We start from the raw sequence: 922,746 nt of genomic DNA on the forward strand, positions 1-922,746 counted from the left end.
AAGGCTCGCAAGACCACGCCTGAAAAAATCGACGAAGTCGCACAGGGCCGCGTCTGGACAGGTCTGCAAGCCAAGGAGAGAGGTCTGGTTGATACCGTAGGCAGCTACGGTGATGCATTGAAATCTGCCGCTGCGCGCGCCAAGCTGGGTACTGACTACCGCGTCAGCTATATAGAACGCGAGCCGGGCAAACTGGATAAAGTGTTCAACCTGTTCGGCGGCACGGTAGCCAAGGTGCTGGACGACCAGTTCAAGCTGGCCCTGGTACCTACCGGTATTCCGCCGTCGGCAGCACGCGAAATGGCGCACGATCTTTTCTGGCTGAGCGATCTCACCGACGGCCGCAAGTCCTATCTGGCACTCACGCACTGCCTGTGCAAGGAGCCCTAAACAGGGTCTGATCCCAGGCTTGGATTAACCCAATAAAAAGCCCCGGCAACATGGATGTGCTCCATATTGCAGGGGCTTTTTTGATATTGCAGATGCAGTAAGCGGGGTAAGGCTAAGCTGCGTTTAGTAATGACAAGGCATCCAGCAATTGCTTTTGCAGGTCGGCATTGCGCAGCGCACCGGCCTCTGCATCAAAGTTTTCATTGAAGCGAGGCACGGACAAACTGGCTTTCAGGTTCGCCGTAAAATAAGGGGCGGAAGTCTTCGCCGACGCAAGCACATTGGCCGCGCCACCCGGGCCCGGCGATGTGGACAAAAATACCGCAGGCTTGTTTTGATAAACCTTGGGATTGATCCTGGAACACCAGTCAAACAGGTTTTTATACGCAGCAGAATAAGAACCGTTGTGCTCGGCAAAAGAAATCAGGATTGCGTCGCTATCGGCAATTTTTTGCAGGAAGGCCTTGGCCAGCGCCGGCTGCCCCAATTGCGCCTCCCTGTCCGAGCTATACAAGGGCAGCTCAAAATCATTCAGGTCCAGCACCTCTACCTGCGCGCCTTCGACCAGACCGGCAGCATAGCTGACCAGCTTTTTGTTGATTGATTTTGAGCTATTGCTCGCTGCGAATGCCAATAATTTCATCCTGACCTCATGCTGATTGTGAATTAACGGAAAAATACCTGACAAAAATACTTGGTTATTTTTGCTGGAATTTTACCCGATTCAAGTTAATTTGGCGCAGCAGATGCAAGGAAACCGGACAAACGCGAATTTGCCCGGCTTCCTTGATCAATCAGTCTATGAGATTCAAGCTGCGGCAGCGCGTTTGCGCGCCTCTTCCTCGTACAACTCCTTCTTCGACAATTTACCGACCGGCGTCTTCGGCAATTCAGCACGGACTTCCATTTCCTGCAGCATTTCATGCTTGCCTAAACGGCTCTTCAGGAAATCCTTCATTTCTTCCAGAGAAATATCAGCTGCTCCAGCCTTGAGCTTGATAAATGCCTTCGGCGACTGGCCGCGGTAAGCATCCGGCACACCAATCACGCTGACCTCGGCGACACCAGGGTGCTCATAGATAGCCTCTTCTATATTGCGCGGATAGACGTTATAGCCGCCGCACAGGATCATGTCCTTGGTGCGGTCCACGATATAAACGAAACCGTCTTCGTCCATATAGCCGACGTCGCCGGTACGCAGGAAACCGTCGGCCGTCATCACATCTGCAGTGGCTTCCGGTTTCTTCCAATAGCCCTTCATGATATTGCCGCCTGCCACGCAAATCTCACCGCGCTCGCCTATACCCACATAGCTGTTTGCATCATCAACGCTGGCAAATTTGAAGGTGATGCCTGGAGTAGGCAAACCGCAGGAACCGGACTTGCGTATTCCACCCAGAGGCGTAAAGGTACCGGTAGGCGAGGTCTCCGTCATGCCCCAGCCTTCCAGCAAAGTGCAGCCGGTCAGCGTCTGGAACTGCTGCAATACTTCACCCGGCAAGGGCGCGCCGCCCGAGTTGCAAAACTTCAGCGAACTCAGGTCTAAGTTGCGTATCTCCGGATGATTGATGATCGCCGTGTACATAGTCGGCACACCTGGGAATACGGTGATCTTCTTGCCCGCCAGATCCTTGACCACGGCATCCACATCAAAGCGGGTATGCAGATAAATCTCTGCGCCCATGCGCAGGCCGAACAGCATATCCACCGTCAGCGCATAGATATGGAACAGCGGCAGCACCGCCAGCAAGCGCTCCTCGCCTTCGGTCAGCACGCGTGGCTGTACATTCAGGGTTTCCATTATCTGGCTGCAGGCAGTAGTCAGGTTGCCGTGCGTAAGCATCGCGCCCTTGGGCAAACCAGTAGTGCCGCCGGTATATTGCAGCACAGCGATAGTCTCTTTCGGATCGCCAGCCGGTACCGGCGCATAAGCGCCATCGTTATCCAGCAGTTGCTGGAAGCTCAGATGTGCATCGTCAGCAGGGATTTCAGAAAGCTGGTTCGCCTTTTGCAGGTTGGCACGTACCGCATCCGGGTATGGCGACATCTCGGCAATACTGCCTATGATCAGTTTTTTCAGCCGAGTGCGCCCGAGGAACTTGGCCATTTGCGGATACAGCATCACCATATCCAGCGTCACCAGCATGTCGGTCTCGCTGTCTTCTATCTTGTGCTCCAGCACCTTCTCCGCATCCAGCGGCGAATAATTGACCACCGTGCCGCCTGCCTTCAATATGCCGAAAAAGCTGATGATGTAATGCGGCGTATTCGGCAAGAACAGGCCCACATGCACGCCGGGCTTCACGCCCAGTTGCTGAAAACCTTTGGCGGCGCGGTCCACCAGCTTCTGCAGTTCGCTATAGCTGGTTTTCTTGCCCATGAAGTCCAGCGCCGGTTTTTCGGGCCATTTGGCAACAGCATTGTCTAGCAGGGCCGGCACCGGCATGGTCGGCAATTCGGCATCCCAGCGCACGCCGGCGGGATAGGATTTAATCCAGGGAAATTCTTTCATTGTCTCTCTCGCTAGGGTGGATAATCATTCTTCCCGAAGGGGAATTTGCTTCCCTCTTGTTGTTAACTAAATCTAGACTAAATCGCGGTGAGTCCCCCGTCAACCGCCAATTGATGTCCTGTTACAAACGAAGACAAATCCGAGCAAAGCCATAGCGCGGCGTTGGCGATTTCTTCTGCCTCGCCGATACGGCCTATAGGATGCAGTTTCTGTATCATCTTCTCACGCCTGGGTTCCCGCTCTATAGCATGGTCCATCATGGGAGTGCGAATCACGCCCGGGCAGACCGCATTGACGCGTATGCCGGCACGCCCATACTCAGCCGCAGCCGTCTTGGTCAGCCCTACCACCGCGTGCTTGCTGGCCGCATAGATAGGCTGCATGGGGGCTCCCACCAGGCCCGCTACGGAAGCGGTGTTGACGATGGTGCCGCCGCCCTGCTTCAGCATCTGGCGTATCTCATACTTCATGCACAGCCAAACGCCCTTGACGTTGACGTTCATGATTTTGTCGAAACTGTCTTCATCGGAATCCGCCAGCGGCAAATGCTCTATCTCTATGCCTGCATTATTAAAGGCACAGTCCAGTCTTCCATATTGCGCGACCACAGCCGCAACCAGCGCCTCTACATCAGCCGCCCTGGAGATGTCCGCCCTGATGAAATGGGCAGTGCCTCCCGCTGCACGTATCATCGCCACCGTTTCTTCGCCGCCGCTGACGGCAACATCGGATGCTGTTACCTTCGCGCCGCTCCTTGCAAAAGCGAGTGCGGCAGCACGGCCTATCCCACTGGCAGCGCCGGTGACCAGTACGGACTTATCCTTGAAGTTAATCTCTGTCATATTGCATCCTCATCACAATTAAAGGCTGGGGACGGAAAACCTGCAAACCCATATACCCACATACCGGAAACGCCAATACGCCAAACCGGCCGAAGCCGGAATGACGTTGTTTTTTATTGCTGCAACTACAGCACTGCGCAGCACAGCAAGATGAATTAACGGTATTTTTTCAATTCCATCTTGCCGATCTGGTTACGGTGCACTTCATCCGGGCCATCGGCGATACGCAAGGTGCGCGCTTGCGCATACGCATACGCCACACCGAAATCATTTGAAACGCCGCCGCCGCCGTGCGCCTGGATCGCCCAGTCAATCACGGTGCAAGCCATATTCGGCGCAGCAACCTTGATCATCGCGATTTCTTTTGCTGCCGCCTTGTTGCCTACGGTGTCCATCATCTGCGCGGCATTCAAGACCAGGAAGCGGGCCTGGTCGATCAGGATGCGGCTGTTCGCAATGCGTTCCAGCGTGACACCCTGTTCCGCCACCGGCTTGCCGAAGGCAACCCTGCTCAGCGAGCGTTTGCACATGTCTTCCAGCGCACGTTCTGCCAATCCGATCAGGCGCATGCAGTGATGGATACGGCCAGGTCCAAGGCGGCCCTGCGCAATTTCAAAACCGCGGCCTTCACCCAACAGCATATTGGAAGCAGGCACCCTGACGTTTTCAAACAGTACTTCGCCGTGGCCGTGCGGCGCATCGTCATAGCCGAATACCGGCAGGTTGCGCTTAATCGTCACACCCGGTGTATCGCGCGGCACAATGATCATCGACTGCTGCTTATGGCGATCCGCATTGTCCGGATCGCTCTTGCCCATGAAAATGAAGACCTTGCAGCGCGGGTCGTTGGCACCGGATGACCACCATTTGCGGCCATTGATCACATATTCATCGCCGTCGCGCACTATCGAAGATTCGATATTAGTCGCATCCGACGAGGCAACCGCAGGCTCAGTCATCGCGAAGCAGGAACGGATCTCGCCGTTCAGCAGTGGTTCCAGCCATTGCTTCTGGTGTTCCTTGGTGCCATAACGGGCGAACACTTCCATGTTGCCGGTGTCGGGCGCGCCGCAATTGAATACTTCCGGTGCCCAGATGACACGGCCCATGATTTCGCACAGGGGCGCGTACTCCAGGTTGGTCAGTCCGGCACCATGGCTGGACTCAGGCAAAAACAAATTCCACAGTTCGGCGGAGCGTGCTTTTTCTTTCAGTTCTTCGACAATTTTAGTCGGCACCCAGGCGTTGCCTGCCTTGCGGTTGGCTTCCACTTCGGCGTAGAACTTTGCTTCATTCGGATAAATATGCGCATCCATGAAAGCGATCAGGCGCGCCTGCAGGTCTTTCACTTTAGAGCTGTACTGAAAATCCATCTGTTTCTCCTTAATCAGGCGCAAAGGCCATCGTGTTGGTTATGTAGAAGACGGCAAAACTAATGCCGTCCGGTGTCAATATTTCGCGCTGTGGCAAGTGCCGTAGCACACAAAGTTTCCTTGCCGTCCCGAACCGAAAAAACGTCGGCTGCGCAGACCGTAATCATTTTCCCCGGAGTGATTACGCGCCCACGCGCCAGCAATTTTTCACCATCGCCGGGAGCGACTATTTTTAAATTGCAATCGATGCTGGCATTCACCCATCCCACCGGCAGCAGGGTTCCGGCGGCGGCAACCGCAGCAAAATCGGCAGCGGCAAAAATCGCGGTTGCCTGCATTTTTCCAGGTGTAAAGCTCAGCTCTTCGCGGTAGCCTATTTCCAACTTCACTTCACCCAGGCGCACATCGCAAAAGCGCAAACCCAGCCACTTGGCCATGGGCATTGCAGTAACCGCACTGACCAGTTGCTGCGCAAAGTCGGGGTTGCTGGCGGTGAAATGACTCATTTTCTTGATTGCTTTAGCTGGCCAGGTAGCCGCCGTCTACATTGATGCAGGCACCGGTGGTGTAGCTGGAAGCATTCGATGCCAGATACAGTACTGTGCCGGCCATTTCATCCGGTTCGGCAATGCGTTTCATCGGGATACGGGTCAGCGCCTTTTCCATGATCACAGGATTGTGGAACAGCGCCGACGCGAACTTGGTATCCGTGGCGCCGGGCAGCAGCGCATTGACGCGTACGCCTTCTGCTGCGCATTGCTGCGCAAACGCCTTGGTCATCGAAATCACCGCTGCCTTGGTGATGGAATAAATACCCTGGTTGGCACCCGGCGTCACGCCATTGACGGACGCAACGTTGATGATGCTGCCGCCACCGTTCTTGATCATCAGTTTGGCGCCTGCAGCAGACATGAAGAAATAACCGCGTATGTTCACATCGACGGTTTTCTGGAAAGCGCTAACATCGGTCTCCAGGATGGAGCCGAAGTGGGGATTGGTCGCAGCATTGTTGACCAGGATATCCAGGCGGCCATGCACTTCGGTGATATCGGCGAACAGCGCGTCGATCTGCGCCATCTCGCCGATATGGCAGGCACGCGCCTCGGCCTTGCCGCCGGCAGCGGTGATCGCGGCGACCACCGCTTCGCAGGCTTCGGCTTTGCGGCTGGAAACAATCACATGCGCGCCGTGCGCTGCCAGCAACTTGGCGACAGCTTCGCCTATGCCGCGGCTGGCACCGGTGACCAGCGCCACTTTGCCGCTTAAATCAAATAAATCATCCATATTGTCTCCTAGCGGTATGTAATAGTATTTGGAGTGTTCAAAGCTTCCAGATGCGAGAAATTATTCAGGTAGCTCAGGCTGAGACGGCCCGGTTTTTCCACAGGTTGGCCGGTCTGGAACATCAGCTTGGTGACTGCACTGTTGACCAGCGACCAGTTCAGTTCGGCGACATTGCGATCCGGGATGCCAAGCACGTACTGGCACAACGTGGAAATGGTGCCGCCCGAAGTAAATACGACGATGCTTTTGGCAGGCTGCGCGTGATTGATCTGGCGCTCCAGCGCATCGATGCAGCGCTGCCTGAATACAGGCCAGGATTCGACATATTCGGCGTCATGCTTGCCATCCATCCAGCGCGCCATCGCGGCCTGGAACATCGATTGAAATTCGTTTTTTGCGTTCGGTGAGGATGCAAGGAAACGTTTCACTTCTGTCGGGTCTTCAAAGGCAGGTACATGCCTGACCATCACTTCATGGTGATCGTACTCGTTGAAGCCGGCGTCAATTTCCCACTCGCTCGCCGGTTGCCTTGCGGCCGGCAACTCGGCCATGCAAGCCTGTGCGGTCTGCTGGTGGCGCTTCATGGTGCCTGCGACTACACGCGAAGCCGAGAAACCTGACCGGTCCAACCACTGCCCCAGATGCTGCGCCTGCTGCTGCCCCAGTTCTGATAACTGGTCGTAGTTCTGACTGCCGAAAGATGCCTGGCCGTGCCTTACAAGATAAATCTGTGCCATTGTTTTTCCAACTCCGTAGCTTGCTAGACCGCGCTGCGCATGACGCTTAAAGGCGGGTGATGGGCTTATCTTAAGGCTTCGACTATAATTTATCAAATGAATAGTTATTATTGATCTCAATAAATTTTATGCATATATCAAAAATAGACCTGAACCTGTTTACGGTCTTTGAGGCGATCTATACCGAAGGTAGCGTCACACGTGCCAGCCAGCAACTACACTTGACGCAACCGGCGATCAGCCACTCGCTGAACCGGCTGCGGCAACTGTTCGACGACCCGCTGTTCGTGCGCCAGGGACATGCAATGGTATCCACCCCGCTGGCGCGCAGCATCATAGAACCCGTCAGATCCGCTTTGCGCGGGCTGGAAGTGACGCTGGCGGACACCGGCAAGTTTGACCCTGCGCTGGCCGGCAAGCAGTTCACGCTGGCCCTGCGCGATGTGCTGGAATCCACCGTGCTGCCACCCCTGCTGGAAAGCGTGACCAGGCAGGCACCCATGATTGATCTGGCAGCCATACAGGTGGACAGGCGGGAACTGGTCAGCGAGCTGGCGGCCGGCAGCCTGGACGTGGCGATCGATATGCTGCTGCCTTTACCCAATGAAATACGCCGGGAGAAAATCAGCCAGGATACGACCGTCGTCATGGCGCGGCAGGGGCATCCTATCGTAAAGGGGGCGCTGGATCTGGACACTTACCTGAAGGCGGAACATATCCTGGCCAGCTCACGCCGCAAAGGGCCGGGGCTGGAAGATTTCGAGTTGAGCCGGCTGGGACTGCAGCGGCGGATACGCCTGCGCTGCCAGCATTATTTTGCCGCTTGCCGGGTGGTCAGCCAGACGGATCTGCTGCTGACAATGCCGGAAGGTTATGCGCGTATCGCCAATCAGCAATTCGGCAATCAGATCATGCCTTTGCCGATTACCATGCCTTCATGGGATGTGTACCTGTACTGGCACCAGAATGTGGAAAATGATCCTGCCAACCGCTGGCTGCGTCAACAAGTCACGCAGGCATTTCGCGCATCGGAGCAGGAAGAAACGGCGTAAAAGCTGTTCTTGATTATTTGGCAGCGGCAGTGCCGTCCGGCAGCAGGCAGGCATCGATAATTTGCAGGTCGTTATCCTTGGCAAAATCGACAACAAAGTGGTAAGCCAGCGGTTCGATTTCGCGCAATGCCTCGTTGACAACAACAGAGCGCACGCCGTTCAGCAGGATAGGACGCACATAAGGGGAATACTGCAGATGGGCATTCCTGCCCGCATCCGGCTTGAAGCAGGACATCGCACCGCATAAACGCTCGGCCCAGTCACTGGGACGAAACTGTTTTCCATCACTGGTGAGACCCTGGATGAAAAACTCGCGTATCGGTGTTTGATCTTTAGTGGGATCGGCCATGTGGTCGGCTCGCGGTTACGGATGAATGGAGGTGAGTAACCTCCTCCACCAACATTAAAAGATATCAGATTCGGACATCAAATTCAGACATCAGTATTATATCTTATAGAAGACTTGATTCCCAGCGCATCGCGGTCAAAATTGATGTGTCAGACGCCGATTGCATGGCCTCACACCAATATAGTGCATTTAAGAATAGTTGAAAGATTAAGGCCTGCTGTCTTACCGTTTTCGGATAGACAACAGGCCTTCAGCATAAGCTATTTTTTGATTCCCCGTGTTATAGCCAGACAGCAATGGAGAGTAATAACAACAGCAACATCCACAGCAATAATGCACGCCACACAAGACCTACCGCGCTCTGCAGCGCCCTGGGCGTGGCTTCGGTGCCAGGCTGGCTTTCCATTTCCAGATTATCCACGTCAACCGCTGTCGCATCGGCCTGCAATATCATCGCCTTCTCTTCCGGCTCACCCAGGCGGACGCCCAGCGCGCCGCCACCGGCAGACAGGATAATGCCGACCACTTCATCCGACCAGCGGTCGGCATAGTTGCGCCAGGAATAGACTGCATCTTCAAAGTTGCCGACTACGGCAAAAGCAACCGCTGTCAGGCGGGCCGGCACCCAGTCTATCCAGTAAAAAACCTTGGTCGCATACAGGCCGAATTCTTCATTTTTCATGTGCTCAGGCTCGGTCCAGGCCTTGGACAGATATTCAGCGACACGGTACATGACTGCGCAAGCTGGACCCACCGGCATCAGGAACCAGAAGAATACGCCGAACACATTGCGGTGCGTCGCAATCAGGCCGCGCTCAACCGCAATCCGGGAGATTTCAGAGACATCCATGCCTGTCGTATCCAGCTTGGTCCATTCCGCCAGATAAGTCCTGGCAGCATCTTCATCGCCGGAACTGAGGGCCAGTTGTATCGATGTGAAGTAATGGCTGTAGCGGCGAAAGCCCAGGGTCAGATAAACAATCAGGATATTCCAGGCAAAGGCCGCAAACGGGCTCACGTACAGGCATATGCCATAGATGATGGCGGTCGGTATCGTCAGCCCTGCCACGATGACCCACCAGCCCAGGCGCCCGTGGTTGGCCTTGCCCGCGTTAAACCATGCTTCTACCTTGATCGCCAGATTCTGTATCTGCAGATAAATCGGATTATCTGCCCGCAAGGGTTTCAGCTGTTCGATCAATAATGCAAAAAGTATGGAGAGAAATGTCATGGGTTTTTATATCTGGCAATCGCAGTAAATCACAAGCGGGTCGCAACTAGAACAGGACTCAGCGCGATACGGACAGAATCAATTTGCAAATGCGGCAAGTGTAAACTGATTCTGCAGGATTATGAAGCCTGATCGTTGCCTTGCCGCTATTGATCCATCACCAATGAGTTTCACGCACGTAACAAATGAAACAGATTGCGCAACATGCCCGCCGTTGCGCCCCAGATAAAGTGATGCTGATAGGGCATTGCGTAAAACACCCTCTTGCCGGCGCCGTTTGGCAAATGGAAGGCGCGGCGCTGGTGATTGGCGGCGTCCATCAGGAAAGCCAGCGGTACCTCAAATATCTCCGCGACTTCAAACGGATCCGCCTTCAGTTCAAACGGCGGGTGCAATAAAGCGACAATCGGTGTTACCTGATAGCCGGTGCCAGTTTTATATTCCGGCAGGCGCCCTATCACTTCCACATGCTGGCGATCCAGGCCTATTTCCTCTTCCGCTTCGCGCAGCGCGGTTTCTATCGGCGATGCATCCGTCTCTTCAAAACGTCCACCGGGAAAACTGATCTGTCCGGCATGATCATTCAGGTGCGCAGCCCGGTGCGTCAGCAACAGGCTCAGGCCCTCTTCCCGCATCACAATAGGAATCAGCACAGACGCAGGGCGGAAAGTCTCAATGGCGGCCAGCAGTTGCTCATCACCTGTCTCTTCAGCCCAGGCGGGCAAGTCGAGGAAATGCTGCCGCAGCCAGTCGGCAGTCAAACGGTATTCGGGTATTCCGCCTTCATCGGCAACCGATAGTATCGGTAACTGCTCAGGGTTAAAAAGAAGCTTGGCCAACCATGTCTCCTGCAAAACAAAAAAGGGATACCGGCTGGCATCCCTTTTTTCAACACACCATCAAAGCAAATATTACTCTGCTTTTGGAGCTGCTGTCTTACGGCTTGGCAATTTCTCTTTGATACGAGCAGATTTGCCGGAACGTTCACGCAGGTAGTACAACTTGGCGCGACGTACATCACCGCGACGTTTAACTTCGATCGAAGCGATCAGCGGAGAATACAATTGGAATGTACGCTCAACGCCTTCACCAGATGAAATCTTGCGAACGATGAAGTTGGAATTCAAACCACGGTTACGACGGGAGATAACAACGCCTTCGTAAGCCTGAGCACGCTTACGCGTACCTTCAACTACGTTAACGCTGACAATGACCGTATCGCCAGGTGCGAAATCAGGGATGTTCTTGCCGAGACGAGCAATTTCTTCTTGCTCTAATTTTTGGATCAGATCCATTTTTTTACTCCGAATACCATCTTGCTGACGCTACAGAGTCATCTTGCGATGCCCAGGCTCAGTAGAGGATGGGGTTTAACATGCAGGCCGAAACCCACGCTTGATATCGGGCCTTGCAGCCCTTTTTTACTACCTACTACAAACTGCTCAAAAACTTTTCGTCGCTGCGCGTCAGCAAACCTGCTTCTCGCGCTTGCTGTATCAGATCAGGCCGCTTGCGCACACTGGCTTCCAGAGAACGCTCACGCCGCCATTTTTCAATTTCAGCATGATTCCCACCCAGCAAGACGGGAGGTACAGCAACATCTTCAAATACTTCGGGCCTGGTGTAGTGCGGGCAATCCAGCAAGCCGTTGACAAAACTATCCTGCACGGCGGATGTGTCATCATGCAAGACGCCGGGCAATTGCCGTATTACGGCATCCATCAGCGCCATTGCAGGTAACTCGCCACCGGACAATACGAAATCTCCGAGGCTGATCTCTTCATCCACATAGCGGTCCAGCAGACGCTGGTCCACCGCTTCGTAGCGGCCGCACAGCAACACCACACCCGACAAGGATGTCATGTCCATCACCCGGCTGTGCGTCAACTGCTTGCCTTGCGGCGACAGGTAAATCACTTTCGGTGCGACGACCGGCTGATTGCCAGCCTCTTGCAACTGCAACTGGCGCGCCTTGGCTGCCTCAATTGCTGCCTGCAAAGGCTTACCCAGCATCACCATGCCGGGACCGCCACCGTAGGGGCGATCATCGACAGTACGATGCCTGTCCGTCGTGAAATCGCGTGGATTCCACAGGGCAAGCTCACATTTTTTTTGCTCGAACGCACGGCGGGTCACCCCGGATTGCGTCAGCGCAGCAAACATCTCAGGAAACAATGTTATGACATCAAACTGCATTGCTCATGCTTTCTGACCTCATCACACTACCACCCCTCTGACATTTACTAAAAATCGAGACCCCAGTCGACAAGGACTTTTTTACCCTTTTGATCCACTTCCTTAACGAAGCTGTCAACAAACGGGATAAGGCGCTCATGCTTGGCAAGCTCGGTATCGGGAATATCGGCGGCGGCCACACGAAGTATCGGGTGAGCACCGTTATCCATCAAATCCCTGACCACGCCCAGGCTTTCGCCCTGAAGATTTTCAACGGACAAACCTATCAGATCCAGCCAATAGAATTCGCCGTCAGGCAAAGGAGGGAAATGGCTGCGGGAAATTTTGACAGTTGCGCCTTTCAGCGCTTCTGCGGCATCCCTGCCAACAACACCTACCAACCGGGCAACCACGTCTTCACCATGGATTTTGACTTCCATGCGGTAGACATCGTGCATATCCGGCTTGTCCAGCCACCAGGTCTTAGCCGACATCAAGGCATCGGCTTCTGATGAATAAGGACGTATTCTTACCCAACCATGAATGCCATATGCTCCCGAGACATAACCCACGAGGATTAAATCTTCAGGAACACGCACTCCACCAACAGACATATCAGCCAAAAATTAAGCTGCAGCCTTAGTGTTGACCAGACGAGCAACTGCTGGCGACAATTGTGCGCCAACGCCTTGCCAGTAAGCCAGACGATCCTGAGCAACGCGAACGGACTCAGCACCACCTTGTGCTACCGGGTTGTAAAAACCGATACGCTCGATGAAACGGCCATCACGACGATTGCGTGAATCAGTTGCAACGATATTGTAGAAAGGGCGCTTTTTTGCACCACCACGAGCTAAACGAATAACGACCATAATATTTCCAAAAAAGTTCTAAACGCGGAAAAAGCCGCAAATTATAGCCCGTTTATGGACCACCCCGCAAGTGCAATCCCGGTTTGGCAGATAAACAGTGGCTATTCCCCTACAAATTTAATACATAAAGCACAACAGGCAAGCGTTTTTTCACTCTCACTTGCGCAATTTATAACAGCGCGCTGCATGCCCTTGCTCTAGAATCATGCTTTTCGCCAGCCTCACATCCACGGATCATGAACAATACCCATAAAAATAAAACCAAAGCGACCTTCCTGGCCGCCGTGCTTGGCAGCATAGGCGCACACCGCTTCTACCTGCATGGCTGGAAAGACAAGGCAGGCTGGCTGCATTTCATTACGCTGCCCATTTCGCTGATTCTGGGCAACCTGTATTTCGGCCAGCCGATGCTGCTGACTTACAGCCTGCTGGTACTGTCCCAACTCGTCAGCGTGGTGGAAGCCCTGGTGCTGGGCCTCAGCTCCGACGAAAAATGGGATGCCAAATACAATCCCGCGTCCGGCCAGACCAGTGATTCCTCATGGCTGCTGGCACTGATACTGGTGCTGACCGTAGGCATAGGAGCAGGTTTCATGATCGCCGTGCTGGCCCGCACATTTGACTTGCTATATACCGGCGGCGCCTACGGCTAAAAACAAAGCCTGGCATTCAATACAAAAGCGGCCCTGGCAACAGGGCCGCTTTTTTTGCGGCGAACAGCCCAGCAATAATTCAGCAGTAACTCAAGAATTAAAACTGATCTTCCGGTATCGCCATCACGCCCGCACTGCCCTCAACGATGGAAGTACGGATACCGCTGGCAGCGGACAAAATATGATCGGCAAAGAAACGTGCCGTTGCAATTTTTGCCTGGTAAAACTTGGCATCACCGTCGCCTGCCTGCAATTTCTGCTGCGCGATCAATGCTGCGCGCGCCATTTGCCAGCCACCCAGCACTATGCCCGCCAGCTTCAGGTAAGGAACGCTGCCTGAGAACACACCCTTGATATCGGCCTTGAAATTGGCGGCAACATAAGTCACCACATCTTCCAGCGCTTGCGAGCCGGCTGCCAACTGGCGCTGGATTGCCGCCAGATCAGCAGACTGCACTGCCGCCAGTTCTGCTTCGGTCTTGCGTACCTGCGCAATCAGGGCCTTGGCCGTAGCGCCACCATCGCGCGCTGTCTTGCGCCCTACCAGATCGTTGGCCTGGATCGCGGTAGTGCCTTCGTAGATGGTCAGGATCTTGGCATCGCGATAGTGTTGCGCCGCACCGGTTTCTTCAATGAAACCCATGCCGCCATGCACTTGTACGCCGGTAGAAGTCACATCCAGAGACATCTCGGTAGACCAGCCCTTGACGATAGGCACCAGGTATTCGTAGCAAGCCTGATTGGCCTTGCGGGTCGCTTCGTCGGCATGGTGATGCGCTGCATCACTGGCCGCCGCGGCCACATAGGCCAGCGCGCGTGCGCCTTCGGTCTGCGCACGCATGGACATCAGCATGCGACGCACATCAGGATGGTGAATGATGGTCACAGGACCGGCAGAGCCTGCCAGATCGCGCGATTGCACGCGGTCCTTCGCATAACTGACTGCCTTCTGGTAAGCACGTTCCGCAACAGCCACACCCTGCATGCCGACCGCAAAGCGTGCCGCATTCATCATGATGAACATGTATTCCAGCCCGCGATTCTCTTCGCCAACCAGGGTACCGATCGCACCGCCGTTGTCGCCGAACTGCAATACCGCTGTCGGGCTGGCCTTGATGCCCAGCTTATGCTCTATCGACACGCAATGCGCATCATTGCGAGCACCCAGCGTGCCATCGGCATTCACCATGAATTTGGGAACGATGAACAAGGAAATGCCCTTCACACCCTCAGGTGCATCCGGCGTACGCGCCAGCACCAGATGGACGATATTCTCGGCCATGTCGTGCTCACCATAGGTGATGAAGATCTTGGTGCCGAAAACCTTGTAGGTGCCGTCGCCCTGCGGCACGGCACGGGTGCGCACCATCGCCAGATCGGAACCGGCCTGCGGCTCGGTCAGGTTCATCGTACCTGTCCATTTGCCTGTGATCAGGTTTTCCAGGTAGATGGCTTTCTGCGCATCGCTGCCGGCTGTCAGCAAGGCCTCAATCGCGCCATCGGTCAGCAAAGGACACAAGGCAAAGGACAGGTTGGCCGAGTTCAGCATTTCTATGCAAGGGGTCGCCACCAGCTTGGGCAAGCCCTGGCCGCCGAAATCCGTAGGATGCTGCACACCCTGCCAGCCGGCTTCGCCGTACATCTTGAAGGCTTCTTTAAAGCCCTTGGTGGTGAAGACGCTGCCTTCTTTCCAATAGCTGGGAGCCTGGTCGCCGGCCCAGTTCAGCGGAGCGATGACTTCGCTGGTAAATTTCGCGTTTTCTTCCAGCACCGCTTCCACGGTTTCCGGGGTCGCATCTTCACAGCCGGGCAAGGCATTCACGGCGGACAAGCCGGCCAGTTCGTTCATCACGAACAACATGTCTTTCAACGGGGCGACGTAGCTCATATTTTTACTCCATGTCTCCAAAAGAAAAAGACAGGCTGAGGCTCGATCATTTCAAACCTGTTACCTGTCCCTGTAGCTGCAGCGGGCGCATACGCATGCACCCGCCAATTTTTATTAACCCAGTTCAGCAACCAGTTGCGGAACGATTTCAAACAGGTCGCCGACAATGCCGTAATCCGCCACCGAGAAAATCGGTGCTTCCGGATCTTTATTGATGGCGACGATAGTCTTGGAGTCTTTCATACCGGCCAGATGCTGGATCGCGCCGGAGATACCGACAGCGATGTACAACTGAGGAGCAACGATCTTGCCGGTCTGACCCACCTGCCAGTCGTTAGGCACGAAGCCCGCATCGACTGCTGCGCGGGATGCGCCCATTGCTGCACCCAGCTTGTCCGCCAGCGGTTCCAGCAATTTGAAGTTGTCGCCCGAACCCATGCCGCGGCCACCGGAAACGATGATCTTGGCGGCCGTCAGTTCCGGACGATCGGACTTGGCGACTTCACGGGATACGAATGCAGACTTGCCGGAATCAGCAACCGCAGCGATGTTTTCCACTGCAGCGGAACCACCTGTTGCAGCAGCATCAAAACCGGTAGTACGAACGGTGATGACCTTGATTGCATCGGAAGATTGCACGGTGGCGATGGCATTACCGGCGTAGATAGGACGCTCAAAGGTGTCAGGAGAATCGACCTTGGTGATTTCCGAAATCTGCGATACGTCCAGCTTGGCGGCAACGCGTGGCAGAATGTTTTTGCCATAGGCAGTTGCCGGCGCCAGGATGTGGCTGTAGGCAGAGGCAATCGCCAAAGCCTGTTCAGCGATGTTTTCAGCCAGGCCGTCGGCAAAATGTGCCGCGTCGGCCAGCAATACTTTGGTCACGCCAGCAACCTGGGATGCAGCCTGCGCTGCCGCAGCAGCGTTATGGCCGGCAACCAGAACGTGGACATCGCCGCCGCATTGGCTTGCAGCAGTGATGGTATTGAGGGTGCTTCCCTTCAGGGATGCGTTGTCGTGTTCAGCGATGACGAGTGTAGTCATGATGTCTTCCACATTAACATTGAAGTCAGGGCAAGGCGTTTTGCATTGCCCCGAAAATTATTCTTGAAATCCGGCCAGGCAATGCTTAGCCGATGACCTTGGCTTCGTTCTTCAGCTTGGATACCAGCGTTGCAACGTCAGGCACCTTGATGCCGGCGGAGCGTTTTGGCGGCTCTACCACTTTCAGCGTCTTGACGCGGGAAGCAACGTCTACACCCAGATCGGCAGGCTTCACATTGTCCAATTGTTTTTTCTTGGCCTTCATGATGTTAGGCAGAGTCACATAGCGTGGCTCATTCAAACGCAAGTCCGTGGTGACGATGGCCGGCAAAGTCAGGGAAACAGTTTCCAGGCCGCCATCCACTTCACGGGTCACGGTTGCCTTGCCATCTGCCACGGTCACTTTGGAAGCGAAAGTCGCTTGCGGCCAGCCCAGCAGCGCAGCCAGCATCTGGCCGGTCTGGTTGCAATCGTCGTCGATCGCCTGCTTGCCCAGGATGATCAATTGCGGTTGTTCTTTATCAGCCAATGCTTTCAGCAATTTGGCTACGGCCAGAGGCTGCAACTCTGCATCGCTTTCGACCAGAATGCCGCGGTCAGCGCCGATAGCCATGGCGGTACGCAGGGTTTCCTGGCATTGGGCCACGCCGCAGGAAACAGCAACCACTTCAGTCACCACGCCGGCCTCTTTCAGGCGCATGGCTTCTTCTACGGCGATTTCATCGAAGGGATTCATCGACATTTTGACGTTGGCGATATCAACGCCGCTGCCATCGGATTTGACGCGCACTTTGACGTTGTAGTCGACGACACGTTTGACTGGTACCAGGACTTTCATGGGTCTGCCTTTATTTATAAGCTGATATTTGAACAGAGATGGTGATACGGATTACGAATAGTTTACGGCTACTTTAGCTCGCGATAAATCTCAAAGGATGTTGCGGAATAAGCCTGCCTGCACAACGACAGCTCAGCCCATTTCGCAACAGCCTGCACAACAGGTGGAGACAAACACGTGGCTGCAAATTACGGAATTGGCGAATTGACGTAAACGTAAACTCCGCCGATTATAAATCGAATTTGACAACACGTCGCACAATTTAGCACGATCGTTCGCTTCAGGCCACATTGAAGCTAGAGCCCTACACCTAAAGCCGGAAATTTCAGTTTGTGAAATGCAAATTATGCAACAAAAAAGCCCACAAAGCAGGCTTTGCGGGCTTTAAAGCATGTTACACAATATTCAACGCGGCTGCCGGAACCGGTAGCCGGCAACTGCTTATTTGCGTTTGATGAAGTATTCGTATTCCTGGCTATTTTCCATGTGAGACAGCAATTCATTGCCGGTCTGTTTGGAGAAGGCCTTGAAGTCACGGACAGAACCTGGATCAGTTGCGATCACACGCAACACTTCGCCGGTAATCATATCGGCCAGGGCTTTTTTGGTTTTCAAAATTGGAAGCGGACAATTCAGTCCACGCGCGTCCAGTTCTTTATTGAATTGCATGATGTTTCCAGTGGCAGGAATAAACTAATTGAAAACTAATTGCGTAAGCAAATTCGCTCAATAATTAATGCACCAATTCTACCGGAAAATTTACTTAGATGGTGCAACGCAACACACTAATACAGGCTCAGTAATTTATTCACAACAAATTTGCACAATATTGGTGAAAATGAAAAGACTGAGTTGATAATTCGTTTTTACTGCTGTACTACCGCGAGCAGCCAGAGCCCTGCGCGTATTCTGCCGGGCGCCCTGCCAGCCTTTGCCGGAGAAGGTCTTTACGTCGGCCATTCCATGAACTCCGGCTCCAGGCCTTGGGCCCGCATCCAGTCCGCCATCGCATAGCCGGTGCCGGCACGCCATGGACGCAATTTTTCAGGCGCCACCAGGCGAAACTCAAGCAATTCTTCCGACAGGCGGATATCGCCGCTTGCCTTGACGTGATACGCAAGAATAACTTCATTTTTACGGATGAACTCGTACACCCCTATCAGCGAAATCTGCTCTGCATCCAGATTGGTTTCTTCCTTCAGTTCGCGCGCCACGCCCTGTTCCGGCGTTTCCCCGCGCTCCATGAAGCCGGTGATCAGCGCAAACATCTTTTCCGGCCATGCTGCGTTGCGTGCCAGCAGGATGCGTCCCTCCACTTCCACCAGCGCAGCCAATACCGGCAAGGGATTATCCCAATGCGTCCAATGGCCTTCCGGGCAAGCGAGGCGCTGTTTGCCAGCCTCGTGCTGATCCGCACGCAGTATCAGCGATGCCGCGCAAACAGGGCAAAATTTGAGTTCCGTCATGAGTGCGTGCTAGCGACCAGTCACAGGGATGCGCGGCTGCTTGGGATGCAGGCGCGCCATTGAATGCGCATCGACATAGACGCCGTTGCGCAAGGCATAGGAACGGAAGGTTCCCTCGATTTCAAAACCGAATTTGTTATACAGGTGTATCGCATGCGCATTATCGGTAAATACCGTCAATTCCGTACGCAGCAGATTCAGCCAGTTATCCGCCAGGTTCAGCAACTCCGCCAGCAGCGCAGTGCCTATGCCGCGCCCGGTGAAGGAATCTGCGATACCCAGGCCGAGCGAGGCCGCATGGCGGCGCCGCGCCTTGGATTCGATATGCAGGCCGGCAGTGCCGACCAGCACACCGTCATACACCGCGACCAGCAAGGTGTCGTCAGGATTGACTTGCTTCAGTCTTTCCTGCCACATCTCCACTGAAGGATGCGGCAATTGCAGGGTTCCAGCATAAGTGTTGGTACTTGCATACACCCGTTGAATCTGGGCGGCATCATTCAGTTCGGCGCGGCGGATAAAGATCATAAGCGTCCACTAATCCAGGTTGCGACTTCAGACAGCGCCTTAGGTAAACCGGAGGGATCGGTACCACCCGCCTGAGCCATGTCAGGACGGCCACCACCCTTGCCGCCTACCTGTTGCGCCACGAAATTAACCAGCTCGCCAGCCTTGACTTTGGACGTAGCATCCGCAGTCACGCCCGCGATCAGGCTGACCTTGCCGTCGTTCACAGCCGCCAGAACGATCGCCGCAGTCTTCAGTTTATCTTTCAGCTTATCCATGGTTTCACGCAGGGCTGTGACGTCGGCGCCTTCCAGCGTTGCCGCCAGAACTTTGATGCCTTTAATGTCCACTGCCTGGGCAACCAGCTCATCCCCCTGGTTTGCGGCCAGTTTTGATTTTAATGCAGCCAGTTCTTTTTCCAGGGATTTAACATGATCCTGAACCTGTACTATGCGTTGTGTCAACTCTTCCGGCTGAGATTTCAATGCTGCTGCGGCTTCATTGACACGGTTGCTCAGGTTTTGCACCAGCGCCAGCGCAACCTGGCCGGTTACCGCCTCCACCCTGCGAATTCCTGCAGCTACGCCGCCTTCGGCAACAATCTTGAACAGGCCGATGTCGCCGGTACGCGATACGTGGGTACCGCCGCACAGTTCGCGCGAGAAGCCGATATCCAGCACGCGCACTTCATCGCCGTATTTTTCGCCGAACAGCGCCATTGCCCCGCCCTTGACCGCGTCGTCAAACGACATGACCTGTGCCTGCGCTGCGTTATTTGCGAGGATTTCACGGTTGACGATCGCCTCTACCTGGCGGATTTCGTCGGCAGTCATCGGTGCATTGTGGCTGAAGTCGAAACGGGTTTTTTCCGGATCAACCAGCGAACCTTTTTGCGCCACGTGTGAACCCAGCACTTCGCGCAAGGCCTTGTGCATCAAATGCGTGGCCGAGTGATTGCGCACGGTTTGCGCGCGCACTTCCGTTGCCACCTGCGCCTTGACGCTCTGGCCTACGCTCAGCGAGCCGGTTTGCAGCACGCCGTGATGGCCAAATACATCCGCCTGGATTTTTTGCGTGTCGGTCACTTCAAATACTGCGCCGGACTCTACTGCCAGCACGCCGGAATCGCCGCACTGGCCGCCGGACTCTGCGTAGAAAGGCGTCGTATCCAGCACCACGATAGCTTGCTGGCCGGCCTTGACTTCGTTAACCGCAACGCCATCCACATACAGCGCCGTTACCTTGCTCTGATGGCTCAGGCTATCGTAGCCGACAAACTTGGTCTTGTCGCCGCTGTACTCGACACCGGCAGCCATCTTGAACTTGCCTGCAGCACGGGCGGTCTGCTTCTGGCGCGTCATTGCCGCGTCAAAACCAGCCTCGTCCAGCACGATATTGCGTTCGCGGCAGATGTCGGCAGTCAGATCCAGCGGGAAGCCATAGGTGTCGTACAGCGTGAAAGCCGTATCGCCATCCAGTTGCTTGCTGTCCTTGGCCAAGGCTGCTTCCAGGATTTTCATGCCGTGTTCCAGCGTCTCGCCGAAACGTTCTTCTTCCTGCTTCAGCACCTGCGCCACACGTTCACCGGCCTCTGCCAGTTCAGGATAGGCAACGCCCATTTCCTTGACCAGGTCAGCCACCAGCTTGTAGAAGAAAGGCTGGGTCTGGCCCAGCTTGTGGCCGTGGCGCAGAGCGCGGCGGGTAATACGGCGCAGCACATAGCCGCGGCCTTCATTACCCGGAATGATGCCGTCAACGATGAGGAAGCCCGCGCAACGGATGTGGTCGGCGATCACTTTCAGAGAATTGTTTTCCAGATCGGTGCAGCCGGTTTCGCGTGCCGCAGCCTTGATCAGGTTTTGGAAGGTATCGATTTCATAGTTGGAATGCACATGCTGCAAGACTGCGGCAATACGTTCCAGGCCCATGCCGGTATCCACGCATGGCTTGGGCAAAGGATGCAGTACGCCTTGCTCATCCTTGTTGAACTGCATGAACACCAGGTTCCAGATTTCGATGAAACGGTCGCCGTTTTCATCCGGCGATCCTGGAGGGCCGCCCCAGATTTCCGGGCCGTGGTCATAAAAAATTTCGCTGCAAGGGCCGCAAGGACCGGTATCGGCCATTTGCCAGAAGTTATCTGAAGCATAACGCGCGCCCTTGTTGTCGCCGATGCGGATGATGCGCTCGGCAGGAACGCCGATCTCATTGAGCCAGATGCCGTAAGCCTCGTCGTCTTCCTGGTAAACGGTGACAGTCAGTTTATCTTTTGGCAAGCCATAGACTACGGTCAGCAGTTCCCAGGCGTAATTGATCGCATCGCGCTTGAAATAGTCGCCAAACGAGAAATTGCCCAGCATTTCGAAGAAAGTATGATGACGCGCCGTGTAGCCGACGTTTTCCAGGTCATTGTGCTTGCCGCCGGCGCGCACGCTGCGCTGCGCAGTGGTCGCGCGCGTATAGCTGCGCTTGTCCTGGCCCAGGAATACGTCCTTGAACTGCACCATGCCGGAGTTGGTGAACAACAGCGTCGGATCATTGCCCGGTATCAGGCTGGAAGAGCGCACCCTGGTATGGCCTTTGGATTCGAAAAAGCTAAGGAATTTATCGCGAATTTCTGACGAGTTCATATGGTTTGTTAGGGTGATGTCTAATTGGAAATAAGAAGTTAGCCTTTGATTATACGTGATAACTTCCTGTAATTTACCCCATAAAGCACAAAACCCGCCCTGTCAGCGCGACAGGGCGGGTTTCCGAAGTTAAGTCCGAAGTGCTCTGGGGTCTTAGCTGGCGGCTGGCGCCACCTTTGCATTATGCTTCTTGGCAAATATCTTGCGGCTGGTCTTGTTTTCTTCGTGTTGCAGCTTGGCGCGCTCTGCCTTGGTCACGGTACCGTCCGCCTTGGCTGCCTGCTTGTCGTTTTCTATCTTGGTTTCGCGTTTTTCCAGATTAGTCGCTTCCTTGGAAGTCAATGCACCGGAATTAATGCCCTGGGCGATACGGCCTTGCTGTGCCTCCTGGCGCTTGTCGACGTTTGGCGTATTGGTGTTTTGAGCAAACACTGGAGCAGCGAACAGAGTGGCAACAAGGATGGAAACTAAGTGAGCGGATTTCATATTGGCTGACCTTTCAAAGGGAGATTATTCTTCGTTTTCGAATGAGCTGCGTGCCCATGAGCCAATAACGGGGAATACCCGCAACCGGATTACCTGCAAACTGTAAGCCGTGTAAGCATTCGTAACCCTACTGCTATAGCCCCTAAATGAAGTTTGCGCCGATCAAATCTATCCTGTCAGTGCAAAACGCATCCACGCCCCAACCCAGGATCTCAGTTGCCCTTTCCGGCAGGTTGACGGTATAGCAGAACAAACCGTAGCCAGCCTGCTTTACGGCAGCAGCCAGTTCCGGCGTCAGGTTTTTATGGCTGGTATGCAGCGCGACAGCTTCCAGCTCTTGCAGTTGCTGCAGCCAATCCGGAGTAATCTTATCCATCAGAAAGCCGCGCGGGATATCCGGCGCCGCCAGCTTCGCACTCATCAACGCGTCAAACGAAAAGGATGAAAACAGCGGCAGGGCCTGCATCAGCATGGGATTGGGCGGCAATGCAGCGCTAAAGAGTTGCCGCGTCAGCTTGGCCACTACGTTGCCGGTTTCCTTTTCATAGCCGGGAGCCGGCTTGATCTCTACATTCATCCATATGCCGTGCTGCTGGCAAAACAGCGCCACCATTTCATAGGTGGGCACGGACTCTCCGGCAAAGGCTTCACCGAACCATTTTCCCGCGTCCATCTTCAGCAAATCGGCGGCCAGTGTCTGCGGCACGCTGCCCTGTCCCGCCACTGTGCGACCGAATTCCGGATCGTGCATCAGCACAGGTATGCCATCCTTTGATAACATGACATCAAATTCCACCGCGTGAAAACCGCGGTCCAGGCCGCATTGCATCGCTGCCAGCGTGTTTTCAGGAGCAAGAGTGCCGCCGCCTCTGTGGGCGATCACTTTTGGGTAAGGCCACATATTCCACCTTCTTGTCGGTATTGTTGGTATTTGCCAGTACTGAATGATACTCAGAAAAGATTCACAGATAGGATAATCCAAGATGCAAAACAAAACAGCATTGGGCCACATCCGGGTCCTTGATTTAACGCGGGTCCTGGCCGGGCCATGGTGTGCGCAAAACCTGGCTGATCTGGGTGCAGAAGTCATCAAGGTCGAGCGCCCGCTGGTCGGCGACGATACCCGTAGCTGGGGGCCGCCTTACCTGCGCGACGAGACGGGAGAAAATACCAGCGAAGCGGCCTACTACCTGGCCGCCAACCGCGGCAAGCAGGCAATTACCGTCGACATCTCCAGCGACGAAGGCCAGCAAATCATCCGCGAACTGGCGCTGCAATCGGACATCGTGCTGGAAAATTACAAGGTAGGCCAGTTGAAAAAATACGGGCTGGACTACGACACACTGAAGGAATTGAAGCCTGACCTGATCTATTGCTCCATCACCGGTTTTGGCCAGACCGGCCCTTATGCGCACCGCGCGGGCTACGATTTCATCGTACAGGGCATGGGCGGCTTCATGTCGCTGACCGGGGAGCGCGACGACCTGCCCGGTGGCGGCCCGCAAAAAGCAGGGGTGGCGATCGCCGACCTGATGACCGGCATGTACGCCACAATCGCGGTGATGGCGGCCCTGAGCCACAGGGATAGGACAGGCGAAGGCCAGTACATCGACATGGCGTTGCTGGATGTGCAGGTGGCGATGCTGGCCAATATGAACACCAATTACCTGGCCAGCGGAGTCGCGCCCAAGCGCTGGGGCAATGCGCACCCGAATATCGTGCCTTACCAGACCTTCGCCACCTCGGATGGGCACATCATCGTCGCCGCAGGCAACGATAGCCAATACACCAAATTTGTGCAGGCTGGCGGCAGGCCGGAACTGGCGGACGATCCCTTGTATCTGACCAATCCGCGCAGGGTGGCGCATCGTGATCAGCTGGTGCCCTTACTGATGGAAATGGTCGCGCAAAAAACCAAGCAGGAATGGATAGATTTGCTGGAAGCGGCCGGTGTGCCTTGCGGCCCTATCAATAACCTGGATGAAGTGTTCGACAATCCGCAAGTCGTCGCGCGCGACATGCTGATGGAATTGCCGCACCCCAGTGCAGGTAAAGTCAGGCTGGTCGGCAGCCCGATGAAAATGTCGGTGACGCCGGCGCAGGCCTTGAGCGCGCCGCCCTTACTGGGCCAGCATACAAGCGAGGTATTGGGAAACTTGCTCGGCTACGATGAAGAAAAACTGGCCAACCTGAGGACCCGGAAGATCATCTAGGCAGCCTCTTCTCCCCCTATCACAGATCGACAAACAGGCGCTCCTGCAGGAAGGCGACAAAGGTCGCCGTCTTCAGCGCCAGCCAGTCGCGTGCAGGATAGACAGCATAGATAGGCGAGCCGTGCATCAACTGGTATTGCGGCAATATGATTTGCAATTCGCCGCTGGCAAAATGCGCCGCCACCAGTACACGGTCTATCAACAGCACGCCCGCACCTGAGCAGGCCGCGGCAATCAATGCCATGCCATTGTTCGCCTGCAGGCAACCTGCTACCTTGACTCTGTTGCTGATGCCGTCCTGCATGAAAGTCCACTCGTCAAATACCTTGCCGCCGGCAGCGTACACCAGGCAGGAATGCTGGCGCAGGTCGTCCGGCACTTGCGGCATGCCTGCCTTGGCCAGATACGAAGGAGCTGCGACCAGCACCCGCTGGCTGTCCGCCAGCTTGCGCGCAATCAGATTGGAATCTTCCAGATGCGCGACACGCACCGCAACATCGATCTGCTCTGCAATCAGGTCCACCAGCCTGTCCTCCACCAGCAAGGTAAATTCTATCTGCGGATGACGCTGGCAAAATTCGGTCAGCAACGGTACCAGATGCCCTATCGCCGGCATAGGGCAAGTCACGCGCAGGCGACCCTTGACCTCTTGCTGATGCTGCCCTGCCATTTGCTCGATATTGCTCAAGGCCTTGTCTATCTGCAAGGCCTCCTGCAAGACTTGCTCGCCTATCTGAGTCAGCGTCAATCTGCGCGTCGAACGCTGTATCAGCCGCGCTCCCAGGTCTTGCTCCAGTCTTGCCAACTGGCGCGACAGCACCGATTTACCGCAGCCCATCTGGATTGCGGCCTTGCTGATGCTGCCGGCCCGTACGATGCTGGCAAAAGCCGCCAAATGTTGTGGATTGAGCATGATATTTATTATTGTCCTGATTTAGTCAACAATATTATGCTTTATTGCCGACTAATCAAGCAACAATCTTGCGACTATACTGAATTCATCAGCAGGCTATTCAGGCTAAGCCGCGATATCTGATCAACGACAATTTCACACATGGAGAATTTTATGAGCACAGTCAATCACCAGTTCCGTCTCGCAGCCCGCCCAGTAGGCACCGTCAAAGCCAGTGACTGGAATTTCACGGAAGAAACACTACGTGACCCGGCCGAGGGTGAGGTGCTGATCAAGATATTGCAAATCTCGCTGGATCCCGCAATGCGCGGCTGGATGAATGAGAGCAAGGCTTCGTATATTCCACCGGTAGGCCTCGGTGACGTGATGCGCGCGCTGGCGGTAGGACGGGTGATCGCGTCCAACAACCCCAAGTTCGCGGTCGGTGACCATGTGAACGGCCTGCTGGGCGTGCAGGAGTATGCTTATTCCAACGGCCAGAGCCTGACCAAGATAGACCCTAAGCTGGCGCCGCTGTCGGTTTACCTGAGCAGCCTAGGCATGCCTGGCCTGACGGGCTATTTCGGCCTGCTGGAAGTCGGCCAGCCGCAAGCGGGCGATACGGTGGTGGTGTCCGGCGCAGCGGGCGCCGTCGGCACCGTCGTCGGGCAAATTGCAAAAATCAAGGGTGCACGCGTAGTCGGCATTGCCGGCGGCGCCGATAAATGCCGCTATCTGACGGAAGAGCTGGGATTTGACGCAGCGATCGACTACAAGAGCGATAACGTCAAGGCAGCATTGCTGCAGCACTGCCCTGACGGTATCAATGTGTATTTCGATAACGTAGGCGGCGACATCCTGGACGCAGCGCTGGCACAATTGGCGCATGGCGCACGCGTGGTGATTTGCGGTGCGATCTCGCAATACAATAATACGACGCCGATCAAGGGTCCAGCCAACTACCTGAACCTGATGGTCAAGCGGGCGACGATGAAGGGTGTGATGGTTTCTGACTTTTATCCACGCGCCGCCGAGGCTGGCATGGTGATGGCAGGCTGGATCGCATCCGGCAAGCTGAAAACACGGGAAGACATTGTTGAAGGCTTCAATAAATTTCCAGAGACTTTCCAGATGCTGTTTACAGGCGAAAACAACGGCAAGCTGATACTGAAAATCGCTGAAGCGTAAAACGACATCATTGAATAAAAAACGGCGGACCAAGGTCCGCCGTTTTTTTTGAGTGCAGTATTTACTGCCTGGACAATTCCTTGTTCTGCGCGTCCAGCCATACCTTCAGCGGTGCGAAATAATCCAGGATCGCGGAAGCATCCATCTTTTCTTCGCCGGCCACTTTTTTCAGCGCCTCAGGCCATGGACGGCTTTGGCCCATGGACAACATGGCCTGGTACTTGGCGCCGGCCTGTTTGTTTTCAAAGATGGAACAGCGATTCAACGGCCCTGTATAACCGGCTTCTCTACACAGCGCGCGATGGAACTGGAACTGCAGGATGTCTGCCACAAAGTAGCGGGCATAGGGCGTATCTGCAGGAACATGGTATTTGGCACCGGCATCGAAACCGCCCTCTTCCATAGGCGCCGGACGCTTGATGCCCTGGTATTTCTCGCGCAGTTCCCACCATACTTTATCGTAGTCCTTAGGTGCGACCTTGCCGGAATATACCTGCCAGCGCCATTGGTCCACCAGATAACCGAAAGGCAGGAAGGCTACCTTTTCCAGCGCCTTGTGCAGCAGGACGCCGATGTCCTGAGAAGCATCAGGCACTTCATTGAGCAGTCCTATCTTCTTCAGGTATTCCGGCGTCATCGACAAGGCTATCGTATCGCCTATCGCTTCATGGAAACCGTCATTGGCACCGTTTCTGAACAGGCTGGGCTGCTTGCGGTAGGCCAATCCATAGTAGATATGGCCCAGTTCATGGTGAATCGTCGTGAAATCTTCGGTGGTTTGGTTGATGCACATCTTGATGCGCACATCGGTCAGGCTATCGATATCCCAGGCAGAAGCGTGGCATACCACTTCCCGGTCGCGAGGCTTCACCAGCATGGAATTGGCATAAAAAGATTCCGGCAATTTCTCCATGCCCAATGACGTATAGAAACCCTCGGCAAAGCGTGTCATCTGCACTGCATCTATCTTGCGTTCTTTCAATACCTCGCCCACATCCAGCGAGGTATTCTGGCCTTGCGGCTTCAGGATAGGGTACAGGTTGTCCCAGGTCTGGCTCCACATATTGCCGAACAGGTGGGCTGGAATCGGCCCGTCCTTAGGTACCACATCCGGACCATACGTCTGGCGCAGCTTCAGGCGCACATACAGGTGCAGGGAGTCGTACAAGGGTTTGACCTGCTGCCACAGGCGTTCCGTCTCTGCGGCAAATTCTTCAGACGGCATATCGTACTGGGAGCGCCACAAGGCGCCGGTATCCGCATAGCCCATCTCGCGCGCGCCCTTGTTGGACAAGGCCACATATTGCGCATAGCTATCCTTATAACTGATCGCCTGCTTGTGCCAGCCTATCCACGCATCTTTCAACTGTGCAGGATCGCGGCTGTTTGCCATCAGGTCCTCCAGTTGCCCAAGATCGCGGCAGGAAGACGCATCGCCAGGCTTGCTGCAATACTTGGCCTTGCCGTATTCGCCAGCCAGCTTGGTGGACAGGCGGGTATACGCCTCGCGGTCGGCAGGCTGCGACAAGACCAGGTTCAGTTGCAGCAGCTTGAGCTTGCGCGCACTGTCAGCCGGCAGCTTGAGCTTGTTATAGCGGCGCGCCTGCACGGCGATTTCACTGGCCGCTGTCAAGGTCTGCTCGGCAGCCTGGGCAGACATGGCCTCGGTATCGCCGGTGATATGGGTCTCATACACCCAGGCTGCGCGATTGGAATTGACGCCCAGCTTGTCCAGGCGCTGCTCTGCCTCATTGATGAATTTTTCCGCTTCAGCGACCGTGGGTGCGCTTTGCTTGTTTGTCGCCATCGCCGGGACAGCAAATAAGGGTAGTGCGGCGGCGATAGCGGCGGCCAGAGGCAAAGCAAAGCGGCGGCTGGTGAACTGGTCGGGCATTCTTATCTTCTCCAAGATTTTGTCGGGCTTCAGGTAGCTGCGATGTACGCATTGACGCCGGGCTCATGCCCCGGCATCGTCAACCCTGTTGTAAAGCTGCCAAATATATCAGCAAACATTCTACGTCTGCGACCTCTTCGTGCAGCTAACTCCAAATTCCGTCGATTTCACGCCATAAATCCTCCGGCTCGTCGCTTTTCACTGTCGCCTGCCCTTAGCGGCATAGATAATTCAGTCATCAAACAACACATTCCCAAAGGAGAACACCATGCAAACCACCATCACTTATGACCAGGCTAAACGCCACGTGGAACGTAAAATCGGCTTTATGATCCATCTGACTGTTTTCCTGGCCGTCAATACCGGACTGATACTGCTGAACTTGCAACTGGGCCATGACAACTGGTCCGTCTGGCCGCTCTTCGGCTGGGGCATAGGCGTGTTTTTCCACGGACTGTCCGTGGTAACGCATGCTCCCGGAAATAGCTGGAAACAACGTATGATCCAGAATGAATTGAATAAATTTCAATAAGTCGCCAGAATCACCAAAACTCATTTCATAGCGAGACAAAACCCAAGCATGAACCCGGCAACAGAATCCAATTTATGGCGCTACATCCGCAGCAATGTATTCCTCAGCAGGCTGCGCGATGATTTCCTGACCGTAACCGCCATCAATATATTGTGCGGCACTGTACTCACCTATCTATTGCACAACGGCGGTGGTTTTGTTGAAAACATTGTCTTCTCCATGTGCATAGGCTATAGCGCTTTTTTGCTGATCGACTCGGCGGTTTACCTGATCTGGGGCACGCGCAAACCTTACCGGCCGATGTATTACCTGGTTTGCCTGCTCGCAGCACCGGTCGCCTATTTCGTAGGCTCTAACATGGGCTTGATGATTTACGGCTATCCGCTGAAGAGTTTCGCAAGCGCTCAAAGCCAGTTCGGCCTGGGCACGCTGATCTTTACCGTCGTGGTCTGCCTGGTGACAACCTGGTTCTTTTGGAACAAGGGAAGAATGGCAGAACTGACAGCCGCCGCAGAGACAGAAAAGGCCCGTACGGCTGCGATAGAGAAACAGGCGATGCAAGCGCAATTGCAACTGCTGCAGGCACAAATAGAGCCGCATATGCTGTTCAATACATTGGCCAACCTGCAAACCCTGATCAGCATGGATGCGGACAAGGCGCAGCATATGCTGGACCAGCTGATTCAATACCTGCGGGCAACGCTGAGCTCATCCCGCGCCGACCAGACCAGCCTGCAGCAAGAGTTCACGCTGATCAAGGCTTATCTGGAGCTGATGTCGATACGCATGGGAAAGCGGCTCAGCTATAGCCTTGATCTGCCTGCCGATTTACAGGCAAAAAAAATCCCTCCCATGCTGTTGCAACCCCTGGTGGAAAATGCAATCAAGCATGGTGTAGAGCCCAAGATGGAGGGAGGCAACATCCATGTGACGGCACGCGAAGAGAACGCAGTGCTGTATCTGGAAGTCAGCGACACCGGCCTTGGCCTGCCTTTCGATTATTCAGAGTCCGTCAAGGCAGAACCGTCACCGGATGGCAACCACATAGGCAATGCCAATGTCAGGGACAGGATCCTGGCAATATATGGGCCGAGCGCCTCCTTTACACTAAAAGCAAACCAGCCGGCCGGTGTTATCGCCTGTCTGCGCCTGCCCTCTATCATTTAAAATTTTTGGACAACCATGACCCTATTACGCGCCCTGGTGGCAGAAGACGAATCAATACTTTCCTACGCACTGCTGCAGGCACTTGGGCGTCTTTGGCCCGAACTGCAAATTTGCGCCGTGGTAGAAAATGGCGTTGCCGCGGTACAGGAAGCGCTGGCGCAATTGCCGGACGTACTGTTCCTGGATATCAAGATGCCGGGCAAGACCGGCTTGGAAGTCGCGCAGGAACTGGCTGAAGAATGGCCGGAGTCCTCCCCCTTCCCGCAGATTGTCTTTGTTACCGCCTATGATGAATACGCGATCCAGGCGTTTGAGCAATCTGCCGCAGACTATGTATTAAAACCCATCAGCGACGAGCGCCTCGGCAAAACCGTTGCCCGCCTGAAGGCGAAGCTGAATAATAACCAAGAGCGCTCCAGTGAGCTGGAGCGGGTGGTAGGCCAGCTGCGCCAGTTAATGCCGGGCATGGCAGCCGATGCGGAGCGCCTGGAAGTGATCCGCGCGGCAGTCGGCAACCAGATACGCATGATACCGGTCGCCGATGTACTGTATTTTGAAGCCACCGACAAATACATCAATGTGGTGACCGCGGAACACTCGTCGCTGATACGCACCAGCCTGAGAGACTTGCTACCGCAACTGGACAGCAAACTGTTCTGGCAAGTCCATCGCAGTACTGTCGTCAACACACGCCATGTACAGGTTGCCATCCGCGATGAAACCGGCAAGCTCACATTGAAGCTACGCGGCTCAAACGACGTTCTGCAAGTCAGCCGCATCTACTCGCATCTGTTCAAGCAGATGTAGAAGGACGGAAGCATACTGCCAGGTACTGTACCTCGATGGCCAAAGCCTTTATCATGGCTGATTAGCCGAGGAATTTGAATTCATGCAAAATAATCAAGCCGACATCAACTGGCAGTGCGCGCGACTGGATGAACTGTCTACCGCACAGCAATACGCAATATTTTCAACCCGCTCAGAAGTGTTTGTCGTGGAGCAGAATTGCGTCTTCCAGGAGATGGATGGCCTGGATCTCGATGCTGTTCACGTTATCGGCTGGGCCGGCGACAATGTCGTGGCAGCCTACCTGCGCATTGTTGCTCCGGGCATCAAGTTTGACGAGCCCTCACTGGGCCGCGTGATCACAAGCAAGAATTTTCGTGGCGGCGGCGCCGGAAAAACCCTGATCGCTGAAGGCATACGCCAACTGGAACGTATCTATCCAGGCCAGGCCATACGCATCGGTGCGCAAGCCTACCTGGAAAAATTCTATGGTTCATTTGGGTTCAAGACGGTGACCGACATCTATCTGGAAGATGACATTCCGCACATAGACATGGTGAGGCCGGCTGGAGGCGTTTAAGCCTCGGCGGCCTGGAAAACGCTACGAAAACTTGAGCCTTTAAGCGCCGAAATAGCCTATGCCCTTGGCCATCAGCGCGGCACTCAGTATCACCAGTACCAACAGCGTCAGTTCCAGGTGGATGATGCCTCGCAGTTTACGTTTTTGCGACAGGCTGAGTTCCGGCACGATGCCCTGCTTCAGCGACTTTCCCCATTTCAAAAACACCATCGTCGGATAGATGGAAATGAGTCCGATCAGAACAAACAAACCCATCTTCGCCATGAAAGGGCCACTGTGCGAATAGTAGGCCGGGCCTTTTTCAAAGTACATCACGCGTAAAAAACCGAGTACCAGAATAAGCCCGGCCGACATGCCGTACAAGGCATCAAAACGCTGTATCTTGCGGGCAGAAGCCAAGGTCAGCGGTTCCGCCAGCAATAGCATCTCTGCAAACAATGTCAGGGCAATAGTAAAGGCTGCCAGGTGGTGAAAGAAAGCCATCCATGCATTCATCGTAAAGTCTCCCTTGCTTGATGTTGTAGAGATTAATATTTCCGGGTTTAAGTGCCTAGCAACTTTATGCGGCCATTCTCACCGGGTTTGCTAGCGCATCAAAGACGGATGCGACGAGATGCACTCAACGGGCGGCGAGCATGACTCAAAGTGGCGCGAACTGCCCTTTCAATCCGCGCCAGCTCATCTTATTTTGCATAGACCTGTTTTCCGGCAACCCAGGTTTGCAGCACTTCCATCTTGTAGATATCCCTGGCGGGCATCTCAAACAGATCCTGGTCGGTAATGATGAAATCTGCCCATTTCCCCGGTTCCAGCGAACCCAATACGGTTTCCTGGTGAGCCGCATACGCGGCATCAATGGTGAAGCAGCGGAAAGCCTCCTTGACCGTCATCGCCTGATCCGCATACCAGCCCTCCACCGGCATATTATTCATATCTTGCCGGGTGACCGCCGCATGGATACCCCAGAACGGGTTTGGCGACTCTACCGGGAAATCCGAGCCGCAAGGAATGATGGAGCCCTGGTTTAAAAAGCTGCGCCACGCATACGCGCCCTTGATGCGCTCCCTGCCTACCCTGGCCTCAGCCATGTTCATATCCGAAGTGGCATGCGTAGGCTGCATGGACGGCAGTATGCCCAATTGCTTGAAGCGCGGGATGTCGCTGAGCGCGACGACCTGGGCATGCTCTATCCTGTGCCGCAAGTCGCCTGCCCCATAGAGCTGGTTCATTTTTTCATAGGCATTCAGTATCTGGCGATTACCTGCATCGCCTATCGCATGCACGTTGACCTGATAGCCTTTCTTGATGGCCTTTTCCATCATCGCGGCGATTTCAGCATCGGTCTTGAATAGCAAGCCATGAGAATCCGGCGCATCCTGGTACGGTTCTATCAGCGCTGCACCACGGCTTCCCAATGCGCCATCGGCAAATAGTTTGACGGCCCGCAAGGCATATTTGTCCTGCGCATACGAAGCCAACGGGCCATTAATTGAAACGCGGTCGAAGAATTGATCAACGCCGCTGATCATGCCGTATACGCGAGTGGTCAATTTGCCGTTGTCCGCATATTCCCGGAACAAGCTGTCGGCCTGCGCAGAAACGCCTGCATCGTGTACGCTGGTCAAGCCGACCTGGCGCAGATTGGCCAGTGCGGCATCCAGTGCTGCGCGATTCTCGGCATCGCTATACGCTGGCACTATCTTGTCGACCAATGCCATCGCCTTGTCCACCAGAACACCGCTGGGGTTGCCTTGCCCATCGCGCTCTATCTTGCCGCCAACCGGGTCCGGTGTGGCTTTGCTGATGCCGGCCAATTGCAATGCCCGGCGATTCGCCCAGCCTGCATGCCCATCCACGCGGCTGAGCCAGACCGGCCTGTCGGCGGCGACAGCATCAATTTCCTGCGCTGTGGGAAAGCGTCCCAGTTTCCATACCGCCTGGTTCCAGCCGCCTCCGCGTATCCACGGAAAATCGGTATGCGCCTTGGCATAGGCAGCCAGCAATTTCTGAGCTTCCGCCAGGCTCTGGCTGGGCCGCAGATCCAGCTCTATGGAACTGGTGCCTAAAGCGAAAATATGCCCGTGAGCGTCGGTCATGCCTGGCAATAAAGTCTTGCCTCCTGCATCCATATGCCGCGCACCCGGCACACGGGCGGCAAGCTCAGCAGAAGATCCGGTAGCAATGATCTTGCCGTCATCAGCGAAAGCAATAGCCTGAAACTGGAACAACTGCCGCTCACTGTTGAAACTGTAGCCGCGAACATTGTCCACTACCGTATCTGCATGGGAAAAACCTCCCAACGTGCAAAGAATCAAACCGGCACAAACTTGAGCGACTGGAGCAAAGCGCATAAGAACCTCAGGCGTTGAATAAGAAATAAGCGAAAAATAAGCAGAATTGTATTTCAAGCAAGGGAGCAGCGGAATAAAACATCGGCGCCGCAAATTGCGGTGGCACGCATTTCTCTATTATTCTATAATTTCAGTAATTACTGAAAATTCAATAGACAAGAGAAATGACTAATCCTCCACTTGTACCCCTAAGCCCGCTCAGCCAGCGTTTTATCCTGCATTTTGGGGAAATGGGTAGCCGCTGGGGTATCAACCGTACGGTAGGGCAAATCTATGCGCTGCTATATGTGCAAGCCAAGCCGCTGAATGCCGACGAGATTGCCGACTACTTGTCTTTTTCCCGCTCCAATGTCAGTATGGGATTAAAGGAATTGCAATCCTGGCGCCTGGTAAAACTGCTACACCAGCCCGGCGACCGGCGTGAATACTTTGAGCCGCCAAAGGATATCTGGGATATTTTCAAGGCCTTGCTGGAAGAGCGCCGGCGGCGGGAAGTGGAGCCTACCCTGTCCATGCTGCGTGATGCCTTGCTGGAAAATCCGGCTAGCGAAGCGGACCGCATCGCCCAGCAGCGCATGCGCGAGATGTATGATTTGATAGAGCTGTCCAGCTCATGGTTCGACGATGTGCAGCGCCTGTCGCCGGAGACCCTGAGCTCGCTGATGAAGATGGGCTCCAAGGTCAAAAAGCTGCTGGATGTACGCGACAAATTCCGCTTCTCCGGCAAGCAGGATGGCGATGAGCACGCCGATCATGATGGTGAAGAGTTCAAGTAAGGGAGCCAGCAGATGCCCGCGCCACCGAACAGACTATCCTCGCTCAACAGCAAGTGGCCGCTGCCCCGCCTCACCCGGCTGCCGCTGGCAGTTGAAATCACGCTGGCCCTGCTGATCAAAATCCTTATCCTGACACTGCTGTGGAAGTTTTTCTTTTCCCATCCGCAGGTAAAGAAAATGCGCATGCCGCTGCCACAGGTTGAACAGCACCTGCTGGCCGAAACCCCGGCAACAAAGCTTGCAACCGCTGCGCCTGCCGTGCCTGCAGCCCCTCCAATTTCAAATACAACCGACAAAGGCTCTCCATGACCTCGATAGATGAAGTCGTCGCGCTGTCGCGGCTGCAGTTTGCAGCCACTGCGATGTATCACTTTCTGTTTGTTCCATTAACGCTCGGCCTGTCCTGGGTCCTGGTCATCATGGAATCCGTGTATGTGATGACCGGCAAGGAAATCTATCGCGACATGACCAAGTTCTGGGGCAAGCTGTTCGGCATCAATTTTGCGATGGGCGTCACCACCGGCCTGACGCTGGAATTTCAGTTCGGCACTAACTGGGCCTACTACTCGCACTACGTCGGCGACATCTTCGGCGTGCCGCTGGCCATTGAGGGCATGATGGCCTTTTTTCTTGAATCAACCTTCGTCGGCCTGTTCTTCTTCGGCTGGGCCCGCCTGTCCAAGGTGCAGCATCTGGGCGTGACCTTTCTTGTCGCGCTGGGCTCCAACCTGTCGGCGCTATGGATATTGATCGCCAACGGCTGGATGAATAATCCTGTCGGCGCCGAGTTCAATTTTGAAACGATGCGCATGGAACTGGTGAACATGCAGGACGTGATTTTCAATCCGGTGGCGCAGGTCAAGTTTGTGCATACGGTGGCGGCCGGTTATGTGACCGCGTCCATGTTTGTGCTGGGTATTTCTGCCTTCTATCTGCTGAGGGCGCGCGACACCGCGTTTGCCTTGCGTTCGTTTGCAGTGGCCGCGGGCTTCGGCCTCGCCGCCACGCTGTCAGTGATCGTGCTCGGTGACGAATCGGGCTACACGGCGGGCGAAGTCAACAAGGTCAAGCTGGCCGCGATTGAAGCGGAATGGAATACCGAGCCGGCGCCGGCCGGCATCACGCTGTTCGGGCTGCCCAACGACAAGGAAGAGCGCACCGACTATGCGGTCAAAATACCGTATGTACTGGGCCTGATTGCAACCCGCTCCGTCGATACCGAGGTCAAAGGCATCAAGGATTTGAAGAAGGAGCACGAGCTCCGCATCCGTAACGGCATGCTGGCCTATGCGGCCCTGCTGAAGTTGAAAGCCGGCGATAAATCACCGGAAGCGCGCGCCGCATTTGACAAGCTGAAAGCCGACCTGGGCTTTGGCCTGCTGCTGAAAAAATATACGGACAAAGTAGTGGACGCAACGCCGGAGCAGATACGCCTGGCTGTGAATGACACGATTCCCAAGGTATGGCCGGTGTTCTGGTCGTTCCGCCTGATGGTGGGACTTGGAATACTATTCCTGGGTATCTTCTCAGCCTCCTTCTATTTCCTGATCCGCAAGCAACTGGCGCCGCAACGCTGGCTGCTGAAGCTGGCAATGTACAGCATTCCATTGCCGTGGATTGCCGCCGAGCTGGGCTGGTTCACTGCCGAATATGGACGCCAGCCGTGGACCATCTCCGGCATCTTACCGACCCATTTGTCGGCATCCAGCCTGCAGCCATCAAGCCTGTATTTCAGCCTGGCCGGTTTCATCGGTTTTTATACAGTACTGCTGGTGATAGAGATGATGCTGATGGTGAAGTATGTGAAACAAGGGCCTAGCAGCCTGCACACCGGCAAGTACCATTTTGAAAATGAAGCACATTCTTCTGCTGGCGCCACTGTAGGAGCGACATCATGATTTTCGACTATGAAACCCTGAAAATTATATGGTGGGGCTTCGTCGGCGTACTCATCATAGGATTTGCCGTCACGGATGGTTTTGACATGGGAGTGGGCATGCTGCTGCCCTTTGTCGGCAAGACCGATGCCGAGCGCCGCGTGCTGCTCAACTCTGTCGGCCCGACCTGGGAAGGTAACCAGACCTGGCTGGTCACTGCTGGAGCCGGCACCTTTGCCGCGTGGCCGCTGGTCTATGGCGCGGCATTCTCGGGCTTCTATGTCGCCATCCTGTTGCTGCTGTTTGCACTGTTCTTCCGGCCGGTGGGCTTTGACTACCGTAGCAAACTGCAGAATCCCACCTGGCGTAATGCCTGGGACTGGGGACTGTTCATCGGCGGTTTCGTGCCGCCACTGATCTTCGGCGTCGCTTTCGGCAATCTGCTGCTGGGAACGCCTTTCAACTATGACGATACGATGCGGGTTACCTATGCAGGCAACTTTTTCGGCTTGCTGAGCCCCTTTGGCCTGCTGTCCGGAATATTGAGCGTAGCCATGCTTGCGATGCACGGCGCCAGCTTCCTGCAGGTGAAAACCGAAGGCGACATTGCGGTACGCGCCCGCAAGGCTTCCGCTATTGCCGCTGCGCTGACCATCGTATGTTTTGTCGGCGCCGGCATATGGATTGCAACCGGAATACAGGGCTACCACATCACCAGCATGCCGCCTGCCGGTTCAGCCTTCATGCCTCTGGCAAAGACAGTGGAAAGGACGCTGGGCGGCTGGATGGGGAATTACACGCTGCAGCCGATGTTATGGCTAGTACCGGCATGCACGATACTCGCGGCACTGCTGTGCCTGCTGTTCAGCCGTGCACAAAAATCCATGGCTGCCTTCATTTCCAGCGGCATTGCGGTAGCGGGGATTATCCTGACCGCAGCCAGCGCGATGTTCCCCTTCATCATGCCCTCCTCACTGGCCCCGAACAGCAGCCTGACCGCGTGGGATGCCGTCTCCAGCCACCGCACTCTGGGCATCATGTTCTGGGTTGTAGTGATCATGATGCCTATTGTCGTGTTGTATACAAGCTGGGTATATCGCGTCATGCGCGGCAAGGTCACGCTGCAGCACATCAAGGAAAATGAGCATTCTGCTTACTAAGTAGCCTACTGATAACGGAAAGAGCGGAGGACAATATGTGGTATTTCACCTGGATACTGGGAGTGGGGCTGGCGCTGGCATTCGGCATCATCAATGTGATGTGGCTGGAGGCTAACTATGCATTTGGCCTGCGCGATGAAGATACAACCAAGGAGCGCTTTGAAGAGGCGATGCGCAAGAATATCAAGATATCGTCATAAATTGCCTTGAATCAGGAATGCGGCACACAGGCAAATGGCAGAAATACTTTTTTTGCTATTTGCCGTTTTTACATGGCCAGACAAAATTAACAGCAAGTTCACACCTATTCCGCGATTTCCCCGCGAATAAAGGCGCCCTGCTCCCGCAGCCTGCTATCCGCGCCAGATCCATCATCCGCAAGCCTGTAAAAACACGTAAGCCCTTATTTTAAAACACAATTTTCTTGTAACATAGCCGACATTTTCCTTGACGCGGCAATCCGCCCTTGCGTACACTCACACGATCCTATTAATCCATCGTCGACTTTGATCGATTAGACAAATTATCGCCTATGAAACAATTCCGACATCGACTATCCCTGGCATTGACATCTGCACTACTGGCATGGGCCGGCCCGCAGATCAGCTATGCAGGAGAAAACGACCTATACGCGCTGGAAACCCAAAATTCCACCAGCACTACCCCTCTCAAGACACCCCTGATTCCGATAGAAGCTTCACCGGAAAATCCCCCCCAAGAAGAAGTAGCGGCGCTGAACGCGATTGCGCCCGAAGTAGATCTGTGGGGCAGGATACGCAAGGGCTATGCAATCCCCGACATCGATAACCAGCTCGTCGCCAACCAGGTGAACTGGTATAGCTCGCGCGCCGACTACATACAGCGCACAGTGGAGCGCGGTTCGCGCTATCTGTTCCATGTGGTCGAGGAATTGGAAAAGCGCGGCATGCCGACTGAGCTCGCCTTGCTGCCCTTCATCGAGTCCGCATTCAATCCCCAGGCCTTGTCTACAGCCAAAGCCTCCGGCATGTGGCAGTTCATGGCGGCAACCGGGCGCGACTTCAACCTGAAACAGAATATGTTCAAGGACGACAGGCGCGGCGTCATCGATTCTACCGATGCGGCACTGACTTACCTGGAACGCCTGCATGGCATGTTCGGCGACTGGCAATTGGCGCTGGCCGCTTACAACTGGGGCGAAGGCTCGGTGCAACGTGCGATCAAGAAACAGCAGGCGCTTGGCCTGCCGACGGATTTTGAAAGCATGTCCTCGCTGATGCCGCTGGAGACCAGGAACTACCTGCCGAAGCTGCAGGCAGTCAAGAATATTATCGGCCACCCTGAGCAATACAGCATCAGCCTGCCCAAACTGGATAACCAGCCCTACTTCGTCACGATAGAAAAGACCCGCGACATCGATGTGCGCGTGGCTGCCAAGCTGGCGGAATTATCGGTGAGCGAATTCAATGCGCTGAATCCGCAGTTCAACCGCCCGGTGATTACCGGCGACAGCAACACCAAGATCCTGCTGCCGATGGAAAATGCCGCATTGTTCAAGGAAAACCTGAGCAAATGGCAAGGGCCTTTGTCCACCTGGTCCACGCATACGGTAGGAAAAACCGAGCGAGTGGAATCGCTGGCCACCAGGCTGGGACTGAAACCGGAAGTCCTGCGTGAAGTGAACCTGATCCCGGCAAAGATGCTGGTCAAGGCCGGTTCTACGCTGCTGATACCTAAATCGTCCAAGACGCCGGATCAGGATATTTCGATGGAAATTGCAGAGAAAGCGCAATTGATCATAGAAAAGAATCCACCTCCCGGCCGCCAGGTCAGTTTCAAGGTCGGCAAGCATGACAGCCTGAATTCAGTCGCCAAGCGCTACAAGGTGAGCGTTGCGCAATTGAAGGACTGGAATAATCTGAAGCGTGACAATATAGCCGCCGGCCAGACCCTGCAAATCCACCTGCCCTATGTTGCCGCCGCACGGGGCAAAGCACCAGTACGCTTAGCTGCCCACGGTTCAGCAGCAAAGCCGGCGCACGGTAATGCGGCACACAAGGCTGCACCGGCGAAGATCATGGTGGCTAGCGCCAAGCCTGTGAAGAGGCGGCACGGTTAATCATCTGCTGCCAGGCAAAAGCAGGCAGCAAGCAGGCATAAAAAAATGGCGCAGAATATTCTGCGCCATTTTTATTTTTGCTACCGTCAGCCCCTAGTGCAAGGAGCTAACGGCTGTTCTTGCTTCAGCCACTGCCTGAATTACTTGGCCTGATTGGCGTAGATGATCCAGTAACGGGCCAGATCAGCAGTACCGTCTTTGCCTTGCACGGTTTTCAGGACTTTGATCGCATTGGATTTCTTACCAGCTTGCAAATAGGCAATACCCAAATGCAGCTTGGCGTCGTCAGGATGTTTCAGGTTATCTTTAGCGATGCCTTTTTCCATCATGGCCAGACCTTTGTCAGCCTGTCCGTTGGTCACATACAGGTAACCCAGATTCACCAGACCGGTGCCGTCTTTGTTTTGCTCTGCTTCAGTTTCTGCAGCAGCCAGGCCTTTATTGCTTTCAGCCAGGTTCTTGTTGGCCAAGTCACGCAGGCGCTTGTGACGCTCTGCTTCTGCACCCGCACCCAGCGCGCCGGATTTATAGCCCTGGTCGATCAATTTGATTGCTTCAGCCGGATAACCCGCTTGCAAGGACAACTGCGACATTTCCATGAAATCGTTGGTCTTCGTCAGTTGGCCTACTGCCAGCTTCAGGCGATACAGATCCAGCGACATACGCTCGGAGAAGCCAGGCTTGCCGGGCAAACGGTTCAACATATCTGCCCACAGTTCTTTTTTCGGATAGTAGGTCAGCAACTTCTCCAGTGCACTGACATAACCAGCCTTGTCATTTTGCTTCAACGCTGCATTTGCATACAACTGCAGGCTGGTTTCGCTAGGCGTACGGCCTGCTTTTTCATCTGAAGCCAGGTCAGCCTGTACTTCTTTCAAAGTACGGCCATAGTCACCGCTCATATACAGGGACTGGATCAGGAAAGGACGCATTGCAGGATCGCTACCGCCATCGGCATTGAATTTACCGATGGTCTGGACTGTCTTCGCGTAGTTACCGGCCTTATAGTAGGCGCCAGCCAAAGCTTTCAGATAAGTCAGGTGGTCAGGCCCAGTCAGCTTGTTGGTAGCCAGCACAGCTTCATACGCGCGGATTGCGGTGTCGTTATCGCCTGCTGCATTTGCAACAGCAGCACGCATACGCTCAATCGTGAAGTTTTCGTTGGCATTCTTGCCGCTGATACTATCGGTCTCGCGCAGCTTGGCCAGCGCTTCCTTGTATTTTTTTGCCTTGAACATCTCGCCGGCAGCTTGTACGTGCTTGCCGATTTCAGGGCGCAGGGCTTCTTGTGCGTAGGCAGTATTGCCGACAAAGCCGGTCAATTCAGGGACGGAACTCAGGCCAATAACAGCGAGCAGCACAGCCAGACGTGACAGACGAAATTGCTTCATATTTTGATCTCTCAATCAACAAATTTAATGAATTGTGGATTCAGCACAGGTGATGCGGAGTGTATACCATGTTACGTACGGAGTTGATAAAAACTAGACGATAACATATTGCTCAAGCCATGCATCTGAACTGCGAATCCCGTGAATATGAAAAATGGCAGGGATAACCCTGCCATTCTTTTATCTTAAGCTAGATTTTAGCACTGACCAATCCAGGAGCAACGTGCAAAATTAACGAATTAATCGTTAATGAACTGCTCGTTACCGATCATGCCTATCTTGGTCACGCCCAGACGCTGTGCCGAGGCCATCACTGCTGCCACCGACTTGTATGCCACCAGCTTGTTGGGCTTCAAATGCACTTCCGGCTGATCCGGTTGCGCCGCTACTTCACGCAGCTTGGCTTCCAGTTCGCCGCGGCCGCCGCTCAGGGCAACGCCGTTCCACAGTACTGTTCCGTCAAAGTCCACGTCGATCGTGATCACCGTTGGCTCTGTCAGCGGTTTGGCTGGCGAGCTGGTCGGCATGTTCAGATTGACTGCGTGATTTTGAATCGGGATGGTAATGATCAGCATGATGATCAACACCAGCATAACGTCGATCAACGGCGTCATGTTCATCTCGATCATCGGTTCCGGGTCGGCGGAGCTGCCTCCGCCTGAGCCTATATTCATCCCCATGTGGGTTCCTTTCTTCCGTTAGTTGTAGCCATTTGCTAATCTGCCTGCGTCCTCTCCCCTTGCAGGGAGAGGTGCCTGGCTGATTAGCCTCCGCGTGGTGGCGGTTCGGTCACAAATCCGACCTTGGCTATTCCTGCGCGCTGTGCTGTCAGGATCACCTTGCCGACATACTTATACTGGGCGTTTTGGTCGCCGCGGATATGCAGTTCAGGCTGAGGTACCATCACAGCGACTTTCTTCAGCTTTTCAAACAACGCTGCCGTATCGGCTACTGGTGCTTCATTCCAGAACATCTGGCCTTCTTTATCGATGGCCAGATTGATGTTTTCTGGTTTGGTCTTGTACGGCTGATTTGTCTCAGACGGCAGTTTGACCGGTACGGTGTGCGTGACGACGGGAATGGTGATCAGGAAGATGATCAGCAGTACCAACATAACGTCGACTAGCGGCGTGGTGTTGATGGTACTGTTGACTTCGTCTTCGCCGTCTCCATCATTGCCTATTGCCATTGCCATGATTTAGCCTACTTTTTTGATGCTGGCTGCGCCAGAAGCTTTGGACATGGCACCGGACAATACGACGGAGTGCAGGTCGGCGCTGAACGCACGAACGTCTTCCATTGCTGTCTTGTTACGGCGTACCAGGAAGTTGTAACCCAATACCGCAGGAACCGCTACACCCAGACCGATCGCGGTCATGATCAGCGCTTCACCCACTGGACCTGCTACCTTGTCGATCGATGCCTGGCCTGCTACACCAATCGCTGTCAGCGCATTGTAAATACCCCAAACGGTACCGAACAGACCGACGAACGGTGCTGTGGAACCAACTGTTGCCAGGAAAGCCAGGCCATCTTGCAGACGGCTTTGTACTTTGTCTACTGCGCGCTGGATGGACATCGTTACCCAGGAGTTCAGGTCGATTTGTTCCAGCAGGGCGCCTTCGTGGTGGTCGGTCGCTTTGGTCGCTGTTTCGGCGATGAAGCGGAATGGGCTGCCTTCTTTCAGGCTGGTTACGCCAGCTTGTACGGAAGCGGCTTTCCAGAACTTGGTTTTAGCGTCTTTTGCCTGGCCGCTCATTTTGAGCTGGTCAACAAATTTGGTGATCAGGATGTACCAGCTGCCCATGGACATGATGGCCATGATGATCAGTGTGGAGCGTGCTACGAAGTCGCCGCCTTTCCACAGGGCGTCCAGGCCGTATGGATTGTCGACTGTTTCTTTCGCTACTGCTGGTGCTGCTACGTCAGTTGGCGCTGCTGCTGGAGCAGCTGCTTCTGCTGCTGGAGCAGCTGCTGGTGCGGATGCGGTGGCAGAGGCAGCGTCGGCAGCGGTCGCTTGTGGCGCAGCTACGAAGGCTGTTGCAGTTGTCAGGGAGAACAAGACTGCCGCAAATAATGAAGATAAACGGGTTTTCATGAACATACTTCCTTAAAATTTAAATTAATGCTTACGTTTGGTTTGTATAACTTGAGTAGCTTTTGGCTCCAGTCCTAGGTCAGGTCTTCAGCCGCTTGTCTTACTCAAGCTTCCATACGTAGTTCACCTTGGTCCAGAGCTGTTGCGGTTTGCCATCGACTGTGCCTGGTTTGTTTTTGCAGCTGCCCGACATCAGTTGGGATTTCACTGCATTGTCCAGATTTCTAAATCCACTGGATTTTTCAATCTTGACGTCTGATACGCTGCCGTCTGCTCCGATCAACACGGCCAGTCCTACTGTCCCTGTCTCTTCGTTACGCAATGACGCTCTTGGCCATTCCGGTTTGCAGCCTGCTGCGTTGAAATCGATCACGGCTGCTACCGATACCGGACCTGTCGTTGCTTTGACCGGCGCATCTACCGGCGCTGTAACAGTCTTAGGCAACTGGTCCGTCGTCGGCTTGACTTGTGTCGAGACGATCGTCGGTTGCTGTACCTGCGGCTGTACCTGCACTTCCGGCGGCGGAATGAACGGCGGCGGCGGTGCGGCCAGTTTTGGCGGCGGTGGCGGTGGCGTTTCTGGAGGTGGTGGCGGTGGCTTGACCTCCTCTACGATCTTGGTTTCCAACGGCTTTTGCACTACTTCTAATATCTTGTGCCCCAAACCATTGAGCAGCGCATACACCAGCGCCAAGTGAAATACGACTACCAGCGCCAAGCCCGTAAACTTCTTACCGGGCTCCTGCTGTCGTTCCGAAAAATCCATACCTACTTCCTCCAATACCACTGCATTTTACTACCGGGCTTAAACAAGACACGCATTATAAATGCATTTAGCCAATAAAAAGGTATATGAAATTAAATCCGCCCGCAAAAAAAACAGGCGAAAGATCAACATTCAGGCACCAACAATTCAATCAATGCAATATAACATGCTTGAATTGCCATACCCTCCCAAAACGCACTTCAAAAAAGCAAAAAATCACCTCATTTGTCTCTCGCCATTTTTTTGTAAATTAATTGCCACTGAACAAGAAATTACGTCTGTTTATGAAAATTAAAATAGCAAAAAAATTTTGGATTGCGCATGGAACCACTAGTAGGCCATGCCTGTCAATACCGTAACTTAGAGGTCCAAGCCAAAAAACAACAAGGAATTTTCCCTAGGAGAATCCCAATTTTGAGGCATTCTTTTTTTGTGCTCTGCAATATAAAATTGCCTGCTTCTCGCTTTTCTCGTCTTCAAATTCTTAAAATTTGTCGCTTGGCTATCGGGTCAGAATAAAATTTCCTCCCACTGCCAATATCCGAAGAAAAAAACTGCATCAGTTTGGTGCAAAGCAATATGTTTTATCAAAAAAAATGGCACCAAAGAATATTAAAAAGACCATTTTTCACAACCAAACCATGCGTAATTTGCATGCAATAAAAAGATTTATTTTTTAGATTTTTTCAACATAAGCTAACTTTTAGCAAAGTAAAAGCTAATGCAAAAATCGAGCAAGCCTATCCCAATCGCGGTGCACTACAAAAGCACAATTCAGTAAATTAGCAAATTCCATGCCGGATACTAAGGTATGGCTTGCCATCTGCGCTCGCACCCTCTTTCAATCTGCCGAAAACCGGGCTAATGCGCCGCTATCCGCTGTCTGACGCAGCAACGAACCAACGCCCCGTATAAAGCGGGCGGTGAGCGAGCAAGCTCTCCCCGCAGACGCATCATGCCGACAGAGGCTCTTCAGGACAGGCACAAGGTCCGTCCAGTGCTTTGCGCGCAAGAAACGGCAAAGAGAGGCATTAACGCGTCGGGGACGCCCTATCCTAGCATTGCAAGCCCCGGCAAGACTTGAATAAGGCATCTAATTAATAGTGTAGTCCAAATAAAAAAACGCCTGGAATCGCTTCCAGGCGTTTTATATTCAAGACGGATGATTTAAACCAGGTTTAAATCATTTACGTACTTAGAATGTGTAACGAGCACCCACTGTGAAGTAACGGCCAACCGCGCCCGATTGATGCAGGGATGGGTTGTAGTTGATTTGGCCGTATGTTTGTACGTCCAAAGGAGCCATTCTGTCGAACAAGTTGTTGATCGAACCAGTAACTTCCCAGTTTTTGGATACTTTCCACTTGCCGTACAGATCCAGCGTAGTGAAGGAAGCGATACGGCAACCGAGGTAGCCATTACCGTTTTCATCTGTATCCAGGCAATCACCGCCCAGTTGGTTGGTGTCGCTAATGCTGCTGACATAGTTCACTGTACCTGTCAGAGAGTAAGCACCACGTTCCCAGCCCAGTGTGAACGAAGCACGGGTACGTGGAGTACCGCCGTCACCGGACAAGTTTGTATCACCGTGAGTACCGGCGAATTCTTGTACGGAGCCGTCTGCGTTAGTACGCTGGAACTTGGACATGTAGCTGACAGTCAGACCTGCATTCAACTTGCCATATGCTTCCAGGTCATACTTTGCGCGCAGATCAACGTCGATACCGCGAACTTCTGTTTGGCTGGCATTAACATACGGTGCCTTAACCAACAGGATAGGACCAACCAGGCCTGGGAAGTCAGATGTTGGCTCGCCGCGTACGATCACAGCGTTAGGATTGCCGGCTGGGTTAGCGATTGCGCTAGCTGGGTCGGAACCTGTGATTTCGTTCTTGCGAACGATACGCCATGCGTCCACTGCAACGCTGAAGTTCTTGATAGGCTCAACCACGAAACCGAGGCTGTAGCTCTTAGATTCTTCAGGCTTCACAGAAGAGTTACCTACTGTAATCGCACCGATGGATTTGGTTGTGGAGCAATCCAATGCCAGGTGAGTCACAGGGCAGCGTACTGGATCGACGTTATATTGTGTAAACGCGGAAACTGCACTATTGCCGTTTTCAGATGCGCTAGGAGCACGGAAGCCTTCAGCATAAGTACCGCGGAAAGCGATAGCCGATGTTGGAGTGAACTTGAAGCCAATCTTCGGTGTTGTGGAATTGCCGTAGTCGGAATAATGATCCGTACGAGCCGCCAATTGGAATTCCAGGGATTTGATCACTGGCAGAGCCAACTCAGCGTACAGAGCGGATACATTACGTGTACCTTGAGCAGCAGCATAACCCAGGCCGGTGATATCGTTGATATCAGTGTATGGCGTGGCTTGGCTATCTACTTTTTCACGACGGTACTCAGCACCCACCGCGATACCGGCAGCGCCACCCGGCAAGTTGAACAATTCACGAGTCGCTTTGAAATCGATAGAGTTCAATTCGGTTGTCGCAGTATTGTTCAAAGTCGGGAATACGGCAGCCAGAACTGCTGGTGTATTCAGGTTGAAGTTTTGACCGATACGGTAAGTTCCGTTTGCCAGAGCAGCTTTCAGGGCGCTAGTACGGTAGTAACCGTTCTGTGTCCTGTCTGTTTTGCTCTTTGCGTACATCACGCCAGTATCGTAATCCCAGTCAGCGAATGTACCTTTGATACCGGCAACAACGCGAGTAACGGTTGTTTCCAGATCAGAAGTACGTGGCTCAGACGCAGCGACGAAACGTGGGCGTGCTGCATTGTTCGGGAATGGATTGTCTGGGTGGCCGATAGGCAACAATACTTGATCCGGACCGGATGCAGTATTGTTAACGCGTTGGTGCACCAAGTCAAAACCTGTGCCGCTCATGCCGGAAGGTGTTGTGGATGTCCATGCCTTGTTGTTGAATACGCCAACCTCAGCATACGCCTGAGTATCAGCATTCAGCTGGAATACGCCACGTGTAAACAGGTTGATGGATTGTGTTTCAGGCTGGATCTGCGCGAATTTCACTGGATCCCACAAGCAACCGCCGCCGGCGTTGTCGCCAGCTACGCCTGCGCCCGGATCAACTGGCTGGCCGTTACAGCCTGGAGCCAAGTTCTGGATATTGCCGGCTGGAGCACCGCTTGCATCCACTGGACGCACTGTACCAACCTGGCTGCTGCCGCCTGCATTACCTGCAGTGGTGTAGCCGCCGCGCTGGTCACGACCGCCCCAAGGACGCGCATCCGCTGTACCCAGGTAGTCGCTACGATTACGCTGCCAGATGACTTCCTGCTTCTTCGCATCGATGTTCACGAAGAAGTTGTATTTGTCGGATTGCAGGTTACCGAAACCGAAAGTGCCGGATGCGCTGGAAGTTGTACCGTCACCGTGGCCGGATGTACCAACCGAAGCGGAGATCGTTTTGCCTTCATAGCTTTGACGCAAGATGATGTTGATAACACCGGCAATCGCGTCGGAACCGTAAATCGCTGATGCGCCGTCTTTCAGCACTTCAATACGATCTACTGCTTCGAAAGGAATGGAGTTCAAGTCAACGAAGCTACGTTGGCCGTCATCACCGAAACCGTAGGACGCTGTACGGCGACCGTTGATCAGCACCAGAGTGGAATTAACTGTCAGGCCGCGCAGGGAAACACCGGAGGCGCTACCTGCAAAACCAGCGGAAAACGAGCTGCTGATACTACCGTTATTATCGGCGGACAGGCTACGAACCACGTCGGCGATAGAAGTCTTGCCAGATTGCTCAATATCCTTGCGAGTCAGGACTTGAGTATTTGCAATGCCTTCAGACTCGGTTCTCTTGATGTTGGAACCAGTAATCTCAACCCTTTGCACAGTTTCCTGCGCCAGCACAGGCTGCGCCAGGAAACCGATACTTACAGCGATACTGCCAGAAAATATGGCTCTCACTGATCGGGACAATATTCTTTCTTTTAACATTTTTTTTAAACTCCTAAGGAAAAGTTTAGAGAAGCTTCTCTAGACACTGAATATTTCTAGTGCACCCCGGTGTAAAAAAACCGGCGTTTTTTCCGCTTACACTTGTAAATGAACGTATCAAAAAATAATCTTGATGGCGCATGGAACCACTTCCGGCGTACCCCTGTCAACACTGGTAAATTGCAGTTTCCCCAAAAAACAACAGCCCATTTTTCATAGCTAAATCACGGTTTTTTCGCTGCATCATTTTTGTGCTGCGCAATACAAAAACCGCATGTGTTTATGTTCGTTACATTGGGTCCGACTTTTAGTTTGCATCATTCCGCCAATACCAAAATAAAGTGCCCGCCAAAAGCCGATATATCTACTGAATATCTGAATTTTGTGTCCTTTTGTTTCAGTCATGTATCGCTAGATTACAATTACCAAAAGACAATTTTTTGTAAAACCCCATTAATTTCTCCTATGGGAAGTCAAAAAACGCACAATTTCGGTGCAATATTTGACGGAAATTTTTTCTTAAAATATTCCGTCTTGCATTGACTTGCGTTATGGTTACGGCTTTTTTGGGTTCTTCGGCGTCCCAGAAAATGCTCATTTAAAAAAGTGTGAGGTGACGCAAGATGTTGGAACGACAATTACAACAATTCAAAACGCGGCTGGGCACGTATGCGCTGCTGTTGCTTGCCTGCACGAGCGCTCCCCACCTTGCCCAGGCGGCCAATCCAGCCGATCCCAATAAAGTCATCAGGCAAGCTTTTGAGGCAGCGGATGATGGTTTTGACATGGTAAAAACGCAAAACCATTACTCAGGCTGGGTCAGCGAGGCAATCTTTGAACCCTTGTTGTCGTATGACTATCTGGCCAGCCCGGCAAAACTGATTCCCAAAACCGCAGAAGCCATGCCCGAGGTCACTGAAAACGGCAGGGTATTCACCTTCAAGATCAAACCAGGCATCTACTTTGCCGCGGACGAGGCGTTCAAGGGCAAGAAACACGAGCTGACTGCGGAGGATTACATCTATACCTTCAAGCGGGTGATGGATCCTGTCAATCGCTCTCCGCATACCAGTTTCATTGACGGCAAGATACTCGGCATGGCCGATGCAATTGCAAAGGCAAAGAAAACCGGCAAGTTCGACTATGACGCCCCTATCCCTGGCCTGAGGGCTGTGGACCGCTACACGCTGCGCATAGAACTGAACGCAACTGACTACAACTTCCTTTATATCGTGGCCTATGGCGCATTCGGCGCCGTGTCGCGCGAGGTCATTGATGCGTACGGCCAGCAAACCGGCCTGCACCCGGTAGGCACCGGGCCTTACATGATAGAAAAGTACGTACCGCGCAGCAAAATCATCCTGGTGGCAAATCCGGAATACCGCGGCACCACCTGGGATTTCCAATCAACCGGCAGCGCCTGGGATGAGCAAATCGTCAAGGATATGAAGGGCAAGAAACTGCCACAGGTCGGCCGTGTAGAAATCAGCATCATAGAAGAAGAGCAATCCCGCTGGCTGGCCTTCCAGGATGGGCAGATCGACGTCGACAAGATGCCGCAAATCGCCGCTCCCACCGTGCTGGACGGCGACAAGCTGAAGCCGAGCTTTGTCAGCCAGAATATCCGCATGAACCGCGTGCCCGATGCTGGAACGACATTCACGGTTTTCAATATGCGCGACCCTGTAGTCGGCGGATATACGAACGACAAAATAGCCCTGCGCAGGGCGATTGCCATGTCTTACAGCCATGCTGATGAAATCACTCAGATGCGGCTGGGACAGGCCATCAAGGATGAAATGATGATTCCTGTCGGCGTGGTCGGCTATGACCCCAAATACCGTAGCAGCATTCCACACGATATCAATCTTGCCAATAAACTGCTGGACCACTTCGGCTACAAGCGTGGCGCCGATGGATATCGGACCATGCCGGACGGCAGTCCGCTCGTCATCAAGAAAACCACCGAGGCAAAAGCGGAATTCAAGGTGCAGTCGGAGATATGGAAAAAAGGGCTGGACCAACTGGGGATAAGAGTAGAGTTCGTCGTCGGCAATTTTGCCGACAACATGAAGGCGGCAACCCTGTGCAAGATAGGAATGTGGAACACAGCCTGGAACGCCGATTTTCCTGACGGCGAAAATTTCATGCAACTGCTGTATGGCCCCAAGGCAGAACAGGGCAATCTGGCCTGCTACCAGTCTGCCGCCTACGATGCATTGTACAAAAAAGCCGTTTCGCTGCCACTAGGCGAGGAACGCAATAAGCTCTATGCGCAAATGAACCGCCAGATGGAAGCCGACACGCCGTGGCTGATGAACTCTACCCGCATCCGCAGCTGGCTGGTGCGTCCTTGGGTGAAAGGCTTCAAAAAACACCCTATCCTGCATGCCGACTGGGAATACATAGACGTCGACAAGCATTAAATTGTCTTGCACCGGGAACTCGCCGCATCAAAACAATCAAATAGGGGCGCGTTCTTGGTGTAAATTTGCACACACGCAGCCAGCACCCACACCATCCTGCACAGAGGATCATTAATAATGAAGTCACGTCTTTTATCCATGCATTTTCCCCGCGCTACACGCTTTACGTGCCTTAAGCGCCTTGCCCGCTCGGCTTTTATCAGCGGCATGCTGGGCCTCGCTGCTTGCTCCGTCGCTGGAGCGACCTATGCCGCCCCAGCGGCGAATGGCGCCGATCCGGACAAAGTGCTGAAATGGGTATTCAATGTGGCAGAAACCGGCTTCGATCCCGCCGTCACACGCGACTTATATACAAACGGCATCAATTACAATGTCTTTGAAACCCTGTATTCCTACGATTACCTGGCTTCGCCGGTGAAACTGATACCGAGGACAGCAGATGCACTGCCTGAAATCTCCGCCGATGCGAAGACCTATACGATCAGGCTGAAAAAGGGTATCTACTTTACCGACGACCCTGTGTTTGGCGGTAAAAAGCGCGAGCTGACGATGGCAGACTATATGTACACCATCAAGCGCCTGTTCGATCCCAAGCTGGCCTCGCCGCACGCATGGCTGTTTGAGGGAAAGATCGTCGGCCTTGATGACCTGGCAAAAGAAGCCAAGAAAACAGGCAAGTTCGATTATGACGCCAAGGTCGCCGGCCTGGAGCTGGTGGACAAGTACACGCTGCGCCTGCATCTGACCCGGCCCGACTTCAACATGGGGCTGATCCTGGCACACAACCCGACCGGTGCGGTGGCACGGGAAGTCATAGAAAAATACAGGAACGTGCAAGGTGCTGTACTGGACCGCCCGGTAGGTACCGGCCCTTACATCGTCGCTCTGGACGAGTGGGTGCGTGGTGCAAAAATCGTCCTGCTCGCCAACCCGGGCTTCCGCGGCTATATATGGGATTTCCAGGGCGGATCCAACCCTGAGGACCAGAAGATCATGGCAGCGATGAAAGGCAAGCGCATGCCGCAGATCGGCCGTATTGAAATCAGCGTCATGCTGGAAGACCAGTCGCGCTGGCTGGCATTCCAGAATGACGAAGTAGACCTGTTTGAACTGGAAGGCCCTCTGGCACCGCAGGCGCTGGACGATGGCAAGCTCAAACCGGCGCTGGCAAAAAAAGGCATACAGTTGTCTCGCATCCCGGATCCGGAACTGACCTACTACTACTGGAATATGCAGGACCCCGTGCTCGGTGGTTTCAGCAAGGAAAAAATTGCGCTACGCCGTGCCTTTGCAATGTCGCACAACGTCGACGAAGAGATTCGGATCGTCTATAACGGCAATGCGGTGGCACTGAACTTCCCGGTTCCACCCGGCGTCATCGGCCATGACCCTAACTACAAGAGCAGCGTGCAATACAACCCGGCAGCAGCCAATGCGCTGCTGGACAAATTCGGCTACAAAAAAGGCCCGGACGGTTATCGCACCCTGCCAGACGGCAAGCCGCTGGAAATACGCTACAGCGCCCGTTCCGGCCCAGTAGGCAAGCTACAAACTGAAGTCTGGAAAAAATCCTACGACTCTATCGGCGTGCGAATGAAGGAAGACTTGCTGCAGTTCAGCGAATTGCTGAAGGCAGAGCAGAATTGCAAGCTGCAGACGCGCAATGCGCCATGGCTGGCAGACTATCCAGACGGCGACAACTTCATGCAATTGTTCTATGGTCCAAATACCGGCCAGAACAACAACGGCTGCGTGAAGATACCCGAATACGACAAGCTGTACGTGGAATCGCAAAAATTGCCGCCAGGCCCTGAGCGTGATCTGCTGTACCACAAGATGGCACGCGTCATGGAAGTCAACGCTGCGCAATTGATGGGCTTTGCCCGCTACCGCAGCATGCTGGCGCAACCCAGAGTCATAGGCTACAAAAAACACCCCATCATCTACGGTGAATGGATGTTCTTCGATATTGAAAAACATCAATGATACCGGCGCAAACAGAATTCCAGGCATCCGCAGAGATGCCCCTATCAAGTAACTATATAAGTATCTATAAAAACCACGAGAGTATCCAATGACAGCCTATATACTGCGCCGCATCTGGCAAATGGCTCCCACCATGCTCGGCGTCATCCTGCTGGTGTTTGTCCTGTTCAACTGGGTAGGTGGAGACCCCGCCTATATCCTGGCCGGCAAGATGTCGAATCCCGAAATGATTGCGAACATCCGCAAACAATTGGGCATAGACCAGCCCTACTACGTGCAGTTATGGATCTTTATCAAGCAGATCGTCACATTTGACTTTGGCGCGAGCTGGAGTACAGGCGAATCCGTATCGTCCATCCTTGCTACCCGCCTCGGACCATCGATGACGGTGCTGGTGCCGCTGACAATCATTGAGACCCTGGTAGCGATCCGCTTGGCGCTGGGTATCGCATTCAAGCGCGGCACCGTGACGGACCGTTCCGTCATGATTGCCTGCACCATCGGCATGTCGGTCAGTATCCTGGTGTACATCATTGTCGGCCAGTACGTATTCGCCTATAAATTCGGCTGGTTCCCGGTGCAAGGCTGGGGCGACAGCTTCTTTGAAAACCTGTTCAAGTACTCTGCCCTCCCCATCCTGATTGCACTGGCTGTCGGTGTCGCTCCCAGTCTGCGCCTGTTCCGCACCTTTGCGCTGGATGAGGTGAACCAGGACTATGTCAGGACCGCCCGCGCCAAAGGCGTGTCCGAGAGAAGGATCAAATGGGTACACGTACTGCGCAATGCATCCATCCCCATCATCACGCATGTGATGTCCAATTTGCCGGCACTGCTGATCGGTGCATTCCTGATTGAGCGCTTTTTCTCGATACCAGGCATAGGCCGTGAGGTGATACTCGCTGTGGAACGTAGTGACTTCCCTGTGATCAAGGCGATTACCGTCTATGTCGCGGCAGCCACCATGTTGTTTAATCTGTTGACCGATCTGTTGTACCAGGCGGTTGATCCACGCGTACAGTTGAAATAATAGGGATCACGCATGTCCACAACAATACAAACTCAAGTTTCCCCAGGACTCTGGGCATTGGCATGGCGCCGCCTGCGCGCCGACAAAGTAGCGATGACAGCGATGGGCATCGTTATCGCCTTCCTCATCATCTTGCTGCTGTCAGCCACCGGCGTCATCGCCAGCGACTGGGAACAGGAAGTCGCCGTCAGCTATGCGCCGCCGGGCTTCATCGGTGCAGATGCCGCTGCAACGGGCAAGGTGGCAGCGGAGGCGCCGCCGCCGGAAAATCCACTGGATCCGTTGAAAGACATTATCCGTGAGCTGCGCAAGGAGCCGAATCGCGTGCCTGACGTCATCGTCAACGATTACGGCATTCCAGACCCATTGGCAAAGGAGATGGCCGAGATTCGCCAGGAACTGGCCAAGGTCGGTAAAGCCACTGTGCTGGAAAAGCAGACTACCCTGACCTTCGGCGCAGACAAATGGGGCCATGACATCATCAAGAAAACCATCAAGGGTGCTGAAACTTCGATCGTGGTTGGCCTGGTCGCTGCTTTCCTGGCGACCCTGCTGGGCACCGTATTTGGCGCATCCGCCGGCTACTTCGGCGGCAAGGTCGATGATTTCTTCAACTGGTTCTATAGCATCTTCACATCCATTCCCTACCTGCTGCTGATCCTGGCAGTGGCGGCAGTCTTGCAGCAAAAAGGCATCACGACGATCATCCTGATCCTGGCCTTCACCGGCTGGACCGGCCCTTTCCGCCTGATACGCGCTGAATACATGAAACACAAGGCGCGCGAATACGTGTGGGCGGCAGATGCGATAGGCGCGTCCAACTGGCGCAAGATGTTTGTACATATTTTCCCGAATGTCAGCCACGTGGCGCTGGTGCAGGTATCGATACTGGTGGTCGGATTCATCAAGTCCGAGGTGATCCTGAGTTTCCTCGGCTTTGGCGTGCCGGTCGGTGTGGTGTCCTGGGGCAGTATGCTGAATGAGGCACAGAACGAATTGATATTGGGCAAATGGTGGCAATTGACTGCAGCGACGGCAGGCATGGCGGTGCTGGTAACGGCATTTTCCTTGTTCACGGATGCATTGCGTGACGCTCTCGACCCCAAGCTGAAATAAGGACCTGCCATGAGCCAAGATACATTATTAAAAGTAGAAAACCTGCGCGTCAGCTTCCGTGTCAACAAAAAAGAAAGCGTAGAGACCGTCAAGGGCATTTCCTTTGATATCCCGCGCGACTCCACGGTAGCGCTGGTCGGAGAATCCGGTAGCGGCAAGTCGGTCAGCTCGCTCGCCATCATGGGTTTGCTGCCGCCTGATACGTCCAGCATAGACCCGGCCAGCAAGATACTGTTTGAGGGCCGCAGCCTGCTGGAGCTGAGCATCGAGCAAAGGCGCGACCTGTGCGGCAAGGAAATCTCAATGATTTTCCAGGAACCGATGACCTCGCTGAATCCGGTATTTACCGTAGGCTTCCAGATCGGTGAAGTATTGCGCCTGCATATGGGCATGGACGCCAAACAGGCGCGCAAGCGTTCGATTGAGCTGCTGGGAGAAGTGGGCATCCCCGATCCGTCTACCAAGATCGATGCCTTCCCGAGCCAGATGTCAGGCGGCCAGCAGCAGCGTGTGATGATTGCAATGGCGATTGCCTGCGAACCCAAGCTGCTGATTGCCGATGAGCCGACTACCGCGCTAGACGTCACGATACAGAAACAGATCATCGACCTGATCGAAGCACTACGCAAGCGCCACAAGATGTCAGTGCTGTTCATCACGCATGACCTGGCACTGGTCGGTGAAATTGCCGACCACGTCATCGTGATGCGCAATGGCGAAGTGCGGGAAGCCGGCGACGTCAGGCAAATATTTGAGCAGCCGAAAGACACATATACCCAGGCCCTGCTGCATTGCCGCCCTTCGCTGGACTCCCGCCCATGGCGGCTGCCGGTGATCAGCGACTTCATGAATAACAACGGCGCGCTGCTTGAGCAAAAAGAAAGGCCGCGCGGCCTGACAGGCTCGGAAGACATCGTGCTGGAAGTACGCAATCTCGGCAAGAGCTTCTATAGCCGCGAAGGCTTCTTCGGCAAGAAGGAATTTCGCGCAGTGGAAGATGTGTCGTTCAAGCTGGCCCGCGGCAAGACGCTGGGTGTTGTAGGAGAATCCGGCTCGGGCAAGACCACCGTCGGCCTGACCTTGATGCGTCTGCATCAGGCGACGTCCGGCCAGGCTATCTTTGAAGGCAAGGACATCCTGTCCATGTCCAACAAGGAATTCCTGCAATACAAGCGCCGTATCCAGATCATTTTCCAGAATCCCTATGCATCGCTGAACCCGCGCTTTACCGTCGGCCAGATCCTGATGGAACCGATGCTGATACATGGCATAGGCGCCAATGACGGCGAGCGCTCGAAGATGGCCTATCAGCTATTGGAAAAAGTCGGCTTGCCCACCGCTGCCTTCCATCGCTATCCGCATGAATTTTCCGGCGGCCAGCGCCAGCGTATCGCCATTGCGCGCTGTCTGACGATGAAGCCGGAAGTGCTGGTTTGCGATGAATCGGTGTCGGCTCTGGATGTATCGGTGCAGGCGCAGGTGCTGAACCTGCTGCAGGATCTGCAGGAAGAATTTGGCTTGTCCTATATCTTCATCTCGCATGACCTGGCAGTCGTCAAATACATTGCCGACCAGGTGATGGTGATGAACAAAGGCAAGGTGGTGGAATTGGCCAATTCGGATGATCTGTATCACAATCCGACGCAGCCCTATACCAAAACCCTGCTGAATGCGATCCCCCGCGGTTTGCACAGCCACTAAAGAAAATAGCCGCAGCAAGGAAATCCTTCTGCGGTTTTTTTGTTTTCCGTATCTAGTTTCACATGCGCTGTGCCGGTTAGGCGCCAGAGAAACTGTTAAGCAACGCATAGAAACAGGCAGCCATGCCGCTACTTCAGAAAAGGTGCAGACCTTGGACAAAATAAGAGCTCTATTCAAACAACTGGCGCCAGCAGTGGATTTTTGTTCGCTGCGGGTAGTCGATGAAACCAGCGAACAACTGCGCGTGCGCCAGGACGTATTGCAACCGCTGTCCACCTCACGCAATCGCGGCGCAATGGTGACTGTGATCGACAACGGAGGATACGGCTATGCAGCAACCAGCGATCTCACGCTGGGCGGCTTGCAGGAAGCCATACGCCGCGCGCAGCATTGGGCACAGACAAGTGCGGGACGCTCCATAATCGACTACAGCAGCGTTCCACAAACAGATGCTAAAGGCAGCTACTCCGGCCCCGGCTTTGACGACTGGTCGCGCAAGGACCTGATTGCCCTGCTGATGCAGGAATCGCGCGACTGCAAGCTCGACGGGCGCATCGTGGACTGGTATGCGTCGATAGGCAAGACACACTCCGAACAACTCTACCTGAGCACCGCCGGTGCAGACATCCAGCAGGAGTTTCATTACATCATTCCCAATATGGCTGCAACAGCCAATCAGGGAGTTGATACGCAAACCCGCAGCCTGGGCGGCCAGTACAACGGTTTTTGCCGTCAGGGCGGCATGGAAGTGCTGCAACAAGCCGGCTTCCATGGCGCGGGGAAACGTATCGCGCACGAGGCGCTGGCACTGCTGGCGGCGCCGGATTGTCCTAACGGAAAAATGGATTTATTGCTGATGCCGGAACAGATGATGCTGCAGATCCACGAATCGATAGGACATCCTATCGAACTGGATCGCATACTCGGCGACGAGCGCAACTTTGCAGGCACCAGCTTTGTCACGCTGGATATGTTCGGCCATTTCAAATATGGCTCAGACTTGCTGAACGTCAGCTACGACCCCAGCCGCGCGGAACAATTTGCCAGCTACCAATGGGACGATGAAGGGCAAGCGGCAGCCAAGACCTATGTCATCCGTCATGGCGTGCTGGAGCGCCCTCTGGGCGGCCATGTTTCCCAGGCGCGGGCCGGGGTGGCAGGTGTTGCCAATTCCCGCGCCTGCGACTGGAATCGCCCTCCTATAGACCGCATGGCCAACCTGAACATAGAGCCGGGAGCGACATCGCTGGCAGACATGATAGCCTCGGTCGAATACGGAGTCTTGATGGACACCAATCTATCCTGGTCCATTGATGACTCGCGCAATAAATTCCAGTTCGGCTGTGAGTTCGGTCAACTGATCAAGGATGGCGAATTGCAAGGGCTGGTCAAAAACCCCAATTATCGCGGCATCTCGGAAAGTTTCTGGCGTTCATTGAAAGCGGTAGGCGACGAGGCCAGCTTTGCCGTAATGGGAACACCGTTTTGCGGCAAGGGCGAGCCGTCGCAAGTGATACGCGTGGGCCACGCGTCGCCTCCCTGCCTGTTCAATCAAGTTGAAGTATTCGGAGGCCAAGCCTAATGCAAGATTTTTTCCACAAGATTGCCGCCACCGTCGAATCACTGCTGCAGGCTGGCGAACAAAGCACTTGCTGGTTTTCTGCAGAGTCCACCGACTTTGTCAGATTTAACCGCAGCGCCATACGGCAGCCCGGCCACGTCATACAAAGGCTGCTGACTATCACGCTGATCCAGGGCGCCCGCCACGCAAATACCAGTCTTACCCTGTCCGGCCAATTGGACGAAGACCAGGCTATGCTGGCCGATGCAATTGCGCAATTGCGGCTGCAATTGCCGGATCTCCCGGAAGATCCGTATCTGCTGATTGCGACGGACGTACAAGACACGACGCAACTGCTGCCTTCGAATACGGTTTCAACCGACAGCATTGTGGACCAGATACTCGCCGCAGCACAGGGCTACGATATGGTCGGCATCCTGATATCGGGCTCGCTGTATCGCGGCTTTGCCAATTCCTTGGGGCAGCGCAACTGGTATGAAGTCGCCAATTTCAATTTTGACTGGAGCCTGTTCCATGCAGCAGACAAGGCGGTCAAATCCGGCTATGCGGGCTTTGAATGGGATGGCCGGGCTTTTTCAGGCAAGTTTGCCGACGCTGTTCAAAGATTGAGCTTGCTGGCGATCCCGCCTGTGACCATACCACCGGGAAATTACCGTGCCTACCTGGCACCGGCCGCGCTGAACGAATTGATAGGCATGCTGAACTGGGGCGGCGTAGCCGAGAAATCCTTGCGTACCCATCAAAGCCCTTTGCGGCGCATGCGTACTGGCGATGCGGTGCTGCATCCATCGATCAAACTGAGCGAGGACAGCCGTACGGGACTGGCGCCGGGTTTCCAGGCCAAAGGTTTTATCAAGCCCCCGATTGAGCCGCTGATACAGGATGGCAAGCTGGTCGGCAGCATGATCTCTCCGCGCACGGCGAAAGAATATGGACTCGTGAGCAACGGTGCCGACGACGATGAAACCGCCAACGCCATGGTAATGCAGCCTGGTTCGCTGTCCATGGACCAGGTGCTGGCTGAACTGGGTACCGGCATCTTCATCAGCAACCTGTGGTACCTGAATTTTTCTGACCGCGCCAATTGCCGCATCACCGGCATGACCCGCTTTGCGACGTTCTGGGTTGAGGATGGAAAAATCAAGGCACCGCTGAATGTGATGCGTTTTGACGATTCCTTGTTCCGCATACTCGGTGACAAGCTGCTGGCATTGACGCAAGAGACTGAAGTCATCATGGATGACCGCTCCTACGGAGAGCGGCATACCGGTGGCACCATCGTACCGGGAGCCTTGCTCGGCGAAATGAGTTTCGTGTTGTGAGAAAGGCTACAATATTGAAGCTTGTCGCAAGCACGCTTAGCAACTACAATTCCGACCTGTCGATTAGTCGAATAAAAGCTCTAGATATCTATCTACGGTTCGGCAACAACATATAAAAACCTTACCGCAGCCTGCTCCCGGGACTGCGGTAATACCAGGAGTTAACATGGCATTTCTGCAAGGCAAAAAAATTCTGATTACCGGTCTGCTGTCCAACCGCTCCATCGCTTATGGCATTGCCAAAGCCTGCCACCGTGAAGGTGCAGAGCTGGCCTTTACTTATCAGGGCGAACGCTTCAAGGACAGGATCACCGAATTTGCCAAGGAATTCGGCAGCGAGCTGGTATTTGATTGCGACGTCAGCAGCGACGAACAGATCAATGCCGTGTTCTCCGATCTGGCCAAATCCTGGGATGGACTGGATGGCCTGGTACATGCAATCGGTTTTGCACCGCGCGAAGCCATTGCAGGCGATTTCCTGGATGGTTTGTCACGCGAGTCCTTCCGCATTGCGCATGATATTTCTTCATACAGTTTCCCGGCTTTGGCCAAGGCAGCCTTGCCTATGCTGCGCCAGGATGCTGCCCTGCTGACCCTGAGCTACCTGGGTGCGCTGCGCGCCACGCCTAACTACAATACGATGGGCCTTGCCAAGGCTTCGCTGGAAGCCAGCGTGCGTTATCTGGCGGAATCGCTGGGCAAGCGCGGCATACGCGTCAATGGCATTTCTGCCGGCCCTATCAAGACTCTGGCAGCCAGCGGCATCAAGGACTTTGGCAAGATTCTGAGTGTGGTTGCAGCGACCGCGCCTCTGCGCCGCAATGTAACGATCGATGATGTAGGCAATGCGTCGGCGTTCCTGTTGTCGCCACTAGCTGGCGGCATCACCGGCGAAATCACTTACGTAGATGGCGGCTACTCGCACGCCATGGGCCTGACCGACGAATAAGCACGGCCAAGGCAAACTCCCCTCGCCCGTTCGCGGCGAGGGAACTCTTCCCCGCTCTTCCGATTTTTCTTGCTTGCGCGGCCAAAGCCGCTATCGCAAAGTCTTCTACAGCAATTATTTGGCAATCATGTTGAGCAGCGCATCCAGATCGCCCTGAGCAGTCTCCAGCGCTACTTTTTCTATTGCGCGGTAGCGGGTAATAATTTCCTGTGCCGTTGGCGTCAATGCTGCGCCGCCTCCCTTGCTGCCCCCGCTCTTGGCCTCGATTACCGGCAGTTTTAAACCGCGATTCATTTCATCGGTAAGCAGCCACGCGCGCCGGTAAGACATCTCCAGCGCGCGGGCAGCCGCAGAAATGGAACCGGTTGCGGCAATTGCTTCCAGCAAGGCAATTTTTCCTGGCCCTATGATAATCTCGTCGCCGCGGCGTATGCGTAAACGGAATTGGATTTCAGTTTTCAAATGAAGGATCGATCAGCTTGGTTTATTTTAAAGATGTCGGCACAGCATCATTGTATGCCAGCAGCAGGCAATTGCGCATGCGATGAAACTGCTCTACAAGAAAGAACCATTTAAAGCGTTCACCCCGACATTCGCCGCGCGAAGGATATGCGAAGCTTGATATATTGTAAGAGGCGTGCTTTTTCCCCAGAAATACTGTATCATTCTGTTTGTGCACTGCAATATTACTTATACAACATTGTATAAAGTACTATTTCTGGTGTTTTTGTAGCACCGCAAGCCTTATGCGCATCCAGTGAGTAGTATAGATGCAGCAATGTAAAAGCCCTCCCGCCTTGTATGTCTTGTTTCAATTCTAGACATCGTCCCGGCGCAAAGCTTTTGTGCCGAAATTTCATCGTATTCCGTTTGGTATTCTTTGAGTCATTTCGTTTGGTTGGCGTTGCTTTTTTGCGCGCTCATGCAATTGCATGACGTAATTTTAACGATAAAGTGATTCAGAATACCGGTTCAGCCATAGGCTGAGCCTGGATTTTTGCAGCCACTCAAGAAAGAAATAAATGACTTTTGAAGCATTAGGCCTACACACGTCCATCATCCGCGCATTGTCCGACGCAGGTTATACAAAACCTACCGGCGTGCAAGAGCAGGCTGTTCCAGCCGCTATCGGTGGTCGCGACCTATTGGTATCTTCGCAAACAGGCTCCGGCAAGACAGCCGCTTTCATGCTGCCTGCATTGCATAAATTTGCTACTGCTGCAGACGTGATGGATACATCCGCTGCCGGCAAAACACCTAATCAGGAACGCCAGGCTGCTCGTGCTCGCGGCGACCGTCCACGTTTCCAAGCTGCAAAACCAAAAATGCTGGTGTTGACCCCAACCCGCGAACTGGCCCTGCAGGTAACAACGGCTACTGACAAATACAGCGCTTACACTCGCCGTATCAAGGCTGTGTCCATCCTGGGTGGCATGCCTTATCCAAAACAGATGCAATTGCTGTCCCGCAATCCGGAAATCCTGGTAGCGACTCCAGGCCGTCTGATCGACCATATGGAATCCGGCAAGATCGATTTCTCCGAACTGGAAATCCTGGTACTGGACGAAGCCGACCGCATGCTGGACATGGGCTTTATCGACGACATCGAAAAGATTGTCGATGCAACCCCATCCACACGCCAGACCATGCTGTTCTCCGCAACACTGGACGGCGTAGTTGGCAACATGGCTCGCCGCATCACCAAAGATCCGATGATCATCCAGATCGCCGGTTCCGCCAGCAAGCACGAAAACATTACGCAAAAAGTCCACTTCGTGGATGACCTGTCCCACAAAAACCGTATGCTGGATCACCTGCTGCGCGACGTTTCTGTTGACCAGGCTGTAGTGTTCACTGCAACCAAACGTGATGCAGACACCATTGCAGACCGCCTGAACATCGCCGGCTTTGCTGCCGCCGCTCTGCATGGCGACATGCACCAGGGCGCGCGTAACCGTACTCTCGACGCACTGCGCCGCGGCCAGGTTCGCGTACTGGTAGCAACCGACGTTGCTGCCCGCGGTATCGACGTACCGGCGATCACGCACGTGTTCAACTACGATCTGCCTAAGTTCCCTGAAGATTACGTTCACCGTATCGGCCGTACCGGTCGTGCAGGCCGTAACGGCGTTGCGATCTCCCTGGTGAACCACGCTGAAGGCATCAACGTCAAACGTATCGAACGCTTCACCAAGCAATTGATCCCTGTCGATGTCATCGAAGGTTTTGAACCTAAGAAAAGCGCAGCAGCACCACGCAGCGCAGCACGCAAACCAGGCGGCTGGAAACCGGGTGACAAGCGCACCGGCCCATCCGGCGGCAACCGTGACCATAAACCAGGCCAGCGTACTTTCAGCAAGCCGGGTTCAGGCACTACAGGTACCAGCTCCGGTCCTCGTAAAGAAGGCAGCGGCGGCTACAAAGGCACACGCTCCGGCGAAACAGGCAGCGCACGCCGTTCTTTCGGCGATCGGTAATCTGCGATCCCGGGTTGATGCCGCTCTATGGCCGGCATTAAATCAATAGCAGATAGTAAAAAGCGGCCGTGAAAACGGCCGCTTTTTTTATTGGTCTGTGAATATGCCTGTCAAAGACGGCAGGTGCGAAAGCCCACAAAAATATCGAAAGCCTCAGGCAGCGCAAACTTTCTGTGCTTCAGCGAGCGCATGCGGGCCGGGGTGACGAACGATGCGCCACGTATGCTCTGATGCGTAGAAAAAGCAGGTTCGGAGTATTCGGTATACGCGTCGGCAGAAAAGCCCGGATAGGGTTCAAACGGCGTGCAAGTCCACTCCCACAGATCTCCCCAGCGAAATGCCGCATGCCCGGAGTTGGCGGCAAACTCCCATTCCGACTCGGTAGGCAGGCGACGGTCGGCCCATACGCAATAAGCCTGTGCCTCGTACAGGCTGACGTGCCTGACCGGTTCATTCGCGATCAGCGACAAATGGCGGCCGAAGCGCTCGCAGCGCCACCAATGACCATCGCGCGACCAGCCTTGCGGCGCGGAGCGCTCCTGCGCCATAAGCCACTGCCGGCCGGCATTGCTCCAGTATTGGGGCCGCTGATAACCGTTGTCGCTGATAAATTCCGCAAACAGCGCATTGCTGATCAAATTGGAATCCATCACAAAAGCGGGCACATATAAATCATGCTGCCATTTTTCATTATCAAAAACGAAGCCTTCATCCCTGGGACTGCCCATCTGCAGGGTACCGCCGGGGAAGCGTATCTCCCCTTGCGCCCAGGATGGGGTTGCATGGCGCTCCAGAGCAACCGGTGCGTGCAAACCCAGCGTCTGCAACATGCCTACCCAGGACTCGCCCTGCATATCCAGGCAGGCGAGCACCAGGCGATAAGGATACAGGTCAGCGTCCTCATTGGAGGCGCGGCCCAGCCTGTCCTGAACGCGGTCCATTACTTCATTAAAATAGGTTTTCAGTTGCCCCGGCTTGGGCAGACCCAGCGACCAGCGCGACAATTGCGGCACCGTCATGGGATCGAACCAGTCGTCGCCCTTGGTCAGGATGGAAGTACGCATCGCAGAGCCTGGATGGCTGCTCTGGGCTTCGCGCAGGATATACCATTCTGCAAACCAGGCGAGGTGCCCCAAAGTCCATAATGGGGGACTAAACAGCTCATTCTTTTCCAAATTGGCAACATCGTCCATTCCCGCGGCTGCAAAGCAGTCAAACAAGGTCAGCGTATAATCATGGGCATTGCGCAAGGTCAGTCCCAGCTCACGGGCGGGGGCATTTCTGAATGAAGGCTTGGTCAGTATCATTGAATGAATCAGGCTGAAAAAGGCTGGGCTGCAAAATCGCACAATAGCATGAAATCGCCGGCGTTTTAAGCGAAAGAAAACCCATCATTTTTGCTCCGGGCAGAACACAACAAATTATGAACACAAACAGTAATCCACCGATACGCCTCACCTCTTTCTCGCATGGAGGCGGCTGCGGCTGCAAGATCGCCCCCGGCGTGTTGTCGGAAATCCTGAAGAACTCGTCCGGCTTTCCGGTGCCCCCCGCATTGATGGTAGGTATAGAGACCGCCGACGATGCCGCGGTCTACAAATTGAACGATGAGCAGGCGCTGATCGCGACCACCGACTTCTTCATGCCCATCGTCGATGACCCTTACGACTTTGGCCGCATCGCAGCGACCAATGCGATCTCCGACGTATATGCGATGGGCGGCACGCCCATCATGGCGCTGGCCCTGGTCGGCATGCCGATCAACCAGCTGCCGGTGGAAGTGATCGGCAAGATCATTCAGGGCGGCGAATCCATCTGCGCCGAAGCCGGCATACCTATCGCCGGCGGCCACACGATAGATTCCGTGGAACCTATCTATGGCCTGGTAGTGCTGGGCCTGATCCACCCTTCCAAGGTAAAACGCAATGCGGATGCCAAGGCCGGCGACAAGCTGATCCTCGGCAAACCGCTAGGTGTGGGCGTACTGTCGGCAGCACTGAAAAAAGAAGCACTGGATGCAGCCGGCTACGCAACGATGATCGCCAACACCACCAAGCTGAACAAGCCGGGGCAAGCCTTGTCGGCAATGAGCGGCGTGCATGCATTAACCGACGTCACCGGTTTTGGCCTGCTGGGCCACTTGCTGGAGATCTGCCGTGGCGCCGGTGTAAAAGCACAATTGAAGATGTCAGACATCCCGCTGCTGCCCAACGTACTGCAACTGGTGGAAGACGGTTTTGTCACCGGCGCCTCCGCGCGCAACTGGGCAGCCTACGGCGACGAAGTCAGACTGGATGCTGCCATCAGCCCTGCCCAGCACAAGCTGCTGACTGACCCGCAAACCTCCGGCGGCCTGCTGGTATCCTGCGCTCCAGAAGACGTGCCCGCGGTGCTGGCGCTATTCAAGGAAGGGAAATTTTTTGATGCTGCGGTAATCGGTGATATTGTTGCGGGTGAGCCGATAGTTGAAGTAAAACCTTAAAGAGCTTAAAGCAAGAACTTCATTTTAGAAAACAGTGATCATGAACCAGCTTGAACAACTCAAAAAATATACTACCGTTGTTGCAGACACCGGCGATTTCCAGTCCATCAAGGCCTATGCGCCGCAAGACGCAACCACGAATCCTTCGCTGATACTCAAGGCTGTACAAAAGGCCGAGTATCGCCCGCTGCTGGAACAGGCCGTCAAGGAGCATGCCGGCAAGTCCATCGCCGAAATCATCGACCACCTGCTGATCGCCTTTGGCTTGCAGATCCTGAAAGAAATTCCCGGCCGCGTATCCACTGAAACCGATGCCCGCCTGTCTTTCGACACTGATGCCACTGTCGCCAAGGGCCGCCACCTGATCGCTCTGTACGAAGCCGCCGGCATTTCCCGCGAACGCGTACTGATCAAGATCGCCTCCACCTGGGAAGGCATACGCGCCGCAGAAATCCTGGAAAAAGAAGGCATACGCTGCAACATGACGCTGCTGTTCTGCCTGCCGCAAGCGGTAGCCTGTGCAGAAGCCGGCGCCCAGTTGATCTCGCCTTTCGTAGGCCGCATCTACGACTGGTTCAAGAAACAGACCGGCCAGGAAATCTACGGTGCAGACGACCCAGGCGTGCTGTCGGTCAAGCGCATCTATAACTACTACCGCAAGTTTGGCTATGACACAGAAATCATGGGCGCCAGCTTCCGCAATACTTCACAGATCCTGGAACTGGCAGGCTGCGACCTGCTGACCATCAGCCCCGACCTGCTGCAAAAACTGGCCGACACCACCAGCCCGATCACGCCAAAACTGAGCAAGGAAGCCGCACAGGCTTCCGATGTGCAAAAAATCTCGGTGGATGAGAAATCCTTCCGCTTCCAATTGAACGAAGATGCGATGGCAACGGAAAAACTGTCGGAAGGCATACGCGCCTTCTGCGCGGACACCGTGAAGCTGGAGCAGATGATTGCGGGTTTGAGATAAGTTTAGCTAAGCTTGAGCTAAGTTTGAAATAAGCGAGAGCAGCTAGTAAGGCCCGGACTTTCTTCAGTCCGGGCTTTTTTCATTGAATCCGAGAATGTTCCGGCCTGACTCAGGCTGCCAGCAGATATACGCCCACCGCTGCGATCCCGGCTCCGCCCAGCCGCACCAAAGACAAGGCTCGCGGATGCGTGGCCAGCAAACCAATCGCTACACCGGCAAGGTGCAAGGCCAGCGTAGCCAGTACAAAGCCCACACCGAACATCGTTGCTGAAGCCCCCTTGGGCATTTCCACGCCGTGAGAATAGCCATGGAACATGCCAAACAGCGACACTAGCATTGCCGCTCCCCAGACCGGCATGCGCACAGCAAAGGCAATCAGCAAACCCAGCACTGCGACCGAACTGGCAATACCGAGTTCGGCGATAGACATGCTCATACCCAGCGTCGCCAGTACCGCACCCAGCACCATCATCAGCGGGAAAGCCAGCGGCAATACCCAAACGGCCGAGCGCTGGTTCTGCGCTGCCCACAAACCTATGCCCAGCATGGCCAGCATATGGTCCAGTCCGGAAAACGGATGGGCAAAGCCTTCAGCAAAACCCATCACGCCGGTATGCACGCCATCATGCGCGAATACCGATGCGGCATACAGCAACAGCACGGCAACGATGGCGGAACGGGAATACAGATGTCGGGGATTACGCACGGTTCACTCCTCAAATAATGTCGCGCACCAAATCGGCGCATCGATATTTCTCTAGCAATAAATATGCCTTAAGAGGCTCTTTACCCGGATTTACCCTCAGATTTTTTCCGTCGTGCCCGAGCGTGGCTGCCATTTCATCAGCCGCTTTTCAATCAGGCCAACCGCAGCATCCAGTATCAACGCAAACGCCGTCAGCACGATGATGCCGGCAAAGACGGTATTCACGTCGAAGGCACCTTCGGCCTGCAGGATCAGGTAGCCGACACCGCGTGCAGAACCCAGGTATTCACCGACGATGGCGCCAACAAAGGCCAGACCCACCGAAGTGTGCAGGCTGGAAAATACCCAGGAAGTCGCTGAAGGCAGGTAGACGTCGCGCAGCAATTGCCGCGCATTCGCGCCCAGCATGCGTGCATTGGCCAGTACGACGGGGCTGACCTCTTTCACGCCCTGATACACATTGAAGAAGACGATGAAGAACACCAGCGTCACCGCCAGCGCAACCTTGGACCAGATGCCCAGCCCGAACCACATCGCAAAAATAGGTGCCAGGATCACGCGCGGCATGGAATTGGCTGCCTTGATATACGGATCAAGTATTGCCGACGTCACAGGCGACAAGGCCAGCCACAAACCCATGCCCAGTCCCAGCAAGGTGCCGATGGCAAATGCCAGCAAGGTCTCGGTCAGCGTGACCAACAGGTGCGAATAGATTTCGGCCGGAAACGACAAGGTGAACCAGGTGCTGTCGCCCAGGCCAATTTCCAGCGAGCCGCTGCCGACGGTAAACCACTGCCAGACACGCAGCAATACCTTGGCTGGCTCGCCGAAGAAGAATGCTAACTGAGGATCGCGGCTGGCAAGCTGCCATAGCGCAAAGAAAACCAGGAGTACCGCCAATTGCCACAGGCGCAAATTATGATGTCCCGGTTTGATCCATTTCAGCATTCAGGTGTCCTGTTATCTTGTCTGATTATCTTTGTACGGATTCCACGCCGCGATTCGCCAACTGGTCCGCCCTTTCATTACCCGGGTGGCCAGAGTGGCCGCGCACCCATATCCACTCGATCGTGTGCTTGGCCTGCGCCTCATCCAATGCCTGCCATAGGTCTACGTTCTTAACCGGCGCCTTGGAGGCGGTTTTCCAGCCCTTGGCTTTCCAGCCCTTTATCCATTCCGTGATGCCTTTCAGCACATACTGGCTATCGGTATGCAGCATGATCTTGCAAGGCCGCTTCAACAATTCCAGCGCCTTGATCACCGCCATCAGCTCCATGCGATTATTGGTCGTGTCCGGCTCGCCGCCAAACAGTTCTTTTTCGTGCTCGCCGGCGACCAGCAATGCGCCCCAACCACCCACTCCGGGATTGCCCTTGCAAGCGCCATCCGTGTAAATTTCTATTTTATCCATTCTTCTTTGTCTTGTTTGCTACCGGAACCGCATGCCCCTGCTTTACAGGGCTTTTTTTCCATGCGGGACCGATCAGGTGCATCCCTTTTACCCGTTTAATGCCTTGCAGCATATACACCGCGCCCAGATAGGGCCACCAGCGCTCACCCGCTTTTTCCATAAAACCGAAACGATGCAGCCATTTATCGGTGGAAAACGGCGGCGCATAGCAGCCAAAATGGCCGCGATTGACTTCCATATTCAATAATTTCAACCAGTCTTTCATCCTCGGCGGGCTGATGAATTCACCCTCCTTGGGCAGAAAGTACGAGCCGGTAGCACGACCGGCCGCCTGCCTCGCGCCCCACAAGCTGGCGCGATTAAAGCCGCAGATGATAACCCGTCCTTCCGGTATCAGCACCCTGTCCACCTCACGCAAGATCTGGTGCGGCTCGGCGGCAAATTCCAAGACATGCGGCAGCACTACCAGGTCCAGACTCTGCGAATGAAAAGGCAGTTCGGTAAAATCATGCACCACGACGATGGGCATGGCTTTGCAGGCCTGCGATTCAGGGGGAAATCCGCTGGTCGTCAGCCACTTGTTCGGCATGCGGTTAGCCGCCAGCGCATCGATCTGCGGCATGCCTATCTGCACTGCATTAAAACCGAAGATGTCTGCCGTCAGGCGATCCAGGCAGGCTTGCTCCCATTCGCGGATATAAGATCCCGCCGGGCTCTCCAACCATGCGCCCAGGTCTATAATGGGATTTTGCTTTGTATCCATGCCATCCTATGAAGAATACCCTGAGTATATTGACTGTCCCTGCATTTGACGACAACTATCTGTGGATCATTCATGACGGTATCCATGCTGCCGTCGTCGATCCCGGCGATGCAAACCCTATCCTGGCGGCATTGCAAGCCCATCAACTTAAATTATCCGCTATTTTACTGACACATCATCACGCCGACCACATAGGCGGCGTACCTGCACTCCTAGCCCACAGGCAAGTTCCGGTTTTTGGCCCCAGCAATGACAATATTGCCGCCGTCACCCAAAAATTGCAGCAGGACCAGCAGATCACCGTGCCCGACCTGGGGCTGGAGCTGCAAGTCATAGAAGTCCCTGGCCACACCCGCGGGCATATCGCCTACTATGCGGCAGAGCAACACTGGCTGTTTTGCGGTGACACGCTGTTTGCCGGCGGTTGCGGCAGATTGTTTGAAGGGACGCCGTCACAGATGCTGGCCTCGCTGGACAAATTGGCGGCACTTCCCGGCGACACCGCCGTGTACTGCGCGCACGAGTACACCATGTCCAACCTGCGCTTTGCCCGCGAAGTGGAACCAGACAACCAGCTACTGCTGGAGCGCATCCGTGTTGAGCAGGATAAACGCGATCACGGCATCCCGACAGTGCCGACCCGGATCATGCTGGAAAGGCAAACCAATCCCTTCCTGCGGGTAAGGGAATCATCCGTCCAGACAAGCCTGGTAGCAGCAGGAAAAATTTCCGCCGACAAGGACGACGCCAGTAATTTCGGCGCCTTGCGCGAGTGGAAAAACAATTTCCGCTAAACTCACGCCCATTCCCTGTAACAATATGGCTTGTAATGCGGCAGCAATGCGGCCGCCCCTCTCAAGCCTGCGGCTGCCCTTGAGCCGCCACTGTATTTTGAATTAATTCCATGCATTCAAAGACCAAGCCAACTATCTCGCTCGCACTATTCTGCAAAGTCGTGGATAACTATGGAGACATAGGAATCTGCTGGCGGCTGGCCAGACAACTGGAGCAGGAACACGGGGTCGCCGTGACGCTGTGGGTAGATGATTTGCGCAGCTTCCAGCGCATCTGCCCGCAAGTGGATACCGAGCGCGACGTGCAGCATATTGAACATATCCGGATACAGCACTGGCAAAACCAGGACGGCGTTTTCACTGCCGACGATATCGCCGATATCGTCATTGAATTTTTCGCCTGCGATATTCCACCCGGCTATATTGCTGCGATGGCGGCATGCAAACCGCAGCCCGTATGGCTGAACCTGGAAGGCCTCACCGCCGAAACCTGGGTAGAAGGCTGCCACACGCTGCCGTCCCCGCACCCATCCCTATCCTTGACCAAGTATTTTTTCTTTCCCGGCTTTACCAGCCGCACCGGCGGCTTGCTGGTCGAATCCGGCCTGGAGCAACAGCGGCAGGAATTTACATCTGACCGGCAAGCGGCATTTCTTTCCAGCCTGGGATGCGCACCCGCCGAGCTAAACTCGCTGAAAGTATCGCTGTTCTGCTATCCGCAGGCGCCGGTGCCTGCATTGCTGCAAGCATGGCAGTCCGGTGAAAAACCGGTCACCTGCCTCGTACCGGAAGGGGTTGCCAGCGAGGCGGTTGCCGCATTTCTAGGGACTGAGGCAAAGGCCGGAGCCACGGCGAGCCGCGGCGCATTGACTTTGCGCGTACTGCCGTTTGTCCCCCAGCCGGACTATGACAAACTCTTGTGGTCCTGCGACCTGAACTTTGTCAGGGGAGAAGACTCCTTCGTCCGCGCGCAATGGGCCGGCAAGCCTTTCATCTGGCACATCTATCCGCAGGACGAGAATCTGCATCATGTAAAATTGAAGGCATTCCTGCAAGCCTATACGCCCGCGACACCAGCGCTAGTTGCCTTGTCACACGCCTGGAACGGGGTGACGACAACAGGCATCAATGGGACAGAAATCTGGCCGGAGTTTCTTGCCGATATACCGCAAATTGCCGCAGCGTCTACAAATTGGCAGCATCAGCTATTAACAAATGGTGATTTAACATCGAATTTGCTGAAATTTGCTCATACAAAGCGCTAGAAATGGTCAAGCGCGGGGCAAATGCGGTACAATTTACGGTTAATTTTTAACGTATTTAAAAATTTAATCAGCCGTGGGCTTGCGGGGCTTTATGCCAGTGGGCGACAGATGATTTTTATGCAACCTACTTTTTACGTATATTCGCTATGAAACCTGCAAAAGAAATTCGCGTTGGCAACATTATCATGGTAGACAGCAAGCCTATGATCGTCTTGCGTTCTGATGTCAACGGCTCCAGCCGCACGGGCTTTACCTACAAATGGAAGATGAAAAATCTTCTGACAAACAGCCCACAGGAAAACGTTTTCCGCGGCGACGACAAATTTGACGTTGTCGTACTGGACAAAAAAGAAGTGACCTACTCCTACTTCGCAGATCCATTGTTCGTATTCATGGACAAAGAATATGAACAGTATGAAATCGAAGAAGAAAACCTGGGCGATGCATTGCATTACCTGAAAGACGGCATGGAATGCGAAGCAGTTTTCTACGACGGCAAAGCCATCTCTGTAGAACTGCCAACGACCATCGTTCGTAAAGTTGTGTACTCCGAGCCTGCAGTCAAAGGCAACACTTCGGGCAACGTCCTGAAAGAAGCCAAGATTGAAAATGCGATCGAAGCCAACATGCACGTCGTTCAAGTACCATTGTTCGTAAGCCAGGACGACTCTATCGAGATCGACACTCGCACTAACGAATACAAGCGCGTAATCCGTAACTAATCGCCGTAACTAATCTCGGATTCAGCTTATAAAAAAACGCTGCCGGCATTGCCGGGCAGCGTTTTTTTTCGCCTTTTCATCAGACTACCGGGTCTTCCTTCAGGCAATACAGCATCTGAAGACGGCCTCTGAAGAAAACTACCATGCTTAGAAAGCTGGAACTACCGCGCCTTTGTATTTGTCTTCAATGAATTTCTTCACTTCCGGCGAATTCAGTGCAACAGCCAATTTCTTGAAGGCATCGCTGTTTTTATTGTCGTCGCGGGCCACCAGCAGATTCGCATACGGCGAATTCGCGTCTTCAATGAACAGCGAATCTTTGACGGGGTTCAGCTTGGCTTCAATCGCATAATTAGTATTGATCAACGCCAGATCCACCTGATCCAATACACGCGGCAAAGTCGCTGCTTCCAGTTCGCGGAACTTCAGGTTCTTCGGATTTTCAATAATGTCTTTCTTGGTGGCCGAAATATTGGTCGGATCTTTCAGCTTCAGCAGGCCCTGCCTGGACAACAACAGCAAGGCACGGCCGGAGTTGGATGGATCGTTAGGAATCGCAACAGTAGCGCCATCCGGCAGGTCAGCTACTTTCTTGTATTTCCTGGAATAGGCGGCAAACGGCTCTACGTGCACCTTGGCGATAGGCACTTCCAAGTCGTTCTTGTGGCTCTTCTTGAACTCATTCAGGTAAGGCTGGTGCAGGAAGAAATTGCCATCCAGATGTTTTTCGTTGACCTGTACAGCAGGCTGAATGTAATCGGTAAATACCTTGATCTTCAAGTCCACGCCTTGCTTGGCCAATTGCGGCTTGATGAATTCCAGGATTTCAGCATGAGGCACAGGGCTGGCAGCGATGGTCAGCGTTTCCACGGCTTGCGCAGCCGTCGTGCCGAACAGTGCGATAGAAGCCAGTGAAGTTGCCAGCAGCAGGCTGAATTTACGTTTGAATGAGAGCGACATGAAAACTCCTTTTATTGTTAGTAATGCTAAAAATTGATGCTAAAAATTGAAGCCGATGGAACAGAAACTACTTGCGGGTAAAGCGTAATACCAGCCTGTCGCCGAAGAACTGCAGCAACTGCACCAGCAGCACCAGGATGACGACTGTGACTATCATTACGTCAGTCTGAAAACGTTGATAACCGTAACGCAGAGCGAGATCACCCAAGCCGCCGCCGCCGATCACGCCGGACATCGCCGCATAGGAAACCAGTGCGATTGTCGTCACCGTGCCGGCAGCCAGCAGGCCGGGCAGCGCCTCCGGCAGCAGCGCATGGAGGATGATCTGGTGAGTCTTCGCGCCCATGGCCTGGCAGGCTTCGATAATCCCGCGGTCCACTTCACGCAGCACGTTTTCCACCAGCCGCGCAAAGAACGGCGTCGTTCCTATCACCAGCGGCGGGATTGTGCCCGGCACGCCCAGCGAAGTTCCTACCAGCAGCAAGGTCAGCGGGATCAATACGATCAGCAGAATGATGAAGGGCACGGAACGCAGGATGTTCACCACGAAGGACAGCAGCGCATAGATGCCACGCTGCTCCAGCAATTGCTTTTTCCCGGTCAGGAATAGCAGCACACCCAGCGGCAAACCCAGTATCACCGTGAACAACAGCGAAAAACCCGTCATCGTCAACGTGTCCAGCGTCGCCTGCGCGATGTCGCTCCAGTCAATATTAGAGAAGTCCATCAGTTCGCTCCCTTGCCGATGATTTCATGCCGCACCTGCATCTGCTGAAACAGGGAAAATACTTGCTCAGTCTCCTGTGCCGAGGCGGTCAGTTCAACCAGTAACTGCCCGTAGGGCGTATTTTTGATGCGCGCTATCGTCCCCTGCAGGATCGCCAACTGTGCCTTGGTCTGGCTCGCAATCTGGCTCAATATAGGCTGATACGTGGCGGCGCCGACATAGGTCAAGCGCAGCAACAGGCTACCCGGCGCCCGCCCGGCCTGGCTGAGTATGTCCAGATCCAGTGGATGATTTTCCGCAACCAGGCTCTTGGTCACGGCATGCTGCGGATGCAGGAATACATCTGCAACATCGCCGCTCTCCACGATCTGTCCGGCGTCAATGACGGCAACGCGGTCGCACAGGGTGCGTATCACCTGCATCTCGTGCGTGATCAGCACGATGGTCAGGCCGAGCTTTTGATTAATATCCAGCAGCAGGCGCAAGATAGCCTGCGTGGTTTCCGGGTCCAATGCCGAAGTCGCTTCGTCACACAGCAATAGCTGCGGCGAATTGGCGATGGCCCTGGCGATGCCTACCCTCTGTTTTTGCCCCCCGGACAACTGGGATGGATACTTATCGCGCTGATCGCTGAGACCCACCAGCTCCAGCAATTCGCTGACACGTTCGCTGCGCTGATGCTGCGTATATTGCCCCGCCAGCTTCAAAGGGAAATCGATGTTTTGTGCGACTGTTTTTGCGTTCAGCAAATTGAAGTGCTGGAATACCATGCCCACGCGCTGCCGCAAGCGGTGCAAGTCTGCGTCGTCAAATTTTGTGATGTCCTGGCCATCTACCAGTATGCTGCCTTGCGTAGGCCGTTCCAGCAAATTCAGCGTACGTAGCAAAGTGCTTTTTCCTGCGCCCGAGCGGCCTATGATGCCAAATATTTCACCCTTGCTGACTTGCAGGTTGATGTCGTTCAATGCCGTGATGGAACGTCCGTCGACAGTATAATTTTTATGAAGTTTTGCTATGCGAATCACTGAATGCCAAATCAAATAATGCCAAAGGCGCCCACTGTAACGAAAAGGATTTGATTTTTCCAATCATAAAAACTTATTTGCATATGCCATTCCAGCGCATTAACAAAAACGAAATTTCAAAGCGCTCCCGCCACCAACGGCAACAAAGGCATAGATGCATTGGATATATCCAAAGTCGGAATAGATCTTTTACTTTTTATCCAGAAACCCCTAACATGCGACGCTAGTATCCGAATCTGCCTGCGAGCGCGCCTGATGTTAAGCTAGAAGATTAAGCTGGAAGGCCAATGCAGCCCGTCCCGGATCGATGTTAAGGAAAACAATGCTTTATTTTGCAAGAAAAAATTTGATCGCCTCCGCCGCCATGGCGCTGGCTATGTGCCTTGGTAGTGCCGTTGCGCCGCTTGCGCAAGCCGCCGACCTGAAAATAGGTCTCGCCGCGGATGTCTCTTCGCTGGACCCGCATTACCTGAACATTGCGCCGAATATTTCCTTTGCATCGCACCTGTTTGATGCTCTCGTCCACGTGGATGCGAATGGCCGCCTGATACCTGGCCTGGCGACGTCCTGGAAGGCGATTGATGCGACGACCTGGGAATTCAAATTGCGCCGCGGCGTCAAGTTCCACGATGGTTCAGAACTCACTGCTGACGATGTCATTTTTTCGCTGGACCGGCCTGCCACCTTGACGAACAGCCCCGGCCCTTTCACCAGCTATACCAAGCAGATCGTCGCCAAGCAGGCGGTCGATGCGTATACGGTGCGCCTGAAAACAAGCAAGCCGTATGGGCCTTTGCCGCTGGATGTCAGCTCCATCTTTATCATCTCGAAAAAAGCGGCACAGCATGCCAGCACCGACGACTTCAATAGCGGCAAGGCACTGATAGGCACGGGACCTTTCAAATTTTTGAGCTTCAAGCGCGGCGACAATATCGTCGTCACGCGCAATGATAATTACTGGGGCGAGAAGGCTGCATGGGACAAAGTCACGTTCCGCATCATCACCAGCGGCGCACCGCGCGTAGCGGCCTTGTTGGCGGGTGATGTCGACGCGATAGACAGTGTGCCGCCCGCCGACATCCCGCGCCTGAAAACCAATGCAAAGTTCAAGCTGGAACAAAAGATATCCTGGCGCACGCTGTTCTGGGAACTGGATCAGCAAAACCGTCCTTCACCGTATATCACCGATAAGGCAGGCAAGCCGCTGGCCAGCAACCCGCTGAAGGATGTACGCGTGCGGCAGGCGATCTCCAAGGCCATCAACCGCAAGGCACTGACAGAGCGTACGCTGGAAGGCCTGGCTGTACCGGCTTCCAATATCGTGGCGCCGGGCATCCTCGGCTACAACGACAGCCTGGCCGTAGAGGCTTACGACCCGGAAGGCGCGAAGAAGCTATTGAACGAAGCCGGCTATCCAAACGGCTTCGCGCTGACCTTGCATGGCCCGAACAACCGCTATATCAATGATGAGCAGGTCGTGCAGACCATCGCGCAATTCCTGAGCAAGGTAGGCATACAGGCCAAGGTAGAGACGCTGCCGCTGGCCGCCTATTTCCCCAAAGCGGGCAAGAGTGAATTTAGCGTCGCATTGCTGGGCTGGGGCACGCTGGCAACCGATTTTGGCTTGCGTACACTGACCGGGACACCGAATGCGGCGACCGGCTGGGGAAGCTGGAACTGGGGCAAATATAGCAACCCTGCGCTGGATGAGCTGGTGCAATCTTCGCTGTCTTCGGTAGATGACGCCAAGCGCGAAGAGCTTGCAAAAAAGGCAGCGGCGCTGGCACTGAAGGACTACGCGTTAATTCCTTTATATCACCAGTATGCAAGCTGGGCGTTGCGTAAAGGCCTCAAATATTCGGCCAGGACCGATGAATTTACGTTTGCGCACCAATTTAAGCCCGAATAATTGTAAATCTCCGCAAATAATTTACATGATTTACGGCAATAGATGTATGTTAAAACTTATTTGCTGCAATACGGAAAACAGGGTAGCTGGCTATGTGCCAATTATTGGGAATGAACTGCAACAATCCGGCTGAGATCACCTTCTCGTTTGAAGGCTTCTCGGAGCGCGGTGGCCGCACTGACGAGCATAAGGATGGCTGGGGTATCGCTTTCTATCACGGCTCCGGCTGCCGCCTGTTCACCGATTACCTGTCTTCGATCACCTCGCCACTGGCGGAAATGATCAAGCGCAATCCCATCAAATCCCGCAACGTCATCGCCCATATCCGCAAGGCCACTCAGGGCACCATCATCCTGGAAAACAGTCATCCCTTCATGCGCGAGCTATGGGGTAAATACTGGACCTTTGCCCACAATGGCGACCTGAAGGGCTTTCAGCCGGAACTGAACGGCATTTTCCATCCGGTTGGAGAGACTGACAGCGAACATGCATTCTGTTACCTGATGGAGGGCCTGCGCAAGCGCTTCCCGCAATGCAGCGCGGGCAAGTTGCCTCCCCGCTCCGATTTGTTTGATGCGATCGCAGCATTGACGCAGGAAATCGCGGCGCATGGCATCTTCAACTTCATGCTGTCCAACGGCGAAGTGCTGTTTGCGCACTGCTCAACCAATCTGCACTACGTGGTGCGTGAATATCCATTCTCCACTGCCGCACTGGTTGATTGCGACCGCAGCATAGACTTCAGCCAACACAACAAGCCGGATGACAAGATCGCCGTCATCGCGACCAAACCGCTAACATCGAATGAAACCTGGTCTGCCTTCCAGCCTGGCGAATTGAAAATGTTCCTGGAGGGCGGGCTTGCCCGGGAAGTCGCAATTCCCGCGGCTGCGCTGCCGATACCGCAGGCAATAACAAGCGCACCGGCTCCGGCACTCTCGCCTGGCACTCCCAGCAAGCGCAGCAAACCGTCACTCGCCCTGCACTTTGCTGTAGCGGTTTGAGCGCGCCTACGTAACCCAAGCCTGCCTGGCAAGCAACTGGCCTGCTCACAAACATCAGACATAAAAAAAGAATTACCTGTGCGGTAATCCTTGTTGTAATGCTTTTTGTCGGAGCGGGAAACGAATCCGCTTAACTAAGCCACCTGGCTAATCCGCTTATAAGCGTTACGAAACCTCAGGATTTGGCCTCGGTCAACACACCCTGGCAGGCAGCTTTCTGCGGGTCATTGGCGGGCAACTTATTGCAGATGCCATCCAGTTGCGTGCGCACTTTCTGCAAGGCGACTTTATGCTTGCCATCCTTGTTCCACTCATTGAGTTTCTTGCCCATGCGTTCCAGCGACGCCCGATTACGCTCGTAGAATGCGTTTTCAGTCCCGCCGATTTCAGCCAGTACGCTCTGCGTAGCTTTTTCTATGCGGCCTTCTTCCTGCGGCGCCAGTTCGATCAGGCCGCTGACATAGGTTGAACCCCATTGCAGGCGCGTTGCAGGCCCTTTGGCCGCCTTATAGGCCTGCTCATACCAGTTGACCGCCGCTGTCTTGTCGCCGCGCTTCTTTGCATTGGAGGCCAGGCTCAACATGAAATAGTAAGGCGAGTGCGAACGCTTCAGCTCAGCCTTCAGCAAGGCATCGGAATCATCCAGCAAACCGGCATTGCTCAGCGCGTGGGCGGCAGTGCTGATGACGGACTGACGCTCATACGCATCGGTCGTGGCCTGGTCTATCTGCGCCACGCGTGTCTTCACATCTTTCAGCAAATTGGCATCCAGCGTGCCTTTGGGATTTTCCTGGCGGGCCAGTGCAACCAGGCCGTCTACGGCAGTCAGCCTGTCGGTTTTCGACAAGCTACTGTCGTCAGCCAGTTTCAGCAAGGCGCTGTTAAAGGCAGCCATCAGCTTGGCGCGGGCATCGGATTTCGCAGTGGTCGTCAGCTCGGTCAGGTCTGCCGGATAATTGGTGAACAAGTCCATATTGTCGCGGGCGACAGCCTGGTCGGCCAGGGCTTTTTGCAGCTTGTCCGCAGCGACTGCCTTGTCAAATGCAGGCGCTGTCTGGCCGGGCTTGACGTTGGCGATGGCGACCAGCGCTTTCAGGTAGATCCTGGTCGCATCATGGCCTGTAGGAGCGAGGTCCGACAGACGCAGCAAGGTGGCAGCGACATCTTTGACGTCCACCAGTTTCTGTTCAGGATCATCCCAGGAATAGTCGGCCAACAGGCTCCACTCTTCCGCCTTCAGGTTTTTGCCGCCGGCCAGCGCCGATTTCAGGATGTCCTGCACCGAATTGGTCGTATTCATTGCCAGCGTCAATACCTGCAGATAGCGTTCGGAATCCACTTCGCCGGGCAGGCGGGTAATCTCGGTACCGTCCGGTTTGAACAATATCATGGTCGGATAGCCACGCACCTTGAAGCGCGCTCCCAGCTTTTGCGCGCTTGGGCTGTCGCCGTCCAGGTAGACCGGCACGAAATGGCGTGAACGCTCGATAAAGTCCTGGCGGTTGAAGATCGTCGCTTTCACCTGATTGCAAGGCGGGCACCACGCTGCGCCCCAGTACAGGAACAGCGGTTTGTTGCCGGCCTTGGCGCGGGCAAAGGCCGCATCCACATTATTGTCTTTTTGCCAGTCTATGCCTGCTTTGGCAGAGCTGCTGGCAGGAGAGGCCACAGCAGAAAACACGGGAACGGCGGCGAACAGAATACTGGCGATGACGGCAGATTGAAGTTTCATAAGGTTCAATAAATTGATAGGGAGCCTCGCAGCGAGGCAATGCGGTAAGTGTAACAAATATCCGTAGTTAGAACTCATTTCATAAATAGGAGTGAGATGCGTTTGTCTTAAAAGCGGCGCTGGCAAGGCGTGCGAGGCGTCAATAGCGGGGCTATTGACGGGGCCGCCGAGGTAACGAGCACAACGCAGCCAGCGCCACTTTTAAGACAAACCCTCCGGGAACGGCCCATTTGGGTGCATTGCAGCGTTGTGCCGCTAGCAAAGACGGCCAGTCTTTGCGTCGCGACGTGCCTTGCACTGCACCCAAATGGACTCGTTCGCACTCGCTCCTATTTATGAAATGAGTTCTAATATATCAAATCTTGTATTGCAAATTTCTTTCGCCGTCGCGGCCGGCAAGAGCGCACAGGCAGGGCCGCCCTTCTGCCCGCGGCTCTGAAGCCGGGCCTGACAGGCTGTCGTCCAGATACTTCCATAGCGAGATAGCCCGTATGCCGGATTTGGCGGGCCGCATCTCGCCTGCCAGATACCCCTGCCGCAGATAAAAATCCTTTGCGGTGACCGTACTGTCCAGGCTGACAAAGGGCAAGCCCCACTCCCTGGCCTTGGCCTCCATGGTCCCCAGCAAGGCTTTGCCGGTTCCTGCGAAACGCAACTCCGGCGTCACGTAGCACAAGCCTATGCGTCCTGCCTGCGTCAGCAAACCGACACCCAGGATGTCAGCTTCGACATCTGCCACCAGCGCATAGTTCCCCGCAGAAGCAAACCAGCCGGCAAGGATTTCCGGCGTTTTATTACCCAGCCACTTCGACAAGATACGATCATCATTATGATGATCCTGATGGCAGCACTCCACGATAGACCGTCTTACAACTTCGCAAGCAGGCCCCGCATCAGACAGGCGGGCAATACGGATCTGTGCTGCCATATCAATTCCGTGCAACCCGGCGGGGCGCAACATGGGATTGCACATATAAACAAAAAAGAAGTGCGTCAGGATGAGTACTGCACCGAACCTGAATCGCCTCTGTCATCATCCAGTTCATGGTGATTTTTCGGTATAAATAATTCCATGACCTTAGCCCAGGCCCAGCTTATTTCCAAAGAATTTATTCCGACAAGCATATGTACGCGATGCATAAGCAGGCAAGGTCTGCCCTTGCTGGCTCCATGAAGGTGCCATAAGGATATAAGAAATAATTCGTTTACTGCCGCGCCCATTTTGGCCACGATACTTGATTCTTGACCTTATTTGGAGCACTCATGTCTCACATCCTGGCGCTGGTAGAAAACAAACAAAGAGGCAGGCGCCGCCTGGCGAGGCTACTCGTAGCCGGCATTGCGCTCGGCACTGCCCTGTTGACGCTGCTGCCTGCCGCGCACGCCGATACGGCAATATTGAACGCTTCCTATGATGTGACGCGTGAATTGTTCAAGGACGTCAATCCGGCGTTTGCAGCGGAGTGGAAAAAGACGACCGGTGAAACCGTGATCCTGAACCAGTCGCACGGGGGCTCCAGCAAACAGGCGCGCTCGGTAATCGACGGCCTGGAGGCATCCGTGGTGACCATGAACCAGGCGAACGATATTGATATCCTCGCAGACAAAGGCCTGGTCGCAACTGACTGGCCAACGCGTTTCCCCAACAGGGCAGCGCCTTTTTATTCCACCATGGTTTATCTGGTACGCAAGGGCAATCCCAAACAGATACGCGGCTGGGAAGACCTTGCCAAGCCAGGCATCAAAGTAATCGTGCCTAACCCCAAGACATCCGGCAATGGGCGTTATACCTATCTGGCCGCATGGGGATCGGTCATCAAGAGCGGAGGCAACGATGCGCAGGCACGCAGCCTGGTGGAAAAATTATTTCAAAATGTGCCCGTGCTGGATGGCGGAGGACGCGGCGCCACCACCACCTTCACCCAGCGCGAAATCGGCGATGTATTAGTCACGTTTGAAAACGAGGTACAGTTGGTGCGGCAGGAATTTGGCGACAACTTTGAAGTCGTCTATCCGCCATTCTCGATTCTTGCAGAATCACCTGTCGCCGTAGTCGACAAGGTTGTCAATAAATTGGGTAACCGCAAGCAGGCTACTGCGTATTTGCAATTCCTGTATTCGGAAGCAGGACAGGAAATCATTGCCAGGCACTATCTGCGCCCACGCTCGGAAACAGTTGCAAAAAAATATGCAGCTTCATTCAAGCCCGTTAAGCTGTTTTCCGTCGATGAGGTATTTGGCGGCTGGAAGCTGGCGCAAAAAATACACTTCGATGATGGCGGCGAATTTGACAAGATATTCCAGGCGAAGAAGTAATTACGCCCACCCTTCCATCATCTATTACAGATGCCGGAAAGGCGGGCGCATCAAGTAGATCAGACGTAAATTTGCCCCAGTTCCAAATAGCTTCAATTGTGATGCGGCTGCTGCAGTTTCTTTTCCATCCGCATCTGCACCGCTTCAAAGCACAGGCTCAGGCCCCAATAAACCAGGGCGGCGGCAATATACAAGGGCAGCGGACGGAAGGTCGTCGCTATCACTTCCTTGGTAGCCAGCATCAGTTCCGTCACCGTGATCACGGATACCAGCGAGGTATCCTTGATCAGGCTAATCAGCGTATTGCTCATGGACGGCACGGCAACCCGCAAAGCCTGGGGAACGATCACATATCTCAAGGTCTGCGCATAGGTCAATCCCAGGCTGAAGCTGGCGGCCCACTGTCCGCGGCTGACGCCCTGTATTGCACCACGTATGCTTTCAGACAGGTAGGCGCCGGCATTCAGGCTCAGCGCAAGAATACCGGCCGAGGTGGCAGAAAATTCCAGCCCTATACTGGGTAGGCCGTAATAGATCACGAAAATCTGCACCAGCAGCGGCGTGCCGCGCATCAGGCTGACATAGGTAATGGCGGGGCGGTTCAGCCAGGGCCACGGAACAACGCGCGCAACCGCGATTAAAAACCCCAGTGCAAGGCCGCCTATCATCGAAGCAAGCGCAAACCACAGCGTATATGCCACACCTTTCAGCATCACCGGCGCCGCCAGTGTCAACAAGTCCAGGAGTTCCATCGCATTCCTATAAAAAAACATCCCCGCACTGCGGGGATGAGAAGTCTGATGCAATAGCATACATCATCTGGGTAGCATGGAGCTACTAGGCGCTAAAAGCAGAAAGTAAGCTCCAAAAACAAGACTTACCGCTTACTGCGCGACCGGCGGTTTGCTGACATCGCGGCCGAACCATTTCACCGACACCTTGGCGAAGCTGCCGTCCTTGATGATGGCTGCCAGTGCGTCATTCAGCGCAGCCTGGAATTTAGGATTCCCTTTCTGGAAAGGGATACCGTTTTTTGCCAGCTCGCCTATGGGAGCGCCAGCCTTGATCGGCAAGGCTGAATTCTTGAGCAGGTAAGCAACCATCAGGCTATCGTTCAGCGCCGCATCAACGCGGCCGGAAGCCAGATCCTGCAGGTATTCAGGCGCGCCTGGATAACTCTTCACGTCGACTCCGGCAACGCTCTTGGCTTTTTCTTCGTAATTGCTACCCTGGCCCACGCCCAGTTTTTTGCCTTTCAGGTCTTCCAGGCTGTTGAAGGTGCGGCTTTCATTTTTTCTGACGATTAATTGCGCTGCGGAAATGGTATACGGGTCAGAAAAATCAAAGGTTTCCTGGCGCTTGGCAGTGACACCAACCTGATTCACGATCACATCATACTTACCGGCAGACAAGCCTGCCAGAATGCCGCTCCATTCGGAAGTAACAAACTCAGGCTTTACGCCCAGCTTGGCGGCCAGCAGTTTGGCGACATCCACGTCAAAGCCTTCCAGCTGATTGGTTTTCTGGTCTTTGAAGTTGAATGGAGGATAGGTGCCTTCCAGCGCAATCTTCAGCGTACCGCGCGCTTTTACCGTATCCAGCAGATCGGCAGCGACAGCGCCGAGAGACAAACTAGCGAGCAGCAGGCTGACAAACAATTTCGAAGTAATGGAATTCCGTGTATTACGCATATGACCCCTTCAGGTGATTAATTTCTTGTAGACCAATGATATATAGCCTAGAGCTATAGTCACAACGAAGTTATTGGCATTTGTATATACGATTAAGAATATGTAGCTTGAAATTGCAATGCAAAAAAAGGGCGGGCAGCCTTGTCCGCGCGCACAGACAAGACTGGAAAATTAAAACGTCGGCAAGTTATTCAGTTCAAAACCCGGCTGCTCGTAGGCTGCCGTGGTGATGCCCGGCGTGCCGTCATCATTGGTGACCACCTTGATCAGCGGGCCCATCACGATGGAGTCTTTGACATGGAATTTGGTGATGACTTCATCGCCGTTCTCTATGGCCTCAACCACTTTTGACACGTCGGCATCTTCCGGATCAGCGACGAAGGCCGGAGGCGTGATTTCGCCACCTTTGCTTTTGCCCCAGCGAACCTTTTCTACACGCTCACCGCTACCATCAAATTTCACTGCTTCAACAAAGAAAAGTGCCATGGTCATATCTCCTAATCAAATGACTGCATGTTTTGAAAGAAATCTGGCTAAACTGGCTATGGCGCTACTGCTTGGATACGATATCGGGTCTGAAACCCGAGAGCTGCAACCACAAAATGCTATTAACGAGGACTGCAACTCGGCCTGGGATCTGGCACCGGCCTTTTGACCGGGGTAGGATCGAGGGGCGGCGTATCTGCCGGAGGAATAGGGTCAGGGCGGTGCATGCTAATTCCTTAAAAATGGGGAATTCAGGCGCATCCTAACATGAAAGACGCTTCAGGCTTGCAGGTCCGTCCCTACAGTTTAACCGAAAATTTTAGTTCCTACCGGCCAGGCGCATTCCAGCGCAGTAAAGCGCTGGAACCCGCATGGACAGGAGGTTTTGAGGCTGTTTGCCTGGACCGGCAGGGCCCGCAGGAACTAATAAAATTCCCGTTTTCCACTTTTCAGACGGCTCACCGTCGTCACCAGTGCATCGACATCGGCGCAATTATTGTAAAAGGCCAGCGAAGGACGTACTGTACTTTCCTGGCCGAAACGCCGCAGGATGGGTTGCGCACAATGATGCCCGGAACGCACCGCAATACCGGCACGGCTCAGCGCTGCGCCCACCTGTTCCGTCTTGAAGCCATCCAGCACAAAAGACAGTACGCTGGCCTTGTCCGCAGCAGTACCTATCAGGTGCAGGCCCGGTATCTGCTTCAGCAAATTGGTCGCATAACCCAGCAACTGATGCTCGTACCAATTGATATTATCGATACCTATCTTGTTGACATAGTCTATCGCTGCGCCCAGCCCTACTGCATCGGCGATATTGCCGGTGCCGGCTTCAAAACGCCCCGGCGCGGCATGGTACTCGGTATGCTCAAACGTCACATCCTTGATCATATTGCCGCCACCCTGCCAGGGCTGGGTTTCATTCAACAAAGCCTCTTTACCGTACAAAACCCCAATGCCGGTGGGTCCAAACACCTTGTGCCCGGAGAAAACAAACCAGTCTGCATCCAGGTCCTGCACGTCGGCTCGCAGGTGCGATACCGACTGTGCTCCGTCTATCAGCACTTTGGCCCCCACGCTGTGCGCCATCTCGGCGATTTTCTTCGCGGGTGTGATGGTGCCAAGCGCATTCGATACCTGGGTGACCGACACCAGCCTGGTCCTGGGGGTCAGCAGCTTCGCATATTCTTCCAGGATGATCTGGCCGTCATCGTCAACCGGAATGAGTTTCAGTTTTGCGCCTTTTTCAGCGCAGAGCTGCTGCCAGGGAACGATATTCGCATGGTGTTCCAGCCAGCTGATGATGATCTCATCATCCTTGCGGATATGCTGCCGTCCCCAGCTTTGCGCCACCAGGTTGATCGCCTCCGTCGTGCCGCGCACAAAGACGATTTCATTGACGGACGCGGCATTCAGGAAGGCTCGCACCTTCTCCCGCGCACCTTCATAGGCATCCGTCGCGCGGGCCGCCAGCGTATGCGCGGCCCGGTGAATATTAGAGTTTTCGTGGGCGTAGAAATAGCTGACGCGGTCGATCACAGATTGCGGCTTTTGCGTGGTTGCCGCATTGTCCAGCCAGACCAGCTGCCGCCCTTCTACTTTCTCTTGCAGGATAGGAAAATCACGACGCACCAGATTGATATCAAACGGTGCGCGGGTAATGCCCTGCTGCTGCAATGCATCCGTATGCAAACCCGGCTGCCTCAGGCCAGGTTCATACAGGCGCGTAGCCTGCAGAAAATAAAAATCCGGTGCAGCGCCATGTGCCGTATTGGTCTGGCTGGCTTGCACCGGCAAAGCCGCGCGGCCCGCACTGGGCGAGCGAGGAACAAGTAATTGCCGCAAATCCGCATCGGTGGGTAAACCGTAGCCCTGCGGCACTATGCCGGCCAGATAGCCGTGCTGCGATGCCGGCTTGCTGAGCACCGAGGTATTGGCCGTAAGATTATTTGCGGCCAAAGGGAACAACGGTGGAACAGCGCCTCCCTGCGCGGAAAAGCTGCCGGGTGACGCACCGAGATGTGGCTGCTGCTTGGCCGACCCCGCATCGGCGATGGCAGGCGCACTTGCCGGCAAGCCCCCTAACGAAGAAGCCGGCGGAACAGCGCGTGAAGCCGGGGAAGCCAGCGATGCTGCAGCCCCGCTTCCACCGCCAGGCAACTCGGAGAAATACTGATTGGCCAGCCGCGCCAGTTGCTCGATATCCGGCAAAGCCGCACCCAGATCACTTGTACTCATGATATTTGCCTACTTCCACCTCTTCCAGCACGGCAATCGCATCTTCCGTCAATACCGCCAGCGAGCAATACAAGGAAACCAGATACGAGGCAATCGCCTTGTGATTGATGCCCATGAAGCGTACCGACAGGCCGGGGCTGTTTTGTTCACCCTGCAAATTCGGCTGAAACAGGCCCACCACGCCCTGGCGGCTTTCTCCGGTGCGCAGCAGCAGGATATTGGACTTGCCGTTTTCTATCGTCAGCTTGTCCGATGGGAACAGCGGGATGCCGCGCCAGGTCAGGAACTGTGATCCAAACAGGGATACCGTAGGCGGCGGCACGCCGCGGCGTGTGCATTCGCGGCCGAAAGCGGCAATCGCCAAAGGATGCGCGAGGAAAAAACCCGGCTCTTTCCATACCTTGGAAATCAGTTCATCCAGGTCGTCCGGCGTAGGCGCGCCGGTGCGCGTCTTGATGCGTTGCGAAGCGGCGATGCTATGCAGCAGTCCGTATTCACGGTTATTGATCAGCTCGCTTTCCTGGCGTTCCTTGATGGTTTCTATCGTCAGCCGCAATTGCTCGCCAACCTGGTTGTACGGACTACTGTACAAGTCGGAAACACGGGTATGCACGTCCAGCACGGTATTCACGGCACTCAGCATGTATTCGCGCGGACTTTCTTCATAGTCGACAAAAGTCTGCGGCAATTCGCGTTCGTCGCGATTGGAGCAATCCACGGTAACGCTGGAACCTTCCTTCACCCTGTTCAAGCGGTAGATACCTGCCTCCACCGGCACCCATTGCAGCAGGTGGGTCAGCCAGCGCGGCGTGATGCTGCCCATTTGCGGAACGGTACGCGTGGCAATCGCCAGTTGGCGGGCGGCGACATCGCCAAGTGCGGTTTGTTGTTCTATCCTGTCTGTCACATTATTCTCCGGTTAAAAGTCTTAAAGGATGTTGCGGTTCTGTGTTTGTGCCTGGCTGATGTTGCTCTCGGGCGGCACGCTCTGGGTCAGCCAGACATTGCCGCCTATCGTCGATCCGCGGCCTATCGTGATGCGGCCGAGTATCGTTGCACCGGCATAGATGACGACATCGTCTTCCAGGATGGGGTGGCGAGGATTGCCTTTGATCAGGCTGCCGTTTTCATCTGCGGGAAAGCGCTTCGCCCCCAATGTGACCGCCTGGTACAGCCGCACACGCTGGCCGATGATTGCGGTCTCGCCGATGACGACTCCAGTCCCGTGGTCAATAAAAAAGCTCGGGCCTATCTGCGCTCCTGGATGGATGTCTATGCCGGTAGAAGAATGGGCAATCTCGGAAATGACACGCGCCAGCAAAGGCGCACCGAGCTGGTACAGCGCATGCGCCAGCCGATAATAAATAATGGCAATCGTACCCGGATAGCACAGCAAGACTTCCGCGATGCTGGAGGCTGCCGGGTCCCCCTGGAAGGCTGCCTGCAAATCGCTGACCAGCACACCACGCACCGAAGGCAATTGCGCGGCGAAATCACGTGTGATCTGCGTGGCACGTTCAGACAGGCCTGCCTCGCTGGAATCGCCCTGCTCGCCGACGAACAGCAAAGCCCGGCGCACTTGTTCTGCCAGTAAATTAAGGCTGGTATTGAGCGTATTGCCGACAAAATAATCGATACTCTCGTCGGTCAGGCTGGGGCGCCCGTAGTGGGTAGGGAACAGCACAGAGCGCAGGCCGTCCAATATCTGCTCCAGCGCGGCGCGTGACGGCAATTCGCGGATATGGCCCTGATGCCGGATCTTGTGCGTGACTTCCCTGGAGATGCGCAACTGATCGGTAACAGTTCCCAGATTCCAGTCTTGTTGATTCTTTTCCTGCTGCCTGAATGCGATGTCCATGATGCCAATGAAATAGGGGTAAGAATATTGATGAGATAGAAGCAGGGTAGCCCCGGCCCCGGAGGGAAAATCCGGGAACCCGCAACTCGATTTAAGCGGCAGAGATAGCCTGCTCCAGATCGGCCAGCAGATCGTCTATATGTTCTATCCCTACAGACAGGCGCACCGTATCTTCCATAACGCCGGCCTTGGCCAGTTCATCTGGATTCAGCTGACGGTGAGTGGTGGAGGCCGGATGGCAAGCTAGTGATTTGGCGTCACCGATATTGACCAGGCGGGTAAATAATTTCAGCGCATCCTGAAAGCGTCCGCCCGCTGCGCGACCGCCGCCCAGGCCGAAAGTCAGGATGCCGGACGGCCGTCCACCCAGATATTTTTGTGCAAGAGCATGGTCGGCATGCGTGGGCAAACCGGCGTAATTGACCCATTCAACTTTAGGATGCTTATCCAGATATTCCGCTATCTTTTGCGTGTTCTCTGTAATACGGTCCAGCCTGAGTGCCAATGTCTCTATGCCCTGCAATATCAGGAAAGCATTGAATGGTGACAAGGCAGCGCCGGTATTGCGTAGCGGGACTACGCGCGCGCGGCCGATATATGCGGCGGCGCCGAGTGCCTCGGTGTACACCACGCCGTGGTAGGAAACATCGGGCTCGTTCAGGCGCTTAAATTTTTGCTTGTATTCTGCCCAGGGGAACTTCCCGGAATCAACAATTACGCCGCCAATGGAGTTGCCGTGCCCGCCCAGATATTTGGTCAATGAGTGCACCACAATATCGGCGCCGAATTCTATCGGGCGCAACAGGTACGGAGACGGCACCGTATTGTCCACAATCAGCGGCACGCCGTGACGGTGAGCTACTGCCGCAATCTTTTCTATATCGGTGATATTCCCCAGCGGATTGCCGATAGACTCGACAAAGACCGCTTTGGTTTTTTCATCGATCAGTTTTCCAAACGATTCCGGATCGCGATAGTCGGCAAAGCGGGTTTCTATGCCGAACTGCGGCAAGGTATGCGCAAACAGGTTATAGGTGCCGCCGTATAGCGTGGAGGCCGACACAATATTGTCGCCCGCCTCGGCAATGGTCTGGATCGCGTAAGTGATCGCTGCCTGGCCGGACGCCAGCGCCAGCGCACCTATGCCGCCTTCCAGTTCCGCCACGCGCTTCTCCAGCACGTCGTTGGTCGGATTCATGATCCTGCTATAAATATTGCCAGCTACCTTGAGATCGAACAGATCCGCACCATGCTGGGTGTCATCGAAAGCATAGGCAACGGTCTGGTAGATAGGAACGGCGACCGCTCTGGTCGTTGGATCGGGCGTGTAACCGCCATGCACTGCAATAGTTTCTAGCTTCATCAGGCGTCCTTGGAGTGAAGATGCTAAACATTTTTTTGCATGTTCTGCATCGGATAAAGTAAGCCTGATAGTAAAAAGAGCGCACTGAAGCCACAAGGAATTAAATCGTGTTTCCTTATGCGTTTTTCGCTTGTCATGGATTTGACAGCAATCAACGCCACCGAAGAAGCAAAGGATGCACTGACAAAAAAACGGGGGAGAAAATAAAAAACCCCAGCGTTAAGTGGCTGGGGTAAATGTAACGCCTCGTGTAGCCGGTACCTGGCGTTACGGGGAGAGGTGGTAAAAAAGAAAAAGATCCCGTACTGCTCAAGCACGGGATAAAGCTCAGGAGCCGTTACGAACCTATACCGGGCAAGTGCCAGGTAAACACAGCTCTCGCCCAATGAGCGTCAACGGTATAAGTTTTTCGCGGCAGTTTCATCATAGAAAATTACGCGCTTTATTTCTGTACGTTAGTTCACATTGCGTTGGTGCATGTCGATATCTATGGGTGCATTGATCGCATTGGTTCATCACATCGCAAATTTTTTGTTCGACATACTCACCCTTGCCGCATCCATCAAGTTAATACCCAGTGCACGCCGAATTTCGTCGGGGCTGGGTGGCGGGCGGTGGGCTGCAACTTCACGTTTCAACCACTCTCTGACTTCTTCCTTGCCTGGTTTATTGTCGTTCATGATTTTTCTCCAGCTCTATTTAGGGTTATCCAGTCTCATGCCTATGCTGCAATCGCTGTTTCAATGATCTCTCGGTGATTTCACTGTAGCAGAGGACTTGTGTGCTGCCATCGGACAAAGTCCCGGCAAATGAATAGGCGCAAAGGTAGGCGATTTGTAAGAATAGGCTGAGGGAATGCTCGGCCGAGGAACAAGCGCCGCCACTCTGTTCGCTGTCTCACAGACCACGGTGGCCTGACGATGCATCATAGGTCATCCACCTACATGAATGAGGCGCCGCAAATGAGTAAAACAGACAAAGGCCTTGCTGATCAGGCCGTAAAGAGTTCTACCCCTCCCTTACATATTGGCACTGGCGACGATACATTGAACGGCACGAGGGCAGAGTCGGAATTTCTGAAAGGAAAGCCCCGCGAGAACGATCTGCTGCATAGCCAGGAGGAACAACAGGTGTTTGAAGGCATTCCCGACACGCCCAATGGCCGCAAAGATCAAAACAATGTACACGGCAACCCCATTGCCAAGGACAGGCATACGATCGCGGATACGCTGCCTGCGGCAGATTTTGAATATACCGACAACGCGGTCAAACCGGATTAAAACCCGGCATATTTTCCTGACAGTAAAAGTGAGCTAATCCCACGCTACACTATTTCCCAGGGATCTATCTCAGGATGCGGATAGTGCTCCGTCATGAAATCCACGAAGCTACGTGCGGTTGCCGGCATCAGGTGGCGGTTGGGATAGACCATGGCAACCGCCAGCTGGTTGAACTGGGTCTTGGGCAACAAGCGCACCAGTTTGCCACTCTTGAGCGCATCAGCCAGTGCAAACGATGCACGCAGCACCAGCCCCATGCCTGCAATGGCGCAGTTACTCAGCAAATCGCCATTATTGGAGGTAATCTTGTTATTGACCGGGATGTCGATCTCTCCATCGGGGCCTTGTATAGACCAGGCATTGCGTAGTTGCTTGTAATCAAAGTTCAGGCAGGCATGCTTGCCCAAGTCCTTCGGTGACTTTGGTTCGCCATGCCGGCGCAGATAATCCGGCGATGCGCACAGGAAAACTTCCGCCTTGCCCAATTGGCGAGCAACCATATTGGCTTCTATTTTCTGCAGGCCTATCAATATACCAACGTCAAATCTATCCTGCACCAGATCCACATTGCGGCCGGATATCGTCACATCCAGCGTCACCTCCGGGTAACGCTCGGAATACTCGGACAAAAGGTTGGCCAACTGGAACTGCGCAAAGCTCTGGTGCGCGTACAACCTGAGCATGCCGCTGGGCTCCTTGGACTGGGACTTGGCGATCGCATCAGCATCGTCAATCTCGGGTAATATCCTCTGTACACGTTCCAGGTAGGCTTGGCCTATCTCGGTAAGGGACAGCTTACGGGTGCTACGATTCAGCAAACGGGTACCGAGGTGATTTTCAAGTTCGGCCAGATAACGAGTGACTGCTGCATTGGATAAATCCAGTGCCTGGGCCGCGCGCGCAAAGCTGCCCTGCTCCACGACCTTCAGGAATACCCGCATCGATTGCAATCTGTCCATACGCTCACCCCTTCGTTTCAATTACTGAAATAGTGCATTGCACAATAGCCTGTTTTTTTCAGATGATACAACAGATAGACTGTGCGGCAATGACGGGCAGTCCCTCTTGGCAGTAAAGATTTAGTGGTTTAAGCTTTTAAAGCACCATCTTTCAGCATTTCTGGACAAATTAAGCTCGCCCACCCTCGCCCGTTGCTTACCGACAGAAAGCTCATGAAAACTTTTGCCAGCCCTTTCACGCTGCATTTGCCAGAATTCCTATGGCCCTTGGCAGCACGTCGCCAAACCGGCTTTGGACCTGGCCTGGCCACTCCCCTGTTTGCCACCCTTGCACTTCTTGCCCTCCTTGCGCTCAGCGGTTGCGCAGACATGAAAGGTATTTCCCCACAGTCCAAAATGACAGACGGCAATACGCTGTCCGCCGGCTCGGCAATCCAAGGTGCCAGCCTTGACGCCCACTGGCCGAAGGCAGCCTGGTGGCAGGCCTATGGCGATACGCAACTGGATGGACTCGTACAACAAGCAATCAGCGGTAGCCCTACGCTAAAGATTGCACGCGCACGGGTAGAACTGGCCCGCTCGCTGGCAGGTGTTGCGCGCGCAAAGACCTTGCCGTCTGTGGGCGCCAAGGCAGAGTCCACCCGCGAACTGTTTACCGGCCAGGGCCTGGTGCCGCCGCCGCTGGCAGGCAACTGGGAGTGGTATAACGAAATTGCCGTCAAAGCAGAATACGACCTGGATTTGTGGGAAAAAGACCGCAGTGCACTGGAAGCCGCGCTGGATACCATCCATGCCAGCGCCGCCGAAGCACGCAGCGCACAACTGCAACTGGAAACCTCAGTCGTGCGCAGCTATCTGCAACTGGCCTTGCAATATCAGTTACGGGATGTCGCCAACGCCAGCCTGCAACAGCAGGAAGCCATCGCCAATATCGCCCGCCGCCGCTTGCGCGCGGGACTCGGCACCCAACTGGAAGTCAGCCAGGCCGAGACTTCGCTGCCGGTTGCCCGTTCGAATATAGAACAACTGGATGAGGCAATCAGCCTGGCGCGCAACCAGATTGCCGCCCTCAGCGGCCAGGGCCCAGGTGCGGGCGATGCTATCCAGCGACCGAATCTGTTGCCGGGCTCCAGGAATAATGCGTCGGCGCAGTTGCCGATCAGCCTGCCGGATTACGTACCCGCCAATCTGATAGGCCGCCGCCCCGATGTGGTTGCCCAACGCTGGCGCGTCGAGGCCGCAGGAAAGAATATCGAAGTGGCAAAGGCCGGTTTTTATCCAGATATTAATATCAGCGCCTTCCTCGGCTTCCAGTCGCTTGGTTTTGCCGGCTTCCTGAGTTCCAATGCAGCGGCGCGGGGTATCGCTCCGGCCATATCGCTGCCGATTTTTGAAGGCGGCAGGCTGCGCAGCCAGTTGGGTGCACAAACCGCCAATTACGATGCTGCAGTGGAAAGCTACAACAATACGCTGGTGCTGGCACTGCAAGCGGTCGCCGACCAGATCGTCAAGCTGAAATCCAGCGAAAAGCAGAAGGCAGAGATTGAGAAAGCGCTGGCGCTGGCGCAAAGAACCTATGACCTTGCACAGCGCAGCTATCATTCCGGCATCAGCGAATATTTGACTGTGCTCAATACACAAACCGTGCTGCTGCAACAGCAGCAAAGGATGGAGCAGATCAATACCGCTTACCTGGACGCCTGGGCACAACTGATGCAGGCGCTGGGCGGCGGCCTGGAAGAAAAGCCGGCACCGGCTATTGCGGATAACAAGCAATGAGCGCTGCCTCAGCCCCCGTGATCGCCGGCAGCCCTTTGCGCAGGGTGCTGGCGGAAATCAGTACCTGGGTAGTGACTCAGACCCCGGTCATCATCCACATTTTGAAACTGACAGTCGCCGTCCTGCTGGCGATGGGAGTTACACTGCGGCTGGATTTTGCCAAACCTACCACGGCGATGCTGACCGTGGTCATCGTGATGCACCAGCGCAGCGGCCTGGTGCTGGCCAAGAGCTTTTACCGCTTCCTGGGAACAATTGCAGGAGTCATCACCTCCATCATCCTGGCGGCATTGTTTACGCAGGAACCGGTACTGTTTATTATCGCCGGCGCATGCTGGCTGGCACTCTGTACCGCCGGTTCCGCCGTGTTCAGAAATTTCCAGTCCTATGCCTTTGTGCTGGCGGGCTACACGCTGGTGATTGTCGGCCTGCCCGCAGCATTGCAGCCCGACCAGGCTTTTGATATCGCCGTCATACGGTTGACGGAAGTGATGATAGGCATCCTGTCCGCCGGTGTCGTCAGCGACCTGATTTTCCCACTGCGCGTGACAGAAACCCTGATGGCGATGGTACGCCAGCGCTTCGGCACATTTGCCCAGCATATCAGCAAGGCCAGCACCGATCCTGTCGCCGCAGAGCGTACCATGCTGCGTTTTATCGGCGAGGTAATTTCCTTTGAATCGCTGCGCTCCGCATCCATCTTTGAGAATACCTCGCACCCGTCGCACAGTACACAGCTAAGCCTGCTGAACACTGCCTTCATGACAGCCTCAACCACCTTCCATACCCTGGATCTGCTGTATGGGCGCCTGCAAAAAGCCGGCAGACTGCCGGCCCTGAATGCCCAACTGGAAAAATACAGGGCAATCACCAGCCTGCTGAATGCAGAACCTGCGGAGGCGGCAGAAAAATTATGCGATCTGCGCAAGCTGCTGCCGGCTCAATTGGCAGAATCGCGCAAACGCGTGCTGGCCGAGGTGGGTGACGACGTCAATCCGGCCGCCCTGCTGGATTTCGATTCCGCCACCGAATTGCTGCTGCGCTTTACCGATGAGCTGCAAGACTATGCGCGCATCCAGGCTTCGGTGCTCAGCGGTACTTATCTGCCAGAGAAAGAAATTCTTGCGGCTTTTGATTATGTCGCGGCAACCGATCCCTTGGTCGTGTTTTTTTCCGGCCTGCGCAGTGCGGCAGTGTTTGGCCTGACCTGTACCTTTTGGATCATTTCCGGCTGGCCTTCGGGCGTGGACGCTGTAGTACTGGGCACCGTGTTTGGCGGGCTTTTTTCTGCTGCGCCATCGCCTTCCAGGGCCGTCAAGCAGTTCGTTGTCGGCGCACTCAGCGGGGCACTGGCGGCCTTTGTCTGTGCCTATTATCTGCAGCCCTTTGCAGAAAATTTTTCCATGCTGTGCCTGTCCATCGCTCCCTTCCTGATGATAGGCGCCTGGCTGTCCAATCATCCGAAGTATGCCGGTGTTGGTGCCGGCATGCTGATCTTCTTTATCTCGTACGCGGCGATAGACAGCATGTACGTGTTTGATTTTCTCGATATGGTCAACGGCATCATAGGCGGCTTGCTGGGTGTGGGAGTCGCCAGCGTGATGTACATGATCATTGATCCGGTCGATAGCCGCTGGGTCAAGCAAAGGCTGGCCCGCGCACTGCGCCAGAAAGTGGTGCGCGCCTGCAGCAGGCCACTACCGGGGCTGCTGCCGCTGTTTGAAAGCGCCACGCGCGACCAGTTGCAACGTTTCATCGCCATCCATGCGATGGACAATGAGGACGACCGCGAGGTGCTGGCCTGGCTGCTGTCGGTGCTGGAAATCGGCCGCGCGGTGATTCATCTGCGGCAAGATGTGGAGGCGACGCCGTCGCTGTCCACAGAACAATTGGGGGCAGTGCAAAACTGCGTCACTCATATATCCGCGTTGTTCAACCGGCCGGACCAGGAGAAAAGACAGGCTGCCATTGACGCCGTTCTGCATGCGATATCCCTGTGCAAATGGAGCGTGGCCTTGCAGGCGCATCTGCATCTGATACGCGCTTCGCTACTCGATGAAAAATCCGTACTGGCCAACTACGCAGCGCCTGCAGTTGCGCTAACACCCCAGAAAGTCTGATGCCATGCCAAGAGAAATTGCCCTGTTTGATGCACTCGTTCCCACATTGCTGCTGGTATTTGTCGCCGCCATGCTGCTGCAAGTCATGCTGGACCGCCTGTGCGCATATCTTGGCGTGTACCGCTTCGTCTGGCACCCCGGCCTGTTCCGCGTCGCCATGTTTGTCTGCGTGTTCGGCGGCCTTGCACTATTCCTGAAAGTAACTTGAGATAAAAATGAAAATCACGATCTCGCTCAAAGCCCTGCTGAGCATACTACTTACCCTGGCCATGGTTACCGCAGCCTATTTCATTGGCGACGCGCTATGGGACCACTATATGAACTCGCCGTGGACCCGCGATGGCCGCGTGCGCGCAGACGTGATCAACGTTGCCGCAGATGTATCCGGCCAGGTGGTGGAAGTGCCTGTGCATGATAATAGCTATGTGCACAAGGGCGACCTGCTGATGAAGATAGACCCGGCTCGCTACCAGTTGGCGCTGGCACAGGCGGAGAGCCTGATTTCGCAACGCAAGATTGCCTATGATATCCGCCAGCGCGATGCGGAGCGCCGGGCCAAGCTGGACAATGAAGTCATCTCGGCGGAAAACCGCGACAACTTCAGCTCCACTGCCAGCGGCGCAAAAGCTGCCTACCAGGAAGCACTGGTGATGCGCGATTCGGCCAAGCTGAATCTGGAACGGACGGAAGTGCGCGCCCATGTCGATGGCTGGGTATCCAACCTGAACGTGCATGCCGGCGATTATGCACAGGCGGGCACGCCCAAGATGGCGATCATCGATGCGCAATCATTCTGGGTCTACGGCTATTTTGAAGAGACCAAATTGCCGTTGCTGAAAGAAGGCGATACGGTCGATATCAGGCTGCTGGGCAGCACACAACTGCTGCAGGGGCATATAGACAGCATCTCGCGCGGCATTACCGACCGCGACAATCCTACCGGCAGCGGCCTGCTAGCCAACGTGAACCCCAGCTTTAACTGGGTACGTCTGGCACAGCGCGTACCGGTGCGCATCAATATCGACCATATCCCGGACGGCATTACGCTGGCCGCCGGCATGACTTGCACCATCATTGCCAAGCCGGGCCAGACTGCTGCAAAAGAAAAGGCCAAGACCTGAACGGCCCCGGCCTTGCGCATGGCGGCAAGTTGATTTTCAGTCCGGCGGAAAGCTCGTGCTCAGCGTTACAGATTCCCAGACGCTGATTTCCGCGTCCAGCGATTTCAGCTTGGCGCGCACCACAGATAAGGCATCCGGCCCCAGCAGCAGGTGCACAGGCGGATCCTCGGCAGCGGCAGCCTGCATGATGGCCTGCGCTGCTTTGGCAGGGTCGCCGATCTGCTTGCCGCTGCGCTCCTGCCTGGCCTGGCGCAAGGGAGCAAACACGGTGTCGTAATCGCGGATGGTCCTGTCGCCACGGGTCATTGATCCTGCCGCCCACTCGGTGCGAAATGCTCCCGGCGCCACCGCAGTTACATGTATCCCCAGCGCCTTCACCTCTTTCGCCAGGGTCTCGGAAATCGCTTCCAGCGCGAACTTGCTGCCGTGATAGATGCCAAGACCCGGGAAGGTAACATGGCCGCCCATCGACGTCACATTGAAGATATGCCCACGGCGACGCGCCCGCATGAATGGCAAGACCGCCTGCAATACCGCGATGGGGCCGAATACATTGACTTCAAACTGGCGCCGTATCTCGTCGCTTGAGGCTTCTTCTACCAGGGCTTCGTAGCCATAGCCGGCATTATTGACCAGCACATCAATGCCGCCGGTGGCTTGCTCCGCCGCGGCCACCGCTTTTTGCACTGCTGCATGATCGGTTACATCGGCAATGAAGGCCAGGGCCTTGCCTGGCGCCAGTTGCTCGAAATCCGCCTTTGCCTGCTCACTCCTGACGGTACCTGCGACCTGGCTACCCTGTGCTAACAGGGCGGCTGCCAACGCGCGTCCGAAACCGCTGCTGACGCCGGTGATAAACCATGTTTTCATTTTGTTCTTCCTCGAAATAAATCATTGTTTGCTGCGAATTTGTACTGACTGTTGCTGTTTGCTGCTATCCGACATCGGTGTCCACTAGCTCCAGCCGCGAACACCGATATCGGACCATGCACCAGATCACGCAGATGGGAAATCGGTAGAAGCAGCAACCTCTCTCCATTCCTTCAGCTCTGCCTCGACAAATGCGTTTTTTTCAGCGATGCGGGCTATCGTATCGGTGCCCAAAGGCAGGCGTACCGGCGGCTTCGCGTGATGACCGAGCTTGATGAAGGCTGCTGCCAGCTTGTCCGGATCACCAGGCTGCTGGCCGCTGACATCGGCGGCAAACGAGCGCATCTCACCCACGGTGGAAGCATAGTCGTCGATACGCGTCCTGGTTTCGACCAGGGAACTGCCTTCCAGGAAATCGGTGCGGAAGAAGCCAGGTTCGACAACCGTGGCATGGATGCCCAGTGGAGCCAGTTCCTGCGCCAGGCCTTCGGTCAAGCCTTCGACTGCAAACTTGGTCGCGCCATACACGCCCCATCCTGCATAGGCGTAGTAGCCGCCCACAGAAGAAATATTGATGATATGGCCGGAGCGGCGCGCCCTCATATGCGGCAGCACGGCGCGGGTCACATTCAGCAGGCCGAACACATTGGTGTCGAACTGGTGCTTGACCTCGGCATTGCTAGCCTCCTCTACCGCACCCAGCAAGCCATAGCCGGCATTGTTGACCAGTATGTCGATGCGGCCGAAGCGTTCTACTGCGGCCTGAGTCGCCGCTATCGCCTGCTCTTCATTGGTCACATCCAGCGCCACCGTCAGCAGATTGGCATGCTGGCCGAATTGTTCTTGCAGCGAAGCAGGATTGCGTGCCGTCACCACGACGGCATCGCCGGCTTCCAGTGCAGCGGCAACGATTTTTGCGCCAAAGCCGCGAGATGCGCCAGTGATCATCCATACGCGTTGGCTAGTGATATTCATTTCCATGATTGACTCCATCAGTAAAAAATCAGATTTGATCCGGTTGGACCTCAGGCGCTTGCAAGCATGGACTGAACTATAGGTGGGCAGGATGATGCAAACTAGCCCATAATTGGATGGTTGATAAGCAAATGAAAGTTGCTAATAGCCGAAATTGGCTAGATGGCAGATAGGAGGGAGACTCATGGACGAAATGCGGGCAATATCCACATTTATCAAAACGGCAAGTCTGGGTAGTTTTCGCAAGGCGGCCATAGACCAGGGGATTACCCCTCAAGCCGCCAGCAAGGCCGTCATGCAATTGGAAAAAGAGCTGGGCGTACGCCTGTTCCATCGCACCACGCGCAAGCTCAGCCTGACAGAGGAAGGCATACAGTTTTTGGAAAATGCCAGGCCCGGCCTGGAAACGCTGCACGACGCGGTCAGGCAGGCCCGCCAGGCAACCGAGGGCATGGAAGGCAGCTTGAGGGTCAGCGGCCCCCGCTCGCTGGGCCTGCAAGTGCTGATGCCGCTATTTCTGCGCTTTGCCGAAAAATATCCGCAGGTGCAGTTGGACGTGCAGCTGGATGACCGCTTCTCCGACCTGGTGCCGGATCGCATCGATGTCGGCTTTCGCGCCGGCACAGTGCCTGACGGGCGCATGATCGCGCGGCGGCTGATGCCTATCCAGCACATCATCTGCGCATCGCCGTCCTACCTGGAAAAGCACGGCAAGCCGGCCAGCATCGCCGAGTTGATGCAGCACCAGTGCACAGGCTACAGATTACCGAACACCGGCAAGCAAATGCCGTGGGAATTCCAGATAGGCGGAGAAATCCATTACCGCGACATCCCCGCCACCATCTGCACCAATGACACGCAGGCCGAGACCGAAGCGGTGCTGGCCGGCCTGGGCATAGGCCAATTGGGCAGTTTTACCGCGGTGCCCTTGATACGCGAAGGCCGCCTGATCCCGCTGCTGACCGAGCACATCACGGAGAGAATGGCACTGCATGTGTATTACAGTACGCGTGCCAATATGACATTACAGCTCATCGGCAGCAAAGAATTTTACTTTGAGCCAGAGGAAACCTCCCCCGTCTGACCATGCAAGAACAACTCAAGCCCTTGATTTTATTAATTTTTTTCTTAGACGAAGAAAGGAAGGCGGAAAAATCGCAGTATTTTTCAAATTATTTCCACTCGGTATTTAATGCACTTGCGGGGCTGGTCGTCTTGTACTGGTAAGAGCAGCAATTCTGCCGCTTAACCAGCAAAACACCAGAGGAGTTAATCATGCTTAGTTTACATACCAACGCGGCGGCATTGTCAGCACAGAACTCTATCGGTTCTACACAATCCAAGCTGTCCACTTCCATGACACGTCTGAGCACCGGCTATCGCATCAATTCCGCGATGGACGACGCTGCCGGCCTGCAGATCGCAACCCGTCTGCAAGCACAGACCAGCGGTATGGCCATGGCCATGCGCAACACACAAAACAGTATCTCCATGATGCAAACAGCCGAAGGCTCGTTTGATGAAGTCACCAACATGCTGGTACGTATGAAGGATCTGGCGACTCAGGCTGCCGATGCTTCTTCTACTGCTGCCGATAAAACAGCGATGCAATCCGAATTCGACGCGCTCACCAACGAACTGAGCAACGTCATGGGCAACACTACTTTCGGCGGTACTGCCCTGCTGAAAGATACAACCGGCACTTTGTCCACAGGCGTTGTGAACTTCCAGATCGGTGCCAGCACATCCGAAACCATGGCTATCGACGTCAGCGGCTCCATCGCGACATTGCACGCCAGCCTGCTGACTGCCAGCGCGGAATACTCTTCTTCCGGTACAGCATCGACAGCAACCGGCGCTGAATTGACAGGCGCAGCATCCGCTACCATCGATCTGCTGTCAAAAGCGATTGACGACGTCGGCACAGTGCGTTCCGCCCTGGGTGCTGCTTCCAACCGCCTGGACCATGTATACAACAACTTGTCCAACATCAGCACCAACACCAAAGCCGCTAGCGGCCGTATCATGGACGTGGACTACGCTTCCGAAACATCCAACATGACTTCGCAGCAGATGTTGATGCAAGCCGGTACTGCAATGCTCAAGCAAAGCAACAGCATGTCTTCCCTGGTCATGTCCCTGCTGCAGTAATCTTCCTGGCGCAGCTACGGAGCGCAATAGCAAGGCACAAGAAAAACCAGCCCTTAGAACGGCTGGTTTTTTTACATTCAGCACCTGAATCCGTACAGCATCTCAATCGCAGTAACGCAGCTTACCGCTAGTTTTCCTCTATTTTCAGCCCCGCCTTCCTCCGTTATCCGGCTATTTACCAGTCGCATTTAATCTTACATTCGCTGTGGTCGTCTTGTGATAATGAGGACAGCTACTTTGCTGGCCCGTATTGAACACAACCCACTAGGAGTTATCCATGCTTAGTTTACATACCAACGCGGCGGCATTGTCAGCACAGAACTCTATCGGTTCTACACAATCCAAGCTGTCCACTTCCATGACACGCCTGAGCACCGGCTATCGCATCAATTCCGCGATGGACGACGCTGCCGGCCTGCAGATCGCAACCCGTCTGCAAGCACAGACCAGCGGTATGGCCATGGCCATGCGCAATACACAAAACAGTATCTCCATGATGCAAACAGCCGAAGGCTCGTTTGATGAAGTCACCAACATGCTGGTACGTATGAAGGATCTGGCGACTCAAGCTGCCGATGCTTCTTCTACTGCTGCCGATAAAACAGCGATGCAATCCGAATTCGACGCGCTCACCAACGAACTGAGCAACGTCATGGGCAACACTACTTTCGGCGGTACTGCCCTGCTGAAAGATACATCCGGTACTTTGTCTACTGCCGGTGGCGTCAACTTCCAGATCGGTGCCAGCACCTCTGAAAAAATGACTATCGACGTCAGCGGCTCCATCGCGACATTGCACGCCAGCCTGCTGGCCGCCAGCGCTGAATACTCTTCTTCCGGTACAGCATCGACAGCAACCGGCGCTGAATTGACAGGTGCTGCATCCGCCACCATCGATCTGTTGTCCACAGCAATCGACGACGTCGGCACAGTACGTTCCGCCCTGGGTGCTGCTTCCAACCGCCTGGACCACGTGTACAACAACTTGTCCAACATCAGCACCAACACCAAAGCCGCTAGCGGTCGTATCATGGACGTGGACTACGCTTCCGAAACATCCAACATGACTTCGCAACAGATGCTGATGCAAGCCGGTACTGCAATGCTCAAGCAAAGCAACAGCATGTCTTCCCTGGTCATGTCCCTGCTGCAGTAATCTTCCTCGATTACTGATACCGGATAGCAGCTTCGCCCTAGCGCGAAGCCTGCCGGCTGGACAGCTGGAGCCAACCGTGAAGACGGTTGGCTTTTTTTTAAAGGAAATGAGAAATGGCGGTAGAAAGGGTAACGGCCACCGTATTGCCGCTGGTCTTCAGAGACCAGCCGGGAGCCAACGGACAGGCCGCCCAATTCAAGATAGGAGAAACCGTACAGCTCACCTTAGGCGATGCGGCCGCCGACGAACTGCTTGCCAGCACACAGGATGGCACGGCGCTAAAGCTGGCCGGGCTGGGCAGCCTGGTCAGCATGCTGTCCCCAGGAGATGTACTGCAGCTAAGGGTGCTGGCAACCAGCCCTCAACTGGAGCTCGCTGTCGTCCCACCGTCCGGATATGCATCCTCCACCAATGCCGCCAATGCTGCCAATACCTCGAAATCCGCCGGTGATGCCGGTCCAGAACAGGCGGCAATGCGGCTGGATCAGGCGGGGCTATCGCGCCAGATCACCTGGCGTGCACCGGATGCCGCAGCGCTGGCCGTCTCGTGGCGGGTAATGGTACTGTCTTTTTTTCAGCAACAGAACGCCTTGCGCGAACAGGCACGCGGCCAGCATGTTCCCGGCAGCCTGCTAATGGCGGATATGGCAACCAGCACCTTGCGCGACACCCCAAAAGTGCCTTTGAACCTGGATGCGGAATCCTGGTTGTTTGCCGCCTATACCTGGAATGGCCAAAAACTGATGCTGCGTGTGCTGGGTACCGATGAAGAAGATCCTGCACGCAAAAAAGCCTACCGCAGCAAGATCGCATTGAGAGTGGAGTTATTGCTGCCCAACGCAGGCCCTGTCAGCGTGCAAATGGAATTGACCAACGGTGGCGTCTTGCTGGACCTGGCGTCCGAGCATGCCGAGGCCATGCAGTATCTGCGGGATGCCCTGCGCGGCCTGGCCAGCGCCATTGCCCGCGCAGGACTGAGCATCATGCGTTGCAGGCTGTCCAGGCATTTGCCGCCTATCAGCGCGCTCAATAGCGTGCGGGCGGAAGCAGGTATCTCGGGCATGCGCCCGGAATTGTTCCGGGCAATGGCAGAAGTCATCGTATTTTTGGTGCAGCCTGCAGGCTGATGATGGCTAGCCCACTGTGCCAATAATGCTGACTTCCCGATTTTCCGGAATTTCGTTATAAGACAGCACATTCAGTCCTGGCGAAAAAAGCCGCGCATATCTGGCCAGCAAAGGCCGTATCTGCGGCATCACCAGCAACAGCGGCGGCGTGGCTTGCTGCTTCATCTGCTCGCGGGCGACCGGCATGTTCACTTGCAATTGCGACAGCAGATGCGGATCGATAGGATAGTTATCCAGCGGCACCTTGCCATTTTGCCTTGCCTGGTTCAAGGAACCCAGCAGCATGTTTTCCAGCTCGCCGCCAAGATTGAAGGCCTTCATCTCCGTCCTCTGGCCGAAAATACCGGAAACGATCTGGCGCCGCAGCGTGCAACGCACTTCGGCTGCCAGCAGGATCGGATCCTTGGTGGTTTCCGAGCTGTCCAGTAGCGTAGTTGCGATGGGAACGATATCTTTCAGTGATACATTCTCAGCCAGCAATACCCGAAAAACTCTGAGCAACTGCGTATGCGTCAGCGCCTTTTCCAGCGCGGCAGATAACTTGGGTGCGAGCGCCGCCAGCCTTTCCAGCAAGGCGGGTACATCTTCATGCCGCAACAGTTCCGACAGGTTTTCACGTATCAGCTTGGCCACGTGGGTAGTAATCACACTCGGCGCTTCCACTACCTGATAACCCATGCCCAGCGCGTGCGCCTTGTCTTCCTGCGTGATCCAGGTGATGGGCATGCCGTATGCAGGCTCGACGCCGGGAATACCGTCAATCTGTCCATACACATTAGGAGACGGAATCGCCATCAGGCGGTCGGCAAAGACCTCTGCCTGCGCAATCACGCTGCCGCTCAGGATCACCGAATATTGCGAAGGCTTCAGGCCCAGATCATCCCGCACGCCGATAGGCGGCAGCAGCAATCCCAGGTTTTCACTCAGGCTTTGCCTTACCCCCTTGATGCGTTTGACCAAGGGCGCACCCTGCGCCTTGTCAACCAGGCCGATTAACTTATACCCCACTGCAATCGACAATTGCTCGACAACTGGCAGGCTTTGCCAATCCAGCTCGGCAACCCGCTCTTCCAGCAAGGCCGCTTCTATCGCCGCCATGCTGGAGGCATCCGGCTTGGCTACTCGCTTGCTCAGGCGCCATGCAACATAGCCCAGCACCACCGCAAACGTGAGAAACATCATCCACGGCATGCCCGGCGTCACCGCCAATGCCACCATGATCCCTGCCGCGCTGTACAGTACCGCCGGCGAGGTCAGCACCTGGTCGCTGACCTGCTGTTCAAAGTCACCGGAATCGCTGATGCGGGTAACCAGGATAGCCGCCGCCGCGGAGAGCAGCAGTGCAGGAATCTGCGCAACCAGGCCATCGCCGATGGTCAGCAGCGCATATTGGCGGAAAGCGTCGCCAAAGGACAGGTCATGCATCAGCGAGCCAATCGCGACACCGCCTACCATGTTGATGATCAGGATCAGAATACTGGCGACCGCATCCCCACGGACAAATTTGGATGCACCGTCCATCGCGCCGTAGAAGTCCGCCTCGGCGGCGACGTCACGCCGCCTTGCCTGCGCTTTTTCCTGGTTGATCAGGCCTGCATTCAGGTCTGCATCAATTGCCATCTGCTTGCCCGGCAAGGCATCCAGTGTAAAGCGGGCGGACACCTCGGAGATACGCTCGGCACCCTTGGTCACCACGGCAAAATTGATGATCATCAAGATCACGAATACCACCAGGCCGACGACAAAATTACCGCCTATGACGACATTGCCGAAAGCCTCGATCACCTGCCCTGCGGCGTGCGTGCCCTGATGCCCGTGCAGCAGGACGACGCGGGTAGAAGCGACATTCAGCGTCAGCCTCAGCATCGTGGTGGCCAGGATCACCGTCGGGAATACGGAGAAATCCAGCGGCCGCTTGGCCGACACGCTGACCAGGATCACGATCAGCGCCAGCACGATATTGAAAGTAAACAGCACGTCCAGCAATACCGGCGGCAGCGGCAGGATGATCATTGCCAGTATAACCAGCAGGAACATCGGCGTGACAAACTTGTGGCGCCTCATTTCAGCAACAATACGGTTCAGGAAGTTCATGAAGGTGTTACCTCGCTCAAATGGGGCGGTACATACATATCGTTAGGGATCAGCGGCTGGGCCGTGCGGCGGCCATGGCGAAATGCCTGCAACTGCAAAACATAGTTCAATACTTGCGACACCGCTTTATACAGTGGCACGGGAATCTGCTGGTTGACCTGGCTGGTGTTGTAGATGGCGCGCGCCAGCGGCGGTAGCGAGACGGTCTCGATGCCGCTTTCAGCAGCGACCTGGCGGATGTACAAGGCCATTTCATCAACGCCCTTGGCAACCACGAACGGCGCCTCGGCGCGGTCTTCGTCATATTTGAGCGCCACCGCATAATGCTCGGGATTGATAATCACGACATCGGCCGTCGGTACGGTCTTGCGCACGCTGCGCCTGGCGATCTGATGCTGCAACTGGCGTATGCGTTGCTTCAGCTCGGGCCTGCCCTCGTTGGTCTTATGCTCTTCCTTGACTTCCTGCTTGCTCATGCGCTGGCCCTGCGCAAAAAAGAAAGCTTGGGCCGGTACGTCGATCACCGCAAACAGGACGAAAATGGAGCACAAGGACATCAAGCCATCCAGCATCAGGCCGGCGCCGTCCATTAAAGCCTGGTCCAGCGGCTGGTTTTGCAATTGCACATAATCATTGACGCCGGCGCGGCTCATATGAAACAACACTGCACCCAGCGTGCCCGCTTTCAAAATGGAGACCAGCAGCTCGAATCCGTGCTTGGGGCTGACCAGCCGGCCCAGATTCTTGGCGGGGCTCAGCCTTTCCAGCTTCGGCATCCAGTGGCTGGTGCTGATGACCCAGCCACCGGGAACCAGCGAGCCCAGCACCACGCACAACGGCACGATGAACAGCGGCACCACCATCTTGATCAGCAGCCCCATTGCCGTCGTGAAAACGATAGACATCGCATTATCCAGCGCACCCTCACTACCCAGCGGCAAAAAGGTCTGGCTGAAGAGCAGGCGAAAATCCTGCAGATAGGACGGCAGCATCCAGACAAACAGTTTCAGGCTGACCAGGATGCCTATCGCCGTGGACAAATCCCGTGAGCGGACAACCTGCCCTTCCTGCCGGGATTTTTTCAGCTTCTGCTGCGAGGCCTTTTCGCTTTTGTCGCCCTGGCCAGTCTCAGCCATGTGCGCCTCCCTGCATTTGCTGCTGCAGCATGTCCAGCACCCTGCCGGTCATCCTGACGTAGTGCTCGGGTACAAAGCGCACGATCTGCGCCAGCATGAACAGGCCGAACATCGTGATGACGGAAAATCCCAGCGAAAAAAGGTTCAGCGACGGTGCCACCCGGTTCAGGAAACCAAAGCCCACCTGCACCACGATGGAGGAAAATGCAATCGGCAGCGCCAGCAGCAGGGCCGCAGCAAATATCCAGGAGACGTTATACGCAATCGCCTGCAGGCTCATCAGGCTGTATCCGCCGCCTATAGGCCAGGCTTTCAGGCTGGAACCTATCACGCCGGTCAGCACCAGATGCCCGTCTATGGAAAAGAAAACGATGATGCACAGGATGGACAGCATGCTGGATACCACATCGGAAGAAGTGCCATTCATCGGATCGTTCATGACTGCCATCGACAAGCCCATCTGGCTGGAAACCAGAAAGCCCAGCATCATGATGACCGACATGCTCAGATGAAAGGCCAGGCCCAGTACGCCGCCTATCACCGCCTGCTCTATCGTCGCCAGGATGCCATGCATGGAAAGCGGATCAATCGCGACCACGCTATGCGAAATAGGCAGCATGACCACGGCCAGCACCAGCGACAGCAGAATGCGCACCGGTACCGGCACCATGCCGTCGCCGATTATCGGCGCAGCACTCAGCATTGCCATGATCCGGCAAAACGGCCACCACAAGGCACTCAGTAGCGGTACGAGCTGGCTGAAGACGAGTTCCATGGGCTTGTTTCCGGCCGGCCTGCTATCCGACTAGCGTGGCTGCACGCTGGAAAATGGAAACGCAAAAATCCATCAGGTAGCCGACCATCCAGCGCCCCATCAATGTGACGGCGAACAAGGTGACCAGCAGCCTGGGCAGAAAGCTGAGCGTCTGCTCATTGATCTGCGTTGCGGCCTGCACCAGCGCAACCAGCAAGCCCATGACGAGGCCGGGTACCACCAGCAGCACAACCAGCAGCATCACGATATGCAGGCTCTCATTGACCAGATCGACGGCGATTTCGGGAGTAAACATCAGTAGGCCTGCACACTGGTGACAAGGGTATTGACCGTCAGCGTCCAGCCGTCCACCAGCACGAACAGCAGCAGCTTTAACGGCAGCGAGATAACCAGCGGCGACAGCATCATCATCCCCATTGCCATCAGCACCGAAGAGACGACCAGGTCGATGATCAGGAAGGGAATGAAAAGCATGCAGCCTATCTGGAATGCGGTTTTAAGCTCGCTAAGGACAAAGGCCGCCAGCTTGACGGTAAATGCGTGATCCTGCGGCTTGGTGATTTTAGTCTCGCCGGCCAGCGAAGAAATCTGGGTCAGCGCGGCCTTGCTGGTCTGCGCCAGCATGAAACGCGACAAAGGCACCTCGGCAATTTTCAGCGCTTGCTCCAGGCCTATCTTGTCCTGGTCGTAAGGAAGGAAAGCCTCGGTCCAGATCTGGTCGCCTATGGGGCGCATCACCAGCAGGGTCAATATCAACGCAATGCCGGTAACGATACGATTGGGCAAGCCCTGCTGCAAACCCAGTGCCTGGCGCAGCAGCGACAGCACGATGACGAAACGGGTGAAGCTGGTCATCATCATCATCATCACGGGCAGCAGCCCGAGCAAGGACATGATGATCAGGATCTGGGTCTTGACCGTGTATTCGGACTTCGCGCCATTCACGGAAGATCCCAGCAACTCCACGGTGCCGGCCCAGGATGGCCGGCAGAGCAACAGGAACAAGACTGCGGTCAGCACCAGCAAAGCAAGCTGGCGGAACTGACGACCGCTGGTACGGCGCAATATCATGGCGTCATCAGATCGAGATTGAGCCCATCGAGATCAATCACTTTCAGTCCATAATTTTCGCCGGCGACAACGACCTCGGCGCGCCCTATGGGCGTGCCGTTTACCTTGATGACCAGAGGCTCGCCGGCCAGCCGGTCCAGCTCCAGCACGCTGTCGGGTGCAATGGACATCAGCTCCTGCAAGGAAACGCGGGTAGATCCCACTTCCAGCGTCAGGGTTACCGGGATCTTGCGCATCATCTCCGGCAGATTACGACGCAGCGCAGGTGCGCCGCCAGACGCATCGCCGGAGAATTGATTCACGACCACGTCTTCAGCCATGTCGTCCAGCAAGGTTTCAACTGAGGGCTCAGCGGAGTTTTTCTCGGTCAGGTTCATATTATTCAGCATCTTCAAATGAGGTTAAGCACAGCTTCCCTTTGTGTTCGGTAATCGCTGCAGTAAACAGGCAAGACTCTTCCAGCAACACATCCGCTCTGCCCATATTGACGGGAATCACATCACCAACACGAATATCCAGCAGTTCGCCAAGAAAAACCTGCTGGTTGACCAGCCGACCCGTCAGCTTTACCTGCAGGCGCGAAGCCAGCGCAGCAGTATTCTGGAAAGATGTTTTTGATTTGTCGCGCGTATTGGCAAGGCCCCTCAGAACGCTGGCCATCAGTGCATGGTCCAGGCCAAACCAGAGCTGCCCCTGTTCACCGGTGGACAGATTGCGCACCGCAATTCCCACTACCCAGCTCCCTTTTGCAGGAGCCAGGCCGGCGGCGGCCTTCATCGGGGCAGCTTGCGGTTTGCTGCCACCTGGCGTCTCGGCGCTTTCTGCAAGATTGGTCTCTATCCTTGCTGCCAGCATGCCGGCGAGTTGCTGGCCCAACGTGACTGCAAGGCGCTCCTCCGTTGCGGTGATTCTCACCGGCAGATTCGCAGCGTCCGGCGCTTCGGCAACAAGGGATGGGGTTTCGCCACGGCGGCCATAGCGATAGTTCAGCACACTCAGCAGGACGCCACGCTCGATGGAAAACGATATCGTGCCTGTGCTTGAGGCAAAGGAAATCCAGCGCTCGGCTCCTTTTATACCCTCGGTACGGGCAACCGTCACCTCATCCACCTGGAACGATGCCCAGTAGCGGCGATTTGCTCCAGTCCTGAATGCCTGCGCGAAATCTTCCCGCAACTGTGCAGTAAAACCAGGCAGCAAATGTACGGGCCGGCCAAGAAGGCATGGGTCCAGCACTTCATGCTGCAGCGATTGATCTATCTGTTTCATCTTGCTCATGTCAGCGGACTTGGTGCTTATAAGAAACCTGAGTAGCGTTCGGCGTCAGTAATGCAATTTCTCTGCAGCACATTTCACTGCGCTCCTAATAAATAGAGAAATCAGACACCGTACAGGCTTCGCCAGAAAAGAATACGCCTGTCAGTCGAAAACAAAGTAAGTCAGACTGCCTCTGTGTCAGATAATACCCGATTTGCTTAAATATTGCCACACGTAAAGATTAAATTCAGAAACAATTCTTTACATCTATATTGCCGTACGGTAATATAACAATATAGCGCCAATATATTTGTCGCTTTGCAACATACTTATTAATGAGTTTATAAAGTTTTTTATTCATTAAAATCAACACACTAAGTAGTAATACCGAAATTCTTGTGTGCGACGCAGTAGTAAATTCGAGTTAGGACTCTAAGCTTATTTTAAATATTAATTGCCTTAAAGTAATAATTATTATGTAAGGTTTAATCCTACATTTTAATGAAATATTTCTGACACAATTAATGGTTAAAATTTCTGGATACGGATGCGGCTCCCGAGTAATTCGACTGTGACGGGTAGACGCAGAGTTGTAGTCAATTTGAGACCCGGTCTCAAGAAAAGCAAAGGCAGGCAAATGGGATACGAATTAGCAAGCTTGATACATGCCGACCTGGCATCGCTGAAAAATGCAGCCTCGGATTTAAAGGGCAACGATGTCATGGCTGCCATGCAAATCGGCGATGCAAATATGGCATCGGCGCAATCGGGAATGTCATTTGCGCAAAGCATGAAAGATGCCGTCAACAAGGTCGATGACAAGGAACAGCTCGCCATCGACAAAATGTCCGAGGTAGATAGCGGACGCAGCGATGACCTGGTGGGGGCGATGCTGTCCAGCCAGGAAGCCAGCCTGTCCTTTTCCATGCTGATGCAGGTCAGGAACAAAGTGATGGGCGCTGTCGACGACCTGATCAAGCTTCCGCTTTAATTCCAACCGGGATATCTTCACGTGATTACCACACTCAAGTCCGGGCTGGCCCGCTTTCGCTCCAATACCGCTGCACTGCCTGCGGCGTCTTCTGCCGTACTGAAAAACCTCATTCCTATTGTCGTACTTGCCATCGGTCTCACCGCTTTGGTAATGATGTATTTCTGGCGGGATCAATCCGGATACAAACCGGTTTTTGGCGTACGGGAAAAAATCGCGGTCGCAGACATGATGTCGGCACTGGACGCCGAACATATACCTTACCGCCTGCATCCCGATAGCGGCCAGGTACTCGTGCCGGAAGCCATGCTGGGCAAGGTCCGCATGCTGCTCGCATCCAAAGGCGTCACTGCCCAGTTGCCGGCAGGCCTGGAATTGATGGATAAAAACGATCCGCTAGGCGTCAGCCAGTTTGTGCAGGACGTACGCTTCCGCCGCGGCCTGGAAGGTGAGCTGGCACAGAGCATCATGACGCTGGATGCGATTTCTTCCGCCCGCGTACATTTGTCCATCGCCAAATCCAGCTCCTTTGTCGCCAGCGACGGCGAAAAATCCTCTGCATCCATCGTGCTGGCCATGAAACCCGGCCGCACCATGGCGCCTGAGCAAATCGCCGCCATCATCAATCTGGTCGCCGGCAGTGTTGCCTCCCTGAGCCCGCAGCGCGTCAGCCTGATCGACCAGGCAGGCAACCTGCTGTCCGCCCACGTGGATCTGGCTGAAGGTTTTGACAGCAGCAATAACGGCGACGAAACAAGCAAGCGTTTCCAGGAAGAGGCGCGCCGCAATATACGCGAGCTTCTGGGGCCGGTGCTGGGCGAAGACAATTTCAAGGTCAGCGTGACTGCTGCCGTCAACAACGACAGAGTGGAAGAGACGCAGGAAAAGTACGGTGACAATCCCAAGGTCACCAGCGAAGCAATGCGCGACGAACAAGACCGTAACCGCATGGCCATGGGTATCCCCGGTTCCCTCAGTAATCGCCCACCCTCTTCCGTATCGGACACCGATAAAAATCCGGATGCAGAAAAACCGGCGGACCAGGGCAGCGCGCGCAAAAATGCGACGACACGCCAATATGCATACGACCGCAGCATCACCCAGATCAAACATAGCCGCGGACGCCTGGACAAGCTCAGCGTTGCGGTGGTGCTGAACAATAATGCAGCGCCAACACCCAAGACAGGCTGGACCCAGAACGAACTGGCAGGCATAGACCGCATCTTGCGCAATGGCCTGGGCATCAATGCGCAGCGCGGCGACAACCTGGTGGTATCTACACTGAACTTCCCGCCGAAACAGGCCCCCGCCGCATGGTGGCAAGAGCGTGACAACGTGATCGACATGGGCTCCTGGGCTAGCTATGCACTGGCAGCGGTGCTCGGTTTCTTCCTGATTGTGCGTCCAATGATGCGGCTGGCAACCCAAAGATTGGCGCCACCCATACTTCGATCCGCCGATGTGCATCTGACCGGCAACACTACAACGGCAGCAGCGCTGCCGGCAGGCACCGAGGCCAAGCCCGCCCAGGGCGGCGAAGCGAGGATAGCAGGCGCGATGCCGGTAGTCCCGTTGCTGGAAAATTATGATTTGCCGCCCGCAGGCTCTGCGGTGGACGTAATGGTGGACCACCTGAAAGTATTGGCAGGCAAGGAACCCGAACGCGTCGCAGAAGTCGTTAAACAATGGATGCAGAAAAATGGCTGAGATCAATAACTCCCCAGAGCCAACGGCTCCCGCCGCTGCCGAGCTGAGCCCGGTCGAGCAGGCTGCGATCGTGCTGCTCAGCATAGGTGAAGAACCTGCGGCCGCCGTGCTGCGCTGCCTGTCGCGCGAGGAATTGCTGGAAGTTACGCAGGTCATGTCGCGCATGAGCGGCCTGAAAGTAGAGACCGTGAAAACGGCCATGCAAAATTTCTTTGACGACTATCGCCAGCAAAGCGGCGTGCACGGCGCTTCGCGTTCCTACCTGAAGCGCTCGCTGGACCTGGCGCTCGGAGGCGACATCGCCAACAGTGTATTGAACAGCATCTATGGCGACGCCATCCGTCCGAAGATGGCCAGGCTGCAATGGGCTTCGCCAAAGTGGCTGGCCGACTACATCGCTAATGAGCATGTGCGGATGCAGGCGGTATTCCTGGCCTTTCTCCCACCTACACTGGCCGGCAGCATCATCGATGCTTTACCTGTCGAGGGCCGCGATCTGGTATTGCTGAACGTCGCCCGCCTGGACGAAATCGACCGCGACCTGCTGCTGGAGCTGGATGAACTGGTCGGCCGCTGCCTGGCCAGCCTGGATATGCAGAGCACCAGCATAGAAGGTGTGCGCCAGGTCGCAGAAATCCTGAACCGGGTTTCCGGCGACCGCCAGCAACTGGTGGAATTGCTGCGCGCGCATGATCCTGAAGTGGTCTCCGAGATCGAATTCAGCATGTACGACTTCTTCATCCTGTCGCGCCAGCCGGAAGTGGCAATCATGCGCATCATCGAGGAAGTGCCGCTGGAGCAATGGGCAATTGCACTCAAGGGCGCCGAGCCTGCGGTACGCGATGCCATACTGAAAACCATGCCGCGCCGCCAGGCGCAGAGCTTTGAAGACATGATGCGCCGTGCCGGCCCTATCCCGCTGAGCCGCATAGAACAGACCCGGCAGGAAATCATGGCCCAGGTGAAAGCGCTGGCCGATGCCGGCGAGATCGAAATCCAGTTGTTTGCTGAAGCGGTGGTTGAATGAAGCAATTCCGTCCCTATCGCTTTCCGCCGCTAGCCCAGTTCAAGGCGGCCAGCGAGCGCTCTGCAGGCTCCGAAGACCAATGGCAGCTCGCCGTGTCCGAGGGCTTTGCGCAGGGCCAGGAAGACGGTTACGAGCTCGGACTGGAACGCGGCAGGCAGGATGGCCTGGCCGCCGGGCGCGCCGACGGCTTGCAGCAGGGACGCGAGGAAGGCCGGCGGGAAACCCTGGTTTCTTTCGACAGCCTGGCCCAGCCGGTAGATGCGATACTGGCCGGCCTGAAAAAAATCAAGAGCGACTATCGGGATGCCCAGCGCAAGGAAGTCGTGGATCTGGTTGCCAAGGTCGCGCGCCAGGTGATACGCGCCGAGCTGGCACTGCAGCCGGTGCAGTTGCTGGCGCTGGTTGACGAAACGCTGGCAGCCATGCCGCCGACACGCGACGAGATTGAAGTATTCCTGAATCCGGAAGAACTGCAGCGCATCAAGGAGCTGGATCCAAAACGCGCCAGCCGCTGGACGCTGATTCCCGATTCCCGGCTGGACATGGGTGAGTGCCGCGTCAAGGCGGGAGACCATGAAGCCGATGCGGGTTGCCAGCAGCGCCTGACTGCCTGCATGGAACAAGTCAGCGAACAATTGCAGAACGCTGCGGAGTTGCAGGACGAGGAGCCGACGTCATGATAGCCGCCGCACTGCGCAAGCTTGAGCTGGATGCCATACCGGTAGCTACGCCTACCGGCCGGCTGGTGGGTGCATCGGGCCTGTTGCTGGAAAGCGCCGGCTGCCCGCTGTATACCGGCCAGCGCTGCCAGATCGAGACCGTGTCCGGCGAATGGCTGGATGCGCAGGTAGTCGGCTTCCGCGAAAAATTATCCTACCTGATGCCTTTCAAGAAGGCCACGGGCCTGACAACCGGCGCCCGCGTGCTGCCCTGCGCAGAAAAAGCCAGCCTGCAGATCGGCCCGTCTTGGCTGGGCAGGATGGTTAACGGGCTGGGCGAGCCTATCGACGATCTGGGCAGATTGGGCGGCGAACATATACTGGAAACGCATCCGCCCAAGGTCCATCCATTGCGAAAAAAACCGGTCTCGGAGCCCTTGGATGTCGGCGTGCGCGCCATCAACGGCATGCTAACCCTGGGCAAGGGCCAGCGCGTGGGATTGATGGCAGGTAGCGGCGTAGGCAAGAGCGTGCTGCTGGGCCTGATCACCCGGCAGACTGTGGCAGATGTTGTCGTGGTAGGCCTGATCGGCGAACGCGGCCGCGAAGTACGCGAGTTTGTCGAACTGTCGCTGGGCAAGGACGGCCTGAGCAAGGCAGTGCTGGTAATCGCCCCGGCCGATGAATCGCCGCTGATGCGGATAATGGCAACCGAGCTTTGCCACTCCATTGCCGCACATTTCCGCGACCAGGGTAAAAATGTATTGCTGCTGGTGGATTCGCTGACGCGCTATGCGATGGCACGCCGCGAAATGGCGCTGGCGCTGGGTGAGCCGCCTGCCACCAAAGGCTATCCGCCTTCTGTCTTCTCAGCCTTGCCGCAATTGGTAGAAAGTGCCGGCAACGGTGAAAACGAACAAGGCAGCATGAGTGCCATCTACACCGTGCTGGCGGAGGGCGACGATCAGCAAGATCCCGTGGTGGACACGGCGCGCGCCATCCTGGACGGACACATCGTGCTCACCAGGGAGCTGGCAGAGCGTGGCCACTATCCGGCGATCGATATTGCCGCATCCATCAGCCGCTGCATGGCACAGGTCGTCGGCAAACCGCATCTGCATGCGGCGCGCGCGCTGAAAAGCATGCTGGCACGCCACGAGCGGGTGCGCGATCTGATCCCTCTGGGCGCCTATGTGCCGGGAGCCGATCCGGTGACCGACAAGGCGGTCAGCCTGAATCCGCGTATAGAAGATTTTCTGTGCCAGGGTACCCATGAGGCTGCGCCTCTGGGGCCTTGCATAGCCCAACTTGAGGAGTTAATGGCGTGAGCAAGCGATCCACCATCGATAGCCTTAGAACACTGGTCAACCTGCGCAGCAAGGATGTAGACCGGCTGCAGGCGGATTTGTCTGGAAAAACCAGCGTCCGGGACCGCTACCGCGCCAATCTGGAGCGGCTGGCAGGGCTTTGCGCCGATAGCGGTGCCAGTGGAGCATTGCCGCTGGCGCTATCGATCAATTGCGCAAATTACAAGCAAGTTGTATTGCAGATGGCAGACAGCCACAAAAACGATCTGAGCCTGCATGAGGCCGACATGGCTGTCACCCAGCAGGCACTGAATCAGGCCTGGCGCAAACGCGAGGTACTGGGCCAGGTACTGGAACAAAAACAAAACAGCGTGGCTGTTGAAAAGCAGAGGCAGGAACGCAAGCAGCAGGACGAATTGGGAGTGCAAGCATGGTACCGGGGGAAGCAGGCATGAACTCCTTTTACCCATCATTTCAGTCTGCAATGAATATGGTCGCCTTATACCTTGGTAGCAGTATCAAGGATGCAAAAGGCAAGACACTTATCCAATTTACAAGGAGTCTGACATGACCACTACTTCCAGCAGCACAACCAAATACGATCCGGCCACCACCGCAACCCAGCTGGCCACCGCCTATACCGCGGACCGGCAAACCATGCTGACGCAGCAGACTACCAATGCAAAAAATACGGCATCGGGCTTAACAAAACTGCAATCCGCACTGTCCGCTTTTGAGTCGGCTCTCAATACCTTGTCCGCTAAAAAAGGCGTGCTGGCCAATTCTGCAACTTTCAGCAATACCGGCGTAGGTACCGCCACGGCGACAGCCGCAGCCACCGCCGGCAGCTATTCGTTCTTTGTAGAAAAGCTGGCGAGCGCCAACCAGGTCACCTATAGCGGCCTGAGCAATGCCAGCGTCGCCGGCGGCGATACGCTGAAGGTAGCCCTGGCCGGCGGCGCCAGTTTCAATGTCAACCTGGCGGCAGCCGACACCAACGGCGACGGCCTGACGGCCAAGGAAATCGCTGCGGCCATCAATGCGGCAAGCGGTAACAACTCTACAGTCACCGCATCGACCGTCACTGTCGGCGGCCAGTCGCAACTGGTGCTGCAATCCACAGCGACGGGCGCGAACGGCAAGATCACGCTGGACACCAGCCAGATTGCAGCCGGTTCATTGAAAACCGCGCTGGATAGCGGCAATCAACTGGTTCCCGCACAGGATGCAGTGATCTGGCTGGGCGACCAGGGTACGGGCATCAAGCTGCAGCAGAGCTCCAATACCTACAGCGCGATCGACGGCGTCAGCATGACTTTTACCAAGGCGATGGCAAGCGGCGACCAGCCAGTGACGCTGACGGTGGCATCCGACACCAGCGGCACTGCGGCCAACGTACAGGCTTTCGTGGATGCGTACAACACCTTGCAGGGTGTGATGGGCGACCTGACTTCGGTCGGCGATCCAACCAAAAAAATCGCGGCTGGAATTTTCGCCAACGATACTGGGCTGAGCGTATTGAACAGCCGCCTGGGCAGCGCGATGCGCCAAAGCGTGGGGGGACTGACGCTGGCCAACTACGGCATCATCGCCAACCGCGACGGCACGCTGACGCTGGACCAGGGCAAGCTGACCAAGAAAATGGCCAGTGACCCTGACGGCCTGGACAAACTATTCGGCCAGACCACGCTGGGTGCACAGAGCGGCATCTTCGGGGACATGGATAAATACCTGGAGCTGTGGACCAATAGCGCAACAGGCCAGATCACCCAAAGGCAAAACTCGGTCACCAAGCTGCAGACTTCGTTGACCGACCGCCAGGCAACGCTCGATACGCAATACAACAGTGCCTATAAACGCTACCTGGACCAGTTTACCCAGTTGCAGACATTGCAGGCGCAAATGAGCCAGACCACCAGTATTTTTGACGCCTTGTTCAGCAATAGCAGCAGCTAAGGCCGGAAGAACGAAGACCAGCTATTCAACCATAGCATTGACCAGTGAGAAAAAGATGTTGAACTACGAAGCCTATAGCAGTTACCACGCCGTCAACCTTGATGCGCAGACCGCACGCGCGACCCCTGTGCAACTGGTGCTGGTGCTGATGGATGGCTTGCTGGAAGAACTGGCGCGGGCACGGGGCCATATTGCCGGCAAGCGTTTTGAACTGAAGGCCAACAGCCTGGACAAGTGCATAGAAATATTGAACGGCTTGTCCAGCTCACTGGATTTCGAGAGCGGCGGCGAAGTCGTCGCCAATCTCGGCAAGCTGTACGACTATTGCGCATGGCGCCTGTACAAGGCTGGCGTGGCACTGGATCCGGCGATGGTGGATGAGGTCAGCACCTTGCTGAGCACAATTAAACAAGGTTGGCTAGGCGTGCAGGCACGAAATGAATAGGCAACAGCAATTGCTTGGTCTTGCGGCGCGCCTGAAGACCGCTGCCGAGGCAAAGGACTGGCAGGCGCTGCATCTGGCAGACAGGGAGCTGGCAAGCACCCTGCCGCGCCTGGCGGCTGCAGCGGCATGGACTGCTGCTGAGCGCAGCGGCCTGCTCGCCTTGCGCGCAGCACACAGCGAAGCATATCAGCACTGCGCGCTGGAATCCCTGCGGCTGCACAAGCACTTGAATGACATGCAGGCAAACATGGAAGGCTGGATTGCCTACGCCCTGAACGGCGAAAACGACTTAAATGGAAGCAAACAATGACAATCACACTATCAAGCGCTGCGGCACAGGCTGCCCCGCAAGAGCAGGAAAATACGCCTGCGCCAGCCTCAACGATTGATGCTTCCGCTTCGTCCGCAGTTGCATCTGCGGCCACAAATGCCACAACGGCCACTAACGATAGCGCGCCGAAGAATGGCTTGCTGGACGATGTCTGGACCCGTTTCTCGCAAATATTTGCCAGCGCAGGTGCTGCAGCGGACACAGGCGCAACGGATACAACTGCTGGCGCCGACACTGCCTTACGCGCGGATGCCCCCGCAGCTGATGAAAAATCCGCCGATGAGCTTAAAAAGGACACCGACCTGCCCGCGATGGCCTTGTCGCTGATGCCTGCCCTGCTGAATTTCCCTGCAAACGCCGGCATGCCAGCGATGGCCCCGACTCTACCGGGCATGGCAAAGGCAAGCGCCAAGGATACAACAATAGCGGGACTGGATTCCACGACATCATCCGCCACATCGGCCACATCCGCGGCAGGCGCCGCACAGGATTCCGATGCAGGCTTGCTGAATATGCCCTTTCCTGCTGCTGCAGATGCAGGAAGCGGAAGTAACGACAGCAATGCCGCCAGCCTGACCAGCCGCGGCAACATCCGGGCGATGGCCGAAGCATCGCTCGCCGCCAGCGGATCCAGGCAGGCCGATGCTGGCAACAGCGCAGCGTTACCTGCTGCGAATGGCAGCGAACGCAGCAACGGTACAGGCCTGGCCACGGTAGGAAACAACGCCAACGCCAATCTGTGGTCCTCCTCCGCGATCGGCTTTAACAATGCAAACGCGGCAGCAGCCGACACCGTCAAATTGAGCGGCAGCCCTGCGCAGTGGCAGCAACCGCTGAGGGAAGCGCTGGGCGACCGCCTGCAGATGCAACTGGCGCGCAATAGCGAGCAGGCAGTGATACGCCTGGATCCCCCCATGCTGGGCCGGATAGAAATATCCATTCGGCACGAAGCAGGTGCTTTGCAGGTCAATATGAGCGCCTCCAACAATGAAGTGCTGCGACAGTTGCACGGCATAGGTGACAGCCTGCGCCAGGACTTGAGTCACCGCCAGTACACCGACGTCGCGGTCACCGTTACCGCCGCTCCACGCAGCAATAGCGCCGGCACGGATGCAGACGGCCGCCAGCGGCAAGCCGCAAATGGCCGCGACCAGGAGGAAAACATCCCTGGCCGCGCCCTGTCCGATATAGAACAAGCAGCCTCCGGCTTTGCCATGCTGACCGACAAAGAGTGATAGAACATGAAGAACAACGTCAAACTCATCCTCGCTTTCGTTGCCGTCGGCCTGCTGGCAGGCGTGGGAGCAGGCGCAGCCGTCTGGTGGAATATGCCGTCCAAGTCCGCCAGCCCTGCCGCTGGTGCTGCAGCGGCCAAGCCGCCTGCCGACACCAAAATCTACAAATACCTGAACCTGGAAAAAGTGGTCGTGATGCTACGCCGCAACCAGGGAGATTCGGTAACGCACTACATGTCCACGGACCTGGTCATCAAGGTCGCCGAGGACAAGGAAAAGACCGTCAAGGAACACATGCCGCTGTTGCGCAGCATCGCCGTGAAATCGCTGTCCTCCTTCCCTATGGATAAAGCGGAATACATGACGATCGATCAGTTCGCGGCGGAGATCAATCGCGCGTTTGCAGAAAACTATGCGAAAGAGCATAGGGAAAAACCATTTGCAGAAGTGATGATAGGCAAGCTCATCATTGAATGATGACGGCCCAGAAATGAAACAGGCGTGAAACAGTCGTGGAACAAGCGTGGAATAGGCAGACCCTTGGATGAATATCGGGGAAATTGATGGATATGGTGGCAGGAGCTTACGTGGAGTGTGATGTGGCTTATGTAGAGCAATACGCTGAAGTTGCGGCGGTTCCGCTGCTGCACAGCGCGGCGGATGAACAAAAGCATCTGCTGGCTTATGCGCCCCTGGTCAAACGTATCGTTCGCCAGTTGAACTCGCAGATCGCCGGCGCCATAGACCGCGACGATATGGAGCAGATAGGCTTGATGGGCTTGCTGGAAGCTTTGCGCCGGTATGGCGAGCCGGACGGCAATTTCGGCGGCTATGCCAGCCTGCGCATACGCGGCGCTATCCTGGATGAGCTGCGTCGCCAGGACTGGCGTCCGCGTGCGGTGCGCCAGCAAAGCCACAAGCTGCGCGACAGCATACGCGAGTTGACCAGGCAAGTCGGACACGAGCCTAGCGAAAACGAGATCGTCAAGGCATTGGGCATCACCAGCGAAGCCTACCGCGAACATCAGATGGATGAGAACGCGGAGTCGATCGCCAGTTTTGACGAACTATTGCTGGAAATGGGCGGCATCCACGCCGATGCTCCCAGCCCGGAAGAAAAGCTGATCAACAAGCGCAGTCTGGAGCAGGCTTTGCTGAAGCTAGACGAGCGCGAGCAGCGGGTGATACAGATGTATTACGAGTACGAACTGAGCTACAAGGAAATCGCTGCGGTACTGGACCTGACCGACGCCCGCGTCTGCCAGTTGAATAAAGGAGCACTCAGGAAAATGCAGGATTTCCTGAGAAGCGCCTGAACGGACACGGAAGAAAAATGATGAAGAACAGGAAAACAGCATGCAACAACTAGTCGGTATCCTTATTGTCGTGGCTTGCGTCTTCGGCGGCTTTGGCTTCATGGGCGGCACGGCCGGCGCCATCTGGCAACCCATCGAGCTGATCATCATCGCCGGCGCAGCGCTGGGTGCGCTGGTGCTGGGTAATCCGCGCTATGTATTGTCTGAAATGATGGGCCAGTTGCGCAAGATCGTGATGAAGCGCAAGCCAAGCTCCGAATTCCAGCGCCAGTTGCTGCTGCTGATGTACGAACTGCTGCAAACCGCCGCCGGCGGTCTGAAGGCGCTGGACGCGCACGTGGAAGCGCCGCGCGACAGCGAGTTGTTCAAGCGCTATCCGCTGGTGCTGGAAGAGCCCAAGTTGCTGGCTTTCATTGTCGACAATTTCCGCCTAATGGCGATGGGCAAGATCAGTTCGCACGAGCTGGAAGGCGTACTGGAGCAAGAGCTGGAAGCCATACACGACGAATTGTCGCAACCTGCGAAGTCCCTGCACAAGATTGCCGAAGCGATGCCGGGTTTTGGCATTCTGGCAGCGGTGCTGGGGATTGTGATGGCGATGAACACGGTTGGCGAAGGCGCCAATGCAGCCGAGATCTCAGAGCGGGTAGCCGCTGCGATGGTCGGTACTTTCATCGGCATTTTCCTCTGTTATGGCGTGCTGGACCCGCTCAGCAATATGATGAAACAACTGGTCAACCAGGAAGCCTCCACCATGGAATGCGTGAAGGTCGTGCTGGTGACGCACGTCGCGGGTAAGCCCGCACTGCTGGCGATTGATGCGGGACGGCGCCTGGTGCAACTGAATATCAAGCCTAGCTTTGCACAACTGGAGAGCTGGATCAACGCGCTGGAAGGCAACGCCGAAGAAGAGCAGGACAACCAGCAACGCCGCACCGGAGATAGAAAACGTGCAGCCTAACAGCAAACATGACAAACACGGCGAAGCCGTCATCAAGCGTGCAGCACGCAAGCACGATGATGACGGTCATGGCGGCGCCTGGAAAGTCGCCTTCGCCGATTTTTGTCTGGCGCTGATGTGCCTGTTCCTCGTGCTGTGGGTAATGGCTGCGCGCCAGCAGGAAAGCATACAGGAAGTGATGACGCAGTCGCACGGAGGCCAGCTGGACGAAGGCCAGGGTGTCATGGCTGAATCGATGGGCGGCCCACGCGGCAGCATGATAGAACGCAACCCGCTGTCGCGCACCGGCGACTCCGATGCCCCGGGCAAGCAACTCAGCAGCGAAGGCGATGCTACAGACAAGACACGCAACACCAAGGTCCATTACGAATCCGCCAGCGACCTGGAAGCCTTGTCCAGGGCATTGGCCAGCATGAGTGCAGACGCCGGTCTCAGCAGCAATCTGCAATCGGTGATCACTCCTTATGGTCTGCGCGTAATGCTGCATGACACGGACAGGCAAGGCATGTTCGTACGCGGTAGCGCAATACCGACAGACCGCTTCAAGGCCTTGCTGCGCAAAATGGGGCCGCTGTTTGCGCAAATGGATAATCAGATGCTGATCGTCGGCCATACCGATTCGCTGCAGTACGCCGACACCAGCTATGCGGCCTACTCCAACTGGACGCTGTCCAGCAATCGCGCGATGTCGGCACGTTCGCAATTGCTGGCGGGAGGCATGCCTACCCGCAGCGTGCTGCAGGTGGTAGGGATGGCGGACCGCGCACCGCTGGACACCCAGAACGCTGCGGCCGGGCTCAATCGCCGCATAGAAATCCTGGTGCTGACCAGCGGCCAGGCAAAAAATATCGCCGCCATGTTCGGCATGCCGGGTGACACCCAGCCTATCGATAAAGATGTAGATACAGTAATTCCGGACCGCGATCTGCTGAATAAGCTGCGCAACAAACTTCTTCCCGTGAAAGGACGCACTACGAATGGAAACTAGTGCCAGCGACGGCCTCATCACAGATGAGGCCATCCGGCCGGTGAACCAGGTGCAGCCATGACATGCAAACCAGACCAAGAGGCAATCGTATGAGAATTTCAGCAGGTACAGGCTCCATCGGAGCTACAGCGGTAAACCGCCCTGAGGAAACTGCAGCCAGCGAGGCCGTTTCAGGCAATAGCGCCGCTACCGTATCGGCGACTCCCGCAGCAGCAGCCGACGCTCCGCTGCAATCCGCTGTGTTGCAGCCGGCACTGGCAGCAATGCGCGATATGCCGGACATTGATCACGCCAAGGTTGCCGCATTGCGCGATGCGCTGGCCAAAGGCGAAATGCCGTTCAATGCGTCCAAACTGGCGGGCTTGATACAACGTTTCCACGGAACTGAAAAATGAACAAGCCGCTACACAAAGCCAGCGGGGGCAATCCTACCCATCCGCAACTGCTGGGCTTGCTGATGAAAGGCGTCGCAGAAGACGTCAAGACCTACCGCAGTCTGCAGATCTTGCTGGAAGACCAGTTCAACGCCGCGCTGCGCTACCAGGCTACTCAGTTAAATGAGATTGCGGAGCAGATTACCGCTACCGTGGATACGCTGGAACAAAGGCGCCAGCAACGCGTATTCCTGGTTGAAAACCTGCTGGGACCAAACGGCACCGTTGCCGGCGCATTTCCCATACTAACCGGCAATGCGCGCGAAGCCATGGAATCCGGCTGGCAATTGCTGGAAGAACTGGTCATCGACTGCAAGCAACGCAATGTGCGCAATAGCAAGCTGATGATGGACCAGCAAAACATCATGCAAAAAGTATTGCATGGCGATGAAGAGCAAATCTATGCGCCAGGCTGACCTTTACTCTGCCACGATGCGCAGTGCGTCCTCCAACCTGCAGGCAACGGCATCCACGCCGCCAGCCAGGGCGATTGCATCTACTGCGCCTGCGGCTCCCTCAGCTCCTGCAGCCGGTAACAACAGCTTCGCATCTCTGTTCGGCGAAGTGCGTACCGACGTGAATGATTTCATCCAGCACGGTTCTTCTGAAACCGGCTCCGCCGCCTTGTCGACGCTGAGCGCGGAAGGACAGGTATACCGCGAACGTCTGCAAACCACCTTATCGGCGGACAATACTGCAGGCGACGAATCGCAGCAACAATTCCTGGCATCCATTGCCCCATGGGCACAGCAAGCCGGCGAACGCCTCGGCGTTTCCGCCGACCTGGTTGCCGCGCACGCGGCGCTGGAATCCGGCTGGGGCCGCCATCCATTGCGCCAGGCCGACGGCGGTGACACCAATAACCTGTTCGCATTGAAGGCGGCCGGCAACTGGCGCGGCGGCATAGCGCAATCGCTGACCACCGAATATGAAGGCGGCAACGCGCTCAAGAAGACGGAAGCCTTCCGCAGCTATCCGGACCAGGCCAGTGCCTTCAAGGATTATGCGCAACTGCTGTTGAATAATCCTCGCTATCGCTCAGCCCTGAATACCGGCAGCGATGCCCACGCTTTCGCCCAGGGCCTGGCGCGTGGCGGCTATGCGACCGACCCGGCCTATGCAGGAAAACTGGCGCGCATCGCAGACCAGATACAGGCCGGCAGGGTGGCCACCCAACACGATGCAACCGTGGCAAAAACTAATCAGTCGGGGGATTGAGTGGACATCGTCAAGTCGACAGGTTCTACCATTCCAGGCCCTATCACCTTGGCCCGGATGACATTGCCGGTGGAGACATTGCGTACGCGTATGGCTGCGTCGCGCGTGCCCGCCTCCATCGCCTCGCCTGCGACACTGATTTCTATCTGCTCCTTGCGCACCACGATACTGACAGCATCGCCACGCCGCACCAGCACCGGCGCCGCCAGAAAGCTTTGGCGCAGTACATCGCCTGCACGCAGTGCACGCCGGCTGGCCATTCCCGCTGCTGCATCCAGGTCGGAAACCGTATCCGGCGTGGCCGTGACATCATGCCGCTCCAGCACCAGATCAGCCGCAGCCAGAGGCTTGCCCGCCGCAACGGCTGCCACTGCGACCACCACTTTTGCCGACACGTGCGCCCTTACCACATATTCAATCCGCCAGGATTCGGCGGCCCGGCACACTGCCGCGAAACGCATGCGGCTGGGTGTACGGGTATCGACACTCTCGATCAGCACCGCCTGGCCGCAGGCCGTTACCGGCTTCGCATTTTTGACCACGCTGACATCAAACAGCGGCTCGCGCAGGCCGGCGCTGTCCGCCTGGCGCTGCAATTGCTGCGTAGCAGCCGCCTGCACCTGCAAAACCAGCTTGTCAGCCGGGCTATCGCCGGCAGCGAGCGCACTGCCGGTATCGGCGAACACAGCCAATAACAAGCCGGCAAACCGGATGGCCGGGAAGAAAACACTGGAGCTGGATGGCATGGGCCCTACCTTCATTCAATATCCTGCAGCGGCGACGGGAAAGCGCTGCTACGCAAATGATAGACATTTTACATCGGCAGTTCAAACACGGAAGGTGAAGCATGAGTATTAATTTCAAGGATGCGCTAGGAGTACACCCGGACGCTCTCAAACTGCGTGCGGAACGAACCAAGATACTGGCATCGAACATCGCCAACGAAAACACGCCTGGCTATGAAGCGCAGGACATGGATTTCGGCGCGACGCTGCAACAGATCAGGGATAGCGGGGGCACCGGCTTTAGCAGCCCAGGCGCCCTGAGCCTGGATACCGATGCTCCGGACAACCTGTACCGCGTGCCCTACCACCCTACCCGTGACGGCAACACCGTGGAGATCGGTGTTGAGCAAGCTGCCTTTTCTCAAAATGCGTCGGACTTTCAAACCAGCCTGACTTTTATCAACATGCAACTGAAGGGTCTGGCAAAAGCAATTGCCGGACAATAATCATGACATTCAGAAATATCGCTGATATCGCCGGTTCGGCCATGGCGGCGCAGACTGTGCGGCTTAATACCATAGCCAGCAATCTCGCCAATGCCGATTCCGTTGCCGGCAACGAGTCCGATGCCTACCACGCCCGCAAGCCGGTATTCGCCGCCATCATGAGCCAGGGCTCCGGCGACCATGCGGTGGCTGGCGCACGTGTCCAGGTCATGGACGTAGTCCAGAGCAGCGAACCGCTGCGCAAGGCCTATGAACCGGGAAATCCCATGGCCAACGAAGACGGCATGGTGTTCTATCCCAATGTTAACCAGGTGGCCGAGATGACCGACATGATGTCGGCATCGCGTGCTTTTGAAACCAATGTCGAGGTACTCGGCCGCGTAAAGACGATGCAGCAGTCCCTCCTCAAATTAGGAGAGGCTTGATGCAAACCAGTCTTTTGAACAATAACAGCGCGGCCAGCAGCGGCAGCACTTCCAATGCACCTATAGGCAACGGCAGCGACACGTCAGATATGTTCACCAAATTGCTGGTGGCACAGATCAAGAACCAGGATCCGCTGTCGCCGACGGACCCCAGCCAGTTCGTGAATCAATTGGCGCAGTTGAGCCAGACCGAATCGCTGCAAAACCTGGCCAGCCTGACCAGTGCCAATGCCAGCGTGCTGCAAAGCATGCAAGTGCTGGCATTGGGAGCGCAAGTAGGTTCCAACGTCACGGTCAGCACCAATAGCGTCAACCTGGGCACGCAAGCGGTCAGCGGAGCGATTACGTTGGCCAGCGCCTCATCCAAGACCACGCTGGTCCTGACTGATTCTGCAGGTGTAAAGCACAATATGGAGCTCGGCACCCAAGCGCCCGGCACTGTGCCTTTCACCATCGATCCGAAAGCATTGGGCCTGCCGGCGGGCAATTACACGATGGCGGTACAGACTGAAAGCGGCGAGACACCGGCCATCGACGTCGCGGGCCAGCTCAATAGCGTCAGGCTGTCCAGCAGCGGCAGCGTGGTACTGAGCGTATCCAACGTCGGAGAAGTTGCTCCGGCTGCCGTCACAGGATTTAACGGCCATGCAAATGCATCCGGCCAGGCATCTAATTAAACCATTACTCCACTGAAAGGAATTCACCATGAGTTTCGATATCGCATTGTCAGGCATCCAAGCTATCAATAATCAGCTGGACACGATCAGTAACAACATCGCCAACTCCAGCACTTACGGCTTCAAATCCGGCCGCGCCAATTTCTCGTCTATGTATGCAGGCACACAGCCTACCGGCACAGAAATCGGTTCGCTGACGCAAAGCATAGGCCTGAATGGCGGCGTATTGAATACCGGCCGCTCGCTGGACGCGGCAATCAACGGGCGAGGCTTCTTTGTCAGCCGGGATTCCACCGGCGCCATGCTGTACAGCCGTGTCGGCATCTTCTCCAAGGACCAGAACGGCTACCTGGTGGATAGCGCCGGCCGCAATGTACAAGGCTACGCAGTCGTTCCCGGTTCGACAGTGCCTGGCCCCATGGGCGACATACAGATCCCTACCGGGCAGATCCCGGCCAAAGCCAGCACCAAGATGAACTATGTAGGCAACATGTCTGCCGACTGGACGCCGCCGGCCAATCCAACCTTCAATCCTGCGGACAACCAGTCCTTTAACAAATCGGTGCTGTCGGAAGCTTTCGATTCACTGGGAACGCGGCATACAGTCACTCAATATTTTGTCAGGAACGCCACCAATGGCGTGGACACGTATTACTCCGTAGATGGCGCTGCGCCTGCAGCAACGCCAACCACGCTGACATTCAATACCAGCGGCCAGCTGACAGCCCCGACCACACCGGTCACACTGAACCTGACTACCGCCGGCGCCGCTGCTGCGCTGACCGTAACGCTGGATTACACCGGCACGACCCAGTTTGCAGGCGCTGCCACCACCACGACCAACAAAGCAGATGGCTACGCATCGGGCACCTATGTTGACGTCACGCTGGCAAAAGACGGTTCCGTCGTAGCGCAATACAGCAATGGAGAAAAACAGACCGTTGCCACCGTGGCCTTGGCAAATTTTCCGGACGAGGGTTCGCTGACCGCCGTCAATGACACTAGCTGGACCACTTCCAGCGGTTCGGGCGCGCCCCTGTATTCTGCTCCCGGCACCGGCATGGCCGGCGACCTGACGACCAGCGCTCTGGAACAGTCGAATGTGGACATCACTTCCGAACTGGTGGGACTGATGACGTCGCAGCGCAATTACCAAGCGAACTCCAAGGTCATCTCGACCGAGAGCGCGATGATGCAATCGCTGATGCAAGCACTGTAAGCAGAATAGGCCAAGACCATGGATGCACTGATCTATACCGCAATGAGCGGGGCTGAAAGAGCCCTGAATGCCCAGCAGGTTCATGCCAATAACCTGGCCAACATGGAAACCAACGGTTTCCGTGCCAACCTGGAGCTGGCCACCAGCCAGGCAGTACCCGGCTATGGCTACGACGACAGGCATATGGGTCAGCTGCAATCCAGCACCGTGGTCACCCGCCAGGGCACGATCAAGGAAACCGGCCGTGAACTGGATGTCGCCATCACCGGCGACGGCTATCTTGCAGTGCAAGGTCCGGACGGCGAAGCCTACACCCGGGCAGGAGCAATGACCGTGGATGCCAGCGGCGCGCTGACAGTCAACGGCTATCCGGTGCTGGGCGATGGCGGCCCTATCGTCTTGCCGGAATTTACCAGCATCAGTATAGGCAAGGACGGCACGATTTCGCTGCAAAACCCTGGCCAGCAACAAATGCAGCCGGTGGACAAGCTGAAGCTGGTCAAGGCCGATGCTACCGACATTGCCAAAAACGAGGCTGGCCTGATCGTCAGCCGCAACGGCGATACATTGCCGGCAGATCCAACGGTAGTGGTACAGGGCGGCCATCTGGAAGGCAGCAATGTGTCTGCAGTAGAAGAAATGATAGCAACGATGAATTTGAATCGCAGCTTTGAAGTGCAGATGAAACTGTACAAGGCAGCCGATTCGATGACGGATACGGGCAATCGCCTGGTCGGCGCGTAAGCACCGGCCAGTTTGAAATAATTCGTCCGTCATGCACTGCAGGCGGTCTTGAAAGAAATTGAGGAGAAGATCATGAATCCAGCAATGTGGATCAGCAAAACCGGCGTACAGGCACAGGATGCCAAGCTGCAAGCTATCGCCAATAACCTGGCCAACGTCAATACGGTCGGCTTCAAGCGCGACCGCGTCGTGTTCGAGGATTTGTTTTACCAGGTGGACCAGCAACCGGGCGCGCAGCGCGCGGACAATACGCTGGCGCCATCCGGCGTGCAACTGGGTAACGGCACGCACATGGTGGGCACGCAAAAGGTATTTACTACCGGCAGCCTGCAAACCACCAGCCAGCCGCTGGACGTGGCCATTACCGGCAATGGTTTCCTGCAGGTACGCCGCCCCAACGGCGATCCTGCCTACACGCGTGCGGGCCAGTTGCAGCCCGACCAGAACGGCCGCCTGACCAATGCGCAAGGCTTGCCGGTCGTGCCGGAAATCACGCTGCCGCCCAACACCACAGGTATCACCATAGGCGAAAACGGCGTGGTATCGGTTACCACGGGTAGCAGCGCCGTACCTACCGAGGTAGGACAACTGACGCTGACCAGCTTCGTCAATCCGGCCGGGCTGCTGGCGCTGGGTGAAAACCTGTTCCAGGAAACTGCTGCCAGCGGCACGCCGACCGACGGCAAACCCGGCGAAGGCTCGCTGGGCAAACTGAAGCAAGGCGCGCTGGAAGGCTCGAACGTGCAGGTTGTCGAGGAAATGGTCGATATGATTGCCGCTCAGCGCACCTACGAAATGAACACCAAGGTATTGAGCGCAGCCGACAATATGCTGCAGTACCTGTCGCAGGCGGCACGATAATGAAAACCGCCATCCTCAGCCTGACGGCCGTGCTGCTGTGCGGCTGCGCCGCGCCATCGCAGCCGCCCGTGCATCCCGGCCCCAGCGACGAGCCGCCGCCGTCGGTGCAGACCGCGCAGCGTAAAGGCCAGTCCGGCGGCGTCTTCGTGCAGGACACTTCCTGGTCGCTGACCTCGGACAGTCGCGCCTTCCGCACCGGCGACGTGGTCACCGTGATGCTGGAAGAAACTACCCAGGCCAGCAAGAAAGCCGACACCAGTTTCGACAAGTCCGGCAATGTGGCAATCAAGCCGGTGGTCGGCCTGGGCGGCAAGACATTCAAGACGGACCTGGGAGCGGGAGCACAGCGCGACTTCGCGGGCACCTCGTCCAGCACGCAGCAAAATACCTTGCAAGGCGCCATTACCGTCATCGTGCAAGAGGTGCTGCCGAACGGCCTGCTGCGCGTGACCGGCGAGAAGAGCCTGTACCTGAACCAGGGTGAAGAATTCCTGCGTTTGCGCGGCTATGTGCGTTCGTCCGATATCGACGCCGACAACCGGGTCTCCTCGCAGCGCATTGCCAATGCACGCATTGCCTATTCCGGCACCGGCGCACTGGCAGACGCCAACTCTCCCGGCTGGCTGACACGGTTCTTTGTCGGCCCCTGGATGCCATTCTGAGATCAACACCATGAAGCTACAACGGACTGCCTTATTTTTATTCAGCCTAGCCCTGATGCCTGCATTAGGCCTGGGCCAACAGGCGTTTGCCGCGCAAACACTGCGCAACCTGATCAGCGTGGAAGGCGTGCGCGAAAATCCGCTGATCGGCTACGGCATCGTGGTCGGCCTGAACGGCAGCGGCGACAGCACGCAGGTCAAATTTTCCAGCCAGTCCGTTTCCAATATGCTGAAGCAGTTCGGCGTCAAGCTGCCGGACGGTGTAGACACCAAGAGCAAAAACGTCGCTACCGTCATGGTCAGCGCCGTATTCCCGCCCGGCTACCGCAAAGGGCAGAATATCGACATCACCGTCTCTTCGCTGGGCGATGCCAAGAGCCTGCGTGGCGGCACCCTGCTGCTGACGCAATTGCGCGCGGCCGACAATGAAGTCTATGCGCTGGCCCAGGGCAATGTCGTGGTCGGCGGTTTGAGTGCGCAGGGCAAGAGCGGCTCCAGCGTCACCGTCAATACGCCGACTTCCGGCAGGATACCGAATGGCGCCAGCATAGAACGCGAGATCGAGACCGATTTCGATACCCGCCCCACAGTCAGGCTCAGCCTGCGCCACCCGCACTTCCAGACCGCGACCAATATTGTCGACACCATCAACCGGCGCTTCGGTGACATCGCCAGCACCCGCGACGCCACCAGCATCGATGTGATCGCGCCCGGCAATCCGACCCAGCGTGTGGCCTTTGTCGCCAAACTGGAAGGGCTCGCAATAGACGTAGGCACCGACGTGCCCAAAGTGATATTCAACTCCCGCACCGGCACTGTCGTGATCGCAGAGGGCGTCACGGTCAAGCCGGCAGCGGTATCTCACGGCTCGCTGAAAGTAGTCATTTCCGAAAACTCTTCCGTCAGCCAGCCGGCACCTTTCGGCAAGGGCCAGACTACGGTAACACCGCAGTCGCGGGTTGCAGTAGACCAGGGCAACGGCCACATGTTCAAGTGGCCGGCCGGCGCCAAGCTGCAGGTGATCATAGACGTGATCAATAGCATAGGCGCCAGCCCGGATGACATCATGGCCATCCTGCAGGCACTGGACCAGGCAGGCGCCATCGAAGGCGAACTGGTCGTTATATAAAGGTCCCAGGAGCGCACATGAATAATTTATCCAATATCGCTACCGCCGGCACCGGCATGATCGCTGGCGATACGGAAGAAAAAGCATCCGTTGTATCGCCGGCAGCCAATCCCGGCGCTGATGCCAATTACAAGGCCAAGGCGACAGAAGCTGCGGTCAAGTTTGAAGGCTTCTTCATTGCCCATATGCTGCACCAGATGCGCTCCAGCACCCGAGAATTGTCTTCCGAAGATAGCGTGTTCAAGGATCAGGTCAATAGCGACATGCTGGATATGGCCGACACCCTGGTGGCGGACAAGATGGCAAGCCAGCGTGCCTTCGGCGTTGCCGATGCCATTCTGCGTCAGTTGCTGCCGCCGGCAGCAGGAAACAATACAAATCCGGCAACATCGCCGCCCGGTTCGGCAGGGATGGCGATGGCTACGGCAAGCGCCGTGCAATTGCCAAATAAAAAATGAATATGGCATTTAATTCTGCTTAAAAATTGGTCGCCCTTCCCCAATAAGGCTATTACGGTCACCTTTACCCTCTGCCGGACATGAACGGGGGCTGTCGCCATCCACAGAAAGACCATTGCACAATGAGTATTATCAATAATGCACTGACTGGTGCTCTCGCTGCCCAGGTGGCACTCAATACCACCAGCCAGAACGTTGCCAACGTCAAGACACCCGGCTATACCCGTCAGGGCGTGCTGCTGTCCGCGCTGCCGCCGGGTGCAGGTCCGCGCTCGGCCGGCACCGGCGTGGAAGTCTCTTCTTTATTGCGTTTCAGCGACGGCTACAAGAGCCAGCAGATGTGGCGCGCCGCATCCGACCTCGGCCAGCGCTCCCTGCCCCAGCCCTACCTGACCCAACTGGAGCAAGTAATGGGCAATGATGCGTCCAGCATCAGCAGCGGCATGGATGATTTTTTCAAGGCGCTCAATGCTGTCAGCGTTGATCCCACGTCCACACCGTTGAGGCAGCAGGTGCTGACGACCGCCAATTCCATGGCCCAGCGCATCAACAGCATCAACAACGTGATGAGCAACCAGCGCCTGTCGATACAGCAGCAGCGCACAGCGACCATCCCGCAAATTAATGTCCTGACACAGAATATCGCTACGCTGAACCAGAAAATCGCGTCGGCGCAATCCAATGGTACTAATACCTCGGCGCTCATGGATACGCGCGACCAGGCGATAGACAGCCTGGCCAGCCTGGTCGGCCTGGAAGTTATCGACCAGCCGAATGGAACGCGCAATGTATCGCTGAGCAGCGGCCAGCCGCTGGTGGTTGGCGGCACGGCCTCTACCATGTCGGTTACAGGCCTGGCCAGCGGCGCCCAAAGCCTGCAATTGAGTTTTGCCAACCAGACCTTCAGCCTGGATGGCATGAACCTGGGCGGGCAGCTCGGTGGCCTGAGTGATTTTGAGAACAATGTGCTGCTGCCTTTGCAGCAATCGGTATCCGATATCGCATCCCAGCTCGCCACCAATGTGAATGCGCAGTTGGCGCTGGGTTACGGCATGGGCGGCGCAGCAGGCGGAGCGCTGTTCGTCTATGACCCGACCAGCAGCAGCGGCATGCTGAAACTGGACAGCACGGCAACGGCTGCCAACCTGGGATTTTCTGCCGATGGCACGCCCGGCAATAGCGGCAATCTGCAAAAGATCATTGATCTGAAAAACCAGCCGATTACTGTGACATCGATAGGCAGCGTCATCCTGGGTGATGCCGATACGCAGATCGTCGGCAAACTGGGTGTGGACAGCCAGCAGAATCAGTCTCTGCTGGCAACAGCAACGACGGTACGCAACCAGTCGGTGGATGACTGGAGCTCTACCAGCGGTGTTAACTCGGATGAAGAAGCAATCAATCTGGTGGAATACCAGAAGATGTACCAGGCGAACATGAAAGTCATTTCTGTCGCCAACTCCCTGTTCGACGCCACTCTGGCGATGATGGGCTGAGTTTAAGGAAAGTACAAGGAAGAAGCCATGCGCATAGCCAGCACCCAATACGAATCAACGATGTTACGTTCCCTGCAGTTAAATCAGGGAAAAACGGCATCGCTGACAGCACAGATGGCATCGGGACAGAAAATACAGTTGCCATCGGACGATCCGATTACCAGCGTGCAGCTATCGCGCCTGACTCGCGAGGAAGCCACCATTTCCCAGTACCGGGATAACATAGGCTCGTTAAAGATACGCTTGCAAAAAGGCGAGGCTTACCTGACCGGAATGAACAACGATATGCAAGAAGCACGCGACCTGCTGGTATGGGCATCGGACGGCGGCAATGCATCGGCCGACCTGAACTCCATGGTAAATTCCATGCAATCCTTGAAGGATAGCCTGTTCTACTCTTCCAACAGCAAGGATACCGAAGGCAATTATGTGTTTTCCGGCACAGCGACAAACCAGCCGACGATCACTTATGATCCTGCGGCCCCGCTAGGCTCACGCTATACGTTCACCGGCAATACCGCGCAACAAAACGTGGTGGTAGGTAACGGCATCACGCAGGCTGCTAATACCGATCTGCAAGGTATGGAAACCCTGCTGAACCAGATGGACAACACGATCGCTGCATTGCAGGTACCGGGTGTCAGCGCCAATAACCCGGCTGTGCGCGCGACGCTGAACGCCAATCTGGACGGCATCGATACAGCAATGGGCCTCGTCAGTGTGAAGATCGCCACTTTCGGAGGCACGCAGAATATCCTGTCGACCCTGGATAGCAACCACAGCAACGTCAGCCTGTCCAACAAGACTGCCGAACTGGACCTGGGTGAACTTGACTACAGCGCCGCAGCGATCGACTTGAACGGATACACCTTGGCCTTGCAGGCTACGCAGAAAGCCTATGCCAAGGTCAGTGGCCTGTCCCTGTTTAACGCGCTTTAAACCTATGCACTTTAAACCTATGTACTTTAGACCTTATGCACTTTGAACCGGCCTGAACGAAATGCAAATCGCCCCTCTCAATTCATCCTCAAGTATGGCTACCGGCAAATCCCGTAGTGTGAGTCTTGCCGATGATCTTGGCGTCGCTGCTGCCAGCGAAGTCGCCGAGGGGCAGCCTGCAAGCGTAAGCGGCACAGCAGTATCAGCCACTGCTACCCCTGTATTACGCAGCGGACTCAGCCATTGGGACCAGGGCCTGAACGGTGAGTTGGCCAGCGCGCAACAGACGCTGGACTTCCTGGACCAGAGCGCCAGCCAGTTGCAAAGCCTGAAATCCGAACTCAGCGCCAAACTGGCCGGGCAGCAAACCCGCGATAATCAACTGGACGCCAAGCTGCGCCAGTTCAGTACGACCTGGGATCAGCGCCAGACCCGATCCGGCGGCAGCCTGAGTTCGCAGCTTGCCTACAGCAGCCCGGCTCCTGCCGTGCAGCGCTTCAACATACGCGGCCTGAATATAAAGAACCTGCAAAGCGGGGGCAAGGAAACCCTGTCTTTTTCTGTGGGCGGAGCAGGACAATCCCTGCGCTCGGTGAATATCGACCCCGGCCTGTCCGCCGACGAAATAGTCCAGCGATTTGACCAGGCACTAGCGCCGGCAAATATCCGCGTCAGCGCAGATGACTCCGGCGCATTGGTGTTCAGTACCGGCGAAGCGGACTGGGCTTCGTTGCGGGACACGCTTTCCATCAAAGGCGACGGCATACGCTTCCCTGCCGGCCAGTTGAATCGCGTCAGGCCGGATGCCGAGCCGGCTGCCATCCAGCCCGCGGGCTGGCAGATTTCCGATGTAGAAAGCATGCGCCAGACTTTGTCCCAGGTGGTACAAGCGCTGAACCGCCTGATGCATGCGCGCGAAGCAGTCAGCCGCGCTCTGGCCCAGGCAAACAGCCGGGTTGACCGTGCAGCACCGTCGGATGATGCGGCAACGCTGAGCAACCTGGCAAACAGTTTTGCAGCAAGCACCAGCCAGCCGGACTATACGTCCTTCTCTTCCATTACCGCAGCCCTGCTAGGCATCAGCCGCGACCGGGTATTGTCGCTGCTTAGCCTGCGCTAAGCTGGCGCACAGGTCCGATCTACCATCGAATCCACTGCCGGCAACACCTGAAGCCTATTCAGTATTACACTCTGAAAAAGGCTTGACCTTCCCACAATAGCAAGGTCTATGCTGATGTTTCACAAACCAGCAACGGGAGTTTTCAAATGGTCGTACTACAAGTTGAAGAAATGAGCTGCGCGCATTGCGTCAGCATGGTTACCAAGGCAGTACAGAGCGTAGATAGTGCTGCCAGGGTGGATATAGACTTGGCAAGCAAGAAAGTACAGGTTGATTCGCAAGCAGACGTGACGGCAATCGCAGACGCAATCAACGACGCAGGCTATCCTGTGACTAGCAGCACGACAATGTAATGCCGCCGTTAGGCATCATTCAGAAGCGGGGCAGGATATCTCCCAGACCCCGTTCTTATCCCTTCGGCGCCCCTTCCTGCTCTTCGGCTGTTCTCCTGCCGCCCTCCGGCTTCTCGCCCTCTTTTACACCCTCGTATCACATCGCTGAAGCATGCAATTCAGTGCCCGCCATGCGGATGACAGGCAGCGCCGTCCTTGCGACCCAGATCTTGCAGGATGGGACAATCCGGCCGCTGGTCGCCGGCGCATTCTGCGGCAAGATGATGCAGGGTATCGCGCATCTCGGTGAGTTCACGGATGCGGCGTTCAAGATCCTGCACATGCGCCTGCGCGATCGTCTTGACGTCGGCACTGGCACGCCCGGCATCCTGCCATAGCGATAGCAGGTCCCGTATCTGGTCCAACGAAAACCCCATGCTGCGGCTGCGTTTTACAAAACGCAGCGTGTGCAGGTCTTTGTCACTGTAGGTACGGTATCCGGCGTCGCTGCGCTGGCTTTGCTTGATCAGTCCTATGCTTTCGTAGTGCCGTATCATCTTGGCTGTCACGCCACTGGCGCTTGCTGCCTCTCCAATATTCATGCCTGACTCCTTCGTTTCTGGTTACACGTCCTGTTGCCTATGCCTTGGGCTTCCAGCGGCGCAGCAGCAAGGCATTGCTGATCACGCTGACAGAGCTAAACGCCATTGCAGCGCCTGCTATCATAGGATTGAGCAGGCCAAACGCCGCCAGTGGAATGCCAACCAGGTTATAGATAAATGCCCAGAACAGGTTCTGGCGTATCTTGTTGTACGTGCGGCGCGAAATATCGATGGCATCGGCTACCAGTGTGGGATCGCCGCGCATCAGCGTGATTCCGGCGGCCTGCATTGCCACATCAGTACCGGTTGCCATGGCGATTCCCACATGGGCGGCGGCCAATGCCGGTGCATCGTTGATACCGTCGCCGACCATCGCCACTTTCCTGCCCTCGGCTTTCAGCTCCACGATTTTAGCTGTCTTGTCAGCCGGCAGCATGCCTGCAAAAACCTGGCCTATGCCCAGCGCATCGCCGACCAGCGTGGCGCTGCCTTGGTTGTCGCCGGTCAGCATGACAGTGCGGATATGTAATGCGTGCAGACGGTCGATAGCTACGTGCGCAGCAGGTTTTATCTCATCGCCGAAGGCAACCACCGCCAGTACTTGCCTGATCGGAGCGACCGATGCCAGCCAGGATACGGTATTGCCCTGGGCTTCCATGCGCGCCGCTTGCTGCAACAAAGCAGCCTGATCCATGTCCAGTTCCTGCATCAAGCGCGCGCTCCCCAGCCGCAGGTCCAGGCCGTCCACGACGGCAGACAGCCCCCTGCCCGGCAAGGCCGTTACCTGGCTGGCCGGCATGGCTTGCACGCCCTGGAGCTGCGCCGCCTCCACTATCGCGCGGGCCAGCGGATGTTCGCTGCCAAGCTGGATAGACAGCATCAGTTGCAAGGCGCGCTGCCGGTCCAGCGTTACCGACTCCATCCCCTGCAGCACCGGCCTGCCTTGAGTCAGCGTGCCGGTTTTATCAAAGACGACCGTATCTAGCGAATGGGCAAGCTCCAGCGCCTCTGCATCCTTGATCAGGATGCCGTATCTGGCGGCAACGCCCGTACCCGCCATGATCGTTGCAGGCGTCGCAAGGCCCAGCGCACAAGGACAGGCAATGACCAGCACTGCCACGGCATTGATGATGCCCTGCTGCGCATCTCCGCTGACCAGCCACCAGCCCAGGAAAGTGATCAGCGCCAGGACCAGTACGACAGGCACAAATACCGCGCTGACGCGGTCGACCAGTCTTTGTATGGGCGCCTTGGCCGATTGCGCATCTTCCACCATGCGTATGATGCGCGACAGGGTCGTTTCTGCGCCGGTCGCCGTGGTACGCACCAGCAGCAAACCCTCTGCGTTGATGGCGCCACCGGTGAGCTTGTCGCCCGGCTGTTTCGCAACGGCCAGGCTTTCACCGGTGATCAGGGACTCATCGACGTGGCTGCTGCCCTCGGTAATGACACCGTCTACCGCAATGCGTTCACCCGGGCGTACCAGCACGATATCGCCGGTCTTCACCAGGGATAGCGGCACGTCCGTGTCCTGCCCATCACGCCGCACTCTCGCAGTATCGGGGCGCAATGCCTGCAAAGCGTGGATGGCAGACGTGGTCTGCCGCTTGGCGCGCGCTTCCAGCCATTTCCCCAGCAAGACCAGGCTGATGACGACAGCGGAAGCTTCAAAATACAGATGCGGCATGGCACTGGCGCCATTTCCCTGCATGCTGCCGATCAGTTGGAATACGCTGAGGCCGTAAGCGGCGCTGGTACCCAGCGCCACCAGCAAATCCATATTGCCGCTACGCGCCAGCAGTGCCTTCCAGCCTGCACGGTAAAAGCGGGCGCCGAACCAGAACTGCACCGGCGTCGCCAAGGCGAGTTGCAGCAAGCCATTCAGCATCATGTGCCTGCCGCCGATTTCGGCCAGCATGGGCAGTACCAGCGGCAAGGACAGCAAGGCGGACAAGATGACCGCCCAGCCTTCGTGCTGGCCCTTGCGGCCGACTGGGACAGTGCCGGCATCCGCGGCTTTTTCACGCGCGTGGTAGCCGGCCTTGTCGATTGCGGCAATCAGGCTGCCTACGTCCACATTGTCCAGTGTTTTCACGCGCGCGGCTTCGGTAGCCAAATTGACACTGACATCAAGTACGCCCGGAATCTTGCGCAAGACCCGCTCCACCCTGCCCACGCAAGAGGCACAGGTCATGCCTTCGACATCCAGGTCAAGCTCATGCTGCACCAGGCTGTAGCCTGCTTTTTCTATCGCTTTCTGCAAAACCGGCATATCGAGCTGAGAATGGGCCAGTACGCGCACCGATTCGGTTGCCAGGTTGACATTCGCCTGCGTGATGCCGGGCACCGCCGCCAGTGCCTTTTCCACGCGTGTCACGCAGGAGGCGCAACTCATCCCGCCTATGCCAAGCGTGAATTGCTGGTCTTCCGCGACCATCGTGCCGGGAGTTAAAGTATTCGCCATGATCGATATTCCCTGTGTTTCTCTGTATATAAGATGACATATACAGTATTGACCCTCCCATGATGGGAAGGTCAAGAACTATCGACATTATACTTTTTTGAAGGATCCGGGCCGGACGGCCCGGAGAGGCTTAGTGCTGTGACTTAGTGCTGTGCTGCCTGTACCCTGGTATCCGGCAGGAAGGCGGCAATAATGCCCAGCAGCGGCAGGAAAGAACAGATCTGATATACAAAGGCGATTGTTGTCTTGTCAGCAAGTACGCCCAGTACCGCAGCACCTATACCGCCCATGCCAAACGCAAAGCCGAAGAACAAGCCGGCTACCATGCCGACTTTACCGGGTATCAATTCCTGTGCGTACACCAGGATCGCGGAGAAGGCCGAGGCAATGATGACGCCGATAATCACCAGCAGCACGCTGCTCCAGAACAGGTTGGCATAAGGTAAGGCCAGCGTGAACGGTGCGGCGCCGAGGATGGATACCCAGATGACTGCGCGGCGGCCTATCTTGTCACCGACCGGTCCACCGATGACGGTACCGGCGGCCACTGCTGCCAGGAAGATGAACAAATGGACCTGCGCATCCTGTACCGACAACTGGAATTTGCTAATCAGGTAAAAAGTCAGGTAGCTGTTGATACTGGTCAGGTAGAAATATTTGGAAAACACCAGCAGCATCAGGATACTGACTGCAGTGATGACTTTTTTGCGCGGCAATCTCGCCTGTACGCTTGCAGTATGTGATTTTCTGGTTGCCGGATGGTCGCGATACCAGCGGCCGATCTGGAACAGGATGAACATCGCAACCAGCGCAGCGATCGATACCCAGGACAGGCTATGCTGGCCGTGGGGAATGATCAGCCATGCGGCCAGCAAGGGTCCGAGCGAGGAACCGAAGTTGCCGCCTACCTGGAACAAGGATTGTGCCAATCCATGGCGCCCGCCGGAAGCCATGCGTGCTACACGGGAGGCTTCCGGATGGAAGATGGAGGAACCGCAACCTACCAGCGAAGCTGCAATCAGCAGCACAGGGAAACTGGTGGCCATCGACATCAGCAGCAGGCCGGACAAGGTAAAGCCCATGCCGATAGGCAGCGAGAAAGGCTTGGGATATTTGTCCGTGTAGTTGCCGATAATGGGCTGCAGCAGCGAAGCGGTAATCTGGTAAGTCAGCGTGATCAGGCCGATCTGTGAAAAGCTGAGATTGAAATCCGCTTTCAGCATCGGGTAGATCGCCAGGATCAGCGACTGGATCATGTCATTCAACAAGTGCGATACGCTGATCGCGCCCAGCACCGGGAATACTGTCGCAGCCACTTTAGCGGGTACCGCGGATTTATTGGCTGCCGACGACATGTCGGCGGCTGGCATGGGAATGGAAGTCTGGTCTGCGGCTTGCATGGATTGCCTTTCAAACGAAGCAAATGGTAAGTATTTAACACTGATGCCGTATTATTTCCTATTGATCAGAAACAATCAGGACATATTTTGTCTTCAGACTGACATTTTCCTCCAGATTCCACATAAAGTTACATTTACAACATCACACTATTGAACTAAAACCGTGCAAAAATACTGCCTGGAGAATGGCCTTGGCACGAACTTGCAGAGGCCAAAAAGCAGGAACCGCACTTGGGGTCGGCAGCATCCCTCGGATAAAACGGTCTGAAAATAAAGCAGTTATAGAAATCAGGGTCTGGATGAACACTATGCGGCATAGCAATACCGAAGATGCAATAAGAGATGCAGTCCTGCAGTTTGAAAACGCCTTTAGCCCTCTGATGAAAAGGGCACTATGGACACTATGAGCACCTTGTCCAAACCCGATACCGGTACATGGCTGGTCGCAGATATCGGCGGCAGCAATGCCCGCTTCGGCATGCTGGACGGCAAAGGCGCTGAAATCCGCCACGTAAAAAAACTCGCCGTTGCCGACTATGCCAACCCGTCGCAGGCAGCCCAGGCCTACCTGGACGAACTTGCCGCTTCAATGGGCACTGCCTACCGGCCACCGAGCAAGGCAGCATTTGCGATAGCAACCGCCGTCACCGGCGACCGTGCCGAACTGACCAACAGCCCCTGGATTCTTTCCCGTACAGAAGTTGAGGCTAAACTCAAGCTTGATTCACTGCTGGTGCTCAATGATTTCGAGGCCCTGGCCCTCTCCTTGCCCCGCCTGCAAGCATCACAGCTAAAGGTTTCCGCTCCGCTGCCGGCGCCCCATGGCAAGCTGGCCGTGATCGGCCCAGGCACTGGCCTGGGAGTGGCCAGCGTAGTCCAGACCCGCCATGGCTGGATTGCGCTAGCCGGCGAAGGCGGCCACGTCACGCTGGCGGCTGCAGATGACTTTGAGAGTGCGCTGCTGGCACATGTGCGTAAGCAGTTTTCGCATGTGTCGGGAGAGAGACTGCTGTCCGGCATAGGTTTGCCGCTATTGCACCAGGCAATTGCCGCAATGTCCGGCAGCCCTGCTGCAGTGCTGAGTACCGAGCGCATCGTCGAGTACGGCCTTGATGGCAGCGATGCTGTATGCCGGCAGACACTGGACGTGTTTTGTGCGCTGCTGGGCAGCGTGGCCGGCAACCTGGCATTGGTGCTGGGCGCCAGCGCAGTGTATATAGGCGGCGGCATTGTGCCCCGCTTTGGCGATTATTTCTTTCAGTCGCGCTTCCGCGAACGCTTTGAATCCAAGGGCCGTCTGCGCAGCTATATGGAAAACATCCCTAGCGCCGTCATCACCGATACGCTGGCTGCGCTGACAGGTGCGGCTGTGGCTCTGGAGCAGCATGATATGTAGTACGGCATCCCGATAGCGCCATCACAAGTATTAAGCGGATGGCGCGAGCCCCCTCAGCGCAAGATCTATCCTCTGGTTCACTGCTTCTTCAGACAAAACACCGGCTTCCAGCGGCCCTGCGATATGTTCGGCTACCGCGCCGTTCTCCAGCACGGCAACGCCCAGCAATACCGGTGACATGACGGCGCCGAGCAGGAATGCGATGGCCTGTGGCAAGGGCACTATGGCCATCTCCCCGCTTTGCTGGGCTTCGCTGATCAGCGAGGAAATCACTTTGAGATGGCGCGGGGCATTCGCTGAAAAAAACTCAGTAACGACCACCTCGCCCGCCATCGCGTCATTAAACAAACGAAACAGCAGGTAGCGATTGCTACTGCCGAACCGGCCCAGAAGCTGCAGTGCTGCGCGCAAATTTTCCAGCGGCGAATGTGTCTCGTTTGCAGTGATTTCCAGTTGTGCAAACATGTCTTCATAGACTTTTAGCAGCAAAGCGCGAATAAAATTATCCTTGCTCTTGAAATGATAGTGGAACATGCCGAGATTGACGTCCGCGTGTTCCGCCAGGCGCCGCACAGACAAATTCCTGCATCCTGTTTTCGGCAACAGCTGAAGTCCGGCATCCAGCAAGCGCTGGTCGATATTCTGTGAAGGTCTGGTCATAGATTAGTACGTAATTGCTGTGCTGCTTCACTGCCTTGGTTCAGCGGCGCTGGCATCAGCCCTCGCCCACTTAGACTGCAGCATGAACTGGACCATCCCGGTTGAGGCAAGGCAGGCAGAATCGCACTTCCATGCGAAAATAGGCGAACACTCCCGCAAAACCGCCGTAGAGCCAATACTGCTGTTTTCAGTATCAACTGATTCACCTGATCATTCGAATACATTGGAACACCCCATGCTGAACTTACACTCACTTTCAGAACAAACCCTGCTGCCGGGCACCAAGGGCCTGGCCTTGCACGCCCCGCTCAAACAAAGCGACATCGGTGCGCAACACTGGAACCTGCTGCGCGGCGACACCAGCTTCCCGGTGGCGGTATTGAAGAGCAGCGCACTGCAGCACAATCTCGCCTGGATGAAAAAATTTTGCGAACAATCAGGCATCGTGCTGGCGCCACACGGCAAGACCACCATGAGTCCGCAGCTATTCGATATGCAACTACGTAATGGCGCCTGGGGCATGACCTTGGCCAATGTCAACCAGATGTCGATCGCACACCGCTATGGCGTGAAAAAAATACTGCTTGCCAACCAGTTGGTCAGCCCTGCCGACATCCGCGTCGCCTTGCACCTGATGCTGTCCGATCCCGCATTCACTTTCTTCGCACTCGTCGACTCTGTCGCTGGCGCGCAGCGTTTATCGCAAGCGGTGCGCGACTCCGGCTTGCAACGCCCGCTGCCACTGCTGATAGAACTGGGACTGCCGGGAGGACGCACCGGCTGCCGCTCCATTGCAGATGCGCTTGCCCTCGCGCGTGCGGTTAGCGGTGATCCTTACCTGCAACTGGCCGGCATAGAAGGCTATGAGGGCCTGCTGCCAGGTAAAGATATTCCCATCGTCCGGCAGTTCATCTCCGAGCTGATAGAGTTGACCCGGCAGGCTGATGCAGAACATCTGTTCGGCACGGAAGAGATCATCCTGTCTGCCGGCGGCAGCGCCTATTTCGACCTGGTCGGACGCCAGTTCAGCAAGAATGCCGGCCTGTCGCGCCCCATATTGCCCATCCTGCGTAGCGGCTGCTATGTCACGCATGATCATGCCCACTATCAAAAGGCCATCCAGGATATGCAGCTACGCGAGCCCGGCATGAAAGACGGCCTGCACCCGGCACTGGAAGTCTGGAGCATGGTGCAATCCCTGCCCGAACCCGGCCTGGCGATACTGACCATGGGCAAGCGGGATGCCTCCTATGACATGGACCTGCCTGTCCCTCTGAGCAGCCATCGTCCCGGCGATACAACATCCCCAAGGGCTCTACCGCCAGGCTGCAAGATCGAAAAGATGAACGACCAGCACGCCTATCTGCGTCTGCCGCCTGACAGCGAAACCAGTCTCAAACTTGCAGTGGGTGATTTGATCAGCTGCGGCATTTCTCACCCCTGCACCACCTTTGACAAATGGCCGCTACTGCTGATAGTCAACGATGCCTACGACATAGAATCGGCAGTCAATACCCTGTTTTAACGCCGGCACCAGTAATGAACACGCATCTTTGCCGAACCAAAACAATGTTTCGGTGTCTGATTGCAGGCTGAGTGCATGGCTATCATACAAGGCGATGCTGTCAGAAACTTGACGGGAAGCTGACAAAAAACTGACAGCAGCACGAGGAGAGGCGCCGCCGGGGGTGTGGCCGTAATCGGAACGGTGCTCAGCCTGGGCGAGTGGTCAAAAAAATATGTATCAAGCGTGGAGGCTGCTCGCCGCACCGCCCTCGTAGTAAAAAGATAAGCAGGCCTATTCCTACCATCGCGTAGCGAAGCATTTCAGACGAACGGTTGCATATAGCGGTTGATTGGCAGACGTCGCAGGCGCGTTCTTTGTTACCCTACGTCAATAGATTTTTAGTTGGTCAAACTCTGAAGAAAATGATGAAAAGAATTGCACTCACGTTCGCGGCACTTGCGGCAAGCTTTATGGCACAAGCAAGCTGGTCCGTAACCCCGCAGGAAACCGCGAGAATTGCTTCGCAGTTGAATCAGGTTTCTCCCGGCCTCAAGATAGACAAGATTACCAAGCTGGAAAAATCCGATTTTTATGAAGTGATCGCCGGCCGCACGATCTTGTATGTCGATTCATCCATGCACTATGTCTTTCAGGGCAACCTGATCGATATCGACAATAAAATCAATCTGACAGAAAAACGCAGCGAGGAATTGAACAAAATCGAATTCTCGTCTTTGCCGGTGGCAGATGCCATCGTCACCGTCAAGGGAAACGGCAAACGCAAGCTGGCCATTTTTTCAGACCCGGACTGTCCTTACTGCAAGAAGCTGGAAACTGAACTGGCTAGCCTGACAGACGTAACGATCTATACCTATTTGTTTCCCATCATATCGCTGCATCCAAACTCCGTCGATCGTGCCACCAGCGTCTGGTGCGCACCTGACCGCGCAAAGGCATGGTCAATAGCGATGAAGAGCGGGGATTTGGCAAAGGCCCAGTGCAATACGCCGATCGCGCGAACCATCGACTTCGGTAAAAAGGTGGGCATCAATGCCACGCCGACCATGATTTTCTCAAACGGGAAAAGAGTGCCCGGCATGATACCTGCCGAGCAAATCGACAAACTGCTGGGTTCATAGGGCAAGCCGAGGCATATTTCCTACGATGCGTATCTTGCCTATGCTAATTTGAGGACCATAAAGGCTCTTATTTCAGCGTCGCCAGATACGCGGATACAGCCCGCATCTCTCCTTCGCTTACCTTAACGGCGACCGCTTTCATCTGCATCGCCAGCGGATTCTTGAATGCCGGCGCATCCCTGTACACATGCAGTTGTTCCAGCAGATAGCTGGCCGGCTGCGATGAAATGCGCGGAAACGGCGCTTGCCCCTGGCCGCGTGTTCCGTGGCAGGCTGTGCAGGCAGGCGCGCCCGCTACACTACCGGAAGTGAATATTTTCTTCCCGGCGGCCTCAAGCTCGGCGTCGGTTGACGGCTGTGCTTTGGGCCTCAATGCCCCGTAGTAGCTGCCCAGGTCCTGCATCTGTTCACTGGATAAGGGCGAGGCAAATGCCTGCATGACGGGATTGGGCCGTTCGCCGCTTTTAAAATTTTCCAGTTGCAAGGCAATATACGCTGGCAGTTGGCCCGCAATATTCGGATATAGCGTAGCGTTTTTCGTATTGCCGTCCAGGCCATGGCATGCAATGCATGCTTGCGCCAGTTTCTTGCCCCGGCTTGCCGTATCTGCAGCAAATGCAGGACCGCAGGCCACGTAGCTGCAAAGCAGAGAAAATACTGCCAGGATCACGTGCGGCCATCTTTCGCTATATATTCTTTTCATTGCTTCTTCCATTGAAGTAGAGGTGAGGCTTCCACGGCGAGCCATAATAGTATGAAGCAAGGCAGCAGCAGGCCTATAAAACCTATCATCTTGTAGACGAAAGCCGCCGCAATCGCTCCCAACCCGAAGGCTACGATGGGCCAGAAAAATTTACTGCACCTCGCCTTCAGCGCATCATCCCCGTCGCCCCGGGCTATATCCACCAGGTCGATGACCAACTGCGTCACATTACCCGTCATCACTGTGCTTGGAGCCATCGTTGAAAGCAACAGCTTTACATAGGCATTCTGCACTCCCATCGCTGCCGCACCCAATATGCCTGCGACCAGAACCAAGGGCGCATCCGCATCGTCCGTCGGCATACCCAGGCAACCAAAAACCATGAAGCCTATCAGCAGTAGCAACTGTAAAAGCAAGGCATAGAACAAGGCGCCCTGCTTGATGCGCTCCAGCCACACGATGAGAAGCCTGGTAGCTGCCACCGCCGCAATGAAGGCAGGAAAGGCCAGGAATTTGAGTAAGACACTATGCGATGGATTGGCAAGCTCACGTCCGATCAAGACAAAGTTGCCGGTCACATGCGCAGTAAATAGCCCAAACAAAGCGACGAAGCCCAAGGTGTCGACGTATCCCGCCAGGAAGCTCAATCCGGCTCCCTGGACGGTGGGGTTGGCACTATTCATGGTTCATACACTCTTTTGTTTTTGATTTAAAAATGAGCCGCATAGGCGGGGTCTGCAACCCGGTACAGGCCCGCATTACACTGCCCAGCAGGCACAGCCCAGCGCGCCCCAGAATCCCTTCAGGTCCGCAATAGGCAGCTTGCTGCTCCAGGCCGTCGCATGCTGATGGCCGTGCACGCCACATTTGTTGGAACAGGCACAGGCCTGGTGAGCTTGCTGCCGTGGAGCGGCAACTTTGCTCGCATTCCCGGATTTCGCCCAGGCGGCATAGCCGCCAAAGTTTCGCACTGGCGACCAGTCCGGCATCGCAGGAGGTGGCGCACTGTCATCCAGATCGGCAAACTCCGCTGCGGCGTAGACTACTTTCCCGCCTACGATAGTCAGGTGCGAACTGGTATCGGAAATTTCATCCTCGGCGCAGGCAAAGAAGTCGCGGTCGGGAACGATCAGGTCTGCCAGTTGCCCTTCCTGTATCCGGCCTTTCTTGCCTTCCTCGTTAGAGAACCAGGTGACGTTCTCGGTCCACATGCGCAATGCAGTTTCTCTGTCCAGGCAATTGTGCTGCGGATAAAGGCGCAATCCGCCCACGGTCTTGCCGGTGATCAGCCATGCCAGCGATACCCAGGGATTATACGAGGCGACCCTGGTCGCATCGGTACCGGCAGAGACCTTGACGCCGGCTTGCAGTATCTTGGAAACCGGCGGCGTCGCTTCGGCTGCGCCATAGCCATAACGCTCGACAAAATACTCGCCCTGGTAGGCCATACGGTGTTGCACCGCGATACCGCCACCCAGCGCAGCTATCCGGTCTATCGATTGGTCGGAGATCGTTTCAGCGTGGTCGAAGAACCAGTTCAGCCCAGCCAGCGGAATATCCTGGTTGACGCGTTCGAACACGTCCAGTGCCCGGCTGATGGTCTCATCATAGGTTGCATGCATGCGCCAAGGCCAGCGGTTCTGGGCCAGTACGCGCACGACGCCATCCAGGTCATCTTCCATTTCCGGCGGCATATCCGGACGCGGCTGCCGGAAATCTTCAAAATCGGCAGCAGAGAAGGTCAGCATTTCTCCGGCACCGTTGTGACGGAAATAATCATCACCCTGCTTGTACTGCGAAGTCGCGGTCCAGTTCAGGAAATCCTGCTTTTCTTCTTTCGGTTTCTGGGTGAACAGGTTATAGGCCAGGCGTATCGTCATCTGCTTGTCGTCTGCCAGCTTCTGTATGACCTGGTAATCTTCCGGGTAATTCTGAAAGCCGCCGCCGGCATCAATCGCTCCGGTCACACCCAGGCGGTTGAGTTCGCGCATGAAGTGCCGGGTGGAATTGAGCTGGTACTCAAACGGTAATTTTGGCCCCTTGGCCAAGGTTGAATACAGGATGGACGCATTGGGTTTCGCCAGCAGCAAACCGGTTGGATTGCCGGAAGAATCGCGCAAAAGTTGTCCGCCGTGCGGTTCTGGCGTTTCTTTGGTGTAGCCTACCACCCGCAGAGCAGCGGCGTTCAGCAGCGCCCTGTCGTACAAATGTAAGATAAATACAGGCGTATCCGGCGCCGCCGCATTCAGCTCTTCTATCGTCGGAAGACGCTTTTCCACGAATTGATGCTCGGTAAAACCGCCTACCACCCTCACCCATTGCGGTGCCGGCGTAATGGAGACTTGATGCCTCAGCATGGCCATCGCGTCTGCCAGGCTCTTGACCCCATCCCAGCGCAGCTCCATATTGAAATTCAAGCCGCCGCGTATGATGTGCAGGTGATTGTCGATCAAGCCGGGCAGCACACGTTTTCCCTTGAGATCAATCACTTTCGTCGCAGAACCGGCCAAAGACATGATCTCCTGACTATTGCCTACGCGGATAAATTTTCCATCCTTGATCGCAACGGCCGTTGCAGTCGGGTTGGTACGATCAAGCGTCGTGAACAAGCCACGATGCAGGATAAGATCTGGAATGAGGTAAGTGCTGCTCAAGATGAACTCCGTCTGAAAATTGGGACACCAAAGCTACATGAGCAAATTGGCAGTCATGTGCTTGGTGTCATGCTGTGTCAAGCGATATCAAACTATATCAAGCCGTATCAGGAAAGCTTGCCTGGCTTCTCAGGCTTTGCTGCGATGGCATCCGCTTTACGCTGGCCTTGCGGCAAATGCCCAAACAAATGGGGCTTGACCTGGCCGCCAAACCAGGAAACCTGCGCTGCATCCTTCGCCATGATCTGCCTTACCAGCGGTGGAATCTGCTCTCCCAGCAAAATTCCCAGCAGGCCTACCAGCGCGATGACAGGAGGAGCAGGAGAGCGTACATTCAACACGCCATAGATAATGCCGACCAGCAAGCCGGCGGCAAGGGAAACGATATAAATCTTCATTATCTGACTCCAGTGTACTTTCAGGCCGCGCCCGTCAAGCGGGTGCGGCCACGTGAAGAATCAGCCTTCGTGGGCGTTGAACATGCTTTGTGCATAGATGATGCCCAGGCCGTATGAACCGCCATACACTTTGGCGATGCCCGTTGTCATCGCATAAGTTTCTGTACGTGCCCAGTCGCGTTGCAGCTCAAGCATATACTGCAGTGATGTCATAGGCTGCACGCCCGCCTGTATCATGCGCTCCATGGCACGCTCATGCGCCTCTGTCGAGACGTCGCCGCAGGCATCGCTGATGACGTAGACTTCATAGCCCTGATCCAGCGCGGACAAGGTAGGACCTACTATGCAGACCGATGTCCACAGACCAGCAAAGACCAGCCTGTCTTTGCCTATTGCATTCACACGCTTGATGACATTGGCGTCTTCCCAGGTATTCATGGAAGTACGGTCGGTAATTTCTGCACCAGGGAAGGCAGCCTTGATTTCATCGAATACCGGGCCAGAGAAACTTTTTTCCGCTACCGACGTGATGATCGTGGATACGCCAAAACCTGCCGCTGCATGGGCTACCAGCGCAGCATTATTGCGCAGGGTAATTGCATCGATGGAATGCGTAGCGAACGACATCTGCGACTGATGATCAATCATGATCAGCGTGTGGTCTTTTGGCGTAACGAGTTTTTTGCCAGGGGTAGGGGTTGCGGTGATAGCCATGATAGAGATCCTCTTTTGACAGGTAGCAATCAAAGCCAGGCAAGCTGCTTGGCCAGCCTTGACAGCCAGGTTAAAAATTCCAGTAACTGGAGATTGTGCAAACAGTTTTTACACTCGGCATCAGCAATACCGCGCATTTCCGCGGAACAAACATTCCATGATTCCATGCAAACCATGCCTGCAGACATTGTTCAGGCAATCGGCTAGGCTCACCAGGATTCACACATTCGCATCACTACGTGGCTCTAAGGCGCTTGCATGAGTTTGCCGGCGGCTTCTGATATGGACCCATTTTATGGGACGTATTCGTACTTGAAATCTGGTAAGTGGACCAGCGGCCACTGCCTCTTTAGGGGTAGGTGTATTCTTGTTTTTTCAGGTCAAATAGCAGGACGAATGAATTCCGCAGGCTTACTGCTGGACAATTGGCGGCTTGGCCCTGTCGGCACGCCAAAACAGAATAAGGACTGCATGTGAAAATTGGATTTTCTGCCACAGGAACGCCGGCATCTGCTCACCGGCTTGGCGGCCTGCTGGCTTGCCTGGCAAGCTTTTTTCTGCCCTGCTCAAGCAGCGCGCAAATTAGCTCGGTCCAGATATACGGCCGCCTGAATATGTCACTGGAGGCGCTAAGTGACAGCCGTAACCTGCAAGGGCGCGATGCCGACGTAACAAGGCTGTCGAATAATCGTTCGGTAATCGGTTTTCGCGGCGCGGAAGATCTGGGCGACGAACTGCACGCAATCTTTCAAATCGAGGGCACCATCTCTCCGGATACAGGCGCCGGCAGTATCGCGGCGCGCGACACTCGCCTGGGATTGGAAGGCAAACTCGGCACCTTGTTTGGAGGCAACTGGGTCACGCCGTACAACGGCGCAACCTCCAGCCTGGACCCTTTTTACCCGACTACGGCCGGCTATATGAGCATCATGGGCAACGGCTCTGCATCGACAACGGACAACGTAATCGATACATCATCGTTTGACCGGCGCCAGCAAAATAGCCTGCATTACTGGACTCCAGGCTGGAACGGATGGTCGGCCCGCCTAGCCCTGGGATTGAACGAGGAGAGGCCAGCGAACGGCGCCAAACCTTCCTTGTCCTCCGCAGCGCTTATCTATGACAGGGGGCCGTATTATTTCACTGTTGCCCATGAACGCCACCATGAATACCAGGGGCCGGGAACCCACGATGACGGCACTAAGATAGCCCTCGCCTATAGATTCGGCCAGACCAAACTGGCAGCCATCGCAGAATGGCTAAGTTATGAAACCATGCCGGGCAGGCTGGAAAGAAAGTCTTATTATCTTTCCGCTTCGCGTCAGGAGGGGCCGCATGGCTTGCATCTCGGCATTGCAAAAGCCGCCGACACAACGGGCAGTTCAAGCAAGAAAGTGGGCTTTATGCAAAGTGGACCCGACAGCGGTGCAGTTCATTACACCGTGGGATATGACTATGGTTTTTCCAAGCGCACCACACTGTTCAGCTATTTCACGCATTTGCGCAACGACAAAAACGGCAACTATGATCTGGCCATCAATAGCGTTGGCGCCGGGCAAGGTGCGACAGTCAAAGGCCTGGCACTGGGAATGCGCCACTCGTTTTAGATCCAGAAAAACCTGCTGCTTGCAGCGAGCGCAACCTGCCCCGGCGGGTGCAAAAAATTTACTTTAAGGAAAGGCCGGATTAAAGAATGATGATGCCGCGCTGCAAGGCAATCGTCACCGCGTGCGTGCGGTCATTCGCTTCCAGCTTGGCCATGATGCTCTTCATGTGGGCCTTGACCGTGTCTTCGGATATTTCCAGCAGCGCACATATCCTTTTGTTAGATTGCCCCACTGCAGCAAGTTTCAGCACTTCTATCTCGCGCGGAGACAAGGTATTTTCAACAGGAAACTGTGCCAGTTCCATCGCTACGTCCATGGGGATGCGACGCTGCCCGCCATGCACCATGCGTATGGAATCGAATAAATCCCTACGCAGTGTGCTCTTGAGCAAGAAACCTGCGGCACCGGCACGTATCGCGCTACGTATGCGCACATCGCCGCTATAGGTTGTCAGCATCATGATGCGGGCCGACGGAAAATTATTGCGAATGGCAATCAGCGCATCGACTCCACCCATTTCCGGCATCGCGATATCCATCAGCGTCACATCTGGGCGGGTGGCATGGAATTTTTCAATCGCCTCCAGACCATTCACCGCTTCAGCGACCAGGCGCATATCAGGCTGGCTGCCGATGGCTTCGCTGAGACCCGCGCGCAATAGCTGATGATCATCCACCGTCATGATGGTGATGGGCGTAGCAGAAGTCGGTACCGACATGGATTGATTCATCTTGTAACTCTGGCCCGCAGGCATTTAAACGTGAGGTGTAGAAAACAGTTATTCAGCGAATGGCCGCAGCGAGCTGCACGAAACCATCAATGCAGCCAATGCAAAAAGAGAGGCATTCCCAAGCCTGAATATACCAGTCCAGACGATATGTTAAAGGATATTTCTGTTCCCTTGTCCAGGCCCGAACAAATGGTCAGGTGACCGCCCAGTTTTTGTGCACGCTCTTCCATGGCTTCCAGCCCCCATGGCCTGTGCTCCTCGGCCTCCTCTTGCTGGAAACCAATACCGTCATCCTGTATCGAGATTTCAAAATTCGCATGCCCAAAAACAATGGTCACGCTGATTCGCCTGGCCTTGCTATGTCTGAATGCATTTGACATGGCTGCAATGGCAATGCTGTAGATTTCATCTCCAGCCAATGTGAGCAAGCTTCGTACCCGCCCCTCCACAATCAGTTCAAATGCAATCCCGTAGTCCGCACTGAACTGGCTTCCACGCGCATCCAGGACGGCAATCAGGTTGTCTCCAATACCCATGGGGCTACGCGTGTCCACTACCGTTTCACGGGATACCACCACAAGCTGCTCTGCATCATCCAGCACTTTTTCTATCGCCACTCGCGTGGGAACACCGGCGGGAAGAGTATTGACTGCAAGCTGGCAGCGCAAGGTAATGCCTTGCAAGCCCTGCAGCAGGACATCATAGGAATTCCTGGCGACACGCTCATGGTCCCTGTGCAGTACAGTGAGCCTCTCCCGCTCTTTCAGGATCAGCCTGTTGTATCTCCGGCGGTAGCTTATGCAAACGCATACGCACACAAATATCGACAAGCAGCAGATCAACCATACAGAGCCGAGCGTCATAGGGTCGTGCTTCCCTTGTGGTTTCCGATTTCCATCTGGTTTGCAGCAATGCAAGCAAAAGCCAATGGCTTGAATCTATATCAGATTCTTCCAGGATGCCATGGATGAAAGCCCCATCACCACGAATAGACTAGCTCGCCATTACCCTAAAGAGGTAGAAGGCATTACCCCTCCCCGGCGGGTTGCAATCCGGTGAGCCGGCGCAAGCAAAACTGAGAAAATACACTGCAGACATAAAACCAGTGCAGAAACTGCATCAGCATCTGTTATCTATATCGCAGATCCGGCTGCTGCCGGCTATGCACCAGGGATAAGGATAGTACGGGTGTCGAAGCGGCCACCCCACGCGCCGCTGCATGGGCAGTCTTGCAGTTACCAGTCAACAGGCCGCGCTGTTGGGCAATCAGCGCTGCATGCGTCCTGCTCGTCGAATGCAATTTTCCAAGTATGGACTTGGTATGTGTTTTGACCGTGCCAAGTGCAATATTCAGTCTGGCCGCGATGGTCTTGTTTGGACAGCCCGATGCCATCAGTTGCAATACCTGTATTTCGCGGCTGGTGAGCGGAGTGTGGGTGAGGCTGTCGGCAATGCGCTCGGCCACGTCCCGCCCCAGATAACGGCTGCCACGGCTGATGCTTTGCACCGCATTGACGATCTCGCACAGCGCGCAGTTGCCTATCACGTATCCGCGCGCACCGGCATCCAGGGCTGCCCTGATTTCCGCTTCCGTGTTGCGCCAGGTGACAATCAGAACGTTTAAAGGCACAGGCTTTCGTGTGGATAAAGAATCAGGATTCGCCATCAGCAACTCCATCGCGGAGTCATAGTCTGCAACGATGACTGCAGCGTCACAACCAGGCGTCCTGCTTAAATTGACGCTCAGACATGCATCGCTATCATCCATCAGGCTGACCAGAAACTCCGGCCTCTGGCTCAGCGTTGAAAGCAGCCCCACCGCGACCAAGGGATCCTGGTATTGAATAATCACATTGGTTTTATCAATAATATGCATGATGGTTTCCTTAGACATGAGATGCAATATGGCGAATTTCCCCGACATGAGCGACGACATATTTTGTTCTGAAATCGCGATGCCGAGCTTCTTTATCCCCAGTTCACAAATGCTCTTTGGAAATACATTTTGGATTCGTTTTACCCTGGCGAGTAAGCAAAGGATAAGAACAATGGCCACCGATGGCAATTGCGACATGGTGTTCCTTAGCGCTACCTCTTTAGAGGTAATCGCATCTTATCTATGGAATTACGGGTAACTTGCCCGTCATAATTGCGCAAAAGCAGGAAGCTGACCGAGAAGTCTAGCGTCTAAGGGCATGTTCAGCGGCCCTCATCTCCATGATGGGAAAGTACCACGAGCCGCCGCCCGAATATTCTCGCATCCAGCGAGTAGGCGCCCGGACCGATCAGCGCGAGGGAAATCGCATTTGCCAGGCACAAGGCGGCAACAAGGAAATTGCCTCCGTCAGCCATGAAGGCAATTTCTCCTATTCCATACAAACCAGAAGCAAGCGGCGTCAACAGCCCCAGGCAAAGAAGAAGCACTGCAACTGCAACCAGCAACAATAGCCAGACGGGATTTTCCATGCATCCGTCGCTACACATCCCTGACGCCAGCACAGCTGCCGCCGAAATGCGCAGGATGAGCAAGCCGAGGCCTGGGCCGCCCAGCGGAAACATGGTGAAGAGCCTTTGCATGTCAGCCTTGTCCAAAATGCAGAAAAGCGGGCTTCCGGCCATAAAGAGTTCAAGTCTGACTCGCCGGAATACCCGCTTAAAAAAGGAAACATACCTGCCTGCTGGTTGCGCGGGTTTGTATTCGCAATGCACACCACCTGCGGCTACACAAACCCGGTATCAGACACCAGTAAATTTCTTCGCTAGCCCTTGATAAAGGCCAGCAGATCGGCATTCACCTGATCCTTATGGGTATCGGTCAGGCCGTGCGGCGCGCCCTTGTAGACCAGGAACTTGGCGTTCTTGACCAGCTTGGCTGAGGCATTGCCGCCCACGTCGAAAGGCACGACCTGGTCGTCATCACCGTGGATGATCAGCGTCGGGATATCGAATTTCTTCAGGTCTGGGCGGAAATCGGTTTCGGAGAAGGCCTTGATGGAGTCATAGGTATTCTTGTGGCCGCCCATCATGCCCTGCATCCACCAGGAGTTGATCAGCCCTTGCGAAACCTTGGCGCCGGGGCGGTTGAAGCCGTAGAAGGGGCCGGAAGGAAGATCGAGGTAGAACTGCGAGCGGTTGGCGAGTTGCGCAGCACGAATGTCGTCAAATACTTTCATCGGCACACCACCGGGATTATCAGCGGTCTTCACCATCATCGGTGGTACGGCCGAGATCAGACCAGCCTTGGCCACCCGCTTGGTGCCGTGGCGGCCGATGTAGCGCGCCACTTCGCCGCCGCCGGTAGAAAAACCGAACAACACGGCATTTTTCAGATCCAGCAGATCCATCAATTGCGCCAGATCGTCGGCATAGTGATCCATGTCGTTGCCGCTCCATGGCTGGCTGGAACGGCCATGGCCGCGCCTGTCATGGGCGATGCAGCGATAGCCCTTGTCGGCCAGGAAAAGCATTTGCGATTCCCAGCTATCGGAGTTCAGCGGCCAGCCGTGGCAAAAGACGATAGGCTGCCCTGCACCCCAGTCTTTATAATAAATTTCTACGCCATCGCGGGTTTTGAACGTGCTCATATGATTAGCTCCTTTTGGATGAGGGTGTGATGGTGTTGCGTCTGCTTTTTTCTCTTCTGCAGCCAGAACCGCCAGAGGCATGCTCGCTGCTACCGCAGCGGCGGCGCTGCCGATCAGGACCTTGCGCCTTTGCTGATCGACTTCGGTATCCTGGAATTTATCTTCCATGGTGTTTCTCCAACTGTTGAGGGTAGATGAAAGCTGTACTGGTGGCGCCGTTGTCGACGGCGTCCAAACGCGGATAGGAATATCGGTACATAACGAAACAATAACTGTGCATCCCAATATCTAAATCACCACATGCGATTAGCACTTTCTCCCCCCTTTGGGAGATTGCGGAACTGAAGTTCGTGTCAGCAAGGTGAGCAGGTACGGTACAAAGGGTATCACCAAGCAAGAGTTATAACAAAATCCAAACCGGCCGACGCACAGAACAATGCAAAGCAAACCGAAAACAAAAAGGCCCTGATTTCTCAGGGCCGAGCTTATCAAAAACAAATGCGACGCATCTCTGCTCCATCTCTCTGCCTCATCCATCAATCACCAAGATCGATGACAGAAGAAAGCGGCACGCCTATCGGCGTCTGATACAGCGCAAGTATCCATGCCTGCGCAGTATTGCCTGCGACCTGGTTGAGCATTTTTTCCACAAAGCCGATAGAAGCCTTGTCCAGCCCCGCGAACGGATCGTCCAGCAAGCTGAGGGCAGCGTTTGCAGCAAAAACAGCGGCCAGCCAGACCTTGCGCTTGCTGCCGGTGGACAACATGTACAACTGCTTGTTCAGGTGAGACGTCAGCGACAATCCTTCGGTGAGGTCTGGCAACAGCTTCTCGTCAAATTGGGGATACGCCGCGCGCACGGAAGCAAAATACTCGATGGCCGTCATCTGATCGAACGCGTCTGTGCGCGGGTCTATCCAGAAAATTTGCCGCCTATACGCATCGGGCTGCTCGTCTAGGCGCACTCCCTGCATTTGAAGCTGCCCCGCCTGCGCCGGCAGGACGCCCGCCAATAGCTGCAGCAAACTGCTTTTACCAGTGCCGTCGCCACCACGAACCAGCGTGATGCCCGATGGAATATCGGCCGACCAGTTACTAAACAATGCCCGCCCGGGATAATGAAAAGTGAGATTGCTTGCTTGCAGTATAAAGCTGTGAGTAGATTTCATAAGAAGGGCAGGTGCAACACCGATACTTGATCGAGGTTGCGGTTGTTTTAATTTAGAACTCATTTCATCATATCATTTGTTTTACTCATCCCGGACGCGCGCACCGAACCACCAAATTGCCGCCAAGGCCAGAAGACGCCGCTACAAATTCATGCGATAAAAATTGGCCGGCGAAGCTATCGATACTATGAATATTGATGAACCGAGGAGAAGCTGCGAAAGCCGGGTAGCATCAAGTTGAAAACTTAGTGGGCACGTTGGCTGAATGGCACAGGAAGGAAAAATAAAATTACCGGCTACGCGCTGTGATGACAGGTGTTCCGGCACTGCTGCGCGGGCACTGCAATAAAAAGAGGCCGGAAAGCAAAAAAGGCTCTGATTTCTCAGAGCCTTTTTTATCTTGGCGTCCCCAAGGGGATTCGAACCCCTGTACTCACCGTGAAAGGGTGATGTCCTAGGCCTCTAGACGATGGGGACAGTAACCTGTCCGTACTGCTGACCTATGCTTTTTTGCTACGCTTTATTTCTCGTCGCATTCAAGCAAGACAAAGATTATATATTCCTTTTCTTAGCTTGGCAACAGATTTTTTAAACTTCATTTTAATCTGCTGCTTATGCGGTCTGCTGGTGGAGGTAAGCGGGATCGAACCGCTGACCTCTTGCATGCCATGCAAGCGCTCTCCCAGCTGAGCTATACCCCCGGTGCAGAAGCGAGATTATAGCAAACTTATTTCTGCGATGTAAATAGCTTTAGTGCTCAAGATGAATATTTTTTCAAACGCGACAAAACGACCTCGCGCCCGAACAATTCAACAACCGCATCGATCGATGGCGTCTGCAACTGGCCTGTCAACAACAGGCGCAAAGGCATCGCCAGTTGCGGCATCTTCAGCGTGAATTTTGCCAGCGTCTCTTTCATCATTGCAGACAATGCCGCCTTGTTCCATTCAACACTGGCGATCTGTTCCGTGTAATGCGCCAGCGCCGGAGCGACTGCGTCGGTGATGTGCTGCTTCAGCAGATCGACGTCTGCCGCAGGCTGCCTGTAAAACAGCATCGCCGCTTGCGCCAATTCCACCGTGGTATTGGTGCGCTCTTTCATCAACGCGATCACTGCAGGCAAGGCTGGTGCATTCTCAAATACCGCGCCATCCTTCAGCATATTGTCGCGCACCAGCTCAGCCAGCCTGTTGTTGTCGGCAGCCTTGATATAGTGATTATTGACCCAGTCCAGCTTCTCGGGATTGAACTGTGCCGGCGAGATGGACAGGTGGCTCAGGTCAAACCAACTGCACATCTGTTCCATCGTAAACACTTCATCATCGCCGTGGCTCCAGCCCAGGCGTGCCAGGTAGTTCAGCATCGCTTCCGGCAAATAGCCTTTGACCAGATAATCCATCACGCTGACGTCATTGCGGCGTTTGGATAATTTCTGCCCGTCTGTACCCAGGATCATAGGCACATGGCCATACAGCGGCAGGCTGGCGCCCAGCGCATTCAGAATATTGATCTGACGCGGTGTGTTGTTGACGTGATCGTCGCCGCGTATCACGTGGGTAATTTGCATGTCCCAGTCGTCCACGGCTACGCAGAAGTTATAAGTAGGAGTGCCGTCCGGACGCGCGATCACCAGATCATCCAGTTCGCGGTTGCCGATAGTGATATTGCCCTTGACCACATCGTTCCAGCTCACTTCGCCATCCAGCGGATTTTTGAAGCGTATCACCGGCTTGCGGTCAGCAGGAATAGCCGGCAAGGTCTTGCCAGCATCAGGGCGCCAGGTACCGTCGTAACGCGGCTTTTCGCCGGCAGCACGCTGGCGCTCGCGCATTGCTTCCACTTCTTCCGGGGAAGAATAGCAATGGTAGGCCGTGCCTTTTTCCAGCATTTGTCCCAGCACTTCACGATAGCGGTCCATGCGCTGCATCTGATAGAACGGGCCTTCGTCATGCTGCAAACCCAGCCAGTTCATGCCGTCCAGGATGGCTTGCACAGCCTCCGGCGTGGAACGCTCCAGATCGGTATCTTCTATGCGCAACACAAAAGTGCCGCCGGTATTGCGGGCAAATGCCCAGCAAAACAAGGCAGTACGGGCGCCGCCTACGTGGAGATAACCTGTGGGGCTGGGAGCAAAACGGGTGCGAACGGTCATGGTATGGCTAGTCACAATGCTAACACTGCAACGCGATGAAGTTAAAACCAGCATTATAGAGTACATAGGGTGCATAACAGCACCCGCACATGCGTAGCGGCCCTCAGACTATGAAGGTATCATGCTGGCATTGCACCAACATCCAAATACCATCTGTGAATTCCAGGCAGCAAACCCTCAACTCCCCCCTGCCCGTACGCGACGGCATTGCCCCCAGCTATCTATGGCTGCCGGAAGGTAACTGGCCTGGCTTGCTGAGCTTTTTGCTGGAGCGCTATCCGGACGTCAGCGAGGCTACCTGGCTTGCGCGTATGCAAAAAGGCGAAGTCAGGAACCAGCATGGCGAGGTACTGCAGGCGAACAGTGCCTTCCGTCGCGGCATCTGTATATATTATTACCGCGAACTGGAAGACGAGACGCCGATACCCTTTGAGGAACATATCCTGTATCAGGATGATCATCTACTGGTCGTCGATAAGCCGCATTTTTTGCCGGTGATACCCACCGGCCGTTTTTTGCGCGAAACCCTGCTGGTACGCCTGAAACAAAAAACCGGCCTGCACAGCCTGACTCCTATACACAGGCTGGATAGGGAAACCGCCGGCGTGATGCTGCTGTCGCATAATAAAGAGAGCCGCGGCGCCTACCAGGTCATGTTCCAGCAGCGCAGCATAAGTAAGACGTATGAAGCGCTGGCCCCGTACAGACCGGATCTGCAACTGCCGTACACACACCGCAGCCGCATGGTGGACGGGGATCATTTTTTTGTGATGCAGGAGGTAGCAGGTGAACCCAACTCGGAAACCCGCATTGATATACTGGAACATCGCGGTGAAAATTGTTTGTATCAATTACAACCAGTGACAGGCAGAAAGCATCAGTTGCGCGTACACATGGCCAGCCTGGGCATACCGATTATTAACGATATGTTTTATCCTGAAACCCTGGCCTGCAAGGGGGATGATTTCTCTGCTCCTCTGAAACTGCTGGCGAGGTCAATTGCATTTGAAGACCCGATTACCGGGAAGATGCGCGAATTTCATAGCGAGAGAAATATCTAATCCACCAAAAAACCTTGACAGTTTTGGGCCTGCGCAATATAATTCTTTTCCTCGGAGTGTGGCGCAGTCCGGTAGCGCACCTGGTTTGGGACCAGGGGGTCCAAGGTTCGAATCCTTGTACTCCGACCAAATTTAAAGGATCGTCTTAGACGATCCTTTTTCCTTTAAGTAGGAACTCAGCAAGATGACGCGCAATAGCGAAAGCTGTTGGCGAAAGCAGTACAGTATAAAAATCAGCACTTACTTTTTAAAAGTAAATGCAAAGCAAGTTTCGGAGTGTGGCGCAGTCCGGTAGCGCACCTGGTTTGGGACCAGGGGGTCCAAGGTTCGAATCCTTGTACTCCGACCAATTTAAAAAGGATCGTCTTTGACGATCCTTTTTTCTTTGGCGCAAAGCTTTTGCATCTGCTTGAACCATCTGTGCGTTGATACAGGGCAGTGCAAGCACTACCCCATCACTACGATCAGGTATTTTGTACCGTGATAGTCGGGAATTTGCTGGTCATGTCCTTCGCCTTCTCTGCCACCTTGATTGCAATCTTGCGCGCGATCTCTTTATAGATCACCGCAATCTTGCCTTCAGGATCCGCTACTACCGTCGGCGTACCGGAATCAGCCTGCTGGCGTATCGACATCGTCAGCGGCAAGCCGCCGAGGAAATCCACGCCGTATTCGTCACACATTTTCTGGCCGCCGCCCTCGCCGAAGATATGCTCTGCATGGCCGCAGTTGGTGCAGACATGGATACTCATGTTTTCCACGATACCCAAGATAGGAATGCCGACTTTCTCAAACATCTTCAGGCCCTTGCGCGCATCCAGCAAGGCAATATCCTGCGGCGTAGTCACGATCACGGCGCCGGTGACCGGCACTTTTTGCGACAAGGTCAACTGCACGTCGCCGGTGCCTGGCGGCATATCCACAATCAGATAATCCAGGTCGCGCCAGTTGGTCTGCTCCAGCAACTGCTGCAAGGCCTGAGTCACGATAGGGCCGCGCCATACCATAGGTTCGTCGGGGTTGATCATGAAGCCTATGCTGGATACCTGCAGGCCGTGGTTTTCCAGCGGCTCCATGGTTTTGCCATCCTTGGTTTCCGGCTTGCCGGAAATACCCATCATCATAGGCTGCGAAGGGCCGTAGATATCCGCGTCCAGGATGCCGACCGAGGCACCCTCTGCCGACAAGGCCAGCGCCAGGTTGACGGCAGTCGTAGATTTGCCGACGCCGCCTTTGCCCGAAGCAACGGCAATAATGTTTTTCACATTCGGCATCAGCTTGATACCGCGCTGTACCGCATGCGCGACGATCTTTGAATAGACGTTGATGCTAAGCTTGCCTGTGCCGGCCACGGCAACAACGGCGGCAGTCGCCGCAGCGCGTATACCCTCGATCTGGCTCTTGGCCGGATAACCCAGCTCAACGTCCAGGCTGACGTCCGCACCGTCTATCTTGATGTTTTTGACAGACTTGGAACTCACCAGATCCTTGCCGGTATTCGGGTCTATCACCTTGGACAAGGCGGCTTTAATGTCTTCTGTTGTCATACTCATGCATATCTCTCCATAGCTAGTGTGCAAGTCTAGCGCAAATTGCCCGCCAGGATGACAAAGCCCCGCAGTCTCTCAGGGCATCCAGGGGCATGACATCCAGATTATTGCTTATCATTTCAGCAAATAGTATTAATCGTATGCCAATCTGACGCCGATCGGTACCCAGCATCACTCATTTGATGTGAAATACACCATACTGAATGAAAGGGGCGTTTCGCTGTTAGAATAATGCCCTCGTTTCACCCTTTTTCCCCTCAACTAGATAAGTGCATTGACATGACTCGCAAGCTGTTCGTTACTACTGCCCTGCCCTACGCTAACGCGCCCTTCCACCTCGGCCACATCATGGAATATGTGCAAGCCGATATCTGGGTACGTCATCAGCGAATGCAGGGTAGCGACGTGTCGTTTGTCGGTGCCGATGATGCGCATGGCGCACCTATCATGATCGCTGCGGAAAAAGCCGGCCTCACGCCGCAAGAATTCGTCGCGCAGATCGCTGCCGGCCGTAAGCAGTATCTGGATGGCTTCCACATCTCGTTTGATAACTGGCACTCGACCGATGGCCCGGAAAACCATGCGCTGTCGCAGGATATCTATCGCAAGCTGAAAGCTGCCGGCTTCATCACCAGCAAGACCATAGAACAGTTCTATGATCCGGTGAAGAACATGTTCTTGCCAGACCGCTACATCAAAGGCGAGTGCCCTAAATGCGGCGCCAAGGACCAGTACGGCGATTCCTGCGAAGTCTGCAGCTCGGTCTATTCGCCGACAGAACTGAAGAACCCGTATTCGGTATTGACCGGCGCCACGCCAGTGATGAAATCGTCCGAGCACTTCTTCTTTAAATTGTCCGACGCCAAATGCGTGGAATTTCTGCGCGAATGGGCGCTGAACAGCAAGCGCCTGCAGTCCGAAGTGGCGAACAAATGCAAGGAATGGCTGGAAGGCGACAACGGCCTGGGCGACTGGGATATCAGCCGCGACGCACCTTACTTCGGCATTGAGATTCCGGATGAGCCGGGCAAGTATTTCTATGTATGGCTGGATGCGCCGGTAGGCTACCTGGCTTCGCTGAAAAATTATTTCGGCAAGACCGGCCGCGACTATGACGCCTTCATGGCCGATCCGAAAACCGAGCAGGTGCATTTCATCGGCAAGGACATCACCTACTTCCATACGCTGTTCTGGCCGGCAATGCTGAAATTCTCCGGCTACAAAACACCGGACAATGTGTTTGCGCACGGCTTTGTCACCGTATCCGGCGAAAAAATGTCCAAGTCGCGCGGTACCGGCATCTCGCCACTGCGCTATCTGGAAATCGGCATGAACCCGGAATGGCTGCGCTACTACTTCGCCGCCAAGCTGAACGCCAAAGTGGAAGACCTGGATTTGAACCCGGACGATTTCGTCGCCCGCGTGAATGCAGACCTGATCGGTAAATATGTGAACATCGCCAGCCGCGCCGCCGGTTTCATTACCAAGCGTTTCAATGGCGCGGTGACAACTGCGTGGGCGACCGACGACGATGCTTTCATCGGCAACCTGCGCAAAGCCTCGCCGGAAATCCAGGCATTGTACGAAGGTCGCGAATACGGCAAGGCCCTGCGCGCAATCATGGAACAGGCAGATGCCGTCAATGCCTATGTCGATGCGAACAAGCCCTGGGAACTGGCAAAAGATCCGGCCAAGGATGCTGCCTTGCAAGAAGTCTGCAGCCGCCTGCTGGAAGCCTTCCGTATCCTGACGATCTACCTGAAGCCGGTATTGCCGCAGGTAGCGGCGCAGGTGGAAGCGCAATTGAATATCGCTCCGCTGCAATGGGCGCATGTGGGCACACCTTTGCCTGACGGCCATGTCGTCAATCCGTACAACCACTTGATGCAGCGCGTGGACATCAAGATTTTTGATTCCCTGTTCGATGCGCCTACGGAAGTAGCTGCGGCAACTACTGCAGCAACTGCTGCGCCGGCAACTGAAGCGGCAGCAAGCAATATTGAAGAACTGGCGCCGGAGATCAAGATCGATGACTTTGCCAAGATCGATTTGCGGATTGCCAAGATCGTCAATTGCGAGCACGTAGAAGGCTCGGACAAATTGCTGCGCCTGACGCTGGACGTCGGCGAAGGCCGTACGCGTAATGTATTCTCCGGCATCAAATCGGCTTACCAGCCGGAGCAACTGGTCGGCAAATACACTGTGATGGTAGCCAACCTGGCGCCGCGCAAGATGAAGTTCGGCATGTCGGAAGGAATGGTGCTCGCGGCATCTGCTGCGGACGAAAAAGCCAACCCAGGCCTGTATGTGCTGGAACCATGGCCAGGCGCAACACCAGGCATGCGCGTACGTTAATTTCCGCAAATCCTCGTAGAATGAAGATACAGGTCAAAGAGGCAGAATCCGCAGATGCGCAACTGATCGCGCATCTGACCCGTAGCTGCTGGGCAGGCAAGGTCGCAGCATCTTCCACCGGCCACACTGAAGATATGGAACGGGTCTCCAATGACCTGCGCCTGGGCGGCGGCTTTGTTTTGCTTGCCGATGAAGAGCCGGTAGGCTCGGTACGCTGGCTGCCGCTGGAAACCGCAACAGATGTCTGGGAAATGCTGCGCATGGGCGTACTACCGGCTTTTCGCGGAACCTCCTTGTCGCAGCACTTGCTGGAAGCCGTTATCCACTCGGCGCAGACAGCCGGCATCGCAGAATTGCGGCTGGGTGTGCGCTCTGACCAGCCTCGGCTGCTGGACCTGTACGCCACCTATGGTTTCGAACTGGCGCCGGAGCTGGAATATGCGCACGCCAATCCCAACGATCCTCCGCCGAATGTCATGCGCCGTTTCTTGAAGCGATAGCGCGTTTTTCCTGCAAAAGCAGGAATTTTCAAAACAAAATCACGAATTCCGGCAATTTCGGCTTTTTAAATATATTTACCTTATACTTTTAGCTCGACTTACCGTCCAGCCCCAGATACCGGGAGTGCATCGCCAGCCGTCGCCGGCGATACTAGAACCCATCACGTAAAGCCATTCATGAATAGTCCAATCAGCCCCAACGCAGTCACCTCCCCTGTCCCTGCCCTCATCGTGCAACTGCGCCAAGCAATGCGCGAAAAAGGCCTGGACGCCTACATCATTCCATCGGCAGATCCGCATTTGTCGGAATACCTGCCGGAACGCTGGCAAGGGCGCGCACGCTATTCCGGTTTTACCGGCTCTGTCGGCACCCTGATCGTGACGGCTGAATTCGCCGGCCTGTGGGTGGACAGCCGCTATTGGGAACAAGCGGAAAAAGAACTGGCACCGACCGGCATCCAGATGATGAAGATACCGTCGGCTGCCGCCACCATGCATATAGACTGGCTGGCAGCAAACATGCATGCCGGACAGATCGTCGGCATAGATGGCGCAGTGCTCGGCCTGGCGACTGCCAGGGCACTGGAGCAAGCGCTGAGCGCAAAGGACGTGCGCCTGTACACCAGCCATGACTTGCTGCAGGATATCTGGGCTGATCGCCCACCAGTGCCCGTGGCTGCCATCTATGAACATGCGGCGCCGTATGGCGTGGTCAGCCGCAGCGAAAAACTGCAACTGGTACGTGAACAAATGCAGGCCAAAGGCACGGACTGGCATTTTGTTTCCACCGTGGATGACCTGGCCTGGATTTTCAATCTGCGCGGTGCCGATGTCAGCTATAACCCTGTTTTCGTCGGCCATGCATTGATAGGCTTGCACGAAGCCACGCTATTCGTATCGCCGAACAAGATTCCCGCAGATATCGCTGCAGCGCTGGCCAAGGACGGCGTCAAGATTGCCGCGTATGAAAGCGCCGCTGCCAGCCTGTCTGCCTTGCCTGACAGCGCCAAGCTGCTGATTGATCCACGCCGCATCACCTATGGATTCCGCCAGGCCATCCCACAAACGGTCAAAGTCATCGAAGCCATTAATCCCTCGGTCTTTGCCAAATCGCGCAAGAACGCGCAGGAGGCGCAATTCGTACGCGAAGCGATGGAGCAGGACGGCGCCGCTTTGAGCGAATTTTTTGCCTGGTTTGAGCAGGCGATTGGCAAGGAGCGCATTACCGAACTGACCGTCGATGAAAAGCTGACAGCGGCAAGAGCGCGCCAGCCTCACTTTGTTTCGCTCAGCTTCAATACCATTGCGGGGTTTAACCCGAATGGCGCAATGCCGCACTACCGCGCCACGCCGGAATCGCACTCCGTCATTGAGGGCAATGGCCTGCTGCTGATAGATTCCGGCGGCCAGTATCTGAACGGCACTACCGATATCACCCGCGTCATTCCTATCGGCACGGTCTCGGCGGAACAAAAGCGCGACTTTACCCTGGTATTGAAAGGCATGATCGCGCTGACCCGCACCCAGTTCCCGCGCGGCACCTTGTCGCCTATGCTGGACACGATTGCCCGCGCACCGATATGGGCGGATGGCGTCAACTACGGCCATGGTACCGGCCACGGCGTGGGCTACTTCCTGAATGTGCATGAAGGCCCGCAATCCATCTCCTGCTATGCAATGCCGGAGCCGCATACCGCGATGGAGCCAGGCATGATCACATCCAACGAACCCGGCATCTATCGTCCGGGCAAATGGGGCGTACGTATTGAAAACCTGCTGCTGAATGTGCCGGCGCAAACAACCGAGTTCGGCGAATACCTGAAATTTGAAACCCTGACGCTCTGCCCTATCGATACCCGCTGCATGGACCTGAGCCTGCTGCGCGACGATGAAATCAACTGGGTCAATGAATACCATGCAACCGTGCTGGAACGCTTGCTGCCGCGCGTGAGCGGTGATGCCAAGGCCTGGCTGCAGGAACGCACCAAGGCAATCGCCAGATAAGCTAAGCATAAATTGGCGGTTGGCACCGTTACAAACAAAAACGCCGCGTGATGCATCCACGCGGCGTTTTTTATTACTGTCTAAATACTGCTGCCCAAATATTGCTGCCTAAGTTCAGGCCTCGACCGGCGCAATTGCGGTGATAGGAAACTGTACGCAAAACTTGCTTCCTACTTCAGGCGTAGATTCCACCGCCAGGTTGGCTTTATGCCGCAGCAAGACGTGCTTGACGATGGCCAGGCCCAGGCCGGTGCCCTGGGTTTCGCGCGAGCGGCTCTTGTCCACGCGGTAGAAGCGCTCGGTCAGCCTGGAAATGTGCTCGGCGCTGATGCCTATGCCGTTATCCTGCACGATGAATTTAGGCCCGGTCGCATAGTTCTTCCAGATCAGTTTGATCGTGCCTTTTTCCGGTGTGTAGCGTATCGCATTGGTGACCAGGTTGATCAATGCACTGCGTATCTCGTCGGTGCTGCCCAAAATGTCCGGGCCATCGAATTCCAGCGTAATCTCGTGGCGGCCTGCCGACAGCGCATGCGCTTCCTGCAAGATCTTATCCAGTAGCACCCGCATATTGACTGCTTCCGGGCGGATAGGATGGTCCATCGATTCCAGCCGCGTCAGCGTCAGCATGTCTTCCACCAGCCTTTGCATGCGTTCGCCCTGCTCGGTCATCAGCTTCAGATGGGACAAACGAGTCTGCGCATCCAGGTTGGGCTCCATCGAAGCGATTTCGAGGAAGCCGTTGATCACTGTCAAAGGCGTGCGCAGCTCATGCGAAGCATTGGCAATGAAGTCTCGCCGCATCATGTCTATGCGTTCGGATTCGGTGATGTCATGCGTCACCAGAATCTGCCTGCGGTTTTCAAACGGGATAATGTGCACGATCAGCTTGCGGTCGCGGAAAGCCAGCGTCAGCGGCGTTTCATAGCGGCCGAGAATGATGTAATCCATGAATTCCGGACTGCGCACCAGGTTGGTCACGCGCATGCCCTTGTCCTTGGAAAGGCTGAGGCCCAAATGTTTTTCCGCAGCCGGATTGCACCACTCCAGAAACAGCACGTCATCCATGATGACAACGCCGTCGGGAAGCAAGGTCATCGCCTGGCGGAAACGGGCCAGCCACTCTGCCAGCTCAGCCTGGTTTTTTTCATCGCCGCGACGCAGGCGATACAAGCGTGAAAATATTTCAGTCCATGCGCCCCATCCGTCAGGCAGCCTGACACTGGTAGGGTTATCCAGCCAGTCACCCAGGCGCAGCAGATAAGATAGCTGGATCACGATCAGCCCTATCATGCCGACCAGTGCTGTCGAAAGCCCCCACATCGGGCCTACAAAAAACCAGACCAGTGCGCCACCAATCAGCACCACCAGCATGCGGACAATCGCGGGAACCCAAAACAGGAGATGAGGATGCATTAATGAATACCTTGAAACATCAAACCTGGCCTGCGTACAGGCCATAACCAAACATCTGCCGAGAACAAAGGGAGCGGCCAACACAACTGACGCCTTCGGCTCGCTTAGCGCAGCATACACAAGCTATTGCAAATATGCTACTCCGCTGATACCGTGTGCCGCCTATTGATGACTGAATAGAGGCGGCAGACGGACAGGGGATTTGTTCAGGACAGCGGATGGAAATTACTTTTCAGACAGCATATAGCCAACACTGCGCACTGTCTTGATCAGCGACTCGGCATTTTTCAATACCTTGCGCAAACGCAGCACGTGTACGTCGACGGTACGCTCTTCTATTACAACGTGATCGCCCCAGACCTTGTCCAGCAGCTGGCTGCGGGAAAAAACCCGTTCCGGATGCGCCATGAAGAACTTCAGCAGCTTGTACTCGGCATGGCCGATGTCCACCTTCTGTTCATCGATCTTGACGGTACAGCTCACCGGATCCAGGATGACTGCGCCAGCCGTCAGCGAGGTCTGCGCATGTTCCGGACTCTTGCGGCGCAGCAGTGCCTTGATGCGTGCAGTCAGCTCGCGTGGCGAGAATGGCTTGGTCACGTAATCGTCGGCACCGTGGTCGAGACCGGCAATCTTGTCTTCTTCCATGCTCTTGGCTGTCAGCATGATCACCGGCATTTCATTGAGCTGGCGGTCTGCCCGTATCTTGGACAGCAGGCGCAAACCGCTCTGGTCGGGCAGCATCCAGTCCAGCAAGATCAATTGTGGCGTGCGGCGCTGGATAAAATCCCAGGCTTCTGCCGTATTATTGACAGCAAAAGTATTCCAGCCCGCCGCGCGCAAACTGAATGTCACCAGCTCAACAATCGCCGGCTCGTCTTCGACTATCAGGATAGTAGTTTTATCAGCAGCCATTATTTTTCGGCCTTTAGCAATCCAGCAATCTTCCTTGCTCGCCGCTTTCCCTTGCGGCCAGACTGCCAAAGACCTTCCTTAAATTAGTTAGTCTGTTCCTGCTTGCTTGCCACGTAATCGGAGTGGCGGATATCCTTGCCTTCAACGATGTAGATCACGTGTTCGGCAATATTCTTCGAGTGATCGCCGATGCGCTCTATCGCCTTGGCGATCCACAGCGTGTTCAATGAAGAAGAAATCGTGCTAGGATCTTCCATCATGAAGGTGATCAGGTTGCGCATGATGGAGCGGAAATCATTGTCGATCAACGCATCCTGGGCAATCAGCTTGATCGCCTGTTTTTCATCCAGGCGGGCAAACGCATCCAGCGCCTGATGCAGCATTTCGCCTACACCATTGGCCAATACGCGCACGGTATCGTAACCGTTGAAAATCGCGACGCTCTTCTGGTTGGCTTGCGCGTCCCTGGCAATACGGGCGATCTTGGTCGATTCGTCGCCTATGCGCTCCAGATCGGTAATTACTTTGCCTGTGGACATCACAGTACGCAGGTCATTCGCTGTCGGCTGACGTTTGACGATCAAGTGGCTGCACATGTCATCCAGTGCTACTTCCAGACGGTTGACCTCTTCATCCGACTTGATGACTACTTCGGCTTGCACTGCATTGCCGGTCCTGTAGCAGGACATCGCATCGTGGAAATGGCTTTCCACCAGGCCGCCCATCAACAACACCTTGGAACGTATCGTTTCCAGGTCCATATCATACTGTTTTGAAGAATGTTCGCCAGTCACAAGGTTCTCCTTAAATATCTGTTATCAGTTTCGCGTTGGGTTTGCAGTTCAATCAACCAAAGCGACCGGTGATGTAATCCTGGGTTTCTTTCTTCATCGGGTTCATGAAGATGTGATCGGTTTCGCCGAATTCGACCAGTTCGCCCAGATACATGTAGGCGGTGTAGTCGGAGCAGCGTGCCGCCTGTTGCATGTTATGGGTCACAATCGCTATCGTGTAATCCTGCTTCAGCTCGGTGATCAGTTCTTCAATCTTGACGGTAGAGATAGGATCCAGCGCAGACGTAGGTTCATCCAGCAGCAGCACTTCAGGCTTGACCGATACGCCGCGCGCGATGCACAAACGCTGTTGCTGACCGCCGGACAAGCTCAGCCCACTCTTGTTCAGCTTGTCTTTTACTTCGGTCCACAGCGCGGCTTTTTTCAATGCCCATTCCACGCGTTCGTCCATCTCGCCCTTAGGCAGGTTTTCATACAGACGCACGCCGAAAGCGATATTGTCGTAGACCGACATAGGGAAAGGCGTAGGCTTCTGAAATACCATGCCGACCTTGGCGCGCAGCAGGTTGATGTCCTGGCCCTGGTCAAGGATATTGCGGCCGTTGTACATGATCTTGCCTTCGGCGCGCTGGCCTGGGTACAGGTCATACATGCGGTTCAGCGTGCGCAGCAAGGTCGATTTTCCGCAACCGGAAGGGCCGATGAAAGCCGTTACCTTCTTGTCGTGTATATTCAGATTGATATCTTTCAGGCTGCGGGTAGCGCCATAGAAAAAATTCAAGCCCGAAATTTCGATGGACATCTTGTTCTGCGTTGTAGTTGGAGTAGACATATCGTTTTTTCCAGGAAATTAGTTTTGAACTTTTTGGCTGAAGATGGTGCGGGACAGGATATTCAAACCCAGCACACTGAAAGTAATCAACAAGGCGCCGCCCCATGCCAGCGAACGCCAGTTGTCATACGGGCTCATCGCAAACTGGAAGATCACGTTCGGCAAGTTGGCCATAGGCTTGTTCATGTCAGCATTGAAGAACTGGTTGTTCAGCGCGGTGTACAGCAAAGGCGCTGTTTCACCGGAGATACGTGCAACCGCCAGCAACACGCCAGTGACAATACCGGCTTTCACTGCACGCAGGCGTATCATCAATGCGACTTTCCAGCGCGGCGCTCCCAGCGCAAAAGCAGCTTCGCGCAGGCTGGTCGGCACCAGGCCCAGCATATTGTCGGTTGTACGCACTACGACAGGCACAGCGATCAGCGAGATCGCGATACTACCGGCCCAGCCGGAGAAATGCTTGACCTGCGCAACATACAGCGCATACACAAACAGGCCGATCACGATGGACGGTGCAGACAACATGATGTCCGTTACAAAGCGGGTCACATCGCTGAAGCGGTTGGATTCGCCGTATTCCGCCAGGTAGATACCGGCCAGGATGCCGATCGGTGTACTGATGACGGTTGCGCTGACGACGATCAGCAAGCTGCCGACTATCGCATTCATCAAGCCGCCGCCTTCACTACCCGGTGCCGGCGTGGTTTCCACGAACATCGCCAGGTTCAGTGCGCTGAAGCCCTTGATCAGCAGAGTGAACAAAATCCACATCAGGAAGAACACACCCAAAGCCATCGCAATCGATGACAGGGCGATGCCTATTTTGTGCTGCCTCAGGCGTTTTTTATAAACGGGATTGTTTGCAGATTCGTTCATTTTGCACCTTCTTTTCTACGCAAACCCAGCAGCAGGAGCTTCGCTGCGGATAAAACCAGGAATGTAATCACGAACAGGATCAGGCCGAGCAGGAACAGCGATGACACGTGCAGAGTTGATTCCGCCTCTGCAAATTCATTTGCCAGTGTCGACGCAATACTGTTACCTGCTGCAAACAGCGACCACGATATCTTGTGCGCATTACCGATCATGAAAGTAACCGCCATGGTCTCGCCCAGAGCGCGGCCCAGACCCAGCATGACACCTCCGACAACGCCGACCTTGGTGTAAGGCAGCACGATCTTCCTGACCACTTCCCATCGGGTGCAGCCCAGGCCGTAGGCAGATTCCTTCAGCACCGCAGGCACGACCTCGAATACATCACGCATGACGGAGGCGATGAAAGGGATGATCATGATAGCCAGGATGATGCCGGCGGCCAGGATGCCGATACCGATCTTCGGACCGGAGAACAAGGCACCCAGCACAGGCACATTGCCCAGCGTGGCAGACAGTGCAGGCTGCACATAGGTTGCGAACAGCGGTGCAAAGACGAACAGGCCCCACATGCCGTAGATAATGCTAGGCACACCGGCCAGTAATTCAATCGCGGTACCCAGTGGCCGCTTCAGCCATACCGGGCAAATTTCCGTCAAAAACAGGGCGATACCGAAGCTGACCGGAAAAGCGATCAGCAGCGCTATCAATGAAGTCGCCAGCGTACCGAAAATGGCAATCAGGCCGCCGAACTTGTCGTTCACCGGATCCCATTCTATGGTCCAGATAAACGAAGGCCCAAACTCGCGCATCGCGGGTATGGCGCCGATAAACAGGGAAATAATAATGCCGATCAGGACCAGCAAGACACTCAGGGCAAAGGTGAATGTCAGCTTATGAAAGAACCAGTCCTGGAGTTGCTGTCTGCGCATCACCGCAGCCATATCCACCTGGGACTCCTTCACCGCATTCAATTGCTTGTCGGGCGAAGTGTCTTGATTTGTTTGTGTTGGCTGGGAAGCTGACATAGTTGTTGACGGTTGTTGAGCATTCATGGACAGTTTTCCAACAAAGATGCGACCCTGCATCTTACCGGTGCAGGGTCGCAGTCGTTCACGAGATGGAGTAAAGCTTGATTACCAGATTGCCTTTGCGGAGGAATCCTTGATCTGTGCTTTCCAGCCGTCTTCGATCATCTTTGTTACTGCTGGTGGCAAAGCAACGTAGTCCAGTTCCGCTGCCATCGCACCACCGTTTTTGAAAGACCAGTCAAAGAATTTCAATACTTCTTTGCCCTTTGCTGCGTCAGCCTGTGCTTTGTGCATCAGGATGAAGGAAGCGCTGGAGATAGGCCATGTAGCTTTACCTGGCTGGTTAGTCAGGATCACGCCCATACCTGGAGTTTTCGCCCAGTCGGCACCGGCAGCTGCTGCCTTGAAGTTGTCGTCGTCTGGTTGTGCGAAGTTACCGTCCAGGTTTTTCACCAGGGTGTAAGTCATTTTGTTTTTCTTCACATAAGCGTATTCCACGTAACCGATGGAGTTCTTGATACGCTGTACGTTGGCAGCAACGCCTTCGTTACCTTTGCCGCCCAGGCCTACTGGCCATTTAACTGCTGTGCTGGAGCCGACTGCTGTTTTGAATTCAGCGTTGACTTTGCTCAGGTAGTCAGTCCATACGAAAGTTGTGCCGGAACCGTCCGAACGGTGTACCACTGTGATGTCTTCTGCTGGCAATTTCATGCCGGCGTTCAGCGCAACGATTTCAGGCGCATTCCATTTAGTGACTTTGCCCATGTAGATAGCAGCCAGTACGTCGCCAGTCAGTTTCATCTTGCCTGGTTCGATGCCGTCAATGTTGACAACAGGAACAACGCCGCCGATGATGGCTGGGAACTGTGCCAGGCCTTCAGCTTCCAGTTCTTCTGCTTTCAAAGGCATGTCGGAAGCACCGAAATCAACAGTCTTGGCTTTGATCTGCTTGATGCCGCCGCCGGAGCCGATGGACTGGTAGTTCAGGCCATTGCCGGTTGCTTTTTTGTAGGCTTCTGCCCATTTAGCATAGATAGGATATGGGAACGTAGCGCCAGCACCGGTAATGTCAGCTGCGTGTGCTGCCGAAAAGGAAACTGCTGCACCGATGGCAATTGCCAGCGATTTCATAATTTGATTGAATTGCATATTCACCTCAGGGTTAAATAATATGACATCAGTAACACGAAGCGAACTGTACAAAACAAATATGACAGGATTATGACGCAGATTTTAAATTCATGAAATAATTATATTTATAGCAATTTTCTTGTCATATAGCCGTAACATCCTCTCTTTACAATGCACTAAGCTATATATTAGTAGCGTCTGATTTTTTTGATTTTTTCTGAGTAACATGAGGTTTGGGCTTTTATGACATGTGAGCGACTATGCAACAACGCGATGTAGACAATCCGCCGGTAGAAGTGCAAGCAGAAAAACAAGAAAGTCTTGTCAAAACCAGCCTTGTTACAAATTCTGCTCCAACTGAATTATCCCGTTCCGTCATTTTCCTGGACCGGGAAATTTCCCAGATTGCATTCAATTGGCGGGTTCTGGCGCAAGCTGAGGACAAGAATGTGCCCCTGCTGGAACGCCTGCGCTATCTGTGCATAGTCGGCAGCAACCTGGATGAATTCTTTGAAGTCAGGGTCGCCAGCCTGCTGGCGCAAAACACTGTTGATGGTGAACTGGCGCAGCATCCTGCCTTTTTAGCCACGCTGGACCGTATCGGGCAGGAATGCCATGAACTGGTCGCGCGCCAATATGCGGTGCTGAACCAGGAAATCCTGCCGCAGTTGTCCAAGAACGGCGTCCACCTGCTGCGCCACAATGACCGCAATGAGGCGCAAAGAGCCTGGGTCAAATCCTATTTCGAACGCGAAGTGCGGCCGCTGCTGACGCCTATCGGCCTGGACCCGGCCCACCCGTTCCCTCAAGTCGTCAACAAGAGCTTGAATTTCATCGTATCGCTGGCCGGCAAGGATGCTTTCGGCCGCGGCACGGCGATTGCCATCGTCAAGGCCCCACGGGTACTGCCGCGGGTAATACGCCTGCCGGATGAACTATCCGATGGCGGCGTCGCGCTATGCCTGCTGTCCTCCATCATCCACGCGCATATTGCCGATCTGTTCAATGGCCGCGAGGTTTTGTCTTATTCGCAATTTCGGGTCACTCGCGACAGCGACCTGTGGGTCGATGAAGAAGAGGTCAAGAATCTGCGTCAGGCCTTGCAGGGCGAATTGCAGAGCCGGCAATTCGGCGTAGCGGTACGCCTGGAAGTGGCAAAGAATTGCCCGGAAAACCTGTCAGACTTCCTGCTGGAGCAGTTTTCGCTGCACAGAAACCGCCTGTATCCGGTGGATGGCCCGGTAAATATGGTACGCCTGTCCGAGCTGGTCGATCATGTCAAACAACCCAATCTGCGCTTCCCTCCTTTCACAGCCAAGGTCAGCGGCAAATACGCGCATACCGACATATTTACGTTGTTGAACAAGCAGGACATCCTGCTGCACCATCCGTTCCAGCCTTTCCAGACCGTCATCGATTTCATCCGCGCGGCCTCGGTCGATCCATGCGTGGTCGCGATCAAGCAGACCATCTACCGTACGGGTATGAATTCTGACTTGATGGAGTCGCTGATCGTCGCGGCACAGCAGGGCAAGGAAGTCACGGTGATCGTGGAGTTGATGGCGCGCTTTGATGAAGAAGCAAACATCAACTGGGCCGACAAACTGCAAAGAGCCGGCGCCCAGGTGGTGTACGGCGTCGTTGGCTTGAAGACCCATGCCAAGCTGGCGCTGGTGATACGGCGCGAAGAAGGCGGTGTGCTGCGCCACTACGCCCATCTGGGCACCGGCAACTACCATCCGTCCACTACCAAGTTTTATACCGACTTCGGCCTGCTGACGGCACATCCCGAACTGGCGGCCGAAGTAAATGAGATCTTCATCCACCTGACCGGCCTGACCAAGCCGAAAAAGCTCGATTACCTGTGGCTGGCGCCGTTTGCGCTGCAGCCGCAAATCATCAAGGCTATCCGCAACGAAGCCAAGATCGCCAAATCCGGCCGTCCGGGCCGCATCATTGCGAAGATGAACGCGCTGCTGGATGAATCCGTCATACGCGCGCTGTATGCAGCCTCTGCCGATGGCGTAAAAATAGATTTGATCATACGCGGCGCCTGCGCACTGCGCCCCGGCGTGCCGGGTTTGTCGGAAAACATCAAGGTGCGCTCCATCATAGGCCGCTTCCTGGAGCACAGCCGCATCTATTACTTCCGCAACGACTTGCAGCATGACGTGTACCTGGCCAGCGCAGACTGGATGAACCGCAACCTGTTCCGCCGCATCGAAGTAGCCTTCCCCGTGCTGGAAAAGGCACAGAAAAAGCGCGTGATCAGCGAAGGCCTTGAACCTTACCTGAAAGACAATGTCAATGCATGGGTGCTGGATTCAGAGGGTGAATACCAGCGTAAACGGGTCAGGGGCAAGCAGCAGAGCTTCTGCGCACAACAATATTTAATGCAGCATTTAGGCTCTCTATCCGAAGGTAGCTAAATGGAACTCATCTTGTGGCGCCACGCAGAAGCAGAAGAAGGTGAACCGGACGCAGAACGCAAGCTGACCGGCAAAGGCCAGAAGCAGGCCGCCAAGATGGCGCGCTGGCTGGACAGCAATCTGCCCGAGACCTGCCGCATCCTGGTCAGCCCGGCAGTCCGGACACAGGAAACCGTGGCCCATCTGCACCGCAAGTTCAAAACTGTGCCTGAGCTCAGCGTCGGCGCCAGCATAGAAGACGTGCTAACCGCCGCCAACTGGCCCAATAGCCGCGAGCCGGTACTGATCGTCGGCCACCAGCCTTACCTGGGCCTGGTCGCGGCACAGGTACTGGGTACGCCACAGCAGGAATGCGCTGTACGCAAAGGCAATGTGTGGTGGATTACGCAGAAGCCGCGCGAAGATGAATTGCAGACTTACCTGAAGGCGATCATGTCGCCCGATCTGGTGGTCAAGTAAGCTAGGCCCTCGGACTGGCGCAGGGCTGAACAAAAAACAGGGAATAAAAATCGGTGGTTTGTCGTAATTACCGCCAAGCTGCTGCGGCAAACTGCTTATCTGCTTATCTGCTTATCTGCTTATCTGCTTAGCCGATATTGAGCTTCAGGCGTGCAGCGCTTCTTCCTCTGCAACCGGCTCCACGGCACTCTCTTCGGAAATATCCGAGATCGCTTCCAGCGAATGGCTGCGCTGCATGATGTCTTGCCAGCTTACCAGGCGCAGTTCGCCATTGGCTTCTTCCACCAGTGCAGACAGGCTTTCGACCCAGTCGCCATCATTGCAATAAGTGACGCCGCCTATGTCGCGGATTTCCGGCTTGTGGATATGGCCGCAGATCACGCCGTCCAGCCCTTTCTTGCGCGCCTCGTCTGCCAGCGCATCTTCAAATGAAGTGATATAGCTCACTGCATTCTTGACCTTCAGCTTCAGATATTGCGACAAGGACCAGTACGGCAAACCGGCGCGGGCGCGCCAGTTGTTATACAACTGATTAAACTTCAGGATCACCGTGTACAGATTGTCGCCGACATAGGCCAGCCACTTGGCGCAGGCGATCACGCCGTCAAAGCGGTCGCCGTGCAGTACCAGCATGCGCTTGCCCTGGGCGGTAGTGTGCACCAACTCGTCACGTATCTTGATGCCGCCAAAATCCAGGTCGATGAACTGGCGTATGGCCTCATCATGATTACCCGGCACGAAGATGACATCGGTGCCCTTCTTGGCCTTCTTCAATACTGTTTGCACTACATTATTGTGTACCTGGTCCCAGTACCAGCGCCGCTTCAATTGCCAGCCATCGACAATATCGCCAACGAGGTACAGGGTTTCCGACTCAGTTGCCTGTAAAAATTCCAGTAAGCGCGCAGCCTGGCAGCCTGTCGTTCCCAGATGCACATCCGATATCCAGATGGTGCGGAAACGTATGACGTCCTTCTTGCTGGTTTTCAGAAATTTTCTATCCAGGAACTGGTCGGCTGGTTTCACTGAGGCTTCTCCTCTGTTCCGTAGTGTTTCGCATATCGATTGTCCAGATTCGCCAACGGCAACATCACAAACAGATCCGCGCTATGGAAATCAGGATCCCAGGCCGGTTCGCCGCAAACCCAGGCGCCGGCACGCAGATAACCGCGCAGTAAAGGAGGGATACGCGCTTCGGTGCCGGTGTCCATTTCCTCGATAGGGAAAGGCAGATGCGGCTTGACGCGGTATTCCAGCGGCGAGAAGTCGTTTTCCTTGAAATTGCGGTAGATGGCAGCAGCATTATGGCCGCCGTCGCTGAGGCTGATGCTGGCGCAGCCTATCAGATAGGTGCAACGCTCGCGCTGCATATAGGCAGCCAGTCCGGCCCACAACAGCATGATGACGGCGCCGCTACGATAATCAGGATGGATACAGGCACGGCCCGCCTCGGCGATGCTGCCGCGGATATTTTCCAGGCGCGACAGGTCAAATTCTGTTTCAGAGTAATAACGGCCGATATGACGTGCTGCATTCGGGCCGAGAATGCGGTAAGTGCCGACTACTTTCAGGGATTTGGTGTCACGTACAATCAGGTGGTCGCAGTGCTCGTCAAACTCATCCTTATCCAGGCCTTCGGGATTAGTCAGCGTGGACAATCCCATGGATTCTATGAAGACCTTGTAGCGCAGGCGCTGTACTTCCTTGACTTCTTTGGCAGTACTGGCAAGGCTGAGACTGAGTTTGGAAAAACTGGGGTTAGCATCAGCGGGGATGGTGAGTAATCTCATTCGTAGTCCTCTAAGTCTAGGTGCCTTGTGTGCACGGACGAAGATTAACGATCGATTACTTCAGCAACATGACAATTTCATGTCGGTTTGATGACATCCACAAAAAACAACAGCCCGCATCTTGCAGGCTGTTGTCGGCAGGCATTTCAAGCTTGTGGAAGCTTATTTTTCTTTCTTGGGACGGCCCGCTTTTAGCGGTTCCAAGCCTGCGATCAGGATTTTCAGTGCGTTGACGTCGGTCTTTTTCAACAGCACCAGGCCTATGCGCAGCAACTGGCTCTTCTTGACTTCCACACCGGCGCTGATGCAGGCTTTCTTGACCTGGCTCAGCACTTCGTATTCAGTTTCCGGCATCGTGAAGCTGTCGCGCACCAGTTTCGGCTTCTTCGCCTTGTCCTTGTTCGCAGCCAGGATGATAGGCGCAGGCTTGGCAGCAGCCGGCTTGACGGCGACAACAGGTTTTTTTACCCCTTTTGCAGCAGGCTTCGCAGCGGCCTTATCTGCTACCGGCTTAACTGCGGGCTTAACTACAGCCTTCGCGGCAGGCGAAGGTTTTACTGCTTTCGCTACGGGAGCCTTGGCGGCAGCAGCGACAATATTTTTCGCCGGCGCAACCGCAGCCTTGGTTTTCACTGCGACTTTTTTCACTGGCGTTGTTGCCATATGATTCTCCGATAATTAAACACGTAAATAATATAAACAATATATCTAGATTAGACAAGCAGATTCCGGCATTCAGGGATTTGATTCATATTAAATAAACAATTTGATCAAATTCCTGCAGACACGCGTAGATTAAAGTCCGTATGTGACAGGCACATTACAAAACCGGAGAAATTCACCTTCAATATGATTCAAGGCTATAATTCGGCAGATTTTTAAATGTTTCACCATGGCAAATAACTACCGTGGCCTGATTTTTGACATTTCCGCACGCTATTCGTTCCATCTTGCTGCCCCTTCCCCATCCCTTTTCTTTGCCTTTATTAGCTTCCATGTCCCGATTTTTCTCCTCTTTTTCTTTCGCTGTATTGTGTGCCGTCTCCGCCGGCTCTGCCGGTGCAGCAACACTCACCGGGGCGGGTTCCTCGGCCGCGGCTCCTTTGTACAATAAATGGGCGGATGCCTATAACAAGAAAACCGGCGCCAGCCTCGACTATCAGGCAGTCGGCTCTTCCACCGGCATCAAGCAGATCAAGGCAAAGGCTGTTGATTTTGGCGCCAGCGACGTGGCAATGACGGTGGCGGACCTGAAGCAGGAAAAGCTGATTCAGTTTCCTTCCGCGATTTCCGGCGTAGTGCCGGTCGTGAACCTGCCCGGCATCAAGACCGGAGATTTGAAATTGACCGGCGAAGCGCTGGCGGATATTTTCGCGCGCAAGATCAGCTTCTGGGACGATGCGGCACTCACCACGCTGAACCCGTCGCTACGCCTGCCGCATAAGGCCATCACGGTGATCGTGCGCCAGGACGGCTCCGGTACGACCTATAATTTTACCGATTACCTGAGCAAAGTCAGCGCCGGCTGGAAAACCGGCTACGGCAAAAACTTTACGATCAAGTGGCACGAAGAACTGCAGCAGATCAAGGGCAGTAGCGCGATCTCGGCAGCGGTGAAGAAGACGCCATATGCCATCAGCTACATCGACTATAACTATGTACTGCAAGACAAGCTGGACTATGCCGCGCTGAAAAACCGCGACGGTAATTTCCTGGCTCCTTCTGCCGCAGCCTTCGAAGCCGCGTTGAACAACAGCGGCTGGAAAACTCGCGGCAGCTTTGAAGAAATGCTGACCGACAAGCCGGGCGCAACGACCTGGCCTATCGCGATGGGTACCTTTGTCATCATGCCGCAAAGTGCCGCCAATCCGGAAAAAGCCATCGCGACGATGAAGTTCTTCACCTGGAGCTTCATGAGCGGTGATCATCTGGTCAGCAGCGTTGATCTGGTGCGCCTGCCGGACACCATACAGGCACGGGTCTTCAAGGAAATGACTACCGTGACAGATGCCGCGGGCAAGCCGCTGCACTGGACCCCGCAGTAAGCAGAGAATATTCAGAAACCTGAATGAAAAAGAGCCGGCATTCGCCGGCTCTTTTTCATCTGCCCCACCAAGGACAGGCAGGACATCAATCTCCCTTGACCTGGATATGCTCCGAGCTGAATTGATGCGGGTTCTTGCCGGAGATGCCGGCGTAAAACTTCTGTATCTCCGCCATATCGGCTTCCAGATTCCCGGTAGGGTAAAACATCTTGCCTATGCCGCCGACCTTGCGCTTGAAGTCCAGGTAGCCCAAAGCAATCGGCACGTTCGCGCCGACAGCAATGTAATAGAAACCCGTTTTCCAGTGAGTCACCTTGCCGCGCGTGCCTTCCGGTGGCACGACTACCGCCAGTTGCTGCGCGTTATGGAAAGCGTCCACCGTACCCTGCACCATATTGCCGGATTGGCGGCGGTTGACTGCAATGCCGCCCAACCAGCGCATCACACTGCCAAGCACCGGTGGAAACAGCGTGTCCTTGCCCATCCAGTAAAGATTCAGGCGCATCGCAAAGGCGGCCATCAGGGTATAGGGGAAATCCCAGTTGCTGGTATGCGGGGCGGCGATCATCACGTATTTGGATTCGGCTGGGGCCCTTCCGTCTATCTTCCAGCCTAGCAGACGCAGCATGCCGGTAGAAAACAAGAACATGAGACTATTAATGACGGGAGTATCGAAAATCGTATGATGCATGAGCTAAGTCTTTGATAATAAAAGAGAAACAATTAAAACTGACGGCAGGCAGCATTATAGTGACTGCGAGCAAGTCGTAGAAATTAATTTCCGGGTTTTATTATCAACAACGCAAAACTCTGGGCAAATACAGTCATCAGACTCAGTGCGTGCGCCTATCCTAAGACTTGAATACAGTGTAGGCGGAATGTCTGGCGTGTTCTGGAGATTCACTCCATTTTCAGGTTTTTTCTATCCAGCGCAGGATATCCTGCCATTGCTCCAGGTCTTTTTCCACGCGTGACGGCGCCACGTCCCACAGCGTTGCACCGTGGGCGGCCAGTTGTATGTAGTTCTGCGTATCACGCAGGAAGCCCAACACAGGTAGGCCGCGCTGCTCCACATAGTGATGAAGCTGGTCTGCCGCGCGACTACGGCCATTGACCCGCATGCCGAGCACGCCTGCCTGGAAATTACCTTCTTTTTTGGCCAGCTTGTTCAGAAATTCTTCTGTGGCGAGGATATCAAAGATGGAGGGCTGCAGCGGCACGACCACCTTGGTGGCAATCCTCAATACCGCGTCCAGCTTGGCACCCTTCAGGCCTGCAGGCGTATCCAGCACCATATGCGTGGTGCCCTTGGGCGGCTTGGCGATATGCCCATCCACGATATCCCAGGCCTGAATCGCAGGCAGATTGGCAGGCCGCAGGGATAGCCAGTTACGTGAGGATTGCTGGCTGTCGACGTCGCCCAGCATCACATGGTGCCCCCGGGAGGCAAAATAACCCGCCAGGTTGGTCGAGAAAGTACTTTTGCCGACGCCGCCCTTGGGATTGGCGATCACGATAACTTGCATGCTTGCTCCTTATTCTCAATGGAAATTCGGGAAGATCTGCAGTGCTGAAAAGAAAGCTAGTGGCGATTATGACCGATGGAAGTTGCCATTAGCAAATATGGCAATGATTTTAATGCAGATAATGAGATAAATACGACGAAATAGAAAAATCCGGCCTTGGAGCCGGATTTATTTGCGGATTGCTTTCCTGCGGTAAGTCAGTGCCTACTATTCCCTACTACTCACTAGGCACCAGCAAAGCCATCTGCTCTGCGCCCAAATAGCACCACTCGCCCTCTTCCAGACCCAGCGATTCCAAGGTCAATTGGCCGATTGCAGTACGGCGCAAGGCGGCGCAGTGATTGCCGGCTGCCGCCAGCATGCGTTTTACCTGATGGTACTTGCCCTGCTCCAGCACGATTTCCAGTTCGTTTTCACCCAGTTGGCGGCAAACCTGGGCAGCCAATGGTGCCGGTTCGTCATGCAGTTGCACGCCAGACATCAGTTTCTGTATCAATTCTTCGCTGACAGGCTCGGCTGTAGTGGCCACATACACTTTGGGAATGTGGCGCTTGGGAGAGGACTGCGCATGAATGAATGGACCGTCATCGGACATCAGCAGCATTCCCGTCGTATCGTGGTCCAGGCGGCCCACGGGCTGCACGTCGCGCCAGCTGAATTGCTCAGGCAACAGCGTCAACACACCGGGGTGGTGGCTGGGCTTGCGTGAACACTCAAAATTGGCCGGCTTGTTCAGCGCGATATAAACGTACTCGTGGTATTGCCAGTCTTCGTCAAAAATACGGAAACTCAGACCCTCGGTTTCCACCGTGGTCTTGTAGTTAGTCATCACTTCGCCTGCGATGCTTACTTCGCCATCGTCGATCAGTTCGCGGCAGTACTTGCGGGTGCCAAAGCCCTGCGATTGCAGGATACGGTCTAAAGATAATTTACTCATGGCGGGACTGTACCAGAAGCAGATACCTGAATGCCAGTGCTTGCCAATCTCACATTAAAAAAATATTTTATTTTCCGCGAATCCAAATGCGCCCTGCCTCCCTCTTGTAGGTATGGGGAACATCCTCATCAACTTTAAAATCAAAAAGGAAATACTATGTTCTATGTAAAAAATGTCCCTAACTGGGAACGTGCAGTACGCCTGATCGTCAGCCTGGCAATTATGGTGTGGGCAGCTTTCGCGTTGAGCGGTCTGGTAAGCTGGATCGTGATTGCCAGCGCCGCTGGGATCACGCTGTCAGGCATATTCGGCTTTTGCCCCATGTGCGCAATGGTAGGCCGTCGGCTGGACAAAGCCAAAGGAAAATAAATGCCGTTTACAGAACAGCATCTGCCGCTACTGGAGTCAGCGCGCCTGGGCGATCCCGGTGCGCTGGACAGCCTGCTGCAAGTCTGTCAGCCGGATATACGGCGCTACGCCCAGCGCCGCTGCCTGCTCAGCGACGTGGATGATGCCGTGCAAGAGACTTTGCTGATCCTGTCGCGCAAGGTGAAGAGCCTGCGCGCGGCCGCTGCCTTTTCCGGCTGGCTGATCAAGATCGTGCAACGCGAATGCCGCAAGATGGGCCGAATCACGCTTAACTATGATCCTTACGACGAAGAAAAAGTGGAGCAATGGCTGAGCACAAAACCGACCGACGCGATCAGGCTGGATCTGGTCAATGCGCTGGAATCGCTGCCGGAGCACTACAGGGAAATCATACTCTTGCGCGATTTTGAAGAGCTGTCCATCAATGAGATTGCAGAAATCCTCAAGCTGAGCACCCCCGCCACCAAAAGCCGGCTGCACAGGGCGCGCGAGCTGACCCGCGAATATATCCTGGCCTGATTTAATCATCTAATGTGACGGCCTGAAGCGAAGCCATCAAACTCCATCAAACCTGGTCGTTGGTGCGGCGCCGGCTTTGCTCCGCCACCTGCGGCAGCGTAATGGTAAAGCGCGCGCCCTGGCCGTGCTCGCTATCGACGACGATGTTACCGCCCAGGACCCCGGTCACCAGGTTATACACAATATTCAGGCCCAGGCCGCTGCCGCCCTGCCCCAGCTTGGTGGTAAAGAAGGGATCGAAAATGCGGCCCAGGTTTTGCTCGGGAATACCCTTGCCGTTATCGCTGACGCTGATTTCCACCAGATCGTCGCCGGCACTGCGCGCGGTGATCGTGACCACGCCGCGATGCTCACCGTCGAAGCCGTGAATGAAGGCATTATTGATCAGGTTGGTGAGCACTTGCCCTAGCGGGCCGGGATAGCTGTCCAGCACTAATTTGGGCGGTACATGGTATTCCACGTCATGCCGGGTTTTGCGTATGGTCGGGCTCATCGTCAGCACGATCTCGGCCACCATTTCATCCAGCGCAAACACGCGCCGGTTGGCGCTGGTCTGGTCCACCGCCACCTGCTTGAAGCTGGTCACCAGTTCCGATGCCTTGCTCAGGTTGCGCATCAGGATATCGGTGCCGGTGCGGGTATTGTGGAAATAGGTTTCCAGTTGCGAGCGCCGCAGCCCCTTGCTCATTTCCAGGATAATGTCATCGGTATGCTGCTGCAGCGTGCTGGTCACCGTGACACTGGTGCCTATCGGCGTATTCAGTTCATGCGCGATACCGGCGACCAGCGAACCCAGAGCCGCCATTTTCTCGGTGCGCAATAATTCCCTTTGCGCCCTTTGCAGGTTTTCCAGCACGATGGTCAATTCTGCGTTCGCCTCTTCCAGCGCTTGTGTGCGCTCGGAGACCCGTTTTTCCAGGCTGGTGTTCAGGCTCAATATCTCTTGCTCATTGTGGCGCTTCTCGGTGATATCTTCCTGCACCAGGATCAGCAGGGATTCGCTACCCAGGGAAATCATCTTGCCGGAAATTTCGCACAGCAGGGATTTGTCCTGGCGGCCGCAGCGCAGCCAGGCTTCATAACCGTGTATCTCATGTTCTCGTTCGGCGATTCTTAATACTTCATCCTGGTCCTCGGTCCTGCGCCACAGCAAGGTTTGCGTTGCCTTGTTACTCAAGATTTCTTCGCGCGACCAGCCGAATTGCCTGACCCAGGCATCGTTGACGTCGATGATCTCAAAGTCGTTTTCCTTGCGCGACACCGTCATTGCCACTGGCGAGGAATGGAAAATGGCGGTAAATTTTTCTTCGGTAAAGCGCAGTGCCTGCTCGGCTTTCAGTCTGTCGTTCAACTCTTGCTGCAGCGCTGCATTGCGGATATCCCGGTCGGATATCAATCCACCCAATTCCTCGCGCATCTTGTCCAGCCCCTGGGCCAGGCTACCTATTTCATCTCTCCTGTGCCAGTGCAGGGCCTGGTCCAGCTGGCCGCGCGCCAGCCTGGCTGTTGCCATCTGCAACTCATGCAAGGGACGCACGATGCGGCGCTCAAAGAGTAATAAAATCAGGATAAAGGAAATGATGACCTGCGCCAGCAGGGCGCCGGCCAGTTTTAGAAAATCAAAGAATAGATCGCGCTCTATGCGCGCGGTGGTCAGCTCCACCGTCACCCGGCCTATCACCTTGTTGTCCAGCATGATCTGGCGCTGTTCATTTAACACCTCGCCGCCGCGCCGGTCAGTCATCTCGCTATGCACGAAACGATTCTTCGATTCATCCTCGACGGTGACGCTGACCACTTCCGGGTTGCGCATCACTGCCTGGACAAACTGGTTCGCCACTTCCTTGTCGACGTTCCATACCGGCACCGCCATCGCCCGCGCCAGCATATCCGCGTATTGCGACATCGGCACCCGCACGCGCAAGTCAACCTCGCGTTCGTAGCGGTCCTTGAGCAAAAAACGTCCCAGTACCAGAGCCGGCAGCATGATGCCAAGCCCGACACCGAGAATCAGAATTTGTCTAAGGGATAGTTTGCCCAAATGTCGCCCAGTAAAAAACCATGCATCGCCATCAACTCACCGCGATGCAATGCAAAAACCTCCGGCTAAAAAAACAGAGGCCAGCGGAACTGGCCCATATCTCATTACAGAAAAACAAAGCAGTGGATCAACAATACTTGATCAACGATTCAATACAGCCTACCTGGATTGCTTGCGCCACAACTGGATATTTGTTTCTATCAGCTTGCTCATCACATTCTGCTTGCCCAGTTTGTAGATCGCTTTGGCAATCCGGCCTCGCATTTCGCCAGTATTGCAGGCCGACTTGTGCGAGAAGGTCAGATACAGGTCTTCATTGGTCACTGCAGTAGCAGCCGTTTTCACACCGGCTATATTCATTTTTGCCACGTAAGCCAGGCCGGGATCTTCTTCATAGATCAGGTAATCCGTACGTGACATGCTAAGCATTTTTAATGCCTGCTCCAGGCTGGGCACGGTGGAAATCTTCAGCGAGTCCTTCGCATAGCGGTCAAACTCTTCGCCAAAACTATTATTTATCACCGTCATACCCTGCTTGCCGACCAGGTCGTTCCACTTCTTAAAATTCAGGGGGCTGTTATTCTGTGTCCAGATCACGGTTCTTGTTTGACGAAACGCAGGATAAAAATAATCCATGTATTCCAGCCGGGGTTGGGTAAAGAATGCACCGGCTATCAGATCGGCGCGCCCCAGTTTTACCTCTTCCTGCACGCGGGCCCAGGGGCCGGCATATTTGACTTCGATACTGACACCGATTTCCCTGGCCAGCATTTGCATCAGATCGGCGTTGGCGCCGATCAGCCTATTTTCATTATCAGGATCACGCCAAAGGTAGGGAGGATATTCGGGATTACCGGTTGCTATCAGGTGTTTGCAGGCGCTATCATCAGCGGCGGCGGCGCTGGTAGAAACCAGCCCAAGTGACAGACCAAGAGCTGTCACCGCAAAACAATATAGCCTGGCGAGTTGTAGATAAGCGCGGGTTTGAATTAGTTGCACAGCAAATCTACTCCCGTATCGGTGGAATTTTGATGTTTAGTGTAGTGACACGGGGGGGTATTTGCAAGAATATAGTGGTGCCATGGAAACAAAACCATCCGGCATCCTGAATATATCGCGCGGCTGGCCGAACCAGCACCACATGCTTTAATAATGTGAACCAGCAGAGATTAACAAATAAGCACCTATAAATAATATGCCTCTTAATATACCGGTATGGCGAAGTTGCATCCTTTTAGTGCTGGCAAGCAGTATTGCCGGCTGCGCCAGTCTGAGCAAAGACCAATGCCTGAATGGGAATTGGCAGCAGATAGGATTTAACGACGGCTTGCGCGGGCTCACCCCGCAACAGCTTGATGAGCATGCCAAAGCCTGCGCCGAATACGGCGTGCAAACGAATTTTGATCAATACATGCTGGGGCGCAGCCGCGGCCTGCTCAATTACTGCCAGCCGCAGAATGCCTTCAACGTAGGGCGTGCCGGGCAAGGAGAGAACGTCGCCGCCTGCCCGCCGAATATGCAAAACGATTTCGTCTTTGAGTTCCGCCGTGGCCAGGAAATCAACCAGATGGAAAGCGAGCTGGAATCAATACGCTCGCGCGTAGTGCTAAACAACTCAAGAATCAGCAGGAACGACGGCCGTATCTACGATATCCGTAATGAATTGCGTAGGACCGACCTGAGCAATGATGCGCGGGCCGCATTGCTGAACGAGTTTAGAACTCATTTCATCAATAGGAGTGAGATGCGTTTGTCTTAAAAGAGGCGCTGGCAAGACGTGGGAGGCGTCAATAGCGAGCTATTGACAACGAGCGCAACGCAGTCAGCGCCTCTTTTAAGACAAACCCTCCGGGAACGGCCCATTTGGGCGCATTGCAGCGTTGCGCCGCTAGCAAAGACGGCCAGTCTTTGCTAGCGACGCGCCTCGCACTGCATCCCAAATGGACTCGTTCGCACTCACTCCTATTGATGAAATGAGTTCTAATAAACTGGTCGATGAAAAGAACCTGCTGGTGCGCGACAATGGCTTCATGCTGCGCGATATGGACAGGCGACGCGATATGATCGCGCTGCGCCTGCGTGAATTCGGTAAATAATTTGCAGCGAAAGACACGCTGTTCAGCCAGGCACTCTAATTAAACAAAGTAAGCAGACCACCTGGCTGAGGTTACTCTTTAAAGCTTAGCGCCGGACGATACTGTCGCCAGAATTGCGAACACGGTCGCCGGAGGCCATGCCTGGATCATGGTCGAAGTTGAAGGTGTTTTTATTACCGTTATCGTATTGCACGGTCACCGCCCAGACCTTGGTCGATTTTACTTTTTGCTCTACCTTGCGTCCGGCATAAGCACCACCTGCAGCGCCTGCGATAGTCGCCAGGTCACGCCCGGTACCGCCGCCGACCTGATGGCCCAGCACCGCACCGACAACACCGCCGCCGATCAATCCCAGGGCACTGCCCTCGCCTGCTTTTTCATTGATATCCACCGACACGACCCTGCCGCAATCCTGGCATACGCCCTGGTGATTTTGGCCTGAGCCTGGTGCAGCCGCATTCAGATTGGCTTTTGCGACCGCAAGGGATTTATCGTATTCAGTCTTCGCATCGCGCAGGCACTGCATGCGTACGCTGGAGGTGGATTCTTCCGCACAAAGTTTTTTATCGTCGGAATAGCGTGCCGACGCGCGCTTGCTGTCTGCCGTGTATTGCTGCTTTGGCGTCAGGTCCTGAGCATAGGCTGCACTGACACTCGCCAGCATCAATGAGACTATAAAGATTTGTTTTTTCATTTTAGAGCCTCTGGGGAAAATTTAATTAAGATAAGATCTACGTATTGTTCTTAGTATTGCCATTTTAGTATAGCCTTGATTCTAGTATAGGCTTGCTTGCGATGCATGCAAATAGCACCATCATTTATAGTTACCATGATATAAAACAGGCATGGAATGTGCTTGCCTGTTATTACCAATAATTGTCGAAAATTGTCGATTTCCACTACAGAGACCCATGCATACCCTGCACACAAAATTAGAAAACGCGGCCGAGATCCACGATCAACTGACACTCCCTTTTCATATGCGCGAAAAAAGCCGCTTCCGCGCCAGCCTCAGTTCCGGTGAAGATGTCGCGGTATTGACCGTACGCGGCAGTGTCTTGCGCGACGGCGACCTGATTTCCAGCGAAGACGGCTTTGTCGTCAAGATCATCGCCGCAGCCGAACCGACTTACAAAGTCACATGCAACAGCGCACGCGAACTCTTGCGCTGCGCCTTCCACCTTGGCAACCGCCACACGCAGGCACAAGTGGGCGACGGCTTTTTGCGCATACGCAAAGACCAGGTGTTGAAAGAAATGCTGGAGGGCCTGGGCGCTAAGGTCAGTGAAGAACAGGCGGCGTTTGAGCCGGAAGCGGGCGCCTACGGCGGCGGCCACCATCATCACGATGATGGGCACCCGCACAATCCGCTGGCACCGATACCGCTGCGCCAAAAGATACACCGCCCTTCCGATAAAACATAACAGCGCACTCACATGCTAGCCGCAGCCTCCCTGCTCCATCTATTGCAGTTGTCCAGCCCCTCGCTCCCGATAGGCGCGTATAGCTATTCACAAGGACTGGAAACGGCGATAGAAAAAGGCCTGGTAAAAAATGAGGCCAGCGCACGCCTGTGGATCGCCGACCAATTGCAGCATGTGGTCGCCTATTTTGAGGCGCCGATACTGTGGCGCCTGCTGCAGGCCTTTGCCGCTCGCGACCAGCAGGCAGTGATGGAATGGACAGAACGTTTTATCGCCGCGCGCGATACTGCAGAGTTCCGCGCAGAGACCATACAGATGGGCTATTCACTGGGCAAGCTGGTGACGGATCTAAAGATCAGCGATGCCAGCCTGCTGGCATGCCTGCAGGACTTGCCCGAAATACCCTTGCCGACTGCACTGGCCTGCGCTGCAGTATCACTGGAAGTGCCTGCAGAAGCAGCGCTGCTGGGCATGCTATTTTCGTGGGCAGAAAACCAGGTGCTGGTATGCGTGAAATCGGTGCCGCTGGGCCAGGTATCCGGCCAGCGCCTGCTGCTGAGCCTGCGTCCGGAACTGGAAACCGCCACAATCACCGCACAAACCCTGGTCGATACTGAATTATCCAACTGGTCGCCTGGACTGTCGCTGCTATCGATGCAGCACGAAGTACAGTACAGCCGGCTTTACCGTTCCTGAAACAAGAATCCGAGATCAAGAAAAGAGCAAAGACCCATCATGACGACGACATCCAATCCCCTGCGTGTAGGCATAGGCGGCCCGGTAGGTTCCGGCAAGACGGCGCTATGCGAAATGCTGTGCAAGCAAATGCGCGACCATTACGACATGGCCGTCATCACCAATGATATCTACACCAAGGAGGACATGGAAATCCTGCTGCGCGCAGATGCCTTGCCGGCTGAACGCCTGATGGGCGTGGAAACCGGCGGCTGCCCGCATACCGCGATACGCGAAGATGCGTCCATCAACCTGGAAGCGATCTCCCGCATGTGCGCCGACTTTCCCAACCTGGACTTGATCCTGGTGGAGTCCGGCGGCGACAATCTGGCGGCAACTTTCAGCCCAGAATTATCTGACCTGACCATCTATGTGATCGACGTCGCCGGCGGCGAGAAAATCCCGCGCAAGGGTGGGCCCGGAATCACTCGTTCCGACCTGCTGATCATCAACAAGACCGATCTGGCGCCCTATGTCGGCGCCAACCTGGACATCATGGCGGAAGATGCCAAGCGCATGCGCGGCGACCGCCCTTTTGTTTTCACCAACCTGAAGAGCGGTGACGGCGTCGGCACGATCATCGAGTTCATCCGTACCGAAGGCCTGCTAGGCATCAAGCACTAGCACCTTGAATCCCGGCGTGCGGCTTTTGATGCCGCACGCATCACTTCCGCAGCAAATCCCCCGCTCCCCGCTCAATTAAGCTCCTCTTTCCCCATAGAGATGCCGGGAAGACATCGCTCGCTCCAAATTAAATACTTCCCATAAAGACAATTTAATCAGCGAGGTTTTCGCTTTCTTATAAATTCACCTTGAAATTCTCTGGGTCAGGCTATATTATTCAAAACAGTTAAAGATATATCTTTAATTTATTCTTTAATTTATTCTTTAAATTAGTCTTTAGACTGATCTTTTTACCATTAACAGCTACCCAAGGAAACCATGAGACATTCTCATCACCCCCATCATCAGCATAGAAGCCATGATCATCACCATGATGAACATCATGCCCATCATTATTTTGCCGGTCCCCATGACCCCTTCAACGAAGAAGGCGGCGGCGAGCGCATGCGCGGCGGCGGCCATGGTCACGGCCGTGGCCGTGGCGACCGAGCAGAACGCGTATTCGGACGCGGCGACCTGCCCTTGATCGTGCTGGCGCTAATAGAAATCGCGCCACGCCACGGCTATGAAGTCATCAAGGCAATCGAAGAACGTTGCGGCGGCGCATATGCCCCCAGCCCCGGCGCCATCTATCCTACCCTCACTTTGCTGGAAGAGCAGGACCTGGTCAGCTCGGAAGAAAGTGCAGCCACAGGCGGTAAAAAACGCTACTCCATCACCGAAGCCGGACGCAGCTATCTGGCAAACAACCGCGCCCAAGTAGATGGCGTGCTGGCCCGTCTGGATTTGCTGGCGCGGGTACAGGCCAAGCACTCACTGCCGGAGCGCGTTACGCAGGCAATGCATACGCTGAAGCATGCGCTGTTGCTGCGCAAAGGGAGCTGGACCACGGCAGAGGCAGAGCGCGTTTCCGCCATCCTGGAGCAGGCTGCCCACCATATCGTTGACGAAATCTGAGCCCGCACCGGCATTATCCATATCCAAGGAAATCAATGAATACAAACAATACCCCTGATGCTGCCAAGCCCCGCCAGATAGAACGGGTGCGCCATACGCTGAAGATGCGCCTACTGACAGTGCTGCGCACTGAACACCTGACACCGCACATGCTGCGCATCACACTGAGCGGCGATGACCTAGACGGCTTTGTCTCCGCCGCCCACGACGATCACGTGAAGCTGTTCTTCCCTGCCCCCGGCTCGGATCAGCCCACCCTGCCAACACTGGGCCAGCAAGGTGTTGTTGCAGACGAGAATATGCAAAAGCCGATAGCCCGCAATTACACGCCGCGCCGCTACGACGCTGTACGCAAGGAACTGGATATCGATTTCATGCTGCACGGCGACGGCCCCGCATCATTGTGGGCAGCCAGAGCCAAGCCCGGCATGACTTTAGGCGTAGGCGGCCCGCGCGGGTCAATGGTCGTGCCGAATGATTTTGACTGGTATCTGCTGATAGGCGACCAGACTGCCCTGCCCGCCATCGCACGCCGGCTGGAAGAGTTGCCCGCACACGCACAGGTGATTGCGGTCATCGCGGTCGCCGATGCAGGTGAAAAGATTGCGCTGAGCAGCGATGCACAGACACGCTTGATCTGGCTGGATCAAAGCACCTCGTCGGCCGATACCAGCGACTTGTTTGTATCCGCATTGAAGGACCTGGAATTGCCTGCCGGTGATGGCTACGCCTGGGTTGCAGCAGAACTCAATAGCGCGCAAACGGTACGCAAATACCTGCTGCAGGAACGCGGCCTGGACAAGCATCAGGTGCATGCGGCGAGCTACTGGAGAAACGGCGCCAGCGAGCATCACCAGACGCATGACGACGAATAAGGCCGGGTTACTGGAATGTGCAGCACAAAAGAAAACGGGCTTGTTGAGATCAACAAGCCCGTCGCAAGAATAGCTGGAAAAATGAATCAGCTTACAGCTTGGCCTTGATCAGCTTGCCCAGCTTTTCCACGCCTTCATTGATCTTGGCTGGTGGCACCGTTACAAAGCTCAAGCGCAGCGTATTGGTTTCGGCTTCGTTGGCATAGAAAGGTCCGCCAGGAACGAAAGCCACATTCTGCTCAATCGCCTGTGCCAGCAACTGGTTGGCATCGATGTGCTTAGGCAGGGTCACCCAGATGAACATGCCGCCTTCAGGGCGAGTCCAGGTAACGCCTTCTGGGAAGTATTTGCCCAGCGCTTCCAGCATCGCAGCGCATTGCTTGGAATACAGGTCGCGTATGGTCGGGATATGCTCGTTCAGGAAACCATCCTTGATCACTTCATGCACCACCATTTGCGTCAGTTGCGAAGTGTGCAGATCGGTTGCCTGCTTGGCCTGTTCCAGCTTGCGGATCAGCGTTGTCGGTCCGACCACGTAGCCCAAACGTATGCCGGGTGTCAGCACCTTGGAGAAGGAGCCCATGTAGATCACGCCGCCAGGATTCATCGTCAGCATTTTCGGCAAAGGCTCGCCGGTGTAGCACAGGTCGCCGTAAGGATTGTCTTCCACCAGCGGGATGCCCAGCCTGGCGCAGATATCCACCAGCTCGTAGCGGCGCTCTACCGACAAGGTACGGCCGGTTGGGTTCTGGAAATTAGGCAGTGCATACAGCAAGCGCGCTCCGGCGCCTTTGGCGGCAACGGAAGACGGCACCAGGCCGTGATCGTCCATCTCTACCGATTCAAATTTTGGCTGATAAACGGAGAAAGCCTGCAACGCACCCAGGTAACTCGGCGTTTCCACCAATACCTTGCTGCCTTCATCAATCAATACCTTGCCCAGTAAATCCAGCCCTTGCTGGGAACCGGACACCATCATGACCTGATCGGGCAAAATCTTCGCGCCGTCGGTGGACAGGGATTCGGCGATGAATTCTCGCAATGGCGCATAGCCGTCTGTCGGGCCGTATTGCAATGCCACTTTGCCGGAGCGTGTCAGCACCGAGTCAAATGCAGCGCGCATGCGGTCCACGGGAAAGGTTTCCGGGGAAGGCAGGCCGCCCGCGAAGGAAATCACTTCGGGCCGCATGGTGATCTTCAGGATTTCGCGGATCGCCGAGCTTTGCAACTGCTCAGCGCGGTGGGAAAATTTCCACTCTATCGGGCTTGGGTTTTCGAGTTTCATTGTGTGTCCTGTTCAGATAGCGAGCATCGCCGAGATCGAATAAACACAGTTCGCTCAGCAATGCGAACTGTGTTTATTCGATTTCGGCAATCATTTCGATTTCTACGCAAGCGCCCAAGGGGATTTGCGCTACGCCGAAAGCGGAACGAGCATGCTTGCCCTGGTCGCCGAATACCTCGCCGATCAGTTCCGAAGCGCCGTTAGTCACCAGATGCTGCTCGGTGAAGTCGCCGGTGGAGTTCACCAGGCTCATCAGTTTGACGATACGTTTGACGCGGTTCAGATCGCCGCCGCAAGCTGCCTGCAGGGTTGCCATCAGATCGATCGCCACTGCGCGTGCTGCCTGTTTACCTTCTTCTGTGCTGATATTCTTACCCAACTGGCCTACCCATACCTTGCCGTCTTTTTTAGCGATATGACCGGACAAAAACACGGTGTTACCGGTTTGCACATACATCACGTAGGCAGCGGCTGGCGCAGCAACGCTTGGCAACTCGATATTCAGGGCTTTCAGTTTTTCGTAAAAAGACATGGCAGTTCCAGATAGTTGGTTGTAGGGCAATGCCTCAACAAGATCAAGAGGCGAATTACATATTGTACGACCCTGAACGCATGATTAACACCCCTAAATAGCCCTGAATGCACTGATTTAATTCGGTGTTTGTGGCTATTTTTTTAATATCACCGCTTTATATTCATGCGCCGGCCTATGCCCACCACCACAATGACGGCGATCGCAAAAGCGATATTATTGATGCTCAGTGGTTCGCCCAGAATCACGGCAGCACCCAGCAAGGTCAGGAAAGGTTGTATCAATTGCACCTGCCCGACGCGCGCAATGCCGCCCATCGCCAGGCCCTTGTACCAAAAGAAGAAACCGATGAACATCGAGAACAGCGATACATAGGCGAAGCCCAGCCATGCTCGCGGCGAAGCCTGCACGCCATAATGCCAGCCCAGCCATACGGTCACCGGCAACAGCACCGGCATGGACAACACCAGCGCCCAGCAGATCACCTGCTGGCCACCCATGCTTTGAGACAGGCGCCCGCCCTCTGCATAACCCATCGCCGCGGCGACCACTGCGGCAAACAGCGCCAGATCCGCCAGATGAAAACTGCCGCCGCCCTGCTGCAATGCAAACACGACCACCAGGCCGCTGCCGAGCAAAGCCATGATCCAGAAGCCGACTGAAGGCCGCTCATGAAAACGCAGCGCCGCAAACAAGGCGGTAGCCAGCGGCAGGATACCCAGCACGATCGCACCATGCGACGCCGGCACATAGTGCATCGCCACTGAAGAGAATACCGGGAAGCCGACCACCACACCCAGCGCTGTCACCAGCAGGGCCTTGAGCTGCGCCTGGTCGGGAAGACGGGCACGCATGCGGTACAGCAAAACAGCGGAGATGCAGGCGGCAACCACCGCACGCCCAAGCGCCACAAGTACAGGGTTCAGTTCTGCCACGGCCATGCGGGTGAACGGCAGCGTCAGGCTGAAGATCGCCACGCCTATCGCACCCAGCCACATGCCGGTCGTCTCGTCTTTTCTTTGTATCTCTTCTGCAGCCAGCATGCGGTCTCCGCTCATATTTTTATAGGCTTGAAGCCAAATCGCTCTATATCACTCTATAGCAGGAACATCCACACCGCGGTCAATGCCAGCGAGATTCCCATGCACAGATTGAAGATACGCAGGCGATTGCCGACCTGCAGCCAGCTACGCAGCGACTGTCCCATCCAGGCCCAGGCCACCAGGCTGGCCGCGCTGATCGCGCCGAAGCCCAGGCTCATCCATATCATGCGCACAAAAAAATCTTCATGGCCTATGGCATAGGTGGAGGTGGCTGCAACCAGCGTCATCCAGGATTTGGGATTCACGATCTGGAACATCGCTGCCTCTTTCACGCTCAGCGGCTTGATGGTGCCGGCATTGGACAGCTTGCTGGAAAAGCACAGCTTCCATGCCAGGTACAGCAGGTAGGCATTACCGGCAATTTTCATCAGCAATAATAAATTCTGGTTGCCCTGCAAGACCGCCATGCCGCCCATGCCGACGGCCCACATCATCACCACAAAACCGAGAGGCACACCGGCCACCTGCGGCAAAGCCGCGCGCATGCCGTGATTGACGCCCGTGGTCGCTGCGATGGCGACATTGGGGCCGGGAGTAAAGCAGCCTATGAAGGCAAACGCGAGAAACGCGACAATTTCAGCACCGTGCATATCATTCCTTTTTGAATTCTTTTCCTGCGTTCTTTTTTACTGTAATTGCTAATTGATTCTCTATGGCTGCAAGACTTTGGCAAATATCTGATGGTCGATATTGCCGCCGCTCAGTGGCAGGCCGACCTTCTTGCCCTTTAGCATAGCGCCAGCCTGTATCGCTGCCGCCAGCGATGCAGCACCCGCGCCTTCGGCTACATTGTGAGTTGCGGTAAACAGCAGCTTCATCGCCGCCCTGATCTCGTCATCGCTGACTGCCACCACATCATCCGCATGCCTGAGTACGACTTCCAACGAGCCGTCATCCGGCACCCGGCATGCCATGCCGTCTGCGATCTGCGTGGTGACCGGCGACTCTAGCTTGCGCTTTTGCTCAAACGATAATTTGTAGCCCAGCGCATGACTGGAAACCACGCCTATCACGCGGGTGGACAGACCCAGCGCATCGCGGGCAGCAATCGCTGCGCAGATGCCCGATCCCTGCCCTATCGGTACATACACCACATCCAGTTCGGGTTGCGCGTTGAACAGTTCCATCCAGTAGGTGGCAACCCCGCGCACCAGATCGCGGTGGAAGGATGGGATCATGTGCAGGCGTTGTTCTTCAGCCAGCGCAATCGCATACTCGCGGCTTTCCTGGAATTCATTGCCGTGTTCAATCAGGTTTGCACCCAGCGCTCGCATCGCGGCATTTTGCTCCTTGCTGTTGCCGTGCGGGACCACGATGGTCGCTGCCAGGCCGCAACGGCGGGTAGCGAAGGCAACCGACTGGCCGTGATTGCCGCGCGTGGCTGAAATGACACCGGTCGCCTGTGGTAAGTGGTGCAGCAATTCCTGCATGTAGACCAGGCCGCCGCGCACCTTGAAGGCGCCGACCGGCGTGTGGTTTTCATGCTTGAGCCATATCTCCGCACCCAGTGCATCGGAAATCTGCTGCCACTGATATTGCGGCGTAGGCGGCATCGCCGCATAAACGATCTGCGCAGCGCTTGCTATCTCACTCTTTGTCGGTAGCACGAATGTCATGGTATTCCTTTGCGGCCTCTTTGCGATTCTTTACTTTATCAAGCCTGGCTTCATGCCGCAGCCAATTGTCCACGTGGATTACCCGATGTCGGTGTACGCTCATTCATGGGGCAAGGCAAAAGATCAACACGGCTGAACTCGCCGTCCGCCTCAATCACTATATGCCGCAACGGCTGCAATACCAGGGTTTCGCCGGCCTGCAGCCAGTAGTCGTATTCGTCGCCCTCCTGGGTCACCCACACGCGGCCGCAATCAATGCTCAGCTTCAGCACGATATCCGCGCTGGCGGAGATCACTTCTCCGGCCTGCAGGATGAACGAGTCTTTCGCATTGATTTTTTTCATAGAGCCGCCTTATGTCGTCGTACGTTTGCAGTAATTGATTTATATTTTTTTCACGCTGATGGTTCAGTCTTGCTTTTTGCCTTGATTCCCGCTTTGATTCCATCCAACGTTTCTGCTATCCTAATTCACATTACCGGTACAGTACCAGTACAGTAAAAACGATAATTCACGTACTGTTATGGCGATTTTCCCGGTACAGTTATTAAAGTTTCCTACCGGCAGATGCTAAAAGGCCTACATCATGCAAACCAGCAACACCCTCATCACCCGCGATTCCAGCGGCTCCCTGGTAGAACAGATCGTGCGCTCCGTCGCCAGCCGTATCGATGACAAGCTGCTGCGCACCGGTGCGCGCATGCCGTCGATACGCCAGTTCGCCGATGAACAGGAGGTGTCGCGCTTCACCGTCGTCGAGGCGTATGACAGGCTGGTGGCAAAGGGTTATCTGGAATCGCGCAGGGGATCGGGCTTCTTTGTGCGCGAACGCGCGTCGATGATGACGAACGGCAATCCGGTAGCGCAAAGTACGCCGCCGGGGCAGCAACTGGATGTGGTGTGGCTGGTCAGGAATATGTTCCGCCAGTTGCCGCCGCAAAAGATGCCCGGTTCCGGTGTCTTGCCGCATGACTGGCTGGATGGCGAGCTGGTTGCCAACGGTTTGCGCTCCATCAGCCGCCTGAACCAGAATTTGCTGCTGCACTATGGTACGCCGCAGGGATTTCTGCCATTACGCCAGCAATTGCAACTGAAACTGGCAGAACTGGAAATCGCCGCTGCGCCGGAACAGATCGTGATGACCACCGGAGTGACGCAGGCGCTGGATCTGGTCGCGCGCGAATTTACGCAGCCGGGCGATACGATTTTTGTCGATGATCCGGCCTGGTTCCTGATGTTCGGCTCCTTCGCCATCCTGGGCGTGAAGGTAGTGGGCATACCGCGCCTGCATGACGGCCCCGATGTCGCCAAGCTGGCCGAGCTGGCCGCAGTACATAAGCCCAAGCTCTACATCATCAATTCGGTCATGCACAATCCGACTTCCACTTCGTTGTCGGCAGCCAAGGCCTTCCAGGTATTGAAGACCGCCGAAGAACACGACTTCATGGTCATAGAAGATGATATCTATTGCGACATGCATCCCGGCACGGCCGTACAGCCGGCCACCCGCATTGCCGCGCTGGACCAGTTGCACCGTGTGATTTATCTGGGCGGTTTTTCCAAGACGCTGGCCGCCAATCTGCGCGTGGGCTTTATCGCCACTTCGCATGACATGGCGATACGCCTGTCGGACAGGAAGATGCTGTCAACGCTGACGACGACCGAAATCGGCGAGCGCGTGGTGTACAAGATTTTATCGGAAGGCCATTACCGCAAGCACGTGGACCGCATTCGCGTGAAGCTAGATTCGGTTCGGGACAATATCACCAAGCGCATAGAAAACCTGGGCATGAAGGTGGATTACCGCACGCCGGCCGGCATGTTTTTGTGGACCGATACCGGCTGCAATACCAATGCCTTGACGGAAAAGGCAATGGAACAAGGCTTCCTGCTGGCACCCGGCAGCCTGTTTTCACCTAACCAGTTGCCGTCCACACGCATGCGCATCAACATCGCTGCGATGTCGGATCCGGGTGTATGGGAATTTTTGGAGAAGGAAGTTGGCAACTAGGCTGGCATTGAGTTGCTATAGCGTTTATAACTGACTTAGAAACAGGCATGTAATCAGGGTAGCCGCCCGGCTACCCTTCAAAAATCCTCGGCTGGATTTACTCGGCGTCTTGCCACCAGTGACGGCCAGCCTGAGGCTGCGCCAGGTCCAGTTGCTCGCCCATCTGCGGCGTGCTCAGTGTCACGCCTTTCTGCTGCGCCAAATCCACAATACGGTCAAACGGCTCATGCCACGGATGCATCGCCAGATCAAAGGTGCCGTTATGGATGGGCACCAGCGTCTTGCCGCGCAAATCGATATGCGCCTGCAGTGTCTGTTCAGGCTGCATATGGATGTCCGGCCAATCTGCGCCGTAGGCGCCGGTTTCTATCAGCGTGATATCGAAAGGGCCGTATTTGTTGCCTATGGTTTTAAAGCCGTTGAAATAACCGGTGTCACCGCTGAAGAAAACCCGCAGGTTGCCATCCATGATGACCCAGGATGCCCACAGCGTGCTATTGCCGTCAAACAGGCCGCGTCCGGAAAAATGCTGCGATGGCGTCGCCACCAGTTGCAGGCCGTCCACAGTCGCCGATTGCCACCAGTCCAGCTGCCTTACCTTGGCTGCCGGTATGCCCCATTTGATGAGGGTATCGCCGACGCCCAGCGGTGTCAGGAAGTGCTCCACTTTGTAGTTCAGTTGCAGGATGGCGGCATGGTCCAGATGGTCGTAATGGTCGTGCGACAGGATCACGCCCTTAATGTCAGGCAAATCGGCAATGGTGATAGGCGGCTGGTGAAAGCGTTTTGGCCCCATCCATTGCAGCGGCGATGCGCGCTCGGAAAATACCGGGTCGGTCAGCCAGAATTCGCCGCGCAGCTTCAGCAGCATGGTGGAATGCCCGAGGCGGAACAACGAACGATCCGGAGCGGCAGCCAGTTGCTCCCTGGTCAACGCTTGCACGGGAATAGGCTTGGCGGGCACGGTGTTGGCCGGCTTGTCGAACATGAAACGCAATATCAGCCTCAGGCTTTTGACAAAACCCAGTTTATGCCTGGGTGCGGCATTCCTGAACTTGCCGTCCTCTTGCTGGGAGGCAGGGGGATAATACAAATTGTTGCGTGTCGAGAAGCTACCGGTCGCCATGGCTTCATTCCTTAGCAAATGATTGTGGGATTACAATAAAATTACACTACACGGTGTAGTTTTTATGAAGTATAGGCGCGATCTCGAAAAAAGTACACTAATCAGTTGTCAGGAAAAATTAAGTTTGAAACAGGAAAATTAAGTTTGAAAAATGCCTCCTTAAAAATCAAGCATTTGCGTCATTACAAACTTAATTAATCAAATTCGGACTCAGCGTCACGACGGCGACCATCACAACTTCATCTAGTAAAAATACGTTGCTTTATGCCAAGTCTTCTATACCTATCTCGTTTCCATTTAACAAATTTAACTAATTTAACGCCGTTTAATTTTTAAAAATTTCATCCAACTCTATTTAAATCCGTTTAATTTTTACGAAAAAAAGCATAAACGTAAATTTAATAAATCCGATTTTTGGATCCAAATAGATTCCACAAGAACATTTATCTAATTGACATTAAATTGTGTCTAGATTAACTTTTTTGCCGTTTGATATTTTTTTTTTCGAAAATCGACTATCTATCCGCACTTTTTTGACGTGTTGGTATTGCATTATCAAACCAACTTGTTAAAGTAATTTGCTGACTATTTTTTCTTGAAAGCAAATCAAGTACGTTTAGTACGCGACCAAGGAATTAAGCAAAAATGACCATCTCCGCGCTAGATTTAATAAATTTAGGATTTGGAGGGTGTAACGGACGATTACAAGAGCATCTTCTGGACTAGCATTCGTGATGCATGTAATCAAAGAGAAAACTACGTAGGAATGTTTATATCGTCTAACTCAACATTTTCAACATTGGTAAAACGGAAACAAAAAAAGCCACGATAGTGGCTTTTTAGGACCCAATCAGAGATTGAGCATACTTCTGAACATAGCAATTCAAAGTATCTCCTCCTGACCGGGTCCGGTCAAGCCCTTTCCGCTCGAAAAACGCCTGATTTTGCAAATTTTTGCCGCATCGGAGGGCAAAACACGCCCAAAATATTTAACCGGACCGATACGCCATGGAAATTTTTCATTTAATTATCAAAATATATATTTTTATTGACATCAATTTGTCGCAATTTGGTTCTGATCACGAAGTGCCACTTGGATCAAAGAGGTGCTGCGAATGAGTATGTCACCAAAACAAATTGCGGAGCTCAAGTGGGTGGCTCGCGCGATAAAAGATGGCAGGGGAACCGGCCACGACATTAACTACACTCCCTGGATACAAATTAGAAGATTTGATCTCAATTCGCGCGGAAGATCCCACGTTGTCTTCAATCCTGATTTGGGTCGGCAACACCATGTGCTAAGCGATTTAGAGAAGAATGTCTTGCTCATTCTTATTTGGGCCAGGCCAAGAGATATTCGAGAGCAGTTCCCACTGCAGCTCATTGGATGCGAGCTAGAATTTTGTAATCGACAGCCCACTCCAATCGGCACAATCGAGGCAGCGCGGGCACTCGGGTACCGCCATCCTCAAATTCTCAAAGACTATCTGAGGCATTTGACGACCGATTTTCTGGTAACGCTACAGAACGGCCGCAAACTTGCCGTTTACGTGAAATACCATGATGAGCTAGAGAACGGACGACCGAAGCGCCTTGGAGAGCTGTTGAAAATCGCAAAGTGCTATTGGCACTCTCGGGGAGTACAACTGGTCGAAATTACCGACCACGACATATCGCCCGAGAAAATCACATGGTTTACTTGGGCATTCGAATCATCGCATTCACTCTCGAAACCATCTACCAGAAATGAATTTTCCAAACGTGTATTGCAAACTGACAAAGGCGAGACAATGTCCCAAAGGCTCGAATGGGTCGCTGCCGATATGGACATTCAAAGGACACAAGCGGTCCATCTGCTGAAACAACTCATCCTGCTTAACGATTTGGTTGTCGACTTCAAGAGGCCACACGATCTATCGTTGGCTTGGCCCAATCTTAGAAAAGCGTCGATCTCAGAAAAATCTCGCTGGCATTTTAATAAGCCAATACCTTTGGCCAGGGGGACGAAATGACACCCGCCCCAGGAACGCTCATTAGATTTCAGGAAGGTTCATCAACAAAATTAAGTGGACTGTACAGACTCGTCTTCGACTTGCAGCAATCATTCTTCGTGTATGTTTTTCAAATTAAAACACCTGAAAAAATAATATGGTCTACTAATGGCGCAAAGCCTAAGCGTCCGTCAAGGTCTGTATCGATGCCACACCCGTGCTCGAGAACTCTGCTTACCAATGATCTTAAATCAGGCCACGCCGTAATCATCCCTGAGGGGGAAGATAAATTACTCCTGCCGCAAGAACTAGTAGGAACTCAACTGTCAATTTACAAAAGAAACTCCGGCATTTTAGCGAAATTAACCGACCCTGAAATACTCGCTGAGATGCTAGTACTAGATCTCTGGGGGAAACACATCAAACTGATAGCCCAGGAGACAGGCGTGCACCATTTATTGGTTCGCCGTCTTCTCTCTAGGTACTTCGAACTGGGCATGAACATAGGAAATGCGTCGGCATCGCGATACTCAAATTGCGGAAAGTCAGCGCGAGCAAAAAAAACCAGATCAGAAACCAAGAAAAAGCTAGGCCGGCCGAGCAAACTAGTCAAAAGCGGCCATAGACCGGATCTCGCAGGCACAAATAGCGAGAGATTTTATCAGCAAGTAAAAATCTACCTGGACACGAACTCACTAAAAAAGGCGTCAACGGCAGCCCAGTATAGGCAGTTCAAATCAAACTTTGGCATTCAACTTTTTCTCACTGCAAATAAGATCGAAAAAGTAGCGTTGGAAAATTTTTTGACCGAGGGGCAGTTCAGAAATCTTAAAAGAAAAATTCTCGGAGAGATCAATTATGAAAAAGCGACAATATCCACCAACAAAGTCCGCATGTCAAATCGCGCAATGCTCGGCAGCGCCCAAGACCAAATTTCCTATCCTGGACACACGTACATTATCGACTCGACTATTGCTGACGTCTACCTCGTCAGCGCCTTCGATCGTACCTTACTACTAGGACGACCATGCGTGTACATAGTGATCGACGCATTTAGCCATCTAATAGTTGGAATACACGTGACTATGGAGAGCGCTAGTTTTGAGCAGGCAAGGATAGCACTGTATCGATCGATGACTGATCGCACCCAATGGCTCGATTGGCTCGGATTGTCATCCTGGAAGAACAGTTTCCCCCGAGGATATCGGCCTACGCATATATTTGCGGACCGAGCCGAACTGCTCAGTAAAAATGGGCGAGCTCTAGCTGCCGAAATCAAAACAACTCTATCGATTTCCGCGCCTTATCGCGCCGACTGGAAAGGCTTGGTTGAAAGGCAGTTTGGAATTCTCAATGAGGAGACTCTTCACTGGGTACCTGGCGCCGTTAGAGCGCGCTTTCAACACCGTGGAGAGAGAGATGTCCGTTTAGACGCAGTGCTAACGCTCTACGAGTTCACTAAATTGATCGTCCTGCATGCTGCTCGAAGAAACTCTTACCACATCATGTCTCAGCATATCACTGCTCCAATGTGTAGGGCCGGAACCGAAGCCACTCCAGTCGGGCTCTATAATTTCGGAATGCAAAATCTGCGATCAGCGCCCCCCGTTTTTAAGCATCTCGACGCGTTGTCCAGTTTTATGGAGCCATGCCAGGTCGTGGTGAATAAAACCGGATTTTATATTGGACAACAAAGATACCTCGCTCCGTGGATGAAGGAAGAAAAATCTCTTCTCTTGTCAACATTTGGGAAAAAAGTTGACGTCATAGGCTACCGCGATCCCGACGTTCCAGAGGCAGCGTATTGCTCACTAGGTGATGGGGAGTTGAGATACATGAAAATCAAATCCAAACACACAGACGATATAGCAACTTACGACGACATTGTGGACTTTGAGGCCTACAACGAATTAAATGGAAAAGAGCATTTCGCAACCACAATGCCCGAAAAAACCGAGATTGACGCGATGACCCAATCAATTGTCGGTGACGCGACAAAAGCGACAAAACAAGCGCATAAGAACAATCCAAAATCAAAAAGCGAAAGGACGGCGCACTTAGATAAAAATCGAGTGGCCGAAAAGGCGCGCGAACTCAACAAGCAATATGACCCATCCGAAGATCCTTCAGAGCAGGTCTCGGCGAATCAAACGTCACCTGGTAACGAGACCCCAGAAACCATGGTAAACGCTTTTCTAAAAAAAATCAGCCAGAAGGATCGAAAATGATAGTCGATGCGACCTACCTCGAACAAAATTTGCCTCGCCGTTATATCGGAAACCCGTTGTTGGAAGCACTGCCGCCTATTGCAAATCCAGACCACGTTGTAGATCGGCTTTTTAATCTGCCGAACATAGATATGGATGAAAGCAGACGATTGCCCAACTACATTCGTCTCCACGACATCGATATACTAGATCAGTTGTATTTGCCGCGACAAGAGTTCATAGACCTCGAACAGCAAACGGGGCTGATTTTGAGAAATGGACTTTTGCCTCGAAATCCTTTTGATGCGAAAACTCAACGCTATTTAGACACAATCAAAGAGCAGATGCGAAAACAAAAGGCCTTCAACAACGGACTACCAGGCACCATTTTGTTCACTGGTCCAAGCGGTACTGGAAAGACAACTGGGATCAGGAATGTGTTGTCCATGCTCCCGCAAGCGATCCAACATATTCACTATGGGGAAAAACCATTTAAACAACGTCAGGTTGTCTGGCTGTCGTTAGATGCACCAGTTGGAGGTTCGATCAAAGGCCTGCTGCTGAGACTTTTTAGATCCTTGGACGAATGCCTAGGACTAACAGGTGACGCTTCATATTTTTCAGAATATCAAGGCACCAGGATGTCTATTGATGCACAAATCGAGAATTTTGCAGCAGCTGCCACAACCTATTTCACCGGATTAATACATATTGACGACTTACAACGTGTGACTGATGCAGATGAAAAGCTACGCAAACAAATCTACAATTTTATTTTGCAAATCGCAAACGTCGCTAAAATTCCGCTAATCCTCAGTGGCACTTCGAAAAGCGCAGAAATCTTCGGCAAGTCGTTCGAAGTCGGGCGGAGAACAACGACTTCGCTACCGATCATCTTGGAACGAGCCCCAACCCCTGACGACGATTTTTTCTCGGCACTGGCAAGAACACTATTTGATTACCAGTGGACGCCTGAAGGTCTTGAGTTGACCCCAAAGGTTCAAGAATACCTGTGGCATCTGTGCCAAGGTATCTCATCGCTTGCGATCACTATTTACAAAGGAGCTCAAAAATACGCAGTTGCCAATAGTGTCAGGAAATTCAAAATAGATCACTTAGAATACGCTTACAAACAGCTGCGAGTCCTTCATCCTGCTATAGAGGAACTCAGGAAGGGCGGACATGATGCTGTCTCAAAATATGAAGACCTACTCCCTGATAAGGTAATGGTCCTCAAAGCATTGCAGCAGCTCGGAGAAAAGAAAAAGTCCTCAGATAAGCTCAACGCACTTTTAAAAGCCCAAGCGCGTTGCTGACTCGGTTTCGCTATTGATCCAGAAAATTACCGCGCGCCTGCTTTTTCCCCAACGTTCCAATTCGAATCGTTCATAAGACTCATTGTCAGCTCGAATCAGTTGCAAGCAGCAATTTCGCATGCACTGTCCAGTGACTCGCTGTGTGCCGTTATCTGACAGCACGCAGACAATGCGTTGTATGAGCGAGCGGACCAACGAAAGAAAGAACTCGTTTTATAAAGGCGCGTGAATCTGAGACAGCCCCATCACTCCGCTTGAATAAGGCCGAGCTTTTTCAACGCCCCATTTTCGTACACTCCTTCGAGTTCGGAGTCTTGAAATAAGGCTGCCAATAAGCAAGCCCATCTCAATGGATGATCCTTTCTTTTCCCTGACAAGAGTTCATTGACCCAATGCGCCGACGCAAACCCTCTAAATATTTCCAGATGAGATTCCATACATTGAGGGAAAACTTTTTTCCACCAATTAAACAATGCCAACCGATCCAACGTGTTAGAAGCCGCCAAAATTTGGCGCTCAAAAAAGAGCTTGATCGTGCGGCGCCTGAGTTCGTCGGTGTTAATGCATTGTTGCTGGGAGCTTTCGAGGACTAGCTTTGTTACTCGCCTAAGGAACGATGACTCTTCAAGAGTGAGACTTAGAGATTCTCTATGGTTTTCACAATCAATCGCGCGGTTCCAGCGATGACGCGAAAAATGACAATTCTTCACAATGTTTAAGAGTGCTCTGTGTGATTCACAAAAATAAACACCGGGAAATTGGTGCGCTGCGCGCCAATATGGAAACCCAATTTGATTAATATCCTCCGCTTCGCACTGAGGGCATATTTTTATATCGTGCACTCCAGAAATGCAGCTGGTTCCTACCCCAAATTGCCGCAGCAAATCCTGATCAGGTTGAGCCGAGCTTAGTTCAAGCAATTGATCAGCGCGAGAAGGATGCATGAATGGCAGGTATGCGCCAGCAACGGTCATTTCTCTCAAAACACGCATTGGAGGGCCAATGCCATCGACAGTAGATGCGAGGTGACTAAGTCCTTTTGGAATTCCAGTTAATTCGGATGCGCGCGCAAATCCAAACAGAAATTTGGATGATGTTTCTGCCCGCTGAAATCCGCTGCGATGGTGAAATCGAGCACAAAGGCTGTACAGAGCTTCGCCTTGCTGTTCGCTTAACCAGAAAGTGAGAATACCTAAATTAAGAGCGCTTTCACGCAATTTCATTCACCTATAGATAACAGATGAAAAGTACATTAAATTTTGATTTAAAAATTGCACCAGCTGAAACTCTTTATTCCTACGCCGTACGCTTCTATAGACGATCAGGTTATCGGTCTTGGGGAAATTTTTGGAATAAATTATCGGTTAATGGTCCAAGGTCTTCGGATTCAATGTTGACCAAAATAGACGGGCTAGCTCAGCTAACTGGTTGTCTTGAACAGGGAAATACTCAGATCTCCAAAAACCATACGGCCTTTAACTACCTAGGGGCATTTCTTCGTGATCCAACGTGGAACGATATGCGCCTAAAGCAAGGTGCCTCTAAATTGCACATGTCCAATCGCGCCTTTAGTTTGGCCAACGAAATGGGAACACGCATTCAGCAGTTTAGATATTGCATGTCATGTTGTGAAGAACAAATTCAATTATTTGGTCATACCTATTGGGCCAGACATCATCTAATGCCTGGGGTTGAAGTTTGCTGGCGTCACCAAGAAATTTTGCAAAAGGTCCAAGCCAGCATCCACACTGATGTGCTCCCGAAAGACTTCAAGATTGAAACAAATTCCCCTGAGCCAGTCCGCGAACAGTCCATCTGGCTTGCCAAAACATCAGAAACACTCCTTGCGACTGAGGCTGGCAGCCTTGCTAGAGAAGCGGTGATAGAGGTGTTTCAAGCCAGAATGATCAGCCTCGGTTTTAAAGCTCAGAATGGCTTCTGCCGTAAGAAAATTCGTCAAAAGTTAATTGCGACCTGGGGGACGCACGCGCTCGAGCGAATTAGCGCCAGGTTTCTGGTACGTCAACCGATTGAAGATTGGCTTCCGAGCTTGTACACCAATCACAATCTGAGTTTTCCGACGCTCCATCATTTGTTGTTGATCGGAGCACTATATAAAAATTTTGATACGTTTTTCAGAAATGTGCAGGAGCAGTTAAATGGGCAAAACTAGCATCTTTCCGCACCAAGAATGCTCGGACTAAGCCAGTGAAGTTCAGGTTTAATGCTTTAGAGGCCAAATCAGCCTCGAAGGAAAAGTAGAACGCAGGAGTGCCTTTAAGGAGACGCATCCGTACTGCCCTAAGGAAATTTGAGATGGTGTTAATGTCATAGTGGAAGTCCTTGCCCATGATTTTGTCTTGGTTATCGGGCGAATGCCCCTCGACAATGAGTTGATGAGTGATGGCTGCTACTACTGCATTGATCTGGGTCATTATCTTTCCTTTTAATAGTAAACGAGTTTCTTCGACATAATCGCGTGCGTAGGGTTTTGGATATAAATCAAAAGACTTCTTGTTTTTAAGTCGCGCAGCCAATGCGGCGTGATCGGAAGCCGCATTTTTACATTCGTGCGTCGCCCCACCGAGGTCGTGTTTGAATGTGGGCACTGACCCCGGTCCCTCGCTCACAAAACTTTCCTTGGAGAAAATTGAGTTCCCTCACTTGTCCACAACAGCAGCAGCACCTACGAGGACTTCATCCAGAAAGCCTGGGTATCCCCAGCCTTCCACCGACAACTTCACCAACACGGCGTGGGCCGATCGAACATGTAACATAGCGCCAATTGGCGCTAGTGAGTCTCCTAGAACCGCTTGGGACCCCATGCCTTCTGGCCAAAAGTCATTTTGTGTTGCATTTAGCGTCATCGTTGCATTGGTATAAGCGGGGCCGGGGGTCACGCCCCATAGCTTGGCCGATACAAACACATCCCACGTGCCCGCAGCCAGCCAAAAGCCAATCAAAACCTTCGCGTCATTCCCAATATCATGTCGCCCGGGTAACTGCTTTTCGAAACTTTCTCGGTGCACGATATCAGCAACCAAGGGACGGTGTACTTTGCCTGTCATAACCTTGATCCACATCCAATCTGCCATTTTGAGCTCCTTTTTTAAAGATGAATTCCACTTGGCTGGACTTCCAAGCGGAACTGTACTGCGTAGTACTCAGTGGAAAGAATGTTTTCGACCTTGGTATCCACGTCTCCGTTCGAGCGATGCTCTTGACGAGGGGCTAGGGCTCCTTCTGTGTTGGGGTATGTTATTCAAACGCTATGTTTGTATTATTGATAAATTTATTGGATAAGCAACTTCTTTTTGAAAATTTCCCGGTGCACGACATTAGTTTGGACAGTTCGCTAAACTTGTTGGCTTTCGAATATTACGGAAGATATTCCGGTCCACACTTCTCCTATCCTAGTAGAGAAGAGCTTACTCAAATTGGAACTGCAACTTATTTCCTTGAGGGGAAGCAGCACCAGATTGAGGTGTGGCGCGATCGAGACCAGAATCTTAAAAGAAAAACAGATGATGTCCTTGAGACTTACGTTTTTAAGCGACCTGGCGAGATCGAATGGAATATGGTTGTCCTTGATCTGAATCGAAAGATTCGAACGGATATTGGCAGAACTAATTTGTACAGGATCGGTCATTTCACGGACTGGTTCAGTCTTTCCCACTCGTTGGCACGCCCCAAAACCAGCTACCAGTTGAAAACAGATAGCCAACCGCAAGCGAGCGAAAAAGCCAGTTCTTCGTGTACATGGTATTCCCTCGAGCAACAAGGTCTTGAAACTAAAATTTGCTGGAGCAAAGCGTTTCGATTACCACTTCTGATTACCGATCGGGACGGACGAACTCAGTGGAGGGTGGCTTCTGCTGATTCTCGGCAGCTCTCCGCTTTAGCCTTCAAGCCGCATGATGAAGGTTTCGTAAAAAATAATGCGAATGACGACATTCAGCCCGACTAGGGATATTGAGTTGTCTAGGCCAGTCAAAACTATTACACTTGAATTGCGCACACACTATTCAATAGATTTTTTTGATTGATGCGTTTATTGTTCCTCAGCGCCTTCCTAGTTACTCACTTTGTTCAGCTTGCTCATGGTCGAGAGCTTCCAGAAACAGATCGAAAGCAGCACTCGATATCTTGAATATGCCTTGATATGGATGAGTCAATTCTAAGATGAGAAAATTTGCGCTCGCGACGGCGACGGACCCTAAGAGCAAAAAAAGTATTGCGAATATATTCCCGTCACTTAGGCTTCCATATAGAAAAAACAACAAGCAAGCCCAACTAAAGACAACGACAAGAAGCAAAGTCGGCACCAGATTTGAAAGGCTCCTGATAATGTTAGACTGAATAGTCGCAAAACTAGTGGAAAACTGCCGGATAGCATTCAAATCATCACGAGTAACGTTTTCAAATTTCTCAGCAATATTATTTATCTTCAAAATTATTTTCACATCATCGGAAAGATGATTATAAGTTACGTCCGCATGATGGGCTCCATGTTCATCGGGCCAATATCGCTTCAACAAACGTACTACCACATCCTTCAAGAGCGCCCTGGGCACATCCGACACTCCAGGGAATTGTTTCAGCAAAAGGTCTACATTCGCTAATGCACTGACAAGCGAATTAAAATCAGCCTGATGAGCATTAAAAGCTGCATAAGAGGACGACACTAGCAAGCCTAAAACGATGGCGAAAAGCGTCCCTATCAGTCCCGAAACTGATTTTACTGATTCGGCTGAAAGATGAACCTGGGAAGGAAATAGTTTATGTACCCAGATTCCAGCGATGGCACACATAAAAGTACAAATCGCGACTGCTACGCATCGTCCAACTATCTTCATTCGTCTCACCCATAATAAATAAAAATTCACCTCAAATGAAACAATCGCCATGACGTCTCTTCGAGTCAGAGCGTTGGCACCTGGCATTCACCGGAATGCGCAAAAAGGATGTTGTCGATATGCTGCGGAAATGCGCGATTTAGTCAACGCCGGGCACAACATTCGCTGATTGCATAGCGCTTACGCGTCAGCGCTAGAAGAACAATCAAGTCACCGATATTATTGTTATCGCGGCACCTCTAAGACGGCGGACTGGATGTGCCCTGCGGTCACAGCCGCGCCTAGAACGGCAAGAGCTTCAGAAACTACAGCGTCGACTTTTTCCATTGGCCCGTCATGTAGTACTGTTCGATCAGGTCGAACCACTGCGACCCACCCGACCGGAGCAGCGCCTGGTACGAGGGCATCGGTCAGGTCTTCCCAAGAGTTTTCACCGCATCCGCTCTGCCCGCGATGACGCAATTGCAGGAGCGTCCCGCCAGCGCTCAACCATTCTCCGCGCAGCTGGAGGCTAAGCAGTTTTACCGGATCGCAACCAAAGCCGATCAATGTGAGCTGCTGTCCGATTGCATCATCACTTTTTTGCACCGGGGCACCAATAGATTGGCGGACTAATCCTTGCGGCAAAAGGCCGCCACGTACCAGGCGCGAGCGAGACCTGCCTCGTACGAATAGTCCGCGACCAAATTGGTTTTTCGGCTTGATACGCAATTCCTCAAACATTGCTCGCGCTGACGGAATAAGTTGCATCATCCACATTAATCCGTGAATTCCAAAAGCTTTCAGGCGGTTGGCGGGCATCACAAGGGATCCCATGAAAAGTGCAAGCTCAATGATTGATTTTGCGTGAGGGCGGCGCTCAATATCGTACGTATCCAAAATCGTTGCCGATGCGCGTCCTTGCACGACCCAGGCTAGCTTCCAGCAGAGGTTGGCGACGTCGCGCAGGCCCGCAACCAGACCTTGTCCAGCAAACGGCGGTGTGATGTGTGCCGCATCTCCGACCAGAAATATTCTTCCGCGAGAGAATCTGTCAACGATTCTGGCGTGAAAGCGATACACCGCAGTGCGTTCAATGGATATATCCTCCGGCTTGCACCACGGCGCCAATAATTTTCGGATGCTCTCTGGTTTTTCCATTTCCTCGCGAGTTTCTCCGGGCTGCAGTTTGAACTCCCAACGTTGACGATTTCCGGGCGCCGGCATGTGTGGGGTGGGACGACGGGGATCGCACATAAATTCGACATGGTCTATGGGATCAGGTACGTTTTGTGCGTCAACTATCAACCAGTCCTGCTCAAATGTTTTCCCTTGAAAAATTAATCCAGCATGTCGGCGCACGAAAGAGCTAGCACCGTCTGCACCGACAAGGAACCGAGTCCATACTGTTTCAACCTGACCATCAGCCATGCGCACGTCTACATGAACTCCTTGGGCATCCTCTCTAATGCCAATCAGTTCAGCACCCAGCGCAACTTGGACGTCAGGGTAGGCAGTTAGCCGCGCGCGGAGTGTTCGCTCTAAGTCCGGTTGATAAAATGTCACGAGGCGAGGATGGCCGTCGAGTGGACCGGATGTATTTGCGCAAGCGTAGTTGCCAAAGATTGGTGACCGCATCTGCACCTTGGCGATCGCTTGGGTTTCAAAAGACCCTTCTTCCAAGCCAGCCATTTGCAGTATTCGTAGAGCCTCATTGTCAAGTACGATGGCACGAGGCGCCATGAAGATATCAGGGGATTTTTCGACCACGAGTGTGCGCACTCCGTAGCGGCCTAATAGATTAGCTGCGGTCGCACCAACGGGACCAAGTCCAACTAGCAACACGTCGACAGAAGAGGGTAAGGTTTGTCTCATAATAGTTTTTTTTAGTTAAGCTACAGTACAGATCACTGACCGAGAGGGGATAACTCCACAGGGATGGCAAAGTTCCCAAGCAATTCGTGCACCTGGGGTGAGTTCTCGACGACACATTCAATGAAAGCTGTCGTTCCGCGCCTTAAGTCTGTTCGCACTTGAATCTTGGCTGGAATGTCGTGTGCTGCGAGCAGTTGTTGAAATACGTGTTCTGCTGCGCGCAACCGGAGCTCTGCTTTCGCTACCTTACCAATGGCCGTCAGAGGCATTTTTTCTAGTATTTCAATGCGCACCGGAATAGCCGCACGTTCTGGAATAAGTTCGCGCGCAACCACAAGTAGATCGTCAGTATTGGCAATGTATCCTGGCTTTATGGTGACGTAGGCTACTGGTAGCTCGCCCGCATGCACGTCAGGTTGTCCTACTGCGGCGACAGCTGTCACAAATGGAACTTTGAGTAAGACGTCTTCTATCATTGCCGGGTCGATATTGTGTCCGCCGCGGATGATAAGTTCCTTTGCCCGGCCCGTTAGGTGAAGATAGCCATCTTCGTCGAAGTAACCAAGGTCTCCGGTATTGAGCCACCCTGGACGGAGCCAGATGCCTTGATTATCCAAGTGACGCAGGTATCCAGGAAAGACGTTAGGGCCACAGATGCCTATCACACCGACTTCGCCACCATTGCATTCCTCAGTGGCATTACCATTGCTATCTATCTTCCAAACCTTGATCTGCTGATGTGGCAAGCGTATGCCGACAGTTCCAAAACGGCGTTCACCGAGTGGCGGATTGCAGGAGGAAACGCAGGCCCCTTCCGTGAGTCCATAGCCTTCGAATAGCTGTATGCCCGATGCTGATTCAAAGCGGCGTGCCACTTCGCTGGGAAGCGGAGCTGCACCGCACACTGCATACCGTAGCGTCGAAATATCGGCGTCGCCAATTGGAAGATCAGCAAGTGCGGCATAGATGGTCGGAACAGCACTGAAACTGGTAGCCTTAAAACGCTCAACCAATTTCCAGAAGTTATGCAAGACACCCTGACCTCGATACCCTGAAGGTGTCAACATCACCACTTCGGCTCCGCTATGAAAAGCGGCCAGCCCGGTAACCATCGCACCATTTACATGAAATAGTGGCAATCCGCACAGCAACACATTGTCGGCGGGTAGTATGGCGCCCAGCGTCCAGGCAATGAAGGTTTCATTTAAATGTGTGTGCGCGGCGATCTTCGGGAACCCTGTTGTACCGCCCGTATGAAAATATGAACACACATCAAATTCGTCGAACTCTCGCGCTGACACTAGTCGGTCTGATTCTTCGGCATCGAGTGCGGTATCGAAGTCCAAAATTGCCACGTCGTTCCGCTTAGGTTTCCTGCTCTTTGCGAACATGTCTTCGATCAGCGCCTCTTCAGGTTGGTCGAGATACTGTCGAGAGCTCGCGGCGAATACAACACGAATCCCTGGACACCTGTCGACAACGTCCATCGCCTTGTCCCAAATATCAGTCCCTGGCAATGGTGCAAGTGCGACTAATGCCTCAGCGCCGGTTTCATTAATAATGCCAGCGATATGTTCAGCTTCAAGCATAGGATTAATGGGACTAGCAATTCCTGCCGCCTGGGCACCGAGCAAGGCATAATGAGTCTGGGGCAGGTTGGGCATCAACAGCGAGACTGCTTTTCCCTTTAATATGCCTGCACGATGGAAGGCGTTTGCGGCTTGCGTAACCCGCCACCTTAGTTCACGGTAGGTGATAGAAGATTCGGGAGCAGCCGGCTCACCTTTCATCACGAAACGAAGTGCCATGCGGTCAGCATGGGATTCACATGCTTGGCAAAGCAAGTCATAGGTGTTGTGCGCGGGCATGTTTTGATGCCACGGCGCTTGTTCAATTTCCAGTACATCAGCCAAGCTGCGCACAGCGGAACGGATATGCGCGCGAGAATGTAATATTTCAGACATATTGGTCTCGTAGGGTATGGTATGTAGATCTTCGGGATCAGGTCGGTAATAACACGACGCATCCAGGACGGCGTTGTTCCACGTGTCTGTGTGCAAAAGCGGCGTTTGCAAGCGGAAAACAACTGTATGTCATAGCCGCCGTGTATATTGCAGACCGCTCAGACAGATATGCCAGGGCTCGTTGGTCGGGCGCGAACACCGTCCATGCATAGCGAGCACCTTTTGGCGCGCGTGCGCGCATGGACTTTTTCTCGCGCATTATATTGATGGCACCGCGTAGTAAGCCATGCTGGTCGAGATTTGCTAGCAAAGGATGAACAGTAGTTGCGTGGCCAAGCGCATCGTTTGCAAGCAATTTCAGTAGTGCTGACTCGTCGTCCCAATTTGCGAAATTGAGGGTAGCCGCAAACTTGTCGGTTATTTCGCGTAGCGGCTGCTCGTTTAGATCAATAACAGATATTGCGCCGGCACCCCGACAGATCGCGGTACTGGCGGGATTGGATACGGCCGTGACATATGCCCCCCAGTTCGCGAGCGTCCGCACAGCCAGCAAGCCTAATCTGCCCGACGCTCCATGTATCAATACATCGCGTCCGCACGCATTTTCTTCACGCAGTCCCGCGTCGGCGAGCGCGCGCAATACAGTAGTGAAGTTATAGGGTAATGCCGCCAGCGCGTTTGCAGGAATGGTACGCATATCTTTGGGCTGTTGCATCGCATGCTTAGTGTGCATCACTACATGGCTTGCGTGTGTTCCAGTACTTGAAGGCGGTATCGCGCCAAACACCGCATCGCCTTCGCGAAAATGCGAAACACCAGGTCCGGTAGCTGTCACAATACCGACAAAGTCGTTGCCAAGAACTAACGGGAAGCGAGCTGCCCCCATTAAGGAGAATAGCTTTCTGCCGTAGCCGGAACGGCGGCGAACATCGATCGGATTGACCGATGTCGCCTCAACCATAACTTCTATCTCCCCGCGTTGTGGTGTGCGTCGCGGCATGCGCTTTAGTTGAAGCAAGCTAGCGTCACCGAATCGGGGCAAAACAACCGCTGTGCAATCTGTACTCATGGGGTGACGATCCGGTTGCACTGTTCACCCAGATCTATGGTGCCGTCGTCGGTGCGTATTGACGCTCTCATTGTGTCACCAGGCTGTAAATAGGCCGGATTGGATATTCCCTTTTTGATAAACATTCGCCATTTCGTTTGGTCCGACATCAGATGTTTGAGTATCCACATCGTCAGTTTTCCAGGTGCTCGTGCTGCGCAGCCGGCTGGCGTCCCCGTGGCAATCACATCGCCTGGGTAGAGATTTTGCAACATGGAAAGTTCTGTCAATGTTTCGTGTGGCTTGAAGATCATGTCGCCGCAATACGCATCTTGGCGAGGTTGGTCATTGACAGATAAGCGCATGCGTAGCTCGGACCATCGACTCCATTCCATGGCATCCAGAAGTACAAAAAAAGGGCCTGTCGGTCCGAACGTGCGATAGCTTTTTCCCTTGTAGAACTGCGCTTGCGGCAACTGTATATCGCGCGCTGACACATCGTTTATGATGGTTACGCCTGCGAGCCAGTCATGCAGCGCATCTTGCCGAATTTCTTGAGGGCTGGTTATCGGCCGACGTAAAACCAAGCCAAGCTCTATCTCATAGTCGAGCAGGCGAACATGCTCCGGACGTATCACATCTGCATGGGAGGATGTAATACACGAGGACGCTTTTGTGAAAATTGTATTGAAGCCGATCTTTCCTGGATCCATTCCAGACTCGCGAACATGGCTTTCATAGTTGATTCCCTGGCAGATGAGCTGGCGGTCTTCGGTAATAGGCGATAGTAGTCTCACATCGTCGAGCAGGAGAGAAGTGCCGTCGATGGGAGCTCGCCTTACTTCTTCCATCCCATTTTTTACGAAATCTGCTGTACTTGAATAGGCGCTTGACAATGGAGCTATGACGCGCCCATGAACCACACCCCACCCGATCTTTTTATCATGTTCGTAACGAACCACTTTGATTGCCATGTTTGCCTCTATTTTTTGAAGGAATTTTTATGTTGGGGTTCAAAGCCAGGGACGTGGCGGCGCGGACAGCGCGCTGCCGAGCAACTTCAGGCGCTCCATAGACAATCGTCGATTGCAAAGCAGTTTTAATATTTTGATCAAAGTGCTTAGATTGTGTTGTGGCCCCATCGACTTTGGAACGTCATCTCCCCAGGCCCAAATACCGGAGAGGTCCAGCGGTGAGTATTGGGGTTCATAATCAGCAGTAAAGACGTCACCGTCCGTGTAATGTTCGAATTCCATACCATTTGGATCGAACCAATAGTCAAATAGTTGGCTGCCTTGGATGTGACGACCTATTCCCCACATGTGACGATGACCATTTGCGCGAAGAATGTTGTGCCCTTGACCGAGCGCATCAAGGTCGACAACTTCATAGGCACTATGTTCATACTTTTCTTCCAGTCCCCCAACCAAGACGAGGGAATGATGATCTGCTGGGGTGCTACCAAGATTGAGCCGGAAAAAGCATAAATTAGGTGAGCCGTCCGCGAGAAATTGAACATCGGAGGGAATGACGCCAAGGTGGCGCATGTACCAACGAGCCATACCTTGAAAATCGACAGTCTGAAGAACGACATGTCCAAGCTTGACGACCGCAGCAGGTTCGAGCGGTGCCCGGACGGTCTTGTTAACACGACCGATCGTCCCTGGCCCATTGGTGAGCGGATGCAAAGGTGTTCGCACAGGAATTGGGTTTACTTGCTTTCTTCCCGTGACCAACCATAGGAGATTGCCTGCAGGGTCAATCAATTCGACTCCTACCCCTCCGCCAGGAATAATTTCCGTCGGCAGTCTGCGAGCGCCAGCTTGGGATTGGAGCACCAAAAGGTCGTTCTCGTTGGAGACGTTAAACGCTGCTCCTATATAACGAGAACGTGGACCACGGCGAGCCACATAGATACAAGGCTCGCTGCTGCTACCGCGCATGACTAGCTGGTCTTCGGTCAGCACAACAGTGTGCATTCCGAAATCTATTAAAAAATTTTCCACAGCTCCAAGATCTGGTTTTTCGAACATCAGGAAAGCAAGTGATTTTGCTTGAACGAGAGGACAAACTCGATCCAGCTTTTGGATAGGCGCAGGTAGAGCGCTCTCCGCATACGAAATATGCGTCTTGAAGGTTTTTTTGAGGGACGGCACGATGACTCCTAAATTTTATGGCCTACTGACTTGGCATTTTGTTTTAAGTGACATTATCGTCAAACTGACGTAAATGTCAAATAAATTTCCTTAAAAAAAATCGTCCCGACTTGATACCTATGGGTAGTTATAAAGCCATTAATAAAGAGGCTGAAATACGATTTATCCCTCGCAGCAAAGCCTTCATATTTTCCGACTATCACAATGACACATATGTCATCTTGACGTTGTTAGAAAATTGAACTATATTTGACGCATGCTGGCTCAAGCGCCAACTACACCGGGAAGTTGCTATGCAACTAAAGAAGGGAAACAAAATGGATATGCAAAAGAAAGTGCTCAGCTCTGCATCAGGGGATGGTTCAGAAAAGCACAAAACGGCGAACGCTATTCGAAATGTTTCTCTGCCCTTAGGCACAGTGGAACCTGAAAACCGGGTCAGTAATGGATACACCGTCGCGCTGTTTAACGCGGCTCGCAATAATGCATCGAAAAATACTGCGCATCAGATACTGGGTGCAAAAGGCACTAGTTCTAAATTCCAGAATGTCCAAGTACTTGCTCTTCCCATTGTTAAAACTAGCCGCCTTCCGAATAGCGGTGCCAGCGCAAGAGAATATTTCAAACAAAACAAACTCGAAGCTGATCTTGTGGAACTGATTGCAATTTGCTCAAGAGTAGGACTTCGGCGGTAACACGGCGACAAACAGTCATTTGAAAAGTGACTCAGAAAAATTTATCTATTCGCGTCGATGCGACAGAATTTAAATCATGATATCGAACGATGCCGACTGTAGCTTTAGGAATAACCAATGACCACGCTCCAATTCTCTAGGGATTCACTTCCCTATCGTCGCGCGATCCGACACTGCCTGGTAGCGGTCATATTGTGTGCATGCTTCGCGATTACATGGATGTCCAGTACCGATGGCATCGTTGGTTATGCCATCATGCACGTCCTGTTCATTCCCGTTTTAATCGCCGCTTTTGTTTATGGTATTCCAGGAGGGCTGCTGATCGCACTTGCCTGCGGCATTGCAATCGACCCTTTATTAGCATTGCTTGGTTTAAATACTGCAGACCGAGGGCTAGAGAACTGGCTGTATCAAGTTATCACTTTCGTCTTGATCGGAGGTCTGGGTGCTCTGGCTAATAGTGCCGTGCATCTGCATTGGATGCGGTTGCGGTTGATAGCCCGCCTCGCCCCGAACACCGGACTCCCCAATGCCCATGCGCTGTTAATGGCACTTGAGAAACTAGCGGGTAGCCGACAGAGTGAAACCAGCCATGTCTTGGGTGTAGTCACGGTCTATAACTCTGACGAGATGAGTTCAGCCTTTGGTTTTTGTGTTCTGGATGACAGTATGCGAAAGCTGGCCATTTGTGCCACCGGTTGCCTGCCGGCCGGTGCCGCTGTTTTCCGCATTGGGACCGAGCAATTAGGTTTTCTCTCCGCAGCGGGAGAAAATGCGATGTCTACTCTGTTGGCGCGACTCAACACTGCTTTTCGCCAGCCGCTGATGCACCAGGATCAACCAATCCACGCTGACACCCGTATTGGCTATGTGGCCATTCATGGCTTCCTTGAAGAACCAGAGAGCTATTTGCGCAAAGCTCTAGCGGCCTCCCTCCAGGCCTCCCAGAGCAGGCATGACATTTCTCTCTACCGTAGCGGCATGCGTGCTCGGGCACGCGATAACTTGACCATCTTGGGTGAGTTGATCGGCGGCATGGAACGTGAAGAAGTTTATCTGCACTATCAACCAAAAGTTTCCCTGTCCACTGGCGCCGTGGTAGGGGTAGAAGCCTTGATCCGTTGGAAGCATCCTCAGAGGGGGTTGCTGCAGCCAGCTACGTTTATCCCTCGCGCGGAGCAGAGCACCCTGATCCACGCTCTGACTGAATTTGCCATCGAGCGTGCTCTGCACCAAGCCGTGGCTTGGCGCAATGCTGGAATGATGGTTCCGATTGCCGTCAACGTATCGCCTCAAAATCTGATGCAACCTGGCTTTTGCAACATCGTCCAAGGGCTTCTCGCGCGCTGTGGTGGCAGCAGCGAGCTGCTTGAGTTGGAGGTGACTGAAGGGTCCATGGTCGGTGATATTGATCTGGTTGCGGCCGAATTACACCAACTGAATAAGCTTGGGGTACAGATAGCGATTGACGATTTTGGCACCGGCTATTCGTCGCTCACCTACTTGGACCGACTGCCGGTTTCGATTCTGAAGATTGATCAGAGCTTCATTCGTCGCATGTTCAGCGAGGAAAGCAGTATTGACATCGTCGACGCTGTCGTATCGGTTGCTCACAAGAAGGGCGTTCGCATAGTGGCAGAAGGAGTGGAAAGCCAAGCCGTGTTCGATATCCTGAAACAGCTCGGTTGCGATGTCGCCCAAGGCTACGGGATCGGCAAACCTATGCCACCTGCAGAGTTCGAGGCGTGGTATCGAGCCTGGCAACTTGGTGGGGCGATGCTCCAAGCCCCACTACCGGACAGACTCACGCCGTCAGTGTACGCGCCAGTAGCCTAACTGTGTCTTGGTGTTGCTGTAACAGCAACGCCGAGTTCACGTCCGGATTTTCATACGTTAAAAATATTTCCAGCAATTGTATGCAAGCCTGTGGCCATAGTGCCCACCACTAATATTGAATAGGTAAAGAGATGAGAAAGAATCTGCCAGTGACGATCAATGAATATCCTCTCGAAGACGGTAGACCCATCGTCTCCAAGACGGATCTCAAAGGAGTTATTACTTACGTGAACCCGTATTTCGTCGAAGTCAGCGGCTTTGAGGAGGCAGAACTGATTGGAGCATCGCACAACTTAGTGCGCCACCCAGATATGCCGCCCGAAGCCTTCGCTGATCTCTGGACCTGTCTACGCCAAGGCTTGCCATGGGCCGGTCTCGTGAAGAACCGACGAAAAAACGGAGATTACTATTGGGTTGATGCAAACGTAACGCCTGTAGTGGAAAACGGTCAGACAACTGGCTACATCTCAGTGCGCAGCAAGCCTGCGCGTGCCCAGATTGAAGAAATAGAGAAGACGTACCGAAATTTTCGTGACGGCAACCCAAGCAGGTTGAGTATCCGCCAGGGGCAAGTCGTGCGAGGTGGAATAAGCGGGTTGGTTGATAGATGGCGCGGCATGTCCGCCCGAAATCATGTCCGGGCTGCCTTGAGCGCGATTGGCCTCCTTGTGGGAGGAATGGGCGTAGTTGGGTGGGTCTTGCTCAGCGGTTGGACTGGTCGCGCCTTTGCATTGGCCGGCCTCTTAGGTGCGCTGGCGCTGGTTCTGCTGTGGTGTATTCTACAGGCGGCCTTCGCCAAACCTCTGCAGGCTGCTATCCATGCTGCACGTGCCATCGCTGGGGGAGACCTGACAGTACGTATCGTGACCGACCGACGGGACGACGTCGGTCAGTTGCTGCGCGCCATGCAGCAGATGCATATGAACTTGGTCGCAATCATTGGCGATGTGCGAAGTAATGTCGACACAATCAGTCTGGCCACGGAAGAAATCGCTTTAGGCAGCCGCGATTTGGCCACGCGCACGGAAGGACAGGCAGCTAATCTGGAAGAGACTGCATCGAGCATGGAGGAGCTGGCTGCTACTGTGAAGCAAAACGCAGCCCACGCCGAAATAGCGAGTCGCTTGATTGCCGAGACCTCGGCCGTCGCTTTTAAGGGTGGCGCGATGGTAGAGCGTGTTGGTACGACGATGGCCGATATTACTTCTGCTGGCCGCAAGATCGAGGACATCATCGGTCTAATTGATGGCATCGCCTTTCAGACCAATCTACTCGCGTTGAATGCTGCTGTGGAAGCAGCTCGTGCGGGCGAGCAAGGCCGCGGTTTTGCCGTGGTCGCCGGCGAAGTGCGCAACCTTGCTCAGCGCTCGGCGGCTGCGGCCAAGGAAATCAAGGCTCTGATCGGCAACACGGTGGAGCATCTGCAACAGGGGGACGTCCTGGTGACCGAGGCCGCAGGCACGATGCAAGAAGTCGTCGACTCTGTGCAAAAGACAGCCATGCTAATGAGCGAAATAGCCCTAGGTAGCCGGGAGCAAAGCGTGGGAATCGAGCTCGTCAACCGGGCTGTAACGGATATGGATACGGACACACAACAGAACGCGGCGATGGTCGAGCAAGCGGCAGGCGCTGTGGGTAGCCTGCATGAACAGACTGGTCGGCTGGAGCAGGCAATCAGCCTGTTCAAGCTCAGCCGACTTCAGGCTCCGACCGGTCGTTCCGCGCAGATGGCTTCCCGTACGCACAGGGCCCAGCTACGCGTGCTACAAACTACCCAAAAATCAACCCGGATATCATTATCCGAAAATCAGCGCTTCGGATAAAGAAGCAGGACGAAACACGACCTAGCATGTCACGCTCTGACACCGGTGGTTTCGTCTTAACATACTTCGAGGAAATTTCAGCCAGCATCGCTGCGGTTCCTGTTTCTACGCAGATCTGCTGGCATTTTTTGAGGAGCGCTGCAATAGTGGAGCAAGTGCTGGAACGAAAGAAATCCCGCAATGGAATATGCTCGCCTAGAACTATGCCAAACCAACAGCCTGGCCAAGCAGCCGCCATCTCCGCCGGACGGATGGTCGTTACTTGCCAGCGATGAGCGTTAAGACATTTGAATCACGAAGACCCGTCACCATCCGCAGGCCTAATTCAGGATTTTTCGGCTAGACCAACGCGCATTCGAGTGCGCTCCAACGTTCTGCGTAAAATAGACTGGTCGTCGAGTGCAATAGGGGGCAGCGGGGTTGCAACGAGACGTGAAGCCAGTCTCTTTTCCACGCCCAGGCCTCGTAGAACAACTAATACCATCGCTTCGGGATAATCAGGCTTAGATCGCTCTTCTGCCAATGAATTGACTGCACCAAACATGGCACCGACAACAAGATCAAAGGCAATTCTTCGAGTGCAAGAAAACTTCTCTTGCGCGATGCCCATTTCTATATCCCTTGCGAGAAAAGCAATGCCATGAAGTGATTTGCCTAGTGTCGGCCAGTGCAGGCGTGACAAAAACGCGCCGAGCAACGAATATTCTCGCACCGCATGTAGCAATAGGCGACAGCCGCAAGTAATTCGCACAACTGGATCGTCGTGTAGCAGGACGACTGGATCAATCAAATTCAACAACTCATTACTAATTTCTTCGGCGACTGCTTCCAGCAACTCTTCATTCGTGCGGAAGTAGTTGTAAAACGAGCCGCGAGACATGCCGGCTAGTGAAATCACTTCGTCAATGACGGCCGCTTCGGGACCTTTATTTGCAAAAACAAGTAGAGCACTTTCCAACAGACGAGCACGGGCTTTTTCTCGCCGTTGCGCACCTACTCGCGTCCTATGATTTTCTTGCGGCTCGATTTTCATTCGCTCGAATGGATGAATTGTGATGCCTTCATTATACGTTAAAACATCAATTGACATCAACGTCATAATGATGATATTGGCAGTTAGTAATGCAATCTCTATGCTGCGACACGTCAGACATATTTGCCTTTGGCACTACAAAGGCGGGTAATGAATCTCATATTTATAGGAATGTATACCCGTTCATAACAAGTTCATTGTCTTGATATGCTCACGGTTTTTCACTGTTTCCTCAGTTGATTTACGAGTTTCTGCTTTCTCTAATTGACATATTCGTCAATTTGAATATCATGTCATCTTTAGTTGCGGCACTGTATTTGCAATAGACGATGAGTACTATGCAGCGATGCATTGCCAGTCGCTCGTTATGACCGCCAGAGTGGAATATGAAAGCTGAAGGAACACCAAATCATCGCAGCCGCGTGGCGGCGGAGCGTCGGGAAAAGACTCGCGCGAAGCTTTTACATAGCGCGTTGATTGTCTTTTCGCAGAAAGGGCCGCATGCGCTCATAGAGGATGTTATAGCGCATGCAGGTATGGCGCGCGGTTCCTTCTACAACTATTTTAAGACGAATGAGGAACTGTTGGTTGCCGTTGCATGTGAGGTCAACAATGAATTGCTTCGCGCCATCGATCCCGTCGTACAGTGCACTACGGAGCCAACTGAACGGATCGCCTGCGGAGCGCGTCTACTACTCCGTGCGGTGATTGAGTTTCCCCAATTCGGCTCATTTGTGTCCCGCTTACCAGTTCCGACGGCTAACAGTAGCTTGCTCGGGATACGCTTTCTGGCGCGTGATGTCGCGCTTGGTGTGGTGTCCGACCGATTCATGCGTGTCCGAAAACGGGCAGCTGTCGATCTTGTGGCAGGAGTTGTTTTCAACGCCGCCTATTCTATGGCTAGGGAGATGTTGGAGCCTGATTATCCTGATGCGATCGTGAAGGCCATGTTGCTGGGGTTGGGTGCGACTGAATCAGATGCGACCAGAATTATTGCTACGCCTCTGCCGAATCTTGTACTGCCTGCGACGTCAATCTTATTTCAAGCACAGAATATACAGATTTAGCCTCTACATACATTGCTTTCTGCACTAGGATCCCCCTTCCTCCTGACGACGTACCGTCGTATCTGCTCTCCAACATAACAAGTCACTAAAGCGCTTATTAGCATTTATTTATCGCCCGACGAGGTTGCTGAGATTAGCTTAAGTTGCAACAATAAATTTTTCAAATTAAACGCATCGTCAACCTGACATTATTGTCGTTATGGTGTATATTACCGATACCTAACATGGCAGCGGGCCGGGAATGACTGGATTGTATGACCAGTGGCATACCGCATGCGTCATGAGGATGTTGTCGGCATCGGCCGACAGTTGGACCCGACAGGAGGACGGAAAGTGGTTAAGTACAATCAATCGGCAATTCTCACTATTATCGCGGCGCATATCCTTGCCGGATGCACCCCATCTCCAGCACCGGAGCATGAAGACGTGCGTCCAGTACGGACTCTTATCGCAGGTCGAACCCTAGGTTCGGTCGGCGCAAATTATTCAGGCGAAATACGTGCTCGATACGAAAGTCAGCTTGGCTTTCGTACCGGAGGCAAGATTGTTGCGCGCCTGGTCGAAGTTGGAAGTCACGTAAAACGTGGCCAGCCGCTGCTACAGCTTGATCCCTCGCAGGAAATGTTGATGGTGAATGCCGCGAGCGCCGACACCGACGCGGCGCGCAGCCGCGTTGCCCAGTCACGAGTTGACGTACAGCGCGCCGAACAATTACTAGCGAAAAATTTCGCTTCACAGGCAGAGCTTGATCATCAGCATTTGGCGCTTGATCAAGCCGAGGCCCAGCTACGCTCAGCACTCGCACGTCAACAAATGAACGCGAATTTGCGCGGCTTTACAACCTTGGTCGCCGATCGTGACGGTGTCGTGAGCGCTATCAACGCCGAAGCTGGCTCGGTGGTCGCTGCAGGCCAGCCGGTCGCTATCGTAGATGCTGACGGAGAACGAGAAGTAACGATAAGCATTCCCGAGTCACGTGTGGACGAACTACGCAAAGCAAAATCCTTGCAGATCTCAGTCTGGGCGCATCCTGGCAAGCTTTGGAACGGCACTCTACGTGAACTGGCTCCAGCAACGGATAGCGTGACGCGCACTTATTCGGCCCGCATTACGATCGAGCAGCCCGATCCTGTTCTACTGCGGCTGGGTATGACCGCATCGGTATTCGCTCCCGACGTGGAAGGTAGCGGCGCGATCCGCTTGCCGCTAACAGCGATTGCCGATCACGACGGTGAGCGCCAGGTATGGATTGTCGATCCGAAGACCAAACGTGTTGTACGTCGCAGTGTCCAATTAGGCGCTGCTCAGAACGACAGTGTTCTGGTAGTCGCCGGGCTGGCAGCTGGTGAGACTGTTGTAACTGCCGGCGTGCATCAGCTGCATGCGAATCAGCAAGTCAAACTGGCTGATTCGACACCTTCCCCTGCTTCAGGGAGCGCAAAATGAGCCGCGTCAATCTCTCAGAATGGGCGCTGAAGCATCAACAGATGATTGCCTTCCTGCTGCTTCTGCTATCAGTGGCGGGGGCGCTGGCGTATGGCAGCCTTGGCCAGAAGGAAGATCCTGACTTTACGATAAAGACTATGGTCGTACAGGCCTATTGGCCCGGCAGCTCCGCGCAGCAAATGGCCGATCAAGTGACCGACAAGCTGGAACGCGCTCTGCAAGGGGTAGCCGAGATCGACTACATGTCTACCTACGTCAAGCCTGGTGAGACTCAGATTAAAGTTAATCTACGTGAAGAGGTGTCGCCCCGTGCCGTGCCGGACGTATGGTACCAAGTGCGCAAAAAGATCGGTGATATAAAACCCACTTTGCCGCAAGGAGTGCAAGGACCGCTCTTCAATGACGAGTTCGGCGATACCTTTGGCAATCTATATGCGATCACCGGCGATGGATTCAGCTATGCCGACCTGCGTAAAATCGCAGATGACGCACGTAGTGAATTTTTACGAGTGGGCGACGTCAATAAGGTCGATCTGATTGGTAAGCAGGAGGAGAAAATCTATGTAGAGATGTCCACCGCCAAGCTGGCTTCACTTGGCCTCGACCCTGCACTGATTGCGTCGACGCTGGCTCAGGCCAATGCGGTAGCTGCTGCCGGAACTGTACAGACCTCGGCTGAGCAAGTGCGGCTGACTGTCAGCGGCGAATTCGATACCGTCGAGGGAATACGAGCGATCGGTATTCGCGCCGGCCAACGTACTTTCCGTCTGGGGGATATCGCCGACGTACGGCGCGGATTTGTCGAACCGGCCGTTTCGCGGATGCGCTTTAATGGTAACGAAGCAATTGGACTCGCGGTGAGCATGCGCAAGGGGGGCGACGTCATTCGTCTTGGAAGCAAGCTGGATGAGACCGTCCATCGAATCAAGGCTAACCTTCCTGTAGGCGTACAAATACATGCAGTCAGCGACCAGCCACGCGTTGTAGAGCATTCGGTCCACGAATTCAAGAAGAGTTTGACGGAGGCGGTACTGATTGTGCTTGCGGTAAGCTTCTTTTCATTGGGTCTGCGTACTGGCTTGGTAGTAGCGCTTTGTATTCCACTGGTGCTGGCCATGACTTTCTTGGTCATGTTTCTGCTTGGCATCGACCTGCAACGTATCTCTCTGGGTGCGCTGATCATCGCCCTCGGACTACTTGTCGATGACGCCATCATTGCCGTAGAAATGATGGCCCTGAAGCTTGAACAAGGGTGGGACAAATTTCGTGCCGCGACATACGCCTACACTGCCACAGCCTTCCCTATGTTGACCGGGACGCTGATCACGGCAGTCGGATTTCTCCCAGTCGGATTTGCAAAGTCGGGTACCGGCGAATATGTATACTCCCTGTTCCAAGTAGTGGGTATCTCGCTTCTGCTGTCATGGATAGTTGCTGTGCTTTTCACCCCCTATATCGGTTTCAAGCTGCTGAAGGAACACGCCCACGCCTCACACGACGAAGACGCAGTATACCAGCGTGGTTTCTACTCAAAATTTCGAAAGTTTGTGGACTTCTGCCTGGTACGTCGCAATTGGGTAATCGGTTTTACACTGGTGATCTTTGCTGCATCTTTGGTACTGTTCAAGGCCGTTCCACAACAGTTTTTCCCTGCCTCGGACCGCGCTGAGCTAATGGTGGACCTCTGGATGCCGAAGGCGACAACCTTCGAGGCCAGCCAACGTGAGGTTCAAGAACTCGAGACACTCCTCAAAGGTGACGCAGACATTGCTGCGGTGACCAGTTTCGTAGGCAATGGAGCTCCTCGTTTTTATCTTCCGCTGGATGCACAGACGCCGAACATCAATCTGGGCGAGATGATGGTAATGACCAAAGGTGGCGAGGCGCGCGAGCGTGTCGTGGCGAAGATACAGAACATATTTGAAAATCGTCTTCCAAATGTGCGGGGCCGCGTCAATCGTCTGGAAAACGGACCACCGGTTGGCTACCCAGTTCAATTTCGAGTGTACGGCAACGATAATGCCAAGGTGCGTGCGATCGGCGAGCGAGTTGCCACAATTATGCGCGCCAACTCGTTTGTTAGGAACGTCAACAAGGACTGGGGCGAAGGTGTGAAACGCATGCGAGTTGACGTGGACCAGGATAAGGCGCGTGCTCTAGGCATCAGTTCTTATCAGATCAAGACCGCACTTGAGGCTTCGCTGTCTGGAACTCCGATCACGCAATACCGCGAGGAAGACCAAAACATTGACGTGGTTGCCCGCCTCATCGACGCAGAGCGCACAGATCTCAATAATCTCAAAGACGCGAAGATATATCTGCGTGACGGCAAGTTTGTGCCAGTCTCACAAGTGGCCAGACTCACCCTGGACACAGAGGATAGCGAAATATGGCGGCGCAACCGAATCCCTACTCTGACGGTACGGGCCGACATCTCAGGCGCCCAAGCACCCGACGTTACGGCGGCGTTGCAGCCGAAGATGGACGCGCTGGCAAAGGAACTACCGATGGGTTACGGCATTGATGTCGGCGGTGCGGCTGAATCAAGCGAGAAGGCCCAGCATTCGGTATTCGCGGTGATGCCGGCGACTATCATCGGTGTTTTGATACTGCTGATGATCCAGCTGCAGGATATGAAAAAGATGGGCCTGGTGCTGTTGACAGCTCCCCTGGGTCTGATCGGTGTCAGCGCGATCTTGGCGGCGTTCCAAATCCCGTTCGGCTTCGTGGCCATGCTGGGTGTGATTGCATTGGCCGGCATGATCATCCGAAACTCTGTAATTCTGGTGGTACAGATAGACCAGGAAGTCGCGAACGGCATGCCGTTGTGGACAGCGATTGTGGAATCAGCCGTGCGCCGTCTACGCCCCATCGGGCTAACTGCGCTTGCCGCGATCCTGGCGATGATACCGCTGACAGAGTCGGTATTCTGGGGCCCGATGGCATGGGCCATCATGGGCGGTCTGGCGGTAGCGACTTTGCTCACGCTGATCTTTCTGCCGGCTCTGTATGCGGCCTGTTATCGGGCCCAGCGCCCAGACGTGGCCTGATCACCTATCCAAGACAAGAGATATTCCGATGAAAAAGTTACCTAATATTCCTCTCTATGTGACCAAGACTGGTTTATGCATTTTGCTTAGCCTGAACCTCACCCATGCGAGTGCCATCGACTTAGTTACGGCCTATCAACAGGCCTTACAGTTCGATCCGTCAAGTCTGGCCGACAATGAAGCGCTTACTGCTGGCCGTGAAAAGGCCGTGCAGGGCGATGCGTTGTTACGTCCGCGTATCAACCTTCAGGCGGACGTAAGCCGAATCCACGATCGGCTGACATCTGACGTTCCGCCGGCTGTTTCTACGCTCGTCCCCTCACAGAGTACCGGTACGGCACGGCAGGCAACGGTGCAGTTCGTACAACCACTGTATGACTTGGGGGCTAAGGCGAACCGGCAGCAAATGCGAGAGCAATCAGCTTTGGCGCAATTCCAGTTCGACGCCTCGCGCCAGGACCTCGTTCTGCATGTGGCCGAGGCCTATTTCGGCGTAGTAGTGGCGGACGAGACGCTCCGTGTAGTGCAAGCTGAACAGGCTGCGCTGCGCCATCAGCGAGATCGCGCGAAGGCGCGATTCGACATCGGACAGGGTAAGATCACCGATGTGCAAGAAGCGCAAGCCCGACTGGATGGTGTCGATGCGCGTGCAGTATCGGTGCAATCTGTGTTGGAGCTACGACAAACACAGTTCCGCGAGCTGATCGGTGCACCGCCAGACCAACTTGCGAAGCTGTCTTCGTCCGCTCCACGCCGTCCGGAACCAGAGGATCTGCTCACCTGGCAGACCCGGGCGGAAGATCAAAGCATGCTCGTTAAGAGCCGCCGTTCCGAGCTGGATATTGCCAAGGCCGAAATTGACAAATACCGTCTTGCTGGACGTCCAACAGTGGATTTGGTAGCCAGTTACGGCGCCAAAGGACAAAGCGGCAGCCTGTCCCCGTTGGTCGCACCTAGCGGAGACCGAACAGCAACCGTGGGATTGCAATTAAATATACCCTTGTATTCCGGCGGCAGCCTGGATTCGCGCCAGCGTGAGTCTATCGCCAAACGCTTTAAAGCAGAGCACGATCTGGATGCCGCACGTCGAGATGTACGAATTAAAGTGCAAGATGGATTCCTTGCCATGACCACCGGAGTCTCCCGTATCGCTGCTTTGGAGCAGGCCCTGGTGTCGGCACGCAGCGCGCTTGAGGCAACCGTACTTGGCCGCGACGTCGGCACGCGTACGCAGCTGGATGTTCTGGATGCGCAACAGAGGTTATTTACAGCGGAACTTGATCTTGTTCAGGCGCGTGTCGACTACCTTCTAGGTCGACTCCGCCTGGCAGGTGCAGCCGGCGAGTTGAGCGAGGACAGCCTGCGCGCACTTAGTGCCTGGCTAAGCTCGTAAAGCGACGGCAAAGAGTACGTGTAGCTATAGACATTGGACACCGCAGATGACACGCAGCTTTGCCTGCGACCTCATCTGCCGGTGGGTGTTACATTTGACCAGATCCCCGACGGCAAGAGGATGCTGGCCAACGTTCCCGCAAGATCAAAAAGGATCTCCAATATTATGGTTGCAGGCATCCTCAGTGCGATGGCCCAATCCAGGCTCAACATAGCCAGTGCCAGGCAGCTTACCAAACTAGTCACCTATCAACAAACTATCAAGCAGGTCCATATGAACTGGAAAAATTTTTGGCCGGACAAAAAGGCATTTGCCAATAGATTTGGAGTCGATTTTAACGCCCCAAAATTAAAGTGTATCAGAGATATTGAGTGTTCAACTCCTGGGGTTACGGCCAGGGTGGTAGAGTTCGATCGTAATTTTCAGTCTGTACCATACGTGGAATCTAGATCCACAAAAGCGATCAGAGCGTATGAGAGTTTTGTTGGCGCCGAGGCGATTCTCATGGTCAACTTAATAATTCGTCGTTAGTACACAGGCATGCGGCGAGCGCTCTTTGAATTTGACAAGGGGTCGAATGAAACAGGTCGACCTCTTTACCGGTGTAGGAGAATCCATCGGAGCCACGCAGTGTCACTGCCTGGATAATGAACCTTGAAGATCATCCTACACAAAATTTGACGTTAGCTCAGTCATCCAACGCAGCAATTGGTTGCCCGGACCGCCTTCTGAAGCCGATCCTCCCCCTGCAGACTCAGACAAAAAAAGCCCAACAGAAGTAGGTTGCCGCATTTTATCAATTTCTGCCCTCAGTGCCACCACGGTCTCCTGCGATTGCGAACCAGCGATCTTCGCATCACCTAGCTCACTCAGCAATTTTTCCATCGCCACGAGTGTCTGTTCTTTTTCGCGGGTAGCCTGAATCAATTGATTGTCAAGTCCGTCCAGGTGCGTCGTCAGTCCGCGCACAAAGCCGCCCATTTCATCTGCGCTGCCGGCCATGCGGTTGAAGATAGCCAGGAAGTAACCGACAAGGGCATTCTCGGAGAAGTTGGGATACCGGATGCGATGGTCAATCTCGCTCCATCCCTCTTCAAATATCGTCCGGACTTGAACTTCAGTTAACACTTTGCGGTGGAATGCCTGACTTTCGCATACATAGTGAATCGAACGATATCCAGCGGGATGGCGCTTTACATTGAATCCTTTTTCCGCGAAATGCTTTTCAAGTCCCTCGGTATCTCCCAGCCTGGTGTAGGCGATGGGCGTTTCGGTTAAAGGCCATTTCGTTCTAAGCATTCCGTCTATCGCAAAACAGTCGTCCTTGAATAGGTGTAGCGCACGAAGTCCGACAAGATCAGTGATAACTTGATGGTAGTTATCCAACGTCAGGGCAAGATACTTTTCCGATCCTTCGCACCGCTTGCGTACGATTTTCTCCAGCAGGTGGTCGGTATTTTTTACTCGCCACCTGACTGAGTGGACACTGTCGAAATTTTGAATGGCCTTCGCAAACAGTTCTGCCGATTGTAACAACTGATCTCTGTGTGATTCATGGTCGGTACCAATCGCAGCAAGTTCATCCCATTTGCATGTGCTTGCCTCCCATGTCTCGTTCGATATCCGGTTCTTTTCCAAGAACTCTTTTAGGGTCATGCTCATCGTCATACAGTTATTTCCTGTTGCTTGGGGATATTCATTAGATTGAGATGCCGGCGCAATCATGCAGAAAGCACCGCATTAAACAGCACCTGCAGCACCATGGGTACCCAGATTAGCAATACAGGCTTGCACTGTCTCTTCGTAAGAGCGCAAAGTTAAATGAGCTCCAGGAATTGTTTGGTCAATCGGTTTCAATTCTTCGAAAGGATTTTTCAGGCATAGTGTGAGCACTTTTGCGTGTGGCACCCGTTGACGGATTTTTTCAACTGAAATCTGCAGGAGATCGTGCTCCTTTTGAGCATCCATGGAAACAAGGCAAACCACGGAAACGAGTTCCGGTGTGCTCTCGGGCGGCGGTGGAGCTTCTAAATCTTCCAGGGAGAGGTGTCGCCCATCCAGGTTCTGTGCACGAAGGACCCTTACCAGAATTTCCGCCGCGAACTCGTTTGTCACTGACCCCAGGCCAATTGTTAAAATAATAGAGCCTGCAGGCACGTTCAATGGCCCTTGCCATTGACCGAAATCTCGCTCTCTTTTCACCCGCAAATGTCGTGCCGCGTTAACGCCCTCCAGCAATGTGACACTCGAATTTCCTTTCCACCATTTTCTGTTTTCCTCTAAGGATATAAGTAGAGATGTAACTGCATTGGTGACTTTTAATTCCTCTTCTCTGGTGATGGATTTTTCCATGAAGTCTGTTTGTGCTAAATACAAAGCGGGCGTCAACACCACATCGCAATAACTACTGAACGACTTGCGCTTGAGAAAGCGCTTTGCACTGGCGGTGATCTCGTGTGCGTCGCCAGCCAGAGCCCGCTGATAGAAATTCTCAGGGACTGTCAGTGCTGGTATTTCTCCGAGTAGAATTTCCAGAAATTTGAGTGCATCAACATAGCGTCCAGCCACAAGCAAACAAAGCGTCAGAGGTGTTGACAGGATAAGACCGACAGGCCCCCATATCCAGCTCCAGAAGATGGCAGAAATAACAACCGAGAGTGGCGATAGTCCAGTGGCATGCCCATATAATCGCGGCTCAACAAACTGTGAAATGATCAATTCGACGAAGCCAAACCACGTTAAGCTTAAGATCGCCAATGTCCAGTCTGGCGATATAGCAGCTGCCAACAGAGTTGCGCAAGCGGCCGCGATCCAAGCTCCTACGTATGGAACAAAGCGTAGCGACGCCGTGAGTACTCCCCATAACAGCGCCTGCGGAACGCCAATGATAGCAAGTCCGATACAAATTAGCGTACCGACCAAGAGATTGACAGCGAATTGAGAAACAAAAAAACGGGATAGCCGATTTCCAGCGTCGTTGACTGCAACCGTAGTAGCCCGCAAGTTACTCTTGCCGATCAACCTAATAAATCGGTCACGCAATGCTTCGTGTTCCAGCAATACAAATATCAACACAATAAACACGATTCCGGCGCTCTCGATAGGTCCCCATACAGAAGTTGCGATTCGCGTGAGAATTTGTACGGGCGATGGCGCCGGCTCACGCAATTCCACCGGAACTGGCGCCGTTAATTCGGAAGACGTTGGCAGAGCCTCTGTTGTAGTGGGAAAGTGATCTATCTTTGGATTACTTGAGAGTTGTTTTATAACACGATGTGAATGCTCGGTAATCGCACTAAGCTTACCCAGCGTAATTTGGTCGAGTATCTCCAGCTTATGATGTATCGTGTTTTCGTATTGCGGTAGACTTGACCCCATTCGAATCAGTTGCGAGGTGATGAGCGAACCGGTCGCGAGCAGTCCCAATGTGAGTACAAGAACGCAGGTTGCAACAGAACCTGTTTGCCCCATACCAAATTGTTTCAATCGGCGAACCATTGGCGCCACCAGGAGACTAAGAAGAATAGCCAGCACTATCGGGATGAGTACCTCCCTCCCAAAGTAAAGGAGCGCCAATACAAGCGCCGCGCTGAGAATCTTGCTTAGTTGATTAGCGCTTTCTTGAGATCTTATTTTGCTGGGCATTTGCTGCTCCATTGAAATTTTGGATTATGTATAGCTTCGGCATTCGAAACTGAACAGTTGCGCCGAATGGCTCGTTCGGGGCTAAAGCGGAGCTTGGGTTTTCTTTACATGTATCTATGTGTAAACGAACTAAGTATTCAACTATTCCAATGATCCTGGTTCACATACAAAATTTCCATTCACCTGAAATGCCTTTACGTTAGCCGCAATTCTTGTGGTGACATCGATGACCGATCGCTGCACGCCATGTACCAAACCATCAATGCCAGCGCTGACCGGTTCAGATATGTTTACCTGGCATGTATTACTGCGCCCGTTATCTGAACGACTAATGATCCATCCAAAGATGGATTGCACCTTATCACCGGGGATGGCAACAAAATCATGCAGTTCAATTGCAATACGATATGTAGGTTGATCTCTAAGCCGTCCAGAGCGGCTCACGTCAATAGCATTCAAGCGAGCAACTAGGCTACTCGCCAATGCGTCTCGCAGTTCGCTGTTAAAGGGTGAAGACCACCGTTCTTGCTCCAGAATATCGACGCCTGCGCCAGATTTTCCAGCGATATTCACAACCAATTGGGGGCGAGCCAATCGTTCCGGCACTACCACTGGAGCAACTTCGATGAACATTGGTAGCACCTCTCGCTCAGAAGAAGTTGCGGTTAGTTTCGGCGCCGAAAGCGTGTAAAAGTGCGTTGGAGCTGACCCGCAACCTGCTAAAAAAATAGCAATTACAATGCAGCCGAAGCCTGCCAGTTTTGTCGATTTCATCAATTATTCCCTTCTCGTCTGCCACGAATGACAGCTTCTGGATGACGTTCAAGATAATCGGTTAGCACTCTCATCGAGACGGCAGTCCGGGATAGTTCTTGCAGGGTCTGGCGTATGTCTTGCTGCAGAGGGGCATTATCGGACAGTGTTCGATTGGCGTTGCCTAGCGTCAAACGGACATCTTTCAGAGCTGCTGTAATTTCTGGAGCCACGTCGTTGTTTAAACTCTTCGTTAATTGTTCTGCGCTGAGCAAGGTGTGATTTAAGGTACTTAAGGTTTTTCGCAAATCCACAGCAATGTCGTCGAATGGCACTTTGCTTAGCTTCTTGGCTATCTCGGCGATCTGCGACTGAATTTCATCCATACCGTTCGGTATGGTTGGGATCTCGATTGGCGTGGATGAAGTATCGATAGTAACTGGCGCGGCTTTTGGAAAAAAATCCAAGGCGACATATAGCTGCCCTGTCAGCAAGCTGCCAGTCCGCAATTGCGCACGCAAGCCACGGTTGACCATGTATTGCAATTGTTGTTTCGCAGTAAAGCTTGAGTGCAGCTCTTCTTCGGCATATTTGCGCCCCAAACGCAGCGGATAGATCTGCATCACGACGGGCATATTGAATTCGCGGTGTTTGGCGTCGTATTCAATCCCTATAGATTTGACCTCGCCCAAGACCACACCGCGAAAGTCAACCGTACTACCTGGAGTCAATCCACGTAGAGATTGATTAAAATGCATTACCACTATTTCCGATCGGCCGTCAGGTGTCTTCAAGGCGGACTCCTCATCCGCAGCAAGGTCAAAGGTAGTATTCGCCTTGGCCGCTAACCCCAGGGTGTCATCCGGTGATTGGAATGCGATACCGCCAAGTACCACCGTTGCAAGCGCTTGCGTACGCAGCTTAAAACCACTGGCGTTGACTTGCATGTCGAATCCACTTGCATGCCAGAAGCGGGTGTTCGCGCCAACTAATTTGTCGTACGGCGCCTCAATAAAGATACGTAATGTGACACCTTTTCCATCTTCATCCAGATCAAAAGCAGCCAACTGGCCGACTTTTATCCGACGGAAATAGATGGGCGAGCCGATATCAAGTGATCCAATGTCAGCAGCATGCAGCAAGTATTGTTTTCCTGCCTCGTTTTGCCGAACGATCGGTTGCACTTCGAGTCCGAGAAACTCAGCTTTTCGTTCCTTCGAAGAGCCGCCATCGACCCCAATATAGGCTCCCGAAAGAAGCGTACTAAGGCCGGAGACACCGGAAGCCGCCACGCGCGGACGAACTACCCAAAAGCGTGTATCGGTGGCGGTGAAGCTATCAGCTTCTTTCGACAATTGAACTTTGACCAAAACATGTGAATGATCCTGACTCAAGGTGATTGCCTGTACCAAGCCGATATCAACATCCTTAAACTTGACTTTGGTTTTTCCTGCCTCAAGACCATCAGCGGTACGAAATGATATAGTGATTGACGGTCCGCGCTCGGTCATTGTTTTGACCACGAGCGTCAGGCCGACAAGCGCTGCTACTATTGGGATAAGCCAAATTAATGAAGGAAGCCAATCGTGTTTCCGGCTAAGTTTTGGCAGTGGCAGCGATACCTTATTTTCTACATCATTCATTCTGTGCTTTTTCTATTCGTTGAATCTTGCTTAACTCTTGATCTGCGCGATCCCATCCCAGACGTGGGTCGAAACTATGAGATGCCAGCATCGTGAATACAACTACCGAGCCAAATGCCATTGCCCCAAATCCCGCCGAGATGGATGCAAATCCTTCGATTTGTACTAAGCCAACCAGCAGGGATATGACGAAGACATCTAGCATGGACCACCGGCCGATAGTTTCCATTAGCCGGTACAGTTTGGCTCGTTCCAGACGGCGCCAATCACTCTTGCTTTGTGCCATCGTTGTAAGCAGAATCAATGAGCCTAATTTGAAGAGGGGCACAAACACGCTGGCAATGAAAATGATTGAGGCCAGTGTCCAGGAGCCCGATATCCAAAAATAGATCACCCCGCTCATGATGGTGTCTTCATGCGTGCCCAATACTGTTCTGGTCACCATCACAGGCATCAAGTTGGCGGGAATATACATAATGCAGGCCGTGATAAGGAATGCCCAACTGCGTCTGAGACTGCCTGGTTTGCGAACATGGAGCGAGCTACCGCAACGCCGGCATTGGTCGTGCGTTGAACAATTTCTCCAGACTGTGCCGCAACAATGGCATGACACCATGGCGAGCTCGGCAGCTGTGACAGCCGGAAGATCTTCGCTCAATTTCTCAAAGGCAGAGTAAGAGGCGGCGGTGTCATTGTTCACGTCGCCTCTTTCCCGTTGTTACCTGAATTTGCCATATTCCAAAGCAATCGAAGATCGAAAGAAGTGACTGCAGTTAGTAGCACAGTCAATACTCCGAAAGACCACAGGGCGATTCCTGGGACTATAGTCGCCATGCTGGACAATTTGACTAATGCCACTAGAACACCGAGCAGGAATACCTCAACCATTCCCCAGGGCCGTAGTCGCTGCATAGTGCGAATCAGAAAATTAAAACCAACGGCCGAACGCCGATTTGCGAGCGCTAGCAGGATGTAGAGCAAAGACACCAAGTGTAAAAGCGGAAACAGGATGGTAGTTGTCAAGACCAACATTGCGACCAAATCCATGCCGCTTGATCTCAGTGACAAGACAGACCCCAACAATGTCGTGCTGCTGCTCAGACCATGCATCTCAATCTGGATGATGGGGAAACAATTTGAGATCACAAATATGATCAGACTCGCCACCGTCAGGGGAAGGATTTGTCGCCTTATTTTGCTAGCGTCACGGTCCAGTTCTGTGCCACAGCGGCGACAATGAATGATCTCTTTTGAGCGCAACAGTGGACGGCGATAGAGAGCATCACATCCATTACAGGCAATTAAGTTGGGGACTTCGTACATTGTGTATCTTGGATTTGAATGATTGAGCTGAAGGTCATTTCAAAATGCAGCCGGTAAGTGACGCGGCAAACAGCTTGGAGCGATGACAAGCTGCGCGACAAGCCAGGAAACTTTTTTAAACATCCCATTAACGCAAAGTAAGTCGAATGTATTAGGTACTTTTTTGCTTCCAGTTGAGACATTCGTCGAAGTATTGCTTGAATAGCATGCAAGAAATCACGTGATATTCAGATTCTAATTGGCATAATATGTCATCTTGACAGTAATGTCAATTCAAAGTTATTTTCGTGTTTGAACTCTTGAATAAATACGGATATCGCGAACGCGAAGCTGAGAGAATTGCTGTGATAAAGAGAGACAGCCCCACCGGAGTAAGGCGGTAGAGCTGTCGGAAAGAATCAGGCGTCAGAACTTATGGGTGTAGCCAATACCGATCAGATTTACGCGGGTATGGTAGCTGCCATTGAGCACGCCGGGGGTACCGTTTCTGCTGTCGTAATCGTCGTCCATCCTATTGATTGGCGCCTGTTTGAGCTTGATATAGCTGTAAGCGAGATCGAGTGCGTTGTGCGAGTCGATCCGGTAGCTGGCGCCCAACGAGTACATCTGACGGTTGGCGTCAGGCAGCACCGTCAATGCATAGCGCGAGTTGGACGCCGGTGACTGGTCGTACATATAGCCGCCGCGCATAGTCCATTGTTCGTCAAACTTGAAGCTAGCGCCGACCGAGGCGCGCCAACTGTTTCGCCATGCTGTCTCCTGAACGACCTTACGGTCAGGTATTTGTGCTGTTGGCATGTCGATCTCGATCGCCTGCAGGCGATCATGCCGGTTCCAGGTGATATCGCCCATGACGGCCCAGCGCGTGTCCAGCTCATGATAGGTATTGAGGGAGACGCTTTCCGGAGTTGTGACCGCCATTGAGGCGTCGCTATTTGCTAGCGCGGTATGAATTCCGCCATTGAGTGGCGAAACAGAGCCGCCAGGCAGGTTGCTGGGAATCGTGAACTGGGCGGAACCGTGCAATTTTTGTGTGATGAAGGAGCGGTAGGCCAAGCCGATTCGCGTACCATCGCTCGGGGTGAACAGATAGCCTAGATTGAATCCGTAGCCCCAATCAGTTCCACTAACGCGAACCTTGGCATCCGCTTGGGTGGCATAAGCCATGGCAGCGCCCTGGCAAGTGGCTGGATCACCGCCGCCAGCTAGGCAAGTTCCAAAGGCGACAGGCGACAAGTCCTGATTCTTGCTAAGTTTGACGTTCAAATATTGTGCGCTGACGCCAAAGCCGATACTGTGACGCGCATTTAACTTAAAGCCGAGCGAAGGATTGATGTTTAGCGACTTAAAATCCACATCACTCCCGTAATAGCGGCCGGCAAAATTGTCGTCGTAGCCAATCTTTGAACCGTAGGGGACAAACAAACCGATGCCTGCCGTTAGCCGGTCATTGATCTGATGCGACAGATAGCCGTGGGGGATAACTGCCTGCTTAGCGTAGTTGCCACCGCTGTCTGCCGAAGAAACGGGTTGGCCGCTGCCGTTTGTGGCACTGCTGAACCTGAAAGTCGAATGTGGGTTTACTGCCGTGCCCCCGAATGTTGCTTGGTTGCTTTCCAACCTGGTCAACCCCGCTGGGTTATAGAAAATCGTAGATGGATCGCTCGCCTCGGCCGTTCCGGCATTTGAGCTACCTTGAGCTCGTATACTTTGTACGTCAAACTGATAGCCGGATGCCCGGGCCGCTTGGTCTACCCCGCACGCTGCCACAGCCAGCAGCGTGTGTAATGCAATCTTGTTCTTCTTCCTACCCATGACCCTGTCTCCTTTGTGTTTTATATATTCACCATTGATATGGTGAACCACCACTTTTATTCATATTACAAGATATGTCAAGTTGACATATTAGTTCAATATGAAAATATTGGTTCGAATAAAACGGGTGTGGTCATAGTGCTACGTTGGATAATAACAACGCAGACTTCCGCCGCAATCTGCCGGCAGGTGGGTGGCGTGGCATCAGATCTGCTGCCAATATGCAGGAGCGAATTGCCGATCTCCGAGAATATTTGAACTCGCAACCGGTAATTAGCCTCGCCGGGGCAGAGTTGTTGGCAAATATGGAACTCTGCCTAGAGCTGGTGGACTATCGGGCACTGGCAAAAGCCTTTGGGCCAGCCGTTCCAATTCTAAAGTCCGTGGCGTCAGGGATGCTGCGCTAATCGAGAGAGAGAGAGAGAGAGAGAGAGAGAGAGAGAGAGAGAGAGAGAGAACCTTTAAATTTGGCGATATGCCGGCTTCCTCACGCGCAGGAGGCCGGCTCAAGATGTTTCCATTGCGGATAGCACTTGACCTAGAAAGGTCCTTTCGAAGTCTCCCTGCAGCCGCCTTGATCCGCTGCTCGGTGAGAACCAATCAGATGTCGTGTTTGCTTATAGCTGCCAGCAGTGCTACGTTTTGCGTCATACGCGTGCGCAGCATCTGCTGCCCGTCATGTTCCAGCCAGTGTGCAACCTGATCGAAGCCGTTGGTTACCTGCACCATTAGCATATCGAGATAGTTCGCGGCTTCCTCGCTGCTACTGAAACCAAAACGATCTGCGTCAGCCAACACTGCTGAACGAGAGATGTCGAAGCGCCCATTTGACAGTTGCAGTGTCAGCTTGCGCGGCGTCTCAACAGGGTTAGGCACGACATCGAAAGCTGGTGTCAAGCGCCAGCGCCGCTGTTCGTGCTTGTATACAATTGCATGATTGCGAACATGGTCATCATCATTTCCGCAAATGGCATTGAAGACCATTCGGCCAAATAGCTCACGTCTGTCCTCCTCAGGAGCTCCGATGATACGCAATGCGTCGGCCAAGCGCGGGTAGCTCCACAGATCAGTCTGCCCTAAGTTGTCCGGATACTCCGTCTGCAGCAGTGACGCTGTGCTAACGCACATCAGCCGTCGCTCTCCGACGCGATCATAACGGAGTACGCTTACGGCGCTGTGGCCTTCTTTGATCGTATGCAGTAGGGTCGATGCGAAATGAAGTCCGCTCGCAGCCCCCCATTGTTGAGCGAAGTGCTCCAGGGCGGGAATGTCAGTGATATCGCTGGAGATTCTCGGTTTGACCAGCCAATACTGTCCCTCATCGTCCCGCAGCGTCGCCTTGGGCCGGGCCCCGCCAATCGCGGCCGCCCGGATCAGTTGCCGGCGAAGTCCAAGGCTAAGCGCTGGACGCTGCTCGCTCAGCGCAGCCAATTCCCTCGCTACCAGCGGCAACTGCTGCAGTCTCGGGTAGGACGTTTGTGCTATCGAGGGAGTCGGTTTGGTGCCTACGGCGAGCGCGCCCCAACGGTCAGCGTTGCTAGCCAGAATTAGATAGCGCGCCTGATGGGTACCCTCCGGCAGGCTGTGTTCTCGTTGGAGCAGCGTCTGGCCCCAAGCATCGGGACAAGCGTCCCTTAGCACGTCGTGCAAGCCACTGTAGCGTGGCGCTGACTGGTCGTCTTCCGTCAGGAAAGGTAAATTGACCGGGTCGATCACCCACGGAAGATCCGCATGGACATAATTGTGGGTGTACCTGAAGCTACCTGTGCCAACCGCGGAACCGACTTGATACCGTCCAATAGTTAGCCATTCCCCATTGTCAGGACGCTGTAAATAAATAAACTGAGCCTTGGGAACATTTAACACCGTATTCGATCCTCCCGTTTTGTCAGTTGAACTCTGTACTGTGCTAAGAAGAGTTCATTCCTCATTCTTAGAAACATCTTCTGACTCATACACGTCAACTCCAGCGACGTTTGCGCGCTTTAGTAATAGTTCTTTGGGGCCGATTGCCGAGACATACAAGCTATCACCCTCTTCCCAACCGACTAAGGCCAGCAGTTCGTGCTGCAACTCAAGGATGCCATCGCCGCTTCCATCCCCGAGGTCAATGATATGTCCAATAAACTGGACGTGAGGGGTCTGATCGGCTGGGATAGGAGGCATATGTTGCAACAAGGTTTTGAGTAGACCAGTTGTGTCTTCGGCGGTGCTCACCCAGACAGTATTGGTTGAGTCGGAGTAGTCAACCCAGGCCTGAACAATATGGTAAGTGCTGATTTGGTATCCTGCAGCCTCTAGGGATCTGCGCATTCTGTCGATGTCTGCGGCATATGTCTGAATAAACCGAATAAACTGCCGTCGCTCTGCCAAAGTCATCGCCATAATTACCTCGCCGGGAATCAATGGATCCAAAATGAATACAACTTCATAGTTGACAAACAGTATCAACGGAGAGCGCCACTCGACCTGAAAAAGTTGTCTCTGAACTACCTTCATGAACTAAACCTTACCCTAAATTCAAAGAGGGCGAAATTTTCAGTGGAATGGCATATTTCAGCAAATGCTGAAATATGCCATTCCACTGAAAATAAAAAATCATAGCTACCCTTGGACGCTAATCCAATTGCATTCTTTTTTTGGCGTTTTTACAATTGGTCGCTTCGCAGCTCCTCCACGAGACAGCTTGTCTGCGTGGATGTATCGCACCGAATTTATTCGTTTGGAAAGTGCGGCATTTCTACTGCTGGTTTTGCCAGTGTGTAGCTGGTATACCGGGAAAGTAGGGTTGCGTAGGGCCGCCAATGCGAACACGATCACCGATTTCTGAGCTCCCAAGGAATGCTTTGTACTTGGGGCTGTGTTAAGGCGGGTAACCAGACGACTCGTTGTCACGCCAAGGCTTAGCCTAATCGCTCGCAACTAATCCTCAACGGCGTTCCGGAAACGCTGGCACATTCAAGAGCGGTCTCACCCTAACTCAGGCGATGATCCAGGGTGACTTTTTACGTTTCAACCGGATTACAAAGTTTCGAGCCGACCTACGCTACCGCAATGAGTAACGTCAGTGCAATAAGGGAGGCAACACTACCTATGTTTCTTCATTGAATTCAATTCGTGCTGGCCAGGCCAGCAGCGCAGCGACACGCAACATTATCCATTTTGCTTCTGGCTGTGACGTCCAACCCGTACTGGACAGGCGATCGTAATATTGCTGCAGAATTTCGGACTCGCTCATATGGGCGCGTTTTCCGGCCTTTGTTTCCAGGCATTTCACCTTGAATTGCTGTGCGAGATCTTCGCAAATGTCCCAACGTGCAAAGCGATCAAGAGGCGTTGTACCCGGCGAATAGAGCACTCCCTCATATTCGACAAGTTGGACTTTAGCCTGCACACCGCCGATGGAACCAGGTGTTGGTAATGGGAAGGGGAAATCGTGCGGGACTTGAGAAATGGCATTGTTGGAATCCATGATCTTCCTGTCGTTTTGAGTGCCCTGGATTTTTTGGGAATGCTACTCCATCTACGGAGCGACGTACGCACCATTTTAAAAGCATTGCGGTCTTTGTGCGAGAAGGCCGCTATCATGCGGTAGCGAAGGATACCCCGGCCGCAGCTGCGGGTCTGACTCACGTTCCATCAGCGTATTTATTCTCATCAGCATCTGCACGGGTCGGTAGAAAAGGTCGCATGGTAAGGTTGTGCAGAAATAAATTGCTCAGTTACGAGATCGAACCTACTGGTTAACGGTGTTAGTAGCTCAACGAATTAACCTCTACGCCGCGAGCAGGCGGCTACAATTGGTCTACCAATGCGAAAAACAGAAGTACAGTTGACCGAGCGCTCATCGTAGCGAACATGAGAGTGGAGGTGGTTCGTGGACGAAATCTCAGTAAGCCCTGGTGAGGACTCACCCGAGCTGGTCTTTGTCTATCTCTTGGTTAATTCCATCCATACTAGGTTCAAGATAGGACTTAGTATCGCCCCCTTGCAGCGACTACAAGCGTTCGCGACGAAAATAGATAAAGAACGGAGCATGCAAGTTTCTTGTGCGCCAACGGATGTCCGTCGTGTGGAAAAGATTTTACATATGTGGTTTAGCGATTATCGTATTGATCCGAATTTGGTTGATGACGCCAATGGCCATACAGAATGGTTCGATATCAATTGCTGGGATGAGACAATCTTATATTTACAAAGTCATCAGGAAAGGCTGCGTTGTTCTGCTCCCGCACCGCTACATGCTGGTCAAGCAATACACGATGCACGTCGACAGAGTCCTCGCAATACTAAACGAGGAAAAAGTTCAACGCGACCGAAGAAAACGTTGATCATAGAACTTGGGGCTGTCACCTCAATGGCTGATCTCATGACGAAAGCCCAGATTTCGATGAAGAGTTCGATAATCGGTAAAACGATAACTCTAAATGGCACTGAGCCTATCAACTACGAAGATCAGCAATTTGCATTCGGGCGTTTGCTATGGGAAGCAGCCGCACTTGACGAATGCGGAATTATTAAGTTAGGCAAAGTGGACCATCTGTCCTTGAGTTTTGTATTTACCAGACTGAGCGAGGAGACTTTCGATACCGATTCTCTTTATGCAATCAAGCCAACCGTTCCGCGCTACCGCGGAGATCGGCTGCCCCAAACTTCCTTGATGCCGTCCCCTTCCAAGGGTGTCTGAGTGGTAATCCAGTCGGCCAATGATTGAAAGTGGGGGGCTGGGCTACAAACATTCAGTAAGCTGACGAGCGCTTTTACGAGCGCACGCGCCTGACGTATCGCGGAATTTAGGGACGGAAGTCTACCGCAGCTCGGCGTCAGTGCAAACCGCAATGATTTCATCTAGGACCCGACTTATTTTCCCATAATTGTAGCCCTCAGCTCGACTTTCGAGATCTAAGAATTCACGCTTATATTGGTCCTTTTCCATCAGTGCCCCTTGGTAGATCTGGAGCGCTTCGTTATAACTACTCCAACGGACGGTTGCATCGCTCGGAAGATCCAGGTAGCACTCAATAGCTGCGCCTCTCCCATTGATATTTGCTAGTTGTTCCCCCTCGGGCCCAATCGTCCGGAATTTTTCGAATTCTTTAATATCGGGCAGTTTCATCATTTTCAGATTGTGTGGAAGCGAAAGCGCTTTGCATTTTTTCATGCAGCCCACTCCTTCCGCATCATTGTCAAACACGAAGACAACATTGTTCTGGATGCGGATGCTGACTAACCCCTTAGCAAAATTCAACAGATTCCCGGTACCAGAGAAGGGATAACCATCGGCCATATCAACGAAGCGAAAAAAATCACTAATCTCCGGTCGAAGGACGTCAAATGCACGACGCAAGATCTTGGCGTCTGAGCTGCCCTCTGTAACTAACAGGTATTCTGCATGTTCTGATATTCCATGTTGGATGTTTTCTCGCGCGGTCCATCCGCCCTTCACTACATCATCGAAGAACCAAACCACTGGCAAGTCGAGATTTGAGGGATTTTCGGCCAGGACGCGCAGAGCCGTCTCTGGCCTGAAGTTTTCAAGTAACGTCAGTAAGTCCTTGTTGTCAGCATCGAATCTGCTCGGAGGGCGAATCTCACGGAGCATACGCTGCACATCCATTGGAATAATTTCGCTATTCTCTGGTAGTTCTGAATGTTCGTTTCGAATGTCAGCCACGTTGACCGTTCGTAGAACGGCCATGACTTCATTGAACGATAGCGGCAATGGCTCGACAAACGAATAAGGATTAGGGCGAGCATATTCTGCTCGTGCCCGAGCGAGGGTAAAGCCCATTAACTCCAGTCTCTTTACTACCTGACGCAGTGGCCGTTCATAATGCTCTTCCGGTTTCTTCTGCCCGTAAATTGTTGAGACAACGAGGTCTTCGGCTAAAAACAGCTCGCTATGATTCGAAATGAACTCGTTCTTGCTCTCAGTTACTGTAAGCGGTCCGAGCATTAACCCTGAAAATGATCCCATTGGTTTTCTCTACATTCCTTAAGTCGATGAATATTAGCGAACAAATCGATGGGTGCACAAAGCCACTACTGCATCAGCCACTGCTCACATGAGGAATTGGTTGAAAAGCCGCGGGCGAGCGAGTCGGTAGCCTCTGGAAGAAAGCAAGAGTCTGTTTCACAAAATAAGTCATCAACGGGCTCCAATCAGCTGAAAATGCGTGTGGTAGCTCGACGATAAACTCAACGATATCGTTTCTACCGCGTGCAGAGCAACAGCTGAAAGATCCAAAGCCCTGAAGATCTTCAATTTCGAAATTAAAATATGCCAATATCGCGAATAGATTCTGGTCCGGGGCTTTTAACGGTGAAGGCAGTCTAACTCTAAAGTTTACTACATCACCTTGCTGTTCGTATTCAAACGGGATGCGTGTTTGCCGACGATAAAGTATGGTCAAAAGGCGATTGATTCTTCCAAATTTTTCAGCGAGGCCAGTGACGCTTTGTACCATAAGCTTGGATTTTTTTAGCAGGCGATCGCGACGAATATGTCGTCGAGCAGGCTCCAACGGTAGTGCGGGCCTAGGGACACCAACGTGAACTCCGCCAATATCAGGCATTGTTAAACAAAAGATCTCTAAATAGCGCAACGCGATTCCTAACGATGGCTTTGCACGTAACTCTGTTCTTCCATCTCCTTGAGGGTACGGCACTGTATATTGTGCAAGTAGAAGTAATAGCGCGCTCTCTAGTTGTTGCACGATGCTGGTCGGCGCTTGTAGATAATACGATGCTTCATAATCTACCTCACCCCAAATTCGTTGAAGCGTTTTGATTCTGTTGTGGATATTATCGGCCTTGCCGATTTTGATGTAATTCCCCTGTTTAAATTCAAGCAAGTACAAATTACTCAATTCCATTATGTGCCTCCATTCGAGGTCAATAGACTGCGGATTCATTACTTTTTTTATTGCGGTTGAATTGAGCTTTTAATAGCAGATATGCTCACAGGTGCGTCAACCTCTCTGTTCGATTACCAATGTTTATCTTGGCAATTCCGCGTCAGAGAGCTGTTCATCACACGCTGGCGTCATCTTCTGGCAGAAAATTTTTGTTCCACCCGAGGTCATACGCGCGAGGATATGCCCATTCTCATTCGTACCAAGAATACGACTAGAGACGGCCAACGATGAAATTTCTGCATTTCCCAATCCGCATTCCACATCAAATGAACTGTCAACGGGCGCTACAAGGGGCGCCGCACGGTTAATCACTTCGCATTGTGGGTGATGGTAGCTTGATGCAACCCGTGCACTGAACAGCATGGCGTTTGGCGAAACAGCGTTTAACCAAGCTGGGCTGTTGCTAGTTTCCGTTCTTGCGCCGTGATGCGAAGCAAGAAGCAATGATGTGCCCGATATGTCTAAATTATTATTACGGGCGTTTTCCAGTGCACTTCGTTCAGTCTTGCCCTCAGCGTCCCCAGGAAAAATGATGGAATTGCCTTTGTACGAGAGGCGCACAATTGCACTGTCAGCATTGGTGCTAGATCCCAGTTCGCCAGTTTGTGGATTCATGGTGGCGTTCACTGTAAGTAAATCCAATTTAGCTGCGCCGCAAGCGAATCTGGTATCGGCTTTCCTGAATTCGCCTGCATTGAACTCAATAGCTTGCGTTTTTGTTTGTGCTACCCAGTCGGTGAATGCGCGAGGGTACTCAGTTTGACTGCGTCCAATATAGAGGCTCGTGATGCTGCTCGGATCAACACCGTCTTTGTTGCGCAATAAGGAAATGTGATCCTTATCTGGATGCGACACCAGCACAGTAGCCGAGCTTGCAGCGCGCAACTTGTCGCTGAGCCAGCGCCCTACCGAAGGAAGGCTGGTTGCTCCCGCAGCACTGCTTCCGCAATCAATCAAAACAGCGCTTTGGCCATCAGGGCAAGCGACATAACTGCAGCTGCCTTGGCCAACGTCCAACAGCCAAACGTCCGTTGCTTGCTCAGGCAGTCTGCGAACGACTTCCTTTTCACGCTTTTGTAAGTCCGGTCCTGCGCAACCAGCAAGCAATGACAGACACAAAGCTGCCGAACTCCAGCAAAAACGACGACCTATCGGTGTGTTCACGTCCTACCTCCAGTCATAGAAGGGAATAGTACGATTTGATTATCAATTGATAATGCCAAAATGATATGTTACTTTGATGCTTGTGGCAATCGGTGTACATCTAAATACCTTTTGAAATTGCGTTCGAAGGGGCGGAACTGTAATTAATGACAGTGACGGTTTTTGGGAGGCGCCAGGTGATACGTGTGGGGCTTATTGTTCCAGCAAAATAAGAAATTAGGGATGAGATGAAAACCAGAATAGCGTCGATACTAGCGGCACTGCTTTGCTTTGCCGCATCACCCGTATTTGCTCAATACCAGTCGCCGGCACCAGCATCAATTCCAGCCAAACAGGCCGAGCCCGACGAAAGCAAACTGACTACCCATAATCATTACACCAATAAAGCAGGTCAGAACGTGCATTCGCCTGCCAAAACTGTTGATGGAAAAGTACCACCGGGTGCGACGGCAAAATGTGGTGACGGCACCTATAGTTTCAGCCGCAATCATCGTGGCACTTGCTCGCACCATGGGGGCGTAAGTAGTTGGCTTTAGCTGTTACCTGAAGCAGATTGTGAATCGTGGCCAGGTTCATGTTGAAATTGATACAGTCAACCTCGATAGAGCACGAATTCTATGTTCGAAGTTGATTTGGGATCAACAAGGAAAGTCGAAGTAATGCATATGTCCAGGCTTTGCCCTAGGCACGTATGTCTCATGCATGCACTACATGCATAGTGGCTTTGGTTGAAATATTCGTCCCTCTCAAAATAGCCAAATTTCAGAATAAGGAATTGTATGCAGAAAAAAAGTTTTGGAGATTACCAAACAGACATAACAGTTTTCGCTGGCGCCCTCCAAGAAATGCGCGACGCAATAGACGTATATAGTTTTAATTCAGACCAGAGGCGAATCTTCGAAAGAGCGCGAATCTTAAAGTCGTCGTTTGCGAACGACAAGAATCATTCGATTACTCATTTCCAAGACATGTTGGAATATGCGCCTTACACTTTCGAAAAATACTGGAGGCAAACCTATAACTGTGTTTTAAACCACAAGCATGCCATGGAAGAAGCAATCTGGTTTTTGTCAGTTCTTATGGCATGGGCTTACATGGAGCGATATTGGAATCACCGTGATCACCAAATTGAGGCTGGCCCTATATCTACTCTTGTTGGCATGCACTTAGGGCTGGATCCTGCATTAAGCATTCCGGAAATCACAGAGGCATATAAAGTCCATCAGTCCCTATTTAAGAGCCTCAACGAAAATAGCATTAGTAAAAAATTAGAAAATTCGCACGAAGCCCTCGCACACTCTGAAGAGCGGATATCACAACTCACAGATGGCTACGAAGAACGTCTGAAATCTGCACTTAGTCGATTTGACGAAATGCAAACACTGATCGCAAACGCTGAGACTCGGGCTACAGAGTCAGAGGAAAAAATCGCAGAATATGCCAAGCAACTAGAGAGGTATAAGGTTTCGTTTTCCTTTTTGGGTTTGACTGCGGCCTTCAGAGACTTCTTTCAACGTAAAAAGAAAGAACTGAGAAACTGGTTGGGGGCCATATTTATTTTTGGAGGCATTGCAGTCGCGATCCCAGTTTGGGCATTTTGCGGACACTTCTTTAATTCAGGGACCGCAGTTAATCAGGGTGAGGCACTTTGGCCTCGGTTAATTTTCTATTTTCCAGTAGCGGCTGTCGAGATACTCTTACTGTATTATTTTCGAGTTGCTTTGACACACTTCAACTCTGTTCAAGGCCAGATGCTGCAACTCGAACTACGTATGGCGGCCTGTGGCTTTATCGAGGAGTATGCGAAATTTGCCAAAGACAATAAGGATGGCGGCGATTTGTCGAAATTTGAGTCCTTGATTTTTGGCGGAATAGTGGCAGACGTGGATAAGATCCCTAGTACGTTTGACGGTCTTGATCAAATCATCAGCTTAATTAAGCTAGGTAAAGATAAATAATAAGTGAAGCCGTGAGTATAGGAATTGTTTGGCAGTGATCACGAACTTTCCCCCGCAAAATCGCGTCTGTTGATGTAAGGCCGACCAGTTCAAAGTTCTACTCTGTTGCTTTCACGATCGGCCTGCACCTCTAACAAGGAAAATTTCAATGACCTATATTTGTGCCAATTGCATAGGGGAACCTGTTCTACGTTCCCTATTAGTTGCCGCGATGTCTCACGAGAATTCCTGTACATATTGTGACCACGATTTTCCCTCCGTGGAGCTTTGGAAAATCGTAGAAAAATGCGACCAGGTACTTACGACATATTACGAACTATCGAGCCAGACTATGGCTGTTGTGCATTATGATCGTATCCCGGCAGGAAAAGATTTATTGACGACCATTCAAGAACTTGCAGTCGTATCCGAGTCTGCAGCAACAGATATCGTAGAAACCTTGGGACATATCTGGTACGACAATGATAGCCGTGAAAGCAAATATCCCGACGACGATTTATGGTTTGTCCTACGCTCGACCGTCGAATCGCCACTACTCACGGAATGGTCGAAGATGGAGAACAGCCTTCGGAATGAGGCTAGGTATTTAAATCCCAAGGTTACGGCATTTATGGAGTCAATATTTGGCGGGATATCAAACGCTCACACGGAAGACGGAACGCCAGTGTTAGTAGATGCAGGACCTGACACTCGTTACAGTACGTTTCACAGGGCACGCGTATTTCAATCCGACAGGGACATGGCGGAAGCCCTGCAGCATCCTGAGAAATCCCTGGGCTCGCCACCATCCGGGATCGGCTCCGGAGGCCGAATGAATGCAGCTGGACTTCCTGCGTTCTACGGAGCGACAGATGCTAAAACAGCGCTCGCTGAAGTTCGGCCACCGGTCGGAAGTTATGTCGTGGTTGCGAGTTTTTCTGTGATTCGACCTTTGAAATTATTGGATCTCAGGTTATTAGGTCAAGTTCAACTTGCGCAAAGCCTCAGCCTGTTTGACGAAGCTACACTGGTAGCAGCTCAACGGCGTGATTTCTTAAGAATGCTATCAACACGAATGACGTCGCCGGTTATGCCAGAAAATCAAGATCGAAACTATCTCATCACACAAGTTGTAGCCGACTATCTCGTCATGCATGCTCAAGCGTCGATTGACGGGATCATTTATCCCTCGGTTCAAGTTGATGACGATGGCATGGGCGAGCGCAACGCAAATGTCGTCTTGTTTCATAAAGCCGCCACCGCTATTAATGCTGACAGCGAAAATGTGACCGCCGCAGTAGACTTATGGGAGCAAGAAGAAGATGGGCCACGTGAATATTTCAAACCAAAGATCAGTTATATTCAGGTAAAACCTTTGTATCCCTATCAGCAAGCAGAGTTTCGCCCCAAGCCCGCACTCGAGTTAGTCAAAGATAGCATCGAGATTCATCGTGTAATGTCCGTTGAGATCCGCACCGATCCTACCGTTGTGGAAGTGGTGAGTGACCCGGCAAGTATTTGGGGTAGATAGACATTGCCACTGGGGACAATCTAAGCTCCTCCTGAAAAAACGAAGTTCGATAAAGTTCATCTTTGGGAAATTTGAACTTTCTTCTGTCACGGGCTTAGAACACAATTCTACTTATCGTAGTGAATAGGGAATTGGAACGATCAACGTGGCATCACTGGGCGTTGCTCCCTGCTGGCACATTCGTGACCAGGTTCTTTCAAGAGAGACCGCCAGACCGTTAGGTGAGGATGGAGCAGGCATGCCAACTAGATACTCTCGGCACGCCCCTCGTCGATCAAACTACGCTATCGGGTGCGTAGGTATTGCTTTGCTATGAACCCGTCCTTCTTCTCCCGAAACGAAGCTGGTGTAGACACTATCGCCCGGACCCGCTTGGGTATCGGTCACTGTCATAACTATTCCTTTTGGCCAGGCCTTAAGTAACTATTAATATGGATATTTTTAAGCTTTAAAACCCAATAAATGACAATACTTTTTAAATATGGATATTTATAACTAAATAACTCGCGATCGAGAATAATTGTTTATTCATATCGTTGTCGTACCAGATTTGCTGCAGGGCTTCTACGATGTCTGTTGCTGCAGACTTGGGTACAAGTGCGAGTTCCAACAGAGGTGAAAGGGGTTCCTCCGCATATAAGATTGCATTACCTAATGCGGCTGCGCGATCTGCATCTTCCGTCGCTTGAAGGGGCCAAATTATTTTCAACGACGGATTTAATGGTTCGCCAAGGTTATCGCACTCGTGATCCGGATTGTATTGATACGCACGATATTTGCGGCTCGTTTAATATCCTATCTAACTACGGACTCTCAGAAGAAAAAAGACCCGCCGTATGATAACTTTCGATTATTGAATCGAAGAGGGCGATATCTGCTCTTCCTCGCGCCATTAGCTGGGCCCCTGAAACGGCTGCGAAGATTGCGCGAGCGCGAAGCTCAGCAGGTTTTCGCTTCATTCCAGTCATCTGCAGCACTTTGTCTAGCCATGCGACGTTCACGTCCGCAAACGCTTGCACTTGCGCTTGAACCCCTGCCGGTAAGTCGTCGTATTCAGCAGTCATGAAGCTGCAAAGGCAAATACGATTTCCGTTCTCCAACGACCGGCGGAACGTTTCTGGATACCGACGCAGACATATCTCCGGTTTGCCAGCTTCCATTGCTATCGCCTCCAAGGTCGTTGCTGAATCATCAGTATAGCGTCGCGCCACTGCAGTAGCCAAATCGGCCTTACTTGGAAAATGATGATAAAGACTTGCCGCCTTGATACCCACTTGCTCGGCCAAAGTACGCAGATTTAACCCCCCATAGCCATGGGCCTGCGCAATACGCGTGGCTGCGGCAAGAATCTTTTCGCTAGAGCTAGCGCTCGCATTGCTACTCAAGATGATGTCCTCAAAAAAATTGGTTGACGAGAGCAAGTATAGCGCATATTGTTTAGCCTAACGAACGTTAGTTAGTTTTTAAACCGCTACCGTTTTATGGGGGATTCCATTTACTTCAGGAGCATTCAATGACATCTAGCGCTACCAACAACGGCCCCACTATGACGGTCTATGACTTTCCGGTCGGCCCCTATCCGACGCGCGTTCGAATCGCGGTCGCAGAAAAGAAATTGCAAATGAAAATCCGGTTCGAGCTGGTCGATTTGTACAAGGGCGAACACAAGAAGCCAGAATTCATCGAGCAAAGAAATTACTCTGGAACGCTGCCGGTGCTCGAATTGGCGGACGGCACGCTGATAGCCGAATGCACTGCCATCACCCAGTATCTCGATACGCTAGATGGGTCACCCAGCCTCACTGGCACCGCGCCTCTGGAACAGGGGATCATTCATATGATGAACAAGCGGGCCGAAATCGAATTGCTTGACGCTATTAGCGTATATTTTCACCATGGGACACCAGGCTTGGGTCCGTTGGTGGAGCTGTATCAAAATCCAGAATGGGGATTCCGTCAGCGCGATAAGGCGCTTCGCGGCATGCATTACTTTGACAAAGTGCTCCAGCGGCAACCTTTCATTGCTGGCGACAAATTCTCGATGGCTGACATTACCGTCATCGGTGGTCTAGTATTTGCTGCTATCGTAAATCTGGACATTCCGCCCGAATGCAGAGCCTTGCTTTCATGGTACGAACGGATGAGACAGCGCGAGAGCGTTGCAACCCAACCGGCGTTTTCTAGTTAAGAGGGCTTGTGAGAAGTTGCGAAGTGAAGATGGGGCGGACGTTGCGTGGAACGACATGCAAACGTCCGCTGCTGGCCGGTTAAGACTCTAGGTAAATGTCTTTCTATGAGCGTTGCCGACCTAGAGAGCACAATCTCATTGATGCCGCTACGGATTCATAAGTGGCAGGTGAACATACTAATTCCATGCAGACTAAAAAGACATTTAATGGCAATCGCCCGCGCGAAGCCGTGGCAGGCATTTTCGCAATTCGTCGATTCGCGAGATAGTTTCCTAACTTTCGAGTACGTGCGCATCCTCACCATGCGCATGAATCCTGCGTCTCTCGCGAATAGAGGGGAGCGGCAACGTACATTGAAGCACGTGGCAATTCGAAAGGCCATTCTTATGCAGTTGAAACGCCACTTTGATGCAAGTGAAAAAGCGAATCGTATGCAGGACAAAAAGCTACTTCTACGCATATAAAATAGCCACGAATTTCTGTCTCTAGAAATAGATATTTTTCCGTCCAAAAAAACAAGACATTTGAAAGTGGATGCGCAGGCAGAAAAATAGCCGCTTGGTGGCAAACCAAAAAGCTAAATAGTGGTACTGTCGAATTCTATTTCGCGGCAACGCTATGCGACAGAGTGGCAATGACTTTTGCATCCTGTTGGCAAAGATTGCGCGTACTGGAAGGCATAGTCCATTCCAAATTAATGGCAAGCATGATGCAAATATCCACTCATGGCTTCAAGCTGAAGCGTTCCACCACGAAATCGACGAAGCTGCGCAGCTTAGGCGACATACGGTGATCACGTAGGTAGATGAGGTTCAACGGCCGGGCCGGCGGCGTGTATTCAGGGAGTAGGCGAACGAGATGGCCGTCCTCGATATCCTTTGACAGCATTATCTCAGGCAACATGACAATGCCCATGCCAGCGAGCGCAGCCTGGCGTAACCCTTGAGCGCTGTCGACCTGCATCCGGCCCGAAATCGGCACGCTGATTTCGCCCTCTGGACCGGTCATGCGCCAGGATGCCTGTGCCGATCGCCACTCGGACCGCGAGGAATAGGTATAGGCCAAACAATCGTGCTGAGCAAGATCCGCCGGTCGGCGCGGTTCGCCACGCTTCGCTAGATAATTCGGTGCGGCGCAAATCATCAATCTATACGGTGCAAGCGGGCGGGCAATTAGGTCGGAACTCTGAAGGTTGCCAAGGCGGATCGCCGCCTCGAATCCGTCCTCAGCCAAATCCACGACAGCGTCGGTGATGACCACGTCGAGATCGACTTTGGGATAACGCGCCGTATAGTCGGCGAGCGCGGGTATCAATCGTTCTGTGCCGAAAGTCGCAGATGCGGTAACCCGAAGCCGCCCTTTGGGACTGGTCTGCGTTTCGAGTGCAAGGGCATCGGCATCCGCAACGAGACTGAGGATCTCAATGCATCGTTCGTAATAGGCCTTGCCGAATTCGGTCAGATTTTGCCGCCGCGTGGTCCGATTGATGAGGCGTGTACCGAGATGATCTTCTAGCGCCTGCAAATGGTTGCCCACCATGGTTGGCGAAAGGTCGCGTTCCGCTGCCGCCGCCGTCAGACTCCCCGTATCCACTACACGGATGAAGATAGCCATAGCCTTGAAGATGTCCATTGCCAATATTTTCTGGGTAGTCATCAAATAAAATGGCAGTTTATATAATTTTTCAGGGTAATACAATGAGATTGGAATTAGTCAGCGGTTTTCGTGGCGACCATTCTCCAACAAGAAAACAATCTCTGGGCCCCTCTTCTCATGTCTTATCTGAAACCGAATCAATCAACATCGCCGCGCCTGACCTTGATAGCCACCAGTCTAGGCTTCGTCCTCGTCATTCTCGACGTCACAGTCGTGAACGTTGCGCTGGAAAGGATCCAAGCGTCGCTCAGCACCAACGTGACCGGTTTGCAATGGATCATTAACGCTTACACGCTGGTCTTTGCGAGTCTGCTGCTAACGGCAGGTGCCCTTGGTGACCGCTTCGGTGCCAGACGAATCTTCGTCATAGGTTTTGCGTTGTTTACCATTGCGTCACTGGCCTGCGGCATGGCGGGCACAATCAGTTCCCTCATTGCCAGCCGCGTCGTCCAAGGAATGGGTGCGGCACTTTGTGTACCAGCCTCGTTGGCGTTGCTTAGCGCTAGCTTTCCGGATGCGACCTCTCGTGCCCGAGCCGTGAGTATTTGGGCTGGCGTTGGAGGCTTGGCTCTTGCGGCCGGGCCGGTTGTTGGCGGCATCATGGTGGATCGCTTCGGTTGGCCGAGTATCTTCTTCCTCAACCTACCACTTGGGCTCCTAGGCATCTGGTTGACTTTATCCTATGCGCCGTCGGGTTCAAAGACACCGAACCGTGGATTGGACCTCGCCGGGCAAGTACTGGCGATTCTCGCGCTAGGTGGGCTCACCCTCGGCTTCGTCGAGAGCGGCGCACTCGGCTGGACGCATCCGCTAGTCCTGTCAGGTTTTGCCTGTTTCTCGGTGGCCGGCGCGTTGTTCCTATTGGCAGAAGCCCTTGGCGCGGACCCTATGCTGCCGCTGTCATTGTTTCGCTCGTCAGTGGTGAGCGCATCCTGCGTCGTTGGACTCCTCACCAACTTCGCCTACTACGGGCTTATGTTTGTGTTTAGCCTGTTCTTCCAGGCGACAAAGGGGTATTCACCGTTGATGACCGGACTAGCTTTTCTGCCGATGACGGTACTTGTAACCGTCGCCAATTTGATTTCTGGTCGGCTGACCGCGCGGTTCGGGCCGCGGCTACCCATGGTGATGGGGCAGGCGCTAGCTGCCTGCGGTTACTTAACTTTAGCAGGCATCGACGGCAGAACCCCCTACAGCGTCATCGTCTGTCCATTGCTAGCGGCGGGCATCGGTGTGGCGTTGACAGTCCCCGCGATGACGGCTGCTGTTCTCGCCAGTGCCGATAGGCAACGGACAGGTATTACCTCTGGAGCGTTAAACTCTGCGCGCCAGACGGGGGGCGTCATCGGCGTCGGGGTATTCGGATCGTTGGTCGCAGGAGGACCGGAAAAACTCCTTGCGGGTATGCATGTCGCGCTAATCATGGCGGGTCTCGCACTTGGCATCGGCGCCATCATCAGCTTTGTAGGTATTAGAATACGATTGATTACCAAATCAGCGTCACTGCCCGTAGAAATGATTACCAAGGGCGAAACCAATTGAAGGTTCGAGTTCACATGCTCAGAATCCCGAGAGCGACGCTTCGATTCTCATTGCTTATTTGATTTCCTAAGTATGGCCTAGTGGTGTGAATAGCCACGTCATAGTAACTTCCTTAACATGACCCGAAACGAAGCGGTCAACACCAGCGAGTGCGGTCAGCGCATTCCAGCGCGGGTGGTCAGTGCAAACCGGAATGACGGTCAACGATCACCAGCGCCTGCTTTATATACGATGTTTCTTTACTCGTTATCAGCCAACAGCTTTTGCACCGGATAGTGTTTTTTCACTATTGGGGATTTAAGCACTATAAAGCTAAAATATTTTGTAATGGCTAGGTTCTGCTCTAAAAGATCGTCAATAATTGCCTGATATTCCGCAATCCCAGAGGTCATAAATTTAACCAGGTAGTCGAAACCTCCGCTCACCAGATGAACTTCCATTACCTCGTCAAGGCTTCGCGCTGCCGCTTCAAATCGAATGAAATCTTCTCTTCGATGGCTGGAAAGTGTAATTTGCGTGAAGACGACCTGCGGATCCGCTAATTTCGCTAAATCTATCTGAGCGCCGTAACTGCTTATATAGCCCGCAGCTTCAAGCTTACGAACCCGCAAAAGGCAGGGGCTGGACGACAGTCCTACAACGTCAGCCAAATCGCTGTAACTAATTCGTCCGTTGCGTTGCAGCTCACTTAGAATTCGGACGTCAATACGATCTAGCTTAGGAACCCTTGTCATCGCTACCCCTTGTTTATTTAATTAGGACTTATCGCGCAGAGCCTCCTGATGAGCCTTTGCCATTTCTGCCATGCTAGTGAATTTAAAATCATAATGCGGCATCGAAGCAGGACGCTGGGTGGCGCCGAATCCTTCTTGAGCATGGCGACGATAGATCCATGCTGATGCAATACCGAAATTATTGGCTGGCAGATGGTCATGGAACAGGCTTTCAGCCGTATGCAAAATTTCGTGCTTCTGAATTCCCTCTGCCGCCAATTTTTCCAGCATGTACTCGAAATTCTTTGGATTTGGTTTGTACGAGCCGACATCTTGCGCAGTGAAAATATGATCGAACTCCACCTGCAGCCGTGTATTACTTCCTTTGAAGCTCTCCCGATCGACATTGGACAGTATCACTAATTTATAATATTTCTTCAAGTATTGCAGCGCAGCAGCCGAGTCAATAAACGCAGGCCAATTGACGACGGATGCACCAAACACTGCCCCTTCCTCTTGTGTAGCGGTTGTACCCCATTCCTTTGCGACACGGGAATGCACCACGCCAAGCAGTTCGGAATAAATCATTCCCGGTGTCAAGGCTTCTTGATCTGCTTCATGGCGCGCGTGCGTCTCCAGAATCTCATCCCTTGAGAGCGATTTTCCAATTCGCTCCACCAAAGGTTGATAAGCAGTCCAGATGCCGGTTTCCCAATCGATCAGCGTGCCGTAGCAGTCGAATGTCAGTGCTTTGAAATCAGTTAATTGCATTTTGAATCTCCTTGGTGGTTAGAACATCGTTTAGTGATTTCGTAAATTTGACTATCAGCTGATCTATCTCAGCCGGGGTACAGCAGAGCGGCGGCGCGAACCCGATAATGTCGTCGCCAAAAGCTCTAAAGATCAATCCGTTCTGATAGCCTGCCGCCAAAATCTTCTCGCCTAATTTCAAAGAGCGATCCGGTTTTGTTTTCAATGCTTTGTTGGTTACAAGTTCGACGCCAGCTAGCAATCCACGTGAACGGACCTCACCTACCAACGGATGGTCAATCAGCTTGCCAAGCTGATTTCCAAAATATTCTCCGACCTTCCGGCCATTCTCCAAAATTCCACCTTCTTGATAGAGCCGCAAGACTTCAAGTCCGATTGCAGCGCTGACAGGGTGACCAGAATAAGTAAATCCGTGCCCCACCAATTCACCGGAAGGCAGGCCATCGGCAATAGCACGGTAGATATGATCTGCAATAAACACGGCACCCATTGGCGCATATCCGGCGGTCAATCCCTTAGCAACGGTCATGAAGTCGGGAGAAACACCTTCGGCATCACAAGCAAACATTGGACCGGTGCGGCCGAAACCCGTTATGACTTCGTCGACCACAAACAGAATCCCCAATTCTTTACAAGCGCGCTGCATCGCCGCCAACCACCCCACAGGCGGTATGATGACTCCACCAGAGCCTTGGATGGGCTCGCAAAAGAAAGCTGCCACGTTCTCTGGGCCAAGTTCCGAAACTTTCTCTTTTAGCTGCGTGACTGAAAGCGCGATAATTTCATCGTCACTCTGTGCATCACTGTTGCGATAAGGATAGTACGAAGGAATATGGTGCTGAGATGGCAAAGGAAGGTCAAACCCGTTATGGAATGCCGGCAGTGCAGTAAGCCCCGAGCCCGTCGAACTTGATCCGTGATACCCGCGCTGCAAGGAAATAAAGTGCTTTTTGTCAGGCTTCCCAGTAACGTTAAAGTAAAGCTTGATGAAGCGTATGACTGTATCTACAGCGTCCGAGCCTCCCAAGGTAAAAAATACCTTGTTCAAATTGCCAGGCGCTATGTCAGCTAGTGCCGCCGCCAGTTTAACTGCCGGTTCTGAGGCATATCCAAAATATCCGGTCGCGTAGGGTAATCGGCGCATTTGCTCTGCCGCCGCTTGGACAATTGACTCATGACCGTAGCCTACGTTTACACACCATAAGCCGGAGAATCCGTCCAGAATATCGTTTCCCTCGGCATCCCTCAGCCATGCTCCCTTGCCACTGGAAAGCAATTTTGCATTGCTGTGCTCCTGGTCCAACCAGGAACTCACAGGATGTATCCAGTGCTGCCGGTTTTTCTCGCGCATTGCGTCGATATTCATTGCGATCTCCATCTCATGTAATGGAGTCAGTATAGGTATAGTCGACACGCCTTTTCATGTGTCTTGATATCTCCAAAAAGCAAAAATTGCCGAAGTTACGGTCAGTTCCGGAAGATTTTGCTTTACGAAAGGCATCCAAAATGCATGCGTAGTCAAAATTAAATGAAAAAAACCTGTAGCTTCAGAGCTACAGGTAAATCCCTTTGTACCAGAAAGGGATGGAGACTCAGTGGCAATTATCCGCGCAAGAACTGGCTTCGACTGGCCTTTCATCCAGTTTGGGAAAGGTTCGAGCAGACGTGACGGATAGAACGACGGCGAACTAAATCACTTTTGCATCAAATTAGAAAAAGTGACGCATACCTAAGTTGAAAGCACTGTTTCCGGAACCAAGCTCGGTGCCATTTCCTACTATGTAGGTTGCGCCATTCTTATTACTGATGTGTGCATAGGCGGTATAGAGTTCGGTGCGCTTGGACAGGTTGTATATGTAGCCAAGTCCGAATTGATGCGCATCGCGATTTGCGCCTGACTTATCATTCTTCGCGACATAGGACGCAAGGATGCGACTCGCACCAAATGGAACAGTCACGCCTATCAGCCCATCCTGGGTATTGGTGGTTCCTAATCCCTTATTTTGAGCATAGGCGGCATGTAACTTCACCGGACCAAAATTGTAGGCACTGGCAAGCAGCAGATTTTTTGCATTGTCGGTGCCAGTAGCGTTTGTAGCATTGTTGAAGCTAAATTTGATCACGAGGGGGCCGTTCACATAGCCCAATGAACCACCAGAGGCACGGCTCGCAGTGATATTGCCGGCTACTTCACCAAATGAATAAGATAGCTCGCCCGTCACACCGCCGATTGTCGGGGTTGTGTAAAGCGCCATATTATTCGCGCGGCCTGGATTCGCCATCAAATTTGTCGCCGTCCCTGCATACCCTGTGACAAAAGGATCTGCGACGGTGAGAAGCGTCCAGTAATAGGGGGTGTATTGCCGACCTAGTGTGACCGAGCCTGGGGATCCTGTTAATCCGACATAGGCTTGACGTCCAAATGCGAGTCCCCCTTGAGCTGATGCTCCTGAATCCATCAATATGCCTGCCTCCAGCACGTATTTTGTAGACATACCGTCACCGAGGTCCTCAGTCCCCCTAAAACCTACCCGCGAACCGTAACCGACCCCGCTGGTCAATTTTGTGATGGAGCCTGCGGCGCTCCCATTTTCAACCACCAATCCCATGTCCGCGACGCCATATACCGTGGTCGACGACTGCGCCAGTGCAGCCTGCGCGCTCCCCCCCAATATTGCAAACAACAATGCACTCTTCTTCATATTCATTCCCTGTATTTGAATACTTCAGCTTTTTTATGATGACCGGAGACCGGCTCTAGGTTGTTTGGTTTTGGTTGGAATTCAGTTTGGAAAACCACTGACCAAATACCCGCAAAACTTCGCATCCATCGTATGGAGTGAATTCCTCCGCTTCACGTAAAAGGTTTAACGTGATGCAGGTCTTGCCGTTCTGCCTGATAGGCACATTCATTGCGAATTCGAGACCCAGTGAAGAAAGCAGGTCGTAGTCGGCAAAAGCTGCAGCCATGCTCTGCGGTGTTGAAGCGAAAAATACTTCGCCTCTAGCGATGACATGCATGGCCCAATCGCTTTCCATTAGCCTTTTTTCCCCACCAACCGGGTAATTAATTGCGTCTGTCGAAAACACTCGCCTAACTAGGTTCTTTTCCCAATCGACGGCAAGCACACTAAACATGCCGAAGGACACCCTCGCCGCAATTGCGGAAGTGAGAGTCGATGCTTGTTCAGGCCGCATCTCGTACAGAGATCGCGACAATATTAGTTTTTGATTCATCATTTCTGTTTCCGTTACGACTCACTACGCCAGATTTCTCAGTTTTTGACGGACAGAAACCGTCTGCCTTGATCCGCATGATGACGATTAGTGCCAGTGCTATGACCATTTCTCTCACTGACGCAACCTGGACCGCATTGAGAGATGGAATTGCCCCGGCAAGGAAGCGAGTCGATTCGAGCAATGCAACAACGAAGATGGCACCAATGATTGCCCCTTTAACCCTGGTGTATCCGCCAGTCGTGGCAGCCAGGAATATGTATATGGTTAGCAACGGAATGAAACTATCTGGCGCAATGAAACTTGTAAGATGTGCATACATGGCGCCTGCTAGGCCAGTCACTAGGGCACCTATAAAGAATGCATTTAATTTGAATCGAAGAACCGGCTTTCCTGCGACCGCCGCCACCTGTTCGTCATCGCGTATTGCGCGAAGTGCTCGGCCAAACGGGGACCTGAAAAGTCGCGTGAGTGCAAATGCAGTCAACCCTGCTATTGCCCAGACAAGTGCCAGATAAAAATAACTGAACAGATCGCCCAGCTCCGCCTTCAATGGAGAGCGAATCCCAGAAATTCCGTCACTACCACGTGTCAACCAGGTCTCGTTCATCGCAATTACCCGGACCACTTCTGCAAATCCGAGCGAAACAATGGCCAAATAGTCTCCGCGCATTTTTCGCGTTACGAATGTCAATGCCACGCCGACCATACCCGCAATAACGGCAGAGGCGAGCCAGGCGAGCGCAATCGGCAGCCCTCTCTCAGTCAAAATCGCCGAAGCGTAGGCGCCCACGGCAAAAAAACCAACTAAACCAAGATTCACCATGCCGCCCTGGCCCCAAATCGTGACCAGCCCTAACGACAACATCGCATAGATGCCGGCTACTGTTGCTACAAATATGAGATATGAGGTCATCGTTTTGCTCCCGCGAATCCTGAGAAAAGCCCTGCAGGCTTAACAAGTAAGATCAATACGATAGACAGAAAGGCGACTGCAGTTTGGTACACAGGAGCCACAACCATCACTGACACCTCACTAGCTACCCCAATCAAGAGCGCACCAAATATCGCCCCGCTCAGGCTAGACAAGCCACCGACAACACTCGCTGCAAAAATTAACAGCATCAAGCGCCCGCCAGTAGAAGGGTCGGCGCTGGTGTCGATCGCTAATAGGGCGCCACCAATTCCGGCAAGGCCCATCCCAATAAAAGTCGCCACAGCAGATAGATTCGTCGGACTAATGCCTTTTAGTCGAGCCAGATCCGGGTTGTCCGCGACTGCACGCATCGCTTTGCCTAGGCGAGTAAGCGAGAAAAATGCGGCCAAGACGCTAGCGATCACCAGTGCAATCAGCAAGTTCTGTGCTTGCTGGGGGCCGATTCTGAAATCAGCGAAATGAATGTCACGGGCAATATCGAATTCGTAACTATTCAGGCCGTTACCAAAAATAAACCTGAATGCGTTTTCGAGAATGAGGTTGAGCGCAATTGAAACGATCGCCACCATAAGCGGAGTGTTTGCCGTGATTCTTTTCCGCATTGGAAATAATGCAAGGCGATCACCGAGCACGCCAAGCAGCCCTGCAAATACGAATGACACCGCTACACAGGGCACCAATGACCAATGTCCATAGCTGTTAGCGAGCCAACCGGCATATGCGCCGGCAGTCATCTGTGCAGCAATACTGAAATTGACGAAACCGAGAACACTGAAAATCAATGTTAATCCTAGCGCTGGGAGCGCAAGTACCGCTCCCAGCATCAGGCCATTGATCACGTGTTGAAATATGTCCGAGACCATGATAATGCCTTAATGAAATTGATTAGCCCCGACTAGGCGACTTTGACAGTGACTATCTTTCCTGCACGAATTTGCTCGTAGCGGAAGTAGACGCCCTTAACATCGCCGTTTTCTTCGAATTCGCACGGACCGCTGGCGCCGAGATAGGTCACTGACTTTTTGGAAGCGAGCAGTTTTACGCCATCCTGGAAGCTGTTCACCGCTACAGGGGCACCGCTGATAGGATGAGAAAATAAATGAATGCTGTCTCGCACGGCCGTACCGCTCACGGCATTAGCATTTGCTAACGCCAGCGCAACCAAATTGACATGGTCATACACCTGGCAGCTATAGGAGTCCAACGCGTCCAGCTTCATCTTCGCTATAAGATTGGCGTACGCGCGGGAGCTGACCGCCGCGGACGGGACCAAAGAATAAGTTCCCTCAAGAACTTCCTTCTGAACGCCCTCCACCAGCTTCTGATTGACACCGAACGAGAATCCCAGGCGCTTTCCTGAGTAACCGGCTTTGTATAAATCCTTCAGCACAACAGCCGTGTCAGGTACGTAACCACCGAGAATAATTGCGTCAGGATTGTTCTTCAATGCCTGATCGACCTCGGAACGGTAGCTCGTTTTTTTGTCTTCGTAAATGAGACCGCTACACTTCCCGCCATTCTTGGCAACTATCCGGCCGATGATGTCGATATAGGACTGTGCGAATGGCGTTTGAGGACCAAGGAAAAAAACATTCTTGGCCGCGAGTTCAACTGCAAAATTTCCGACACGTGTGCCTTGCAGAGTCACAGTAGGAGAGGTGCGAAAGATGTAGCCTTGATGGGGCAGTTTCGTAATACTGTCCGCCCCCGACGAGGTTAGAAGGACCGTTTTTGATTCCCAGCACAATGGCGCGACCGCGGAAGTAACAGCGGACGCATAGCTTCCGCAGACTGCTACGACTTTGTCTACATCGATCAGTTTGCGCACAGCCCGTACCGCAGCTTCCGGATTACTTTGGTCGTCTTCAATGACAATTTCTACTTTACGACCGAGGACTCCACCGGCGTCATTGATTTCCTGGACTGCTAAGCTAGCAGCTTTGCCCATCGTCATACCAAACTGGCTGGTTGCCCCTGTCAAAGGGATTAGTACCCCGATTTTGATTGGGCCTTTGTCCTGGCCAAAAACGAGAGCAGGCAATGCCATTGCACTAAGCCCCAATCCGCTATAAACCATGAACTCTCTTCTAGTGCTCTTCATTTGATACTCCCCCGGTTAAATTTAATGGACTGTTCCACTTCCTAAGAACAATTGGCGGATCTGTTCGTCCGCTACAAGTTGTGCTGCTTTTTCGTCTCGGACCTTTTTGCCGGCGACAAGAACCACGCCACGGGTGCCATACTCCAATGCGATCAATGCATTTTGTTCGACCATGAGAATTGAAAGCCCGTTGTCGGCGAGCGTTCGGATCTGTCCAAGAATGTCGTCAGCTGCTGCTGGTGACAGGCCCGCGGTCGGTTCATCAAGCAGCAATACAGAGGGTTGTGTCATAAGTGCAATTGCTACTGCGAGCACTTGGCGCTGGCCTCCAGACAACCCGCCAGCCTTATCCTTCAGCCGTTGACGCAGCAAAGGAAAGCGCTCCAGTTGCTCCTCTATCCTTCGCTTGCGATCCGCTTTCAGTAGATACCCACCTATTTCAAGGTTCTCGAGCACGGTTAGATTCTGAAATACGTTTTTCTCCTGGGGTACAAAGCTGAGGCCACTTTTGCACGCAGCGGCTGCGTCACCAGGATGCACGGGGAGATCATTCAGAAAGATCCCACCCATTTTTGGTTTAAGAAGTCCCGCCGTAAGTTTGAGCAAAGTTGACTTCCCCGCGCCATTCGGCCCAATGATCACGACCAACTCTCCTGGCTCGACGGATAAATTTACTCCTTTGACGATTTCTTCGGCTGTGGCGTATCCGCCCCGAACGTCCGTGATATGCAATGTCGTCATGATCGTTTCATCCCCAAGTAGGCTTCTTGCACTGTTTTGTTGCCGGCGACGTCTTTGAAACTTCCTCTGGTGAGAAATTTGCCAGCGGCCATCACTACGACCTCGTCGCATAACTGCTCGATGAGTGCCATCTCATGTTCGATCAGGAGTACGCTCACGCCCCGGGCGCGGATGTCTTTCAGGTGCTCGGCTATTTGTTCCACCAGGGCTGGATTGACTCCGGCCATCGGTTCATCGAGAAGAATCAGGTCCGGCTCAGAAATGAGCGCACGACCAATCTCTAGCAACTTTTTCTGCCCCCCAGATAGGTCCGTCACTAAATTGTCTAGCACATGATCAAGTTTCAAGATCCTCGCCATGGCCAGGGCACGCTCACGTAGATCTTCTTCTTCGCGTTTCACCCGACTTCCACTGATCAGGCCAGCCAGCACTCCTTCACCCAATTGTTTGCGGCCGTATAGCATCAAATGTTCGAATACGGTCATTCGCGGGCAGCCTCTTGCAAGCTGAAAAGTACGAATAAGACCCTGCTGCGTAATCTTGTCGGATGTCTTGCCGGTGATGTCCTGTCCTTTGAACAACACCTTCCCTGCTGTTTTTGGCAGCAATCCGGTAATGCAATTGAACAAGGTAGTTTTCCCCGCTCCGTTTGGGCCGATTAACCCAGTTACTTTTTTTCCAGTGATCTCGAACGATGCGCCGTCGAGCGCTCTCAATCCGCCAAAATGGCACTGCAGGTTTTGAATACTTAGAATTGGCGCGTTCATAATTTTTAGGATGCTCACAATATTTAGCTATTCGCAGGATTGGTTTGGTCGGCTTTCGGTTGTAGGAAGCGGATTACCAATGTTCGTTACGCGATGTTCGTCGAGAGCTGGTTCTTAACGAAGCGCCCGTCTTTCATAATCGCGGGGATAGATTTACCTTGGCCCAGCAGTACGTCGATATCGGTTAATGGGTTGCCATCGACGATCAGAAGATCTGCGATCGCACCAGCCTTCACGACACCAAGTGTGCCTTCTCGCTGCAATATCTCGGCGGCCACCGTTGTCGCCGACCGGAGTGCGTCAAGAGTGCCCACCAAGCCGGCGCGGATTTTTAATTCTTCCGATTGATGAACATGCGACTCTCCTAGTAAATCACTACCGAAGCCCATCTTCACTCCGACTCGGTGCAACAACGAAATCGCTTGCCGTCCAACTAACCTGACATCATCAATTTTGGCGATTGATTCTGGCGGCAGGCCGAGTCCTGGACCTTCAGAGGAAAGCGCATCGTATGTGATCAAGGTTGGGACGACGAAAGCACCATGGTCTTTGACAAAATTCGCAGTCTCTTCGTCAATCAGATTCCCATGTTCGATCGTTCGGACACCAGCTTCGATCGCGCGTCGGATTGCGCGAGGGGTATATGCATGTGCCATGACATAGGTCTGCCAGGCAGTGGCTTCGTCCACAATCGCCTTGAGCTCGTCAACAGAGAATCCTGTATTGCCGATAGGATCGTTCGGTGAGGTGACCCCGCCGCTGGCCATAATCTTGATTTGGGTGGCCCCCTTTGTAAGCTCGTCGCGAGCTGCTCTACGCACGTCGTCCACACCATCGACAACTCTCGCGATATTGCCAATTCGGAACGAACAGGCGCATGGCTCAAGTTGGTCGCTGCGAGCCCGGAAATCTCCGTGTCCGCCTGTTTGCGATAACGCTTTTCCTGCCGGAAATATTCGAGGCGATTCAATCAAGGCATTGTCAGCGGCTTGCGCAAGCGCCCAATCAGCGCCGCCAGCGTCCCTCACCGTCGTAAAGCCCCTGTGCAGCATGTCCTTCAAGATGGGCAGCGCCCGAATCAATGCAAAAGCGTTGGGCATATTGGCCATAAGACCGAGATTGACATGTGAGGCCATGACATGCACATGGCAGTCGATCAGACCTGGCATTAAAGTCCGCCCCTGCAAATCAACCACTTCATCAGCGCTTGAGCCCAGGTCAACGCTACTCACCTCCAGTATGTTGCGCCCCTCGATCAGAACATTCATTCCTGTCGTCAGTTCACCGCGAGCCAAATCAAGGATCGAGGCGTTTTTCAATAGAATTTTCTTCATCATTTCTCCATACCTAATGTATTAATACTGTAGGTGCGATATACTCTTAAGTCTATAGGTGTCGGACACTTAAGTGTCCGACCGATTTCCGGAGAAACAACATGCAAACCGCTAATTTGGTGCTGGGCAATAATGAGATCGACTACAGAGCGGCGTTTTACAACGCCCCGGTCGGGCAGGCTATAGGCCGCTCTCGAGTAATCGTTGATTGCAATAATGCGTTCGCCGAAATGTTTGGTGGTATGCGTGAGGACCTGATTGGAAACTCGTTCCAATCTCTCTATCCCACACAGGCAGATTTTGAAAAAACGGGAGAGCGAATAGCCCCTTTTTTGCGCGATAAAGGACGCTATGCCGATGACCGCGTGATGAAGCGATTGACCGGTGAATTGTTCTGGGTTCATGTAAGCGGTTTTGCAGTAAACCGCGATGCGCCTTACCAAGAAACCTTGTGGGCTTTTACCAATCTTTCCAAAGAAAGGGATGTGGTGAATGCACAACATGCTTCGATGACTCCTCGGGAACGCGACATTGCCGCACTGCTGATTGAAGGACGAACAGGAAAGGAAATTGGCAAAGCACTAGGAATCAGCCCTCGGACCGTGGATATTTACCGGACTCGACTTTTGAGGAAATACAACGTGAGCTCGACCGTAGAGCTGGTAAAGCAATTGCTTTAATGGTACGAAACGAAAGCTGCCTAACTGATTGCATGTTAGTCGTGCTTTTGTCCCGAATCTTTCGATCTAAAGTAGGAAATTCGTTCCATACATTCCTACTCACCACCCATTGACCGAGATCGCTACGCAGGTAAAACTAGACGTATTTCCCGCTATGTAGGCATCAATGCCACGGGCACCGACTCATATTTTTCCGAGGACGCCATGACCCCTATCGAAGCTTTTGAATTATTGGACTTAAGAACCGGTCGAATCACACAAGTTGAACTAAACCGAGAAGCAATAAAGCCGGCATATAAAATTTGGATCGACTTCGGGGAGCTTGGCGTGAAAACGACAAGCGGCCAGTACACCGGTCTTTATCAGCCCGAGGAATTAATCAATAAAATGGTGGTCTGCGCAGTTAACCTAGGGAAACGGCGAATTGCTGGTTTCACATCCGAAGTGTTGATGCTCGGTGTCCCTCAGGGTCCTGGGGAGGTCGTCTATTTGTCGACAGAGCGAAGCGTCTCACCCGGAACTCGAGTTTTTTAACCTGCCTAGGGGATCGCGACCGAGATGGGACAAGTGTTCGATGCAAGTAGCTCAAACCAAAATCAAATTGTCCCGATGAATTAATTCCGGGTCCCCGACAAAGCCCAGAATGGATTGGATCTGTGATGAAGAATGCCGCATTATTCGACGCGCCTCCTCCGCTCCGTAGTTGATCAATCCCCGCGCAATTTCCTTGCCCGACTGATCCAGACATGACACTACCGAGCCACGACTGAACTTCCCAGACACATCTAAGACCCCGATGGGGAGCAACGACTTGCCTTCAAGCGTCAATTTTTGAACGGCCCCACGGTCTAGCACGACTTGCCCCGCAGTCTGCAAATGATCCACCATCCACTGCTTTCTCGCAGCAATTGGCGCAGACTGGGTAACCAGCTGAGTTCCCAAAGATTCGCCCTTCGCCAGTCGTACCAGGGCGTTCTCTTCGCGACCTGAAGCAATCACGGTATGGGCACCGGATTTCGCCGCCCGTCTAGCCGCCAGTATCTTTGTCAGCATTCCACCCCTGCCCACGCCGGTACCGGCGCCCCCGGCCATCTGTTCCAGCGCGGGATCACCCGCGTCGGCATCACTGATGAATTTCGCGGATGGGTTGGTCCTGGGATCTGCCGAGAAGAGACCTCTCTGGTCAGTCAGAATAATCAATGCGTCGCTCTCAATCAAATTGGTAACCAATGCGCCAAGCGTATCGTTGTCACCAAATTTAATCCGCTCTGTGGTGATAGTGTCGTTTTCATTGATGATTGGAACAACCCCAAAACGCAACAGCGCGAATATCGTTGAACGAGCATTCAAGTAACGTTCTCGGTCAACCAAGTCCGCATGGGTCAGTAAAATTTGTGCCGTCGAAATTCCATGCGCCCTAAAACTTGCCTCATAGGCCTGGGCCAGTCCCATTTGCCCGACAGCAGCGCATGCCTGCAATTCATGGACGCCGTGCGGCCGTGTTTTGAATCCCAGCCTCAAACGTCCTTCGGCAATCGCTCCTGAGCTCACCATCACGACTTGTTTACCCATTGCGCGTACTTGCGCAATTTGGAAGGCCCATTTCTCGATCGCAGCTTTATCTATGCCTTTGCCGTCGTCGGTGACCAATGACGATCCCACCTTAATGACTATGCGTTTTGCCTGCGTAATGACAGACCCCATAGCGATCCCCGCGTGTGGCCAGCAAGATGCAGGGCCTATAAGTGATACTCGAAAACCGGCACTATTGCACCAATTGTAGAAATGGCCGCTAAGACCAATACCCTGGCCCTGTCGAAGCGGAACTAAAGTTCGGCTATTGGTGCATGCCTGGGATCACTTCGACTCATTAAACCGAGAATCCCGCCCAAAATAACCAGACTAGTGGCAATGGCAATTGATACGGTGATTTCGCGTCCCGTTACGATGGAAAGAACAACTGTCGAAAGGACCGGTATCGTATATGCAAGCACGCCCAATATTCTCGTGTCACCGTGACGCATGCCAAAGTCCCAAAGATAGAAAGCCATTCCCATAGGACCCAATCCTTGGCAGACAATCAATATCCAGTCATGATTGGAAATTTGCACTTGACCTTCAAGTGCATAATGACAAATGAGAGAGAGAATGCCAGAAATAATGCACACGCCGCCGGTTGTCCAGGCAGAGTAAGATTTCAATGTACCAAGCAGCAGTGAATAGGAGGCCCAAACGAAGGCTGCGACAATCGCGAAGACATAACCGATCTCAAACCTGGCATTGGAAATGGACACCCCGTGCAAAGCAGCGACCGCCGCACCTACCAGCCCGCAGGCCGCGCCAACAATATGGTTCGACCTTAAACGTTTTTGACTCGAAAACACCGGTGTCAACACTACGATGAGCGCTGGCCAAAGATAGTGCACTAAGTTTGCTTCAACCGGCGGCGCATTTCGAAGAGCAAGAAAATAGAAGAAATGGTATACGAAGATGCCATATACCCCCACGCCGATTGCCCGCCAGGAGATCGTCCAACTCCTTATTTTTGGCAAAGAAATTGAACCACCAATAATCAGTGTCAATCCGGTCAGCAGGAAAGGGGGCAAATTTCGCAGCGAGACAGCTAAACTGGCCTGGGTCGCCCATATAACGACAGCCATGCATGTTGCCGCCAGGGCCAATCCGCTGTGGTTTGTTTTCATAAAGGGCATGGAGTATCGGGATTTTCTTACATTGACTTACAGGGTGACTCGGTCGCAATAAAGCGGATAGAGCCCTTGAACTCATACGAACAGCACAGTCGCGGCTGGATACACCTCAAGGAGTGTCAAATCCGCCGAGGCAGCAATATTTCAGCTCGGTGTATTCATCAATGCCGTAGACCGACCCCTCGCGACCAAGCCCCGACTGCTTCATACCGCCGAATGGCCCGACTTCATTTGCGAATATTCCAGTATTGACTCCGACAATGCCATACTCCAACGCTTCCATCATTCGCCATACGCGCTTGATATTATTGGAGAAGCAATACGACGCCAGGCCAAACTCTGTATCATTGGCTGCAGCGATGACTTCCTCTTCTGTCTCAAATTTGAATAGCGGCGCCACTGGACCAAATGTCTCTTCGCGGGCGATCTTCATTTCTTGTGTTGCATTGACAAGAACGGATGGCTGGAAGAAATAGCCTAGTTTCTCATCTTCTACCGATTTTCCACCAACTAACAAACTGGCGCCTTTGCTCAGCGCGTCTGCAATGTGATCCTGTACCTTGTCTATGGCAGCCAGGTCAATAAGCGGGCCAATTTCGCTGCCTTTTTCCAAACCGTTTCCGACCTTCAACTGCGAAACTCGAGCAGCCAATTTTTCTGCGAACTGATCATAAATGCCAGACTGAACATAGATGCGATTTGCACAAACACATGTCTGGCCGGCATTTCGGAATTTGCTTTGCATCGCCCCCTCCACCGCCGCGTCAATGTCGCAATCATCAAATACGATGAATGGCGCGTTTCCGCCGAGCTCGAAGGACAGTTTCTTAATAGTGTCTGCGCTTTGACGCATCAGCAGCCGGCCAATTTCAGTTGATCCGGTAAAGCTAATTTTTCTAACGATATCGCTCGAAGTCAGGGTTTTTCCGACCTCCGCAACTCTGTCAATATCGCAAGTCAAAATATTGATGACGCCCGGAGGTACTCCTGCACGCACGGCCAATTCGCATAAAGCCAGCGCAGTTAATGGTGTCTGTTCAGCGGGCTTGATAATCATGGTGCAACCCGCAGCCAGCGCAGGCGCGACTTTTCTGGTGATCATCGCTGCCGGAAAATTCCAAGGAGTAATCGCAACGCACACACCAATCGACTCTCGCAGTACCACGATTCTCTTATCAGTTTGAGGTGCCTCAAATACGTCGCCTGCGAGCCGCTTTCCTTCTTCAGCGAACCATTCCACGAAACTGGCAGCATAAATCGCTTCACCCCGCGCTTCTGCCAGCGGTTTCCCCTGCTCCCTGGTCATCAGCATGCCCAGATCGTCCGCGTTAGCGACGATTAAATTGAACCAGTTGCGAAGAATGTTTGCACGTTCTTTTGCAGGCTTTTTTCTCCATGTCGGCCACGCATTTTTTGCGGCGGTAATAGCCCGCTGTGTTTCGACGCTGCTCATGTTTGGTACAGAGCACAATTCTGTTCCATTTGCTGGATCAATCACTGGGAAATTGGATGCGTCGTCTGCGTCTTGCCAAGTCCCGTCAATCAGGCAGTTTTTCCGAAATAACGAAATGTCTTTGAGGTTCATGTTAGATTCCCTTGAAGTAAGTGAACCGCTCGTGCTGGCGTCAATTGAGATGATGCACAAACAAGATGCTCGTTTCACGTTAGATAAAACTGCCGGTTACTGCAACCGCAATAGTCAAAGTCACTCCTAAGCCGGCCAACAAGCAGGGTTAAGATGAACTAAAGGAATTATAGGGAGGAGCGAGGTGGAAGATGAGTTGAAAAGACGGTAGAAAACGGCAAAATATTGCAAAGTAATGAGGTGATGCAACGCAATTCTCTCGTCGACAGAAATGACCTTAGCCAGCAGCGCTTTCATCGGATGAGGCAGTGTACAGCTTGATCGCCAACTGCAGTCTAAAGCGAGCCTCGACATCCTCAAACGACACGTTCATTACTTCCTGCATGCGCTCAACTCGATATCTCAACGAGCTAATATGCAAGCCCAGTCGTTTAGCAGTATTGGCGAGATGGAAGCCTTCTTCAGTCAACACCGTCAGCGTGTCCATGGAAACGTCAAAATGTCGAAGCTGCTTTAGTGGATCAAGCGTCTTCTGCAAGAATAATTTGCGGGCCTGAACGTCTCCTTGCAATACCAGAGGCAACAGCATTTCGTCAAAATAATGGATCTTTCCAGGCTTTAAGATGGGCAGCAAAATAGCCACGTCTTCAGCCGCTCGCCTCATGCCGGCTACGCCGGCCATGATCCTGCTAATTGCCATCGTGGCACCACGACTGCCCACTTCGGCCCAGATTGACTCTGGTTCTATCTTGGCTGGCAATAGTAAATGTATTTGATTCAAGGACATTGAAAGAAGTGCGGGGGTTTTAGTCTTCGACAAGGCTTTCTTTAGAGCCTCAGCAAGGCGCTCTCGCCGGAAAAATCCCTCTCTGGACAACGGAATGGGTTCATTCAATAAAAAAGCGCAGACACGATAATCCTCATCGGGATCCCACCCCAATAAGTTCGCTCGCTCGAGAGTCGATGGCGTAGATTCAAATTGACCTTCAAGCAGCGAATCGACGAAGGTATATCCCATGCGTGCCTCCTGGGCACTTAGGTCTCTTTGATGGGAGAGCATTAGGCTCGCCACTGTGCCAGCATGCTCCACCGCGCGAAGATCAAGCTCACCTAAAGGTGAGTCGGTTTCATTTATCCAAGCAATCCCGAGCAATTCACCGCGGATGCGGATTGGATAGGAAACACGGGGGGTATCGTTCAATTCAAGAACATGCGGGATACTGACGGGATGTTTGCTTTCGGCTATACGCCGCAGCAAACCGATCTTTTCTAAATTATCCAGGAGCTGCTTCCCAGGATTTAGGTCTTCAGATTTTCGTTGAGACGGATCAGGTGTCTCTTCAGAAATGCCACCTGCCACTAGGTATTGGCCAAGTGTGCGCCCGTCCATATCACAAAAGAACACCGGTCGTTTGATCAGCTCGCCAAGGGTCTCGGCCAAATCCTGTAGACCGAGGCCACCCAAAGCCGCATTGGTAAGTTCATTATGGATATGTTCCGATCGAACAATCAATTGCGCCTGGTGATCAACAATTTCCCTGTGGATGGATTGAGTGACTTCGCTGAAAGGGACCTCCCAAGGCAATTCAATCAACGGGAAATTAAGGTCCCTGGCGACATCTATACTCGCTGACGGGAAATGTTCCAGGAATTGAGGAACGGCAAGTACAACGCCGCTCAGTCCTTTCTTGTGTAGGGCGCGAATGATATTAGCAGCACCTACTTCATCTTTCGGCCAGTTATAGCCTGTAGTGAGAAGCAAATGCCCATGATCGACCCAAGGCTCAATATCTGGATGGTCAATTATTTGCACCCATGAAACATCCTGCTCCAATGCATCGCGCCCCGAAACAAGATGTCCCACTGAGAGCCTTGTCGTTGCGATGGCTTCTTTTAGTTTCATGCTGGCTAGCTCCAAAACACCACTTCAACAATAGTGTAGCAGCCATTGCTCGCCTGGCATCATACTTTTAATAGTAAGTGGAGGCTTCAATTTCCCATTATTTCTACGTATTTTATGTCCCTCACGCAGAGTATTGTTAAACCTAGTGATTTTTTACCCACAACTGACTCTGATACGAAAAGGTGCCGACATGGATACGAAAACTGATAATTCCCAATATCTGCTTAACCAAAGGGAACAAAACGTTCCAAGGGGAGTGTTAACAGCACATCCGATTGTTGTCTCGCGCGGAAGTGGTGCGCACGTATGGTCAGTCGACGGCAAAGAATATATAGATCTTGTTGGCGGTATCGGTGTCTTGAACGTCGGCCACAATCATCCTAAGGTCGTTAATGCGGTTAAGAAACAGCTGGATTCGCTCACACACACCTGCTTCCAGGTGGCTGCATATGAGTCCTATATCGAACTGGCTGCTCGCTTGAATAAGCTAGTGGGAGGCTCATCTCCAAACAAAACTGTGTTCCTCACAACCGGCGCAGAAGCGACGGAAAACGCTATCAAGATCGCTCGGGGCTACACTAATCGTCCTGGAATAATAGCGTTTCGTGGCGGGTTTCATGGTAGGACATTGATGGGCATGACACTTACTGGCATGAGTCAGCCTTACAAGCAAAACTTTGGCCCCTTCGCACCAGACGTTTATCATGTGCCTTATCCGAACGAGTTTCGCGGAATTACCTCTCAAATGGCGCTTGATGCCCTGGAAGAGCTGTTTGCCACAGCGATTGCCGCTAACCGCGTTGCCGCGATTATTATCGAACCCGTCCAAGGCGACGGTGGCTTCCTTCAGGCACCTGCAGATTTCATGAAAGCGCTGCGGGTCCTAACCAAAGAACACGGAATATTACTCATTGCGGATGAAATCCAGACCGGATTTGGACGAACTGGAACGATGTTCGGTTTTCAACATTCTGGAATCGAGCCTGACCTGGTAACGGTAGCAAAAAGCTTGGCAGGCGGATTGCCTTTATCCGCTGTCACAGGTAAAGCAACAATAATGGATGCGCCTACTCCAGGTGGCCTGGGCGGCACTTATGCCGGCAACCCTCTGGCTTGCGCCGCCGCACTCGCGGTGTTGGAAATATTCGAAGACGAAGAGTTACTGAAACGTGCACGAGAAATTGGTACGCGGATGAAAGCTGGCTTTGATTCTCTGAAAGCGAAATATCCTCGGATAGGTGATGTACGGGGCGTAGGTGCAATGTTGGCGTTGGAGTTCGTCAAAGGCGATAAAAATCAAACACCCGACGCCGCCCTAGCTCAACGCGTAATGGATCGCGCTCGTGAGAACGGTGTGTTAGTCATCAAGTGTGGTCTGCACCGGAATGTGGTGCGCAGCTTAATCCCATTAGTTGCAGATGACGCCACTGTCGACGAAGCGGTTCGTATCCTAGGTAAGTCGATCGCAGAATCAATCGAGGAGTGATATTGCTATGTTCGTTCCCCTCCCGCACCCGCAGTTTACTTTTGGCGTCAATAAGTACCTCGCTTTTATAGGAGGGAAATGGACAGCTTCTAACCAGACATTTACGACCGGCATTCATAACGCCGGCCATCTTTGGTCAGAAGTGGCTGATTGTGGACCAAAGGAGGCGGAACTTGCACTCGAATCGGCTATAACAGCTACGAGTATCTGGGCGACGCAACCGATACAGGCTCGCCTAGATCTTATCGCCGCATGGCAAGAAAAATTGACCCGAAATGTTCGGCGCCTGGCAAACGCAATTGCGTCAGAAACTGGAAAGCCAATAAGCCAAGGTAAGCAAGAAATTGCCTACGCAACCGGTCTAATCGATCAATTTCTCTCTGCGGCGAAGACCACAACGTTAGACCAGAATTCTTCTCAACCGAGTCAAAACGCTTCAAACAAAACACAATCTCCGGGGCCGGGTTTAGTAGTTCTGTCATGGCAATCCCCTGCCTATGATTTCGTACGTAATACAATCCGCTTATTCGCGGAAGGTCGTAGCGCCATTGTAGTACCTGCGCCGGAAGCTCCCTTGTCAGCCCTTTTGCTAGCCCAATATTGGGAAGAAGTAGATAGTCCTGCTGGGAGCCTGCAGGTTTTAACCACCAGCAGTCAAGAAGAAGTCTGTCAACAATTCATCGCCGATGCGCGTATTCAGTCGATGGATATTTCCGGAAACTCCAAAAATGCCAGAGCGCTATATGAAAGCGCAATTAGAAAGAACCGGTCTGCTACCCTAGATACCGCGCGACCAGTCCCGTATTTCGTTTTTGCGGATGCAGATATTGATGTCGCGGCCGCGATAATTGTAGAGACCGTTTTGGGAATCTCCGCCCAACCATCGGTATTGGCACCATATGTCTATGTCTGCGCGTCTGTCTGTGCCGAGTTGGGCGATAGAATTGTCTCTATACTGGACAAGTTTCACGTTGGAAACCCGTTTGAAGAAAAGACTCAAATCGGGCCGTTATTAAATACAGCAACATCTGCTGATCTCGACATATACGTAGAAGACGCAATAACTAGCGGAGCCCGGCTTTTTTATAGAAAACCGCGCACCGGTCTGATCTCCTATCCAATCGTCCTGCAAAGCGAAGCCACTAACGTACACCTGTCGAACGGACGCCTGCTTGGGCCGGTTCTCCTAATGTCAACCTTCGATTCCGATCGCCAATTGCGCGGAATTGCCGATGGATTCTCGGGTACGCCGTTGGTCCACTACTGGTCTTGCAGTGGAAAGAGTATGGTTGAAATGCAAGCGAAACTAAGCGACAGTACATTTAGAATGAATGTGTCACGAATCCCGAGTGTAGAGGAAATTTCTACCATGGCAGCAACAGACTTGCTGGCAAGACGTTGACATCGGATTCAATATGATTTCTATGAAGCCTATATCGCCCGAACCATAAGAATCGGGACTCCCCCGGTTTAACCCCAGATCCTAGCTCACGCAACAAAAAATCACTATGTATACCCAAACACCGACAGATTTGAACCGACTCCTTCGACTGCAAGATAGATTGAAGCGACATACGACGGCGGAAGTGAAGTTTGATGCAGGAACCCGCGCGGTCTATGCGTCTGAAGCTTCAAACTATCGCCAGGTTCCCATTGGTGTTGTCGTGCCTCGCACTGTAGATGATTTCGTTGCAGCGATATCAGAGTGCGCAGCTGCAGACCTGCCGATCTTGTCGCGGGGGGCGGGAACTTCTATGTGTGGACAATCCGTGAATGTCGCAGTCATCATAGATCATTCGAAATATCTCACTGCAATACACGAAGTAGACGCCGCTAGGCGTATCGCCAGAGTTGAACCAGGTGTCATTTGCGATCAACTAAAAACCACGGCGGCTAAGTACGGGTTAACTTTTGGCCCTGATCCTGCCACACACAGCCGGTGCACAATTGGTGGAATGATCGGAAACAACTCATGCGGAGCGCACTCCGTAATGGCGGGTAAAACTGTCGAAAACATAGAGCGGCTGGAGATCATGACCTATGATGGTGCTCGCTTTTGGGTAGGCGCTACAGATGATGCCGCATTCGACGATCACATTCGAGCGGGCGGCCGTCGGGCGGAAATTGTCCAAAGCCTGAAAGATCTCGTTAACAAGTACGAACACGACATTCGGAAAGGTTTTCCAGCGCTAAAAAGAAGGGTTTCTGGTTACAACCTCGATCAGCTATTGCCAGAAAACGGATTCAACCTTGCGAGGGCCTTGGTCGGTGTCGAGGGGAGCTGCGTCGCGGTCCTGCATGCGGAAACCAAGCTTGTCATGAATCCAAAGAGCCGTGTCTTGGCCGTATTCGGCTTCGATGATATTTATCATGCAGCGGACGCTGTCCCTCAACTTCTTCCGTTCAAACCAATTGCTATGGAAGGATTGGATGAGGGAATCATCGGCGGACTGAGATCACGCGGTCTAAGAATTGCAGATCTGGCGGAACTTCCACATGGACAGGCTTGGTTAATGGTGGAATTTGGCGGCGCCTCTACTGTCGAAGCCACAGCAGCGGCCGAAAGTGCTGCAGCTCGGGTTGACGCACTTCCAGGTCAAGCTACCGTGAGGGTAATTACGGACGCGGCTTTAATGGGGCGGATTTGGACAATCCGTGAGACTGGTGCCTCTGCCACATCGCTGTCTGACGATCCAGAACAAACCGACCCTGTCGTGGGATGGGAAGATGCTGCAGTAGAGCCCGCACAGCTTGGCGCATATCTCCGCGAATTCTCAGCGCTTGTCGCCAAATTCGGATACAAGACTAGCCTGTACGGTCACTTTGGCGACGGGTGCATTCACTCTCGAATTACGTTCGATTTAAAATCGGATCGCGGCATCGCGACATGGCGCGCATTCCTGGAAGAAGCGGCTCATTTGGTCGTGAAATATCAGGGTTCTCTTTCTGGCGAGCACGGTGACGGTCAAGCAAAGGGAGAGTTCTTAAAGATCATGTACTCTCCCCAGCTAATGCAGGCATTCTCGGATTTCAAGAAGATTTGGGATCCCAAAAATAAAATGAATCCAGGAAAATTGATTCATGCAATGCGGGTAGATGAAAATTTGAGGATGGGGCCAGACTACGAGCGCAAGCAACTCGACAGCGAATTCAGCTATGGTGGTGCCAACGGACAAGGATTTGCTCGTGCAACGGAGCGTTGTATAGGAATGGGGAAATGTCGCTCCATTGAGGGGGGAACCATGTGCCCTAGCTTCAGAGCAACGAGAGAAGAGAAGTATTCGACTCGTGGCCGGGCTCGGCTTTTCTTTGAACTACTGAAAGGTGAAGTGATCAAAGATGGTTGGGCCAGTGAAGAAATCAAGGATTCTCTGGACTTGTGCCTAGGCTGCAAAGGATGCAAAGCCGATTGCCCAACCAATGTCGATATCCCTAAGTACAAGGCTGAGTTCCTATCTAAATATTACAAGTCTAAGAATCGCGGAGTAATGGACGTTGTTATTGGCCGTATCGGTGAATGGCTGCCGTATGCGCAAACCGGCAGCGGATTGCTGAATAGTCTAATGAGAAACCGGTTGATACGAAAAGTCGCAAAAACCGTCGCTGGATTGACGCCAGACGTTAAATTTCCGGCTATCGCTGATAGTAACTTTCGCTCTGGACAGACTGCCCAAAGACTGCTGCGGGAAAATGGGACATCGGGAGATCAGAATTCGGTCGTCCTCTGGACCGACACGTTTAACAATGGCTTTTCACCATCCGTTCTAGAGGCCGCGGTCTCCGTGATCGAGCGGGCCGGTTTTCATGTCCAGTTATTGGAAAAGCATACTTGTTGCGGAAGACCGTATTTCGATGTGGGAATGCTGGAGAGTGCGCGAAAAAATATAATTGCCATTACCGACCAATTGCGTCGATACCTTGATAGAAAAATCCCGATCGTGATTTTGGAGCCAAGCTGCCTATCAGTGTTTCGGGACGAGATGCCGGCACTGTATCCGCTTAACGTGGACGTAACACGATTGTCTGAATCGGTTCAGACGCTTGCAGAATTTGTTGCAGCTAACAAGATCGCGATGCCAACGCAGTCCCTTCCGTTAAAAGTACATGGGCACTGCCACCAGAAAGCTTGCGGCGGAATGGGGGCGGAGCAAAAGTTGCTTAATGAACTTGATCCGAATAGCAAAATACTTCCAACCGGTTGCTGCGGTATGGCCGGTGGGTATGGATATCACCAAAAGACCGCGGACGTAGCTCGGCGCATCGGAGAGACCGAATTAAAACCGCATATTGAAGGAAACGACCGGGAAAACACTATCATCGCCGATGGGTTTAGCTGTAGATCTCAGATAGCGAATGTGAGTGGCAGGAAAGCAATCCATTTGGCAGAATGGCTGAACCAAATTCATGAATGAGTATATTATTATTTTACCGGGCAACAATTTTGCGCTTGCATCGAATATGAATTTAAACCAAATACATTTATTCTTAGAATGACCTTAGTATCGTGAGATCTCGACGCCGCTCCTATATCTTGTGTTCATACTACCGGAAGGAAATTTGATACCGCGTATTGATTAGCAATATGATTTCTCCGAACTTTTGTGCGCTTTCGGCTTAGACTTATCGCAGACCTTCAATAAAGAAATCCTTTGCAACAGGCTTTCGCTATAAATTACGCCGTTCCAATATCGGCACTAATTACGTGCGCCATACTCAAAAACTATGCAATGACTGTTCCTACTCTCGAAACGCCCCGCCTAATATTGACGCAAAATTGCCAAGAGGATTGGCCACTCTTTCTCCAACTTGAACGCGATCCAGATGTTCTTCGCTATATTTCCGACCAACGCAGCGAAGAGGAATTGCGAAATCGATTTGCCCGTCGATTACCGGTATGGTCAAAATTGTCTGAGCAGTGGCTAGGATTAACCGTTAAAGAGAAAAAAAGTGGGATTAAGATAGGTATGCATGGCTTTATGCCGATGTGGCAGCCCTATCGCCAAGCTGAATTAGGTTATTCGTTTCTGCCTGACTGGCATGGCCACGGATATGCATCAGAAGCTACGCGTGCTGTAATCGAATTTGCATTCGCTATTTGTGGTTTCCACAAGTTAACCGCAACTGTTACCTCCGGGAATAATGAGTCGGTAAAACTACTGCAAAAGGTCGGTTTTTTGCAAGAAGGATGTTTGCGCGACAATTTCATAATTGGCGGAAATTGGTATGATGATTTGAAGTTCGGTCTTTTGGAGAGAGATAGGAAATAGAGAGCGTCAGTTGATTTGCAGAGATGAAGCCTACACCACCGATCCGAGCAAACTAGCATTTCATCCACTTCGTGTATGGAGGCCGCTATGAATATCGATACTCTCGAGATTTTTTTGGCGAAGCGTGTGTTTCAACTTCACGGTGCGGATCGGCGAGGTCAACTATTGCATTAGTTCCAAGGTAATGTGCACCGAGTTGCTCAGCGTCGTGCGTAGGCTCAGTCTCCGTGTTATCGCCATGGAGGTGCTCTACCTGAATACTGGCTAAATGCGAAGGCGAGATGACAATCAGCTTGTCCGGCGCGCCGAACCGTCAGAGGACGTAGAAGTGAACGCCACAACTGGCGGTCACCCCATTTCGGAATGCGAGCTAGCTCTACTGGCGATGGCTAGGCGTGGCGTCACGCCAGCGCGCTGCCAGATATTCGACAAAGATCGTGGCGGCGAGCCCCATGCGGCGCTGCGGCCGCACGCAATAGACGCCGGTTTCGCGGCCAGTCCATTGCGGTAGTACTTGCGTCAGATCGCCGGCACGAATCGCTGCCGCCATAGTCACGAAGGAATGAAAGGCAATCCCCAAGCCGTCCATGCATAGCCGCCGGATAGCGTCTGCATTATCCCCCTTTATGCGGCCGTGCGGCTCTAGCGTCCGCTCCTCCCCTTCACAAAACAGGCGCCAAAGTTTTCCGTCCTGGCTGGAACTGGACACCAAGCACTGATGCTGGTAGAGATCCTCCAACGCGGTCGGTATTCCGTATCGATTGAGATAAGCTGGCGCTGCCACCAGAATGCGACGGTTATCCAGCAGCTTATGCGCGACCAGCGATGAATTCTTTAGGCGACCTATGCGCAGCGCCAGCATGACGCCATCAGCGACCAGATCAACATAGCCGTCGCTCAGACGCAAGTCCAGCTGTACTTGGGGGCAAGCCTCCAGAAAGCCGGCCAAGTGAGGTACTACATGACTGTGGCCGAAGGCTACTGGCGCGCTGACTACTAGGGTGCCGCGCGGCACGTCCTGCTCATCCCGCACCATCTCGTAGGCCCCTCGGACTTGCGCTAGCGCATTACTGCACTCGGCAAAATAACGCTGACCGGAGTCGGTTAACGACATCGCTCGTGTGGTTCGATTCAAAAGCGTGGTGCCTAGATGTTGCTCTAGCGCCTTGACCAGTCGACTGGCTGATGAGGGTGTCATAGCCAGCGCGTCAGCGGCGCGAACAAAACTACCGTGCTCAACCACGGTGACAAAGGTACGCACCAGGTGAAGTGAAGGTTCGCCCATTGCTACCTCGCAGGAATTAATGAATGTTATTGTTGGCTATTATCAAGAAAAATACACATGATTACAATTGTTCTTTTTGGAGCAAATCATGCAAACCTCTCAATCGGCAGCCGCATTTCGCGAACTTCACTACCAGGCTACCCCTGTGCTCTTGCCAAATGCCTGGGACGCCGGCAGCGCGCGCTTGATCGAGAGCCTTGGCGCCGCTGCAATTGCCACCACCAGCGCGGGCGTGGCGTGGTCACTGGGTTACCGTGACGGCAACGCACTACCGGTCGAAGTGTATGCAGCGCGTGCAGCATCCATTTCCCGCGTGATTTCGGTGCCGCTGAGTGTCGATATTGAGGGCGGTTATGCAGATGATCCGGCCAAGGTCGCTGAGACGGTGTCGCGGCTCATCGATGCCGGCACTGTCGGCATCAACATCGAGGATGGCGTCGGATCGCCGGATCTGCTATGCCGCAAGGTCGAGGCGGTAAGGGCAGTTGGCGAGCGTTGCGGTGTTCCCCTGTATATCAATGTTCGTACGGACGTCTATGCACGCGGCTTGGCACCGGAGGGGCAACGGGTGACAGAGGTATTGGCGCGAGCGCGAGGATACCGCACAGCTGGCGCCGATGGCTTGTTTGTGCTGGGTTTGGTCAAATCCGAGGAAATGAGTGCTATCGCCCGAGACAGCGGCCTACTGTTGAACGTGATCGTCTGGCCTGAGCTTCCACCGCTCGATGCCTTGGCGGAATTTGGTGTGCGCCGAGTCAGCGTTGGTTCGTGGTTTCCGCAAACGCTATGGGCGCACACCGCACAATTGGTCCGAGGATTCCTGCGAGACGGTGCCCTCACACCAATGATTGCGGACGCAACGCCTTACTCGGAAGTCAACAAGACGTTCTGAATCATCGGAATTTTCCCGAAGCAGCATAGGGGATGCGGAGTTTATGAATATACGGAATGGCGGACGAGAAAACCGAACAGCATTGGTAATTTTTCGCCAATCGCCGCAATGAAGACGGTTGCCATCGAGTCACGACAAACGAATCGGAATCCGATGCGATCTACCGGCATTTTATCGCTCCGTCTCTCTGTGACAGTTTCAACGTCGTTGAAGAATGAGTTATTCTATCCACGCGGCCATGGAATCAATGTTCTCATTGGGTCGAGTGCCATCGACTACAACCAGCGGGAGTCGACCAGTGCGCCTTTGTGAGTCTATCGGACTAGTTCACACTCAAAACTGAATAGGAAGGCATCGTGTCTACTCAGACAAGGGACCAGGTTGTAGAATCTCCAAGCCAGCGGCGCCCAAGTTAAGGCTCGGGTACGCCGGTACGATAAACGTGCTGGCTAAATCGAAGTATTGAACGGCCAACCGGAAAGGGTACAACGCAGCGCTAAAGGCGCACGGCTCGCTACTCATCTAGCTGGACCAGGACATGTGCTGGCTCGGCAGTGCCAACGGCAAACTTGGGCTTAGTCTATGTCGTCCGGTTCGAAATTTGGGTGTGATACGCGTTTGCGAAGGAATCCTTACGCCTTAAATTCAAGGTGACCAAGTAAGAACAGTTTCTATAAGGACTTTGTGTCGCACGCCCTTCGCTTGAACCACGCCAAATAGACTACTTCCGTCCATCGAGTGCCATGCGGAGGGCTAGTCCGGCCAGCATCGTGCCCATCAACCAACGTTGCAGCTTGAGCCAGGTAGGACGAGTGCGAAGGAAGCTTGATATAGATCCGGCCGCGCAGGCAATCAGGGCATTCACCGTCACGCTGATGACGATTTGGACGCTGCCCAGGGTGATAGCCTGGCCCAACACGCTACCTTGCTGCGGATCTATAAATTGGGGTAACAGCGACAGATACAGCATTGCCGCCTTGGGATTGAGCAAATTGGTCATGAAACCCATCGCATACAAGCGGCGTGGGCTGTCTTGCGCCAGTTCGCGCACCTGAAAGGGTGAGCGGCCGCCCGGCTTCAAGGCTTGCCAGGCCATGTACAGCAAGTAGGCGGCGCCTGCGAAGCGCAGTGCATCGTAGGCGAACGGTACCGCGAGCAAGAGCGCTGTGATGCCGAGGGCGGACGCGAACATGTACACGATGAAGGCCGAAGCGACTCCGCCGAGCGAGATCAGGCCGGCGTTGCGGCCTTGGCAGATTGAGCGCGAGACGAGGTACATCATATTCGGTCCCGGCGTAATCACCATACCGAGTGCCACCAGAGAAAAGCCCATTAATGCGGGAACTGCAACCATCTTGATCTCCGATACGAATTTTTTCGAAGTTTGATTATGCCAGGGTCTGCCGCACCGCGCTGTCAGGCCGGCAACAACTTTATGTTGAAGGGGGACAGCAAGAATTCCTTCGCAAATGAATAAAATATCAAAAAAATCGCGATCTCATGGAATCTCTGAGCTACTCGACGACCGAAACTGCGGCCATACAGCCGCACTTAACGGTTCACCGAGCCGGCAATTCGCAGCAAGTATGGTGAGAGTTGGCGGTTGTGCAATCCGCCTCGAAGATCCGATCGTTATTTAGCAATCGGATCAAACCGAAGCAAACGGCCGAGATTCGCGAGCGAAGGCTTGCCGAAATGAGTCATCAATTGAAATTAGCGTGAGCAGTCGCGCCCGTTGCAGCTATCGTGACTCGAAATCGACATCTAATGGAGCACCACCATTTTCAAATGTGAGCCACTACCGCTATCGGCTGAGCTGGCTCCTGGATCTGGACGCTTTGCTTTTCGTAGCCGGGAAGACCTTCGCGCAGAGGAAGTCCACCAACGCCCGCACCTTCGGTGAGGGATGCTTGCTCGCCGGCCACAGCACGTGAAAAACGCCTGCGCGCTCGACATAATTGCTCAGGATCGGCCGTAGTCGTCCATCCGCCAATAGCTCGCGGATGGAGAAGTCCGGCAGGTAGGCGATTCCCAATCCTTGCAGCGCAAAGCACACGCGCGTCTCGATGTTGTTGCAGATCATCGAGGTCGGCAATTGCAGCTCGGGTTCGCCGACAGTTCGGCGCAGTGCCCATGTTTCCAACTTGCCGCTGTTGGGAAAACGGTAATGCAGGCACGTGTGTTGCAGCAAGTCGGCAGGCACTTTCGGCGTTCCTCGTCTCGCAAGGTAGTCGGGCGAAGCGACCAGCATAGAGCTGAAGGAACCGAGCCTGCGGGCAGAGAGGCGTGAGTCGGTTTGGTCGCCGGTTCTAACTACCGCGTCGAAGCCTTCCTCAATGACATCGACCAGTCGGTCGGTGAAGTCCAGGTCCAGCTCGATGTCCGGGTACTGTCGCATAAACTCGCCGAGCACTGGCAAAACTAGCGAACTTACCAGTGGCATGCTGACTCGCAGGCGTCCGCGCGGCGCAGTAGTCGCCTGCGAAAGCTCCATTTCGGCCGCCTCGATCTCAGCGAGAATACGGCGGCTTCGTTCCAGAAACAGCATACCTTCAGCCGTTGGCGTAACGCTGCGCGTGCTGCGGTGGAACAAGCGCACACCGAGCTTTTCTTCCAACCGCGACACGCTCTTGCCAACGGCGGATGCTGACACTCCAAGCAACCGGCCGACGGCCACGAAGCTGCGCGTTTCTGCGACCTTAACGAACACCACGAAGCCGTTCAGACTATCCACCACGCATCTCCATTGCGGACAAATAGTTCCGCTAAAAAACGAACTTTACCCCACTTTTTCTTTAATCACAAACTTTCTATCCTAGCGAGATTGATTATTGATGAAAGGAGTTCCCCATGACTATTTCCGCATTGTCGCTGCACGCAGGCATCCCGCACGTGTCCCTATCCTCCTGTATTCAGGCCGCCGTTCAGCATGCACTTGACCAGCGGCGTCTGGTTGGTGCCGTGGTACTGGTGGCACGCAACGGCCAACTAATCCACCGCCAAGCTGCCGGTTGGGCGGACCGTGAGAACCGTCGGCCGATGACCGTGGATGCGATCTTTCGTCTGGCGTCGGCGAGCAAGCCCATCGTTTCAACAGCGGCGCTGGTGCTGGTGGCACAAGGGCGGCTTGGTCTTGATGAGAGCATTGAGCGCTGGCTACCCGAGTTCCTGCCGCGATTGACCGATGGCCGGCCTGCGCGTATCACTGTTCGACAATTACTCAGCCACACAGCGGGGCTGGGTTACCGCTTCTTCGAGGCCGACGCCAATGGCCCCTATGCACTGGCCGGCGTGTCAGACGGCATGGATGCTTCCGGCATCAGCCTGGACGAGAACCTGCGGCGCATTGCCACCGTGCCGCTGCTTTATGAACCGGGTATGGCCTGGGGCTATTCGCTGGCGATCGACGTAGTGGGCGCGCTGATCGGGCGCATTCAGGGCACGTCGCTGAACGAGGCGGTGCAGCAACTGGTGACCGGCCCTCTGGGCATGGCCGACTCCGGCTTCATCGCTCATGATCCGCAGCGCGTTGCCACCGCCTACGTGAATGACACGCCTCAGCCACACCCACTGGCGGAAGGCGAAACCGTCTCGCCCTTTGAGGGGGCGGTCGGCATCCCCTATAGTCCTGAGCGCATTTTCGATCCGCAGGCATTTCCTTCGGGGGGCGCGGGCATGGCTGGAACAGCCGCAGACTTCCTGCGCCTACTGGAAGCTTTGCGCCAGGGGGGCGATGCGCTCTTGCCCAACGAACTGATTGCGGAAATGGCGCGAGATCAGACGGGTGGTCAGGAACTACCTAATGCGCCGGGCTTCGGCTTCGGACTAGGATTTTCGGTCTTGCGTGACCGGGCGTTGGCCGCTTCGCCCGAGTCGGAAGGTACCTGGCGCTGGGGGGGCGCCTACGGCCATTCCTGGTTCGTAGATCGTGCGCAGGGACTCAGCGTAGTTGCCTTCACCAACACGCTGTACGAAGGCATGGCGGGTCGTTTCGTCACCGATCTGCGCGATGCGGTCTACGGTGCCCTGGAGGTTGTGCGATGACTTCGACACCTCAAGACCAAATGCCTATCGCATCGCTTCTGGCACTTGCAATGGCAGCTTTCATTACAATCCTGACCGAGGCGCTACCGGCGGGCCTGCTGCCCCAGATGGCGCAAGGCCTGGCCGTCTCCGAGGCATGGATCGGTCAGACCGTCACCATCTATGCCATCGGCTCATTGGTGGCAGCCATTCCGTTGACGGCTGTCACCCAAGGGGTTCGTCGCCGACCATTGCTGCTGGCCGCTATTGCCGGCTTTGCCATCGCCAACACGATTACGACGCTTTCCACCAGCTACGGAGTGACCATGGTAGCGCGTTTCCTAGCGGGTGTTTCGGCGGGGTTGCTATGGGCACTGCTGGCCGGCTATGCTGCACGCATGGTACCCGAAACCCAGAAGGGCCGAGCCATCGCGATCGCGATGGTGGGAACGCCGCTGGCGCTTTCCCTGGGTGTGCCGGCTGGCACCTTCCTCGGTACCTTGGTCGGTTGGCGTATGTGCTTCGGCATCATGAGCCTGCTCGCGCTATTGCTGGTGGTCTGGGTGCGCCTGAAAGTGCCGGACTTCGCCGGGCAAGCTGCGGGCAAACGCCTGTCGTTGCGTCACGTGTTCACTCTGCCAGGTATTCGCCCTGTGCTGTTCGTGGTGCTGGCCTTCGTACTCGCGCACAATATCCTCTACACCTACATCGCCCCATTTCTGGTGATGGCTGACATGGTAGAACGCACGGATCTGGTGCTATTGGTATTTGGCATAACGTCGCTGCTGGGTATCTGGATCATCGGTGTGCTGATCGACAAGTATCTGCGTGCACTGACACTAGCGAGCACGGTCTTGTTCGGACTTTCGGCGCTGGTGCTGGGCGTGGCAGGCACCGAGCCGTTCGTCGTCTACTCGGCCGTGGGTGCTTGGGGACTGGCTTTCGGTGGCGCTGCGACCCTGTTCCAGACCGCATTGGCCAGAACAGCCGGCGATGCTGCCGATGTCGCACAGTCCATGCTGGTCACCGTCTGGAATACGGCAATTGCCGGCGGCGCCATCGTGGGGGGCGTGCTACTGGATCGTCTCGGTGTGGGGGCGTTCTCTCCTGTGCTGCTGGTGCTGTTGCTCGCGACGCTTCTGGTGGCGTGGTCTGCCAAACACCGTGGCTTTCCCACGCCGATGGGATAAATTCGGGTGAAACTGCGTCAGCCACTGTAACAAAGACGCGCACCATGTGAAGTGAAGGCTCGCTCGTCGCTATCGCCGAGGTACTAATCAACGAAACTCTGCCGTTGAGCATCCCTGCATTGATCCGGCTGATGCGGCGCGACCTTTAGGCACATGGGCTTGGTCCGTAACCCGTCGTGCGGCGGATTGACGCGTATCTGACGATGCCGCAGCTGGAATTTTTTGGTCCGTGAAGCAAAGCATGTCGGGCGCGTAGACGCGACGTTGGGAGTACAGAACGCTTTCGACGATTGTATGGCTGAACTTTGGCAAGTAATGAGCAAGGAAGCGTGGGAATACATTCTTAAGCACCTAGGCACATTCACCGCGATTCAATGGTCGGCTGCACCAACCACCGAACTTCGAATCTTTAATATGTTGTACGAACGCCGCCTGACATTGTATCGTGCCGGCAACGCGCAGCGGCGCCCCGACGGACGGTTCTAAGTGACATGTAAGGACGGGAGTGAGTTCGACGCCGATATCCAGGTGGAAGTGCCTCGCTCACACGATGGTAGAGCCTGGCGCCATCGGTCCAGTTAATACACCGTAAAATGGCAAGCCGTCAGGTAGGGCGTTCATACCCAATTTAATTTCGTTTTGAATGATGGCTTTTTCCGGTTAGAGGGCCAGCGCTCTACGCCGCTATTTGGTTTCACCTTGCACGGCATCGTGGCAACACACGCAGATTTTGTTCCCATCGGAATCGCGAAAATACGCACCGTAATAATTGGGATGATAGCGCGGCCGCACGCCAGGTGGCCCCTCACAAAGGCTTCCATTTTTCAGAGCGATCGCATGAGCTCGTTCGACAGCAAGGCGCGTCGGTGCCAGCAGCGCAACCATTTTTCCGTTGCCGGGAGTAGCGTCTTCCCCGTTGAACGGCAATCCGATTAAAAAAAGAGGTCGTGCCTTACCATTCGCAATCCAACCGGCCCACGGTTTATCAACATCGGAAAATTTCAACTGCAGCTCCAATTAGCACGCACCGTCACCGTCTGGTTTTAGCCGCAAAGCGCCTGTCGCCTCCCAGAACTGTCATTGCTGATCGACGCTGGTGGAATTTTTCTCGCATCCCCTTCATTGGCTAACGTAACTACGCTCATCTCTTCGTTTTCGACTTTAATAACCAAAATGACTGGCACTAGAAAGTTTCTGTATTCTCTGTTTTCGACTTTAAGTCAATTTTTCAAAATCAGAATACCTATCTTCAGAGGAGCATTGTTTTCGACTTTAATTGAACTGAATACTGCGATAAGCGATGTGCTTTGCCCCAGGAGAGTTGCTTAACGGCTTTAGAAGCGGCTCATATTATTCCATCGAACGGAAACGGCAATGAGGTGGTCGAAAATGGGATTCTGCTACGCGTAGCACAGCAAGATTGGCCTTGATACCAATTGCTTCCACCATGCCCACACCCATCTTGTCGATGTCTGCATCAATTAATTGCTTGACGTCGTTACCCGAAATACGTCCACCAGTTTGTTGGGCCAGGCAGGTCTGAATCGAGACGATCTGAGTCGTACGCTGCTGCACTAGTTGCATACGTTTACGGGCCAGGTCTCGAACGGCACGTATAGGTTGGGGCATGATGTGCCCCTCAGGCAGCAAACCAAGACGCAGAACGTGTGCCAGATGCCGGGCATCGGACTCATCGCCCCGGTGCTTGAGACCATCATATTGCTTGATAGCAGTAGTGTTAGCCAAGTGGAGCGAATAGCCTACGTCGATCAGTCCGTCGACTAGCCAATACCAGTTGTAGGTCGACTCCACGACAACACCAGATAATTCAGCTCTGTACGGACTTAGTGCCGCACAAATTTCAGCCAGATTATTGGGCAAGCGTCTGGAATATAAAACCTTGTCGTTGTCATCGCAGATGACAACGAAACAATTGTTTGAGTGGAGGTCTATGCCGCAAAATAACATGCCGTTCTCCTTGATAAAGTTAGGTGTACCGTAACTTTATGCCCCGGCGTTCGCCAGGGGAGACGGCTAGATGATTATCAGTTTTCGGTGCATGTATGGACCCGACACCTTTTGCAAGCTCTTTTTATGAATTGAAACGGTTTGCATGCATGTATCCGGCTTGCTATTGGGCTCATGTCAGATGCATGCCCGCAGCCTTGATGAGATCCGCACACCCATTCCTTAGCAAATCATCGGCTTAGCCCTTTGGGGTAGCCCGCACCGAAAGCAGGTTGTTGAGTGTTGGTCTTACCAGTTTCGTCATCACTCTAAGAAGCGTCGCAAACTAGAGATGGGTCTTGTCACCTTTTATAAAGCAATCAAGTCGAAATTCCTTCTTCATCTTTCCGCTCAGCACGCCACTATCGGCGGGCGGTAACTATCCGAATTGCTCAACAATGCCTGGATCACTCGCGCATTCTTATTCGCCAATGCGACAGCTGCGCGGTTATGACCTCGCCGGGCGATCAGTTCTTGCAACCACCGGCTGCGCGAGTCGGCTTTGCCGATCGCGTAGCGCAATACCGTGCGCGCGCCATGAATCAATAAGGTTCGCAAGTAAGTGTCGCCTCGCTTACTGATTCCCTGCAATCTTGACTTGCCTCCGGAAGAGTATTGTCGCGGCACAAGACCAAGCCATGCGGATAAGTGGCGGCCATTCTTAAACTCTTTGGCTTCGCCCACCGCGGCGACCATTGCTGTAGCGGTAATCGGGCCTACCCCGTCTATGGCCGCTATCTTCTGACATAGTGCGGAACTCTTCATGAATGCGGAAATCCACTTGTTAGTGCGGGCGATTCGCTCCTCGAGAACTCGCATTTGCTCTAGAAGCTCAGTTAATATCGCCTGGCAGGTTCTAGTCATCTCGCCTTCGCATTTAGCGAGTATTTCAGGCAGAGCACGTTTGAAGGCTGCGGGCGTCTGCGCGATGATTACTCCACGCTCGCCCAGCAATCCTCTGACCTGGTTGATCAAGGCTGTACGTTGATGCAAGAGCAATTCGCGCACGCGATGTACCGCTCTCATGTCCTGCTGCTCAACCGATTTCACTGGAACAAATCGCATCGTCGGCCGACTGGCGGCTTCAACGATTGCTGCTGCATCATTGGCGTCATTTTTGTTGGTCTTAACAAAAGGGCTAACATATTGTGGACTGATCAGACGCACTTCGATCCCCATTTCCTGGAAGCATCGGCCCCAGTGATGCGCCGAACTGCAGGCCTCCATGGCGATAATATGGGGGCTGAGCTTACGCACGACGCTGAGCAACTCGGTGCGCATCACCTTGGAACTATACAATAGGTGACCCCGCCGATCCGCACCGTGAAGTTGAAACACGCGCTTCGCCAAATCAATCCCGAGAATATCGATATCCATAGCAGGCCTCCGTACACAAAGTGGATGAAATGCTAGTTTGCTCCGATCGGTGGTGTCGGGTCCATCTCAGTAAATCAACAGTAGCTTGACCTCAGAGCCAACAATCTAAGAATGATAGCTGATAAGATTTTCAGCCAATTGTAAGGAAAATTATGTTTGAAAAGGTTTTTTCAAACTTTACAGGCCATTTTGATGCCTTTTAGAACTTTAAGTCATTGATTTTTATGGTGCGGTTTTTCAAACTAAATTTTTTACGACATCAGTGTAAAATATTTGCATAGCGGCGTACCGCCACTTCCAACCAGCCGGAAACCGGCCAGAAGCACATAAGAACAATGTCAAATCCACCACGCCTTACCGACCTCAAGCGCGAAGCCATCCTGGCGGCGGCCATTGCCGAGTTCCGCAGCAACGGCTTCGAGGCCACCAGCATGGACAAGATTGCAGCCACCGCCGATGTATCCAAGCGCACCGTGTACAACCACTTCCCCAGCAAGGATGACCTGTTCGCGGCAATCCTGGTGCAGTTGTGGCAAAAAACCGCCGAGACCAATGAACTCAGCTACCGGCCAGACCAGCCGCTGCGCCCGCAGCTACTGGCACTAGTGCAGCAAAAAATGCGCATGATGAACGATGCCCACTTCATGGATCTGGCCAGGGTCGCGATAGCTGCCGCGATCCATTCACCGGAACGCGCACGCGGCATGATAGACCGCATGGACAAGCGTGAGGAAGGCATGACGACCTGGATACGCGCGGCGCAAGCGGACAGCAAGCTGAAAAAAACCGACCCCGAGTTCGCCGCCCACCTGCTGCAGGGGCAATTGAAGTCCTTTGCGTTCTGGCCGCAACTGGCGATGGGGCAAACAGCCCTGGATGAAAAACAGCAGGCAGAAGTAGTGCAAATCGCCGTGGACATGTTCCTCGGCTATTTTGAGATCAAGTCTTAAGATGGCATTGCGGCGAGGTGCGCTGAGGATTACTGTAACGGGCGCACTGCTCGCTGTTGCAGTGCATATGAGCCCAGGCATCGCCGCAGAACGCAATGTGGTTGAAAGCGCGGTACCCACTATCCTAGATGGCCGCCTGCAACTGCAAACTGCGAACGGCAATGCCGAGCTTCCCGTGCACGTGACGCAAGATTGGACTCAGCCTCAGCCAAGTATTACCCGCGCCGTCATCTTCATCCACGGCTGGCCCCGGCGCGATCTGGGTGCCGATGACTACGTCGGCAAAAAGGCCGGCGACATCGTAACGCATACGATCTTCATCACGCCGCAATTCCTCACCGGGCCAGATATCGCCGCCCATCAATTGCCGGACACCATGCTGCGCTGGTCGCGCGACGGCTGGCGGGACGGCTATGATGCCCTGGCACCGGCTGCCTTCAGTTCATTTGCAGTCATTGATGCCGTCTTTGAAAAACTCGCAGACAAAAAATTGTTCCCCAATCTGCAGAACGTGGTTCTCGCAGGCCATTCGGCGGGTGGCCAATTCGTGCAGCGCTACGCGGCCATAGGCCACGGCGAGCAGCCTCTTGCAGCCGCCGGCATCCATGTCCGCTACGTGGTCGCCAATCCTTCGTCGTATCTGTATTTTGATGATATGCGTATGCAGGCGGATGGCAATGCATCCCGCGTGGATAGCACGGCATGCACCAGCGCCGGCAACTGGAATTATGGATTTGCCAGAAAGACGCCGCCCTATCTGCAGCAGCCGTTTTCAGTGGCTGCGCTGCAAGAGCAGTATCTGGCAAAGGATGTCGTGTATCTGCTGGGAACCGCCGATGATGATCCACATGGCGATGCGGTAGACCAATCCTGTGGCGCAGAAACCCAGGGAGCAAACCGCTACGCACGCGGCCTGACCTATGCCGCCTATGTGCGCTACCTGTCGCAAGGAAAGTCTGCGCACAGGCTGATGGAGGTCAAGGGTGTGGCGCACCGCAGCTACCTGATGTATGCATCAGCGTGCGGCATCGCGGCGCTGTTTGATGCAGGCTCGAATGCCGATTTTGATGACGCAAGCTGCAACCCGGCAAACTCGCCGCAAACCGCTACAGCAAACCCTCGCTGATAAACGGAAATACCAGCCACAATTGCAGCTTGGTGCCAAGGCCTACATCCGGCTCGTGGTCGTGCACGGTTTCCACGCCGTCTTTGGTGCCCACCCATTGCAGGTGATCATCCGCAGACAATTGCAGGCGATAGCTGCCAACCGAACGCACCCTTTCCGCCAGGCTTAGCACCTGGGCAGCAAACTCGGGCGAATCGATCAGCAAACCCAGCTCGGTATTCAGCCGTGAAGAACGAAAATCCATATTCATGGAACCGACAAAAGTGACATGGCGGTCTATCACGATCAGCTTGGAATGCGAGCGGCCAACCGTATTACCCAGCGCCGTGCCTATCAGCGGATCATTCTTCAGTTGCGAAGAATCGGTCTCGTACAGGTTCACGCCCATCTTCAGCATGGGCACGCGGTAGCGGCCATATGCGGCACTAGCGAAAGGCTCATCGTTGGAGGCCAGCGAATTGGTCATCACATTCACCTGCACGCCATGCTCGCGCGCGTGGCGCATGGCATCCATGCCCAATTGGCCGGGGATGAAGTAAGGCGACCCCACCATGATCTCGATCTTGGTATTGGCGATGGCCTTGCCCACCCGCGCCGTTACTGTGGTCGCATCGCCTCCGCGCTCGGCACGCCCAGTAACTTTTTCAGGATCGTCGGCAAACACGTCTATGCTGCCGTATAGCAGCTTCAGCGGTGGGCGCTGCATGTCGGCACTCACCGGATGGTAGCCCAGCAGGTCCGGCTTGTCTCCAGGCGTTGGATAAGCTGGAATTGCGTCTGCAGTCAGGCGTTCAAATCCTTCGCGCAAGGCTTGCGGCGTTTCCCTGGTTTCTTTAAACGGCAGGAAGGGATAGACGCGCGGGCTGTTCCAGTAACCATCAAACACCGCCGCCATGCGCGGCACTGCGTCACCGGCGATCAGCATGTCAAAGTCAACAAAATTGCCGCCTTTGCTGCTGAAGAAATATTCATCGGCGATATTGCGCCCGCCCGCCACCGCGAACGCACCATCGGCAATAAACATCTTGTTGTGCATGCGGTGATTGATGCGCGAAAAATCACCCAGCGACAAGGTCCAGCGCAAGGTGGTGGAAGAACGCCCTACCGGGAAAGGATTGAATAGGCGGATCTCGATATTCGGATAGGCGGCCAGCGCCAGCAGCATATCGTCGCTCTCGGCAGTATACAGATCATCCACCAGCAGGCGCACCCGCACGCCACGCAGTGCCGCATCGCGCACTTCACGCAGCAGCTTGTGCCCGGTCACATCGTTTTGCAAAAGATAGTATTGCAGGTCCAGCGTGGCTTGCGCCCTGCGTGCCAGCGTCAGCCTGGCATCCATGGAATAAGTGCTGATAGGCAGCGGCCGAAAGCCTGATTGCTCGCCGCCTACCATGCTCTGCACGGCGATGCGGCCCAGCGTTTCGTTCTGGCTGGCAGGTATGGCTAAGGTAGGTTCACGCTTCAAAGGCGGTGGCAGCGATGCGCAGCCATGAAGCAATAAGGTCGCGCCAGCCAGCGCAGACAGCAATAGCGTTTTACCGGCGCGGAGCAGCGGCGCAGCGGCGGAAGCGGGGCCAGTGCCTGACCCTGCAATGGGGAAATGCATCATATCTCCTCCCTTATTTTTATTTTAATCCGCCTTCCGGCAGGCGCTACCGGGCGTCAGGCAGCATGCACCAAGTCCGCCCCATGCATTGATGATGACGAACATCATCCTCACTGTCAAGACCAACGAAGCGGGGAATCAGAATGGCGCCAGCCCCTTCTACCCCCGCTGCATCTTACGCGCTTACCATCTTACTTGAGTTGCGTATCGGCCACAGGGAGTATGGTTGCCACATGCCACCCATCCGCAGCGCGTATCAAGGTCTGGCTGATCAGGAACTTCGCCTTTTGCGGAGTTTGGCCGGGATTGCCGCGTGTAAAAACGACCGGCACCAGTATCTGCATGGTATCGGCAGTGAGCGCCCTTACACTGAGCTTATCCATTTCCGGCTCAAGCTGCCAGGTGCCCGAATAATAACTACTGAAATTATCCAGCGCCGCTTTCGCTCCGCGTATTTGCACGCCCCGCGTCACCCACAAAAAATCAGGCGAATCCCACAGCAAAGCTCGTACGGCGGCAATATCATGCGCATTCTGCGCAGCGGCAAATTTCAGGAAGAAGGCACTGGCCTCCTCCTGCGGAGTAGCAGCATTTGCCGTCTGCATGGCTCCCGCGGCAATCAGCGCAAGCGATGCCAGGGCGATGCTGGCTTTGCCACGTATTGCGGCTGAGATCCGCGCTATTGGCTTACGAATTGACTGGCTTGATGCAGTGCTAAGCAGATCAGGTGCTACAGGCTTAATCCATGTCATAAAAACATTGTCCATGCTATTCTCCAAAAGAGCTGACTGGTTGATAACGATACCGCCGGGGTCACGAGCATTCGACCATCAAGGCAATCTTTCGTTCGAGTAGCAGCCAAAATAAGCAACTCATAATAAGCAGCTGAGCATAAGCCGCTCACCACAACGAGACTAGCGGGACACGGGGCTCAAGAATAGATCAAAGCCCGATCAGGCCAAGGCCGTCGTGCCGAAGTTCTCGCCAAACATGGGCAGCCCGCTTTTTGAAGACGCCTGCGTCGCTTCATCCTGGATCACATCCCAGTGTTCTGCCAGCACGCCGTTTTCCATGCGCACGATATCTACTACCACCCAACTAGGCACGCCCTCGCCCAAACCAGAAAAGCGGCCATGCAGCATCAGGTAATCGCCGTTCGCCAGTATCAACTGGTTTTCATATTTCAGCGTGGCCGGCACATTCTTGATCAGTTCAAACAAGCCTTCGCGGCCAGGTGGGATATGGGCGCTGTGCTGCAAATAGTTGGGTGACCAAAAATGCAAGGCCGCGTCATAGTCGCGTTTATTGAACAAGGTATCGAAGGCTTTCAATACCAGCGCTTTATTGCTCTCTTCCTTAGTCAGGGCCATTTCATACTCCTCTTTTTCATCAGTGATTTACGTTGCTCTTCGGCCAGGAAGCTCTTGAGCAGCGGTGCTTTGTAATTTATCAATCCATATTGAACTATTTGGTTCAATATTAGGCGCATTCCATTTCCGGCACAAGCACTGTGCAAAAGATTAGCAATTATTTATTGAGGAAAACCGCAGGAAGACCTGCCGGCGCGCTTCGAGCTTTGATAGACGAGTGCGCCGGCAAGTGCCAGGGAAATTAAGTCGGGAAGCGGATCAGGAAGCAGCCTTGCCTGCGTGCGCAGGATGCCCCGCAAGAGGAAGTTCAGGCAGGAACAACAGTGCAATCAACGCCAGACCCACGATCACCACACCGGCGGTGAAATTGATCGCAATCGCATGCCGGTATACCGCAATCGCCTGGACTTGGGCCTGCGGCGGCAAGTTTGCAAGACTGTGCATGCCCAGTTCCGCCAGCATCGCGCGGCCATTGCCTGAATTCATATGCAATTGCCCTGCGAGGATGGCGCCCGAACCGGTCACGCCAACAAGGCCGCCCAGCGAGCGGAAGAAAGCCAGCATTGCGGTGCCAACGCCACGGCGCGCTACCGGCAGCGCATTTTGCACCGCGACCGTCATATTCGGCATCACCAGCCCCAGACCCAGGCCCAGCACAAAGATTGCCGGTTCCAGCACCGCAAAACCCATCGCAGTTTCTATGCCCCAGGCCAGCACCGCAAAGGCCAGCACCGCCATCGTCAGCCCGGCCACCTGTGCCGGCTTGTAGCGCCCCGAACGCATCATCACCCGGCCATTGACGAAGGCCGAGATGACCACACCTATCATCAACGGCCCGGTCAGCAGGCCGGAGTGGGCAGGACTCACACCCATCACCACCTGGAAAAACAAGGGGAAGAAAATGCTGGCGCCCAGCAAACCCATGAAGGTCAGCGCCATCACCAGGCAGGCCACCACGAACACGCGGCTATGGAACAGATCCAAGGGCAATACAGGCTCCAACACGCGCCGCACATGCCATACAAAAATGATGCCCAGGATAACAGCCAGCGCCGATACCATGCTGACCTGCGTTGAAGACCAGGCCCACTCGGTACCGCCCAGTGCCAGCACCAGCAGGAAAGAGGTGGTGCAACTGGTCAGCAGCACCGAACCCAGATAATCGATCTTGTGCGCATGATTCTGATGCGGCCTGCGCATGGCCTTGGCGATAATGAACAATGCCGCCGCACCAAACGGCACATTGACGTAAAAGATCCAGTGCCACGACAGCAGATCAGTGATCACACCGCCCAGCAAAGGTCCGATTACGCTGCAGGCCGCAAACACCGCCGCAATGGAACCCTGCCTGCGCCCGCGCTCCGCCGGCGGCACCAGGTCGCCGATGATAATCTGTGTCAGCGGCAGGAAGCCGCCAGCACCAAGGCCCTGGATGGCGCGGAAGATAATCAGTTGCGTCAGGTTCTGCGCCATGCCGCATAAGGCAGAACCAAGCAGGAAGGCGATGATGGCGGTATATAGCAAAGGCTTGCGGCCATACTGGTCGCTCAACTTGCCATATAGCGGCATGGTGCTGGTGGATGCCAGCACATACGAGGTAACCACCCAGGACAAATGGCTGATGCCGCCCAGATCGCTGACAATACGCGGCAGCGCCGTGGCGACAATGCTTTGGTCCAGCGCACCCAGCCCCATCACCACCATCAGGCCGAAATAGATAATGCGGATTTCCCGTGCAGTGGCCGGCGGCAGAGCCGGAGACGGGGTTGGGGCCAAAGCCGGTGGCACGGCCGCAAGCACCGCATCACTGCTACCACTCACTTGCTGTTGTATCGGCTTACTCATGAGCTGATCTCATTCATGGGGCCTATCGCATCACGCAGCGCCGCCAGCGAATCCGGCGACAGTGCCGCCAATTGCCGCGCCAGCCAATCCCGCCGCCGCATGCGCAAGGCATCCAGCGTCTCGCGCCCCTTCTCCGTTACCAGCAAGCCCACGCGCCGGCGGTCTTCCTTGTCAGGCTCCGCCCGCGTTACCAGCCCTGCTGCCTCCAGGCTCTTGATATGTCCGCTAATAGTAGGCCCGCGCAACTTCTCCATGCGCGCCAGCTCACCCACTCCTATGCCGGGGTGATCGTTGATCATGGCCAAAAACAGATTTTGCAAAGGCGACACGCCCAGCGTTTCATCCGCACTCTCGCGCCGTAACTGGCGGTGCAGGCGGTACAACGCAGTACGCAGTTCATCGGCAATTGCCAGCGTGCTTGCGGGGATGGGTGAGGAACGGGATGAGGGCATGTAATTCCGCTGATTTAGATAGATTGGTAGCTTACCTATCTATATTAGCAGAATTTGTGTAGATCCTGCTGGCCCCTACTCACCTACCAACTCATTGCCGGCACCGGGTTAAAGGGTGCTAAAGGCCACTAATCCTCAATTCCCGGAAATCACGTTCATCATTTTATCGAATCTCCCTCCCGCACCATACCAACGCCGGTGCTTTGAAGCGGGAGCACATTACTATCTTGACAAACTTGCTGACTTTACGGCCGTTAAAGATGTGATTGAGGGACATCTGTAGCTGTGAGACGCTTATACTGAATGTACATGGTGACGTCGACGTCATAGAAATCGGCGGGACTTTATGCCGAACCTCTGTCATTTTTTTAAAATGAAAATTACCGCGAATAGCCCTAAAGTGTCCGTTGGGTATATTGGCAAGCAGCGGCGACAAAGCTTCACAGAAAATTACTAGATCAGTACTTCATTAAAAAAATTCTGCAGCTAAGATTCAATGTAATTTGATAGATATCCAGTTGCCGAGCGCGATTGTCAGATCAAAATTACTTATTTGACATTACTCCGGTAAAAAGCGAGATTCAGGCACGTGACTTGTTTCAATTCATAAAAAAAAGAGATGATTTCCCGCCGACGCCTTCTTCTCGCAACCGCTATAGCAACTCCTTTGCTGCGCACGCCCTTGGCCCTCGGTAGCGAAAGGCTCAGGTTCGTCTTCTCTCGGCCATACGATAATCCTCGCACGCAATGGTTAATCAAGGTTTACACGGAAATTTGTGCGAACTTAGGGTTCGGTTTCGAATTTATCGATGTGCCGCCCAGACGAGCCACCGCACTCGTGCTTGCCGGTGAAGCGGACGGAGAACTCGGCCGAACTTTTGGGTTCCAGTCCATTTATCCAAAGCTAGTACGTGTGGAGGAACCAAATAACGCGGTTAACTTTTGCGTTTACGGCGCAAATCCATCAGTTAAGTTTGTAACTATGGAGGACGTAAGAGCCAGGGGTTTGCGTTGCGAATGCCGGCGCGGGATTACGGAGTTGGAAACCTTCTTATCGGAACATCTCAATGCCGCGCAACTCTCCCAGGCCGTTGAAGTCTGGCAAGGTCTGAAGAAGCTGCAGCTACGGCGAACAGATCTCTATTTCGACGTCCAGGAGGCGGTACAAGACTACTTCTATTTCCGCGAGTGCAGTTGGGCATTGACAGACACCCCTGAGATCCACGAGCTTGGGCTTATACTTTCAACGACAGGACACTGCTATCTAAGCCAGCCCCGAGCTGCGTTGGCTCCTCGCATTGCTTCTGCACTGAAGGAAATGAAGCATCGCGGCAAAGTGTCGACATATCTGAGCGATTCTTTATTGGCCTATAAGCTGCGCTGTCGCTGAGGTTTAGTTTTTTTAAGAGGCGGGTCGCTGGTTAAATACGTTACCGTGCGCCGGCCGCTTCTAGTAATTTCCGATATTGTTCAGAGTGACGGGAAGAACGAATTTCATTCCAGATCTTTTCAATTCGAGCGGCATTTCGAGAGTACGCCGATTTTCCAACGGCCAGGTAAAGTGGGATTTCATCAAAAGGTATTTCGGCCTTGGTCAGCGCACTTTGGAAGCGCGGGTCCGACGCAACAAGCTTCTCTGCCTGGAGCCCCCTCAATACCGCCACATCTGCCTTATTGAGAGCAAGGGAAAGCAAACCATCCTCCGCTGATTTGACTGACTCATCTACTCTAAAACCACGCTCGCGCAATATATTCGCAGTGTTGTAGCCTCGCTGAACCAATATCGTACCGCGCGGATTGGTTAGCTTTTTCCCATCCCATGAAGCTTTGCTCCCCTTGCGCAGATAGACGAATTGGCGTTCCTCACATAATGCACGGGACACATCTGCAGAGCCGTCTTGAAGTAAGGGGAAAACGCTAAATTCGCTCCGCGCATTCGAATAACTAGCGCCGAAAAAACCATCGACTGAACCGTTGCGCACCTCTTCCTGGCATCTTTTCCACGGTTTCGAATGAAAGACAAAGCTTTCTCCCAGCCGTTTCTGGACCTGCTTCAAAAGTTCAATATGAAGACCTGCCCCGTCAGGTGTTGTCCATGGAACTTGGTTGACATCTTCAAAACAAAAATTAAGCGGCTCAGCGGCAGCAAGCCCACATAGGGATATCAGCCAAATACAAAAGGCTTGCTTGAACAACGAAGGTAGTATTTTTTTCATATGAACAATTACTTCACTCGTTGTAATCGCGACCCAAATCGCTGCACAATTTTAGCGCACAAAACACAAGGTACAACTCAAACCTTAGACTTGAGTCTAAAGATTGTTTTGAACTGTCGAATATATTTTTTAAGGAACCGGTTGTCGGGTACTATGTCGACAGCGCAAACGAAATGATCTTCATCACGAAGCCGCAGGAAAAACCTTCAGGACTGCGACGCATTTCCCGGATTGTGCACATTTTTTAGTATGACAAAAGCATCTATCCCGATGTGCCATTTGTTGAGGCGAGGGTGATATGTACTCACTTCAGTAAAGTTGTCCCTGCTAAATCAAGCATCACTTCAATTGAACTACAAAATATACGCTATGTGCGCTGGCTGACAGTCGAACGCCAAAATTTGGCACATAGTTAGTTTCCGAAAAGAAAATCCTTGCATCAAGGAAAGAATTCGGTGCCACCTAGGAAAAATGATGATCCTGATAGTCGATGATGATCCAGACTTTGCAGAAAACTGTTCGATGCTGTTAGAGGCCTACGGTTACGAAGTCACCGTCGCGAGCAGCGGCACAGAGGCTTTAGAAAAGGTTTCACTGCTTAGTCTAGAGCTCCTGATTTCGGACTGCTCAATGCCAGGCATGACAGGCCTCGACCTGAGTAAAAGAATTAAAACCGAGAAGACTACATGCCTTGCCCCGGTAATACTCATGAGCGGATCCCTGGAGCGTGAGGTTGCCCACGGAAACAGTTACGACGCCTTTATGCGAAAACCGTTTCTTGCTGAACACCTACTCAGTCAAGTTAAAAAATTACTTTCTCACAACATTGGAAACGCAACTGCCTAGCATGAATTTATCAGACTTTATCCGTTCGAATCTGGAACACATACTACAAGAGTGGGAAGAATTTGCGTCCACGCTGGGTCCGCTAGAAGATGCAAACAAGTTCGAACTTCGGGATCACGCTGGCGCGGTACTGAAAACAATTGCCCTCGATTTGGATACGCCACAACTCGAACAGCAAAGCATTGACAAGTCCAAAGGCCTCGGGCCGCAAGCGATTGAAGACACGGCAGCAGAAACGCACGCCGCAGACCGGGTAGCTGCTGGCTTTACTAGTGAGCAGGTCATGGCGGAGTTCCGGGCACTTCGCTCCAGTGTGCTTCGTTTGTGGGCACGTAAGGTAGAGATCACTACCGCAAGAGATATTCAAGATATGATCCGGTTCAATGAGGCAATTGATCAGGCGCAAAGCGAGTCCATGGCCCGTTACGCCACGATGCTACGCGAAGCCCAAAACCTGTTTCTGACTATCCTGGGCCATGACGTAAGGACACCGCTGGGCGCAATCAGCATGGGTGCTCAAGTTCTGTTGCATGATCAAAGCCTGCCATCAAAAGCACTGAAAGTAGGACTTAGAATCTTCAACAGTTCAAAACGCATGGACGAGATAGTCCGTGATCTTTTGGATTTTTCCACTACCCACCTGGGGGATGGCATACCCATTGATCCGCACACGGTAGATTTGCGCGAGATATGTGCGAATGTAGTCGATGAAGCGCGCACCTATCACCCCGACCGAAAAATAACTTTCCAAGCCTCAGGCTCCCTGACCGGAGCATGGGACGGAGCCAGGATGGCCCAGGCATTTTCAAACTTGATATCAAATGCCATCCAGCACAGCCTTCCGGGAACCGAGGTAGACGTAAACTTAAGTGATAGTCCGAGCGAGGTTTTATTGGAAGTCAAAAATTGCGCTGATGTGATCCCTCCTGCAAAGTTGAGGACTTTCTTCGACCCAGTCCGAAGATTCGCCATACGGCCAGCGAGCGAACGAAGCGTAGAGGCAAACGCGAATTTAGGGTTAGGGCTATATGTTGTGAAAGAAATTGTCAGAGCGCACGACGGTACTATTTCAGTAGCTTCAACGGTAGCAGACGGGGTCACCTTTTCTGTCAGGCTCCCCCATCTGACTCCTCATCGCAGGATTGATGATTAGTTTTATCGGAATGGGCCGCACGGTGTGAGGCCATCGACCTGCTTCAACATTAGTACCGAATGTTAGAGCTTCTTCGGTTGAATTATTAATGCAAAGCAAAAAATAAAAATCTCGCTAAAAGTCTCTTTTTCCCCTTGAAAGTCCGGTCCCAGTCCTCAAATCGGAATCGCGGAAAGCAGCACACTGTTTTCCCGCCTACGCGCCTTGATAATCGAGGTTGCTCTCATTATTTACTTAATGTTATTCAGGAGAATTAGCGATGAATACCATCATGTATGGAACCAAGTTCCACAGCGATATTGAGTCATTCCGCGACCAGATAGACGAAATGTTCCGCAATTTTGGCCTCACTTCCAATATCCGCAGCGAAGTGCGCGGATTTCCCTCCCTGAATGTAGGCAGCACGAATGACACTTTCGAGGTAGTTGCCTTTTTACCGGGAATAGAGCCTGCCCAGTTGCAATTGACTATCGACAATGGCTTATTGGAGATAGCGGGTGACCGTAAGGGCGTTGTTCAAGAGGACAAGAAAAATGTGCATGTCTACGCAAGGGAAAGGAAAACGGGGCCTTTCCGCAGAGTAATCGAACTTCCCGAAGATGCGGATCCCGAGCAAATTAAGGCACGATATATCGACGGATGCCTCTGCATCAGCGTCCGAAAACGCGAATCCTCGAAACCACGTTCTATCAAAATCAACCACTAACACATTCATGCGAGGTCAATATCATGGATACTCAAAATAGTGTTACTAAATCCTCCCAAGACAGCGTCGCACAGTCTCAAGTAAGACAAGGTTCACCTAGAAGCAGGATGGCGATTGCGCCGCATGTTGATATTTTCGAGGACGTAGAGGGGCTTACTCTGATCGCCGATTTGCCCGGAGTGGCGAAAGATAAGCTGGAAATCAAAGTCGAAGGAAACCAACTCCTTATTGAAGGCGAGGCAGCGCTACCCATGCCTGAAGATTTCAAGCTTTTCCATGCTGAGGTACAAGAACCTGTTTTTCGCCGTACTTTTACATTAAGCCGGGAAATGGACAGCGCGCGCATCGATGCAAATCTAAAGGATGGCGTGCTCACATTACGCGTTCCAAAATCTGAGCAAGCCAAACCAAGACGCATTGAAATTCAGACATGAAATAATAGAGCGCGGGCACACCGGCGCGCCAGAACGGTTTGCATTCGTTTGACTTTTAGCGCTGCCACGGTGAATGAGAGCATAGGCTCAAAGCGGCGTTCTTTTTTACGCTGTGGCGGCACACCGGTATACCTATTATTTTATTCATCGATTGCTCACCTCGTACTGTTAAAAATGCGGTAATTTGATTACCCGTTCGCGTAAACGAGAAAAGCCCACCAAAGGTGGGCCATCCATTCATTGCTATGATTCACCGCCAACCCATGCTATCTGCATGGTGCCACCGGTAGCCAGAAACCCTCGCTATCTGCGAAGTGCCTCCGGCACTTGAATCATACGAGGCTTCTTCAATCCGTTTTTCGGTTGTTGATTACTCTCACTACGAATTATTTGCTTTACACATCAACTCAACAAACTACCGTCCAAAACGCAATGCGTATTGGACGACTTTGCAAAAGTGATTGCACGTTCGAGAATACCGCCGAGCGACTATTCCTTCACTGATGATTGCTCACCGACAAACTAAACCATTTTCCGCGAATCCATACTATCTGTATGGTATGCATGGCCGGTAAGAATTTGTCTACGCACTGACGATCACTGTTTACGGTGACCCTGCTGTCAGGTGTTTGATCGCCTCACTGACCTTACTTCTTTCCCAATGTTTTTGCCCAGGGCAGAACTCTTTGGGATACAAACGTACGTTAAAGAAATAATAAAAATAAAGCGATCTTAATACCGATGACCGGCGCATTATGCAACCGATCCGATAATATTAAGACAGAACTTGGATATTGCCGGCTTTGTCACCTTTGGCACCCACGCTGCGATCAAATGACACGCGCTGGTTTTCTGACAGGCTCTTGAATCCGGAGGATTGGATGTCCTGGAAGTGGGCGAACAAATCTGGGCCGCCTGCATCTGGAGTAATAAAGCCGAAGCCTTTAGCATCGTTGAACCATTTAACTATACCTGTTTGATTGCTCATGATATTTCCTTTTTATTTTGAGAATAGGCAACATGCCTTTGAGGCACTTGAAACCAAGAAATTAAAACCGAAGGAAATAAAACAGAACGACTAGAAGATACAGCCATGCGGAATTGGGACCAACAATATTTACGACCTGATGCAAGTACTGCAATCAATATACATGTAATAACTACATTCACCTACAATTATTTTTAATATTATTTCTTAAGCTTCCATAGAACTGGAGCAGTAAGCAAAGCTACCAATTCAAGCCAGCCTCATATCCGACGCCTCATCATCAAAGTTCAACTCAATTCCATTCCCCGCAGGATCTTCAAAAAAGATCTGCTTTTGCCCTATACGCGGCACTATATTGACTGAGTAGGAAATGCCCAGCGTGTCCAGCCTGGTTTTCATCTTGTCGAACTCAGAGCAACTGAACGCGACATGGTCGAAGGTATTTGCCACATGCGGTTTGCGCTGCTCGGCATCAGCAGCCGTGCTCAGGTGCAGCAAGGGACGTGAACCTGCGTACAGCCAGTAGCCGACGCTATTGAAGGGCGGGCGATAGCCCACCGTCAGGCCGAGGGCTGAACAGTAGAAATCGCGTAGCTCCACCAATAGCTCGGTGGAGGCGCGGATGTTGTAGTGGTTTAGTTCAGAGACAGCCATATTCGATAATCCTTTTGCAGAAAATTCGCGGGCTGTGCATTACATGACACTGCATGCTTGGCTGCCCGCATCCGACAGCCTTTCTACTATCTGGCTACCGTCAACTCTCGTGATTGCGTGACCTTCACGACTTCATCTTGATTACTTCAGGCCGTCGCTATGGAACTTCATATGATCCTGGATGAATGAACTGATGAAGTAGTAGCCGTGGTCGTAGCCCTCGTGCCTGCGCAAGCTCAAGGGTTGCCCTACTGCTGCACAGGCGGCTTCAAACTCTTGCGGCAACAACTGCTGCTCCAGGAATTTGTCGGCCAAGCCCTGGTCTATCAGGATGCCGGCCGGGTAAGGCGCGGTGAACTTTGAGCGCATCAGCACGCTGGCATCGTGGCGCTGCCATTTGGCTTCGTCCTTGCCCAGATAATTGCTGAAAGCCTTGTGGCCCCAGGGGCATTGCGTGGGCGCAGCGATAGGCGCGAAGGCGGATACCGACTTGTACACGCCGGGGTGGCGCAATGCCAGCGTCAGCGCGCCGTGGCCGCCCATGGAATGGCCGAAGATGCCTATGCTGTCTTTGCGCGCCGGGAAGTTCTGCAAAACAAGCTCGCGCAGTTCCTGCACGATATAGGTTTCCATCTTGAAGAATTTGCTCCACGGCTCTTGCGTAGCATCCAGGTAAAAACCGGCGGCGGTGCCGAAATCCCAGCTATCGGCTTCGCCGGCAATGCCGGTATCGCGCGGGCTGGTATCCGGCGCCACCAGCATGACGCCGTGCTCGGCGGCAAAGCGCTGCGCACCGGCCTTGATCATGAAGGTTTCTTCATTGCAGGTGAGGCCGGCCAGGTAGAACAGCACCGGTACCGGGCCGTTCTTGGCTTGCGGCGGCTGGTACACGGAAAAGCGCATAGGCAAGCCTATGCTGCCGGACGCGTGCCTGTAAAAGCCCTGCACGCCGCCGTAGCAGCCGTGTTCGCTGATGGTTTCCAACATCAGTAGATCACCACCGAGCGTATCGATTCGCCGCTCTTCATCAGGTCAAAGCCTTCGTTGATGCGCTCCAGCGGCAGCCTGTGCGTGATCAGGTCGTCGATATTGAGCTTGCCTTCCATGTACCAGTCTACGATCTTAGGTACATCGGTACGGCCGCGCGCGCCGCCGAAGGCGGAGCCCTTCCATACCCGGCCTGTCACTAGCTGGAACGGACGGGTGCTGATTTCCTGCCCTGCCGCTGCCACGCCGATGATGATGGATTGGCCCCAGCCTTTGTGGCAGCATTCCAGCGACTGGCGCATGGTGGTGGTATTGCCTATGCATTCGAAGCTGTAGTCGGCGCCGCCATCCGTCAACTGCACGATCGCATCGACCACGTTTTCTACCTGGGTAGGATTGATGAAGTGGGTCATGCCGAACTTGCGCGCCATTTCCTGGCGGGCCGGATTGATGTCCACGCCGATAATCTTGTCGGCACCGACCATGCGCGCCGCCTGGATCACGTTCAGGCCTATGCCGCCCAGGCCGAACACGACCACATTGGCGCCAGCCTCTACCTTGGCCGTGAACAGCACCGCGCCTACGCCGGTAGTGACGCCGCAACCGATGTAGCAGACCTTGTCAAAAGGCGCGTCGGAGCGGATTTTTGCCAGCGCGATTTCCGGCACCACGATATAGTTGGAGAAGGTGGAAGTACCCATGTAATGGAAGATGGGCTTGCCGTCCAGCGAGAAGCGGCTGGTGGCATCCGGCATCAGGCCGCGGCCTTGCGTGGTGCGTATCTTCTGGCACAGATTGGTTTTTTGCGACAGGCAGAATTTGCATTCGCGGCATTCCGGCGTGTACAGCGGGATCACGTGGTCGTCTTTTTTCAAGCTCTTGACGCCTGGACCTACATCCACCACCACACCTGCGCCTTCATGGCCGAGGATGGCCGGGAAGATGCCTTCCGGATCGGCGCCGGACAAGGTGTAGTAATCGGTATGGCAGATGCCGGTGGCCTTGATCTCGACCAGGACTTCACCCTCGCGCGGGCCTCCCAGTTCTACTTCTTCTATGGTCAGGGGTTGGCCGGCTTTCCATGCGATGGCTGCTTTGGTTTTCATCATTGTCCTTTGCTAGATAGATGACGAAGCAGCCAGAACGGGTGTACCTAGATCAGCCGGCTGTTCTTTTCCAGCGACTCTATCGAGGTATGTTGTGACTGCTCCTGTTGTTCGGGAGTCATTTTGAACTCGACGATGTGTTTGTGCCTGTTGGCCTTTTGCATGCCGTTGATGGCGGCCAGGCTGAGCCAGTTATGAGCTTGCACCAGGTCCACCGAAGTTCCATGACCGTAAGCATACATCAAACCCAAATTAAATTGCGCCCTGGCGTTCTCTTGCTCGGCTGCCTTGCGGTACCAGGCCAGCGCCTGCTTGTAGTTTTGTTCTACGTCCTGGCCGTTATCGTAGCGCAGCGCCAGCTTGAATTGCGCGCCGGCATGGCCGGACGCCGCACTTTTCAGGTACCAGTCCATTGCACTGCGGCCATTCTCCATCACGCCCAGGCCCTGGTCGTACATCAGGCCCAGCTTGTAGCAGGCGGCCGGATGGCCTTGCTCCGCTGCCTTGCGGTACCAGTTGGCGGCCTGCTTGAAGTCATGCTGTATGCCTTCGCCGGTTTCATGGATCAGCGCCAGGTTGAATTGCGCTTTTACATGGCCCTGCTCTGCGGCCTTCAGGTACCAGAGTATCGCCTGCTTGTGGTCGCGCGGCACGCCTTGCCCGGTGTCGTACAGCAAACCCAGGTTGAACTGTGCGCTGGCATAGCCCTGCTCTGCCGCTTTGCTGTACCAGGATATGGCGCGCGGGTAATCGGCCGGCATGTCCTTGCCGTTGCCGTAGATCATGCCCAGGTTGTTTTGCGCTGCTGCATCGCCCAGCGTGGCGGCTTTTTCAAACCAGGTGATGGCCTTGCGGTAGTCGCGCGGCAAACCCTGGCCGGTGATATAGATCAGGCCGATATTGTTTTGCGCGCCGGTATGCGACTGCTCTGCCGCCTTGCTATACCAGGCCAGCGCCTGCATGTGGTTCTGGTGCTTGATGGAACTGCTGTAGATCAGGCCCAGGTTGAATTGCGCGCGCGCATAGCCCTGCTCGGCCGCGCGGCGGTACCAGTTGATGGCCTGCTCGGTATCTTGCTGCACGCCCTGTCCGGTTGCATACATCAGGCCGAGATTGAACTGGGCCATCACATGGCCCTGGTCTGCTGCCCTGTGGAACCAGGGAATAGCCTGCCGCGCATCCTGCTCGGAAGGCTTGCCCTGGATGTACTGCAGCCCCAGGTTGTACTGGGCATCGGCATCGCCGTCTTCTGCGGCACGCTTCATTTGCATTTCCATTTACCGGTCATCCTCATGCATTCTTCTTTTGGACGCATTGCGGCTCATTATTCGGGATCATTTAAGAGAAAACTCACTGGTATTCTCTTTCAGCAACTGGATGAATTTTTGCTGCGGCAAGGCCTGGTGGAACAGGAAGCCTTGCAAGGTCGTGCAGCCGGCCTGCTCCAGGTAGCGAGCCTGGCATTCCGTCTCCACGCCTTCTGCAATCAGATGCAAACCCAGGCCGCGCGCGATGGAAATAATTGCCAGCACGACCGGATAATGGCCGTCATGCTCCTGGATTTCGCGCACAAAGGACTGGTCGATCTTGATCGTATGCACCGGGAAGCGGTGCAGGTAGGCCAGTGATGAATAGCCGGTGCCGAAATCATCAATCGCCACGCTGACGCCCAGTTGCGACAATTTGTTCAATTGCTCGATCGCATACTGGGGATTGCGTATGCACAGGTTCTCGGTAATTTCCACTTCCACCTGCGAAGCCGGAATTTCATGTACGGCTAGCGCAGCCTTTAACTTCTTGTGGAAATCGCCCCGGTCCAGGTATTGCGGCGACAGGTTCAGGGACAGGCGCAAAGGCTGCTCGGTCACCTTGTTCCATTCGCTGAGGTCGCGGCATAGCGGCTCCAGCATCCAGTCGCTGATGGGCAGGATCAGGCCGTTTTCTTCCGCAAAGGGCAGGAATTCGCCGGCCGTCAGCACACCGCGCTCCGGGTGGTTCCAGCGTATCAGCCCTTCCGCGCCGATGATATGGCCGGTATTGATGTCTATCTGCGGCTGGTAATACATTTCCAGCTCGCCCAGTTCCAGCGCCTTGCGCAGGCTGTGCTCCAGCACGATCTTCTGGTGCGAGGCATCCTGCATGGAGCTATCGTAGAAGCTGTGGCCGTTCTTGCCCAGGGCCTTGACCTTGTACATCGCAATATCGGCATGGCGTATCAGATCGTCGGCAGTTTCGCCGTCGCCGGGGCAGACTGCAATACCGACGCTGGCGGACACATGCACCTGATGCGCGCCCAACTGGAAAGGCTGGCTCAGCGTCTGCACGATCTGATCGGCGATCATCGCCGCATCCTGCTTGTCGCGCAGATCGGGCAGCAGCAAGGTAAATTCATCGCCGCCCAGGCGGGCCAGCGTATCGCCCTCGCGCAAACGATCGCGCAGGCGCGAAGCCACCATTTGCAACAGCTCGTCACCCTTGATGTGACCCAGTGTATCGTTGACCAGCTTGAATCTGTCCAGATCGACAAACATCACCGCCAGCTCCGACTTGTTGCGCTTGGACTGGATCAGTGCCAGGTTCAGCCTGTCGCGGAACAAGGCACGGTTAGGCAGGTCGGTCAGGATGTCGTGATAAGCCTGGTAAGAGATCAGTTGTTCCGCGCGCTTGCTCTCGGTGATGTCGCGCGCCACACCATAGGTGCCGAAGAACTCGCGCTTGCCGTCGCCCTGATCGACCGAATACATGCCGACCGAATTGAAGGAAATGGACATCACGGTATTATCGAATTCCCTGTCCTTGTCCGGCTCGTTCTGGTAGCGCAGGCGCAGTTCCACGTTACGGGAAGCGCGCGCGCCGATGCGGCGCTCGTTGAAGACATAACGGGCACGGCCCATGTCTTCTTCATGCACCAGCACGGAGTAATGCTTGCCTATCAGCTCGTCAGGCTTGAAGCCCAGTAGCTGATGCGCCCTGTCGTTGACGAAGGTGAACTTGCCTTCTATGTTCAGCGTGTAGATGATATCCGGCGAACTGTCCACCAGGTAGCGGTACAGTTTTTCCGAACACTCCAGGCGCCATGCCATGTCGCGGTTTTCCGCTTCCAGGCGGCGCTTTTGCAATGCGTTTTCTACCGTCTTCAGCAGTTCTTCATGCGGATAAGGCTTGCGCAGGTAGCCGTAGGCGCCGCGCTTCAGTGCACCGATAGCGGCATCAATGCCGCGGTCGCCGCTCAGCACGATGACGCTGGCGTCTATGCCGCGCTCCAGGATGAAATCCATGATGTCGTGACCACTGACATCCGGCAGGCGCAAGTCCAGCAAGACCAGGTCAAAATGCAGCTTGCTCAGTTGTTCTATTGCTTCCGCGCCGTTAGTGGCCGTGACCAGATGGTAATCGCCGGTGCGCAGCAGTTCGTGCAGACTGCTCAGGAGCCTGGGTTCGTCGTCAACCAGCAGTAAACGCGGAATTTTCGCCTGTTCAAGTCTAGCCACTGGATCCATTCCATCCAGGGCGACATTGATTGCGGTCGAGTCATACGAGTTTATCAGGCTCATTTTTGTTCCAAATAAGATTTTGGCTTACGAGTAAGCTACAGACTCATGTTCTGTACGCTGTGCTACTGGTAAAAATATTTCAAAGGTAGTGCCTTGCTTGGTACTGCGACAACTGATGAGTCCTTGCAATTTCTTTACCAGCCCGTGAACGATGTTCAAGCCCAGCCCACGGTGCCCCTTGCCCTTGCTACTCTTGACCGGTGAAAACAGCCTGGACATCACTTCTGCCGGTATGCCGGGGCCGGTATCCTTGACCCATAGCTCCACATACAGCACGCCATCGCGATTGACCAGGCCCTGGCTACCGATCTCTATCACGCCGCCGGCAGACATTGCTTCCAGCGCGTTCTTGATCAGGTTCATGAAAATCTGCTTCAGCGTATCGGCGCTGCCGTTGATTTCCACCGTTTCATCCAGCATGCGGTTTTCTATCTTGACCAGCGGCGATGCAAACTCGGCCTGCTGGAACAGGCGCACCACTTCACCCACCACGCGGCTGACTTCGGTCTTGCCGGACTGGTCCGCCGGGTTCACCTCGACGAATTCATCGATGATCTTGCCGACGCGGTCTATTTCTTCGTTCAGTATCGTCACTTCGCTGCTGACCACTTCGCGGTTCAGCAATTTGCGGTCCAGGATACCGAGATAATTCTTGATAATCGACAAAGGATTATTGACTTCATGCGCCACCTTGCGGGAAGCTTCGCGATAACTGCGGGACAGGTTCTCGGTCAGGTTTTCGGCATCGCGTTTTTCATCCAGCAAGGCCCGCAGCGCAATCGAAGCCTGGGTGCTGAAGGCCCGCAGGAAGCTGGCGCGCTTGGCCAGATCCGCATCTTGCCAGGACATGAAGCCGGCAATGATCACGCCCAGGCTGGCGCCATCCACATGCAGCGGCAGGCAGGCCAGTTGATCGGTATTAAACAGGCGCAGCAATTGTTCTTCAAACACGCCCAGGCCGGTGCCGGCATCAACCTGGCCGGCTTCAGTAAACATCACGCGGCGTTCGCGTACTGCTTCCGCGATCACGCTGCCTTCGGTTTCCAGCGGCAAGGCAAAATCGGCCAGCCTCAGCCTGTGTTCGCCAACACGGCTGCCCACCAGCGCATTGCCGGTAGCATTCATCAGCAGGATAACGGCGCCATCAAAATGGAACAGGATGCGCGCCGACTTGGCGACGGTTTCCAGCAAGCCGCTTTCGCCGTCCTGGCGCGAGAATGAACGCCCCAGTTCCGAAGCCAGGACCATGCCGCGCACCTGCTCCATCATCTTGTCTTTGGTCGCATCCTTGACCACGGGAGCCGGTGCCACCGGCGCCTGCACTTCTTCCGTCAAATCAATGTCCAGTTGCTCGGCCGATTTCTTGACCTGCTCGCCTACCCTGCCACGGATTTCATTCAGCTCATCCAGTTTCAGCCCGCACAGCGCGCCGGCCTTTTCCAGTTGCGCATCGCTGAGATCCTTGCTGTTGAGCGCATGGGCCAGATAGGTGATGCGGATCAGCGGATGCGCCTTTTCCAGGCGTGATGGCGCTTCATGGTGGTACAGCACACTGTCGGCAATAAACGAATCCAGGCTCCACTGCTCTATCAGCCAGGAGCCGACTTCTGCATGCGTGGTCTGCAGCGTGCGTTCTTCTACCGCGCACAGATCGTCATTGTCGGGCGCGAAGAAATTGAACGCATATTCCTTGGGCAAGATGGCATACAGGGCCAGCCGGCCCACGTCATGCAATAGTCCCGCCAGATAGGCTTCTTCAGGATTGGAATAGCCGGTCTTCAGCGCGATGACTTTGGCAGTCAGGCCCGACTGCACCGAGTGCGACCAGAAGCCGCGCAGATCCGCGCCGCCCGGTTGGGATAATTTATCGAAAATCTGGGACACCGACTCATTGATGACGATGGTCTTGATCATCTCGGTGCCGATCGCTTGCAGTGCAGGATCCAGCCCGTTGGAAGGGCCGTTGCGGTGATAAGCAGAGCTATTGGCCACTGCCAGCATCTTGGCCGTCATCGCCGTATCCTGGGCGATCAGGCGTGACAAGTCCGCCACCCCCACTTCCTCGGATTGACATTGCTCCATTAACTTGAGCAAGGTCTGAGGCATGGATGGCAAACGCGCGGCCATTAAGCGGCTGCGGATATCAAGATCCTGTTGAGTCGTTTTTATTTTTCTCTCCCGACCAAAAGCCTGTACTGCTGGTGCTGCAGGTGCAACTTATAACCTATTTGTTTTTGTATATTTTTAGCTGCTTCTATTACTATTGATTGCTAATTAGCTTGTTGGCTTGCAAATTCGCGGACATTAAAGAAATCCTGCAAAGCTGCGATAACAAGATAAGCCCTCAATGTTTTCCTCGCTGCCCCTCAAAAAATTTCCTCACAGAAACTTCATGTATTATTCCCAGAGATTCAGCACGGGGAAAAACAAAACAAGCAAACGAAGCAAGGCAAACAAACGCCTCTCCTTGCGGATGGCGTCATGATAATCCTTAATAATAGCACCAATATATTACATCGAAGTAACTTAGTTTCCCGACAAGTATCATATTGAGCCCTCCACATTTCCCTACCCGCCTCCGTCCGCGCGGCGGCTTGTATACAGCCCATGCCTTTCAGTAGTGCAGCATAGTTGAGCCTGCATGAATTAGCAGTAAATTCTCTTCAAAATTTCGGCTTTTTGATGTGTAGCATGACAATTACTCAGCAGTCAACAAAACATGCCGATTCAAGCGGACGTTTGTATTTTTTTAGTGCGTGATGTTTTGCGGGAATGAACGAAAGGCCGTTTGAGCAGCCAGGCGGGGAAGCGTAAGCAAGCCATCCATATCCATTAACGCAGGCCTCGCAGGCAGCTTGGATGGCTTTTAGGGTGCATTTAATTTCCATGTGGAAATTAAATGCTGGATGCGCGCCTCTCTACAGCAGGAGAAGCAGCGGAAACGGGAGATGGAGAAGCGTCCACCGGCGCTGAAGGCACTTCTGCAGCAACTGGACTTCCGGTTTTTTCCTGCCCGCCCATCTCCTGCTTTTTGGCCTTGTGCAGTTCTTCATCCGCACGCTTCAAGATGCTGGCGACGGTATCGCCGCTGAGCATCGTTGCCACGCCCACTGCAGCGCTGACACGCAGCTCCTTGCCGGACACCGAGACCGGCATCGCAACGATGGTGGCCTTGGTGCGGGCCGCAATCTTGCCTGCGTCTTCCGCAGAAGCTTCCGGCAGCAGCACACAAAACTCTTCGCCGCCGTAGCGGGCCAGGCAATCATAGCTGCGGGTTGCCCTTTTCATCCTGCGTGTGACTTCCACCAGCACAATCTCGCCGGCCTGATAGCCGTGTGTTTCATTGATTTGCCTGAAATGGTTCAGGTCCAGCACCAGCAGCGACAGGTTTTTCCCTAGCCGGGCATGGCGCTTCAACTCGCAATCGGAAACCCGCATGAACTCGCGCCGGTTGGCAACACCGGTCAACGGATCAATGCTGGCCTGTCTTTCCAGCTCCTGCTCTGCACTCAGTGTTTTGCGCCGGAACCTGTGCGTGCGGGAAGAAATAGTATGCCCGGAGATGGCAGCCAGCATTAGCATCAGCGCCACGTTATAGGTATAGGACACAGCGGGCGCCTGCTTGTACAAGAACAGGATGGACAGCGATATCGCAACAAAGCCGACCATGGGCGGGTTCAGCAGGCGCAGCGGCAAAGGCAGTACGACAAAGTACATCGCCACTATCCAGATATCGATGTAGTAATGACCGAAATAATCCGATGGCCGGGTCGCATTGCCGGCCAGGGTTACCGCCAGCGCCACCCAGACCCAGCGCAGCATCTGCTGATCCAGTTGTGGCGCCTTCAGCATCTTCGGCAATTGCCGGGCCAGCCATAGCGAGTAGAAGAACACCGCCGCATGCGCCGCCATCAACAGATAGAAGATATTGCCGGGCTGGCGCAAGGCGTAGTCGAAATAGATCAGCGGCAGCGTCGCCCACATCGCCACCAGCACCACGCGGCGGCACTGGGCAATATCCGCATTCAGGTAATGCGAGCGATATTGCTCCTCACCGACTTCAGGGTATTGGGCTTGCATGAATGCACTCTCCCACGGCTATTTACTTTTGTTTAATTTATTAGCTCGTTTCATTATATAGCGATGCCCACCCTTGCAGCGTGCGCACTGCACAAAACAGCCAGCCCGGATATCCCAAAGTCCGTTTGCTGTGGTAAATTAGCAGGCATTGTTTCCAAATAAGCTTATGCCGCAAAAAATGCGCGTCTCCCCTCTTCTCGTTAAGCCTGCCCTGCCCCTGCATTGTTGTTGATGCTGTAAGCCCTTCTTTGCCCAGACGACACCGGGCACGCCGTTTCTTTCATTTTTTTATTCCACAGACCTGATGGACATACTCCTTTACGATAATTGGGAGCGCAAGCTGCGTTCCTTCCAGCCACTACGCCAGGATTGGGTCGGCCTGTACTGCTGCGGCCCTACCGTGTATGACTATGCGCACATAGGCAACCTGCGCACCTATCTGTTTGAAGACGTGCTGCGCCGCACCCTGGAGTTCAACGGCCACACGGTGCGCCATGTGATCAATATCACCGACGTCGGCCATCTGGTATCCGACGCTGACGATGGCGAAGACAAGATGGAAAAAGGTAGCCGCAAAGCGGGTGAATCGGCCTGGGATATTGCCGAGCGCTTCACAGTTGCTTTCAAGCAGGATTTGCACAGCTTGAACATGCTGCCTCCGCAGATATGGTGCAAGGCGACGGATCATATTGCCGAGCAGATCGCCTTCATCAGCACGATAGAAGAAAAGGGCTATACCTATATCACTGCGGACGGTGTGTATTTCGACACCTCCAAACAGGATAACTACGGCTACCTGGCCCGACTGAACCGCGAGGGACAGGAGGCAGGCAAGCGCGTGGCATTGGGCGACAAGCGCAATGCCACCGACTTCGCGCTATGGAAGTTCAGTCCCGCCGGTGAAACCCGGCAGATGGAATGGGACAGCCCATGGGGCCGCGGCTTTCCGGGCTGGCACATAGAGTGCTCGGCGATGTCGGCCAAATACCTGGAGCCCTGGTTTGACATCCATTGCGGCGGCGAGGATCACATCCCCATCCACCATACTAATGAGATCGCGCAGACCGAGGCCTGCTATGGCACCCGGCTGGCGAACTTCTGGATGCACGGCTACTTCCTGCAGATAGACGCCGGCAAGATGTCCAAATCCAGCGGCGATTTCCTCCGTCTGCAAACCCTGATTGACCAGCGCATGGACCCGCTGGCCTACCGCTACCTGTGCCTGACCGCGCACTACCGCAGCCAGTTGAACTTCAGTTGGGAGGCATTGACGGCGGCGCAAACAGCACTGCAAAGGCTGCGCGACAATTATCTGTCATGGGCAGGAGAGGCAGACACCGCAGCAGAACCGGATGCGGGATTTACAGAACGCTTCCACACCGAGATCAATGCAGACCTGAACCTGCCGCGCGCACTGGCAGTGGTATGGGAACTGGCAAAATCGAGCCTGTCACCTGCGGTGAAAAAAGCCACGCTGGACAGGTTTGACCTGGTGCTGGGCCTGGATCTGCAGAACTGGCAGCCGCCACAACAAATCATCCCGGACGAGGTGCATGCTCTGGCGGAAAGACGCCGGATCAGCCGCGAGAACAAGAACTGGGCGGAGGCCGACGCCTTGCGCAATGAATTGCGCGAGCTGGGCTATGAGGTGGAAGATACCGCGGGCGGCATGACGATCAAGCCGCTATAGTAATTTGATCCTGCATCCATAAAAAAAACGCAGCGTAGAAATCATACGCTGCGTTTTTTTGTGTGGCTGCAAACGCTTTATTGCATGAACCAGCCGTGGCTGACTACGATGGATTGACCGGTCAGCGCATTGGTCGGGAAGGCCGCCAGGAAAATCGCAGTCCTAGCCACGTCGGCCACCGTAGTGAACTCGCCATCGACGGTATCCTTCAGCATGACCTTGCGGATCACGTCCTCTTCGCTGATGTTCAGCTCCTTGGCCTGTTCCGGGATCTGCTTGTCTACCAGCGGCGTGCGCACGAAACCGGGGCAAATCACGTTGGCGCGTATCTTGTCTTTCGCGCCTTCCTTCGCTACCACCTTGGCCAGGCCAACCAGGCCATGCTTGGCGGCGACATAAGGCGCCTTCAGCGGCGAACCCTCGTGCGAATGCACTGAACCCATATAGATGATGGAGCCACCCTTGCCGCCCTTGACCATTTCACGCATGCAGGCGCGGGTAGTCAGGAAAGCGCCGTCCAGATGGATCGCCAGCATCTTCTTCCAGTTGTCCAGGCTCAGGTCCACTACCGGGCTGATGATCTGTATGCCGGCATTGCTGATCAGGATGTCGATTCCGCCAAAGGCGGCTACTGCATCAGCAATGCCCTTGTCTACCTGTGCTTCGTCGGTGACGTTCATCGCCACGCCTATGGCCTGGCCGCCTGCCGCCTTGATTTCTTCTGCAGTCTTGACCGCAGCTTCCAGCACCAGATCGGCAATGACGACCTTGGCGCCTTCTTTAGCGTATTCCTGTGCAATTTCCTTGCCTATGCCGCTGGCGGAACCGGTAATGACGGCGACTTTATCTTTCAATTGCATGATATTTCCTTTAAGTAGATCTCGTGGACGGGACGTGCAAAGCTGAATTCGGGGAAAAGCGGGACATCAGGAAAACAATACGGGCTTTCCGGGGGCGAGATTGTGCGCCGCCGCACCCATATCCTACCAAGCCTGCATGAGCCGTGCTTGCCGCTGCCGTGTCAAAATGTAACGGAAAGAGACATTGCCATAAAAATAAGACCAATTTATGGCAAGACCCTCTTGAAAACAGTGTTAAAAGCCTCATTTGGGTGCAGGTATAAAAAATAAGCGCGTCCGCCGCTTAAAGACCAATTACACCACCTAGAACATAGACTTTTGAGGGAACCATGTCTGAACATGAAAAACAAACCCTGGGTTTTCAGGCAGAAGTAAAACAATTACTGCAATTGATGATCCACTCCTTGTATTCCAACAAGGAAATTTTCCTGCGTGAACTGATCTCCAATGCATCGGACGCGGCCGACAAACTGCGCTTTGAGGCCATCAACAACGCCAGCCTGTTTGAAAACGACGCAGACCTGAAGATCAAGGTCAGTTTCGACAAGGAAGCACGTACCATCACCATCGCCGACAACGGCATAGGCATGACCCGCGACGAAGCGGTACTGCACCTGGGTACGATCGCCAAATCCGGCACCAAGGAATTTTTCGGCAAATTGTCCGGCGACCAGCAAAAAGACGCAGCGATGATAGGCCAGTTCGGCGTCGGCTTTTACTCCGGCTTTATCGTCGCCGACAAGATCACCGTGGAATCGCGCCGCGCCGGCACTTCGGCTGCCGAAGGCGTGCGCTGGGAATCTGCCGGCGAAGGCGACTTCAGCGTGGAAGCGATCGACAAGGCCGACCGCGGCACTTCCATCACCCTGCACCTGCGTGAAGGCGAAGACGAGTTCCTGTCTTCCTGGAAGCTGAAATCGGTGATCCGCACCTACTCCGACCATATCTCGCTGCCTATCCTGATGCAGAAAGAAGAATGGGATGAAGAGAAAAAAGCACAGGTCCTGAAGGACGAGCTGGAAACCGTGAACCAGGCCAGCGCCTTGTGGGCACGCAGCAAATCCGACATCACGCCTGAGCAGTACGAAGAATTCTACAAGCACGTGTCGCATGATTTCCAGGCGCCGCTGACCTATACGCATAACCGCGTTGAAGGCCGCAGCGAATACACGCAATTGCTGTTCATCCCAAGCCGCGCTCCTTTCGACATGTGGGACCGCAACAAGCGCGGCGGCATCAAGCTATACGTGAAACGCGTCTTCATCATGGACGATGCGGAACAACTGATGCCGGTCTATCTGCGCTTTGTCAAAGGCGTTATCGATTCCAACGACCTGCCGCTGAACGTCTCCCGTGAAATCCTGCAGGAATCGCGCGATATCAAGGCGATCCGCGAAGGTTCCACCAAGCGCGTACTGGGCATGCTGGAAGAACTGGCCAATGCTGACGAGCAGGAAAAGAAAGACAAGTATGCGACTTTCTGGACCGAGTTCGGCCAGGTCTTGAAAGAAGGCATAGGCGAAGACGCCACCAACAAGGAACGTCTCGCCAAGCTGCTGCGCTTTGCATCCACGCACAATGACAGCGATGCGCAAACCGTTTCCCTGGCTGACTACCTGAGCCGCGCCAAAGAAGGCCAGGACAAGATCTACTACGTCACGGCCGACAGCTATATCGCCGCGAAGAACAGCCCGCACCTGGAAATTTTCCGCAAAAAAGGCGTGGAAGTCCTGCTGCTGACAGACAGGGTCGATGAATGGATGCTGTCCTTCCTGACGGACTTCGAAGGCAAGGAACTGGCTTCCGTCGCTAAAGGCGACCTGGACCTGGGCAAGCTGGAAGACGAAGCCGAGAAGAAGCAGCACGAAGCGACTGAAACCGAGTTCAAGGACCTGGTAGAGAAGATGAAGACTGCGCTGGCCGACAAAGCCAAGGATGTACGTGTAACCTTCCGTCTGACCGATTCACCGGCCTGCCTGGTCGCCGACGAGAATGAATTGTCCGGCAACCTGGTGCGCATGCTGAAGGCCGCAGGCCAGGCAGCACCGGAATCCAAGCCTATCCTGGAAGTGAACCCCGATCACCCGCTGGTGCAGCGCCTGAAGTACGAAGAAGCCAAGTTTGCCGACTGGTCGCATATCCTGTTTGATCAGGCCATGCTGGCAGAAGGCGGTACATTGGTGGATCCGGCTGCTTTCGTGAAACGCTTGAATGAGATGCTGCTGAGTAAGTAAAGTAATCTCTTAGCTTAAAAAAAGGCGGTGCATCAGATGATGCACCGCCTTTTTACTTTAGCCCTCCAGATACCGGAGGGCTAATTATGCTTTTAGTGGGTCACACGTGTCGTGCGGCCCGAAGACAGCAGACGTACGCGATCACCGGCGCGGAAAGGTTCATCCGCATCTTGCGTGATTGCTTTCAGCTCGCCATTGTCCAGCCTGACGGTAATTTCCAGGCCCTTGCGGTGCGCGACATTGTCTTCCAGTTTGTTGCCTATCAGGCCGCCTGCTACTGCGCCCAGGATACCTGCAACTGCGGAACCATTGCCGCCACCGATAGTGGAGCCGGCGGCAATGCCACCGACCGCAGCACCGGCCACTGTACCTACACCGCTCTTGCCGCCGTCAATAATCACTTCCCGCACCGATTCTACGACGCCCATGCGCACCGTTTGCTCGTTCTGGGTCTGGCCGGAACGATAAACGCTGTTGGACGACTGCGGGTTTACCGCACAGGCGCTCAGGGACGCAATGGCGGCAATCATTAACAATTTTTTCACGCTACTCTCCGAAAGGTTCAATTGAACTGGTTTAATTAAAACGGTTGGACAGGATTTTATCCGAATTGTTCAGTGAGCCTGGGGACGAATGCAATTTCAATAAGAAATTTTCAGGCGCCGGTACAAAAAACCGAGCACAAACAGCGGCCCTATCAGCAAAAATCGCAGGTCATCAAAAAACGAGGGCTTCTTGCCTTCTATCTTGTGACCGATAAACTGGCCTATCCAGGCAATCACAAACGCGCTTACCGCCACCGGCAAGACCCAGGAAGGTGGCAATGCATACAGGATGCCCAGCATCGCTGCCGCCATCAGGCTCATGCCTATCGCAAAAGACATGGATAAAGTGAAATAATACGCCAGCGAGACGATGGCCGCTGCCACCGCTACCCAAGGATGTATCGCCCAGATCAGTCCCAGCACCGTCCACATGATGACCGGCACGCAAACAAAGTGGATATATTCATTGACCGGGTTCAGGTGGCTCTCAGCATATTTTTCCAGCAACTGGTCTACCGGCCGGGCCTGGCCCATCGTTTGGCTGATTGTCATTTTTCGTCATCTCCATGGTTTATTTATATTTTTTATATTCGCCGACCTGGGTTGGCGCATAAATCCATTGTAGTCTGAGAAAGCCCGGCTGACAAAGCTGAAGCTTGGCTTTACAACAATGTTTTGAGCCTTACTTCCAAGCCGGTATCTTCGCCGGCTTTACAATGGCCGTGCTCCTGCCCTGATCTCCGGCACCTGGACTTTGGGAGAAAGCCCGGCTACGAACGGGATTGCAACGCAGTAATACTTTGCAACAATCCTCAAGAGCACGAACACTTATCATGTATCTTTGAAGAAATACTCATCGTCCGCGACATTCATGACTCAACTAGAAGAAGCACCCCGGCTGCAGGGTTTTCCCGCCGTCATCGATAAAAATACGACAACACTGATACTGGGCAGTTTCCCCGGCGAGGCTTCCTTGCAGGAGCAGCAGTACTACGCGCACCCGAGAAACCAGTTCTGGCGCCTGCTATCGGCGGTATTGAATGTCGATCTGGTCGTGCTGCCCTATCCGCAAAGGCTGGCAGGCATCAAGGCACATGGAATAGGCCTGTGGGATATCTTTGACTCTTGCCTGAGGCAAGGCAGCCTGGATTCTGCGATACGGCAGCAGCAAATCAACGATTTCTCCGCTTTACAGCAACAATACCCAAAATTGCATAAACTTTGTTTCAATGGCAAGACTGCGGGCAAGGTGCAGGGGCATTTTGACAAGGCCGGGTACCAGACTCTGGTCCTGCCCTCCTCGTCGCCGGCCAATGCCCAAATGTCATTTGAGCAGAAATTATTACTGTGGCAAGCTATCCTGTAGGTAAAATGAGCGCATGCTGATCAAACGTAAATCCATAGAAGCCGAAGCCAACCTGCGCACCGGCCCGAAAGCCGCTGCTGCGGCACTGAAAAAACCTGCCCGCAAGCCCAAGTTTGCGCCCGTTACCCTGTCTGAAATGGACGGCGTACGCTTCCTGCACTTCGGCACCGAATGGGTGCAAGGCGCGATGCGCCTGCGCAAGCCGGATTGGATAGAGCTGGAATATGCGCAGCAGATGATGATGTGGATGCTGTTCATAGAGCAGCCCGCGCATATAGTGCAACTCGGACTGGGCACCGGCGCGCTGACCAAGTTTTGCTACCGCAATTTCGATGCAACCCAAGTAACTGCGATAGACCTGAATCCAGCTGTGATCTCGATCTGCGAAAGCATGTTCAAGCTGCCGCCGAATGACGACAGGCTGCAGGTCGTGGAAATGGATGCCAATGAATTCGTCAACGATGCCAATAACCATGGCAAGATCGATGTGTTGCAGGTAGACCTGTACGATGCAACCGCGCGCGGCCCGGTGCTGGACAGCCCCGAGTTCTACCAGGCCTGCGAAGCCTGCCTGACCGAGAACGGCATCCTGACGGTGAACCTGTTCGGCGACCACCCCAGTTATCTGAAAAACCTGAAAGCCTTGCGCTTTGCCTTTGACCAGGTGCTGTGCCTGCCTGAGGTCCATGACGGCAACGTCGTGGCAATTGCCTTCAAATCCAAGCCGGAGCTGGATTTTCCGGCGCTGTATGAACGTGCTGTAAGCATCAAGGAAAGCACCGGCCTGCCGGCGAAATCCTGGGTCAATGGTCTGAAGACAAACTCCTGAACCGCGAACGGATCGGCACACTATGGCTACTGCAACGACAAAACCTGCACACCGCTCGCTGAGCATGCAGCAAATCTTTACCTGGCTGATGGCAGACGGTATCGTGAAGAAGGAAACCGCGAAGGCGGACTTCAACCATGCGCAGGCAATGCTGAACAATGGTCCGGCAACCATGCATCCGCTGACTGCGGTCGCACAATGCAAGCTGCAATCGGCAGAGCCGCCGCACCGCGTGTTGACGCTGGACTGGCTGACCGAATGGACCGCAGGCAAGGTCAAACTGCCGTTTTACCGCATAGATCCGCTGAAGATAGACTTTACCAAGGTGTCCGACGTAATGTCGTCCACCTATGCGACCCGCTTTAATATCCTGCCGGTGGAATCAACGCCGACCAGCGTTATCATCGCGACCACCGAACCCTACAGCCATGAATGGCAGGAGGAGATCGCCAAGATTACCCGCAAGGAAATCAAGCTGGTGATGGCGAATCCGCTGGATATCTCGCAATATATCTCGCAATTTTTTACACTGGCAAAATCGATCAAGGATGCGAAGAAAGCTAGCAACAACGACCTGGCGCTGCGCAACAACTTCGAGCAACTGGTTGAGCTGGGCAAAGCCAATAAGCAGGTAGACGCCAACGACCAGCACATTATCAACATCGTGGACTGGCTGTGGCAGTTTGCGTTTGACCAGCGCGCATCCGATATCCATCTGGAACCGAAGCGCGAGATGGCGGCCATACGCTTCCGTATCGACGGTGTTTTGCACCAGGTTTACCAGGTGCCGGCACTTGTCATGATCGCCATGACTGCGCGTATCAAATTGCTGGGCCGTATGGACGTGATAGAAAAACGCCGCCCGCAGGATGGCCGTATCAAAACCCGTACCGCCGGCGGCCAGGAAGTGGAGCTGCGTTTATCCACCATGCCTACCGCCTTCGGCGAAAAAGTCGTGATGCGTATTTTTGATCCGGAAGTGGTTGTCAAGACATTGCCGGAACTGGGCTTCCCGGTCAATGACGCGGTGCGCTGGGATCATCTCACCAGCAAGCCGCACGGCATCATCCTGGTGACCGGCCCAACCGGTTCCGGCAAGACCACCACGCTGTACACCACGCTCAAGGCATTGGCTACCTCGGACGTCAACGTCTGTACGGTGGAAGATCCTATCGAGATGGTGGAAGCCTCGTTCAACCAGATGCAGGTGCAGCCGGGCATAGACCTGAACTTTGCCGATGGCGTGAAGGCGCTGATGCGGCAGGATCCGGACATCATCATGGTGGGCGAGATCCGCGACCTGCAGACTGCAGAGATGGCAATCCAGGCTGCGCTGACCGGCCATCTGGTGCTGTCCACGCTGCATACCAATGATGCACCTTCCGCCATCATGCGGCTGCTGGAACTGGGTGTTCCCTACTATCTGCTGGAAGCAACCATCATCGGCATCCTGGCGCAAAGGCTGGTGCGAACGCTGTGCAAGCATTGCAAGTCGGCCGACGGCGAACTGCCGGATGCGGTCTGGAAGAGCCTCACAGAAGAATGGAATATCCCAAAGCCCGCTACCGTGTACCGTCCCGTGGGCTGCCCGGAATGCAGGCAGACCGGCTTCATGGGACGTACCGGCATCTATGAACTACTGACCGTGACGCAGCCCTTTAGCAAGCTGATCAGGGAAGAATCGGACATCCATGCCTTGCGCGCGCAGAGCATCGCCGATGATATGAAGCCGCTGCGCATCGCAGGGGCTTACAAGATCATAGAAGGACTGACCACCGCGGAAGAAGTATTGAAAGTCACTTCTGCGCTGGTCTGATCGCTATTTCCATACTGTTTATGGTTTTCGCAGCGCCTATGGCAAAGTCTCATCCATGCATTTGTGTACGGCCCTGAACAGGCCGGCAAGGAAGCACTGATGACTGTATTAAGCAGGCAGGCTTTATTTTCCCGCACCTGGTTCCAGGTATGCGCGCTGGCGCTTGCTTATCTGCTGGCAGGCCGCCTGTCGCTGCTGCTGGCGATTCCCCCCGGTTACGCAATGGCCGTGTATCCGCCGGCAGGCATTGCGCTGGGCATTATCATCGTCGCAGGTTACCGTCTGTTGCCGGGGGTTGCAGCGGGTGCCTTCCTGGTAAATATGCTGATCAGTTGGGAATCCGCCGCCGGCATCTCCTGGGCATCAACGCTACTGGCAGCCTTGCTGGGCGGCGGCGCAGCCTTGCAGGCGTTGGCAGGCAGCTACCTGATACGCCGTTTCGCCGGCAGCAACCTGTCGCTAGACAAGGACACATCGATCTTCCGCTTCTTTCTGCACGGCGGCGTGCTGGCCTGCCTGATCAGTGCCAGCGTAGGCGTGCTGTCGCTGTACAAGCTGCATTTCATCCCCGGCGACCATGTGATCAACAACTGGCTCACCTGGTGGACCGGAGACACGCTGGGCGTGCTGACCATTACGCCCATCGTCATGGTCCTGTTTGCCCAGCCTAGGGAAATCTGGAATTCGCGCCGCTGGAATGTGATGGTGCCGCTGGCGATTTGCCTGGCAGTCGTGATCAGCGTGTTTACCTATATCCGCCACCGCGAAGAACAAAAACAATTCCTGGAATTCCGGCTGGAAGTGGAGCGCATCAGCCAGGATCTGCAAAACAAGCTGAACAATCACACCGATGCCGTCAATAATATAGAGCGCTTCTTCGCCAGCTCGAAATCGGTCAACCGCAGCGACTTTTCCACTTTCGTGCAGCACACGATAGATAGCAATAAGGCGATCACCTCACTCATCTGGGCGCCAAAACTCAGGCATGCCGACAAGACCGCCTTTGAGGCTTCGGTCCTGCAGGAAGGCTATGTCAGCTTCAAGGTTTCCGAGAAAGACGCCAGCGGCAAGCTGATTCCCGTCAAGGCGCGCGACGATTACTACCCTATCACCTATATCGCCCCATTCAGGACAGGCACGCTGGCCTTCGGTTTTGACATGGGTTCCAGCGATATTCGCAGGATTGCCATTGAAGAGGCCCGCGACAGCGGCAATCTGACCGCCACCGATCCACTGGTTCTGGTCACCGACAGCGGAGAACAGCATTCGGTCCTGCTGTATGCGCCCATCTACGCACCCGGCAAGCCTTTGGACAGCACTGAAAAAAGAAGGGAAGCTTTTCAGGGCGTGGCAATGAGTGTGTTACGGATGGGTGAAGTGATAGAAGATGCGCTCAGCAAGCAAGACCAGAAAAATATCCTGATCAAATTCTATGACCTGTCCTATCCGGGCAACAAGGGCATTTTTTACGATGCGATCAAGATCATCGATCCCGGACATTTCTTCCAGTCGACCATCAATTTCGGCGGCCGCCAGTATGCCCTGCTGGCCCAGCCTTCCAGCGCCTACTGGAATAGCCATGTGTCCTGGATAACGTGGTTCACGATGATAGGCGGCTTGCTATTCACCAGCCTGCTCGGCATCTATTTGCTGGTGGTGACTGCACATACCTTCAACGTAGAAATCCTGGTTACCCAGCGCACCAGCCAGTTGAATGACAGCGAAGAACGCCTGCGCGCCATCCTGGCCAATGCGGCCGAGGGCATCATCACGATGAACCCTAGCGGCTTCATCGAATCCGCCAACCAGTCGGCAGAGATTTTGTTCGACTATCCGCGCGGCGCGCTGTTCGGCAGGAATATCCTGAGCCTGTTCCCGGATCCGGCATCGGAAGCCTTCCTGCAAGGCTATATGCAGGACCAGTTGGAATTGCATGAGAAGCAGGCGCGCCAGGAAGTCGTCGGCAAGAAACGGCTGGACCAGGAAATCCCGGTGGAGCTGGCTATCGCCAGGGTGGAACTGGGCTCGCAAACACTGCTGGTGTTGATCCTGCACGATATGTCTGAACGCAAGCGAGTGGAGAAATTGAAGAGCGAATTTGTCGCAGCAGTTTCGCATGAGCTGCGCACGCCATTGACCTCGATCCGCGGCTCGCTGGGCCTGCTGGTGGGCGGCATAGGCGGCGCTATTCCGGCCAAGGCAAAGAACCTGCTGGAAATGGCCAACGACAATGCTGAGCGGCTTACCCTGCTGATCAATGATTTGCTGGATTTTGAAAAACTGGAATATGGCGGCATGCAATTCAACCTGCAAGAGACCTCGCTGCCTGCCCTGGTAAAAAAAGCCATCGACGCCAATAAGGGGTATGCACAGAAGTATTCAATCACGCTGCTGTTCGATGCGGAACACAGCGTTGATGCGGTCGTCAATGTCGATCAGCAGCGTTTTATCCAGGTGCTGTCCAATCTCGTGTCGAATGCCGTCAAGTTTTCCAAGAAGAACGGCCAGGTCGAGGTCTACCTGTCCCGCAGCAACGGCTGGGCCAGGGTATCGGTCGTGGACCATGGCATAGGTATTTCACGTGATTTCCAGGGCAGCATCTTCCAGAAATTCACACAGGAAGACGCCAAGGCTGCGCGCAAATATGCTGGCACCGGCCTGGGCCTGTCGCTGACCAAGACCATGATGGAAAAGATGGGCGGCCGCATAGACTTCAACAGCATAGAAGGCGAAGGCTCCACCTTTTACATAGAACTGCCGGTATTGTCCTAGGTTATCGGGGCTGCACTGGACTGCCCTGCACTAGGCCTGCGACGGCACCGGCCTAGCCCTTTTCAGCGCATCCTGCAAGCCATCCGCCACCTTCGCGTAACGCAGGCGCATGCCCAGCTCCGCCTTGATCCTGTCATTGCGCAAGCGGCGCGATTCCGACATGAAGGACAGCAGCATAGGGCTGACGGCCGCGCTCAGCTCGGCACGCGGCAGGCGCGGAGAACGCGGCAGCTCAAAAGCATCGGCCACCGCGTCAAAATACTCGGCCATTTTCATATCGCTATCATCCACTGCGTGATACACCCGCGACGGTGACGCGCGGAACAATGCAAGCTTGATCAATATGGCAAGATCTTCGGCATGAATATGATTGGTATAGACGTCATCTGCCTCAATCAGTGCAGGCGTGCCTTTTTGCAAACGCTCCAGTGGCAGGCGGTCGGCGGCATAAATGCCGGGTACCCGCAGGATGGACAAGGAAGAGTGACTGCGCTTGGCCCAGGCCCGCAATAGTTGTTCGGCTGCTACGCGACGCCTGGCGCGCGCATTGCGCGGGGCGACTGTACGGGTCTCGTCAAACTCCTCTTCGCCGCAATCTCCATACACACCGGTCGTGCTGATGTAAACAAGCCGGCTCTTGTCAGGTAGAATGGCGGTCAAATTACGGGTGCGGGCATCCGATTCGCCCTCGGAACGCGGTGGTGCCAAATGGACAATATGCGTTGCCAGGTTCGCCAAACGGGCCAGGCTGTCACGCTGATCCAGGTCGGCTACCAGCGGAACGGCACCGGCGGCACGCAGTTCAGCCACCCTGGCCGGCTGGCTGGTCACGGCAAATACGCGGAACTGCCGGTTCAGCAAAGGCAGCAAACGCAAACCCACGTCTCCGCATCCCAGCACCAGCAGCCGCGGCCTGGCTAATTTTTTTTGTTTATTTTTCATATTCAGGATTGTATGACTTTTCAAGTAACTGTGACTCCTAGCGGCAGCCAATTCAGCTGCGAGGAAGGCGAAACCGTATTGAGCGCGGCATTGCGCGCCGGTGTGGGCCTGCCCTATGGTTGTAAAAACGGCGCTTGCGGTTCTTGCAAGGGCAAGATCGTGGAAGGCAGCGTCACGCACGGCGTGCATCAGCAAAGGGCCTTGTCGGATGCGGAAGAAGCCGAAGGCGGCTCCTTGTTCTGCTGCGCCAGGCCGAACTCCGACCTGAAGATAGAAGCGCGCGAAATCGTCTCCGGCGGCGACTACCCCATCAAGAAAATGCCAAGCCGCGTTTCCAAGCTGGAAAAACTGTCCCACGATGTGATGCTGATTTCCCTGCAATTGCCTGCCAACGAGCGCCTGCAATACCGTGCCGGCCAATACATAGAATTCATGCTGCGCGACGGCAAGCGCCGCAGCTACAGCATGGCCAATGCGCCACACCTGGATGATCAGATCACATTGCATGTACGCCACATGCCGGGCGGCCTGTTCACCGACCAGGTATTCTCGACGATGAAGGAACGCGACATCCTGCGTTTTGAGGGCCCGCAAGGCACTTTCTTCCTGCGCGAAGACAGCAACAAGCCCATCATCCTGCTGGCATCAGGCACCGGTTTCGCACCGATCAAGGCGTTGGTGGAACAATTGATCCATACGGAATCGACACGCCCGGTCACGCTGTACTGGGGCGGCCGCCGTCCGGAAGACCTGTATATGAACAGCCTGTGCGAAGAATGGGCTGCGACGCTGCCCAACTTCAAGTATGTGCCTGTGGTTTCAGACGCGCAGCCGGAAGACGGCTGGACAGGCCGTACCGGCTTTGTACATCGCGCGGTAATGGAAGACCATGCCGAGTTGCTGAATTACCAGGTCTATGCCTGCGGCGCACCTATCGTAGTCGATTCTGCCAAATTCGATTTCACCGCAATGTGCCAGTTGCCTGCAGAAGAATTCTATGCAGACTCCTTTACGTCGGAAGCCGATCTGGTGGCATAGCCTTCCCCTGCCTTGCAGCACATGGATAGCCCGGCCATCGCCGGGCTTTTTTACATCCGCCTCCGGGCATCGCCCATGCTGCAACATCCAAAATTTGAAACTTCGCCTCAGCGAAAGAGGCCCTATCGTACAGATGGATACTTTTCAGCCAGGAACCTGATGCGAGCATCTCCACCACAGCTATTCTGAATGCTGCTTTCAACCTCATAACACAATATGAAATTGAGGTCGTTGCATAGGTGAGACAATAGCAATTTCTGCAAGCAAGCACGGTGACTAGTCGATAAAATGGCTTAGTCCGCACCCATGCAGTCCTTACCGGTTCAGGTTTACTACGATGAGCGATCCTAGTCCAGCATCTGTTACCCCGCCTCCAGCGACGCCGGTCGAAGCCTATGACATCAGGCACGGTATTGCCTGCGCTCTGGTGTCTGTGCTGATAGGGACTACGCAGAGCCTGGGCATCAACATGATCAACTCCAACTTGACCGCCATCCAGGGTTCGCTGGGAGTAACGGCGGCGGAAATCGGCTGGCTGACTTCGGCGTTCTGGGCGACCTATTTGTCCACATCCCTGCTGATGACAAAATTCAGGCTGCAGTATGGGTTGCGCCTGTTCACCAATATCGCCATCAGTTGCTTTTTGGCCGGCACCATCATCCTGCTGTTTGCAGACGACATGCGCAGTGCAATCTTCGTCAGGGCAATGCAAGGATTTGCGGCTGCATGCCTTAGCACACTGGCACTGCTGTATATGGTCGAGTCCATGCCGAAAAAGTTTGCCCTGGTCGGACTGGTCCTGGGCATAGGCACGCTACAACTCGGTGCGCCGCTGTCGCGCATACTTCCGGAATCCTTGCTGGAAATTGGACGCTGGCAGGGCCTCAATATACTGGACATGTCGCTGGCGGTGATTGCCCTCGGGGCAATCAATGCAATCAGGCTGATGCCCCCTCCACGGCAAAAAGTCTTTTGTCCGGGAGACATCTTTGCTTTTGTCTTTTATGCCATCTCGCTGGGATTGATGGCTATCGTGCTGACGCAGGGCAGGACCGTCTGGTGGACAGACAGCGAGTGGCTGGGCATCATGCTGGCAATTTCCATCCTGTGCTTTGGTGTCTACCTGCATCTCGATTTGCATCGCAGCAGTCCGCTGCTAGACCTGAAATGGCTGTTCGGGCCTTTCATGCGCCGCCTGCTGCTGACAATTGTATTATTCCGCCTGGTGCTGAGCGAACAAACTGTCGGTGCTGTAGGCTTGCTGAATGCACTAGGAATGAACAATGATCAGATGCAGATCCTGTTCGTGTGGATTTTGCTCTCCACCGTACTTGGGTTTATCGTCGCCGGCCTGATTATCGCAACCGGCAAACTGCATATTCCCGGCTTGGTGGCCCTGCTGCTGGTCTGTCTGGGTGCCTGGCTGGATTCCAACTCTACCTCGCTGACCAGACCCTCTGAACTTTATTTCAGCCAGTCACTGATCGCCTTCGGTTCCTCCATGTATCTTTCTTCAGCGATCGCACTCGGCTTTACCAAGCTAATGGAAGGCGGTATGAAGAACTTTCCCAGCTTTGCTGCTGTCTTCAGCGGTGGCCAGGCACTGGCGACACTGGCGGCCAGTGCCTGGCTGAGCACTTTTGTGGTGGATGCACAGAAACTCCATTTCAGCGAACTGAGCCAATATCTTTCGCTGGCCAACCCGCAGGTGGCTTCCCGTATCAGCCAGATGGCCGCCGGTTTCAGCGGCACTAGCAGCGACCGGGCCGCAGCGACTTCAAGAGCGCTGGCGACACTGGGGCAGCAGGCCAATGTAGAGGCATCCGTGCGCGCCTATAACGACACGTTCGAAGTCATCGCCGCAGTTGCAGCACTGACTTTCCTGTGGCTGCTGATAGTAAATCTGATGCGAAATATTGAGAACAAAAAAACCCTGAGCACATAGACCAACCCTTCCAAACCGGATAACCGACAATATGACCAGCCTCTCCGAAATTAATGCGCGCCTGAAGCCATGGATTACGCTGCCTATACTGATAGGTGTGCTGCTGGTCTTGTATGCCTGGCATCTACCGCCTTTTTCCAGCGCTTTAGAAACAACTGAGAATGCCTATGTACGCGGCAGTGTCACCATCATTGCGCCCAAGGTTGACGGCTATGTGACTGAAGTCCCGGTGCAGGATTTCAGTTCAGTCACTGCCGGCCAGGTCCTGGTCAAGCTGGACGATCGCATTTACCGCGCCAGGCTGGAACAAGCGCGCAGCCTGCTGGCAGTCCAGGAAACCGCACTGTCGAATTTTCCGCAGACTTTGCGCGTGCGCGAAGCCAATGTACAGGTAGGAGAGGCGCAGATCGCCAGCACCCACGCGCAATTGGCCAATGCCAAAGCCCAGTTGGCAAAAGCCACGGCGGATATGCGCCGAGTAGATGCATTGATGAAAGAAGATTCGCTGTCGCAAAGAGAACATGATCTGACCCGGGCCGCGTTGCAGCAGGCAGAAGCCGGCACCAAACAGGCAGAAGCCGCCGTCCGGCAGGCAGATGCAAATAGCATATCGTCGAAGCAGGATCTGACCTCGGTCAAAGTCAATCGCTCGGCCCTTGAAGCATCTGTTGCAAGCGCCAAAGCCAGCGTCCGCCTGGCGGAAATCGATCTGGAAAACACCAGCATACGCGCCCCTCGCAGCGGCCAGGTCGGAGAGGTCGGAGTCAAGCTGGGGCAATACGTTGTACCGGGAACGCAATTGATGCCGCTGGTGCCTTCCACGGTCTGGGTGGTCGCCAATTTCAAGGAAGCCCAGACCGCCCATATGGAGCCGGGGCAGCCAGTATCCTTCACCGTCGACGGCCTGGCAGACGCAAAGCTGAAGGGGACGATAGAAAGAATATCGCCGGCGACAGGCTCGGAGTTCAGTACCATCCGCCCCGACAATGCGACTGGGAATTTCACGAAAATCCCTCAGCGCCTGCTGGTGCGTATCGCCATCGATACCAGTGATCCGCTGGCGGCCCGGCTCAGGCCGGGCATGTCCGTGGTCGCCAGCGTGGATACGGCGAAATCGCCGTCCAAGTCCCCTTCCACCGCGGCCAAGCAATGAGCATGTTTAATTTAAAGCCTTGCATCCAGCTACTTGCCTGCGCTTTTTTTCTGAGCGCCTGCACGACGGCACAGTTGAAACCGCAGTCTATGGATCTTGCGGTTCCCGAGCAATGGTCCAAGGCCACGGGCGAAAGCCGGCTGGACCAGCAATGGTGGAACAACTTTGGCGACCCGGTGCTGGCGCAGCTCATCGATCAGGGCTTGCGCAACAACAAGGACCTGAGAATCGCAGCCGCCCGGGTTGCAGAAGCGAGAGCCCTGCGCGATTTTGAGGCCGGGGAAGAATTACCCTCGCTGGGATTCGGGGCAGGCGGAGAAAGGGCCAGGGCCTTGAATCCCTTTGGCAAGCCGTATTCGGCCAACAATGCGCAGGCACAATTCCAGGCTGCGTATGAAGTAGATGTATGGGGGCGGCTCAGCGCACTGACCAAAGCGTCAGAAGCGTCTCTCGCTGCCAGCAAGGCCAACCAGGACGCGGTTGCGCTGAGTGTCGCAGCAAATATCGCGGCTACCTATATCAACCTGCGTACGCTGGATGCCAGGCTGATCGTGGCACGCCAGACCCTGGTGTCGCGTACCTCGGCCCTGAAGCTTGCGCAATCCAGGCGCGACAACGGCGATACTTCATTTCTGGAACTGTCGCAGTCAAAGTCTGAATACCATGCAACCGCGCAAGTCATCCCGCAACTGGAAACGGCAATCCACCAGGCAGAGCATCGCCTGGCCATCTTGCTGGGGCAGGCACCGGGGCCTATTGCCAGAGGCAAGGCGCTGGATGAGATCGCCTATCCTGAATTGCCGGGCACTGGCCTGCCATCGGAACTGCTGAAACGGCGACCGGATATCGCAGCCGCAGAAGATGCAGTCGTGGCAAGCAATGAGCGCCTGTCTGCAGCCAAAGCGCAACTGCTGCCTTCCGTGAAATTGTCGGCCAGCCTGGGGCGCGTCACATCGACCGCGCTGTCCGGCGATCCGTTTACCTTGTGGAGCCTGGGCGGCAGCATCCTGGCGCCGGTATTTGAAGGCGGCAGATTAACGGCCCAGGTCAATGCCAGTGTTTCGCGTGCCGACCAGGCGCTGATCACGTATGAAAAAACAGTACTGACGGCATTTGGCGAAGTGGAAGATGAGCTCGCTGCCATCGACCGGCTGGCGGTCCAGATCTCGGAAGCTCAGCAGCAGACCGAGGCGCTGACGCAAGCGGTCAGGATCGCCCACAGCCGGTATCAGGCCGGTTATGTGTCCTACCTCGACGAAGTCGATGCGCAACGCAATCTTTTCAATGTGCAGCAAGCACTGCTGCAACTACAGGCCGCCCGGCTGGTTGCATCGGTGAACCTGTATCGCGCGCTGGGGGGCGGCTGGCAGCAGTGAAACAATGAAGCAATGAGCTGTACGCGGCTCTCCAAAGAAAAAGCCCGGCCAGTGCCGGGCTTTTTCATGCCGCCGGAATTCTAAGCTGCTTGTTCCAGTGGCATATCACCCGATCATGCCTGGGTTGCCAATATTGCAATCAGCTCTTGCCATGCCCTGCTCCGGACACAGCCCCCCGCACTATTCCGACCAATCATCGCCAATTTTTCTTGTGCCTACCTTATGCCTAACAAGGCAGATTCACGACAATTCTGTCCGGATAGTAGTTCCTGCCGACAGGTTTATCCCAAACCGCCCAGCCCCTATAGTGGACTGCATCAACAACCCATCTTTAGGAATCTGTTCATGAGCGCCCTGTTTTCACCTTTCCAATTCCGCGATCTGGCGATCAGCAACCGCGTCGCCGTGTCTCCAATGTGCCAGTATGTAGCGATAGACGGCAAGCCGACTTCCTGGCATCTGATCCATCTGGGCGGCCTGGCTTTATCCGGCTCCGGCATGTTGATCATGGAAGCAACTGCAGTCACGCCGGAAGGCCGCATCACGCCGGGTGACCTCGGCTTGTGGGACGACGACACCGAAGCTGCCCTGAAGCCAGTGGTTGCCGCCGTGCGCGAGCATGCCGACATTGCACTCGTCATGCAGATCGGCCACGCCGGCCGCAAGGCATCCAGCGACACGCCCTGGAATGGCGGCCAAATGCTCAGCGAGGAACAGGGCGGCTGGCAAACCCTGGCCCCCTCGGCCTTACCGCAGAAGGAGGGCGAAATCCTGCCGCAGGCACTGGATGCCGCGGGACTGCAACGCTTGCGCGACGCCTTCGTCGATACCGCCAGACGCGCGGCGCGGTTAGGCGTGGACGGTCTTGAACTCCATGCGGCGCATGGCTATCTGTTGCACCAGTTCCTGTCGCCGATTGCCAATGTGCGCAACGATGAATATGGCGGCTCGCTGGAAAACCGCATGCGCTTTCCACTGGAAATTTTCGATGCGGTGCGTGCTGTATTCCCTGCAGGTAAACCGATAGGCGTCAAGGTTTCCGCTACTGACTGGATGAATGACGGCTGGGACCTGGAGCAGACGATTGCCTTTGCCCAGGCCCTGAAAGAGCGTGGCGCAGACTGGATCAGCGTCTCGTCCGGCGGCATTTCCCCATTGCAGAAAATCACCGTGGGACCGGGATACCAGATACCGTTTGCCCAGGCAATCAAGCAAGCAGCAGGCCTTCCCGTGATTGCTGTCGGCCTGATCACTGAAGCCCGGCAAGCAGAAGAAATCATTGCAAGCGGACAGGCGGACATGGTGGCGCTGGCGCGCGCCATGCTCTACGATCCACGCTGGACATGGCATGCGGCGGCCGAGCTCGGCGCCTCGGTGCACGCCCCTGCTCCGTATTGGCGCGCGCCTCCTCGCGGCAAGGAAGCTCTGTTCAAAGACACCGCTTACGGTGCGCGCTGATACGGCAGCGTTCATGCATGTAGCCCGGCAATGCCGGGCTTTCTTTTATGCAGGAACTATGCAGAAGCGCGCATCGCAGCCAGCGTCTGCTTTATGCCCTGCTCGTAGGAAGTCTTGACCAGGCCAGGCAGCAATTTGCGCAGGTCGCTATCATCCATCAGCACAGGCGAGGTTTGCAGATAGTGCATCTCGACCAGCTCGCGCATGAAGTGGTCGAACAAACCCAGCAGCCGTATCATCCATTTGCGAAACACTAGCATCCTCGGCTTGCTGCCGGCCTGCGCAAAGATCTTGCCTGCAAGCTGGCGCTGCGATATGACATCGGCGCCGGCGAAATGCCAGACGCGGCCATAGGCCTTGTCATTGTCGGCCAGGGCCAGTAGGGCCGGCCCCGCGTCCGGGACATATACAAATTCATGTGGCGTATCGATGGGGCCTATCATCATCGCGCGCGGGCCACCCAGGGCTGCCTTGAACACGCTATCCAGCAAGCTCTTGTCCACGCCTGGGCCGTAAAAATCCGGCAGGCGCAACACCGTGCCGCGTATCTTGCCTGCGCGGTCCGCCGCCATCAGCAAATCTTCCTGCTGCTTGCGCATCTGGCCCTTGAAGGTATGCGGCTGGCGCGGATGGTCTTCCTTTACCTTGCCTGTGGTGGGCATGCCGTAAGGATAAACGGTTCCGCTCAGTACAAAATGCCTGACGTTTTCTGCGATGGCCGCTTCCAGTGTTTTTTGCATTAGCACCGGATGCTGGTCAAATTTCCAGTAATCCACACCAACCAGATAGATCACAGTATCGATGCCGCGCGCAGCTGCGCGCATGGAGGCGGCGTCATCGGTATCCCAGCACACGATTTCGGCCAATGGGTCATCGCCAAAATTCTGTTGTAGCGCTGCAGCAGAGCGCCCGACCACCCGGTAAGCGCGGCCCTGCTCACGCAATGCGGCGGCGACGCTCTTGCCTATTGCGCCGGAGGCGCCGAACAGTGCGATGCTAGGACTGCCTTTTTGAGTGCCTGGAGCTGATACCGTGCGCTGAGTAGTTTCCATCGTGTTCTCCTTGAGTGGTTAAGTGGTTAAGCAATGGAGTCATGTTATTATCCGCAGTGAAATGCGTCCAATGCATGTTTTATATAAAGCAATATGCACCAAAAGAATTTAAGAGCCATCGACCTCAATTTGCTGGTAATCCTGGATGCGCTGCTGACGGAGCGCAGCGTCACCCGTGCCGCCGCGCGCCTGTACCTGACCCAGCCCGCCACCAGCCATGCACTGGAAAGACTGCGCCTGCTGTTCCAGGATCCCTTGCTGGAGAGAAGAAAAGGCGGCATGGCGCTGACTGCCCGTGCAGAAGAATTGCAGGCGCCGCTAAGGGAGGTGCTGGAGGAACTGCAACGCCTGGTGCATATGCCGGATCTTCCCTTGTCGGAATTAAAACAGACTGTGCATCTGGCCATGCCCGATTTCCCGGCTGCGCTGGTCGTGCCGCAACTGTGGGCGGCATTGCAGGACACGGCGCCCGGCATCAACCTGGTGGTGCATAACTGGACCGACAATTCGCTGGAGATCGCCAGGCTGCAAAAGGGCGAGATCAGCCTGGTGCTGTCCACGCTGGGCGCGGTGCCAGCAGATGTGGAAAAGGTCCATATCGCGCAAGAAGGCTATGTCGGCATCGCCGCCCTGCAGCATCCCATCGCCGAATACCCCGGCGTCGAAGAATTTACCTCCTATCCACATGTGCTGATGTCTGCCAAAGGCAGCCAGGCCAGCCCTTTCGACCAGCAGCTCGCGGCACTGGGCCACCAGCGCCGGGTCGGCATTTCCATTTCCAGTTTCCTGACTGTGCCTTCCATCGTGGAGGCATCCAACGCAATCGCGCTGATACCACGCAGCATGGCCAGGCACTGGAGCAATTCCAGCAAGCTGAAACAATTCATCCCGCCGGTGGATGCGGGCAGCTTCAGCGTGGACATGGCCTGGCACAAGCGGCGCAGCCATGACAAGGCGGTGCAACTGGTTGCGGAGTTGTTGCTCGGAATCATGCAGCGAAATCTCGCTTGATATTGTTATTTTACAAATAGATGAAAAAATTAAAATAGGGCAAAAAACATTTTGACGCAGTGCGCAAAACGTCCTACTATCCGTTTTATGAAAAATTTCCCTAACATGTCTTCACCAAATATCGCGCGACGTAGTGCTATGCACCCGGAGCCTGGGCGTGTTGTGTGAAGATCGTGCGCGAGAAATAAGCTGCACCAGAACACCGAAGCCACAGGCCTAACCTGTGGCTTTTTTTGTATCTAGACCAGAACTGAATACGCCTTACAGCCTTACAATCCCAGCCAGAATTTTCAATTGCCGGACATTTAACCCAGGAGCCTAGAAATGGAATACAGCCAGTACAACGTCAATGCCCTCATGTACATCACGCCACGGCCGGAACTCGTGTTTACCGAGGGCAGCGGCATGTGGCTGACCGACAATAACGGCAAGCGCTACCTGGACTACCTGCAAGGCTGGGCTGTCAATTGCCTGGGCCATTCGCCGCAATGCATACAGGATGCGCTGATCAAGCAATCCAAAACTCTGATCAACCCTTCCCCGGCTTTCTACAATGCACCGGCCATCGAATTGGCCAGCCTGCTGACGGCCAATTCCTGCTTCGACCGCGTATTCTTTGCCAATAGCGGCGCGGAAGCAAATGAAGGCGCGATCAAGCTGGCACGCAAATGGGGCCAGAAAAACAAGAATGGCGCGTTTGAGATCATCACCTTCGACCATGGCTTCCACGGTCGCACGCTGGCGACCATGTCAGCCTCCGGCAAACCGGGCTGGGATACGATTTTTGCACCGCAAGTGTCCGGCTTCCCAAAGGCGGACCTGAACGACATCGCATCGGTAGAAAAGCTGATCACCGACAAGACCGTCGCCGTAATGCTGGAGCCGGTCCAGGGCGAAGGCGGCGTATTGCCTGCCAGCCGCGAATTCATGCAGGCTTTGCGTGCACTGACCAAAAAGCACAATATCCTGCTGATCGTGGATGAAGTGCAATCCGGCATGGGCCGCACCGGCTCCCTGTTCGCCTACGAAAATTCCAATGTTGAACCGGACATCATGACGCTGGCCAAGGGCATAGGCGGCGGCGTGCCGCTGGCAGCCTTGCTGTGCAAGGAAGAAGTGGCCTGTTTTGTCCCTGGCGACCAGGGCGGTACCTACAACGGCAACCCATTGATCACGGCAGTCGGCATCGCCGTGCTGAAAGCGCTGCTGGAGCCTGGCTTCCTGGCTTCGGTGCAGGAAAAATCGGCCTACCTGAGCAAGGCCCTGCTGAAATTGTCCGAGCAGTTCGGCCTGCAGGGCGAGCGCGGCGAAGGCTTGCTGCGGGCATTGAAGCTGGGTTCCGACATCGGTCCGCAGATCGTGGAAGTGGCGCGCAATATGGGGCCGGTGGGCTTGCTGCTGAACTCCCCACGCCCTGACCTGCTGCGTTTCATGCCAGCACTGAATGTCAGCATTGCAGAAATCGACCAGATGATAGACATGCTGGGCCAGGTATTGCAGCAAGTGAAAAAATAAGCCAAGCCGCTTAGTCGTACGTACCGGGCGGCAGGCTTCCTGCCTGCCGCCTGTCAGCAACTCCCCCTCCTATTCCCCCGCAAAAGCTCCTCCCTCCCGCATGTAATACTCCGGGGCATCCGGGAATATACGCAGAACTTTTCGCAAAAAAGCCGGTCTGACTGCTGCTCTCAAGTAATATAAGAAAACAAAGCGCAATAACCATATAAGCATAATCAGCAAGCCGGCATCATGCCGTCCTTACTCCGACCAACTTCTTAGTGTGCACCATGAAAATTTCACGTCTTGTGCTATCCCTTGCCCTGGCAGGGGCCATCTCACCTGTGTTCGCCGGTGACGCCTATTACCGATTCCCCACCATCCATGCGGATTCCGTCGTGTTTACTGCCGAGGGCGACCTGTGGCGCGTGGGCAGCAGCGGCGGCCAGGCGCAAAGGCTGACGACGCACCCGGCGGCGGAAACCAATGCGGCAATCTCGCGCGACGGCAAATGGCTGGCTTTTTCTGCATCGTATGAAGGGGCGCAGGAAGCCTATGTGATGCCGCTGGCAGGCGGCTTGCCCAAGCGCCTGAGCTTTGAAAACGGCGCCGTCAACGTATTGGGATGGACCGCGCAAGGCGAGGTGCTGGTCACCACGCAAAACAGCACCGGCCCTTCGGCACACCGCATCATTGCCGCGATCAATCCGCAAAGCATGATCCCCAAGGTGTTTCCTGTGGCCGACGCCAATGAAGCGACACTGGATGATAGCGGCAAGACCCTGTACTTCACGCGCTACGGCCTGCACATGACCAATGACAATGTGCGCCACTACCGCGGCGGCGCCTATGCGCAGCTATGGCGCTACGACCTGCAGGGTAAGTCGGAAGCGCAGCCACTGTTTGCCGGCGATACGTCCAACAACAAGCGCCCTATGTGGTGGAACAACCGGCTGTATTTTGTCAGCGACCGCGAAGGTGCGGACAATCTGTGGAGCATGAATCCGGACGGCAGCGACAAGCGCGCGCTGACCGCCAACAAGGAATGGGATGTGCGCAACGCCAGCATGGGCGACGGCAAGATCATCTATCAACTGGGTGCCGACCTGCATGTGTTTGACATTGCTGCACAGAACGACAAGCTGCTGAAGATAGACTTGGTCTCCGACTTTGACCAGCAAAGAAGCCGCCAGATCAAGTCGCCGCTGGAGCAATTGACCAATATCCAGCTTTCCAACAAGGATGAGCGCATCATCATCACCGCACGCGGACGCGCCAGCATTGCCGGCACCGGCTCGCAAAGGCGCATAGAGATCGCAGTACCGGAAGGCTCGCGCGCCCGCGATGCCGTCTTCAGCTATGACGATAAATGGGTGTATGCAATCGTCGACACCACCGGCGAAAACGAGATCTGGCGCTTCCCGGCCAATGGCGCCGGCCCCGGCGTCGCCCTGACACATAACGGCGACAGCCATCGCTGGCAGCTCTACCCTTCTCCGGACGGCAAATGGCTGGCGCACACCGACAAGCGCGGCCGCTTCTGGCTGCTGGAACTGGCCACCGGCAAGAATACGGCAATCGACGATGCCGGCAAGATAGGCGTGGACAAGCATGAAGAGGTAGTGTGGTCGCCCGACAGCAAGACACTGGCCATGGTACGCGCCACCAACAGCGCGCAGCGCGACCAGATAGGCCTGTATGCACTGGACAGCAAGGAGCTGGCCTTCGTCACCACCGACCGCTACACCGCCAGCTCGCCGGCGTTTTCTCCCGACGGCAAATGGTTGTACTTCCTGTCCGACCGCAATTTCAAGCTGACCAATGGCGCGCCCTGGGGCGACCGCAATATGGGGCCGGTATTCGACAAGCGCACCGGCGTGTATGCGCTGGCGCTGCAGCCCGGCAACCGCTTCCCTTTCAAGCCCGATGATGAGTTGAGCAAGGCGCCGCCTGAAAAATCCGATAAGGACGCCGCAGCCAAGACAGCCGATGCCAAGGACGACAAGGACAGCAAGAAGCCGGCAGCCGAAGCAGACAAGAAAGCAGCCAAGCCGGCCTCGCCCGCTGTTGTACTGGCAGGACTGTCCTCACGCCTGTATGAAGTGCCGCTGGCAGCCGGCAATTACCGCGCACTTGCAGTGGATGACAAGCGCCTGTATTTCCTGGAACAGGATGGCGACAACGGCAAGGCGAACCTGAAAACCCTGGCAATCAGCAAGACCGGCCCGCAGCCGGAAGTCTTTGCGGCCGGCGTGCGTTCCTATGACCTGTCGAATGACAGGAAACGGGTCTTCTATCGCAGCTTTACCACCAACGGCCCCGGCGAATTCGTCATCGTGGAAGCCGGCGCCAAGCAGCCTGCCGACATCAGCAAGGCCAAGATCAAGATCGATGACTGGTCTTTCAGCTCCAATCCGCGTGAAGAATGGAAGCAGATGTTCACCGATGCCTGGCGCATGCACAGGGATTTCCTGTATGACGACAAGATGCGCGGACTGGACTGGCTGAAGATACGCAATAAATATGCGCCGCTGGTGGACCGCATCACCGACCGGGCCGAGCTGAACGACATCCTGGGCATGATGGTGGCCGAGGTCGGCGCGCTGCACTCGCAGGTGGCCCCAGGCGACATCCGCAAGGGCTTGCCGGAAGGCCAGCCTGCCGGTCTGGGCGCGGTCCTGTCGCGCACTGCCGAAGGCTACCGTATAGACCATATCTACCGTAGCGAACCGGAACTACCGGCAGACCGCGGACCGCTGGCGCAGGCTGATATGGATATCAAGGATGGCGACGTCATTACCGCAGTCAATGGCAAGCCCGTGCTGAAGGCGCGCGATATCTCGGATCTGCTCCTGAACCAGGCTGAAAAACAGGTCTTGCTGGAAGTGAAGCGCGGTGCGGCCCCGGCCAAGCCTTTTGTGGTACTGCCGGTATCCATGAGCAAGCAAAACAGCCTGCGCTACAGCGACTGGGAACTAAGCCGCAGTGCACGGGTGGATACAGAATCGAAAGGCAAGATCGGCTATCTGCACCTGCGGGCCATGGGCCAGAATGATATCGCCAGCTTTGCGCGCGACTTTTACAGCAATATCAACCGCGACGGGCTGATCATTGATGTGCGCCGTAACAACGGCGGCAGCATCGATAGCTGGATCATAGAAAAACTCTTGCGCAAGGCCTGGGCTTTCTGGTCTTCGCCGAACAACCAGCCTAACAGCAATATGCAGCAAACCTTCCGCGGCCACCTGGTGGTGCTGATGGATGAGCTGACCTATTCGGATGGCGAAACCTTTGCCGCCGGCATCAAGGCGCTTGGCATTGCGCCGCTGGTGGGCAAGCGTACTGCCGGTGCCGGCGTCTGGTTGTCCGACCGCAACCGCCTGGTGGATAACGGCATGGTCAGGGTCGCAGAAAACGGCCAGTTTGCCGCCGATGGCCGCTGGCTGATTGAAGGCATAGGCGTGATCCCGGATGTGGAAGTGGATAATCCTCCACATGCAACCTTCAACGGTGAGGACAGGCAATTGGAAGTCGGCCTGCAAATTCTGGAGAAAAAATTGAAGGAACAGCCAGTCAAGCCTTACACGCCACAGGTCATCCCTGCACTGTAAGTATCCGCGAGACACAATTGAAGCCCGCCCTGGTGAACGACAGGCGGGCTTTTTTCTTGCCCGCCGCTTTATTGTGAAACGGGCTGGCAGCAAACGTCCTTGCCCTTCGCGTATAAAACCTTATCATTGTTAGAACTCATTTCATCAATAGGAGTGAGATGCGTTTGTCTTAAAAGCGGCGCTGGCAATGTGGTGGAGCAGAGGTTTTGCGCAGCCTGCTGCGCGCCTGCGCAACGATACGGGCTTGCAAGCCCGTATGCGCCCTGCAAGGGCGAGGCGTCAATAGCGAGCTATTGACAACGAGTGCAACGCAGTCCAGCGCCACTTTTAAGGCAAACCCTTCGGGAACGGCCCATTTGGGCGCATTGCAGCGTGCGGGCCCGCCTAGGGCGCTAGCAAAGGGAACCACCCTTTGCGTCGCGACACGCCTCGCACTGCATCCCAAATGGACTCGTTCGCACTCGCTCCTATTGATGAAATGAGTTCTAGCATTTAATAATAAGGAGACGATATGGGAAAAAGCATACTGAAAGGAATTTTGTACCTGTTGCTGCTATTGCTGGTGCTGATCGCAGCATCCATCGCCCTCACCTGGGCGCCGGATAAGCCGGTATCGGAGCTGAAGCAGCGCTGGGCGCCGCCACCGTCGCAATTCATAGCCGTCAAAGGCTTGCAAGTCCATATCCGGGATGAAGGCCTCAGGGACGATGCCGTTCCCATCCTGCTGATACACGGCACCTCGGCCAGCCTGCATACCTGGGAGGGATGGGTCGCTGCGCTGAAGGACAAGCACCGGGTCATCACGATGGATCTGCCGGGCTTTGGCCTGACCGGCCCCAACGCCCAAGATGATTACAGCAATGCGGTGTATGTCCGCTTCATGCTGGACCTGATGGATAAGCTGGGCGTGCAAAAATGTATACTGGGCGGGAATTCGCTGGGTGGTGAAATCGCCTGGCAAGTTGCCGCCGCCGCGCCGCAAAGGGTGGAAAAGCTGATACTGGTGGATGCCGGCGGCTATGCCTTCAAGCCAAAGTCGCTGCCGATAGGCTTCATCATCGCGCGCACTCCCGGCCTGAACAAACTGATGGAATCGACATTGCCGCGCAGCATGATAGAAAAGAGCGTACGCAATGTGTATGGCGACCCGGCCAAAGTCACACCTCAACTGGTGGACCTTTATGAAGCGATGACCTTAAGGGAGGGAAATCGCCATGCTCTGGGAAGGCGCTTCGGCCAACTGGACGGAGGTGCGTCTGCGGAAAAAATCAAGGCCCTGAAACAGCCAACACTGATTATCTGGGGCGCACACGATGGCCTGATCCCGATTGAATATGGGCAACAGTTCCATCAGGATATTGCTGGCAGCCAATTTGTCCGCTTCGACCAGCTAGGACATGTGCCGCATGAAGAAGATCCTGTGGCCACAGTGGCGGTAGTGAAGACCTTTTTGAACTAGCACAGGTTTCAGCTTTCGATTGACACAATGAAAAAATCCCGGACTGGTCCGGGATTTTTTACATGCAACTGTCAAACTACTCAGGCATGCGCCCTTACCTGATCGCGCAGATTTTTGATCTGGTCATGATTGTGTAGCACGCCCTGATACTGGCGTTCCACAACCAGGCGTATATGCGCAGGCAAATCTTTTTCCAGTGCCTTACGATAGCTGCGTACCGCAGAATCCTCACCGCGCTCGCATTCATTCAAGACTGCCTCGTCATCCTTGCCGGTGATGGCGGTCTTGATATTGACCCAGCTACGGTGCAAGGCACCGGCAACACTACTGCTGGTTTCCGGATCACCGCCTTGGGCGCGTACCAGGTCTTGCAATTCACTCGCAGCGGCGGCACAGCCGCGCTGGCGGTCTACCAGCATGGCTTTCAATTGTGGATGGCGATCGCTGGCATCTTCCACGCAGGTTTTGAAACCTTCTTCACCGTCTTTGCAGGTTTCGATCAAATCGTTAAGGGTAGAAATGATATCGTCGTTTTCCATGATTTTTCCTTTACGTGAACGTGTGCAGTTGTACACACAGATAAGCGTCACTCCCTGGCTTTTTTAGCCATGCCGGAGCTCTTGCTGCGGTCTCCCACAAACGGGGTTGTGGAACGTCAAAGAGAAGTCTCTAACATGCAAACATGCTAATCACTACCGCATATGGCCGCCATCGGACATGGACTTTCGCCGCTGTAGGATTGAACGAAGCAGAAATCATGAGTACCTCGCTATTAAGGCTGCTGAATATAAATTTCCCCGGGGAAATAGTTGGCACGAAGCAGCGCAAATCAACTACAGCTCGCAAGCAGAGCCCGAGCAAATAAACCGCCTAATAAACGGGTTTCAGCGTGTCCTCATCCAAGGCTGTTCTCCCTCCCAATTCCCTCACCTGTCAAAACTTCATCTATTCCTACAAGCCCTGTCGCTGACGTCCTATATAAGTGTGCAGTTTGCCGATGCTAGTATCAATCCATAGAAAAATTGCTACAAAAATCCAACTAGCGTTTCCACAGTTTTCACGCAGCTTTTCAAAGTTAAGCAGCAATCACACACAGATGATTCACCAACACTGAGCCGGAGGATGCGCCATGAACAAAAGTCTGCTAAAGGGCCTGAGCATTTACTCACTGGGACTGACCCAGGAAATGTGTGGCCGCTTTCTGGGAAATAACCGTCTACAGGTATCGGGCGTGCACATGCAGGTGAGCGGCAAATGCCAGATAGCAGTGGGCGACGCGCAGAGTATCATCCGCGACTGCCTGAAACGGCAGGAAAAACCCGTATCCATCGGCATGAACACGCGCAGTACGACCTGAACACTTAGGGCAAACAGTCTGCTTCCGGCATTCGCCGGACGGCGCTACTTATCCGCACTAAGCACACATTTTTGCAACCTGAAACCGGAGAAATTTCATGCTTACTAAAAACCAACTCTTGCTAGCTGCCAGCCTTGCAGGCTGGGCTCTGTTCACTGTCATGGGCAAAAACCGCCATCATACGAAACGCCATGAGCGCAAGCAGCACAAGGTAGAACTGAATACCTGGGAAGGCGAAGGCGGCAATCTGCCTCCTCCGGCAAACACGGCTGGCGCTCCTGATACACAACTGCGTCACTAGTCTGTTATTTCTCAGCCCCTCTCTCTTTGCCTGAAAGGAGCAACGCCATGAATTTTATTGCCTGGTTCTTTTGTGTTGCAGCCATAGGCTGGCTGGCGGCATGCCTGATGAAACCGGCCATGGATCACAGCATGGCGTTGAACCTGGTAGTGGGCATTTTCGGCAGTGCTCTGGGGCAGTGGGTGCTACGCGCATTCTCAGGTTCGGCTGCACCAGCAAATATTACTCCCGGCGTTGCCGGCGAAGCTTTACCAACGGGTTTGGCCTTTGGCCCCGGCCCGGCGCTGGCTACTTTTTTTGGTGCACTGGTTTTACTGGCGCTGCTGAATCTGCTTCGCACAGGCAGAATGCGTTGATATTTCAGCTTAAGCAATGGCCTAAGCGATACGAATAAGCTCATCGGCGGATGAATCAAAAGGCCTTTTAATACGATTAACACGACATTGCGTTGCTGGTTGTTGATTCCTGAATACAGCAGCTTCGCTCTCAACCAAGGAGCTACTATGTCTATCAATGATAATTCCCCATTTCCAAGCAGCAGCGATGCGAACAAAACATCCATCGCCGATAAAGCCATTTCTGCCGTAGATACAGCAGTCGACTCAGCGAAAACTGCAGTCGCCAGTATAGATGCGCCAGCAATAGCAGAGCGTGCTGCCGAAGTCACACAAAAAACGGTGAAGCAGGCCATAGACAAACTGGCATGCACCGCATCGTCCGCTCTGGAAAGCGTACACCACACCAGCGAGAAATTCCATCTGGCGCAGCAACGCCTGCTGGATGATTGCCGCGTGCAGGTACGCCGCAAACCGATGGAATCCATTTTAGTTGCGGCAGCAGCAGGCTATTTGCTGAGCCAGATTTTTCAACGCAAATAAGCCTGGCAAAAGCTGCCGGCACACTAGAAAAGTAAAAAAAAAGAGGCGCTGCATTTGAAATGCAGCGCCTCTTTTTTTGCTTCAGTGTTCCTATAATCCCTGCGCTTCCAGCGTCTCATCAATCACGGATTCACGCGGATCGCCCTGTTTTTTCAGTGCGGACTGTAAACTCTTCATCTCGGTTCCCAGGTCGTCCAGCTCTTTTTCCGTCAGCAGCTTCTTCACTTTGGGGAACAGGTTCTCTTCCTCTTCCTTGTGATGATGTTCGGCCTGCTCCGACAATACTTTCAGCTTGGGTTGAAAGGTTTCATCTTCCGGCATCAGCTCTACCAGATCCGCCACCAGACGCTTTAGCGACAGATGCTCTTCCAGCGATTCCAGCAGGATGTCTTCCGTTTTTATCGCCTTCACGGCCGGATAAAAAATCTGCTCTTCGGAAGAGATATGCACACTCAGTTCGTCTGCCGCTTTCGCAAATAGTTTGTACTGGCCGCCGTCGGTCTTAGCCGCCAGCGCCTTCTTCAGCGTAGCTTCCAGCGAGCGGTGCTGGCTGGTCAGCAGTTTGATTGCATCCATGTGTTCTCTCCCCTGATGTTGGTTTTGCAGCCAGGCGCAAGGCAAAAAATTTGCAAGCGGACTGAAGCTTCTGCACTACCACGATAGGTTTAAGGGAATGCGCTTTCGGTACGCTAACGTACATATTTGTAGCACCGGGTGCGCGATACTAGCAAGCATAAAAATAGGCAAAAATATAGGTGAAAGCACCAACGACAATGAGCGAATATCACAAGGTACTCAGGGTACCGCGAAATAAAACGCATCCGATTCCCTTGCTCGAGCCCGCACTGATGGATGACCAGCCTGCCCCTCTCTCCAAGATTCCGGCCCCCGCGCCGGAATCTTTGCAATTGTCGACAGATCAGCGATTGCGTCTGATGCTGCGCAGTTCGGTCGAGCAATGGATTACACAACGCGCGGCGAGCAAAGGCGCCGCGCTGGCGTTTTACACCTTGTTTTCAATGGCACCCATCCTGGTGCTGGTACTCGCCATTGTCGGTACCGTCTTCGATAGCGATGTCGCACAAAAAGAGATTTTCTCGCAATTGACGGCACTGATAGGCCCAAGCAGCTCGGACGCCATCCAGGTATTGCTGGCCGGCGCGCACAATCCAGTCTCAGGCCGTATCGCAACAGCGGTGGCAACTGTCATTCTGCTGATAGGCGCCACCAGCGTATTTGCAGAGCTGAAAGCCAGCCTGGATGAGATATGGCAGGTGCCGCCTAATTACCAGCCCGGCATCCTGGGCCTGATCCGGACCAGGCTGCTGTCATTTGGATTGGTGCTGGTGCTTGCTTTTTTACTGTTGGTATCACTGGTCATTAGCGCCGGTCTCGCCATTTTGGAGCGCTACTGGGTTGGCTGGGCTCAAAATGTGCTGATCATCAGTCCCCTGTCTTCGTTTTTTTCATTCGCAGTGATCGCCTGCATGTTCGCGGTAATTTACAAAATGCTGCCGCAGATCAAACTGTCATGGAGTGATGTCTGGATAGGCGCGATAGGTACGGCAGGCCTGTTCAGCCTGGGAAAATACGGAATAGGCGTCTATTTGGGTAATAGCGCTGTTGCCAGCGGATATGGCGCAGCCGGCTCAGTCGTCGCTTTGTTGTTATGGATTTACTATTCTTCTCAGATTTTCTTTCTGGGGGCGGAATTTACCCGTCAATACGCCGAGTATTTCGGCAGCCTGCAAAATTCGAGGCGAAATCAGAACAAATGACGATAGTAGCAAGCCGATAGTGTAAAATTTGCATTTAACATTTGCCGCATGTGCGGATGCTGCCACCTATTGTTTCCGGGACAGGCAGATTTGAACCACTTTGCATTTAAGATAAAGTCGAGGAAGAAATGATACGAATTGCCATCTGCGATGACCATCAAATTGTCAGGGCAGGATTCAAGCAGATTTTTTCTGAGATCAGCGATATCGAAGTCGTGGCCGAAGCCACCAGCGGCAGGGAAGCTCTGGACATTGCACGAAAAAAAGTATGTGATGTGATGCTGCTGGATATCAGCATGCCGGACCAAAGCGGTATTGATACCTTGCGCACCATCAAGCAAGGCCAGCCTGAGCTGCCCATCCTGATACTGAGTGGTTATCCGGCGCAGCAATATGCGGTGAACCTGCTGAAGATGGGCGCTAACGGCTATCTGAATAAAGAGTGCGATGCAGAAGAATTGATCAAGGCTATCCGCACGGTTGCTACAGGCCGCCGTTACGTCAGCGCTGCAGTTGGCGAGATCCTGGCACAAGGTTTCGATCACGATACTACCGCAGCTATCCATACTGAGCTGTCAGACCGAGAGTTCCAGGTATTCCTGCGCCTGGCCAAAGGAGAATCTGTTTCGGATATCGCCGTCAAGCTGTCACTCAGCGTGAAGACGATCAGCACTTATCGTACCCGGGTAATGGAAAAGATGGGATTGCATTCCAATAGCGACTTGACCTACTACGCGCTGAAGAACAATCTGCTGGAATAAAGGCAAAAGCCGTTGGAAGCGGCTTATTTGCTATCCTCACCGCCCACACCGAGGGACCACCGTGGCTAGTGCGCCAAGCCCTGTATATGATTGACCAGGACATCCATATCCCGGGATTTATCAAAGAAGGCCTCGGCACCCAAAGCCAGGGTACGGGCCTTCAGCGCAGTGCTGGGATTGCTGGTAAAGACAAGACGTTTACCGTAAGCCTTTGCATCGCTTTTCAGGCCTGCCAGAACTGCAAGTCCATTACCTTCACGCAGGCCAATATCAACAATGGCCACATCCCACTCTTGCGAGCGAAGTTGATTCAGGGCATCTTTTTCATTTTCCGCATACCCTACGACTTCAATATCTCCGGTCTGCTGCAAAATGTCGATCAGTACTGACCGAATCTTGATGGCATCCTCAATTAGAAAGACTTTCAATTTTTTTTCGATGTTCATTAAGTAGACCTTGAGTGGTCTTGTTTTATCGGTTTTCCTTATGTGCTTGTATTCTAGGGAAAGCCTTAATCCAGCGCAATAAGCGTTAGCGGAAGAGCGTGTAGGATTAAGACTACCATAGGAATTTGGCACGAAAAGAAAATGGATCGCCGGCGCAAACGAGCAAAGAAAAAGCCAGGCACTAGCCTTATTGTGCACAAGAAAATACAATAGACTCCTCGCTAATGCAATCACGTGCCATGAGCACACCGGGCGCGACATCCGCCCCCCTTTTTTTCGCGGACAATTCGCCGGCAATGCGTGAGCAACTCGCGGACAATAAAAGCGCTTCAGTCCGCATGGATTTGATGTCCCTGATTTTTCTGTTATCTTTTAATGCACACTCCCTGGACCAGTTCACGTGAAAAAAAATTCGTCTGCATCGATTCCGCTGTACGTTACTGCACTGTTCGTGATTTGCCTGGTAACGCTGGGCGGCAGCGCGATCTCCAGTTACCAGAATCTGCAAAAGCTGAAACAGAACAATGACTGGATGGAGCATGGCTGGAGCGTCAAGGACCATCTTAAAAATATCAACCTGCTCATCATGGATGCCGAGAGCAGCCTGCGCGGATACTACCTGTCTGACGATCCCACCTACCTGCGCCCCTGGAAGGCGGCCAAGGATAAGCTGGAATCAGAATTCATCATCTTGAACAAGTTGGTGCAGGACAATCCTGCTCAAGTGAAAAATATGCAGCAGCTGCGCCTGCTATTTGAGCGCAAGATGAAAAAATTTGAAGAGGGAACCGCACTCTTCCACGATGGCGGCCTGGGTGAAGTCGTTACCGCCATCAAGCTCGGCGAAGGACGCGACATCATGGATGAGATCCGTTTGCAGGACATCATCATGGAAAAAGAGGAACTGGAACTATTGACCGCAAGACGGGACCGTTTTTATGACGAATACAACCGCGCCCTGTTGATCGGCAATGCCATCAATGCCATCGCGATCCTGATCCTGATTCTGTTCTATCGCCTGATACGCAGGAGCTTTGCCAAACAGCGGGCGGTAGAGGATGCGCTGAAGCTGGCCAACGACAATCTGGAAACCACGGTGCTGTCCCGCACCGAACAGCTTTCCGTGCTGTCGCGCCATCTGCTGAAAGTATCGGAAGAGGAAAAAGCCAAACTCGCGCGCGAACTGCATGACGAGATGGGCGCCAGCATGACAGCAATCAGCATGGATCTGTCCATGGTAACGGAAAAGCTGAAGAAGACCGAGCCGGCACTTGCCACACAGTTGTTGCGGGCCAAGGCGGCATTGCTGGAAACCGTGGATTTAAAGCGCCGCATCATTGAAAACCTGCGGCCCAGCATGCTGGATAATCTGGGCCTGACCGCATCAATACAGAATCATTGCGAAGAAACCACCCGCATCGCCGGGCTGCTGTATGAGGCCGACATTACAGAAGACTTTGATAATATCGACCCGGACTGGTCTATCGCGCTATTCCGCATTACCCAGGAATCGCTGACCAATATCATCAAGTACGCCAAGGCCAGCCATGTCAAGGTCACGCTGAAGCGCCAGGCCACCGGCCTGTGGCTGCAGATCCTGGATGACGGCGTCGGCATACCGAATGACGCCCTAAAGAAGCCGAAATCGCACGGCTTGCTGGGCATGAGGGAACGTGCCTTGCTGCTCGGGGGCAGCTTCACCGTCAAGCCGGGCGTGGCCAATCGCGGCACCTCGATTGAAGCCTTCTTGCCTTTCCCGCATTAAATCAAAAGGAATAGCAAAGAAAATAACAAAGGCGCCTATGGCGCCTTTGTTCATTGGCTAATACGATCGAGCTACTGCAAAGCTCTCCACTCGTTACTCACATGCTCACATTTACCTGACTGCGCCGCTGGACAACATCAGATCAAACTCATGTTTCGCAACACGGTAGCATTCACCGGCATGCATTTCCAGGCCTTCTCTGTCGAGCACGGTGATATTCCCGCGGCGATACTGGATTAGGCCTTCCTGCTGCAGCTTGCCGGCTGCTTCGGTCACGCTCTCGCGGCGCACCCCCAGCATATTGGCGATCATTTCCTGCGTCACTTTCAATTCATTGGAAGGCAAGCGATCCAGTCTGTCCAGCAACCAGCGGGACAATTGCTGATCAATGGAATAGTGGCGGCCGCAGACCGAGTTTTGAGCCATCTGGGCAAACAGTGCCTGGGTATAACGCATCAGCAATTGCTGCAGTTTGCCGCCGTGGCTGCACACGTCTCTCAATACCGAAGCCTTCATCCTGTAAGCATGGCCGGCGCTTTGCACCATCGCAGTTCCCAGCGCACTTTCGCCCATCAGTGTGGAAATACCCACCAGGCCTTCATGCCCGATGACGCCGATTTCTGTAACGCCGCCGTCAGCCAGCACATACAGCAAGGCGACAATGGCGGTAGTTGGAAAATACACATGCGTCAGTTTGCTGCCGTATGCATATAATTCTTTATCAAAAGGTAGATGCACAAACTCCAGATGAGGCAGCAGCAGCGCCAATTCATCGGCAGGCAGCGCTGCCAGCAAATCATTTTGTATAGGGCCAATCGGACGTGGATTGAGCTGGTTACTGACAATGGAAAACTCACGTTTCACCATTGTTGTTGCGGGCATAGGAAGACGCGTTTTTACCGAAATTTCAGCACGCATGGAATTGTTCATTTTAGTCCCCTTAAATTCAAAAACATTTTTCATTCAGCTGCGTGAATCCTGAGAAATTCAAAGCAGCGAACACTGTTTAAAGCTGGGCCGAAGCCGCTTGCAGATCACTTATTCAAGCCAAGTAATATGGTTCCCACTTTAAGTTTTAAAGCACATCTCAGCCATCGGAGTAACAGGGGCTGGCTTGTACGTTAAGCACGATGCGAATAGTCAGTGTTGTCCTACAAGAATGCTGTGCGAGGGTGCACTGGCGCACAGAACACGAATGTTTTCCTCCCCGTCTTCATAGGAGAAAGTAGGTAAATGCAGGAAAAAATTGCAAAAGAAAAATCTTCAATTTTTAATTTCCGCGCAGCAATTTCAAACAACCGGCGCCACAGCGCCTACACGCTATTCGCAGACAGTGTGCTACCGCACTGTCATTTTTGTGCTGCCCCCCTATCCTCTTTGCATATCAAAACCAAGGAGAACATGATGAATATCCCTAAAAAATTCGCTGTGACGACCATGGTGGTGGCCACCTCTTTACTCGCAGCCTGCGGGTCAACGACAACGACGACCTCTGTCCCAGTCTCGCAACAGATTGCCTATAACTACGGCGTAGTCGATTCCATCCAGATCGTGCAAGTGCAAACCGAAAGAAGAGGTCCCGGCGCGGGTGCGCTGGTAGGCGGTATCGTCGGCGGCGTGCTGGGTAACCAAGTTGGCGGAGGTAGCGGCAATACTGTGGCAACCGTTGCCGGCGCAGTCGGCGGCGCGGTAGTGGGCAACAGGGTGGAGCAAAACAATAATCCACCGCAGGTACGCGAGATGTATCAAATTACCGTTCGCATGGACAATGGCAGCTACCAGACCATTACCCAGGACGCCATCGCCGATGTGCGTGTGGGTACAAGGGTGCATATAGAAAATAATCGCGTCTATCGCCTGTAAGCCAATAGCAGCCTATGATGTGAGTTATGAAAGCACGAGGCCGGTGAGTTTTCCCGGCCTCGTTTTTTTCGCCCCCATGAAAAAATCCCATCAAAAAAGCCATTTAGCGATTTCTCGCGTAAATGGCTTTTTGTTTTGGCCGGCGATTCCCGGCCGAGACCGGGGCACCTCTATCTTCGTCCGCTGACGATTTGCACCAGGAACATGACGATCGCAACAACCAGCAGAATATGGATGAATCCGCCTATGGTATAGGAACTGACCAGACCCAGTATCCACAACACTAGCAAGATGACAGCAATGGTATAAAGCATAATGGAGCCCCTTTCAATTTTCTGTAGAAATCTTTATTGATATGTTGAATTTGTTGAATATGTTGCTATAGCAAACGTGTGGCAAAACAGGTATCGGATACCAGAACTCATTTCATCAATAACAGCAAAGGCCGGTATCCATGAAATGAGCTCTAAAAAAACGCCCTGCAAACTACCTGTCAGCCAGAAAACTATTCTTGCAAATTATTCTTTCTTCTTGCCGACTTCATTACCTATGAAACCACCTACGGCAGCGCCGCCAACTGTACCGATGGGGCTACCACCTGTCAGCACTGCACCACCTACCGCACCGATACCGGCGCCGGCAACGGCACTCTTATCCTGATTGTTCATCCCTGCACAAGCGCTCAGGCTGAGAACTGCTGCGATGGCAGCACATTTGACTGCCAAGATTTTCTTCGTATTCATAGTTATCTCCTTTAGCGTAGCTAGCTACATGATTCACTGAAAGTACCGAATCGAAACGGTATTGAGAAACCATGCAATACCCAATCGAACAGTTTCAGTGTAGGGCCTTGTTCATGCAAGCTCTGTACGTTAGTTCACGTATAACTCATCTCTTTAACGCAAATCACATTAGTCACCAAGCAGTTCGGAAACTGCCTCCAGGCCTTCAATATGCTCTGAAACGACTTTCACGATCACGATAATAGGAATGCCAAGCAACAAGCCCCATATGCCCCACAGCCAGCCCCAAAACAACAAGGAGATGAAGACCGCAGCCGCATTCATCCGGGCTATGCGGCCCGTCATCCAGGTAGTGACAAAGGTACCAACCAGGGTCGCAATGCCCAGACAGACACCGGCCACCAGCAGCGCCATCGATACCGAACCAAACTGCATGAAGGCGACTACGCCGGTTGCACCGGCAATTAGCAAGGAGCCAAAATAGGGAATCACATGCAGCAGCGCACTGGTAAGAGCCCAGGCGCCTGCATTCTCCAGGCCTATGATCTGGAACGCCGCCCAGGTCAGCAAGCCCAGTAGCACATTAGTCACCAGCAGCATGAACATATAGTGCTGGATCGACGTATTGATATCGCTGAGGATCTGCACCGTAATTTTTTTCTGGCTCAATGAAGGTCCAGTCAGCTTGACCAGCTTGCGCTTGAAAGTATCATCGGCCAGCAGCAGGAAAAAAACCAGGAACAGCACCATCAGCGTCTGGCCTAATAAATCCACCAGGCCCATGGATCCGGCCAGCAGCCACTCCCTGAGCTTGAATGCAGGAGGCTCGCTCGCTACCGGCTTCCTAAAGTCAGGTTTCGCACCGGTTGCCTGGCTAGTCGCCTTCTCCAGCTCCGTCGCAGCGGCCTGCACCTTTTGCATCAGCGTAGCCTGGCCGACCTGTATTTTGTTCATCTCTGTGGACAGCTTGCGCGTCGCAGCCGGCAACTGCACCAGAATGGAATCAAACTCCTCCTTGAGAGAGCCTACATGCATGCCTATGCCGCCGATAATGCTCAACATCAGCAATGAAGTTCCTATCAGACGCGGTATCTTTATCCGCTGCAGTGCCGCAACCAAGGGGCTCAGCGTATACGCAATAAAAATGGCAAACGTCAGCGGGATAAGAAATTTCTGCGCGAAGCTCAACGCAAAGATGAATGCAATTATCGCCAGCAAGGTAATCGCCCAGCCACGTGCTTCCACGTGGATACGCTGTATTGGTCCTGGCCCTGCATCCGCGTTGTTGGGGAAAGGCATATCCAGAGGAGACGCAGGGAGCTCTTTAGCCGCAATAGATGACGTGCTTGAAGCGGCTGGAGCCTCGTCTTTAGAATCGGAAGAAAGCGGAATTTGTGGAGCGGTATGCATGCCTGGCCTTTGTTATAAGTATTCTGGTCGCCGGGGAATCAGGAAGCGCTTTTGCGGAAAGGCGGGATTTATCGTAACGGCCTAAGCCCTTCGCGCAAAACCGGATGAAGCAATCAGTGCACGAAAAGATAAATCAGCACCAGTATAAAGGCAGGCACGCCCAATAACCACGCCAGAAAATATTTACCCATGATGTTCTCCTTTTTTTGGAATTTCTGTAAAAACCAAGGCCCAGCAAGCAGGCTTGAAAATAATAATAAAACCTACCAATAAATATGCTGGCCGCGCTGCTCTTTCCATCTGGATTCCAGGTAAAGTGCATCTTCTTCGGAGCGTGGCTTCACGCTCATCAAAATGCCGCCATCCTTGACGCCGGCTTCATACAGTTTCACACGTTCTTCCGGTATGCCCCAGCCTATCAATGCACCAACCAGGCCACCTGCGAGCCCGCCGGCACCCGCCCCGGCCAGGGCGGCAACCACAGGGCCGGCGATCACCAGGCCCAGGCCTGGAATGACGATGGAAGTTCCTATCGTCGCGAGAGCAGCGCCTATTGCGCCCAGCGTGCCGCCTATCGCACCGCCTATACCCGCGCCTTCTGCAGCCTTGCTACCCAACTCCGTTTCTGCCGAGGTGGTTCCGGAGAAGTCGCGCTTGCGTGTATCGTTGGACATGATCACATTGACGTCGCTACGGCTATAGCCGCGCTCCACCGCGCTTTGATAAGCCAGCTCCGCGCTTTTCCTGTCGGGAAAAAGCCCCGTTACGAGGCGCGGACGCTGCGCTACTGAAGCTTCGGTATCAGTATCTAAAATAGGTGTTTCCAGCATGATGATCTCCTGTACTCATGCGAGCAGGAAAGCATGCAAAAGGACGATGGAAACAGAATATAGCTGCCGTTTCCCTTGATTTCGTGATTGCGATGCGGCCCTGCAAATTCCCGACACAAATCAAAAGCTTCAAGATGAATCAGGAAAATTAAACTGGCATCCTTGGCGTTGCAGCGGACCATCTTCCCAAAATTCCGGGTGCCGGAGCGCTGCAACGGATGCAAAGTGCTTATTTCTTGGATGCGTCTTTGATCGCTTCCTTGACGTTGCCTATGCCTTTTTGTGTCTTGCCTTCTACCTGCTTGGCAGCGCCTTTGGCTTCCTGCTCTTTGCTACCTACCATTTTGCCGGCTTCTTTTTGAACCTTGCCGATAGCATCTTTGGCTGCGCCTTTGACTTGATCTGAATTCATGATGAAACTCCTTAACAGTTAACGAAGCGCTGTGGATACCCAGCGAAGAAAGCGCACGGTTCTCCCGCGCACAGGTCACAGAATAGAGATGTGTGCGCTCTGCCTCTGTACGATATCCAACACAGATAAGTATTGATAGCGCGGAATGCACAGTGCGCGCATCACAGGCTTAAAGGCGAAAAACCTGGGAGAAGAAGTGAGCGTTCCTCAGTAATACGAGGATGCTTGGGGAAATTAGGAATAGTGCCGGAGTAAACGGCTAGCCTGAACTAAACAGAATGGAGCGCCAGAAAAAAAGCACTGGCTGCAATATAAGAGTAAGAGGCTGCGCTCAATCCTGGATTTTTTGCTTTTGCAGTGAGTGCATGAAGCCGGCAATAGCGGGAAATAGCTGTGGAAAAATTCGCATGATCAGCGATAGATTTGCCGGACTGCTCAGCAGACCGCCAACGACAGCGATCCCGGTTTTCAAGAATCCACCGACCAGCTTGCGTGGACCAAGAAAAAGTACAGCGGCAACGGCAACACCGGCCCAGGCTGGATGCTGCCGGACCAGCCTTAGCATGGGAAGATCAAGCAAAGCCTGCAAATCGAAGCCAGTCGTTGCCGCATCTTGCCCGCCTCCGCGCGTCAACTTTTGCCGCATCACCACCCGGCCGGCGCGTATCTTGGCCAGCACCAGCTTCTTTTCTATGTCGAGGCTAGGATTTCTCATGGGAGGGCCTTTTGACTTTTAAACTAAAGTAAATCTTTGATTAATTGAACATCCTGCTGCAACTCTTCGCGTAGCAATTTCAATGCGGACTCCGCAGGTGTGCGGCGGCGGCTGCGCAAATAGCAAACGACGCCGGCAATGGCATATACCGCGAAGACAGACCAGGCAGCAGTGATGCGATAGCCGGTATCCCAATAAGTAACAATAATCGCCACTCCCAGGAACACAAAGGCCAGCAACGCAAAGACACCCGTCACGGCAAAACCGAGCACGCGCTCGCCGACATCCTGCGCCTGCATTTCCAGCTCTATGCGCAGCAATTCCAGGTAGTCGCCTATGCGCTCCAAACCAAGTACGCCAATTTGCTTGGCCCTGTCGATGGTCTCAAACACAAGCGTCTCCCGGTGTGGAATGATTGAAGGGATGAGGACAAAGCGTCATCCCAAAAAAGAACAGCACAAAATATTGTGCTGCGCTGGAAGCGGATCAAATTTTCACCACTTCCCTGGCTGCCGCTTAGAAAGACTTGGTCTTTCTTGGCCAGCTAAAATTTTTTCTTACTTGCTGCGTGCAATCAGCATGCCGATCAGGATACCAACGCCAGCCGCTACTGCGACGGATTGCAGTGGTTTTTCTTTCACATAACCACCGGCGACTTCCACGCCCTGATTCAGCTTCTCACGCGCAGTGGAGCTAGCCTGATTCGCAGCTTCCTTGGCAGCAGCAACCTGCTCCAGCAATTTTTCTTTTGCTGCCGTCAAATCGATATCGGACAAGCTTGGCAGGCGCGAGATCAGGTCATCCAGATCCGCTTTCAATTTCATCATTTCTTCGGAGGCTACAGAACCTACCTGCTTGCCCGCAACCTTGGTTGCGTCATAGACATTACCAGCGGCGCTACCTACGCGGCCAGCCAGATTTTCTGCTGCATCCAGTGCAGTGGCAGTTTTTGTTGGTATGGTGGAAGTAGTTCCCATTGATAACTCCTATTAATGACTGGATAGATGAAGACTGCTATTTCAAGACAGTTGAAACGGATAAACCCTGGGCAAGCCGGCTAAGTGAGCTAACACTTTTACCGGCATGCCCAGCGGTTTATTGTAGAACTATTTAGCCGTATTTGGGCTACTTAGACTATTTGACGCGGATATCATTTTTGACGTTCTGTACGCCTTTAACGCCACGGGTTACTTCAACAGCTTTACCGATGGAGCTGGCATCAGCGACGAAGCCGCTCAATTGCACAGTGCCCTTGAATGTTTCTACATTGATTTCCGAAGCTTTCAAGGTCGGTTCATTGACGAAAGCAGCTTTCACTTTAGCAGTGATGACGGTATCGTCAACATATTCGCCAGTGCCTTCTTGTTTAGAAGTGGATGCACAGCCTACGAGTGCGACCATCATGGCGGCCATGAGGAAAACGCTGAGACGTTTGATCATTGATTTCATTTTTATTCTCCAAGGAAAGATAAGATTTAATTTCCAGGGGAGCCATCGAAGATCTCGGCGGCGAACCCGGTTTACTACATGCAAGCTATAGACCGCAATGTTGCCTTTAGCCTGTTACTTCAAGAACACAAGTAATCTGTCGTACATTCAAAGCGTTTTATTTGCCGTACTGGGCTTTAGCGGATGCAACGCAAGCATCTTTGGTCGGTCCTGCCAGGCCGTCGCATTTTTCTATCGCGACTTTGTATTCGGCATCGTTCTTGGTCTTTGCCGCATCGCTACGGGCATCGGCTACTTTCTTGCCCGCTTTGGCATTGGCGACGGCAGTTTCTTTCACTGCCTTGGCTTGTTTGACACACACATCTTTATCATTACCGGCCTTGTCGTCGCATTTTTCTTTGGCGACGTCATATTCAGCATCAGCAACATCGATCATTGCGTTGGTGTAGGCCTTGGGCGTATTTTCGTAATTCGCCTTGGCGTCCGATTTGGCCCGAGTGCGCACCAGCTTCGCTTCAGCCACACAGATATCCTTGGCATTGCCTGCTAGCGCATCGCACTTGGCGCTGGCTACTTTATAGTCATTGTCGGCAGTATCATTGGCGGCTTTGTAGGCGACCTTTGCTTCGCTGGTGGCAGCGAAAGAGGTGGAACAAATGCTGATGGCTGCGACAGAGAACATTAAGCCTGTAATTATTTTCTTCATTTTTATATCCTTTTTATTTTGGTGGAACGCGCAATCTTTTAGCGGATCGGCCTGAATCATCAAGGCCTGTAATCCTTGTTGCGCTCTTCAAATTCCTTGATCTGTTTTTCGGCTTCATCCTTACTGATGCCGTAAGTCTCCTGCACCTTGCCTGCCAGTTGATCGCGCTTGCCTGCGATCACATCCAGCGAATCATCAGTCAGCTTGCCCCATTGTTCTTTGGCCTTGCCCTTGAATTGCTTCCAGTTACCTTCGACGATATCCCAGTTCATGGCGAACTCCTTTTGTATTTGCATAGCGGCTAAAGCTTTGCATGGTTTGTTTAACTGCCGCATGCCGGCGTAAGACCGGCTGCAGACATGCGCATTTGCTCTACTTCCGCGGCCCGCACCGAAGTGCTAACCATGGACTGCATCGTAGCATCGGGTAAAAAGTTGCCATATAGGACAGCAACCAGAGGCCCTGTAGGACAAGGCGAAAACGCATTTGATCAAAACCCGCGCTACGCTGCCTCGCAGCATGCCGGTAAGCAGCTAGAGGATAGCCGCACTTGCTGCGGTTGCCACACGTCGTTTCGCTGCGTACAGAGTAAAAAAAATCCCCGTCAAGCGACGGGGATTTTTTATGCGGATGTGAATGCCGTTGTAGCGCGGCAAGCCCTTAACGATGCAAGCAAATTAGCCTCGCTCGCTGTCCAGCGTTGCCATCGAATGTTCGTTGTAGCGCGCTCCGGCCACCTGATGCGCCGGCACTGCCTGCTCTATGCGGGCCAGATCTTGCGGCGTCAGCGCCAGTGCCAGCGCACCCAGCGCCTCTTGCAGGCGATCACGGCGGCGAGCGCCCACCAGAGGCACGATGTCGTAGCCGTGCGCGCTGCCCTGCGCCAGCACCCAGCCTATCGCCGCCTGTGCGACGGTGATGCCTTTTTCTTGTGCGACGCTGCGCAAGGCTTCCACCAATGCCAGATTGCGTCCCAGATTGTCACCCTGGAAGCGCGGGCTGATACTGCGGAAATCCTTGGTTGCCTCGTTACGCTGTATGCTCCAGTGGCCGCTCAGCAAACCGCGCGACAGTACGCCATAAGCCGTAATGCCTATGCCCAGCTCGCGGCAGGTCTTCAGGATGTCGGCCTCTATGCCGCGCGAGAACAGGGAGTATTCAATCTGCAGGTCGCAGATAGGGTGTACCGCCTGCGCGCGGCGTATCGTTTCGGAGCCCACTTCGGACAAGCCTATGTGCTTCACATAGCCAGCCTTGACCATGTCGGCAATGGCACCGATGGTTTCTTCAATGGGCACCAGCGGATCAAGCCTGGCGATGCGGTACACATCAATGTGATCGGCACCCAGCCGGCGCAAGCTATAGGTCAGCGAATTTTTGACCGCTGCCGGACGGCCATCCATGCCGCCCCAGTTACCCAGCGGATCGCGCATGGCACCGAACTTGACGCTGATGATCGCGTCTTCACGCCTGCGGCCTTTCAAGGCTTCGCGTATCAGCATTTCATTATGGCCCATGCCGTAAAAATCGCCGGTATCCAGCAGGTTGATGCCGGCATCCAGCGCGGCGTGCACGGTGGCAATGCTTTCTGCTTCCTCTGCCGGGCCATACAGATCAGACATGCCCATGCAACCCAGGCCCAGAGCGGAAACGCGCGGGCCATTGGCGCCTAGTGGATGAACAGGCATGGTGGTAGCTGTAGTGGTGGGTGTAGTCATGGAATTTCTCCTGTAATGACAGTGAATTGTTGCAAGTGAATATGGCAAATAAGACATTTCTTACTTTTCCGAACTGCTTTCCATCGGCACTTTTTTTTGCGCCCTTTGGAATGGAAAGGATTGTATGCTCTTAAATTTCAACAATAAATGGCATAGAATTGCCATCACTATTCAATATTCACCAACAATATGGACAGAATTCACGCCATGCAGATGTTTACCCGCATCGTCGAGCTGGGTAGCTTCACTCGCGCTGCGGAGAGCATGCAGTTGCCGCGCGCAACGGTCACGCATACGATCAAGCAGCTGGAAAGCCACCTGGGCACGCGCCTGCTGCAAAGGACGACACGGCAAGTCAGCACCACGCTGGATGGCGAAGCCTACTACCACCGCTGCGTGCGCCTGCTGGCCGATCTGGAAGAGACGGAAGCCGCCTTCAGCCACAACACGGCCAATCCCAGGGGCAAGCTGCGCGTCAGCCTGCAAGCCTCGCTGGGACGCAATATCGTGATCCCCGCACTGCCGGAATTCCACGCGCGCTATCCCAACATAGAACTGGAAATCGGCACCGCCGACCGCCTGGTGGACCTGGTGCGTGAAGGCGTGGACTGCGTGCTGCGCGGCGGCGAACTACGCGACTCCAGCATGGTAGGCCGGAGAGTTGCATCGATGCTGCAGATCACCTGCGCCAGCGCATCTTATCTGGACAAATACGGCGAACCCAAAACGCTGGAAGACCTGAAGCAGCACCGGGCAGTCAACTACGTGTCATCACAAACCGGCAGGGCAATGGACTTTGAATTTATCGTGGACGGAATAACCCACAGCCTCGCCATGGATGGCATAGTCTCCGTCAACGATGTCGGCGCCTACCTGGCGAGCTGCGAAGCCGGCTTCGGCCTGATACAGGCGCCCCGCCATGGGCTGGCGAAGCTATTGGACGCAGGCATAGTGAGGGAAGTATTGTCCGAATGGCGGCCCGCGCCCATGCCTTTGTCAGTACTGTATCCGCATCATCGGCAGTTGTCGCCGAGGGTGAGGGTGTTTGTGGAGTGGATTAGTGGGTTGTTGGGGGATTTGCCGGATAGCGTGCCGTTGTAGGGCTCGCTGATCCGCATCTTAGGCATGATAAAGCTACACTTCCACCGGTGAGCTCAGCTTAGATTGCTTGTCCTATCTACTGGTGTAGTTAGTTAAGATTGCTGGCCGGGGGTAGCCCGGCATGCTACTCACTTTTTTTGCTTCGCACCTCGGCGGCCCCCAAGAAAAAGTAAGCAAAAAAAGGCGACCGCAGACTTGCCCTTCGGGTGATGGCGCGTAGCGCCATCACATTTTGAGCATTACAAAAAATGTGAAACAGACGAAACTCGCTGCGCTCAAACAACGTCTGTTTCTGATCCATTTTCTGTAACGCACAAAATGCTACGTCCCGAGCGGATTAACGTCAAAAACAACCCCAACGTCAAAGTCAAAATCAGGCTACTGAGATTTTGTAGATTCGTTCTTTGAAAAAATTTAGAGAATCTGGTTGCCGTCGTTTTTGATTTGGCTTTTGACCTTGCTTTTGACCTTCAACCGCTCGGAGCCTCGCCGATTGTGCGGTACAGAAAATGGATCAGAAACAGGTGTGTTTGAGCCGAAGGCGAGTTTCGCCTGTTTCCCATTTTTTGTGCCGCATAATCGGGCACCCCGAAGGGGCGAGGCTTGCGGTCGCCTTTCTTTGCTTACTTTCTTTGGCGAAGCAAAGAAAGTAAGTAGCCGCCGGGCTACCCCCGGCCAGCAATCATAAATCCGAGCAAATGGTCCAACAGAGCGTATAAATGGAAAGCCCAACTTTGGAGGGCAATCCCACACTCATTGCCGTGAGCGCAACTCCCTCACTCCCCGCCCTATCTTACGCCGCAACAAAGTGCGCAAAGTAACTCCATCCGCATAGCCAACCTGCGAAGCAATCTGCTCCACGCTTGCATTGCTGGTCTGCAGCAGATGCACCGCCCTCTCTACCCGCAGATCCTGGAAATACGACAGTGGCGTCTTTCCCAGGACAGCCTGCAGCCGTCGCGCCAGCGTGCGTTCGCTGGTGCCGGTTGCGCTGGCGGCTTCGCTGAGCGAAAAACCTTCTGCCAATTTGCCGCGTGCCCATTGTTCAAAGCGTTCGACGACCGGGTCGGTGTGGGCCAGGTGGTCGGGGATGATGAAAGCCGCCTGCGAATGCCTGGGTTCTATGATCAGGTAGCGTGCGGCTGTGGCGGCCAGTGCCGGGCTGATGCTGCGTACCAGCCATAGCGCGAGGTCCAGGTGGCCCAAGGCCGCACCGGCTGTGACACGGTTGCCGGAATTGACCAGCATGTGCGACTCATCCAGTTTTACCTTGGGAAAGAGTTCGCGGAACAACGGCGCCAGCCACCAGGATGTAGTGGCTGCATGGCCATCCAGCAAACCCGATTTGGCAAGAATGAAGGTGCCGGTGCAGGCGGCAGCGATAGTGGTGCCTTCGCCGGACCAGCCGTGCAGCAGCTTGCACAGATCGGCCACTTCCTTGCGCTGCAGCGCTGAGCGTACCTGATCCGGCATCTTCGCGCCCATGGCCGGCACCAGCACCACATCCGGCCGCTCCATGCCTGCAGCGGAAACGACAGGCACGATGAAGCCATGGCTGGTGCGTATCTGCTTGCGCACCGCCAGCAGTTTCACGTCGAAGCGCGAGCTATGCCCTTCTCCCATGCCGCCCAGCTCATTGGCAATACCGAAGGTATCCAGCACAGTGGAAAGGCCGGTATCGAATACATCATCAAGGACGAGAACATAGATCTTCATGGCAAGAATCATAGCATAACTGTCATTCCTGCCACTTAAGTTTAATTGTGGAGAGGTCTATCATCGCTCCCAGTTGTCCAGAACTGAACAACCGTCAACATCGTTTCAATCACTGATTTTAAACATTACTTAGGAGATACATCATGGTCAAACTCGCATTGCTGGTACGTCTGGAAGCCAAGGCCGGTAAAGAAACGGAAGTCGCCGACTTCCTGGAAAGCGCATTGCCGTTGGCCAACCAGGAAAGCCGCACCGTAGCCTGGTTTGCCCTGCGCATGGGGCCTTCCACCTTCGGCGTATTTGATGCGTTTGCAGATGAAGAGGGCAGGAATGCTCATCTGGCCGGCCCTATCGCTGCGGCACTGATGGCCAAGGCGGGTGAACTGCTGTCGCAGCCGCCGGTAATAGAAAAAGTGGATTTGCTGGCAGTAAAATTGCCAGGCTGAAAATTACTGAACTAAAAATAAAAACCTCGTGCACAGAAATGCATGAGGTTTTTTTATCGGCTAGTTAAGCCGAATAATTACTTTTTACGCGCAGATGCTCACTACATCTTTCGTCCGCATGCGTATCGACAATGCCAGGCCTTGGCGCTCAAGCGTCCAACGTCGCGCCGATAACAGCATCCATATAACTAATTCACTATCTTCGGGATGATTCCTGGCAGCATTGACAGCTAGGTCTTTTATTTCAAAAATGCTAATTTATAAAAATTCACCATGCTCCCTTGTCAATCTTGGACGATATCTCGCGACCCAGAGTCAACCCGGTGAATTTTTCAGTTTTTCTGAACTGGTCAAAACACGTCAATCGTTTATTTAGTTTAAGGAAAAATATGTCGACAAATTCCGCTGTTAGTTTGGGAGGCCGGTCTGGGGAACTCTCCTTCCCTACCCCGCGCCTGCCCATCATCCGCATCTGGGGATCAAGGGAAGTTTATCCGGAAGGACTGTTCGTGAAGGCCGTGGATGATCCAGGAGGCTCTTTCACGTTTACCGTTGATATGCCCAAGATGCCGATACAATTCGTACGGGACGATTCAGGCAACTGGACGACTGCTACCATTGGCGACTTCATTTTCAATCGGGGAGGAACGCTAAAAGATCCTGTCAAAGGCTGGATTTATATAGGAAGCAACAGCCCTGCAAATCAACCCGGCTCAAATCCAGACACGCCACTGTATACAATCTCCGTTTATAGTGACGGGAAAAAATTGGAAACCAAATTCGGTACTTATCAAGGAATTCGAGAAGATCCGAAAAAATTCCCGGACGGTGGCGAAAACTATATCGCCGAAATGTCTGATGGCGAAGGACTTTGGCTCTGGCTATACAGGCTCTTTACGCCAGTCACCCAAGGTTGACAGCTTCGCACTGCCTTATGACCTGTTATCGCCAAGAGCAAAAAAACCTCGTGCACCGGAATGCACGAGGTTTTTTTAACCGGCTGAAAAGCCGAAGAATTACTTCTTACGCATGGGCGGCAGATCGGTACACACGCCTTCAAACACTTCCGCGGCCATGCCTATCGATTCACCCAGTGTAGGGTGAGGATGGATGGTCTTGCCGATATCGACCGCATCGGCACCCATTTCTATCGCCAGTGCCAGCTCGCCTATCATGTCGCCTGCATGCGTGCCGACGATGCCGCCACCGACGATGCGATGTGTCTCTGCATCGAACAGCAGCTTGGTAAAGCCCTCGTCGCGGCCGTTTGCCACAGCGCGTCCGGAGGCTGCCCACGGGAAGTGGCCCTTCTCCAGCTTGATGCCCTTGGCCTTGGCTTCATCTTCGGTGATACCCACCCATGCCACTTCCGGATCGGTGTAGGCAACGGACGGGATCACGGTCGCATCGAAATGCGATTTCAGGCCGCTGGCCGCTTCTGCTGCGGTGTGCGCTTCATGCACGGCCTTGTGCGCCAGCATAGGCTGCCCTACCAGATCGCCGATGGCGAAGATGTGCGGTACATTGGTGCGCATTTGCGAATCGACATTGATAAAGCCGCGGTCGGTGACGCTGACGCCGGCCTTGTCGGCAGAGATTTTCTTGCCGTTCGGGCTGCGGCCTACGGCCACCAGCACCATGTCGTAGACTTGCGGTTCGGGCGCGGTCACGGATGCATCGGCACCTTCAAAAGTGACCTTGATGCCTTCTGCCAGCGCTTCCACGGCGACCGTCTTGGTCTTCAGCATGATCTTGTCGAAGCGCTTGTCATTGAACTTTTGCCAGACCTTGACCATGTCGCGGTCCGCACCCTGCATCAGCCCGTCCATCATCTCGACCACGTCGATACGCGCACCCAGTGTGGAGTACACGGTTGCCATTTCCAGGCCGATGATGCCGCCGCCGATGACCAGCATGCGTTTCGGTATGGAACGTAGCTCCAGCGCGCCGGTAGAATCCACGATACGTGGATCTTTCGGTACGAAAGGCAGGTTTACCACGGAAGAACCGGCAGCGATGATCGCCTGCTTGAACTGCACCGTTTTCTTGCTGCCGTCAGCGGCAGTGACTTCGATATGGTTGGGGCTGACGAACTGGCCTTCGCCCTGCACCACATTGACCTTGCGCGCCTTGGCCATGCCGGCAATGCCGTTGCTCATCTTGCTGATGACTTTTTCCTTGTAGCCGCGCAGCTTGTCGATATCGATTTCCGGCTTGGCAAAGGTCACGCCATGGGCCGCCATGGATGCGGTTTCATCGATCACGGCAGCTACGTGCAGCAAGGCTTTGGAAGGAATACAGCCGACGTTCAGGCAAACACCGCCGAGAGCGGCATAGCGCTCCACCAGCACCGTATTCATGCCCAGATCCGCCGAGCGGAACGCGGCAGAGTAACCGCCGGGACCGGAGCCCAGCACCATCATGTCGCATTCCACGTCCACTTTGCCCGCGTAGCTGGACGCTACCGGGGCTGGGGCTGCTGGTGCAGCCGAGGCGGCCGGTGCTGCAGGAGCAGATGCGGGGGCAGAAGGTGCAGCAGCGGCACCGCTTGCTTCCACGATAGCCAGCAAAGAACCTTCTGCGACCTTGTCGCCTACCTTGACTTTCAATTCCTTGATCACGCCGGCGTGGCTGGATGGAATCTCCATGCTGGCCTTGTCGGATTCCACGGTAATCATGGACTGGTCCACCTTGATGGTATCGCCCACCTTGACCAGCAATTCTATGACTTCCACTTCCTTGAAGTCGCCGATATCCGGCACCTTGACTTCGACCGGGCCGGAAGATACAGCGGCAGCCGGGGTAGCAGCGGCAGGCGCAGGCGCACTGGCGGCAGCCGGAGCAGATGCTGCGGCTGGTGCGGCAGCAGGTGCAGCGGCAGCCGTTGCTGCCACATCTGCAGATTCCACGACCAGCAGCAAAGAGCCTTCGGCCACTTTATCGCCGACTTTGATCTTCAATTCCTTGATCACACCCGCATGGCTGGATGGAATTTCCATGCTGGCCTTGTCGGACTCAACGGTAATCAGCGACTGGCCCACCTTGATCGTATCGCCGACCTTGACCAGCAGCTCAATTACTTCCACTTCCTTGAAATCACCAATATCAGGTACTTTGACTTCGATCATGCCCATATTCAGCTCCGTATTTTCCTGGTGGAAGTTGTCGCCGGAGCGAGTTGAAAATCGTAGCGAGCGACGCTAGTTTGAAGCTAAGACGCGGAATCGTACTTCAGTACGATGAGCACCGCAGCTTCAAAATAGCGCCGCGCAGTAGATTTACAACTCGTCTCCTAGTTGTTTTGTTGAAAAATGTATTAAGTTAATGGGCCCCGCCGTGCTCTTATCAAACTCCGCACCGGCCAGTATCCCAGTTTCTGCAATTTCTTTAGCGCTGCCTGCCTTGTCGTACACCGCATACATTGCGCCCAGCGCAAAATTGCGGCCGCTGCCTATGCCCCAGAAACGGTCGAAGGCAAACACTTCGCGATATGAATACACGCCGAAGATGCCGTAAGGATTGGCGACCAGCGCGGTAATCTGCGATGACTCGTACGGATCGTCATCATCCTCTTTGTGGTTCAGGAAGAATTTTTCCTTCAGCACGCCGTGGATGCGGGAAAAGGTTTCAAACACTTCATCCCTGGTCCGCAGATGGCATTCCTGCTCCATGCCCGCCAGCAATTTACGCATGACGGGAAAGTGCGCTGCAGAACCGGCCAGCGCAATATACGAATCGCCAACCTGGATGATCTTGTTGTTTTGCTCGTAGCCGTGAGACAGCCTGGTATCACCGAAGGTCACCAGGGAATCTGCAGCAATCGCTATTTCATTATCTTTTCTGACGACGACGCATGTGGTCATGAGGCCTCCTTAACAAAAAACAGGGCAGAGAAATAGCAATACCTCTCCGCCCTATTGTTTGCTACAGCATAGTCTTGCGCAGGTCTGCCAGTACATCTGCCAGATAGGTAGTAAACTTGGCAGCCATCGCGCCGTCAATCACGCGATGATCGTAAGACAGAGACAAAGGCAGCATCAGGCGAGGCAGGAATTGCTTGCCATCCCATACCGGCTTGATGGCCGATTTGGACAAGCCGAGGATGGCGACTTCAGGTGCATTGATAATCGGCGTGAATGCCGTACCGCCAACGCCACCCAGTGAAGAAATCGTGAAAGTCGCGCCCTGCATGTCGGCGGGTTTCAGTTTTCCTTCGCGGGCCTGGGCAGACAATTCGCCCATTTCCTGGGCGATCTGTGCGAGGCCTTTCTTGTCGGCATCTTTAATGACAGGAACGACCAGGCCGTTTGGCGTGTCGGCAGCAAAACCTACATTGTAATACTGCTTCAATATCAGGTTTTCGCCGTTCGCATCCAACGAGGAATTGAAGGCCGGGAATTTTTTCAGCGCCGCGACGCTGGCCTTGATCACGAATGCCAGCATGGTCAGCTTGACGCCGGATTTGGCCATGGCTTCGTTGGAAGATTTACGGAAATCTTCCAGGCCGGTGATGTCGGCTTCATCAAACTGCGTCACATGCGGGATCATTACCCAGTTGCGATGCAGGTTGGGGCCGCTGAGTTTCTTGATGCGGGACAAAGGCACCAGTTCTGTGCTGCCGAACTTGCTGAAATCCAGCGATGGCCATGGCAACAGATCCAGGCCGGCACCGCCGCCTTTGGATGCGCTGGCTGCAGGAGCTGCAGTGGAGCCGGACATGATGCCCTTGACGAAATTCTGTACGTCTTCCTGCGTCACCCGGCCCTTGGTACCGGAACCGCTGACACGAGCCAGGTCCACACCCAGTTCACGCGCAAATTTGCGTATGGATGGCGATGCATGGGATTTACCGCCTGGAGCCGGTGCGCTGGCAACCGCAGTCGCCGGCCTGGCAGCAGGGGCGGCTGGTGCAGCCGGTGCTGGTGCGGCCGGAGCAACTGCAGCCGGCGCAGGTGCTGCTGCAGGGGCCGCTGGAGCTGACGCCGCTGCAGGTGCTGCTGCCGCGCCGGCAGCGGATGCTTCCACCGTCAGCAATAAGGAGCCTTCGGCAACCTTGTCGCCGACTTTGACTTTGATTTCTGTCACGACGCCGGCCTGGCTGGAAGGAATCTCCATGCTGGCCTTGTCGGATTCTACCGTGATCAATGACTGGTCAACCTTGATGGTATCGCCCACCTTGACCATCAGTTCGATCACTTCCACTTCCTTGAAATCGCCGATATCCGGCACTTTGACTTCAATTGTACTCATAGCTTTAGCTCCATTATGTCCCTGCCTCCGAGGAGGAAGATAGCATGCACTTCGGTTTACTGCAGCCGTGCCGCAGCTAAAACAACATCCGTATCATTGCTATCCGCCTCCCTCGCGGGAGGGGATGGTAAGGTCAAATTAAACAGTCACCGGATTTGGCTTGTTGGTATCGATGCCGTATTTGGTAATTGCCTGTGCCACAACGGAAGCAGACAGGGCGCCTTCGTCAGCCAGCGATTTCAATGCAGCGATGACGACAAAGTAGCGGTTCACTTCAAAGAATTCGCGCAGCTTGGCGCGGCTGTCGGAACGGCCGAAACCGTCTGTACCCAGCACCTTGTAGCTGCGGCCCTTAGGCATGAACGCGCGTACCTGTTCTGCAAAAGTACGCATGTAGTCGGTGGATACGACGATAGGGCCGGTCGTATCTTTCAGGCACTCGGTAACGTAAGCCAGGCGCGGCTCGTCGGACGGATGCAGCATGTTCCAGCGCTCGATATCCTGGCCGTCGCGTGCCAGCAGGGTGAACGAAGGAGCGGACCAGATATCGGAACCGATGCCCCAGTCGTTTTTCAGCAGATCCGCAGCGGCAATCACTTCGCGCAGGATGGTGCCGGAGCCCATCAATTGCACGCGGTGTTTGGTGCCTTGCTCGCCTTGCTGCAACAGATACAGACCCTTGATGATGCCCTCTTCCTGGCCTGGTTTCAAACCTGGGTGGCTGTAGTTCTCGTTCATCAGCGTGATGTAGTAGAACACGTCTTCCTGGTTGGTCACCATGCGGCGCAGACCGTCGTGGATGATGACGGCAACTTCATGCGCGAAAGTAGGATCGTAAGGTACGCAGTTAGGGATTGTGGACGCCAGCACATGGCTGTGGCCATCTTCATGCTGCAGGCCTTCACCGTTCAGCGTCGTGCGTCCTGCAGTACCGCCCAGCAGGAAGCCGCGTGCGCGCATGTCGCCCGCTGCCCATGCCAGATCGCCGATACGCTGCAGACCGAACATCGAGTAGTAGGTGTAGAACGGGATCATCACGCGGTTGTTCGTCGAGTATGAAGTCGCCGCAGCGATCCATGAGCTCATACCGCCGGCTTCATTGATACCCTCTTGCAGGATCTGGCCGGCCTTGTCTTCGCGGTAGTACATGACCTGGTCTTTATCGACAGGTTCATACAATTGACCTACCTGGCTGAAGATACCGATCTGGCGGAACAGGCCTTCCATACCGAAGGTACGGGACTCATCCACCATGATAGGCACTACGCGCTTGCCCAGGCTTTCGTCACGCAGCAGCGTGGTCAAAACGCGCACATAGGATGCGGTAGTGGAGATTTCACGGCCTTCGGCTGTTGGCTCCAGCATGGCCTGGAAAGCGGACAGTTCAGGCACGACCAGCGCTTCGTCGGCTTTCTGGCGGCGTTGCGGCAGGAAACCGCCCAAGGCTTTGCGGCGCTCCAGCAGGTATTGCATTTCCGGCGTGTCGTCGGCAGGCTTGAAGAACGGGATTTCTGCCAGCTTGTCGTCCGGGATAGGCAACTGGAAGCGGTCGCGCATGGCCTTGATCGCCTCGTCGTCCAGCTTCTTCGTGTTGTGCGCGGTATTACGCGCTTCGCCGGATTTGCCGAAGCCGTAACCCTTGATACTCTTGACCAGCAATACGGTAGGCTGGCCCTTGTGTTCTTGCGCAACCTTGAAAGCCGCATAAATCTTGTGCGGATCATGGCCGCCGCGGGTCAGGCGCCAGATATCGTCGTCCGACATCTTGCTGACCATTTCCAGCAATTTTGGATGCTTGCCGAAGAAATTGGCGCGCACATAGGCGCCATCCTTGGCCTTGTAGTTCTGGTATTCGCCGTCGACGGACTCCATCATCACTTTTTGCAGGATGCCGTCCTTGTCCTTGGCCAGCAATTCATCCCAGCCGCTGCCCCAGATGACCTTGATCACATTCCAGCCGGCACCGCGGAAATCGGACTCCAGTTCCTGGATGATCTTGCCGTTGCCGCGCACAGGGCCGTCCAGGCGCTGCAGGTTGCAGTTGACCACGATGATCAGGTTGTCCAGTTGTTCACGGCCGGCCATGCCGATTGCGCCCATCGATTCCGGTTCGTCCATCTCGCCGTCGCCGCAGAATGCCCATACCTTGCGCACTGCTGTATCGGCGATGCCGCGTGCGTGCAGGTATTTCAGGAAACGCGCCTGGTAGATCGCCATCAGAGGGCCAAGGCCCATGGAGACGGTAGGGAACTGCCAGAAATCAGGCATCAGCTTAGGATGCGGATAGGAAGACAGGCCTTTGCCGTCCACTTCGCGGCGGAAGTGCAGCAACTGGTCTTCGGTCAGGCGGCCTTCCAGGAAAGCGCGTGCATAGATACCTGGGGACGAGTGGCCCTGGATGTACAGCAGATCGCCGCCGTGTTCTTCGGTCGGCGCATGCCAGAAGTGATTGAAGCCTATGCCTAGCATATTGGCCAGCGAAGCAAAGCTGGACAGATGGCCGCCCAGGTCGCCGTCCAGACGGTTGGCCTTAACCACCATTGCCATCGCATTCCAGCGCATCCAGGAGCGCAGGCGCTCTTCTATTTCCAGATTGCCGGGGCAATGTTCGCCGACATCGGCAGGGATGGTGTTGACGTAGGCGGTATTGCTGGAAAACGGGATGTGCGCGCCGCGGCGGCGTGCCAGATCAACCATGCGCTCCATCAGGTAGTGGGCGCGCTCCGGGCCTTCGTTTTCGATGACGGATTCAAGGGCGTCCAGCCATTCCTGGGTCTCAATTACGTCGGGATCATTGACGGCTTGCGTCAGGACTTGGTCAATCTTGGGTGACATGGTGATGAGTCTCCTATTGTTTCCATGATGCGCGCTTAGTTATCACTGTCACGCGTGGGCGTATCGACAAATTACGGCTTGGGTATTGTTTGCGCAAGCATTCTAACAGGAGTTTTTTATTTTTCAAATAGCGATATATGATTTCATAATGTGGAATTTTATTGCGCCGCAAGATAATAATTCAACATCCTCACGCAAGCCCCGCAATCACGGTTTATCTGGATTTTTGCACTGCAATAAGCAGGACTAAACCAGGAGAAAAAGGCTATCCCTGCAGCAATACATTTCATCATTCCTTAGGGAAACACCATAGAATGACGCAAAAGAGATAGCGCGAAATATCACAAAATGCAGAAACACCAGCAATTTCCGCCGGATGTGCACAGCCCCTACACAAGTATCGCAAGTAATCAGATCGCCTGCACTTTCGGCTGCACCGTCGTCCACACTTCTTGCCTGCGTTTTTCATATGCGTTTTCGTTCGCATTTTGCTCTTTTATCGGGCATTTCTGCGCCATTCAACGATTCAATGCCGCCATAATTTATAATTCGGGTTTGATCACCTTCCCACCGACCGCCCATCATGACCGCCCAAATCATCAACGGAACCCAGCTTTCTCAACAAATCCGCGCCGAAGTGACCCAGCGTGCCGCCGCACTGACCGCGCAAGGCAAGCAACCCGGCTTGGCAGTCATCCTGGTTGGCGATAGCCAGGCGTCGCAGGTATATGTGCGCAACAAGGTCAAGGCTTGCGAAGATTGCGGCTTTTACTCGGTGCTGGAGAAATATGACGGCGACCTGAGCGAAGCGGCTCTGCTGGCCAGGATAGAGGCGCTGAACAAGGATGCCAAAATCCACGGCATTCTGGTGCAATTGCCGCTGCCGGCCCATATTGATGCGAACAAGGTGATAGAGGCCATCGCCGCCGAGAAGGATGTGGACGGTTTCCATATCAGCAACGCCGGCCTGCTGATGACGGGCCAGCCGCTGTTCCGCCCTTGCACCCCTTACGGCGTGATGAAGATGCTGGAATCCATCAACTACCCTGTGCGCGGCGCAAACGCGGTTGTTGTTGGAGCATCAAATATTGTCGGCAAGCCACAGGCAATGTTGCTCTTGCAAGCCGGCGCCACTGTCACCATCTGTAATTCCAAGACCAGGGATCTTGGCTACCATACCCGCAACGCCGACATCCTGGTCGTGGCCACCGGCAAACGGAACATTGTTACCGCCGATATGGTCAAACCTGGAGCCGTCGTCATCGATGTGGGCATGAACCGCGATGATGAAGGCAAGTTATGCGGCGATGTCGACTATGCCAATGCCAAGGAAGTAGCGGGTTATATTACCCCTGTGCCTGGCGGCGTCGGTCCTATGACCATTACGATGTTGCTGGTAAATACTATTGAAGCTGCCGAAAGAAACTGATGATGGAACAAAATCCCCTGCTCGACTTTAGCGACCTGCCCCGTTTCGATGCGATACGGCCGGAACATGTGACGCCTGCCATTGAAGCACTATTGCAAGAAAACCGCGCGGTCATCAGCAAGCTGGAGCAACCCGGGCAACAAGTCAGCTGGGAGAATTTTGTCGAGCCGCTGGAAAATGCCGGCGAAAAACTGGGCCGCGCCTGGAGCATCGTCGGCCATCTGAACGCCGTGGTTGATACGCCGGAACTGCGTGCCGTGTATAACGAAAATCAGCCCGCGATCACCGAATTTTCGACCGAAGTGAGCCAAAACCTGGCCTTATTCGACAAATACAAGGCCCTGCAGGCAAATGCGGATTACGCCAGCCTGCCGCGCGCGCGCAAAACCATCGTCGATCATGCAGTACGAGATTTCCGCCTGGGCGGCGCAGAACTGGCTGACGACAAGAAATTGCGCTACGCAGAAATCCAGGAAAAGCAGGCTGCGCTGTCGACCAAGTTTTCCGAGAACGTGCTGGATGCAACCAATGCCTACGGCCTCTTCATCGAAAACGAAGACGAATTGAAAGGCTTGCCGGAAGACGTGCTGCATGCCGCCAAGGCTGCCGCAGAAAAGGACGGCAAACCCGGCTACAAATTTACGCTGCATTTCCCTTCCTATTTCCCGGTACTGCAATATGCGGATAACCGCGCCCTGCGCGAGACCATCTACCGCGCCAATGCCACCAAGGCTTCGGAACTGGGCAGCAACCCGGAATGGGATAATACGGCCATCATTGCAGAGCTATTGAAGCTGCGCAAGGAAGAGGCGCAGTTGCTGGGCTACCGCAATTTTGCCGAAGTTTCTCTGGTCGCCAAAATGGCCGAATCGCCGGCGCAGGTCAGTCATTTCCTGGAAGACCTGGCGCACAAGGCGCGTCCGTTTGCAGAAAAAGACCTGGCTGAGCTGCGCACGTTTGCGCGCGACAACCTGGGCATAGACGAGTTACAGGCCTGGGATACTACCTATGCATCGGAAAAACTGCGCGAGCAGCGTTATGCCTTTTCCGAACAGGAACTGAAACAGTATTTCCCCGAGCAAAAGGTGGTGGAAGGTCTGTTCCGCGTCATACAAACCCTGTTCGCGGTAGAAATCAAGAACGACGTTGCCAGCGTTTGGCACAAGGACGTGAAGTTTTATCGCATAGAAAAAGACGGCGAGCTGGTCGGCCAGTTCTACCTGGACTTGTATGCACGCAGCGGCAAGCGCGGCGGAGCCTGGATGGATGATGCGCGCGGCCGCCGCCGCACAGCGAACGGCATACAAACACCAGTCGCCTATCTGACCTGCAATTTCAGCGAGCCTGTTACCGTCAACGGCCAGACCAAGCCTGCGCTGTTTACGCATGACGAAGTGATCACGCTATTCCATGAGTTTGGCCACGGGCTGCATCATTTGCTGACGCAAGTGGATGAACTGTCGGTTGCCGGTATCTCCGGCGTGGAATGGGACGCTGTGGAGCTGCCTTCGCAGTTCATGGAGAATTTTTGCTGGGAATGGGATGTGCTGCAGCATATGACGGCGCATGCAGACACCGGCGCCCATTTGCCGCGCGCGCTGTACGACAAGATGATCGCCGCCAAAAACTTCCAGTCCGGCATGCAAACCCTGCGCCAGGTAGAGTTTTCGCTGTTCGACATGCATTTGCATGACGATTTTGATCCAACGGGACAGAAAAGTGCACAGGACATCCTGAATACCGTGCGCGAGCAGGTATCGGTATTCAATCCGCCGGCATTCAACCGCTTCCAGCATTCTTTCGGCCATATCTTCTCCGGAGGCTATGCCGCAGGTTACTATAGCTATAAGTGGGCGGAAGTATTGTCAGCCGACGCCTATGGCGCGTTTGAAGAAGCGGGTGAAACCGAGGGCAGCAGCCTGTCCCGTACTTCCGGCAAGAAATTCCAGTCCGAAGTGCTGGAAGTGGGAGGCTCCCGCCCTGCGCTGGAGTCTTTCAAAGCCTTTCGCGGACGCGAACCGTCCATCGACGCCTTGCTACGCCATAACGGCATGACGACTGTCTGAGAACGCTGCACCGACCAACCGAGTACAAAGGAAGCCAATAAGATGAAAAAGTCACGAACGTCACGAACTTCACACTTCAGCCTGTTGCTACTGTCCGCAGGCATGCTGCTGGCATTGGATGCGTCTGCGCAAATGTATAAATCGGTAGGACCTGACGGCAAGGTGACCTATAGCGACGTGCCGCCTCCACCTAGCGTCAAAAAAGTGGAGCTCAAGCCTATAGGCGGCGGTGCGGAAATCAGTACCAACAACTTCCCTGCTGACCTGGCTGCGGCAGTGAGCAAAAGCCCCGTTTCCTTTTATACGACAACCACCTGCACCGTCTGCGGCGAAGCGAGGAACATGCTGAAAGCTGCCGGCATACCTTTCGTGGAAAAAACTGTCAAAACCAACGAAGATATAGAAAAGCTGAAGCAAGTCAGCGGCGGCGGCATGCTGCCGGTGCTGGTTGTTGGCTCCAAAAAAATGGCGGGCTATGAAAGCGGCGAATGGCGCACTACATTGACCAGTGCCGGCTACCCAGCCAGCAACAGGCTGCCGAAGGACTACCGCTACCCGGCCGCAGAACCGGCAGCACCACCTCCTCCACCAGCAGCGAAGCCGGCTGAAGCTGCCGCACCTGCGACGAATACACCGGCGGCATCCGGCGCGTCTGCCTCAGGCTTCCGGTTTTAATCAGGTTTATCCAGAATGACACGCATAGATTTCCACAGTAACGTGCCGGACAAGATAGGCTACGCATGCCGCCTGATCCGCAAGGCCAGGGTAGCAAAATGCCGCATCGTCGTGTATGACAGCGACAGGGCACAACTGGAACGGCTCAACCAGGCACTGTGGACCTTCTCGGAGCAGGATTTCCTGCCGCATGTCATGCTGGGTGATCCGCTGGCCGCGCAGACGCCTGTGGTCTTGAGCAGCGATGATGAAGCGGCATTCCCGCACCATGAATTGCTGATCAACCTGACCAACCAGACACCCGGCAGCTTTGCCCGTTTCGAGCGCATGATAGAGCTGGTTTCCAATAGCGAGCAAGATACGCTGGCGGGCCGCGAACGCTATCGCTTTTACCAGCAGCGCGGCTACGCACTCACCCACTCTGTCGCTAAACCAACATGAGCAATCCCATAGACGCGAATATCCCGGTGCTGACCGACGTCATCAGCGCGCAGGATCAGCCGGTGGAGAAAGCTGCTGCCCATGCGGGCGCAACTATTGCGCCTGATGCGACTCCACCTCTGTCTCCCTCCGTGACGTCCACCCCGGCGCCTGCCATAGTTGCAGCTACCGTTGCACCACCTGCTGTAATGGCGAAAGCTGATATTCCAGCGCCGCCGCCAGTTGCGGACTCGGCTCCGGCACCCGTTACCAGTCCGCCGCCTATTCCCAATTTCCTGACCAAGCAGGTGGCTCCCGCAGCAGCCCCTGCTGCCGGTACTTCCCCCTTTGGATGGGGCAAACCGGTAGCGCCACCTAGCCCTGCCGCAGCGCCGGAAATATCCGCATCCGCGGTGCCAGCAATCTCGCAGCCAACTTCGCTGACTGCCACGCCGACCGTTTCCGCACCCGCCGTCAGCGAGGAGGAATGGCAGCGGCTGGAACAATCAGTGCGCGAAAATGTGCTGAAGCAGGTGCTCGCCAGGGTGGATTTTGTGCTGGAACACCGGGTGCGCGACAGCCTTGCCGATGTATTGCAGGTCGCGGTAGAGCAGTTGGCGACGGATATACGCTCCGGCCTGCATAAGACCATGGAAGAGGTCATTACCCGCGCAGTGACACAGGAAATTGCGAAGACCAAATTGCCAAAATAAAAGAAATTCCCATCAAAGCTTTGTTTTTCAAACACAGGATGGGAATTTGTTTTTTTGAATAAAATATTCCAGCGCGTTATTGAGTACATCAACAATCAATAACTTTCTACAATCTCCTTATTGATAAGATACGTATAAACAGGAGATTCCCCGTGAAAGTAATCGTCTTAGGCGCCGGCGTCATCGGCACTTCATCCGCCTGGTTCCTGAAAAAAGCCGGGCACGATGTCACCGTGCTGGAACGCCAGCCGGGCGCAGCACAGGAAACCAGCTTTGCCAATGGCTGCCAGATTTCGGTCTCGCATGCAGAACCCTGGGCCAATCCCTCTGCGCCGATGAAGGTCTTGAAGTGGCTGGGCAAAGAAGATGCGCCGCTGCTGTTCCGCCTGCGGCCCGAGCTCCTGCAATGGGTGTGGGGCCTGAGTTTCCTGCGTGAGTGCACACCGGCCAGGACCGCATATAACATCCGCCAGATCGTCGCCATTTCCGAATACAGCCGCCAGACCCTGCAGGCAGTGCGCGCCGAGACCGGCATAGACTACGATTGCCTGACCCAGGGCATACTGCATTTCTACACAGATAAAAAAGATTTTGAAGAATCGCTGCCGGCCGCCAAGCTGATGCGCGACCTGGGCTGCCAGCGCGACTCCATCACCGCCGATGACGTGGTTCGCATAGAGCCGGCGCTAGCTCGCATCCGCGACAAGATCGTCGGCGGCGACTTTACCGCCAGCGACGAATCCGGCGACGTCTACAAGTTCACCAGCGGCCTGGCAAAGAAAGCCGAAGAAGCCGGAGTCCACTTCCAGTACAACACCACGATCACCAGGCTGCTGACCGAAGGCACAGGCAGCGCCGCAAAAATCACCGGCGTGGAAGTCATCGACGCCGAAGGCCGCCACAAGATACTGCGCGCCGACGCCTATGTGATGGCCATGGGCAGCTTCTCCGTGCCCCTGCTGAAACCGCTGGGCGTGAACCTGATGATCTACCCCGGCAAAGGTTATTCCGCCACCTACCAAATCACCGCCCCCGAGGCGGCTCCCGTCGTCTCGCTGACCGACGACGGCTACAAGCTGGTCGTGTCGCGCCTGGGCGACAGGCTCAGGGTAGCCGGCACCTGTGAACTGAACGGCTACACCCGGGAGCTGAACACCACCCGCTGCGAGGCCATCACCCGCCGCACCAGGGAACTCTTCCCTGAAGCCTGCGACTACGACAACCCTACCTACTGGACCGGCCTGCGCCCGCTAACCCCATCCAACGTGCCCTATATAGGCAAGAGCAAGATCAGCAACCTGTTCCTGAACACCGGCCACGGCACGCTGGGCTGGACCATGGGGGCAGGCTCGGGCCGCGCCATCGCCGACATCGTCTCCGGCCTGCAGCCGGACGTGGATTTTGCGTTTACCGGCATGAACAGCTTCAGCCCAGGCAAGATTCTGCAGCCTGCCTAATATAAGTAAGAGCAAGCAACCGAAGTTAAATCTAGGACGAATTGATTTTGACGTTGGGGTTGGGGTTGACTTCGCTTTTGACTTACTCCCGCTCGATGCCCTGTGTCCCTATAGGGAGGGAACATTGCCTTGCAAGGCAATGCCGTTACACAGGCGTGCAGCATGCTGCACGAATTCCCTGTTCCACCGTAGCATTTTGTGCGTCACAGAAAATGGATCAGAAATGAACGTTGTCTGAGGTGTAGCAGGGCTTTCACGGAGCACTGCTCCGTGCCTGCGGAACGGTATCCGCTTGCAAGCGGATATGCGCCCTGCAAGGGAAGCGAGTTTCGTTCATTTCTGATCCATTTTCTGTGATGCAGCAAAATGTGATGGGGCACTGCCCCATCACCCTAAGGGCAAGTCTGCGGTCGCCTTCTTTTTGCTTATTTTTTCTTGGGGCCGCCTAGGTGGCGAAGCAAGAAAAAGTGAGTAGCCGCAGGGCTACCCCCGGCCTGCTCCAACGAAGAGTAAACAAGTTATTCGGGATAAACGTTTAAGTGAAACTACTTACCCGCCCAAGCACACCAAACTGTCATCGAACGCCAACACCAGCGCGTTAACTGCTCACAGGCCTACTTCCCTACCCGCACCGGCAACTCTGCAGCCTTTTCATCAAAAGCAATGCGTGTAGAGAACTTGGCTCGTTTCATCGGAAAGCGGGAGTGAAAATGACGTACGTTGCCGGAGCCGGAAATGACGCGCCGCACAAATTGGTAGTAGGCATCCATGTCGATCACATGCACGACCAGGAAATAATCGTACTCGCCGGACACAAAATAACATTGCATCACTTCGGCTTCCTTGTTCATGCGTGCCTCAAATTCGTGCATGCTTTCATCGGACTGGTTGGTCAGCGAAACCTCAAGAAACGCCAGCATTCCATAGCCCAGCGCAAAGGGGTCCACCATCGCAACGTCAGCATTGATAACGCCCGCTTCGCGCAGTTCGCGGATGCGGCGCAAACAGGTCGGTTGCGAAATGTGAAGTTTGTCGGCCAGGGTCCTGGTCGGAGTCTGATTGTTCTTTTGCAGCAAGTTCAGAAGCTTGCGGTCAACCTTGTCAAGTGCTCGATATTGGGGCATATAAAAAACGATGAAGTTCCAAAAAAACCACACAAAATAGCTATGCGAAACATTTTTTCTGTTGTACCTTCTGGCTATTCAGAAATCTGAATGAGTCAGTTTTGCAGTAAAGTCGTCCTACTTTTTAAACCTTAGGGAGTATGTTCATGTCGTTCAAAACTAAAATGATTCCACTGGCTGGCGCGATTGCATTCGCTTTTGCTGGTACTGCGGCAGCTGAAGATATCGTTGTAAAAATCGGCCACGTAGGTCCTATCTCCGGCGCGATTGCCCACCTGGGTAAAGACAATGAAAACGGCGCCAAAATGGCGATCGAAGAACTGAACGCCAAAGGCGTCATGATCGGCGGTAAAAAAGCAAAATTCGAACTGCTGGCTGAAGATGACGGCGCGGATCCAAAACAAGGCACAACCGTAGCACAGAAACTGGTCGACGCGAAAGTAAACGGCGTTATCGGTCACTTGAACTCCGGTACAACGATCCCAGCTTCCAAAATCTACAACGACGCTGGCATCCCGCAAATCTCCCCATCTGCAACCAACCCTAAATACACACAACAAGGCTTCAAAGGCGCGTTCCGCGTTGTAGCCAATGACGGTCAATTGGGCGGCACACTGGGTCGTTACGCTGTACAGATCAACAAAGCCAAGAAAATTGCTGTGATCGATGATAAGACAGCATACGGCGAAGGCGTTGCTGCTGAGTTCGTCAAAGGCGCAAAATCCAAAGGCGCAGAAATCCTGGTTCAAGAACACACCACTGACAAGTCTACTGACTTCAGCGCGATCCTGACCGGCATCAAAGCGAAAAACCCAGACGTGATCTTCTTCGGCGGTATGGATGCAGTTGCTGGTCCTATGCTGCGTCAGATGAAAGCACTGGGCATCACTGCCAAGTTCATGGGCGGCGACGGTATCTGTACAGCTGACTTGGCCAAACTGGCAGGCGATGCTATCGGCGAAGGCCAAGTAGTCTGCGCGGAAGCCGGCGGTGTTCTGGATGCACAGAAAAAAGCCAATGACGACTTCAAAGCTGCTTACAAGAAGAAATTCGGCATCGAAGTGCAAATCTACGCACCGTATGTTTACGATGCTGTGATGACGATGGTAGATGCAATGGTTCAGGCTAAATCTGCAGAACCTGCAAAATACCTGCCAGTACTGGCCAAGATCCATCACAAAGGCGTAACTGGCGACATCGCATTTGATGACAAAGGCGATATCAAAGACGGCACACTGACTTTGTACACATACAAAGCCGGCAAACGTGAGCTGATCTCTGTTGTAAAATAATTGACGCAAGCCCTCTAATCGAAGGCTAGCCTCACAACGCTGCAAGCCCAGGCTTGCAGCGTTTTTTTATGCGCGAGCACAAAAGGAAGGCCATAAAAAAAGCCCGCAATAGCGGGCTTTTTTCAGTGGTAAAACTTGCGGCAGGATTATTTCTGCGACAGAACCCACTTGACCAGTGTACGGGCTTCAGCCTCGGTCACTTGTGGATTGGCCGGCATAGGTACAGCACCCCATACGCCACTGCCGCCCTTCATGACCTTTTGCACTAGTTTGTCTTCGGCGGTTTTATCGCCGGCATATTTCTTAGCCACATCTTTATAAGCCGGGCCGACAACCTTGTTGGCAACTGCGTGGCAAGCCATACAGTTCTTGGACTTGGCCAGTTCCAGGTTGGCCATTGCCGAACCGGAAGCCATGATTGCTACGGCAGCGCCGATCAATACAGAATATTTCATTGCTCTCTCCAGAGGTTTAGACACTTCAATTCACTGCCTGGCCACCTAACGCTACCCGGCAATCAATTTGCTTATTCTACATGCTTTCTGACATTCATTTTGATCGTCGCAGTATGGACTGACATGCATGGGCGTATTGATTCAACGAACTCAGCGGCAGATGGTTGACTTGCATAAAAATCAAGCCGGATTGACCACGGGGATGTTTACTCTTATGCTAGGCCCAAAGGAGATTTTGCCATGTGGATGATTATTGTTGTAGCCCTGCTCACGCTGTTGAAGTATCTGGAATTTGGCCCCTTCGCCAACCTGTCATGGTGGTGGATAGTCGGGCTGGCTTTCTTCGCCTTCCTGTGGTTTGAGTTTTTTGAGCGCATGCTGGGCCTGGACAAACGCAAGGACCACATGCACTTCGAAAAAATGAAAAAGGAAAGGGTCAAGCGCAGCTTCGACAAGGGCAAACCGCGCCGCTGATTTTTGCCGAAGCTTTGCTGAATCTTTGCTAGGCTCCAGATAAAAAAATGCCGGAAAATTCCGGCATTTTTCTTTGGCAACAAGCTATTCGACGCTGTGGGCTTTAGCCGGTAACAGCACCTTTGCTGGCAGGTGCCGCCAGTGCCGCAAACTTGGCCAGCACGCCACGGGTATAGCGTGGTGCGGGCTGTTTCCAGTTGGAGCGCCTGCGGGCGATTTCCTCGTCCGGCACATTCAGTTGTATCAATTGCTGCAGCGCATCGATGGTGACTGAGTCGCCCTCTTCCACCAGACCTATGGTGCCGCCTACATAGGCTTCCGGGGAGACGTGGCCGACTACCATGCCCCAGGTACCGCCGGAGAAGCGGCCATCGGTAATCAGGCCTACCGATTCGCCCAGGCCCTTGCCGATGATGGCCGAGGTCGGTGCCAGCATCTCAGGCATGCCAGGGCCGCCTTTTGGTCCCAGGTAACGCATCACGATTACGTCGCCAGCCTTGATCTTGTCGCTCAGGATCGCTTCCATCGCGCTGCTTTCATCTTCAAACACGCGGGCCGGGCCGGTGATGACAGGGTTTTTCAGGCCGGTGATCTTGGCGACGCAACCTTCAGGCGACAGATTGCCTTTCAGGATGGCCAGGTGGCCTTGCTTGTACAAAGCCTGCTCTACCGTATGGATGACATCCTGATCGGCGCGCGGCACGTCCGGCACATGGGCCAGTTCTTCCGCCATCGTCTTGCCGGTGATGGTCAGGCAATCACCGTGCAACAGGCCTGCGTTCAGCAAGACCTTCATGACCTGCGGGATGCCGCCGGCCTTGTGCAGATCAGTCGCTACATATTTGCCGGAAGGCTTCAGGTCACAGATGACAGGCACCTTCAGGCGCATGCGTTCAAAATCATCGATGGTCCATTCCACTTCTGCTGCGTGCGCAATCGCCAGGAAATGCAATACCGCATTGGTGGAGCCGCCGGTCGCCATGAGTACTGCGACCGCGTTTTCTATCGACTTGCGGGTAATGATATCGCGCGGCTTGATGTCTTTCTTCACCGCTTCCACCAGCACCCTGGCGGACTCAGCGGCGGAGCCGGTTTTTTCATCATCAGGATTGGCCATCGTCGAGGAATACAGCAAGGACATGCCCAGCGCCTCAAACGACGAAGACATGGTGTTTGCCGTGTACATGCCGCCGCAGGAGCCGGATGAAGGGCAGGCATTGCGCTCCACGCCTTCAAAGTCTTCCAGCGACATGCGGCCGGCAGTAAATTCGCCGACTGCCTCGAATGAAGAAACAATGGTCAGGTCCTTGCCTTTCCACTTGCCCGGCTTGATCGTGCCGCCATACACATAGATGCTGGGCACATTGGTGCGCGCCATCGCGATCATGCCGCCCGGCATATTCTTGTCGCAGCCGCCGATGACGACGCAGCCGTCCATCCACTGGCCATTGACCGCGGTTTCTATACAGTCGGCAATCACTTCGCGCGAGATCAGCGAGTATTTCATGCCTTCGGTGCCCATGGACATGCCGTCGGAAATGGTCGGCGTGCCGAACACCTGCGGATTGGCGCCATTTTCTTTGACGGTGGCAATCGCGATATCCGCCAGTTTTTGCAGGCCGGAATTGCAAGGCGTGATGGTGGAATGCCCATTGGCAATACCGATCATAGGCTTGTCGAAATCTTCCTTCTCGTAACCCATTGCGTAATACATGGAACGGTTAGGGCTGCGGGCCACGCCTTGCGTGATGTTTTTTGAGCGGCGATTGAATGACATGCTGGGTTTCTCCTCAGGATATTTTATTAGTTTGTACAAAAGCCCGGCTTAATCAAGACTATTCGGGGGAATTTGCATGACAAGCAGATTGCCTTGCCTAAAACCATCTGTCAAATATATGATTCATACGTAATTAGGTCGATCCACATATCAATCACTAAGAAGCCGAACACCGTGAATATAGAATTACGTCAGTTGCGCTACTTTGTCGCCGTTGCCGAAGAGATGCACTTTGGGCGCGCCGCAGCCAAACTGCATATGACCCAGCCGCCGCTGTCGCAGACCATACAGGCCCTGGAAGCCGCCTTGGGTACGCCGCTATTTCTGCGCAGCACACGCCATATCGCGCTGACGCCGGCCGGCCAGGCGCTGTTGCCGGAGGCCCAGCGCCTGGTGCTGCAGGCATTGGCACTGCCGCAACTGGTACAGCGTGCCGCCGCCGGCGCCAGCGGCCACCTGTCGCTGGCCTTTGTGTCGATTGCCGACTATAGCGTGCTGCCGCCCTACCTGCGCGAGTTCAGGGCCAGCCATGCCGATGTGCAAATAGAATTGCGCGAAGCCACCAGCGATGTACAGCTGGAAGCGCTGGAAAAAGGGCAAATCGATGCCGGCCTGCTGATACCTCCGTTGCCGGACAGGCTGCACGCGGTGCTGAATTATCAAAAAGTCTTGTCGGAACCGCTGATTCTGGCCGTTCCCGAGGCGCTGGGCGCGCGCAAGAAGGCCGACATGCTGGCCAGCTATAAAGACCTGCCGCTGATCATCTTTCCGCGTAAAATCGCACCTGCCCTGCATGACGTAATACTGGGCCGCTTTCGCGATGAAGGGCTGACACCGCTGATAGGGCAGGAAGCGATACAGATGCAGACCATCGTCGGCCTGGTCTCGGCTGGCATGGGCATCGCTCTTGTGCCACAATCTGTGTCGAATTTAAAACGCCCCGGCGTGCTGTACCATGCGCTGAAGCCGGCAACGGCAACGCAAAACGGCAGCGTCGAGATAGGCATAGCCTGGCGCAAGGATAATGCTTCGCCGGTATTGCAGGCGTTTTTGAAGCTATTAAGAAACTAGGACTTTAGGAAATTATGCTGATACATCCCAATCCCGATCCGGTCGCCTTTGCCATTGGCCCGCTGCAAGTGCACTGGTACGGCCTGATGTACCTGGCAGCCTTTGTCCAGTTCGTCGCACTCGGCCGGGTCAGGATCAGGCAGCCGCACATCGCGGCGCAAGGCTGGAAAAAGGAAGATATCGACGACATGCTGTTTTACGGCGTGCTGGGTGTCATCATCGGCGGACGGCTGGGTGAAATACTGTTCTATAACCCCAGCTACTACTTTTCCAATCCGCTGGAAATTTTCGCGGTATGGAAAGGCGGCATGTCCTTCCATGGCGGCTTCATCGGCGTGCTGATCGCAATGTCGCTGTGGGCCCGCCGGGCCAAGCGCAACCTGGCCGACGTCTACGATTTCATCGCCCCCATGGTGCCGCTCGGCTATGCCGCCGGCCGCCTGGGCAACTTCATCAATCATGAGCTGCCGGGCCGCGTGGCCTCGGCAGACCTGCCATGGGCGATGAAATGGCCGGGCATAGAAGACCATCTGGTCCACCCTTCCCCGCTGTACCAGATGCTGGTCGATGGCGTGCTGCTGTTTGTGATCCTGTGGCTGTACTCACGCAAATCCCGGCCCAGGCTGGCGGTCGGCGCGCTGTTTGTGATGCTGTATGGCTGCGCGCGCTTCTTTACCGAGTATTTCCGCGTGCCGGATTTCGAAGTCAGCTTTGCCGGCATCACGCTTTCCGCCGGACAGATCTATTCGGTCCCGATGATCATAGGCGGCGCCATCCTGCTGATAGGCGCCTACCAGTATGCCGGCAAAAAAGCTGGCAAGAATACTGCGGCCAAAGCCGGATAACACGGCGAACGCCCGAGGAAAGAACCAAGCATGTCTGAAATACGCTGCAGCATAGCCGGCACCATCGCCACCGTCAGCTTGTCCAATCCGGGCAAGCTCAATGCGCTGGATGTCTCCATGTGGCAGGAATTGCGCAGCACTTTCAATGCGTTGTCCGCAAACACGGATCTGCGCTGCGTGATCGTCCAGGGCGAAGGCGGCAATTTTGCCGCCGGGGCCGACATAGAAGAATTCGTCACCGTGCGCAGCAATATGGTCGACGGCATGCGCTACCATACCGAAACCATTGCACAGGCTTTGCATGCGATCGCCAACTGCCTGCATCCGACCATTGCCGCGATTGAAGGCGTATGCGTAGGCGGCGGACTGGAGATTGCCTGCGCCTGTGATATCCGGATTGCATCCCCGTCGTCTCGCTTTGGCATCCCCATCAACCGCCTCGGTTTTCCGCTGGCTCCGGGTGAGCTGCAAGGCTTGCTGGACCTGGTCGGCAAGGCGGCGGCGCTGGAGATACTGCTGGAAGGCCGGGTATTCGACGCAGCCGAAGCCAGGGACAAGGGCCTGATACAGCGCATCGTAGAAAATGTGCCTGACGAAGCGCAGCAAAGCGCCGGCCGTATCTCGCGTGGCGCGCCGCTGGCGGCACGCATGAACAAACAGTTGGTCAACAGGCTGAGCTTTGCCGCCGAGCCGCTGACCGAACAAGAACTGAAGCAGGCCTTTGCCTTCCTCGAGTCGCAAGACTACCGCGAAGGCGTCAGCAGCTTCCTGAAAAAAACTCCGCCCAACTTCACCGGACAATAATGAACGCCAATCTGTACGCCCTGTTTGCCTCCCATTTCCCCGAAGACAAATCAAGCTGCTGCATGGAAACCCATGACGGCCGCTACTATAGCTGGGACGACGTGGAAAGAGCCAGCGCCAAGATGGCCAACCTGCTGTCCAGCCTGGATCTGCAAAAGGATGCGCGCATTGCCGTGCAGGTGGAAAAATCGCCGGAGGCGCTGATACTCTACCTGGCCACGATACGCGCCGGTTATGTCTACCTGCCGTTGAATACCGCGTACCGCGCCGCCGAGGTCGGCTACTTCATCGAGAATGCGGAACCGGAAGTCGTGGTCTGTTCGCCGCACAACTTCGGCTGGGTCTCGCAACTGGCTTTCCAGGCCGGTACCAAACATGTGTATACGCTGGATGCGCCGGCGGAAGGCCGCAATTCCGGCTCGCTGCTGAACCGCGCCATCCCGCATGCAGACAGCTTCCGCACCGTGCACAAGGAGCCGGACGATCTGGCGGCCATCCTGTACACGTCCGGCACCACCGGCCGCAGCAAGGGCGCGATGCTGACGCACGACAACCTGGCCTCCAATGCACTCGTCCTGAAGCAAGCCTGGCACTGGCAAAAAAATGACGTGCTCTTGCATACGCTGCCGCTGTTCCATGTGCATGGCCTGTTCGTCGCCTCGCACGGCGCACTGCTGAACGGCAGCAAGATGATCTTCCTGCCCAAGTTTGATGCCGCACAAGTAATGCAATACCTGCCGCAATCCACCGTCTTCATGGGCGTGCCCACCTACTATGTGCGGCTGCTGCAGGAAAACGGACTGGACAAGCAATCCTGCGCCAACATGCGCCTGTTCATCTCCGGCTCCGCCCCGCTGCTGCTGGACACCTTCAACGAATTCACACGCCGCACCGGCCACACGATCCTGGAGCGCTACGGTATGAGCGAAACCACGATGCAAGTGTCCAATCCCTACCGGGGCGAGCGCAAAGGCGGCACCGTAGGCTTGCCCTTGCAGGACGTGGATGTACGCGTGGTAAAAGCTGACAACGCCCCCTGCTCCCCCAACGAAATCGGCGACATCCAGGTCAAGGGCCCGAATGTATTCAAAGGCTACTGGCGCATGCCGGAAAAAACCGCAGAAGAATTCACTTCCGACGGCTACTTCCGCACCGGCGACGTCGGCCGCTTCGACAAGGAAGGCTACCTGAGCATCGTCGGCCGCAGCAAGGACCTGATCATCTCCGGCGGCTACAATGTCTATCCCAAAGAGATCGAATCCTTCATCGATGAAATGGACGGCGTAGTGGAATCTGCCGTCATCGGCGTGCCGCATGCGGAGTTTGGCGAGGCGGTGACTGCGGTTATCGTGCTGAAGCCCGGTGCGCACTTGTCGGAAGCGGGCGTGATCGCTGCGTTGAAGGCGGAGATTGCCAACTTCAAGGTGCCGAAGCGGGTGCATTTTGTGAATGAATTGCCGCGCAATACCATGGGTAAGGTGCAGAAGAATGTATTGCGGGATTTGTACCAGTAGGTAGGAGTTGTCTGCGTATCTACAACCGATAGTGTTTGCTTAGATTGCTGGCCGGGGGTAGCCCGGCATGCTACTCACTTTTTTTGCTTCGCACCTCGGCGGCCCCCAAGAAAAAGTAAGCAAAAAAAGGCGACCGCAGACTTGCCCTTCGGGTGATGACGCAAGCGTCATCACATTTTGCGCATCACAAAAAATGGGAAATGAACGAAACTCGCTGCGCTCAGACAACGTTCATTTCTGATCCATTTTCTGTAACGCACAAAATGCTGCGTCCCCAGCGGATTAGCGTCAAAAACAACCCCAACATCAAAATCAGGGTGCTGAAATTTTGTAGATTCGTTCTGTGCTAAATTTTAGAGAATCTGGTTGCCGTTGTTTTTGACTTGGTTTTTGACTTGGCCTTTGATTTTGCTGTTGACCTTCAACCGCTCGGAGCCTCGCCGATTGTGCGGTACAGAAAATGGATCAGAAACGGGTGTGTTTGAGCGCAGCGAGTTTCGCCCGTTTCCCATTTTTTGTACCGCATAATCGGGCACCCCGAAGGGGCGAGACTTGCGGTCGCCTTTTTTGGCTTACCTTTTTTGGCGAAGCAAAAAAGGTAAGTAGTCGCCGGGCTACCCCCGGCCAGCGATCCTAAATAACTACACCAGTAGATGTAATTAGAAAAAAGAACAAGGCACGACGCGCCATGAAACCTATTTTTTATCTAATAACTTCATCACCACTTTCCACTCCGCCGCAGTAACCGGCGTAATAGACAAGCGACTCCCCTTCTTCAATACCACCATATCCGCCAGCGCCTCCACAGTCCGCAACTCCTGCAGACTCAGCAAACGCGTCTTGCGCGTCGCCTTCACATCCACCATCATCCAGCGCGGGGTCTCCTGCGTGGCCTTGGGATCGAAGTATTTGCTCTTGGCGTCAAACTGCGTATGGTCGGGATAGGGTGTGCTGGCGACCTCGGCGATGCCGGCGATGCCGGGTTCGGGGCAGCTGGAATGGTAGAACAGGATGCCGTCGCCGACTTTCATGTTGTCCCGCATGAAGTTGCGGGCCTGGTAGTTGCGTACGCCAAACCAGGGCAGGCTGGGCATGGCCAGGGCGTCGTCGATGCTGATTTCATCGGGCTCGGATTTCATCAACCAGTAGGACATGATTATCTGTGTGGTAGTGGAGAACCGAGGTATTGTCGCATCATTTTAAAAAATTGACGCACCAATGAAAAAAGCGGTTGCTTGCGCAACCGCTTTTTGGAAGAAGTCCCCACCAATGCCGCTATGCCGGCATCCTGAACCAGGCGGTTCAAGTTGGCCACAGTCAGTTCAATTTCGGGTTCATCGGACTAGCGACGCTCACGCCCATCGAACAATATTCTACAGCCTATGCACATAAATGGTTCAAGGAATATATGGCACTGGCGAACAAGGCAGGGAATTGAAGTGTACTCCTATCCGGCTTTCTGTCCAATACTTTTTTCGATAAATTTACGCAATAAGGACAATTGTCAGAATAGATTTTCTTGCGGGGTCAGCGCCTGGTCCATCACCTCGTGCATGGAGTTGATCTTCTGTTTCACGTCAGCAATCGACAGGCCGGAAAACGGTCCTTCCGGCGATTTGGTCGCCAGCAGCTCGGTCACCACGCCCAGGGCCGCCATCACGGCTATCCTGTCGGTGCCCTTGACTTTGGCGGCGTCGCGGATGGCGCTCATTTTACCGTCCAGATAGGACACTGCCTGCAGCAAGGCACGGTCCTCGCCTTCCTTGCAGGCCAGCTTGTAGGACTGGCCCATGATATTGACATCGAGCTGTATCATACTGCTTCCTTCATGCGGCTTCCTTGTCGGTATTCTCTTCACCGGGTAATTGTGCCAGCAATGCGGCCACGCGCTCATGCGCCTGCTGCATACGCTGCTGCATATCCAGGTTCTCCGCAGTCAGCGTCGCGGCATCGCGTCGCAGATCGGCATTTTCACGGCGCAGAGAGTGCGCCAGTTCTGCCAATGTTGCGACTTTTTCAGCAAGTAATTCAAATTCAGAGATCATTGCGTCACTATAGTGGTGCAAACCAATACCAGTCAATACTTATTGGCTGCATAGTTTGGGTGAAAGGTGTGTGCGTTGCATGTGCGTTGTATACAGGCTAGTACATACGATAGCAAGCTTATGCAATGTGTCATCCGGTCGTAGCAATTTCTTACCATTGTTTCAGTTTGCCGTGCTACTGGGGAGTAGCGTCCGGCTCGCCTTGCCAATACTCCATCAGCGCTGCGCTGTCATAGCCTTCGCCGGTCAGCCTGACGCCGAGACGGCCCGAATCGGTATAAATAATGACATCGTGCGGATGGTTCTCGCCTATCACCAGATAGCGGCAGGGCTGGCTTCCATGGTTATACAGCGAGTGTCCGGCCTTCTGCCCCGCAGGAAAACAGCAGTACTGCCCTGCGCTCATCAGGTAAGACTGGCCGCCCAGATACAGCGTCACTTCCCCCTCCAGCACCAGCATGTGCTCCTCTTCCAGCAGGTGGTAATGATTGGGGCAGGAACGTTTGCCCGCCGGGAGCGCTTCCAGCCGGGTGCCCACATGGGTCGCACCGCCTTGCCTGCCCAGGCGCTTGAATACATTGGCAAACTTGTCGCCATAGCTGAATTCTTCCCAGGGCATATCGTCCATATGGAAGGGCTCGCGCACAGGGGCTGCATCAGCCACCGGGCCTGCTGCTACCTCATCCTCATCGGGGCCTGCGTCGGGCTCGCCTTCCCAGTATTCCATGCACGCCGCCTTACGGTAGCCCTCGCCCATCAGCCTGACGCCGACACGCCCCGAATCGGTATACACGACAACGTCATTCGGATTGCTCTCGCCTAGCACGATATAGCGGCATACCGCCCTGCTGTGGTTATACAGGGAATGGCCGGCCTTTTGCCCCGCCGGGAAGCAGCAATACTGGCCGGCGCGCATGATGTAAGACTTGTCGCCCAGGTAGAGCGTGACTTCGCCTTCCAACAGGAGGACATGCTCTTCTTCCAGCATATGGTAATGGGTAGGACAGGAGCGTTTGCCCGGCTGCAGTTCTTCCAGCCCCACGCCGACATGCGAGCCGCCGCCGAATTTACCCAGGCGCTTGAAGCGGCTGGCAAACTTGTCTCCATGCGAGAACTCTTCCCAGGCTACTTCATCGCTGGAAAAGGGTTCATAGATCTGCGCTGCATTCATGGACGAACTTCTGCTCATTGCTTTCCTTGTTGACTATCTGGCTGGGAAATCATGGGAATAAAAATTCTACAGCATTTCTTCCAGCCGCCCATCGCCGACGATCAGCGCGCCGCGGATGCGCTTGCCGGCAAACACCTCTGCCAGTGCCCTGCCATAGTCGGCCAGTTGCTGGCGATAATCCGCGCGCTCCATCTCCAGCAGGCGGCGCTTGTAATCCAGCACCCATACCTCATCGTCAAATACGACCACCCGGTCCAACCTCAGCAACTGCTGCTCAAACAGCACATCCATCTCATTGCGGGCATGAATGAAATGCGCAGGATTGAAATAGCGCTCCAGTTCCGGCTGGTCCAGGATGCCTGCAGCCTGGCGCCGTATGGCGACCGCCACATTCATCGCGCAGGGCAGCCAGTCGGCTATCGCTGCGGCATCGGGCACAGTCACCGGCCATGCCTGCTGGGTCAGCCGCTCCATCAGCGCATGCAGCGCAATGCCCTCCACTTGTTCTTCACTCGGTATTTCCACCGCTTCGGCCTCTGCTACCGGCAATTGCGGCGGGTCAAATAGCGCCAGCTCAAAACTTTCTGCGCGCGCCTGGTCTTCCAGCGCGGCGCTCTCGGCCAGGCTCACCACCGGCACCTGCTGCAGCCGCTGATACCAGCTACCGGCAGTGATGCCGTCCTCTACCTTTCTGTTGGCGATGCCGCTGACGACCAATAATTGCTTGGCGCGGGTTGCAGCCACATACAGCAAGTTCCAGTTTTCCTGCGCAGCCTGCGCCTCTTCCGCCTCAAACAGGGCATCGCGCGCGGCGCCGCGCTGGTCCTTGCGGCCAAACACCGAGAAATGCTTGCGCTCTCCGGGTTCCAGCGGCCACTGGCAGAGTATGCCGACCTGATCCTTGGCGGCATCGCTATTATTCGCATCCAGCATCACCACAACCGATGCTTCCAGGCCCTTGGCGCTATGGATAGTGAGTATGCGGACCGCGTCCGCCGCACTATCTACCGTGGATTCATCCGGTGCATCGTTGTCGCCGCCCTGCTGGAAAGCGCCCAGCGCTGCAATAAACTTGGGCAAGCTGGGGTAACGGCCGGCATCCATGTTCAAGGCCAGCTCGGTAAAGGCACTGATATTGCCTATCACCTGACCGCGGTCAGCCGGAGCAGCATGCTGCGCATAGCGCGCCATCAGGCTGCCCTGATGCAGCACCCGGTCCAGCAGATCGTGCACAGGCAAGTCATGCGCTGCCTGCATCCACGCGCGCAGCAACAGCACCGCCCTTTGCAGGATGGGATTTGCACCTTCTTCCACCCAGGCCTGCAGCCGCTTCCACCAGTTGTTTTCAGTTCTCTGCGCCAACGCAACCAGATCCTGGTCGCTGGCATCGATGATGGGAGACTTCAATACATGCGCCAGCGCGCGGTTATCGCCCGGCGTAATCAAAAAGGTCAGCAGCGCGATCAGGTCGGCCACTTCCAGCGCCTCCAGCAAACCGCCGCGCCGGCTGGACACAAAAGGGATGCCCGCCTCGCGCAAGGCCCGCTCATAGGCCGACAAATGCGTGCGGCGGCGAACCAGCAGCATCACTTCCGACCAGGGCAGCACCGTACCCGAAGCAGACAATTGCGCTTGCCGAGCCTGCAGCAGCGCCTTGGCAACTTGCCGCCCTTCATCCAGGCGGCGCGCATCCTCAGCCTCTTCCAGCGGCGTGGTCAGCGGATCGCGCAAGGGGAAACGGCTATCTGTCGGCGCCTGCGCTTCTTCGCTGCCGCCTTCCTCCTCCGCTTCGCTGATCAGCGGCAAGCGCCAGACATCGCCGGCCAGTGGCGACGCAGTAGTCTGCGCCTTATAGATGGGGTTATCCCGCATGCTGTCGTTCAGCACCGCCACCACAGCCTGCGCATTCCTGCGGGTCTGGTTGGTGCGCAGCACATGCGCGCCTTGCGCCTGCAGCAGCTTTTGCGCGGCCAGGAATACCCGCGGCTCAGCCCGCCGGAAACGGTAGATCGATTGCTTGGGGTCGCCAACGATGAACACGCTGGGACGGCCTGCGTCATCGCCGTAGGCATCCAGCCAGGCTTGCACAATGCTCCATTGCAGCGGATTGGTGTCCTGGAACTCATCCAGCAAAATATGCTTGTAGCGCGCATCCAGCCGGCTATGCAAGTAGGCCGCGTACTCGTCATTGCTCAGCAAGCGGTAGGCTTGCCATTCCAGGTCGGCAAAGTCAAACACGCGCTGGTCGGATTTCAGGCTCTGGTAGCAATCCAGGTAGGCCGCCCCGACGGTGAACAGCGCTTCATTGATACTCAGTACGAATTTTTCACTGCTGCGGCGCTCTAGCAGCCTCAGGGTTTCAGCCAGCGCCGCGCATTCGTCTTCGAAAGCGCTGGCGCTATCCGGGCCTATATGTTTTTGTATAGCCGCCGCCAGCCCCTTGGTGCCGGTATTGTGTGAGCGCAGGCCGCCGGTGCCGGTAAAGAAGCCGTCGCACAGTGCGCTGAAATTCTCCAAGCTGGGGCCGGCTGTCAGCGCACTCTCTATCTTGACGGCGTTCTTTTGATTCGGCACCGAACCTTCGCCCAGAATGCGCGCCAGCATATCCAGTCGCGAGCGCAGGCCCGTATCTTCCCACAGGCCCAGCCGGGCATCGCGCTCGGCATCCAGGCCGCACATGTCCCGCAGCCAGTCCAGCGGCTGGCCGTCAAACTCATTGTCGGTGGATGCCCACCATTCCGCGCGCTTGTCGAGGAAAGCGTTCATCATCTTCTGCGCATTGAAATCGCCGACCTCGCGGTACAGGAATAGCAAGGCCTCTTTCAGCGCCGCATTGTCTGCGTCTTTCAGCGACTGCATCAATTGGCCATAGGCTTCGCGCTGCAGCTCGCCGGTGGCTTCCACCAGACTGAAGCCGTGCGGCACGCCGGATGCAAGCGGCGCCAGTTGTATCAGGCGCCCAAACCAGCTATGGAAAGTGTCCATCGCCAGCGATTGCGGACTGGACAAGACCTTGTCATACAGCCGCCGCGCCAGCGGCAACACTTGCGCCAGCTCATGCGGCTTGATGCCGCGCTCGGTCAACAGCACCGCCGCCGTCTGCTGGTCTGCCAGCGCCAGCTCCTGCAATAGCTGCACCAGGCGTTCGCGCATTTCCTGCGCCGCCTTGCGGGTAAACGTAATCGCCAGCAGCTCGGCCGGTTCTGCGCCGGCCAGCAACAGGCGCAGCATGCGCGCCACCAGCAGCCAGGTCTTGCCGCTGCCGGCACAGGCCTCTACCACCACCGAATGCTGGGGGTCGCAGGCTGCTGCGGTAAAACTGGCCGTATCGGACGGCGCGCCATTGATTTCATAGGCCGGGGGAGCCGCTGCCGGTGTCGACTGTGTCTGTGCTAATGCGTGCTCAAGCATCACCAGGCTCCCTTGCGGCACAGGCCGCGCATATCGCAGTATTGGCATACCGATTCCGTGCCCTGCGCCGGTAAGGGCGCGGCCTGCTTGATGGCTTGCATGTCAGTGATGATGGCTGTTTCCAAGGCTTCTGCCCATTCAGTAAATTCCTTCGCGTCGGCAGAGCCGGTCTTGCCCCTGTCCAGTTCCAGCGCAACATAGCTGGCGGTGGTCACCGGCACATCCGCCATCAGGCCGTAAAACGGCAATTGATGGTCTTCGCCGTCCTTCAGGCGCTTGCTCAGCGCGGCCTGGGTCCTGGTCTTGTAATCCAGCACCGCATATTCGCCGATCTCATTCTTGTCCAGCCTGTCTATGCGCCCGCGCAGGGTCACCGATCCGTCCGGCCAGCTCAGCGTGCGCTCGCGCCAGGCCTCACCCAGCTCAAACTGCCAGCCAGCCTGCTCACGCTCCGTAGCCCATATGACATAGCTGGGTATCACTTTTTCCCAGCGCACGCTGTAGCCCAATGCAGCAGGGCTTTGCTGCAGGATGCGGTCGAACTGTGCCTTGGAAATATCGCGCAATAGCTGCTCCCTTTGCTCGGCAGGAGTTTGCTGCTCCAGTAAGGCATCGTGATATTTTTTCAGGATCGCATGCAGCCAGTCGCCGTAGTCTTTTTTCTCCGGCATATCGGACAGCGTATCGATCGCCGCCAGGCCCAGCATGCGGCCGGCAAAGAACTGGTAAGGACAGGCCACCAGGCTGCTATAGCCGCTGGCCGACAACGTGACCGGCGTCAGTTGCGGTGCGGCCGGCCGCGGTTGCACAGGGGCCATCGCGGGCAGCGTTTGCTGCGGTATCAGCGCGGTATGCGTGGCCAGCGGCGGCTGGCCGCTGCGCTGCAAGGTCAGGTTCAATTGCGCCAGCCAGGGGCTGACGGGATTGTGCTCGCCGTCCAGATGGCCCTGCCAGGACAACACGACCTCTGGATTGGACAACAGCAGCTCGGCAAAATCGCGCAATTGCTGGCGCTGCCTTGCCTCCCGCGTGACCAGGCCGCACTCGCGGCGCACCGCATTGGTAAAGAACAGTACTTCCTGCGGTTGCGACGGCAGATGCGTGGCATCGGCACCGACCAGCAATACCGCATCAAAGCTACGCAGGCGCGCGCCGTTCAGCGGCAGCATCATCACGCGCTTGTCCGGCCGCGCCACGATGAAAGGTGCGCTTTCCAGTTGCAGGTTGATGAAGGCGCGCCACTCGGCAAACGAGAAAGGCGCTTCCATGTGCTGGCAATCGCTGCTCAGGGATTGCAGCAGCTTGATGATCTGCGCACCGGCATTGTCGGCCTGCAGGCTGGCGAACATATTCAATTGTTCCAGCGCCTGCAAGCTGCTCGCGCTCCATTCCCGCAGGCTGCGGCGCGCAGCAAAGCTGGATGCCTGGCGCGACAGGCCGGCGATCCACTGCCGCTCCTGCGGTAGATTGTTCAGGCTATACAGGATGGCATCCCAGCCGCCGACCACATTGGCTTTGCGCAGGGCCAGCTCTATATGCATGACCAGGTCGGCCTTGTCGATTTCCTGAGGTACGATGCCTTCCTGCTCGCCAGCATCCGACTGGAGACCGGCGGTCAAATCTGCGGCCAAATACGGCGACTTCAGCAAATCCAGCAAGGCTATCGTATCGGCGCGTGTGGAAATCACCTCAAACCAGGCTGCCAGCGCGGCGGCGGCGCGGGTGGTAGACAGTTTCCAGCCGGTCTCGTCGGCGACGAATACCTGCGCCCTTTCCAGCAGTGCGCGTATGCGTCTTGCCACCACGCGGTCTTGCGCGATCACGGCAATATCCTGCTTGCCGGCCTGCAGCCAGTGCAGGATGGTTTGCGCGCCCTGCTGCGCCTCCTCTTCCAGCGATGCAGTTTCGCACAGCCGGATATGCGAGGTGTCCGCCACCTCCAGCGCAAATTGCGGAGGCCGGTTCGGCACGGCTTCTATCATGCTGGGCCAGGCCGGTGCATAGGGCTGTGCCAGCGCATCGTCGCGCCAGTCCAGCAATACCGGCAGCACATCCCGTGTCTTCGCATAGGCCGTCAGGAAGGCGTCTTCCATCGCATCCGGCGCGGTGGGGCTGATCCAGACCATGTTTTCGCCGGCCTGCCGGGCAATCTGCATCAGTTTCTGGAAACGCTGCACTGCAGCATCGCTATCATCCAGCTGGCTTTGCCATATCGTCCACACCAGTTGCGCTTCTTCGGACAGGATTTTTTGCGTGGGCGGCGGCATTTGCGCTAGCGCGGTATGCCAGCGCTGCTGCATGTCTTCCTTCCCAGCCTGTACCGCCGGCAGCAGCGCCAGGCTCAGCTCATCGGATAAGGTCAGCAGGGTCTGCGCCAGCGGCAGCAGATCGGTGTTGCGGCGGGCGGTGAACAGTTTTTTCAGCCATGCATGCTGGCGCAGCTCGGCGTACAGGCCCATCAGGCGCTCGCTGCCGGCGGTAGGACGCGGCACGCCGGCCAAGGGCGGCAGCATGCCCAGCCAGGCAAACATCGTATGCACCCGCGGCGGAATGAAATTGCCGCCGATTTCTGCGCCCAGCGCTTTCAGGAACAACTGCGCATGCTCAAAGGTAGGCACGACCACCCTGATTGCCGAATAATCACGCCCCTGCTGATCCGCCCAGTGAAGGCGGCCGGCCGCCTGGGCAAATCTGCGCGCGGCCTGCTGCCAGAACTGGCCGGAAGCTGCAATCAACTCGGGATGGTGTCGCATTGTGTTTTCATTCACTCTAGGGACGACCATTTTATGCGAGCGGCCACAGGAATTGCCCGGCTTTCCACACATTTAATAAAAATCGGTTATTATTTATCCCATAGCCTGCCATATGACACCTTCCAGTCTAGCGATGCCGTGCAAACCACGTCATTTGATCTATTGAATTCGCGTGGAACGCCTCCAAATTCTATTACGCTAGACCAGAAGCTCGGAATGCAGTCACAATAAACGTATGTGCCTGCAGTTCTGTGGCGTTTTTACCCCTTAATTTTCCCTCTCAACGAGGATTCCATGAGCGAAAACATCAAACACGTAAGCGATGCTTCCTTTGAAGCAGACGTATTGAAATCAGATAAACCTGTCCTGGTAGACTTTTGGGCGGAATGGTGCGGTCCTTGCAAGATGATCGCCCCTATCCTGGAAGAAGTCGCCAAGGAATATCAAGGCAAGATCACGATCGCCAAGATGGATGTAGACGCTAACCAGGGTGTACCTGGTAAATTTGGCATCCGCGGCATCCCGACCCTGATTCTGTTCAAGAACGGCGTCGCAGCAGCACAAAAGGTAGGCGCATTGGCAAAAGGCCAACTGACCTCCTTTATCGACAGCAACATCTAATCTCTATAAAATAGAGACAGAATTATCTGCACGTGTAAATTTTGTGCATTTATTCGCGTACTTTAGTACAATAGTGACAAGCGCCAGCAGTACAATCGCACGGTTGCACTCGCGGCGCTTCTCACTTGTATTTCACTAGCATCACCTAGTACTACTATAAAGAACGTTTAAATACCCTTTCTGGCCTGTGTGCCAGAGACTATAATAATCTACACCTCGTAGTTCACTCCCCCACCTATCTATCCCATCTCGGGACACTCATACATGCACTTATCAGAACTAAAGGCGTTACACGTCTCAGCCTTGCTAGAAATGGCGATTGGACTGGACATCGACAATGCAGCCAGGATGCGCAAACAGGAATTGATGTTCGCTATCCTGAAAAAACGCGCCAAATCCGGCGAACAGATCTTCGGCGATGGCGCCCTTGAGGTCTTGCCGGACGGCTTCGGCTTCCTGCGCTCCCCGGACGCCAGCTATATGGCCTCTACGGATGATATCTATATCTCCCCGTCGCAGATCCGCCGTTTCAACCTGCATACTGGCGATTCCATCGAAGGCGAAGTTCGCACACCGAAAGACGGCGAGCGCTATTTCGCACTGGTGAAAGTTGATAAGGTCAATGGTGAGTCTCCAGAGGCATCGAAACACCGCATCCTGTTTGAAAACCTGACGCCGCTGCACCCTAACAAGCCTTTGCAGCTTGAGCGCGATATGCGCGGCGAAGAGAACACGACCGGCCGTATCATCGATTTGATCGCCCCTATCGGCAAAGGCCAGCGCGGCTTGCTGGTAGCGTCGCCAAAATCCGGTAAGTCCGTGATGCTGCAGCACATTGCGCACGCGATTACCACCAACCACCCGGACATCACGCTGATCGTTTTACTGATCGACGAACGTCCGGAAGAAGTGACCGAGATGCAGCGTTCGGTGCGCGGCGAAGTGGTTGCCTCCACTTTCGACGAACCGGCAACCCGCCACGTGCAAGTGGCCGAGATGGTGCTGGAAAAAGCCAAGCGTCTGGTAGAAATGAAAAAAGACGTGGTGATCCTGCTGGATTCCATTACCCGTCTGGCCCGCGCCTACAATACCGTGATCCCTGCTTCCGGCAAGGTATTGACCGGTGGTGTGGACGCCAATGCGCTGCAACGCCCGAAACGTTTCTTCGGCGCTGCGCGTAACATCGAAGAAGGCGGCTCACTGACCATCATCGCTACTGCGCTGATCGAAACCGGCAGCCGCATGGATGACGTGATCTTTGAAGAATTCAAAGGTACCGGCAATATGGAAGTTCATCTGGAACGCCGTCTGGCCGAAAAACGCACCTACCCTGCGATCAACCTGAACAAATCCGGCACACGCCGCGAAGAATTGCTGATCAAGCCGGACCAGCTGCAAAAGATCTGGATCTTACGCAAACTGCTGTACAACATGGATGAGATCGAAGCGATGGAGTTCATCCTCGACAAGATGAAGGCGACCAAGAACAATGCAGAGTTCTTTGAGATGATGCGCCGCGGCGGCTAAATTTATTTGGCCTGCCGTACAAAAGGGCACGCGGTGTAGACCGGGTGCCCTTTTTTTATTCCATGATCACAAACAAAACGCGCCGGCAAAACAGCGCTTGCAGAATCTAGCGGATGAAGCGTATCTGGTCTGTGTTGCTCACAAACAGATGGGTTTGATAATAGAACTTGTCAGACACCGTGCCATCGTCCAGATAGGTATGGATTTCAACCCGCATCACAGGCCCATTCACCCGGATGTGACGCCCCTTGAGTGCGGCATCCAGATCGCCCACCTCCAGCATGCGCTTTAACTCTGCCTCCACCGACGCCGGCAGTTCGATCGCGAGATTGCGCTGATTCTGATAATCGTCCTCGGAATTGAGATAGGTAATGCCAGCGCTATGCCCTACCGACTTGATATCCATCTCGAACACACCCCTCACCGGCGCCGGTGCAGCCCGCGCCGCCATGGCAATGGCCCGCTCAGGCCCAGGTTCCTCAACAGCAAAAGCCGGCACAGCCAGGGTGGAAGCAATCAGGCAGGCGGTGAATAATGCTTTCATTCTTCAGTTCCTATCTAAGGACACAAGTGCAAAGGCGCAGAGAGAAATACATCAAATGTTGCATGAATAGAATAACATAGTAGCAATTTATTTGAATTATTCCCCACCTCCCGCCTCTCTCCGAAACTTACCCCGGCAGCTTCCAGTCAAACCGAATCGCCAGCATGCGCAAGATAAAGGTGATTAGGATGCCGGTCACTACCGCCATCGTTTCACTGGCCTTCATCATGTTCAGGGCCAGATAAGCCCAGCACCCCATGAAAGAACAAGTGGCGTAGAGCTGGCCGCGGCGGAATACCAGCGGGATCTCATTGCAGATCACGTCGCGCAGGACGCCGCCGAAGATACCGGTTATCACGCCCATCATCGCGCAGACGAACAGGGGCATCTCGCTTTCCAGCGCCAGCGATGCGCCGCCGACGCTGAACAGGCCAAGGCCCAGTGCATCGGCATAGATGATCGCTTTTTCGGTTGCATTGGAACGCAGGTGGCGCAGGAACGGCGTAGCTCCCAGCGCCAGCACGAAGACCAGTATCGGGTATTCCTGGTGCTCGACCCAGAACAGCGGCCGCCGGTCCAGCAGCAGGTCGCGCAGGGTGCCGCCGCCAAAGGCGGTGATAAACGCGACGGTGAAGACGCCGACTGCATCCATTTTCTTCATGCGCGCCTCGATAAAGCCGGACAGTGCAAAGGCCACGATGCCACCGACCTCCACGACATGCAATAAGGTGCTCATCTCAAAACGGATGGGAATTGCCATTATTTTTCCTTGTTATTGTTTTGGTAAATATGTTTTTCTTTTGTCAAATATCATCAAATTAATGATGTAAATGACATTATTTTTGCGGATTTTGCGGCTTATTTTGCAACAAGCTATTGCTTCAGGCCATTGCCACAATGGCGCAAACGTATGATTTTATTGTATAATCTTCGGCTGGCATAAGGCCACGTAGCATTTTTTAACCGGCAAGTGATCAACAATCGGGTCAAGAGGCAAGTCGACCGCCGAAGTGATGATTGGCTACCAAAACTATTTGAGGCAAGCATGAGAGACGGTATCCACCCAAACTATCGTGAAGTTCTGTTCCACGACGTATCCAATGATTTCAAATTCGTAACACGTTCTACTATCCAGACACGTGAAAAAATCGAACACGAAGGTAAAGAATACCCACTGGTGAAGATTGAGGTTTCTGCAGAATCCCACCCTTTCTACACTGGTAAACACAAAATCGTCGACACCGCTGGTCGCGTTGACAAGTTCCGTAAAAAATTCGGTACTGTTGGTTCCAAAACTTCCATTGCAGGCTAATCAGCCCTTGCATCTGTGTTGTTGGAAAAAGGCAGCTGAGGCTGCCTTTTTTGCTTACGCGCGTCATAATTTCCATACAGAAATTTCGTTGCCGTAATGTGAGCTTGGCAGACGCGCTTGCGCGTTGTTAGTAAAAATAAGCAATAAATCGAATAACAATTACCTCCTCCGCTCCCTGTACTGAGAGATATGAAGCCAGTTCGCCTTCCTGCTGCTGCGACAATCGCACTCCCGCGCTGGGTCATTTTTGCATTGTGCCTGCTGTATATATTGCCTGGCCTGCTAGGACGCGACCCATGGAAAGGCGATGACGCCTCCAGCTTCGGCGTCATGTGGACCATGGCGCACGGCGGCCTGCAAGACTGGCTGTGGCCGCATATCGTCGGCCTGCCGATGCCGCAAGAGGGGCCTTTGGCTTTCTGGCTAGGTGCGCTGTGCATCAAGCTGTTCGGCTGGCTGGTGGGCGACGCGACGGCGGCCCGCCTTTCCACTGCCTGCTTTTTCCTGCTGGGCTCGGTCTCGGTCTGGTACTCCACCTATCTGCTGGGGCGCCGCACTGAGGCACAGCCGCTGAAGCTGGCTTTCGGCGGACAGCCTGAGCCGCGCGATTTCGGCCGCACCTTGGCCGATGGCGCCTTGCTGATTTACCTGGGCTGCCTGGGCTTGCTGCTGCCCAGCCATGAAACCAATGCCGAGTCGCTGCATATTTCGCTGGTGGCCTATTCGCTGTACCTGGGCGTGCGCCTGCTGGACGCTCCCGCCAAGCGCGTCGGCCTGAGGCTGGGCATTTGCCTGGGCCTGATGGCGCTGACGCGCGGCTGGGTCTTGCCGCTGGCGCTGATCATCTGCTTGTCCATCCTGTCGGTCTACCTGAAACAAAAATACCACCGCATCCTGCTCGGCATCAGCTTGCCGGCAGCGGTACTGGTTACCGCAGCCTGGGTATTTGCGATCAATATCATCCACCCTTTCAGCAGCTCCCCGTTTGCTGCATGGATGCAATGGAATACGCGCCAGATCGACATGCCCAACCTGGACAGCGCCATCTATTTCTTCCGCTACGGCATCTGGTTTGCCTGGCCGGCCTGGCCGTTTGCGGCCTGGGCCATCTTCGCCTGGCGTAAGCAGGAAAAGGCTTTGCACATCGCCTTGCCAGTGACCTACGTTGTCTGCGTCACGGCGCTGGCGCTGATGAACCACTACCCGGAGCAAAGCATACTCTTGCCTATCCTGCCGCCGCTGGCGATGCTGGCCGCTTTCGGCCTGCCGACCATGAAGCGCAGCGCGATCAATGCGGTGGACTGGTTCGCCGTCATGGTGATGACGGGCTTTGCCGCCATCATCTGGTTTGCCTGGCTGGCGATGATGACAGGCTGGCCCGCAGGCGTATCGAAAAAAGTGCTGAGCTGGGCTCCCGGCTTTACGCCTGAATTCAACATCTTCACCTTCATCCTCGCGCTGGCTGTCAGCGTGGCCTGGTTCCGTCTGGTGTACTGGCGTATCTCGCGCCAGCCTTCCGTACTGTGGCGCGCGGTTGTGTTGTCCACTGGCGGCGTCATCCTGTCCTGGCTGCTGCTGATGAGTCTGTGCCTGCCGCTGATCAACCACCGCATTACCTATGCAAGAGTGGCGCAAGACATCGCCCGGCAAATCGAGCTGAGTACGCACAAATCATATAACTGCATAGATAGCAATGTCGATCCGGCTCAGCGCGCATCGTTCGCGTACTTCGGCGAACTGCGTTTTTCCGGCTTCCTGGACCAGCACTGCGACCTGCTGCTGCTGCAAGACAGCCGCAGCCTGCAAGAAAAGAGTGCCAAGGAAATGACGCCGGAAGACCGTAACTACCGCGGTCCATGGGAACGCATCTGGCAAGGCCGCCGCGCCTATGACAAGGATGAAAGCTTCACTCTGTACATGCGTAAGCAGCCATGAGCGAAGGCGGGGCGAATAATGCCTCCGGCCGCTCTATTCTGAGCGCCACCGGCATAAGCAGCGTTAACCTGCGGCGCATCGCCGCACTGGCCTGGCCCATGCTGGTGGGCCAGTTGGCCGTGGTCGGCAATGGCGTGATCGACACTGCGATGACTTCGCGCTTTTCAGCCACCGACCTGGCAGCGCTGTCCATCGGTATTGCGATTTATGTCAGCATCTTCGTCGGCCTGAACGGCGTCTTGCAAGCGATCTCTCCCGTTGTCGGCCAACTATTCGGCGCGCAGCAATACAAGCAGATCGGCGCCGAGGTCAAGCAAGGCGTGTGGCTGGGCCTGTTCCTGTCCTGCATAGGCTGCCTGGTGCTGCTGTTTCCGCAAGGCCTGCTGTCCATCGCACAGGCAGCCCCCGAATTGAACAAAAAAGCAGAGATGTACCTGCAGGTACTGGCGCTGGCCTTACCGGCCACGATGGGCTTTCGCATCTATGGCGCACTGAACAATGCCGTGGGCCGGCCCAAGATGGTGATGGCGATACAGATCGCGGCGCTGATGCTGAAATTTCCCTTGAATAAACTGTTCATCTTTGGCGGCTTCGGCATTCCGGCCATGGGCGGCCCGGGCTGTGCCGTCGCCACAACAGTGATCTCCTGGTTAATGCTGGCAACCGCCTGGTTGATACTGCGCCAGGTCAAGTTCTACCGCATGTTCGGTCTGTTCGGCACCGGCTTTGTAATGCCGCAGCGGGCCGTGCTGGCCTCCCTGCTCAAGCTGGGCATCCCCATGGGGCTGAGCTACCTGATCGAAGTCACCGCCTTTGCCTTCATGGCGCTGTTTATCGCCCGCCTGGGAGAGATCGCCGTCTCCGGCCATCAACTGACCGCCAACCTGGGCACCATCCTGTATATGATGCCGCTGGCCATCGCCAGCGCCACCGGTACGCTGGTCGCGCAAGCGATAGGCGCCGGCCAGCACCACAGCGCGCAACGCATAGGCAATGCCGGCATTGCGCTGGCGGCCATGCTGGCCATTCCGGTCGGCATCACCATCTGGTTTGCGCGGCACCTGATCCTGCATGCCTACACTTCCAACGAGATCATCATTGCGGCAGCGCTGCCGCTATTCCTGTTCATCTCCTGCTACCAGTTTTTCGACGCGATACAGGTAACTGTTGCTTTCGTGCTGCGCGCCTACAAGATCGCGGTAGTGCCGACCATCATCTATGCGCTTGCGCTGTGGGGCGTGGGCCTGGGCGGCGGCTATGTGCTGGGTCTTGATCCCTGGCACATCAGCCCGGCTGTCTTCAGGGGCGCCTCAGGTTTCTGGATGGCCAATAGCTGCAGCATTGCGCTGGTGGGCCTGGGTCTGTTCCTGTATCTGCGTACCGTGCAGGCCAGGTTCAATGCCGGCGCCGACGAGACCGGCAATACCTCGCCACACGCACTCCCACAGGCATAAGGCGAATCAGGCTAAACATGATACAGATACGCGGATTCAGCTTCTTCAGCATCAAGGCCATACCATCGGCCTTGCTGACGGCAATCGTCTGCCTGTCGGTAACTGCCGGGCTGTGCTGGCTATCGCTGCAAGTCAGCAGGGAAAACGTGCAGAGGCGCCTGCAGGAGAGCGTGTTCCAGCATCATGCCAGCTTGCAGAATGAACTGGAGCATGAGGTATCGCGCCTGGAATCCTTCGCCAGCCTGTATCACATCTCGCCCAATTTCGACCGCTATACCTTCCACTCCTTTGCCAAGATAGAGAACCAGCCCTGGCTGGTGGCCAAATTATTTTCCAAGCGGGTCAGCCCCAAGGACATGCCTTTGTTTGAGGCCTTCGTCCGCACCGATACCTCGGTTGATGTGCGCGGCTATCCGGGTTTCCACATCCTGGACAAGGTAGCCGGAGAAGATGCGCTGGTAGCGCTGTATCTGGAACCGCGGCAAAAACTGCAAAGCGCACACGGCCTGAACCTGGAAAAAGGTTTTCCCGAAGGCAGCCGGCGCCTGCGCGACAGCGGTCTGGCGTCTTCTTTTGTACTGAGCAATGTCCCGCCGCTGCTACCGGGGAACAATATCGTCATCTCCATGCCGGTGTATGAAACCGGGCTGCCGGTACGCACCGAAGCACAAAGGCGGATCGCCTTCAGCGGCGTATTTACGACTGTCATTTCCATCGACAAATTGCTGCCCAGCCTGTTTGCCGGATCGAACCTGCAACTGCAGAAAATCCAGGTTCTCGGCAGCGATCTCGGCGCCAAGCCTGTGACAATTACGCTTGCCGGTCAAAAAGCTGCCACTCCAGCACCAACAGCCGCGAATGGACTACTGCATGCCGGCAGCATCTTCGGCACCCAGGTCAGCAGCTTTGAATTGCCGCTGACAGTGCCCGGACAAAAATGGACGGTGCGCTATGACATGCTGAGCAGCGACGGCCTGGCCGAGACCGATGCGATCTGGTTCATCCTGTTCATAGGCTCACTGTTTACCGCATTCGCTACCGGCTTTGTGTATGTGACTGTCAGGACGGGCAAGATCGCACACAGGCTGGCCAAGGACATGACCAAGGCCCTGCACCACAGTGAAGACTCCTTGCTGGAAACCCAGCGGCTCGCCAAGATGGGCAGCTTCCAGTTGACGCCCGACCACAGGATCAGTGCGCAAACCGGGAATATCCTGGAACTGTTCGGCCTGCCCGTGACCCGCAAGACCGACTATTTCACGCAGATCCTCGCGCACATGGAAGCGGAAGATGCGATCATCTTCAGCGACATCGTGGCGGCGGCGTTCGAGACCTCGCTGCACACCCACCTGATCGTGCAGATCAGCGCGCCCGGTCCGGCATGGCTGAACCTGATCATCGACTCCAGCGGCACGGAAACCGGCTTCACGCTGCGCGTAATTGCGATGGATGTTACCGAGAAATACCTGTCCGAACAAAAGATCAAGCAGCTCGCCTATCAGGATGCGTTGACGGGCCTGGCCAACCGCGCCAGCCTGCGCATCGCCACAGAACAGGCCTTGAGCGGATCGCGCGCGCAAAAGAGCAAGCTGGCGCTGCTGTTCCTGGACCTGGACCGCTTCAAGTTCATTAATGATTCGGTCGGCCATGATGTCGGCGACCAGGTCTTGATAGAAATCGCACAGCGCCTGCGCAGTGCAGTCAAGACACGCGACTTCATCGCCCGCCTGGGCGGCGATGAATTTGTGATACTGGTGGATGAGCTGGACAGCGACAAGGATATACGCGCCATCGCGGACCGCATCCTGTCCCTGGTCTGCGCACCGATGAAGCTCGGCCAACACACCTATTACCTGACTACCAGCATAGGCGTTGCCATCGCCGACAGCGGCGAGCCCGATGCCGACGTGCTGATGAAGCAGGCAGACATTGCGATGTACCACAGCAAGGAAAAAGGCAAGAACAAGTACACCATATTCTCCACCGACATTGCCGAAGCGCTGGAAAAACAAACCAGCCTGGAGCGCGAACTGCGTGTGGCGATGACGGATGGCACGCTGGTGCCCTACTTCCAGCCGCAGTTCCGCGTCAGCTCGCATCGCCTGTGCGGCGTAGAGACGCTGCTGCGCTGGAAGCACGCCAAGCGCGGCATGGTGGCCGCCAAGGATTTCATCAAGGTGGCGGAAGAGTCTGGCCTAATCATACAGATAGGCAACCAGATCCTGATCGACGTCTGCAAGACCATCGCCAAATGGAATTTGCCGGATGATTTTGTGGTGGGCGTAAATGTCTCCAGCCTGCAATTCTTCCAGACCGGCTTTGTCGACTTCGTCATCAAGACCATCGAAGATGCAGGCATCGATCCTCACCGGCTGGAAATCGAAGTCACCGAAACCATGATCATGCAGGATACCGACGTAGCCAAAACCTGCCTGGAGCAATTGAATGCCTATGGCGTCGGCATCAGCATCGATGACTTCGGCACCGGCTATGCATCTCTGACTTATCTGCGCGATTTCCCGGTACAAAGGATCAAGATCGACCAGCGCTTTGTCAAAGGGCATACCAACAACAGCAAGGACCAGGCCATCGTGAAGGCCATATCCACGCTGGGCCATGACTTCGGCATGCAGGTGATTGCGGAAGGCGTAGAGACCGATGAGCAACTGACCTCGCTGGGTATCATAGGCTGCGACATGTACCAGGGCTGGCTGCGCTCCACCGCCTTGCCGGCATCTGCCATCGAAGAATTGCTGCCGCAGTTTGAAGATGAAACTGCCTTAGCACCGTAGCTGACAGCAGCATGAATGCTTTCAAACAACGAACTCCCTTATCTATCCGGCGCCGGCAGATCCTGGCAAGCTCACTGGCGGCACTCGCAATGCCGCAGGCACTGGCAACGCCGTCAGCGCACTCTGCCGAAACAGGCAAGACGCTCAGGCTGATGTTCCCCGAACTGCCTTACTTCGACCTGCTGAAAACCCTGCTGAAAAAATTCTCGGATAGCACCGGCATACGCATAGAAGTGGACGTCGTGCCCTATCTGGAAATGCGCAAGCTCCAGCTAAAAGAACTGAAACCGGCCAAGGGCAGGTACGACCTGATCGCCATGCTGGCAGCCTGGAAAACCGAATATGTTTCGCAGAATATGCTGGCCGACCTGGGCAAGGAACAACTGGCCGGCCGCCTGAAGCTGGAAGACCAGGACGACATCGTGCCCGCCTACCTGACGGTGGCCGGCAAGGTAGGCGGCCCAAGAGGCTATCTGCAGGGGCGGTCTGCGCGCCTGTACGCTTTGCCTGCTGGTTCGGAAACCAGCATCCTGGCCTACCGCACCGACATCTTCCGCAAACACGGGCTGAAACCGCCGGCCAGTTATGACGAGCTATTACCCCTGCTGGGCGCACTGAAAAAAAGCGAGCCCGGCATGCAACCGCTCTGCAGCCGGGGCCAGCGCGGCCACCACATCACGCATGCGTGGCTGCTGCACTTCAACTCCTTTGGCGGCGAGGTATTCGATAGCCGCGGACATTGCCAGGTGCATGGCCTAGCCGGCATCAAGGCGATAGAAGTGCTGAAGACCATCCATGCCACCAGCAGCGGCGGCATACTGGGCAACAGCTACTCGGATATGTGCAATGCCTTCATCTGCGGCGATGCAGCCATGTATCTGGATTCCAGCAACATCCTGTCGCTGGTGAATGATCAGGTCAAATCGCTGGTGCAGGACAAGGTCGCCTATGCCCTGCATCCCAGGGGCACGGTCTACTCATCCGAGACCGGCGGATTTGCGCTGGCGCTGCCAAAGAATGCGCCCTGCCCGTCGGCCGCCATGGAATTGCTCAGTTGGCTGACTACACGCCAGATGGACAAGACCATCGCCCGCAAAGGCGGCATCCCAATACGCACCAGCACCATGCGCGACGTGGAACTGCAAATCATCTATCCGGAATATTCAGTACTGAGCAAGCAACTGGAATACGCCAATCCCAACTGGCGCCCCATCATTCCGGAATGGGCGGTGATCGACGAACAGATACTCGGTACGCTGCTGCATGATGCTGTAGCCGGCATCATCACTCCGGCCGCCGCGCTGGAGCAAGCGCAGGACAGGATTGCGGAATTGATGCGCAAGAGTGGGCGTTACCGCTAGCGACATCGACAGTTGGCGCATTGTAGGGTGTGATAGCGCAGCGTATCGCACCGAATGGTCGCCATAAAACGGGATATCGACATACGGGAAAGCGTAACGCAAAGACATTTTCTTGTAGATTGAAATAGTGCAAAACGGTGCGATACTCTGCGCTATCACACCCTACGTTTTCCACACCCCTCGCAAAAATGCCAAGCGCAATGGCCCGCCCTCTACACCTTCATCGGCAAAATCACCATCTGCAAACCCTCGAAATGCAAGCGCCGCTGTATCGCTAGCGCAGCCTGATTGTGCAGCAGACGGGTGAACCAGTTGTCGGTTTCAAAGACCAGCTTGCTGGTGAAGAAAATCGCGTTCGGATAATCTTCGCTGACCTCTTCGCACAGATCAGTGACTTCATTGACGACATCGGTGCCGAAGCTCAGGTAGGAAGCCGAGGCCATATTATGGCTATGGCAAAAATCGACGAAGTACTTCAGCGTTGCATCGGCTTCGGTGCGCATCTGCTCCAGCGCGCCCTCGCCGCCATACGCGTGCGAATCCACGGTCCTGGCATTGATGAAGATAAAATTCTTGAAGTGGTCCGGGAACATCCGCAATACCCACAACAGCGCATGCAAGCCGCCGCCGCGTGAATTGCCCACGATGAAAACTGCGGTTTGCTTGCTGGGGTCCGGCTCTACCGGGCCGACGTGATGACCCATGGGCTGGCTGGCGAAGACTGAATCGACCGAGCGGATCGCTTTCTTGGTATCGCGGTAGTGCTTGCGCACATAGATGCAGCCGCTGGCGATCACGGCGATGATGGCAATCGTTGCCCAGCCGCCCTCGGTAAAGCGCTCTGCCAGCAGTATGGCCAGGATGCCGGCGCAGATAATGAAGCCGGTCAGCGACAGCAGAAAACGCCGGCGCCAGTGCTGCAGCTTCTTGCGTTTGCGCCACCAGTACAGGCACAGGCCGCACAGGGAAATGGCAAAGGTCAGGAACACCGAGATGGAATACAGCACGACCAGCAAGGTCACGCTGCCACGGGTCCAGAACAGGATGGCCAGCGCTGCCAGCCCCAGCACCAGGATGCCGTTTTGCGTCACCAGCCGCGTGGACAGATAGCGGAATTTATGCGGCACCCAGGAGTCGCCCGCCATATTCGACAGCACTGCAGGCCCACCCAGAAAACCGGTATTGGCAGCCACAAACAACAGGCCGGCTTCAAACGCCAGCACGATCACCAGCAGGCTGCTGTTGACCAGCGGGCCGCCCAGGCCCATGTGCGCGATGATGCTCTTAAAGGTGGTCGCGTTCAGCGTTTCACCGGGCACCGGCTGCGCATTCCACAACAGATACAGCAGGATGATGCCGCCAGCGGTAAACGCCAGTGACAGCGCCATATACAGCATGGTGACCTTGCCGGTGCGCACGCGCGGTTCCGCCAGGATATTGACGTTATTGGACACGGCTTCCAGGCCGGTATAGGTACCGCCGCCCTGCGAGTAAGCCAGCAGCAGCATCGCAGCGACGCCGGTCCAGCCTATGTTCTTGGCCAGCTCGCCGGTTTCTGCCAGGGTGGACGGCACCAGTTCCGGCAGATTGGAGGCATGCGCAAACACACCGTATACGATCAGCACAAAATGCGTGGCGACAAAGCCGAGGAAAATCGGCAACAGGATCTTGATTGCCTCTTTCAGGCCGCGCAGGTTGAGGATGATCAGCACGCCGATGAAAAAAGCCTCGGCCCACAATTTGTAATCCTGGAAGGCCAGCGGTAGGAAGGATGCGATCGCATCCACGCCGGACGCAACCGAAATCGAAATCGTCAATACATAATCGAGTATCAGCGCACAGCCTGAGATCAACCCCATATACGGGCCAACCAATTTGGTCGCCACGCGGTAACCGCCGCCGCCGGTAGGAAATAGTTCGATGACCTGGTTATACGCCAGCGCGATGATGAACACCGTGACCGCCGTCGCAATCGCCATATACAGGCCGAGGTGCGCATGCGCACCGAGCGCGCGGAAAGTTTCTTCCGGACCGTAAGCCGACGAGGACAGGCCATCCGCCCCCAGCCCTACCCAGGCCAGGAAAGCCACCAGCGCCATCGAATGGCGGGTATCGCTTTGCATCGGGTCCAGCGCCTTGCCCAATACCAGTTCTTTTATTTTTCTTTTTTTCATGTCGGGTGACAGCCACGCGGCCATCATGATCCTATGCGATATCCAGAAGCAGAATGATAGACCTAGCTGAATTCACAAACAACCCGGCCGGGCACTTGCAAATTTCTTTTTGTTACGTCATAATAGCTGTCTGCGTTGCCGAGATGGCGGAATAGGTAGACGCACGGGACTCAAAATCCCGCGCTGGAGACAGCGTGCCGGTTCGATTCCGGCTCTCGGCACCAAATAATTTAGTAAATTAGCACCAACATCAGGCTCTCGGACACGAGGGCCTTTTTGTTTTTCTTCCGCAAAACTGGCGTTTCCGACAAACTAGCCCCCCCGCTATCATGCACCCGCATCTAAAATGCCACGCGGTGCAGTCAAATAAAGTTAAAAATATACCAAAATCTAACGGGTTCACAAAAGTTGGGCTTCCTCATGCCGGCCAGCTCTGTATTCAAATTTATCGAACAATCAGCGAGAAACCGCCTGGAAGTATTCACTCACGGATGGCTGTTTATCCTGTGGCGCCAAAATGTCCGAATCATTTCCTAAATCTACCAGCACGGTTTTTCCTGCCGCCTGTTCTTTTGCCGCACCAACCCCGGGAGCAAGCCCGTAACGCTGATTGATATAGTTAAATTGGGTGTCACCTGCATTATTGACGTAACTATTTACATCTTTAGTAAATCGATTCAGCCGGTTAACTGTTCCTTCGGCGAGGGACAGATCAACCTCATTGAAATCTGGACGTTTAAACCAGGGAGTATTGTGATATGTCATATGCAATTTTTCTGAAGTATCTGAACTTCCTAATCCATATCCGCTCCGTTTAATACTTACTGCTTTCTGAAACAAATCCGCCGCGCCAGACCAAAGCTGCCTTCCTCGATGTTGTACATTTTCTCGCACTCGCATTGTCGCCTTCGTATCATTGGGATTCGTTCCGACAAACCCACCTCCGCCGCCGTCAACCGGTGTAAAAGGTCCAACATGCGTGGAAGTTACATCTATGATTCTGGCAATTTCAGCATAGTGGTCTGCATTTTTTAATTTGGCAGGAATGCTGCGTTGCGCAAACGAAAGGCCGGAAGTAGTATATCCACCATCGTCCTTAATTTCAGAGTGAGCCAAATGCATGGTCTCGTGAAACAAAGTAGCGACTGCGGACGGTAAGGGAGGAATTTGAGTAACATCCTGCACTAGGAGAAAAATTTTTGCCCCAAAGTTGGCATACCCACCAATTCCTACTCGTTGCGCAACTCCTCCAGAATCTATAAAAATATTGGAAAAAGTGAGTAATTTTGTGCGTGCCGTTGTAATTTTCCCCGCAGCAGTAGCTGCCGCATCCACAGAGTCGGTTGACCCCAGGGTGCCATCACCAAATACGGTTTCTAACGCTGCCTGGTTCGACGCGGCAGCATTCATTTTTGCAGCAGTCGCAGTTATAAGCGCTTGTATATAGAGGTCTGCGGCAGACGCTGTCACTGGCTTAACATCAAAACCTGATGAATCAAAACGCTGATCGGGATATTGCACCCGGATCAGATTGATTTTGGTAGTGAGGTTAGTTACCGACAAGTGCGCAACCAGATCGCTGATAGTTGGACGATCGCCATCAATTTGCAGGCTATCGGTCACCCACTGTTGGCGATCCGGGATAGCTTTGAGATCGAATATCGTCTCGATTAATGCACGGCGAGCGCCGTCAACGACCGCAGGTGTTGCTGTTGACAAGCCAGTTGGGTCCGCGACTCTGCGTTGCAGAGTTTTTCTCTGGCCGTTTAAATATTGGATCGGAACCTCGGCCGGCATCGTCGCTGCGGGGTTCCTAGTTTCAGCGTAATCGGATTTTTTACCGGTAGTGAACTTGCGGGCGAATTGCATGCTATGAGAAAGCGCCTTTGCCCCCATCACATCCGCCTCAGCCTCCAAGCCCACATCGTCATTCACCGGTATCCCGGTCTTCATTTGCATAGTCGGCCTCACCCTGCCCTGGGCCTGCTGCACTACATGCCAGGCCTCATGCGGAAGATGTTGCTCCTGCCCGGGCGCGACATGGATTTCACTGCCTTGTGCGTACGCATGTGCATTCAACTGTGCAGGATTATTCGAGTTGTAGTGCACCTTGACATGGTCCATACTCATGCCGGAGAGCGATTCGATGCCTGTTTTGAGCTGATTGGGCAAGCCAGTATCGTTGGTTTTTTCTGCTAGTTGCGTTGCGCCCTGCTCGGCAGATCTGGCTTGCACAAGCTCTTCGTCTTCTTCTCTTTGCACTGTGTCAAATTTGGCTTGCAGCGGCTCTTCCTGCTCGACCCGTTGTGCCGCTTCTTGAGAGTCAATAAGCGGTATCTTCCTTTGCGCCGGCATTGCGGCATTTTGAAAATTTCTGCTGCTGGAGTGCTGTGCCTGGGACTGCAGTTGCGAAGATCGCGAGCTGCTATTCATCACCGCAGACATGGCTAGAAGCTGGCCTGCTTGTACGCTGGTGTCGGCAGCTTCCTGAAGCTTTCTTTGCATCAGTGCTTCCGGGCGAGCATCAACAACATGCGCTTGCTCAGCTTTCTGCAAACTTGGGGACATGGATGCATTCCCGACCTGCCTTGATTCGGACTGCCCAGCTAGATGCGTTTTCATGGCGGCGAATTCCTAAGAAAGAAAATCGAGTTTTAATCTATCCCCTGGTGCTGGCGAAACAAAAAAATACACCTCCATGAATGAAGGCGCTTGCAGCTACACTTCGGAAATCGACGTAATTTCCTTACCGTTACTTACCCAATGTTCATTGCTCGCGGCGCTGTAGACGATATTGACTTCCAATTGATGGGCATTGAGTTTTTTCTCAAATGCTTTTGCTGCAGCCGCATCAATAATAGTCAGTGCCACCAGGGATTCTCCCGGCTGCAGTTTTTGCCCTACCAGTGGGGCGCCCTTCCACAATACGTTATCGTTGGACTCCATGACCGACTCCAGAGCAGTCTTCACATCCGCCACTGGCTGGTGGTCCAGCAAAATTTCAATCTTTTTAATGATGGCGTATCCAGATCCGCGGTTTTTTATAATCCACTGAAAGCCTTGCTTATTGTTCTCTATGCTCCATGTCACAATCGGGAACCCCAGGCCCTGTCGCTGCGGTAGGCTACGCTGCCGCAGCGGAACCTTGCGGCGTGCGCGCAGATAGCGGTAACCGAAAAGTGTGCCAAGCACAATAATGGCGGCGGCAATGATGAGGGGAAGGTGCCCTTGCGACAGGTTGACAAAGAAAGGGTCGTATACCAATAACAAAATGAAGATCACCACCGTCGGAATGACTATGAATGCATGCACCCACAAAAAATATTTTTTGATGAAATTCTGCACATTACAGGACCGAAAGAAAAAGACGGCAAGCCCAAGCGCCACCAGTACCAGGAAAGTCAGAATCAGTTGCAGCGCCCAACGATTGACGCAGGCGAAGCTTTCCAGCGGATTGGGCAGATTGACACCAGTGCTTTGATTGCCGTAATTTTTTTGCAGGCAAACAGCGATCATCTTGGATTGCAAACAGGATAAGCTGGTGTCCGTCACCGGCTGCGCCAGATTATCAAAGTTCGGCGCCCAAAATCCAACGCCGCCGAAGTTGTCTCGCACATAAATAATGTCGTCCTCAAGCTGCTGCCAGTTGCGGTTATCGAAGTGCAAGACCGGCAAAATGCTGCGGAAAAAATCTGCCCGCTGAAAGCCATGCATGGTGGCGTCGTTTTCTATATCCTGACGGAGTTTCTTTTTTGCATCGGAGCTCGGCTCATTCAGCAAGACGAGAATGAATTCATCGTTGTCGGGCGAACCCGCAGGCTTGCGTAGTTCGGTTGCCGCTTTCTTTTTGCGCAAACTCACAAGATTGGAAAAGCCGAAAGCGCCGGGGCCGCCATTGATTCCGGCGGACAGGACATTTTGCGATACCAGAATATTCAGCCACAGATTATGCTTATCCAGCTCGGTGCGAAGCAGCAAGTAAAATTCATTAAACAGGACCGTTGAATCGGTGTCGTCCGGATAATTGGGAAAGTAGAGCGTTACCCCGTCGCCGCGTCTCGGGCGTTTTGCCAAGCCAAAGCTGGCGTAAGGTTTGATCTTCGATGCTGCGTCCGTGAGCGGGGTTCGCAGCAACTGCATGATATTGGACAGCATCTTTTTAAAAACGGCTTTTTTATTCTGAGCTGAATAAGTTTTCCACTCTCCGTCCCAATCGTTTTTTTGTATCATCCAATCGACTTTTGAATTGTATTGATCCGCAACGCGCATAAATTCGTTCTCGCTGTCGCTGCCGTCTGTGATATCAAAGCTATTCCCGCCTAGCCGAAAATCGCCGACATTATCGACACTTAAACCGTAATATGCCATACGATTCAGCATGCGAAAATTGATCGCTTGCACCGTTTTCTGATTATTCCAGTACGGGTAAAAACCGTACACGACACCTGGCAGATCGTCCAGCGCGCAACCGCATTTGCTGCCCTTGATTTTAATCGGAGCGATATCGTCGGGCATTTTTTTACGCGCAGCATTTTCGATGGCAACGCCCAGATAGGTCCGATAGATTTTTTGCACAATATCCTTGCCCTTGGCATTGGTGGCATCGTCGCAAATTTCTGCTTTTGCCCTCAATGCAGTGATCTGAGCAAATAGATCATCTATTCCTGTATCCACCTGCTTGCCGCCATCGACTGGATCTGGACGCAGTGCAGCCAGTTCTTGCTTGAACAATCCCACGTCGTCATCGGAGACGCGCAGAGCGGCGACATAGGGGTTGTTGCTCGGCGAGTTCAGCCTGCACATGTCAAGCCCAAAGGCAATTTTGGATATCGCCGCACTGCGGAAGATGCTGATTTCCGGGTATTCCACATCCTTGATCTGTTCCAGCATGTGAACCACGGCGGTGGGCACGCCGGCATTTTGGACATTCCCCTTGAGTTCCACTTTGATTGTATCCAGCGTCTGGGCATCAAGATGGTAGTTATCGAATACCTGTGTGGCATCAGCAATCACCGGGATCGCCGTGTCCTCCGGAGTAATCGATAATGTGCCGGCTGCAATTTTGTCAGCAATAAAAGTATCGAAGGCCTCGCGCGATTTCAAATATACGGTACCAAAAGAGCGTAGCTCATCCAGCACAGTTGCCGCCACAGTCCCCTCCTTTTTGAGCTTGTTCAACGCAGCTTCGTTGATCAGGAAACCGTTGAAGTCGGAGGCGTTCTTTTCAACTACCGGCCACAAGGAATTGAGCAGGTAATCCCTGGCGCCCAGCGCTTGCAACAGCGCGACTTTCATTGCTTCAAGAGAGTTGAATTCCTTGTCTTTGAGCGTAGAGAGTATGGCGAAAACCCTGTCTTTACCTCCAAGCAGATCCAGGTCTGCCTGCTTGAGTGTATAAATGAAATAAGCGCCGGCATCTGTTTTTACCGCTGAGGCACGCGGGGCCGTTTTGCGGGAGGCCCGGAATCGGTTGACGAGATCAAGCAATTCCTGCTCATTGCCCTGGCGACGAATCAGAAAATCCTGATTTTTCACTTGGTCTGGCAGGGCATCGTCCCAATTTTCAAACTCCTTACTCAATAAAATTCCTAATTCCGGCGGATGCGCCGCGCCAAACGCGGCGATGCGATCCAGATTGCCCGGCAGACCTTTCGCATAGCCGGATTCAGTCGTAATCTTGAAGTTATAGCCATAGCGCTGCAACCACAGCAGCGTGATCGGACCGACGATGCCATCATTCAATGGCTGTTCTTTCAACGCATAATCAAGTTTCCAATCCGGCAGGTTTTTATAAATAGCTTCCAGCTGCTTTTGCAATTGCAGAACCAAGGACTTGCTCAAGCCGGCGAAGTCTTCCCGGCGGATATTGCGGTTGTAGCCGACGGTGGTGTAAGTGCCTGATGCCGGCTTGGCCGGCTTGCTTTGCGCTGCCCCTGCTTTTTCATCTGCGGCAGGCTTAATATTGGCTTTGGTATCAGTTTTGCCACTGGCCTTGGGGTCGCCTTTAGCAGCAGCGTCGGTCGCGGGCGTGCTGGCGCTTGCCGGTGCTGTAGAAGCGCTGCTTACCGGCAGGCTTGCTTGTGCGACGCTGCCAGCCGGTGCAATAGCAATACTGCCTGCCACGATCAGTCCCGCCCATCGTCGCGCGCCGGATGACAACACCGGATAGAGGATCACAGGCTTAATTATTTTCTTCAGGTGGCGCAGATTGAAAAAATGTTTCACAATGTTTTCCCATCCTTGATTAATTCCCTGCCGATACCGACGATCAGATCGTCCTGCACAATAAGCGCCCTGCCATTTTTCAAGGCACGGATCGCCGCATAGCGCGCTACGTTCAGCAGAGCGCCACCGGCTAATTCATATTTTTCTGCAATTTTCTGAAAATCAACATCACCCGCTATGCGCTCGGGATTGCTAAACAAGCCGCGCCATAGCCGTTTGCGCTGCTCGACGTCGGGCATGGCGAAATACACCTCGCTTTGAAAGCGCCGCGAAAAGGCCTGATCGATGTTCGCCTTGAGATTGGTAGCAAGGATAACGACGCCAGGAAAATCCTCCACCCGCTGCAAGAGATAGGAAACTTCCTGATTAGCGTGCCTGTCATTTGAGTTGCTGGTTTGAGTGCGCTTTCCAAACAGGGAATCGGCTTCATCAAAGAACAGGATCCAGTTTTTGTTCTGTGCCTGATCGAATACATTCGCCAGATTTTTTTCGGTTTCGCCGATGTACTTGGACACCACCATCGACAGATCTATCCTGTACACGTCAGCCCCTACTGCTTTGCCTATCAGGCTGGCAGTCAACGTCTTTCCCGTTCCCGGCGGACCATAAAACAAGGTGCGATAGCCCGGTTTGATTGCCTTGTCCAGCCCCCAAGCCTGCAAAATATGCTGAGGCTGCCTGAGCCAGGTCACGATATGATCTATCTCCTCCATGACTTCTGGATTCAGCACCAGGTCCGCCCAATCCAGTTTGGTTTGCATTAGCTTGGCAGGGAAGTTTGCGCTGAAGTCCGGCTTATGCACCTCCCCATCGGAAAGGCGTTGCAGATACTCGTTGCTCAGCATTAGTGCGGATCCCAACTGGGGCTCTCCGCTCGCCTGGTGATCGAATTTCAGCATGCCGCTGCGCGTAAAGAAATGCTCATCCTTGAACAGAGTGGCGACCTTGAATCGCTGCGCAAGATCAGCGCCGGCAAGCAAAAATGCAGCCGTTTCGCATGTAGGCAAAAAACCGGAGTGGATCTTGCCGCGCCAACCGCCAATCTCGCTATAGCCCCGTCCCAGGCTGGCGTTCTGCAGCAAAAACAGATCCAATACCTGCGGCCTCAGATGCGGCATGAACGCCAGCATCAGGACAAGACGCTCGGCAAAGCTCATATTGCACTCTCGCACCAGCTGCGCATAAGGGCTATCAGAGGCAGAAATATCCGGCGGCGGGCATAGAATTTCGATATCGGGCGCAGAGTGATCCGCCTTGAAGTACGCATCAAAGCGGGCATTGCACACCTGGGTAAACCAGGTGATCTCGCGTTCAAGGCAATCCGTGATGTCATTCATCGTGCATTCCCATTTGCTTATTCCTATCAGCGCCAAGTCACATGAAGCGGGCCTGCCATCCAGGGAAACTTAATCAGTGAAAAACTCCAGGGCAGCCTGTCCAGCAGCATGTCAAAGCTACCCTGTGGAATCTTGAGCCGCCAGGCCTCCTCCTGAAAATGCAGATTCCCTTCGCGTCGCAAAAAGGTTTCTCGCAAGCCGGAAATGGAGGTATTGCCGATCGCACTCCAATGAGCAATTACGCCCGTCAGCATTTGCTCTATGGTGTCCCGCTCCTGTTGCGTCATTGCTATGCCGCGCACTATCGGCAAGCCGTCGGGTGCGCCGCATAGCAGCTTGTTCAGCATGAGCTGATACTCAGGTGTCGACTCTTCTCCGGTTACCGCGTATTGCAGCAAATGCACCGCTCGTTGCAAGGCTTCATCGCTGACAAAATGCCCGTCCTCGGTGATATTCAACAGATTAAACAGGCGCTGCACATAAGGTGCGATGATGACCAGGCCGGCATTGCTGATATTGGAATCGCCGTGAGCAAGCACCGGCACATCTTCTTTTCGTGCGGGAAGCGGTCGTTTCATGGAAGGCTGCCGGGCGGATTTTCCTTCATCCAAAGGCTGAAGAAGTTGAGCCATCGCTTCATCTCTTGTGATAGAGGAAGCTGCCGCCCAGGCTGTGAAGGAGGCATTCCTCTCTGTGATTTTTTTCAACCAGCCGTCTGCGCCTGCATGCGGATGCAGTTCGGCGAGGCGGCTCACGAAATCGCGCAAAAAAACAGTGGGGCTTGCCGGAGGCCCATTCAACAAGGCAGCCTGGTAAATTGCCCGCCAGATATCTAGCCCCAATGTCAGCGGAGTGCCTGAAAATGCGATGGACAGGCTGCCCGCTACTTCGCGCAACATTGGTGCGAGCTGTGCCGCAAGCCGAGGCCGAATCAAGGCGAACAGCCGTGCCAGGGTAACTCCGGGCACGATACGGGCCAGTCTGTCTATGGCCTGGGGGTGGGAGAGCGCACTTTTCAGCGCGCCTTGCAATTTTTGAGCTCTGTTCGCAATCAAGCGTTCGAGCAGCAAGCCTATGCTGGCCTCTTCCGTATTATTAAGCGTTACCTGCCGCATCAATAGAATGCTGATCAACGCCTCAGAAGCAACGGTTTCTCGTAAAGAATCTGAAATTTCTGTCTGAACAAAAATCTCGGCAGGCTCGTCGGCCTTGGGCGGCGGTGCCGGCAGCAAGCCATCCTTCTGCCGCTTGCGCCCACCTGGGCCGGCTTGGAATGCGCTAATACCGGCAAATAATGCAAGCTGCAATTCACTCTCTGAGCTAGTGCCTTGCAATGCAAAATCAAACAGGGTACCGATGACAGGCTGAGCGATCCTGGAGTCACGCCCGCTCTCAGTCCCGGGCGCGCCGGCTGCTGTCTGCATAGGTAATACATCGATGAATGCCTGCCAGAACCGCTCCTGTACCTGCGCATCGTGGCGAGCAAGTTGAGCATGAATCAAAGACTGCCACTCCCCGGCGCTAAAGGATGCCGGTTCAGCTTCTGATATCTCGCTACCGGTAAATATCTGATCCGTCAACTCAGGATAACTGTCGCCCAGCTCTTTTATCAGCATCTGGCGTAAAGGCAAGGCTGTCGTGTCTTCCATGCGGCCATCGGCTTGTTCGCGCATGCATTGCTGCACCGCTGCCAGATACTGATTGCCGAACAGGGCTCGCTCCAACATCTGAATCAGAGGCAGGGCCGTGATTGAGGAGGTCGGACCCTGTAAGCTGGAGTCAGGGCCCCCAGGCTTTGCGGAATGAGCGGTACTTTGTACTTGAACTTGCAGCACTTCACGCCACGCCAGCGCCGATTGCGCAAACTGATCCTGACTCATATCTTGAGAGCCCGGTGAGTGCAAAAATTGCAACAGGCTCTGCATCCAAAGTGCAGAGTCATGCTGCAAAGGAAGGGAGTCTTCCATGGCTTGCGTGAAGGCGAAGCGCAAGACGCGTCCTTGAAATTCGCTGAGCGCGAGAGGCGCAGCGAGCATTGCATTGCACTGCGCGTCATGCTGCAATATGGGCGCTACCAACTGATACACAGGTGCAGACAAGGCATTCAGCAGCTCCTTGAGCATGCCGACATCGGTGTTCGCGATCAGCCGTTCTCTCAAATCGGCGCGCCGCAAATAATGCCGCGCAGCTTGCGCCAGCAAATCTGCATGACAGTCTATGATTTCCGGCCAGATAGCATGCAGCAGGTTAAAATCGGCTTTCAGCATCGCATTCGCCAGGCGCTGCGGCAAGCTCTGCTGCACTTGCTCGGGCAATGTCGATTCCTGCGTGGGCACAGGTGCCCCGGCAGGCGCTTTTACGGGCGAGGCATCAAGACCTCTCCACTGGACCCGGGCAAAGATCGAATCCAGTTCAGTGACGAAGCTGGCTTGCCCCGGGATAGACAAGCATTCATCCAGCTCTGTCCATGCGACGGCAGTTACGCCAAAGTTCTGGTCGGTGATATGACTAAATTCTTTCAACAATCCTTGAGGTAAATATTTCCTCAGCTGACTCAATATCTGAGCGAGGAAATAGGAGGGCCCGATCCTCCCCCGATATCTATTTTCATACGCTCTTAAAGCAGATCCGGCATTGCCATCGGCAAGATGCAATGATATCCACTGCACCAGCCAGACTCGAAAGCGCGTATCTGTTAAGAGTGCGGCCAGCTTTGTCTGCGCGAGCTGGCTTTCCAATAAAACGTAGAATTCGCTGTCCAAGGTGTGGCCCGCCGGAGGCTTCCCACTATCGGCCGTCGCGCTGTGCATATCGGCGGCAAATGGCGTCGCAAGTGCGGAGACGCCGGCATTACGCTCCAGCCTCTCAGGCAACTGGGAATCACCATCGCTGGCCAAGAGAATCTGCTCAAGGTCAATCGTCTCCTCGGATGCAAGCTGCTGAAGCAGGCGCCTAAAAAACACATGAGCAGAAATGGCCAGTAAGGCCTTTTCCTCAATCGCCACAAGCAATATTGAAATTGTCTCAGGCGCTTGCTGAAATTGGATCCATGTGCGTACCAGCAGATGCAGTTGCGCCGAATTCAGCGCGTGCAACTGCACATCAAGGCGCAGGCTTTGTGCGACAAAATCTTTTAGCTTATCCTGGGACTGTAAAGCAGCCTCCAGTGCCTTGTCCAAGGTGTTCGCCAAAGTTTCATACGCCTGAATTTCGGAAGATTCGGCAGGACCAGCAAGCTCAGGAGATTCTCCTTCCCGCAAATCTTCGTTGCCTGCATACTCACGCTGACCGTTTTCCTTCAGAGGAATATCCCTATAAGCCGGCTGCTGCTGCGCTTGCAGCGCCAATGCCTCCATATCGAGCACGCCATCGAAATGCAGGCTTTGCAGCACCAGTTTCATGAAAAGCACGGGATCGCCTGCCTGCCCGCATTGCGAGTCGATCACATCCAGCATCAGGCTGCAATCTTGATTGGCATGCAGCGGATCGTGCATGAGCCACCAATTCAGCCACTGCCGTAGGTCGCCCAGCGTCATCGGCAGTTCCAGCAAATTAATGCGCTGTTGCTGCCAATCGCGGAAGTTTGCCAGCGAAGGATCGATCAGCGACCCGGAATTTTGTGCCAGATACTCTGGGCTGGCAGGCGCTGCGGAACCTGTGCTCGCCGCGGCAGCGTGGCTTATCGCTTCGCCGCTTTCCGAAGAAAAAACCGGCGTGTCGCTTTTTCTGATTTCCCCTGATTGCAGAACGCGGTCGTTCAATACTTGCAGCACGGCGGCCAGCTGTCTTTCCACTCTGACTTCATCCGTCATCGCCCATATGTGTTTTCCAGCCGCGAAGCGCCCCCCAAGCTTCTGAATTACTAACTTCATCAGCCCATCCGGGGTAACTGACGCGATATCGGTATTGAGTAAACACTCCAGTGCAGACTCCATGATGTCAGCCGTGATCACCGGTATGGACGCAGCACCGATTGCAAACGAAGCTGATGGATCGCCGGTTTTTTCCTTGCCATAAGCTGGCCCCTGAGCGGACAGAAGTGCAGGCAATTTTTTTTGCAGCTGCACCAGCAGAGCGGCAATCTGGGGCTGCAGCAGAGAGGCGAGGTCAAGCTGCTGTTCAAAATTCAATTGCTTCACCAGGTGATCGATTGTGCTGCGGCGCATATCACCGGAAAGCTGCTGCCAGATATCCCGAAATTGCTGACGTTGCGAAGTTAAGACCCGGTGCCATATGCGAGCCAGCTGCGCCGCATCTCCTTGACGAAGCATCGCCTCCAGATCGGTGCCTGCGACGCCGTGCGCAATTGCTTTTCCTGCGGCATTGATCAGATGGTCCTGCTGGGCCTGGGTATTTTCCGCGTTTTCTTTTTCTGGCGCGCTGGCCGTAAGCGCTTCCGCCTTGCTCTTGCTACCCATCTCGTTCAAGAGATCTTGCCCGTTACCCTGGACAGAATGGGAGGTGGCAGTATCCGTGGGCAGAAAGGCCTTATCCCCCGTGCCGGCTTGCCGGTTATCCGCTGAAATCGTGATGTCGTCCATGTGAGCACCGGCATCAAACAGCGCCAGTATCTGGGATGCCTTATCCGGTGCTGCGTGTAATACACGCGCCCATACATGGTCCAATACACGCTGCGGCGCCAGTTGCCCGGGCGCCACGGCGAACCACTCGGGCAGCACCGGCTTTAGCAATGCATATAAATAATCTCGGGATACAAGGCCGGCCAGGCGCTCCATCACCCAGGCGCTCTCTACCTGTATCGCCGACAGGATATCAAACAGCACATCATCGTCAAACTGCGCCAGCCATGTTCTCCATAGCTGCGGATGTTCGGCATGCAAATGTTGCGGCGCCTGGACAAGCAGGCGGTGCCAAAACGGCAACAGCAGGGAGAAGTCGCCCGCATCGAGGCCGCGTTTGATGATGGCGATTTCTGGCCGCGTAAATACTGCATCAGGGGCGATGAAATCAGCCCCGCCGTTGTTGTTGCCGTTGCCGACAGCGGCTTGGGCTATGGGCGGCAGGTCGCCGCTATTGCGCCTTTGTTCCGGATTTTGCCGGCCAGGATATGCTGCAGCCTGATCAAGCCCGCTTTGTCGGACAGGTTGATGCGCCAATTTACTCACATCCTGTCTGATCAACAAAATTTGTTGCATCAAAGCTGGGCTGTGCCCGCCGTTTTCCAGCAGCTTTTCATACGAGAGCAGCAGGCTTTCCTGAGTCTGCCCCTGGGCCTGCCCCAACGCCTGCGCCCAGCTTTGCATCAATTCTATTACGCTGATTGCCGCCCGTTTGCTTTTCAGCAGCAGCCAGCGCCAGAACATCTCTGCCCTCATTTCAGTCTTCATTTCAACGCCGTGCTGGCAAAGCAATTCCAGAGAGATCCACTCCAAAGCGGATGCGCGCTCCTGTTCCGGCCAAGAGTGAAATAGTACGCGCGCAATACCGGACAGTTCGGCAGAATCGAACTGCCGCACCAAGCGGATGAGCATCTGCGGCTCCCGGATGACTGTCTGAAGCACGTCCGCTGCCTGTGAACTTTCAAGCAGCTGTTGCAGCAAATGCCTATGTGCAAGGCGAGGATCGGCGGAAACAGCCCAGGCGAGACTGCCAGTCCGCAGAAAGTTCAGGAAATGCTCGCCTTGCGCATGTTCGCGCTCCTCTACCAGGCTGGTCACTGTCGCATCCTCCAGAGACAGGCTCAGCGCTGCCGATAATTTCGCAAACAAGCGGCGTACCAGCTCGGTCTGCGAGTCACACTGCGACTCATGCTGCGACTCATGCTGCGACTCAAGCTGCGATACCGTGCCCAAATCGATCTCCAGCCTGTCGATGCGCCTCAGCTGATTTTTTCTATCATGTTGTTCTATGGTTTCTTCTATCACGGGCAGTAATGCAGTTTTAATCCAATCCGCCAGGCTCAGTCCATCCATCGTCGTTCCTGCGAACGAAAAATCAAAAGTCAAGCCGTGGATAAGATTAAGAGGGCGCATGCTTATAACCAGTACCGGTGACTATGCTGCTGCGAAGATTTTCTGAGAAATTCGATAAGCTGGTCGGCTGCGATATCTGTCTGCTCTGCAGCTTCCCCCGCCCCCACGCTTGGTCCGCTTAAGCCGCTTAACAACTCCAGCCAATTCCGGTATCGCAACTCAAACTGCGCCAGCAACGCAAAATCCAGCCAATAAAATTCGGGCAGGACATGCGCCGGCAAATTTTGCACAATCAACAACTCCATCCATGCGCGGCAACCCGGATCGGTAAACCTCGCGGTGAAAACAGGTAAGATCACGCTGATACGATGGGCATAAAAATCTTCTGAAATCGTTCGCGACACCTTGTTGCCGCGTGGGCGCAACAACACATGCTCCAGCAGGTGAAAGCCTTCGCAAGTTTGGCTCAGGGCGATGAGTTTATTTTGCAATTGCTGGGCTGCACCAGCCAATTCATCCGTGGGCAAAAGCATGATAGGCCAACAGTGTTCATCGTCGACATTCAGGCACAGCCAGCCTTGTTTTTCCCCAACCGGCAGCACGCGATAATTTTCTCGATGTATGCCTGCCAGCATCAGTGACGGGCAAACCACGCCGTGCGGCACATCCGTCATCGCGCCCGGCACTGCAACGCTCCTGACAAGCGCCATGGTCTGTTCGTAGCGCACCTCTTGCGGATAGTCGGCTAGCTGCTCCAGCCTTTTTTTATAGCGTGCATTACTGATAAACTCCAATTTTCCTTCGCCGAGGCCGGCGATCAGCGAGCGTCCAACCGCGCCCTCGCTCGCACCGGACAGGAGTTGAACGCGATGCTGGATGGCTGCATAGTTATCTCCTGTCCAGTATGCTGCCTGCACATTCATCGCATTTCCGCGGTCGGCGCTTAATTGGCAAAGATGGTGCAGTAGGCGAATCTTGCAGCGGATAAGATGCTTATCTACATCTTCAGTGTGATAAACGTCATAGCGCCGCATCCTGTCCGCAGGGAACACTTCGCCATACATCGCCAACAGACTGTCCAGCACGCGGTTGCGCCTGTCGGTAAATGTATCTTGCTCATGCAGCACCGCATCCACTTCTCCGGGTGTGGCATTTTCCTGATAAAGGATCTCCAGGTTGGGTACTTCGCTATCCCGCAGGAACTGCGCGAAATAGGTTTTGTCGAGCGTGTCGCTGATCGAGTAAAGCTCTTTAAGTCCCTGCAGCGAGGCCAGATAATTCGCCATCATCTGCTCGAAAGGATATAGATAGGCCTTCAGTTGGCGCGCGCGCGCATGGACCTCCGGCGGGTCGGATTTCGGCACGCCGTAATGGTTAATGCCATAAATGTCAGGTGTATGCTCGCCTATCGACGAGTATTCGCCAAGCGTACGATACTGGCCTTGCGGCAGCTTGATCAGCCGTTCCAGGTTGCCCTCGTTATTGCGGAAGGCATCATGTTCGAATTCCAGCTTTCTGAGATATAAGGCAACCTGCTCGCGAAACTGTACCGTATGCCTGTTGGGCATTTGCGGGTCTTCATCCTGTGCGCCGACGGGCAGTTGTCCGGCACTCTTGCCGTGCATCAGGCGCAGAGATTGCGTTGCCGCCGGTGTAGAAGGAAAAGCCAGGACGGGGCACACATCGCCCGATTGTGCCAGGCGGATCTGCTCAATCGCATTGCCTTGGGTGTCGATCAGAAAGAGCTTTTTAACCTGCTTGACGCCCCGGATGTGGCGCACCAGAGTGATCAACCTGATGGAATCGATTTCATAGTTCGATTGCGCAAAATGGTTGTCCTTGATGTAGCCATGGTAGGTCAACGGACCTTCCAGCATGGATTCCCAGCTCATGCCTTGCGCCAGTGCTTCTTCAAAACGGGTAACCTGGCCGCCCGATGAAATCAACTTGGCGCAACGGAAATAGATATCTGCATAAATTTCGGCGGCGGGGCGGCTGTCGTCAATCTCTATATCGCCGCCCAGCGTATATGGCTCGGAGCGGACCACATACACCTGATCGACATCGCGGCACAAATTGCGGTGCTCGGACAACAAGGAAATCACTTTTTTCCTCAGTTCTTCGTCAGATAGCTCGCCGGCATGAAACAAGGATCGGCGCGGTTTTATATACACGGAGAATAGGCCGTTCGCCATGCCTTTACGCTGGGAAGAGTTGATCCACACATCGTCAACCGACGCCAGCTTGTCGTAAATCAGCTTGCAAAAATCGATATCCGTGACCGGCTGGTTGGGAAAGATGTCTTGCGGCGGAAACAGCGCCTGCTGGCGAAATGCTATGTCCCCTTCCGGGCCTGCAAGGAAATCGGCAACGTCAAAATCGGTACGGTAAACCAGGTCTGTCAGGCCATAGCAGAGCAGCTCCAACAATGTGACACCGGGATCATGCAGGTTGTAATCGGTCCATTGACCGCGCGACAAGGCCTGCAGCAAATCAATGCCCTTGCGCCGCAGGCCGTCAAAATCGAGGCCGTCGGGATCGCTTTGCAGGCGCTTGATATGGTCTTCAGTCATCACTCAAGCTCACCTCGGCCGATTGCCGGGACTGCTGCTGGGCAGCCCGCATCTGCTGATGCATGCTTTGCAATAGGCGATGGACGCGATTGAAAGGCATCTCGCCCAGCGCTTCGAGGATCAGGCGGACCTGCGCAGAACTCAATACAAACGTCGCCGCCGACTCTTCAGTGCTATCCGCAGCGAATTCCGCACGCGCCTGCTGATTCAGGTAGCCGATCAGCTCAAACACTTGCTTGAATGGCCGCTCGGCCAGCCCCTCCAGGATAAGATTTCCCTGCGCCAGCGTAAGCTCGAGGCTTACGTATTTGGTCGTCAATTCAGACATGCGGTCAGCTCCTTGCCTTGCCTTTTCCATCGTACTGCGGGGTAGGCTGACGCAAGGGCTTCTGGTCGCTTTCCAGCATCAGGGTATCCTGCCACAGCTGCGTCATGTGATACTTGATCCAGACATCGTCGCCGTAGGTGCAACCGACCCGCATTTGTAACTTGAACTCAAACGATTTGTCTTCGCCTCCGCCGACCCAGCGCAGCTCAATGCGGCTGCATTTATTTCCAAAATGGGTCTGATGGTAGGTGATATGCCCGTTCGTGTTAAACGCATTCAACGCAAAGGCGTGCATCAGCGCGTAGCGGCCTTCGCTGTCTTTTGCGCCTGCGCCGGCCATTACTTCCCAGGCCTGGCAGCCTGTCATGTAGTCGGTGATGTCATACCAATTGCCGTCGGCGGGAACGGCCAGTTCACCGCTGCGGCCAACACGCGCATGCGAGGAAATTGTTCCGGCCACATCAAGTTCATGCTGAGGATTATTTTGCAGTATGCCGACAGTGGCGCGCTGGATTCCGTCGGCATCGACACTGCTGGAGAGCGTCAGCAGCGAATGGCTTTTCGCATCCTGAAAGTTCAGGCTGTTGGTCGCCTTGTCCAAGCCCAGGGACCACAGGGCATTACCAATATTAATGTCTTTGTAAAAGCTGAACAGCTTCCCATCCCGCAATTGCGCAATTTTGAAACCAGCCTCGGGAGATTTTTCAAATCCCTCATCGAGCATGTTCAGCATTGACTCAATCAGCTCGGAGAAATCTTCCTGTGTAGGCATTTTTCCTTGCTCAAACTGTTCTTTGAGCATAGCCCTGGTTCTTCTTGTCATAATTTTTTCCTCGCCGGAATGATGAAGGTGGAACCGACTTTGAGCTCATTGATACCTATCGGCGTAGGCGGCTTTGGCTCAGATTTATCCGTGAGCACGATCCAGTGCTGGTTCATGGGAACGCCAATACTCCAGGGATAGCTGGGATTGATCGATTTTTTTTCTATGCTTTCAGTGGCGTTGTCGCGTAGCGAATACAAGCGGTCGGCACGGTCGCCAACAGGAACAATCTGCAGCAACGACACACCGCTGACCTCTTCCACATAGCCAAGGTCAAGCAGGAAGGAGACCACATCGTGCTGGCGCAGTATCCATCCGAAGTGTTGATTGATACCCTTTGCATTCCAAGGCGACAGATAGTCGCATAGCGCCTGATTGATTTTTTCGCTGAGGCGGCCGCTATTGAGCTGCGACGTCAATTTGATCGTGCAGCGCACTTGCACTTCTTCATAGACCGGATTTTCAACGCTGATGCTGGCATCTGGCGAAGCGTATTGCCGGACGAATTTTTCGATTTCGTGAATCAGGAATCCACTCAGCGTCGGCTTTTGATTCACGTGCCCGTCCCGATTCAGATACGGGATCGCAACAATCAGGATATGGCCCGGGCGGAGGCGGCGTTTAGGATCTTCCTCCGAACAGAGGCTCGGGAAGCACTTGACCTTGTAGACTTGCGGAAACTGCTCCAGAATCAGCAGCTCGATGTCGGCCGGCGTCAATGCTCTATTTTTATGGCGCAGGCGCTCACTGGCACGAACTCTGAACTGCTGCGCACTCTCCGCAGCCTTGCCGTCAAACGAGCGGCGAATCTGATAAATGCTATCGACACCCGGAATGTTCCTGCGGCTTTTGGTGATGCGCATCGCGGGGATGATGGCGTCCGGCTTCTTGCCCTGGTCGGCGCGCCAGGTGACTTTGATTGCCTGCGCATAAATCGAATACAGGCTGCAAAAGCGCTCCACCCCATGCTCTGCCGATACGCTCAGCCAGAACTTACCGGCAGGCATTACCGTATTGTCGGTATCGATGTCGTCAGGAAGTTGCAATAAGACGATGCCGCTGGTCATGAATCCTTTGGTAGAGTCTTCCAGTATTTTATTCGCGTCCAGCTTGCGCCAGCGGTTCCCCGACAAATACCACCATGCCAATCCGCTATCATTTATATGCGTCATCGGCAAGGAGTCTTCACGCAGATAAAAATACAGCGACAGCGTGCCTCTCAATTGCTTTCCCTCCACACCGATAAACAGATTGCCCATAGCGTTATAGGCAGGAATCTGGGAGATTTCCTTGGTGTCGCCCGAAAACATGGTCTGCCAGCCCACAGGATGCAGGTGAATGAAGCTTTCCTGATCGCCCTGATTTGCGGCCGAACGGTTTTTTTCAAAGTTGATCGTTGATACCGCCTTGTAATTCAAGGCGATGCGACTGATCTGGGGAGTGTAAGGCGGGTTAGGCAAAGGCTGCATCAGAACCGCCTTCTTTTGCTGTGCATTGTGCGTCAGCACCCGCGAAAGCAGCGCAGGATACTCCTGATGCCCTAACGCCGCCTCGGGGCTATCCAGTGTCAGCTTGAAGAGTCCGTTCATATTGCTCGATGTGTAACCGAACGCAGCGGCCCCCGGGTCGGGCAATGCCCCGGTGGGCTTGTAGTATTGCACCGTCGGAAGAAAGCTGATGTTGTTCTCGGCGCTGGTCAGATTACTGGGGCTGCCGTCGGAATTCACTTCGTAGCGGAACAGATTGGCGGCATTGCCGGCCCGGATCCACTTACCGTCCGCCAGCACCGACAGGCTCGCCAGAACTTCGCTGCTCCTCAGCGGGATATCGTAAGTACGGTAATAGGCGGCAAATCCACCCAGCCCTATCGGTAATCCTGTCCACTCGACGTCGATAGATAAATCGCGCAACTGCTTGTAAAGGATTTCTTCGCAACCGATGATCAGATAAGACCCAACGGCAGGCAAGGGGCCGAAAGGCATGAAGGGCGACAGTGCGCTCAACTGCCCTATCTGGTTATATAGCACCAGGCGCCGCACTGCCTTGACATCGACTTCGATACGGATATCTTGCAAAATCCATTGCGACAAGATGTCGTAGGGATAGCGATATTCATTTTGCGTCATCTCAAACCGCATCAGCGGCAGTTTCGTCTCGTAACCCGGGCCATGCAGCGCAGCTTGGTAGCTAATAATTGGCGGTACGCTGGCAGGCAATACAAATTCTATGGAAAGGCAGTCTTCGGGCAGATCCAGATTCAGCGCCCGATACTCAGGACGATATTCGCTTACCTGATACCAGCCATCCTGCGTCGTCAATCCAATGCGAAACATGCTGCGGAACAGCTTGACGAACACATCGCTCATACGGATCGAACCGGCTTGCTCGGAGCTACGCTTTGCGTCGCTCTGCAATTGCTCGACTATGCTTTTCAGGCTATCTTCGATAGGGTGTTTCCGGGCGCCCGGATCATTTGCGCTGGACGATTCTGCCGGGTCGCGGTACTGGAACAGCACGCGAACGGTACGCTCACCTTCCCGCATCAGCAAGGCCTTGCTGGAGACGGCAAAACCAAAGCGGGCTGTAGTGCCGCCGTGCAGTTGCTCACCCGGTTTAGGCGCCCCCATCAGGGGTACCGGCGGCAATTTCTCATGCTCATTCTCGTCACTGTCGAGCTGCAGCAAATCGAACTGCCGCTGGTAACAGCCTGCCGTAGTAAACATGGGTGCCGACTGCCCCAGCACCTCATTTGTCCCTGAGGCATGTGAAAAGTGGCGATCGAAATACAGCGAATGGATTGCTGCAACGCGCGCATCGCTGAGCATGGACGCACTGCCGGTTGCGTAGACGATGTCGTGCTGATCAGCATCGACACCGGCAATAAATTCCGTGCCTGCATCAATCTGAATCTGCCGCGCCGCCGCTGTGGGCCGTATCACCAGAAAAGCGCTGTCTGCTTTTTGCCCCTGGGCCTGCATGCCCAGCACGCGCTGGAAATAAAAGTCGATGCGCTTGTCGCCGAAACGATTCAGGCGTTTTTGCAGTTGCTGGAACAGCTGGATAAAAGCTATGAGCAGGCTAGTTCCCGGGTCATGCTGGCCACTCAGCAAGGAGTGCGGCAATAGACTGCGGATGCCGTTTTGCAGCATACGTATTGCCTGTGTCAGTGTATGAAAATTATGGCGAATCTCGCTGGCGGAAAAATCCTGCATCTTCTCCGGAACGGGTGCGGTATCCAGGTCTGTCAGATGGATGAAATGCGGCGTAAATACCCTGCCAGCAACACGCATCAGCGACGGCGGCGCGGATGCGACGAGTGTCCGCATTTCCCATTTCAAGCCGCGCAAAATTCCTTGCAGCAGTTGCCTTACCTCCTCGCCGACCTGTCCATGCAGGGAAGTGACGGACTTCATCCAGGCATTCAGCGCACGCGCTACCAGCATGGGCGAATCAATCCGGTCGCGATACCCGCCCTCCAGCGGCCGCTGAATATCCGGGCGGAACCAGTATCCATACACCGGCTGCTCCTGCAGGCGGACTTCAAACTGCGCTAACATCTTATCGGTATCAATCGCCAGTACAGACGCCATGAAAATGGCCTCATCCGCGCTAAAAAATTGATGCCAGTCGCCCTCGGCGCGCAAATCCAGCTGATAGAAGCGCATCAGGCGAGCATATTCGGTCGCCAGGGCGATGAGCTGCTCAAACGACAATTCGCTAGGCTGAAAATAATCGCCGCTCAGCGCAGGCGGACGGCGATGCAACTGATCCCGGCCGTCAGTGACAATGATGCGTGATTTCATCATCAGCATGGGCCAGCATTAAAATTGCACATCTGTCCCCTCCCGGAAATAAAACGGATAGACGATGTTGTGCCTGGCGTTGGTGCTGATGACGGTATAAAAAATGGAAAAATCAAGGCGCCCCTCCTGTGCCAGCGAGGTATCTTCGAGGATGGACTCCAGTACGATACGCGGTTCAAAAAACAGGATTGCGCGCCTGATCAAGTCCTTAAGAACCGTGACCGTGCTTTCATTGACGTTTTCATAAATCTGGCTCTTCAAACCGCAGCCGAAGCTTGGCTGCATCACGCGCTCACCGGGCGTCGTTGACAGCAATATTCGCAGGCTTTGTTTGATGTCTTCGTCTGCGCTGACCATCTTGACAACGCCGCGCCTGGAAAACTCCGGCGGAAAACTCCAGCCGGTACCGAGAAATGAGATATCCGTATCCACTTTGATCTGCCAAAAATAAATCCATTAGAAATTAACCGCCAACGATCACGGTCGGAAAACCCAGCACGATATTGCCGCCATGCGCCGTGGTGTCCCCCATGCGGGCAGCCGGCCTGCCGCTGATCAATACCGTTGCGCTTCCTTTCACAATGGAGTCCGGCGGCCCCACGCAGACGCACAAATCGCCCACCACTGCGGCCGGCAAACCGCCGATCAGAACATTCGGAACGCAGGGCCCGGAAATCGGCCCGCCGACATGCGGTATCGGCGGCAATCCGGGCGTTACCATGGGGCAGACGTGCATATCGGTGATGCGGGCAGCAAGTGGCATTTCAATGCTCCTGTTAGTTGATCATGACCAAGGCGCCTTTGACCGTGGTCTGCCCTGCCGCCGACAGTTCCGCCGTGGCGGCACCCTTGGCGGAAAAGCCGATATTGGCGGTGTTATTGATATTTAGCCCAGTAGTCTTGACGTCCATCTGAGCAGCTATTTCGACGTTTTGCACGGCCGAGATCGCCACCTTGCCCAGCGCCTTGATGGTGATGTCCTTTGGGCTATCCAGCAAGATCCCGGTAGGGCTGAGTTCCACCTTATTGTTGTTCTGGTCGTACAGTAAGATGGATTGCGTATCGTCGCTGATCACAACCTTGTTTTTGGCGGGCGTAATAAAGGTGATAACCTTTTTGTCGTCATCAAACTCCATTTTTAATTTGCTGCGCGTGACCAGCGCCTTGAAATTGTTCTCCGCCGTTAATTCATATGGCGGAACGTGTTTGCTGCTATACAGGCTGCCTAAAATGACCGGACAAGACGGATCGTTATTGAAGAACCCCAGTACGACCTCATCCCCAATCTCGGGGATGATAAAGGCGCCAAAACCGGCTGAACCGTAAAAACTGGCGAAGCGCGCCCACACGCCGGCAGTTTCGGCATTCATGAGCGGTACCGAGACCTGGATCTTGTACTGCCCTTCCGGGTCCGCATCCAGTTTCAATACAATACCGATATGCAAACCGCAAATGCCCGCTGTCCATCCTGCGGCTTCAGGCGCCTGCAACTGATGATCCTCGGTGAACCAATAAGCCGGCATGCCGAACTCTACTTCGCTGATCCAGTTGCCATCCTGGAGGCGATGAATGACATTGCTGGCGATGACATTGCCGTTAAAATGCGTGCCGACGCCAGCCAGTTCCAGCAGCACGCCCGGCTTGGCCAGCGAGCTCCCCTGAAACTGCATGCGGCCGCGAATCCGCGACAAGGCCGCCTTGGTTTGCTGCGCCTTGGTCCATGCCGTCAGCGCGGCGCTCTCCAGCGGAGCGGCTGTCTGCAAACCAAAGTCGCCCGCCCCCAGCACGCTTGCAAGCGTCGCCGAAGTGATGTCGCCCTGCCCCGTCAGCGTGACGGGCGGTGCAGTCTGGTGCACCACCGCCAGCTTTGCCAGGTCCCAACTGGTACCCGTCACAGAACTCAACTGCCAGCGTGCATCCAGGTCTGCATGAAATTCGATCAAATCCATCCCGTAGGTCAGGGTCAGCACCGGCGCGCCGCTTGCCACCGGTGCCTTGACGCTGATCTCGCCTGCGTCTACCGTCACCAGGAAGCCATTGGCTTCGGCCCGCGCCATCATATAGTCCCAGTCCGTCACGTAGTACTGCACCAGTTCTTTGTAAGTAATGCTGGTAGCATCAACGGACGAGCTCAGGCCTGCATGCTTGGCAATCAGTGCGGAAATAATCTGGCTGTCGGTTTTTTCCACATAGTTTGCATTTTTGCGTCCGACTGTCATCGCCAGCGCTTTGTCGCGGCACTCGATAATCAGGCGCGCATAGTTGTCGCCCGTTATCTTGACCGAATGTTTCACAACGACTCCCGTAAAAATAGGCGCGACCGTCTCGTCATAGCCGGCATTGATGACCACTACCGTGCCCGGTTTGAAGTTGCCCGCGTCGCTGACAGGAAATGCGGCGTTCGGCATATCGCCATCAATGACGGTAATCGTCGCCGAAGGAATGCGGTTGGCACCGTGATTGGTTTCCACCGATACGACCTGCACAATATCGGGCACCGGCTTGCCGTCGCAGGTTATGGTGAAACTTAAAACACCGGTACTGCTGGCTAAGGGAGAAATTGCCATTAAAACTCTTTCCAGATGATCTGCAGAATAAAAATTAGCCCAGTGGCGGAAAGCGCAAGCTGGTGCCCGGCTCCAACTGGCGAAATGCAGTCAGTCCGTTGATACGCGCAACCGCCAGATAGTAAGACGGGTCGCGATAAATTTTTTCACACAGCAAGGGCAGCGTGTCGCCTGCCTTGACTGTCACCAGGTGTGTCAGGTCGGGGGACTTTCGTCCCTCTTCCTTGACGATTTCAGAAGCGCTCTGGTACTCGACAAAATTGAGAGAAATTTTTGCGCGCAAGGGTTCGCCGTTCGCCTTGAACAGCGTGTAGTCAAACTTCAGGCCTTCAGCGCGGCCATAAAAAATCAGGCTGCCCCATACCACCTGCACTATAGGCGCCTCATGTTTGGTGCCGACGTAGGTGTAGACGGTATTACGCAGGGATTCGACTTGCGCCTTCACGCTTTTTGTGAGGCCGGGCACTGCGCCGGTCCCGTCCAGAACCAGCTCTTTCAGCGTGAGTTTTTCCGGCTGGCTGGCGTGAAACTTGGCTTCGTTGCTGGCTTGCCCCAATGCCTGGTTTTTCGCATAACGGATGGAGTAGTCGCGCCCATAGCCCGAAGGATTGATCAACGCCTGAAATGTGGGCCGCGAAGTATCAACGCTGATAGTGCCGCTCTTGGAGACCGTGCAGGCCGAAATTTTCAATAAGGTTTTTTGCCCGGCCATGCTTAGCGTTCTCCACGTTCTCGCAATAAATTCAGGACCAGCTTGCGGCACTCGACTAAAATTTCGTCCTTGAGAGCCTGCGGCACAGTTGTTGATTCTTCCCAATTCTCTGTGGGCCGGTCAACAATGGTGGTTTTTATGATGAGTTCTTTAATTTCTATCGGCATGGGTAGGTCCCGGGTTTAAACGGTGCGCTTGGAAAAAGAATAGGCAAAGGCGATTTTCTCTATCGCCACTTCATTCTTGGTGGAGTTAAAGGCGTCCACGCTCCACTTGACGGGATAGGCATCATTGAATTCCCAAGCACGCAGCACCTGTTTTTTTTCGCCGTTCAATTTCACAATAATGGTCCGCAATTGAAGAATGGTGGAAAATTCGCCTTCCAGCGTGGCCCGGCACCAGCCCACCAGAGGGGAGCTGAACTGCGCAATGCCACGCTTCAACTCCAGGTTCCCATGCTTAAGCTGCTTGGGAAGCTGGTGGACAAAGCGGTTCTCTCCCCCCTCCACCACCGACTCGGTTTCAATTTCAGTTCCGATTCCCGACACTTCATTGAAAGCAGTGTCGGCAATCGGGTTACCGCTGCCAAAACCTACCGTGAAATAGAATGCCGGTGGCGGGTATCCGTCTTCAAAATAATCGCCGCTCATCTAGCTATTACTTGGGAGTTGTAATCGTCAGGCCCTCATGAACGATTTCAATTGACTCAATCGCCACCTCATTGCCTTCGGATTTCAGGTCGGTGCTGGAGATCTTGGTAGGCCAGGCATTGCTCAGCGTCCAGACCATGGTGTCCTTGCCGGTTTCATCCAGCAGGCTGATGGTGACCGGCACGCGTTTGATGGTATTGAGCTTGATCTGATTCAGCCAGTCCCAGAACTTGTTGTCGCCCTTGAATACGCCTTTTTTCATCGTGATATTGCCGAATTTTTTCATGCCCGGCATTTTGATCACGGAAAAGATCGGGCTATCGCCGTGGCGGTATTTGATTTCTTCCGACTGTATGTCCAGGCCCGACACTTCCTGGAAAGATATGACGTCCTTATCGCCCCATTTCACGCGGAAATAGAATTTCGGCATAGGCCATACATTGGTTGATTGTTTTACTCCGTCGTCTGCCATAACAAACCTCTTTAGTCAGTTAATTAATTTAAAAAGTCGCTTCATCAGATGAGAGACGACGAGCTAGGATTTTTGCATTTGCTGCTGGAAGGTTATTTCAATAAACTCGGCAGGACGGCTGAGTGCGAGCAAAATCGTCACACGCAAGATGCCTTCAAGGATGTCTTCCGGTGTCATGGTTTCACCCAGGCCAACGCTCACGTTGAATGCATCCTCCGGGCTGGCGCCGGCCAGGCCTCCGCGTTTCCAGATGCCGGTGAGGAAGTTGTTCGCCATGCTTTTGATGGTGACCCATGTGCCGCTGACATTGGGTTCGAACACATAGGCCTTGGTGGCCAGGCGCAAGGACTCTTCTATCATGATCATGGTGCGGCGCACGTTGATGTAACGCCAGTCGAGGCTATTGCCGTCCAGAGTGCGGGCGCCCCAGACCAGCGTGCCCTCGCCGATAAAGCTGCGAATCGCATTGATCGATTTGCCGGCGGTGGTAACGTTCAAGTCTTCCTGCTCGTCATGCGTGATATTGACAGCCGGTGAAATCACCGACGCCAGGCTGACATTGGCAGGCGCCTTCCACACGCCACGCGCGTTATCCACCATCGTATATACGCCAGCCATCGCAGCAGCCGGCGGCAACAGGTTCAACTTCCGCTTAATCGCCAGCAAGATATTTGCATAGGTCGCACTAACGGAAAACAGGATCTTGTGCAATTCATCGTCGGACAAATAGGTCTTCTGCGTGGCATCCCGTCCGGCATCGCCTACCTGCGCCAGGATGTCCTTCAAATCTTTCGGAGCAGCCTCGCCACCTGCTTCCGCCAGCAGCAGGTCTTTGACTGCTTTTACATCGACGAAGCTTGCAAAATCCAGGTCGGTCGTCTGGATAATGGAGGTATTCAGCCAGGGGTAGTAGGCTGCAGAAAAGTTCAGGAAGTTGGTACCGAGATCGCCTCGGAATGCCGCCACACAATCGGTGGGAGGGTCGGTGCGTTCTTTGTAGCCGTTATAGATGTCCAGAATCGCAAAACGATTTTTCATCTGGAAGCCGCAATGCTTAAGGCTGTATTGTTGCAGACCTATGCAATCGTCTTCTGCCAATGCCATCGCATCAGGTATGACCACCATGGTCGGTTCTTGCTCCTTGAGCAGAAGGTCTATGCCTTCTTCCAAAGGTTTTCTGACAACGCCGGTGTCGGAATAGGTCCCGACAGAGACTATGTAGCAAGGGCCGCCTCCGTTCTGAAAAAACAGCTGCATGCTGTAATACAGGTAGTAGCGATAGGTATCGACCTTCTCGTTTGGACGCTTCAGCACGTATTCGTCATTGCCGCTTTTAAAATCGCTGCTGGAGTCGGCGTCCGTCTTTTTTACGATATCAAACTTGTCGGCCGGTGCTCCGCCGAAGTAGTTCACAAATTCTGTCATCGAGGTAATACGCCAGGGTTTTCTTGCCAGCGAAGTTCCCTTATTGTCTGCAATCTGGGTATAACCGATAAATGCCGGAACCGCAGTGGCGACTTCCACCACCGAATTCGGAAAGGCGTTTTTTTCAACGATGTAGACGCCAGGGGTTTTATACGGAGCAGCCATATCTCTTCCTTTGAAAATTATTGATGGATATAAATTTCCGCAACGATCATGGACTGTCCGTTGGGGCCTCGCTCTTTGCCAAGTTTTTCAATGCTGGCGTTCGGCAATCGCCTTATTAATACTTTTCCTGCAACACCCTCTTCCCGCAACTGCAAGCGCTTCCGGGGTAGCTTTTGCATAGGTAGCGCTGACTCCGAAAGGTAAGCAGATCCGCTATCGATGGCTGTCAACGGCGAAGGAACAAAGCTGAGCCCCATCGCAGTTTCGGCCGCATCCAGATCGACTATGCTTAATTTTTTTTCTGCCAAACTTCCAAAGAAAAAATATTTCCAATGAATTTTTTTCGATTTCAGAGCAATCGAATAGATTTTTGCCTGCCGTATTTCGTTTACTTCTTCGCCCGCCGGCCATGCCTGGTGAAATTCAATATCCACAGAAAATACCGGCTGTTCTGCCGAGCTGGCCGCGCCATTCCAATGGGCTTGAGTGTGTTTTCGCTGCGCCTCGCCGCTCGTCTCGGCAGACGACAAAGCCTGCAGAGCCTCCATGGCCCTCGATGCCGGCAATGAGGCGCTGCAAAACCGCAAAGGCGGAGCGACCGGCCAGTCCGTGTAGAAATTCATCATGGGGTCGCTGGAAAAGACATCGAAACTCAGATGCAACGGACCGGCGGATAAGCTATCCGGAAAGAATTCGGATTGCTCCTGCCAGATTTCTATCCCTGCGACGGTGCTGCGCATCAGCAGGCGCTCTGCCTGCATGATCGCGGCAGCAGCTACGCTAGGTGCAAAGCGTAGGTTGGGCGCAGCTGCATCATCGTAAAACTCATGCGTTACGACGACTGTAAAAAGGGGAAGGAAGCGCGCCATACGTCAACTCAATTTTCCGCTGAATGCTGGAGATCGGTGACGACAGGCAGTTGACCTGTAATCGCTGCGGCGTCGACCGTAATCATTCGCAGCTTGTAAAACATCGAAGGCAGATACCGCCCGCCAAGCAAGCTCCATAGATTATTCAGGTCGGGAATGCCGAGGTTTTCTATATCCAGTATCAGCTTCTCAATTCTTGCATCCAGCCCCGGACTATTTTGCTGATCGAATACCGGTCTTTGCTGAAAGAAACCGATTGCGTGAGAAATGTACTTTAAGGATTCAGCATAGTTGCCGGCGCCAAAATTGGCCGACATCATCAGATAGAGATTTAAATAGAGGGGTGCGCTGTACTGTAGCTGGCGCTGATCCCGACTGCGCGTCATCGGGTCTGGCCGGAAAGGCATGGTGTCTTTTTCGATATTTACCAGCGTCAATACCAATTTGTTGTTGGCACCGGGCGCGACGCTGCCATCCAACTCCACCAGATTGGACACGACGACGACATCTTCGATCAACTGGAAATTGTTTTTGAATTGCTGGTTTAACTGAGAGGCTAGATGACTAAGTGCTGCACTTATCATTTATCCCTCCGATCAAAGTTGACGCAGCGAAGATTCGCTACACTCTAAAAACTTTTTATTCAGTTAAATAACGAACATAAGGCTAAATATATCTATTATTAGATTAGCATGCTGTTATTGGACTAACAAATAAATCTTTAATAAATGTCAAATTTTACGTAACAGAAAGTTTCTAAAAGAAAATTAAATTGGCGTTTTCATAGCTAAATCTTGCTCAAAAAAGACCACCCTCGATGTTGTTTTTTATGCAAAATAAATAAATTCTGCAGCGGACATCCCGGAAAATAGCGGTCATGGCACCGGGTCGGCACAGGCATGAGGACAGGGCCTTATGTTCGAACTTCCACAGGAAAAAGCAGCACCTTTCTGGCTCGATCTGGCGGATAAATAGTTGTACATAATTGGCAGTATCATTGCGTCGATGGCGGGCTTAAAAAAGGCATGGCATTGATAGGTCATGGAATAAAATTCAAAGATTAAACCCTCGTTTTTATACCAAGGAGTGCGCTACCATGAGATCAAATCTGGCTGCTGGATTCGTATCAAAACAAGCCGAACAGTCCGCCGCCGCATCCGCCTCCTTGCAAGCATCCAGAGCGGCGCATCCGGGCTTCATCGACATCCGCCCGCAAGCACTGGCGCAAAGGAAGCATCAGGAAAACGCCGCAACAAGCGAACGGAGCAGCCAGCTCAGAGCTATCGCGGCCCTGATGAGCAGCAGCACGCAATCTTCTCGCATGCAATCCCTGGCCGATAGCGCAAGCGCCGGTCCTTCTCGCGCCGCATCATCGGCGGTACAAAGAAAATCATTCACAAGTGCGCGTGTCGACGCGCAGGAAACAGGACAAACGCTGCAACGCGTGGAGGATGAGGAAGTACTGCAAGCCAGGAGTGAAGCAGTGCAAAGAGTGGAAGACGAAGAACTGCTTCAGGGGAAATTTGAAACCGTACAGCGGATCGAGGAAGAAGCAGAGGAAGAAGCAGAGGAAGAAGAACCGCTGCAAGCAAAATTCAATACAGTGCAAAGGGCGGAAGAGGAAGAAGAGCCCCTGCAGGGAAAGTTTGGCATCGTGCAAAGAGTAGAAGATGAAGAGCTTTTACAGGGAAAATTTTCTGCGTCGGCAAGCGCGCAATTAAAAGAGGCGCCGAACAATACAGGCTTGCCCAATCAACTCAAATCCGGCATCGAGTCCCTGTCCGGCATGAACATGGACCATGTAAGGGTTCACTATAACTCAGCCAAACCTGCGCAACTACATGCGCATGCCTACGCGCAAGGCAGTGAGATCCATATGGCTCCGGGCCAGGAACAGCATTTGCCGCATGAGGCATGGCATGTCATACAGCAGGCGCAAGGGCGGGTTAGGCCGACAACGCAGATGAAGGGCAATACGCCGGTGAATGATGACGTGAGCCTGGAGGTGGAAGCTGATGTGATGGGCGAGAAAGCCCTCTCCGTGGGCGGATCACCTATACAAGGCGTCCGGAAGGATAGCGACGGAATGCGTGCATCTCGCATTTTCCCATCGCCAGTTATACAACGCAGAGTCGGGTTCGAATTTGAAACCAACGCCCATATTTATAGAACATACAACAACGACAATGTGGGGCTGGTGGCCGACGAGGCAGAGATATTTTATGGGGCCGGCTGGAAGCTGGTATGTGATTCCGGACGCATGGAGTTCGTTTCTGAGCCATTTGATAATCTGGCAGCGTTTCCCCCTATCATAGCAAGTATCGGCCAATTCATCGCAAACTCCAGAGTTGGACTAAATACGGACATACGCATGCGTAATCCAGGACAATGGGCTCCCGGTGCTGTTGGTCTGGCTGGGCGCAACGTCTATACCTCACATGATGTATTGAATACCGTACCCGTAGGTCCAAATTCGTTTTTCGGTAATCCCCAAGTGTCCATCGGAACAAAGTTGGAATCGCTTGACAAATTCCTGAAGCAGATCAGGACAAAAAATGTCCTTCATGGCATGAGAAGGAGACTGGTGCAAAATGGCAGAACCGGCGAGGCAAAAAGGGTAGGGAAATTATTGAGTGATAAATGGACCAATCGAGTGGCGCAGGCAATACCGAAAGCCGAAAGGCTTGTCCTGACTTGGGCACCTAATTTACCCGTTCTGGACCAAAATCAGTTGAGAGGATTCTGGCAGTTGATTACCCATTATTGGGAGGCGCTTTCGGGTTATACCGGGGCAGGCTACATCAAGGCCAGGCTGCCCGTGATGGCGAGAACTGACTTTCACAGCATGTACAATGCCATGACTCCAGCAGCGCAATTGGCTTTTCAAAATGCGAGGCAAGACTTTTTAGGGTTGAATATTCCTTTGAAAGCCAAGACCGGTCCGTTCATACATGGTCATGCATTTTCCATGGGAGATTGGTACGATTCCATCATTAACCCGGGGGGAGTGATGCCGATTCCTCAACATACTTTTCAGAATGTCACGCGGAATGTAGACCTGGTTTCGGACGATCAAACCGTCGCAGTCGGCACCAATAAATCGATGGGGCAGCTAGGCATGGATACGCATGACCCGCTTGCCTCAAGAGCGGTATTTGAGCTTCGTCACATTACGGGGGGTGTAATGATAGAGCTGGGAGATCTTCAACCTCTTATCCTGCAACCGATTTTTGCTCTGTTACAGAAAGTTGGGGCCTGATCATCCCGTTGGGCCGATAGCGCTTGCGCGTGATGTGCAGGTTCTTCGAATGGCTTGCGTCCGTTAAGATGAAACCGCGCTGAGCAGCGCCGACACATTACCATCCTGCCGCCATCAATTCCAATTTCCATTTACACTAAGGCTGGTACGGCTTTTTTCATGTCACTTTATGAGGAGTAACACATGGTAAAGAAAACCAGGAAAACATCTGCGATCGATATCGGCATTTCGGATGCGGAACGGGGGGCGATTGTTGAAGGCTTGTCGCACTTGCTGGCCGATTCTTATACGCTGTACCTGAAGACTCATAATTTCCACTGGAACGTAACCGGCCCGATGTTCCGCACGCTGCACCTGATGTTCATGGAACTGTACACGGAACAATGGGCGGCGGTGGACCTGATCGCAGAACGCATACGCGCGCTGGGCGCACCGGCGCCGGGCACCTATGAAGCCTTTGCCAGCCTGACCTCGATCAAGGGTTCCAAGGCCTTGCCGAATGCGACCGAAATGATACGCGAGCTGACGGAAGGCCAGGCCACTGTGGTACGCACCGCCCGCGCCTTGTTCAAGGTCGCGGAAAAAGCCAATGACCAGCCTACCTGTGACTTGCTGACCCAAAGGATGCAGATACACGAAAAAAATGCGTGGATGCTGGGCAGCTTGCTGGAAGAGTAAAGAACAGAGCAGTAAATCAAGAGAACCCAAGAGCATCAAGACCAGGCAGCGGCCCCGCAGCAGCCTTGAATAAGGTACTGCGCGCCGCCGCTGTGCGCGACATTCGACACCCTACCTACACCCCCGCCAGCATCCACGCCGCCAGGCACGCAAGCCGCACAGTCAAATCCCAACACTGCGCGCCAGCCATGTACAATCTCTATCCTCAAAAGGAAGCTATCAAAGGACATTTTCGTGGCAAAAAATATATTTATTTACTTCGATCCTATCGAACCGGGCATCTATTACGAGCAACTGGCCAATGGCATCAAGGAATTGGGCGCCTGGGCCAAGGTAGGGCAATTCATGTATTACGTGAAAACAGACAAGCCGCTGGACACCGTGTCTTCCTTCCTGTGGAGCCTGATGCGGCCGGATGACAAGCTGGTCGTGGTCAGTTCCAGCACCAATGAATTCTGGTCCTTCAACATGGCGCCGGAAGTCTTGCAGCATCTGCAAGGCTTGTGGCTGACCAAGACTGAAGCCTGAGGTTAGAAGCCTGACCCGGCATAGTATTCATCGTATTTTATCGGGCCATCCGCCAGGATGGCCCGCACAAACCTTCCGCACCGCCCCTCCCGCGCCAGCGACACAAACGCGAAACCATAGTTGACATTCAGCAAGAGCAATTCTCTATATACTCCGTTCCGGCATCGACCCATTTGCCTGAAAACAGCCGGCGCCAAGCTTGGTACACCTAGCCTGAATTGCCGCTTTATTGCCCCAGTATTGCCCATATTTGTCCATATCATGAGCCTGAAATTCGCCCTCGCCATCGCTGCCATTGCTACTTTTTTCATTTCCCGCGGCATGCTGAAAAACCCAGCTTCTGCGCAGAAAAGAATCGGCTCCAACGAACTGGAAGACTGATTCCGCACCGGGCTCGCGGGCTTCGCTCCTGCCGGGTTCAATGTCCATCCTCAGCTAACGCTCAGCTTCAAACTGCTTTTATCATGGCTATGTGCGCTCTTTAACCGAACTGCGCACAGCCTGCTGATAGGCTCGGTTGTTCCACATTACTGCTGGAGCAGCTATGCAAAAAGCATCCTCATTCCCAAAGTCCCACTGGCCCGGCGTGAAAGATATTGCCAGCCAGGCGAATGCCGCATCGGGCCAATCCGGCCATGCGCGCGTCAAAAACATCCGTGAACACGATACTTCCATCCCCGGCGTGGTCGCCAAGGTAGTTGAGTTTGACCGAAAATTCAGCGATCGCCCCTACCGGGAAGCGCGCAACAAACGGCAAAAAGAAGAATAAGGGCGAAGACAGCATCGGCAACGCATCTGCCCCTTAGCAATGTGGAGCAATGTGTAAAAACGTAGACGAATTGAGTGTCATATTTGTTCACATATTTTACAAATGAGAATCATTCGTGTTAATCTCCGTGCATTGCCAGCAATTTTCCCAATAGCGTTCCCAGCGTTATCCTGAAGCCGTCTGTAGTGACGGCCGGGTGAGAGCCAGCCTTTTATTTTTCTCTTACCTGGATCTCACTATGTCTGGCACTCGCTTGCGAGCGCAGCCTGTTGGCACGCGCTTATCTCATTCCGTCTCCACCTCTTCCACCTCTGTAAGTGCCCTGCCCGGCCAACGCCGTTTGCTGAGCCTCGCCGTGCGCGCCGCCTTGCTGAGCCTGCTCAGCGCGCCGGTACTCAGCCTGCCCGCCCAGGCACAGGCTGTGAGTGCAACAGCCAGCAAATCGTACAGCATCCCAGTCTCCAGCCTGGCGACTGCGCTGCAGGCGCTGGAGCAGCAATCAGGCCAGCGTATCGCTGTGGATAAGGACTTGATCAAGGATCGCAGTTCAGCCCGCCTGGAAGGCAGCTACACGATGGAAGGCGCACTCTCGGCCCTGTTGGCCGGCAGCGGCCTGCAGGCGCAGCGCCATGCCGACGGCAGCTATCGCATAGCCACGGCCAGCCAAACTACGCAGCTCAGCTATGGCGTCAATAAGGAAAACGGCCTGCCAGAAATCAGCGTCAAGGCAGACAAGGAACATCAATACAAACCGCCGCGCGCCGGCACGACCACCATCATCAGCAGCGATGACCTGGCCAAACGCGGCGCCAGCGACGCCGGCGGCATCGTTCGCTATGAGCCGCTGGTCAGCGCACCGATGGCAGCCAGCGGCAGCGGCAGCGTATGGGATGGCGCGGGCAACACCGGCTACAACATCCGCGGCATCGAGGGTAACCGCGTCAGCATGGATGTGGATGGCATTTCCCTGCCGGACGCCGCACCAAAGCCAGACGGCAGCAGCCTGAATGCGTTCGGCATAGGCCGCGACTACTATGATCCGGAAACCTTCCGCGAAGTGCGCATAGGCTCAGGCACCACGGCCACCGGAGCGGGCACGCCCGGCCTGGGCGGCGGCGTTGCCTTCGTTACCAAATCACCGGACGACTATGTCGGCGATGGCCGCGACAGCTATCTCGGCTATAAGGTGGGCTATAACTCCGTCAATTCCAGCACTGCACAGACGCTGACCGGCGCGGTACAAAGCGGCAACTTGCAGGCACTGGGCGTATTCGTCCATCGCAAGGGCAAGGAAACAGAAAGCAAGGGCGACGTGGCAGTGAACCCGGATGACTGGAATTCCGACGCCTTCCTGGGCAAGCTGAACTGGACCCTGACACCGGAACAGAAGCTGGGCCTGACCATCGACGCCTATCAGCGCGAGAACAAGCGCATCTTCAATAATAAGCAGAATACGACCACCTACCCGGAAGGCGCACGCCAGGACTCCAACACCAAGCGCACCCGTGTCAGCCTGGACCATCACTACACGCCGACCGGCTTCGCGCTGTTTGATACGCTGGATACACGCATCTACGGCCAGGACGCCAAAGTCACCGACGTCACCGATGCGCGCTACGTGTTCCAGCAAAACTACCAGCGCCATATCACGACCGGCTACTACAACAAGAGCTACGGCATTGCTTCCGACGCAGTCAAGCAACTGGACCAGGCCAACAAGCTGGTCTACGGCTTCAGCGTGGAAGAAACAGAAACCCGCCGGCCCTGGTTTGAAGACCACATAGTCATCGCCACCGGTGCGCACCAGTACACGATGAAAAACCGCATGGCCGATACCGATACCACCAAGCTGGCCCTGCATGTGCGCGACGACGTGGACTTTGACCTGGCCGGCCATAAATCCACCTTCAGCGCCGGCCTGCGCGCAGAAAACCGCAAGCAGGATCCCAAGAACCTGGCGGCCTACCTGATCGCTGTGCCGAGTGCATCCAAGGAGATCAAGGATCAATCCGACACCTATGTCACTCCCAGCCTGAGCCTGGCCGTGGAACTGACACCGGGCTTCGATGCCTATGCGCAGTACAGCCGCGGCGTGCGCCTGCCGACGGCGGCCGAGCAGACCGGTACCTATGATTCGTTCAGCTACACCGGCGCCGGCAACGGCTATGCGGTATTGGGCAATCCCAATCTGCAAAAAGAAACCAGCGATGCGTTTGAGCTGGGCCTGAAAGGCACGCCGGCCAAGGGCGTGCATCTGCGCTCCGCCGTGTTCTATACCCGCTACAAAAACTTTATCGAGTACGTGGCGCAGCCTGCCGATCCGGTCAATTACCCGACCATCACGCAGGGCCTGTTCCGTCCGGAAAATATCGGCAAGGTCCGTACCTGGGGCGGCGAACTCAGCAGCCAGTTTGAACTGGGTACCTGGTCCGCACCGCTGGCAGGCTACAGCATAGGCGCGGCAGTCGGCGTATCGCACGGCAGCGCAGAAAATTCGCTGACCGGCCAAAGCAGCGGCCTGGCTTCCATCACGCCGGCCAAGGGCAGCCTCAGCTTTGCCTATGACGATGTAGCGCAGCGCTTTGGCCTGGCATTGATCGCCACTCACGCAGACAGCAAGCAGGCGCCGAACGATGTGATTTCCGGCGTTACCACGCCACGCTTTGCAGTACCCGGCTACAACATCCTGGACTTCACCGCTTATTGGACCCTCGGGACCATCAGCAAGAACGCCAAACTGAATGTCGGCATCTTCAACCTGACCGATAAAAAATACTGGGACTACGCGTCATCGCGCGGCCTGACTGCCGGCACCACCGCAGCAGCCCGCGCCGACATAGAACGCCAGGCCCTGCCGGGACGCAATGCCTATGTCAGCCTCAGCTTCAACTATTAACCCCTGTTATTCATTTCATTCGCCAGTCCACACCGACTCATCAACAATACGGAGCCAACATGAAACAACCTAAGATCATCCTCGCCATCCTGGGTGCACTCGCCATCGTCAGCAGCCATGCCGCCGCCCCTGCGCTGGCAGACCGCTGGGCCAGCCTGCGCGCAGAGCAGCCCAAGCTGCAAATCCGCGATGCCGCCCGCGTACTGGGCTCAACGGAAGCAGAATTACTGGCAACCAATGTCGGCAAAACCGTGACCGTTCTGCAAAACCAGGAAGACTCCGCCCGCGAAATCATGCGCCGCGCGCTGGACCTGGGCGAAGTGCTGGCACTGACCCGCAATGAAAACGGTGTCATAGAACGCACCGGCGTTGCCACCAAACTGAAACCGCAGGATGAAACAGCCACACCAGGCGATCCGGAGAAAGAAGCGGAACGCAAGCAGCGCATGAAGAACATCGCCGGCGGCTACCTCGGCGGCGAGATCGACCTGCGCTTCACATTCAAGAACTGGAAGTATGCATTTGCCGTAGTACAACCGGGCCGCGACGGCACCACCAGCCGCAGCCTGCAATTCTTTGACAGCCACGGCATGGCAGCGCACAAGATCTATGTGAAGAGCGAAGCCGGCGTGGCCGTGTTCGACAAGCTGGTGGCAGACTTCCGCGCGCCGCAGCAAACTGCAGAGCTGAAAATAGAACCCATTGCCCCAAAAGCAGCAGAAAAACCGGACAGCAAGGTTGATGTGAAAGAGTTCCAGATGGCCTGGAATGAACTGACCGATGTGCACCAGTTTGCCCGCCTGCTGACGGAGTTCGGCGTATCGCGCGAACAGGCGCTGCGCCTGGCACCTGCGGGCATGGCAGAGCGCGTCACACCGGCTGCAGTGCGCAAGCTGCTGGATGAATCCGCGAAACAGCAATTATCCATCATGGCCTTCCTCGGCAATGAGTCGGTGATCCAGATCTTCAGCGGCAAGATCACCAAGACTGCAGCAGCCGGCGACTGGTACAACGTACTGGACCCGAAGTTCAATCTGCATTTGCGTGAAACCGCCTTCAACAGCGGCTGGATCGTGAAGCGCGCAGGCGTGACCTCGGTAGAGTTCTTTGACAAGGACGGCGAACTGGTAGTCAGCTTCTTCGGCGTACGCGAACGCGCCAAGCCGCAACCGCAAAGCTGGGTGGACATGACAGCCAGCCTGCCACGCGCCACTTCTTGACGTAGTCTTTTCTTTTACGCTCTCTCTTCATCTGAGGAGAGAGCGTGCAGGATTTCTTTCCAGCAGCATCCTGCCATCTTCAGCTTCGTCCGGCACTTGCCCGGCATCAACAACAGACGAATAGCCTCCTTGCTCATCTGAAAAAAATCAAAGTTTTCAATCAGATTTCCAGTCAAATTCACGATTGAAAAACTCCAGCCTTGCCTGATAAATTTGCCAGGCTTCAACTTCTTCTTATCCTGCGCACCGACCTCAGAATGCACGAAAAATGTCGGCGGAATTTACATGCGGCATAGGGTTGCCACCGAGCACCTTCGATCTAAAAAATAATTCTGATGCAGATCAATGGCTTGCAATTTTTAATGACGAAAATACATGCTTGGAATGCATATTGCATGGTCGCATCCTGATTTGCGTCAGGCCCCCTCAGGCAGGTCAAAATAAAATCCATGGGGCAATGTCGTTGGGCGTACGTCGAGTGTTCGATTCTTCATCCCACTAAGGTCAACCCATGAAAACTACAAAGCTCAGACTAAAACGATCCCTGCTCGCTCTCACGAGCACCGCCATGCTGGCGTTGGCGGCGACTACCGCCCACGCCGGCCTCATCACGGAAAGCGGAGATGCAGGGCAAACGCTCGCGGCATCTCAATTGACTTCGGGAAGCGGATTCATCACAAGTATCCAGGGTTCCCTGCTGGCCTCGCCGAGCAACGATTATGCCGACATGTTCCGCATCTATCTGTATGCCGGCAGCACCTTTAGCGCGACAACCACAGCCTCCAACTTCAATTTCAATAATTTCGACACATCCCTGTTCCTGTTCGACAGCGCAGGCATGGGCCTGGTCGCTAATGACGATGATCCTGACGCCGGCCCAACCTCCACCATCAACAATTTTTCGGTGACCGCTAGCGGCTTCTATTACCTGGCCATTGCTGGTGCTGGCTACACGCCTGTCAGCGCAGGCGGCTCAATCTTCGGCAGCCTGCTCAACCAGGACCAAGCCGGCCCTGGCGGGCCTGGCGGAGCGCAGTCGCTGTCCGGCTGGCAAAGCATCAGCAATGAAGGAGATGCCTACGAAATCGTGCTGGCAAATGCATTCGCCGGCCCGCCTGTGCAAACGGACCTGCCCGAACCCGGCTCCCTGCTGCTGCTGGGCCTGGGTGCTGCCGGACTGGTCTCGCGCCGCAAACTGCGTGCAGCCGGCACCAAGGCTGCAGGCATTGCACGCTGATTGCCCGGCCCCTCCCTATTCATTGCAAACCATTTTCTATATGGATCAATCATGAAAACAAGATATATCGCCCCGCTGTTGATGGCCCTGCTATCCGGCGTCACAGGGCTGGCACAAGCACAGCAAGCAAAGCTGGATGGACGTCTGTCCGATCTCGTTGAGTCCCTCAAGTCCCGTGGCGTGTCACGCCTGGCGGTCACAGGGCCGCATGTCACCGATTACAGCATGAGAGACGACTCGGGCCGCGTGCTGGTGGACATCTACCTCGATGGCTCCAGCTCCCTCGATGCCGTCGTCGCCAGCCTGAAAGCCGCCGGCGCCAACGTCACCGGCGTTAATCCCTACTTCCGCAACGGCGCTGTGTCGGCCTATGTTCCTCCTATCCAGATCGAATCCCTCGCGGCGACTTCCGGCCTGCGCCTGATGAAAATGTCGCTCAAGCCGCAGCGTAGCGTGGGCGCCGTCACGTCGCAGGGCACCACGGTCATCCGTTCGGACGTGGCCAATGCCAGCGGCTACACCGGCAGCGGCATCACCGTCGGCGTGCTGTCTGATTCCTATGATGCGTCTTCGACGAGTTTCACCACCATCCGCGCAGCCAATGACATCGTCAGTGGAGACCTGAAAACCCCAAAGCTTGTCATCGATCTGGGCCTTGCCCCTGATAATACGGATGAGGGCCGGGCCATGATGCAGATCGTGCAGGACGTTGCACCGGGTGCGGACCAATGCTTCGCTACCGCCTTTGCAGGCGAAGCGGCTTTTGCAGCCAATATACGTGCGCTGCGCACCAATCCCGCCTGCAATGCCGACATCATTGTGGACGACGTGTTTTATTACGACGAGCCCTTCTTCTCGGATGGCCAGGTGGCCCAGGCTGTCAATGACGTGACGACCAGCACCACCTTGCCGGGTAAAAAAGTCTCGTATTTTTCCTCTGCCGGTAACCAGGGGGCAGCCGGCGGCGGCGGCTCTATCGACGTAAGCAACGCGAGCTTTTCTACCTCGCCCACCAATCTGGGCAACATCAACCTGGCCTCAGCCGCAACCTGCACCAGCTCACCCGGCACCGGATCGACCAAGGCCAACGTTGCCGGCGGCTGGCTGGATTTCGGTGGCGGCGTGTATGCCTTGCCTGTGAACTACACTGGAACTGGATCCGGCTCTACCCTCCTGATGCAGTGGGACGATCCCTTTTATGCGGGCGCCGTGACCACGGACTTGAACTGGTATATGTTCAATTCCGCCGGGAACTGCGTGTTCACTTTCGCCAGCAATAACCTGTCAGCGGACGATGCCACCGAGATCATTGGCCTGTCCGGCGGCGCCAACGGCACCTACCGCATCATGATAGCCCGCACCAATGCCGGCACCAACCTCGCTACCCGCGTGCGCCTGCTGAACCTTGACGGATTTGGCGGAACACCTTTCCAGAACCCAAGCAGCCCGACAACCTTCGGCCACAGTGCTTCCGCCAACGCCAATAGTGTTGCAGCATATCGTTATACTTATCCGGCAGCCCAGATTCCCTATATTCCTATCTATGAACCGTTCAGCAGCCCAGGACCGGTGACCATCGCTTTCGACGCCGCAGGCAATCGCCTGGCGACCGCCGAGCTGCGCAAGAAACCGGACATGGCGGCACCGGACGGCGGCGACACCACTTTCTTCTATCCCGGCGATGATTTCGAAGGCAACGGCCGCTACAACTTCTTTGGCACCAGCGCCGCGGCACCGCATGCGGCTGGCGTTGCCGCCCTGATGCTGCAAAAGGCGGGCGGCCCCAACTCGCTGACGCCCAAACAGGTCAAGAGCTTGCTGCAGACCGGAGCACCGGCGCGTGTTGCTCCCTATGGTTCAACTGCAAACAAGAGCTGGAGTCCATTTGATGGCTTCGGCCTGATTGATGCAGTCAGCACGCTGAACAAATTGCCTTGAGCGATAGCGACTGCCTGATCTTCCTGCTTCAATGATAAAAGCCGGCATCTTGCGATGCCGGCTTTTTTATGAAGGGATGGACCTAAGCCTGCTGGGCAGACCATGGCTGGTAATCCGAGTAACCTTTCGCATCGCCGCCAAACAAGGAAGCGCCATCGAAATCGGCCAGCGGCAGCCCATCACGCAGGCGTGTAGGCAGATCGGGGTTGGCGACGAACTTGCGGCCAAAGGCCACCAGGTCCGCATAGCCATTCGCTATGACCCAGTTGGCGCGCTCCAGATCGTAGTTGCCGGCAACAATGATCAGGCCGCTGAAATGGGCGCGCAAGTCTTGACGGAAGGACTCGGTGAATTGCGGAGCGTCATCCCAGTCTGCCTCGACCAGATGCAGGTAGGCGATGCCCTTTTTCTCCAGGTAGGCGGCGGCTTCCAGTATGGTCGGCAAAATGTCCGGACATGCCATGCCGCGCGCGGTCAGGAATGGGGCAAGGCGGATCGCCGTACGATCTGCGCCGACTTCATCAACAACCGCATCGATCAGCTCTTTCAGGAAGCGCAACCGGTTCTCACGCGAACCGCCGTATTCATCTTCGCGTACATTCGACGTAGTGCGCAGGAATTGATCGATCAGGTAGCCATTTGCGCCGTGGATTTCCACGCCGTCAAAGCCGGCGGAAATCGCATTGCGCGCCGCCACGCGGAAATCACCGATGATGCCGCGGATTTCTTCGGTGCTCAAGGCGCGTGGTGTTGGGCAGTTCACCATTTCGCCCTGGCCTGTTGTTGGATTGACCTTCCAGATCTGGGCCTCAAACGGTACCGCAGATGGCGCTACCGGCAATTCGCCATTATGGAAATCCGGATGCGACATGCGGCCTACGTGCCACAGTTGCAGGAAAATGCGGCCGCCTTTGGCATGCACGGCGCTGGAGATACCGCGCCAGCCGGCAATCTGTTCATCGCTATAAATACCTGGAGTGAATGAATAGCCCTTGCCTTGCGGTGTTATCTGGGAAGCTTCGGTTACGATGAGGGCCGCATCGGCACGCTGCGCGTAATGCAAGGCATTGATCTCATTCGGCGCATCGCTGGGCTGGGTGCTACGGGCACGCGTCATCGGCGCCATGACTACGCGGTGAGCGGCCGTACGGCCGGCGATTTGCACTGGGGTGAACAGGCGGTTTACTTCGGCAGCATTCATTCTTGCATTCATGTCAATTCTCCAAGTAGTCCAGGTAGGCGTATCCGGCTAAGAGCTGGCCACGCATGGGGCAACATTCAAAAGAAGCCAGGCACATGGATACAAGTGCTGTCTTCACGCTTTACATGGCATGTATTATGATGTGTGACAGTTTCAAACAAAATAGCCTTAAAAACTGAAGCATCTATTCCCATTTTGAACAGATCAATTTGGCAATCAATGCGGAGTACTCCATGCCCGAACTCGCCGATATGCGTTTCTTTGTGCAGTCCGTCAGCGCCGGCAGCTTGTCTGCCGCCGGGCGGGAGCTGGGCTTTTCACCTGCGGTGGGGAGCAAGCGCCTGGCCAGGCTGGAGGCAGACCTGGGCGTGCGGCTGGTGCAGCGCAATTCCCGGCGCTTTACGCTGACCGAAGAAGGACAGCTTTACCATGACCGCTGCCTTGCCATCCTGGCGGAAGTGGCCGATGCGGAAGCCATGATCAGCAAAGGCAGGCAGGCGCCGCACGGCATCTTGCGGGTAGCCGCGCCGATTGCCCTCGGGCGGCGCTGGATAGGCCCGGCGCTGGCAGAATTTGCCCGCAACTACCCGGAGGTGAAAGTCCAGCTTTCCTTATCCGACAACTATGTCGACCTGATCGAAGGCGGCTGGGATTGCGCCGTGCGCATAGGCGGCGATGAAGACTCCCGCTTTATCGCGCGCAAGCTGGCCGACAACCGCCGCGTGATATGCGCATCACCGGATTACCTGAAGCGCAGGGGAACGCCGCTGACGCTGGAAGATTTGAGATCCCACGATTGCTTACTGATGAGCCGCAGCGGCATGCATGCAGACTGGCTATTCCACCCCATCGGCGATAAAAACGGCAAAAGCGGCAAGGAAAATAGGGACCACAGGGACGAGCGGGGTGTCACGATGCGCATAGAAGGACGCCTGATTGCCGACAACGGCGAACAGACGCATGACTGGGCCCTGGCCGGCCTGGGCCTGATGCGCCGCTCCATCTGGGACGTGGCAGAAGATCTCAACCAGGGCAGGTTAGTTCAGGTGCTGACCGACTGGACCAGCGAGAGCACCCCGATCCGTATCATTTTTGCGTCCAGGCAGTTTTTGCCGGCACGCACACGCCTGTTTATTGATCAACTGGTTGCACAATTTGACGCCGCATCGCAGGCGGGCATGTTGCGGCAAGTTTGATCGGCTGCGCAAAATCGTAGGGTGCAATGGGCTTTATCTATTGCACCGTTCTTCTTTAAAGAAACGCAAAACCATTTTTGCTGCTGAGATCGGGGATACTTTCTTTTCTCTACTTCGTGCAGAGGTGGCGCATGATTCGCTGCTTGCAATCCCTCATAAAAAAAATCCCTGCCGGCAGTCAATGCAGACAGGGATTTTTGTTCTGATATCAGGCTACGAATCAAGCCGCCAATCAAACCACTACACCGGCAAGCCGGCGTAGCGAAGCAGGCTTAGAACTTGTAGTTGTAAGCGATGCCGACCAATTGCAGATTGGTCTTGAAAGTGCCGCGTGTGGTTTCGCCGTTGCCGGTGCAACCTGTGGACAATGGTGAGCAGTTATTGGTGTAGTTCAAGGGTGCATCCTTGAAGTCCAGGTAGCTGTAGGCCACGTCGATCGAAGATTTCGGTGACAGCTTGTAGTTCAGGCCCAGCGAGAATTGCGTACGGTCGCTGTCAGGGAAGCCGGCGTGACGCAGTGTGTCGTTTGGCACTGGAGACTGGTCATGCGACAAGCCGCCGCGCAGCGTCAGGCTGTCGTTGTAATGGTAGTTCGCGCCGATGGAGACACGGGTCGTGTTTTTCCATTGCTGACGGATCACTTCATCGCCTTCGGTCGTGCCTGGGAACTGGATATGCACGTCGCCCATGCGGCTATTGCGTGTCCAGGTCACATCGGCCATCAAATCCCAACGATCGTTCAGGCGGTGGAATACGTTGCCGGACAGAGTCTCAGGCGTGCGCAGGTCAACCAGCGCAGCAGAGTTCGCGCGGTGCGAGCTGGCTGCCAATACCTTGTTGACTACCGGATCGGTCGTCACACTGGAGAAATCCCAGATTGTATTGCCTTCCAGCGAGTGAACGACGGAAGAACGGTAGGACAGGCCGAAGCGTGTGCTCTCATCCAGCGTGAACATGTAGCCCAGGTTGAAGCCAAAGCCCCAATCCTTGCCGCTGTTGGAGCCGTGGCCGTCATGCACCGCAGCCAGTGCCGCAGGGTTGCCGCCCAGAGCGATGATCTGCTTGACCAGTGCAGCGCTGGTAGGCGTGCCGGCCAGTGCAGCCACGGAACCAGGGATATCTACAGCCTGACCCAAAGATGCCTTCATGTATTCAGCGCTGATGCCAAAGCCGAAGGAATGGTGTTCATTGAGCTTGAAGGAGGCGGACGGATTGAACGCTACCGATTCCAGCTTGATGTCGCTCAGCGCGTAGCGGCCGGTCCAGGTGTTGCCGTAGTTGATCTTGGTGCCGTAAGGAACGAACATGCCTACGCCGACTGTCCAGCGGTCGTTCAACTGATGGCTCAGGTACAGCGATGGTGCTGTGACGGAGTCAGGCACGTAGTCGCTGGCAGCGGTGCCGCCTGCCGGTGTGCGGGTGAAACGTGTAGAGCCAGCGTCAGTGTAGGTGGAGTGCGGCACGACAACAGTAGCGCCAACCATGAACTGCGTACCTTCCAGGCGGGACATGCCGGCCGGATTGTAGAAAATGGTGGATGCATCATTGGCTTCGGCGCCATTGGCGTCGGCAGTACCTTGTGCAGATACGCTCTGGGAACCGAAACGATAGCCCGATGCGAGGGCGGAAGTGGACAATGCAGCAAGTGCAGCAGCGATAAACAGGGGAAGAATTTTTTGTTTCAAGATAGTCTCATTTATTAATCAATCGTTATCGATTGACGATCTTCATACACGGAACATGGTCCGTCCTACGCGCTTGCCTCTATGCGGATCGCCGATCGGCGCGTACGTTACCTCATGGAATTAATTGCGGTCAAGAAAAATAAAAGAATAAAGACTCTGATAATTTTCTTGGAGGTGCCGCTATCAAAAGCCCTACTACCTGCGTGGATTAGCGATCTGCGCTGTAAATAAACCGGCGAGCAAATGCCAGCAAATACAAGAAAAGATCAGCAAGCTCTGCAGCGTTCGTCCTTCCTGTTTATAATCTGCCATTCATTTCATCCGACTGCATACATGGCATTCTCCCTAGATAAATTGCTCGTCATCGGTATTTCTTCCCGCGCGCTATTCGATCTGGAGGCGGAGGAAGCGATCTTCAGGCAGTCCGGCCTCGAAAGCTACCGCCAGCATCAGCTTGATAATGAAAACAATGTATTGAAGCCCGGCGCAGGATTTGCGCTGGTGCGGGCGCTGCTGAAACTGAATGAGCTGACGCCGGAGAACCGCCTGGTGGAAGTGGTGATCATGTCGCGCAATTCTTCCGAGACTTCACTACGCATCTTTAATTCCATCAGCCATTACGGGCTGGACATCACGCGCGCGGCGCTGTCCGGCGGCGCACCGCTGGCGCCGTACCTGGAAGCCTTCAACGTCAGTCTGTTTTTGTCGCTGCATGAAGACGATGTGCAGGCTGCGATCAACTCCGGCGTTGCCTCTGCGCTGCTGTACCAGATGCCGGACAATGCGATGGAAGACCTGGGCCAGATACGCATTGCCTTCGACGGCGATGCGGTGATTTTTTCGGATGAATCGGAACGCATCTTCCAGGAACAAGGCATAGAAGCCTTTGAACAGCATGAGCGGGAAAACGCCATGAAGCCCTTGCCGGAAGGCCCGTTCGCGCGGCTGCTGGTGGCGCTGTCCTTCCTGCAAAATAATTTCAAGTCCGAGGATGGCCGCGCGTTCCCATTGCGCACCGCACTGGTGACCGCACGCTCATCGCCCGCGCATGAACGCGTGATCCGCACGCTGCGCGCATGGAATATCGCGATTGATGAAACCTTCTTCATGGGCGGCGTCGCCAAATCAGCGGTGCTGGCCGCATTCAAGCCGCATATGTTTTTTGATGACCAGCATGGGCACTGCATCAAGGCGGCCAGCTTTGTGCAAACCGGCCGCGTACCTATCAAGCAATAGCGACGAGCTTACAGAACGGCTACTAGCGCGTAATGGCGGAACTGGGTAAGCGCTTGACGTTGGGATAGGCCGAGCTTTCCAGCCAGGATTTGAATTTGATCATGCCTGCATCTGCCCTCCTGTGCTGGGTGCGCAATTCCATCAGGCGCATGACGGCGGCTTCGCTAAAGCCCTTGATCTTGTGGCCGGGGATCACAGCGTAATCATCCCCCAATAAGAACAACTCCCTCTCGCCCACCTTCGGCAAAATAATGCGCATCGCATCTTCCGCCGCCAGCCAAACCACATCATCTACCAGGAAAAAGCGCATCTGTACGCCGAGATAGGCGTAGTAGCGCCCCTGCCACTTATTCAGTGCAGACGCCTCGCCCGCACGCTTGATGGAGGGGAAAAGGTCCTTGATATAGCGCTGAAAAAGGAAGATCCACAACAAGCCTGCCAGCAAAAATGTGAGCATATCCCTGGCGCGGCCCATGGGGCTCGCCAATCTGATGGAAACATAGGTGCCGATGATGCCTATCGCCACCCTGATCAATAAACTCCACATTTTGCGGGTCGGTTATTGATGCCTTGCTGAGTGTTGGGGTCGCGTTTGCTTTATGCCAGCCTAGCCCTTTTCCGCCAGCTCTGCCAACAGGGATTGGCGCAAGCCTGCATCCTGCGGTGCTACCGCAAAACCGGAGATGACATCCTCCGCCGTATAAAAACGCGCGATGGTGCTGGCGCCACGCTGCTCCACTTCCCAGCGGCCCGCAGGCGCATGGTGCGGCGCAGGGCTGACCAGGGCCAGCGGGTAGCTTGGGGTCTTGACGATGACAGGGCTGGGCTTCAGGTCGATCTCGGTAGGCTGGCCGTTCAGCGTCTTGGCAATCGCGCGAGCGGCGCTCATCAGCGGTGCGATATACGGCAAGATGCGGCTGCTGCCGTCTTCGGCAAACGTATATTGTGCGCAATCGCCCAAGGCATACACATCCGCTGCGCTGGTCTTGCCTGTGGTGTCGATCAGGATGCCGCGATCAGTCACCAGTTGCGCTGCTTGCGCCACGCGCAGATCAGGCCGCAGGCCCACCGCGGACAACACCACATCGGTCGCAAAGCTGTCGCCATTGGCCAGCGTGACCGTCAGTCCTGCGCCATTGGCATCGACGCTGGCGGCGGTAGTGCCCAGCTTCAGCTTGATGTTGCGTTCAGTTAGCGCAGTATGCAAACCCAGGGACAATGCGGCAGGAGCCAGTGCTGCCAGCGGCATGGGGTTAGGGTCCACCAGGCTGACTTCATGGCCTGCGCCGGCCAGGTCATCGGCAAATTCGCAGCCTATCAGGCCGGCGCCGAGTATCGTCACCCGTGCCGGATGCGGCAGCATAGCGATCTGCTCGCGGAATACCGCGTAATCGGCAATATCATTCACCGACAAGACCTTGCCGGCGGCATCGCCTTCCAGGTTCAGGCGTATCGGTTTGGCGCCGGTGGCGATCACCAGCTTTTCATAGCTGAAGTTGCCGGCGCTGGTGCTCACTGTTTTTGCTGCGGTGTCTATCGTGTTGACGGTCGTCTTGGTGAGTATCGTCGCGCCGGTCTGCTCCGCCATTTTTTCCACGCTCTGCGTGACCAGCTGCGCGGCCTGCTTGTTTTGCGCAAAGGCGTTGGACAGCATGGGTTTGGAGTAGAAGCCGCCGTCATCGGCGGTGATGATCAGTAGTGGGTGGATTTTGTCCAGTTTGCGGAATTCTCGGGCTACTGTGTAGCCGGCTAGGCCGGTGCCTATGATGATGATGGGGGTCATGATGTTTGCCGTTCTATTTCATAGATTAATTTGGGCTACAGCGATTTTGAGATTGCTGGCCGGGGGTAGCCCGGCTGCTACTTACTTTATTTTGCTTCGCCAAAATAAAGTAAGCAAACAAAAGGCGACCGCAGACTTGCCCTTCGGGTGATGACGCTTTGCGCCATCACATTTTGCGCACTGCCAAAAATGGGAAATGGGCGAAACTCGCCTGCGGCTCAAACAACACCCATTTCTGATCCATTTTCGGCAGAGCACAAAATGCTACGTCCCTAGCGGAGGTAGGTCAAAAGCAAAGTCAAAAACAGAGGCAATCAGGCCTTGGTTTTTTGGGGCTTGCATACCGGGCATGTAGCCTGGGTTAGCGCAGCGTAACCCGGGAGCCGTCTACGAATGCTTGCATTAATAATTAGTATACCAGCCAGCATTGCGTAGACCGCCAACCGTTTCGTACTGCGTTTCGCTCTTAAATCTCAACCATTTCAAAATCCGCCTTGGCTACGCCGCAGTCCGGGCATTCCCAGTCTTCCGGGATGTCGTTCCAGCGTGTGCCTGGGGCCAGGCCTTCTTCTGGGAGGCCGGCTGCTTCGTCGTAGATGAAGCCGCATACTATGCATTGGTAGGTTTTCATGGTGTTTCCTTACTAGAGTTTGTTCAAATTGAGTGGTTTAGTTACGCGTATCTGGACTGCTCCGAGGCTGTTGCAAAATTAGTCTGGCTAGGCGTCGCCGGCGAAGACAGTGCTTTAGCACGGCTAGGCGGCGCAACAACGCCAGGGTAATTTTTCAACGGCCTCTTAAGCTGCCTTGGCTTTGTCTAGTACTGACTGGTAGTGGTTTGCGTGGCGTTCTTCCACCTTGGCTAGCGCGGCGAAGCGTTTGGCGGCTATTTCCAGCGTGCGTTTGAACTGCTCTGCGTGGACGCGGGATTCTTCTATCTGCTCGTCGTATTCTTTCACTGCGGCGTCGTTGCCCTCTTGCACAGCAAGGTGGCGGAACTTGGGGTACATTTCTGTGTATTCGTAGGTTTCGCCTTCGATTGCGATTTCCAGTGCTTTTTCCGGTGTCAGCTGGTTTTTTGGATACAGCAGGTCCAGGTGGCCGAAAGCGTGCATCACTTCCTGGTCGGCGGTAGCTTCAAAGGCTTTGGCGATTTCTTCGGCGCCGGCTTCGCGGGCGATCTTGGCGAAATAGCGGTATTTGATATGGGCCATGGATTCGCCGGCAAAGGCGGCTTCCAGGTTTTCTATGGTGACGGATTTCACTGCGTTGGCTTGGGTGCTCATGGCTTTTCCTATCAGGGTGAGTGTTTTGATTTGAATTAACTATCAACGTGAGACAGATCATAGGGGAAAGACTATCATCCGGATAATTGATTGTTTTTACCAAAGCGATAGTAATTACCTATATGGCAAAACAACTACTCCCTAAAATGGTATTTGTTTATGTTTAAAAGTCATAGCAGTCGTACAAATACGTATGAAGTTAGAGGATTCCCTCTGTTAAAATCGTAAGCTTTCAGTAAGCCAAAGAAGGAAGGTTTCCCAGCATGGATTCGTCATCAGCAGATCAAAAAGAACAAATACGTCAACAGTTACGTCAGGCAGCCCTGGAATACCATGAGTGCCCGACCCCCGGCAAAATCAGCGTCACGCCGACCAAACAATTGACGAACCAACGCGATCTGGCACTGGCGTACTCCCCTGGCGTAGCGGCTCCCTGCGAAGAAATCGTCGCTGATCCGGCTGCGGCCTTCAAATACACCGCGCGCGGCAATCTGGTGGGCGTGATCACCAACGGTACTGCTGTATTAGGCCTGGGCAATATCGGCCCGCTGGCTTCCAAGCCTGTGATGGAAGGCAAAGGCGTACTGTTCAAGAAATTTGCCGGCATCGACGTGTTCGATATCGAGATCAACGAGCAAGACCCGGACAAGCTGGTGGACATCATCGCTTCGCTGGAACCGACTTTTGGCGGCATCAACCTGGAAGATATCAAGGCGCCGGAATGCTTCTATATAGAACGCAAGCTGCGCGACCGCATGAAGATCCCCGTCTTCCATGATGACCAGCACGGTACTGCGATCATCGTCGGCGCGGCGATCCTGAACGGCCTGAAAGTGGTCGGCAAGAGCATCAAGGAATGCAAACTGGTCGTCTCCGGCGCCGGCGCTGCCGCACTGGCCTGCCTGGACCTGATCGTGGACATCGGCTTCCCTATCGAAAACATCTTCGTCACCGATCTGGCCGGCGTGGTCTACAAAGGCCGCGTAGAGCTGATGGATCCGGACAAGGAGCGCTTTGCGCAAGAAACATCGGCCCGTTCGCTGGGTGAAGTGATTGCCGACGCCGACGTGTTCCTCGGCCTGTCTGCAGGCGGCGTACTGAAGCAGGACATGGTCAAGAAAATGGCTGCCAAGCCGCTGATCCTGGCACTGGCCAATCCTAATCCGGAAATCCTGCCGGAAGACGTCAAGGCCGTGCGCGACGACGCCATCATGGCAACCGGCCGTTCGGACTATCCGAACCAGGTGAATAACGTACTGTGCTTCCCTTACATCTTCCGCGGCGCGCTGGATTGCGGTGCAACCACCATCACGCGTGAAATGGAAATCGCCGTTGTCCACGCGATTGCCGAGCTGGCACAGGCAGAACAATCCGATATCGTGGCTTCCGCCTACGGCATCAGCAACCTGTCCTTCGGCCCTGAATACCTGATACCCAAGCCTTTCGATCCGCGCCTGATGATCAAGATCGCGCCGGCAGTGGCAAAGGCCGCTGAAGAGTCCGGCGTGGCGGCACGTCCTATCCAGGACATGCAAGCCTATATCGACCGCCTGCAACAGTTTGTGTACCACAGCGGCACCTTCATGAAGCCGCTGTTCCAGGTGGCCAAGAAGGCAGAAGCCGGCCGCAAGCGCATCGTCTATGCAGAAGGCGAAGAAGAACGCGTTTTGCGCGCAGTACAGGTGGTCGTGGATGAAAACCTGGCCAAGCCTATCCTGGTGGGCCGTCCGAATATTCTGGACCAACGCATCGCCAAGTTTGGCTTGCGCCTGCGCGCCGGCATCGATTTTGAAGTGATCAATCCTGAGCATGATGACCGCTATCGCGATTACTGGCAGACGTATTACGACATGACCTGCCGCCAGGGCAATACGCAGGAATACGCCAAGCTGGAAATGCGCCGCCGCCACTCGCTGATCGGTGCGATGATGATCCACAAGGGCGATGCGGACGGCATGATCTGCGGCACCTTCGGCACCACCGGCCTGCACCTGAACTACATCAACCAGGTATTGGGCAAGCGCAATGGCGTCAACGTCTATGCGGCAATGAATGCACTGATCCTGCCGGACCGCCAGGTTGTCATTGTCGATACCCACGTCAACGAAAACCCGTCTGCCGAACAGATCGCTGAAATCACCATCCTTGCTGCGGAAGAAATGCGCCGCTTCGGCATCCTGCCGCGCGCTGCCTTGCTGTCGCATTCCAACTTTGGTTCCAGCAACAGCGAATCCGCACAAAAAATGCGCGCCGCACTGGCAATCATACAGCGCGATGCGCCGGATCTGGAAGTGGACGGCGAAATGCATGGCGATTCAGCAATGGACGCCGCCTTCCGCAAGAAGATGATGCCATGCACCACCTTGACCGGCGAAGCCAACCTGCTGGTGATGCCGAACATCGATGCTGCCAATATCTCCTACAACCTGCTGAAAACCACCGCCGGCCACAACATCGCCATCGGTCCTATCCTGCTGGGTTGCGCCAAGCCTGTACATATCCTGACGCCGTCGGCAACCGTACGCCGTATCGTCAACATGACAGCATTGTGCGTGGTGGATGCGGTAGCACAGCGTTAATCTACATCAGTAACATCCGCTCCCCGGCCAAACGGGGAGCAAAAGAAAAGCCGAATCTCCTTTACAGGAGTTCGGCTTTTTTATTCATCGCATGTGTTCACCGTCTGCCTGCTACCTATCCTCCGCAGGCGAAATCCATCCTACACCTGTGGCGTTGATCTTCCCGGCGCGGCTTGAAGCAGCGACCGGCTGCCCTTCCCAAATTGGCGGCCAGTATCATCCTGCCTGCCAACATTGGCAGGCGCTGCAAATGATCCGGCTCCCGGCGTCGGAGCGGCAATGGCGCTCGTCAAATGGATGGACAAGAACAGAAACAGGCAAACCATCTTGGATGCTTCCAGCATTTCCGCAAAAGGAAAACGGCCCATCGTGACTTCGGTAAGCGGCTCCTCGCCGGCATATTGCGAGAGGCGATCTCTATACACCGAACGAAACGATGCCTCCGGCAATAACAATAGTAAAGTCATGGAAGTGCTCCGCTCAGGCTGGGTGCGATGGCAGTTTTCGGCAAGCCTAGATGTTTCGCCTGTTGGCATAAGTGACGGATGAGGGATCATTCCTGGCGTCTCCGCCCATCCGCACTTTGCCCACCGGTACCGTCGCAAGAGGCACCAGCCGCGCCATATGCGGCCCGGCTTCCATGTCCTTGATCTTGAACGCAGCCACCGCCTGCGCCAGCTTCACTGCCTGGTCATGCATGCTCTCCGCAGCCGCCGCAGCTTCCTCTACCAAGGCCGCATTCTGCTGCGTGATTTCATCCATCTGGCCCAGCGCATCGTTCACCTGCTCTATACCTGAACGCTGCTCGGCACTGGCGCTGGTGATTTCTTCCATCGTATCGGTGACCGACTGGATGGAGCTGACTATCTGGTTCATGGTTTCGCCGGCCATCTGCACCTGCTTGCTGCCTATGCTGACCTGTTCTACCGAAGCCGTGATCAGGGTCTTGATTTCCTTGGCGGCCGACGCCGAGCGCTGCGCCAGGTTGCGCACTTCAGTCGCAACCACCGCAAAGCCCCTGCCCTGCTCACCGGCGCGCGCCGCTTCAACAGCCGCATTCAAGGCAAGGATATTGGTCTGGAAGGCTATCCCGTCAATCACACCGATGATATCGCTGATCTTCTTGGAAGATTGCTGTATCGCGCCCATCGTGTCGATCACGCGCCCGACCGCAATGCCGCCATCGCGCGCCACTGCGGCAGCGGAAAGCGCATTTTGATTTGCATGCTCGGCGCCGGTAGCGTTTTGCTTGACCGCGCCCGTCAGCTCTTCCATCGAAGCCGAGGTTTCTTCCAAAGAGCTGGCCTGCTGTTCCGTCCTGGATGACAGGTCTGCATTACCTTGGGCAATCTCGCTGGAAGCGGTAGCGATCGTTTCAGTGCCGCTGCGTATTTCGGAAACAAGCTGCGCCAGGCCGGCATTCATGCCGCCGAAGGCATTCAGCAACTGGGCGATCTCATCCTTGCCGTGCGAGGAAATATCGGTGCTCAGGTCACCTGCAGCCGCCCTGCTGACTGCATTGCTCAATTGTTTTACTTCACCAGAAAACGACACATAGAAACCGGCCAGCAAATATCCGGCCACCAGCAGGATGACAACAATCACGGCCAGCACCACATTGCGGCGCACCAGATCGCGCTGTATGCGCTTATCCAGCGTGGCATTCAATAACTCAGCGGACGCATTTGCAAACGCATACAGGCCGTCTATATTCTTGCTGCCGGCAGCAAGAAATTCCGTGCCCGAGGTCTGGTCCACGGTACTCAGGATTTCGCTTTTGGTGCGCTCCAGGAAGGCCAGCCCGGCGGGGATCACCGGCATCTGCGATTCCAGCCTGGCCTTGAAGCCTGGGTTCTCCCTGTACATGGCTTCCATCTGGCCGGGAATGCGCGCCAGATCGCGCTTGGCCAGCATCACGTCCGCGCTGATCAGCAGATCTTCGTTCGGCTCCAGCAGGCCGGTATCGATATAGGCCGCACCGCGCGCGGCGATATCCGATATGCCCTCCGCCAGTTCAGGCAGGGTTTTGGCGAAAAGACCGATCAGGTAATAGGTGTCGACTTCCGGATCCAATGTCAGGTTGGAGCGGTCGGCTATCTGCGTGTTCAGCTTGTAGAGCTGGGTCACCAGCGCTGAATGATCGGCGTAGCTATCCTTGCCTTTTGCCGTCGGCAGTTTTTGAACGATGCTTGCCCAGGCCTGTTTGGCCTCGTTGAAAGGCGCGGCCAGACCCATGCTGGCGTGGGCCTGCTGCAGCTTGTCCAATGCGGTAAAGCTGGCGGTGATTTTTTCCTGCGCCTTGGCCGCAGCATCCTTGGCCGGCGCATTGCCCGCCAGTGCAAGATGGCGCAAGGCGCGATGCTGCTGAACTTGCTTTAGCAGGTCTTGCGCCAGGCGCAGTTGCTGCACGCCGGCTTGTTCTTGCTCGGCGAAGGAAATGGATTTATTCAGCTCGCTGATCAGCAAACCGGTGACCAGCACTGCCGGCACGGAAAACAATACAGCGACGATCAGGAATTTAGGAAAGAGGCGCAGGCGCTGCATCAGCGCGATGGCGGGATTTAAAACGAATTGCATGAAAACTCCAGTGACTCATTGCTCACTTCAACAACGAAGATGAGCTATTGCATTGCAGCAATAATGCACCCGGAATGTGACATAGCTATGAAAATAATATCTGGAAGGCGATAGTATTATTTAATGAAGTGCGGAATTTGGTCGCCTTGTTGCCACCCCGTATAGCCTCTTCAACAAGCGCACAAGCGCGCATAAAAAAACGCCCGAAAGCTTGTGGCCTTCGAGCGTGAATCCAAATACCTTAGGAGCAATGGAGAGAGTAGCCCGGATTATGCCCGCTCCTTGTTACACGGTAATTACAATCGACACTTTTATTGATGCCGCAAGAATTCACATAATCATATTGTACAAAAGACTCTTATCTGCGAATCAGATAGTTAGGCCAAAACACTGCCCACCACAAGGTCTTCAAGCCGCCGACCACATCAATGCGCCCCATGTCGGGAATCGGAAACGGCATGTTCTTGGCCCGCATCACAAACAGGCCGATATTGCACCAGATGACTACGTAGATTTGCACATGCGTGTCAAAGAAAAAATCGCACAGCACAGGCGCGAACAGCACCAGGCCGTAGGCCAAAGTCATGGCGATCAGGTGGCAGACGAGGTTTTTCAATTTCATGGCGATAACTTAGCAAGCTGGATATAAAAACCGGCGAAAACAGTGCGACGGAATGTCCGCAGCTTAGCGCGATGCAGGCAAAAAATTTGCAAAGAAACGGGTGGCGGACGTAAACAGAAAGTAAAAATTGGAGGCTGCCCTACTTGCCGAAAAAACCAATAACGGTTACTTTGCAAAATTGTCAGACATTTCAAAAGAGATAAGGAACCGGCCCACCTTGATGAATATTGCCTCGCGCCCCCTGCGCGCACTGCGCTCATTCTTCGCCGCCGGCATCACGGCGCTGCTCTTCTCCAGCGCCAGCGCTGCAGACACCTCTCTATTCGATACTTGGCACTGGGACCTCAGTGCCGCTGAACTGCAGGCAAAGTTGGTGCCCGAAGATACGAAGGAACTAGTGCGCACGCTGAAGGACACCAGATCCGTGGCGGAAGCTGCAGCCGCCATGCTGTCCGAGCCCGGCATCAACCAGGCGGCGATGATACGGTTTAACACCGGCTGGCAGACAGTCTGGGTCATGTATCGTACCGAGCAGAAATTTGTGCTGGCCGAGCTGGCCATTTCTCCTTATGGCGGCAACGCGGTCGCAAGCACGAGCATCAGTTACAGGGAGCTTAGCCAGGAACAGTGGACGCCGCTGTTCAAGCGATTTGCCAGCCATACCCAGCTTGCGCCGACCAAGGCACTGGCTGAAGGAACAAGGATGCTGCCGGGCCGCTTCTGGCCGCGCGGCTATGCCGGTGTAGTGGATACGATGGAGGCTGGCCGTTCGCGCAGCTATCTGCTGGCGACAGAAGACGTCAGCCAACTTCACATCCGCAACCCCATCGATGAGCTGCTGTGCACCACGCTGTTCGCCGGCATGCATTGCCGGGCCGGTGCAGAAGTGAAGGACGGCTGGGTCAAGGCATCGCTCGCGGAATTGATCAAACAACCTCCCGTACCTTCGCAGCAACTCGCCATCGAGCTATGCTCCGCCGTGCAGGATGAGAAATGGGATATCGCGCAAGAAAAACTGGATGCCGGCGCAAAGCTGGATGCCTATCTGGGCAATGGCGCGACCTGCGAAAGCCGCACCAGGGCCAGGAACAAGCTGCCGCAAATGACATGGCTGACCAGCCGCGGCGCACTACCTTTTCAGCCTGACCTGCTGGGCCGCACCATCACCAAGGCCTGCAACTGCTGATACGCCGCCCGGCAAGCGACCCGCAGCACAATACACTCCTGAAAGCGAGCATATGGAAAGCAGCTATAAAGTCGCACTGGAAGCAGAACCGGCACCTGCCGACATGCACACCCTGGTCAACGGCCTGACAGAATTCAATGCCATGCAGACCGGCGGGCAAATGCCGGACTACCTGCTCGTCAGCGTGCGCGACAGCGCAGGCCAGCTTGCCGGCGGCCTGCTGGGCGCGACCTACCTGGGCTGGCTGCAAATCCAGATCGTCTGGATGCCGGACAGCCTGCGCGGACAAGGCTATGGGCAAGAGTTGATGGAGGCGGCAGAAAAAGAAGGATTGCGGCGCGGCTGCAACAAGGTGTTTCTGGAAACCTTCAGTTTCCAGGCCCTGCCCTTTTATGAAAAATGCGGCTACAAGGTCTTCAGCCGGCTGGCAGACTTCCCGCCCGGCGGCGCCAGATATGCGCTGACCAAGGATTTACAGCCAGCGGCCTGACCTGTTACCCGATACCCGCCGCCAGCAAGCTTCTGTACAATGCTGGCATGCTGTCAGAATTCGATCTCATCAAACAATATTTCGCCCGCCCTGCTGCTGCCAGGGCACAGGCGGATGCGCGCATAGGCTTGGGCATAGGCGACGACTGCGCACTGCTCAATCCCAGCCCCGGCATGCAGATGGCCATTTCCAGCGATATGCTGGTGTCCGGCCGCCATTTTTTCCCTGATGCCGATCCCACGATGCTGGGGCACAAGTGCCTGGCGGTGAACCTGTCCGACCTGGCAGCAATGGGCGCCAAGCCGCTGGCATTTACGCTGGCGCTGTCGCTGCCGGAAGCCAAGGCGGAGTGGCTGCAGCCCTTCTCCGCCGGCCTGCTGGCGCTGGCCGACCAGCACAACTGCACGCTGATAGGCGGCGACACCACCAAGGGGCCGCTGAACATCTGCATCACCATCTTTGGCGAGATACCGCCCGGCCAGGCCCTGCGGCGCGATGCGGCCCAAGTGGGCGATGATATCTGGGTATCCGGCACGCTGGGCGATGCGCGGCTGGCGCTGGCCGGCTACTGGAAAGAACATCCTGAACTGCTGCGCATGGATGAAGCGCAACACCGGCAGGCAGCATTGCGCATGCACCGCCCTACTCCACGCATAGAACTGGGCATCGCATTGCGCGGCATTGCCCATGCGGCGCTGGATATTTCCGATGGCCTGATGGGCGATCTGGGGCATATCCTGGAACGCTCCGGCGTGGGCGCCTGCCTGGACGTGGATGCGCTGCCGGCCGGCCCTATACTGGGCACGCAAATACAGGACATCCGCCGCCGCTATACGCTGGCCGGCGGTGACGACTATGAAATCTGCTTCACCGCCCCGGCAGCCAAACGCGCCGAAGTGCTGGCCGCCGGTGCCGCCAGCAATACCGCTGTGACCCGCATAGGCAGTATAGAAGCAGGCAGCGCCGTGCGGCTGGTGGATGCCGGCGGCCAGCCTGTAGAACTGCAATTGCAATCCTTCGATCATTTCACCAGTGCATGAACCTATGACGACACTAGAACAAGGCCAGACGGCAAAGGTGCGCCCTACCGCCCGCTTCATGCTGGAACACCCGGCGCACTTCCTGGCCCAGGGCTTCGGCAGCGGCTTGTCGCCCATCATGCCGGGCACCTCCGGCACACTGTTCGCGTGGCTGGCCTTCAATGTGCTGAGCTCGCGCTGGCCGCAATGGTTCACCGCCTTCAACTGGTCCATCATCATCGTGGTGGGATTCTTTATCGGTGTATGGGCTTGCCAGGTCACCGGCCGCAATATGGGCGTGGCCGATCACGGCAGCATGGTATGGGATGAGATCATCGCGTTCTGGCTAGTGCTGATCTTTATCGTGCCGGCCGATTTTTCCACGCAATGCTGGGCCTTTGTCTGGTTTCGCTTCTTCGACATGGTCAAGCCGCCGCCGATACGCTGGTTCGACCAACACATCAAGGGCGGCTTCGGGGTGATGTGGGATGACATCGTGGCCGCGTTTTATACGCTGCTGCTGTTTGCGCTGTGGCGGGTGATTTAAAGCACACTGTCTAATGCAGCGTATTGAAAAATGCAGTCATCGATGATCGCTGCGCCGCTTATGTCTCTGCAGCTACACCGGACCATATAGCCCTCTGAGTCAAGACTAAAAAACTCTTAACTGCCAGAGGGCAGATCACGTTTTTTGACTATCGCTGGATAATCACTGATTGTGAAAAAGCGTGGCCTATCCCAAACCCCTATTCTCAAAAACTTGCGCAACTTTTCCATGAAGGCCCTTAGCTTTTCCTAAGGGAGGGTCTCAATCAACTTGGTGCTTGTTGCGGCCCCAGCAATGAGTGTTTCAACATTTGCTTGTTCCAACCACTTGCTGTAAAGCTCCCCCTGAACAATCTCACCTAAATCTCCCCACTTTTTACCTTCGGCACCTTTAACACCTGTTGGCATCTTTGTTTGATTGATGACATTCCACTTTGCCCTGTTCACAAAACCTGTGAATATTGGGCCAAACGCTTGCTTACGTATAGCAAGGTCTGGGTTAACACCTTTCACCAGTTTAAAAAAAACATTGAAATGCGGAGTGAGCTTGGTTTTCAATTCATCTTTCATATCGCTAAGGGTCATTTCCGTTTTTTCACTTGAAAGATACGATACTCTCTCTTCATTCAATTCACTGGCCACAGCATCTCTCACATTATCAAGCGTCAACTCATCTGTGAGGAAGGATTTAGGCAAAGCGGCCTTTTTCTCATCTTGTCGCGCTCTATTAATTTCCCCGATTTTCCATTTTTTTTCATTTTTATTTATACTTTCTTCAACGTCGTCAAAATAGATATACAAATCGTCGCGCGTTAGGTCATTCAGATCAGAATCATCCCCAAATAAAGATGTTTTTTTATCCCATTTTTTAAGCATCGATACAAATATCGCCTGCCAAGCCTCGCGCACTTTATCCTTGACTTCAGAGTCTTTAGATGAAGTGGTTTCTGTGATGGCCGAACGCCTCGGTTGGGTGTCAGGCACAGGAAATGACCAATTTTCATCATTTTCTTCTTCATTTACTTTTACATATTGGCCGTCAACGGCTTCATCTTCGACATCTTTCCACAGCGAGTCATAACTAGCTTCACCGTCTTTAAGATTGGTAACCAAGGCGTCAATCAACGCATTTTCTTTCTCTTCTTCGAACGCAGCACCTTGTTTTCCAGTTTCTCTAAATCTTTCAAACTCTTCACTAAGTTTTAGTTTGAATTCTTTAAGTTTTTTATCTTTATACTCGCTTAAGTCAATTAATTCTGCTGCGTGTTCCACCGCTGCCGTAAACGGCGCATATTCCGCCAGACCAAACTTATAACTTGTCCATTCATCCAGAATAACTCCCTGGCTTCCACGATTTATCCACTTCTCACCGCGCAATAAATTGTCTATCACTGCACTGGCTGTGACTTCCTCTTGCTTAACACCTTTCTTAATGACGATCTGCCCGAAGTTCCCTTCAGAAATATCAGTCATCGGTACCCCAGACGTCGTTTGTACTTCTTTTTTCTTGTTGTAGAACTTATAGGTTCTCAACAAGTTATCGAATTGCGTATCGATTTCCTTAACAAAGCGGTCTATTTCCAGAACATTGGTATCTACCAATTGTCCTGCAATCGCTTTTTTGGATAAAAGATCATTTTTGACGCTTTTTTCCAAAAACCATTCGCCAAAAGCATCGGCTTTTTTACCTAGTTTAAAACCCTCCGCTTGCGGCGTCTTATCATGCATATTGTGAGGGAGCTTGTTAATGAGTGACGATTTATCCGTAGCCTTGATGGTCTCGTCATAAATACCTTGGGAATATTCATCCAAGACGATATTCTCACCTTTATCAAGTGGCAGATAACTATAATCGACAGCAGTGCCGCCACTGACATCGTAGGCCTCAAAGCGATTTTTCATCGGACCTAAACGAACGTTGCCGCCATGATTTGCTGGGTCGCTTTTTTTCTCGCCATGTGGCGACAACTCCGAGAAAGCAAGAACATGGTGCCAGCTGAAATTGCTCTTCTTGTTTGCATTAACATCCTTGGAATCACCGGCCTGGCTAAGCCCTAAAGTTCTGTTTTCTTCCACCAGCCATTCCAGTAACTTGGCTTTATGAGGAGCCAATGTGGCATCGTATAACCGGTCTAGCTGCACTACCTGATTTTGCCTTACGACTTCAGACTGGGAGCCTGGCATTGTCGGCATTGCTGGTGCGGCTTCTGCATTGCGCCCCGTCAATGCCGCCCTAGCCCCCATCATATCGGCTTCAGTCTCAAGTGCAGGCTCATCATTTACATTCACCCCATGCTTCATCTGCATGGTTGGAGCCACTCTTCCCTGCGCCTGCTGCACGACATGCCAGGCTTCATGTGGCAAATGTTGCTCCTGTCCTGGCGCAAGATGGATTTCACTTCCCTGCGCATAGGCATGTGCATTCAATTGGGCCGGTTGTGGCGAGTTGTAATGGACTCTGACATGATCCATGCTCATGCCGGACAGTGACTCGATTCCTGATTTCAGCTGATTGGGCAGACCGGCGTTGCCAGGCGCCTCTTCACGCTGCACTGACGCGGCTGGTGCTGTGGCAGAGGTGCGAGCCTGCGCAAACTGGCCCTGCAAGGAGGCGTCTTCTTCCCCACCCGGCACAGGCTTAAGTTTTCCCTGTAATAATTCTTCGACCTCTACCCGCTGAACAGGCTCCTTCATTTGCATTTGCAACTGGGTCGCGCGCAGTAAAGCGCCCGGCATACTGGCTGCCATCATTTCTTTCCGCCGCTTTAACTGTATCGACTGATCTGAGCTGTCAGCTGATTGCTGATGGCGTTGTAGCGTTAATGAAGCGGCGCTGGTGTCAACCATTGCGCTTATTGGCAGGTTTTGCAACGGCGCATTTTGTAAAGTGCCTGGCGCCTGGCGCTCTGCGCTTGCGGTCACTTCTGTTTGATTTGTCGTCTGCGTTCTCATCATTTTTTTCAATGAGGGACCAAATAAATAGAACTATGATGTTTCTCGAAAAATCGTAAGGACGCTGCAAGGGGACGCTCGCCAGCTATTGTAGTCGATTTTACAACGACTGCCAGCGAGTCAAGGCATGAGGGAAAATTTCAGCGACTCTATTACAAATAAACACGCCGTCTATTTAGCGACAGGCGATGCAATACACATTCCCATTGCACCCCGACAAAACAAAAAGCCCGCCAGCAGACAAACTGCAGACGGGCTTTTTATTGCTGAAACGGCGGATGCTTACAATGAAGTCGCCGCCCTTGCCGCTTGTTCATACAAGCCGGACAACACCCGCAGAAAACGCGCCAGCTCGCTCAGCTCAAAGCTCTCGGTACCATCGCCGGTGAGGCCGGAGACCAGCACCTGCTCGCGGATATCGTAGTAGCGCTTGCACACCGCCTGGCCGGCTTCATTGGTGGAATACAGCACTTCCTTGCCGCGCTTCTCGGTTTGCACCAGCTCCAGCGCCTGCAGCTTCTTCAGCGAGTAATTGACGATGTGCGTGTCTTCAATATTGAGGATGAAGGCGATATCGGCCAGCTTCTTTTCGCGCGCGCGGTGGTTGATGTGGTGCAGCACCAGTACATCGGTAATGGTCATATCCTTCATGCCCGCAGCGGCCATGCAGCGCACCGCCCAGCGGTTGAATGCATTGCCGGCGATGATCATGCCGAACTCAAACTCGCTGAGCTCTGCGCTGCGCCCCTGCGCCAGATGCGCAGAAGACACAATGGGTACCCGTGGCACACGCGGCAATGCATTAGATGCAGATAATGAGGCGGATGATGAGGCTGAGGAAGCGGCCTGGCTCAGACTGGCCTTGCTCTTGATCTTGGTTGCCGACATGGGGCTGTCTCCTGATGAAGTCGTTGATTTTTTTATGGTCCTGGATAAGAGACTATGCTCAGAACGTTTCACCATATTACCTTGAGATCTGCAAATTAAGAACTGGTTTTCAAGTCAAAACACTAATATATCTATTCTAAAATATGGCTTGAAAAGTGCAATATAAAAGACTATTTATCGATAAATTTTAAGTAACCTGCACTCCTGATAGTCTCTTCCAATTACAACACGCCGAAGTGAGCGAGTGCTTTCAGCACACCTCCCACACCGCCACGCTGGCTGTACAACTGATCTATACATCTATACATCCGCGTATGGATTTATTTACAGATGCCCGCTTTTCTCTCTTGAAATAACTATCCATTCACAAATAGAATGGGCCTGCGAGGCCCCACGCCCGCATGCATTGCAAGCTGCTTACAGGCGCATATGCCCGCCAATAGGCTTGTCACTAACCACCATCGCAAGGAAACCCAACCATGAGACCCTACGCAAAAATCACCCCCACGTTCTGGATAGGCGGCACCGGTCGCCAGCTACGCCATCGCGGCTACCACGCGCAACTGCTTGCGCTCTACCTGATGAGCTGTCCGCTGTCGAATATGGCCGGGCAGTGTTAGCTCGTCCTGCCACCATCGAGCCTTAAATAGGTGTCGCTAAGAAGGCCCTTCAGAAGGGGCTTCTTAAGAGCTTCGAAGCCAAGAGCAAGAACAAGAGCAAGAACAAGAAAGAAATAAAACCTGACTAACACTAGCGTGTTAGTTGTCGACAGCGTTGCTATCGACGCGCATGGGGCCGGCAAAAAAACCAAAAAAACAGACGACAGCTCGCTGATGGAACTGGTATCACATCTGCGTACGCCAGAACCTTGGGAAGAACCCAGGAGGCTGAAAGGCCATGGCGATAGCACGGCCAAGCGTGGGCCTGTTGCTGCCAGGGAGTTGACGGATCCCCGGGCGCGATTTGTGTCTGGGCTTTAGGGAGCAAATAAACACCGATGCGATGTCGATCAACGCAAAGCCCAGAACAAGATAAAAAAGCTTTCCTCAATTTTGATATTGCTTTGATAATTTTTCTATGCCAGCATATGTTGATCGATGAATCAATATCTCAGGAGAAGTAATGCAAAAACTGGCGATCTGCCTGCTCGCCGTAAGTGTGGCGGCAACTAGCTTCAATAGCCTTGCAGAGAACCCGCGACCATTGATCGAACAGCTGTCCACATCACAAGAAGATCAAGAATTCATCGTTCAATCCCCGGATAGAGTAGAGAATGAATGCCTGTCCTACTATGCATATGACACGCCAGATCAAGCGACGATACTAATTCCATGGAGATTATTGTCAGAGCTTTCTGCACCGAAGGAATTTAAGGGTTCTGCCCAGGAAAAAAAAGCAGAGCTCATCCGAGCCAACAGAGCACGAGCATTAATTCGCAATACCGACTATTCAAGACTTAATGCTTGGGGCTGCGCAAATGTCAATCATCATCTTGGAGACTCTGCTGAGCTTCTATTTGACCTGTTGGACTCTGGATCAGTAGTCGTGGTAAATGACTCCATAAGCAAACCCGTATCAGAATTTGTCGTTCGATATCACAAAGATGATGGCGGTACATGGTCATACCATCTTAGTCCACAGAGCAAAGCCTTTCTCACAAAAAACTCAAAAAAGATTGCTCGTGATTCCGACCAAGACGAGCATGAAAACACTCAAGTACACCAATGGGGAATAGATCGCGAACCTAGAAAGGAATCAGACCAGAAGCTATACGGTTTTTTACGAAGATTCATCGCATCATGCAGATCTGAGAGACAAGAAGAGCAAACATTTTATTTGTCACACATTGGATTTCCTCTAAATTATCAGTTCAGTTTTGTAAACGAAAAAGGAAAGCAATCAGCAAAAGGAGTGCTGAAGAACTTGAGATCGAATGGAACCAAAGAGTCTTTAGGATTGCCAATTTGTATTGGTGACGGCGGACTCTCTGACGTTTCAGTGAGAAAAAATAATGCACGTGCGATTGTCGATCTATCTTTTGGTTCTGGACCGAATGAAATCTTGCGATTTAAATTATCAAAAGGCACCTGGATGTTAGATTCTGCCGAATGGATTGATCACTGAAATTATTCAAATGAATGGAGGAAAGATGACGAAAAAATTTTTCTTGTCGGCGGACCAGATAGCACCCATTTTCCCCGATCTCGGAGGATGTCTGGCAACAGACAGAATTGTCGTTGACGGCCAGCGTGTTGGTTACATGTATCGGACAAAACCGATCAGACCGGAAGACAGCGGCTGGCGTTTTTTTGCCGGCGATGAAGATGAAGCATATATGGCTGTTCAGAGTCACCACGATGTGTATCAAGTCAATACTATCCTCAACTACGATCCCAGCATTCTTCCATTCATCGATGCAGAGATAGGCAGCAAATTTGAACGGGATGAAGAGGGTGATTTCGTTTTGCTCGACGAAGAAGCATAGTAAGGGGTGATGCGGCATTACCCGGGTGCCGCCTCGGCATAGTCCCTTTAATCACTCCAGCAACCGGTAGGATGCAATGGCGAAGCATATTGCACCGAATTATCCAATCGCATCCAAATCTGCAAGTGGTTTTAAGGCTTGCAGTCTAAAACACCATCAAGCCGCCCCAATCCACAGGATCCACATCCTTGATGGTCTGGGAAAAGGTCCAGCAGTGCCCGCCTATGTCCCTTGCTGTGTATTGCCGTTCGCCGTAGGCTTGGTCTGCCGGTGGGCGCAGGATCAGCGCGCCGCATTGGCGTGCGTGGTCGTAGTGCTGGTCTATCTCGGTGATGCGCATCATCAGCGAGTGCGCGGCAAACTGTGCTTGTCCGGCCTGCGCATCTTGCGGCATCTCAGTCACGACGATGGCGCCGCCTTCGCTGGTGAGCTGGACGCGGTGATTGGCGATGCGCAGGCGCTCGGTAAAGCCGAAGGCGCGGCACAGCCATTCTGCAGCGATGGCAACGTCCGGATAGGCCAGCTCGGGGATGATCTGGCTGTCCGGCATGGAGCGGTTTACAGGCATTGCCTGGCGGCTGAAGAGATGCATGGACAGACTCCCTGATCAATGTATGGCGCACAAATGGCACAGGCATACAGTACCTTTTCGCTAGAACTCATTTCATCAATAGGAGTGAGATGCGTTTGCCTTAAAAGCGGTGCTGGCAAGGCGTGCGAGGCGTCAATAGCGGGGCTATTGACGGGGCCGCCGAGGTAACGAGCGCAACGCAGTCCAGCGCCACTTTTAAGGCAAACCCTCCGGGAACGGCCCAATTTGGGCGCATTGCAGCGTTGCGCCGCTAGCAAAGACGGCCAGTCTTTGCGTGGGGCGGCCATCCGTCGCGACGCGCCTCGCACTGCATCCCAAATGGACTCGTTCGCACTCACTCCTATTGATGAAATGAGTTCTAAATAGTGTAACATCGGCGGGCCGTATGCCTGAAAAGCACAGCCATTGATGCCATAAAGAACCGGGCTGCCTGCCGTAGGCAGCCCCAACATGGAAAAACAAGATTGATGAACTATTTACGTTTCCTTTCGGCCCTGGCGGTAGCAGGCTGCATAGCTCTGCCGCTGCAAGCCAAAACAATTTGTACCGCCGTCGCAGATGCCAAAAGCGGCGCTATGCTGGTGCAGCAAGGCAATTGCAGCGAACGCTATACGCCTGCTTCCACCTTCAAGCTACCCTTGAGCGTGATGGGCTATGACTCCGGATTTTTGCAGGACGAGCATACGCCTTCCCTGCCCTTCAAGGCGGGCGATGTGGATTGGGGCGGCGACAATTGGCGGCAGCCTACCGATCCTACGCGCTGGCTGAAGTATTCGGTGGTGTGGTATTCGCAGCGGATCACGCATTTTTTGGGTGAGCAGCGTTTGCAGCAATACGCGCGCAGCTTCGGTTTTGGCAATGCGGATTTTTCCGGGGACCCCGGCAAGAACAATGGGCTGGAACGCGCGTGGATTATTTCTTCCTTGAAGGTATCGCCGCTGGAGCAGGTCGCATTTTTGCGCAAGCTGGTGAACCGCGAGCTGCCGGTGAAGCCGCAAGCCTTTGACATGACTTTCAAGATCGTGGAAAAGACCAGCCTGCCCGGCGGCTGGGAAGCGCAGGGCAAGACCGGCATGGCCTATCCCCGGCTGAAGAATGGAGACTTTGATGAAGCGCATCCGTATGGCTGGTTTGTCGGCTGGATGAGCAAGGGCCCGCGTACTATCGTCTTTGCGCGTCTGGTCCAGGACGAAAAGAAAGAAGATGTCAGCGCCGGCATCAGGACGCGGGAAGCCTTGCTGAAAGAGCTGCCCGCACTGGTGGAGGCCGCCGCACCATGAAAGCGCCGCTAGTTGCCTTCCTGCGCCTGGCCTTCAGCCTGCTGACTTTGGGCGCGATGGGCTGGCAATTGGCGATACACCTGGGTGGCGGCTATAGCATCATCAACTTTTTCAGCTATTTTACTAACCTATCCAATTTTTTTGCAGCGCTCGTCCTGCTGTTTGGCGCGATTCAGTTTTTTGCGCGCAAAGAAACCGCCGGACCCGGCGATCTGCTGCGGGCGGCCTCGGTGGTGAACATGAGCGTGGTTGGCATTGTGTTTGCTGTACTGCTGCGGAATGTGGACCTGGGCGCGCTGCTGCCCTGGGTTAATTTTGTGCTGCACACGCTGATGCCCTGTGTGGTGGTGCTGGACTGGCTGCTGCAGCCGCCAACGGCAAAGCTGGGCAGGCGGCAACTGCTGCAGGTGCTGGTCTTTCCTGCTGTTTATCTTGCCTATACGCTGCTGCGCGGTAGCAGCACCGGCTGGTACCCCTACCCTTTCCTGAATCCGGCCCACGCGGGCGGCTACGGCGGCGTTGCCGCGTATTCCATCGGCATTACGCTGACCTTTGTATTTGCAGCCTTGCTGCTTTTTGCCATAGGCAACAAGCTGTCAAAGGCACCAGCAGCAGCATCACATCCGTAAATCCGTCACAAACATCTTGCCCGGCGCGTGCGTGATGCAAAACGGGATGCGGCTTAGCTCGGCGATGTATTGCGGGGTGACGCCGCAGGCCCAGAACACCGGCAGCTCGTCTGCCATGATCTCTACCGCATCGCCAAAATCCGGTTTTGCCAGATCCTGTATGCCTATCGCCTGCGGATGGCCGATATGCACCGGCGCGCCATGCACCTGCGGGAAGCGGCCGGAAATTTCCACCGCACTGGCAATCTCGCTGCTCTTGATGGGGCGCATGCTGACCACCATATTGCCCTGGAAGCGGCCTGCCGGCGTGCAGGGGATATTGGTCTTGTACATCGCCACATTGCGCTGCTGGTCTACATGGCGCAGGCGTATGCCGGCTTCCATCAGCGCACTCTCGAAGGAAAAGCTGCAGCCCAGCAAAAAACTGACCAGGTCATCACGCCAGTAGCTGCTGATATCGCTCACCTCCTTGACCAGGCTGCCCTGCTCATAGATGCGGTAGCCGGGGATGTCGCTACGCAGGTCGGCACCGGCGGCGCAGGACGGCTCAAACTGGCCCGGCTCCAGCACTTCCACCAGCGGGCAGGGTTTGGGATTGCGCTGGCAGAATAATAAAAATTCAAATGCGTACTCACGCGGCACGATCATCATATTGGCCTGCACGAAGCCGCGCGCCACGCCTGCAGTAGGCCCGGTATGGGCCGCCTGCCGATACAGCGCGCGCAGTTCCGCAGGAGACAGTTTTTCCATCTGCATCGCTATACTCCCAGGTAGGCCTTGCGCACATCTTCATTGCCGAGCAGGTCCTGGCCGCTGCCTTCCATCACGATGCGGCCGGTCTGTATCACATAGCCGTGGTCGGCTATCGCCAGCGCCTTGTGCAGGTTTTGCTCCACCAGCAGCACGGAAACACCCTGCTGGTTCACCAGTTGTATCGTATCCAGCACCTTGGTGACAAACTTGGGCGCAATACCCCATGAAGGCTCATCCAGCAACAGCAGCTTGGGCTTGGCCATCAGGCCACGGCCTATCGCCAGCATCTGCTGCTCGCCGCCGCTCATGGTGCCAGCCTCCTGGTGCCGCCTTTCCTTCAGGATGGGAAACAGCGTGTACATGGTGTCTATCGACTCTTCTACTTCCTGCTTGTCTTGCCGCGTGTACGCGCCCAGTTGCAGGTTGCGCTCCACCGTCAGGCGGGCGAAGATGCGGCGGCCTTCCGGCACCAGCGACAGCCCCATGCTCACGCGCTTGCAGGCATGGATTTTTTCTATGCGCTTGCCGTCGAAGGTGATCTGGCCATCGTCCGCCGCATTGAGGCCGGCCACCGCGCGCAAGGTGGTGGACTTGCCGTTGCCGTTGCCGCCCACCAGCGCGACGATCTTGCCCTTGGGCACATCGATATCCACCTTGGACAGGGCCAGCACGCCGTCATAGCTGACTTTTAAATTACGTACCTGCAGCATCATTCATCTCCCAGATAAGCGGCGATCACCTTGGGATCATTCGATACCTCGGCCGGTTTGCCGTCGGCAATCTTCTTGCCGTAATCAAGCACCACGATGGCATCGGCAATCGGCATGATGCCTTCCAGTACGTGCTCGACGATCAGGCAGGAGATGCCCTGGTCGCGTATCTTCAGCACCACCTCCACCGTCTCTTTGACTTCGGTCGGATTCAGGCCGGCCATTACCTCGTCCATCAGCAGCAGCTTGGGCTTGACGGCCAGCGCGCGCGCCACCGCCAGGCGGCGCTGCTCGCTGATCGTCATGCTGCCGGCAGGCTTGTCCTTGAACTGGCCCAGGTTCACAAAATCCAGCAGCTCAGCGGCACTGTGCCTGGCCTTGGCCACATTGCGGTTAATCAGGAAGGCACCCACCATCACATTCTCCAGCGCTGTCATGCTGGTGAAGGTGCGCGCTACCTGGAAGGTGCGGCCTATGCCGGCATGCGCGCATTGCTCGGGTGAATAGCCGGAGATCTTTTTGTCATTGAGCCAGATATCGCCCGAGGTCGGCGGCGCATAGCCGGCGATGCAGTTGAACATTGTGGTCTTGCCCGCGCCATTCGGACCTATCAGGCCGACGATCTGGCCGGCGCCCAGGCTGAAGGACACATCCTGGTTCGCCGTGATGCCGCCGAAGCGCTTGGTTACGTTCTCTACACGCAAGAGGCTCATGCTTGCTCTCCTTTGGCCTGCTGCGTCTGCCTGGCCTTGCGCCTGGCAAACACCTGCCTGAACCAGCCCAGCACGCCGCTAGGGTAATACACCGCGATGACGACGATCAGCGCCGCATAGATGATCAGGTCGGTGCCGCGGCCGGAGCCGCCGAAGAACATGCGGGTGCCCTCTTCGATCAGCGTCAGTATGCCGGCGCCGACGATGGGGCCGAACAAGGTACCTACGCCGCCCAGGATGGACACCAGCGCCATCTTGATGGACAAGCCGGTGTGCAGCACCGAGGCCGGATCGATATACAGTTCTTTCTGCGCATACAGGCTGCCACCGATGGCGGTGAAAAAACTGCTGACCGCAAACGCAATCTGCTTGTATTTGCTGAGGCTGATGCCCAGGCTGCGGGCCGCATCCGGCTCGTCCTTGATGGCGCGGAAGTAGTAGCCGAGGTAGCTTTTCTCGATCAGGAAGTTGGCCAGCAAGGTCAGCAGCAGCAGGCCCAGCGCCAGGTAGTAGTAAGGCTCTTTCTCGGCAAAGATCAGCACGCCCCAGCCTTGCTTGTCCATGGGGATGGTCAGGCCCACGGCGGCTCCGGCGTATTCCCAATTGGTAAAGATGATCTGGATGATCTCGGCCACGGCGATGGTGGCCATCGCAAAGTAGTGCCCCTTCAGGCGGAAGCAGGACCAGCCTATCACCAGGCTGATGATAGCCGCCAGCACGCCGCCGGCCAGGATTGCCAGCCAGGCATTGAGGCCGGCCAGCGTCAGCAGCATGGTGGAGGTGTAGGCACCCAGTCCGTAGAAAGCCGCATGGCCCAGCGAGATTTGTCCGGCATAGCCGCCTATGATATTCCAGGCCACGCCCAGTTGCGCCGCCATCAGGATCAGGATGGCCAGGTTCTGGTGCGACGGATCTTTCACAAAAAACGGCACCAGCAGCGCAACGATCAGCGCTACAACCAGCAGCATGTATTTGGGCTGGAAGGGCCTTGCCGCAGCAAGGCTCTGTGCCGGGGCTGCTATCGGGTTAGCTGCAGGATTAGTTACAGGATTAACTGCAGGAGCGGCGGTATTGTCTAAAGTATTCATCGTGTGTCCTTACGCCTTTCCCAGCAAGCCTTGCGGGCGGAACATCAATACCGCCAGGAACAGGCCCAGCACCAGCGCCATCTTGTATTGCGGGCCTATCAGCAAGCCGCCCATCACCTCGACCACACCGACCAGCACACCGGCCAGCAAGGCGCCCACCACGCTGCCGAAGCCGCCGAGGTTGACCACCACAAAAGCGATCAGGATGAAATTGGCGCCCACTTCAGGGAAGATGGGAAAGAAGGTGGACAGCAGCGCACCGGCCACACCGGCACAGGCCGCGCCTATGCCCCAGGCCAGCGCAAACATCTTTTGCGAATCGATACCCATCAGTTGCGCTGCCTCTTTGTCTGCCGCGGTGGCTTCCAGCGCTGCACCGGCACGCGTCTTGGTCAGGAACAGGTAGATGCCGGCGGTGACCAGGATAGCCCCCACGCCCGCGGTGACCTGCGGCGAGCCTATCTGTATGCCGCCTATGGAGACATGGCCGCTGACGATGCTATGGTCCACCGAGCGGAAGTCTGGCTTCCACAAGAACTGCGCGATGCCGCGGAACAGTATCATCAGGCCGAAGGTGGTAAAAATCTGCGACAGCATCGACGAGTTGGTGATCTTCCTGATCACCACTTTGTAGATCATGACGCCCAGCGCAAACAGCAGCAGCGCCGTCAGCGGCAGCGTGAACATGGGATCCAGCGCATACAGCGAATACATCCAGAAGCTGGCATACATGCCGAACATCAGGAATTCGCCGTGCGAAAAATTGACGATATCCATGACCCCGAATATCATCGTCAGGCCTATCGCGACCAGCGCATAGATCAGGCCTATCAATACCCCGGACAGCAGGGTTTGCAGCAGTATTTCCAAGGACATCATGTCTCTCCAAACCGGAACTTCTGGCGGATCTATTGCGCGGGGCTCCCCTACCGGGCACCACTTCCCCGCGCTTTACTTTCTTCGAACGAATTTTCTTATTGATATGGCTGCGTGCCAGGAAAACGGTGCAATATGCGCGTTATGCTTGTTGCGCTATTGCACCCTACCCCTGCCTGCTATTTACGCGCATCCCATTTCGGCATAGGCCAGACGATGTCTTTGGTTGCCATGTCGAAAGGCCATACAGTGTTGTACTTGCCGTCTATGATCTGCACCAGGATGCCGGAGCCGTAAGTGTTCTGTCCCTGTTCATCAAACTTGATGCCTTTCCAAGGCATGATGATCTTGTTGCCGGGGATATTGGTTTCCACCAGCGCCTTGCGGATGGCTTCCGGCTCGGTGGAAGCGGCGCGGTTGATCGCATCTGCCAATGTCATCAGGCCGGTGAAAGTACGGGAAGAGTTGCCGGTGAAGTCTGCCTTGTATTTGCTGTTGTACAGATCATTGACTTGCTTGATCAGCGGATTGTTCTTGGCCAGATCGGGTGACCATACTTCACGCGTGATCACATAGTCGGAATCCTTGCCCAAGGTGCGGCGGAATTCGGTATCGGTAAAGCCGGCATTGTTGGCCAGGATCATGTCAGGCGAGAAACCGAGTTCCTTATAGGTCTTCATCGCCATGATGGCGTCGCCCAGGTAGGAAGATTCCATTACCACCTGTGGGTTGGCGGCTTTCAGCGACTGGATCTCGGATGTCAGCTGCGTGCTCTTGGCTGGATAGGTGATGGTCTTGGTCATCGTGTAGCCGCGCTCTGCGGCCAGCTTCACTTCCAGCTTGGTGGTTTCGTTGCCCCACAAAGTGTTTTCATTGAAGGTGGCGAGCTGCTTGACCTTGATGCCCTTTTTTGCTTCCAGCTCCTTGAAGAATTCAAAGAAGTTATGCACGAACAGATCATCATGCGCTGTGGTGCGGAAGAACCATTTGAAGCCGCGCTGCGTCAGCGTGGCCGAGGAGGATTCCGGATTCAGGTAAGGCACTTTATACCGCTCTGCAACCTGGCTGGAAGTCGCGGTCACGTTGCTGGCATAGGCGCCGATGATGGCGACGACTTTCTCTTGCGTGATCAGGCGTTCTGTTTCAGATGCGCCTATCTGCGGATTGCCCTGGTGATCGGCAAAGATCAGCTTGATCTTCGCGCCCTTCAGGTTGGGCAGGCCGCCGCCGGCTGAGAACGGCAAATTGGGAATGCCCTTGGCGCCGTTGTTGATGATGTCTGCTGCCAGTTCCAGCGCGTTTTTCATTTCTGCGCCGGACGATGCCGCCGCACCGGACAAGGGATAGACTGCGCCGATTTTTATTTCCTGCTGTGCATAGGCAGACAGGCTGAACGCCAGCGCTACGCCTGCTACACCTAGCAGCATCACTTTCTTGAAGGACTTGATGATCATGGTGAGACTCTCCTCATTTTTTTAACTTCGCTTGATAACGTCGTTGAGCAATCTGGCGCACATCCTGCATACGTCCGTTGCTTCGTTTTTTACACCCATCCACTTGCACAAGAACCGCGATTGCATTTCCTTGTGTCCGCATTGCGCCCCATATAATAGTCGCAACTTTTCCCTTATAGAACTTTTTTCCCTGGATTTTTCTTTGCTGCAATTCCAGTGGCGATACCGGTTTTTAAAACCCTGCCAAATCCGTAGGCAGCGTTGCAGATGCGCCATGGCTTTGCAGATTTAATTTGAATAGTAGACTTTTTAAATATAATATTCAAACGTTTTATAAACAAATTATCTCAATAAACAACAGATGATTTATTTATATATTCAATTTAAATGAACTCGATAATAATGCACCAAAGACAAACAGGGAATGCTATTCAAGCGTGCGTGTTGTGAGCCTGGCAGACGGGCATGCACTATAGGCGTGCTTTAGCCGCCGGCAGCTTGTACCGCACGGTACCGCGCCGCACAGCAACGTACATACAGCAGCATCGCACCAATACAGGCAGGAAAATGCCAACATGGGGGAGTCATGAGTCAGGTCAAGCAAGAGCAGGGTCAAATTGAAAAGTCTGAACAACGCTGGCAGTTCTGGATAGACCGTGGCGGCACGTTTACCGACATCGTCGCCCGCAAGCCTGACGGCCAGTTGCTGACGCACAAGCTGCTGTCGGAAAACCCGGAGCAATACAAGGATGCCGCCGTGGCCGGCATCAAGCGCCTGCTGGGCCTGCGCGCCGATGAAGCGATTTCGCCTGAGCTGGTGGAAGCAGTCAAGATGGGCACCACGGTCGCCACCAATGCGCTGCTGGAGCGCAAGGGCGACCCCACCGCGCTGCTGATAACGCGCGGCTTCCGCGACGCGCTGCGCATTGCCTACCAGAACCGCCCCCGCCTGTTTGACCGCCATATCGTGCTGCCCGAGCTGCTGTATGAAAAAGTGGTGGAGGTGGATGAGCGCATAGACGCGCACGGCAAGGTGATACAGCCGCTGGACATACAGCAGGTGGAGCAGGATCTGGCCGGCCTGTACACGCAGGGCTACCGCGCCGTCGCCATCGTACTGATGCACGGCTACCGCTACACGCAGCATGAAGCCATCATCGCCAGGCTGGCGCAAGAGCTGGGCTTTAGCCAGGTATCCGTCTCGCATGAAGTCAGCCCGATGATGAAGCTGGTGTCGCGCGGCGATACAACCGTGGTGGATGCCTACCTGTCGCCCATCCTGCGCCGCTATGTGGACCAGGTGGCGGAGCAGATGCACGGTGTGCGCCTGTTCTTCATGCAAAGCAATGGCGGCCTGACGGATGCGCACCGCTTCCAGGGCAAGGACTCCATCCTGTCCGGCCCGGCCGGCGGCATCGTCGGCATGGTGCGCACTGCGCAGACGGCAGGCTTTGACAAGATCATCGGCTTTGACATGGGCGGTACTTCCACCGATGTGTCCCATTATGCGGGCGAGTTTGAGCGCGAGTTTGAAACCCAGGTGGCCGGCGTGCGCATGCGCGCGCCGATGATGAGCATCCATACCGTTGCTGCGGGCGGCGGCTCCATCCTGCATTTTGACGGCACCCGCTACCGCGTAGGCCCGGACAGCGCCGGCGCCAACCCCGGCCCGGCCAGCTACCGCCGTGGCGGCCAGTTGGCCGTGACGGATTGCAATGTGATGCTGGGCAAGATACAGCCGGCTTACTTCCCCAAAGTGTTTGGCCCCAACGCGGATGAGTCGCTGGACCGCGACGCCGTGGTGAAGAAGTTCACCGAAATGGCAGCGCAGATAGAAGCCGCTACCGGCAAGCGCAGCACGCCGGAAGAAGTAGCCGAGGGTTTTATCGAGATTGCTGTCGGCAATATGGCGAATGCGATCAAGTTCATCTCGGTGCAGCGCGGCCACGATGTGACCGAGTATACGCTGACCACCTTCGGCGGCGCCGGCGGCCAGCATGCCTGCCTGGTGGCCGATGCGCTGGGCATGACCAAGGTATTTGCACATCCGTTTGCCGGCGTGTTGTCGGCCTATGGCATGGGCCTGGCAGACCAGACCGCGATGCGCGAGCAGGCGATGGAATTGCCGCTCACAGAAAAAGCGATGCCGGAACTGCGCGCGCAACTGGACAAATTATCGAAGCAGGCAGCAGCCGACCTGCTGGCCCAGGACGTGCCCGCCAGCCGCTTGCAAGTGAAACAGCGCGTGCACCTGCGCTATGACGGTACCGATTCTGTGATCGTTGTTGCGATAGGCAGCGTGGCCAGCATGGTCAGCCAGTTTGAGGCGGCCTACAAGAAACGTTATTCCTTCCTGATGCCGGACAAGGTGCTGGTGATAGAGGCAATTTCGGTGGAAGCCATAGGCAGCTCCGGCGAGGGCCAGGCAGCAGTAGAGCAACTGCCGCCACGCGCGGGCGCCTTGCAGGCCAGCGATACGGTGCGTCTGTTTTCCGGCGGCCAGTGGCATGATACCGGCTTGTATCTGCGCGAAGACATGCGCCCCGGCGACGTGGTGCGCGGCCCGGCCATCATCGCCGAGAAAAATGCGACCAATATCATAGAACCCGGCTGGATCGCCGAGGTGACGGCTCTGAATCACCTGGTGTTCACCCGCGTGGAAGCACGCAGGCAAAGGCAGGCGATGGGCACCACGGCAGACCCTGTGATGCTGGAAGTATTCAACAACCTGTTCATGAGCATTGCCGAGCAGATGGGTTTGCGGCTGCAGAACACCGCGTTCTCGGTCAATATCAAGGAAAGGCTGGATTTTTCCTGCGCGCTGTTTGATGCGGAAGGCAACCTGATTGCCAATGCACCGCACATCCCCGTGCATCTGGGATCCATGGGCGACAGCATCAAGACCATCATCCGCGAGAATGCAGGCAAGATGCAGCCGGGCGATGTGTACATGCTCAATGATCCTTACAACGGCGGCACCCATCTGCCGGATATTACCGTCATCACGCCGGCCTTTAACCAGGAGGGCACGCGCATCCTGTTCTACGTGGGCTCGCGCGGCCACCATGCGGACATAGGCGGCATCACGCCGGGCTCCATGCCGGCCAATAGCACGGTGGTGGAAGAAGAAGGCGTGCTGATCAATAATTTCCAACTGGTGCGTGGCGGCGTGTTCCTGGAAAAAGAGGCAGCCGCGCTGCTGTCTTCCGGTAAATACCCTGCCCGCAATATCCACCAGAACCTGGCAGACTTCCAGGCGCAGATTGCCGCCAACCAGAAAGGCGTGGACGAGTTGTTGAAGATGGTCCAGCACTTCGGGCTGGAAGTGGTGCAAGCCTATATGAAGCATGTGCAGGACAATGCGGAAGAAGCGGTGCGCCGCGTGATTACCGCGCTGAAGGACAGCAGCTACGAATACAAGCTGGATAACGGCGCAGTGATCAAGGTGGCAATACGGGTGGACCATGCGGCACGCTCGGCGGAGATTGATTTCACTGGCACCTCGCCGCAACTGAATAATAACTTCAACGCCCCCAGCGCGATCTGCATGGCGGCGGTTCTGTATGTGTTCCGCACGCTGATCGATGATGAGATACCGCTGAACGCCGGCTGCCTGAAGCCACTGAAGGTCATCATCCCACCCGGCTCCATGCTGAACCCTCACTACCCGGCTGCAGTGGTATCGGGCAATGTGGAAACTTCCAGTTGCATCACCAACGCGCTGTATGGCGCGCTGGGTGTGGTGGCCTCTTCGCCGGGGACGATGAACAACTTCACCTTTGGCAATGACCAGCACCAGTACTACGAAACCATCTCCGGCGGCTCCGGCGCGGGCAAGGGTTTCAATGGAACTGACGTGGTGCAGACGCACATGACCAATTCGCGCCTGACCGATCCTGAGATTTTGGAATGGCGCTATCCGGTGCGGCTGGAGAGCTATGAGATCAGCCCCGGCTCCGGCGGCAAGGGCGAGTGGCACGGCGGCAATGGCGGCATACGCAAGATACGCTTCCTGGAAGCGATGACGGCATCCATCCTGTCGAATAACCGCATCTATGCGCCTTTCGGCATCGCCGGCGGGGAGCCGGGCCGCTGCGGCAAAAACAGCGTGATCCGCAATGACGGCAGCGTGGAAGAACTGAGCTTCGTTGCCAGCACCGACATGCAGGCCGGTGAAATCTTTGTGATAGAAACGCCGGGCGGCGGCGGCTATGGCATAGAACGTGGATAAGGCTATCCGCAGCGTGGCTACAGCTTCGCAGATGGGCGTCTCCGGCTATCTGTATGGGCTGGCGGTGGCGCTGATCTGGGGTGCGCAACCGGTGGTGGCCAGCTTTGGCTATCGCGCCGGCCTGACCACGCTGGACCTGACCATGCTGCGCTTTGCTGCCAGCGGCTTGCTGATGCTGCCGTTCTTTGTCAAACGCGGCATCTGGAGCGCCTGCGGCGTGGGCTGGAGACACGCTGCCGTTTTCATCCTGCTGGCGGGGCCGCTGTATAACATGGTGCTGGTGGGCGGTCTGCAATGGGCGCCAGCCACGCATAGCTCGCTGATCTACCCTGCCTTCACGCCGCTCTTCACCACACTGATCGCCAGGCTGCTGCTGAAGGACCAGCAGCGCATACCCGTGGCCGGGCTGGCGCTGCTGATTGCCGGTGTGCTGACCGTGAAGCTGGGCGCTATCCTGCACCCTGTTGCCGGCGTCAATCCGGATGCCTGGCGCGGCGACATCCTGTTTGCGACGGCAGCCCTGATGTGGTCGCTATACACGGTGCTGATGCGGCGCTGGAATACCGAACCTATCGCCGTTGTCGCGGTGGTGCAGGTTGGCGGCCTGCTGTACCTGCCGTTTTATTTCTGGTTTGCCGGGCTGGCGGTGTTCCAACTGGATACGACCGCTATCGCAATACAGACGCTCTACATGGGCATCATCGTCAGCGTGATCTCGGTGCTGATGTTTAATCTTGCGGTACGCATGCTGGGGCCCAAGGCGGCCATGTTTACCGCGTTGATGCCGGTGGTCGGCGTGGGCCTGGCTGTGCTGGTGCTGGGCGAACCGCTGACCTGGTCGCTGATGCTGGGCACGGTGCTGATCGTCGCCGGGCTTTTTATCGCGCTTAAGAAGAAATAGGCATAAGGCAGGGTCTCTTCATACGGTTTTGTAGTTTTTGCTGCGCAACATCTACGCCCTAGCTGCGATTAACGAGGAGGATAAGGGTTTTGTTTTGTACACGGCAACACAAAATACAAAAACCCTCTGCACAAAGTGGTAAAGTAATCCTGTAAGCAATATAGCTAAATGACAGGAGGCAGCCATGCTTGATGCAATCGAACTAGCGGCGCAAGTCGGCGACGCACTGAAATCCAAAAAACTCTTGCTGACGGTGGCAGAATCCTGCACCGGCGGCGGCATCTGCCAGGCTATTACAGAAATCGCCGGTTCATCCGACTGGTTTGATTGCGGCTTTGTCACCTATTCCAATTCCTCCAAATCGGAATTGCTGGATATCTCCCCTTCGCTGATCGCTCAGCATGGCGCGGTCAGCGAAGAAATTGCGGCGGCAATGGCAGAAGGCGCACTGGCCAGCTCGGAGGCGCATATCTCCATCTCTACCACCGGCATCGCTGGGCCTGGCGGCGCAGTACCCGGCAAACCCGTAGGCACGGTGTGTTTTGGCTGGGTCGTGGGCGGCATCACCCATACCGAACGCCTGGTGTTTGCCGGCGACCGCCATGCGGTGCGCGAGCAGACTATCGTGCATGCGTTGGACCGCCTGCTGCGCTACCTGAAAGAAGTTTGATAGAAGTTTGATCGGCGCACCGGCAAACAAACACACACCCTACCCCCGCCCCCATTTATGCGAGGGTGCCATCCCGCTTGCCAAGCTGCGATAAGTTTGGCATGATGAGTCCATGAACAAACCTGTATCGGCCCATATGTCTTACCTGAAAGCCACCGCGTCTGCGGCTGCTGCGGGTTCGTACGCCGATTCCAGCATTGCTGCATCTATTTCCTGCATTTCTTCCTCCTCCATTATTCGAATTATCCAGGGTCGCTGATCTGCGGCTTTGCCGATGCCCAGCGCCCCTCAAATTCCCCCGTGTGTAGCCTGCCTGTGATGCCTTAGTTGCGTTCGTTGCGTTCGTTGCGTTCGTTGCGTTCGTTGCGCCTGTGCGCTCCAGCGTACTCCTGAGCACTCCAGTGTAATTACTGCCCTCTGATCCGGCCCGGCGCACACGTTCTTTTCATCGCTAATGGAGTATCACCTCATGTTCCAATTAATGGACCGTGCGTCCTCGCACGCGTGTGCGGAAACACTCGCCTGCACAAATACAGTCACCGACAGGCCAGCCTCCGGCTACCCTACGCTGGAAGCCATCCGGCAGACCAGTGCCCGCTTGCACGGCAAGGCGCTGCTTACGCCGGTATGGCAATGGCAGACCGGCGCCGTGGAAGAACAACTGCATCCATCCACCGGCGTGTGGCTGAAGCTGGAGCTGTTTCAAAAATCCGGCAGCTTTAAATTTCGCGCTGCGCTGAACTGCCTGATGGCGATGGATGAATCGGCAAGGCAAAGAGGCGTGGTTGCCGTCAGCGCAGGCAACCATGCGGTGGCCGTCGCTTATGCGGCCAGGCTGATGCAGGTGCATGCCATCGTGTATATGCCGCGCGCAGCAAGCCCGGCACGCATCGCCGCTTGCCGCGAATACGGCGCAGAAGTAAGGCTGGCTACAGATGTGCATGAAGCCTTTCGCCTGGGGAATCAACTGGCGCAACAAGAACAAAGAACCCTGGTCCATCCCTTTGATGGACCGCTAACGGCGCAAGGTACGGCAACGGTAGGGCTGGAGCTGATGCAGCAGGTCCCCGGACTGGACGCGGTGGTCGTGCCCATAGGCGGCGGTGGACTATGCGCGGGTATCGCAGCGGCCGTCAAGCAGATCAACCCCGGCTGCAAAGTGTTCGGTGTGGAACCATTTGGTGCCGACATCATGTACCGCAGCTTTTTATCCGGCAAACCCGAGAAGCTGGATAAGGTGGATACCGTTGCTGACAGCCTGGGCGCTCCCTATGCGATGCAATACAGCATGGACGTCTGCCGACGCTTTGTAGATGAAGTGGTGCGCGTCAACGATGATGAAATCTGCCGTGCGATGCATGCGCTATTCCGTGACATGAAGCTGGCAGTAGAACCTGCGGCGGCAGTGGCCACCGCTGGCATGTTCGGCCCTCTGCGTGACAGGCTGGACGGTAAACAGGTGGCGCTGATCGTCTGCGGCTCCAATATGGATGCCGCAGACTATGCCGGCCTGCTTACGCGCGGTAGCGGTGCCGGGTAAAAGGACCCGCTATTTCAATGGAATGAAGATATCCAGCACCGCTTCCTGCTCAGGCACATCGGGGAAGAAGCGCACGCGTTGCAGATACAAGGGGAAATCGCGCAGCTCTTCGCCGCTCTGCGGCAGCCATTCCGAGTACAGATAGGACAGGATGCTGCCCAGATGATCGTCGGAGCCCGTATGCCGGAACACCGCGCAGCGCCCGGCCGGTATCGTCTTTGCGAAGATGCCGTATGGGTTGGCGGCAATATCGGCATCCGTTGCGGCGCACAGGTCCAGCCGGTAATCTTCGGGCGCGACTTCCTCCGGATTGTTATAGAGGATATTGAAGGTTGCACTGATGCGCGGCGGCAAACCGTTCTGCTTGCGCCATGCGATGAACTGGCGGATGGAGTCCCCCAATTGCAGCGGGTCTCCATGGTGCTCCAGCACCGCAACCCTGGTTTCCTGTACATCGGTAATGCTGACCTGGTCAGCCCTGTATGTCGTTTTCATATGCTCGGCCCTTAGTTCGCTGAGTGATTGATAGGTGGCGTACCAGGGAGCCCATTGCGGCTGTTTTCTGAAATCGGACGGCGTTTGCCCTACGCTCTTTTTAAAAGCCCGCGCAAATGCTTCCGGTCCCTCATACCCGCTATCCAGTGCGATATCCATGATCTGCTGGTGATCGCGAAAGGCAAGCTGATAAGAGGCACGTTTCAGGCGGCAGAGCTGGACGTATCTGGCTACACCTACGCCAAACAATTCAGAAAACTGCCGGTGGAAATGATATTTGGAAAAGGCCGCAACCGCGCTGAGCGATTCCACACTCAAGTCCCCATCCAGATGCGCATCGATGTAGTCAAACACCTTGCGGAATCTGGCGAGATAATTTTCTGCAGCTGCTGCACTCATTGAATATCCTCCCTGGTGACAGGCAGAATAGAGCGAGCGCCAAGGAAAAGCCTGATCGAAGTTGCTATATTCATTGCTGACGTCATTGCGACTGATTCGGGCTAGCGATTTTACTTCACACCGATTTCACGCAGGTATTTCAGCGTGCCGGGATGCAGCAGCTTCGCATCGCTGACAGCCCTTGCCGTGTTGGCTGCGGTAGTCTCCTGCGCTTGCGGCAGGATGACTGCGATATTCTTTTCGCCTAGGTGCAGCGCGCGGGTGAAGCGGTAAGCGGCCTCATCCGGCAAATCCGGCCGCGCCATGATGAAACTCCAGGAACCGAGGGAATTGAGTGCCACGGCCTGCCCCCTGAAGCTATTCGCCGGCAAGACCAGGCGTTTCAGGAAGGTATGCTTGCCGGCTATCAGCGCAATCTCTTTCTCGTCAGGCACGATAAAGCGGCCGCCGGCAGGTGCATTCATCACCGCGCCAAAGCCGGGCCAACTGCTGCCACCGCCCCACAGCGCCGCCACGCGGCCATCGGCCACCATCGCCGGGCCATCACCGGCACGCTCCAGGTATACCGCCTGGAAATCCTTGTCCATGTCCAGCCCCAGGCCATCCAGCACATAGCGCGCCAGGATCACCAGGCCCGAACCTTTGGCACCGAAAGCCACAGGCTTGCCGCGCAGATCGGCGATGCTGTGATAAGGGCTGTCTGCGCGCACAACAAACATGCCGGGCGTGGAATACATCGCCGCAACGATCTTCAAATTGGCAGGCGCCCGCCCTATTCCCTGCAGTGCCTCATACGCCGCTTCGCCCTGCACCAGCGCAATATCGAGCTTGCCAGCTTCCAGCAAGGGAATATTTTCGGTGCTGCCCTTGGTATTGCGCGCCTCTATCGTCAACTGAGTATCAGTCACCGCCACCGTACGCACCACCGCATCGCCAAACATGGGAAAGCCGCCGCCGGGCGTGGCTGTGCCCATTACGATGTGGATGTTGTCTGCGGCGGCAACGGGAACGGCTGGCAGGCATATTGCAAGCGCCACGCTGATGGGCAGGACGGATTTAAGGAATTTCATCATGGGGATTTCGCTCTTTCTCTCCAGGCGCTATGCCAATAGAAGCATGCTAACGCGAAATCCAAATTCTTGTGCCGCGGAATAAGCGAGGGCTATTTCCTGTTCAATGCAGCATGACGTCCTCAACGAACTTTGCTCGGGCCGGATAAGTGCGCGGATTTCAATGCCAGCTCCAGGTGCCCTCTTCCGTCTTTATCCAGCCCAGTGCAATGACTACCAACAGAATTCCCAGCGCGATGTGGGCGATTTTCCAATAGCGTTCGGTATGCACGGTTTCTCCGGCACGCTCTATGCTGACGCAGCTCTTGAGCAGCCGGGATGATTTGACTGTTACCGCATCACCGTCATTGAGCCTGGAATAGGTGGCATAGCCGACCGAGCAGGAATCAAGGCCGCCGTCGGTAAATTTCAGGTGATAGGCGGTATCGCAGGTCGGACCTGTGTTGCCGCTGATCCTGGAGGTGGTGGTGCTGTGGCCGTCGACGTGCAGGGCCTGTGTGGTAAAGGGAAGGCCGGCATCGGCCAGAAAGGCCAGGCCGGCGACAGCCATCGCGATACGCAGCAGTAGTTTCAGCATGGCGCTCCCCTCTCATCCAAACCCATGCGGCGGGAAATACGAAAGACGATATTTTGCTATGTTGACACAATTAAATTATCAAAACAACATTATATTGAATTGAGCCAGTGCTGCGGTCGTGTGTTTTCGCTTCTAAGGCTTGGTGCTCATACGCGGACGTATGCTGTCCTTCATTGCGTCTGGCTGGTCGTAGCGGCGGATGGCGGCCCACAGGGCTCCGGATTTGGCGATGTGCTCAAACAATTGCTGCAATGCCGCCTTGTCTTCCGCGCCGAGTGCAGATCGATTGGAGATATAAATGCCGCTGTCTATCCAGGGCAGATCATCCAGCACTTCATAACGCAGTTTTTTATGCATGGGCTGCAGCCTGCTGTCCATCTGCACTACGCCGGTAAAAATAGCAGAGGTCATGATGGTGACATCGGCCACGCCGGCCGCAAGCAGGCGGCCAACGGAGACAGGATCGGCCTCCAGCAGCAAGCGGTTCTGCTTCTTCAGTTCATTCAGGGTTATCTGGTAGGTGTCCCCATAGTCGTACCCGCGCACCAGGGCGACTTTCAGCTCACGGTGGTCCAACAGGTCTTGCAGGTTATGCAGCGCGGGGCGGGCGGAGTCCAGAGAGATCATCGTGGCCCGAACAGAGATCATGGGCACGAAGCTGCCGGCTTCGTCACGCTGCTGCAAGCGGGTCGCGGGCAGCAGCAGATCGGCCTGCCCGGCCTGGAACATCAGTTCCTGCCGCGCACGCGGAACAGAGGTAAATACGAAGCTGCAGCCCTCCTTTTTCCCCTCTGTGCGCAGTACATCGACATAAGCGCCGCTGAACTGGTCTTTGTTTTGATCTTTACCGGGATCCTTGCTCGAATCTTTAATGATGATGACGGCAGTACCAGTGGGAGAAACAGGGACGGTGATAGGCCGGGAGCATTCGGCATTTGCAACCGAGGCCACGCCAAACAGCAGGGCCGAGAATGCGGCCGTTGCGAACGGGGCCAGAGCACCCACGCGCTTTCCGCTGCCCACCTTTCGGCCAGACTTGCGCTCAACGACAGATGCGCCGCCGGCAACTTCAGTCCGGCAATGTCGGGCAAGTTTTGTCATCAGAGACAGGCGCTTTTTCATGCAGGCGGTATCCGGAAAACGCGGATCAGCGGCAGGCGTTGATGGCGTTTCTGGTTTCTTCCGCCACGCGTCGTGCTGCCTGCGCGTGCGTTTCGCCAGCGGCGGGTTGGGCATACAGGATGGCGCGTGAAGAATTGATCATCATGCCTGTGCCTGCAGCAGTACGGCCTGCCTGCACGGTGGAGGCGATATCGCCACCCTGCGCGCCTATGCCGGGGATCAGCAAAGGCATATCGCCAACGATCTGGCGCACTTGCGCAATCTCGTTAGGGAAAGTGGCGCCGACGACCAGCGCGCACTGGCCATTGGTATTCCATTTTTCTGCCACCAGTTTGGCGACGTGCTGGTACAGCGGCTTGCCACCCACATCCAGGAACTGCAGGTCGGACCCGCCGACATTGGATGTGCGGCACAGCACGATCGCGCCACGGTCTTTCCATTCCATATAAGGCGCAACAGAATCAGAGCCCATGTAGGGGCTGATGGTAACTGCATCTGCCTGGTAGCGTTCATAAGCTTCACGCGCATATTGCTCTGCCGTGGCGCCGATATCGCCGCGCTTGGAATCCAGCACGATGGGGATGTTCGGGTAAGTCGTCTTGATATAGGTGCAGATGGCTTCCAGTTGGTCTTCCGCGCGCAGTGCCGCGAAATAGGCAATCTGCGGCTTGAAGGAACAGGCCAGGTCGGCGGTGGCATCGATGATGGATTTGCAGAAAGCGAAAATGGCATCCGGCTGCTGGGCTATTTCTGCGGGGAAGCGGGATACGTCAGGATCCAGGCCTACGCAGAGGAGAGAGTTGTTGGTCGCCCAGGCGGCAGAAAGTTTTTCGATAAATGTCATTGATTGCCTTTTTACTAATATTATTACGCAAGACCATAGCCTCGCTATAGCCTCCATTATAGCCTTTGGCCCCTGCCAAACGGATGCCTCGCTGCCATTAGAGGACGGAAACTAAGCCGTTTTTTGATAAATCGCCACTCTTTTGCATCCCGGCGGACAAGCAAAGCAGAGCGGGGGTATCATTCAGGAATTCAATTAAATTAACAAAGCGCTTCGGCTCATTGAGCCTAAGGCGACTTGTTTGCGATCCCTTAAGCCCGGCCCATGAAAAAAACACCTGCCCTAGCCCCTGCTGCCGATTTCGATATGCAGGCACTGGACAACCAGTTTTGCTTTGCACTGTATTCGGCATCGCTGGCATTGACCAAGACCTACAAACCGCTACTGGAAAAGATAGGCCTGACCTATCCGCAATACCTTGTCATGCTGGTGTTATGGAAACAGGACAATATACTGGTCAAGGACATAGGCGAAGCGCTATTCCTGGATTCCGGCACGCTGACGCCTTTGCTGAAACGGCTGGAAAGCGCCGGCATCATTGTCCGCACCCGCGACCAGCAGGATGAGCGGCAGGTCAGGATCACGCTGACGCCGCAAGGCAAAAACCTGAAGAAGGCGGCCAAGGAAATTCCTGCGCAGATACTGTGCGCGAGCGGCCAGACCAAGGATACATTGATCAGCCTGCGTACGCAGCTGTCGGAGATCAGGGATGAATTGACGGAGCACAACGAGGAAAGCAGTTCTTAAAAAGGCGTAGGCATCGTTCTATTGGCGATTGTTTCAGCCCTTGAAAAACAGATTTTACAAAACTAAATTGCACACAATCTATTTTGAATCTATAATTCTTTCATCGGCACTCAAATGCCGCTTTTGTCAGAGGCTGCTGTGAAATTAGCCTGGCCTGCGCCCACAAGGCGCAAATGGCTGGATACAGCAAACCCGCCGGGATAATTTCACAACGGCCTCTTCACCTTAGTCCAAATAGGAGAACACCATGCAAGTACTTTACACAGCGACAGCAACAGCAACCGGTGGCCGCGACGGCCGTGCAGTTTCCAGCGACAACCAGTTGTCCGTCAAACTGACAACACCAAAAGAACTGGGCGGCGGTGGCGGCGAAGGCACTAATCCAGAGCAAATGTTTGCAGCCGGCTATTCCGCCTGCTTCATCGGTGCAATGAAATTTGTTGCCGCTGCAACTAAAGTGACATTGCCTGCAGACACAGCGATTACCGGCCAAGTCGGCATCGGCCCAAATGACAAAGGCGGTTTCGGCCTGACCGTGGCATTGAGCGTGAATGTGCCAGGCATGGACAAGGCAGAAGTCCAGGCTTTGGTAGACAAGGCTCACCAGGTTTGCCCTTACTCCAATGCGACACGCGGCAACATCGACGTAAAAATCACAGTGCAATAATTACTTGCCTGCTGCGGTCCGAGTGGCCGCAATGCTGAAAAAGCCACCGTCCGGTTCATACCTGCGGTGGCTTTTTTGTTTTTGCATGCCAACGATCAAGCCTTGCTACAATGACCTAACCCCTACCCCACACTCCACACCACGGATATTCCAGGCGAACCGACCATGATCCCGCATATCAGCAAAGAGCAAGTCCGCCAGGCATTACCCTACCCCACCCTGATCCAGGCTTTGCGCGTAGCATTTACTTCAGGCATTTCTGCACCGCAAAGGCATGTGCACACCGTATCTGAAGACCCGGTATCTACCTTGCTGCTGATGCCAGTCTGGCAGCCTGGTGCGAATATGGGCGTCAAGCTGGTGACAGTGGCGCCGCAAAACCAGGGCTTGCCATCGGTGCACGCCATTTTTGTGTTGTTTGATACCGTCACCGGTGCACCGCTGGCGCTGATGGATGGGGAGGAGCTGACGGCAAGACGTACCGCCGCCGCATCGGCGCTGGCATCCAGCCATATCTCGCGCACCGACAGCAAGCGATTGCTGATGGTGGGCACCGGCAGCCTGGTGCCCTACCTGGCGGCAGCGCATTGCACCGCGCGGGACATCAGCGAAGTGGAAATCTGGGGCCGCTCGCCGGACAAGGCCCGGCTGTGCATGGACAACATCAAGGCGCAGGCGCTATTGCCGCCGCATATCAAACTCAGCGTTACCGGCGATCTGGAAATAAGCTGCCGGCAGGCCGATATCATCAGTTGCGCCACCACCAGCACCAAGCCTATCGTGCCCGGTGCCTGGGTGGGGCCTGGCACGCATGTGGATCTGGTGGGCGGTTTCAAACCGACCATGCGCGAAGTGAATGATGCCTTGATGGCCAAGGCCACCATTTTCGTCGATACCTTTCCTGGCGCGCTGAAGGAAGCAGGCGATATCACGCAGCCGCTGGCCAATGGCAACATAGAATGCGAATCCATCGTCGCCGATCTGGCCGATCTGGCGGGCGGCATTCACAGGGGGCGTAGCGATGATGAAGAAATCACCGTGTTCAAATCGGTAGGCACTGCGCTGGAAGATCTGTGCGCAGCCAATCTGGTGTGGGCGCAATATCAGGCCACCCAGGCCACGTAAAATAAGCAAAACCCGGCCCGGCATCCTGCAAAGTAATCAAACAGGATACCGGGCCGGAGAACGGCAATAGCGCAAATAGCGCAATTACTTGTTATTCAGCTTGGCCCTGACAGCCGCACCGTAAGCCGGATCTGCCTTGTCAAAATGCGCTAGCTGACGCTGTTTGATCTCATCCGGCACGCTGCGCATTGCGCCGGCGATATTGCTGGTCAGCCTGTCTTTTTCATCGGCAGGCAGCAGGCGGAACAGGTTGCCCGCCTGGCTGTAATCGTCTTCCTGGCCGCGGCCGTCAAAACGCCCCGTTGTACCTTCCAGTGCCCAGCCTGCATCACCATTGCCGAATCCGCTATTGGCCACGCCTGCACTTTCTACCGTTGCATAGTTTTGCTGGCGGCCGAAACCGGATGCCGCCATTGCACCATCACGCTGCTGATGGTTGACCGGGCAGCGCGGACGGTTCACCGGCAATTGCTGGTGATTGGTGCCCACGCGGTACAGTTGCGCATCGTGGTAGCCGAACAGGCGCGCCTGCAGCATGCGGTCTGGCGAGAAGCCCAAGCCGGGCACGATATTGGCCGGCGACAGGGCGACCTGCTCCACCTCTTCAAAATAATTTTCCGGATTGCGGTTCAGCTCCAGCACGCCGACCGGGATGCGCGGGAAATCCTTGTGCGGCCAGACCTTGGTCAAGTCAAACGGGTTCCAGCCTGTACGCTCGTCCCAGGCCTGCGCCTCGTCCTCGCGCATCACCTGGATATATACATTCCATTTGGGGAAATCACCGCGCTGTATCGCATCAAATAGATCGCGCTGCGCATAGTCCGGATCTTCTCCCCCCAGGCGCACCGCATCGGCGGGCAACAGGTTCTTGATGCCTTGCTGCGTCTTCAGATGCCATTTAACCCAAACTCGTTCACCAGCTTCATTGATCAGGCTGAAGGTGTGGCTGCCGAAGCCATCCATATGGCGGTATCCATCCGGCGTGCCACGGTCGCTGAACAGCATCGTTACCTGGTGCAGCGACTCCGGCGCCTTGCTCCAGAAATCCCACATCATCGTCGGCGATTTCAGGTTGCTGTGCGGATCGCGCTTTTGCGTGTGGATAAAATCAGGGAACTTGATGCCGTCCTTGATGAAAAACATCGGTGTGTTATTGCCGACCAGATCCCAGTTGCCCTGCTCGGTATAAAAACGCAGCGCAAAGCCGCGCGGATCACGCTCGGTATCGGCCGAACCTCGCTCACCGCCCACGGTGGAAAAGCGCAGGAAGGTTTCGGTCTGCTTGCCTATGCTGCTGAACAGCCTGGCCTTGGTGTATTGGCTGATGTCATGCGTGACGGTAAAGGTGCCGTATGCGCCGGAGCCTTTGGCATGCACCACGCGCTCCGGGATGCGCTCGCGGTTGAAGTGCTGCAGCTTCTCTATCAGGTGAAAATCTTGCAGCAGCACCGGGCCGCGCGGGCCGGCGGTGATGCTGTTCTGGTTATCGGCGACGGGGCTGCCGGAGGCAGTGGTCAAAGTGCTTGCTGATTCGGCGGGGCGGTTCTGCTTGCTGTCCATGGTGGCTCCTTGGGTTGGCTGAGGGGTACAGAACCTGCAAGACAGCCCACGCAACTCAAAGGAAAACAAAGCGAAGCGTGATCTGCAAGACAAGTTCTTAACGGCCCGACCATATTATTGTTTTCTATCGAATTACTAAAATTGATTGTTTTTATCAATGCGATAGCGAATGCCAACTAGCCAAAGAGGACAAAACCTGTGTTTGCCTAAAGAAGCAGCAGGCTCACCGCCAGTAACAGCATAATCACGCCAACCAGCCCATCCAGCAGGCGCCACGCGATCGGCTTGGCAAACAGGGGCGACAACAGGCGAGCGCCAAAGCCCAGCGCACAAAACCACAGCACCGCATTGGTGACTGCGCCAACGGCGAACCACCATTTGCCCTGCCCCGGCTGCTGCCCGCCTATAGCGCCCAGCAAAACGACCGTATCCAGATACACATGCGGATTGAGCAGCGTAACGGCCAGCACCGACAGCAAGGCCTGCTGCGTGGTCAGCAATACCGCCCTGTCGCCGGTTTCCAGCCTGTGCTCGGACAAGGCAGAACGCCACGCACGCAAGCCATACCAGGTGAGGAAGGCGGCACCACCCCAGCGCGCCAATGTCAGCAAGACCGGTTGCCCCTGGATCAGGCTGCCCATACCGGCGATGCCGGAACTGATCAGCACCGCTTCACACAGGATGCAGACCAGTACCGTCAGGCCGACATGCTGGCGGCGCAGCCCCATGCGCAACACATGCGCGTTTTGCGAGCCTATCGCCATGACCAGCCCGGCACTCATGCCCAGGCCTTTGAAAAAAAATGACAACATGACAGCTCCTTCGCATTTCTTGAGAATTTGACGTATTCTGTTGCCGATGCAGCCAAATATGAAGCAAAATTAAAATAATAGACACTTCATTAAAATTACTTAATAAGCGACTGAAAAAGCATTTCAAGTGAAGTACGCGAAGTGGACTGAACAAGGCAAGCTATGAATCTGGATTCACGACAATGCGCCGCCTTGCTGGCGGTGATAGACAGCGGCAGCTTTGAGCAGGCTGCGGCGCTGTTGCACCTGACGCCCTCTGCGGTATCGCAGCGGGTGCGCGCACTGGAAATTGAACTCGGCAGCCCCTTGCTGGTGCGCAGCCGCCCTTGCCGCGCGACCCACGCCGGCCAGCGCCTGCTGCAGCATCTGCGCAGGGTGCAGTTGCTGGAGCGGGATCTGCAGGCAGATTTTTCCGGCGAACAGGCAGATTACCTGAGCATCTCGGTGGCAGTGAATGCAGACAGCCTCGCCAGTTGGTTCCTGCCTGCGGTGGCGGATTTTCTGCTGACCGAGCAAGTGCTGCTGGATGTGAACCTGGATGACCAGGACCATACGCATGCGCTGCTGGAGGCAGGCCTGGCCCTGGGCTGTATTTCTACCGAGCCGCACGCGATGCGTGGATGCAGTGCGGAGCGCCTGGGTATCATGCGCTACCGCTGCCTGGGATCGCCAGCCTTCCAGCAACGCTGGTTTGCCAAGGGCATGCAGCGCAGCAGCGCGCAAAAGGCGCCGGTAGTCATCTTCAACCGCAAGGACAAGCTGCAATCGGGCTATCTGCAACAGCATTTCGGCATACTGGAAAACAGCTACCCCTGCCACTATGTGCCCGCGTCTGAACCCTTCATGCACGCGATCGCATTGGGCATGGGCTGGGGCATGGTGCCGGAGCTGATGCTGCACACCCTGCCCAGCTACATCGCCCCCGGCGCAGTAATAGACCTCGCGCCCGACCGCCCGCTGGATATGGACCTGTACTGGCATAGCTGGAAAGTGCAATCACCGCGCATGCAAAAACTGACGCAGACGCTGACGCAGGCTGCGCGGAAGGTGCTGCTTTGAGAAGGCAAAGGGAAGTGCCTTTGAGTGTAGTATGTTTAAATCCATCTGACAACAGCTGTCAGAAGAGTTAGAGTCTTCATAGATTGCTCGTAGCTGCGGACAATCGTTTCGAAAACATAAAATTAATTGCCCATGAATCTAATTTTGGAAAAAACCAACCAGGTGCGTTTTTTGACAAATATGAAAGAGGTATTTGTAGCCGCGCAAATCGTTGTTCAGGATTACGATTGGTATATTAGCGACATCGAAACTAATTTCACTCCCGAAGGATTTTCTCAGGAGGATCAATGGATGCGCGGTGAAGACCTCGCGTTTCTAATCCAAGAGTACGACCTCCAGTTTATTTGGGCAGTCTTTAGCGCTGTGCCAAAAGGATTGCGCTTGTCGGTATCCAACGTGCCGTACGTAGACGGAAATCCAGATTATTGGAACGGCAAAGACCCAGGCCCTCAATTGGACGGAGCCTTATTTGAAATTGCTTGTTGGGATAGTAGCGCAACAATACTCATCAATCTTCCAGAGCAAGCCGAGCGCTCATTCATTAGCAATTATTCAGACACTCGACTGCTGAGTGAGGCTAATGCAACTAGACAAGCTGAATCTCTGCTTTGATCTGCCGCAGCCAATAACTAGCAGTCATACTTCCCTCGTCGATTGCCAATTTTATAAGTCAGTGCCATTATCTATCCTTTGTTAGCCACATTGACCGTATGTCTAACCAAACGCTAATTAAAATGGATTCAGTATCTCTCAAGCTAATCTACGACGGCAACGGACCATTGAAATGGAGCCGAAAACCGGGAACCTTCGGAATGCAGGACAAGGCGGGGCACCTGGATTTGGGCACCTCAGCCCCTGACGGAACAGTTCTTTTCGACCTGACCTTGCAAGTGAAACCCGGAAAATCAGGCGCGCCTGTCTTGCTCGGGTCATTCGCACATGGTCCACCTGATGGGCGATTTCTATACCTGGCTTGGTGCGAGGCGCAAGGAGCACTTGTCCAGCGCCTAAAGCTCCCACTGGGCGGCATTAGCTGGGATGATATACGCAATGCGTCTGACCAACAGAAGCCATTGCTTGGGGTGCTAGTTGACCATCACCCTCGATTGACTTCAACTGGAGAAAATATCGGTGGAAGCCGCCCTATTTCTTGGGTGCTGATTTGAATGGATGCTAATTTGAACGACAGATGCTGGCCACGGCTAGCTCATACCACATGATTAATCAAGCTGACGTTATACCTATTCTTCTTGAGGCTTGCCCTACATTCGAAAATACGTGGCAAGAACATGTGCAAGATTATGGTGAAGATTTGCTTTACGTGGCAGCGGGAGCATTCGCCAGGCATTTATTGGGCCTTAAAAATGAAGGAGACCTATCCTGCCTCCCGTCAGTCGGAGCTGCAATTGAGCGATTTCATCAGGAAGGCTCCCCTTGGGTCAAAGAGTTTGCAACTATCGGTCTTCTTGAAGGGATACAAAACGTTTGGTCCCATCAAGAGTCGGATGGTGAGTATTTCAGTCGCTACTTAGGCGAAGAAAGCATGAGATGGTGGCAAAGCCTGAATACTTTTTGGTCGGGCGAGAAAACGCACGTTTCCTTATGACTCGCTGAAGAAAAACGGACTACCCAAAGTGGCCGAAAAACGGCCACAAAGGGTCGTTCGCATAGGTTTTTCATTATTTCGTAATTTGAGGTATCAACAGTATGACGCTCCCCCGCAACATCAACGTTGAAATTAAATTTTTTACCTCTGAAGACGGTGGACGATCGTCGCCGATGAATCTAAGCGAGGGTAAATATCGTCCGCATCTCAGAGTAAATGGTGGCGAATATCTTGGAGTGGCATTTGTTGATGGCCCGGTTGAGCCTGTGGCACCGGGATGGTCTGGGTCCGCTATTGCTACTCTTCTCTATGAACCAAACGTCGACTATTCGGCATTGAAACCAGGGGCCTCCTTCGAAGTATTGGAAGGTGCCAGGATCGTAGCCGTAGGAAATGTACAGAATCAAGAGCAGAATGAAGATCTGTAGCACCAAGCATTTGAGGCGGAAAGTGGCCTACTGCGGGCAATCAATAAAGTTATCAATTTCCGGTAGGTAGATACTAGTTTAAGGACGCTATATGTTGGAAATACCAACACTAGTCGAGCCACTCTTTCGAGCAGCTGGTTGGCAGGGAGCAAAGATAGAAGCACTGACAGACGTACACAACGTTTCAGCTCACGCCATCGCAAGCAGCATAATTGATGCATTCCCGCGCTTAACTTCAACCGGAGAAAATATCGGCGGCAACCGCCCTACTTCTTGGGTGCTGCTTTGAATGACATGCCGGCCATGAACAGTCATTCGAGTGCACTCTGAACAGAATGCAATGCAAGTAACTTAACGTGACCAAAATAATGAAAATTGAACTACCAGCCCCAGACGCACATAGTGTGGAGTTACCCATTGAATGCGGCTCTTATGTACGATGAGGATATTCACAAGCAGCAAGTTAAGGCAGAGTTGGCAAGGCGAGGTCTCGGCTCGTATATGAATACTACGAAATGGCGAGAGTTTCTTATCGAGATAAATAAGCTACCCTTTCCGCCGCCTTACCAGAGAAAAGATGTCTTGCATCCTGAACCGGAGCCAAACAATTTTGACGCGGATGTTTGGTATCTCGGAGATTGGGAAGAAGGAATTCATCCTTTTTTTTCTATCGAATGGATTCGAATACGCCCGAGATACTTAAAGCATGTGGGACAGTTGCTCCCCAAGGTATCGGTTGATTGTGGCACCGAACTTGAGCGAGCATTGCAAATAATTAAGCAGCCCTATGAAAAGTTCGAGGATTCAATTTGGGTTTACGGCTATAGATAACTGCCGATACAGGTCGGCCTGCAGCAGACATTCATCAATGAGCGAAAAACGGCACATTTTATGCACGAAAAAATGAATCATGAGGACTACGTCCAATCGGTACACGGCCAGATCGTGAAAACTGCAATGGCAATGCAAAGCGGCGAAATGAGTTACCTTCTGGGGGCAAGGAAACTTGATGCTCTCCGACACGAAGCCTCGGTAAAAAACGACGATGAAGATTTTATGGTGTTCGTTGCCATTGCCTCCGATACCGATGACTTTCCTCTCGGCACGGTCCGAGAGTATTGGGACAAAGACGCGCTAGCCAAACTCCAGCCCGAAATTGACGCTGCCGAAACCTGGGCGAGGGAACACTCGGAGCATATATGCGCCAAACTAATCCGGCGCTTTAGCTAACGGCCAAGAGCTGCCTTAAAATAAATAACGAAGAAAACATGGAAGCTAAATCTGTAGCTGACATTGAATGCCCATGGGTTGAACCCTACGATACTTTAGTCCTCATATGACATAACTCGTCAGCTTGTTGGAGCGAAGTAGCTCAGACGGGGAGATTTCAGCCAAGAACAGAAACCTATTAATCGAACTGGCATTCTTACACCCATGAATTCAGAAGACTACAAATTCAGTATTGTCCGCCAACTTGACGCAGCCGAGCTCGAATCTCTGCGGGCTGACAATCTACCGAACTTACTAACGCTGAACGCGCGATACAGCCCGCACATTGATGTAGAAAACGCTTTTCCAATTACTCCAATCTACATTGACTTCTTAAGAACCCAGTGGCGGCTAGACCGGGAATTCGGTCGCGCAGAGGAGGACGTGGCAATATCGGGATTGGGCTTTGGCTTTGGAATTCTTCTCGGCGCATGTACTCAGTTGAAATGGTGTATCGCAAGCGACGCGATAGGTAATTTTTTAACTATGGCACGGACAAAACCAGCGGCGGTTTCGGTACCTCCATTCACCTATGTGGCAAAAAGGCAGGACATCGAAAATGCGGAAGTATTTCGTCACTTCTTTGAACAGGTTTCAGCGGACTGGCTTGGTTTCGAACGTCCATCAAATTGGCTGCTCGATCAATAGAGGGCATCAGGTCAATAGGCACTTAACAGCCAGAAGCTGCCGTTAAACTAATTGACCCGATTTACATATTTGACCTCAAGGACTCCGGCCAATGACTTTTCCTTTAAAGCGTCTACTTGCCTTTATGCCAGGGGGCATTCTTGCTACATATTCTCAAATTGTGATTGACGATGAAGATAAGAATAGGCTGGTGCTGATTGCAGATGGATGGCCGACCATTTTTGATAAACCAACTCAGCTTGTTTTTTATTCTGGCAGGCCGGCCGCTACATTTTCGTCGATAGAATCCATTGATGTCGCGCATTTTATTAATGGTAAACGCGTTGAGTGGTGGACCCTCAGCCTTAGTCTGCGTGGAGGGAGGAAACTTGCGGTAGGACGCTCGATAGATGGTGTGGAGGCTTCCATTGCCGCGGCACACGCTGCGACAATCACAGGCAAGAAAGTGCGTGCTTTTGAGAGGGTTGGGTTCTGATGGAATATTCGTTGAAGCCACAGTAATTAGGGTGCAATAGCAAAGCGTATTACAACGATTTTTATGAAAAAACGAATTGTTTGAGTTTGACGAAACCGCAAAGTTGCGGGAGTAGATAGATTGGCAGTGAATTAAGCGGTGCAATACGCTTTGCTATTGCACCCTACGATACTGGCTGAGTTGAAACCAGTGATCTCCTAGCAGACTAAGCTACCGCTTTGGTGGGGAGCCCGCTGGTCAACCGACACATTCTACCGGCTTGAATTTGCACTATGACACTTAACATCAACCTGGATTAAAGCATGACAAACAACAAAGAACCCGGCACTGAGCTGGACAGCATTACCGCCGCCACGCTGGATAATTACAACCGCACCGCGCAGTCTTTCCGCGAAGGTACGCGTGACCATGATGTGAGCCAGAATGTCGCGGCGCTGCTGCGCCACATCCAGGTAGAAGCACCGTTCACGCTGCTGGATTTTGGCTGTGGGCCGGGGCGCGACCTGAAGACCTTTTCGGGCATGGGCCATATTGCGATAGGCCTGGATGGTTCGGAACAATTTGCGGAAATGGCGCGCGCCGATACTGGTTGTGAAGTATGGCAGCAGGATTTTTTAAAGCTGGATCTGCCTGCTGACAAGTTCGACGGCATTTTTGCCAACGCATCGCTGCAGCATGTGCCCAGCAGCGAACTGCCGCGCGTATTGAAGGAGTTGTACGCCAGCCTGAAACCCGGCGGTGTGCTGTTCTGCTCTCTGCCGCGCGGGAATAATATGGAGGGCTGGAGCCGCGAGCGCTATAGCGTATTCCACGACAAGACCATGTGGTGGGCGTATATGCAACAGGCCGGGTTTAGTGAGCTGGAGCATTACTACAGGCCCGAAGGCATGCCGCGTGAGCAGCAGCCCTGGCTGGCCAGTGCGTGGAGAAAGGTTTAATCTCAAAAAAACGGCGCCATGCATTTGCATCGCGCCGTCCTTGTTGCATCACGTAAAGCCAGCAGCTTTCTTAGTGATCGCGTCCATGGTGGTCATCATGGCCCCTGCGGTCGTCATGATCCCTGTCGTAATCTCTACCGTGATCCCTGCCATGGTCTCTACCGTGATCCCGGTCACGATCCCAGCCGCGTCCTGGAGGAGGTCCGCCGTGCCAGCCTGGTCCACCGTGGCCTTCCGGGCCGTGCCAATGTTCACGATAGCGTGGCACGTACACATTACGGTACCAGCGTTCTTGCACAAAATACACCGGTTGGCCGCAAGCGCCGTATTGCGAGCAATACCTGCGCCAGTTACGCTGATGCGCTACCGGCACATACAGATACATAGGTTCACGCACAACACCAACGGGTGGGCCGTAAATAACGGTAGGACGGGTATATACGACTTGCGGGCCGGGAACAGCGCCGATATCAACCCGGCCATACAGGCCAGGCTGCGCAAAATTGAGGGAGACGCCGACGTCAGTGGCGAAACTGGAAGCGCTGGCAGCGGTAAGGGCTGCTGCCAGGGCTGTTGCAAATAGTATTTTTTTCATCGGATACACTCATTAAGCTTGTACAGGTGAGTATACAACGACAAGTGAGCATATCCGATGACTGCTATTACATCTTGTTACTCGTTTAACACTCTGGTGCGAGGCTAGGAATTACCCCCGAACTAGCGTGCTTCGCCCGATTTGCGCGTCATGACCTGTTCTGCCACGTTGCGCGGTGCTTCTGCATAATGTTTAAATTCCATTGTGTAAGTAGCACGGCCCTGTGTCGCTGAACGCAGTGACGTGGAGTAGCCGAACATCTCGGACAAGGGTACCTCGGCCTTGATGATCTTGCCGCCACCGCCAGCGATTTCATCCATGCCCTGCACCATGCCGCGGCGGGATGACAGATCGCCCATCACGGTACCGGCATAGTCTTCCGGCGTTTCCACTTCCACGGCCATCATCGGTTCCAGCAAGACGGGGTTGGCGCGCCGCATGCCTTCCTTGAATGCCATCGAACCTGCCATGCGGAAGGCATTTTCGTTGGAGTCGACATCGTGGTAGGAGCCGAAGATCAGCGTTGCCTTGATATCCACCACAGGGTAGCCTGCCAGCACGCCGGATTTCAGTGTTTCCACGATACCTTTTTCCACCGCAGGGATGAATTCGCGCGGGATCACGCCGCCCTTGATCGCATCGACAAATTCAAAGCCCTTGCCTGGCGGTTGCGGTTCCAGCTTCAGCACCGCATGGCCGTACTGGCCGCGTCCGCCGGACTGCTTGACGAATTTGCCTTCCACGTCATCGGCAACGGCACGGATGGTTTCGCGGTAGGCCACCTGCGGCCTGCCCACGTTGGCTTCCACGCCGAACTCGCGCTTCATCCTGTCCACCAGAATTTCCAGATGCAGCTCGCCCATGCCGGAGATGATGGTCTGGCCGGATTCTTCATCGGTATGCACGCGGAAAGACGGATCTTCCTGCGCCAGGCGGTTCAGCGCGATACCCATTTTTTCCTGGTCTACCTTGGTCTTCGGTTCCACTGCCTGCGAGATCACTGGTTCCGGGAAGATCATGCGTTCCAGGATGATCACGTGATCAGGATCGGTCAGCGTATCGCCAGTGGTGACGTCTTTCAGGCCCACCGCAGCGGCGATATCCCCGGCATACACTTCGCTGATTTCCTTGCGTTCATTCGCATGCATCTGCAAGATGCGTCCCAGGCGCTCCTTCTTGGTCTTGACCGGATTGAACACCGTATCGCCGGAATTGACCTTGCCGGAATAAGCGCGGAAGAACACCAACTGGCCGACGAAAGGATCGGTCATGATCTTGAAAGCTAGCGCAGAGAAAGGCTCGTTATCATCCGGATGGCGTTCTATCTCATTGTCGTCTTCGTCATGGCCCTTGATCGCGGGCACGTCCATCGGCGACGGCAGATAGTCGATCACGGCGTCCAGCATTGCCTGCACGCCCTTGTTCTTGAAGGCGCTGCCGGCCAGCATGGGTACGATCTCGTTGGCGATGGTGCGCTTGCGCAAAGCCGCCTTGATTTCTGTTTCGGTCAGCGGGGTGCCTGCCAGGTATTTCTCCAGCAATTCTTCGCTCGCTTCCGCCGCAGCTTCCACCATCTTGTCATGCCATTCCTGCGCAGACGCCTTCAGGTTTTCCGGGATCTCGCGGTATTCAAACTTGACGCCCTGGCTGGCTTCATCCCAGATGATCGCTTTCATCTTGACCAGGTCAATCACGCCTTCAAAATGATCTTCGGCGCCCACCGGTATCTGAATGGGCACGGCGACGCCTTTCAGGCGTTCGCTGATCTGGCGCTGTACACGGAAAAAGTCGGCGCCTACCCTGTCCATCTTGTTGACAAAGGCCATGCGCGGCACCTGGTACTTGTTCGCCTGGCGCCATACCGTTTCAGATTGCGGCTGCACACCGCCGACGGAGTCGTACACCATCACCGCGCCATCCAGCACGCGCATGGAACGTTCTACCTCGATGGTGAAGTCAACGTGGCCTGGGGTATCAATGATGTTGATGCGATGTTCGGGATAATTTCCGGCCATGCCTTTCCAGAAGGCGGTGGTGGCAGCGGACGTGATAGTGATACCGCGCTCCTGCTCCTGCTCCATCCAGTCCATGGTCGCCGCACCATTATGCACTTCACCGATTTTGTGATTCACTCCTGTATAAAACAGAATGCGCTCGGTGGTGGTGGTCTTGCCTGCATCGATGTGGGCGCTGATACCGATATTGCGGTACAGCTCGATACGGGTTTTGCGGGTCATGGCTATCTCCTTCTGAGAAAACGTGAAAACGTAAGAACTTAAAAGCTTAAGTCTATGATAATCCTAAACGGTAACGCGGGTATGACACGATGGACTTTGCTCCAGATTGGCGTACTGGCGCGCCGGAACATAGGGCATCTACCTGCAAGGGAAAAACTCCAGTCGTCCGTATTTGGAGACAGAGCAAAAAATTAACAGGGGTAAAGATTCAAATTATCATCATTTTTATTTATCGCTGGGATAGCAATTGCCCTATCGCACTAAATAGCGGATTCCCAGAACACCTGTTGTAGCCCTAGGTCCCCCTGGCAGTGCAAGTCCCTCATGGCGAATTACATTGCTCCTGATACTTTTTCTCCGCCCTTTCCTGGATTTTTTTCAGCGTGCCATCCTTCTCCATCGCTGCCAGCACAGTTTCCAGTTCGCGCGCCAGCGCCGTATGGCGCTCGCCAAGGAAGTGGTGGGCGAGCCGTCTTTCCAGTACCGGCTCCAGGATGCGTATCTCGGTCAGGCCCAGTTTTCTCGCGGAGCAGTAATCGGTCAGCGCGTCAACCACAATGTCGGTGCGGCCCGCCGCCAGCTTCTGGAATAGCGAATCGACATTGGGCGCCTTATCCAGCTTCATGCCGTTCAGGCGTTCTTCCAGATATTTGATACCGGCAATCATACCGATGGAGTAGGGCCGCAGGCTTTCATAGCCGGTGACCCTGAACTGCTGGCGCACGCTGAATACTGCGATATCGTTATAAGTAACGGGTACGCTGACCTTGACCATCTTTTCTATCGCTGCAATGCCGCTAGCCGTGATGCCGTCCATGGTTCCCGCCTGCACCTCAGCGAAGCCACGGCGCATGGGGACATCGACAAAGTTCACCTGCACGCCCAGCCTGGCATAGGCATAGTTAAGCACTTCCTTGGTCATCATATCGCCGGCGGGGCTGCCGGTGGCCGCGATCTGCAGAGTGGCGGACAGCGCTGGCACGACGAACAAGAGTAGCGGCATGGCGAACGCCAGCCGGCTTAGGAAAATATGTGTGAATATGCGCGAATAAGCAGGGATACGCACAGGCTGTCTCTATTTTGTAGGTGAGTTCAGTCCCTGAGTTTATGCCATTTTTAACAACAAATGAAAATTTAGTCGCCGGCTGCCCGATTTCGCCCTGCTGGCCGTGTGGGGTGGAGCAAAAACGCTTGAGATGGGAAGAAAACGAGAAGGTAGCGCAGAGCCACGCAGGTCAGCATGGCTCTATGGATGCAAAAATATTAACTATGACTTGCCCAAGGCACGCTCTTTTTTTGCAGGCGCCGCAATGCCCAGTCAAACGCGAAGGCAATGAAGGCGATGACCAGGATGCCCATCACCACCACATCCGTCACCAGGAACTGCGCCGCAGACTGGATCATGAAGCCCAGGCCGCTGGTGGCGGCAATCAGCTCAGCCGCTACCAGCGTAGACCAGCCTACTCCCAGGCCTATGCGTATCCCAGTCAGGATATCCGGCGTAGCGGAAGGCAGTACCACGAAGCGTACCAGTTGCCAGCGCGTGGCCCCCAGCGATCTGGCGGCACGGATGCGGCCTTCATCCACCCGCCGCACACCCTGCACCGTGGCAATAGCCAGCGGCGCAAAAATGGCGAGGTAAATCAGCAATATCTTGGAAAACTCACCTATGCCGCACCAGATCACAATCAGGGGCAGATAGGCCAGCGGAGGGATGGGCCGGTAAAACTCGATCAGGGGATCGAAAACAGCGCCAACACGGCGGCTCAAGCCTATCAGCACGCCCAGCGGCACTGCCGCAGCAACCGCCAGCGCCAGCGCGAGCAAGACCCTCGCCACGCTGACGGAAGTGTGCTGCCACAGGGTCTTGTCCATGAAGCCTCCCGTGGCAACCGCATGGAATTTGCGCAACACATCCGCAGGCGCTGGCAGAAAAAGGCGCGGCACCAGCGAGCACTCCGTTGCCGCCCACCACAGTAGCAGCAGGGACAGCACCGTCGCAAAGGTCAGTGCCGCATCCGATATCTGAAGAGGCCGGCGCCGGGTCTTTGCGTTTTTGGCCTTTGCCGGTGCCTGCACCTGTTCTTGTACTTCCGCCACTGCAGGCGCAGCAGCCAGATGAAAAATGGCATTCAGTTCGCTCATGCTGCCAACTCCTGCTGTTCTTCTTGCACCTCTTGCGCCTCTTGTTCATCATGCTCCTCATGGCGCAAAAGGCTGGCCAGGATTTCTTCTCGCAGCGCGACAAAGCGAGGGTCAGACTTGATGCTGCGGGCAGATTCACCGGCGGCAAAGCGTTCTGAAAAATCCAGCCGACGTATGCTCTCCACCCGGCCGGGTCGGGCGCGCAGCAAGACCAGATCGGTCGCCAGGAATAACGCCTCTTCCACGCTGTGCGTGATCATGAACATGCCTTTGCCTGAGGTTTTCCAGATGCGCAGCAGATGCTCCTGCATGCGTTCGCGCGTCAAGGCATCCAGCGCGCCCAGCGGCTCATCCAACAACAGGAAACGCGGGTCCACTGCCAGCGCGCGCGCCAGGCCCACACGCTGGCGCATGCCGCCGGATATTTTCCAAATAGGGAAATCCGCATACTTTTCCAGGCCCACCAGGGACAGGTAATGCCGCCCCCGGGCCTCGCGCTCCGCCTTGCCCAAGCCCTGCAGGCGCAAGCCGAAACTGATATTTTCCAGCACGCTTTGCCAGGGCAGCAAGGCATCATCCTGGAAAACCACACCGCGATCCGCGCCCGGCCCGCTGACCAGCCTGCCGTCAATGCTCACACTGCCTGCAGTGGGCGCAATAAAGCCGGCGATCACATTCAGCAAGGTGGTCTTGCCGCAGCCCGATTCACCGATCACTACCGTAAAACGACCATCCGGCAAATCCAGCGACAGGTCGCGCAAGACTTCCGTCTTGCCGTCTGCCGCATCGAATGCGACTGTCAGCGATTGCACGCGTATCATCGGCGGCCTTGTTATTGCACGGCTTGTTTGACGAACTGCGTATTGACGAAAGGACGATAATCCGCCAGCACCTTGTCGGCCTTCTTCTGCTCTTTCAGGAATTTGGAAGTATCGTCTATCGCCTTGGCCGTGCCGCCCGCCAGCAATCTGCCTGAGGCTTGCTCTTCCAGCGTAGGGAACAAGCTGCCTTTCAGCAGATCTGGCACATCAGCCTTGTTGGCGCCTGTCAGCCTTGCGATCTTGTCTGCCTGGGCAGAATCCGCCGTCCAGGTCTTGCCGTTCTTGCGGTATTCCGCATAGGCCTTGCCGGTGATGCGCACAAAGGCGGTGACGAAGTCAGGATTTTTTTGCGCGAAATCCTTGCGTACTATCCACGCATCAAATGTCGGCGCGCCCCACTTTGCCACTTCCGATGAATCGGTCAGCACCTTGCCGGATTCTTTGGCCTTGCCCAGCGCTGGGTCCCACACATAGGCAGCGTCAATATCACCGCGCTGCCATGCCGCAGCGATTTCGGTCGGCCGCAGGTTCAGGATGGTGACGCTCTTGGGATCGATCTTCCAGTGCTTCAAGGCAGCCAGCAGGCTGTAATGCGTAGTGGAGACAAAGGGAACCGCGATCTTCTTGCCCACCAGGTCTTGCGCCTTGCTGATGCCGCTGCCATTGCGCACCACCAGCGCCTCTGCCTGGCCGATCTCGGCAGCGACAAAGATCGTCTCTATAGGCAATTCGCGGCTGGCCGCCGCTGCCAGCGGGCTGCTGCCCACATAGCCTATCTGTATATCGCCGGAAGCTACCGCCGTGATCACATCACCGCCGCTCTCGAATTTTTTCCAGTTGATTTTCCAGCCGCTGGCCTTTTCATATTCGCCATCGGCCTGCGCCACCTTGGATGGTTCTACCACGGTCTGGTAGGCAATATTGACTTCCTTGTCCGCCGCTTGCGCCACTCCAGCCACACCCATGATAGACAGGGCAATCGCCAGCGCAGAAAGTTTTTTCAAATAATTGGTTCTCATAGTATCCCTTAAATTCCCTGTATCCGGGTTGACAAGGAAGCGCTCCTCGCCGCCTGCAGTCGGAAGGCTGCCGCAAAACCGGCCCGCCCCTTCTCTTCCTGCAAGCTAAATTTAAAGAATTTCTGGCCTAATCCAAACGAATCATTTCAACTATGGATATGTGGATATTTAGGTGGACCAGCTCTGCAGAGGTCCTTGGCACCAGGCAAGCTAACACCCTTGTCAAACGCATAGCCGCTTTTCAGGCGACAACGGGCACTCACAAAATGGCGGGCCAGGATTCACGCGAATTGCCGGACAGCCTGCTCGACACCTGCACCGCCGAGCGGTGGCCGTCGTCGAAGCGGTGCTGGCGAACACTCTGGCCCAGGCCACCATCACGCGGCCCTATCAGCAGGCCGGTGCAATGCGGGATCCGGCGGCAAATCTGATGCAGCTCGCACAGCCCCAAACTGGGTCACAGGTTCCATCCCTTTATACTTGTATCGAGCTTGTTATCTATATCAAAAGCAACCGAACCGTGTGAATCCGCTTCGCTTTCCAGGTAGTTATCCATCACGCCCTGCCTTGCATTTTGGGATGTCGCCGCACCTACCTTCGCATGGTAGACATCTTCGGCCTTGTCCACGCTGTCGATATTCATGCCATATTTTCCCACTAGCGTTTTTTTATTCGGCGAGTTTGCCTTCCCCCAGCCACTTAACACTCGCGACGTGCCATCCCTTTCATGCGTAAAGGCCCTGGAATAGGGGCCCCTCACGTCGACATTTAGTTTCTTAATTTTTCCCTTAGGTACGGGCTGTTGATCTCTCAGCGCAATCATCTTTTCCTTGAGTTCGGCGGCGAAACGCTCAATGACAGAACCATCGCCCTCCTTCGCCACGATCGTTCTTTTCAGATCGCCCTCAAAGCTCTTATCCGCCGCCATGCACGAGTGAAACTGAATCTTGCGAATCGTCTTAAGCTGATCCAAACTTAGCTTAGTGGTGAATTCACCCGCCAATGCCTTTGCCCAGATGGTGTTGCCGTTATAAAAAATACCGCCTTGATTTCCATGCCCGATCAGATGTATCTCCGCCAGGTCGGCATTGGGGAATTGCGGATACTGCACGCTTTGGCCCGTTCCCAGCCGAGCCCCCTCTTCTGCTATGGACGTGTTCTCAGTTCTTTCCTCCGGCTTGCTCGTATCTGCCGCATATGGCCTGAAAACGATGCGCGCCAACTGAGCGACCGGCTGGCCTTGGCTGGCGGCCATCAACTGACTCATGGATTTCAGTTGGACAGAGCGGGCGCTATTCGCGGCCATATCCTGCAAAGCCCGTAGTTGCACGGCTTGCGGACTGTTGGCAGCGAGTCGCTGATGCGTGCTCACGCCCCCCGCTTGCACATCGCGGTCCGGCTGCCTGTCATTCCTGGGTACTTTGGGGGCGGTTACACGCATAAACATTCCCTGAAGTTGGTAGCGGGTCAACAGGATTAAACACCTCGCTGTTGCCTTTGTCTATACAAATGCGAGCAATGGGCGATTGGTGCTTGCAAACTGGCTATTGCCTGGATCGATGACGAAGACAGCACGGCAGGATTGGAAAAAGTGCTCCGTCGCTGACTTATCCCGGCTTAACTTTGAATATGTGAATATCCAGAGCCACGAGGTCAGTTGCGAGCCCTCGGCCCATCAGCAGTTGACAAACCGTGTACATGCCAACCGTTGCATGATCCCAGACCCGGTCCATCCGCTAAAGGCTATCGTCTCCCCAACTCCTTTTTCAATCAGTCACGCTGCTCCTCCGCCGACAGTGCGTCTGCAAGCCCTAGCAACTCAGAAAACAGACCGCGTTGTGCGCGTAATGATGCAAGTTCTCGCAAGTCGTTCAATAGACTATCAAAATCCGGTTGATCCTCAATGGCTATAGCGTCGTTCCCCGCGTTTTGGAGGTCGTGATCCAAGGACGCTTCGACCGTCGCGATGGTTGCAGCAATTTCGCGTAGCGATTCTTGCCACTCTCGCACCATTTCGACACGAACTTCAGTAGGCAACGAGTGGACAAAAAAAACTGATTGAGGAGATGACATGTGGAAAACTTCCAAGCATAATGTTTCTTCTATACTCGTGTGGCGGCGGGAAGGACTATCTCCACCGAATAGCTCATCCGTCCACCTCGCCCTACAGCCTGACGCAAGTGAACCCGGAAGTCGCGATCGTAGGTTAAGCCGCCAGCTACTCCATCGCGAACAGCAACAGTCAGCAGTATTGTAGGGCCCCAAAGTCCTCCAGGGTACGGTATCGCCTGCGGATAGTAATTTTTAGCAAACCCATTATTTGATACAGCATCAATGACAGTCTGATCTACTGCAGCCCGATTACCGACTATTGTCGCAACCTGAGTGGGGTGTGTAACCTCCACTTCAACTGTAGCACTAGAATACCCCGTTCTCCGGGACAATTGAGAGATTGCCGATGTCAGCATTCCATCGAGTCCGTTTTGTGTTGTCGTTCGTTTGACCTCGATGGCCCCTTTTACTCCCCCTGGGCCCTGCGTAACAATTAAATCCGGGTCACGCAAATTACTGACTCCGCCTCTTGCGCCTTGTTCGTTTAAAATATTCCTAGCGGCATTGCGCCCTGCTTTGACTTCTTGTTGGTAGTAGTACCCTCCGGCATGGGAATCAATTTCCTCCATATCGTGCATAAGGCCCAAGACACTACTGCGCAAGAAGGGATTGAGCCCATCCGCAACCACGTCGTTATGGCTTCCGTTAGCAGGCAGCAGATAGTGGTTGTACGCGCCCTGTAGAGCCAAAATATCGGCCTGAACATGCCCATCCACGATACCATGCTTCGCATGATGCTGGTTCCAAATTGTTTGCGCGTTGGTTAGTTCAGCTGCCGTCAATTGTGTGACTGGCGAGGAATTTGGAATCATTCCCAACATCTCAACCGGACCCTTTTCAACTAAGTGCCCAAGGCGAGAAGCCTGCTCTCCCATCAAATCTGCCTCTCCCTCTAACCCAACATCATCATTGAGAGGAGTTCCCGGCTTCATCTGCATGGTCGCCCGAACCCGTCCCTGCGCCTGCTGCACAACATGCCAAGCCTCATGCGACAAATGTCTCTCCTGACCAGGCCCCACATGAATCTCGCTCCCCTGCGCATATGCATGCGCCAACAACTGCGCCGGTTTTTCCGAGTTGTAGTGCACCTTTACATGATCCATGCTTATTCCAGACAGCGATTCGATCCCTGATTTCAACTGATTTGGCAGCCCGGTATTGTTAGGCTTCTCCTCTCGCTGCACAGGCGATAACTGAGGGGGCATTTCCCCGTTTTCTTCCAGTTGAGCTGCCCCACCAAATAGTGCATTTATTTTATTGCGCTGCGCCACCATCCTCGGGCTGTTGTGAATAGCATCGCTCAATGCCTGTTGCTGCAGCACACGCGGGCTGTTATTCATCATCTCAGCCAGTTTGCGTTGGGCCGCAGCCGCTGGCCGGCTGTCCACAAAATCCCGCTCCTGCAATGCTATCCCGGCAGTTGTCCTCTGGACGGCATCAGGCTGTTTTTCTGCTTGGAGCGGTGGTTGCTGGGGCGTGTGCATGCTGGCGGCCTTCTTATGTGAGTAATGCCATCAATATGACCTCGTGATCATAGTTCACTTTTTTACAGTGAAGCATACGAGGTCGGGGGAAACGCCTATGACCACCCGACACATCCCAAGGAGCAGGCATTCTTGTCCTGTTTTTCGCACTCCTTGAGTCTTAATGTCAAGAATGCTCTACAGCACCACCAACGGCTGACTTTTCATTCTTATTCCCTCTGCAGATATGCTTGTCTCAGAAAATATTTTCATGTTTTTATGCAAGTAGCAGTTTAGAAAAGATTTTAAAAATAACAAGTATCAAATTAACATCCATCTTGAGCATCTGGAACAGTGTGAAAGCGGTATATCTGATTATCAACAATCGGATACACGGGGGAATTCGTTATGAGCGAGACGCATCAATGCCTGCTCGTTGTATGGGATCATTTGTGACTTATGCCCCAACATATTTAGCTTGCTGAGTAGGCTAGATCAATTGGTAGTTTGGTGGTCACTCCATGCAGAGGGCGGGTCTAAATGAGAAAAATTCCAGCAATAAATGAATTGCAGCAACTAAACCCCTGATTATTAAGTAAAAATTAATTTACCCCGTTTTCTTCCCTTGAAAATCCCCACCCTCGCCCCTATAATTAGCACTCGTCCAAAGAGAGTGCTAACAGCCTTTCCACGGTCGTGAGGCTGCGCAGCAGCCGCTAGAGAATAACCCCATGGATTTGGCAACGTTGCGGCTTTTGGCAACATCGCTGCAACACAAAGCCATGTTTTCATTTTGTTATAAACCATAGCTAATTAATTAAGGAGCTCGTATGAACCTTCGCCCCCTGCATGATCGCCTGATCGTAGAACGTCTGGAACAAGAAGAAAAAACTGCATCCGGTATCGTTCTGCCTGGCGCAGCCGCTGAAAAACCAGATCAAGGTCGTGTTCTGGCAGTTGGCACTGGCAAACAGCTCGACGACGGCAAAGTACGTCCGCTGGATGTCAAAGTTGGCGATCTGATCCTGTTCGGCAAATATTCCGGCCAGGCTGTCAAAGTTGACGGCAAAGAAGTCCTGGTTATGCGCGAAGAAGACGTCTTCGCAATCGTACAGAAATAATTTGCAATTCATTTGCGCTGCACGGCAGGCAAATGAATTTACCCGCATCTACCCTTAAGAATCTGGAGATTTGATATGGCAGCTAAACAAGTAATTTTCGGCGATGACGCACGCGCCAAGATCGTAAACGGCGTGAACATTCTCGCCAACGCAGTTAAAGTAACCCTGGGCCCTAAAGGCCGTAACGTTGTTCTGGAGCGTTCTTTCGGCGCACCGACAGTCACCAAGGACGGTGTTTCTGTTGCTAAAGAAATCGAACTGAAAGACAAGCTGGAAAACATGGGCGCGCAGCTCGTGAAAGAAGTTGCTTCCCGCACTTCCGACAACGCTGGTGACGGCACAACAACAGCGACTGTACTGGCACAAGCCATCGTTCGCGAAGGTTTCAAATACGTTGCAGCCGGCTTCAACCCAACCGACCTGAAACGCGGTATCGACAAAGCAGTTATCGCTATCGTCGGCGAAGTTAAAAACCTGGCCAAGCCAACAACAACCAACAAAGAAATCGCTCAAGTTGGTTCCATCTCCGCTAACTCCGACGCAGACATCGGCGACATCATCGCCAAGGCAATGGACAAAGTGGGCAAGGAAGGCGTTATCACTGTTGAAGACGGCAAATCCCTGAACAACGAACTGGACATCGTTGAAGGTATGCAGTTTGACCGTGGCTACCTGTCACCATACTTCATCAACAATCCAGAAAAACAATCCGTGATTCTGGAAAACCCGTTCATCCTGTTGTTCGACAAAAAAATCTCGAACATCCGTGACCTGCTGCCAGTACTGGAACAAGTTGCAAAATCCGGCCGCCCACTGCTGATCATCGCTGAAGATGTTGATGGCGAAGCACTGGCAACTCTGGTTGTGAACAACATCCGCGGTATCCTGAAAACAGCCGCTGTCAAAGCGCCTGGTTTCGGCGATCGTCGCAAGGCAATGCTGGAAGATATCGCTATCCTGACCGGCGGCCAAGTGATCGCTGAAGAAGTCGGCCTGACACTGGAAAAAGCAACTCTGGCAGATCTGGGCCAAGCTAAACGTATCGAAATCGGTAAAGAAAACACAACCGTGATCGACGGCGCTGGCCAGGCAACTGGTATCGAAGCACGCGTTAAACAAATCCGCGCGCAAATCGAAGAAGCAACTTCCGACTACGACCGTGAAAAACTGCAAGAACGCGTTGCCAAACTGGCAGGCGGCGTTGCTGTGATCAAGGTTGGTGCTGCAACTGAAGTTGAAATGAAAGAGAAGAAAGCACGCGTTGAAGATGCACTGCACGCTACTCGCGCAGCTGTAGAAGAAGGCGTTGTTCCTGGCGGCGGCGTTGCCCTGTTGCGCGCACGTGCTAACGTTAAAGACCTGAAAGGCGACAACGCTGATCAGGAAGCCGGTATCAAGATCGTTCTGCGCGCTATCGAAGAACCTCTGCGCCAGATCGTTGCCAATGCTGGCGACGAACCATCTGTTGTTGTTAACCAAGTGTTGCAAGGCACTGGCAACTACGGCTACAACGCTGCCAACGGCACCTACGGCGACCTGGTAGAACTGGGCGTTCTGGATCCAGCTAAAGTAACACGCTCCGCATTGCAAAATGCAGCGTCTGTTGCCGGCCTGATCCTGACTACCGATGCTCTGGTTGCAGAACTGCCAGAAGACAAGTCCGGCGGCGGTATGCCAGGCGGCATGGGTGGTATGGGCGGCATGGGTGGCATGGACGGCATGATGTAATTCCGCAAGGAATACACACTGTCCTGAAGCCTCGCTTCACTCAGTCTGAACAAAAAGCCCCGCAGTGCAAACTGCGGGGCTTTTTGCTTTAGCGGATGCTGCTATCAATGGCGCAGAATGCCGCAGCCGTGCCTCCTATACCTCTCCCGGCATATGCACGTAACTGCCCTGCTGCGCGACAAAGCCCCTGAAAGCCTGCAGCAACGGCTGGTATTTTTCTTCATCCCTTTCCAACTGCATCAGCGCGTAGCAGCTTGCCTCCAGCGTGGAGAGCTGATGTTCTCCGTGCGCCTTGCGTATCAGATACTGCGAGGCCGGCACATCTTGTAAAGGCAGGCGCGGCAGCTTTTGCAGCAAGGGATTCAGATACAGCATCTTGCGGCTCTTGCGCCAGGTCCCGTCCAGCACGACCAGGCGCAGTTGCGAAGGATTCTCCAGTATTGCTGGCAGCAGCGGCGGTGCGGATATCAGGCCCAGGGATTTGTCATCCGGCGTTTCCGGATACAGCAATACCGGCATCCTGGCATCTGCATATAGCCAGGCCTGCAAATCATCGGCATTAAATACCTCGCCGGTATGCAGGCTGCTGCCGGCCAGGCTCATGTGCAGCAGACGTGCGGTGCCCTTGGCATTATTCACTTCCATGGGGTGCTGCAAGATCACCACGTCCACTGCGGGCGCTACGGTGCTAACCCACTGGCAGATGCAGGTGCGCTGCGGGCGCAGGCAGTATTGGCAAATAAGACGTTTGGTACCGGTATTTGAGATCATGCAGCAATTTTATCCAAATCCCGGCCGCCGCAGTATGATTCCTCCGCTTCCATCGCTCTTGCCCCGAAAAGGACATTCATGAACAGCCCCAACTCCTTGATACTGATGCTGGCCATGTGCGTGGCTACCGCCGTCTATGCGGCCGATCCGGGCGGCCTGGTGACGCGAGAGATTCACCAGACCCCACAAGCCGCAGGTGGTGGCAAACCCCTGGATGTGCGGGTGGAAGAAACCGCCAGGGATGCGAAGACTTCCACGGTGGGAATCCGCTTTGTGTCCGGCGCCTCCGTGCCCTCATCCATGTTCATCATGCATGCGATCTACGACATTGCACAGGCCCGCGGCGCTCGCTACTTTGTCAAACTCAGCGAACACGTGAACGATCAAGGGCAACGCATCATGCTGATCGGTTTTTCCAAAGACAAGGTGGCCGACATCAATGCCTACTACCAGACTGAGCAGATCAGCAACCTCAGCAAGGATCTGGAGCAGGTCGATGTCTCCATGTTTGACCTGATCTTCAAGGCACAGGCCAAGGAAAGTAAAAACTAGGCGACAATAAGCGTCTTCATCTCCCCTTAACTCAGGAGCGACAATGCGCAGGCAGGCCGCAGTATCCGATTTCGACGCTGTATTTTCCATCTATATGGATGAGCGGGTCATCCCCTTCCTTGGCTACGATCCTATGCCGCGCGAGGAATTTGGCACCGTGTATGCCGAGCTGATTGCGGGCGGCAATTTCTTTGTGCATGAACTGGATGGAGTAATCACCGGCTTCTATAAAATCAACCGCTACCCGGGCCGCGCCCGGCATGTGGGCTATGTCGGCTCATTTGCGGTCAACCCCGCATTCCAGGGGCGCGGGCTGGCTACAAGCATGCTGAAGGATGCAATCGCCGATCTGCATGCGCGTGGCGTAAAAAGAGTCGAGCTGATCGTGGAAAGCGATAACCCTGTCGCTATCGCACTGTATGAAAAATGCGGCTTTGAAAAAGAAGGCACGCTACGCCAGTTTTACAAGCGCGCCAGCGAAGCACACTATGTGGATGATTACATCATGGCGCTGCTGCTGGAGTAAAAAGGTCGCCTGCGATCCCTGCGGCAGCGAAAATGCAGCCCTGCGCGCGCCATGATATTTGGCGGCTTGCAAATACAGCTACATGGGCCTGATATTAAGGCTCGATGCATGCAAACAGGATTGGCCCTATACTGATTGCGGCTTCCTGGTTTCCCGCTTATTTCTTCCCTCATTGTTACGCGTATAGTTCTTGAACTCACCCGCGCCGTGCACTAAGCTGGAAAGTCCAGAATCTCGCAAACTGTATAACCCTACAGGTGATCTTTATGGCAACGTCTCCGATTGCTTCCAGTACACAACAGTATTACTACACGCCGCCTCAACCCGGTACGATAGACAATAACCAGAATTTGTCGGTCAGCCAGGGTAGCACCAGCACTCAGCAGACCAGCCAGGTTGCACAAACGCAAACTACTTCCGCGCCAAAAGCGACTTCGGAATCCAACAGGATAGAAGACCAGCAAGATCAGCAGCAAAATCAGCCTGCTCCGCCACCGCCCCCTCCCACTGTCAATACCAGCGGGCAACTTACCGGGACCACGCTCAGCACCACCGCCTGATCAGACCATACCCAAAAAACAAGCTCGCCATGTGCGGGCTTTTTTTATGTGGAATGACTTATACTTTCCTTCATACCAACATCAAAGCCCGAGGGAAGCGCATGGCAGAAATACAATTACGGGATGTCATCGCCAGCGACCTGCCCGTTTTCTTCCGCAACCAACTGGATGCCGATGCCAATCACATGGCGGCGTTCACTGCCAAAGATCCTGCGGACAGGGATGCGTTTGATCATCACTGGGCCAAGATCATTGCCGACAGCAGCATCCCCATACAGACCATCACTTTAGGTAATGAGGTAATAGGCCACGTGCTCAGCTACGAACTGGCCGGCGCAACCGAAGTCAGTTACTGGATAAGCAAGGAATACTGGGGGCGGGGCTTGGCGACACAGGCAATGCGGGCTTTCCTGCAGTTACAGACGGTACGTCCGCTGCATGCCCGCGCAGCCAAAGACAATATCGCATCGCTGCGCGTGCTGGAAAAATGCGGCTTTGTGATTACAGGGGTAGACCGGGGCTACGCCAATGCGCGCGGTGCAGAAATAGAAGAGTTTGTCTTGCAACTGAATGCAGCGCGCGCCTGACCGCAGCGGATAAAACAATGACAGAACAAGACTTCGCGGCGTCGGATGAATGGAGCAATTGCGTTGCTGCGCTGGCTGCGCACTTTCACTCCGAGGCTAGTGTCTTCGGCCTTTACAAAGCTCTCCCACAATTACAAACTACCGGTGCATTTCCATTCCCGCCGGAATTGCAGGAAGATGCCGAACGGCACCGCGAGCGACTGCACAAGCTGCAGCGCCCGAACGAGTGGCACGCGCTGCTGCAATCACCGATGGCTGCCGGACAATTGCCAGCGACATTAAACCTGCAGACGCTGGATTTTGCCGGCATCTGCGCCTTGCGCGAGCATGGCCACAAGCCGGCCATCGTCAGCACTTGCGCGGTGCTGGTGTGTGCGGAACGCAGAGAGATCTTGCTGCATCGCCGCTCCCTAGACTCCGCCACAGAACCCGGAGCCTTGCATACGATAGGCGGCGCCTACACTCCTCGCATCAGGCAGGCAGATCAAGGGCCGGCAGATATCCACGGGCTGCTGGACACCGTACGCAGGGAAATCGCAGAGGAAACCAGCCTCAGGCTTGCCATCTCCCCGCTGCCGCCGGTACTGTGCCTGCAGGAACTGGCAAGCGGTTTCATCCAGTATGCGTTCCTGGGTGTGCCTGTGGCTGCCAATGCGATGGACGCACTACAAAGCAACTGGGAAGGCAGCATAGCCAGGGTGCGCTTTGACGACTTGCGCGAACTATTGGCAGCTCCCGGCTGGGTTGCCAGCGGCAAGCTGCATGTGCTGGCCTGGCTAAGCCTGGGTGCTCCGGGTGCCGGCAGTGGCTCAAAATTCGGTGGTCTGGGCGCGCAGGAATTATTTCGTTCCGCGATCCGGCCCTAAACCCATTCGCTCATTCACTCATCTGCCCATTTGTCCACTTCAGCCATTTTCTTTGCTACACTCGTTTCCATTTCGTCCACACTGAATGTCATCCATGAAAAAAAGCACATTGATTAGCTGTCTGCTGACTACCCTGTTTGCTTCGCTGGCATCCAGCGCCTATGCAGAGCCGACCACCTTCAGCTTCGCCACCGTACAGCAAGGCCAGAGCATACTGACGACACGCGATGACTTCGTGCAAGGCCTGAGCCCCTTCGACCGCGCCGCCCGCCTGAAAACCGCCGGCGAAGTGGCCGAGCCTGCCTACCTGAAATTTGTCAGCGAGAACGTGCAGGAATGGAGCGGCAGGGAAAAAGAACTGGTGCAAGCCACCGTCGCCCAATTGCAGGCCAGGCTGACCGAATTGTCGCTGCCTTTTCCAAAGCCTGTGGTGATGATCAAGACTAGCGGCAAAGAAGAAGGCGGCGCTGCCTATACCCGCGGCAATGCCATCATCCTGACCGAGGCGGAACTATCCGAAAAAAGCAAGACCGGCCTGCCGCGCCTGATCAGCCATGAGCTATTCCATGTGCTGAGCCGCCAGAATCCCGCACTGCGCGAAAAACTGTATGCGGTGATCGGCTTCCAGCCCTGCGGCGAACTGGCCTTCCCTGCCACGCTGAAAGCAGTCAAGCTCACCAATCCGGATGCGCCGAGGAATGACTATTGCATACAGGTGAAAGCCGGTGATACCAGCAGCTGGGCCATGCCCATCCTGTACGCGAATGCGGCCCACTACGACCCGGTAAAAGGCGGCGAGTTTTTTGATTACCTGAACTTCAAGCTGCTGCTGGTAGAAAAAGGCAATGCAATAACACCCGCGCAGCCCCGCAATGACGACAAGGGCCCGCGCCTGCTGGAAGTGAGAGAAGTGACAGGATTTTTCGAGCAGATAGGCAAGAACACCAACTACATCATCCATCCGGAAGAAATCATGGCCGACAATTTTGCGATGATGATGGTGAAAGATCCCAAGATCGCCTCGCCGGAAATCATCAGCAAGATGCAGGCCGTGCTGGACGGCGCCAAACAAAGATAAGCCAATATCAACGGAGGCAGCATGCATAATTCTATGATCACTACGGCGCTGGAATTGCCGGGCCATGCCGTCGTCAAGAACTTCGGCGTGGTGCGCGGCATCACCGTGCGCTCGCGCTCCATCGTCGGCAATTTTTTCGGCGGCCTGCAATCGCTGTTCGGCGGTAACATCACCATCTACACCCAGCTATGCGAACAGGCCCGCGCAGAAACCTACGAACAGATGTGCAGGCACGCGCGCCAGATGGGCGCCAATGCCATCATCGCGATGCGTTACGATGCAACCGAGGTAATGCCGGGTTTGACCGAGGTGCTGTGTTATGGGACGGCGGTGACGGTGGTGCCGGCCAATTCCTGAATTGGCGCCTGACCGTTTGTTGATCTGAAATAGCATCACTATTCAAATGCAGGAGCAGTCCGCATGACTCAGGCAAAGCAATTCAATGCGGCATATGCCCAGGTATTCGGCGCCGGCCATATGACGCTGGGCTTGATGACACCGCTCGCGCGCAAGCCCGGCGAGGCTGCGGACATTACTGCGGAAATGATGCTTGCTGCGCGTGCCGATGCACTGGGCTTTTCTGCGCTATGGACGCGGGAGGTGCCGCTGGTGATTCCGCAGGGCAGCGATGGCGAAGCCGCAGTGCTGGATGATCCTTTCCTGTGGCTGGCAGCGCTGGCCGTGGCGGCGCCGCATATTGCAATAGGTACTGCGGCGACGGTGCTGCCATTGCGGCATCCCTTGCATCTGGCAAAGACTGCCTTGTCGATGGACAGGATGACCGGAGGCAGGTTTATCCTGGGCCTGGGATCGGGGGATCGCCCGGCGGAGTTTGCCGCCTTTGGCCAGGACCTGAACCAGAACAATATCGTCTTTCGCGAGCATTGGAACATCTTGCGTTCCGCGCTGTCACCGGACAGCGAAGAGCGGCAAGCCATGCTTGCCGCTACGGGCGGCTATCAGATAGGCATTGCACCGGCTACGCAGATTCCCATGCTGGCCGTAGGCACCGCCAAGCAGTCCTTGCAATGGATCGCCGCCAATGCGGATGGCTGGGCCACTTACCATAGGGAAGAGCTGCGGCAGCAAGGGCGCATAGGCTTATGGGAAAGCGCGCTGGACGATAGGGCAATGGGAGAGCGCAAGCCATTCGTGCAATCACTGCAACTGGATTTGCTGGAGCGCCATGATGCGCCGCTGGAGCCTATAGAACTGGGAGCCCGTACCGGGCGCACTGCACTACTCGGCTATCTGGAGCGGATATCACAGCAAGGCGTGCGCCATGTTTTGCTGAACCTCAGCCGCGGCAGCAGGCCGGTACAAGACATCGTTGATGAACTAGGGATCCATATCGTTCCGCAACTAGAACTCATTTCATAAATAGGAGTGAGATGCGTTTGCCTTAAAAGCGGCGCTGGCAAGGCGTGCGAGGCGTCAATAGCCAAGCTATTGACAACGAGTGCAATGCAGTCCAGCGCCGCTTTTAAGACAAACCCTTCGGGAACGGCCCATTTGGGCGCATTGCAGCGTTGTGCGGGGACGCCGAGTTCGCTAGTAAAGGGAACCACCCTTTACGTCGCGACGCGCCTCGCACTGCATCCCAAATGGACTCGTTCGCACTCGCTCCTATTTATGAAATGAGTTCTAAAAAATCTACGCGGCCCTTCAGCAGATTCGCCTTAGCTGCCGGTGGCGGCCGTCATGCTTGCAAAATAAGACCGCAAGCGGGGAACGGCAAAATCCACAAAAGAGCGAACCTTGGGAACTGAAAGCCGGCCGTACGGTGTGATCAGGTGTACCGGGATAGGTGCATGTTCATCGGCAGGCAAGATGATTTTCAGATTGCCGGCGCGCACCTGCTCTGCGATATGATAAGAGAACAGACGGGTCACGCCATTTTCTTCCACCGCCGATGCCACCGCACCGCGCACACTATTGACGATCAGGCGAGGCGTAAATTGTACGGTGCGCGCCATCGATGAACCTTCTGCCGGCGGAAAACTCCATGAATCTATACCGAAGTGTGTCATTGCAATGATCTGATGCTTGCTCAGGTCGGCCGGCTCATTGATGCGCGGGTGATTGGCCAGATACCGGGGCGATGCTGCCAGCACTCGCCTGACTTCTCCCAGCGGTAGTGCCACCAGCATGGAATCGGCGAGATGCGCAATCCGCAAGGCAATATCGATACCCTCATCAATCAGCACTACAGGCCGGTCCAGCAGGTAGAGGCGCACAGATACCGTCGGGTAAGCTTCCATATAGGCATCCAGGATGGGGCGAAGTATTTCTTCGCCGGCTACCACAGGAGCGGTCAAGGTCAGCGTTCCTCGCGGTACCGATTGCTCGCCGGCGGCCAGCATGTCGGCCTCCTGCAGGTCCGCCAGCAAGCGCCGGCATGCCGCTGCATAGCGTTCACCCGCCTCGCTCAGTTTGATGGAGCGGGTGGTACGGTGCAAAAGCTGGGCGCCGACATGCTCTTCCAGGAAAGCAATCGCGCGGCTCACCGCAGCCGGCGACCGTCCCACTTTCCGCGCTGCACCCGCCAGGCTGCCCTCATCGAGCGCCGCCACGAAGATAGCCATCGCATCTAATCGGTCCACAGGATATCCGCTCCTCGCATTGGTGAAATTTAAGCATGCTACCGGTACCAGAGCCGCAGCGCCGGCCAGCCATGGCCATATTGCATTCCATGCATGCTATTGATTATCCTGCCTGCGGTCAACATGGACTTTCCACATGGGAATATGCTGCTATACCGTCTCGAATCAGCTTGCGCTGCCAGCGCTACTCAAAATCCGTGGACAGCGACACCGCCTCCCAGGCATTGATTTCCTCGCTTAGCTTGCTGATCTTTTCCCTGACCAGCTTCAGCGCATCCTTGCCCAATACCAGGTGGGTCGGTGGATTTTCTTGTGCCACTATGTGCAGCAAAGCTTGCGCAGCCTTGGCCGGGTCTCCCGCCTGCTTGCCGCTCTTGGATTGCCTGGCCCTGCGGACAGGATTGAATACCGCGTCATAGTCCGCAATGCTGTGGCTGGAGCGGACCATGGAGCGCCCGGCCCAGTCGGTGCGGAAAGATCCCGGCGCGAAGGCTGTCACCTTGATGCCGAAGCCCTTCAGCTCCTTGGCCAGTGCTTCGGAAATACCTTCCAGCGCAAACTTGCTTCCGGAGTAATAGGCAATGCCGGGAAAAGTGACCATGCCGGCCATAGAGGTGACATTGATGATATGCCCGCTGCGCCGCTTCCTCATGCCCGGCAACACCGCCTTGATGACGGCCACGGCACCGAATACGTTCACATCAAACTGGCGCTGCATTTCCGCCAGCGGCGACTCTTCCAAAGTGCCCTCGTGGCCATAGCCGGCATTATTGACGAGCACATCCACCTCGCCTATAGCCTGCAGAGCCTCGCGCAGCGTGGGTTCTACCGCATCGAAATGGCTGACATCCAGTATCACCGCTTTCGCCCGTAGTGCATCCATGGCTTCAAACGCCGCACGCGCCTGCTCATCACGGACCGTGCCAACGACCCTATGGCCGGCAGAGATTGCCGCTTGTGCAAAGGCCTTGCCCAATCCTGAGCTAACGCCGGTGATCAGAAAAATCTTGCTGCTTCCGGTATTCATCATGCTTCCTCTTCTGTTTTCCAGTAGGCAAGTCTAGGTAGTTAGCTGATCTGAGTGAATAGCTACCGGGCGGCAGACACTCTTGCAGTTTGCGCACGAGTAACCGAGTAAATGGGCAGCTAGCTGATTTCCGGACTGTACTCTTAGAAAAACCCGTGCATATCCCAGGCAAGCGGCAGCAGCGGAAGCTGCCGGCAAAGGGATTTTTCTGAAGAAAGCTCTCGTCCTTAATAGCGAGCAACGGCGAGCATTCGTGCGTGGCGCGTAACAGTGTCTGCCGGTTTGTGGCTATTCGCTAACAGAATGAACGCGACTATATTGTGTTCATCGGAACAGCAAGCCCGATCGGCAAATCCGCCGACTGCAATTCAATCTGTCAAATCAATCTGTTAAATAAAGAGGTGTAATTATGAGTACCACACAAAAAGTTGTTGTTATCACTGGCGCATCCCAAGGCATAGGTGCAGGTTTGGTCAAGGGCTTCCGTGACCGCAATTATCGGGTTATCGCAACAGCCCGCAGCATCAAGCCATCTACCGATCCAGACGTGCTGGCTATCGCCGGCGATATAGCCGACCCAGCCGTGGCTGAACGTGTATTTAAAGAAGGTATTGCGCGCTTTGGCCGCATCGATTCCCTGATCAACAATGCCGGTGTGTTTATCGCCAAACCGTTCACACAATATAATGCGGAAGATTATGCCACTGTGATATCTACCAACCTGAACGGCTTCTTCCAGTTCACGCAGCGCGCCATTGCCGAGATGGAAAAACAAGGAAGCGGCCACATCGTCAACATTACAACCAGCCTGGTAGACCATGCCGTTAAAGGCGTGCCCTCTGTATTGGCGTCGCTGACCAAGGGCGGTTTGAACTCAGCCACCAAGTCTCTGGCGATTGAATATTCCGGCACCGGCATCCGCGTCAATGCGGTGTCTCCCGGCATCATCAAAACACCTATGCATCCGCCTGAAACACATGCGGCATTGGCAGGCTTGCACCCGGTCGGCCGCATGGGCGAGATACGCGACATCGTAGAGGCTGTGCTGTATCTGGAATCCGCCAGCTTTGTGACTGGTGAAATATTGCATGTTGACGGCGGCCAGAGCGCCGGCCACTAGGCTGATTTTTCTTCTTTTGTCTGTGCTACCCCTGCTGACTCTGCTGCCTGCGTAAATGCTTTCCCGCAGGCAGCGGGCAGGGAAATAACATCAGCATCACATCTGTACTTCGGGTGTACTGCATCTACATTTATTGCACTCCGCAGAATTTCTGCCGGAGGATAGGATCATGTCTCCAACGGGACAAAGCATTCAGGAGTCATCCATGAACACTCAACACAATACCCAGCCTGCACAGGCAGGCGATGGCACTGAGCGTATTGCCCTGGGCACGGCTGCCTACCGCAGAATGGCGCTGGCATTGCTGATGGCAGGCTTTTCCACTTTTGCGCTGCTATATAGCGCGCAGCCCTTGCTGCCTATTTTTTCCGCCCAGTTCAATATCGGTGCGGCGCAATCCAGCCTGGCGGTGTCGTTTGCTACCGGCGCCATGGCCTTGTGCTTCATTCCTGCAGGCATCCTATCGGACCGCATAGGGCGACGCCCGCTGATGATAGCCTCGCTGTTTGCGGCAGCGCTCTTGACTGCGGTATCTGCAATCGTTCCTGAATGGCACGTCTTTTTGCTGATGCGCGCGCTGACCGGCATTGCACTGGCCGGCATACCCAGCGTTGCCATGGCCTATATTGCCGAAGAAATGGATGGCGCATCAATGGGCGCCGCTATGGGTGTGTATATCGGCGGCTCGGCGATAGGCGGCATGGTAGGCCGCATAGGCGTCACTTTGCTGACCGAGCATTTCGGCTGGCGGCCTGCGCTGGGCGCCACCGCAGCAGCGGGCCTGGTCGCGGCGGCGCTTTTCTGGAAGGCAGCACCTCGTTCGCAGGCTTTTGTGTCCCGCCGGCATGACCTGAAATCTGTCGTACGTGCAACCGGCCGCTTGCTGCAGGATGCCGCCCTCCCCTGGCTGTTCGCCGCCGGATTCGTGCTGATGGGCGCTTTTGTCAGCATCTATAACTACGTCGGCTTCCGCCTGCTGGCCCCGCCCTATTCCCTCAGCCAAAGCATGGTAGGCGCCATTTTCCTGCTGTATATCATCGGCTCCATCAGCTCGGCCTGGGTAGGCGGACTTGCAGGCCGGATTGGGCGGGCTAAAATCTTCTGGATACCCATTGTCGCCATGCTGGTAGGCGTTGCATTTACGGCCGCCCACTCGCTGATACTGATGGTGCTTGGCATCGCTGTGATTACCGGCGCATTTTTTGGAGCTCATTCCGTTGCGTCCGGCTGGGTGGGATTACGGGCCGGACAAGACAGAGCCCAGGCCGGTTCGCTGTACTTGCTGTTTTATTACCTGGGTTCCAGCATATTGGGATCTGCCGGAGGCATAGCCTGGAACCTTGACAGGTGGAACGGTGTCGCGCTGTTCGCGATGGTGCTGGTCTTTATTGCATTCTGCATTGCCGGCCGTCTGACCACAGTCACGCCACTGGCAAGCACACGATCGCAGCTTACCAAGACTACATGACAGCAAAAAGTCTCACATCAAAAGCTAGAAAGGAATCCTTATGAGCAACTTACTAATGCAGCGCCTGGGACTGCGCCACCCCATCATCCAGGCACCAATGGCAGGATCGTCCACGCCGCGCATGGCCGCTGCGGCTTCCAATAGCGGCGCGCTGGGGTCTGTTGCACTGGGCGCCAGCAATGCCAGCCAGGCGCGTGAATTGCTGGCGCAAACAAGGGCATTGACCGACCGTCCTTTCAGTGTTAATTTTTTCGCCCACACTCCGGCAAAGCAAGACGCAGAGCGCGAAGCGCGCTGGATGGAGCACTTGCAGCCTTTTTTTGCCGAGTACGGCGTCACGCCCAGGCCGGCACTGAAGGAAATCTACCAAAGCTTCGTCACCGATACGGATATGCAACAACTGATGTTGCAGGAACGTCCGGCGGCAGTCAGCTTTCATTTCGGCCTGCCCTCCCGGCAAATTATCAATGACTTCAAAAAGGCGGGGATTTTCCTGATGGCGACGGCAACCAGCCTGAGCGAGGCAAGGCAGATAGAAGCCGCCGGCATAGATGCCATTGTGGCTCAGGGAGCAGAAGCCGGCGGACATCGCGGCGTGTTTGATTCCGGCAAGGACGAAGGCATAGGCACATTTGCGCTGGTCAGGCTTATCGCGCACAACACCCGGGTGCCTGTCATTGCCGCCGGAGGCATCATGGACGGCCAGGGCATTGCAGCCGCGATGCTGCTGGGCGCGAGTGCGGCGCAACTGGGAACGGCTTTCCTGCTGACGCCGGAATCTGCCGCCAGCGAAGGCTATCGCGCCATGCTCAAGAGCAGCCGCGCTGAACATACGCAAATTACCAATACCATCTCAGGTCGCGGCGCACGGGGCATGGTCAACAGGATGATGACGGAAGTCGGCAAGCCCGGCTCTCCGCCGCAACCGGACTACCCCATCGCCTACGACGCAGGCAAGCAATTGCATGCTGCCGCCAGCGCGCAGGGCAGCCAGGAGTTCGGCGCGCTGTGGGCAGGACAGGCGGCGCCGCTGATTCGTGAACTGGGTACTGCGGATTTGATACAGGCACTGGCCATTGAATTGCAGCAAGCGAGGCGCAGTATTTAAGCAGCCAGTTCCGCAATCAGAAATTCGACCAGGGTGCGCACCCGCAGCGGCAAGTGTCTGCGATGCGGGTATAGCAGGGTAAAAGGCCGCGAGCTGCCGCCAAATTTTTGCAAAACCTCCCGCAAGGAGCCGTCGCGCAATTGCTGCTCAACGACGAAGCGGTAGGTCTGGAACAGGCCTGCGCCATTGTTCACCAGCGTGGCGCCTGCAAGTATGTCGCCAGCACAGCTGTAGCCGCCGGCGGTCGGCATTTCTATCTGCTTGCCGTCATCGATAAACAACCAGGGAATATTGCGTCCGCTGCTAGGTAACTCGAACTGGATGCACTGATGCTGTTCCAGGTCCTCCAATTTTTTCGGCGTGCCGTGCCGCTTCAGGTAGGCCGGCGTGCCAACGACGACAAGCTCGGCGTCTTCCAGTTTGCGCGCAGTCATGCCGGAATCGGCGGGGGCGCGGCCCCGCACGGCAAGGTCGAAGCCTTCTTCGGCGAAGTCGATATTGCGGTTATCAAGATGCACCTGCACTTCCACCAGCGGATACAGTTCGCGGAAGCGCGGCAACAGGGGGAGAACCCGGTAATGTCCATACGGAGTAGCCATGCTGATGCGTAATTTACCTGCAGGCACCAATTGCTCGCCAGTCAGCTGGCGCTCTGCATCCACCAGTTGCGACAAGGCATCCCTGCACTGCTCGAAATACAGCTTGCCGGATTCCGTCAAACGGATGTGCCGCGTGGTCCGTACAAACAGGCGCACTCCCATGCGTTCTTCCAGCCGGGATATCGAACGGCTAACCGCCGCCGGTGTCACCCCGGCCTGGGTCGCTGCAGCAGTAAAACTCTCCAGCTCGGCAGCGAGGCAAAACAGCTCAATGCTGCCTAATAATAAATCGTCAAATTGCCTTGTCATATCGGCTCCGGCAGGGATTCAGGTGAGTTGGAATATGTCGTCATGGTATCTCACATTCATTACATGGTGTATCAATTGAATTGCGCAGAACCGTATTTAAGCCAAATGGGGGCGGCAGTATATTACGTCCATGGGCGCAGCACCGCCGGCCCAAAAAGAACATCGACAATCCCCAAGCTTGTCCGTGCTTGCAAACCGAAATAAGGCGTCAGGAGTGAATCATGGGATCAGAAAAACTTGCCGTGAAAGATAGACAAGAAATATTGCACATCATAGACAACTACTTCCAGGGAATCTGGGAGGGTGATGTGGCCGTGCTGCAATCCTGCTTCCATCCGGACACAGAATTATTCGGCGAAGTGCGCGGCCAGCCATATCGAAAACATCTTGCAGATTATCTCGACGGCGTGGCGGCACGCAAGTCGCCGCAGGCAGCCGGTGAGGAATGCCGCATGCGGATAGTGTCCATTGACGTTAGCCACACTGTCGCGATGGCGAAGGTATCCGTCCCCATACTGGGCTTCAACTATGTTGACTATTTATCGCTGGTCAAACTGGATGAAGGCTGGCGCATTGTCAGCAAAGTTTTAAGCGATGTTCCGGCCTGAACTGGACATCATCATTTCACTCTGAAAGGAAACATCATGCCTTACATCAAAGTACAGATCACTCGCGAAAATGTCACCAGCGAACAAAAACTGCAAATCATCCAGGGCGCAACCGACCTGATGGTCAACATCCTGAACAAGGACCCAGAAGCCACCTTCGTCGTGATCGAAGAAGTCGATACCGATAACTGGGGCGTCGCCGGCGAACAGGTAACCACGCTGCGCAAGCGCCAGGCAGAAGCAAAGAAACTGGCTGAAGCAAACAAGCCAAAGTAATCAAGGAAGAAAAATGAAACTGATCTATGTAGCCGATCCCATGTGCTCCTGGTGCTATGGCTTTGGAAAAGAAATGACGGCGCTGCACGAACGCCACCCTGAACTGCCGCTGCAAATCGTCGTGGGCGGCCTGCGTGCAGGCGCCACCGATGTGCTGGACGAAGACGGCAAACAATTCCGCCTGCACCACTGGGCCAGGGTCGAGCAACTGAGCGGCCTGCCCTTCAACCGGGACGGTTTGATGGCACGCCAGGGCTTCGTGTACGACACCGAGCCGATCTGCCGCGCGGTAGTCGCTGCGCGCATCCTGGCGCCGCAAGCCGATCTGCTGGCAGTATTCCGCGCTTTGCAGCGGGCGTTTTATGTCAGCGCACTGGATACAACCAGCGGTGAAGTCCTGGCCGAAGTCGGTGCCACCGCGCTGACCGCAACCGGTTTTGCAGTGGATGCAGAGACTTTCCTGGCCACCTGGAAAGCGCAGGCAACAATCGATGCGGCCCGCGCCGACTTCGCACTGGCACGTTCGATGGGAGTGAATAGTTTTCCTGCACTCTTCCTGGAAAACAAAGGAAAACTGCACCGGATTGGCGCAGGTTATGCACATGTAGATGTACTAGAACAGGAATTGGCCCGCCTTTCCGCGCCCTCTTCCATTCCAGCGTAGTTGATAAAGCTGATAACACAGATGGATATGGCTGGCCGGCCATATCCATGCAGTGCAAATTCAGCTTGCTACTGCTTGCTGCTGCTTGTTGCTATCAGTAGCGGGTTCCAGCGACCTTCTTTGCCGTGACCTGTCCAGCCAATGCCGGACGAGGGCTCGCCGCAATAACGGCAGCCTGCCTGTTGACGACGGCAAGGTGCAGTCCTGGAGACTGGTTGCTGTCCAGTTTAAAAATGCTGACCACTTGCGCCAGATGGGCGGCCTGATCCTGCAGCGACTGCGCTGCGCTGGCAGCTTCTTCCACCAGGGCGGCGTTTTGCTGTGTCACGGCGTCCATCTCGGCAATCGCATCATTGACTTGCGATATCTCCCTGCCTTGCTCACGGCTGGCGACACTGATTTCACCCACGATGTCGGTCACGCGCTTGACGCTGTCAACCACGTCGCGCATGGTATCGCCCGCCAGCTCCACGAGCCTGGTTCCGGCATCCACCTGCTGGACTGAATCCTCGATCAATACCTTGATTTCCTTTGCCGCTGCCGCTGAGCGCTGCGCCAGGTTGCGCACTTCACTCGCCACTACGGCAAAGCCGCGCCCTTGTTCGCCGGCGCGTGCAGCCTCTACGGCGGCATTCAGCGCAAGGATATTGGTTTGAAACGCGATGCCGTCAATCACGCTGATGATATCCACAATCTTTTTCGATGAACCGCTGATCGATCCCATGGTGTCTATCACCTGGCCGACCACGCTGCCGCTCTTTATCGCAACAGTAGAGGCATTCAAGGCCAGTTGATTCGCTTGCTGTGCGCTGTCCGAATTCTGTTTGACCGTGGACGTCAGCTCTGCCATCGCAGACGCTGTTTTTTCCAGCGAGCCCGCCTGATGCTCAGTCCTGGAGGACAGGTCGAGATTGCCGGAAGCGATTTCTGACGAGCCGGTCGCAATGGATTCAGCGCCGCCGCGTATCTCTGCGACGGTCTTGGTCAGGTTATCGCGCATGGCCTTGATGGAAAACAGCAGGCTGCTCTGATCATTTCTCCTGGTTTCTATATTCATTGCCAGATTACCCTTGGCAATTTCTCCGGCAATCTCGGACGCGTATTGCGGCTCGCCGCCCAGTTGATTGACCAGGCCTTTGGTAATCACATAGCCAACAGCAATGCCGACCAGTATGGAAACAATCGCGAAGCAGAGTATCAGCACCAGTGATTGGCTGAAGATATTGCTGGATGCCTGGTTCGCTGCCGCCACGTCGGCCTTGACGGACTTCAGCAGCACATCGATATCGATGACGATCTGATGCCGCAAGGGGCTGCATTCGGCCACCAGGAACACGCCGAATTCAGACATCTTCCCTGCTTCGCGGTACAGGCGCGGGCGTTTCAACTCTTCGGCCATTTGCAGCAGGCCGACGCGGACCTTGTCAAAATTCTTGTCGCCCGCCATAACCGGCATCAGCTTCTTCAGCGCCTCCAGGTAAATGGCCTTTTGTTCATCGACGAGCGTCAATTCCTTGGACGCGTCTTTATCATCGGTGAATACATAGGCGTTGCGTGCGGCCAGGCCAGTCTGGTCCAGCGCCTCACGCGCCACATACAGAGGTTCCAACTTTTCAGTCTCTACCTGATTCACATACTTCACCGTCTGTGAAATCGTATTGAGGCGAAACAGGGAGAAGCCGGCAACCAGGGAAATAAATAAAACCAGCACTCCAAAACCGAGGCTGAGGCGGGTGCCAATACCTAATTTGTCGAACGCATGCATGAATTTTTCCTGAATAAATACAACGATGTCAGAGCCTCGGATGAGCTCTGTTTTTTACGGCCATTTTTAAATGGCACTCGCGCCAAAATTCTATCCAGCGCTTATGCAACACAGGCATGTAACGCCTATGCCACTCCTACGTCACCTCTGCATCACTTTCATGTCACACAAATGTCACATAGAATCAAATCAGCGCACGCTTATACACGGGCACTTCAATGGCCCGCATTACAGCACGGCCACTGAAAAAAAACATCGGGTATTTAACCATCATTAACAGTGTGATTCTTCTAAAACGCAGATTTAAAGGCAGCAATGCAAAGGCAGTGCATCTGCTCACCAAGAAGGGGAGCGGATGCACTGCCAGGGACAGCATTGATACCGCTAAATCAGCTTCTCGAAGGACGCTGCGATGCCATTTTATTTACATGGCAAATTTAACCACGCTCTTGCCGGGGCCATGACCGGTCTTGTTGCGCTCTATCGCGGCGGCAGCGTCTGCAAGCTCCACTACTTCAGCGATCCTGGCTTTCAACTCGCCTTGTGCGACCAAGGCAGCCAGCTCGGCAAGCTGCCTGGAGTCAGGCCTCATCTGGAACCAGATGCCCCGCTTGCCGGCAGGCGCAACGGCTGTAATCTCCGGTGCGGCAGTGCTGACGATGCGGCCGCCGGCGGCGAGCAATTGCCAGGAATTGGCCAGTACAGAACTGCCCACCAGGTCGAGCACCAGGTCTATGTTTTCTGCACTCGCCCAAAAAGACTCGCTGCGGTAGTCGATTACTTGATGAGCACCCAGCTCTTTCAGGTAATCCACATTGGCCAATTGCGCCGTGCCTATGACATGCGCGCCTGCACGCCGCGCTAGCTGAACCGCAAAGCCGCCTACTCCGCCGGCTGCGCCGTGGATCAATACACGCTGCCCTGGTTTCAACTCACCCGCTTCAAACAAGGCCTGCCAGGCAGTCAGCGCGGCCACAGGGATTGCCGCCGCCTGCAACTCACTCAGCCCCGCTGGAATCAGTGCCAATTTTTCTGCAGAGATTGCAACACGGTCGGCATAGGCGCCGAGTGCGCCCATCGCACCCATTACACGGTCACCGGGCTTGAACTGCGCGACATCCGCACTAACTGATACAATCTCTCCAGCCAGCTCTATGCCCAGTGTGGCCGGCAGGCTCAGTGGAAAAACGCTTTGCAGCATGCCGTCGCGTATTTTCCAGTCCAGGCCATTGATGCCGGCGGCGTGTACCGCAACGATCACTTCTCCGGCGGCTGGCTTTGGTTCTGCAATCGCATCAAGCTGAACGGCTTGCTCGCCACCATAGGAATGTATGCGGAGTGCGCGCTTCACGCTGCCTTCCAGAGTGGGGTAATCGATATACCCTTCCGTGCCGGGCGAAAAGAAGGTGTTGCGGTCCGGAGTATTCAGCGGCGCATCCAGCATAAAGCGTTTTGCCAGATCGGGGTTGGCCAGATACAGGCTGCCGAATACCGCGGCATCGGCATGGCCTGAGCTGATTAATGTTTCTGCGGATTTTTTGTCGAGTCCGCCACCCTGCAGGTAAGCGCCGCCGAATAGCGGGCGCAGCAGTGCGTGATAGTCGAAGCCTGCTTTGTACAACGCCACGTGCAGATAAGCCAGCTTGAGCGGCGCGAGTTGCTGCACCAGATAGCGATAGGTTTCCTGCGGTGCGGCATCACTGATGTCGTTGAAGTTCATCTCAGGCGCGATCTTGATACCCACCCTGTCGCCGCCCGCTTCCGCCACCATCGCCGCCAGCACTTCCAGGATGAAGCGTGCACGATTGGCGAGCGAGCCTCCGTACTGGTCACTGCGCTGGTTGGTCGAGGATGACAGAAATTGCTCAGGCAAATAACCGGAAGCAGCATGCAACTCTACACCGTCAAAACCGGCCTCCAGTGCGTGCCGCGTGGCCAGGCGATATTCTTCAATCACGCCCGCCACCTCTGCTGTTTGCAATGCGCGCGGCATCTCCATTTGCAGGGGACCGCTTGCGGTGAATACGCTGCCCGCAGGTAGAACCGCGGAAGGTGCCACCGGCGTGGCTTCGCCCGGCAACAGGCTGCGATGCGAGATGCGGCCGGTATGCATGATCTGCAGGAAGATGCGGCTGCCTTTTTGATGCACGGCATCAGTAATCGCGCGCCATGCCTGGACTTGCGCCGCAGTGTGTATGCCCGGCGTGCGCACATAGCCTTTGCCCATAGGCGAAGGCTGCGTGCCTTCGGTGATGATCAGGCCCGCATCGGCCCGTTGTGCATAGTAAATAACGGCAGAGTCGGACGGTACGCCGCTAATGTCGTCAGCACGCGAACGCGTCATTGGCGACATCACCAGGCGGTTGCGCAAGCTATAACCGCCGAGTTGCAGGGGTGTAAATAAAGGGTTCATGACGGGTTTCCTATTTGGTTTAGACAGGTTCCATACTATATTGCTCCCCATTTGGAATAAATACGTATAATTGAGAAACACTGATCCAAAAATGGAACAATCAATGGGGTAACTAAGGGAGCAACTAAATGGAAGTCCTGAGCTTCATGCGTTTATTTGTTGAGGTAGCCAAGACCAAGAGTTTTCGGCGCGCCGCTGATGCACTGGACATGCCAAACTCCACCTTGTCACGCAATATTGCCCAACTGGAAAAAACCATAGGCCTGCGCCTGTTGCACCGTTCCACCCGCAAAGTGGAATTGACGGAAGCCGGCGAAGCCTATTTCCGGCGCTGCCAGAGCATAGTGGAAGAAGCCAGCATCGCGCATGAAGCCTTGCTCGACCTCGCGGAACGGCCTAGCGGAACCTTGCGCGTCTCCATGCCGGTCGATCTGGCGATGAGCTATCTGGCTCCCATCCTGAAAGATTTTGCCATCGCCTATCCGCTAATCCAGTTTGAGTTTGACGTTACGCCGCGGCGCGTCGATTTGCTGACGGAAGCCTTTGACCTCGCGATACGCATAGGCCCGCCGCCGACTGCGCCATCGATGCTGGTCGCGCGCCAAATCGCCGTCTTGCCGCGCTATCTGTATGCCGCACCCTCTTATCTGGATAGCGCACCGCCGCTGGCCCATCCCGGTGACCTGGCCCGGCACGCGCTGTGCCTGGTCCAGGGCACAAGGCAGCAGGATATGCAAAACCTGAACCTGTACCGGGGCGAAGAACAATTCAGTGTTGAGATACAAACCCGCTTCCTGATGAATAGCGTAGGACTGAGCCGGGCGCTGGCAGTACAGGGAACGGGGATAGCAGTGCTGGATACCGAGATCGCACGCGACGAAGTGGCATCACATAGGCTGCAGCGCGTGCTGCCGGAATGGAACCTGGCACCGGTGCAGGTGCACGCGATCACCGACACGCGTCTGCTGCCCGCCAGGACCAGGCTGTTTATCGATTTCCTGAAGGTGCGCCTGCATGCGCCATCAGCAAAGGACAGCCGCTAGCTGGCATAATGCCCGATAGCACCAGAAACGCGGGCCGCTTCACCGGCTAGCTAGGTGAGAGCCACAATCTTTTTTCCACCACCAGGGGACACAGCGATGAACATACTGACGACAGAACGCCTGCGGCTGGAACCGATCAGCGACAAGCATTTCGAAGGCCTGCATATCTTGAACAGAGATCCGGCCGTGATGCGTTACATCACCGGCAAACCCGATACGCCAGAAGACACACAACTGATGATAGACCGGGTCAAGGCGCGCTGGATAGAGTATGGATTTTCCTGGTGGTGCTTTATCGAACTGGAGACCAATGAGATCATCGGCGCCGGCTGCATACAGCATCTGGGCCGTGATCCCAAGAACCCGCTGGAAACCGGCTGGCGCCTGCGGCAGGACAAATGGGGCCAGGGCTATGCATCAGAAGCGGCGCGTTGTATGGCCACCTTTGCGTTTGATACGCTGGAGGCGCCGCTACTGTGCGCCGTATGCCATACCGACAACCATGATTCGGCACGCGTCATGCAGCGTCTGGGCATGCACTACAAGGGTGTGGAACGCTGGTACGACATGGATACTTCTGTGTACGAGATGACGCGCGCGCAGTGGTTCGAGCATCTCGCAAAAATCAAATAGCAATCACAAAAAAGCCGGCTCGGAATGCTCGCTGCAACGGGTCGGTTTTTTCATTTACGTCAGATAGCTTAGTGGATGAAGTCCAGCAGCAAGGGAATCAACTGATCAGGAGCCTCATCCATAAGCCAGTGGCCGGAGCCCTGGATGATATGTGCATCCACGTGTTCGGCAACCAGTTTGGTCTGGTTGATCAGAAAATCGCCGCCTGATTTTTCTCCGGCAACTGCCATCACCGGCATCTTCAGTTTGACCTGGCTGAATTTTTCAAAATCCACTGCATCCTGAGGGAAGGCCTGGAACCATGCAAAACCGGCCCGCATGCCGCCGGGCTGTGCCCAGCTGGCCGTATACAACTGGCGCTCGGACTCTGGCAGCGAATGATTGCGGTCCGCTGCGAAATCATTCCAGAAATGTTCAAAGTAAATGCGCTCGCGGCCTTGCACCAAGGCTTCCGGCGTTTCGCCGCCAAAATGATAATGCCAATTTCTCGGCGCAGAATAACGTACCCGCCACTCGCCTATACCGGGCAAAAAGGCTTCCAGCAAGGCCAGCCGCTGCGTATCTTGCGGATACTGGGCGGCGTAGGCGTAGGCGACCATCAGGCCGATATCATGGCCGACCACGACGGCAGGTTCGCTGGTGACGCCGGCCACCAGCTCATGGATATCCTTGGCCATATTCTTCTTGTCATAGCCGCCGACGGTTTTTTCGGATGCGCCGGCACCGCGCAGATCGGGCACGATCACCGTATGGGTCTTTGCCAGGCCATCCATGATGGGGTTCCACATTGCGCTGGTCTCTGCATAACCGTGCAGCAGTACCACCGGACTGCCGTGGCCGCCTATCCGGTAGTGGATGCGGACACCGTTGACCTGCACATCCTTGCTCTGGAACGCAGATGCAGTTTCTGCAGCCGCTGTGTGGTTTGAGGTAGTAACAAGGGCAGCGGCAAGTGCCAGTACGCTCAGGCTTTGCGCCAGGAATCCATTCATGCGGTGTCTGATCACATTCACAATTTTTCTCCAAAAGATGAAGGGGCTTTATCTCTGGTACCCATTCTGCAGCGTGCAGCCGCAGTGAGCAATGGGGCATTTATGAAGTAAGGATTCAGTTTTTGTGAATGGCTAGTAAAAGAAAAATACCTTTACTGCATTTCTTCCAGTATCTTCAGCGTTTCATCAAAATTCCAGATGCGGCGGATTTCTATCACGTCGTACTTTTCCGCAATATTGGGCGGAAAAGCGCTATAGCGCGCATTGACCGTCACGATACGGCGCACCGCCTCATCAATGTCGGCGCGGCCGCTGGAGCGGTTAATGATGATTTCTTCGACACTGCCGTCGCTGCGTATCGCGACAGTGACCACGGGATCGCCCCTGGCCTTGTCCTTGGCAATCCGCGAGTAGTTCAGGTTGCCGTTGCGCTCTATCTTCTGGCGCCAGCTTTCCACATACATGCGCAGCGGCACGTCTTCCTTGATCGTGCCCAGCAGGCTGCGGCGGCGTCCCTTGACTTCTTCGTCCACCCTGCGTACCGGCGGATTGCCGCGCAGCAGATCCAGCTTTTTCGCCTGGTCCAGCGCCCTGCTGGCGAGGTCGCTACCCAGCAAGCTCTTGGGCAAGACAAAACCCTGGGCCGGCTTGCCGTCGGCATTGCCGCTACCGGCCGCTGCAGCATTGGCGACATTGGCGGCCGCCTTTGCCAAGCTCGCGGCTTCCGCCTGCTGGCGTGCCAACTCGTCGGCACGCTGTTTGGCGGCGAACTCATCCAGTTGCTTTTGCCTTGCCTGCGCCTGGGCCACAGTTTGGGCCAGGGCTTGCTGCCTTGCCGTTTCCTCCGCCTGTTCCTTCAGCTTTCGCTCCTGCGCCTGCTGCTCTTTCAGTATGCGTTCTCTTTCTCGCTCTTTCTGTTCTTCCTGCTGCGCCAGTTGCACAGCCTGCTGGCGTGCCTGCTCCTGGCGTTTTTGCTCTTCCTGGCGCTGAGTTTCCAGTTGCTGCGCCCTGGCGAGTTCCTCTCTGGCCTGCTGCAATTTCAGTTGTTCCCGCTGCTTCTCCAGCTCGGCTTGCTGCTTCGCTTGCAATTGCAGCGCCTCCTGCTGCCGGCGCATTGCCAGTGCCGCGTTTGCTTCCGCCAATTTCCTGGCATCGGCTTCCTGCTGGCGCGCCGCCGTAGCAATCATTTCCTGTGCACGCTGTGCCTGCATCCGTTCTTCTTGCTTGCGTTCCTCCTGCCTGCGCTCTTCCTGTTTTTGGGCAAGCAGCGCGGCCTGCTGCTTTGCCTCGTCGGCCAGCTTGCGCTCTTCCACTTCCCTTTCCACTTCCCTTAAATGCCTGGCCTCGGCTTCCGCCAGTTGCTTTTGCAGATTAGTGTCTTCAGCGGGCTGCGATGCAGCGACGTCGGCCACCTGGGGTTCCGCTACCTGTGCCACCGATGCCACCTTGTCGGTCACGGTGGATGCGGGCTTGAGCGGTTCCTCCGGGCTGGGAACCGGCACCACGAATTTGTCGTCGCTATTGTCCAGGCGCGTAATCAGTTGCGGCGGCGAGGTGCTGGCTTCTTCTGCAACAGGCAAAGGTGGTGGCGGTTTTACTTTACTGGTTTTTTTGACCACCAGCGCTTTCGGCTTGGCCGGCGCCTTCGTCACAGGCAACGGTTCCGGTGGCTTCACCGGTGCCACCAGCGTAAAGCCTTCCGATATGGGCTTGGGTATCGGGAATAACGGAGGCAAGGGAGGCAACGGGGCGCTTAATTCAGGCACAGGTTGCTGCAAGGGTGGAGGGAGCGCCGGCGGCGCGGCGTCAGCAAGCTGGACTGTCAGCTCGGGCGCTTGCGCACGACGCTTGTTCCAGGGCAGTTCCAGCCCGGGCAAAGCCAGGCCGGGAATGCCGAATTGCAGCGATAAAATAAAGGCATGCAGCAAAATCGATAAGCCTATGCCTGCAGCCAGACGCGCGCGCACGCGATCGGGCCGGTAGGGATTGCTGGTAGTTATTATCGATTCGCTCACAAAGAATACACTTGTATAGGGGAAACACGCCAAGGGTGGATGATACTTCAGCTTATTACCCTCAACGGCAGCAAATTGGGAAATTTGTTCTGCTGCGACACCCGTTGACAAGCGGCCACGGCGCGATCATTTTCCGGCTTCCGCAGCTAAGCATGCGGCAAGTCAGTTATGGTAAATTATGCATCGGCATAATCTCCAGCTAAATAAAACAATAATGACAACAGGAAAAATACAGCGTTTCAGCGCGCGCATACAGCAGGGAGACGGCGGCGGCGCTTTTGTGGAGGTCCCTTTCGATGTGGAGCAGGTCTTCGGCGGCAAGCGCGTGAAGATCAAGGCCAGCATAGACGGTATCGCCTATAGGGGTTCGCTGATTCGTATGGAAAGCGAATGCCACTTGCTGCTGATACTGAAAGAAATCCGTGAAAAACTCGGCAAGCAGGCCGGTGACGAAGTCGCCATCACGGTGGAACCGGACCTGGAGCCGCGCGAAGTGGAAGTTCCGCCGGATTTGCAGGCTTTGCTGGAAAAGCATCCCGACGCCGACGAATTTTTCCAGCAACTGGCATATACCTACCGCAAGGAATATGCGCGCTGGATCACGGAGGCAAAGCGCGACGCGACCCGGCAACAGCGGCTGCTGAAAGCCATAGAAATGCTACAGCAGCGCAAGAAGCTGAGCTAGGAACCTGCGATGAAACGCCCTGCACACTATAAGGAAAAATGAGATGCCGTGGATATTAGCGCTGGTTTACGGCGTAGCCAGTGTGCTGAGCCTGGCGATGTATGCCGTTGACAAATCGGCGGCAAAGAACAATCGCTGGCGCATCAGCGAAAATACGCTGCATGCAGTCAGCCTCGCCGGCGGCTGGCCGGGCGCCCTGCTGGCGCAGAGCCTGCTGCATCACAAGAACAAAAAAACATCGTTCCAGATCGTATTCTGGCTGACCGTGATATTGAATTTTGCCGCGCTACTATGGCTTGCGGCATCGGATTTTAGCGGCTCGCTCCTATTGATGAAATGAGTTCTAATAAAGGCAGGCAATGGAGACTATAGAAAGCATCCTGGAGTTCTGGTTCGGTACCGATCCGGATGACCAGGTAACGGCGAAACAGCAAGGCAAGCTATGGTGGCAAAAGCGGGATGACACCGATGCCATGATACTGCAGCGCTTCGGCAGCTATGTGCAGGAAGCCGCCAGCGGAGTACTGGAGCCGTGGACGGCAAGCCCGGAAGGCTTGCTGGCCCTGATCATCCTTACTGATCAGTTTCCGCGCAATATGTACCGTGAAACGCCGCAATCCTTCGCCTTCGACCATCAGGCGCGCGCCTGGTGCAAGCAGGGGTTGGCGGCAGGCATGGACCTGACTCTGCGGCCCATACAAAAAGTGTTTTTCTACCTGCCGCTGGAGCATTCCGAATCGCTGGCCGACCAAGAACAATCGGTGCAACTGTTTAGCGGACTGGCAGCAGCCGACATCGACAACGGCCAGCAAAAGAGCCAGACCTTTACCGGCTATGTAGACTATGCCACACGGCACCGCGACATCATCGCGCGCTTTGGCCGCTTCCCGCACCGTAACCGGATTCTGGGACGTATCTCGACAGTAGAAGAGACCGCATTTTTGCAAGAAAAAGGATCATCGTTCTAAGAGGCTGTTGCGAAATCACCCTGGCGTTGTTACGCCTCCTAGCCGTGCTAAAGCACTGTCTTCGTCGGCGACGCCTAGCCAGGCCAATTTCGCAACAGCCTCTAAGTAAAGCCGTAAAAAAATAACCGGGAGACTCCATGACGGACAATTTATCCAGCAATATCAAGGTTTTGGCTTTTGACATATTTGGCACCGTTGTGGATTGGTATGGCAGTATCGCCAGGGAAGTGGATGCCATGCACCTGGGCGTGGATGGCGACAAATTCGCGCTGGCGTGGCGCGCCGGCTATGTACCCGCGATGCAGCGCGTGATGCTGGGCGAGCTGGGCTGGACGCTGATTGATGACCTGCACCGGATGATACTGGACCAGATGCTGGCCGACTTCAAAATCACCAATCTCAGCGAAGCGCAAAAGCGGCATCTGAACAAGGTGTGGCACAGGCTGGATCCGTGGCCGGACTCGGTTGCCGGCTTGCAGAGGATGAAATCGGCATTCACGATCTGCACGCTGTCCAACGGCAATATCGGCCTGCTCACCAATATGGCAAAACATGCCGGCCTGCCCTGGGATTGCATCCTGTCGGCGGAAGTCTTCAAGAAATACAAGCCTGACCCGGCCACCTATCTCGGCGTCAGCCAGGTATTTGACGTGCCGCCTGAACAGGTCATGCTGGTCGCTGCACACCAGAGCGACCTGGATGCCGCCCGCGCCTGCGGCCTCAGGACAGCCTACATAGAACGTCCATTGGAATACGGCAGCAAGCAAATGAAAGATGTGTCGGCGGACTCTAATAATACCTTCCATGCGGGCAGCCTGATCGAGCTTGCGGACCAGTTGGGTTGCTGAAAAACATGATATTCAAATGCGTACTCAATAAAACCAGTCCATGAAAAACCGGGGGAGCAGCGTGATGAAAACTTCAATTCCAAAAACCACTGCCGCGTTGATGCCTGCGGCCTTGTCGCTGCTGGCGTTGGCTACTTTGGCAGGCCAGGCCAATGCCGAAGTCGCCGACCTCACCCCTTCGGGCTTCCTGATCAGGCATGAGATCGTCGTTGACCAGACGCCGGAGCAGGCTTATAAAACCCTGGTTAATATCGGCGGCTGGTGGAACCCTGCACACACCTACTCCGGCAATGCCAGGAATATGTCCATCGATGCCAAGCCGGGCGGCTGTTTTTGCGAACAATTGCCGAATGGCGGCGTACAGCACCTGGCCGTGGTGTTTGCCAAGCCGGGGCAGCTATTGCGCATGGCGGGCGCGCTTGGGCCCCTGCAGGGTTCGGGCGTGGCCGGAAGCATGAGCTGGCAGATTAGCGCAAACCCGGGCGCCACTCCGGACAAGCCGAGCAGCAAGCTGGTGATGACTTATAGCGTAGGCGGTTATATGCAGGGCGGCTTTGAAAAAATAGCGCCGGCCGTCAATGGTGTGCTGGGGGAGCAAGTAGGCAGATTAAAGAACTTTGCCAATACCGGCAAGCCGGACTAAAGATTTGCCCGGCTTAACTGAATACCTGCAGCACCAGCCAGATATTCGCCGATGAAATCACCGCGAACAATATCCACGCGATGGTGCTGGTCAGGCGCGAATTGACGAAATTGCCCATCAGATCGCGCCGCCCTGTCAAGCGTATCAGCGGGTACATCGCAAACGGCAGTTGCAGGCTGAGTACGACCTGGCTCATTACCAGCAAGCGCCCTACCGAATGCTCACCCAGCGTCAGCACGCCTATCAGCGCGGGCGCCAGCGCCAGCCCGCGCGTAATCAGGCGGCGCTGGTAGCAGGGGATCTTCAGCTTCAGGAAGCCTTCCATGATGACCTGGCCTGCAATCGTACCAGTAAAGGTGGAGCTCTGGCCGGCAGCAAACAAGCCTATGCCGAACAGGATGCCGGCCATGGCGGTGCCGGTGACAGGATCCAGCAAATGGTAGGCATCGTCCAGATCAGTCACCGAGGTGTTGCCGGTGCGGTGGAAGGCAGAGGCCGCCAGTATCAGGATGGCCGCATTGATCAGCAAGGCAATCAATAGCGAGAAGATGGTATCCAACCGGGAAAACCAGATCGCCTCGCCTTTGCCTGCGTCGTTTCTCTCCACCACGCGGGTCTGCACGACGGAAGAATGCAGGTAGAGATTATGCGGCATCACGGTCGCGCCGAGTATGCCTATGGCCAGATACAGCGGCTCACGGCTGGACAATGTGCTCAGCGAAGGGACAAAACCGGCGGCGATTGCGCCCCAGTCGTTGCTGACCAGGGCCAGTTGCGTGAACAGGCATACGCCTATCGTCACAACCAGCGCCAGGATGATAGCCTCCACCTGGCGAAAGCCCTTGCCTTTCAGGCCCAGCACCAGCACCGTATCCAGCGCCGTCAGCAATACGCCGTAGGGCAAAGGCACGCCCAGCAGCAGCTTGAACGCCAGCGCACAGCCCAGCACCTCGGCCAGATCGCAGGCAATGATGGACAGTTCTGCCAGCACCCACATGAACTTGTTCATGCGCGGACTATAGTTCTCGCGCGACAGCACTGCCAGGTCCTTGCCGGTAACAATGCCCAGCCGCATGCTCAGGCACTGCAGCACGATAGCCGCCAGGCTGGACAGCAAGGCGACGAACAGCAACTGGTAGCCGAATTGCGAACCGGCCTGCACCGCAGTCGCCCAGTTGCCGGGGTCCATATAGCCGATGGAAATCAACAGGCCCGGCCCGACAAAGCGCATGGCTTTTTTCCAGAACGGCGCATTGGTCGGCACGAAAACCGTACCGGCAACTTCGGATGGACAAAATGGTGCAGTGGCAGTAGTAGGCAGACCGAACATGGGCAGGCAATCAAAACGCGATCAGAGCATTTTACCTACAAAAAACAAAAGCCCGTAAAATCAATGCTGGAGTGTGCAGGCTGGCAAGATTGTGCCGATTTCGTCACTAAACAGGCAGCAAGTGCTCAAGACGGCAGTGTCGCTTCCTTTTTAAGATGATGTTTTTGAAGATGACGTCATGAAAAAAATTTCCATTATCGATTCCCATACCGGCGGCGAGCCGACCCGCCTGATTATCGGCGGTGGCCCTGACTTGGGCAACGGCCCATTGCCGCAGCGGTTGTCCCGCTTCAGGACGGAGTTTGACCATTACCGCAGCGCCACCGTCTGCGAGCCGCGCGGCTCCGATGTAGTCGTTGGCGCGCTGGCCTGCGTACCGCATGACAGCTCCTGTGCGGCGGCGGTGATTTTTTTCAACAACGTCGGCTATCTGGGCATGTGCGGCCACGGCATGATAGGTTTTGTCGCCAGCCTGGCCTACCAGGGCAAGCTGGCAGAGGGAAAGCACCGGATAGAAACGCCGGTCGGCATCGTCAACGTGGAATTGCATGCCGACCATAGCGTGACGGTACATAACGTAGCTGCCTACCGTTATCGCAAGGATGTGGCTATCCAGCTTGACGGGTACGGCCCGCTCTACGGAGATATCGCCTGGGGCGGCAACTGGTTTTTCCTGCTGGCGGAGCATGGCCAGGACTTGAGCCTGTCCAATGTGGATGCGCTGAGCGACTTTAGCTGGCGTGTGCGACAGGCGCTGGAAGCTGCCGGCATTACCGGTGAGCAGGGTGCCGTGATCGACCATATAGAACTGTTCGGCGCGCCTGAATCTTCGCTCAACCACAGCCGCAACTTCGTGCTATGCCCCGGCAAGGCCTATGACCGCTCGCCTTGCGGCACAGGCACCAGTGCCAAGCTGGCCTGCCTGGCGGCCGATGGCAAACTGGCGGCGGGCGAAAGCTGGCGCCAGGAAAGCATCATAGGCAGCGTGTTCGAAGGCAGCTACCGCCGCGACGGTGAAAAAATCCTGCCCAGCATACGCGGTACTGCCTTTGTGAATGCAGAGGGCACGCTGCTGCTGGATGAGCGCGATCCTTTCGTCTGGGGTATACGCTGAAACTGCGGTCACATCATGAACGCTAGCGCCGACCTTATCGTTGATGTCATCATCATCGGCGCCGGCATAGTCGGCTGCGCCTGTGCCGCTGCGTTGGCGGGCCGCGGCCTACAGGTGGCTATCGTGGAAGCTTCCACAACAGGGGGAGGCGCCACTGCCGCCGGTATGGGGCATCTGGTGGTGATGGATGATAATCCGGCAGAACTGGCGCTGACGCAGCGTTCGCTGCAGCTATGGAGAAAGCTGGTCGCGGGCCAAGAGAGCAAGCATGAATACAGCCGCTGCGGCACGCTGTGGGTGGCGACCGATGCGGAAGAAATGGCTGCCGCCAGCGCCAAGCAAAGCATTCTTGAGCGCAATGGCATAGCCTGCGAGCTGCTGGATGAGCGCAGCCTGTACCTGGCTGAACCTGCTTTGCGCCCCGGCCTTGCAGGCGGCTTGCTGGTGAGCGATGACGCATTGGTGTATCCGCCGAAAAGCGCGCAGATCCTGCTTGACCAGGCCGTCGCATCTGGCGCGATGCTGGTAAAAGCGCAAGTGACAGCCGTCACCGGGAATCGAATCATCTGCAGCGATGGCAGGCAACTGCAGGCGGACAAGATCGTCGTCGCCAACGGCCTTGCCGCAGCGATGCTATTGCCGGACCTGCCCTTGCGTGCCAAGAAGGGGCAATTGCTGATTACCGACCGCTACCCCGGCTTTATCCGGCATCAACTGGTGGAGCTGGGTTATATCAAGAGCGCCCATGCGAGCGACGGCGATTCGGTGGCATTCAACCTGCAGCCGCGGCCTACCGGGCAAATCCTGATAGGCTCATCGCGCCAGTTTGATAGCATGGATAAGGCGGTGGAGATGGCCATCCTGCGCAAAATGCTGGCGCATGCGGTCAGCTTTGTTCCAAGGCTCGCGGACTTGAATATCCTGCGCAGCTGGACCGGTTTTCGCGCTGCCACGCCGGACGGTTTGCCGCTGATAGGGCCGCACCCCGAGCATGCGCATCTATGGCTGGCAGTGGGCCACGAAGGGCTGGGAATCACGACCTCGCTGGCAACAGCGGAACTGCTGGCCGACCAGATATGCGGCGCGTCTACATCGATACCGGCAGAGCCCTATTTGCCGGCGCGCCTACTGGAGCGAAACACGCATGCCTGAGCAAGTTCGCCTTTTCATCAATGAGCAGGACATCCTTGTGGATCCAGGGATCAGTATTGCTGCGGCCATCGCTATCACCTCTTCCATCACAACACGCATCTCGGTCACCGGCACAGCGCGCGCACCAGTGTGCGGCATGGGCGTCTGCCAGGAATGCCGGGTTACCGTCAATGGCAGGTCGCATCAACTGGCTTGCCAGATCCTGGTTGAAGCAGGCATGCATATCGTTACCGGGGAGCGGGCATGAACAAGCTGGCTTATGAAATACTGGTAGTAGGCGCAGGCCCGGCCGGCCTGGCGGCGGCACGCAGTGCTGCCTCTGCCGGTGCCCGTGTGGGCATTATCGAAGACAACCCTTATTCCGGCGGGCAGATATGGCGCGGCGGCGCGGAAAAGCACCGCGACGGCCGCGCCAGGGAATTGGCAACAGCGATCAGTAGCGCTACGAATATTACTTACCATACGCAAACCCGCATCGTACATGCGGTCGCAGACAGAGAACTACTCGCACAAACGCAGCACGATGCAATCAGCTTTCACTATGAAAAACTGATACTGGCGACCGGTGCACGCGAGCTATTGCTGCCCTTCCCCGGCTGGACCTTGCCCGGCGTCACCGGGGCCGGAGGCTTGCAGGCATTGAGCAAGGGCGGATTCCCTGTTGCCGGCAAGCGCGTGGTAGTGGCCGGCAGCGGCCCCTTGTTGCTGGCAAGCGCTGCCAGCCTGCTGGAGCAAGGCGCCATCGTCAGCCATGTGCTGGAGCAGGCAAGCCCGCGCAGCCTGTCACGATTTGCCCTGTCATTGCTGGCGACACCGGGCAAATTGCGGCAAGCCGCGCAATTGGGGCTGGGGCTAAAACTGAGGGCGACACGCTATACCGGCAATAGCTTTATCCGTGCAGCACATGGCGATACGCAATTGCAGCAGGTGACGGCATCCATCCATGGCAAGGAGCACCGCATCGCCTGCGACTACCTAGCTTGCGGCTATGGCTTGCTGCCCAATACCGAGCTCGCTTCCGCGGTGGGCTGCCGCATCACCGACGGCAAAATGCAGGTGGATGAATGGCAGCGCAGCAGCCTGGAAAATGTGTATTGCGCCGGCGAGGGAACAGGCATAGGCGGCGTAGACCTGAGCCTGGCGGAAGGCGCGGTCGCCGGCTATGCGGCGATTGGGGAACAAGAGCGGGCCAGGGAATTTTTTGGCCGGCGCGGTAAATGGCAGGCTTTCGCCAGGCAGCTTGAAGAAAGCTTTGCATTGCGCCAGGAAGTATTGCAGCTATCCGATGCGGAAACGCTGGTTTGCCGCTGCGAAGATGTCAGCTACAGGCAGTTGCTGGAGCATGCCGGCTGGCGCGACGCAAAGCTGCATACGCGCTGCGGCATGGGTGCCTGCCAGGGCAGGATTTGCGGCGCGGCGACGCAAGCGCTATTTGGCTGGCATAAGGATGAGGCACGCCTGCCTATCTTCCCGACAAGGGTAGGCAGCTTGCTGGAGGAGTGAAAAATTCTTCCGCATGCAAGGCATGCCTCCCTCCCGGCTTGAGCCGATTATCGTGCCTTCAAAGGGCCTGCCCCGTCGGCCAGCGGTAGCCCAGTACGTCAGCCAAAGGATAAAAGTGTTCGCGCACTTGCTCCAGCTGATTGCCGCCCAGCAGATAGACGAACTCCGCGTCGCTGCGCAGATAAAATCCCACATGTCCTTTCCAGCCCTTGGGATCCTCACGTGTGACAACGACCACGCAACCCGGCCGGGGCTGCTGCAGCGGCATGCCCCACTCCAGCCACGAGCGCGCCAGCGCCGAGCCTGTGCCGCTAATGCCTGCCTGCTGCATGCACCAGTTGGCGAATGACGAGCACCAGGCGACCTTGTCGTCATAGCCGCGGACATTGGTGTTTTCATGGTATTGCGTGATACGCGGATTGCTTTGCCCTGCAGGAAAACGTGTGATGCCGATTTCTTTTTCCGCCACCGGCATCCATACAGCCTCGTTCATACTCTCTCTTCATTGATAGGGGAAACATTACCTTACGACGACTTGGATATTTCGTCAAAGCGCCTTTGCATTTCTTCCACAGAAAGTTGTTCTATTTGATGGCTGAACATCCATTCGTGGCCGAAGGGGTCGCGTATCTTGCCGCTGCGCTCGCCGTAGAATTGATCCTGTGCCGGCATCGTCACCGTTGCACCGGCGGCTATTGCGGATTCCATCAGCTTGTCGACATTATCGACCTGCAGATACATCGCCATCGCCGTACCCGCTACCGACTCCGGGCCCAGGATGCCGTACTCCGGATATTCGTCCGACAGCATTAATTTGGCGCCGCCTATCTCCAGCTCCGCATGGCCGACCCGGCCGGAAGGCTCGTCCAGGCGAAAAGTTTCCTTGGCGCCAAAAACTTGCTGGTAAAAACGGATAGCATCAGGCGCGCGCCGCACGCGCAGATAAGCAATCATCTCGTGTACCACCGGCTTGTACTCTGTGGACATGGGCATCTCCTTGAATTTGATCATTAGCAGCGAAGCGGCCTGGCGAGACAAAGCGCAGACACCTTGTCATCATAGACTACGCTCCCGCCATGAACAGGAAAAAAAGGAGAGGAAAAAAGCTAAGCCGGCTTGCCTGCGCGCGCCTGCATCAGTTCTATACGGTTGCCGAAAGGGTCAAAGGTGAACGCGCGGTCAAAATATTCCATAGGCTCATCTGCCTTGAATTCATAGCCGGCCTGTTGCAGCCTGTGCATAAAATAGTCCAGGCTCTCCACGCGCAGGGCTGGATGGGCTTTTTTGGCAGGCTTGAAGTCAGCCTCTGCCCCCACATGCAATTGCAAGGAGCCACATTCAAACCAGGCGCCGCCGCGTGCCGCCAGATTGGCCGGTTTGGGGATTTCATTCAACCCTAGCAGACCACCGTAAAATTTGCGCGCCTCATCTTCCGCGCCCTGCGGAACAGCGACTTGCACGTGATCAATCCCAATAATTTTGGACATCAGAAACTCCTGAAAGAAAATATCGATAGCCAAGCCGCCCGTGGCCGCGCATCAGTAACCGCGCTGGCCGGCCCCTGCCGTAGCAGTCCATGCTGTCCACGCCGTGCAGTAGCACAGCAGGGCCAGCACGAAACCGCTGATACCGGCAACCGTGACGTGAAACAGCCAGCGCTCCAGCGAAAAACCCCAATGCAGGAACCCGGCAGCTGCGCAGCACAAGGCACTGGCGATGAAAATACCGCCTGCGATATAGACTTTCAGACTGGCCGGCGGTTCCAGTTGATTTGTATCCTTAAGTAGATCGCTATCGGCAGGAGTAGCGGGCTGTGTCAGCCATGACTGCACCCACCACGCCAGTACCAGCAAACCCAGTGCAGTGCTCAGATGCTGTAGCAATTTATACAGATAGACCTGGCTGCCATCCACGGTAAAAACCACGCTGCGCAGCAGATCAACGTGGTTGACCACCGCAGAATTCCTGTGCGTCAGCGCATCCCAGGCGATATGGGTCGCGGCCCCCAGCATCACCGAGCAGGCCAGCACCCAGATGGAAACCGAGGGCAAGGTCCCGGCGCCGAATACCTGGCCGCGCAGGCGCGACAATAAAAACTCCGGCAGCAGCAGGCAGGCGGGGCGCTTGATCAGCAAATGGAAAATGAAATAGGCCAGCAAACCCGCAGGCAGGCAAAAGATCAGGATACCGGCCAGGCTATGCGTCATCAGGCCATGAATGCCGGGCAGGAAGTAGGCAAAATCCGGCGCCATACTGCCGATAGCCATTGCAGAAATGGACGAGCGGCGGCCTAACAGCTTGTGCAGTGGAAGCACTGCGGCGGGGTGGGATAAGGTAAAAGGCAAGGCAATGAGTCCGCTAAGGAAAATGGGTCAATGGCGCACTGATGGTGCACTAGAGATGCACGAATGATGCACACCGCGCGCCGCTGACCGGTCCCCTCATTCTACCTCTTAGTCTGATAGCGGGAGGCAATCGGCTCGCCCCTGCCCGCGCTTAATTGGCGGTATCGCGGGTTTTCGCCAACACATCGCGGAACTCTCTCGGTGTCACGCCGACCGTAGACTTGAACACCCGCGAAAAAGCGCTGTGGTCATGATAGCCGCAGGCAGCGGCCACATCGGTAATGCTCTTGCCCATGTCGGCCAGCATCACGGATGCCGCGTCCAGCCTGACCTTGGTCACCATCTGCCTTGGCGTCAAAGTAAATATTTTCTGGAAATAGCGTTCGATCTGCGCCACAGACAAGCCGGTGATCTGCTCCAGATCCGCCATCTGTATATTCTGTTCGTAGTGCGTATGCAGGTGCCGGACCGCAGCGGCAATCTTGTGGTACACAGGATGGCGCTGATCGGGCATGGCCAGATCGCGCGAGATACCTGCCAGACCTATGATGTTTTTGTTTGCGTCGCGCAGCGCTATTTTTTTTGTCAGGCACCAGCCGGGATCATGGTCCGGATAAAGATGCAGCTCCAGCTGGTCGTGGAATTCCTGTTCGCCACGCAATACCAGATGGTCTTGCTCGTCATAGGTGCTGGCCAGTGCTGCCGGGAATACTTCTACAGCGGTGCGGCCTATCAGCGCAGACTTATCTTTATAGCCGCAGCGGTTGGCCAGCGTCTGGTTCAGCACTACGTAACGGCCATCCATGTCCTTGACGAAGAAGACCACGTCCGGCAGCGCATCAAACAAGGATTCGGTGAAAAATACGTTGGCTATCTGTTTGGCGAGGATATCGCGCTCGTTATTGGCTAAGTTTTTATGATCGTTATTCATACGGCTGTTCTGATATCTGTCATACCGGCGTCTCTGCGTCCCTGTGCCTCTGCGCGGCCTCCGGCTTTACTTTCCCCGACATTAGCAATTAATTAAGAAATTTGCAATAATCTTTACAAGGATTAACTTTTTTGCATGTTGCGTTACATCGACGTATTTTCCCGCAAAATCTGCTACACAAGCACCGTTTTTTCTACGACCGAGCACGCTTTAAATATATTGTAAATATATTTAATTGAGAATAGTATGAACGAACACCCAAAACAGGAGATCTGAATGACAGCAAACAAATGGAAAGGCGTATTCCCGGCAGTCACTACCAAGTTCAAGGCCAACGAAGACCTGGACCATGCTGAGATGGAAAAGCATTATGCGTTCCAGATCGATAACGGCGTCCATGGGCTGGTCACCTGCGGGTCCTTGGGAGAAGCCAGCACCCTGTCCTTCGACGAAAAACTGGAAGTCGCCAGGGTCGCGCTAAACGTGGCCGACAAGCGCGTGCCGGTATTGGTCAATGTGTCCGAGACGCGTACCGCCAACGCCTTACGCTTTGTGCAGCAGGCCGCCGACCTCGGCGTGCAGGGCTTCATGGTGATGCCTTCCGTGCTGTATGCAGCCGATGCACGCGAAGCCAAGGACAATCTGCGCGCCATTGCCAAGGCTGCGCAACTGCCCATCATGGTCTATAACAATCCTGTCACCTACAAGGTAGACCTGACGCCGGAAGACTTCCTGGATCTGGCCGATTGCGAATGGCTGGTCGCGATCAAGGAATCCAGCGACAACGTCCGCCGCATCACCGATTTGCGCAATGCGCTGGGCACGCGCTATCAGCTATTCATGGGCGTAGATGATTTATCGTTTGAAGGCCTGGCGGTAGGGGCCGACGGCTTGCTGGCCGGCCTGGTAGTGGCCTTTCCCAAAGAGACAGTCGCCTTGTACCAGTTGATGCAGGCCAGGCGCTATGAAGAGGCGCTCAAGCTTTACCAATGGTTTATGCCCCTGCTGCATCTGGACGTCTCTACTAAACTGGTGCAAAACCTGAAACTGGTGGAAGCCCTGGTCGGCGTGGGCAATGAAAACGTGCGGCTGCCGCGCCAGCCGCTGGCCGGTGCCGAGCGGGAGCGGGTCAGCGCTATTGTGCGCAAGGCGCTGGAGACCCGGCCGGACTTGTCGTCGTATTTTTAGTGTTTTTGCAATAGCTGAAATAAATAATAGCAATGAACTCCATGGGCCGCGGCCGGCCCATGTCCCCACCTCCGGCAAAGCGGAAAGAATCTTGAATCCGGTTTCGCCCCGGCTTCGTATATCTGGCATATACGCAAAACATATCCATCATCGAACATGCATATATCAATGTGGAATCAACGTGGATGTCATTGATGACAGTTTGGAACGACATATTGCTGCCCTGATGCAATTTATTACCGGGCACTAAATAAACCACGGGAATATGTCGCTTACATGATGCATACGTCTTATTAAATTTTTAAAATCAGGTAATAACAATTAAAAATTTGCCAAAATACCGGTAAAATCCGTACAAAATACAAAATGTTGATAACAATGCTAGAAACACCACTGAAACCTGCTGCCTCCAAACTGCGCGCTGCCGACGTCGCTTACGATGCGATAGAGAGCATGATTGTCACCCTGCAATTAAAGCCTGGATCGCCTATCGTGGAATCCGAACTGGTGGACGTCACCGGGCTCGGCCGTACGCCATTGAGGGAAGCATTGATGCGCATGTCGTCCAACGGACTGATCGTGCAATTGCCAAGGCGTGGACTCATCATCAGCGACATCGAAGCCGCCGAGCACATGACGCTGATAGAAACCCGCAGGGTGATAGAAAGACTGATCGCGACCAGCGCCGCGCGCCGCGCATCGCCCCAGCAGAGGGAAGATATCCTGGCCAGTGCCGACAAGATGGTGGTTGCAGCCAAACAGGGTGACCTGGGTGTGTACATGGATGCCGACCAGGCTCTGGACCACGTGATCCATGATGCCTGCCGCAACCCGTCTGCCGTCAAGGCAGTGACGCCCTTGATCATCAAGTGCCGCCGTTTCTGGTATGCGTACCAGCATGAAGGCGATGTGGAAGAAGGCGCGCGCTGCCATATGCTGCTGGCCAAGGCAATCGCCAAGGGCAATGAAGAACAGGCCAGCAAGGCGGCGGATTCGCTGATGGATTTGTTAGAGACGTTTGCCCGTAAAGTCATCAACGGCTAAAATTTATTTGCTATCTTACTGCGCGGACGTGATCGGGGCTCATGTGCTACTCGGAATGCTCACGTACCTTAAGTACGTTCCGCTTCCTGCGTTGCTATTCACCCCGCTGACGCCTTGCTCGCTACAGATCTCAAGCCGGTTTACGCAATAAACTAAGATTGAGGTTTGCCAGCGCTTACACCTTCCAACTCGGTGCGCGCTTTTCTATGAAAGCCTGTACACCTTCTTGTGCGGCGTCATCCATCATATTGCAGGCCATGGTCTGGCCGGCTAGCTGGTAGGCGGCGTCTATACCCATTTCTATCTGCTTGTAAAATAATTGCTTGCCCATGGCGATGGCTACCGCTGGCTTGGCCAGGATGCTGGCGGTTAAACCGGCGATCTCCGCATCCAGCGCATCCTGAGGGACGACACGGTTGACCAGCCCACGCTGCAGCGCTGTCTGCGCGTCAATGAAGTCGCCGGTCAGCAGCATTTCCACCGCCTGCTTGCGCGACACATTGCGCGACAAGGCCACCGCCGGTGTGGAACAGAACAAGCCGACATTCACACCCGACACCGCAAAACGCGCATCCACAGCCGCCACCGCCAGATCGCACATCGCCACCAACTGGCACCCGGCAGCCGTCGCCAACCCCTGCACCCGCGCAATCACAGGCTGCGGCATCTGTTGCATCAACAACATCAGCTTGCTGCATTGCTGGAACAATTTCTGGTAATACGCCGCCTCCGGCGTCGCCCGCATCTGCTTCAAATCATGCCCGGCACAAAACGCCTTGCCGGCAGCAGCCAACACCACCACACGCACGGCCTCGTCTTGCGCAATGGCCTTAAACGCAGCCAGCAATTCAGCCAGCATTTCTTCAGACAAGGGATTAAACCGCTCACCACGATTCAGCGTCAGCGTAGCAACGCCGCCATCGTCAGAACGCAAAACATAAGGCTTTTCCATGCTGTCTCCGCAAATTAAAATAGGGTCCTCACCACAATACTTGAATTATATTAGACACTATCGCTCCAATAGCGGCATCACAATCAGCGACTACAAGTCCAGCTGCCTTGCCGCCAGCCCCGTAAACTTTGCGAGAGAAATCTTCGAGATTGCCGTCAACGGCAAGATTGTAGTGAAGAAATCCGCCAACGACCTCCCTGGCATTCAAGTTATCTTCATGGCCGTTACCGTAGTATATGGCGCAGCAAATTGCATTGGGCATTGTCCTAAGAGTCCAGCACATGCCATGTTAGCGCGCGAGCTGCTCTCTTGCGAGTTGCCCCAGGCGCCGGATACCGTTTTCGACACGATCACTCCAGCCGGACCCTACGCTCAAGCGTAGACAATTGCGGAAGCGCCGGCTCGCGGAAAAGACGTCTCCGGGGGCGAAGCAAATGCCTTGTTCGAGCGCTTCATCGAAGAGCAAGCGCGAATCAAATCGCTTTGGCAGTTCGAGCCAGAGCACAAAGCCGCCTGCCGGCTGACTCACTTTTGTATCGGCTGGGAAGCTTTCCTCAATCGTGCGCGTCATGCGTACAAGGTTCTCTTGGAAAATGCGGCGAATGCGCCTTAAGTGAGCATCGTAGACCCCGCTCGCCAAGAAATCCGCGAGCGCGACTTGGGGTAAGACCGGACCGCAGAGGCTGAAAGCGAGCTTGCGTTCCATTACACGTTGCGTGTAGGCACCCGCCACCATCCAGCCGATCCGGTATCCGGGTGCCAGGGTTTTCGAGAACGAGCTGCAGTAAATCGTATTGGCTCCGCCGTCGAGCGCGATAAACGGCTTCGGTCGCGCGCGACCAAAGTGGACATCCCCATAAACGTCGTCTTCGATCAGAGGCACGGCATGCCGCGCGAGTAGTCCTAGGAGCGCCCGCTTATCAGCTTCGGCCATTGCTGAACCAAGTGGATTGTTGAAATTCGATGACAGCAGGCAAGCTGCCACAGGTTCCATATCGAGCAAGCGTGCGAGCGCATCGACGTTGACACCCCGCTTCGGATCGGTCGGCAGCTCAAGAGCCTTCAAGCCCAATACTTCGAGAGTATGCAGGAGTCCGAAGTAGGTAGGAGATTCAACTGCAATCGTATCGCCGGGCTTGGCGACGGCGGTCAGCGCGAGCATCAGCGCCTCGGTACAGCCGTTCGTAATGAGCAGGTCGTCGGGCGACAGTGCATGGCCGATGCGTACCGCCCGCTTCGCGATTTCGCGGCGCAGGCTCAGTTCGCCCTGCGGTGCGCAATAGACGTTGTAGCGTGAGCCATGTTGACGTGCAGCACGCGCCAGAGCGAAGTCAAGCCGCGTCGATTGCAGCACTGCCGCTTCTGGCACGGCGCAGCCTAGCGGGACAAGCGCCGAATTCGACGCGTGCTCCAGCAACACCGCAACGGCTCCGCAAATCGATACGGTCGAAGCGCGCGCACGTGGACGCGACGGCGACGGCAATGCAAGTGCGCCGCGTCCGGCTGCTGCGACAAAAAACCCCGACTGTGGCCGCGCGACAAGGATGCCACGATCCTCAAGCAAATGGTAGGCCTGTAGTGCAGTGGAGACGCTGATGCGGTGCTGCTCGCTGACAGTGCGCACAGATGGGACACGCATGCCCGGAGCGAGCACGCCGTTGTCGATCATGCCGACGATGAGCTCGGCCAATTGCTCGTAACGGAAAGAAATGGATGTTTCCATTGAGGGAATTTTTATGGTGGAAGAATGCACGATTATTGAGTTGATGGCAGTGCCTTGTCAATCCAAACTGTGCTGCTCGAATATGCTTAAAACTGTGGCTGTTATGGTCCGTGCCAGCCTGCTACGATGCATGCATCTAGTCACATCCGCAGGAGTCCAGATGTCCGACCTCAGCAACACCATTCTCACCGCTTTACCCACTATTGAGTCAGTGCTTAACTCGCATGCCGAGTACAAGATTTCGCTAGGCTTGAGAACATCCAAGAAGAAGGTGGAAGGCTTTCCTAAATGAATAATTCCCTATTTCCCGCGGACTCATCGACCAGTTTCATCTCGGTGAACAATCCTTTCAATGGCGTCGAAGTAGGCATAGTCGCGAACATTCCACTGGAAGGTGCGCAAATGATTATCCAGACCGCGAAGGAAGGTGCTCGCGTTTGCCGTAGCCTGTCCCGCTATGAACGGGCTCGCATACTCGATACCTGCGCCTCGTTGGTGGAGAACGACAAGGATACGTTTGCCGATCTCATCGTAGCGGAAGCTGGAAAGACACTAAAGCAAGCCAAAAAGGAAGTATTGCGCTGCGTGAATACCCTCAAACTTTCCGCTGACGAGGCTCGTCGCAACAGCGGTGAAGTGGTGCCATTCGACGCATATGCCGGATCCGAAAACCGCCAGGGATGGTTCACTCGGGAACCTCTCGGCGTCATTGTGGCTATTACTCCGTACAACGACCCGTTAAACCTCGTTGCGCATAAACTTGGACCGGCGATCGCCGGAGGTAATGCCGTGGTCATCAAGCCGTCTGATCTGACGCCTCTTTCAGCAATCAGGCTCGTCAAGTATCTGATAAAGGCTGGAATGCCATCGAACGTCGTATCGGTCGCGACGGGTGGAGCCACTCTGGGCGAAGCACTCGTCTCATCCAGAGACGTGAGAATGATTTCGTTCACTGGTGGATTCGCAACCGGAGAAAAGATTGCCAAGTCCGCAGGCCTGAAAAAACTGGCGATGGATCTGGGAGGCAACGCGCCAGTGATCGTATTGGCCGATTGCAAGCTTGAAGATGCGGTTGCCTCATGCCTCTCGGGAGCATTTTGGGCTGCGGGCCAGAACTGTATCGGGACGCAACGCATTCTGATCCAGTCTTCCATCTATGACGAATTCAAGCAGCGTTTCGTTGCCGGCACCAAAGCGCTAAAGGTGGGTAATCCTGCATTGCCGGATACCGATGTAGGGCCGATGATTACTGTGCAGTCCGCGACGCGGGCAAAAGGAATCGTCGATGCAGCGATCAACCGGGGCGCAAAACTACTTTGTGGCAACACTCAAGAGGGGGCGCTCTATGCTCCAACCGTCCTCGAGGATGTCGATTTTGAATGCGGTCTGTGGCAGCAGGAGGTTTTTAGCCCGGTTGTCGTTCTTCAGCGGATAGAGACTCTGGATGACGCGCTTTCACTAGCGAACAGTCCCCAATACAGTCTCCATGCCGGCATTTTTACAAACGACCTGCACGCAGCTCTTAAAGCAGCCGACATGCTGGAAGCGGGCGGGGTCATGATCAACGATTCATCGGACTACAGGCTCGATGCCATGCCGTTTGGGGGATTCAAGTACGGAAGCCTTGGCCGAGAAGGCGTTCGGTTTGCTTATGAGGAAATGACTCAGCCGAAGGTTGTTTGCATCAGGAAAATCACTTAATACTCTGGGGCGCTTTGATCCTTTTTCTATAGCGAGAGGTGGCATATGACAACCAAGAACATTCAGCAGCGGCCCGACAAGAAACGACCTGCAACACTCTCATTCGATAGTCAGGCGGTGCATGGCGGGAATCTCATTGATGCCACGACGGGTGCGATCCGTACGCCAATCGTCATGGCAAACTCGTACAAATTACCCGATGACCCTTCCACGCTCGACTGGTCGGATTCTCAAACCTTGTTCTACACACGTAACTCAGGTCACAATCAGCTTTGCCTTGAACGCAAGCTGGCAGCAATGGAACGCGGCGAAGATGCCGCCGTTTTTAGCACCGGCGTTGCAGCATTGCATTCGATTTTCTTCACACTTTTAAAAAACGGTGACCATGTCATTGTCAGCGACGTGACGTATGAGGCCGTTTGGCGTCTCTTCAACGAGCTTATCCCGAAACGCTACGGCATCGAAGCAACGTTCGTGGACATCAGCGACCTTACCGCAGTAAGAGAAGCTGTGCGCTCCAACACAAAACTGATTCATGCCGAAACGATTGCCAATCCGACTACGAAGGTGGCAGATATCGGAGCACTTGCAAAAATCGCACGTGATGCCGGTGCCATGCTATCCATTGATGCAACGTTCACGCCCCCGCCGATTTTTCGGGGACTTGAACATGGCGCGGATCTCGTTGTTCATTCGTTGACGAAATACATCAACGGACATGGCGATGCGATGGGCGGAGCCGTTATCAGTCGCGCTGAGCTAATCCGCCGGCTAAAAGGCGACGCACTCGTTGGCGTGGGCGGTTCAATCTCCCCTTTCAATGCGTGGCTCATCATGCGAGGCTCCGTGACTCTGCCATTGCGTTTGCCCAAGCACATGTCTACGGCGCAAAAGATCGCAGATTTCCTCGACAAGGATCCGAGGGGCGCTTTCGTTGCATACCCGGGGCTGCCTTCTCATCCGCAACATGAGCTTGCATCACGCCAATTTGGCAGTATGGGGTATGGCGCCGTTATGGCTTTTGCTGTCAAAGGTGAGCCTGATGTACAGAATCGCTTTGTGGCAAACCTTCGCCTTATTACCTCGGCTGTGTCGCTTGGTCACGACGAGTCCCTGATCGTGCACGTAGGAAAAGCAGGACGAGGCGGATCGGAATGTTACCCGGACGCATTCCGCGAATATGGACACCTGCGCTTGTCGGTCGGTCTAGAAGACCCGGCTGATCTGATCGCTGATATCGAGGCAGCGTTCGACGAGACGTTCGCGCGATAGGCGATGCACCGAGATTCTCTTTATCCAACGTAATAGGAGCTAATATGAAACGATCCTATAAAGTGGTTGACGTTTTTACGCTCCGACCGCTTCTGGGCAATCCGGTGGCCGTGGTACTGGACGCGGAGGGGCTGACCACCGAGGACATGCAGGCTATCGCGGGTTGGACCAATCTTTCTGAAACCACATTTGTTCTGCCGCCGACAACGGGCAAGGCCGACTATCGCTTACGAATTTTCACACCGCGTAGTGAGCTCGCCTTTGCGGGACATCCGACACTTGGCAGCGCCCACGCCCTACTGGAAGCTGGGCGTATCACAGCTCGCAAAAATGGCCGATTGATTCAAGAATGCAACATCGGCCTGGTTGAACTGACATTAGAGGAGCAAAGCGGAGAGCAACGGCTTACCCTCGGCATGCCTCCTGCTAAATTGGAGCCGCTACAAGCGGCAGATATTTCAGAGTTGGAACTCGTCCTCAGGCACAAAGTGGACATCAAGTCTGCGCCAGCTATTGTGAACGTCGGGGCCATATGGGTGGTCGCACAAATGAACGACGCGGCTTCCGTACTCAGTTTGCGACCGGATTTCGCAAGACTGGCGGAATTTGAACGCCGCCTCGGAATCACAGGACTTACCGTATTCGGCGATCACTCGCATGGCGATGCAGCAATAGAAGTTCGTACCTTCGCACCATCCTGTGGGGTAGAAGAGGATCCCGTTTGCGGAAGCGGCAACGGAAGCGTGGCGGCCTTCCGATGGGAGCGTGGTCTGTTGTCATCCAGCGCAAGAGACTATGTGGCCACCCAGGGGCGCTGTGTTGGCCGGGATGGGCGAATACAAGTGAGCGTGGATGCAAACGGAAAGATATTCATCGGCGGTTCTTGCGTCACATGTGTGGAAGGCTCTCTTACCCTCTAGAGGCCAAGTCGAATCGAATCTAATCTGATGTCTAAAGGATTTGCGACATAAAGAGTTATCAACAAATACAAGGAAAAAACATGAAGGCTTTGCAGAAAAATTTCGACGAAAGACAAGGTTCTGACGTCGATGTATCAAATTCCTCGGACTGGCGCGGGAGATTTCCTTACAACGAGATAATTTCACTTCTCGACGTAAATCGGCCATTCAATCTGGCGGAGAGCACATCGCAAGACTTGACGGTTGGCGAACTTCTGGATTTGCCCGGTCTTGAGAATATCCGCGATCTGAAGCTCGGCTATGGCAAATCTGCCGGGGCGGTCGCACTTCGCGAGGCGATCGCAGATGCCTGTAAAGTTCCAGTCGAGCAGATCATCACGACACAAGGTACCGCGCTCGGACTCTTTCTTCTTGCTTTCGAAGTCTGTCGACCCGGCGACGAAGCTGTTCTCGTGACGCCATGCTTTCCGCCGAGCCGTGACAGCCTGCTTGGGGCAGGCGTAAGCGTCAGTGAAGTAAATTTGTCGTTCGAGAATGGCTATCGGCTAGATCTGGATCAACTTGATGCGAAACTGTCGCCGAAAACCAAACTGGTCAGTATTGCGTCACCGCAGAATCCCAGCGGTGTTCAAACATCTCGCGCTGAAATCGAAAAACTCCTTGTCTTAATGGAGAAAAAGTCTCCCGAAGCTTTACTTTTCATTGACGAGACTTATCGAGAGGCCACTTATGGTGACAATGCTGCTCTCGAAAGTTTTGCAGGATTTGCTTCACGTATCGTCACCGGCGCTTCTGTATCAAAGGCACTCGGTGCACCGGGCTTGCGGACAGGTTGGCTCACGGTGGCGGACCCCGGCCTTCGGTCGCGCCTCCTCATCGCCAAGATGAACACTGTGATTTCGGGTTCGGTGCTCGATGAGACGCTCGCGGCAGTTCTGCTGCGCAACAAGGAAGGTGTACTCGGACCACGACGGCGACTGCTGGCAGGCGCCCTTGAAGAACTGTCAGCCTGGTGCGAGAGTGAGAAGAAGCGCATAGAGTGGGTGCGGCCAGATGCGGGGGCGTTGTGCTGTGTGCGCCTACGCTCGGATGCGTTTGATTACGACGCCGTCTCGCGTTTCTGGAATCTGTTACCTGATCATGATCTGCAACTGGCATCAGGAACTTGGTTTGGTGAAAACAGTCGTGTATTCCGGCTTGGCTTTGGCTATTTGCCACCTGCTCGTCTCGGACCAGCATTGGCCGCACTTTCGTCAGCGATGGACGCAGCTACCGTGTGACGTAGGTCGATAAAGGGCAGCTGGTCCAACTGGCGTTCCAGGAACTCCCAATGCGCTTGATTTAGAAGTTGAATTTTCTGTTGCAATGCTTGAGCTTGCTCACACTAGCATTCCCACGTTGAGGCCGCGTCGTGCATCGATGGCGAGAAGTGGGAGTCTACATTTAAAGGTTGTGCTACCGATGTGCGAACGAAATGTTGTTTTACGCAGTTGGTGGTTGGACATTAACGCTTAGGAGTACAAAGTGAAAATAAGAATAGCATATATAGAGGAACCGCCTTTTTACTGGACAGGCCCGAACCATTCTGCGACCGGTGCGGACATCGAACTGGCCGAAGTGGTGCTACGAGCTGCCGGTGCCACAGCCATTGAGTATCAATTGACCTCGTTCGAAGAACTTCTAACTGGCGTACAGGAGGGGCGCTGGGATATGAATGTACCAATCTTCGCGACGGCTGAACGTGCGAAGCACGTCGCATTCAGCATACCGGTCTGGACCTTAGGCGATGGCTTTGTGGTGCATCGCGGCAATCCGAAAGCGCTTACCAGCTACGAGACAGTGGCAGCGACCAGTGGTGCGCGGCTAGGGATTATTCCGGGACAGATTCAGTTTGGATCCGCAAAATCGGCGGGCGTGAACGATAGCCAGATTGTTATGTTCAAACACCAACCCGACGCAGTTGCCGCACTTCTGGCCGGAAAAATCGACGCGTTCGCTGCCACGGCCGTTGGTAACAGGGTCATTGCTGGCGAAAATAAGGAGTTGGAAGCAGTGGCACACAAAATAGGCAAAGATGGGAAAGCCCCTGTCGGCGCTTTCTCGTTTAACAAAAGCAACTACAGGCTTTTGCAAGCAGTGAATGAGCAACTTCGTGAGTACCTCGGTTCGGCCGACCACCGTACTCGCATGGCAAAGTACGGTATTGCGCAGACGGAGATCGACAGCATAATCGAAGGTAAAAAATAGCGGGACAAGCGAGAGGACGCGCGTTGAATGTCGTCTGTTTATATAAGAACATCCCTTATATCGGAATCATTCCGAAAAACGGTTTGTTTTCCAATAGCCGGACCGGCTTGCTATTGCGTATTCACGTACATGAGTACGTGCCTTAGTTGCAGGGTGCACGCGGTTTCGTCCTAGAGGAAGCTTTGGTACTTGCTCTGTTCCCCTAACCCAAAAGACTGACCATTGAAGGAAACAACTATGACAATTACATTGCATAACCCGGCAGGCATTGCACCGCCATTCTCCTGTTACAGCCATGGCGCATCAGCGTCCGGTGACGCACGCTGGCTTTATGTTTCAGGTCAAGTGGGCGTAGCAACTGACGGCACCGTTCCAGATGATCCAGAGAAGCAAATCGAGCTGGCTTGGGACAATCTGCTGGCGGTGCTGGCTGATGCTGGAATGACTGTGAGGGATCTGGTCAAGGTAGACGGCTTCATCACGCGGCCGGAGCTAGTACCGCTTTATCGCAAGGAACGTGAACGGCGATTTGCGGGACACGCGGCTGCAACCACCATGCTCATCGTTGCAGGACTAGCGGAAAACAACCTGCTTGTAGAAATTCAGGCTGTCGCAGCTCGCTGAGCGCTATCCGCAGCATTTTGTGCTTCGCAGAAAATGGATCAGAAACAGAGGTTGTCTGAGCGCAGCGAGTTTCGTCTGTTTCCCATTTTTTGCGACGCGCAAAATGTGATGGCGCTTGCCGCCATCACCCGAAGGGCAAGTCTGCGGTCGCCTTTTGTTTGCTTACTTTATTTTGGCGAAGCAAAATAAAGTGAGTAGCCGCCGGGCTACCCCCGGCCAGCAATCATAAAACCAAACACGCCGGCCGAAACGTGCCTCAGGCGCGCAAACCGCTTATTGGCGATCCAGAGGATCAAGATCCCCCTGCTCCCCAACAGAAACATCCGTAGTCTTCCCCTGCCCCAGCAACACCGGCGGCACATAATTCGCCAGCAAAATCTCCCTGCTCTGCGGCGTCTCCAGGCTGACACGCCCCAGCGCGCCGCTGCGGTAATCCAGCAGCAAGGTATGCGCGGCTTTTTCAAAATCCCAGTCGCCGCCTTTCAGGCGATACGCGCGTTTCTGCGCCACGCCTTCGATCACGCTGACAGCATCGATACCCTCGGTCTTGATGCCATAACGCGCGGTCAGGTATTGCGGGTACAGCGCCAGCAATTGCTCGGCCAGGAAAGTCGCCACTTCTTCTTCAATCAAGGCATTCACGCCGACCGCATGGCTGGCGGCCAGCATCAGGCCGTCGGTTGGATGCTGGATCTTGGGCCACAGCATGCCGGGCGTGTCGGTCAATATCATGTTCTTGCCCAGATACAGGCGCTGCTGCACCTTGGTCACCGCCGGTTCATCGCCGACATTGGCCACGCGCTTTTTCAGCAGCGCATTCATCAGCGTCGATTTGCCGACGTTGGGGATGCCCATGATCATCATGCGCAGCGGCTTGGTTGGCACGCCGCGGTGCGGCGCGCACTCCAGCGCCAGTGCAGGAATGCGGGCGACGTCGGATGGCTTCTTGCAGCTCAGCGCAACGGCGCGCACACCCTTCTGGCTATTGTAGAAATCGATCCAGGCCTTGGTGGCGACAGGATCGGCCAGGTCGCTCTTGTTCAGGATCTTCAGGCAAGGACGCTGGCGGAAGGTGCGCAACTGCTCCACCATGGGATTGCAGCTGGCTTGCGGAATACGCGCATCGAGAACTTCTATCACCAGGTCGGTGCTTTCCATGGTCTCCGCCGCTTTTTTGCGGGCGGCGTTCATGTGGCCTGGGAACCATTGTATGGACATGCTTTTCTTCTATTTACTAAACAAAGCGCTATTTTACGGACTTGTGCCCGCTAAAGCCGATTTGTTTTCTATAAACCGGAGCAAAAAGACAGTAAAAATCTTGAAATCAGCAATAAATTCCGCCAATAACGCAAATCAAGACCCTATTTCACGCGAAAAGTAGCAAACAGGCATGCATTTAGGGCATTCAGCCGGGGGAAGTCCAGGCAATTACTCCAGTTCCGCCAGCACCTTGATATGGGCAACCACACTGCGCCCCAACGCGGACATGTTGTAACCGCCTTCCAGGCAACTGACGATGCGGCCCTTGGCATAAGTCTTCGCCACATCCATGATCTTGCGCGTGATCCACGCATAGTCAGCCTCCACCAGCCCCATCTGTCCCATATCATCTTCGCGGTGCGCATCAAAACCGGCAGAGATGAAAATCATTTCCGGCTGGTGCTCATGCAACGCCGGCAGCCATTTATCCATGACCAGTTGCCTTACCACGTCGCCATAGCTATGGGCAGGAACAGGCACGTTGACCATATTGTGCGAAGGATGGCCGGTGCCGGAGTAGGGATAAAACGGATGCTGGAAAAAACTGACCATCAGCACGCGCGGATCGCCGCTGAAGGCGGCCTCGGTGCCATTGCCGTGATGGACATCGAAATCGACAATCGCGACTCTCTTCAGGCCGTGCACTTCCATCGCATGTTTTGCCGCAATCGCGACGTTGTTGAACATGCAAAAGCCCATTGCATCGGTAGGCGTTGCATGGTGGCCCGGCGGCCTAACTGAACAAAAAGCATTGTCCAGCTCGCCGGCGATAACCGCATCGGTGGCGGCCACCGCGGCGCCTGCAGCGCGCAGCGAAGCGCGCCAGGTATAAGCGTTCAGGCTGGTATCCGCATCCAGCGGGAAGTAGGTATATTCAGAACTGGCGGTCGGGCAATTCTCGCGTATGCGGTAGATCGCATCGGCACTGTGTACGCGGGCCAGCTCGGCCTCATCGGCTGCAGGCGCCTCGCGGTAATCGAGCAGGCTGTCGATGCGGCTGGCGATCAACTGGTCTTCTATCGCCTGCAGGCGCTCCGGACATTCGGGATGCCAGGATCCCATTTCATGGCGCTTGCAATCAGCGTGGGTATAAAACGCAGTCGTCATTTGCTTTGTTTTTTAGTGGTTATTGTAAAGTCCGCCGGTCCCTGTAATGCGCACGCGAACTACCTGCCCCGCCTTGCAACCTATTCGATCGATAGATAGGAACAGATGCTGTAGTTTCAACCGAATCGTACTTTTTTGCAAATCGACAGCAAAACCGCTGTGGCTGCGAACAAATGCCAGGATTCAGATTACACTAGCTGCATTTATGTCCTGAAGGCAAAACCATGTTTTCCAAAGTGCACGACGTCGCCAAGCAAGTGGGCCAGATTATCATCGGCAAAGATTTGCAAATACGCCAATCCCTGGTCTGCCTGCTGGCCGGCGGCCACCTGCTGATCGAGGACGTGCCTGGTGTGGGCAAGACCACGCTGGCGCACGCACTGGCGATTTCGCTGGGCCTGAAGTTCAACCGCCTGCAGTTCACCAGCGATCTGCTGCCCGCGGATGTGGCGGGCATCTCCATCTTCGACCGCGAAAAGAACCAGTTCGTATTTCATCCCGGCCCGGTCTTCACCCAGGTGCTGTTGGCCGACGAGATCAACCGCGCCACGCCGAAGACCCAGTCTGCGCTGCTGGAGGCCATGGAAGAACGGCAAGTCACTGCAGAAGGCCAGACCCGGCCGCTGCCGCATCCTTTCTTTGTGATCGCTACGCAAAACCCCAGCTACCAGGTAGGCACCTTTGCGCTACCGGAATCGCAACTGGATCGCTTCCTGATGTGCCTGTCGCTAGGCTACCCGGATGCGGCCGCTGAACGCGCCCTGCTGCTCGGCGAAGACAGGCGCAGCCTGCTGAATGCCTTGCCGACAGCGATGCAACCCAGCCAGCTACTGGAAGCGCAGCAGGCGCTGAAGCACGTGCATACGTCGGCTTCATTGATCGACTATGTGCAGGCACTGGCGCATGCCACCCGCCAGGGCGACCTGTTCGCCGACGGCATGAGCCCGCGCGCCTCCATCGCTTTGTTGCAGGCAGCGCGTGCCTGGGCGGCGCTGGAAGGGCGCGACCACGTATTGCCGGAAGATGTGCAGGCGGTATTGATCCCTGTCATCGCGCACCGCATGCGGCCATTGAAATCGGTCAGCGGCAAGGTCAGCGCCAGCAGCGAACTGCTGGGCCAACTGATGCTGAAAGTCGCGGTATAACACCATGCTGGCATCGCTACAGCAAAGATTCCGGCGGCTGGTGTTCCTTGAACATAGGCCGGAAGCCGGCGAAGTCTTCCTGAAGCAGCGCCGGGTATTTACCCTGCCCGGCAAAGCCGGCCTGATGTTTGTCGTGCTACTCATCGTGTTATTCATTGCCGCGACCAACTATAGCCTGAGCCTGGGCTTTGCGCTGACCTTTGTACTGGGAGCCTGTGCCTGGGTCAATGCCTTCCTGACCTTTCGCAACCTGGCCTACCTGCATTTGCTGGCCGGGCCGGCGCAACCGGTGTTTGCCGGTGAAGAGGCGCAATTCACGCTGCACCTGATTAACCGCCGCAAGCATCAGCGTTATGCCATCTGGATAGGCTTTTCCGGGGAAGGCCATCAGGAGCAGCCGGTGGATATCGCGCCGAATAGCCGTACCAGCATACAACTGAGCGCGCCGTCGCTGCAAAGAGGCTGGCTGCCGATCCCGCGGGTGCGCCTGCAGACCTGGTTTCCGCTGGGCCTGCTCCGCGCATGGAGCACCTGGCTGCCGGATGCGCAGGCGCTGGTTTATCCGCAACCGGAACAGCATGCGCCGCCGCTACCTTATGCCGGCAGCAGCCAGGCTGATGGCCAGGGTCACGCAGGCAATGAAGATTTTTCCGGCGTCAGGGCCTACCAGACCGGCGACGCCGTCAAGCATCTGGCGTGGAAGCATATCGCCAGGATGGCCGTCGAATCCGGAGGCCCGCTAATTACCAAGGAATTTTCAGGCGGCTCGGCCAGCGACCTGACACTGGACTACGACAAGCTGCCGCGCAGCATGGACACTGAGCTGAGGCTGTCACGCATGACGCGCTGGGTGCTGGAGGCGGATGCCACCGCGCTGCCGTACGCATTCCACCTCGGCGGCATCAGCTACCCGGCCCGGACAGGCCAGGCACACCGGCTGGAATGCCTGCAGGCCCTGGCGCTGCATGAGCTGCATGAGCCACCCCGCGCACGATAAAAGGCGAACGAAAACGAACCATGAGTAACGAGCAATGACGCAGCGAGCGTCCTCCTCACTAGCCAGCCTGCATACCACCTGGCGCAAGCAGCCGCTGTCACGCGACAAGGCAGACACTTTATTGCTGCTGGCGGCATGCCTGCTGGTGATCCTGCCGCATACCTTCAATCTGGCCTGGTGGATCAATCTCGCCTGCATAGGCTTGCTGGCATGGCGCGGCTGGCTGACATTGACCGGCAGGCGCTTGCCGCCGTCATGGGTATTGGTCCCTGTCGCCCTGCTGATAATGGCGGGCATCTTTGCCAGCTTCCGCACTTTTTTCGGTCGCGAGGTCGGCGTCGCCATGCTGGTATTGCTGCTGACCTGCAAGCTGCTGGAGATGCATGCGAAACGCGATTTGTTCGTCGTGCTGTTCCTCGCCTTTTTCCTGCAACTGACCAGCTTCTTTTATTCGCAAACCATGGGCACGGCGCTGCTGAGCGCAATCACGATTGTGGTGCTGCTGACGGCGCAGCTTTCTTTTCATTACACCGGCGTGGTGCCCCCTTTGAGGCAAAGGCTGAAGCTGGGCGCGTCCATACTGGGTCTGGCGATTCCCTTGACGCTGGTGGCCTTTGTGCTTTTTCCGCGCATACAAGGGCCGCTGTGGGGGCTGCCCAGCGATGCCAATGCGGGGCGCAGCGGGCTATCTGATTCTATGGAGCCCGGCAATATCAGCAATCTCGCGCTATCGGACGATATTGCTTTTCGCGTCAAATTCGTCGGCGCAACCCCGCCTCGTTCGCTGATGTACTGGCGCGGCGTGGTGCTGGATCAATTTGACGGCAAGAGCTGGACCCAGAATGCGCAATACTCTCCCGACCCGCCGCAGGATGCCCGCCGCCTGGACGGCAAACCAATCACACAAGAAATCATCCTGGAACCCAGCGGGCAGCAATGGCTGTTCGCGCTTGATTTGCCGGACGCGGCACCTGCGATAGAAAACACAAGCAGCCGGCTCAATAGCAGGATGGAATTACGTACTGCACGACCGGTCAGCAAACGGCTGCGCTACCTGGCCCGCTCATATCCACAATATGCGCTGGAAACGGAAATCCGCCGCGGCGTGCTGAACCGTGCACTGACCCTGCCTCCCGGCTACAATCCGCGCACCCTGGCCTTCGCCGCCGAACTGCGCAAACGCTACACTGACGATACGCAACTGATCAACGCGGTCTTGCAGTTTTTCCGTACAGAGAAATTTTCATACACACTGGAACCGCCTTTGCTGGGTGAAAACGGCGTCGACGATTTCCTGTTCAATACGCGCGAAGGTTTCTGTGAGCATTACTCCAGCTCCTTCGCAGTATTGATGCGAGCCGCCGGCATCCCTGCCCGCGTCGTGGCCGGTTATCAGGGCGGGTCGCTGAATGTCGTTGACGGCTATATGGAGGTCAGGCAGGCCGATGCGCACGCGTGGACCGAGGTCTGGCTGCCGGAACGAGGCTGGCTGAGGGTGGACCCCACCGCGGCGGTTGCTCCCGGCCGGGTCAGCCTGAATGCACCGTTGCCCAGGCGCGGTATTGCAGGCCTGTTTACGGTGAACAGGGATTCCATGTTTGCCGATCTGCGCATGCGCTGGGACGCACTCAACAATAGCTGGAATCAATGGGTGCTGAATTACAACGACGGAGTGCAAAAGGACTTCCTGCGTTCGCTGGGCTTCTCCGATGTGGACTGGCCGCAACTGGTGCTGCTGCTATTCCTGGCGGGCGCTGTTGCTATCGGCATTGTTGCACTGCCTCTGATGCGCAATCGCGTTCGAATTACGCCGCTTGATAAGGTATACTTTTTACTATGCCAGAAAATGGCAAAGAAGGCTTACGCGAGGGCAAAGCATGAAGGGCCTGTGGCCTATGCGGAGCGCCTGAGGGCTGGTTTATCCGCCGAAGCCTATGCGCCGGTGGAAAAATTCCTGGCGCTGTATGCCGCGGCCAAGTATGGCAAGAACAGCCTGCCGGAGGCAGTGATAGTCTCCCGGCTGAAGACCCTGCTGGCCGAGTGCAGTTGATGCTGATGAAGCCTGCACCGATCGCCTAGCGTATTTCACTTTATTCCAGATTATTGATCCTTACCCTTTATTTTGAAATCATCCAAATCCCTTACCCTGGCAACATTGCTGATTGCAACAACTCTCGCAAGCCAATCTAGTTTCGCCGCCGGCGCCGGTAGCAAGAACAGCAGCAAAAAAGCCAGGACCCAGACAGCTCTCGCCGGTGACCAGGGCGGTACCGAGTACGTGCATTTCGCCCAATGGAAAGACGTGTCTGCCTTCATGGACCAGATGGTGCAGGCGCACGGCTTCGACCGCAACAAGCTGGCTGCCGATTTCGACAACACCCGCTATATCGAGTCCGCGATCAAGCTGATCAAGCCTGCTCCCAGCGGCCGCCCCAAAAACTGGAAAGCCTATCGCGCGCGCTTTGTGGAGCCCAAGCGCATCGATGCCGGGCTCGCCTTCTGGGACCAGTATGCCGATGCGCTGGCGCGCGCAGAGAGCCAGTATGGCGTGCCGGCAGAGATCATCGTCGGCCTGATCGGTGTTGAAAGCATCTTCGGCCGCATGACGGGCGGTTTCCGCGTGATGGATACCTTGACTACGCTGGCTTTTGCCTATCCGGATACGCCTACCCGCGAAGCCAGGATGGAATTTTTCAGATCCGAACTGGAGAATTTTTTACTGATGGCGCGTGATTCCGGTACCGATCCTTTCAGCTATAAGGGTTCATACGCCGGTGCGATAGGGCTGCCGCAATTCATGCCGGGCAGCATACGCAAGTTCGCGGTAGATTTTGACGGCGACGGCAAGATAGATTTGTCCGGGTCACCGGTAGACGCCATCGGCAGTGTCGCCAACTACCTGTCGCTGCACGGCTGGAAGAAATCTCTGCCTACGGTATTTCCGGCAACGCTGGCAATTCCCGACAGCGATGCCGCCAACGGCGCGATCGCTGCCTACCAGACCCAGGGCCTGAAAGCCTCTTATACGCTGGACGAGTTGAAGGCGGTAGCCAGCACAGCCGGTGATGCGCCCGGCAATCTGCTGTACGGCCTGATCGATCTGCAAAATGGCGACGAGGCGACCGAATACTGGTTCGGCACCGATAATTTTTATGCTATCGCGCAATACAACCGCAGCTTTTTTTATGCGATGTCAGTGATAGACCTGGGCAGGGTGATAGGCGCGGCGCGGGCTAAATAATGCGCGCCTGAATCGTGTTTGCGGATGATGAGCTGGGAAGGCTTGGACTGGATGTTTCAGCAGTCAATATCGTGTCATTGAAGGCAAGATTCCTGAAAGGAAAGCTAGAGGATTTTGCCTAAAATTAGCGGGAAGATATTATTTCTCAATGGAAATAATCTGCATCATAACAACTATTTACGCAACAAATATTGCTAACTAGTATTTTTTAAACTACATTAGTATTATCTAATGATACATTCAGATGCAAATAATGCAATGTGTCAAGAGATTTAACAATGTTTTGCTATTCTAATGGCAAGTAAAAGCCGTTTTAAAGATACAATATTACCGTTTGGTTAATTTTTTATTGAAGCAACAATTCCGCATCAATAAGCTTAAATAAATAGCGAGGTAATTATGGCAAATCTGACCCAGCTTGAATCCGATGATATCGACTACGATCCAAACAATCTGTTGGATACATTGATCAAGCAACTGCATTTGAAAAATGATGCGGCATTATCCAGGGCACTGGAAGTAGCACCACCCGTCATCAGCAAAATCAGGCATCGTCGTCTGCCAGTTGGCGCATCTTTGTTGATACGCATGCACGAAATCTCTGATGTCAGCATCAAGGATCTGCGTGAACTGATGGGTGACCGTCGCGCAAAGTTCCGTATCAGCGACAAACAGTTCAAACCAAAAGATACAGATACTTCCTCTACGCCACAGTAATCGCGGCAGAAGTACCGAGAATAACGAAGATGTGCCACGAGCACCTCTTCGTTATTTTTTTTTGGGCGATCAGGAAACGGCATCCAATGCAAAATGCCCGCAGCTGCGGGCATTTATGGAAACAGGATGCGGAATGAAGGAAAATCAGGCGGGAAATACGCCGGTAGACAAATAGCGGTCGCCGCGATCGCAAACGACAAAGACGATGGTCGCGTTTTCTACCGTGTGTGCAATACGCAGCGCCACTTCGCAGGCACCAGCCGCAGAGATGCCGGCAAAGATACCCTCTTCCGCTGCCAGCCGCCTGGCCATATGCTCCGCATCCGACTGGCTGACCGATTCCACCTGGTCTACCTTGGCCTTGTCAAAAATCTTGGGCATATAGGCTTCCGGCCATTTACGAATGCCGGGAATCTGCGATCCCTCTTCCGGCTGCGCACCGATGATCTGGATATCCGGATTTTTTTCCTTCAGATAGCTGGAAACCCCCATGATGGTGCCGGTTGTGCCCATCGCACTGACGAAGTGGGTGATCCGGCCTTCGGTATCGCGCCAGATTTCCGGTCCTGTGGTTTCATAGTGCGCCAGCGGATTATCCGGATTGGCGAACTGGTCCAGTATCGTGCCCTTGCCCTCCTTTTGCATCTGCTCCGCCAAGTCGCGCGCGTATTCCATGCCGCCGGTCTTGGGCGTCAGCAGGATCTGCGCGCCATAGGCTGCCATGCTCTGGCGCCGTTCTATGCTCAGATTTTCCGGCATCAATAACAGCATCTTGTAGCCGCGCATCGCGGCCGCCATCGCCAGCGCAATACCGGTGTTGCCACTGGTTGCTTCTATCAGCGTATCGCCGGGCTTGATCTGCCCGCGCTCTTCCGCCCGCTTGATCATCGATAGCGCCGGCCTGTCCTTGACCGAGCCTGCCGGGTTATTACCCTCCAGCTTGCCCAGGATGATATTGTTGCGCCGTTTGATTTCCTCTCCAGGCAAACGCTGGAGCATCACTAGCGGTGTATTTCCTATCGTGTCTTCTATCGTCAAATAAGGCATGAGGCGTTCTGCATAAGTGTTCCAAACCATCATTCTAAACGCTGGCGGCCATTGCCGCTTGCGATGCCTAAAAATTCAGCGCTGCATTCAGTGCCGTATTCAGCACGGGGCGTGCAGGCAAAAAAAAATCCCTCCGGCTGGCGGAGGGATTTCCATGAGTGAAACTCTATTATTTGGACGCAGAGGCGGATGCTGCTGCCGCTGCTTCCTTGGCAGCTTTTTTGGATGCCTTGGTAGGTTTCGATGCCTTCTCTTCAGCAGCAGCCGGTGCCGGTGCTGCAGCCGAAGCCGAGGCAGCAGCCGATGCTTTGGCGGCCTTGGCAGCTTTTGCCGGTTTGGCGGCTTTTTCTTCAGCCGCTGCAGGCGCGGCGGCCGGTGCGGCGGCGGGGGCTGCAGCAGAGGCGGCTGCTTTCGCTGGTGCTGCTGCCTTGGCTGCTTTTGCCGGTGCAGCCGCAGCCGCACCGGATTTAGCCTGGCCATTGACCGTCAGGCCGGCTTCGGACAGCTTGGTGCCGCTTTTATCGCCTATGCCTTTGACGCGCGCTTCAAAATCAGCCCAATCCTTGAAGTTGCCGCCTTTGGTGCGTTCATCCACAATCGCTTTCGATTTTGCCGGGCCTATCCCTTTAATGCCATCCAGTGCAGCCTGGTCAGCCTTGTTGACATCGACCTGGGCAAACGCAAAACCCATGGTGGCGATCAGCGTGGCAACGACTAACAGTAATTTCTTGAACATAAAGCACTCCTAATAGGTAAAGGCGGGTGATTTGGTGTTGTGCAGAAGCTGCCGCATGGAAGGCGAAAATTTAGCCGAACCGCTGACAATAGCCCCAGAACGTAATCAATGATGTTGGCGTCCTGACTACACAACGAATGTACAAGATCGCGGTTGACATGCCAAGTCGCCAAACCGCGAAATTATCGATTAGTTAATATTTGTTGACAAAAACGAGGCTTTTTGGGGATGCGTTCCACCGGCCCGGGAAGCGGTGCCGATGAAATGCAGGAATGTAGGAAGGAAATGTGGAAGAATCAGAGAAGAATCAGGATATGCAGCGGCCAATCCTAAGGGAAGAGCTCTTCCCGTGAGACCGTCGCCGTACCCAGCTTACCCACCACGATGCCGCCGGCGCGATTGGCAGTAACTACCGCATCGCGCATGGGCATGCCTGAGGCCAGCATGGCTGCCATCGTGGCAATCACCGTGTCACCGGCACCGGAGACGTCAAACACTTCCCTGGCCATGGCCGGTACATTGGTCACTTCTGCTTCGGTGTACAGCGTCATGCCCTCTTCCGAACGGGTCAGCAGCAGCGCTTCCAGTTGCAGCGAGCGGCGCAGGTTTTGCGCCTTTTCCGTCAGCTCTGCCTCGCTATGCCAGTCGCCGATGATCTGGCGCAGCTCGGACTTGTTCGGCGTCAGCAGCGATGCGCCGGTATAGCGCTTGAAGTCGCTGCCTTTAGGGTCAACCAGCACCAGCTTGCCGGCCTGGCGCGCAGCAGCGATCATCATCGCCACATTCACCAGGCTGCCTTTGGCATAGTCGGACAGCACAATCACGTCGTAACCGGCGATCAGCGCATTGAAGCGTGTCAGCTTGTCCTGCAATACCTGTTCCGTCGGACGCTCTTCAAAATCGATACGCAGCAACTGCTGTTGGCGGCCAATCACGCGCAGCTTGATGATGGTGGAAATACTCTGGTCGCGGCTCAGATAGCTGGAAATGCCGGATTGCCCCAGCAAGTCCTCGACGATATTGCCCGCCTCGTCATGGCCGATCACGCCCAGCAAACCGGCCTGCAAGCCCAATGCCGCCGCATTGCGGGCAACATTGGCTGCGCCACCCAGCCTTTCCTCGCGCCGTTCCACGCGCACGATAGGCACCGGCGCTTCGGGAGAGATGCGATTGACTTCGCCAAACCAGTAACGGTCCAGCATCACATCTCCCGCCACCAGCATGCGCAGCGGCTCGGTTCTCTTTAAAAAAATATCAGCCATCTCTGCTATCCCAGCCACTCTCTCGTGTTTCCTTGCATTGCCATTTATTTCTACCGACGTTTGCCTGTCTTAGGCGCGGGTCAATACCGAACGGCCTATGCCGTGGTATTCGATATCCAGACCCGACATCACGGAAGGCTCGAACAGATTGCGGCCATCAAAAATCACAGGATTTTTCAGGCGCGATTTCACTTGGTCGAAGTTAGGGCTGCGGAAGGCTTTCCATTCGGTGACGATGGCCAGCGCGTCAGCCTTGTCCAGTGCATCCATAGGATTGACGGCGTAGCTGATGTTTTTCAACAATTGCGGCGCATCGGCAAAGTCCAGTTCCAGCACGCGTTTCGCTTCTTCCATTGCCACCGGATCGTGCACGGCAACGGTCGCGCCGGCGCGCAGCAATTCGCTCAGCAGCACGCGCGACGATGCGGCACGCATGTCATCGGTATTCGGTTTGAATGCCAAGCCCCAGATTGCAAAATGCTTGCCGGACAAATCCTTGCCGAAACGCTTGAATATCTTGTTGCCCAATACCTGCTTCTGTTTCTCGTTGACTGCCTCTACCGAGTTCAGAATCATCAATTGCTGGCCGTATTCCTGTGCGGTGCGCTCCAGCGCCTGCACGTCTTTAGGGAAGCAGGAACCGCCGTAGCCGCAGCCTGCATACAGGAAGCTGTGGCCGATGCGAGGATCGGAACCTATCCCGTGGCGCACCGCCTCGATATCCACGCCGACCTGGTCAGCCAGATTGGCCAGCTCATTCATGAAGGAGATACGGGTAGCCAGCATCGCATTGGCAGCGTATTTGGTAAATTCGGCAGAGCGCACATCCATCCAGTGGATACGCTCATGGTTACGGTTGAAAGGCATGTACAGCGCTTTCATTTGCGCGCGCGCCGTGCTGCCTTCGGTGCTGTCGTCGCAACCGATGACGATACGGTCAGGGCGCATGAAGTCTTCTACCGCAGCGCCTTCTTTCAGGAATTCAGGATTGGACACTACCGAGAATTTAACGTCGGACGCGCGCTGGCTCAGTTCGCCCTGGATCGCCGCCTTGACCTTGTCGGCAGTGCCGACAGGTACTGTCGATTTGTCGACGATGACCTTGAAGCCGTTCATGTGCTTGCCGATATTGCGCGCAGCAGCCAAAACGTATTGCAGATCGGCAGAGCCGTCTTCATCCGGCGGCGTACCTACCGCGATGAACTGGATATCGCCGTGGGCCACGCTGGCTGCCACGTCAGTGGAAAACACGATACGGCCGGCAGCGCGGTTACGCGCTACGACTTCTTCCAGGCCCGGCTCATGAATGGGTATGCCGCCGCCATTGAGGATATCGATCTTGCGCTGGTCCACGTCCAGGCAAAAAACATCATTACCGAGCTCTGCCAGACATGCTCCGGTGACCAGACCCACATACCCCGTGCCAATAATAGTAATTTTCATTTTGCGATCACAATAGTTAAAAAGTTATACCCAATAACGATACAAATATTTCCACAACCAATACACAGTAGTACATGCACGACTAGCTCACCGCCAAGTTAAGCTAAATAAGCTAAACCAAGCCGGCGCTCACAGCACATGCATTCACTACACTTAATTCATCACATTCAATTCTTCCGTCCTGCGCGGCGGGTAGGTTTCCCACCTGCTGCAGCCTGGGCACTGCCAGTAGAACTGGCGCGCCTTGAAGCCGCAGTGCGAGCACTGGTAGCGTGCCAGCCTTTGCGCATAGCTCTGCACCAGGTTTTTCACCAGCGACAATTCCGGACGCACTTCCGGCGGAGCTGCCATCATACGGGCGTCCAGCAATTTGTCCAGCCCCAGCAGCGTTGGCGTACGGCGTAGTTCGTCGCTGACGAGCTGGTTAGCGGCTTCCACCGTATCCAGCTCCAGCGTCGCCTTGAACACCACCTCCAGCAAATCGATGGAGGGAGCCTCAGCCAGATAGCCTTTCAACAGATTCAAGCCCTCTTGCGGCCTCTCCTGCTTGCGGTAGGCATCCATCAGGCGCTGCGCCACCAAAGCCACATGCGGCACGCTTTGCTGTTCCACGCGGCGCCAGGTCAGCAAGGCTTTTTCCGTATCGCCGTTGGCCAGATGCACGTCTCCCATCAGGATGGTGGCACGCACATTATTGCGGTCTTCCGCCAATGCTTTTTCCAGCATCACCACAGCCGCATCAGGATGGGTGTGCACCAGCTCATCCTGCGCAATTTCACAGTAGAACTGGGCGATTTCCTTTTGCCTGCCACCCGCACCCGACTCTTGCAAGGCATGCGCAGCTTCTATCGCCCGGGCCCACTCTTTTTCGCGCTGGTAGATTTCCAGCAGCGCGCGCCGGGCTTGCGCCGAATAAGGGCCGGCGATCAATTGATTGAAGGTTTCTTCCGCCCTGTCCAGCAGGCCGGCCTTCAGGTAATCCTGGCCCAGCTCAAACATCGCCTGGGTCTGCAATTCCAGCGCCATGTCAGGGCGCGACAGCAGGTTCTGGTGGACGCGGATCGCGCGTTCGGTCTCGCCGCGCCTGCGGAAAAGGTTACCCAGCGCAAAGTGCAACTCCACGGTTTCCGGATCCAGCTTGACGATTTCGATGAAGGCGTCAATCGCCTTGTCCGGCTGATCGTTCAGCAGAAAGTTCAAACCCTTGAAATAGCCGCGCGGCAGGCTGCGGGATTCAGACAGCAATTGCCTGATATCGACGCGGGCCGCAATCCAGCCCAGCGCAAAAAACAGCGGGATACCCAGCAACCACCAAATTTCAAATTCCATGTTTTCTTATTTTCAGTTAACTATGCAAGCATGCCCCTAGGGTCAGCCATACTGAGCGACCCTCAGACGCTGTCCGGCGGTGGCGGCTGCAAGCTGGCCTTTTGATCGGCCTGACGTTCTTTTTCTATTTCCGCGATGGTTTTCTTGTGCTTGGAAATATCCCTGCGATGACGGAATACCATGGGCACCATCGCAAGACAACCCAGTATGCCCCCGGCCAGGAAAAAACCAAACAAAAGCAAAACCAAGGGTGCTGTGAATTCATATCCCAAAAAATATTCCAGCGTGACAATTTGACTATTTTTCAGCGCAAAGCCAAATAGTGCAATTAATATAATTGTCCAAATAATCCTGGAAATAATCTTCATCGTCTTCCTCTTATCATTATTAGGCAAAAGCGGCAGCGATTGCAGCAATCACCGAAAAGCACATCGTAACGCTATTGCTACTGTTAATGTTTAGAAAACAGAATTGTACGTGAAAAAAAAACGGCATATCGGGTAAGCGATATGCCGTTTTCATTTCTTTGCAAACTAGCTGTAGCGCATCTCATCATTGACGATGAGCTTAGCTTCAGTCGTCATGAATCGGTTGCCCTACCATTGCATCCACTCTTTCGCGCAATTCCTTGCCCGGTTTGAAATGCGGCACCCGTTTTTCAGGCACCATCACTTTATCCCCGGACTTGGGATTACGTCCGATACGCGGTGGCCGGCTATTCAAGGCAAAACTACCAAAACCACGAATCTCGATGCGCTGTCCGGTGGACAACGCATCAGACATCGCGTCGAGTATGGTTTTGACAGCGTAATCCGCATCTTTAGCTACCAGTTGCGGATAACGCTCAGCCAAGCGAGCAATCAACTCCGACTTAGTCATTTATGGATCTCAATGACTTAGTTTTTGTTGTCGAGCTTTGCTTTCAACAGTGCGCCCAAGCTGGTCGTACCGGAAGCTGCATTGGAGTCAGTAGACATCTTTTGCATTGCTTCTTGAGTTTCAGCGCTGTCTTTTGCTTTGATCGACAATTGGATACCACGAGCTTTACGGTCGATGTTCAGAACCAGGGCTTCAACAGTGTCGCCAACTTTCAGGTGTGTACCGGCATCTTCCACGCGGTCGCGGGAGATTTCGGAAGCGCGCAGGTAACCTTCAACGTCGTCAGCCAATTGGATGACAGCGCCTTTGGCTTCAACAGATTTCACTGTACCAGTAACGATCGCACCTTTGTCGTTCATTGCAGTGTAGTTGTTGAATGGGTCGCCTTCGAGCTGTTTAACGCCCAGGGAAACGCGTTCACGTTCAACGTCGATTGCCAGAACAACGGCTTCCAGTTCGTCACCTTTCTTGAAGCGGCGAACAGCTTCTTCGCCTGTTTCGTTCCAGGACAGGTCGGACAAATGCACCAGACCGTCGATGTTGCCGGACAAGCCGATGAACACGCCGAAGTCAGTGATGGATTTGATCGCGCCGCGAACTTTGTCACCTTTCTTGTGGTTGATCGCGAAATCATCCCAAGGATTGGCTTTGCACTGTTTCATGCCCAGGCTGATACGACGACGTTCTTCGTCGATTTCCAGAACCATGACTTCAACTTCGTCGCCCAATTGAACAACTTTGTTTGGTGCAACGTTTTTGTTTGTCCAGTCCATTTCGGAAACGTGTACCAGACCTTCGATACCTTGTTCTACTTCAACAAACGCGCCGTAGTCGGTCAGGTTCGTTACTTTACCGAACAGACGTGTGTGTTGTGGGTAACGACGGGACAGACCTGTCCATGGATCGTCGCCCAATTGTTTTACGCCCAGGGATACACGGTTTTTCTCTTGATCAAACTTCAGAACTTTTGCAGTGATCTCTTGACCAACTGTCAGAACTTCGGAAGGATGACGTACACGACGCCATGCCAGATCGGTGATGTGCAACAGGCCGTCGATGCCGCCCAGATCCACGAACGCGCCGTAGTCGGTGATGTTTTTCACAACGCCGGTAACCACTGTGCCTTCTTTCAGGGTTTCCATCAATTTTTGACGCTCTTCGCCCATCGAAGCTTCTACAACTGCACGACGTGACAACACAACGTTGTTACGCTTGCGGTCCAGCTTGATGACCTTGAATTCCATGGTCTTGCCTTCGTACGGTGTTGTATCTTTCACCGGACGTGTGTCAACCAGGGAACCTGGCAAGAAAGCGCGGATGCCGTTCGTCAGAACAGTCAGACCACCTTTGACTTTGCCATTAACTGTACCAGTAACGATCTCGCCAGACTCCAGCGCTTTTTCCAGCGCGAGCCAGGAGGCCAGACGTTTAGCTTTGTCACGGGACAGGATAGTGTCGCCGAAACCGTTTTCCAGCGAATCGATCGCTACGGAAACGAAATCACCGATGTTAACTTCCAGTTCGCCCTGGTCGTTTTTGAATTCTTCAACTGGGATGAATGCTTCAGACTTCAAGCCAGCATTAACGATCACGAAGTTGTGGTCGATACGTACGACTTCAGCAGAAATCACTTCACCGGAACGCATATCCTGACGTGACAAGGACTCTTCGAACAACGCTGCGAAGCTGCCATCACCGGTAGCAAAATCTTGGTTCATGAAAACAGTAGACATATATAACTCGAGTTAGCCAGAACATCACACAATGCGATGTATAACTGGGTTAGGTTAAACAATCCCGGACTAGCCTTGCGCTGGAACGGGCACTAAAACCGGCGCATGAATAAGCTGTGCCGGCGAAAACGCCTACGATATTTGCAGTACGATTTTCGATTTTTTGCGCCGCTTATTAATTTACTTGTGCAGCGCTTTTTGCATACAGATCGAGTACCGTCTGGACCGCCAATTCAACCGACATGTCCGACGTATCGAGGATATAAGCACCTGGGGCGGGCTTCAGCGGAGCTGTTGCACGGGCACTATCCCTTGCATCGCGCTCAGTCAAATCCTTTACCAAGTCTTCCATATTAGCAGAAAAACCCTTTTCAATCAATTGCTTATAACGTCTTTGTGCGCGGGCTTCCACACTTGCCGTAAGATAAATCTTTTGCGTCGCATCAGGGAAGATCACGGTCCCCATGTCACGGCCATCGGCCACCAGGCCAGGAAGTTGCCTGAAAGACACCTGCAAATTGACCAAAGCCTCACGCAAGGCCGGCAAAACCGCAATTTTAGAAGCCGCAACACCGACTTCCTCCGCCCTGACCAGGTCAGTTACATCCTCATCATCCAGCAATACATGGCCGCGCGAAAAGCGGCAGGGCAGGAAACTTGCCAATAAAGCCAGTTGCTCTTCATCTTCCAGATCGACGCCCTTGCGTTTAGCGGACAGCGCAGTCAGGCGATACAGCGCGCCGGAATCCAGATAATGAAAGCCCAGATGCTTGGCGACGCGGTGGGCAACAGTGCCTTTGCCGGACGCGGTGGGACCGTCGATGGTGATGACAGGGATATGAATAGACATGAAGCAGTGTTAGAGGGATAGGGGGATGATTGGCATTATCCCATGGTTTGCATTGGGCGCAGAGGTTTGGAAAGTTTCCTCGTGGAATTTCTTGCACAAACGAGAATGATTTAGTCTCTCGGGTAACTAAATCATTCTCGCTTCGTCGGAGCACGTCGGGGGTGGCCCGACAGCCACTCACTTTATTTTGCTTCGCCAAAATAAAGTAAGCAAACAAAAGGCGACCGCAGACTTGCCCTACGGGTGATGGCGCTATGCGCCATCACATTTTGCGCATCTCAAAAAATGGGAAAGGAACGAAACTCGCTTCGCTCAAACAACGTTCCTTTCTGATCCATTTTCTGCGAAGCGCAAAATGCTACGTCCCCAGCGGGGCACGTCAAAACCAACGTCAACAGCAAACCCAACCAAGCCAACCTATTGTGATAAGCAAGTTCTATTTGTTATTCGAGAATCTGGTTGCCGTTGTTTTTGACTTGGCTTTTGATTTTGACCTTAAACCGCTCGGAGCCTCGCCGATCGTGCGATACAGAAAATGGATCAGAAACAGGTGTGTTTGAGCCGAAGGCGAGTTTCGCCTGTTTCCCATTTTTTGTACCGCACAATCGGGAACCCGAAGGGCGAGGCTTGCGGTCGCCTTTTTTGGCTTACCTTTTTTGGCGAAGCAAAAAAGGTAAGTAGCCGCCGGGCTACCCCCGGCCAGCGATCATAAAACTCCGCGGCAGCAATTAAAGAACATAGTGGTTAAGCAAAGGGAACATAGCGCTTAAGCAAAGGCTTAAAACAAATCCTCATGCTTGATGCCCGCAAACGCCTCAAAATAGTCCGGAAACGTCTTCGCCACACACTTGGGATCATTAATCCGCATGGCCGCCCCGCGCCGAGCGGCACCATCCAGTGTCGCCAGAGAGAAGCACATCGCCATACGGTGATCGTCATAGGTGTCAATAGTGGCTGGCTGGATGACGGCGGGCGGGGTGACGGAAAGGTAGTCCGCACCCTCTTCCACGATCGCGCCCAGCTTGCGCAGCTCGGTCGCCATCGCAGCGATGCGGTCGGTTTCCTTCACGCGCCAGCTGGCAATGTTGCGCAATACGCTGGTGCCGTTTGCGTACAGCGCCGCTACCGCGATGGTCATCGCTGCATCCGGAATGTGGTTGAAGTCGGCATCTATCGCTTGCAGTACGCCATTGGACTTGGCTTCTATCCAGTTGTCGCCCATCGTGATGGTGGCGCCCATTCTTTCCAGCGCCTCTACAAAGCGCACGTCGCCCTGTATGCTGTCGCGGCCTACGCCCTCTACCCGTATCGGGCCTCCTGCAATGGCGCCGGCAGCCAGGAAGTAGGATGCGGAAGAGGCATCGCCTTCCACATGAATCACATCCGGCGATACATAGTGCTGGCCGGCGGCGATCGTGAAGGATGACCAGCCGTCGCGCTGTACTTCTATGCCGAAGCGCTGCAACAGGTTCAGCGTGATTTCTATATAGGGCTTGGAGATCAGTTCGCCGATCACGTCTATCGTCACTGCATGCTCGCGCGCCATCAGTGGCGACACCATCAGCAAGGCCGTCAGAAACTGGCTGGAGACATTGCCCCTCACCTGCAGGCGCTGCGCATGGATGTGGCCGCGGCGGATATGCAGCGGCGGGAAACCGGCCACGCCGGTGTATTCCACCTGTGTGCCTACTGCGTTCAGCGCATCCACCAGATCGCCTATCGGGCGCTCATGCATGCGCGACACGCCATGTATCGTGTAGTCGCCGCCGATTACGGCCAGCGCCGCAGTCAAGGGGCGGATCGCCGTGCCGGCATTGCCCATGAACAGGTCAGCCTGATGCACCGGGAAAGCGCCGTTGATCCCCTGCACGGCGTAATCCTGCGTACCCTCTTGCTGGGTCCAATGCACACCCAGTGTGTTCAGCGCATTCAGCATCACCAGCGTATCGTCGGAGGCCAGCAAGTCCTTGATCTGGGTCGTGCCGTTGGCCAGCGCAGCCAATAACAGGATGCGGTTGGAAATGCTCTTTGATCCGGGCAGGCGTACCGTGCCCTTGACCTGCATTACAGGCGCCAGATCGATATAGTGAGGATATTGCTTGGCTTGGCTCATGGTCTTGACCTAAATTTTGCTTGCATAGGCTGGCGCTAGTCGACTTTCGTCTACTTTAGTCGCCGCCTTCCTTGTTTTGTTTTTCGGCCGCTTCTATCGCGCTGATCCAGCTATGCCGCGCACGCTGCGCATTGGCATAGATCGCTTCTATCGCAGGGCCTTCTGATGCTGCCAGATGTTCGCGCAGCACCGCCAGCTTGGCTGTGTAGGCATCCAGCTCCAGCAGCATGGCATCGCGATTGGCCAGTGAGATGTCGCGCCACATTTCCGGCGAAGAACCGGCGATACGGGTGAAATCACGAAAACCGCTCGCCGCATACTGGAACAGCCGGTCTGCATGCGGTTTGCGGGCGATGTCATCCACCAGTGCATAGGCTAGCAAATGCGGCAGATGGCTGACAGCCGCGAATACCTGGTCATGCTCAGCCGGGGTCAGGTGATGGATGATTGCGCCGCATAAGCGCCACGCGGTTGCCACCCTAGCCACGTCTTCGGCAGAATTTTCTTTCAGCGCTGTGATGACTGCCTTCTTCCCTGCATACAGGTCCACCAGCGCCGCATCCGGTCCATTGGTTTCCCGGCCCGCGATAGGGTGCGCGGGCACAAACTGCGCCACCAGATCGCCCAGCACCTCCCGTGCAGCCGCAACCACATCCGACTTGGTACTGCCGGCGTCGGTCACGATGGTGCCCGGCTGCAAATGCGGCTTGATGGACGCCAGGATGGCCGGCGTCTGCGCTACCGGTGCCGCGATCAGCACCAGATCGGCACCCTGCACCGCATCGGCAATGGAGGTCGCCGCCTGGTCGATGATGCCCAGCTCCTTTGCCCGCAACAGGGAATCATGGATGCGGTCCACGCCGACGACCTGCGCCACCGCGCCGGCTTTTTTCAGCGCCAGCGCGAAGGAGCCGCCTATCAGCCCAACCCCAAAAATGACGACCTTGTTGAAGCTCACGATTTTATCCTCAGGCAGCCGCCAGGATGGATTTCAAGGCGGCGATGAAAATGGCGTTTTCTTCAGGCAAGCCGATGGAGATACGCAGCCACTGCGGCAAACCGTAATTGCCTACCGGACGCACGATCACGCCGCGCTTCAGCAATTCCAGGTTGATGCGCGCACCGGCGCCGTCGTCATTGCCGACCTTTACCAGCACAAAGTTGCCGAAGGATGGAACGAATTCCAGGTTCAGCTCATTGAAGGCTTGCGTCAATTGCTTGTAGCCGTCCGAATTTAGCGTTGCGCTCTTTTGCAGGAAAGCAGTGTCGTTCAGTGCCGCGATCGCAGCAGCCTGTGCCATCGAGTTCACGTTGAAAGGCTGGCGTATGCGGTTCAGCAGATCGGTGATGCCTGGCTGCGCAATGCCGAAGCCTATGCGCAAACCCGCCAGGCCATAAGCCTTGGACAAGGTGCGCGACACCAGCAGGTTAGGATACTGCTTGACCCAGGCGATGGAATCGTACTGCAGCTCAGGCGCCAGGAATTCGTTGTACGCCTCATCCAGCACAACGACTACGGAAGCCGGCACTTTCTTCAGGAAAGCCTCAATCGCAGCGGCCGGCAGGAAGGTGCCGGTAGGATTGTTCGGGTTAGCGATAAATACCAGCTTGGTGTCCGGCGTGATCGCCGCCAGCATCGCATCCAGGTCATGGCCATAAGCCACCGCCGGTACGACTATCGCGCGGCCGCCAACGGCCTGCGTTGCCAGCGGATATACCGCAAACGAATACTGCGCAAACACCACGCCCTGGCCAGGCTCGACAAAAGCGTGCGCCGCCAGCTCCAAAATATCGTTACTGCCGTTGCCCAGCGTGATCCATTCTTGCGGCACACCGTATTTGGCGGTGATGGTGGCTTTCAGCTCAAAGCCGTTGGCGTCCGGGTAGCGGCCCAGGTCGGATGCTGCGCGCGCCATGGCTTCCTTCGCAGAATCAGGCACACCCAGCGGATTTTCATTGGAAGCCAGCTTGACGATCTTGGACTCATCCAGGCCGAATTCACGCGCCACCTCGGCTATCGGTTTGCCGCCCTGGTAAGGAGCGATTGCACGAACATAGTCAGGGCCGAATTTGATAGACATACTTACTCCAAAAATATTTCCGGTGCGGGAGAGTGACCGGACAAAGAAATCAATACCGTTTGCGATGCCATGGGCATACAAAGCAGCGCCGCTGCCTTGTTTTGCTAGATTTTGCTATATCGTGCAGGGATAAGAACCCAGCACTTTAAAAAATGCCGCGTTATCCTTCAGTTCCGCCGTCGCTTTGGCCACGCGCTCATCCATCACATGGCCTTCTACGTCGACATAGAAATAATATTCCCAATTGCCGGTGCGCGCGGGGCGGGATTCAAAGCGAGTCATCGATACGCCGTGGGTTGCCAGCGGGGCCAGCATCTTGTACACGGCGCCGGCCTTATTCGGCACAGCCAGCACCAGAGAAGTCTGGTCCTTGCCGCTAGGCGTAGTGTGCAGACGGCCGACGATTGCAAAGCGGGTGCGATTATGCGGATCATCCTGGATATGGGCGCTGACCACTTGCAGGTTGTATTGCTGGCCTGCAATCTCACCGGCAATTGCGGCAATCGTTGTGTCCTTGCTGGCCATCAATGCCGCTTCCGCGTTGGAGGCGACTGCATGGCGTTCTATATGCGGGTAGTGCTGGTTCAACCAGGCCTGGCACTGCGCCAGTGCCTGCGAATGCGCGCAGATGCGTGCAATGCCGTCCATATGGCCGAGCTTGGTCATCAGGCTGTGATGGACGGGAATCGATAGTTCACCGCTGATCACCAGGCTGGTTTGCAGCAACAGGTCCAGCGTGCGGTTGATCGCGCCTTCGGAAGAATTTTCTATCGGCACCACGCCAAAGTCGGCGGTGCCGGCCTCGGTTGCGCGGAATACCTCGTCGATCGATACGCAAGGCAGTACCAGCACGGCACGGCCGAACTGCTGGTACACCGCCTGCTCGCTGAAGGTGCCGACCGGGCCCAGGAAGGCCACGGTAACGCGCCTTTCCAGCGCGCGGCAAGCGGACATCACTTCACGGAATATGGTTTGGACGTCTTCGTCCTGCAATGGTCCCGGATTGTTATGCGCCACATTACGCAAGACCTGGGCCTCGCGCTCAGGACGGAATACCGGGGCATTGGTTTCTGCTTTGACGTGCCCGACTTCCTGCGCCACGCGGGCGCGCTCATTCAGCAGGGCGAGGATCTGCGCATCCAGCGCGTCTATCTTTTCGCGCAAGGGCAGTAATTTGTTGTCGCTAGTCATCGATATGCACCTATTTAATGCCTCGCACCTTATTGCTTATAAAGATGCAAGTTTGGCTTTACTACCTTTTGAATCCCATGCTGACAGGCAGGTGAACCTGGCAGGCAATGCCGGAGAACGCGATGACGCTCGATTTCCTGGCGTATCCCGGTTATTTTTTGAAGAACCGCAAATACTTCGAAGGTAAATTTAACACTGTTTTTAACACTATCTTGCCGGGCAAAAAATGCCCGGCCACATTGCTTGCGTATTACTTGCTTATTGCTTACTTATTCGCCGCTGCAAATTTCGCCATAAAGGCAACCAGCGCCTGCACGCCTTCTATAGTCATCGCGTTGTAGATTGATGCACGCATGCCGCCCACTGATTTGTGGCCTTTCAGTTGCAGCAGGCCGTTTTCCTTGGCTTGCGCCAGGAAGGCGGCGTTCAGCGATTCATCGCGCAAAAAGAAAGGCACGTTCATCCGTGAACGGTTGCCCTTGTTGATGCGGTTGATATAAAAATCGCTGGAATCCAGATAGTCGTACAACAAGGCCGCCTTGGCGATATTGCGCTCTTCCATCGCAGCGACGCCACCCTGGCGCTTCAGCCACTGGAACACCAGGCCGGCGATATAGATCGCATAGGTCGGCGGCGTGTTGAACATGGAATCATTGTCTGCGACTGTCTTCCAGTTGAAGGCAGATGGGCAGCACGGCAAGGCATGGCCCAGCAAGTCTTCGCGCACGATCACGATAGTCAGGCCGGCAGGGCCGATATTCTTCTGCGCACCGCCATAGATCACGCCGTATTGGGATACATCGATCACGCGCGACAGGATATGCGAAGACATGTCGGCCACCAGCGGCGCACCATTGGTATCGGCGCTGACATCCGGCACGAACTGATATTCGATGCCGTCTATCGTCTCATTGGTGCAGACGTGCACATAGGCTGCGTCCCTGGTCAGCTTCCAGCTATCGCGCGGCGGTATCGTTGCAAACTTGTCTGCCTCGGAAGAAGCAGCCACGTTCACATTCAAATACTTGCCTGCTTCCTTCAGCGACTTCACCGACCAGGAGCCGGTGTTGATGTAATCCGCAGTCGCCGGCTGAGGCTTCAGGCCGGCCAGGTTCATAGGCACGATTGCGTTTTCTGCAATCGCACCGCCCTGCATGAACAGGATTTTGTAGTTATCGGGAACCGCCAGCAACTCACGCAAATCTTTCTGCGCAGCAGTGATGATGGACGTGTACTCGGCACCGCGATGGCTCATCTCCATCACCGACATGCCGCTACCGTGCCAATCCAGCATCTCTGCCGCTGCCTGCTGCAATACTTCCTTGGGCAATACAGCAGGGCCCGCCGAGAAATTGTAGATCGTTGCCGGCATCGTGTTTACTCCGCGCTGCCGCTGTCTGCAGCAGTGTCGCCACCGGCATCGGCAACTTCACCGGCCTCTGCATCTGCATCAACGTCCGCATCGGTCTCAACAATACGCTGCAAGCCGCTCAGCTTGGTCCCGTCTTCCACTGCGATCAGGGTTACGCCTTGTGTTGCGCGGCCCATTTCGCGGATCTCTGCAACACGGGTACGTATCAAGACGCCGCCGGTCGTGATCAGCATGATCTCGTCCGTCGTATCCACCAGCGTTGCAGCAACTACGCGGCCATTGCGTTCTGAAGTCTGGATCGCGATCATGCCCTTGGTGCCGCGGCCGTGACGGGTGTATTCGGTAATCGGCGTACGTTTGCCGAAGCCGTTTTCTGTCGCCGTCAATACCGATTGCTGTTCGTTTTCTGCGACCAGCAGTGCAATGACCTGTTGTCCTTCTTCCAGGTTCATGCCGCGCACGCCACGGGCGGTACGGCCCATAGGGCGCACATCGTTTTCGTCAAAGCGCACAGCCTTGCCGGAATCGGAGAACAGCATTACGTCATGCTTGCCGTCAGTCAGCGCAGCGCCGATCAGGAAATCGCCTTCATCCAGGTCCACCGCAATAATGCCGGCCTTACGTGGATTGCTGAAATCGTTCAACGGTGTTTTCTTCACAGTACCCAGGCTGGTCGCCATGAAGATGTAATGGTCTTCAGGGAAGCTGCGGTTGTCGCCGGACACCGGCAGGATCACGGTGATCTTCTCGCCGTCCTGCAATGGGAACATGTTCACGATAGGCTTGCCGCGCGAGTTGCGCGAGCCTTGCGGCACTTCCCATACCTTCAGCCAATACAGACGGCCGCGGTTGCTGAAGCACAAGATGTAGTCATGCGTATTGGCGATGAACAACTGCTCGATCCAATCGTCTTCCTTGGTCGCCATTGCCTGCTTGCCGCGTCCGCCGCGTTTTTGCGCGCGGTACTCGGAGACCGGCTGCGACTTCATGTAACCGGTGTGCGACAGGGTCACAACCATGTCTTGCGGCGTGATCAGGTCTTCGGTTTCCAGATCGGTGGCGTTCAGCTCTATCTGCGAGCGGCGTGCATCTTTGTTGCCTTCGCCGTATTCATTGCGTGCCGCTGTCATTTCGTCAGTGATGATGACGGTGACGCGTTCAGGCTTGGACAAGATGTCCAGCAGGTCGGCGATTTCGGCCATTACGTCTTTGTATTCGTTGACGATCTTGTCTTGTTCCAGACCTGTCAGGCGTTGCAGACGCATCTGCAGGATTTCCTGAGCCTGGTCGTCGGACAGCTTGTACAAGCCGTCAGTCTGTATGCCGTAGTGCTTAGGCAGGCTCTCTGGACGGAAAGCATCGATACCGCCAGGATTGTCTGCTGCCGTACGCATCAGCATCTCGCGTACCATGGAAGAATCCCAGGCGCGGTTCATCAACTCTACCTTCGCCAAAGGCGGCGTTGGCGCGGCCTTGATGATCGCGATGAAATCGTCGATGTTCGCCAATGCAACTGCCAGGCCTTCCAGCACGTGGCCGCGCTCGCGCGCCTTGCGCAGTTCAAATACGGTACGGCGTGTGACCACTTCGCGGCGGTGCGACAGGAAGCATTCCAGCATCTGCTTCAGGTTCAGCAGTTTAGGCTGGCCATTGACCAGGGCCACCATGTTCATGCCGAAGGTGTCTTGCAGTTGAGTCTGCTTGTACAGATTGTTCAGCACCACTTCAGGTACTTCGCCACGCTTCAGTTCGATCACGACGCGCATGCCGGATTTATCGGATTCATCACGGATGTCCGAGATGCCGTCCAGCTTCTTGTCGCGCACCAGCTCGGCGATACGCTCCAGCAGCGATTTCTTGTTGACCTGGTAAGGCAGCTCATCGACGATCAGCGCCGTGCGGGCATCCTTGCCGAATTCTTCAAAGTGCGTTTTCGCGCGCATCACCACACGGCCGCGGCCAGTGCGATAACCGTCGCGCACGCCGGATACGCCATAGATAATGCCGGCGGTCGGGAAGTCCGGCGCAGGAATGATCTCGATCAATTCATCGATCGTGCAATCCTTGTTGCGCAGCACATGCAGCGCGCCATTGATCACCTCGGTGATATTGTGCGGCGGAATATTGGTTGCCATACCTACCGCAATACCGGACGCGCCATTGATCAGCAGGTTGGGGATGCGGGTAGGCAGGACGGAAGGTTCTTTTTCCTTGCCGTCATAGTTAGGCACGAAATCGACGGTTTCTTTTTCGATATCGGCCAGCAGCTCATTGGCGATCTTGTCCAGGCGGCACTCGGTATAACGCATCGCCGCGGCATTGTCGCCGTCAACGGAACCGAAGTTACCCTGGCCGTCCACCAATGTGTAGCGCAAGGAAAAATCCTGCGCCATACGCACCAGTGTGTCGTAAATAGAGGCATCGCCGTGCGGGTGATACTTACCCATGACTTCACCGACCACACGTGCGCATTTGACGAAGGGGCGGTTATACACGTTGTTCATTTCGTGCATCGCGAACAAGACGCGTCTATGCACAGGCTTCAGGCCGTCACGTACATCCGGCAAGGCGCGGCCTACGATCACGCTCATGGCGTAATCGAGGTAGCTCTTGCGCATTTCTTCTTCAAGGGAAATCGGGAGTGTTTCTTTAGCGAATTGATCCATTGGCAGGCCGGCAATTTAGAGCTTGGGTTAAAAACGAATGCGCCAATCACGCGTCCGGCTTTTTGAGCCGGCCGCGCCGCCGATATTTGCCGTCAAACTTTACATATAGGCAATTACCGAGCTTTAGCGCTGAACTTTTGATTTTAGCATGCGCAGGGCCGGAAACCAGCTTTTGGGAGCTGTTTTAAGGATTTGGCGCGGGAATTTGCGTGTATTGACTATGAGCTCGCGCTCTAGCCGCCGCTGAAAACGATCATGGGGAAAAGGCATGCCAATGGCGCATCAATAGGCAATCCGGCAATTCGAATAAATCATTTCAATTTGCTTGCCACGCAGATATTAAATATGCAAGTGCTTTCAGGAAAAATTTCTTTTGGGGCAATGACGTACAATAAGGGCAGGCAAGCATGGAATTCAGCATCAAGTTTGTGCAGACCGGGCGCAAATGGTGCGCCACCTAACAGACGGCCCTACCCTGGCTGATGCATTCTTTTGATGCGTGCTGCATGGAAACAAAGTCCGTGTATCATGATTTAACAGTTTTTGCGGCAATTAATCGTTGCGAAAAGACGACATTTTTGTCAAAATGTTACTTTGACAATTTAACAGTTTTCGTGTGGGAGCGGTTCCTATGGCAGAATGTAGCCTTGGGACCATGTCTACATCACAACAATAGCCCTTGAATTTGCTTCACGCCACTTCATGCCTATTTAGTAAGTGGAAACAAGAATGTCATCAAGACGTGGTAGTATCGCTTTCAGTAATAATTTTGCAGTTTAGTTGCGCAGTCCATCTGCGGTAATCTCACCCGAGAGGAGAAATATGAAAAATTTAGCAAAGCTCGTTATCGCAGCGTCGGCCTTAGTTGCCATTTCTGCATCAGCTCAAGAAGATATCAAAGCAAGCACACCTACTAGCGCTTATGTGCAAGATGGTCGTGGCGTTATTGCTCGTGATCCGTTCGGTCTGTGCTGGCGCACAGGCTACTGGACACCTGCTGACGCATTGCCAGGTTGCGATGCACCACTGGTTAAACCAGCGCCACCAGCACCTGCTCCAGAGCCAGCACCTGCTCCAGCTCCAGCGCCTGCTCCAGTAGTTGCACCAGCTCCTACTTCTGAAAAAGTCACTTTCGCAGCTGATGCGTTCTTTGATTTCGACAAAGCAGTACTGAAGCCAGAAGCTAAAGTTAAACTGGATGACATGGCATCCAAACTGAAAGGTATCAACCTGGAAGTTGTGATCGCTGTTGGCCATACAGACTCCGTAGGTTCCGATGCTTACAACCAAAAACTGTCGGTACGCCGTGCAGAAGCTGTTAAAGCTTACCTGGTAAGCGCCGGTATCGAAGCTAACCGTGTTTACACTGAAGGCAAGGGCAAAAAACAACCAGTTGCTGACAACAAGACAGCAGCCGGCCGTGCTCAAAACCGTCGTGTAGAAATCGAAGTAGTTGGCACACGCACTACAAAATAATCACTGACTAGTTCACTGATTTAAAAAAACCCCGCTTCGGCGGGGTTTTTCTTTTTGCGCGACTACTGCGCCGACGTGACGATTCCCCTACAATATCGTTAATCGAGATCCGCCACAGCAAGCCGTATTGCTGCGACCGCGACCATTGCAACCAACGCACAGCAAAGCCCTCATCACACTATGTCTACCGTCAACGCCGATCCAGCAGAAATCCAGAAATTCAGCGACCTCGCCCACCGCTGGTGGGACCCGACGTCCGAGTTCAAGCCGCTGCATGAAATCAATCCGCTACGCCTGGAATGGATCAATGCCCGCGCCCCACTGGCCGGCAAAAACGTGATCGACGTCGGCTGCGGCGGCGGCATCCTGGCAGAATCGATGGCAAAAAAAGGCGCGAAAGTGACCGGTATAGACCTGTCCGATAAGGCGCTGAAAGTCGCCGACCTGCACGGCCTGGAATCCGGCGTGCAAGTGCGCTATGAAAAGATCGCCGCCGAAGACATGGCCGCGCGTGAAGCCGGCCAATATGATGTGGTCACCTGCATGGAAATGCTGGAACACGTGCCGGATCCTGCTTCCATCATCAAAGCCTGCACGGCAATGGTGAAGCCGGGCGGCAAGGTATTTTTCTCCACGCTGAACCGCAACCTGAAGTCCTACCTGTTTGCCGTCATCGGCGCAGAATACCTGCTGCAACTACTACCGAAGGGTACGCATGACTATGCCAAATTCATCACCCCGGCAGAACTGAGCCAGGCCATACGCAACGCCGGCCTGCAACTGGATGCGATGAAGGGCATGAGCTACAACCCGCTGACGCAGATCTACTCCCTGAACCAGGACACCAGCGTGAATTACATGGTTGCCTGCACCCGCCCCGCTTAAACAGCCCAGCCACAATACTCACACGCCTTGAGCACATCCGCGCGGAGCCACGCTCCGCGCACCCAGAACACGCAAATGCAAACACGCAGCACAGATAGCCGAACACACCATGCAAAACCCAAAAGCAATACTGTTTGACCTGGACGGCACCCTGGCCGACACCGCCCCCGATCTGGCCGCCGCGCTGAACAAAATGCGCGAAACCCGGCACCTGCTGCCCGCCCCCTACGAAAGCCTGCGCCAGTACGCATCCGCAGGCGCCCGCGGCCTGATCGGCGCCGGCTTTGGCGTGACGCCGGAGAACAAGGAATACGAAGCCCTGAAGACGGAATTCCTGAGCAACTACGAATCCGCCATCAATGTGCGCAGCCGCCTGTTTGAACACGTACCGGCGCTGCTGACAGGCCTGGATGAACTGGGCGTGCCCTGGGGCATAGTCACCAACAAAGCGGCCCGCTTTACCGATCCGCTAGTGCCATTGCTGGGCCTGCAACGCTCCGGCTGCACCATCTCCGGCGACACCACGCCGCATCCAAAACCGCACCCTGCCCCTTTGCTGGAAGCAGCCAAGCGGCTGGACATTGCACCGTCCTATTGCTGGTATGTAGGAGACGACTTGCGCGATATACAGGCTGGCCACGCCGCAGGCATGGCCACCATCGCTGCCGCCTGGGGCTATTGCGGCGCGACAGAACCCACGCACTGGAGGGCAGACGCCATCCTAGACAGCCCGCTGGAACTGCTGGAATTCATTCGCGCCAAGCTGGATCGCTAGGTCTTTTGCAACAAAGGCAGGCTAAAAATCTGCCCTGCTGCCGGATTTGACAGGTTTTGGTAACATCAAGAAATATTAGTAACATTTATTTACATTTCTCCTATACACTATTGCCGAAATAACACTCAATAGTTTTGGAGAAATGATGAACCTAGAAAAAACCTGGTACGAAGTTTCCCCTTACATCTACGGCGTGATCGGCGTCGTGGCGCTGGCAATGGCAGAATCCAAAATCGCCTACCTGTCCGCCGCCCTGCTGATGTCCTCCTCCATCACCATCATCACCCTGCGCCGGCATTACCGCGCAGCGGAAAGAGACAGTATCCGCGGCTAATTCCATAGAAAGAGCATGGCTGCAGGGCGCAGCGCTTGAAAAGCGCCGCCCCTGCCCCATCTACTGCTTACTGCTGGCACGGCAGAAGTGTTACAATGAACATCTGTTTTGGGGACGACCTGGTTTCGACGTGGGTTGCAAAGCAGCGCAGGGCATACCGAGGCCAGACTACCTCGTAAATACAATCTGAACTTTATAACTGCAAACGATAACTCGTACGCATTAGCCGCTTAATACCGGCTAACTCTACACTATCTCTTCCCTAGGGTAGGCTGGCAACAGCAGTAGAGTCATTCATAGGGAATCGTCTCAAGTCGGGTCACTTGGCTTGGGACTAAATAATAGGTGGCTCGCCTGTCCGCAGCGTGCGCGTCCGCGTCGTCCAGGTTAAATCAAATGGCAGCGCTAAGTATGTAGAACTGTCTGTAGAGTGCTTGCGGACGCGGGTTCGATTCCCGCCGTCTCCACCATCAATTAGTTTTAAGAGTTCCAAAGCTGTCCAAAAAAGCCGCATCTCTCTCTATGAGGATGCGGCTTTTTTGTCTTATACAGTCCAATCGATATCATTGACATCCAGCATCGATGGGGGCAACATTGGGGGCAACTCCCCTACCGCTAACCGCAGTTGCCCCCATGCCCTTATCTGACACAGCAATACGAAATGCAAAACCTGGCGAGAAGTCTATCCGTATGTATGACACCGGCGGCTTGTACCTCGAAATCGCCCCGTCGGGTGGAAAATGGTGGCGCCTAAAATATCGGGTGGACGGAAAAGAAAAAAGGATCTCACTCGGTGTGTATCCCGACGTGTCCCTCAAAGACGCACGTGAAAAACGTGATACAGCCCGAAAGCAGCTCGCAAATGATGTTGATCCAGGGGAGCATCGAAAAGCAGCCAAGTCATCAAACGTCCTAGTTGGCGAAAACAGCTTTGAGGTAATTGCTCGTGAATGGTTTGTGAAATTCGCGCCAAACTGGGTTGAGACTCATTCAGATAAAATCATCCGGCGCCTTGAGCGTGACGTTTTCCCCTGGTTAGGGAAACGCCCCATTCAGGAAATCACAGCGCCAGAGATTCTCACAGTGTTGCGGAGAATTGAGGAGCGAGGGGCTTTGGAGACGGCCCACAGGGCCTTGCAGAATTGCAGTCAAGTATTTAGATATGCCATCGCTACAGGACGTGCAGTGCGCGATCCGGCCGCGGATCTACGCGGTGCCCTCCCCCCAGCCAGGGTAAAACATCATGCGTCCATCACTGATCCGAAATTGATTGGTGCACTACTTCGGGCAATAAAAGGCTATGAAGGTTCACTGGTAACAAAATGCGCATTGTAGATTGCACCGCTGACTTTTGTTCGGCCCGGCGAGTTACGAAAAGCCGAGTGGAGCGAATTCAATTTTGATGAGGCGGAGTGGCGCATTCCCGCTGAGAGAATGAAAATGGGAGAAAAGCATATCGTTCCACTTTCGAAGCAAGTGCTTGCACTTTTACGGGAACTCCACCCTTTGACCGGACATGGGAAATATGTTTTTCCTGGCGCCAGGACTAACGGGCGGCCGATGAGTGAAAACACCGTAAATGCCGGGCTTCGCCGCCTGGGATACTCCAATGACGAAATGACAGGCCATGGATTTCGGAGTATGGCTTCAACACTTTTGAATGAGCAAGGGTGGAATCGAGATGCAATTGAGCGTCAACTCGCTCATGCAGAACGTGATTCGATCAGAGCCGCGTATAACTACGCGGAACATTTACCGGAGAGGCGTCGAATGATGCAAGCGTGGGCAGACTTCCTTGACAGCTTATCGTTGTCCACAGAAATAATGGTGCTTAAAACGAAGGTGGCTTAGTTTGGTCTAAATCTTTTGATTCTTTTGTTAGAGAAGCATATTTGGGACTAACAGACTTCAGCCAAGGCAACCGGATCAAAACGACGCCGAGAAAAGTGAAATTTAACTGGAGGGAACGGGGTGACAGGCGCCAAACGCCCGTTTGATTAATCGTATGAAGCAAGATTTCCGCATGGAACCTGTCAGGTTTATTATATGTTGCATTTATAAAATTGTGGCTTTTGAAGTATAAAAATACAACTTAATCTGCCCGCTGGAACAGCACCAGACGCTAAACCTAGATCTTTTTCTGGCTACAAACCCAGTAAATACTATTCCCTACACCACACAGTTTTGAATACACAAATACTGCCGGCGGTAGATCGAGCCTGAAGTGGCTCATGAGTTGTACGACGAGGTAATTTTTCTCGTCGTTCTATTCATTAAGACTCTGACTTCCCTTTGGGGTATCCCATCGATTGCATTTACGATTGAAACAGATTATCGAAATTTTCAGTCGAATTGATTCACGAAAATGACACCAGCCCATCTACTTATTCGGCTTCATATAAATCAAATGATTTTGGAGGTCTATCAGCACCAAAATTTTCTTGAAAAAGTCAGTTCCTAATATTCCGTCAGCATGGAACTCATCCGGCAAATCCATCAATAGGGGCTTAACGACGTTGGCACCTGGAAGCGGTAAATTTATAGAGCGACAAACGCGTTGGGGTCCCAGGTCGAAATCGCACTTGTCTATTTGAGAGCCTTTTTCAGCTACCGACACCTTCACCATTGAAATGGTTGCAGCAGAATCAAGCACCATTCGATATACGTTCTTTCCGTTGGATATTTTAAAAATCAATCCCTCATCGCCTTTTTCATAAGGGACCGGGGTCCAATCCGTCATTGGTTTCGAAATCTCGCCAATTTCGTCGCTAATTAAGACTGTCTTCGCGGAAAAATTTAAGAGAATTTTTTTACCTTCAAAAAAATTAAGTCCTAGCACGGAAATATCAGAATCCAACCCCTTCTGTTTGCCCAGTGAAAGGCCCCATGGAGAAAATATGACTCCCTTTAAATGAGAAAAAGGTATGCCGTTTACGGTCAGCTTTGGTACAACAAACTCGTCAGATTCATTTATTGCGCCGCTAAGATCAACGCTCTTTATTTTTTTACCAGTATATTCCAATCCTGTTATGCCTCGAGCTACTTCCGGGGTCAAATGGAGGCTGATATTTGAACCCAAATCAAGAACAAATGGCACAGTTTTTTCATTCAGCTTCAAGTCAACCACCGGTATCCCGTTGTTAAACTTTACCGGAATGACCGCTGTTGTACTTGCAAACGTCACTGCAGTGCTTAGAAACAGAGCCCACAAACAAAAGATTTTTTTCATGAAATTGACAATTTGAACAATTTAAATTTAATAAAATCGCGCTGACCTTAAAAAACTCGCTCGGCTAAGTGCCTTTGCCTTGGTGGTCAAGTCGATTAATATCATGATAAACCTTGGGGCCGTCGAGGCTAATTGACTCGCATAATTGTCGCTCATCGCCCGGAAACAATCGCTACCGCTCAACGCGTTGTCGTTCTTGAACATGGAGAAATTGTTCAAGACGTGCTACAAGGAGAAGCGCCGGAACCGCGAAAAGAATTACGAGCTTGACCACGTCCTGGGCGCTTTAGCCTGGATAAAAAAGGTAACGATTGGGAACAACTTCGTCTTTAATTTGATAACTTGGTCTTGACCGGCTTCAATATAAAAGATTGGTAACCCAGGTACAGCGTATTTGTACTCCTTAAAACAGGATACGCAAATACAACCTCGTGGCAACAAAACCGCGTCGCGCAGATCAGTTTAAGTTTTGACAGAATAATGAACTACCATGAGCCGGAACCACATCGACCTAATTTGTCCATATTGCGGGGAACTTGTCCTTCAACTACCAACTGAAGCACGACCGATTCAGGAACGACAATACATATGCACTTCTTGTAATCGTAAAACTAAAATTGCTAAATTGATGACCAGCAACGGCAATACATTTCAGGATTACACGCGTCAAAACAGTCCGAATGCGCAAATTGTTGATTTGCACTGAAAACTGACCCACTTTGCTGGGAAATTTGCACGTAATTCTGACCCACGTTTAGAACACAATCCTACTTGTCTTGACGAGTAGGAGATTGGAGTGATCGACGTGGCATTACTAGGCATTATTCGACGCTGGCACATTCGTGACCAGGTCCCCTTGAGAGAGATCGCCAGAAGGCTGGGCATCTCACGCAACACTGTCCGGCGCTATCTGCGCTCGGAAATGACCGAGCCGGCCTACGCGGAGCGGCAAACAACCAGTGCCATCGATAAATATGCTTTCCAGCTTTCGGGCTGGTTAAAGACGGAGGCAGGCAAAAACCGCAAGCATCGCCGCAGCCTGAAACAACTGCACTTGGATCTGAAGGAATTGGGATTCGAAGGGTCGTACGACCGGGTGGCAGCCTTTGCCAGGCAGTGGAAGGTGGATCAAACTGACCGGGTCAATTCAGCAAGCAAAAGAACAGCCAGCAAATAATTTCACAAAAACTGGGCGCCACAGTAGTGGAACAGTCGGAACCCGGATATGGATATGTGTCATTAGGAGGCGGAGGTACGATTACACCTCAGACTATCAAGCCAGAAACTCTTTTTAGACTGCTAGCAGAATATGAGGAAATGGGTATTTCTTGGGACGACGAAAAGCGACTGGCAATCGAGCTTCTTAACTCGGCCCTCGTCGAAACCTCATTGAACGCAAGATTTTTAAACATGATGTTTATGTTCGAAAGCCTCGCAGTGCAAGAACAACGGCCTCAGCCCATAGTCGACCTAGTAAACTCTTTTATAGAAACCACCAAGCTAAACGCGAGAGAAATTGAAGATGGAATTTCAAAAGATATTTACGACACCATAATCTCGCAACTAGGCAATTTGAAGAATGATTCAATTAATAAATCACTGCAAAAGGTTGCGTTAGAAATTGCCCCGAATTCTAAGTATATGAATCTGTCAGCAGACAACTTTATGCGCTACTGCTATAACAAACGAAGCAATTTGGCACATGGTGGCAATATAGGAATGTCAAATGAAGACCAAATGAAAATGGTGATTGAATTGCAAAAACTCTCTATCGATGCAATTGTTCATATCTGCAAACTAAAGAAAATCACCTTATTCCCGGAAGATATAGGACCACCAAATATCAATATGAATATTGGTCCACATGCGGTCGTCCCAGCTAGCTAATTTGTTGAGCTAACCCTATAAAACTAGGCACACGTTCGACAGCTTAATGCCGTAAGCTGGAGAATATCCTATGTGCGTGAAGACGCATGTGAGAGACCCCGGAACGGCTGCTTGACTTTCGCCTCACGAATCTGAGCGCGCTTGCAAGCTACATGTCACCATGTGTACTGCCCTAATAGCACCTTAGAGTCATTCTAATTAGCCACTGAATGCACCAAATCCCACCCCATCAAAAAAACGGCCACCTCAATATCCCCTTCAAATGCAGGATAGGCCGCACTGAGAAGTAGGCAATAACAACACCAAAGAACAGCAGGCAGCTCAAATCGCCCATGAACGCAAGCCCGACGCCGACTACCAGCGCAACCGACATCAGCAGCATCAGCCAGACTTCTATGCTCTTGAAAAATCCGCCGGCCTCGCGCCAAACCTGCACGATCAACGATCCCACTTCCTTCAATGTTCTGTCCTGATGCTTCATTACACTTCTCTTAACAATACTAAATTGGCAATCCAAGCTTAAGGATTGCCCAAAACAGAATTATTTCACACATCAGGAACGGACGTTTATCGCGGCCTGAAAACCGTTAAGCCCAGCAATTGCCGCGCTAGCGTCCAACCCAATCGCGGGCATTTTTTTGCTCACTGCATTGACCCCAGCTAGCTTGATCCAACTCCCGCTACCTGGCGATTCAAATCTGTGACCACTGACAAAAACTGACATAGCGACCTTTTATGATGAAGTCCAAGCCCAACGAAACCCTTTTCGTTCCGCCCAGACCTAAGCCTGAAGGACCGCCATGCTACTCACCCTGCTACCACTACTCCCTTTTTCCTTCGCGTACTTGAGAGGAAAATTAAGCGAGTTAAAGATAGAGCCAGAATCCGGCAATGATGTTTTTGATGCTCTAGCACCACAGGCCGCTACAGGCCGGAACAATCACGTCTATCGCAGAACTGACGAATGTTAGTTCTGCTATCTGTGAGCATGCAGTCTTACGGCAGATTGATATGAAGCCGGCTTCTCTTATCGCCTGCAGCAAAGCTGTATGTGCATTCGCACTGGAGAAAGAAGGCGGGAGAAATACTTTGGAAGGGGAAAAATAAAATGCTGCGGTGTTCAGGCCCTGCTACTTCAACGGCAAATAATGATACTGCCCAAGTATCCGCGCATAAGTCCCATCCTTCTGCATGGACTTGAATGCCATCTCCCATTTTTTTGCTTCTTCCGGATTGAAATTCTTGGACCCGGCAAGGTAAAGATCAACCGTCTCCAATACCGCCCCCTCTTTCAGCGACATGTGCGCGGAATCCGGCATGTTGCCCACCACAGTGACCATGCCGCCTAAGACGGCGATCGCATCTACGCGGCCGGCGGCCAGTTTGCGCACATTGCTTTCTGTGCTGGTAGTGGGATCGGTATGCTCGAAGCCGTTACGGCGGACAGCCGATTCAGACGGGCCTCCGAACAGCACGCCTATGCGCAGCTTCCTGGCTGCATCCAGTGTTGAAATATCTACGCCGCTGTCTGCACGGCTGACCAGCACTATCCTGTCCTGCATCAGCTTGATGTGCCATGAATACAGCTGTTCGCGGTCTGCCAGCCTGCTGATGGCGCCCAATGAATTATTGTCGGTGCGCAGCATTTCCAGCTCGCGCTTTAGCGGTACTACGTTGACAGTGCCACTGTGGCCGACGCGCAAGGCCAGCTCATGCAGCAGATCGTACAGCACACCTCGTTGAGCCTGGCCGGCTGGATAGGAAAACGGCGCGACGTTGCCAACATAGAGCGTGGTTTCCGCCTGGGAGAAGATAGGGAATAGCAGGCCGGCAATTAAAGCAGAGGCACGCAGGCGGCATTTCCATGCCCGCAGTGCATCGTCTTTTCTGTTGATGATTGAGTCCACCTGCGTCTCCATGGGGCACTGCACCACGCAGCATGCCGAATTCACTCTCGGGCTGCCTGGCCGTTTCCGCTCGTTTTTACATGCGTTCACATAGTGTAACCGAGGAGTGCTCCGCCCGGCCATGAACCGATTCCGCATAGCAATATCTGTTCGCTATCGCACGGTAGCGGCATGCAGGGCGGCGTAGCATGGATTGATCATATTGGCAGCCACTTTGCCATGACTTTGCCATGTCCCGCTGGCGACCAGAGAAAGAGCAATGCATGTCCGTTTACAAAATCTCTTATGCCGTTCCGGGGGAGACTGAGCGCATCAAATTTGTTGTTGAGTCACCCCATCCTTTGACGCAAGTTGAAGTTGTGTCTCTCGCTGCGCAGCACCGCAAACCCACTGTACGGGCGGCTTTCAGCACGCTGGCGCCGCCGCATACGCGCCAGTTGCAGATGGCGGCGAATAAACAGATGATGGTTACTGCAGGAATTGAGAATGTGGAGTACATCGTCGAAGGCAGTACCCATATACAGTGCGTGCCCTCCCGCTAGCGCGAACCAGATACCTGCAACACCAACTCAATATCCAGCCTAATACTCGGGCAAAAAAAAGCGGGCCTTTTCAGGCCCGCAAACTCTGGAGTATTACCGGTTTTACATCTACAAAACAGAAGCTGCGCTTTTAGACTGTCGGCTATCATCGCAGCAGCCGTGTTGTTCTTTAGCGGCCAGTCCCGGAGTTCAGCATTTTTTTCTGCCAGGGGCTGCCGTTTTATTAATTACTTGTTACTGACTACTTGTTAGTGGCACTTGCCTTCATCTATTTGATCGTCGAGCCCGCAGCGGGCGCTGTGCCCCAGGTTTCTATTTCAAAAATGGAATAGCCATATGGTGTGGCGCGCTTGCTGCCATTGATGCGCAGGTAGCGGCCGGAGGCTGCCAGATTCTGAAAGTCCTCTACGCCGCCATTGCTCCCTGTGACGGCCTTGACGGTAGTCCAGTTCACATTGTCATCGGATACCTGGATCTGGTATTCGGCTGCGTGGGCGTTTTCCCAGTTAAGGCGAATGCGCGAGAAACCAGCCTTGCCGCCGAAGTCCAGCGTGATCCACTGTGCATCATAGAACGCGCTGGACCAGCGGCTGCCCATATTCTTGTCTATCGCTTTTTCTGGACCGAGGGTGGCGTTTTCCATGCCCGAAGCGCTGGCACTGACGGCACTGATCACCCCGGTGGACGGTGCAGCAGAAGCTGCGCTGCCCCAGGTTTCCACTTCAAAAATGGAATAGCCGTATTGCGTGGCGCGCTTGCTGCCATTGATGCGCAGATAGCGGCCGGTGGCGGCCAGATTCTGGAAGTCTTCCACACCACCGGCGCTGCCGGTAACGGATTTAACGGTCGTCCAGTTGGTGTTGTCATTGGACACCTGGATCTGGTATTCGCTGGCGTGCGCCGCTTCCCAGTTGAGGCGGACCCGCGACAAGTTCACGGCATTGCCAAAATCCAGAGTAAGCCACTGCGCATCATTAAAGGCGCTGGACCAGCGGCTGCCCATGTTGCTGTCGATCGCGTTGGCGGGGCCGGTAGCATCGTTCTCGGAAGAGGACGCCGTGGCGCTGATAGCGTGCAGCGTGGATGACGGCGTGGACGATGCCAGTGAGCGGAAGGCGCTTATTTCAAAGATGGAATATCCATACGGCGTAGAACGCTTGAGGCCGTTCATGCGCAGATACCTGCCGCTGCCGCTGAGGCCGGTCAGATCTTCCACGCCGCCGGCACTGCCCGTGACGGTCTTGATGGTGGTCCAGACCACCGCATCCGGCGAAGTCTGGAGCTGGTAGTCGGTCGCGTGCGCGTTTTCCCAACTGATCCTGACATGCGAGATATCGACGGTGGCGCCGAAATCGAGGTAGATCCATTGCTGGTCGTTAAAGGCGCTGGACCAGCGTGTGCCCTGATTATTGTCGATGGCTTTTGCCGGGCCAAGGTCGCCGTTCTCCGATGCGGAAGCAACTGCTGCCACAGGTGTCAATTGCACGTCGTTCAGGCTGGCAGGCAGGCTGACATACAACTGGCCCAGTTCAGTCAACTGGCCGTCACCGCCTAACAGGTTGATATTGGGGATTGCGCTATTCCTGCCGGAGAACCATGAGTACCTGGCGACGATAGGTTCATTTTCCAGATAGTTGACCGCTGCGGTCATGTAGTTCTTTTGCACGTCCAGCGTAATCGTATTGTGCGGATTGTCGCCGCAGGCAAACTCGGTGACCCACAATGGCTTGTTGTACTTACGGAAGCGGTCTATGTAATTTCTGAGCGCGCTGACATCGCAGGCATACCAGTGCACGGGAATGTAATCGACTTGGCATCCCTGGCAGGCGGCAAGGAAAGCATCCATGTAGGCCACAGGATCGGTGAAGGTCACGCCGTCTTCAGATACGCAATCGCCGCAGTAGTTGACAGCCGGCGCGCCCAATTGCAAGCCTTTGCGGCGCGCTACTTCCTGCAGCACCGGCCACAGCGCGGCAGCTTGCCTTGGCGTCTTGTTGGCCTGGGATTTAAAGTTGGGCTCATTAAAACCCAGCAGGTTTTTAGCGCCATCCGGCACTTGTGAATTTAACTGATCAGCCGTGGGCGTACCGCCCCAGGCCATGGGCACGAATTCCACGCCCAGAGTTTTATAGACGCCCGCCGCGCCGGATTCCGGTGCAGGCGACCAGTTGTACCACCAACTGATACCTTGCGACAGCGCTGTGAGGTCCGCGGCGGAATTGCCACCGTAAGCGACGCCGCGCTTGGTGCTCTTTTGCGGCGCAACCGCTGCCGCGCTGAAACTGCTTCTTGCTGAATTTGCCGCCATTGCTGCAACCGGCGTCTTGGCTGTTGCAGCATCTTCCGACGAACCGCCGCACGCCGCCAATGCCAGCAGCAAAACGCTCGCACACAAAGCGGGGAGCCTTCGCATGAAACCTGATCCAGTACTGCGCATTTTTATTCTCCTGATGTGGGACATTATTTGATTTGGTTGCCGCGATGCTTGCCAAATTTTTGCCCGCACACAGACACAGGAAATTGGTCAAACCTAGCTTTGATTCGCTTTTTTTCGCGCACGGCAGCAAAGGTACATGTACAAAAACTTGCCTCAGAGTATTAAAAGAGTATTACAGCTTTAAGACATTTTGATAAAACTTACATTTGATTACTTCTGTGACAGATTGCTTGCACTTGGCGATTTGCCGTCACTTTGCCGCGAGTTATGTGCAAATGCCGCATAAATAGCGTTTGGCCTGGTAAATCACACTATTTCCCTTGGGAAATCAAAGCCAAATCGCGATATTGTTGCACAGCAAAAATTATGCTATCTTATGATTAGATATCTAACCATTAGTGAGCTAGCCATTGTTAACCATAGAAGAGCGCTTTTCCGCCGCCATGCATAACGCGGCACGTAGCTGGCGGCAGGCATTGGACCGCCGCCTGAAACATCTGGGCGTGGGACAGGCCAGCTGGATGGCCATTGCGGTCATCGCCAAGAGCGGCCAGGCGCTGTCGCAGACCGAGCTGGCGCATAAGCTGGGCGTGGAAGACCCGACCATGGTGTCGATGATAGACAGGCTGGTAAAGGCCGGCTTTGTCATCCGCCAGCCGTCGCAGACCGATCGCCGCGTGAAGCTGGTGGTGCTGACCGATGAAGGCAATGCGCTATACCGCAAGGTGAAAGAGGTGGCCGATTCTTTCCGTGCCGAATTCCTGGCGGACTTTGACAAGGAGCAATTGCGCGCCGCGACTGAACTGCTGGAAGCGCTGAACAGCGCGGCGGAGTCCACGCTATGAGTAGTGCTGCAACAACCACTGCAGCAGGCCCGGTACCGGAGGTGCCCATCAACCGCCGCATGATCACCATCTCGATCATGCTGGCCACCATCATCCAGGCGTTGGACGGTACCATTGCCAACGTGGCACTCCCGCATATGCAGGGCAGCCTGTCTGCATCGCAGGACCAGATCACCTGGGTGCTGACCTCCTTCATCGTGGCAGCCGCCATCGCCACACCGCTGACAGGCTGGCTTTGCGACCGCTTCGGCCAAAAAAATATCTTTCTGGTATCCGTTGCGGGTTTCACCATCGCCTCCATCCTGTGCGGGCTGTCGATGTCGCTCGGCCAGATCGTCGGCGCGCGGCTGCTGCAAGGCATTTTCGGTGCTGCGCTGGTGCCGCTATCGCAGGCGGTGCTGCTGGATATCAATCCGCGCGAAAAACACGGTTCTGCAATGGCGGTATGGGGCATGGGCGTGATGATAGGCCCCATCCTCGGCCCCACACTGGGCGGCTGGCTGACCGACAGCTATAACTGGCGCTGGGTCTTCTTCATCAACGTGCCTATCGGCTCCATGGCCTTCTACGGCATCTGGAAGTACATACGCCCTACCGCAGCAGCACGCCGCATGAGCTTTGACATGTTCGGCTTTGCCACGCTAAGTATCGCCATCGGAGCCTTGCAGATGCTGCTGGACCGCGGCGAACAAAATGACTGGTTCTCTTCCCGCGAAACCTGGGTGGAAGCCATCGTGCTGGCGATGAGCCTGTGCTACTTCATCGCGCATACTGCACTGCGTCCGGCCGGAAAATCTTTTTTCGATTATCGCCTGCTGAAAAATTCCAACTACGTCACCGGACTGCTGTTCATCTTCATCGTCGGCATGGTCTTGTTTGCAACGCGGGCGCTGACGCCGTCTATGCTGCAGGGTTTGATGGGCTATCCGGCCAAGATTGCCGGCCTGGTCACGGCTCCCAGCGGTTTCGGTACGATGCTGGCGATGATGCTGGTGGGCAGGCTGGTGGGCAAAGTGGATTTGCGCTTCCTGCTGGCGACCGGATTTTCGATTACCGCGTTTTCCCTGTGGCAGATGTCGCGCTATACGCTGGTACTGTCGCCCAGCGACATCGTATGGCCAGGCGTGATCCAGGGCATAGGCCTGGGCCTGGTGTTTGTGCCCTTGAGCGCGGCCACCTTTGCCACGCTGACGCCTGAAATGCGCGCGGAAGGCACGGCGATCTACAGCCTGATCCGCAACATAGGCAGCAGTATCGGCATCGCCCTGGTGCAGACGCTGCTGGTGCGCAATACGCAAATTGCCCATTCATCGCTGGTGGAAAAAGTCTCCAATGTCAGCCCGGCTTACCAGGATGCGCTGGTGGCCTCCACCTATAACCTGGCAACCCAGAACGGCCTAACCGTGATCAATGGCGAGATCACCCGCAAGGCATCGATGATCGCCTATGTGAACGACTACTGGCTGATGCTGATCATGACGCTGATGGTCATTCCCTTGCTGCTGCTGATACGCCCGCCGAAGAAAAACGTGCCGGTGGAAATAGATCATGCGGCGATGGAGTAAGCATGAAAACAGAATTGAAGAAAACCGACCCAACTCTCAAAGAAAATTTCGCTGTGCATCTTTTTAAATTGAAACCCTCCGCTCTAAAGCCTGGCACCTTAGGAGTCGCACTGGCGATAGCCATCGCCGGCTGCGCCACGGTACCGCCGGACCGGAATATCTATCCGCAGCAGGATATGGCCAAGGTGCAGCTCGCTGCCGGTATCAAGCTGGCCAGCGAAGGCTGGCCCGACAAGCAGTGGTGGACCCAGTATGCGGATCCGCAACTGAATAGCCTGATCGCGCAGGCGCTGGCCGGCAGCCCTTCGCTGGAAATCGCAGCAGCCCGCATCGATGCAGCCCACGCCACGCTGGAATTCAACGGCGCCGACAAGGCCGCCAATGTGAACCTGAACACGCAGGGCAACCGCCAGCGCTACTCCAGCAATGGCCTGTTCCCGGCACCGATAGGCGGTAATTACTTTACCGAGACTGTGGTGCAAGTGCAGGCCCGCTATGACTTTGACTGGTGGGGCAAGCACCGCGCACAAATCGCTTCCGCGCTGGGTGAAGTAAACGCCCGCCGTGCCGACTATGCGCAGGCGGAACAAACGCTGGCAGCAAGCATTGCGCAGAGCTATTTCAACCTGCAAGGTGGTTGGGCCAGGCTGGAGAATCTGCGCCAGACTGTAGCCACGCAAAAGAACATCGTGACCGACAAAAGCCGGCGCATCGCCGGCGGCCTGGGCACAATAGACCAGCAGCGCATGGCCGAAGGCGAACTCAGCACCCTGAATAAACAGGTGGCGCAACTGGAAGCGCAGGTCGCGACCGAACGCGAGGTACTGCGCGCGCTGGTCGGCGCAGACGGCTCTGCGCTGGCTGACCTGAAGCCGCAGGCCATCCCTTCTGCGCCGCACGCATTGCCTGCCCAATTGGGCATGGATTTGCTGGCACGCCGGGCAGACCTGCAGGCGGCACGCTGGCGAGTGGAAGCCTCGCTGAGCCAGATCGAGGTGGCGCAGGCGGCGTTTTATCCGGATGTCAGCATCAACGGCGCGATAGGACTGGATTCGCTGTCGCTCAGCCATCTGCTGGAAAATTCCAGCCGCACGCTCTTCGCCGGCCCTGCGCTGACACTACCTCTATTCGATAGCCGGAGGCTGGAAGCAAGGCTGGGCTCGGTGCGTTCCGAGCGCAATGAGCTGATTGCCGACTATAACCAGAGCGTATTGAATGCGGTGCGCGATGTGGCGCAACAGGCTCTCAGCGTGCGCGGCCTGGAACAGCAGATTGCCGAGCAGGATGAAGTCATCCGCGCCAACCGCGATTTGCTGAAAACCGCGCAAGCAAAATTCAAACAAGGTTTGGCGGACCGCGGCAGCGTACTGAATGCCGAACTGGCATTGTCACGCCAGCAGGACATCAGCCTGCAACTGAGGAACCAGCAATTGCAGACGGAAGTGGCATTGACCAAGGCCCTGGGCGGCGGTTACCGCGCCGACAGCGGCCCTGCCCCTACTCCAACCACAGCTAACACAGCCATCGGCGCGGCCACAGTCGCCCAGACCACAAAATAAGACGGAATACTCGCAATGACTACCGATAATCAAACCAACCCCAACTCCGGCAAGCGCAAAGTAGTGCTGCTGTCCATTACGCTCGCCTTCATCCTGATCGCCGTCGCCTATGCAATTTATTACGTGCTGGTGCTGTCCAAGGAAGTAGATACCGATAACGCTTATGTCGGCGGTAATCTGGTGAACCTGTCTTCCCAGGTTGCAGGCAATGTGCAGGATATCCGTGCCGATGAAACGCAGATGGTGAAAGCCGGTGCAGAGATCGTCAAGCTGGATCCGGTAGATGCCGATGTTGCGTTGAGCCAGGCAGAAGCCCGCTTGGGCACGACCGTGCGCCAGTTGCGCGAGCGCTATTCCAACGTGGCGCAATATGATGCGACGATAGAACTACGCAAACTGGCTCTGAAAGATGCCAGCGACGACCTGGCGCGCCGTGCGCCGCTGGCGGCAGACCATACTGTATCCGGCGAGGAAGTGGCGCATGCGAAGCAGGCAGTGGAAACAGCAAAAGCAGCGCTGGAAGTGGCCGCCAGGCAGGCGGATGCAAACCGTGCCGGCGTTGCCGGTGTGGGCCTGGAAGCGCACCCCAGCGTGCTGGCAGCGAAGGCAGACTTTGTGCAGGCATGGCTGGCAGTGCGCCGTAATGCCATCCTGGCGCCGGTCACCGGCTATGTGGCAAAACGCAGCGTGCAGGTTGGCAGCCGCGTGACACCGGGCACAGCGCTGATGTCCATCGTGCCGCTGGACCAGTTGTGGGTCGATGCCAACTTCAAAGAATCCGAGCTGCGCGATATCCGCGTCGGCCAGAGCGCCCGCATAGAGGCGGACGTATATGGCAGCAAAGTGGTGTATCACGGCAAGGTGCTGGGCCTGTCCGCTGGTACCGGCAGTGCCTTCTCGCTGCTGCCTGCGCAAAACGCCACCGGCAACTGGATCAAGGTGGTGCAGCGCGTGCCTGTGCGTATCTCGCTGGATGCGAAGGAACTGGCAGACCATCCGTTGCGCGTAGGTCTGTCAACACTGGTGACGATAGACATCAGCCATGCCGACGGTGCCATGCTGGGAGCGCCGATGCCTGCAGCACCTGTGTATTCGACCCAGACCCTGAGCCAGCCAGTGAAAGAAGCAGAATCAGCGGCTGACGACATCGTTAAAAAGAATCTGGCCAAATAAGCTTTATCGGGGCGGACCGGAGGTGGTCCACGGTTCCGCCCCGCCACCCTCTCCATGCGGCTTGCCTGGACGGTGGCCGCTATCACAATGCTGAAATAGCCTGTAACATCCGCGCTATTATTCCCAGCTTTACTTCTTATCATGATAGACGCTCTGATCAGCGGCAGACTGTATGGCCCTGCCCAAAAACGCTCGGGCCAGTCCGGCAGCGAATACGTGACCTGCAAGCTCAAGGTGGCACTGGCAGACGGCGACCACATCTTTTGCAATGTGATCGCATTTGATGACCATGTGCAATATGTACTGACCGAACTGGGAGACGGCGACAGCGTGGCGCTATCCGGCGCGCTGACGCCCAAGGTGTGGGAAGACAAGCAGGGCAACGCCCGTCCGGCGGTGGACCTGATCGCGCATGCGGTGCTGACACCGTACCACGTGAAGCGCAAGCGGCTGGCGGCGCAAGGCGTGACCAAGGCCGGCGATGTGGTCTCGCCCCACGATGATGACCTGGACTTTCCGGAAAACTAGCGTCCCGCCTGTGCCAGCTTGAATACGCTAACCACTTGAGATAATTTTTCCGCCTGCTCATGCAGGCTGGCCGCTGCTGCCGCAGCTTGCTCCACCAGCGCGGCGTTTTGCTGCGTCATTTCATCGATGTGCGAGATCGCCAGATTGATTTCGCCTATGCCTTCACTTTGCTCGCGGCCAGCCACAGTGATCTGGCTCATGATGTCGGCCACATTCTGCACCGACACCACGATGTCGCCCATGGTCTTGCCGGCGTGCTCCACCAATTGATTGCCGGCCGCCACCTGGCCCACGGAATCGTCGATCAGCGACTTGATCTCCTTTGCCGCACCGGCCGAGCGCTGCGCGAGGTTGCGCACTTCGGAAGCCACCACTGCAAAGCCCCTGCCCTGCTCACCCGCACGCGCCGCTTCCACCGCCGCGTTCAGCGCCAGGATATTGGTCTGGAAGGCGATGCCTTCTATGGTACCGATGATGTCGCCTATCTTGCGCGAGCTTTGCTGGATATTGCCCATCATATCCACCACTTGCGACACGACCTGCCGCCCCTGCGTGGCAACCTGGGATGCCGATGCCACCAATTGGCTGGCGCGCTGTGCATTGGATTCATTCTGTTTGACGGTGGACGTCAGTTGTTCCATCGATGACACGGTCTGCTCCAGTGAACTGGCCTGCGATTCGGTACGTGAAGACAGGTCGGCATTGCCGCTGGCAATTTCACTGGTGACGGTTGCCAGTTGATCGGTACCGGCACGCACACTGCCGACCACGCCGGCCAGGCCGGTGCCTATGCCGTTGATAGATTGCATCAGCTGGCCGATCTCGTCGCGGCGGCCTATGTGCAGCAACATGGTCAGATCGCCGGCCGCCAGTTTCTGCGCGCCTTTCATCGCATCGCGCAGCGGATGACTGACCATGCGCTGTATCAGCATGTTCAATACAAAACACAATACGGCAATTGCCACTAAGCCGCCCGCCATGCCCATGCTGCGCAAACCGGCAATGTCCACAGCACGCTGCGGCGCCAGATCCTGCATGGCAGCCCCCAGGCTCCACACTATCGCAATGAGCAACAGGCTGCTGAGCCCGAATACCAGCAGCGCTACCTTGGTACTGATGCCCATCTGGGCCTGGTCGCTGACATTGATGCCGACAAACAGCACGCCGATGATGCGGCCGCTGCCATCCTTGATGGGGTCGTAGCGTGTGATGTACTGGATGCCAAACAAGGTGGCATAGCCGATATAGGATTCACCTGCGATCAGGCGCTTGTAACCGGGATGCGCGCGGTCCAGCGGCGTGCCTATCGCGCGGTCGCCATTCTCTTTCTTGATCGACGTGGAAATGCGGATGAAATCGCTGCCATCCTTGACGAAGACTGTAGCTGCCAGGCCGGTCTGGCGGGCATAGCTGTCCACCAGAGAGAAATCCATATTGATCGCCGATGAACCATGCCACAGCACCGGCGTCAACCTGCCGGCGACATCGATCAGTTGCGAGGCATCCAGCGTAATGCTGCCGGTGATGGAATCCCTGAAGCGGCTCGCGAAATGCGCAAGGCGCCGCTTTTGGGAAAACAATTTATTCATTTTGACGACCTTAAAATACTGCGCAACAGTGCTGGACCCGGCTCTCTGATGAGATCGGAAAATTCGCATTTCGCGTTTTTCACATTGATGGATTAATGGTGGACTAAGGGCTAATAATTTCCCTAATGTAACAAAGTGTTGCTCAGGAAACTTATTTCGTCAATATGTAGTATCCGCTATCGCCAGTTTTTATATTTTTATAAGTCTTTGATTATCAAAACAAAAACACCTTGAAAACATGCTGCATTGCGGCTCACCATTCTCAGCAAGTGCTTGCAAAACAGCATATACTTTCTAGTACCCAACGAAGCACCCGCCACTGAGAGGTCAGCATGATACAAATGTCACGCCGTCAGTTTCTCAAGGTAACCGGTTCCACGGTTGCAGGCTCCAGCCTGGCTCTGCTCGGTTTTGCACCGACAGAAGCCCTTGCCGAAGTGCGCCAATACAAACTCGCCCGTACCACGGAAACCCGCAACACCTGCCCGTATTGCTCGGTCGGTTGCGGCATCCTGATGTATGGACTGGGTGATGGCGCGAAGAATGCCACTTCCAGCATCATCCATATAGAAGGTGACGCCGACCATCCGGTGAACCGCGGTACTTTGTGTCCCAAGGGAGCCAGCCTGATCGACTTCATCCACAGCCCCAGCCGCCTACTGGCGCCGGAATACCGCGCACCGGGCAGCAGCGAGTGGAAGAAAATTTCCTGGGATGATGCGCTGGACCGCATATCCAGGCTGATGAAGGAAGACCGCGACGCCAACTTCATCGAGAAATCGGAAGATGGAAAAACCGTCAATCGCTGGGTATCCACAGCCATGCTGGCCGCTTCCGCAGCCAGCAATGAAGTCGGCTACCTGACGCACAAAACGGTACGCAGCATGGGGATGCTGGCCTTTGATAATCAGGCGCGTGTATGACATGGTCCGACGGTGGCAGGTCTTGCCCCGACGTTTGGCCGTGGAGCGATGACGAATCATTGGGTAGACATCAAGAATGCCGATGTCATCCTGGTCATGGGCGGCAATGCCGCTGAAGCACACCCCTGTGGATTTAAATGGGTGACCGAGGCGAAGGCCCATAACAAGGCCAAGCTGATTGTGGTCGACCCCAGATTTACCCGTACCGCATCGGTGGCCGATTATTATGTAGCCACACGCACCGGCACGGACATCGTGTTCTTGGGCGGCATCATCAACTACCTGCTGACCAACGACAAGATACAGCACGAGTACGTCAAAAACTTTACCGACATGCCCTTCATCGTGCGCGAAGACTTTGCGCTGAACGACGGCCTGTATTCCGGCTACGATGAAAAAACCGGAAAGTACGCTGACAAGATCTCGTGGGATTACGAGATGGGCGTCGACGGCTTTGCCAAAGTGGATACCACGCTGCAGCATCCGCGCTGCGTCTATCAACTGATGAAGAACCACTATTCGCGCTATACGACGGATATGGTGACGCGCGTGTGCGGTGTGCCGCCGGAAAAATTTACCCGCGTAGCAGAGATGCTGGCATCCACCGCCGTGCCCGGCCGGGCCGGTACCATTCTGTATGCACTGGGATGGACACATCACAGCACAGGAGCGCAGACGATACGTACAGGCGCGATGGTGCAACTGCTACTGGGGAATATAGGCATTGCCGGCGGCGGCATGAATGCGCTGCGCGGGCACTCCAACATCCAAGGGCTGACCGATCTTGGCCTGCTGTCCAATGCGCTGCCTGGCTATATGAGCCTGCCAAGCCAGGGCGAGGATTTCAACGCCTATATCACCGCGCGTGCAACCAAGCCCCTGCGGCCCAATCAGCTCAGCTACTGGTCGAACTACAAGGCTTTCCATGTCAGCTTCATGAAAGCCTGGTGGGGAGATTCAGCCAAGGCCGATAACAACTGGGCCTATGACTACCTGCCCAAGCTCGACAAGCTCTATGATCTGATGCAGGTGATAGAGCTGATGAACCAGGGCAAGGTGAACGGCTATATCGCACAAGGCTTCAATGTGCTGGCCTCGGCGCCGAACAAGCAAAAGACGACGGCAGCCTTATCCAAATTGAAGTTTCTGGTGATAATGGATCCGCTGGCTGTGGAAGTGGGCGAATTCTGGAAACCTTACGGCGAGTTCAATGTGGTGGATCCGGCCAAGATACAGACCGAAGTCTTCCGCTTGCCGACCACCTGCTTTGCCGAAGAACGCGGTTCCCTGGTCAGTTCATCCCGCGTGCTGCAATGGCACTGGCAAGGCGCCGAGCCGCCAGGCGAAGCGCGCAGCGACCTGGAGATCATGTCCGGTCTGTTCCTGCGCATGCGCAAGATGTATCAAAAGGACGGCGGCAAGTTTCCTGATCCTATCGTCAACCTGAGCTGGCCCTATTCCAACCCTGAAAGCCCGACACCGGAGGAACTGGCGAAGGAATACAACGGCAAGGCGTTGGCCGACGTGCTCGACCCCAAGGATGCGAGCAAGGTGCTGGCCAAGAAGGGCGAACAACTGGCGTCCTTTGCACAGTTGCGTGACGACGGCAGCACGTCCAGCGGCTGCTGGATCTTTTGCGGAGCATGGACGCAGGCCGGCAATAATATGGGCCGGCGCGATAATAGCGATCCTACCGGCATAGGCCAGACGCTGAACTGGGCCTGGGCCTGGCCGGCCAACCGGCGCGTATTGTACAACCGCGCCTCTTGCGATGTCGCCGGCAAACCGTTTGACCCCAAGCGCAAGCTGATTGCCTGGAACGGCAGCAGTTGGGGCGGTGCCGACGTCCCCGATTTCAAGGCGGATGAACCCCCCGAAAACGGCATGGGGCCTTTCATCATGCTGGGCGAAGGCGTGGCACGTTTCTTCGCACGTAAGACGATGAACGAAGGGCCCTTCCCCGAGCACTATGAACCTTTCGAGAATCCACTGGGCTACAACCCGCTGCATCCAAAAAATCCGCGTGCCACCAGCAATCCGGCGGCACGCGTATTTGCCGGTGACAGGGAGCAGTTTGGCAAACATGAAGAATTTCCACATGTCGCCACCAGCTACCGGCTGACCGAGCATTTCCACTTCTGGACCAAGCACGCGAAACTGAATGCGATTGTGCAGCCGGAACAGTTTGTGGAGATAGGTGAGGACTTGGCAAAAGAGGTGGGCGTGGTTGCCGGTGAAAAGGTCAAGGTCAGCTCCAAGCGCGGCCACATCATCGCCAAGGCGCTGGTGACCAAGCGTATCAAGCCGCTGATTATAGACGGTAAAAAAGTGCAGACTGTCGGCCTGCCTTTGCACTGGGGTTTTACGGGTGTAGCCAAACCAGGCTATCTGATCAACACGCTGACGCCGGTGGTAGGCGATGCGAATTCCTTTACACCGGAATTCAAGTCCTTCCTGGTGAAAGTGGAAAAAGCCTAAAGGCAAAATCGCAGATCAGAACAGGAGAAGAACATGGCTTACCAGTCTCTCGATATCAAACGCGCATCCGCCACGACGGTGCAGCCGACGTCGGTGCGCGAACCGGTGACCGGCACGGTGGCAAAGCTGATTGATGTGAGCAAGTGCATAGGTTGCAAGGCCTGCCAGACCGCCTGCATGGAATGGAATGACCTGCGCGACGAAGTCGGCGATACCGACGGCACCTACAATAATCCGCGCGACCTGACCGAGCACTCATGGACGGTGATGCGTTTCACCGAATATGAAAATCCGAAAGGCGACCTGGAGTGGCTGATACGCAAGGACGGCTGCATGCACTGCGAGGACCCAGGCTGCCTGAAAGCCTGCCCTTCGCCGGGCGCCATCGTGCAATACACCAACGGCATTGTCGATTTCAATGAAGAGCATTGCATAGGCTGCGGCTACTGTGTCGCCGGCTGCCCTTTCGACGTGCCGCGTATCTCGAAGAAAGACAATCGCGCCTATAAATGCTCGCTGTGTTCAGACCGCGTCGCAGTCGGGCAAGAGCCGGCCTGTGTCAAGACCTGCCCTACCGGCGCTATCGTGTTCGGCACCAAGGAAGACATGAAACAGCATGCGGAAGAACGCATTGTTGACTTGAAATCACGCGGTTTCGAGAATGCCGGCCTATATAACCCGGCCGGTGTCGGCGGCACGCATGTGATGTATGTGCTGCATCATGCAGACAAGCCGCATATTTATCACAAGCTGCCGGACAACCCTAGCATCAGCCCCATGGTGGGTTTGTGGAAAGGCCTGGCCAAGCCGCTGGCGGTGGCCGGCATCGTGGCAACCGCGTTGGCCGGCTTCTTCCACTACACCAGGGTGGGGCCGAACGAGGTCAGCGACGAAGAGGAACGCGAGGCCAAGCAGGCTGCGGCAGACCTGAAGGAGAAGCAAAATGAACCGGGATAAACACGGCAGCCCTGAGATAGTCCGCTACACGCCCAACGAGCGCAGCAACCACTGGATTACCGCCATCTGCTTCGTGCTGCTGGCGATATCCGGCTTGTCGATGTTTCACCCGTCCATGTTCTGGCTGAGTAATGTGCTCGGCGGCGGACAATGGACGCGCATCCTGCACCCATTTATCGGCATCGTGATGTTTGTGTCGTTTGCCATCCTCGTTTTGCGCTTCTGGCATCACAATATGCTGGAGCCTGGAGACATGCAGTGGATGAAGCAGGTGGATGACGTGCTGAACAACCGGGAAGAAAAACTGCCCAAGGTAGGCCGCTACAACGCTGGCCAGAAGCTGCTGTTCTATGCAATGGTGATCTGCATGGCCGGTCTATTGCTTTCAGGAATCGTGATCTGGCGCGCCTATTTTTCGCTGTACTTCCCCATAGACATCATCCGCGCAGCAGCGCTGCTGCATTCGGTGTGCGCGCTGGTACTGATCCTTGGTATTATTGTGCACATCTATGCAGCTCTGTGGATCAAGGGGTCGATAGGCGCAATGACACGTGGCACGGTTACCTATGGCTGGGCCAGGAAACACCACCGGCGCTGGTTTGAAGAAGTCGTCAAAGATTCCAGCGCAAAATAGTTTGAGGATAGTCTGGAATAGCCTGAAAGAGTTTTTGTAGCTCCTCGTGGAATTGACCGCCTTCGGGCGGTTTTTTTTCGGCCCGATTTCAGGCGTCTTCTTGTTAACGATTTGCCACACATCGCCGTACGCTTTTGTACCGCCGCATTTGTAAAAGCGTATTACAATATCTTCGCAGCATCATTCTCGCCCATACCAGACCCAGCGGAGTCAGCAGCCTCACCAGACTCACTTTACTGTGAGCCATCAGACCTGCCTTTTGAAAAGGAAATCTTTTGGTACAACGCATACTAGAACGCGGCGAGATCGAAGCACTGGATCATACCTCCCTGCCCCGCCTGCGCCTGCCGGAATTAGGCGGCGTCTTCGCCCCGCGTGCGGCGCGCCTGCGTGAGCTTGCGGCCGGCAAGGTTGCCGGCATACCGGTTAATCCTGAGCTGAGCGGCTACCTGCTGCTGATGGCCGATATGGTCAGCGCCCAGGCGGAGACCCTGGCCACCCTGAATACAAGCGATGCCGGCCTGCCGGATGCGGCCACGATGGAACGGGCGCAGCAGCATGCGATGCCTCCGCTGGCGGCATTTGCGCCGCGCGGCCCGGCATGGCGCGGCATACTCACCACCTTGCTGGACAAGCTGGATAGCGTCGCCGCCCGCCAAATAGAAATTTCCATTGTGATCGCTGCCTTGCGCACCATGCCGGTGGAAGAACTGGAAGCACTGGCCGATGCCGTCATTGCCCAGCGCATAGACGGCTTGAATGCCGCGCAAGCGCCGTTTATCGCCGCCGCGCTGCAGGTATTGTGGACTTACCAGGCCAGCCATCTGCAGCAGCGCCAGGTACCGGTGCTGGAAACCGGCACCCTTTGTCCGGTGTGCGGCTCGCATCCGGTTGCCAGCGTGATACGCATAGGCGGCCAATCGCAAGGCTACCGCTATCTACAGTGCAGCCTGTGTTCCAGCGAGTGGCATATGGTGCGGGTGAAATGCTCTTGCTGCGAGCAAAACGGCAAGATTTCCTATCAGGGACTGGGATACCTGGACGCCGCAGACGATACGGCAAAAGGAGCGGCGGCGCCGGGTAATAAGGCCAACGATCCAGGCAAATTCGCCCGTGCAGAAACCTGCGACGATTGCCACGGCTATCGCAAGATCTTCAACCAGGAGCATGACTACAATGTAGAGCCGTTGGCCGACGACCTCGCCAGCCTGACACTGGACGTGCTGGTCTGCGAAGCAGGCTATCTGCGCGCCAGCGTCAATCCGCTGCTGTGGCTGGGCAACCTGGCATAGCATCATGCAACCCGAATCTACCCCCGCCACACAAAGGGCTGTCAAGCTGCCCTCGGTCGATAAACTCATGCTTGATCCGTCTGCCCTGCTGCTGACGGAAAAGTATGGCCGCACTCGCGTAGTGAATGAAGTGCGCAAGCTGCTGGCGGAACTACGGGTAGAGGCATTAAGCCATGCCGGAGCAATGGAAAAGGCTGGAGAAGCCGACATTTCCACTATCGTTTCATCCGTTTCCGAGCGCCTGCGGCAAGCCGATGTGTCGCCGCTGAAATGCGTGTACAACCTGACCGGTACCGTACTGCATACCAACCTGGGCCGTGCCCTGCTGCCGGATGTGGCGGTGCAGGCGGTGATGCAAGCGTTAAGCTCGCCGATGAACCTGGAGTTTGACCTGGAGACCGGCAAGCGCGGCGACCGCGACGACCTGGTGGAAGACTTGCTATGCGAGCTGACCGGCGCCGAGGCGGCAACCGTCGTCAATAACAATGCAGCGGCGGTGCTGCTGCTGCTCAGTACGCTGGCAGGCGAACATCATGGCGAAGTCATCGTCTCGCGTGGCGAACTGGTGGAGATAGGCGGTGCCTTTCGCATTCCGGACATCATGCTGCGCGCGGGCGCCAAATTGCATGAGATAGGCACCACCAACCGCACTCACCTGGCCGATTACGCCAACGCAATCAATCCACAGACCGCATTGATGATGAAGGTGCATTGCAGTAATTATGCAATCAGCGGCTTTACCAAGAGCGTGGACCTGGAGCAGATCGCCGTACTGGGCCGCGAACGCGGCATCCCTACCGCCGTGGACCTGGGCAGCGGCACGCTGGTCGATCTTTCCGAATACGGTTTGCCGCGTGAGCCTACCGTGCGCGAGACTGTAGCCGCGGGCGCGGACCTGGTAACCTTCAGCGGCGACAAGCTGCTGGGCGGACCGCAGGCCGGTATCATTGTCGGCCGTGCCGACCTGATTGCAAAAATCAAACGCAATCCGCTGAAGCGCGCACTGCGCGTAGGCAAGCTGACGCTGGCCGCGCTGGAGCCCGTGCTGGCACTATACCGCGCGCCGGAAATGCTGAGGGACAGGCTGACCACGCTAAGGCTGCTGACACGCCCGCGGGCCGACATGCAGCAGCAGGCGGAACAACTGCTTCCTTTGCTGCAGCAGGCATTAGGCAGTGCCTATCTGGTCAGCGCGGAAGCGATGCTGAGCCAGATAGGCAGCGGCGCACTGCCGGTGGACCAGTTACCCAGCTACGGGCTGTCCATACGCGCCGCGCTTGAACACAAGCAAAGCAATGCGCTGGGCAAGCTGGAAAAATTGCTGCGCGACTTGCCGCGCCCGGTACTAGGCAGGATAGCGCAAGACGCGCTATGGCTGGACCTGCGCTGCCTGGAGGCGGCGCAACAGCCGGAGTTTGCCCAGCAACTGGGGCTACTGCGCGCATCACACCTTACAGGCGGCCAATGATCGTCGGTACTGCTGGCCACATCGACCACGGCAAGACCACGCTGACGCGCGCCCTCACCGGCGTGGATACCGACCGGCTGAAAGAAGAAAAAGCGCGTGGCATCTCGATAGAACTGGGCTATGCCTATACTCCGCTGCCGAACGGCGACGTGCTGGGACTGATCGATGTGCCCGGCCATGAAAAACTGATACACACGATGGCAGCCGGTGCCAGCGGCATTGACTATGCGCTATTGGTCATCGCAGTAGATGACGGCATCATGCCGCAAACTCGCGAGCATCTGGCGATATTACAATTGCTGGGCGTGCGCCAGGCGGCCGTTGTATTGACCAAGATAGACCGTGCGGACGCAACAAGAATAGCTGCGGTTGAAGCCGATATCGCGTCCCTGCTGGCGGGCACCCTGTTTGCCGGTGCGCCGGTCTTCCGCACGCAGGCAAACGCAGAAGGCAATCCCGGCGTGGCATCGCTGAAGCAACACCTGGAAGATATCGCGCAAGCGATGCCGCCGCAGCATGAAAAGCGGCTGTTCCGGCTCGCGATAGACCGTGTTTTTACCCTGAGCGGCCACGGCACCATCATTGCCGGCACCGCACTGGCAGGCTCCGTCCGTGCCGGTGATGAGTTGCTGCTGGCCCCGTCCGGAAAACTGGTGCGGGTGCGCAGCATCCATGCACAAAACAGGGCTGCAGAAACAGGGTTGGCCGGCCAGCGGCTGGCGCTGAATCTGGCAGGCATAGAGAAGGAAAATATTTCCCGCGGCGACTGGATCCTGGCACCGGCGATGGCGCAATGTTCGGACAGGCTGGATGTAGAGCTGGATATGCTGGCTGATGCAGGCGTAACACTCAAGCCCTGGTCACCCGTGCATGTGCACCTGGGGGCAGCCCATCGCACCGCGCACGTGCTGATGCTGGACACGGCTTCCAGCGATGCCCTCGTACCGGGCCAGCATGCCAGGGCACAACTGGTGTTTGACGCTCCTGTGCATGCGGTGCCGGGCGACCGCTTTGTGTTGCGCAATGCACAGGCAAGCCGCACCATAGGCGGAGGCCGCGTGCTGGATCCTTTTGGCCCTGCGCGCAAGCGGCGCAGCCCGGCACGGCATGCCTGGCTGGACGCGCTCAGGCTATATCTGGAATCGGGCGATGCATCGCTATTGCTGCAGCATAGTCCGCTGGGCTTGAGCCGCTCCAGCATGATGCGCCTGACGCACCTGCCGGCTGAACAATTGCATTTTGGTGAGGGCATCTGCAGCATTCCCTTACGTGGCGACGATGCGGTACTGATATCGACAGCGGCACTGGAAGCTCTCGCAAACAGGGTGCTACAGGCCCTGCGCAGCTTTCATGAGCAATTTCCCGATGAAATGGGGCCCCAACTTCCCCGCCTGAAACGCATCGTAGAGCCGGACGCCGAGGAACAGGTGTGGAAATACCTGATCCAGCAATTAGGCGCATCCGGCAGACTGATACAACAAGGCCCCTGGCTGCGCTTGCCCGAACATGCAACGGAGCTGAAATCGCAGGAGCAGGCGCTGGCAGACAAGCTGATGCTTTCCCTGCTCAACGCAGGCTTTGATCCGCCCTGGGTGCGCGATCTGGCGAAAGAGCAGCGGGTGGCGGAAAATGAAGTGCGTGACTTGCTGCGCAAACTGGCCATGCGCGGCCAGGTGTACCAGGTGGTGCGCGACCTGTTTTATCATCCGCAGCGCATCGCCGAGCTGTCCAGCTTGATCAAGGATATTGCCAGGGATGAAGCCGCCGACGGCAAGGGCGGGAAAGGAAAAAAGCAGAATGCAGGCACGGTCAACAAGGCGGTGGACGCTGCCGGCTTCAGGGATGCGAGCGGCCTGGGCCGCAAACGCGCCATCCAGCTATTAGAATTCTTCGACCGCGTCGGCTATACTCGGCGGCTACGCGACACGCATATTTTGCGGGCGGATAGCCAGTGGCAAGCGAATGACCTGTCTTGAGTTACCTTAACTTGGCCTCAGAAAACTAGAGGCTGTCTAACAATTTATATGAAAATAAGGAAGGCAAACGTGTCCGGTGATGCGGGCGGGCTTCAAACCCGTCAGGGGATGTCTATCATTCTCTCGTAAGTTCGACTCTTACTGTCTTCCGCCATTACACCGCGTTTGCAGCGCATCTCTGCTGCAAACGTCCCAGGGTGCGGACAAAGGCCTTGTGCTGATCCAGTGCCCGCGCCAGTACCAGTGCGCCCTGTATGCCGGCCACCACGTCTTCCGCCAGATCGGCCGCAGCTTCCGGCAATTTGCCGGCGCGTACCAGGGCGGCCGTCAGCGCACCTATCCATTCCTTGAAATAACCCTTCACCGCAGCAGAGAAACGATCCCTCTCATTGCCCAGTGCAAAGACGCCAACCAGGCATACCTTGCGGCCGGACAGGAAGTAGCGCTGCACCTCGTCAAACATGCGGGCTATGCCTTCATCCGCCCGCGCTTCTTCCCTCAAGGGAGAAAACACGTGGATGCGGAACCACTCATCTATCTGCGCCAGTACCGCAGCGGCCATCTCCTCTTTCCCGCCGGGGAAAAAGTGATAAATACTGCCCTTGCCCAGTTTGGTGCCCTCGGTGATACGCGCCAAGCTCGCCCCTTCAAAACCATAGGTCCTGAAGATCTCGGCCAGTTGCGGTATCACATCGGCGCGCTCGGCGACCAGTTTTGCCATCTTGTTTATCCTGCTGCGAGTGAAAAGCTTCGTATTTTAAAACGCCACGCCGTCACAGTCCAAGTTCGCTCAAGCCAGGATGGTCTGCTGGACGCGGGCCGCTGGCATCCCAGTGGAATTTTCTTTCGCTTTCCTTGATCGGCAAATCATTGATGCAGGCATGCCGCGTGTGCATCAGGCCGTTCTCGTCAAACTCCCAGTTTTCATTGCCGTAAGAGCGGAACCAGTTGCCTGAATCGTCATGCCATTCATAGGCAAAGCGCACCGCAATGCGATTGCCATCGTGCGCCCACAACTCCTTGATCAGCCTGTAGTCCTGCTCACGAACCCACTTGCGGCTGAGAAAGGCAACAATCTGCTCACGGCCTTGCACAAAATCAGCCCGGTTGCGCCAGCGGCTGTCTACGGTATAGGCCAGCGAAACTTTCTCAGGATTACGGGAATTCCAGCCGTCTTCCGCGCCGCGTACTTTTTGTATCGCAGTTTCACGGGTAAATGGAGGTAAAGGGGGACGGGTCGACATGATGTTCACCTTATCTATACGAATTTGATTAAGAAATTAGATATCGCGATTTGTACCAAAAAGAAAACAGTTTACCAATCGGTACAAATACAGTGTAGTGGATACGCAGCTTGAATGCAAATAGACTTTTTTGTGGGGGAGTATGGATGCGTAGTAAAAAAACGCTAACACAGAAAATGTTACAAAAAGACAACACTCACGGGGCAAACCCGAATTTTGCGCGGCTTACTTACATCTGGAGACCAATTTGTAGCTGAATAAGTGAGTAAATGAATCAAATGTTCAACACAAGTCATTGATTTTCAATTATTTTAACCGTTAAACATATATAGATAGGATTTGCCCGTGCCTGGATGAAACAAGTCAGTGTCTGAATCCGCTTCTTAAACAAGTTTATTTCTTGAACCTATTTGGTGCACGTAGTCCAATAGTGTAAATTTCGGTTTCAGATAAAAATGCCATCCAAAATAGTCGCAAAGGTAGTGAATGAAAACAAAGGATATGGAAAGCACGCTGTTGTTCCAGCATTTCGGAACCAGAAGTCCATTGTGGTACTTCCGGGACGATAGTGACGCTCTACATTTATCGGGTGACGGCGAAGTCACGGCCACGGCGATCAGCCTGCGCCCGGAACAAGCTGATGCAATACGCAAGCTGACCGGCGTTACATCCCACCTGACATTCGACCTGAAAATTTTCAATGACGAGGTCAAACTGCATCTGGTCGGCAAGAAAACCGATAAAGCGACTTGGGCCGGCACAGCCGCCGACTATTACGACACTGACACGGTTGCCCGCGATCTTGAACACGGCCTGATGTTTGCCGAACAGGTAGTATCCGAAGTGAACTCGCTGGTCGTGATACTGGATGCGGACGGCAAGATCAAACGCTTTAACCGCCTGTGCGAAGAGCTCACTGGCCTGAAAGAAGAAAACCTGCTGGGCCTGAATGCGCACGACTTGTTCATGCCGGTCGACGAGCATGAGTCCGCGCGCGCCAATATACGCGATTTCTTTGCCACCCAATCCTCCTTTGAAGTAGAACGCCCTGTGCAAAGCCGCTATGGCATACGCAAGGTCATCTGGCGCAACAAGCTGGTGGAAAGCGGCAGCGGCGAAAGTGAAAACTTCCTGGTTTGCTCAGGCACCGATGTGACCGAAGAGCGCCGCGCCAAGGAAAGGCTGATGGAGCTGGCCACCAAGGACACGCTGACCGGCTTGCTGAACCGGCATGCGATCCAGGAAATGATTACCGAGGCTATCACCGCGGAAGACGCACCGGTATTCAGCCTGCTGTTCCTGGACCTGGATAACTTCAAGAAAGTGAATGACCACTACGGCCACGTGCTGGGCGACTGCCTGATACAGGCAGCCGCATCGGCCATCCACTCCTGCCTGCGCGAAGGCAACGTGATCGCGCGGCTGGGCGGCGATGAATTCCTGATCGTGATACCGAACGCCAACCAGCGTGCCGCCGAGCTGATCGCAGAGCGCATCCACGAACGCATGAAAGTGCCGTTTGACCTGAACCGGGCAGAAATCTATTCCAGTTGCTCGATAGGGATCGCAGTATTTCCCGAGCATGGCAGATCCATGGAAGAACTGATCCGCAATGCGGACATGGCAATGTATGCGGCCAAGGATAGCGGCCGCAATACACACAGGATATTTACCAGCGAGATGGACCAGCGGGTCAGCGAATATGTATGGCTGGATACCAATATCCGCAAGGCGCTGGAAGAAAACCAGTTTGAATTGTATTACCAGGCCAAGCAATCGCTGACGACCGGCAAAGTGGAGAGCGTGGAAGCGCTGATACGCTGGAACTCGCCTGAGCGTGGCCTGATACAGCCCATGAACTTCATCCCCTACGCGGAAGAATCCGGACTCATCACGCCTATCGGTAAATGGGTCATGGAAACGGCCGCCCGGCAAGCCGGATTGTGGAAGAAACAGGATTTCAATTTGCGGATAGCGATCAATCTGTCCGCGCGCCAGTTCCGCCATCCCAAGTTGGTGGAAGATTTCAAGATGGCGATCCTGGCTGCCGACATCTATCCATCCATTGTCGATCTGGAACTGACTGAGAGCTGCCTGATAGAGGATGAAACGCTGGCGCTGAAGCTGATCAGCCAGTTCAAGGACCTGGGAGCAGAAGTGCACCTGGACGATTTCGGTACCGGCTATTCCTCGCTGTCGCAGCTATCGCGCCTGCCGTTGGATGTGTTGAAGCTGGATCGCAGCTTCATCAGCTCCATCCATAACGATATCCGCGCACAAAGGCTGCTGCGCTCCATGGTCGCCGTGGCGCAGGAGCTGCAATTGAAAATCGTGGCGGAAGGCGTGGAGACACAGGATCAGGCAGAATTCCTGCGCAGTATAGGCGTGGATCTGGCACAGGGCTTCCTGTTTGCCAAGCCCATGCCTGCAGCCGAATTTGAAGAATGGTTCCGGCAGTTCAGGCAACTCAAATCGGTTGCCTGAAACTGCGGATGTTTTTCTGATGCTTAAGCTTTGGGTTTATGCAGCAAACAGCATCTGTCCTGCCGCTTCCGTAGTTGTATCTTCGCTGACTTCGACAGCAGCTTCCTGCGAGACAGTGGATGCCGTCAAGGCTGCTGCAGCGATCGTTGCATTTGCCACCTGGGTGGCAGCCTCGCTGCTCATTGCCGGTGTCGGCGCGACTCCGGCGCGGCGATTCTGCAGCATGACCAGGCGTTCCATGTAGGCCAGATCCTTTGCTTCCAGCTTGAAGGCCGATTCGGCCCAGTCTTCGGTAATCGCGATCAGCTCTGCCTTGTCCACCGGCAGCACGCGGCGGCGAGTACGCAGCATCGCGCGTATGCCGTTAATCTTTGGGCGTATCTCATCGATCAGCGTGCGAGCCGCTTTCTGCGCATCGCCCTGCTCAAATACGCGGTCTACCAGACCGCGCTCCTTATACCATTCTGCAGTGTGGGCTTCGCCGCTGCTGATCAGCTCTTCCGCCAAACCGCGATTGGCCTTGCGCGTCACCAGCGAATAGGCTCCCATGCCTGGATACAGGTTGAAAGCAATCTCGGGGAACCCCATCTTCACATCTTTCTGGGCGAGCACATATTCATGCGCCAGCGCTGCCTCGTAGCCGCCGCCCATTGCGGTGCCTTCTATCATGGCAATCGAAATAGCGCCGATATCAAAACCGACTGTGGCTGCATAGACCGCATCCACGCACTCATGTGCATAGGTACGCAGGGCCTCGGTCTCACCGGCGCGTATGTGGCGGGCAAAATACGACAGATCGCCGCCTACATTGAAGATGCCGGGAGCAGAAGAGCCTGTGACCCAGAAATCGATAGGCAGACCGCTGTCCTTTGCCGCTGCCCTGAGCGTGCGTATGTCTTGCAGCAGCTCCGGGTTGAAGCAAGGCCGTGGATAGCCGTGCAGCATGACCCACAGCACATTGCGGCCTCGCTCATACCAGGCGTTCATTTGGGATAGTGGTCCGGCTTCGGTGAAGGGTCGGCAGTCGGGATGATTTTTGAAGTCCATGTCAATATTCCTTATATTTCTTATGCTTGAACTAGGGATTCCTGATGTTCAAGAACTAAACGGCATGTTGGCGTAGTTGGTACCCCATCGAAATCAAGCCAACAGTGATTTTCGTAGTCATACAATTTGCATTTCTGAAAAATGTCTCTCAGCGCCGCAATGGAAAAATCGACGACGATGGCGCGCGCGCCCAGCATCTGGTTCATGCGTGCCTGCGCTGCCCACAGCTCGTAGCAGGGAATTGCAGGATAGGCGTGGTGCGCAGGATGCTCATAAAAATTATGCACAAGATTGGCAAACCATTTTGGAAAGCGCAAATGCACAGTCATGTGCTCAGGCTGCACTTTCTTTTGCAACTTGCTGTCGACGCCAAACCACGGGATATCGGGATGGGTGTGATTGATATACAGCGAAGCCGACAGCAGCGACTGGAATACAAAGAACGGCAATACAAATCCGAGCAGAACGGCTGTCACCGAGCCTATCGGCGCATACAGCGGCGCTGCAATCAGCATGGCTATGAAAGCGACAAAATAAGTTACTACGAAGGCGGTGTGCTTCCACGCCGACGCGCGATGTGCCTTTGGCAAAAACGCACCTGGCATGAACTTCACTTGCGACCAGCGCTGCAGGATGTAATAGCAGCCGAACGCCAGCGGATTGCCGGAACGGATAAAGCGGTACCACTGTTTTTTTACCGGAGACAGCGCATCGTAGGCGGCCTTGGACAGAGGCTGATAAGAGTCGACGTGCTCGCCGTTGGTATGCGGGTGATGCAGCGCATGGTGGTCGTATACCCACAAGCGGTAATTGAACAGACAAGGCATGAAAGACAGCACGCTGATCCACCAGTTCAGGCGGCGCGAAGGTGTCAGGCTATTGTGTGCACCCTCATGGGCAATGGATGCCAGGTTGGCGATTTTTACACCGGCAATGACCGACGCTATGATCTTCAATGTCAGCGAAGGTAGGAACAGCACGGCGGCAATTGCAGCCACGAACAGGCTGAAATCTGCAACGAAAATCGTCAGGCCTTTCCGTGTATCCGGCTTCGCGTACGCAGCCATTTCCTTCACCACATCTCGATGCGAGGGCTGATCGGTCTGGGCCGCTAACTGGGTAGCGACACTGCTGGTCAATGCTGTCGTGGATCGCGCAAACAAAGTCATTTTATTGCACCGGATAAGGGGTTGAGGACTAGCAACATTTGTATCCTACAGTCATCATTGCCGCGCAGAATCGACGAACAGGAGACGTAAACTCCCCCAATTGTGCGCTTTAGCGCAGCGTGCAAAAATCATAAAAAATGAAAAAGAAAGCGCTGTTTTACCTATGAAAAAACAGGCAGTTGATGCTCAAAAAAAGGCGGGGAATGAGGAAAAAAGTTTAAAACGACAAGACCGCGGAAAGGCTAAATGGAAATATTTTTTAAAATATTTTTTGGATGTGTGGCTTTTACGGGCGAACCCCGATGCCTTCGGTGATCATGCCCTTGGCGCGGATGGCAAGATAGAGTTCAAGTTCCGCCAACTCTTGCGAATCGTAGGCAAAGGGTTCGGCGCGCACGCCGCTCATGCAACCGCGCAAGCGGCGCTGCAAGGAGCCCATGCCCTGCCACTCCAGGCGATATACGGGATAGCCGGTAGGATGCGCCTGCGGGATCAGGCTGCTGCCAAGGCGCAGGCCCGCACGTTCTTCATGACATTGCGCACAGGAAAGATCAAGCTGCCCCATGCGCTGCGTAAACCGTTGCAAACCGGCGGCGATATACGGCTTCAGGCGACTATCCTGCGGCGGTGCAATCGGCATGCCGCGCGACTGGTAGGCGACATAGGCTTCCAGGCTGAGCAAGTCCTGGCTTTCCGAACGAAAACCCTCCGCCAGTTGCTTGGCGGTACGGCATAGCTTGATGCGTTGTACCAGATCGACCGGCCGTTTCAGGCCCTCGTCAAAAGCGGGATAGCGCGCAGCGACGCCGCGCATGCTGACCTTGGCATCACGATGGCAGGAAGCACAGGACAACTGGCTCTTGCCTGCTGCTTTTCCCCACAGCACCTCGCCATCCTTCACCCACAGCATGCCGGGATTCAGCGCCTCATTGAGCTGCATCGCCTGCGTGGATGCGCCCATGAATTCAAAGCCGGAGCGGCGCTGGTCGGTTTCAGGATTTTGGCTTTGCTCCTGTTTTTTTTCAGCAAAAGCCGTTGAGGAAAACAGCAAGGCTGCCATCGCATAGACGAGCATGCCTGCGCAGCGCAGGACCGGTGAAAATGCACTCATGGCCTATCAGCCTCAGTCGGCGACGCTGATCTTTGCGGTCTCGGTCTGCGTAAAGCCATTGTCGCCCTCCCAATGAAAGCTCAGCGTGCCGCTCTCGGTTGCGACCGTGTGGAAAGAGATATACGGATTGGCGGCCACTGCCGAAAACATCTCGGCGCTGAACACTTGCTCGCCATTGTAAAGGCAACTGAAGCGCTGGATGATGTCGCGCGGCTGTATGCGGCCATCGGCGCCGGGACGGAAGCCGGTCTCCATAGGGTGGCGTATCAGCGTACGGATTTCCAGTATCTCGCCGCGCCTGGCTTGGGCTGGAACATTGATGACGGTGCTTGCCATGGCCTACACATCCCCTTCTATGCATGCAGCCAGCGTGACGATCACATCCACGCTGTCGGACCAGAAGCGGCCGTCGCTGGTCTGTGCAATCGCCACCAGCTTTTGCGAGGTCGCCAGGCGTATGCGGCTGGACACCTCGGCCTTGCCGGCCCTGGGTCCCAGCGTAAACTTGATCACATCACGCTGCGGATTTTTTTCATTGAACACGGCTATTTTGACTACATGCTCGGCGGCCGTCATCGGGCTGTCTACGGTGATGGTGATCGGCACGGTATTGCCGTTATCTACCAGCGTTGCCACGTCCAGCTTGACCTTGCCGGGCAATGCGGCAGCACCGTCTGTGTAGCTGCGTATCGCCGTTGCCAGATCTTCCGAAGGAGCGGACATCGCCGGGCTCACCACGATCCATGCGCCCAGCACGGCCCCCGCCTTCAGCAAGCGGCGGCGCAGCGGGCTGGCTGCCTGCCCGCTGGATTGATCTGCGGAGTTCATCTGCTCACCCATCTGCTCACCTGCCTGCTCACTCATTTTATTTTCCATTGCCTTTTTCGTCGCTACGCAAAGTAGCAAGAAATGCCACCACATCCTCTATCTGCTGTGCCGTCAGGATGGTCTTGTCCTGCCATGCGCCTGCCACACGCAACAAGTCCTTGCTGCGATAATAGGACGGCATGATGGTCTCCGCATTGAAGTGCCGCGCATCCACGATACGCAGGCGCAATTGCCCTATTGTCCAGCGGCTGCCTGCACCCGCCAGGTCCGGCGCCAGATTGCCCTGAAAGCGCTCCTCCGAAATAGGCCCGGTATGGCACAGCAGGCACAGGCCCTGCTGGCGGCTGGCAACGATGGCGCGGCCACGCGCCGCATCCCCCGGTGATCCGGTCAGCGATAATGGTATCGCGTCAGCCACTATACTGTAATCCTGCCTCGCCTCTGTCTGCACCTGGGCCTGCGAGGGCCCGGCTGCCAGCGCCAGTAATGCCGCCAATGCCGCCACTGCCATCCCCTTATAGGGAAGCAAGGACGGCATTGCGCTGAACATCGCCTAGGCTTTCAGGCTGTGGTTCTTCAGTGGCAATTCACGTATGCGCTTGCCGGTCGCTGCGAAGATCGCATTCAGCACTGCCGGTGCCGCTACCGCGATCGTCGGTTCGCCTACGCCGCCCCAGAAGCCGCCGGATGGCATCACGATGGTTTCCACTGCCGGCATCTTGTCCATCTTCATCGCCGGATAGGTATCAAAGTTCTGCTGCTCCACGCGACCGTCCTTGATCGTGCATTCGCCATACAGCGCAGCGGACAGACCATAGGCAAACGAACCTTCCACCTGCGCCTCTATCTGCTGCGGATTGACCGCGTAGCCTGAATCGGTCGCAGCGACTATGCGGTGCACCTTCAGTTCCCCGTCCTTGTTCACCGACACTTCGGCGCACGCAGCGACATAGCTGCCGAAACCCATTGTCTGTGCCAGGCCGCGGAATACGCCCTTGGGCGCAGGCTTGCCCCAGCCGGCGCGCTCGGCAACTGCATTCAGCACGGCAAGGTGCTTGGGGCTATTGGCCAGGAACTTGCGGCGGAAGGCCAGCGGGTCCTGCTTGGTCGCATGGGCCAGTTCGTCGATAAAGCATTCGAAGTAGATCGTATTGTGGTTCAGGTTCACGCCACGCCAGAAGCCCGCCGGTACGTGATGGTTGCGCATCGCATAATCAATCAGCAGATTGGGGAAGCTATAGCCGAAAGATGCCTCCGGCCCGGGCGGGTTCAGGCCCTGGAACACAACCGGGTCTTTGCCGTCCTTGATGCTTTGCGGAGAAATGCTGGCCAGGATGGACTGGCCGGATAAACGCATATGAAAGCCGGTGACATTGCCATTCTCATCCAGGCCAGCGCTAAGCTTGCACTGCGTGATGGGATGATAGCGGCCATGCGTCATGTCTTCTTCACGCGTCCACAGCAGCTTGATCGGCGTGCCCGGCATCTGCTTGGCGATCAGCACCGCCTGGCGCACCCAGTCATGCACCGCGCCACGGCGGCCAAAGCCGCCGCCCAGATGCAGCTTGTACACCTCGCATTTGGTCGGCGGCAAATCTGCGGCTTCTGCAGCCGCAGCCAGTGCCGCTTCGCCATTTTGCGTTGGGGTCCAGACTTCGCAGCGCTCCGGCGTCCACTTGACCGTCGCGTTCATCACTTCCATCGTCGCGTGATTCTGATAAGGATAGGAATACACGGCTTCTATCTTGCGTGGGGCTGCCGCAATAGCTGCCTTGGCATCGCCATTCTGGTTGCCCACCGCAGCTTCCGGCGCATCCAGGCCGGCTTTCAGTATCTCTGCAATGCTGGCACTGGACACTTGCGCATTGGGGCCGTAATCCCACTCTATAGTCATGGCATCCAGTGCGCTCTTGGCCCGCCACCAGGTGTCTGCAATCACGGCAACGCCGCTGTCGCCGACCTGCACCACCTTCTTGATGCCGGGGCGTTTTTCTATCGCCGATGCATCAAAGCTTTTGACCTTGCCGCCAAACACCGGGCAATCCTTAATCGCCGCATTCAGCAAGCCCGGCATTTTCAGATCCATGCCGTAAATCTGCTTGCCGGTCGTCTTGTTGACCGTATCCAGACGGGCCAGGCGCTTGCCGACCAGCTTCCAGTCTTTCGGGTCTTTCAAGGTAACGTTTTCTGGCGGCGTCAGCTTGGAGGCGGCCAGCGCCACTTTGCCGTAAGTCGTGCTGCGCCCGCTGGCCTTGTGCGTAATCACGCTCTTGGAGACCGTGCATTCGGCGGCAGGCGCCTTCCATTCATCGGCTGCGGCCTGTATCAGCATGGTGCGGGCTATCGCGCCGCCTTTGCGCACATATTCATTCGATTCGCGTATGCCGCGGCTGCCGCCGGTGGAGAAGTTACCCCATACACGGTTGCGCGCCAGGCTCTGGCCCGGCGTCGGATATTCGGTGGTGACTCTGGCCCAGTTGCATTCCAGTTCTTCCGCCACCAGTTGCGCCAGCCCGGTCAGCGTGCCCTGGCCCATTTCTGAGCGGGCAATGCGGATCACGATTGTATCGTCTGGTTTGACGACCACCCAGGCATTGACCTCGGGAACTTCGGTGGTTTGTGCAGCAGCTTCGCCGCTGAAAGGAATATGGAAGCCTACGACCAGGCCGCCCAATGCGGCAACGGATCCGCCCAGGAAGCGGCGGCGTGAATGGTTAGGCGCAGCGGCATCGCCGGGCAAGGTAGTGGCGCGGCTCATTTGACGCTCCCGTCTGTGTGCGTGATCTGCAGATGTGCCAGCTTGGTATCTCCGCCATGCGCAACAACCTTGATCGCGGCCCGCACGCGGTTATAGGTACCGCAGCGGCAGATATTAGTCATCGCATCATCGATGTCGGCATCGCTGGGCTTGGGCTTAGTCTTCAGCAAGGCTACCGCAGCCATGATCATGCCGCTCTGGCAAAAACCGCATTGCGGCACATCCATCGCTGCCCAGGCTTTTTGCACGGGATGAGATCCGTCCGGCGACAGGCCTTCTATTGTGACGATCTTTTGCTTGGCGGTGAGCGCCGCAGCAGGCATGACGCAACTGCGGGTAGCGACACCGTCTATATGCACGGTGCAGGCACCGCACTGGGCGACGCCGCAGCCATACTTAGTGCCGGTAAGACCCAATTGCTCGCGCAATACCCAAAGCAGCGGCGTATCCTGCTCCGCTTCATATTGTCTTGGCTTGCCGTTGATGTTTAATGTTGCCATGCCTGAGCTCCTCAATCTTGTCTGCTGAATTCTGTGGAAACTGCCGGGTAGTATCGGTGAAGGAAGCTGCGCATAGCGCATTCTGTGATGACAGACAGCTGCGGAGCTTCGTTGGCGCGCAGATATATTACACCTTCTGTTCAGGCCGTGTGCAGCGCTCCTGTATCGCTTTGTTACGCTGCAGCTTCGTTATATTCGACGGGGAATAATGAGGGGCAGGCGCGCGATGACACAAGATATAGCCCCAAAAAAAAGGCGCGCCGCAGCGCACCTTTTTTACCGTCGAGACGACGCAAAATAATCAATCGAGATCTGCGTCTTCTCCCGTGTTGCCGCCATGCGTATGGCCCCTCGCCTCCACCGGCATCGCAGCACCGCCGGCACCTTCAAAGAAGAAAGGTTTGCGCGCCTTGGGCTTTGCACCGACTTCATTCATCGTCGCTGTGTCGTACAGACGGCCATTCAGCATCACCTGCACGACCTTGTCGGACTGGCGTATATCTTTCAGGATATCGGCATCGATGATGGCCAGGTCGGCCAGCTTGCCGGCCTCCAGCGAGCCTATATCCTTGTCCATGCCCAGATATTTGGCGCCGTTCAGCGTGGCGGTGCGTATGACTTCCAGCGGTGTCATGCCGCCGCGCGCAAAGGTCCACATCTCCCAGTGCGCGCCCAGGCCTTCGCGCTGGCCATGGGCACCGAGGTTGACCGGCACTCCGGCGCGCTGCAACTCGGTGGCGGTGCTGGCGATCTTGAAGACGTTATAGTCCTCTTCCGGAGCCAGCTCACGCCTTATGCTGCGCGGCTCCAGCACCGAGCGCGGCACATAGCGCGACAGCAGCGGATGACGCCATACGTCGGTATGCGCGTACCAATAAGTCTCGCCGTCCAGCCCGCCATAGCCGACAATCAGCGTCGGTGTATAGCCAACCCGGGTCTGCGACCACAACTGCTTAACGTCGTCATACGCATTTGCCACCGGTATCGCATGTTCAACACCGGTGTGGCCGTCGACCACCATCGTCATATTGGTTTCAAACAGGGAGCCGCCTTCCGGCACGACCATCATGCCGGTCAGGCGTGCCGCTTCCAGTATCTGCTGGCGCTGCTCGCGGCGGGGCTGGTTATAGCTCTTGACCGAAATCGCGCCACCGGCTTTCAGGCGCTTCAAATGCGTCAATGCATCGTCCAGGCTATTGACGACCGCCGTCATATTGGACTTGGCACCATACAGGATAGTACCGGTGGAAAAAATGCGCGGCGCTACCACTTCGCCAGCACGCTGCATCTCTGCCTGCGTAAAGATTTCCGAGGTCTTGTTGGAAGGATCGTGCAGCGTGGTCACACCAAACGCAAGCGATGCATAATTGATCCAGCTTTGCTGTGGGATGATTTCATCTTCGCCCATGCCGCCATGCCAGTGCACGTCAACAATACCGGGGATGATAGTTTTTCCGCTGGCATCAATCTGTTTCGCGCCTGCAGGTGAAGCGACATCGTCCGCCTTGCCGATGGCAACGATACGATTATCCTTAATAACGATGCGGCCATTATCGATGACTTCATCACCCTTCATCGTCACGATGCGAGCACCGGAAATAACGGTTGTACCCGTCGGCTTGCTTGCCGTTTCGCGGAAACCTATCTTCAGGCCGGCCTCGGCTGGCTTCGGCAGCTCCTTGGGTGCGCCGGGCATGAAGGCAAAGGCATTCTTCAGATCACTACTGAACAGCTCGTCGCCCAGAGAAAAATGCAGCTTGCTGCTATCGCCCGACCAATGCAGATAATCACCTGCATTCACGTCCAGCTGCTTGACCGGCAGCGCTTCAGCCTTGGGTCCTATCGTCACCGCCTTGCCGGCCAGCGGCAGTGGCGTAACATAGGTGTGGAAGCGCTCCTGATACGCCAGCCACGCGCCATCCGGCGACAGCGCAAAATCGCTGACGAACTCGCCGGTAGCCACGCTCTGCTCTTCTTTAGTCCTGCCGGGCTTGTTGTCCAGATTGATGCGCACCAGCGACGTGGTCCAATCCACTTCACCGCTATGCTTAGTGCGTGTGACATACAGCGTATCGCTGTCCTTGCCGAACTGCGGTGCACTGCCTTCTTCGGTCACCAGGCGCGGAGCACCCTTGCCGTCGGCATCGACCGCATACACACCAGGCTCCAGCCCGTACCACGGAGTAGTCAGGTAGCCGCCGCGCGACTTGACGAACACGACCTGCTTGCCGTCCGGTGAAAAGGCCGGTTCCAGGTATTTGCCCGGTGCCTTGGTCAGCACGGTTTCCTTGCCGCTGCGCAGTTCCATGGTTCGCACCGAACCTAGCTTGTCGTCATCCCAGGTGGTAAATACAATCTGCTTGCCGTCGCGCGAGAACTGCGGGAAAAATTCAAAATGATCATTTTGTTTGCTCAGCCGCTGCGGCACGCCGTTCGGCAAATCGCGGACATACAAATGTCCCAGCGCCGAATACACGACTTTGTCGCCTTGCGGAGAGACGTTCACCCAGCGTAGCTGATGGACGTCGAACTGATCCGGTGCGACCGGAGTTTCCACACGCAGTGCATTGTGGACTTCGCGCGTATCCTTGACGTGGAAGGCGATCTCTTTTGCTGCATGGCTGAAAGGATTGACGCGCCAGATCTTGCCCTTGGCCCAAACCACGATTTCCTTGCTGTCGGGCAGCCAGCTAAATGCAGGATATACACCCTGCACCGCCCAGGCTTCCTGCATATCGCGTTCCAGCTCGCCCCAGGCCGGTGTTTCGATGCCGGTTTTCAGGTCCTTCAGGAATAGCGTGCTCTGGTTGCGCACCCTGCGCACAAAAGCCAGGTATTTGCCGTCAGGAGAAGGCACTGGCCGGATAGCGCCGCCGGGGCCGCTGACAAAGGCCTTGGTCTTGCCGTCCTGCAGATCCTTGCGGAAGATCTGGTAAATCTGTTTGTTGGAATTCTTGTTGTACTCAAAGCTGGTGCCCGGCGTCGTATCCTGGGAATAATAGACGTAGCGGCCATCCGGCGAGAAGGCCGGCTCACCCAGATCTTTTTGCCAGTTCGGTTTTTCATTCAATTGCACGCCTGCGCCGCCGCTGGCATGGTACAGCCAGATTTCGCCGGAGCCCAGCGAGCGTGTGCCGCTATAGTGCTTGCGTGCAGCGATATACTGTCCGTTGGGATGCCAGACCGGATTATTCAGCAGGCGGAAATTTTCTTTAGAGACTTCATGCGGATTGCTGCCGTCCACATTCATGACCCAGATATTGTCGCCACCGCCGGCATCCGACATATACACCAGTTGCTTGCCGTCCGGAGAAAACCGCGCCTGCATTTCCCATGCAATGCTATGAGTCAGCGGCTTTGCTTCACCGCCCTCTATCGGCAGCAAGTACAGGTCACCCAGCAAGTCGAACACGATCTGCTTGCCGTCGGGGCTGACATCCACCGTCATCCAGGTACCGGTGCGGGTATCCAGGTTGACCGTCGATGCAGGGCCGGGAGGATGATTGACGTCCCATTTTTTCTTGTCGGCGTCTTTGCCGGCGACTTTGCTGACGTCTTTGGTCTCTTCTGCGAAACCGGTCATGGCCGTGGTACCAAGCGCGCCTATAGCCGCGGCTAGCAGCGTGGTCCGAAAAATTGGGTAAATCCTCATCGTCACTCCGTAATTTGTAAAAAGAGCATAGGCCCAGGCAATGCAATGTAGTGGCTATCCGCGATGCTCAAGGATGAAAAGCGAAGGCAAGTATCCTTGCGGGAGAGCCTTCATGTCAAGAAAGATGTCGTGCGGAAACTCAAATTTTTTCAGCTAATACCGGAGGCGGCCCCGCATGTGCCGGGCTATCCATGCATCGCAAAAAAAAACTCTGCGAACAGAACTTTTCTGTGAACTTATCGCAGTCTGCACGGGTCAGAACTACTGACGCCATCACCATGCTTTGGAGAGACATGGCGTTCAGCCAAAATCCATGGAAGGCGGATTCCATATCGCTTTTCTGTTGGCACAGGGGAGTTTTAGATGATGGCAGAAGGTCCTTCCACGCCTGCATCCGGATCTGCGTTGGGGCCTCTTTCAGGCTTGTTTCCGGATCTTTCAAGACTGGCTTATTTTTTATCTATCCCTGATTTTTGTATTCTGTCTCTCCAAAAATGCTGTTCATCACATTCCATTGGCAAAGAGCGCGGCGCAGGACTAAAGTGAAGTCAACACCGCAGCAACCGAAAGGAAAGATCATGAAACTCGCAGAAAACATGGATGGAATCGTCATCGCCGCCATTGCAGCCGCGATAGCCTCAGGCCTCATGACAGCGGTCGTACCGGCACCGCAAACTATGACTGCCGCAACGACCGATGGTGAAGTACACACTGTTGTCATTACCGGCAAACGGCTGACTGACTCCTGATCCGAATAGCCTGGAATGCGCCCGCAGTGGCCTTGCAGCGACGAAGCTGCCAAGCCGCTGCACTACAAAGGGCTTCGTTTTGCAGCAAACGCAAACGATTACTCATGCAGTGAATGCGCATTCCGGTTTAATCTCTTACCCAAACCAAGGGGAAGCCTGGCTTATGTTTGCTTTTTTATTGTGGCTAACGCTGTTTTTCTTTTGCTGGCCGCTGGCTTTGCTGGCGATCGTGCTGTATCCGCTGGTATGGCTGCTGCTACTGCCATTCCGGCTACTGGGTATAGCGCTGGAAGGCGTATTTGAATTGCTGCGGGCGATCATCCTGTTGCCTGCACGGGTCATAGGTGGCAGGCCCTGAACGACCAAGATCACGCTATGGCTAGCGGATCAAGGGCGTGAACTACCAATCCGCATGCTTAATTTGTACTGTTGAACATTTCATGTAATTCTTCAAATCTGTCCTCTACCTCGTGCTGCGACAGGCCGAGGAAGTGGCAGGCAATGTCGCCGCCCTTTTCCCATTCGGCGAATACGTCTTCCCCATGGTATTTGTGAATTGCATATTCCGCCAGCAAGGACAGCGCAATCAGCGTACGTACGCTGTCTTCCGTGGCCCGGTCCTGCAAGCTGCGATAATCGTGCTGCAGCAAGATGGCCAGCGACACCTCATTCGGCAAACCCCAGGTCCTTGCCAGCAAAGAACCGACTGCCGCATGATTGGCATTGAAGCGCAGATCTTCGAGGTCGGTGATGCTATTGATAAAGTCCCGGCTGGCTTTCTCCATGCTCTTGCTGTAATCAGGGAATTTCTCCATCAGCAAAGGCACGCCTATATCGCAAAACAGGCCAAAGGTATGCGCAAGATCGGTTGGGCAGGCGCGCATTTGCCGCGCCAGATAAGCCATCGCCTGCGCCCTTTTGGTGGAAAAATCCCAAAATCGCGCCATCGAGGCACCGCCCTGGCTGATGGTCTGGCGCGCGATGATGCCGGTCAACAACAGGCTACACTGGTTCAAGCCCAGTAAATCCACTGCATGCTCAACTGAGCTGGCCTTCAGCCTCAATCCAAAAAATGAAGAGTTTGTCAGCTTCATCAGCGATGCCGCCAACGACACGTCATGTGCAATGATCTTTGCGAGCTTGCGCGGATCCGGGTCGCGCGCGGACAGTTCTTGCTGCACATCCGCCAGCAGGCTGGGCCTGGGGGGAATCCTGATAGTTTTCACCAGGGCATCAACCGACTTTTCAGTATTTATACTTGGTGACAGTGAATTTTTCATCAATTTTTGAAAAGTACGGCAAAGAAATTCTGCGCCCTTTCCAGGGCTGAAAAGTAAAAAACAAGGATAAACCACGAAGACGGTGCAAATTCACCGTGACACAAAAACTTTCATTTCATCACAGTCGCTGCGTGCAAAATAACTGGATAAAATGACAATTTAGAGCACGGTAGATGGTACTGTAACTTGATACTGCAACATATAATGGCGCTTTGAAACGAAAGCTTCGCAGGCTGCGTGCACCAAAACTCCTTTCCCAAATAGCATCTCACTCGGAGGGTGAATGAGTTTTCACTATTCTAAAGCAAAAAGGAACCCTACATGAGCGTCAGTGGCGTGCTCTACACTGCCTTCCGCGACCTGATTCTTCCACCGGCCAGCCTGCTCGTCCTGTTTGCACTCGGCTTCCTGATCAGAAAAAAATTTCCCCGTTTGAGCCAGATACTCTGCGTAGGCTCGGTATCGATACTGTTTGCGATAAGCACCGATCTGGGAGCCTGTCTGCTTGGCAATCCGTTGGAAAACCTGGAGCCGCCTCTGCGCTCTGCCCAGGGTACAGGCGCTCAGGCAATTGTCGTTCTCACCGCTGGAAGAGTGGTGGATGCGCCTGAGTATGGCGGAAAAGACATTCCCGATTACATAGGCCTGGCGCGCATGAGATACACCGCAAGGCTGCACCGGGAGAGCAGCCTGCCGGTGCTGGTTACAGGCGGCTTTGGTGAGCAATATGGCAATGACGATTCGCTGGCCGAAATCATGGCCAGCGCACTGGAACAGGATTTTTCCACGCCGGTCAGATGGAAAGAGACGGACTCCGTCAACACGGCGCAAAACGCTGAACTGTCGGCGAAAATACTGCTACCAGCAGGCGTAAGCCGTGTGCTGCTGATCACGGACGCCATGCATATGCACAGAGCCAAGCTTGCCTTCCAGCAGCAGGGCTTGCAGGTGGTGGCGGCGCCGACCATGTTCCTCAATGAATATGATCTGCGCTGGTCTTGCCTGGTACCTACCATGGGAAGCCTGCGCCGCTCCTACTACGCGATTTACGAATGGATGGGTCTGATTCTTTACAAACTAAGCAAGGCTCCGCAAGCCAATGCAAAAATAACATGACGATACGAGCAGCCAGCAGCAATATCCATGCAGGCTACCGCCCCTGCACCACTATTCATTTCATCCTCATTTGCCATGACTAGCAGATCTCCCCTCGCCGCCACTCCAGCCCATGGCCTGGATGCCCCCTCGTATAAGTTCATTTCTTATATGGCATTCCTGTATGCCTTGCTGATCTTATACGGCAGCCTGTTCCCGTTCAGCGACTGGACCACTCCGAGCACACGTCTATTTACCTTCCTGGTCACCATGCCCAGCATAGAGCGCGCCGATATCGTGCAAAACATACTGGTCTACGCGCCGCTGGGCCTATTGCTGGTCCTGCGATTAAACCGGAACATGGGCTTCTGGCTGGCATTGATACTCGCTACCATCGTGGGCACGCTGCTCAGTTTTGCCGTCGAGAGCATCCAGCAATTCCTGCCTAGCCGCGTTGCTTCGCTGTCTGATCTGGTCATGAATTTTCTCGGTACTTTCCTGGGTGGGGTATTGGCCGGCTTCATGAGCGCAGAGACGCTGACCGGCAAGGCTGTCGCAAAATACCGCGAACAGTGGTTTCGCACCGGCATCCTGGCAAATATCGGCATCGCGATACTGGCCATGTGGAGCCTGTCGCAAACCACGCCGCTGGTGCCGTCGCTGGACGTATCCCATCTGCGCCACGGTCTGGCGCTGCTCAAGCATGAGATCCTGTACCCGGATTCGTTCAGCTATGCAAAGATGGCGACCTATAGCCTGTATATACTGGCACTCGGCCTGTTGACCGTGACCGTCGTCCGGCGCGACAGGCCAGCGATGCTGGTATTCGCTACACTGGTGGCCGGCATACTCTGCGGCAAGGTGCTGATCGTTACCCGCCAGCTTGCTCCGGAAGTTTTGCTGGCCGCCATTGTTGCGCTACTGCTGCTTTTGCCGCTGCAGTATTTATCCAAAAAACTCAATGCTGTAAGCGGCATCCTTCTGATACTGGCAGGCTTCACGGTCTTTGAACTGGCGCCGGCGGACGCTGGATTCAGCTACCCCTTCAACTGGATACCCTTTGCCGGCCAGATGTCTTCGCTGTCGGGCCTGGAAAACATCCTTGAATTGCTGTGGCCATTCATGGCGCTTGCCTATTTCACCCGTTCCATCGTGCCTTTCTTCCGCCACACGGAGGCAGCGTTCTTCGGCGGGCTGGCAGTACTCGTGATCCTGTTCTTCGAGGAGTGGTATCAGCAGTTTGTCCCTGGACGCTATGGAGACATCACGCAGATCATGCTGGGGTTTGCGGGCTGGGTATTGCCGTGGTGCGTGGGCAGCAGTTCAGACGATACGGATGCGGAGAGTGCACCGCCGAAACGCCGGCGCCGCCGCAGTAGCCACAGTGTGGGTCACGGCGGTAGTCTGAGGCAAGAAGAGTAAAACAGGAAAATAAAAAATCCCCGCATGCTTGCACATGCGGGGATTTTTTTAACAGACCGCTTACAGTTTTCCAGATAAGCTGAGACCTACCGTCAACGGCCGCAAGCGATAGCCTTCGCTGACGGACTGCACATTTGGCCGCTGAATGACTTTATCGTTATTCAGCAAATTCTTTGCAAATAAGGATACTTCCCAGCTTCCAAACGTTGCGCCTACGCTGGCGTCCACCGTGCTGTAGGAAGGACGTACGTAGTCAGGATCAGTATGGATCAGGCTACCGTGGCTGCTACCCACCCAATGTACGCCGGCACGCGCGAAACCATAGGTATCTTCAGTGATGCTGAAGTTATAGGTAGCCGCCAGGCTGGCATTGTATTTAGGTACGCCCTGGATCTGGTCGCCGGATTTGGCGCCCAGGGAAGGTACGTCACTGGCCAACGTCGCGTTGGTATAGCCGCCGGAAAAACTCAGCAAGAGGTTGGCAGTCGGCTTGGCCTTGATTTCGACTTCAGCGCCATAGCTCTTGGCTTTGCCTACGTTGGTTTCAAAGTCGAAACCGCAACCCGGCAAAGTAATATCCTGCTGCAGCTTGTTCCAGTCTATGTAGAATGCCGCCAGGTTCACAGACAGGCGATTACCCATCAGCCTGGATTTGCTGCCGACTTCATAGCTCCAGAGCTTATCCGGGCCAAAGGACAGCGGCGCTTCTGACAGATTCAGGTTATGAAAATCCGCTGCGCAGACCGAAGTCGGAATCGCGCGATTTTGGCCACCCAGACGGAAACCCTGTGCTGCAGTTGCATACAAGGTGTTGTTAGGGTCAACTTGCCAGGAAATCGCAAACTTTGGAGTGAAAGCCTTGAAATCGGAAGATGCTTCCGAGTGCTGAGGGCCGCCGGCAAAGAAGAAATCGCCATCACGCACCAAAGAATCGGACGCACGCAGGTAACGCGCACCGACTGTCGCTTGCAGCGCCGGGCTGAAGTAATAGCTGGCTTCGCCGAATACCGCTTTCTGCGTGGTGTGATAATGGCGTGCACTGAAGTAGGAATTATCCCCTGGGAAAGCCGAACCCAGTTGGCTAGGGTCGGCGATATTCACGCCGGCTGCATTGAAAGCCTGATTGATGCCGAATACAGGTTCGTTATCAACAACCGTGGTGAACAGGTTGGAATAATAGACACCGCCCAGCCAGGTAATCGGAGAGCCGCCTTTGGGATCATAAGGCTTGGACGCTACGCGTATTTCTTGAGAAAATTGCTTGATCTCATTGTTCAGATAGACCGCAGAGGGCAGGCCGGAAACCAGATCACCCAGGCCAGGCGGCGTCGTGATCAGGCTGCCGATATAGCTGCTGTTGACGACAGTACCGTCCTGCGTACGATCAAAATTGCGCTTGAAGTAGCTGGATACCGATACCAGGTCGGCTGAACCGAGGTCGTAATTGACCGTCAGGCTGGGTACCAGCAATCTATCTTTGCCCGGCTCGCGAACAATTTTATTAGTCTGGTTTTTTGGCAAATCGGTGTAGGAAGCATCGATATCATCGCTTTTCACGTCCTGATAAAAGACCGATGGTGTAATCACCAGGCCGGTCATGGGCACCCATTTCAACGCCAATCGTGCCACCGAGCTATCTTGTGAGTTGATGCCGGACGCGACTACCTTGCCGGTCGTCGGCGATACCTGGTCGATGTAGCCGCTGTCACGGCCTTTTTGCAAGCCTATGCGCAGTGCCAGCTCGTCCTTGATCAGCGGAAAATTGAATACGCCATTGGCCGTGTAATTGGTGCCGCCGCCTTTAGTGGAAGAAACCTCTGAATACACATTGTTTTCGCGCTCATTCAGATTGGGCTGGTTGGTGATGAATTTGATCGTACCGCCCATGGAGCTGGCGCCGTACAAAGTACCTTGCGGGCCGCGCAAGACTTCAATGCGATCAAGGTCGAACAGTTTTGGTTCCGCACTGCCCAGGCTATACAGATTGCGCGTGGTCAAAGATACGTCATCCATGTACATGCCGACCGTGGCGGAGCCTGCGGCAGAACTGACGCCGCGAATTTCTATATTGCTGAGGCCTGCACCGGTACCGCTGGCGCCGGAGTTGGAAATATTAGGAATGGAGCGCGTAATATCGCCCACATCGGTGATATGGCGGCCTACCAGGTCTTCACCTGTCATCACGGAAATACTCAGCGGCACTTTGCTGGCGTCTTCCTTGCGCTTTTGCGCGGTGACGGTCACGGTTTCAATTTGTTCAGAACGCTTGCCGGGAGTAGCGGCAGCAGGTGTAGTGGATGCAGTATCGGTAGATTGTTGCGCCCAGGCTGAGCTCGCGAATAAGGATGAAATTGCGGCCGCGAGAAAAACCATTTTCCCTTTTTGAACTTGCATTGTTTTTTATACCTTCCCAAGGATGCCGGGTCCAGACAAATTGCTGTTTGGGCCCAGAGAGCTTACGATCGATTGCAGTGCTGGCTTGCACTGTTTCGCTATAAGCATATTATTAATATTGAACCAACCGGGGGCTAAGGTAGCATAGACTTTTGGCACCGCAAAGGTCGTGTGGTATTAATGCTGAAAAGCGTCAAACATGAAAATTTCTTGAAAGAAAATAGTGCAAATCCCGTACGCAGATGGTGCAGCGACGGGCCAAATTCCCAACTATGGGGAGCGAAAAACAAAGCGCCCGTCGCGTAAAAATTTGCGGGACGGGCGCGGTGGTATGCAGGGGATAAAAATATCGCTGAAGCCGCCTACTTTAGCAGCTTATGCCGGTGCCTTATTTCAGTGGAATAGGCTGGCTTCTGTCGACCGCCACTGCAGTGATATTGTTCTTGGGCGAACCGTCCACCAGCTTGTCTGAATAGGTCAGATAGACCAGTGCATTGCGCGATTTATCGACTATGCGCACGATGCGCAGTTTCTTGAACAGGATGGACAGTCGTTCATTGAATACCTCTTCCTGCATAGGCAAAGGCTTCTTGAAGTTGATAGGTCCGACCTGGCGACAGGCAATCGCGGCCTCGGCCTTATCTTCGGCCAAGCCCAGCGCACCGCTGACGCCGCCGGTTTTGGCACGTGAGATATAGCAGGTCACGCCATCCACTTTAGGATCGTCATAGGCTTCCACGACGATTTTGTGGTCAGGTCCTATCAGCTTGAAGGCGGTATCGACACTACCCAGTGTCTCGGCATGGGCGGCGCCGGCAAACAGACATGCTCCGGCGATCGCCAGTTTATGTAATTTCATCACTATCCTCGCAATATAAAAACTACCTGAAGACTGTCCGTTCAGGCTTGATTATTGGTATTCAGACGCGAATTACGCATGCCGTAGATAAAGTAACCCGCAACTGCAATACCCATCCAGATAAAAAATACCCAGTAAGTCAGCCGTGACAAATCCTTCAGGATATACAGGCAGGCAATGATACTCAGCGCCGGCACCAGATACGGGCCGAAAGGCACGCGGAAGCCTCCATGGTCCGTGCTCAGGTCAATGTGTTTTTTACGTATCACCGGCACTGCCGCCGATACCACGATAAATGCGACCAGCGTGCCCATGCTCACCATATCCCACAGGAAAGTGGAATCGACGAAACCGGCCACCAGAGCGACGGCCAGGCAAACGATAATGGTATTGTTGACCGGCACGCGGGTGCGGGCGCTGACGGCATGGAAGGACTTGGGAATCAAGCCGTCCTTGCTGATCGCATACAAGATGCGGCTCTGGCCGTAGATCGTCACCAGCGTTACGCTGAAGACGGATATAACGGCGCCGCCAGACAGTATCAATGCGGGCCAGGCCTTGCCTGTAACGTTTTGCAGGATCACGGCCAGGCCAGCCTCCTGGCCTTCAAATTTGCTGGCTGGTTGGGCGCCCATTGCGGCTACCGCAACCACCAGGTAAAACACCGTGACGATAACTAGTGCCGCCAATATGCCCAGCGGCACATTGCGCTTGGGGTCCCGCACTTCCGAACCCGCCGTGGCAACCGTATCAAGACCGATAAAAGAGAAAAAGACCGTTGCCGCTGCGGCAGTCACGGCAGACAGCCCGCCTGGGCCCTTGGCGCTGTCAGTCATAAAGAACGGCGTGAAATTAGCTGCATCAAAACCCGAGAACGCGATCACGGCAAAGAAGGTCAGGATGATCAGCTTGATCGATACCATCACCGCATTGACCGTGGCCGATTCCTTTGCGCCACGCAATAACAAAAAGCCACAGATGACAACCAGTGCTACAGGTGGGAGGTTAAAGTGTCCGGCATGTATTTCCAGGCCATTCGGCCCGGAAGCGATCATCGGGGAGCGCAGCATTCCAGGAATTTTCCATCCGGTAGCATTGACGAGAAAATTGTTCAGGTAGTCCGACCATCCTATCGCGGTGGCACTGGCGGCCAGGCCATACTCCAGCAGCAGGCAACCAGCCACAATGAATGCGGCAAACTCACCCAGCGTCGCGTAAGCAAACGAATAGGAAGAGCCGGAGGCCGGAATCCTGGACGACAGCTCTGCGTAGCACAGTGCAGTCAACCCGGCAGTGACCGCCGCCATGATGAAGGACAGGATGACGGAGGGACCGGCTTTTGGCACGGCTTCCACCATCGTGAAGAAAATACCGGTACCTATGGTGGCACCGACACCTATCATGGTCAGTGCGAACAGGCCCAGCGAGCGTTTCAGTTCATGGTCTCCAGCATGTTCGGCCGTACCTATAGGCTTGGTCCGGGTCAGTTGCTGGGCTAAAGTTTGTCGTCCCAAGAGAGTTCCTTCTTTATTAATCTAAGTCTGTTGTTCTTATTCTTGCCTGTACTGCCGCCCAGGCCTAATCTGCCCTGGCGGGCTTGATCACTTGTCCGCCCTTCATCACAAAACTGACCTGCGTCAGCTTGGTCACGTCGGCCAGCGGATCATCAAAGACCGCAATGATATCTGCATATTTTCCGGTTTTGATACTGCCTATGTCTTTTTTCAGGCCCAGCAGATCTGCGGCACTGATCGTGGCGGCCTGGATTGCCTGCATGGGTGTCATGCCGTACTTCACCATGTAAAAGAACTGCCGCGCATTGTCGCCGTGCGGATAGACGCCGGCATCGGTGCCGAAAGCCATGTGTGCGCCACCCTGGAATGCTTTGCGGAAATTATCCCTTTGCAACTGACCTATTTCCTTTTCCTTGGCCAGCGATTCCGGCAGGAAGCCTGCTTTTTCGCCCTCACCCAGGATATAGTCGTCGTTATAGATGTCCATCACCAGCCAGGTGCCTTTTTCCCGTGCCATCTTGATGCCCTCGGCATCGATCAGGCTGGCATGCTCGACAGAATCCACTCCCGCGCGTATCGCATCATTGATGCCGCTGGTGCCATGCGCATGGGCGGCGACCTTGCGCCCCAGCTTATGCGCTTCGGCAACAATCGCCTGCATTTCTTCCAGCGTGTATTGCTGCGCGCCAGCTGCATCGCCCTTGGACAGTACGCCACCGGTAGCGCAGATCTTGATCAGGTCGGCGCCATATTTGACCATTTCCCTGACCTTGGCCCGGGCTTCCCAGGGGCCGTCTGCGACGCCACGCCCGGTATCGTTGTATTCCGGCGGCAGCAGATTATTGTCGCAGTGACCGCCCTTGATACCCAGCGCATAAGCGGACACCAGCATACGCGGTCCCGGCGTATCACCGTCATTGATGGCGTCGCGCAAGGCCACATCGCCAAAGCCATCGGCGCCGACATTACGCACCGTCGTGAATCCTGCGTTCAGGGTATCGCGCGCAGCACGCACGCCATATAAAGCCGCGCGTACATTGGAGGTTCCCAGGCTGGCATAGCCGTGCGCATGCGGGTTGCCGGTCAGATGGGTATGCGCATCAATCAAGCCAGGCAGTACAGTAGCTGCGGACAGGTCGATTACTTTTGCCCCTGCGGGTATTTTTACCGTCGCCGCAGGCCCTACTGAAAGAATCCTGTCGCCCTGGATCAGAATCAACTGGTCGCTCAAGACCTTGGAAGCTTCTACATCCACCAGCCTGCCGGCCTTGATGACCGTGGTCAAAGCTTCCTGCTCCGCTGCGCTGGCAAGCTGGCTGGCAGCGCCTAAACCCGCTGCCAGCAGCAGAGTGCTCGCGGCTAGCTGAAATGTGGAACGAAGCTTGGGAGGCAAGGCTTTCTTCATCGGGCTCTCTTTTTATGAATGATTAATATCAAATTCAGTGGAATAAAAAAACTGCCTCATTCTAGCTGCGATGACCAATTTGAGCAGTATTTCTATAACAAGCGGAAACTGTTGTAAATTTTGCTAGCCAAGCTGCATCGCCCATGGCAAGCTCACGAAAACATCGGGCCAGGCAGATAGGCCGCCATAATAAGCCGCAGCGCTCCAAATTTTCATTTGCCTTTGCGTGATATTGATGGCGAAACAATTGCCGATTCCGGTAAAAACCGCTGAATCACCGACAATCCATGGCCAAATCGATTTCTTATGCCCAGCTTTTTTGTCTAATGCCAGTCTATTTATGTCAATATGAACACCGAAAAAGCCACTGAAGCCTGGGCCGTGAATATGGCCGGCATCGGCTAAAAAAACAACAGCGGCTATATACAAACCATGCTGGTCGTCTATCCATCATTGAAAGTCATCAACTACGCCGAGCTCATAGGATGATTACCCTGCAGCCTCAATTCAACTGGCGTAGGCTGCAAGCCTCGGAGGCCGGGTTTGCCCACCATGTGCATCTGCAAGCCATCGCCGATCAGGACTATGGGCTGGTACGCCCGGATGAACTGCCGCATTTTATTGCTCACACCTCCGATGCCGGCGCGATCATAGGCTGTTTTTACGATAAAAAAGCTGTGGACAACACGGGCCATGGCATGGCCGAAATGATTGCCTACGGCGTGCTGGGCATGAACTCGGCCACGAGCACGCACATGGCGCAACTGCTGAATATTCCCGATTCTGTAAGAAAGCAATTTGCCATCCTGGATGGCGTCGCCTGCCTGCCCGACTGGCGTGGCTATGGCTTGCACCGGGAGTCGATACAGGCGCGACTGGAATATGCCCGCACGGCGCACCGTACGCTGATAGGCGCTACCGTGTCGCCTGAAAATATCGTCAGCCTGCGCGGTTTGCTGGAAGCAGAATTCGTCGTCTCCACCTTTGCCATGCTGTACGGCGGCCTGGTGCGCTTTATCCTGAAAAAGAACCTGGAGGCGCCGCAGCTTTGCTGGTCGCTGGAAAAAAAAGTCGACGCCAGCGACAGGACTGCGCACCAGGAAGCTCTGGCACTGGGCTTATCGGCTTATGCCTGCAGCCAGACTTCCGGCGGGAGTTGGCAGCTGCACTACGGTTATCAGGCCTGACACGGCTCCGGTATTCAAGGCCCGGGATTTTTAATTCAACTCTGTCTTAGCCTTCGTCCCTGCCGGCATCCGGCACATCGTTGCGGTGTCCTGTTTTTCGGCGCTGCTGTTCCCTGTCTCTTTGCCGCAGCACGTCTATCATCACGTTGAAAGTGCGCGCCAGGCGGCCCAATTCATCATTCGAGGTGACCTTGATATTGGCTTTTTCATAGTCACCGCTCTTCAACGCATGGGCGGCAATGGTCAGGCGTTCTATCGGGCGCACGATACTGCGCGCGAATAGCACAGCCAGTAGCAGGAACACCATACCTACCGCAAGCACGCTGTACAGCACATTGGTAAACAGGTGATTCAGCGGCTGCTCAAACGAGATACGCGACTCCGTCACGCCGACCACCCAGTTATGCCCCTTGACTGGCGCATAGCCGGCGATCTCTTCGGTATTAGAAATGCTGGAACGGTAGCTGATATTGCCGGCCCCCTTCGCGCCTACCATTGCCTTTGCCAGATCGGGCATGTTCAGGCTTGCAATGCTGTCGCGCCGGAAGCGCTGGTCGGCCACGATCTGCTGCAATTTATCCTGCGGCAGAGTCACCAGGCTGTGATACAGCTCTTTCTGGTCCGGGTGATAGATCAACACGCCGTCGCCATCAATCAGGAAAGGGACCAGATTGGTCCTGTGTATCTCCGCCAGTATGCTGGCAATGCTGGAACCCTTGATGCGCAGGACAATCGCTCCTATCACCTTGCCATCCGCATTGACGACGGGGTTGGAATAATACACTCCGGCAGCACCGGCGGTAGATCCTACCACCATGCCTGTCATGTGAGCGCGGCCTGCCATCGCTTCCTTGAAATACTCGCGGAACTTGAAGTTCCTGCCGGTTACCCCGGCATCATTGGATACCAGTGCATTGCCTTCCGCATCCATCACGATCAGCGGATGCACATCCGGATTGGATCTGGCAAGGCCCGCCAGCTTGCCATTGATAGCCTCCTTGCCCGCATCGCCGGGATGCTCCAGGAAATTGACAAAATCGGTATCGGTACCGAGGTAGTTGGCCAGGTTACGGCTGTCGTTGATCAATTGCGATACGCGACCAGCCGAGCTTTGCGCATGCTGCTCCAGATCGCGCAGTTCGCCGGCAGACACGGTACTCAGCGTTGCATTCAAATTGTAGTAAGCCACGATCAGCATGGGCAGCAAAGCGGCCAGCACCATTGCCAGCGTCATCTTGACCACCATCGGCCATGAGGCCGGGTGCAGCATCGCCCTGCCGGCACGCAACATCCATGATTTCAACAGACGCGGCGATTCCAGCAGTGTGCGCCAGCTTTCACCGACCAGGCTTTCATTGTCTCCGGAGCGCAAGGCATCCTGCCAGCTCAGGCTGCCGGCATGCGCGGCAAACAGCGCCTGCCTGAAGGCCGCCACATCCTGCGGCCTGTGCGCAGCGTCCAGCGCCAGCGCCCAATCTATTGCTTTCAGAAATTCGCTGCTATAGCGCCCGCTGCCGGCCTGCTCCGCAGTAGCCATGCAGTCATCGATGCGGCGTTCGGGCGCCGGCAAGGGTTTACTACCGGCCACCATCCAGTACAGCGTCGCTCCCAGCGCATAGATATCGGTAGCCGGCCCCTGGTCTTCCGCCTCATATTGCTCATAAGGCGCATAGCCGGGCGTCACCACATTCGCCATCCTGTGCCGCTCGCCGGCGGTCTGCCGCGCAGCGCCAAAGTCCAGCAGGACCAGGCTGCCATCTTCCTGCCTTACATAGATATTGTCGGGCTTGATATCCCGGTGCAGGTAACCTGATTCATGCACGACGGCCAGGCCTTCAAGCAGCGGCTGCACCAGCAATAGCAAATCCGCTTCCGCCATCGTCTTGTGCTTGGGCCACCACTCTTTCAAGGGTTTGCCGCGCTCATACTCCAGCACCATGTAGGCGGTGCGATGGGCTTCGAAAAAACGCGCTACCCGTACGATATTCGGGTGCCGGAAAGTCGCCAGCGTACGCGCCTCCACCAGGAAGCTCTCCAGTCCGTGCTGATAAAATTCCCTGTCCTCGGGCCAGCGCGGCGTCACCGACTTGTCCGATGCGCGATAGGCAAAATCGCCAGGCAGGTATTCCTTGATCGCCACCTTCACATTCAGGTGGATATCGGTCGCCAGATAGGTGATGCCGAAGCCGCCGCGCCCCAGCACGCTGTCGATACGGTATTCCAGCAAGTGAAAGCCTACAGGCAATGCCAGCATATCCTCGTTGCCGCCCGCGGATGCCTGGTCTGGCGGAAGGATATCGTCCACATGCGGCGCTGCCGGGGCCAGCAAGTGGGCAATACCGGATGTGGATGCCGATGCAGGATGCTGCACTGCCGCTGACGGGGTCGGCACATGCAGCACCGTCAGGTCATCATCAACAGGAAGGGTGGATACTTCAGCGGGCACTGCAGCAGGTGCTATAGCAGATACTCCAGAAGACATGTCAGGTTCAGCCGAGGCAACAGGCCTGCTGAGTAATTGCTGCACCTCAAGCTCTTTGACGCGCCGCAATTTGCGCTCCAGCTCGACCACGGTTTCCAGCGCGCGCACCCGTTTTTCCAGTACGGCGCTGATGCTGGGCTGATCGGGCTCGGACACAGAAAGAACAGGTGCAACAGGAGATGGTGGAATATATCCGGCGTCAAGCCCGGCAAGCTGTTGTCCATCCATCGATGGGCTGGCCGTCTCTACCGTATCCGGACCTTCATTCATTCGCTTCTCCGCCCTCGTCTATTGATAGATCTCGTGTTCTTTATTTTCGCAGGCATGGAATATTGCCATGCATCATGAGCATATCCCATAAGCCTTCACCAGCCTGTTTTCACTCAAAGCCGGCTTGCAAAAATTCGATGAATTGCGTTGATTTTTGCGCTGATGTGATTTGCTTCCATGCTACCATATCGACTTGCGTCCGCTTATAAAAACCATTCAGGTACACATCGGAGTTACCTTGAGCAATTGGAAGCAACTATCCCCCAGCCTTTACCATCAACTGTCTCTTGGCCAAGCCTATGGCGTGACCGATGTAGGCCTGGTGCGCAAGTCCAACGAAGATAATTTCCTGATCGATGAAGAACTCGGCTTGGTCGTAATCGGCGACGGCATGGGTGGCCACGAAGGCGGAGAAATCGCCAGTGCCAACGCCATCATTGCGCTACGCGATTTTATCCGCTCCTTTGTCCAGGAGCGTGATGCGAATGCCCTGCCTATCGCTGCGGAACATGATCCGGATGCCACCTGGTCCGACGAAACCATGCCTGCGGTGATGACACTGTTCGATGCAGTGGAATTTGCCAATACCCAGTTGTATACGCAAAACCTGGCCAACCATAATGGCGGCGGCCACGGCATGGGCACGACACTGACCGGCATCTGGCAATACCTGGACAAGGGCCTGCTGGTCGTATTCCATGTCGGCGACAGCCGCCTGTACCGCTGCCGCGCCGGCGAGCTCAGCATACTGACGCGCGACCAGACCTTGTACCAGCAAGCGATAGAAGAAGGCATCGTAGACAATTTACCAGCGCGCAATTTGTTATTGCAGGCGATAGGGCCGACTGTCAGCGTGAAGCCGGATGTCAAATCCTTCGCCTACCAGCCCGGCGACCTGTACCTGTTATGCACCGACGGCCTGTATGGAAATACACCGCACTCAGCGATAGAAGAAATCATGCGCAGGACACATGCACAAAACCTGGAGCAATCCTGCCTTGACCTGATCGAGCTTGCCAAGGAACACGGCAGCCGGGACAATATCACAGCGATACTGGTAATATGCAATCAGTAGTGGTTCCCACTGAATTCTGAGTATCTAACTTTTGTGGTTGGTCATTTTTTGATTGCTGGCCGGGGTAGCCCGGCGGCTACGAGCGGTTTAAGGTCAAGAACAACAACAAATTCAAAAACAACGGCAACCAAATTCTCCAACGTTTGAAAAAATCAATCTCTTAAAGCAGAGATGATCTGGTTTGGTTGTTGGGGTTGTTTTTGAAGGTGCTCCGCTCGGGACGCAGCATTTTGTGCGTTACAGAAAATAGATCAGAAACAGACGTTGTTTGAGCGCAGCGAGTTTCGTCTGTTTCCCATTTTTTGTAATGCACAAAATGTGATGGCGCTACGCGCCATCACCCGAAGGGCAAGTCTGCGGTCGCCTTTTTTTGCTTACTTTTTCTTGGGGGCCGCCGAGGTGCGAAGCAAAAAAAGTGAGTAGCATGCCGGGCTACCCCCGGCCTGCGATCACAAATTACTAAACGACATGACCAGCGCACGTCATCTCGCTCAAGTGCTCAACGCCGGCCTGCGCCACCCCCACTCCCTCCAGCTACCATCCAGCATCGCCACAAAACCCGTCGGTTCCGGCAATCCCTTACACATCAATACCGATGGCGTAATATGCGGGGAACCATCCGTCCACCACAGGCTGTGGCCCGAGAGTAGCGCCTGCGCCATGTCGGCAGTCAGTGCAGACATGTTAACCTGTATGCTGTCGTTGCCCTGGCTGGGCAGGCACCATCCGCCTGTCGAGCGCGTATCGGCGTCGCCGAACAGCACCGGGCTGAACAGCACCGGTTTTGCTTTCAGCGCGGCATCGAAGTCATCCAGCAGGAAATTGCTTTCCAGCGAGGATAGCGCCAGCTCTTCCATGCCGTCATACCAGGCCTTGCCGTTCTCCAGCCAGTTCAGCAAGGGCGCCTGCACCGGCACGCCTGCTGCTATCATCAGCGGAAAATGCCGCCCCACCCTATCCACGCTGGGCATCATCACTCCCGCCCACGCGTTGCCGTCAATAACGCCGTTGGATAGCGCGAAGCGCCAGATGGGGCTGGTCAGGTAAGTCTCCAGCCATGCATTATCCAACTGCCGCTTGCTGGTCTGTATGCTATCCTGCAGCCAGTTGTCCCACACCTCCAGAAACGCCGGCGGCAGACGCCGTGAAACAAAATCGCCATGGCTGGTGACCTTGCCGAAAAAACCGGGGGCGCTATCGGGCTGGCTCATTATAGTTTGTCCATGCAGCGGAACTGTTCCAGCGTATCCCTCTTGAAGGGATTGATGACGCTGCTGGCAGTCAGTTCAAACACGGCTTTCTTGCCATCCACGTCGAAGCTTAGCTTATAGCGTTCGCCTTGCGCGGTCGGCTCCAGCAAACCCTTGTCCATCAGGCGGAACCAGGCCCAGGTGCCGTCCGCGCGCAGATCTGAACGGCTGCCGGCAGGCGTAGTTTCCAGATGCGCCTGGCCATTTCCTTTGCCGCTAGGTAGCTGGAATGAAGTGGAGCGGATCGGCGTGTTCGGCGCATAGGCCAGTTGCTGGCCGTCGATTTCCAGCAGCAGCTTGCTCCAGGCTGCGTCCACACTCACAGGCTTCAAATCGAAACGCATGGAAGCCTGCCTGCCGCCTGCACCAAAGAAAGCATCACGTATCCTGGCCGCGCGCTGGAACTCATTCAGCACTTCTTGCGGAATGCCCAGCGATGCATTATTTGCCGTGGTGCGCCAGCGCCACTGGCCGCCACCCATATCGACATATTGCAGCAGGTTTTTCTGGAAGAAATCGTCAACCAGGCCACCCGGTGCAAAGAACTTGCCGAAATCGTCCGCAGTGACTTCCTTAGCCGCACTGCGTACCAGGGGATAGCGACCGGCAATTGCATCGCGGCAAAACTGGCCGCCGCTGCCTACCCACAGGGAATTCAATCTTTCCCTCTCGCTACCGGAAGTCAGCCCTGCGCCGCTGCTGTCTATATTTTTCAGCATGGTCGCCAGGGGCGCCGGTTTACCGTCCGCCTCACGTTTCAGCTTGCTCAGCGCCTCGCCGGCCGGCGGCGGCGTGCCGGTGCGTTTCGCCGCGCCCGCCGCGTCCAGGTAGGTCGCAACATCCTTCAGCATGGCCAGCACTGTATCCAGCGGCACCGGCGCGCCTGCGGCTGCACCACCCGTCCCACCACCAGCACCAGCACCCGCCATCTTGTGCAAATCTTCAAAGTGCGCATCCACAGGGTTGGATGCCTTGACCGCTGCAGGTGCTTCGTCGGCACCGGAGCCTATCGCGCTTTCCAGTTTTTTCTTATATGCGTCCAGCTTGCCTTTGACTGCGTCACTGACCGAAGCCGTGCTGAACTTGCTCTTGGTTCCTTCCAGCGTGGTTTCCTTGGCCGCCGCCAGTAGGAACTTGCGCAAGGGTGAATCACCGCCGGACAGGATATTGGTAATCCTGGCGCCCTGGTCCAGCGTGGAAAACGGCGCTATACCCACATCTGCCAGCAGTGCATCCCACTGCGCGATGTAGTCATTAAAATACAATTGCAGCACAGCTCCCTTGATTTGCTCGGTGCTGCCGGCACTGGCGATTTGCTCCTGCTGCGCCAGCACCCAACTATCCTTAGCGACATCGGTGATCGCCTGTTCATTCTGTTCCAGGAATTTGGCGTAGCCAGCTACCGAGAACATGCCATTGATACCGCGCGTCAGCGGTTCTCCGCTGCGGCGGACAAACACTTGCGGCGCATCTCGTCCGCCCACATTGGTCACGCTGAATTCCGGCAGCTTGCTTCTGGACAGTTCACGCTTCAGGCGGTTGTATACGCGCTGCTGGATAGGCATTTTTGCCAGGGTCAGCCGGGTGTCGCTGATCAGCGCCGCATCCAGCTTGGGCGGCTCGTCGGCACTCTCGTTATATTGTTCCAGCAGGGCCTGCACATGCTCGGACAATGCCTGCTTCTGTGCATCGCTGGCATCCTTCAGGTTGCGCGACCAGTAGTAATCCAGCCACACGCCCACCGATGCCGCGTCAAAGTGCTTGGCGTCTCCCAGCATCAGGTAGACGCGCAGGGTTTCATACAGGTAGTCGGCATTATTGGCGCTATCCCTCCGCAATTGCTCTTCCATGCGGTTGAGGATGCGCGGCAGCAGGGTTTCCCTCAGCATTTTCTGGTACACAGCCTGCGCGCCGGCACCCAGTTTGTCGCCCTGGTACAAGCCGAAGCGCATCAGCAAAGGCGCCCCCTTGTCGCGCTCGGCATAACCACCCGGCAGATCGCGCACTGCACTCAGCAAGGGCAAGGTTTGCAGCTCGCTGCCCTGCGCCGGGAGCGCAGCAGCCAGCTTATTGATATCCGCCACTTTTTGACTGACATCGGCCACATAGCTCTGGTTGCGGAAATAGCTGGTCACCAGTCCTGCGCCCAGCAATACCAGCAGCACGCCAATGGCAATCGACGCTCCCCATTGCAGCCAGCGGCGCTTGCGCTCCAGCCCCAGATTAACTCCGGCCAGATTCGCTTCAGGGAAGATCACGTCACGCAGCAGGCTGGTGATGAAGTAGCTGCGCCCGCTCGCGGCATTCGGCGGCAACACCTGGCGGTCCAATCCGAAAGCTGCGGCCATGGCACTCATCACGCGGTCTATCGGGCTACCCTCCTGCGTGCCGCTGCTGAAATACACCCCGCGCAGCAAGGCTTTTTCTTCATAGCGGCTGGACTGGAAGACATCATTCAGGAAGCGGCCAAGGACATCACCTACCCCGGCAAACTGCTGCGGAAAGCTATAGATCAATGCGCGCCTGTGCAAATCACGCTCCTGCTGCACGCGGCTCAAGACCCTGGCCTGCAATTGCTGCTCCAGCAACTGAAACTCTTCCGGAAAAGCTGCCAGTGCGCTATCCACCTGGTTGGCATCGGCCAGAGGGAAAGTCATCCCCCATACCTGCGCTCTTTCCTCACGCCCCAGGTTATCGAAGAATTCCACGAAACCCGCCAGCAAATCGCACTTGGTCACCATCACGTAAATGGGGAAACGTATGCCCAGCTTTTCGTGCAATTCCTTGATGCGCTCACGGATGGCCAGCGCCTGCGCCTGACGCGCAGCTTCGTTTTGTCGTAACAGATCGGCGACGCTGAGTGCGATGATGACGCCATTGACAGGACGGCGGCGGCGATGCTTGCGCAAGAGCTGCAAAAAGCCGCCCCAGGCCGCCTTGTCTACTTCGCTGTAGCTGTCCTGCGTCGTGTACCGTCCTGCCGTATCCAGCAGCACCGCTTCATCGGTAAACCACCAGTCGCAATTGCGGGTGCCACCCACGCCGCCTATCGCATTCTTGCCCATGCTTTCGGCCAGCGGAAATTTCAGGCCCGATTGCACCAGCGCGGTGGTCTTGCCCGTGCCGGGAGCGCCGACAAACATATACCATGGCAACTGATACAGGCCGCCCTGCTTGTCGCCGAGCTTGGCTTTCTTCAGCACGGCCATGGCTTCCTGCAGGCGTTTTCCCAAGGCATCCAGCTCAGCAGCGGTTTCCTTCGCACCGGGCACGGGTGCCGGAGCCGGCTGGTCTTCGCCCGCAACACCTTTCATCAGCTTCGCGTTGGCGATCCTGGCCGCGATGAATTTCCACAAAAAGTAAGCGGCCCAAATCACGAAAAAAATAACGATGAAGGTCCAGCGCACGCTTTCGGATGCAAACGGCTCGCTGCCGTTGAATGCCAGCAAAGGGCCTTCAAACCAGATAATCAGCGACAGCAGGATGACGCCGAGCAGGGAAAGCACCCAGGGTTTCAGCAGCCAGGAAAAAATTCGCTTCATAGGATTCCAGCAATTCGGTAATTGAAATTGGAGCTCATCGGACGTCCGTTACGGTAACAATGTGCCTGGCATGCTTCTTCATCCTGCCGGCCTGGCTAATGCACGATGCTAAGGTTGCGCAGCCGGTGTCAGTACAATGATATCGACCCGCCTGTTACGCGCCCGGTTAGCCGGGCTATCATTGGCCACCAGGGGCTCGGTGTCGCCGCGCCCTTCCACCGTATACCTGTCCGGCGGACCAGCGCGTTCTGCCAGCAGGGTCTTGACGGAGCTTGCACGGCCCTTGGATAAATCCCAGTTCGACGGAAACTTGGCCGATATGCCTGCCTTCACATTATCGGTATGGCCGATTACGATCACTTTCCCGGGTACCGGCTTCAGAGCGTCGCCTATGCGCTGCAACAGCGGAATGAAGTCGCGCGTCACTTCGGCGCTGCCCGATGCAAACACGCCGTCACCGCGTAGCGTGACAACGGAACGATCGGCAGTCTCGTTGACGCTGACCAGGCCGCGTTCGATCTCGGGTGCCAGAAAACCGGCAACGCGCACCGGCTTGGCCACCGGCGCTGCAACGGGCCGTGGCGGAGGCAATGCCGCTGCCACCTTGATCTGGTGCAGGCTGGAGAACACGGGATCCGAAGCCTGATTCAGGCGGAAGCTGAAAAACAGTTGCAGGATGATGAAGATCACCGCTGCGACCGCAGCCAGCACCCACACCGGAATCACACGCCAGAGCGGCTCGCCCTTGCCGCTGGCCCCCTTCCAGTGCACCGACAGTTCAGGCTCGAATGCGCCGCGCTGCTTCTGTATCAGTTGCTGCAGGCGCTCGCGCAAGATCTCCAGTTGCGCCCGGCCACCCTCTATCACGCGGTAGCGGCCCTCCAGACCCAGCGCCAGACACAGGTACATCAATTCCAGGATATGCAGATTGGCGCGCGCATCCTGTCCCAGCTTTTGCAGGATCAGGAAAAACTTCTCACCGCCGAAGGCTTCATTGTGAAAGGTCACCAGCAGGCTGCGGCTGGCCCAGACACCGCCCCCGCCCCAGGGCGTGGACGAGATGGTTTCATCAAGGAAGGTGCATAGCGAATAACGTGCCGCCGCTATCGACTCATGTTCTACATGGGCAGCCTTGGCTTCCGTCTCGAAAGTCTTGATGGCGCCTATCAACTGTATACGCAGTTCTTCGACGTTGGGATAGGACGTCATGTGGCGCAGCGGCGTGACCAGATCCAGCAGCGGATTCGCGGCGCGCACCAATGGATTAAGCGCATTGCCGTGCAGCGTGGCGGGTACCTTGGCTGCCGCAACCGGCTGAGCCCTGGCTTGGGCAGGTTGTGGCTGTTGAGGCGATTGCGAAGTTTGCGGAATAATGACCGTCCCGTCTTCAGGCGCTGCGGCCGTAGCGCCGGGGTTGGCCGGCGCAGCGCGTTTCCCTCCCGGCGCAGGAACCAGAACAGTGCGGTCGGGATCCTGCATAGGATCTAGCGGCTCGTTTCCACTCACGATGAATACCTTTGTTCTATCTACAGAAGCACTATTAAATTCACCAGCGAAACTCACCAGCGGAGCTGACCGGCTATGGCAGGGACAACTTCGGCACTATTTTCTGATCGCCCAGAACTGCATTTGCAAACCGGGGAATTCACCGGGCACATGCATGGCAAACCCAGCCGAGGTCAGCAAGGGTTTCCAGTATTCGCTATTCTTGTCCAGTTCAAAATACGTGAAGCCTGCGTGGAACGGTAACTGGCGCGGTGCAACCGGCAGCGGGCGCAAGGCAATGCCGGGCAATTGCAGGTTGACCAGGTCACGGATTTTTTCTACAGAGCCGATCTTGACCTTGGCCGGGAAGCCGCTGCGTATGGATTCCGCCGGCATTTGCGCATTGACCGCCAGCACAAAGGTCGCCGTCTTGATGAGCTCCGGATCGGGCACGACTGCCACGCGGATGCCGAACTGTCTTTCTTCCAGAGGAATAGGAACCGCATGTGCATCCATCACCATGGACAGGGATTTGCGCAACTCATCGATAACAGGGAAAAAAGTCTCGCGCAGCTTGTCGTGCTTGTAGACGGGAAATTCTGTGCTGCGCTTGTCGGCCCGGGTAAAGGTGGCCAGCTCGCCCGCCAATTGCACCAGTTCGCGGTATAAATCTTCGGGGTGCAGACCGGTCATGGTCGCCAGGTGCGTGACCAGCGGTTCGGCCCGATTGACCAGTTGCAGCAACAGGAAATCCGCTATCTCTGCGGCGCCGGCGGCGCCCGGCTGGCTCAGGCGGCTGGCCAGCGCCTCTCCGCGCTGGTGCAGCAGACCCTGCAATTCGTCAGCAAAGGCGCCAAGGCGCGGCGCAGCACGGAAGTCCAGGCTTGGAGGGCAATAATCGGGGTCCAGTACGATGCGATTGTCAGGGCGGCGTTCCAGAATGCGCGCCACACCCAGGCCGGTATAGGCATTAACGACATCGCCCTCCAAAGCCAGGCGCAGGCGCATTTTACCGACCTGCATCAACGCGCTGTTATCCAGGCCATTGCTGTCCCAGGCTTCGTATTCTGCACTGCGGTGGCGGGCAAAATTATCCTGGTCCGCCTCGTTGCCTACCTCGGCGATACCCGGCCGGCGCGATGGCAGGGCCAGCATCACCAGCACGTTGCGTGCGTCTTCAGGAATGTTCAGCGGCAAGGGCAATTCATCATCGCCAGGCAGGTTCAGCGGCGTCCCATCCGGAAGCACGGCGCTGCAGGACTGCAATGCCAGCTTGCCCATTGCCAGTTGCTGCTCATCGATCTTCAGGCTGGAAAATCCCCAGGAATAAGGGCGCAATCCGGACACGCGCGACTCCAGCAGACTATGCAGGTAGCGGTCATGTTGCTGCAAGTGCTGAGGCTGCAGCAGCATGCCTTCAGACCAGATTACTTTACTATTCCACGACATTTTGCCTCGCCATTTTAAAATTATTCTGTTGCGCCACCACAGCTTATGCGACTCAAATAAGGCTTACACCCTGCATAGTTTTCTATCTTCCGCCTGTACTGTGACAGGCGTATTATCTGCGGCCCTGGCGCAGTCTCTGTATCTGTTCTTCATACGCGATAGCAAATTTTTCACCGAACAAGCGCTGGAAGTCGTCGTCTGCCTCGCTGGAAATTTCCTTGTACAGATCGACCAGGCGGTCCCACATCTTGGCCTTGCGATTGGCAGCCAGCATCTTGTCCATCACGGTTGGCACTTGCAGACGCTCCTCTATCGCGGCCGGATCAAACCTTTGCAGCACACCGGACAGCGCAGCCCGCATGCCTGCCAGGATCGCCAGTTCGTGCGCCTTCAGGTCGTCATAGGCATTGGCGTACGAGCGCACCGGTGTCATATAGCCTGCCAGCGAATTGGACAACATCTGCGTCAGCGCACTGTCCGCATCAGGGAAGAATTTTAATGGGTTATTCGCCTGGCTGGCGATCATCGTCATTTCCAGGCGGCTCTCGCGCTTGGTCATTGCACGCGCCATCAGCACGCCCATCGTGCCATTGGTCGCTTCGCGCAGCATGGCACCGGCCAGTTCGGCCAGCTCGACGGCGGAGCGGTTGGTCTTCAGATCGGGCATACCCAGGCCGCGCAGCAAGGCCTGTATCACTTCATCGTTGCTGGCCACTGGTGCAGCGGCAGCAGCAGCAGCAGCAGCGGCAGGCACAGGTCGAACAGGTACGGCCACGGGTGCGGCCGGCGCGCTGCTTGCAACAGCGGCAGCGGAGCTCGCCACTTCGGCAGGTAGGGCAGGCGCCGGAGCCGGAGGCGTTTTGGCTGCGGGGATCATCGTCGCCGCGCTATCGATTTTTGTCTGCAATTCCGGATCGGCAGCTTCTGCTACAGGCTGGGGCTCAGGAATGAAAACGGGAGGAGGAACGGGCACAGGCTCGATCACCGGCGGCAGCATCGCTGAAGCAGGTGGCACCTGTGCTAGCGGAGGAATTGGCGCGGCCTGCTGCGTAGGCAAGCGTGGCGGCAGGTAATCCGCCAACGGATCGTAATCGTCAGGTATCGCCATCGCAGAGGATGGCACCGCCGGAGCCGCCGGGATAAACGGCGTACCCGCCGGCATCTGGAAAGCCTGGATTTCCGGAGATATGTGGTCGCTCTCTGCGCCACGGAATGCCGGCGTAGCGGGCTGCTGTTCCGGTATCCAGAAAGCCTCGGCGGCCGGAACAGCGGACTGCTTGGACGGCGGATAGGAAGCCAGACTCTGCGCAGGCGCATCAAACAGATTGACACCCAGAGGGTCGAAGCTTGCGTTATCAAAACCGCCGCCGACATCAAGTATTTTTGCGCCGGACAAGGAATCATCTATGCTGACCGGCACATCCGCCGCCGGGCTGATCGGAGCTACCGTTTGCTCCTGCAAAGGAGAAGGCGGCAACGGCACTGCTTCCGGGGTAACGCTGACCAGCAACTGGTATTCGCCTATGTTCAGCCTGTCGCCGTCGCTCAGCGGCATCTGCCTGCCGCTACCCACCGGCCTGTCATTGATCAGGCTGGGATTGCTGCCGACATCGGTCAGATAATACACCGCATCCTGGAAGTCGATTTTCGCGTGTACGCGAGAGATGTATTTGCTGGGATCTTCCAACACCAGATCATTGCCTACCGCGCGTCCTATCGCTCCACCCAATTGATCAAAACGCTTGACCACCTGCTGCGGAAAAGCTTCATTGCGATAGGTTTGAACGCGCAAAGTAATCGGCATTGTATCTTCAGGGAAGTTGATCGCCCGGGGATCTGCTATAGCGGGATGTCGATTGCCAAGGACTTTAGCTTTTCTTGACAAATCCTAAAGGATTATACCTTCACTTTTGCCGCTGTGGAGGCTGCAAACCGCTATGAAATCTACAATGAGCGACAATGTGGTTGTTTTTCTGCAGTAATTTCTGCAGCGGCAAAAAGCCGGCGCCGGCAAGACTGCCGGTCCACGATTTTAAAGAATCGGAAAAGCCCGAACCTGCTTACAATTCTCCGACTTCATGCAAAAAGCGCAAACGCTCTTGCTCGGTAGTCAGATTTTCAGCCAGGATGCGGAAAAATTCATGCCGGTTGGCCGTGGCCTTGGCAGCCCGCTTGACCATGACTTTGGCGATTGGGCCAATGTAGGGCGTCAGTTTTTTCTCGGTCGCATCCATGATGGTCTGATCCAGCGGCAATTGCGTGGATGACATCCCTGTATGGCCGGCCTGAGTGGCGCCGATTGCGCTATGCATGCTGGTTCCGGACGAAGCGGTAGGAGGCCGCGATCCGGAAAGCGAACTCAGTGTTGAAATACCCAGCTTTTTCTTGATCGCCCTGGCGCTTTCAAGGAACTGCGTCCTGCCTTTTTCTGAAGGAATGTGCGGTAACAGCTTGTTGCAAAGGTCATCCACATCCACCGCTTGCGCGGCCGCATTTTTCAGTAATAACTTGGCCATAGGGCCGACCTGGGTGGACAGCGCGACTTGCAGATCCGGCATGACTTCCAGCTTCCACGGTGTCACCGTAGAGGCAGAAAATGTCGTAGGCTGGGTACGTGCGACACCGGAATCGGTATGCCTGGCGGTCATACCCGGCTGGGAGACGTGGGCCTGCGATCCGCGATGTGAATTTTCCTGCGCATCCTTGTGCACATCCTTACTGGCTGGGCGCTGGAAGGCCAATATGGTCCTTTCATTGTCCTCCTCCGTCAGAGGAGCGCCGCCGGTATATTCAAGATGGGCCTCAGTCAGCGTCTCCAGGAAAGCCTGCGCAGAGGGGAAGCGGTCTTCAGGGCGCTTGGCCAGCGCACGGCTGATAATGTGATCGAAAGTCTTGCTCAGTGCAGGATTGCGTTCACTGGGGTTGACCGGCATCTCATTCATGATTTGATGCATGACCGTCGATGCGGAACCGACAAAGGGGCGCGACCCTGTCAATAACTGATAGAGCACAATGCCGGAAGCGAATACATCCGTGCGGCCATCCACGGTTTCGCCGCGAAACTGCTCCGGCGACATATAGCTGGGGGTGCCGATCACTGAACCGGTCTGCGTCAGCGTGGACGACTCTATCCGGGCAATGCCGAAATCGGTGATCTTGACCTGTGCATCCGATGTGATCAGCAGATTGGCAGGTTTGATATCGCGGTGCACCACGCCACGCGCATGCGCGTATTCCAGCGCGCGCAGCAATTGGCTCATGCAGGTGATCGTGGCATTCAGGTCCATCGGCGTGCCGGCGACCAGCAGCGAACTCAGCGATGCGCCCTCGACGAATTCCATCGCGATATAAGTCGTTTCAGGTGTTTCGCCGTAATCGTAGACGGCGACGATATTCGGATGCGACAGACGTCCCGAGGCCTGCGCCTCGTTCTTGAAGCGGGCCACCAATTCGGCTTCCTGATGATCTCCAAACAATTCGGCGCGTATCGTTTTTAAGGCGACTACCCGTGCGATGTTGGAATCATAGGCCTTGTACACGACGCCCATCGCGCCGGTACCAAGGATGCTGTCAATTCTGTACTTGCCTAGTTGCTCTATCATTCAGTCTACGTTTCAGTGGGAACCATGGCATCCGCTAGCCTGGCCCCATTATCCCAGATTTTCTCTCAGGATATATGTAAACTGCGATCAAGCCAAGGCCATGCGCCCGGCTGGCAACACCAGGCTGCCAACAGGCGCACAGCCCGAAATATTACTCTTCCAGCATCTTCAGCGCGCTGGCCAGACTGGTGCGCATGCGGCCGAAGGACTGCGCCAATGCTGACAATTCGTCATTGCCTTTGACGTCAAACTCTTCCACGTCGAATTTGCCCATGCTGACCTGATCCGCCGTGTTGGCAAGATTGGTAATGCGGCGCGTCACGAAGAAGTGCACCATGACGTTCAATGCCACAAAGACAAAAACGAACACCCCCAGCAAAGACAACATGAAGGTCTTGAAGATGGAGTTGGCGCGCTGCAGCGGCACCGCCATGGGAACAGAAATCACCTGGGCACCGATGACCTCATTCAGGTTCCAGCCGAAGCCGTTGTTCGTGCCGTAGATGTCCGTCATGGTTTTTGGCGCAGCATCTGCTGTGCTGTGGCAGGCCAGGCAGGCCGGATCCTTGATCTGCAATGGCCGCGCAATATACAGCGCCCGCCCTATCGGTGTCTCGCGCTCACCCACGTATTCCTTCATCGTCGGCTCACTGCGCAATTTTTGCACCACGTCCGCCTCCCAGTCAGACGCCTTGTCGCGCAAATTGGTTGGATTCAGTGTCGCCTCCTTATAGGTGAAATCCGGATAGGATTTCAGCACCGTATTCAGGTTTTCCGTTGCAGAGTAGGAAGGCACGGATTGCGGATGAAACTGGTATTTCATCTGGGTTTGCAACAGCGGCGCAATTTGCTTGGACGTATAGGTCCTTACTGCCAGCGCGGACTCCAGCAGGAAACGCGCATTCTGCAGAGTCTCCTCGCGCGCGCTTTCTTTCAGCAGGGCATTCGCAATCAAGCCGGCAGCGACAAAGCCGATTGCGAAGATGGAGATGAACACAAGATTGAACTTGGTTGCGATGGACATTTTCATACCGTTTCCTTCAAATGAGAGAATGCTGGTCTTGCTGGTTTAGCCGACAGATTTTTTATTATTTATACTTCAGAACAGGTCCGTTGACGGGAACAGAAGCGGAACGTGCAGATGCTGCTGAAGCTGCTGAAGTTGCTGCGGGAGCGGATGACGCGGACTGCGCCGCTCCACCAGGCACTCCAGCGCCAGCAGGCTTGCCGCCGTCCTTCGCCGCATCCTTGGGCAAGGGCGGATGCAGTATCGGTTTCCATTCTGCGGACTGGCCCAGTTGATCATCCAGTTGCTTGCGGAAATTCGCATCCTTCAAGCGCGGTGAGAAGCGGCTGACAAAGCTTTTCTTGACCGCCAGCGTATTATTCAGCCAGGGCTCCACATCGGCAAAGTCGGCATCACGCTCCTTGGACGCAGGCACGCGCGCGCCTTTCAAGCGGTCCGGTGCCGGCGTGACTGGATCACGGAAAGCAATCGGCATCTCCGCCAGGAAATCCTTGGCCGGACGCGGCAATATCTTCAATCCCTGACCCGCGTTATTGATCGCAAACTGTTCGCGGTTGACTTTGGTATCCGCACCCGCCTTGCCGCGCTCATCCATGTCATTCACGATCTGCGTCCCCTCTTCGGCAAACATCTCGCCCTTGCCGGGTATGCTGTGGATGATGCTGGAACCGCTATCGATGGCGACCTTGATGGCAGGCGATGTCACTATGACGCGCTTGGCGGCACCGCTACCCTTGGACATCAGCTTGACCCAGCCCTTCAGCAATACAAGCTCTGTGCGGGACTGTGCATCGGCACCGATATTGCTCAGGTAAATCCTGGTGTCTGGGCCGAGCGCCAAGATCATCTCGGGCGACACCTCCAACTGCGCGCCACCTGCACCAGTCTCAACGATGTCATCTTTCTGCACCAGCACGCCGACTCCGGCCTTATACACGGCCGCCGCACGTATGATGCGCACCGGCTTGTCCGCCAGAGAAATATTCGCCACATTGGCAGCCGCCATCGCAGGCGTCTGCGATACCAGGGCTGCAGACAAAAATAATCCTGAAAAAATAAACTGTCTCATCTTCTTATTTGCTTCCATCATCCGCTTTTTCGGGAGCCGTGGGCGCCTTGGGTGCCGCGCCCGCTCCGCTGCCGGCGGAGCCTCCGCTATTCAGTAATATAGGAGTGCCGGAAATGGCGACGCTGGCCGGGCCGATCACAATAAAGCCGCCACCGGCCTTTAGCGTAATACTCATCCCAGCTTCGATCACTACATTCATGCCTGCCTTGATATGGATGTCGGTACCCGCCTCCAGGCCGTACTTCATGCCGGCCTTGCTCTGCAAATCCATGCCGGCATCCATTGATGTGGTCCCGGTTACCTTCTCATTCAGGTCGCCCTTCACGGTGACGCTCTTGTCGCCGCCAACCTGCTCCATCTTGTCTTTTTCAACCATCAGGTGGCGGTTATTGCCTATCCACTCCAGCAGGTCATTCTTGACATAATTGTCCTGGTTTTTTTCCGAATGCAGGAAAAACTGCTCGCTGCCTTTCTTGTCCTCAAAGCGCAACTCATTGTAGCCCTCGCCGCCCTTGGTCGAATTGCTCATCATCGTGGAGCGGCTGGCCTGGTCTGGCAATTTGTACGGCGGCATCATGTCGGCGTTATATACGCTGCCGGTCACCAGCGGCTGGTCCGGGTCTCCCTCCAGGAAACTGACGATCACTTCCTGTCCTATGCGCGGAATAAACAGGTGGCCCCAGCGTTTTCCAGCCCAGGCCTGAGATACGCGCACCCAGCAGGAGCTGGTTTCGTCATCCTGGCCCAGGCGATCCCAATGGAACTGCACCTTGATGCGGCCATACTTGTCGGTCCAGATTTCCTCGCCGGCCTTGCCAACCACGATTGCAGTCTGCGGCCCTTGTATCACAGGCTTCCTGGCGCGAGCTTCCGACCGATATGCATGCTCCTTGCCTATCGCTTTAAAGCTGCAATCCAGGAACAGGGTATTTTTTGGATCAGGCTGGCTTTGGTACGCGTCGGAAGCGAGTTCGTACTCGGCACCGACGACCAGAAATTCGCCATTCTGGTCGGCGCGGGAATGTTCGGCCAGGGAGAACATGCCGCCAGGGACGACGCCACGCGCAGTGGTGCGGCCATGGACAATTTCATAATTGCTTTGCAGGGCTTCGACCTTCAGCCGGGCCGATGTCTCACCGTCGCTACGCTCGGTAAACAAGCCGGGATAATCGTACACTTCATGGTTATTCTGGTCATGCGAACGCATGATTTTTGACTTGACCAGAAGATTGCTGGTCGGCTTTTCGAAGTCAAAGGCTTTCAGCGCATGCGCGTCGGTGTGTATCTCTCCACCCATCAGCCACTGGTACACGACTTCGCCATTGCGCATCGCGGCCTCATCATCCGGCACATAATTCAGTTCGGCGTAGCCGGGGATCTTCGAGTGCGCAGCATAGGAATCGGCCATCACCATCGTATGGCGGCCAGCAGTGTGCTTGAAATAATAGTAGATCCCGAAACGCTCCATCAGGCGGCTGACAAAGTTAAAATCGCTCTCGCGGTATTGCACGCAATACGGCAAGATCGGATAAGTGCCAGTCAGCTCGCCAAAATCGAAATCGGCGACGGTATATTTTTCAAAAATCGCCTTGATGATATCGACCGCACTTTTTTCCTGGAAGATGCGGCAATCGGAAGCCCGTGTCAAAAACCACAGCCATGGCCGCACTGTGGCCTGGTAGGTGGCATAGCGGCCTTGCCTGCCGGTCATTGCAAAGCGGGTAACCAGGCCGTTGAACTCGCGCTGCTCTCCATCAGGGCGGTCGATGGCAATCGACATATCCTTGCCCAGGATGTCGTCTATCTTGATGTCGGATTTTTCGCTCAGCAGGTCCAGATGGTATTCGCTGAGCTCCCCCAGCCCGTCAGTGCCGCGCATGCGATAAAACAGCAATACATTCGCACCCAGTGGACTGGTGATGACGACTCGTCGGTTATCCTGGATGGCTGGCATTTGCTGTGTCTGTCCGGTTATTTTTATCTATGCTGGCTTGCTGCTTCAAATCGTCGTTCTGACTTTACCGCCCGATCACGGAATCATCGTCTTCGTTGTAGCCGGGTTATTGATGCTGATCACGCCGCCCCAGTTACACATGCATTTGGACACATTATCCAGCGACGGCATAAAGCCCAACATCACCGTTGCTGCACCCGGCACCCAGGGCGCAGATGTCGCCGGGATACAGGGCATGGGGGTCAATACGCCGAGCGCTGCCGCTGTCGCTGCTGCCACCGTGGGATTCGCCGGTGAATTGCACATGCCGAAAGGCATGATGTTCACCATAGGAATATGGTCCATGATGTTGGCGGCCGGTGGGCCTTCACCCATCACCTTGTTCTTGGGCAGGACCACCAGCGAGGACGGCGCAAGCCCAAAGCTGCATTGCAACAAGGCGCCCATCGAAACCTGGTTTGGCATACTTTGTTTGTCCCATAGTTTTGTACTACTGCTTCACCGATCGTTTGCCATCGCATATGAAACGCTGGCAGAGGCCGGTCTCCTTACGGCGGAAGCGCGGGTCCTCGCAGGGTTTCTTTACACGATGATGACAACCCCTCGCTCCTGACCGGTATTCAGCAAATTCCATGCCCGTCGATTTACGCGTTGCATACGTGCTGCAGGGCCGAAAGGCTGTTGCATCATCGCATATTTTTATCATACCGACAATCAAACGAAGCCCCTGAAACCACCCTTTTTACAACGGCGTAAATAAGCTTTACAACGAGCTTTACAACGCAGCTTGCGGCATTGTGTAAAAGCCCAAGGAAAACCGTGTAACGGCATATTTCATGTTGCACCACAGCAATCAATGCTTCGCATATTCATGCGCATCAAATACTGCTATCGTTTCACATCAAATCAAAGCTATGATGCCCTCCGACATGAATAACGATCTTTTTGAGCAAGCCAGGACACTGCACCATACTGGCCGGTTTTCAGACGCCGCCGGCCTGTACCGGCAAGTGCTCGCACAGGACGCCAGCCACTTCCGCGCTTGTAACAACCTTGGCGCCTGCGAAGAAGAGTTGCAGCACTGGGAGCAGGCGGAACAAGCGTTTCGCGGCGCGCTGGCGCTGGCTCCTGATGAAGCACCGATACAACACAACCTGGGGCGCTTGCTGCACAAGCTGGGCTCGCATGCCGACGCTGAACACCACTATTGCCTGGCACTCCAGTTGCAACCGGATTTTGCCGATGTCTACTTCAACCTGGGGCGCCTGCTGCAAGATACCGGCCGCCTGGAGGAATCCGCGGCCATCTTGATCAAGGCCGCAGAGATGATGCCGGATGCGGCAGCAGCACAAGCAACGCTGGCCGATGTCTACTTTGAACTACGCCTGCTGCCGCAAGCACTGGCCGCCTACCGCAAGGTGACAGAGATCACGCCTACCGATGCTTATGCCCACTTCCACGTGGGCAAGGCGCTGGAAACCATGCAGAGGATGGACGACGCAGCAGACAGCTATCGCCGCTCGCTGGCGATAGAAGCGGCATCGCCTGTCACGCGTGAGGCACTGGCCAGAACATTGGCCGCCGCAGGCAGACATGATGCTGCCGTACAGTCATTGCAGGAATGGCTGGCGCTGGAACCGGAGCAGGCGGTTGCGACACATATGCTGGCGGCATTGGGCGCCAGCGCCACGCCGGATCATGCCAGCGCAGACTACGTCCGCGACACCTTTGACCGTTTCGCCGAAAACTTCGACAGCACGCTGGAAAAATTGGATTACCGGGCGCCGGCCTTGGTGCAGCAAGCTGTCGCGCAGCATTATGGCCAGGCCCGCGCCGCGCTGCACATCCTGGATGCCGGTTGCGGCACCGGTTTATGCGCCCCCTTGCTGCGCCCTTTTGCAAAATCCCTGACCGGTATCGACCTATCGGCTGGAATGCTGCAACTGGCCGATGCACGCAAGGTGTACGATGAATTGCAGGAAGCCGAACTGGTCGCCTACCTGTCCGCGCAGCAGTCCAGATTCGACCTGATCGCCTCTGCCGATACGCTGTGCTATCTGGGCAAGCTGGAAGCCGTCTTCGCAGCCGCGGCCGGTGCGCTTACCGGCGACGGCATGCTATGTTTTACTCTTGAAAAATCGATGACAGACGATTATCAGCTAGGCGTACACGGCAGGTATTCACATGCAGAAAATTATGTGCGTGCCTGTCTCGCCACCGCTGGCTTCGGCAAGACCAGCATCGCCTGCAGCACACTCCGCACCGAAGGCGGCATGCCAGTAGCGGGCCTTATCGCCATGTCCTGGATCAGCCCCAACTGAGGCTAGCTGCTGCCAACCGGACCGCTTGCGCTAGCCCGCCGCCTTATTCCTTGAAGCTGGACATCGCAGAAGCTAGTGCGTCCGACATGGCGCTATCGATCCGCTCCTGATATTTCTGAACGTCAGACGGAGATGCAATGCCGGCGGTCATTACTATGCTCACGATTTCCTTCGCCACTGTATCGCCTCCTTTGGCCAGGCTATACAGGTCCTTCGCATAGTCTGCCCGCTTGCTTCCCATCAGGCCCAGTTTTTTCAAACCGCCCCGTATCGCCCGGGTTCCCTTGGTCGCCAGTTGCCCGCCTACGGTGCCCACCGCTCCAGCCACGGCAGTCCCGACTCCCATGCCTACCGCCTTGGCGCGATTTCCATGCCCGCCCTCATCCCATTTAGCCTTGGTCGCCGCGGCCATAATATGCGAGCCGCCGGTTTCTGCATGATCATAATTGACTCGCCTGCCCAGCTTGTTGATCAGCCAGACCAGTATGTCTTCGGTTTTAGGATTCGTTCCCGGTTTGCCTACCAAGGCTTCCAATCTCGCTATTTTTGAGCGAGCCTTACCCAGGTCGGTAGATGCCTCGTAAAACGTGATGCAAGTATCCAGCGCATAGGCCACGCCAGCGCCTATCGGTCCCGTAGCAGCCGATGCCGTGCCAACGCCTTTTGCAATCGCCGCTGCCGACGTCGAGATATTCATCCCGGCTTTCAAACCGCCTTTAACCATGGATTCCCCATCCTTGAAGAATCCTCTGCCGCCCATGCCGCCTACGGCATTGACCATGCCAAAGGAGTCGCTTCCTTGATCGGTGCTTTCGTATGCCATTTTCCATCCCTCCTAAAATACTGGTGTAATTTCAAAAAACGCTTTATCTGCTTTCCGTCAGCCACTCTGGCATCTGCAAAGCCAAAGGTTTTCACTCGAAACTATAGGTAAATTCGCCATCGGCAACACTCACTTCCACCTTCAGAGCGGGCTTGCCTTCCATCATGCGCGTCAAAAATTCGCCGCTAATTGCCGGCAATAATGAATTGGTCAAGATCGCATCAATCATGCGGCCTCCGCTTTCCAGTTCGGTGCAGCGGCTAGCGATCAGCTTCACGACTTCATCGGTATAGGTAAACGGGATCTTGTGGCTCTCTCCTACCCGCTTTGCTATCCTGCCCAGTTGCAGGCGGATGATCGCGCCTATCATTTCGTCATTCAAAGGATAGTAAGGAATCGTCACTACGCGGCCCAGCAGGGCCGGCGGGAAGATCTTCAGCAGCGGCTCGCGCAGCGCCTTGGCAATGCCTTCCGGTTCCGGCATCAGCTCAGGGTCCTTGCACAAATTCATGATCATATCGGTACCGGCATTGGTGGTCAGCAGGATCAGCGTGTTTTTAAAGTCGATCACACGGCCCTCGCCGTCTTCCATCCAGCCCTTGTCGAATACCTGGAAAAAAATTTCATGTACATCCGGATGGGCTTTTTCCACCTCATCCAGCAGCACGACGCTATACGGCCGGCGGCGCACCGCTTCGGTCAATACACCACCCTCGCCGTAACCGACGTAGCCCGGAGGCGCGCCCTTCAGCGTGGAAACAGTATGCGCTTCCTGGTACTCGCTCATATTGATTGTAATGATGTTCTGCTCGCCGCCGTACAGCGCTTCGGCCAATGCCAGCGCAGTTTCGGTCTTGCCGACGCCGGAAGTACCGGCTAGCATGAACACACCGATAGGCTTGCTAGGATTGTCCAGGCCGGCACGCGAGGTCTGGATACGCTTGGTGATCATCTCCAGCGCATGGCGCTGGCCGATGATGCGCTTGCTTAAGGTATCCGCCAGCTTGAGCACATTTTCTATTTCGTTCTTCACCATGCGGCCGACCGGGATGCCGGTCCAGTCCTGCACGACTGAGGCTACCGCCTGATGATCCACGGTCGGCAGGATCAACGGGGTTTCCCCCTGGTGGCTAGCAAGCTCTGCCTGCAGGCCTTTTAGTTCACTCAGCCAGGCATCGCGTTCAGCGGCATTATCAACAGGCACGGCAGCGTCGGCTGCGCCTTCCACCTTGCCGGTGACTGCGCGCAGCTTGCCGCGCAGTTCCAGAATCTTGGTGACCAGCACCTTCTCCGCATTCCAGCGGGTTTCCAGCTCGGCAAGGCGAGCTTTTTCTATGCCCAGTTTGTCTTGCGCCACGCTATGACGTGCGCTGGTGTCAACGCCGACTGCCGTTTCACGGGCGATGATTTCCAGTTCGGTTTCCAGTGCAATGATGCGTTTGCGGCTATCGTCTACTGCCGGTGGCGTCGCGTGCTGGCTGACGGCGACCCTGGCACAAGTAGTATCCAGCAGGCTGACGGATTTATCCGGCAACTGGCGCGCCGGGATATAGCGGTGCGACAATTTGACTGCGGCTTCCAGCGCTTCGTCCAGCACTTGCACCTGATGGTGTTTTTCCATCGTCGAGGCAATCCCACGCATCATCAGAATAGCCTTGTCTTCAGTTGGCTCCGGCACCTGCACCACCTGGAAGCGGCGGGTCAGCGCCGGATCTTTTTCTATATGCTTCTTGTATTCGGCCCAGGTCGTAGCGGCAACGGTACGCAGGGTGCCGCGTGCCAGTGCCGGTTTCAGCAGGTTGGCAGCATCGCCCGTGCCTGCGGCGCCACCGGCGCCGACCAGAGTGTGCGCTTCATCAATGAACAGGATCACCGGCTTTTCCGATGACTGCACTTCTTCTATCACCTGGCGCAGGCGGTTTTCAAACTCTCCCTTCATGCTGGCGCCGGCCTGCAGCAAGCCCACGTCGAGCGTGCGCAAGACCACATCCTTCAGCGAAGGCGGCACATCGCCGGCCACGATGCGCTGCGCAAAGCCTTCCACTACCGCGGTCTTGCCGACGCCGGCCTCGCCCGTCAAGATGGGATTATTCTGGCGGCGGCGCATCAGGATATCGATCACCTGGCGAATCTCGTCATCACGGCCGACTATGGGGTCCAGCTTGCCGCTGCGTGCCTGCTCAGTCAGGTCCACCGTGTATCGCTTCAACGCTTCCTGCTTGCCCATGGCAGCCGGGGCCACTGCGCCGCTGGCCTCGCCGGGTGCCGCACCGCCTCCTACCTGGAAGCCGTCGCTGGCACGCATCTGCGCCTCTGGCGAATCGCCGAGCAGGTTCGCGAAATCTTCCGCCAGCACATCGACCTTGATTTTTTCAAACTGGCGCGACATTGCATACAGGCTGTTGCGCAGCGCCGAAGTTTTCAATATGCCGACGATCAGGTGGCCGGTGCGCACCTGCGATTCACCGAACATCAGCGTGCCGAATACCCAGGCCCGCTCAACCGCCTCTTCTACCTGCGAGGACAGGTCGGTTACCGAGGTGGAGCCGCGCGGCAGGCGATCCAGCGCATCGGTCATGTCGCGCGCCAGACCGGCAGGGTCCAGGCCAAAATGCTTGATCAGTCTTGCCAGGTCGGAATCCTGCAACTGCATGACCTGATGCAGCCAGTGCACCAGCTCTACGTAGGGATTGCCCCTGAGCTTGCAGAAAACCGTGCTGCTTTCTATTGCCCGGTAGCACAGGCTGTTGAGCTTACCAAACAGGGCAACGCGACTGATTTCGGCCATGATCTATCCTTATTTACACTGAGTAATGGGTATGATTGCTGTGTTGTGAAGTCTTGTGAGTATTTTTATGCGATGCTGGAGAAAGCAATAACTGCCTGTCGTCAGTTTTCGGCGGACGACTGCAAAGCCAGGTGGTCCAGCCCAGCCGGGCTTGCTTGCCCAGTGTGAGCTGCGGTATTTCTTTTTGTTTCAGTATCAGGTTCACGTCCCAGTCATATTCCAGGCCGGCATAATTGCGTATCCAGGCTGTCAGCCTTTGCAGGCTGTCGCCGCCGGGCAGCATGCGCTGAAACTCGGCCAGATCGACCGGGCCGATAACGACGCGAAACTTGTGCTGGCAGTTCCACACCTTGGAGCCCAGCACCGTTGTCATTCCCAATACTTCGGCGTCCTGGCCCAGACCCGTGCGCAAGCGGCAACGGCTGTCCGCAGGCAAGCTCATCCAATGGCCGACAAATTCCTGGATCTGTACCGGTATCTTGAAAAAATCCGTCAGCAGCCTGGCCAGGCCATCCGCATTGTGCGTCAATGAAGAAAGACTGCCGGCATAGTGCAGCTTGGCGAACTCGGGCAGCGCGTCGCGCTTGCGCAGGGACTCCATCCCTGTACCTATCAAGGAACCCATGTATTCGGCAAAGCGGTCGGCATCGGGCCGGTCCAGGCTTACCGTGGGCTGGGCACTGGCCCAGGCACGATAAAACAGCGAAATCATCCTGTGATGAAATATGTCCAGGAAACGAGCCAGCGTAGGGTCTGCTGAATTGCGCAGGCGATCACGCACGTATTCCGTGATGTGCACGGGCATGGGTCCGTTTGCGCCCAGCAGGCCAAAGAAATTCACTTCCATGCGCGGAGCACGCCCTTCGCTGCCAGGCTTGAATGCAGCCAGCATGCTGCCCTCAAATGCCAGCGACGGCACCTGGCCGAAGCGCACCGCTTCGTTTTGCGGGCGCGTGGCCTGGCCTATGCGCGGCATATCGGCGTGGGTATTCTCCAGTAACCTCAATGCGGCAAAGAAATCAAAGCCGGAGGGGTCATCCTCCAGTTTGCGCAGGACGTCTACAGGATCTCGCATCGTCCCACCCTGGCTGGCCATTTGATGATGTCGCCGCGCCGCGGCGTCCGGATGACGGTTTCAGTGAAAGAATTCAGCGATACATATTTCGCAAAAAATTGCTCCAGCACCGCGCCCAGCATGAAGACACCCATCCCTTCAAAAGCGCTTTCTTCCAGCGTCAGCGTAATCTGCAAGCCGCGGCCATAGGTAATCGGACCAGGCACCGGTATGCGCCTGACGATAGGCTTGGCAGTCACCGACTTGATGCCCTCGATCTGCCTCTGCCCGCTGACATCCTCGGCGCTGCAATACAGTTTGAGCAGGTCCTTCAGCGCAGATGCCGCTTCTTTCTGCTCACTGTCTATCAGCGACAGATAATTCAGCGACAGATGGCTGACCAGGCGCCAGGCGGTCTCACCTTCTGCATGAGACGGCGACGGAGCAGTCGGCCCGCTGAGGCAGCGCACGGCCTGCACCGGCGCGTTGGACTCAACCGTGAAATCGGTCTTTCCGCTGCCCACCGGCATGCTCAGCACCAGATCGCGATTGGTACATAAGGTGTCTATGCCCAGTTGCCGCAGGCCGGTCGCAAACGGCGCTTCTGCAGCGTCGACGATACCCATGAAAACTTCGCTACCGATATAGCTGGAGCGCGGTCCCTGGCGCCTTTGCTTTTCGGACAACACACGCTGGCTGCGCCTTACCTGGTAATAGGCCCGGCGCTCGGTGGCTGACAACAGGTCGTTGGATGCGTAAAACGGCTGGAAGCTCTGCTCAGCTTCCGCTCCCGTACCGTAGCCCTTGACCCCCAGCACCTGGTAGATTTCATAATCCATCGGGCGGGTACGATCCGGCACCACATGGTATTCGGACTGTTGCTCGCTCAAATGCACACGGTCGGCACGCTTGGGAAAAAGATTGATCACCGGCGTGCAGAACAGCGAGAAATTGGCTGCATTGACAGCCTGCTCCAGGCTGGGGTCGATGCGGTCAAACAGAATCACGACATCCATTTCCTTGTCGCCGCAGCGTCTTACCGCCTCCTGCAAACCGCCCAATTCCACAAACATGAAGCGCTGCGGAAAAGCGAAGTACTCATGCAACAGCCGGTATCCCTGGAAAGAACGCGGCCCGGTCGGCAGCAGCGCCTGCTCGTCTTCGTAGCCTACGCGAGCGATCTGCGACTTATGGATGAACTGGTGCCAGGCGACAGGCTGCCTGGTCGGCATCGCCACCATGCCGACCGCATTGGCCAGTATCTGTTCCAGTATTTTGCTGGGAAGTGAATCGCTGCCGCGTATATACAGAGAAAGCTTATCCAGCGCTATCTCATTGAATTTCAGGCCGGCGGTTGTTTTCAGGCGCAGGCGCAAACCTGCCTTGATGCTGCCTAGCCGGGAAAGATCAACACCGCCCAGCTCGCCGGAATAAGTAAAGTATTTGGCTTCCGTCAGCTCCAGCGGCCACATCGTCACTTCCTGTGCGGTGCGGTACTCGCAGGATGTCTGGTCGTCCTTGCCGAGCAGGCTGCGTAGGGGCGTGCTGCGCGGCAGCGCGAAGCCTTCTGCCAGGCTGCCTTCGCTCAGGTCAGGCTGCAATTGCACAATCGCCATGGAAGGTGTAGGCGCCAGGTATTGCGGATAGACCAGTTCCAGCAGGTGTTCGGTGAAACGGGGAAATTCCGCATCGATCTTCAGTTGCACCCGCGCCGCCATGAAACTGAAGCCTTCCAGCAGGCGCTCTACATAAGGATCGGCGCAGGCATAGGTTTCCAGGCCCAACCGGCCTGCGATTTTTGGAAACTCACGCGCAAACTCGCCGCCCATCTCCCGCAGGTGCTGCAGTTCCCGTTCGTAATAGCGTAATAATTTGGTATCCATCAGCTTGATCTCGATTCAGAGTCATACACCCTGATCTCGCCTATTTCCAGGTCCAGCTCAGTTTTCAGGTACAAACGTTCCGGCAAGGGCTGCCCCCACAATTCCCCATGGACTTCGAAGATGATGTAGTTAGGGCTGCCACTCTTGCCTTCCGATGCGGTCGCGCGCACTTTTACCGTGTCGCGCAATATCCGCGGTTCAAAATCCCAGATGGCCTGGCGCAGGCGACGCTCTAGGTCCGCCAGGTCCAGGCCGGATGCGGTCCGGCCGGAGACATCGGGGAAACCGAAGTTCAGCACCGACTGCGCCGCCAGCGGAAAATTTTTCAAATCCTGCAAGGCACCCAGGCCGGTCGTATTCAATAGCCAGCCCAGGTCGCGCAGCACCGCCTTGCGCAAGCCGCGCATCGACAGCACTTTCTTGTCGCGGCTCTCCTGGCTGGAATCCGATTCATCATCGGTCAGCCTGTCCAGCAGCGAGGGCTGCAATCTCTCCTGGGCTGTCAGTTCAGCCATGGGTGATCCCGCTAGTTGTTGTTAGCTGCTTCATTATTCCGCCGCGCTGTCGTCCACGTCATTTGCTGCAATAGCTCCATGCGCAAATGTAATGGAGCGCACTTCCATCAGCGGATAATCCGCCTCGTCTGTTGCAAACATGCGTTGCCCGCTACCCCAGAACAAACCCGGAGCCGGTTCGCTCCAGTCGGTGCGGCGCGCCATCAGCAAGGCATTGTCAATCGCAGCGCCCGACACAGAGGGCAATGCGTAGCGGGTAGGAATAAAGCCAACCAGCTCGCCGGCATTCACCAGTTGAACACCTACCGGGAGCCACACGTTGTCGCGCAGATCGGCAGGAGCCTCTATGCGCAGGGAACTGATGCGGTGCATCGGTATCCAGTAATACTTGCCATTGGCAATCAACTCAACGACCGGCCCCAGGCGGGGGTCGGCATCGGCAATCCACTCAAACGGCTGCTCATTGATGCTGCCTGAAATACCGGGAGCGGCGGCGAAGGCCTGCTCCCTGGCGATCTGGGAATTCTCAAAATCGCCTGCGGCGCCAAGGCGCAACGCTTCCAGCAATTGCGCAATCCACGGCTCAGGATCGCCGAAGATAAGCGGTGAGCGCTTGCCTTCAAAAATTTCTTGCCGCAAGACTTCGCAGCGTACTGCCTCGCGATAAGCGTGGACCATGGGCATGGCATTCGCATCCAGGTCGCCAATCACGGACAGTTGGGTCATCGCGCGTTCCCACTGCCCCAGCACAACCAGAAGCTGGAACAGAAAAACGCGGCGCTTGGAATCTGCGGGATGTTGCCGTACTTCCTGCTGCAGGCTTTGCAGGGCTTCCTGGAGATTTCCAGACTTCAGAGACTCTACGGCAGACATGTCGGCTTTCCCTTATTGAGATGCTTAACCAGGTTTTCACAGCTTATATGTTTTCAAAACGTATTTTCACAGCGCCGGATTTTTGCAGCAACCAGGTTCCGCCGAGCGAGGATCACTACAAGAACCTGTGCTGAATCGGACGAATCGATCCGCCGCCGGAGAAGCAGGCAGTAGGTGAAGGCAGGCGCTGCGAACGGACCATAGTCGTCGGCCGCGCATTGCCTTTACCGTGCCAACACGCCAGCTATCAATAGGTCGCGTTTTTAGTGAGATCCCATTTTTTCGGTGTTCCTGTTGTAACTTTGGAGCCGCTGAATGCGTCGTATTGGTAGCTGATCTTGACGAAGTTCAGCGAGAACGATTCGCTAGGGCGATCGCCGCCGCTGCTGGTCGAATAGGAGCTGACAATCGCATCTTCCAGTTCTATTTTCAGGTAGACCTGCTGCTTTTTGTCCGCGCCGCCGGTTTGCAGGAAATGGATCTCTGCCTTGCCCAGGCCCTTGCCGCAGACTGCCTGCATGAACAAATCGGCAGATGCAACGTCTGTTGACTTGGTCATCGTCACTTCAGAAAAAGACGGGTTGCTGGTTTCACGGTCGGCACCGCCGCCGCTGGCGGAAATCGCGCGACCCACGCCGAATTGCAGGGAGTCGATCGTAATCCATTTATCATGGCCATCGACGACGGAATCACCATTGATTGCAGTAGCAAATTTGAGCAGTATCATTTTATGTTCCTCTTTCATTTTTGATGGAAATAGCCGCCCCCGATCAGCGTGGATTTACATCCAGGCTAATGCAATTGCAGCGTTACGAAATAGGTGGCACAGGTACATGCCACCTTTTACAAGCGCTAAGCCTTCGCTGAAGGCAGCTTTGAAACCAAACGCAAAGACACGGTCAGACCTTCAAGCTGGTAATGAGGCCGCAAGAAGAATTTGGAGCGGTAGTAACCCGGATTACCCTCCACTTCCTCCACAACGACTTCCGCACCAGCCAAAGGCTTGCGGGCCTTGTCTGCTTCAGTTGCCGTTGCCGGGTTATTTTCTACGTAACGGCCGATCCAGTTGTTGAGCCAGATCTCCATGTCGGTACGCTCCTTGAACGAACCCACCTTGTCGCGCACGATGCACTTCAGGTAGTGCGCAAAACGGCAGGTAGCGAACAGATATGGAAGGCGCGCAGCCAGGTTGGCGTTGGCGGTTGCGTCAGGGTCGTCGTATTCGGCAGGTTTGTGCATGGACTGGGCGCCGATGAACGCCGCCAGGTCGCTGTTTTTCTTGTGCACCAATGGCATGAAGCCATTTTTTGCCAGTTCTGCCTCGCGTCTGTCGCTGATCGCGATTTCAGTCGGGCAGGTCATATCCACACCGCCGTCATCGGTAGGGAAGGTATATACAGGCAAGCCTTCCACGGCACCGCCCGATTCAATGCCACGGATCTGTGAACACCAGCCGTAGTGCTTGAAAGAACGGTTGATGTTGACAGCCATCGCATAGGCCGCGTTGGCCCAGGTGAATTTCTTGCTGTCGGAGCCGCCGGTATCTTCTTCGAAGTCGAATTCTTCCACCGGATTGGTCTTGGCGCCATAGGGAGCGCGCGACAGGAAGCGTGGCATGGCCAGGCCGACATAACGTGAATCTTCCGAATCACGGAAGGAGCGCCATGCCGCATGTTCCGGCGTCTGGAAGATCTTGGTCAGGTCACGTGGATTGGCCAGCTCCTGCCAGGAGTCCATCAACATCACGGATGGATCAGCCGCACTGATCAGCGGAGCATGCGCTGCGGCGCTGATCTGCGCCATTTGCGTCAGCAACTCAACGTCGGGCGCGCTGTTATCGAAGTAGTAGTCGGCAACCAGTGAGCCGTAAGGCTCGCCGCCGAACTGGCCATATTCTTCTTCGTACAGTTTTTTGAAGATAGGGCTTTGATCCCAAGCAGTACCCTTGTATTTTTTCAGGGTCTTGTGCAATTCGCCTTTGGAGATATTCATCACGCGAATTTTCAGGGATTCATCCGTCTCGGTATTATTGACCAGGTAATGCAGGCCGCGCCACGCGCTTTCCACTTGCTGGAATTCGGCATGATGCAAAATCAGGTTAACCTGCTCGGACAATTTTTTATCCAGCTGGGCAATCAAGGCTTCTATCGTACCGAGCACATCGTTGGAGATCAGGCTGGTGCCGGCCAATGCCTGCTCCGCCAATGTCCGTACAGCGCTCTCGACCGCATCTTTTGCCTTGTCGGTCTTTGGTTTGAATTCTTTTTGCAGCAGATTCGCGAAGTCGCTGGACTCAAGCGTTACCTCGCCTGATTGCCCTTGCGCTTCTGAACTAGTTGTAGCCATGGAACGATCCCTCCAAATATTGATATGTATGCTTTTTTTCTACCGATTTTCTATCTGTAACCAGTAACTAAGCCAGATCCGTGCCAGCTTATTCCTGTGGCTTCGGTGCCGAAGTCAGGGCCTGCATCAACGCGGGTTCCTGCAATAATTTGGAGATCAATTCTTCCGCGCCGGTCTTGCCATCCATGTAGGTCAGCAGGTTGGACAACTGGCCGCGCGCTTCCAGCAACTTGTTCAGCGAATCTACTTTGCGAGCAACGGCCGCAGGCGTAAAGTCGTCCATGCTTTCAAAGGTGATGTCGACAGCCATATTGCCTTCGCCAGTCAAGGTATTCGGTACTTGTACCGCCACCCTTGGCTTCATGGATTTCAGGCGCTCATCGAAATTATCAACGTCGATTTCCAGGAACTTGCGATCGGCCACTGGCGCCAGCGGGTCTGCAGGCTTGCCCGACAGGTCGGCAAAAACGCCCATCACGAACGGCAGTTGTACCGTTTTTTCTGCGCCGTAGACTTCGACGTCATATTCGATCTGGACACGGGGCGCCCGATTACGGGCGATGAATTTCTGACTGCTTTCTTTGGCCACGACACATACCTCCTGAGGGTGATATTTGCTACAAGGGTTTAAGTACTGAACTTCACGATCAATGAAACCAATCGGCAAACAACGCTAGCCTTCGCTCTCGGCTTGAGTACCGCTAATATTGTAGATCTGGGTCAAACCGTCAGGCGCGAGGTCCTGCAGGATTTCGACAAAACTCTTGTCGACCAGCCGCTGCGCGCGCAATAACAATAAAGGGATAGGGCTGGAAGGCTCGTTTCTGGCGTAGTAGGCGCAGATCTTGCCCAGCATGCGCACGACGTCGTCGCGGCTGCTCACTTCACCGGTAATCGCGACATGGGCACCACCACCGGCACCACTAGCTACGCCGCCGGCCGTAGCATCTGCATCGCCGGCAAGTTCTGCAGACGGCGAAGCGGACGCAACACGCTCGCGCACAAAGTCGCGTGCCCGTTTCAGTAATTTGGTCAGTGGGCTCAGATCAAGAGCCTGTGCAACACCCACTTTTTCAGTCAGCACAGACTCTATGCGGGCATTGCTGAGGTAGGCCATCTCCAGCGCATCCAATATATGCTTTGCCGCTTCAGGGTCCGCATCAATGAATGCCGCATCAATCACAGCCAGCGCAACTTTTTCCTCGCCTTCAGGAGCTTCCGCTTCGCCGGTCGCGATATCAATTTCTTTCAGGCTAAAGCGGCCGTGGGCGCGCGAGGCTACCAGCGTAGCTTCGCGGAAATCACGCAATATGGTGGAGGATTCGCATAGCGCAGACAGGGTATTGACACGCAGCATAGGGTCCATGCCGTCATCCGGATCCAGTTGCGGATGGACGCTGTCCCAATGCTGATCCAGCAGCTTTTCTATCAGCAGCAGGCCGCTGGCCAATCCGCTTACGCCCTGCAATTTAAGGAGTGCACGCGTCAGGGGAACCGCTACCCGCAAATCGAGGCTACGGGCGATCAAATCAAGGGAAAGAGTTTTAACCTGCTTCCAGTCGGGAGGCACTTCGGGAGTGATGGTCCCGCCGTACTGGACTTCGGGCTTGCCTTTGGCAGCTTGCTCCAGTTCCAGAAAAACAGGATCGTACTCAAGATTAGGGCCGGATGGTTCTTCAGGAGAAATGTCCTGCAGCAACCCTGCAACGTCCTCTGTACCTATATCAGCCAATTGATTATTCCGTATTTTATCTAGTTATAAAACGAACACACCGGGGTGGTTCGCAGTCTCTTAGAACAATTACAAATGGAGCAAGTTGGCAGATTATACTCACAAAAACCTGCGCTACAGCATAGTATTTGTAGCAGTCTGACACACTTTTTCATCTGTAAATTGACATGTAAATGACATGTAAATCCACTTGTAAAAATTTTGCTTTGCAGCATTTTTTAAAAACTTTTGCTTTTACACCCAGGCTGTAAAGCCGCTTCTGAATTGTGTGAAAAACGCAGCGTTTTTACATCCTGCCGGACTACGCAACAGCAGAAATGCTACAATCCCGCTCTATGCAAGCCCTACGACTCCCCCGCCAACTGATACGTCGCGTACTATTACTGTACTTGCTGAGCCTGGGTGTCGCCATTGCATCGCCGCTGGTCAATCCGGAAGCCATGGATTTGATCTGTACCAGCAGCGGATATAAGTTCATTAGCAAATTGGATGCCAGCAGCAAGAAGACTGGTGCCGGCATGTCCCATCTGCTGGATTGTCCTATGTGCATGGCCATAGGCATGACCACCTTCCCCGCCACACAAAATGTGCCCGAGCCTCCGCACGCGCTGTCTTATGCGCTGCGCTCCATCCCTTCGGCACAGCTAGCCTCACTGACCTCCGCGCCCTTACCGGCGCGAGGGCCGCCGGCCATCATTTAATAGACCAAGCCGCCGTTCGACAAGTACGGCTTTGCCCGCACATGCCAGATGGCTCGTGCGCTCTGTTTATTTTTTGATGTAGCCATAATGAATCCACTCAGCCCTTCCCTGCGTGCAAGCGCGCAGACCCGCGCCTGTTTCACGCTCAGCGCCGCCGCCACAGCCGTTGCTGCGGCCTTTCCTTTGCTGGCTTGCGCCCAAAGCGAGCCTCAGCCGCAAGCTACAGTAGCTGCAGCAGGCAATGATTCCACTCAGCAAACAAGCGATAGCCAAACCCTGCAGCGCGTTACGCTCACCGCCGGCCGCCCCTCTTCGCTGCCGACCGAGATCCCGACCACCATAGAAGGCATAGACGCCAAAACCATGGAAAGGTCCATCAATGCCACTGATGCAGAAGACGCGCTGAAATACCTGCCCAGCCTGCTGGTGCGCAAGCGCTACATAGGCGACTATAACCACGCTGTACTGGCGACACGCGCGTCCGGCACCGGCAATAGCGCGCGCTCCATGGTCTATGCAGATGGCATCCTGCTATCAAATCTGCTGGGTAACGGTGCCGGATTTACGCCGCGCTGGGGCCTGGTCACGCCGGAAGAAATTGAACGGGTAGACGTGCTGTACGGACCGTTTTCAGCGGCCTATGCAGGTAACTCTGTGGGCGCGGTGGTGGACTACATCACGCGCATGCCGACCCAGTTTGAAGCGCATGTGAAGGCCCAGGCATTCACGCAGGACTTCAAGCTGTTCAATACCGACAAGAGTTATTCCGGGCATCAGACCAGCGCATCGATAGGCGACAAGAACGGCCCCTGGAGCTGGTGGATCAATGTCAATGAAGCCGACAGCAACGGCCAGCCGCTGGTATTTGCCAATCGCCTGGTTTCTGCCGGCGTGCCGGTCACTGCGAGCGCAATACCGGTAAGCGGCGCTGTGCTGGATAAAAATCCCAAGAACCAAGACTGGCTGATGCTGGGCACCACGACCCAGTATCACACGCTACAGGACCATGCCAAGGTCAAGCTGGCGTATGACATCAGCCCTACCATACGCGCATCCTACACCTTCGGCTACTGGCATAACTCCACTGACGGCAATGTAGAGAGCTACCTGCGCGACGCCGCCGGCAATGCCGTGTACACCGGCAACGTCGCGATCAATGGCCGCCAGTACACGCTGACCCCAGCCGACTTTACGCCGAACAAGAATGTGCTGGAACACCTGACCCACGGCTTCGACGTAAAGAGCAATACCAAGGGCACGTGGGACTGGGAAATCGCCGCCAGCCTGTATGACTACAACAAGGACATCCTGCGCTCCTGGATGCCATCTACAGCGAGCGCGACCAGCGCGGCTAATCCCAATGCCGGCCGTATTACCGACATGGCAGGCACCGGCTGGAACACCGTTGCACTGAAAGGCATCTGGCGGCCGCAAGATGCCGCTGGCCACACGGTAGAGTTTGGCTACCAGCGCGAAGCGTACAAACTGCGCACTTCCGTGTTCGATACCGCCAACTGGACCGATGGCGCCGCCTCGGGGCTGTTCTCCGGCTTCAATGGCGATACCCAATTGCAGAGCCTGTATGCGCAAGATGCCTGGCGCATCAACCAGCAATGGAAAACCATCTTGGGCGGCCGCTTTGAACAGTGGCGCGCGGACAACGGCTCCATTGCCAGCAAGACTACCGTCCAGCCTTTCGGCACCCGCGACGAGCATTACTTTTCACCCAAAGCAGCGCTGTCCTACCATCAAGACAGCGACTGGACCTATAAGGCCTCGGTGGGGCGTGCAGTACGCATGCCTACGGTTTCCGAGCTGTACCAGGGTTCGCTGTCGGGCACCAACATCGTCAATAACGATCCCAATCTGAAGCCGGAGAAGTCCTGGACCTCGGAGCTGACCGCTGAGCGCAGCCTGAACAATGGCGCTGGCATATTGCGCGCCACCTTCTTCCATGAACGGACCAAGGATGCACTGTATTCACAAGTGAATGCGGCCGCCAGCTCTACGGTGACGACGATACAGAATGTGGACGACATCCGCACCAACGGTATAGAACTGGCCTATCAGGCCAGCGATGCCTTCGTGCGCGGCCTGGACTTGACGGGTAGCCTGACCTATACCGATTCGGAAATCCTGAGGAATGATAAATTCCCGGCCAGCGTGGGCAAGCAACAGCCGCGGGTGCCGAACTGGCGCGCCAACTTTGTCGCCACCTACAGGCAAGACGACAAGCTGTCCTATACGCTGGGCGCGCGTTACAGCGGCAAGCAATATGGCACCCTGGACAATAGCGATCCCAATGGTAACTCCTACACCGGTTTCGGCAGCTTCTTCGTGGCCGATGTCCGGGTGCGCTACCAGTTGGCCCGCCAATGGACCGGCTCCATCGGCATCGACAACCTGAACAACGCGAAGTACTGGGCTTTCCACCCTTATACGCAGCGTACGGTGATGGCGGAGTTGAAGTTCGATTATTAAATTAAGCAAACTATTCATCTGTATCAGCGGAGATAAGCCGGTACCGGGTATCTCCCGCCGCAGCATGGCATACAGGTGTTTTAAGGTGTTTTACTATCAGCACTCTTGTTGCATAATGGCACTCAGCTAATTAACGGAGATGTCATGAGTGTTGCAATGAGTGTTTTTGCCAAGGCCCTGGTGGTGGTACCTATCACCTTGCTGCCGATTTTGAATCCTATTGCCAATGCTCCCATCTTCCTGACAATGACGGAACAGATCCAGCAGGGCGGCGCCAACAAGCTGGCCAAGCGGATTGCAATCAACTGCTTCTTCCTGCTGGTGGGGGCCTTCTTCATCGGTTCTTACGTGCTGGACTTTTTCGGCATTTCCCTGCCCATCGTCAGGGTCGGTGGCGGCCTGATCGTGGCGACTGCCGGCTGGGGCATGCTGAACGACAAGGGGCCGGATCAGTTGCCCACCACCGTTGCCGCATCTCATCCCGGCTACTGGAGCGAAGAGGAATTGCGCAGGCGCAGCTTTTACCCCATCAGCTTCCCGCTGACAGTGGGGCCAGGTACGATTGCCGCCTCCATTACGCTGGGTGCACAATTACCGACTAAACCAGTCGATTGGCTGATCACCAGCTTTGCTTCAATGCTGGGGGTACTGGTGACGACCCTGGGTATTTTTCTGGCTTACCGCTTTGCGGGCAATCTGGTCCGCTTCCTCGGTGACGTCGGTGCGACGGTATTACTGCGCCTGTCGGCCTTCATCCTGCTGTGCATAGGTATAGAAATCGGCTGGACCGGTTTTGCGGATCTGATCGCCGACCTGAAAATAAGCTAAGGCTAGAAGTGGAAAGCAGGATTTGCAGTTAGCTATCTGGATAGCGAATTTAGGTAGAGGCTTCAGGTAGCGGCTTTGCAGAATGGCAGGCGCATGCTTCTCCATGCGCCGCTGCCACCAGCTCGTGCAGGATGCCGCAATCCCTGCCCGCATGCTCTTCATCGCACTGCGCCCTCAGCTTGGTCAATTGCTTTTCCAGCGCCCGCATGCTTTTCAGCCGGGCGCGCACGCGAGCAATCTGGTCGTCAATCAGATGATTGATATCTCCGCAATCATCCACCGGCTGCACCATGAACCCGACCAGGCGGCGGATATCCGCCAGCGGAATATCCAGCGCACGGCAGTGGCGGATAAACGACAGGCGCTCCAGATGCTGGGCCGTATAGGCACGGTAGCCATTGTCCAGCCTTGCCGGTGCGGGCAGCAAAGCCTCTTTTTCATAATAACGTATGGTTTCTATTTCTACGCCGGTGGCCGACGCCAGCTCGCTAATACGCATTACCCACCTCTTTACTTAATTTAAAGACAAGCACATTCTTGCTTGACCCTGTAGCTACTCCAGAGTCTACACTGATTTTCAATCGACGTAGCCCTAGGAATATTCCATGGCAGAACAAGCAAAATGCTGCGGCCACCATGGCCACCAGCAAGCCAAACCGCATGACGAACACAGCCATAGCCATGAAAAACATGGCCGTGGACATGCGCACGAGCACAACCACGATCATGAGCATGGACACAGTCATGATCATCACGGGCATGAGCATGCTCATTCGGCACAAAAAGCTGTCAAAACAGCACCCATCGCCGGTACTCAGCAATTGGCGTTGAAGATCGTCAATATGGATTGTCCGACAGAAGAAGCGCTGATACGGCAATGCCTGACGCCTTTGGCGGGCGTTGCTGCCCTGGACTTTGACCTGCTCAACCGCATACTGACGGTACACCACAGCTTGCAGGACACCTCGTCCATACAGGCAAAATTGGCCGATATAGGCATGCAAGGCGTCGCGTTAAGCACCGGGCAAGACAGCGCCGGGGCTGCAAGCGAACTTGTCGCCGCACGCAAGGCCGCGCGCAAAAAATGGCTGATGATGGGTTTTGCCGGCGCCATGGCCATCGCAGCCGAAATCACTGCCTATGCGACCGGCAAGGAGACCTCTCTGCCGGTTGCTACGCTGGCGCTGATCGCCATCCTGGCGGGCGGCATCCCCACCCTGAAAAAAGCCTGGATCGCACTCCGGCATTTCACGCTGAACATCCACCTGCTGATGGCAGTGGCAGTTATCGGCGCTGCGGCGATAGGCCAATGGCCGGAAGCTGCGGTCGTCATCTGCCTGTTCGGCATTGCAGAATTGATAGAGGCAGCCAGCCTGGAACGCGCGCGCAATGCCATCAGCGGCCTGGCGGCGCAGGCGCCTGATACCGCATTGCTGCAGCAAGCCGATGGTAGTTGGCAAGAAACAGCAACCGCACACGTCAGCCTGGGCCAGTTACTGAGAATACGGCCCGGAGAAAGAATCGCGCTGGATGGCATCGTGGCATCCGGCCAGTCAGATGTAGACCAGGCGGCGATTACTGGAGAAAGTATGCCTGCCACCAAAACAGCAGGAGACAAAGTGTATGCCGGCACCCTGAACCAAGCCGGCGTGCTGGAAATACACGTCACCAGCCTGCAGAATGAAACCACGCTGGCCCGCATTGCGCGCTCGGTGCAGCAGGCGCAAAGCCAGCGCGCGCCTACCCAGCGCTTTGTGGACCAGTTTGCACGCATCTACACGCCTGTCGTATTTGCGATTGCACTGCTGGTCGCGATAGTGCCGCCTTTACTCGGTTCAGGCGTCTGGCACGACTACATCTATATGGCGCTAGTGCTGCTGGTCATCGCCTGCCCGTGCGCACTGGTCATCTCTACGCCGGTAACGATAGTCTGCGGGCTGGCGCTGGCGGCAAAACGCGGCATCCTGGTCAAAGGCGGCCTGTATCTGGAACAAGGCCGCAAGCTGACAGCCATCGCTGTGGACAAGACCGGTACACTCACCGAAGGCAAGCCGGTGCTGACCGATATCGTCAGCCTGTCCGCGCTCAGCGAGCAGCAGGCGCTGTACATTGCCGCCAGCCTGGACGCCTTGTCACAGCACCCGGTAGGCCGCGCGATAGTCGCCGCATACCTTGCCCGTAATAACGATCATGCAAACGGCCTGGCAGACGTCAGCGATTTCATGTCGCTGAGCGGGCGCGGCATCAGGGGCAGCATAGACGGCACACGCTACTATCTGGGCAACCAGAGGCTCTGCAATGAACAGGATTTGACTTTATCCTCCGTCCAAAAATCTGAGCTTGAGCAGGAATTGTCCAGGCTGGAAGCACAGGCCAAGACAGTGGTGGTACTCAGCGACGGCAAGGCCATTCTGGCATTGCTGGCAGTTGCCGATAGCCCCCGGCAAAGCAGCCTCGCCGCAATACGTCAGATGCAGGACATGGGCATACGCCTGACAATGCTGACCGGCGACAACCGGCATACGGCGGCAGCTATTGGCGAGCAGCTAGGCATCAGCGATATACGCGCAGAACTGCTGCCGGACGATAAACTGGCCGCCATGAATGAATTAAGCTCAGCCGCCAATGCGGTGACAGGCATGGTTGGCGACGGCGTCAACGACGCCCCTGCGCTGGCCAGGGCCAGCATCGGCTTTGCGATGGGGGCCGCCGGCACAGATACCGCATTGGAAACTGCCGACGTGGCGCTGATGCAGGACGATTTGCGCAAACTGCCTGAATTCATCCACATCTCCAGGCGCACCGCAGCCATCCTGTGGCAAAACATCGCGCTGGCACTGGGCATCAAGGCGGTATTTTTCATCCTGACGCTCAGCGGCCACTCCAGCCTGTGGATGGCGGTGTTTGCCGATACCGGCACCAGCCTGCTGGTCGTGCTGAACGGCTTGCGCATGCTGAGGCATAAAAAAATCCCCGGCCTCACTGGGTGAGCCGGGGATTTCTTGATTTTTACTGCACCGGTTGCAATTGCAACTACAGGTACAAGGCTGCAAATACTAGACTACGGGTTTCAAGAATCCGTAGATAGATTTTCCTTCTGCAGCACTTCATGCTCCACGCGGCTGGACAGATCGCCGATCTTGCTCATCCAGGCCTTGGAGAAATAGGCTTTCTCTTTTTCTGTCGGTTCGGCAAACCAGATCACCATCAAGATTCCTTTGTGATCATGTATTTTTGACAGCTTGGTAATGCATTCGGTATTGCCATCCACATCAGCCAGGGCGATCGCATAGCCGTACACCCGGTTCAGGCGTTCTATCCTGTCTGGTTCAGTTTCACTGCGGGTTGCTGAAATGCGCGGGTGGTCTAGGTACATCTTGGTCTCCGTGAGGGAATGATTCTTTGAGGCCTGCTGCACAGTTAGGGATAACAGGCATTTCAGCCATTTTATATGAACTTCATTGACTTGAGGAATCAATCACCGGTCTTCGCCCTACCTGGGTCTGCTACGTTTTTCCCATTTGCATTCCTGTGTGCTCAAAACCACATCCTTGTGGTCCACCGTTTCCAGGTACACATCAAAACCCCATAGACGAGCAACATGCTTCAGCATTTCATTGGTTTGCGGGTTCAGCGGGCGGCGCAAGAATTGCTGATGTCTTAAAGTCAATGCCCTATCGCCCTGCATGTCCACCGACCAGACCTGGATATTCGGTTCGCGGTTGCCCAGATTATATTGGCCGGCCAGTTGCTGCCGCAGGTACTGATAGCCGCTCTCGTCATGAATGGCGGAGATGCTCAGCTTGTCCTGGTTATCGTCATCCAGCACAGAGAAAAAATGGAAATCGCGTATCAGCTTGGGCGACAGAAATTGCGCGATAAAGCTCTCATCCTTGAAATTGCGCATCGCAAAATTCAGCGTCTTCAGCCAATCGCCACCGGCAATATCGGGGAACCAGTAGCGGTCTTCGTCGGTAGGATTTTCACAGATGCGGCGGATGTCGCGCATCATTGCAAAACCCAGCGCATACGGATTGATACCGCTGAAATAGCGGCTGGTAACCGGCGGTTGGTACACAACATTGGTATGGCTTTGCAGGAACTCCATCATGAAGCCCTCGCCGACTATGCCTTCATCAAACAACTGATGCAGGATCGTGTAGTGCCAGAAGGTAGCCCAGCCTTCGTTCATTACCTGGGTCTGCCGCTGCGGGTAAAAGTATTGCGATATCTTGCGGGTGATGCGAACGATCTCGCGCTGCCATGGCTCCAGCAGAGGCGAATATTTCTCAATGAAGTACAACAGATTTTCCTGTGGCTCGGGCGGGAAGCGCTGCGCCTCCCTGCTGACGATTGCGTCTTCGCGGCGCGGCAGAGTGCGCCATAGATCATTGATCTGCGATTGCATATACGCTTCACGCTCTTCCTGCCGCTCGCGCTCTTCGGTCAGGGAAAGCTTGGTGGGACGCTTATAGCGATCGACCCCATAATTCTGTAGCGCATGGCAGGAATCCAGCAGCAATTCCACGGCCTCCATGCCATAGCGCTGTTCGCAATCCGCAATATAATTTTTTGCAAACACCATATAGTCGATGATCGCTTCGGCATCGGTCCAGGTGCGGAACAGGTAGTTCCCTTTGAAAAAGGAATTATGCCCATAGGCTGCATGTGCAATCACCAGTGCCTGCATGGTCAGGCTGTTTTCCTCCATCAGGTAAGAGATGCAGGGATTGGAATTAATGACTATCTCATAAGCCAGCCCCATCTGGCCGCGCTTGTAGCTTTTTTCCGTGGATAGGAAATGCTTGCCGAAAGACCAGTGGTTATATGAGATAGGCATGCCCACCGACGCATACGCATCCATCATCTGTTCTGCAGTGATGATTTCCAGCTGGTTGGGATAGGTGTCCAAGCCGAAGTTTTGTGCCACACGGCGGATTTCTTCGTGCGCCTGTTCGATCAGGTCAAAGGTCCATTCGGATTGCTCAGGTAAGCGGCGCGGGTTCTTGAACTTGTCGCTGGGGGTGTTCATGGCTCACCTCACTTCGGCTGTTTCTTAAACAGCTCACGGAACACAGGATAAATATCGGCAGGAGCCTGTATCTTTTGCATCGCAAAATTCGCATGATGATCGAGCACCTGCGTATACTCTTCCCACAAATTCTGCGGATCGCCTTCAGTAATTTCCACATAGGCGTAGTACTGCACCAGCGGCATGATGCTATTGATCAGCAATTGCCGGCATGTGACTGAATCATTGTCCCAGTTGTCGCCATCGGATGCTTGCGCCACATAGGCATTCCAGTCTGCACCGGGATATCTTTCCTTGATGATCTTGGTCAGCAGGTTTAGTGCAGACGAGACTATGGTGCCGCCCGATTCGCGCGAATGGAAAAACTCATTCTCATCCACTTCGGAAGCAGCAGTGTGGTGGCGAATGAACACCACCTCTATCTTGTCATACGCGCGCGTCAGGAACAGGTAGAGCAAGATGAAGAAGCGTTTGGCCGTATCCTTCTTTTGCTCATCCATTGAGCCAGAGACGTCCAGCACGCAAAACATCACCGCCTGGCTGGAAGGTTTGGGTACCTTGATGCGGTTGCTGTAGCGCAGGTCAAACGGATCTATGAAAGGAATCGCCAGCAGGCGGGTACGCAGATGATGGATTTCATGCTTCAGCGCGATCACCTTGGGATCGCTCATATCCGGTGACTGCTCCATCAGCGCCGCCATTTCCAGCTCGGCATCCTTCAGACGCCGCGCAGACTTGCCGCCGACGGCGATGCGCCGCCCCAACGCGCCACGCAGCGAACGCAAGACATGCAGACTGGACGTGGTGCCCGAAGTTTTATAGCCGGCACGCTGGCTCTTGAATTCCGTCGTTGCCGCCAACTGGGTCTTGACCATGTTCGGCAATTCCAGGTCTTCGAAGAAATAATTCATGAATTCTTCGCGGCTGAGCTGGAAAACAAATTCATCTTCACTGATTTCGTCGCTATTGCCAGCCTGCCCTTTGCCGGACCCGCCGCCACCCTTGGGCCGCTGAATCTGATCGCCCTTCAGGTATTCCTGATTGCCGGGCTGCACGGTTTCCCACACGCCGCCGCGAGCATGTCCGAACGTGGGTTCATTGACATCCTTGACGGGTATGGAAATTCTCTCACCGCTCTCTATATCGGTGATGGACCGGCCCTTGACTGCGCGGGCAACAGCTTCTTTGATCTGCCCCTTGTAACGCCGTAGAAAACGTTCCCGGTTAGGAGCGGATTTGTTCTTGCCTTGTACTCGACGATCTATTAGATGCACCAAAACGGTCTCCCTTTTATCGGATACCTGCATAAAGAAGGAGAAGCGAACCTTAATCTCCTCACCACGCAAGTTCCCTAGAAACCGCTGAAAATCTGTCCTGCTGATCTGTTACCGGCACCAGGACACTTTTCCAACAGTCTCGCCAGAATCAGGACGATTTCCTCACACGCAAATACCACTCGCACAAGAGTCTGACCTGTTTCGCGGTATAGCCCTTGGCCACCATGCGCTCGACAAATTCCTGATGCTTGTTGGCGTCGTCCGCGCTGGCTTTGGCATTGAAAGAAATGACCGGCAATAGCTCCTCAGTGTTGGAAAACATCTTTTTCTCTATAACTGTGCGCAGTTTTTCATAGCTGGTCCAGGTCGGATTTTTGCCTGCATTTTGCGCCCTTGCCCGTAATACAAAGTTGACGATCTCATTGCGAAAATCCTTGGGATTGGAAATACCCGCAGGTTTCTCTATCTTCTCAAGCTCATTATTCAAAGCATCGCGATCAAAGCTCTCGCCTGTATCCGGATCGCGGAATTCCTGATCCTGTATCCAGAAATCGGCGAAGGTTACATAGCGGTCAAAAATATTCTGGCCGTATTCCGAATAGCTTTCCAGATAAGCGGTCTGTATCTCCTTGCCGATAAATTCTGCATAGCGCTGGGCCAGGTATTCCTTGATATAGGAAAAATACTTTTGCTCGGTTTCCGGGGCAAACTGTTCGCGCTCTATCTGCTGTTCCAGCACATACAGCAGATGGACGGGATTGGCTGCCACTTCCGTATTGTCGAAGTTGAATACCTTGGACAATATCTTGAAGGCGAAGCGTGTGGACAAGCCATTCATGCCTTCATCCACACCGGCATAGTCGGCATACTCCTGGCGCGATTTGGCCTTGGGATCGGTGTCTTTCAGATTCTCGCCGTCATACACCAGCATCTTGCTATAGATACTGGAATTTTCCGGCTCCTTCAGCCTTGACAAGACCGAGAACTGCGCCATCATTTTTAGTGTACCCGGCGCACATGGGGCCTCTGATAGCGAAGAACCGCGCACCAGTTTTTCGTAAATCTTGACTTCATCCGTCACCCGCAGGCAATACGGAACCTTGACGATATAGATACGATCCAGGAAAGCTTCATTATTTTTATTGTTCTTGAAAGCCTTCCATTCCGATTCGTTCGAGTGCGCCAATATTACGCCATCAAACGGGATAGCACCGAAGCCTTCCGTGCCCTTGAAGTTGCCTTCCTGTGTAGCCGTCAGCAGAGGGTGCAAGACCTTGATCGGGGCCTTGAACATTTCAACGAATTCCATCAGCCCTTGATTGGCGAGGCACAGGCCGCCGGAATAGCTATAAGCATCAGGATCATCCTGTGCATAGTCTTCCAGCTTGCGTATATCCACCTTACCGACCAGCGAAGAAATGTCCTGGTTATTTTCGTCACCTGGTTCAGTTTTGGAAACCGCAATCTGCTTCAATACTGATGGATAACGCCTGACCACGCGGAATTGATTGATGTCGCCATTGAATTCATGCAGGCGCTTGACTGCCCAGGGGCTGGGAATAGTGCGCAGGTAACGGCGCGGAATGCCGAAGTCTTCTTCCAGTATCGTGCCGTCCTCTTCTTCACTGAACAGGCCGAGCGGAGATTCGTTGACCGGGGAACCCTTGATGCAATAGAAGGGGATTTTTTCCATCAGCGACTTCAGCTTTTCCGCGATGGAGGATTTACCGCCGCCGACGGGGCCCAGCAGATAAAGTATCTGCTTGCGTTCTTCCAGCCCCTGGGCTGCGTGGCGGAAATAGGCAACTACTTGCTCGATGACCTCCTCCGTTCCATAGAACTCGCGGAAGGCAGGATAGATCTTGATGATTTTATTGGAGAAGATGCGTGATCGCCGGGGATCGTGGCGAGTGTCGACCATCTCAGGTTCGCCTATCGCTGCCAGCAGCCGTTCTGCTGCAGAGGCAAAAGCGAGCCTGTCTTTCTTGCATAGCTCCAGATACTCTTGCAAGGAATATTCTTCCTCGCGAGTCCTGTCATAACGTGCTGCGTAGTTGTCAAAGATTTTCATACAGATCTCCTTTGTCACCATCTACCACACAAAGACTTACAGGTGCTGATGGAATCACGCCACATTCGCAATCACTCGTTTTTCAAATTTGGAAAACTCATCCAAAATTTTAAAACGAATAGCGCGAATTTTATTGCCTCTATGCACCCTACGACTTCAGTGTAGATGATAACGCAAAAAAAAGTGGCGAAATTCTATAAAAAATTGTTACTACTACTCAACGCAAACAATACTGCTTCTGTTGACACGCACTTTACGGCGTCGCGATTGTGTTCCGCATTACACGACTATCGGAATCTGCTTATTCGCATTTGGCATATGCAAATAAACGCTGCTGCCGTAACAAAAAATCGGAGAGCAAACACGTGCAACATCTTTGCTCGAATCTCAGTTCAAATATCAGCTGAAATCTTAGTTCAAATCTCAGTTTAAATATTTCGCGCTCAGCCAACACCATACACCGATTGCAGGATTTTCACCTGCAAAAAAAATTGTAGCTTCGCCGCTCAATGCTAATCCATTTTCAGGTTTAATTTTTCTGGCCCACTTTTCCTGTTATTCGATAAAGCCCACGTGGCTGCGTTAAAGCTGTATCAAACCAATTTACTCCGGGCTCTTGTTTGTCAAAAAACACCATTACCCAAAAACCCGATTCCGGTTTAGCATGGCTTTACTTTCAGCACCTCATGCAGATACAACAGCAAATACCGGCGTTTCACCGGTTTTGCCACATTCGCCTTTCCATAACGCAAGGAATTTGGTTAAATGCAATTGTCCACGACTACAATCCCTATATAAGATTCCAGGAAGAACATGAAACAATTGCAATTAATAATCTTGTTGGCGACGTCAGCATTGCTGGCAGCATGCGCATCGGTTCCGATGGCAAGTTTCGACAAGGATGCGCAGGCGAAAGCCTTCAATCATCAAAAACTGAAGGCCCAGCTATATATCTACCGTGACGAAAGCTTCGGTGCGATGAGCAAAATGTCGCTGGAACTGGACGGTATAGCCATCGGAGAGACCGCTGCGCATACCTATGCAGTCGTCTCATTGAAGCCAGGTAGCCATACACTGACCTCAAAGTCTTCCGATGACTCCCGCCTGGTATTTAGCGTGAAAGCTGGTCAAAATTACTATATACAGCAGGAAGTCAAACTAGGCTGGCTGGGCGGACGCTCCAAGCTACAACTGGTCGACGAGGTTACTGGCAAAGCCGCTGTAGAAAAATCCAAACTGATACAACTGAGCGGCCTGCCGGCTGACATGGCCATGCCTAGCGAAAGCGAACAAAGTGCGGCAAACCAGGAAGAAGTTGAAAGAATAGCGTTCCGTGCAGGTGTTTCATCAGCAACGGTAGAAAAACTGGCAAAGCAAAATAGCTGCGTGGGCGAGCATGGAGCCGGCTTGCTGACTCCTCCCGGCCCGGTTGAAGTGTATCGGGTCAGCTGCGATCAGGGTGCTCCATTCATGGCGCGCTGCGAACTGCGCCAGTGCAAGGCCATGCGTTAATAGCTAATAGTTAATAGAATATCGATGACAGCATGCGGCCAGGTCGCCGTATGCTGTCATATTTACAAGATCAACTGATATTTTTCGATTACTCCCTCTATGCAACGCTGTCTGGAACTGCGCGACCGCTCATGCGGCGCAAACTGGCTTGCCGCCTGATCCAGCTTTTTGACAGCCTGCACCAGCACCACGGCCTCCTCCCCTTCCAGCTTCACCTTGCACTGCCTGTCAGTAATCTCATCAATAAGCAAGCTCGCCACCTCTTTGTCTGCAATGTCCTCGGGCAAACCAGATTTGGTACACAAGCCATACGTCCCTTTCAGAAATGAAATCCATTCAGCGGCCACATGCTCGTTGAGCCTGTCCACATCAATTTGATCCGTGCTTGCGCAAAACTTGGCAGGCCGCAAGCCTTGTTCAAATAATTGGCCTACCCGTGACACATAGCGCTGATGAAATACTGCATAAGCCTGTTGCGCCAGGGAAGTGGATGTTTCCAGCCCAACCAAGACTATCAACCAGGCCACGTAAGCTTGCGCGTAGAAATCCTGCTGCTGCACTTCTTCGTATTCACCGAAAAACGACTGGCAGCCAACGCGCATGCTGAGGCTATACGATGGCATTGGCATACAGGCTTCATGCTGCAAGGCAAACAATCGCTCCTGACTGACACCGCTTTTTCCCAGCAATTGCCGGGTCGTGTAAAAATTTTCATGCAGATAATCCAGCAAGGAACTCACCTCTGCCCCTCCGCAAACGGGCTATCTGCCGGAGCCTGCTCGCGGCGCTCGTGCATGCCGTAGTCACGCAGAACGCCGGCAACCCGCAAACGATAATCTTCAAATACAGACTCCCGGCCGCGCGCCTGCGCATCCCTATGCAGCTCCAGGTTGCGCCAGCCCTTGACCGACTCTTCATCCTCCCAGAACGACAGCGACAGCATCTTGCCCGGATCGCTGATGCTCTGAAATCTTTCCACGGAAATGAATCCCGGCATCTTTTCCAATGTAGATCTGAGGCTGGCAGCGATACCCAGATAGGTATCCCGCTTATCCGCGAGCGGCCTGACTTCAAATATGACGGCGATCATTTGATATTCCTTTCTCTCTAAACAATGCGAAGCTATTCCCAGGCAATCAGGCGCCATACAGGCGCATTCTTATGTTCGCAGAAGGATGAAACTTTCTGGCCGTCGCCAGCCGCTCAAAATTCAGGTCCATGCTGCATAGCTGGTGGATAGCAGCATGCGCAATGACAGCCGCCAGCGACGGCCCCGGGCAAAGATGGGCGCCATGGCCGAAAGTGAAATAGCGCCGTTGGCTACGCTGCAGCTCAAATAGCTGCGGCTGCGAATTAACCGAAGGATCACGGTTGGCCGCCGCCAGTACCAGTAGTATCGTGTCGCCTGCCTGCAGCACTTGCCCGGCAATCTCGCAATCCTCTGCAACAAAACGGCGAGTATTTTGCACCGAAGGATCATAGCGCAGCACCTCATCGATGCATGCGCGCAATAAATCGGCATCAGCCAAAATTTGCCGACGTAGCGGAGCATCGCCGGCAAGTACATACAAGGTATTGGCAATCAGGCCGGCAGTTGCCTCATATGCTTGCGACATCAGGCCAATGCCGTTGGCGGCGATCACGGTGGGATCTTCGCAGCCAAGCAATGCGGCCTGCCTGCGCAATTGCAACAACAATCCCGGATTTTCACGCTCCTGCATGCCGCTAAAATTTTCCAATAGCTTGGCAGCAGCCAGCTTGCCGCGCTCAAGCTGTTGTTCATTGCAGCCGGGGGCCAGGCATGCAACAAAGTCTTGCATCAGAATAGCTGTTTCCGGCAATTCAGATTGCGGCACGCCCAGCAAGCTGGCCACGACATAGACCGGCATCTGGACTGCAAACCTATCCAGCCAGCCATCGTCCTCTGCATCAAAATGAAGCTCAGCAAGGTGCCGGGACCATATGCTGCCCTGTTGTTCCATATCGGCGAGACTCAGGCTTTGCAGGCTGGCGCTGATCGCCTGCTTGAAAGGGCAATGGCCTGCACCGTCATTCATGCGCACCAGCCGCCGGAAGATATCGCCTGCGGCTGATCCTGCGAGCGCTTTAGGCACAGGCTCGGCAACCGGGCGCACCCTGCAGGCGGGATGAGAGACTATTTCCTGTATAACCACCGAGCGGCTGGCAACCCAAACGCTATTCTTGCTGTCGAGGAATATGCCTGGCCCTTCTGCCAGTCCGGCATAGTAGGGATAAGGGGACGGATGGCTTACCGCGCTGAGTGGGTCGGTAGGGCCGCCCGTATCCGATGGTGACGAAGTTCGAGGAAAAGTTTGAGGCGACATGGGTTGCTGCTCCAGCAAGTTTCTTCAATAAGAGAAACCCATTGTCAGCCATTTGTAGCCGCATGTCTTGCAAGAACAGTTCGTTCAGAAACGAACTGTTCTCAATAAGAATGTGACAGCGTACCTAGCTGGCCGCTTCCGCCAATGACATGGCCAGCGCATTATGCCGCTCCAGCACATTGCCGAGATCTATCGTGGTGAACTGGCCATTGCGCACAACCACACGGCCATTGATGATGCTGTAAGCAACATCAGCGGGCGTGCAAAACACCAATGCAGCAACCGGATCGTGCCAACTGCCGGCAAAGCCCAGCTTGCTGACATCAAACAATGCGAGGTCGGCCGACATGCCCGGCTTTAAGGCGCCGATATCGTCGCGGTTCAATACCTTGGCTCCGCCCAGTGTCGCTATTTCCAGCGCCTGTCTGGCCGTCATTGCATCGGGACCGAATCCCACCCGCTGCAACAGCATTGCCTGCCGCACTTCACCTAGCATATGCGCACCATCGTTGGAGGCGGAACCATCCACACCCAGACCGACAGGCACACCCGCATCCAGCATCTTGCGGATAGGAGCAATGCCGGAAGCTAGCCGCATATTGGAACAAGGGCAATGCGCAATACCGGTGCCGGTGCGTGCAAACAGATAGATGCCTTCGTCGTCCAATTGCACGCAGTGTGCATGCCAGGAGTCCGGCCCAACCCAGCCGCAGTCTTCCGCATAATGGGCCGGCGTCATATTGAACTTCTCGCGGCTATAGGCGATATCGTTCGCATTCTCCGCCAGGTGCGTATGCAAGGACACGCCGTAGCTGCGCGCAAGGGTCGCGGATTCCTTCATCAGATCACGCGACACCGAAAAGGGCGAGCAAGGCGCGACGACGACTCTCTGCATCGCGTGGCGGCCCGCATCATGATACGTTTCTATCAGTCTCTGCGTGTCCTTCAGGATTGCGCTTTCCTCTTCTACCACGCTATCCGGCGGCAAACCTCCTTTGGATTGCCCCACGCTCATGGAGCCGCGCGCAGCGTGAAAGCGCATGCCTATCTGCTGTGCCGCCTCTATGCTATGGTCCAGCTTGCAGCCATTGGGATAGATATACAGATGGTCGCTGCTGGTAGTACAGCCGGACATGATCAGCTCCGCCATCGCTGTCATCGTGGATACCTGCACCATCTCGGGCGTCAGGTTGGCCCAGATCGGATACAGATTGGTCAGCCAGTTGAACAGTTCGCCGTCCTGTGCAGCCGGAATCACTCGCGTCAGGCTTTGGTACATATGGTGATGGGTGTTCACCAAGCCCGGTATCACCACATGATTGTGCGCATCGATGACATCATCTGCCGTCTGTGGCAAGTCGGTGCTGGCGCCGACTTGCTCTATGACATTACCGCGAATGAACACAGCGCCGTCGGCGATCTCGCGGCGTGCATCATCCATCGTGACGACGACACGGGCATTTTTTATCAGTAAGGTTTTAGACATTCTAGAACTCATTTCATCAATAGGAGCGAGTGCGAACGAGTCCATTTGGGATGCAGTGCGAGGCGTGTCGCGACGCAAAGACTGGCTGTCTTTGCTAGCGGCGCAACGCTGCAATGTGCCCAAATGGGCCGTTCCCGAAGGGTTTGGCTTAAAAGCGGCGCTGGACTGCGTTGCACTCGTTGTCAATAGCTCGCTATTGACGCCTCGCACGCCTTGCCAGCGCCGCTTTTAAGACAAACGCATCTCACTCCTATTGATGAAATGAGTTCTAGTACTTTAGTTTAATGATCGGAACTTTGCGCCGAGGCCAGCGCATAGGCACGCACATCAACGCTCTCGCCCTGTCCATTGAAAAAGAGGTTCAGCAATACCGCCATTGCCGAGGCCAGCAGGATACCGCTATGCAGGATGGTGGACATATAAGGCGGCATTTGTGCAAAGAAATTCGGTGCCACGATAGGTATCATGCCGGCGCCTATGCTGACCGCGACGATAAACAGATTATTACGGTTACGCTGAAAATCCACCCCGGACAAGATCTTGATGCCGGTCGCCGCCACCATGCCGAACATCACGATGCCGGCGCCGCCCAGCACGAATTGCGGTATCGATGCTGCCACATGCGCCATCTTCGGAAACAGGCCGAAGGCAATCAGGATGCAGCCGGCTGCGACGCAGACAAAACGGCTGCGCACGCCGGTCACACCTACCAGGCCAACGTTCTGCGAAAACGACGTATAAGGGAAAGTGTTGAAGATACCGCCTATCACGGTGCCAAGCCCATCCACCCGCAGGCCGCGCGCCAGAGTCTCATTATCCACCTTCTTGCCGACGATATCGCCCAGCGCGATAAACATGCCGGTGGACTCTATCATCGTCACGATCATCACCAGGCACATGCTGACAATGGCGCCCAGGTCAAACTGCGGCCAGCCATAGTGGAAAGGCTGAATCATCGCAAACCAGTCTGCGTTCTCCAGACCGGCAAAACTGATCTTGCCCATGGCCAGTGCAATGATGAAACCGATCACCATCCCCATCAGCACCGAAATATTGGCGATAAACCCTTTCATATACTTGGTAATGAGCAAAATGGAAATCAGCACGACCAGCGCAATGCCGAGGTTGACCGGTGAGCCGTACTCAGGATTGGGTATCTTGGTAAATACGCCATTGACCACGGTACCGATCACCGGCTGTCCGCCAGCGGCCCAGTTGATGCCTACCCCCATCAGTGATACCCCGATCACGGTAATCACAGTACCGGTCACCACCGGCGGGAAAAAACGCATCAGCTTGCTCATGAAAGGCGCGGCGATGATGCAGAACACACCGCCGGCGATCACGGCACCATAAATGTGCAGTATGCCCAGCGATGGATTGCCCGCCATCGCCACCATAGGGCCTACCGCTGCAAAAGTAACGCCCATCATCACCGGCATCTTGATGCCGAATTTCCATATGCCCAGGCTCTGGATCACGGTGACCAGGCCGCAGCAAAACAGGTCGGCGCTGATTAGGAAGGCAATCGCATATTTCGGCAAATTCAACGCTCCGCCTATGATCAGCGGTACCGCAATTGCACCGGCATACATCACCAGCACATGTTGCAGGCCCAGCGCAGTCAGTTTCATTACCGGTAACTGTTCATCTACCGGGTGTACGGCATCCCTCGTGGTTTCCATCTTGTCTCCTGGAGTTCGGATAATGCATTGTTGTGTTTATATTAGAACTCATTTCATCAATAGGCGGGAGATGCGTTTGCCCTACGCCGGGCGCCCTTAAAAGTGGCGCTGGCAAGGCGTGCGAGGCGTCAATAGCGGGGCTATTGACGGGGCCGCCGAGGTAACGAGTGCAACGCAGTCCAGCGCCACTTTTAAAGCAAACCCTTCGGGAACGACCCATTTGGGCGCATTGCAGCGTTGTGCGGGGACGCCGAGTTCGCTAGCAAAGACGGCCAGTCTTTGCGTCGCGACACGCCTTGCACTGCATCCCAAATGGACTCGTTCGCACTCCCGCCTATTGATGAAATGAGTTCTAGTACAAGTCATTGTGCTTGCTGGTGACCGATACTATATGAAGCGGGAATCAGAGATATATCAAATAGGCGATAACTGATTTTGCTATTTGCATATATCAATTACCCGTGGAAGCAAAATCAGTGCCGCATCCGCGGTACGTCAGGATTGACACCGCAAACTCACGCATTCGGTTTAGTGTCAGGTCACGCGTGACATAATTTAAACCAGCGAAGCCTTGGCTGCCGCAGTCACCTGCGCCCTGAGCCATTTATGCTCAGTCGCCTGATGCATGCGCTCATGCCACAACTGATAAAAGCGCAACGGAGGAAACTTGATAGGCACGTCGAAGGTTTTCAGCGGCAGGGATTTTTCATAGAACTGCGCAAATTGTCGGCCGGTGGTCAGCACCAGATCGGTGTGTGCAACCATGTATGGCAACATGCGAAACGAAGACGATTCGACCACTACGTTGCGGTGCAGGTCATGCTTGTCCAGGTAGGAGTCTATTGTTCCATGGTAGCCAGGCAATACCTTCCATGGAGCAACGTGGGGCAGGCTCAGATAATCTTCCACTGATATCTGCCCATCTGCAGTTCTTTTGGCAAAAGCGCTATTGGCCCGCATCATGCAAACGATGGGATCATCGAATAGCTTGGTCAGATGCAAATGTGCGGGAGGTTCATCCCAGTTGGCGATCACCAGATCCAGCTCGCCCTCGGCCAGCAAGCGCACATAGTCCATGTCCTCACCCAGGGCATGGATCACCAGACGGCTCTTGGGAGACTCGCGTCGCATCCGACTCACCAGCTCGACGAAGAAAGGCGTGCTCATATAGTCGGGTGCCGCTACATGGAATGTGCGCGCCTCTTGCTGCGGCATGAAGTTGGTCTTCTGTGCAAACAGGCGTTCCGTTTCATCCAGTATCCGCTTGGCCGGCTTCAGCAGGCTCTCTCCATGCTCGGTAGGCAGCATGCCCCTGGCGCCACGCACCATCAAGGGATCTCCGGTCAGCTCGCGCAGTTTGCGCAGCGATGCCGAGATTGAGGACTGCGGCTGGTTCAGCTTCAGCGCTACCCGCGATACATTCTTTTCGCATAACAGCAAATACAATATGCGTATTAAATGAATGTCCAGGTGGTCTGGCAATTTCGATGTCATTTGGTCTCCGGGTAGCTGCGCATGCCTGGCCGCGTTTTTTTATTTATATATGTAAGCTCAGATAGCAAATATACCCGATCTGCTATATGCACCGGCAATAATCCAGCATGGATGTAAAGGTAGAAGAAAGCGTACAAACTAGAGCAAGCTGTGAAAAAATAGAGGCTGCAACAATTGACGCACATCATTTATACAAGGAAAGCGGGATGGTAAAAATAAGGAATGCGCATTTGGCAGATGCCGATGTACTGGTGGATTTGCTGGCGCAACTCGGTTATTCGGCGCAAGGATATATCAAGGAAAAGATCGCCACTTTGCTGCGCCATCCCGACGCAGCCTTGCTGGTGGCGGAGCAAGATCAACAGGTGCTTGGGTTTATTTCGCTGCACTTCATCCCGCAAATCGCGCTGGAAGGCGATTTTTGCAGGATCAGTTATTTTTGCGTTGACGACAAACAGACCAGCCAGGGTGTAGGAAAATTACTGATTGAGCACGCAGAGCAAATGGCAAGCGAGCATGGCTGCGACAGGATGGAAGTGCATTCAGGAAGCCGCAGGCTAAGGGCGCATCAATTCTATACCCGGCAAGAGTATGAAGAATCCCCAAAATACTTCATCAAGATGGTAGCCCGGCTCACCTGAGTAACAGGGTATTGATATCCGGCACTTCCAGCGGACGGTAGTACAGGAATCCCTGGAAGAATTCGCAGCCTATCGCCTTCAGGAAATGCTCCTGGCCCAGGTTCTCCACGCCCTCGGCAACCGTCGTGCAGGACAGGATGCGGGCCAGTGATACGATGGCCTTGATGATCAGTTCGCTCTTCTTGTTGAAGCCTATCTGGGATACGAAAGAGCGGTCTATCTTGATGCTGCGCGCAGGGAAATGGCTGAGCTTGGACAGCGATGAATAGCCGGTGCCGAAATCGTCGATCGCGATATGGAAACCGCGTATCTTCAATTCGTCCAGGTGGCGGATCGCCAGTGCCTCATTGCCGATCAGGCCGGTTTCAGTAATCTCAAATTCCAGATATTCCGACGTGATATTGTGCGCGGCACAGCTGGACTCTATCAGTTGCAGTAAATCATGGCGGGCAATATCCACCGCTGAAAGATTGATCGCAACCGGCGGGCAGCTACCGTATTTATCCAGCCATATCCGCACCTGCTTGCAGGCTGCATCGACGACGAAGTTGGTGATATCGCGTATAGAACCGGCGCTCTCGGCTATCTGGATGAACTCGCCCGGCGTGACCGCACCCAGTGTAGGAGATTGCCAGCGTATCAGTGCTTCCAGCCCGGCAATGCTGCCATCGTGGGTCACCTTGGGCTGATACACCAGGCGGAATTCGCGATTCTTCAATGCGGAAACGATGCCGACTTCCACCTCCACACTGCGGCGTATCTGCAGCGCATCGCCTTCGTCAAACAGGGCAATGCCGTTACCGCCGGCGCGCCTGGCGCTGTCCAGTGCGACTTCGCTGCGGCGTATCAGGTCATCCGATTCCAGGTCGCCCTTGCGCGCCAGCGCAATGCCGGCAGATAACTGCACCATCAGCCTGGCGCCATCGATATCCATTTCTTTCGACAGGCTGTCGCGGATGTTCTCCACTCCGCGCAGCGTTTCGGCAGGATCATCGACCTGGTCGATCACGAAAGAAAACACAATGCTGCGCAGGCGGGCGGAAAAACAATGCGAAGGCAAAATCGCCGTTAAGTCTTCCGCGAAGCGGCGTATCATCACATCGCCCGCATGGGCACCGAATTTTTCATTCGCATGGCGTATGCTGTTGACCCGGAAAGACACCAGCGCAATCAGTTTGCCGTCGTCAGGCCGGCCCAGTACATCCGCCAGAAAATGGCGCAGCATGTCGCGATTCGGCAAGCTGGTCAGGCGGTCGTGGCTATTCAGGAAATTTTCCCTTTCCTGGCTGCGCTGCAAGGCATCATGCATAGAGTGCAGGCCGGACACATCGCGCAAGGCGACGATGTAGTGATCCTTGGATGTCGCTGAAATATTTTCCAGCGCTACCATCTTGCCGTCGCGCGTGCGGTAAGCCGTGGTAGGCAAATTGGACACGTCATCCATCACATGCTGCTTGAAGCGTATGCTGCCATCCAGCGCTATCCAGTCAAACAGGGAACTTCCATCGCCGCACTGGTCTTCGGCCCGCCCCAGCAAGGCATTCGCCAGGTGATTCGCCTGCAATATGCGGGAGTCTGCATCGCATAGCAGGATGGGGCTGCCCGCATTCTGAAAAATTTCCTGGTATTGCTCGTGGCTGGTCTCCAGCTCAGCGCTGGTCTGGCGATGGCGCAGCGCAGACGCATCCAGCGCGTGCAGCGCGCGAAACACGGCCAGCGGCAAGCATATATTAAAGAATAGAAATAGCAGGGACTGGATGTAGGAGTGTGTTCCCGGCAAAGTCAGGTGCATGGCAGGGAACACAAAAAGGGGCTGGTTGCGCAACAACACAAAGAATGGAATCACATTAAAAGTCATCAGCATCAGCGCCAGCCGGGTGCCGAAGAACAGTCTGGCAATGATGGGCGTGGTGTAGATGAACAGATAACCCAGCTTGGATATTTCAAACTGGTGAACAAAGCAGATGATGGAAAACGCTGCAGCATAGACGGTAACAATCAGTATTGATGCGCTCAGATACAAGCGCCGCTGCGAGTAATACAGGCCGGTTGCCAGCAAAGTATAGAAAGCGCCGACTATCCACAGCACATGGTAAGCGCCGACCGCGAGCGCATCCAGAGAGCTATGTATCGCAACGATGGCTTCCAGTACGAAGCCGGACACCAGAATAATGCGCAAGGCGCTTGCTCTCCAAATGGAGTGCTCAGCAGGACTTAACCCGCCTTCGTTAAGAGAAAGCCAGCGAAACATTGCACATTTTTGAGAAAAGCGTAGTGGGTACTACAATAAGTTTCTTCGTGGAAATAACATTTTCGCATGAAACTGTAGTTATGCTACACAAATTGATGGTTTGTGGAAATATTTCGACATTTTTCTGTAATAAATAAACAATTCTTGTGCTTAAAACATCGGTAAATAAACATCAAATACCTAAATTAGTGCGTAATCGCTCCAACACCAACAAATCCAAGCCCAACTGAAGCTGTTTTTCGTAGTTTCCCCGCCTTTACCCGCCTTGGCCCGGAGCTGCCAGATCTTGCGATTTTCCTCTTGAGCGCAGGCCACTTCCCCTCTCCATCGCATAACTGTTATTCCCCCCGCCTTTCTTCTCGCAGAACGGGCCTAGCCCCACACTAGGTCCACGGTCGATCGACAGCTTCTTACCTGCAGTGAAGTAAGAGGCTGCATCGATTGATGGCCGCAGACCTTAAATACGTTTTACATACTTTTATGCAATCCTCAATCTCAACAGGAGCAATACCATGAGCAATCTTCAAGGAAAAGTCGCAGTCATTACCGGCGGCACATCGGGCATGGGCCTCGCAACAGCCAAGCGCTTCGTCAAGGAAGGCGCTTTCGTCTTCATCATGGGGCGCCGCCAGGCAGAACTTGATGCTGCAGTCAAAGCCATAGGCAGCAATGTAATCGGCGTGCAGGGCGATATTGCCAATCTGGCCGATCTGGACCGCTTGTATGCAAGCGTCAAGGCGCACAAGGGCCATCTGGACATCGTCTTCGCCAATGCCGGTCTGGGAGAGTTCGCGCCGATAGGCGCTATCACTGAAGAGCATTTCGACAAGACCTTCAATGCGAATGTACGCGGCACCGTCTTCACGGTGCAGAAAGCGCTGCCGCTATTGAAAGACGGCGGCTCCGTGATCCTGACCGGCTCCATCGCCAGCGTGAAAGGCATTCCATCTTTTGGCGTATATAGCGCCACCAAGGCAGCACTCAGATCCTTTGCCCGCACCTGGACCAATGATCTGAAAGACCGCCGCATCCGCACCAATGTCATCAGCCCTGGCACGATAGACACCCCTATCCTCGATCCGCTGCCCAAGGAAGCTATCGCTGGCATCTTGTCCGGCGTGCCTATGGCCCGCATGGGTACATCAGATGAAATCGCAAACAGTGCAGTCTTCCTGGCTTCGGACGACTCCAGCTTCATCTCGGGCATAGAGCTGTTCGTCGATGGCGGTGCAGCGCAAGTGTAATTCCGACCCTTGCACAGGCCGGAACTGGAACAAATGCTGGCCGCGCTAGCCTGACAATAGAAAATCAGGCTAGCGCGGCAGCATAGTTTTCCATCGTCGCCTGCACAAAGCTGGTAAAAGCGCGGGCCTTGGCATTGGCCATGCGGCCGGACGGATACACTGCCCACAGGTCTATGCTCGGTAAGTCCCAGTCGCTCAAGACCCGCACTACTTCTCCGCTGGCCAGCTCAGGCGAAAACATCCAGTCGGTGGCAATTGCCACGCCCATGCCTGCAAGCACTGCTGCGCGCACTCCTTCCGCGGCATTCACCCGTATCCTGCCCTCCGTCACATCAATGCTCACTTCTTTGCCCTCGCGCCTGAATGTGCTCGCAGTCGCCATCGCACCGCGGTCATACACGACAAACTGATGCTGCCTCAAGTCTTCAGGTGTTTGCGGGACACCCGCCGTCGCAAAGTAGGCAGGTGTGCCGACCAGGACGCGCTTGCCTTCGCCAATCTTGCGCGCCGTCATCGTGGAATCGTTCAGGCTGCCCATCCTTAACGCCACGTCTATCCCTTCTTCCAGCAGATCAATCTGACGGTCGTCCAGCACCACATCGATATTGAGTCCAGGATGCTCTTGCAGAAATTTTTTCAGGTGCGGCAAAATGTGCAGGCGGGCAAAAGTTACTGCGGCACAGATCCTCAGCCTTCCTGAAAGGCTGGCGGAGGCGCCGCGTGCAGCGAGCTCGGCTTCTTCCGCCTCGGCTATCGCGCGCCGCGCGCCCTCAAAGAAATTTTGCCCGGCTTCGGTAGGTGTCAGGCCTCGCGTGGAGCGTAAAAGCAGGTGCACTCCAAGATGATCTTCCAATTGTGCAATCGCCTTGGAAACCGCCGGCTGGCCGACACGCAGCCGCCTTGCTGCCGCCGAAAATGAACCGGTCTCCACCACACAGACAAAGGTTTCCATCACTGCCAATCTATCCATAAGCTATTCCTCCTGGGAATGGATCATATCCCTAGTGGGCAATTTTTGCTGCTCGCAGGCGGCAGGAGCAGGACCAATCCCTCAAAAAGTGGAGATTTCTCCGTCACATCCAATAGATTCCCCATCTTCAATGGAATAAAAGCAAAGGCCCAAACCGTCAAAAATTGCCTGCGCGGCGAATGCGCCGCATGATTAAAATGAAAGACCGGATAAACGGGTAAAATACCGCTCCGCTTACCGGATTAGGCGCAAACTCCTGTTTCATTACCCGTCAGGACGAGGCCCCTGGTCCAGATCTAACCCACAGATTTTTGATGATGCTGCAAACACTGACTTTCTTCCGATTTTTTGCTCTTGCCTGCCTGGCGCTTGCTGCCGGCGGTGCCGGAAATGCGGCATTTGCCGCTAAAGCCAAGGCCGCCCCCGCAAGCAAGCAGCCCAAGAGCATGACGGTATATGCGGCAGGCGATATTGCCGAGTGCAAGAGCAAATCCGTGGCAGACTCGATGGCGAGCAAGACTGCAGCCCTGATACAGGCGGGACTGGACAAGGACAGCAAGGCATTAGCGCTCACCTTGGGCAACAATACGTATCCCGTGGGCACTCCGGAAGAATTCAGTCAGTGCTACGACGCCACCTGGGGCAAGTTCCTGCGTCGCACGCTGCCCTCTCCCGGCAACCATGACTATGCGATGCCGCTGGGACAAGGCTATTACAATTATTTCGACAATCCTGCCGATCTGGACAGGCGCGGCTACTACAGCAGCAATATAGGTAGCTGGCACATCGTTTCACTGAACAGCAATCTGAAGGACGGCGAATTCCAAGCGCAACTGAAATGGCTGCAGGAAGACCTGAAAAACAATAAGCGCTCTTGTACTTTGGCCTTTTGGCACCATCCTGTATACAGTTCCGGCGGCCGTGGAAATAATGCCGTCATGCTGCCGGCCTGGAGAATTCTGCAGGCGGCAAAAGCCGACCTGGTCTTGTCGGCGCATGACAATCATTACGAACGCTTTGCTCCGCAGGATGCGGCAGGCCAGCGCAATGATGCCGGCGGCATACGGGAATTTGTCGTCGGTACCGGTGGCGCCAAGCTGACGCCGCTCTTGCTGACAAAACCTAATAGCGAAGTGCGTGACAACGCCAGCTACGGCGTATTGAAATTGACCTTGAATGAGAAAAGCTATGAATGGGAGTTCCTGCCCATTGGCGGCCAGACTTTCAGCGACAAGGGCAGCGCCGCCTGCCACTAGGGGTGCTGTATTCGGCGCTCTTGGTAAAATACAAATATCAGGAAAATCGTATAAAGCCTATGTGAAATCGATGTTGGCAGGCAAGTTCGATTTTCAATATACTCAGGAACGGCTCGAAATTTTTCCCCTGCAATATCAATTTTGATATTGCAGAGTTTTCACGCGCCTGATGGGCGCACCCTAGGGGTCGTTATGCACATAGAAGAATCACTGAAGTTGGATTTCAAGGACGTATTAATACGCCCGAAACGCTCTACCCTCACCTCACGTTCCCAAGTGGAATTGCAACGTGAATTCGTATTCCACAACTCCGGCAAGAAATATAGCGGCATCCCCATTATAGCGGCCAATATGGATACGACCGGCACGCTGGAGATGGCTGCGGCCCTGGGCGAACATCAATTGTCGGTAGCGCTGCACAAGCACTATGACGAAGATACGCTGGTCAAGTATTTTTCTTCACTGAGCAACAAATCCACTGCCTTCTATTCGATGGGCATTACGCAATCCGATTATGAAAAATTTTCGGCAGTGATGACACGCGCGCAAAATGCGATTGAGTATGTGTGCATAGACGTGGCCAACGGCTATACCGAAGGCTTTATCCAGTTTGTAAAAAAAGTGCGCACTGCCTATCCACACCTGACCATCATGGCCGGCAATGTAGTGACCGGCGACATGACGGAAGAGCTGATACTGGCGGGCGCCGACATCGTCAAGGTCGGCATAGGGCCGGGCTCTGTATGCACCACGCGCAAGATGACCGGTGTCGGCTATCCGCAGTTATCTGCCGTGATTGAATGCGCCGACGCGGCGCATGGCCTGGGCGGCCAGATTTGTGCGGATGGCGGCTGTGTAGTACCCGGTGATCTGGCCAAAGCCTTTGGCGGCGGGGCCGACTTCATCATGCTGGGCGGCATGCTGGCCGGACATGATGAATGTGCAGGCGATCTGGTGGAGCGCGACGGCAAGCAGTACAAGAGCTTTTACGGCATGAGCAGCCGCGCGGCGATGGACAAGTACGCAGGTGGTGTTGCGAAATACCGCGCATCGGAAGGCAAGGAAGTACTGGTGCCCTACCGTGGCCCGGTCGCCAACAGCCTGCAGGATATCCTGGGCGGCGTGCGCTCAGCCTGTACCTATGTCGGCGCGCACAAGCTGAAAGAACTGACCAAGCGTACGACTTTTGTTCGCGTTACGCAGCAACTGAACGAAGTATTCGGTAAGTCCTGATACAGGCAAGCCAAGGTGCGGGGCGGTGATCCGCTTCGGCACCGTGGCTTTCAGCATAGCTCAAACCTGCACAATATCCTGCGCCAGTTTGCGCAATACATGTGCAGCAGCGGCCAAGCCAAAGGAAGCAGTAACCACCATGCTGGAGCCGTAGCCGGCGCAATTCAGGCCGGAAACACCCGCGGCATCGCCTGCACCGTCTTCAGCATTTTCTCCCTCTATCACGCATACCTCTTCCGCCGGCGGCATCTTCAGCGCCTCCATCGAGAACACTGCATCTATGCCGAACTTGCTTTTCGCGCCGCGCGGGAAACCGTGCTGCTGGCGCAGGCGCTTGCGCACCAGAGCCAGCAACGGCTCCTGTTCAGTACGCGACAGATCGCGGATTTCTATCTTGCCCGGATCCACCTGCCCGCCAGCGCCGCCTATCGTAATCAGCGGTATCGCATTTTTGCGGCAATAGGCGATCAATGCGGTCTTGGCCTTTACGCTGTCGATTGCATCGATCACATAATCGAAGCCATGCGCGCCTATCATCGCATCCAGGTTGTCGGCGGAAACGAAGTCCTCCACCTCCGTCACCTGGCAACGCGGGTTGATCAAAGCAATGCGCTCTGCCAGCGCAGTCACCTTGGCCTTGCCCACCGTTTCGCTGTTGGCCTGGATCTGCCGGTTGATATTGGATTCGGACACATTATCCAGGTCTATCATCGTGATACGGCCTACCGCGCTGCGAGCCAGCGCCTCCACCACCCAGGAGCCGACGCCGCCCACGCCTATCACGCAGACGTGCGCAGTCTGGAAGCGTGCAAAGGCGGCGTCGCCATACAGGCGGGCAATACCGCCAAAGCGGCGCTCAAAGTCCAGATCGGTATCGATATCAGGATGTTGCAGTGTTTGTTGCTGTTGTTGCATTTTTATCAGTCAAGGTTGGATCGGCCGGTTGCTCAGCCAGTTTTTCAGTCCGTTGTTCAGCCCGTATTCTACAAGAGAGCGCTGCTTTGATTTAGCGCAAGCAGCATTTGCCAGGATATTGGATAATTAGAACTCGTTTCATCAATAGGAGCGAGATGCGTTTGCCTTAAAAGCGGCGCTGGCAAGGCGTGCGAGGCGTCAATAGCGAGCTATTGACAACGAGCGCAACGCAGCCAGCGCCGCTTTTAAGGCAAACCCTCCGGGAACGGCCCATTTGGGCGCATTGCAGCGTTGTGCCGCTAGCAAAGACGGCCAGTCTTTGCGTCGCGACACGCCTTGCACTGCATCCCAAATGGACTCGTTCGCACTCGCTCCTATTGATGAAATGAGCTCTAGCCATCCACTTTCGCAAGAGGCATCATGAACACCCTATTCGCCAGCGCCCCGGGATTTGACCAGCCATTGGCAGTGTTAAAACATTGCCATGACAGGATACGCAAACAGCTATCCACATTGGAAAAACTGCCCCCGCATCTGGCGGCCTATGGTGCCGATGCCGATGCACAGCAGGCGGCTGCGGCGATCCGGCGCTATTTCAACCAGGCGGCGCCACTGCATCATGAAGATGAAGAGATGGATCTGCTGCCCATGCTGGAAGGGACCGCTAGGGATGAAGATGCAAAGCTGTTGAATGAACTGATGCCTGCCATTCTGAAAGAACATCTGCAGATGCACGCGATATGGCACAGGCTGGACAAGCAACTGGAAGCGATTGCGGCAGGCACGGCAGCGGCTTTGGATGAAAATGACGTACATCAATTCAATACCATGTACACGCAGCATATGGTCGTCGAAGAAAGCCATATTGCGCCTATGGCCAAGCGCCTGTTCAGTGATGCCCAGATGGGCAAGCTGGGCGACGCGATGCAGCATCGCCGCGGTATCAGCGCCTGATGAACAGAAGAAAATAAAAGGATAAAGAATGAGTTTGGCCGATTTACGCAAAGACTACAAGCAAGCGACGCTGTCTGAAACCGAAGTGGATAAAGATCCGGTATCACAGTTTGCGCGCTGGTTCGAGCAGGCAACGCAAGCCGATGTGCCGGAGCCAAATGCAATGAGCCTGGCAACCGCCGACCACAATGGCCGCCCTTCATCGCGTATCGTACTGATCAAGGAGTTCGACCAGCGCGGTTTTTGCTGGTTTACCAATTACGACAGCAAGAAGGGTGATGAACTGGCTGGCAACCCGTATGCCGCCTTGCTGTTTCATTGGGTGCAACTGGAGCGCCAGGTCAGGATAGAAGGCAAGGTGGAGCGGCTTACTGTGCAGGAGAGCGATGCCTATTTCAACAGCCGCCCGCTGGGCAGCAGGCAAAGCGCGCTGGCATCGGAGCAAAGCCGGCCAGTGCCAAACCGCGCAGCGCTGGAAGCGAAACTGGCCGAGGTCGTCGCTCAATACGGCGAACAGCCGCCACGTCCGGAACACTGGGGCGGCTACCGGCTGGTGCCGGACAGGCTGGAATTCTGGCAGGGCCGCAGTTCAAGGCTGCATGACCGCATCGTGTATACCCGCAATGCGGATGGCAGCTGGTCCCTGAGCCGCCTGCAGCCCTGATTTTTATTCCTGCAACACGGGCATCTCGCTTGACGCCCTGATCTTTTCCGCATACTGCAACAGGGCCTGCATGCCAGGCTCCTTGCGCGGCCAGACCAGACCCACGCCATCATCAATATAACGCGGCAACACATGCAGATGGCAATGCGGCACGGTCTGCCAGCCAGCTAACTCATTGGCCTGCAGGATGGTCATGCCGTCAGGCTGGAATTGCGCCTGTACCGCCCTGGCAATCATCCTGGCTGCGCGCATCATTGCCACTGCAGTCTCTTCATCCGTTTCCATCAGCGTGACATAGGGCTTCCTGGTGGCGACCAGCACATGGCCGGGGTTTAATTGTCCGGCATCCATGAAGGCAAACACGTGTTCATCTTCATAGACCTTGGCGCAAGGCAATTCACCGCGGATGATGCGCTCGAAAACGGTTGGACGCAGGCGCATCATGCCACCAGCTTCCCGGCAAAATACTTCCTGGCCTTCTCCACCTTAGGCGCAACCACTAGAGCGCAGTAGCGCTGCTGGCTGTTCATCTTGAAATAATTTTGGTGATAGTCTTCCGCCGGATAAAAAATGGGAGCGGCGCTCAATTCGGTCACAATGGGATCGTCCCACAGCTTTGCCATCTCACCCATCATCTGAAGAGCCATCGCCTGCTGCTCCACTGTATGAAAATAAACGACGGAACGATATTGCGAGCCTATGTCATTGCCCTGGCGATCCAGCGTCGTCGGGTCGTGGATAGTAAAAAATATCTTCAGCAATTCCCTGTAACTGATAATGCTGGGATCAAAATGCAGGCGTATCACTTCCGCATGGCCGGTATCGCCTTCGCACACTTGTTCATAACTGGGGTCCGGGGTATCTCCACCTGTATAGCCGGGCTCCACACTTTTCACTCCGCGTATCTGCTGAAATACGGCCTCGGTGCACCAAAAGCAGCCGCCTCCCAATGTCGCCAACTCTGTTGCCATTGCATCACTCCTTGTTGATTTTCTACACTCACTGCGGCAAATTCCCATGGCAGAGCGAGCTCTGCCTTTGCCGTTCCTGCTAACAGGCAATCAGGGGTAGACCACCACCTGCTTGCCGGTTTCCAGTTTCCTGGCCTCCAAAAACTGCACTACTGAATCAACCGTCACCGTATCGATGTGACCCGCCATGCGCCGGTCAAAAGGCTGGTCGTCAAAGGCTACATTGGCCTTGAACATACGCGCGCCCAGCCTCGTCAGCGCGGGAATTTCTATCGTGCTGGCGTGATAGCCGGTCATCTTCAGCCAGGCCTGTGCCTGGCTGCGGCTGGCTATGTCGGCATCCTTTGCACTTGCTGCCGCCAACATTTCCAAGACCCACTGATTGGAATTCTGATAGCTGTCGGAAAACGGATAGGACAACATGTTGTAGCGCTGCGTATGCAGGCGCTTAGGTGCATCGCTGCCCAGCAAGCCAACCATCTTTTGCTGTACCGCCGGATCCGGCACTACCAGCAAAGTTTCAAACGCAAACATGTCGTCCATGAAAAAATTGCCCAGGCCCTCATTGAACAGTACAGACTCTGCCGTGCCGCACTGGTTCAGCTCATGCACGACTATCCAGCGCCCCGCCGGGTGATCGCGCCAGGCAATCCCCATATGCGAATAGCGCAGATGGTATTTGGACAAATCCTGTCCTACCCTGGCGATGAACGCGACCTGGGCGCCGCTGTCATCCAGCGCTTGCCGGGTTTTTAGCGCCAACTCCATCGCCTTCATCACGGTATTGGCATTGGGCTGATAGGGTTCGCAAGACCTGCCCGCATGGCTGGCAGCGGAAACCGCCAGCAACAGCGATGCGGCAAGAAATGAGCGTACGAGGGCGGCGGCTTTCATGGCGGCTTACACCCTGGATTGATGGAACAGGCTGGCGCCGACCTGGTTCGGGATAAAGGCCAGCGCCTGCCCCGACACCATCAGCATCGTGCCGGTGGACATGGCAACGGTTTCCACGACGGTGCCGGCCGCCAGCGAAGCGCCGCCCAGCACAGTGCCGGTAAATTTGAGTGAAGCCTTGCCTGCCTCGGAAGCGCCCCTGAAGACGATGACAACGCCGTCGGCGACTTTTTCTACGCTCTCGATCACCACAGTGCCCGACGCAGCGACCACGGACATGGTGCCGCCCACCACCACAAAGGTGGACAAGCCCGAAGCCTGGCAGGAAGCGCAATCATTGGCCTGGGCATTGCCTGCCATAAAGCTTGCGAACAGGCAGGCCGCCAGGACTTGTTTGCCGTACTTGCCATAAATGCCAAGAGCGTCGGAGTTACCGGAAGTAACGATAGCGTGTCTCATTTTTGTCTCTCCTTTGATGAAGATAGGCAGGAGCCTTATCTCTGGAGCGCATTATCAGAGCACATCGGCATGTGATCAATAACTACACAAATAGTCGCAACTGGAGTCTCTTGGTGTATCATTTTTTAATACTTTTTTACAATCCCGGGAATTCTTCATGCCAAAAGCCTCTAATCTTGTGGATGTCCTGAAGCGCGAACTGAAGGCGCGGGACATCACTTATGCGGATCTTGCCGCCCGCATTGACATGTCGGAAGCCAGTGTCAAAAGGATGTTTTCGCAGAAAAATTTCACGCTGCAAAGGTTGGACGAAATCCTGCAGGCAACCGAAATCAGCCTGCGCGACCTGGCGCTGACCACCAATGAAGAAACCCTGATCTCGGAACTGACCTATGACCAGGAAAAGGAAATCATCAGCGATCCGAAGAAATTCATCGTCTCTGTTTCTGTGCTGAACCTGCTCACGGTAGAGCAGATCATCAAGATCTATGACATCAGCGAGGTCGAAGTCGTGCGCCACCTGTTGCGGCTGGACAAGATAGGTTTTCTGGAGCTGTTGCCGAATAACCGGGTCAAGCTACTGGTATCGCGCACTTTCCGCTGGATACCGAACGGCCCCATACAAAGCAGCTTCCGTGACCAGGCCTATGCGGAATACCTGGAATCCAATTTCGATGGCGAACATGAGCTGATGCGCCTGATCAATGTGATGCTTTCCAGGCAATCTGTTGCTGCTTTGCTAAATCGCCTGAAACAGGTCGCCCGTGAATTTTCGGAACAGCACCAGGAAGATTCCAAACTGCCGTTTGAAGAAAAGCACAGGATCAGCTTCATGCTGGCCGCCCGCCCTTGGCTGCCGAAGCAGTTCAAGGACCTGGTGCGCAAGGACTACATCGACAAATACACCGAAAACAAGGCGAAAAGACTGTAATTCCCCCGAAACAGGTTTGCCCGGCTGCCGGTCATTGCATTTATTGACACAAACATGCTGCAAGAAAGGCAAACCTGCTGTTGCAGAATTCCTCAATGAATTCATCTACTTAGCCACTCCGGAGCCCGGAACAGAGCTGTTTTCGGGTAAAATGCGCGCATGCAGAATATTCACGACGACGCCGTCAATCAGAACGACGATGAACATGCTTTACAGTCTTTTTTCAAACCCGGTATCTCCCCCGATGATGTAGCCCAGGTATTCCACCTCAAGCGCGCGCAGCCGCTGCTGCAGGCTTTCACTGCGCTTTTCCACGGCGGTTTCAATGGCGTCTTGATGCGCCTGCTGGTGCTGCGCGAACTGGCGGCGGATGTGCAATCGCCATCGCTGACGCGCGCCGATATCAATACCAAACTCGGCTATATGGAAGCAGACAGCCTGGAGACGGTATTGTCGCGCCTGCGTTCCACCGGTTTGCTGATCTGGGATGCAACCCAGTCCGTGTACCGCATCTCGCCCATCGCTCGCAATGTGCTGGCGGCAATAGAGAGCCTGCTGCAAGTCAACGAGCAGGAAGACCAGGCCGAAATGAGCTATATGCTGAGCCAGGTCGCCGGTGCACAGGCAGTCGGTGGCGTCTCGGTGGAGCAATTGCATCACTTGCTGGGCCGCCTGATCGAACTCACCGAAGAATTCAGCGATGCGATCGCATCCGGTTCCGAATTCCAGTTGCGCGCCGCGCAGCAAAAATGGCATACCGCTTGCGACTGGGTGGAAAAAGGTTCTGAAATCATCCACGCGATTACCAACGACAGCCGGGCCGACTCTGCCACGCACAAGGCTGCGCAGGCGATAGGCCGGGCGCAAAGTGCACTGTTGAACATGCAGGGCATGTTCTCACGCGCATTGAACCAGATTGAGCGCCAGCGCGTGCACCTGGGCCAATCCGGCTTGTCCACCACCGATATCAAGACCTGGCTGTTGCAACAGGATGACCTGGCTGCCCTGGCGACAGACGCCATGTCCAACCCGATCACGCCACTGTTCATCACCCCGTCAGAAATGATAGACGTGGCAGAAAGCGAACTGCTGGCCACTCGCGTTTCTGCGGTGCTGGGCAGCCTGCCCGCAGGTGAAAATGCACCGGAAATAGAAAAAGACGACCAGGATGCCTTGCTGGAGCTGGATACCTGGCTGAGCGTGCTGACCAGCACCGATGCCCGTGACAAGCCGGCTTCGCTGCAGGACGTGCTGCTGCCCGCCAGTTTCGCGATTGCTTCTTACCGTGCCTCGTTGTTGCCCTTGCTGGGCGACGCCAACGAGTCGGCCTTGCAGGGCGCAACCGCCGACCTGGCTCGCCTGCCGCTGGTATTTTCCAGCAAGGACAAGATGCAGAAGGTCAAGGACGACCATGTCGCCGCGATCTCGGTGGCAACGCTGACGGCGATAGACCCGAAGCAAGTGCATGCGCCAGCCAAGCCCGCAAAAACAGGCAAAACCAAGGCCTCCAAGGCGACTCTCAGTGAGGCAGCAGAACCTGCGACGGCAACAGAAAATAATGACAGCGGCAAACAAGCCGCCGATGAAAGTGTAGAGCAAGACTATGAATGAAGATTCCCAGATCCTGATTGCGCGCCTGCTTGCGCATCAAACCCTGCGCCGCGAAGACAAGCTGGTGAAGCGTGCGCTGTCCGATGAATTGTTCCGCGCCGAGGTGGATGCCCGCCTGCTGGCTTGCGGCATGAAGTTTATGGACAACGTCTATGCGGACCATGTGACGCTGGCTTTTACCCGCGATACAGAGCCGAAGATTTTCGGCGTCAAGGATACCTGGCAAAACAATAATTTTGGCCTGGCACGCGACGGCGTCGCCTTGCTGGTGGTGCTGTGGGCCTTGATCATTCTGCCCAAGCGCGAACGGCAAGAAGCGCATCAGCTGGCAGAAGAAAACCAGAACGATATGTTCGGCAAGGAAAAACCAATGCCGCGCGCCGAGGACACGTCCATCGGCATTTCTTACCGCACGCTGCTGGCCGATTTCGGCGACAAACTGGGCAAGAAAACCCGCATGGACATGAACCTGGGCCAATTGGCACGCTTCGGCTTCATCGAACGCAAAGGCGAATTCATCACCGAAGGCCCCTTGCTGGATTTGTTGATGGATACCGATACGCTGAAAGACAGGATCATCAACGGCGCACTGGCGGACATCTTCCATATCCCCGTGCCGCGAACTGGCGCCGTGATTGCAACGCCCGAAGTTGCACATCAGGTTGCGCCTCAAGTAGCACCTCAAGTTGTTCCAGAACCTGTTCCTGAACCTGCTTCCGAAATCGTGGATGCAGGAAGCATTACAGGCAGCGCCGCGGTAGAAGAATAAGCGTAGCCACAGAGACAAAATAACCAAGGTACTGCGGCAAAGACAATATCAGCGCGGCAGCCTCCAGGAAAAAGAAATCAATCATGTTTCACATCAAATCCTTAGAACTCGTCCACTGGGACTACTGGCAGCGCATCAAGAACATCCCGCTGGATGCGAAGATCATTACGATCGCCGGCCAGAACGGTTCCGGCAAGACGACGCTGCTGGATGCCTTGCGCACGCTGTTCGGGCTGGAATGCTCAATGGGTCGCTCCTACAAGCACTATGCGCGCCACTCCGGCCAGCAGACTGCGTGGATACGCGCAGTGGTGGACAACAGCGCGGTAGGGCCGCAGATCTCGAACCGCCCTTTCCGCTTGTCCGGCCTGTATGAAGATGAAGTGACGCTGTTTTGCCAGATACAGAAAAACGGCGGCGACTGGAAGCGCCACTACCTGATGCGCAGCGGCGTAGTCGAGATTGAAGATGTGCAGGAAGCCAATGACTGGCTGGGCGTGGAAACCTACCGCAAGCGCCTGTCGCATGCCGGCCTGTCCAGCGCGATGGGCAAGGTACTGGCACTGGAACAGGGCGAAACCGACAAGCTGTGCGAATATGCGCCGCGCCAGTTGCTGGATCTGGTGTTCCAGGTGTTCGGCGACAAGGAAGTGCTGGATGCCTATGATGACGCGAAGCGCCATCAGCGCGATACGGAAACCGAACTGCAGCGTTTTGAGACCGAGCTGGAAGGCGCAAAGACCAATCTGGAAGGCCTGCGCCTGCGCGTAGCCAACTACCACCAGTGGGAAAGCCTGAACAAGGAAAAACGCGATCTGCAGGAAGAAATCCTGCCGACGCTGCAATACCATGAGTCCCTGGAAAAAGCGGCAGCAATCAGCCACGCGATACGCGGCACCAAGCGCTCTTTGCAAACGCAGGACGCCGCATTGTCTGAAAAGCGTAACGAGCTGGCGCAAAAGGCGCAGCAGCTCAGCAATGCACAGCAACACGAAGCCTCGCTGGAAACAGAAGAATCGCAACTGCGCGAGCGCCTGCAGCAGATCAACAGCAAGCTGAAACCGCAAGAAAGCCTGCTGGAGCAAAAAGCCCGCCTGCAAAAACTGGCGGCAGAAGCCGATGCCGACGTTGCCAATGTTGCAGAAGACCTGGAAAAGAAAGAAGAAGAGCTGTCGCGCCTGAAGCAGGAACGCGACACCCTCAGCACCCGCATCAGCGCCGACCAGGCCACCATCTCTGCACTGCAGGGCAAGGCCGCATTGCCGGATCCGGAAAACGTCAGGACCATGCGCCGCGCGCTAAGCGATGCCGGCATTGCACACACGATGCTGCCGGAAATCGTTGAAGTAACCGAAGCCAAATGGCAGGGTGCTGTTGAAGGCGTGCTGCGCGGATTTACCTCGGTGATCTTGCTGGACAAGGCTTCCGATGCATCGGCCGCCTACCGCGTCGGCGAGAAACAGCGCTACGGCCATTTCATCGTGCCGGACCGCGTCAGCGCTCCTGTCGTCAAGGACCAGAGCCTGTTGTCGGTTGTCAGCTTCAGCGCGCCCGCACCGGGTTGGCTGATAGAGCAATTGCAGCGCATACAGATGGTGGAATCCATTGATGCAGGCATCAAGCTGAAGGCGCAGGAATGGATTACGCCAGACGCCTACCATGGCGAAAGACGCGGCGGCCGCTCGCTGTTCGTGGAAGCTGCACGCTACCGCTTCGGCAATGCCGGCCGTTCGCAAAGGCTGGAAGCGCTGCAAAGGGCCATGCCGCGCCTGCAGTCTCAGGAAGACCAGTTGACGATGAAGATCAGCAGACTTGCCGGTGAAATCAGCACGCTGAAAACCCGCCTGGCCGGTGTCGATGCAGCCAAGGAACTGAACGCGCGCCATCCAGAATTTGAAGAAGCCACACGCAATGCGCAACCGTTGAAGCAGCAGCGCATCGAAGTAGGCAGCAGGCTGGGCGAGATCGCGCCTTTGCTGAAATCGGCTACCGAGCAGCGTTCCATCAGCCACGTCAAATGGGAGCAGGCCAAGGCTTCTATCGCCGATGCTGAAGCGGCATTGCGCGGTTCAGAAAAGCGCCATGCAGAAGAACGCAAATCGCATTTTGAAACCTTGCAAAACATGCGCCAGACCTGGCATACGCTGCCGACGAACTGGAAGCGCAGCAAGCACAGGCAGGAACTGGTTGATGAGCACGAAAACGCGCATCAGATTGAACTGCGCATACGCAGCCTGGGTAATAACCTGGCGCGCGATGACTGGGAGACTGACTCTACCGTGGTGGACCAGTATGTGCGCCTGAATGCACTGCTGCAAGGCCGCCAGGCGGAAACCGATGATCGCCGCTACCAGAACAACCGCGCGATGGAAGCCACGATCAATGCCCGCGCCGCCTACATGGACAGGCTGCGCTTTACGATCAAATCGTATAGCCGCAACATCAAGCAATTGGGCGAGTTGGCCGGCATCGAAGTACACACCGACCCGGTCAAGCTGGAAAACGACGACATCCAGTTGGCGCAAGCCGGCCTGCATGTGCGCTTCAAGTTTGACGGCAAGGGACCTATCGGCATGAACGATGGTGAAGCTTCCGGCGGCCAGCAAGTGATGAAGTCATTAATACTGCTGATAGGCTTGCTGAAGTCGGAAGACGGCTCCGGCGGCTTTGTGTTCATCGATGAACCTTTTGCCCACTTGGATATCCGCAACATCCAGCTGGTTGGCGAATTCCTGAAGAACACCGACGCGCAATACCTGATGACGACGCCGTTGACGCACAATACCGACGTCTACGATCCTTCAGAATTGACGCTGATCACCAGCAAAAAGAAAAAGGACACGGAATGGGCGCAGCCTATCTTCGTGCTGCAGCGCAAGGTGGAAAAACAGAAGGAACGCGCTTAGCCCGCATAGGACTTACATATAAACCACTTATGCAATAGAAAAAGCCGGGCTTTGTCCCGGCTTTTTGTTTTTCCGGCATCCGCCATTCAGCGCAGTCCAGCCCCTGTCTGCCCACGTCCTTGCTTCTGATTTTGTTACCGAGTGTAAATATTTTTCGGTTTGCGCTGCACTACAGGCAAAGTACCGACAACTTAGCCCGTCTTTCCAGGCGGTGTGCTCCGGCTTAAAAAATTGACATTAAAGTTCATATTCAAAGCCGGGCTTTTTCTATCCATGAAAGATGACGCCCATTCAGGAGGGGACACATGAATGAGTTTCGACTCAGCAGCAATAAGCTGGCGAACACAGCTATCGCCAAATCCGCCTACAGCATTATCTACTGCACAGTCATGGCCCTGGGGGCCATCACCCTGAGCGCATGCGGAGGTGGCGGTTCAGCAGCGCCCGGCACAGGAACAACAGCGCCGCCGGCCACAACCCCGACAACACCTACCACGCCAGATGCACCGTCAACACCGGGCACCAGCACCTACGGCAGCATCCTGAAAGCGGACCTGGGCGTCGGCGCCAGCCTGCATGGCGCTATCCCCTTCCCGTCCGATAATGCATGGAATCTGAATATTTCTTCGGCGCCGGTAGATCCCGCGTCCAACGCAATCATCGCCAGCATAGGCTTGAATACCGGCCTGCATCCCGATTTCGGTTCGGGCCTGTATGCAGGCGCACCTATAGGCATCCCCTACACTGTGGTTGATTCCACGCAAGCCAAAGTGGCGGTCAACTTCCAGGCCTATGGCGATGAAAGCGATGCCGGCCCTTACCCTATCCCGGCAAATGCGCCCATAGAAGGCCAGCCCAGCAACGGCGCGGCCTTTAGCGGCGACCGCCATGTGCTGGTGCTGGATCGCAGCGCCAACCGCCTGTATGAACTGTACAACGCGATCCCGAATGCCGATGGTAGCTGGAAGGCCGATAGCGGCGCAGTATTCCACCTGGATTCAAACAATGTGCGCCCAACAGCCAAGGCCGGCTGGACCAGCGCCGATGCGGCGGGCTTGCCTATCTTTCCCGGGCTGGCACGCTATGATGAGGTAGCTGCCGGCGTGATCGCGCATGCACTGCGCTTTACGGTACAAAGGAGCCGCAACGCTTACGTGCCGCCAGCCACGCATGCAGCGTCCAGCAGCACTGATGCCAGCTTGCCGCCTATGGGCATGCGGGTGCGCCTGAAAGCCGGCTATGCGATTCCGGCCAGCTTCAGCAACGACACCAAGGTCATACTGCAGGCATTGAAAACCTATGGGATGATCGTTGCCGACAACGGATCAAATTGGTACATCAGCGGAGCGCCGGATGCGCGCTGGAACAATGACAAGCTGGTCAGCGAACTGGGCAGCGTGCGTGGCTCCAATTTTGAGGTGGTGCGGATGGATGGGCTGGTAACGCCATAGGCTGCCAGCAGCGGACTCGATCCAGGAAGTACTTGGAAGATGTTTCAACATGAGCGTGGCTAGGAGTAGCGACGAAGACAGTACGCCTACGGCAATGAGCGGCAAGGAGCGACAACAACGCCACGGTCATGTTGAAACGTCTTCTTAGTCGATAAACTGGTCCCAGACTATCTTGATCAGCTTATCTTCCTTGAAGCACAGGCTGGCGCCGCTCTGCTTCTCTTCGTACACGTATTCATAGCAATCGTCATTCAGGTAGCTGGGCTGCCCCAGCACCGATTTGACTTTGGCGGTATTGCTGCCGAGATCCAGGCCGCGCGGTATCTTCCATTGCCCGCCGCTGAGGCTGACTTGCGACAGATAGAATTTACGGGGGTTGGTGACCGGATAATTCATTTCCAGCTCCAGGCCGTCCAGCCGCATTTGCCTGGTCACGCCCTTGGCATCATTGCTTTCGCCGCCGGACTCGCTGGTGACCGTGAATCGCGATTTTCCGCAAACGCCTTTCGGCAGATCGCAAGCCTTAAGCACCTGCAGCGCCCCCTTTGAAACAAAATCCTTTGCGGTGGAACTGAGCTTGGGTACCTCATCTGCAGCGGCTGCCAGGGACAGTCCTGTGAATAGCAAGGCAATAGCAAATCGGATTTTGTTCGGCATGGCTGGCTCGCAGAATTCAGGATTTGGCTTGCAAAAAATCGGGCTTCCTTGATTTTGTCACAAGATACTTGAAAAGTCTGAATTGTATCTCCAATTGCCCAGGAGTAAATGTTTAGTCTTGTAACGACAACACTAAATTACTAGTCTTTGCAATTTCAGCTTTTGGCCTGCCTCTGGAATTCAGCCAGTTCCTTATACTCTTGCTGCAGCTTGCGCGGTATCGCCAGGAAGATGGGACGCAAGCGCGCATACACCGCGACATTGTCCGCCACGGGCACGTGTTTATGCGTCGCGCCTACCATCGCCGAAATTTCATCCAGTGAACTGATCTTCCCCAGCGCAAACAGGCCCAGCACCGCGGCGCCCAGGCAGGAAGATTCCACGCTTTCCGGCACCACCACTTCGCGGTCGAAAATATCCGCCATCATTTGCCTCCACAAGGCCGACTTGGCAAATCCACCGGTTGCCATCATCTGCTGGGTAGGGCCTATCAGTTTTTCCACTTCCGGCAAGATACTGTAAAGATTGAAGATCACGCCTTCCAGCGCAGCCCGTATCATGTGCGGCTTGCCATGGTGGCTGGCCAGTCCAAAATAAGAACCTCGCAGATCGGCGTTCCACAAGGGCGCCCGCTCGCCCGCCAGATAAGGATGGAACAAGAGTCCCTCTGCGCCCGGCGAAACTGCGGCGGCGATCCGCGTCAGCGCTTCGTAAGGGTCAAGGCCCGCTTGGCGCGCCTGTTCCGCTTCAGCCGTAGCCAGTTCATCGCGTACCCATTTGAAGATATTGCCGCCGTTGTTCACAGGGCCGCCGATGACCCAGTGCTTGTCGGTCAGCGCATAGCAAAAGGTACTGCCGGAAGGGCTGGTCACCGGATGATCAACCACGGTACGCATTGCGCCTGAAGTACCTATCGTGACAGCCACCTGCCCCGGCTGTATCGCATTGACCCCAAGATTGGACAGAACGCCATCATTCGCGCCGAGCACAAACGGCGTGTCTGGAGACAGGCCCAGTTGCCCGGCGACGTCTGCCGCCAAACCCTGTATATGATGCGTGGTAGGTACCAGTGTGGACAACTGATGCGCGGCCACGCCTGCCAGTTCCAACGCATCCTGGTCCCAGTCCAGTTGCTGCAGGTTGAACAGGCCGGTGGCTGATGCGATCGAATAATCCACCATCCACTGGCCGAGCAGTTTGAAGAACACGTACTCCTTGACGCCGACAAAGCGTGCCGCACGGCCAAACAAATCTGCGTGCTCATGGCGCAGCCAGACCAGCTTGCACAGCGGAGACATAGGATGAATGGGCGTGCCGGTGCGCAGATAGATGTCGTGCCCACCCATTTCGTCGCGTACGCGGTTTGCCCAGGCACTGGCGCGGTTATCGGCCCAGGTGATGCTGTTGCTGAGCAGGTTTCCCTCTGCATCCACCAGTATCAGGCTATGCATGGCCGCACTGAAAGACACCAGGCTGATCTCTTCCGCGCCGGCCCCGGCCAGCTTCACCGCCTGCTGTATCGTGGACAGCACTGCAGCATAGATCTGCACCGGATCTTGCTCCGCCATGCCGGGTATGTCGCCTATCAGCGGATACTCGACCGCATGCTGGGCCACTATTGCACCGGCGTGGGTGAACAGTACTGCCTTGGTACTCGTGGTGCCGATATCCACACCCAGCATGTAGTCAGCCATGATTATTCCTTGCTACCTTATCCATCACTTTTCATCGCTTTTTATCACTTAATACGCCACCCTCAAATCACAGCATTGAGCAGCATGATAAATACAATTGCGACTACCGAGATGATGGTCTCCATCGCACTCCAGGTCTTGAAAGTTTCACTGATGCTCATGTTGAAATACTCTTTCACCAGCCAGAAGCCGGCATCGTTCACGTGCGAGAAAATCAGCGAGCCGGCACCGGTTGCCAGCACCAGCAATTCTCGGTTGGTGCCGGGTATCAGGGTCACCAGCGGTGCCACAATCCCCGCACCGGTAATCGTCGCTACGGTTGCCGAGCCGGTTGCTATACGGATCACACCGGCCACCAGCCATGCCAGCAACAGGGGCGAAATCTGCGCATGCACCGCCATCTGCCCGATTGCCGTACCTACGCCGCTATTGACCAGCATTTGCTTGAAGCCGCCGCCGGCGCCAATGATCAGCACGATAGCCGCTGTCGGCGCCAGGCTTTGGTCAAAGAAACGCAGTACCTGCTGCCTGGTGAAGCCACGCGCCGTGCCGAAAGTATACATGGACAGCAATACCGCAGCGAGCAGGGCAACGATAGGATTGCCGATGAAATCCATCAGCACCCGGATGTGGTGGCCGTCAGGCAGATTGACGTCGACGAAGGTTTTTAGCAGCATCAGGAATACCGGCAGTAATACGGTCACCAGCGTGATGCCGAAACCCGGCAATTCCTTGTCGGACGACTGGTGCGCCAACTGCCCCAGCAACTGATCGGAAGGATTGACCAGCACATATTTGGAAATGAAGGAGCCAAACAGCGGACCTGCAATCACGACTGTCGGAAAGCCTATGATCAGGCCGTAGAAAATAGTTTTACCGATATCGGCTCCGAAGATCCCTATCGCCAGCAGCGGGCCGGGATGCGGCGGCACCAGGCCATGCATGACAGACAGGCTGGCCAACATGGGAATGCCGACCTTGAGCATGGAAACACCGGCGCGGCGGGCAACGATGAAGACCAGCGGCACCAGCAATACAAAGCCGATTTCAAAAAACAGAGGGATGCCCACCAGGAAGGCACCCAGCATCATTGCCCAGTGCACTTTTTCCTTGCCGAAGGCGCGTACCAGCGTCTGCGCAATCTGGTCCGCGCCGCCGGATTCCGCCATCATCTTGCCCAGCATAGTGCCGAGGCCGAGAACGACGCCGACAAAACCCAGCACACCGCCAAAACCATCCTGGAAGGATTTGACGATCTGCGGCAAGGGCATGCCGCAGATCAGGCCCAAAAATCCGGACGTGATCGTCAGCGCGATAAAAGGATGGATGCGCATGCGCGTAATCATGAGGATCAAGACAATGACTGCAATGAATGCATTCAGTAATAGCGTAGCTTCTGGACTGAGGCCGAACATGGGACTGTCTCCTGTTTGTAGGGGCGGACAAGCTCCTGCAGAAATGTCCTCAGGAGCAAGCCGACAAAAATCACTCTCTACGTAGTGTTGTATTTTAAGTGTTGTATTTTCTTGTACACGCTCAACGGTCCGAATACCGCGCGCGGTTTTTAAAGCGATGCCGGCGTTAAAGATAATTCAGTGTATCCGGGCATACTACCGTACAGATTCAATGATAGCGCTAACATTACGCACCAATGATAACGCTAACATTTTTAAGCTGTCAAACATTTTCATACGCTGCTATGCAGCATAAACCGGCATTTAGCATAAGGAACAGTGTGCCCAGGCAAGCTTCGCGTAGTATGATGCAAGAGAAATCGCAGGCAGCAACAGAGTATCGAGCAGGCCTGGTCAAAACCATCACATCCGCATGACTAAGAAAAACACCGCCTCCATCAAGCCCCAGCCAGTCAAAGCCAGCCGCGCTACTGGCCGCGTTACGATTACCGATGTTGCCCAGGAAGCCGGTGTCAGCGCCATGACGGTGTCGCGTGCGTTGAAAACACCAACACTGGTGCAGAAAGAGGCGCATGCCCGCATCAGCGCTGCAATCAAGAAACTGGGCTATGTACCCAACCAGGCCGCCAGTACGCTGGCCTCCGCCAAATCCAATGTCATCGCCGTCATCGTGCCGTCGCTGACCAATATGGTGTTCATCGATACCTTGACCGGCATACGCGATTGCCTGGGGCAGGCCGGCTACCAGTTCCTGATCGGTGAGACCGGCTATTCGCCGGACAGGGAAACGCAGCTGATATCCACCTATATGCGGCATGCGCCGGACGGTTTCCTGCTCACCGGCGTGGAGCAGCAGGAAGAAGCAAGGCTGCAACTGGCGGCCAACCATATTCCAGCGGTAAGGATGTTTGACCTCAGCCCCAGCAGCCGCGATATGACGGTAGGCTTCTCGCAAAAAAAGGCTGGCTACGCGATCGCGCAGCATATGGTGGCGCAGGGCTACAAGCGTCCAGGCTTCCTTGCCGCGCAACTCGATCCACGCGTGATGAAACGGCGCGAAGGTTTCCGCAAAGGTTTGATGGAAGCGGGCCTGGACCCGAACGTGGAAGTCATGCTGCCGTCGCCGACCAATGTGGCAATGGGCGCCAGCCTGCTGTCCAGCCTGCTGCAGCAATACCCGGATTGCGATGCCATATTCTGCTGCAACGATGACCTGGCGCTGGGCGCCTTGTTTGAATGCCAGCGGCGTGGGCTGAAAGTGCCACAGCAAATGGCGATCGCCGGTTTCAATGACCTGCCATGGGCTGCCTGCGCATCACCGGCGATTACCGCCATCGTGACCCCGCGCTACCAGGTAGGCTACCAGGCAGCACAAATGCTGGTGCAGGTACTGAAAGGCGAAGAACCTGCCAAAACCCGCATCGACCTGGGCTTCGAACTTGCAGTGCGCGAGAGTACTTGAACCGGATCTATACGCGTCCATCGTAGACAGCTCCCACCCAGGCGCCATCTATCGCAAAACCCGGCAATCTCTGCTATCGTCCTGTGCTTTCAGGCAATTTATCTGCCGTTTACCCCACTCTGTTGATAGCCGCCATTGCGTGATCCGCTGCTGCGGTATGATTTAGGAATAATCCCATGCGCTTGTTTCCGCGTTTTCTTGTGCAATTTTTACGCATTTCTACTCCGGTACTGCTTATGACACTGACCGCCCTCCCCTCCCATGCAGAAAAGCTCAGCATAGAAAACATTTACGGGAGTACCAGCCTGGCCGGCCCTGCGCCGCGCGGCCTGAAGGTATCGCCTGATGGCGCCCGTGTGACTTTCCTGCGCGGACGGGAGAACGACCAGTTCCAGTTGGATCTGTGGGAATTCAACGTGCATGACAAGAGCACCCGCATGCTGGTCGATTCCAAGCTATTGCAGGCAAATGAGGAATTGTCCGACCAGGAAAAGGCACGCCGTGAACGCGAGCGTACTGCCGGCCTGCGCGGCATCATCAGCTATAGCTGGTCGCCGGACGGCAAGCAGATCCTGGTACCGCTGGCCGGCGACCTCTACCTGATAGATCTGGCGCATACGGACAAGGCGCGCAAGATCGCCTCCGGCAATGTACTGGATGCAAAGATATCTCCAAAAGGCCGCTATGTGTCTTTTGTGCGCGACCAGAATCTGTTTGTATTCAACCTGGCCTCCGGCAAGGAAAGCCAGTTGACCAAGGACGGCGGCGGCACGATACATAACGCGGAAGCGGAGTTTGTCGCGCAGGAAGAAATGGCGCAAACCAGCGGCTACTGGTGGGCCCCGGACGATAGCCAGATTGCTTTCAAGCGCTTCGACGAAAGCCAGGTTCCGAACGTCAAGCGCTTTGAAATCTATGCCAACCATACCGAAGTCATAGAGCAGCGCTATCCATATGCGGGCGCCGCCAATGTGCAGGTGGCGCTGGCCGTCGTCAGCCCCGACAGCGGAGCGATACGCCAGATCGACCTGGGCGCAGAAAAAGACATCTACCTGGTGCGCGCTGACTGGATGAACGACGCAAAGCACCTGACCTACCAGCGCCAGTCGCGCGACCAGAAACAGCTTGACCTGGTCGCCGTTGATGTAACCAACCTGCAGCAGCAGACGCTGATCAGCGAGACCTCCAGGACCTGGGTTGCGGTACTGGACAAGCCCTACTTCCTTGAGCACGGCAAATCCTTTATCTGGACCTCAGAGCGCAGCGGCCGCAAGCACCTGTACCTGTATGACTTGCAAGGCAAATTGCTGCATGCGATATCCAAAGGCGAATGGGGCATAGACAACCTGCTGGCAGTGGATGAAAAATCCGGCCTGGCTTATGTGGCCTCCAATCGCGATGCAGTGACCGACAAGCAGGTGTATGCGCTGGCGCTGGACGGCAGCAAGGCCGAGCAACCGAAGCGCATCACGCAGGCCGATGGCTGGCATGACATCCAGTTTTCCAGGCAAGCCAATGTCTTTATCGATACCTGGTCCAATCCGGATACACCGCCGCAAGTCAGCCTGCGCAATGCCGACGGCAGCATGCTGACCTGGATAGAACACAATGAGCTGAACAGCCAGCATCCCTATGCGAAGTTCCGAGACGCCCATGTGCCGACTGAGTTCGGCACGCTGACAGCGGAAGATGGGCAAACCCTGCACTATTCGCTGCGCAAGCCGCTCAATTTCGATGCCGGCAAGCGTTACCCGGTATTTCTGGTCGTCTATGGCGGACCGGGCGCGCAGACGGTGGAGCGCAAATGGGGCAGCCTGTTCGATCAATACATGGCGCAACAAGGCTACGTGGTCTTCAGGCTGGACAATCGCGGCTCGGCCCGACGCGAACGCCGCTTCACCGATGTCATCTATGGTGAGCTGGGCCGCCACGAAGTGGCCGATCAGGTAGCCGGCATAGACTGGCTCGCGAAGCAAAGTTTTGTTGATGCCAAGCGCATAGGCGTCTTCGGCTGGAGCTATGGCGGCTTCATGAGCCTGCGCCTGCTGTCTGCCGCATCGGACAAGATCGCTGCCGGCGTGTCGGTAGCGCCGGTCACTGACTGGGGCCTGTACGACAGCCATTACACCGAGCAATTCATCCGCCACCCGAAAGAAAACGCCGCCGGTTACCAGCAAAGCAATGTGTTTGCACATCTGGGCGGCTTGCGTTCACCACTGCTGCTAGTACATGGCATGGCTGATGACAATGTCTTGTTCAGCAATTCAACCCAATTGATAGACGGCCTGACTTCGCGCGGCATCCTGTTTGACCTGATGACTTATCCGGGTGCCAAGCATGGCATTTCCGGCCCGGCCAATCAAAAGCATGTGTATCGCACGATAGAGGCTTTCTTCAAGCGGCAACTGGCACCCAAGCCATAAATATTGCCTCCTGGTTGTGCAAAAAAACATGGCCGCCGGCATACCTGCCCGTGGCCATTTTTGTTTTCTTTGAAACAATATTTACTCCCCGGCTAACAAATTCCTCGCCGTCTTCACCCCGCAATCAGGCTTTTCTCGCTCCCCACCCCATCCAGCGCCGGCTTATAGGCTATTTCACATCGTTTTGTCGCCCGTATAACGCCTGTAGTGCTAAAAAACCGCTAAAATCATCGACTTAGTAAATTTAGCAAACTTAGTTGCTGCACAATTGCTGCACAAAATACCTAGCCCGAAAGATACGATGCTTACATTTCAACAAATCATCCTGAAACTACAAGAATACTGGGACGCGCAGGGTTGCGCCTTGTTGCAACCGTATGACATGGAAGTCGGCGCAGGCACCTCTCATACCGGCACCTTCTTGCGTGCGATAGGCCCAGAGCCATGGCGTGCTGCCTATGTGCAGCCTTCACGCCGCCCCAAGGATGGCCGCTACGGCGAAAACCCTAACCGCCTGCAACACTATTACCAGTACCAGGTCGTGCTGAAACCGGCGCCGGAAAACATCCTGGACCTGTATCTGGGTTCGCTGGAAGCGCTGGGCCTGGACCTGAAACAGAATGATGTGCGTTTTGTCGAAGACGACTGGGAAAACCCGACGCTGGGCGCCTGGGGCCTGGGCTGGGAAGTCTGGCTGAACGGCATGGAGGTGACACAGTTCACCTACTTCCAGCAAGTCGGCGGCCTCGATTGCAAGCCTGTGCTGGGTGAAATCACCTATGGCCTGGAAAGGCTGGCGATGTATCTGCAAGGCGTGGAAAACGTGTACGACCTGGTCTGGACAGAGCGCGAAGAAAATGGCGTAGTAACACGCATCAGCTACGGCGACGTTTTCCATCAAAACGAGGTTGAACAATCGACCTTCAATTTTGAATATGCAAACACCGATTTCTTGTTCTCGTTATTCGGCAACTATGAAGCGGAAGCCAAGCGCCTGCTGGAAGTGCCGCTGGCGTTGCCTGCCTACGAGCAAATCCTGAAAGCCGGCCATACCTTCAATTTGCTGGATGCACGCGGCGCCATTTCCGTCACAGAGCGTGCCGCCTACATAGGCCGCATCCGCAACCTGTCACGCGCGGTAGCCAGTGCCTATTACGAATCGCGCGAGAAGCTGGGTTTCCCTATGCTGGCATCGGCGCCTGCGGCACCGGTAGTTGCCTAGGCTACCTGGGTCACGCAAGAAACCAATTGAAGAATACTGGATTGCAGCATCAGCCTGATTGAATAAAAATATGAACCAAACACTGTTAGTCGAACTATTTACCGAAGAGCTGCCGCCTAAGGCATTGGCCAAACTGGGCGACGCTTTTGCCGCCGGCATCGTCAACGGCCTGAAGAGCCGCGACTTCCTGGAAGCCGATTCCATCGTCAACTCCTATGCATCGCCGCGCCGCCTGGCGGTCGCCATCACCAATGTGCGTGCGACATCGCCGGACAAGCTGATGCGTGAAAAGGTCTTGCCGGTATCGGTGGCGCTGGACGCAGAAGGCAAGGCAACCGCACCGCTGGCCAAGAAACTAGCCGCGCTGGGCTTCCCCGACCTGGCAGTCAGCGAGCTGGAACGCGCAGCCGACGGCAAGGCCGAAAGCTTTTTCTATAGCTATACCGCTCCCGGCTCCGCGCTGGCGCCCAGCCTGCAAGCCGCACTGGAAGATTCCGTCGCCAAGCTGCCCATCCCTAAAGTGATGAGTTACCAGCGTCCTGACGGCTCTACCGTGCAGTTCGTGCGTCCTGTACACAGGATGATCGCCTTGTATGGCAGCGATATCGTGCCGCTGAGCTTGCTCGGCCTGAGCAGCGACCGCATCACGCTGGGCCACCGCTTCCTGTCCTCCGGCGAAGTCAAGATCGACCATGCGAATGACTACGCCGCAGCATTGCAGGTACAAGGAAAAGTTATCGCCAGCGTGGCTGCCCGCAAGGAAAAAATCCGCAGCGATCTGCTGGCCAAAGCCGGTAGCGACCAGGTGCTGATGCCGGAATCGCTGCTGGACGAAGTCAGCGCCCTGGTGGAATGGCCGGTCGTGTATGAATGCAATTTCGAAACCGAATTCCTGAGCGTGCCGCAGGAATGCCTGATCCTGACGATGCAGACCAACCAGAAATACTTTGCGCTGACCGATGCCGCAGGCAAGCTGCGTTCGCGCTTTTTGATCGTATCCAATCTGGAAACCAGCGATCCCCGCCACATCATCCAGGGCAATGAGCGCGTTGTGCGTCCACGCCTGTCGGACGCAAAATTCTTCTTTGAGCAAGACAAGAAAAAGAAACTGGCAGACCGCCTGCCGGGCCTGGCCAATGTGGTTTATCACAACAAGCTGGGCAGCCAGGCAGAGCGCATGGAGCGCATCAAATCGCTGGCGGGCAGCATCGCCGCCGCAATGCATGCAGACGTCGCTCTGGCGCAGCGTGGCGCCATGCTGGCCAAGGCCGATTTGCTGACTGACATGGTTGGTGAATTCCCTGAGTTGCAAGGCATCATGGGCACCTACTATGCACGCCACGACGGCGAGCATGATGAAGTCGCCCTGGCCGCTTCCGAGCACTATCAGCCGCGCTTTGCCGGCGATAATTTGCCTTCATCTGCAACCGGCACTGCAGTTGCGCTGGCAGACAAGCTGGAAACCCTGGTCGGCATCTGGGGCATAGGCCTGCAGCCTACCGGCGATAAAGATCCGTTCGCACTGCGCCGCCATGCTCTGGGCATCCTGCGCATGCTGGTGGAAAAACGCCTGAGCTTGTCGCTGAACCAGTTGCTGGCAGATACCGTCAAGCTGTTTGCCGGCAATGCCAACTTCAAGGATCCTAGCGCCGAAGTGTTGAACTTCCTGCAGGACAGGCTGCGCGGCCAGTTGCGCGAACGCGGCTTTGCCCAGAATGAAGTGGAAGCGGTAGTAGCGCAGAATCCGGATACGCTGGACACCATCGTGGAACGCCTGGAAGCAGTGAAAGCCTTTGCTGCCTTGCCGGAATCTGCTTCGCTGGCTGCTGCCAACAAGCGCATTACCAATATCCTGAAAAAAGCCGAGGGTACTCCTGGCGCCGTGCAGGCAGGCCTGCTGCAGGAAGCTGCGGAAAAAGCCCTGTACCAGGCTATGGCGGATGTCAAACCCAAGGTTGATGCGGCATTTGCCAAAGGCGACTTCACCGGCGCCCTGAAAACCCTGGCCGCCTTGCGTGCGGAAGTGGATACCTTCTTCAACGACGTCATGGTCAATGCGGAAGATCTGGCACTGCGTAACAACCGCCTGGCATTGCTGTCGGAACTGCACGGCATGCTGAACCAGGTAGCCGACATCTCCAAGCTGGCGGCGTAAGAGAAATACGCAAAATACGCAATATACGTAACATAAGCGGCAACATCCTCTCGCCTGTCGTTTCGGATTCACCCGAAACAACAGGCGATGTTTTATGATGTAAGCTGCACTCACAATCTCAATGCCTCAATAGGGACTAGAGCCATGAAACTGATTATTCTGGATCGCGATGGCGTCATCAACCATGACTCCGACGAGTTCATCAAATCGCCCGATGAATGGATACCTATTCCCGGTTCGCTGCAGGCGATCGCCAGGCTGAACCAGGCCGGTTATCAGGTCGTGGTCGCTACCAACCAGTCCGGTATCGCACGAAAGTATTTCGATATGGCGACACTGAATGCGATCCACCAGAAAATGCATATCGCCGCCCAGCAAGTCGGTGCCGAAATCGATACCGTCTTTTTCTGCCCGCATGCTGCCGACGAGAGCTGTGATTGCCGCAAACCCAAACCCGGCATGCTGCATGAAATTGCGCGCCGCTACGATATCAGCCTGAAAGGCGTGCCCACCGTCGGTGATTCGCTGCGCGACCTGCAGGCCGGGTTCGTGGTCGGCTGCATTCCGCATCTGGTATTGACCGGCAAGGGCAAAAAAACGCAAGCGACCGGCGGCCTGCCGCCTGGCACCCTCATTCACGCCGACCTGGCGGGCATGGTGGACAAATTATTGCAACATTCATCCGGCACGACTGCAGCCGCTTAAACCAAACCCAGCTACTGCGCTATTGCCACCCATCCGGAGACACGATGACCCGCTTCACACAAATTTTACGTTCCGTCGTATTCATGCTGCTGATGGCGATCGCCACCATCATCTGGGCCATGGCCTGCTTCCTGTTTGCGCCACTACCCTACAACAAGCGCTATTACTGGACCTCGCGCTGGAATGTGTTTGTCATCTGGACCGCCAAGGTCATCTGCGGAATACGCTATGAATTGAAGGGCACGGAAAACCTGATCGACGCACCGGCCATCCTGCTGTCCAAGCACCAGTCTGCGTGGGAAACCATTTTCTACCTGATGATCATGCCGCGCCCGCTGGTGTATGTATTCAAGAAAGAACTGACCTACATTCCCTTCTTCGGTTGGGGCATCGCACTGCTGCGCATGATCCCTATCGACCGCAGCAAGGGCAAGGATGCTTTTGCCCAGGTAGTGGCGCACGGACGCAAGCGTCTGGCAGACGGACAGTGGATCATCATGTTCCCGGAGGGCACTCGTATCCCTGTTGGCGAAAAGGGGTATTATAAGGGTGGCGGTACGCGCCTTGCCATTGAGACCAAGACTCCCGTGATTCCTATTGCAATGAATTCCGGCGAATGCTGGGCCAAAAATTCCTTCGTCAAGAAACCTGGCTTAATCACGGTCTCCATCGGCAAGCCCATCTATCCGGAAGACATGACTTCGCAGGAAATGATGCAGAAAGTCGAAGCCTGGATAGAAGGCGAAATGCGCGTGATTTCGCCGCATGTTTATAAACAGGATTGATACGGCAGTAAAAAAGCAGGGACCAGGTCCCTGCGCTGCCTGGTATCCATACCAAGCAAGAGAAGCGAGACTTGAAAGCACGACAACCCTTATTGCATCAACCGCTGCAGCTTGCGCTGCAACTGGATCTTTTTTCCGAAGCACCGGCTGTACAGCCGCCTCCACAGCATCTGCAGCCCGGTGCATCCGCGCCGGACACGCTTGATGGACAAGCCGGCAAGCCTGCGATACCGCCTGCATTACCAATATCACCCATATCCCTCAGGTCGCCGTCCCCGCCGGCAGCGCCACCGCGTCCCCCGGCAGGATCCAACAAACGGCAGATCCTGATCCAGGATTACTGGCTGGAATACAGCCTGCAACGCTCCAAGCGCCGTACCATCGGTTTCCTGATCAATGAAGACGGCTTGCGCATGACCGCGCCCAAATGGGTCACCATCGCCGACATAGAACAGGCTATCCGCGAAAAGCAGCGCTGGATCACGAACAAACTCAATGAGCGGCGCGAGCGCAGCAACCAGCGCCTGCAACCGAAAATGAGCTGGGACGACGGCGCCAAACTGCCCTACCTCGGCAGTGAGCTTACCTTGCGCATACAGGCCACGCAGGCAGCGGGGGTGCGTTACGACAGCGATAGCCGGGAATTGACGGTCTGCCTGCCGGGCGGTGCGACCGAGCAGCAACTGAAGGACCGCGTGCAAGCCTGGCTGCAGCAGGAAGCGAAGCGTATCTTTAATGAACGCCTGCCCATCTATGCAGAGAAACTGGGAGTCAGCTACCAGTCCATGTCACTGTCTGCCGCCACCACGCGCTGGGGTTCCTGTACCTCGCAGGGCAAGATCAGGCTGAACTGGAGATTGATCCATTTCTCGCTGACCCTGATCGATTATGTGATCGCACACGAATTGTCGCATCTGCGGGAGATGAACCACAGCCCACAGTTCTGGGCTACGGTACAATCCATCTTCCCCGATTTTGAACAGGCCAAACAAGCTTTACGGCATCATGCAGCTGAGGAGCTGCCGGTTTTCTGAACCGAGTATTAACGACCAACCACAAACCCAATCCGGAGTTACACCATGCGCATCCTGCATACCATGCTACGCGTCGGCAACCTGCAACGCTCTATCGATTTCTATACCCAGGTGCTGGGCATGAGATTGCTGCGTCAGTCCGACAATCCTGAATACAAATATACTTTGGCCTTTGTCGGCTACGGCAATAATCCCGACCATGCAGAACTGGAGCTGACCTACAACTATGGCGTGGAGCAATATGATATCGGCACCGCCTACGGCCACATCGCGCTGGCTGTGCCGGATGCGTATGCAGCCTGCGATGCAGTAAAAGCCAAGGGCGGCAATGTCACCCGTGAAGCAGGGCCGGTCAAGGGCGGCACTACCGTCATTGCCTTCGTACAAGATCCTGACGGCTACAAGATAGAGCTGATTGAGCGCAAGAACGAAACCGGCGGTGTGGGTTTGCGTTGAATAGATTAGTAATCTCACTGCGATGAAGTTGCGCACGTCACCGCTGAGTCGCCAGTAAAAAAGGGGTTTATTGCTTTCGGCAATAAACCCCTTTTTTACATCGCCCAGCACTCACACATGCCCACACTGTAAAAAAGCGAGAGACTATCTCGAGCAGGCAGGAGTCCCTTATAACGACCAAATCATAGATGAGTCAAAGTCAGCGGAAGAGTCCTTTAAGACGTTAGGTGAGAAATACGTGCCAGTCCTAGTTTCCTCTACAGAATTGGTTGTGGAATTTGATCAAAAGGCTTACGCTAATTTAATTCAACTTGCCAATTCAAAATGAGTATTATCGGGTTCATCAATTTATTAACCAGTTAGAAGGACCAAAATAAAATGCGAATTCTTTTTTTGATGAGCATCTTCTTAACTTTAAACGCTACCGCACAGCCGAGGACAAGCCCTGAAGTGTGCTACCAACGCTGCACCACTGTCCCGCTGGACGAACCAGATTCTTATACCGAAGGGTTCACCGCAAAACTTAAGAAGATCCAAGCAATGAAAAAGGACGAAACTGACCCGGAAAAACTTAAAAAATTGGATGAAGCGGAAAAGAACGAGATAGAGAAGCTAAGAAATACGATCGAAAGATCATGCAGCAAATTTTGCCATTTTTGAGTAACAACTTTTGAGTACTTATGAGTACATCTGGCTATAAAATAGAACGCATCGTGCGTAAGCAAAACGCAGGCGGTACGAGCTTGCGCTGAACGGCCAGCAATAGAGGGACGGTCCTCTGGAAGTAGCCGTCTTGTCTGCCCTCCCATAAAAAGGGGTTATTGCAATGAGCAATAACCCCTTTTTTATATCTTCTACACCTCAGACATGCCCATGCCGCCTGAAGTAAGCAATCAAGCCGTTGGTTGACGCATCCAGGCTAGCATCATCTGCCTGGCCGCCGGTAATGGATGGCAACAGGCGGTTCGCCAATTGCTTGCCAAGCTCCACGCCCCACTGGTCAAAGGAATTGATGCCCCAGATCACGCCCTGCACGAAGACCTTGTGCTCGTACAGCGCCAGCAGCATGCCAAGCTGGAAAGGGTCCAGGCTAGGCATCAGTATCGTCGTTGAAGGCTGGTTGCCGGCAAACACCTTGTGCGGCAACAGCTTGGCAATATGCGCATCACTGAGGCCTGCGGCAGACAGCTCTTCCCGCGCTTGCGCTTCGGTCTTGCCGAAGGCCAGCGCAGAGCTTTGCGCCAGGCAGTTCGCCAGCAACGGCGCCTGATGGCCGGGCAGAGGATAATCGCTGGATGCTGCGACTACAAAGTCGCAGGGAATCAGCCAGCCACCCTGGTGCAGTAACTGAAAAAATGCATGCTGCCCGTTTACGCCTATCTCGCCCCAGACGATGGGATTGGCGCGGCAGGTCAGCGGTTCGCCGTCGCGGCTGACGGTTTTGCCATTGGACTCCATCTCCAGTTGCTGCAGGAAGGCCGGCAAATGGCGTATGGACTCGTTGTAAGGCAGGATCGCCGTTGTTTCCGCGCCGAGGAAATTGGTGTTCCAGATAGAAATCAGGGCCAGCAGTACCGGCAGGTTTTTTTCCAGCGGCATCTGCTGGAAATGGTGATCCATGGTTTCTGCACCCTTCAACATGCGCTCAAAACCATTCATGCCTATCGCCAGAGCCACTGACAAGCCAACAGCCGACCATAAGGAATAACGGCCCCCGACCCAATCCCAGATTTCCAGGATGTTGCTGTCGGGAATACCGAACTCATGCGCCTTGGCAGGGCTGGAGGTCACCGCGATAAAGTGCTTGCCGACTGCCCACTCTTCCATCGCAGCGGCCAGCAGCCAGTTGCGCGCCGTCTGGGCATTAATCGAGGTTTCCTGCGTGGTGAAGGTCTTGGACGCCACGATAAACAGCGTGGTGCGCGGATCCAGTTGCTCCAGCAAAGGCGCCAGATGTGCGCTATCCAGATTGGACACGTAGTAAAAAGTCAGGCCGGGATGCTGCAACGCAGACAGCGCGCGCGTTGCCAGCTTGGGGCCAAGATCGGAGCCGCCTATGCCGATATTGACGATATTCTGTATTGCATCACCCTTGAAGCCGCGCCACAGACCGCTACGCACCCGCTCGACGATGTCCCGCATCTGCTTGCGCACCGCCCTGACCTGAGGCATCACATCCTGCTCGGCATTCGGAAACGGCGTAAATTCCAGATGGCGCAGGGCCGTATGCAGCACCGAGCGCTCTTCGCTGACATTGATCTTTTCGCCGGCAAACATGCGGTCGCGCCAGCCGGCCACATCGGTAGTGCGTGCCAGTTCTATCAGGCTGGACAGCGTTGCCGCATCTATCCTCTGTTTGGAATAGTCAACCAGCAAGTCATCCAGCTCGAAGGAGAAATTGGCAAAACGCTCCTCATCGGCGGCAAACAGGTCACGCAGATGCACATGCTCCAGCCTGTCCTTGTGGTCCAGCAGGGCCTGCCATTCAGGGGTATTGGTTATATTCATAGTGTTCCCGGGCTATCCGAAAGGAAATCGGAGAAAATCATTGCAGATGATTATAGGTGATAGTTTGTCATTATCGAAACTACCAGCGCATTCGCGGGAAGGAATTCCGCTTATTCGCAACAAGCATGACAGACAGCAAGCAATATACGAATAAAGCTTGTGAATTGAAGAGAGGCATAGCCTGCCGGGAGCCCGGCAGGCAGGAAGAAAAAGCTACAGCCTAGCGCGCGGAAAGCAATTGTGCCAGCGCTACGTATTGCTCCAGGGGGATAGTCTCAGGACGCGCCTGCGGATCAACACCGGCAGCGATCAGCTCCTGCTCGGTAAACATGCCGGCAACGCAATTGCGTACGACCTTGCGGCGTTGCGAGAAGGCCTTGGTAACCACCTCTTCCAGCTTTTTCACATCGCAAGCCAGGCGTTGCGCCTTCGGTATCATCCTGACGATGGCGGAATCAACGCGCGGCGGCGGGTCAAACGCGGTAGGCGGCACCACAAACAGCAACTCCATGTGATAGCGCCACTGCAGCATCACCGACAGGCGGCCGTAGGCTTTACTGCCCGGCTCTGCCACCATGCGCTCCACCACTTCCTTTTGCAACATGAAATGCTGGTCTTCCACCTGATCCACATAGTCGGCCAGATGAAACAGCAAAGGGCTGGAAATGTTGTAAGGCAGGTTACCAACCACGCGCAGCTTCTTGCCCGCAGCCACAGGAATAGAACCAAAATCAAAGCGCAGCGCATCGCCTTCATGCACGATCAATTTGGCAGAATCGAAATTCTTCTTCAAGCGCGCCACCAGATCACGATCCAGCTCCACCACATGCATGGTCGTCAGCGACTCCAGCAGCAAACTGGTCATCGCAGCCAGGCCAGGCCCGATTTCCACCATAGACTGATCCGGTTTAGGATCAATGGAGCGGATGATATTGCCCAGGACGAGCTGGTCGGTCAGGAAGTTTTGACCAAAACGTTTACGTGCGATGTGTTTCATATGTTTTCTATTTTTATTACCGATCAAGCAGAGTGCGCTCTCTACTCATTATTCATCTATATGGCTAACTCTAGATATTAAATTGTGCTTCGTGGGTACAAGCCGGGGGTGGCCCGGCGGCCACTCACTTTATTTTGCTTCGCCAAAATAAAGTAAGCAAACAAAAGGCGACCGCAGACTTGCCCTACGGGTGACGGCGCGAAGCGCCATCACATTTTGCGCATCTCAAAAAATGGGAAAGGAACGAAACTCGCCTTCGGCTCAAACAACGTTCCTTTCTGATCCATTTTCTGCGAAGCACAAAATGCCACGTCCCCAGCGGGGGCAAGTCAAAACCAACATCAACAACAACCCCAATCAAGCCAGCCTATTGCGCTGAGCAAGTTCTATTTGTTATTAGAGAATCTGGTTGCTGTTGTTTTTGACTTTGTCTTTGACATTCAACCGCTCGGAGCCTCGCCGATTGTGCGATACAGAAAATGGATCAGAAACAGGTGTGTCTGAGCGCAGCGAGTTTCGCCTGTTTCCCATTTTTTGTACCGCATAATCGGGTACCCCGAAGGGGCGAGGCTTGCGGTCGCCTTTTTTGGCTTACCTTTTTTGGCGAAGCAAAAAAGGTAAGTAGCCGCCGGGCTACCCCCGGCCGGCAATCCAAAAACAATGCTGCCCGATTTAGATAAACCTTATCCGAAAGACGCGGCACGTGCCCGCACCATCCCAGCCGCAACCCTGACAGCCACCAGCATACTCCCCACATCCGCCAATCCTAAACCCTGCCCCGCCAAATCCAGCGCCGTCCCATGATCCACCGAAGTGCGTATCAGAGGCAATCCCAGCGTAATATTGACGCCATTGCCAAAACTGGCATGCTTGAGCACCGGCAAACCCTGGTCGTGATACATGGCCAGCACGCAATCTGCCTGTTCCAGATATTTTTGCTGGAACAGCGTATCTGCCGGATATGGGCCGGTGGCCGTTATGCCCAGTGTTGCGGCATGCTGCAGTACTGGCGTAATTACATCGATTTCTTCGCGGCCGAGATATCCGTTCTCACCGGCATGCGGATTCAAGCCTGTCACCAGGATGCGCGGCTGCGCCAGGCCAAATTTTTGCCGCAAGTCCTGGTCGATAATCTGCAGCGTCTTCAGCAGGCTATCAAAGGTGATTGCAGCAGGCACATCTTTCAGAGGCAGGTGCGTGGTCGCCAGGGCCACCCTTAAGGGCTGCGGCAAGGTAGCCGATGCTTCGCAAGCCAGCATCATCACCACTTGCGCAGTACCGGTTTTTTCCGCCAGATATTCCGTGTGGCCGCTGAAAGCGACGCCGGCATCATTGATCGTGCTTTTTTGCAGCGGCGCAGTGACGATCGCATCGCACCAGCCGGCAGGCGGCATCACGCTTTCGATCGCAACATCCAGTGTATGCAATACCGAACGGCCATTCCTGGCATCCAGTTGCCCGGGTATGACATGGGCAGCCAGGGGGCAATCGATGACGGTGATTTGCCTGTCGCTGCAATTGGGCAGGCCGGTGTGGCGCAGCGCCTCCAGCGAGACGCCCATCAGGCTGATATCCGGAGATATCTCGCCGGCCAACATGGACAGGTAGGCGGCATCGCCGATCAGTACCGGCCGGACTTCACCGCGTAGCTGCCATGCCGCCCTGATGGATATTTCCGGTCCTATGCCCGCTGGTTCTCCAACGGTCAGTGCAATGACCGGAAGTTTCATTATTTGTCTTCTGTACGGAATTCTACATAAGCACGGTCACGCAACTGGCGCAGCCAGTCTTGCAGCGCTTCGTCGGCCTTGCGATCACGTACTGCCTGGCGAGCCGCAGCGCGCTGACGGTCTTGCGACACGTCATCGGTCTTGCGTTCTGTTACCTGGATCAGATGGAAACCGAACTGGGTTTCTACCGGCTCGCTGACCTCATTCAATGCCAGCTTGTTCATTGCCTGCTCGAATTCGGGTACGGTATCGCCTGGATAAATCCATCCCAGATCGCCGCCCTTGGAAGCAGACGCATCATTGGAGAAGCTCTTCGCCAGGTCTTCAAATTTCGCCGCATTATTATCCAGGCGTTCCTTGAGCTCGATCAGCTTGCGCTTGGCTTCTGCCGCAGGCACCACCGAGCTGACCTTGATCAGGATATGACGCGCATGCGTTTGCTGTACCGACGTGGCAGCCGCTGTCTTGCCGCCATTCATTGCACGCTTGCCGACCAGCTTCAGAATATGGAAGCCGTTAGGGCTCTTGATGATCTCGGAGACTTCGCCTTCTTTTAACTTGGAAACCGCATCCACAAACAATTGCGGCAGCCTGTCCTGCTCACGCCATCCCAGGTCGCCGCCTTTCAGCGCCTCGCTGGCATCCGAATAAGTTACGGCCAGCTTGGAAAAATCGCCGCCGACTTTCAGTTTTTGCATGACTTCTTCAGCACGCGTGCGACGCAGAGCAATTTGCTCAGCAGATGCATTTTCCGGAATACGGATCAGGATCTGTGCCAGGTTCAATTCTTGCGATGCGCTAGTGGGCTTGGCTTCCGCCGCCAGGTAGTTGTCGATCTCAGACTCTGTCACTTGTATCTTGTTGTCGACTTCGCGCTCGCGGATGCGCTGCATCATGATTTCATCGCGGATCTCTTCGCGGAAGCGCGCATAAGGCGTGCCTTCGCGCTCGATCTGGTTGCGGAACTCTTGCACCGACATCTTGTTCTGTTCGGCCATCCTCAGCAGCGAGCGGTCCAGGTTGATATCGTCAACACGGAAACCATTCTCTTTCGCCAACTGTATCTGCGCCCGGTCCACAATCATGCGTTCCAGTAATTGCTTTTGCAGTTCGGCCTTGCTCGGCAAAGGCGTGCCCTGTGCCGTCAGGCGACGCTCCACCGTGCGCATGCGGTCATCCAGCTCTTGCTTGGTGATGACCTCATCATTGACTACGACCACGATGCTATTGACTTGCTGGGGCTTGCCGGACTTAGCAGTCGTACTTGCAGCAGGAGCAGCGACAGGTGCCAGCGGGGCTGCAGCCGGCGCGGCGCCAGTCACAAACGGGGATTGCGACCATGCGGAAGAACTCAACACCAGGGAAGCTGATATCGCCAAGACGGAAAAGAAATTACGTTGATTCATGTGCAAGATGTTTCGCATAGTGATCCAAAATTCATATAAAAACAGGGGCCAGACGCTTCAGTTCAGCACGGCGGGCAATAGTCTGACCGCTTTTCAGTGCTGTAGTTCTTGGCCCAACTGTCACTCATTCTCAGCAAAAGCTGAAATATACACGCTAATCCGCAGACTGATAACCCGAAATATTCTTTTTCAGGACATCGATAGGATTGGAGCCCAGTCCAAACTTGCCCAAACCGTTCAACTCCAGTTGGAAGGAGAAAGCACTGGTCGATTGCAATGTTGCCGTAGCAAAACGTTGAATGATGACTCTAAATGCCCAGCAGTCCTGCCTGTATTCAAAACCGGCAACGCCTTCCACCAGGCGCTTATCCAGGATGGAGTAATTACTCCTGGCCACGCCGTACCAGCGCTTGGCAAGCGGCCACTGGGCTGAAATATCCAGTTGCTCCAGAGTATCGCGCTGGAAACGGTATTCAGCGTTCAGCACCTTGCCTGTTTCAGGCTGCCAGCGCAGGCCATAGTTAGCCCTTACTGACTGCCTGTCGGTCTGGCTCAGTTGCAATGCTGCATCGGCGCTCAGCGTCTTGGAGATCTTGCCATCCGCGGACAGCAACAAGTCGGAACGGCTCTGTGAAGCAGCAGCATCCGGCAGGGTCACTCTTTGCGTATTGAAATAGAAACGTTGCCCAACAGCAAGGCGCAGACGCTCTTCACCGGATGCTTCGATAAAGCGGGAAATCAGCGCTGCGGTAATCTGGTTGGAATCGCCTATGCGGTCGCTGCCGGTGAAGCGATTCTCACTGAAAATCTGCGCAAAGTTGAAATCGGCGGTGGCGCTGTCAAAGTTAGGGAACAGGCTCTGGTCTTTATACGGGGTGCGTACATAGAACAAACGCGGTTCCAGCGTCTGGGTCAGGTCGCGGCCAAAGAAATTGGCCTTGCGCTCGAACACCATGCCGCTGTCTATCGACAAGGTCGGCAATACGCGATTCAGATCTGTCGGCTGGCCAGGATCCGGATTCTCCAAATGGTAATTTGTTGCGTGCAGCGATACCTTGGGCGTAATAAACCAGCCAGGATTAATGATAGGGTAGGACAACTGCGGGTTCAGTACCGTGCGGTCGCCACGCACCATGCTCGGGTGCCAAAAACGGGTCAGTGAAGAATCCACGGCCCAGTCGAAGCCCATCAGGTCGCGCTGCTCGGCATGGAAATTGAGCTGCGGCAAACGGTCGTACGGGCGGGTGATAGGCGCGGCCAGATCTTGCAAAACCTGGTAGTTCGATACGCGCAAACCCAGGCTCCAGATGGAACCGTAATAGACCAGGTCCGCCTCGCGCAACAGCAGGCGCTGCGCGGTCTTGGTGATGGAGCGTGAGAAATCGCTAGGATAATCATCGTCCGAGGCAGCGTTGATATCCCACGAGAAATCTACGTTAGGCAACAGCTTTTGCTTGTGGACCGAAGCGATGGACCAGCGGTCGGTATTGGTCTGCTGGTCATGCAGCAGGCCTTCCACGCTGGTTTCACCGGAATAGGTTTCCCCCAGATAACGCCCTTCCACACCCAGTTGCAGGCCGCGGCGGGCGATGAATTTAGGGAAAATCGTCAAATCGCGATTCGGCGCAATGTTGTAGTAGTAAGGCAAGCCAAACTCAATACCGCCTTTGGACGACGCACCAAAAGTCGGCGGCAGCAAGCCGGACTGGCGCGCGCCGGACAAAGGAAAACTGAGGCTGGGCGCAAACAGGATGGGCACATCCTTGAAGTACACGGTGGCCTTCTTGGCCACGCCGCTATCCAGGCCGGTATCCAGGTTCAAGGTATCCGACTTCAAATACCAGTCCGGGCTTAAGCCCTCGCAGGTGCTATAGGTACCCTGGTTGATGACGGAATGTTCGCGGCTCAAGAAATCTATGCTGTTGGCATGGCCCTGCGCATTGTTCTTGACCAGCTTATAGATAGGATTTTCTATATGGCCCAGGCCCGCATCCATTTGCATGCGTGCGGAATCACCGGTATAGCAATCACCATAACGCTGCAGGCTCATGTTCCCGGAAGCATCCACCTCGTCTTCCAGGTTGCGGTAGGTCGCCCTGTCCGCCTTGATTGTCATGCCGCCCTTTTGAATCTCAACATGGTCATCAAAATTGGCAATACGCTCAGGGCGGCCGCTCATGGACTCGGATTCGATAATGGTGGGAGCGTCTTTGTCGGCATCCCTGTCGACGGGTTTATTGCTGCCTATCAGCTTCACCTCAGGAATAGACTCCTTCGCCTTCTTGGCAAGCGCAGGCGCCAGGGGTGCAACAGGTGTTGCAGGTGTCGCAGGTGCAGTAGTCTGCTCCGTGGCGGCAGTCTGGGCTTGAGCGGAGATGGCGGGAGCAATCGCGGCGACGACTATCGCAGAGAAAGTAGGAAACAACTGCTGTGGATGAGATAATACGGGTTTCCAGCGCATGTAGATGTTTAGGTAGATGTAAAGTGGTACTTAAAAGCCAACATCGCGCCAACATCGGCGCTTGATTTTAAATTAATCGCCTATTATAGGTGAACTTGGTGGAAACACGGGCAAGTTGCCGTTTCCATACGCATTAAGACCTGTGCATGAAAGGCCGGGAAGGTGTAGATATCGCCTGTCTGCGATCTGCATCTCCCGTTCTGGCACAGGCCAGATGAAAATAAGTCAATAAGATAAGTTAATAAATAATATAGAAGCTTGGTCATGTCATCTACACAAACAACAGAAAACGAACGCCTGCCGGCTATCCATGGCTGGCTGGCCAGCATCAGCACTCCAGCCCTGAAGCCGGAAACCCTGCGCCGCGCATCCGCGGACGCCAGCTTCAGGCGTTACTACCGTGTCGATGCGGCCGATGGGCTCAGCTATATCGTAATGGATGCACCACCTCCCATGGAGAGTGTGCAGCGCTTTGCCAAAGTGGCGGAGCTGTTCGGCAAGATAGGCCTTTCAGTGCCGCACATACTGGCAGAAAATGACGAGGCCGGCTTTTTGCTGCTGACGGACCTCGGCAATACCACCTATTTTCATGTGCTGAACAATGACAGCGCGCACAAGCTATACATGGATGCGATTGATTCGCTGATCCTGCTGCAAACGCAGAGCCAGCCGGACGTGCTGCCGGAATACGACCGCGCACTGCTGCTGAAAGAACTGATGATCTTCCCTGAGTGGTACATCGGCAAGCATCTGGGCGTAACGCTGACGGAAGAACAGACCGAAACCCTGAATAAGGTATTCGAAGCGCTGCTATCCAACAACCTGGCACAGCCGCAGGTATTCGTGCACCGCGACTACCATTCGCGCAATCTGATGGTCGTCGACAAGGGTAGCCCGGGCATCATCGATTTCCAGGATGCCGTATACGGCCCTATCACCTACGATCTGGTTGGCCTGCTGCGCGACGCCTATGTGCAGTGGGATGAAGAAATGGTGCTGGACTGGGCCATACGCTATTGGGAGAAAGCCAGGCGCGCCGGCCTGCCGGTCAATCCCGACGTCGACAGTTTTTACCGTGACTTTGAATTCATGGGCCTGCAGCGCCACCTGAAAATACTCGGCATTTTTGCGCGCCTGTATCACCGCGACGGCAAGGACGCTTATCTGAACGATATGCCGCTGGTGATGGAATATGTGCGCAAGACTGCACAGCGATACAACGTATTGATACCGCTGCTGCGTCTGCTGGACGTGCTGGAAAAGAACACGCCGCAGTTTGGCTATACGTTCTAAAGCCACCGCCATGACACGCTACCGGAAGGCGCATGCTTTCCGGCTCTTGCTGCCGCGCCTGCTTCATGGTCGCAGCCTGGCCTCGTAAAAACTAGACACGAAAAAAGATCCCTCCGATGAAAGCCATGTTACTCGCAGCCGGCCGTGGCGAAAGAATGCGCCCGCTGACAGATGCCTGCCCTAAACCCTTGCTGAAAGTGCGCGGACGCCCGCTGATCGTCTGGCATATCCTGAACCTGGTCAAGGCAGGGATTACCGAGATCGTCATCAACCATGCTCACCTGGGGCAGATGATAGAAGATGCCTTGGGCGACGGCTCGCAGTTCGGTGCCAGGCTGCAGTACTCGCCCGAGACAGTGGCGCTGGAAACCGGCGGCGGCATCGCCAATGCCTTGCACCTGCTGGGCGATGAGCCATTCATCGTAGTCTCTGCCGATATCTATATTCCGCACTTCAATTTTGAAGAGTGCAAGAATACGCTGGAAGACAAGGACATGTGGGGCAATCCGCATCCTGCAGACAAGCGCGACATCGCATGGGTATATATGGTCAAGAATCCGCCTTACCATCTGGAAGGCGATTTTGCGATGAGCCTGATGGGCTTGTCCAATCAGGGCGAACCCAAATTAACCTTCGGCAATATCGGCGTTTACCGGCCTGAGATGTTTGCGAGCGTCACACCTGGCGAACATATGCGCCTGGGCACTTTGTTGCGCCAGTATGCCGACCGCGGCCAACTGGGCGGAGAACTATACAGCGGCATGTGGTACAACATCGGCACGCCTGAACAACTGGCGGAACTGAATGCGCCATTGGCTGCGCCGCAAAAGAATTCGCCTAATTAAAAAACTGGCAGCACGTTCAAAGGAAAACCAGCATGAGCCTTGAGTCATTTATCAAACGACGCAATCAGTTATTGGACTTGATGCAGGCCCAGGGCGGCGGTGTCGCGATTCTCCCTACTGCGCGCGAAATGACACGCAATAGCGACAACCATTTTCCTTTCCGGCACGACAGCTATTTTTATTACCTATCCGGCTTCACCGAGCCGGAAGCAGTGCTGGTGCTGATTGCCGGCCCCACCGGTAAGCGCAGCGTATTGTTTTGCCGCGAAAAAAACCTGGAACGGGAAATCTGGGACGGCTACCGCTTCGGTCCTGAGGCGGCCAAGGAACATTTCGGCTTTGATACGGCCCATGCAATTGAGGCGCTGGATGCAGAGATGCCCGGCTACCTGGCGGATGCGGGAACGCTGTACTACAGCACCGGCGCCGACAATAATCTTGATGCGTCATTGCAAAACTGGATGCAGGCAGTGCGCAGCAAGGCACGCTCCGGCATCTCTGCACCCGATAAGACCATAGACGTGCGTGTCTTGCTGGATGAGATGCGGCTGCTCAAGGATGATTCAGAGATCAAGCTGATGCAGCATGCGGCGATTATTTCCGGCGCTGCCCATGCACGAGCGATGCGCTTCACGCAGCCGGGCCGATATGAGTACGAACTGGAAGCGGAACTGTTGCACGAATTCCGCCGCCGCGGTTCACAAGCGCCGGCCTACGGTTCCATCGTCGCGGCCGGCGCCAATGCCTGCGTGCTGCACTACTCTTCCAATAACGCGTTGATCAAGAATGGAGATCTCGTGCTGATCGATGCTGGCTGCGAGCTTGACAGCTACGCGTCCGACATTACCCGCACCTTCCCTGCCAACGGCAAGTTTAGCGGCCCGCAAAAAACTCTGTATGAGCTGGTGCTGGCCTCGCAGCAAGCGGCGCTGGAATGCGCACACCCCGGCTCACGCTACATGGACGGCCACAATGCCGCAGTGCGGGTGCTGACGCAAGGCATGCTGGATACCGGCTTGCTGCAGAAGGACAAAGTCGGCAGCGTCGATGATGCAATCGCCAGCGGCGCATTCCGCCAGTTTTACATGCACGGCACCGGCCACTGGCTGGGCCTGGATGTGCATGATGCAGGCAATTACCGCATAATGGAAAGTAGCGAAAAAAATACCACTAAGACAGCCGAAGAAAAGCCCTGGCGCCAGTTGGAAGCCGGGATGGTCATCACAATAGAGCCGGGCATCTACGTGCGCCCGGCCGAGGGTGTGCCGGAAGAATACTGGAATATCGGCATACGCATCGAGGACGACGTACTGATTACCCACGAAGGTCATCTGAACCTGAGCCGAGACACGCCGAAAACAGTGGCAGAAATTGAAGCAGAGATGCAGTAGTAGCCCAAACCGGCAAAGCGAGCGAGAAAGTATGAGCAGCAGTGAAACGATGACGCCAGGCGCAAACGATTTTGATGTCGCCATTTGCGGCGCCGGCCCGGTAGGCCAGGCCCTGGCCTTGCTGCTGGTCCGGCGTGGCATGGACGGCAAACGGATTGCGCTGATCGATGCAAAAGGCATCGATCAGGCCATGCAGGACAGCCGTTCCATCGCCTTGTCATTCGGCAGCAGGCAGTTGCTCGCCGGCGCGGGTGCATGGCCGGCGAATGCAAGCCATATTGCCACCGAGATCCATCAAGTGCACGTATCGCGGCGCGGCCATTTCGGCCGCACGCTGATTGATTGCAGGGAATACGATCTGCCGGCACTGGGCTATGTTGTCCGCTACGGCAAGCTGGTGCAGCCGCTGCATAAGGCTTTGCAAAACACCAGCGTGGCCGTCATGCGGCCTGCGCAGGTGCTCGCCATCAATGAAAGCAAGGATGCCGTCACGCTGAACCTCGGCGATGGCAGCAGCCTCACCGCAAGTATCGTTGTGCAGGCAGAAGGCGGCACTTTCGATACCCAGGCGGAGAAATCCCGCCGCCACGACTATCAGCAGACTGCGATTGTTTCGCATGTCACGACCAGCCTGCCCTTACCCCAGCGCGCATTTGAGCGCTTTACCGAACAAGGCCCATTGGCCCTGTTGCCGCAAGAAGACGGCTATGCGCTAGTATGGTGTGTGCGTCCTGACACTGCGGAAAAATTACTGGCGCTGGATGATGCTGCCTTCACGCAGGCGCTGCAAGCTGCATTCGGCCAACGGCTGGGAGATATCCTGACTGCCAGCAAACGCTTTTCCTTTCCGCTGGGCCTGAATGCCCAGGCGCAGGCCACTGCAAGAACGGTCACTATCGGCAACGCCGCCCAAACCTTGCACCCTGTCGCAGGCCAGGGACTGAACCTGGGATTGCGTGACGCCGCCGTACTGGCCACGCTGCTGACGGAAACCCCATTAGCTGCAGCGACGGCAGGAGCCAGCGCAGCCATCCTGCAGCAATTCCTGACACAGCGCGACAGCGACCGCGGCAGCAGCATACGCCTGACCGACAGCATGGCCAGGGTATTCGCAGGCTCGGCAGACGGCTCACCGATACAGGCCCTGCTCGGCGCAGGCCTGGGCGCGCTGGACCTGTTCAAACCGGCAAAGAAAATACTGGCAGAGCAGTTGATGTTCGGCTGGAGATGAATGCCTGCTGCACTGCATCTACAGCAGTTACAGCAGCGACACCCTGCAGCCAGGCCGGATTTTTATTGATGTATTAAAATAAAACCTGATATCGCTGCGCATTAAAATACAGACGGGAGGAAACTTGCTTGGTCCGCTAGACGCCGATGAGATAAAAACCCGCCTGCCCGAGCGCAGCGAAAGTGCGCGCCTGATACTGCGCAAGCCTGGCCTTGCAGACATAGACCGGTTGTTTGAAATCTGCGGGGATCCGCAGACCAATCTGTATAACCCCGCCGGCCCTTACCCGAACATCCAGAAAGCGCAGGCAGTGATGGCAGCATGGCTATTGCATTGGGAGCAGCGCGGCTTTGGACAATGGGCAATTTCCAGCAAGGAAGCGCCAACACAAATCCTCGGTTTCGGCGGGCTGGCGGTGCTCAATTACCTGGACCAGCCACGCATCAACCTCGGCTTTCGTTTTGCGACTGAGGCCTGGGGCCAAGGCTATGCCAGCGAAATGGCGCATACCGCATTGGAACTGGCCTTCCAGCACATGAAATTCTCGGCTGTGCATGCCAAGGTACGCCCCGCCAATCTGGCCTCTATTGCAGTACTGGAGCGTCTTGGCATGCAGCGGGACGGTACTACAGACGACGTGCCGGGTCAGGAGCAAAGCCTGGTGTATCTGATGCGCCGGGATTTCCCACGGCCGCCGCTACGCCGCTAGTCGTCAGGCCCAACTCTGTGCTGAAGCCGAATACTTCTCCCGCCCAGATAAAGACTATCCATACCAGGATGCCGAACGGCAGGTAGCCGGCATAACCCAGCAGCGGCATCTCGGCGAAAATATGGATCACATTCACATACGGAATATCGTAAATCCAGTAATTCGGATTTGTCTGTAATGCAGTATCAGGATGAGCGCTACCGTAGTTCCAGGCTTCCCAGAAAAAGCCATTGAACAGGGAGCTAAGCGCCATCAGCAGTATCGGGCTCCAGTTGCCTTCTGCCATCGCGCTAAACGGCGTCCAGATATTTTTGCGTATCAACTGGCCGCTAATAATCGCCAGCAATCCTATCCACAACACCCAGAACAGCGGATAAGGGAAAACCACCATCAGCGCAATCGACAGCAAGCCCAGCCACAGTAAAGGCGCTCCCGGCAAAGCCAGCTTGGGGCCTTGTGAATAGCGCGCCACTAGCGAAGGGAAAGTGTTCAGCAAAGAATACCATTCAAACACGGCAGGCCACACCGTGGTGTACGCGATGATGAACAGGAACACGATCATGCCATGGCTGAGTGCGGGAATATGCGTATTCGGGTAGTACCAGTTACCCAGTGCAAAGTAGTCCAGATATTCAAACACGCCCCACCCGGCTATCGATACTATCGCCGAAATAAACAAGGTCGTTGGGCGCTTGGACAACAGGGAGCTGCCGTTATTGCGGCGATAAGTCAGCCCATCCAGCACCAGGATGAAACCCCACCACAAGGGTGTGAATGCGTAATAGACCAGCTCGCCGAAGGGGGTGATCTTGGTCCACATCAGCCACCAGAAAAACAGCGTCAGCACGGCGCCTATCCAGAACCAGTAGGGCAAGCCCACCATGGGCGCCGGAGGATTAGGCGTCACCGGCTTGAAACCGAACCAGGTCGGCTTGATCAGGAAGGCAGCGATCACCAGTTCCACCAGTGCGACTACCACAAACGCCAGCAGCCAGAACGGCGGTGCCGCAGCGACAAACTCTGGAGGAAACACGCCGAAACCGGGCGGCAGATGAGTAGTCGGGTACACAAACCAGGCCACGGCGAGTGGCAACAGCATGCTGGCAATCATAGGCCAGATCAATCCCAGGGTACGGCGCATAGTTTCTCCAGTTAAGGGTAACGGTGGGGTAACGGTTGGGTAACAGCAGTGACAGCGGACAGCAAGGCGAACAGATACGGGCGCTTGAACAAGCGCTTATTACGAAAAATCAGGCGAAAAACCAGGTGGCGGCCAGGCGGCAGCGGCCTTATGTCTGTAGCTGAGACTGGTCTGAGGCGCGCCGCCTGTGCAATTGCTTTTGCAAGTACATGCGCGCGTCGGCCATCTGCTTCAGGTTTGCCTTGCTGGGGTCTTCCTTGACCAGCGCAGAACCGAAGCTGGCACCGGCGATGCCGAAATTATCCTTGCGCAGCAGTTCCATCGTGCCTTCCAGCATTTCTTCTATATAGGCCGTATCGCCGCTGCGGCAGGTAATGGCAAATTCATCCCCGCCCATCCGGTGCAGGATCGCGCGATTCCCCAGGCGTTTTTTCAGGTGATGGGAAAAGCTGCACAGCAGCTCATCACCGCGCAAGTGGCCATAGGTATCGTTGTAGTGTTTCAGCCCATCCAGATCAATGATGGTCAGGCTGCCCTCTGCTGGCAATTGCACGATTTCAATCTCCAGGTTGAAGCGGTTCGGCAATCCTGTCAGGGCGTCGGTATGCGCGATCAATATGCTGCGCTTGGCATCGTCAATCGCGATCTGCCTTTCCTTGTTCAGCAAGGCAAACTGGTAAGACAGCACCAGCGCCAGCAGGAAGACTTCCACGGCTACTGCCAGCAAGCCTATATGCTCCACATACAGCGTATGGGCATCCATATGATTGAGCGAGATCGAGGTCAGCGCCAAGGTAAAAAAGGTAGCAATCGCAACCAGATACAGTCGTGCTGACGCATTGCCCTGCCGCGCACGCGATATCCCTGCAACCAGGCCGTAGGTGATGAACAGGCCAACGCCGTAGCGGTCCAGTTCCAGCGACCAGTTCGGGAAAAAGCCGGCCAGCACGATAAAGCCCATGAATAGCGCCAGCAACAGGATGCCGGCGCGGTACAGGCGCGGCTGGGCGCCCGGCTTGATTTCCAGCAGCGCCATGACAAAGACAATGTATGCGCAATTGGAAAACAGTACCGGCACGCTGATCATGTAAAACCAGTGCATATCAAACAGATCCGGGTACACCAGCAAGGCAGTGCCGTTATACAGCAGGTTACCGAGGATGAAGATCGCATACATGCGTTCAGCCGTACGCTTCCTGACCATGGCCAGCGCCGCATAGTAAAAACCCAGGCCTAGAAATACGCCGAGGCAGACCAGCACCAGCGCATTGCCTGCCTTGATGGAGGCCCGGTAATCATCCAGCGTGTCGAGGTAAGGATGCGGCTGCGCCAGGAAAAATGGGGAATCGAGTTCCGTGACCAGGCGGTAGTCGCCGGGCGGCAGCAATAGCTCGCGGCCATGGCGCAGGAAGAAAGGATTGGCGACCTTGCTCTGTATTCCGCCTTCGAGGTGCGCAAGCAAATGCCCCTGCGCGTCATATACATAATGCTGGAATTTTCCTATGGTGCTGGAACTCTTGAAGTCCAGCACATAGGTCTTTGCTTCGGCTATCTTGAAATCGGCCTGGAACCAGAAGCGGCCACCGGTGGCGTTCAATTGTTCCGCCTTGCTCAAGCCGGAGTCAGCGAGCTGGCTTTGCCCCTGATATTTCCAATTCGCCTTTGCCTGATACCAGCTTCCGGACATATCGACGGGAGCGGCAAACGCAAGGAAGGGCAGTATCGCCGTCAGGAACAAGAAGGTTTTGATGAGCCGCCTGCTCCACCCGGAAACACAGGCTGAGTACATGTACTGCAGCCGCCGCAGCCATGACTTGCCAGGGTAGCCCGCTAAGGAGGATGCTGTCAGGGCTATCAATTTATTCAATGAGTGATCAAAAATGAAAGCTGCAGGGGTAGTTCATTCTAATAGGTCTTTTCTGTTTCTGTCTATCAACAATCGCGAACCAATAGCGGAATAGCCCAAAATGCCACATGCCTGCGCCAGACTGCATGGTGATACTTTGCTTATGTAGTATCAGCTTATAGGCAGGCTGCTGACTGGCTTGATCTCTTCCATGCATATCATCGAGCGCAACGAGGCTACGCCCGGAACCTGCATCAGCCTGTCCGTCAGGAATTGCGACAGGCTCTTCAGGTCCGGGGCCACAACTTTCAGGATGTAGTCAAAGTCACCGGAGATGGTGTGGCACTCTATGATGTCCGGGAAAGCCATGATGTTGCGCTCCACCTCGCGCACATTGCGGAATTGTTCGCGGTCCAGCGACAGATTGACGAAGGCCGTGACACCCAGGCCTATCGCTTCGGCCTCGACCTGCGCCACATAACCGCGGATGATTTTTCTTTCTTCCAGCATGCGCACCCGGCGCAGGGTTTGCGGCGCAGACAAGTGGATGCGCTCCGCCAGTTGCAGATTGGTCATGCGCCCGTCATCTTGCAGGTGCTTCAAGATACTGCGGTCGTAATTATCCATTTCAGCCATGCCAGCCCCTTGTTGCCAAATATCACATATTTTATAAATTAAACTTAATTAGAAATTAAAGTACATATTTTTACTTTAAAAGTAATTTAGTTTCATAAACTAACCGATTTTGCTGTGATTTGGCAATCTAATTTCCAGCCACCCTCGATACAATGAAGCTGCAGCAGTCAGCAACGGCAGCAAGCTGTCCTTATTGGAGTTTTCTACAAATCGCCGCATTTTTTCCCGCATGCCCGCTAATTTGCGCGGACACTGGCCATGGGTAGATTTATAGAAGTCCCCAATGGAGATGCATCGCCGTTATTTCATAATAATTTCGGAGAACATCATGGTGACCTTCATAGGCACACAGGAAATGCAGGCGCATTTAAGGAAAACCCGGCTGGAAGATGCCATCGGCCGTTTGTCAGGCATGATCAAGGACGATTATCTGCGCTGGTCACATTTTGATAAATGCGCCAGGGTGGCCAGCCATTCGGACGTCGGCGTGATTGAGCTGATGCCGATCTCGGACGGCCAGCAGTATTCGTTCAAATACGTGAACGGCCATCCGAAGAACACGCAGGCCGGCCTGCTGACCGTAACCGCTTTTGGCGTACTGTCCGACGTGCATACCGGCTACCCTCGCCTGCTGTCGGAACTGACATTGACTACCGCCTTGCGCACTGCCGCCACCTCGGTATTGGTCGCGCAATACATGGCAAGGCCGGACAGCCGTTGCATGGCGCTGATAGGCAACGGTGCCCAGAGCGAGTTCCAGGCTATCGCCTTCCACTGCCTGCTGGGCATAGAAGAGCTGCGTGTGTATGATGTCGATCCCGCGGCGACCGACAAGCTGATCCACAACCTGCGCACTTATCCGAAACTGCGCATCATCCGGGCTGCGTCCACTGCGGAAGCCGTCAAGGGTGCGGATATCATCACTACCGTGACTGCCGACAAGACCAATGCGCTGATCCTGTTGCCGGAAATGATAGAGCCTGGCATGCACATCAATGCAGTAGGCGGCGATTGCCCCGGAAAAACGGAGTTACATGCTGCAATATTGGAAAACGCCCATGTCGTCGTAGAATATGAGCCGCAATCGCGCATAGAAGGGGAATTGCAGCAAATGCCGGCGGATTTCGCGGTAACGGAATTCTGGCAAGTGCTGGAAGGAAAGGTTGCCGGGCGAGCAAGTCCGCAGCAAGTCACGGTATTTGATTCTGTCGGTTTTGCACTGGAAGATTTTTCAGCAATGCGCTACCTGGAGAAATACGTCGTGCAGAAAGATGCCCGCATCCTGGACCTGATACCGGAATTGCTGAATCCGAAAGATTTGTTCGGCATGGGAGTCGGTTCGACGGCACCTGCAAGTAGCTCTACTGCAGCTCCTGCAACTTCGAATGCGTCCCGCAGCAGCATGCCGCAGGCCGTACCGATTAACGTTTAAGTTTGACCATAGATTGAGACTACACCACGAATGAAAACAATTTCCTTGATTGGCGCACCTACCGACGTAGGCGCAAGTGTCAAAGGCGCGGGCATGGGCCCGGATGCCTTGCGTGTTGCCGGACTGGTAGAGGCCTTGCAGGCGCGCCAGTTGCGGGTAATCGACCACGGCAATCTGCACGGGCCGGCCAATCCATGGCAAGAGCCGGTGAACGGCCTGCGCCACCTGGAAGAAGCAGTGGCCTGGAACCAGGGCCTGTTCGACGCTGTCGACAGCGCCCTGAGCCAGGGCCATATGCCCATGATGATGGGCGGCGACCACTGCCTGGCAATAGGCTCCATCAGCGCCGTTGCCAAGCATTGCAGGAAAGTAGGCAAGAAGCTGCGCGTACTGTGGTTTGACGCCCATGCCGACAGCAACTTGTCCAGCATCAGCCCCACCGGCAACATCCACGGCATGCCGGTCGCCTGCCTGATGGGTCACGGCCCTGAACAACTGATCCATTACGCCGGCCATACGCCGGCAGTAAAACCGGACGAAATCCGCCTGATCGGCATCCGCAGCGTGGATGAAGGCGAAAAACGCTTCATCCATGAAATGGGCATGCAGGTCTACGACATGCGCTATATCGACGAATACGGCATGCGCGCAGCAATGAACGCCGCCCTAGAAGGCGTGGATGAAAACACGCACCTGCACGTCAGTTTCGACATGGACTGCCTGGACCCGGCGATTGCCCCCGGCGTCGGTACCGCAGTATTGGGCGGACCTACCTACCGCGAGGCGCAGTTGTGCATGGAGATGGTGGCAGATACCGGTTTGCTGGCATCACTCGACGTGGTGGAGTTGAATCCTGCACTGGATATACGGAATCAGACTGCCGTACTGGCGGTGGATTTGATTGAGAGTTTGTTTGGGAAGTCGACGTTGGTCAGGATTAATGGATAAGGGCGTCTTTATCTAAGGACAGTGCTTAATATTTGAATTGCACTTCGTAGATACAGGCCGGGGGTGGCCCGGCGGCCACTCACTTTATTTTGCTTCGCCAAAATAAAGTAAGCAAACAAAAGGCGACCGCAGACTTGCCCTACGGGTGATGGCGCGAGCGCCATCACATTTTGCGCTTCGCAAAAAATGGGAAAGGAACGAAACTCGCTTCGCTCAAACAACGTTCCTTTCTGATCCATTTTCTGCGAAGCGCAAAATGCTGCGTCCCCAGCGGGGGCACTTCAAAAACAAACCCAACCCCAACATCAAAATCAAGCCGCTGGAATTTCTAAGATTACATTTCTTCAAAATTAGAGAATCTGGTTGCCGCTGTTTTTGACTTGGCTTTTGCTTTTGACTTTAAACCGCTCGGAGCCTCGCCGATTGTGCGGTACAGAAAATGGATCAGAAACAGGTGTGTTTGAGCCGAAGGCGAGTTTCGCCTGTTTCCCATTTTTTGTGCCGCATAATCGGGTACCCGAAGGGCGAGGCTTGCGGTCGCCTTTCTTTGCTTCCTTTCTTTGGCGAAGCAAAGAAAGGAAGTAGCTGTCGGGCTACCCCGACCAGCAAGCACAAAAATCAATGAAACTATCACACGATAGCAGGACATAAAAGAAAAAAGCCACATGTCCCCATGTGGCTTTGTTCATGAAGCGGCCAGAATAGCGCTTCCCTATTCGACAGCCTTCACCATATCCTCAATCACCTTCTTAGCATCCCCAAACACCATCATGGTCTTATCCATGTAGAACAGCTCATTATCCAGACCGGCATAACCGGACGCCATGGAGCGCTTGTTCACTACGATGGTCTTGGCCTTGTAGGCTTCCAGGATAGGCATGCCAGCGATAGGCGATTTCGGATCCTTTGCAGCAGGATTGACCACGTCATTCGCGCCCAATACCAGCACCACGTCGGCCTGGCCGAATTCGCTGTTGATGTCTTCCATCTCGAACACCTGGTCATACGGCACTTCGGCTTCTGCCAGCAACACGTTCATGTGACCAGGCATGCGACCCGCCACAGGGTGAATCGCGTACTTGACGGTAACGCCCTTGTGCGTCAGCTTTTCTGTCAGCTCCTTCAGCGCATGCTGGGCGCGCGCCACCGCCAGGCCATAGCCGGGAACGATGATGACGGTTTCAGCATTACCCAGCAGGAAGGCAACGTCGTCGGCAGAGCCGGATTTGACGTTGCGCTGTGCCTGGCCTGCTGCGCCGGCTTCTGCCGGTGTGCCGCCAAAGCCGCCCAGGATCACGTTGAAGAAGGAGCGGTTCATCGCCTTGCACATGATATAGGACAGGATCGCGCCGCTGGAGCCGACCAGTGAACCGGCGATGATCAGCATGGAGTTATTCAGCGAGAAACCGATACCTGCCGCTGCCCAACCGGAATAGCTGTTCAACATTGACACCACCACCGGCATATCGGCGCCGCCGATAGGGATGATGATCAGCACGCCCAGTACAAAGGCAATCGCCGCCATCAGCAGGTAAGGAATCCAGGCCGGCTCATTACCCGGTGCGAAGCAGAAGATCAGGCCAAAACCTATCATCGCGACCGCCAGCAGCAGGTTCAGCAAATGCTGGCCGGCAAAGCTGACCGGTGCGCCCTGGAACAGCCGGAACTTGTATTTACCGGACAACTTGCCGAAGGCGATCACCGAACCGGAAAAAGTAATCGCGCCGACAAAGGTACCGATGAACAGCTCCAGGCGGTTACCGAAAGGAATCGCTTCAAAGCGGCCGGTAATATTGAAAATCCAGGGTTCGGACACGACTGCCACGGCGATACAGACTGCCGCCATACCGATCAGCGAGTGCATCGCAGCGACCAGTTCCGGCATCTTGGTCATTTCGACCCGTTTTGCGAGGACAGCACCAATACCGCCACCCACCACCACACCCAGCACCACCAGGCCATAGCCGAGACCGGCACCCGCTGCTTCGCCTTTCAGCTTGACGATCAGTGCAACGGTAGTGGCTGCCGCCAACACCATGCCCGCCATGCCGAACGCATTGCCGCGCCGCGCGGTCGACGGATGGGACAAACCTTTCAGCGCCTGGATAAAGCAGACCGAGGCGATCAGGTACAACAAGGTCACCAGATTCAAGCTCATTATTTATCCTCCTTGGCAGGTGCCTTGGGTTCTTTTTTCTTGAACATTTCCAGCATCCTCTGCGTGACCAGGAAGCCGCCAAATACATTGACGGCAGCCAGTGCCACAGCAGCAGTGCCCATTACCTGGGCCAGCAAGCCTTCAGTCAGGCCGGCTGCCAGCATGGCGCCGACGATGATGATGGCGGAAATGGCATTGGTGACCGCCATCAGCGGGGTATGCAGTGCCGGGGTAACCGTCCACACCACGTGGTAACCGACGTAGATAGCCAGTACGAAGATGATGAGATTGGTAAGGGTGTGACTAACTTCCATGATGCCCTCTCTACTTTTAATTATGAAAACAGATGGTGGCCACGTAAAACCGGCGATTCTCCGATGCCGGTTTTACTGTCTTACTGAGGCCCTTAATATTCCTTCATGCTTGAAATCTGATTTTTACCGTCGACGAATACCACCTTGGGCAGGAAGCTGCCGGCTTCTTCGTCTGTCATAGGAGCATAGGTACAGATAATCATCAGATCGCCCAGGTGCACGCGGCGCGCTGCGGCACCATTCAGCGAAATTTCGCCGCTACCGCGCTTGCCTTTGATGGCATACGTGGAGAAGCGCTCGCCGTTATTGATGTTGTACAACTCTATCTGTTCAAATTCCTTGATATCGGCCGCGTCGAGCAGATTTTCGTCTATGCCGCAGGAGCCCTCATAGTGCAGATCGCACTGGGTAACTGTGGCACGGTGAATTTTGGCGCGGAGCATATTTCTTTGCATGAGACTTTACTTTCTACTTTCTTAAAATTTCGCCACCGGAGCAAACCAGGGTGGCGGCTACAATTTCGTCCTCGCGGTTGATGGCGAGGGCGGCATCTTTATCGATGATCAGTTTGAGGAAATCCAGCACGTTGCGCGCATACAGCGCAGATGCGTCGGCAGCAACCAGCGTGGCCAGGTTAGGCTCGCCTATGATGTGCACGCCATACTTGGTCACGGTTTTATCCAGCTCGGACAGGGGGCAGTTGCCGCCCTGCTCGACCGCCATGTCGACGATCACCGAACCCGGCTTCATGGCCTTGACGGTTTCTTCAGAAATCAGTATCGGCGCCTTGCGGCCCGGTATCAGCGCAGTGGTAATGATGATGTCGGCCTGCTTGGCGCGTTCATGCACCAGTTCTGCCTGGCGGCGCATCCAGTCTGCCGGCATCGCGCGCGCATAGCCGCCGGTACCCTGGGCAATTTCTTTTTCTTCATCGGTCAGGAAAGGCACGTCGATGAATTTGGCGCCCAGCGATTCCACCTGCTCCTTTACCGGCGGACGCACGTCGGATGCTTCAATCACTGCGCCCAGCCGTTTGGCAGTTGCAATCGCCTGCAAGCCGGCCACGCCGACACCCATGATCAGCACGCGGGCAGCCTTCACTGTGCCGGCTGCCGTCATCAGCATGGGCATGAAGCGCTGATAGGTATTGGCAGCCAGCATAACGGCCTTGTAGCCGGCAATATTGGCCTGCGACGACAGCACGTCCATCGATTGCGCGCGCGTGATGCGCGGCGCGGCTTCCAGCGCAAAAGCGGAGAGGCCGTGCGCCGCCATCGCAGCAATATTGTCCGCATCAAAGGGGTTCAGCATGCCGACCAGCACCGTGCCGGATTTGATCAGCGCGCGTTCTTCCGCGTTCGGAGCCCTGACCTTGAGCAGCAGGTCGGCGCCGAAGGCATCGGCCGCGCTGCCTATCTGCGCACCCGCAGCCTGATAAGCCTCGTCGGTAATGCTGGACGCAATACCGGCGCCAGATTGCACAATCACCTGATGTTTGGCGGCGACATATTTCTTGATCGTTTCTGGGGTCGCCGCTACACGCGTCTCGCCCGGCCGTGTCTCGGCGGGGATGCCGATTTTCATAGATTAGCTCCTTGGTTTTTTGCTTCGTAGTTTAGGCTTCGATATTTCTTTTTTTTAAACTCGGACAGGACAATGATGGCATCAATTTAGAATGCGGGCGGGCGCGATGTGCGCATTCCCGGGTATTTTGCTGACTCCCATGCATCAAATCTTACAAAAAGCTTACGTTTTATAGTGAACAACGATATTACACGCAAATTGTTTTTTAGCACAACCGTTCGTTTTTGTACTTTTTTGGCAATGCCCGCGCGATTTTCCTGGCCCGCAGCAATGAGCAGACCATTCTCGCCAGTTAAAAATCCCATGAAAAACAAGGCCCTGCAAGCCTGCCATCATTATATTAAAGCATGCCTAGGTTACACGTCATTGACAGGCGAGTGTGATGCAAGAACGTATATACAAAATTAGCATTAGCTAATTCGGCATTGAATTCAGGCAGCCATGCTCCACTTAATGTGGCTGCCCGTCCACAAGCTGGCCGCCTGTGCCTCCCTAGGCTTGTCCAAGCTTGCCTGCAGCAAAGATGGCCGGACGGGAAATGGCTTAAAATAGCGCCTTATTCGAAAGTATGTATGTCAGATATCTGGAAACCCTCAGTCACCGTCGCCGCGATCATCAGCCGCGACAATAAATTCCTGATGATAGAGGAAGAAACCTCGGAAGGCGTGCGCATCAACCAGCCAGCCGGCCACCTCGATCCCAATGAAACGCTGCAGCAGGCTGTGGTTCGCGAAACGCTGGAAGAAGCTGCGCACGACTTCACGCCCACCGATTTGATAGGCACCTACCTGTCGCGCTATGTGTCGCCTGCGACCGGCCAGGAAGTGACCTACCTGCGCTTTGCCTTTGCCGGCGAACTGGGACAGGCGCATGACCGGCCGCTGGACACCGGCATCCTGCGCACGGTCTGGATGAGCCATGACGAATTGCTGGCATCGCAGGCACGCCATCGCAGCCCACTGGTCATGCAATGCGTGAACGACTATCTGCTGGGCAAGCGCGCGCCGCTGTCGCTGTTATATACCCATCCATCCGCTCTCGGCGCAGGAGTACAGTAATCATGGCCAAGAAAAGAGTCGTAATAGGTATGTCCGGCGGTGTCGATTCCTCAGTATCGGCCTGGCTGCTGAAACAGCAAGGCTATGAAGTCATCGGCCTGTTCATGAAAAACTGGGAAGATGACGATGATTCGGAATATTGCTCTACCCGCCAGGACTGGATAGATGCCGCCAGCGTGGCCGACGTGGTGGACGTGGATATTGAAGCCGTCAATTTTGCCGCCGAATACAAGGACCGCGTATTTGCGGAATTCCTGCGCGAATACCAGGCCGGCCGCACGCCCAATCCTGACGTGCTGTGCAATGCCGAAATCAAGTTTAAGGCCTTCCTGGATCACGCAATGAAGCTCGGTGCCGATTACATCGCTACCGGCCACTATGCACGCGTGCGTGAAGTGAATGGAGAATTCCAGTTGCTGAAAGCGCTGGATGCCAGCAAGGATCAAAGCTATTTCCTGCACAGGCTGAACCAGGCGCAATTGTCCAAGACCCTGTTCCCGCTGGGCGAAATCCAGAAGACCGAAGTACGCAAGATCGCCGAGCAACTGAAGCTGCCGAATGCGGCCAAAAAGGACTCCACCGGTATCTGCTTCATCGGCGAGCGCCCGTTCCGCGAGTTCCTGAACCGCTATCTGTCGTACAAACCCGGTGCGATGAAAACCCCGGAAGGCGAAATTGTCGGCGAGCATGTAGGCCTGAGTTTTTACACACTCGGCCAGCGCAAGGGCATAGGCATAGGCGGCATCAAATCGCATCAAAAAGCAGACGGCAGCGGCGACGCCTGGTATGTGGCCAAGAAAGACGTGGAAAGCAATACGTTGTATGTGGTGCAGGGACACGACCATCCATGGCTGCTGTCTTCAGCACTGGAAGCGGGCCAGAATAGCTGGATCGCCGGTTATGCTCCCGAGAAACGGGAACTGTCCGCCAAGACCCGCTACCGCCAGGCCGATATCGCTTGCGCGATCGATACCAGCCAGGCCGGCAGCTTCGGCTTGTCCTTCGATGTCGCCCAGTGGGCCGTCACTCCCGGACAATCCGCAGTGCTGTATGACGGCGACATCTGCCTCGGCGGCGGCATCATCAGCTCCGCAGCCAGGGCCTGAGCCTGCCGGGTTACAGGTTTGCCTGGGGCTGCGCTAATCGGATTGGCCGGTTAGCGCAGCACTCAACGCGTAACGGCGACGAATAACTTCGGCAGCCTTCAACTACATCCCTTGCTGGATCAATTCCAGACACGCCATCGCTATACCCATATTAGTCCTGCCATTAAGCAACAGCACGGATTGCACGAATTGCACGAGCAGGCACTGGAAGGCATGATCGTGATCATCAAGAATCGCCGGGCCGCCGCGTGGCCGCCCTGATCAATTTTCTGGCCTTGCAACTGGCAGATCACTAAAACTTGTAAAGCGGTACACTGCGTGCAGGAGGGGCGGTTTGCCCCGACTATTCCACTGGAAATTCAAAAACTGATTTGCAGCAACGCCGGATTATCGGGCACCTGCATACGCATTACCATGACTCCGTCGTCCTGGCCGGCATAGCGCTTCGCCTGGATCGTTTAACACTTGTGAAAGGATTCACCATGCATATCGATTTGACTGGGAAAACCGCCATCGTTACCGGTTCCACGCGCGGCATAGGATATGCCATTGCCACTGGCCTGGCCCGTACCGGCGCCACTGTCGTTATCACTGGCCGCAAGCAGGCCGACGTCGATAGTGCCCTGGCCAGCCTGCGCAGCCAGGTACCGGGTGCCATTGTGCGCGGTGTTGCGGCAGACCTGAGCGGCGCGGCGGGCTTCAAAGTGCTGAAGGATGCGGAGCCGCAGGCTGACATCGTGGTCAATAACGTCGGCATCTTTGCGCTGCAGCCCTTCGAGGAGATCGCCGACGAAGAATGGACCCGTTTCTTCGAAATCAACATCATGTCCGGCGTCCGTGCCAGCCGCGCTTATCTGCCCGGCATGCAGGCTAAAAACTGGGGGCGCATCGTCTTCATTTCGTCGGAGTCCGGCATCAATATTCCGGCCGACATGATCCACTATGGCTTTACCAAGACCGGCAACCTGGCTATCTCGCGCGGACTGGCCAAGAGCCTGGCGGGAACCGCCATTACCGTCAATGCGGTACTTCCTGGCCCGACCTTGTCCGAAGGGGTGCAGGATCTGGTGGCGCCGGGCGGCGATATCGCCACAGCTGAAAGGGTGGCGAACGAATTCGTCAAGGAGCATCGCAGCTCATCCATCATACAGCGTGTCGCCACCCCGGAAGAAGTTGCCAATATGGTGGTGTATGTCTGCTCAACCCAGGCATCTGCGACCACGGGCGCAGCGCTGCGCGTCGATGGCGGCATTGTCGAAACCTTTGCCTGAGCGACGGTAAAATCAGTTCGGCAACCTGGCTTGATGGCGCGTATCTGCGTCCACGCATAGGCCGCATAGGTCATACGGAATATGTAACATCCAGACGACAGTGAGCTTGCAATCCGCGCAAGCCACTGTCTCGCATCACAGGCAAGGTGTACACTGCTTCCCAGACAAAATGGAGAAGCACATGCTCAACGCGCGTTACCTGACCCTGGTTCTTTCTGCCTTCGTATTTTTGCTGTCTTTTTTCCTGGCGCTGATCCTCGATAAGGGATGGTGGCTAGTTTTGGTATCCGGTGCATTGACCGTAATCGGCATCAGCGATTTCCGGCAGACCAAGCGTTCCATCCTGCGCAACTATCCCATCCTGGCCAACTTCCGTTTTTTCTTTGAATACATCAGGCCCGAGATACGCCAGTATTTTCTGGAAGAAGATACCGCAGCCAACCCATTCTCGCGCAACCAGCGCTCCATCGTTTACCAGCGCGCCAAGCAGGAGCTGGACAAGCGCCCTTTCGGCACGCAACTGGATGTGTATGAATCCGGCTACGAATGGATCAACCATTCGATCAGCCCCAGTGTCATCCACTCGCACGACTTCCGCATCATCATCGGTGAAGGACGCGCGCAGCCCTATGCAGCCAGCGTATTCAATATCTCGGCGATGAGCTTCGGCGCCTTGTCGGCCAATGCGATTCGAGCGCTGAACCAGGGTGCACAAAAAGGCGGCTTCATGCACGATACCGGCGAAGGCAGCATCAGCCGTTATCACCGCCCCGAAGACAGCAATGATGCGGGCGGAGACCTGGTCTGGGAAATCGGCTCCGGCTATTTCGGCTGCCGCAATGCCGACGGCAGTTTTTCGGAAGAGCGCTTCGTCGCCAGCGCCACGCTGCCGCAAGTGAAGATGATCGAAGTCAAGCTGTCGCAAGGCGCCAAGCCAGGCCACGGCGGCCTGCTGCCGGGCGCCAAGGTGACGTTTGAAATAGCCGAGGCGCGCGGCGTGGAACCAGGCGTCGATTGCGTATCGCCTGCAGGACATTCAGCTTTTGATTCCCCTGAAGGCTTGCTGCAATTCGTCGACAAGCTGCGTACGCTGTCCGGCGGCAAACCTACCGGCTTCAAGCTGGCGATAGGCCATCCATGGGAATTTTTCGGTATCGCCAAGGCCATGCTGAAAACCGGCATCACGCCGGACTTTATCGTCGTTGACGGCAGCGAAGGCGGTACCGGTGCAGCGCCGGTGGAATTTACCGACCATGTGGGCGCACCTTTGCAAGAGGCCTTGCTGCTAGTACATAACACGCTAGTCGGCATCAATCTGCGCAGCAAGATCAAGATAGGCGCGTCGGGCAAGATCATTACCGCCTTTGATATTGCACGCACGCTGGCGCTGGGCGCAGACTGGTGTAATTCCGCGCGCGGCTTCATGTTTGCGCTCGGCTGCATACAATCGCAAAGCTGCCATACCGGCAAATGCCCTACCGGCGTGGCCACGCAAGACCCCTCCAGGCAAAGGGCCCTGTTCATTCCGGACAAGGCAGAACGCGTCGCCCACTTCCACCAAAACACGCTGAAGGCATTGAAGGAATTGATAGAAGCAGCGGGCCTCAGCCACCCCAAGGAATTAAAGCCGCGCCACCTGGTGCGCAGGGTATCGCCGAATCAGGTCAAGCTGGCATCCAGCCTGCTGCCCTATCTGGATCCTGGTGAGCTGCTGGACAGCACGCAGGTATCGCGCTTGCCCGAAGTGTTTGCCACTTACTGGCCGGTGGCACAGGCAGAGTCGTTTCATTGCCTGAAATAAACTTTTATATTATTTTCTTATTTCGCCCTGCAGGCTGAATCTTTTCCGTTTTTCTCTCAAAACCACTGGCCTGCCCTATGGGGCAGGGCTGCGAGCGCGTATTCAAACGCATACAGGCCACAAACAAGATTGAGGAAATGTCCGCTATTTCAAAATTAAAATTTGACTGACTTTGCTTACCCTGCATAATCTACCGCGCGGGCAGCATGGACGCAAAAAAAGGAAAAATAAGCCACACGTTCTATTTTTTTCCGAAATTTGACTTAATGGATTTCTTTACAATTAGTTTGTATGAAATTATATTTACATTTTTCACCCCCTGAAAATACCCAGCCATCATGAATCGTCCCGATCTTCAAGCAGTTGGCGGTACAGTCAATGCACGCATTGGCAAGGTGTATATGAATTTGTCGAAGGCGCACCGCAAAGCAGCGGACTATGTGCTTTCCAATGTGTTCCGCTCTGCAACGATGTCGATTGACGAGCTTGCCAATGCGGTCGGCATCTCGGTGGCAACTGCCAACCGCTTTGCGCGTGCGCTGGGCTTTGAAGGGTATCCGCAATTCCGTGCTGAGCTGGTGTATGGCTTCGAAGCCATGCTGGCGCCTATAGACAAACTGCGCACCGAAGTGCAGCGCCCTGCCAGCAGCGTGGAAGTGATTGCTTCGGCGCTGAATGAAGATATCAATAACCTGGATGCCACCCGGCGCGGCCTGGTGCCTGAACTGTGCAGCCAGGCAGTCAGGATGATACTGAATGCCGAGCGCATCTATATCGTCGGCTATGGCGCCAGTGCCTTCCTGGGCGGCCTGATGATGCACAATCTGGAGCCCTTTTGCGACACGATACAATCGACGGTCGGCTGTGGCGGCCCCTCCCACGTCGCGCGGCAATTGTTCAAATACGGTGCCAAGGATCTGGTGATTGCGATTTCCTTCCCGCGCTATGCAGAAGACGTGGTGACGATACTGAATCGCGTGCGTGACAAGGGTGTGCCCATCCTGGCACTGACAGATGCGCCCAGTTCCCCGCTCGCCTCATTGGCAACAGTCACTCTGTATGCACAGACCCGCAGGCAACTGGCCCCCAACTCCGAGGCTGCTGCCTTGTGCCTGATAGAGGCGATATGCAGCGCCGTCGCGCACCAAGCCAAGTCTCCGGTCAATTCCGCGTCGGAAATGATGGAGTTCATGCTGCCCTGGATGTATCAGGACCCAGTCTCGCAACAACGCAGGCCAGCGGTCATTGAGGCCGACGAGGCCGCAGGCTCCGCCAACTAATCCGCACCAGACACGTACTGTGCACGCCACCTCCCAGTTCAAACCCGGCATCGCCATCCATGGCGGCGCCGGCACCCTGCTGCGCTCCGCCATCAGCGGAGAAGAAGAGCAGCTTTATCTCGCTGCACTGAATCAGATATTGAGGGCTGCGGAACACATTCTGTCGCTGGGCGGCAGCGCCGTGGATGCCGTGACCGAGGCGGTCAGACTGCTGGAAGACTGTCCGCTATTCAACGCCGGCAAGGGTGCGGTCTTTACCTCTGCCGCGACACATGAGATGGACGCCGCCATCATGGACGGAGCTGCATTGAAGGCAGGTGCAGTAGCCTGCGTCAGCCGCATACGCAATCCGGTGCTGGCAGCGCGCGCAGTGATGGACAACAGCCCGCATGTGCTGCTGGTTGGCGGCGGCGCAGAACTGTTCGCGCAGGCGCAGGGCCTGCAAATGGCAGACGCGGATTACTTTTATACCGAAGCGCGCTACGCGCAATGGAAAAACGCGCAGCAAGCCTCGTCCATCCTGCTGGATCATGACGCCGCCGCGCGGCAGGAAAAGTCGCCAGTGGAGCCAGTCATACCAGTGATGCCGGCGCCTATCGATCCAGACAATAAATTCGGCACCGTCGGTGCAGTCGCGCTGGACCGGCATGGCAATCTGGCTGCGGCAACCTCCACCGGCGGCATGACCAACAAGATGCAGGGGCGGGTCGGCGATACGCCTATGCTGGGCGCCGGCTGCTACGCCAATAACCGTACCGCAGCGATGTCGGCCACCGGCACCGGCGAAAGCTTTATGCGCAGCCTGGCATTGCATGACATCTCGGCGCAGATGGAATACACGCTCTGCTCACTGCAGCAGGCCGCAGAAAATGTCGTCATGCACAAACTGCCTCTGTATGAAGGCCGCGGCGGCGTGATTGCCATCGATGCGCTAGGCAATATCAGCATGCCCTTCAATACCGAAGGCATGTACCGCGGTTTCATGCACGTCGGTGCTCAACCGGTGTGCCTGATCTATGGTTAATTTCTCGTCAATTTACCGCTGAAGCTTTCTCCCAGCACATCTATACTTCTTTTCAGCCACCTAGCCCACTGCCGAACCGGTTGTAGCGCTGCGGTGTCCTTCGATGTATCTATACAAAACTAAAACAAGGAAATATGAAGATGCAAACAGCCTCTAAACTGATCGCCGCAATTGTGATCCTGGCTATCCTGGTCTCGCTGGCGCCGTTCGCTACTGTGCCGGCAGGTAACCGCGGTGTGATGACGACATTCGGCAGTCCGTCGCCGGAAGTGTATAGCGAGGGCATACACTTTCGTTGGCCGATAGCGCAAAGCCTGCACCTGGTGCCGGTATCGATACAAAAAGGAGAAGGTGAAGGCGATGCCGCATCCAAGGATTTGCAGACCGTGCACACCCGCGTAGCGATCAACTACCATGTGCGTCCTGAAGCTGTGGTATCCGTGTATCGCGACCTGGGTAATGAACCAGGCGAGCGCATCATCATCCCTAGTGTGCAGGAAGCAGTAAAAGCAGTAACAGCCAGGTTCACGGCAGAAGAGCTGATCTCCAAGCGTTCGCAGGTGCGCGATGAAATTGTGCTGGCCCTGCGCGAGAGAATGGCGCGGCACGGCCTGGTGGTGGATGAGTTTTCCATCGTCAACTTCAATTTCAGCAAGACCTTCAATGAAGCGATCGAAGCCAAGACCACCGCCGACCAGTTGAAGATGAAAGCGGAACGCGATTTGCAAAGGATAGAAGTGGAAGCAAGGCAGAAAATTTCACGCGCCAAGGCTGAAGCTGAATCGCTGGCACTGCAACGCCAGCAGGTAACACCGGAATTGCTGCGTTTGAGGGAAACGGAAAACCAGGCCAAGGCGATAGAAAAATGGGATGGCCGCCTGCCCACGACCACCGGCGGTGCAATCCCCTTCCTGAACATAGGTAGCGGTGGTAGCGGTAGCAGCAATAGCGGTAAATAAATAGGCGGCGATAACAGGCGCGAAGCAGCCGCTACGGTGAAATGCCCTTGCACGGTATACTGTGCAAGGGCATTTGTCATTTTGCATACTTTGCGTTTGCCCGCAGGCTGGAATCCGGATTTTTCTTGAAACTGGCGCATGCAACGCCATCTGTATCAGGAGTTAATTGTTATTTTTATCATCAGGCAAGCAGTGTGGGCCAGCCCGATGAGCGCAAAAACGCATGGACGTTGATCGATAGCTAAAATCAATCGAAAGTATAAATATAATTGACTCTACAAATGACAAGCTTTGGCCTACACTACGAACTCATATGAACTTTTTAACCTCACGAGGAAACGACAATGTCTCTGATTAATACACACATCAAACCGTTTAAAGCCACAGCCTACCAAAACGGAAAGTTCATCGACGTCAGCAATGAAACAATGAAGGGCAAGTGGTCTGTTGTCGTGTTCTACCCTGCTGACTTCACTTTCGTCTGCCCTACAGAACTGGAAGATCTGGCGAACAACTACGCTGAATTCCAAAAAATGGGCGTTGACGTATATGGCGTATCCACAGACACGCATTTCGCACACAAAGCATGGCATGACACTTCCGACGCGATCAAAAAAGTGCAATACGCACTGGTTGGCGACCCAACAGCAACCCTGGCACGCAACTTTGAAGTACTGATCGAAGAAGAAGGCCTGGCACTGCGCGGCACTTTCGTCATCAATCCAGAAGGCCAGATCAAGATCATGGAAGTTCACGACAACGGTATCGGTCGTGACGCATCCGAACTGCTGCGCAAGGTAAAAGCTGCCCAGTACGTTGCATCCCACCCAGGCGAAGTTTGCCCAGCTAAATGGACAGAAGGCGCAGAAACACTGACGCCGTCACTCGACCTGGTAGGCAAAATCTAAGCAGTCAATCGTAGGTAGCTTGAAACCTGTCCATTCGGGCGGGTTTCAGCAAGATCCCTTCGAGTTGTTCCGACGCGCAGCGCGCCGCTGGCGTGCTGCGCTCAAAAAATTGTAACCCTGTTATGGAAATGGACACATCATGTTAGATGCAAATCTCAAAACCCAGTTGAAAACCTATTTGGAAAAGGTCACGCAGCCGATTGAGATCGTCGCCTCTCTCGATGGCGGAGCCAAATCCCAGGAATTGAAAGCCTTGCTGGAAGAAATCACTTTGCTGTCTGAGCGCATCACTCTGGTTGAGCGCAACGATGATGCAGAGCGCAAGCCTTCCTTCAGCATCAACCGTCCGGGAACAGACATCGGCGTACGTTTCGCCGGCATTCCCATGGGACACGAATTTACATCACTGGTACTGGCGCTGTTGCAGGTTGGCGGTCACCCCATCAAGCTGGACGATGCGGTGATAGAGCAAATCCGCAACCTGGATGGCGACTACCAGTTTGAAACCTATATTTCCCTGACCTGCCAGAACTGCCCCGAAGTCGTGCAGGCGCTGAATGTGATGTCCATCATCAACCCACGCATCCGCCAGGTAACGATAGATGGCGCACTGTTCCAGGATGAAGTGGAAAAACGCCAGATCATGGCTGTGCCTACTACCTACCTGAATGGCGAAGTATTCGGCCAGGGCCGCACCGGCGTGGAAGAAATCCTCGCTAAGCTGGACAGCAATGCCGGCAGCCGCAAGGCAGAGGAACTGAGCAAGAAAGATGTGTTTGACGTATTGATCGTCGGCGGTGGGCCTGCGGGCGCCGCAGCGGCTATCTATGCGGCTCGCAAAGGCATCGCCACCGGCGTATTGGCTGAGCGTTTCGGCGGCCAGGTGCTGGATACCATGGCCATTGAAAACTTCGTTTCTGTGCAAGAAACCGAAGGGCCCAAGTTCGCCACTGCGCTGGAACAGCATGTGAAGAGCTATGAAGTCGATATCATGAACGTACAGCGTGCCGACACGCTGATACCAGGCAAGATATTGCAGGTTAAAACTGCCAGCGGCGCAACGCTGAAAGCGAAAAGTATCGTACTCGCAACCGGTGCGCGTTGGAGGGAAATCAATGTGCCCGGCGAGAAAGAATACCGCAACCAGGGCGTTGCCTACTGCCCGCATTGCGACGGCCCGCTGTTCAAAGGCAAGCGCGTAGCGGTCATCGGCGGAGGCAATTCTGGTGTTGAGGCAGCGATTGATCTGGCCGGTCTGGTCAGCCATGTCACGCTGATCGAGTTCGCCGCTGAGTTGCGTGCTGACGCTGTGTTACAGCGCAAGCTGAACAGCTTGCGCAATGTCACTATCATCACTTCGGCACAAACCACCGAAGTGCTGGGGGACGGCAAAAAGGTCAACGGCCTGAACTACAAAGACCTGAAGTCCGGCACCATCAACAAAGTGGAGCTGGAAGGTGTGTTTGTTCAGATCGGCCTGGTGCCCAATACCGAGTGGCTGAAAGGCACCCTGGCCTTGTCGCGCCACGGTGAGATCGAAGTCGATGCAAAAGGCCAGACTTCCATCCCCGGCGTATTCGCTGCAGGCGATGTCACGACCACGCCGTTCAAGCAGATCGTGATTGCAGTCGGCGAAGGTGCCAAGGCTTCGCTGAGCGCATTCGACTACCTGATCCGCAATACTTTCGACGATGAAGAGTCGGTGGTAGAGACTGAAAAGGTCGCTGTAGCCGCATAATGCTTCAATACTCGGCGATAGCCGGGTAGAGACTGCTTTATATACTGCTCTATATAAGAAAGGGCCCGCAACGTTGTTGCGGGCCCTTTTTCCATGCTTTTCGCGCCGATTAAAAAGCGCCAGGCTCTCCCGCAAGTCCTTGTTTTTTCTTGATTTTATATCTCTATAGGCAACAAATTCCCGGTTTAAATCATTTTCCTTGCTGCAAGTTAGAAAAAGACAGATGAAATAGTACAAAAAGACTTGCAAATTCTCGCTGAATACACAATAATCTAAATAAGAATTGTTCTCGTTTAGATTAACAGGAGAAATAAATGACTCAAATTACGTCCACAGAAGTACGTCCAGAAGCTCGTACTAGCAGCGTATCGAGCTTGTCGGCCAAAAGCGATAGCACTCCTGTCGTGCGCCTGAAGAGCCGCGAACTGATGCGCCAGATGCGTGAAGTAGAAATCGATCACGAAGGCCGCATCTATCGCCTGCGCATCACGCAATTGAACAAACTGATACTGACTGCCTGATTTTTGTCCGGGCAAGCCATAACGATATTGAGTTTTACTAGCCAGCTGCGCCACGGTACCGGAAGCATGATTGTAGCGCGCGAGCCAAACCATTCTATAAGGAGAGTTTGATGGCTAGCAGTAATCCGGAATTTTTTGAGCCAGGCAGCAGCCCAGCGCAGCCTGAACTCCTGGTCTCCGCAGTGTTACACCTGATGTCGCATTACACGGTCAACAATACAGAAAACGGTGACCACAATGCATGCGTCAAACTGGCGTCGGTCATAGAGCGCCATTTAAAAATCCTGGCCGACCTGCCCGACCTGGCTCCTGTATTAAGGGCAACCTGCCAGCAGTTATCGGAGCAGTGGGCCCTGGTCGAAGAACGTACTTTGCCCCAACAGGGCAAATTCAATTTGCTGGCGCGCCTGATGACGGGCGCAAGTGTGAATTGAATACTTTATAGCTAAACTTAAGGTGTTACATGATTGTCTGTGTCTGCAATAACGTCTCTGAAAAGAAACTGCGCAATGCCGTTGAATCCGGCATGACCACCATGGCCGAACTGCGCACCAACCTTGATGTCGGCACCTGCTGCGGCAAATGCGCAAGCTGTGCCAAAAGCATACTGCGCGAATGCATGGACAAAGCCATGCCGGCCCATATCCACCAAGTACATTTCCGTCCCAACGCATTAGCCGCTTGATCGCCATGCAAACTGCCACCGCTTCTGCATCCATGCAATTTGAGTTGCCTCTCGCCTTGATAGAAAAGCTCAGGAAATCCGGCTCGCTGATTATTACCGTCCTGGCACATCTGGGCCTGATCTACGCGCTGCAAAACGGCCTGATCCGTCACGTCCAGCAAGCCTTGCCAAAAGAAATTTTTGTCAGCCTGGTGACTTCGCCGGATAAACCTGCCGCACCCAAGCCAGCCCCAAAGATCATCCCCATGACCAAGCAGGCGGTAACTCCTCCTGCCCCGGTTATTCCCATCGTGAACAATGCACCGGCGGAAAACGCCATCGTGATCACACAGGCGGTTGAACCCAAGGTCGCGCATACCCAGGAAGCAGCGGCACCGATAGTGCAGGCGCTGCCGGCACCACCGGCCCAGCCCAAGACCATCTCCGGCATTGAATATATACAGCCACCCAAACTGGAATACCCAGCCATCTCCCGCCGCATGGGCGAAGCCGGTAAGGTGACCCTGCGCGTGCTGGTCAATGAAAAAGGCCGTGCAGAAAAAGTGGAAATAGAAAAAACCTCAGGCTTCCAGCGCCTGGACGAAGCAGCACGGCAAGCGCTGCTGCGCGCCCTGTTCAAGCCGTACATCGAAGACGGTAAGGCCTTAACGTTCTGGACCAGCGGGATTTTTACGTTTGATTTGAATAGCTAGGATTCAATCAAGCACAAATATAAAAGGGAGCTTAGCTCCCTTTTATATTTTCGTGTTAGACATCTCTTTCAACAAAACTTTCAAGGCATTTAATGTCTTTCAAGTGCTTATCTTTTTGGGAATCATCAGCAATCACTGCCAACTTCTTGAGTTTGATAAGGCATGATGCGGACGCTAACCGGACAGGAATCCCAAATAATTTTGCATCTATCGCGTCGACTGCAATTTCAGCGTACGTTGGGCCAATTTTCAAAGGGGTTAAAAGTTCGGCGTAGAATCGCTTTTTGATTACCACTTGCAATCCTAGTTTGGCGAATGAATCCTCCTGATAGTCGTGCATATTCAAGCTGCTCAAAGCCTGTGAAATTTTCAGCGAATTTTCAACTGAGGCACTAACCAGCAAATCCATGTCGTCAGCTTGCCGCTCCTCACAATACCAAGCTACGGCTAATCCGCCAATTACAATGAATTCCACACCAATATCTACAAAAGAAAGAATCAATTGCTTATTCGATTCAACATGAAAAAGCGAATCCCCAATTCTATTCATTAATATCCATCCCATGTCCATTGAGCTTCAGTAGCATAAATCGCTATGCCCCTCTATTTTCCACTGACCTCCATCGCCAAGCTTCGCTCGTCTGTACGTGGAAAATAAGCATACCCCTTGCGGGTCGCCCAGACATTGACCTGATGGTGCAGTGGGATCAGGCCAAATTCACTCAAGGCCAGCTGGCTGGCTTGCTGCCATAGCTTTTCCTGCTTGCCGGTGTCTATTGTCGCCAAGGCCTGCTCAGCGAATGCATCCACCTTGGGATTGCTATAGCGTCCGTAATTGCCTGTACCCCAGCCTTTTTCCGCATTGTAGGTCGTCAGCATGGATTTCACGAATGTCGATACATGTCCCAGTCCGCCTCCCCAGCCCAGCATCATCACACTGAACTCCTGCTTGGACATGCGCGAGAAAAATACCGCCGAGGGCAGGGCCTCGACCTTGGTCACTATGCCTATGCGCGTCAGCATTTGCGCAATGGTCTGGATAATCTTTGCGTCATTCACATAGCGGTCGCTGGGGCCGTGGATAGTCAGGCCAAAGCCATCCGCATAGCCTGCATCTGCCAGTAATTTTTTGGCTGCGGCGATATCCGCAATATCTGCCTTCAGGCCAGGCAAAGTACCGAAGTAGCCTTCGGGCAGCAACTGGCCGGTGGCAATCGCGTTTCCTTCCATCACCCTGTCGACGATCGCCGCGCGATTGATTGCCTTGGAAATTGCCTGGCGCACCCGCAGGTCTTTCAGCGGATTCTTATCCAGCTGTTTGCCATTCTTGTCTGTGACATAAGGCGACTTGTCGCGCAACTGGTCTACTTCCAGAAAAATAAGCCGGTTGGATACCGTGCTGAATAGCCGCGCATCCGGATTCGCCTTGAGCTGCGCGATGTCCGCCGGCGGCACTCCCTCTATCACCTGCACATCGCCAGCCAGCAGCGCCGCTACCCGCGCAGAAGGCGTTGTCAGCATGCGCAAGCTGACCCTGTCCCACTGGGGGCGCTTACCCCAGTAGCTGTCATTTCTCGCCAGCTCCACGCGGTCACCGCGCTTCCATTGCACAAACTTGTAAGGCCCGGTACCGACCACGCCTTTGCCGCTATTGAAATCCTCGCTGCTCAGGCCCGCAGTAGCCTTTTTTGACACGATGAAAACATTGCTGACATCGCTGAGCATCAAGGCATAGGGCTTGGCCGTTTTAAAACGTATCGTGTATTTATCGACGATGATTTTCTCGGCGATCTGCTTCGTATACAAAGTGAAAGGGCCGGGACTGTTCAATATCGTCGCCGGTCGGTCGAAAGAATAGGCCACGTCTTCGGCCGTGAATTCTGAGCCGTCGTGAAATTTGACGCCCTTGCGCAATTTGAATTCCCAGGTAAGTTCATCCACCACGCTCCATGACTCAGCCAACCCGGGAATCAGCTTGCCCTTTTCTCTATCCGGCGTGACCAGGAAATCGAAAATGTGCATAGATACGTTCACATTGGGGCCCACCAGATGGTAGTGCGGGTCCATGGAGGTCACATCAAAAGCCATTCCCATCGTCAGGTCGGCGGCATGCAGCGGCAAGCACCAGGCAAAGAAAGACACGGCAAACGCAGCGACGATTTTTTTCAGCATGCTCCGGCTCCAGCAGTTTTTTCAGGCAGATTGGCGAGCGCAAAAACCAGCAGCGCACAAGGTGAAATGGAGAGACAGATGACGCGGCAAGCCCCGTCGCCGCGTCATCTCTTAGAAGCTGCTGCGAAATTACGCTGGCGTTGTTGCTCCTCCTCGCCGTACTACTCGTACTGTCTTCGTCGTCGCGCCTAGCCAGCCTAATTTCGCAGCAGCTTCTTAGTGATAAATGGAACGATTATCAATAGCGTTTTCATGTAGTTTTGTCAATATATTTTCTGTAAAACGTATTTTTAGGGACACATCTGTACTATCATGATCTCGAAGGCAGATTGCAATACAAATCGCCGCCACACAAGACATACGCAGCAAGCCAGAACCAGCCATTGCGCCAGCCACAGTGCTCGCATCATGTGCAGCTTCGCCAGCTCACAAGTCAATATTCAACGAATTAACAAAGAACAAGAGGATCCCATGAAAGGTGACGTCAAAGTTATCAAGCTACTCAACGCTCAACTGACCAACGAATTGAGCGCGATCAACCAGTATTTTTTGCATGCACGCATGTACAAGCACTGGGGATTTGAAAAGATCGCCAAGAAAGAATACGAAGAATCAATAGGTGAGATGAAACATGCCGACAAGATTATCAATCGTATTCTGATGCTGGATGGCCTGCCTAATCTGCAAGCGCTGCACAAGCTGATGATAGGGGAAGATACTTCAGAGATGCTGCAATGCGACCTGAAGCTGGAAACCGCCGCGCACAAGACAGTGACTGAAGGCATCGCCACCTGCGAAGCGGTAGGCGACTATGTGTCTCGTGAAATCTTCCGCGAAATCCTGGATGACACGGAAGAGCATATCGACTGGCTGGAAACCCAATTGGACCTGATAGAAAAAGTGGGCTTGCCCAACTACCTGCAGTCGCAAATGGCCGACGAGGAATAAGCGGAGCTTTCGCCGTCAGGCGAACCTGCAGCAAAGAAAAAAGGACGCGAGAGCGTCCTTTTTAGCTTCTACCGCCGCCGATATTATTCCGGCACGGTATCCTTGAAAGATGGCCGCTCAGACAATTTGTCGAACAGCTTCGCCAGGTTAGGGTAATCCGTGCGCCAATCGATCTCGGGGAAGCGGAAGGCCAGCCAGCCCAGTGCACAGGCAACGCTGATATCTGCCAGCGTCAGGTGGTTGCCGGTACAAAACGGCGATTCGCCCAGGCTTTCCGACATGGACTTCAAACTGGCGCTTACTTTGGACATCTGGCGCGCAATCCAGGCATCACTTTGCTGCGCCTCGGCGCGCTGTGTCTTTTCCAGCCTGACCAGGATCGCGGCATCCATGATGCCGTCTGCCAGCGCTTCCCAGCATTTGACTTCCGCCCGTTCACGACCATTGGCCGGAATCAGCTTGCCGACCGGCGTCAGGGTATCCAGATATTCAACGATGACGCGGGAATCGTACATCACCAGGCCATCTTCCATCAGCAGACAGGGTACCTTACCGAGGGGGTTGGACTCTTGTATCGTGGTTTCAGGTGCCCAGACGTTTTCCAGTATCAGGGCGTAATCCAGCTTCTTTTCCGCCATGACGATGCGGACTTTTCTTACGTAGGGGCTTGCGAGGGAACCAATCAGTTTCATAGGCACTTTGAGAAAATATTAGCTCAAATTATAGCATTGCCTCCCCCCTCTCCCTCTTTCTGAACATTTTTGACAATTGAGAACAACGGGTGTGGAGCAGGCCCGCTAATGGTAAAATCGCATATTCGACGCAAAAAAGATCCTGAATCTGCACAAAAAACCGAGGTTTCTTCACTTATCCGGTTTTTGCATAAATTCCATTTTTGTTGTTTTTTGCGCAAGGCTTTTCTATCCTTTCTCTGCTATCCCTGCAAAATCATGTCACTTTCCACACTTTCCGCCCTGTCCCCACTCGATGGCCGCTATGCCGCCAAAGTTGACGCGCTGCGTTCCACCTTATCTGAAGCCGGTTTCATGCACCACAGGGTGAAAGTTGAAGTGTGCTGGCTGCAAGCCCTGTCTGCTGCCGGTTTTGCAGAGATCAAACCCTTCTCCGCCGCCGCCAACGCGATACTGGACAAACTGGTAGCCGAATTCTCTGAATCCGATGCAGAACGCATCAAGGCAATCGAAGCAGTGACCAACCACGACGTAAAAGCGGTTGAATACTGGATGAAGGAAAAAGTCAAGGATGTTCCTGAGTTGGTTGCTGCGTCTGAATTCATTCATTTCGCCTGCACCTCGGAAGACATCAATAATACTTCGCACGGCATGATGCTGAAGACAGCGCGCGACCAGGTGATGCTGCCGGCTCTGCAGAATCTGATCACAAGGCTGACGGAGTTGGCACACACAAACGCCGACGTGCCCATGCTGTCTCGCACCCATGGCCAGGCTGCCAGTCCAACAACGCTGGGCAAGGAAATGGCCAACGTAGTCGCTCGCCTGCAGCGCGCGCAAAAACGCATAGTCCAAGTCGAAATTCTGGGCAAGATGAACGGTGCGGTGGGCAACTACAATGCCCACCTGTCTGCCTATCCTGCACATGACTGGGAAAGCTTTTCCAAAGAAGTGATAGAACAGCGCCTGGGCCTGGTCTATAACCCATACACGATACAGATAGAGCCGCACGACTATATGTCCGAGCTGTTCGATGCCTTCGCCCGCGCAAATACCATCCTGCTGGATTTGAACCGCGACATCTGGGGCTATATCTCGGTCGGCTATTTCAAGCAAAAAACCAAGGCTGGCGAAATCGGCTCGTCCACGATGCCGCACAAGGTCAATCCTATCGACTTTGAAAACTCCGAAGGCAATCTTGGCCTGGCCAATGCACTACTGAAGCATTTGTCCGAAAAACTGCCGGTATCCCGCTGGCAGCGCGACCTGACCGATTCCACCGTGTTGCGTAATATAGGCGTAGCGCTGGGTTACACGTTGCTGGCTTACGATAGCTGCCTGCGCGGCTTGAACAAGCTGGAAGTCAACCACGAAAAACTGGCGGCAGACCTGGATGCGACCTGGGAAGTGCTGGCGGAGCCGGTACAGACGGTCATGCGCCGCTACGCGATAGAAAACCCCTACGAGCAATTGAAGGAGCTGACTCGCGGCAAGGGCATCTCCAAAGAAGCACTGCGTGAATTTGTACTGGGACTGGCGATACCGCAAGATGCAAAAGACCTGTTGCTGGCGATGACGCCCGCCAACTACACCGGCATCGCCGCCGAACTGGCGCGCAAGATATAACACCTAGATAAAGATGATGGTGGCGCACAGGCGCTGCCCTCATTTCAAGCCGCTTCATGCGTTTGATATGGTGTGATCCGGTTTAATATCAGAAATTCAAGTTTACAGGCCTTTTTGCGACCGGCCTGCACGCTTGAATTTTTTTTGGTAGAATTAGTTCGAATTCAGACTAATCCAATCCGAACTAATGAGGAGGGTGTAATAGTGCAAACAGCAACACGCTATACCAATACGGCAATATTGCTGCACTGGCTGGTGGCCATCCTGATCATATCCGGCTTTTGCCTCGGTGTGACCATGGTGAACATTCCTGGCCTGACCCCGACCAAGCTCAAATATTTTTCCTGGCACAAGTGGATAGGCGTCACCGTGCTGGCACTGGCCTGCCTACGCCTGCTGTGGCGCCTGACCCATGCCGCTCCGCCGCATCCGGCCGGCATGTCGGACTGGAATATCAAACTGGCCAGCATCATGCACGGTTTATTGTACCTGCTTATTTTTGCGGTGCCGGTCTCCGGTTATTTCTACAGCCTGGCAGCCGGCGTGCCGGTGGTGTATCTTGGATTGTTCCCGCTGCCGGTCCTGATTGACCCCAATCCGGAATGGAAGCCTGTTTTAAAAGCAGTCCACTACTGGCTGAACGTGACACTGCTGGCCTCGGTCATCCTGCATGTACTGGGCGCCCTGAAGCATCATTTTATCGACCAGGATGGCATCTTCAAACGCATGATGCCTGGTAAGCAAACCTAAACCTAACGAAGGATATTTCATGCAATCACTTTCCTCGCTTTCCCTGCGTTCCAATGTGCGCCTGCAAATCGGTGCTGCAATCATGGCTGCCTGCGTCGCTGTCCCTGCACTGGCGGCTGCACTCAAGGTAGACCCCGCCAAGAGCACGGTAGGCATCGTCTTCAAGCAATTGAACGTGCCGGTCGATGCGAAGTTCAAGAAGTTTACTGCCGCCATCGATTACGATGCAGCCAAGCCTGAAGCGTCCAAAGCGACCGTCGATATCGACGTTTCCAGCTTCGACCTGGGCGATCCTGAATACAACAAGGAAGTGGCAAAGAAAGAATGGTTCAATGCCGCGCAATTTCCTAAAGCCAGTTTCGTTTCCACCAGCATGAAAGCCGGCGCCAACGGCAAGCTGGACGTCAGCGGAAAATTGACCATCAAAGGAAAAACCGTCGATGCAAGCTTTCCTTTGACGGTGAAGAAAGAAGGCAGCAACCAGGTATTTGAAGGCAGCCTGCCTATCAAGCGCCTGACATTCAATATCGGCGAAGGCGAGTGGAAAGACACCAGCATGGTCGCCGATGAAGTCGTCATCAAGTTTCACGTAGTAGCAGCTCAATAATTGCGAGCCGCCGGCTCACAATTAATCATCACCCTTAAGCAGTTTTAATAATTCATACCTAGGAGTTTCACAATGAAGTTACAGCAATTTATCGCAGCAGCACTGGTTCTGAGCGCTTCCCACGCTTTCGCCGACACTTACAATATCGACCCTAACCACACCTACCCAAGCTTTGAAGCTGACCACATGGGCATCTCCGTATGGCGCGGCAAGTTTGACAAAACAACAGGCGTGATCAATCTGGACAAAGCCAAGAAAACAGGCACTGTCGATATCACTATCGATACAACATCCCTGGATTTCGGTCATGCAAAAATGAGTGAGCATGCAAAATCCAAAGACATGTTCAACGTAGAGCAATTCCCTACAGCGACATACAAAGGCACATCAATCAAGTTTGAAGGCGACACACCAGTTGCTGTAGAAGGCAACCTGACTTTGCTGGGCGTCACCAAACCTGTCACACTGACTATCAACAAATTCAAATGCATCCAGCATCCAATGTTGAAACGTGAAGTGTGCGGCGCCGATGCAACAGCGCAATTCAAGCGTACTGATTTCGGCCTGAACTACGGCACGCCTTTCTTCGCACCAGAAGTAAAACTGGCTATCCAGGTAGAAGCTTTGAAGGCTGACTAATCTGGCCTTATAATCTGCGCCGTTGCCCTTACCGGCAACGGCCGGATTTTAGAGCGCATCCCATCCATGTCGATCGATATGAATGGGATACGCTCCAGCAAGGATGCTGCAAAATTAGTCTGCCCCGTACCGGTACCCGGGCTCATCTTGCAACAGCTTTTTTCATAGCCGTCAGGTATATATGAAGCATCTTACACACTGCGTCGCTTATCATGGGTGAACGCTATCTACGTAGCATACGGTTATTGGCCGAATGCATGCAGTCCTTCGAAAAGTCTTCCGCGCAAAATGTGCGGCAACTGGGCTTTACCCATTCACAGTTCGATATTATTGCCACGCTGGGCAATACGCCCGGCATGACTTGCAAGGATCTCGGTGACAAAACCTTGATCACCAAAGGCACGCTGACCGGCGTACTCGACAGGCTGGAACAAAAAGGCTTGATAGAAAGAGAACGCGGATGCGATGACAGGCGTCAGTTGTTTGTCAAACTGAGCGCCGAGGGAGATGCAGTATTCAAGGAAATCTTCCCGCAAGTCGTCAGCAAGGGCAAGCAGCGTTTTGATGACTACACCGATGCCGATTATGACTCGCTGGAACGCGAATTGCTGAAACTGAGAGAGCGGCTGCTGCGGGTTGTAGACTAACTCACCGGTAGTTCACTTAGCTCCCACACCATCGACAAGCCAATGAGAGTTCAAGCGCCTGCTTGAACTCTCATGGCCGAAGCAATTTTTAAACTGCTTCTTTGGTGATCGGACCGGTACCGCTGAAGCGGTCCAGCGCCAGGTAGATAACCGGCGTGATGAACAAGGTAATCGCCTGTGAAAAGATCAGGCCGCCGACCACCGCAAGACCCAGCGGCTGGCGCAATTCAGCACCGGCACCCAAGCCGAAAGCGATAGGCAATGCGCCAACCAGCGCAGCCAGTGTCGTCATCATGATAGGACGGAAACGCTGGATACAGGCTTCGCGTATCGCTTCCGCCGGCGTCATGCCGTGATTCCTTTGCACGTCCAGCGCAAAGTCGATCATCATGATCGCATTCTTTTTCACGATACCGATCAGCAGCAGGATACCGATCATCGCAATCAGCGTCAGATCCTGGTGGAACAATTCCAGTGTCAGCAAGGCGCCCACTGCGGCAGAAGGCAAGCCGGCCAGGATCGTGATCGGGTGAATATAGCTTTCATACAAGACACCCAGCAATACATAGATCACCAGCAAGGCGGCTACGATCAGCACAATCTGTCCGGACTGGGAGTTCTTGAACACCGCCGCATCGCCACCGTAGGACGTGATGATGGAAACCGGCAGGCGGATGTCCTGACTGAACTTGTCTATCTTGTTGGTCGCATCGCCCAGCGCATAGCCGGGAGTCAGGTTGAAGGAAATCGTCACCGCCTGCAACTGGCCCATGTGGTTGATCGATGTCGGCCCTACCGTACGCTTGACGGTGACAAAGCTGTTCAGAGGTATCAATGCACCGGTGTTGCTGCGCACATAGATATTGTTCAGCGCGGCTTCGTCCTTCTTCGCATCCGGCGACACTTCCATGATGACCTGGTAGCTGTCCACATTGCTGTACATCGTGGAAATCTGCCTTTCACCAAACGCGCTGTATAAGGCAGAGCGCACCGGGTTCATGCTGACGCCCAGCGAATTCGCCTTGTCCCTGTCGATATTCAGCGAGGCCTGCAAACCCTTCAGTTGCGAATCGCTGGTTACGTCCTTGAAGGCAGGATCATTCTTCATCTTCTCCTGCAGCTTCAGCGCCCAGTCATTCAGTTCTCCCGCTTCCACACTCTGCAAGATGTACTGGTACTGGCTCTTGGTCTGGCGGCCGCCCAGCTGCAAGTTTTGCGTAGGGCGCATATACACCGCAATCCCCGGCAAATCGCGGAATTTGTTGCGCAAACCTTCGACCACCTGCTTCATAGGCTTGCGCTCATCGCGCGGCTTCAGGTTGACGAACATACGGCCGGTATTCTGCGCATTGCTGCCGCCGCCGTTAAATGACGCTACCGACAGCACATTCGGGTCGTCACGCAAAATCTTGGCTGCCTTGTCTTGCAGGATGGACATGGCAGGGAAGGAGATGTCTTCCGATGCTTCCGTCGATACGTTCAATTGGCCGATATCTTCTTCCGGGAAAAAACCCTTGGGAATCACGGTGAACATGTACGCAGTCGCAATAAAAGTCAGCAGCGCCACCAACAGCACGATATTGCGATGGCGCAGGGCGAGGTCCAGCGCGCGGCCATAGCTGCGCAGGGAGGCATCAAAGGCGGACTCGAATATATGCAGCAGCACGGCCACCGGTTTTGGCGGCGCTTTCATGTCATGTTCGTTTTGCAGGAAGCGGCTGGCCAGCATAGGCACCAATGTCAGCGCCACGAAAGCCGACGCAATAATCGCCAGGCTGACGATCACCGCAAACTCATGGAACAACTGGCCGATCACACCCGGCATGAAAAAGATGGGAATGAACACCGCGATCAGCGAACTGGAAATCGAAATAATCGTGAAGCCCACTTCACGCGAACCCTGCAATGCAGCCTTGAACGGGTGCATGCCCTCTTCCACGTGGCGCATGATGTTTTCCAGCATCACGATCGCATCGTCGACCACCAAGCCGACGGCCAGCGTCAGACCCAGCAAGGAAATGTTATCCAGCGTATAGCCGAAGCCCCACAGCAACGCAATCGCGCCGACCAGCGAGACCGGCAGCGACAGAGTCGGGATCACTGTCGCCACCATGCGGCGCAGGAACAGGAAGATCACAACCACCACCAGGAACACGGTCAGCAGCAGGGTCAGGTTAACGTCGTGCAAGGCATCGCGGATAGAGACCGAGCGGTCATTCACCAGGTTAATCTTGACCGAGGCTGGCAACTGCGCGCGGAAGCCGGGCAAGGCGGCACGTATGGAATCCACGACCTTGACGGTGTTGGCATCGGTCTGGCGCAGGATGGCCAGCGTGATCGAGCTTTCGCCATTGAAGTTGGATGCGGTCTTTACAACCTCAAAACTGTCTTCCACCTTGGCGACATCGCGCAGGCGTACCGAGAGGCCATTCTTGTTGCTGACTATGGTGTCGGCAAACTCCGCCGCTGTCAGCATCTGCTTGTTGGCCAACAGCGTCAGCGTCTGCTTGTCGCCATCCAGCGTACCTACCGGCGTGTTGGCGTTGGCAGAACTGATCGCAGCGGACAATTCATCCAGCGACATATTCCTGTTCGCCAGCGCCTCGGGATTGACGCGTATGCGTACCGCATAGCGGCGAGCGCCAAAGATATTCACCTGGGCCACGCCATCCAGCGTGGACAGCGTCGGCGAAATCAGATGTTCGGCATAGCTGTTCAGGTCCGCCAGGTTCAGCGACGGCGAAGTCAGTGCCAGGATCAACACAGGGGCATCAGCCGGATTCACCTTGCGGTAAGACGGCGGCGTCGTCATTTCTATCGGCAGCGTACGCTGCGCCCTCAGCAGCGCCGCCTGCACGTCCACCGCAGCCGCATCGATATTGCGGTTCTGGTCGAATTCCAGCGTGACTGAAGTCGATCCCAGCGTATTGGTGGAGCTGATGACGCTCAGGCCGGGGATCGTGGAGAATTGCTTTTCCAATTGCAAGGCAACCGACGTCGCCATGGTTTCCGGGCTGGCGCCGGGCAATACTGCACTGACGTTAATGACCGGCGTGTTATAGCTGGGCAGCGCCGCAATGGGGATGTAGCGATAGGCGAGGATACCGGCGACAAGAATGGACAGATTCAGCAACACCGTCATCACAGGACGGCGGATAAACAGCTCCGACAAATTCATGATGCACTCACGGCAGAGGCTGGCGCCATTTTAATGTCGTCGGCAATCGTCTTGTCGACTCCGCCGGCCTTAGCAGTCGGTTTGTCCGTTCTTTCGATGACGGAAACGCCGGGACGCAAATTCTGCTTACCTTCCAGCACCACCTTGACATCGGCTTCCACGCCGGACACGACGGCATCCGGGCCTGATTGCTGCAATACTTTCACTACGCGCAAAGCAGCCTTGCCTTCTTTATCGACGATATACAGTGTGGTGTTCTTGGCATTGATGATCAATGCATCCTGCGGAACCACGATGGCATCCTTGATGGTCTGCACGCTCAGTTCCACATTAGCGTACGCACCCGGCCACAGCTTCAGTTCCTTGTTGTCAAACAGTGCCTTGGCCCTGATCGTGCCGGACGCGGCGTCCACAGTGTTATCAACAAAGGACAGATGCCCCTTGAACTGCGCCGTGCTGTCCGGCAGCTTGGCCAGCACGAAGCTGTCAGGCGTCTTCATGCTGTCCAGCGCATCCGGCAAATTCCGCTGCGGCAAAGTGAAAGTGACGGAGATAGGATCCATCTGCGTGATGGTCACCAGCGGTGTTGCAGTACCTGGCTGCACCAGCGAACCCGGATACACGCTGATGATGCCGGTGCGGCCTGCAGCCTGCGCAGTGATGCGGTCGTAGCTCAATGCCACCTTGGCCGCATTGACGGCGGCGCGATCGGAAGCGATCACTGCATTCTGCGCATCGTATTGGGCCTGGCTGGTATCAACAACGCTTTGCGATACGAATTTTTTCGACAACAGATCCTTGCTGCGTTCCAGTTGGCGCTTGTAGTCGGTCTGGGTTGCCAGGTCTTTGTCCAGTTGCGCCTGCGCCTTGGCGACGTTGACTTCATCTGCGCGGCTGTCCAGCGAAAACAGCAGATCGCCGGCTTTGACAAACTGGCCTTCCTTGATATGCACCTTGGTGATCGTGCTGGTCACCTGCGGGCGAACGTCAACAGTGCTGAGCGAGGTGACAACGCCGTTACCGGCCAGCTTCACAGGAAAATCCCTGCGCTGCACCGGAGCGGTCACTACACTGATCGCCTTGTTCGACTGTGCCGCCTGTCCTTTAGCGTTCTTTGCCTGCTGCGAGCTGCTCCATGCGTAATAAGCACCTGCTACCGCACCCACTGCTATCAAGCTAACAACTATCGTCTTCAATCTGCTCATGCTGTATTTTGCCTCTGCGTACGCTAATAACTAACGTGCGTATCTGATACTTATTGGAAAGAAAAGTTCTGCGTAGCTTCAATTAAACATGTCTATTGTTAACAAGGACTTAATTGAATTGCAGCAAGTTTTGTTAACTTCTAATGCTATCAAAGAAAAAGCCAGCGAAGACGCTGGCTTTAATTTTTTATACTTTCCGTTACACGACTGCACCGTCTGTCGTGTCTTTTTCCTTGATAGGCTTGATCAGGTCTTCACGCTTGACTCCCAGCCACATCGCTATTGCCGCGGCCACGAATACCGAAGAGTAAATACCGAACAAGATACCGATGGTCAGCGCAGTGGCAAAGCCATGCAACGTAGGTCCGCCTATCAACAGCATCGACAGCACCATCATCTGCGTACAACCGTGCGTGATGATGGTACGGGAGATCGTGCTGGTAATTGCACTATCGATAATTTCAGTAACGGATGCCTTGCGCTGCTTGCGGAAATTCTCGCGTATCCGGTCAAAGATAACTACCGACTCATTGACAGAATAACCCAGCACCGCAAGTACGCCAGCCAGTACCGACAGGCTGAACTCCCATTGGAAGAAGGCAAAGAAACCCAGGATGATGACCACGTCATGCAAGTTCGCAATGATCGCAGCAACCGCGAATTTCCATTCAAAGCGTATCGCCAGATAAATCACTACGCCGATAATCACCATGCCCAGAGCGCGCAGGCCGTCGTGGAACAGCTCGTCGCCCACCTGCGCGCCTACCAGTTCCGACCTCTGCAGTTTCACTTCCTGGTTTTGCGCTTTCAACGCAGCAAATACCTTGTCGCTTTGCTGCGATGCTGTCATGCCTTTCGGCAGTGGCAGGCGGATCACAACGTCGGTAGGCTTGCCGAAAGTCTGCACCGGGCTGTCGTTATAGCCCAGGCCGACTACCGTCTTGCGTATGTCTTCCACGTTTGCCGTCTGTGAATAGCTCAACTCCATCAGCGTGCCGCCGGTGAACTCGATCGAATAGTTCAAGCCCTTGTGGAACAGGAAGAACACCGCCGCGACAAAGGTCAGGGCGGAAATGACATTGAATATCAGCGCATTGCGCATGAAGGGAATGTCTTTTTTGATGCGGAATAATTCCATGATGAATCCCTAAATTCTTTTCTTTACGATGCTGCAGCGTGCAGTAACGATGTTCAGTAACTTATTCGGTAGGTTTCCAGATCTGGCCGATAGACACCGAGGCCAGTTTCTTCTTGCGGCCGTACCACAAGTTCACCACACCGCGCGACACGAATACTGCCGAGAAAATCGAAGTCAGAATACCCAGGCAATGCACCACGGCAAAGCCGCGTATTGCACCGGAACCGAAGATCAGCAAAGCCAAGCCGACAATCAGAGTCGTTACGTTGGAATCCAGGATGGTTGCCCATGCACGGTCGAAACCTGCCGCAATCGCCGCCTGTGGCGTATTGCCAGCACGCAGCTCTTCACGGATACGCTCGTTGATCAGCACGTTGGCGTCAATCGCCATACCCAGCGCCAGCGCAATCGCCGCCATGCCAGGCAAGGTCAAAGTCGCTTGGATACCTGACAGCAAAGCCACCAGCAACAGCAAGTTGACCGACAACGCTACCACGCTGAAGAAACCGAACAGCATGTAGTACACGACCATGAAAGCAGAGATAGCGGCAAAACCGTACAGCGTGGAATTGAAGCCCTGCGTAATATTGGCAGCACCCAACTGAGGTCCGATGACGCTTTCTTCAATAAATTCCATCGGTGCGGCCAGCGCGCCTGAGCGCAACAGCAAGGCCAGATCGGCGGAGGCGACAGCCGAACCCATACCGGTGATCTGGAAGTTTTTGCCCAGTTCATCGTTGATGGTCGCTACAGTCAGCAACTCGCCCTTGCCTTTTTCCAGCAGCACGATCGCCATTTTCTTGCCGACCTTGCCGCGCGTACCTTCACGCATCTTGCGGCCGCCGTCGCTGTTCAGTTCTATGCTGACGGATGGCTGCTGGTTCTGGTCAAAGCTGGCTTGCGCGCCGACGATATAGTCGCCGGTGATCACCACGTCTTTGTACAGCACTGCCGGAGCACCACGGCCTACCTTGAACATCTCGGAGCCAAACGGCACTGTGGTGTTTTCATCCACAGGCGGCAATACGGATTCATCCACCAGGCGCACTTCCAGGTCAGGCGTACGGCCTATCAATTCCTTCGCGTGGGCAACGTCCTGTACACCGGCCAGCTCAATCACGATACGGTCTGCGCCCTGCTGCTGGATCACCGGTTCCGATACGCCCAGTTCATTCACCCGCTTGGACAACGCAGTGATGTTTTGCTTGATGCCTTCGGCAACCAGGTTTTTCAGCGCTTCCGGCTTGATGCTGACCTGCAGGTTGAAATCGGTTGCGTCGGACACGTCCACCAGATTCACGTCAGTCATTTGTCCGGCCAGGATATCCTTGGCCTTGCCGCGTGTCTCCGCGTCGCGGAACTTGATGCTGACCAGATCGCCTTCGCGGGTGATGCCGGCATGACGGACTTCCTTGTCACGCAGCAGGCCGCGCACGCTGGATTGCAGATTCTGTACGCGCTTGTTCAGCATCGCCTTGGTATCGACCTGCATCAGGAAATGCACACCGCCCTGCAAATCCAGGCCGCGGTTCATCGGCTGCGCATTGATGCTTTGCAGCCATTTTGGCGAACCTGACAATTGGTTGAAGGCGACGGTATAAGTCGGGTCGTTAGGGTCCGTATTCAGCGCTTTTTCCAGCGCGTCCTTGGCTTTGGCTTGGGCGCCGCCATCGGCCAGGCGCACGCGCACGGTGCCTTGCAGGCCATTATTTTCATAAAACACGCCGCTGTCCTGCACGCCGGCCTGTTTCAGCGCCTGCGAGACGCGGTCTATCATGCCGCTATCGATTTTGACTGTGGCTTTGGCGCTGCTGATTTGCACTGCCGGCACTTTGTCAAAAAAATTCGGTGCTGTGTATAAAGCACCAAAAATGATTGCTATGACGATCAGTATGTACTTCCAGAGAGGATAGCGATTCATATCGGTTCAGATTAAAAGGTAGAGCCAAATGCAATGCAGCCTGTGTGATCTACACAGGCTGCCTGGATGTTGATCAGATCGCTTTGATCGTGCCCTTAGGCAGTATCATCGTCACCGCCACTTTTTGCACGATCACTTCGGTGCCATTGGCGATTTCCACAGTAACGTAAGCATCCGTCACTTTAATAACCTTGCCCAGTACGCCGCCGGCTGTGACTACTTCGTCGTTCTTGGCCAGCGCATCCATCATCGCTTTTTGTTCTTTCTGACGCTTCATCTGAGGACGGATCATCAGGAAATACATCAGCACGAACATCGGGATAAAGATGAACAGGCTGGAAAAATCGCCGCCCATGCCGGGAAGTCCTGAGGATTGTGCGTAAGCGTTGGAAATAAACACGTTAATGCTCCAGTAGTATTATAAAAATCAAGTTTTCAGAAATTATCTTTTTGATCACGAAAACTGTATATGATGGCAAATCGCTGCATTTAAAGCAGCAATCTTAATTTTTGAAAACAAAGCGCAACATTCTAGCCCGAATAGCTACAGATGGCTAATTTTAGCCACCTATAGCTGTGCTGCAGCGCAGTCTACACGCCTCTGGCGCGATCGGCGTGAAATTGCGCGACAAAAGCCGGGAAACGTTCGTCGTCCAGCGACTGGCGTACACCACGCATCAAATCCAGGTAGTAGTGGAGGTTGTGGATAGTATTCAAGCGTGCGCCGAGGATTTCGCCGGTGCGGTGCAAATGGTGCAGGTAAGCGCGGGAAAAATTCTTGCATGTATAACAAGAGCAAGTCTCATCCAGCGGCGCCATGTCTTCCTTGTAACGCGCGTTCTTGATCTTGACGTCGCCAAAACGGGTAAAGATCCAGCCATTGCGTGCGTTACGGGTCGGCATCACGCAATCAAACATGTCCACGCCATTGCTGACGCCGGCGATCAAGTCTTCCGGTGTGCCAACGCCCATCAGGTAATGCGGCTTGTTTTCCGGCAGCTTGGGGCCGATATGCTGCAACACGCGCATCATGTCTTCCTTGGGCTCGCCGACCGACAGTCCGCCTATCGCAATGCCGTGGAAGTTCAATTCATTCAGGCCGGCCAGCGATTCATCGCGCAAGCTCTCGAACATGCCGCCCTGGACTATGCCAAACAGCGCATTCGGGTTTTCGCCTTTCTGGAACTCGTCGCTGGAGCGCTTGGCCCAGCGCAGCGACATGCGCATGGATTTCGCAGCTTCTTCCAGTGTTGCAGGGCGGCCGTCTATTTCATACGGCGTGCATTCGTCAAACTGCATGACGATGTCGGAATTCAGCGAACGCTGTATCTGCATGGAGATTTCCGGCGACAGGAACAGGCGCTCGCCGCTGATAGGCGACGCAAACTTCACGCCTTCTTCGGTGATCTTGCGCATCGCGCCCAGAGAAAACACCTGGAAGCCGCCGGAGTCAGTCAATATGGGCCGGTCCCAGCCCATGAAGCCATGCAGGCCGCCGAATTTATTGACGACGTCCATGCCGGGGCGCAGCCACAAATGGAAGGTATTGCCCAGGATGATGTGGGCGTCTATCTCTTTCAGCTCCAGTGGCGACATCGCCTTCACCGAGCCATAGGTACCCACCGGCATGAAGATGGGCGTTTCAATGACGCCATGATTGACCGTCACGCGGCCACGGCGGGCGGCGGTGGTCTTGTCTTTTTTGATGAGTTGGAAGTCAAGCATGATAGTGGCCGATCTCAGTCCGTAGAGGTGTTTGTATTGAGTAGGTGGGAAGTATTCGTCAGCAGCATCGCATCGCCATAGCTGAAGAAGCGGTAATGCTGCGCAATTGCGTGCGCATAGGCCGAGCGTATACGATCGTAACCTGCAAAAGCCGATACCAGCATCAGCAAGGTTGATTTAGGCAAGTGGAAATTCGTGATAAGCCTGTCTACTGTCTTGAATACATAACCCGGCGTGATGAACAGGCGCGTATCTGCGCTGCCCGCCTGCAGGCTGCCGCCCTGCGATGCCGATTCCAGCGCGCGCATGCTGGTGGTGCCGACCGCGATCACCGATTTGCCGGCTGCCTTGGCGGTACGCACTGCGTCCACTGTTTGCTGCGATATCGTATACCACTCACTGTGCATCGCATGCTGGGCCAGATCTTCGGTTCGTACAGGCTGGAATGTGCCGGCGCCTACATGCAGGGTCACATAGGCCAGGCCTATGCCCTTGGCTTGGCAGCGGTCCAGCAAGTCCTGGTCAAAATGCAGGCCGGCGGTAGGCGCGGCAACAGCGCCTGGGACGCGCGAATACACGGTCTGGTAGCGCTGCTCGTCAAAGTCGTCGGCGTCATGCGTGATATACGGCGGCAACGGCAGGCGCCCGTAGGTTTCTATCAGTTCGAACACATCGCCGGGAAAGTGCAGCGTATAAAACTCGCCCACGCGCTCGCCTACCGTCACATCGAAACTCTCCGCCAGGCGTATGCCGGTACCTGCAGGCGGCGATTTCGAAGCACGCACTTGCGCCAGCACGGTTCTTTGTTCATCGGTGTTGCTGAGCACGCGCTCCACCAGCACCTCGACCTTGCCGCCGGTTTCCTTGACGCCGAAAAAGCGCGCCTTCAATACCCGTGTATCGTTAAACACCAGCAGGTCGCCGGGCGACAGCTGCTCCAGCACATCGGCAAAATGGCGGTCCACCAGTTGTTCGCCGTCCACATGGAGCAGACGCGATGCGGTACGATGCGGCAACGGTATTTGCGCAATCAGTTCTTCGGGCAGGTCAAAATCAAAATCGGATAGGGAATACATGCAAAGCCGGTAAAAAGCAGAATCAGTACAGTTTTTTCAGTGGCGTATCATCCGTCATCGCTAAAAATGAAGGCAAAACAGCAAGAAACTGCACAAATAAGTGAATGAATAATTGTTTTTACTGTATAAAAAGCCAGTAAAATGACATAATTGCACAAGAATGCAAGACCAATTTACGTTAAAACCCCAGCAAAATAACAGCAAAACCCGGTATTTTACACCTCATGCCCGCTGCAAACCCACTTACTCCACTTAAACCTGCCGACGCCGCCGCTGAACCGGTAAAAGCTGCCAAGGCCGGAAAAAAGAAAGCCGCCAAGCCCCCAGTGCGGCTGGAAGACAAGTTGGCCAAGCTGGGCCTGCGCAAGGACATGGATTTTGTACTGCACCTGCCCATGCGCTACGAAGATGAAACGCAGGTGGTCAGCATGCGCGATGCGGCTTTTCGCGGCGGCAGCATGGTGCAGGTGGAAGGCATAGTCACCGAATGCGATATCCAATTCCGGCCACGCCGGCAACTGGTGGTGACCATTGCCGATGACACTGCGCAAGTAGTACTGCGCTTCCTGAATTTTTACGGCAGCCAGACCAAGCAGTTGGCAGCAGGCACACGGGTACGCGCCAGGGGCGAACTCAGGCACGGCTTTTTCGGCGCGGAGATGGTGCATCCCGGCTACAAGGTCATCAATGAAGGTGCGCCCTTGCCGACCTCATTGACGCCGGTATATCCGGCCGGCGACGGCATCTCTCAGCTAATGCTGCGCAAGGCCATAGGCAGCGCGCTGAACCGGGTCAACTGGCAGGATACGCTGTCGCCTGCCTTGCTGGCTTCGCTGGGCCTGCAAAATTTTGAGGCGTCGATACGGCTGCTGCACAACCCACCGCCGGATGTTGACGAGCATGCACTGATGGAAAAAGAGCATCCGGCATGGCAACGCATGAAATTCGACGAACTGCTGGCCCAGCAATTGTCCCTGAAGCGTGCGCAGGCGTCGCGCCGCGCCAAGGGTGCGACTGCGCTGTCCGTTGTCGGCGAACTCTCCAACTCTTTCCTGCTGACCCTGCCCTTCGTGCTGACCGGCGCGCAGGAAAAAGTGCTGGCCGAAATACGCACCGACCTGAAACAGGCCTTCCCCATGCAGCGCTTGCTGCAGGGCGACGTAGGCAGCGGCAAGACTGTGGTGGCAGCCCTGGCCGCCGCGCAGGCGATAGACAGCGGTTTCCAGGCTGCGCTGATGGCACCGACCGAGATCCTGGCAGACCAGCACTTCCGTAAGATCGCCGCCTGGATGGAACCGCTGGGCATCAAGGTTGCGTGGCTCACCGGCAGCCTGAAGAAAAAGGAAAAAGACCAGGCCAAGGCACTGATTGAATCCGGCGAAGCGCAACTGGTGATAGGCACGCATGCGCTGATACAGGACGGCGTGGAATTCAGCAAGTTGGGGCTCGTCATCGTTGACGAACAGCACCGCTTTGGCGTGGGCCAGCGCCTGACTTTGCGCAACAAGGGCCAGAAGGATGGCGATGGGGGTGGCAAGGGAAAGGTGCCGCACCAGTTGATGATGTCGGCCACGCCGATCCCGCGCACGCTGGCAATGACCTACTATGCCGACCTGGAAGTCTCGGTCATTGATGAACTGCCGCCAGGCCGCACGCCTATCGTCACGCGCGTGGTGGACCAGAACCGGCGCGATGAAGTCATAGAACGCGTGCATGCCGCCGCGCAGGACGGCAAACAAATCTACTGGGTCTGCCCGCTGATTGAAGAATCCGAAGCGCTGCAACTGCAAACCGCGACCGACACCCACGCAATGCTCAGCCTGGAGCTGCCGGACCTGAAAGTGGGGCTGGTGCACGGACGGCTTAAGCCGGCAGAAAAGCAGGTGGTCATGGATGCCTTCACCCGCAATGAGATCCAGGTGCTGGTGGCAACGACGGTCATTGAAGTCGGCGTGGATGTGCCCAATGCCAGCCTGATGGTGATAGAACATGCAGAACGCTTCGGCCTGTCTCAGTTGCACCAGTTGCGCGGCCGGGTAGGCCGTGGCGCCAACGCCAGCGTATGCCTGCTGCTGTATCAGGGCCCTTTGGGCGGCACTGCCAAGCAAAGGCTGATGACGATGCGCGAAACCACAGACGGCTTTGAAATCGCGCGCAAGGATCTGGAGTTGCGCGGGCCAGGAGAGTTTTTGGGTGCTCGCCAGTCCGGCGAAGCCATGCTGCGCTTCGCCAACCTGGAAACCGACCAGTGGCTGGTGGACAAGGCACGCAGCCTGGCTACCGAACTACTGGAAAAGGATATGCCTACAGTGGAAGCGCATCTGAACCGCTGGCTGGGATTCCGCGAAGAGTTCCTGCGCGTATAGCTAATCAGTGCGATCAGTATTCAGGCAGTAACTTCGCCCGCCAGATATTGATGGATTGCCTGCACCACAACCGATCCTTCGCCGACACCGGATGCCACCCGCTTGACCGAACCTGAGCGCACGTCACCGACAGCAAAGATGCCCGGCTTGCTGGTGGCGAAATTGGAGTCGATCAGCAAAGGGCATACCTTGCCGCCGGTACGCACAAAACCTTTTTCATCCAGCTTGACGCAGCCATTCAGCCATTGCGTATTCGGTTCTGCGCCTATCATCACGAACACGTTTTTCATGTCCTGCTGCCGCTCGGTACCCGTTGCGCCATCCATCCAGGTAACCTGCCGCAACAAGTAGTCGCCATCCATGCGGGTAATGAAGCTGCGCGCATGCAGGCTGATCTTCGGCGACTGGTTGATGCGTTGTATCAGGTAGTCTGACATCGTCGCAGCCAGCCCGTTGGCGCGAACCAGGATATGTACGTGCTTGACCCACTGGCTCAGGTAAACCGCAGCCTGGCCGGCGGAATTGCCGCCACCGACCACGATCACCTCTTCACCGGCGCACAGGTTCGCTTCCATGGCCGTCGCTGCATAGTGTATGCCCTGCCCTTCAAAGCGGTCGTAATTGGGCACGTCCAGCTTTTTATACCGCGCACCGGTCGCAATGACAATGGAACGCGCATGCAGCATCTGGCCGTCTTCCATCGATAGCTTATATGGCAGGCTGGAGCAATCTATCGATGAAGCCGAACGGGATATGACTAAACGCACACCGAATTTCTGAGCCTGCACCTGCGCCTTCGCTGCCAGGTTGGCGCCGGATATGCCCATGGGAAAGCCGAGATAATTTTCTATCTTGGAACTGGTGCCCGCCTGCCCGCCGGCGGCGAACTCCTCAATCACTATCGTGTCCAGTCCCTCGGACGCGGCATACACCGCTGACGCCAGGCCGGTGGGGCCGGCGCCGACTACCACTACGTCATAGATGCGCTCGGGATCGACCTGCACATTCAGACCGATCTGGTCTGCCAGTGCCGCGGTAGCCGGATTCATGATGACTTCATTGCGCGAGTTCACGACTACCGGGAACTCTTTCCTGCTCAGCCCCAGCATACTCAGCATGGGAATGGTTTCCGCGTCGTGCTCCATTTCCAGCACCCGGTGCGGATAGCCGTTACGCAAAAGAAAACGGCGTATTCTCAATGTGTCGGCGCACTGGCTGGAGCCTATCACCAGCACTCCGCCTACCCCATGCTGTATCAATTGCAGGCGCCTCACCATATAGGCGCGCATCAGGATCTCACCTATATCCGGTTCGCTGCTCAACAAGCGCTGCAGGTCGGCGCGCTTGACGCGGATGACTTCGGTATCCTCGCTGGCAAAGGCATCCACCAGGATTTTATGTCCCGAGAGCACGTCCAGTTCGCCGGTGAACTGGTTGCGACAATGACGCGCGATGGTTTCCACATTGCCCTCGCTATCCGTTGCGGATATTTCTATGCAGCCGGATATCACGAAGAAAGCGTCTGCGTGCCTGTCGTCTCGCGCAATCAGTTGCGTTCCCTGCAGCACATGCCCACGCACTCCATAGGCACCGACGCGGGCCGTCATTTCGTCGCTCAGGCTGGGGAAAGCCTCGGCCGCAGAAGCGCCGAGTTCGGACGTATCAAAGCCATTCTGAACTTGCATACTCATTCTCTGTGGAAAGCGGCATAAAAAACGGCGGTGCAAGACATGAGGCATGCATCGCATCCAGGTGAATTCCTTCGCGCTCACTCCTATTGACGAAATGAGTTTCGGGCTCCAATGGCATTATATGCGCTCTGGATTTAAGCGCTCATTGAAATGCAGATGCAGCAAAAATTGCCGCAAAATGATAGCGCCCGATGTGTCGATGTGTATTATGCATACGTATCGGGCAACAAAAAAAGAAGAAACTGAAGGGATGAAACCTGGCTTACGCAGGCAATTTATGAGAAGCCAGCAGTTGGCCGGCTGCAGTTTTCCTCAGGAGCCTGCTAGGCTGCAGGGGCCAGCTTCAGCCATTCCGCACATTTCCACGGATAGATTTCCAGCGATTTTGACGTGGAGCGCAAATACGCGCCGTCACTGTGTGCATCATTGGAAAAGCCAAGCTTGTTCAGCAAGCGCAGCATGCCGGTGTTTTCTGCCAGGACATCACCGTACATCGCTTCCAGGCCGGCCGTGCTGGCAATGCAGATCAGGTTCTTGATGAGGCGACTGGCAATCCCCTGCTTTTGCCAGGCATCGGCAACGACTATTGCATATTCGGCCTTGCCCGATTTTGCTTCAACCACATAGTTTGCCATACCGACAACAACTTCCCGCCCGTCCTGCTCGGCATAAGCCAGCAGCGTCACCTCCGACTCGGGATAGGCATGTGTAAAGCGCGCCAGCATTTCATCGGATAGCGTATGTATGGGAAAGAAAAAACGATAGTAGCGGCTCTTCAGGGATAAACCGCTCACCAGCGCCTGGATCGCAGGACCATCATTCTGCCGGGCTGCACGAATGGAAACCGCTGCCTTTATTACAACGACTTCCACTTCCTGTTCAGCGACTCCGACAAAAAGCCGCTCTGCTGACGATAACGAAGTTTGACTCATGATCGTTCTCCAGTCTGGAAATTGGTCTTGGACTAAGAAGGACGCCTAGCAGACCCGTGCCGCAGCCACGCGCCTGATCTTGCTGTCCGACAGATGCCAGCGGCCTGTCTGGAGTTCATCAGAAGAATCGGATGGACGCAGGCGTATATGGGCGTCCGATAGGCCGGATACCAGCACCCCTTCCACTTGCTGCAAATCCACTGCCTGGCCCGCTTCCAGGATCAGGTCATCCTGATCGCCGTCGCGCGTTATCCAGACTGAGCCGCATACGGCCTGCAGGGTTACCAGAGACAGCTTAGGCAAGTGGACACTCTGGTCCTTGCTCAAACGTATCGTCTCTGCCTGATTTTTTGCGAGCACTTCTGCCACATCGTCAGACCCGGAATGAGCGATGCTATGCAGTAATTTTTTTGCTATCGTGTACATGGTGAACTCCTTCAATACTGTCTTTGGCGGTAAGGGAAACCTCCCTTTTTGCATGGTTGGATTATGGTCTTCATACAGCAAAAGACAATCCGGGAAAACGGAATATAATTGTTTCTGCGTATGCACAATCCTGGCACGCGTTATGCCGCTCCCACGAGGGGCGAAATGGGGAAAATGATGGAACAGCTCGCCGAAATGATGGTATTTGCCAAAGTGGTGGAAATGAAAAGTTTTTCCGCAGCAGCAAACGCCTTGAACACCTCAAAATCCTTGATCAGCAAACAAGTCAGCAGCCTGGAAAGCACACTAGGCGTACGCCTGCTAAACCGCACTACGCGCAGCATGAGCCTGACTGAGATAGGCAGTGCGTACTACCAGCACTGCGCCCGCATTGCGCATGAGATAGAAGCAGCGCGCGAGACCGCTTCGCAGTTGCAGACAGCGCCGCGCGGCAACCTGAAGCTGAGCGCTCCAGTTGTATTTGCCGCCTTGCACCTGGCCGGCGCGATCGACGCTTTCCTGAAAAAATTTCCCGACGTGGAAATAGAACTCGATACCAGCGACCGGCTGGTAGACATTGTTGAAGAGGGCTACGACCTGGCGATACGCATCACTAACAACCCGGGCCAGACGACGGTGTCGCGCAAGATACTGGACCTGCACTGGGCCACCTGCGCATCGCCGGCTTACCTGGAAAAACACGGAGAGCCGGAAACGCCGCACGACCTGCTGCAGCACAACTGCCTGATGAACCAGAATATGCCGCATATCAGCAAGGGCTGGAATTACACGATCGCCGGCAAGGATGTATCGGTACCGGTCAAGGGCAATTGCAAGGTCAACAGTACCGAGGTCATGCACCAGTTGGCGCTGGCCGGGGTCGGCATGGTGGTATTTCCAACCTATATCGTCGGCTCCAGCATCCAGAAAGGACGCCTGAAGCGCGTCTTGTGCGACTATGTGGCTTCGCCCGGTTTCGGCCTGTACGCGACCTATATGCCGAACCGCTACATGCAAACCAAGGTAAGGGCCTTTATCGATCACCTGATCACTTACTTTGGCGAAGAGCCGGTCTGGGATCACGACATCATTCCGCCCTGCACCAAGGGCACGGCATCCCAAAAAGCCAAGGCCGCGGTACCTGCCTGAACCGCACCCTTTAATCCAACCAAGAACTCAAGGAAACAAGCTGCATGCTGGAAATCATCAATGCCGACCTCAATAATCCTCAACATGGCGCCGCATTTATCGCGCTGCTCAATGACTATGCTCGCGACCCCATGGGCGGCGGCGAAGAGTTGCCGGACTATGCAAAAGCCAACCTTGTCAGCGAAGTACGCAAACGCAGCAATATCCGGGTCGTGCTGGCCTTCGTCGATGGCCAGCCTGCAGGCTTCAGCACCTGCATAGACGGGTTCTCCACCTTTGCCTGCAAGCCCTTGCTGAATATCCACGATATCGCCGTCAACCAGCAGTTCCGTGGACTGGGCATTGCAAAAAAGCTGCTGTCCCACATTGAGGACATGGCCAGAGAAAGCGGCTGCTGCAAGATCACGCTGGAAGTATTGCAAGGGAATGTCCCGGCAGCGTCGCTGTATAAGTCCTTGGGCTTTGCGACTTATGAACTGGATCCGGCGATGGGCGGTGCGTCGCTGATGCAAAAAAAATTATAGGCATACGCAAGATAAGAGAACCGCATCAAGCAGGAAAGCAGCCCCCATCCATTGCTTCCCCTGCGCCTGTTTACCTTGTTGTACTGAAACATCTACAATAGGCTTCCTTTACCGTCGGCAATGCCTGCGGCAAAAAAGAATGACACTCCCAATAACTGTTTCTTCGTTTCAGGAAAATGTATGAGCATAGATTTCAAAGGCCGCGTGGCTATCGTGACTGGCGCCGGCGGCGGTCTGGGTCGTGAACACGCACTGGCGCTGGCCAAGCGCGGCGCGCGCGTGGTTGTCAATGACCTCGGCGGCGCACGGGACGGCTCTGGAGCATCCTCCGCGGCGGCACTGGCTGTCGTTGAAGAAATCCGTCAGGCGGGCGGCGAAGCTATCGCCAATGGCGCTTCGGTCACCGATTTTGACGCGGTGCAGGCGATGGTCAACCAGGCGATGGAAACCTGGGGCCGTGTGGATATCCTGGTCAACAATGCCGGAATCCTGCGCGACAAGTCTTTTGCCAAGATGGAGCTGGATGATTTCAAGCTGGTGATGGACGTGCACCTGATGGGCGCGGTCAATTGCTGCAAAGCAGTCTGGCCTATCATGACAACGCAAGGCTACGGCCGCATCGTGATGACAACTTCATCCTCCGGACTGTACGGCAATTTCGGCCAATCCAACTATGGCGCTGCAAAAATGGCGCTGGTAGGCCTGATGCAGACACTGGCTATCGAAGGTGCCAAATACAATATCCGCGTCAACAGCCTGGCGCCAACCGCGGCTACCCGCATGACGGAAAGCCTGTTCCCGGAAGCGATGCTGCAGGCGCTGCAGGCATCCGACGTGGTGCCGGCGATGCTGGTGCTGGCCGCCGAAGATGCGCCGACCCGCGCCATCCTGTGTGCCGGTGCCGGCGGCTTTGAAGCCGCGCACATCACGCTCACCCAGGGTGTCTGGGTAGGCCGTGGCGACGATGCGCCTGAGCTGCTGGCGCAACGTCTGGCCGAAGTCAGGGATCGCGACGGTGAAACTGTTCCCGAAAGCGGCACCGCGCAAGGCCATGCCGAGTTGACCAAGGCAATGGCAAATCTACAATCCTGAGCACGCTCAGGGTAGTGCAGCAAGACTAAGCACAGGCACAGGCCGCCTTCATGGCGGCCTGTGTTATTTTGGTCTATCGCTGTGCCGCATGGCTGAGATTCAAAGCGATGTATGAAAAATTGTATATTTTGCATAACGCCACAGCGCTTTATTCGCGCTTTATTCACTCTTTGAGCAGCATATCGTTTTACACATTGTTTTTTGCTTAACAATCGGCCTGCGAACAATAAAAATATGCTGTATCCGGTCACGCACTGTGCGAAGATAACGCTATGACTCTCACAGAATTAAAATATATCGTTGCAGTCGCGCGGCAAAAGCATTTCGGCCATGCTGCCGAAGCTTGCTTTGTTGCGCAGCCTACTCTTTCGGTTGCGATCAAGAAACTGGAAGACGAACTGGGCGTGACGATATTCGAACGCGGCGGCCTGGAAGTCTCGATGACGCCGCTGGGCGCACAGATCGTGGCTCAGGCAGAACGTGTGCTGGAACAAACCGCCGCGATCAAGGAAATTGCCAAACAAAACAAAGATCCGCTGGCCGGCCCTTTCCGGCTTGGGGTGATCTACACGGTAGGCCCTTACCTGCTGCCTACACTGGTCAAGAGCATGATAGAGCGCGTACCGCAAATGCCGCTGGTACTGCAGGAAAATTTCACGGTGCGCCTGATGGAATTGCTGCGCCAGGGTGAACTGGATGCGGCCATCATGGCCTTGCCGCTGCCCGACCAGGGCCTGATGGTACAGCCGCTATACGACGAACCTTTCGTGGTAGCCCTGCCCAAGGAACATGCGTGGGCCAAACGCGATAGCGTCTCTGCCGAAGAACTGAAATCGGAAACCATGCTGTTACTGGGTAACGGCCATTGTTTCCGCGACCAGGTGCTGGAAGTCTGTCCCGAAATGTCCCGCTTTTCCACTGCAGGCGACGGCATAGCGCGCACCTTTGAAGGTTCCTCATTGGAGACCATACGTCATATGGTCGCGTCCGGCATAGGCATTACGGTCTTGCCTGTAGCCTCGGTTCCCGATATGGGCGCCAAGGACGGTATGCTTCGTTATCTACCCTTCAGCTCCCCGGCGCCTGACCGTCGTGTCGTCATCGCGTGGCGCAAGAGCTTTACCCGCCAGGCGGCGATAGAAGCCATACGCCAGGCAGTGCTGGCCTGCGATCTGCCCGGAGTCAGCATGCTGGATGAAGCTGCACTGGTCCAATAGACCCGCCCTGCCGCTCTTATTGACCTTCTTTATCCACTTCTACCTGCTGTAGCCGCAAGCCATACGCTGGCAAGCCTTCACCATTCCGCTTTACCATATAGCCAGGACTGGGTATCTTCCCGCCCTGACATCCCCACCCCTTCTCTCACAGGAGCATACATGGCCTGGCTGATATTGCTGGTCGCCGGCGTACTGGAAGTTACCTGGGCCATAGGCCTGAAGTACACCGATAACTTTTCTCGCCTATGGCCCTCGGTAGCAACGCTGGTCGCGATGGCAGCCAGCGTAGGCCTGCTCTCGGTTGCGATGAAGACCCTGCCGGTGGGAACCGCGTATGCGGTCTGGACTGGCATAGGTGCAGTCGGCACCGTGGCGATGGGCATCCTGCTGTTCGGTGAGGCGGCGACCGTCTCGCGCCTGGTGTGCATGGCCCTGATCATCAGCGGTATCGCCGGCCTGAAATTTTTATAAATGGAGCACTGATGAATGTAATGACTGGACCCATCATCACCGCACGCCTGACCCTGCGCGTATTGGTACCCGCGGCCCCGGCACCAGAAGACGCAGCACTGCTGCAAGCCTATCTGCTGGAAAACCGCCATCATCTCGCACCCTGGGAGCCCTTGCGCGACGACACCTATTTCAGCCTGGCAGAATGCGAACAAAGGCTGCTGGCGAGCCGGCAAAGCATGGAAGCCGGCAGCGCGCTGCACTTTGCCGTGTTTATCACCGGTGCCCCGGACATGATAGGCATCTGCCACTTCAGCAATATCGTGCGCGGCGTGTTCCAGGCCTGCCATCTGGGCTATGCCATTGCAGAAAAGCATGAGGGCAAAGGATATATGCAGGAAGCCGTCCAGGCCGGTATTCGCCATATGTTCACGCAGCAAGGCTTGCATCGCGTCATGGCCAACCATCTTCCCGACAATGTGCGCAGCGCCGGACTGCTGCAAAAACTGGGGTTTGAGCGCGAAGGCTATGCGCGCTCCTACCTGAAAATTAATGGGCGCTGGCAAGACCACGTATTGAACGCCTTGCTCAATCCTGAGAATTGATATCTTCCGGAAATTTATTGCTCCACGGAAAATTGACAAAACTGACACTACGTGCGACTCTGATAGCATCCTGCTATGTGCTTCCACGGTCCGCCATAGCAGCAGGCTATACGGCGGATTGCTCATCATCCGCGCTGATACTTTAATTTGGCTTAGTTTGCCTTAGTTTGCCTTAATTTCAACCAGTATTTCGACCAGCCTCAGAGACAACAGAACTTCCAGTATCCAAAAGTATTAAGTGCATTGCTGCAAATGCACTTCGCTGCAATATGACGGAAAATCATACCAAGGCACTGATATGGGTGGAGAAGGATCAAGCAAAGTTTCGTTCCTGATATGCCGCGATGACAGCCGGCTCTATGCGTTTGCGCTGCCCGATGTCGTAGAGACCATGCGCCCCCTGTCGACGCAGGCTTTACAGGGTATGCCGTCCTTCCTGCTGGGTATTTCCCTGATACGCGGCGTGATGCTGCCTGTTATCCAGCTAAGCCGGCTCTTTGGACTATCCCTGGCTGAACAGCCACTCCCTGCAGATGCCCCTCCTGCCCGCTATGTCACGCTCAGGCTGGGACAACGCCAGCTCGCCGTCGCAGTGCAGGAAGTGCTGGGTGTGCGCCCAATAGACGACACTCATCTGGCCTTGATGCCGGCACTACTGCAGGAAGTCGCTGCCGAAACGATTAGCGCCATCAGCGTGCTGGACACGGAATTATTGCTGGTACTGAGAGCAGCCCACCTGCTTCCGGAAGCGCTATGGCTGGAACTGGAACGCGGCGCGGAAGTTCGCGTGCAAGACCGGGCAGAGCACGAATGACCCCGATGCCGACCTCAGGGGAACTGTCCCGCTTCCGCGATCTCGTGACCGGGCTAATGGGCTTGAACGCCAGCGAATTGAAACTATCCCGGCTGGACGAGCTACTGCGCCGCCGCGCGCAGGCCAACAAGATGCAGTGTTCGGCCTATCTGGACGCACTGGGCAAGGACCAGATACAGGCAACAGAACTGGCCCAGCTGGTACAGGAATTGACGATCACTGAAACTTATTTCTTCCGCAATCCCGCCCACTATGCCGCATTGACCGAAGCCGCCCTGCCCGAACGACTGGCAGCCCTGTCCGGCCGACAGCAAGTGCATATCTTGTCTGCCGGATGTGCGTCAGGAGAAGAAGCCTACTCGCTGGCCATCCTGGTCAAAGAGCATTTTCCCGATGCTGCCCACCTGATTGCAATCACAGCGATAGACTTCAATCCTGCCGTGCTGGAAAAAGCGCAGCAGGCGCGCTATTCCAGTTGGTCGCTCAGGGACATGGCGCCGGACAGGCAGGCGCGCTGGTTCAGGAGCGAGGGCAATGCCTTCCTGCTGGACCAGAACGTGCGGCAGGCGGTCAAATTTGAGCGGCACAACCTGGCGGCAGAAAATCCTACGTTCTGGTGGGAGGGTCGCTTTGATATTGTTTTTTGCCGCAATGTGCTGATGTATTTTGTCCTTGAACAAGCGCAGGCGGCACTGCGCCGCATCGCATTCTCAATGATGCCGGGCGCCTATCTGTTCATGGGGCATGCTGAGACTTTACGCGGCTTGTCTAATGATTTTCATCTGTGCCATACGCATGAGACGTTTTACTACCAGCGCAAGCCGCTGCCACTCTCGTCTGAATTGCCAGAGCGGCGTATCGCCGCAACGCCCAGCCGCTGGCAGGAAGTCTCGCTTGCCAGCAATACCAGCTGGATAGAAACAATACAGGCGGCCAGCGAACGCATACAGCATATCGCCGGCGGTGCGCAAAAAAATGCCGGTGATGAAAGACTGCACGCAGCCGCCCCTGCGCTCAATCTTGAACATGCGATGGAATACCTGCATCAGGAAAGATACGATAGTGTGCTGCAACAGATAGGCAGCTTGCCGGAAGAACACGCGCAGGACACCGATGTCTTGCTGCTGAAAGCGGTTTCGCTATGCCATAGCGGCGCCTCGGAGGCTGCTGAGGGCGTATGCCAGCAACTGCTGCAGCATGATGAACTGAACGCCGGCGCGCACTATGTGCTGGCCCTGTGCCGGGAGAGTGCGGGCAATATGCAGGATGCGGTCGATCATGACCAGATGGCGTCCTATCTCGATCCTGCATTTGCCATGCCGCGCCTGCACATGGGTTTGCTGGCCAACCGCAATGGCGACAAGGCGACAGCAATGACGGCGCTGAACCAGGCGCTACTGCTGTTACAACAAGAAGACCCGTCGCGCATACTGTTGTTTGGAGGCGGATTCAAACGCGAAGCCCTGATCGCGCTATGCCGCTCACAACTGAATGCCACTGGAGCACGCCCTTGAACAACTTCGCAGCGCCAACCGACAATGCTTCGTCAGCCAACAGGCAGATCCTGAACGAACTGCGCGACGAGTTCGATCTGTCATTCAGCCAGCAGGCCGGGGCTGGCAGCGAACAGGCAGAAAACTTCCTGGTCCTGAAAATTGCCGGCGACCCGTACGCGCTAAGAGTAAGCGAAATCAGCGGCCTGTATGCCGATCGCGCAATCACGGCGCTGCCGTCGCCGGTGCCGGAACTGATAGGCCTTTCCGGATTCCGGGGCCAGGTGACGCCGGTCTACGACCTGGCCAGCCTGCTCGGCTATCCGCGCGCCGCCAAACCGAAATGGATAGCAGCCCTGCGGCATGCGGCACCGGTTGCCCTCGCTTTCGAAGAATTCCATATCCATCTGAGTATTACTGCACAACAGATTACCGGGCTCGAAAAAGATTCACACCTGCATGATGCGATCCAGACGGAAGGCGCCGTTTTTCCCATTATTGAGCTGCATTCGGTGCTTAAGGAAATACAACAGCGGGCAGATACTGCCCGGACGATCAAGGAGCGATAGGCAATGAACATCAACTGGACATTCGGCAGGAAAATAGCAGCCGGCTTCTTTGTATCCACCGCGCTGCTGATAGCCATAGGGACGGTTTCCTATCTCAGCATCAATCAACTGATCACCACCGGATTCTGGGTGTCGCATACGCACAAGGTGCTGGAAGAAGTTGCCAACTTTGCCGGTAGCCTGCAGGAAGCCGAGACCGGCTTCAGGGGTTACGCTATCACCGGTAATCCGGAATTTCTGGAGCCGTATGAAACAGCAAGGACAGAGTTCCCCAAGATACTGCACGACGTGAAGGAGCTGACCTCAGATAATCCTGCGCAGCAAAAACTATTCGACCAGATCGAAATGCTCGCCCGTGAAAAATTCGCGAACCAGAAAGAAAATATTTCATTCATCAAGGATGGCCATCCCGAACAGGCAATAAAAAATATCAGTAGCGGCAACGGCAAGAGAATCATGGATGAAATACGCAAGCTGACCGACCAGGCGGCAAGCAATGAAACAAACCTGTTGAAAAAGCGGACCGAAGAATCCGACGCAACAGTGAGTAATGCCAAATCGACCATCCTGTATGGAACCCTGATCTGCCTGATTTTTGTGATTGCTGCGGGTTATCTGATTACCCGCGCGCTCGGCAACCAGATAGGCGCCGCGGTTGGCCATGTGCAGAGTTCATCGGCGGAATTACAGGCTGCAGCCAGCCAGCAAGCCTCCGGTGCTAAAGAACAGGCCACCGCGATGAGCGAAATCAGCACCACCATCAGCGAGTTGGTGGCCACCTCCAGGCAAATTGCAGAAAGCGCACAACGCGTCGCATCCATCGCCGAGCAAAATGCCTCGGCTGCCCGCAATGGCGACGTCAAGGTCGGTAATGGCCAGGAATCCATGTCGGCAATACGGCGGCAAGTGGATATGGTGGTCAATCACATGCTGGACCTGGGCCGCAAGTCGCAAGAGATAGGCGCGGTATTGGACATCGTATCCGAGCTGGCAGAGCAGACCAATATCCTGGCCATCAACGCAACGATAGAGGCTGTCGGCGCAGGTGAAGCCGGCAAGCGTTTCGCCGTCGTCGCCGATGAAATCCGCAAACTCGCCGACCGGGTCTCCAATTCCACCAAGGAAATCAGGGGACAGATTGAGGACGTCAGGAGCGCGGTGAATACAACGGTCATGGCAACGGAAAGCAGCGCCAAGGCCGTCGATGCCGGGGCCAAGCAATTCGCGGAGATAGCGCTGGCATTCAGGCAGATCGGCAATCTGGTCGGCACCACGACAGAAGCCGCTCGCGAGATCGAGCTTTCCACCAAACAGCAGGCCACTGCTGCGGAGCAGGTGCGCCTGGCAGTCACCGATATTTCCCAGGCCACGCGCGAGTCGGAAGCCAGTTCCAGCCAGACTCTGCAAACAGCATCGCAACTGGCCAGCCTGTCCAGCGATTTGCGCCGCATGATACAGGCGCCGGTGGGCTAAAAATAACAAAGGACATGCAAAGAACAAGCAGAGGATAAGCAGAGCACATTTTCTCGAAAATACGCCGGGATATCCGCTGGACGAATAGCACCGGCGACAGATGATGATTATGACTAAAGACCCCTACCGCTATTTCAGGATAGAAGCACGTGAACTGCTCGATCAGTTGAGCGCGGGTGTGCTTGACCTGGAAAAATCCGGAACGACAGAAAAAGTCTTGCTACTGTTCCGGCTTGCGCACACGCTGAAAGGCGCAGCGCATGTGGTCAGGCAAGCTGAAATCGCCAATCTTGCACATGCGATGGAAGATGCGCTGTCTCCATACAGGCAAGACGGCACGACGATACCACGTGCAATATTCGATGGCCTGCTTGCCGGCCTGGACCGGATTTCGGTATTGCTGAACATGCTTCAGCCGGCCGAGGAAAACACTTCGCGATCAACACAGGATGCTTTGCAACAAACTGGATCGCAGCAGTTGCAAGACCAGGCTCTGGATGGCAAGCCAGGCAGTGCTGCAAGCACGACGGCGACGCGCATTGCCCGCACCGACGTCAGCGTCATAGACGCGCTGCTGGAAGGCATCGCGGAAGTGAGCGGAGAACTGAGCAATATGAAGCGCCTGAATGCCTCGGTCAGCCACATTCGTGAACTGTTCTTCAGTTTTACCGCGCAGCTCGCGGTGCAAAACCGCAAGGAGCAGGGGCATCAAGCCAGCCCGGCCGCCCTGGCAAAAGTGGCAGGTCTGGCAGAAGGCCTGCGCACGCTGATCGTTTCTGCCGAGCGCAATATCGCGGCCAGCACCGAAAGCATGGAAAGGGAGCTGCGCCAGGTACATGACACTGCGGAAAGGCTACGCCTGATCCCGGTAGCAAGTATCTTCCCCACTCTGGAACGCAGCACCAGGGACGCCGCCAACAGCCTGGCGAAAAAGGTGGTACTGGACGCAGGCGGCGGGGACATACGCCTGGACGGCCAGGTGCTGGACGTGATACAGAGCGCTCTGGTTCAGATTATCCGCAATGCGGTAGCGCACGGCATAGAAAACCCGGCGGAGCGCAAGGCAGCCGGCAAACCGGTGGCCGGGAAAATTTTGCTGGAAGTGACACGCCGCGGCAACCTGTTGTCCTTCGTCTGTTCCGACGACGGCCGCGGCATCGATGCCGATGCAGTCCGGCGCGCCATCGTGCGCAAGGAATTGGCCGCGGGAACCATGAATGAAAAAATGGAGCGGGAAATAGAGGCACTGAGCACACCCGATTTGCTGGCGATCCTGATGAAAGGCGGCATCAGCACGGCCAAGACTGTGACAGAGCTGGCTGGCCGCGGCGTCGGCCTCGATCTGGTCAGAAGCCTGATGCAGCAGGCGGACGGAGAAATACTGACCAGCACGGTGGCGGGCAAAGGCACTCGCATGGAAATGCTGGTGCCCGTATCGCTAGCCTCCTTGCAGGCGCTGATCGTGGAATCTGCGGGCCAGTCGCTGGCGATACCGCTGGACGCAGTCAGCGGCACACTGCGCGTGGCGGCAAAAGATATCGTGCGCGCGGAACAGGGGCGGCTGATCCTGTATCAGGAAGTACTGATTCCGCTGATCACACTCTCGCTGGCCGAGCGCAGGCACTCAACACGAGCAACGGCACCTGCCATCCTGTCGGTGGTAGTCATACGCACCGCCGCCGGGCTGACAGCAGTCGCCGTCGACAAGCTGTGCGGCACGGAGTCCATCGTATTGCGCCCGCTACCGACACTGGCTCCCGCCAGTGCCATGGTGTCGGCAAGCTTTCTGGACCACCAGGGCAATCCGCAACTGGTGCTCAACCCCGACATGCTGGTCTCCGGCATGAACGCTGCCGCCGCGCATGCAGGGAACTTCCCGGCCCCGCTATTGCCTATTCTGGTGATTGATGATTCGCTGACCACACGCATGCTGGAAAGTAGCATCCTCGAAGCAGCCGGCTTCGACGTCGCCCTAGCGGCATCCGCCGAGGAAGGCCTGGAGATGGCCAGGAACAACCGCTATGCACTGTTTTTGGTGGATCTGGAAATGCCGGGCATGAACGGTTTCCAATTCATCACACAGGTGCGCGCCGACGCGATATTGCACGCCATTCCCTGCATCCTGGTGACTTCGCGTGATGCGGAAGAAGACAAGCTGCAGGCGAAGCAGGCGGGAGCAGACGCCTATATCGTCAAAGGGGAATTCAATCAGGTCGAATTCCTGCAAAAAATCAAACAACTGGTGCAGGGATGAAAAAACTACGCATACTTGTCGTGGAAGACTCTTTGACTGTGCGCAAGCGCCTGGTCGAAGTGCTGAGCAGCGATCCTCAGATGGAGGTGATTGCAGAGGCAGAGGACGGAAAGCAGGCGATCTCGCTATGCCAGGAGTTGCGCCCTGATGTCATCACCCTGGACATGATGCTGCCGGTCATGAGCGGCCTGGCCGCCACCGAATACATCATGGCGCATTGCCCCACGCCGATACTGGTCGTCTCGTCGTCCACGAATCGCGGCGAATTATTTAAAACCTACGAGGCGCTGGCTGCGGGCGCTGTCGACGTCATGGAAAAACCGCATGCCGACGATATTGCAGGCGATTGGGAACAACGCCTGCTAAGTACCGTGCGACTGGTTTCACGAGTCCGTGTGATTACCCATCTGCGCGCACGCCTGAGCAACGCGATTACGGAATACCAGGCAAGCACACCCAAGCCCGATGAAAACGGGGATCCGGCAGTAACGCCAGCATCAAGCGGCAAGCCCTGCGACCTGATCGCCATAGGCGCATCTACCGGCGGGCCCAAGGCTGTGGTGCAGATACTCCAGGCCCTGCCCGCTGATTTCCCTGTCCCGGTGCTGATAGTGGTGCACATAGGCGAACCATTCGGCGCCGCCTTTGCCGACTGGCTGGATGGGCAAAGCAAGAGCCGGGTAAAAATTGCAGTCGACGGCCAGTCATTGACCCGAGGCGTCTTCATGGCGCCGCCGGCGCGGCACATGGTCGTCAGGAATAACAAGATCCATCTCGAGAATGGACCGGAACGCCACTCCTGCAAACCTTCGGTTGATGTACTGTTTGAATCCCTAGCGGCAGACTATGCCGGCGGCCTGGCCGCAGCACTATTGACCGGCATGGGAAGCGACGGCGCCCGCGGCCTGCTCGCGATCAGGCGCAGAGGCGGAATGACGATAGCGCAGGACGAAGCCAGTTCCGTTGTGTATGGCATGCCGCGCGAAGCAGCACATCTGGGCGCGGCACAACACATACTGCCGCTTTCCAATATCGGTCCCACCCTGGTCAAGTTCGCCCAGGGCAGGAGAACGGAGGGTCAGCCATGAGCATCTCACGTCCGACCATACTGATCGTGGACGACAGCCTGACTGTGCGCGCCGACCTGGAGGAGGCATTTTCAGACAAGGAATTCCAGGTCATTCTGTGTTCCAATGCCAGCCAGGCCCGCGCTGCACTGGCGAAGGAAATGCCGGAGCTGGCCATCCTTGACGTGATATTGCCGGATGGCGACGGCACCGATCTGCTAAAAGAAATCCGTGCGATGGCGACAGGCGCGGAGCTTCCCGTGCTGATGCTGTCCACCGAAGCGGAAGTGAAGGACAGGATACGCGGCCTGACCCTGGGTGCGACAGACTACGTCGGCAAACCTTACGACCGCGATTACCTGGTCGCGCGCGCCATCGAGCTGCTGGGCAGTCCATCATCCGCGACGCAGAAAGTTTCGGTATTAATTATCGACGACAGCATCACTTTCCGGGAAAGGCTGGCTGAAGAGCTGCGCAATGCCGGCTACGAAGTGATCAGCGTATCCAGCGGGGAAGAAGGCTTGCGCAGGGCCGCCGCCAACCGCCCTTCCATAGTGATTACCGATGGCGTGCTGCCCGGTATAGACGGCCCTACAGTGGTTCGCAAGCTGCGACTGGACGAAGCCCTGCGCAAGATTCCGTGCATCCTGCTGACCGGCTCGCATGACCGCATTGCCGAGCTGCACGCACTGGATTCTGGGGCTGATGCCTTTGTGCGCAAGAATGAAGACTTTGGCATGATGCTGGCGCGCGTCGCGGCCGTATTACGCGGAGCGGCCGGTGCGGCTTTTGAAAAGCAGACGGAGAGCCTGCTCGGCGCAAAGAAAATCCTGGCCGTGGATGACAGCCTGACATATCTGAACGAGCTGGGATCCATCTTGCGCGGCGAAGGCTATGACGTGATCCTGGCGCGCTCCGGCGAAGAGGCGCTGGAAATGGTGGCGGTGCAGGCGATAGACTGCATCCTGCTGGACCGTCTGATGCCGGGACTGAGCGGCACCGAGACCTGCCGCCGCATCAAGGCTTCCGCTCCGCTGTCGGACATTCCCATCATCATGCTGACGGCGACCGACGACCAGGACTCGATGATAGAAGGGCTAAGCAGCGGGGCCGACGACTATGTGCTGAAATCCAGCGAGGTGGAAGTGCTCAAGGCGAGGGTCAGGGTGCAGTTGCGCCGCAAGCAGTCGGAAGACCAGAGCCGCCGCATACGCAAGGAATTGCTCAGCAAGGAGCTGGACGCTGCCGATGCTCGCGCCTCCAAGGAACTGGCAGATAGCCGCGCCGAACTGTTGGCGATTCTGGAACAAAAGAATGAGGCTCTGGCCACGGTCAACGATGAACTGGTAGAGCACCAGCGCCAGATCGCGGAAAAAAATCGCCAGTTGGAATTGGCCAGCCATCTGAAGTCGGAATTCCTGGCCAATATGTCGCACGAACTGCGCACGCCGCTGAACGCCATCATCGGCTTTTCTGAACTATTGAAAGACGGCTTGCAGGGAGCGCTGAACGAACCGCAACGCTCCAGCGTTGTTGAAATCTACCAGGGCGGCACACATCTGCTGTCGCTGATCAACGATGTGCTGGATCTTTCCAAAGTAGAGGCCGGCCAGATGACGCTGGACCTGGAGCCGGTGAATATCGCCTCCATGCTGCAATCCAGCCTCAGCATCGTCAAGGAAAAAGCCCATCACCGCGGCATTCAATTAAAGCTGGATATTGCCGATGAACTGACCGGAGAGCAGGCCCGGCGTGTGACTGCCGACATCCGAAAATTGAAACAGATAGTCTATAACCTGCTATCGAACGCAGTGAAATTTACGGCGGAACGTGGACATATTGTGATCCAGGCGAAGCTGGTAAAGCGGGATCAGGTATCGGCACAGGCGCTTGCCCATCCAGCAGCCGCGGCAGCAGCCACAACCGCTGCAACCACAGAAATGCAATTGCGGCTATTGCCGCTGCCTGCGAATGATTACGGCGACTTCCTGCAGATAGGCGTCACCGACAATGGCAAAGGAATTGCCAGCGAAGATCTGCAAGAGTTATTTCAGCCCTTTGTGCAACTGGAAACGCCGTTGACCAAGAAACATGAGGGCACCGGTCTTGGCCTTGCACTGATCAAGCGCCTGGCAGAATTGCACGGAGGTACGGTGGCGGTTGCCAGCGCAGTAGACCAGGGCTCCTGCTTCACGGTGTGGCTGCCTTCACGCTGATTCTTGAAAGCTGCCCAACCACGATTACAGGCGCCTGGTCGTCTCGGGATCAAACCAGTGTACGGTTTCCGGCGCGAAGCCTGCGGTGGTCTTTTGGCCGGCCTCCACCGCAGTACCGGTGGGCGTGCGTATCACAAGCTGCTGGCCGCCGCAGACGCCATGCACCAGCAGATCCGCGCCGAGTGCCTCTACCATCTCCACTTCCAGCGGCAAGCCCGGCATGCCGAGGAACAGGTGCTCGGGCCTGACACCCAAGACCAGATCACGGCTGGCCACCTTGTCGGCATCTGCCTTCAGCAATGGCAAGCTGACGACCGTGCCACCTAACAATATCTGCCGGCCATCATCGGCAACTTTGCCGCGCATTAAATTCATCGGCGGGGAACCGATGAAGCTGGCAACGAAGGTCGTCGCCGGTGTGCCGTACACTTCTGCCGGTGTGCCTATCTGCTCGGCGCGCCCGCCATTCATCACGATCATGCGCTGGCCCAGCGTCATCGCCTCGACCTGGTCATGCGTCACATACAGGCTCGTCGTGCCCAGCGTGCGGTGCATCTTCTGGATCTCCAATCGCATCTGTACGCGCAATTTCGCATCCAGGTTGGACAAAGGCTCATCAAACAGGAAGACCGCCGGCTCGCGCACGATAGCGCGCCCCATCGCCACCCGCTGGCGCTGCCCACCGGACAGCTGGCGCGGCGTCCTCTGCAGCAACTCACCCAACTCCAGTATCTTGGCCGCTTTCTGCACCCGCGTCTCTATATCGTCCTTGGAAAAGCCGCGTATCTTCAGCCCGTACGCCATGTTCTGGTACACCGTCATATGCGGATATAGGGCATAGTTCTGGAACACCATCGCAATATCCCTGTCCTTGGGTTCCAGCTCATTCACTACCCGGTCGCCTATCACCACGTCGCCGGAAGTAATCTCTTCCAGCCCCGCAACCATGCGCAGCAAAGTAGACTTTCCGCAACCGGACGGCCCTACCATCACTATGAATTCACCATGCGCAATATCAATGGATATCCCATGGATAACAGCAACCGCCTTATCGCCCTTGCCGTAGGTTTTTTTTACGTCTTTTAAATGAACTTGAGCCATTTTTCACATTACTGTTAAGGGAACTTTAGAAATCGTAGCGAGCGGGTCAAGGTCAAGCCGAGAAGCGCAACCGTACGCATGTACGGTGAGCATCGCCGGCTTGAGATTGGCCCGCGCAGTAGATTTATAAAGTTCCTGATTACTTCTCGGAATCTACTAGTCCCTTTACAAACCATTTCTGCATAAGGATCACCACCATCGCCGGCGGCAGCATTGCCAGCAGCAGAGTCGCCATCACCATATTCCACTCCACCGCGGCATCGCCACCGGCAATCATGCGCCTTATGCCGACGCCTATCGGGTACATGCCCTGCTCTGTAGAGATCAGCAGCGGCCACAAATACTGGTTCCAGCCGTAGATGAACATGATGACAAACAGTGCTACCACATTGGTGCGCGACAGTGGCCACAACACATCCTTGAAGAAGCGCAGCGGGCCCGCGCCGTCTATGCGCGCCGCTTCCGCCAGTTCATCCGGTACAGTCAGGAAAAATTGCCGGAACAGGAAGGTCGCAGTCGCGGATGCTATCAGCGGTATCGTCAGGCCTGCATAACTGTTCAGCATGCCAAGGTCGGAAACCACCTTGTAGGTTGGTGTAATGCGCACTTCCACCGGCAGCATCAGCGTAACAAAGATCATCCAAAAAAACAGGCTGCGACCGGGAAAGCGGAAATACACCATCGCAAACGCCGACAGCATGGAAATGCTGATCTTGCCAATCGCAATGATCAATGCGGAAGCCAGGCTGATCCACAGCATCCTGAGCACAGGCCCGGCACTGACATTGCCGCTGGCGCCGGACTGCAGCACCGCCGACAGGTTATTAAATAGCTGATCGCCGGGTATCAGCGACAAGGGCGCAAGTGCGGCCTGCTCTGCCGTCTGCGAGCTGGCCACCAGCGCGATATAGATGGGAAAGGCCACGATCATGACACCCAGTATCAACACCAGGTGGCTGATCATGTCCAGAACCGGACGCCGCTCAATCATGTTTGACCTTCATGATTTACTTTCATGATTTACTTTCATGATTTACTTTCATGCTTCACTTTCACGAATATTGCACTTTCTTTTCTACATACTTGAATTGCACAACGGTGAGTATGATGACTATGCTCATCAGTATCACCGACTGCGCAGCCGCGCTACCAAGATCACCGCCCTTGAAGCCGTCATTGAATACCTTGAACACCAGGATCTCGGTATCCTTGCCCGGCCCGCCCTGCGTGGTGGCTTCCACAATGGCGAAAGTATCGAAAAAGGAATACACGATATTGACGACCAGCAGGAAGAATGATGTCGGCGACAGCAAGGGAAATACGATGGTGGCAAAACGGCGTACCGGGCCGGCGCCGTCTATCGCAGCAGCCTCGATCAGGGACTTGGGTATTGCCTGCAGGCCGGCCAGGAAAAACAGGAAGTTGTAACTGATCTGCTTCCACACCGCCGCCAGCACGATCAGTATCATCGCGTGCCTGCCGTTGAGCAGGTTGTTCCACTCTATGCCCATATGGCGCAGTGCATGTGCGACGACACCCAGTGTGGGATTCAATAAAAACATCCACAGCACGCCAACCACAACCGGCGACACCGCATACGGCAGTATCAGAAAGGTTTTATATAAAGTGGCACCGCGCACTATGCGGTCCGCAAACACTGCCAGCACCAGGGAAATCGCCAACCCCAGAAAAGCGACCAGTACCGAGAACAGCGCCGTTGTCTGAAACGATGCCAGATAGCTGGGATCGGCAAACAAGGCTTTGAAATTATCAAACCAGACAAAGTCGGTAGACATGCCGAACGCGTCCTGCAATAGCATGGACTGATACAGCGCCTGCACCGCCGGCCAAAAGAAAAAAACAATAGTCACAATAATCTGCGGCGCGACCAGCAAATACGGCAGCCATGCAGATCGAAAACGAGCGCGTTTTTCCAAGCGAAATCCAAAATGAAAATTAATGAAAACAGCTAGCTGGTAAGGGGCCAGAAACCGTAGCGAGCCGTTCGAGTTTGCGCCGAGAAGCACAGCCATACAGACGTACGGCGAGCATCACAGGCGAAAAATCGGATGGCGCAGTAGGTTTATGGCCGCTTACTTGTTGGCTTTCTCGAACTTGTCTAGTAACTCATTGCCGCGCAGTACCGCCGCATCCAGTGCTTCCTTGGCAGTTTTCTTGCCGCTCCACACCGCTTCCAGCTCCTCATCCATCACGGTGCGAATCTGCACGAAATTGCCGAGGCGCACACCACGGGATTTGTCCGTGGTCTTGACGATCATCTGTTGCACGGCGACGCCCGGGCCAGGGTTCTTTTCATAGAATCCGGATTTCTTGGTCAACTCATAGGCTGCCGTCGTGATCGGCAGGTAGCCTGTCTCCTGATGCCACTTGGCCTGCACTTCCGGCTGCGACAGGAATTTGTAGAACTTCGCTACGCCTTTGTATTCTTCCGTTTTCTTGCCGCTCATGGTCCACAGCGAAGCACCGCCTATGATGGTGTTTTGCGGAGCACCCGCTACGTCCGAATAGTAGGGCAAGGGAGCGACAGCGAATTTGAACTTGGCATTCTTGGCGATATTGCCGTAAGCAGAGCTGGACGAAGTCAGCATGCCGCATTCGCCGGAATAGAATTTTGCCTCTGGTTCATTCTTGCGGCCGGCATAGGTGAAGTAGCCCTGCTTGGCCCAGTTCGCCATGTTTTCTATATGTTTCACATGCAAAGGGCTGTTGAACTTCAGGCGCGCATCCAGTCCGCCGAAACCGTTGGCTTTGGAAGCAAACTCCACGTTATGCCAGGCAGAAAAGCTTTCCAGGTGCACCCAGGTTTGCCAGCCTGTCGTGAAACCGCATTTTTCTCCATTGGCTTTCAGGCGCGCCGCAGCAGCAACCACTTCCTGCCACGTCGCCGGAGCCTTGGAAGGGTCCATGCCCGCCTTGGCGAACATGTCCTTGTTATAGTAGAACACGGTGGTGGAGCTATTGAACGGGAAGGAAACCAGCTCGCCTTTTGGTGACGCGTAATAGCCGGCAACCGCGGGAATGTACACGCTGGCATCGAATTTTTCGCCAGCGATCTTCATCACTTCCGACACCGGCTTGATCGCGCCTTTGGAGTACATCATCGTTGCAGTACCGACCTCAAATACTTGCAGGATATTCGGTGCATTGCCGGCACGGTAGGCGGCAATGGCGCCGGCCATCGCTTCGTCATAGCTGCCTTTGTAGACGGGCACGACCTTGTATTCTGTCTGCCCCTTGTTGAACTGGTCTGCCAGCGCATTCACACGGTCGCCCAGCGCACCGGTCATCGAATGCCACCAGCTGATTTCCGTCACCGCATGGGCCGAACCGGCGGTCATGGTCATCGTCAACATCGCAGTGGCGGCAGCAAAGGAGCTGAATTTGAATTTCATCGTCTATCCCCGGGAATGGTGGTGGCGGCTTGCTAACGGGACGCTGCAGGCTGCTGCGAAGTCATCGGAGGCTTGCTGGCCAGTTTGAGACTAAAGCGCAAAGTACAGAGACCTTCACAAAATGCCGCCTATTTTATGTATATATTGTGACAACCGCGCTACGATAGCATCTGATCAAGCGTATGTGTACAGATACCAATATAATTCCCTCTTGCGACGCACAATCGCCACACAATCACAACATCGCCCGCATGCCTGTGTCGGATAGCGTCTTCATTCAAGGCGATATTTCTTGCTAAATTTTTATCGCTTTTTTTTATCACTCTTTTATAACTGTAGCTGCGCACTAAGCTGTTGCCGAACCTGTATCCGAATCTATCTCTATTATGTCAGCCATCATTAGCATGCCGTTTTCCACCCGACTTGGCCATTACTTCAGACTGGTGCGTCTGAACAAACCGATAGGCATCGTATTATTGCTGTGGCCCACGCTGAATGCGCTATGGCTGGCCTCGGACGGCAAGCCGGACTGGAAGCTGGTCGTCATTTTTACCCTGGGCACGATATTGATGCGCTCTGCCGGTTGTGCCATCAACGATTACGCGGACAGGGATTTCGACAAGCACGTGAAGCGCACTGCCGAACGTCCACTCACCAGCGGCAAGATTGCCGGCTGGGAGGCGCTGATGATCGCCGCCGCGCTGTCCGTGATTTCTTTTGCGCTGATCCTGCCTCTGAATACGCTGACCAAGCAGCTATCCGTATTGGCAGTGCTGATCGCCGGCAGCTATCCCTATTTCAAGCGTTTTTTTGCAATACCGCAGGCCTATCTCGGCATCGCTTTCGGTTTCGGTATTCCCATGGGATTTGCGGCGGTCCAGAACCAAGTGCCCGCCGCTGCCTGGATATTGCTGATCGCCAATATATTCTGGGCGGTGGCGTATGACACCGCCTACGCGATGGTGGACAGGGACGACGACCTCAAGATAGGCATACGCACTTCGGCGATTACCTTTGGCCGCTATGACGTGCTGGCCATCATGCTTTGCTATGCGATCAGCTTTGCGCTGATCCTGCTGGTCGGCTGGCAAATGGGGCTGCGCCTGTGGTTCGTCGCCGGCATGGTCGTTGCGGCAGGCTGCGCGGTCTATCACTACACCCTGATACGCGAGCGCGACCGCATGCGCTGTTTTGCCGCGTTCCGCCACAATAACTGGCTGGGCGCTGCTATTTTTGCTGGTATCGCTATTGACTATGCGCTAAAGTAAGGCTTAGTATTTTTGCATGCATTAACTTTCCATCTTTTACTGAAAGGGCACACCATGAGTTCCGCAGACAACGCCAAGGAGAAATTGATGAGCGACCTGAACCAGATCATTAAAGATGCAGAAGCATTGCTGCAAACTTCCGAGCAACAGACCGGAGAAGGCTTCAAGGCTGCCAAGGCCAAGTTTGAGGCGACACTCAAAAATGCCAAGGAAGAGGTCATCCGCCTGGAAGAGGCTGTCGTCACAAGGACCAAGGATGCCGCCCGCGCCACGGACGAATACGTGAAAGACAATCCCTGGCAATCTGCCGGCGTCGCAGCCGGCGTAGGCCTGCTGATAGGTCTGCTGATAGGCCGTAAATAATACGGATGGCGATATTTGAGTCGATAGGCCGTCTGGCGACGACGCTGCTGGATATCCTGCATACCCGGTTGGAACTGGTATCCGTCGAGGTAGAAGAAGAACTGGCACGCTATGCGACCTATCTGGTGGTCGTACTGATTGCCATGTTTTGCGCCGGTATCGCCGTGCTGATCGGCATCTTGCTGATCATTGCGCTGTTTTGGGACAGCTACCGCTTCCAGGTATTGCTGGCGCTGATCGTGGTCTTTGCCGGATCTGCGGCGGGGCTTGGCCTGTGGCTGCGCCAGGCGATACGCAGCAAACCCAGGCTGTTTGCACATACGCTGGCCGAGCTCGGCAAGGATAAATCCATGCTGCGGCCCGGCGATGCTGCAAGCACGCAGCCTGTCGCCGGGGACTAAACTATGGCAACGCCTACTCTGAATCACAGGCTCGCACAGCGGCGCATTGCGCTGCTGAAAAAAAGCGGGCAGCAGCGCAATGCGCTGCAATTGCAGGCGCTACAAGCCAGGCAGTCGCTGAGCGTGGTTGACGCGGGCTTGCGTATTGCAGGCCACGTCAAGCGGCATCCGCTGATTATTGCAGGTGTCGTTGCCGCCGCTGTCATCGTCAAACCGAAAAAACTCTTTTCCTGGCTGAACAAGGGCCTGGTGGTCTGGCGTGTGTGGCAGGGGATACGGCCGAGGACCACATCTCGCGACGTGCAGAAGAATGATCAATTTACGGATTGAATCAAATGAACGAGGAAGAAAAACGCTACTTGGAGCAGCAGCTAGCCGAAAAGCACCGCTGGTTCAATAAGGGCTCCCGAAGCTGGAGCACAGCGCACCACTGGTCTCTGGGAATTTCTGCGGTGACCTCGGCATGTGCGGCGGTGGTCATCAAACTCAAGTGGCTGGAAAAAGCCTACCCCGACTTATATACCTACCGGGAAGATGCAGCAGCATTATTGGCGGCGCTAGCCACCATCATCACTGCTGTTTCCGCCGCCGGCAACTTTGGCCGAAAATGGCAAACCAACCGCATCAGCCGGGGCAAGATTGAGCGGCTACAGATAATGCTCTCCAATCCGGCGGTCAGCGCGGACACGGTACGCGAAGAACTTCTCGATGTCATGAAACGGCATGAAGAAGGCATCATCGGTACGCCAATCAAATAACGCAGGACTAAGAGGCTGTTGCGACTTTCAGTGGCTGGCTATGCCTGCTGGCCAAACTCGTCGCCCAGTTCCTTGCCACGTACCGCAGCAGCCTTGACGGCCTGCACGATAGCCTGTTTGACTCCACTAGCCTCCAGGCTGCTTAACGCAGCGTAGGTAGTCCCACCTTTGGACGTCACTTTTTCCCTCAGCACGGAGACCGCATCCGTGGATTGCGCCGCCAGCTCTGCAGCGCCGGTGAAGGTGGCAATCGCCAGTTGCGTGCCCTGCTCCGCATTCAGTCCCAGCTCCGCCGCCGCCTGCTGCATCGCTTCGATGAAGTAGAACACGTAGGCCGGTCCGCTGCCGGATACCGCCGTCACCGAATCGATCAGGGCTTCATCATCCAGCCATACCGTCGCCCCGACGGCCCGCATGATATTGTCCGCCGCCTGCCGCTGCTCGGCGCTGACACCCGGCATCGCCACCATGCCGGTAACGCCCTTGCTGATCAGCGCAGGCGTATTCGGCATGCTGCGCACGATCGCATCATAGCCGCCCAGCCAGCGCGAGATGTCCGCGGCCCGTATGCCTGCCGCAATAGATAGCAGCAACTGGCCGGACAAATGGGGCTGAAGCTGGCTGATGACGTCATGCAATTGCTGCGGCTTGACTGCCAGGATGATCACATCACTACCGGCCAGCGCCGCATCGATCTTCAGCGCAGTATTGACCCCGAACTGCGTCTCCATCCGCGTCAGCGATTCCTGGTTGACATCCACCACATGGATATTGTTCGGGCTGGTCAGCTTGACCGCCAGGCCGCCCACCAGCGCGCTGGCCATATTGCCGCCGCCGATGAAACCGATTTTCAATTCACTTTGCATGTTTTAGGCACATAAGAGATGACTTCGAGTTAACTTCGAGATGACTGATTATTTCATATGCATTGCGTATGTCTTTGTTTTTATAACACTATTTAATAGTAACACTATCTTAAAAGCCATACCAAGGCGAGGGGCTAGCAAATTGCGGCCTGCCCCTTTGGTCGCCAACTCACTCTATCGTCCGCTAAATTACCTGGATCACATTGTTTCAATTTCTGGCACAGGAAGAATGCCTGTCCCTCCCCGGTGACCTGCTGCTGTCCTTATTATGCAAATAACGTTGGAACAGTCTAAAATAAGCACTTTGGCTGAGGAAGCTCTCAGCACCAATAGACCAGCTGCCTGGGGCAAGGCAGACCACCACGTGCCTGGGCCAGAATATGTTAACCACCGGGCACCGACCGCATACGAAGGAATGAACATGGCAACACAAAAATCAAAAATCATCTACACGCTGACAGATGAGGCGCCACTGCTGGCGACGTACTCGCTGCTGCCCATCATCAAAAAATTCACCGCGCCAGCCGGTGTTGACGTTGTTGCCAGTGATATTTCAGTCGCAGCAAGGGTGTTGGCCGAATTTCCGGAATACCTGAGCGACGACCAGAAAGTACCGAACACTTTGGCCGAACTGGGCGCGCTGACGCAGCATCCAGACACCAATATCATCAAATTGCCTAATATCAGCGCATCGGTCGCCCAGCTGATGGCCTGCGTGCGCGAGCTGCAAAGCCGCGGTTACAAGCTGCCCGATTATCCTGAAGATCCGAAGACCGATGCCGACAAGGCACTCAAGGCCCGCTACGGCAAATGCATAGGCAGCTCGGTCAACCCAGTGCTGCGCGAAGGTAACTCCGACCGCCGCGCCCCGAAAGCCGTGAAAGAGTTCGCGCGCAAGCACCCGCATTCCATGGGCGAATGGAGCCAGGCATCGCGCACCCACGTGTCCCACATGCACCATGGCGATTTTTACCATGGTGAAAAATCGATGACACTGGACCGTGCCCGCGACGTCAAAATGGAATTGCTCACCAGCTCAGGCAAGACCATCGTGCTCAAGCCTAAGGTAGCACTGCAAGCCGGCGAAATCATCGACAGCATGTTCATGAGCAAAAAAGCGCTGCTGGAGTTCTATGAGAAGGAGCTGGAAGACGCGCACAAGACCGGAGTGATGTTCTCGCTGCACGTCAAGGCGACCATGATGAAGGTCTCCCACCCTATCGTGTTCGGCCACTGCGTGCGGATTTTCTACAAGGAAGCCTTCGCCAAGCACGCCGCACTGTTCGAAGAACTGGGCGTCAATGTCAACAACGGCATGGTCAACCTGTATGACAAGATCGAAACGCTGCCTGCATCCAAGCGCGAAGAAATCCTGAAAGACCTGCACGCTTGCCACGAACACCGTCCTGAACTGGCGATGGTCGATTCAGCCAAAGGCATCACCAATTTCCATTCGCCTAATGACGTGATTGTCGATGCATCGATGCCAGCCATGATCCGTATCGGCGGCAAGATGTGGGGTGCCGATGGCCGTCCGAAAGACGCCAAGGCCGTGATGCCGGAAAGCACCTTTGCCCGCATCTACCAGGAAATGATCAACTTCTGCAAATGGCATGGCAACTTTGACCCGCGCACTATGGGTACCGTACCTAACGTCGGCCTGATGGCACAGCAAGCAGAAGAATACGGTTCGCACGACAAAACGTTTGAAGTTCCGGAAGCCGGCGTCGCCAACATCGTCGACCTCGCCACTGGCGAAGTGCTGCTGACACAGAACGTGGAAGAAGGCGACATCTGGCGCATGTGCCAGGTCAAGGACGCACCGATACGCGACTGGGTCAAACTGGCCGTCACCCGCGCCCGCAACTCCGGCATGCCGGCAGTATTCTGGCTCGACCCATACCGTCCGCATGAAAACGAAGTGATCAAGAAGGTTCAGGTCTATCTGAAGGATCACGATACGAATGGCCTGGATATCCAGATCATGTCGCAAGTGCGCGCGATGCGCTACACGCTGGAGCGCGTAGCCCGCGGCCTGGACACCATTTCGGTAACCGGCAACATCCTGCGCGACTATCTGACTGACCTGTTCCCTATCATGGAACTGGGCACCAGCGCCAAAATGCTGTCCATCGTGCCGTTGATGGCCGGCGGCGGAATGTACGAAACAGGCGCAGGCGGATCGGCTCCCAAACATGTCAAGCAACTGGTGGAAGAAAATCACCTGCGCTGGGATTCCCTGGGTGAGTTCCTGGCTCTGGCGGTATCGCTGGAAGACATGGGCATCAAGACCGGCAACGCCAAGGCCAAGGTGTTGGCCAAGACGCTGGATGAAGCCACCGGCAAGCTGCTGGACAATAACCAGTCACCTTCGCCACGTACCGGCGAACTCGACAATCGCGGCAGCCATTTCTATCTGACCCTGTACTGGGCGCAGGCGCTGGCAGCGCAGACAGATGACGCGGAACTGAAGGCGTATTTCACGCCAGTGGCTAAGGCACTGGCTGAGAATGAGGCCAAGATCATCGCTGAGCTGAAAGACGTGCAAGGCAAGGAAATGGATATCGGCGGCTACTACCTGCCCGACCCAGTGAAAACCGAAGCAGTCATGCGTCCGAGCGCAAGCTTCAACGCAGTATTGGCCTCCATGTAATAAAGCCGGAATGAACAGTGCAGCGGGCAACGCTGCACTGTTCGCAAAGTGTCCGTGGCGCATTGCAGCGCGCCACGGACAACCTGGCTGCCAGCCATGCAGATGGCTGGCAGCAGCCTAAGCTGTGCTGCAAGTCAAATCAAATATCTCAAACGAATTTCAATCATGCCGCCAATGCCGGCATAGCCTGAACCTGCGTTTTACAAGTTCTTGGCGTAATCCCTCTTTCCGAATATTGCAGTTCCTATCCTGACGATGGTACTACCTTCGGCAATGGCCGCCCGCATATCCGCGCTCATGCCCATGGACAAGGTATCCAGCGGCAAACCCTCAGCGCGCATCGCTTCCTGTAATTGACGCAGCGCTGCAAACGGCAAACGTTGCGTAACAGCATCATCCGTAGGTTCCGGCACAGCCATCAAACCACGTAGGCGCAAACCGGGTAGTGACGCAATTTTAAGGGCTAACCCCAGTGCTTCATCTGGTGCAACACCACTCTTGCTGGCCTCACCACTAATGTTTATTTGCAAACAAATATTCAATGGCGGCAGATTCGAGGGCCGCTGTTCAGATAGCCTTACTGCAATCTTTTCCCTATCCACTGAGTGGACCCAGGAAAAATGCTCGGCTATCTGGCGGGTCTTATTGCTTTGTATGGGGCCAATGAAGTGCCATTCCAGCGCAAGCTCGGGCGCCAGCGTAGCGACGGCCACCATCTTGTCCATCGCTTCCTGCACGTAGTTCTCGCCGAAGGCTCGCTGGCCGGCTCTGGCGGCTTCCACTACCTGCTGCGGACTGCAGGTCTTGGAAACGGCCAGCAGGGCAACCTGCGTCGCCGGGCGATCCGCTGCCTGGCAGGCAGCAGACAATTCATCCTGCACAGTTTGCAAGTTGTCAGATATGGAGTTTGAGGACATAATCAGGGTTACTTCTAGTACATTATTTTGGCGGGGCAGCAAACCACCCGGCGTGTTGTGGAATTGCAGTCGGCAGTTTCATCGCACGAAGGCATTTGGCTGAGCTTTAGTCTCGCTTCGCCCGCATACAGTCATTCTTCTTAATCGACATCGGAATTATAAATGGACATTTCAGAACTACTCGCATTTTCGGTCAAGAACAACGCTTCCGATCTCCATTTATCCTCAGGCCTGCCACCAATGATACGTGTGCACGGCGACGTACGCCGTATCAACCTGCCGCCACTGGAACACAAGGATGTCCATTCACTGATCTATGACATCATGAATGACTCGCAGCGCAAAGCCTATGAAGAAGTGCTGGAGTGCGATTTTTCTTTTTCCATCCCCGGCCTGGCTCGCTTCCGTGTCAATGCATTCAACCAGGAACGCGGCGCCGCAGCGGTCATGCGTACCATTCCATCCAAGATTCTGAGCCTGGAACAACTGAACGCACCCAAGATCTTTGCCGAGCTGGCGATGAAGCCGCGCGGACTGGTACTGGTCACCGGTCCTACGGGTTCCGGTAAATCGACTACGCTGGCAGCGATGGTCAACCATCTGAATGAAAATGAATACGGCCATATCCTGACTGTGGAAGATCCTATCGAATTCGTACATGAGTCGAAGAAATGCCTGATCAACCAGCGCGAAGTCGGCCCGCATACGATGTCCTTCCAGAATGCGCTGCGCTCAGCACTGCGTGAAGATCCTGATGCGATCCTGGTCGGCGAGTTGCGCGATCTGGAAACCATACGCCTGGCGCTGACCGCAGCGGAAACCGGTCACTTGGTGTTCGGCACGCTGCATACATCATCTGCTGCAAAGACCATTGACCGTATTGTCGACGTTTTCCCGGCGGAAGAAAAAGAAATGGTGCGGTCGATGCTGTCCGAATCACTGCAGGCCGTTATTTCGCAAACGCTGCTGAAGACCAAGGATGGCGGTGGCCGTGTGGCCGCGCATGAGATCATGCTGGGCACGCCGGCGATCCGTAACCTGATCCGTGAAGCAAAAATTGCGCAGATGTATTCCGCGATACAGACCGGCAGCAATATCGGCATGCAGACACTGGATCAGAACCTGACCGACCTGGTACGCAGGAATGCAATTTCTGCTGCGACTGCACGTGCGGCAGCGAAAATACCGGACAACTTCCCCGGCTAATTATCCCGCCGGCAACGGACCATCCGGCAGCCGGCTCCGCATCAACGAATAACGCTTTACGCTTATAGAAAAAGGCTCTGGGAAACATGGAACGCGATCAGGCAACCAAATTCATGCACGACTTGCTGCGGCTGATGCTGACCAAGAACGGCTCAGATCTGTTTATTACCGCAGAATTTCCACCCGCCTTCAAGATAGATGGCAAGGTAACGCCGGTATCCAACCAGGCATTGACCGCAGCGCATACGGTGGACCTGGCCAGGGCCATCATGAACGACAAGCAGGCGGCTGAGTTTGAGGCGACCAAGGAATGCAATTTTGCGATCAACCCTGCCGGTATGGGCCGCTTCCGGGTATCCGCTTTCATGCAGCAGGGCCGCGTCGGCCTGGTGCTAAGGACGATCACCACGGCGATTCCCAAGTTTGAAGACCTGGGTCTGCCGATGAACCTGAAAGAAGTGGCGATGACCAAGCGCGGCCTGGTCATCATGGTAGGCGCCACCGGCTCCGGTAAATCGACGACGCTGGCAGCGATGGTCGGCTACCGCAATGCGAACAGCTACGGCCACATCCTGACGGTGGAAGACCCGATTGAATATGTGCACCCGCACGGTAATTGCATCGTCACGCAGCGCGAAATAGGTATTGATACTGAAGACTGGGGTGCAGCTCTGAAAAATTCGCTGCGCCAGGCACCTGACGTGATCCAGATCGGCGAGATCCGCGACCGCGAGACCATGGACTTTGCGATCGCCTTTGCGGAAACCGGCCACTTGTGCCTGGCCACGCTGCATGCAAACAGCGCCAACCAGGCGATGGACAGGATGATCAACTTTTTCCCGGAAGAGCGGCGCGCGCAGTTGCTGATGGATTTGTCGCTGAACCTGAAGGGCGTCATTTCCCAAAGGCTGCTGCCCATCAAAGGAAAAAAAGGACGTGTCGCAGCAGTAGAAATCCTGCTCAATACCCCACTGATTGCCGACCTGATCTTCAAGGGCCATGTGCACGAGATCAAGGAAATCATGAAAAAATCACGCGAATTGGGCATGCAGACATTTGACCAGGCGCTGTTCGACCTGCATGAAGCCGACATGATTACCTATGAAGACGCCTTGCGCAATGCCGACTCGGTCAATGAGCTGCGCCTTGCCATCATGCTGCAAGGCAAGGATGCAAAAGACCGCGACCTGAGCGCAGGAACCCAACATCTAGGAATCGTATGAGCGCACTGGATTTCACCGCGAACAGCTTGCAGGGCAGCCCGGTAGACTTGAGGCAGTATCTGGGCAAGGTTGTGATGATCGTCAATACCGCCAGCAATTGCGGCTTCACTCCGCAGTACAAGGGGCTGGAAGAAGTCTACCGTCAGTTCAAGGACAAGGGCGTGGAGGTACTGGGTTTTCCGTGCAACCAGTTCCTGCATCAGGAACCCGGCACCGCCGAAGAAATCGGCGCCTTCTGCGAAAAGAACTATAGCGTGAGCTTTCCTCTGTTTGAAAAAATCGAGGTCAACGGCAACGACGCCCATCCTCTGTACAAACATTTGAAAGCCAAAGCACCCGGCCTGATGGGCAGCGAAGGCATCAAATGGAATTTCACCAAATTCCTGGTGAAAAAGGACGGCACGGTATTCAAACGCTACGCGCCGTCGACAACACCAAAGGAAATGGTGGAAGATATAGAAAAGCTGCTGGCCGAATAAGCCTGTAGCAAAGCATACCATCCGACTGCCCGCTGCTGATGCAAGCGGGCAGTTTTCATATCAGGCCCAGCAGTTTCAAGGCCAGCGGCAATAGCAGCGCCGTCAGCAAACCAGAGATACCCATTGCCAGCCCGGCAAAAGCCCCCATCTCCTCGCTGAACTGAAATGCCCGCGCCGTCCCTATGCCATGCGCGCTGACACCCAGGGCAAAACCGCGTACGCTGTCATCTTCTATCTTCAGCAGATTCAATATGCCGCGCGCCATCGTCGCACCGGCAATCCCGGTCAGCATCACCAGCACTGCGGTCAGCGAAGGCAGGCCGCCTATTTTTTCCGACACGCCCATCGCGATTGCCATCGTCACCGATTTAGGCGCAATCGACAGCACCGTCACCGGTGACGCACCTAATAGCCATGCCAGGCCCATTGCAGTGGAGATCGCTGCAGCGCTGCCAAGCAATGATCCTGCGAGAAAGGCCAGCCAGTGGCGCCGCAGTTTGCTGATTTGCTGATACAGGGGAATCGCCAGCGCCACCGTCGCCGGTCCCAGCAGAAAATGCACGAATTGCGCACCGGCAAAATAGGTCTTATAGGAAGTGCCTGTCAGGCTCAACACCAGCACCAGAATGGCCACCGCAATCGCTACCGGATTTGCCAGGGAATTAAATTTGGTCTTTGCATAAATCGCATACGCCAGCTGGTAAGCAATCAGTGTCGCCGTCAGCCCCAGCAACGGCGAAGCTGCCAGATAAACCCAGATATCGGTCAGGCGCCCGGTCATTTCTGCAGCCAGCGCACAGCCAGTGCGGTAACAACAATCGACACCGCAGTGCTGACAAGCAAAGCCACCGCCAGCGGCAACCACTCCGCCAACACCTGCGGCCCCAGCACCATGATACCCACACCCGCCGGGACGAACAGCAATGATAAATGCTTCAAAAATTCCTGCACCGTAGGCGCCAGCTTTTGCGCCAGATCTTTTTTAAAGATAAGAAAACAGAACAGCAGCAACATGCCTATGACAGGCCCAGGAACCGGCAAGCCGAACAAATGCGCAAGCCCCTCGCCGAGGCTTTGGAAGATCAACAGGATAGTGAAGGTTTGTATCATCTATTCGGGTTTATGTCGTTCTCAATACCTGCGATCAAAGCTTAGCTGGTGTTGATGTTGCTTTTGACTTTAAATCCGCTTGGGACGCAGCATTTTGCGCTTCACAGAAAATGGATCAGAAATGAACGTTGTTTGAGCGCAGCGAGTTTCGTTCATTTCCCATTTTTTGGGATGCGCAAAATGTGATGGCGCTTCGCGCCATCAACCGAAGGGCAAGTCTGCGGTCGCCTTTCTTTGCTTACTTTCTTTGGCGAAGCAAAGAAAGTAAGTAGCCGTCGGGCTACCCCCGACCAGCGATCCAAGATTTACTCAACAATCTCGGAACGAACCCGAAGTCATCGGATCAGAGCCTGATCCACCAACTCTATCCAATGCCTCACCGGCACCTCAGTCCCCGACTGCAAATGCGTCAAGCAACCTATATTCGCCGACAAGATCATCTCCGGCCCTGTATCCAGCAAATTGCGCAATTTATTGTCGCGCAATTTGTAAGACAATTCCGGCTGCAGTACCGAATAGGTCCCTGCAGACCCACAGCACAGATGGCTATCAGCGCATAACTGCACATCCACACCGGCACTACGCAACAAGCCCTCTACCTTGCCGCGTATCTGCTGCCCATGCTGCAGGGTACATGGCGGATGCCAGGCAATGCGCTTGCGGGCCTTGCCTGCAAGCCTGGCGGTGAGCTCCGCTTTAAACTGCGGTAACACTTCACTCAAGTCCTGCGTCAGCGCAGAAATGCGCGCGGCTTTTTCCGCATACACGGCATCATGCGCTAGCAGATGGCCATACTCCTTGACGGTAGCGCCGCAGCCGGACGCAGTCATCACGATGGCCTCCGCACCCGCCTCCACATAGGGCCACCAGGCATCGATATTGGCGCGCATATCATCCAGGCCGTCTTCCTGCTGGTTCAAATGGTAGCGTATCGCGCCGCAGCAGCCGGCCTTGGGCGCGACGATCAATTGCACCCCCAACGCATCCAGCACCCTGGCCGTGGCCGCATTGATATTTGGCGACATCGCCGGTTGCACGCAACCATCCAGCAACAGCATCTTGCGGGCATGCGCAGTCTGCGGCCATATACCGGCAGGCTGCGCAACAGGCACTTTATTCTTCAATGACTTTGGCAGCAGTGGCCTCAGCATCTGTCCGGCCTTCATCGCCGGAGTAAACAGCCATTTGCGCGGCAACAACTCTTGTAAGGCCTTGCGCTTGATGCTTTGCCCCCAGGGGCGCGGCACCTGTTCATCAACGATCTTGCGGCCGATATCAACCAGGCGGCCATACTGCACCCCGGATGGACAGGTGGATTCGCAGTTGCGGCAAGTCAGGCAACGGTCCAGGTGCAACTGTGTGCTGGCTGTGGCGGGCTTGCCCTCCAGCACCTGCTTGATCAGGTAAATGCGGCCGCGCGGTCCATCCAGCTCATCTCCCAGCAACTGGTAAGTGGGACAGGTAGCCGTGCAAAATCCGCAGTGTACGCACTTGCGCAGGATCTGGTCTGCCTCCTGGCCTTCACGGGTATTCTTGATAAAGTCGGCGAGATTGGTTTGCATGCTCAGAAATCTTTATACATACGGCCGGGATTGAAGATACCTGCGGGATCGAAAGCACTTTTCAGCTTGTGGTGAATTTTCGCAATAGCCGGAGCCAGCGGAGTAAACACGCCCAGCTCCTTGTCGCCGCCGCGAAACAGCGTAGTATGACCACCTGCTTTTGCCACTTCTTCGCGTATCGCCTGCGGCTCCATATCGCTGTACAGCCAGCGCTGCGCCCCGCCCCACTCTATCAGGGATTTCCCCTTCAGCATCATGGGTGGCGTAGTGGATGGCAATGACAAGCGCCACAGGCCGCGGTTATCATCCTGGGTAAAGAAATCATGTGTCTGTTCCCGTAACGAAGCCCAGTACGCATCCGCGTTATCGACCCCTTCGCCGCCAAGCTTTTGCCGCGCAGCGCGAACCGCCGCTTCCGCGCCGGACAAACGCAGCATCAGGCGGCCAACATGCCAGGCGCTGGCGGAAATGGGCAGGGCCTGCCCACCCCACTGGTTCAGGCGCATCAGCGCATCGGCTTCGGACAAGGCAAATACCAGTGTCGTTTCCGCAAAAGGCCGCGGCAGCACTTTCAGCGATACCTCCGTGATCATGCCCAAAGTACCGAGCGAACCCGTCAGCAGGCGCGACACATCATAGCCCGCCACGTTTTTCATGACCTGGCCGCCAAAGTGTAGCAGCTCGCCTTTGCCGTCCAGCAGACTCGCACCCAGTATGAAGTCGCGCACTGCGCCCGCTGCGGGGCGGCGCGGGCCGGACAAACCGGCAGCGACCACGCCGCCTATGGTTGCCCCGCTACCAAAATGCGGCGGCTCAAACGCCAGCATCTGGTTTTGCTCAGCCAACGCAGCTTCTATTTGCGCCAAAGGCGTGCCGCAACGTGCCCTGATCACCAGCTCGGTAGGTTCATACGAAATAATGCCGGCAAAAGCCCGGGTATCCAGCAGCGTTCCTTGAATCGCCTGCCCATACCAGTGTTTGCTGCCGCCGCCCTGTATGCGCAAAGGCGTCTTTTCTGCGCCGGCTGCCAGGATGCGCTGGCGGATGTCTTCCAGTTGTTGATCCATGCTCAGGTTCGTCATCTTAAAAACGTTCCAGTTCAGGGAATGGCAAGGCGCCGCGTTTCACATGCATGCGGCCATACTCGGCACAGCGGTGCAGCGAAGGAATGGCCTTGTCCGGGTTCAGCAGGAAAGGCGTATCAAACGCGCGCTTCACGGCAAAGAAAGCTTCGCGTTCGGTATCGGAAAATTGCACGCACATGGAATTGATCTTCTCTATGCCGACGCCATGCTCGCCCGTGATGGTGCCGCCTACTGCCACACACAATTCCAGGATGTCGGCACCGAATTGTTCAGCGCGATGAAATTCTCCAGGCTGGTTGGCGTCGAACAAAATCAAGGGGTGCAGATTGCCGTCGCCTGCATGGAATACATTCGCGCAACGCAAGCCATACTTGCGCTCCATCTCGGCAATGCTGATGAGCACCTGTGCCAGATTCTTGCGCGGTATCGTGCCGTCCATGCAGTAATAATCCGGCGAGATACGGCCCGCCGCGGGGAAGGCATTCTTGCGTCCAGACCAGAATTTCAGGCGCTCCGCTTCCGTCTGCGATACCGCTATTGCGGTGGCGCCGGATTGCTGCAATACCGCCGTCATGCGCTGTATTTCTTCCTCGACTTCATCGGTAGTGCCGTCGGATTCACACAGCAGTATCGCCTCGGCATCGATATCGTAGCCGGCCTTCACAAAAGGCTCGACCATGCGCGATGAGGTCTTGTCCATCATTTCCAGCCCGGCCGGGATAATGCCGGCAGCAATCACATTCGCAACTGCATTGCCGCCTTTGACGACATCATCAAACGAGGCCATGATGACGCGCGCCGCCTGCGGCTTGGGCACCAGTTTGACCGTGACTTCGGTAACCACACCCAGCATGCCTTCAGAGCCGATAAACACCGACAGCAAATCCAGGCCCGGCGCATCCAGTGCGCCGTTACCCAGCTCCACGACATCGCCGTCTATGGTAATCATCCTGACGCGCAGCACATTGTGCACCGTCAAACCATACTTCAGGCAGTGCACGCCACCGGAATTTTCGGCCACGTTGCCGCCTATCGTGCAGGCTATCTGCGATGAGGGGTCGGGGGCATAATACAAGCCATGCTGTGCGGCGACATCCGAGATCGCCAGGTTGCGTACGCCGGGCTGAACTATCGCCGTGCGTGCATACGGATCCAGCCTGACCACGCGATTCAGCTTTGCGGTTGACAACACCACGCCATCGGCTATCGGCATTGCGCCGCCGGACAAGCCGGTGCCGGCGCCGCGCGGCACGATCTGCACCTGCAGTTCGCGACACACATTCAATACTGCAATGACCTGCTCTTCATTCTCAGGCAAGGTGACAACCATGGGCAACTGCCGATAGGCCGCCAGGCCATCACATTCGTAGGGCCGGGTATCTTCTTCCTGAAACAGCACGCATTGCCCCGGAATTGCGGCACGCAATGCGGCGACCACCTCGCGCTGACGCTGGCGGAACATATCGCTTGAACTTGCCTGCTCCATATTGGCTCCCTGCTGCCGGATATTATTAGAATTCTAGTGTAATGAATGTTGGCAAGGCAGTGGTGAATTGTTATCGATATCTGCGCTGAATTAATTTCAGCACATAAAAAAAGGACGCCGCAGCGTCCTTTTCATACGAATAACGAAGATCAGGCAGAGAAAGAAGAACCGCAACCGCAAGTTGTCGTTGCATTTGGATTCTTGATCACGAACTGCGCGCCTTCCAGGTCATCCTTGTAGTCGATCTCAGCGCCAACCAGATACTGGTAGCTCATCGAGTCGATCAACAGATGAACGCCGTTCTTGGTCATCGTTGTGTCGTCTTCATTGGTGATTTCATCAAAGGTGAAACCATACTGGAAGCCGGAGCATCCGCCGCCTTGCACAAAGACGCGCAATTTCAGGTCGGGATTACCCTCTTCTTCAATCAATTGCGCTACTTTCGAAGCGGCGCTCTCGGTAAAAACAATTGGTGCTGGCATTTCGGCTACGGCGTTCATGGAGTGCTCCTACAATTCAGTCAGCTTCTATTATAGACCTTAATTCGATCTCGCATATTGCCCCACCCAGTCTGGGCGGTCTGGCATCACCTTACTGGGATGATGCGAGTTTCAGTACAGGCTCAGAAAGTTGATCATGTGCCAACTTGCCGGCAACCAGCGCACCGCTCATCATTTCCAGGGCTTTGTAATGTACATCACCAGATATGCGGGCTTTCGGCTGCAATTCAATCAGTTCTGCAGAAAATACAGGGCCGTTAATTTCACCATTAACAACAATATGGCCGGCGCGGACTTCGCCATCTATTTTGGCCTGCTCGGAAATCACCAACATGCTGGCTTCTTCGGCATCGGCAATTACATTCCCTTTGACATAGCCATCGATACGCAGGCCACCCTTGAAGTGCAAATTACCTTCTATGGTCGTGGCGACGCCAATCAGACTATCAATGGTGCTCTTGTTTTTGCGGCTGAACATGGACAAGCTTCCTTAAAGATTAATCGATTGTTGAGCGCGTATCTGGCCGCGATCCAATACTTTTGCCTGTACTGACTTCACCGTCGCGCCGTCCGGCAAAGAAATCAGTCCTTCCAGGCGCTGATAGTGTTTGAATGACAACTTCAGCTTGGCAGCATCGCCTGCCTTGGGATCGGGGAATTGCATCATAACACTTTTGCCAGCCTGCACAAGAGTCAGGCTATATTGCAATTCGCCATTGAAATCATTGCTGCCTTTACCGCCTTGCATGACCAGGATACGGTAACGCAACTGGTTGGGGGATGCCATATCCGCCTTCAGGCGCTGCACGGTAATGCCTTCCGGCCCGGTGGCAGAGGGCATCAGGCTTTCGAAAAAGGCCAGGTCATCCTTCAGCTTCAGATTGTCTGCCGTCAGCGTCTTGATCTGGTCGGTCAACTGCTTTTGCATGGACCGGTCTATATTCATCTGGCTTTCCACCGTATTGGCGGATACCGACAACTTGTCGCGCTCGGCGGTCAGCTCCTCAACCTGCTTTTGCAGGTTTTGTATCTTTTCCTTGGATGCCTTGGGTTCAAAACCGGTCAGGCTACGCCCCAGGTCATAGGTCCACATCGCCATCGCACCGCCCAGACCGACTATCAGCGCAATCATCGCTACCGTCGCAGGCCAGGGCCGTTGCTGCTTGATGGTCATTTTCGACGCCGCGAGGCGCCGCTTGAACGAAGTTGTCTTAGCCATGGATGCGGATTACGGCATCACCGGCACATGCATCAGGCCGGTGCCCTCTTCCAGGCCGAACATCAAGTTCATGCATTGCACCGCCTGGCCGGAAGCACCCTTGACCAGATTATCCTGCACCACAAGCACGATGACGGTATTGCCATTATCAGGGCGGTGCAATGCCAGCCTCAGCATATTGGAGGCACGGGTGGAACGGGTTTCCGGATGGGAACCGAAGGGCATCACGTCAACGAAGGGCTCATCTTTGTAGGCATCAACAAACAGCGCTTGCAGCGCTTCATTGCTGATATCTTTCGTCAGGCGGCCATACAAGGTGGAATGCATACCGCGCACCATAGGCACCAGATGTGGCGTGAACAGCAGGCCTACCTTGTCGGAAGTCATGCGTTGCAATTGCTCCACCGTCTCCGGTGTATGCCTGTGGCCGGACACGCCATAGGCTTTGAACGTATCGCTGGTTTCGGAAAACAACAGGCCGATCTCCGCCTTGCGGCCGGCACCGGAAACACCTGATTTACAGTCTGCAATCAGGCTGCCGGCATCGATCACGCCAGCCTTCAGCAGAGGGTAGTAACCCAGTTGCATCGTCGTCGGATAGCAGCCGGGATTGCCGATCACGCGCGCCTTCTTGATCGCTTCGCGATTCAGCTCCGGCAAGCCGTATACCGCCTCTTCCAGCACATGCGTGCAGCTATGCGGCATGCCATACCATTTTTCAAACTGCTTGACGTCTTGCAGCCGGAAATCCGCCGCCAGATCTATGACCTTGACGCCGGCAGCCAGTAATTCTGGAGCCTGTGCCATCGCCACACCGTGCGGCGTAGCAAAAAACACTACATCGCATTCAGTCAGCTTGGCTTTATCAGGAGAGGAAAAGGCAATATCCACGCGGCCACGCAGCGAAGGATACATATCAGCCACCGGCAAGCCATCTTCCTTGCGCGAGGTAATCGCCGTCAATTGCACCTGTGGATGCGTCGCCAGAATACGCAACAACTCCACACCGGTATAACCCGTACCGCCAACGATGCCAACCTTGATCATGATATGTCCTTTTCACAATAAGACGATAAGCAGGGTTTCGCCCCTCCTCACCATTCATCCTTGCCGGGATGCCCGGACCCAAAGGATGAAGTAACGTAGAGATTGCCACATTACCTGAAAGAAATTTTGTCCGTATTCTAGCAGGAGTTTATCCCGCCTCAAGCCTTGAGACTACGGGATTTACAAATTGAGATATGGCGGCGGCAGCCATCCAAACAAGCTGATATCACGTAATTATCAAATCAAGCTTGGTCTGCAGCGCTTGTTAGTTGGAGTGAGAACAAGGCGCGCGGTCGCAGACAGTGCTTTAGCACGGCAAGACCGCAGCAACGCGGTTATCGCTCCAAATAACAAGTGCCAACCCGAAATGAAAAAAAGCCGCCAGGTAACCTGACGGCTTTTTGATACAGATATCCGCAGATTAACGCTTGGAGAACTGTTTCGCGCGACGTGCTTTGCGCAGACCAACTTTTTTACGTTCAACTTCACGTGCATCACGAGTCACGAAACCGGCTTTGGACAGCTCTGGTTTCAATGTTGCTTCGTAATCGATCAGCGCACGAGTGATACCGTGGCGAACTGCACCAGCCTGGCCGGATTCACCGCCGCCGTGTACATTGACCATGATGTCGAATGTTTCGAGGTGATTTGTCAGTTCCAGAGGTTGACGAATAACCATCAGGCCAGTTTCACGAGAAAAATACTCGTTAGCTGGTTTGCCGTTTACAACGATCTTGCCGCTGCCGGATTTCAGGAAGACGCGAGCTACTGCACTCTTGCGACGGCCGGTTCCGTAATTGTAGTTACCGATCATGTCTTATCCTTACAGGTCGAGTACTTTAGGTTGCTGCGCAGCGTGCGGATGGGAACCATCTGCGTACACTTTGAGCTTCTTGATCATCGCGTAGCCGAGTGGGCCTTTAGGCAACATGCCTTTAACTGCCTTCTCGAGTGCGCGACCTGGAAAACGCTGTTGCATTTTCTGGAAATTGGTTTCATAGATACCGCCTGGATAACCAGTGTGACGGTAGTATGTTTTGTTCAGGGCTTTAGTGCCTGTCACGCGCAGTTTGCCTGCATTGACCACAACGATAAAATCGCCCGTGTCGACGTGAGGAGTAAATTCCGGTTTGTGTTTGCCGCGCAAACGGAGTGCCACTTCGCTGGCAACACGTCCGAGTACTTTATCTGTCGCGTCAATCACGAACCAGTCGCGCTGCACTTCATGTGCTTTAGCGGAAAAGGTTTTCATGATGAATCCTAAATTAAAAGTAAAACGCTCTTTCGGTGGTTCCGGCACTTACTGCCTGCCGGACTCGCCCTTTTATTACTTCTCCCCTGAGCGTACAGGAGAGCCCTAAATTATAGTATTTTCAAAGACTTAGTGTCAAGGCCTGTTTAAATATTAGGCAGAACACAAGTTTGGCGCAGCGTGAGCATGGTCGGATACTGGCGCTGGATAAAAAAAACCCGAGGCGGTTAGCTTCGGGTTTAATCCACCAAAGGAGGAGGTGGAGGAGACAAAGTGCCTGGTTAGCGATCATGTTGAATCAACTAACCGATGAGTCAATAATAGGATAGAAAATTGTGCAGTGCAAGATAATTTGCTGAAAAATTGTGACATAAAGCAACATTTTTGCTGTGAAGCAGATTTTCACCAAACCGGGGACGAAGAAATATCCAATCCGCCTGTGGGCTACAATAAGCAAATATCAAGAAATTTTTCAAAAAAAGGACAAGCATGGAAGCTACAGTACGCTGGACCGGAACCTCCGGCATGACATTTCTGGCTGAAACCGGATCCGGCCATATCGTGACGATGGATGGCGCCCCGGATGGCGGCGGCCGCGATCTGGCGCCGCGCCCCATGGAAATGGTATTGGTCGGCACCGGCGGCTGCACCGCCTATGATGTCGTGCTGATTTTGCGCAAGGGCAAGCAAGATGTACGTGGTTGCGACGTGAAGCTGACCGCAGAACGCGCCGCGACCGAGCCTAAGGTATTTACCAAGATTAACTTCCACTTCACCGTGCGTGGACGTAACCTGAAGCCCAGCCAGGTGGAGCGCGCGATCAAGCTCTCACATGAAAAATATTGCTCCGCATCCATCATGCTGGAGAAAACCGCAGAAATGACGCATAGCTTCGAGATCGTAGAGGATCTTGAACTAGGCTCGGAACATGCAGTGGCTATAGCAGGCACTCCGGATTGAGGCTTTTGCCCGGCCAGCCCTGCCCTGTCTAAGGAGCCGGAGCATTCCGGGCTATTCCTGCTCGTCCGGGTAGCCGAATATCTTGGTATAGGTAGGATAGAAAGAGGTGTAGATCACGACCGTCAGCACAACACTGGCCGGCACAACGATCAAGACCACCACGATGGCCTGGCCCACGATCAGGGCGATGACGACGCTGATCATCGCAATCACAAGTAGCAGTAAAAACCAGACCAGGCCATACAAGGTAAATGCCTTGCCCGCGCTCTTCACCGCAAAGAAGCTGTAAAACACCGCCTTGCCGACCGACATGCGCTTCCAGGCTACCAGCGGCGCCGCATACCATAGCCCCATGATGGCCAGCAGGTACACCAGATTCGTCGTCAGCATGCCGGGCATCAGCACGCCATCTTTGATGCTTTGCGCATCAATCGGCTTTTGCCCTATGACAAAGCTGAGAAACTCACCGCCGTCCACCAGGCTGGAAGCGAGCACCGCCAGGCCTGCGGACAACACATACAGCAAGCCCAGCAACAGCAAATTAATGAAGGCTGGCGAGCGAAAGCCCGTCAGCAGCAGATTCGGATAGACCTTTTTTTCCTGCTCTATATGGCGGGAAGCCTCCATGAAAGCCATGGAAAACACTGGTATCAGCACCAGCGGCAGCAGTTCACCGACAATAGGGATCAGCGTGATGCCAAGGCTCAGGAACATATAAGCAAAGAACAGCGTCAGTAATTCTGCCGGTTGCCTACGGAAAAGCCGGCCTCCTTCTTTGATCCACAGCCAACCGGTTATTGCATTCAACTTTTCCATACACTATCTATTTCTCAGTAATTCAGGGTAACTCAGGCGCAGCAATTGTAGTGCGCAGGCGTAGTATGCGCTCAAAATGGCCGGGGTCGTGCGGTGTCAGCATTTCTGCATCGCGCGGCAAATGGTAGTCATACAGCCGCGACAGCCAGAAACGCAGGGCCGCAGCGCGCAGCATGGCCTGCCAGCCGCGGTGCTCTTCGTCGCTGAACGGACGCACCGCCTGATAGGCCTGCAGCATCGCATCCACCCTGGTGAGATCCAGTGCGCCACTGTCCAGGTCTATGCACCAGTCATTGACGGTCACGGCCACGTCAAACAGCCAGGTATCGCATCCTGCAAAGTAAAAATCAAAGAAACCGGTCAGCCGCTCGCCGTCAAACATCACATTATTGCGAAACAGATCCGCATGCACCGGCCCACGTGGGAAGGCGGCATACTCAGCGCTGGAGGCAAAGGCTTCCTGGTACTGCATTTCATCGCGCAACAACTGCTGATTGGAGTCTGACAGGAAAGGCAATACCACAGGCGCGGTCACTCGCCACCAGTCCAGTCCGCGTAGATTGGGTTGCTGAATGCTAAAGTCCCGCGCCGCAATATGCATGCGCGCCAGCATGGTGCCTACTCCAGCGCAGTGCTGCGGCTGCGGCGCCATTTGCGAAGAGCCGTCCAGCTTGCTGACGATGGCGGCCGGCTTGCCGTGCAAGGCAACGACCAGTTCACCTTGCGCATTGGCGATCGGCGCCGGCACCAATACGCCGCGGTCGGCCAGATGCCGCATCAGCTTCAGGTAAAAGGGTAATTGTTCAAAGTCCAGGTTTTCGAAAATAGTCAGTACGTATTCACCAGCTTCTGTCGTGATGAAAAAATTACTGTTTTCTATACCGGAAGCGATTCCTTTGATTGCCAGCGCTTTTCCCAGCGGAAATTGCGTCATCCATGGACCCAGGTCGTCCAGGCTAACCGATGTAAATACTGCCATGTCTATTGAAGCGTCTCAAACCAGGTGGAAGGTAAATCGGGCAAGCAGCCGCCTTACAGCGGTCAGCCCGCCATAGCGGGCCGCTTGCCACAATGCTTATTTTTTGCTGGCTGCGGCACTGGAGGCAGCGGCCGCCGCGGATGCAGATGCAGGCGAGACAGGTGCGGGCGGCAAAGTTGGTATTTCTTCCGCTTCCTTCACTTCCTTGGGGCCGCCAAACTGCTTGACAGTCCACATCGCAGGGCGATTGGCGTCGCCGTTCTGGGTGCCCTTGGCAGTATTGCCCACGCCGGGATCGCCGCGCAGGGTATAGGTGCTCTTGCCGGATTTCACTTCCACCTCGTTGACTTTGCCTTTTTCGCGCTTTTCAGTGATCTTGCGCTGCTCAGGTTTCACGATAGTGACGCCAGTATCCGGACCTTCATCCAGTTTTTCCAGCTCTGGCGGTGGCGGTGCCTTCGCTTTGGTCTGCGCCAGCACCATAGTCGACGTGGATAGAGATGCAAAACCTGCAAGTACACACAGTACAAGCAATTTCTTGGATATTGTTTTCATGATAATTCGCTTAAGGTTTGCCGACAGTCTTGCGAGCATTGTAACAAATGCGGCAAGGACCCCCGGAAATATCATTCACCGCCGGAATCTACGGGCATTTCGCAAGATTCCGGGCCGCTGCCTAGCTCTGGACCTAATGCTAGACCTAACACTGGACAAAACACCGCACTTCACACCACATTCACGCATTCCCATGGAGCGGCTCACAAATACAGCATTTTTTGCCGCTCCTCCTCAGAAGGTTCTATATCCCTGGCCTCATAAAAAGCAAAAATCGCATCCACGATATTGGCCGGCTCATCAATCAGTTGTATCAGGTCCATGTCCTTGGCCGCGATCATGCCCTTGCCCACCAGCTTAGCCTCAAACCAGTCCAGCAGGCCGCGCCAAAAACTGCTGCCGACCAGGATTACCGGGATATGCCGTGATTTGCCGGTCTGTATCAGCGTCAGCACTTCGGTCATTTCATCCAGCGTACCAAAGCCGCCGGGAAAGACCACGTAGGCATCCGCATATTTGACAAACGCGACCTTGCGCGCAAAAAAATGCCGGAAACTGAGTGAAATATTTTGCCAGGCATTATTCGATTGCTCGCGCGGCAATTCGATATTCAAGCCTATGGAAGGCGACTTGCCGGCAAACCCGCCCTTATTGGCCGCCTCCATGATGCCGGGACCGCCGCCGGAAATGATCGCAAATCCGGCATCGGACAGGCGTTGCGCCGTATCCACACAAGCTTCATAAAACGGGTCCAGGGGTGTGATACGTGCCGAGCCGAAGATGGAAACAGCAGGCCGCGCATCGGACAGACGTTCCGTAGACTCGATAAACTCTGCCATAATCGTGAACATATGCCATGATTCGCGCGCTTTCAGTGCGGTAGCACGCTCACGATCTACGATCTGGCGCAACCTCGTCACATTTTTCCTGTTTTCACTCATATGCAAAAAACCCTGTTATTAGTCGATGGCTCCAGTTACCTCTATCGCGCATTCCACGCCCTGCCGGATTTGCGCAACCCACAGGGAGAGCCCACCGGCGCGATCTACGGCATGATTAACATGTTACGCCGTTTGCGCACCGACTACCCGGCCGCTTACATCGCCTGTGTCTTTGACGCCAAAGGCAAAACCTTCCGCGACGACCTGTATCCCGAATATAAGGCACAACGCGCTTCGATGCCGGAAGATCTGGCCAAACAGGTGGAGCCGATACATGAGGCGGTACGCCACATGGGCTGGCCCATCCTGATGGTGGAAGGTGTAGAGGCAGACGACGTAATAGGCACACTGGCGGTGGAAGCCGCGAAACAGGGCCTGAACACCATCGTCTCCACCGGCGACAAGGATCTGGCACAGCTGGTGAATGACAAGGTCATGCTAATCAATACGATGAGCAATGAAAAACTGGATGAGCCCGGCGTGCTGGCCAAGTTCGGCGTTCCGCCCAACCGCATCATCGACTACCTGACCCTGATCGGCGACACGGTGGACAATGTGCCCGGCGTTTCCAAGGTAGGCCCCAAGACCGCCGTCAAGTGGCTGACGCAATACGACTCGCTGGACGGCGTCATCGCCAATGCGGCCAAGATCACCGGCGCCGTCGGCGAAAATCTGCGGCAGGCGCTGGACTGGCTGCCGCAAGGCCGCGTGCTGATCACGGTAAAAACCGATTGCGACCTGTCCGCCCATATGAAGTCGATCACCGAGACGCTGGTGTCCAACCCGGAAGACAAGCAGGGCATGATCGACTTTTATACCCGCTATGGCTTCAAGACCTGGCTCAGGGAACTCAGCGGCAATCCAACCGCAAATGCCACGCCGCTGGCCAGTGCGGCCGGCACCAATGCGCCGGCACAGGGAGGACTGTTCGGTGACGACAATAGCAATGTCTCCGCCAGCACTCCGCAAATACCCGCACCACCGGCAGAAACCCGCTATGAGGCCATCTTGACGGAAGAGGCACTGGATGCGTGGATAGAAAAAATTTCCAAGGCCACGCTAACCTCGGTCGATACCGAAACCACGTCGCTGGAGCCGATGACGGCGCAAATGGTTGGCATCTCGCTGTGCTGCGAGCCTGGCATTGCAGCGTATATCCCGGTAGCGCACAGCTACCAGGACGCGCCGGAACAACTGTCCCGCGAGCTGGTCCTGTCTAAGCTGAAATCCTGGCTGGAAGATCCAAGCAAACCCAAGGTCGGTCAGAATTTGAAATACGACAGCCACATCTTCCAAAATCACGGCGTGCGCCTGCAAGGCATCCTGCATGACACGCTGCTGGAATCCTATGTGTTCGAATCGCACAAATCGCACGACATGGACAGCCTGGCGTTGCGCCATCTCGCGCACAAGACCATCAGCTTTGCCGAAGTCTGCGGCAAGGGCGCATCGCAGATAGGATTTGACCAGGTAGATATAGAACGCGCTACTGCGTACGCCGCCGAAGATGCGGACATCACGCTGCAACTGCACTATGCCATGTGGCCGCAAATAGACGGCGACGAAAAGCTGATGCGCATCTATAACGAGATCGAATTGCCCACTTCAGTCGTACTGCAAAAGATAGAGCGCAATGGCGTGCTGGTGGACAAGGACAGGCTGGCCAAACAATCGCATGAACTGGGTATACGCTTGCTGGAGCTGGAGCAAAGCGCGTATGAGCAGGCCGGCCAGCCATTCAACCTGAATTCGCCGAAACAGCTCGGTGAAATTTTCTTTGAAAAACTGCAATTGCCGGTCGTTAAAAAAACCCCATCCGGCGCGCCATCCACTGACGAGGAAGTGCTGCAAAAGCTGGCCGAAGATTATCCGCTGCCCAAGGTCCTGCTGGAATACCGCGGCCTGGCCAAGCTGAAATCCACCTACACCGACAAGCTGCCGAAGATGGTGAACAGCGACACCGGCCGCGTGCATACCAACTATGCGCAGGCGGTGGCTGTCACCGGCCGCCTGGCATCGAATGATCCCAATCTGCAAAACATTCCGGTGCGCTCAGCCGAAGGCCGCCGCATACGCGAGGCCTTTGTCGCCGGCCCCGGCAATATCATTATCTCTGCCGACTATTCGCAGATCGAGTTGCGCATCATGGCCCATATCTCCGGCGACGCCAGCCTGTTGCGCGCGTTTGAACAAGGCGAAGACATCCACCGCGCCACAGCGGCAGAGATTTTCGGCATAGCGACGACAGAAGTCAGCAGCGAACAGCGGCGTTATGCGAAGGTGATCAACTTCGGTCTGATCTACGGCATGAGCGCTTTCGGCCTGGCAGGCAACCTGGGCATAGAACGCTCTGCAGCGCAAAGCTATATCGACAAATACTTCATGCGCTATCCAGGCGTGGCGCAGTATATGGCGGATACCCGCACGCAGGCGAAGGCGCAAGGCTATGTGGAAACTGTATTTGGCCGCCGCCTGTGGCTGGCGGAAATCAACTCCCCCAACGGCCCACGGCGCCAGGGTGCAGAACGCGCAGCGATCAACGCGCCTATGCAAGGTACCGCCGCCGACCTGATCAAGCTGGCGATGATCGCCGTGCAGGGCTGGCTGGAAAGCACGCAGATGCAAACCCGAATGATCATGCAGGTGCACGATGAACTGGTGCTGGAAGTACCGGAAGCTGAACTGGAACTGGTGAAGCAGAAGTTGCCGGAGCTCATGGCAAATGTCGCGCAACTGAAGGTGCCTTTGCTGGCAGAAGTCGGCATAGGCAAGAACTGGGAAGAAGCGCACTGATACTGGCGCTAAATAAAAAACTGAGCAACAAACTGCCCGGCGTCCATCCTCACGCCAGACACCGGGCAGTCCACTTATAAAAAAACAGGTGAAGCCGCAATCGCGGTGAAGCGGGCAAATGCCCGCTACGCCTGACCGCATGCCAAGGAACAGCCATGATGGATCTTTTCGCAGCACCGGTATTTGACACTACCGTCATATTTGAAGGCAAGGAATTATTCAAAGGCAAAGGATCTGCCAGTATCTGGGCAGAAAAGCTCAGCGCAGAACTCGGCGTACCAGTGACTGCACAGAAAATAGGAACCGGCTGGGCCCTGTGCGCCTCAGTGGATGGCGAAGAACGCATCTGGGGCATACTGGGACAGCGCTTGAAACGCATCAACTAAAAACCAGTAGGTCCCTGCCGCTATCACTCTGCATGCGACCGGCATGCGAACCTTTGGCGCGTGAACAAATCAGAAAGACGGCTTGTTCACCATCAGAAAATACACTCCCAGCATCGCGATGAACGCCGGATAGCCGAGGCGCTCCCAATACCTCGCATAAGTCCAGTATAGGTCAGGCAAAGCACTGCCGTTCGCATACGCCAGCTCCGCGATCTTCCGCATCCTTATTTGCAACCAAACGACAGGCAACCAGCAAATACCTGCGAGCAGATACAGCAGGATGGAGAATCCCAGCCAGCCGCTATCCAATGGCCACCCTGCCATGTGCGCCATCAGTATCCCGCTAACCGGCTGTATGATGACCGCCGGCGTTGTAAAGATCCAGTCCGCCAGTACCACCAGCCTGGCGACGACGACCTGCGCCTCCAGGTTCCTGCTGCGGTTAACAAAGAACATATAAAATGCCGACCCGAAGCCGGTCCCGACCAGCAATACCGAAGACAGGATGTGCAGGGTCTTAATCAATAGATAGGTATTCATGGTCTTGCCTCAATATGTTTTCCTGGATTGGTTTTTACGTTTTTTTCACCGGCCAGCAAGGCGAACAGCATGGCAAGGATAGGGATGTTCTTCAGGATAGGGCCAAATGGATGCAGCCAGAATTGCGGCAAAAAGATACTGATCAACACGGTGTAAGCCGCGATCACTGCTAATTGCAGCATCCATAGCAAGCGACTCGGATAGAGCAGGCAGGCAAAACCTATGCCGATATCCATCAGGGCTGCCGCATACAAGACAAGGACGGCAAGACTGCCGTGCAAACCCAGTGGCGCCAGCAATTCCAGGCTGGCGGGTACAGGGTAGATGCCCAACGACAGCACTCCGGTGACAAGCCACATCAGCGCGAGCACCGCACGAAACATCACTGTGATCCAGCCGCTCAGCGCCATGACCCGCAAGTTCTCCGCAGGAATATCATTGAACCATGCATCACTGCTCCTGGGCTTACGCTTTAACAGTGCGACAAAATTTTCGGCATCGGCAGTATTATTTTCTTCCAGCATTTTCAATGTATCCAATGTCAATATTTTTTGCGGAAAAGGACGTGCCAGGTATGCACAGGCTCGCATCAGCGGCATGGGAATGGAAAAATATTTTGCCGGCGGTAAGTCCATCGCGCGGCGGTAAGTCGACAGCATCGCTTTATACGTCAGGATATCCGGGCCCACCGCATCAATGACGGCACTCTTGCCATGATCATCGTCGTCCTGCAACCACTGCAGCGCTGCCGAGCAAAGATCTTCTATATGCAGGGGCCGCAGCAATTGCTCTCCGCGGCCCGGCAGCATTTGCACCGGCAGGCTGGCCAGTGTGCGAAACAAGCGGCTGCTGGCGCCATCAATACCGACCAGCAGCGAGGGCCTTAGCACCAGCCAGCGGAGCGGCTGTGACATCAGTGCAGCATCAGCCTCACGCTTGCTCCGCATGTACGGCGTATATGACGTATATGGCGTCAATTTTTGCAAATGCCTATCCTCATTTGTGCCACTCAGCGCAGAGATCTGGATCACGCGTTTTACGCCAGCCATTGCAGCGGCGGCAAACAAGGCCTTAGGCGCGTCCCTATGCACAGAATCAAAACTGGTGTCCGCATCTTCGGTCAATATGCCTACCGCATTGATCACGACATCCACGCCCTGCAGGCGCGGCAGCCAGACTTGCGGCGTCAGATCGCGCATATAGTCGATTGCCATATCGTCGTCTTCATTTGCCAGCCGGACTCCCCGGATAATCCTGTGGCCGGCGGCTGTCAAAGCCGTAACAAGATGGCGCCCGATAAATCCATTGGCACCGCATACGAGAATGTTCATGGCTGGGCTTCTATGGTTTTAATATATTTTTATTTCAGAAATTTCTGTTTAAAGAGAAATTTATACCTTAAAAAAAATGGAAGCGAAACATAACCTCCATCTCTGGCCTTTCAACTCTTACTTCTTCTCGCCCCGCACAAACTTCTGCACGGTCGCTCCCATTTTCAGCAGCTTCATCAGGGTGGCCGGTTCCAGCCTCAGCATTTCATCGGTCCAGGTGGTCACGGTTTTCATCAATGCCAGGGTTTCCGTAATGCGGGCCTGTGTTTCCTTGTCTTCCTGCTTGATATCCGGGCTGTCCAGGCATTGCTGCAAGGTGTCTATCGTGGGAGTGAATTCCCTTTCCTTGCGCTCGCGTACTACCGTACGAAATAATTCCCATACGTCCAGCGAAGTCTCGAAGTGCGCCCTACGGTCGCCCATCACGTGAGCCAGCTTGACCAGCTTCCAGTTCTGCAGCTCTTTCAGCGAGTTGGACACGTTGGAGCGTGCCACGCCCAGCGTATCGGCAATCTCTTCCGCCTGCATCGGTTTGCCGACGATGTACAGCAGCGCATGAATCTGGCTGACGGTACGGTTCACGCCCCATAGCGTGCCCATCTCGCCCCAGTGCAGGATAAATTTTTGTTTAACGGGTGTAAGTTCCATGTGCATATCTTAGCCAATTCATTTATTTCAGTCAAGACAGAAATAAATGAATGAAAATTAAAAGCTGAGGTGAACCAGGTCTTCCTTCACATATATCCACGATGCTACACAAAGCCCGTTGTGCCTCTCTATGCCGCAGGAATAATTGATATTTTATTGATTGTGTGACATGCTAAAAAAGCAATATCAATAGCCCTGTCGGGTCCTATAAAAATATATGAAGGGGAAGCGAATGTCTGAAATGGTCTTCTGTCGTGGCTGTGCCAAGGAAATTCATATCACTGCCCGGGCATGCCCCGGATGTGGTGCGCCGCAAGCGGGAACAGGAAACGGAAAGAGCAAAATAGCCGCCGGCCTGCTGGCAATCTTGCTGGGTGGACTCGGTGTGCACCGCTTCTACCTTGGAAAATGGTGGGGTGTGTTTTACCTGCTGTTTTGCTGGACCGGCCTGCCTGCACTGATCAGCCTGATTGAGGGCATCGTCTTCCTGTGCACTAGCGACCAGAACTGGGATGCCAAATACAATAAAGGCGTACCGTCCAATAATAGCGGTGCCGCAGTTGTGATAGCTATCGTCGTTTCATTGTTCGGCCTTGTCTTCATCGTGGGCATTCTGGCAGCTATCGCCATTCCGGCCTATCAGGACTATACGATCAAGGCGAAAGTAGCCAATGCCATGGGCAGCGCCAACCAGGTAGCAATGTCCGTTGGTAACTACATCGTCGACAACAAGGCTATCCCTGCCAATATTACCGACGCCGGATTCAGCGGCACCTTGCCTGCTGCAATCAGCGAAATCACGGTGGACCAGCAAAATGCAACGCTGACCGTCAGCGTCAGGACCAATGCTTACGATGAAAAGACTTTCATGCTGGTACCGGCTCAGGATGAGCAAAAAAATCTGACCTGGCGCTGCAAACCCGGCAGCATGCAAGCGAAATATCTTCCAAGGAACTGCCGCGACAGCGGAAACTAAGCTCATTCCGCTGCTGGATGCCCTTATCACAGCAGGGCATCCTCCCTCTTCTGACACCGCGAGATTTTCCGGTTATTCTATTGCGGTATTTTCAACGCGATTCACTCATGCGCGCCCTTCGACGCGCTTCCCTTGCAGCGGCAAATCACAACCAGGAGACAGGCATGCAACAAGATTTTGATAGTTTGGTCGGCAAATCCAGTTTGAGCGAGGGCGTGGACCGCCGCGGCTTCATCAAGGTGGCGATGGGTACCGGTTTTGCTGCTGCAGCAATGCCTATCTGCGCGCAGACCGTCATCAAGACCGATACGGTGGGCCTTACAGCAGGTGAAGTGAATATCAATGTCGGCGGCCAGAACGTGCCGGTCTACCGCGCGCAACCAGAGGGCAAGACCAATTTGCCGATAGTGCTGGTGATCTCGGAAATCTTCGGCGTTCATGAACATATCGCCGACATGGCGCGCCGCTTCGCCAAGCAGGGTTATCTGGCGCTGGCACCGGAATTGTTTGTCCGCCAGGGCGACGCCGGCAAATACGGCACCATCGCCGAATTGATCAAGGAAGTGATTTCCAAGGTGCCGGACGCTCAGGTAATGGGTGACCTGGATGCGGTAGTGGCCTGGGCCAAGGCGAATGGCGGCAATACCGACAAACTGGCGATCACCGGCTTTTGCTGGGGCGGCCGCATCACCTGGATGTATGCTGCGCATAACCCGCAAGTCAAGGCCGGCGCCGCCTGGTATGGCCGTATCGTCGGCGAACCGAACAGTCTGTCGCCAACCAATCCTATCGACATCGCGCCAACACTGAAGGCGCCGATTCTTGGCCTGTATGGTGCCAAGGATACCGGTATCCCGGTTTCCACCGTCGAACAGATGAAAGCTGCATTGGCAAAAACCGGCAATAAATCGGAATTCGTCGTCTATCCGAACTCCGGCCATGCCTTCAATGCAGATTATCGCGCCAGCTATGTGGAAGCAGATGCGAAAGATGCGTGGGTTCGCGTACTGGCCTGGTTCAAATCAAACGGCGTAGCCTGAGCTTATTCAGATAAGACGCCCGGGCTGGGAAGATTACAAGACAAGGTATCTTGCGATTTTTCCCGGCCTTGCCATATTGCTAAAGTCTTTGCAGGATTTGCTCAAATCGTCGCTCTGTGTTCTAATTTGCAACCGTGTTGCAAATTACTGTTCAGATCTAGAGGCTTAAAATTCATTCCACGCTGCTTTCCATACTGCTGGCCACCACTATTGCCGGCGTGCTGAGCATTACTGCTGCAGCGATCTTTTCTTTTTCCCTGCTCTCCAAAGTCGTGGAGCGCATGGTCAGCCTGTCGGTTGGCATCATGCTGTCCACGTCCTTGCTGCATGCGTTGCCGGAAGCCTTTGAATCCGGTGCCGACCCGCGCACACTGTTCGGCTGCCTGATGGGCGGTCTGCTGGCTTTTTTCCTGCTGGAGAAATTCGCGATCCTGCGCCATTCGCACCATCATGAAGGCGATGGCCATCATCATGAGCACGGCCATGATGCGCATGAAGCAGGCAAGGCGGGATGGATGATCCTGGTTGGCGACGGCCTGCATAATTTTACCGATGGCATCCTGATTGCCGCCGCCTTCCTGGCAGATCCCAAACTGGGCCTGGTGACCGGCCTGGCGATCATCGCGCATGAGATTCCGCAAGAGATAGGCGATTTCATCGTGCTGCTGAACGCGGGATTCTCGCGTGCCCGTGCTTACGTGTATAACTTGATCTGCAGCCTGATGGCTGTCATAGGCGGCCTCCTGGGCTATTTCACGCTGGGCAATGCCAGTAACCTGATACCGTATGTACTGGTGTTCGCCTCTTCCGGCTTTATCTATATCGCTCTCAGCGACCTGATGCCGCAAATGCAGCGCAGGGCGAGCTTGCGCGAAACTATTCCGCAAATCATCCTGATTGCAATCGGCGTTGCACTGGTGCTGTTTGTCACCCGCCACAACCACTAAAGGGACAGGATACTCATCATGCCAAGCAAGATTGCAGGTTACGGCTGGATGCCGGATCTTCCCGATCACAGGGATCACGGTTTTGTCCTTCCTGCCGGCGCACCGCTGTTGCCGCCCAAGGTAGATTTGAGGCCCTACTGTCCGCCAGTGCTAAGCCAGGGACAGAAAATCGGCAGTTGCACATCCAATGCGATCTGCAATGCCTATCGCTTTAACCAGATGAAACAGAGCGGTAAGAATTTCATGCCCTCACGCCTGTTCATTCATTACAATGCGCGCGCGATGATAGGCACGCAAAGGATGAACCACGGTGCGCCGATACGTGAAGCAATCAAGAGCATCGCCAAACAGGGCGTATGCCATGAGCGCGACTGGCCTTATATCGCCAAGAAATATGCGACCAAGCCGCCCAAGTCTGCCTATACCGAAGCACTGCTGCACCAGGCCGTGTCGTACCAGAGGCTGAAGCAGGATCTGGAACACCTGAAAGCCTGCCTGGCCGGCGGCCATCCGTTTGTGTTCGGCCTCACGGTATATGACAGCTTCGAATCCGATGCAGTAGCGGCCAGCGGTACGCTGAAAATGCCGGGCAAGAAAGAGAGCATGGCCGGCGGGCATGCGGTACTGGCAGTGGGCTACGACGATAAGACGGAGCGTTTTACCGTGATGAATTCATGGGGAGACCAATGGGGCAAGAAGGGCTATTTCACCGTGCCTTATGCCTATTTGCTGGAGTCCAACCTGGCGGCAGATTTCTGGACCATACGTACGGTAGAACTGTGAGCCGCATCGCCTGAAGGCCGCCTCAGCATCCTCGGCAATATTGCAGCGAAAAAAAAGGCGCCATCTCGTGGCGCCTTTTTTTAGCCCTCGCAGCCTACGGCCACCGGACGCGCCGGTTCGGCGCACCACTCGCTCCAAGATCCAGGATATAAAGCCGCGCCGGGCAAACCGGCCACTTCCAGTGCCAGCAGGTTATGGCAGGCAGTGACGCCGGATCCGCATTGCATGATGGACTTGCCGGAATCCGGCAAGATGGCGGACCATTCCGCCCTCAATTGCTCGGCAGACTTGAAGCGGCCGTCTTCCTGCAGATTGTCTTTGAAGAAGCGGTTCCTGGCACCCGGGATATGGCCGCCGACCGGATCTATGGTCTCGTTCTCACCGCGGAAGCGATCCGGCGCACGCGCATCGATCAGGGTACGCGAGGCCGTTGCAAGGTTCCCCAGCACATCGGCGACATTGACCTGGGACACCAGGCTGGTCCTGGCATTGACTCCGCCACGCAGCACGATATTTGGCACCTTGTCTGTCAGCGGCAAATTCGCCGCAGTCCAGGCGCCGATCCCGCCATCCAGCACAGCGACAGCCTTGTGCCCTACCCAGCGCAACATCCACCAAAGGCGCGCCGCATACATGCCGCCGTGCGCATCATAGGCCACAACCTGTGAAGAGTCGTCCACGCCCCAGGAGCGCAGCGTATGGATAAATTCCTGTTTGTCCGGCAGGGGATGGCGGCCATGGAAGGCGCCATTGGTCGCCGTCTTGGCGCCGGATAATTTATTGTCCAGATGGGCGAAACGGGCATTCGGCAAATGCGCAGCGTCATAGGCTTTCTGACCGGCCGTCGTATCCGCCAGATCATGCCTGCAATCTACGACCACCCATTGTAGTTTATCAATATTCTTTGCCAGGTCTGCAGCTGAAATTAGCGTGGTATACATCTGTTCTCCTCATGCTCTCATTCTGAGCTGATAGGGTCGGAAGCAACAACCGGCTTATTATTCTTGGAGTTATAAAAAGTTGCTATCAGTCCACTTGCCAGGATAATGGCAATTCCCAGCCAGCTTTGCCACTTAAGAACATCATGCCATAACAATACGTCCCAGGCACTGGAAAATACTATGCCGACATATTGCAAGTTGGCAACCACTAGCGGATTTCCCAGCCTGTAGGCACGCGTCATCGCAATTTGCGCCGATGCAGCGGTCAAGCCTATCGCCAGCAATAGTAAGAAACCCTTGATACCATGATGATGCCAGTCGGACATATTTTGCGCGGCAGACATACCCTCTGTCGCAGTAACACCCAGCATGCCGGCGAAAAAACAGGTTGTGGAAAAGTAAAATACCACTCTGTACTCCGGTTCCCCCATCAAGCCCATCTGCCGCACCTGTATATAGGCCAGCGCCGACAGCATGCCGGATCCAAGACCAATCATGCCACCCAGCATCTGATCTGCATGTATGCTGGGGCGTAGCAGCAATACAACACCAGTAAAGCCGAGCTGGATGGCAATGGCCAGTCCAGCCTCTACCCGCTTCTTGCCATGCAGCCATGCGCCGGCAAACAGGATGATAGCCATCCATACCGGCGACATATAGTTCAGAGTCACGGCCATCGCCAGCGGCAGCTTGGTAATGGCATAAAACCACATCCACAACGCGATCACGCCGATGAAGCCGCGCCACAGGTGATGGAAAGGCATACGGGTACGCAAGCTGCCGCCCTGCAGCTTGACCAGCACCAGTATCATCGCCATGCCTATCAGGCCGCGGAAGGCGACGATTTCAGCCGTTGGGTAATAATCGGAGGCCAGCTTGACGCAGACACCCATGATGGAAAACAAAAAACTTGCTACGAGCATCCACAGCGATTGCATAATTCTCAGGCCGTAAAAGTAAGGGGAGGCCTGTGCCTCCCCTTTTGTTTAAAAGTCGATATTACTTCGGTACCATTCGTGGAAATGCTGCATGCCATCTTCCATCGGCGACTGGTAAGGGCCGGTTTCATTGACGCCGCGATCCAGCAAGATACGGCGACCGGCATCCATCCTCTGCGCGATTTCGTCATCCTCGACGCAGGTTTCCATATAGGCGGCGCGTTCGGCCTCGATGAAATCGCGCTCGAACAGCACGATCTCTTCAGGATAATAAAACTCGACCACGTTCCTGGTCTTGCCGGTTTCCTGCGGCCACAAGGTAGAAACCACCAGCACATGCGGATACCATTCCACCATGATGTTCGGATACAGCGTCAGCCAGATCGCTCCGTAAGGAGGCGCTTCGCCGTTGCGGAATTTCAATACCTGGTCTTGCCAGGCCTTGTATTTCGGCGAACCGGATTTCAGCAAGCCGCTATTCACGCCTACCGTCTGCACGCTGTAATCTGCGCCGAATTCCCAGCGCAAGTCCTCACAGGCAACGAAGCTGCCCAGGCCCGGATGGAAGGGTTCGACATGGTAGTCTTCCAGATAGACTTCAATGAAGGTCTTCCAGTTGTAATCGCATTCGTGCACTTCAACGTGATCCAGCATATAGCCGCTAAAGTCCAGATCCTTGGTGACGCTGAGCTGCGCCATCTTTTTCATCACGTTGTAACCGTTTTGCTCGAACAGCAGGCCGTTCCAGTTTTGCAAAGGCGTCCTGGACAGGTTCAGGCAAGGCGTGTCGGCAAAATGCGGCGCGCCTATCAGCTCTCCCTTGAGGTCATAGGTCCAGCGATGCAGAGGGCAAACGATGTTATTGGTATTGCCGCGGCCGTTGAACATCAATGCCTGCCTGTGGCGGCATACATTGGACATCAGCTCTATGCCATTGGCATTGCGCACCAGCATGCGGCCCTCGTTCTCTGCGACAAGCGTAGCAAAGTCGCCGACATTGGGCACCATCAATTCATGGCCGACATAACGCGGACCTGACTGGAAGAGTTGTTTGATCTCGCGCTGCAACAGTGCTTGATCAAAGTAAACGTTTACTGGAAGTTGCGCGTTTGAGCGCGCGAGTTTGGAAAAAGAAGCCAGATCGGACATCCCCACCCCCCAAATTAATTTGCACCAACCTAAAGGAGAAAGAATCCGCAAAAACCTGTTTTCAAACGAAAATTCAAACGAAAAACGAAATGAAGAGGAAATTTTGGACAGAACGGGCGATTATACCTGAATTAAGGGAAGTGGGCTAGGCAGCAACTAAAAGCCGGAAATGCAGACTGAAAGCGTTCAGAACGCGTCTGATAGGCAGCGTTTTCAGCAAGAAGGCGTATTTAGTGAAAAGCGCGGGCGGTGGAGCAATCCTGGAATATTGCCTTAATTCTCGGCAATTTCAGGAATCGCCACTGTTTCCTGTTCGGCAGCCGGTTCATCCAGCGCTTCCATCAATGCACGGTCAACCAGCTTGTCGAGTACCAGAACCTGAGCCCGATTTTCACGGAAGGTCTGCTCCAGCTCTTCCGCCGATACGGAGAAGGATTTTTCTTTCTGGGTGCCGGTAAAGATGTACAGGCTGCGCATAGGGCTGACCCAGGCCAGCTTGACCTTGCCGCTCTCGCCGGTTTTTTTGGTGAATTGCAGCCAGATGCCGCGCTCCAGATTGGCGACAATTTCGGTGAATTCATCGACCTCAGGCTCGGGCCCTTGCTGTTCTTCCGCTTGCGCGCGTTTTTCCAGCCTGCGCTCGGCAGCTTTCTGCGCCACTTCCACCGCAATTTCCAGTTGCCGCTCAGGAGAAATATCCAGTGGGGCACGGACGATAGATGCATGGCATTCGGCCAGCTCGGCAAAGAACTGCAGGCGATCGGCGTCATCCCATTTGATGACATTCAGCCATTTGTTCAGCGTAACAAGAATGCTAGGCAGACGGTTGATCAGTTCCTGGCGCTGCTGTACGGTAATCTTTGGCTTCACGCTCCAGATCAGGTCATCCATGGTGCGGATTGCATCCTGAACTGCCTGCGGTTTTTCTTCCTTGACGGTATATGCCAGTGTCAATACCTTGACCCAGCGGTCTTCCAGGAAAGTTTCGACAAAGGCGACCACTTCGCCGGTACCGACACGCATTGCCACTTCACTATTGGCGGCAAGATTGGCCTGCTTGACCTTTTCCTTGCGCAAGGCGCGTACGATAGGTTCTTGCAAAACCGCGGCAGCGGCCGCCTCTTCCTTCTCAACGAAATTTTCGATGTCGGAAGCAACTTCGTCGAACAGTTCCAGCTTGTGATCAAACTCTTGCTGTACGCGGTTGACGTTGCGCTGCAAGGTTTGGTAGAGCGGATCTTCCTGGCCCTTTTTCTGATCCCAGGCAACGCTGTGCTTGGCCAGCAAGTCGATCAGGCGACGGGCAGGATGGGCTTCCTTGAAAAAGAAGTCCTTATCAATCAGTGCCGCTTTTAATACCGGGATCTGCAGAACGCCGATCAATTCCTTGATTTCATTCGGAATTGTCTGGTTGCGGAAGACCGTATCAAAAATCTTGGACAACAGATCCAGCGTATTGCGTTCCACACCGGACGTTGCCAACTCAGGCATTTGCTCCTTGAGCTGCGACAGGCGCATGACGCCCTGCGCGCCTGCAACCAGCTGGCGTATTGCCATTCCTTTTTGCAGGTCAGCCAGATAATTGAACAGCTGGGTCTCTGCGGCTGCAGAAGGTGCAAACGCTGCGGCTTCGCCAGCCGGGGCAAAACCGCCCTGCTGCATCGCGCGCGCCAGATCGTTTTGCAGGCTGTCCAGCAAATTGGCGCTACCGGCATTAATTGGTGGCACGGCAAAATTCGCAGCGGGCGCAGCCTGTGTTTGTGCCTGTGCGGCCGAGAAGTAATTCTTGAGCTTTTGATCCAGCTCCGCTTTGACGGGCTCGTCTTTTTTCGCCTGCGCCGCACTATCCATCTTTTTGACGCGATAGGACTCGTGCAGCTCAGGCAGGATGCCGCGCTCAACCAAAGTCTGGTTCAGTGCCTGCAGTATGGGGGCCAGGTCAAACAAGATATCGGCGCGCAATAAAGGCAGCACCAGATGATGCGATTCCTGGTCGGGATTGAATTCAGTCCAGGCGGCAATGATGACTTTCAACACCACTTCCGGGCGGAAAGGATTTTGCTGTATGCCGACGCTATCGTAGTCCATCAGCGCCGCAAGGCGCATATTCAGCGCGGCCAACTGTTCCGCACTCGCCAGCTCCAGCGAGCGGCTGGCACGGCCCATCGCCAGCTTCTTGTCCATTTCTTCATAGGACACCAGGGTCAGCGCGACGTCCTGAGGAACACCGTCAGCTTTGACACCTTGCTGTAAAACCTGCACTTCCTTGCGGAAGGCAGCCTCTATGCCGCTGGACGCAAGGTAGTAGAATGCATAGGCATTATTTTTTAATAATTGCGCCGCATTAAAACTGAGATTCGCCTGCTTCGGGTCCGCATGCTGTTCCGATGCAGCGAACAAGGCATTCGCCAGACGCGCGGCAAACGCATCTATTTGCGCAACCGACAAGTGCGCAGCCTGCGCGGCCAGGGCGCGCAGAATCTCGCCGGGCGTTGAAGAAGCCGGTGATTTTTGTGCAAACTGGTTGTCGGGCAGTGATGGCATGGTGCTATCAGTTTAGCGTAGGTTGGGCTTAGGTTAAATCAGGATTAAAGGCAGCTTTAACCGTTTTGTTGCAATCATAGGGAGAAAAAGCAGGCTCGTTAAGGAATATTACATTTCTTTAATATTCAACTACTTAAACGCTAAAGAGGCTTTTTCACCGAGTACTGCCAATATATACCAATAATTTCCACATGGAAATGTTCGAAACGCAATTTACACCACTTTTTGCACTTTTTTTTTGCAGTTGATTGTAGGATCATGCCAAAAGATTCAGCAAATCTACTCAAATACCGATGGCTTGGGATGGTTTGCTCTAAAATACAGGGTTAGACTTCATATTTAGCACGCAGTTTTAGCCCGCAATCAGGATCTATGCCGAAAAAACCAACAAGTACAAGCCAGCCGGAATCCTTTGAGGCCGCCATGTCCGAACTGGCCGACCTAGTCTCCCAGATGGAAGCTGGAGAATTACCACTGGAAGCGTCCGTCACTGCATATAAACGTGGCTCAGAATTGATCAAATATTGTGCCGGCCAGCTGGACAAGGTTGAAAGCCAGGTAAAAATCCTGGAAGCCGACATGCTGAAACCTTTTTCCGCCGATAGCAGCAGGGATGGCGGTGCCCCCGATACTGAGGGGGATGCATGAGCACCGGTTTTCATGAGTGGATGAAGGCGACCCAGGCCAATTTTGAGGTATCGCTGGCGGCATTCCTGCCGGCAGAAACTGTTCTTCCCGAACGCCTGCATCAGGCCATGCGCTATGCGGCACTGGACGGCGGTAAACGGGTTCGCCCCTTATTGGTGTATGCAGCAGGCAGGCTGTTCGACGCGCCCGCCGGCCTGTTGGCCAGGGCGGCGGCGGCACTGGAAATGATCCATGCCTACTCGCTGGTACATGACGACATGCCCTGCATGGACGACGACGCGCTCCGGCGCGGCAAACCCACGGTACATGTCAAATATGACGAGGCAACGGCTCTGCTGGTAGGCGACGCGCTGCAGGCGCAAGCTTTTCTGGTATTGTCGGCAGAAGATGCCAGTGACGCCGCAATCGCCGAGATGGCGACACGCAAGCTGTCCATGGTCAGGTTGCTGGCACAGGCAGCGGGCTCGGTCGGCATGTGCGGTGGCCAGGCCATAGACCTGGCCAGCGTCGGCCTAGCGCTGACGCAGGATCAGCTGGAGCAGATGCACAGGCTGAAAACCGGCGCCCTGCTGCGAGCGTCCGTGCTGATGGGAGCAATGAGCGGCAAGACCCTGTCGGCCTCGGAAATAACGGCGCTGGACAGCTACGCCGGCGCGATAGGCCTGGCGTTCCAGGTGGTGGACGATGTGCTGGATGCGACAGCAGACTCGGCAACCCTGGGTAAAACCGCCGGCAAGGATGCGGCCGACAATAAACCTACCTATGTGTCTATACTAGGGCTGGACGCATCCCGGCAACTGGCAGAAAAATTATGCAGCGACGCCCATGCAGCGTTGCTGCCGTTTGGCGACAAAGCCCAACAACTACACGATCTGGCCGATCTGATCGTGCAGCGGAAAGCGTAATATGAATTTACTCAATACCATCGATTCCCCCCATGACCTGCGCAAATTGCCGCGCACGCAACTCAGCCCGCTGGCGGATGAATTGCGCCAGTTTGTCCTGGATTCCGTTTCCAAGACCGGCGGCCATTTGTCGTCCAACCTGGGTACGGTGGAACTGACAATAGCACTGCACTACGTATTCAATACGCCGGAAGACAGGATAGTGTGGGATGTGGGTCACCAGACCTACCCGCACAAGATACTGACCGGCCGCCGCGAGCAGATGCATACGCTGCGCCAACTGAATGGCATCTCCGGCTTCCCGCGCCGCGTAGAGAGCGAATACGATACTTTCGGCACCGCCCATTCATCGACATCGATCTCGGCCGCATTGGGAATGGCGCTGGCAGCCAAGACCAAGGGCGAGGACCGGCATGCGATCGCCGTCATCGGCGACGGTTCGATGACAGCCGGCATGGCCTTCGAGGCAATGAACAATGCAGGCATCCACGAAGACGTGAATCTGCTGGTAATACTGAACGACAATGACATGTCGATCTCGCCGCCAGTCGGCGCGCTGAACCGCCACCTGGCCAAGCTGATGTCAGGCAAGTTTTACGCTGCAGCCCGCAGCGTCGGCAAATCTGTCCTGCCGCCGCCCATGCTGGAGCTGGCCAAGCGCCTGGAAGAGCATGCAAAAGGCATGGTAGTGCCGGCCACAATGTTTGAAGAATTCGGTTTCAACTATATCGGCCCTATCGACGGTCACGATCTGGACTCCCTGATCCCTACGCTGCAGAACATCAAGGACCTGAAAGGTCCGCAGTTCCTGCATGTCGTCACCAAAAAAGGCCAGGGCTACAAACTGGCCGAAGCAGATCCGGTGCTATACCATGGCCCGGGCAAGTTCAATCCGGCCGAAGGCATCAAACCTGCTGCAGCGCCTGCCAAACTGAACTACATGCACGTCTTCGGCAACTGGCTGTGCGATATGGCAGCAGCAGACAAACGCCTGGTCGGCATCACGCCGGCGATGCGCGAAGGTTCGGGCATGGTGGAGTTCGACCAGAAATTTCCTGACCGCTATTACGATGTAGGCATCGCCGAGCAGCATTCGGTGACCTTTGCAGCAGGCCTGGCTTGCGAAGGCATGAAGCCCGTCGTCGCGATCTACTCCACCTTCCTGCAGCGCGCCTATGATCAGATGATCCATGACGTAGCACTGCAAAACCTGGACGTGACATTCGCATTGGACCGCGCAGGGCTGGTGGGTGCCGACGGTGCCACGCACGCGGGCAACTATGACCTGGCTTTCATGCGTTGCATTCCCAACATGGTGGTGATGGCGCCATCCGATGAAAACGAATGCCGCCAAATGCTGACTACCGGTTATAACTATCCCGGCCCTGCTGCAATCCGCTACCCGCGCGGCGCCGGCATAGGCGCAGAGATCAAGCAGGAACTGACTTCGCTACCGATAGGCAAGGGCGAAATCAAGCGCGAGGGCAAGGATATCGCCATCCTGGCGTTCGGCTCCATGGTGCATCCAGCCATACAGGCGGCAGACAAGCTGGACGCAACAGTTGCCAATATGCGCTTTATCAAACCGCTGGATGTGGAACTGCTGAAGAGCCTGGCGGCAAACCATGATGCGCTGGTGACGGTAGAAGAAGGCACCATCATGGGCGGTGCCGGATCTGCCGTCGCTGAAGCTCTGGCCGCTGCCGGTATCTGCAAACCACTACTGATCCTGGGTTTGCCGGACAAGTTCATTGATCATGGCGACCCGGCCCTGCTGCTATCGCAGTGCGGCCTGGATGCTGCGGGCATAGAAGCAGCAATCAAGAAGCGCTTCCTGACCGAAAAGCCTAAGCTCGCAGTCAATAACTAAGTTGTGTGCAGAAAAAAAGCGAAGTCGACCGGCTTCGCTTTTTTTTTATTATTAGGACGAACCATCTACCCGATGGCAAGTCTGAGTCTATCTTGATGATCAATTAGGGAAGCAAAAGATGAAGAGAACGATTTTTTCCAGCGCAGCTATCGTGGCAGCAGCAGGCCTGCTCACCTGTTCCGCCAGTGTGCTGGCAGCCGACCGCGGTGCCCCTGCCACCCGCACCAATGCGGTAACGGATACCTATGGCGATATCAGCGTCAAGGATTCCTACCGCTGGCTGGAAAAACAAGGCGATCCGCAAGTTCACCAGTGGAGCGTGGCCCAGGATAAGCGTACACGCAAATACTTCGACGGCCTGGCACTGCGCAAGCCGCTATTCGACGCCCTGATGGGCCTCATCTCCGCCAGCTCCAGCTCCTACTATGATCTGCATACGGCAGGCGACAAAATATTTGCGATGTACAACCAGCCGCCCAAGCAGCAGCCGATGATCGCGGTGCTGGGCAATGCCGCCGATCCTGCGCAGGCAAAAATTGTGCTGGACCCGAATGCCATCAACACCAAGGGCACCACCGCGATAGACTGGTTCGTGCCTTCGCCTGACGGCTCCAAACTGGCAGTATCAATGTCGGACAATGGCAGCGAAGACGGTTCGGTGCACATCATCGACGTCGCCACCGGCAAGCAGATAGATAAAGTCATTCCATTGGTGCAGTACCCTACCGGCGGCGGCAGCGTCGCATGGAAATCTGACGGCAGCGGCTTCTGGTATACCCGCTATCCTGACGCCAGCCAGCCGGCAGACCGCCAGCACTTCTATGAACAGATCTATTTCCATAAACTGGGTGACGATCCTGCCAAAGACAGCTATGTACTCGGCAAGGATTTTCCTAAAGTCGCAGAAATTGCGCTGGAAAGCCACCACGGCTATGTGGTCGCGTCGGTCGCAAATGGCGACGGCGGCGAGTTCGCCCACTATGTGATCGCCGAAGACGGCAGCGTCAAGCAGGTAAGCCGCTTCGAAGACAAGATCGTCGCAGCAACCATAGGCACAGACCAGGCGATGTATCTGGTATCCCGCAAGGATGCTCCGCGCGGCAAATTGCTGAAACTGGGCATGGCAGATCTGGACCTATCCAAGGCCAAAGTCATCGTGCCAGAATCGGAAGCCGTGATACAGCAGGGTGGGGAGTTTGGCGGTTCTCCCGTCGTCGTCACCAAGGATGCGGTGTATGTGCGCGAGATCGTAGGCGGCCCTTCACGCGTGGCCATCTTTGATCACGAAGGCAAGCCACGCGGCACGCTGCCTTTGCCGGATGTGGCGGCAGTGGACGAGATAGAAGCACTGAACGACGGCAGCCTGCTGTATTCAGTGAAGACCTACCTGACCCCGCCCTACTATGCACGCTATGATGAGAAATCAGGAAAATCGGCGACCAGCAAACTGGCACAGACCAGCCCTGTCTCATATGACGATACTGAAGTGATCAGGGAATTTGCCACCTCCAAGGACGGCACCAAGATCCCACTGAGCATCGTGCGCCGCAAAGGCACCAAGCTGGATGGCAGCAATCCGGTCTTGTTGAACGGCTATGGCGGCTTTAGCGTCAACCAGACTCCGAAATTCCTGGCTCCTGCAACCCGCCTGTGGCTGGATGCGGGTGGTGTGTTTGTGATTGCCAACCTGCGTGGCGGTGGTGAGTTCGGCGAAGAATGGCATACAAAAGGATCGCTGACATTCAAGCAGAATGTGTTCGATGATTTTGCCGCGTCGGCGCAATACCTGATAGACCAGAAATACACCAGCAGCGAACACCTGGCAGCGATAGGCGGCAGCAATGGCGGCCTGTTGATGGGTGCAGTACTGACCCAGCACCCTGGCCTGTTCAAGGCTGTGGTATCGCAGGTCGGCATCTACGATATGCTGAGGGTTGAGCTGGATCCTAACGGCGCATTCAACACTACCGAATACGGCAGCGTGAAAAATCCTGAGCAACTGAAAGCACTGTACGCATACTCGCCTTATCACCATGTACAGGACGGCACCAAGTACCCAGCCATCTTCATGGCGACCGGTGAAACCGACGGCAGGGTCAACCCCATGCATTCACGCAAGATGATTGCGCGCCTGCAAGCGGCAACCACAGGCAAGCCTGTCTACCTCAGCATCAACTCGCACGCCGGCCATGGCATAGGCAGCTCGCTGTCGATCAAGGCCAACCAGACAGCCGACGTCTACGCGTTCCTGTTTGATCAACTGGGCATGAAGTTCCAGCCCAAGAAATAAAGCTGGATAAGCCATACGCAAAAAAGGAAGCCTAGCGGCTTCCTTTTTTATTTTGGGTAAGAGTTTTTAGTTCCTGCGGCTTAACGCTGCCTTTCCTTTTCCCACAGCACGTCGCTGCCGCCTGCATAGCGATTCAATACGCGCGACAGTACAAACATCAGGTCCGACAGGCGGTTCATGTATTGGCGCGGATGGTCGTTGATGGTCTCCGCCTTGCCCACGCTGACGATGGCGCGTTCTGCCCGGCGGCATACGGTACGGCACACATGCGCAATCGCGGCGGCGCGCGATCCACCCGGCAGGATGAAATCCTTCAGCGGTTCCAGATCGGCATTGTAGTGCGCCAGCAGGCTGTCCAGCCGCGCCACCTGCGCATCGGTGATCAGGGTATAACCGGGAATGCACAATTCGCCGCCCATATCAAACAAATCATGCTGGATAGAAACAAGCTCGCGCTTCATCTGCTCCGGCAAATCTTCGCACAGCAAGACGCCAATATGCGAATTCAGTTCATCCACATCTCCCATCGCATGCACGCGCAAGGCATCCTTGTCCACTCGGCTGCCGTCACCCAGGCCGGTCGTACCCTTGTCGCCGGTACGTGTGGCAATTTTTGAAAGTCGATTTCCCATGGCAGAAAAAAATAAAATTGAAGATGCGCAGAGGATACGGCAAAACCCGCGAATGTGCATCCTTGCAGTGCGGGCTATCCATGCGGATGCATGGGGGCGCTGCAGGGTGCATAATATGTCTATAGAAAAATAATTTCGGAGACTGCCATGAACCATCCTGCCTCTTTAGCCGCACTCAGGCAGCCGCTGCCTGAGGAATTGCTATTGGCACTGCAAAACATGCTGGAAGACCGTTGCAGCACCAGCCTGGCGATGCGCGAGCACCACGGCAGCGATGAATCCTCGTACGACCCCATGCTGCCCGACGCCGTGGTATTTGCGCAAACCACGGAAGAAGTCGCGGCCATCATGCAACTGTGCAACCATTATGAAGTGCCGGTGATACCGTATGGTGCAGGCTCTTCGCTGGAAGGCCATGTCCTGGCGCTGCGAGGCGGCGTCACACTGGACCTGTCGCAAATGAACAATATGGTCGCCGTGCATGCGGAAGACCTGACCGCCACTGTGCAGGCCGGCGTCACGCGCAAGCAACTCAATCTGGAGATCAAGGATACCGGGCTGTTTTTTCCCATCGATCCGGGTGCGGATGCGTCGCTGGGCGGCATGGCCGCCACCCGGGCCTCCGGCACCAATGCCGTACGCTACGGCACCATGCGCGAAAACGTGCTGGCGCTGACGGTGGTGACCGCGGACGGCCGCATCATCAAGACAGGCAGCCGGGCTAAGAAATCCTCGGCCGGCTACGACCTGACGCGCATCTTTGTCGGCAGCGAAGGTACCTTGGGCATCATCACCGAAGTCACCGTCAAACTGTATCCGCTGCCGGAGGCCATCTCTGCTGCAGTCTGCACCTTCCCCAGCACTGCCGCTGCAGTCAATACGGTGATCCAGACCATACAGATGGGCGTGCCCATCGCCAGGGTGGAATTCCTGGATGAGAACGGCGTCCGGGCCATCAATGCCTACGACAAGATGCAGTTGCCGGAAAAATCCCTGCTGCTGTTTGAATTTCACGGCAGCGAGCACAGCGTGCAGGAACAGGCAGAGGTCGTGCAGGACATCGCGGCCGGCAACGGCGCCGGCGACTTTGAGTGGGCCACCCGGCCGGAAGACCGTTCACGCCTGTGGGCCGCCCGCCATAACGCTTACTTCGCGCTGCTGCAAATGCGCCCCGGCGCCCGCTCCATCTCCACCGATTGCTGCGTTCCCATCTCCCGTCTGGCTGAATGCATCAGCGAAACCCAGCTTGATTGCGAGCGGAATAACATCATCTACTCCATCATCGGCCACGTAGGCGATGGCAACTTCCATGTGCTGATGATGATAGATCCGCATGATCCAGAAGATATCGCCAAGGCCGAAGGCGTGAACGCGCGCATGGTCGCACGCGCCATCGCGATGGACGGCACTTGCACCGGCGAGCACGGCGTGGGCCTGCACAAGATGGATTTCCTGATCCAGGAGCACGGCGAAAACGCGATAGACATGATGCGCACCTTAAAACACGCTTTCGATCCTAAAAATATTATGAACCCGGGCAAGATAGTGTCCTGGGAAAAAAATTAAACATGGCCACAAGACTCCCACCAGTACACGCCCTCTCAGCTTTTGAAGCCGCTGCCCGCCATGGCTCGTTTGCCGTCGCAGCGGAAGAACTCTGCATCACTCCATCTGCATTGTCGCACCGCATCCGACTGCTGGAAGAGCATCTGTGCGAACGTGTTTTCCTGCGCGAAGGCCGCAGCGTCACGCTGACCGAATTCGGCCGCCGCTATCTGGACGTCGTGCGCGCCGCCTTACGCACGCTGGCGGAATTCCCGCTACCGAACAAGGCAGCGCCCAACCAGTTGCGGGTCAAGGTCACGCTGCCGCCGACCTTTGCACGCTATATGTTCCTGCCGCGGCTGGCAGGATTCACTACGCGGCATCCTGATATAGAAATTGAAATCTTCCTGTTCGTTCCCTTGTATGACTTGAGCCTGTCGGAGAGCGATGTCGAGGTTCGCTTTGGCGGCGGTGAATATCCCAACCTGGTCACGAAGAAATTATTTGTGGAACCTGCCTTCGTGGTCGGCAGCCCTGCCTACCTGAAAACCATCCCCCCCATCAAAACACCCGCCGATCTGCAGCATGCGAAGCTGCTGCGCTCGGCACTGGAACCCTGGCAACCGTGGTTTGAAGTGGCGGGACTGGATTGGCCAGAGCCGGCCAACGGCTTGCGACTGGACGATCTGGGATTATTGCTGGAGGCGGTCAAGCATGGCCACGGCGTGGGCCTGACCCGGCTCCATTTTGCGCAAGAGATGATAGATAAAGGCGAGGTGGTGCGGCTGTTTGACGTGCAACTGGCAACGCCGCCGCATGCCTATTATCTTGCGCATGAAGCGCAGCCCAACATGCGGCCGGAAGTGGCGACCTTCATCGCGTGGATGCTTGAAACTTTCCAGAACGGTACTCAGGCCTAGAGACGCTTAGCAAGGCTTGGCACCTGCAGCGCAGATGGTTCAGATGCCAAGCCCGTGCATTTCTTTACGCGACATTGCGCCCGGCAGAGGCAATCCACACGGAGAACCACTGCTCGCGAGTTAAAGTCACAGCCGTGGCGGCTACTGCCTCGCGCACCGCTTCTATGCGGCCGGAACCTGTCAATGCCAATGGCCGTGATGGGTGCTGCAAAATCCAGGCAATCGCGACCGTGCTGATCGATACGCCAAGATCCGCGGCTATCTTTTCCAGCGCTGCGCGCACCCGCAAACCCTGCTCCGTGTCATCGCTGAACAGGCGGCCACCGGCCAGCGCCGACCAGATCATCGGCGACAAGGACAGACGCTGGCATTGGTCCAGCGTACCATCATCCAGCGGCGCCATGTGCAGCACCGAAAATTCGATCTGATTGGTCACCAGCGGGAAACGCGATGCCAGCAAATCAAACTGCGATGTCGTGAAATTGGAAACACCGAAATGCTTCACCTTGCCGCTTTGCTGCAGGCTGGTGAAAGCCTCTGCGATCTCATCGGCATCCATCAAGGGATCCGGCCTGTGGATCAGCAACAGATCCAGATAATCCGTATGCAGATTCTGCAGCGACTTCTCCGCCGACGCGATGATATGCGCGCGGCTGGTATCGTAATGCTGCACAGTATGCGCAGGACGGCCCGGCGACACCAGCTTGATGCCGCACTTGCTGACGATTTCTATCTGGCTACGCACGGATGGCTTTAAGGCCAGCGCCTCGCCGAACAGCGCCTCGGCCTGATAGTCGCCATAGATATCTGCATGATCGGTGGTCGTGATACCAAGCTCCAGGCTTTGTTCCAGGAATGCCAGCCTCTGCTGGGCGCTCATATTCCATGACCCCAGGCGCCACAGGCCCAGCACGATACGCGAGAAAACGGGACTGTCTAAAGGAGATTTCGATGAAGCGCGGGACACTGGCAGGCGGGATGTTTGCATATTGCTCTCGGAAAGGTCGTCATGAGAAAAACGCATGATACCCGAGCAGGCAGGCATTTGCCTGCCGCACTCCTATTTTTTGTCCGCTCGCTGCCCCAGGGGCATGAAGCTATGAGGCTATGGACGCCGGCTAATTTCCCACTTTCTTGTAGCCGGAATAGCTGATCTCATATTCGGTGTCCGTCCTGGCCAGCAGCTTGCGCGCCAGGATGCGGCGCTTCTCGTTCGAGGCAATGCGTACTTCATTATTGACCAGCGTCGTGTCTATCACCAGCGAAGAGCCTACGTCCAACTCGCCGGCGATGCCACCTAGCACCTTCATCGCGGTCGCCACCTTGGCGTCGATATGCATCATGTCGCCGCTATCCTCATCCACGATCATCTTGCCGGACAAATGGGAAAACAATTGCTCCGCCTTGTCTTTCGGTGCATAGCCGTCACGCGGTTCAAAGTCCAGTTCCAGTGCCTTGACATTCTTGTAGGTAAGCCGCTTGACGTCGGTGACCTTGGTGGCGTTCAGTACATTTTCTACCGTACTGGCCGGAACCGGGGTACGGCTGGCTTCATCAATCTGTTTTTGCACCCTGGCATCTTCGCTGGCCTGCTCGTCGCCCGCCAAGGCCGCATCATTCTTTTTCAAAATACGGCTGATGGTGTGGTCTTTGACGTATTTTATTTCGTAGTCGAATTTGTCTTCCCGCGTAATTTTCCCGTCGGCACTACGGTCGCGCTGGATCTCATGCTCAGTGTAGGTATATTGATGCCGGAGAGCACTCAAGGCCTTTTGCTTGTCCAGCAAAGACTTGGTCAGCACATCCAGGGCTGGCAGCGCAGCAGCGGAACTCGATGCATCGGCCGCATGCGCAGCTGGGATAAGGAAGAGCAAGCTTGAGCCTGCAAGTACACCAGTCAGAAATAGTCTTTTCATAGTAAGAACCATCATTGAGGACCACCGGTTGAGAGTACGGGAGCTGGTACTTGCCAGCACGGTAAGTAATATTACAGGGAATCGCAAAGTTTGGAGCATCCACCCCTTTCGCATCGGACTAATCCTACAGCGAAAAGCGAAATTTTCCTGTTTCAGAAGCGTTTTTCCAAACCTATCATGAAGTCCTTACCACGAGAAATGGCCGGGCCCTGATCATGAAGAACCTGATACACCAGAAGCTGGATAGTGAAGAAACCGGATTTACCGAGCACTACGTACCCATCAAGAAACAACATCAGGAATACCGTGATGCCGAGGTTTCCATCCGCGCCAGCGACGATAAGGCAAGGACATCGCGCAAGCACACCAAGGCCGGCAAAGCCAGAGACTATGGCAGCACGGACTCTTACGCCAGATAAGCTATTTCTCTAGTGCAGATAAAAACAATCCGGCTGCTTCCCTTGGAAAGCAGCCGGATCACGATGTCTCAAATAATGCTCCAGAAAATGATTTCTGAGCAGCCTATTTGATCAGCTTGTCTTCCTTGAACATGGCCTTGATGCCCCTTAGGGCCTGGCGTATGCGTGCCTCGTTTTCTATCAGTGCAAAGCGTACGTATTCGTCGCCATACTCGCCAAAGCCTATGCCGGGAGAAACGCAAAGTTTGGCCTTTTCCAGCACCTGCTTGGCAAACTCCAGCGAACCCAGATGGCGGTAAGGCTCGGGAATGTGCGCCCAGATATACATCGATGCTTTCGGGTTATCCACCATCCAGCCCAGTTCATGCAGGCCCTTCACCAGCACATCGCGGCGACGCTGGTATTTGTCACGGATTTCATTGACGCAAGTCTGGTCGCCTTCCAGCGCAGCGATAGCCGCCACCTGCACCGGCGTGAAGCTGCCGTAGTCGTGATAGCTCTTGATACGCGCCAGCGCTGCGACCAGCTCCTTGTTGCCGACCATGAAGCCTATGCGCCAGCCTGCCATGTTGTAGCTCTTGGATAGCGTGAAAAATTCCACCGCCACATCGCGCGCGCCAGGCACCTGCATGATGGACGGTGCTTTCCAGCCGTCATAGACGATGTCGGCATAGGCGAGGTCATGCACTACCAGGATATTGTTTTCCTTGGCCAGCTTGACGACACGCTCAAAAAAATCCAGCTCCACGCATTGCGCGGTCGGATTGGATGGAAAGCCGAAGATCATCATCTTGGGCTTGGGATAGCTCTCGCGTATCGCACGCTCCAGCTCGGCGAAGAAATCCACGCCCGGACTCATGCGTATGGAGCGTATGTCGGCGCCGGCAATCACCGCGCCATAGATATGGATGGGATAGCTGGGATTGGGCACCAGCACCGTATCGCCCTTGTCCAGCGTAGCCAGCATCAGATGCGCCAGCCCTTCCTTGGAACCTATGGTGACGATCGCTTCGGAATCAGGATCGAAATCCACGTCATAGCGCGACTTGTACCAGTGCGCGATCGCGCGCCGCAGACGCGGTATGCCTTTGGAGGCGGAATAGCCGTGCGTATCGGGGCGCCTGGCGACTTCGACCAGCTTGTCAACGATGTGCGCAGGCGTAGCACCATCAGGATTGCCCATGGACATATCGATGATGTCTTCGCCGCGACGGCGCGCAGCCATCTTCAGTTCAGCGGTGATATTGAAAACGTAGGGAGGGAGGCGGTTGATACGCGCGAAGGTATAACCCCGGCCCGGCGGAGTAGAAGTAATTGTCATGATCAAATTGTACGTAAGCGCCCGGAACCGTCCGAGCGACGTTGAAGCTAATGCTTCGTCTTTGATTCTATAGCAGCATTTCCAGCCTGACAAATACTTCGTTCAGCTTTGTTGCACTTGCTGCAAAGAGGCCAGCAAATTTGCTGTCTTGGTGTAGCCGGACGCCAGCATGTGCAAGGCACCCTCATGCACGACCAGCAGCGCAGGGAAACCGCGTATGCCCCAGCGCTGGGTTTGTTCAAACTCTTCGCGGGTTTCTGCCGCTGTCGCATGCGCTGTCATCGTCTCCATGAAGCTGTGTATGTCGTAACCGCCGCCATCGACCGCGTTCAATGAATTGACGCACACCTCGGACAATACATCGTCTTTCGTAACATCTTTTCCCTCAGCGTAAAACGCATGCTGGATTGCACGAAATACGGCCAGCTTCGCGCGCGGTGATAATTCATCGGCCACAGTACGCGCAGCGACCACCGCGCGGCAGGCCGGCTCGGTGTCGTAAATGAAGCCAGGCTGCGACATGCCTGCATTTGAAAACGGCAGGCCGCTGGCTTCGGCGACATGCTGCCAGTGGCCCAGTATAGTCGCCTTCTTTTCCTCATCCATCACCTCGGTGTTATAGGCGCGCAGGCCGCCGGTGATGATGTCCATTGCGACATCCGGCACGGCAGCCAGGAATGCATCCAGTTCAGGGCCGAAGCCGTAGCACCAGGAGCACATGGGATCAGCGATATAGAGTAGTTGTGTCATATGCTTGTCTTCACATTTTCAGCAGGCCATTGTATAGAAACAAGAGCCTGGCTGCAGATTGCTCATGCCGGGTACAAGGCGCCCAATATCCGCAAACCCCTGGCGCCTGTGACTTCCGGCAGATTGCCGGGCAGCCTCTGGGTGAACCTTTGGGCCAGCCAGGCAAAGGCCAGCGCCTCTACATGGTTTGGCGACACGCCCAGTTCATCGGTAGTCGTCACCCTTGCGTGGCAGCCGCGCTGCTGCAATTGCTGGCCCAGCATATCCAACAAGCAGGCATTGTAGGCACCGCCGCCGCACACGTACACGCTATCCGCGTCTGCCGCGTGCTGCGCGATGTCCGCTGCGATCGTGAGCGCAGTGAAGGCACACAGTGTGGCTTGCACATCGACTGCAGCGACTGCAGCAAAGGCTTGCAACTTGGCCGCCATCCAGTCCGGGCGGAACAGGTCGCGGCCGGTGCTCTTCGGTGGCGCCTGTCGCAGATAGTCCTCATCGCAAAGTGCCGCCAGCAGCGCCGCATGCACCTGACCCTGGCGGGCCCAGTCACCGTTTTCATCATAGGCCTTGCCGTGCTGCTGCGCTATCCATGCATCCATCAGCACATTGCCGGGGCCTGTATCGAAGCCGGTGGTCGTGCCGTCAGTACGCAGTATGCTGATGTTGCCTATGCCGCCGATATTGACTACGACGCGGCAGGCGCCGGCAGCGCCGAATACTGCGCGGTGAAAAGCGGGCACCAGGGGCGCGCCCTGGCCTCCTGCGGCGACATCGCGGCTGCGGATATCCGCCACCACATCAATGCCGCACAACTCGGCCAGCAGCGAGGGATTATTGGTCTGCCGGGTATAGCCAAGCTCTGGCCTGTGCCGGATAGTCTGCCCATGCACGCCGGCCGCACGTATCTGTGCTACCGGCGTAGCGGGGCTTTGCTCCAGCAGCGATGCGATACAGGCTGCATAACGCTGCGCCAACGCATTGGCCGCCAGGGCCTCCAGATGGATTTCATTCTCGCCGGGCTGCTGCAAGGCCATCAACTGTTGCCGCAACTCTGGCGAAAACGGCAGGTAGGCGCTGGCCAGCATCTGCATCCGGGTAGAGGCACCTGCATTGCCTGCATTGCCGCTATCGTCGGTGTCGGGCAAAGAAACGAGAACGCCGTCCACGCCGTCCAGGCTGGTGCCCGACATCAGGCCAATATACACATGGGAAGAATTATTCATAAGGAGAAGTAACGCCAGCAAATAAAGGACAGGCAAAAATGGAGATAAAAAAATGGCCGAACATCAGTCCGGCCATTTTAGCGTGTTTCAGTTTGATCTTGAGCTGGTCCTATCGGGACGCCACTCTCATGCTGGAGTTTTGCACTGGATCAGGACGCAGCAGCGCAAAACGGTGCGACATGTCTGAAGCCACATTCTTGAAGTGCGCCATTTCATTGGCTGCCAACGGCGCTGCATTCGGAATGTTTACCGTCAAAGGATCACGCGGCTCGTTATTGATGCGGAACTCGTAGTGCAAATGCGGACCGGTTGCCCAGCCTGTGGAACCTACGTAACCAATCACGTCGCCTTGGCTGACCTTGCTGCCCTTGTGGATACCGGCGGCGAAGCGGCTCATGTGCGCATAGGCGGTGCTGTAATTATTCCAGTGCTTCAGTACGACCACGTTACCGTAGCCGTTCTGCGTGCCGGAGAAATCCACCACGCCGTCACCGGCTGCACGGATAGGCGTACCTGTCACAGCAGCGAAGTCCACACCCTTGTGCGCCTTCCACTGTCCGGAGATAGGGTGCACACGCATGGAGAAACCGGAAGAGATACGGGTAAATTCTATCGGCGACTTCAGGAAAGCCTTTTTCAGGGATTTGCCGTCGAAGGTGTAATAGCCGCCATGATCATTCGCTGATTCGTCAAACCAGACGGACTGATACAGTTTGCCGGCATTATTGAATTCACCAGCCAGCACGCGGCCGGTTTTTACCAATTCGCCATCTTGGTAAAAAGTTTCATAAACGACATTAAAATGATCGCCCTTGCGCAGGTCGGAAGCAAAATCGATATTGGTGGAAAACATATCGACGATCTGCGAAGAAATATTGTCCGGGATGTTCGCATCATCGGTCGCCGCAAACAGTGACGAAGAGATCGTACCGGAAGCCATCTCGACGCGTCTTTCCAATTTTGCGGCAGAATCGGTCGCAGTAAACTTGCCGTCTTTATCACGGCTGATCAGGATGTTACGGGCTGGCTTGTCGTTGTTCGCCATCAAGGTCGCTTGCAGCCATTCCAGTTCGCCTTCGTCGTTGGTCTGGGCGCGCACGGATTTACCGGCCTTGACCTGCATCACATTACGGGCGATGGGGTCAGACTTGATGAAATTGGTAGCATCATTGTCATCTACGCCAAGGCGTATCAACAAGGCACCGAGGCTGTCGCCGCGCAAAACCTTTTCCTGGCTGACGAAATGCTGTTCGGCGTTTTCCAGGGCTTCTACCTGGTCATCCAGCTTGGGCAAATCCAGTTGCTGGGTAATTTTTTTGACAGGCAGGTCGGAAGCATCGGGCGCCATTGGGGCGACAGCGACTGCACCAAATGCACAAATTGCAAGAAATAACGCGGAGAGCGATACAAGGCGCGAGGTGCGCGTAGTTCCGAACAACAGCCTGCTGCCAGAAGCTAAATGAATGAATTTATCTGATGGACGCATGCAATAAGTTAAAATTGACTGTTTTTATCGATTTATTTGATCGGCCCGGACAGGTCCGGCTGCTCAAATAAGCGGCAAGTTTATTACAAACTCGGGCTAACGCAAAGCGCTGATTATGGATTCCTGGAAAGGATTCGACCAGCGGTGTTACAAAATAAGTTTTAGATCATTATGACCACTGAAAAGACCACTCCCCAGACCGTGTCACCGACCATTCCAAAAACGCTAGACAACAAGCCATCACTCCCGCCGTCACTCCCTTTATCCGACGCAGTGCAGCATGCACTGGCAGTTACAAAACGGGGCGTGGATGAACTGCTGATCGAATCAGAATTCGCGCAAAAACTGGCTCGTAGTGAACAATCCGGCAAGCCCCTGCGCATCAAGCTGGGCCTGGACCCGACTGCACCGGATTTGCACCTGGGGCACACCGTAGTCCTGAACAAGATGCGCCAGTTGCAAGATCTGGGCCATACCGTGATCTTCCTGATCGGCGATTTCACATCGATGATAGGCGACCCATCCGGCCGCAATGTGACCCGTCCGCCGCTGACGCGCGAGCAGATAGAAGCCAATGCGATGACTTACTTCAAGCAGGCCAGCCTGGTGCTGGATGCGGCGAAGACCGAGATACGCTGCAACTCAGAATGGTCGGACCCGCTGGGTGCGCGCGGCATGATACAACTGGCATCCAAATATACGGTCGCCAGGATGATGGAGCGTGATGATTTCACCAAACGCTTCAAGGCCGGCACCCCCATTTCGGTGCATGAATTTCTGTACCCGCTGATGCAGGGTTACGATTCGGTGGCCCTGCAATCCGATCTGGAACTGGGCGGCACAGATCAAAAGTTCAACCTGCTGGTGGGCCGCGAATTGCAAAAGGATTACGGCCAGGAACCCCAGTGCATCTTGACGATGCCGCTGCTGGAAGGCCTGGACGGCGTGGACAAGATGTCCAAGTCCAAGAACAATTACATCGGCATTACCGAGCCGGGCAATATCATGTTCGCCAAGATCATGAGCATTTCCGACACGATGATGTGGCGTTACTACGAGCTGTTGTCCTTCTGCTCACTGGAGCAGATTGCGCAGTACAAGAAAGCGGTTGCCGAGGGCCAGAACCCGCGCGATATCAAAGTGGCGCTGGCGCAGGAAATCGTTACCCGCTTCCACAGCAAGCAAGCCGCAGACGATGCATTGACAGACTTCGTAAACCGTTCCAAAGGCGGCATCCCGGACGATGTGCCGGAACTGAACCTGAGCGGTGCGCCCATAGGCGTAGCGCAATTGCTGAAGCAGGCCAATCTGTGCGCATCCACATCGGAAGCCATGCGCATGGTGGAACAGGGCGGCGTGCGTATCGATAGCGCCGTGGTCAGCGACAAAAACCTGCAAGTGCAAGCCGGCACATTTGTGGTGCAGGTCGGCAAGCGTAAATTTGCCAAAATCACGCTGACTGCATGATCGCCCTGATACAAAGGGTGAGCCAGGCCAGCGTGGTCGTGGATGGCGCGACCATAGGCGCCATCGGCCCCGGCCTGATGGCGCTGGTCTGCACAGAGCGCGGCGACACCGAAAAACAGGCGGATGCACTGCTGAACAAAATGCTGGGCTACCGGGTATTTACCGATGAGGCCGGCAAGATGAACCGCAGCGTTACCGACATCGCCGGCGGCTTGCTGCTGGTGCCGCAATTCACGCTGGCTGCCGATACCAATTCCGGCACCCGCCCTTCTTTCACGCCGGCAGCACCGCCTGACATAGGCAAACAGTTGTTCGACTATTTTGTCGCGCAGGCACGCAGCAAGCATGCACAATCTGCTGAAGTGCAGACTGGCCAGTTTGGCGCGGACATGAAGGTGTCGCTGACCAATGACGGCCCCGTCACTTTCTGGCTACAGATCAAGCCGGACACGAAACCGGATATTAAATAAAACACCATGACAGAAATCCTGCTAATACGCCACGGCGAGACTGCGTGGAATGCAGTGCGCCGCCTGCAAGGCCATCTGGATATTCCACTGAATGCCGAAGGCACGCGCCAGGCCAAGGCACTGGCCTGGGCTTTGCAAAACGAGAAATTGGACGCCATCATTTCCAGCGACCTGCAGCGCGCGATGCAGACTGCCGGTGAAATCGCCCGCCTGCAAGGCCTGAGCACCAGGCTGGACCCGGCACTGCGCGAGCGCTGCTTCGGCGGCTTTGAGGGTGAGCTATACAGTGAAATCCCGCACAAGTTTCCAGAAGCTTATGCGATCTGGCAATCGCGCGATCCGGATGCACTGTTTCCGCCGGGTGAACGGGTAGGCGAAAGCATACGCCAGTTCCAGACCCGCGTGATCGACGCGATCCTGCATCACGCCAGGCAGCATCAGGGCAAGAAAATAGCGCTGGTCGCGCACGGTGGCGTGCTGGAATGTGCTTATCGCGCAGCCAAGTCGCTGCCGCTGAATGCGCCGCGCGATGTGACCATCTACAATGCCAGCATCAACCGTTTTTCCTTTGACGGCGAAGCGCTGCAACTGCTGCAATGGGGTGATATCGCGCATCTGGATGCGGATGCGATGGATGAAATCAACCAGAGCCAGACCAAGCAGTAATTGCGTGTGCTGGCTCTGATTGTTGGCGGCGTCAGTGCGGCCTGATTATCGGCTAATTTATCTAGTGTAGTTTGATGCGTGGGTTTCTCACCCGCGCAATCAGCTCTGCCCATGTGGTCAGCCAGGTATGGAACATGCCGTTGACCGCAATCTGGTGGTTCTTGTGCAGCCACCAGTACATCCACTTTGCGACCATGCCTTCGATGAACAGCGAGCCGCTGGTCAGCGAACCCATCAGGCTGCCCACCGTACTATAGTCGCCCAGCGATACCAGCGAGCCGTAATCGCGATAGGTGAATTCCAGCAAAGGCTTGCCTTGCAACATGCCCACCAGCGAGTCTGCCAGCGTGCTGGCTTGCTGATGCGCGGATTGCGCGCGCGGCGGCACGATAGGCTGCCTTTCTCCCTGCGGACAAGCGGCACAATCTCCCATCGCAAAGATGGACGTGTCGCGCGTGGTTTGCATCGTCCTGTGCACGACCAGCTGGTTGATGCGATTGCTTTCCAGCCCAGCAATGTCCTTGATAAAGTCCGGCGCCTTGATGCCTGCTGCCCACACGACGATGCCGCTGGGAATAAACTTACCACTGGCCATCTGCACGCCCTCTTTGGATACCTCGACGACCTTTTCATTAGTGTGCACCTCCACCGCGATACTGCGCAATTCGCGCGCAACGGTATCGGACAGGCGCTCAGGCAAGGCTTGCAGCAGGCGCGGCGCCGCATCAACGATGACAATCTTCAAATCTTTTTCGGGATGGAAATTGATCAGCCCGTAACTGGACAAGATCTTGGTCGTCATATGCAATTCTGCCGACAACTCCACGCCGGTGGCGCCGCCGCCGATGATGGTGACGGTAAAGCGTCCTTCGCCGTGCGAGCGTGCCTCTGCTTGTGCCTTCAGGCAAAAATTGATCAGGCGCTGATGGAAACGCTCTGCCGCCACCGGCGTATCCAGCATGATGCTGTTTTCACTCGCGCCGGGCGTACCGAAATCATTGGTCTGGCTGCCCAGCGCCATCACCAGCGTGTCGTACTCCACTGTTTGCCGCGGCAATAATTCACTGCCATCGAAATCATAGGCAGGCGCCAGATAGATTTCTTTCTTGTCGCGATCCAGGCCGTCCATGCGGCCGAGGCGAAAATTGAAATGGTTGGCCCGTGCCATTGCAAAATACTCGCGCTCATCGGCATGACTATCCAGCGTACCGGCAGCCACCTGATGCAGCAGCGGCTTCCATAAATGCGTGCGGCTCGCATCGACCAGCGTGATGACCGCCTTGCGGCGCTTGCCCAGTTTTTTCCCAAGCTTGACTGCCAGCTCCAAACCGCCGGCACCGCCGCCGACTATCGTAATCCTGTGTAATCCCTCTCCATTTGCCGAGTCCACTTGTTACTCCCGATAATAAAAATTCTTTCCTGCTAGTGCGCAGCCCTTTATGTATTCTTCTAATTAATTCGGGGGGGCTATTGAATCTGTCATCTTGCTAACAGATTACCATTGAATCCAGTAAATTTATCAGGCTATTACCATACTACCTATCATAGGCAATCAATTTTTGTATTGAAAAGCGCCCTCAATTTGCTTATTAATTAGGCAGTTTTTCAGGTAGAATAGCGCTTCCCTGAATTTTCTCCCCCGCTCATCGTGCAAATCGGCCCTCATGTGCTGCGTAATAACATTTTTGTCGCCCCTATGGCAGGGGTGACGGACCGGCCATTCCGCCAATTGTGCAAGGAATTGGGCGCCGGCTATGCAGTGTCTGAAATGGCAGCATCCAATCGCAAGCTGTGGGATACCGAAAAATCCGCGCGGCGTACCAATCATGAAGGCGAGATGGAGCCCAAATCGGTGCAGATCGCCGGTGCCGATCCAGAGATGCTGGCCGAGTGCGCCAAGCATAATGTGGACAGGGGCGCGCAGATCATCGATATCAATATGGGCTGTCCAGTAAAGAAGGTATGCAATGCCTGGTGTGGCTCTGCCTTGCTGCAACATGAGTCGCTGGTAGGGCAAATACTGGATGCGGTTGTGGCCGCAGTAGACGTGCCGGTTACGCTGAAATTTCGCACCGGCTGGGACAGGGCCAACAAGAATGCGCTGAACATCGCCAGAATGGCGGAGTCCGCCGGCATCGCGATGCTGACCCTGCATGGCCGCACCCGTGCAGACGGCTACAAAGGCGACGCAGAATATGAAACCATTGCTGCCGTCAAGGCAGCAGTGTCCATCCCAGTAGTCGCCAATGGCGACATCACGACGCCGGAAAAAGCACGCCACGTGCTGCAGGTCACCGGCGCAGATGCAATCATGATAGGCCGCGCAGCCCAGGGCCGCCCCTGGATCTTCCGCGAGATCGATCACTTCCTGCGAACGGGAAGCTACCTGCCACCGCCGCTGATCTCCGAGGTCAGCCGCCTGATGGACGAGCATTTGCGAGCGCATTATGCGTTCTACGGCGAGTTCCTCGGAGTACGAACGGCGCGCAAGCACATAGGCTGGTATGTGCAGGATCTGGTAGGAGGCGAAGCATTCAGGCAAGAAATGAATTTGCTGACTTCATGCGAAGAGCAACTGGATGCGGTAAAAATGTTTTTTGATTCGCAAGTCGGTGAGCGGTTACAATACCGCCCCGCTGAAGAAAAAATGGCAGCCTAGCTGAACATTTCATTTTCGCCAGAAACCAACAATAAATGACAGATGGATGCAGCACCTGCGGTGCAAATTTGGCATCCATGAGCACGAATCAAACAATAGAAAAAAAGCATGAGCAAAGATAGTATCCAAGAAGCGGTCCATAAAAACCTGGAAAAATATTTCAAGGACCTCGGCGAGCAGCAAGCCTCCAACATCTACGACATGGTCGTGCTGGCAGTAGAAAAGCCGATGCTGGAAATGGTGATGGCACGCGCCGAGAGCAATCAGTCGCAGGCAGCGGACATGCTGGGCATCAACCGCAACACCTTGCGTAAAAAATTGCAGCAGCACGGCTTACTGTAATCCCTTAGGCCGTGACAGGTGTCCCGATAGCGGGAGCTTAAGAGTACCCGAACAGGCAATAGATAAATAGATAAGGACCAGGCGAGGCGCGCAGCTTGCAATGCAATCAAGCCATGCTCCCCCAAGTTCCATTTATCCTACCGAACGCACAGAATCCCTCACTCTCGTTATTCATTCACCATGATCAAACAAGCCCTCATCTCAGTATCCGACAAGACCGGCGTCCTGGAATTCGCTCGCGCGCTTTCCTCCATGGGCGTCAAGCTGCTGTCAACCGGCGGCACTGCCAAATTATTGGCGGACAATGGCCTGCCGGTCACTGAAGTTGCCGATTACACCGGCTTTCCGGAAATGCTGGACGGCCGCGTCAAGACGCTGCATCCGAAAGTACATGGCGGCATCCTGGCCCGCCGCGATTTTCCTGAGCATGTCGCTGCGCTGGACAAGCACGGCATACCGACGATAGACATGGTGGTAGTCAACCTCTACCCTTTCCAGCAAACCGTTGCAAAAGCAGAATGCTCGCTGGAAGATGCGATAGAAAATATCGATATCGGCGGCCCAACCATGCTGCGCTCGTCCGCCAAGAATCACAAAGACGTCGTCGTGATCTGCGATCCGGCTGACTACCAGGTAGTGCTGGATGAGATGAAGGCGAACCAGAACGTTGTCAGCTATGACACCAAGTTCACGCTGGCGAAGAAGGTATTTGCACACACTGCGCAATACGACGGTGCGATCACCAATTACCTGACCAGCCTGGGCGAAGACAAGGCGCATGCGACCCGCAGCAGCTATCCGCAAACCCTGAACCTGCATTTCGAAAAAGTGCAGGAAATGCGCTACGGCGAAAATCCGCACCAGTCGGCATCGTTCTACCGCGAGCTCAATCCAGGCAAAGGCGCATTGGCCAACTACAAGCAGTTGCAAGGCAAGGAACTGTCATACAACAACATCGCCGATGCCGATGCAGCATGGGAATGCGTGAAGTCTTTCGACGTCTCCGCCTGCGTGATCGTCAAGCATGCCAATCCTTGCGGCGTGGCGCTGGGCGATACGCCGTTTGATGCGTATTCAAAAGCCCTGCAAACCGACCCTACCTCCGCTTTCGGCGGCATCATCGCGTTCAACCGCGAACTGGATGGCAAGGCTGCGGAAGTCGTCGCCAAACAATTCGTCGAAGTCTTGATCGCTCCCTCGTTCACAGCGGAAGCGAAACAGATATTTGCTGCGAAACAAAATGTGCGCCTGCTGGAAATCAGCCTGGACGGCGTGACCGATGCAGCAGTCAATACGCATGACTTCAAACGTGTAGGCGGCGGCTTGCTGGTGCAGGCTCCGGATGCGAAGAACGTTGCCATTGCCGAGTTCAAGGTTGTTTCCAAACTGCAGCCGACTCCACAGCAATTGCAAGACCTGATGTTTGCATGGCGCGTGGCCAAGTTCGTCAAATCGAATGCGATCGTCTTCTGCGGCAATGGCATGACGCTGGGTGTAGGCGCCGGCCAGATGAGCCGTATCGACTCTGCGCGTATCGCATCGATCAAGGCGCAAAACGCCGGCCTGAGCCTTGCCGGTTCCGCCGTAGCGTCCGATGCTTTCTTCCCGTTCCGCGACGGCCTGGATGTAGTGGTCGACGCAGGCGCAACCAGCGTGATCCATCCAGGCGGCTCCATGCGCGACCAGGAAGTGATAGACGCAGCGGATGAGCGTGGCGTAGTCATGGTGTATACTGGCACGCGCCACTTCAGGCATTAAAACCTACTTGATATCTTACTGCGCGGGCGTGATCAAGGCTCATGTGCTGCTCGGAATGCTCATGTACTGTTAGTACATTCCGCTTCCTGTGCTGCTCTTCACCTTGCTGACGTCCGCTCGCTACAGATATCAAGCAGGTTTGCATCCTCTTAGATCCCTGGTCTAATAAAGCAATCGCTCCTCAATGATAATTCTCGGCATCGATCCAGGTCTGCGCACCACCGGTTTTGGCCTCATCCAAAAACACGGCAGCAAGCTCGGCTATATTGCCTCCGGCACCATCAAGACCCAGGATGCATCGCTGCCTGAGCGCTTGAAAACCATCCTGGCCGGTGTTTCGGAAATCATCCGTACCTATCATCCCGATTGTGCGGCAATCGAAAAAGTCTTCGTCAACGTCAACCCACAATCAACACTACTGCTGGGCCAGGCCCGTGGTGCTGCGATTTGTGCGCTAGTAAGCGCTGACCTCGCGGTAGCCGAATATACCGCGCTACAGGTCAAGCAAGGTGTGGTTGGGCATGGCAAGGCCAAGAAAGAGCAGGTGCAGGATATGGTGCAGCGCCTGCTGTCCCTGCCCGGCCTGCCCGGTACCGATGCCGCCGACGCGCTAGGGGTGGCGATCTGCCATGCACATAGCGGTGATACTCTGGCAACATTGGGCGCGATTGCGCCTGGCCTGGCCAAACGCGGCCTGCGCGTGCGCGCCGGGCGCCTGATAGGCTAAGCTCCTCAATACTTGTCAAATTGATATTGACCAATGGCAGACCGCTTGCCGGCTCCCGCCACAAACCCTGATTAAATTTCCAGTAGTATCGTAAATTCCGCCCTTCTATCCTGTATCATTCTATGCATTATTTTTAGGATGAGTTCACGATGATAGGTCGCATCTCAGGTCTGTTGCTGGAAAAGAATCCACCTCAACTGGTGGTTGATTGCCAGGGCGTCGGTTATGAAATCGACGTTCCGATGAGCACCTTTTACAACCTGCCCGGTCTGGGTGAAAAAGTCGTGCTGCTGACCCACCTGACCATCCGTGAAGATGCACACATCCTGTTCGGTTTCGGCACGGCAGAAGAGCGCAGCGTTTTTCGGCAATTGATCAAGATCAGCGGCGTGGGCGCGCGTACTGCGCTGTCCATCCTGTCCGGCATGTCGGTGGCTGACCTGGCGCAGGCGATTACACTGCAGGAAGCCGGACGCCTGACGAAGATACCGGGCATAGGCAAAAAGACTGCGGAGCGCCTGCTGCTGGAACTGAAAGGCAAACTGGGCGCTGACCTGGGCGTGGTCAGCGGTGGCGCCGTTGCCAACGACCACAGCTCCGATGTGCTGAACGCGCTGCTGTCGCTGGGCTATTCCGACAAGGAGGCTTTGATGGCCGTCAAACAGATTCCTGCCGGCACCGGGGTATCGGATGGCATCAAGCTGGCGCTGAAATCTCTTTCCAAGGGATAAACTCCTATGAGCATTCAGACAGATAATTTTTCCGAGCAGCGCATCATTGCAGCGACGCCGACTTCCCCACAGGAAGAGGCGATAGAACGCGCACTGCGCCCCAAGCAACTGGAAGAATATGTAGGCCAGGAAAAAATCCGTGGCCAACTCGAAATTTTCATCGCGGCGGCACGCAACCGCGGCGAGGCGCTGGATCACACCTTGCTGTTCGGGCCGCCAGGCTTGGGTAAAACCACGTTGGCCCACATCATCGCGCGCGAGATGGGCGTCAACCTGCGCCAGACCTCCGGCCCCGTGCTGGAGCGCGCAGGCGACCTGGCTGCCTTGCTGACCAACCTCGAAGCCAACGACGTGCTGTTTATCGATGAGATACACCGGCTGTCGCCGGTGGTCGAAGAGATCCTGTATCCGGCACTGGAAGACTACCAGATCGACATCATGATAGGTGAAGGCCCCGCAGCCCGCTCAGTCAAGCTGGACCTGCAGCCTTTTACGCTGGTGGGCGCAACTACCCGCGCCGGCATGCTGACCAATCCTTTGCGCGACCGCTTCGGCATCGTGGCAAGGCTGGAGTTTTATACCGCCGCGGAACTGACCAAGATCGTGACCCGCTCCGCGTCGCTGCTGCATGCACCGATACAGCCGGACGGCGCGCGCGAAATCGCGCAAAGGGCACGCGGCACGCCGCGGATTGCCAACCGGCTGTTGCGCCGCGTGCGCGACTATGCCGAAGTCAAAGGCAATGGCGAGATTACCAAGGCGATGGCAGACGCCGCGCTGATCATGCTGGATGTGGACCCGGTGGGCTTTGACCTGATGGACAGAAAATTGCTGGAAGCAGTGCTGTTCAAATTCGGCGGTGGCCCGGTAGGGCTGGACAATCTGGCAGCGGCGATAGGCGAAGAACGCGACACGATAGAAGACGTGCTGGAACCTTATCTGATACAGCAAGGCTATCTGCAGCGCACGCCGCGCGGACGCATCGCCACGCCCAGCGCCTACCAGCATTTTGGTGTTACCGCGCCAAAGACAGGCGCCAATGGCGAGCTATGGGGCGGTAGCTAAGCATCAGGAAAATACGCCGATGGCTTGGTGAGATTAAAAGGAATTTGCGATGGACAACAGCAATAGCTTTCTGCAACAGGTCAGGCGTAATCACCTGGCGCTACTCAGCCTGCTGGTAGCCTTGTCGGCCCTGTTCTATAACACCTGGCGCAATGAATCGACCGAAGCGAACCGCAATGTAAGGGCAGCAGAATTTGAAATGCTGAAAAGCCTGGCCGAGTTGCAGCAAGTCATAGACTATGCACACTTCAGGATGGACAAGCAGCGCGGCGATCCTACCCGTGCGCTGACGCTGATTTTGCAGATTAATGACCTCGGTACGCTAACGCCGCCGGCAGTAAAAACCGCCAGTGAAAATCTGCTGGCAGCCTGGCGCAAGAATGGCGACAAAGTAATGGACAGCCTGGACGCCGCCAGCGCCATGTCGGAAGAGGTGCTGAATACGCGACGCACCGTATTGGAGTCATTGCGCAGCCTCAGGTAGCCTTGCTTTCCGCAGTACCGCGTAAAGCAGCAGGGAACTCTGGGCTGAGATTGGCATCAGACCATGCGGCTCTCACATTGCATTAATTTATTGAACCGTATCTGTACTCGTGTGCATTTACATGATGGCGAAAGCCGTATCCAGAATCTTCCATGCCAATAGCACCAGCCGCGCCCGCAGACGTCAGCCGGAAGTCCCTGCAAATCTGGGTAGATGCTGACGCCTGCCCGAATGTCATCAAACAAATCCTGTTCAGGGCGGCAGACCGTTGGAAGATTCAGGTGGTCTTGGTTGCCAACCAGTTATTGAATACCCCACCATCGCCGTATATCAAGGCCATACAGGTACCGGCGGGCTTTGATGTTGCAGATAATGAAATTGTACGCAGAATGCAGGCGGGCGATCTGGTCATCACCGGCGACATCCCGCTGGCGTCCGATGTGCTAAAAAAGAACGGGCATGCGCTGAATCCGCGTGGCTCTTTTTATACCAGCGACAACATCCGAGAGTATCTGAGCATGCGGCAATTCATGGATGAACTGCGCAGTAGTGGAATTGAGACCGGAGGTCCGGCCGCCTTCAGCAATGCAGACCGGCAGGCATTTGCCAATCAACTTGACCAATTTTTAACTAAATCCTTATGAAAACAGCCTTGATAGTCCCTAAAGGAAAGTGGTTTTTTGTGTCTGTGCTTGCAGAATATGCATGCGTCGCACACAATGGCAATTCAATCAAAATCCTCAGCTAAGCGTTTCGCCATGCTCATGTCCTCCCTCGCAGATCGCTACGCCTACCAGTTCCTGGAGGCCAGGGCGCATTCGCGGTCGCTCAATCCGATCACTTCTGAAACCAATCTGTGCATCGCCGATGCTTATGATATTGCCAAGAGCCTGGATACTATCCGCACTGCGGAAGGCGAAGTCCCAGTCGGCCGCAAACTAGGCTTTACCAATAGTACGCTGTGGTGCAAGTATGGCGAGAAAGAGCCTATCACGGCGCCGATGTGGTCAACCTTGTTCGACAGCACGGTGCGCTACCTGGACCAGCCCTTTACCGTGCAAAGCCTGGCGGGCGCGATGCGCCCCAGGATAGAGCCTGAGGTCGTGGTCAAACTGGGGCACACTCCGGCAGCGGACGCCAGCTTCGAAGAGCTGGCTGAATGCCTGGAATGGATGGCGCACGGCGTGGAAATCGTCGTCTGCCCCTACCCCGACTGGAAATTCGAAGCGGCAGATGCGATCGCCGCCTTCGGCCTGCACGGCACGCTGCTGATAGGCGAGCCGCGCCTGCTGTCCAATGCGACCCGCCATCATTTGGCTGACGTGATTGCCAACGCCAGCGTATCTCTGTCCTGCGATGGCCAGCTACTGAGCGCCGGCTACGGCAGCAACGTGATGGAAAGCCCCCTGCATGCAATCTGGCATCTGCATCAGTTGCTGAAAACCCAGCCGCAATTCCCCGGCCTGCAAGCGGGGGAAATTATCACGACAGGCACCTGGACCGATGCCTATCCGGTGGCAGCAGGCCAGACCTGGTCCACCGCCTTCTCAGGCGTGACCTTGCCAGGCTTGAATATCTCTTTCGTTTAACAAAAATCTAAAAACCTGAAAGCGCATAGCGATGATCACCGTGCACCATCTGAACAATTCCCGCTCGCAGCGCGTGCTGTGGCTGCTGGAAGAACTGGGCCTGGAATATGAAATCAAGTTCTACGAACGCGATCCCAAGACCATGCTGGCGCCCGCTGCATTGAAGGAAGTGCACCCGCTGGGAAAATCACCGGTGATCACCGATGGCGATCTGACCGTGGCTGAATCAGGCGCCATTATCGAATACCTGCTGGAGCGCTATGGCCAGGGCCGCCTGATACCGGCAGCCGGCACCCCTGAAAGGCTCAGGTACACCTATTGGCTGCACTTTGCCGAGGGTTCCGCCATGTCGCCACTGCTGCTGAAGCTGATCTTCGATCGCATAGAATCAGGCCCCATGCCCTTCTTCATCAAACCGATAGCGCGCGGCATTGCGCAAAAGGTGAAGAGTGCCTTCATCCAGCCGCAAATCACGCGCCATCTGGATTACATGGAAGCGGAGATCGCTAAAACGGGCTGGTTCGCCGGCAGCCAGTTTTCTGCTGCGGACATACAGATGAGTTTCCCGCTGGAGGCATCGGCCGCGCGCGCCGGGCTAGACGGTAGCCGGCCGCAGCTGATGGCCTGGCTCAAGCGTATTCATGCCTTGCCCGCCTACCAGCGCGCACTGGAAAAAGGCGGTGCCTACGAGCTACTCAGCTAGGCAGGCTCCGCGCTGCCGGTTTCCAGCAGGCAGCACAAATAAAAAAAGCACCCGAGGGTGCTTTTTTCTTGTTCATCATCGGCAGGCCTAAGCCTGCAGATTATTAGAACTTGTGACGGATACCGAAGTTGACCAGACGGTCTGTTGCGCCGTTAGTCGCAGCGATACCACCAGCATTGCTGTTTGCATCGTTAGTTGTACGAGCGTAGTTAGTGTAGAAGTTAGTACGCTTGGACAATGCATAAGTACCACCGATTGCATACTGTTTGCCTTTGTTAGCATTCGCTACCAGGTCGTTCTTAACTTGTGTGTAAGAAGCGATGAAGTTAGCTGCGCCGAAAGGAACAGTTGTACCAATCATCCACTCTTTAGTTTCCAGAGTGTTCAGGTCAGTTGTTGTTTTGCCCCATGCTGCGTGCAATTTAGCAACTTGGAAATCGTAGATACCACCGACGAACAACAGTTTGGTTGCGAAACCAGCTGCGTTGTTTGCTTTGTGGTAAGCAACTGTACCGATCACTGGACCGCCAGTGTATGTACCGGACAAGCCGATTTGACGGGAAGCAGTGTTATCGCCAGCAACTTCACCGAAAGTGTAAGCTGCGGAACCTGTGAAGCCACCCAGGTTGTTTGTGGAGTAGTTAACTGTGTTGTTAGTACGGAATGGTGTACCGAACAGACCCAGAGTACCTGCTGTGGAAGTACCTACGCCAGCTTGTGGGCCACCGCCAGTGCTGTTGAAGCCTGCATCCCATGGATCGATAGTGTCAGTAGCGATAAAGATTGGAGTGTATTGACGGCCCATTGTTACGGAACCGAAATCACCAGCCAAACCTACCCATGCTTGACGACCGAATGCCAGACCACCTTGGGAAGATGTACCGTTATCAGCATTTACGCCCATTTCCAGGTCGAAAATTGCTTTCAAACCGCCGCCCAGATCTTCAGTACCTTTGAAGCCGATACGGGAACCGGATTGGATACCGCTGTCCAATGCAGTTACAGAACCAGTGCCAGCGCCGCTGCCGCCGCGGTTTTCATTCTGAATAGCCATATCCACAACACCGTAGATAACTACGGAAGATTGTGCGTGAGCAACGCCTGCGCATGCAGCCAGTACTGACAGAGCTAGTAGTGATTTTTTCATTGATATTTCTCCAAAGGTTTTCATGTTGACATGAACTACAGTAAGCGAGGGAGCTGCGAGAAGCTTTTTGTTTAATACCTTGCAGAACCCGGCTCATACTTCAAAACGAACAAGACTGCTAAATAGAAGTTAACGTATTTGACCAAAGATACGCTTTGGCGGCAAAGCTAATTTGGCTTTTGCGGGCTTTGAAGGGAGGGTATGTCTCTAAATTGCAACGAAAAGTTGCAATAAAACCAATAATAGACATGCACTATTGCTTCGTCGCAATAGCACAAAAAGTACGAAAATTGCAGAATTTAGGCGGAATTTGAGAGATTACTTATTTCTTAAGCAACTTTTACACAGGGCGAAAGCTGACACCATCGAACACCTTCAAACTTGCATTAAAGCAATGCTCTGGAAGCTGCAAAGAGGCCCCGCTTAGCGAGGCCTCTTATATTTCACTGTTGCTCAACCCGCCAACAGGTCAAGCCAGGTAATCAGCTTAGAACAGGTGCGTGATACCAAAAGAGAAACCGTTTTGAGTACCATTGTTGATTGGTCCCAGCAATTGCGTGGTTCCAACAAATGCATTGGTCAGCTTCTTGTTATCCGCTTCTACGTAGAAGTTGGTACGCTTGGACAAGGCATAAGTACCAGCAATAACCAGGTTTTTACGTTTGCCGTTGATGATCGCAGCTGGATTTGTAAAAGCTTTGGAGTCTGTTACATAGTAAGCGCCAGTCAACTCGATCTGTGGAGTCACTACGTAGCTGACACCGCCCCAGTAGGATTTTTGTTCGAAATCAACGTGCGCTACTGTTTCCAGTGTTTCTTTTACGTAGCCAGCAGAGATGCGCAGGCCATTAGCAGAGTAAGCGCCGCCCAGTGTCCAGTATTTGTCCTTGAAACCGCCGATGTCGGTGGACATGTAAGTACCGCCTACATTGAATGGGCTGGTAGTGTAAGTCAGGGCAACCGCTTTTACCGTATTGCGTGTATTGTCGCCTGCAACTTCACCCAGTGCGTATTCCAGGCTGGCCCTCAAGCCGCCGAATACTGCCGTGTACTGAGCATCATTGTTGAAACGGGTTGCGCCACCACCGCTGAATGTCGCTGGGAAGAACAGAGCAACACCGGCCACTGGAGAAGTGATCGCTGGGAATTTGTAGTTGAATGGCTCGTAGGTACCGATGGTTTTAAACGCCAGCGAATATTGACGACCCAGATCCAGGTTACCGAAATCGCCGGTCACACCAACAAATGCAGAACGGTTAAACGCAACTGTCGGGCTATCGTAGGAGCCTGTTGCAGTGTTAAAACCGGATTCCAGTACAAAGTGGGCATTCATGCCGCTACCCAGATCCTCAATACCCTTGAAACCCAGACGGTTGGAGTTATAGGTACCGTTGGAACCCATGCTGATCTTGCTGTTACCTGCAGCATCAACATTAGTTTGACGGCGCAGGCCAGCATCAATAGAACCGTAGATGGTGACCGAGGATTGTGCGGAAGCTGTAGCTGCGAATGCACTGAGAATAGCAAATGCCAGTAGCGATTTCTTCATTGATTTGTCTCCAAAATTATATGTTGTTAATTGATTGCATCTCAAAAAAGGCCAATACATCAATTTACTTATGTAGCATTCAGTCTTGCCAGGACTAAGGTACCGGCTGATAAAGAAGCTGATTCTATTGAAACAAATTAAGTGAAATTGGGCAAAGAGAATTTGTCCCCCTCCAGAATGAGGCGAATTTTATGTGGTGTTAGCGCAACAAATATTGCTTTTACCATTGCTATAAAGATCACTTTTAATCCAAAAAAGCCCTATTTTTGTTAGCGCGCTTGCAATTTAAAGCACACGAGTGCGATTTTTTTGATGAAATCCCGGTGGATGAATTTTCATTCCATATTATGGAAAGACAATTGTTCAGACAGCAGCGGATGGCCGGCTTGGTTACAATACCGGCATTGCAACCAAGTTCTTATCCTCATGTTTCCATTCAAGCTAGATCAACTGGTGCTGGGTTTTGACCGCGCACTGCGGGTAGTTTCCGGCCAAGCCAAGGCCGGCCGCCCCAATCCAGCCAAAGAGATTGATCATGACGAATTGTCTGACCAGGACAAACGGCACAGCGCAGGCCTGATGCGTGTGAATCACGTGGGGGAAGTCTGCGCCCAGGCGCTATATGACGCACAAGGCCTGTTTTCCGGCTCGGAGGAAGTCAAACGCCAGTTCGCTCACTCGGGCATAGAAGAGGAAGATCATCTGGCCTGGACTGCACAGCGCCTGCAGGAATTGAATTCCCGCGCCAGCCTGCTCAATCCCTTGTGGTATGCCGGTGCGTTTGCCTGCGGTGTCGTGGCAGCCCGTTGCGGCGATCAAGCCAGCCTCGGCTTTGTCGTGGAAACTGAACGCCAGGTGCAGGCGCATCTGGAAAGCCATCTGGAAAAATTGCCTGTGCAGGATGCAAAATCTCGCGCCATCGTAGAAAAGATGCGCACCGATGAAATAGCCCATGGCGAAGCGGCGGCTGCCCTCGGCGCCATTACCCTGCCGCTACCGGTGCAGTCTGTCATGACAGCAATGGCCAAGGTCATGACCACCACTGCCTATTACGTTTAAGCCGGGTTTTAAGCCGTTTTTTACAGCAGCAGGAAGCAGAGGGCCGCAACTGCTGATGGTAGCAAAGCTGCCAGGAACAGGCCTAGCGGGCTGATGCCCTGCTGATCGAAGTAATCCTTCAAGATGGCGAAACCGGCAGGATTGGGCGCATTGGCGATGACCGTCAGGCCGCCGCCGGTGACCGCACCGGCCACCAGTGCATACTTGGCAGCATCCGACATTCCCTCTACCAGAGATCCGAGATAGGTCAGCGCTGCGTTATCGGTGATAGCTGTCAGGCCCATGGAACCGAAAAACAGTATCGTAGAATCCATGCCCGCCAGGATAGGCTGCAACCACCACTGCTGCTTACCACCCAGCACGACAAGGCCGGCCAGGAAAAAGGCTACCAGCAGGCCCTCGCGCAGCATCAGCTTATCCTGATAGCGTTTGTAGGCATCGGTAAATCCCAGGAAAAACAGGAACAGCCCCATGAATACGATGGGGTAATGCGCAAACACCACTGTGGCGGCCAGGAATACGTAGTGAATCGCGATTACCGTGAGCGGCATGGGCTCGCCCTGCGCACCGGATTCTGCAGGCTTGATACCAGCCAGTTCCTTATAAAACAGCAGCGTCACCGCCACCGCATTGATCACTACCGCACACGCCGCCTTCCAGCCGAACACGCTGGACATGAAGGCGATATTCCATCCCCATTTCTCCGCCACCATCAGTACCGGCGGCGCAGCAAACGGCGTCAGCACGCCGCCTATGGATATATTCACGAAAAGTACGCCCAGCGTCGCATATTTGAGCCGTGAGGATATGTCTTTTGTATAGAAACGGTCGCGCAGCATCAATGCGGCCAGCGTCATCGCCGCCGGCTCGGTAATAAAGGATCCAAGCAAAGGCACCAGCGACAGGCACAAGAAATACGAACCGACCGCCTGATTCAGCGGCAGCGCCGCCCCTATGCGCGTCACCAGCGCCTGTACCGAGTGCAGGATGGGCCGCGTGCCGGCGATCGTCAGGATCACAAAGACAAACAGCGGCTCGGTGAAATTCTGCGACTCAAGATAGGTGATTGCCGTTTTTGGCGTCGCCACCAGCGCGATGAAGCCAACCAGAATAAAGGCCCAGAAACCGAATACCACCTCTACCTCACCCAGCAGATGCCACAGGCCGGCATGGTTCTGGCTGTTATGCGCCAGATGCAGGAACTTCTTGGTGGAAAAGGTATGTAATACAGCCAGCGCAAAAATTGCGGCGCCGGCGTATTCTATGATCTGGGCACTATTCATTTTTCTCCTTCAATTCAGGCAGGCAATCACAGTAAAGCAAAGCTGCGCGCAAGCGAGCGCTTGCCATCAACATAACTTTAACCGGGGATCTTGTCCAGCTTGGCGATACTCAGGTCCAGCAGCTTCATCCCGTGCCGTCCAAAATTGATATGCGCCCTGGAATTGGCGCCGCTGCCTTCGATATTGACAATCACGCCTTCACCAAACTTGGCGTGGAATACCGATTCGCCTATGCGCCAGGCATTCTTGTTGAAGCTTTGCGCTATCGTGTTGGCGCCGGTGCTGGGCGACTCGTCCCAGGCCGACTTGGAGCTGGCGAACCAGCTTGGCTGCGTCTTGGGTGACAGCCACTTCATTGCCTCTTCCGGTAATTCGTCGAAGAAGCGCGAGCGCATGTTATAGCGGGTCTGTCCGTGCAGCATGCGGGTCTGCGAGAAGCTCATGTACAGCCGCTTCCTGGCCCTGGTAATGGCCACATACATCAGGCGCCGCTCTTCTTCCGCGCCGCCCTCTTCCTTGGCGCTGTTCTCATGCGGGAACAGGCCCTCTTCCAGGCCGCTAATGAATACCGCATCAAACTCCAGACCCTTGGCCGAATGCACTGTCATCAATTGCAGCGCATCCTGCCCGGCCTGCGCCTGATTGTCGCCAGCTTCCAGCGAAGCATGCGACAGGAAGGCAGACAAAGGTGACATCACCGCCGGCAGCGCCGCATCAGCATCAATGATCTCCACGCCGTCGGCAATCGTGATGACATTCGGCGTTGCCTGCGATGCAGGGCCAGCCAGTGCAGGCGCATCCAGACCGAAGCCTTCCTCGGACACAAACAGGGTGGCAGCATTGACCAGCTGCTCCAGATTTTCTATCCGGTCGGCGCCCTCTTTCTCGGTCTGGTAGTGCTCGATCAGGCTGCTGACTTCCAGCACGATCTGCACCATTTCCGGCAACGGTAATTGCTGGGTCTCGAAACGCGCCCCCTCAATCAATTTGACAAAGGAAGACAGCGAAGATCCCGCCTTGCCCGCCACATACGGCACTGCGGCATACAGCGAAAGATTGTATTGCTTGGCCGCATCCTGCAATTGCTCCAGCGAGCGGGCCCCGATGCCGCGCGCCGGGAAATTCACTACCCGCAGGAAGGCAGAATCATTGTGCGGATTGTCCATCAATTGCAGATAGGCGATCGCATGCTTGATCTCGGCCCGCTCAAAATAGCGCTGGCCGCCATACACGCGGTAAGGAATACCCGACGTGAACAAGGAGTGTTCGATCACGCGCGACTGCGCATTGGAGCGATAAAGGATCGCGATTTCGCTGCGCAGTGAGCCTTCGCGTATCAGGTTTTTGGCCTCCTCGACTATCCATTGTGCTTCCTGGATATCGCTGGTGGCCTCGTACACCCTGACCGGTTCACCATGGCCGGCATCGGTACGCAAGTTCTTGCCCAGGCGCTTGCTGTTGTTGGCGATCAGCGTATTCGCCGCATCCAGGATGTGGCCGTGCGAGCGGTAGTTCTGCTCCAGCTTGATCAGGTTCTGCACGCGGAACTCGCGTTCAAATGCCGACATATTGCCGACATTGGCACCACGGAAGGCATAAATACTCTGATCATCATCTCCGACGGCAAACACAGCGCCATGCTGGCCCGCCAATAGCTTCAACCATTTATATTGCAGGTCATTGGTATCCTGGAACTCATCCACCAGGATATGCTTGAAACGCGCCTGGTAGTGCTCGCGCAGGGGCTGGTTACGGCTCAAGAGCTCGTAGCTGCGCAACAGCAGCTCGGCAAAGTCCACTACGCCTTCGCGCTGGCATTGCTGATCGTATAAGTCATACAGCTCCACCATCTTGCGCTCTATCGCATCATAGGCTTCCACTTCGCTGGCACGCAGACCGCTATCCTTGGCGCCATTGATGAAATACATCAGCGTACGGGGTGGATATTTCTCATCATCGACATTATTGGCCTTCAGCAAGCGCTTGATGAAAGAGAGCTGATCGGCTGAATCAAGGATCTGGAAAGTCTGCGGCAAACCCGCGTCGCGATGATGCGCGCGCAGCAAGCGGTTGCACAGGCCGTGGAAAGTACCTATCCACAAGCCGCGGGTATTGATCGGCAGCATGGCCGACAACCGCATCAGCATTTCCTTCGCGGCCTTGTTGGTGAAGGTCACTGCCAGGATGCCGTTGGCCGAAATTTGGCCGGTCTGCACCAGCCAGGCTATACGCGTGGTGAGTACGCGGGTCTTGCCCGAGCCGGCACCGGCCAGTATCAGCGCAGACTGCGCAGGCAGGGTCACAGCGGCAAGCTGCTCGGGATTCAGGTTATGGAGAAGATTTTGCATTCCCAGATTATACGGGAGTGCGGCATGGGCGGTGATTTATGCTGCTGGCACCGTAAATAAGTGGCCCGTAAGCTAGCAGAGGGTAATCAAAGCAAGATAGCGCCTTATACTGGGAGCTAATTTAATCATTCCCAAGCTTCCAGCCATGTTCTCAGCCTATAAAAGAAACACATTACTGCTGCTTATCATTGCCCTACTTGCCGCCTGCGCAACAAAACTGCCGCAACAGGAAAAAACCCACGAACTCGCTGTCAGACACTTGCTGCTTATGATGAACCAAAGATTGGCGGTAGCGCCACTGGTCGCCAAAAGCAAGTGGAACTCGGGCGCACCGGTTGACGATCCGGCGCGGGAACAGCAAATCCTTGACGATATTGGCTCAAGGGCAAAACAGGCAGGCCTGGATGCCAAGCTGGCGAAGGATTTCTTCCAGTCCCAGTTCGATGCAGGAAAAATCATCCAGCTTCAGTTGCATGCCAAATGGCGGCAGCAACACCTGCCAAATTTTGACAATGCGCCGGACCTCGGGCGCGATGTGCGGCCTGTACTGGATAAATTGACCCCTGAATTGATCGCCGCCCTGAATGAACTGCAGACGCATCTGTGCGATGCAGACATTCAGCGACTGCTAGTCCAGCAAAGTATGCAAGTATTTACTGCCGAATGGGATCAGCCGACACGCGAGCGCGCGCTCGCGCCACTGCTTTGCACAAAGAATGCATGATTCTCTGCAGCCTTTTCCTGTCGCCGGTGGAGTCCACGCAGCCGGGGCTCCAAGGCCCCGGCTAAGTCCTTGCCGCAAATAAAGCGGCAAAAGCTGCTGCCGCCGCTTGAGTATCCTGCGCCATATACACACTGCTGATTGCCGCGACCATATCGGCTCCTGCCGCCACCAGCGGTGCTGCATTGTCCACCGTCATGCCACCTATCACCACATTCGGCAAGGGAATTTCAGATTTTGCCTGGCCGATGATACTGTGCGGCGTCGTCACCGCATATTTTTTGACTCGCGAAGGGTAAAAACCGCCGAATGCAACGTAGCTTGCCTCCGTGTCACGAGCAAGGCGCGCCAATTGCATATCGCCATAGCAGGACGCGCCAACGATTTTCTCTTTGCCCAAGCGCATGCGTACTTCTGCCACTGAGGCATCCGTGCCACCTACATGTACACCATCTGCATCCAGCTCCAGGCACAGATTAACGTGATCGTTGATGATGAAGGTGCGTTGATAGTGCCTGCATAGCTGCAGCAACGCATGCGCCTGTTCATGGCGCAGGGCCTCCCCGGCAAACTTGTGCCGGTACTGCACAACTGCCGCTCCGCCCAGCAAGGCCTGCTCTGTCGCATCCAGTAATTTTTGCGTATCGTCCCAATCGGGCGTCACAAGGTAGAGGCCTTTCAACAGGTTTGATAATGTTGTCATACGTTTTCAGCTTTTAAGAAATTTTAATACGGGCCGGAATCAATTGCCCCGCAGCGATAATGAATGCGTCTGTCAGCGCCTGCTGGCAATAACCCTGCGCGTTGTCCAGCGCATCCTCCATTGTTCGTCCCAAGGCCAGTTGGGCGGCAATGGCCGCAGCCAGCGTGCAGCCGCTGCCGTGAAATTCCCCTTGCAAGCGCGGCCACGCCCACTCCTTGCGCCAACCACCCACTCCCATGCTCAGCCAGCGGTTGCTGACCTGCTCTCCACTACCGTGCCCCCCTTTGAGCAGCACATCAGCACACGCGTTCTGCAGCAGGCACCGCGCCTGCTGCAGCAGGGAATCCCCGGCCGGATGCAATAAGGCGGCTTCCGGCAGATTCGGCGTAATCAAGGTCGCCACTTCCAGCAAGGGCGTGATCACATTGATTGCGTTTTCCACCGCCAATGCATCGCCATGCCCGCTGCCCAACACCGTATCCAGCACTACCGGCAAATCGGGCTGGGTCAGCTTCATGCCGCGTATCAGGTCTGCAATCACCAGCGCATTGCCGCGGCTGCCGGCTATACCCAGCTTGACAGCTGCAACAGGCACACTCGCAAGCAACGCTTGCGCCTGCTGCCGTACCAGTTCAGGCGCGACCGCATGCACCGCCTGCACGCGGTTATTATCTTGCACCGTCAACGCCGTGATCACCGTCAGCGCATGCGCGCCTTGCGCAGCAATCGCCTGTATATCGGCCTGTATGCCGGCACCACCGCTAGGGTCGCTGCCGGCAAAAACCAGGACGCAAGCGCGCTTGGGAGGTCCAGACAGCGACATCAAACCACGCGGCCCGCCATCGGCGACGAAGGCGATGCGCTGAAACGTTTTGCAATCCGCCCCGCCAGCCAGGCCTCGCGGCCTGCTTCCACAGCCAGCCCCATCGCCCGCGCCATGCGCACCGGATCCTGCGCGCCGGCAATCGCAGTATTCATCAGCACGCCATCGCAGCCCAGCTCCATCGCGATTGCCGCATCCGAAGCAGTACCGACACCGGCATCCACCAGCACCGGCACTCTCGCCTGCTCAATGATCAGCGACAAATTCCAGGGATTGAGTATGCCCATGCCCGAGCCTATCAGCGACGCCAGCGGCATCACCGCAACACAGCCTATATCCTCCAGCATGCGCGCCTGGATAGGATCATCGCTGCAATACACCATCACATCGAAACCATCCTTGACCAGCGTCTTGGCAGCCTTCAGGGTCTCCGGCATATTGGGAAACAAAGTCTTTTCATCCCCCAAAACTTCCAGCTTGCACAGCTTGTGCCCGCCCAGCAGCTCACGCCCCAGTTGCAGCGTATACACTGCATCCTCTGCGTTATAACACCCGGCTGAATTAGGCAGTATCGTGTATTTGCTGGGCGGCACCGCATCCAGCAGGCTGGGGGCATTCGGATCCTGGCCGATATTGACGCGGCGAATCGCCACCGTGATGATCTCAGCCCCGCTGGCTTCGGTGGCGAGCCTGGTCTGCTCCAGGTCCTTGTATTTTCCGCTGCCTACCAGCAGGCGTGACTTATAGGTTTTTCCGGCGATCGTGAGGCCGGGAGTTTGAGTATCGATTGGCATAATTTTCCCTGTTGCCCTTTTGGGCGTTCGAAGCGATTACTTAACAAGCAGGTTTCACTTCGTCGTTACAGGCCGGGGGTGGCCCGGCGGCCACTCACTTTTTCTTGCTTCGCCAAGAAAAAGTAAGCAAAAAGAAGGCGACCGCAGACTTGCCCTTTGGGTGATGGGCAAGCCCATCACATTTTCCGCATCACAAAAAATGGGAAATGAACGAAACTCGCCTATGGCTCAAACAACGTTCATTTCTGATCCATTTTCTGTGAAGCGAAAAATGCAGCGTCCCCAGCGGATTAAAGTCAAAACCAACAGCCAACCAGGCTAACCAAGCTTTAAGGATCGGGCTTTTTATCCGCCGCCGATTGCACGTACTACATCCACCTTATCGTTCTGGCTAAGAACATAAGTCGTCCATAGGGGGCGCGCAACGATAGCGCGGTTGACCGCCACGGCTATCGCCTGACTGGATAAGCCAAGCACATCAACCAGTTCAGACAGGCTCTGCCCCTCTTTCAGTTGGTGAGCCGAACCATTCAACTCGATTTCCATATCCACTCCGTCGCTATTGTTTGCGATACAACTCAGCACCAGACTTAATGAACTCGACGGCTTTGACTTCCATGCCCTGCTTCAGCGCAGCAATTTCGGAAATACCCTGGCTGGCGGCATATTCGCGTACTTCCTGCGTGATCTTCATCGAGCAGAAATGTGGGCCGCACATGGAGCAGAAATGCGCTACCTTGGCTGAATCCTTGGGCAGGGTCTCGTCATGGAATTCCCTGGCCTTGTCAGGATCCAGGCCGATATTGAACTGGTCTTCCCAGCGGAATTCAAACCTGGCCTTGGACAAGGCATTGTCGCGAATCTGCGCACCCGGATGGCCTTTGGCCAGATCGGCGGCGTGGGCTGCGATCTTATAGGTGATGATGCCGTCCTTCACATCCACCTTGTTCGGCAAACCCAGATGTTCCTTCGGTGTCACGTAGCACAGCATCGCCGTGCCATACCAGCCGATTTGCGCCGCGCCTATGCCGGAAGTGATGTGGTCGTAGCCAGGAGCGATATCGGTTGTCAGCGGCCCCAGCGTGTAAAAAGGCGCCTCATGGCAGGCTTCCAGTTGCAGGTCCATGTTTTCCTTGATCAGGTGCATGGGCACGTGGCCGGGGCCTTCTATCATCACCTGCACGTCGTGCTTCCAGGCGATCTGCGTCAGCTCGCCCAGGGTCTTCAGTTCACCCAGTTGTGCCTCGTCGTTCGCATCATAGATGGACCCTGGACGCAAGCCGTCGCCCAGGCTGAAGGACACGTCATAGGCCTTCATGATCTGGCAGATATCTTCAAAATGCTCGTACAGGAAGCTTTCCCTGTGATGCGCCAGGCACCATTTGGCCATGATGGAGCCGCCGCGCGACACGATGCCCGTCATGCGCTTGGCCGTCAGCGGCACATACTGCAAACGCACGCCGGCATGGATGGTGAAGTAATCGACGCCCTGTTCCGCCTGTTCGATCAGCGTATCGCGATAGATTTCCCAGGTCAGGTCCTCAGCCTTGCCGTTGACTTTTTCCAGCGCCTGGTAGATGGGCACGGTGCCGATGGGCACAGGGGAATTACGCACTATCCATTCACGGGTTTCGTGGATGTGCTTGCCGGTGGACAGGTCCATCACATTGTCGCCGCCCCAGCGTATGGCCCAGGTCATTTTCTCGACTTCTTCACCTATCGACGACGTCACTGCGGAGTTGCCGATATTGGCATTGATCTTGACCAGGAAGTTGCGGCCTATGATCATCGGTTCCACTTCCGGGTGATTGATGTTGGCAGGGATAATCGCGCGGCCACGGGCGATTTCATCGCGTACGAATTCCGGCGTGATCTCTGCAGGGATCGCTGCACCGAAAGACTGGCCCGGATGCTGGCGGCCCATCATGTCGGCCAGCTTGCTGCCCATGGGGCCGGAGGCTTTCAGGTTTTCCAGATACTCTTTACGGCGCATGTTTTCGCGTATTGCCACATATTCCATTTCCGGGGTGACGATGCCTTGCCTGGCGTAGTGCATCTGCGTCACATTCCGGCCTTCCAGCGCGCGGCGCGGCTTGCGCTTCAGGTTGAAGCGCAGCTCGGCCAGCTTGGAGTCATTCAGGCGCTCTATGCCATATTCCGAAGTCGGACCGGGTAGCTCTTCGGTATCGCCGCGCTCGGCTATCCATGCACCGCGTACCGATGCCAGGCCGGAGCGGATATCGATGATTGCTTCCGGGTCGGTATAAGGGCCGGAGGTGTCGTACACATAGATAGGCGGATTTTTTTCTGCGCCGAAGGACGCCGGCGTATCGGCCTGACTGATTTCGCGCATGGGTACGCGAATGTCGGGGCGGCTGCCCTGTACATAAATCTTGCGGGAGTTGGGTAAAGGCTGGACAGCGGCGGCATCTACCGTTGCTGTTGCAGACAAAAATTTCGGATTGGCGTTCATAACGCTCCCAAGTGTGAGCAGCTTGGGAGGCGACCAGACGGACCGAGGATAGTACATAGAAATCGGGCCGTGACTAGTCTTGCTTCCCTTCGCTGGCATTATCCAGATCAGGTTCAAGGGTATTTCTCACCCGGCCAAACACAATGTGTTCGCCAGGACCCCTAGCATTTTTCGCGCGGCAAAAACTTCTTTGCCGCAGCGAGTCCGAATTATAAGGTTTTTTGGCGGCCCGTCACCACTAAATATTGGATACCGCATATAGCCGGGCACAGATAAGGGAAGATGGCGGAAATTTTTCTTTTATTTGCTTTTATGCAAGTCAAACCGCGCTTTTAATTCCCTCTTGGCTGTTTTTTCGCATATGCAGCGGCATAGTCTCATTTATAATCAATGGTTTAGCATATATCTCACCACCACTGACACATTATGGAATTAGCCAAGTCTTTTGAGCCCGCAGAAATCGAACAATACTGGCGTAGTGAATGGGAACAGCGCGGATATTTCACCGCCTCCATGGACGCAGCCAAACAATCGTTCAGCATACAGTTGCCGCCGCCGAACGTCACCGGCACGCTGCACATGGGCCATGCGTTCAACCAGACCATCATGGATGGCCTGACGCGCTACTACCGCATGCGCGGCCACAATACCGCCTGGATACCCGGCACCGATCACGCCGGTATCGCAACGCAAATCGTCGTGGAACGCCAACTGGATGCGCAAAAAATTTCCCGCCACGACCTGGGCCGTGAAAAATTCCTGGAAAAAGTGTGGGAGTGGAAGGAAAAGTCCGGCTCCACCATCACCGGCCAGATGCGCCGCATGGGTGCATCCGCCGACTGGCATCGTGAATATTTCACGATGGATGCGCCTCGCTCCAAGGTAGTGACAGAGGTATTCGTGCGCCTGGTAGAACAAGGCCTGATCTATCGCGGCAAGCGCCTGGTGAACTGGGATCCGGTATTGGGCACTGCGGTTTCCGATCTGGAAGTGCAGTCCGAAGAAGAAGACGGCTCGATGTGGTTCATCCGCTATCCGCTGGCGGACGGCAGTGGCCAGATCACGGTAGCGACTACGCGCCCTGAGACCATGCTGGGCGACGTCGCCGTGGCGGTGGATCCTACCGACGAGCGCTATGCGCACCTGGTCGGCAAGATGCTGAAGCTGCCGCTGTCGGACAGGGAAATCCCCATCATCAAGGATGAGTACGTTGACAAGGAATTCGGCACCGGCTGCGTGAAGATCACGCCTGCGCATGACTTTAACGATTATGCGATAGGCCAGCGCCACAATCTGGAAAAAATCAGCATCCTGACTTTGGATGCGAAGATCAGCGATCAGGCACCGGTGAAATACCAGGGCCTGGACCGTTTCGTCGCCCGCAAGCAGATCGTTGCCGACCTGGATGCGCTGGGCCTGCTGGAGCAGGTAAAGCCGCATAAATTGCAGGTACCGCGCGGTGACCGCACCGGCGTAGTGCTAGAGCCTATGCTGACCGACCAATGGTTCATGGCAATGAGCAAGCCTGCGCCTGAGGGCACACTGTTCCCGGGAAAATCCATAGCGGAAGTGGCGCTGGAAAAAGTCGCTACCGGCGAAATCAAATTCGTGCCGGAAAACTGGAGCACCACCTACAACCAGTGGCTGAACAATATCCAGGACTGGTGCATTTCACGCCAGTTGTGGTGGGGCCATCAGATCCCGGCATGGTTTGGCGACGATGGCCAGATCTTTGTTGCCCGCAGCGCCGAAGAGGCGCAAGCAAAAGCAACCGCGCAGGGTTATACCGGCGCATTGAAGCGCGATGAAGACGTACTGGATACCTGGTTCTCGTCAGCGCTGGTGCCTTTCTCCACGCTGGGCTGGCCTGAAGATACGCCGGACCTGAAATTGTTCATGCCGTCTTCGGTATTGGTCACCGGTTTCGACATCATTTTCTTCTGGGTAGCTCGCATGGTGATGATGACCACACACTTCACCGGCAAGGTACCTTTCGATACCGTCTACGTACATGGCTTGGTGCGCGACTCCAGCGGCCAGAAGATGTCCAAATCCAAGGGCAATACACTGGACCCTATCGACCTGATCGACGGCATCAGCGTGGACGAGCTGGTCGCCAAGCGCACCACCGGCCTGATGAATCCCAAGGATGCAGCCAAGATAGAAAAAGCCACGCGCAAGGATTTCGCCGACGGCATTACCGCCTACGGTACCGATGCTTTGCGCTTCACCATGGCCAGCTATGCATCGCTGGGCCGCAATATCAACTTCGACCTCGGCCGCTGCGAAGGCTACCGCAATTTCTGCAACAAGCTGTGGAATGCAACCCGCTTCGTGCTGATGAATACCGAAGGCAAGGATTGCGGACTGGAAGAGCATACGAAGGAAGATTGCGCAGCAGGCTACCTGGACTTTTCCCAGGCAGACCGCTGGATCGTCTCCACGTTACAGCGCACCGAAGCGGATATCGCCAAGGGTTTTGCCGACTACCGCTTTGACAATATCGCTTCCAGCATCTACAAGTTTGTATGGGATGAATACTGCGACTGGTATCTGGAAGTAGCGAAAGTGCAGATACAGAACGGCACGGAAGCGCAACAGCGCGCCACCCGCCGCACCTTGCTGCGCGTACTGGAAACCACGCTGCGCCTCGCGCATCCGGTGATCCCTTTCATCACTGAAGCCCTGTGGCAAACAGTGGCACCGTTAGCCGGTCGCAAGCTGGAAGCGGAAGATTCCATCATGCGCCAGGTCTATCCGATTTCGCAGCCGGAAAAAATCGACGAGAAGGCTGAAGGCTGGATGTCGGCGCTGAAAGCAATGACGGATGCCTGCCGCAACCTGCGCGGTGAAATGCAATTGTCGCCTGCAGTGCGCGTACCCCTGCTGATGCAAGCCGCTAATGCGGAAGACAAACTCAGGATGCAGGCTTTTGCACCTTACCTGCAGGCGCTGGCAAAATTGTCTGAAGTGCAGGTGCTGGACGCCTTGCCGGAATCCCCTGCACCGGTGTCCGTTGTTGGCGATGCCAAGCTGATGCTGAAAGTGGAGATCGACGTTGCTGCAGAGCGCGAGCGCCTGAATAAGGAAATCGCGCGCCTGGATGCTGAAATTGCCAAGGCGCAAGCCAAACTGGGTAATGAAAGCTTTGTCGCCCGCGCACCGGTACAAGTGGTAGAGCAAGAGAAGGAGCGCATGGCGGCCTTCTCGGCAACGCTGGAAAAACTGCGCGAGCAGTTTGCTAAATTGCCGGCAGCCTAAGCAGTTTTCTCTTCCTCGTTAAAGTAGATGCTCTAAAAAATATGTACGCGGCCGAAGTTTGTGCCGCGTACAATTGTTTTAACACTACTAAAAAGTTGGAAATGGAGACACCATGAAAAAATTCGCCCTGGTCACCCTGTTGGCCCCGCTTGCGCTGATGCTGTGCACCCATGTAGCCCACGCAGAAGACGCGCTGACCTCCACTCCGGTCGGACTATGGAAAAGCATAGACGACAAGTCCGGCAAACCCAAGGCCCTGATACGCATTACTGAAACCGGCGGCGAGCTGCAAGGCAAGATAGAGAAGCTGTTCATTGAAGGCGATGCAGAAAAAAATCCCAAGTGCGATCAGTGCACAGGCGCCAACAAGGACCAGCCCATCATAGGCATGACCATATTATCCGGCCTGAAAAAAGATGGCGATGAATACACCGGCGGCAAGATCCTCGATCCGGGCAACGGCAAGCTGTATAACAGCAAACTGAGCGTGATTGAAAACAACAAGAAACTGAACGTGCGTGGCTATATAGGCGCGCCGCTGTTTGGGCGTACCCAGACCTGGATACGCGAACAGTAAATGATCATTAAAAAAAGGAGCCTGCGGCTCCTTTTTTATTCGAGGGAAACGTCTTCTTAGTCCCGCGCAAGCCGTTTTGGCCGAAATACCTGCGTATCTGCATAAAATTCTTCATTCTGATCCGGCCACCAGCCCGGAATACCCAGCACCGGCAAAGGCGTGTAATCCGCAGTTGTCAGCGCATGCCCCTTCAATTGCTGTGCGACCTTGCGGTCCAGGTAGGCGCGTCGCGCATGCACATCAAGATCAAAATAATTGGCTTCGACAATGACAGGCCACGCGTGCGCGGTAATCGCTTTATATGGCTGCACCAGCTTTTCCATCAATGCATGGCCGAAGGACCACACTTCGCAATGTGTGCCGAACAAATGCCGCTGTTCGACGAATGCCTGCTGCCAGCGATGATTTTGCAAGGCATCCAGCAAGGCCGCACCTTCATCGCTATGCCGTATCACCAGCAAGGCGGCGTTTTCATCGAAGATGGTGGCCGCATCGCGGGCAGCGCCGCGCGATTTCCCCACACCCAGGCTGGCGATCTGCGCTGACTGCAAGGCATTCAACTGCATCTTTATCATAGGAAAATTCAGCCACACCAGTGCATTGAAAAAATCATGCAAATTTTCCCTGGTGGGGATGTGGCCGGTATCGCTGATATAGGCTTCGTAGGCCATGCCTTCCGGCAGCTCCTCCTGCGTGACGAAGCGCAGCGCCTGCTGCCGGTGGTTCCTCAGCGCGGCCTGCGCAGCATAAGCATTGATTTTGCCGCGCCAGCCGGCATAGGCTACAACATCCACATCGGCATTGGCGTCGACAGATGGTGCGCCACCGATTTCCGTTGCCAGCGGCAGCACAGACGCGTACCAGGCCCGCGTCCAGTCTATGCAATCAAAGAACATACCGGGTTCCTGCTGACCGATAGCTATCAAGCCTTACTGGAAATGAATTTCCAGTCTATGCTCTCGCCACCGTTCAAAGGAACGATAGTCGCGTCCGCCAGAGGCAGTTCTGCCGGCAGGGTCCAGGTTTCGCGTTTCAGCGTCACTGTGCCTGAGTTGCGCGGCAAGTTGTAGAAAGCCGGGCCGTTCAGGCTGGCAAAGGCTTCCAGCTTGTGCAAGGCTCCGGCCTGGTCAAAAGCCTGCGCATACAATTCCATCGCGTGCAGCGCGGTATAGCAGCCGGCGCAGCCGCAGGCATGCTCTTTCAGGCCTTTAGGATGTGGTGCAGAGTCGGTGCCCAGGAAGAAGCGTGGGCTGTCGGAGATCGCCGCCTTCAGGAGGGCCTGCCTGTGGGTTTCACGCTTCAGTACCGGCAGACAGTAGTAGTGCGGGCGTATGCCGCCCTTGAAAATTTCGTTGCGGTTGTACAGCAGATGATGCGCTGTAATCGTTGCAGCAACCTGGCCTTCGGCCTCGGCTACATACTGCGCCGCATCGCTGGTAGTAATGTGTTCAAACACTACTTTCAGTTCCGGCATATCGCGGCGCAAAGGCTTCATCACCTTGTCGATGAACACGGCTTCGCGGTCGAAGATATCAATCGCAGAGTCCGTCACTTCGCCGTGCACCAGGAAAGGCATGCCGACTTCCTGCATCGCTTCCAGGGTCTTGTAGCACTTGCTGAGATCAGTCACGCCGGCATCGGAATTGGTAGTAGCGCCGGCTGGATACAATTTGACTGCATGCACAAAACCGCTGGCCTTGGCCTTGCGTATTTCTTCCGGCGGCGTATTGTCGGTCAGATATAGCGTCATCAGCGGCTCAAACGTGGAGCCTTGCGGTAAGGCAGCCAGAATGCGCTGACGATAAGCTGCAGCCTGCTCTGTCGTTGTTACAGGTGGCTTCAGATTAGGCATGATGATCGCGCGGGCGAATTGCGCAGCAGTATGCGGCAATACGCTGGCCAGCGCGGCGCCATCGCGCACATGCAGGTGCCAGTCGTCAGGGCGGGTGATCGTGATTTCTTGGATAGCGGTGTTGGTCATGGCAGCTCTGGGTTATTGCTAGTTTGCGGATAGCCGCCATTTTACCCGTAGTGACGCGGAAGACGCGAATCCTGCGGCCAGAATGGCGATAGGCTTAAGTATTTGCCAATGTTTATATAAAAAAACTCCGGCAGCTTGCAGGCTGCCGGAGTTTTCTGGATAGTGCGGCTTGCCAGCGCAAACCCTGGCCTGGCGAATAATCAGTGAATGATTTTAGCCAGGAAATCCTTAGCACGATCCGAACGCGTAGCGTTGAAGAACTCATCCTTGGCGCAATCTTCAACAATCAGGCCCTTATCCATGAACACGATGCGGTTTGCCACTTTCTTGGCAAAACCCATCTCATGGGTCACAACCATCATCGTCATGCCCTCTTGCGCCAGGCCTACCATCACGTCCAGCACTTCATTGATCATTTCCGGATCCAGCGCCGAGGTCGGCTCATCGAACAGCATCGCGATAGGGTCCATGGACAGCGCGCGGGCAATCGCTACGCGCTGCTGCTGGCCGCCGGACAACTGGCCGGGGAATTTATCTTTTTGCGCAATCAGGCCCACGCGGTCCAGATACTTGAGGCCGCGTTCAGTCGCCTCTTCTTCGCTGCGGCCCAATACTTTAACCTGGCCTATGGTCAGATTCTGGCGGATGGACAAATGCGGGAACAGTTCAAAGTTCTGGAACACCATGCCTATGCGCGCGCGCAATTTGGACAGGTTGGTCTTCGGGTCGCCGACGGAAATGCCGTCCACGGTGATGTCTCCCTTCTGGAAAGGTTCCAGGCCGTTGACGGTCTTGATCAATGTGGATTTGCCGGAGCCGGAAGGTCCGCAGACCACCACAACCTCGCCTTTGGAAACTTCTGTGCTGCAGTCCGTCAAGACCTGAAACTGGCCATACCATTTGCTGACGTTATTAAGTTTGATCATGTAATTCTCCAGGATACTTTTTGTAGGTATGCGGGCTTGCAGTGCTTAATCGTAGGAGCACATGCGAGCCTTGTGGATTCATCAGCGAATAATCGCCACTCTTTGCTGTAATTTTTTCACCAGTGCAGACAGGCTGAAGCACAGGATGAAGTACACGACGGCAACAAACAAATACATTTCCACCAGACGGTTATCACGCTGTGCAATCTTGACGGCTGCGCCGAAGAAGTCGGTAATCGACAACACGGATACCAGCGAGACGTCCTGGAACAGTACGATGGTTTGCGTCAGCAGCACCGGGATCATGTTACGGAAAGCCTGGGGCAATACGATATTGCCCATGGTCTGCCAATAGTTCATTCCCAATGCATAACCCGCCCAGACCTGGCCGCGCGGAATCGACTGGATGCCGGAGCGCATGATCTCGCAGTAGTAAGCCGCCTCGAACATGATGAAGGTGATCAGGCAGGAAAACAGCGCGCCTACCTGGATAGGCTCATTCGCGCCTATCACCCAGGCACCGATATAAGGTACCAGGAAGTAGAACCAGAAAATCACCAGCAGCAAAGGCACCGAGCGCATCAGGTTCACGTAGGTGGTTGCAATGAAGGAGATGTACTTATGGCTGGACAGGCGCATCATCGCCAGCAGGGTACCCAGCACAATACCGCCCGCCATGGAAATCAGCGTCAGCTTGACGGTGAAGGCCAGGCCGGTCGTGAACAGGTAATACCAGGTACGCTGGATAACGTCGAAATCGAAATTGCTAAACATGATTAGTGACCTCCAGTATTAGTCGTGCCGGAGGTAATGAATCCGGGAACTGCGGTCTTCTTCTCAAGCAGGTTGGACAGAAGAATCGCGAATGCGGAAACCACCAGGTAGATCAGTGTCGCAGCAGAAAAAGCTTCGAACACCTGGAAGGAAAATTCCTGCATGGAACGTGCGCGTGCCATCAACTCCAGCAAGCCTATGCTCAAAGCCACCGAACTGTTTTTGATGATCGCGGCAACTTCATTGGTCAATGATGGAATGATGATGCGGAACGCCATCGGCAGCAGTACATAGCGGTAGGTTTGCGGCAGCGTCAGGCCCAGCGCCGTTCCGGCCATCCTCTGGCCGCGCGGTATCGCGTTGATGCCGGTAGAAACTTGTACTGCAACCCGTGCCGAGGTAAAGAAACCAAGGCTGAGTACGGCAGTGATAAAGGACACGTTCGGTGCCGCTTTCAACCAGTCGCCCATCGCCTGCGGTAGCAGTTCGGGCAAGACGTAGTACCACAGAAACATTTGTACGATCAGTGGTATGTTGCGGAATAATTCGATATAGGCGTTGCACAGGCGCACGCCCCATTTGTTTGGCGCGGTACGTATGGTACCGATCAGCGCGCCCAGTATCAGCGCCATCACCCAGGCAGTACCTGCTGTTGCCAGGGTCCAGATAACGCCTGAAATCAGGGTATCCATATAAGTGCCGCCGCCATCGGGCGCACTTTCCCAAAAAATTTGCCAATTCCAGTGGTAATTCATAGCTTCCCTCTCCGTAACCCTTAACCAGTCCATAGGCAGCAGCATGAAGCTTGCTGTCAGGCTGGCGTTTTTTGGTCTCGCTGCACTGGGCCAACCAGGCCATTTCCGGCAACAACTGTGAACCGACAGTGTGCCCCAAAATGTCGATGCTCATTTATTGTGCATCGCAGCAAATTCAAGCCTATAAAACAAAACGGGAGGCAGGCGCCCCCCGTTCCATGATTGCTCTATGAATTATTTCTTTTTCTTCAGTACAGCTTTTTGTGCTTCTGGTACCGCTGCGTAGGCAGATGGTTCGCCGGAATCCGTAGGCTTGGCGATCACTGCCTTGAACTGGTCGGAAATAGGCCAGTTCAGGGCAATACCTTTTGGCGGGATAGGTTGCAGGAACCATTTATGGTAGATGCGGTTAATATCGCCGGAAGTCAGTACATTGCCGATCGCTGTATCCACTGCCTTCTTGAACGGTGCGTCGTCCTTGCGCAGCATGATGCCGTATGGTTCTACAGACAACGCTTCCTTGCTGATTTCATAGTCAGCAGGGCTCTTCGAGTTTGCAGCCAGGGAAGCCAGCAGGATATCGTCCATCACGAACGCTGCTGCACGGCCGGTTTCCACCATCAGGAAAGCTTCTGCGTGATCTTTAGCCGGCATGATGTTGATGCCCAGGTTTTGATCAGCATTCAATGTTGTCAATTGCTTCAGGTTGGATGTACCGGAAGTGGAAACAACAGTCTTGCCTTTCAGGTCAGCCAGAGTCTTGATATTGGAAGACTTCTTGGACAGGATACGGTTTGCAGTAACGAAGGTAGTCGGTGCAAATGCAACCTGCTTTTGACGCTCAACGTTGTTGGTTGTGGAGCCGCACTCCAGATCCACGGTGCCGTTTGCCATCAAAGGAATACGGGTTGCCGATGTAACTGGGTTCATGACCACTTTCAAGCTGGACAGGCCCAATTGCTTTTGAACAGCAGTAACGATCTTCAGGCACAGGTCGATGGAGTAGCCTTGGTAGGATTGCTTGTCATCGAGGTAAGAAAAAGGGATGGAGGAATCACGTACGCCCAGTGTGATTGTTCCTGTTTCCTTGATCTTTTTCAGTGTGCCTGTTTCTTGCGCCTGAGCGGCACTTGCAATCACGCCGGCGCCGATCAGGACAGCTATTACTTTCGATAATTTCATACAATCTCCAAAAAATTAAACCCGAATAAGGGAATTCCCCAAGTTTACCAAAACATCAAAGCCCGAAACTATTTTTTTTGCCTATTTGATACGTATTATTACTTACAAAACCCGCCAAAATCAGGTATCTACCTATCAAAATAACACCAAAAATTACTAATGTATTAAAGCCTAGTTAGACCTAATCAGCAACCTTATCCGAAGGGAAGCGCAAGGTATCCCGCAACAGGAAACCCATAGGCATATTCAGGTTGGAACCCTTGGGCGGAATCGGGTTCCTGAACCATTTATCGTAGAGCTTGATGAATTCGCCATCATTCATCATCCTGGCAATTTCCTTGTCTGCCAGCGCCTTGAAAGCAGGATCATCCTTGCGCACCATCATTGCATACGGCTCTGTGGACAAGCCGTCGCCGACGATCGCGAACTTGCTCGGGTCCTTGGCATTCGCGCGCAGGCCATACAGCAGCACATCATCCATAGGGAAAGCATCGGCCTGGAAGGATTCCACCATATTGAATGAAGTATCGTGATCGTTGGCCTCGGTCAGTTTCAGGCCCAGCGCCCTTACCTTGTCCCTGTCATTCAGCAGCTTGACGCTGGTCGTACCCTTGGTGGTCACGACTTTCTTGTCTTTTAGATCAGTCCAGTTCTTGATCCCGGAATCGGTGCGTACCACCATGCGGGCGGTAGCGAAGAAATGCGGGATGGTAAATGCGACCTGCTTGCGCCTGTCGGCATTATTGGTCGTGGAACCGCATTCTATATCGGCTTTGCCGTCGACGATGGACGGGATACGGGTGGACCCGTTAACTAAAAGATAATTGATCGTGAGCTGCGGAAGTTTGAGTTCTTTTTTGACCGCTTCGGCGATTTTCAGGCAGATATCGACTGCATAGCCGATAGGTTTTTTGCTTTCGGACAAATACGAAAACGGGACGGATGCCTCCCTGTGGGCGATCGTGATGGTCTGGGTTTCCTTGATTCGCGTCAGAGTATCAGCAGAATACGACAGCGAGGAGCCCATGCCTAACAGGCACAACGCAGTTGCTTTGAGCATCCAGTTTACTTGCTTCATTTCGTCTCCTTGGTCTACCGGTCAGCCGGCACCATGACATGATACTAGCGATCAAAAAATTACATCAGGGAAATTACTATCCTTTACAAGAGATTCTTCGGCTCCACGTTTAGTTCCGGAGTGCTGATCATACTCTGCCAAAAAAATTAGCTGAAGAACTTCCCTGCAAGCCAGCCTAAAGTTACTTGCAAGAAGCACGCCACATCGCAAACAGCCACCCGCTGCACAAAATCAGAGGGTGGCTATCTTCATTCACTTCACATCACCGCAGATCTGACTTATGCCCGATCCGCAACTTACGCATTACACGATTACATCAAGGATACAGACCACGCACTTCGCGTGCCTGCAACACCCGCGAGCAGCCGACGATAAACGCCGCCGTACGTAAGGATACGTTCTTCTCTTCAGTGATATGCCATACCGAACTGAAGGCTTCTTTCATGATGCGTGTCAGGCGCTGATTGATTTCATCCTCGCTCCAGAAGTAGCTGGAGAAATCCTGCACCCATTCAAAATAGCTGACCGTTACACCACCGGCATTGGCGATCACGTCCGGCACCACCAGCACGCCGCGATCGCGCAGAATATCGTCGGCTTTCGGCGTAGTCGGGCCGTTTGCACCTTCCAGAATAATACTTGCACGGATTTTGTGCGCGTTCTTTTCTGTGATCTGCTGTTCCAGCGCCGCCGGGATCAGGATATCGCAATCCACGCCCCAGAAATCGTCGCCCACCAGCACTGCTTCGGAGCCTGGGAAACCGGCAACACTGCCTGTTTCCGCCACATGCGCCAGCAACTGATTCACATCCAGGCCGTTCGGATGATAAACCGAACTCAGGTGATCCTGCACCGCCACTACCTTGGCGCCGGCTTCTGCAAACAGGCGCGCTGCAATACCGCCCACATTACCGAAACCCTGCACCGCAATCTTTGCACCTTCGATCTGCAAACCGCGCTTGGCAGCGGCTTCGCAACCCACTACATAGACGCCACGGCCGGTCGCTTCGCGGCGGCCCAGGCTGCCACCCAGTGAGATGGGCTTGCCGGTCACCACGCCGGTCGCAGTGCGGCCTTCGTTCATCGAGTAGGTATCCATCATCCAGGCCATGGTCTGCTCGTTGGTGTTCACGTCAGGAGCCGGAATATCCTTGTCTGGGCCGATGATGATGCCGATCTCGCTGGTGTAGCGGCGCGTCATGCGCATCAGCTCGCCGCGCGACAGCGTCTTTGGATCTACGCGGATACCGCCCTTGGCGCCGCCGTATGGAACATTTACTGCCGAATTCTTGATCGTCATCCAGGCAGACAAAGCCATCACTTCCGACAGCGTCACATCCTGGTGAAAACGCACGCCGCCCTTGCCTGGACCGCGTGAAGTATTGTGCTGCACGCGATAGCCTTCAAAGTGGGCAATGCTGCCGTCATCGCGTTCGATAGGCACATCGACTACCAGGATACGCTTCGGGCGCTTCAGGGTTTCTACCCAGCGTGACAAGGATCCCAGGTAGGGTGTAACACGATCAATCTGCTCCAAATAAACTGCCCAAGGACCGACCTCATGCGGGGTAAGATAAGACGGTATCTGGTGTTGGGTGGACATGGTATGGCCTCCTTCTCGTTTCAGTTAACGGAGCCCGGGAACCACTGCAGTCTTGCGATCGAGCCTGAAGAGCCGCTGCACCTGCCACCATCTTTTTCATAAGACTGCACTGTACGTTGTTCGACCCGTCATCGACCGCAATCCGACTGCAGCTGCTTTGCCTGAAGCTCCAAAGATGCATGCAAAAATGCGAATTACCGGTTAGGTGACGCATAGTAGGCGAACACCGAACTTTATCGCTAATGCTTTGTTTGCATGTATCTATGCAATAAAAACATAACTATTGAAAACTAATTTTCCCTATGAAAAGCAACAGGAAAAACAATTTTCAAATGCAGTTAGCTGTGTTTACTGCGCTTCACTTTGCGCGACGAGATATCGTCATTTGCAGCGCTGCCATTGAGCTGCTCCAGGTATTCCCACAACCGCGAAACGATCAGTTTTCCGGGGCGCTGCACGGATGGACGCTCGCGGTATAAACGTATTTCCATTTCGACTTCCCACTCCTTGACGCCGCCGTCCGCGCGCGCCAACTGCTTTTGCTTCAGCTCGCGCGTGACCGAAGACTCCGGCAGGAAGGCTACGCCGCGTCCTTCCAGCGCCATCATCTTCAAGCCTTCCGACATATCGGTTTCATAGCGCTTATGGAAATGCAGCGGGATGCGCGCATCGTTCAGTATCAGGTCCACCATGCGTCCCAGATAGGCGTTGTTGGCGAAGGCCAAAAACGGCAGCGGCGATTTTTCCGTACCCGGCAATACGAATTCCGGCACCCCGTTTTTATCGCAGCGCGCATAAGCGCGCAGGGTTTCATAACCCATCGTGATCATGTCGTACTGGCTGGCATCCAGCAACAGCGGCTGGCGCGGATGGTGGTAGCACAGCAGCAAATCGCAACCGCCTTCCACCAGCGTCATCACCGCATCATGCACATTCAGCGCCAGCAGGCGGCTGCTGATTTCACCGAATGCCGTTTCCAGTTCCGTCAGCCATTTCGGCACATAGGTCAGCGACAGCGTGTGCGGTACCGCGAAGTCTACCGTGGTCTGCGTGGCCGTGCGTTTGCCGCGCAACAGTGCGCGTGCATTATTGATCTGGCCCAGCATTTCTATTGCCTGTTCATAGAACACTTCGCCTGCATGGGTCAGCCGCGTAGGATAGGAAGTACGGTCTATCAGATCGGTGCCCAGCCATGCTTCCAGCGATTGTATCCGGCGCGAAAATGCCGGCTGCGTGACGTGACGCAGTTCAGCAGACCGGCTGAAACTATTGGTTTCCGCCAGCGATACGAAGTCTTCCAGCCACTTGGTTTCCATAAATGTATTCTGAAGTAATGAAGCAATAAGGCTTGCAGATCAGCCGACCAGCTCATCCGCGCTATCGAGTAACTCGTCCACGCTGGGCTCCGGCGAGTCCGGCTGCTCCTGCCGGTTCTGCTGCCGCTGCCACATTTGCGCGTAGGCGCCGTCTAGTTCCAGCAATTGCTGATGAGTGCCGCGTTCCATGATGCGGCCTTTATCCAGCACCAGGATTTGCTGCGCGTCGACGATCGTCGACAAGCGGTGCGCAATCACCAGCGTGGTACGGTTCTTCGCAATCTCTTTCAGCTGAGCCTGTATCATCTGCTCGGATTTGGAATCCAGCGCCGAAGTCGCCTCATCAAAAATCAGGATGGATGGATTTTTCAGCAAGGTGCGGGCTATCGCCACCCTTTGTTTTTCGCCGCCGGACAACTTCAGCCCGCGCTCGCCGACCATGCTTGCATAGCCGTCCGGCAGGGTTTCTATGAAGTCGTGGATGTACGCTGCCTTTGCCGCGGCAACCACTTCTTCCTTGCTGGCGCCCGGCTTGCCATATGCGATGTTGTATTCAATCGTATCGTTGAACAGCACTGTATCCTGCGGCACGATGCCTATCGCGCGCCGCAAGGAATGCTGCGTCACGTCGCGCAGGTCCTGCTTGTCGATAACGATGCTGCCGGACTGTATATCGTAGAAGCGGAACAACAGTCGCGACAGGGTCGATTTGCCTGACCCGCTGTGGCCCACCACGGCAGTCGTCATCCCGGCAGGGATAGTAAAATCCACGTCGAACAGAATCTGGCGCTTGCTCTCGTAGCTGAAATTGACGTGCGAGAAAACCACTTCCCCGCCTTCACTGTGGTCGATATGCAGATCGCGCGCGCTATCACTGTCGGCGATTTCCCGGTTCTGGTCCAGCAGGGAAAACAGCCTTTCCATATCTGCCAGGCTCTGCTTGATTTCGCGGTACAGCACACCCAGGAAGTTCAGCGGAATATACAGCTGTATCATGAAGGCATTGACCAGTACCAGGTCGCCCAGGCTCATCTTGCCGTCAATCACACCTTGCGTGGCGCGCCACAATATCAGGGTCACGGCAGTGGCGATGATCATCGACTGCCCGGTGTTCAACATGGACAGCGAAGTCTGTGATTTGACGGCAGCCAGTTCGTAGCGGCGCAGGCCTTCATCATAGCGCTGCGCTTCATAGTCTTCATTGCCGAAGTATTTGACCGTCTCGTAATTGATCAGCGAATCGATGGCCTTGGTATTGGCCTTGGAGTCCAGATCATTCATGGTGCGGCGGAAATGCGTGCGCCATTCGGTAACCGTAATCGTGAACGTGATGTAGATGACCAATGCGCCGCCGGTAATCACCGAGAACCAGATATCGTAATGTGTGATCAGATAAATCAGCACCAGCGAGATTTCTATCAGGGTAGGCAGGATGCTGAACAGTGCATACGACACCAGCGAAGAAATGCCGCGCGTGCCGCGTTCTATGTCGCGCGTCATGCCACCGGTCTGGCGGTTCAGGTGGAAGCGCAAAGACAATGCGTGCAGATGACGGAACACCTTCAGCGCAATGGTGCGCACCGCACGCTGCGTCACCTTGGCAAAGACAAACTCCCGCAATTCCGTAAACATCGTGGTGGACAGCCGCAGCGCACCATAGGCAATCAACAAGCCCAGCGGCAATACCATCATCGCGGCGGGATGCGCCGGCGTGATGGTCATACGGTCAACTAGTTGTTTCAAAATTAAAGGCACGCCGACGTTGGCCATCTTGGCCCCGATCAGGAAGCCTAGCGCCAGCAATACCCTCCACTTGTAAGCCCATAAATACGGCAACAGGGTTTTCAGTGTGGCCCAGTCGTCGCGCGACTTTGCCGGAGGTGGTGCATCGGGAAGTTTGGAGAATTTACTGCTCATGTGCAAAGATTCTGGGGATAATGGTTTATGCTTACGAAAAGCAATGTATGTGCAGGTAAGTTCTGTATCGGCACTGCCAACAACTAACAACAATACGGAGACAATCGCGACCCTAGCCGCAACAAGACTTTTATATGAGCTTGTAAGGCGTAAATCGCAAGTTTTTAATTCTAATTAATGATTGTAACTGTTTAGGAGTACCAAGATGTCTGAAGCCGCTAAAACAACCTCGCTGCCGTCAGGCATGCCACAACTGCGCGTGATGCCCATGCCGGCTGATGCCAATGTCCATGGCGACGTCTTCGGCGGCTGGATCATGTCCCAGGTCGATATTGCCGGGGCAATTCCTGCGGCGCGGCGCGCCAATGGCCGGGTTGCCACTATCGCGGTGAATTCCTTTCTGTTCAAGCAACCTGTTTTTGTTGGCGATCTGCTATCTTTTTATGCCGAAGTGACGCGCGTCGGCAATACCTCGGTCACGGTATCGGTGGAAGTGTATGCGGAGCGCAATCGCCTGCAGGCTAGTACTGTCAAGGTCACAGAAGCAACGCTGACCTATGTAGCGACCGGCGAAGACCGCAAACCGCGCCAGATCCCGCCTCTGGAAAGCATTACCAACTACAACGTGAAATCGGGCGATTGCTAAGATGGATGCAGGCCGGCGCTATTTTCTTGACAGGATAAGCCGGCTTGCAGGCCTCGCCGCTTGTGCCGCCGCTTTTCCAGGTAGGGCAATCGGCAAGACCATAGGCTATCCCTTCACACTGGGAGTTGCATCCGGCTCCCCCAGGGCAGACAGCATCGTCTTATGGACCCGCCTGCTGCCTGATCCATTAAACGCGCTGGCGCTGCCGCCTGTTGCCTACAACGTGCGCTGGGAACTGGCTTACGACGACAATTTCCGCAATATCGCTGCCAAGGGAGAAAGCACCGCGCTGCCCGAGCTGGCGCATAGCGTGCACGTGGACGTCACCGGCTTGCAACCCGACCGATGGTATTGGTACCGCTTCATGCTGGGCGATGCCGTCAGTCCGGTTGGCCGCACCCGCACCGCACCGGCAGCGGACACCATGCCGCTGGGCCTGCGGGTCGCCGTGGCCTCCTGCCAGCACTGGGAGTTTGGCGAATATGCGGCGCACCGGCATATCGCTGCCGCCAATCCTGACGTAGTGACCTTCCTCGGCGACTATATTTACGAGTGGGGCCCTTTCGATTTATCGCATCCGGCCAAATCGCGGCGGGTCAATGAGAGCGTGGACCTGGCCGGCTACCGCGGCCGCTATGCACAATACAAGACCGATCCCAATCTGCAGGCTGCGCACCATGCCGCCCCCTGGATAGTGACCTGGGATGACCATGAGGTCTGCAACGACTATGGCAACGACAGGGATGAGCGCCTGGACCCGAATTTCCTGCAAAGGCGAGCGGCGGCTTACCAGGCATTTTATGAACACATGCCGGTAAGGCTGCCGCCCTTGTCCAACGAACCCACCCGCTTCGCTCACATGCGCATCTATGAGCGCTATGACTGGGGGCGGCTGGGCCGCTTCCATGTGCTGGACGACAGGCAATACCGTGCCTACCAGGTCTGCCCCAAGGGCGGTGGCGGCGGATCTACTTCCATCACAAATACAGAATGTGCGGAGAGGCTGGACCCCAGCCGTACCATGCTGGGCGCAGAGCAGGAAAAATGGCTGGCGCACGGCTTTGCCAACTCGACAGCCAAGTGGAATATCCTGACCCAGCAAACGCTGATGGCGCAATCCAGTCAGATACCTGTACAAAAAGAAGGCGACGGCAAATTCTGGACCGATGGCTGGGACGGCTACCCTGTCGCCCGGCAGCGCCTGTTCGATGACCTTCAAAAACACAAGCCATCCAATCCCGTGGTCATTTCCGGGGACGTGCATACCTTTTATGCAGCCAATCTGAAACGGGATTTTTATAACAAGGCATCCAGCGCCAACCCTATTTTGGCGACCGAATTCTGCGGCACCTCGATCACGTCCAGTTCGCGCCCGCAAGCGCGTACCGACGAATATGTAGCGCAAAATCCGCATATCAAATACGGCCGCAGCGACAAGCGCGGCTTCATGCTGCTGGATATTTCTGCCAAGCAGATGAATACTTATTTCCTCGCGCTGGATGATGTCAGGCGTGCGGATTCAGCAGTCTCCACGATAGCAAGTTTCGCCGTGGAAGACGGCAGGCCCGGCGTAGTCGTACGCGGATAGGGCTCGGTCTCGGTCCTCAATCGGCAGCAAAGTGGTTTGTTCAAAGTGGTTTGTTCAAAGTTTTTTTAGCGCAATTCATACACAATCGCAGCCTGCGCCACGGCGTGGCAATCGCCGGGGCAATGCCGTATCAGGCTACATTTTCAGGATGATTTTGGTATGTTCAAAAGACTTATTGCAAAATTCGGGCAAGTGGATGCTGCCAGCGATTCGGCCAACGGTACAAGGGCCGAATCGGACACAATCCTGGCTTATGGAGACTGGAACTACGGCCCGCTTGCCACGATGGAGGATATCTATCACTGCTTCAGATTATTACTCGGCCGCCCCCCGAACAAGGAAGAATGGCCGGGCCACAGCAACCAGGCCGGGGCTCCGCTGGACACCATCGTGGCTTCTTACCTGAATTCGCTGGAGTTTGCACGGCGGCAGGAAAAACTGGCAGTGCAAAGAAGCGAGGGCAATATCCAGAAAGCAGTGGTCGACGGCCTTCCCATGTTCATCGACCTGGCCGACCGGGATCTCGGCATCCCCTTGAGCCAGGGCACGTATGAGCCTAACGTGACCAAGGTAATGCGCGAAGCGCTGAAGCCGGGCATGAACGTCCTCGACATAGGCGCCAATATCGGCTACTACAGTGTCATTGCAGCTTCGCTGGTCGGCCAGGCCGGCATCGTCTATGCGGTGGAGCCGAATTCCAGCAACGTCAAATTGATAGAACTGAGCAAGCGCGAAAACGGCTTCCAGCATATCAAGATCATCAATTCAGCCGCCGGTGAAGAATTTGGCATGCTGAGCCTGAACAGCTCTTACAGCAACGGCACTACTTCTGCGCTGCCGGATAGCCAGCACTCCCTGTTGAATAGCGTGATAGTTCCTTGTGTGACGCTGGACGGTATCATCCCGGTGGACTGCCGCATCGACGTGATCAAGATCGACGTCGAAGGTTTCGAATACCCTGCCATGCGCGGCGCGCAGCGGATACTCTCGACCTGGCATCCCAAGGTCATCAGTGAGTTCAGCCCCGACTTCATGCCACTGACGGCAGGCGTGGATGGCAATACCTATCTGAACTATATGTTTGGCCTGGACTATTCCGCGTCCGTCATCGAGCTCGACGGTAGCTTGCTGTATGCCGGCCAGGACATAGGAAAAATCATGCAGGCCTATACAGAGCACGGCGGCGACCATATCGATCTCCTGTTCGAGCATAGTCCCAAAAACTAACAGGCATAAAAAAACAGGCATCCTCGCAGATGCCTGTTCTTCTGATTGTGCTTACCTGTGGTTACCGCATATATCGACTATAACCGCGATAGATCTGGCGGACTACGCGGCCTTCTTTTCATCGCGCAATTCACGGCGCAGGATTTTGCCAACGTTCGTTTTCGGCAGCTCCAGGCGGAATTCAATGTACTTCGGCTTCTTGTACGCGGTGAACTGTTCCTTGCAATAGGCCATCAACGCCTCTACCGTCAGTGACGGATCCTTGCGTACAACGAACAATTTCACAGCCTCGCCGGAGTTTGCATCAGGCACGCCTATGCAAGCACATTCCAGCACGCCGGGATGCATCGCCACCACGCCTTCGATTTCATTCGGATACACATTGAAGCCAGAAACCAGAATCATGTCTTTCTTGCGATCGACAATGGTCGTGTAGCCGCGCGCATCCATGATGCCCACGTCGCCGGATTTGAAGAAACCATCGGCAGTCATGACCTTGGCTGTTTCATCCGGACGATTCCAGTAACCGGACATGACTTGCGGGCCGCGTATCGCAATCTCGCCAGGCTGGCCCAGCGGTACCGGATTGCCGTCATCATCAAGGATGGCGATTTCTGTCGAAGGAATAGGCAAACCTATCGTGCCGGAAAATTCCTTGGTCGTGACAGGATTGCCCGTCGCCACCGGAGACGTTTCAGACAAGCCATAGCCTTCGGCAATCGGGCAGCCTGTTACCTGCAACCATTTGTCTGCCACTGCTTTTTGCACTGCCATGCCGCCACCACTGCAGATGCGGTAGCCGGAGAAATCCAGCTTGGCAAAGTCAGGGTTGTTCAGCAAGCCGTTGTACAACGTATTCACCGCAGGGAACAAATTGACTTTGTACTTGGACAGCTCTTTCACAAAGCCGGGGATATCGCGCGGATTCGGAATCAGGATGTTCAGCGCACCCTTACGCGTACCCAGCAGGCTGCAGACGGTCAGCGCAAAGATATGGTACAGCGGCAAAGCGCAGACGATAGTCATCTGTTCTTTTTCCAGCTCAGGCGTTACCGCCGGCTGCAGCCAGGCTTCGTTTTGCAGGATATTGGCAAGCACATTGCGCTGGGTCAGCGTTGCGCCCTTGGATACGCCGGTCGTGCCGCCGGTGTATTGCAGGAAGGCAATGTCGTCATGGCCGATGGAGACAGGCTGCAGGCTCAGGCGCGAAGCTTCGGACAGCATCTGCTTGAAGCGGATTGCATTCGGCAGTGAAAAAGCCGGCACCATTTTCTTCACGTTGCGCACGACGAAGTTGACGATACTGCCTTTCAAGCCGCCCAGCATATCGCCCATGCTGGCCACGATGACTTGCTTGACCACGGTCTTGTCGACGATCTGCGCCAGCGTGTGGGCAAAATTTTCCAGGATGAAGATGGCTTCTGCGCCGGAGTCCTTCAACTGGTGCTCCAGCTCGCGCGGCGTATATAGCGGGTTTACATTGACGACGGTATAGCCGGCACGCAGGATCGCCGCCATCGCTACCGGATATTGCAATACGTTAGGCATCATGACCGCGACCCTGGCGCCTTTGCTCAGGCCCTTGCTTTGCAGCCAGGCACCAACCTTGCGGGATAATTCATCCAGTTCGCCATAGGTCAGGAACTTGTCCATGCATACATAGGCATTGCGCGCGGCGTAGTCGCGGAAAGCTTGTTCCAATAACTGAACCAGCGATTGATACTGTGTGAAATCAATTTCTGCAGGCACACCTGGTGGGTAAGACTGTAGCCAAAATTTGTCCATACTTTCTCCTCGTCTCTGATTGTTATTCTATTGCTGAACCGGCATCAATGCATGATTGGTACTGCGCGGACAGCTTATATGTGAATGGCGATCATCATTGCTTTCCATTGCCACCCAAAGGATAACAGGACAAACAATATGGCCGATGTTGAATGCTATCGGCTGTAATGCGCTTCGGCAAGTCTTTTGCGCCTAACTTGAACATATCCTCTAGCAAAATGCTGCAACGCACAATTTCAAGACGAAGCAAATACGCTTGTTCTACGGCGATTTCGCCGCATTTTGCTGCTTCGCCAAAAGCTGCAATTGCGCATTCCGGCTGCTCTTGTCCCGCTCTGAAAGCTGCTTCACGCTGCGATAAAATTCCGGAAAGCTCGCGCTTTGCAGCAGCATGGCCTGGAAGCCCGGCACCAGATCGTTATAGGTCGCCACTGAAACAAAATGGGCATTGGTCAGCGGTTCGGCAAACCAGCGATCGTAACCCGCATAAGCTCCCCAGGAGCTTCTGATGCTTTGATAATCCTGTTGCAGCGCCTGAAATATCTCGGCCTTATCGTGCAATTTCTGCTGGTCGCTGGCATTGCTTTTGTACAGAGCATCCAGGCGGCTGCGATACTGCCGCAACAGGGCCAGGAAATCCTTGCGCCTGCCCTCATCCTTTTCGTAGTTGCTGCGCATGGCCTCATTACCGAACTTATCCAGCCAGCGCTGCACGCCGGCTTGTTCCACCGCAGTGGCAAAGGATTCATTGAAGGCGGAGTCATCCTTCACGTAAACCACCTGATGCGCCAGCTCATGGAAGATCAGGCGCGCCAGCGATGCATCCGGCGCGTTGATAAAGGTGGAGATCAAGGGATCGTTGAACCAGCCCAGCGTGGAATAAGCAGGCACGCCTTCCACCCTGACGTCGTAGCCTTCACTGCGCAATTGCTGTGCAAATTCCAGTGCAGACTCATGCTGGTAGTAACCGCGGTAGCTAACGCAGCCGGCAACCGGAAAGCACCATCTCAACGGCGTCAATGACAATGACGATGTGGCCACCACGTTCCAGAGGACAAAGGGCTGCTTGAGTTGCGCATAGTTGCGATAGCTGCTGTTATCGGGCAACGCCAGCTCGTCGACAGCGAACTGCCTCATCTGCCTTGCCGCCTGCAACCTGTTCCTCAGTTGCTGCGGTGTTTCAGGGCTAGCGATCAGGCTGTCTACCGAACGCGCATTCTGCAGCAAGGATATCTGTCCCTGCGCGGCTTGGCCGTAATAACCCAGTTGCGAACAGGCTGCCAGGCTTGATAGCAGGAGTGGCAGCAGCAGTGCCGCCATAAAGTGGCGTATCCGGGTTTTCACTGGGCTTGCTTTTCCACCTGTACCAGCACATCGTAGAAGGTAGGCGCGCGGCCCATATCGGTCAGCTGCTGGCTGGTAACCTCGTTCACATTCTTGAAGTCCGATGCAAATTTTTTCCACCAGATAGACAGGCCCACCACCAGGCCCGCGCGCGCCTTCTCTGTTACGCGCACCACGGCAACAAAAGATCCGCGATCATTGAAGATGCGAACCTGATCTCCTTGCGCGATGCCGCGCGCTGCGGCGTCCACAGGATGCATATCCAGATGAGGTTCGCCCTCGGTATCGCGCAGGCTCTGTACATTGACAAAAGAAGTGTTCAGGAAATTCCTCGCCGGCGGCGAGATCATTGCCAGCGGATATCGCTGCGCCAGGGATGGATTACTGGCTACCGATTCATACGGAGGAATATAAGCCGGCAGGGGATCAAGGCCATCCTGCTGCATCCTGGCGCTATAGAACTCGCATTTACCGGAAGGGGTAGGAAAATTTCCGTGAGCGAATGGTGCATCGGGAAGCTTCAGTTTTGCCCAGCCTGTCTTCTTCAGCGAAGACCAGTCGAAATGTACTGCACGTTCATCGCTAGTCTTGAAGGCTTGTGCAGCGATTTCATCATCGGTTTCAAAGAAGCAGGGATCGGTAAAACCCATCCTCTGCGCAATCAGCCGGAAGATCTCGGTATTCGGCTTGGACTCTCCCAGCGGAGCAATCGCCGGATTATTCGCCATCATATACAGATGCCCATATGCGCCATGGATATCGGTATGTTCCAGCTGCGTCGTTGCGGGCAGCAGGATGTCTGCGTAGTCAGCGGTATCGGTCTGAAAGTGTTCCAGCACGACCGTGAACAAATCTTCGCGCGCGAATCCTTGCGCGACAACGCCGGACTCGGGCGCCACCGCGACCGGATTGGAGTTGTACACAATCAATGCCTGGATCTGGGGGCCAAACTCAGGCGAGCTTTCGCGCAGCAGATCATTTCCTATCGTACTCATGTTGATCGTGCGTGGATACTTGCCCGCTGGTAGCAGGTCGGGGCGCTGCAAGGCCTGCAGGTTCTTGGGAAAGGATTCGGATACCGACAACTGCACACCGCCTGCTGCATGCCGCCAGGCGCCGACCAGCGCCGGCAGGCAAGCGATATTGCGCACCGCCATGCCGCCGCCGCGTACCCTTTGCAAACCATAGTTGGTGCGTATCATTACCGGTTCGCCGCGCTTTGCAGTAGCTCCATACTCGCGCGCCAATCCCGTGACCTCGGCGACTGTGATACCGCAGGTCTCGGCCACTCTTTCCGGGGGCCACTCCAGCGCCCTTTGCTTCAGTTGTTCAAAGCCCAGCGTGTATTGAGCAATGTAATCATGGTCCAGCAAATCTTCGGCGATCAGCACGTGCATGATGCCCAGCGCCAGCGCGCCGTCAGTGCCTGGCAACAGTGCTATGTGCTGATGGCACTTCTCCGCAGTCAGAGAGCGATAGGGATCAATGGCAATCAGGCGCGCGCCCTT

Annotated in this window: 821 protein-coding genes, 6 tRNA genes, 2 other RNA genes, 5 pseudogenes and 1 riboswitch (2 of these 835 cut by a window edge); of the genes and pseudogenes, 395 read left to right on the top strand and 439 right to left on the bottom strand. The window is 54.9% G+C overall.

The window, feature by feature from the left end; all coding sequences use genetic code 11:
- A protein-coding gene (sppA, locus tag IEW12_RS10545; protein ID WP_188566014.1) for a signal peptide peptidase SppA crosses the window boundary here: on the top strand, window positions 1–390 show its end. The gene continues 1,467 nt to the left of window position 1, outside the view; 390 of the gene's 1,857 nt are visible here — the last part of the coding sequence; the start codon falls outside the window, past its left edge; it ends in the stop codon at window positions 388–390.
- Window positions 391–502: 112 nt separating this feature from the next.
- Here sppA and IEW12_RS10550 read toward each other — a convergent pair whose 3' ends face one another.
- The 7 genes from IEW12_RS10550 to IEW12_RS10580 all read right to left on the bottom strand — a co-directional run bounded on the left by IEW12_RS10550 (window position 503) and on the right by IEW12_RS10580 (window position 7,138).
- A complete protein-coding gene (locus IEW12_RS10550; RefSeq protein ID WP_188566015.1) occupies window positions 503–1,033 on the bottom strand; it encodes an NADPH-dependent FMN reductase in 531 nt (176 codons plus the stop codon).
- Between the two features lie 165 nt (window positions 1,034–1,198).
- Window positions 1,199–2,902 (bottom strand): long-chain-fatty-acid--CoA ligase, encoded by a 1,704-nt coding sequence (locus tag IEW12_RS10555; protein WP_188566016.1) that lies wholly within the window; start codon window positions 2,900–2,902, stop codon window positions 1,199–1,201.
- 77 nt (window positions 2,903–2,979) lie between these two features.
- Complete coding sequence (locus IEW12_RS10560) at window positions 2,980–3,744, bottom strand: SDR family oxidoreductase (protein WP_188566017.1); 765 nt, start codon at window positions 3,742–3,744, stop codon at window positions 2,980–2,982.
- A 155-nt stretch (window positions 3,745–3,899) separates the two neighbouring features.
- Window positions 3,900–5,117 (bottom strand): acyl-CoA dehydrogenase, encoded by a 1,218-nt coding sequence (locus IEW12_RS10565; protein WP_188566018.1) that lies wholly within the window; start codon window positions 5,115–5,117, stop codon window positions 3,900–3,902.
- A gap of 59 nt (window positions 5,118–5,176) precedes the next feature.
- Entirely contained in the window at window positions 5,177–5,623 is a 447-nt protein-coding gene (locus tag IEW12_RS10570; RefSeq protein WP_188566019.1) for a PaaI family thioesterase, read from the bottom strand.
- A gap of 13 nt (window positions 5,624–5,636) precedes the next feature.
- Window positions 5,637–6,401, bottom strand: a complete 765-nt coding sequence (locus IEW12_RS10575; protein WP_188566020.1) for an SDR family oxidoreductase — start codon at window positions 6,399–6,401, stop codon at window positions 5,637–5,639.
- 8 nt (window positions 6,402–6,409) lie between these two features.
- Window positions 6,410–7,138, bottom strand: coding sequence for a histidine phosphatase family protein (locus IEW12_RS10580; protein ID WP_188566021.1), 729 nt, complete (start codon window positions 7,136–7,138; stop codon window positions 6,410–6,412).
- A gap of 128 nt (window positions 7,139–7,266) precedes the next feature.
- On the opposite strand from IEW12_RS10580, the gene IEW12_RS10585 reads away from it, so the two are divergent.
- The gene (locus IEW12_RS10585) at window positions 7,267–8,190 is read left to right on the top strand and encodes a LysR family transcriptional regulator (RefSeq protein WP_188566022.1); all 924 of its coding nucleotides are present in this window, start codon (window positions 7,267–7,269) and stop codon (window positions 8,188–8,190) included.
- Between the two features lie 13 nt (window positions 8,191–8,203).
- Here the strand turns inward: IEW12_RS10585 and IEW12_RS10590 are convergent, their stop codons facing one another.
- The 7 genes from IEW12_RS10590 to rpsP all read right to left on the bottom strand — a co-directional run bounded on the left by IEW12_RS10590 (window position 8,204) and on the right by rpsP (window position 12,817).
- The gene (locus tag IEW12_RS10590; RefSeq protein ID WP_188566023.1) at window positions 8,204–8,539 is read right to left on the bottom strand and encodes a DUF3579 domain-containing protein; all 336 of its coding nucleotides are present in this window, start codon (window positions 8,537–8,539) and stop codon (window positions 8,204–8,206) included.
- Window positions 8,540–8,819: 280 nt separating this feature from the next.
- The gene (locus IEW12_RS10595) at window positions 8,820–9,770 is read right to left on the bottom strand and encodes a CobD/CbiB family protein (protein WP_188566024.1); all 951 of its coding nucleotides are present in this window, start codon (window positions 9,768–9,770) and stop codon (window positions 8,820–8,822) included.
- Window positions 9,771–9,940: 170 nt separating this feature from the next.
- Complete coding sequence (locus tag IEW12_RS10600) at window positions 9,941–10,609, bottom strand: CoA pyrophosphatase (RefSeq protein WP_188566025.1); 669 nt, start codon at window positions 10,607–10,609, stop codon at window positions 9,941–9,943.
- 72 nt (window positions 10,610–10,681) lie between these two features.
- On the bottom strand, window positions 10,682–11,065 hold the full coding sequence (gene rplS, locus IEW12_RS10605) for a 50S ribosomal protein L19 (protein ID WP_188566026.1): 384 nt from the start codon (window positions 11,063–11,065) through the stop codon (window positions 10,682–10,684).
- Between the two features lie 136 nt (window positions 11,066–11,201).
- Complete coding sequence (gene trmD, locus IEW12_RS10610; protein WP_188566027.1) at window positions 11,202–11,966, bottom strand: tRNA (guanosine(37)-N1)-methyltransferase TrmD; 765 nt, start codon at window positions 11,964–11,966, stop codon at window positions 11,202–11,204.
- Window positions 11,967–12,013: 47 nt separating this feature from the next.
- On the bottom strand, window positions 12,014–12,544 hold the full coding sequence (rimM, locus tag IEW12_RS10615; protein ID WP_371874540.1) for a ribosome maturation factor RimM: 531 nt from the start codon (window positions 12,542–12,544) through the stop codon (window positions 12,014–12,016).
- Between the two features lie 27 nt (window positions 12,545–12,571).
- Window positions 12,572–12,817, bottom strand: coding sequence for a 30S ribosomal protein S16 (gene rpsP, locus IEW12_RS10620; RefSeq protein ID WP_188566028.1), 246 nt, complete (start codon window positions 12,815–12,817; stop codon window positions 12,572–12,574).
- A 236-nt stretch (window positions 12,818–13,053) separates the two neighbouring features.
- Here rpsP and IEW12_RS10625 point away from each other — a divergent pair, with 236 nt between their 5' ends.
- On the top strand, window positions 13,054–13,470 hold the full coding sequence (locus IEW12_RS10625; protein WP_188566029.1) for an NINE protein: 417 nt from the start codon (window positions 13,054–13,056) through the stop codon (window positions 13,468–13,470).
- Window positions 13,471–13,567: 97 nt separating this feature from the next.
- Here IEW12_RS10625 and IEW12_RS10630 read toward each other — a convergent pair whose 3' ends face one another.
- The 9 genes from IEW12_RS10630 to ugpQ form a co-directional block, all read right to left on the bottom strand.
- Complete coding sequence (locus tag IEW12_RS10630) at window positions 13,568–15,358, bottom strand: acyl-CoA dehydrogenase (protein WP_188566030.1); 1,791 nt, start codon at window positions 15,356–15,358, stop codon at window positions 13,568–13,570.
- A gap of 114 nt (window positions 15,359–15,472) precedes the next feature.
- Window positions 15,473–16,402, bottom strand: a complete 930-nt coding sequence (locus tag IEW12_RS10635) for an electron transfer flavoprotein subunit alpha/FixB family protein (protein WP_188566031.1) — start codon at window positions 16,400–16,402, stop codon at window positions 15,473–15,475.
- A gap of 85 nt (window positions 16,403–16,487) precedes the next feature.
- Window positions 16,488–17,240, bottom strand: a complete 753-nt coding sequence (locus tag IEW12_RS10640; RefSeq protein ID WP_188566032.1) for an electron transfer flavoprotein subunit beta/FixA family protein — start codon at window positions 17,238–17,240, stop codon at window positions 16,488–16,490.
- Window positions 17,241–17,681: 441 nt separating this feature from the next.
- The gene (locus IEW12_RS10645) at window positions 17,682–17,909 is read right to left on the bottom strand and encodes a sulfurtransferase TusA family protein (protein ID WP_188566033.1); all 228 of its coding nucleotides are present in this window, start codon (window positions 17,907–17,909) and stop codon (window positions 17,682–17,684) included.
- A 278-nt stretch (window positions 17,910–18,187) separates the two neighbouring features.
- On the bottom strand, window positions 18,188–18,706 hold the full coding sequence (locus IEW12_RS10650; RefSeq protein WP_188566034.1) for an NUDIX domain-containing protein: 519 nt from the start codon (window positions 18,704–18,706) through the stop codon (window positions 18,188–18,190).
- A 9-nt stretch (window positions 18,707–18,715) separates the two neighbouring features.
- On the bottom strand, window positions 18,716–19,234 hold the full coding sequence (locus IEW12_RS10655) for a GNAT family N-acetyltransferase (RefSeq protein ID WP_188566035.1): 519 nt from the start codon (window positions 19,232–19,234) through the stop codon (window positions 18,716–18,718).
- On the bottom strand, window positions 19,231–21,843 hold the full coding sequence (gene alaS, locus IEW12_RS10660; protein WP_188566036.1) for an alanine--tRNA ligase: 2,613 nt from the start codon (window positions 21,841–21,843) through the stop codon (window positions 19,231–19,233). The genes IEW12_RS10655 and alaS overlap by 4 nt, the downstream gene beginning before the upstream one ends.
- A gap of 153 nt (window positions 21,844–21,996) precedes the next feature.
- Entirely contained in the window at window positions 21,997–22,329 is a 333-nt protein-coding gene (locus IEW12_RS10665; RefSeq protein ID WP_188566037.1) for a hypothetical protein, read from the bottom strand.
- Window positions 22,330–22,471: 142 nt separating this feature from the next.
- Entirely contained in the window at window positions 22,472–23,230 is a 759-nt protein-coding gene (ugpQ, locus tag IEW12_RS10670; RefSeq protein ID WP_188566038.1) for a glycerophosphodiester phosphodiesterase, read from the bottom strand.
- A gap of 82 nt (window positions 23,231–23,312) precedes the next feature.
- Here ugpQ and IEW12_RS10675 point away from each other — a divergent pair, with 82 nt between their 5' ends.
- Window positions 23,313–24,542 carry a CaiB/BaiF CoA transferase family protein gene (locus IEW12_RS10675; protein ID WP_188566039.1) on the top strand — a complete coding sequence of 410 codons (1,230 nt, stop codon included), beginning with the start codon at window positions 23,313–23,315 and terminating at the stop codon, window positions 24,540–24,542.
- A 19-nt stretch (window positions 24,543–24,561) separates the two neighbouring features.
- Here IEW12_RS10675 and IEW12_RS10680 read toward each other — a convergent pair whose 3' ends face one another.
- The gene (locus IEW12_RS10680) at window positions 24,562–25,455 is read right to left on the bottom strand and encodes a LysR family transcriptional regulator (RefSeq protein WP_188566040.1); all 894 of its coding nucleotides are present in this window, start codon (window positions 25,453–25,455) and stop codon (window positions 24,562–24,564) included.
- A 153-nt stretch (window positions 25,456–25,608) separates the two neighbouring features.
- Between IEW12_RS10680 and IEW12_RS10685 the strand changes: the two genes are divergently transcribed.
- Window positions 25,609–26,622 carry an NADP-dependent oxidoreductase gene (locus tag IEW12_RS10685; RefSeq protein WP_188566041.1) on the top strand — a complete coding sequence of 338 codons (1,014 nt, stop codon included), beginning with the start codon at window positions 25,609–25,611 and terminating at the stop codon, window positions 26,620–26,622.
- Window positions 26,623–26,683: 61 nt separating this feature from the next.
- On the opposite strand, the gene IEW12_RS10690 is transcribed toward IEW12_RS10685, so the two are convergent.
- On the bottom strand, window positions 26,684–28,516 hold the full coding sequence (locus IEW12_RS10690) for a M2 family metallopeptidase (protein WP_188566042.1): 1,833 nt from the start codon (window positions 28,514–28,516) through the stop codon (window positions 26,684–26,686).
- Between the two features lie 268 nt (window positions 28,517–28,784).
- Here IEW12_RS10690 and IEW12_RS10695 point away from each other — a divergent pair, with 268 nt between their 5' ends.
- The 4 genes from IEW12_RS10695 (at window position 28,785) to IEW12_RS10710 (ending at window position 31,581) form a co-directional block, all read left to right on the top strand.
- Window positions 28,785–29,048, top strand: a complete 264-nt coding sequence (locus IEW12_RS10695) for a 2TM domain-containing protein (protein WP_188566043.1) — start codon at window positions 28,785–28,787, stop codon at window positions 29,046–29,048.
- Between the two features lie 48 nt (window positions 29,049–29,096).
- Window positions 29,097–30,215: a sensor histidine kinase gene (locus tag IEW12_RS10700; RefSeq protein WP_188566044.1), complete on the top strand. Its 1,119-nt coding sequence runs from the start codon at window positions 29,097–29,099 to the stop codon at window positions 30,213–30,215.
- A gap of 15 nt (window positions 30,216–30,230) precedes the next feature.
- Window positions 30,231–31,022: a LytR/AlgR family response regulator transcription factor gene (locus IEW12_RS10705; RefSeq protein WP_188566045.1), complete on the top strand. Its 792-nt coding sequence runs from the start codon at window positions 30,231–30,233 to the stop codon at window positions 31,020–31,022.
- Window positions 31,023–31,104: 82 nt separating this feature from the next.
- Window positions 31,105–31,581 (top strand): GNAT family N-acetyltransferase, encoded by a 477-nt coding sequence (locus IEW12_RS10710; protein ID WP_188566046.1) that lies wholly within the window; start codon window positions 31,105–31,107, stop codon window positions 31,579–31,581.
- Between the two features lie 39 nt (window positions 31,582–31,620).
- On the opposite strand, the gene IEW12_RS10715 is transcribed toward IEW12_RS10710, so the two are convergent.
- Window positions 31,621–32,076, bottom strand: coding sequence for a DUF2214 family protein (locus tag IEW12_RS10715; RefSeq protein WP_188566047.1), 456 nt, complete (start codon window positions 32,074–32,076; stop codon window positions 31,621–31,623).
- Between the two features lie 188 nt (window positions 32,077–32,264).
- A complete protein-coding gene (locus tag IEW12_RS10720; RefSeq protein WP_188566048.1) occupies window positions 32,265–33,932 on the bottom strand; it encodes an amidohydrolase in 1,668 nt (555 codons plus the stop codon).
- A 164-nt stretch (window positions 33,933–34,096) separates the two neighbouring features.
- Between IEW12_RS10720 and IEW12_RS10725 the strand changes: the two genes are divergently transcribed.
- The 6 genes from IEW12_RS10725 to IEW12_RS10750 all read left to right on the top strand — a co-directional run bounded on the left by IEW12_RS10725 (window position 34,097) and on the right by IEW12_RS10750 (window position 39,843).
- The gene (locus tag IEW12_RS10725) at window positions 34,097–34,708 is read left to right on the top strand and encodes a GbsR/MarR family transcriptional regulator (RefSeq protein WP_188566049.1); all 612 of its coding nucleotides are present in this window, start codon (window positions 34,097–34,099) and stop codon (window positions 34,706–34,708) included.
- Between the two features lie 12 nt (window positions 34,709–34,720).
- Window positions 34,721–35,017, top strand: a complete 297-nt coding sequence (cydP, locus tag IEW12_RS10730; RefSeq protein ID WP_188566050.1) for a cytochrome oxidase putative small subunit CydP — start codon at window positions 34,721–34,723, stop codon at window positions 35,015–35,017.
- Window positions 35,014–36,606, top strand: coding sequence for a cytochrome ubiquinol oxidase subunit I (locus tag IEW12_RS10735; RefSeq protein WP_188566051.1), 1,593 nt, complete (start codon window positions 35,014–35,016; stop codon window positions 36,604–36,606). The genes cydP and IEW12_RS10735 overlap by 4 nt, the downstream gene beginning before the upstream one ends.
- Window positions 36,603–37,745, top strand: a complete 1,143-nt coding sequence (cydB, locus tag IEW12_RS10740) for a cytochrome d ubiquinol oxidase subunit II (RefSeq protein WP_188566052.1) — start codon at window positions 36,603–36,605, stop codon at window positions 37,743–37,745. The genes IEW12_RS10735 and cydB overlap by 4 nt, the downstream gene beginning before the upstream one ends.
- A 35-nt stretch (window positions 37,746–37,780) precedes the next feature.
- Window positions 37,781–37,945: a cytochrome bd-I oxidase subunit CydX gene (cydX, locus tag IEW12_RS10745; protein WP_188566053.1), complete on the top strand. Its 165-nt coding sequence runs from the start codon at window positions 37,781–37,783 to the stop codon at window positions 37,943–37,945.
- Between the two features lie 332 nt (window positions 37,946–38,277).
- The gene (locus IEW12_RS10750; protein WP_188566054.1) at window positions 38,278–39,843 is read left to right on the top strand and encodes a transglycosylase SLT domain-containing protein; all 1,566 of its coding nucleotides are present in this window, start codon (window positions 38,278–38,280) and stop codon (window positions 39,841–39,843) included.
- A 140-nt stretch (window positions 39,844–39,983) separates the two neighbouring features.
- Here IEW12_RS10750 and IEW12_RS10755 read toward each other — a convergent pair whose 3' ends face one another.
- The 6 genes from IEW12_RS10755 to IEW12_RS10780 form a co-directional block, all read right to left on the bottom strand.
- Entirely contained in the window at window positions 39,984–41,234 is a 1,251-nt protein-coding gene (locus IEW12_RS10755; protein WP_188566055.1) for a tetratricopeptide repeat protein, read from the bottom strand.
- A gap of 239 nt (window positions 41,235–41,473) precedes the next feature.
- Window positions 41,474–41,914 (bottom strand): ExbD/TolR family protein, encoded by a 441-nt coding sequence (locus tag IEW12_RS10760; protein WP_188566056.1) that lies wholly within the window; start codon window positions 41,912–41,914, stop codon window positions 41,474–41,476.
- Window positions 41,915–41,997: 83 nt separating this feature from the next.
- Window positions 41,998–42,429, bottom strand: coding sequence for an ExbD/TolR family protein (locus IEW12_RS10765; RefSeq protein ID WP_188566004.1), 432 nt, complete (start codon window positions 42,427–42,429; stop codon window positions 41,998–42,000).
- Window positions 42,430–42,432: 3 nt separating this feature from the next.
- Window positions 42,433–43,338, bottom strand: a complete 906-nt coding sequence (locus IEW12_RS10770; protein WP_371874527.1) for a MotA/TolQ/ExbB proton channel family protein — start codon at window positions 43,336–43,338, stop codon at window positions 42,433–42,435.
- Between the two features lie 94 nt (window positions 43,339–43,432).
- Complete coding sequence (locus tag IEW12_RS10775) at window positions 43,433–44,098, bottom strand: energy transducer TonB (protein WP_188566058.1); 666 nt, start codon at window positions 44,096–44,098, stop codon at window positions 43,433–43,435.
- 1,195 nt (window positions 44,099–45,293) lie between these two features.
- A complete protein-coding gene (locus IEW12_RS10780) occupies window positions 45,294–48,074 on the bottom strand; it encodes a TonB-dependent receptor (protein ID WP_188566059.1) in 2,781 nt (926 codons plus the stop codon).
- Window positions 48,075–48,697: 623 nt separating this feature from the next.
- On the opposite strand from IEW12_RS10780, the gene IEW12_RS10785 reads away from it, so the two are divergent.
- From IEW12_RS10785 to fabI, 8 genes are all read left to right on the top strand, one after another.
- Complete coding sequence (locus IEW12_RS10785) at window positions 48,698–50,500, top strand: ABC transporter substrate-binding protein (protein ID WP_188566060.1); 1,803 nt, start codon at window positions 48,698–48,700, stop codon at window positions 50,498–50,500.
- Window positions 50,501–50,617: 117 nt separating this feature from the next.
- Window positions 50,618–52,486 (top strand): ABC transporter substrate-binding protein, encoded by a 1,869-nt coding sequence (locus IEW12_RS10790; protein WP_229751040.1) that lies wholly within the window; start codon window positions 50,618–50,620, stop codon window positions 52,484–52,486.
- A gap of 88 nt (window positions 52,487–52,574) precedes the next feature.
- Entirely contained in the window at window positions 52,575–53,513 is a 939-nt protein-coding gene (locus IEW12_RS10795; protein ID WP_188566061.1) for an ABC transporter permease, read from the top strand.
- 12 nt (window positions 53,514–53,525) lie between these two features.
- Window positions 53,526–54,629: an ABC transporter permease gene (locus tag IEW12_RS10800; protein WP_188566062.1), complete on the top strand. Its 1,104-nt coding sequence runs from the start codon at window positions 53,526–53,528 to the stop codon at window positions 54,627–54,629.
- A 9-nt stretch (window positions 54,630–54,638) separates the two neighbouring features.
- Window positions 54,639–56,330, top strand: a complete 1,692-nt coding sequence (locus tag IEW12_RS10805; protein ID WP_188566063.1) for an ABC transporter ATP-binding protein — start codon at window positions 54,639–54,641, stop codon at window positions 56,328–56,330.
- A gap of 151 nt (window positions 56,331–56,481) precedes the next feature.
- Complete coding sequence (locus IEW12_RS10810) at window positions 56,482–57,912, top strand: TldD/PmbA family protein (RefSeq protein ID WP_229751041.1); 1,431 nt, start codon at window positions 56,482–56,484, stop codon at window positions 57,910–57,912.
- Window positions 57,912–59,234, top strand: a complete 1,323-nt coding sequence (locus tag IEW12_RS10815; protein WP_188566065.1) for a TldD/PmbA family protein — start codon at window positions 57,912–57,914, stop codon at window positions 59,232–59,234. The genes IEW12_RS10810 and IEW12_RS10815 overlap by 1 nt, the downstream gene beginning before the upstream one ends.
- A gap of 166 nt (window positions 59,235–59,400) precedes the next feature.
- Entirely contained in the window at window positions 59,401–60,183 is a 783-nt protein-coding gene (gene fabI / locus IEW12_RS10820) for an enoyl-ACP reductase FabI (RefSeq protein WP_188566066.1), read from the top strand.
- A 114-nt stretch (window positions 60,184–60,297) separates the two neighbouring features.
- Here fabI and IEW12_RS10825 read toward each other — a convergent pair whose 3' ends face one another.
- Window positions 60,298–60,645 (bottom strand): winged helix-turn-helix domain-containing protein, encoded by a 348-nt coding sequence (locus IEW12_RS10825; protein WP_188566067.1) that lies wholly within the window; start codon window positions 60,643–60,645, stop codon window positions 60,298–60,300.
- A 560-nt stretch (window positions 60,646–61,205) separates the two neighbouring features.
- Between IEW12_RS10825 and IEW12_RS10830 the strand changes: the two genes are divergently transcribed.
- Window positions 61,206–62,660: a DEAD/DEAH box helicase gene (locus IEW12_RS10830; protein ID WP_188566068.1), complete on the top strand. Its 1,455-nt coding sequence runs from the start codon at window positions 61,206–61,208 to the stop codon at window positions 62,658–62,660.
- A 110-nt stretch (window positions 62,661–62,770) separates the two neighbouring features.
- On the opposite strand, the gene senA is transcribed toward IEW12_RS10830, so the two are convergent.
- Window positions 62,771–63,967 (bottom strand): selenoneine synthase SenA, encoded by a 1,197-nt coding sequence (gene senA / locus IEW12_RS10835; RefSeq protein ID WP_188566069.1) that lies wholly within the window; start codon window positions 63,965–63,967, stop codon window positions 62,771–62,773.
- Between the two features lie 116 nt (window positions 63,968–64,083).
- On the opposite strand from senA, the gene selD reads away from it, so the two are divergent.
- Together selD and tal are read left to right on the top strand one after the other, a co-directional pair.
- Entirely contained in the window at window positions 64,084–65,142 is a 1,059-nt protein-coding gene (gene selD / locus IEW12_RS10840) for a selenide, water dikinase SelD (protein WP_188566070.1), read from the top strand.
- A 40-nt stretch (window positions 65,143–65,182) separates the two neighbouring features.
- Window positions 65,183–66,118: a transaldolase gene (gene tal, locus IEW12_RS10845; RefSeq protein ID WP_188566071.1), complete on the top strand. Its 936-nt coding sequence runs from the start codon at window positions 65,183–65,185 to the stop codon at window positions 66,116–66,118.
- 109 nt (window positions 66,119–66,227) lie between these two features.
- Here the strand turns inward: tal and IEW12_RS10850 are convergent, their stop codons facing one another.
- From IEW12_RS10850 to IEW12_RS10865, 4 genes are all read right to left on the bottom strand, one after another.
- A complete protein-coding gene (locus IEW12_RS10850; protein WP_188566072.1) occupies window positions 66,228–66,824 on the bottom strand; it encodes a HupE/UreJ family protein in 597 nt (198 codons plus the stop codon).
- Between the two features lie 96 nt (window positions 66,825–66,920).
- A complete protein-coding gene (locus IEW12_RS10855; protein WP_188566073.1) occupies window positions 66,921–67,772 on the bottom strand; it encodes an ABC transporter permease in 852 nt (283 codons plus the stop codon).
- 25 nt (window positions 67,773–67,797) lie between these two features.
- A complete protein-coding gene (gene rnhA / locus IEW12_RS10860; RefSeq protein WP_188566074.1) occupies window positions 67,798–68,235 on the bottom strand; it encodes a ribonuclease HI in 438 nt (145 codons plus the stop codon).
- The gene (locus IEW12_RS10865) at window positions 68,228–68,998 is read right to left on the bottom strand and encodes a class I SAM-dependent methyltransferase (RefSeq protein WP_188566075.1); all 771 of its coding nucleotides are present in this window, start codon (window positions 68,996–68,998) and stop codon (window positions 68,228–68,230) included. The genes rnhA and IEW12_RS10865 overlap by 8 nt, the downstream gene beginning before the upstream one ends.
- Before the next feature lie 8 nt (window positions 68,999–69,006).
- Here IEW12_RS10865 and gloB point away from each other — a divergent pair, with 8 nt between their 5' ends.
- The 3 genes from gloB (at window position 69,007) to IEW12_RS10880 (ending at window position 71,779) form a co-directional block, all read left to right on the top strand.
- Complete coding sequence (gene gloB / locus IEW12_RS10870; RefSeq protein ID WP_188566076.1) at window positions 69,007–69,792, top strand: hydroxyacylglutathione hydrolase; 786 nt, start codon at window positions 69,007–69,009, stop codon at window positions 69,790–69,792.
- Window positions 69,793–69,902: 110 nt separating this feature from the next.
- Window positions 69,903–71,057 (top strand): elongation factor P maturation arginine rhamnosyltransferase EarP, encoded by a 1,155-nt coding sequence (gene earP, locus IEW12_RS10875; protein ID WP_188566077.1) that lies wholly within the window; start codon window positions 69,903–69,905, stop codon window positions 71,055–71,057.
- 146 nt (window positions 71,058–71,203) lie between these two features.
- Window positions 71,204–71,779, top strand: a complete 576-nt coding sequence (locus tag IEW12_RS10880) for an elongation factor P (protein ID WP_188566078.1) — start codon at window positions 71,204–71,206, stop codon at window positions 71,777–71,779.
- A 147-nt stretch (window positions 71,780–71,926) separates the two neighbouring features.
- Here the strand turns inward: IEW12_RS10880 and IEW12_RS10885 are convergent, their stop codons facing one another.
- From IEW12_RS10885 to IEW12_RS10895, 3 genes are all read right to left on the bottom strand, one after another.
- Window positions 71,927–72,739 (bottom strand): MetQ/NlpA family ABC transporter substrate-binding protein, encoded by an 813-nt coding sequence (locus IEW12_RS10885; protein ID WP_188566079.1) that lies wholly within the window; start codon window positions 72,737–72,739, stop codon window positions 71,927–71,929.
- Between the two features lie 67 nt (window positions 72,740–72,806).
- Window positions 72,807–73,466: a methionine ABC transporter permease gene (locus tag IEW12_RS10890; RefSeq protein WP_188566080.1), complete on the bottom strand. Its 660-nt coding sequence runs from the start codon at window positions 73,464–73,466 to the stop codon at window positions 72,807–72,809.
- Entirely contained in the window at window positions 73,466–74,491 is a 1,026-nt protein-coding gene (locus IEW12_RS10895) for a methionine ABC transporter ATP-binding protein (RefSeq protein WP_188566081.1), read from the bottom strand. The genes IEW12_RS10890 and IEW12_RS10895 overlap by 1 nt, the downstream gene beginning before the upstream one ends.
- Before the next feature lie 307 nt (window positions 74,492–74,798).
- On the opposite strand from IEW12_RS10895, the gene IEW12_RS10900 reads away from it, so the two are divergent.
- Both IEW12_RS10900 and IEW12_RS10905 read left to right on the top strand, forming a co-directional pair.
- The gene (locus IEW12_RS10900) at window positions 74,799–76,400 is read left to right on the top strand and encodes an ABC transporter substrate-binding protein (protein WP_188566082.1); all 1,602 of its coding nucleotides are present in this window, start codon (window positions 74,799–74,801) and stop codon (window positions 76,398–76,400) included.
- Between the two features lie 92 nt (window positions 76,401–76,492).
- On the top strand, window positions 76,493–77,404 hold the full coding sequence (locus IEW12_RS10905) for a class II glutamine amidotransferase (protein ID WP_188566083.1): 912 nt from the start codon (window positions 76,493–76,495) through the stop codon (window positions 77,402–77,404).
- A gap of 175 nt (window positions 77,405–77,579) precedes the next feature.
- Here IEW12_RS10905 and IEW12_RS10910 read toward each other — a convergent pair whose 3' ends face one another.
- Both IEW12_RS10910 and IEW12_RS10915 read right to left on the bottom strand, forming a co-directional pair.
- Window positions 77,580–79,136 carry a thioredoxin family protein gene (locus IEW12_RS10910; protein ID WP_188566084.1) on the bottom strand — a complete coding sequence of 519 codons (1,557 nt, stop codon included), beginning with the start codon at window positions 79,134–79,136 and terminating at the stop codon, window positions 77,580–77,582.
- Between the two features lie 355 nt (window positions 79,137–79,491).
- The gene (locus tag IEW12_RS10915; RefSeq protein ID WP_188566085.1) at window positions 79,492–80,064 is read right to left on the bottom strand and encodes a GNAT family N-acetyltransferase; all 573 of its coding nucleotides are present in this window, start codon (window positions 80,062–80,064) and stop codon (window positions 79,492–79,494) included.
- A gap of 335 nt (window positions 80,065–80,399) precedes the next feature.
- Here IEW12_RS10915 and IEW12_RS10920 point away from each other — a divergent pair, with 335 nt between their 5' ends.
- Complete coding sequence (locus IEW12_RS10920) at window positions 80,400–81,452, top strand: sulfate ABC transporter substrate-binding protein (protein WP_188566086.1); 1,053 nt, start codon at window positions 80,400–80,402, stop codon at window positions 81,450–81,452.
- Window positions 81,453–81,544: 92 nt separating this feature from the next.
- On the opposite strand, the gene IEW12_RS10925 is transcribed toward IEW12_RS10920, so the two are convergent.
- From IEW12_RS10925 to IEW12_RS10935, 3 genes are all read right to left on the bottom strand, one after another.
- Window positions 81,545–82,204: an amino acid ABC transporter permease gene (locus tag IEW12_RS10925; RefSeq protein WP_188566087.1), complete on the bottom strand. Its 660-nt coding sequence runs from the start codon at window positions 82,202–82,204 to the stop codon at window positions 81,545–81,547.
- 132 nt (window positions 82,205–82,336) lie between these two features.
- Window positions 82,337–83,143 (bottom strand): cystine ABC transporter substrate-binding protein, encoded by an 807-nt coding sequence (locus IEW12_RS10930; RefSeq protein ID WP_188566088.1) that lies wholly within the window; start codon window positions 83,141–83,143, stop codon window positions 82,337–82,339.
- A gap of 171 nt (window positions 83,144–83,314) precedes the next feature.
- Window positions 83,315–83,629, bottom strand: a complete 315-nt coding sequence (locus IEW12_RS10935) for a hypothetical protein (protein WP_188566089.1) — start codon at window positions 83,627–83,629, stop codon at window positions 83,315–83,317.
- On the opposite strand from IEW12_RS10935, the gene IEW12_RS10940 reads away from it, so the two are divergent.
- A complete protein-coding gene (locus tag IEW12_RS10940) occupies window positions 83,628–83,798 on the top strand; it encodes a hypothetical protein (RefSeq protein ID WP_188566090.1) in 171 nt (56 codons plus the stop codon). The two genes, IEW12_RS10935 and IEW12_RS10940, sit on opposite strands and share 2 nt — an antisense overlap.
- A gap of 254 nt (window positions 83,799–84,052) precedes the next feature.
- Here the strand turns inward: IEW12_RS10940 and IEW12_RS10945 are convergent, their stop codons facing one another.
- The 5 genes from IEW12_RS10945 to IEW12_RS10965 form a co-directional block, all read right to left on the bottom strand.
- The gene (locus IEW12_RS10945; protein WP_188566091.1) at window positions 84,053–85,867 is read right to left on the bottom strand and encodes a family 2A encapsulin nanocompartment cargo protein cysteine desulfurase; all 1,815 of its coding nucleotides are present in this window, start codon (window positions 85,865–85,867) and stop codon (window positions 84,053–84,055) included.
- Window positions 85,854–86,774: a family 2A encapsulin nanocompartment shell protein gene (locus tag IEW12_RS10950; RefSeq protein ID WP_188566092.1), complete on the bottom strand. Its 921-nt coding sequence runs from the start codon at window positions 86,772–86,774 to the stop codon at window positions 85,854–85,856. The genes IEW12_RS10945 and IEW12_RS10950 overlap by 14 nt, the downstream gene beginning before the upstream one ends.
- A gap of 21 nt (window positions 86,775–86,795) precedes the next feature.
- Window positions 86,796–87,725: a serine O-acetyltransferase EpsC gene (gene epsC / locus IEW12_RS10955; RefSeq protein ID WP_188566093.1), complete on the bottom strand. Its 930-nt coding sequence runs from the start codon at window positions 87,723–87,725 to the stop codon at window positions 86,796–86,798.
- A gap of 91 nt (window positions 87,726–87,816) precedes the next feature.
- The gene (locus tag IEW12_RS10960) at window positions 87,817–89,088 is read right to left on the bottom strand and encodes an O-acetylhomoserine aminocarboxypropyltransferase/cysteine synthase family protein (protein WP_188566094.1); all 1,272 of its coding nucleotides are present in this window, start codon (window positions 89,086–89,088) and stop codon (window positions 87,817–87,819) included.
- 515 nt (window positions 89,089–89,603) lie between these two features.
- Entirely contained in the window at window positions 89,604–89,768 is a 165-nt protein-coding gene (locus IEW12_RS10965; RefSeq protein ID WP_188566095.1) for a hypothetical protein, read from the bottom strand.
- Window positions 89,769–90,050: 282 nt separating this feature from the next.
- Between IEW12_RS10965 and IEW12_RS10970 the strand changes: the two genes are divergently transcribed.
- On the top strand, window positions 90,051–90,368 hold the full coding sequence (locus IEW12_RS10970) for a hypothetical protein (RefSeq protein ID WP_188566096.1): 318 nt from the start codon (window positions 90,051–90,053) through the stop codon (window positions 90,366–90,368).
- Between the two features lie 44 nt (window positions 90,369–90,412).
- Here the strand turns inward: IEW12_RS10970 and IEW12_RS10975 are convergent, their stop codons facing one another.
- Window positions 90,413–91,327, bottom strand: a complete 915-nt coding sequence (locus tag IEW12_RS10975; RefSeq protein WP_188566097.1) for a LysR family transcriptional regulator — start codon at window positions 91,325–91,327, stop codon at window positions 90,413–90,415.
- A gap of 213 nt (window positions 91,328–91,540) precedes the next feature.
- Here IEW12_RS10975 and IEW12_RS10980 point away from each other — a divergent pair, with 213 nt between their 5' ends.
- The 4 genes from IEW12_RS10980 to IEW12_RS10995 are packed head-to-tail and all read left to right on the top strand — an operon-like array spanning window position 91,541 to window position 96,347.
- Window positions 91,541–93,106, top strand: a complete 1,566-nt coding sequence (locus IEW12_RS10980) for an efflux transporter outer membrane subunit (protein ID WP_188566098.1) — start codon at window positions 91,541–91,543, stop codon at window positions 93,104–93,106.
- Window positions 93,103–95,226, top strand: a complete 2,124-nt coding sequence (locus IEW12_RS10985; protein ID WP_188566099.1) for an FUSC family protein — start codon at window positions 93,103–93,105, stop codon at window positions 95,224–95,226. Before IEW12_RS10980 ends, IEW12_RS10985 begins: the two co-directional genes overlap by 4 nt.
- Window positions 95,227–95,230: 4 nt before the next feature.
- Window positions 95,231–95,434 (top strand): DUF1656 domain-containing protein, encoded by a 204-nt coding sequence (locus IEW12_RS10990; protein WP_188566100.1) that lies wholly within the window; start codon window positions 95,231–95,233, stop codon window positions 95,432–95,434.
- 7 nt (window positions 95,435–95,441) lie between these two features.
- The gene (locus IEW12_RS10995; RefSeq protein ID WP_188566101.1) at window positions 95,442–96,347 is read left to right on the top strand and encodes an efflux RND transporter periplasmic adaptor subunit; all 906 of its coding nucleotides are present in this window, start codon (window positions 95,442–95,444) and stop codon (window positions 96,345–96,347) included.
- Window positions 96,348–96,383: 36 nt separating this feature from the next.
- On the opposite strand, the gene IEW12_RS11000 is transcribed toward IEW12_RS10995, so the two are convergent.
- On the bottom strand, window positions 96,384–97,217 hold the full coding sequence (locus IEW12_RS11000; RefSeq protein ID WP_188566102.1) for an oxidoreductase: 834 nt from the start codon (window positions 97,215–97,217) through the stop codon (window positions 96,384–96,386).
- 126 nt (window positions 97,218–97,343) lie between these two features.
- Window positions 97,344–98,192 (bottom strand): oxidoreductase, encoded by an 849-nt coding sequence (locus IEW12_RS11005; protein ID WP_188566786.1) that lies wholly within the window; start codon window positions 98,190–98,192, stop codon window positions 97,344–97,346.
- 184 nt (window positions 98,193–98,376) lie between these two features.
- Here IEW12_RS11005 and IEW12_RS11010 point away from each other — a divergent pair, with 184 nt between their 5' ends.
- The 4 genes from IEW12_RS11010 to IEW12_RS11025 all read left to right on the top strand — a co-directional run bounded on the left by IEW12_RS11010 (window position 98,377) and on the right by IEW12_RS11025 (window position 102,626).
- The gene (locus IEW12_RS11010) at window positions 98,377–99,276 is read left to right on the top strand and encodes a LysR family transcriptional regulator (RefSeq protein ID WP_188566103.1); all 900 of its coding nucleotides are present in this window, start codon (window positions 98,377–98,379) and stop codon (window positions 99,274–99,276) included.
- 191 nt (window positions 99,277–99,467) lie between these two features.
- Window positions 99,468–100,343 (top strand): flagellin N-terminal helical domain-containing protein, encoded by an 876-nt coding sequence (locus tag IEW12_RS11015; protein ID WP_188566104.1) that lies wholly within the window; start codon window positions 99,468–99,470, stop codon window positions 100,341–100,343.
- A 277-nt stretch (window positions 100,344–100,620) separates the two neighbouring features.
- Complete coding sequence (locus IEW12_RS11020) at window positions 100,621–101,499, top strand: flagellin N-terminal helical domain-containing protein (protein WP_188566105.1); 879 nt, start codon at window positions 100,621–100,623, stop codon at window positions 101,497–101,499.
- A gap of 113 nt (window positions 101,500–101,612) precedes the next feature.
- Window positions 101,613–102,626, top strand: coding sequence for a flagellar hook-length control protein FliK (locus tag IEW12_RS11025; protein WP_188566106.1), 1,014 nt, complete (start codon window positions 101,613–101,615; stop codon window positions 102,624–102,626).
- Window positions 102,627–102,632: 6 nt separating this feature from the next.
- Here IEW12_RS11025 and IEW12_RS11030 read toward each other — a convergent pair whose 3' ends face one another.
- From IEW12_RS11030 to IEW12_RS11060, 7 genes are read right to left on the bottom strand one after another with little or no spacing between them, the layout of a single operon-like run.
- Complete coding sequence (locus tag IEW12_RS11030; protein WP_188566107.1) at window positions 102,633–104,720, bottom strand: flagellar biosynthesis protein FlhA; 2,088 nt, start codon at window positions 104,718–104,720, stop codon at window positions 102,633–102,635.
- A complete protein-coding gene (locus IEW12_RS11035; RefSeq protein ID WP_188566108.1) occupies window positions 104,717–105,856 on the bottom strand; it encodes an EscU/YscU/HrcU family type III secretion system export apparatus switch protein in 1,140 nt (379 codons plus the stop codon). Before IEW12_RS11035 ends, IEW12_RS11030 begins: the two co-directional genes overlap by 4 nt.
- On the bottom strand, window positions 105,849–106,631 hold the full coding sequence (locus IEW12_RS11040) for a flagellar biosynthetic protein FliR (RefSeq protein WP_188566109.1): 783 nt from the start codon (window positions 106,629–106,631) through the stop codon (window positions 105,849–105,851). The genes IEW12_RS11035 and IEW12_RS11040 overlap by 8 nt, the downstream gene beginning before the upstream one ends.
- Before the next feature lie 22 nt (window positions 106,632–106,653).
- On the bottom strand, window positions 106,654–106,926 hold the full coding sequence (locus IEW12_RS11045) for a flagellar biosynthetic protein FliQ (RefSeq protein WP_188566110.1): 273 nt from the start codon (window positions 106,924–106,926) through the stop codon (window positions 106,654–106,656).
- Entirely contained in the window at window positions 106,926–107,696 is a 771-nt protein-coding gene (gene fliP / locus IEW12_RS11050) for a flagellar type III secretion system pore protein FliP (protein ID WP_371874541.1), read from the bottom strand. The genes IEW12_RS11045 and fliP overlap by 1 nt, the downstream gene beginning before the upstream one ends.
- 2 nt (window positions 107,697–107,698) lie before the next feature.
- Entirely contained in the window at window positions 107,699–108,091 is a 393-nt protein-coding gene (locus IEW12_RS11055; RefSeq protein WP_229751042.1) for a FliM/FliN family flagellar motor switch protein, read from the bottom strand.
- Entirely contained in the window at window positions 108,081–108,971 is an 891-nt protein-coding gene (locus IEW12_RS11060; RefSeq protein ID WP_229751043.1) for a FliM/FliN family flagellar motor switch protein, read from the bottom strand. Before IEW12_RS11060 ends, IEW12_RS11055 begins: the two co-directional genes overlap by 11 nt.
- A gap of 625 nt (window positions 108,972–109,596) precedes the next feature.
- On the opposite strand from IEW12_RS11060, the gene fliE reads away from it, so the two are divergent.
- The 17 genes from fliE to IEW12_RS11145 all read left to right on the top strand — a co-directional run bounded on the left by fliE (window position 109,597) and on the right by IEW12_RS11145 (window position 123,534).
- Window positions 109,597–109,950: a flagellar hook-basal body complex protein FliE gene (gene fliE, locus IEW12_RS11065; RefSeq protein ID WP_188566113.1), complete on the top strand. Its 354-nt coding sequence runs from the start codon at window positions 109,597–109,599 to the stop codon at window positions 109,948–109,950.
- Between the two features lie 21 nt (window positions 109,951–109,971).
- Window positions 109,972–111,657: a flagellar basal-body MS-ring/collar protein FliF gene (gene fliF, locus IEW12_RS11070; RefSeq protein ID WP_188566114.1), complete on the top strand. Its 1,686-nt coding sequence runs from the start codon at window positions 109,972–109,974 to the stop codon at window positions 111,655–111,657.
- Window positions 111,650–112,684 (top strand): flagellar motor switch protein FliG, encoded by a 1,035-nt coding sequence (locus IEW12_RS11075; RefSeq protein ID WP_188566115.1) that lies wholly within the window; start codon window positions 111,650–111,652, stop codon window positions 112,682–112,684. The genes fliF and IEW12_RS11075 overlap by 8 nt, the downstream gene beginning before the upstream one ends.
- Window positions 112,681–113,364 (top strand): flagellar assembly protein FliH, encoded by a 684-nt coding sequence (gene fliH, locus IEW12_RS11080; protein WP_188566116.1) that lies wholly within the window; start codon window positions 112,681–112,683, stop codon window positions 113,362–113,364. The genes IEW12_RS11075 and fliH overlap by 4 nt, the downstream gene beginning before the upstream one ends.
- On the top strand, window positions 113,361–114,671 hold the full coding sequence (gene fliI, locus IEW12_RS11085) for a flagellar protein export ATPase FliI (protein WP_188566117.1): 1,311 nt from the start codon (window positions 113,361–113,363) through the stop codon (window positions 114,669–114,671). Before fliH ends, fliI begins: the two co-directional genes overlap by 4 nt.
- Window positions 114,668–115,105, top strand: a complete 438-nt coding sequence (gene fliJ, locus IEW12_RS11090) for a flagellar export protein FliJ (protein ID WP_188566118.1) — start codon at window positions 114,668–114,670, stop codon at window positions 115,103–115,105. The genes fliI and fliJ overlap by 4 nt, the downstream gene beginning before the upstream one ends.
- A gap of 112 nt (window positions 115,106–115,217) precedes the next feature.
- Complete coding sequence (fliD, locus tag IEW12_RS11095) at window positions 115,218–116,606, top strand: flagellar filament capping protein FliD (protein ID WP_188566119.1); 1,389 nt, start codon at window positions 115,218–115,220, stop codon at window positions 116,604–116,606.
- A gap of 55 nt (window positions 116,607–116,661) precedes the next feature.
- Window positions 116,662–117,051: a flagellar export chaperone FliS gene (gene fliS, locus IEW12_RS11100; RefSeq protein ID WP_188566120.1), complete on the top strand. Its 390-nt coding sequence runs from the start codon at window positions 116,662–116,664 to the stop codon at window positions 117,049–117,051.
- Window positions 117,044–117,361, top strand: a complete 318-nt coding sequence (locus IEW12_RS11105) for a hypothetical protein (RefSeq protein ID WP_188566121.1) — start codon at window positions 117,044–117,046, stop codon at window positions 117,359–117,361. Before fliS ends, IEW12_RS11105 begins: the two co-directional genes overlap by 8 nt.
- Window positions 117,358–118,617 (top strand): flagellar hook-length control protein FliK, encoded by a 1,260-nt coding sequence (locus tag IEW12_RS11110; protein ID WP_188566122.1) that lies wholly within the window; start codon window positions 117,358–117,360, stop codon window positions 118,615–118,617. Before IEW12_RS11105 ends, IEW12_RS11110 begins: the two co-directional genes overlap by 4 nt.
- Window positions 118,618–118,623: 6 nt before the next feature.
- A complete protein-coding gene (locus IEW12_RS11115; protein WP_188566123.1) occupies window positions 118,624–119,094 on the top strand; it encodes a flagellar basal body-associated FliL family protein in 471 nt (156 codons plus the stop codon).
- 86 nt (window positions 119,095–119,180) lie between these two features.
- Window positions 119,181–119,933 (top strand): RNA polymerase sigma factor FliA, encoded by a 753-nt coding sequence (gene fliA, locus IEW12_RS11120; protein ID WP_371874531.1) that lies wholly within the window; start codon window positions 119,181–119,183, stop codon window positions 119,931–119,933.
- Window positions 119,934–119,973: 40 nt separating this feature from the next.
- Window positions 119,974–120,894 carry a flagellar motor stator protein MotA gene (gene motA, locus IEW12_RS11125; RefSeq protein WP_188566124.1) on the top strand — a complete coding sequence of 307 codons (921 nt, stop codon included), beginning with the start codon at window positions 119,974–119,976 and terminating at the stop codon, window positions 120,892–120,894.
- Window positions 120,884–121,882, top strand: a complete 999-nt coding sequence (locus tag IEW12_RS11130) for a flagellar motor protein MotB (RefSeq protein WP_188566125.1) — start codon at window positions 120,884–120,886, stop codon at window positions 121,880–121,882. Before motA ends, IEW12_RS11130 begins: the two co-directional genes overlap by 11 nt.
- Window positions 121,883–121,971: 89 nt before the next feature.
- Window positions 121,972–122,277 (top strand): flagellar biosynthesis anti-sigma factor FlgM, encoded by a 306-nt coding sequence (gene flgM / locus IEW12_RS11135; RefSeq protein WP_188566126.1) that lies wholly within the window; start codon window positions 121,972–121,974, stop codon window positions 122,275–122,277.
- On the top strand, window positions 122,274–122,732 hold the full coding sequence (gene flgN, locus IEW12_RS11140; protein WP_188566127.1) for a flagellar export chaperone FlgN: 459 nt from the start codon (window positions 122,274–122,276) through the stop codon (window positions 122,730–122,732). Before flgM ends, flgN begins: the two co-directional genes overlap by 4 nt.
- Window positions 122,704–123,534 carry a glycoside hydrolase family 73 protein gene (locus IEW12_RS11145; RefSeq protein WP_229751044.1) on the top strand — a complete coding sequence of 277 codons (831 nt, stop codon included), beginning with the start codon at window positions 122,704–122,706 and terminating at the stop codon, window positions 123,532–123,534. Before flgN ends, IEW12_RS11145 begins: the two co-directional genes overlap by 29 nt.
- On the opposite strand, the gene flgA is transcribed toward IEW12_RS11145, so the two are convergent.
- Window positions 123,519–124,295, bottom strand: coding sequence for a flagellar basal body P-ring formation chaperone FlgA (gene flgA / locus IEW12_RS11150; protein ID WP_229751045.1), 777 nt, complete (start codon window positions 124,293–124,295; stop codon window positions 123,519–123,521). The genes IEW12_RS11145 and flgA overlap by 16 nt on opposite strands.
- A gap of 86 nt (window positions 124,296–124,381) precedes the next feature.
- Here flgA and flgB point away from each other — a divergent pair, with 86 nt between their 5' ends.
- The 13 genes from flgB (at window position 124,382) to IEW12_RS11215 (ending at window position 134,848) form a co-directional block, all read left to right on the top strand.
- On the top strand, window positions 124,382–124,765 hold the full coding sequence (gene flgB / locus IEW12_RS11155; protein ID WP_188566128.1) for a flagellar basal body rod protein FlgB: 384 nt from the start codon (window positions 124,382–124,384) through the stop codon (window positions 124,763–124,765).
- A 2-nt stretch (window positions 124,766–124,767) separates the two neighbouring features.
- Complete coding sequence (gene flgC, locus IEW12_RS11160) at window positions 124,768–125,190, top strand: flagellar basal body rod protein FlgC (RefSeq protein ID WP_188566129.1); 423 nt, start codon at window positions 124,768–124,770, stop codon at window positions 125,188–125,190.
- Window positions 125,190–125,867 carry a flagellar hook capping FlgD N-terminal domain-containing protein gene (locus tag IEW12_RS11165; protein WP_188566130.1) on the top strand — a complete coding sequence of 226 codons (678 nt, stop codon included), beginning with the start codon at window positions 125,190–125,192 and terminating at the stop codon, window positions 125,865–125,867. Before flgC ends, IEW12_RS11165 begins: the two co-directional genes overlap by 1 nt.
- A gap of 28 nt (window positions 125,868–125,895) precedes the next feature.
- Window positions 125,896–127,086 carry a flagellar hook protein FlgE gene (locus tag IEW12_RS11170; RefSeq protein WP_188566131.1) on the top strand — a complete coding sequence of 397 codons (1,191 nt, stop codon included), beginning with the start codon at window positions 125,896–125,898 and terminating at the stop codon, window positions 127,084–127,086.
- Between the two features lie 18 nt (window positions 127,087–127,104).
- Window positions 127,105–127,830: a flagellar basal-body rod protein FlgF gene (gene flgF, locus IEW12_RS11175; RefSeq protein WP_188566132.1), complete on the top strand. Its 726-nt coding sequence runs from the start codon at window positions 127,105–127,107 to the stop codon at window positions 127,828–127,830.
- Window positions 127,831–127,902: 72 nt separating this feature from the next.
- Entirely contained in the window at window positions 127,903–128,691 is a 789-nt protein-coding gene (gene flgG / locus IEW12_RS11180; protein ID WP_188566133.1) for a flagellar basal-body rod protein FlgG, read from the top strand.
- Window positions 128,691–129,353 (top strand): flagellar basal body L-ring protein FlgH, encoded by a 663-nt coding sequence (flgH, locus tag IEW12_RS11185; protein ID WP_188566134.1) that lies wholly within the window; start codon window positions 128,691–128,693, stop codon window positions 129,351–129,353. Before flgG ends, flgH begins: the two co-directional genes overlap by 1 nt.
- Before the next feature lie 55 nt (window positions 129,354–129,408).
- Window positions 129,409–130,482, top strand: coding sequence for a flagellar basal body P-ring protein FlgI (locus IEW12_RS11190; RefSeq protein WP_229751046.1), 1,074 nt, complete (start codon window positions 129,409–129,411; stop codon window positions 130,480–130,482).
- A 17-nt stretch (window positions 130,483–130,499) separates the two neighbouring features.
- On the top strand, window positions 130,500–130,940 hold the full coding sequence (locus tag IEW12_RS11195) for a rod-binding protein (protein ID WP_229751047.1): 441 nt from the start codon (window positions 130,500–130,502) through the stop codon (window positions 130,938–130,940).
- A 122-nt stretch (window positions 130,941–131,062) separates the two neighbouring features.
- Entirely contained in the window at window positions 131,063–132,436 is a 1,374-nt protein-coding gene (gene flgK, locus IEW12_RS11200; RefSeq protein WP_188566136.1) for a flagellar hook-associated protein FlgK, read from the top strand.
- 27 nt (window positions 132,437–132,463) lie between these two features.
- Window positions 132,464–133,375: a flagellin N-terminal helical domain-containing protein gene (locus IEW12_RS11205; protein ID WP_188566137.1), complete on the top strand. Its 912-nt coding sequence runs from the start codon at window positions 132,464–132,466 to the stop codon at window positions 133,373–133,375.
- Window positions 133,376–133,436: 61 nt separating this feature from the next.
- On the top strand, window positions 133,437–134,495 hold the full coding sequence (locus IEW12_RS11210; protein ID WP_229751048.1) for a hypothetical protein: 1,059 nt from the start codon (window positions 133,437–133,439) through the stop codon (window positions 134,493–134,495).
- A 146-nt stretch (window positions 134,496–134,641) separates the two neighbouring features.
- On the top strand, window positions 134,642–134,848 hold the full coding sequence (locus tag IEW12_RS11215) for a heavy-metal-associated domain-containing protein (protein ID WP_188566138.1): 207 nt from the start codon (window positions 134,642–134,644) through the stop codon (window positions 134,846–134,848).
- Window positions 134,849–135,006: 158 nt separating this feature from the next.
- On the opposite strand, the gene cueR is transcribed toward IEW12_RS11215, so the two are convergent.
- The 3 genes from cueR to IEW12_RS11230 all read right to left on the bottom strand — a co-directional run bounded on the left by cueR (window position 135,007) and on the right by IEW12_RS11230 (window position 139,248).
- Window positions 135,007–135,429, bottom strand: a complete 423-nt coding sequence (cueR, locus tag IEW12_RS11220) for a Cu(I)-responsive transcriptional regulator (RefSeq protein WP_188566139.1) — start codon at window positions 135,427–135,429, stop codon at window positions 135,007–135,009.
- A gap of 37 nt (window positions 135,430–135,466) precedes the next feature.
- Window positions 135,467–137,893 (bottom strand): heavy metal translocating P-type ATPase, encoded by a 2,427-nt coding sequence (locus IEW12_RS11225; RefSeq protein ID WP_308789124.1) that lies wholly within the window; start codon window positions 137,891–137,893, stop codon window positions 135,467–135,469.
- A 143-nt stretch (window positions 137,894–138,036) separates the two neighbouring features.
- On the bottom strand, window positions 138,037–139,248 hold the full coding sequence (locus tag IEW12_RS11230) for an MFS transporter (RefSeq protein ID WP_229751123.1): 1,212 nt from the start codon (window positions 139,246–139,248) through the stop codon (window positions 138,037–138,039).
- Window positions 139,249–139,687: 439 nt separating this feature from the next.
- Here IEW12_RS11230 and glk point away from each other — a divergent pair, with 439 nt between their 5' ends.
- Entirely contained in the window at window positions 139,688–140,689 is a 1,002-nt protein-coding gene (gene glk, locus IEW12_RS11235) for a glucokinase (protein WP_229751049.1), read from the top strand.
- 30 nt (window positions 140,690–140,719) lie between these two features.
- Here the strand turns inward: glk and IEW12_RS11240 are convergent, their stop codons facing one another.
- Window positions 140,720–141,349 carry a TetR/AcrR family transcriptional regulator gene (locus tag IEW12_RS11240; protein WP_188566141.1) on the bottom strand — a complete coding sequence of 210 codons (630 nt, stop codon included), beginning with the start codon at window positions 141,347–141,349 and terminating at the stop codon, window positions 140,720–140,722.
- Between the two features lie 235 nt (window positions 141,350–141,584).
- On the opposite strand from IEW12_RS11240, the gene IEW12_RS11245 reads away from it, so the two are divergent.
- On the top strand, window positions 141,585–142,874 hold the full coding sequence (locus tag IEW12_RS11245) for an amino acid deaminase (protein WP_188566142.1): 1,290 nt from the start codon (window positions 141,585–141,587) through the stop codon (window positions 142,872–142,874).
- A gap of 452 nt (window positions 142,875–143,326) precedes the next feature.
- Window positions 143,327–143,995, top strand: coding sequence for a DsbC family protein (locus IEW12_RS11250; protein ID WP_188566143.1), 669 nt, complete (start codon window positions 143,327–143,329; stop codon window positions 143,993–143,995).
- A gap of 67 nt (window positions 143,996–144,062) precedes the next feature.
- Here IEW12_RS11250 and IEW12_RS11255 read toward each other — a convergent pair whose 3' ends face one another.
- From IEW12_RS11255 to IEW12_RS11275, 5 genes are all read right to left on the bottom strand, one after another.
- Window positions 144,063–144,698 carry a c-type cytochrome gene (locus IEW12_RS11255; RefSeq protein ID WP_188566144.1) on the bottom strand — a complete coding sequence of 212 codons (636 nt, stop codon included), beginning with the start codon at window positions 144,696–144,698 and terminating at the stop codon, window positions 144,063–144,065.
- Window positions 144,695–145,381, bottom strand: a complete 687-nt coding sequence (locus tag IEW12_RS11260; RefSeq protein ID WP_188566145.1) for a YoaK family protein — start codon at window positions 145,379–145,381, stop codon at window positions 144,695–144,697. The genes IEW12_RS11255 and IEW12_RS11260 overlap by 4 nt, the downstream gene beginning before the upstream one ends.
- Before the next feature lie 75 nt (window positions 145,382–145,456).
- Window positions 145,457–147,352 carry an amidohydrolase gene (locus tag IEW12_RS11265; protein WP_229751050.1) on the bottom strand — a complete coding sequence of 632 codons (1,896 nt, stop codon included), beginning with the start codon at window positions 147,350–147,352 and terminating at the stop codon, window positions 145,457–145,459.
- Between the two features lie 107 nt (window positions 147,353–147,459).
- Window positions 147,460–147,750 carry a DUF1427 family protein gene (locus tag IEW12_RS11270; RefSeq protein ID WP_188566146.1) on the bottom strand — a complete coding sequence of 97 codons (291 nt, stop codon included), beginning with the start codon at window positions 147,748–147,750 and terminating at the stop codon, window positions 147,460–147,462.
- A gap of 60 nt (window positions 147,751–147,810) precedes the next feature.
- Window positions 147,811–148,464, bottom strand: a complete 654-nt coding sequence (locus IEW12_RS11275; RefSeq protein ID WP_188566147.1) for a hydrolase — start codon at window positions 148,462–148,464, stop codon at window positions 147,811–147,813.
- 473 nt (window positions 148,465–148,937) lie between these two features.
- Here IEW12_RS11275 and IEW12_RS11280 point away from each other — a divergent pair, with 473 nt between their 5' ends.
- Window positions 148,938–150,071, top strand: a complete 1,134-nt coding sequence (locus IEW12_RS11280; RefSeq protein WP_229751051.1) for a porin — start codon at window positions 148,938–148,940, stop codon at window positions 150,069–150,071.
- A 79-nt stretch (window positions 150,072–150,150) separates the two neighbouring features.
- Here the strand turns inward: IEW12_RS11280 and IEW12_RS11285 are convergent, their stop codons facing one another.
- The 9 genes from IEW12_RS11285 to gltX form a co-directional block, all read right to left on the bottom strand.
- Window positions 150,151–150,801 (bottom strand): response regulator, encoded by a 651-nt coding sequence (locus IEW12_RS11285; RefSeq protein ID WP_188566148.1) that lies wholly within the window; start codon window positions 150,799–150,801, stop codon window positions 150,151–150,153.
- Between the two features lie 86 nt (window positions 150,802–150,887).
- Complete coding sequence (locus IEW12_RS11290; RefSeq protein WP_188566149.1) at window positions 150,888–151,664, bottom strand: sensor histidine kinase; 777 nt, start codon at window positions 151,662–151,664, stop codon at window positions 150,888–150,890.
- A gap of 266 nt (window positions 151,665–151,930) precedes the next feature.
- Window positions 151,931–152,677 (bottom strand): response regulator transcription factor, encoded by a 747-nt coding sequence (locus IEW12_RS11295; RefSeq protein WP_188566150.1) that lies wholly within the window; start codon window positions 152,675–152,677, stop codon window positions 151,931–151,933.
- Between the two features lie 323 nt (window positions 152,678–153,000).
- Complete coding sequence (locus IEW12_RS11300) at window positions 153,001–153,378, bottom strand: hypothetical protein (RefSeq protein ID WP_188566151.1); 378 nt, start codon at window positions 153,376–153,378, stop codon at window positions 153,001–153,003.
- A gap of 182 nt (window positions 153,379–153,560) precedes the next feature.
- Window positions 153,561–154,553, bottom strand: coding sequence for an alpha/beta fold hydrolase (locus tag IEW12_RS11305; RefSeq protein WP_229751052.1), 993 nt, complete (start codon window positions 154,551–154,553; stop codon window positions 153,561–153,563).
- Between the two features lie 368 nt (window positions 154,554–154,921).
- Window positions 154,922–155,554: an ABC transporter ATP-binding protein gene (locus IEW12_RS11310; protein WP_188566798.1), complete on the bottom strand. Its 633-nt coding sequence runs from the start codon at window positions 155,552–155,554 to the stop codon at window positions 154,922–154,924.
- A gap of 401 nt (window positions 155,555–155,955) precedes the next feature.
- Window positions 155,956–156,031: transfer RNA gene (locus IEW12_RS11315), tRNA-Glu, on the bottom strand.
- Between the two features lie 148 nt (window positions 156,032–156,179).
- Window positions 156,180–156,255, bottom strand: a tRNA-Ala gene (locus IEW12_RS11320).
- A gap of 56 nt (window positions 156,256–156,311) precedes the next feature.
- Window positions 156,312–157,706, bottom strand: a complete 1,395-nt coding sequence (gene gltX / locus IEW12_RS11325) for a glutamate--tRNA ligase (protein ID WP_188566152.1) — start codon at window positions 157,704–157,706, stop codon at window positions 156,312–156,314.
- Window positions 157,707–157,861: 155 nt separating this feature from the next.
- Here gltX and IEW12_RS11330 point away from each other — a divergent pair, with 155 nt between their 5' ends.
- The 3 genes from IEW12_RS11330 (at window position 157,862) to IEW12_RS11340 (ending at window position 159,116) form a co-directional block, all read left to right on the top strand.
- The gene (locus tag IEW12_RS11330) at window positions 157,862–158,767 is read left to right on the top strand and encodes an RluA family pseudouridine synthase (protein WP_229751053.1); all 906 of its coding nucleotides are present in this window, start codon (window positions 157,862–157,864) and stop codon (window positions 158,765–158,767) included.
- A 52-nt stretch (window positions 158,768–158,819) separates the two neighbouring features.
- Window positions 158,820–158,896 (top strand) — tRNA-Pro (locus tag IEW12_RS11335).
- Window positions 158,897–159,039: 143 nt separating this feature from the next.
- A tRNA-Pro gene (locus IEW12_RS11340) sits at window positions 159,040–159,116 on the top strand.
- A gap of 115 nt (window positions 159,117–159,231) precedes the next feature.
- Here IEW12_RS11340 and apbC read toward each other — a convergent pair.
- Window positions 159,232–160,320, bottom strand: a complete 1,089-nt coding sequence (apbC, locus tag IEW12_RS11345) for an iron-sulfur cluster carrier protein ApbC (protein ID WP_188566153.1) — start codon at window positions 160,318–160,320, stop codon at window positions 159,232–159,234.
- A 276-nt stretch (window positions 160,321–160,596) separates the two neighbouring features.
- Here apbC and metG point away from each other — a divergent pair, with 276 nt between their 5' ends.
- The 3 genes from metG to IEW12_RS11360 all read left to right on the top strand — a co-directional run bounded on the left by metG (window position 160,597) and on the right by IEW12_RS11360 (window position 165,176).
- On the top strand, window positions 160,597–162,672 hold the full coding sequence (gene metG / locus IEW12_RS11350; protein WP_188566154.1) for a methionine--tRNA ligase: 2,076 nt from the start codon (window positions 160,597–160,599) through the stop codon (window positions 162,670–162,672).
- 20 nt (window positions 162,673–162,692) lie between these two features.
- Window positions 162,693–163,172 carry a GNAT family N-acetyltransferase gene (locus tag IEW12_RS11355; RefSeq protein ID WP_188566155.1) on the top strand — a complete coding sequence of 160 codons (480 nt, stop codon included), beginning with the start codon at window positions 162,693–162,695 and terminating at the stop codon, window positions 163,170–163,172.
- A gap of 177 nt (window positions 163,173–163,349) precedes the next feature.
- The gene (locus tag IEW12_RS11360) at window positions 163,350–165,176 is read left to right on the top strand and encodes an aminopeptidase P family protein (RefSeq protein ID WP_188566156.1); all 1,827 of its coding nucleotides are present in this window, start codon (window positions 163,350–163,352) and stop codon (window positions 165,174–165,176) included.
- A gap of 114 nt (window positions 165,177–165,290) precedes the next feature.
- Here the strand turns inward: IEW12_RS11360 and phoR are convergent, their stop codons facing one another.
- The 7 genes from phoR to pstS (IEW12_RS11395) all read right to left on the bottom strand — a co-directional run bounded on the left by phoR (window position 165,291) and on the right by pstS (IEW12_RS11395) (window position 172,189).
- Entirely contained in the window at window positions 165,291–166,592 is a 1,302-nt protein-coding gene (phoR, locus tag IEW12_RS11365; RefSeq protein ID WP_188566157.1) for a phosphate regulon sensor histidine kinase PhoR, read from the bottom strand.
- A gap of 225 nt (window positions 166,593–166,817) precedes the next feature.
- Window positions 166,818–167,507 carry a phosphate regulon transcriptional regulator PhoB gene (gene phoB, locus IEW12_RS11370; RefSeq protein WP_188566158.1) on the bottom strand — a complete coding sequence of 230 codons (690 nt, stop codon included), beginning with the start codon at window positions 167,505–167,507 and terminating at the stop codon, window positions 166,818–166,820.
- 83 nt (window positions 167,508–167,590) lie between these two features.
- On the bottom strand, window positions 167,591–168,301 hold the full coding sequence (phoU, locus tag IEW12_RS11375) for a phosphate signaling complex protein PhoU (RefSeq protein ID WP_188566159.1): 711 nt from the start codon (window positions 168,299–168,301) through the stop codon (window positions 167,591–167,593).
- 52 nt (window positions 168,302–168,353) lie between these two features.
- Window positions 168,354–169,133, bottom strand: a complete 780-nt coding sequence (gene pstB, locus IEW12_RS11380) for a phosphate ABC transporter ATP-binding protein PstB (RefSeq protein ID WP_188566160.1) — start codon at window positions 169,131–169,133, stop codon at window positions 168,354–168,356.
- A gap of 18 nt (window positions 169,134–169,151) precedes the next feature.
- A complete protein-coding gene (pstA, locus tag IEW12_RS11385) occupies window positions 169,152–170,012 on the bottom strand; it encodes a phosphate ABC transporter permease PstA (protein ID WP_188566161.1) in 861 nt (286 codons plus the stop codon).
- Complete coding sequence (pstC, locus tag IEW12_RS11390) at window positions 170,009–170,953, bottom strand: phosphate ABC transporter permease subunit PstC (protein ID WP_229751124.1); 945 nt, start codon at window positions 170,951–170,953, stop codon at window positions 170,009–170,011. Before pstC ends, pstA begins: the two co-directional genes overlap by 4 nt.
- Window positions 170,954–171,145: 192 nt before the next feature.
- Complete coding sequence (pstS, locus tag IEW12_RS11395) at window positions 171,146–172,189, bottom strand: phosphate ABC transporter substrate-binding protein PstS (protein WP_188566162.1); 1,044 nt, start codon at window positions 172,187–172,189, stop codon at window positions 171,146–171,148.
- Between the two features lie 242 nt (window positions 172,190–172,431).
- Here pstS (IEW12_RS11395) and ppk1 point away from each other — a divergent pair, with 242 nt between their 5' ends.
- Both ppk1 and sixA read left to right on the top strand, forming a co-directional pair.
- Window positions 172,432–174,600, top strand: coding sequence for a polyphosphate kinase 1 (gene ppk1, locus IEW12_RS11400; protein WP_188566163.1), 2,169 nt, complete (start codon window positions 172,432–172,434; stop codon window positions 174,598–174,600).
- Window positions 174,601–175,059, top strand: coding sequence for a phosphohistidine phosphatase SixA (gene sixA, locus IEW12_RS11405; protein WP_188566164.1), 459 nt, complete (start codon window positions 174,601–174,603; stop codon window positions 175,057–175,059).
- Window positions 175,060–175,203: 144 nt separating this feature from the next.
- On the opposite strand, the gene IEW12_RS11410 is transcribed toward sixA, so the two are convergent.
- The 4 genes from IEW12_RS11410 to IEW12_RS11425 form a co-directional block, all read right to left on the bottom strand.
- Entirely contained in the window at window positions 175,204–176,085 is an 882-nt protein-coding gene (locus tag IEW12_RS11410) for a UDP-2,3-diacylglucosamine diphosphatase (RefSeq protein ID WP_188566165.1), read from the bottom strand.
- Window positions 176,082–176,849, bottom strand: a complete 768-nt coding sequence (locus IEW12_RS11415) for a GNAT family N-acetyltransferase (RefSeq protein WP_188566166.1) — start codon at window positions 176,847–176,849, stop codon at window positions 176,082–176,084. Before IEW12_RS11415 ends, IEW12_RS11410 begins: the two co-directional genes overlap by 4 nt.
- A 162-nt stretch (window positions 176,850–177,011) precedes the next feature.
- The gene (locus IEW12_RS11420; protein WP_188566167.1) at window positions 177,012–177,512 is read right to left on the bottom strand and encodes a hypothetical protein; all 501 of its coding nucleotides are present in this window, start codon (window positions 177,510–177,512) and stop codon (window positions 177,012–177,014) included.
- A 181-nt stretch (window positions 177,513–177,693) separates the two neighbouring features.
- The gene (locus IEW12_RS11425; protein ID WP_188566168.1) at window positions 177,694–177,846 is read right to left on the bottom strand and encodes a hypothetical protein; all 153 of its coding nucleotides are present in this window, start codon (window positions 177,844–177,846) and stop codon (window positions 177,694–177,696) included.
- Between IEW12_RS11425 and pstS (IEW12_RS11430) the strand changes: the two genes are divergently transcribed.
- On the top strand, window positions 177,845–178,894 hold the full coding sequence (gene pstS / locus IEW12_RS11430) for a phosphate ABC transporter substrate-binding protein PstS (protein ID WP_188566169.1): 1,050 nt from the start codon (window positions 177,845–177,847) through the stop codon (window positions 178,892–178,894). The two genes, IEW12_RS11425 and pstS (IEW12_RS11430), sit on opposite strands and share 2 nt — an antisense overlap.
- Window positions 178,895–178,979: 85 nt before the next feature.
- On the opposite strand, the gene IEW12_RS11435 is transcribed toward pstS (IEW12_RS11430), so the two are convergent.
- The 3 genes from IEW12_RS11435 to IEW12_RS11445 form a co-directional block, all read right to left on the bottom strand.
- Window positions 178,980–179,585: a lysophospholipid acyltransferase family protein gene (locus IEW12_RS11435; RefSeq protein ID WP_188566170.1), complete on the bottom strand. Its 606-nt coding sequence runs from the start codon at window positions 179,583–179,585 to the stop codon at window positions 178,980–178,982.
- Between the two features lie 220 nt (window positions 179,586–179,805).
- On the bottom strand, window positions 179,806–180,420 hold the full coding sequence (locus IEW12_RS11440) for a nucleotide-binding protein (protein WP_188566171.1): 615 nt from the start codon (window positions 180,418–180,420) through the stop codon (window positions 179,806–179,808).
- A 217-nt stretch (window positions 180,421–180,637) separates the two neighbouring features.
- Window positions 180,638–181,357 (bottom strand): pseudouridine synthase, encoded by a 720-nt coding sequence (locus IEW12_RS11445; protein WP_188566172.1) that lies wholly within the window; start codon window positions 181,355–181,357, stop codon window positions 180,638–180,640.
- Between the two features lie 156 nt (window positions 181,358–181,513).
- Between IEW12_RS11445 and IEW12_RS11450 the strand changes: the two genes are divergently transcribed.
- Both IEW12_RS11450 and IEW12_RS11455 read left to right on the top strand, forming a co-directional pair.
- Window positions 181,514–181,726 carry a YgaP family membrane protein gene (locus IEW12_RS11450; RefSeq protein ID WP_188566173.1) on the top strand — a complete coding sequence of 71 codons (213 nt, stop codon included), beginning with the start codon at window positions 181,514–181,516 and terminating at the stop codon, window positions 181,724–181,726.
- Window positions 181,727–182,245: an RNA polymerase sigma factor gene (locus tag IEW12_RS11455; protein ID WP_188566174.1), complete on the top strand. Its 519-nt coding sequence runs from the start codon at window positions 181,727–181,729 to the stop codon at window positions 182,243–182,245.
- 46 nt (window positions 182,246–182,291) lie between these two features.
- Here IEW12_RS11455 and IEW12_RS11460 read toward each other — a convergent pair whose 3' ends face one another.
- Both IEW12_RS11460 and IEW12_RS11465 read right to left on the bottom strand, forming a co-directional pair.
- The gene (locus tag IEW12_RS11460) at window positions 182,292–184,232 is read right to left on the bottom strand and encodes an ATP-binding protein (RefSeq protein ID WP_188566175.1); all 1,941 of its coding nucleotides are present in this window, start codon (window positions 184,230–184,232) and stop codon (window positions 182,292–182,294) included.
- A gap of 213 nt (window positions 184,233–184,445) precedes the next feature.
- Window positions 184,446–185,285 (bottom strand): substrate-binding periplasmic protein, encoded by an 840-nt coding sequence (locus tag IEW12_RS11465; protein ID WP_229751054.1) that lies wholly within the window; start codon window positions 185,283–185,285, stop codon window positions 184,446–184,448.
- Between the two features lie 238 nt (window positions 185,286–185,523).
- On the opposite strand from IEW12_RS11465, the gene IEW12_RS11470 reads away from it, so the two are divergent.
- Window positions 185,524–186,045, top strand: a complete 522-nt coding sequence (locus tag IEW12_RS11470; protein WP_188566176.1) for a DUF2799 domain-containing protein — start codon at window positions 185,524–185,526, stop codon at window positions 186,043–186,045.
- A 214-nt stretch (window positions 186,046–186,259) separates the two neighbouring features.
- Complete coding sequence (locus tag IEW12_RS29010) at window positions 186,260–186,382, top strand: hypothetical protein (protein ID WP_268237238.1); 123 nt, start codon at window positions 186,260–186,262, stop codon at window positions 186,380–186,382.
- 85 nt (window positions 186,383–186,467) lie between these two features.
- Here IEW12_RS29010 and IEW12_RS11475 read toward each other — a convergent pair whose 3' ends face one another.
- On the bottom strand, window positions 186,468–187,076 hold the full coding sequence (locus IEW12_RS11475) for a glycine zipper 2TM domain-containing protein (RefSeq protein WP_188566177.1): 609 nt from the start codon (window positions 187,074–187,076) through the stop codon (window positions 186,468–186,470).
- 217 nt (window positions 187,077–187,293) lie between these two features.
- Between IEW12_RS11475 and ureE the strand changes: the two genes are divergently transcribed.
- The 5 genes from ureE to IEW12_RS11500 all read left to right on the top strand — a co-directional run bounded on the left by ureE (window position 187,294) and on the right by IEW12_RS11500 (window position 190,997).
- The gene (ureE, locus tag IEW12_RS11480) at window positions 187,294–187,806 is read left to right on the top strand and encodes an urease accessory protein UreE (RefSeq protein ID WP_188566178.1); all 513 of its coding nucleotides are present in this window, start codon (window positions 187,294–187,296) and stop codon (window positions 187,804–187,806) included.
- Window positions 187,807–187,818: 12 nt separating this feature from the next.
- Window positions 187,819–188,502 (top strand): urease accessory protein UreF, encoded by a 684-nt coding sequence (locus tag IEW12_RS11485; protein ID WP_188566179.1) that lies wholly within the window; start codon window positions 187,819–187,821, stop codon window positions 188,500–188,502.
- A 39-nt stretch (window positions 188,503–188,541) separates the two neighbouring features.
- Window positions 188,542–189,165 (top strand): urease accessory protein UreG, encoded by a 624-nt coding sequence (ureG, locus tag IEW12_RS11490; RefSeq protein ID WP_188566180.1) that lies wholly within the window; start codon window positions 188,542–188,544, stop codon window positions 189,163–189,165.
- 318 nt (window positions 189,166–189,483) lie between these two features.
- The gene (locus IEW12_RS11495) at window positions 189,484–190,122 is read left to right on the top strand and encodes a PadR family transcriptional regulator (protein WP_188566181.1); all 639 of its coding nucleotides are present in this window, start codon (window positions 189,484–189,486) and stop codon (window positions 190,120–190,122) included.
- Between the two features lie 35 nt (window positions 190,123–190,157).
- Complete coding sequence (locus tag IEW12_RS11500) at window positions 190,158–190,997, top strand: siderophore-interacting protein (protein ID WP_188566182.1); 840 nt, start codon at window positions 190,158–190,160, stop codon at window positions 190,995–190,997.
- Window positions 190,998–191,088: 91 nt separating this feature from the next.
- Here IEW12_RS11500 and IEW12_RS11505 read toward each other — a convergent pair whose 3' ends face one another.
- From IEW12_RS11505 to IEW12_RS11530, 6 genes are all read right to left on the bottom strand, one after another.
- Window positions 191,089–192,282 carry an aminotransferase-like domain-containing protein gene (locus tag IEW12_RS11505; RefSeq protein WP_188566183.1) on the bottom strand — a complete coding sequence of 398 codons (1,194 nt, stop codon included), beginning with the start codon at window positions 192,280–192,282 and terminating at the stop codon, window positions 191,089–191,091.
- A 73-nt stretch (window positions 192,283–192,355) separates the two neighbouring features.
- Window positions 192,356–192,814, bottom strand: coding sequence for a RidA family protein (locus tag IEW12_RS11510; RefSeq protein WP_188566184.1), 459 nt, complete (start codon window positions 192,812–192,814; stop codon window positions 192,356–192,358).
- Window positions 192,815–192,963: 149 nt separating this feature from the next.
- Window positions 192,964–193,857: a DMT family transporter gene (locus IEW12_RS11515; RefSeq protein WP_229751055.1), complete on the bottom strand. Its 894-nt coding sequence runs from the start codon at window positions 193,855–193,857 to the stop codon at window positions 192,964–192,966.
- A gap of 53 nt (window positions 193,858–193,910) precedes the next feature.
- Window positions 193,911–194,507 carry a LysE family translocator gene (locus IEW12_RS11520; RefSeq protein ID WP_188566185.1) on the bottom strand — a complete coding sequence of 199 codons (597 nt, stop codon included), beginning with the start codon at window positions 194,505–194,507 and terminating at the stop codon, window positions 193,911–193,913.
- Window positions 194,508–194,567: 60 nt separating this feature from the next.
- A complete protein-coding gene (locus IEW12_RS11525) occupies window positions 194,568–195,533 on the bottom strand; it encodes a threonine dehydratase (RefSeq protein WP_188566186.1) in 966 nt (321 codons plus the stop codon).
- 50 nt (window positions 195,534–195,583) lie between these two features.
- Complete coding sequence (locus IEW12_RS11530) at window positions 195,584–195,877, bottom strand: DUF2917 domain-containing protein (protein ID WP_188566187.1); 294 nt, start codon at window positions 195,875–195,877, stop codon at window positions 195,584–195,586.
- A gap of 241 nt (window positions 195,878–196,118) precedes the next feature.
- On the opposite strand from IEW12_RS11530, the gene IEW12_RS11535 reads away from it, so the two are divergent.
- Entirely contained in the window at window positions 196,119–197,543 is a 1,425-nt protein-coding gene (locus tag IEW12_RS11535) for an aminotransferase-like domain-containing protein (protein ID WP_188566188.1), read from the top strand.
- A 97-nt stretch (window positions 197,544–197,640) separates the two neighbouring features.
- Here IEW12_RS11535 and IEW12_RS11540 read toward each other — a convergent pair whose 3' ends face one another.
- Window positions 197,641–198,669, bottom strand: coding sequence for an MBL fold metallo-hydrolase (locus tag IEW12_RS11540; protein ID WP_188566189.1), 1,029 nt, complete (start codon window positions 198,667–198,669; stop codon window positions 197,641–197,643).
- A 1,115-nt stretch (window positions 198,670–199,784) separates the two neighbouring features.
- Here IEW12_RS11540 and IEW12_RS11545 point away from each other — a divergent pair.
- The 3 genes from IEW12_RS11545 to IEW12_RS11555 are packed head-to-tail and all read left to right on the top strand — an operon-like array spanning window position 199,785 to window position 204,183.
- Window positions 199,785–200,681, top strand: a complete 897-nt coding sequence (locus IEW12_RS11545; RefSeq protein WP_188566190.1) for a TnsA endonuclease N-terminal domain-containing protein — start codon at window positions 199,785–199,787, stop codon at window positions 200,679–200,681.
- Window positions 200,678–202,888, top strand: a complete 2,211-nt coding sequence (locus IEW12_RS11550) for a TnsB C-terminal domain-containing protein (RefSeq protein WP_188566191.1) — start codon at window positions 200,678–200,680, stop codon at window positions 202,886–202,888. Before IEW12_RS11545 ends, IEW12_RS11550 begins: the two co-directional genes overlap by 4 nt.
- Window positions 202,885–204,183 (top strand): ATP-binding protein, encoded by a 1,299-nt coding sequence (locus IEW12_RS11555; protein ID WP_188566192.1) that lies wholly within the window; start codon window positions 202,885–202,887, stop codon window positions 204,181–204,183. The genes IEW12_RS11550 and IEW12_RS11555 overlap by 4 nt, the downstream gene beginning before the upstream one ends.
- 245 nt (window positions 204,184–204,428) lie before the next feature.
- Here the strand turns inward: IEW12_RS11555 and IEW12_RS11560 are convergent, their stop codons facing one another.
- Complete coding sequence (locus tag IEW12_RS11560; protein ID WP_188566193.1) at window positions 204,429–205,406, bottom strand: TniQ family protein; 978 nt, start codon at window positions 205,404–205,406, stop codon at window positions 204,429–204,431.
- Between the two features lie 17 nt (window positions 205,407–205,423).
- Here IEW12_RS11560 and IEW12_RS11565 point away from each other — a divergent pair, with 17 nt between their 5' ends.
- A complete protein-coding gene (locus IEW12_RS11565; protein ID WP_188566194.1) occupies window positions 205,424–206,356 on the top strand; it encodes a TniQ family protein in 933 nt (310 codons plus the stop codon).
- Here the strand turns inward: IEW12_RS11565 and IEW12_RS11570 are convergent.
- Complete coding sequence (locus IEW12_RS11570; RefSeq protein ID WP_188566195.1) at window positions 206,319–206,813, bottom strand: hypothetical protein; 495 nt, start codon at window positions 206,811–206,813, stop codon at window positions 206,319–206,321. The two genes, IEW12_RS11565 and IEW12_RS11570, sit on opposite strands and share 38 nt — an antisense overlap.
- A 30-nt stretch (window positions 206,814–206,843) precedes the next feature.
- Window positions 206,844–207,278 (bottom strand): hypothetical protein, encoded by a 435-nt coding sequence (locus tag IEW12_RS11575; RefSeq protein ID WP_188566196.1) that lies wholly within the window; start codon window positions 207,276–207,278, stop codon window positions 206,844–206,846.
- 176 nt (window positions 207,279–207,454) lie between these two features.
- On the opposite strand from IEW12_RS11575, the gene IEW12_RS11580 reads away from it, so the two are divergent.
- The gene (locus IEW12_RS11580) at window positions 207,455–208,150 is read left to right on the top strand and encodes a hypothetical protein (protein WP_188566197.1); all 696 of its coding nucleotides are present in this window, start codon (window positions 207,455–207,457) and stop codon (window positions 208,148–208,150) included.
- 109 nt (window positions 208,151–208,259) lie between these two features.
- Here IEW12_RS11580 and IEW12_RS11585 read toward each other — a convergent pair whose 3' ends face one another.
- The 6 genes from IEW12_RS11585 to IEW12_RS11610 form a co-directional block, all read right to left on the bottom strand.
- Window positions 208,260–209,090, bottom strand: a complete 831-nt coding sequence (locus IEW12_RS11585) for a bestrophin-like domain (RefSeq protein WP_188566198.1) — start codon at window positions 209,088–209,090, stop codon at window positions 208,260–208,262.
- 174 nt (window positions 209,091–209,264) lie between these two features.
- Window positions 209,265–210,893: a bifunctional 3-(3-hydroxy-phenyl)propionate/3-hydroxycinnamic acid hydroxylase gene (locus tag IEW12_RS11590; protein WP_188566199.1), complete on the bottom strand. Its 1,629-nt coding sequence runs from the start codon at window positions 210,891–210,893 to the stop codon at window positions 209,265–209,267.
- A gap of 32 nt (window positions 210,894–210,925) precedes the next feature.
- Window positions 210,926–212,857 (bottom strand): acyl-CoA synthetase, encoded by a 1,932-nt coding sequence (locus IEW12_RS11595; RefSeq protein ID WP_188566200.1) that lies wholly within the window; start codon window positions 212,855–212,857, stop codon window positions 210,926–210,928.
- A gap of 37 nt (window positions 212,858–212,894) precedes the next feature.
- Window positions 212,895–213,926 carry an alcohol dehydrogenase catalytic domain-containing protein gene (locus tag IEW12_RS11600; RefSeq protein WP_188566201.1) on the bottom strand — a complete coding sequence of 344 codons (1,032 nt, stop codon included), beginning with the start codon at window positions 213,924–213,926 and terminating at the stop codon, window positions 212,895–212,897.
- Window positions 213,923–214,879 carry a fumarylacetoacetate hydrolase family protein gene (locus IEW12_RS11605; RefSeq protein WP_188566202.1) on the bottom strand — a complete coding sequence of 319 codons (957 nt, stop codon included), beginning with the start codon at window positions 214,877–214,879 and terminating at the stop codon, window positions 213,923–213,925. The genes IEW12_RS11600 and IEW12_RS11605 overlap by 4 nt, the downstream gene beginning before the upstream one ends.
- 39 nt (window positions 214,880–214,918) lie before the next feature.
- Complete coding sequence (locus IEW12_RS11610) at window positions 214,919–216,061, bottom strand: VOC family protein (RefSeq protein ID WP_229751057.1); 1,143 nt, start codon at window positions 216,059–216,061, stop codon at window positions 214,919–214,921.
- 317 nt (window positions 216,062–216,378) lie between these two features.
- Between IEW12_RS11610 and IEW12_RS11615 the strand changes: the two genes are divergently transcribed.
- The 3 genes from IEW12_RS11615 to IEW12_RS11625 all read left to right on the top strand — a co-directional run bounded on the left by IEW12_RS11615 (window position 216,379) and on the right by IEW12_RS11625 (window position 220,415).
- Entirely contained in the window at window positions 216,379–216,756 is a 378-nt protein-coding gene (locus tag IEW12_RS11615; RefSeq protein ID WP_188566203.1) for a hypothetical protein, read from the top strand.
- Between the two features lie 117 nt (window positions 216,757–216,873).
- Window positions 216,874–218,592: a putative bifunctional diguanylate cyclase/phosphodiesterase gene (locus IEW12_RS11620; protein WP_188566204.1), complete on the top strand. Its 1,719-nt coding sequence runs from the start codon at window positions 216,874–216,876 to the stop codon at window positions 218,590–218,592.
- 131 nt (window positions 218,593–218,723) lie between these two features.
- The gene (locus IEW12_RS11625) at window positions 218,724–220,415 is read left to right on the top strand and encodes a methyl-accepting chemotaxis protein (RefSeq protein ID WP_188566205.1); all 1,692 of its coding nucleotides are present in this window, start codon (window positions 218,724–218,726) and stop codon (window positions 220,413–220,415) included.
- A 325-nt stretch (window positions 220,416–220,740) separates the two neighbouring features.
- On the opposite strand, the gene IEW12_RS11630 is transcribed toward IEW12_RS11625, so the two are convergent.
- The gene (locus IEW12_RS11630; protein WP_188566206.1) at window positions 220,741–221,505 is read right to left on the bottom strand and encodes a TetR/AcrR family transcriptional regulator; all 765 of its coding nucleotides are present in this window, start codon (window positions 221,503–221,505) and stop codon (window positions 220,741–220,743) included.
- Window positions 221,506–221,834: 329 nt separating this feature from the next.
- On the opposite strand from IEW12_RS11630, the gene IEW12_RS11635 reads away from it, so the two are divergent.
- From IEW12_RS11635 to IEW12_RS11655, 5 genes are all read left to right on the top strand, one after another.
- The gene (locus IEW12_RS11635; protein WP_188566207.1) at window positions 221,835–222,515 is read left to right on the top strand and encodes a TetR/AcrR family transcriptional regulator; all 681 of its coding nucleotides are present in this window, start codon (window positions 221,835–221,837) and stop codon (window positions 222,513–222,515) included.
- 333 nt (window positions 222,516–222,848) lie between these two features.
- On the top strand, window positions 222,849–223,961 hold the full coding sequence (locus tag IEW12_RS11640; protein WP_229751058.1) for an efflux RND transporter periplasmic adaptor subunit: 1,113 nt from the start codon (window positions 222,849–222,851) through the stop codon (window positions 223,959–223,961).
- Window positions 223,958–227,011, top strand: coding sequence for an efflux RND transporter permease subunit (locus IEW12_RS11645; protein ID WP_188566209.1), 3,054 nt, complete (start codon window positions 223,958–223,960; stop codon window positions 227,009–227,011). Before IEW12_RS11640 ends, IEW12_RS11645 begins: the two co-directional genes overlap by 4 nt.
- Window positions 227,012–227,039: 28 nt before the next feature.
- Complete coding sequence (locus tag IEW12_RS11650) at window positions 227,040–228,404, top strand: TolC family outer membrane protein (protein ID WP_188566210.1); 1,365 nt, start codon at window positions 227,040–227,042, stop codon at window positions 228,402–228,404.
- A gap of 33 nt (window positions 228,405–228,437) precedes the next feature.
- Window positions 228,438–228,935, top strand: a complete 498-nt coding sequence (locus tag IEW12_RS11655) for a hypothetical protein (RefSeq protein ID WP_188566211.1) — start codon at window positions 228,438–228,440, stop codon at window positions 228,933–228,935.
- Between the two features lie 135 nt (window positions 228,936–229,070).
- Here IEW12_RS11655 and IEW12_RS11660 read toward each other — a convergent pair whose 3' ends face one another.
- The 10 genes from IEW12_RS11660 to IEW12_RS11705 form a co-directional block, all read right to left on the bottom strand.
- Complete coding sequence (locus IEW12_RS11660; RefSeq protein ID WP_188566212.1) at window positions 229,071–230,072, bottom strand: RelA/SpoT domain-containing protein; 1,002 nt, start codon at window positions 230,070–230,072, stop codon at window positions 229,071–229,073.
- 72 nt (window positions 230,073–230,144) lie between these two features.
- A complete protein-coding gene (locus IEW12_RS11665) occupies window positions 230,145–232,049 on the bottom strand; it encodes an AI-2E family transporter (RefSeq protein ID WP_188566213.1) in 1,905 nt (634 codons plus the stop codon).
- Between the two features lie 141 nt (window positions 232,050–232,190).
- On the bottom strand, window positions 232,191–232,823 hold the full coding sequence (locus IEW12_RS11670) for a PqiC family protein (RefSeq protein ID WP_188566214.1): 633 nt from the start codon (window positions 232,821–232,823) through the stop codon (window positions 232,191–232,193).
- Window positions 232,823–234,445, bottom strand: coding sequence for a PqiB family protein (locus IEW12_RS11675; RefSeq protein WP_188566215.1), 1,623 nt, complete (start codon window positions 234,443–234,445; stop codon window positions 232,823–232,825). Before IEW12_RS11675 ends, IEW12_RS11670 begins: the two co-directional genes overlap by 1 nt.
- Window positions 234,438–235,145 (bottom strand): paraquat-inducible protein A, encoded by a 708-nt coding sequence (locus tag IEW12_RS11680; RefSeq protein WP_371874533.1) that lies wholly within the window; start codon window positions 235,143–235,145, stop codon window positions 234,438–234,440. Before IEW12_RS11680 ends, IEW12_RS11675 begins: the two co-directional genes overlap by 8 nt.
- The gene (locus IEW12_RS11685; RefSeq protein WP_188566216.1) at window positions 235,142–235,768 is read right to left on the bottom strand and encodes a paraquat-inducible protein A; all 627 of its coding nucleotides are present in this window, start codon (window positions 235,766–235,768) and stop codon (window positions 235,142–235,144) included. The genes IEW12_RS11680 and IEW12_RS11685 overlap by 4 nt, the downstream gene beginning before the upstream one ends.
- A gap of 405 nt (window positions 235,769–236,173) precedes the next feature.
- Window positions 236,174–237,583, bottom strand: coding sequence for an OmpP1/FadL family transporter (locus IEW12_RS11690; protein WP_188566217.1), 1,410 nt, complete (start codon window positions 237,581–237,583; stop codon window positions 236,174–236,176).
- A 600-nt stretch (window positions 237,584–238,183) separates the two neighbouring features.
- A complete protein-coding gene (locus IEW12_RS11695) occupies window positions 238,184–239,449 on the bottom strand; it encodes a type II toxin-antitoxin system HipA family toxin (RefSeq protein ID WP_188566218.1) in 1,266 nt (421 codons plus the stop codon).
- A gap of 54 nt (window positions 239,450–239,503) precedes the next feature.
- A complete protein-coding gene (locus tag IEW12_RS11700) occupies window positions 239,504–240,082 on the bottom strand; it encodes a hypothetical protein (protein ID WP_188566861.1) in 579 nt (192 codons plus the stop codon).
- Window positions 240,083–240,674: 592 nt separating this feature from the next.
- Complete coding sequence (locus tag IEW12_RS11705) at window positions 240,675–241,055, bottom strand: hypothetical protein (RefSeq protein WP_188566219.1); 381 nt, start codon at window positions 241,053–241,055, stop codon at window positions 240,675–240,677.
- Between the two features lie 405 nt (window positions 241,056–241,460).
- Here IEW12_RS11705 and IEW12_RS11710 point away from each other — a divergent pair, with 405 nt between their 5' ends.
- Window positions 241,461–242,270 carry a GIY-YIG nuclease family protein gene (locus IEW12_RS11710; RefSeq protein ID WP_188566220.1) on the top strand — a complete coding sequence of 270 codons (810 nt, stop codon included), beginning with the start codon at window positions 241,461–241,463 and terminating at the stop codon, window positions 242,268–242,270.
- Window positions 242,271–242,390: 120 nt separating this feature from the next.
- Here IEW12_RS11710 and IEW12_RS11715 read toward each other — a convergent pair whose 3' ends face one another.
- The 3 genes from IEW12_RS11715 to IEW12_RS11725 all read right to left on the bottom strand — a co-directional run bounded on the left by IEW12_RS11715 (window position 242,391) and on the right by IEW12_RS11725 (window position 245,664).
- Entirely contained in the window at window positions 242,391–243,560 is a 1,170-nt protein-coding gene (locus tag IEW12_RS11715) for a HEPN/Toprim-associated domain-containing protein (RefSeq protein WP_188566221.1), read from the bottom strand.
- 73 nt (window positions 243,561–243,633) lie between these two features.
- Window positions 243,634–244,458, bottom strand: coding sequence for a GIY-YIG nuclease family protein (locus tag IEW12_RS11720; protein ID WP_188566222.1), 825 nt, complete (start codon window positions 244,456–244,458; stop codon window positions 243,634–243,636).
- A gap of 123 nt (window positions 244,459–244,581) precedes the next feature.
- Complete coding sequence (locus IEW12_RS11725) at window positions 244,582–245,664, bottom strand: ComEC/Rec2 family competence protein (protein WP_188566223.1); 1,083 nt, start codon at window positions 245,662–245,664, stop codon at window positions 244,582–244,584.
- A gap of 227 nt (window positions 245,665–245,891) precedes the next feature.
- Here IEW12_RS11725 and IEW12_RS11730 point away from each other — a divergent pair, with 227 nt between their 5' ends.
- The 3 genes from IEW12_RS11730 (at window position 245,892) to IEW12_RS11740 (ending at window position 249,132) form a co-directional block, all read left to right on the top strand.
- Window positions 245,892–246,200 (top strand): DUF3761 domain-containing protein, encoded by a 309-nt coding sequence (locus IEW12_RS11730; RefSeq protein ID WP_188566224.1) that lies wholly within the window; start codon window positions 245,892–245,894, stop codon window positions 246,198–246,200.
- A gap of 243 nt (window positions 246,201–246,443) precedes the next feature.
- A complete protein-coding gene (locus IEW12_RS11735; protein ID WP_188566225.1) occupies window positions 246,444–247,622 on the top strand; it encodes an AAA family ATPase in 1,179 nt (392 codons plus the stop codon).
- A gap of 331 nt (window positions 247,623–247,953) precedes the next feature.
- A complete protein-coding gene (locus IEW12_RS11740; RefSeq protein ID WP_188566226.1) occupies window positions 247,954–249,132 on the top strand; it encodes an RES family NAD+ phosphorylase in 1,179 nt (392 codons plus the stop codon).
- A gap of 803 nt (window positions 249,133–249,935) precedes the next feature.
- Here IEW12_RS11740 and IEW12_RS11745 read toward each other — a convergent pair.
- Window positions 249,936–250,517: a TetR/AcrR family transcriptional regulator gene (locus IEW12_RS11745; RefSeq protein ID WP_188566227.1), complete on the bottom strand. Its 582-nt coding sequence runs from the start codon at window positions 250,515–250,517 to the stop codon at window positions 249,936–249,938.
- Between the two features lie 128 nt (window positions 250,518–250,645).
- On the opposite strand from IEW12_RS11745, the gene IEW12_RS11750 reads away from it, so the two are divergent.
- Complete coding sequence (locus IEW12_RS11750; protein WP_229751059.1) at window positions 250,646–251,320, top strand: glutathione S-transferase; 675 nt, start codon at window positions 250,646–250,648, stop codon at window positions 251,318–251,320.
- A 724-nt stretch (window positions 251,321–252,044) separates the two neighbouring features.
- On the opposite strand, the gene IEW12_RS11755 is transcribed toward IEW12_RS11750, so the two are convergent.
- Complete coding sequence (locus IEW12_RS11755; RefSeq protein ID WP_188566228.1) at window positions 252,045–252,953, bottom strand: LysR family transcriptional regulator; 909 nt, start codon at window positions 252,951–252,953, stop codon at window positions 252,045–252,047.
- 93 nt (window positions 252,954–253,046) lie between these two features.
- Between IEW12_RS11755 and IEW12_RS11760 the strand changes: the two genes are divergently transcribed.
- Complete coding sequence (locus tag IEW12_RS11760; RefSeq protein ID WP_188566229.1) at window positions 253,047–254,519, top strand: MFS transporter; 1,473 nt, start codon at window positions 253,047–253,049, stop codon at window positions 254,517–254,519.
- A 239-nt stretch (window positions 254,520–254,758) separates the two neighbouring features.
- Here IEW12_RS11760 and IEW12_RS11765 read toward each other — a convergent pair whose 3' ends face one another.
- The 11 genes from IEW12_RS11765 to IEW12_RS11815 all read right to left on the bottom strand — a co-directional run bounded on the left by IEW12_RS11765 (window position 254,759) and on the right by IEW12_RS11815 (window position 265,120).
- Complete coding sequence (locus tag IEW12_RS11765; RefSeq protein ID WP_188566230.1) at window positions 254,759–255,253, bottom strand: Lrp/AsnC family transcriptional regulator; 495 nt, start codon at window positions 255,251–255,253, stop codon at window positions 254,759–254,761.
- A 21-nt stretch (window positions 255,254–255,274) separates the two neighbouring features.
- Window positions 255,275–256,003, bottom strand: coding sequence for a haloacid dehalogenase type II (locus IEW12_RS11770; protein ID WP_188566231.1), 729 nt, complete (start codon window positions 256,001–256,003; stop codon window positions 255,275–255,277).
- A complete protein-coding gene (locus tag IEW12_RS11775; RefSeq protein ID WP_188566232.1) occupies window positions 255,990–257,369 on the bottom strand; it encodes an aminotransferase class III-fold pyridoxal phosphate-dependent enzyme in 1,380 nt (459 codons plus the stop codon). The genes IEW12_RS11770 and IEW12_RS11775 overlap by 14 nt, the downstream gene beginning before the upstream one ends.
- Before the next feature lie 343 nt (window positions 257,370–257,712).
- Entirely contained in the window at window positions 257,713–258,705 is a 993-nt protein-coding gene (locus tag IEW12_RS11780) for a porin (RefSeq protein WP_188566233.1), read from the bottom strand.
- 55 nt (window positions 258,706–258,760) lie between these two features.
- A complete protein-coding gene (locus tag IEW12_RS11785; protein ID WP_188566234.1) occupies window positions 258,761–259,243 on the bottom strand; it encodes a hypothetical protein in 483 nt (160 codons plus the stop codon).
- Complete coding sequence (locus IEW12_RS11790; RefSeq protein ID WP_188566235.1) at window positions 259,191–260,156, bottom strand: branched-chain amino acid ABC transporter permease; 966 nt, start codon at window positions 260,154–260,156, stop codon at window positions 259,191–259,193. Before IEW12_RS11790 ends, IEW12_RS11785 begins: the two co-directional genes overlap by 53 nt.
- Entirely contained in the window at window positions 260,153–261,040 is an 888-nt protein-coding gene (locus IEW12_RS11795; RefSeq protein WP_188566236.1) for a branched-chain amino acid ABC transporter permease, read from the bottom strand. The genes IEW12_RS11790 and IEW12_RS11795 overlap by 4 nt, the downstream gene beginning before the upstream one ends.
- A gap of 32 nt (window positions 261,041–261,072) precedes the next feature.
- Window positions 261,073–262,278, bottom strand: a complete 1,206-nt coding sequence (locus IEW12_RS11800) for an ABC transporter substrate-binding protein (RefSeq protein ID WP_188566237.1) — start codon at window positions 262,276–262,278, stop codon at window positions 261,073–261,075.
- 21 nt (window positions 262,279–262,299) lie between these two features.
- Window positions 262,300–263,019, bottom strand: a complete 720-nt coding sequence (locus IEW12_RS11805; RefSeq protein ID WP_188566238.1) for an ABC transporter ATP-binding protein — start codon at window positions 263,017–263,019, stop codon at window positions 262,300–262,302.
- Window positions 263,016–263,786 (bottom strand): ABC transporter ATP-binding protein, encoded by a 771-nt coding sequence (locus IEW12_RS11810; RefSeq protein ID WP_188566239.1) that lies wholly within the window; start codon window positions 263,784–263,786, stop codon window positions 263,016–263,018. The genes IEW12_RS11805 and IEW12_RS11810 overlap by 4 nt, the downstream gene beginning before the upstream one ends.
- Window positions 263,787–263,872: 86 nt before the next feature.
- The gene (locus tag IEW12_RS11815; protein ID WP_188566806.1) at window positions 263,873–265,120 is read right to left on the bottom strand and encodes a metal-dependent hydrolase family protein; all 1,248 of its coding nucleotides are present in this window, start codon (window positions 265,118–265,120) and stop codon (window positions 263,873–263,875) included.
- A gap of 101 nt (window positions 265,121–265,221) precedes the next feature.
- Between IEW12_RS11815 and IEW12_RS11820 the strand changes: the two genes are divergently transcribed.
- Together IEW12_RS11820 and IEW12_RS11825 are read left to right on the top strand one after the other, a co-directional pair.
- The gene (locus tag IEW12_RS11820; protein ID WP_188566240.1) at window positions 265,222–265,800 is read left to right on the top strand and encodes a PAS and helix-turn-helix domain-containing protein; all 579 of its coding nucleotides are present in this window, start codon (window positions 265,222–265,224) and stop codon (window positions 265,798–265,800) included.
- Between the two features lie 204 nt (window positions 265,801–266,004).
- Window positions 266,005–266,334: a tRNA-binding protein gene (locus tag IEW12_RS11825; RefSeq protein ID WP_188566241.1), complete on the top strand. Its 330-nt coding sequence runs from the start codon at window positions 266,005–266,007 to the stop codon at window positions 266,332–266,334.
- Between the two features lie 51 nt (window positions 266,335–266,385).
- Here IEW12_RS11825 and proB read toward each other — a convergent pair whose 3' ends face one another.
- The 4 genes from proB to IEW12_RS11845 all read right to left on the bottom strand — a co-directional run bounded on the left by proB (window position 266,386) and on the right by IEW12_RS11845 (window position 271,996).
- Window positions 266,386–267,504 (bottom strand): glutamate 5-kinase, encoded by a 1,119-nt coding sequence (gene proB / locus IEW12_RS11830; protein WP_188566242.1) that lies wholly within the window; start codon window positions 267,502–267,504, stop codon window positions 266,386–266,388.
- Window positions 267,505–267,626: 122 nt separating this feature from the next.
- Window positions 267,627–268,460 (bottom strand): DMT family transporter, encoded by an 834-nt coding sequence (locus IEW12_RS11835; protein WP_188566243.1) that lies wholly within the window; start codon window positions 268,458–268,460, stop codon window positions 267,627–267,629.
- A gap of 157 nt (window positions 268,461–268,617) precedes the next feature.
- Window positions 268,618–270,093, bottom strand: coding sequence for an NAD-dependent succinate-semialdehyde dehydrogenase (locus IEW12_RS11840; protein WP_188566244.1), 1,476 nt, complete (start codon window positions 270,091–270,093; stop codon window positions 268,618–268,620).
- Between the two features lie 277 nt (window positions 270,094–270,370).
- Window positions 270,371–271,996 (bottom strand): PucR family transcriptional regulator, encoded by a 1,626-nt coding sequence (locus tag IEW12_RS11845; RefSeq protein WP_188566245.1) that lies wholly within the window; start codon window positions 271,994–271,996, stop codon window positions 270,371–270,373.
- Window positions 271,997–272,186: 190 nt separating this feature from the next.
- Between IEW12_RS11845 and gabT the strand changes: the two genes are divergently transcribed.
- The 5 genes and pseudogenes from gabT to IEW12_RS28820 form a co-directional block, all read left to right on the top strand.
- The gene (gene gabT / locus IEW12_RS11850; protein WP_188566246.1) at window positions 272,187–273,482 is read left to right on the top strand and encodes a 4-aminobutyrate--2-oxoglutarate transaminase; all 1,296 of its coding nucleotides are present in this window, start codon (window positions 272,187–272,189) and stop codon (window positions 273,480–273,482) included.
- A gap of 7 nt (window positions 273,483–273,489) precedes the next feature.
- The gene (locus IEW12_RS11855) at window positions 273,490–274,884 is read left to right on the top strand and encodes an aldehyde dehydrogenase family protein (RefSeq protein WP_188566247.1); all 1,395 of its coding nucleotides are present in this window, start codon (window positions 273,490–273,492) and stop codon (window positions 274,882–274,884) included.
- 106 nt (window positions 274,885–274,990) lie between these two features.
- A complete protein-coding gene (locus IEW12_RS11860; protein ID WP_188566248.1) occupies window positions 274,991–277,894 on the top strand; it encodes an FAD-binding and (Fe-S)-binding domain-containing protein in 2,904 nt (967 codons plus the stop codon).
- A 315-nt stretch (window positions 277,895–278,209) separates the two neighbouring features.
- The gene (locus IEW12_RS11865) at window positions 278,210–278,749 is read left to right on the top strand and encodes a GNAT family N-acetyltransferase (protein ID WP_188566249.1); all 540 of its coding nucleotides are present in this window, start codon (window positions 278,210–278,212) and stop codon (window positions 278,747–278,749) included.
- 87 nt (window positions 278,750–278,836) lie between these two features.
- Window positions 278,837–278,993, top strand: a pseudogene (locus tag IEW12_RS28820) (IS110 family transposase); the annotation flags it as partial.
- Window positions 278,994–279,125: 132 nt separating this feature from the next.
- Here IEW12_RS28820 and IEW12_RS11870 read toward each other — a convergent pair.
- On the bottom strand, window positions 279,126–280,034 hold the full coding sequence (locus tag IEW12_RS11870) for a LysR family transcriptional regulator (RefSeq protein WP_188566250.1): 909 nt from the start codon (window positions 280,032–280,034) through the stop codon (window positions 279,126–279,128).
- 88 nt (window positions 280,035–280,122) lie between these two features.
- Between IEW12_RS11870 and IEW12_RS11875 the strand changes: the two genes are divergently transcribed.
- A complete protein-coding gene (locus IEW12_RS11875; protein WP_188566251.1) occupies window positions 280,123–280,926 on the top strand; it encodes an isocitrate lyase/PEP mutase family protein in 804 nt (267 codons plus the stop codon).
- Window positions 280,927–281,647: 721 nt separating this feature from the next.
- On the opposite strand, the gene IEW12_RS11880 is transcribed toward IEW12_RS11875, so the two are convergent.
- Together IEW12_RS11880 and IEW12_RS11885 are read right to left on the bottom strand one after the other, a co-directional pair.
- Window positions 281,648–282,280 (bottom strand): LysE family translocator, encoded by a 633-nt coding sequence (locus IEW12_RS11880; protein ID WP_188566252.1) that lies wholly within the window; start codon window positions 282,278–282,280, stop codon window positions 281,648–281,650.
- Between the two features lie 450 nt (window positions 282,281–282,730).
- Complete coding sequence (locus IEW12_RS11885) at window positions 282,731–283,660, bottom strand: LysR family transcriptional regulator (protein WP_188566253.1); 930 nt, start codon at window positions 283,658–283,660, stop codon at window positions 282,731–282,733.
- A 116-nt stretch (window positions 283,661–283,776) separates the two neighbouring features.
- Between IEW12_RS11885 and IEW12_RS11890 the strand changes: the two genes are divergently transcribed.
- Both IEW12_RS11890 and IEW12_RS11895 read left to right on the top strand, forming a co-directional pair.
- Window positions 283,777–284,970 carry a serine hydrolase domain-containing protein gene (locus IEW12_RS11890; protein ID WP_188566254.1) on the top strand — a complete coding sequence of 398 codons (1,194 nt, stop codon included), beginning with the start codon at window positions 283,777–283,779 and terminating at the stop codon, window positions 284,968–284,970.
- Window positions 284,967–286,139 carry an MFS transporter gene (locus IEW12_RS11895; RefSeq protein WP_188566255.1) on the top strand — a complete coding sequence of 391 codons (1,173 nt, stop codon included), beginning with the start codon at window positions 284,967–284,969 and terminating at the stop codon, window positions 286,137–286,139. Before IEW12_RS11890 ends, IEW12_RS11895 begins: the two co-directional genes overlap by 4 nt.
- 684 nt (window positions 286,140–286,823) lie before the next feature.
- Here the strand turns inward: IEW12_RS11895 and IEW12_RS11900 are convergent.
- Window positions 286,824–287,156, bottom strand: a pseudogene (locus tag IEW12_RS11900) (VOC family protein); the annotation flags it as partial.
- Between the two features lie 290 nt (window positions 287,157–287,446).
- Here IEW12_RS11900 and IEW12_RS29100 point away from each other — a divergent pair.
- The gene (locus IEW12_RS29100; RefSeq protein WP_371874534.1) at window positions 287,447–287,569 is read left to right on the top strand and encodes an HNH endonuclease; all 123 of its coding nucleotides are present in this window, start codon (window positions 287,447–287,449) and stop codon (window positions 287,567–287,569) included.
- Window positions 287,570–287,675: 106 nt separating this feature from the next.
- Here the strand turns inward: IEW12_RS29100 and IEW12_RS11905 are convergent.
- Together IEW12_RS11905 and IEW12_RS11910 are read right to left on the bottom strand one after the other, a co-directional pair.
- Window positions 287,676–288,107 (bottom strand): annotated as a pseudogene (locus tag IEW12_RS11905) (IS110 family transposase); the annotation flags it as partial.
- A gap of 390 nt (window positions 288,108–288,497) precedes the next feature.
- Window positions 288,498–289,523 (bottom strand): IS110 family RNA-guided transposase, encoded by a 1,026-nt coding sequence (locus IEW12_RS11910; RefSeq protein ID WP_188566258.1) that lies wholly within the window; start codon window positions 289,521–289,523, stop codon window positions 288,498–288,500.
- Between the two features lie 335 nt (window positions 289,524–289,858).
- Between IEW12_RS11910 and IEW12_RS11915 the strand changes: the two genes are divergently transcribed.
- Both IEW12_RS11915 and IEW12_RS11920 read left to right on the top strand, forming a co-directional pair.
- Window positions 289,859–290,473, top strand: coding sequence for a TetR/AcrR family transcriptional regulator (locus IEW12_RS11915; RefSeq protein ID WP_188566259.1), 615 nt, complete (start codon window positions 289,859–289,861; stop codon window positions 290,471–290,473).
- Window positions 290,474–290,540: 67 nt separating this feature from the next.
- Entirely contained in the window at window positions 290,541–291,599 is a 1,059-nt protein-coding gene (locus IEW12_RS11920) for an alpha/beta hydrolase (RefSeq protein ID WP_188566260.1), read from the top strand.
- On the opposite strand, the gene IEW12_RS11925 is transcribed toward IEW12_RS11920, so the two are convergent.
- The 5 genes from IEW12_RS11925 to IEW12_RS11945 all read right to left on the bottom strand — a co-directional run bounded on the left by IEW12_RS11925 (window position 291,580) and on the right by IEW12_RS11945 (window position 296,875).
- The gene (locus tag IEW12_RS11925) at window positions 291,580–293,211 is read right to left on the bottom strand and encodes a phospholipase D family protein (protein ID WP_188566261.1); all 1,632 of its coding nucleotides are present in this window, start codon (window positions 293,209–293,211) and stop codon (window positions 291,580–291,582) included. The two genes, IEW12_RS11920 and IEW12_RS11925, sit on opposite strands and share 20 nt — an antisense overlap.
- 188 nt (window positions 293,212–293,399) lie before the next feature.
- Window positions 293,400–293,975: a DUF4440 domain-containing protein gene (locus tag IEW12_RS11930; RefSeq protein ID WP_229751061.1), complete on the bottom strand. Its 576-nt coding sequence runs from the start codon at window positions 293,973–293,975 to the stop codon at window positions 293,400–293,402.
- A gap of 186 nt (window positions 293,976–294,161) precedes the next feature.
- Window positions 294,162–294,578, bottom strand: a complete 417-nt coding sequence (locus tag IEW12_RS11935; protein WP_188566262.1) for a nuclear transport factor 2 family protein — start codon at window positions 294,576–294,578, stop codon at window positions 294,162–294,164.
- Between the two features lie 258 nt (window positions 294,579–294,836).
- Window positions 294,837–296,423, bottom strand: a complete 1,587-nt coding sequence (locus IEW12_RS11940; protein WP_229751062.1) for an MDR family MFS transporter — start codon at window positions 296,421–296,423, stop codon at window positions 294,837–294,839.
- Complete coding sequence (locus tag IEW12_RS11945) at window positions 296,420–296,875, bottom strand: MarR family winged helix-turn-helix transcriptional regulator (RefSeq protein WP_188566263.1); 456 nt, start codon at window positions 296,873–296,875, stop codon at window positions 296,420–296,422. The genes IEW12_RS11940 and IEW12_RS11945 overlap by 4 nt, the downstream gene beginning before the upstream one ends.
- A gap of 619 nt (window positions 296,876–297,494) precedes the next feature.
- On the opposite strand from IEW12_RS11945, the gene IEW12_RS11950 reads away from it, so the two are divergent.
- Window positions 297,495–298,265: a hypothetical protein gene (locus tag IEW12_RS11950; protein ID WP_188566264.1), complete on the top strand. Its 771-nt coding sequence runs from the start codon at window positions 297,495–297,497 to the stop codon at window positions 298,263–298,265.
- 40 nt (window positions 298,266–298,305) lie between these two features.
- Here the strand turns inward: IEW12_RS11950 and IEW12_RS11955 are convergent, their stop codons facing one another.
- On the bottom strand, window positions 298,306–299,091 hold the full coding sequence (locus IEW12_RS11955) for a substrate-binding periplasmic protein (RefSeq protein ID WP_188566265.1): 786 nt from the start codon (window positions 299,089–299,091) through the stop codon (window positions 298,306–298,308).
- 471 nt (window positions 299,092–299,562) lie between these two features.
- Here IEW12_RS11955 and IEW12_RS11960 point away from each other — a divergent pair, with 471 nt between their 5' ends.
- The 4 genes from IEW12_RS11960 to IEW12_RS11975 all read left to right on the top strand — a co-directional run bounded on the left by IEW12_RS11960 (window position 299,563) and on the right by IEW12_RS11975 (window position 302,230).
- Complete coding sequence (locus tag IEW12_RS11960; protein ID WP_188566266.1) at window positions 299,563–299,937, top strand: response regulator; 375 nt, start codon at window positions 299,563–299,565, stop codon at window positions 299,935–299,937.
- 1 nt (window position 299,938) lies between these two features.
- A complete protein-coding gene (locus IEW12_RS11965; protein WP_188566267.1) occupies window positions 299,939–301,090 on the top strand; it encodes a sensor histidine kinase in 1,152 nt (383 codons plus the stop codon).
- A 259-nt stretch (window positions 301,091–301,349) separates the two neighbouring features.
- The gene (locus tag IEW12_RS11970) at window positions 301,350–301,796 is read left to right on the top strand and encodes an Hsp20/alpha crystallin family protein (RefSeq protein WP_188566268.1); all 447 of its coding nucleotides are present in this window, start codon (window positions 301,350–301,352) and stop codon (window positions 301,794–301,796) included.
- A gap of 23 nt (window positions 301,797–301,819) precedes the next feature.
- A complete protein-coding gene (locus IEW12_RS11975; protein ID WP_188566269.1) occupies window positions 301,820–302,230 on the top strand; it encodes an Hsp20/alpha crystallin family protein in 411 nt (136 codons plus the stop codon).
- A gap of 775 nt (window positions 302,231–303,005) precedes the next feature.
- Here the strand turns inward: IEW12_RS11975 and IEW12_RS11980 are convergent.
- From IEW12_RS11980 to IEW12_RS12015, 8 genes are all read right to left on the bottom strand, one after another.
- A complete protein-coding gene (locus tag IEW12_RS11980; protein ID WP_188566270.1) occupies window positions 303,006–303,218 on the bottom strand; it encodes a cold-shock protein in 213 nt (70 codons plus the stop codon).
- Window positions 303,219–303,467: 249 nt separating this feature from the next.
- Window positions 303,468–303,872, bottom strand: a complete 405-nt coding sequence (locus IEW12_RS11985; RefSeq protein WP_188566271.1) for a VOC family protein — start codon at window positions 303,870–303,872, stop codon at window positions 303,468–303,470.
- Between the two features lie 141 nt (window positions 303,873–304,013).
- Window positions 304,014–304,859 (bottom strand): S-formylglutathione hydrolase, encoded by an 846-nt coding sequence (gene fghA, locus IEW12_RS11990; protein WP_308789126.1) that lies wholly within the window; start codon window positions 304,857–304,859, stop codon window positions 304,014–304,016.
- The gene (locus IEW12_RS11995; protein ID WP_188566809.1) at window positions 304,859–305,965 is read right to left on the bottom strand and encodes an S-(hydroxymethyl)glutathione dehydrogenase/class III alcohol dehydrogenase; all 1,107 of its coding nucleotides are present in this window, start codon (window positions 305,963–305,965) and stop codon (window positions 304,859–304,861) included. The genes fghA and IEW12_RS11995 overlap by 1 nt, the downstream gene beginning before the upstream one ends.
- Window positions 305,966–306,012: 47 nt before the next feature.
- Window positions 306,013–307,230 carry an SEL1-like repeat protein gene (locus tag IEW12_RS12000; protein WP_188566272.1) on the bottom strand — a complete coding sequence of 406 codons (1,218 nt, stop codon included), beginning with the start codon at window positions 307,228–307,230 and terminating at the stop codon, window positions 306,013–306,015.
- Between the two features lie 69 nt (window positions 307,231–307,299).
- Entirely contained in the window at window positions 307,300–309,465 is a 2,166-nt protein-coding gene (locus IEW12_RS12005; RefSeq protein WP_229751126.1) for an EAL domain-containing response regulator, read from the bottom strand.
- Window positions 309,466–309,543: 78 nt separating this feature from the next.
- Window positions 309,544–311,646: an HDOD domain-containing protein gene (locus IEW12_RS12010; protein ID WP_229751063.1), complete on the bottom strand. Its 2,103-nt coding sequence runs from the start codon at window positions 311,644–311,646 to the stop codon at window positions 309,544–309,546.
- Window positions 311,647–312,414: 768 nt separating this feature from the next.
- The gene (locus IEW12_RS12015; RefSeq protein WP_188566274.1) at window positions 312,415–313,599 is read right to left on the bottom strand and encodes a GGDEF domain-containing protein; all 1,185 of its coding nucleotides are present in this window, start codon (window positions 313,597–313,599) and stop codon (window positions 312,415–312,417) included.
- 304 nt (window positions 313,600–313,903) lie between these two features.
- Here IEW12_RS12015 and cysS point away from each other — a divergent pair, with 304 nt between their 5' ends.
- Window positions 313,904–315,289 carry a cysteine--tRNA ligase gene (gene cysS / locus IEW12_RS12020; protein ID WP_188566275.1) on the top strand — a complete coding sequence of 462 codons (1,386 nt, stop codon included), beginning with the start codon at window positions 313,904–313,906 and terminating at the stop codon, window positions 315,287–315,289.
- Between the two features lie 77 nt (window positions 315,290–315,366).
- Here the strand turns inward: cysS and IEW12_RS12025 are convergent, their stop codons facing one another.
- Window positions 315,367–316,149 (bottom strand): 3-hydroxybutyrate dehydrogenase, encoded by a 783-nt coding sequence (locus IEW12_RS12025; protein ID WP_188566276.1) that lies wholly within the window; start codon window positions 316,147–316,149, stop codon window positions 315,367–315,369.
- 329 nt (window positions 316,150–316,478) lie between these two features.
- Between IEW12_RS12025 and htpG the strand changes: the two genes are divergently transcribed.
- Window positions 316,479–318,383 (top strand): molecular chaperone HtpG, encoded by a 1,905-nt coding sequence (gene htpG, locus IEW12_RS12030; protein ID WP_188566277.1) that lies wholly within the window; start codon window positions 316,479–316,481, stop codon window positions 318,381–318,383.
- Between the two features lie 92 nt (window positions 318,384–318,475).
- Here htpG and IEW12_RS12035 read toward each other — a convergent pair whose 3' ends face one another.
- Both IEW12_RS12035 and IEW12_RS12040 read right to left on the bottom strand, forming a co-directional pair.
- Window positions 318,476–318,928, bottom strand: coding sequence for an outer membrane lipoprotein (locus IEW12_RS12035; RefSeq protein ID WP_188566278.1), 453 nt, complete (start codon window positions 318,926–318,928; stop codon window positions 318,476–318,478).
- 96 nt (window positions 318,929–319,024) lie between these two features.
- Window positions 319,025–319,480, bottom strand: coding sequence for an Mpo1 family 2-hydroxy fatty acid dioxygenase (locus IEW12_RS12040; protein WP_229751064.1), 456 nt, complete (start codon window positions 319,478–319,480; stop codon window positions 319,025–319,027).
- Between the two features lie 319 nt (window positions 319,481–319,799).
- On the opposite strand from IEW12_RS12040, the gene IEW12_RS12045 reads away from it, so the two are divergent.
- The 4 genes from IEW12_RS12045 (at window position 319,800) to IEW12_RS12060 (ending at window position 325,711) form a co-directional block, all read left to right on the top strand.
- The gene (locus IEW12_RS12045; protein ID WP_188566279.1) at window positions 319,800–320,294 is read left to right on the top strand and encodes a DNA-deoxyinosine glycosylase; all 495 of its coding nucleotides are present in this window, start codon (window positions 319,800–319,802) and stop codon (window positions 320,292–320,294) included.
- Between the two features lie 13 nt (window positions 320,295–320,307).
- Window positions 320,308–321,123, top strand: a complete 816-nt coding sequence (locus tag IEW12_RS12050) for a spermine/spermidine synthase domain-containing protein (RefSeq protein ID WP_188566280.1) — start codon at window positions 320,308–320,310, stop codon at window positions 321,121–321,123.
- A 22-nt stretch (window positions 321,124–321,145) separates the two neighbouring features.
- Window positions 321,146–322,939, top strand: coding sequence for a type IV pilus assembly ATPase TfpB (gene tfpB, locus IEW12_RS12055; protein WP_188566281.1), 1,794 nt, complete (start codon window positions 321,146–321,148; stop codon window positions 322,937–322,939).
- 99 nt (window positions 322,940–323,038) lie between these two features.
- A complete protein-coding gene (locus tag IEW12_RS12060) occupies window positions 323,039–325,711 on the top strand; it encodes a CHASE domain-containing protein (RefSeq protein ID WP_188566282.1) in 2,673 nt (890 codons plus the stop codon).
- Between the two features lie 30 nt (window positions 325,712–325,741).
- Here IEW12_RS12060 and IEW12_RS12065 read toward each other — a convergent pair whose 3' ends face one another.
- Window positions 325,742–326,653 carry an NAD-dependent epimerase/dehydratase family protein gene (locus IEW12_RS12065; protein ID WP_188566283.1) on the bottom strand — a complete coding sequence of 304 codons (912 nt, stop codon included), beginning with the start codon at window positions 326,651–326,653 and terminating at the stop codon, window positions 325,742–325,744.
- A gap of 12 nt (window positions 326,654–326,665) precedes the next feature.
- On the opposite strand from IEW12_RS12065, the gene IEW12_RS12070 reads away from it, so the two are divergent.
- The 5 genes from IEW12_RS12070 to IEW12_RS12090 all read left to right on the top strand — a co-directional run bounded on the left by IEW12_RS12070 (window position 326,666) and on the right by IEW12_RS12090 (window position 333,623).
- Window positions 326,666–327,691: a CDP-6-deoxy-delta-3,4-glucoseen reductase gene (locus IEW12_RS12070; RefSeq protein WP_188566284.1), complete on the top strand. Its 1,026-nt coding sequence runs from the start codon at window positions 326,666–326,668 to the stop codon at window positions 327,689–327,691.
- A 337-nt stretch (window positions 327,692–328,028) separates the two neighbouring features.
- Complete coding sequence (locus IEW12_RS12075; RefSeq protein ID WP_188566285.1) at window positions 328,029–329,636, top strand: MFS transporter; 1,608 nt, start codon at window positions 328,029–328,031, stop codon at window positions 329,634–329,636.
- A gap of 31 nt (window positions 329,637–329,667) precedes the next feature.
- Window positions 329,668–330,789: an HlyD family secretion protein gene (locus IEW12_RS12080; protein ID WP_188566286.1), complete on the top strand. Its 1,122-nt coding sequence runs from the start codon at window positions 329,668–329,670 to the stop codon at window positions 330,787–330,789.
- Between the two features lie 2 nt (window positions 330,790–330,791).
- Entirely contained in the window at window positions 330,792–332,165 is a 1,374-nt protein-coding gene (locus IEW12_RS12085; RefSeq protein WP_188566287.1) for an efflux transporter outer membrane subunit, read from the top strand.
- A 345-nt stretch (window positions 332,166–332,510) separates the two neighbouring features.
- Window positions 332,511–333,623 carry an NADH:flavin oxidoreductase/NADH oxidase gene (locus IEW12_RS12090; RefSeq protein WP_188566288.1) on the top strand — a complete coding sequence of 371 codons (1,113 nt, stop codon included), beginning with the start codon at window positions 332,511–332,513 and terminating at the stop codon, window positions 333,621–333,623.
- 56 nt (window positions 333,624–333,679) lie between these two features.
- Here the strand turns inward: IEW12_RS12090 and IEW12_RS12095 are convergent, their stop codons facing one another.
- Window positions 333,680–334,675, bottom strand: coding sequence for an SDR family oxidoreductase (locus IEW12_RS12095; RefSeq protein WP_188566289.1), 996 nt, complete (start codon window positions 334,673–334,675; stop codon window positions 333,680–333,682).
- 93 nt (window positions 334,676–334,768) lie between these two features.
- Here IEW12_RS12095 and IEW12_RS12100 point away from each other — a divergent pair, with 93 nt between their 5' ends.
- The 4 genes from IEW12_RS12100 (at window position 334,769) to IEW12_RS12115 (ending at window position 342,250) form a co-directional block, all read left to right on the top strand.
- Complete coding sequence (locus IEW12_RS12100; RefSeq protein WP_188566290.1) at window positions 334,769–335,686, top strand: LysR family transcriptional regulator; 918 nt, start codon at window positions 334,769–334,771, stop codon at window positions 335,684–335,686.
- A 324-nt stretch (window positions 335,687–336,010) separates the two neighbouring features.
- The gene (locus tag IEW12_RS12105) at window positions 336,011–337,201 is read left to right on the top strand and encodes an acetylornithine transaminase (protein WP_188566291.1); all 1,191 of its coding nucleotides are present in this window, start codon (window positions 336,011–336,013) and stop codon (window positions 337,199–337,201) included.
- 269 nt (window positions 337,202–337,470) lie between these two features.
- Entirely contained in the window at window positions 337,471–340,791 is a 3,321-nt protein-coding gene (locus tag IEW12_RS12110; RefSeq protein WP_188566292.1) for a S41 family peptidase, read from the top strand.
- Window positions 340,792–341,302: 511 nt separating this feature from the next.
- Window positions 341,303–342,250 carry an alpha/beta fold hydrolase gene (locus IEW12_RS12115; protein WP_188566293.1) on the top strand — a complete coding sequence of 316 codons (948 nt, stop codon included), beginning with the start codon at window positions 341,303–341,305 and terminating at the stop codon, window positions 342,248–342,250.
- An 80-nt stretch (window positions 342,251–342,330) separates the two neighbouring features.
- Here the strand turns inward: IEW12_RS12115 and IEW12_RS12120 are convergent, their stop codons facing one another.
- Window positions 342,331–342,789, bottom strand: coding sequence for a PA2169 family four-helix-bundle protein (locus tag IEW12_RS12120; RefSeq protein ID WP_188566294.1), 459 nt, complete (start codon window positions 342,787–342,789; stop codon window positions 342,331–342,333).
- Window positions 342,790–343,379: 590 nt separating this feature from the next.
- Here IEW12_RS12120 and IEW12_RS12125 point away from each other — a divergent pair.
- The 4 genes from IEW12_RS12125 to IEW12_RS12140 all read left to right on the top strand — a co-directional run bounded on the left by IEW12_RS12125 (window position 343,380) and on the right by IEW12_RS12140 (window position 344,786).
- Window positions 343,380–343,607, top strand: a complete 228-nt coding sequence (locus IEW12_RS12125; protein ID WP_188566295.1) for a hypothetical protein — start codon at window positions 343,380–343,382, stop codon at window positions 343,605–343,607.
- A gap of 97 nt (window positions 343,608–343,704) precedes the next feature.
- Window positions 343,705–343,908: a hypothetical protein gene (locus IEW12_RS12130; protein WP_188566296.1), complete on the top strand. Its 204-nt coding sequence runs from the start codon at window positions 343,705–343,707 to the stop codon at window positions 343,906–343,908.
- 47 nt (window positions 343,909–343,955) lie between these two features.
- Window positions 343,956–344,264, top strand: coding sequence for a GlsB/YeaQ/YmgE family stress response membrane protein (locus IEW12_RS12135; protein WP_188566297.1), 309 nt, complete (start codon window positions 343,956–343,958; stop codon window positions 344,262–344,264).
- 147 nt (window positions 344,265–344,411) lie between these two features.
- Entirely contained in the window at window positions 344,412–344,786 is a 375-nt protein-coding gene (locus IEW12_RS12140) for a hypothetical protein (protein WP_188566298.1), read from the top strand.
- A 90-nt stretch (window positions 344,787–344,876) separates the two neighbouring features.
- Here IEW12_RS12140 and IEW12_RS12145 read toward each other — a convergent pair whose 3' ends face one another.
- Window positions 344,877–345,362, bottom strand: a complete 486-nt coding sequence (locus IEW12_RS12145; RefSeq protein WP_188566299.1) for a hemerythrin domain-containing protein — start codon at window positions 345,360–345,362, stop codon at window positions 344,877–344,879.
- 359 nt (window positions 345,363–345,721) lie between these two features.
- On the opposite strand from IEW12_RS12145, the gene IEW12_RS12150 reads away from it, so the two are divergent.
- Window positions 345,722–346,564, top strand: coding sequence for a YihY/virulence factor BrkB family protein (locus IEW12_RS12150; protein WP_188566813.1), 843 nt, complete (start codon window positions 345,722–345,724; stop codon window positions 346,562–346,564).
- Between the two features lie 128 nt (window positions 346,565–346,692).
- Window positions 346,693–347,325 (top strand): response regulator, encoded by a 633-nt coding sequence (locus IEW12_RS12155; protein ID WP_188566300.1) that lies wholly within the window; start codon window positions 346,693–346,695, stop codon window positions 347,323–347,325.
- 65 nt (window positions 347,326–347,390) lie between these two features.
- Here IEW12_RS12155 and IEW12_RS12160 read toward each other — a convergent pair whose 3' ends face one another.
- Window positions 347,391–347,771: a response regulator gene (locus IEW12_RS12160; protein ID WP_188566301.1), complete on the bottom strand. Its 381-nt coding sequence runs from the start codon at window positions 347,769–347,771 to the stop codon at window positions 347,391–347,393.
- Between the two features lie 400 nt (window positions 347,772–348,171).
- Between IEW12_RS12160 and IEW12_RS12165 the strand changes: the two genes are divergently transcribed.
- Window positions 348,172–349,536, top strand: coding sequence for a sensor histidine kinase (locus IEW12_RS12165; protein ID WP_188566302.1), 1,365 nt, complete (start codon window positions 348,172–348,174; stop codon window positions 349,534–349,536).
- Window positions 349,537–349,647: 111 nt separating this feature from the next.
- On the opposite strand, the gene IEW12_RS12170 is transcribed toward IEW12_RS12165, so the two are convergent.
- The gene (locus IEW12_RS12170; RefSeq protein WP_229751127.1) at window positions 349,648–350,403 is read right to left on the bottom strand and encodes a Crp/Fnr family transcriptional regulator; all 756 of its coding nucleotides are present in this window, start codon (window positions 350,401–350,403) and stop codon (window positions 349,648–349,650) included.
- 534 nt (window positions 350,404–350,937) lie between these two features.
- Here IEW12_RS12170 and IEW12_RS12175 point away from each other — a divergent pair.
- Entirely contained in the window at window positions 350,938–351,399 is a 462-nt protein-coding gene (locus IEW12_RS12175; protein WP_308789128.1) for a glycine zipper 2TM domain-containing protein, read from the top strand.
- A gap of 170 nt (window positions 351,400–351,569) precedes the next feature.
- Here IEW12_RS12175 and IEW12_RS12180 read toward each other — a convergent pair whose 3' ends face one another.
- The 12 genes from IEW12_RS12180 to IEW12_RS12235 form a co-directional block, all read right to left on the bottom strand.
- Complete coding sequence (locus IEW12_RS12180) at window positions 351,570–351,713, bottom strand: lmo0937 family membrane protein (protein WP_188566304.1); 144 nt, start codon at window positions 351,711–351,713, stop codon at window positions 351,570–351,572.
- A 204-nt stretch (window positions 351,714–351,917) separates the two neighbouring features.
- Window positions 351,918–352,142, bottom strand: coding sequence for a YMGG-like glycine zipper-containing protein (locus tag IEW12_RS12185; protein ID WP_188566305.1), 225 nt, complete (start codon window positions 352,140–352,142; stop codon window positions 351,918–351,920).
- Between the two features lie 168 nt (window positions 352,143–352,310).
- Window positions 352,311–353,552: an AI-2E family transporter gene (locus tag IEW12_RS12190; protein WP_229751065.1), complete on the bottom strand. Its 1,242-nt coding sequence runs from the start codon at window positions 353,550–353,552 to the stop codon at window positions 352,311–352,313.
- A gap of 263 nt (window positions 353,553–353,815) precedes the next feature.
- Window positions 353,816–354,382, bottom strand: a complete 567-nt coding sequence (locus IEW12_RS12195; protein ID WP_188566306.1) for a hypothetical protein — start codon at window positions 354,380–354,382, stop codon at window positions 353,816–353,818.
- A gap of 229 nt (window positions 354,383–354,611) precedes the next feature.
- Window positions 354,612–354,794 (bottom strand): CsbD family protein, encoded by a 183-nt coding sequence (locus IEW12_RS12200; protein ID WP_188566307.1) that lies wholly within the window; start codon window positions 354,792–354,794, stop codon window positions 354,612–354,614.
- 331 nt (window positions 354,795–355,125) lie between these two features.
- Window positions 355,126–355,509, bottom strand: coding sequence for a hypothetical protein (locus IEW12_RS12205; protein ID WP_188566308.1), 384 nt, complete (start codon window positions 355,507–355,509; stop codon window positions 355,126–355,128).
- A 23-nt stretch (window positions 355,510–355,532) separates the two neighbouring features.
- Window positions 355,533–355,901, bottom strand: a complete 369-nt coding sequence (locus tag IEW12_RS12210; RefSeq protein WP_188566309.1) for a phage holin family protein — start codon at window positions 355,899–355,901, stop codon at window positions 355,533–355,535.
- Between the two features lie 165 nt (window positions 355,902–356,066).
- Window positions 356,067–356,486: an ElaB/YgaM/YqjD family protein gene (locus IEW12_RS12215; protein WP_188566310.1), complete on the bottom strand. Its 420-nt coding sequence runs from the start codon at window positions 356,484–356,486 to the stop codon at window positions 356,067–356,069.
- Between the two features lie 157 nt (window positions 356,487–356,643).
- On the bottom strand, window positions 356,644–356,949 hold the full coding sequence (locus tag IEW12_RS12220) for a BON domain-containing protein (RefSeq protein ID WP_188566816.1): 306 nt from the start codon (window positions 356,947–356,949) through the stop codon (window positions 356,644–356,646).
- 166 nt (window positions 356,950–357,115) lie between these two features.
- Window positions 357,116–357,664 (bottom strand): hypothetical protein, encoded by a 549-nt coding sequence (locus IEW12_RS12225; RefSeq protein ID WP_188566311.1) that lies wholly within the window; start codon window positions 357,662–357,664, stop codon window positions 357,116–357,118.
- Window positions 357,665–357,723: 59 nt separating this feature from the next.
- On the bottom strand, window positions 357,724–357,936 hold the full coding sequence (locus tag IEW12_RS12230; RefSeq protein WP_188566312.1) for a CsbD family protein: 213 nt from the start codon (window positions 357,934–357,936) through the stop codon (window positions 357,724–357,726).
- 405 nt (window positions 357,937–358,341) lie between these two features.
- Complete coding sequence (locus tag IEW12_RS12235; RefSeq protein ID WP_188566817.1) at window positions 358,342–359,352, bottom strand: aldo/keto reductase; 1,011 nt, start codon at window positions 359,350–359,352, stop codon at window positions 358,342–358,344.
- 237 nt (window positions 359,353–359,589) lie between these two features.
- Here IEW12_RS12235 and IEW12_RS12240 point away from each other — a divergent pair, with 237 nt between their 5' ends.
- On the top strand, window positions 359,590–360,483 hold the full coding sequence (locus tag IEW12_RS12240) for a LysR family transcriptional regulator (protein ID WP_308789129.1): 894 nt from the start codon (window positions 359,590–359,592) through the stop codon (window positions 360,481–360,483).
- Window positions 360,484–361,236: 753 nt separating this feature from the next.
- On the opposite strand, the gene IEW12_RS12245 is transcribed toward IEW12_RS12240, so the two are convergent.
- Window positions 361,237–362,199: a GlxA family transcriptional regulator gene (locus tag IEW12_RS12245; protein WP_188566314.1), complete on the bottom strand. Its 963-nt coding sequence runs from the start codon at window positions 362,197–362,199 to the stop codon at window positions 361,237–361,239.
- A gap of 143 nt (window positions 362,200–362,342) precedes the next feature.
- Here IEW12_RS12245 and IEW12_RS12250 point away from each other — a divergent pair, with 143 nt between their 5' ends.
- Window positions 362,343–362,645: a putative quinol monooxygenase gene (locus IEW12_RS12250; RefSeq protein WP_188566315.1), complete on the top strand. Its 303-nt coding sequence runs from the start codon at window positions 362,343–362,345 to the stop codon at window positions 362,643–362,645.
- A gap of 389 nt (window positions 362,646–363,034) precedes the next feature.
- Window positions 363,035–363,562 (top strand): hypothetical protein, encoded by a 528-nt coding sequence (locus IEW12_RS12255; RefSeq protein WP_188566316.1) that lies wholly within the window; start codon window positions 363,035–363,037, stop codon window positions 363,560–363,562.
- 99 nt (window positions 363,563–363,661) lie between these two features.
- On the opposite strand, the gene lpdA is transcribed toward IEW12_RS12255, so the two are convergent.
- The 4 genes from lpdA to aceE all read right to left on the bottom strand — a co-directional run bounded on the left by lpdA (window position 363,662) and on the right by aceE (window position 370,730).
- Window positions 363,662–365,779, bottom strand: a complete 2,118-nt coding sequence (gene lpdA / locus IEW12_RS12260; RefSeq protein ID WP_188566317.1) for a dihydrolipoyl dehydrogenase — start codon at window positions 365,777–365,779, stop codon at window positions 363,662–363,664.
- A 144-nt stretch (window positions 365,780–365,923) separates the two neighbouring features.
- A complete protein-coding gene (locus tag IEW12_RS12265) occupies window positions 365,924–366,508 on the bottom strand; it encodes an Ntn hydrolase family protein (RefSeq protein WP_188566318.1) in 585 nt (194 codons plus the stop codon).
- A 61-nt stretch (window positions 366,509–366,569) separates the two neighbouring features.
- Complete coding sequence (aceF, locus tag IEW12_RS12270) at window positions 366,570–367,895, bottom strand: dihydrolipoyllysine-residue acetyltransferase (protein ID WP_188566319.1); 1,326 nt, start codon at window positions 367,893–367,895, stop codon at window positions 366,570–366,572.
- 138 nt (window positions 367,896–368,033) lie between these two features.
- Window positions 368,034–370,730: a pyruvate dehydrogenase (acetyl-transferring), homodimeric type gene (aceE, locus tag IEW12_RS12275; RefSeq protein ID WP_188566320.1), complete on the bottom strand. Its 2,697-nt coding sequence runs from the start codon at window positions 370,728–370,730 to the stop codon at window positions 368,034–368,036.
- A gap of 583 nt (window positions 370,731–371,313) precedes the next feature.
- Between aceE and folD the strand changes: the two genes are divergently transcribed.
- From folD to IEW12_RS12305, 6 genes are all read left to right on the top strand, one after another.
- A complete protein-coding gene (gene folD / locus IEW12_RS12280) occupies window positions 371,314–372,159 on the top strand; it encodes a bifunctional methylenetetrahydrofolate dehydrogenase/methenyltetrahydrofolate cyclohydrolase FolD (protein WP_188566321.1) in 846 nt (281 codons plus the stop codon).
- Window positions 372,159–374,225, top strand: coding sequence for a M3 family metallopeptidase (locus tag IEW12_RS12285; RefSeq protein WP_188566322.1), 2,067 nt, complete (start codon window positions 372,159–372,161; stop codon window positions 374,223–374,225). The genes folD and IEW12_RS12285 overlap by 1 nt, the downstream gene beginning before the upstream one ends.
- Before the next feature lie 42 nt (window positions 374,226–374,267).
- Window positions 374,268–374,900: a glutaredoxin family protein gene (locus IEW12_RS12290; RefSeq protein WP_188566323.1), complete on the top strand. Its 633-nt coding sequence runs from the start codon at window positions 374,268–374,270 to the stop codon at window positions 374,898–374,900.
- A gap of 15 nt (window positions 374,901–374,915) precedes the next feature.
- Window positions 374,916–375,341: a DNA polymerase III subunit chi gene (locus IEW12_RS12295; protein ID WP_188566324.1), complete on the top strand. Its 426-nt coding sequence runs from the start codon at window positions 374,916–374,918 to the stop codon at window positions 375,339–375,341.
- Window positions 375,338–376,033, top strand: coding sequence for a DUF2486 family protein (locus tag IEW12_RS12300; protein ID WP_188566325.1), 696 nt, complete (start codon window positions 375,338–375,340; stop codon window positions 376,031–376,033). Before IEW12_RS12295 ends, IEW12_RS12300 begins: the two co-directional genes overlap by 4 nt.
- 152 nt (window positions 376,034–376,185) lie before the next feature.
- Entirely contained in the window at window positions 376,186–377,490 is a 1,305-nt protein-coding gene (locus IEW12_RS12305) for a D-amino acid dehydrogenase (protein ID WP_188566326.1), read from the top strand.
- Between the two features lie 614 nt (window positions 377,491–378,104).
- Here the strand turns inward: IEW12_RS12305 and IEW12_RS12310 are convergent.
- Window positions 378,105–378,614, bottom strand: a complete 510-nt coding sequence (locus tag IEW12_RS12310; protein WP_188566327.1) for an Lrp/AsnC family transcriptional regulator — start codon at window positions 378,612–378,614, stop codon at window positions 378,105–378,107.
- A gap of 146 nt (window positions 378,615–378,760) precedes the next feature.
- Here IEW12_RS12310 and IEW12_RS12315 point away from each other — a divergent pair, with 146 nt between their 5' ends.
- Window positions 378,761–379,906 carry a branched-chain amino acid ABC transporter substrate-binding protein gene (locus IEW12_RS12315; RefSeq protein ID WP_188566328.1) on the top strand — a complete coding sequence of 382 codons (1,146 nt, stop codon included), beginning with the start codon at window positions 378,761–378,763 and terminating at the stop codon, window positions 379,904–379,906.
- Between the two features lie 146 nt (window positions 379,907–380,052).
- On the opposite strand, the gene IEW12_RS12320 is transcribed toward IEW12_RS12315, so the two are convergent.
- Window positions 380,053–380,361, bottom strand: a complete 309-nt coding sequence (locus tag IEW12_RS12320; RefSeq protein WP_188566329.1) for a c-type cytochrome — start codon at window positions 380,359–380,361, stop codon at window positions 380,053–380,055.
- Window positions 380,362–380,601: 240 nt separating this feature from the next.
- On the opposite strand from IEW12_RS12320, the gene IEW12_RS12325 reads away from it, so the two are divergent.
- Complete coding sequence (locus IEW12_RS12325; protein ID WP_188566330.1) at window positions 380,602–380,835, top strand: TIGR04438 family Trp-rich protein; 234 nt, start codon at window positions 380,602–380,604, stop codon at window positions 380,833–380,835.
- A 103-nt stretch (window positions 380,836–380,938) separates the two neighbouring features.
- On the opposite strand, the gene ilvD is transcribed toward IEW12_RS12325, so the two are convergent.
- Window positions 380,939–382,612 (bottom strand): dihydroxy-acid dehydratase, encoded by a 1,674-nt coding sequence (gene ilvD, locus IEW12_RS12330; protein ID WP_188566331.1) that lies wholly within the window; start codon window positions 382,610–382,612, stop codon window positions 380,939–380,941.
- Window positions 382,613–382,786: 174 nt separating this feature from the next.
- Here ilvD and IEW12_RS12335 point away from each other — a divergent pair, with 174 nt between their 5' ends.
- The 4 genes from IEW12_RS12335 to IEW12_RS12350 are packed head-to-tail and all read left to right on the top strand — an operon-like array spanning window position 382,787 to window position 386,846.
- Window positions 382,787–383,683, top strand: coding sequence for a LysR family transcriptional regulator (locus tag IEW12_RS12335; protein WP_188566332.1), 897 nt, complete (start codon window positions 382,787–382,789; stop codon window positions 383,681–383,683).
- Window positions 383,684–383,697: 14 nt separating this feature from the next.
- Window positions 383,698–384,528: a prolipoprotein diacylglyceryl transferase gene (lgt, locus tag IEW12_RS12340; protein ID WP_188566333.1), complete on the top strand. Its 831-nt coding sequence runs from the start codon at window positions 383,698–383,700 to the stop codon at window positions 384,526–384,528.
- A gap of 30 nt (window positions 384,529–384,558) precedes the next feature.
- On the top strand, window positions 384,559–385,332 hold the full coding sequence (locus IEW12_RS12345) for an enoyl-CoA hydratase/isomerase family protein (protein WP_188566334.1): 774 nt from the start codon (window positions 384,559–384,561) through the stop codon (window positions 385,330–385,332).
- On the top strand, window positions 385,332–386,846 hold the full coding sequence (locus tag IEW12_RS12350; protein ID WP_188566335.1) for a malonate--CoA ligase: 1,515 nt from the start codon (window positions 385,332–385,334) through the stop codon (window positions 386,844–386,846). Before IEW12_RS12345 ends, IEW12_RS12350 begins: the two co-directional genes overlap by 1 nt.
- A gap of 695 nt (window positions 386,847–387,541) precedes the next feature.
- Here IEW12_RS12350 and IEW12_RS12355 read toward each other — a convergent pair.
- From IEW12_RS12355 to IEW12_RS12390, 7 genes are all read right to left on the bottom strand, one after another.
- Window positions 387,542–388,000 carry an EVE domain-containing protein gene (locus IEW12_RS12355; RefSeq protein WP_188566336.1) on the bottom strand — a complete coding sequence of 153 codons (459 nt, stop codon included), beginning with the start codon at window positions 387,998–388,000 and terminating at the stop codon, window positions 387,542–387,544.
- A gap of 102 nt (window positions 388,001–388,102) precedes the next feature.
- Window positions 388,103–388,282: non-coding RNA, 6S RNA (gene ssrS, locus IEW12_RS12360), on the bottom strand.
- A gap of 68 nt (window positions 388,283–388,350) precedes the next feature.
- On the bottom strand, window positions 388,351–388,662 hold the full coding sequence (locus IEW12_RS12365) for a cell division protein ZapA (protein ID WP_188566337.1): 312 nt from the start codon (window positions 388,660–388,662) through the stop codon (window positions 388,351–388,353).
- A 10-nt stretch (window positions 388,663–388,672) separates the two neighbouring features.
- Window positions 388,673–388,891: a DUF904 domain-containing protein gene (locus tag IEW12_RS12370; protein ID WP_188566338.1), complete on the bottom strand. Its 219-nt coding sequence runs from the start codon at window positions 388,889–388,891 to the stop codon at window positions 388,673–388,675.
- A 175-nt stretch (window positions 388,892–389,066) separates the two neighbouring features.
- Complete coding sequence (locus tag IEW12_RS28825; RefSeq protein ID WP_229751066.1) at window positions 389,067–390,080, bottom strand: cupin domain-containing protein; 1,014 nt, start codon at window positions 390,078–390,080, stop codon at window positions 389,067–389,069.
- A gap of 48 nt (window positions 390,081–390,128) precedes the next feature.
- Window positions 390,129–393,521, bottom strand: a complete 3,393-nt coding sequence (locus tag IEW12_RS12385) for a UvrD-helicase domain-containing protein (protein ID WP_188566339.1) — start codon at window positions 393,519–393,521, stop codon at window positions 390,129–390,131.
- Window positions 393,473–396,226, bottom strand: coding sequence for a PD-(D/E)XK nuclease family protein (locus IEW12_RS12390; RefSeq protein WP_188566340.1), 2,754 nt, complete (start codon window positions 396,224–396,226; stop codon window positions 393,473–393,475). Before IEW12_RS12390 ends, IEW12_RS12385 begins: the two co-directional genes overlap by 49 nt.
- Window positions 396,227–396,520: 294 nt before the next feature.
- On the opposite strand from IEW12_RS12390, the gene trxA reads away from it, so the two are divergent.
- Window positions 396,521–396,847, top strand: coding sequence for a thioredoxin TrxA (trxA, locus tag IEW12_RS12395; RefSeq protein ID WP_188566341.1), 327 nt, complete (start codon window positions 396,521–396,523; stop codon window positions 396,845–396,847).
- Between the two features lie 264 nt (window positions 396,848–397,111).
- A complete protein-coding gene (gene rho / locus IEW12_RS12400) occupies window positions 397,112–398,374 on the top strand; it encodes a transcription termination factor Rho (RefSeq protein ID WP_188566342.1) in 1,263 nt (420 codons plus the stop codon).
- 106 nt (window positions 398,375–398,480) lie between these two features.
- On the opposite strand, the gene IEW12_RS12405 is transcribed toward rho, so the two are convergent.
- Window positions 398,481–398,918 carry a hypothetical protein gene (locus IEW12_RS12405; protein ID WP_188566343.1) on the bottom strand — a complete coding sequence of 146 codons (438 nt, stop codon included), beginning with the start codon at window positions 398,916–398,918 and terminating at the stop codon, window positions 398,481–398,483.
- A 127-nt stretch (window positions 398,919–399,045) separates the two neighbouring features.
- Window positions 399,046–399,678 (bottom strand): trimeric intracellular cation channel family protein, encoded by a 633-nt coding sequence (locus tag IEW12_RS12410; RefSeq protein ID WP_229751067.1) that lies wholly within the window; start codon window positions 399,676–399,678, stop codon window positions 399,046–399,048.
- Window positions 399,679–399,963: 285 nt separating this feature from the next.
- Between IEW12_RS12410 and IEW12_RS12415 the strand changes: the two genes are divergently transcribed.
- The 5 genes from IEW12_RS12415 to IEW12_RS12435 all read left to right on the top strand — a co-directional run bounded on the left by IEW12_RS12415 (window position 399,964) and on the right by IEW12_RS12435 (window position 407,772).
- Window positions 399,964–400,230, top strand: a complete 267-nt coding sequence (locus IEW12_RS12415; protein ID WP_188566344.1) for a type B 50S ribosomal protein L31 — start codon at window positions 399,964–399,966, stop codon at window positions 400,228–400,230.
- Window positions 400,231–400,419: 189 nt separating this feature from the next.
- Window positions 400,420–402,165 (top strand): ArnT family glycosyltransferase, encoded by a 1,746-nt coding sequence (locus tag IEW12_RS12420; RefSeq protein WP_188566345.1) that lies wholly within the window; start codon window positions 400,420–400,422, stop codon window positions 402,163–402,165.
- Window positions 402,162–403,619: an MATE family efflux transporter gene (locus tag IEW12_RS12425; protein ID WP_188566346.1), complete on the top strand. Its 1,458-nt coding sequence runs from the start codon at window positions 402,162–402,164 to the stop codon at window positions 403,617–403,619. Before IEW12_RS12420 ends, IEW12_RS12425 begins: the two co-directional genes overlap by 4 nt.
- A gap of 17 nt (window positions 403,620–403,636) precedes the next feature.
- Window positions 403,637–406,411, top strand: a complete 2,775-nt coding sequence (locus IEW12_RS12430; protein WP_188566347.1) for a bifunctional diguanylate cyclase/phosphodiesterase — start codon at window positions 403,637–403,639, stop codon at window positions 406,409–406,411.
- An 11-nt stretch (window positions 406,412–406,422) separates the two neighbouring features.
- On the top strand, window positions 406,423–407,772 hold the full coding sequence (locus IEW12_RS12435; RefSeq protein ID WP_188566348.1) for an extracellular solute-binding protein: 1,350 nt from the start codon (window positions 406,423–406,425) through the stop codon (window positions 407,770–407,772).
- 212 nt (window positions 407,773–407,984) lie between these two features.
- Here IEW12_RS12435 and IEW12_RS12440 read toward each other — a convergent pair whose 3' ends face one another.
- Window positions 407,985–409,946 carry an APC family permease gene (locus tag IEW12_RS12440; RefSeq protein WP_188566820.1) on the bottom strand — a complete coding sequence of 654 codons (1,962 nt, stop codon included), beginning with the start codon at window positions 409,944–409,946 and terminating at the stop codon, window positions 407,985–407,987.
- Window positions 409,947–410,083: 137 nt separating this feature from the next.
- Between IEW12_RS12440 and IEW12_RS12445 the strand changes: the two genes are divergently transcribed.
- Window positions 410,084–410,170: transfer RNA gene (locus IEW12_RS12445), tRNA-Leu, on the top strand.
- A gap of 232 nt (window positions 410,171–410,402) precedes the next feature.
- Here the strand turns inward: IEW12_RS12445 and IEW12_RS28830 are convergent.
- The 18 genes from IEW12_RS28830 to IEW12_RS12535 all read right to left on the bottom strand — a co-directional run bounded on the left by IEW12_RS28830 (window position 410,403) and on the right by IEW12_RS12535 (window position 438,412).
- Entirely contained in the window at window positions 410,403–412,568 is a 2,166-nt protein-coding gene (locus tag IEW12_RS28830) for an eCIS core domain-containing protein (protein WP_229751068.1), read from the bottom strand.
- A gap of 96 nt (window positions 412,569–412,664) precedes the next feature.
- Window positions 412,665–416,171, bottom strand: a complete 3,507-nt coding sequence (locus IEW12_RS12455) for a hypothetical protein (protein ID WP_188566349.1) — start codon at window positions 416,169–416,171, stop codon at window positions 412,665–412,667.
- Entirely contained in the window at window positions 416,168–417,508 is a 1,341-nt protein-coding gene (locus IEW12_RS12460; protein ID WP_188566350.1) for an ATP-binding protein, read from the bottom strand. Before IEW12_RS12460 ends, IEW12_RS12455 begins: the two co-directional genes overlap by 4 nt.
- Window positions 417,509–417,534: 26 nt before the next feature.
- Entirely contained in the window at window positions 417,535–423,501 is a 5,967-nt protein-coding gene (locus IEW12_RS12465; RefSeq protein WP_188566351.1) for a contractile injection system tape measure protein, read from the bottom strand.
- A 2-nt stretch (window positions 423,502–423,503) separates the two neighbouring features.
- Entirely contained in the window at window positions 423,504–426,014 is a 2,511-nt protein-coding gene (locus IEW12_RS12470; RefSeq protein WP_188566352.1) for a baseplate wedge protein, read from the bottom strand.
- Window positions 426,007–426,342: a hypothetical protein gene (locus tag IEW12_RS12475; RefSeq protein WP_188566353.1), complete on the bottom strand. Its 336-nt coding sequence runs from the start codon at window positions 426,340–426,342 to the stop codon at window positions 426,007–426,009. The genes IEW12_RS12470 and IEW12_RS12475 overlap by 8 nt, the downstream gene beginning before the upstream one ends.
- A 4-nt stretch (window positions 426,343–426,346) precedes the next feature.
- Complete coding sequence (locus IEW12_RS12480; protein ID WP_188566354.1) at window positions 426,347–427,165, bottom strand: hypothetical protein; 819 nt, start codon at window positions 427,163–427,165, stop codon at window positions 426,347–426,349.
- Complete coding sequence (locus IEW12_RS12485; RefSeq protein ID WP_188566355.1) at window positions 427,162–430,971, bottom strand: baseplate J/gp47 family protein; 3,810 nt, start codon at window positions 430,969–430,971, stop codon at window positions 427,162–427,164. The genes IEW12_RS12480 and IEW12_RS12485 overlap by 4 nt, the downstream gene beginning before the upstream one ends.
- A gap of 15 nt (window positions 430,972–430,986) precedes the next feature.
- Window positions 430,987–431,400 carry a GPW/gp25 family protein gene (locus IEW12_RS12490; protein ID WP_188566356.1) on the bottom strand — a complete coding sequence of 138 codons (414 nt, stop codon included), beginning with the start codon at window positions 431,398–431,400 and terminating at the stop codon, window positions 430,987–430,989.
- Window positions 431,401–431,431: 31 nt separating this feature from the next.
- Window positions 431,432–431,731: a PAAR domain-containing protein gene (locus IEW12_RS12495; RefSeq protein ID WP_188566357.1), complete on the bottom strand. Its 300-nt coding sequence runs from the start codon at window positions 431,729–431,731 to the stop codon at window positions 431,432–431,434.
- A gap of 13 nt (window positions 431,732–431,744) precedes the next feature.
- Window positions 431,745–433,535, bottom strand: a complete 1,791-nt coding sequence (vgrG, locus tag IEW12_RS12500; protein WP_188566358.1) for a type VI secretion system tip protein VgrG — start codon at window positions 433,533–433,535, stop codon at window positions 431,745–431,747.
- 34 nt (window positions 433,536–433,569) lie between these two features.
- On the bottom strand, window positions 433,570–434,247 hold the full coding sequence (locus IEW12_RS12505) for a CIS tube protein (RefSeq protein WP_188566359.1): 678 nt from the start codon (window positions 434,245–434,247) through the stop codon (window positions 433,570–433,572).
- 2 nt (window positions 434,248–434,249) lie between these two features.
- Window positions 434,250–434,414: a DUF5908 family protein gene (locus tag IEW12_RS12510; protein WP_188566360.1), complete on the bottom strand. Its 165-nt coding sequence runs from the start codon at window positions 434,412–434,414 to the stop codon at window positions 434,250–434,252.
- A 15-nt stretch (window positions 434,415–434,429) separates the two neighbouring features.
- Window positions 434,430–434,897: a phage tail protein gene (locus IEW12_RS12515; protein ID WP_188566361.1), complete on the bottom strand. Its 468-nt coding sequence runs from the start codon at window positions 434,895–434,897 to the stop codon at window positions 434,430–434,432.
- Between the two features lie 7 nt (window positions 434,898–434,904).
- Window positions 434,905–435,369 carry a phage tail protein gene (locus IEW12_RS12520; RefSeq protein ID WP_188566362.1) on the bottom strand — a complete coding sequence of 155 codons (465 nt, stop codon included), beginning with the start codon at window positions 435,367–435,369 and terminating at the stop codon, window positions 434,905–434,907.
- Window positions 435,370–435,432: 63 nt separating this feature from the next.
- A complete protein-coding gene (locus IEW12_RS12525; protein WP_188566363.1) occupies window positions 435,433–436,959 on the bottom strand; it encodes a phage tail sheath family protein in 1,527 nt (508 codons plus the stop codon).
- 17 nt (window positions 436,960–436,976) lie between these two features.
- Complete coding sequence (locus tag IEW12_RS12530) at window positions 436,977–437,507, bottom strand: hypothetical protein (protein ID WP_188566364.1); 531 nt, start codon at window positions 437,505–437,507, stop codon at window positions 436,977–436,979.
- Window positions 437,508–437,836: 329 nt separating this feature from the next.
- Window positions 437,837–438,412, bottom strand: coding sequence for a Pvc16 family protein (locus tag IEW12_RS12535; RefSeq protein WP_188566365.1), 576 nt, complete (start codon window positions 438,410–438,412; stop codon window positions 437,837–437,839).
- 512 nt (window positions 438,413–438,924) lie between these two features.
- On the opposite strand from IEW12_RS12535, the gene IEW12_RS12540 reads away from it, so the two are divergent.
- The 6 genes from IEW12_RS12540 to IEW12_RS12565 all read left to right on the top strand — a co-directional run bounded on the left by IEW12_RS12540 (window position 438,925) and on the right by IEW12_RS12565 (window position 447,178).
- Window positions 438,925–441,087: an eCIS core domain-containing protein gene (locus tag IEW12_RS12540; RefSeq protein ID WP_229751069.1), complete on the top strand. Its 2,163-nt coding sequence runs from the start codon at window positions 438,925–438,927 to the stop codon at window positions 441,085–441,087.
- A gap of 183 nt (window positions 441,088–441,270) precedes the next feature.
- Window positions 441,271–441,765 carry a Dps family protein gene (locus IEW12_RS12545; protein ID WP_188566366.1) on the top strand — a complete coding sequence of 165 codons (495 nt, stop codon included), beginning with the start codon at window positions 441,271–441,273 and terminating at the stop codon, window positions 441,763–441,765.
- Window positions 441,766–441,999: 234 nt separating this feature from the next.
- Window positions 442,000–442,293 carry a hypothetical protein gene (locus tag IEW12_RS12550; protein ID WP_188566367.1) on the top strand — a complete coding sequence of 98 codons (294 nt, stop codon included), beginning with the start codon at window positions 442,000–442,002 and terminating at the stop codon, window positions 442,291–442,293.
- Window positions 442,294–442,837: 544 nt separating this feature from the next.
- On the top strand, window positions 442,838–443,062 hold the full coding sequence (locus IEW12_RS12555) for a hypothetical protein (protein WP_188566368.1): 225 nt from the start codon (window positions 442,838–442,840) through the stop codon (window positions 443,060–443,062).
- A gap of 238 nt (window positions 443,063–443,300) precedes the next feature.
- A complete protein-coding gene (locus tag IEW12_RS12560; protein WP_229751070.1) occupies window positions 443,301–445,958 on the top strand; it encodes a TonB-dependent receptor in 2,658 nt (885 codons plus the stop codon).
- 59 nt (window positions 445,959–446,017) lie between these two features.
- Window positions 446,018–447,178 (top strand): hemin-degrading factor, encoded by a 1,161-nt coding sequence (locus IEW12_RS12565; RefSeq protein ID WP_188566369.1) that lies wholly within the window; start codon window positions 446,018–446,020, stop codon window positions 447,176–447,178.
- Between the two features lie 14 nt (window positions 447,179–447,192).
- On the opposite strand, the gene IEW12_RS12570 is transcribed toward IEW12_RS12565, so the two are convergent.
- Entirely contained in the window at window positions 447,193–447,441 is a 249-nt protein-coding gene (locus tag IEW12_RS12570) for a hypothetical protein (protein ID WP_188566370.1), read from the bottom strand.
- Between the two features lie 248 nt (window positions 447,442–447,689).
- On the opposite strand from IEW12_RS12570, the gene IEW12_RS12575 reads away from it, so the two are divergent.
- Window positions 447,690–448,415, top strand: a complete 726-nt coding sequence (locus tag IEW12_RS12575) for a PEP-CTERM sorting domain-containing protein (protein WP_188566371.1) — start codon at window positions 447,690–447,692, stop codon at window positions 448,413–448,415.
- A gap of 51 nt (window positions 448,416–448,466) precedes the next feature.
- On the top strand, window positions 448,467–450,353 hold the full coding sequence (locus tag IEW12_RS12580) for a S8 family serine peptidase (RefSeq protein ID WP_188566372.1): 1,887 nt from the start codon (window positions 448,467–448,469) through the stop codon (window positions 450,351–450,353).
- 82 nt (window positions 450,354–450,435) lie between these two features.
- Here IEW12_RS12580 and IEW12_RS12585 read toward each other — a convergent pair whose 3' ends face one another.
- The gene (locus tag IEW12_RS12585; RefSeq protein ID WP_229751071.1) at window positions 450,436–451,566 is read right to left on the bottom strand and encodes an alkene reductase; all 1,131 of its coding nucleotides are present in this window, start codon (window positions 451,564–451,566) and stop codon (window positions 450,436–450,438) included.
- Window positions 451,567–451,787: 221 nt separating this feature from the next.
- On the opposite strand from IEW12_RS12585, the gene IEW12_RS12590 reads away from it, so the two are divergent.
- Window positions 451,788–452,750, top strand: a complete 963-nt coding sequence (locus tag IEW12_RS12590; protein WP_188566373.1) for a LysR family transcriptional regulator — start codon at window positions 451,788–451,790, stop codon at window positions 452,748–452,750.
- Between the two features lie 272 nt (window positions 452,751–453,022).
- Here IEW12_RS12590 and IEW12_RS12595 read toward each other — a convergent pair whose 3' ends face one another.
- A complete protein-coding gene (locus IEW12_RS12595; protein ID WP_188566374.1) occupies window positions 453,023–454,435 on the bottom strand; it encodes an OmpP1/FadL family transporter in 1,413 nt (470 codons plus the stop codon).
- A 333-nt stretch (window positions 454,436–454,768) separates the two neighbouring features.
- On the opposite strand from IEW12_RS12595, the gene IEW12_RS12600 reads away from it, so the two are divergent.
- Window positions 454,769–455,671: a 5'-nucleotidase gene (locus IEW12_RS12600; RefSeq protein WP_188566375.1), complete on the top strand. Its 903-nt coding sequence runs from the start codon at window positions 454,769–454,771 to the stop codon at window positions 455,669–455,671.
- A 22-nt stretch (window positions 455,672–455,693) separates the two neighbouring features.
- Here the strand turns inward: IEW12_RS12600 and IEW12_RS12605 are convergent, their stop codons facing one another.
- The 4 genes from IEW12_RS12605 to IEW12_RS12620 all read right to left on the bottom strand — a co-directional run bounded on the left by IEW12_RS12605 (window position 455,694) and on the right by IEW12_RS12620 (window position 458,739).
- Window positions 455,694–456,218 carry a hypothetical protein gene (locus tag IEW12_RS12605; RefSeq protein ID WP_188566376.1) on the bottom strand — a complete coding sequence of 175 codons (525 nt, stop codon included), beginning with the start codon at window positions 456,216–456,218 and terminating at the stop codon, window positions 455,694–455,696.
- A gap of 60 nt (window positions 456,219–456,278) precedes the next feature.
- Window positions 456,279–457,454 carry an FAD-dependent oxidoreductase gene (locus IEW12_RS12610; RefSeq protein ID WP_188566377.1) on the bottom strand — a complete coding sequence of 392 codons (1,176 nt, stop codon included), beginning with the start codon at window positions 457,452–457,454 and terminating at the stop codon, window positions 456,279–456,281.
- A gap of 466 nt (window positions 457,455–457,920) precedes the next feature.
- On the bottom strand, window positions 457,921–458,085 hold the full coding sequence (locus IEW12_RS12615) for a rubredoxin (protein WP_188566378.1): 165 nt from the start codon (window positions 458,083–458,085) through the stop codon (window positions 457,921–457,923).
- Between the two features lie 165 nt (window positions 458,086–458,250).
- The gene (locus IEW12_RS12620; RefSeq protein ID WP_188566379.1) at window positions 458,251–458,739 is read right to left on the bottom strand and encodes a rubrerythrin family protein; all 489 of its coding nucleotides are present in this window, start codon (window positions 458,737–458,739) and stop codon (window positions 458,251–458,253) included.
- 263 nt (window positions 458,740–459,002) lie between these two features.
- Here IEW12_RS12620 and IEW12_RS12625 point away from each other — a divergent pair, with 263 nt between their 5' ends.
- The gene (locus IEW12_RS12625; RefSeq protein WP_188566380.1) at window positions 459,003–461,318 is read left to right on the top strand and encodes an NADP-dependent malic enzyme; all 2,316 of its coding nucleotides are present in this window, start codon (window positions 459,003–459,005) and stop codon (window positions 461,316–461,318) included.
- Window positions 461,319–461,458: 140 nt separating this feature from the next.
- Here the strand turns inward: IEW12_RS12625 and IEW12_RS12630 are convergent, their stop codons facing one another.
- The 3 genes from IEW12_RS12630 to IEW12_RS12640 form a co-directional block, all read right to left on the bottom strand.
- Window positions 461,459–461,785, bottom strand: coding sequence for a hypothetical protein (locus IEW12_RS12630; RefSeq protein ID WP_188566381.1), 327 nt, complete (start codon window positions 461,783–461,785; stop codon window positions 461,459–461,461).
- A gap of 46 nt (window positions 461,786–461,831) precedes the next feature.
- Window positions 461,832–463,895: a methyl-accepting chemotaxis protein gene (locus IEW12_RS29075; protein WP_308789130.1), complete on the bottom strand. Its 2,064-nt coding sequence runs from the start codon at window positions 463,893–463,895 to the stop codon at window positions 461,832–461,834.
- Between the two features lie 358 nt (window positions 463,896–464,253).
- Entirely contained in the window at window positions 464,254–464,517 is a 264-nt protein-coding gene (locus IEW12_RS12640) for a hypothetical protein (RefSeq protein WP_188566382.1), read from the bottom strand.
- A gap of 217 nt (window positions 464,518–464,734) precedes the next feature.
- Here IEW12_RS12640 and IEW12_RS12645 point away from each other — a divergent pair, with 217 nt between their 5' ends.
- Genes IEW12_RS12645 through IEW12_RS12660 form a run of 4 tightly spaced genes read left to right on the top strand, consistent with a single transcriptional unit; the run spans window position 464,735 to window position 467,759 of the window.
- Window positions 464,735–465,703, top strand: a complete 969-nt coding sequence (locus tag IEW12_RS12645) for a hypothetical protein (protein ID WP_188566383.1) — start codon at window positions 464,735–464,737, stop codon at window positions 465,701–465,703.
- 52 nt (window positions 465,704–465,755) lie between these two features.
- Window positions 465,756–466,193 (top strand): GNAT family N-acetyltransferase, encoded by a 438-nt coding sequence (locus IEW12_RS12650; RefSeq protein WP_188566384.1) that lies wholly within the window; start codon window positions 465,756–465,758, stop codon window positions 466,191–466,193.
- 47 nt (window positions 466,194–466,240) lie between these two features.
- The gene (gene thiL / locus IEW12_RS12655; RefSeq protein ID WP_188566385.1) at window positions 466,241–467,233 is read left to right on the top strand and encodes a thiamine-phosphate kinase; all 993 of its coding nucleotides are present in this window, start codon (window positions 466,241–466,243) and stop codon (window positions 467,231–467,233) included.
- A gap of 4 nt (window positions 467,234–467,237) precedes the next feature.
- On the top strand, window positions 467,238–467,759 hold the full coding sequence (locus IEW12_RS12660) for a phosphatidylglycerophosphatase A family protein (RefSeq protein ID WP_229751072.1): 522 nt from the start codon (window positions 467,238–467,240) through the stop codon (window positions 467,757–467,759).
- Between the two features lie 248 nt (window positions 467,760–468,007).
- Here the strand turns inward: IEW12_RS12660 and IEW12_RS12665 are convergent, their stop codons facing one another.
- Together IEW12_RS12665 and IEW12_RS12670 are read right to left on the bottom strand one after the other, a co-directional pair.
- Window positions 468,008–470,713 carry an eCIS core domain-containing protein gene (locus IEW12_RS12665; RefSeq protein ID WP_229751073.1) on the bottom strand — a complete coding sequence of 902 codons (2,706 nt, stop codon included), beginning with the start codon at window positions 470,711–470,713 and terminating at the stop codon, window positions 468,008–468,010.
- Between the two features lie 279 nt (window positions 470,714–470,992).
- Window positions 470,993–471,598 carry a winged helix DNA-binding protein gene (locus IEW12_RS12670; protein ID WP_188566386.1) on the bottom strand — a complete coding sequence of 202 codons (606 nt, stop codon included), beginning with the start codon at window positions 471,596–471,598 and terminating at the stop codon, window positions 470,993–470,995.
- 479 nt (window positions 471,599–472,077) lie between these two features.
- Between IEW12_RS12670 and IEW12_RS12675 the strand changes: the two genes are divergently transcribed.
- The 3 genes from IEW12_RS12675 (at window position 472,078) to IEW12_RS12685 (ending at window position 474,083) form a co-directional block, all read left to right on the top strand.
- Window positions 472,078–472,218, top strand: a complete 141-nt coding sequence (locus IEW12_RS12675; protein ID WP_188566387.1) for a hypothetical protein — start codon at window positions 472,078–472,080, stop codon at window positions 472,216–472,218.
- Window positions 472,219–472,720: 502 nt separating this feature from the next.
- The gene (locus IEW12_RS12680; protein WP_188566388.1) at window positions 472,721–473,722 is read left to right on the top strand and encodes a hypothetical protein; all 1,002 of its coding nucleotides are present in this window, start codon (window positions 472,721–472,723) and stop codon (window positions 473,720–473,722) included.
- Between the two features lie 25 nt (window positions 473,723–473,747).
- A complete protein-coding gene (locus IEW12_RS12685) occupies window positions 473,748–474,083 on the top strand; it encodes a DUF2185 domain-containing protein (RefSeq protein WP_188566389.1) in 336 nt (111 codons plus the stop codon).
- Window positions 474,084–474,228: 145 nt separating this feature from the next.
- Here IEW12_RS12685 and IEW12_RS12690 read toward each other — a convergent pair whose 3' ends face one another.
- Window positions 474,229–474,675, bottom strand: coding sequence for a VOC family protein (locus IEW12_RS12690; protein WP_229751074.1), 447 nt, complete (start codon window positions 474,673–474,675; stop codon window positions 474,229–474,231).
- A 467-nt stretch (window positions 474,676–475,142) separates the two neighbouring features.
- On the opposite strand from IEW12_RS12690, the gene blaOXA reads away from it, so the two are divergent.
- Both blaOXA and IEW12_RS12700 read left to right on the top strand, forming a co-directional pair.
- Window positions 475,143–475,955, top strand: a complete 813-nt coding sequence (gene blaOXA / locus IEW12_RS12695) for a class D beta-lactamase (RefSeq protein WP_188566390.1) — start codon at window positions 475,143–475,145, stop codon at window positions 475,953–475,955.
- The gene (locus tag IEW12_RS12700; RefSeq protein WP_188566391.1) at window positions 475,952–476,584 is read left to right on the top strand and encodes a Pr6Pr family membrane protein; all 633 of its coding nucleotides are present in this window, start codon (window positions 475,952–475,954) and stop codon (window positions 476,582–476,584) included. The genes blaOXA and IEW12_RS12700 overlap by 4 nt, the downstream gene beginning before the upstream one ends.
- On the opposite strand, the gene IEW12_RS12705 is transcribed toward IEW12_RS12700, so the two are convergent.
- The 6 genes from IEW12_RS12705 to IEW12_RS12730 form a co-directional block, all read right to left on the bottom strand.
- Window positions 476,573–477,334, bottom strand: coding sequence for a putative hydro-lyase (locus IEW12_RS12705; RefSeq protein WP_229751075.1), 762 nt, complete (start codon window positions 477,332–477,334; stop codon window positions 476,573–476,575). The two genes, IEW12_RS12700 and IEW12_RS12705, sit on opposite strands and share 12 nt — an antisense overlap.
- Before the next feature lie 8 nt (window positions 477,335–477,342).
- Window positions 477,343–478,047: an ABC transporter ATP-binding protein gene (locus IEW12_RS12710; RefSeq protein ID WP_188566828.1), complete on the bottom strand. Its 705-nt coding sequence runs from the start codon at window positions 478,045–478,047 to the stop codon at window positions 477,343–477,345.
- Window positions 478,047–478,760, bottom strand: coding sequence for an ABC transporter ATP-binding protein (locus IEW12_RS12715; protein ID WP_188566393.1), 714 nt, complete (start codon window positions 478,758–478,760; stop codon window positions 478,047–478,049). Before IEW12_RS12715 ends, IEW12_RS12710 begins: the two co-directional genes overlap by 1 nt.
- Window positions 478,757–479,848 carry a branched-chain amino acid ABC transporter permease gene (locus IEW12_RS12720; protein WP_229751076.1) on the bottom strand — a complete coding sequence of 364 codons (1,092 nt, stop codon included), beginning with the start codon at window positions 479,846–479,848 and terminating at the stop codon, window positions 478,757–478,759. Before IEW12_RS12720 ends, IEW12_RS12715 begins: the two co-directional genes overlap by 4 nt.
- Before the next feature lie 9 nt (window positions 479,849–479,857).
- Window positions 479,858–480,727 (bottom strand): branched-chain amino acid ABC transporter permease, encoded by an 870-nt coding sequence (locus tag IEW12_RS12725; protein WP_229751077.1) that lies wholly within the window; start codon window positions 480,725–480,727, stop codon window positions 479,858–479,860.
- Window positions 480,728–480,903: 176 nt separating this feature from the next.
- Entirely contained in the window at window positions 480,904–482,178 is a 1,275-nt protein-coding gene (locus IEW12_RS12730; RefSeq protein WP_188566394.1) for an ABC transporter substrate-binding protein, read from the bottom strand.
- Window positions 482,179–482,764: 586 nt separating this feature from the next.
- On the opposite strand from IEW12_RS12730, the gene IEW12_RS12735 reads away from it, so the two are divergent.
- The 5 genes from IEW12_RS12735 (at window position 482,765) to IEW12_RS12755 (ending at window position 489,520) form a co-directional block, all read left to right on the top strand.
- Window positions 482,765–486,409 carry a hydantoinase B/oxoprolinase family protein gene (locus tag IEW12_RS12735; RefSeq protein ID WP_188566395.1) on the top strand — a complete coding sequence of 1,215 codons (3,645 nt, stop codon included), beginning with the start codon at window positions 482,765–482,767 and terminating at the stop codon, window positions 486,407–486,409.
- The gene (locus IEW12_RS12740; protein ID WP_188566396.1) at window positions 486,402–487,310 is read left to right on the top strand and encodes a DMT family transporter; all 909 of its coding nucleotides are present in this window, start codon (window positions 486,402–486,404) and stop codon (window positions 487,308–487,310) included. Before IEW12_RS12735 ends, IEW12_RS12740 begins: the two co-directional genes overlap by 8 nt.
- Before the next feature lie 184 nt (window positions 487,311–487,494).
- Entirely contained in the window at window positions 487,495–487,980 is a 486-nt protein-coding gene (locus tag IEW12_RS12745; RefSeq protein ID WP_188566397.1) for a CinA family protein, read from the top strand.
- Window positions 487,981–488,092: 112 nt separating this feature from the next.
- Window positions 488,093–488,239, top strand: coding sequence for a hypothetical protein (locus IEW12_RS12750; RefSeq protein WP_188566398.1), 147 nt, complete (start codon window positions 488,093–488,095; stop codon window positions 488,237–488,239).
- Between the two features lie 210 nt (window positions 488,240–488,449).
- A complete protein-coding gene (locus tag IEW12_RS12755) occupies window positions 488,450–489,520 on the top strand; it encodes a threonine ammonia-lyase (RefSeq protein WP_229751078.1) in 1,071 nt (356 codons plus the stop codon).
- 9 nt (window positions 489,521–489,529) lie between these two features.
- Here IEW12_RS12755 and IEW12_RS12760 read toward each other — a convergent pair whose 3' ends face one another.
- From IEW12_RS12760 to pyrF, 5 genes are all read right to left on the bottom strand, one after another.
- Window positions 489,530–490,414 (bottom strand): AraC family transcriptional regulator, encoded by an 885-nt coding sequence (locus tag IEW12_RS12760; protein WP_188566399.1) that lies wholly within the window; start codon window positions 490,412–490,414, stop codon window positions 489,530–489,532.
- 110 nt (window positions 490,415–490,524) lie between these two features.
- A complete protein-coding gene (locus IEW12_RS12765; protein WP_229751079.1) occupies window positions 490,525–491,487 on the bottom strand; it encodes a TAXI family TRAP transporter solute-binding subunit in 963 nt (320 codons plus the stop codon).
- A gap of 157 nt (window positions 491,488–491,644) precedes the next feature.
- A complete protein-coding gene (locus tag IEW12_RS12770; protein ID WP_188566400.1) occupies window positions 491,645–492,061 on the bottom strand; it encodes a hypothetical protein in 417 nt (138 codons plus the stop codon).
- A 132-nt stretch (window positions 492,062–492,193) separates the two neighbouring features.
- On the bottom strand, window positions 492,194–493,183 hold the full coding sequence (locus tag IEW12_RS12775) for a substrate-binding periplasmic protein (protein ID WP_188566401.1): 990 nt from the start codon (window positions 493,181–493,183) through the stop codon (window positions 492,194–492,196).
- Between the two features lie 25 nt (window positions 493,184–493,208).
- Window positions 493,209–494,027 carry an orotidine-5'-phosphate decarboxylase gene (gene pyrF, locus IEW12_RS12780; protein WP_188566402.1) on the bottom strand — a complete coding sequence of 273 codons (819 nt, stop codon included), beginning with the start codon at window positions 494,025–494,027 and terminating at the stop codon, window positions 493,209–493,211.
- Window positions 494,028–494,291: 264 nt separating this feature from the next.
- On the opposite strand from pyrF, the gene IEW12_RS12785 reads away from it, so the two are divergent.
- From IEW12_RS12785 to lhpI, 3 genes are all read left to right on the top strand, one after another.
- Window positions 494,292–494,774: a MarR family winged helix-turn-helix transcriptional regulator gene (locus IEW12_RS12785; RefSeq protein ID WP_229751080.1), complete on the top strand. Its 483-nt coding sequence runs from the start codon at window positions 494,292–494,294 to the stop codon at window positions 494,772–494,774.
- 247 nt (window positions 494,775–495,021) lie between these two features.
- A complete protein-coding gene (locus tag IEW12_RS12790) occupies window positions 495,022–495,441 on the top strand; it encodes an organic hydroperoxide resistance protein (protein ID WP_188566403.1) in 420 nt (139 codons plus the stop codon).
- Between the two features lie 165 nt (window positions 495,442–495,606).
- Window positions 495,607–496,566, top strand: a complete 960-nt coding sequence (lhpI, locus tag IEW12_RS12795) for a bifunctional Delta(1)-pyrroline-2-carboxylate/Delta(1)-piperideine-2-carboxylate reductase (RefSeq protein ID WP_188566404.1) — start codon at window positions 495,607–495,609, stop codon at window positions 496,564–496,566.
- A gap of 84 nt (window positions 496,567–496,650) precedes the next feature.
- On the opposite strand, the gene IEW12_RS12800 is transcribed toward lhpI, so the two are convergent.
- Window positions 496,651–498,126, bottom strand: coding sequence for a catalase (locus tag IEW12_RS12800; RefSeq protein WP_188566405.1), 1,476 nt, complete (start codon window positions 498,124–498,126; stop codon window positions 496,651–496,653).
- Between the two features lie 206 nt (window positions 498,127–498,332).
- Window positions 498,333–498,938: a LysE/ArgO family amino acid transporter gene (locus IEW12_RS12805; protein WP_188566406.1), complete on the bottom strand. Its 606-nt coding sequence runs from the start codon at window positions 498,936–498,938 to the stop codon at window positions 498,333–498,335.
- Window positions 498,939–499,100: 162 nt separating this feature from the next.
- Here IEW12_RS12805 and IEW12_RS12810 point away from each other — a divergent pair, with 162 nt between their 5' ends.
- The 10 genes from IEW12_RS12810 (at window position 499,101) to IEW12_RS12855 (ending at window position 505,361) form a co-directional block, all read left to right on the top strand.
- Window positions 499,101–499,997, top strand: a complete 897-nt coding sequence (locus IEW12_RS12810) for a LysR family transcriptional regulator ArgP (protein WP_188566407.1) — start codon at window positions 499,101–499,103, stop codon at window positions 499,995–499,997.
- 144 nt (window positions 499,998–500,141) lie between these two features.
- On the top strand, window positions 500,142–500,609 hold the full coding sequence (locus IEW12_RS12815; RefSeq protein ID WP_229751081.1) for a hypothetical protein: 468 nt from the start codon (window positions 500,142–500,144) through the stop codon (window positions 500,607–500,609).
- A 98-nt stretch (window positions 500,610–500,707) separates the two neighbouring features.
- The gene (locus IEW12_RS12820; protein ID WP_188566409.1) at window positions 500,708–501,163 is read left to right on the top strand and encodes a DUF5990 family protein; all 456 of its coding nucleotides are present in this window, start codon (window positions 500,708–500,710) and stop codon (window positions 501,161–501,163) included.
- A gap of 50 nt (window positions 501,164–501,213) precedes the next feature.
- Window positions 501,214–501,603 carry a DUF7674 family protein gene (locus tag IEW12_RS12825; protein WP_188566410.1) on the top strand — a complete coding sequence of 130 codons (390 nt, stop codon included), beginning with the start codon at window positions 501,214–501,216 and terminating at the stop codon, window positions 501,601–501,603.
- 101 nt (window positions 501,604–501,704) lie between these two features.
- Complete coding sequence (locus IEW12_RS12830) at window positions 501,705–502,031, top strand: hypothetical protein (RefSeq protein WP_188566411.1); 327 nt, start codon at window positions 501,705–501,707, stop codon at window positions 502,029–502,031.
- A 417-nt stretch (window positions 502,032–502,448) separates the two neighbouring features.
- On the top strand, window positions 502,449–502,862 hold the full coding sequence (locus tag IEW12_RS12835) for a DUF6678 family protein (RefSeq protein ID WP_188566412.1): 414 nt from the start codon (window positions 502,449–502,451) through the stop codon (window positions 502,860–502,862).
- A 60-nt stretch (window positions 502,863–502,922) separates the two neighbouring features.
- Window positions 502,923–503,261, top strand: coding sequence for a DUF2489 domain-containing protein (locus IEW12_RS12840; RefSeq protein WP_188566413.1), 339 nt, complete (start codon window positions 502,923–502,925; stop codon window positions 503,259–503,261).
- A gap of 204 nt (window positions 503,262–503,465) precedes the next feature.
- Window positions 503,466–503,948: a hypothetical protein gene (locus tag IEW12_RS12845; protein ID WP_188566414.1), complete on the top strand. Its 483-nt coding sequence runs from the start codon at window positions 503,466–503,468 to the stop codon at window positions 503,946–503,948.
- A 91-nt stretch (window positions 503,949–504,039) separates the two neighbouring features.
- Window positions 504,040–504,423 carry a hypothetical protein gene (locus IEW12_RS12850; RefSeq protein WP_188566415.1) on the top strand — a complete coding sequence of 128 codons (384 nt, stop codon included), beginning with the start codon at window positions 504,040–504,042 and terminating at the stop codon, window positions 504,421–504,423.
- Window positions 504,424–504,725: 302 nt separating this feature from the next.
- The gene (locus IEW12_RS12855) at window positions 504,726–505,361 is read left to right on the top strand and encodes a class I SAM-dependent methyltransferase (protein WP_188566416.1); all 636 of its coding nucleotides are present in this window, start codon (window positions 504,726–504,728) and stop codon (window positions 505,359–505,361) included.
- A 70-nt stretch (window positions 505,362–505,431) separates the two neighbouring features.
- Here IEW12_RS12855 and IEW12_RS12860 read toward each other — a convergent pair whose 3' ends face one another.
- From IEW12_RS12860 to IEW12_RS12900, 9 genes are all read right to left on the bottom strand, one after another.
- On the bottom strand, window positions 505,432–505,956 hold the full coding sequence (locus IEW12_RS12860; RefSeq protein WP_188566417.1) for a hypothetical protein: 525 nt from the start codon (window positions 505,954–505,956) through the stop codon (window positions 505,432–505,434).
- Between the two features lie 122 nt (window positions 505,957–506,078).
- Window positions 506,079–508,193, bottom strand: coding sequence for an elongation factor G (gene fusA, locus IEW12_RS12865; protein WP_188566418.1), 2,115 nt, complete (start codon window positions 508,191–508,193; stop codon window positions 506,079–506,081).
- A gap of 322 nt (window positions 508,194–508,515) precedes the next feature.
- Window positions 508,516–509,196: a substrate-binding periplasmic protein gene (locus tag IEW12_RS12870; RefSeq protein ID WP_188566419.1), complete on the bottom strand. Its 681-nt coding sequence runs from the start codon at window positions 509,194–509,196 to the stop codon at window positions 508,516–508,518.
- Window positions 509,197–509,456: 260 nt separating this feature from the next.
- Window positions 509,457–510,338, bottom strand: a complete 882-nt coding sequence (tauC, locus tag IEW12_RS12875) for a taurine ABC transporter permease TauC (protein ID WP_188566420.1) — start codon at window positions 510,336–510,338, stop codon at window positions 509,457–509,459.
- Window positions 510,335–511,159 carry a taurine ABC transporter ATP-binding protein gene (locus IEW12_RS12880; RefSeq protein WP_188566421.1) on the bottom strand — a complete coding sequence of 275 codons (825 nt, stop codon included), beginning with the start codon at window positions 511,157–511,159 and terminating at the stop codon, window positions 510,335–510,337. Before IEW12_RS12880 ends, tauC begins: the two co-directional genes overlap by 4 nt.
- 11 nt (window positions 511,160–511,170) lie before the next feature.
- Complete coding sequence (gene tauA / locus IEW12_RS12885) at window positions 511,171–512,178, bottom strand: taurine ABC transporter substrate-binding protein (RefSeq protein WP_188566422.1); 1,008 nt, start codon at window positions 512,176–512,178, stop codon at window positions 511,171–511,173.
- Between the two features lie 457 nt (window positions 512,179–512,635).
- Window positions 512,636–513,619: a hypothetical protein gene (locus tag IEW12_RS12890; RefSeq protein ID WP_188566423.1), complete on the bottom strand. Its 984-nt coding sequence runs from the start codon at window positions 513,617–513,619 to the stop codon at window positions 512,636–512,638.
- Between the two features lie 329 nt (window positions 513,620–513,948).
- Window positions 513,949–514,251 (bottom strand): hypothetical protein, encoded by a 303-nt coding sequence (locus IEW12_RS12895; RefSeq protein WP_188566424.1) that lies wholly within the window; start codon window positions 514,249–514,251, stop codon window positions 513,949–513,951.
- Window positions 514,252–514,280: 29 nt separating this feature from the next.
- The gene (locus tag IEW12_RS12900; RefSeq protein ID WP_229751082.1) at window positions 514,281–515,774 is read right to left on the bottom strand and encodes an eCIS core domain-containing protein; all 1,494 of its coding nucleotides are present in this window, start codon (window positions 515,772–515,774) and stop codon (window positions 514,281–514,283) included.
- Between the two features lie 809 nt (window positions 515,775–516,583).
- On the opposite strand from IEW12_RS12900, the gene groES reads away from it, so the two are divergent.
- Both groES and groL read left to right on the top strand, forming a co-directional pair.
- On the top strand, window positions 516,584–516,874 hold the full coding sequence (gene groES, locus IEW12_RS12905) for a co-chaperone GroES (RefSeq protein WP_188566425.1): 291 nt from the start codon (window positions 516,584–516,586) through the stop codon (window positions 516,872–516,874).
- Window positions 516,875–516,949: 75 nt separating this feature from the next.
- Window positions 516,950–518,602, top strand: a complete 1,653-nt coding sequence (groL, locus tag IEW12_RS12910) for a chaperonin GroEL (RefSeq protein ID WP_188566426.1) — start codon at window positions 516,950–516,952, stop codon at window positions 518,600–518,602.
- 135 nt (window positions 518,603–518,737) lie between these two features.
- Here the strand turns inward: groL and IEW12_RS12915 are convergent, their stop codons facing one another.
- Entirely contained in the window at window positions 518,738–519,373 is a 636-nt protein-coding gene (locus IEW12_RS12915) for a tRNA-uridine aminocarboxypropyltransferase (protein ID WP_188566427.1), read from the bottom strand.
- 78 nt (window positions 519,374–519,451) lie between these two features.
- Between IEW12_RS12915 and IEW12_RS12920 the strand changes: the two genes are divergently transcribed.
- The 8 genes from IEW12_RS12920 (at window position 519,452) to IEW12_RS12955 (ending at window position 524,922) form a co-directional block, all read left to right on the top strand.
- On the top strand, window positions 519,452–519,925 hold the full coding sequence (locus tag IEW12_RS12920; RefSeq protein WP_188566428.1) for a hypothetical protein: 474 nt from the start codon (window positions 519,452–519,454) through the stop codon (window positions 519,923–519,925).
- Window positions 519,926–519,968: 43 nt separating this feature from the next.
- Entirely contained in the window at window positions 519,969–520,451 is a 483-nt protein-coding gene (locus tag IEW12_RS12925) for a GNAT family N-acetyltransferase (RefSeq protein ID WP_188566429.1), read from the top strand.
- Window positions 520,452–520,717: 266 nt separating this feature from the next.
- On the top strand, window positions 520,718–521,011 hold the full coding sequence (locus tag IEW12_RS12930; RefSeq protein WP_188566430.1) for a hypothetical protein: 294 nt from the start codon (window positions 520,718–520,720) through the stop codon (window positions 521,009–521,011).
- A 101-nt stretch (window positions 521,012–521,112) separates the two neighbouring features.
- Window positions 521,113–521,598: a GNAT family N-acetyltransferase gene (locus IEW12_RS12935; protein WP_188566431.1), complete on the top strand. Its 486-nt coding sequence runs from the start codon at window positions 521,113–521,115 to the stop codon at window positions 521,596–521,598.
- A gap of 17 nt (window positions 521,599–521,615) precedes the next feature.
- Window positions 521,616–522,464 carry an NUDIX hydrolase gene (locus tag IEW12_RS12940; protein ID WP_188566432.1) on the top strand — a complete coding sequence of 283 codons (849 nt, stop codon included), beginning with the start codon at window positions 521,616–521,618 and terminating at the stop codon, window positions 522,462–522,464.
- Between the two features lie 94 nt (window positions 522,465–522,558).
- Window positions 522,559–523,542, top strand: a complete 984-nt coding sequence (locus tag IEW12_RS12945) for an eCIS core domain-containing protein (RefSeq protein ID WP_188566433.1) — start codon at window positions 522,559–522,561, stop codon at window positions 523,540–523,542.
- Between the two features lie 21 nt (window positions 523,543–523,563).
- The gene (locus IEW12_RS12950; RefSeq protein ID WP_188566434.1) at window positions 523,564–523,899 is read left to right on the top strand and encodes a YbjQ family protein; all 336 of its coding nucleotides are present in this window, start codon (window positions 523,564–523,566) and stop codon (window positions 523,897–523,899) included.
- Between the two features lie 63 nt (window positions 523,900–523,962).
- Entirely contained in the window at window positions 523,963–524,922 is a 960-nt protein-coding gene (locus tag IEW12_RS12955; protein ID WP_188566435.1) for a TIGR03571 family LLM class oxidoreductase, read from the top strand.
- A 299-nt stretch (window positions 524,923–525,221) separates the two neighbouring features.
- Here the strand turns inward: IEW12_RS12955 and IEW12_RS12960 are convergent, their stop codons facing one another.
- Both IEW12_RS12960 and IEW12_RS12965 read right to left on the bottom strand, forming a co-directional pair.
- Entirely contained in the window at window positions 525,222–526,145 is a 924-nt protein-coding gene (locus tag IEW12_RS12960; protein WP_188566436.1) for a LysR family transcriptional regulator, read from the bottom strand.
- A 184-nt stretch (window positions 526,146–526,329) separates the two neighbouring features.
- Entirely contained in the window at window positions 526,330–527,172 is an 843-nt protein-coding gene (locus IEW12_RS12965; RefSeq protein ID WP_188566835.1) for an oxidoreductase, read from the bottom strand.
- A 409-nt stretch (window positions 527,173–527,581) separates the two neighbouring features.
- On the opposite strand from IEW12_RS12965, the gene IEW12_RS12970 reads away from it, so the two are divergent.
- The 3 genes from IEW12_RS12970 to IEW12_RS12980 all read left to right on the top strand — a co-directional run bounded on the left by IEW12_RS12970 (window position 527,582) and on the right by IEW12_RS12980 (window position 530,868).
- Entirely contained in the window at window positions 527,582–528,292 is a 711-nt protein-coding gene (locus IEW12_RS12970) for an SDR family NAD(P)-dependent oxidoreductase (RefSeq protein ID WP_188566437.1), read from the top strand.
- A gap of 205 nt (window positions 528,293–528,497) precedes the next feature.
- On the top strand, window positions 528,498–529,760 hold the full coding sequence (locus IEW12_RS12975) for an MFS transporter (RefSeq protein WP_188566438.1): 1,263 nt from the start codon (window positions 528,498–528,500) through the stop codon (window positions 529,758–529,760).
- 40 nt (window positions 529,761–529,800) lie between these two features.
- Entirely contained in the window at window positions 529,801–530,868 is a 1,068-nt protein-coding gene (locus IEW12_RS12980; RefSeq protein ID WP_188566439.1) for an NAD(P)H-dependent flavin oxidoreductase, read from the top strand.
- On the opposite strand, the gene IEW12_RS12985 is transcribed toward IEW12_RS12980, so the two are convergent.
- Complete coding sequence (locus tag IEW12_RS12985; protein WP_188566440.1) at window positions 530,865–531,776, bottom strand: LysR family transcriptional regulator; 912 nt, start codon at window positions 531,774–531,776, stop codon at window positions 530,865–530,867. The two genes, IEW12_RS12980 and IEW12_RS12985, sit on opposite strands and share 4 nt — an antisense overlap.
- A gap of 221 nt (window positions 531,777–531,997) precedes the next feature.
- Here IEW12_RS12985 and IEW12_RS12990 point away from each other — a divergent pair, with 221 nt between their 5' ends.
- Genes IEW12_RS12990 through IEW12_RS13000 form a run of 3 tightly spaced genes read left to right on the top strand, consistent with a single transcriptional unit; the run spans window position 531,998 to window position 533,324 of the window.
- Complete coding sequence (locus IEW12_RS12990) at window positions 531,998–532,384, top strand: nuclear transport factor 2 family protein (protein ID WP_229751083.1); 387 nt, start codon at window positions 531,998–532,000, stop codon at window positions 532,382–532,384.
- Window positions 532,385–532,420: 36 nt separating this feature from the next.
- On the top strand, window positions 532,421–532,660 hold the full coding sequence (locus IEW12_RS12995; RefSeq protein WP_188566441.1) for a tautomerase family protein: 240 nt from the start codon (window positions 532,421–532,423) through the stop codon (window positions 532,658–532,660).
- 13 nt (window positions 532,661–532,673) lie between these two features.
- On the top strand, window positions 532,674–533,324 hold the full coding sequence (locus tag IEW12_RS13000; RefSeq protein WP_188566442.1) for a DsbA family protein: 651 nt from the start codon (window positions 532,674–532,676) through the stop codon (window positions 533,322–533,324).
- 94 nt (window positions 533,325–533,418) lie between these two features.
- On the opposite strand, the gene IEW12_RS13005 is transcribed toward IEW12_RS13000, so the two are convergent.
- Both IEW12_RS13005 and IEW12_RS29080 read right to left on the bottom strand, forming a co-directional pair.
- The gene (locus tag IEW12_RS13005; protein ID WP_188566443.1) at window positions 533,419–535,089 is read right to left on the bottom strand and encodes a methyl-accepting chemotaxis protein; all 1,671 of its coding nucleotides are present in this window, start codon (window positions 535,087–535,089) and stop codon (window positions 533,419–533,421) included.
- Between the two features lie 424 nt (window positions 535,090–535,513).
- Window positions 535,514–537,502, bottom strand: a complete 1,989-nt coding sequence (locus tag IEW12_RS29080; RefSeq protein WP_188566444.1) for an oxidoreductase — start codon at window positions 537,500–537,502, stop codon at window positions 535,514–535,516.
- A gap of 128 nt (window positions 537,503–537,630) precedes the next feature.
- On the opposite strand from IEW12_RS29080, the gene IEW12_RS13015 reads away from it, so the two are divergent.
- Both IEW12_RS13015 and IEW12_RS13020 read left to right on the top strand, forming a co-directional pair.
- Window positions 537,631–538,545, top strand: coding sequence for a LysR family transcriptional regulator (locus IEW12_RS13015; RefSeq protein WP_188566445.1), 915 nt, complete (start codon window positions 537,631–537,633; stop codon window positions 538,543–538,545).
- Window positions 538,546–538,641: 96 nt separating this feature from the next.
- Complete coding sequence (locus tag IEW12_RS13020; protein ID WP_188566446.1) at window positions 538,642–539,178, top strand: GNAT family N-acetyltransferase; 537 nt, start codon at window positions 538,642–538,644, stop codon at window positions 539,176–539,178.
- Between the two features lie 68 nt (window positions 539,179–539,246).
- Here the strand turns inward: IEW12_RS13020 and IEW12_RS13025 are convergent, their stop codons facing one another.
- A complete protein-coding gene (locus tag IEW12_RS13025; protein WP_229751084.1) occupies window positions 539,247–540,191 on the bottom strand; it encodes an alpha/beta fold hydrolase in 945 nt (314 codons plus the stop codon).
- 131 nt (window positions 540,192–540,322) lie between these two features.
- Window positions 540,323–542,185, bottom strand: coding sequence for an energy transducer TonB (locus IEW12_RS13030; protein WP_188566447.1), 1,863 nt, complete (start codon window positions 542,183–542,185; stop codon window positions 540,323–540,325).
- A 214-nt stretch (window positions 542,186–542,399) separates the two neighbouring features.
- Here IEW12_RS13030 and IEW12_RS13035 point away from each other — a divergent pair, with 214 nt between their 5' ends.
- The 5 genes from IEW12_RS13035 to IEW12_RS13055 all read left to right on the top strand — a co-directional run bounded on the left by IEW12_RS13035 (window position 542,400) and on the right by IEW12_RS13055 (window position 545,329).
- The gene (locus IEW12_RS13035) at window positions 542,400–542,870 is read left to right on the top strand and encodes a YdeI/OmpD-associated family protein (RefSeq protein ID WP_188566448.1); all 471 of its coding nucleotides are present in this window, start codon (window positions 542,400–542,402) and stop codon (window positions 542,868–542,870) included.
- A gap of 43 nt (window positions 542,871–542,913) precedes the next feature.
- Complete coding sequence (locus IEW12_RS13040; RefSeq protein ID WP_188566449.1) at window positions 542,914–543,210, top strand: DUF1294 domain-containing protein; 297 nt, start codon at window positions 542,914–542,916, stop codon at window positions 543,208–543,210.
- A gap of 19 nt (window positions 543,211–543,229) precedes the next feature.
- Entirely contained in the window at window positions 543,230–543,838 is a 609-nt protein-coding gene (locus IEW12_RS13045) for a DUF924 family protein (protein WP_188566450.1), read from the top strand.
- A gap of 137 nt (window positions 543,839–543,975) precedes the next feature.
- The gene (locus IEW12_RS13050; RefSeq protein ID WP_188566451.1) at window positions 543,976–544,686 is read left to right on the top strand and encodes a haloacid dehalogenase type II; all 711 of its coding nucleotides are present in this window, start codon (window positions 543,976–543,978) and stop codon (window positions 544,684–544,686) included.
- A 64-nt stretch (window positions 544,687–544,750) separates the two neighbouring features.
- On the top strand, window positions 544,751–545,329 hold the full coding sequence (locus IEW12_RS13055) for an SRPBCC family protein (protein WP_229751085.1): 579 nt from the start codon (window positions 544,751–544,753) through the stop codon (window positions 545,327–545,329).
- Between the two features lie 13 nt (window positions 545,330–545,342).
- On the opposite strand, the gene IEW12_RS13060 is transcribed toward IEW12_RS13055, so the two are convergent.
- Window positions 545,343–546,659 (bottom strand): Nramp family divalent metal transporter, encoded by a 1,317-nt coding sequence (locus IEW12_RS13060; RefSeq protein WP_188566452.1) that lies wholly within the window; start codon window positions 546,657–546,659, stop codon window positions 545,343–545,345.
- A gap of 178 nt (window positions 546,660–546,837) precedes the next feature.
- On the opposite strand from IEW12_RS13060, the gene IEW12_RS13065 reads away from it, so the two are divergent.
- From IEW12_RS13065 to IEW12_RS13080, 4 genes are read left to right on the top strand one after another with little or no spacing between them, the layout of a single operon-like run.
- Window positions 546,838–547,773 (top strand): 4-hydroxyproline epimerase, encoded by a 936-nt coding sequence (locus IEW12_RS13065; RefSeq protein WP_188566453.1) that lies wholly within the window; start codon window positions 546,838–546,840, stop codon window positions 547,771–547,773.
- Window positions 547,774–547,788: 15 nt separating this feature from the next.
- Window positions 547,789–548,925 (top strand): NAD(P)/FAD-dependent oxidoreductase, encoded by a 1,137-nt coding sequence (locus tag IEW12_RS13070; RefSeq protein ID WP_188566454.1) that lies wholly within the window; start codon window positions 547,789–547,791, stop codon window positions 548,923–548,925.
- A complete protein-coding gene (locus IEW12_RS13075; RefSeq protein ID WP_188566455.1) occupies window positions 548,918–549,172 on the top strand; it encodes a 2Fe-2S iron-sulfur cluster-binding protein in 255 nt (84 codons plus the stop codon). Before IEW12_RS13070 ends, IEW12_RS13075 begins: the two co-directional genes overlap by 8 nt.
- Entirely contained in the window at window positions 549,169–550,428 is a 1,260-nt protein-coding gene (locus IEW12_RS13080) for an NAD(P)/FAD-dependent oxidoreductase (protein WP_188566456.1), read from the top strand. Before IEW12_RS13075 ends, IEW12_RS13080 begins: the two co-directional genes overlap by 4 nt.
- Window positions 550,429–550,486: 58 nt before the next feature.
- Here IEW12_RS13080 and IEW12_RS13085 read toward each other — a convergent pair whose 3' ends face one another.
- The 5 genes from IEW12_RS13085 to IEW12_RS13105 all read right to left on the bottom strand — a co-directional run bounded on the left by IEW12_RS13085 (window position 550,487) and on the right by IEW12_RS13105 (window position 553,704).
- Complete coding sequence (locus IEW12_RS13085) at window positions 550,487–550,921, bottom strand: TIGR02594 family protein (protein ID WP_229751086.1); 435 nt, start codon at window positions 550,919–550,921, stop codon at window positions 550,487–550,489.
- A gap of 32 nt (window positions 550,922–550,953) precedes the next feature.
- On the bottom strand, window positions 550,954–551,415 hold the full coding sequence (locus IEW12_RS13090) for a VOC family protein (RefSeq protein ID WP_188566457.1): 462 nt from the start codon (window positions 551,413–551,415) through the stop codon (window positions 550,954–550,956).
- Between the two features lie 119 nt (window positions 551,416–551,534).
- A complete protein-coding gene (locus tag IEW12_RS13095; protein ID WP_188566458.1) occupies window positions 551,535–551,915 on the bottom strand; it encodes a VOC family protein in 381 nt (126 codons plus the stop codon).
- 51 nt (window positions 551,916–551,966) lie between these two features.
- Complete coding sequence (locus IEW12_RS13100; RefSeq protein ID WP_188566459.1) at window positions 551,967–552,773, bottom strand: DUF4184 family protein; 807 nt, start codon at window positions 552,771–552,773, stop codon at window positions 551,967–551,969.
- A 151-nt stretch (window positions 552,774–552,924) separates the two neighbouring features.
- The gene (locus IEW12_RS13105) at window positions 552,925–553,704 is read right to left on the bottom strand and encodes an AraC family transcriptional regulator (RefSeq protein ID WP_188566460.1); all 780 of its coding nucleotides are present in this window, start codon (window positions 553,702–553,704) and stop codon (window positions 552,925–552,927) included.
- Between the two features lie 276 nt (window positions 553,705–553,980).
- Between IEW12_RS13105 and IEW12_RS13110 the strand changes: the two genes are divergently transcribed.
- Together IEW12_RS13110 and IEW12_RS13115 are read left to right on the top strand one after the other, a co-directional pair.
- Window positions 553,981–554,892: a dihydrodipicolinate synthase family protein gene (locus tag IEW12_RS13110; RefSeq protein ID WP_188566461.1), complete on the top strand. Its 912-nt coding sequence runs from the start codon at window positions 553,981–553,983 to the stop codon at window positions 554,890–554,892.
- Between the two features lie 378 nt (window positions 554,893–555,270).
- Window positions 555,271–555,936 carry a GntR family transcriptional regulator gene (locus IEW12_RS13115; RefSeq protein WP_229751087.1) on the top strand — a complete coding sequence of 222 codons (666 nt, stop codon included), beginning with the start codon at window positions 555,271–555,273 and terminating at the stop codon, window positions 555,934–555,936.
- Between the two features lie 175 nt (window positions 555,937–556,111).
- On the opposite strand, the gene IEW12_RS13120 is transcribed toward IEW12_RS13115, so the two are convergent.
- Window positions 556,112–556,888 (bottom strand): enoyl-CoA hydratase, encoded by a 777-nt coding sequence (locus IEW12_RS13120; protein ID WP_188566463.1) that lies wholly within the window; start codon window positions 556,886–556,888, stop codon window positions 556,112–556,114.
- A 289-nt stretch (window positions 556,889–557,177) separates the two neighbouring features.
- Window positions 557,178–558,611, bottom strand: coding sequence for an aminotransferase-like domain-containing protein (locus tag IEW12_RS13125; protein ID WP_188566464.1), 1,434 nt, complete (start codon window positions 558,609–558,611; stop codon window positions 557,178–557,180).
- On the opposite strand from IEW12_RS13125, the gene IEW12_RS13130 reads away from it, so the two are divergent.
- The 7 genes from IEW12_RS13130 to IEW12_RS13160 all read left to right on the top strand — a co-directional run bounded on the left by IEW12_RS13130 (window position 558,598) and on the right by IEW12_RS13160 (window position 565,375).
- Window positions 558,598–558,903, top strand: coding sequence for a hypothetical protein (locus tag IEW12_RS13130; RefSeq protein ID WP_188566465.1), 306 nt, complete (start codon window positions 558,598–558,600; stop codon window positions 558,901–558,903). The genes IEW12_RS13125 and IEW12_RS13130 overlap by 14 nt on opposite strands.
- Window positions 558,900–560,312 carry an aldehyde dehydrogenase family protein gene (locus IEW12_RS13135; protein WP_188566466.1) on the top strand — a complete coding sequence of 471 codons (1,413 nt, stop codon included), beginning with the start codon at window positions 558,900–558,902 and terminating at the stop codon, window positions 560,310–560,312. The genes IEW12_RS13130 and IEW12_RS13135 overlap by 4 nt, the downstream gene beginning before the upstream one ends.
- 45 nt (window positions 560,313–560,357) lie before the next feature.
- Entirely contained in the window at window positions 560,358–561,584 is a 1,227-nt protein-coding gene (locus IEW12_RS13140) for a trans-sulfuration enzyme family protein (RefSeq protein ID WP_188566467.1), read from the top strand.
- A gap of 44 nt (window positions 561,585–561,628) precedes the next feature.
- Window positions 561,629–562,504, top strand: coding sequence for a PhzF family phenazine biosynthesis protein (locus IEW12_RS13145; RefSeq protein ID WP_188566468.1), 876 nt, complete (start codon window positions 561,629–561,631; stop codon window positions 562,502–562,504).
- Window positions 562,505–562,584: 80 nt separating this feature from the next.
- Complete coding sequence (locus tag IEW12_RS13150; RefSeq protein ID WP_188566469.1) at window positions 562,585–563,784, top strand: pyridoxal phosphate-dependent aminotransferase; 1,200 nt, start codon at window positions 562,585–562,587, stop codon at window positions 563,782–563,784.
- Window positions 563,785–564,028: 244 nt separating this feature from the next.
- The gene (locus IEW12_RS13155; protein WP_188566470.1) at window positions 564,029–564,751 is read left to right on the top strand and encodes a transporter substrate-binding domain-containing protein; all 723 of its coding nucleotides are present in this window, start codon (window positions 564,029–564,031) and stop codon (window positions 564,749–564,751) included.
- 237 nt (window positions 564,752–564,988) lie between these two features.
- A complete protein-coding gene (locus tag IEW12_RS13160) occupies window positions 564,989–565,375 on the top strand; it encodes a RidA family protein (protein ID WP_188566471.1) in 387 nt (128 codons plus the stop codon).
- A 273-nt stretch (window positions 565,376–565,648) separates the two neighbouring features.
- On the opposite strand, the gene ylqF is transcribed toward IEW12_RS13160, so the two are convergent.
- Together ylqF and IEW12_RS13170 are read right to left on the bottom strand one after the other, a co-directional pair.
- A complete protein-coding gene (ylqF, locus tag IEW12_RS13165; RefSeq protein ID WP_188566472.1) occupies window positions 565,649–566,593 on the bottom strand; it encodes a ribosome biogenesis GTPase YlqF in 945 nt (314 codons plus the stop codon).
- A gap of 210 nt (window positions 566,594–566,803) precedes the next feature.
- On the bottom strand, window positions 566,804–567,742 hold the full coding sequence (locus tag IEW12_RS13170) for a histone deacetylase family protein (protein ID WP_188566473.1): 939 nt from the start codon (window positions 567,740–567,742) through the stop codon (window positions 566,804–566,806).
- 224 nt (window positions 567,743–567,966) lie between these two features.
- Between IEW12_RS13170 and IEW12_RS13175 the strand changes: the two genes are divergently transcribed.
- From IEW12_RS13175 to IEW12_RS13195, 5 genes are all read left to right on the top strand, one after another.
- Complete coding sequence (locus tag IEW12_RS13175) at window positions 567,967–568,887, top strand: AAA family ATPase (RefSeq protein WP_188566474.1); 921 nt, start codon at window positions 567,967–567,969, stop codon at window positions 568,885–568,887.
- A gap of 4 nt (window positions 568,888–568,891) precedes the next feature.
- Window positions 568,892–569,884 (top strand): DUF58 domain-containing protein, encoded by a 993-nt coding sequence (locus IEW12_RS13180; RefSeq protein ID WP_188566475.1) that lies wholly within the window; start codon window positions 568,892–568,894, stop codon window positions 569,882–569,884.
- Between the two features lie 34 nt (window positions 569,885–569,918).
- Entirely contained in the window at window positions 569,919–571,934 is a 2,016-nt protein-coding gene (locus tag IEW12_RS13185; RefSeq protein WP_188566476.1) for a transglutaminase TgpA family protein, read from the top strand.
- 72 nt (window positions 571,935–572,006) lie between these two features.
- Window positions 572,007–573,125: a lytic murein transglycosylase B gene (gene mltB, locus IEW12_RS13190; RefSeq protein ID WP_229751088.1), complete on the top strand. Its 1,119-nt coding sequence runs from the start codon at window positions 572,007–572,009 to the stop codon at window positions 573,123–573,125.
- Window positions 573,126–573,524: 399 nt separating this feature from the next.
- A complete protein-coding gene (locus IEW12_RS13195) occupies window positions 573,525–573,842 on the top strand; it encodes a hypothetical protein (protein ID WP_188566477.1) in 318 nt (105 codons plus the stop codon).
- A 144-nt stretch (window positions 573,843–573,986) separates the two neighbouring features.
- Here IEW12_RS13195 and cysM read toward each other — a convergent pair whose 3' ends face one another.
- The 15 genes from cysM to gyrA all read right to left on the bottom strand — a co-directional run bounded on the left by cysM (window position 573,987) and on the right by gyrA (window position 592,544).
- Window positions 573,987–574,889 (bottom strand): cysteine synthase CysM, encoded by a 903-nt coding sequence (gene cysM, locus IEW12_RS13200; RefSeq protein WP_188566841.1) that lies wholly within the window; start codon window positions 574,887–574,889, stop codon window positions 573,987–573,989.
- A 169-nt stretch (window positions 574,890–575,058) separates the two neighbouring features.
- Complete coding sequence (locus IEW12_RS13205; protein ID WP_188566478.1) at window positions 575,059–575,625, bottom strand: ComEA family DNA-binding protein; 567 nt, start codon at window positions 575,623–575,625, stop codon at window positions 575,059–575,061.
- Between the two features lie 329 nt (window positions 575,626–575,954).
- Window positions 575,955–576,887: a D-glycero-beta-D-manno-heptose-7-phosphate kinase gene (gene rfaE1 / locus IEW12_RS13210; RefSeq protein WP_188566479.1), complete on the bottom strand. Its 933-nt coding sequence runs from the start codon at window positions 576,885–576,887 to the stop codon at window positions 575,955–575,957.
- A gap of 69 nt (window positions 576,888–576,956) precedes the next feature.
- Window positions 576,957–578,330: a UDP-glucose dehydrogenase family protein gene (locus IEW12_RS13215; RefSeq protein WP_188566480.1), complete on the bottom strand. Its 1,374-nt coding sequence runs from the start codon at window positions 578,328–578,330 to the stop codon at window positions 576,957–576,959.
- Between the two features lie 153 nt (window positions 578,331–578,483).
- Window positions 578,484–579,659, bottom strand: a complete 1,176-nt coding sequence (gene lapB / locus IEW12_RS13220) for a lipopolysaccharide assembly protein LapB (protein ID WP_188566481.1) — start codon at window positions 579,657–579,659, stop codon at window positions 578,484–578,486.
- A gap of 62 nt (window positions 579,660–579,721) precedes the next feature.
- Window positions 579,722–580,027 (bottom strand): lipopolysaccharide assembly protein LapA domain-containing protein, encoded by a 306-nt coding sequence (locus IEW12_RS13225; protein ID WP_188566482.1) that lies wholly within the window; start codon window positions 580,025–580,027, stop codon window positions 579,722–579,724.
- A 205-nt stretch (window positions 580,028–580,232) separates the two neighbouring features.
- Window positions 580,233–580,538, bottom strand: a complete 306-nt coding sequence (locus IEW12_RS13230; protein WP_188566483.1) for an integration host factor subunit beta — start codon at window positions 580,536–580,538, stop codon at window positions 580,233–580,235.
- Between the two features lie 17 nt (window positions 580,539–580,555).
- Window positions 580,556–582,271, bottom strand: coding sequence for a 30S ribosomal protein S1 (gene rpsA / locus IEW12_RS13235; protein WP_229751089.1), 1,716 nt, complete (start codon window positions 582,269–582,271; stop codon window positions 580,556–580,558).
- Window positions 582,272–582,446: 175 nt separating this feature from the next.
- A complete protein-coding gene (gene cmk / locus IEW12_RS13240) occupies window positions 582,447–583,121 on the bottom strand; it encodes a (d)CMP kinase (protein WP_188566484.1) in 675 nt (224 codons plus the stop codon).
- Window positions 583,122–583,899: 778 nt separating this feature from the next.
- The gene (gene aroA, locus IEW12_RS13245; RefSeq protein ID WP_188566485.1) at window positions 583,900–585,234 is read right to left on the bottom strand and encodes a 3-phosphoshikimate 1-carboxyvinyltransferase; all 1,335 of its coding nucleotides are present in this window, start codon (window positions 585,232–585,234) and stop codon (window positions 583,900–583,902) included.
- A 55-nt stretch (window positions 585,235–585,289) separates the two neighbouring features.
- Window positions 585,290–586,192 carry a prephenate dehydrogenase gene (locus IEW12_RS13250; RefSeq protein ID WP_371874535.1) on the bottom strand — a complete coding sequence of 301 codons (903 nt, stop codon included), beginning with the start codon at window positions 586,190–586,192 and terminating at the stop codon, window positions 585,290–585,292.
- A 10-nt stretch (window positions 586,193–586,202) separates the two neighbouring features.
- Window positions 586,203–587,315 (bottom strand): histidinol-phosphate transaminase, encoded by a 1,113-nt coding sequence (gene hisC, locus IEW12_RS13255; RefSeq protein ID WP_188566486.1) that lies wholly within the window; start codon window positions 587,313–587,315, stop codon window positions 586,203–586,205.
- Window positions 587,316–587,429: 114 nt separating this feature from the next.
- Window positions 587,430–588,506, bottom strand: coding sequence for a prephenate dehydratase (gene pheA / locus IEW12_RS13260; protein ID WP_188566487.1), 1,077 nt, complete (start codon window positions 588,504–588,506; stop codon window positions 587,430–587,432).
- Between the two features lie 265 nt (window positions 588,507–588,771).
- Window positions 588,772–589,878 (bottom strand): 3-phosphoserine/phosphohydroxythreonine transaminase, encoded by a 1,107-nt coding sequence (serC, locus tag IEW12_RS13265; RefSeq protein WP_188566488.1) that lies wholly within the window; start codon window positions 589,876–589,878, stop codon window positions 588,772–588,774.
- Between the two features lie 5 nt (window positions 589,879–589,883).
- Window positions 589,884–592,544: a DNA gyrase subunit A gene (gyrA, locus tag IEW12_RS13270; RefSeq protein WP_188566489.1), complete on the bottom strand. Its 2,661-nt coding sequence runs from the start codon at window positions 592,542–592,544 to the stop codon at window positions 589,884–589,886.
- A gap of 822 nt (window positions 592,545–593,366) precedes the next feature.
- On the opposite strand from gyrA, the gene ompA reads away from it, so the two are divergent.
- From ompA to IEW12_RS13300, 6 genes and pseudogenes are all read left to right on the top strand, one after another.
- Window positions 593,367–594,020 carry an outer membrane protein OmpA gene (ompA, locus tag IEW12_RS13275; protein ID WP_188566490.1) on the top strand — a complete coding sequence of 218 codons (654 nt, stop codon included), beginning with the start codon at window positions 593,367–593,369 and terminating at the stop codon, window positions 594,018–594,020.
- 180 nt (window positions 594,021–594,200) lie between these two features.
- Complete coding sequence (gene ubiG / locus IEW12_RS13280; protein ID WP_188566491.1) at window positions 594,201–594,905, top strand: bifunctional 2-polyprenyl-6-hydroxyphenol methylase/3-demethylubiquinol 3-O-methyltransferase UbiG; 705 nt, start codon at window positions 594,201–594,203, stop codon at window positions 594,903–594,905.
- 109 nt (window positions 594,906–595,014) lie between these two features.
- Entirely contained in the window at window positions 595,015–595,680 is a 666-nt protein-coding gene (locus IEW12_RS13285) for an HAD family hydrolase (protein ID WP_188566492.1), read from the top strand.
- Between the two features lie 142 nt (window positions 595,681–595,822).
- A complete protein-coding gene (locus IEW12_RS13290) occupies window positions 595,823–596,014 on the top strand; it encodes a hypothetical protein (RefSeq protein WP_188566493.1) in 192 nt (63 codons plus the stop codon).
- 110 nt (window positions 596,015–596,124) lie between these two features.
- Window positions 596,125–596,484, top strand: a transfer-messenger RNA (tmRNA) gene (gene ssrA / locus IEW12_RS13295).
- Window positions 596,485–596,647: 163 nt separating this feature from the next.
- Window positions 596,648–597,865 (top strand): annotated as a pseudogene (locus IEW12_RS13300) (tyrosine-type recombinase/integrase).
- A 529-nt stretch (window positions 597,866–598,394) separates the two neighbouring features.
- Here the strand turns inward: IEW12_RS13300 and IEW12_RS13305 are convergent.
- Window positions 598,395–599,243 carry a retropepsin-like aspartic protease gene (locus IEW12_RS13305; protein ID WP_188566494.1) on the bottom strand — a complete coding sequence of 283 codons (849 nt, stop codon included), beginning with the start codon at window positions 599,241–599,243 and terminating at the stop codon, window positions 598,395–598,397.
- 796 nt (window positions 599,244–600,039) lie between these two features.
- Between IEW12_RS13305 and IEW12_RS13310 the strand changes: the two are divergent.
- Both IEW12_RS13310 and IEW12_RS13315 read left to right on the top strand, forming a co-directional pair.
- Window positions 600,040–600,366, top strand: a pseudogene (locus IEW12_RS13310) (helix-turn-helix domain-containing protein); the annotation flags it as partial.
- 80 nt (window positions 600,367–600,446) lie between these two features.
- Window positions 600,447–601,130, top strand: coding sequence for a HEPN domain-containing protein (locus IEW12_RS13315; RefSeq protein ID WP_188566495.1), 684 nt, complete (start codon window positions 600,447–600,449; stop codon window positions 601,128–601,130).
- Between the two features lie 229 nt (window positions 601,131–601,359).
- Here IEW12_RS13315 and IEW12_RS13320 read toward each other — a convergent pair whose 3' ends face one another.
- Complete coding sequence (locus tag IEW12_RS13320) at window positions 601,360–601,611, bottom strand: hypothetical protein (RefSeq protein ID WP_188566496.1); 252 nt, start codon at window positions 601,609–601,611, stop codon at window positions 601,360–601,362.
- Between the two features lie 649 nt (window positions 601,612–602,260).
- A complete protein-coding gene (locus tag IEW12_RS13325; RefSeq protein ID WP_188566497.1) occupies window positions 602,261–603,037 on the bottom strand; it encodes a substrate-binding periplasmic protein in 777 nt (258 codons plus the stop codon).
- 263 nt (window positions 603,038–603,300) lie between these two features.
- On the opposite strand from IEW12_RS13325, the gene IEW12_RS13330 reads away from it, so the two are divergent.
- Window positions 603,301–603,579: a hypothetical protein gene (locus IEW12_RS13330; RefSeq protein WP_188566498.1), complete on the top strand. Its 279-nt coding sequence runs from the start codon at window positions 603,301–603,303 to the stop codon at window positions 603,577–603,579.
- 268 nt (window positions 603,580–603,847) lie between these two features.
- On the opposite strand, the gene IEW12_RS13335 is transcribed toward IEW12_RS13330, so the two are convergent.
- Window positions 603,848–605,992, bottom strand: a complete 2,145-nt coding sequence (locus tag IEW12_RS13335; RefSeq protein WP_188566499.1) for a glycosyl hydrolase — start codon at window positions 605,990–605,992, stop codon at window positions 603,848–603,850.
- A gap of 434 nt (window positions 605,993–606,426) precedes the next feature.
- Here IEW12_RS13335 and IEW12_RS13340 point away from each other — a divergent pair, with 434 nt between their 5' ends.
- The 5 genes from IEW12_RS13340 to IEW12_RS13360 all read left to right on the top strand — a co-directional run bounded on the left by IEW12_RS13340 (window position 606,427) and on the right by IEW12_RS13360 (window position 611,686).
- A complete protein-coding gene (locus IEW12_RS13340; protein WP_229751090.1) occupies window positions 606,427–606,861 on the top strand; it encodes a MarR family winged helix-turn-helix transcriptional regulator in 435 nt (144 codons plus the stop codon).
- On the top strand, window positions 606,858–608,426 hold the full coding sequence (locus IEW12_RS13345) for a DHA2 family efflux MFS transporter permease subunit (protein ID WP_188566500.1): 1,569 nt from the start codon (window positions 606,858–606,860) through the stop codon (window positions 608,424–608,426). Before IEW12_RS13340 ends, IEW12_RS13345 begins: the two co-directional genes overlap by 4 nt.
- A gap of 2 nt (window positions 608,427–608,428) precedes the next feature.
- Window positions 608,429–609,985, top strand: a complete 1,557-nt coding sequence (locus IEW12_RS13350; RefSeq protein WP_188566501.1) for an efflux transporter outer membrane subunit — start codon at window positions 608,429–608,431, stop codon at window positions 609,983–609,985.
- A 15-nt stretch (window positions 609,986–610,000) separates the two neighbouring features.
- Window positions 610,001–611,158, top strand: coding sequence for an HlyD family secretion protein (locus IEW12_RS13355; RefSeq protein ID WP_188566502.1), 1,158 nt, complete (start codon window positions 610,001–610,003; stop codon window positions 611,156–611,158).
- Window positions 611,159–611,299: 141 nt separating this feature from the next.
- Window positions 611,300–611,686, top strand: a complete 387-nt coding sequence (locus IEW12_RS13360; protein ID WP_188566503.1) for a single-stranded DNA-binding protein — start codon at window positions 611,300–611,302, stop codon at window positions 611,684–611,686.
- Here the strand turns inward: IEW12_RS13360 and IEW12_RS29085 are convergent.
- Window positions 611,683–613,275, bottom strand: a complete 1,593-nt coding sequence (locus IEW12_RS29085) for a methyl-accepting chemotaxis protein (protein WP_371874536.1) — start codon at window positions 613,273–613,275, stop codon at window positions 611,683–611,685. The two genes, IEW12_RS13360 and IEW12_RS29085, sit on opposite strands and share 4 nt — an antisense overlap.
- Before the next feature lie 332 nt (window positions 613,276–613,607).
- Between IEW12_RS29085 and fdnG the strand changes: the two genes are divergently transcribed.
- The 7 genes from fdnG to IEW12_RS13400 all read left to right on the top strand — a co-directional run bounded on the left by fdnG (window position 613,608) and on the right by IEW12_RS13400 (window position 623,157).
- Entirely contained in the window at window positions 613,608–616,676 is a 3,069-nt protein-coding gene (gene fdnG / locus IEW12_RS13370) for a formate dehydrogenase-N subunit alpha (protein ID WP_188566505.1), read from the top strand.
- Window positions 616,677–616,709: 33 nt separating this feature from the next.
- Window positions 616,710–617,633: a formate dehydrogenase subunit beta gene (fdxH, locus tag IEW12_RS13375; RefSeq protein ID WP_188566506.1), complete on the top strand. Its 924-nt coding sequence runs from the start codon at window positions 616,710–616,712 to the stop codon at window positions 617,631–617,633.
- Complete coding sequence (locus tag IEW12_RS13380) at window positions 617,620–618,267, top strand: formate dehydrogenase subunit gamma (protein WP_188566507.1); 648 nt, start codon at window positions 617,620–617,622, stop codon at window positions 618,265–618,267. The genes fdxH and IEW12_RS13380 overlap by 14 nt, the downstream gene beginning before the upstream one ends.
- 275 nt (window positions 618,268–618,542) lie before the next feature.
- Window positions 618,543–619,559: a formate dehydrogenase accessory protein FdhE gene (gene fdhE / locus IEW12_RS13385; RefSeq protein WP_188566508.1), complete on the top strand. Its 1,017-nt coding sequence runs from the start codon at window positions 618,543–618,545 to the stop codon at window positions 619,557–619,559.
- Between the two features lies 1 nt (window position 619,560).
- Window positions 619,561–621,027 (top strand): L-seryl-tRNA(Sec) selenium transferase, encoded by a 1,467-nt coding sequence (gene selA / locus IEW12_RS13390; RefSeq protein ID WP_371874542.1) that lies wholly within the window; start codon window positions 619,561–619,563, stop codon window positions 621,025–621,027.
- A complete protein-coding gene (gene selB / locus IEW12_RS13395; protein WP_188566510.1) occupies window positions 621,024–623,003 on the top strand; it encodes a selenocysteine-specific translation elongation factor in 1,980 nt (659 codons plus the stop codon). The genes selA and selB overlap by 4 nt, the downstream gene beginning before the upstream one ends.
- Before the next feature lie 58 nt (window positions 623,004–623,061).
- Window positions 623,062–623,157: transfer RNA gene (locus tag IEW12_RS13400), tRNA-Sec, on the top strand.
- Here IEW12_RS13400 and IEW12_RS13405 read toward each other — a convergent pair.
- Window positions 623,158–623,724 carry a TetR/AcrR family transcriptional regulator gene (locus IEW12_RS13405; protein ID WP_188566511.1) on the bottom strand — a complete coding sequence of 189 codons (567 nt, stop codon included), beginning with the start codon at window positions 623,722–623,724 and terminating at the stop codon, window positions 623,158–623,160. It abuts the tRNA gene before it with no gap.
- Window positions 623,725–623,776: 52 nt separating this feature from the next.
- Window positions 623,777–624,247, bottom strand: a complete 471-nt coding sequence (locus tag IEW12_RS13410) for a nuclear transport factor 2 family protein (RefSeq protein WP_188566512.1) — start codon at window positions 624,245–624,247, stop codon at window positions 623,777–623,779.
- Between the two features lie 486 nt (window positions 624,248–624,733).
- Between IEW12_RS13410 and pdeR the strand changes: the two genes are divergently transcribed.
- Complete coding sequence (pdeR, locus tag IEW12_RS13415; protein WP_188566513.1) at window positions 624,734–626,731, top strand: cyclic di-GMP phosphodiesterase; 1,998 nt, start codon at window positions 624,734–624,736, stop codon at window positions 626,729–626,731.
- Between the two features lie 36 nt (window positions 626,732–626,767).
- On the opposite strand, the gene IEW12_RS13420 is transcribed toward pdeR, so the two are convergent.
- The 10 genes from IEW12_RS13420 to IEW12_RS13465 all read right to left on the bottom strand — a co-directional run bounded on the left by IEW12_RS13420 (window position 626,768) and on the right by IEW12_RS13465 (window position 638,238).
- On the bottom strand, window positions 626,768–627,778 hold the full coding sequence (locus IEW12_RS13420; protein WP_188566514.1) for a crotonase/enoyl-CoA hydratase family protein: 1,011 nt from the start codon (window positions 627,776–627,778) through the stop codon (window positions 626,768–626,770).
- Window positions 627,779–627,798: 20 nt separating this feature from the next.
- On the bottom strand, window positions 627,799–628,947 hold the full coding sequence (locus tag IEW12_RS13425) for a fatty acid desaturase family protein (protein ID WP_188566515.1): 1,149 nt from the start codon (window positions 628,945–628,947) through the stop codon (window positions 627,799–627,801).
- 286 nt (window positions 628,948–629,233) lie between these two features.
- Window positions 629,234–630,058, bottom strand: coding sequence for a sulfur oxidation c-type cytochrome SoxA (gene soxA, locus IEW12_RS13430; RefSeq protein ID WP_229751091.1), 825 nt, complete (start codon window positions 630,056–630,058; stop codon window positions 629,234–629,236).
- Window positions 630,059–630,070: 12 nt separating this feature from the next.
- The gene (soxZ, locus tag IEW12_RS13435; protein WP_188566516.1) at window positions 630,071–630,394 is read right to left on the bottom strand and encodes a thiosulfate oxidation carrier complex protein SoxZ; all 324 of its coding nucleotides are present in this window, start codon (window positions 630,392–630,394) and stop codon (window positions 630,071–630,073) included.
- 3 nt (window positions 630,395–630,397) lie between these two features.
- Window positions 630,398–630,922 carry a SoxY-related AACIE arm protein gene (locus tag IEW12_RS13440; RefSeq protein ID WP_229751092.1) on the bottom strand — a complete coding sequence of 175 codons (525 nt, stop codon included), beginning with the start codon at window positions 630,920–630,922 and terminating at the stop codon, window positions 630,398–630,400.
- A 1-nt stretch (window position 630,923) separates the two neighbouring features.
- Window positions 630,924–631,424, bottom strand: a complete 501-nt coding sequence (gene soxX / locus IEW12_RS13445; protein ID WP_229751093.1) for a sulfur oxidation c-type cytochrome SoxX — start codon at window positions 631,422–631,424, stop codon at window positions 630,924–630,926.
- A gap of 15 nt (window positions 631,425–631,439) precedes the next feature.
- On the bottom strand, window positions 631,440–633,644 hold the full coding sequence (locus tag IEW12_RS13450; protein WP_188566517.1) for a xanthine dehydrogenase family protein molybdopterin-binding subunit: 2,205 nt from the start codon (window positions 633,642–633,644) through the stop codon (window positions 631,440–631,442).
- On the bottom strand, window positions 633,641–634,144 hold the full coding sequence (locus tag IEW12_RS13455; RefSeq protein ID WP_188566518.1) for a (2Fe-2S)-binding protein: 504 nt from the start codon (window positions 634,142–634,144) through the stop codon (window positions 633,641–633,643). Before IEW12_RS13455 ends, IEW12_RS13450 begins: the two co-directional genes overlap by 4 nt.
- 301 nt (window positions 634,145–634,445) lie before the next feature.
- Window positions 634,446–637,796 carry an amidohydrolase family protein gene (locus tag IEW12_RS13460; protein ID WP_188566519.1) on the bottom strand — a complete coding sequence of 1,117 codons (3,351 nt, stop codon included), beginning with the start codon at window positions 637,794–637,796 and terminating at the stop codon, window positions 634,446–634,448.
- 139 nt (window positions 637,797–637,935) lie between these two features.
- On the bottom strand, window positions 637,936–638,238 hold the full coding sequence (locus IEW12_RS13465; protein ID WP_188566520.1) for a hypothetical protein: 303 nt from the start codon (window positions 638,236–638,238) through the stop codon (window positions 637,936–637,938).
- A 136-nt stretch (window positions 638,239–638,374) separates the two neighbouring features.
- Between IEW12_RS13465 and IEW12_RS13470 the strand changes: the two genes are divergently transcribed.
- On the top strand, window positions 638,375–638,545 hold the full coding sequence (locus IEW12_RS13470) for a hypothetical protein (protein WP_188566521.1): 171 nt from the start codon (window positions 638,375–638,377) through the stop codon (window positions 638,543–638,545).
- A 163-nt stretch (window positions 638,546–638,708) separates the two neighbouring features.
- Window positions 638,709–638,903, top strand: a complete 195-nt coding sequence (locus IEW12_RS13475) for a hypothetical protein (protein WP_188566522.1) — start codon at window positions 638,709–638,711, stop codon at window positions 638,901–638,903.
- Between the two features lie 58 nt (window positions 638,904–638,961).
- On the opposite strand, the gene IEW12_RS13480 is transcribed toward IEW12_RS13475, so the two are convergent.
- The gene (locus tag IEW12_RS13480; protein ID WP_229751094.1) at window positions 638,962–639,771 is read right to left on the bottom strand and encodes an HDOD domain-containing protein; all 810 of its coding nucleotides are present in this window, start codon (window positions 639,769–639,771) and stop codon (window positions 638,962–638,964) included.
- Between the two features lie 375 nt (window positions 639,772–640,146).
- Here IEW12_RS13480 and IEW12_RS13485 point away from each other — a divergent pair, with 375 nt between their 5' ends.
- Together IEW12_RS13485 and IEW12_RS13490 are read left to right on the top strand one after the other, a co-directional pair.
- Window positions 640,147–640,941, top strand: coding sequence for a YdcF family protein (locus tag IEW12_RS13485; protein ID WP_188566524.1), 795 nt, complete (start codon window positions 640,147–640,149; stop codon window positions 640,939–640,941).
- Between the two features lie 75 nt (window positions 640,942–641,016).
- Window positions 641,017–642,342: a VanZ family protein gene (locus tag IEW12_RS13490; RefSeq protein ID WP_188566525.1), complete on the top strand. Its 1,326-nt coding sequence runs from the start codon at window positions 641,017–641,019 to the stop codon at window positions 642,340–642,342.
- Window positions 642,343–642,402: 60 nt separating this feature from the next.
- On the opposite strand, the gene IEW12_RS13495 is transcribed toward IEW12_RS13490, so the two are convergent.
- The 5 genes from IEW12_RS13495 to IEW12_RS13515 form a co-directional block, all read right to left on the bottom strand.
- The gene (locus IEW12_RS13495) at window positions 642,403–644,715 is read right to left on the bottom strand and encodes a TonB-dependent receptor (protein WP_229751095.1); all 2,313 of its coding nucleotides are present in this window, start codon (window positions 644,713–644,715) and stop codon (window positions 642,403–642,405) included.
- A gap of 409 nt (window positions 644,716–645,124) precedes the next feature.
- Complete coding sequence (locus tag IEW12_RS13500) at window positions 645,125–645,595, bottom strand: CreA family protein (RefSeq protein WP_188566527.1); 471 nt, start codon at window positions 645,593–645,595, stop codon at window positions 645,125–645,127.
- Window positions 645,596–645,636: 41 nt separating this feature from the next.
- Window positions 645,637–647,109, bottom strand: a complete 1,473-nt coding sequence (locus tag IEW12_RS13505) for an APC family permease (RefSeq protein WP_188566528.1) — start codon at window positions 647,107–647,109, stop codon at window positions 645,637–645,639.
- 64 nt (window positions 647,110–647,173) lie between these two features.
- Window positions 647,174–648,514, bottom strand: a complete 1,341-nt coding sequence (locus IEW12_RS13510; protein WP_188566529.1) for a Xaa-Pro dipeptidase — start codon at window positions 648,512–648,514, stop codon at window positions 647,174–647,176.
- Between the two features lie 123 nt (window positions 648,515–648,637).
- Window positions 648,638–648,943 carry a hypothetical protein gene (locus tag IEW12_RS13515; RefSeq protein ID WP_188566530.1) on the bottom strand — a complete coding sequence of 102 codons (306 nt, stop codon included), beginning with the start codon at window positions 648,941–648,943 and terminating at the stop codon, window positions 648,638–648,640.
- 56 nt (window positions 648,944–648,999) lie between these two features.
- On the opposite strand from IEW12_RS13515, the gene IEW12_RS13520 reads away from it, so the two are divergent.
- Window positions 649,000–649,701 (top strand): hypothetical protein, encoded by a 702-nt coding sequence (locus tag IEW12_RS13520; RefSeq protein WP_188566531.1) that lies wholly within the window; start codon window positions 649,000–649,002, stop codon window positions 649,699–649,701.
- A gap of 46 nt (window positions 649,702–649,747) precedes the next feature.
- Here the strand turns inward: IEW12_RS13520 and IEW12_RS13525 are convergent, their stop codons facing one another.
- Complete coding sequence (locus IEW12_RS13525; RefSeq protein WP_188566532.1) at window positions 649,748–652,453, bottom strand: protein kinase domain-containing protein; 2,706 nt, start codon at window positions 652,451–652,453, stop codon at window positions 649,748–649,750.
- Between the two features lie 238 nt (window positions 652,454–652,691).
- Between IEW12_RS13525 and IEW12_RS13530 the strand changes: the two genes are divergently transcribed.
- Entirely contained in the window at window positions 652,692–653,528 is an 837-nt protein-coding gene (locus IEW12_RS13530; protein ID WP_188566533.1) for a PP2C family protein-serine/threonine phosphatase, read from the top strand.
- Window positions 653,529–654,019: 491 nt separating this feature from the next.
- Here IEW12_RS13530 and tagF read toward each other — a convergent pair whose 3' ends face one another.
- The 10 genes from tagF to IEW12_RS13580 form a co-directional block, all read right to left on the bottom strand.
- Window positions 654,020–654,739, bottom strand: a complete 720-nt coding sequence (gene tagF / locus IEW12_RS13535) for a type VI secretion system-associated protein TagF (protein WP_188566534.1) — start codon at window positions 654,737–654,739, stop codon at window positions 654,020–654,022.
- The gene (gene tssM / locus IEW12_RS13540; protein ID WP_188566535.1) at window positions 654,739–658,320 is read right to left on the bottom strand and encodes a type VI secretion system membrane subunit TssM; all 3,582 of its coding nucleotides are present in this window, start codon (window positions 658,318–658,320) and stop codon (window positions 654,739–654,741) included. Before tssM ends, tagF begins: the two co-directional genes overlap by 1 nt.
- Window positions 658,321–658,428: 108 nt before the next feature.
- Window positions 658,429–659,826, bottom strand: a complete 1,398-nt coding sequence (locus tag IEW12_RS13545) for a DotU family type VI secretion system protein (RefSeq protein ID WP_229751096.1) — start codon at window positions 659,824–659,826, stop codon at window positions 658,429–658,431.
- Between the two features lie 96 nt (window positions 659,827–659,922).
- Window positions 659,923–661,254, bottom strand: coding sequence for a type VI secretion system baseplate subunit TssK (gene tssK, locus IEW12_RS13550; RefSeq protein WP_188566536.1), 1,332 nt, complete (start codon window positions 661,252–661,254; stop codon window positions 659,923–659,925).
- A 112-nt stretch (window positions 661,255–661,366) separates the two neighbouring features.
- Entirely contained in the window at window positions 661,367–663,058 is a 1,692-nt protein-coding gene (gene tagH, locus IEW12_RS13555; protein ID WP_188566537.1) for a type VI secretion system-associated FHA domain protein TagH, read from the bottom strand.
- A 256-nt stretch (window positions 663,059–663,314) separates the two neighbouring features.
- Window positions 663,315–664,856: a serine/threonine-protein kinase gene (locus IEW12_RS13560; protein WP_188566538.1), complete on the bottom strand. Its 1,542-nt coding sequence runs from the start codon at window positions 664,854–664,856 to the stop codon at window positions 663,315–663,317.
- Window positions 664,857–665,007: 151 nt separating this feature from the next.
- Complete coding sequence (locus tag IEW12_RS13565; protein ID WP_229751097.1) at window positions 665,008–665,886, bottom strand: c-type heme family protein; 879 nt, start codon at window positions 665,884–665,886, stop codon at window positions 665,008–665,010.
- Between the two features lie 58 nt (window positions 665,887–665,944).
- On the bottom strand, window positions 665,945–666,922 hold the full coding sequence (locus IEW12_RS13570; RefSeq protein ID WP_188566539.1) for a FecR family protein: 978 nt from the start codon (window positions 666,920–666,922) through the stop codon (window positions 665,945–665,947).
- 34 nt (window positions 666,923–666,956) lie between these two features.
- Window positions 666,957–668,906 carry a type VI secretion system Vgr family protein gene (locus IEW12_RS13575; protein WP_188566540.1) on the bottom strand — a complete coding sequence of 650 codons (1,950 nt, stop codon included), beginning with the start codon at window positions 668,904–668,906 and terminating at the stop codon, window positions 666,957–666,959.
- Between the two features lie 75 nt (window positions 668,907–668,981).
- A complete protein-coding gene (locus tag IEW12_RS13580) occupies window positions 668,982–669,371 on the bottom strand; it encodes a DUF4280 domain-containing protein (RefSeq protein WP_188566541.1) in 390 nt (129 codons plus the stop codon).
- A gap of 464 nt (window positions 669,372–669,835) precedes the next feature.
- Here IEW12_RS13580 and IEW12_RS13585 point away from each other — a divergent pair, with 464 nt between their 5' ends.
- Window positions 669,836–671,227: a tetratricopeptide repeat protein gene (locus tag IEW12_RS13585; RefSeq protein ID WP_188566542.1), complete on the top strand. Its 1,392-nt coding sequence runs from the start codon at window positions 669,836–669,838 to the stop codon at window positions 671,225–671,227.
- Window positions 671,228–671,270: 43 nt separating this feature from the next.
- Here the strand turns inward: IEW12_RS13585 and IEW12_RS13590 are convergent, their stop codons facing one another.
- From IEW12_RS13590 to tssA, 10 genes are all read right to left on the bottom strand, one after another.
- Complete coding sequence (locus tag IEW12_RS13590) at window positions 671,271–672,050, bottom strand: hypothetical protein (protein WP_188566543.1); 780 nt, start codon at window positions 672,048–672,050, stop codon at window positions 671,271–671,273.
- Between the two features lie 91 nt (window positions 672,051–672,141).
- Complete coding sequence (gene tssH, locus IEW12_RS13595; RefSeq protein WP_188566544.1) at window positions 672,142–674,838, bottom strand: type VI secretion system ATPase TssH; 2,697 nt, start codon at window positions 674,836–674,838, stop codon at window positions 672,142–672,144.
- Window positions 674,839–674,851: 13 nt separating this feature from the next.
- Window positions 674,852–675,913 (bottom strand): type VI secretion system baseplate subunit TssG, encoded by a 1,062-nt coding sequence (gene tssG, locus IEW12_RS13600; protein ID WP_229751098.1) that lies wholly within the window; start codon window positions 675,911–675,913, stop codon window positions 674,852–674,854.
- Window positions 675,898–677,775: a type VI secretion system baseplate subunit TssF gene (gene tssF / locus IEW12_RS13605; RefSeq protein WP_188566546.1), complete on the bottom strand. Its 1,878-nt coding sequence runs from the start codon at window positions 677,773–677,775 to the stop codon at window positions 675,898–675,900. The genes tssG and tssF overlap by 16 nt, the downstream gene beginning before the upstream one ends.
- Window positions 677,775–678,290, bottom strand: a complete 516-nt coding sequence (gene tssE, locus IEW12_RS13610; protein WP_188566547.1) for a type VI secretion system baseplate subunit TssE — start codon at window positions 678,288–678,290, stop codon at window positions 677,775–677,777. Before tssE ends, tssF begins: the two co-directional genes overlap by 1 nt.
- 33 nt (window positions 678,291–678,323) lie before the next feature.
- Window positions 678,324–679,163, bottom strand: a complete 840-nt coding sequence (locus tag IEW12_RS13615; protein ID WP_188566548.1) for a type VI secretion system accessory protein TagJ — start codon at window positions 679,161–679,163, stop codon at window positions 678,324–678,326.
- A gap of 247 nt (window positions 679,164–679,410) precedes the next feature.
- Entirely contained in the window at window positions 679,411–679,890 is a 480-nt protein-coding gene (locus IEW12_RS13620) for an Hcp family type VI secretion system effector (protein WP_188566549.1), read from the bottom strand.
- Between the two features lie 125 nt (window positions 679,891–680,015).
- Complete coding sequence (gene tssC / locus IEW12_RS13625; RefSeq protein WP_188566550.1) at window positions 680,016–681,509, bottom strand: type VI secretion system contractile sheath large subunit; 1,494 nt, start codon at window positions 681,507–681,509, stop codon at window positions 680,016–680,018.
- A gap of 88 nt (window positions 681,510–681,597) precedes the next feature.
- Window positions 681,598–682,098, bottom strand: a complete 501-nt coding sequence (gene tssB / locus IEW12_RS13630) for a type VI secretion system contractile sheath small subunit (RefSeq protein WP_188566551.1) — start codon at window positions 682,096–682,098, stop codon at window positions 681,598–681,600.
- 84 nt (window positions 682,099–682,182) lie between these two features.
- Entirely contained in the window at window positions 682,183–683,241 is a 1,059-nt protein-coding gene (gene tssA, locus IEW12_RS13635; RefSeq protein ID WP_229751099.1) for a type VI secretion system protein TssA, read from the bottom strand.
- Window positions 683,242–683,558: 317 nt separating this feature from the next.
- Between tssA and IEW12_RS13640 the strand changes: the two genes are divergently transcribed.
- The 3 genes from IEW12_RS13640 (at window position 683,559) to IEW12_RS13650 (ending at window position 687,251) form a co-directional block, all read left to right on the top strand.
- The gene (locus tag IEW12_RS13640) at window positions 683,559–683,942 is read left to right on the top strand and encodes a DUF2946 domain-containing protein (RefSeq protein ID WP_229751100.1); all 384 of its coding nucleotides are present in this window, start codon (window positions 683,559–683,561) and stop codon (window positions 683,940–683,942) included.
- Window positions 683,943–684,029: 87 nt separating this feature from the next.
- Entirely contained in the window at window positions 684,030–686,423 is a 2,394-nt protein-coding gene (locus IEW12_RS13645; RefSeq protein WP_188566552.1) for a TonB-dependent receptor, read from the top strand.
- 144 nt (window positions 686,424–686,567) lie between these two features.
- A complete protein-coding gene (locus tag IEW12_RS13650; RefSeq protein WP_229751101.1) occupies window positions 686,568–687,251 on the top strand; it encodes a MarC family protein in 684 nt (227 codons plus the stop codon).
- A 49-nt stretch (window positions 687,252–687,300) separates the two neighbouring features.
- Here the strand turns inward: IEW12_RS13650 and cadR are convergent, their stop codons facing one another.
- Complete coding sequence (gene cadR, locus IEW12_RS13655) at window positions 687,301–687,750, bottom strand: Cd(II)/Pb(II)-responsive transcriptional regulator (RefSeq protein ID WP_188566553.1); 450 nt, start codon at window positions 687,748–687,750, stop codon at window positions 687,301–687,303.
- Between the two features lie 106 nt (window positions 687,751–687,856).
- Here cadR and IEW12_RS13660 point away from each other — a divergent pair, with 106 nt between their 5' ends.
- Window positions 687,857–690,241, top strand: coding sequence for a heavy metal translocating P-type ATPase (locus tag IEW12_RS13660; protein WP_188566554.1), 2,385 nt, complete (start codon window positions 687,857–687,859; stop codon window positions 690,239–690,241).
- Between the two features lie 80 nt (window positions 690,242–690,321).
- On the opposite strand, the gene IEW12_RS13665 is transcribed toward IEW12_RS13660, so the two are convergent.
- From IEW12_RS13665 to IEW12_RS13680, 4 genes are all read right to left on the bottom strand, one after another.
- Window positions 690,322–690,627, bottom strand: a complete 306-nt coding sequence (locus tag IEW12_RS13665; protein ID WP_188566555.1) for a hypothetical protein — start codon at window positions 690,625–690,627, stop codon at window positions 690,322–690,324.
- A gap of 117 nt (window positions 690,628–690,744) precedes the next feature.
- Window positions 690,745–692,283 (bottom strand): SpoVR family protein, encoded by a 1,539-nt coding sequence (locus IEW12_RS13670; RefSeq protein WP_188566556.1) that lies wholly within the window; start codon window positions 692,281–692,283, stop codon window positions 690,745–690,747.
- A gap of 8 nt (window positions 692,284–692,291) precedes the next feature.
- Window positions 692,292–693,560: a YeaH/YhbH family protein gene (locus IEW12_RS13675; RefSeq protein WP_188566557.1), complete on the bottom strand. Its 1,269-nt coding sequence runs from the start codon at window positions 693,558–693,560 to the stop codon at window positions 692,292–692,294.
- A gap of 148 nt (window positions 693,561–693,708) precedes the next feature.
- Window positions 693,709–695,631: a PrkA family serine protein kinase gene (locus tag IEW12_RS13680; protein WP_188566558.1), complete on the bottom strand. Its 1,923-nt coding sequence runs from the start codon at window positions 695,629–695,631 to the stop codon at window positions 693,709–693,711.
- An 813-nt stretch (window positions 695,632–696,444) separates the two neighbouring features.
- Between IEW12_RS13680 and IEW12_RS28855 the strand changes: the two genes are divergently transcribed.
- On the top strand, window positions 696,445–697,143 hold the full coding sequence (locus IEW12_RS28855) for a DUF2846 domain-containing protein (RefSeq protein WP_229751102.1): 699 nt from the start codon (window positions 696,445–696,447) through the stop codon (window positions 697,141–697,143).
- A 62-nt stretch (window positions 697,144–697,205) separates the two neighbouring features.
- Here IEW12_RS28855 and IEW12_RS13690 read toward each other — a convergent pair whose 3' ends face one another.
- The 6 genes from IEW12_RS13690 to IEW12_RS13715 form a co-directional block, all read right to left on the bottom strand.
- Window positions 697,206–697,883 carry a DUF6058 family natural product biosynthesis protein gene (locus IEW12_RS13690; protein ID WP_188566559.1) on the bottom strand — a complete coding sequence of 226 codons (678 nt, stop codon included), beginning with the start codon at window positions 697,881–697,883 and terminating at the stop codon, window positions 697,206–697,208.
- Window positions 697,880–698,233, bottom strand: a complete 354-nt coding sequence (locus IEW12_RS13695; RefSeq protein ID WP_188566560.1) for an antibiotic biosynthesis monooxygenase family protein — start codon at window positions 698,231–698,233, stop codon at window positions 697,880–697,882. Before IEW12_RS13695 ends, IEW12_RS13690 begins: the two co-directional genes overlap by 4 nt.
- Before the next feature lie 46 nt (window positions 698,234–698,279).
- Complete coding sequence (locus IEW12_RS13700; RefSeq protein WP_188566561.1) at window positions 698,280–699,488, bottom strand: cytochrome P450; 1,209 nt, start codon at window positions 699,486–699,488, stop codon at window positions 698,280–698,282.
- A gap of 124 nt (window positions 699,489–699,612) precedes the next feature.
- Window positions 699,613–700,986, bottom strand: coding sequence for an 8-oxoguanine deaminase (locus IEW12_RS13705; protein WP_503826892.1), 1,374 nt, complete (start codon window positions 700,984–700,986; stop codon window positions 699,613–699,615).
- A gap of 269 nt (window positions 700,987–701,255) precedes the next feature.
- Complete coding sequence (locus IEW12_RS13710) at window positions 701,256–702,659, bottom strand: nucleobase:cation symporter-2 family protein (RefSeq protein WP_188566563.1); 1,404 nt, start codon at window positions 702,657–702,659, stop codon at window positions 701,256–701,258.
- A gap of 555 nt (window positions 702,660–703,214) precedes the next feature.
- Window positions 703,215–704,153 (bottom strand): LysR family transcriptional regulator, encoded by a 939-nt coding sequence (locus tag IEW12_RS13715; RefSeq protein ID WP_188566564.1) that lies wholly within the window; start codon window positions 704,151–704,153, stop codon window positions 703,215–703,217.
- Between the two features lie 206 nt (window positions 704,154–704,359).
- Here IEW12_RS13715 and IEW12_RS13720 point away from each other — a divergent pair, with 206 nt between their 5' ends.
- Window positions 704,360–704,794: a GNAT family N-acetyltransferase gene (locus IEW12_RS13720; RefSeq protein WP_188566565.1), complete on the top strand. Its 435-nt coding sequence runs from the start codon at window positions 704,360–704,362 to the stop codon at window positions 704,792–704,794.
- Here IEW12_RS13720 and IEW12_RS13725 read toward each other — a convergent pair.
- Window positions 704,787–706,973 (bottom strand): putative bifunctional diguanylate cyclase/phosphodiesterase, encoded by a 2,187-nt coding sequence (locus IEW12_RS13725; protein WP_188566566.1) that lies wholly within the window; start codon window positions 706,971–706,973, stop codon window positions 704,787–704,789. The two genes, IEW12_RS13720 and IEW12_RS13725, sit on opposite strands and share 8 nt — an antisense overlap.
- Before the next feature lie 584 nt (window positions 706,974–707,557).
- Here IEW12_RS13725 and IEW12_RS13730 point away from each other — a divergent pair.
- Window positions 707,558–708,289: an SDR family oxidoreductase gene (locus IEW12_RS13730; RefSeq protein ID WP_188566567.1), complete on the top strand. Its 732-nt coding sequence runs from the start codon at window positions 707,558–707,560 to the stop codon at window positions 708,287–708,289.
- A gap of 64 nt (window positions 708,290–708,353) precedes the next feature.
- On the opposite strand, the gene IEW12_RS13735 is transcribed toward IEW12_RS13730, so the two are convergent.
- On the bottom strand, window positions 708,354–709,259 hold the full coding sequence (locus IEW12_RS13735; protein ID WP_188566568.1) for a LysR family transcriptional regulator: 906 nt from the start codon (window positions 709,257–709,259) through the stop codon (window positions 708,354–708,356).
- Window positions 709,260–709,573: 314 nt separating this feature from the next.
- On the opposite strand from IEW12_RS13735, the gene IEW12_RS13740 reads away from it, so the two are divergent.
- Window positions 709,574–710,515 carry a metallophosphoesterase family protein gene (locus tag IEW12_RS13740; protein WP_188566569.1) on the top strand — a complete coding sequence of 314 codons (942 nt, stop codon included), beginning with the start codon at window positions 709,574–709,576 and terminating at the stop codon, window positions 710,513–710,515.
- 192 nt (window positions 710,516–710,707) lie between these two features.
- Complete coding sequence (locus tag IEW12_RS13745; RefSeq protein WP_188566570.1) at window positions 710,708–711,748, top strand: GMP reductase; 1,041 nt, start codon at window positions 710,708–710,710, stop codon at window positions 711,746–711,748.
- Window positions 711,749–711,808: 60 nt separating this feature from the next.
- Here IEW12_RS13745 and tcdA read toward each other — a convergent pair whose 3' ends face one another.
- Entirely contained in the window at window positions 711,809–712,663 is an 855-nt protein-coding gene (tcdA, locus tag IEW12_RS13750) for a tRNA cyclic N6-threonylcarbamoyladenosine(37) synthase TcdA (protein ID WP_188566571.1), read from the bottom strand.
- 420 nt (window positions 712,664–713,083) lie between these two features.
- Between tcdA and IEW12_RS13755 the strand changes: the two genes are divergently transcribed.
- Both IEW12_RS13755 and pdxH read left to right on the top strand, forming a co-directional pair.
- Window positions 713,084–713,617 (top strand): hemerythrin domain-containing protein, encoded by a 534-nt coding sequence (locus IEW12_RS13755; RefSeq protein ID WP_188566572.1) that lies wholly within the window; start codon window positions 713,084–713,086, stop codon window positions 713,615–713,617.
- A 28-nt stretch (window positions 713,618–713,645) separates the two neighbouring features.
- On the top strand, window positions 713,646–714,281 hold the full coding sequence (gene pdxH, locus IEW12_RS13760) for a pyridoxamine 5'-phosphate oxidase (protein WP_188566573.1): 636 nt from the start codon (window positions 713,646–713,648) through the stop codon (window positions 714,279–714,281).
- A 3-nt stretch (window positions 714,282–714,284) separates the two neighbouring features.
- Here the strand turns inward: pdxH and IEW12_RS13765 are convergent, their stop codons facing one another.
- The 4 genes from IEW12_RS13765 to IEW12_RS13780 form a co-directional block, all read right to left on the bottom strand.
- A complete protein-coding gene (locus IEW12_RS13765; RefSeq protein ID WP_188566574.1) occupies window positions 714,285–714,725 on the bottom strand; it encodes an HIT family protein in 441 nt (146 codons plus the stop codon).
- A complete protein-coding gene (gene msrA / locus IEW12_RS13770) occupies window positions 714,722–715,252 on the bottom strand; it encodes a peptide-methionine (S)-S-oxide reductase MsrA (RefSeq protein ID WP_188566575.1) in 531 nt (176 codons plus the stop codon). The genes IEW12_RS13765 and msrA overlap by 4 nt, the downstream gene beginning before the upstream one ends.
- Before the next feature lie 90 nt (window positions 715,253–715,342).
- Window positions 715,343–716,146 (bottom strand): DUF2145 domain-containing protein, encoded by an 804-nt coding sequence (locus tag IEW12_RS13775; protein ID WP_188566576.1) that lies wholly within the window; start codon window positions 716,144–716,146, stop codon window positions 715,343–715,345.
- 6 nt (window positions 716,147–716,152) lie between these two features.
- A complete protein-coding gene (locus IEW12_RS13780) occupies window positions 716,153–716,605 on the bottom strand; it encodes a hypothetical protein (protein WP_188566577.1) in 453 nt (150 codons plus the stop codon).
- A 157-nt stretch (window positions 716,606–716,762) separates the two neighbouring features.
- Between IEW12_RS13780 and IEW12_RS13785 the strand changes: the two genes are divergently transcribed.
- The 5 genes from IEW12_RS13785 (at window position 716,763) to IEW12_RS13805 (ending at window position 724,273) form a co-directional block, all read left to right on the top strand.
- Window positions 716,763–717,536, top strand: coding sequence for a helix-turn-helix domain-containing protein (locus IEW12_RS13785; RefSeq protein WP_188566578.1), 774 nt, complete (start codon window positions 716,763–716,765; stop codon window positions 717,534–717,536).
- A gap of 159 nt (window positions 717,537–717,695) precedes the next feature.
- A complete protein-coding gene (locus IEW12_RS13790) occupies window positions 717,696–719,147 on the top strand; it encodes a hypothetical protein (RefSeq protein ID WP_229751103.1) in 1,452 nt (483 codons plus the stop codon).
- The gene (locus IEW12_RS13795; protein ID WP_229751104.1) at window positions 719,140–719,916 is read left to right on the top strand and encodes a hypothetical protein; all 777 of its coding nucleotides are present in this window, start codon (window positions 719,140–719,142) and stop codon (window positions 719,914–719,916) included. Before IEW12_RS13790 ends, IEW12_RS13795 begins: the two co-directional genes overlap by 8 nt.
- Before the next feature lie 83 nt (window positions 719,917–719,999).
- Window positions 720,000–722,822, top strand: a complete 2,823-nt coding sequence (locus IEW12_RS13800; protein ID WP_188566579.1) for an ATP-binding protein — start codon at window positions 720,000–720,002, stop codon at window positions 722,820–722,822.
- Between the two features lie 305 nt (window positions 722,823–723,127).
- Window positions 723,128–724,273 (top strand): hypothetical protein, encoded by a 1,146-nt coding sequence (locus tag IEW12_RS13805; protein WP_188566580.1) that lies wholly within the window; start codon window positions 723,128–723,130, stop codon window positions 724,271–724,273.
- Between the two features lie 144 nt (window positions 724,274–724,417).
- Here the strand turns inward: IEW12_RS13805 and IEW12_RS13810 are convergent, their stop codons facing one another.
- From IEW12_RS13810 to IEW12_RS13820, 3 genes are all read right to left on the bottom strand, one after another.
- On the bottom strand, window positions 724,418–724,930 hold the full coding sequence (locus tag IEW12_RS13810) for a hypothetical protein (RefSeq protein ID WP_188566581.1): 513 nt from the start codon (window positions 724,928–724,930) through the stop codon (window positions 724,418–724,420).
- Between the two features lie 155 nt (window positions 724,931–725,085).
- Window positions 725,086–726,624 (bottom strand): gluconokinase, encoded by a 1,539-nt coding sequence (gntK, locus tag IEW12_RS13815; RefSeq protein ID WP_188566582.1) that lies wholly within the window; start codon window positions 726,622–726,624, stop codon window positions 725,086–725,088.
- A 62-nt stretch (window positions 726,625–726,686) separates the two neighbouring features.
- Entirely contained in the window at window positions 726,687–728,039 is a 1,353-nt protein-coding gene (locus IEW12_RS13820; protein ID WP_188566583.1) for a GntP family permease, read from the bottom strand.
- A gap of 412 nt (window positions 728,040–728,451) precedes the next feature.
- Between IEW12_RS13820 and gntR the strand changes: the two genes are divergently transcribed.
- The 10 genes from gntR (at window position 728,452) to IEW12_RS13870 (ending at window position 738,941) form a co-directional block, all read left to right on the top strand.
- Window positions 728,452–729,501 carry an HTH-type transcriptional regulator GntR gene (gene gntR, locus IEW12_RS13825; RefSeq protein WP_188566584.1) on the top strand — a complete coding sequence of 350 codons (1,050 nt, stop codon included), beginning with the start codon at window positions 728,452–728,454 and terminating at the stop codon, window positions 729,499–729,501.
- 236 nt (window positions 729,502–729,737) lie between these two features.
- Window positions 729,738–731,924, top strand: a complete 2,187-nt coding sequence (locus tag IEW12_RS13830; protein ID WP_188566585.1) for a S9 family peptidase — start codon at window positions 729,738–729,740, stop codon at window positions 731,922–731,924.
- A gap of 301 nt (window positions 731,925–732,225) precedes the next feature.
- Complete coding sequence (gene glyQ / locus IEW12_RS13835) at window positions 732,226–733,146, top strand: glycine--tRNA ligase subunit alpha (RefSeq protein WP_188566586.1); 921 nt, start codon at window positions 732,226–732,228, stop codon at window positions 733,144–733,146.
- 70 nt (window positions 733,147–733,216) lie between these two features.
- Window positions 733,217–735,301, top strand: coding sequence for a glycine--tRNA ligase subunit beta (gene glyS / locus IEW12_RS13840; protein ID WP_188566587.1), 2,085 nt, complete (start codon window positions 733,217–733,219; stop codon window positions 735,299–735,301).
- Window positions 735,302–735,445: 144 nt separating this feature from the next.
- The gene (gene gmhB, locus IEW12_RS13845; RefSeq protein WP_188566588.1) at window positions 735,446–736,006 is read left to right on the top strand and encodes a D-glycero-beta-D-manno-heptose 1,7-bisphosphate 7-phosphatase; all 561 of its coding nucleotides are present in this window, start codon (window positions 735,446–735,448) and stop codon (window positions 736,004–736,006) included.
- Window positions 736,007–736,050: 44 nt separating this feature from the next.
- Window positions 736,051–736,791 (top strand): lysophospholipid acyltransferase family protein, encoded by a 741-nt coding sequence (locus tag IEW12_RS13850; protein ID WP_188566589.1) that lies wholly within the window; start codon window positions 736,051–736,053, stop codon window positions 736,789–736,791.
- A 71-nt stretch (window positions 736,792–736,862) separates the two neighbouring features.
- The gene (locus IEW12_RS13855) at window positions 736,863–737,825 is read left to right on the top strand and encodes a M48 family metallopeptidase (protein ID WP_229751105.1); all 963 of its coding nucleotides are present in this window, start codon (window positions 736,863–736,865) and stop codon (window positions 737,823–737,825) included.
- 45 nt (window positions 737,826–737,870) lie between these two features.
- Window positions 737,871–738,281: a lactoylglutathione lyase gene (gene gloA, locus IEW12_RS13860; RefSeq protein WP_188566590.1), complete on the top strand. Its 411-nt coding sequence runs from the start codon at window positions 737,871–737,873 to the stop codon at window positions 738,279–738,281.
- A gap of 70 nt (window positions 738,282–738,351) precedes the next feature.
- Complete coding sequence (locus IEW12_RS29105) at window positions 738,352–738,609, top strand: glutaredoxin domain-containing protein (protein WP_188566591.1); 258 nt, start codon at window positions 738,352–738,354, stop codon at window positions 738,607–738,609.
- 68 nt (window positions 738,610–738,677) lie between these two features.
- Window positions 738,678–738,941 (top strand): hypothetical protein, encoded by a 264-nt coding sequence (locus IEW12_RS13870; RefSeq protein WP_188566592.1) that lies wholly within the window; start codon window positions 738,678–738,680, stop codon window positions 738,939–738,941.
- Between the two features lie 201 nt (window positions 738,942–739,142).
- On the opposite strand, the gene pgi is transcribed toward IEW12_RS13870, so the two are convergent.
- From pgi to IEW12_RS13895, 5 genes are all read right to left on the bottom strand, one after another.
- On the bottom strand, window positions 739,143–740,789 hold the full coding sequence (gene pgi, locus IEW12_RS13875) for a glucose-6-phosphate isomerase (protein ID WP_188566593.1): 1,647 nt from the start codon (window positions 740,787–740,789) through the stop codon (window positions 739,143–739,145).
- Between the two features lie 220 nt (window positions 740,790–741,009).
- Complete coding sequence (gene rsmA / locus IEW12_RS13880) at window positions 741,010–741,786, bottom strand: 16S rRNA (adenine(1518)-N(6)/adenine(1519)-N(6))-dimethyltransferase RsmA (protein WP_188566594.1); 777 nt, start codon at window positions 741,784–741,786, stop codon at window positions 741,010–741,012.
- A gap of 683 nt (window positions 741,787–742,469) precedes the next feature.
- Window positions 742,470–743,516, bottom strand: coding sequence for a 4-hydroxythreonine-4-phosphate dehydrogenase PdxA (pdxA, locus tag IEW12_RS13885; protein WP_188566595.1), 1,047 nt, complete (start codon window positions 743,514–743,516; stop codon window positions 742,470–742,472).
- Window positions 743,516–744,922: a peptidylprolyl isomerase gene (locus IEW12_RS13890; protein WP_229751106.1), complete on the bottom strand. Its 1,407-nt coding sequence runs from the start codon at window positions 744,920–744,922 to the stop codon at window positions 743,516–743,518. Before IEW12_RS13890 ends, pdxA begins: the two co-directional genes overlap by 1 nt.
- 154 nt (window positions 744,923–745,076) lie before the next feature.
- Window positions 745,077–747,383, bottom strand: coding sequence for an LPS-assembly protein LptD (locus IEW12_RS13895; protein ID WP_188566597.1), 2,307 nt, complete (start codon window positions 747,381–747,383; stop codon window positions 745,077–745,079).
- Window positions 747,384–747,647: 264 nt separating this feature from the next.
- Here IEW12_RS13895 and IEW12_RS13900 point away from each other — a divergent pair, with 264 nt between their 5' ends.
- The 5 genes from IEW12_RS13900 to IEW12_RS13920 all read left to right on the top strand — a co-directional run bounded on the left by IEW12_RS13900 (window position 747,648) and on the right by IEW12_RS13920 (window position 752,852).
- Window positions 747,648–748,676 carry an aminoglycoside phosphotransferase family protein gene (locus tag IEW12_RS13900; RefSeq protein WP_188566598.1) on the top strand — a complete coding sequence of 343 codons (1,029 nt, stop codon included), beginning with the start codon at window positions 747,648–747,650 and terminating at the stop codon, window positions 748,674–748,676.
- A 116-nt stretch (window positions 748,677–748,792) separates the two neighbouring features.
- Window positions 748,793–749,521, top strand: coding sequence for an N-acetylmuramate alpha-1-phosphate uridylyltransferase MurU (murU, locus tag IEW12_RS13905; RefSeq protein WP_188566599.1), 729 nt, complete (start codon window positions 748,793–748,795; stop codon window positions 749,519–749,521).
- Window positions 749,522–749,553: 32 nt separating this feature from the next.
- Window positions 749,554–750,912 carry an aminopeptidase P N-terminal domain-containing protein gene (locus tag IEW12_RS13910; protein ID WP_188566600.1) on the top strand — a complete coding sequence of 453 codons (1,359 nt, stop codon included), beginning with the start codon at window positions 749,554–749,556 and terminating at the stop codon, window positions 750,910–750,912.
- Between the two features lie 31 nt (window positions 750,913–750,943).
- A complete protein-coding gene (locus tag IEW12_RS13915; RefSeq protein WP_188566601.1) occupies window positions 750,944–752,143 on the top strand; it encodes an FAD-dependent monooxygenase in 1,200 nt (399 codons plus the stop codon).
- A gap of 124 nt (window positions 752,144–752,267) precedes the next feature.
- Window positions 752,268–752,852, top strand: a complete 585-nt coding sequence (locus tag IEW12_RS13920) for a GNAT family N-acetyltransferase (RefSeq protein ID WP_229751107.1) — start codon at window positions 752,268–752,270, stop codon at window positions 752,850–752,852.
- Here the strand turns inward: IEW12_RS13920 and IEW12_RS13925 are convergent.
- From IEW12_RS13925 to IEW12_RS13935, 3 genes are all read right to left on the bottom strand, one after another.
- Window positions 752,770–753,993, bottom strand: coding sequence for a hypothetical protein (locus tag IEW12_RS13925; RefSeq protein ID WP_229751108.1), 1,224 nt, complete (start codon window positions 753,991–753,993; stop codon window positions 752,770–752,772). The genes IEW12_RS13920 and IEW12_RS13925 overlap by 83 nt on opposite strands.
- 148 nt (window positions 753,994–754,141) lie before the next feature.
- The gene (locus tag IEW12_RS13930) at window positions 754,142–755,782 is read right to left on the bottom strand and encodes a GGDEF domain-containing protein (RefSeq protein ID WP_188566602.1); all 1,641 of its coding nucleotides are present in this window, start codon (window positions 755,780–755,782) and stop codon (window positions 754,142–754,144) included.
- Between the two features lie 228 nt (window positions 755,783–756,010).
- On the bottom strand, window positions 756,011–756,475 hold the full coding sequence (locus IEW12_RS13935) for an Lrp/AsnC family transcriptional regulator (RefSeq protein WP_188566603.1): 465 nt from the start codon (window positions 756,473–756,475) through the stop codon (window positions 756,011–756,013).
- 328 nt (window positions 756,476–756,803) lie between these two features.
- Between IEW12_RS13935 and ocd the strand changes: the two genes are divergently transcribed.
- Together ocd and rocF are read left to right on the top strand one after the other, a co-directional pair.
- A complete protein-coding gene (ocd, locus tag IEW12_RS13940; protein WP_188566604.1) occupies window positions 756,804–757,907 on the top strand; it encodes an ornithine cyclodeaminase in 1,104 nt (367 codons plus the stop codon).
- A 30-nt stretch (window positions 757,908–757,937) separates the two neighbouring features.
- The gene (gene rocF, locus IEW12_RS13945) at window positions 757,938–758,855 is read left to right on the top strand and encodes an arginase (protein ID WP_188566605.1); all 918 of its coding nucleotides are present in this window, start codon (window positions 757,938–757,940) and stop codon (window positions 758,853–758,855) included.
- Between the two features lie 712 nt (window positions 758,856–759,567).
- On the opposite strand, the gene IEW12_RS13950 is transcribed toward rocF, so the two are convergent.
- The 4 genes from IEW12_RS13950 to IEW12_RS13965 all read right to left on the bottom strand — a co-directional run bounded on the left by IEW12_RS13950 (window position 759,568) and on the right by IEW12_RS13965 (window position 762,911).
- Window positions 759,568–761,013, bottom strand: a complete 1,446-nt coding sequence (locus tag IEW12_RS13950) for an NAD(P)(+) transhydrogenase (Re/Si-specific) subunit beta (RefSeq protein WP_188566606.1) — start codon at window positions 761,011–761,013, stop codon at window positions 759,568–759,570.
- On the bottom strand, window positions 761,013–761,327 hold the full coding sequence (locus IEW12_RS13955) for a proton-translocating transhydrogenase family protein (RefSeq protein WP_188566607.1): 315 nt from the start codon (window positions 761,325–761,327) through the stop codon (window positions 761,013–761,015). The genes IEW12_RS13950 and IEW12_RS13955 overlap by 1 nt, the downstream gene beginning before the upstream one ends.
- 92 nt (window positions 761,328–761,419) lie before the next feature.
- Window positions 761,420–761,782: an aspartate 1-decarboxylase gene (panD, locus tag IEW12_RS13960; protein ID WP_188566608.1), complete on the bottom strand. Its 363-nt coding sequence runs from the start codon at window positions 761,780–761,782 to the stop codon at window positions 761,420–761,422.
- A gap of 13 nt (window positions 761,783–761,795) precedes the next feature.
- The gene (locus IEW12_RS13965) at window positions 761,796–762,911 is read right to left on the bottom strand and encodes a Re/Si-specific NAD(P)(+) transhydrogenase subunit alpha (RefSeq protein WP_188566609.1); all 1,116 of its coding nucleotides are present in this window, start codon (window positions 762,909–762,911) and stop codon (window positions 761,796–761,798) included.
- Window positions 762,912–763,483: 572 nt separating this feature from the next.
- Here IEW12_RS13965 and IEW12_RS13970 point away from each other — a divergent pair.
- The 13 genes from IEW12_RS13970 to IEW12_RS14030 all read left to right on the top strand — a co-directional run bounded on the left by IEW12_RS13970 (window position 763,484) and on the right by IEW12_RS14030 (window position 775,954).
- On the top strand, window positions 763,484–763,969 hold the full coding sequence (locus tag IEW12_RS13970) for an NUDIX hydrolase (RefSeq protein WP_188566610.1): 486 nt from the start codon (window positions 763,484–763,486) through the stop codon (window positions 763,967–763,969).
- A gap of 2 nt (window positions 763,970–763,971) precedes the next feature.
- Entirely contained in the window at window positions 763,972–765,075 is a 1,104-nt protein-coding gene (mnmA, locus tag IEW12_RS13975; protein WP_188566611.1) for a tRNA 2-thiouridine(34) synthase MnmA, read from the top strand.
- A 482-nt stretch (window positions 765,076–765,557) separates the two neighbouring features.
- Window positions 765,558–766,346: an SDR family NAD(P)-dependent oxidoreductase gene (locus IEW12_RS13980; RefSeq protein WP_188566612.1), complete on the top strand. Its 789-nt coding sequence runs from the start codon at window positions 765,558–765,560 to the stop codon at window positions 766,344–766,346.
- A gap of 181 nt (window positions 766,347–766,527) precedes the next feature.
- Window positions 766,528–768,147, top strand: coding sequence for an FMN-binding glutamate synthase family protein (locus tag IEW12_RS13985; protein WP_188566613.1), 1,620 nt, complete (start codon window positions 766,528–766,530; stop codon window positions 768,145–768,147).
- A 338-nt stretch (window positions 768,148–768,485) separates the two neighbouring features.
- Entirely contained in the window at window positions 768,486–769,427 is a 942-nt protein-coding gene (locus IEW12_RS13990; protein ID WP_188566614.1) for a MurR/RpiR family transcriptional regulator, read from the top strand.
- A 19-nt stretch (window positions 769,428–769,446) separates the two neighbouring features.
- A complete protein-coding gene (locus tag IEW12_RS13995) occupies window positions 769,447–770,451 on the top strand; it encodes an isoaspartyl peptidase/L-asparaginase family protein (protein WP_188566615.1) in 1,005 nt (334 codons plus the stop codon).
- Window positions 770,452–770,591: 140 nt separating this feature from the next.
- A complete protein-coding gene (locus tag IEW12_RS14000; RefSeq protein WP_229751109.1) occupies window positions 770,592–771,410 on the top strand; it encodes a prohibitin family protein in 819 nt (272 codons plus the stop codon).
- Between the two features lie 344 nt (window positions 771,411–771,754).
- Window positions 771,755–772,318 (top strand): alkyl hydroperoxide reductase subunit C, encoded by a 564-nt coding sequence (ahpC, locus tag IEW12_RS14005; protein WP_188566617.1) that lies wholly within the window; start codon window positions 771,755–771,757, stop codon window positions 772,316–772,318.
- 139 nt (window positions 772,319–772,457) lie between these two features.
- Window positions 772,458–774,056: an alkyl hydroperoxide reductase subunit F gene (gene ahpF / locus IEW12_RS14010; RefSeq protein WP_188566618.1), complete on the top strand. Its 1,599-nt coding sequence runs from the start codon at window positions 772,458–772,460 to the stop codon at window positions 774,054–774,056.
- 314 nt (window positions 774,057–774,370) lie between these two features.
- On the top strand, window positions 774,371–774,577 hold the full coding sequence (hemP, locus tag IEW12_RS14015) for a hemin uptake protein HemP (RefSeq protein ID WP_188566619.1): 207 nt from the start codon (window positions 774,371–774,373) through the stop codon (window positions 774,575–774,577).
- 110 nt (window positions 774,578–774,687) lie between these two features.
- Window positions 774,688–775,011 carry a hypothetical protein gene (locus tag IEW12_RS14020; protein WP_188566620.1) on the top strand — a complete coding sequence of 108 codons (324 nt, stop codon included), beginning with the start codon at window positions 774,688–774,690 and terminating at the stop codon, window positions 775,009–775,011.
- 92 nt (window positions 775,012–775,103) lie between these two features.
- Complete coding sequence (locus IEW12_RS14025; RefSeq protein ID WP_371874537.1) at window positions 775,104–775,262, top strand: bacterioferritin-associated ferredoxin; 159 nt, start codon at window positions 775,104–775,106, stop codon at window positions 775,260–775,262.
- 5 nt (window positions 775,263–775,267) lie between these two features.
- The gene (locus IEW12_RS14030) at window positions 775,268–775,954 is read left to right on the top strand and encodes an energy transducer TonB (RefSeq protein WP_188566622.1); all 687 of its coding nucleotides are present in this window, start codon (window positions 775,268–775,270) and stop codon (window positions 775,952–775,954) included.
- A gap of 55 nt (window positions 775,955–776,009) precedes the next feature.
- Here IEW12_RS14030 and IEW12_RS14035 read toward each other — a convergent pair whose 3' ends face one another.
- Together IEW12_RS14035 and IEW12_RS14040 are read right to left on the bottom strand one after the other, a co-directional pair.
- Complete coding sequence (locus IEW12_RS14035; RefSeq protein WP_188566623.1) at window positions 776,010–776,519, bottom strand: hypothetical protein; 510 nt, start codon at window positions 776,517–776,519, stop codon at window positions 776,010–776,012.
- Window positions 776,520–776,557: 38 nt separating this feature from the next.
- Window positions 776,558–778,126 (bottom strand): ABC transporter substrate-binding protein, encoded by a 1,569-nt coding sequence (locus IEW12_RS14040; protein ID WP_188566624.1) that lies wholly within the window; start codon window positions 778,124–778,126, stop codon window positions 776,558–776,560.
- 471 nt (window positions 778,127–778,597) lie between these two features.
- Here IEW12_RS14040 and bfr point away from each other — a divergent pair, with 471 nt between their 5' ends.
- On the top strand, window positions 778,598–779,074 hold the full coding sequence (gene bfr / locus IEW12_RS14045; RefSeq protein ID WP_188566625.1) for a bacterioferritin: 477 nt from the start codon (window positions 778,598–778,600) through the stop codon (window positions 779,072–779,074).
- Window positions 779,075–779,157: 83 nt separating this feature from the next.
- On the opposite strand, the gene IEW12_RS14050 is transcribed toward bfr, so the two are convergent.
- Window positions 779,158–779,766 (bottom strand): glutathione S-transferase family protein, encoded by a 609-nt coding sequence (locus tag IEW12_RS14050; protein ID WP_188566626.1) that lies wholly within the window; start codon window positions 779,764–779,766, stop codon window positions 779,158–779,160.
- 258 nt (window positions 779,767–780,024) lie between these two features.
- On the opposite strand from IEW12_RS14050, the gene purB reads away from it, so the two are divergent.
- The 5 genes from purB to IEW12_RS14075 all read left to right on the top strand — a co-directional run bounded on the left by purB (window position 780,025) and on the right by IEW12_RS14075 (window position 784,035).
- Window positions 780,025–781,392 (top strand): adenylosuccinate lyase, encoded by a 1,368-nt coding sequence (gene purB / locus IEW12_RS14055; RefSeq protein ID WP_188566627.1) that lies wholly within the window; start codon window positions 780,025–780,027, stop codon window positions 781,390–781,392.
- Between the two features lie 204 nt (window positions 781,393–781,596).
- Complete coding sequence (locus tag IEW12_RS14060) at window positions 781,597–782,142, top strand: cytochrome b (protein WP_188566628.1); 546 nt, start codon at window positions 781,597–781,599, stop codon at window positions 782,140–782,142.
- 82 nt (window positions 782,143–782,224) lie between these two features.
- Window positions 782,225–782,749 (top strand): YceI family protein, encoded by a 525-nt coding sequence (locus IEW12_RS14065; protein WP_371874543.1) that lies wholly within the window; start codon window positions 782,225–782,227, stop codon window positions 782,747–782,749.
- 72 nt (window positions 782,750–782,821) lie between these two features.
- Window positions 782,822–783,388: a YceI family protein gene (locus IEW12_RS14070; protein ID WP_188566630.1), complete on the top strand. Its 567-nt coding sequence runs from the start codon at window positions 782,822–782,824 to the stop codon at window positions 783,386–783,388.
- 257 nt (window positions 783,389–783,645) lie between these two features.
- Entirely contained in the window at window positions 783,646–784,035 is a 390-nt protein-coding gene (locus IEW12_RS14075; RefSeq protein ID WP_229751110.1) for a MarR family winged helix-turn-helix transcriptional regulator, read from the top strand.
- A gap of 88 nt (window positions 784,036–784,123) precedes the next feature.
- Here IEW12_RS14075 and IEW12_RS14080 read toward each other — a convergent pair whose 3' ends face one another.
- The 7 genes from IEW12_RS14080 to queA all read right to left on the bottom strand — a co-directional run bounded on the left by IEW12_RS14080 (window position 784,124) and on the right by queA (window position 794,278).
- Window positions 784,124–787,213, bottom strand: a complete 3,090-nt coding sequence (locus IEW12_RS14080) for an efflux RND transporter permease subunit (protein ID WP_188566632.1) — start codon at window positions 787,211–787,213, stop codon at window positions 784,124–784,126.
- Window positions 787,210–788,418: an efflux RND transporter periplasmic adaptor subunit gene (locus IEW12_RS14085; protein ID WP_188566633.1), complete on the bottom strand. Its 1,209-nt coding sequence runs from the start codon at window positions 788,416–788,418 to the stop codon at window positions 787,210–787,212. The genes IEW12_RS14080 and IEW12_RS14085 overlap by 4 nt, the downstream gene beginning before the upstream one ends.
- A gap of 199 nt (window positions 788,419–788,617) precedes the next feature.
- A complete protein-coding gene (secF, locus tag IEW12_RS14090) occupies window positions 788,618–789,556 on the bottom strand; it encodes a protein translocase subunit SecF (RefSeq protein WP_188566634.1) in 939 nt (312 codons plus the stop codon).
- Between the two features lie 61 nt (window positions 789,557–789,617).
- Window positions 789,618–791,477, bottom strand: a complete 1,860-nt coding sequence (secD, locus tag IEW12_RS14095) for a protein translocase subunit SecD (protein ID WP_188566635.1) — start codon at window positions 791,475–791,477, stop codon at window positions 789,618–789,620.
- 73 nt (window positions 791,478–791,550) lie between these two features.
- On the bottom strand, window positions 791,551–791,877 hold the full coding sequence (gene yajC / locus IEW12_RS14100; protein ID WP_188566636.1) for a preprotein translocase subunit YajC: 327 nt from the start codon (window positions 791,875–791,877) through the stop codon (window positions 791,551–791,553).
- 191 nt (window positions 791,878–792,068) lie between these two features.
- Entirely contained in the window at window positions 792,069–793,202 is a 1,134-nt protein-coding gene (gene tgt, locus IEW12_RS14105; RefSeq protein ID WP_188566637.1) for a tRNA guanosine(34) transglycosylase Tgt, read from the bottom strand.
- A 14-nt stretch (window positions 793,203–793,216) separates the two neighbouring features.
- The gene (queA, locus tag IEW12_RS14110) at window positions 793,217–794,278 is read right to left on the bottom strand and encodes a tRNA preQ1(34) S-adenosylmethionine ribosyltransferase-isomerase QueA (RefSeq protein ID WP_188566638.1); all 1,062 of its coding nucleotides are present in this window, start codon (window positions 794,276–794,278) and stop codon (window positions 793,217–793,219) included.
- A 224-nt stretch (window positions 794,279–794,502) separates the two neighbouring features.
- Here queA and recG point away from each other — a divergent pair, with 224 nt between their 5' ends.
- The gene (recG, locus tag IEW12_RS14115) at window positions 794,503–796,644 is read left to right on the top strand and encodes an ATP-dependent DNA helicase RecG (protein WP_188566639.1); all 2,142 of its coding nucleotides are present in this window, start codon (window positions 794,503–794,505) and stop codon (window positions 796,642–796,644) included.
- A 20-nt stretch (window positions 796,645–796,664) separates the two neighbouring features.
- Here the strand turns inward: recG and IEW12_RS14120 are convergent, their stop codons facing one another.
- The 3 genes from IEW12_RS14120 to IEW12_RS14130 form a co-directional block, all read right to left on the bottom strand.
- Window positions 796,665–798,329, bottom strand: coding sequence for an FAD-dependent oxidoreductase (locus tag IEW12_RS14120; RefSeq protein ID WP_188566640.1), 1,665 nt, complete (start codon window positions 798,327–798,329; stop codon window positions 796,665–796,667).
- 329 nt (window positions 798,330–798,658) lie between these two features.
- The gene (locus tag IEW12_RS14125) at window positions 798,659–799,267 is read right to left on the bottom strand and encodes a GNAT family N-acetyltransferase (RefSeq protein WP_188566641.1); all 609 of its coding nucleotides are present in this window, start codon (window positions 799,265–799,267) and stop codon (window positions 798,659–798,661) included.
- Between the two features lie 45 nt (window positions 799,268–799,312).
- Window positions 799,313–799,693: a DUF2917 domain-containing protein gene (locus tag IEW12_RS14130; RefSeq protein ID WP_188566642.1), complete on the bottom strand. Its 381-nt coding sequence runs from the start codon at window positions 799,691–799,693 to the stop codon at window positions 799,313–799,315.
- A 174-nt stretch (window positions 799,694–799,867) separates the two neighbouring features.
- Between IEW12_RS14130 and IEW12_RS14135 the strand changes: the two genes are divergently transcribed.
- The 13 genes from IEW12_RS14135 to IEW12_RS14195 all read left to right on the top strand — a co-directional run bounded on the left by IEW12_RS14135 (window position 799,868) and on the right by IEW12_RS14195 (window position 814,616).
- On the top strand, window positions 799,868–800,842 hold the full coding sequence (locus IEW12_RS14135; RefSeq protein WP_188566643.1) for a LysR family transcriptional regulator: 975 nt from the start codon (window positions 799,868–799,870) through the stop codon (window positions 800,840–800,842).
- Between the two features lie 44 nt (window positions 800,843–800,886).
- Window positions 800,887–801,366 (top strand): GNAT family N-acetyltransferase, encoded by a 480-nt coding sequence (locus IEW12_RS14140; protein WP_188566644.1) that lies wholly within the window; start codon window positions 800,887–800,889, stop codon window positions 801,364–801,366.
- 180 nt (window positions 801,367–801,546) lie between these two features.
- On the top strand, window positions 801,547–802,458 hold the full coding sequence (locus IEW12_RS14145) for an SDR family NAD(P)-dependent oxidoreductase (protein WP_188566645.1): 912 nt from the start codon (window positions 801,547–801,549) through the stop codon (window positions 802,456–802,458).
- 272 nt (window positions 802,459–802,730) lie between these two features.
- Entirely contained in the window at window positions 802,731–803,675 is a 945-nt protein-coding gene (locus IEW12_RS14150; protein WP_188566646.1) for a LysR substrate-binding domain-containing protein, read from the top strand.
- A gap of 159 nt (window positions 803,676–803,834) precedes the next feature.
- The gene (gene sugE / locus IEW12_RS14155) at window positions 803,835–804,146 is read left to right on the top strand and encodes a quaternary ammonium compound efflux SMR transporter SugE (RefSeq protein WP_188566647.1); all 312 of its coding nucleotides are present in this window, start codon (window positions 803,835–803,837) and stop codon (window positions 804,144–804,146) included.
- A gap of 11 nt (window positions 804,147–804,157) precedes the next feature.
- Complete coding sequence (rimJ, locus tag IEW12_RS14160; protein ID WP_188566648.1) at window positions 804,158–804,730, top strand: ribosomal protein S5-alanine N-acetyltransferase; 573 nt, start codon at window positions 804,158–804,160, stop codon at window positions 804,728–804,730.
- 298 nt (window positions 804,731–805,028) lie between these two features.
- Window positions 805,029–805,544, top strand: a complete 516-nt coding sequence (locus IEW12_RS14165; protein ID WP_188566649.1) for a chemotaxis protein CheW — start codon at window positions 805,029–805,031, stop codon at window positions 805,542–805,544.
- Window positions 805,541–807,058, top strand: coding sequence for a CheR family methyltransferase (locus tag IEW12_RS14170; protein WP_188566650.1), 1,518 nt, complete (start codon window positions 805,541–805,543; stop codon window positions 807,056–807,058). The genes IEW12_RS14165 and IEW12_RS14170 overlap by 4 nt, the downstream gene beginning before the upstream one ends.
- Window positions 807,055–807,606 (top strand): chemotaxis protein CheW, encoded by a 552-nt coding sequence (locus IEW12_RS14175; protein ID WP_188566651.1) that lies wholly within the window; start codon window positions 807,055–807,057, stop codon window positions 807,604–807,606. Before IEW12_RS14170 ends, IEW12_RS14175 begins: the two co-directional genes overlap by 4 nt.
- A gap of 3 nt (window positions 807,607–807,609) precedes the next feature.
- On the top strand, window positions 807,610–809,079 hold the full coding sequence (locus IEW12_RS14180; protein ID WP_188566652.1) for a CHASE3 domain-containing protein: 1,470 nt from the start codon (window positions 807,610–807,612) through the stop codon (window positions 809,077–809,079).
- Window positions 809,080–809,188: 109 nt separating this feature from the next.
- Window positions 809,189–811,333: a hybrid sensor histidine kinase/response regulator gene (locus IEW12_RS14185; RefSeq protein WP_188566653.1), complete on the top strand. Its 2,145-nt coding sequence runs from the start codon at window positions 809,189–809,191 to the stop codon at window positions 811,331–811,333.
- Entirely contained in the window at window positions 811,330–812,421 is a 1,092-nt protein-coding gene (gene cheB, locus IEW12_RS14190; protein WP_188566654.1) for a chemotaxis-specific protein-glutamate methyltransferase CheB, read from the top strand. Before IEW12_RS14185 ends, cheB begins: the two co-directional genes overlap by 4 nt.
- Window positions 812,418–814,616: a response regulator gene (locus IEW12_RS14195; protein WP_188566655.1), complete on the top strand. Its 2,199-nt coding sequence runs from the start codon at window positions 812,418–812,420 to the stop codon at window positions 814,614–814,616. Before cheB ends, IEW12_RS14195 begins: the two co-directional genes overlap by 4 nt.
- A gap of 24 nt (window positions 814,617–814,640) precedes the next feature.
- On the opposite strand, the gene IEW12_RS14200 is transcribed toward IEW12_RS14195, so the two are convergent.
- The 4 genes from IEW12_RS14200 to ugpB form a co-directional block, all read right to left on the bottom strand.
- On the bottom strand, window positions 814,641–815,717 hold the full coding sequence (locus IEW12_RS14200) for a sn-glycerol-3-phosphate import ATP-binding protein UgpC (protein ID WP_188566656.1): 1,077 nt from the start codon (window positions 815,715–815,717) through the stop codon (window positions 814,641–814,643).
- Between the two features lie 139 nt (window positions 815,718–815,856).
- Window positions 815,857–816,708 (bottom strand): sn-glycerol-3-phosphate ABC transporter permease UgpE, encoded by an 852-nt coding sequence (gene ugpE, locus IEW12_RS14205; protein ID WP_188566657.1) that lies wholly within the window; start codon window positions 816,706–816,708, stop codon window positions 815,857–815,859.
- Window positions 816,709–816,769: 61 nt separating this feature from the next.
- Window positions 816,770–817,654, bottom strand: a complete 885-nt coding sequence (gene ugpA, locus IEW12_RS14210) for a sn-glycerol-3-phosphate ABC transporter permease UgpA (protein WP_188566658.1) — start codon at window positions 817,652–817,654, stop codon at window positions 816,770–816,772.
- A 156-nt stretch (window positions 817,655–817,810) separates the two neighbouring features.
- Window positions 817,811–819,091 carry a sn-glycerol-3-phosphate ABC transporter substrate-binding protein UgpB gene (gene ugpB, locus IEW12_RS14215; RefSeq protein WP_229751134.1) on the bottom strand — a complete coding sequence of 427 codons (1,281 nt, stop codon included), beginning with the start codon at window positions 819,089–819,091 and terminating at the stop codon, window positions 817,811–817,813.
- Between the two features lie 443 nt (window positions 819,092–819,534).
- Between ugpB and ubiA the strand changes: the two genes are divergently transcribed.
- Genes ubiA through IEW12_RS14240 form a run of 5 tightly spaced genes read left to right on the top strand, consistent with a single transcriptional unit; the run spans window position 819,535 to window position 821,920 of the window.
- Complete coding sequence (gene ubiA, locus IEW12_RS14220; RefSeq protein WP_229751111.1) at window positions 819,535–820,398, top strand: 4-hydroxybenzoate octaprenyltransferase; 864 nt, start codon at window positions 819,535–819,537, stop codon at window positions 820,396–820,398.
- Window positions 820,399–820,452: 54 nt separating this feature from the next.
- Entirely contained in the window at window positions 820,453–820,761 is a 309-nt protein-coding gene (locus IEW12_RS14225) for an ElaB/YgaM/YqjD family protein (RefSeq protein ID WP_188566661.1), read from the top strand.
- Between the two features lie 5 nt (window positions 820,762–820,766).
- The gene (locus IEW12_RS14230) at window positions 820,767–821,162 is read left to right on the top strand and encodes a phage holin family protein (RefSeq protein ID WP_188566662.1); all 396 of its coding nucleotides are present in this window, start codon (window positions 820,767–820,769) and stop codon (window positions 821,160–821,162) included.
- 3 nt (window positions 821,163–821,165) lie between these two features.
- On the top strand, window positions 821,166–821,492 hold the full coding sequence (locus tag IEW12_RS14235) for a YqjK family protein (RefSeq protein ID WP_188566663.1): 327 nt from the start codon (window positions 821,166–821,168) through the stop codon (window positions 821,490–821,492).
- A 5-nt stretch (window positions 821,493–821,497) separates the two neighbouring features.
- The gene (locus tag IEW12_RS14240; protein ID WP_188566664.1) at window positions 821,498–821,920 is read left to right on the top strand and encodes a hypothetical protein; all 423 of its coding nucleotides are present in this window, start codon (window positions 821,498–821,500) and stop codon (window positions 821,918–821,920) included.
- Window positions 821,921–821,958: 38 nt separating this feature from the next.
- Here IEW12_RS14240 and proC read toward each other — a convergent pair whose 3' ends face one another.
- Window positions 821,959–822,786, bottom strand: coding sequence for a pyrroline-5-carboxylate reductase (gene proC, locus IEW12_RS14245; protein ID WP_188566665.1), 828 nt, complete (start codon window positions 822,784–822,786; stop codon window positions 821,959–821,961).
- A 421-nt stretch (window positions 822,787–823,207) separates the two neighbouring features.
- On the opposite strand from proC, the gene IEW12_RS14250 reads away from it, so the two are divergent.
- Window positions 823,208–825,439: an NADP-dependent isocitrate dehydrogenase gene (locus tag IEW12_RS14250; protein ID WP_188566666.1), complete on the top strand. Its 2,232-nt coding sequence runs from the start codon at window positions 823,208–823,210 to the stop codon at window positions 825,437–825,439.
- 200 nt (window positions 825,440–825,639) lie between these two features.
- Here the strand turns inward: IEW12_RS14250 and IEW12_RS14255 are convergent, their stop codons facing one another.
- On the bottom strand, window positions 825,640–826,356 hold the full coding sequence (locus IEW12_RS14255) for a YggS family pyridoxal phosphate-dependent enzyme (protein WP_188566667.1): 717 nt from the start codon (window positions 826,354–826,356) through the stop codon (window positions 825,640–825,642).
- Between the two features lie 162 nt (window positions 826,357–826,518).
- Here IEW12_RS14255 and IEW12_RS14260 point away from each other — a divergent pair, with 162 nt between their 5' ends.
- The 3 genes from IEW12_RS14260 to IEW12_RS14270 all read left to right on the top strand — a co-directional run bounded on the left by IEW12_RS14260 (window position 826,519) and on the right by IEW12_RS14270 (window position 829,264).
- Complete coding sequence (locus IEW12_RS14260; RefSeq protein WP_188566668.1) at window positions 826,519–827,562, top strand: type IV pilus twitching motility protein PilT; 1,044 nt, start codon at window positions 826,519–826,521, stop codon at window positions 827,560–827,562.
- A gap of 86 nt (window positions 827,563–827,648) precedes the next feature.
- The gene (locus IEW12_RS14265; RefSeq protein ID WP_188566669.1) at window positions 827,649–828,785 is read left to right on the top strand and encodes a PilT/PilU family type 4a pilus ATPase; all 1,137 of its coding nucleotides are present in this window, start codon (window positions 827,649–827,651) and stop codon (window positions 828,783–828,785) included.
- Window positions 828,782–829,264: a glutathione peroxidase gene (locus tag IEW12_RS14270; RefSeq protein ID WP_188566670.1), complete on the top strand. Its 483-nt coding sequence runs from the start codon at window positions 828,782–828,784 to the stop codon at window positions 829,262–829,264. Before IEW12_RS14265 ends, IEW12_RS14270 begins: the two co-directional genes overlap by 4 nt.
- Before the next feature lie 55 nt (window positions 829,265–829,319).
- On the opposite strand, the gene IEW12_RS14275 is transcribed toward IEW12_RS14270, so the two are convergent.
- From IEW12_RS14275 to rplM, 11 genes are all read right to left on the bottom strand, one after another.
- Window positions 829,320–830,045, bottom strand: coding sequence for an LrgB family protein (locus IEW12_RS14275; RefSeq protein ID WP_188566671.1), 726 nt, complete (start codon window positions 830,043–830,045; stop codon window positions 829,320–829,322).
- On the bottom strand, window positions 830,042–830,374 hold the full coding sequence (locus IEW12_RS14280; RefSeq protein WP_188566672.1) for a CidA/LrgA family protein: 333 nt from the start codon (window positions 830,372–830,374) through the stop codon (window positions 830,042–830,044). Before IEW12_RS14280 ends, IEW12_RS14275 begins: the two co-directional genes overlap by 4 nt.
- 335 nt (window positions 830,375–830,709) lie before the next feature.
- Entirely contained in the window at window positions 830,710–831,936 is a 1,227-nt protein-coding gene (gene glcF / locus IEW12_RS14285) for a glycolate oxidase subunit GlcF (RefSeq protein WP_188566673.1), read from the bottom strand.
- 2 nt (window positions 831,937–831,938) lie between these two features.
- Window positions 831,939–833,018: a glycolate oxidase subunit GlcE gene (glcE, locus tag IEW12_RS14290; protein WP_371874538.1), complete on the bottom strand. Its 1,080-nt coding sequence runs from the start codon at window positions 833,016–833,018 to the stop codon at window positions 831,939–831,941.
- 1 nt (window position 833,019) lies between these two features.
- Window positions 833,020–834,507, bottom strand: coding sequence for an FAD-linked oxidase C-terminal domain-containing protein (locus IEW12_RS14295; protein WP_188566674.1), 1,488 nt, complete (start codon window positions 834,505–834,507; stop codon window positions 833,020–833,022).
- A 149-nt stretch (window positions 834,508–834,656) separates the two neighbouring features.
- Window positions 834,657–835,007 (bottom strand): iron-sulfur cluster insertion protein ErpA, encoded by a 351-nt coding sequence (gene erpA, locus IEW12_RS14300; protein WP_188566675.1) that lies wholly within the window; start codon window positions 835,005–835,007, stop codon window positions 834,657–834,659.
- Between the two features lie 91 nt (window positions 835,008–835,098).
- Window positions 835,099–835,485, bottom strand: coding sequence for a bactofilin family protein (locus IEW12_RS14305; protein WP_188566676.1), 387 nt, complete (start codon window positions 835,483–835,485; stop codon window positions 835,099–835,101).
- Window positions 835,486–835,497: 12 nt separating this feature from the next.
- The gene (locus IEW12_RS14310) at window positions 835,498–836,226 is read right to left on the bottom strand and encodes a DUF6776 family protein (RefSeq protein ID WP_188566677.1); all 729 of its coding nucleotides are present in this window, start codon (window positions 836,224–836,226) and stop codon (window positions 835,498–835,500) included.
- 9 nt (window positions 836,227–836,235) lie between these two features.
- Window positions 836,236–837,273, bottom strand: a complete 1,038-nt coding sequence (argC, locus tag IEW12_RS14315) for an N-acetyl-gamma-glutamyl-phosphate reductase (protein ID WP_188566678.1) — start codon at window positions 837,271–837,273, stop codon at window positions 836,236–836,238.
- Window positions 837,274–837,694: 421 nt separating this feature from the next.
- The gene (gene rpsI, locus IEW12_RS14320; protein WP_188566679.1) at window positions 837,695–838,087 is read right to left on the bottom strand and encodes a 30S ribosomal protein S9; all 393 of its coding nucleotides are present in this window, start codon (window positions 838,085–838,087) and stop codon (window positions 837,695–837,697) included.
- 9 nt (window positions 838,088–838,096) lie between these two features.
- The gene (rplM, locus tag IEW12_RS14325; RefSeq protein ID WP_188566680.1) at window positions 838,097–838,525 is read right to left on the bottom strand and encodes a 50S ribosomal protein L13; all 429 of its coding nucleotides are present in this window, start codon (window positions 838,523–838,525) and stop codon (window positions 838,097–838,099) included.
- A 489-nt stretch (window positions 838,526–839,014) separates the two neighbouring features.
- Here rplM and IEW12_RS14330 point away from each other — a divergent pair, with 489 nt between their 5' ends.
- Window positions 839,015–839,485 carry an OsmC family protein gene (locus IEW12_RS14330; RefSeq protein WP_188566681.1) on the top strand — a complete coding sequence of 157 codons (471 nt, stop codon included), beginning with the start codon at window positions 839,015–839,017 and terminating at the stop codon, window positions 839,483–839,485.
- Window positions 839,486–839,536: 51 nt separating this feature from the next.
- Here the strand turns inward: IEW12_RS14330 and IEW12_RS14335 are convergent, their stop codons facing one another.
- The 4 genes from IEW12_RS14335 to IEW12_RS14350 form a co-directional block, all read right to left on the bottom strand.
- The gene (locus tag IEW12_RS14335; RefSeq protein WP_188566682.1) at window positions 839,537–840,301 is read right to left on the bottom strand and encodes a BPSS1780 family membrane protein; all 765 of its coding nucleotides are present in this window, start codon (window positions 840,299–840,301) and stop codon (window positions 839,537–839,539) included.
- Window positions 840,302–840,323: 22 nt separating this feature from the next.
- Entirely contained in the window at window positions 840,324–841,280 is a 957-nt protein-coding gene (locus IEW12_RS14340; RefSeq protein WP_188566683.1) for a homoserine kinase, read from the bottom strand.
- A 96-nt stretch (window positions 841,281–841,376) separates the two neighbouring features.
- Window positions 841,377–841,835 (bottom strand): DUF2782 domain-containing protein, encoded by a 459-nt coding sequence (locus IEW12_RS14345; RefSeq protein ID WP_188566684.1) that lies wholly within the window; start codon window positions 841,833–841,835, stop codon window positions 841,377–841,379.
- Between the two features lie 203 nt (window positions 841,836–842,038).
- The gene (locus IEW12_RS14350; RefSeq protein ID WP_188566685.1) at window positions 842,039–842,776 is read right to left on the bottom strand and encodes an LOG family protein; all 738 of its coding nucleotides are present in this window, start codon (window positions 842,774–842,776) and stop codon (window positions 842,039–842,041) included.
- Here IEW12_RS14350 and polA point away from each other — a divergent pair, their 5' ends adjacent.
- Together polA and IEW12_RS14360 are read left to right on the top strand one after the other, a co-directional pair.
- Entirely contained in the window at window positions 842,777–845,569 is a 2,793-nt protein-coding gene (polA, locus tag IEW12_RS14355) for a DNA polymerase I (RefSeq protein WP_188566686.1), read from the top strand.
- Between the two features lie 155 nt (window positions 845,570–845,724).
- Entirely contained in the window at window positions 845,725–845,955 is a 231-nt protein-coding gene (locus IEW12_RS14360; RefSeq protein WP_308789131.1) for a hypothetical protein, read from the top strand.
- 69 nt (window positions 845,956–846,024) lie between these two features.
- Here the strand turns inward: IEW12_RS14360 and IEW12_RS14365 are convergent, their stop codons facing one another.
- The 3 genes from IEW12_RS14365 to IEW12_RS14375 form a co-directional block, all read right to left on the bottom strand.
- Window positions 846,025–846,495 (bottom strand): DUF2269 family protein, encoded by a 471-nt coding sequence (locus IEW12_RS14365; RefSeq protein ID WP_188566687.1) that lies wholly within the window; start codon window positions 846,493–846,495, stop codon window positions 846,025–846,027.
- On the bottom strand, window positions 846,492–847,826 hold the full coding sequence (locus tag IEW12_RS14370) for an SDR family oxidoreductase (protein ID WP_188566688.1): 1,335 nt from the start codon (window positions 847,824–847,826) through the stop codon (window positions 846,492–846,494). The genes IEW12_RS14365 and IEW12_RS14370 overlap by 4 nt, the downstream gene beginning before the upstream one ends.
- Window positions 847,827–847,943: 117 nt before the next feature.
- Window positions 847,944–848,474 (bottom strand): GbsR/MarR family transcriptional regulator, encoded by a 531-nt coding sequence (locus IEW12_RS14375; RefSeq protein ID WP_188566689.1) that lies wholly within the window; start codon window positions 848,472–848,474, stop codon window positions 847,944–847,946.
- A gap of 232 nt (window positions 848,475–848,706) precedes the next feature.
- On the opposite strand from IEW12_RS14375, the gene IEW12_RS14380 reads away from it, so the two are divergent.
- The 4 genes from IEW12_RS14380 (at window position 848,707) to IEW12_RS14395 (ending at window position 852,220) form a co-directional block, all read left to right on the top strand.
- Window positions 848,707–849,450 carry an NINE protein gene (locus IEW12_RS14380; protein WP_188566690.1) on the top strand — a complete coding sequence of 248 codons (744 nt, stop codon included), beginning with the start codon at window positions 848,707–848,709 and terminating at the stop codon, window positions 849,448–849,450.
- 164 nt (window positions 849,451–849,614) lie between these two features.
- On the top strand, window positions 849,615–850,490 hold the full coding sequence (locus IEW12_RS14385; protein WP_188566691.1) for a dienelactone hydrolase family protein: 876 nt from the start codon (window positions 849,615–849,617) through the stop codon (window positions 850,488–850,490).
- A gap of 218 nt (window positions 850,491–850,708) precedes the next feature.
- Window positions 850,709–851,437: a ZIP family metal transporter gene (locus IEW12_RS14390; RefSeq protein WP_229751112.1), complete on the top strand. Its 729-nt coding sequence runs from the start codon at window positions 850,709–850,711 to the stop codon at window positions 851,435–851,437.
- Window positions 851,438–851,455: 18 nt separating this feature from the next.
- Window positions 851,456–852,220, top strand: coding sequence for a C1 family peptidase (locus IEW12_RS14395; protein ID WP_188566692.1), 765 nt, complete (start codon window positions 851,456–851,458; stop codon window positions 852,218–852,220).
- Between the two features lie 80 nt (window positions 852,221–852,300).
- On the opposite strand, the gene IEW12_RS14400 is transcribed toward IEW12_RS14395, so the two are convergent.
- From IEW12_RS14400 to IEW12_RS14415, 4 genes are all read right to left on the bottom strand, one after another.
- A complete protein-coding gene (locus IEW12_RS14400) occupies window positions 852,301–853,161 on the bottom strand; it encodes a sulfurtransferase (RefSeq protein WP_188566693.1) in 861 nt (286 codons plus the stop codon).
- 17 nt (window positions 853,162–853,178) lie between these two features.
- A complete protein-coding gene (locus IEW12_RS14405; protein ID WP_188566694.1) occupies window positions 853,179–854,099 on the bottom strand; it encodes a DMT family transporter in 921 nt (306 codons plus the stop codon).
- Between the two features lie 48 nt (window positions 854,100–854,147).
- A complete protein-coding gene (locus IEW12_RS14410) occupies window positions 854,148–855,248 on the bottom strand; it encodes an aromatic ring-hydroxylating oxygenase subunit alpha (RefSeq protein WP_188566695.1) in 1,101 nt (366 codons plus the stop codon).
- Between the two features lie 273 nt (window positions 855,249–855,521).
- Complete coding sequence (locus tag IEW12_RS14415) at window positions 855,522–857,792, bottom strand: DUF1631 family protein (protein ID WP_188566696.1); 2,271 nt, start codon at window positions 857,790–857,792, stop codon at window positions 855,522–855,524.
- Window positions 857,793–858,164: 372 nt separating this feature from the next.
- On the opposite strand from IEW12_RS14415, the gene IEW12_RS14420 reads away from it, so the two are divergent.
- The 4 genes from IEW12_RS14420 (at window position 858,165) to IEW12_RS14435 (ending at window position 863,505) form a co-directional block, all read left to right on the top strand.
- Window positions 858,165–858,440, top strand: coding sequence for an exodeoxyribonuclease VII small subunit (locus IEW12_RS14420; RefSeq protein WP_188566697.1), 276 nt, complete (start codon window positions 858,165–858,167; stop codon window positions 858,438–858,440).
- Window positions 858,437–859,345, top strand: coding sequence for a polyprenyl synthetase family protein (locus tag IEW12_RS14425; protein ID WP_188566698.1), 909 nt, complete (start codon window positions 858,437–858,439; stop codon window positions 859,343–859,345). The genes IEW12_RS14420 and IEW12_RS14425 overlap by 4 nt, the downstream gene beginning before the upstream one ends.
- Window position 859,346: 1 nt before the next feature.
- Window positions 859,347–861,215 carry a 1-deoxy-D-xylulose-5-phosphate synthase gene (gene dxs / locus IEW12_RS14430; protein WP_188566699.1) on the top strand — a complete coding sequence of 623 codons (1,869 nt, stop codon included), beginning with the start codon at window positions 859,347–859,349 and terminating at the stop codon, window positions 861,213–861,215.
- Between the two features lie 118 nt (window positions 861,216–861,333).
- Window positions 861,334–863,505 carry a prolyl oligopeptidase family serine peptidase gene (locus IEW12_RS14435; protein ID WP_188566700.1) on the top strand — a complete coding sequence of 724 codons (2,172 nt, stop codon included), beginning with the start codon at window positions 861,334–861,336 and terminating at the stop codon, window positions 863,503–863,505.
- 80 nt (window positions 863,506–863,585) lie between these two features.
- On the opposite strand, the gene IEW12_RS14440 is transcribed toward IEW12_RS14435, so the two are convergent.
- The gene (locus tag IEW12_RS14440; RefSeq protein WP_188566701.1) at window positions 863,586–864,137 is read right to left on the bottom strand and encodes a cob(I)yrinic acid a,c-diamide adenosyltransferase; all 552 of its coding nucleotides are present in this window, start codon (window positions 864,135–864,137) and stop codon (window positions 863,586–863,588) included.
- Window positions 864,138–864,284: 147 nt separating this feature from the next.
- Between IEW12_RS14440 and IEW12_RS14445 the strand changes: the two genes are divergently transcribed.
- Together IEW12_RS14445 and IEW12_RS14450 are read left to right on the top strand one after the other, a co-directional pair.
- The gene (locus IEW12_RS14445; protein WP_188566702.1) at window positions 864,285–865,703 is read left to right on the top strand and encodes an FAD-binding oxidoreductase; all 1,419 of its coding nucleotides are present in this window, start codon (window positions 864,285–864,287) and stop codon (window positions 865,701–865,703) included.
- Between the two features lie 2 nt (window positions 865,704–865,705).
- Complete coding sequence (locus tag IEW12_RS14450) at window positions 865,706–866,602, top strand: LysR substrate-binding domain-containing protein (RefSeq protein ID WP_188566703.1); 897 nt, start codon at window positions 865,706–865,708, stop codon at window positions 866,600–866,602.
- 64 nt (window positions 866,603–866,666) lie between these two features.
- Here the strand turns inward: IEW12_RS14450 and IEW12_RS14455 are convergent, their stop codons facing one another.
- Window positions 866,667–867,590: an aldo/keto reductase gene (locus tag IEW12_RS14455; RefSeq protein ID WP_188566704.1), complete on the bottom strand. Its 924-nt coding sequence runs from the start codon at window positions 867,588–867,590 to the stop codon at window positions 866,667–866,669.
- Window positions 867,591–867,720: 130 nt separating this feature from the next.
- A complete protein-coding gene (locus IEW12_RS14460) occupies window positions 867,721–868,518 on the bottom strand; it encodes a hypothetical protein (RefSeq protein ID WP_188566705.1) in 798 nt (265 codons plus the stop codon).
- A gap of 215 nt (window positions 868,519–868,733) precedes the next feature.
- Here IEW12_RS14460 and IEW12_RS14465 point away from each other — a divergent pair, with 215 nt between their 5' ends.
- On the top strand, window positions 868,734–868,937 hold the full coding sequence (locus IEW12_RS14465) for a hypothetical protein (protein ID WP_188566706.1): 204 nt from the start codon (window positions 868,734–868,736) through the stop codon (window positions 868,935–868,937).
- Between the two features lie 103 nt (window positions 868,938–869,040).
- Here IEW12_RS14465 and alaC read toward each other — a convergent pair whose 3' ends face one another.
- The 4 genes from alaC to IEW12_RS14485 all read right to left on the bottom strand — a co-directional run bounded on the left by alaC (window position 869,041) and on the right by IEW12_RS14485 (window position 873,717).
- Complete coding sequence (gene alaC, locus IEW12_RS14470) at window positions 869,041–870,258, bottom strand: alanine transaminase (protein WP_188566707.1); 1,218 nt, start codon at window positions 870,256–870,258, stop codon at window positions 869,041–869,043.
- A gap of 102 nt (window positions 870,259–870,360) precedes the next feature.
- A complete protein-coding gene (locus IEW12_RS14475) occupies window positions 870,361–871,008 on the bottom strand; it encodes a DsbA family protein (RefSeq protein ID WP_188566708.1) in 648 nt (215 codons plus the stop codon).
- Between the two features lie 62 nt (window positions 871,009–871,070).
- A complete protein-coding gene (locus IEW12_RS14480; protein ID WP_188566709.1) occupies window positions 871,071–872,231 on the bottom strand; it encodes an anhydro-N-acetylmuramic acid kinase in 1,161 nt (386 codons plus the stop codon).
- 109 nt (window positions 872,232–872,340) lie between these two features.
- Window positions 872,341–873,717, bottom strand: a complete 1,377-nt coding sequence (locus tag IEW12_RS14485) for a M23 family metallopeptidase (RefSeq protein ID WP_188566710.1) — start codon at window positions 873,715–873,717, stop codon at window positions 872,341–872,343.
- Window positions 873,718–873,888: 171 nt separating this feature from the next.
- Between IEW12_RS14485 and tyrS the strand changes: the two genes are divergently transcribed.
- Genes tyrS through IEW12_RS14500 form a run of 3 tightly spaced genes read left to right on the top strand, consistent with a single transcriptional unit; the run spans window position 873,889 to window position 876,320 of the window.
- On the top strand, window positions 873,889–875,184 hold the full coding sequence (tyrS, locus tag IEW12_RS14490; protein WP_188566711.1) for a tyrosine--tRNA ligase: 1,296 nt from the start codon (window positions 873,889–873,891) through the stop codon (window positions 875,182–875,184).
- Window positions 875,181–875,654, top strand: a complete 474-nt coding sequence (dtd, locus tag IEW12_RS14495; protein ID WP_188566712.1) for a D-aminoacyl-tRNA deacylase — start codon at window positions 875,181–875,183, stop codon at window positions 875,652–875,654. Before tyrS ends, dtd begins: the two co-directional genes overlap by 4 nt.
- Before the next feature lie 6 nt (window positions 875,655–875,660).
- Window positions 875,661–876,320, top strand: a complete 660-nt coding sequence (locus tag IEW12_RS14500; protein WP_188566713.1) for a histidine phosphatase family protein — start codon at window positions 875,661–875,663, stop codon at window positions 876,318–876,320.
- 61 nt (window positions 876,321–876,381) lie between these two features.
- Here the strand turns inward: IEW12_RS14500 and IEW12_RS14505 are convergent, their stop codons facing one another.
- Window positions 876,382–877,710, bottom strand: coding sequence for an NAD(P)/FAD-dependent oxidoreductase (locus IEW12_RS14505; RefSeq protein WP_188566714.1), 1,329 nt, complete (start codon window positions 877,708–877,710; stop codon window positions 876,382–876,384).
- A gap of 258 nt (window positions 877,711–877,968) precedes the next feature.
- On the opposite strand from IEW12_RS14505, the gene dusB reads away from it, so the two are divergent.
- The 10 genes from dusB (at window position 877,969) to IEW12_RS14555 (ending at window position 886,378) form a co-directional block, all read left to right on the top strand.
- On the top strand, window positions 877,969–878,979 hold the full coding sequence (dusB, locus tag IEW12_RS14510; RefSeq protein WP_188566715.1) for a tRNA dihydrouridine synthase DusB: 1,011 nt from the start codon (window positions 877,969–877,971) through the stop codon (window positions 878,977–878,979).
- A gap of 108 nt (window positions 878,980–879,087) precedes the next feature.
- The gene (locus IEW12_RS14515) at window positions 879,088–879,321 is read left to right on the top strand and encodes a Fis family transcriptional regulator (RefSeq protein ID WP_188566716.1); all 234 of its coding nucleotides are present in this window, start codon (window positions 879,088–879,090) and stop codon (window positions 879,319–879,321) included.
- Window positions 879,322–879,501: 180 nt separating this feature from the next.
- On the top strand, window positions 879,502–881,079 hold the full coding sequence (gene purH, locus IEW12_RS14520; RefSeq protein WP_188566717.1) for a bifunctional phosphoribosylaminoimidazolecarboxamide formyltransferase/IMP cyclohydrolase: 1,578 nt from the start codon (window positions 879,502–879,504) through the stop codon (window positions 881,077–881,079).
- A 184-nt stretch (window positions 881,080–881,263) separates the two neighbouring features.
- Window positions 881,264–881,806: a crossover junction endodeoxyribonuclease RuvC gene (ruvC, locus tag IEW12_RS14525; RefSeq protein WP_188566718.1), complete on the top strand. Its 543-nt coding sequence runs from the start codon at window positions 881,264–881,266 to the stop codon at window positions 881,804–881,806.
- Between the two features lie 149 nt (window positions 881,807–881,955).
- Complete coding sequence (gene ruvA, locus IEW12_RS14530) at window positions 881,956–882,537, top strand: Holliday junction branch migration protein RuvA (protein WP_188566719.1); 582 nt, start codon at window positions 881,956–881,958, stop codon at window positions 882,535–882,537.
- A gap of 6 nt (window positions 882,538–882,543) precedes the next feature.
- Window positions 882,544–883,602: a Holliday junction branch migration DNA helicase RuvB gene (ruvB, locus tag IEW12_RS14535; RefSeq protein ID WP_188566720.1), complete on the top strand. Its 1,059-nt coding sequence runs from the start codon at window positions 882,544–882,546 to the stop codon at window positions 883,600–883,602.
- Window positions 883,603–883,651: 49 nt separating this feature from the next.
- Window positions 883,652–884,086 (top strand): hypothetical protein, encoded by a 435-nt coding sequence (locus tag IEW12_RS14540; protein ID WP_188566721.1) that lies wholly within the window; start codon window positions 883,652–883,654, stop codon window positions 884,084–884,086.
- A 197-nt stretch (window positions 884,087–884,283) separates the two neighbouring features.
- Window positions 884,284–884,730 carry a YaiI/YqxD family protein gene (locus IEW12_RS14545; protein WP_188566858.1) on the top strand — a complete coding sequence of 149 codons (447 nt, stop codon included), beginning with the start codon at window positions 884,284–884,286 and terminating at the stop codon, window positions 884,728–884,730.
- 114 nt (window positions 884,731–884,844) lie between these two features.
- Window positions 884,845–885,675, top strand: a complete 831-nt coding sequence (locus tag IEW12_RS14550; RefSeq protein ID WP_188566722.1) for a 2-keto-4-pentenoate hydratase — start codon at window positions 884,845–884,847, stop codon at window positions 885,673–885,675.
- A 31-nt stretch (window positions 885,676–885,706) separates the two neighbouring features.
- Window positions 885,707–886,378, top strand: coding sequence for a glutathione S-transferase (locus IEW12_RS14555; RefSeq protein WP_188566723.1), 672 nt, complete (start codon window positions 885,707–885,709; stop codon window positions 886,376–886,378).
- A 103-nt stretch (window positions 886,379–886,481) separates the two neighbouring features.
- Here IEW12_RS14555 and IEW12_RS14560 read toward each other — a convergent pair whose 3' ends face one another.
- The gene (locus tag IEW12_RS14560) at window positions 886,482–887,525 is read right to left on the bottom strand and encodes a porin (protein ID WP_188566724.1); all 1,044 of its coding nucleotides are present in this window, start codon (window positions 887,523–887,525) and stop codon (window positions 886,482–886,484) included.
- Between the two features lie 487 nt (window positions 887,526–888,012).
- Window positions 888,013–889,074 carry a porin gene (locus IEW12_RS14565; protein WP_188566725.1) on the bottom strand — a complete coding sequence of 354 codons (1,062 nt, stop codon included), beginning with the start codon at window positions 889,072–889,074 and terminating at the stop codon, window positions 888,013–888,015.
- A 426-nt stretch (window positions 889,075–889,500) separates the two neighbouring features.
- Between IEW12_RS14565 and coq7 the strand changes: the two genes are divergently transcribed.
- Window positions 889,501–890,133, top strand: coding sequence for a 2-polyprenyl-3-methyl-6-methoxy-1,4-benzoquinone monooxygenase (coq7, locus tag IEW12_RS14570; RefSeq protein ID WP_188566726.1), 633 nt, complete (start codon window positions 889,501–889,503; stop codon window positions 890,131–890,133).
- 20 nt (window positions 890,134–890,153) lie between these two features.
- Here coq7 and IEW12_RS14575 read toward each other — a convergent pair whose 3' ends face one another.
- Both IEW12_RS14575 and IEW12_RS14580 read right to left on the bottom strand, forming a co-directional pair.
- Window positions 890,154–891,416: a putative Na+/H+ antiporter gene (locus tag IEW12_RS14575; protein WP_188566727.1), complete on the bottom strand. Its 1,263-nt coding sequence runs from the start codon at window positions 891,414–891,416 to the stop codon at window positions 890,154–890,156.
- A gap of 77 nt (window positions 891,417–891,493) precedes the next feature.
- A complete protein-coding gene (locus tag IEW12_RS14580) occupies window positions 891,494–893,764 on the bottom strand; it encodes a UvrD-helicase domain-containing protein (protein WP_188566728.1) in 2,271 nt (756 codons plus the stop codon).
- A gap of 145 nt (window positions 893,765–893,909) precedes the next feature.
- Here IEW12_RS14580 and aroQ point away from each other — a divergent pair, with 145 nt between their 5' ends.
- Window positions 893,910–894,488 carry a gamma subclass chorismate mutase AroQ gene (aroQ, locus tag IEW12_RS14585; RefSeq protein WP_188566729.1) on the top strand — a complete coding sequence of 193 codons (579 nt, stop codon included), beginning with the start codon at window positions 893,910–893,912 and terminating at the stop codon, window positions 894,486–894,488.
- A gap of 61 nt (window positions 894,489–894,549) precedes the next feature.
- On the opposite strand, the gene thiE is transcribed toward aroQ, so the two are convergent.
- The 5 genes from thiE to thiC form a co-directional block, all read right to left on the bottom strand.
- On the bottom strand, window positions 894,550–895,188 hold the full coding sequence (thiE, locus tag IEW12_RS14590) for a thiamine phosphate synthase (RefSeq protein ID WP_188566730.1): 639 nt from the start codon (window positions 895,186–895,188) through the stop codon (window positions 894,550–894,552).
- 13 nt (window positions 895,189–895,201) lie between these two features.
- Window positions 895,202–896,011 (bottom strand): bifunctional hydroxymethylpyrimidine kinase/phosphomethylpyrimidine kinase, encoded by an 810-nt coding sequence (gene thiD, locus IEW12_RS14595; protein ID WP_188566731.1) that lies wholly within the window; start codon window positions 896,009–896,011, stop codon window positions 895,202–895,204.
- Complete coding sequence (locus tag IEW12_RS14600; RefSeq protein WP_188566732.1) at window positions 896,011–896,805, bottom strand: thiazole synthase; 795 nt, start codon at window positions 896,803–896,805, stop codon at window positions 896,011–896,013. The genes thiD and IEW12_RS14600 overlap by 1 nt, the downstream gene beginning before the upstream one ends.
- 345 nt (window positions 896,806–897,150) lie before the next feature.
- Window positions 897,151–897,339, bottom strand: coding sequence for a sulfur carrier protein ThiS (thiS, locus tag IEW12_RS14605; protein WP_308789132.1), 189 nt, complete (start codon window positions 897,337–897,339; stop codon window positions 897,151–897,153).
- A 25-nt stretch (window positions 897,340–897,364) separates the two neighbouring features.
- Window positions 897,365–899,278, bottom strand: a complete 1,914-nt coding sequence (gene thiC, locus IEW12_RS14610) for a phosphomethylpyrimidine synthase ThiC (protein ID WP_188566734.1) — start codon at window positions 899,276–899,278, stop codon at window positions 897,365–897,367.
- 67 nt (window positions 899,279–899,345) lie between these two features.
- A riboswitch (TPP riboswitch) is annotated at window positions 899,346–899,451 on the bottom strand.
- A gap of 253 nt (window positions 899,452–899,704) precedes the next feature.
- Here thiC and IEW12_RS14615 point away from each other — a divergent pair.
- Together IEW12_RS14615 and IEW12_RS14620 are read left to right on the top strand one after the other, a co-directional pair.
- Complete coding sequence (locus IEW12_RS14615) at window positions 899,705–902,539, top strand: valine--tRNA ligase (protein ID WP_188566735.1); 2,835 nt, start codon at window positions 899,705–899,707, stop codon at window positions 902,537–902,539.
- 112 nt (window positions 902,540–902,651) lie between these two features.
- Window positions 902,652–903,116, top strand: coding sequence for a DUF2147 domain-containing protein (locus IEW12_RS14620; protein ID WP_188566736.1), 465 nt, complete (start codon window positions 902,652–902,654; stop codon window positions 903,114–903,116).
- 56 nt (window positions 903,117–903,172) lie between these two features.
- On the opposite strand, the gene IEW12_RS14625 is transcribed toward IEW12_RS14620, so the two are convergent.
- The 10 genes from IEW12_RS14625 to IEW12_RS14670 all read right to left on the bottom strand — a co-directional run bounded on the left by IEW12_RS14625 (window position 903,173) and on the right by IEW12_RS14670 (window position 914,648).
- Window positions 903,173–904,012 carry a DUF3025 domain-containing protein gene (locus IEW12_RS14625; RefSeq protein ID WP_188566737.1) on the bottom strand — a complete coding sequence of 280 codons (840 nt, stop codon included), beginning with the start codon at window positions 904,010–904,012 and terminating at the stop codon, window positions 903,173–903,175.
- Window positions 904,013–904,038: 26 nt separating this feature from the next.
- Entirely contained in the window at window positions 904,039–905,097 is a 1,059-nt protein-coding gene (gene pyrC, locus IEW12_RS14630; RefSeq protein ID WP_188566738.1) for a dihydroorotase, read from the bottom strand.
- Between the two features lie 200 nt (window positions 905,098–905,297).
- Complete coding sequence (locus tag IEW12_RS14635; RefSeq protein WP_188566739.1) at window positions 905,298–906,023, bottom strand: amino acid ABC transporter ATP-binding protein; 726 nt, start codon at window positions 906,021–906,023, stop codon at window positions 905,298–905,300.
- Window positions 906,024–906,104: 81 nt separating this feature from the next.
- Entirely contained in the window at window positions 906,105–906,797 is a 693-nt protein-coding gene (locus IEW12_RS14640; protein ID WP_188566740.1) for an amino acid ABC transporter permease, read from the bottom strand.
- A 2-nt stretch (window positions 906,798–906,799) separates the two neighbouring features.
- A complete protein-coding gene (locus IEW12_RS14645) occupies window positions 906,800–907,552 on the bottom strand; it encodes an amino acid ABC transporter permease (RefSeq protein ID WP_188566741.1) in 753 nt (250 codons plus the stop codon).
- Between the two features lie 234 nt (window positions 907,553–907,786).
- The gene (locus IEW12_RS14650; protein ID WP_188566742.1) at window positions 907,787–908,734 is read right to left on the bottom strand and encodes an amino acid ABC transporter substrate-binding protein; all 948 of its coding nucleotides are present in this window, start codon (window positions 908,732–908,734) and stop codon (window positions 907,787–907,789) included.
- Between the two features lie 181 nt (window positions 908,735–908,915).
- Entirely contained in the window at window positions 908,916–909,812 is an 897-nt protein-coding gene (locus IEW12_RS14655; RefSeq protein ID WP_188566743.1) for an amino acid ABC transporter substrate-binding protein, read from the bottom strand.
- Between the two features lie 316 nt (window positions 909,813–910,128).
- The gene (locus tag IEW12_RS14660; protein ID WP_188566744.1) at window positions 910,129–911,415 is read right to left on the bottom strand and encodes a Glu/Leu/Phe/Val family dehydrogenase; all 1,287 of its coding nucleotides are present in this window, start codon (window positions 911,413–911,415) and stop codon (window positions 910,129–910,131) included.
- Between the two features lie 338 nt (window positions 911,416–911,753).
- A complete protein-coding gene (locus tag IEW12_RS14665; RefSeq protein WP_188566745.1) occupies window positions 911,754–912,731 on the bottom strand; it encodes a LysR family transcriptional regulator in 978 nt (325 codons plus the stop codon).
- Window positions 912,732–912,770: 39 nt separating this feature from the next.
- The gene (locus IEW12_RS14670; protein WP_188566746.1) at window positions 912,771–914,648 is read right to left on the bottom strand and encodes an ABCB family ABC transporter ATP-binding protein/permease; all 1,878 of its coding nucleotides are present in this window, start codon (window positions 914,646–914,648) and stop codon (window positions 912,771–912,773) included.
- Window positions 914,649–914,853: 205 nt separating this feature from the next.
- Here IEW12_RS14670 and IEW12_RS14675 point away from each other — a divergent pair, with 205 nt between their 5' ends.
- From IEW12_RS14675 to IEW12_RS14685, 3 genes are all read left to right on the top strand, one after another.
- A complete protein-coding gene (locus IEW12_RS14675) occupies window positions 914,854–915,294 on the top strand; it encodes an acyl-CoA thioesterase (RefSeq protein ID WP_229751114.1) in 441 nt (146 codons plus the stop codon).
- A 1-nt stretch (window position 915,295) separates the two neighbouring features.
- The gene (locus tag IEW12_RS14680) at window positions 915,296–916,882 is read left to right on the top strand and encodes an alkaline phosphatase D family protein (RefSeq protein WP_188566747.1); all 1,587 of its coding nucleotides are present in this window, start codon (window positions 915,296–915,298) and stop codon (window positions 916,880–916,882) included.
- A gap of 159 nt (window positions 916,883–917,041) precedes the next feature.
- The gene (locus IEW12_RS14685) at window positions 917,042–918,109 is read left to right on the top strand and encodes an FkbM family methyltransferase (protein ID WP_188566748.1); all 1,068 of its coding nucleotides are present in this window, start codon (window positions 917,042–917,044) and stop codon (window positions 918,107–918,109) included.
- Between the two features lie 102 nt (window positions 918,110–918,211).
- Here the strand turns inward: IEW12_RS14685 and IEW12_RS14690 are convergent, their stop codons facing one another.
- From IEW12_RS14690 to IEW12_RS14700, 3 genes are all read right to left on the bottom strand, one after another.
- Window positions 918,212–919,894, bottom strand: a complete 1,683-nt coding sequence (locus IEW12_RS14690; protein ID WP_188566749.1) for a long-chain fatty acid--CoA ligase — start codon at window positions 919,892–919,894, stop codon at window positions 918,212–918,214.
- A gap of 261 nt (window positions 919,895–920,155) precedes the next feature.
- Complete coding sequence (locus IEW12_RS14695) at window positions 920,156–921,238, bottom strand: aminopeptidase (RefSeq protein WP_229751115.1); 1,083 nt, start codon at window positions 921,236–921,238, stop codon at window positions 920,156–920,158.
- Window positions 921,235–922,746, bottom strand: the 3' portion of a protein-coding gene (locus tag IEW12_RS14700) for a molybdopterin-containing oxidoreductase family protein (protein WP_188566750.1). Its footprint extends 573 nt past the window's final position; only the last 1,512 of its 2,085 coding nucleotides appear in the window; its start codon lies beyond the right edge, outside the window — the gene reads right to left on this strand; its stop codon occupies window positions 921,235–921,237. Before IEW12_RS14700 ends, IEW12_RS14695 begins: the two co-directional genes overlap by 4 nt.

The sequence above is a fragment of the Parundibacterium terreum genome (assembly GCF_014636315.1).
Taxonomy (GTDB): Bacteria; Pseudomonadota; Gammaproteobacteria; order Burkholderiales; family Burkholderiaceae_D; genus Undibacterium; species Undibacterium terreum.

What these genes read in the sequence shown, in the direction of transcription:
- IEW12_RS10550 (WP_188566015.1), bottom strand. Translation starts at nt 1,033, where the DNA reads ATGAAATTATTGGCATTCGCAGCGAGCAATAGCTCAAAATCAATCAAC.
- IEW12_RS10555 (WP_188566016.1), bottom strand. Translation starts at nt 2,902, where the DNA reads ATGAAAGAATTTCCCTGGATTAAATCCTATCCCGCCGGCGTGCGCTGG.
- IEW12_RS10560 (WP_188566017.1), bottom strand. Translation starts at nt 3,744, where the DNA reads ATGACAGAGATTAACTTCAAGGATAAGTCCGTACTGGTCACCGGCGCT.
- IEW12_RS10565 (WP_188566018.1), bottom strand. Translation starts at nt 5,117, where the DNA reads ATGGATTTTCAGTACAGCTCTAAAGTGAAAGACCTGCAGGCGCGCCTG.
- IEW12_RS10570 (WP_188566019.1), bottom strand. Translation starts at nt 5,623, where the DNA reads ATGAGTCATTTCACCGCCAGCAACCCCGACTTTGCGCAGCAACTGGTC.
- IEW12_RS10575 (WP_188566020.1), bottom strand. Translation starts at nt 6,401, where the DNA reads ATGGATGATTTATTTGATTTAAGCGGCAAAGTGGCGCTGGTCACCGGT.
- IEW12_RS10580 (WP_188566021.1), bottom strand. Translation starts at nt 7,138, where the DNA reads ATGGCACAGATTTATCTTGTAAGGCACGGCCAGGCATCTTTCGGCAGT.
- IEW12_RS10585 (WP_188566022.1), top strand. Translation starts at nt 7,267, where the DNA reads ATGCATATATCAAAAATAGACCTGAACCTGTTTACGGTCTTTGAGGCG.
- IEW12_RS10590 (WP_188566023.1), bottom strand. Translation starts at nt 8,539, where the DNA reads ATGGCCGATCCCACTAAAGATCAAACACCGATACGCGAGTTTTTCATC.
- IEW12_RS10595 (WP_188566024.1), bottom strand. Translation starts at nt 9,770, where the DNA reads ATGACATTTCTCTCCATACTTTTTGCATTATTGATCGAACAGCTGAAA.
- rplS (WP_188566026.1), bottom strand. Translation starts at nt 11,065, where the DNA reads ATGGATCTGATCCAAAAATTAGAGCAAGAAGAAATTGCTCGTCTCGGC.
- trmD (WP_188566027.1), bottom strand. Translation starts at nt 11,966, where the DNA reads ATGCAGTTTGATGTCATAACATTGTTTCCTGAGATGTTTGCTGCGCTG.
- rpsP (WP_188566028.1), bottom strand. Translation starts at nt 12,817, where the DNA reads ATGGTCGTTATTCGTTTAGCTCGTGGTGGTGCAAAAAAGCGCCCTTTC.
- IEW12_RS10625 (WP_188566029.1), top strand. Translation starts at nt 13,054, where the DNA reads ATGAACAATACCCATAAAAATAAAACCAAAGCGACCTTCCTGGCCGCC.
- IEW12_RS10630 (WP_188566030.1), bottom strand. Translation starts at nt 15,358, where the DNA reads ATGAGCTACGTCGCCCCGTTGAAAGACATGTTGTTCGTGATGAACGAA.
- IEW12_RS10635 (WP_188566031.1), bottom strand. Translation starts at nt 16,402, where the DNA reads ATGACTACACTCGTCATCGCTGAACACGACAACGCATCCCTGAAGGGA.
- IEW12_RS10640 (WP_188566032.1), bottom strand. Translation starts at nt 17,240, where the DNA reads ATGAAAGTCCTGGTACCAGTCAAACGTGTCGTCGACTACAACGTCAAA.
- IEW12_RS10645 (WP_188566033.1), bottom strand. Translation starts at nt 17,909, where the DNA reads ATGCAATTCAATAAAGAACTGGACGCGCGTGGACTGAATTGTCCGCTT.
- IEW12_RS10650 (WP_188566034.1), bottom strand. Translation starts at nt 18,706, where the DNA reads ATGACGGAACTCAAATTTTGCCCTGTTTGCGCGGCATCGCTGATACTG.
- IEW12_RS10655 (WP_188566035.1), bottom strand. Translation starts at nt 19,234, where the DNA reads ATGATCTTTATCCGCCGCGCCGAACTGAATGATGCCGCCCAGATTCAA.
- alaS (WP_188566036.1), bottom strand. Translation starts at nt 21,843, where the DNA reads ATGAACTCGTCAGAAATTCGCGATAAATTCCTTAGCTTTTTCGAATCC.
- IEW12_RS10665 (WP_188566037.1), bottom strand. Translation starts at nt 22,329, where the DNA reads ATGAAATCCGCTCACTTAGTTTCCATCCTTGTTGCCACTCTGTTCGCT.
- ugpQ (WP_188566038.1), bottom strand. Translation starts at nt 23,230, where the DNA reads ATGTGGCCTTACCCAAAAGTGATCGCCCACAGAGGCGGCGGCACTCTT.
- IEW12_RS10675 (WP_188566039.1), top strand. Translation starts at nt 23,313, where the DNA reads ATGCAAAACAAAACAGCATTGGGCCACATCCGGGTCCTTGATTTAACG.
- IEW12_RS10680 (WP_188566040.1), bottom strand. Translation starts at nt 25,455, where the DNA reads ATGCTCAATCCACAACATTTGGCGGCTTTTGCCAGCATCGTACGGGCC.
- IEW12_RS10685 (WP_188566041.1), top strand. Translation starts at nt 25,609, where the DNA reads ATGAGCACAGTCAATCACCAGTTCCGTCTCGCAGCCCGCCCAGTAGGC.
- IEW12_RS10690 (WP_188566042.1), bottom strand. Translation starts at nt 28,516, where the DNA reads ATGCCCGACCAGTTCACCAGCCGCCGCTTTGCTTTGCCTCTGGCCGCC.
- IEW12_RS10695 (WP_188566043.1), top strand. Translation starts at nt 28,785, where the DNA reads ATGCAAACCACCATCACTTATGACCAGGCTAAACGCCACGTGGAACGT.
- IEW12_RS10700 (WP_188566044.1), top strand. Translation starts at nt 29,097, where the DNA reads ATGAACCCGGCAACAGAATCCAATTTATGGCGCTACATCCGCAGCAAT.
- IEW12_RS10705 (WP_188566045.1), top strand. Translation starts at nt 30,231, where the DNA reads ATGACCCTATTACGCGCCCTGGTGGCAGAAGACGAATCAATACTTTCC.
- IEW12_RS10710 (WP_188566046.1), top strand. Translation starts at nt 31,105, where the DNA reads ATGCAAAATAATCAAGCCGACATCAACTGGCAGTGCGCGCGACTGGAT.
- IEW12_RS10715 (WP_188566047.1), bottom strand. Translation starts at nt 32,076, where the DNA reads ATGAATGCATGGATGGCTTTCTTTCACCACCTGGCAGCCTTTACTATT.
- IEW12_RS10720 (WP_188566048.1), bottom strand. Translation starts at nt 33,932, where the DNA reads ATGCGCTTTGCTCCAGTCGCTCAAGTTTGTGCCGGTTTGATTCTTTGC.
- IEW12_RS10725 (WP_188566049.1), top strand. Translation starts at nt 34,097, where the DNA reads ATGACTAATCCTCCACTTGTACCCCTAAGCCCGCTCAGCCAGCGTTTT.
- cydP (WP_188566050.1), top strand. Translation starts at nt 34,721, where the DNA reads ATGCCCGCGCCACCGAACAGACTATCCTCGCTCAACAGCAAGTGGCCG.
- IEW12_RS10735 (WP_188566051.1), top strand. Translation starts at nt 35,014, where the DNA reads ATGACCTCGATAGATGAAGTCGTCGCGCTGTCGCGGCTGCAGTTTGCA.
- cydB (WP_188566052.1), top strand. Translation starts at nt 36,603, where the DNA reads ATGATTTTCGACTATGAAACCCTGAAAATTATATGGTGGGGCTTCGTC.
- cydX (WP_188566053.1), top strand. Translation starts at nt 37,781, where the DNA reads ATGTGGTATTTCACCTGGATACTGGGAGTGGGGCTGGCGCTGGCATTC.
- IEW12_RS10750 (WP_188566054.1), top strand. Translation starts at nt 38,278, where the DNA reads ATGAAACAATTCCGACATCGACTATCCCTGGCATTGACATCTGCACTA.
- IEW12_RS10755 (WP_188566055.1), bottom strand. Translation starts at nt 41,234, where the DNA reads ATGAAGCAATTTCGTCTGTCACGTCTGGCTGTGCTGCTCGCTGTTATT.
- IEW12_RS10760 (WP_188566056.1), bottom strand. Translation starts at nt 41,914, where the DNA reads ATGGGGATGAATATAGGCTCAGGCGGAGGCAGCTCCGCCGACCCGGAA.
- IEW12_RS10765 (WP_188566004.1), bottom strand. Translation starts at nt 42,429, where the DNA reads ATGGCAATGGCAATAGGCAATGATGGAGACGGCGAAGACGAAGTCAAC.
- IEW12_RS10770 (WP_371874527.1), bottom strand. Translation starts at nt 43,338, where the DNA reads ATGTTCATGAAAACCCGTTTATCTTCATTATTTGCGGCAGTCTTGTTC.
- IEW12_RS10775 (WP_188566058.1), bottom strand. Translation starts at nt 44,098, where the DNA reads ATGGATTTTTCGGAACGACAGCAGGAGCCCGGTAAGAAGTTTACGGGC.
- IEW12_RS10780 (WP_188566059.1), bottom strand. Translation starts at nt 48,074, where the DNA reads ATGTTAAAAGAAAGAATATTGTCCCGATCAGTGAGAGCCATATTTTCT.
- IEW12_RS10785 (WP_188566060.1), top strand. Translation starts at nt 48,698, where the DNA reads ATGTTGGAACGACAATTACAACAATTCAAAACGCGGCTGGGCACGTAT.
- IEW12_RS10790 (WP_229751040.1), top strand. Translation starts at nt 50,618, where the DNA reads ATGAAGTCACGTCTTTTATCCATGCATTTTCCCCGCGCTACACGCTTT.
- IEW12_RS10795 (WP_188566061.1), top strand. Translation starts at nt 52,575, where the DNA reads ATGACAGCCTATATACTGCGCCGCATCTGGCAAATGGCTCCCACCATG.
- IEW12_RS10800 (WP_188566062.1), top strand. Translation starts at nt 53,526, where the DNA reads ATGTCCACAACAATACAAACTCAAGTTTCCCCAGGACTCTGGGCATTG.
- IEW12_RS10805 (WP_188566063.1), top strand. Translation starts at nt 54,639, where the DNA reads ATGAGCCAAGATACATTATTAAAAGTAGAAAACCTGCGCGTCAGCTTC.
- IEW12_RS10815 (WP_188566065.1), top strand. Translation starts at nt 57,912, where the DNA reads ATGCAAGATTTTTTCCACAAGATTGCCGCCACCGTCGAATCACTGCTG.
- fabI (WP_188566066.1), top strand. Translation starts at nt 59,401, where the DNA reads ATGGCATTTCTGCAAGGCAAAAAAATTCTGATTACCGGTCTGCTGTCC.
- IEW12_RS10830 (WP_188566068.1), top strand. Translation starts at nt 61,206, where the DNA reads ATGACTTTTGAAGCATTAGGCCTACACACGTCCATCATCCGCGCATTG.
- senA (WP_188566069.1), bottom strand. Translation starts at nt 63,967, where the DNA reads ATGATACTGACCAAGCCTTCATTCAGAAATGCCCCCGCCCGTGAGCTG.
- selD (WP_188566070.1), top strand. Translation starts at nt 64,084, where the DNA reads ATGAACACAAACAGTAATCCACCGATACGCCTCACCTCTTTCTCGCAT.
- tal (WP_188566071.1), top strand. Translation starts at nt 65,183, where the DNA reads ATGAACCAGCTTGAACAACTCAAAAAATATACTACCGTTGTTGCAGAC.
- IEW12_RS10855 (WP_188566073.1), bottom strand. Translation starts at nt 67,772, where the DNA reads ATGCTGAAATGGATCAAACCGGGACATCATAATTTGCGCCTGTGGCAA.
- rnhA (WP_188566074.1), bottom strand. Translation starts at nt 68,235, where the DNA reads ATGGATAAAATAGAAATTTACACGGATGGCGCTTGCAAGGGCAATCCC.
- IEW12_RS10865 (WP_188566075.1), bottom strand. Translation starts at nt 68,998, where the DNA reads ATGGATACAAAGCAAAATCCCATTATAGACCTGGGCGCATGGTTGGAG.
- gloB (WP_188566076.1), top strand. Translation starts at nt 69,007, where the DNA reads ATGAAGAATACCCTGAGTATATTGACTGTCCCTGCATTTGACGACAAC.
- earP (WP_188566077.1), top strand. Translation starts at nt 69,903, where the DNA reads ATGCATTCAAAGACCAAGCCAACTATCTCGCTCGCACTATTCTGCAAA.
- IEW12_RS10880 (WP_188566078.1), top strand. Translation starts at nt 71,204, where the DNA reads ATGAAACCTGCAAAAGAAATTCGCGTTGGCAACATTATCATGGTAGAC.
- IEW12_RS10885 (WP_188566079.1), bottom strand. Translation starts at nt 72,739, where the DNA reads ATGTCGCTCTCATTCAAACGTAAATTCAGCCTGCTGCTGGCAACTTCA.
- IEW12_RS10890 (WP_188566080.1), bottom strand. Translation starts at nt 73,466, where the DNA reads ATGGACTTCTCTAATATTGACTGGAGCGACATCGCGCAGGCGACGCTG.
- IEW12_RS10900 (WP_188566082.1), top strand. Translation starts at nt 74,799, where the DNA reads ATGTTAAGGAAAACAATGCTTTATTTTGCAAGAAAAAATTTGATCGCC.
- IEW12_RS10905 (WP_188566083.1), top strand. Translation starts at nt 76,493, where the DNA reads ATGTGCCAATTATTGGGAATGAACTGCAACAATCCGGCTGAGATCACC.
- IEW12_RS10910 (WP_188566084.1), bottom strand. Translation starts at nt 79,136, where the DNA reads ATGAAACTTCAATCTGCCGTCATCGCCAGTATTCTGTTCGCCGCCGTT.
- IEW12_RS10915 (WP_188566085.1), bottom strand. Translation starts at nt 80,064, where the DNA reads ATGGCAGCACAGATCCGTATTGCCCGCCTGTCTGATGCGGGGCCTGCT.
- IEW12_RS10920 (WP_188566086.1), top strand. Translation starts at nt 80,400, where the DNA reads ATGTCTCACATCCTGGCGCTGGTAGAAAACAAACAAAGAGGCAGGCGC.
- IEW12_RS10925 (WP_188566087.1), bottom strand. Translation starts at nt 82,204, where the DNA reads ATGGAACTCCTGGACTTGTTGACACTGGCGGCGCCGGTGATGCTGAAA.
- IEW12_RS10930 (WP_188566088.1), bottom strand. Translation starts at nt 83,143, where the DNA reads ATGCGTAATACACGGAATTCCATTACTTCGAAATTGTTTGTCAGCCTG.
- IEW12_RS10940 (WP_188566090.1), top strand. Translation starts at nt 83,628, where the DNA reads ATGGTCATATCTCCTAATCAAATGACTGCATGTTTTGAAAGAAATCTG.
- IEW12_RS10935 (WP_188566089.1), bottom strand. Translation starts at nt 83,629, where the DNA reads ATGGCACTTTTCTTTGTTGAAGCAGTGAAATTTGATGGTAGCGGTGAG.
- IEW12_RS10945 (WP_188566091.1), bottom strand. Translation starts at nt 85,867, where the DNA reads ATGAGTACAAGTGATCTGGGTGCGGCTTTGCCGGATATCGAGCAACTG.
- epsC (WP_188566093.1), bottom strand. Translation starts at nt 87,725, where the DNA reads ATGGACATCGCATTCAGGCAGCAGGAAAAGAATCAACAAGACTGGAAT.
- IEW12_RS10960 (WP_188566094.1), bottom strand. Translation starts at nt 89,088, where the DNA reads ATGAAGCTAGAAACTATTGCAGTGCATGGCGGTTACACGCCCGATCCA.
- IEW12_RS10965 (WP_188566095.1), bottom strand. Translation starts at nt 89,768, where the DNA reads ATGAACGACAATAAACCAGGCAAGGAAGAAGTCAGAGAGTGGTTGAAA.
- IEW12_RS10970 (WP_188566096.1), top strand. Translation starts at nt 90,051, where the DNA reads ATGAGTAAAACAGACAAAGGCCTTGCTGATCAGGCCGTAAAGAGTTCT.
- IEW12_RS10975 (WP_188566097.1), bottom strand. Translation starts at nt 91,327, where the DNA reads ATGGACAGATTGCAATCGATGCGGGTATTCCTGAAGGTCGTGGAGCAG.
- IEW12_RS10980 (WP_188566098.1), top strand. Translation starts at nt 91,541, where the DNA reads ATGAAAACTTTTGCCAGCCCTTTCACGCTGCATTTGCCAGAATTCCTA.
- IEW12_RS10985 (WP_188566099.1), top strand. Translation starts at nt 93,103, where the DNA reads ATGAGCGCTGCCTCAGCCCCCGTGATCGCCGGCAGCCCTTTGCGCAGG.
- IEW12_RS10990 (WP_188566100.1), top strand. Translation starts at nt 95,231, where the DNA reads ATGCCAAGAGAAATTGCCCTGTTTGATGCACTCGTTCCCACATTGCTG.
- IEW12_RS10995 (WP_188566101.1), top strand. Translation starts at nt 95,442, where the DNA reads ATGAAAATCACGATCTCGCTCAAAGCCCTGCTGAGCATACTACTTACC.
- IEW12_RS11000 (WP_188566102.1), bottom strand. Translation starts at nt 97,217, where the DNA reads ATGAAAACATGGTTTATCACCGGCGTCAGCAGCGGTTTCGGACGCGCG.
- IEW12_RS11005 (WP_188566786.1), bottom strand. Translation starts at nt 98,192, where the DNA reads ATGAATATCACTAGCCAACGCGTATGGATGATCACTGGCGCATCTCGC.
- IEW12_RS11010 (WP_188566103.1), top strand. Translation starts at nt 98,377, where the DNA reads ATGGACGAAATGCGGGCAATATCCACATTTATCAAAACGGCAAGTCTG.
- IEW12_RS11015 (WP_188566104.1), top strand. Translation starts at nt 99,468, where the DNA reads ATGCTTAGTTTACATACCAACGCGGCGGCATTGTCAGCACAGAACTCT.
- IEW12_RS11020 (WP_188566105.1), top strand. Translation starts at nt 100,621, where the DNA reads ATGCTTAGTTTACATACCAACGCGGCGGCATTGTCAGCACAGAACTCT.
- IEW12_RS11025 (WP_188566106.1), top strand. Translation starts at nt 101,613, where the DNA reads ATGGCGGTAGAAAGGGTAACGGCCACCGTATTGCCGCTGGTCTTCAGA.
- IEW12_RS11030 (WP_188566107.1), bottom strand. Translation starts at nt 104,720, where the DNA reads ATGAACTTCCTGAACCGTATTGTTGCTGAAATGAGGCGCCACAAGTTT.
- IEW12_RS11035 (WP_188566108.1), bottom strand. Translation starts at nt 105,856, where the DNA reads ATGGCTGAGACTGGCCAGGGCGACAAAAGCGAAAAGGCCTCGCAGCAG.
- IEW12_RS11040 (WP_188566109.1), bottom strand. Translation starts at nt 106,631, where the DNA reads ATGGAACTCGTCTTCAGCCAGCTCGTACCGCTACTGAGTGCCTTGTGG.
- IEW12_RS11045 (WP_188566110.1), bottom strand. Translation starts at nt 106,926, where the DNA reads ATGTTTACTCCCGAAATCGCCGTCGATCTGGTCAATGAGAGCCTGCAT.
- IEW12_RS11055 (WP_229751042.1), bottom strand. Translation starts at nt 108,091, where the DNA reads ATGCTGAATAATATGAACCTGACCGAGAAAAACTCCGCTGAGCCCTCA.
- IEW12_RS11060 (WP_229751043.1), bottom strand. Translation starts at nt 108,971, where the DNA reads ATGAAACAGATAGATCAATCGCTGCAGCATGAAGTGCTGGACCCATGC.
- fliE (WP_188566113.1), top strand. Translation starts at nt 109,597, where the DNA reads ATGGGATACGAATTAGCAAGCTTGATACATGCCGACCTGGCATCGCTG.
- IEW12_RS11075 (WP_188566115.1), top strand. Translation starts at nt 111,650, where the DNA reads ATGGCTGAGATCAATAACTCCCCAGAGCCAACGGCTCCCGCCGCTGCC.
- fliH (WP_188566116.1), top strand. Translation starts at nt 112,681, where the DNA reads ATGAAGCAATTCCGTCCCTATCGCTTTCCGCCGCTAGCCCAGTTCAAG.
- fliI (WP_188566117.1), top strand. Translation starts at nt 113,361, where the DNA reads ATGATAGCCGCCGCACTGCGCAAGCTTGAGCTGGATGCCATACCGGTA.
- fliD (WP_188566119.1), top strand. Translation starts at nt 115,218, where the DNA reads ATGACCACTACTTCCAGCAGCACAACCAAATACGATCCGGCCACCACC.
- fliS (WP_188566120.1), top strand. Translation starts at nt 116,662, where the DNA reads ATGTTGAACTACGAAGCCTATAGCAGTTACCACGCCGTCAACCTTGAT.
- IEW12_RS11105 (WP_188566121.1), top strand. Translation starts at nt 117,044, where the DNA reads ATGAATAGGCAACAGCAATTGCTTGGTCTTGCGGCGCGCCTGAAGACC.
- IEW12_RS11110 (WP_188566122.1), top strand. Translation starts at nt 117,358, where the DNA reads ATGACAATCACACTATCAAGCGCTGCGGCACAGGCTGCCCCGCAAGAG.
- IEW12_RS11115 (WP_188566123.1), top strand. Translation starts at nt 118,624, where the DNA reads ATGAAGAACAACGTCAAACTCATCCTCGCTTTCGTTGCCGTCGGCCTG.
- fliA (WP_371874531.1), top strand. Translation starts at nt 119,181, where the DNA reads ATGGATATGGTGGCAGGAGCTTACGTGGAGTGTGATGTGGCTTATGTA.
- motA (WP_188566124.1), top strand. Translation starts at nt 119,974, where the DNA reads ATGCAACAACTAGTCGGTATCCTTATTGTCGTGGCTTGCGTCTTCGGC.
- flgM (WP_188566126.1), top strand. Translation starts at nt 121,972, where the DNA reads ATGAGAATTTCAGCAGGTACAGGCTCCATCGGAGCTACAGCGGTAAAC.
- flgN (WP_188566127.1), top strand. Translation starts at nt 122,274, where the DNA reads ATGAACAAGCCGCTACACAAAGCCAGCGGGGGCAATCCTACCCATCCG.
- IEW12_RS11145 (WP_229751044.1), top strand. Translation starts at nt 122,704, where the DNA reads ATGAAGAGCAAATCTATGCGCCAGGCTGACCTTTACTCTGCCACGATG.
- flgA (WP_229751045.1), bottom strand. Translation starts at nt 124,295, where the DNA reads ATGAAGGTAGGGCCCATGCCATCCAGCTCCAGTGTTTTCTTCCCGGCC.
- flgB (WP_188566128.1), top strand. Translation starts at nt 124,382, where the DNA reads ATGAGTATTAATTTCAAGGATGCGCTAGGAGTACACCCGGACGCTCTC.
- flgC (WP_188566129.1), top strand. Translation starts at nt 124,768, where the DNA reads ATGACATTCAGAAATATCGCTGATATCGCCGGTTCGGCCATGGCGGCG.
- IEW12_RS11165 (WP_188566130.1), top strand. Translation starts at nt 125,190, where the DNA reads ATGCAAACCAGTCTTTTGAACAATAACAGCGCGGCCAGCAGCGGCAGC.
- IEW12_RS11170 (WP_188566131.1), top strand. Translation starts at nt 125,896, where the DNA reads ATGAGTTTCGATATCGCATTGTCAGGCATCCAAGCTATCAATAATCAG.
- flgF (WP_188566132.1), top strand. Translation starts at nt 127,105, where the DNA reads ATGGATGCACTGATCTATACCGCAATGAGCGGGGCTGAAAGAGCCCTG.
- flgG (WP_188566133.1), top strand. Translation starts at nt 127,903, where the DNA reads ATGAATCCAGCAATGTGGATCAGCAAAACCGGCGTACAGGCACAGGAT.
- flgH (WP_188566134.1), top strand. Translation starts at nt 128,691, where the DNA reads ATGAAAACCGCCATCCTCAGCCTGACGGCCGTGCTGCTGTGCGGCTGC.
- IEW12_RS11190 (WP_229751046.1), top strand. Translation starts at nt 129,409, where the DNA reads ATGCCTGCATTAGGCCTGGGCCAACAGGCGTTTGCCGCGCAAACACTG.
- IEW12_RS11195 (WP_229751047.1), top strand. Translation starts at nt 130,500, where the DNA reads ATGAATAATTTATCCAATATCGCTACCGCCGGCACCGGCATGATCGCT.
- flgK (WP_188566136.1), top strand. Translation starts at nt 131,063, where the DNA reads ATGAGTATTATCAATAATGCACTGACTGGTGCTCTCGCTGCCCAGGTG.
- IEW12_RS11205 (WP_188566137.1), top strand. Translation starts at nt 132,464, where the DNA reads ATGCGCATAGCCAGCACCCAATACGAATCAACGATGTTACGTTCCCTG.
- IEW12_RS11210 (WP_229751048.1), top strand. Translation starts at nt 133,437, where the DNA reads ATGCAAATCGCCCCTCTCAATTCATCCTCAAGTATGGCTACCGGCAAA.
- IEW12_RS11215 (WP_188566138.1), top strand. Translation starts at nt 134,642, where the DNA reads ATGGTCGTACTACAAGTTGAAGAAATGAGCTGCGCGCATTGCGTCAGC.
- cueR (WP_188566139.1), bottom strand. Translation starts at nt 135,429, where the DNA reads ATGAATATTGGAGAGGCAGCAAGCGCCAGTGGCGTGACAGCCAAGATG.
- IEW12_RS11225 (WP_308789124.1), bottom strand. Translation starts at nt 137,893, where the DNA reads ATGGCGAATACTTTAACTCCCGGCACGATGGTCGCGGAAGACCAGCAA.
- IEW12_RS11230 (WP_229751123.1), bottom strand. Translation starts at nt 139,248, where the DNA reads ATGTCGTCGGCAGCCAATAAATCCGCGGTACCCGCTAAAGTGGCTGCG.
- glk (WP_229751049.1), top strand. Translation starts at nt 139,688, where the DNA reads ATGGACACTATGAGCACCTTGTCCAAACCCGATACCGGTACATGGCTG.
- IEW12_RS11240 (WP_188566141.1), bottom strand. Translation starts at nt 141,349, where the DNA reads ATGACCAGACCTTCACAGAATATCGACCAGCGCTTGCTGGATGCCGGA.
- IEW12_RS11245 (WP_188566142.1), top strand. Translation starts at nt 141,585, where the DNA reads ATGCTGAACTTACACTCACTTTCAGAACAAACCCTGCTGCCGGGCACC.
- IEW12_RS11250 (WP_188566143.1), top strand. Translation starts at nt 143,327, where the DNA reads ATGGCACAAGCAAGCTGGTCCGTAACCCCGCAGGAAACCGCGAGAATT.
- IEW12_RS11255 (WP_188566144.1), bottom strand. Translation starts at nt 144,698, where the DNA reads ATGAAAAGAATATATAGCGAAAGATGGCCGCACGTGATCCTGGCAGTA.
- IEW12_RS11260 (WP_188566145.1), bottom strand. Translation starts at nt 145,381, where the DNA reads ATGAATAGTGCCAACCCCACCGTCCAGGGAGCCGGATTGAGCTTCCTG.
- IEW12_RS11270 (WP_188566146.1), bottom strand. Translation starts at nt 147,750, where the DNA reads ATGAAGATTTATATCGTTTCCCTTGCCGCCGGCTTGCTGGTCGGCATT.
- IEW12_RS11275 (WP_188566147.1), bottom strand. Translation starts at nt 148,464, where the DNA reads ATGGCTATCACCGCAACCCCTACCCCTGGCAAAAAACTCGTTACGCCA.
- IEW12_RS11285 (WP_188566148.1), bottom strand. Translation starts at nt 150,801, where the DNA reads ATGAATCAATCCATGTCGGTACCGACTTCTGCTACGCCCATCACCATC.
- IEW12_RS11290 (WP_188566149.1), bottom strand. Translation starts at nt 151,664, where the DNA reads ATGACGCTCGGCTCTGTATGGTTGATCTGCTGCTTGTCGATATTTGTG.
- IEW12_RS11295 (WP_188566150.1), bottom strand. Translation starts at nt 152,677, where the DNA reads ATGCATATTATTGATAAAACCAATGTGATTATTCAATACCAGGATCCC.
- IEW12_RS11300 (WP_188566151.1), bottom strand. Translation starts at nt 153,378, where the DNA reads ATGCAAAGGCTCTTCACCATGTTTCCGCTGGGCGGCCCAGGCCTCGGC.
- IEW12_RS11305 (WP_229751052.1), bottom strand. Translation starts at nt 154,553, where the DNA reads ATGGAAGATAAATTCCAGGATACCGAAGTCGATCAGCAAAGGCGCAAG.
- IEW12_RS11310 (WP_188566798.1), bottom strand. Translation starts at nt 155,554, where the DNA reads ATGAAATCTACTCACAGCTTTATACTGCAAGCAAGCAATCTCACTTTT.
- gltX (WP_188566152.1), bottom strand. Translation starts at nt 157,706, where the DNA reads ATGACCGTTCGCACCCGTTTTGCTCCCAGCCCCACAGGTTATCTCCAC.
- apbC (WP_188566153.1), bottom strand. Translation starts at nt 160,320, where the DNA reads ATGAGTATGACAACAGAAGACATTAAAGCCGCCTTGTCCAAGGTGATA.
- metG (WP_188566154.1), top strand. Translation starts at nt 160,597, where the DNA reads ATGACTCGCAAGCTGTTCGTTACTACTGCCCTGCCCTACGCTAACGCG.
- IEW12_RS11355 (WP_188566155.1), top strand. Translation starts at nt 162,693, where the DNA reads ATGAAGATACAGGTCAAAGAGGCAGAATCCGCAGATGCGCAACTGATC.
- IEW12_RS11360 (WP_188566156.1), top strand. Translation starts at nt 163,350, where the DNA reads ATGAATAGTCCAATCAGCCCCAACGCAGTCACCTCCCCTGTCCCTGCC.
- phoR (WP_188566157.1), bottom strand. Translation starts at nt 166,592, where the DNA reads ATGCATCCTCATCTCCTGTTTTGGGTTCCCGCGATTGTCCGCATGCTG.
- phoB (WP_188566158.1), bottom strand. Translation starts at nt 167,507, where the DNA reads ATGGCTGCTGATAAAACTACTATCCTGATAGTCGAAGACGAGCCGGCG.
- pstB (WP_188566160.1), bottom strand. Translation starts at nt 169,133, where the DNA reads ATGTCTACTCCAACTACAACGCAGAACAAGATGTCCATCGAAATTTCG.
- pstA (WP_188566161.1), bottom strand. Translation starts at nt 170,012, where the DNA reads ATGAACGAATCTGCAAACAATCCCGTTTATAAAAAACGCCTGAGGCAG.
- pstC (WP_229751124.1), bottom strand. Translation starts at nt 170,953, where the DNA reads ATGGCTGCGGTGATGCGCAGACAGCAACTCCAGGACTGGTTCTTTCAT.
- pstS (WP_188566162.1), bottom strand. Translation starts at nt 172,189, where the DNA reads ATGCAATTCAATCAAATTATGAAATCGCTGGCAATTGCCATCGGTGCA.
- ppk1 (WP_188566163.1), top strand. Translation starts at nt 172,432, where the DNA reads ATGCAACAACGCGATGTAGACAATCCGCCGGTAGAAGTGCAAGCAGAA.
- sixA (WP_188566164.1), top strand. Translation starts at nt 174,601, where the DNA reads ATGGAACTCATCTTGTGGCGCCACGCAGAAGCAGAAGAAGGTGAACCG.
- IEW12_RS11415 (WP_188566166.1), bottom strand. Translation starts at nt 176,849, where the DNA reads ATGAGATTACTCACCATCCCCGCTGATGCTAACCCCAGTTTTTCCAAA.
- IEW12_RS11420 (WP_188566167.1), bottom strand. Translation starts at nt 177,512, where the DNA reads ATGGCAACAACGCCAGTGAAAAAAGTCGCAGTGAAAACCAAGGCTGCG.
- pstS (WP_188566169.1), top strand. Translation starts at nt 177,845, where the DNA reads ATGTCCCGATTTTTCTCCTCTTTTTCTTTCGCTGTATTGTGTGCCGTC.
- IEW12_RS11425 (WP_188566168.1), bottom strand. Translation starts at nt 177,846, where the DNA reads ATGGAAGCTAATAAAGGCAAAGAAAAGGGATGGGGAAGGGGCAGCAAG.
- IEW12_RS11435 (WP_188566170.1), bottom strand. Translation starts at nt 179,585, where the DNA reads ATGCATCATACGATTTTCGATACTCCCGTCATTAATAGTCTCATGTTC.
- IEW12_RS11440 (WP_188566171.1), bottom strand. Translation starts at nt 180,420, where the DNA reads ATGCAAGTTATCGTGATCGCCAATCCCAAGGGCGGCGTCGGCAAAAGT.
- IEW12_RS11445 (WP_188566172.1), bottom strand. Translation starts at nt 181,357, where the DNA reads ATGAGTAAATTATCTTTAGACCGTATCCTGCAATCGCAGGGCTTTGGC.
- IEW12_RS11450 (WP_188566173.1), top strand. Translation starts at nt 181,514, where the DNA reads ATGTTCTATGTAAAAAATGTCCCTAACTGGGAACGTGCAGTACGCCTG.
- IEW12_RS11455 (WP_188566174.1), top strand. Translation starts at nt 181,727, where the DNA reads ATGCCGTTTACAGAACAGCATCTGCCGCTACTGGAGTCAGCGCGCCTG.
- IEW12_RS11460 (WP_188566175.1), bottom strand. Translation starts at nt 184,232, where the DNA reads ATGCTGCCGGCTCTGGTACTGGGACGTTTTTTGCTCAAGGACCGCTAC.
- IEW12_RS29010 (WP_268237238.1), top strand. Translation starts at nt 186,260, where the DNA reads ATGAGTTCTAATAAACTGGTCGATGAAAAGAACCTGCTGGTGCGCGAC.
- IEW12_RS11475 (WP_188566177.1), bottom strand. Translation starts at nt 187,076, where the DNA reads ATGAAAAAACAAATCTTTATAGTCTCATTGATGCTGGCGAGTGTCAGT.
- ureE (WP_188566178.1), top strand. Translation starts at nt 187,294, where the DNA reads ATGCATACCCTGCACACAAAATTAGAAAACGCGGCCGAGATCCACGAT.
- IEW12_RS11485 (WP_188566179.1), top strand. Translation starts at nt 187,819, where the DNA reads ATGCTAGCCGCAGCCTCCCTGCTCCATCTATTGCAGTTGTCCAGCCCC.
- ureG (WP_188566180.1), top strand. Translation starts at nt 188,542, where the DNA reads ATGACGACGACATCCAATCCCCTGCGTGTAGGCATAGGCGGCCCGGTA.
- IEW12_RS11495 (WP_188566181.1), top strand. Translation starts at nt 189,484, where the DNA reads ATGAGACATTCTCATCACCCCCATCATCAGCATAGAAGCCATGATCAT.
- IEW12_RS11500 (WP_188566182.1), top strand. Translation starts at nt 190,158, where the DNA reads ATGAATACAAACAATACCCCTGATGCTGCCAAGCCCCGCCAGATAGAA.
- IEW12_RS11505 (WP_188566183.1), bottom strand. Translation starts at nt 192,282, where the DNA reads ATGAAACTCGAAAACCCAAGCCCGATAGAGTGGAAATTTTCCCACCGC.
- IEW12_RS11510 (WP_188566184.1), bottom strand. Translation starts at nt 192,814, where the DNA reads ATGTCTTTTTACGAAAAACTGAAAGCCCTGAATATCGAGTTGCCAAGC.
- IEW12_RS11515 (WP_229751055.1), bottom strand. Translation starts at nt 193,857, where the DNA reads ATGCTGGCTGCAGAAGAGATACAAAGAAAAGACGAGACGACCGGCATG.
- IEW12_RS11520 (WP_188566185.1), bottom strand. Translation starts at nt 194,507, where the DNA reads ATGCACGGTGCTGAAATTGTCGCGTTTCTCGCGTTTGCCTTCATAGGC.
- IEW12_RS11525 (WP_188566186.1), bottom strand. Translation starts at nt 195,533, where the DNA reads ATGACATTCGTGCTACCGACAAAGAGTGAGATAGCAAGCGCTGCGCAG.
- IEW12_RS11530 (WP_188566187.1), bottom strand. Translation starts at nt 195,877, where the DNA reads ATGAAAAAAATCAATGCGAAAGACTCGTTCATCCTGCAGGCCGGAGAA.
- IEW12_RS11535 (WP_188566188.1), top strand. Translation starts at nt 196,119, where the DNA reads ATGCAAACCAGCAACACCCTCATCACCCGCGATTCCAGCGGCTCCCTG.
- IEW12_RS11540 (WP_188566189.1), bottom strand. Translation starts at nt 198,669, where the DNA reads ATGGCGACCGGTAGCTTCTCGACACGCAACAATTTGTATTATCCCCCT.
- IEW12_RS11545 (WP_188566190.1), top strand. Translation starts at nt 199,785, where the DNA reads ATGAGTATGTCACCAAAACAAATTGCGGAGCTCAAGTGGGTGGCTCGC.
- IEW12_RS11550 (WP_188566191.1), top strand. Translation starts at nt 200,678, where the DNA reads ATGACACCCGCCCCAGGAACGCTCATTAGATTTCAGGAAGGTTCATCA.
- IEW12_RS11555 (WP_188566192.1), top strand. Translation starts at nt 202,885, where the DNA reads ATGATAGTCGATGCGACCTACCTCGAACAAAATTTGCCTCGCCGTTAT.
- IEW12_RS11560 (WP_188566193.1), bottom strand. Translation starts at nt 205,406, where the DNA reads ATGAAATTGCGTGAAAGCGCTCTTAATTTAGGTATTCTCACTTTCTGG.
- IEW12_RS11565 (WP_188566194.1), top strand. Translation starts at nt 205,424, where the DNA reads ATGAAAAGTACATTAAATTTTGATTTAAAAATTGCACCAGCTGAAACT.
- IEW12_RS11575 (WP_188566196.1), bottom strand. Translation starts at nt 207,278, where the DNA reads ATGGCAGATTGGATGTGGATCAAGGTTATGACAGGCAAAGTACACCGT.
- IEW12_RS11580 (WP_188566197.1), top strand. Translation starts at nt 207,455, where the DNA reads ATGTTTGTATTATTGATAAATTTATTGGATAAGCAACTTCTTTTTGAA.
- IEW12_RS11585 (WP_188566198.1), bottom strand. Translation starts at nt 209,090, where the DNA reads ATGGCGATTGTTTCATTTGAGGTGAATTTTTATTTATTATGGGTGAGA.
- IEW12_RS11590 (WP_188566199.1), bottom strand. Translation starts at nt 210,893, where the DNA reads ATGAGACAAACCTTACCCTCTTCTGTCGACGTGTTGCTAGTTGGACTT.
- IEW12_RS11595 (WP_188566200.1), bottom strand. Translation starts at nt 212,857, where the DNA reads ATGTCTGAAATATTACATTCTCGCGCGCATATCCGTTCCGCTGTGCGC.
- IEW12_RS11600 (WP_188566201.1), bottom strand. Translation starts at nt 213,926, where the DNA reads ATGAGTACAGATTGCACAGCGGTTGTTTTGCCCCGATTCGGTGACGCT.
- IEW12_RS11605 (WP_188566202.1), bottom strand. Translation starts at nt 214,879, where the DNA reads ATGGCAATCAAAGTGGTTCGTTACGAACATGATAAAAAGATCGGGTGG.
- IEW12_RS11615 (WP_188566203.1), top strand. Translation starts at nt 216,379, where the DNA reads ATGGATATGCAAAAGAAAGTGCTCAGCTCTGCATCAGGGGATGGTTCA.
- IEW12_RS11620 (WP_188566204.1), top strand. Translation starts at nt 216,874, where the DNA reads ATGACCACGCTCCAATTCTCTAGGGATTCACTTCCCTATCGTCGCGCG.
- IEW12_RS11625 (WP_188566205.1), top strand. Translation starts at nt 218,724, where the DNA reads ATGAGAAAGAATCTGCCAGTGACGATCAATGAATATCCTCTCGAAGAC.
- IEW12_RS11630 (WP_188566206.1), bottom strand. Translation starts at nt 221,505, where the DNA reads ATGTCAATTGATGTTTTAACGTATAATGAAGGCATCACAATTCATCCA.
- IEW12_RS11635 (WP_188566207.1), top strand. Translation starts at nt 221,835, where the DNA reads ATGAAAGCTGAAGGAACACCAAATCATCGCAGCCGCGTGGCGGCGGAG.
- IEW12_RS11645 (WP_188566209.1), top strand. Translation starts at nt 223,958, where the DNA reads ATGAGCCGCGTCAATCTCTCAGAATGGGCGCTGAAGCATCAACAGATG.
- IEW12_RS11650 (WP_188566210.1), top strand. Translation starts at nt 227,040, where the DNA reads ATGAAAAAGTTACCTAATATTCCTCTCTATGTGACCAAGACTGGTTTA.
- IEW12_RS11660 (WP_188566212.1), bottom strand. Translation starts at nt 230,072, where the DNA reads ATGACGATGAGCATGACCCTAAAAGAGTTCTTGGAAAAGAACCGGATA.
- IEW12_RS11665 (WP_188566213.1), bottom strand. Translation starts at nt 232,049, where the DNA reads ATGCCCAGCAAAATAAGATCTCAAGAAAGCGCTAATCAACTAAGCAAG.
- IEW12_RS11670 (WP_188566214.1), bottom strand. Translation starts at nt 232,823, where the DNA reads ATGAAATCGACAAAACTGGCAGGCTTCGGCTGCATTGTAATTGCTATT.
- IEW12_RS11675 (WP_188566215.1), bottom strand. Translation starts at nt 234,445, where the DNA reads ATGAATGATGTAGAAAATAAGGTATCGCTGCCACTGCCAAAACTTAGC.
- IEW12_RS11685 (WP_188566216.1), bottom strand. Translation starts at nt 235,768, where the DNA reads ATGTACGAAGTCCCCAACTTAATTGCCTGTAATGGATGTGATGCTCTC.
- IEW12_RS11690 (WP_188566217.1), bottom strand. Translation starts at nt 237,583, where the DNA reads ATGGGTAGGAAGAAGAACAAGATTGCATTACACACGCTGCTGGCTGTG.
- IEW12_RS11700 (WP_188566861.1), bottom strand. Translation starts at nt 240,082, where the DNA reads ATGAAGGTAGTTCAGAGACAACTTTTTCAGGTCGAGTGGCGCTCTCCG.
- IEW12_RS11705 (WP_188566219.1), bottom strand. Translation starts at nt 241,055, where the DNA reads ATGGATTCCAACAATGCCATTTCTCAAGTCCCGCACGATTTCCCCTTC.
- IEW12_RS11715 (WP_188566221.1), bottom strand. Translation starts at nt 243,560, where the DNA reads ATGGGATCATTTTCAGGGTTAATGCTCGGACCGCTTACAGTAACTGAG.
- IEW12_RS11720 (WP_188566222.1), bottom strand. Translation starts at nt 244,458, where the DNA reads ATGGAATTGAGTAATTTGTACTTGCTTGAATTTAAACAGGGGAATTAC.
- IEW12_RS11730 (WP_188566224.1), top strand. Translation starts at nt 245,892, where the DNA reads ATGAAAACCAGAATAGCGTCGATACTAGCGGCACTGCTTTGCTTTGCC.
- IEW12_RS11735 (WP_188566225.1), top strand. Translation starts at nt 246,444, where the DNA reads ATGCAGAAAAAAAGTTTTGGAGATTACCAAACAGACATAACAGTTTTC.
- IEW12_RS11740 (WP_188566226.1), top strand. Translation starts at nt 247,954, where the DNA reads ATGGCTGTTGTGCATTATGATCGTATCCCGGCAGGAAAAGATTTATTG.
- IEW12_RS11750 (WP_229751059.1), top strand. Translation starts at nt 250,646, where the DNA reads ATGACATCTAGCGCTACCAACAACGGCCCCACTATGACGGTCTATGAC.
- IEW12_RS11755 (WP_188566228.1), bottom strand. Translation starts at nt 252,953, where the DNA reads ATGGACATCTTCAAGGCTATGGCTATCTTCATCCGTGTAGTGGATACG.
- IEW12_RS11765 (WP_188566230.1), bottom strand. Translation starts at nt 255,253, where the DNA reads ATGACAAGGGTTCCTAAGCTAGATCGTATTGACGTCCGAATTCTAAGT.
- IEW12_RS11770 (WP_188566231.1), bottom strand. Translation starts at nt 256,003, where the DNA reads ATGCAATTAACTGATTTCAAAGCACTGACATTCGACTGCTACGGCACG.
- IEW12_RS11775 (WP_188566232.1), bottom strand. Translation starts at nt 257,369, where the DNA reads ATGAATATCGACGCAATGCGCGAGAAAAACCGGCAGCACTGGATACAT.
- IEW12_RS11780 (WP_188566233.1), bottom strand. Translation starts at nt 258,705, where the DNA reads ATGAAGAAGAGTGCATTGTTGTTTGCAATATTGGGGGGGAGCGCGCAG.
- IEW12_RS11785 (WP_188566234.1), bottom strand. Translation starts at nt 259,243, where the DNA reads ATGATGAATCAAAAACTAATATTGTCGCGATCTCTGTACGAGATGCGG.
- IEW12_RS11790 (WP_188566235.1), bottom strand. Translation starts at nt 260,156, where the DNA reads ATGACCTCATATCTCATATTTGTAGCAACAGTAGCCGGCATCTATGCG.
- IEW12_RS11795 (WP_188566236.1), bottom strand. Translation starts at nt 261,040, where the DNA reads ATGGTCTCGGACATATTTCAACACGTGATCAATGGCCTGATGCTGGGA.
- IEW12_RS11800 (WP_188566237.1), bottom strand. Translation starts at nt 262,278, where the DNA reads ATGAAGAGCACTAGAAGAGAGTTCATGGTTTATAGCGGATTGGGGCTT.
- IEW12_RS11805 (WP_188566238.1), bottom strand. Translation starts at nt 263,019, where the DNA reads ATGACGACATTGCATATCACGGACGTTCGGGGCGGATACGCCACAGCC.
- IEW12_RS11810 (WP_188566239.1), bottom strand. Translation starts at nt 263,786, where the DNA reads ATGAACGCGCCAATTCTAAGTATTCAAAACCTGCAGTGCCATTTTGGC.
- IEW12_RS11815 (WP_188566806.1), bottom strand. Translation starts at nt 265,120, where the DNA reads ATGAAGAAAATTCTATTGAAAAACGCCTCGATCCTTGATTTGGCTCGC.
- IEW12_RS11820 (WP_188566240.1), top strand. Translation starts at nt 265,222, where the DNA reads ATGCAAACCGCTAATTTGGTGCTGGGCAATAATGAGATCGACTACAGA.
- IEW12_RS11825 (WP_188566241.1), top strand. Translation starts at nt 266,005, where the DNA reads ATGACCCCTATCGAAGCTTTTGAATTATTGGACTTAAGAACCGGTCGA.
- proB (WP_188566242.1), bottom strand. Translation starts at nt 267,504, where the DNA reads ATGGGGTCTGTCATTACGCAGGCAAAACGCATAGTCATTAAGGTGGGA.
- IEW12_RS11835 (WP_188566243.1), bottom strand. Translation starts at nt 268,460, where the DNA reads ATGGCTGTCGTTATATGGGCGACCCAGGCCAGTTTAGCTGTCTCGCTG.
- IEW12_RS11840 (WP_188566244.1), bottom strand. Translation starts at nt 270,093, where the DNA reads ATGAACCTCAAAGACATTTCGTTATTTCGGAAAAACTGCCTGATTGAC.
- IEW12_RS11845 (WP_188566245.1), bottom strand. Translation starts at nt 271,996, where the DNA reads ATGAAACTAAAAGAAGCCATCGCAACGACAAGGCTCTCAGTGGGACAT.
- gabT (WP_188566246.1), top strand. Translation starts at nt 272,187, where the DNA reads ATGGATACGAAAACTGATAATTCCCAATATCTGCTTAACCAAAGGGAA.
- IEW12_RS11855 (WP_188566247.1), top strand. Translation starts at nt 273,490, where the DNA reads ATGTTCGTTCCCCTCCCGCACCCGCAGTTTACTTTTGGCGTCAATAAG.
- IEW12_RS11860 (WP_188566248.1), top strand. Translation starts at nt 274,991, where the DNA reads ATGTATACCCAAACACCGACAGATTTGAACCGACTCCTTCGACTGCAA.
- IEW12_RS11865 (WP_188566249.1), top strand. Translation starts at nt 278,210, where the DNA reads ATGACTGTTCCTACTCTCGAAACGCCCCGCCTAATATTGACGCAAAAT.
- IEW12_RS11870 (WP_188566250.1), bottom strand. Translation starts at nt 280,034, where the DNA reads ATGGGCGAACCTTCACTTCACCTGGTGCGTACCTTTGTCACCGTGGTT.
- IEW12_RS11875 (WP_188566251.1), top strand. Translation starts at nt 280,123, where the DNA reads ATGCAAACCTCTCAATCGGCAGCCGCATTTCGCGAACTTCACTACCAG.
- IEW12_RS11880 (WP_188566252.1), bottom strand. Translation starts at nt 282,280, where the DNA reads ATGGTTGCAGTTCCCGCATTAATGGGCTTTTCTCTGGTGGCACTCGGT.
- IEW12_RS11890 (WP_188566254.1), top strand. Translation starts at nt 283,777, where the DNA reads ATGACTATTTCCGCATTGTCGCTGCACGCAGGCATCCCGCACGTGTCC.
- IEW12_RS11895 (WP_188566255.1), top strand. Translation starts at nt 284,967, where the DNA reads ATGACTTCGACACCTCAAGACCAAATGCCTATCGCATCGCTTCTGGCA.
- IEW12_RS11910 (WP_188566258.1), bottom strand. Translation starts at nt 289,523, where the DNA reads ATGGATATCGATATTCTCGGGATTGATTTGGCGAAGCGCGTGTTTCAA.
- IEW12_RS11915 (WP_188566259.1), top strand. Translation starts at nt 289,859, where the DNA reads ATGTCAAATCCACCACGCCTTACCGACCTCAAGCGCGAAGCCATCCTG.
- IEW12_RS11920 (WP_188566260.1), top strand. Translation starts at nt 290,541, where the DNA reads ATGAGCCCAGGCATCGCCGCAGAACGCAATGTGGTTGAAAGCGCGGTA.
- IEW12_RS11925 (WP_188566261.1), bottom strand. Translation starts at nt 293,211, where the DNA reads ATGATGCATTTCCCCATTGCAGGGTCAGGCACTGGCCCCGCTTCCGCC.
- IEW12_RS11930 (WP_229751061.1), bottom strand. Translation starts at nt 293,975, where the DNA reads ATGGACAATGTTTTTATGACATGGATTAAGCCTGTAGCACCTGATCTG.
- IEW12_RS11935 (WP_188566262.1), bottom strand. Translation starts at nt 294,578, where the DNA reads ATGGCCCTGACTAAGGAAGAGAGCAATAAAGCGCTGGTATTGAAAGCC.
- IEW12_RS11940 (WP_229751062.1), bottom strand. Translation starts at nt 296,423, where the DNA reads ATGAGTAAGCCGATACAACAGCAAGTGAGTGGTAGCAGTGATGCGGTG.
- IEW12_RS11945 (WP_188566263.1), bottom strand. Translation starts at nt 296,875, where the DNA reads ATGCCCTCATCCCGTTCCTCACCCATCCCCGCAAGCACGCTGGCAATT.
- IEW12_RS11950 (WP_188566264.1), top strand. Translation starts at nt 297,495, where the DNA reads ATGATTTCCCGCCGACGCCTTCTTCTCGCAACCGCTATAGCAACTCCT.
- IEW12_RS11955 (WP_188566265.1), bottom strand. Translation starts at nt 299,091, where the DNA reads ATGAAAAAAATACTACCTTCGTTGTTCAAGCAAGCCTTTTGTATTTGG.
- IEW12_RS11960 (WP_188566266.1), top strand. Translation starts at nt 299,563, where the DNA reads ATGATGATCCTGATAGTCGATGATGATCCAGACTTTGCAGAAAACTGT.
- IEW12_RS11965 (WP_188566267.1), top strand. Translation starts at nt 299,939, where the DNA reads ATGAATTTATCAGACTTTATCCGTTCGAATCTGGAACACATACTACAA.
- IEW12_RS11970 (WP_188566268.1), top strand. Translation starts at nt 301,350, where the DNA reads ATGAATACCATCATGTATGGAACCAAGTTCCACAGCGATATTGAGTCA.
- IEW12_RS11975 (WP_188566269.1), top strand. Translation starts at nt 301,820, where the DNA reads ATGGATACTCAAAATAGTGTTACTAAATCCTCCCAAGACAGCGTCGCA.
- IEW12_RS11980 (WP_188566270.1), bottom strand. Translation starts at nt 303,218, where the DNA reads ATGAGCAATCAAACAGGTATAGTTAAATGGTTCAACGATGCTAAAGGC.
- IEW12_RS11985 (WP_188566271.1), bottom strand. Translation starts at nt 303,872, where the DNA reads ATGGCTGTCTCTGAACTAAACCACTACAACATCCGCGCCTCCACCGAG.
- fghA (WP_308789126.1), bottom strand. Translation starts at nt 304,859, where the DNA reads ATGTTGGAAACCATCAGCGAACACGGCTGCTACGGCGGCGTGCAGGGC.
- IEW12_RS11995 (WP_188566809.1), bottom strand. Translation starts at nt 305,965, where the DNA reads ATGAAAACCAAAGCAGCCATCGCATGGAAAGCCGGCCAACCCCTGACC.
- IEW12_RS12000 (WP_188566272.1), bottom strand. Translation starts at nt 307,230, where the DNA reads ATGAAGCGTGCCGCAGAAGACGGCGATGCCGATGCCCAGTACAACCTG.
- IEW12_RS12005 (WP_229751126.1), bottom strand. Translation starts at nt 309,465, where the DNA reads ATGGATCCAGTGGCTAGACTTGAACAGGCGAAAATTCCGCGTTTACTG.
- IEW12_RS12010 (WP_229751063.1), bottom strand. Translation starts at nt 311,646, where the DNA reads ATGGCCGCGCGTTTGCCATCCATGCCTCAGACCTTGCTCAAGTTAATG.
- IEW12_RS12015 (WP_188566274.1), bottom strand. Translation starts at nt 313,599, where the DNA reads ATGCAAGCCCAATACCCTGAAGTCGGTGAGGAGCAATATCGCTCGCAT.
- cysS (WP_188566275.1), top strand. Translation starts at nt 313,904, where the DNA reads ATGGACATACTCCTTTACGATAATTGGGAGCGCAAGCTGCGTTCCTTC.
- IEW12_RS12025 (WP_188566276.1), bottom strand. Translation starts at nt 316,149, where the DNA reads ATGCAATTGAAAGATAAAGTCGCCGTCATTACCGGTTCCGCCAGCGGC.
- htpG (WP_188566277.1), top strand. Translation starts at nt 316,479, where the DNA reads ATGTCTGAACATGAAAAACAAACCCTGGGTTTTCAGGCAGAAGTAAAA.
- IEW12_RS12040 (WP_229751064.1), bottom strand. Translation starts at nt 319,480, where the DNA reads ATGACAATCAGCCAAACGATGGGCCAGGCCCGGCCGGTAGACCAGTTG.
- IEW12_RS12045 (WP_188566279.1), top strand. Translation starts at nt 319,800, where the DNA reads ATGACTCAACTAGAAGAAGCACCCCGGCTGCAGGGTTTTCCCGCCGTC.
- IEW12_RS12050 (WP_188566280.1), top strand. Translation starts at nt 320,308, where the DNA reads ATGCTGATCAAACGTAAATCCATAGAAGCCGAAGCCAACCTGCGCACC.
- tfpB (WP_188566281.1), top strand. Translation starts at nt 321,146, where the DNA reads ATGGCTACTGCAACGACAAAACCTGCACACCGCTCGCTGAGCATGCAG.
- IEW12_RS12060 (WP_188566282.1), top strand. Translation starts at nt 323,039, where the DNA reads ATGACTGTATTAAGCAGGCAGGCTTTATTTTCCCGCACCTGGTTCCAG.
- IEW12_RS12065 (WP_188566283.1), bottom strand. Translation starts at nt 326,653, where the DNA reads ATGAAAAATAAACAAAAAAAATTAGCCAGGCCGCGGCTGCTGGTGCTG.
- IEW12_RS12070 (WP_188566284.1), top strand. Translation starts at nt 326,666, where the DNA reads ATGACTTTTCAAGTAACTGTGACTCCTAGCGGCAGCCAATTCAGCTGC.
- IEW12_RS12075 (WP_188566285.1), top strand. Translation starts at nt 328,029, where the DNA reads ATGAGCGATCCTAGTCCAGCATCTGTTACCCCGCCTCCAGCGACGCCG.
- IEW12_RS12080 (WP_188566286.1), top strand. Translation starts at nt 329,668, where the DNA reads ATGACCAGCCTCTCCGAAATTAATGCGCGCCTGAAGCCATGGATTACG.
- IEW12_RS12085 (WP_188566287.1), top strand. Translation starts at nt 330,792, where the DNA reads ATGTTTAATTTAAAGCCTTGCATCCAGCTACTTGCCTGCGCTTTTTTT.
- IEW12_RS12090 (WP_188566288.1), top strand. Translation starts at nt 332,511, where the DNA reads ATGAGCGCCCTGTTTTCACCTTTCCAATTCCGCGATCTGGCGATCAGC.
- IEW12_RS12095 (WP_188566289.1), bottom strand. Translation starts at nt 334,675, where the DNA reads ATGGAAACTACTCAGCGCACGGTATCAGCTCCAGGCACTCAAAAAGGC.
- IEW12_RS12100 (WP_188566290.1), top strand. Translation starts at nt 334,769, where the DNA reads ATGCACCAAAAGAATTTAAGAGCCATCGACCTCAATTTGCTGGTAATC.
- IEW12_RS12105 (WP_188566291.1), top strand. Translation starts at nt 336,011, where the DNA reads ATGGAATACAGCCAGTACAACGTCAATGCCCTCATGTACATCACGCCA.
- IEW12_RS12110 (WP_188566292.1), top strand. Translation starts at nt 337,471, where the DNA reads ATGAAAATTTCACGTCTTGTGCTATCCCTTGCCCTGGCAGGGGCCATC.
- IEW12_RS12115 (WP_188566293.1), top strand. Translation starts at nt 341,303, where the DNA reads ATGGGAAAAAGCATACTGAAAGGAATTTTGTACCTGTTGCTGCTATTG.
- IEW12_RS12120 (WP_188566294.1), bottom strand. Translation starts at nt 342,789, where the DNA reads ATGGAAAACGACGATATCATTTCTACCCTTAACGATTTGATCGAAACC.
- IEW12_RS12125 (WP_188566295.1), top strand. Translation starts at nt 343,380, where the DNA reads ATGAACAAAAGTCTGCTAAAGGGCCTGAGCATTTACTCACTGGGACTG.
- IEW12_RS12130 (WP_188566296.1), top strand. Translation starts at nt 343,705, where the DNA reads ATGCTTACTAAAAACCAACTCTTGCTAGCTGCCAGCCTTGCAGGCTGG.
- IEW12_RS12135 (WP_188566297.1), top strand. Translation starts at nt 343,956, where the DNA reads ATGAATTTTATTGCCTGGTTCTTTTGTGTTGCAGCCATAGGCTGGCTG.
- IEW12_RS12140 (WP_188566298.1), top strand. Translation starts at nt 344,412, where the DNA reads ATGTCTATCAATGATAATTCCCCATTTCCAAGCAGCAGCGATGCGAAC.
- IEW12_RS12145 (WP_188566299.1), bottom strand. Translation starts at nt 345,362, where the DNA reads ATGGATGCAATCAAACTGCTGACCAGCCAGCACCGCTCGCTGGAAGCT.
- IEW12_RS12150 (WP_188566813.1), top strand. Translation starts at nt 345,722, where the DNA reads ATGCTGCGCAGTTCGGTCGAGCAATGGATTACACAACGCGCGGCGAGC.
- IEW12_RS12155 (WP_188566300.1), top strand. Translation starts at nt 346,693, where the DNA reads ATGATACGAATTGCCATCTGCGATGACCATCAAATTGTCAGGGCAGGA.
- IEW12_RS12160 (WP_188566301.1), bottom strand. Translation starts at nt 347,771, where the DNA reads ATGAACATCGAAAAAAAATTGAAAGTCTTTCTAATTGAGGATGCCATC.
- IEW12_RS12170 (WP_229751127.1), bottom strand. Translation starts at nt 350,403, where the DNA reads ATGGTGAAACGTGAGTTTTCCATTGTCAGTAACCAGCTCAATCCACGT.
- IEW12_RS12175 (WP_308789128.1), top strand. Translation starts at nt 350,938, where the DNA reads ATGATGAATATCCCTAAAAAATTCGCTGTGACGACCATGGTGGTGGCC.
- IEW12_RS12180 (WP_188566304.1), bottom strand. Translation starts at nt 351,713, where the DNA reads ATGCTTTATACCATTGCTGTCATCTTGCTAGTGTTGTGGATACTGGGT.
- IEW12_RS12185 (WP_188566305.1), bottom strand. Translation starts at nt 352,142, where the DNA reads ATGAATACGAAGAAAATCTTGGCAGTCAAATGTGCTGCCATCGCAGCA.
- IEW12_RS12190 (WP_229751065.1), bottom strand. Translation starts at nt 353,552, where the DNA reads ATGCATACCGCTCCACAAATTCCGCTTTCTTCCGATTCTAAAGACGAG.
- IEW12_RS12195 (WP_188566306.1), bottom strand. Translation starts at nt 354,382, where the DNA reads ATGCTGGAAACACCTATTTTAGATACTGATACCGAAGCTTCAGTAGCG.
- IEW12_RS12200 (WP_188566307.1), bottom strand. Translation starts at nt 354,794, where the DNA reads ATGAATTCAGATCAAGTCAAAGGCGCAGCCAAAGATGCTATCGGCAAG.
- IEW12_RS12205 (WP_188566308.1), bottom strand. Translation starts at nt 355,509, where the DNA reads ATGAGAAATCCTAGCCTCGACATAGAAAAGAAGCTGGTGCTGGCCAAG.
- IEW12_RS12215 (WP_188566310.1), bottom strand. Translation starts at nt 356,486, where the DNA reads ATGGGAACTACTTCCACCATACCAACAAAAACTGCCACTGCACTGGAT.
- IEW12_RS12220 (WP_188566816.1), bottom strand. Translation starts at nt 356,949, where the DNA reads ATGATCAAACGTCTCAGCGTTTTCCTCATGGCCGCCATGATGGTCGCA.
- IEW12_RS12225 (WP_188566311.1), bottom strand. Translation starts at nt 357,664, where the DNA reads ATGAAGAAAATAATTACAGGCTTAATGTTCTCTGTCGCAGCCATCAGC.
- IEW12_RS12230 (WP_188566312.1), bottom strand. Translation starts at nt 357,936, where the DNA reads ATGAACTGGGATATCGTCGAAGGTAACTGGAAGCAATTCAAGGGCAAG.
- IEW12_RS12235 (WP_188566817.1), bottom strand. Translation starts at nt 359,352, where the DNA reads ATGCCTGTTCATCCACTAGGCGCCAATGGCCCGCGCGTTTCCGCTCTG.
- IEW12_RS12240 (WP_308789129.1), top strand. Translation starts at nt 359,590, where the DNA reads ATGCAGATGTTTACCCGCATCGTCGAGCTGGGTAGCTTCACTCGCGCT.
- IEW12_RS12245 (WP_188566314.1), bottom strand. Translation starts at nt 362,199, where the DNA reads ATGAAGATCTATGTTCTCGTCCTTGATGATGTATTCGATACCGGCCTT.
- IEW12_RS12250 (WP_188566315.1), top strand. Translation starts at nt 362,343, where the DNA reads ATGGTCAAACTCGCATTGCTGGTACGTCTGGAAGCCAAGGCCGGTAAA.
- IEW12_RS12255 (WP_188566316.1), top strand. Translation starts at nt 363,035, where the DNA reads ATGTCGACAAATTCCGCTGTTAGTTTGGGAGGCCGGTCTGGGGAACTC.
- lpdA (WP_188566317.1), bottom strand. Translation starts at nt 365,779, where the DNA reads ATGGGCATGATCGAAGTCAAAGTACCTGATATTGGTGATTTCAAGGAA.
- IEW12_RS12265 (WP_188566318.1), bottom strand. Translation starts at nt 366,508, where the DNA reads ATGACCACATGCGTCGTCGTCAGAAAAGATAATGAAATAGCGATTGCT.
- aceF (WP_188566319.1), bottom strand. Translation starts at nt 367,895, where the DNA reads ATGAGTACAATTGAAGTCAAAGTGCCGGATATCGGCGATTTCAAGGAA.
- aceE (WP_188566320.1), bottom strand. Translation starts at nt 370,730, where the DNA reads ATGTCACCCAAGATTGACCAAGTCCTGACGCAAGCCGTCAATGATCCC.
- folD (WP_188566321.1), top strand. Translation starts at nt 371,314, where the DNA reads ATGACCGCCCAAATCATCAACGGAACCCAGCTTTCTCAACAAATCCGC.
- IEW12_RS12285 (WP_188566322.1), top strand. Translation starts at nt 372,159, where the DNA reads ATGATGGAACAAAATCCCCTGCTCGACTTTAGCGACCTGCCCCGTTTC.
- IEW12_RS12290 (WP_188566323.1), top strand. Translation starts at nt 374,268, where the DNA reads ATGAAAAAGTCACGAACGTCACGAACTTCACACTTCAGCCTGTTGCTA.
- IEW12_RS12295 (WP_188566324.1), top strand. Translation starts at nt 374,916, where the DNA reads ATGACACGCATAGATTTCCACAGTAACGTGCCGGACAAGATAGGCTAC.
- IEW12_RS12300 (WP_188566325.1), top strand. Translation starts at nt 375,338, where the DNA reads ATGAGCAATCCCATAGACGCGAATATCCCGGTGCTGACCGACGTCATC.
- IEW12_RS12310 (WP_188566327.1), bottom strand. Translation starts at nt 378,614, where the DNA reads ATGCCCCAATATCGAGCACTTGACAAGGTTGACCGCAAGCTTCTGAAC.
- IEW12_RS12315 (WP_188566328.1), top strand. Translation starts at nt 378,761, where the DNA reads ATGTCGTTCAAAACTAAAATGATTCCACTGGCTGGCGCGATTGCATTC.
- IEW12_RS12320 (WP_188566329.1), bottom strand. Translation starts at nt 380,361, where the DNA reads ATGAAATATTCTGTATTGATCGGCGCTGCCGTAGCAATCATGGCTTCC.
- IEW12_RS12325 (WP_188566330.1), top strand. Translation starts at nt 380,602, where the DNA reads ATGTGGATGATTATTGTTGTAGCCCTGCTCACGCTGTTGAAGTATCTG.
- ilvD (WP_188566331.1), bottom strand. Translation starts at nt 382,612, where the DNA reads ATGTCATTCAATCGCCGCTCAAAAAACATCACGCAAGGCGTGGCCCGC.
- lgt (WP_188566333.1), top strand. Translation starts at nt 383,698, where the DNA reads ATGCTGATACATCCCAATCCCGATCCGGTCGCCTTTGCCATTGGCCCG.
- IEW12_RS12345 (WP_188566334.1), top strand. Translation starts at nt 384,559, where the DNA reads ATGTCTGAAATACGCTGCAGCATAGCCGGCACCATCGCCACCGTCAGC.
- IEW12_RS12350 (WP_188566335.1), top strand. Translation starts at nt 385,332, where the DNA reads ATGAACGCCAATCTGTACGCCCTGTTTGCCTCCCATTTCCCCGAAGAC.
- IEW12_RS12355 (WP_188566336.1), bottom strand. Translation starts at nt 388,000, where the DNA reads ATGTCCTACTGGTTGATGAAATCCGAGCCCGATGAAATCAGCATCGAC.
- IEW12_RS12365 (WP_188566337.1), bottom strand. Translation starts at nt 388,662, where the DNA reads ATGATACAGCTCGATGTCAATATCATGGGCCAGTCCTACAAGCTGGCC.
- IEW12_RS12370 (WP_188566338.1), bottom strand. Translation starts at nt 388,891, where the DNA reads ATGATCTCTGAATTTGAATTACTTGCTGAAAAAGTCGCAACATTGGCA.
- IEW12_RS28825 (WP_229751066.1), bottom strand. Translation starts at nt 390,080, where the DNA reads ATGAGCAGAAGTTCGTCCATGAATGCAGCGCAGATCTATGAACCCTTT.
- IEW12_RS12385 (WP_188566339.1), bottom strand. Translation starts at nt 393,521, where the DNA reads ATGCCAATACTGCGATATGCGCGGCCTGTGCCGCAAGGGAGCCTGGTG.
- IEW12_RS12390 (WP_188566340.1), bottom strand. Translation starts at nt 396,226, where the DNA reads ATGCGACACCATCCCGAGTTGATTGCAGCTTCCGGCCAGTTCTGGCAG.
- trxA (WP_188566341.1), top strand. Translation starts at nt 396,521, where the DNA reads ATGAGCGAAAACATCAAACACGTAAGCGATGCTTCCTTTGAAGCAGAC.
- rho (WP_188566342.1), top strand. Translation starts at nt 397,112, where the DNA reads ATGCACTTATCAGAACTAAAGGCGTTACACGTCTCAGCCTTGCTAGAA.
- IEW12_RS12405 (WP_188566343.1), bottom strand. Translation starts at nt 398,918, where the DNA reads ATGAAAGCATTATTCACCGCCTGCCTGATTGCTTCCACCCTGGCTGTG.
- IEW12_RS12410 (WP_229751067.1), bottom strand. Translation starts at nt 399,678, where the DNA reads ATGGCAATTCCCATCCGTTTTGAGATGAGCACCTTATTGCATGTCGTG.
- IEW12_RS12415 (WP_188566344.1), top strand. Translation starts at nt 399,964, where the DNA reads ATGAGAGACGGTATCCACCCAAACTATCGTGAAGTTCTGTTCCACGAC.
- IEW12_RS12420 (WP_188566345.1), top strand. Translation starts at nt 400,420, where the DNA reads ATGAAGCCAGTTCGCCTTCCTGCTGCTGCGACAATCGCACTCCCGCGC.
- IEW12_RS12425 (WP_188566346.1), top strand. Translation starts at nt 402,162, where the DNA reads ATGAGCGAAGGCGGGGCGAATAATGCCTCCGGCCGCTCTATTCTGAGC.
- IEW12_RS12430 (WP_188566347.1), top strand. Translation starts at nt 403,637, where the DNA reads ATGATACAGATACGCGGATTCAGCTTCTTCAGCATCAAGGCCATACCA.
- IEW12_RS12435 (WP_188566348.1), top strand. Translation starts at nt 406,423, where the DNA reads ATGAATGCTTTCAAACAACGAACTCCCTTATCTATCCGGCGCCGGCAG.
- IEW12_RS12440 (WP_188566820.1), bottom strand. Translation starts at nt 409,946, where the DNA reads ATGAAAAAAAGAAAAATAAAAGAACTGGTATTGGGCAAGGCGCTGGAC.
- IEW12_RS28830 (WP_229751068.1), bottom strand. Translation starts at nt 412,568, where the DNA reads ATGAAAACGCATCTAGCTGGGCAGTCCGAATCAAGGCAGGTCGGGAAT.
- IEW12_RS12460 (WP_188566350.1), bottom strand. Translation starts at nt 417,508, where the DNA reads ATGAATGACATCACGGATTGCCTTGAACGCGAGATCACCTGGTTTACC.
- IEW12_RS12465 (WP_188566351.1), bottom strand. Translation starts at nt 423,501, where the DNA reads ATGCGCCCTCTTAATCTTATCCACGGCTTGACTTTTGATTTTTCGTTC.
- IEW12_RS12470 (WP_188566352.1), bottom strand. Translation starts at nt 426,014, where the DNA reads ATGACTGAAGACCATATCAAGCGCCTGCAAAGCGATCCCGACGGCCTC.
- IEW12_RS12475 (WP_188566353.1), bottom strand. Translation starts at nt 426,342, where the DNA reads ATGTCTGAATTGACGACCAAATACGTAAGCCTCGAGCTTACGCTGGCG.
- IEW12_RS12480 (WP_188566354.1), bottom strand. Translation starts at nt 427,165, where the DNA reads ATGACAAGAAGAACCAGGGCTATGCTCAAAGAACAGTTTGAGCAAGGA.
- IEW12_RS12485 (WP_188566355.1), bottom strand. Translation starts at nt 430,971, where the DNA reads ATGATGAAATCACGCATCATTGTCACTGACGGCCGGGATCAGTTGCAT.
- IEW12_RS12495 (WP_188566357.1), bottom strand. Translation starts at nt 431,731, where the DNA reads ATGCCACTTGCTGCCCGCATCACCGATATGCACGTCTGCCCCATGGTA.
- vgrG (WP_188566358.1), bottom strand. Translation starts at nt 433,535, where the DNA reads ATGGCAATTTCTCCCTTAGCCAGCAGTACCGGTGTTTTAAGTTTCACC.
- IEW12_RS12505 (WP_188566359.1), bottom strand. Translation starts at nt 434,247, where the DNA reads ATGGCCGGGCAAAAAACCTTATTGAAAATTTCGGCCTGCACGGTCTCC.
- IEW12_RS12510 (WP_188566360.1), bottom strand. Translation starts at nt 434,414, where the DNA reads ATGCCGATAGAAATTAAAGAACTCATCATAAAAACCACCATTGTTGAC.
- IEW12_RS12515 (WP_188566361.1), bottom strand. Translation starts at nt 434,897, where the DNA reads ATGAGCGGCGATTATTTTGAAGACGGATACCCGCCACCGGCATTCTAT.
- IEW12_RS12520 (WP_188566362.1), bottom strand. Translation starts at nt 435,369, where the DNA reads ATGGCAGACGACGGAGTAAAACAATCAACCAATGTATGGCCTATGCCG.
- IEW12_RS12525 (WP_188566363.1), bottom strand. Translation starts at nt 436,959, where the DNA reads ATGGCTGCTCCGTATAAAACCCCTGGCGTCTACATCGTTGAAAAAAAC.
- IEW12_RS12530 (WP_188566364.1), bottom strand. Translation starts at nt 437,507, where the DNA reads ATGGAGGCTCTGCAGGCTTTGTCGTCTGCCGAGACGAGCGGCGAGGCG.
- IEW12_RS12535 (WP_188566365.1), bottom strand. Translation starts at nt 438,412, where the DNA reads ATGATAAGTGCAGCACTTAGTCATCTAGCCTCTCAGTTAAACCAGCAA.
- IEW12_RS12540 (WP_229751069.1), top strand. Translation starts at nt 438,925, where the DNA reads ATGAGATCAAATCTGGCTGCTGGATTCGTATCAAAACAAGCCGAACAG.
- IEW12_RS12545 (WP_188566366.1), top strand. Translation starts at nt 441,271, where the DNA reads ATGGTAAAGAAAACCAGGAAAACATCTGCGATCGATATCGGCATTTCG.
- IEW12_RS12555 (WP_188566368.1), top strand. Translation starts at nt 442,838, where the DNA reads ATGCAAAAAGCATCCTCATTCCCAAAGTCCCACTGGCCCGGCGTGAAA.
- IEW12_RS12560 (WP_229751070.1), top strand. Translation starts at nt 443,301, where the DNA reads ATGTCTGGCACTCGCTTGCGAGCGCAGCCTGTTGGCACGCGCTTATCT.
- IEW12_RS12565 (WP_188566369.1), top strand. Translation starts at nt 446,018, where the DNA reads ATGAAACAACCTAAGATCATCCTCGCCATCCTGGGTGCACTCGCCATC.
- IEW12_RS12575 (WP_188566371.1), top strand. Translation starts at nt 447,690, where the DNA reads ATGAAAACTACAAAGCTCAGACTAAAACGATCCCTGCTCGCTCTCACG.
- IEW12_RS12580 (WP_188566372.1), top strand. Translation starts at nt 448,467, where the DNA reads ATGAAAACAAGATATATCGCCCCGCTGTTGATGGCCCTGCTATCCGGC.
- IEW12_RS12585 (WP_229751071.1), bottom strand. Translation starts at nt 451,566, where the DNA reads ATGAATGCAAGAATGAATGCTGCCGAAGTAAACCGCCTGTTCACCCCA.
- IEW12_RS12590 (WP_188566373.1), top strand. Translation starts at nt 451,788, where the DNA reads ATGCCCGAACTCGCCGATATGCGTTTCTTTGTGCAGTCCGTCAGCGCC.
- IEW12_RS12600 (WP_188566375.1), top strand. Translation starts at nt 454,769, where the DNA reads ATGGCATTCTCCCTAGATAAATTGCTCGTCATCGGTATTTCTTCCCGC.
- IEW12_RS12605 (WP_188566376.1), bottom strand. Translation starts at nt 456,218, where the DNA reads ATGTGGAGTTTATTGATCAGGGTGGCGATAGGCATCATCGGCACCTAT.
- IEW12_RS12610 (WP_188566377.1), bottom strand. Translation starts at nt 457,454, where the DNA reads ATGACCCCCATCATCATCATAGGCACCGGCCTAGCCGGCTACACAGTA.
- IEW12_RS12615 (WP_188566378.1), bottom strand. Translation starts at nt 458,085, where the DNA reads ATGAAAACCTACCAATGCATAGTATGCGGCTTCATCTACGACGAAGCA.
- IEW12_RS12620 (WP_188566379.1), bottom strand. Translation starts at nt 458,739, where the DNA reads ATGAGCACCCAAGCCAACGCAGTGAAATCCGTCACCATAGAAAACCTG.
- IEW12_RS12625 (WP_188566380.1), top strand. Translation starts at nt 459,003, where the DNA reads ATGGATTCGTCATCAGCAGATCAAAAAGAACAAATACGTCAACAGTTA.
- IEW12_RS12630 (WP_188566381.1), bottom strand. Translation starts at nt 461,785, where the DNA reads ATGACTTTACTATTGTTATTGCCGGAGGCATCGTTTCGTTCGGTGTAT.
- IEW12_RS29075 (WP_308789130.1), bottom strand. Translation starts at nt 463,895, where the DNA reads ATGCAATTCGTTTTAAATCCCGCCATCGCGCTGATGCAGCGCCTGCGC.
- IEW12_RS12640 (WP_188566382.1), bottom strand. Translation starts at nt 464,517, where the DNA reads ATGAAATTGAAAAACCTCGTCTGCCACCTGATCGCCATGACTTTGGCC.
- IEW12_RS12650 (WP_188566384.1), top strand. Translation starts at nt 465,756, where the DNA reads ATGGAAAGCAGCTATAAAGTCGCACTGGAAGCAGAACCGGCACCTGCC.
- thiL (WP_188566385.1), top strand. Translation starts at nt 466,241, where the DNA reads ATGCTGTCAGAATTCGATCTCATCAAACAATATTTCGCCCGCCCTGCT.
- IEW12_RS12660 (WP_229751072.1), top strand. Translation starts at nt 467,238, where the DNA reads ATGACGACACTAGAACAAGGCCAGACGGCAAAGGTGCGCCCTACCGCC.
- IEW12_RS12665 (WP_229751073.1), bottom strand. Translation starts at nt 470,713, where the DNA reads ATGATGAGAACGCAGACGACAAATCAAACAGAAGTGACCGCAAGCGCA.
- IEW12_RS12670 (WP_188566386.1), bottom strand. Translation starts at nt 471,598, where the DNA reads ATGTCGGCAACCAAGATCAAGAGCAAGGCCAGTCTGAGCCAGGCCGCT.
- IEW12_RS12675 (WP_188566387.1), top strand. Translation starts at nt 472,078, where the DNA reads ATGAGACCCTACGCAAAAATCACCCCCACGTTCTGGATAGGCGGCACC.
- IEW12_RS12680 (WP_188566388.1), top strand. Translation starts at nt 472,721, where the DNA reads ATGCAAAAACTGGCGATCTGCCTGCTCGCCGTAAGTGTGGCGGCAACT.
- IEW12_RS12685 (WP_188566389.1), top strand. Translation starts at nt 473,748, where the DNA reads ATGACGAAAAAATTTTTCTTGTCGGCGGACCAGATAGCACCCATTTTC.
- IEW12_RS12690 (WP_229751074.1), bottom strand. Translation starts at nt 474,675, where the DNA reads ATGCATCTCTTCAGCCGCCAGGCAATGCCTGTAAACCGCTCCATGCCG.
- blaOXA (WP_188566390.1), top strand. Translation starts at nt 475,143, where the DNA reads ATGAACTATTTACGTTTCCTTTCGGCCCTGGCGGTAGCAGGCTGCATA.
- IEW12_RS12700 (WP_188566391.1), top strand. Translation starts at nt 475,952, where the DNA reads ATGAAAGCGCCGCTAGTTGCCTTCCTGCGCCTGGCCTTCAGCCTGCTG.
- IEW12_RS12705 (WP_229751075.1), bottom strand. Translation starts at nt 477,334, where the DNA reads ATGGAAAAACTGTCTCCTGCGGAACTGCGCGCGCTGTATCGGCAGGCG.
- IEW12_RS12710 (WP_188566828.1), bottom strand. Translation starts at nt 478,047, where the DNA reads ATGCTGCAGGTACGTAATTTAAAAGTCAGCTATGACGGCGTGCTGGCC.
- IEW12_RS12715 (WP_188566393.1), bottom strand. Translation starts at nt 478,760, where the DNA reads ATGAGCCTCTTGCGTGTAGAGAACGTAACCAAGCGCTTCGGCGGCATC.
- IEW12_RS12720 (WP_229751076.1), bottom strand. Translation starts at nt 479,848, where the DNA reads ATGAATACTTTAGACAATACCGCCGCTCCTGCAGTTAATCCTGTAACT.
- IEW12_RS12725 (WP_229751077.1), bottom strand. Translation starts at nt 480,727, where the DNA reads ATGATGTCCTTGGAAATACTGCTGCAAACCCTGCTGTCCGGGGTATTG.
- IEW12_RS12730 (WP_188566394.1), bottom strand. Translation starts at nt 482,178, where the DNA reads ATGATCATCAAGTCCTTCAAGAAAGTGATGCTGCTAGGTGTAGCAGGC.
- IEW12_RS12735 (WP_188566395.1), top strand. Translation starts at nt 482,765, where the DNA reads ATGAGTCAGGTCAAGCAAGAGCAGGGTCAAATTGAAAAGTCTGAACAA.
- IEW12_RS12745 (WP_188566397.1), top strand. Translation starts at nt 487,495, where the DNA reads ATGCTTGATGCAATCGAACTAGCGGCGCAAGTCGGCGACGCACTGAAA.
- IEW12_RS12750 (WP_188566398.1), top strand. Translation starts at nt 488,093, where the DNA reads ATGAACAAACCTGTATCGGCCCATATGTCTTACCTGAAAGCCACCGCG.
- IEW12_RS12755 (WP_229751078.1), top strand. Translation starts at nt 488,450, where the DNA reads ATGTTCCAATTAATGGACCGTGCGTCCTCGCACGCGTGTGCGGAAACA.
- IEW12_RS12760 (WP_188566399.1), bottom strand. Translation starts at nt 490,414, where the DNA reads ATGAGTGCAGCAGCTGCAGAAAATTATCTCGCCAGATTCCGCAAGGTG.
- IEW12_RS12765 (WP_229751079.1), bottom strand. Translation starts at nt 491,487, where the DNA reads ATGATGAAATTCCTTAAATCCGTCCTGCCCATCAGCGTGGCGCTTGCA.
- IEW12_RS12770 (WP_188566400.1), bottom strand. Translation starts at nt 492,061, where the DNA reads ATGCTGAAACTACTGCTGCGTATCGCGATGGCTGTCGCCGGCCTGGCC.
- IEW12_RS12775 (WP_188566401.1), bottom strand. Translation starts at nt 493,183, where the DNA reads ATGAAAAAGCGCCTGTCTCTGATGACAAAACTTGCCCGACATTGCCGG.
- pyrF (WP_188566402.1), bottom strand. Translation starts at nt 494,027, where the DNA reads ATGACATTTATCGAAAAACTTTCTGCCGCCTGGGCGACCAACAACTCT.
- IEW12_RS12785 (WP_229751080.1), top strand. Translation starts at nt 494,292, where the DNA reads ATGAAAAAAACACCTGCCCTAGCCCCTGCTGCCGATTTCGATATGCAG.
- IEW12_RS12790 (WP_188566403.1), top strand. Translation starts at nt 495,022, where the DNA reads ATGCAAGTACTTTACACAGCGACAGCAACAGCAACCGGTGGCCGCGAC.
- lhpI (WP_188566404.1), top strand. Translation starts at nt 495,607, where the DNA reads ATGATCCCGCATATCAGCAAAGAGCAAGTCCGCCAGGCATTACCCTAC.
- IEW12_RS12800 (WP_188566405.1), bottom strand. Translation starts at nt 498,126, where the DNA reads ATGGACAGCAAGCAGAACCGCCCCGCCGAATCAGCAAGCACTTTGACC.
- IEW12_RS12805 (WP_188566406.1), bottom strand. Translation starts at nt 498,938, where the DNA reads ATGTTGTCATTTTTTTTCAAAGGCCTGGGCATGAGTGCCGGGCTGGTC.
- IEW12_RS12810 (WP_188566407.1), top strand. Translation starts at nt 499,101, where the DNA reads ATGAATCTGGATTCACGACAATGCGCCGCCTTGCTGGCGGTGATAGAC.
- IEW12_RS12820 (WP_188566409.1), top strand. Translation starts at nt 500,708, where the DNA reads ATGTCTAACCAAACGCTAATTAAAATGGATTCAGTATCTCTCAAGCTA.
- IEW12_RS12825 (WP_188566410.1), top strand. Translation starts at nt 501,214, where the DNA reads ATGATTAATCAAGCTGACGTTATACCTATTCTTCTTGAGGCTTGCCCT.
- IEW12_RS12830 (WP_188566411.1), top strand. Translation starts at nt 501,705, where the DNA reads ATGACGCTCCCCCGCAACATCAACGTTGAAATTAAATTTTTTACCTCT.
- IEW12_RS12840 (WP_188566413.1), top strand. Translation starts at nt 502,923, where the DNA reads ATGCACGAAAAAATGAATCATGAGGACTACGTCCAATCGGTACACGGC.
- IEW12_RS12845 (WP_188566414.1), top strand. Translation starts at nt 503,466, where the DNA reads ATGAATTCAGAAGACTACAAATTCAGTATTGTCCGCCAACTTGACGCA.
- IEW12_RS12850 (WP_188566415.1), top strand. Translation starts at nt 504,040, where the DNA reads ATGACTTTTCCTTTAAAGCGTCTACTTGCCTTTATGCCAGGGGGCATT.
- IEW12_RS12855 (WP_188566416.1), top strand. Translation starts at nt 504,726, where the DNA reads ATGACAAACAACAAAGAACCCGGCACTGAGCTGGACAGCATTACCGCC.
- IEW12_RS12860 (WP_188566417.1), bottom strand. Translation starts at nt 505,956, where the DNA reads ATGAAAAAAATACTATTTGCAACAGCCCTGGCAGCAGCCCTTACCGCT.
- fusA (WP_188566418.1), bottom strand. Translation starts at nt 508,193, where the DNA reads ATGACCCGCAAAACCCGTATCGAGCTGTACCGCAATATCGGTATCAGC.
- IEW12_RS12870 (WP_188566419.1), bottom strand. Translation starts at nt 509,196, where the DNA reads ATGCCGCTACTCTTGTTCGTCGTGCCAGCGCTGTCCGCCACTCTGCAG.
- tauC (WP_188566420.1), bottom strand. Translation starts at nt 510,338, where the DNA reads ATGAGCGAACTGAATGCCATTTTTCATCTGGCTGCTGCGCCTGCAGTG.
- IEW12_RS12880 (WP_188566421.1), bottom strand. Translation starts at nt 511,159, where the DNA reads ATGATACGCGTGCAATCGCTGACAGTCGCATTCGATGCGGCAGACGGC.
- tauA (WP_188566422.1), bottom strand. Translation starts at nt 512,178, where the DNA reads ATGAGAACCAATTATTTGAAAAAACTTTCTGCGCTGGCGATTGCCCTG.
- IEW12_RS12890 (WP_188566423.1), bottom strand. Translation starts at nt 513,619, where the DNA reads ATGCGTGTAACCGCCCCCAAAGTACCCAGGAATGACAGGCAGCCGGAC.
- IEW12_RS12895 (WP_188566424.1), bottom strand. Translation starts at nt 514,251, where the DNA reads ATGTCATCTCCTCAATCAGTTTTTTTTGTCCACTCGTTGCCTACTGAA.
- IEW12_RS12900 (WP_229751082.1), bottom strand. Translation starts at nt 515,774, where the DNA reads ATGCACACGCCCCAGCAACCACCGCTCCAAGCAGAAAAACAGCCTGAT.
- groES (WP_188566425.1), top strand. Translation starts at nt 516,584, where the DNA reads ATGAACCTTCGCCCCCTGCATGATCGCCTGATCGTAGAACGTCTGGAA.
- groL (WP_188566426.1), top strand. Translation starts at nt 516,950, where the DNA reads ATGGCAGCTAAACAAGTAATTTTCGGCGATGACGCACGCGCCAAGATC.
- IEW12_RS12915 (WP_188566427.1), bottom strand. Translation starts at nt 519,373, where the DNA reads ATGATCTCAAATACCGGTACCAAACGTCTTATTTGCCAATACTGCCTG.
- IEW12_RS12920 (WP_188566428.1), top strand. Translation starts at nt 519,452, where the DNA reads ATGAACAGCCCCAACTCCTTGATACTGATGCTGGCCATGTGCGTGGCT.
- IEW12_RS12925 (WP_188566429.1), top strand. Translation starts at nt 519,969, where the DNA reads ATGCGCAGGCAGGCCGCAGTATCCGATTTCGACGCTGTATTTTCCATC.
- IEW12_RS12930 (WP_188566430.1), top strand. Translation starts at nt 520,718, where the DNA reads ATGGCAACGTCTCCGATTGCTTCCAGTACACAACAGTATTACTACACG.
- IEW12_RS12935 (WP_188566431.1), top strand. Translation starts at nt 521,113, where the DNA reads ATGGCAGAAATACAATTACGGGATGTCATCGCCAGCGACCTGCCCGTT.
- IEW12_RS12940 (WP_188566432.1), top strand. Translation starts at nt 521,616, where the DNA reads ATGACAGAACAAGACTTCGCGGCGTCGGATGAATGGAGCAATTGCGTT.
- IEW12_RS12945 (WP_188566433.1), top strand. Translation starts at nt 522,559, where the DNA reads ATGAAAAAAAGCACATTGATTAGCTGTCTGCTGACTACCCTGTTTGCT.
- IEW12_RS12950 (WP_188566434.1), top strand. Translation starts at nt 523,564, where the DNA reads ATGCATAATTCTATGATCACTACGGCGCTGGAATTGCCGGGCCATGCC.
- IEW12_RS12955 (WP_188566435.1), top strand. Translation starts at nt 523,963, where the DNA reads ATGACTCAGGCAAAGCAATTCAATGCGGCATATGCCCAGGTATTCGGC.
- IEW12_RS12965 (WP_188566835.1), bottom strand. Translation starts at nt 527,172, where the DNA reads ATGAATACCGGAAGCAGCAAGATTTTTCTGATCACCGGCGTTAGCTCA.
- IEW12_RS12970 (WP_188566437.1), top strand. Translation starts at nt 527,582, where the DNA reads ATGAGTACCACACAAAAAGTTGTTGTTATCACTGGCGCATCCCAAGGC.
- IEW12_RS12975 (WP_188566438.1), top strand. Translation starts at nt 528,498, where the DNA reads ATGAACACTCAACACAATACCCAGCCTGCACAGGCAGGCGATGGCACT.
- IEW12_RS12980 (WP_188566439.1), top strand. Translation starts at nt 529,801, where the DNA reads ATGAGCAACTTACTAATGCAGCGCCTGGGACTGCGCCACCCCATCATC.
- IEW12_RS12985 (WP_188566440.1), bottom strand. Translation starts at nt 531,776, where the DNA reads ATGACAAGGCAATTTGACGATTTATTATTAGGCAGCATTGAGCTGTTT.
- IEW12_RS12990 (WP_229751083.1), top strand. Translation starts at nt 531,998, where the DNA reads ATGGGATCAGAAAAACTTGCCGTGAAAGATAGACAAGAAATATTGCAC.
- IEW12_RS12995 (WP_188566441.1), top strand. Translation starts at nt 532,421, where the DNA reads ATGCCTTACATCAAAGTACAGATCACTCGCGAAAATGTCACCAGCGAA.
- IEW12_RS13000 (WP_188566442.1), top strand. Translation starts at nt 532,674, where the DNA reads ATGAAACTGATCTATGTAGCCGATCCCATGTGCTCCTGGTGCTATGGC.
- IEW12_RS13005 (WP_188566443.1), bottom strand. Translation starts at nt 535,089, where the DNA reads ATGCATGCGTTCGACAAATTAGGTATTGGCACCCGCCTCAGCCTCGGT.
- IEW12_RS29080 (WP_188566444.1), bottom strand. Translation starts at nt 537,502, where the DNA reads ATGAACCCTTTATTTACACCCCTGCAACTCGGCGGTTATAGCTTGCGC.
- IEW12_RS13015 (WP_188566445.1), top strand. Translation starts at nt 537,631, where the DNA reads ATGGAAGTCCTGAGCTTCATGCGTTTATTTGTTGAGGTAGCCAAGACC.
- IEW12_RS13020 (WP_188566446.1), top strand. Translation starts at nt 538,642, where the DNA reads ATGAACATACTGACGACAGAACGCCTGCGGCTGGAACCGATCAGCGAC.
- IEW12_RS13035 (WP_188566448.1), top strand. Translation starts at nt 542,400, where the DNA reads ATGACAACAGGAAAAATACAGCGTTTCAGCGCGCGCATACAGCAGGGA.
- IEW12_RS13040 (WP_188566449.1), top strand. Translation starts at nt 542,914, where the DNA reads ATGCCGTGGATATTAGCGCTGGTTTACGGCGTAGCCAGTGTGCTGAGC.
- IEW12_RS13045 (WP_188566450.1), top strand. Translation starts at nt 543,230, where the DNA reads ATGGAGACTATAGAAAGCATCCTGGAGTTCTGGTTCGGTACCGATCCG.
- IEW12_RS13050 (WP_188566451.1), top strand. Translation starts at nt 543,976, where the DNA reads ATGACGGACAATTTATCCAGCAATATCAAGGTTTTGGCTTTTGACATA.
- IEW12_RS13055 (WP_229751085.1), top strand. Translation starts at nt 544,751, where the DNA reads ATGAAAACTTCAATTCCAAAAACCACTGCCGCGTTGATGCCTGCGGCC.
- IEW12_RS13060 (WP_188566452.1), bottom strand. Translation starts at nt 546,659, where the DNA reads ATGTTCGGTCTGCCTACTACTGCCACTGCACCATTTTGTCCATCCGAA.
- IEW12_RS13065 (WP_188566453.1), top strand. Translation starts at nt 546,838, where the DNA reads ATGAAAAAAATTTCCATTATCGATTCCCATACCGGCGGCGAGCCGACC.
- IEW12_RS13070 (WP_188566454.1), top strand. Translation starts at nt 547,789, where the DNA reads ATGAACGCTAGCGCCGACCTTATCGTTGATGTCATCATCATCGGCGCC.
- IEW12_RS13075 (WP_188566455.1), top strand. Translation starts at nt 548,918, where the DNA reads ATGCCTGAGCAAGTTCGCCTTTTCATCAATGAGCAGGACATCCTTGTG.
- IEW12_RS13080 (WP_188566456.1), top strand. Translation starts at nt 549,169, where the DNA reads ATGAACAAGCTGGCTTATGAAATACTGGTAGTAGGCGCAGGCCCGGCC.
- IEW12_RS13085 (WP_229751086.1), bottom strand. Translation starts at nt 550,921, where the DNA reads ATGAACGAGGCTGTATGGATGCCGGTGGCGGAAAAAGAAATCGGCATC.
- IEW12_RS13090 (WP_188566457.1), bottom strand. Translation starts at nt 551,415, where the DNA reads ATGTCCACAGAGTACAAGCCGGTGGTACACGAGATGATTGCTTATCTG.
- IEW12_RS13095 (WP_188566458.1), bottom strand. Translation starts at nt 551,915, where the DNA reads ATGTCCAAAATTATTGGGATTGATCACGTGCAAGTCGCTGTTCCGCAG.
- IEW12_RS13105 (WP_188566460.1), bottom strand. Translation starts at nt 553,704, where the DNA reads ATGAATAACGATCATAAAAACTTAGCCAATAACGAGCGCGATATCCTC.
- IEW12_RS13110 (WP_188566461.1), top strand. Translation starts at nt 553,981, where the DNA reads ATGACAGCAAACAAATGGAAAGGCGTATTCCCGGCAGTCACTACCAAG.
- IEW12_RS13115 (WP_229751087.1), top strand. Translation starts at nt 555,271, where the DNA reads ATGCTAGAAACACCACTGAAACCTGCTGCCTCCAAACTGCGCGCTGCC.
- IEW12_RS13120 (WP_188566463.1), bottom strand. Translation starts at nt 556,888, where the DNA reads ATGGAAAAGCCTTATGTTTTGCGTTCTGACGATGGCGGCGTTGCTACG.
- IEW12_RS13130 (WP_188566465.1), top strand. Translation starts at nt 558,598, where the DNA reads ATGGATGTTTCCATTGAGGGAATTTTTATGGTGGAAGAATGCACGATT.
- IEW12_RS13125 (WP_188566464.1), bottom strand. Translation starts at nt 558,611, where the DNA reads ATGGAAACATCCATTTCTTTCCGTTACGAGCAATTGGCCGAGCTCATC.
- IEW12_RS13135 (WP_188566466.1), top strand. Translation starts at nt 558,900, where the DNA reads ATGAATAATTCCCTATTTCCCGCGGACTCATCGACCAGTTTCATCTCG.
- IEW12_RS13140 (WP_188566467.1), top strand. Translation starts at nt 560,358, where the DNA reads ATGACAACCAAGAACATTCAGCAGCGGCCCGACAAGAAACGACCTGCA.
- IEW12_RS13145 (WP_188566468.1), top strand. Translation starts at nt 561,629, where the DNA reads ATGAAACGATCCTATAAAGTGGTTGACGTTTTTACGCTCCGACCGCTT.
- IEW12_RS13150 (WP_188566469.1), top strand. Translation starts at nt 562,585, where the DNA reads ATGAAGGCTTTGCAGAAAAATTTCGACGAAAGACAAGGTTCTGACGTC.
- IEW12_RS13160 (WP_188566471.1), top strand. Translation starts at nt 564,989, where the DNA reads ATGACAATTACATTGCATAACCCGGCAGGCATTGCACCGCCATTCTCC.
- ylqF (WP_188566472.1), bottom strand. Translation starts at nt 566,593, where the DNA reads ATGTCCATACAATGGTTCCCAGGCCACATGAACGCCGCCCGCAAAAAA.
- IEW12_RS13170 (WP_188566473.1), bottom strand. Translation starts at nt 567,742, where the DNA reads ATGACGACTGCGTTTTATACCCACGCTGATTGCAAGCGCCATGAAATG.
- IEW12_RS13175 (WP_188566474.1), top strand. Translation starts at nt 567,967, where the DNA reads ATGTTTTCCAAAGTGCACGACGTCGCCAAGCAAGTGGGCCAGATTATC.
- IEW12_RS13180 (WP_188566475.1), top strand. Translation starts at nt 568,892, where the DNA reads ATGCTGGCATCGCTACAGCAAAGATTCCGGCGGCTGGTGTTCCTTGAA.
- IEW12_RS13185 (WP_188566476.1), top strand. Translation starts at nt 569,919, where the DNA reads ATGACGCAGCGAGCGTCCTCCTCACTAGCCAGCCTGCATACCACCTGG.
- IEW12_RS13195 (WP_188566477.1), top strand. Translation starts at nt 573,525, where the DNA reads ATGGCAAATCTGACCCAGCTTGAATCCGATGATATCGACTACGATCCA.
- cysM (WP_188566841.1), bottom strand. Translation starts at nt 574,889, where the DNA reads ATGCCTTATTTGACGATAGAAGACACGATAGGAAATACACCGCTAGTG.
- IEW12_RS13205 (WP_188566478.1), bottom strand. Translation starts at nt 575,625, where the DNA reads ATGTTCAAGAAATTACTGTTAGTCGTTGCCACGCTGATCGCCACCATG.
- rfaE1 (WP_188566479.1), bottom strand. Translation starts at nt 576,887, where the DNA reads ATGGCTGATATTTTTTTAAAGAGAACCGAGCCGCTGCGCATGCTGGTG.
- IEW12_RS13215 (WP_188566480.1), bottom strand. Translation starts at nt 578,330, where the DNA reads ATGAAAATTACTATTATTGGCACGGGGTATGTGGGTCTGGTCACCGGA.
- lapB (WP_188566481.1), bottom strand. Translation starts at nt 579,659, where the DNA reads ATGGAATTTGAAATTTGGTGGTTGCTGGGTATCCCGCTGTTTTTTGCG.
- IEW12_RS13225 (WP_188566482.1), bottom strand. Translation starts at nt 580,027, where the DNA reads ATGAAGATTATTTCCAGGATTATTTGGACAATTATATTAATTGCACTA.
- IEW12_RS13230 (WP_188566483.1), bottom strand. Translation starts at nt 580,538, where the DNA reads ATGACTAAGTCGGAGTTGATTGCTCGCTTGGCTGAGCGTTATCCGCAA.
- rpsA (WP_229751089.1), bottom strand. Translation starts at nt 582,271, where the DNA reads ATGTCTACTGTTTTCATGAACCAAGATTTTGCTACCGGTGATGGCAGC.
- cmk (WP_188566484.1), bottom strand. Translation starts at nt 583,121, where the DNA reads ATGTCTATTCATATCCCTGTCATCACCATCGACGGTCCCACCGCGTCC.
- aroA (WP_188566485.1), bottom strand. Translation starts at nt 585,234, where the DNA reads ATGAGCCAAGCCAAGCAATATCCTCACTATATCGATCTGGCGCCTGTA.
- hisC (WP_188566486.1), bottom strand. Translation starts at nt 587,315, where the DNA reads ATGTCTATCAAATTCGGCCCTGACTATGTTCGTGCAATCGCTCCTTAC.
- pheA (WP_188566487.1), bottom strand. Translation starts at nt 588,506, where the DNA reads ATGACTAGCGACAACAAATTACTGCCCTTGCGCGAAAAGATAGACGCG.
- serC (WP_188566488.1), bottom strand. Translation starts at nt 589,878, where the DNA reads ATGCCGGCAACGATCTACAATTTCTCGGCGGGCCCTGCTGTATTGCCC.
- gyrA (WP_188566489.1), bottom strand. Translation starts at nt 592,544, where the DNA reads ATGGATCAATTCGCTAAAGAAACACTCCCGATTTCCCTTGAAGAAGAA.
- ompA (WP_188566490.1), top strand. Translation starts at nt 593,367, where the DNA reads ATGAAAAATTTAGCAAAGCTCGTTATCGCAGCGTCGGCCTTAGTTGCC.
- ubiG (WP_188566491.1), top strand. Translation starts at nt 594,201, where the DNA reads ATGTCTACCGTCAACGCCGATCCAGCAGAAATCCAGAAATTCAGCGAC.
- IEW12_RS13285 (WP_188566492.1), top strand. Translation starts at nt 595,015, where the DNA reads ATGCAAAACCCAAAAGCAATACTGTTTGACCTGGACGGCACCCTGGCC.
- IEW12_RS13290 (WP_188566493.1), top strand. Translation starts at nt 595,823, where the DNA reads ATGATGAACCTAGAAAAAACCTGGTACGAAGTTTCCCCTTACATCTAC.
- IEW12_RS13305 (WP_188566494.1), bottom strand. Translation starts at nt 599,243, where the DNA reads ATGAAAAAAATCTTTTGTTTGTGGGCTCTGTTTCTAAGCACTGCAGTG.
- IEW12_RS13320 (WP_188566496.1), bottom strand. Translation starts at nt 601,611, where the DNA reads ATGAAGCATCAGGACAGAACATTGAAGGAAGTGGGATCGTTGATCGTG.
- IEW12_RS13330 (WP_188566498.1), top strand. Translation starts at nt 603,301, where the DNA reads ATGTCCGTTTACAAAATCTCTTATGCCGTTCCGGGGGAGACTGAGCGC.
- IEW12_RS13335 (WP_188566499.1), bottom strand. Translation starts at nt 605,992, where the DNA reads ATGCGAAGGCTCCCCGCTTTGTGTGCGAGCGTTTTGCTGCTGGCATTG.
- IEW12_RS13345 (WP_188566500.1), top strand. Translation starts at nt 606,858, where the DNA reads ATGAGTAGTGCTGCAACAACCACTGCAGCAGGCCCGGTACCGGAGGTG.
- IEW12_RS13350 (WP_188566501.1), top strand. Translation starts at nt 608,429, where the DNA reads ATGAAAACAGAATTGAAGAAAACCGACCCAACTCTCAAAGAAAATTTC.
- IEW12_RS13355 (WP_188566502.1), top strand. Translation starts at nt 610,001, where the DNA reads ATGACTACCGATAATCAAACCAACCCCAACTCCGGCAAGCGCAAAGTA.
- IEW12_RS13360 (WP_188566503.1), top strand. Translation starts at nt 611,300, where the DNA reads ATGATAGACGCTCTGATCAGCGGCAGACTGTATGGCCCTGCCCAAAAA.
- IEW12_RS29085 (WP_371874536.1), bottom strand. Translation starts at nt 613,275, where the DNA reads ATGAATAAATTGTTTTCCCAAAAGCGGCGCCTTGCGCATTTCGCGAGC.
- fdxH (WP_188566506.1), top strand. Translation starts at nt 616,710, where the DNA reads ATGGCTTACCAGTCTCTCGATATCAAACGCGCATCCGCCACGACGGTG.
- IEW12_RS13380 (WP_188566507.1), top strand. Translation starts at nt 617,620, where the DNA reads ATGAACCGGGATAAACACGGCAGCCCTGAGATAGTCCGCTACACGCCC.
- selB (WP_188566510.1), top strand. Translation starts at nt 621,024, where the DNA reads ATGATCGTCGGTACTGCTGGCCACATCGACCACGGCAAGACCACGCTG.
- IEW12_RS13405 (WP_188566511.1), bottom strand. Translation starts at nt 623,724, where the DNA reads ATGGCAAAACTGGTCGCCGAGCGCGCCGATGTGATACCGCAACTGGCC.
- IEW12_RS13410 (WP_188566512.1), bottom strand. Translation starts at nt 624,247, where the DNA reads ATGTCGACCCGTCCCCCTTTACCTCCATTTACCCGTGAAACTGCGATA.
- pdeR (WP_188566513.1), top strand. Translation starts at nt 624,734, where the DNA reads ATGAAAACAAAGGATATGGAAAGCACGCTGTTGTTCCAGCATTTCGGA.
- IEW12_RS13420 (WP_188566514.1), bottom strand. Translation starts at nt 627,778, where the DNA reads ATGGACTTCAAAAATCATCCCGACTGCCGACCCTTCACCGAAGCCGGA.
- IEW12_RS13425 (WP_188566515.1), bottom strand. Translation starts at nt 628,947, where the DNA reads ATGACTTTGTTTGCGCGATCCACGACAGCATTGACCAGCAGTGTCGCT.
- soxA (WP_229751091.1), bottom strand. Translation starts at nt 630,058, where the DNA reads ATGAGTGCATTTTCACCGGTCCTGCGCTGCGCAGGCATGCTCGTCTAT.
- soxZ (WP_188566516.1), bottom strand. Translation starts at nt 630,394, where the DNA reads ATGGCAAGCACCGTCATCAATGTTCCAGCCCAAGCCAGGCGCGGCGAG.
- IEW12_RS13440 (WP_229751092.1), bottom strand. Translation starts at nt 630,922, where the DNA reads ATGAGTGAGCAGGCAGGTGAGCAGATGGGTGAGCAGATGAACTCCGCA.
- soxX (WP_229751093.1), bottom strand. Translation starts at nt 631,424, where the DNA reads ATGCCGTCCTTGCTTCCCTATAAGGGGATGGCAGTGGCGGCATTGGCG.
- IEW12_RS13450 (WP_188566517.1), bottom strand. Translation starts at nt 633,644, where the DNA reads ATGAGCCGCGCCACTACCTTGCCCGGCGATGCCGCTGCGCCTAACCAT.
- IEW12_RS13455 (WP_188566518.1), bottom strand. Translation starts at nt 634,144, where the DNA reads ATGGCAACATTAAACATCAACGGCAAGCCAAGACAATATGAAGCGGAG.
- IEW12_RS13460 (WP_188566519.1), bottom strand. Translation starts at nt 637,796, where the DNA reads ATGAGGATTTACCCAATTTTTCGGACCACGCTGCTAGCCGCGGCTATA.
- IEW12_RS13470 (WP_188566521.1), top strand. Translation starts at nt 638,375, where the DNA reads ATGAAACTCGCAGAAAACATGGATGGAATCGTCATCGCCGCCATTGCA.
- IEW12_RS13475 (WP_188566522.1), top strand. Translation starts at nt 638,709, where the DNA reads ATGTTTGCTTTTTTATTGTGGCTAACGCTGTTTTTCTTTTGCTGGCCG.
- IEW12_RS13485 (WP_188566524.1), top strand. Translation starts at nt 640,147, where the DNA reads ATGAGCGTCAGTGGCGTGCTCTACACTGCCTTCCGCGACCTGATTCTT.
- IEW12_RS13490 (WP_188566525.1), top strand. Translation starts at nt 641,017, where the DNA reads ATGACTAGCAGATCTCCCCTCGCCGCCACTCCAGCCCATGGCCTGGAT.
- IEW12_RS13495 (WP_229751095.1), bottom strand. Translation starts at nt 644,715, where the DNA reads ATGGTTTTTCTCGCGGCCGCAATTTCATCCTTATTCGCGAGCTCAGCC.
- IEW12_RS13500 (WP_188566527.1), bottom strand. Translation starts at nt 645,595, where the DNA reads ATGAAATTACATAAACTGGCGATCGCCGGAGCATGTCTGTTTGCCGGC.
- IEW12_RS13510 (WP_188566529.1), bottom strand. Translation starts at nt 648,514, where the DNA reads ATGAAGAAAGCCTTGCCTCCCAAGCTTCGTTCCACATTTCAGCTAGCC.
- IEW12_RS13520 (WP_188566531.1), top strand. Translation starts at nt 649,000, where the DNA reads ATGATTACCCTGCAGCCTCAATTCAACTGGCGTAGGCTGCAAGCCTCG.
- IEW12_RS13525 (WP_188566532.1), bottom strand. Translation starts at nt 652,453, where the DNA reads ATGAATGAAGGTCCGGATACGGTAGAGACGGCCAGCCCATCGATGGAT.
- tagF (WP_188566534.1), bottom strand. Translation starts at nt 654,739, where the DNA reads ATGAGCCAGCCCGATAGCGCCCCCGGTTTTTTCGGCAAGGTCACCAGC.
- tssM (WP_188566535.1), bottom strand. Translation starts at nt 658,320, where the DNA reads ATGAAGCGAATTTTTTCCTGGCTGCTGAAACCCTGGGTGCTTTCCCTG.
- tssK (WP_188566536.1), bottom strand. Translation starts at nt 661,254, where the DNA reads ATGTCGTGGAATAGTAAAGTAATCTGGTCTGAAGGCATGCTGCTGCAG.
- tagH (WP_188566537.1), bottom strand. Translation starts at nt 663,058, where the DNA reads ATGCCGATTACTTTGCGCGTTCAAACCTATCGCAATGAAGCTTTTCCG.
- IEW12_RS13560 (WP_188566538.1), bottom strand. Translation starts at nt 664,856, where the DNA reads ATGATAGAGCAACTAGGCAAGTACAGAATTGACAGCATCCTTGGTACC.
- IEW12_RS13565 (WP_229751097.1), bottom strand. Translation starts at nt 665,886, where the DNA reads ATGAAAATGTCCATCGCAACCAAGTTCAATCTTGTGTTCATCTCCATC.
- IEW12_RS13575 (WP_188566540.1), bottom strand. Translation starts at nt 668,906, where the DNA reads ATGCCAGCCATCCAGGATAACCGACGAGTCGTCATCACCAGTCCACTG.
- IEW12_RS13580 (WP_188566541.1), bottom strand. Translation starts at nt 669,371, where the DNA reads ATGCCAAACCAGGTTTCGATGGGCGCCTTGTTGCAATGCAGCTTTGGG.
- IEW12_RS13585 (WP_188566542.1), top strand. Translation starts at nt 669,836, where the DNA reads ATGAATAACGATCTTTTTGAGCAAGCCAGGACACTGCACCATACTGGC.
- IEW12_RS13590 (WP_188566543.1), bottom strand. Translation starts at nt 672,050, where the DNA reads ATGGCATACGAAAGCACCGATCAAGGAAGCGACTCCTTTGGCATGGTC.
- tssH (WP_188566544.1), bottom strand. Translation starts at nt 674,838, where the DNA reads ATGGCCGAAATCAGTCGCGTTGCCCTGTTTGGTAAGCTCAACAGCCTG.
- tssG (WP_229751098.1), bottom strand. Translation starts at nt 675,913, where the DNA reads ATGCGAGATCCTGTAGACGTCCTGCGCAAACTGGAGGATGACCCCTCC.
- tssF (WP_188566546.1), bottom strand. Translation starts at nt 677,775, where the DNA reads ATGGATACCAAATTATTACGCTATTACGAACGGGAACTGCAGCACCTG.
- tssE (WP_188566547.1), bottom strand. Translation starts at nt 678,290, where the DNA reads ATGGCTGAACTGACAGCCCAGGAGAGATTGCAGCCCTCGCTGCTGGAC.
- IEW12_RS13615 (WP_188566548.1), bottom strand. Translation starts at nt 679,163, where the DNA reads ATGTCTGCCGTAGAGTCTCTGAAGTCTGGAAATCTCCAGGAAGCCCTG.
- IEW12_RS13620 (WP_188566549.1), bottom strand. Translation starts at nt 679,890, where the DNA reads ATGATACTGCTCAAATTTGCTACTGCAATCAATGGTGATTCCGTCGTC.
- tssC (WP_188566550.1), bottom strand. Translation starts at nt 681,509, where the DNA reads ATGGCTACAACTAGTTCAGAAGCGCAAGGGCAATCAGGCGAGGTAACG.
- IEW12_RS13640 (WP_229751100.1), top strand. Translation starts at nt 683,559, where the DNA reads ATGCTACAATCCCGCTCTATGCAAGCCCTACGACTCCCCCGCCAACTG.
- IEW12_RS13645 (WP_188566552.1), top strand. Translation starts at nt 684,030, where the DNA reads ATGAATCCACTCAGCCCTTCCCTGCGTGCAAGCGCGCAGACCCGCGCC.
- IEW12_RS13650 (WP_229751101.1), top strand. Translation starts at nt 686,568, where the DNA reads ATGAGTGTTGCAATGAGTGTTTTTGCCAAGGCCCTGGTGGTGGTACCT.
- cadR (WP_188566553.1), bottom strand. Translation starts at nt 687,750, where the DNA reads ATGCGTATTAGCGAGCTGGCGTCGGCCACCGGCGTAGAAATAGAAACC.
- IEW12_RS13660 (WP_188566554.1), top strand. Translation starts at nt 687,857, where the DNA reads ATGGCAGAACAAGCAAAATGCTGCGGCCACCATGGCCACCAGCAAGCC.
- IEW12_RS13665 (WP_188566555.1), bottom strand. Translation starts at nt 690,627, where the DNA reads ATGTACCTAGACCACCCGCGCATTTCAGCAACCCGCAGTGAAACTGAA.
- IEW12_RS13670 (WP_188566556.1), bottom strand. Translation starts at nt 692,283, where the DNA reads ATGAACACCCCCAGCGACAAGTTCAAGAACCCGCGCCGCTTACCTGAG.
- IEW12_RS13680 (WP_188566558.1), bottom strand. Translation starts at nt 695,631, where the DNA reads ATGAAAATCTTTGACAACTACGCAGCACGTTATGACAGGACTCGCGAG.
- IEW12_RS28855 (WP_229751102.1), top strand. Translation starts at nt 696,445, where the DNA reads ATGAAACAATTGCAATTAATAATCTTGTTGGCGACGTCAGCATTGCTG.
- IEW12_RS13695 (WP_188566560.1), bottom strand. Translation starts at nt 698,233, where the DNA reads ATGATCGCCGTCATATTTGAAGTCAGGCCGCTCGCGGATAAGCGGGAT.
- IEW12_RS13700 (WP_188566561.1), bottom strand. Translation starts at nt 699,488, where the DNA reads ATGTCGCCTCAAACTTTTCCTCGAACTTCGTCACCATCGGATACGGGC.
- IEW12_RS13705 (WP_503826892.1), bottom strand. Translation starts at nt 700,986, where the DNA reads ATGAGTTCTAGAATGTCTAAAACCTTACTGATAAAAAATGCCCGTGTC.
- IEW12_RS13710 (WP_188566563.1), bottom strand. Translation starts at nt 702,659, where the DNA reads ATGGAAACCACGAGGGATGCCGTACACCCGGTAGATGAACAGTTACCG.
- IEW12_RS13715 (WP_188566564.1), bottom strand. Translation starts at nt 704,153, where the DNA reads ATGACATCGAAATTGCCAGACCACCTGGACATTCATTTAATACGCATA.
- IEW12_RS13720 (WP_188566565.1), top strand. Translation starts at nt 704,360, where the DNA reads ATGGTAAAAATAAGGAATGCGCATTTGGCAGATGCCGATGTACTGGTG.
- IEW12_RS13730 (WP_188566567.1), top strand. Translation starts at nt 707,558, where the DNA reads ATGAGCAATCTTCAAGGAAAAGTCGCAGTCATTACCGGCGGCACATCG.
- IEW12_RS13735 (WP_188566568.1), bottom strand. Translation starts at nt 709,259, where the DNA reads ATGGATAGATTGGCAGTGATGGAAACCTTTGTCTGTGTGGTGGAGACC.
- IEW12_RS13740 (WP_188566569.1), top strand. Translation starts at nt 709,574, where the DNA reads ATGATGCTGCAAACACTGACTTTCTTCCGATTTTTTGCTCTTGCCTGC.
- IEW12_RS13745 (WP_188566570.1), top strand. Translation starts at nt 710,708, where the DNA reads ATGCACATAGAAGAATCACTGAAGTTGGATTTCAAGGACGTATTAATA.
- tcdA (WP_188566571.1), bottom strand. Translation starts at nt 712,663, where the DNA reads ATGCAACAACAGCAACAAACACTGCAACATCCTGATATCGATACCGAT.
- IEW12_RS13755 (WP_188566572.1), top strand. Translation starts at nt 713,084, where the DNA reads ATGAACACCCTATTCGCCAGCGCCCCGGGATTTGACCAGCCATTGGCA.
- pdxH (WP_188566573.1), top strand. Translation starts at nt 713,646, where the DNA reads ATGAGTTTGGCCGATTTACGCAAAGACTACAAGCAAGCGACGCTGTCT.
- IEW12_RS13765 (WP_188566574.1), bottom strand. Translation starts at nt 714,725, where the DNA reads ATGATGCGCCTGCGTCCAACCGTTTTCGAGCGCATCATCCGCGGTGAA.
- msrA (WP_188566575.1), bottom strand. Translation starts at nt 715,252, where the DNA reads ATGGCAACAGAGTTGGCGACATTGGGAGGCGGCTGCTTTTGGTGCACC.
- IEW12_RS13775 (WP_188566576.1), bottom strand. Translation starts at nt 716,146, where the DNA reads ATGAAAGCCGCCGCCCTCGTACGCTCATTTCTTGCCGCATCGCTGTTG.
- IEW12_RS13780 (WP_188566577.1), bottom strand. Translation starts at nt 716,605, where the DNA reads ATGAGACACGCTATCGTTACTTCCGGTAACTCCGACGCTCTTGGCATT.
- IEW12_RS13785 (WP_188566578.1), top strand. Translation starts at nt 716,763, where the DNA reads ATGCCAAAAGCCTCTAATCTTGTGGATGTCCTGAAGCGCGAACTGAAG.
- IEW12_RS13790 (WP_229751103.1), top strand. Translation starts at nt 717,696, where the DNA reads ATGCAGAATATTCACGACGACGCCGTCAATCAGAACGACGATGAACAT.
- IEW12_RS13795 (WP_229751104.1), top strand. Translation starts at nt 719,140, where the DNA reads ATGAATGAAGATTCCCAGATCCTGATTGCGCGCCTGCTTGCGCATCAA.
- IEW12_RS13800 (WP_188566579.1), top strand. Translation starts at nt 720,000, where the DNA reads ATGTTTCACATCAAATCCTTAGAACTCGTCCACTGGGACTACTGGCAG.
- IEW12_RS13805 (WP_188566580.1), top strand. Translation starts at nt 723,128, where the DNA reads ATGAATGAGTTTCGACTCAGCAGCAATAAGCTGGCGAACACAGCTATC.
- IEW12_RS13810 (WP_188566581.1), bottom strand. Translation starts at nt 724,930, where the DNA reads ATGCCGAACAAAATCCGATTTGCTATTGCCTTGCTATTCACAGGACTG.
- gntK (WP_188566582.1), bottom strand. Translation starts at nt 726,624, where the DNA reads ATGGCTGACTACATGCTGGGTGTGGATATCGGCACCACGAGTACCAAG.
- IEW12_RS13820 (WP_188566583.1), bottom strand. Translation starts at nt 728,039, where the DNA reads ATGTTCGGCCTCAGTCCAGAAGCTACGCTATTACTGAATGCATTCATT.
- gntR (WP_188566584.1), top strand. Translation starts at nt 728,452, where the DNA reads ATGACTAAGAAAAACACCGCCTCCATCAAGCCCCAGCCAGTCAAAGCC.
- IEW12_RS13830 (WP_188566585.1), top strand. Translation starts at nt 729,738, where the DNA reads ATGACACTGACCGCCCTCCCCTCCCATGCAGAAAAGCTCAGCATAGAA.
- glyQ (WP_188566586.1), top strand. Translation starts at nt 732,226, where the DNA reads ATGCTTACATTTCAACAAATCATCCTGAAACTACAAGAATACTGGGAC.
- glyS (WP_188566587.1), top strand. Translation starts at nt 733,217, where the DNA reads ATGAACCAAACACTGTTAGTCGAACTATTTACCGAAGAGCTGCCGCCT.
- gmhB (WP_188566588.1), top strand. Translation starts at nt 735,446, where the DNA reads ATGAAACTGATTATTCTGGATCGCGATGGCGTCATCAACCATGACTCC.
- IEW12_RS13850 (WP_188566589.1), top strand. Translation starts at nt 736,051, where the DNA reads ATGACCCGCTTCACACAAATTTTACGTTCCGTCGTATTCATGCTGCTG.
- gloA (WP_188566590.1), top strand. Translation starts at nt 737,871, where the DNA reads ATGCGCATCCTGCATACCATGCTACGCGTCGGCAACCTGCAACGCTCT.
- IEW12_RS13870 (WP_188566592.1), top strand. Translation starts at nt 738,678, where the DNA reads ATGAGCATCTTCTTAACTTTAAACGCTACCGCACAGCCGAGGACAAGC.
- pgi (WP_188566593.1), bottom strand. Translation starts at nt 740,789, where the DNA reads ATGAATATAACCAATACCCCTGAATGGCAGGCCCTGCTGGACCACAAG.
- rsmA (WP_188566594.1), bottom strand. Translation starts at nt 741,786, where the DNA reads ATGAAACACATCGCACGTAAACGTTTTGGTCAAAACTTCCTGACCGAC.
- pdxA (WP_188566595.1), bottom strand. Translation starts at nt 743,516, where the DNA reads ATGAAACTTCCGGTCATTGCACTGACCGTTGGAGAACCAGCGGGCATA.
- IEW12_RS13890 (WP_229751106.1), bottom strand. Translation starts at nt 744,922, where the DNA reads ATGAATCAACGTAATTTCTTTTCCGTCTTGGCGATATCAGCTTCCCTG.
- IEW12_RS13895 (WP_188566597.1), bottom strand. Translation starts at nt 747,383, where the DNA reads ATGCGCTGGAAACCCGTATTATCTCATCCACAGCAGTTGTTTCCTACT.
- IEW12_RS13900 (WP_188566598.1), top strand. Translation starts at nt 747,648, where the DNA reads ATGTCATCTACACAAACAACAGAAAACGAACGCCTGCCGGCTATCCAT.
- murU (WP_188566599.1), top strand. Translation starts at nt 748,793, where the DNA reads ATGAAAGCCATGTTACTCGCAGCCGGCCGTGGCGAAAGAATGCGCCCG.
- IEW12_RS13910 (WP_188566600.1), top strand. Translation starts at nt 749,554, where the DNA reads ATGAGCCTTGAGTCATTTATCAAACGACGCAATCAGTTATTGGACTTG.
- IEW12_RS13915 (WP_188566601.1), top strand. Translation starts at nt 750,944, where the DNA reads ATGAGCAGCAGTGAAACGATGACGCCAGGCGCAAACGATTTTGATGTC.
- IEW12_RS13925 (WP_229751108.1), bottom strand. Translation starts at nt 753,993, where the DNA reads ATGCGCCGTACCCTGGGATTGATCTGGCCTATGATTGCCAGCATGCTG.
- IEW12_RS13930 (WP_188566602.1), bottom strand. Translation starts at nt 755,782, where the DNA reads ATGTACTCAGCCTGTGTTTCCGGGTGGAGCAGGCGGCTCATCAAAACC.
- IEW12_RS13935 (WP_188566603.1), bottom strand. Translation starts at nt 756,475, where the DNA reads ATGGCTGAAATGGATAATTACGACCGCAGTATCTTGAAGCACCTGCAA.
- ocd (WP_188566604.1), top strand. Translation starts at nt 756,804, where the DNA reads ATGGTGACCTTCATAGGCACACAGGAAATGCAGGCGCATTTAAGGAAA.
- rocF (WP_188566605.1), top strand. Translation starts at nt 757,938, where the DNA reads ATGAAAACAATTTCCTTGATTGGCGCACCTACCGACGTAGGCGCAAGT.
- IEW12_RS13950 (WP_188566606.1), bottom strand. Translation starts at nt 761,013, where the DNA reads ATGAGCTTGAATCTGGTGACCTTGTTGTACCTGATCGCCTCGGTCTGC.
- IEW12_RS13955 (WP_188566607.1), bottom strand. Translation starts at nt 761,327, where the DNA reads ATGGAAGTTAGTCACACCCTTACCAATCTCATCATCTTCGTACTGGCT.
- panD (WP_188566608.1), bottom strand. Translation starts at nt 761,782, where the DNA reads ATGCAAAGAAATATGCTCCGCGCCAAAATTCACCGTGCCACAGTTACC.
- IEW12_RS13965 (WP_188566609.1), bottom strand. Translation starts at nt 762,911, where the DNA reads ATGAAAATCGGCATCCCCGCCGAGACACGGCCGGGCGAGACGCGTGTA.
- IEW12_RS13970 (WP_188566610.1), top strand. Translation starts at nt 763,484, where the DNA reads ATGTCAGATATCTGGAAACCCTCAGTCACCGTCGCCGCGATCATCAGC.
- mnmA (WP_188566611.1), top strand. Translation starts at nt 763,972, where the DNA reads ATGGCCAAGAAAAGAGTCGTAATAGGTATGTCCGGCGGTGTCGATTCC.
- IEW12_RS13980 (WP_188566612.1), top strand. Translation starts at nt 765,558, where the DNA reads ATGCATATCGATTTGACTGGGAAAACCGCCATCGTTACCGGTTCCACG.
- IEW12_RS13985 (WP_188566613.1), top strand. Translation starts at nt 766,528, where the DNA reads ATGCTCAACGCGCGTTACCTGACCCTGGTTCTTTCTGCCTTCGTATTT.
- IEW12_RS13990 (WP_188566614.1), top strand. Translation starts at nt 768,486, where the DNA reads ATGAATCGTCCCGATCTTCAAGCAGTTGGCGGTACAGTCAATGCACGC.
- IEW12_RS14000 (WP_229751109.1), top strand. Translation starts at nt 770,592, where the DNA reads ATGCAAACAGCCTCTAAACTGATCGCCGCAATTGTGATCCTGGCTATC.
- ahpC (WP_188566617.1), top strand. Translation starts at nt 771,755, where the DNA reads ATGTCTCTGATTAATACACACATCAAACCGTTTAAAGCCACAGCCTAC.
- ahpF (WP_188566618.1), top strand. Translation starts at nt 772,458, where the DNA reads ATGTTAGATGCAAATCTCAAAACCCAGTTGAAAACCTATTTGGAAAAG.
- hemP (WP_188566619.1), top strand. Translation starts at nt 774,371, where the DNA reads ATGACTCAAATTACGTCCACAGAAGTACGTCCAGAAGCTCGTACTAGC.
- IEW12_RS14020 (WP_188566620.1), top strand. Translation starts at nt 774,688, where the DNA reads ATGGCTAGCAGTAATCCGGAATTTTTTGAGCCAGGCAGCAGCCCAGCG.
- IEW12_RS14025 (WP_371874537.1), top strand. Translation starts at nt 775,104, where the DNA reads ATGACCACCATGGCCGAACTGCGCACCAACCTTGATGTCGGCACCTGC.
- IEW12_RS14030 (WP_188566622.1), top strand. Translation starts at nt 775,268, where the DNA reads ATGCAAACTGCCACCGCTTCTGCATCCATGCAATTTGAGTTGCCTCTC.
- IEW12_RS14035 (WP_188566623.1), bottom strand. Translation starts at nt 776,519, where the DNA reads ATGGGATGGATATTAATGAATAGAATTGGGGATTCGCTTTTTCATGTT.
- IEW12_RS14040 (WP_188566624.1), bottom strand. Translation starts at nt 778,126, where the DNA reads ATGCTGAAAAAAATCGTCGCTGCGTTTGCCGTGTCTTTCTTTGCCTGG.
- bfr (WP_188566625.1), top strand. Translation starts at nt 778,598, where the DNA reads ATGAAAGGTGACGTCAAAGTTATCAAGCTACTCAACGCTCAACTGACC.
- IEW12_RS14050 (WP_188566626.1), bottom strand. Translation starts at nt 779,766, where the DNA reads ATGAAACTGATTGGTTCCCTCGCAAGCCCCTACGTAAGAAAAGTCCGC.
- purB (WP_188566627.1), top strand. Translation starts at nt 780,025, where the DNA reads ATGTCACTTTCCACACTTTCCGCCCTGTCCCCACTCGATGGCCGCTAT.
- IEW12_RS14065 (WP_371874543.1), top strand. Translation starts at nt 782,225, where the DNA reads ATGGCTGCCTGCGTCGCTGTCCCTGCACTGGCGGCTGCACTCAAGGTA.
- IEW12_RS14070 (WP_188566630.1), top strand. Translation starts at nt 782,822, where the DNA reads ATGAAGTTACAGCAATTTATCGCAGCAGCACTGGTTCTGAGCGCTTCC.
- IEW12_RS14075 (WP_229751110.1), top strand. Translation starts at nt 783,646, where the DNA reads ATGCAGTCCTTCGAAAAGTCTTCCGCGCAAAATGTGCGGCAACTGGGC.
- IEW12_RS14080 (WP_188566632.1), bottom strand. Translation starts at nt 787,213, where the DNA reads ATGAATTTGTCGGAGCTGTTTATCCGCCGTCCTGTGATGACGGTGTTG.
- IEW12_RS14085 (WP_188566633.1), bottom strand. Translation starts at nt 788,418, where the DNA reads ATGAGCAGATTGAAGACGATAGTTGTTAGCTTGATAGCAGTGGGTGCG.
- secF (WP_188566634.1), bottom strand. Translation starts at nt 789,556, where the DNA reads ATGGAATTATTCCGCATCAAAAAAGACATTCCCTTCATGCGCAATGCG.
- secD (WP_188566635.1), bottom strand. Translation starts at nt 791,477, where the DNA reads ATGAATCGCTATCCTCTCTGGAAGTACATACTGATCGTCATAGCAATC.
- tgt (WP_188566637.1), bottom strand. Translation starts at nt 793,202, where the DNA reads ATGCTTGACTTCCAACTCATCAAAAAAGACAAGACCACCGCCGCCCGC.
- queA (WP_188566638.1), bottom strand. Translation starts at nt 794,278, where the DNA reads ATGTATTCCCTATCCGATTTTGATTTTGACCTGCCCGAAGAACTGATT.
- recG (WP_188566639.1), top strand. Translation starts at nt 794,503, where the DNA reads ATGCCCGCTGCAAACCCACTTACTCCACTTAAACCTGCCGACGCCGCC.
- IEW12_RS14120 (WP_188566640.1), bottom strand. Translation starts at nt 798,329, where the DNA reads ATGCAAGTTCAGAATGGCTTTGATACGTCCGAACTCGGCGCTTCTGCG.
- IEW12_RS14125 (WP_188566641.1), bottom strand. Translation starts at nt 799,267, where the DNA reads ATGAGTCAAACTTCGTTATCGTCAGCAGAGCGGCTTTTTGTCGGAGTC.
- IEW12_RS14130 (WP_188566642.1), bottom strand. Translation starts at nt 799,693, where the DNA reads ATGTACACGATAGCAAAAAAATTACTGCATAGCATCGCTCATTCCGGG.
- IEW12_RS14135 (WP_188566643.1), top strand. Translation starts at nt 799,868, where the DNA reads ATGATGGAACAGCTCGCCGAAATGATGGTATTTGCCAAAGTGGTGGAA.
- IEW12_RS14140 (WP_188566644.1), top strand. Translation starts at nt 800,887, where the DNA reads ATGCTGGAAATCATCAATGCCGACCTCAATAATCCTCAACATGGCGCC.
- IEW12_RS14145 (WP_188566645.1), top strand. Translation starts at nt 801,547, where the DNA reads ATGAGCATAGATTTCAAAGGCCGCGTGGCTATCGTGACTGGCGCCGGC.
- IEW12_RS14150 (WP_188566646.1), top strand. Translation starts at nt 802,731, where the DNA reads ATGACTCTCACAGAATTAAAATATATCGTTGCAGTCGCGCGGCAAAAG.
- sugE (WP_188566647.1), top strand. Translation starts at nt 803,835, where the DNA reads ATGGCCTGGCTGATATTGCTGGTCGCCGGCGTACTGGAAGTTACCTGG.
- rimJ (WP_188566648.1), top strand. Translation starts at nt 804,158, where the DNA reads ATGAATGTAATGACTGGACCCATCATCACCGCACGCCTGACCCTGCGC.
- IEW12_RS14165 (WP_188566649.1), top strand. Translation starts at nt 805,029, where the DNA reads ATGGGTGGAGAAGGATCAAGCAAAGTTTCGTTCCTGATATGCCGCGAT.
- IEW12_RS14170 (WP_188566650.1), top strand. Translation starts at nt 805,541, where the DNA reads ATGACCCCGATGCCGACCTCAGGGGAACTGTCCCGCTTCCGCGATCTC.
- IEW12_RS14180 (WP_188566652.1), top strand. Translation starts at nt 807,610, where the DNA reads ATGAACATCAACTGGACATTCGGCAGGAAAATAGCAGCCGGCTTCTTT.
- IEW12_RS14185 (WP_188566653.1), top strand. Translation starts at nt 809,189, where the DNA reads ATGACTAAAGACCCCTACCGCTATTTCAGGATAGAAGCACGTGAACTG.
- cheB (WP_188566654.1), top strand. Translation starts at nt 811,330, where the DNA reads ATGAAAAAACTACGCATACTTGTCGTGGAAGACTCTTTGACTGTGCGC.
- IEW12_RS14195 (WP_188566655.1), top strand. Translation starts at nt 812,418, where the DNA reads ATGAGCATCTCACGTCCGACCATACTGATCGTGGACGACAGCCTGACT.
- IEW12_RS14200 (WP_188566656.1), bottom strand. Translation starts at nt 815,717, where the DNA reads ATGGCTCAAGTTCATTTAAAAGACGTAAAAAAAACCTACGGCAAGGGC.
- ugpE (WP_188566657.1), bottom strand. Translation starts at nt 816,708, where the DNA reads ATGATTGAGCGGCGTCCGGTTCTGGACATGATCAGCCACCTGGTGTTG.
- ugpB (WP_229751134.1), bottom strand. Translation starts at nt 819,091, where the DNA reads ATGTTGACGATGACCATGACCGCCGGTTCGGCCCATGCGGTGACGGAA.
- ubiA (WP_229751111.1), top strand. Translation starts at nt 819,535, where the DNA reads ATGCCGTTTTCCACCCGACTTGGCCATTACTTCAGACTGGTGCGTCTG.
- IEW12_RS14225 (WP_188566661.1), top strand. Translation starts at nt 820,453, where the DNA reads ATGAGTTCCGCAGACAACGCCAAGGAGAAATTGATGAGCGACCTGAAC.
- IEW12_RS14230 (WP_188566662.1), top strand. Translation starts at nt 820,767, where the DNA reads ATGGCGATATTTGAGTCGATAGGCCGTCTGGCGACGACGCTGCTGGAT.
- IEW12_RS14235 (WP_188566663.1), top strand. Translation starts at nt 821,166, where the DNA reads ATGGCAACGCCTACTCTGAATCACAGGCTCGCACAGCGGCGCATTGCG.
- IEW12_RS14240 (WP_188566664.1), top strand. Translation starts at nt 821,498, where the DNA reads ATGAACGAGGAAGAAAAACGCTACTTGGAGCAGCAGCTAGCCGAAAAG.
- proC (WP_188566665.1), bottom strand. Translation starts at nt 822,786, where the DNA reads ATGCAAAGTGAATTGAAAATCGGTTTCATCGGCGGCGGCAATATGGCC.
- IEW12_RS14250 (WP_188566666.1), top strand. Translation starts at nt 823,208, where the DNA reads ATGGCAACACAAAAATCAAAAATCATCTACACGCTGACAGATGAGGCG.
- IEW12_RS14255 (WP_188566667.1), bottom strand. Translation starts at nt 826,356, where the DNA reads ATGTCCTCAAACTCCATATCTGACAACTTGCAAACTGTGCAGGATGAA.
- IEW12_RS14260 (WP_188566668.1), top strand. Translation starts at nt 826,519, where the DNA reads ATGGACATTTCAGAACTACTCGCATTTTCGGTCAAGAACAACGCTTCC.
- IEW12_RS14265 (WP_188566669.1), top strand. Translation starts at nt 827,649, where the DNA reads ATGGAACGCGATCAGGCAACCAAATTCATGCACGACTTGCTGCGGCTG.
- IEW12_RS14270 (WP_188566670.1), top strand. Translation starts at nt 828,782, where the DNA reads ATGAGCGCACTGGATTTCACCGCGAACAGCTTGCAGGGCAGCCCGGTA.
- IEW12_RS14275 (WP_188566671.1), bottom strand. Translation starts at nt 830,045, where the DNA reads ATGACCGGGCGCCTGACCGATATCTGGGTTTATCTGGCAGCTTCGCCG.
- IEW12_RS14280 (WP_188566672.1), bottom strand. Translation starts at nt 830,374, where the DNA reads ATGATACAAACCTTCACTATCCTGTTGATCTTCCAAAGCCTCGGCGAG.
- glcF (WP_188566673.1), bottom strand. Translation starts at nt 831,936, where the DNA reads ATGCAAACCAATCTCGCCGACTTTATCAAGAATACCCGTGAAGGCCAG.
- glcE (WP_371874538.1), bottom strand. Translation starts at nt 833,018, where the DNA reads ATGACGAACCTGAGCATGGATCAACAACTGGAAGACATCCGCCAGCGC.
- IEW12_RS14295 (WP_188566674.1), bottom strand. Translation starts at nt 834,507, where the DNA reads ATGGAGCAGGCAAGTTCAAGCGATATGTTCCGCCAGCGTCAGCGCGAG.
- erpA (WP_188566675.1), bottom strand. Translation starts at nt 835,007, where the DNA reads ATGAACGCCGTAGCCGAAATGCCAGCACCAATTGTTTTTACCGAGAGC.
- IEW12_RS14305 (WP_188566676.1), bottom strand. Translation starts at nt 835,485, where the DNA reads ATGTTCAGCCGCAAAAACAAGAGCACCATTGATAGTCTGATTGGCGTC.
- IEW12_RS14310 (WP_188566677.1), bottom strand. Translation starts at nt 836,226, where the DNA reads ATGGCTAAGACAACTTCGTTCAAGCGGCGCCTCGCGGCGTCGAAAATG.
- argC (WP_188566678.1), bottom strand. Translation starts at nt 837,273, where the DNA reads ATGATCAAGGTTGGCATCGTTGGCGGTACGGGTTATACCGGTGTGGAG.
- rpsI (WP_188566679.1), bottom strand. Translation starts at nt 838,087, where the DNA reads ATGATCGGTAACTACAATTACGGAACCGGCCGTCGCAAGAGTGCAGTA.
- rplM (WP_188566680.1), bottom strand. Translation starts at nt 838,525, where the DNA reads ATGAAAACCTTTTCCGCTAAAGCACATGAAGTGCAGCGCGACTGGTTC.
- IEW12_RS14330 (WP_188566681.1), top strand. Translation starts at nt 839,015, where the DNA reads ATGGAAGCTACAGTACGCTGGACCGGAACCTCCGGCATGACATTTCTG.
- IEW12_RS14335 (WP_188566682.1), bottom strand. Translation starts at nt 840,301, where the DNA reads ATGGAAAAGTTGAATGCAATAACCGGTTGGCTGTGGATCAAAGAAGGA.
- IEW12_RS14340 (WP_188566683.1), bottom strand. Translation starts at nt 841,280, where the DNA reads ATGGCAGTATTTACATCGGTTAGCCTGGACGACCTGGGTCCATGGATG.
- IEW12_RS14345 (WP_188566684.1), bottom strand. Translation starts at nt 841,835, where the DNA reads ATGAAAACAATATCCAAGAAATTGCTTGTACTGTGTGTACTTGCAGGT.
- IEW12_RS14350 (WP_188566685.1), bottom strand. Translation starts at nt 842,776, where the DNA reads ATGAGTGAAAACAGGAAAAATGTGACGAGGTTGCGCCAGATCGTAGAT.
- polA (WP_188566686.1), top strand. Translation starts at nt 842,777, where the DNA reads ATGCAAAAAACCCTGTTATTAGTCGATGGCTCCAGTTACCTCTATCGC.
- IEW12_RS14360 (WP_308789131.1), top strand. Translation starts at nt 845,725, where the DNA reads ATGATGGATCTTTTCGCAGCACCGGTATTTGACACTACCGTCATATTT.
- IEW12_RS14365 (WP_188566687.1), bottom strand. Translation starts at nt 846,495, where the DNA reads ATGAATACCTATCTATTGATTAAGACCCTGCACATCCTGTCTTCGGTA.
- IEW12_RS14370 (WP_188566688.1), bottom strand. Translation starts at nt 847,826, where the DNA reads ATGAACATTCTCGTATGCGGTGCCAATGGATTTATCGGGCGCCATCTT.
- IEW12_RS14375 (WP_188566689.1), bottom strand. Translation starts at nt 848,474, where the DNA reads ATGGAACTTACACCCGTTAAACAAAAATTTATCCTGCACTGGGGCGAG.
- IEW12_RS14380 (WP_188566690.1), top strand. Translation starts at nt 848,707, where the DNA reads ATGTCTGAAATGGTCTTCTGTCGTGGCTGTGCCAAGGAAATTCATATC.
- IEW12_RS14385 (WP_188566691.1), top strand. Translation starts at nt 849,615, where the DNA reads ATGCAACAAGATTTTGATAGTTTGGTCGGCAAATCCAGTTTGAGCGAG.
- IEW12_RS14395 (WP_188566692.1), top strand. Translation starts at nt 851,456, where the DNA reads ATGCCAAGCAAGATTGCAGGTTACGGCTGGATGCCGGATCTTCCCGAT.
- IEW12_RS14400 (WP_188566693.1), bottom strand. Translation starts at nt 853,161, where the DNA reads ATGTATACCACGCTAATTTCAGCTGCAGACCTGGCAAAGAATATTGAT.
- IEW12_RS14405 (WP_188566694.1), bottom strand. Translation starts at nt 854,099, where the DNA reads ATGCAATCGCTGTGGATGCTCGTAGCAAGTTTTTTGTTTTCCATCATG.
- IEW12_RS14410 (WP_188566695.1), bottom strand. Translation starts at nt 855,248, where the DNA reads ATGTCCGATCTGGCTTCTTTTTCCAAACTCGCGCGCTCAAACGCGCAA.
- IEW12_RS14415 (WP_188566696.1), bottom strand. Translation starts at nt 857,792, where the DNA reads ATGCCATCACTGCCCGACAACCAGTTTGCACAAAAATCACCGGCTTCT.
- IEW12_RS14420 (WP_188566697.1), top strand. Translation starts at nt 858,165, where the DNA reads ATGCCGAAAAAACCAACAAGTACAAGCCAGCCGGAATCCTTTGAGGCC.
- IEW12_RS14425 (WP_188566698.1), top strand. Translation starts at nt 858,437, where the DNA reads ATGAGCACCGGTTTTCATGAGTGGATGAAGGCGACCCAGGCCAATTTT.
- dxs (WP_188566699.1), top strand. Translation starts at nt 859,347, where the DNA reads ATGAATTTACTCAATACCATCGATTCCCCCCATGACCTGCGCAAATTG.
- IEW12_RS14435 (WP_188566700.1), top strand. Translation starts at nt 861,334, where the DNA reads ATGAAGAGAACGATTTTTTCCAGCGCAGCTATCGTGGCAGCAGCAGGC.
- IEW12_RS14440 (WP_188566701.1), bottom strand. Translation starts at nt 864,137, where the DNA reads ATGGGAAATCGACTTTCAAAAATTGCCACACGTACCGGCGACAAGGGT.
- IEW12_RS14445 (WP_188566702.1), top strand. Translation starts at nt 864,285, where the DNA reads ATGAACCATCCTGCCTCTTTAGCCGCACTCAGGCAGCCGCTGCCTGAG.
- IEW12_RS14450 (WP_188566703.1), top strand. Translation starts at nt 865,706, where the DNA reads ATGGCCACAAGACTCCCACCAGTACACGCCCTCTCAGCTTTTGAAGCC.
- IEW12_RS14455 (WP_188566704.1), bottom strand. Translation starts at nt 867,590, where the DNA reads ATGCAAACATCCCGCCTGCCAGTGTCCCGCGCTTCATCGAAATCTCCT.
- IEW12_RS14460 (WP_188566705.1), bottom strand. Translation starts at nt 868,518, where the DNA reads ATGAAAAGACTATTTCTGACTGGTGTACTTGCAGGCTCAAGCTTGCTC.
- IEW12_RS14465 (WP_188566706.1), top strand. Translation starts at nt 868,734, where the DNA reads ATGAAGAACCTGATACACCAGAAGCTGGATAGTGAAGAAACCGGATTT.
- alaC (WP_188566707.1), bottom strand. Translation starts at nt 870,258, where the DNA reads ATGACAATTACTTCTACTCCGCCGGGCCGGGGTTATACCTTCGCGCGT.
- IEW12_RS14475 (WP_188566708.1), bottom strand. Translation starts at nt 871,008, where the DNA reads ATGACACAACTACTCTATATCGCTGATCCCATGTGCTCCTGGTGCTAC.
- IEW12_RS14480 (WP_188566709.1), bottom strand. Translation starts at nt 872,231, where the DNA reads ATGAATAATTCTTCCCATGTGTATATTGGCCTGATGTCGGGCACCAGC.
- IEW12_RS14485 (WP_188566710.1), bottom strand. Translation starts at nt 873,717, where the DNA reads ATGCGTCCATCAGATAAATTCATTCATTTAGCTTCTGGCAGCAGGCTG.
- tyrS (WP_188566711.1), top strand. Translation starts at nt 873,889, where the DNA reads ATGACCACTGAAAAGACCACTCCCCAGACCGTGTCACCGACCATTCCA.
- dtd (WP_188566712.1), top strand. Translation starts at nt 875,181, where the DNA reads ATGATCGCCCTGATACAAAGGGTGAGCCAGGCCAGCGTGGTCGTGGAT.
- IEW12_RS14500 (WP_188566713.1), top strand. Translation starts at nt 875,661, where the DNA reads ATGACAGAAATCCTGCTAATACGCCACGGCGAGACTGCGTGGAATGCA.
- IEW12_RS14515 (WP_188566716.1), top strand. Translation starts at nt 879,088, where the DNA reads ATGAGCAAAGATAGTATCCAAGAAGCGGTCCATAAAAACCTGGAAAAA.
- purH (WP_188566717.1), top strand. Translation starts at nt 879,502, where the DNA reads ATGATCAAACAAGCCCTCATCTCAGTATCCGACAAGACCGGCGTCCTG.
- ruvC (WP_188566718.1), top strand. Translation starts at nt 881,264, where the DNA reads ATGATAATTCTCGGCATCGATCCAGGTCTGCGCACCACCGGTTTTGGC.
- ruvA (WP_188566719.1), top strand. Translation starts at nt 881,956, where the DNA reads ATGATAGGTCGCATCTCAGGTCTGTTGCTGGAAAAGAATCCACCTCAA.
- ruvB (WP_188566720.1), top strand. Translation starts at nt 882,544, where the DNA reads ATGAGCATTCAGACAGATAATTTTTCCGAGCAGCGCATCATTGCAGCG.
- IEW12_RS14540 (WP_188566721.1), top strand. Translation starts at nt 883,652, where the DNA reads ATGGACAACAGCAATAGCTTTCTGCAACAGGTCAGGCGTAATCACCTG.
- IEW12_RS14550 (WP_188566722.1), top strand. Translation starts at nt 884,845, where the DNA reads ATGCTCATGTCCTCCCTCGCAGATCGCTACGCCTACCAGTTCCTGGAG.
- IEW12_RS14555 (WP_188566723.1), top strand. Translation starts at nt 885,707, where the DNA reads ATGATCACCGTGCACCATCTGAACAATTCCCGCTCGCAGCGCGTGCTG.
- IEW12_RS14560 (WP_188566724.1), bottom strand. Translation starts at nt 887,525, where the DNA reads ATGAAAAAATCACTACTAGCTCTGTCAGTACTGGCTGCATGCGCAGGC.
- IEW12_RS14565 (WP_188566725.1), bottom strand. Translation starts at nt 889,074, where the DNA reads ATGAAGAAATCGCTACTGGCATTTGCTATTCTCAGTGCATTCGCAGCT.
- coq7 (WP_188566726.1), top strand. Translation starts at nt 889,501, where the DNA reads ATGTTTCCATTCAAGCTAGATCAACTGGTGCTGGGTTTTGACCGCGCA.
- IEW12_RS14575 (WP_188566727.1), bottom strand. Translation starts at nt 891,416, where the DNA reads ATGAATAGTGCCCAGATCATAGAATACGCCGGCGCCGCAATTTTTGCG.
- IEW12_RS14580 (WP_188566728.1), bottom strand. Translation starts at nt 893,764, where the DNA reads ATGCAAAATCTTCTCCATAACCTGAATCCCGAGCAGCTTGCCGCTGTG.
- aroQ (WP_188566729.1), top strand. Translation starts at nt 893,910, where the DNA reads ATGTTCTCAGCCTATAAAAGAAACACATTACTGCTGCTTATCATTGCC.
- thiE (WP_188566730.1), bottom strand. Translation starts at nt 895,188, where the DNA reads ATGACAACATTATCAAACCTGTTGAAAGGCCTCTACCTTGTGACGCCC.
- thiD (WP_188566731.1), bottom strand. Translation starts at nt 896,011, where the DNA reads ATGTCGCTGTCTGGACCTCCCAAGCGCGCTTGCGTCCTGGTTTTTGCC.
- IEW12_RS14600 (WP_188566732.1), bottom strand. Translation starts at nt 896,805, where the DNA reads ATGCCAATCGATACTCAAACTCCCGGCCTCACGATCGCCGGAAAAACC.
- thiC (WP_188566734.1), bottom strand. Translation starts at nt 899,278, where the DNA reads ATGAACGCCAATCCGAAATTTTTGTCTGCAACAGCAACGGTAGATGCC.
- IEW12_RS14615 (WP_188566735.1), top strand. Translation starts at nt 899,705, where the DNA reads ATGGAATTAGCCAAGTCTTTTGAGCCCGCAGAAATCGAACAATACTGG.
- IEW12_RS14620 (WP_188566736.1), top strand. Translation starts at nt 902,652, where the DNA reads ATGAAAAAATTCGCCCTGGTCACCCTGTTGGCCCCGCTTGCGCTGATG.
- IEW12_RS14625 (WP_188566737.1), bottom strand. Translation starts at nt 904,012, where the DNA reads ATGTTCTTTGATTGCATAGACTGGACGCGGGCCTGGTACGCGTCTGTG.
- pyrC (WP_188566738.1), bottom strand. Translation starts at nt 905,097, where the DNA reads ATGACCAACACCGCTATCCAAGAAATCACGATCACCCGCCCTGACGAC.
- IEW12_RS14635 (WP_188566739.1), bottom strand. Translation starts at nt 906,023, where the DNA reads ATGATCAAACTTAATAACGTCAGCAAATGGTATGGCCAGTTTCAGGTC.
- IEW12_RS14640 (WP_188566740.1), bottom strand. Translation starts at nt 906,797, where the DNA reads ATGTTTAGCAATTTCGATTTCGACGTTATCCAGCGTACCTGGTATTAC.
- IEW12_RS14645 (WP_188566741.1), bottom strand. Translation starts at nt 907,552, where the DNA reads ATGAATTACCACTGGAATTGGCAAATTTTTTGGGAAAGTGCGCCCGAT.
- IEW12_RS14650 (WP_188566742.1), bottom strand. Translation starts at nt 908,734, where the DNA reads ATGAAATTATCGAAAGTAATAGCTGTCCTGATCGGCGCCGGCGTGATT.
- IEW12_RS14655 (WP_188566743.1), bottom strand. Translation starts at nt 909,812, where the DNA reads ATGAAGCAAGTAAACTGGATGCTCAAAGCAACTGCGTTGTGCCTGTTA.
- IEW12_RS14660 (WP_188566744.1), bottom strand. Translation starts at nt 911,415, where the DNA reads ATGTCCACCCAACACCAGATACCGTCTTATCTTACCCCGCATGAGGTC.
- IEW12_RS14665 (WP_188566745.1), bottom strand. Translation starts at nt 912,731, where the DNA reads ATGGAAACCAAGTGGCTGGAAGACTTCGTATCGCTGGCGGAAACCAAT.
- IEW12_RS14670 (WP_188566746.1), bottom strand. Translation starts at nt 914,648, where the DNA reads ATGAGCAGTAAATTCTCCAAACTTCCCGATGCACCACCTCCGGCAAAG.
- IEW12_RS14675 (WP_229751114.1), top strand. Translation starts at nt 914,854, where the DNA reads ATGTCTGAAGCCGCTAAAACAACCTCGCTGCCGTCAGGCATGCCACAA.
- IEW12_RS14680 (WP_188566747.1), top strand. Translation starts at nt 915,296, where the DNA reads ATGGATGCAGGCCGGCGCTATTTTCTTGACAGGATAAGCCGGCTTGCA.
- IEW12_RS14685 (WP_188566748.1), top strand. Translation starts at nt 917,042, where the DNA reads ATGTTCAAAAGACTTATTGCAAAATTCGGGCAAGTGGATGCTGCCAGC.
- IEW12_RS14690 (WP_188566749.1), bottom strand. Translation starts at nt 919,894, where the DNA reads ATGGACAAATTTTGGCTACAGTCTTACCCACCAGGTGTGCCTGCAGAA.